The 922746-nt window shown below is 33.5% G+C and carries 947 protein-coding genes, 15 tRNA genes and 10 pseudogenes (1 of these 972 only partly in view); 431 read left to right on the forward strand and 541 right to left on the reverse strand.

The window, feature by feature from the left end; genetic code table 11:
• The first annotated feature begins 348 nt into the window (after positions 1-348).
• Positions 349-1566: a patatin-like phospholipase family protein gene (locus AB0A59_RS08805; RefSeq protein ID WP_458743043.1), complete on the forward strand. Its 1218-nt coding sequence runs from the start codon at positions 349-351 to the stop codon at positions 1564-1566.
• A gap of 732 nt (positions 1567-2298) precedes the next feature.
• Here the strand turns inward: AB0A59_RS08805 and AB0A59_RS08810 are convergent.
• From AB0A59_RS08810 to AB0A59_RS08825, 4 genes are all read right to left on the reverse strand, one after another.
• A complete protein-coding gene (locus AB0A59_RS08810; protein ID WP_458743045.1) occupies positions 2299-2514 on the reverse strand; it encodes a tetratricopeptide repeat protein in 216 nt (71 codons plus the stop codon).
• Positions 2515-3034: 520 nt separating this feature from the next.
• Positions 3035-4564 carry a hypothetical protein gene (locus tag AB0A59_RS08815; protein ID WP_458743047.1) on the reverse strand — a complete coding sequence of 510 codons (1530 nt, stop codon included), beginning with the start codon at positions 4562-4564 and terminating at the stop codon, positions 3035-3037.
• A gap of 527 nt (positions 4565-5091) precedes the next feature.
• On the reverse strand, positions 5092-5481 hold the full coding sequence (locus AB0A59_RS08820; RefSeq protein ID WP_458743049.1) for a VOC family protein: 390 nt from the start codon (positions 5479-5481) through the stop codon (positions 5092-5094).
• 342 nt (positions 5482-5823) lie between these two features.
• Positions 5824-6282 (reverse strand): cupredoxin domain-containing protein, encoded by a 459-nt coding sequence (locus tag AB0A59_RS08825; RefSeq protein WP_458743051.1) that lies wholly within the window; start codon positions 6280-6282, stop codon positions 5824-5826.
• A gap of 655 nt (positions 6283-6937) precedes the next feature.
• Here AB0A59_RS08825 and AB0A59_RS08830 point away from each other — a divergent pair.
• Positions 6938-7081: a hypothetical protein gene (locus tag AB0A59_RS08830; RefSeq protein WP_458743053.1), complete on the forward strand. Its 144-nt coding sequence runs from the start codon at positions 6938-6940 to the stop codon at positions 7079-7081.
• A 259-nt stretch (positions 7082-7340) separates the two neighbouring features.
• Here the strand turns inward: AB0A59_RS08830 and AB0A59_RS08835 are convergent, their stop codons facing one another.
• A complete protein-coding gene (locus tag AB0A59_RS08835; RefSeq protein WP_458743055.1) occupies positions 7341-7823 on the reverse strand; it encodes a DUF2299 family protein in 483 nt (160 codons plus the stop codon).
• Positions 7824-8163: 340 nt separating this feature from the next.
• On the opposite strand from AB0A59_RS08835, the gene AB0A59_RS08840 reads away from it, so the two are divergent.
• A complete protein-coding gene (locus AB0A59_RS08840; protein WP_458743057.1) occupies positions 8164-8403 on the forward strand; it encodes a hypothetical protein in 240 nt (79 codons plus the stop codon).
• 69 nt (positions 8404-8472) lie between these two features.
• Here the strand turns inward: AB0A59_RS08840 and AB0A59_RS08845 are convergent, their stop codons facing one another.
• Positions 8473-9051, reverse strand: coding sequence for a class I SAM-dependent methyltransferase (locus tag AB0A59_RS08845; RefSeq protein ID WP_458743059.1), 579 nt, complete (start codon positions 9049-9051; stop codon positions 8473-8475).
• Between the two features lie 212 nt (positions 9052-9263).
• On the opposite strand from AB0A59_RS08845, the gene AB0A59_RS08850 reads away from it, so the two are divergent.
• Positions 9264-10013, forward strand: a complete 750-nt coding sequence (locus tag AB0A59_RS08850; RefSeq protein ID WP_458743061.1) for an SDR family oxidoreductase — start codon at positions 9264-9266, stop codon at positions 10011-10013.
• 334 nt (positions 10014-10347) lie between these two features.
• Positions 10348-10935, forward strand: coding sequence for a hemerythrin domain-containing protein (locus AB0A59_RS08855; RefSeq protein WP_458743063.1), 588 nt, complete (start codon positions 10348-10350; stop codon positions 10933-10935).
• Positions 10936-11182: 247 nt separating this feature from the next.
• Here the strand turns inward: AB0A59_RS08855 and AB0A59_RS08860 are convergent, their stop codons facing one another.
• Positions 11183-12520 carry a hypothetical protein gene (locus tag AB0A59_RS08860; protein ID WP_458743065.1) on the reverse strand — a complete coding sequence of 446 codons (1338 nt, stop codon included), beginning with the start codon at positions 12518-12520 and terminating at the stop codon, positions 11183-11185.
• Between the two features lie 589 nt (positions 12521-13109).
• The gene (locus AB0A59_RS08865; RefSeq protein WP_458743067.1) at positions 13110-13313 is read right to left on the reverse strand and encodes a CHRD domain-containing protein; all 204 of its coding nucleotides are present in this window, start codon (positions 13311-13313) and stop codon (positions 13110-13112) included.
• A gap of 410 nt (positions 13314-13723) precedes the next feature.
• On the opposite strand from AB0A59_RS08865, the gene AB0A59_RS08870 reads away from it, so the two are divergent.
• Positions 13724-14197 carry a DUF2299 family protein gene (locus AB0A59_RS08870; RefSeq protein ID WP_458743069.1) on the forward strand — a complete coding sequence of 158 codons (474 nt, stop codon included), beginning with the start codon at positions 13724-13726 and terminating at the stop codon, positions 14195-14197.
• A gap of 279 nt (positions 14198-14476) precedes the next feature.
• On the opposite strand, the gene AB0A59_RS08875 is transcribed toward AB0A59_RS08870, so the two are convergent.
• Together AB0A59_RS08875 and AB0A59_RS08880 are read right to left on the reverse strand one after the other, a co-directional pair.
• The gene (locus AB0A59_RS08875; protein ID WP_458743071.1) at positions 14477-14776 is read right to left on the reverse strand and encodes a hypothetical protein; all 300 of its coding nucleotides are present in this window, start codon (positions 14774-14776) and stop codon (positions 14477-14479) included.
• A 331-nt stretch (positions 14777-15107) separates the two neighbouring features.
• A complete protein-coding gene (locus AB0A59_RS08880) occupies positions 15108-15677 on the reverse strand; it encodes an NADPH-dependent FMN reductase (protein ID WP_458743073.1) in 570 nt (189 codons plus the stop codon).
• Positions 15678-16215: 538 nt separating this feature from the next.
• Here AB0A59_RS08880 and AB0A59_RS08885 point away from each other — a divergent pair.
• A complete protein-coding gene (locus AB0A59_RS08885; protein WP_458743075.1) occupies positions 16216-16320 on the forward strand; it encodes a zf-TFIIB domain-containing protein in 105 nt (34 codons plus the stop codon).
• Between the two features lie 1520 nt (positions 16321-17840).
• Here the strand turns inward: AB0A59_RS08885 and AB0A59_RS08890 are convergent.
• Positions 17841-18128 (reverse strand): hypothetical protein, encoded by a 288-nt coding sequence (locus AB0A59_RS08890; RefSeq protein WP_458743077.1) that lies wholly within the window; start codon positions 18126-18128, stop codon positions 17841-17843.
• Positions 18129-19497: 1369 nt separating this feature from the next.
• On the opposite strand from AB0A59_RS08890, the gene AB0A59_RS08895 reads away from it, so the two are divergent.
• From AB0A59_RS08895 to AB0A59_RS08905, 3 genes are all read left to right on the forward strand, one after another.
• Entirely contained in the window at positions 19498-20610 is a 1113-nt protein-coding gene (locus AB0A59_RS08895) for an L-dopachrome tautomerase-related protein (protein WP_458743079.1), read from the forward strand.
• Between the two features lie 217 nt (positions 20611-20827).
• Complete coding sequence (locus AB0A59_RS08900; protein ID WP_458743081.1) at positions 20828-21295, forward strand: NUDIX domain-containing protein; 468 nt, start codon at positions 20828-20830, stop codon at positions 21293-21295.
• Between the two features lie 726 nt (positions 21296-22021).
• The gene (locus AB0A59_RS08905; RefSeq protein ID WP_458743082.1) at positions 22022-22687 is read left to right on the forward strand and encodes a hypothetical protein; all 666 of its coding nucleotides are present in this window, start codon (positions 22022-22024) and stop codon (positions 22685-22687) included.
• Positions 22688-22922: 235 nt separating this feature from the next.
• On the opposite strand, the gene AB0A59_RS08910 is transcribed toward AB0A59_RS08905, so the two are convergent.
• Together AB0A59_RS08910 and AB0A59_RS08915 are read right to left on the reverse strand one after the other, a co-directional pair.
• Positions 22923-25298 carry a DNA polymerase domain-containing protein gene (locus tag AB0A59_RS08910; RefSeq protein WP_458743084.1) on the reverse strand — a complete coding sequence of 792 codons (2376 nt, stop codon included), beginning with the start codon at positions 25296-25298 and terminating at the stop codon, positions 22923-22925.
• Positions 25299-26308: 1010 nt separating this feature from the next.
• A complete protein-coding gene (locus tag AB0A59_RS08915) occupies positions 26309-26662 on the reverse strand; it encodes a hypothetical protein (protein WP_458743086.1) in 354 nt (117 codons plus the stop codon).
• A 161-nt stretch (positions 26663-26823) separates the two neighbouring features.
• Between AB0A59_RS08915 and AB0A59_RS08920 the strand changes: the two genes are divergently transcribed.
• The 3 genes from AB0A59_RS08920 to AB0A59_RS08930 all read left to right on the forward strand — a co-directional run bounded on the left by AB0A59_RS08920 (position 26824) and on the right by AB0A59_RS08930 (position 28111).
• A complete protein-coding gene (locus AB0A59_RS08920; protein WP_458743088.1) occupies positions 26824-27018 on the forward strand; it encodes a hypothetical protein in 195 nt (64 codons plus the stop codon).
• A 455-nt stretch (positions 27019-27473) separates the two neighbouring features.
• Positions 27474-27620, forward strand: a complete 147-nt coding sequence (locus AB0A59_RS08925; RefSeq protein ID WP_458743090.1) for a hypothetical protein — start codon at positions 27474-27476, stop codon at positions 27618-27620.
• Positions 27621-27841: 221 nt separating this feature from the next.
• Positions 27842-28111, forward strand: coding sequence for a hypothetical protein (locus AB0A59_RS08930; protein ID WP_458743092.1), 270 nt, complete (start codon positions 27842-27844; stop codon positions 28109-28111).
• Positions 28112-28203: 92 nt separating this feature from the next.
• Here AB0A59_RS08930 and AB0A59_RS08935 read toward each other — a convergent pair whose 3' ends face one another.
• Positions 28204-28362: a hypothetical protein gene (locus AB0A59_RS08935; RefSeq protein WP_458743094.1), complete on the reverse strand. Its 159-nt coding sequence runs from the start codon at positions 28360-28362 to the stop codon at positions 28204-28206.
• A gap of 445 nt (positions 28363-28807) precedes the next feature.
• Between AB0A59_RS08935 and AB0A59_RS08940 the strand changes: the two genes are divergently transcribed.
• Positions 28808-30253, forward strand: coding sequence for an amidohydrolase family protein (locus tag AB0A59_RS08940; RefSeq protein WP_458743096.1), 1446 nt, complete (start codon positions 28808-28810; stop codon positions 30251-30253).
• A gap of 690 nt (positions 30254-30943) precedes the next feature.
• Here the strand turns inward: AB0A59_RS08940 and AB0A59_RS08945 are convergent.
• The 7 genes from AB0A59_RS08945 to AB0A59_RS08975 form a co-directional block, all read right to left on the reverse strand.
• Entirely contained in the window at positions 30944-31336 is a 393-nt protein-coding gene (locus AB0A59_RS08945; protein WP_458743098.1) for a response regulator transcription factor, read from the reverse strand.
• Between the two features lie 512 nt (positions 31337-31848).
• Complete coding sequence (locus AB0A59_RS08950; protein ID WP_458743100.1) at positions 31849-32094, reverse strand: hypothetical protein; 246 nt, start codon at positions 32092-32094, stop codon at positions 31849-31851.
• Between the two features lie 10 nt (positions 32095-32104).
• Positions 32105-32542, reverse strand: coding sequence for a hypothetical protein (locus tag AB0A59_RS08955; protein ID WP_458743102.1), 438 nt, complete (start codon positions 32540-32542; stop codon positions 32105-32107).
• Positions 32543-33160: 618 nt separating this feature from the next.
• The gene (locus AB0A59_RS08960) at positions 33161-33994 is read right to left on the reverse strand and encodes a hypothetical protein (RefSeq protein ID WP_458743104.1); all 834 of its coding nucleotides are present in this window, start codon (positions 33992-33994) and stop codon (positions 33161-33163) included.
• A gap of 2560 nt (positions 33995-36554) precedes the next feature.
• Positions 36555-36806 (reverse strand): hypothetical protein, encoded by a 252-nt coding sequence (locus AB0A59_RS08965; RefSeq protein WP_458743105.1) that lies wholly within the window; start codon positions 36804-36806, stop codon positions 36555-36557.
• A gap of 346 nt (positions 36807-37152) precedes the next feature.
• Positions 37153-37719 (reverse strand): hypothetical protein, encoded by a 567-nt coding sequence (locus AB0A59_RS08970; RefSeq protein ID WP_458743107.1) that lies wholly within the window; start codon positions 37717-37719, stop codon positions 37153-37155.
• 732 nt (positions 37720-38451) lie between these two features.
• A complete protein-coding gene (locus AB0A59_RS08975; protein ID WP_458743109.1) occupies positions 38452-39678 on the reverse strand; it encodes a hypothetical protein in 1227 nt (408 codons plus the stop codon).
• A 138-nt stretch (positions 39679-39816) separates the two neighbouring features.
• On the opposite strand from AB0A59_RS08975, the gene AB0A59_RS08980 reads away from it, so the two are divergent.
• On the forward strand, positions 39817-40662 hold the full coding sequence (locus tag AB0A59_RS08980) for a DUF72 domain-containing protein (protein WP_458743111.1): 846 nt from the start codon (positions 39817-39819) through the stop codon (positions 40660-40662).
• Positions 40663-40714: 52 nt separating this feature from the next.
• Here AB0A59_RS08980 and AB0A59_RS08985 read toward each other — a convergent pair whose 3' ends face one another.
• From AB0A59_RS08985 to AB0A59_RS08995, 3 genes are all read right to left on the reverse strand, one after another.
• On the reverse strand, positions 40715-41149 hold the full coding sequence (locus tag AB0A59_RS08985) for a hypothetical protein (protein WP_458743113.1): 435 nt from the start codon (positions 41147-41149) through the stop codon (positions 40715-40717).
• Positions 41150-41372: 223 nt separating this feature from the next.
• Positions 41373-41446: transfer RNA gene (locus tag AB0A59_RS08990), tRNA-Ile, on the reverse strand.
• A gap of 54 nt (positions 41447-41500) precedes the next feature.
• Positions 41501-42154: a TenA family transcriptional regulator gene (locus AB0A59_RS08995; protein ID WP_458743115.1), complete on the reverse strand. Its 654-nt coding sequence runs from the start codon at positions 42152-42154 to the stop codon at positions 41501-41503.
• A 1631-nt stretch (positions 42155-43785) separates the two neighbouring features.
• Between AB0A59_RS08995 and AB0A59_RS09000 the strand changes: the two genes are divergently transcribed.
• Positions 43786-43881: transfer RNA gene (locus AB0A59_RS09000), tRNA-Glu, on the forward strand.
• A 213-nt stretch (positions 43882-44094) separates the two neighbouring features.
• Here the strand turns inward: AB0A59_RS09000 and AB0A59_RS09005 are convergent.
• The 4 genes from AB0A59_RS09005 to AB0A59_RS09020 form a co-directional block, all read right to left on the reverse strand.
• On the reverse strand, positions 44095-44301 hold the full coding sequence (locus AB0A59_RS09005) for a hypothetical protein (RefSeq protein ID WP_458743117.1): 207 nt from the start codon (positions 44299-44301) through the stop codon (positions 44095-44097).
• Positions 44302-44465: 164 nt separating this feature from the next.
• Positions 44466-44681, reverse strand: a complete 216-nt coding sequence (locus AB0A59_RS09010) for a hypothetical protein (RefSeq protein ID WP_458743119.1) — start codon at positions 44679-44681, stop codon at positions 44466-44468.
• Between the two features lie 273 nt (positions 44682-44954).
• Entirely contained in the window at positions 44955-45467 is a 513-nt protein-coding gene (locus AB0A59_RS09015; protein ID WP_458743121.1) for a nitroreductase family protein, read from the reverse strand.
• Positions 45468-45987: 520 nt separating this feature from the next.
• Complete coding sequence (locus AB0A59_RS09020; protein ID WP_458743123.1) at positions 45988-46653, reverse strand: GNAT family N-acetyltransferase; 666 nt, start codon at positions 46651-46653, stop codon at positions 45988-45990.
• Between the two features lie 821 nt (positions 46654-47474).
• On the opposite strand from AB0A59_RS09020, the gene AB0A59_RS09025 reads away from it, so the two are divergent.
• Complete coding sequence (locus AB0A59_RS09025) at positions 47475-48353, forward strand: polyprenyl synthetase family protein (RefSeq protein ID WP_458743125.1); 879 nt, start codon at positions 47475-47477, stop codon at positions 48351-48353.
• Positions 48354-48680: 327 nt separating this feature from the next.
• On the opposite strand, the gene AB0A59_RS09030 is transcribed toward AB0A59_RS09025, so the two are convergent.
• A complete protein-coding gene (locus tag AB0A59_RS09030) occupies positions 48681-49448 on the reverse strand; it encodes a tRNA (adenine-N1)-methyltransferase (protein WP_458743127.1) in 768 nt (255 codons plus the stop codon).
• An 86-nt stretch (positions 49449-49534) separates the two neighbouring features.
• On the opposite strand from AB0A59_RS09030, the gene AB0A59_RS09035 reads away from it, so the two are divergent.
• Positions 49535-50227, forward strand: coding sequence for an FxLYD domain-containing protein (locus AB0A59_RS09035; RefSeq protein ID WP_458743129.1), 693 nt, complete (start codon positions 49535-49537; stop codon positions 50225-50227).
• Between the two features lie 56 nt (positions 50228-50283).
• Here the strand turns inward: AB0A59_RS09035 and AB0A59_RS09040 are convergent, their stop codons facing one another.
• Positions 50284-50637 (reverse strand): hypothetical protein, encoded by a 354-nt coding sequence (locus AB0A59_RS09040; RefSeq protein WP_458743131.1) that lies wholly within the window; start codon positions 50635-50637, stop codon positions 50284-50286.
• Positions 50638-50694: 57 nt separating this feature from the next.
• Between AB0A59_RS09040 and AB0A59_RS09045 the strand changes: the two genes are divergently transcribed.
• The gene (locus tag AB0A59_RS09045) at positions 50695-51522 is read left to right on the forward strand and encodes a metallophosphoesterase (protein WP_458743133.1); all 828 of its coding nucleotides are present in this window, start codon (positions 50695-50697) and stop codon (positions 51520-51522) included.
• A gap of 22 nt (positions 51523-51544) precedes the next feature.
• Here the strand turns inward: AB0A59_RS09045 and carB are convergent.
• The 3 genes and pseudogenes from carB to AB0A59_RS09060 form a co-directional block, all read right to left on the reverse strand.
• Positions 51545-54861: pseudogene (carB, locus tag AB0A59_RS09050) on the reverse strand (carbamoyl-phosphate synthase (glutamine-hydrolyzing) large subunit).
• A gap of 66 nt (positions 54862-54927) precedes the next feature.
• Positions 54928-56091, reverse strand: a complete 1164-nt coding sequence (gene carA / locus AB0A59_RS09055) for a glutamine-hydrolyzing carbamoyl-phosphate synthase small subunit (RefSeq protein ID WP_458743135.1) — start codon at positions 56089-56091, stop codon at positions 54928-54930.
• Between the two features lie 44 nt (positions 56092-56135).
• Positions 56136-57362 (reverse strand): glycosyltransferase family 2 protein, encoded by a 1227-nt coding sequence (locus AB0A59_RS09060; protein WP_458743137.1) that lies wholly within the window; start codon positions 57360-57362, stop codon positions 56136-56138.
• Positions 57363-57432: 70 nt separating this feature from the next.
• Here AB0A59_RS09060 and AB0A59_RS09065 point away from each other — a divergent pair, with 70 nt between their 5' ends.
• The 4 genes from AB0A59_RS09065 (at position 57433) to purD (ending at position 61117) form a co-directional block, all read left to right on the forward strand.
• On the forward strand, positions 57433-58761 hold the full coding sequence (locus AB0A59_RS09065; protein WP_458743139.1) for a hypothetical protein: 1329 nt from the start codon (positions 57433-57435) through the stop codon (positions 58759-58761).
• A gap of 34 nt (positions 58762-58795) precedes the next feature.
• A complete protein-coding gene (gene metG / locus AB0A59_RS09070; protein ID WP_458743141.1) occupies positions 58796-59137 on the forward strand; it encodes a methionine--tRNA ligase subunit beta in 342 nt (113 codons plus the stop codon).
• A gap of 310 nt (positions 59138-59447) precedes the next feature.
• Complete coding sequence (locus AB0A59_RS09075) at positions 59448-59780, forward strand: hypothetical protein (protein ID WP_458743143.1); 333 nt, start codon at positions 59448-59450, stop codon at positions 59778-59780.
• Between the two features lie 50 nt (positions 59781-59830).
• The gene (purD, locus tag AB0A59_RS09080; RefSeq protein ID WP_458743145.1) at positions 59831-61117 is read left to right on the forward strand and encodes a phosphoribosylamine--glycine ligase; all 1287 of its coding nucleotides are present in this window, start codon (positions 59831-59833) and stop codon (positions 61115-61117) included.
• Positions 61118-61125: 8 nt separating this feature from the next.
• On the opposite strand, the gene AB0A59_RS09085 is transcribed toward purD, so the two are convergent.
• The 7 genes from AB0A59_RS09085 to AB0A59_RS09115 all read right to left on the reverse strand — a co-directional run bounded on the left by AB0A59_RS09085 (position 61126) and on the right by AB0A59_RS09115 (position 65730).
• Complete coding sequence (locus tag AB0A59_RS09085; RefSeq protein WP_458743147.1) at positions 61126-61695, reverse strand: 5-formyltetrahydrofolate cyclo-ligase; 570 nt, start codon at positions 61693-61695, stop codon at positions 61126-61128.
• Between the two features lie 5 nt (positions 61696-61700).
• Positions 61701-62555 (reverse strand): bifunctional 5,10-methylenetetrahydrofolate dehydrogenase/5,10-methenyltetrahydrofolate cyclohydrolase, encoded by an 855-nt coding sequence (locus AB0A59_RS09090; protein WP_458743149.1) that lies wholly within the window; start codon positions 62553-62555, stop codon positions 61701-61703.
• A 108-nt stretch (positions 62556-62663) separates the two neighbouring features.
• The gene (locus tag AB0A59_RS09095; RefSeq protein WP_458743151.1) at positions 62664-63485 is read right to left on the reverse strand and encodes a sulfide-dependent adenosine diphosphate thiazole synthase; all 822 of its coding nucleotides are present in this window, start codon (positions 63483-63485) and stop codon (positions 62664-62666) included.
• A gap of 205 nt (positions 63486-63690) precedes the next feature.
• Positions 63691-64317, reverse strand: a complete 627-nt coding sequence (locus tag AB0A59_RS09100) for a DedA family protein (RefSeq protein WP_458743153.1) — start codon at positions 64315-64317, stop codon at positions 63691-63693.
• A 222-nt stretch (positions 64318-64539) separates the two neighbouring features.
• Positions 64540-65100 (reverse strand): CBS domain-containing protein, encoded by a 561-nt coding sequence (locus AB0A59_RS09105; RefSeq protein ID WP_458743155.1) that lies wholly within the window; start codon positions 65098-65100, stop codon positions 64540-64542.
• A 90-nt stretch (positions 65101-65190) separates the two neighbouring features.
• Positions 65191-65265, reverse strand: a tRNA-Gly gene (locus AB0A59_RS09110).
• A gap of 204 nt (positions 65266-65469) precedes the next feature.
• Positions 65470-65730, reverse strand: coding sequence for a hypothetical protein (locus tag AB0A59_RS09115; protein WP_144729403.1), 261 nt, complete (start codon positions 65728-65730; stop codon positions 65470-65472).
• Between the two features lie 146 nt (positions 65731-65876).
• Between AB0A59_RS09115 and AB0A59_RS09120 the strand changes: the two genes are divergently transcribed.
• Both AB0A59_RS09120 and AB0A59_RS09125 read left to right on the forward strand, forming a co-directional pair.
• Entirely contained in the window at positions 65877-66290 is a 414-nt protein-coding gene (locus tag AB0A59_RS09120) for a hypothetical protein (RefSeq protein ID WP_458743158.1), read from the forward strand.
• A 59-nt stretch (positions 66291-66349) separates the two neighbouring features.
• A complete protein-coding gene (locus AB0A59_RS09125; RefSeq protein ID WP_458743160.1) occupies positions 66350-67324 on the forward strand; it encodes a DHH family phosphoesterase in 975 nt (324 codons plus the stop codon).
• A 15-nt stretch (positions 67325-67339) separates the two neighbouring features.
• Here AB0A59_RS09125 and rpsJ read toward each other — a convergent pair whose 3' ends face one another.
• The 5 genes from rpsJ to AB0A59_RS09150 form a co-directional block, all read right to left on the reverse strand.
• Entirely contained in the window at positions 67340-67651 is a 312-nt protein-coding gene (rpsJ, locus tag AB0A59_RS09130; RefSeq protein WP_148686504.1) for a 30S ribosomal protein S10, read from the reverse strand.
• Positions 67652-67661: 10 nt separating this feature from the next.
• Positions 67662-68975: a translation elongation factor EF-1 subunit alpha gene (gene tuf, locus AB0A59_RS09135; protein WP_458743162.1), complete on the reverse strand. Its 1314-nt coding sequence runs from the start codon at positions 68973-68975 to the stop codon at positions 67662-67664.
• 290 nt (positions 68976-69265) lie between these two features.
• Positions 69266-69610 carry a phosphomannose isomerase type II C-terminal cupin domain gene (locus AB0A59_RS09140; protein ID WP_458743164.1) on the reverse strand — a complete coding sequence of 115 codons (345 nt, stop codon included), beginning with the start codon at positions 69608-69610 and terminating at the stop codon, positions 69266-69268.
• A gap of 153 nt (positions 69611-69763) precedes the next feature.
• Complete coding sequence (locus AB0A59_RS09145) at positions 69764-70117, reverse strand: hypothetical protein (RefSeq protein WP_458743166.1); 354 nt, start codon at positions 70115-70117, stop codon at positions 69764-69766.
• A 421-nt stretch (positions 70118-70538) separates the two neighbouring features.
• Positions 70539-73787, reverse strand: coding sequence for a class I tRNA ligase family protein (locus tag AB0A59_RS09150; RefSeq protein WP_458743168.1), 3249 nt, complete (start codon positions 73785-73787; stop codon positions 70539-70541).
• Positions 73788-74062: 275 nt separating this feature from the next.
• Between AB0A59_RS09150 and ppa the strand changes: the two genes are divergently transcribed.
• Positions 74063-74590, forward strand: a complete 528-nt coding sequence (gene ppa / locus AB0A59_RS09155) for an inorganic diphosphatase (protein WP_458743170.1) — start codon at positions 74063-74065, stop codon at positions 74588-74590.
• A gap of 3 nt (positions 74591-74593) precedes the next feature.
• Here ppa and AB0A59_RS09160 read toward each other — a convergent pair whose 3' ends face one another.
• Positions 74594-75895, reverse strand: coding sequence for an AAA family ATPase (locus tag AB0A59_RS09160; RefSeq protein ID WP_458743172.1), 1302 nt, complete (start codon positions 75893-75895; stop codon positions 74594-74596).
• 191 nt (positions 75896-76086) lie between these two features.
• Between AB0A59_RS09160 and AB0A59_RS09165 the strand changes: the two genes are divergently transcribed.
• Positions 76087-76881: a TrmB family transcriptional regulator gene (locus AB0A59_RS09165; RefSeq protein ID WP_458743174.1), complete on the forward strand. Its 795-nt coding sequence runs from the start codon at positions 76087-76089 to the stop codon at positions 76879-76881.
• 24 nt (positions 76882-76905) lie between these two features.
• Here the strand turns inward: AB0A59_RS09165 and AB0A59_RS09170 are convergent, their stop codons facing one another.
• Entirely contained in the window at positions 76906-77769 is an 864-nt protein-coding gene (locus AB0A59_RS09170; RefSeq protein WP_458743176.1) for an NAD(P)H-hydrate dehydratase, read from the reverse strand.
• Between the two features lie 68 nt (positions 77770-77837).
• On the opposite strand from AB0A59_RS09170, the gene AB0A59_RS09175 reads away from it, so the two are divergent.
• The 4 genes from AB0A59_RS09175 (at position 77838) to AB0A59_RS09190 (ending at position 79811) form a co-directional block, all read left to right on the forward strand.
• Positions 77838-78065, forward strand: coding sequence for a hypothetical protein (locus AB0A59_RS09175; RefSeq protein WP_458743178.1), 228 nt, complete (start codon positions 77838-77840; stop codon positions 78063-78065).
• A gap of 134 nt (positions 78066-78199) precedes the next feature.
• Positions 78200-78364, forward strand: a complete 165-nt coding sequence (locus tag AB0A59_RS09180) for a TFIIB-type zinc ribbon-containing protein (protein WP_134482808.1) — start codon at positions 78200-78202, stop codon at positions 78362-78364.
• Complete coding sequence (locus AB0A59_RS09185; protein WP_458743180.1) at positions 78365-78529, forward strand: hypothetical protein; 165 nt, start codon at positions 78365-78367, stop codon at positions 78527-78529. It abuts the gene before it with no gap.
• A gap of 52 nt (positions 78530-78581) precedes the next feature.
• Complete coding sequence (locus AB0A59_RS09190) at positions 78582-79811, forward strand: adenosylhomocysteinase (protein ID WP_458743182.1); 1230 nt, start codon at positions 78582-78584, stop codon at positions 79809-79811.
• Between the two features lie 479 nt (positions 79812-80290).
• Here the strand turns inward: AB0A59_RS09190 and AB0A59_RS09195 are convergent, their stop codons facing one another.
• Positions 80291-80785, reverse strand: coding sequence for a hypothetical protein (locus AB0A59_RS09195; RefSeq protein WP_458743183.1), 495 nt, complete (start codon positions 80783-80785; stop codon positions 80291-80293).
• Complete coding sequence (locus AB0A59_RS09200) at positions 80775-81575, reverse strand: NAD(+)/NADH kinase (RefSeq protein WP_458743185.1); 801 nt, start codon at positions 81573-81575, stop codon at positions 80775-80777. Before AB0A59_RS09200 ends, AB0A59_RS09195 begins: the two co-directional genes overlap by 11 nt.
• 402 nt (positions 81576-81977) lie before the next feature.
• On the opposite strand from AB0A59_RS09200, the gene AB0A59_RS09205 reads away from it, so the two are divergent.
• The 4 genes from AB0A59_RS09205 to AB0A59_RS09220 all read left to right on the forward strand — a co-directional run bounded on the left by AB0A59_RS09205 (position 81978) and on the right by AB0A59_RS09220 (position 87154).
• Positions 81978-82051 (forward strand) — tRNA-Ile (locus tag AB0A59_RS09205).
• A 213-nt stretch (positions 82052-82264) separates the two neighbouring features.
• The gene (locus AB0A59_RS09210) at positions 82265-83974 is read left to right on the forward strand and encodes a TackOD1 domain-containing metal-binding protein (protein ID WP_458743187.1); all 1710 of its coding nucleotides are present in this window, start codon (positions 82265-82267) and stop codon (positions 83972-83974) included.
• A gap of 858 nt (positions 83975-84832) precedes the next feature.
• Positions 84833-86743 (forward strand): sensor histidine kinase, encoded by a 1911-nt coding sequence (locus AB0A59_RS09215; protein ID WP_458743189.1) that lies wholly within the window; start codon positions 84833-84835, stop codon positions 86741-86743.
• Positions 86744-86761: 18 nt separating this feature from the next.
• Positions 86762-87154: a response regulator gene (locus AB0A59_RS09220; protein WP_458743191.1), complete on the forward strand. Its 393-nt coding sequence runs from the start codon at positions 86762-86764 to the stop codon at positions 87152-87154.
• 675 nt (positions 87155-87829) lie between these two features.
• On the opposite strand, the gene AB0A59_RS09225 is transcribed toward AB0A59_RS09220, so the two are convergent.
• From AB0A59_RS09225 to AB0A59_RS09240, 4 genes are all read right to left on the reverse strand, one after another.
• Positions 87830-88585, reverse strand: a complete 756-nt coding sequence (locus AB0A59_RS09225) for a DsbA family protein (RefSeq protein ID WP_458743193.1) — start codon at positions 88583-88585, stop codon at positions 87830-87832.
• A 109-nt stretch (positions 88586-88694) separates the two neighbouring features.
• Positions 88695-89123, reverse strand: a complete 429-nt coding sequence (locus AB0A59_RS09230) for a hypothetical protein (RefSeq protein ID WP_458743195.1) — start codon at positions 89121-89123, stop codon at positions 88695-88697.
• Positions 89124-89193: 70 nt separating this feature from the next.
• Entirely contained in the window at positions 89194-90822 is a 1629-nt protein-coding gene (locus AB0A59_RS09235) for a hypothetical protein (protein WP_458743197.1), read from the reverse strand.
• Complete coding sequence (locus tag AB0A59_RS09240) at positions 90822-91478, reverse strand: hypothetical protein (protein WP_458743199.1); 657 nt, start codon at positions 91476-91478, stop codon at positions 90822-90824. The genes AB0A59_RS09235 and AB0A59_RS09240 overlap by 1 nt, the downstream gene beginning before the upstream one ends.
• A gap of 252 nt (positions 91479-91730) precedes the next feature.
• Between AB0A59_RS09240 and AB0A59_RS09245 the strand changes: the two genes are divergently transcribed.
• Together AB0A59_RS09245 and cyoE are read left to right on the forward strand one after the other, a co-directional pair.
• On the forward strand, positions 91731-92045 hold the full coding sequence (locus AB0A59_RS09245) for a hypothetical protein (protein ID WP_458743201.1): 315 nt from the start codon (positions 91731-91733) through the stop codon (positions 92043-92045).
• An 81-nt stretch (positions 92046-92126) separates the two neighbouring features.
• Positions 92127-93035: a heme o synthase gene (cyoE, locus tag AB0A59_RS09250; protein ID WP_458743203.1), complete on the forward strand. Its 909-nt coding sequence runs from the start codon at positions 92127-92129 to the stop codon at positions 93033-93035.
• A 38-nt stretch (positions 93036-93073) separates the two neighbouring features.
• On the opposite strand, the gene AB0A59_RS09255 is transcribed toward cyoE, so the two are convergent.
• From AB0A59_RS09255 to AB0A59_RS09285, 7 genes are all read right to left on the reverse strand, one after another.
• On the reverse strand, positions 93074-93307 hold the full coding sequence (locus AB0A59_RS09255; RefSeq protein WP_458743205.1) for a hypothetical protein: 234 nt from the start codon (positions 93305-93307) through the stop codon (positions 93074-93076).
• 39 nt (positions 93308-93346) lie between these two features.
• A complete protein-coding gene (locus AB0A59_RS09260; RefSeq protein ID WP_458743206.1) occupies positions 93347-95497 on the reverse strand; it encodes a CDC48 family AAA ATPase in 2151 nt (716 codons plus the stop codon).
• A gap of 78 nt (positions 95498-95575) precedes the next feature.
• A complete protein-coding gene (locus AB0A59_RS09265; RefSeq protein WP_458743208.1) occupies positions 95576-95857 on the reverse strand; it encodes an elongation factor 1-beta in 282 nt (93 codons plus the stop codon).
• A gap of 5 nt (positions 95858-95862) precedes the next feature.
• A complete protein-coding gene (locus tag AB0A59_RS09270) occupies positions 95863-96042 on the reverse strand; it encodes a zinc finger domain-containing protein (protein WP_134482821.1) in 180 nt (59 codons plus the stop codon).
• Between the two features lie 26 nt (positions 96043-96068).
• Complete coding sequence (locus AB0A59_RS09275) at positions 96069-97259, reverse strand: NAD(P)/FAD-dependent oxidoreductase (protein WP_458743210.1); 1191 nt, start codon at positions 97257-97259, stop codon at positions 96069-96071.
• A 394-nt stretch (positions 97260-97653) separates the two neighbouring features.
• The gene (locus tag AB0A59_RS09280; protein WP_458743212.1) at positions 97654-98856 is read right to left on the reverse strand and encodes a phosphoglycerate kinase; all 1203 of its coding nucleotides are present in this window, start codon (positions 98854-98856) and stop codon (positions 97654-97656) included.
• 109 nt (positions 98857-98965) lie between these two features.
• Entirely contained in the window at positions 98966-99472 is a 507-nt protein-coding gene (locus AB0A59_RS09285) for a 50S ribosomal protein L16 (RefSeq protein WP_458743214.1), read from the reverse strand.
• 52 nt (positions 99473-99524) lie between these two features.
• Between AB0A59_RS09285 and endA the strand changes: the two genes are divergently transcribed.
• Complete coding sequence (gene endA, locus AB0A59_RS09290; protein WP_458743216.1) at positions 99525-100217, forward strand: tRNA-intron lyase; 693 nt, start codon at positions 99525-99527, stop codon at positions 100215-100217.
• A 48-nt stretch (positions 100218-100265) separates the two neighbouring features.
• Positions 100266-100643, forward strand: a complete 378-nt coding sequence (locus AB0A59_RS09295) for a DUF6659 family protein (protein ID WP_458743218.1) — start codon at positions 100266-100268, stop codon at positions 100641-100643.
• Between the two features lie 1221 nt (positions 100644-101864).
• On the opposite strand, the gene msrB is transcribed toward AB0A59_RS09295, so the two are convergent.
• Complete coding sequence (msrB, locus tag AB0A59_RS09300; RefSeq protein ID WP_458747589.1) at positions 101865-102245, reverse strand: peptide-methionine (R)-S-oxide reductase MsrB; 381 nt, start codon at positions 102243-102245, stop codon at positions 101865-101867.
• A 284-nt stretch (positions 102246-102529) separates the two neighbouring features.
• On the opposite strand from msrB, the gene AB0A59_RS09305 reads away from it, so the two are divergent.
• Entirely contained in the window at positions 102530-102841 is a 312-nt protein-coding gene (locus AB0A59_RS09305; protein ID WP_458747590.1) for a translation initiation factor eIF-1A, read from the forward strand.
• Positions 102842-103162: 321 nt separating this feature from the next.
• Here AB0A59_RS09305 and pheT read toward each other — a convergent pair whose 3' ends face one another.
• Positions 103163-104860: a phenylalanine--tRNA ligase subunit beta gene (gene pheT / locus AB0A59_RS09310; RefSeq protein WP_458743220.1), complete on the reverse strand. Its 1698-nt coding sequence runs from the start codon at positions 104858-104860 to the stop codon at positions 103163-103165.
• Complete coding sequence (pheS, locus tag AB0A59_RS09315) at positions 104848-106416, reverse strand: phenylalanine--tRNA ligase subunit alpha (protein ID WP_458743222.1); 1569 nt, start codon at positions 106414-106416, stop codon at positions 104848-104850. The genes pheT and pheS overlap by 13 nt, the downstream gene beginning before the upstream one ends.
• A gap of 69 nt (positions 106417-106485) precedes the next feature.
• On the opposite strand from pheS, the gene AB0A59_RS09320 reads away from it, so the two are divergent.
• A complete protein-coding gene (locus tag AB0A59_RS09320; protein ID WP_458743224.1) occupies positions 106486-107739 on the forward strand; it encodes a tryptophan--tRNA ligase in 1254 nt (417 codons plus the stop codon).
• A gap of 20 nt (positions 107740-107759) precedes the next feature.
• Entirely contained in the window at positions 107760-108056 is a 297-nt protein-coding gene (locus AB0A59_RS09325) for a hypothetical protein (RefSeq protein WP_458743226.1), read from the forward strand.
• Between the two features lie 21 nt (positions 108057-108077).
• Here AB0A59_RS09325 and AB0A59_RS09330 read toward each other — a convergent pair whose 3' ends face one another.
• Together AB0A59_RS09330 and AB0A59_RS09335 are read right to left on the reverse strand one after the other, a co-directional pair.
• On the reverse strand, positions 108078-108410 hold the full coding sequence (locus tag AB0A59_RS09330; RefSeq protein WP_458743228.1) for a hypothetical protein: 333 nt from the start codon (positions 108408-108410) through the stop codon (positions 108078-108080).
• Between the two features lie 66 nt (positions 108411-108476).
• On the reverse strand, positions 108477-108956 hold the full coding sequence (locus tag AB0A59_RS09335; protein ID WP_458743230.1) for a phosphopantetheine adenylyltransferase: 480 nt from the start codon (positions 108954-108956) through the stop codon (positions 108477-108479).
• 439 nt (positions 108957-109395) lie between these two features.
• Here AB0A59_RS09335 and AB0A59_RS09340 point away from each other — a divergent pair, with 439 nt between their 5' ends.
• On the forward strand, positions 109396-109704 hold the full coding sequence (locus AB0A59_RS09340; RefSeq protein WP_458747591.1) for a 4Fe-4S dicluster domain-containing protein: 309 nt from the start codon (positions 109396-109398) through the stop codon (positions 109702-109704).
• A 23-nt stretch (positions 109705-109727) separates the two neighbouring features.
• Here the strand turns inward: AB0A59_RS09340 and AB0A59_RS09345 are convergent, their stop codons facing one another.
• The 3 genes from AB0A59_RS09345 to AB0A59_RS09355 form a co-directional block, all read right to left on the reverse strand.
• Positions 109728-110471, reverse strand: coding sequence for an adenylate/guanylate cyclase domain-containing protein (locus tag AB0A59_RS09345; protein ID WP_458743231.1), 744 nt, complete (start codon positions 110469-110471; stop codon positions 109728-109730).
• A 378-nt stretch (positions 110472-110849) separates the two neighbouring features.
• Positions 110850-112529: an acetolactate synthase large subunit gene (locus AB0A59_RS09350; RefSeq protein WP_458743233.1), complete on the reverse strand. Its 1680-nt coding sequence runs from the start codon at positions 112527-112529 to the stop codon at positions 110850-110852.
• A 187-nt stretch (positions 112530-112716) separates the two neighbouring features.
• Positions 112717-113091 (reverse strand): hypothetical protein, encoded by a 375-nt coding sequence (locus AB0A59_RS09355; protein ID WP_458743235.1) that lies wholly within the window; start codon positions 113089-113091, stop codon positions 112717-112719.
• 573 nt (positions 113092-113664) lie between these two features.
• On the opposite strand from AB0A59_RS09355, the gene AB0A59_RS09360 reads away from it, so the two are divergent.
• On the forward strand, positions 113665-115020 hold the full coding sequence (locus AB0A59_RS09360) for a peptidylprolyl isomerase (RefSeq protein WP_458743237.1): 1356 nt from the start codon (positions 113665-113667) through the stop codon (positions 115018-115020).
• A 301-nt stretch (positions 115021-115321) separates the two neighbouring features.
• Here AB0A59_RS09360 and AB0A59_RS09365 read toward each other — a convergent pair whose 3' ends face one another.
• Positions 115322-115567, reverse strand: a complete 246-nt coding sequence (locus AB0A59_RS09365) for a hypothetical protein (RefSeq protein ID WP_458743239.1) — start codon at positions 115565-115567, stop codon at positions 115322-115324.
• 214 nt (positions 115568-115781) lie between these two features.
• Here AB0A59_RS09365 and AB0A59_RS09370 point away from each other — a divergent pair, with 214 nt between their 5' ends.
• Complete coding sequence (locus AB0A59_RS09370) at positions 115782-116156, forward strand: hypothetical protein (RefSeq protein WP_458743241.1); 375 nt, start codon at positions 115782-115784, stop codon at positions 116154-116156.
• 347 nt (positions 116157-116503) lie between these two features.
• Here the strand turns inward: AB0A59_RS09370 and AB0A59_RS09375 are convergent, their stop codons facing one another.
• Together AB0A59_RS09375 and AB0A59_RS09380 are read right to left on the reverse strand one after the other, a co-directional pair.
• Entirely contained in the window at positions 116504-116881 is a 378-nt protein-coding gene (locus AB0A59_RS09375; RefSeq protein ID WP_458743243.1) for a YybH family protein, read from the reverse strand.
• A gap of 839 nt (positions 116882-117720) precedes the next feature.
• Positions 117721-117984: a hypothetical protein gene (locus AB0A59_RS09380; protein WP_458743245.1), complete on the reverse strand. Its 264-nt coding sequence runs from the start codon at positions 117982-117984 to the stop codon at positions 117721-117723.
• A 540-nt stretch (positions 117985-118524) separates the two neighbouring features.
• Between AB0A59_RS09380 and AB0A59_RS09385 the strand changes: the two are divergent.
• The 5 genes and pseudogenes from AB0A59_RS09385 to AB0A59_RS09405 form a co-directional block, all read left to right on the forward strand.
• Positions 118525-118842 (forward strand): annotated as a pseudogene (locus AB0A59_RS09385) (response regulator); the annotation flags it as partial.
• Between the two features lie 322 nt (positions 118843-119164).
• A complete protein-coding gene (locus tag AB0A59_RS09390; protein WP_458743247.1) occupies positions 119165-119491 on the forward strand; it encodes a hypothetical protein in 327 nt (108 codons plus the stop codon).
• Between the two features lie 357 nt (positions 119492-119848).
• Complete coding sequence (locus AB0A59_RS09395) at positions 119849-120331, forward strand: hypothetical protein (protein WP_458743249.1); 483 nt, start codon at positions 119849-119851, stop codon at positions 120329-120331.
• Between the two features lie 301 nt (positions 120332-120632).
• Positions 120633-120941: a hypothetical protein gene (locus tag AB0A59_RS09400; RefSeq protein WP_458743251.1), complete on the forward strand. Its 309-nt coding sequence runs from the start codon at positions 120633-120635 to the stop codon at positions 120939-120941.
• 540 nt (positions 120942-121481) lie between these two features.
• Positions 121482-121605, forward strand: a tRNA-Glu gene (locus tag AB0A59_RS09405).
• 1079 nt (positions 121606-122684) lie between these two features.
• Here AB0A59_RS09405 and AB0A59_RS09410 read toward each other — a convergent pair.
• The gene (locus tag AB0A59_RS09410; RefSeq protein WP_458743252.1) at positions 122685-124253 is read right to left on the reverse strand and encodes a hypothetical protein; all 1569 of its coding nucleotides are present in this window, start codon (positions 124251-124253) and stop codon (positions 122685-122687) included.
• Positions 124254-125458: 1205 nt separating this feature from the next.
• Between AB0A59_RS09410 and AB0A59_RS09415 the strand changes: the two genes are divergently transcribed.
• Positions 125459-125767 carry a hypothetical protein gene (locus AB0A59_RS09415; RefSeq protein WP_458743254.1) on the forward strand — a complete coding sequence of 103 codons (309 nt, stop codon included), beginning with the start codon at positions 125459-125461 and terminating at the stop codon, positions 125765-125767.
• A 174-nt stretch (positions 125768-125941) separates the two neighbouring features.
• Here the strand turns inward: AB0A59_RS09415 and AB0A59_RS09420 are convergent, their stop codons facing one another.
• Positions 125942-126142, reverse strand: coding sequence for a hypothetical protein (locus AB0A59_RS09420; RefSeq protein ID WP_458743256.1), 201 nt, complete (start codon positions 126140-126142; stop codon positions 125942-125944).
• On the opposite strand from AB0A59_RS09420, the gene AB0A59_RS09425 reads away from it, so the two are divergent.
• Positions 126135-126578 (forward strand): hypothetical protein, encoded by a 444-nt coding sequence (locus tag AB0A59_RS09425; protein WP_458743258.1) that lies wholly within the window; start codon positions 126135-126137, stop codon positions 126576-126578. The genes AB0A59_RS09420 and AB0A59_RS09425 overlap by 8 nt on opposite strands.
• 121 nt (positions 126579-126699) lie before the next feature.
• On the opposite strand, the gene AB0A59_RS09430 is transcribed toward AB0A59_RS09425, so the two are convergent.
• The 8 genes from AB0A59_RS09430 to AB0A59_RS09465 all read right to left on the reverse strand — a co-directional run bounded on the left by AB0A59_RS09430 (position 126700) and on the right by AB0A59_RS09465 (position 135850).
• Positions 126700-127920: an SIR2 family protein gene (locus AB0A59_RS09430; RefSeq protein ID WP_458743259.1), complete on the reverse strand. Its 1221-nt coding sequence runs from the start codon at positions 127918-127920 to the stop codon at positions 126700-126702.
• A 904-nt stretch (positions 127921-128824) separates the two neighbouring features.
• Positions 128825-129829, reverse strand: a complete 1005-nt coding sequence (locus AB0A59_RS09435; protein ID WP_458743261.1) for a hypothetical protein — start codon at positions 129827-129829, stop codon at positions 128825-128827.
• 276 nt (positions 129830-130105) lie between these two features.
• Positions 130106-130270: a hypothetical protein gene (locus AB0A59_RS09440; protein WP_458743263.1), complete on the reverse strand. Its 165-nt coding sequence runs from the start codon at positions 130268-130270 to the stop codon at positions 130106-130108.
• Between the two features lie 335 nt (positions 130271-130605).
• On the reverse strand, positions 130606-130992 hold the full coding sequence (locus AB0A59_RS09445; protein ID WP_458743265.1) for a hypothetical protein: 387 nt from the start codon (positions 130990-130992) through the stop codon (positions 130606-130608).
• Positions 130993-131279: 287 nt separating this feature from the next.
• Entirely contained in the window at positions 131280-132290 is a 1011-nt protein-coding gene (locus tag AB0A59_RS09450; protein WP_458743267.1) for a hypothetical protein, read from the reverse strand.
• Between the two features lie 605 nt (positions 132291-132895).
• Positions 132896-135538, reverse strand: a complete 2643-nt coding sequence (locus tag AB0A59_RS09455; RefSeq protein ID WP_458743269.1) for a hypothetical protein — start codon at positions 135536-135538, stop codon at positions 132896-132898.
• Positions 135535-135669, reverse strand: a complete 135-nt coding sequence (locus AB0A59_RS09460) for a hypothetical protein (protein WP_458743271.1) — start codon at positions 135667-135669, stop codon at positions 135535-135537. Before AB0A59_RS09460 ends, AB0A59_RS09455 begins: the two co-directional genes overlap by 4 nt.
• Positions 135670-135682: 13 nt before the next feature.
• Positions 135683-135850 (reverse strand): hypothetical protein, encoded by a 168-nt coding sequence (locus AB0A59_RS09465; RefSeq protein ID WP_458743273.1) that lies wholly within the window; start codon positions 135848-135850, stop codon positions 135683-135685.
• A gap of 587 nt (positions 135851-136437) precedes the next feature.
• Here AB0A59_RS09465 and AB0A59_RS09470 point away from each other — a divergent pair.
• Both AB0A59_RS09470 and AB0A59_RS09475 read left to right on the forward strand, forming a co-directional pair.
• Positions 136438-136746, forward strand: a complete 309-nt coding sequence (locus AB0A59_RS09470; RefSeq protein ID WP_458743275.1) for a hypothetical protein — start codon at positions 136438-136440, stop codon at positions 136744-136746.
• A 353-nt stretch (positions 136747-137099) separates the two neighbouring features.
• Positions 137100-137357, forward strand: coding sequence for a hypothetical protein (locus AB0A59_RS09475; RefSeq protein ID WP_458743277.1), 258 nt, complete (start codon positions 137100-137102; stop codon positions 137355-137357).
• Between the two features lie 279 nt (positions 137358-137636).
• Here the strand turns inward: AB0A59_RS09475 and AB0A59_RS09480 are convergent, their stop codons facing one another.
• Both AB0A59_RS09480 and AB0A59_RS09485 read right to left on the reverse strand, forming a co-directional pair.
• Positions 137637-137816 (reverse strand): hypothetical protein, encoded by a 180-nt coding sequence (locus AB0A59_RS09480; RefSeq protein ID WP_458743279.1) that lies wholly within the window; start codon positions 137814-137816, stop codon positions 137637-137639.
• A complete protein-coding gene (locus AB0A59_RS09485) occupies positions 137806-138003 on the reverse strand; it encodes a hypothetical protein (RefSeq protein WP_458743281.1) in 198 nt (65 codons plus the stop codon). Before AB0A59_RS09485 ends, AB0A59_RS09480 begins: the two co-directional genes overlap by 11 nt.
• 631 nt (positions 138004-138634) lie before the next feature.
• Between AB0A59_RS09485 and AB0A59_RS09490 the strand changes: the two genes are divergently transcribed.
• Positions 138635-138871, forward strand: coding sequence for a hypothetical protein (locus AB0A59_RS09490; protein ID WP_458743282.1), 237 nt, complete (start codon positions 138635-138637; stop codon positions 138869-138871).
• Positions 138872-139134: 263 nt separating this feature from the next.
• Here AB0A59_RS09490 and AB0A59_RS09495 read toward each other — a convergent pair whose 3' ends face one another.
• On the reverse strand, positions 139135-140076 hold the full coding sequence (locus AB0A59_RS09495; RefSeq protein WP_458743284.1) for an integrase: 942 nt from the start codon (positions 140074-140076) through the stop codon (positions 139135-139137).
• A 288-nt stretch (positions 140077-140364) separates the two neighbouring features.
• The gene (locus AB0A59_RS09500) at positions 140365-140673 is read right to left on the reverse strand and encodes a hypothetical protein (RefSeq protein WP_458743286.1); all 309 of its coding nucleotides are present in this window, start codon (positions 140671-140673) and stop codon (positions 140365-140367) included.
• Positions 140674-141104: 431 nt separating this feature from the next.
• On the opposite strand from AB0A59_RS09500, the gene AB0A59_RS09505 reads away from it, so the two are divergent.
• The gene (locus AB0A59_RS09505; protein ID WP_458743288.1) at positions 141105-141674 is read left to right on the forward strand and encodes a hypothetical protein; all 570 of its coding nucleotides are present in this window, start codon (positions 141105-141107) and stop codon (positions 141672-141674) included.
• 74 nt (positions 141675-141748) lie between these two features.
• On the opposite strand, the gene AB0A59_RS09510 is transcribed toward AB0A59_RS09505, so the two are convergent.
• Entirely contained in the window at positions 141749-142165 is a 417-nt protein-coding gene (locus AB0A59_RS09510) for a hypothetical protein (RefSeq protein ID WP_458743290.1), read from the reverse strand.
• An 888-nt stretch (positions 142166-143053) separates the two neighbouring features.
• Here AB0A59_RS09510 and AB0A59_RS09515 point away from each other — a divergent pair.
• A complete protein-coding gene (locus AB0A59_RS09515; protein ID WP_458743291.1) occupies positions 143054-143416 on the forward strand; it encodes a hypothetical protein in 363 nt (120 codons plus the stop codon).
• A 269-nt stretch (positions 143417-143685) separates the two neighbouring features.
• Here AB0A59_RS09515 and AB0A59_RS09520 read toward each other — a convergent pair whose 3' ends face one another.
• The gene (locus AB0A59_RS09520; protein ID WP_144732171.1) at positions 143686-144249 is read right to left on the reverse strand and encodes a methane monooxygenase/ammonia monooxygenase subunit C; all 564 of its coding nucleotides are present in this window, start codon (positions 144247-144249) and stop codon (positions 143686-143688) included.
• Between the two features lie 213 nt (positions 144250-144462).
• Complete coding sequence (locus AB0A59_RS09525; RefSeq protein ID WP_458743293.1) at positions 144463-145041, reverse strand: hypothetical protein; 579 nt, start codon at positions 145039-145041, stop codon at positions 144463-144465.
• A gap of 95 nt (positions 145042-145136) precedes the next feature.
• Here AB0A59_RS09525 and AB0A59_RS09530 point away from each other — a divergent pair, with 95 nt between their 5' ends.
• The 4 genes from AB0A59_RS09530 (at position 145137) to AB0A59_RS09545 (ending at position 150100) form a co-directional block, all read left to right on the forward strand.
• On the forward strand, positions 145137-145568 hold the full coding sequence (locus tag AB0A59_RS09530) for a hypothetical protein (protein WP_458743295.1): 432 nt from the start codon (positions 145137-145139) through the stop codon (positions 145566-145568).
• Positions 145569-145731: 163 nt separating this feature from the next.
• A complete protein-coding gene (locus AB0A59_RS09535; protein WP_458743297.1) occupies positions 145732-146763 on the forward strand; it encodes a NosD domain-containing protein in 1032 nt (343 codons plus the stop codon).
• Between the two features lie 1311 nt (positions 146764-148074).
• Complete coding sequence (locus tag AB0A59_RS09540; protein ID WP_458743299.1) at positions 148075-148464, forward strand: hypothetical protein; 390 nt, start codon at positions 148075-148077, stop codon at positions 148462-148464.
• A 712-nt stretch (positions 148465-149176) separates the two neighbouring features.
• Positions 149177-150100 carry a hypothetical protein gene (locus AB0A59_RS09545; protein WP_458743301.1) on the forward strand — a complete coding sequence of 308 codons (924 nt, stop codon included), beginning with the start codon at positions 149177-149179 and terminating at the stop codon, positions 150098-150100.
• 340 nt (positions 150101-150440) lie between these two features.
• Here the strand turns inward: AB0A59_RS09545 and AB0A59_RS09550 are convergent, their stop codons facing one another.
• Both AB0A59_RS09550 and AB0A59_RS09555 read right to left on the reverse strand, forming a co-directional pair.
• Positions 150441-150698, reverse strand: a complete 258-nt coding sequence (locus AB0A59_RS09550) for a hypothetical protein (protein ID WP_458743302.1) — start codon at positions 150696-150698, stop codon at positions 150441-150443.
• Between the two features lie 79 nt (positions 150699-150777).
• On the reverse strand, positions 150778-150942 hold the full coding sequence (locus tag AB0A59_RS09555; RefSeq protein ID WP_458743304.1) for a hypothetical protein: 165 nt from the start codon (positions 150940-150942) through the stop codon (positions 150778-150780).
• Positions 150943-151053: 111 nt separating this feature from the next.
• Between AB0A59_RS09555 and AB0A59_RS09560 the strand changes: the two genes are divergently transcribed.
• A complete protein-coding gene (locus AB0A59_RS09560) occupies positions 151054-152115 on the forward strand; it encodes a hypothetical protein (protein WP_458743306.1) in 1062 nt (353 codons plus the stop codon).
• Positions 152116-152126: 11 nt separating this feature from the next.
• Here AB0A59_RS09560 and AB0A59_RS09565 read toward each other — a convergent pair whose 3' ends face one another.
• On the reverse strand, positions 152127-152642 hold the full coding sequence (locus AB0A59_RS09565) for a hypothetical protein (RefSeq protein ID WP_458743307.1): 516 nt from the start codon (positions 152640-152642) through the stop codon (positions 152127-152129).
• A gap of 36 nt (positions 152643-152678) precedes the next feature.
• On the opposite strand from AB0A59_RS09565, the gene AB0A59_RS09570 reads away from it, so the two are divergent.
• A complete protein-coding gene (locus AB0A59_RS09570; RefSeq protein WP_458743309.1) occupies positions 152679-153320 on the forward strand; it encodes a hypothetical protein in 642 nt (213 codons plus the stop codon).
• Between the two features lie 14 nt (positions 153321-153334).
• Here AB0A59_RS09570 and nadX read toward each other — a convergent pair whose 3' ends face one another.
• The 6 genes from nadX to AB0A59_RS09600 form a co-directional block, all read right to left on the reverse strand.
• Positions 153335-154174 carry an aspartate dehydrogenase gene (gene nadX / locus AB0A59_RS09575; protein WP_458743310.1) on the reverse strand — a complete coding sequence of 280 codons (840 nt, stop codon included), beginning with the start codon at positions 154172-154174 and terminating at the stop codon, positions 153335-153337.
• A 34-nt stretch (positions 154175-154208) separates the two neighbouring features.
• On the reverse strand, positions 154209-154727 hold the full coding sequence (gene purE / locus AB0A59_RS09580) for a 5-(carboxyamino)imidazole ribonucleotide mutase (RefSeq protein ID WP_458747592.1): 519 nt from the start codon (positions 154725-154727) through the stop codon (positions 154209-154211).
• Positions 154728-154886: 159 nt separating this feature from the next.
• Complete coding sequence (gene purK / locus AB0A59_RS09585) at positions 154887-156062, reverse strand: 5-(carboxyamino)imidazole ribonucleotide synthase (protein WP_458743312.1); 1176 nt, start codon at positions 156060-156062, stop codon at positions 154887-154889.
• Between the two features lie 65 nt (positions 156063-156127).
• Complete coding sequence (locus AB0A59_RS09590) at positions 156128-156436, reverse strand: 4Fe-4S dicluster domain-containing protein (protein WP_458747591.1); 309 nt, start codon at positions 156434-156436, stop codon at positions 156128-156130.
• An 801-nt stretch (positions 156437-157237) separates the two neighbouring features.
• Positions 157238-157567, reverse strand: a complete 330-nt coding sequence (locus AB0A59_RS09595; protein WP_458743314.1) for a hypothetical protein — start codon at positions 157565-157567, stop codon at positions 157238-157240.
• Between the two features lie 19 nt (positions 157568-157586).
• A complete protein-coding gene (locus tag AB0A59_RS09600) occupies positions 157587-158435 on the reverse strand; it encodes a sulfurtransferase (RefSeq protein ID WP_458743316.1) in 849 nt (282 codons plus the stop codon).
• Between the two features lie 117 nt (positions 158436-158552).
• Here AB0A59_RS09600 and AB0A59_RS09605 point away from each other — a divergent pair.
• From AB0A59_RS09605 to AB0A59_RS09620, 4 genes are all read left to right on the forward strand, one after another.
• Positions 158553-158644 (forward strand) — tRNA-Ala (locus AB0A59_RS09605).
• A 499-nt stretch (positions 158645-159143) separates the two neighbouring features.
• A complete protein-coding gene (locus AB0A59_RS09610) occupies positions 159144-160853 on the forward strand; it encodes an outer membrane protein assembly factor BamB family protein (protein ID WP_458743318.1) in 1710 nt (569 codons plus the stop codon).
• Between the two features lie 799 nt (positions 160854-161652).
• Positions 161653-162003 carry a hypothetical protein gene (locus tag AB0A59_RS09615; RefSeq protein ID WP_458743320.1) on the forward strand — a complete coding sequence of 117 codons (351 nt, stop codon included), beginning with the start codon at positions 161653-161655 and terminating at the stop codon, positions 162001-162003.
• A gap of 538 nt (positions 162004-162541) precedes the next feature.
• On the forward strand, positions 162542-162712 hold the full coding sequence (locus AB0A59_RS09620; RefSeq protein ID WP_458743322.1) for a hypothetical protein: 171 nt from the start codon (positions 162542-162544) through the stop codon (positions 162710-162712).
• A 181-nt stretch (positions 162713-162893) separates the two neighbouring features.
• Here the strand turns inward: AB0A59_RS09620 and AB0A59_RS09625 are convergent, their stop codons facing one another.
• On the reverse strand, positions 162894-163076 hold the full coding sequence (locus tag AB0A59_RS09625; RefSeq protein WP_458743324.1) for a hypothetical protein: 183 nt from the start codon (positions 163074-163076) through the stop codon (positions 162894-162896).
• Between the two features lie 86 nt (positions 163077-163162).
• On the opposite strand from AB0A59_RS09625, the gene AB0A59_RS09630 reads away from it, so the two are divergent.
• Positions 163163-163456 (forward strand): HNH endonuclease, encoded by a 294-nt coding sequence (locus AB0A59_RS09630; protein ID WP_458743326.1) that lies wholly within the window; start codon positions 163163-163165, stop codon positions 163454-163456.
• 55 nt (positions 163457-163511) lie between these two features.
• Here AB0A59_RS09630 and AB0A59_RS09635 read toward each other — a convergent pair whose 3' ends face one another.
• Positions 163512-164384 (reverse strand): cupredoxin domain-containing protein, encoded by an 873-nt coding sequence (locus AB0A59_RS09635; protein WP_458743327.1) that lies wholly within the window; start codon positions 164382-164384, stop codon positions 163512-163514.
• 35 nt (positions 164385-164419) lie between these two features.
• On the opposite strand from AB0A59_RS09635, the gene AB0A59_RS09640 reads away from it, so the two are divergent.
• Positions 164420-164854, forward strand: a complete 435-nt coding sequence (locus AB0A59_RS09640; RefSeq protein ID WP_458743329.1) for a M67 family metallopeptidase — start codon at positions 164420-164422, stop codon at positions 164852-164854.
• Here AB0A59_RS09640 and aspS read toward each other — a convergent pair.
• The 3 genes from aspS to AB0A59_RS09655 form a co-directional block, all read right to left on the reverse strand.
• Positions 164844-166184: an aspartate--tRNA(Asn) ligase gene (gene aspS / locus AB0A59_RS09645; protein ID WP_458743330.1), complete on the reverse strand. Its 1341-nt coding sequence runs from the start codon at positions 166182-166184 to the stop codon at positions 164844-164846. The two genes, AB0A59_RS09640 and aspS, sit on opposite strands and share 11 nt — an antisense overlap.
• A 52-nt stretch (positions 166185-166236) precedes the next feature.
• On the reverse strand, positions 166237-166746 hold the full coding sequence (locus AB0A59_RS09650; RefSeq protein ID WP_458743332.1) for a transcription elongation factor NusA: 510 nt from the start codon (positions 166744-166746) through the stop codon (positions 166237-166239).
• Positions 166747-166942: 196 nt separating this feature from the next.
• Positions 166943-167203, reverse strand: coding sequence for a DUF3892 domain-containing protein (locus tag AB0A59_RS09655; RefSeq protein ID WP_458743334.1), 261 nt, complete (start codon positions 167201-167203; stop codon positions 166943-166945).
• 169 nt (positions 167204-167372) lie between these two features.
• On the opposite strand from AB0A59_RS09655, the gene AB0A59_RS09660 reads away from it, so the two are divergent.
• The 4 genes from AB0A59_RS09660 (at position 167373) to AB0A59_RS09675 (ending at position 170947) form a co-directional block, all read left to right on the forward strand.
• Positions 167373-168386 (forward strand): ABC transporter ATP-binding protein, encoded by a 1014-nt coding sequence (locus AB0A59_RS09660; RefSeq protein ID WP_458743336.1) that lies wholly within the window; start codon positions 167373-167375, stop codon positions 168384-168386.
• A gap of 95 nt (positions 168387-168481) precedes the next feature.
• Positions 168482-169732, forward strand: a complete 1251-nt coding sequence (locus AB0A59_RS09665; protein ID WP_458743338.1) for an aminotransferase class V-fold PLP-dependent enzyme — start codon at positions 168482-168484, stop codon at positions 169730-169732.
• Complete coding sequence (gene sufU / locus AB0A59_RS09670) at positions 169729-170157, forward strand: Fe-S cluster assembly sulfur transfer protein SufU (RefSeq protein ID WP_458743340.1); 429 nt, start codon at positions 169729-169731, stop codon at positions 170155-170157. Before AB0A59_RS09665 ends, sufU begins: the two co-directional genes overlap by 4 nt.
• 64 nt (positions 170158-170221) lie before the next feature.
• Positions 170222-170947, forward strand: a complete 726-nt coding sequence (locus AB0A59_RS09675; protein ID WP_458743342.1) for a phosphatase PAP2 family protein — start codon at positions 170222-170224, stop codon at positions 170945-170947.
• Between the two features lie 75 nt (positions 170948-171022).
• Here AB0A59_RS09675 and AB0A59_RS09680 read toward each other — a convergent pair whose 3' ends face one another.
• Positions 171023-171364, reverse strand: coding sequence for a hypothetical protein (locus AB0A59_RS09680; RefSeq protein ID WP_458743344.1), 342 nt, complete (start codon positions 171362-171364; stop codon positions 171023-171025).
• Positions 171365-172293: 929 nt separating this feature from the next.
• On the opposite strand from AB0A59_RS09680, the gene AB0A59_RS09685 reads away from it, so the two are divergent.
• Complete coding sequence (locus AB0A59_RS09685; protein WP_458743346.1) at positions 172294-173568, forward strand: Glu/Leu/Phe/Val family dehydrogenase; 1275 nt, start codon at positions 172294-172296, stop codon at positions 173566-173568.
• Positions 173569-173774: 206 nt separating this feature from the next.
• On the opposite strand, the gene erpA is transcribed toward AB0A59_RS09685, so the two are convergent.
• The 3 genes from erpA to AB0A59_RS09700 all read right to left on the reverse strand — a co-directional run bounded on the left by erpA (position 173775) and on the right by AB0A59_RS09700 (position 177164).
• Positions 173775-174125: an iron-sulfur cluster insertion protein ErpA gene (erpA, locus tag AB0A59_RS09690; RefSeq protein WP_458743348.1), complete on the reverse strand. Its 351-nt coding sequence runs from the start codon at positions 174123-174125 to the stop codon at positions 173775-173777.
• Between the two features lie 81 nt (positions 174126-174206).
• On the reverse strand, positions 174207-176330 hold the full coding sequence (locus AB0A59_RS09695) for an acetate--CoA ligase family protein (RefSeq protein WP_458743350.1): 2124 nt from the start codon (positions 176328-176330) through the stop codon (positions 174207-174209).
• 138 nt (positions 176331-176468) lie between these two features.
• On the reverse strand, positions 176469-177164 hold the full coding sequence (locus AB0A59_RS09700) for a class I SAM-dependent methyltransferase (protein WP_458743352.1): 696 nt from the start codon (positions 177162-177164) through the stop codon (positions 176469-176471).
• A 78-nt stretch (positions 177165-177242) separates the two neighbouring features.
• Here AB0A59_RS09700 and cgi121 point away from each other — a divergent pair, with 78 nt between their 5' ends.
• Positions 177243-177836 carry a KEOPS complex subunit Cgi121 gene (gene cgi121 / locus AB0A59_RS09705; RefSeq protein ID WP_458743353.1) on the forward strand — a complete coding sequence of 198 codons (594 nt, stop codon included), beginning with the start codon at positions 177243-177245 and terminating at the stop codon, positions 177834-177836.
• Between the two features lie 50 nt (positions 177837-177886).
• Here the strand turns inward: cgi121 and AB0A59_RS09710 are convergent, their stop codons facing one another.
• Together AB0A59_RS09710 and AB0A59_RS09715 are read right to left on the reverse strand one after the other, a co-directional pair.
• Entirely contained in the window at positions 177887-178411 is a 525-nt protein-coding gene (locus AB0A59_RS09710; protein ID WP_458743355.1) for a THUMP domain-containing protein, read from the reverse strand.
• 11 nt (positions 178412-178422) lie between these two features.
• Positions 178423-179064: an L-threonylcarbamoyladenylate synthase gene (locus AB0A59_RS09715; RefSeq protein ID WP_458743357.1), complete on the reverse strand. Its 642-nt coding sequence runs from the start codon at positions 179062-179064 to the stop codon at positions 178423-178425.
• 174 nt (positions 179065-179238) lie between these two features.
• Between AB0A59_RS09715 and AB0A59_RS09720 the strand changes: the two genes are divergently transcribed.
• From AB0A59_RS09720 to AB0A59_RS09740, 5 genes are all read left to right on the forward strand, one after another.
• Positions 179239-179964: an adenylate/guanylate cyclase domain-containing protein gene (locus tag AB0A59_RS09720; RefSeq protein ID WP_458743358.1), complete on the forward strand. Its 726-nt coding sequence runs from the start codon at positions 179239-179241 to the stop codon at positions 179962-179964.
• Positions 179948-180724, forward strand: a complete 777-nt coding sequence (gene folE / locus AB0A59_RS09725; protein WP_458743359.1) for a GTP cyclohydrolase I — start codon at positions 179948-179950, stop codon at positions 180722-180724. The genes AB0A59_RS09720 and folE overlap by 17 nt, the downstream gene beginning before the upstream one ends.
• A gap of 207 nt (positions 180725-180931) precedes the next feature.
• Positions 180932-181747 (forward strand): AAA family ATPase, encoded by an 816-nt coding sequence (locus AB0A59_RS09730; protein ID WP_458743360.1) that lies wholly within the window; start codon positions 180932-180934, stop codon positions 181745-181747.
• Positions 181748-181763: 16 nt separating this feature from the next.
• On the forward strand, positions 181764-183062 hold the full coding sequence (locus AB0A59_RS09735) for a hypothetical protein (protein WP_458743362.1): 1299 nt from the start codon (positions 181764-181766) through the stop codon (positions 183060-183062).
• A complete protein-coding gene (locus tag AB0A59_RS09740; protein WP_458743364.1) occupies positions 183026-183541 on the forward strand; it encodes a vWA domain-containing protein in 516 nt (171 codons plus the stop codon). The genes AB0A59_RS09735 and AB0A59_RS09740 overlap by 37 nt, the downstream gene beginning before the upstream one ends.
• A gap of 49 nt (positions 183542-183590) precedes the next feature.
• On the opposite strand, the gene fsa is transcribed toward AB0A59_RS09740, so the two are convergent.
• The 6 genes from fsa to AB0A59_RS09770 all read right to left on the reverse strand — a co-directional run bounded on the left by fsa (position 183591) and on the right by AB0A59_RS09770 (position 188334).
• Entirely contained in the window at positions 183591-184256 is a 666-nt protein-coding gene (gene fsa, locus AB0A59_RS09745; RefSeq protein WP_458743365.1) for a fructose-6-phosphate aldolase, read from the reverse strand.
• Positions 184253-185191 carry a transketolase family protein gene (locus AB0A59_RS09750; protein WP_458747593.1) on the reverse strand — a complete coding sequence of 313 codons (939 nt, stop codon included), beginning with the start codon at positions 185189-185191 and terminating at the stop codon, positions 184253-184255. Before AB0A59_RS09750 ends, fsa begins: the two co-directional genes overlap by 4 nt.
• Before the next feature lie 115 nt (positions 185192-185306).
• On the reverse strand, positions 185307-186926 hold the full coding sequence (locus AB0A59_RS09755; RefSeq protein WP_458743367.1) for a ribulose-phosphate 3-epimerase: 1620 nt from the start codon (positions 186924-186926) through the stop codon (positions 185307-185309).
• A 112-nt stretch (positions 186927-187038) separates the two neighbouring features.
• Complete coding sequence (locus AB0A59_RS09760; protein WP_458743369.1) at positions 187039-187374, reverse strand: thioredoxin family protein; 336 nt, start codon at positions 187372-187374, stop codon at positions 187039-187041.
• Between the two features lie 381 nt (positions 187375-187755).
• Entirely contained in the window at positions 187756-187995 is a 240-nt protein-coding gene (locus AB0A59_RS09765; RefSeq protein WP_458743370.1) for a hypothetical protein, read from the reverse strand.
• A gap of 6 nt (positions 187996-188001) precedes the next feature.
• Entirely contained in the window at positions 188002-188334 is a 333-nt protein-coding gene (locus AB0A59_RS09770; RefSeq protein WP_458743371.1) for a hypothetical protein, read from the reverse strand.
• Between the two features lie 483 nt (positions 188335-188817).
• Here AB0A59_RS09770 and AB0A59_RS09775 point away from each other — a divergent pair, with 483 nt between their 5' ends.
• The 6 genes from AB0A59_RS09775 to AB0A59_RS09800 all read left to right on the forward strand — a co-directional run bounded on the left by AB0A59_RS09775 (position 188818) and on the right by AB0A59_RS09800 (position 196546).
• Entirely contained in the window at positions 188818-190071 is a 1254-nt protein-coding gene (locus AB0A59_RS09775) for a S1C family serine protease (protein ID WP_458743373.1), read from the forward strand.
• 196 nt (positions 190072-190267) lie between these two features.
• Positions 190268-191080, forward strand: a complete 813-nt coding sequence (locus tag AB0A59_RS09780; protein WP_458743374.1) for a metal ABC transporter ATP-binding protein — start codon at positions 190268-190270, stop codon at positions 191078-191080.
• A 522-nt stretch (positions 191081-191602) separates the two neighbouring features.
• Complete coding sequence (locus AB0A59_RS09785) at positions 191603-192202, forward strand: hypothetical protein (RefSeq protein ID WP_458743376.1); 600 nt, start codon at positions 191603-191605, stop codon at positions 192200-192202.
• A gap of 301 nt (positions 192203-192503) precedes the next feature.
• Entirely contained in the window at positions 192504-192962 is a 459-nt protein-coding gene (locus AB0A59_RS09790) for a hypothetical protein (RefSeq protein ID WP_458743377.1), read from the forward strand.
• Between the two features lie 75 nt (positions 192963-193037).
• Positions 193038-194798, forward strand: a complete 1761-nt coding sequence (locus AB0A59_RS09795; protein WP_458743379.1) for an AAA family ATPase — start codon at positions 193038-193040, stop codon at positions 194796-194798.
• Positions 194799-194803: 5 nt separating this feature from the next.
• Positions 194804-196546, forward strand: a complete 1743-nt coding sequence (locus AB0A59_RS09800; protein WP_458743381.1) for a vWA domain-containing protein — start codon at positions 194804-194806, stop codon at positions 196544-196546.
• A gap of 82 nt (positions 196547-196628) precedes the next feature.
• On the opposite strand, the gene AB0A59_RS09805 is transcribed toward AB0A59_RS09800, so the two are convergent.
• The gene (locus AB0A59_RS09805) at positions 196629-198149 is read right to left on the reverse strand and encodes a PsbP-related protein (RefSeq protein WP_458743383.1); all 1521 of its coding nucleotides are present in this window, start codon (positions 198147-198149) and stop codon (positions 196629-196631) included.
• Positions 198150-198291: 142 nt separating this feature from the next.
• Between AB0A59_RS09805 and AB0A59_RS09810 the strand changes: the two genes are divergently transcribed.
• From AB0A59_RS09810 to AB0A59_RS09825, 4 genes are all read left to right on the forward strand, one after another.
• Positions 198292-198927 (forward strand): PH domain-containing protein, encoded by a 636-nt coding sequence (locus AB0A59_RS09810; RefSeq protein WP_458743385.1) that lies wholly within the window; start codon positions 198292-198294, stop codon positions 198925-198927.
• A gap of 319 nt (positions 198928-199246) precedes the next feature.
• A complete protein-coding gene (locus tag AB0A59_RS09815; RefSeq protein ID WP_458743387.1) occupies positions 199247-199672 on the forward strand; it encodes a hypothetical protein in 426 nt (141 codons plus the stop codon).
• Positions 199669-200223, forward strand: coding sequence for a winged helix-turn-helix transcriptional regulator (locus tag AB0A59_RS09820; protein ID WP_458743389.1), 555 nt, complete (start codon positions 199669-199671; stop codon positions 200221-200223). The genes AB0A59_RS09815 and AB0A59_RS09820 overlap by 4 nt, the downstream gene beginning before the upstream one ends.
• Before the next feature lie 191 nt (positions 200224-200414).
• Complete coding sequence (locus tag AB0A59_RS09825) at positions 200415-200864, forward strand: dUTPase (RefSeq protein ID WP_458743391.1); 450 nt, start codon at positions 200415-200417, stop codon at positions 200862-200864.
• A gap of 78 nt (positions 200865-200942) precedes the next feature.
• Here the strand turns inward: AB0A59_RS09825 and AB0A59_RS09830 are convergent, their stop codons facing one another.
• Together AB0A59_RS09830 and AB0A59_RS09835 are read right to left on the reverse strand one after the other, a co-directional pair.
• Complete coding sequence (locus AB0A59_RS09830) at positions 200943-201308, reverse strand: hypothetical protein (RefSeq protein ID WP_458743393.1); 366 nt, start codon at positions 201306-201308, stop codon at positions 200943-200945.
• Between the two features lie 90 nt (positions 201309-201398).
• Positions 201399-201530 (reverse strand): hypothetical protein, encoded by a 132-nt coding sequence (locus AB0A59_RS09835; protein ID WP_458743395.1) that lies wholly within the window; start codon positions 201528-201530, stop codon positions 201399-201401.
• A gap of 92 nt (positions 201531-201622) precedes the next feature.
• On the opposite strand from AB0A59_RS09835, the gene AB0A59_RS09840 reads away from it, so the two are divergent.
• Positions 201623-202273, forward strand: coding sequence for a GNAT family N-acetyltransferase (locus tag AB0A59_RS09840; protein ID WP_458743396.1), 651 nt, complete (start codon positions 201623-201625; stop codon positions 202271-202273).
• Positions 202270-203073: an amidohydrolase family protein gene (locus tag AB0A59_RS09845; protein ID WP_458743398.1), complete on the forward strand. Its 804-nt coding sequence runs from the start codon at positions 202270-202272 to the stop codon at positions 203071-203073. The genes AB0A59_RS09840 and AB0A59_RS09845 overlap by 4 nt, the downstream gene beginning before the upstream one ends.
• A 348-nt stretch (positions 203074-203421) precedes the next feature.
• Here the strand turns inward: AB0A59_RS09845 and AB0A59_RS09850 are convergent, their stop codons facing one another.
• A complete protein-coding gene (locus tag AB0A59_RS09850; protein ID WP_458743399.1) occupies positions 203422-206343 on the reverse strand; it encodes a right-handed parallel beta-helix repeat-containing protein in 2922 nt (973 codons plus the stop codon).
• Positions 206344-206860: 517 nt separating this feature from the next.
• Positions 206861-207292, reverse strand: coding sequence for a hypothetical protein (locus AB0A59_RS09855; protein ID WP_458743401.1), 432 nt, complete (start codon positions 207290-207292; stop codon positions 206861-206863).
• Between the two features lie 231 nt (positions 207293-207523).
• Here AB0A59_RS09855 and AB0A59_RS09860 point away from each other — a divergent pair, with 231 nt between their 5' ends.
• From AB0A59_RS09860 to AB0A59_RS09875, 4 genes are all read left to right on the forward strand, one after another.
• On the forward strand, positions 207524-208423 hold the full coding sequence (locus AB0A59_RS09860) for an ion transporter (RefSeq protein WP_458743403.1): 900 nt from the start codon (positions 207524-207526) through the stop codon (positions 208421-208423).
• A gap of 11 nt (positions 208424-208434) precedes the next feature.
• Positions 208435-208509 (forward strand) — tRNA-Ala (locus AB0A59_RS09865).
• A 262-nt stretch (positions 208510-208771) separates the two neighbouring features.
• Entirely contained in the window at positions 208772-209893 is a 1122-nt protein-coding gene (locus tag AB0A59_RS09870; RefSeq protein ID WP_458743405.1) for an integrase, read from the forward strand.
• A gap of 58 nt (positions 209894-209951) precedes the next feature.
• Entirely contained in the window at positions 209952-210332 is a 381-nt protein-coding gene (locus AB0A59_RS09875; RefSeq protein ID WP_458743407.1) for a PadR family transcriptional regulator, read from the forward strand.
• 19 nt (positions 210333-210351) lie between these two features.
• Here the strand turns inward: AB0A59_RS09875 and AB0A59_RS09880 are convergent, their stop codons facing one another.
• Positions 210352-210987 carry a hypothetical protein gene (locus AB0A59_RS09880; protein ID WP_458743408.1) on the reverse strand — a complete coding sequence of 212 codons (636 nt, stop codon included), beginning with the start codon at positions 210985-210987 and terminating at the stop codon, positions 210352-210354.
• Between the two features lie 530 nt (positions 210988-211517).
• On the opposite strand from AB0A59_RS09880, the gene AB0A59_RS09885 reads away from it, so the two are divergent.
• The 3 genes from AB0A59_RS09885 to AB0A59_RS09895 all read left to right on the forward strand — a co-directional run bounded on the left by AB0A59_RS09885 (position 211518) and on the right by AB0A59_RS09895 (position 214178).
• Positions 211518-213200, forward strand: coding sequence for a hypothetical protein (locus AB0A59_RS09885; RefSeq protein WP_458743410.1), 1683 nt, complete (start codon positions 211518-211520; stop codon positions 213198-213200).
• Between the two features lie 3 nt (positions 213201-213203).
• Positions 213204-213779 (forward strand): hypothetical protein, encoded by a 576-nt coding sequence (locus tag AB0A59_RS09890; RefSeq protein ID WP_458743412.1) that lies wholly within the window; start codon positions 213204-213206, stop codon positions 213777-213779.
• 183 nt (positions 213780-213962) lie between these two features.
• Complete coding sequence (locus AB0A59_RS09895; RefSeq protein ID WP_458743414.1) at positions 213963-214178, forward strand: hypothetical protein; 216 nt, start codon at positions 213963-213965, stop codon at positions 214176-214178.
• Between the two features lie 521 nt (positions 214179-214699).
• Here AB0A59_RS09895 and AB0A59_RS09900 read toward each other — a convergent pair.
• Positions 214700-214924, reverse strand: coding sequence for a hypothetical protein (locus tag AB0A59_RS09900; RefSeq protein ID WP_458743416.1), 225 nt, complete (start codon positions 214922-214924; stop codon positions 214700-214702).
• A gap of 96 nt (positions 214925-215020) precedes the next feature.
• Between AB0A59_RS09900 and AB0A59_RS09905 the strand changes: the two genes are divergently transcribed.
• From AB0A59_RS09905 to AB0A59_RS09915, 3 genes are all read left to right on the forward strand, one after another.
• Positions 215021-215458 carry a hypothetical protein gene (locus AB0A59_RS09905; RefSeq protein WP_458743417.1) on the forward strand — a complete coding sequence of 146 codons (438 nt, stop codon included), beginning with the start codon at positions 215021-215023 and terminating at the stop codon, positions 215456-215458.
• Between the two features lie 39 nt (positions 215459-215497).
• A complete protein-coding gene (locus AB0A59_RS09910; RefSeq protein WP_458743419.1) occupies positions 215498-215725 on the forward strand; it encodes a hypothetical protein in 228 nt (75 codons plus the stop codon).
• Positions 215726-217074: 1349 nt separating this feature from the next.
• Entirely contained in the window at positions 217075-217281 is a 207-nt protein-coding gene (locus AB0A59_RS09915; RefSeq protein ID WP_458743421.1) for a hypothetical protein, read from the forward strand.
• Positions 217282-217437: 156 nt separating this feature from the next.
• Here AB0A59_RS09915 and AB0A59_RS09920 read toward each other — a convergent pair whose 3' ends face one another.
• On the reverse strand, positions 217438-218280 hold the full coding sequence (locus AB0A59_RS09920) for a hypothetical protein (RefSeq protein WP_458743423.1): 843 nt from the start codon (positions 218278-218280) through the stop codon (positions 217438-217440).
• Here AB0A59_RS09920 and AB0A59_RS09925 point away from each other — a divergent pair.
• Positions 218256-219050, forward strand: coding sequence for a hypothetical protein (locus AB0A59_RS09925; protein WP_458743425.1), 795 nt, complete (start codon positions 218256-218258; stop codon positions 219048-219050). The genes AB0A59_RS09920 and AB0A59_RS09925 overlap by 25 nt on opposite strands.
• A gap of 232 nt (positions 219051-219282) precedes the next feature.
• Here AB0A59_RS09925 and AB0A59_RS09930 read toward each other — a convergent pair whose 3' ends face one another.
• The 10 genes from AB0A59_RS09930 to AB0A59_RS09975 form a co-directional block, all read right to left on the reverse strand.
• Positions 219283-220923 carry a hypothetical protein gene (locus AB0A59_RS09930; RefSeq protein ID WP_458743427.1) on the reverse strand — a complete coding sequence of 547 codons (1641 nt, stop codon included), beginning with the start codon at positions 220921-220923 and terminating at the stop codon, positions 219283-219285.
• Positions 220924-220980: 57 nt separating this feature from the next.
• On the reverse strand, positions 220981-221706 hold the full coding sequence (locus tag AB0A59_RS09935) for a hypothetical protein (protein WP_458743429.1): 726 nt from the start codon (positions 221704-221706) through the stop codon (positions 220981-220983).
• Positions 221707-222212: 506 nt separating this feature from the next.
• Positions 222213-223058 carry a hypothetical protein gene (locus AB0A59_RS09940; protein ID WP_458743430.1) on the reverse strand — a complete coding sequence of 282 codons (846 nt, stop codon included), beginning with the start codon at positions 223056-223058 and terminating at the stop codon, positions 222213-222215.
• A 1553-nt stretch (positions 223059-224611) separates the two neighbouring features.
• Positions 224612-225169: a hypothetical protein gene (locus tag AB0A59_RS09945; protein ID WP_458743432.1), complete on the reverse strand. Its 558-nt coding sequence runs from the start codon at positions 225167-225169 to the stop codon at positions 224612-224614.
• Between the two features lie 4 nt (positions 225170-225173).
• Entirely contained in the window at positions 225174-226754 is a 1581-nt protein-coding gene (locus tag AB0A59_RS09950) for a 4Fe-4S binding protein (protein ID WP_458743434.1), read from the reverse strand.
• A gap of 882 nt (positions 226755-227636) precedes the next feature.
• Positions 227637-228359 (reverse strand): hypothetical protein, encoded by a 723-nt coding sequence (locus tag AB0A59_RS09955; protein ID WP_458743435.1) that lies wholly within the window; start codon positions 228357-228359, stop codon positions 227637-227639.
• Positions 228359-229057, reverse strand: coding sequence for a hypothetical protein (locus tag AB0A59_RS09960; protein ID WP_458743436.1), 699 nt, complete (start codon positions 229055-229057; stop codon positions 228359-228361). Before AB0A59_RS09960 ends, AB0A59_RS09955 begins: the two co-directional genes overlap by 1 nt.
• 36 nt (positions 229058-229093) lie before the next feature.
• Positions 229094-229564, reverse strand: coding sequence for a hypothetical protein (locus tag AB0A59_RS09965; protein ID WP_458743437.1), 471 nt, complete (start codon positions 229562-229564; stop codon positions 229094-229096).
• Between the two features lie 34 nt (positions 229565-229598).
• The gene (locus AB0A59_RS09970; protein WP_458743438.1) at positions 229599-230399 is read right to left on the reverse strand and encodes a hypothetical protein; all 801 of its coding nucleotides are present in this window, start codon (positions 230397-230399) and stop codon (positions 229599-229601) included.
• 526 nt (positions 230400-230925) lie between these two features.
• Complete coding sequence (locus AB0A59_RS09975) at positions 230926-231780, reverse strand: hypothetical protein (protein WP_458743439.1); 855 nt, start codon at positions 231778-231780, stop codon at positions 230926-230928.
• 959 nt (positions 231781-232739) lie between these two features.
• Between AB0A59_RS09975 and AB0A59_RS09980 the strand changes: the two genes are divergently transcribed.
• From AB0A59_RS09980 to AB0A59_RS09990, 3 genes are all read left to right on the forward strand, one after another.
• On the forward strand, positions 232740-232919 hold the full coding sequence (locus AB0A59_RS09980) for a hypothetical protein (protein WP_458743441.1): 180 nt from the start codon (positions 232740-232742) through the stop codon (positions 232917-232919).
• A gap of 507 nt (positions 232920-233426) precedes the next feature.
• The gene (locus AB0A59_RS09985) at positions 233427-233975 is read left to right on the forward strand and encodes a hypothetical protein (RefSeq protein ID WP_458743442.1); all 549 of its coding nucleotides are present in this window, start codon (positions 233427-233429) and stop codon (positions 233973-233975) included.
• A gap of 907 nt (positions 233976-234882) precedes the next feature.
• Positions 234883-235020, forward strand: coding sequence for a hypothetical protein (locus AB0A59_RS09990; protein ID WP_458743444.1), 138 nt, complete (start codon positions 234883-234885; stop codon positions 235018-235020).
• 1173 nt (positions 235021-236193) lie between these two features.
• Here the strand turns inward: AB0A59_RS09990 and AB0A59_RS09995 are convergent.
• The 9 genes from AB0A59_RS09995 to AB0A59_RS10035 all read right to left on the reverse strand — a co-directional run bounded on the left by AB0A59_RS09995 (position 236194) and on the right by AB0A59_RS10035 (position 249992).
• Positions 236194-236787 carry a hypothetical protein gene (locus tag AB0A59_RS09995; protein WP_458743446.1) on the reverse strand — a complete coding sequence of 198 codons (594 nt, stop codon included), beginning with the start codon at positions 236785-236787 and terminating at the stop codon, positions 236194-236196.
• A 1562-nt stretch (positions 236788-238349) separates the two neighbouring features.
• On the reverse strand, positions 238350-239075 hold the full coding sequence (locus AB0A59_RS10000; protein WP_458743448.1) for a hypothetical protein: 726 nt from the start codon (positions 239073-239075) through the stop codon (positions 238350-238352).
• Positions 239076-239313: 238 nt separating this feature from the next.
• The gene (locus AB0A59_RS10005) at positions 239314-241326 is read right to left on the reverse strand and encodes a hypothetical protein (protein ID WP_458743449.1); all 2013 of its coding nucleotides are present in this window, start codon (positions 241324-241326) and stop codon (positions 239314-239316) included.
• Positions 241256-243109 (reverse strand): hypothetical protein, encoded by a 1854-nt coding sequence (locus tag AB0A59_RS10010; RefSeq protein ID WP_458743451.1) that lies wholly within the window; start codon positions 243107-243109, stop codon positions 241256-241258. The genes AB0A59_RS10005 and AB0A59_RS10010 overlap by 71 nt, the downstream gene beginning before the upstream one ends.
• A gap of 325 nt (positions 243110-243434) precedes the next feature.
• Complete coding sequence (locus AB0A59_RS10015) at positions 243435-244064, reverse strand: hypothetical protein (RefSeq protein WP_458743453.1); 630 nt, start codon at positions 244062-244064, stop codon at positions 243435-243437.
• 774 nt (positions 244065-244838) lie between these two features.
• Positions 244839-245138 (reverse strand): hypothetical protein, encoded by a 300-nt coding sequence (locus AB0A59_RS10020; RefSeq protein WP_458743455.1) that lies wholly within the window; start codon positions 245136-245138, stop codon positions 244839-244841.
• Positions 245135-245416, reverse strand: coding sequence for a hypothetical protein (locus AB0A59_RS10025; RefSeq protein WP_458743457.1), 282 nt, complete (start codon positions 245414-245416; stop codon positions 245135-245137). The genes AB0A59_RS10020 and AB0A59_RS10025 overlap by 4 nt, the downstream gene beginning before the upstream one ends.
• 1406 nt (positions 245417-246822) lie before the next feature.
• Positions 246823-247374, reverse strand: coding sequence for a hypothetical protein (locus AB0A59_RS10030; protein WP_458743459.1), 552 nt, complete (start codon positions 247372-247374; stop codon positions 246823-246825).
• Positions 247375-248786: 1412 nt separating this feature from the next.
• A complete protein-coding gene (locus tag AB0A59_RS10035; RefSeq protein WP_458743460.1) occupies positions 248787-249992 on the reverse strand; it encodes a vacuolar protein sorting-associated family 26 protein in 1206 nt (401 codons plus the stop codon).
• Between the two features lie 653 nt (positions 249993-250645).
• Between AB0A59_RS10035 and AB0A59_RS10040 the strand changes: the two genes are divergently transcribed.
• Complete coding sequence (locus AB0A59_RS10040) at positions 250646-251134, forward strand: hypothetical protein (RefSeq protein ID WP_458743462.1); 489 nt, start codon at positions 250646-250648, stop codon at positions 251132-251134.
• A gap of 633 nt (positions 251135-251767) precedes the next feature.
• Here AB0A59_RS10040 and AB0A59_RS10045 read toward each other — a convergent pair.
• The 3 genes from AB0A59_RS10045 to AB0A59_RS10055 all read right to left on the reverse strand — a co-directional run bounded on the left by AB0A59_RS10045 (position 251768) and on the right by AB0A59_RS10055 (position 257480).
• Positions 251768-253336, reverse strand: coding sequence for a hypothetical protein (locus AB0A59_RS10045; protein ID WP_458743464.1), 1569 nt, complete (start codon positions 253334-253336; stop codon positions 251768-251770).
• A 216-nt stretch (positions 253337-253552) separates the two neighbouring features.
• Entirely contained in the window at positions 253553-255655 is a 2103-nt protein-coding gene (locus AB0A59_RS10050) for a hypothetical protein (RefSeq protein ID WP_458743466.1), read from the reverse strand.
• Between the two features lie 295 nt (positions 255656-255950).
• Complete coding sequence (locus AB0A59_RS10055) at positions 255951-257480, reverse strand: hypothetical protein (RefSeq protein WP_458743467.1); 1530 nt, start codon at positions 257478-257480, stop codon at positions 255951-255953.
• Between the two features lie 472 nt (positions 257481-257952).
• Here AB0A59_RS10055 and AB0A59_RS10060 point away from each other — a divergent pair, with 472 nt between their 5' ends.
• The gene (locus tag AB0A59_RS10060; RefSeq protein ID WP_458743469.1) at positions 257953-258672 is read left to right on the forward strand and encodes a hypothetical protein; all 720 of its coding nucleotides are present in this window, start codon (positions 257953-257955) and stop codon (positions 258670-258672) included.
• Positions 258673-258716: 44 nt separating this feature from the next.
• On the opposite strand, the gene AB0A59_RS10065 is transcribed toward AB0A59_RS10060, so the two are convergent.
• The 3 genes from AB0A59_RS10065 to AB0A59_RS10075 all read right to left on the reverse strand — a co-directional run bounded on the left by AB0A59_RS10065 (position 258717) and on the right by AB0A59_RS10075 (position 260650).
• Positions 258717-258896, reverse strand: a complete 180-nt coding sequence (locus AB0A59_RS10065) for a hypothetical protein (RefSeq protein ID WP_458743471.1) — start codon at positions 258894-258896, stop codon at positions 258717-258719.
• 528 nt (positions 258897-259424) lie between these two features.
• On the reverse strand, positions 259425-260057 hold the full coding sequence (locus AB0A59_RS10070) for a hypothetical protein (protein ID WP_458743473.1): 633 nt from the start codon (positions 260055-260057) through the stop codon (positions 259425-259427).
• Between the two features lie 452 nt (positions 260058-260509).
• A complete protein-coding gene (locus AB0A59_RS10075) occupies positions 260510-260650 on the reverse strand; it encodes a hypothetical protein (RefSeq protein WP_458743475.1) in 141 nt (46 codons plus the stop codon).
• 288 nt (positions 260651-260938) lie between these two features.
• Here AB0A59_RS10075 and AB0A59_RS10080 point away from each other — a divergent pair, with 288 nt between their 5' ends.
• Positions 260939-262804, forward strand: coding sequence for a hypothetical protein (locus tag AB0A59_RS10080; RefSeq protein WP_458743477.1), 1866 nt, complete (start codon positions 260939-260941; stop codon positions 262802-262804).
• Between the two features lie 605 nt (positions 262805-263409).
• Here AB0A59_RS10080 and AB0A59_RS10085 read toward each other — a convergent pair.
• Positions 263410-263763 (reverse strand): hypothetical protein, encoded by a 354-nt coding sequence (locus AB0A59_RS10085; RefSeq protein WP_458743478.1) that lies wholly within the window; start codon positions 263761-263763, stop codon positions 263410-263412.
• Positions 263764-264292: 529 nt separating this feature from the next.
• On the opposite strand from AB0A59_RS10085, the gene AB0A59_RS10090 reads away from it, so the two are divergent.
• Both AB0A59_RS10090 and AB0A59_RS10095 read left to right on the forward strand, forming a co-directional pair.
• Positions 264293-264730 carry a hypothetical protein gene (locus AB0A59_RS10090; RefSeq protein ID WP_458743480.1) on the forward strand — a complete coding sequence of 146 codons (438 nt, stop codon included), beginning with the start codon at positions 264293-264295 and terminating at the stop codon, positions 264728-264730.
• Positions 264699-265514 (forward strand): hypothetical protein, encoded by an 816-nt coding sequence (locus AB0A59_RS10095; protein WP_458743482.1) that lies wholly within the window; start codon positions 264699-264701, stop codon positions 265512-265514. Before AB0A59_RS10090 ends, AB0A59_RS10095 begins: the two co-directional genes overlap by 32 nt.
• Before the next feature lie 294 nt (positions 265515-265808).
• Here the strand turns inward: AB0A59_RS10095 and AB0A59_RS10100 are convergent, their stop codons facing one another.
• Positions 265809-266570: a hypothetical protein gene (locus AB0A59_RS10100; RefSeq protein WP_458743484.1), complete on the reverse strand. Its 762-nt coding sequence runs from the start codon at positions 266568-266570 to the stop codon at positions 265809-265811.
• A gap of 515 nt (positions 266571-267085) precedes the next feature.
• Between AB0A59_RS10100 and AB0A59_RS10105 the strand changes: the two genes are divergently transcribed.
• From AB0A59_RS10105 to AB0A59_RS10120, 4 genes are all read left to right on the forward strand, one after another.
• Positions 267086-267925, forward strand: a complete 840-nt coding sequence (locus AB0A59_RS10105) for a hypothetical protein (RefSeq protein ID WP_458743486.1) — start codon at positions 267086-267088, stop codon at positions 267923-267925.
• Positions 267926-268098: 173 nt separating this feature from the next.
• Complete coding sequence (locus AB0A59_RS10110; protein WP_458743487.1) at positions 268099-268587, forward strand: hypothetical protein; 489 nt, start codon at positions 268099-268101, stop codon at positions 268585-268587.
• A gap of 24 nt (positions 268588-268611) precedes the next feature.
• Positions 268612-270267 (forward strand): hypothetical protein, encoded by a 1656-nt coding sequence (locus tag AB0A59_RS10115; protein ID WP_458743489.1) that lies wholly within the window; start codon positions 268612-268614, stop codon positions 270265-270267.
• 355 nt (positions 270268-270622) lie between these two features.
• Positions 270623-271816, forward strand: coding sequence for a response regulator (locus AB0A59_RS10120; protein WP_458743491.1), 1194 nt, complete (start codon positions 270623-270625; stop codon positions 271814-271816).
• Positions 271817-271859: 43 nt separating this feature from the next.
• On the opposite strand, the gene AB0A59_RS10125 is transcribed toward AB0A59_RS10120, so the two are convergent.
• Positions 271860-272366: a ferritin gene (locus AB0A59_RS10125; RefSeq protein WP_458743492.1), complete on the reverse strand. Its 507-nt coding sequence runs from the start codon at positions 272364-272366 to the stop codon at positions 271860-271862.
• 1001 nt (positions 272367-273367) lie between these two features.
• Between AB0A59_RS10125 and AB0A59_RS10130 the strand changes: the two genes are divergently transcribed.
• The 4 genes from AB0A59_RS10130 to AB0A59_RS10145 all read left to right on the forward strand — a co-directional run bounded on the left by AB0A59_RS10130 (position 273368) and on the right by AB0A59_RS10145 (position 275669).
• Positions 273368-274189, forward strand: a complete 822-nt coding sequence (locus tag AB0A59_RS10130) for a PPK2 family polyphosphate kinase (RefSeq protein ID WP_458743494.1) — start codon at positions 273368-273370, stop codon at positions 274187-274189.
• A gap of 256 nt (positions 274190-274445) precedes the next feature.
• Positions 274446-274682, forward strand: a complete 237-nt coding sequence (locus tag AB0A59_RS10135) for a patatin-like phospholipase family protein (RefSeq protein WP_458743496.1) — start codon at positions 274446-274448, stop codon at positions 274680-274682.
• A 10-nt stretch (positions 274683-274692) separates the two neighbouring features.
• Positions 274693-274881: a hypothetical protein gene (locus AB0A59_RS10140; RefSeq protein ID WP_458743498.1), complete on the forward strand. Its 189-nt coding sequence runs from the start codon at positions 274693-274695 to the stop codon at positions 274879-274881.
• Positions 274878-275669, forward strand: a complete 792-nt coding sequence (locus tag AB0A59_RS10145) for a patatin-like phospholipase domain-containing protein (RefSeq protein ID WP_458743500.1) — start codon at positions 274878-274880, stop codon at positions 275667-275669. The genes AB0A59_RS10140 and AB0A59_RS10145 overlap by 4 nt, the downstream gene beginning before the upstream one ends.
• A gap of 249 nt (positions 275670-275918) precedes the next feature.
• Here AB0A59_RS10145 and AB0A59_RS10150 read toward each other — a convergent pair whose 3' ends face one another.
• The 3 genes from AB0A59_RS10150 to AB0A59_RS10160 all read right to left on the reverse strand — a co-directional run bounded on the left by AB0A59_RS10150 (position 275919) and on the right by AB0A59_RS10160 (position 279352).
• Entirely contained in the window at positions 275919-278384 is a 2466-nt protein-coding gene (locus AB0A59_RS10150) for a metallophosphoesterase family protein (RefSeq protein WP_458743502.1), read from the reverse strand.
• A gap of 420 nt (positions 278385-278804) precedes the next feature.
• Entirely contained in the window at positions 278805-279077 is a 273-nt protein-coding gene (locus AB0A59_RS10155; protein WP_458743504.1) for a phosphoribosyltransferase family protein, read from the reverse strand.
• Positions 279074-279352 (reverse strand): phosphoribosyltransferase family protein, encoded by a 279-nt coding sequence (locus AB0A59_RS10160; protein ID WP_458743506.1) that lies wholly within the window; start codon positions 279350-279352, stop codon positions 279074-279076. Before AB0A59_RS10160 ends, AB0A59_RS10155 begins: the two co-directional genes overlap by 4 nt.
• Before the next feature lie 386 nt (positions 279353-279738).
• Here AB0A59_RS10160 and AB0A59_RS10165 point away from each other — a divergent pair, with 386 nt between their 5' ends.
• Positions 279739-280065 carry a cupin domain-containing protein gene (locus AB0A59_RS10165; RefSeq protein ID WP_458743508.1) on the forward strand — a complete coding sequence of 109 codons (327 nt, stop codon included), beginning with the start codon at positions 279739-279741 and terminating at the stop codon, positions 280063-280065.
• A 228-nt stretch (positions 280066-280293) separates the two neighbouring features.
• Here AB0A59_RS10165 and AB0A59_RS10170 read toward each other — a convergent pair whose 3' ends face one another.
• On the reverse strand, positions 280294-281202 hold the full coding sequence (locus tag AB0A59_RS10170) for a metallophosphoesterase family protein (RefSeq protein ID WP_458743509.1): 909 nt from the start codon (positions 281200-281202) through the stop codon (positions 280294-280296).
• Positions 281203-281379: 177 nt separating this feature from the next.
• Positions 281380-283176 carry an ATP-binding protein gene (locus tag AB0A59_RS10175; RefSeq protein ID WP_458743511.1) on the reverse strand — a complete coding sequence of 599 codons (1797 nt, stop codon included), beginning with the start codon at positions 283174-283176 and terminating at the stop codon, positions 281380-281382.
• A gap of 472 nt (positions 283177-283648) precedes the next feature.
• Between AB0A59_RS10175 and AB0A59_RS10180 the strand changes: the two genes are divergently transcribed.
• The 3 genes from AB0A59_RS10180 to AB0A59_RS10190 all read left to right on the forward strand — a co-directional run bounded on the left by AB0A59_RS10180 (position 283649) and on the right by AB0A59_RS10190 (position 286422).
• On the forward strand, positions 283649-284512 hold the full coding sequence (locus tag AB0A59_RS10180) for a DUF421 domain-containing protein (protein WP_458743513.1): 864 nt from the start codon (positions 283649-283651) through the stop codon (positions 284510-284512).
• 354 nt (positions 284513-284866) lie between these two features.
• Positions 284867-285223, forward strand: a complete 357-nt coding sequence (gene pth2 / locus AB0A59_RS10185; protein ID WP_458743515.1) for an aminoacyl-tRNA hydrolase — start codon at positions 284867-284869, stop codon at positions 285221-285223.
• 419 nt (positions 285224-285642) lie between these two features.
• A complete protein-coding gene (locus AB0A59_RS10190; RefSeq protein WP_458747594.1) occupies positions 285643-286422 on the forward strand; it encodes a bile acid:sodium symporter family protein in 780 nt (259 codons plus the stop codon).
• Positions 286423-286640: 218 nt separating this feature from the next.
• Here the strand turns inward: AB0A59_RS10190 and AB0A59_RS10195 are convergent, their stop codons facing one another.
• Together AB0A59_RS10195 and AB0A59_RS10200 are read right to left on the reverse strand one after the other, a co-directional pair.
• Positions 286641-287231, reverse strand: a complete 591-nt coding sequence (locus AB0A59_RS10195; protein ID WP_458743517.1) for an NADPH-dependent FMN reductase — start codon at positions 287229-287231, stop codon at positions 286641-286643.
• A gap of 161 nt (positions 287232-287392) precedes the next feature.
• Positions 287393-288043, reverse strand: coding sequence for a helix-turn-helix transcriptional regulator (locus AB0A59_RS10200; RefSeq protein ID WP_458743519.1), 651 nt, complete (start codon positions 288041-288043; stop codon positions 287393-287395).
• Positions 288044-288317: 274 nt separating this feature from the next.
• Here AB0A59_RS10200 and AB0A59_RS10205 point away from each other — a divergent pair, with 274 nt between their 5' ends.
• The 5 genes from AB0A59_RS10205 (at position 288318) to AB0A59_RS10225 (ending at position 293163) form a co-directional block, all read left to right on the forward strand.
• Positions 288318-289253, forward strand: a complete 936-nt coding sequence (locus AB0A59_RS10205) for a hypothetical protein (RefSeq protein WP_458743521.1) — start codon at positions 288318-288320, stop codon at positions 289251-289253.
• A gap of 347 nt (positions 289254-289600) precedes the next feature.
• Positions 289601-290947: a multicopper oxidase domain-containing protein gene (locus AB0A59_RS10210; RefSeq protein WP_458743523.1), complete on the forward strand. Its 1347-nt coding sequence runs from the start codon at positions 289601-289603 to the stop codon at positions 290945-290947.
• 2 nt (positions 290948-290949) lie between these two features.
• Positions 290950-291708, forward strand: a complete 759-nt coding sequence (locus AB0A59_RS10215) for a hypothetical protein (RefSeq protein WP_458743525.1) — start codon at positions 290950-290952, stop codon at positions 291706-291708.
• The gene (locus AB0A59_RS10220; RefSeq protein WP_458743527.1) at positions 291632-292639 is read left to right on the forward strand and encodes a ZIP family metal transporter; all 1008 of its coding nucleotides are present in this window, start codon (positions 291632-291634) and stop codon (positions 292637-292639) included. The genes AB0A59_RS10215 and AB0A59_RS10220 overlap by 77 nt, the downstream gene beginning before the upstream one ends.
• 68 nt (positions 292640-292707) lie before the next feature.
• Positions 292708-293163: a metal-dependent transcriptional regulator gene (locus AB0A59_RS10225; RefSeq protein WP_458743529.1), complete on the forward strand. Its 456-nt coding sequence runs from the start codon at positions 292708-292710 to the stop codon at positions 293161-293163.
• Positions 293164-293559: 396 nt separating this feature from the next.
• On the opposite strand, the gene AB0A59_RS10230 is transcribed toward AB0A59_RS10225, so the two are convergent.
• Complete coding sequence (locus tag AB0A59_RS10230) at positions 293560-294318, reverse strand: transglutaminase domain-containing protein (protein WP_458743531.1); 759 nt, start codon at positions 294316-294318, stop codon at positions 293560-293562.
• 299 nt (positions 294319-294617) lie between these two features.
• Here AB0A59_RS10230 and AB0A59_RS10235 point away from each other — a divergent pair, with 299 nt between their 5' ends.
• From AB0A59_RS10235 to topA, 3 genes are all read left to right on the forward strand, one after another.
• On the forward strand, positions 294618-297353 hold the full coding sequence (locus AB0A59_RS10235) for a M1 family aminopeptidase (protein WP_458743533.1): 2736 nt from the start codon (positions 294618-294620) through the stop codon (positions 297351-297353).
• A 138-nt stretch (positions 297354-297491) separates the two neighbouring features.
• A complete protein-coding gene (locus AB0A59_RS10240) occupies positions 297492-298133 on the forward strand; it encodes a hypothetical protein (RefSeq protein ID WP_458743535.1) in 642 nt (213 codons plus the stop codon).
• A gap of 166 nt (positions 298134-298299) precedes the next feature.
• Positions 298300-300717: a DNA topoisomerase I gene (gene topA, locus AB0A59_RS10245; RefSeq protein ID WP_458747595.1), complete on the forward strand. Its 2418-nt coding sequence runs from the start codon at positions 298300-298302 to the stop codon at positions 300715-300717.
• Between the two features lie 169 nt (positions 300718-300886).
• Here the strand turns inward: topA and AB0A59_RS10250 are convergent, their stop codons facing one another.
• Complete coding sequence (locus AB0A59_RS10250; RefSeq protein WP_458743536.1) at positions 300887-301480, reverse strand: universal stress protein; 594 nt, start codon at positions 301478-301480, stop codon at positions 300887-300889.
• A 261-nt stretch (positions 301481-301741) separates the two neighbouring features.
• On the opposite strand from AB0A59_RS10250, the gene AB0A59_RS10255 reads away from it, so the two are divergent.
• Positions 301742-304081, forward strand: a complete 2340-nt coding sequence (locus tag AB0A59_RS10255) for an aconitate hydratase (RefSeq protein WP_458743538.1) — start codon at positions 301742-301744, stop codon at positions 304079-304081.
• 144 nt (positions 304082-304225) lie between these two features.
• Here AB0A59_RS10255 and AB0A59_RS10260 read toward each other — a convergent pair whose 3' ends face one another.
• From AB0A59_RS10260 to AB0A59_RS10295, 8 genes are all read right to left on the reverse strand, one after another.
• Positions 304226-304630, reverse strand: a complete 405-nt coding sequence (locus AB0A59_RS10260) for an ASCH domain-containing protein (RefSeq protein WP_458743540.1) — start codon at positions 304628-304630, stop codon at positions 304226-304228.
• Positions 304631-304855: 225 nt separating this feature from the next.
• Positions 304856-305635, reverse strand: a complete 780-nt coding sequence (locus tag AB0A59_RS10265; RefSeq protein WP_458743542.1) for an SIR2 family NAD-dependent protein deacylase — start codon at positions 305633-305635, stop codon at positions 304856-304858.
• A 284-nt stretch (positions 305636-305919) separates the two neighbouring features.
• The gene (gene msrA / locus AB0A59_RS10270) at positions 305920-306498 is read right to left on the reverse strand and encodes a peptide-methionine (S)-S-oxide reductase MsrA (RefSeq protein ID WP_458743544.1); all 579 of its coding nucleotides are present in this window, start codon (positions 306496-306498) and stop codon (positions 305920-305922) included.
• Between the two features lie 175 nt (positions 306499-306673).
• The gene (locus AB0A59_RS10275) at positions 306674-307447 is read right to left on the reverse strand and encodes a hypothetical protein (protein ID WP_458743546.1); all 774 of its coding nucleotides are present in this window, start codon (positions 307445-307447) and stop codon (positions 306674-306676) included.
• 518 nt (positions 307448-307965) lie between these two features.
• A complete protein-coding gene (locus AB0A59_RS10280; protein ID WP_458743548.1) occupies positions 307966-309438 on the reverse strand; it encodes an NAD-dependent succinate-semialdehyde dehydrogenase in 1473 nt (490 codons plus the stop codon).
• A 263-nt stretch (positions 309439-309701) separates the two neighbouring features.
• Entirely contained in the window at positions 309702-310367 is a 666-nt protein-coding gene (locus AB0A59_RS10285; RefSeq protein WP_458743550.1) for a trimeric intracellular cation channel family protein, read from the reverse strand.
• 311 nt (positions 310368-310678) lie between these two features.
• Entirely contained in the window at positions 310679-310996 is a 318-nt protein-coding gene (locus AB0A59_RS10290) for a hypothetical protein (protein ID WP_458743552.1), read from the reverse strand.
• Positions 310997-311277: 281 nt separating this feature from the next.
• The gene (locus AB0A59_RS10295) at positions 311278-311460 is read right to left on the reverse strand and encodes a hypothetical protein (RefSeq protein WP_458743554.1); all 183 of its coding nucleotides are present in this window, start codon (positions 311458-311460) and stop codon (positions 311278-311280) included.
• 30 nt (positions 311461-311490) lie between these two features.
• Between AB0A59_RS10295 and AB0A59_RS10300 the strand changes: the two genes are divergently transcribed.
• Positions 311491-311781, forward strand: a complete 291-nt coding sequence (locus AB0A59_RS10300) for an NADPH-dependent FMN reductase family protein (protein ID WP_458743556.1) — start codon at positions 311491-311493, stop codon at positions 311779-311781.
• A 53-nt stretch (positions 311782-311834) separates the two neighbouring features.
• Here the strand turns inward: AB0A59_RS10300 and AB0A59_RS10305 are convergent, their stop codons facing one another.
• The 3 genes from AB0A59_RS10305 to AB0A59_RS10315 form a co-directional block, all read right to left on the reverse strand.
• Complete coding sequence (locus AB0A59_RS10305) at positions 311835-312635, reverse strand: creatininase family protein (protein WP_458743558.1); 801 nt, start codon at positions 312633-312635, stop codon at positions 311835-311837.
• Between the two features lie 203 nt (positions 312636-312838).
• Entirely contained in the window at positions 312839-313345 is a 507-nt protein-coding gene (locus AB0A59_RS10310; RefSeq protein ID WP_458743560.1) for an amidase family protein, read from the reverse strand.
• Entirely contained in the window at positions 313342-314274 is a 933-nt protein-coding gene (locus AB0A59_RS10315) for an amidase (RefSeq protein ID WP_458743562.1), read from the reverse strand. Before AB0A59_RS10315 ends, AB0A59_RS10310 begins: the two co-directional genes overlap by 4 nt.
• Positions 314275-314783: 509 nt before the next feature.
• On the opposite strand from AB0A59_RS10315, the gene AB0A59_RS10320 reads away from it, so the two are divergent.
• The 3 genes from AB0A59_RS10320 (at position 314784) to AB0A59_RS10330 (ending at position 316372) form a co-directional block, all read left to right on the forward strand.
• Entirely contained in the window at positions 314784-315116 is a 333-nt protein-coding gene (locus AB0A59_RS10320; protein WP_458743564.1) for a hypothetical protein, read from the forward strand.
• Positions 315117-315264: 148 nt separating this feature from the next.
• Positions 315265-315684, forward strand: coding sequence for a secondary thiamine-phosphate synthase enzyme YjbQ (locus AB0A59_RS10325; RefSeq protein WP_458743566.1), 420 nt, complete (start codon positions 315265-315267; stop codon positions 315682-315684).
• 382 nt (positions 315685-316066) lie between these two features.
• A complete protein-coding gene (locus AB0A59_RS10330; RefSeq protein ID WP_458743568.1) occupies positions 316067-316372 on the forward strand; it encodes a hypothetical protein in 306 nt (101 codons plus the stop codon).
• A gap of 603 nt (positions 316373-316975) precedes the next feature.
• Here AB0A59_RS10330 and AB0A59_RS10335 read toward each other — a convergent pair.
• Both AB0A59_RS10335 and AB0A59_RS10340 read right to left on the reverse strand, forming a co-directional pair.
• Positions 316976-317374, reverse strand: coding sequence for a DUF6659 family protein (locus AB0A59_RS10335; protein WP_458743570.1), 399 nt, complete (start codon positions 317372-317374; stop codon positions 316976-316978).
• A gap of 346 nt (positions 317375-317720) precedes the next feature.
• Positions 317721-319823, reverse strand: coding sequence for a tetratricopeptide repeat protein (locus tag AB0A59_RS10340; RefSeq protein ID WP_458743572.1), 2103 nt, complete (start codon positions 319821-319823; stop codon positions 317721-317723).
• A gap of 822 nt (positions 319824-320645) precedes the next feature.
• Here AB0A59_RS10340 and AB0A59_RS10345 point away from each other — a divergent pair.
• Together AB0A59_RS10345 and AB0A59_RS10350 are read left to right on the forward strand one after the other, a co-directional pair.
• On the forward strand, positions 320646-320816 hold the full coding sequence (locus AB0A59_RS10345) for a hypothetical protein (protein ID WP_458743574.1): 171 nt from the start codon (positions 320646-320648) through the stop codon (positions 320814-320816).
• A 741-nt stretch (positions 320817-321557) separates the two neighbouring features.
• Positions 321558-322919, forward strand: a complete 1362-nt coding sequence (locus tag AB0A59_RS10350; protein ID WP_458743575.1) for a hypothetical protein — start codon at positions 321558-321560, stop codon at positions 322917-322919.
• A 3-nt stretch (positions 322920-322922) separates the two neighbouring features.
• Here AB0A59_RS10350 and AB0A59_RS10355 read toward each other — a convergent pair whose 3' ends face one another.
• From AB0A59_RS10355 to AB0A59_RS10365, 3 genes are all read right to left on the reverse strand, one after another.
• A complete protein-coding gene (locus AB0A59_RS10355; protein WP_458743577.1) occupies positions 322923-323777 on the reverse strand; it encodes a MinD/ParA family ATP-binding protein in 855 nt (284 codons plus the stop codon).
• 105 nt (positions 323778-323882) lie between these two features.
• Positions 323883-324860, reverse strand: a complete 978-nt coding sequence (locus tag AB0A59_RS10360; RefSeq protein WP_458743579.1) for a sensor histidine kinase — start codon at positions 324858-324860, stop codon at positions 323883-323885.
• Positions 324861-324933: 73 nt separating this feature from the next.
• Positions 324934-325350: a hypothetical protein gene (locus tag AB0A59_RS10365; RefSeq protein WP_458743581.1), complete on the reverse strand. Its 417-nt coding sequence runs from the start codon at positions 325348-325350 to the stop codon at positions 324934-324936.
• Between the two features lie 82 nt (positions 325351-325432).
• Here AB0A59_RS10365 and AB0A59_RS10370 point away from each other — a divergent pair, with 82 nt between their 5' ends.
• Together AB0A59_RS10370 and AB0A59_RS10375 are read left to right on the forward strand one after the other, a co-directional pair.
• Positions 325433-326542, forward strand: coding sequence for an ATP-grasp domain-containing protein (locus tag AB0A59_RS10370; RefSeq protein ID WP_458743583.1), 1110 nt, complete (start codon positions 325433-325435; stop codon positions 326540-326542).
• A 141-nt stretch (positions 326543-326683) separates the two neighbouring features.
• Positions 326684-327058, forward strand: a complete 375-nt coding sequence (locus AB0A59_RS10375) for a response regulator (RefSeq protein WP_458743584.1) — start codon at positions 326684-326686, stop codon at positions 327056-327058.
• Positions 327059-327109: 51 nt separating this feature from the next.
• Here AB0A59_RS10375 and AB0A59_RS10380 read toward each other — a convergent pair whose 3' ends face one another.
• On the reverse strand, positions 327110-327316 hold the full coding sequence (locus AB0A59_RS10380; protein WP_458743586.1) for a dodecin family protein: 207 nt from the start codon (positions 327314-327316) through the stop codon (positions 327110-327112).
• Positions 327317-327468: 152 nt separating this feature from the next.
• Positions 327469-327819, reverse strand: a complete 351-nt coding sequence (locus AB0A59_RS10385) for a DUF488 family protein, N3 subclade (RefSeq protein WP_458743588.1) — start codon at positions 327817-327819, stop codon at positions 327469-327471.
• 122 nt (positions 327820-327941) lie between these two features.
• Here AB0A59_RS10385 and AB0A59_RS10390 point away from each other — a divergent pair, with 122 nt between their 5' ends.
• Entirely contained in the window at positions 327942-328790 is an 849-nt protein-coding gene (locus AB0A59_RS10390; RefSeq protein ID WP_458743590.1) for a sulfurtransferase, read from the forward strand.
• A gap of 15 nt (positions 328791-328805) precedes the next feature.
• On the opposite strand, the gene AB0A59_RS10395 is transcribed toward AB0A59_RS10390, so the two are convergent.
• Together AB0A59_RS10395 and glmS are read right to left on the reverse strand one after the other, a co-directional pair.
• Positions 328806-329555, reverse strand: coding sequence for a hypothetical protein (locus AB0A59_RS10395; protein ID WP_458743591.1), 750 nt, complete (start codon positions 329553-329555; stop codon positions 328806-328808).
• Positions 329556-329610: 55 nt separating this feature from the next.
• Positions 329611-331383 carry a glutamine--fructose-6-phosphate transaminase (isomerizing) gene (gene glmS, locus AB0A59_RS10400; RefSeq protein WP_458743593.1) on the reverse strand — a complete coding sequence of 591 codons (1773 nt, stop codon included), beginning with the start codon at positions 331381-331383 and terminating at the stop codon, positions 329611-329613.
• A gap of 168 nt (positions 331384-331551) precedes the next feature.
• Between glmS and AB0A59_RS10405 the strand changes: the two genes are divergently transcribed.
• A complete protein-coding gene (locus AB0A59_RS10405) occupies positions 331552-332535 on the forward strand; it encodes a hypothetical protein (RefSeq protein WP_458743595.1) in 984 nt (327 codons plus the stop codon).
• An 11-nt stretch (positions 332536-332546) separates the two neighbouring features.
• Here the strand turns inward: AB0A59_RS10405 and AB0A59_RS10410 are convergent, their stop codons facing one another.
• Positions 332547-333056, reverse strand: a complete 510-nt coding sequence (locus AB0A59_RS10410; RefSeq protein ID WP_458743596.1) for a 30S ribosomal protein S4 — start codon at positions 333054-333056, stop codon at positions 332547-332549.
• A 14-nt stretch (positions 333057-333070) separates the two neighbouring features.
• On the reverse strand, positions 333071-333577 hold the full coding sequence (locus AB0A59_RS10415; protein WP_458743598.1) for a 30S ribosomal protein S13: 507 nt from the start codon (positions 333575-333577) through the stop codon (positions 333071-333073).
• Between the two features lie 436 nt (positions 333578-334013).
• Between AB0A59_RS10415 and AB0A59_RS10420 the strand changes: the two genes are divergently transcribed.
• The 3 genes from AB0A59_RS10420 to AB0A59_RS10430 all read left to right on the forward strand — a co-directional run bounded on the left by AB0A59_RS10420 (position 334014) and on the right by AB0A59_RS10430 (position 336000).
• Positions 334014-334535, forward strand: a complete 522-nt coding sequence (locus AB0A59_RS10420) for a PadR family transcriptional regulator (RefSeq protein ID WP_458743599.1) — start codon at positions 334014-334016, stop codon at positions 334533-334535.
• Between the two features lie 5 nt (positions 334536-334540).
• Positions 334541-334969, forward strand: coding sequence for an Sjogren's syndrome/scleroderma autoantigen 1 family protein (locus AB0A59_RS10425; protein ID WP_458743601.1), 429 nt, complete (start codon positions 334541-334543; stop codon positions 334967-334969).
• A gap of 287 nt (positions 334970-335256) precedes the next feature.
• On the forward strand, positions 335257-336000 hold the full coding sequence (locus tag AB0A59_RS10430) for a PAC2 family protein (RefSeq protein ID WP_458743603.1): 744 nt from the start codon (positions 335257-335259) through the stop codon (positions 335998-336000).
• 435 nt (positions 336001-336435) lie between these two features.
• Here the strand turns inward: AB0A59_RS10430 and AB0A59_RS10435 are convergent, their stop codons facing one another.
• The gene (locus AB0A59_RS10435; protein WP_458747596.1) at positions 336436-338640 is read right to left on the reverse strand and encodes a CDC48 family AAA ATPase; all 2205 of its coding nucleotides are present in this window, start codon (positions 338638-338640) and stop codon (positions 336436-336438) included.
• A 156-nt stretch (positions 338641-338796) separates the two neighbouring features.
• Here AB0A59_RS10435 and AB0A59_RS10440 point away from each other — a divergent pair, with 156 nt between their 5' ends.
• Entirely contained in the window at positions 338797-339537 is a 741-nt protein-coding gene (locus AB0A59_RS10440) for a hypothetical protein (protein WP_458743604.1), read from the forward strand.
• A gap of 103 nt (positions 339538-339640) precedes the next feature.
• Positions 339641-341443: a M3 family oligoendopeptidase gene (locus tag AB0A59_RS10445; RefSeq protein ID WP_458743606.1), complete on the forward strand. Its 1803-nt coding sequence runs from the start codon at positions 339641-339643 to the stop codon at positions 341441-341443.
• Between the two features lie 636 nt (positions 341444-342079).
• Here AB0A59_RS10445 and AB0A59_RS10450 read toward each other — a convergent pair.
• The 3 genes from AB0A59_RS10450 to AB0A59_RS10460 all read right to left on the reverse strand — a co-directional run bounded on the left by AB0A59_RS10450 (position 342080) and on the right by AB0A59_RS10460 (position 343793).
• Complete coding sequence (locus AB0A59_RS10450) at positions 342080-342292, reverse strand: hypothetical protein (protein WP_458743608.1); 213 nt, start codon at positions 342290-342292, stop codon at positions 342080-342082.
• 104 nt (positions 342293-342396) lie between these two features.
• The gene (locus AB0A59_RS10455; RefSeq protein ID WP_458743610.1) at positions 342397-342801 is read right to left on the reverse strand and encodes a CBS domain-containing protein; all 405 of its coding nucleotides are present in this window, start codon (positions 342799-342801) and stop codon (positions 342397-342399) included.
• A 413-nt stretch (positions 342802-343214) separates the two neighbouring features.
• Complete coding sequence (locus tag AB0A59_RS10460; RefSeq protein WP_458743612.1) at positions 343215-343793, reverse strand: methane monooxygenase/ammonia monooxygenase subunit B; 579 nt, start codon at positions 343791-343793, stop codon at positions 343215-343217.
• Between the two features lie 942 nt (positions 343794-344735).
• Here AB0A59_RS10460 and AB0A59_RS10465 point away from each other — a divergent pair.
• Both AB0A59_RS10465 and AB0A59_RS10470 read left to right on the forward strand, forming a co-directional pair.
• Positions 344736-346769: a 2-oxoacid:acceptor oxidoreductase subunit alpha gene (locus AB0A59_RS10465; protein ID WP_458743614.1), complete on the forward strand. Its 2034-nt coding sequence runs from the start codon at positions 344736-344738 to the stop codon at positions 346767-346769.
• Positions 346759-347724 carry a 2-oxoacid:ferredoxin oxidoreductase subunit beta gene (locus AB0A59_RS10470; RefSeq protein ID WP_458743616.1) on the forward strand — a complete coding sequence of 322 codons (966 nt, stop codon included), beginning with the start codon at positions 346759-346761 and terminating at the stop codon, positions 347722-347724. Before AB0A59_RS10465 ends, AB0A59_RS10470 begins: the two co-directional genes overlap by 11 nt.
• A gap of 697 nt (positions 347725-348421) precedes the next feature.
• Here the strand turns inward: AB0A59_RS10470 and AB0A59_RS10475 are convergent.
• Together AB0A59_RS10475 and AB0A59_RS10480 are read right to left on the reverse strand one after the other, a co-directional pair.
• The gene (locus AB0A59_RS10475; RefSeq protein ID WP_458743618.1) at positions 348422-349072 is read right to left on the reverse strand and encodes an ammonia monooxygenase family protein; all 651 of its coding nucleotides are present in this window, start codon (positions 349070-349072) and stop codon (positions 348422-348424) included.
• A gap of 151 nt (positions 349073-349223) precedes the next feature.
• Entirely contained in the window at positions 349224-349574 is a 351-nt protein-coding gene (locus AB0A59_RS10480) for a hypothetical protein (RefSeq protein WP_458743619.1), read from the reverse strand.
• Positions 349575-349824: 250 nt separating this feature from the next.
• On the opposite strand from AB0A59_RS10480, the gene pdxS reads away from it, so the two are divergent.
• Together pdxS and pdxT are read left to right on the forward strand one after the other, a co-directional pair.
• On the forward strand, positions 349825-350763 hold the full coding sequence (gene pdxS / locus AB0A59_RS10485; protein ID WP_458747597.1) for a pyridoxal 5'-phosphate synthase lyase subunit PdxS: 939 nt from the start codon (positions 349825-349827) through the stop codon (positions 350761-350763).
• Positions 350764-350768: 5 nt separating this feature from the next.
• Positions 350769-351410 (forward strand): pyridoxal 5'-phosphate synthase glutaminase subunit PdxT, encoded by a 642-nt coding sequence (pdxT, locus tag AB0A59_RS10490; RefSeq protein WP_458747598.1) that lies wholly within the window; start codon positions 350769-350771, stop codon positions 351408-351410.
• 324 nt (positions 351411-351734) lie between these two features.
• On the opposite strand, the gene AB0A59_RS10495 is transcribed toward pdxT, so the two are convergent.
• The 4 genes from AB0A59_RS10495 to AB0A59_RS10510 form a co-directional block, all read right to left on the reverse strand.
• Positions 351735-351851: transfer RNA gene (locus AB0A59_RS10495), tRNA-Leu, on the reverse strand.
• Between the two features lie 363 nt (positions 351852-352214).
• A complete protein-coding gene (locus tag AB0A59_RS10500; protein ID WP_458743621.1) occupies positions 352215-352763 on the reverse strand; it encodes a hypothetical protein in 549 nt (182 codons plus the stop codon).
• Positions 352764-353493: 730 nt separating this feature from the next.
• A tRNA-Thr gene (locus AB0A59_RS10505) sits at positions 353494-353568 on the reverse strand.
• 373 nt (positions 353569-353941) lie between these two features.
• Positions 353942-354400: a CBS domain-containing protein gene (locus AB0A59_RS10510; RefSeq protein WP_458743623.1), complete on the reverse strand. Its 459-nt coding sequence runs from the start codon at positions 354398-354400 to the stop codon at positions 353942-353944.
• Between the two features lie 167 nt (positions 354401-354567).
• Here AB0A59_RS10510 and AB0A59_RS10515 point away from each other — a divergent pair, with 167 nt between their 5' ends.
• Both AB0A59_RS10515 and AB0A59_RS10520 read left to right on the forward strand, forming a co-directional pair.
• On the forward strand, positions 354568-356319 hold the full coding sequence (locus AB0A59_RS10515; RefSeq protein WP_458743624.1) for an ATP-dependent DNA ligase: 1752 nt from the start codon (positions 354568-354570) through the stop codon (positions 356317-356319).
• Between the two features lie 280 nt (positions 356320-356599).
• Positions 356600-357403: a DNA-methyltransferase gene (locus AB0A59_RS10520; RefSeq protein WP_458743626.1), complete on the forward strand. Its 804-nt coding sequence runs from the start codon at positions 356600-356602 to the stop codon at positions 357401-357403.
• Between the two features lie 607 nt (positions 357404-358010).
• On the opposite strand, the gene AB0A59_RS10525 is transcribed toward AB0A59_RS10520, so the two are convergent.
• Complete coding sequence (locus AB0A59_RS10525; RefSeq protein WP_458743627.1) at positions 358011-358451, reverse strand: hypothetical protein; 441 nt, start codon at positions 358449-358451, stop codon at positions 358011-358013.
• Between the two features lie 447 nt (positions 358452-358898).
• Between AB0A59_RS10525 and AB0A59_RS10530 the strand changes: the two genes are divergently transcribed.
• Together AB0A59_RS10530 and AB0A59_RS10535 are read left to right on the forward strand one after the other, a co-directional pair.
• Positions 358899-360032: a Clp1/GlmU family protein gene (locus AB0A59_RS10530; protein WP_458743629.1), complete on the forward strand. Its 1134-nt coding sequence runs from the start codon at positions 358899-358901 to the stop codon at positions 360030-360032.
• A gap of 583 nt (positions 360033-360615) precedes the next feature.
• Positions 360616-361845 carry a tetratricopeptide repeat protein gene (locus AB0A59_RS10535; RefSeq protein WP_458743631.1) on the forward strand — a complete coding sequence of 410 codons (1230 nt, stop codon included), beginning with the start codon at positions 360616-360618 and terminating at the stop codon, positions 361843-361845.
• A 72-nt stretch (positions 361846-361917) separates the two neighbouring features.
• On the opposite strand, the gene AB0A59_RS10540 is transcribed toward AB0A59_RS10535, so the two are convergent.
• The 7 genes from AB0A59_RS10540 to AB0A59_RS10570 form a co-directional block, all read right to left on the reverse strand.
• Positions 361918-362838 (reverse strand): protein phosphatase 2C domain-containing protein, encoded by a 921-nt coding sequence (locus tag AB0A59_RS10540; protein ID WP_458743633.1) that lies wholly within the window; start codon positions 362836-362838, stop codon positions 361918-361920.
• A gap of 15 nt (positions 362839-362853) precedes the next feature.
• Positions 362854-364293 (reverse strand): protein kinase domain-containing protein, encoded by a 1440-nt coding sequence (locus AB0A59_RS10545; protein ID WP_458743635.1) that lies wholly within the window; start codon positions 364291-364293, stop codon positions 362854-362856.
• Between the two features lie 6 nt (positions 364294-364299).
• Complete coding sequence (locus AB0A59_RS10550; protein WP_458743637.1) at positions 364300-364992, reverse strand: vWA domain-containing protein; 693 nt, start codon at positions 364990-364992, stop codon at positions 364300-364302.
• Positions 364993-365441: 449 nt separating this feature from the next.
• Complete coding sequence (locus tag AB0A59_RS10555; RefSeq protein ID WP_458743639.1) at positions 365442-365807, reverse strand: hypothetical protein; 366 nt, start codon at positions 365805-365807, stop codon at positions 365442-365444.
• A gap of 537 nt (positions 365808-366344) precedes the next feature.
• Positions 366345-368009, reverse strand: a complete 1665-nt coding sequence (gene thsB, locus AB0A59_RS10560) for a thermosome subunit beta (RefSeq protein WP_458743640.1) — start codon at positions 368007-368009, stop codon at positions 366345-366347.
• 104 nt (positions 368010-368113) lie between these two features.
• Complete coding sequence (locus AB0A59_RS10565) at positions 368114-368596, reverse strand: 50S ribosomal protein L11 (RefSeq protein WP_458743642.1); 483 nt, start codon at positions 368594-368596, stop codon at positions 368114-368116.
• Between the two features lie 41 nt (positions 368597-368637).
• A complete protein-coding gene (locus tag AB0A59_RS10570) occupies positions 368638-369483 on the reverse strand; it encodes a transcription elongation factor Spt5 (RefSeq protein ID WP_458743643.1) in 846 nt (281 codons plus the stop codon).
• A gap of 15 nt (positions 369484-369498) precedes the next feature.
• Here AB0A59_RS10570 and AB0A59_RS10575 point away from each other — a divergent pair, with 15 nt between their 5' ends.
• Together AB0A59_RS10575 and AB0A59_RS10580 are read left to right on the forward strand one after the other, a co-directional pair.
• Positions 369499-370398: a D-aminoacyl-tRNA deacylase gene (locus tag AB0A59_RS10575; RefSeq protein ID WP_458743645.1), complete on the forward strand. Its 900-nt coding sequence runs from the start codon at positions 369499-369501 to the stop codon at positions 370396-370398.
• A 187-nt stretch (positions 370399-370585) separates the two neighbouring features.
• Positions 370586-371029 carry an NUDIX domain-containing protein gene (locus tag AB0A59_RS10580; RefSeq protein WP_458743647.1) on the forward strand — a complete coding sequence of 148 codons (444 nt, stop codon included), beginning with the start codon at positions 370586-370588 and terminating at the stop codon, positions 371027-371029.
• 64 nt (positions 371030-371093) lie between these two features.
• Here the strand turns inward: AB0A59_RS10580 and AB0A59_RS10585 are convergent, their stop codons facing one another.
• Together AB0A59_RS10585 and AB0A59_RS10590 are read right to left on the reverse strand one after the other, a co-directional pair.
• The gene (locus AB0A59_RS10585) at positions 371094-371540 is read right to left on the reverse strand and encodes a 50S ribosomal protein L19e (RefSeq protein WP_458743649.1); all 447 of its coding nucleotides are present in this window, start codon (positions 371538-371540) and stop codon (positions 371094-371096) included.
• Between the two features lie 188 nt (positions 371541-371728).
• Positions 371729-372097 (reverse strand): annotated as a pseudogene (locus AB0A59_RS10590) (50S ribosomal protein L32e); the annotation flags it as partial.
• 183 nt (positions 372098-372280) lie between these two features.
• On the opposite strand from AB0A59_RS10590, the gene AB0A59_RS10595 reads away from it, so the two are divergent.
• Positions 372281-372901: a superoxide dismutase gene (locus AB0A59_RS10595; RefSeq protein ID WP_458743651.1), complete on the forward strand. Its 621-nt coding sequence runs from the start codon at positions 372281-372283 to the stop codon at positions 372899-372901.
• A gap of 31 nt (positions 372902-372932) precedes the next feature.
• Here AB0A59_RS10595 and AB0A59_RS10600 read toward each other — a convergent pair whose 3' ends face one another.
• Positions 372933-373676 (reverse strand): YkgJ family cysteine cluster protein, encoded by a 744-nt coding sequence (locus tag AB0A59_RS10600; protein WP_458743652.1) that lies wholly within the window; start codon positions 373674-373676, stop codon positions 372933-372935.
• 79 nt (positions 373677-373755) lie between these two features.
• Here AB0A59_RS10600 and AB0A59_RS10605 point away from each other — a divergent pair, with 79 nt between their 5' ends.
• Both AB0A59_RS10605 and AB0A59_RS10610 read left to right on the forward strand, forming a co-directional pair.
• Complete coding sequence (locus AB0A59_RS10605) at positions 373756-374103, forward strand: hypothetical protein (RefSeq protein ID WP_458743654.1); 348 nt, start codon at positions 373756-373758, stop codon at positions 374101-374103.
• A gap of 91 nt (positions 374104-374194) precedes the next feature.
• Positions 374195-374325: transfer RNA gene (locus AB0A59_RS10610), tRNA-Gln, on the forward strand.
• 54 nt (positions 374326-374379) lie between these two features.
• On the opposite strand, the gene pckA is transcribed toward AB0A59_RS10610, so the two are convergent.
• The 6 genes from pckA to pfdA form a co-directional block, all read right to left on the reverse strand.
• Entirely contained in the window at positions 374380-375942 is a 1563-nt protein-coding gene (gene pckA / locus AB0A59_RS10615) for a phosphoenolpyruvate carboxykinase (ATP) (protein WP_458743656.1), read from the reverse strand.
• A gap of 185 nt (positions 375943-376127) precedes the next feature.
• Positions 376128-376904, reverse strand: coding sequence for a class I SAM-dependent methyltransferase (locus AB0A59_RS10620; RefSeq protein ID WP_458743658.1), 777 nt, complete (start codon positions 376902-376904; stop codon positions 376128-376130).
• A 42-nt stretch (positions 376905-376946) separates the two neighbouring features.
• The gene (locus tag AB0A59_RS10625) at positions 376947-377255 is read right to left on the reverse strand and encodes a Rieske (2Fe-2S) protein (RefSeq protein ID WP_458743659.1); all 309 of its coding nucleotides are present in this window, start codon (positions 377253-377255) and stop codon (positions 376947-376949) included.
• A 46-nt stretch (positions 377256-377301) separates the two neighbouring features.
• Positions 377302-378261: an ornithine carbamoyltransferase gene (gene argF / locus AB0A59_RS10630; RefSeq protein WP_458743661.1), complete on the reverse strand. Its 960-nt coding sequence runs from the start codon at positions 378259-378261 to the stop codon at positions 377302-377304.
• Positions 378262-378304: 43 nt separating this feature from the next.
• Complete coding sequence (gene ftsY, locus AB0A59_RS10635; protein ID WP_458743662.1) at positions 378305-379621, reverse strand: signal recognition particle-docking protein FtsY; 1317 nt, start codon at positions 379619-379621, stop codon at positions 378305-378307.
• 54 nt (positions 379622-379675) lie between these two features.
• On the reverse strand, positions 379676-380164 hold the full coding sequence (pfdA, locus tag AB0A59_RS10640; RefSeq protein ID WP_458743664.1) for a prefoldin subunit alpha: 489 nt from the start codon (positions 380162-380164) through the stop codon (positions 379676-379678).
• A gap of 474 nt (positions 380165-380638) precedes the next feature.
• Between pfdA and AB0A59_RS10645 the strand changes: the two genes are divergently transcribed.
• Positions 380639-381685 (forward strand): type II glyceraldehyde-3-phosphate dehydrogenase, encoded by a 1047-nt coding sequence (locus tag AB0A59_RS10645; RefSeq protein WP_458743666.1) that lies wholly within the window; start codon positions 380639-380641, stop codon positions 381683-381685.
• 108 nt (positions 381686-381793) lie between these two features.
• Here the strand turns inward: AB0A59_RS10645 and AB0A59_RS10650 are convergent, their stop codons facing one another.
• The gene (locus AB0A59_RS10650; RefSeq protein ID WP_458743668.1) at positions 381794-383311 is read right to left on the reverse strand and encodes a 4-hydroxyphenylacetate 3-hydroxylase family protein; all 1518 of its coding nucleotides are present in this window, start codon (positions 383309-383311) and stop codon (positions 381794-381796) included.
• Between the two features lie 161 nt (positions 383312-383472).
• Between AB0A59_RS10650 and AB0A59_RS10655 the strand changes: the two genes are divergently transcribed.
• Genes AB0A59_RS10655 through AB0A59_RS10665 form a run of 3 tightly spaced genes read left to right on the forward strand, consistent with a single transcriptional unit; the run spans position 383473 to position 384597 of the window.
• The gene (locus tag AB0A59_RS10655; RefSeq protein ID WP_458743669.1) at positions 383473-383820 is read left to right on the forward strand and encodes a hypothetical protein; all 348 of its coding nucleotides are present in this window, start codon (positions 383473-383475) and stop codon (positions 383818-383820) included.
• A gap of 59 nt (positions 383821-383879) precedes the next feature.
• Positions 383880-384299, forward strand: a complete 420-nt coding sequence (locus tag AB0A59_RS10660) for a hypothetical protein (RefSeq protein ID WP_458743671.1) — start codon at positions 383880-383882, stop codon at positions 384297-384299.
• Between the two features lies 1 nt (position 384300).
• On the forward strand, positions 384301-384597 hold the full coding sequence (locus AB0A59_RS10665; RefSeq protein WP_458743673.1) for a hypothetical protein: 297 nt from the start codon (positions 384301-384303) through the stop codon (positions 384595-384597).
• Positions 384598-384618: 21 nt separating this feature from the next.
• On the opposite strand, the gene AB0A59_RS10670 is transcribed toward AB0A59_RS10665, so the two are convergent.
• Positions 384619-385425 carry an S-methyl-5'-thioadenosine phosphorylase gene (locus AB0A59_RS10670; protein WP_458743675.1) on the reverse strand — a complete coding sequence of 269 codons (807 nt, stop codon included), beginning with the start codon at positions 385423-385425 and terminating at the stop codon, positions 384619-384621.
• Entirely contained in the window at positions 385425-385958 is a 534-nt protein-coding gene (locus tag AB0A59_RS10675; RefSeq protein ID WP_458743677.1) for an adenine phosphoribosyltransferase, read from the reverse strand. Before AB0A59_RS10675 ends, AB0A59_RS10670 begins: the two co-directional genes overlap by 1 nt.
• Before the next feature lie 99 nt (positions 385959-386057).
• Between AB0A59_RS10675 and AB0A59_RS10680 the strand changes: the two genes are divergently transcribed.
• Positions 386058-386660: an RlmE family RNA methyltransferase gene (locus AB0A59_RS10680; RefSeq protein WP_458743678.1), complete on the forward strand. Its 603-nt coding sequence runs from the start codon at positions 386058-386060 to the stop codon at positions 386658-386660.
• Positions 386661-386671: 11 nt separating this feature from the next.
• Here the strand turns inward: AB0A59_RS10680 and trpD are convergent, their stop codons facing one another.
• Genes trpD through AB0A59_RS10695 form a run of 3 tightly spaced genes read right to left on the reverse strand, consistent with a single transcriptional unit; the run spans position 386672 to position 389403 of the window.
• The gene (gene trpD, locus AB0A59_RS10685) at positions 386672-387850 is read right to left on the reverse strand and encodes an anthranilate phosphoribosyltransferase (protein WP_458743680.1); all 1179 of its coding nucleotides are present in this window, start codon (positions 387848-387850) and stop codon (positions 386672-386674) included.
• Positions 387847-388437 carry an anthranilate synthase component II gene (locus AB0A59_RS10690; RefSeq protein ID WP_458743682.1) on the reverse strand — a complete coding sequence of 197 codons (591 nt, stop codon included), beginning with the start codon at positions 388435-388437 and terminating at the stop codon, positions 387847-387849. Before AB0A59_RS10690 ends, trpD begins: the two co-directional genes overlap by 4 nt.
• Before the next feature lie 57 nt (positions 388438-388494).
• The gene (locus AB0A59_RS10695; protein WP_458743684.1) at positions 388495-389403 is read right to left on the reverse strand and encodes a PfkB family carbohydrate kinase; all 909 of its coding nucleotides are present in this window, start codon (positions 389401-389403) and stop codon (positions 388495-388497) included.
• Between the two features lie 57 nt (positions 389404-389460).
• Here AB0A59_RS10695 and AB0A59_RS10700 point away from each other — a divergent pair, with 57 nt between their 5' ends.
• The gene (locus AB0A59_RS10700; RefSeq protein WP_458743685.1) at positions 389461-390030 is read left to right on the forward strand and encodes a UbiX family flavin prenyltransferase; all 570 of its coding nucleotides are present in this window, start codon (positions 389461-389463) and stop codon (positions 390028-390030) included.
• Between the two features lie 141 nt (positions 390031-390171).
• On the opposite strand, the gene AB0A59_RS10705 is transcribed toward AB0A59_RS10700, so the two are convergent.
• The 4 genes from AB0A59_RS10705 to AB0A59_RS10720 form a co-directional block, all read right to left on the reverse strand.
• A complete protein-coding gene (locus AB0A59_RS10705; RefSeq protein ID WP_458743687.1) occupies positions 390172-390750 on the reverse strand; it encodes a KH domain-containing protein in 579 nt (192 codons plus the stop codon).
• A 48-nt stretch (positions 390751-390798) separates the two neighbouring features.
• A complete protein-coding gene (locus tag AB0A59_RS10710) occupies positions 390799-391053 on the reverse strand; it encodes a MoaD/ThiS family protein (protein ID WP_458743688.1) in 255 nt (84 codons plus the stop codon).
• A 2-nt stretch (positions 391054-391055) separates the two neighbouring features.
• A complete protein-coding gene (locus tag AB0A59_RS10715; protein ID WP_458743690.1) occupies positions 391056-391295 on the reverse strand; it encodes a 30S ribosomal protein S17e in 240 nt (79 codons plus the stop codon).
• A gap of 79 nt (positions 391296-391374) precedes the next feature.
• Positions 391375-392148 carry a TatD family hydrolase gene (locus AB0A59_RS10720; protein WP_458743692.1) on the reverse strand — a complete coding sequence of 258 codons (774 nt, stop codon included), beginning with the start codon at positions 392146-392148 and terminating at the stop codon, positions 391375-391377.
• A gap of 190 nt (positions 392149-392338) precedes the next feature.
• Here AB0A59_RS10720 and AB0A59_RS10725 point away from each other — a divergent pair, with 190 nt between their 5' ends.
• Together AB0A59_RS10725 and AB0A59_RS10730 are read left to right on the forward strand one after the other, a co-directional pair.
• Complete coding sequence (locus AB0A59_RS10725; protein WP_458743693.1) at positions 392339-392635, forward strand: histone family protein; 297 nt, start codon at positions 392339-392341, stop codon at positions 392633-392635.
• Between the two features lie 125 nt (positions 392636-392760).
• Positions 392761-392848: transfer RNA gene (locus tag AB0A59_RS10730), tRNA-Cys, on the forward strand.
• An 11-nt stretch (positions 392849-392859) separates the two neighbouring features.
• On the opposite strand, the gene AB0A59_RS10735 is transcribed toward AB0A59_RS10730, so the two are convergent.
• From AB0A59_RS10735 to AB0A59_RS10750, 4 genes are all read right to left on the reverse strand, one after another.
• Positions 392860-393459 carry a DUF309 domain-containing protein gene (locus AB0A59_RS10735; RefSeq protein ID WP_458743695.1) on the reverse strand — a complete coding sequence of 200 codons (600 nt, stop codon included), beginning with the start codon at positions 393457-393459 and terminating at the stop codon, positions 392860-392862.
• Positions 393460-393770: 311 nt separating this feature from the next.
• Positions 393771-394688, reverse strand: coding sequence for a succinate--CoA ligase subunit alpha (gene sucD, locus AB0A59_RS10740; RefSeq protein WP_458743696.1), 918 nt, complete (start codon positions 394686-394688; stop codon positions 393771-393773).
• Positions 394689-394703: 15 nt separating this feature from the next.
• Entirely contained in the window at positions 394704-395813 is a 1110-nt protein-coding gene (locus AB0A59_RS10745) for a succinate--CoA ligase subunit beta (protein WP_458743698.1), read from the reverse strand.
• A 63-nt stretch (positions 395814-395876) separates the two neighbouring features.
• Positions 395877-396374, reverse strand: coding sequence for a hypothetical protein (locus tag AB0A59_RS10750; RefSeq protein ID WP_458743700.1), 498 nt, complete (start codon positions 396372-396374; stop codon positions 395877-395879).
• Between the two features lie 106 nt (positions 396375-396480).
• On the opposite strand from AB0A59_RS10750, the gene AB0A59_RS10755 reads away from it, so the two are divergent.
• On the forward strand, positions 396481-396801 hold the full coding sequence (locus AB0A59_RS10755; RefSeq protein WP_458743702.1) for a DUF424 domain-containing protein: 321 nt from the start codon (positions 396481-396483) through the stop codon (positions 396799-396801).
• An 18-nt stretch (positions 396802-396819) separates the two neighbouring features.
• On the opposite strand, the gene AB0A59_RS10760 is transcribed toward AB0A59_RS10755, so the two are convergent.
• Positions 396820-397608: an orotidine 5'-phosphate decarboxylase / HUMPS family protein gene (locus AB0A59_RS10760; RefSeq protein WP_458743703.1), complete on the reverse strand. Its 789-nt coding sequence runs from the start codon at positions 397606-397608 to the stop codon at positions 396820-396822.
• Position 397609: 1 nt separating this feature from the next.
• Entirely contained in the window at positions 397610-398320 is a 711-nt protein-coding gene (locus tag AB0A59_RS10765; RefSeq protein WP_458743705.1) for a hypothetical protein, read from the reverse strand.
• Between the two features lie 331 nt (positions 398321-398651).
• On the opposite strand from AB0A59_RS10765, the gene AB0A59_RS10770 reads away from it, so the two are divergent.
• Both AB0A59_RS10770 and guaA read left to right on the forward strand, forming a co-directional pair.
• Positions 398652-399311: a hypothetical protein gene (locus AB0A59_RS10770; protein ID WP_458743707.1), complete on the forward strand. Its 660-nt coding sequence runs from the start codon at positions 398652-398654 to the stop codon at positions 399309-399311.
• Positions 399311-400846 carry a glutamine-hydrolyzing GMP synthase gene (guaA, locus tag AB0A59_RS10775; protein WP_458743709.1) on the forward strand — a complete coding sequence of 512 codons (1536 nt, stop codon included), beginning with the start codon at positions 399311-399313 and terminating at the stop codon, positions 400844-400846. The genes AB0A59_RS10770 and guaA overlap by 1 nt, the downstream gene beginning before the upstream one ends.
• 141 nt (positions 400847-400987) lie before the next feature.
• Here guaA and AB0A59_RS10780 read toward each other — a convergent pair whose 3' ends face one another.
• Both AB0A59_RS10780 and AB0A59_RS10785 read right to left on the reverse strand, forming a co-directional pair.
• Positions 400988-401206, reverse strand: coding sequence for a hypothetical protein (locus AB0A59_RS10780; RefSeq protein ID WP_458743710.1), 219 nt, complete (start codon positions 401204-401206; stop codon positions 400988-400990).
• Positions 401203-401892 carry a 6-hydroxymethylpterin diphosphokinase MptE-like protein gene (locus AB0A59_RS10785; protein ID WP_458743712.1) on the reverse strand — a complete coding sequence of 230 codons (690 nt, stop codon included), beginning with the start codon at positions 401890-401892 and terminating at the stop codon, positions 401203-401205. Before AB0A59_RS10785 ends, AB0A59_RS10780 begins: the two co-directional genes overlap by 4 nt.
• Positions 401893-402123: 231 nt before the next feature.
• On the opposite strand from AB0A59_RS10785, the gene AB0A59_RS10790 reads away from it, so the two are divergent.
• From AB0A59_RS10790 to AB0A59_RS10805, 4 genes are all read left to right on the forward strand, one after another.
• The gene (locus AB0A59_RS10790; protein WP_458743714.1) at positions 402124-402546 is read left to right on the forward strand and encodes a CoA-binding protein; all 423 of its coding nucleotides are present in this window, start codon (positions 402124-402126) and stop codon (positions 402544-402546) included.
• A 101-nt stretch (positions 402547-402647) separates the two neighbouring features.
• Positions 402648-403835 (forward strand): DUF373 family protein, encoded by a 1188-nt coding sequence (locus AB0A59_RS10795; protein ID WP_458743716.1) that lies wholly within the window; start codon positions 402648-402650, stop codon positions 403833-403835.
• Positions 403836-403883: 48 nt separating this feature from the next.
• Positions 403884-404687, forward strand: a complete 804-nt coding sequence (gene uppS / locus AB0A59_RS10800; RefSeq protein WP_458747599.1) for a polyprenyl diphosphate synthase — start codon at positions 403884-403886, stop codon at positions 404685-404687.
• A gap of 271 nt (positions 404688-404958) precedes the next feature.
• A complete protein-coding gene (locus AB0A59_RS10805) occupies positions 404959-405408 on the forward strand; it encodes a bis(5'-nucleosyl)-tetraphosphatase (RefSeq protein WP_458743718.1) in 450 nt (149 codons plus the stop codon).
• Here the strand turns inward: AB0A59_RS10805 and AB0A59_RS10810 are convergent.
• The 3 genes from AB0A59_RS10810 to AB0A59_RS10820 all read right to left on the reverse strand — a co-directional run bounded on the left by AB0A59_RS10810 (position 405398) and on the right by AB0A59_RS10820 (position 407129).
• On the reverse strand, positions 405398-406015 hold the full coding sequence (locus AB0A59_RS10810) for an NERD domain-containing protein (protein ID WP_458743720.1): 618 nt from the start codon (positions 406013-406015) through the stop codon (positions 405398-405400). The genes AB0A59_RS10805 and AB0A59_RS10810 overlap by 11 nt on opposite strands.
• 30 nt (positions 406016-406045) lie before the next feature.
• A complete protein-coding gene (locus tag AB0A59_RS10815) occupies positions 406046-406453 on the reverse strand; it encodes a cupredoxin domain-containing protein (RefSeq protein ID WP_458743722.1) in 408 nt (135 codons plus the stop codon).
• 268 nt (positions 406454-406721) lie between these two features.
• The gene (locus AB0A59_RS10820) at positions 406722-407129 is read right to left on the reverse strand and encodes a cupredoxin domain-containing protein (RefSeq protein WP_458743724.1); all 408 of its coding nucleotides are present in this window, start codon (positions 407127-407129) and stop codon (positions 406722-406724) included.
• A 131-nt stretch (positions 407130-407260) separates the two neighbouring features.
• Between AB0A59_RS10820 and AB0A59_RS10825 the strand changes: the two genes are divergently transcribed.
• The gene (locus tag AB0A59_RS10825; protein WP_458743725.1) at positions 407261-408067 is read left to right on the forward strand and encodes a hypothetical protein; all 807 of its coding nucleotides are present in this window, start codon (positions 407261-407263) and stop codon (positions 408065-408067) included.
• 121 nt (positions 408068-408188) lie between these two features.
• Entirely contained in the window at positions 408189-408434 is a 246-nt protein-coding gene (locus tag AB0A59_RS10830) for a Fe(2+)-trafficking protein (RefSeq protein WP_458743726.1), read from the forward strand.
• A 16-nt stretch (positions 408435-408450) separates the two neighbouring features.
• Here the strand turns inward: AB0A59_RS10830 and AB0A59_RS10835 are convergent, their stop codons facing one another.
• Complete coding sequence (locus AB0A59_RS10835; protein ID WP_458743727.1) at positions 408451-408927, reverse strand: hypothetical protein; 477 nt, start codon at positions 408925-408927, stop codon at positions 408451-408453.
• A 205-nt stretch (positions 408928-409132) separates the two neighbouring features.
• Between AB0A59_RS10835 and AB0A59_RS10840 the strand changes: the two genes are divergently transcribed.
• Positions 409133-410143: an adenylosuccinate synthetase gene (locus AB0A59_RS10840; protein ID WP_458743728.1), complete on the forward strand. Its 1011-nt coding sequence runs from the start codon at positions 409133-409135 to the stop codon at positions 410141-410143.
• 211 nt (positions 410144-410354) lie between these two features.
• On the opposite strand, the gene guaB is transcribed toward AB0A59_RS10840, so the two are convergent.
• The 4 genes from guaB to AB0A59_RS10860 form a co-directional block, all read right to left on the reverse strand.
• Entirely contained in the window at positions 410355-411791 is a 1437-nt protein-coding gene (gene guaB / locus AB0A59_RS10845; protein ID WP_458743729.1) for an IMP dehydrogenase, read from the reverse strand.
• A 165-nt stretch (positions 411792-411956) separates the two neighbouring features.
• The gene (locus tag AB0A59_RS10850) at positions 411957-413027 is read right to left on the reverse strand and encodes a prohibitin family protein (RefSeq protein WP_458743730.1); all 1071 of its coding nucleotides are present in this window, start codon (positions 413025-413027) and stop codon (positions 411957-411959) included.
• A 59-nt stretch (positions 413028-413086) separates the two neighbouring features.
• Positions 413087-413377 (reverse strand): hypothetical protein, encoded by a 291-nt coding sequence (locus tag AB0A59_RS10855; protein WP_458743731.1) that lies wholly within the window; start codon positions 413375-413377, stop codon positions 413087-413089.
• 468 nt (positions 413378-413845) lie between these two features.
• Positions 413846-414136, reverse strand: a complete 291-nt coding sequence (locus tag AB0A59_RS10860) for a hypothetical protein (protein ID WP_458743732.1) — start codon at positions 414134-414136, stop codon at positions 413846-413848.
• Positions 414137-414310: 174 nt separating this feature from the next.
• Here AB0A59_RS10860 and AB0A59_RS10865 point away from each other — a divergent pair, with 174 nt between their 5' ends.
• From AB0A59_RS10865 to AB0A59_RS10880, 4 genes are all read left to right on the forward strand, one after another.
• Positions 414311-414487: a hypothetical protein gene (locus AB0A59_RS10865; RefSeq protein ID WP_458743733.1), complete on the forward strand. Its 177-nt coding sequence runs from the start codon at positions 414311-414313 to the stop codon at positions 414485-414487.
• A gap of 326 nt (positions 414488-414813) precedes the next feature.
• Positions 414814-415575, forward strand: a complete 762-nt coding sequence (locus tag AB0A59_RS10870; protein ID WP_458743734.1) for a hypothetical protein — start codon at positions 414814-414816, stop codon at positions 415573-415575.
• Positions 415576-415606: 31 nt separating this feature from the next.
• Positions 415607-416203: a hypothetical protein gene (locus AB0A59_RS10875; RefSeq protein ID WP_458743735.1), complete on the forward strand. Its 597-nt coding sequence runs from the start codon at positions 415607-415609 to the stop codon at positions 416201-416203.
• A gap of 6 nt (positions 416204-416209) precedes the next feature.
• Positions 416210-417199 carry an alpha/beta hydrolase gene (locus tag AB0A59_RS10880; RefSeq protein WP_458743737.1) on the forward strand — a complete coding sequence of 330 codons (990 nt, stop codon included), beginning with the start codon at positions 416210-416212 and terminating at the stop codon, positions 417197-417199.
• 294 nt (positions 417200-417493) lie between these two features.
• Here the strand turns inward: AB0A59_RS10880 and AB0A59_RS10885 are convergent, their stop codons facing one another.
• The 6 genes from AB0A59_RS10885 to AB0A59_RS10910 all read right to left on the reverse strand — a co-directional run bounded on the left by AB0A59_RS10885 (position 417494) and on the right by AB0A59_RS10910 (position 424811).
• Positions 417494-418408, reverse strand: coding sequence for a branched-chain amino acid transaminase (locus tag AB0A59_RS10885; protein ID WP_458743738.1), 915 nt, complete (start codon positions 418406-418408; stop codon positions 417494-417496).
• A gap of 23 nt (positions 418409-418431) precedes the next feature.
• Positions 418432-419853 (reverse strand): amino acid kinase family protein, encoded by a 1422-nt coding sequence (locus AB0A59_RS10890; protein WP_458743739.1) that lies wholly within the window; start codon positions 419851-419853, stop codon positions 418432-418434.
• A 21-nt stretch (positions 419854-419874) separates the two neighbouring features.
• Entirely contained in the window at positions 419875-420960 is a 1086-nt protein-coding gene (locus tag AB0A59_RS10895; protein ID WP_458743740.1) for a glycosyltransferase, read from the reverse strand.
• A gap of 249 nt (positions 420961-421209) precedes the next feature.
• Complete coding sequence (locus AB0A59_RS10900; protein WP_458743741.1) at positions 421210-421470, reverse strand: DUF2024 family protein; 261 nt, start codon at positions 421468-421470, stop codon at positions 421210-421212.
• A gap of 184 nt (positions 421471-421654) precedes the next feature.
• Positions 421655-424372, reverse strand: a complete 2718-nt coding sequence (locus AB0A59_RS10905; protein ID WP_458743742.1) for a S8 family peptidase — start codon at positions 424370-424372, stop codon at positions 421655-421657.
• 58 nt (positions 424373-424430) lie between these two features.
• Entirely contained in the window at positions 424431-424811 is a 381-nt protein-coding gene (locus tag AB0A59_RS10910; RefSeq protein WP_458743744.1) for a hypothetical protein, read from the reverse strand.
• A 106-nt stretch (positions 424812-424917) separates the two neighbouring features.
• On the opposite strand from AB0A59_RS10910, the gene AB0A59_RS10915 reads away from it, so the two are divergent.
• Positions 424918-425616: a hypothetical protein gene (locus tag AB0A59_RS10915; RefSeq protein WP_458743745.1), complete on the forward strand. Its 699-nt coding sequence runs from the start codon at positions 424918-424920 to the stop codon at positions 425614-425616.
• A gap of 437 nt (positions 425617-426053) precedes the next feature.
• On the opposite strand, the gene AB0A59_RS10920 is transcribed toward AB0A59_RS10915, so the two are convergent.
• Complete coding sequence (locus tag AB0A59_RS10920) at positions 426054-426293, reverse strand: Lrp/AsnC ligand binding domain-containing protein (protein WP_458743746.1); 240 nt, start codon at positions 426291-426293, stop codon at positions 426054-426056.
• A 53-nt stretch (positions 426294-426346) separates the two neighbouring features.
• Positions 426347-426622, reverse strand: a complete 276-nt coding sequence (locus tag AB0A59_RS10925; RefSeq protein WP_144733740.1) for a DUF3303 family protein — start codon at positions 426620-426622, stop codon at positions 426347-426349.
• Between the two features lie 522 nt (positions 426623-427144).
• Here AB0A59_RS10925 and AB0A59_RS10930 point away from each other — a divergent pair.
• A complete protein-coding gene (locus AB0A59_RS10930; RefSeq protein ID WP_458743747.1) occupies positions 427145-427627 on the forward strand; it encodes a hypothetical protein in 483 nt (160 codons plus the stop codon).
• Between the two features lie 214 nt (positions 427628-427841).
• Here the strand turns inward: AB0A59_RS10930 and AB0A59_RS10935 are convergent, their stop codons facing one another.
• A complete protein-coding gene (locus tag AB0A59_RS10935) occupies positions 427842-428546 on the reverse strand; it encodes a PIG-L deacetylase family protein (protein WP_458743748.1) in 705 nt (234 codons plus the stop codon).
• Positions 428547-429112: 566 nt separating this feature from the next.
• Here AB0A59_RS10935 and AB0A59_RS10940 point away from each other — a divergent pair.
• From AB0A59_RS10940 to AB0A59_RS10950, 3 genes are read left to right on the forward strand one after another with little or no spacing between them, the layout of a single operon-like run.
• Positions 429113-429382, forward strand: a complete 270-nt coding sequence (locus AB0A59_RS10940) for a hypothetical protein (protein ID WP_458743749.1) — start codon at positions 429113-429115, stop codon at positions 429380-429382.
• Positions 429379-429573, forward strand: a complete 195-nt coding sequence (locus AB0A59_RS10945) for a hypothetical protein (protein WP_458743750.1) — start codon at positions 429379-429381, stop codon at positions 429571-429573. The genes AB0A59_RS10940 and AB0A59_RS10945 overlap by 4 nt, the downstream gene beginning before the upstream one ends.
• Before the next feature lie 53 nt (positions 429574-429626).
• Complete coding sequence (locus tag AB0A59_RS10950; RefSeq protein ID WP_458743751.1) at positions 429627-429917, forward strand: hypothetical protein; 291 nt, start codon at positions 429627-429629, stop codon at positions 429915-429917.
• A gap of 477 nt (positions 429918-430394) precedes the next feature.
• Here AB0A59_RS10950 and AB0A59_RS10955 read toward each other — a convergent pair whose 3' ends face one another.
• Both AB0A59_RS10955 and wecB read right to left on the reverse strand, forming a co-directional pair.
• Entirely contained in the window at positions 430395-430577 is a 183-nt protein-coding gene (locus AB0A59_RS10955; RefSeq protein WP_458743752.1) for a hypothetical protein, read from the reverse strand.
• 960 nt (positions 430578-431537) lie between these two features.
• Positions 431538-432569: a non-hydrolyzing UDP-N-acetylglucosamine 2-epimerase gene (gene wecB / locus AB0A59_RS10960; protein WP_458743754.1), complete on the reverse strand. Its 1032-nt coding sequence runs from the start codon at positions 432567-432569 to the stop codon at positions 431538-431540.
• Positions 432570-433296: 727 nt separating this feature from the next.
• On the opposite strand from wecB, the gene AB0A59_RS10965 reads away from it, so the two are divergent.
• Positions 433297-433419, forward strand: a complete 123-nt coding sequence (locus AB0A59_RS10965) for a hypothetical protein (protein WP_458743756.1) — start codon at positions 433297-433299, stop codon at positions 433417-433419.
• 161 nt (positions 433420-433580) lie between these two features.
• Positions 433581-434123, forward strand: coding sequence for a hypothetical protein (locus AB0A59_RS10970; protein WP_458743757.1), 543 nt, complete (start codon positions 433581-433583; stop codon positions 434121-434123).
• Between the two features lie 53 nt (positions 434124-434176).
• Here AB0A59_RS10970 and AB0A59_RS10975 read toward each other — a convergent pair whose 3' ends face one another.
• Positions 434177-434725: an RDD family protein gene (locus AB0A59_RS10975; protein ID WP_458743759.1), complete on the reverse strand. Its 549-nt coding sequence runs from the start codon at positions 434723-434725 to the stop codon at positions 434177-434179.
• A gap of 484 nt (positions 434726-435209) precedes the next feature.
• On the reverse strand, positions 435210-435659 hold the full coding sequence (locus tag AB0A59_RS10980) for a hypothetical protein (RefSeq protein WP_458743760.1): 450 nt from the start codon (positions 435657-435659) through the stop codon (positions 435210-435212).
• Positions 435660-435817: 158 nt separating this feature from the next.
• Here AB0A59_RS10980 and AB0A59_RS10985 point away from each other — a divergent pair, with 158 nt between their 5' ends.
• From AB0A59_RS10985 to AB0A59_RS11005, 5 genes are all read left to right on the forward strand, one after another.
• A complete protein-coding gene (locus tag AB0A59_RS10985; protein WP_458743762.1) occupies positions 435818-436069 on the forward strand; it encodes a hypothetical protein in 252 nt (83 codons plus the stop codon).
• A gap of 274 nt (positions 436070-436343) precedes the next feature.
• Positions 436344-437564 carry a CBS domain-containing protein gene (locus AB0A59_RS10990; RefSeq protein ID WP_458743764.1) on the forward strand — a complete coding sequence of 407 codons (1221 nt, stop codon included), beginning with the start codon at positions 436344-436346 and terminating at the stop codon, positions 437562-437564.
• Between the two features lie 754 nt (positions 437565-438318).
• Positions 438319-438399: a helix-turn-helix domain-containing protein gene (locus AB0A59_RS10995; protein ID WP_458747600.1), complete on the forward strand. Its 81-nt coding sequence runs from the start codon at positions 438319-438321 to the stop codon at positions 438397-438399.
• 341 nt (positions 438400-438740) lie between these two features.
• Positions 438741-438911, forward strand: a complete 171-nt coding sequence (locus tag AB0A59_RS11000; protein ID WP_458747601.1) for a transposase family protein — start codon at positions 438741-438743, stop codon at positions 438909-438911.
• Between the two features lie 262 nt (positions 438912-439173).
• Positions 439174-439380 (forward strand): hypothetical protein, encoded by a 207-nt coding sequence (locus AB0A59_RS11005; RefSeq protein WP_458743765.1) that lies wholly within the window; start codon positions 439174-439176, stop codon positions 439378-439380.
• Here AB0A59_RS11005 and trxA read toward each other — a convergent pair.
• From trxA to AB0A59_RS11035, 6 genes are all read right to left on the reverse strand, one after another.
• Positions 439358-439786 carry a thioredoxin gene (trxA, locus tag AB0A59_RS11010; protein ID WP_458743767.1) on the reverse strand — a complete coding sequence of 143 codons (429 nt, stop codon included), beginning with the start codon at positions 439784-439786 and terminating at the stop codon, positions 439358-439360. The genes AB0A59_RS11005 and trxA overlap by 23 nt on opposite strands.
• Positions 439787-440023: 237 nt before the next feature.
• Complete coding sequence (locus AB0A59_RS11015; protein ID WP_458743769.1) at positions 440024-441199, reverse strand: endonuclease/exonuclease/phosphatase family protein; 1176 nt, start codon at positions 441197-441199, stop codon at positions 440024-440026.
• Between the two features lie 412 nt (positions 441200-441611).
• The gene (locus AB0A59_RS11020) at positions 441612-443252 is read right to left on the reverse strand and encodes a cation diffusion facilitator family transporter (protein ID WP_458743771.1); all 1641 of its coding nucleotides are present in this window, start codon (positions 443250-443252) and stop codon (positions 441612-441614) included.
• A gap of 426 nt (positions 443253-443678) precedes the next feature.
• Positions 443679-444668, reverse strand: coding sequence for an NAD(P)-dependent oxidoreductase (locus tag AB0A59_RS11025; RefSeq protein ID WP_458743773.1), 990 nt, complete (start codon positions 444666-444668; stop codon positions 443679-443681).
• Positions 444669-444784: 116 nt separating this feature from the next.
• On the reverse strand, positions 444785-445375 hold the full coding sequence (locus AB0A59_RS11030) for a hypothetical protein (protein WP_458743775.1): 591 nt from the start codon (positions 445373-445375) through the stop codon (positions 444785-444787).
• A 151-nt stretch (positions 445376-445526) separates the two neighbouring features.
• Positions 445527-445790, reverse strand: coding sequence for a hypothetical protein (locus AB0A59_RS11035; protein ID WP_458743777.1), 264 nt, complete (start codon positions 445788-445790; stop codon positions 445527-445529).
• A 252-nt stretch (positions 445791-446042) separates the two neighbouring features.
• Between AB0A59_RS11035 and AB0A59_RS11040 the strand changes: the two genes are divergently transcribed.
• The 3 genes from AB0A59_RS11040 to AB0A59_RS11050 all read left to right on the forward strand — a co-directional run bounded on the left by AB0A59_RS11040 (position 446043) and on the right by AB0A59_RS11050 (position 448138).
• Positions 446043-446855 (forward strand): alpha/beta fold hydrolase, encoded by an 813-nt coding sequence (locus AB0A59_RS11040; protein ID WP_458743778.1) that lies wholly within the window; start codon positions 446043-446045, stop codon positions 446853-446855.
• A gap of 165 nt (positions 446856-447020) precedes the next feature.
• A complete protein-coding gene (locus tag AB0A59_RS11045) occupies positions 447021-447686 on the forward strand; it encodes a matrixin family metalloprotease (RefSeq protein WP_458743780.1) in 666 nt (221 codons plus the stop codon).
• A gap of 263 nt (positions 447687-447949) precedes the next feature.
• Positions 447950-448138, forward strand: coding sequence for a hypothetical protein (locus tag AB0A59_RS11050; RefSeq protein ID WP_458743782.1), 189 nt, complete (start codon positions 447950-447952; stop codon positions 448136-448138).
• Between the two features lie 246 nt (positions 448139-448384).
• On the opposite strand, the gene AB0A59_RS11055 is transcribed toward AB0A59_RS11050, so the two are convergent.
• The gene (locus tag AB0A59_RS11055; protein ID WP_458743784.1) at positions 448385-450235 is read right to left on the reverse strand and encodes a hypothetical protein; all 1851 of its coding nucleotides are present in this window, start codon (positions 450233-450235) and stop codon (positions 448385-448387) included.
• A 534-nt stretch (positions 450236-450769) separates the two neighbouring features.
• Here AB0A59_RS11055 and AB0A59_RS11060 point away from each other — a divergent pair.
• Both AB0A59_RS11060 and AB0A59_RS11065 read left to right on the forward strand, forming a co-directional pair.
• Positions 450770-451153 (forward strand): hypothetical protein, encoded by a 384-nt coding sequence (locus tag AB0A59_RS11060; RefSeq protein WP_458743786.1) that lies wholly within the window; start codon positions 450770-450772, stop codon positions 451151-451153.
• Positions 451154-451659: 506 nt separating this feature from the next.
• Positions 451660-451842 (forward strand): hypothetical protein, encoded by a 183-nt coding sequence (locus AB0A59_RS11065; protein ID WP_458743787.1) that lies wholly within the window; start codon positions 451660-451662, stop codon positions 451840-451842.
• Between the two features lie 227 nt (positions 451843-452069).
• On the opposite strand, the gene AB0A59_RS11070 is transcribed toward AB0A59_RS11065, so the two are convergent.
• Positions 452070-452294 (reverse strand): sensor histidine kinase, encoded by a 225-nt coding sequence (locus AB0A59_RS11070; protein WP_458747602.1) that lies wholly within the window; start codon positions 452292-452294, stop codon positions 452070-452072.
• 810 nt (positions 452295-453104) lie between these two features.
• Entirely contained in the window at positions 453105-453455 is a 351-nt protein-coding gene (locus AB0A59_RS11075) for a hypothetical protein (RefSeq protein ID WP_458743789.1), read from the reverse strand.
• Positions 453456-453866: 411 nt separating this feature from the next.
• Here AB0A59_RS11075 and AB0A59_RS11080 point away from each other — a divergent pair, with 411 nt between their 5' ends.
• Positions 453867-454451, forward strand: coding sequence for a hypothetical protein (locus tag AB0A59_RS11080; protein WP_458743791.1), 585 nt, complete (start codon positions 453867-453869; stop codon positions 454449-454451).
• Positions 454452-454888: 437 nt separating this feature from the next.
• Positions 454889-455491 (forward strand): HNH endonuclease, encoded by a 603-nt coding sequence (locus tag AB0A59_RS11085; protein WP_458743793.1) that lies wholly within the window; start codon positions 454889-454891, stop codon positions 455489-455491.
• A 217-nt stretch (positions 455492-455708) separates the two neighbouring features.
• Here the strand turns inward: AB0A59_RS11085 and AB0A59_RS11090 are convergent, their stop codons facing one another.
• The gene (locus AB0A59_RS11090) at positions 455709-456134 is read right to left on the reverse strand and encodes a hypothetical protein (RefSeq protein WP_458743795.1); all 426 of its coding nucleotides are present in this window, start codon (positions 456132-456134) and stop codon (positions 455709-455711) included.
• A 676-nt stretch (positions 456135-456810) separates the two neighbouring features.
• Between AB0A59_RS11090 and AB0A59_RS11095 the strand changes: the two genes are divergently transcribed.
• On the forward strand, positions 456811-456930 hold the full coding sequence (locus tag AB0A59_RS11095; RefSeq protein ID WP_458747603.1) for a hypothetical protein: 120 nt from the start codon (positions 456811-456813) through the stop codon (positions 456928-456930).
• A gap of 10 nt (positions 456931-456940) precedes the next feature.
• Positions 456941-457159, forward strand: coding sequence for an MgtC/SapB family protein (locus tag AB0A59_RS11100; protein WP_458747604.1), 219 nt, complete (start codon positions 456941-456943; stop codon positions 457157-457159).
• A 45-nt stretch (positions 457160-457204) separates the two neighbouring features.
• Here the strand turns inward: AB0A59_RS11100 and AB0A59_RS11105 are convergent, their stop codons facing one another.
• The 3 genes from AB0A59_RS11105 to AB0A59_RS11115 form a co-directional block, all read right to left on the reverse strand.
• The gene (locus AB0A59_RS11105; RefSeq protein ID WP_458743796.1) at positions 457205-457423 is read right to left on the reverse strand and encodes a hypothetical protein; all 219 of its coding nucleotides are present in this window, start codon (positions 457421-457423) and stop codon (positions 457205-457207) included.
• The gene (locus AB0A59_RS11110; protein ID WP_458743797.1) at positions 457399-458199 is read right to left on the reverse strand and encodes an LpxD N-terminal domain-containing protein; all 801 of its coding nucleotides are present in this window, start codon (positions 458197-458199) and stop codon (positions 457399-457401) included. The genes AB0A59_RS11105 and AB0A59_RS11110 overlap by 25 nt, the downstream gene beginning before the upstream one ends.
• A gap of 330 nt (positions 458200-458529) precedes the next feature.
• The gene (locus AB0A59_RS11115) at positions 458530-458736 is read right to left on the reverse strand and encodes a hypothetical protein (RefSeq protein WP_458743798.1); all 207 of its coding nucleotides are present in this window, start codon (positions 458734-458736) and stop codon (positions 458530-458532) included.
• Positions 458737-459183: 447 nt separating this feature from the next.
• Between AB0A59_RS11115 and AB0A59_RS11120 the strand changes: the two genes are divergently transcribed.
• From AB0A59_RS11120 to AB0A59_RS11130, 3 genes are all read left to right on the forward strand, one after another.
• Positions 459184-459774: a hypothetical protein gene (locus AB0A59_RS11120; protein WP_458743799.1), complete on the forward strand. Its 591-nt coding sequence runs from the start codon at positions 459184-459186 to the stop codon at positions 459772-459774.
• Positions 459775-460568: 794 nt separating this feature from the next.
• On the forward strand, positions 460569-461096 hold the full coding sequence (locus AB0A59_RS11125) for a hypothetical protein (RefSeq protein ID WP_458743801.1): 528 nt from the start codon (positions 460569-460571) through the stop codon (positions 461094-461096).
• A gap of 127 nt (positions 461097-461223) precedes the next feature.
• A complete protein-coding gene (locus AB0A59_RS11130) occupies positions 461224-461538 on the forward strand; it encodes a hypothetical protein (RefSeq protein ID WP_458743803.1) in 315 nt (104 codons plus the stop codon).
• A gap of 254 nt (positions 461539-461792) precedes the next feature.
• On the opposite strand, the gene AB0A59_RS11135 is transcribed toward AB0A59_RS11130, so the two are convergent.
• Complete coding sequence (locus tag AB0A59_RS11135; RefSeq protein ID WP_458743804.1) at positions 461793-462065, reverse strand: winged helix-turn-helix domain-containing protein; 273 nt, start codon at positions 462063-462065, stop codon at positions 461793-461795.
• Positions 462066-462454: 389 nt separating this feature from the next.
• Between AB0A59_RS11135 and AB0A59_RS11140 the strand changes: the two genes are divergently transcribed.
• Positions 462455-462937 carry a winged helix-turn-helix transcriptional regulator gene (locus tag AB0A59_RS11140; RefSeq protein WP_458743805.1) on the forward strand — a complete coding sequence of 161 codons (483 nt, stop codon included), beginning with the start codon at positions 462455-462457 and terminating at the stop codon, positions 462935-462937.
• Between the two features lie 163 nt (positions 462938-463100).
• Positions 463101-463370 carry a hypothetical protein gene (locus tag AB0A59_RS11145; RefSeq protein WP_458743806.1) on the forward strand — a complete coding sequence of 90 codons (270 nt, stop codon included), beginning with the start codon at positions 463101-463103 and terminating at the stop codon, positions 463368-463370.
• A gap of 470 nt (positions 463371-463840) precedes the next feature.
• On the opposite strand, the gene AB0A59_RS11150 is transcribed toward AB0A59_RS11145, so the two are convergent.
• The 6 genes from AB0A59_RS11150 to AB0A59_RS11175 form a co-directional block, all read right to left on the reverse strand.
• Positions 463841-464173, reverse strand: coding sequence for a hypothetical protein (locus AB0A59_RS11150; protein ID WP_458743808.1), 333 nt, complete (start codon positions 464171-464173; stop codon positions 463841-463843).
• A gap of 329 nt (positions 464174-464502) precedes the next feature.
• Positions 464503-465279 (reverse strand): oxygen-binding di-iron domain-containing protein, encoded by a 777-nt coding sequence (locus AB0A59_RS11155; RefSeq protein WP_458743810.1) that lies wholly within the window; start codon positions 465277-465279, stop codon positions 464503-464505.
• A 290-nt stretch (positions 465280-465569) separates the two neighbouring features.
• The gene (locus AB0A59_RS11160) at positions 465570-465773 is read right to left on the reverse strand and encodes a hypothetical protein (protein WP_458743812.1); all 204 of its coding nucleotides are present in this window, start codon (positions 465771-465773) and stop codon (positions 465570-465572) included.
• A 220-nt stretch (positions 465774-465993) separates the two neighbouring features.
• On the reverse strand, positions 465994-466401 hold the full coding sequence (locus AB0A59_RS11165) for a hypothetical protein (RefSeq protein ID WP_458743813.1): 408 nt from the start codon (positions 466399-466401) through the stop codon (positions 465994-465996).
• A 6-nt stretch (positions 466402-466407) separates the two neighbouring features.
• Positions 466408-467505, reverse strand: a complete 1098-nt coding sequence (locus AB0A59_RS11170) for a Vgb family protein (protein ID WP_458743815.1) — start codon at positions 467503-467505, stop codon at positions 466408-466410.
• Between the two features lie 517 nt (positions 467506-468022).
• Entirely contained in the window at positions 468023-468775 is a 753-nt protein-coding gene (locus tag AB0A59_RS11175; RefSeq protein ID WP_458743817.1) for a family 16 glycoside hydrolase, read from the reverse strand.
• Between the two features lie 153 nt (positions 468776-468928).
• Here AB0A59_RS11175 and AB0A59_RS11180 point away from each other — a divergent pair, with 153 nt between their 5' ends.
• On the forward strand, positions 468929-469507 hold the full coding sequence (locus tag AB0A59_RS11180; RefSeq protein ID WP_458743818.1) for a hypothetical protein: 579 nt from the start codon (positions 468929-468931) through the stop codon (positions 469505-469507).
• 307 nt (positions 469508-469814) lie between these two features.
• Here AB0A59_RS11180 and AB0A59_RS11185 read toward each other — a convergent pair whose 3' ends face one another.
• Both AB0A59_RS11185 and AB0A59_RS11190 read right to left on the reverse strand, forming a co-directional pair.
• Entirely contained in the window at positions 469815-472259 is a 2445-nt protein-coding gene (locus tag AB0A59_RS11185; protein WP_458743820.1) for a PQQ-dependent sugar dehydrogenase, read from the reverse strand.
• A 147-nt stretch (positions 472260-472406) separates the two neighbouring features.
• Positions 472407-472640: a hypothetical protein gene (locus tag AB0A59_RS11190; protein ID WP_458743822.1), complete on the reverse strand. Its 234-nt coding sequence runs from the start codon at positions 472638-472640 to the stop codon at positions 472407-472409.
• 259 nt (positions 472641-472899) lie between these two features.
• Between AB0A59_RS11190 and AB0A59_RS11195 the strand changes: the two genes are divergently transcribed.
• From AB0A59_RS11195 to AB0A59_RS11210, 4 genes are all read left to right on the forward strand, one after another.
• Positions 472900-473844, forward strand: coding sequence for a GlgC family sugar phosphate nucleotidyltransferase (locus AB0A59_RS11195; RefSeq protein ID WP_458743824.1), 945 nt, complete (start codon positions 472900-472902; stop codon positions 473842-473844).
• Between the two features lie 523 nt (positions 473845-474367).
• Positions 474368-474625 carry a hypothetical protein gene (locus AB0A59_RS11200; RefSeq protein ID WP_458743826.1) on the forward strand — a complete coding sequence of 86 codons (258 nt, stop codon included), beginning with the start codon at positions 474368-474370 and terminating at the stop codon, positions 474623-474625.
• 42 nt (positions 474626-474667) lie between these two features.
• Positions 474668-474823: a hypothetical protein gene (locus AB0A59_RS11205; RefSeq protein WP_458747605.1), complete on the forward strand. Its 156-nt coding sequence runs from the start codon at positions 474668-474670 to the stop codon at positions 474821-474823.
• Positions 474824-474855: 32 nt separating this feature from the next.
• Positions 474856-475227, forward strand: a complete 372-nt coding sequence (locus AB0A59_RS11210) for a transposase (RefSeq protein ID WP_458747606.1) — start codon at positions 474856-474858, stop codon at positions 475225-475227.
• Positions 475228-475537: 310 nt separating this feature from the next.
• On the opposite strand, the gene AB0A59_RS11215 is transcribed toward AB0A59_RS11210, so the two are convergent.
• The 4 genes from AB0A59_RS11215 to AB0A59_RS11230 all read right to left on the reverse strand — a co-directional run bounded on the left by AB0A59_RS11215 (position 475538) and on the right by AB0A59_RS11230 (position 478793).
• On the reverse strand, positions 475538-476836 hold the full coding sequence (locus tag AB0A59_RS11215; RefSeq protein WP_458743828.1) for a glycosyltransferase family 2 protein: 1299 nt from the start codon (positions 476834-476836) through the stop codon (positions 475538-475540).
• Positions 476837-476856: 20 nt separating this feature from the next.
• Positions 476857-477282, reverse strand: coding sequence for a hypothetical protein (locus tag AB0A59_RS11220; protein WP_458743830.1), 426 nt, complete (start codon positions 477280-477282; stop codon positions 476857-476859).
• A gap of 457 nt (positions 477283-477739) precedes the next feature.
• Positions 477740-478117, reverse strand: a complete 378-nt coding sequence (locus tag AB0A59_RS11225; RefSeq protein ID WP_458743832.1) for a VOC family protein — start codon at positions 478115-478117, stop codon at positions 477740-477742.
• Positions 478118-478505: 388 nt separating this feature from the next.
• A complete protein-coding gene (locus AB0A59_RS11230) occupies positions 478506-478793 on the reverse strand; it encodes a hypothetical protein (RefSeq protein WP_458743833.1) in 288 nt (95 codons plus the stop codon).
• Positions 478794-480142: 1349 nt separating this feature from the next.
• Between AB0A59_RS11230 and AB0A59_RS11235 the strand changes: the two genes are divergently transcribed.
• Positions 480143-480436 (forward strand): hypothetical protein, encoded by a 294-nt coding sequence (locus AB0A59_RS11235; protein ID WP_458743835.1) that lies wholly within the window; start codon positions 480143-480145, stop codon positions 480434-480436.
• Between the two features lie 331 nt (positions 480437-480767).
• Here the strand turns inward: AB0A59_RS11235 and AB0A59_RS11240 are convergent, their stop codons facing one another.
• Positions 480768-480995, reverse strand: a complete 228-nt coding sequence (locus tag AB0A59_RS11240; RefSeq protein WP_458743836.1) for an alpha/beta fold hydrolase — start codon at positions 480993-480995, stop codon at positions 480768-480770.
• Between the two features lie 164 nt (positions 480996-481159).
• Between AB0A59_RS11240 and priX the strand changes: the two genes are divergently transcribed.
• Together priX and AB0A59_RS11250 are read left to right on the forward strand one after the other, a co-directional pair.
• The gene (gene priX / locus AB0A59_RS11245) at positions 481160-482194 is read left to right on the forward strand and encodes a DNA primase noncatalytic subunit PriX (protein WP_458743838.1); all 1035 of its coding nucleotides are present in this window, start codon (positions 481160-481162) and stop codon (positions 482192-482194) included.
• 1187 nt (positions 482195-483381) lie between these two features.
• On the forward strand, positions 483382-483798 hold the full coding sequence (locus tag AB0A59_RS11250) for an MEDS domain-containing protein (RefSeq protein WP_458743840.1): 417 nt from the start codon (positions 483382-483384) through the stop codon (positions 483796-483798).
• A gap of 81 nt (positions 483799-483879) precedes the next feature.
• Here AB0A59_RS11250 and AB0A59_RS11255 read toward each other — a convergent pair whose 3' ends face one another.
• Positions 483880-484275 carry a response regulator gene (locus tag AB0A59_RS11255; RefSeq protein ID WP_458743842.1) on the reverse strand — a complete coding sequence of 132 codons (396 nt, stop codon included), beginning with the start codon at positions 484273-484275 and terminating at the stop codon, positions 483880-483882.
• Positions 484276-484839: 564 nt separating this feature from the next.
• On the opposite strand from AB0A59_RS11255, the gene AB0A59_RS11260 reads away from it, so the two are divergent.
• A tRNA-Val gene (locus AB0A59_RS11260) sits at positions 484840-484914 on the forward strand.
• A gap of 476 nt (positions 484915-485390) precedes the next feature.
• Positions 485391-485747 carry a DUF3800 domain-containing protein gene (locus AB0A59_RS11265; protein WP_458743843.1) on the forward strand — a complete coding sequence of 119 codons (357 nt, stop codon included), beginning with the start codon at positions 485391-485393 and terminating at the stop codon, positions 485745-485747.
• A gap of 314 nt (positions 485748-486061) precedes the next feature.
• Here AB0A59_RS11265 and AB0A59_RS11270 read toward each other — a convergent pair whose 3' ends face one another.
• The gene (locus AB0A59_RS11270) at positions 486062-486451 is read right to left on the reverse strand and encodes a VOC family protein (RefSeq protein ID WP_458743845.1); all 390 of its coding nucleotides are present in this window, start codon (positions 486449-486451) and stop codon (positions 486062-486064) included.
• Positions 486452-486765: 314 nt separating this feature from the next.
• On the opposite strand from AB0A59_RS11270, the gene AB0A59_RS11275 reads away from it, so the two are divergent.
• Positions 486766-487731 (forward strand): hypothetical protein, encoded by a 966-nt coding sequence (locus AB0A59_RS11275; protein WP_458743847.1) that lies wholly within the window; start codon positions 486766-486768, stop codon positions 487729-487731.
• 171 nt (positions 487732-487902) lie between these two features.
• Here AB0A59_RS11275 and AB0A59_RS11280 read toward each other — a convergent pair whose 3' ends face one another.
• From AB0A59_RS11280 to AB0A59_RS11290, 3 genes are all read right to left on the reverse strand, one after another.
• Positions 487903-488373: a pyridoxamine 5'-phosphate oxidase family protein gene (locus AB0A59_RS11280; RefSeq protein ID WP_458743849.1), complete on the reverse strand. Its 471-nt coding sequence runs from the start codon at positions 488371-488373 to the stop codon at positions 487903-487905.
• Positions 488374-488964: 591 nt separating this feature from the next.
• The gene (locus AB0A59_RS11285) at positions 488965-489579 is read right to left on the reverse strand and encodes an integrase (RefSeq protein WP_458743851.1); all 615 of its coding nucleotides are present in this window, start codon (positions 489577-489579) and stop codon (positions 488965-488967) included.
• A gap of 322 nt (positions 489580-489901) precedes the next feature.
• Positions 489902-490981: a hypothetical protein gene (locus tag AB0A59_RS11290; protein ID WP_458743853.1), complete on the reverse strand. Its 1080-nt coding sequence runs from the start codon at positions 490979-490981 to the stop codon at positions 489902-489904.
• A gap of 1250 nt (positions 490982-492231) precedes the next feature.
• Between AB0A59_RS11290 and AB0A59_RS11295 the strand changes: the two genes are divergently transcribed.
• On the forward strand, positions 492232-492426 hold the full coding sequence (locus AB0A59_RS11295; protein ID WP_458743855.1) for a hypothetical protein: 195 nt from the start codon (positions 492232-492234) through the stop codon (positions 492424-492426).
• Between the two features lie 32 nt (positions 492427-492458).
• Here AB0A59_RS11295 and AB0A59_RS11300 read toward each other — a convergent pair whose 3' ends face one another.
• The 5 genes from AB0A59_RS11300 to AB0A59_RS11320 all read right to left on the reverse strand — a co-directional run bounded on the left by AB0A59_RS11300 (position 492459) and on the right by AB0A59_RS11320 (position 497403).
• The gene (locus tag AB0A59_RS11300; protein WP_458743856.1) at positions 492459-493343 is read right to left on the reverse strand and encodes an SDR family oxidoreductase; all 885 of its coding nucleotides are present in this window, start codon (positions 493341-493343) and stop codon (positions 492459-492461) included.
• Positions 493344-493909: 566 nt separating this feature from the next.
• The gene (locus tag AB0A59_RS11305; RefSeq protein ID WP_458743858.1) at positions 493910-494299 is read right to left on the reverse strand and encodes a DUF1428 family protein; all 390 of its coding nucleotides are present in this window, start codon (positions 494297-494299) and stop codon (positions 493910-493912) included.
• A 510-nt stretch (positions 494300-494809) separates the two neighbouring features.
• The gene (locus tag AB0A59_RS11310; RefSeq protein WP_458743860.1) at positions 494810-495760 is read right to left on the reverse strand and encodes a hypothetical protein; all 951 of its coding nucleotides are present in this window, start codon (positions 495758-495760) and stop codon (positions 494810-494812) included.
• A gap of 188 nt (positions 495761-495948) precedes the next feature.
• Positions 495949-496248, reverse strand: coding sequence for a hypothetical protein (locus AB0A59_RS11315; protein WP_458743862.1), 300 nt, complete (start codon positions 496246-496248; stop codon positions 495949-495951).
• A gap of 96 nt (positions 496249-496344) precedes the next feature.
• Positions 496345-497403, reverse strand: coding sequence for a diacylglycerol/lipid kinase family protein (locus AB0A59_RS11320; protein ID WP_458743864.1), 1059 nt, complete (start codon positions 497401-497403; stop codon positions 496345-496347).
• Between the two features lie 397 nt (positions 497404-497800).
• On the opposite strand from AB0A59_RS11320, the gene AB0A59_RS11325 reads away from it, so the two are divergent.
• Complete coding sequence (locus AB0A59_RS11325) at positions 497801-498304, forward strand: hypothetical protein (RefSeq protein ID WP_458743866.1); 504 nt, start codon at positions 497801-497803, stop codon at positions 498302-498304.
• 515 nt (positions 498305-498819) lie between these two features.
• Here the strand turns inward: AB0A59_RS11325 and AB0A59_RS11330 are convergent.
• Complete coding sequence (locus AB0A59_RS11330) at positions 498820-499989, reverse strand: COG1470 family protein (protein ID WP_458743868.1); 1170 nt, start codon at positions 499987-499989, stop codon at positions 498820-498822.
• A gap of 424 nt (positions 499990-500413) precedes the next feature.
• Between AB0A59_RS11330 and AB0A59_RS11335 the strand changes: the two genes are divergently transcribed.
• Together AB0A59_RS11335 and AB0A59_RS11340 are read left to right on the forward strand one after the other, a co-directional pair.
• The gene (locus AB0A59_RS11335; RefSeq protein ID WP_458743869.1) at positions 500414-500776 is read left to right on the forward strand and encodes a hypothetical protein; all 363 of its coding nucleotides are present in this window, start codon (positions 500414-500416) and stop codon (positions 500774-500776) included.
• 177 nt (positions 500777-500953) lie between these two features.
• Entirely contained in the window at positions 500954-501322 is a 369-nt protein-coding gene (locus tag AB0A59_RS11340; RefSeq protein WP_458743871.1) for a hypothetical protein, read from the forward strand.
• 562 nt (positions 501323-501884) lie between these two features.
• Here AB0A59_RS11340 and AB0A59_RS11345 read toward each other — a convergent pair.
• The 3 genes from AB0A59_RS11345 to AB0A59_RS11355 all read right to left on the reverse strand — a co-directional run bounded on the left by AB0A59_RS11345 (position 501885) and on the right by AB0A59_RS11355 (position 504539).
• The gene (locus AB0A59_RS11345) at positions 501885-503018 is read right to left on the reverse strand and encodes a hypothetical protein (RefSeq protein ID WP_458743873.1); all 1134 of its coding nucleotides are present in this window, start codon (positions 503016-503018) and stop codon (positions 501885-501887) included.
• A 516-nt stretch (positions 503019-503534) separates the two neighbouring features.
• Positions 503535-504077 carry a hypothetical protein gene (locus AB0A59_RS11350; protein WP_458743875.1) on the reverse strand — a complete coding sequence of 181 codons (543 nt, stop codon included), beginning with the start codon at positions 504075-504077 and terminating at the stop codon, positions 503535-503537.
• A 201-nt stretch (positions 504078-504278) separates the two neighbouring features.
• A complete protein-coding gene (locus AB0A59_RS11355) occupies positions 504279-504539 on the reverse strand; it encodes a hypothetical protein (protein WP_458743877.1) in 261 nt (86 codons plus the stop codon).
• Between the two features lie 250 nt (positions 504540-504789).
• Between AB0A59_RS11355 and AB0A59_RS11360 the strand changes: the two genes are divergently transcribed.
• On the forward strand, positions 504790-504987 hold the full coding sequence (locus AB0A59_RS11360; protein ID WP_458743878.1) for a hypothetical protein: 198 nt from the start codon (positions 504790-504792) through the stop codon (positions 504985-504987).
• A gap of 280 nt (positions 504988-505267) precedes the next feature.
• Here the strand turns inward: AB0A59_RS11360 and AB0A59_RS11365 are convergent, their stop codons facing one another.
• A complete protein-coding gene (locus tag AB0A59_RS11365) occupies positions 505268-505462 on the reverse strand; it encodes a hypothetical protein (protein WP_458743880.1) in 195 nt (64 codons plus the stop codon).
• A 330-nt stretch (positions 505463-505792) separates the two neighbouring features.
• Positions 505793-506941 carry a polysaccharide deacetylase family protein gene (locus AB0A59_RS11370; protein WP_458743882.1) on the reverse strand — a complete coding sequence of 383 codons (1149 nt, stop codon included), beginning with the start codon at positions 506939-506941 and terminating at the stop codon, positions 505793-505795.
• Positions 506942-507632: 691 nt separating this feature from the next.
• On the opposite strand from AB0A59_RS11370, the gene AB0A59_RS11375 reads away from it, so the two are divergent.
• On the forward strand, positions 507633-508109 hold the full coding sequence (locus AB0A59_RS11375; RefSeq protein WP_458743884.1) for a hypothetical protein: 477 nt from the start codon (positions 507633-507635) through the stop codon (positions 508107-508109).
• A gap of 364 nt (positions 508110-508473) precedes the next feature.
• On the opposite strand, the gene AB0A59_RS11380 is transcribed toward AB0A59_RS11375, so the two are convergent.
• The 10 genes from AB0A59_RS11380 to AB0A59_RS11425 all read right to left on the reverse strand — a co-directional run bounded on the left by AB0A59_RS11380 (position 508474) and on the right by AB0A59_RS11425 (position 520720).
• On the reverse strand, positions 508474-508695 hold the full coding sequence (locus AB0A59_RS11380) for a hypothetical protein (protein ID WP_458743886.1): 222 nt from the start codon (positions 508693-508695) through the stop codon (positions 508474-508476).
• Positions 508696-509340: 645 nt separating this feature from the next.
• Complete coding sequence (locus tag AB0A59_RS11385; RefSeq protein WP_458743887.1) at positions 509341-510561, reverse strand: hypothetical protein; 1221 nt, start codon at positions 510559-510561, stop codon at positions 509341-509343.
• A gap of 626 nt (positions 510562-511187) precedes the next feature.
• Positions 511188-511664 (reverse strand): VOC family protein, encoded by a 477-nt coding sequence (locus tag AB0A59_RS11390; protein ID WP_458743889.1) that lies wholly within the window; start codon positions 511662-511664, stop codon positions 511188-511190.
• Positions 511665-512681: 1017 nt separating this feature from the next.
• Positions 512682-513140: an SgcJ/EcaC family oxidoreductase gene (locus AB0A59_RS11395; protein ID WP_458743891.1), complete on the reverse strand. Its 459-nt coding sequence runs from the start codon at positions 513138-513140 to the stop codon at positions 512682-512684.
• 155 nt (positions 513141-513295) lie between these two features.
• The gene (locus tag AB0A59_RS11400) at positions 513296-514420 is read right to left on the reverse strand and encodes a hypothetical protein (protein ID WP_458743893.1); all 1125 of its coding nucleotides are present in this window, start codon (positions 514418-514420) and stop codon (positions 513296-513298) included.
• Between the two features lie 59 nt (positions 514421-514479).
• A complete protein-coding gene (locus tag AB0A59_RS11405) occupies positions 514480-515076 on the reverse strand; it encodes a GNAT family N-acetyltransferase (protein WP_458743895.1) in 597 nt (198 codons plus the stop codon).
• A gap of 977 nt (positions 515077-516053) precedes the next feature.
• Positions 516054-517193: a WD40/YVTN/BNR-like repeat-containing protein gene (locus tag AB0A59_RS11410; protein WP_458743897.1), complete on the reverse strand. Its 1140-nt coding sequence runs from the start codon at positions 517191-517193 to the stop codon at positions 516054-516056.
• A 264-nt stretch (positions 517194-517457) separates the two neighbouring features.
• On the reverse strand, positions 517458-518744 hold the full coding sequence (locus tag AB0A59_RS11415; RefSeq protein ID WP_458743899.1) for a PQQ-dependent sugar dehydrogenase: 1287 nt from the start codon (positions 518742-518744) through the stop codon (positions 517458-517460).
• A 378-nt stretch (positions 518745-519122) separates the two neighbouring features.
• A complete protein-coding gene (locus AB0A59_RS11420; RefSeq protein ID WP_458743901.1) occupies positions 519123-519770 on the reverse strand; it encodes a YsnF/AvaK domain-containing protein in 648 nt (215 codons plus the stop codon).
• Positions 519771-520105: 335 nt separating this feature from the next.
• Positions 520106-520720, reverse strand: a complete 615-nt coding sequence (locus tag AB0A59_RS11425) for a hypothetical protein (RefSeq protein ID WP_458743903.1) — start codon at positions 520718-520720, stop codon at positions 520106-520108.
• A 1073-nt stretch (positions 520721-521793) separates the two neighbouring features.
• Between AB0A59_RS11425 and AB0A59_RS11430 the strand changes: the two genes are divergently transcribed.
• The 4 genes from AB0A59_RS11430 to AB0A59_RS11445 all read left to right on the forward strand — a co-directional run bounded on the left by AB0A59_RS11430 (position 521794) and on the right by AB0A59_RS11445 (position 524780).
• Positions 521794-522012 carry an antibiotic biosynthesis monooxygenase gene (locus AB0A59_RS11430; protein WP_458743905.1) on the forward strand — a complete coding sequence of 73 codons (219 nt, stop codon included), beginning with the start codon at positions 521794-521796 and terminating at the stop codon, positions 522010-522012.
• Positions 522013-522254: 242 nt separating this feature from the next.
• A complete protein-coding gene (locus AB0A59_RS11435; RefSeq protein WP_458743907.1) occupies positions 522255-523364 on the forward strand; it encodes a ring-cleaving dioxygenase in 1110 nt (369 codons plus the stop codon).
• The gene (locus AB0A59_RS11440) at positions 523351-524028 is read left to right on the forward strand and encodes an alpha/beta hydrolase (RefSeq protein WP_458743909.1); all 678 of its coding nucleotides are present in this window, start codon (positions 523351-523353) and stop codon (positions 524026-524028) included. The genes AB0A59_RS11435 and AB0A59_RS11440 overlap by 14 nt, the downstream gene beginning before the upstream one ends.
• A gap of 368 nt (positions 524029-524396) precedes the next feature.
• A complete protein-coding gene (locus AB0A59_RS11445; RefSeq protein ID WP_458743911.1) occupies positions 524397-524780 on the forward strand; it encodes a response regulator in 384 nt (127 codons plus the stop codon).
• A gap of 332 nt (positions 524781-525112) precedes the next feature.
• On the opposite strand, the gene AB0A59_RS11450 is transcribed toward AB0A59_RS11445, so the two are convergent.
• From AB0A59_RS11450 to AB0A59_RS11465, 4 genes are all read right to left on the reverse strand, one after another.
• Positions 525113-526129: a magnesium transporter CorA family protein gene (locus AB0A59_RS11450; RefSeq protein ID WP_458743913.1), complete on the reverse strand. Its 1017-nt coding sequence runs from the start codon at positions 526127-526129 to the stop codon at positions 525113-525115.
• 272 nt (positions 526130-526401) lie between these two features.
• Positions 526402-526911 carry a DUF2243 domain-containing protein gene (locus tag AB0A59_RS11455; RefSeq protein WP_458743915.1) on the reverse strand — a complete coding sequence of 170 codons (510 nt, stop codon included), beginning with the start codon at positions 526909-526911 and terminating at the stop codon, positions 526402-526404.
• A gap of 450 nt (positions 526912-527361) precedes the next feature.
• Positions 527362-527643 carry a SemiSWEET family sugar transporter gene (locus AB0A59_RS11460; protein WP_458743916.1) on the reverse strand — a complete coding sequence of 94 codons (282 nt, stop codon included), beginning with the start codon at positions 527641-527643 and terminating at the stop codon, positions 527362-527364.
• Positions 527644-528046: 403 nt separating this feature from the next.
• Positions 528047-528322, reverse strand: a complete 276-nt coding sequence (locus AB0A59_RS11465; protein WP_458743918.1) for a hypothetical protein — start codon at positions 528320-528322, stop codon at positions 528047-528049.
• Positions 528323-528448: 126 nt separating this feature from the next.
• Here AB0A59_RS11465 and AB0A59_RS11470 point away from each other — a divergent pair, with 126 nt between their 5' ends.
• Positions 528449-529435 carry a hypothetical protein gene (locus tag AB0A59_RS11470; RefSeq protein ID WP_458743920.1) on the forward strand — a complete coding sequence of 329 codons (987 nt, stop codon included), beginning with the start codon at positions 528449-528451 and terminating at the stop codon, positions 529433-529435.
• Between the two features lie 492 nt (positions 529436-529927).
• On the opposite strand, the gene AB0A59_RS11475 is transcribed toward AB0A59_RS11470, so the two are convergent.
• The 4 genes and pseudogenes from AB0A59_RS11475 to AB0A59_RS11490 form a co-directional block, all read right to left on the reverse strand.
• Positions 529928-530395, reverse strand: a complete 468-nt coding sequence (locus AB0A59_RS11475; RefSeq protein ID WP_458743922.1) for a hypothetical protein — start codon at positions 530393-530395, stop codon at positions 529928-529930.
• 550 nt (positions 530396-530945) lie between these two features.
• Positions 530946-532016 (reverse strand): annotated as a pseudogene (locus AB0A59_RS11480) (NAD(P)-dependent alcohol dehydrogenase).
• A 132-nt stretch (positions 532017-532148) separates the two neighbouring features.
• Positions 532149-532430 carry a hypothetical protein gene (locus AB0A59_RS11485; protein WP_458743924.1) on the reverse strand — a complete coding sequence of 94 codons (282 nt, stop codon included), beginning with the start codon at positions 532428-532430 and terminating at the stop codon, positions 532149-532151.
• A gap of 459 nt (positions 532431-532889) precedes the next feature.
• The gene (locus AB0A59_RS11490; protein WP_458743925.1) at positions 532890-533126 is read right to left on the reverse strand and encodes a hypothetical protein; all 237 of its coding nucleotides are present in this window, start codon (positions 533124-533126) and stop codon (positions 532890-532892) included.
• 102 nt (positions 533127-533228) lie between these two features.
• Here AB0A59_RS11490 and AB0A59_RS11495 point away from each other — a divergent pair, with 102 nt between their 5' ends.
• On the forward strand, positions 533229-533360 hold the full coding sequence (locus tag AB0A59_RS11495; RefSeq protein ID WP_458743926.1) for a hypothetical protein: 132 nt from the start codon (positions 533229-533231) through the stop codon (positions 533358-533360).
• On the opposite strand, the gene AB0A59_RS11500 is transcribed toward AB0A59_RS11495, so the two are convergent.
• A complete protein-coding gene (locus AB0A59_RS11500; protein ID WP_458743928.1) occupies positions 533357-533713 on the reverse strand; it encodes a hypothetical protein in 357 nt (118 codons plus the stop codon). The two genes, AB0A59_RS11495 and AB0A59_RS11500, sit on opposite strands and share 4 nt — an antisense overlap.
• Positions 533714-533884: 171 nt before the next feature.
• Here AB0A59_RS11500 and AB0A59_RS11505 point away from each other — a divergent pair, with 171 nt between their 5' ends.
• The 6 genes and pseudogenes from AB0A59_RS11505 to AB0A59_RS11530 all read left to right on the forward strand — a co-directional run bounded on the left by AB0A59_RS11505 (position 533885) and on the right by AB0A59_RS11530 (position 538446).
• Positions 533885-534268 carry a DUF4760 domain-containing protein gene (locus tag AB0A59_RS11505; protein WP_458743930.1) on the forward strand — a complete coding sequence of 128 codons (384 nt, stop codon included), beginning with the start codon at positions 533885-533887 and terminating at the stop codon, positions 534266-534268.
• 285 nt (positions 534269-534553) lie between these two features.
• Positions 534554-535726, forward strand: coding sequence for a lactonase family protein (locus AB0A59_RS11510; RefSeq protein ID WP_458743932.1), 1173 nt, complete (start codon positions 534554-534556; stop codon positions 535724-535726).
• A 302-nt stretch (positions 535727-536028) separates the two neighbouring features.
• Positions 536029-536364, forward strand: a pseudogene (locus AB0A59_RS11515) (DUF488 family protein, N3 subclade); the annotation flags it as partial.
• Positions 536365-536677: 313 nt separating this feature from the next.
• Complete coding sequence (locus AB0A59_RS11520; RefSeq protein WP_458743933.1) at positions 536678-536935, forward strand: hypothetical protein; 258 nt, start codon at positions 536678-536680, stop codon at positions 536933-536935.
• 273 nt (positions 536936-537208) lie between these two features.
• Positions 537209-537838 (forward strand): hypothetical protein, encoded by a 630-nt coding sequence (locus AB0A59_RS11525; protein WP_458743935.1) that lies wholly within the window; start codon positions 537209-537211, stop codon positions 537836-537838.
• A gap of 383 nt (positions 537839-538221) precedes the next feature.
• Positions 538222-538446, forward strand: a complete 225-nt coding sequence (locus AB0A59_RS11530) for a M23 family metallopeptidase (protein WP_458743937.1) — start codon at positions 538222-538224, stop codon at positions 538444-538446.
• 147 nt (positions 538447-538593) lie between these two features.
• Here the strand turns inward: AB0A59_RS11530 and AB0A59_RS11535 are convergent, their stop codons facing one another.
• Positions 538594-539001 (reverse strand): DUF1428 family protein, encoded by a 408-nt coding sequence (locus tag AB0A59_RS11535; protein ID WP_458743939.1) that lies wholly within the window; start codon positions 538999-539001, stop codon positions 538594-538596.
• A gap of 393 nt (positions 539002-539394) precedes the next feature.
• On the opposite strand from AB0A59_RS11535, the gene AB0A59_RS11540 reads away from it, so the two are divergent.
• From AB0A59_RS11540 to AB0A59_RS11550, 3 genes are all read left to right on the forward strand, one after another.
• Positions 539395-539766, forward strand: coding sequence for a hypothetical protein (locus AB0A59_RS11540; protein ID WP_458743940.1), 372 nt, complete (start codon positions 539395-539397; stop codon positions 539764-539766).
• 282 nt (positions 539767-540048) lie between these two features.
• Entirely contained in the window at positions 540049-540291 is a 243-nt protein-coding gene (locus tag AB0A59_RS11545; RefSeq protein WP_458743942.1) for a hypothetical protein, read from the forward strand.
• 281 nt (positions 540292-540572) lie between these two features.
• Positions 540573-541598 carry an alpha/beta fold hydrolase gene (locus AB0A59_RS11550; protein WP_458743943.1) on the forward strand — a complete coding sequence of 342 codons (1026 nt, stop codon included), beginning with the start codon at positions 540573-540575 and terminating at the stop codon, positions 541596-541598.
• Positions 541599-542157: 559 nt separating this feature from the next.
• Here the strand turns inward: AB0A59_RS11550 and AB0A59_RS11555 are convergent.
• The 5 genes from AB0A59_RS11555 to AB0A59_RS11575 all read right to left on the reverse strand — a co-directional run bounded on the left by AB0A59_RS11555 (position 542158) and on the right by AB0A59_RS11575 (position 547594).
• The gene (locus AB0A59_RS11555; protein WP_458743944.1) at positions 542158-542304 is read right to left on the reverse strand and encodes a hypothetical protein; all 147 of its coding nucleotides are present in this window, start codon (positions 542302-542304) and stop codon (positions 542158-542160) included.
• A gap of 549 nt (positions 542305-542853) precedes the next feature.
• A complete protein-coding gene (locus AB0A59_RS11560; protein ID WP_458743945.1) occupies positions 542854-543090 on the reverse strand; it encodes a hypothetical protein in 237 nt (78 codons plus the stop codon).
• A gap of 470 nt (positions 543091-543560) precedes the next feature.
• On the reverse strand, positions 543561-545522 hold the full coding sequence (locus AB0A59_RS11565; RefSeq protein WP_458743947.1) for a DEAD/DEAH box helicase family protein: 1962 nt from the start codon (positions 545520-545522) through the stop codon (positions 543561-543563).
• Between the two features lie 722 nt (positions 545523-546244).
• The gene (locus AB0A59_RS11570) at positions 546245-546670 is read right to left on the reverse strand and encodes an AsnC family transcriptional regulator (RefSeq protein ID WP_458743949.1); all 426 of its coding nucleotides are present in this window, start codon (positions 546668-546670) and stop codon (positions 546245-546247) included.
• 201 nt (positions 546671-546871) lie between these two features.
• Complete coding sequence (locus AB0A59_RS11575) at positions 546872-547594, reverse strand: Lrp/AsnC family transcriptional regulator (RefSeq protein ID WP_458743951.1); 723 nt, start codon at positions 547592-547594, stop codon at positions 546872-546874.
• A gap of 356 nt (positions 547595-547950) precedes the next feature.
• Between AB0A59_RS11575 and AB0A59_RS11580 the strand changes: the two are divergent.
• From AB0A59_RS11580 to AB0A59_RS11600, 5 genes and pseudogenes are all read left to right on the forward strand, one after another.
• A pseudogene (locus tag AB0A59_RS11580) lies at positions 547951-548340 on the forward strand (LLM class flavin-dependent oxidoreductase); the annotation flags it as partial.
• 95 nt (positions 548341-548435) lie between these two features.
• Entirely contained in the window at positions 548436-548801 is a 366-nt protein-coding gene (locus AB0A59_RS11585) for an LLM class flavin-dependent oxidoreductase (RefSeq protein ID WP_458747607.1), read from the forward strand.
• Positions 548755-548997, forward strand: coding sequence for a hypothetical protein (locus tag AB0A59_RS11590; RefSeq protein WP_458743953.1), 243 nt, complete (start codon positions 548755-548757; stop codon positions 548995-548997). Before AB0A59_RS11585 ends, AB0A59_RS11590 begins: the two co-directional genes overlap by 47 nt.
• A gap of 293 nt (positions 548998-549290) precedes the next feature.
• On the forward strand, positions 549291-549470 hold the full coding sequence (locus AB0A59_RS11595) for a VOC family protein (protein WP_458743955.1): 180 nt from the start codon (positions 549291-549293) through the stop codon (positions 549468-549470).
• Entirely contained in the window at positions 549419-549646 is a 228-nt protein-coding gene (locus tag AB0A59_RS11600) for a VOC family protein (protein WP_458743957.1), read from the forward strand. The genes AB0A59_RS11595 and AB0A59_RS11600 overlap by 52 nt, the downstream gene beginning before the upstream one ends.
• Before the next feature lie 162 nt (positions 549647-549808).
• Here AB0A59_RS11600 and AB0A59_RS11605 read toward each other — a convergent pair whose 3' ends face one another.
• The gene (locus tag AB0A59_RS11605) at positions 549809-550183 is read right to left on the reverse strand and encodes a hypothetical protein (RefSeq protein ID WP_458743959.1); all 375 of its coding nucleotides are present in this window, start codon (positions 550181-550183) and stop codon (positions 549809-549811) included.
• A 1199-nt stretch (positions 550184-551382) separates the two neighbouring features.
• Here AB0A59_RS11605 and AB0A59_RS11610 point away from each other — a divergent pair.
• Together AB0A59_RS11610 and AB0A59_RS11615 are read left to right on the forward strand one after the other, a co-directional pair.
• On the forward strand, positions 551383-554124 hold the full coding sequence (locus AB0A59_RS11610; RefSeq protein ID WP_458743961.1) for a glycoside hydrolase family 38 N-terminal domain-containing protein: 2742 nt from the start codon (positions 551383-551385) through the stop codon (positions 554122-554124).
• A 341-nt stretch (positions 554125-554465) separates the two neighbouring features.
• Positions 554466-555677, forward strand: coding sequence for a cupredoxin domain-containing protein (locus tag AB0A59_RS11615; RefSeq protein WP_458743963.1), 1212 nt, complete (start codon positions 554466-554468; stop codon positions 555675-555677).
• A gap of 1089 nt (positions 555678-556766) precedes the next feature.
• Here the strand turns inward: AB0A59_RS11615 and AB0A59_RS11620 are convergent.
• From AB0A59_RS11620 to AB0A59_RS11635, 4 genes are all read right to left on the reverse strand, one after another.
• On the reverse strand, positions 556767-557156 hold the full coding sequence (locus tag AB0A59_RS11620) for a hypothetical protein (protein ID WP_458743965.1): 390 nt from the start codon (positions 557154-557156) through the stop codon (positions 556767-556769).
• 1108 nt (positions 557157-558264) lie between these two features.
• On the reverse strand, positions 558265-559122 hold the full coding sequence (locus AB0A59_RS11625) for a DNA double-strand break repair nuclease NurA (RefSeq protein ID WP_458743966.1): 858 nt from the start codon (positions 559120-559122) through the stop codon (positions 558265-558267).
• Positions 559123-559225: 103 nt separating this feature from the next.
• A complete protein-coding gene (locus AB0A59_RS11630) occupies positions 559226-561208 on the reverse strand; it encodes an AMP-binding protein (RefSeq protein WP_458743968.1) in 1983 nt (660 codons plus the stop codon).
• An 85-nt stretch (positions 561209-561293) separates the two neighbouring features.
• On the reverse strand, positions 561294-561959 hold the full coding sequence (locus AB0A59_RS11635) for a hypothetical protein (RefSeq protein ID WP_458743970.1): 666 nt from the start codon (positions 561957-561959) through the stop codon (positions 561294-561296).
• 87 nt (positions 561960-562046) lie between these two features.
• On the opposite strand from AB0A59_RS11635, the gene AB0A59_RS11640 reads away from it, so the two are divergent.
• A complete protein-coding gene (locus AB0A59_RS11640; RefSeq protein WP_458743971.1) occupies positions 562047-562820 on the forward strand; it encodes a class I SAM-dependent methyltransferase in 774 nt (257 codons plus the stop codon).
• 211 nt (positions 562821-563031) lie between these two features.
• Here AB0A59_RS11640 and AB0A59_RS11645 read toward each other — a convergent pair whose 3' ends face one another.
• The 4 genes from AB0A59_RS11645 to AB0A59_RS11660 form a co-directional block, all read right to left on the reverse strand.
• Positions 563032-564093 carry a tyrosine--tRNA ligase gene (locus AB0A59_RS11645; protein ID WP_458743973.1) on the reverse strand — a complete coding sequence of 354 codons (1062 nt, stop codon included), beginning with the start codon at positions 564091-564093 and terminating at the stop codon, positions 563032-563034.
• A gap of 91 nt (positions 564094-564184) precedes the next feature.
• On the reverse strand, positions 564185-565348 hold the full coding sequence (locus AB0A59_RS11650; protein ID WP_458743974.1) for a Ppx/GppA phosphatase family protein: 1164 nt from the start codon (positions 565346-565348) through the stop codon (positions 564185-564187).
• Between the two features lie 117 nt (positions 565349-565465).
• The gene (locus AB0A59_RS11655) at positions 565466-567643 is read right to left on the reverse strand and encodes a CDC48 family AAA ATPase (protein ID WP_458743976.1); all 2178 of its coding nucleotides are present in this window, start codon (positions 567641-567643) and stop codon (positions 565466-565468) included.
• Between the two features lie 186 nt (positions 567644-567829).
• Positions 567830-568705, reverse strand: coding sequence for a hypothetical protein (locus AB0A59_RS11660; protein ID WP_458743977.1), 876 nt, complete (start codon positions 568703-568705; stop codon positions 567830-567832).
• A gap of 203 nt (positions 568706-568908) precedes the next feature.
• Here AB0A59_RS11660 and truD point away from each other — a divergent pair.
• From truD to AB0A59_RS11675, 3 genes and pseudogenes are all read left to right on the forward strand, one after another.
• Positions 568909-570149 (forward strand): annotated as a pseudogene (truD, locus tag AB0A59_RS11665) (tRNA pseudouridine(13) synthase TruD).
• A 206-nt stretch (positions 570150-570355) separates the two neighbouring features.
• Positions 570356-570532 carry a hypothetical protein gene (locus AB0A59_RS11670; protein ID WP_458743979.1) on the forward strand — a complete coding sequence of 59 codons (177 nt, stop codon included), beginning with the start codon at positions 570356-570358 and terminating at the stop codon, positions 570530-570532.
• A 66-nt stretch (positions 570533-570598) separates the two neighbouring features.
• Positions 570599-571405: a hypothetical protein gene (locus tag AB0A59_RS11675; RefSeq protein WP_458743981.1), complete on the forward strand. Its 807-nt coding sequence runs from the start codon at positions 570599-570601 to the stop codon at positions 571403-571405.
• A gap of 32 nt (positions 571406-571437) precedes the next feature.
• On the opposite strand, the gene AB0A59_RS11680 is transcribed toward AB0A59_RS11675, so the two are convergent.
• Complete coding sequence (locus AB0A59_RS11680; RefSeq protein WP_458743983.1) at positions 571438-571935, reverse strand: DUF4149 domain-containing protein; 498 nt, start codon at positions 571933-571935, stop codon at positions 571438-571440.
• Between the two features lie 88 nt (positions 571936-572023).
• On the opposite strand from AB0A59_RS11680, the gene AB0A59_RS11685 reads away from it, so the two are divergent.
• Positions 572024-572524, forward strand: coding sequence for a hypothetical protein (locus AB0A59_RS11685; protein ID WP_458743984.1), 501 nt, complete (start codon positions 572024-572026; stop codon positions 572522-572524).
• 57 nt (positions 572525-572581) lie between these two features.
• On the opposite strand, the gene AB0A59_RS11690 is transcribed toward AB0A59_RS11685, so the two are convergent.
• From AB0A59_RS11690 to AB0A59_RS11700, 3 genes are all read right to left on the reverse strand, one after another.
• Positions 572582-573049, reverse strand: coding sequence for a MarR family transcriptional regulator (locus tag AB0A59_RS11690; protein ID WP_458743985.1), 468 nt, complete (start codon positions 573047-573049; stop codon positions 572582-572584).
• A gap of 842 nt (positions 573050-573891) precedes the next feature.
• The gene (locus AB0A59_RS11695; RefSeq protein WP_458743987.1) at positions 573892-574170 is read right to left on the reverse strand and encodes a hypothetical protein; all 279 of its coding nucleotides are present in this window, start codon (positions 574168-574170) and stop codon (positions 573892-573894) included.
• 405 nt (positions 574171-574575) lie between these two features.
• The gene (locus AB0A59_RS11700; RefSeq protein ID WP_458743989.1) at positions 574576-575955 is read right to left on the reverse strand and encodes an adenylate/guanylate cyclase domain-containing protein; all 1380 of its coding nucleotides are present in this window, start codon (positions 575953-575955) and stop codon (positions 574576-574578) included.
• A gap of 958 nt (positions 575956-576913) precedes the next feature.
• On the opposite strand from AB0A59_RS11700, the gene AB0A59_RS11705 reads away from it, so the two are divergent.
• Positions 576914-577870, forward strand: a complete 957-nt coding sequence (locus AB0A59_RS11705) for an ATP-binding cassette domain-containing protein (RefSeq protein WP_458743991.1) — start codon at positions 576914-576916, stop codon at positions 577868-577870.
• Positions 577871-577896: 26 nt separating this feature from the next.
• The gene (locus AB0A59_RS11710) at positions 577897-578679 is read left to right on the forward strand and encodes an ABC transporter permease (RefSeq protein WP_458743993.1); all 783 of its coding nucleotides are present in this window, start codon (positions 577897-577899) and stop codon (positions 578677-578679) included.
• 586 nt (positions 578680-579265) lie between these two features.
• On the opposite strand, the gene AB0A59_RS11715 is transcribed toward AB0A59_RS11710, so the two are convergent.
• Positions 579266-579472, reverse strand: a complete 207-nt coding sequence (locus AB0A59_RS11715) for a hypothetical protein (RefSeq protein ID WP_458743994.1) — start codon at positions 579470-579472, stop codon at positions 579266-579268.
• Positions 579473-580293: 821 nt separating this feature from the next.
• Positions 580294-580584 carry a hypothetical protein gene (locus AB0A59_RS11720; RefSeq protein WP_458743996.1) on the reverse strand — a complete coding sequence of 97 codons (291 nt, stop codon included), beginning with the start codon at positions 580582-580584 and terminating at the stop codon, positions 580294-580296.
• 618 nt (positions 580585-581202) lie between these two features.
• On the opposite strand from AB0A59_RS11720, the gene AB0A59_RS11725 reads away from it, so the two are divergent.
• A complete protein-coding gene (locus tag AB0A59_RS11725; protein WP_458743998.1) occupies positions 581203-581619 on the forward strand; it encodes a hypothetical protein in 417 nt (138 codons plus the stop codon).
• A gap of 40 nt (positions 581620-581659) precedes the next feature.
• On the opposite strand, the gene AB0A59_RS11730 is transcribed toward AB0A59_RS11725, so the two are convergent.
• Entirely contained in the window at positions 581660-581932 is a 273-nt protein-coding gene (locus AB0A59_RS11730) for a TFIIB-type zinc ribbon-containing protein (protein ID WP_458743999.1), read from the reverse strand.
• Between the two features lie 221 nt (positions 581933-582153).
• The gene (locus AB0A59_RS11735; protein ID WP_458744001.1) at positions 582154-583413 is read right to left on the reverse strand and encodes a sialidase family protein; all 1260 of its coding nucleotides are present in this window, start codon (positions 583411-583413) and stop codon (positions 582154-582156) included.
• A gap of 797 nt (positions 583414-584210) precedes the next feature.
• Between AB0A59_RS11735 and AB0A59_RS11740 the strand changes: the two genes are divergently transcribed.
• The gene (locus AB0A59_RS11740) at positions 584211-586145 is read left to right on the forward strand and encodes a helicase C-terminal domain-containing protein (RefSeq protein WP_458744003.1); all 1935 of its coding nucleotides are present in this window, start codon (positions 584211-584213) and stop codon (positions 586143-586145) included.
• Between the two features lie 985 nt (positions 586146-587130).
• On the opposite strand, the gene AB0A59_RS11745 is transcribed toward AB0A59_RS11740, so the two are convergent.
• The 7 genes from AB0A59_RS11745 to AB0A59_RS11775 form a co-directional block, all read right to left on the reverse strand.
• Positions 587131-587256 (reverse strand) — tRNA-Gly (locus AB0A59_RS11745).
• 85 nt (positions 587257-587341) lie between these two features.
• Positions 587342-587953 carry a hypothetical protein gene (locus AB0A59_RS11750; protein WP_458744005.1) on the reverse strand — a complete coding sequence of 204 codons (612 nt, stop codon included), beginning with the start codon at positions 587951-587953 and terminating at the stop codon, positions 587342-587344.
• Between the two features lie 69 nt (positions 587954-588022).
• A complete protein-coding gene (gene cobJ / locus AB0A59_RS11755; protein WP_458744007.1) occupies positions 588023-588823 on the reverse strand; it encodes a precorrin-3B C(17)-methyltransferase in 801 nt (266 codons plus the stop codon).
• Positions 588824-588971: 148 nt separating this feature from the next.
• Positions 588972-590384 (reverse strand): aspartate kinase, encoded by a 1413-nt coding sequence (locus tag AB0A59_RS11760; RefSeq protein WP_458744009.1) that lies wholly within the window; start codon positions 590382-590384, stop codon positions 588972-588974.
• Between the two features lie 135 nt (positions 590385-590519).
• On the reverse strand, positions 590520-591269 hold the full coding sequence (gene pcn, locus AB0A59_RS11765; RefSeq protein ID WP_458744010.1) for a proliferating cell nuclear antigen (pcna): 750 nt from the start codon (positions 591267-591269) through the stop codon (positions 590520-590522).
• Positions 591270-591331: 62 nt separating this feature from the next.
• The gene (locus tag AB0A59_RS11770) at positions 591332-591676 is read right to left on the reverse strand and encodes a transcription factor S (protein WP_458744012.1); all 345 of its coding nucleotides are present in this window, start codon (positions 591674-591676) and stop codon (positions 591332-591334) included.
• Between the two features lie 19 nt (positions 591677-591695).
• The gene (locus tag AB0A59_RS11775) at positions 591696-591974 is read right to left on the reverse strand and encodes an RpoL/Rpb11 RNA polymerase subunit family protein (RefSeq protein WP_458744014.1); all 279 of its coding nucleotides are present in this window, start codon (positions 591972-591974) and stop codon (positions 591696-591698) included.
• Between the two features lie 55 nt (positions 591975-592029).
• On the opposite strand from AB0A59_RS11775, the gene AB0A59_RS11780 reads away from it, so the two are divergent.
• Positions 592030-592542 (forward strand): hypothetical protein, encoded by a 513-nt coding sequence (locus AB0A59_RS11780; protein WP_458744016.1) that lies wholly within the window; start codon positions 592030-592032, stop codon positions 592540-592542.
• Between the two features lie 68 nt (positions 592543-592610).
• Positions 592611-592757 carry a hypothetical protein gene (locus tag AB0A59_RS11785; RefSeq protein WP_458744017.1) on the forward strand — a complete coding sequence of 49 codons (147 nt, stop codon included), beginning with the start codon at positions 592611-592613 and terminating at the stop codon, positions 592755-592757.
• A 48-nt stretch (positions 592758-592805) separates the two neighbouring features.
• Here the strand turns inward: AB0A59_RS11785 and AB0A59_RS11790 are convergent, their stop codons facing one another.
• Positions 592806-593162, reverse strand: coding sequence for a Rieske (2Fe-2S) protein (locus AB0A59_RS11790; protein ID WP_458744019.1), 357 nt, complete (start codon positions 593160-593162; stop codon positions 592806-592808).
• Positions 593163-593228: 66 nt separating this feature from the next.
• Positions 593229-593492 (reverse strand): winged helix-turn-helix domain-containing protein, encoded by a 264-nt coding sequence (locus tag AB0A59_RS11795; protein ID WP_196816742.1) that lies wholly within the window; start codon positions 593490-593492, stop codon positions 593229-593231.
• 476 nt (positions 593493-593968) lie between these two features.
• Between AB0A59_RS11795 and asnS the strand changes: the two genes are divergently transcribed.
• Together asnS and AB0A59_RS11805 are read left to right on the forward strand one after the other, a co-directional pair.
• Positions 593969-595279 carry an asparagine--tRNA ligase gene (gene asnS / locus AB0A59_RS11800; RefSeq protein ID WP_458744021.1) on the forward strand — a complete coding sequence of 437 codons (1311 nt, stop codon included), beginning with the start codon at positions 593969-593971 and terminating at the stop codon, positions 595277-595279.
• Positions 595280-595330: 51 nt separating this feature from the next.
• Entirely contained in the window at positions 595331-595636 is a 306-nt protein-coding gene (locus AB0A59_RS11805; protein WP_458744023.1) for a hypothetical protein, read from the forward strand.
• A gap of 147 nt (positions 595637-595783) precedes the next feature.
• Here the strand turns inward: AB0A59_RS11805 and AB0A59_RS11810 are convergent, their stop codons facing one another.
• Positions 595784-596002: a DUF763 domain-containing protein gene (locus tag AB0A59_RS11810; RefSeq protein ID WP_458744024.1), complete on the reverse strand. Its 219-nt coding sequence runs from the start codon at positions 596000-596002 to the stop codon at positions 595784-595786.
• A 591-nt stretch (positions 596003-596593) separates the two neighbouring features.
• Here AB0A59_RS11810 and AB0A59_RS11815 point away from each other — a divergent pair.
• The 3 genes from AB0A59_RS11815 to AB0A59_RS11825 all read left to right on the forward strand — a co-directional run bounded on the left by AB0A59_RS11815 (position 596594) and on the right by AB0A59_RS11825 (position 598758).
• A complete protein-coding gene (locus tag AB0A59_RS11815) occupies positions 596594-597754 on the forward strand; it encodes an aconitase X (RefSeq protein ID WP_458744026.1) in 1161 nt (386 codons plus the stop codon).
• A 97-nt stretch (positions 597755-597851) separates the two neighbouring features.
• The gene (locus AB0A59_RS11820; protein ID WP_458744028.1) at positions 597852-598223 is read left to right on the forward strand and encodes an aconitase X swivel domain-containing protein; all 372 of its coding nucleotides are present in this window, start codon (positions 597852-597854) and stop codon (positions 598221-598223) included.
• Between the two features lie 325 nt (positions 598224-598548).
• The gene (locus AB0A59_RS11825) at positions 598549-598758 is read left to right on the forward strand and encodes a hypothetical protein (RefSeq protein ID WP_458744030.1); all 210 of its coding nucleotides are present in this window, start codon (positions 598549-598551) and stop codon (positions 598756-598758) included.
• Positions 598759-598762: 4 nt separating this feature from the next.
• Here AB0A59_RS11825 and AB0A59_RS11830 read toward each other — a convergent pair whose 3' ends face one another.
• The 3 genes from AB0A59_RS11830 to AB0A59_RS11840 form a co-directional block, all read right to left on the reverse strand.
• Positions 598763-599590 carry a TIGR00269 family protein gene (locus AB0A59_RS11830; RefSeq protein ID WP_458744032.1) on the reverse strand — a complete coding sequence of 276 codons (828 nt, stop codon included), beginning with the start codon at positions 599588-599590 and terminating at the stop codon, positions 598763-598765.
• A 598-nt stretch (positions 599591-600188) separates the two neighbouring features.
• The gene (locus AB0A59_RS11835; protein ID WP_458744034.1) at positions 600189-600698 is read right to left on the reverse strand and encodes a hypothetical protein; all 510 of its coding nucleotides are present in this window, start codon (positions 600696-600698) and stop codon (positions 600189-600191) included.
• 89 nt (positions 600699-600787) lie between these two features.
• A complete protein-coding gene (locus tag AB0A59_RS11840; RefSeq protein ID WP_458744036.1) occupies positions 600788-601210 on the reverse strand; it encodes a zinc ribbon domain-containing protein in 423 nt (140 codons plus the stop codon).
• Positions 601211-601306: 96 nt separating this feature from the next.
• Here AB0A59_RS11840 and AB0A59_RS11845 point away from each other — a divergent pair, with 96 nt between their 5' ends.
• The 7 genes from AB0A59_RS11845 (at position 601307) to AB0A59_RS11875 (ending at position 606510) form a co-directional block, all read left to right on the forward strand.
• Entirely contained in the window at positions 601307-601753 is a 447-nt protein-coding gene (locus AB0A59_RS11845) for a 30S ribosomal protein S15 (RefSeq protein ID WP_458744038.1), read from the forward strand.
• 3 nt (positions 601754-601756) lie between these two features.
• Positions 601757-603271: a hypothetical protein gene (locus AB0A59_RS11850; protein ID WP_458744040.1), complete on the forward strand. Its 1515-nt coding sequence runs from the start codon at positions 601757-601759 to the stop codon at positions 603269-603271.
• A complete protein-coding gene (locus tag AB0A59_RS11855; protein ID WP_458744042.1) occupies positions 603255-603533 on the forward strand; it encodes a KEOPS complex subunit Pcc1 in 279 nt (92 codons plus the stop codon). The genes AB0A59_RS11850 and AB0A59_RS11855 overlap by 17 nt, the downstream gene beginning before the upstream one ends.
• Entirely contained in the window at positions 603526-604878 is a 1353-nt protein-coding gene (serS, locus tag AB0A59_RS11860; RefSeq protein WP_458744044.1) for a serine--tRNA ligase, read from the forward strand. The genes AB0A59_RS11855 and serS overlap by 8 nt, the downstream gene beginning before the upstream one ends.
• Before the next feature lie 159 nt (positions 604879-605037).
• Positions 605038-605313, forward strand: a complete 276-nt coding sequence (locus AB0A59_RS11865) for a hypothetical protein (protein ID WP_222424776.1) — start codon at positions 605038-605040, stop codon at positions 605311-605313.
• A 63-nt stretch (positions 605314-605376) separates the two neighbouring features.
• A complete protein-coding gene (locus AB0A59_RS11870; protein ID WP_458744046.1) occupies positions 605377-606027 on the forward strand; it encodes a hypothetical protein in 651 nt (216 codons plus the stop codon).
• Between the two features lie 87 nt (positions 606028-606114).
• Positions 606115-606510, forward strand: a complete 396-nt coding sequence (locus AB0A59_RS11875) for a hypothetical protein (RefSeq protein WP_458744048.1) — start codon at positions 606115-606117, stop codon at positions 606508-606510.
• A 7-nt stretch (positions 606511-606517) separates the two neighbouring features.
• Here AB0A59_RS11875 and AB0A59_RS11880 read toward each other — a convergent pair whose 3' ends face one another.
• The 6 genes and pseudogenes from AB0A59_RS11880 to AB0A59_RS11905 all read right to left on the reverse strand — a co-directional run bounded on the left by AB0A59_RS11880 (position 606518) and on the right by AB0A59_RS11905 (position 612209).
• Complete coding sequence (locus tag AB0A59_RS11880) at positions 606518-606994, reverse strand: cupredoxin domain-containing protein (RefSeq protein WP_458744050.1); 477 nt, start codon at positions 606992-606994, stop codon at positions 606518-606520.
• Between the two features lie 108 nt (positions 606995-607102).
• Positions 607103-608917 carry a cytochrome b gene (locus tag AB0A59_RS11885; RefSeq protein ID WP_458744052.1) on the reverse strand — a complete coding sequence of 605 codons (1815 nt, stop codon included), beginning with the start codon at positions 608915-608917 and terminating at the stop codon, positions 607103-607105.
• Positions 608898-609511 (reverse strand): annotated as a pseudogene (locus AB0A59_RS11890) (twin-arginine translocation signal domain-containing protein). Before AB0A59_RS11890 ends, AB0A59_RS11885 begins: the two are co-directional and overlap by 20 nt.
• Positions 609512-609729: 218 nt before the next feature.
• Positions 609730-610767 (reverse strand): rhomboid family intramembrane serine protease, encoded by a 1038-nt coding sequence (locus tag AB0A59_RS11895; protein WP_458744054.1) that lies wholly within the window; start codon positions 610765-610767, stop codon positions 609730-609732.
• Positions 610768-611091: 324 nt separating this feature from the next.
• On the reverse strand, positions 611092-611322 hold the full coding sequence (locus tag AB0A59_RS11900) for an Lrp/AsnC family transcriptional regulator (RefSeq protein ID WP_144728919.1): 231 nt from the start codon (positions 611320-611322) through the stop codon (positions 611092-611094).
• A 77-nt stretch (positions 611323-611399) separates the two neighbouring features.
• A complete protein-coding gene (locus AB0A59_RS11905) occupies positions 611400-612209 on the reverse strand; it encodes a helix-turn-helix transcriptional regulator (RefSeq protein WP_458744056.1) in 810 nt (269 codons plus the stop codon).
• Between the two features lie 111 nt (positions 612210-612320).
• Here AB0A59_RS11905 and AB0A59_RS11910 point away from each other — a divergent pair.
• Positions 612321-612419 (forward strand) — tRNA-Asp (locus AB0A59_RS11910).
• A 356-nt stretch (positions 612420-612775) separates the two neighbouring features.
• On the opposite strand, the gene AB0A59_RS11915 is transcribed toward AB0A59_RS11910, so the two are convergent.
• Positions 612776-613045 carry a hypothetical protein gene (locus AB0A59_RS11915; RefSeq protein WP_458744058.1) on the reverse strand — a complete coding sequence of 90 codons (270 nt, stop codon included), beginning with the start codon at positions 613043-613045 and terminating at the stop codon, positions 612776-612778.
• Between the two features lie 792 nt (positions 613046-613837).
• On the opposite strand from AB0A59_RS11915, the gene AB0A59_RS11920 reads away from it, so the two are divergent.
• On the forward strand, positions 613838-613999 hold the full coding sequence (locus AB0A59_RS11920; RefSeq protein ID WP_458744060.1) for a hypothetical protein: 162 nt from the start codon (positions 613838-613840) through the stop codon (positions 613997-613999).
• 295 nt (positions 614000-614294) lie between these two features.
• On the opposite strand, the gene AB0A59_RS11925 is transcribed toward AB0A59_RS11920, so the two are convergent.
• Both AB0A59_RS11925 and AB0A59_RS11930 read right to left on the reverse strand, forming a co-directional pair.
• On the reverse strand, positions 614295-614681 hold the full coding sequence (locus tag AB0A59_RS11925) for a response regulator (RefSeq protein WP_458744062.1): 387 nt from the start codon (positions 614679-614681) through the stop codon (positions 614295-614297).
• 342 nt (positions 614682-615023) lie between these two features.
• The gene (locus tag AB0A59_RS11930) at positions 615024-615257 is read right to left on the reverse strand and encodes a hypothetical protein (RefSeq protein ID WP_458744064.1); all 234 of its coding nucleotides are present in this window, start codon (positions 615255-615257) and stop codon (positions 615024-615026) included.
• 681 nt (positions 615258-615938) lie between these two features.
• Here AB0A59_RS11930 and AB0A59_RS11935 point away from each other — a divergent pair.
• Positions 615939-616211: a hypothetical protein gene (locus AB0A59_RS11935; RefSeq protein ID WP_458744066.1), complete on the forward strand. Its 273-nt coding sequence runs from the start codon at positions 615939-615941 to the stop codon at positions 616209-616211.
• Positions 616212-616367: 156 nt separating this feature from the next.
• Here AB0A59_RS11935 and AB0A59_RS11940 read toward each other — a convergent pair whose 3' ends face one another.
• Entirely contained in the window at positions 616368-616808 is a 441-nt protein-coding gene (locus AB0A59_RS11940; protein ID WP_458744068.1) for an anti-sigma factor, read from the reverse strand.
• 435 nt (positions 616809-617243) lie between these two features.
• Positions 617244-617780: a hypothetical protein gene (locus AB0A59_RS11945; protein ID WP_458744070.1), complete on the reverse strand. Its 537-nt coding sequence runs from the start codon at positions 617778-617780 to the stop codon at positions 617244-617246.
• A 120-nt stretch (positions 617781-617900) separates the two neighbouring features.
• On the opposite strand from AB0A59_RS11945, the gene AB0A59_RS11950 reads away from it, so the two are divergent.
• The 3 genes from AB0A59_RS11950 to AB0A59_RS11960 all read left to right on the forward strand — a co-directional run bounded on the left by AB0A59_RS11950 (position 617901) and on the right by AB0A59_RS11960 (position 621401).
• On the forward strand, positions 617901-618812 hold the full coding sequence (locus AB0A59_RS11950) for a transcription initiation factor IIB (protein ID WP_458744071.1): 912 nt from the start codon (positions 617901-617903) through the stop codon (positions 618810-618812).
• 225 nt (positions 618813-619037) lie between these two features.
• Entirely contained in the window at positions 619038-620306 is a 1269-nt protein-coding gene (locus AB0A59_RS11955; protein WP_458744073.1) for an NAD(P)-dependent malic enzyme, read from the forward strand.
• A 177-nt stretch (positions 620307-620483) separates the two neighbouring features.
• Entirely contained in the window at positions 620484-621401 is a 918-nt protein-coding gene (locus AB0A59_RS11960) for a cobalamin B12-binding domain-containing protein (RefSeq protein WP_458744075.1), read from the forward strand.
• A 237-nt stretch (positions 621402-621638) separates the two neighbouring features.
• Here the strand turns inward: AB0A59_RS11960 and AB0A59_RS11965 are convergent, their stop codons facing one another.
• The gene (locus AB0A59_RS11965; RefSeq protein WP_458744077.1) at positions 621639-621926 is read right to left on the reverse strand and encodes a hypothetical protein; all 288 of its coding nucleotides are present in this window, start codon (positions 621924-621926) and stop codon (positions 621639-621641) included.
• A gap of 241 nt (positions 621927-622167) precedes the next feature.
• Positions 622168-622968, reverse strand: a complete 801-nt coding sequence (locus tag AB0A59_RS11970) for an inositol monophosphatase family protein (RefSeq protein ID WP_458744079.1) — start codon at positions 622966-622968, stop codon at positions 622168-622170.
• Between the two features lie 356 nt (positions 622969-623324).
• Here AB0A59_RS11970 and AB0A59_RS11975 point away from each other — a divergent pair, with 356 nt between their 5' ends.
• Together AB0A59_RS11975 and AB0A59_RS11980 are read left to right on the forward strand one after the other, a co-directional pair.
• Entirely contained in the window at positions 623325-624929 is a 1605-nt protein-coding gene (locus tag AB0A59_RS11975) for an ATP-binding protein (RefSeq protein ID WP_458744081.1), read from the forward strand.
• 67 nt (positions 624930-624996) lie between these two features.
• The gene (locus tag AB0A59_RS11980; RefSeq protein ID WP_458744083.1) at positions 624997-625278 is read left to right on the forward strand and encodes a hypothetical protein; all 282 of its coding nucleotides are present in this window, start codon (positions 624997-624999) and stop codon (positions 625276-625278) included.
• A 404-nt stretch (positions 625279-625682) separates the two neighbouring features.
• Here AB0A59_RS11980 and AB0A59_RS11985 read toward each other — a convergent pair whose 3' ends face one another.
• From AB0A59_RS11985 to AB0A59_RS11995, 3 genes are all read right to left on the reverse strand, one after another.
• Entirely contained in the window at positions 625683-627824 is a 2142-nt protein-coding gene (locus AB0A59_RS11985) for an AAA family ATPase (protein WP_458744085.1), read from the reverse strand.
• Between the two features lie 14 nt (positions 627825-627838).
• Positions 627839-629098 carry a metallophosphoesterase family protein gene (locus tag AB0A59_RS11990; RefSeq protein ID WP_458744087.1) on the reverse strand — a complete coding sequence of 420 codons (1260 nt, stop codon included), beginning with the start codon at positions 629096-629098 and terminating at the stop codon, positions 627839-627841.
• 65 nt (positions 629099-629163) lie between these two features.
• Entirely contained in the window at positions 629164-629337 is a 174-nt protein-coding gene (locus AB0A59_RS11995) for a hypothetical protein (RefSeq protein WP_458744089.1), read from the reverse strand.
• 102 nt (positions 629338-629439) lie between these two features.
• Here AB0A59_RS11995 and AB0A59_RS12000 point away from each other — a divergent pair, with 102 nt between their 5' ends.
• Both AB0A59_RS12000 and AB0A59_RS12005 read left to right on the forward strand, forming a co-directional pair.
• Positions 629440-629778, forward strand: a complete 339-nt coding sequence (locus tag AB0A59_RS12000; RefSeq protein ID WP_458744091.1) for a hypothetical protein — start codon at positions 629440-629442, stop codon at positions 629776-629778.
• Entirely contained in the window at positions 629779-631245 is a 1467-nt protein-coding gene (locus tag AB0A59_RS12005; RefSeq protein WP_458744092.1) for a UbiD family decarboxylase, read from the forward strand.
• Between the two features lie 157 nt (positions 631246-631402).
• Here AB0A59_RS12005 and AB0A59_RS12010 read toward each other — a convergent pair whose 3' ends face one another.
• Complete coding sequence (locus AB0A59_RS12010; RefSeq protein ID WP_458744094.1) at positions 631403-631843, reverse strand: hypothetical protein; 441 nt, start codon at positions 631841-631843, stop codon at positions 631403-631405.
• 638 nt (positions 631844-632481) lie between these two features.
• Between AB0A59_RS12010 and AB0A59_RS12015 the strand changes: the two genes are divergently transcribed.
• Positions 632482-632685, forward strand: a complete 204-nt coding sequence (locus AB0A59_RS12015) for a hypothetical protein (protein ID WP_458744096.1) — start codon at positions 632482-632484, stop codon at positions 632683-632685.
• Here AB0A59_RS12015 and AB0A59_RS12020 read toward each other — a convergent pair.
• Entirely contained in the window at positions 632682-632840 is a 159-nt protein-coding gene (locus AB0A59_RS12020; protein WP_458744097.1) for a hypothetical protein, read from the reverse strand. The two genes, AB0A59_RS12015 and AB0A59_RS12020, sit on opposite strands and share 4 nt — an antisense overlap.
• Positions 632841-633217: 377 nt before the next feature.
• On the opposite strand from AB0A59_RS12020, the gene AB0A59_RS12025 reads away from it, so the two are divergent.
• The 5 genes from AB0A59_RS12025 to AB0A59_RS12045 all read left to right on the forward strand — a co-directional run bounded on the left by AB0A59_RS12025 (position 633218) and on the right by AB0A59_RS12045 (position 637361).
• Positions 633218-633853 carry a hypothetical protein gene (locus tag AB0A59_RS12025; RefSeq protein WP_458744099.1) on the forward strand — a complete coding sequence of 212 codons (636 nt, stop codon included), beginning with the start codon at positions 633218-633220 and terminating at the stop codon, positions 633851-633853.
• A 369-nt stretch (positions 633854-634222) separates the two neighbouring features.
• Entirely contained in the window at positions 634223-634582 is a 360-nt protein-coding gene (locus tag AB0A59_RS12030) for a hypothetical protein (RefSeq protein WP_458744101.1), read from the forward strand.
• Between the two features lie 579 nt (positions 634583-635161).
• Positions 635162-635488 (forward strand): hypothetical protein, encoded by a 327-nt coding sequence (locus tag AB0A59_RS12035; RefSeq protein ID WP_458744102.1) that lies wholly within the window; start codon positions 635162-635164, stop codon positions 635486-635488.
• Positions 635489-635683: 195 nt separating this feature from the next.
• Entirely contained in the window at positions 635684-635905 is a 222-nt protein-coding gene (locus tag AB0A59_RS12040; protein WP_458744104.1) for a hypothetical protein, read from the forward strand.
• Between the two features lie 898 nt (positions 635906-636803).
• Complete coding sequence (locus AB0A59_RS12045) at positions 636804-637361, forward strand: HdeD family acid-resistance protein (RefSeq protein WP_458744105.1); 558 nt, start codon at positions 636804-636806, stop codon at positions 637359-637361.
• A 216-nt stretch (positions 637362-637577) separates the two neighbouring features.
• Here AB0A59_RS12045 and AB0A59_RS12050 read toward each other — a convergent pair whose 3' ends face one another.
• Positions 637578-637787, reverse strand: a complete 210-nt coding sequence (locus AB0A59_RS12050; RefSeq protein WP_458744107.1) for a hypothetical protein — start codon at positions 637785-637787, stop codon at positions 637578-637580.
• 424 nt (positions 637788-638211) lie between these two features.
• The gene (locus tag AB0A59_RS12055; RefSeq protein ID WP_458744109.1) at positions 638212-638571 is read right to left on the reverse strand and encodes a response regulator; all 360 of its coding nucleotides are present in this window, start codon (positions 638569-638571) and stop codon (positions 638212-638214) included.
• Positions 638572-638662: 91 nt separating this feature from the next.
• Between AB0A59_RS12055 and AB0A59_RS12060 the strand changes: the two genes are divergently transcribed.
• Both AB0A59_RS12060 and AB0A59_RS12065 read left to right on the forward strand, forming a co-directional pair.
• Positions 638663-638794 (forward strand): hypothetical protein, encoded by a 132-nt coding sequence (locus tag AB0A59_RS12060; RefSeq protein ID WP_458744111.1) that lies wholly within the window; start codon positions 638663-638665, stop codon positions 638792-638794.
• A gap of 619 nt (positions 638795-639413) precedes the next feature.
• Positions 639414-639770 (forward strand): hypothetical protein, encoded by a 357-nt coding sequence (locus AB0A59_RS12065; RefSeq protein ID WP_458744113.1) that lies wholly within the window; start codon positions 639414-639416, stop codon positions 639768-639770.
• Positions 639771-640204: 434 nt separating this feature from the next.
• Here AB0A59_RS12065 and AB0A59_RS12070 read toward each other — a convergent pair whose 3' ends face one another.
• The gene (locus tag AB0A59_RS12070) at positions 640205-640471 is read right to left on the reverse strand and encodes a hypothetical protein (RefSeq protein ID WP_458744115.1); all 267 of its coding nucleotides are present in this window, start codon (positions 640469-640471) and stop codon (positions 640205-640207) included.
• 674 nt (positions 640472-641145) lie between these two features.
• On the opposite strand from AB0A59_RS12070, the gene AB0A59_RS12075 reads away from it, so the two are divergent.
• Positions 641146-641385 carry a multiubiquitin domain-containing protein gene (locus AB0A59_RS12075; protein WP_458744117.1) on the forward strand — a complete coding sequence of 80 codons (240 nt, stop codon included), beginning with the start codon at positions 641146-641148 and terminating at the stop codon, positions 641383-641385.
• Between the two features lie 93 nt (positions 641386-641478).
• Here the strand turns inward: AB0A59_RS12075 and AB0A59_RS12080 are convergent, their stop codons facing one another.
• Both AB0A59_RS12080 and AB0A59_RS12085 read right to left on the reverse strand, forming a co-directional pair.
• Positions 641479-642084, reverse strand: coding sequence for a class I SAM-dependent methyltransferase (locus AB0A59_RS12080; RefSeq protein ID WP_458747608.1), 606 nt, complete (start codon positions 642082-642084; stop codon positions 641479-641481).
• Positions 642014-642295 (reverse strand): class I SAM-dependent methyltransferase, encoded by a 282-nt coding sequence (locus AB0A59_RS12085; RefSeq protein ID WP_458744119.1) that lies wholly within the window; start codon positions 642293-642295, stop codon positions 642014-642016. The genes AB0A59_RS12080 and AB0A59_RS12085 overlap by 71 nt, the downstream gene beginning before the upstream one ends.
• 832 nt (positions 642296-643127) lie before the next feature.
• On the opposite strand from AB0A59_RS12085, the gene AB0A59_RS12090 reads away from it, so the two are divergent.
• The 3 genes from AB0A59_RS12090 to AB0A59_RS12100 all read left to right on the forward strand — a co-directional run bounded on the left by AB0A59_RS12090 (position 643128) and on the right by AB0A59_RS12100 (position 645362).
• Positions 643128-643442: a hypothetical protein gene (locus tag AB0A59_RS12090; RefSeq protein ID WP_458744120.1), complete on the forward strand. Its 315-nt coding sequence runs from the start codon at positions 643128-643130 to the stop codon at positions 643440-643442.
• 454 nt (positions 643443-643896) lie between these two features.
• Positions 643897-644574 (forward strand): CHRD domain-containing protein, encoded by a 678-nt coding sequence (locus AB0A59_RS12095; protein ID WP_458744121.1) that lies wholly within the window; start codon positions 643897-643899, stop codon positions 644572-644574.
• Between the two features lie 416 nt (positions 644575-644990).
• Positions 644991-645362, forward strand: a complete 372-nt coding sequence (locus tag AB0A59_RS12100) for a sensor histidine kinase (RefSeq protein ID WP_458744123.1) — start codon at positions 644991-644993, stop codon at positions 645360-645362.
• A gap of 620 nt (positions 645363-645982) precedes the next feature.
• On the opposite strand, the gene AB0A59_RS12105 is transcribed toward AB0A59_RS12100, so the two are convergent.
• Entirely contained in the window at positions 645983-646219 is a 237-nt protein-coding gene (locus AB0A59_RS12105) for a hypothetical protein (protein WP_458744125.1), read from the reverse strand.
• 391 nt (positions 646220-646610) lie between these two features.
• Here AB0A59_RS12105 and AB0A59_RS12110 point away from each other — a divergent pair, with 391 nt between their 5' ends.
• The 3 genes from AB0A59_RS12110 to AB0A59_RS12120 all read left to right on the forward strand — a co-directional run bounded on the left by AB0A59_RS12110 (position 646611) and on the right by AB0A59_RS12120 (position 647845).
• On the forward strand, positions 646611-646970 hold the full coding sequence (locus AB0A59_RS12110; protein WP_458744126.1) for a hypothetical protein: 360 nt from the start codon (positions 646611-646613) through the stop codon (positions 646968-646970).
• Positions 646971-647282: 312 nt separating this feature from the next.
• On the forward strand, positions 647283-647537 hold the full coding sequence (locus AB0A59_RS12115) for a DUF892 family protein (protein ID WP_458744128.1): 255 nt from the start codon (positions 647283-647285) through the stop codon (positions 647535-647537).
• Positions 647534-647845: a DUF892 family protein gene (locus tag AB0A59_RS12120; RefSeq protein ID WP_458744130.1), complete on the forward strand. Its 312-nt coding sequence runs from the start codon at positions 647534-647536 to the stop codon at positions 647843-647845. Before AB0A59_RS12115 ends, AB0A59_RS12120 begins: the two co-directional genes overlap by 4 nt.
• A 193-nt stretch (positions 647846-648038) precedes the next feature.
• On the opposite strand, the gene AB0A59_RS12125 is transcribed toward AB0A59_RS12120, so the two are convergent.
• Both AB0A59_RS12125 and AB0A59_RS12130 read right to left on the reverse strand, forming a co-directional pair.
• On the reverse strand, positions 648039-648548 hold the full coding sequence (locus tag AB0A59_RS12125) for a 4Fe-4S dicluster domain-containing protein (RefSeq protein WP_458744132.1): 510 nt from the start codon (positions 648546-648548) through the stop codon (positions 648039-648041).
• 177 nt (positions 648549-648725) lie between these two features.
• Positions 648726-648911 (reverse strand): hypothetical protein, encoded by a 186-nt coding sequence (locus AB0A59_RS12130; protein ID WP_458744134.1) that lies wholly within the window; start codon positions 648909-648911, stop codon positions 648726-648728.
• Positions 648912-649684: 773 nt separating this feature from the next.
• On the opposite strand from AB0A59_RS12130, the gene AB0A59_RS12135 reads away from it, so the two are divergent.
• On the forward strand, positions 649685-650764 hold the full coding sequence (locus AB0A59_RS12135; RefSeq protein WP_458744136.1) for a glycosyltransferase family 4 protein: 1080 nt from the start codon (positions 649685-649687) through the stop codon (positions 650762-650764).
• Positions 650765-651078: 314 nt separating this feature from the next.
• Here the strand turns inward: AB0A59_RS12135 and AB0A59_RS12140 are convergent, their stop codons facing one another.
• The 5 genes from AB0A59_RS12140 to AB0A59_RS12160 all read right to left on the reverse strand — a co-directional run bounded on the left by AB0A59_RS12140 (position 651079) and on the right by AB0A59_RS12160 (position 654160).
• Positions 651079-651261: a hypothetical protein gene (locus AB0A59_RS12140; protein WP_458744137.1), complete on the reverse strand. Its 183-nt coding sequence runs from the start codon at positions 651259-651261 to the stop codon at positions 651079-651081.
• Between the two features lie 294 nt (positions 651262-651555).
• Positions 651556-651720 carry a hypothetical protein gene (locus AB0A59_RS12145; protein WP_458744138.1) on the reverse strand — a complete coding sequence of 55 codons (165 nt, stop codon included), beginning with the start codon at positions 651718-651720 and terminating at the stop codon, positions 651556-651558.
• A gap of 373 nt (positions 651721-652093) precedes the next feature.
• A complete protein-coding gene (locus AB0A59_RS12150; protein ID WP_458744140.1) occupies positions 652094-652372 on the reverse strand; it encodes a UBP-type zinc finger domain-containing protein in 279 nt (92 codons plus the stop codon).
• Positions 652373-652740: 368 nt separating this feature from the next.
• Positions 652741-652884 carry a hypothetical protein gene (locus AB0A59_RS12155; protein ID WP_458744141.1) on the reverse strand — a complete coding sequence of 48 codons (144 nt, stop codon included), beginning with the start codon at positions 652882-652884 and terminating at the stop codon, positions 652741-652743.
• Positions 652885-653794: 910 nt separating this feature from the next.
• On the reverse strand, positions 653795-654160 hold the full coding sequence (locus AB0A59_RS12160) for a response regulator (protein ID WP_458744143.1): 366 nt from the start codon (positions 654158-654160) through the stop codon (positions 653795-653797).
• Positions 654161-654400: 240 nt separating this feature from the next.
• On the opposite strand from AB0A59_RS12160, the gene AB0A59_RS12165 reads away from it, so the two are divergent.
• The gene (locus AB0A59_RS12165) at positions 654401-654646 is read left to right on the forward strand and encodes a hypothetical protein (protein ID WP_458744145.1); all 246 of its coding nucleotides are present in this window, start codon (positions 654401-654403) and stop codon (positions 654644-654646) included.
• On the forward strand, positions 654633-654863 hold the full coding sequence (locus AB0A59_RS12170; RefSeq protein ID WP_458744146.1) for a hypothetical protein: 231 nt from the start codon (positions 654633-654635) through the stop codon (positions 654861-654863). Before AB0A59_RS12165 ends, AB0A59_RS12170 begins: the two co-directional genes overlap by 14 nt.
• A 308-nt stretch (positions 654864-655171) precedes the next feature.
• On the opposite strand, the gene AB0A59_RS12175 is transcribed toward AB0A59_RS12170, so the two are convergent.
• Positions 655172-655513, reverse strand: a complete 342-nt coding sequence (locus AB0A59_RS12175; protein WP_458744148.1) for an antibiotic biosynthesis monooxygenase — start codon at positions 655511-655513, stop codon at positions 655172-655174.
• Positions 655514-655809: 296 nt separating this feature from the next.
• The gene (locus tag AB0A59_RS12180) at positions 655810-656400 is read right to left on the reverse strand and encodes a GNAT family N-acetyltransferase (protein ID WP_458744149.1); all 591 of its coding nucleotides are present in this window, start codon (positions 656398-656400) and stop codon (positions 655810-655812) included.
• 567 nt (positions 656401-656967) lie between these two features.
• On the opposite strand from AB0A59_RS12180, the gene AB0A59_RS12185 reads away from it, so the two are divergent.
• Positions 656968-657369, forward strand: a complete 402-nt coding sequence (locus AB0A59_RS12185) for a hypothetical protein (protein WP_458744151.1) — start codon at positions 656968-656970, stop codon at positions 657367-657369.
• Between the two features lie 214 nt (positions 657370-657583).
• A complete protein-coding gene (locus AB0A59_RS12190) occupies positions 657584-658030 on the forward strand; it encodes a nuclear transport factor 2 family protein (protein ID WP_458744153.1) in 447 nt (148 codons plus the stop codon).
• A 207-nt stretch (positions 658031-658237) separates the two neighbouring features.
• Here AB0A59_RS12190 and AB0A59_RS12195 read toward each other — a convergent pair whose 3' ends face one another.
• The 5 genes from AB0A59_RS12195 to AB0A59_RS12215 all read right to left on the reverse strand — a co-directional run bounded on the left by AB0A59_RS12195 (position 658238) and on the right by AB0A59_RS12215 (position 660800).
• Positions 658238-658696: an SRPBCC family protein gene (locus AB0A59_RS12195; RefSeq protein ID WP_458744155.1), complete on the reverse strand. Its 459-nt coding sequence runs from the start codon at positions 658694-658696 to the stop codon at positions 658238-658240.
• A gap of 133 nt (positions 658697-658829) precedes the next feature.
• Positions 658830-658904 (reverse strand) — tRNA-Gly (locus AB0A59_RS12200).
• Positions 658905-658951: 47 nt separating this feature from the next.
• Entirely contained in the window at positions 658952-659602 is a 651-nt protein-coding gene (locus AB0A59_RS12205; protein ID WP_458744157.1) for a hypothetical protein, read from the reverse strand.
• A gap of 336 nt (positions 659603-659938) precedes the next feature.
• Complete coding sequence (locus AB0A59_RS12210) at positions 659939-660277, reverse strand: nascent polypeptide-associated complex protein (RefSeq protein WP_458744158.1); 339 nt, start codon at positions 660275-660277, stop codon at positions 659939-659941.
• Positions 660278-660284: 7 nt separating this feature from the next.
• Positions 660285-660800, reverse strand: coding sequence for a PUA domain-containing protein (locus tag AB0A59_RS12215; protein ID WP_458744160.1), 516 nt, complete (start codon positions 660798-660800; stop codon positions 660285-660287).
• Between the two features lie 1015 nt (positions 660801-661815).
• On the opposite strand from AB0A59_RS12215, the gene AB0A59_RS12220 reads away from it, so the two are divergent.
• The 3 genes from AB0A59_RS12220 (at position 661816) to AB0A59_RS12230 (ending at position 663494) form a co-directional block, all read left to right on the forward strand.
• Complete coding sequence (locus tag AB0A59_RS12220; RefSeq protein ID WP_458744162.1) at positions 661816-662331, forward strand: helix-turn-helix domain-containing protein; 516 nt, start codon at positions 661816-661818, stop codon at positions 662329-662331.
• A 109-nt stretch (positions 662332-662440) separates the two neighbouring features.
• Positions 662441-663028 (forward strand): tRNA (cytidine(56)-2'-O)-methyltransferase, encoded by a 588-nt coding sequence (locus tag AB0A59_RS12225; RefSeq protein WP_458744164.1) that lies wholly within the window; start codon positions 662441-662443, stop codon positions 663026-663028.
• Between the two features lie 151 nt (positions 663029-663179).
• Positions 663180-663494 (forward strand): winged helix-turn-helix domain-containing protein, encoded by a 315-nt coding sequence (locus AB0A59_RS12230; protein WP_458744166.1) that lies wholly within the window; start codon positions 663180-663182, stop codon positions 663492-663494.
• Between the two features lie 54 nt (positions 663495-663548).
• Here AB0A59_RS12230 and AB0A59_RS12235 read toward each other — a convergent pair whose 3' ends face one another.
• Positions 663549-664625 (reverse strand): DUF1297 domain-containing protein, encoded by a 1077-nt coding sequence (locus AB0A59_RS12235; protein ID WP_458744168.1) that lies wholly within the window; start codon positions 664623-664625, stop codon positions 663549-663551.
• Positions 664626-664808: 183 nt separating this feature from the next.
• On the opposite strand from AB0A59_RS12235, the gene AB0A59_RS12240 reads away from it, so the two are divergent.
• Positions 664809-665366, forward strand: coding sequence for an NUDIX hydrolase (locus AB0A59_RS12240; RefSeq protein WP_458744170.1), 558 nt, complete (start codon positions 664809-664811; stop codon positions 665364-665366).
• On the opposite strand, the gene AB0A59_RS12245 is transcribed toward AB0A59_RS12240, so the two are convergent.
• Positions 665353-666597, reverse strand: a complete 1245-nt coding sequence (locus AB0A59_RS12245; RefSeq protein WP_458744171.1) for a PfkB family carbohydrate kinase — start codon at positions 666595-666597, stop codon at positions 665353-665355. The two genes, AB0A59_RS12240 and AB0A59_RS12245, sit on opposite strands and share 14 nt — an antisense overlap.
• Before the next feature lie 228 nt (positions 666598-666825).
• Positions 666826-668520: a thermosome subunit beta gene (thsB, locus tag AB0A59_RS12250; protein ID WP_458744173.1), complete on the reverse strand. Its 1695-nt coding sequence runs from the start codon at positions 668518-668520 to the stop codon at positions 666826-666828.
• 181 nt (positions 668521-668701) lie between these two features.
• On the opposite strand from thsB (AB0A59_RS12250), the gene AB0A59_RS12255 reads away from it, so the two are divergent.
• Complete coding sequence (locus AB0A59_RS12255; protein WP_458744175.1) at positions 668702-669091, forward strand: thioesterase family protein; 390 nt, start codon at positions 668702-668704, stop codon at positions 669089-669091.
• 38 nt (positions 669092-669129) lie between these two features.
• Here AB0A59_RS12255 and AB0A59_RS12260 read toward each other — a convergent pair whose 3' ends face one another.
• The 3 genes and pseudogenes from AB0A59_RS12260 to asd all read right to left on the reverse strand — a co-directional run bounded on the left by AB0A59_RS12260 (position 669130) and on the right by asd (position 671731).
• Positions 669130-670008: a heme o synthase gene (locus tag AB0A59_RS12260; protein WP_458747609.1), complete on the reverse strand. Its 879-nt coding sequence runs from the start codon at positions 670006-670008 to the stop codon at positions 669130-669132.
• A gap of 76 nt (positions 670009-670084) precedes the next feature.
• Positions 670085-670545: pseudogene (locus AB0A59_RS12265) on the reverse strand (Lrp/AsnC family transcriptional regulator).
• An 85-nt stretch (positions 670546-670630) separates the two neighbouring features.
• Positions 670631-671731: an aspartate-semialdehyde dehydrogenase gene (asd, locus tag AB0A59_RS12270; RefSeq protein WP_458744176.1), complete on the reverse strand. Its 1101-nt coding sequence runs from the start codon at positions 671729-671731 to the stop codon at positions 670631-670633.
• A 115-nt stretch (positions 671732-671846) separates the two neighbouring features.
• Between asd and AB0A59_RS12275 the strand changes: the two genes are divergently transcribed.
• The 5 genes from AB0A59_RS12275 to AB0A59_RS12295 all read left to right on the forward strand — a co-directional run bounded on the left by AB0A59_RS12275 (position 671847) and on the right by AB0A59_RS12295 (position 676581).
• Positions 671847-672935 (forward strand): pyridoxal phosphate-dependent aminotransferase, encoded by a 1089-nt coding sequence (locus AB0A59_RS12275; RefSeq protein ID WP_458744178.1) that lies wholly within the window; start codon positions 671847-671849, stop codon positions 672933-672935.
• On the forward strand, positions 672932-673837 hold the full coding sequence (locus tag AB0A59_RS12280; protein ID WP_458744179.1) for a cobyric acid synthase: 906 nt from the start codon (positions 672932-672934) through the stop codon (positions 673835-673837). The genes AB0A59_RS12275 and AB0A59_RS12280 overlap by 4 nt, the downstream gene beginning before the upstream one ends.
• Positions 673838-673849: 12 nt before the next feature.
• Positions 673850-674857: a cobalamin biosynthesis protein gene (locus AB0A59_RS12285; RefSeq protein ID WP_458744181.1), complete on the forward strand. Its 1008-nt coding sequence runs from the start codon at positions 673850-673852 to the stop codon at positions 674855-674857.
• Positions 674847-675590 carry an adenosylcobinamide-GDP ribazoletransferase gene (gene cobS / locus AB0A59_RS12290; protein ID WP_458744183.1) on the forward strand — a complete coding sequence of 248 codons (744 nt, stop codon included), beginning with the start codon at positions 674847-674849 and terminating at the stop codon, positions 675588-675590. Before AB0A59_RS12285 ends, cobS begins: the two co-directional genes overlap by 11 nt.
• Positions 675591-675900: 310 nt before the next feature.
• Positions 675901-676581, forward strand: coding sequence for an NTP transferase domain-containing protein (locus AB0A59_RS12295; RefSeq protein WP_458744185.1), 681 nt, complete (start codon positions 675901-675903; stop codon positions 676579-676581).
• A gap of 16 nt (positions 676582-676597) precedes the next feature.
• Here the strand turns inward: AB0A59_RS12295 and AB0A59_RS12300 are convergent, their stop codons facing one another.
• Both AB0A59_RS12300 and AB0A59_RS12305 read right to left on the reverse strand, forming a co-directional pair.
• Positions 676598-676795: a 30S ribosomal protein S27e gene (locus AB0A59_RS12300; protein ID WP_458744186.1), complete on the reverse strand. Its 198-nt coding sequence runs from the start codon at positions 676793-676795 to the stop codon at positions 676598-676600.
• Between the two features lie 15 nt (positions 676796-676810).
• The gene (locus AB0A59_RS12305) at positions 676811-677089 is read right to left on the reverse strand and encodes a 50S ribosomal protein L44e (RefSeq protein ID WP_144728764.1); all 279 of its coding nucleotides are present in this window, start codon (positions 677087-677089) and stop codon (positions 676811-676813) included.
• 203 nt (positions 677090-677292) lie between these two features.
• Here AB0A59_RS12305 and AB0A59_RS12310 point away from each other — a divergent pair, with 203 nt between their 5' ends.
• A complete protein-coding gene (locus AB0A59_RS12310; RefSeq protein WP_458744188.1) occupies positions 677293-677415 on the forward strand; it encodes a hypothetical protein in 123 nt (40 codons plus the stop codon).
• Between the two features lie 14 nt (positions 677416-677429).
• On the opposite strand, the gene AB0A59_RS12315 is transcribed toward AB0A59_RS12310, so the two are convergent.
• Positions 677430-678107 carry a ribosome biogenesis protein gene (locus AB0A59_RS12315; protein WP_458744190.1) on the reverse strand — a complete coding sequence of 226 codons (678 nt, stop codon included), beginning with the start codon at positions 678105-678107 and terminating at the stop codon, positions 677430-677432.
• 89 nt (positions 678108-678196) lie between these two features.
• Between AB0A59_RS12315 and AB0A59_RS12320 the strand changes: the two genes are divergently transcribed.
• The 12 genes from AB0A59_RS12320 to AB0A59_RS12375 all read left to right on the forward strand — a co-directional run bounded on the left by AB0A59_RS12320 (position 678197) and on the right by AB0A59_RS12375 (position 686231).
• A complete protein-coding gene (locus AB0A59_RS12320) occupies positions 678197-678505 on the forward strand; it encodes a ribonuclease P Rpr2/Rpp21/SNM1 subunit family protein (protein ID WP_458744192.1) in 309 nt (102 codons plus the stop codon).
• A gap of 86 nt (positions 678506-678591) precedes the next feature.
• Positions 678592-679044 carry a 30S ribosomal protein S19e gene (locus tag AB0A59_RS12325; RefSeq protein ID WP_458744194.1) on the forward strand — a complete coding sequence of 151 codons (453 nt, stop codon included), beginning with the start codon at positions 678592-678594 and terminating at the stop codon, positions 679042-679044.
• 10 nt (positions 679045-679054) lie between these two features.
• Complete coding sequence (locus AB0A59_RS12330; protein WP_458744195.1) at positions 679055-679348, forward strand: DNA-binding protein; 294 nt, start codon at positions 679055-679057, stop codon at positions 679346-679348.
• A gap of 106 nt (positions 679349-679454) precedes the next feature.
• Entirely contained in the window at positions 679455-680504 is a 1050-nt protein-coding gene (locus tag AB0A59_RS12335; protein ID WP_458744197.1) for a zinc-binding dehydrogenase, read from the forward strand.
• A gap of 34 nt (positions 680505-680538) precedes the next feature.
• On the forward strand, positions 680539-681333 hold the full coding sequence (locus AB0A59_RS12340; RefSeq protein ID WP_458744199.1) for an HpcH/HpaI aldolase/citrate lyase family protein: 795 nt from the start codon (positions 680539-680541) through the stop codon (positions 681331-681333).
• Entirely contained in the window at positions 681299-681424 is a 126-nt protein-coding gene (locus AB0A59_RS12345) for a hypothetical protein (protein WP_458744201.1), read from the forward strand. Before AB0A59_RS12340 ends, AB0A59_RS12345 begins: the two co-directional genes overlap by 35 nt.
• Before the next feature lie 72 nt (positions 681425-681496).
• Positions 681497-682156: a riboflavin synthase gene (locus AB0A59_RS12350; protein ID WP_458744203.1), complete on the forward strand. Its 660-nt coding sequence runs from the start codon at positions 681497-681499 to the stop codon at positions 682154-682156.
• Positions 682157-682179: 23 nt separating this feature from the next.
• Positions 682180-682893, forward strand: a complete 714-nt coding sequence (gene ribB, locus AB0A59_RS12355; protein ID WP_458744204.1) for a 3,4-dihydroxy-2-butanone-4-phosphate synthase — start codon at positions 682180-682182, stop codon at positions 682891-682893.
• Positions 682890-683348 carry a 6,7-dimethyl-8-ribityllumazine synthase gene (gene ribH / locus AB0A59_RS12360; RefSeq protein ID WP_458744205.1) on the forward strand — a complete coding sequence of 153 codons (459 nt, stop codon included), beginning with the start codon at positions 682890-682892 and terminating at the stop codon, positions 683346-683348. Before ribB ends, ribH begins: the two co-directional genes overlap by 4 nt.
• A gap of 1 nt (position 683349) precedes the next feature.
• A complete protein-coding gene (locus AB0A59_RS12365) occupies positions 683350-684147 on the forward strand; it encodes a GTP cyclohydrolase IIa (protein WP_458744207.1) in 798 nt (265 codons plus the stop codon).
• Positions 684144-685514 carry an amidohydrolase family protein gene (locus tag AB0A59_RS12370; protein WP_458744209.1) on the forward strand — a complete coding sequence of 457 codons (1371 nt, stop codon included), beginning with the start codon at positions 684144-684146 and terminating at the stop codon, positions 685512-685514. The genes AB0A59_RS12365 and AB0A59_RS12370 overlap by 4 nt, the downstream gene beginning before the upstream one ends.
• Positions 685515-685529: 15 nt before the next feature.
• A complete protein-coding gene (locus AB0A59_RS12375) occupies positions 685530-686231 on the forward strand; it encodes a dihydrofolate reductase family protein (RefSeq protein ID WP_458744211.1) in 702 nt (233 codons plus the stop codon).
• Positions 686232-686236: 5 nt separating this feature from the next.
• Here the strand turns inward: AB0A59_RS12375 and AB0A59_RS12380 are convergent, their stop codons facing one another.
• Both AB0A59_RS12380 and AB0A59_RS12385 read right to left on the reverse strand, forming a co-directional pair.
• Positions 686237-686752: a transcription factor gene (locus tag AB0A59_RS12380; RefSeq protein ID WP_458744213.1), complete on the reverse strand. Its 516-nt coding sequence runs from the start codon at positions 686750-686752 to the stop codon at positions 686237-686239.
• A gap of 741 nt (positions 686753-687493) precedes the next feature.
• Complete coding sequence (locus AB0A59_RS12385) at positions 687494-688393, reverse strand: NAD(P)-dependent oxidoreductase (RefSeq protein WP_458744214.1); 900 nt, start codon at positions 688391-688393, stop codon at positions 687494-687496.
• A gap of 91 nt (positions 688394-688484) precedes the next feature.
• On the opposite strand from AB0A59_RS12385, the gene AB0A59_RS12390 reads away from it, so the two are divergent.
• Positions 688485-688934, forward strand: a complete 450-nt coding sequence (locus AB0A59_RS12390) for a hypothetical protein (RefSeq protein WP_458744215.1) — start codon at positions 688485-688487, stop codon at positions 688932-688934.
• A 50-nt stretch (positions 688935-688984) separates the two neighbouring features.
• Here the strand turns inward: AB0A59_RS12390 and AB0A59_RS12395 are convergent, their stop codons facing one another.
• Positions 688985-689371, reverse strand: coding sequence for a hypothetical protein (locus AB0A59_RS12395; protein ID WP_458744217.1), 387 nt, complete (start codon positions 689369-689371; stop codon positions 688985-688987).
• An 830-nt stretch (positions 689372-690201) separates the two neighbouring features.
• Between AB0A59_RS12395 and AB0A59_RS12400 the strand changes: the two genes are divergently transcribed.
• A complete protein-coding gene (locus tag AB0A59_RS12400; protein ID WP_458744219.1) occupies positions 690202-691062 on the forward strand; it encodes a hypothetical protein in 861 nt (286 codons plus the stop codon).
• Between the two features lie 46 nt (positions 691063-691108).
• Here AB0A59_RS12400 and AB0A59_RS12405 read toward each other — a convergent pair whose 3' ends face one another.
• The 4 genes from AB0A59_RS12405 to AB0A59_RS12420 form a co-directional block, all read right to left on the reverse strand.
• Complete coding sequence (locus AB0A59_RS12405) at positions 691109-691282, reverse strand: hypothetical protein (protein ID WP_458744220.1); 174 nt, start codon at positions 691280-691282, stop codon at positions 691109-691111.
• An 89-nt stretch (positions 691283-691371) separates the two neighbouring features.
• Entirely contained in the window at positions 691372-692148 is a 777-nt protein-coding gene (locus tag AB0A59_RS12410; RefSeq protein WP_458744222.1) for a right-handed parallel beta-helix repeat-containing protein, read from the reverse strand.
• A gap of 309 nt (positions 692149-692457) precedes the next feature.
• Positions 692458-693177 (reverse strand): M48 family metallopeptidase, encoded by a 720-nt coding sequence (locus tag AB0A59_RS12415; protein WP_458744224.1) that lies wholly within the window; start codon positions 693175-693177, stop codon positions 692458-692460.
• Between the two features lie 171 nt (positions 693178-693348).
• On the reverse strand, positions 693349-695412 hold the full coding sequence (locus AB0A59_RS12420; RefSeq protein WP_458744226.1) for a Y-family DNA polymerase: 2064 nt from the start codon (positions 695410-695412) through the stop codon (positions 693349-693351).
• Between the two features lie 469 nt (positions 695413-695881).
• On the opposite strand from AB0A59_RS12420, the gene AB0A59_RS12425 reads away from it, so the two are divergent.
• Entirely contained in the window at positions 695882-696508 is a 627-nt protein-coding gene (locus AB0A59_RS12425) for a hypothetical protein (RefSeq protein WP_458744227.1), read from the forward strand.
• Between the two features lie 47 nt (positions 696509-696555).
• Here the strand turns inward: AB0A59_RS12425 and AB0A59_RS12430 are convergent, their stop codons facing one another.
• From AB0A59_RS12430 to AB0A59_RS12460, 7 genes are all read right to left on the reverse strand, one after another.
• The gene (locus tag AB0A59_RS12430; protein ID WP_458744229.1) at positions 696556-697101 is read right to left on the reverse strand and encodes a VOC family protein; all 546 of its coding nucleotides are present in this window, start codon (positions 697099-697101) and stop codon (positions 696556-696558) included.
• A gap of 559 nt (positions 697102-697660) precedes the next feature.
• Positions 697661-697945 (reverse strand): hypothetical protein, encoded by a 285-nt coding sequence (locus tag AB0A59_RS12435; RefSeq protein WP_458744230.1) that lies wholly within the window; start codon positions 697943-697945, stop codon positions 697661-697663.
• 210 nt (positions 697946-698155) lie between these two features.
• Entirely contained in the window at positions 698156-699811 is a 1656-nt protein-coding gene (locus AB0A59_RS12440; protein ID WP_458744232.1) for a SagB/ThcOx family dehydrogenase, read from the reverse strand.
• 363 nt (positions 699812-700174) lie between these two features.
• Complete coding sequence (locus tag AB0A59_RS12445; RefSeq protein WP_458744234.1) at positions 700175-700585, reverse strand: response regulator; 411 nt, start codon at positions 700583-700585, stop codon at positions 700175-700177.
• A gap of 131 nt (positions 700586-700716) precedes the next feature.
• A complete protein-coding gene (locus AB0A59_RS12450; protein ID WP_458744236.1) occupies positions 700717-701160 on the reverse strand; it encodes a hypothetical protein in 444 nt (147 codons plus the stop codon).
• A 511-nt stretch (positions 701161-701671) separates the two neighbouring features.
• A complete protein-coding gene (locus tag AB0A59_RS12455; RefSeq protein ID WP_458744238.1) occupies positions 701672-702196 on the reverse strand; it encodes a hypothetical protein in 525 nt (174 codons plus the stop codon).
• 220 nt (positions 702197-702416) lie between these two features.
• Positions 702417-702866: a PPOX class F420-dependent oxidoreductase gene (locus AB0A59_RS12460; RefSeq protein WP_458744240.1), complete on the reverse strand. Its 450-nt coding sequence runs from the start codon at positions 702864-702866 to the stop codon at positions 702417-702419.
• A gap of 374 nt (positions 702867-703240) precedes the next feature.
• On the opposite strand from AB0A59_RS12460, the gene AB0A59_RS12465 reads away from it, so the two are divergent.
• Positions 703241-703507: a hypothetical protein gene (locus tag AB0A59_RS12465; RefSeq protein ID WP_458744241.1), complete on the forward strand. Its 267-nt coding sequence runs from the start codon at positions 703241-703243 to the stop codon at positions 703505-703507.
• A 233-nt stretch (positions 703508-703740) separates the two neighbouring features.
• Here AB0A59_RS12465 and AB0A59_RS12470 read toward each other — a convergent pair whose 3' ends face one another.
• From AB0A59_RS12470 to AB0A59_RS12480, 3 genes are all read right to left on the reverse strand, one after another.
• Complete coding sequence (locus AB0A59_RS12470) at positions 703741-704529, reverse strand: ion transporter (RefSeq protein WP_458744243.1); 789 nt, start codon at positions 704527-704529, stop codon at positions 703741-703743.
• 308 nt (positions 704530-704837) lie between these two features.
• Positions 704838-705143, reverse strand: a complete 306-nt coding sequence (locus AB0A59_RS12475; protein WP_458744244.1) for a hypothetical protein — start codon at positions 705141-705143, stop codon at positions 704838-704840.
• Positions 705144-705509: 366 nt separating this feature from the next.
• A complete protein-coding gene (locus tag AB0A59_RS12480) occupies positions 705510-705950 on the reverse strand; it encodes a hypothetical protein (protein WP_458744246.1) in 441 nt (146 codons plus the stop codon).
• Between the two features lie 212 nt (positions 705951-706162).
• Between AB0A59_RS12480 and AB0A59_RS12485 the strand changes: the two genes are divergently transcribed.
• The 3 genes from AB0A59_RS12485 (at position 706163) to AB0A59_RS12495 (ending at position 708423) form a co-directional block, all read left to right on the forward strand.
• Positions 706163-706498 carry a hypothetical protein gene (locus AB0A59_RS12485; RefSeq protein ID WP_458744248.1) on the forward strand — a complete coding sequence of 112 codons (336 nt, stop codon included), beginning with the start codon at positions 706163-706165 and terminating at the stop codon, positions 706496-706498.
• Positions 706499-706801: 303 nt separating this feature from the next.
• Positions 706802-707053, forward strand: coding sequence for a hypothetical protein (locus tag AB0A59_RS12490; RefSeq protein ID WP_458744249.1), 252 nt, complete (start codon positions 706802-706804; stop codon positions 707051-707053).
• A 365-nt stretch (positions 707054-707418) separates the two neighbouring features.
• Complete coding sequence (locus AB0A59_RS12495) at positions 707419-708423, forward strand: adenylate/guanylate cyclase domain-containing protein (protein WP_458744250.1); 1005 nt, start codon at positions 707419-707421, stop codon at positions 708421-708423.
• Positions 708424-708728: 305 nt separating this feature from the next.
• Here the strand turns inward: AB0A59_RS12495 and AB0A59_RS12500 are convergent, their stop codons facing one another.
• Positions 708729-710177 (reverse strand): hypothetical protein, encoded by a 1449-nt coding sequence (locus AB0A59_RS12500; RefSeq protein WP_458744252.1) that lies wholly within the window; start codon positions 710175-710177, stop codon positions 708729-708731.
• A gap of 358 nt (positions 710178-710535) precedes the next feature.
• Between AB0A59_RS12500 and AB0A59_RS12505 the strand changes: the two genes are divergently transcribed.
• Positions 710536-710904 (forward strand): MGMT family protein, encoded by a 369-nt coding sequence (locus AB0A59_RS12505; protein ID WP_458744254.1) that lies wholly within the window; start codon positions 710536-710538, stop codon positions 710902-710904.
• 135 nt (positions 710905-711039) lie between these two features.
• Here AB0A59_RS12505 and AB0A59_RS12510 read toward each other — a convergent pair whose 3' ends face one another.
• A complete protein-coding gene (locus tag AB0A59_RS12510; RefSeq protein WP_458744256.1) occupies positions 711040-711207 on the reverse strand; it encodes a hypothetical protein in 168 nt (55 codons plus the stop codon).
• Positions 711208-711290: 83 nt separating this feature from the next.
• Between AB0A59_RS12510 and AB0A59_RS12515 the strand changes: the two genes are divergently transcribed.
• Positions 711291-711638 carry a PadR family transcriptional regulator gene (locus tag AB0A59_RS12515; protein WP_458744258.1) on the forward strand — a complete coding sequence of 116 codons (348 nt, stop codon included), beginning with the start codon at positions 711291-711293 and terminating at the stop codon, positions 711636-711638.
• Positions 711639-711770: 132 nt separating this feature from the next.
• On the opposite strand, the gene AB0A59_RS12520 is transcribed toward AB0A59_RS12515, so the two are convergent.
• On the reverse strand, positions 711771-712712 hold the full coding sequence (locus tag AB0A59_RS12520; RefSeq protein ID WP_458747610.1) for a 6-bladed beta-propeller: 942 nt from the start codon (positions 712710-712712) through the stop codon (positions 711771-711773).
• A 327-nt stretch (positions 712713-713039) separates the two neighbouring features.
• On the opposite strand from AB0A59_RS12520, the gene AB0A59_RS12525 reads away from it, so the two are divergent.
• Complete coding sequence (locus AB0A59_RS12525) at positions 713040-714860, forward strand: sensor histidine kinase (RefSeq protein WP_458744260.1); 1821 nt, start codon at positions 713040-713042, stop codon at positions 714858-714860.
• Positions 714861-715048: 188 nt separating this feature from the next.
• Here the strand turns inward: AB0A59_RS12525 and AB0A59_RS12530 are convergent, their stop codons facing one another.
• Positions 715049-715708: an MOSC domain-containing protein gene (locus AB0A59_RS12530; RefSeq protein WP_458747611.1), complete on the reverse strand. Its 660-nt coding sequence runs from the start codon at positions 715706-715708 to the stop codon at positions 715049-715051.
• An 85-nt stretch (positions 715709-715793) separates the two neighbouring features.
• On the reverse strand, positions 715794-716600 hold the full coding sequence (gene tatC / locus AB0A59_RS12535; protein WP_458744262.1) for a twin-arginine translocase subunit TatC: 807 nt from the start codon (positions 716598-716600) through the stop codon (positions 715794-715796).
• A gap of 150 nt (positions 716601-716750) precedes the next feature.
• On the opposite strand from tatC, the gene moaA reads away from it, so the two are divergent.
• Positions 716751-717746, forward strand: a complete 996-nt coding sequence (gene moaA / locus AB0A59_RS12540) for a GTP 3',8-cyclase MoaA (protein WP_458744264.1) — start codon at positions 716751-716753, stop codon at positions 717744-717746.
• 229 nt (positions 717747-717975) lie between these two features.
• Here the strand turns inward: moaA and AB0A59_RS12545 are convergent, their stop codons facing one another.
• Together AB0A59_RS12545 and AB0A59_RS12550 are read right to left on the reverse strand one after the other, a co-directional pair.
• Positions 717976-719439: a molybdopterin-dependent oxidoreductase gene (locus AB0A59_RS12545; RefSeq protein WP_458744266.1), complete on the reverse strand. Its 1464-nt coding sequence runs from the start codon at positions 719437-719439 to the stop codon at positions 717976-717978.
• A 22-nt stretch (positions 719440-719461) separates the two neighbouring features.
• On the reverse strand, positions 719462-719668 hold the full coding sequence (locus AB0A59_RS12550) for a hypothetical protein (protein WP_458744268.1): 207 nt from the start codon (positions 719666-719668) through the stop codon (positions 719462-719464).
• Positions 719669-719849: 181 nt separating this feature from the next.
• Here AB0A59_RS12550 and moaCB point away from each other — a divergent pair, with 181 nt between their 5' ends.
• A complete protein-coding gene (moaCB, locus tag AB0A59_RS12555; protein WP_458744269.1) occupies positions 719850-720764 on the forward strand; it encodes a bifunctional molybdenum cofactor biosynthesis protein MoaC/MoaB in 915 nt (304 codons plus the stop codon).
• A 27-nt stretch (positions 720765-720791) separates the two neighbouring features.
• Here moaCB and AB0A59_RS12560 read toward each other — a convergent pair whose 3' ends face one another.
• The 15 genes from AB0A59_RS12560 to AB0A59_RS12630 all read right to left on the reverse strand — a co-directional run bounded on the left by AB0A59_RS12560 (position 720792) and on the right by AB0A59_RS12630 (position 732315).
• Complete coding sequence (locus AB0A59_RS12560; RefSeq protein WP_458744271.1) at positions 720792-722084, reverse strand: molybdopterin molybdotransferase MoeA; 1293 nt, start codon at positions 722082-722084, stop codon at positions 720792-720794.
• A 108-nt stretch (positions 722085-722192) separates the two neighbouring features.
• Positions 722193-722732, reverse strand: coding sequence for a molybdenum cofactor biosynthesis protein MoaE (locus AB0A59_RS12565; protein ID WP_458744273.1), 540 nt, complete (start codon positions 722730-722732; stop codon positions 722193-722195).
• A 5-nt stretch (positions 722733-722737) separates the two neighbouring features.
• Positions 722738-722998, reverse strand: coding sequence for a MoaD/ThiS family protein (locus tag AB0A59_RS12570; protein WP_458744275.1), 261 nt, complete (start codon positions 722996-722998; stop codon positions 722738-722740).
• A 147-nt stretch (positions 722999-723145) separates the two neighbouring features.
• Positions 723146-723583 carry a hypothetical protein gene (locus tag AB0A59_RS12575; protein ID WP_458744276.1) on the reverse strand — a complete coding sequence of 146 codons (438 nt, stop codon included), beginning with the start codon at positions 723581-723583 and terminating at the stop codon, positions 723146-723148.
• 145 nt (positions 723584-723728) lie between these two features.
• Entirely contained in the window at positions 723729-724826 is a 1098-nt protein-coding gene (locus AB0A59_RS12580) for an ATP-binding cassette domain-containing protein (protein ID WP_458744278.1), read from the reverse strand.
• A 13-nt stretch (positions 724827-724839) separates the two neighbouring features.
• A complete protein-coding gene (locus AB0A59_RS12585; RefSeq protein WP_458744280.1) occupies positions 724840-725661 on the reverse strand; it encodes an ABC transporter permease in 822 nt (273 codons plus the stop codon).
• Positions 725662-725718: 57 nt separating this feature from the next.
• Complete coding sequence (locus AB0A59_RS12590) at positions 725719-725952, reverse strand: hypothetical protein (protein ID WP_458744282.1); 234 nt, start codon at positions 725950-725952, stop codon at positions 725719-725721.
• A gap of 36 nt (positions 725953-725988) precedes the next feature.
• Complete coding sequence (locus tag AB0A59_RS12595; RefSeq protein WP_458744283.1) at positions 725989-726660, reverse strand: hypothetical protein; 672 nt, start codon at positions 726658-726660, stop codon at positions 725989-725991.
• Positions 726650-727033 carry a hypothetical protein gene (locus tag AB0A59_RS12600; protein WP_458744285.1) on the reverse strand — a complete coding sequence of 128 codons (384 nt, stop codon included), beginning with the start codon at positions 727031-727033 and terminating at the stop codon, positions 726650-726652. Before AB0A59_RS12600 ends, AB0A59_RS12595 begins: the two co-directional genes overlap by 11 nt.
• Positions 727034-727154: 121 nt before the next feature.
• Positions 727155-727352 carry a hypothetical protein gene (locus AB0A59_RS12605; protein ID WP_458744287.1) on the reverse strand — a complete coding sequence of 66 codons (198 nt, stop codon included), beginning with the start codon at positions 727350-727352 and terminating at the stop codon, positions 727155-727157.
• 106 nt (positions 727353-727458) lie between these two features.
• Positions 727459-727866 carry a helix-turn-helix domain-containing protein gene (locus AB0A59_RS12610; RefSeq protein ID WP_458744289.1) on the reverse strand — a complete coding sequence of 136 codons (408 nt, stop codon included), beginning with the start codon at positions 727864-727866 and terminating at the stop codon, positions 727459-727461.
• Positions 727867-728133: 267 nt separating this feature from the next.
• Positions 728134-729648: an MFS transporter gene (locus AB0A59_RS12615; protein ID WP_458744291.1), complete on the reverse strand. Its 1515-nt coding sequence runs from the start codon at positions 729646-729648 to the stop codon at positions 728134-728136.
• 120 nt (positions 729649-729768) lie between these two features.
• A complete protein-coding gene (locus tag AB0A59_RS12620; RefSeq protein WP_458744293.1) occupies positions 729769-730317 on the reverse strand; it encodes a MarR family winged helix-turn-helix transcriptional regulator in 549 nt (182 codons plus the stop codon).
• Positions 730318-730521: 204 nt separating this feature from the next.
• Positions 730522-731646, reverse strand: a complete 1125-nt coding sequence (gene hflX, locus AB0A59_RS12625; RefSeq protein WP_458744295.1) for a GTPase HflX — start codon at positions 731644-731646, stop codon at positions 730522-730524.
• A 411-nt stretch (positions 731647-732057) separates the two neighbouring features.
• Positions 732058-732315 carry a hypothetical protein gene (locus AB0A59_RS12630; RefSeq protein WP_458744297.1) on the reverse strand — a complete coding sequence of 86 codons (258 nt, stop codon included), beginning with the start codon at positions 732313-732315 and terminating at the stop codon, positions 732058-732060.
• Positions 732316-732690: 375 nt separating this feature from the next.
• Here AB0A59_RS12630 and AB0A59_RS12635 point away from each other — a divergent pair, with 375 nt between their 5' ends.
• A complete protein-coding gene (locus tag AB0A59_RS12635; RefSeq protein ID WP_458744299.1) occupies positions 732691-732978 on the forward strand; it encodes a hypothetical protein in 288 nt (95 codons plus the stop codon).
• Between the two features lie 716 nt (positions 732979-733694).
• Here AB0A59_RS12635 and AB0A59_RS12640 read toward each other — a convergent pair.
• Together AB0A59_RS12640 and AB0A59_RS12645 are read right to left on the reverse strand one after the other, a co-directional pair.
• Positions 733695-733955, reverse strand: coding sequence for a ChaB family protein (locus AB0A59_RS12640; RefSeq protein WP_458744300.1), 261 nt, complete (start codon positions 733953-733955; stop codon positions 733695-733697).
• A 350-nt stretch (positions 733956-734305) separates the two neighbouring features.
• Positions 734306-734455 carry a hypothetical protein gene (locus tag AB0A59_RS12645; RefSeq protein WP_458744302.1) on the reverse strand — a complete coding sequence of 50 codons (150 nt, stop codon included), beginning with the start codon at positions 734453-734455 and terminating at the stop codon, positions 734306-734308.
• Positions 734456-735175: 720 nt separating this feature from the next.
• Here AB0A59_RS12645 and AB0A59_RS12650 point away from each other — a divergent pair.
• Entirely contained in the window at positions 735176-735529 is a 354-nt protein-coding gene (locus tag AB0A59_RS12650; protein WP_458744304.1) for a DUF6659 family protein, read from the forward strand.
• Positions 735530-736155: 626 nt separating this feature from the next.
• Positions 736156-736980, forward strand: a complete 825-nt coding sequence (locus AB0A59_RS12655; protein ID WP_458744305.1) for an adenylate/guanylate cyclase domain-containing protein — start codon at positions 736156-736158, stop codon at positions 736978-736980.
• 206 nt (positions 736981-737186) lie between these two features.
• On the opposite strand, the gene AB0A59_RS12660 is transcribed toward AB0A59_RS12655, so the two are convergent.
• Both AB0A59_RS12660 and AB0A59_RS12665 read right to left on the reverse strand, forming a co-directional pair.
• Complete coding sequence (locus tag AB0A59_RS12660; RefSeq protein ID WP_458744307.1) at positions 737187-737912, reverse strand: CbtA family protein; 726 nt, start codon at positions 737910-737912, stop codon at positions 737187-737189.
• A gap of 41 nt (positions 737913-737953) precedes the next feature.
• The gene (locus AB0A59_RS12665; protein WP_458744309.1) at positions 737954-738172 is read right to left on the reverse strand and encodes a CbtB domain-containing protein; all 219 of its coding nucleotides are present in this window, start codon (positions 738170-738172) and stop codon (positions 737954-737956) included.
• A gap of 320 nt (positions 738173-738492) precedes the next feature.
• Here AB0A59_RS12665 and AB0A59_RS12670 point away from each other — a divergent pair, with 320 nt between their 5' ends.
• The 5 genes from AB0A59_RS12670 to AB0A59_RS12690 all read left to right on the forward strand — a co-directional run bounded on the left by AB0A59_RS12670 (position 738493) and on the right by AB0A59_RS12690 (position 742910).
• Complete coding sequence (locus tag AB0A59_RS12670) at positions 738493-739149, forward strand: DUF4443 domain-containing protein (RefSeq protein ID WP_458744311.1); 657 nt, start codon at positions 738493-738495, stop codon at positions 739147-739149.
• Positions 739150-739360: 211 nt separating this feature from the next.
• On the forward strand, positions 739361-739774 hold the full coding sequence (locus AB0A59_RS12675; RefSeq protein WP_458744313.1) for a ChuX/HutX family heme-like substrate-binding protein: 414 nt from the start codon (positions 739361-739363) through the stop codon (positions 739772-739774).
• Positions 739775-740227: 453 nt separating this feature from the next.
• On the forward strand, positions 740228-740719 hold the full coding sequence (locus AB0A59_RS12680) for a cupin domain-containing protein (protein WP_458744315.1): 492 nt from the start codon (positions 740228-740230) through the stop codon (positions 740717-740719).
• Between the two features lie 418 nt (positions 740720-741137).
• Positions 741138-742187: a zinc-binding dehydrogenase gene (locus tag AB0A59_RS12685; protein ID WP_458744317.1), complete on the forward strand. Its 1050-nt coding sequence runs from the start codon at positions 741138-741140 to the stop codon at positions 742185-742187.
• A gap of 111 nt (positions 742188-742298) precedes the next feature.
• Entirely contained in the window at positions 742299-742910 is a 612-nt protein-coding gene (locus AB0A59_RS12690) for a TMEM175 family protein (RefSeq protein ID WP_458744318.1), read from the forward strand.
• Between the two features lie 142 nt (positions 742911-743052).
• Here AB0A59_RS12690 and AB0A59_RS12695 read toward each other — a convergent pair whose 3' ends face one another.
• Together AB0A59_RS12695 and AB0A59_RS12700 are read right to left on the reverse strand one after the other, a co-directional pair.
• The gene (locus tag AB0A59_RS12695; RefSeq protein WP_458744320.1) at positions 743053-743232 is read right to left on the reverse strand and encodes a hypothetical protein; all 180 of its coding nucleotides are present in this window, start codon (positions 743230-743232) and stop codon (positions 743053-743055) included.
• A gap of 39 nt (positions 743233-743271) precedes the next feature.
• On the reverse strand, positions 743272-743643 hold the full coding sequence (locus tag AB0A59_RS12700; RefSeq protein WP_458744322.1) for a hypothetical protein: 372 nt from the start codon (positions 743641-743643) through the stop codon (positions 743272-743274).
• A gap of 545 nt (positions 743644-744188) precedes the next feature.
• On the opposite strand from AB0A59_RS12700, the gene AB0A59_RS12705 reads away from it, so the two are divergent.
• Positions 744189-745103 (forward strand): DNA-formamidopyrimidine glycosylase family protein, encoded by a 915-nt coding sequence (locus tag AB0A59_RS12705; protein WP_458744324.1) that lies wholly within the window; start codon positions 744189-744191, stop codon positions 745101-745103.
• A 63-nt stretch (positions 745104-745166) separates the two neighbouring features.
• On the opposite strand, the gene AB0A59_RS12710 is transcribed toward AB0A59_RS12705, so the two are convergent.
• From AB0A59_RS12710 to AB0A59_RS12720, 3 genes and pseudogenes are all read right to left on the reverse strand, one after another.
• A complete protein-coding gene (locus tag AB0A59_RS12710; RefSeq protein WP_458744326.1) occupies positions 745167-745748 on the reverse strand; it encodes an ATP dependent DNA ligase in 582 nt (193 codons plus the stop codon).
• Positions 745723-746487, reverse strand: a complete 765-nt coding sequence (locus AB0A59_RS12715) for an ATP-dependent DNA ligase (protein WP_458747612.1) — start codon at positions 746485-746487, stop codon at positions 745723-745725. Before AB0A59_RS12715 ends, AB0A59_RS12710 begins: the two co-directional genes overlap by 26 nt.
• A 15-nt stretch (positions 746488-746502) precedes the next feature.
• Positions 746503-746990: pseudogene (locus AB0A59_RS12720) on the reverse strand (hypothetical protein); the annotation flags it as partial.
• 16 nt (positions 746991-747006) lie between these two features.
• On the opposite strand from AB0A59_RS12720, the gene AB0A59_RS12725 reads away from it, so the two are divergent.
• Positions 747007-747192, forward strand: coding sequence for a hypothetical protein (locus AB0A59_RS12725; protein WP_458744328.1), 186 nt, complete (start codon positions 747007-747009; stop codon positions 747190-747192).
• Between the two features lie 612 nt (positions 747193-747804).
• Here the strand turns inward: AB0A59_RS12725 and AB0A59_RS12730 are convergent.
• Positions 747805-747987, reverse strand: coding sequence for a hypothetical protein (locus AB0A59_RS12730; protein ID WP_458744329.1), 183 nt, complete (start codon positions 747985-747987; stop codon positions 747805-747807).
• A 331-nt stretch (positions 747988-748318) separates the two neighbouring features.
• On the opposite strand from AB0A59_RS12730, the gene AB0A59_RS12735 reads away from it, so the two are divergent.
• Entirely contained in the window at positions 748319-748666 is a 348-nt protein-coding gene (locus AB0A59_RS12735; RefSeq protein ID WP_458744330.1) for an SRPBCC family protein, read from the forward strand.
• Between the two features lie 268 nt (positions 748667-748934).
• On the opposite strand, the gene AB0A59_RS12740 is transcribed toward AB0A59_RS12735, so the two are convergent.
• The gene (locus tag AB0A59_RS12740) at positions 748935-749474 is read right to left on the reverse strand and encodes a VOC family protein (RefSeq protein WP_458744332.1); all 540 of its coding nucleotides are present in this window, start codon (positions 749472-749474) and stop codon (positions 748935-748937) included.
• A gap of 299 nt (positions 749475-749773) precedes the next feature.
• Between AB0A59_RS12740 and AB0A59_RS12745 the strand changes: the two genes are divergently transcribed.
• Positions 749774-750076, forward strand: coding sequence for a hypothetical protein (locus tag AB0A59_RS12745; RefSeq protein WP_458744334.1), 303 nt, complete (start codon positions 749774-749776; stop codon positions 750074-750076).
• 320 nt (positions 750077-750396) lie between these two features.
• Here the strand turns inward: AB0A59_RS12745 and AB0A59_RS12750 are convergent, their stop codons facing one another.
• Positions 750397-751311 (reverse strand): arginase family protein, encoded by a 915-nt coding sequence (locus AB0A59_RS12750; protein ID WP_458744336.1) that lies wholly within the window; start codon positions 751309-751311, stop codon positions 750397-750399.
• A gap of 274 nt (positions 751312-751585) precedes the next feature.
• Between AB0A59_RS12750 and AB0A59_RS12755 the strand changes: the two genes are divergently transcribed.
• Entirely contained in the window at positions 751586-751747 is a 162-nt protein-coding gene (locus tag AB0A59_RS12755; RefSeq protein ID WP_458744338.1) for a hypothetical protein, read from the forward strand.
• A gap of 292 nt (positions 751748-752039) precedes the next feature.
• On the opposite strand, the gene AB0A59_RS12760 is transcribed toward AB0A59_RS12755, so the two are convergent.
• The gene (locus AB0A59_RS12760) at positions 752040-752297 is read right to left on the reverse strand and encodes a winged helix-turn-helix domain-containing protein (protein ID WP_458744340.1); all 258 of its coding nucleotides are present in this window, start codon (positions 752295-752297) and stop codon (positions 752040-752042) included.
• A gap of 133 nt (positions 752298-752430) precedes the next feature.
• Between AB0A59_RS12760 and AB0A59_RS12765 the strand changes: the two genes are divergently transcribed.
• The gene (locus AB0A59_RS12765) at positions 752431-752973 is read left to right on the forward strand and encodes a CBS domain-containing protein (protein WP_458744342.1); all 543 of its coding nucleotides are present in this window, start codon (positions 752431-752433) and stop codon (positions 752971-752973) included.
• Positions 752974-753087: 114 nt separating this feature from the next.
• Positions 753088-753306, forward strand: coding sequence for a YwbE family protein (locus AB0A59_RS12770; RefSeq protein ID WP_458744344.1), 219 nt, complete (start codon positions 753088-753090; stop codon positions 753304-753306).
• A 366-nt stretch (positions 753307-753672) separates the two neighbouring features.
• Here AB0A59_RS12770 and AB0A59_RS12775 read toward each other — a convergent pair whose 3' ends face one another.
• Positions 753673-754134, reverse strand: a complete 462-nt coding sequence (locus AB0A59_RS12775; RefSeq protein WP_458744346.1) for a hypothetical protein — start codon at positions 754132-754134, stop codon at positions 753673-753675.
• Between the two features lie 503 nt (positions 754135-754637).
• Between AB0A59_RS12775 and AB0A59_RS12780 the strand changes: the two genes are divergently transcribed.
• From AB0A59_RS12780 to ku, 5 genes are all read left to right on the forward strand, one after another.
• Positions 754638-755486, forward strand: a complete 849-nt coding sequence (locus tag AB0A59_RS12780) for an MBL fold metallo-hydrolase (protein WP_458744348.1) — start codon at positions 754638-754640, stop codon at positions 755484-755486.
• Positions 755483-755683: a hypothetical protein gene (locus tag AB0A59_RS12785; protein WP_458744350.1), complete on the forward strand. Its 201-nt coding sequence runs from the start codon at positions 755483-755485 to the stop codon at positions 755681-755683. Before AB0A59_RS12780 ends, AB0A59_RS12785 begins: the two co-directional genes overlap by 4 nt.
• A gap of 424 nt (positions 755684-756107) precedes the next feature.
• The gene (locus AB0A59_RS12790) at positions 756108-756395 is read left to right on the forward strand and encodes a hypothetical protein (protein WP_458744352.1); all 288 of its coding nucleotides are present in this window, start codon (positions 756108-756110) and stop codon (positions 756393-756395) included.
• A gap of 495 nt (positions 756396-756890) precedes the next feature.
• On the forward strand, positions 756891-757076 hold the full coding sequence (locus AB0A59_RS12795) for a hypothetical protein (protein WP_458744354.1): 186 nt from the start codon (positions 756891-756893) through the stop codon (positions 757074-757076).
• 425 nt (positions 757077-757501) lie between these two features.
• Positions 757502-758362 carry a non-homologous end joining protein Ku gene (ku, locus tag AB0A59_RS12800; protein ID WP_458744356.1) on the forward strand — a complete coding sequence of 287 codons (861 nt, stop codon included), beginning with the start codon at positions 757502-757504 and terminating at the stop codon, positions 758360-758362.
• A 125-nt stretch (positions 758363-758487) separates the two neighbouring features.
• Here the strand turns inward: ku and ligD are convergent, their stop codons facing one another.
• Positions 758488-761436: a DNA ligase D gene (gene ligD, locus AB0A59_RS12805; RefSeq protein WP_458747613.1), complete on the reverse strand. Its 2949-nt coding sequence runs from the start codon at positions 761434-761436 to the stop codon at positions 758488-758490.
• Positions 761437-762402: 966 nt separating this feature from the next.
• Between ligD and AB0A59_RS12810 the strand changes: the two genes are divergently transcribed.
• Positions 762403-762750 carry a hypothetical protein gene (locus AB0A59_RS12810; protein WP_458744357.1) on the forward strand — a complete coding sequence of 116 codons (348 nt, stop codon included), beginning with the start codon at positions 762403-762405 and terminating at the stop codon, positions 762748-762750.
• A 117-nt stretch (positions 762751-762867) separates the two neighbouring features.
• Here AB0A59_RS12810 and AB0A59_RS12815 read toward each other — a convergent pair whose 3' ends face one another.
• Complete coding sequence (locus AB0A59_RS12815; RefSeq protein ID WP_458744359.1) at positions 762868-765030, reverse strand: sensor histidine kinase; 2163 nt, start codon at positions 765028-765030, stop codon at positions 762868-762870.
• A 253-nt stretch (positions 765031-765283) separates the two neighbouring features.
• On the opposite strand from AB0A59_RS12815, the gene AB0A59_RS12820 reads away from it, so the two are divergent.
• Positions 765284-766993 (forward strand): ATP-binding protein, encoded by a 1710-nt coding sequence (locus AB0A59_RS12820; protein ID WP_458744361.1) that lies wholly within the window; start codon positions 765284-765286, stop codon positions 766991-766993.
• A 232-nt stretch (positions 766994-767225) separates the two neighbouring features.
• On the opposite strand, the gene AB0A59_RS12825 is transcribed toward AB0A59_RS12820, so the two are convergent.
• Complete coding sequence (locus AB0A59_RS12825) at positions 767226-767384, reverse strand: hypothetical protein (protein WP_458744363.1); 159 nt, start codon at positions 767382-767384, stop codon at positions 767226-767228.
• A 270-nt stretch (positions 767385-767654) separates the two neighbouring features.
• Positions 767655-767891 (reverse strand): hypothetical protein, encoded by a 237-nt coding sequence (locus AB0A59_RS12830; protein WP_458744365.1) that lies wholly within the window; start codon positions 767889-767891, stop codon positions 767655-767657.
• Between the two features lie 507 nt (positions 767892-768398).
• On the opposite strand from AB0A59_RS12830, the gene AB0A59_RS12835 reads away from it, so the two are divergent.
• Positions 768399-768698 (forward strand): hypothetical protein, encoded by a 300-nt coding sequence (locus tag AB0A59_RS12835; RefSeq protein ID WP_458744367.1) that lies wholly within the window; start codon positions 768399-768401, stop codon positions 768696-768698.
• A gap of 360 nt (positions 768699-769058) precedes the next feature.
• Here the strand turns inward: AB0A59_RS12835 and AB0A59_RS12840 are convergent, their stop codons facing one another.
• On the reverse strand, positions 769059-769208 hold the full coding sequence (locus AB0A59_RS12840; RefSeq protein WP_458744368.1) for a hypothetical protein: 150 nt from the start codon (positions 769206-769208) through the stop codon (positions 769059-769061).
• Between the two features lie 366 nt (positions 769209-769574).
• Between AB0A59_RS12840 and AB0A59_RS12845 the strand changes: the two genes are divergently transcribed.
• Positions 769575-769829 (forward strand): hypothetical protein, encoded by a 255-nt coding sequence (locus AB0A59_RS12845; protein WP_458744370.1) that lies wholly within the window; start codon positions 769575-769577, stop codon positions 769827-769829.
• 234 nt (positions 769830-770063) lie between these two features.
• Here the strand turns inward: AB0A59_RS12845 and AB0A59_RS12850 are convergent, their stop codons facing one another.
• Positions 770064-770633 (reverse strand): PsbP-related protein, encoded by a 570-nt coding sequence (locus AB0A59_RS12850; RefSeq protein WP_458744372.1) that lies wholly within the window; start codon positions 770631-770633, stop codon positions 770064-770066.
• A gap of 707 nt (positions 770634-771340) precedes the next feature.
• On the opposite strand from AB0A59_RS12850, the gene AB0A59_RS12855 reads away from it, so the two are divergent.
• Together AB0A59_RS12855 and AB0A59_RS12860 are read left to right on the forward strand one after the other, a co-directional pair.
• Positions 771341-771733, forward strand: a complete 393-nt coding sequence (locus AB0A59_RS12855; RefSeq protein WP_458744374.1) for a hypothetical protein — start codon at positions 771341-771343, stop codon at positions 771731-771733.
• 419 nt (positions 771734-772152) lie between these two features.
• Positions 772153-772701: a hypothetical protein gene (locus AB0A59_RS12860; RefSeq protein ID WP_458744375.1), complete on the forward strand. Its 549-nt coding sequence runs from the start codon at positions 772153-772155 to the stop codon at positions 772699-772701.
• 468 nt (positions 772702-773169) lie between these two features.
• On the opposite strand, the gene AB0A59_RS12865 is transcribed toward AB0A59_RS12860, so the two are convergent.
• Positions 773170-773988, reverse strand: a complete 819-nt coding sequence (locus AB0A59_RS12865; RefSeq protein WP_458744377.1) for an SDR family NAD(P)-dependent oxidoreductase — start codon at positions 773986-773988, stop codon at positions 773170-773172.
• Positions 773989-774284: 296 nt separating this feature from the next.
• Between AB0A59_RS12865 and AB0A59_RS12870 the strand changes: the two genes are divergently transcribed.
• The 3 genes from AB0A59_RS12870 (at position 774285) to AB0A59_RS12880 (ending at position 777351) form a co-directional block, all read left to right on the forward strand.
• On the forward strand, positions 774285-774569 hold the full coding sequence (locus tag AB0A59_RS12870; protein ID WP_458744378.1) for a TFIIB-type zinc ribbon-containing protein: 285 nt from the start codon (positions 774285-774287) through the stop codon (positions 774567-774569).
• Between the two features lie 535 nt (positions 774570-775104).
• Complete coding sequence (locus tag AB0A59_RS12875; protein ID WP_458744380.1) at positions 775105-775560, forward strand: winged helix-turn-helix transcriptional regulator; 456 nt, start codon at positions 775105-775107, stop codon at positions 775558-775560.
• 285 nt (positions 775561-775845) lie between these two features.
• Positions 775846-777351, forward strand: a complete 1506-nt coding sequence (locus AB0A59_RS12880; RefSeq protein WP_458744382.1) for an MFS transporter — start codon at positions 775846-775848, stop codon at positions 777349-777351.
• Positions 777352-777505: 154 nt separating this feature from the next.
• Here the strand turns inward: AB0A59_RS12880 and AB0A59_RS12885 are convergent, their stop codons facing one another.
• From AB0A59_RS12885 to AB0A59_RS12900, 4 genes are all read right to left on the reverse strand, one after another.
• The gene (locus AB0A59_RS12885; RefSeq protein ID WP_458744384.1) at positions 777506-777976 is read right to left on the reverse strand and encodes a pyridoxamine 5'-phosphate oxidase family protein; all 471 of its coding nucleotides are present in this window, start codon (positions 777974-777976) and stop codon (positions 777506-777508) included.
• Between the two features lie 494 nt (positions 777977-778470).
• Positions 778471-779430: an alpha/beta hydrolase gene (locus AB0A59_RS12890; RefSeq protein WP_458744386.1), complete on the reverse strand. Its 960-nt coding sequence runs from the start codon at positions 779428-779430 to the stop codon at positions 778471-778473.
• Between the two features lie 187 nt (positions 779431-779617).
• Positions 779618-780037 (reverse strand): GAF domain-containing protein, encoded by a 420-nt coding sequence (locus AB0A59_RS12895; protein WP_458744388.1) that lies wholly within the window; start codon positions 780035-780037, stop codon positions 779618-779620.
• A 5-nt stretch (positions 780038-780042) separates the two neighbouring features.
• A complete protein-coding gene (locus tag AB0A59_RS12900; protein WP_458744390.1) occupies positions 780043-780615 on the reverse strand; it encodes an Lrp/AsnC family transcriptional regulator in 573 nt (190 codons plus the stop codon).
• A 144-nt stretch (positions 780616-780759) separates the two neighbouring features.
• Here AB0A59_RS12900 and AB0A59_RS12905 point away from each other — a divergent pair, with 144 nt between their 5' ends.
• From AB0A59_RS12905 to AB0A59_RS12925, 5 genes are all read left to right on the forward strand, one after another.
• Positions 780760-781092, forward strand: coding sequence for a hypothetical protein (locus AB0A59_RS12905; RefSeq protein ID WP_458744391.1), 333 nt, complete (start codon positions 780760-780762; stop codon positions 781090-781092).
• A 121-nt stretch (positions 781093-781213) separates the two neighbouring features.
• Entirely contained in the window at positions 781214-781738 is a 525-nt protein-coding gene (locus AB0A59_RS12910) for a hypothetical protein (protein ID WP_458744393.1), read from the forward strand.
• 810 nt (positions 781739-782548) lie between these two features.
• Entirely contained in the window at positions 782549-783175 is a 627-nt protein-coding gene (locus tag AB0A59_RS12915) for a DM13 domain-containing protein (RefSeq protein WP_458744395.1), read from the forward strand.
• A 603-nt stretch (positions 783176-783778) separates the two neighbouring features.
• Complete coding sequence (locus tag AB0A59_RS12920; protein ID WP_458744396.1) at positions 783779-784117, forward strand: DUF2795 domain-containing protein; 339 nt, start codon at positions 783779-783781, stop codon at positions 784115-784117.
• Between the two features lie 337 nt (positions 784118-784454).
• Positions 784455-784850, forward strand: coding sequence for a response regulator (locus AB0A59_RS12925; protein WP_458744397.1), 396 nt, complete (start codon positions 784455-784457; stop codon positions 784848-784850).
• Between the two features lie 110 nt (positions 784851-784960).
• Here the strand turns inward: AB0A59_RS12925 and AB0A59_RS12930 are convergent, their stop codons facing one another.
• Entirely contained in the window at positions 784961-786820 is a 1860-nt protein-coding gene (locus AB0A59_RS12930) for a YncE family protein (protein ID WP_458744398.1), read from the reverse strand.
• A gap of 976 nt (positions 786821-787796) precedes the next feature.
• Between AB0A59_RS12930 and AB0A59_RS12935 the strand changes: the two genes are divergently transcribed.
• Entirely contained in the window at positions 787797-787976 is a 180-nt protein-coding gene (locus AB0A59_RS12935) for a DUF1059 domain-containing protein (protein ID WP_458744400.1), read from the forward strand.
• Between the two features lie 429 nt (positions 787977-788405).
• On the opposite strand, the gene AB0A59_RS12940 is transcribed toward AB0A59_RS12935, so the two are convergent.
• The gene (locus AB0A59_RS12940; RefSeq protein WP_458744401.1) at positions 788406-789164 is read right to left on the reverse strand and encodes a class I SAM-dependent methyltransferase; all 759 of its coding nucleotides are present in this window, start codon (positions 789162-789164) and stop codon (positions 788406-788408) included.
• Between the two features lie 578 nt (positions 789165-789742).
• On the reverse strand, positions 789743-790084 hold the full coding sequence (locus AB0A59_RS12945) for a hypothetical protein (RefSeq protein ID WP_458744403.1): 342 nt from the start codon (positions 790082-790084) through the stop codon (positions 789743-789745).
• A 581-nt stretch (positions 790085-790665) separates the two neighbouring features.
• On the opposite strand from AB0A59_RS12945, the gene AB0A59_RS12950 reads away from it, so the two are divergent.
• A complete protein-coding gene (locus AB0A59_RS12950) occupies positions 790666-791043 on the forward strand; it encodes a YybH family protein (RefSeq protein WP_458744405.1) in 378 nt (125 codons plus the stop codon).
• Positions 791044-791320: 277 nt separating this feature from the next.
• On the opposite strand, the gene AB0A59_RS12955 is transcribed toward AB0A59_RS12950, so the two are convergent.
• Positions 791321-791680, reverse strand: a complete 360-nt coding sequence (locus AB0A59_RS12955; protein WP_458744406.1) for an ester cyclase — start codon at positions 791678-791680, stop codon at positions 791321-791323.
• Positions 791681-792372: 692 nt separating this feature from the next.
• Here AB0A59_RS12955 and AB0A59_RS12960 point away from each other — a divergent pair.
• Positions 792373-792900, forward strand: a complete 528-nt coding sequence (locus AB0A59_RS12960; protein WP_458744408.1) for a hypothetical protein — start codon at positions 792373-792375, stop codon at positions 792898-792900.
• 436 nt (positions 792901-793336) lie between these two features.
• Here the strand turns inward: AB0A59_RS12960 and AB0A59_RS12965 are convergent, their stop codons facing one another.
• From AB0A59_RS12965 to AB0A59_RS12980, 4 genes are all read right to left on the reverse strand, one after another.
• Entirely contained in the window at positions 793337-793999 is a 663-nt protein-coding gene (locus AB0A59_RS12965) for a DUF1259 domain-containing protein (RefSeq protein WP_458744410.1), read from the reverse strand.
• A gap of 288 nt (positions 794000-794287) precedes the next feature.
• Positions 794288-794947 carry a hypothetical protein gene (locus tag AB0A59_RS12970; RefSeq protein WP_458744411.1) on the reverse strand — a complete coding sequence of 220 codons (660 nt, stop codon included), beginning with the start codon at positions 794945-794947 and terminating at the stop codon, positions 794288-794290.
• A gap of 375 nt (positions 794948-795322) precedes the next feature.
• Positions 795323-795781, reverse strand: coding sequence for a hypothetical protein (locus AB0A59_RS12975; protein WP_458744412.1), 459 nt, complete (start codon positions 795779-795781; stop codon positions 795323-795325).
• Positions 795781-796032 carry a winged helix-turn-helix domain-containing protein gene (locus tag AB0A59_RS12980; RefSeq protein WP_458744413.1) on the reverse strand — a complete coding sequence of 84 codons (252 nt, stop codon included), beginning with the start codon at positions 796030-796032 and terminating at the stop codon, positions 795781-795783. The genes AB0A59_RS12975 and AB0A59_RS12980 overlap by 1 nt, the downstream gene beginning before the upstream one ends.
• 273 nt (positions 796033-796305) lie before the next feature.
• Here AB0A59_RS12980 and AB0A59_RS12985 point away from each other — a divergent pair, with 273 nt between their 5' ends.
• Together AB0A59_RS12985 and AB0A59_RS12990 are read left to right on the forward strand one after the other, a co-directional pair.
• Positions 796306-796893 carry a hypothetical protein gene (locus AB0A59_RS12985; RefSeq protein ID WP_458744415.1) on the forward strand — a complete coding sequence of 196 codons (588 nt, stop codon included), beginning with the start codon at positions 796306-796308 and terminating at the stop codon, positions 796891-796893.
• 243 nt (positions 796894-797136) lie between these two features.
• On the forward strand, positions 797137-797364 hold the full coding sequence (locus tag AB0A59_RS12990; RefSeq protein ID WP_458744417.1) for a hypothetical protein: 228 nt from the start codon (positions 797137-797139) through the stop codon (positions 797362-797364).
• 326 nt (positions 797365-797690) lie between these two features.
• Here AB0A59_RS12990 and AB0A59_RS12995 read toward each other — a convergent pair whose 3' ends face one another.
• The 10 genes from AB0A59_RS12995 to AB0A59_RS13040 form a co-directional block, all read right to left on the reverse strand.
• Positions 797691-797849: a hypothetical protein gene (locus AB0A59_RS12995; protein WP_458744419.1), complete on the reverse strand. Its 159-nt coding sequence runs from the start codon at positions 797847-797849 to the stop codon at positions 797691-797693.
• 539 nt (positions 797850-798388) lie between these two features.
• Complete coding sequence (locus tag AB0A59_RS13000) at positions 798389-798511, reverse strand: hypothetical protein (RefSeq protein WP_458744421.1); 123 nt, start codon at positions 798509-798511, stop codon at positions 798389-798391.
• Positions 798512-798732: 221 nt separating this feature from the next.
• Positions 798733-799845 (reverse strand): hypothetical protein, encoded by a 1113-nt coding sequence (locus AB0A59_RS13005; protein ID WP_458744423.1) that lies wholly within the window; start codon positions 799843-799845, stop codon positions 798733-798735.
• 494 nt (positions 799846-800339) lie between these two features.
• Positions 800340-800846 carry a hypothetical protein gene (locus tag AB0A59_RS13010; protein ID WP_458744425.1) on the reverse strand — a complete coding sequence of 169 codons (507 nt, stop codon included), beginning with the start codon at positions 800844-800846 and terminating at the stop codon, positions 800340-800342.
• Between the two features lie 287 nt (positions 800847-801133).
• Entirely contained in the window at positions 801134-801613 is a 480-nt protein-coding gene (locus AB0A59_RS13015; RefSeq protein WP_458744427.1) for a DUF2299 family protein, read from the reverse strand.
• A gap of 860 nt (positions 801614-802473) precedes the next feature.
• Positions 802474-802773, reverse strand: a complete 300-nt coding sequence (locus AB0A59_RS13020) for a hypothetical protein (RefSeq protein WP_458744429.1) — start codon at positions 802771-802773, stop codon at positions 802474-802476.
• A gap of 244 nt (positions 802774-803017) precedes the next feature.
• Positions 803018-803248, reverse strand: a complete 231-nt coding sequence (locus tag AB0A59_RS13025) for a hypothetical protein (protein ID WP_458744430.1) — start codon at positions 803246-803248, stop codon at positions 803018-803020.
• Positions 803249-803842: 594 nt separating this feature from the next.
• Positions 803843-804262, reverse strand: a complete 420-nt coding sequence (locus AB0A59_RS13030; protein ID WP_458744431.1) for a hypothetical protein — start codon at positions 804260-804262, stop codon at positions 803843-803845.
• Positions 804263-804730: 468 nt separating this feature from the next.
• Positions 804731-805192: a M23 family metallopeptidase gene (locus AB0A59_RS13035; RefSeq protein ID WP_458744432.1), complete on the reverse strand. Its 462-nt coding sequence runs from the start codon at positions 805190-805192 to the stop codon at positions 804731-804733.
• An 895-nt stretch (positions 805193-806087) separates the two neighbouring features.
• On the reverse strand, positions 806088-806660 hold the full coding sequence (locus tag AB0A59_RS13040) for an MEDS domain-containing protein (protein ID WP_458744433.1): 573 nt from the start codon (positions 806658-806660) through the stop codon (positions 806088-806090).
• 133 nt (positions 806661-806793) lie between these two features.
• Here AB0A59_RS13040 and AB0A59_RS13045 point away from each other — a divergent pair, with 133 nt between their 5' ends.
• A complete protein-coding gene (locus AB0A59_RS13045; RefSeq protein WP_458744434.1) occupies positions 806794-807789 on the forward strand; it encodes a hypothetical protein in 996 nt (331 codons plus the stop codon).
• A 230-nt stretch (positions 807790-808019) separates the two neighbouring features.
• Here AB0A59_RS13045 and AB0A59_RS13050 read toward each other — a convergent pair whose 3' ends face one another.
• Positions 808020-808400: a hypothetical protein gene (locus AB0A59_RS13050; protein WP_458744436.1), complete on the reverse strand. Its 381-nt coding sequence runs from the start codon at positions 808398-808400 to the stop codon at positions 808020-808022.
• A gap of 679 nt (positions 808401-809079) precedes the next feature.
• On the opposite strand from AB0A59_RS13050, the gene AB0A59_RS13055 reads away from it, so the two are divergent.
• The 4 genes from AB0A59_RS13055 to AB0A59_RS13070 all read left to right on the forward strand — a co-directional run bounded on the left by AB0A59_RS13055 (position 809080) and on the right by AB0A59_RS13070 (position 811314).
• Positions 809080-809493: a hypothetical protein gene (locus tag AB0A59_RS13055; protein ID WP_458744437.1), complete on the forward strand. Its 414-nt coding sequence runs from the start codon at positions 809080-809082 to the stop codon at positions 809491-809493.
• A 509-nt stretch (positions 809494-810002) separates the two neighbouring features.
• Positions 810003-810398, forward strand: coding sequence for a hypothetical protein (locus AB0A59_RS13060; protein WP_458744438.1), 396 nt, complete (start codon positions 810003-810005; stop codon positions 810396-810398).
• A gap of 10 nt (positions 810399-810408) precedes the next feature.
• Entirely contained in the window at positions 810409-810579 is a 171-nt protein-coding gene (locus AB0A59_RS13065) for a DUF7383 domain-containing protein (RefSeq protein WP_458747614.1), read from the forward strand.
• Between the two features lie 426 nt (positions 810580-811005).
• On the forward strand, positions 811006-811314 hold the full coding sequence (locus AB0A59_RS13070) for a cupin domain-containing protein (protein WP_458744440.1): 309 nt from the start codon (positions 811006-811008) through the stop codon (positions 811312-811314).
• A gap of 121 nt (positions 811315-811435) precedes the next feature.
• Here the strand turns inward: AB0A59_RS13070 and AB0A59_RS13075 are convergent, their stop codons facing one another.
• The 10 genes from AB0A59_RS13075 to AB0A59_RS13120 form a co-directional block, all read right to left on the reverse strand.
• Positions 811436-811828, reverse strand: coding sequence for a nuclear transport factor 2 family protein (locus tag AB0A59_RS13075; protein WP_458744442.1), 393 nt, complete (start codon positions 811826-811828; stop codon positions 811436-811438).
• Between the two features lie 309 nt (positions 811829-812137).
• On the reverse strand, positions 812138-812413 hold the full coding sequence (locus AB0A59_RS13080) for a hypothetical protein (RefSeq protein ID WP_458744443.1): 276 nt from the start codon (positions 812411-812413) through the stop codon (positions 812138-812140).
• 472 nt (positions 812414-812885) lie between these two features.
• Positions 812886-813068 carry a hypothetical protein gene (locus tag AB0A59_RS13085; protein ID WP_458744444.1) on the reverse strand — a complete coding sequence of 61 codons (183 nt, stop codon included), beginning with the start codon at positions 813066-813068 and terminating at the stop codon, positions 812886-812888.
• 92 nt (positions 813069-813160) lie between these two features.
• Positions 813161-813505 (reverse strand): hypothetical protein, encoded by a 345-nt coding sequence (locus tag AB0A59_RS13090; RefSeq protein ID WP_458744445.1) that lies wholly within the window; start codon positions 813503-813505, stop codon positions 813161-813163.
• Between the two features lie 889 nt (positions 813506-814394).
• Positions 814395-815489, reverse strand: a complete 1095-nt coding sequence (locus AB0A59_RS13095) for an NAD(P)/FAD-dependent oxidoreductase (protein ID WP_458744446.1) — start codon at positions 815487-815489, stop codon at positions 814395-814397.
• Positions 815490-815617: 128 nt separating this feature from the next.
• Complete coding sequence (locus tag AB0A59_RS13100) at positions 815618-815824, reverse strand: hypothetical protein (protein WP_458744447.1); 207 nt, start codon at positions 815822-815824, stop codon at positions 815618-815620.
• 45 nt (positions 815825-815869) lie between these two features.
• On the reverse strand, positions 815870-816037 hold the full coding sequence (locus AB0A59_RS13105; protein ID WP_458744449.1) for a Rieske (2Fe-2S) protein: 168 nt from the start codon (positions 816035-816037) through the stop codon (positions 815870-815872).
• Positions 816038-816130: 93 nt separating this feature from the next.
• Positions 816131-816523, reverse strand: coding sequence for a methionine-R-sulfoxide reductase (locus AB0A59_RS13110; protein ID WP_458744451.1), 393 nt, complete (start codon positions 816521-816523; stop codon positions 816131-816133).
• A gap of 313 nt (positions 816524-816836) precedes the next feature.
• The gene (locus tag AB0A59_RS13115; RefSeq protein ID WP_458744453.1) at positions 816837-817862 is read right to left on the reverse strand and encodes an LLM class flavin-dependent oxidoreductase; all 1026 of its coding nucleotides are present in this window, start codon (positions 817860-817862) and stop codon (positions 816837-816839) included.
• Positions 817863-818285: 423 nt separating this feature from the next.
• Entirely contained in the window at positions 818286-818867 is a 582-nt protein-coding gene (locus AB0A59_RS13120; RefSeq protein WP_458744454.1) for a hypothetical protein, read from the reverse strand.
• Positions 818868-819132: 265 nt separating this feature from the next.
• Here AB0A59_RS13120 and AB0A59_RS13125 point away from each other — a divergent pair, with 265 nt between their 5' ends.
• Positions 819133-820347, forward strand: coding sequence for a Vgb family protein (locus AB0A59_RS13125; protein ID WP_458744456.1), 1215 nt, complete (start codon positions 819133-819135; stop codon positions 820345-820347).
• A gap of 368 nt (positions 820348-820715) precedes the next feature.
• Positions 820716-821549: a DedA family protein gene (locus AB0A59_RS13130; RefSeq protein WP_458744458.1), complete on the forward strand. Its 834-nt coding sequence runs from the start codon at positions 820716-820718 to the stop codon at positions 821547-821549.
• A 1000-nt stretch (positions 821550-822549) separates the two neighbouring features.
• Here AB0A59_RS13130 and AB0A59_RS13135 read toward each other — a convergent pair.
• A complete protein-coding gene (locus AB0A59_RS13135) occupies positions 822550-823050 on the reverse strand; it encodes a DUF2299 family protein (protein WP_458744460.1) in 501 nt (166 codons plus the stop codon).
• 445 nt (positions 823051-823495) lie between these two features.
• Between AB0A59_RS13135 and AB0A59_RS13140 the strand changes: the two genes are divergently transcribed.
• On the forward strand, positions 823496-823738 hold the full coding sequence (locus AB0A59_RS13140) for a hypothetical protein (protein WP_458744462.1): 243 nt from the start codon (positions 823496-823498) through the stop codon (positions 823736-823738).
• Positions 823739-824165: 427 nt separating this feature from the next.
• On the opposite strand, the gene AB0A59_RS13145 is transcribed toward AB0A59_RS13140, so the two are convergent.
• Positions 824166-824624 carry a M23 family metallopeptidase gene (locus tag AB0A59_RS13145; RefSeq protein ID WP_458744463.1) on the reverse strand — a complete coding sequence of 153 codons (459 nt, stop codon included), beginning with the start codon at positions 824622-824624 and terminating at the stop codon, positions 824166-824168.
• 199 nt (positions 824625-824823) lie between these two features.
• Positions 824824-825447, reverse strand: a complete 624-nt coding sequence (locus tag AB0A59_RS13150) for a hypothetical protein (RefSeq protein ID WP_458744465.1) — start codon at positions 825445-825447, stop codon at positions 824824-824826.
• A 548-nt stretch (positions 825448-825995) separates the two neighbouring features.
• Here AB0A59_RS13150 and AB0A59_RS13155 point away from each other — a divergent pair.
• On the forward strand, positions 825996-826160 hold the full coding sequence (locus AB0A59_RS13155; RefSeq protein WP_458744467.1) for a hypothetical protein: 165 nt from the start codon (positions 825996-825998) through the stop codon (positions 826158-826160).
• 558 nt (positions 826161-826718) lie between these two features.
• On the opposite strand, the gene AB0A59_RS13160 is transcribed toward AB0A59_RS13155, so the two are convergent.
• On the reverse strand, positions 826719-826883 hold the full coding sequence (locus tag AB0A59_RS13160; RefSeq protein WP_458744468.1) for a hypothetical protein: 165 nt from the start codon (positions 826881-826883) through the stop codon (positions 826719-826721).
• A gap of 807 nt (positions 826884-827690) precedes the next feature.
• Between AB0A59_RS13160 and AB0A59_RS13165 the strand changes: the two genes are divergently transcribed.
• Positions 827691-828581, forward strand: a complete 891-nt coding sequence (locus AB0A59_RS13165) for a M28 family metallopeptidase (RefSeq protein WP_458744470.1) — start codon at positions 827691-827693, stop codon at positions 828579-828581.
• Positions 828582-828989: 408 nt separating this feature from the next.
• On the opposite strand, the gene AB0A59_RS13170 is transcribed toward AB0A59_RS13165, so the two are convergent.
• The 3 genes from AB0A59_RS13170 to AB0A59_RS13180 form a co-directional block, all read right to left on the reverse strand.
• Positions 828990-829202, reverse strand: coding sequence for a dihydrofolate reductase family protein (locus AB0A59_RS13170; protein ID WP_458744472.1), 213 nt, complete (start codon positions 829200-829202; stop codon positions 828990-828992).
• Positions 829138-829533, reverse strand: coding sequence for a dihydrofolate reductase family protein (locus AB0A59_RS13175; RefSeq protein WP_458744474.1), 396 nt, complete (start codon positions 829531-829533; stop codon positions 829138-829140). The genes AB0A59_RS13170 and AB0A59_RS13175 overlap by 65 nt, the downstream gene beginning before the upstream one ends.
• Before the next feature lie 648 nt (positions 829534-830181).
• Positions 830182-830316, reverse strand: coding sequence for a hypothetical protein (locus AB0A59_RS13180; protein ID WP_458744476.1), 135 nt, complete (start codon positions 830314-830316; stop codon positions 830182-830184).
• Between the two features lie 151 nt (positions 830317-830467).
• Here AB0A59_RS13180 and AB0A59_RS13185 point away from each other — a divergent pair, with 151 nt between their 5' ends.
• From AB0A59_RS13185 to AB0A59_RS13195, 3 genes are all read left to right on the forward strand, one after another.
• Complete coding sequence (locus AB0A59_RS13185) at positions 830468-831034, forward strand: hypothetical protein (protein ID WP_458744477.1); 567 nt, start codon at positions 830468-830470, stop codon at positions 831032-831034.
• A gap of 100 nt (positions 831035-831134) precedes the next feature.
• Positions 831135-832562: an NmrA family NAD(P)-binding protein gene (locus tag AB0A59_RS13190; protein WP_458744479.1), complete on the forward strand. Its 1428-nt coding sequence runs from the start codon at positions 831135-831137 to the stop codon at positions 832560-832562.
• A gap of 696 nt (positions 832563-833258) precedes the next feature.
• Positions 833259-835115: a trypsin-like peptidase domain-containing protein gene (locus AB0A59_RS13195; protein WP_458744480.1), complete on the forward strand. Its 1857-nt coding sequence runs from the start codon at positions 833259-833261 to the stop codon at positions 835113-835115.
• A gap of 436 nt (positions 835116-835551) precedes the next feature.
• Here the strand turns inward: AB0A59_RS13195 and AB0A59_RS13200 are convergent, their stop codons facing one another.
• A complete protein-coding gene (locus AB0A59_RS13200; RefSeq protein ID WP_458744482.1) occupies positions 835552-836637 on the reverse strand; it encodes a class I SAM-dependent methyltransferase in 1086 nt (361 codons plus the stop codon).
• Positions 836638-837038: 401 nt separating this feature from the next.
• Between AB0A59_RS13200 and AB0A59_RS13205 the strand changes: the two genes are divergently transcribed.
• Positions 837039-837410: a hypothetical protein gene (locus AB0A59_RS13205; protein ID WP_458744483.1), complete on the forward strand. Its 372-nt coding sequence runs from the start codon at positions 837039-837041 to the stop codon at positions 837408-837410.
• Between the two features lie 48 nt (positions 837411-837458).
• Entirely contained in the window at positions 837459-837587 is a 129-nt protein-coding gene (locus AB0A59_RS13210; RefSeq protein WP_458744485.1) for a hypothetical protein, read from the forward strand.
• A 294-nt stretch (positions 837588-837881) separates the two neighbouring features.
• Here AB0A59_RS13210 and AB0A59_RS13215 read toward each other — a convergent pair whose 3' ends face one another.
• The 3 genes from AB0A59_RS13215 to AB0A59_RS13225 all read right to left on the reverse strand — a co-directional run bounded on the left by AB0A59_RS13215 (position 837882) and on the right by AB0A59_RS13225 (position 840051).
• The gene (locus AB0A59_RS13215) at positions 837882-838427 is read right to left on the reverse strand and encodes a hypothetical protein (RefSeq protein ID WP_458744487.1); all 546 of its coding nucleotides are present in this window, start codon (positions 838425-838427) and stop codon (positions 837882-837884) included.
• A 497-nt stretch (positions 838428-838924) separates the two neighbouring features.
• Complete coding sequence (locus AB0A59_RS13220; RefSeq protein WP_458744489.1) at positions 838925-839128, reverse strand: hypothetical protein; 204 nt, start codon at positions 839126-839128, stop codon at positions 838925-838927.
• Between the two features lie 494 nt (positions 839129-839622).
• On the reverse strand, positions 839623-840051 hold the full coding sequence (locus AB0A59_RS13225) for a hypothetical protein (protein ID WP_458744491.1): 429 nt from the start codon (positions 840049-840051) through the stop codon (positions 839623-839625).
• A 126-nt stretch (positions 840052-840177) separates the two neighbouring features.
• On the opposite strand from AB0A59_RS13225, the gene hsp20 reads away from it, so the two are divergent.
• From hsp20 to AB0A59_RS13240, 3 genes are all read left to right on the forward strand, one after another.
• Positions 840178-840753, forward strand: coding sequence for an archaeal heat shock protein Hsp20 (gene hsp20, locus AB0A59_RS13230; protein WP_458744493.1), 576 nt, complete (start codon positions 840178-840180; stop codon positions 840751-840753).
• Positions 840754-840819: 66 nt separating this feature from the next.
• A complete protein-coding gene (locus tag AB0A59_RS13235) occupies positions 840820-843114 on the forward strand; it encodes a CDC48 family AAA ATPase (RefSeq protein WP_458744495.1) in 2295 nt (764 codons plus the stop codon).
• 146 nt (positions 843115-843260) lie between these two features.
• On the forward strand, positions 843261-845315 hold the full coding sequence (locus tag AB0A59_RS13240; RefSeq protein ID WP_458744496.1) for a sensor histidine kinase: 2055 nt from the start codon (positions 843261-843263) through the stop codon (positions 845313-845315).
• A gap of 312 nt (positions 845316-845627) precedes the next feature.
• Here AB0A59_RS13240 and AB0A59_RS13245 read toward each other — a convergent pair whose 3' ends face one another.
• Complete coding sequence (locus AB0A59_RS13245) at positions 845628-847154, reverse strand: hypothetical protein (RefSeq protein WP_458744498.1); 1527 nt, start codon at positions 847152-847154, stop codon at positions 845628-845630.
• Between the two features lie 513 nt (positions 847155-847667).
• Here AB0A59_RS13245 and AB0A59_RS13250 point away from each other — a divergent pair.
• Positions 847668-848168 (forward strand): hypothetical protein, encoded by a 501-nt coding sequence (locus AB0A59_RS13250; RefSeq protein WP_458744500.1) that lies wholly within the window; start codon positions 847668-847670, stop codon positions 848166-848168.
• Positions 848169-848280: 112 nt separating this feature from the next.
• Here the strand turns inward: AB0A59_RS13250 and AB0A59_RS13255 are convergent, their stop codons facing one another.
• A complete protein-coding gene (locus tag AB0A59_RS13255) occupies positions 848281-848439 on the reverse strand; it encodes a hypothetical protein (RefSeq protein WP_458744502.1) in 159 nt (52 codons plus the stop codon).
• A 1472-nt stretch (positions 848440-849911) separates the two neighbouring features.
• Between AB0A59_RS13255 and AB0A59_RS13260 the strand changes: the two genes are divergently transcribed.
• The gene (locus AB0A59_RS13260; protein ID WP_458744503.1) at positions 849912-850163 is read left to right on the forward strand and encodes a hypothetical protein; all 252 of its coding nucleotides are present in this window, start codon (positions 849912-849914) and stop codon (positions 850161-850163) included.
• A 473-nt stretch (positions 850164-850636) separates the two neighbouring features.
• Here AB0A59_RS13260 and AB0A59_RS13265 read toward each other — a convergent pair whose 3' ends face one another.
• Complete coding sequence (locus AB0A59_RS13265; RefSeq protein WP_458744504.1) at positions 850637-851032, reverse strand: hypothetical protein; 396 nt, start codon at positions 851030-851032, stop codon at positions 850637-850639.
• A 268-nt stretch (positions 851033-851300) separates the two neighbouring features.
• Entirely contained in the window at positions 851301-851693 is a 393-nt protein-coding gene (locus tag AB0A59_RS13270; protein ID WP_458744451.1) for a methionine-R-sulfoxide reductase, read from the reverse strand.
• 114 nt (positions 851694-851807) lie between these two features.
• Between AB0A59_RS13270 and AB0A59_RS13275 the strand changes: the two genes are divergently transcribed.
• Positions 851808-852035 carry a hypothetical protein gene (locus AB0A59_RS13275; RefSeq protein WP_458744505.1) on the forward strand — a complete coding sequence of 76 codons (228 nt, stop codon included), beginning with the start codon at positions 851808-851810 and terminating at the stop codon, positions 852033-852035.
• Positions 852036-852471: 436 nt separating this feature from the next.
• On the opposite strand, the gene AB0A59_RS13280 is transcribed toward AB0A59_RS13275, so the two are convergent.
• Positions 852472-853983, reverse strand: a complete 1512-nt coding sequence (locus tag AB0A59_RS13280) for a sensor histidine kinase (protein ID WP_458744506.1) — start codon at positions 853981-853983, stop codon at positions 852472-852474.
• 379 nt (positions 853984-854362) lie between these two features.
• On the reverse strand, positions 854363-854689 hold the full coding sequence (locus AB0A59_RS13285) for a hypothetical protein (RefSeq protein ID WP_458744508.1): 327 nt from the start codon (positions 854687-854689) through the stop codon (positions 854363-854365).
• A 527-nt stretch (positions 854690-855216) separates the two neighbouring features.
• On the opposite strand from AB0A59_RS13285, the gene AB0A59_RS13290 reads away from it, so the two are divergent.
• From AB0A59_RS13290 to AB0A59_RS13305, 4 genes are all read left to right on the forward strand, one after another.
• Positions 855217-855447 (forward strand): hypothetical protein, encoded by a 231-nt coding sequence (locus tag AB0A59_RS13290; protein WP_458744510.1) that lies wholly within the window; start codon positions 855217-855219, stop codon positions 855445-855447.
• 404 nt (positions 855448-855851) lie between these two features.
• A complete protein-coding gene (locus tag AB0A59_RS13295; protein ID WP_458744512.1) occupies positions 855852-856700 on the forward strand; it encodes a hypothetical protein in 849 nt (282 codons plus the stop codon).
• Positions 856701-856939: 239 nt separating this feature from the next.
• Entirely contained in the window at positions 856940-857149 is a 210-nt protein-coding gene (locus tag AB0A59_RS13300) for a hypothetical protein (RefSeq protein ID WP_458744513.1), read from the forward strand.
• A 337-nt stretch (positions 857150-857486) separates the two neighbouring features.
• Positions 857487-857672, forward strand: coding sequence for an ATP-binding protein (locus AB0A59_RS13305; RefSeq protein WP_458747615.1), 186 nt, complete (start codon positions 857487-857489; stop codon positions 857670-857672).
• A gap of 294 nt (positions 857673-857966) precedes the next feature.
• Here AB0A59_RS13305 and AB0A59_RS13310 read toward each other — a convergent pair whose 3' ends face one another.
• The 4 genes from AB0A59_RS13310 to AB0A59_RS13325 all read right to left on the reverse strand — a co-directional run bounded on the left by AB0A59_RS13310 (position 857967) and on the right by AB0A59_RS13325 (position 861558).
• Positions 857967-858494: a hypothetical protein gene (locus AB0A59_RS13310; protein WP_458744515.1), complete on the reverse strand. Its 528-nt coding sequence runs from the start codon at positions 858492-858494 to the stop codon at positions 857967-857969.
• 127 nt (positions 858495-858621) lie between these two features.
• The gene (locus AB0A59_RS13315; protein ID WP_458744517.1) at positions 858622-859089 is read right to left on the reverse strand and encodes a hypothetical protein; all 468 of its coding nucleotides are present in this window, start codon (positions 859087-859089) and stop codon (positions 858622-858624) included.
• 468 nt (positions 859090-859557) lie between these two features.
• Complete coding sequence (locus tag AB0A59_RS13320) at positions 859558-860820, reverse strand: hypothetical protein (protein ID WP_458744519.1); 1263 nt, start codon at positions 860818-860820, stop codon at positions 859558-859560.
• Between the two features lie 615 nt (positions 860821-861435).
• Positions 861436-861558 (reverse strand): hypothetical protein, encoded by a 123-nt coding sequence (locus AB0A59_RS13325; protein WP_458744521.1) that lies wholly within the window; start codon positions 861556-861558, stop codon positions 861436-861438.
• A 222-nt stretch (positions 861559-861780) separates the two neighbouring features.
• On the opposite strand from AB0A59_RS13325, the gene AB0A59_RS13330 reads away from it, so the two are divergent.
• Complete coding sequence (locus AB0A59_RS13330) at positions 861781-862476, forward strand: HAD family hydrolase (RefSeq protein WP_458744523.1); 696 nt, start codon at positions 861781-861783, stop codon at positions 862474-862476.
• 427 nt (positions 862477-862903) lie between these two features.
• On the forward strand, positions 862904-863314 hold the full coding sequence (locus AB0A59_RS13335; RefSeq protein WP_458744524.1) for a hypothetical protein: 411 nt from the start codon (positions 862904-862906) through the stop codon (positions 863312-863314).
• 827 nt (positions 863315-864141) lie between these two features.
• Here AB0A59_RS13335 and AB0A59_RS13340 read toward each other — a convergent pair.
• Entirely contained in the window at positions 864142-865308 is a 1167-nt protein-coding gene (locus tag AB0A59_RS13340) for a hypothetical protein (RefSeq protein WP_458744526.1), read from the reverse strand.
• 420 nt (positions 865309-865728) lie between these two features.
• The gene (locus AB0A59_RS13345) at positions 865729-865866 is read right to left on the reverse strand and encodes a hypothetical protein (RefSeq protein WP_458744528.1); all 138 of its coding nucleotides are present in this window, start codon (positions 865864-865866) and stop codon (positions 865729-865731) included.
• A gap of 394 nt (positions 865867-866260) precedes the next feature.
• Here AB0A59_RS13345 and AB0A59_RS13350 point away from each other — a divergent pair, with 394 nt between their 5' ends.
• Positions 866261-866551 carry a hypothetical protein gene (locus AB0A59_RS13350; protein WP_458744530.1) on the forward strand — a complete coding sequence of 97 codons (291 nt, stop codon included), beginning with the start codon at positions 866261-866263 and terminating at the stop codon, positions 866549-866551.
• 427 nt (positions 866552-866978) lie between these two features.
• Here the strand turns inward: AB0A59_RS13350 and AB0A59_RS13355 are convergent, their stop codons facing one another.
• From AB0A59_RS13355 to AB0A59_RS13365, 3 genes are all read right to left on the reverse strand, one after another.
• The gene (locus AB0A59_RS13355) at positions 866979-867227 is read right to left on the reverse strand and encodes a hypothetical protein (protein WP_458744532.1); all 249 of its coding nucleotides are present in this window, start codon (positions 867225-867227) and stop codon (positions 866979-866981) included.
• Positions 867228-867333: 106 nt separating this feature from the next.
• Positions 867334-867990, reverse strand: coding sequence for an LLM class flavin-dependent oxidoreductase (locus AB0A59_RS13360; protein ID WP_458744534.1), 657 nt, complete (start codon positions 867988-867990; stop codon positions 867334-867336).
• A 331-nt stretch (positions 867991-868321) separates the two neighbouring features.
• On the reverse strand, positions 868322-868474 hold the full coding sequence (locus tag AB0A59_RS13365; RefSeq protein ID WP_458744536.1) for a hypothetical protein: 153 nt from the start codon (positions 868472-868474) through the stop codon (positions 868322-868324).
• Between the two features lie 279 nt (positions 868475-868753).
• Here AB0A59_RS13365 and AB0A59_RS13370 point away from each other — a divergent pair, with 279 nt between their 5' ends.
• The gene (locus tag AB0A59_RS13370) at positions 868754-869422 is read left to right on the forward strand and encodes a hypothetical protein (protein WP_458744538.1); all 669 of its coding nucleotides are present in this window, start codon (positions 868754-868756) and stop codon (positions 869420-869422) included.
• A gap of 472 nt (positions 869423-869894) precedes the next feature.
• Here the strand turns inward: AB0A59_RS13370 and AB0A59_RS13375 are convergent, their stop codons facing one another.
• The 4 genes from AB0A59_RS13375 to AB0A59_RS13390 form a co-directional block, all read right to left on the reverse strand.
• Positions 869895-870353 carry a hypothetical protein gene (locus tag AB0A59_RS13375; RefSeq protein WP_458744541.1) on the reverse strand — a complete coding sequence of 153 codons (459 nt, stop codon included), beginning with the start codon at positions 870351-870353 and terminating at the stop codon, positions 869895-869897.
• A gap of 127 nt (positions 870354-870480) precedes the next feature.
• Positions 870481-871254, reverse strand: coding sequence for a hypothetical protein (locus tag AB0A59_RS13380; protein ID WP_458744543.1), 774 nt, complete (start codon positions 871252-871254; stop codon positions 870481-870483).
• 158 nt (positions 871255-871412) lie between these two features.
• Positions 871413-873650, reverse strand: a complete 2238-nt coding sequence (locus tag AB0A59_RS13385) for a heavy metal translocating P-type ATPase (protein ID WP_458744545.1) — start codon at positions 873648-873650, stop codon at positions 871413-871415.
• 421 nt (positions 873651-874071) lie between these two features.
• A complete protein-coding gene (locus tag AB0A59_RS13390; RefSeq protein ID WP_458744547.1) occupies positions 874072-874248 on the reverse strand; it encodes a hypothetical protein in 177 nt (58 codons plus the stop codon).
• Positions 874249-874501: 253 nt separating this feature from the next.
• Here AB0A59_RS13390 and AB0A59_RS13395 point away from each other — a divergent pair, with 253 nt between their 5' ends.
• From AB0A59_RS13395 to AB0A59_RS13405, 3 genes are all read left to right on the forward strand, one after another.
• Positions 874502-874861 carry a cation transporter gene (locus AB0A59_RS13395; RefSeq protein WP_458747616.1) on the forward strand — a complete coding sequence of 120 codons (360 nt, stop codon included), beginning with the start codon at positions 874502-874504 and terminating at the stop codon, positions 874859-874861.
• A 5-nt stretch (positions 874862-874866) separates the two neighbouring features.
• Positions 874867-875313, forward strand: coding sequence for a cation diffusion facilitator family transporter (locus AB0A59_RS13400; protein WP_458744549.1), 447 nt, complete (start codon positions 874867-874869; stop codon positions 875311-875313).
• A 165-nt stretch (positions 875314-875478) separates the two neighbouring features.
• Complete coding sequence (locus AB0A59_RS13405) at positions 875479-875712, forward strand: heavy-metal-associated domain-containing protein (protein WP_458744551.1); 234 nt, start codon at positions 875479-875481, stop codon at positions 875710-875712.
• 73 nt (positions 875713-875785) lie between these two features.
• Here AB0A59_RS13405 and AB0A59_RS13410 read toward each other — a convergent pair whose 3' ends face one another.
• Positions 875786-876001 (reverse strand): hypothetical protein, encoded by a 216-nt coding sequence (locus tag AB0A59_RS13410; RefSeq protein WP_458744553.1) that lies wholly within the window; start codon positions 875999-876001, stop codon positions 875786-875788.
• Positions 876002-876117: 116 nt separating this feature from the next.
• On the reverse strand, positions 876118-876429 hold the full coding sequence (locus AB0A59_RS13415) for a hypothetical protein (protein ID WP_458744554.1): 312 nt from the start codon (positions 876427-876429) through the stop codon (positions 876118-876120).
• A 222-nt stretch (positions 876430-876651) separates the two neighbouring features.
• Between AB0A59_RS13415 and AB0A59_RS13420 the strand changes: the two genes are divergently transcribed.
• A complete protein-coding gene (locus tag AB0A59_RS13420) occupies positions 876652-877176 on the forward strand; it encodes an AsnC family transcriptional regulator (RefSeq protein ID WP_458744556.1) in 525 nt (174 codons plus the stop codon).
• A gap of 22 nt (positions 877177-877198) precedes the next feature.
• On the opposite strand, the gene AB0A59_RS13425 is transcribed toward AB0A59_RS13420, so the two are convergent.
• Positions 877199-877342, reverse strand: coding sequence for a YHS domain-containing protein (locus AB0A59_RS13425; RefSeq protein ID WP_458744558.1), 144 nt, complete (start codon positions 877340-877342; stop codon positions 877199-877201).
• A 122-nt stretch (positions 877343-877464) separates the two neighbouring features.
• Here AB0A59_RS13425 and AB0A59_RS13430 point away from each other — a divergent pair, with 122 nt between their 5' ends.
• On the forward strand, positions 877465-877659 hold the full coding sequence (locus AB0A59_RS13430; protein WP_458744560.1) for a hypothetical protein: 195 nt from the start codon (positions 877465-877467) through the stop codon (positions 877657-877659).
• 180 nt (positions 877660-877839) lie between these two features.
• Here AB0A59_RS13430 and AB0A59_RS13435 read toward each other — a convergent pair whose 3' ends face one another.
• The 5 genes from AB0A59_RS13435 to AB0A59_RS13455 all read right to left on the reverse strand — a co-directional run bounded on the left by AB0A59_RS13435 (position 877840) and on the right by AB0A59_RS13455 (position 881247).
• Positions 877840-878607 (reverse strand): class I SAM-dependent methyltransferase, encoded by a 768-nt coding sequence (locus AB0A59_RS13435; protein ID WP_458744562.1) that lies wholly within the window; start codon positions 878605-878607, stop codon positions 877840-877842.
• A gap of 300 nt (positions 878608-878907) precedes the next feature.
• On the reverse strand, positions 878908-879042 hold the full coding sequence (locus AB0A59_RS13440; RefSeq protein WP_458744564.1) for a hypothetical protein: 135 nt from the start codon (positions 879040-879042) through the stop codon (positions 878908-878910).
• A gap of 266 nt (positions 879043-879308) precedes the next feature.
• Positions 879309-879830, reverse strand: coding sequence for a hypothetical protein (locus tag AB0A59_RS13445; RefSeq protein WP_458744566.1), 522 nt, complete (start codon positions 879828-879830; stop codon positions 879309-879311).
• A 61-nt stretch (positions 879831-879891) separates the two neighbouring features.
• On the reverse strand, positions 879892-880824 hold the full coding sequence (locus AB0A59_RS13450; RefSeq protein WP_458744567.1) for a dienelactone hydrolase family protein: 933 nt from the start codon (positions 880822-880824) through the stop codon (positions 879892-879894).
• Positions 880825-881106: 282 nt separating this feature from the next.
• Complete coding sequence (locus AB0A59_RS13455; protein ID WP_458744569.1) at positions 881107-881247, reverse strand: hypothetical protein; 141 nt, start codon at positions 881245-881247, stop codon at positions 881107-881109.
• A 132-nt stretch (positions 881248-881379) separates the two neighbouring features.
• Here AB0A59_RS13455 and AB0A59_RS13460 point away from each other — a divergent pair, with 132 nt between their 5' ends.
• The 7 genes from AB0A59_RS13460 to AB0A59_RS13490 all read left to right on the forward strand — a co-directional run bounded on the left by AB0A59_RS13460 (position 881380) and on the right by AB0A59_RS13490 (position 885331).
• Entirely contained in the window at positions 881380-881844 is a 465-nt protein-coding gene (locus AB0A59_RS13460) for a hypothetical protein (protein WP_458744571.1), read from the forward strand.
• 558 nt (positions 881845-882402) lie between these two features.
• Entirely contained in the window at positions 882403-882630 is a 228-nt protein-coding gene (locus AB0A59_RS13465) for a hypothetical protein (protein ID WP_458744572.1), read from the forward strand.
• A gap of 376 nt (positions 882631-883006) precedes the next feature.
• Complete coding sequence (locus tag AB0A59_RS13470; protein ID WP_458744574.1) at positions 883007-883213, forward strand: hypothetical protein; 207 nt, start codon at positions 883007-883009, stop codon at positions 883211-883213.
• 78 nt (positions 883214-883291) lie between these two features.
• On the forward strand, positions 883292-883459 hold the full coding sequence (locus tag AB0A59_RS13475) for a hypothetical protein (protein ID WP_458744576.1): 168 nt from the start codon (positions 883292-883294) through the stop codon (positions 883457-883459).
• A gap of 264 nt (positions 883460-883723) precedes the next feature.
• Positions 883724-884179 carry a hypothetical protein gene (locus AB0A59_RS13480; RefSeq protein WP_458744578.1) on the forward strand — a complete coding sequence of 152 codons (456 nt, stop codon included), beginning with the start codon at positions 883724-883726 and terminating at the stop codon, positions 884177-884179.
• A gap of 350 nt (positions 884180-884529) precedes the next feature.
• Entirely contained in the window at positions 884530-884724 is a 195-nt protein-coding gene (locus AB0A59_RS13485) for a hypothetical protein (RefSeq protein WP_458744560.1), read from the forward strand.
• Between the two features lie 211 nt (positions 884725-884935).
• On the forward strand, positions 884936-885331 hold the full coding sequence (locus AB0A59_RS13490) for a hypothetical protein (RefSeq protein WP_458744580.1): 396 nt from the start codon (positions 884936-884938) through the stop codon (positions 885329-885331).
• Positions 885332-885416: 85 nt separating this feature from the next.
• Here AB0A59_RS13490 and AB0A59_RS13495 read toward each other — a convergent pair whose 3' ends face one another.
• Together AB0A59_RS13495 and AB0A59_RS13500 are read right to left on the reverse strand one after the other, a co-directional pair.
• On the reverse strand, positions 885417-885857 hold the full coding sequence (locus AB0A59_RS13495; RefSeq protein WP_458744582.1) for a hypothetical protein: 441 nt from the start codon (positions 885855-885857) through the stop codon (positions 885417-885419).
• A 21-nt stretch (positions 885858-885878) separates the two neighbouring features.
• A complete protein-coding gene (locus AB0A59_RS13500) occupies positions 885879-886154 on the reverse strand; it encodes a hypothetical protein (RefSeq protein WP_458744584.1) in 276 nt (91 codons plus the stop codon).
• Between the two features lie 546 nt (positions 886155-886700).
• Between AB0A59_RS13500 and AB0A59_RS13505 the strand changes: the two genes are divergently transcribed.
• The 6 genes from AB0A59_RS13505 to AB0A59_RS13530 all read left to right on the forward strand — a co-directional run bounded on the left by AB0A59_RS13505 (position 886701) and on the right by AB0A59_RS13530 (position 893952).
• Positions 886701-887327 (forward strand): MFS transporter, encoded by a 627-nt coding sequence (locus AB0A59_RS13505; protein WP_458744586.1) that lies wholly within the window; start codon positions 886701-886703, stop codon positions 887325-887327.
• The gene (locus AB0A59_RS13510) at positions 887278-888159 is read left to right on the forward strand and encodes an MFS transporter (RefSeq protein ID WP_458744588.1); all 882 of its coding nucleotides are present in this window, start codon (positions 887278-887280) and stop codon (positions 888157-888159) included. The genes AB0A59_RS13505 and AB0A59_RS13510 overlap by 50 nt, the downstream gene beginning before the upstream one ends.
• Positions 888160-888585: 426 nt before the next feature.
• Positions 888586-889686: an alpha/beta hydrolase gene (locus AB0A59_RS13515; protein ID WP_458744590.1), complete on the forward strand. Its 1101-nt coding sequence runs from the start codon at positions 888586-888588 to the stop codon at positions 889684-889686.
• A 345-nt stretch (positions 889687-890031) separates the two neighbouring features.
• Positions 890032-890589, forward strand: coding sequence for a cupin domain-containing protein (locus tag AB0A59_RS13520; RefSeq protein ID WP_458744592.1), 558 nt, complete (start codon positions 890032-890034; stop codon positions 890587-890589).
• A gap of 327 nt (positions 890590-890916) precedes the next feature.
• Entirely contained in the window at positions 890917-892311 is a 1395-nt protein-coding gene (locus tag AB0A59_RS13525) for a hypothetical protein (RefSeq protein WP_458744594.1), read from the forward strand.
• Positions 892312-892641: 330 nt separating this feature from the next.
• On the forward strand, positions 892642-893952 hold the full coding sequence (locus tag AB0A59_RS13530) for a thrombospondin type 3 repeat-containing protein (RefSeq protein WP_458744595.1): 1311 nt from the start codon (positions 892642-892644) through the stop codon (positions 893950-893952).
• Between the two features lie 249 nt (positions 893953-894201).
• Here AB0A59_RS13530 and AB0A59_RS13535 read toward each other — a convergent pair whose 3' ends face one another.
• Positions 894202-894822, reverse strand: a complete 621-nt coding sequence (locus AB0A59_RS13535; protein WP_458744597.1) for a hypothetical protein — start codon at positions 894820-894822, stop codon at positions 894202-894204.
• 290 nt (positions 894823-895112) lie between these two features.
• On the opposite strand from AB0A59_RS13535, the gene AB0A59_RS13540 reads away from it, so the two are divergent.
• The gene (locus tag AB0A59_RS13540; protein WP_458744599.1) at positions 895113-896924 is read left to right on the forward strand and encodes an alkaline phosphatase D family protein; all 1812 of its coding nucleotides are present in this window, start codon (positions 895113-895115) and stop codon (positions 896922-896924) included.
• Between the two features lie 247 nt (positions 896925-897171).
• On the opposite strand, the gene AB0A59_RS13545 is transcribed toward AB0A59_RS13540, so the two are convergent.
• The 3 genes from AB0A59_RS13545 to AB0A59_RS13555 all read right to left on the reverse strand — a co-directional run bounded on the left by AB0A59_RS13545 (position 897172) and on the right by AB0A59_RS13555 (position 901365).
• Positions 897172-898521: a hypothetical protein gene (locus tag AB0A59_RS13545; protein WP_458744601.1), complete on the reverse strand. Its 1350-nt coding sequence runs from the start codon at positions 898519-898521 to the stop codon at positions 897172-897174.
• 345 nt (positions 898522-898866) lie between these two features.
• The gene (locus tag AB0A59_RS13550; RefSeq protein WP_458744603.1) at positions 898867-900525 is read right to left on the reverse strand and encodes a hypothetical protein; all 1659 of its coding nucleotides are present in this window, start codon (positions 900523-900525) and stop codon (positions 898867-898869) included.
• A 663-nt stretch (positions 900526-901188) separates the two neighbouring features.
• Positions 901189-901365, reverse strand: a complete 177-nt coding sequence (locus tag AB0A59_RS13555) for a hypothetical protein (RefSeq protein WP_186434231.1) — start codon at positions 901363-901365, stop codon at positions 901189-901191.
• A gap of 143 nt (positions 901366-901508) precedes the next feature.
• On the opposite strand from AB0A59_RS13555, the gene AB0A59_RS13560 reads away from it, so the two are divergent.
• Together AB0A59_RS13560 and AB0A59_RS13565 are read left to right on the forward strand one after the other, a co-directional pair.
• The gene (locus AB0A59_RS13560; RefSeq protein WP_458744604.1) at positions 901509-901730 is read left to right on the forward strand and encodes a hypothetical protein; all 222 of its coding nucleotides are present in this window, start codon (positions 901509-901511) and stop codon (positions 901728-901730) included.
• A gap of 187 nt (positions 901731-901917) precedes the next feature.
• Positions 901918-902175, forward strand: a complete 258-nt coding sequence (locus tag AB0A59_RS13565) for a hypothetical protein (RefSeq protein ID WP_458744605.1) — start codon at positions 901918-901920, stop codon at positions 902173-902175.
• Positions 902176-902646: 471 nt separating this feature from the next.
• Here AB0A59_RS13565 and AB0A59_RS13570 read toward each other — a convergent pair whose 3' ends face one another.
• The 6 genes from AB0A59_RS13570 to AB0A59_RS13595 form a co-directional block, all read right to left on the reverse strand.
• Positions 902647-902931 carry a hypothetical protein gene (locus AB0A59_RS13570; RefSeq protein ID WP_458744607.1) on the reverse strand — a complete coding sequence of 95 codons (285 nt, stop codon included), beginning with the start codon at positions 902929-902931 and terminating at the stop codon, positions 902647-902649.
• Positions 902932-903342: 411 nt separating this feature from the next.
• Positions 903343-904131, reverse strand: coding sequence for a hypothetical protein (locus tag AB0A59_RS13575; protein ID WP_458744609.1), 789 nt, complete (start codon positions 904129-904131; stop codon positions 903343-903345).
• Between the two features lie 2 nt (positions 904132-904133).
• A complete protein-coding gene (locus AB0A59_RS13580; protein WP_458744610.1) occupies positions 904134-905897 on the reverse strand; it encodes a hypothetical protein in 1764 nt (587 codons plus the stop codon).
• Positions 905898-906102: 205 nt separating this feature from the next.
• The gene (locus tag AB0A59_RS13585; protein WP_458744612.1) at positions 906103-907134 is read right to left on the reverse strand and encodes a cellulase family glycosylhydrolase; all 1032 of its coding nucleotides are present in this window, start codon (positions 907132-907134) and stop codon (positions 906103-906105) included.
• Between the two features lie 341 nt (positions 907135-907475).
• A complete protein-coding gene (locus AB0A59_RS13590) occupies positions 907476-907676 on the reverse strand; it encodes a hypothetical protein (RefSeq protein ID WP_458744614.1) in 201 nt (66 codons plus the stop codon).
• A 460-nt stretch (positions 907677-908136) separates the two neighbouring features.
• Positions 908137-908595 (reverse strand): FxLYD domain-containing protein, encoded by a 459-nt coding sequence (locus AB0A59_RS13595; protein WP_458744616.1) that lies wholly within the window; start codon positions 908593-908595, stop codon positions 908137-908139.
• An 834-nt stretch (positions 908596-909429) separates the two neighbouring features.
• Here AB0A59_RS13595 and AB0A59_RS13600 point away from each other — a divergent pair.
• Positions 909430-910719 (forward strand): hypothetical protein, encoded by a 1290-nt coding sequence (locus AB0A59_RS13600; protein WP_458744617.1) that lies wholly within the window; start codon positions 909430-909432, stop codon positions 910717-910719.
• 124 nt (positions 910720-910843) lie between these two features.
• Here AB0A59_RS13600 and AB0A59_RS13605 read toward each other — a convergent pair whose 3' ends face one another.
• The 6 genes from AB0A59_RS13605 to AB0A59_RS13630 form a co-directional block, all read right to left on the reverse strand.
• A complete protein-coding gene (locus AB0A59_RS13605) occupies positions 910844-911071 on the reverse strand; it encodes a hypothetical protein (protein ID WP_458744619.1) in 228 nt (75 codons plus the stop codon).
• A gap of 6 nt (positions 911072-911077) precedes the next feature.
• A complete protein-coding gene (locus AB0A59_RS13610) occupies positions 911078-911335 on the reverse strand; it encodes a hypothetical protein (RefSeq protein WP_458744621.1) in 258 nt (85 codons plus the stop codon).
• A 192-nt stretch (positions 911336-911527) separates the two neighbouring features.
• Positions 911528-911980: a hypothetical protein gene (locus AB0A59_RS13615; RefSeq protein WP_458744623.1), complete on the reverse strand. Its 453-nt coding sequence runs from the start codon at positions 911978-911980 to the stop codon at positions 911528-911530.
• A 400-nt stretch (positions 911981-912380) separates the two neighbouring features.
• Positions 912381-913958 (reverse strand): LVIVD repeat-containing protein, encoded by a 1578-nt coding sequence (locus tag AB0A59_RS13620; protein WP_458744625.1) that lies wholly within the window; start codon positions 913956-913958, stop codon positions 912381-912383.
• Between the two features lie 494 nt (positions 913959-914452).
• Positions 914453-914773 (reverse strand): YnfA family protein, encoded by a 321-nt coding sequence (locus tag AB0A59_RS13625; protein WP_458747617.1) that lies wholly within the window; start codon positions 914771-914773, stop codon positions 914453-914455.
• A gap of 16 nt (positions 914774-914789) precedes the next feature.
• Positions 914790-915167, reverse strand: a complete 378-nt coding sequence (locus tag AB0A59_RS13630; protein ID WP_458744626.1) for a YnfA family protein — start codon at positions 915165-915167, stop codon at positions 914790-914792.
• A gap of 519 nt (positions 915168-915686) precedes the next feature.
• Between AB0A59_RS13630 and AB0A59_RS13635 the strand changes: the two genes are divergently transcribed.
• From AB0A59_RS13635 to AB0A59_RS13660, 6 genes are all read left to right on the forward strand, one after another.
• Positions 915687-916052, forward strand: coding sequence for a hypothetical protein (locus AB0A59_RS13635; RefSeq protein ID WP_458744628.1), 366 nt, complete (start codon positions 915687-915689; stop codon positions 916050-916052).
• A gap of 136 nt (positions 916053-916188) precedes the next feature.
• Complete coding sequence (locus AB0A59_RS13640; protein ID WP_458744630.1) at positions 916189-919245, forward strand: ATP-binding protein; 3057 nt, start codon at positions 916189-916191, stop codon at positions 919243-919245.
• 9 nt (positions 919246-919254) lie between these two features.
• Entirely contained in the window at positions 919255-919629 is a 375-nt protein-coding gene (locus tag AB0A59_RS13645) for a response regulator (RefSeq protein ID WP_458744632.1), read from the forward strand.
• A 528-nt stretch (positions 919630-920157) separates the two neighbouring features.
• Positions 920158-921249 carry an NAD(P)-dependent alcohol dehydrogenase gene (locus AB0A59_RS13650; RefSeq protein WP_458744634.1) on the forward strand — a complete coding sequence of 364 codons (1092 nt, stop codon included), beginning with the start codon at positions 920158-920160 and terminating at the stop codon, positions 921247-921249.
• A gap of 681 nt (positions 921250-921930) precedes the next feature.
• Positions 921931-922134, forward strand: coding sequence for a hypothetical protein (locus AB0A59_RS13655; RefSeq protein ID WP_458744636.1), 204 nt, complete (start codon positions 921931-921933; stop codon positions 922132-922134).
• 288 nt (positions 922135-922422) lie between these two features.
• Positions 922423-922746, forward strand: partial view of a hypothetical protein gene (locus tag AB0A59_RS13660; RefSeq protein ID WP_458744638.1) — the 5' end (the start) only. Its footprint extends 660 nt past the window's final position; the window shows 324 of its 984 coding nt (coding positions 1-324); it begins with the start codon at positions 922423-922425; its stop codon lies beyond the right edge, outside the window.

The following is a 922746-nucleotide window of genomic DNA, read 5'->3' on the forward strand; positions in this document are numbered from 1 at the left end:
AGTGTTATTCATTTATCAAGATTGAGAATTAGATACACTAATGTCACCTAGGTCATCAAAATAAGCAATGAAATTAATTTTTCAATTATCTCTTGTTGTGATTAATGATTGAATGAACAAAGTGTGCATTTGAATGGCAAACAAATTTATCATATTTAATGGAATCCACAATAAATAAAGTCTTTTATCGTTTATATTTTTTCATGCTGCACTGATACTGTAGAGTCAATATGGGGTGAATAGGAACAATTCCCAGTTTCCCAGTTTAATGTTTCGAAATACTTCGATGTACTTCAATTTTAAATATCAAAGCTTTTTAGAATTACGGTTCTAATATAGTTGGAATTGTTGGAAGAAGACAAGACAAGTTTAGAGAACGTGTTGATACTTCAAGGCGGTGGATCGTTAGGAGCATTTGGGTGCGGAGTATACAAAGCGCTAGTAAAAAATCAACTCAACTTAAACGTAATTGCAGGGACTTCAATAGGAGGAATCAATGCAGCCATAATAGCAGGCAGTCGAAATAAAGAGCGGACCGATGAAAAATTAGAAGAGTTTTGGCTCGAGCTTTCTGAAAGTTTTGTTAGCAATGAGAAATCTTACAGTGCTTTGAGCTCAGAAATAATAAACCAATATTACGAAAATTTTGGATATCCACTTCCTCACATTGACTCGGCTAGTACATTTTTAAAGCTGAGGGAGGAACAACAGATAAAAAGTAAACAGCTTAACTCATTCCTTAGCTCTGCTGTTTTCGGAAATGTGAAATTCTTCAAACCTAGATGGTTTCCTGAATATGCAGTATCTGATCCTGAATACTTCACACCAATGAAATGGACTTATTTGTATGATCATCGGCCTTTACTCAAAACACTGGACAGATATATTGATTATGACAAGTTAAAGCCAGAAAGAAAAGATATTCCTCGATTAATATTGACTGCAGTCAGTGTTTTGGATTCCAGAGCTCTCATATTTGACAGCTTCAAGCAACAGATCTCACCGAAGCACATTTTAGCAACTTCTGCTTATCCACTTTATAATTTTCCATGGATAGAAGTTGACAGAGGAGTTTATGCGTGGGACGGCGGTCTTTTAAGTAACACCCCACTTAGGGAAGTTCTGGAGGCATCACCGATCAGGGATAAGAAAATATTCCTAGTAGAAAATTATCCAAAAGAGGTAGATTCATTGCCGAGCAACCTCGCTGAAGTTCACCATAGAGCCAGAGACATTATTTTTTCAGACAAAACGGAACATAATATAAAAATGTCAGAAGTAATAACACGATATTTAGATTTCATAAAGGATCTTTATCAAATTATTGAGAATAATACAGACAGATTGAAATTAGATGCGGCCATTTTGAGTAAAATTCGTCGAAAATATAAAAAATATAATCAGGATCATGGAGCTGAAATAAAAGATATCTACTATATTTCCCGCGAAGAAAAGCATCCTCATATATTTGAAAATGCCGATTTCTCACCTGATACCATTAAGGAATCGATTAGAGCAGGAGAAAAGAAAGCCAATCAAGTTATAAAAGCCCATAGGAGAAAGTAAATCTTGAATGAGACACATACATATACTAATCATTTGATACTCCTAAGGGGACCAACAAGATAGATATGCCACACCATATTTCAGAAGCTATTTTCATTTTCTCCGATGGGTTGCAGAATCAATGTCGGGGTTATCAGTCGCTCTACTTTTGCAAATTAGCATTTTATTTTACTAAAGTTAGAAAAATCCAAATCAACGGTCAAGGCTGTCTTTTCCTATCAGCAATGAAACCAGTGTCACAATTGATTATCGTTCTTAGTTTGACAAAAGAACAGTTTCTATCTATCAAAGCTTAAACTATTTACTGGTGTTTCAGATTTTATTAAACTGACTATTACAAAGTGATCCTAATTTCATAATAGTAATGTTTCAATTTCTTTTAGCAATAGATGAAATATTTTGCCAAAAATCTACAAAATGGACTAAAATTGAGTCTTATACTTGTATCTTAGCCGGAACTGGTCCTTTCAAAATAAAATCTAATCATTTTGTATTCGATATAGATAAACGCTTACACCTGGCAACCTAATCCGTTAATGACTATGAATTTTGTTAAAGTAGTATCAGAGTCTATCAGTTCACACCTCTTTGCGAATCTATTTTACTTTTGGAGAAATGCTGTAGATCTCTAGTACGCAACGCTCTAACGAACTCAAACATGGGGTGGGAAAATTCCATTAGTAAAATCCTTAAATTTCTTTTTTTTGGATCATACCCATCAACACAATATTATTACGACAGTGATTTATCAAAACATTTGATAGCTTCCTTAAATTCGTTCAATTGATATAAAGAATTTCCCTTCATATACCAAGAATGAAAGCCTCTCAATGAAGATAGTTCGAGGGACCTATCAAAACATTTGATAGCTTCCTTATATGATTTCTTTTTATATAATACTACTCCCATCGAATACCATTTATCTTTAACACCACATCGTTCTGACATACCAATAGTATTTCCAAAACTGTTTCTAATAAATCTTTTGATGAAGATTGGTTCATATTGGCTTTATTTACAAATTCTTTACAATATTTTGCTTAAATCCCAATATTTATAATAAAAATGATGAATCGATCGGAGAAAATAAATCTAAATGACCATGTTAAAACCCATTTGATAATTTACAAGAGAACATTATAATCAATTTGTTAAATAACTATTAAAAAGAGGTTTTTGTAATAATCTAAAAAATATTCCATTATCCATATTCCTCTTCCATGTCTAACAGTCAACGCTATTGCGGTCGAATGATATTTACTTTAAAAACTACTCCTTAATTAAAGTAGTTCTATTCATCTATGATACATATATTCTCTATTTTCTACTGTGAGGTATTTATAGTAAGTTCAAATTGAATAAAATCTAAGTTAGGATATGTATAAATGTTTAAAACGTATTAGAATTTTAACACTAAGGACTTTTTAAAGATTCAAAATAATGCGTTAAAAGAACCTTCGTTATTTTACTAACAAATAATATCATAAGCATCAGTAACTATGCTTTGATAAATTGAATTGTTAAGGTCAATTCTATAATAATCTAGTTTATCTGGATCGTATTTTTGTATAATTTCAATAATTTCGCTTTTCTTCTTGCGCTGCATTATTACATCTCTATGAGCATAACCAGTAACGTAACTATAAGCATTCTTAATTGCTTCACTCAAAAATTTTATGCGTAAGTAATGACCACCGGTACCTCCCCAATAACCCTCAAGAATGCTAACCCCTTCTAGATATGCAGTGTTAGCCAATCCTTTATTCACATCTACAGTACCTGGACGCAATTCATAGTTTTCTAACGGACCGCCTTTTGCATAGCCTATTACATCACCATCGCTGGTGTTCAGCCTCAGTGTTATCAAGATAGATGATTCATCAAAAAATGTTTTTCTGAAATAATCCTCACTTTGTTGCATCAAAGTAGATACTCGGCTATTAATGTCTAAAATGGCCTTTAAGGTATTTTCGTTTATTTTGTTATCTAGTCTCTCAGTAACAAAAATCATTTTCGTACCTCTCTTGGAATCTCTTAATCCTACTTCCTTATTCCAAGATTCTCTAAAATAGGCAACGTTATCATAGAAATTTTTTCTAAATTCAGATGGTATCCTCGGCATAATAAAATCGAACATCTCTTTTTCTTCTACCATCAAGTAATCAAAATATTTCACAGAATTTTTGTTAATAACAGAAGGATGCCATCCCAGTGCATGAGCATTACGTCTAGCCATATCTCTTGCGTGTTCATAATTTCCTAATGCATATCCGGCAATACGCTCAGATACTGACAGAAACCAGCCTAAATTCCAAAAACGGTCCCTTGTCTTTAAATCGGTCTTTGAAATTCCAGCCGCATCGAATAATTCATTAATCTTCATGGCAGCATATTGCGCAATTTCTCCCTTGAATGGATATGCTGTCCTGTGGATCAACGTCATAACCAAATCAATATTGAGATCCGCGTTTGTGATAAATTCTCTGATCTTAGGATCATTTCTGATGAAAAATTCTACGCAATCCTCGTTAGGTTTATCAAATTCCTTAAGAGGATCATAATCGTGAAATAGCGCGGCTATAAATAAATAAGCAGATTCTTTCTGAGAGATTTTGAAATCTTCTCCGTTGTTAATACCAGATATTGATAATAGCGTAAAGTAAACTGATTCTAGTTCGTGTTGTATATTATGATAACCATAATAATTGGTGCCCAATCCTTTCTTTGAAAATTCGAATATGGTGTAGCGTAGTATATTTTTTACCCATTTATCGTCTAAGCCTAAGGATCTTCCCAAACCTATGATATTATTTTTAAGGATAGATTCTGTGGTTTGACCTTTTTGATACTGTAGCCACCAGGGAAATAACTTTATTCTATTATAAAATTCGAAACCCATTAAGGTGAATTTCGTGGGCAACCGGGCAGCTGATAACCCATTCGTATTGTTTAGATCACCGTTCTTATCCTCAGGTCGAAAAATTGATGATCTAACCACAAGTGTAGAATTAGAATCCCGCGATATAAAATTTACTTTTCTATGTACTCACAATGATATTTAATTAAATAAATTGTGCTTTTTAGTGTAAACTATAAAATTTTTAAGGAATAGTCTAAATTACATTATTCATTATCTGGTTAATTATAATACCGGGGCAATAGAAAGGATGTATGACAAAGACATCTCCCTCGAGAAAAAACAACATTCAGAAAGACTAATGATAAGTGATAATCCCATCATCGGTTAAACAAACCACTATAGCAACATGTTTCTGCTAGCGAAATTTGAATTTCAAGTATAGAATGCAATTAATAGAGAAAAGATTGTAAATAAATATGGGGTGAATGTTCTGAAGAAATTTATTCATAGTCCTCTACATTTTCTCAGAGTACCGTCATCCTCATAATGTGGTTAAAAAGCCGAATCAGATATCAGATTAGCTCCAAGATCAATTCCGGATAGCATTTTTGTTTAATCAGGTGACGGAATCTAAGGCGTCTCTGATCAGTGATAGTTTACATCTTTCAGAGCTTGTCGTTAAATGTTGCTAAAAACCACATGATTCCAAAAGGGTCCGCTACTTTAGCCACTTTGTCTACTGAGTATTTGCGCGTAGGCGGTTCAATTGATTTACAACCAACTTTTAAGGCTTTCTCGTAAGCAGAATCGACATCCCTAACATACACCCATAATGAAGGTGAATCTAAATGGCTTTTTTGATGGTCTTCCTCTATCATAATACAAGTATCGCCTATTCTAACTTCAGCATACACCCCATTGTCTTCTTTAATCTGCTTGATAAGAACTGCATTAAAAACAATTTTTAAAAACTCTACAAATTCCCGTACATCTCCGATTGCTAAATACGGATTTACTGAATGATAACCAGGAGGAGACGAATTCAGGTTGTCCATGGAATTGTCATATAATTTGTCATATAATTAGACAATTATTTTAGAATATCGTCTCAAATAACACCAACAAAGATTCTGATTTTTCAAATCACATATAGAGCCGATAATAAACTTAGTATACTTTCCTTGGAAAGCTTTTGTTTTTTTCTTTTGCGTAGTGGACTAATGATCTACTTATATTATTGACAATTTGAATTCATCGAATAGTCCACAATATTTTTATCTAAATATAATTTTGAATTTCATCTAAATAGGGAAGAATATCGACCAAAAATAAATTCGAACATGTAAAAATGCAGTATGGTGGATAAAAATTCAGAGTAAAATTAGGAATATTCATTTTTATTCTGTAACAATTACTTTCCCCACCATTCCCGGATGAAGTATGCAGTAGTATGGATATTCTCCTGCGGATTTGAATGTATATTCATAAGTTTTACCGGTACTTGACAGTGCTCCTGGACCAGCCAATCCAGAGTCAAATAGACGGACTGAATTTGTATCGCTCACATCACCCGAGGTAACAGTATGAAAAGAAAAGTCTTCATTTGTCCACAGAACTGTTTGATCTACATTCACCTCCACAGGATTCGGATAATACGCGGTATCAGTTAGAAATGTCGCTTCGGATACAATCGATACTTGGATTTTCTCGTTTGGAGAAATTGTGACGTTGTTAGACATTGGAGCAGTATCATCAGGAACTTGTTGACCAATTATATTTTGATTATACACTTCAATATTAACTAAAGTTGCAACCAGCATCATCTCAGCCACTAAAAAAAGTGGTTTTAGTTTCATTAAGAATATAAATATATTTGTCCTTAATATTTCATATTAAAATATCACTTAATAATACTATACACTATTCTCACACGAAAGGAATTCCAATTTCATTTAAATGACTTTGAAACAAGTGTTTGAATGATTCTAGAAAATTATTTCAGTTATTAGATAGGAATGGTACAAAAAACACCTAATATTAATTACAAGTGGTTAGAATCAGAATTGGCTTATTAGTCGATCGTTTCCATAATTTGTTACTTTTGGGTCAAGATGTATTCTGTAGTCATAAATAATTACGTTCCAAACCTTCTTAATTAAAGATCTAAATATTTCTTCTATTGGGTATTTACATAAACATGGAAAATATGGATATCAAATTCACCCTTCTAAGAAATATGGAGTGAGCTTTTTTTCCAAATAATAATACCACAGACTATCTCAATACTATATATCCAGAAAATACTAAAAACGGAAATTACCAAGGTAAAGGTAGTTTTAACCTCAGCTCATCTAAAGGAGTAGAATTAGACGAGAATCTAAATAATATAGATTTAATCAAAAATGAAATTAGGATATACTAATAAAGAATTCAGTTAAAGAATATGTTGTAACCCGAGACAGAAACGCCTTCAATACGATACTAATAATACAGCGGACAAAAGGAGAATCTATGGAAATTTATCATTGTAAACATTGTGCTATGGAATTTGATAACGAGACCATCGTAGCAACCATTTACGGTGCATTATTTCATTTGATACTCCCGAAATCAGAGGATAATACTATAAAATATTGGATACCGACTGCTCTATAATATATCCATGCTGGAGGATAAATTTTTGTATGCTCTTTTAATATATTATAATGCTCAAGTTTCCATAATAAAGTATCTCTCAACCAAACTGTAAGGCACTACCAGCATTTGCTAAAAAGTTATACAAACCTATCCATTACTAACACAGGTTAAAGCACCGACAAATCTATAGAAGATAGACAATGAGTCACAATGATAAAATCATTTTATAAAATAGTAATTCTTAATCCCTTTGAGAATCAGCCGACTTTATTGATTACTAATTCCTTTTTGGAAATAGATCTGCTATGAATTCATAAAATGCAAGCTCAATTAGATACATTGCGTTTGACATCTCGATTACACTGTCCCATAAATATTGTTTACATTCTATCGAATTCACATCAATAAACAAATACTTTTCCACGCTAATCACGGAATTTTCAATTTTGCAGAGTAGTCTAATTGGTGAGAGTATCTTATGCAGCCGGATAAAAAGATCATTTTGAACCTCCTCCTTGAGGTGTTCAAAGTCACTTCTATCTTTTGGGTTAAACGCTACACTCATACGAAGCAAGAATCCATCTTTAAGATCAGCGTCTGAAAATATTTCAAAAAATTTTATATCTTGATTTGGCGGAAATACCTTTGCGTAATACTCTGTAGTACTTGTTTTCAGTTTCTCCTCCTTTATAGAATAACCATAATCCTTTAACCATTGAATTATTGTAGTATAAACACGGTCTTTGTTACTATCAGTCAATATGTTCTGTTGGAAGATCAAATATTTAAAGAGATTGAATTGCTTGGTTCAGGCTTTAGATCTAGTTAAATTAATTTGGATATCTTGATAAACTACAAATAATCCAGCCTATCTATCTTATCTCTTTAGCAAAAATACTAATAACAAACAATCGAGGGCTTATATTGTACTTCTTTGTCTCTGGACATCAGGATGATACAATGATATCCATTCTGTTCCTTCTAATAGACAATATCTGAATTACATTTTATTATAGAATAATAGAACATATTTTCTTTTCTTCTTTGTTAGAAAGACCATAGTTTATACTGACCTTAATAAATAACGAATTTAACAAATAATGACGAAACCAAATCATAAATCGGGTAGATGGGTAATTATAGTTGGATTCGTGTTGGTAATTTTGGGTATTCTATTTCACTTACAGAGTAACTCATTGATTGGACCTGCTTCTTCATTCATGTATGCAAATCCCGAATGGACATTTAATGGCCTTATCATTATAGCTATAGGGATAAGCATCATAGTAATTGGCCTGTCTATGAAATCAAGAAGGAATAAAAATCAGTTAATTTCTTAAAATTTTATATCAACTTAAAATTATAAAATATTTGTTCTTTAAACTAGACTGGATCTATTAGGTTTAATTTTAATTCTTAATGAAGTATATAGTTAGAATTTTGATTCTTTGTTGATCGTTACTAAATAAATCAAGAAATTGCGATGTGTAATTAGTGGGTACCCCATCAATTATATTGCCAACACAATAACCTAAACTGGTAAATGTAGATATAATCCACTCTTTCCAACTCTTATATTCATCATCTATAATTGGTGAAAATAGCTCATCAGTAAATTCAGTCACTAATAACAGGTGCCCTTTTCTCTTAATTTTGCATAGTATGGTTCGGTATATTGGTTTCCAATATTTCTCATTTTTACGGTCAATATATTTTGGATGTGGTAATATTGATAAGATTTCATCCACCGTATAATCGGGTAATTCGTTAATTGCATCTTCTAATGGGCAGTTAACAAACAATAAATTTTCCTTTTTACTAGATAGTAGGAGACAACATTTCCTATATTGAGAAACATCCAATTCGATTCCAAGATAAAAAGCATTTGATCTCATATCCTTATTTGCTAATCCGTATAGCAATCTTCCATCGCCACAACCTAATTCCATTATCAGTTTGTCATAATTGTTCAAAAATGATATGTCCATGCCAGGATTCATTTGATCAAGAAATTCATCAGATTTAAGTAAATTAATTCAACATTTTTGGTATGGTTGCGAGTAATGGCTGGTTAATGCATGTAGTTATTTTTCATAAAAGCCATTATTTCAATTAGATTGATTTTCAATGCCCGCAGTAGGATTATTTAATACTAATACGAGATAGAAAAGTAAATTCGTAACTAGGTTTAATCTTAACCATGGAACGTGATTTTAATAAACAGGTTATCTTGATTACTGGTGGCACGGGTGCGTTAGGCTCTAAAGTATCAGAATCGTTTCTGAATTTCTCTCCAAAGGCAGTTATTATAACATTTAGGTCTGAAAACGAGATGCAACAATTAAAGGCAAAAATACTTGATAGAGAAAACGCGGAACAAAAAGTAACTCGTCAAACACTTATTGAATTCATGAAGGTTGATATTACTCGTGAGGACGAGGTCAAAAAACTAATCTCGAATATACTTGAGAAATTTGGTCAAATCCACGTTTTAGCAAATGTAGTTGGTGGATATTTTGGTGGCAAAAGTGTGAGTGAAGTGAGTGAAGATGAATGGGATAAAATGATGTCCATTAATCTAAAATCTGCTTTCCTTGTAAGTAAACATGTTTTGTCATCTATGAAAATAAATCAGTATGGAAAGATTGTTCATGTATCCTCCACGACTGGCGCAAAAGCAAATGGAAATGATTCCGCATATGCATCATCGAAAGCGGGATTAATAAGATTGGTTGAATCCATGGCAGAGGAGGTAAAGGGTCTAAGAATAAATATCAATTGCGTCCTTCCAACAATACTAGATACCGAAAGCAACAGGGCAGCAATGCCTACGTCAAACTTTTCAAATTGGATACAAGCCGAGGAATTGGCTAAGGTAATCTGTTTCTTATGTTCGGAAGATTCCAAGATTATTAGTGGAGTGGCCCTGCCAACCCGTGGAACATTCTGATTATTGTAAAATCCTTTTTGATGGAGGGTAATAAGATCAATAGATTGCACAATATTAGCATACAAAAATCCTTTAGTATTGAACCTTAGTTTATAAAATTATGGATAATTTCTGCAAAAAATCTTTGTCAAGTTATTCGTCCTCTGTCTAATTGTAACAAGATTAGAATATTTCAAGATTTAACCTAATTTCACTCTAATTGAATAACATTAATGTCCAAAGAATTCTATTAGGATCATAGAGCTCAATCTTTTCGGTATCTTTGTCAATTGAAATTACATACCGAAATGAAGGATTTATTTAATGACAATCATACTATACTTATTTGTCATAATTGAAATCAACTCAAGATCTTAAAAAGGATCATATTACCATTAGAAGAATTAAAGATATTGCATTGAAGTGCTCAAATAGCTTGTACGAAACAAAGCTTGTTCCTATAGAAGATATAGAGATTATTTCAGTCGTAATAGAGGAGTTTGTAGATCATTTTCACCATGGAAAAGAAGAAAAAGCATACTTTCCTGAAACTAAAGAAAAGGGCGAATTTTCTGAAGATATACGAAAATTCCTTATTGAACATGAATTCGGAAGAAGAATAGCCATTATACTTAGGAAGGCTATAAATAATTGGAAATCCAAAGTCAATGAATCCTATCAGGACGAAGAACAAAAAAGAAATTTTATAGAGCCTATTGCAAGATTCTTGAAAACATATGCCATATTTATTGAGGATCATACGGGTAAAGAGGATAGATTTTTTGATAGTATTGAAAAAGATAAAATTATTTCGGCGAGCGAAGACCAATTGTTGTTAATGCTTTACGAATCATGTATGAACCAAGCAGGGGGTAAAATTAGAATGGATCAAATGGTCAAATTAATAGATTATCTTGAAAACAGAGAATGGATGAAAGAATAATTCAGTTGACTGTGCAGCGTTACTAAATCTGATCTCAACAATCCCAAAAATTTATTTCTGAAAATCATTGTAACTATCCCAGAGAGTGTCAACTATCTTTCAACCGCGAGAAGGTTAATTTGCCATTTCCTTGATGAAAATCACAACTACTGTAAATTAATTAAGAGTTGGTTGGGGTGCATATTTGTCTAATTCATTAAGGCAAGATAAAGAAATGAGTCTTAACTGAAATCAAAATAAGAGATTCTCAGTTAAAGCTTAAATCGATACCGACGGATCTCATCGTATCTTCTACGTTGTCTAAAATTCCTTCTACACCAGAGTTCGATGATCCCGAACTGTCATCATTGCGGTCATCGAAATTATATCCAAAGTCAGAATCACCTATTCTATTTGAGAAGCCAACTCCATCATCGTCATCATTACTGTTGCTGCTGCTGCTGCTAGAGGTAGAGTCGCCATCATCGTCATCATTACTGTTGCTGCTGCTAAAGCCACTCCAGCTGCTAGAGGTAGAGTCGCCATCATCGTCATCATTACTGTTGCTGCTGCTAAAGCCACTCCAGCTGCTAGAGGTAGAGTCGTCATCATCGTCATCATTACTGTTGCTGCTGCTAAAGCCACTCCAGCTGCTAGAGGTAGAGTCGTCATCATCGTCATCATTACTGTTGCTGCTGCTGCTGCTAGAGGTAGAGTCGCCATCATCGTCATCATTACTGTTGCTGCTGCTGCTGCTAGAGGTAGAGTCGCCATCATCGTCATCATTACTGTTGCTGCTGCTGCTGCTAGAGGTAGAGTCGCCATCATCGTCATCATTACTGTTGCTGCTGCTGCTGCTAGAGGTAGAGTCGCCATCATCGTCATCATTACTGTTGCTGCTGCTGCTAGAACCACCGCTTCCTGATCCGGTAGAACTGCTTGCAGTTGTTTTACAACAGATTGGACCATTTCCTGTATCTTGGTTAAATTGTTGAATTTGTGCAAAAGGTTGCTGTAATCCACCTGAAACCTGACTCATATTACCACCATTAGCTGTCGAATTGGAAGATTCTAACATCATGTTATAGCTTGATAACTGTGCTTGTGTAAAGTTAGTAGCAGTGATGTTTACCGAGTAATAGGCTTGTAATGTTTGAGGACCACCTAAACATAAGATTTTAGAGGTTATCTTGTTATTTCCTTCATTGATGTTTGTATAATTGCTTGATACTGTGTATTGCCAGTTAGAATAGTCGTTGGCTCCTTGAGCACCTGTGGGTTGAACATTCTGATATGGCTTTATATTATTTATGATAACAGAAACATCACAATCTGATGTTGCATTATCCTTTGAAATACCGTGAATAACAAGTGATTGGTTTGAATTTAATGGAACTAGATCTCCTTTATCTGGAGACATTATCTTTACTCCGCCTGTAAGCTTTGTAATATTTGACACCACATTTGGCGTCAGAGGCGCAGAAGTGTTTGTGTTAACCGAAGTATTTTGCTGTGCTAATACTTGGATTTTTGCATTATAATTAATACTTGATAACAATAGAACTATTAATAGTCCTGCAAAAATAACACCAAGTCTTTTTACCATAATTTATTTTGCTATTGATGTATATATTAAAGTTTGAATAGATTTTTCTATATGATAAAACCAGTTATATGTTCCTGCCCTAGTTCATCGATATCTTGAGATACCTATCAACCTTGTACTGCCTTAGAATTAATATAGACATTTGGGGCCACAGCAATATTAACAAATAGAAATCACAATAGACGTTAAACCAGCCCTGATATTCCTTATAGCAATATATCTCTATTAATCCTTTTTGGGGGTAAACAAAAAGTCAAATTATATTTAATAGATATTTGAGGCAAACTTTGTGTTAGTACTATAGTCTTTTAAAAGTTGTGAATATTAATGCTTAATTTTGGATTTCATTTGACAAGAAAGAAAAAACTGAAAGAAAACCAAAATTTGTCTTTTAATATATCATTTGTAATTAACTTTCAAACTTTAGACTATTAGTGAACCCTAATAGTTAATGAATTTTCTAGAAATAAAAATCGGACTACTTATAAAAATAATTAAATAAAGATAGGGTTTGATCTAGTTATAGTTTCTCAATATCCATTTGTAATTCTAAGTCAACTACCTGTCCTTGGATTTCACTATTCGGATTCTACTCTGTATGAATATTTGCATAAGTAGTGCCTTGATTAAATTCATCTATCAAATCCGAGACTTGCATTCCTTGAAGAGGTCCCGTAAGATTCTCAGCCATGATTGTCCCTCTCTCTAATACTTGGTTTTGAGGATTGTCATACTTAAACAAAGTGACAGTTATAGGGCCATTTTCGCCTTCTATTCCGTAATGAATATGCATGTAGTAGTGCCTTCAATTTCCGTAGCATTAATAGTATACTTAATACTGTTTTCAGCTGAGGCGAAATCAGCAATTCCAACTGCTTGGGTGTCTACCGGATGAACTCCCTTATCGCCTGAATGAACTGCACTATACTGTGTATCACTTTATTGTGCTTTGGCGAATGCAATCAAATTTTGTGATGAATAACAGAATAACCCTATTGTCAAAATTATAGAAATTGTAATTAATAAGGAACTACAAATTGTTCTTTTCGTGGAATCCAATTGCAAGCTTGTGATATTTAAGTCGTACTGAATAGAAGAATCACAATATTTTCTTTGCTAACTTGAGTCACTTCAACATGATTCCAAAAGACTATTGACACAAAAACAATCAGATTAAATAATTCACATAACATACTCATGAAAATGACTGACGACAACAAGGAGCTAATCTTTGACAGTATTATTCGATGGTTAAGGGAGTCTAATTTTATAATAAGCGAGGAAAGGAGAACCATAGTTACGTCGGAATTTTATGCCAAGGCTTATTTCCAGTCCGTTCAGGAAAAATTTTTTGAAATAATATCCACATCAGGTATAGAAAAACGTTTCATACTATCTATTAGATTAAATTTATCTGAACAACAACTAGACTTGATTAATGACCTCGAGCATAACAAGAAACTAGGCCTCTATGACAAAATTAATCCTGCGACTTTACCTCAAAGTCGGTCTATGGTGGTAAAAGATAAACAGGCTTTATTGCAGAAAATAGTCTCAATCGATCCAAAAGCGATCTATTCTAAAGGAATATTCATGCAAGATGTCTCAGAACTGTTAGAAGCGGCGAAAAAGTTGGAAATCAATTTTAATGAATATATTTCTAACCATAGTGAATAATAAAGTAAATCCTAGCTCACGTACGAAAGAGTTAAGCAGAAGATATAAAAATTTGCTACACAGATTCTATTATGCTGTACCTATCACAACATTAATGCAGGTTCATTAGTTGTTTTGATATTCTATTCTAGACGAGCCTTTTTGTTGGATCTTATAAAGTTAAAATATGTTTAATTATTAGAGACGAGTTATCTGCTTGTACAAATGATTAGCAGAAATGACGATTTGTCACTAATTTTTTTCTTATATTAACGTTGTTTTTATCCATTTTTGTGATGTCTAATCATCTAAGAGGTCCAAAGGATCATCCATTATATCAGTTCTTGGATCTAATAGATATTCCTTACCTAAATTACATTTTAAATCCGTACACAACATAAGATCAGATTCCTCTTCAGTTGTACTAGTAGAAGTAGTTTCGGTATTAGAGTGGCTATTATACTGCTGATGACAAGTCAAATTTGGATTTTCGGTTCCCTCACATAGGGCAAATGTTACTCCGTTATTATTGAGTGTCGTCATTAATGCAGATATACTCAAAATTGAAAATACAATAACTATTTTTAATAGTGTTCTCATATTAAAGTATATTATCGTAAATAATATTAGAATTTTTCATCTAAATACTGTAAGAATTTATCCTATTTTTTTACTGCTAATCCTAAAAATAAAGCGATGTAAGGAACTAACGCGTCCCCGGCGTATATCTGGGATCATTCTCTGCTAATCAGCGTTTAAACATGAACTTGTGGTTGGCACCGATTAAATATTATAGGTTGTACAAAAGAAAAATCAGTGTTATTGCTTTTGGTTTACAGTCGAGCTCTAGCCGTAAATAAATACGCGAATAATATTTCTCCTTTGATGAAACTAGATGAGAGCTGCTAGATATAATTGCTGATATTGTTATCTAATAAGGAACTCCTATTTTTCGTTGCTTCCCTAGAGCTTCGATGTACCATTCAAATTCTTCAAAGAATCTCATAACCCTTTTATTGTATGACTCATCCAATAAATTTCCGTCATCGCTAAATACTGTGTGCACACGTGGTATTGAAAAAGAAGATGGAATAGATGGTGCACCTAATTCAGCAAATACAAGTCTCAGCTGCTGAGTCGCATTTATCCCACCAAAAACCCCTGGAGAATATGAAACAATTGCAGACGGTTTAAAATAATATTCTTCTAAAAAATAATCTAATGTATTTTTCATCGCACTAGATGTACTTCTGTTATATTCAGGAGTAATGGGAAGATATCCGTCTGCCTCACTAATTTGATTTCTTAGAAAACGGAGCTTTTCTGATGGATGAGACATCTCCTTATACATCTGATCTAATAGAGGTAAATTCAATTCTAGAGGATCGATAAAAAATACCCTATGATTCCTGTGTGCTAAGCTTTTCTCTATCCATCTTGCCACTTTTATTCCCTGTCTCTCACTTCTTACGGAGCCTACGATTACAGCGATCTTTGCCATTATGAATATTATTTATGATTACATAAATGCGTAGATCCAATAAAAAAAATTATTGCATAGTCATTTAGCGGATATATCCCATATATTGCTGAGCACCAAACAAGATCAATTTTGTTGATCTTTCTAAACGGAACTGTAGTAGGAAATCAAAACATAAAAAATATGACAACTTAGGCTTTAATGAGAAGGCCAGTACTCTCGGACGATTAGTTCTATCGAATAAGAGCGTATCCAACAAAGTTTAAGTTTTGAAATATTAGAGTCTCATGTTTGGAGGATAATCCTGTTTAATGCAAATCCTATTGGATGTCCATTTGAATTATTTAATAAAAAAATCATAGTTAAAAGAAAATATGTTTAATAAATGAAGGCGAAAAAATTGCATTTCAAACTAGTAACAGGCCGATAAATGGGATATATCACATTTAACAAACAAATAACATTAAACAATCAAGTTGTTCCAGGATAAGAGTGCTCCTCTTCAGCTCCTCTAATTTCACGTATCAAAATTATAAATAGTTTTAAATATAATATTGTAATGAGTTTAAGATGTTCAAATTGCACATCAGAAATGAAATTGAGGAACAAAAATGAGATTAAAATTGATTCCTGCCTCAGGTGTCGTGGGGTTTCGCCTCGTTGAGTGAGGCTGGAAAATGTTACCACTATGCAGAATCAATACGATGACGACCATTATCATCAATATTATCATGGGAAAGAATATACCACGATGACGATTGTTATTATAGAAGAAAACGTAAAAAAGGGCTTTTTCGGTGATATGTTTGATTTTGACTAATCACTTAGCGGTAATTTCATATCATACAAGTTTAGTATTTTCATTACTTTATGATTAATTGTTTTTGATTGATATAGATAAAAGATTCTTGCTCATCTTAGTATTAATGATAAATTCGCATCGTACCAAAAAATACATATTGAGTTAAACATACAAATTGTTCTACCTAAGGCCCAGTTTCGCTTAATCGTTAATTCCGATTTTATATATCGATTTGCTTTATACCGGCCAACTTGTATCCAGTCTATTTCATGTAATTTCAGCCTAATTGTAAAGGTATACATTTCTCCGCTTGATCCTCCTTGGTTAAGAAACGAAGCATTATTTTCAAAAAGAACGAAAAGTAAATACTTAATCTTTATCGTAGCCAAAGAAATTTTTACATGAACATATGTAACAATGGTGGTCGTTTGATTGATTTGAAATGTATTTATGAGAAATCCTCAGGTGACCGCAGCTTCTGCAAATATGATACTTACGAGAATCCATTGTGCAATTCTATCTACCAATTAAAGATATAAGAATTATTTCCTATATACAAAATTATCATTTAAAATTATTCGCGATATCTCAGATTGAATTCATTTAATTATTTTACTCTTTAATTCCTCCATTTAAGACCAGTAATAAAATTTTGAAGATTAAAGTTACTTCGGGGCCTATTTTTTAGTTCTAAACTACTTTGAAAATGGAAAGATAATATTGATTTTTCCATCGTCTAGATGCCTGTTCAAATGACTGATATCCTCCTGGACACACTGGAACAGAAAATCAAACTAAAAATGCAATATACATTAAAATAAATAAAATGTCAGATTATAGCAATTTTTGCAGTCATGTTATCATTAAATACTTTGTTACCCACTGTTTTCCAATGTCAGAAGAAAATAAGAAGAAATTTGATTGTAGATGTGGCGCTGCTTTTGATACTGTTGAAGAATTAGATAAGCATAATCACGAGGCACATTAGAGAAGACCTCTTTGATAAAGTGGTCGGCAGGTAAATCGGTCAAAACAAATCATTTTTTCCTACAAGCTTTAATTTTATTCAATATCGTATAGAACGGGCTATAATTTCTTTATTATGGATATTATTCGAACTCACAGTAAGTTATTACTTATACAGGTCGCCAGTGTGTGTATGATTTGCTGTCAATGCATAGTTTACAAAGAAAGTTAACAAGATTGAAAACATTCCTAACCTTTGTAAGGCTTCACTTGGTTATAAGGGTTTGAAAAGCATCAAGGTTTCTATATTTTGTTAACCATCCTAAAGTCTTTGTATGTTTCGACTATTAGTTAACAATGATCAGTAATTTCTTTAGGTTTTTCAAAAGGATAGTCATCAAATCATGGGTGCTAATCTAATAGAGTACATCCTCATTATTTCTTCTCGAATGCTCATCAATCCCATTTAATGTAATTTGATATTCGTTATTACCTATCCGGGAAACAAAACCATCTACTATTAGATTTTCAATTGCTAAATCAAAATTTGATGAGGCGATAGAATCTATTGCAAACTCACGTAATTTACTATCACTTATCAATGGAGTCTCCTGATTAGATAGTGTAAATAATTTCTCCAATATTTTACCTTCGATCTTACGAATTGCTGATCCGTAGTCGTCAGGATTATTAACTTTAGCCATAAATTTAATTGATTTATCTATTTATATAATTGCATGCAAATTGATAAAATGACTTTTTTTTATCCTGTCTAATACATCCAGGTACCCTCTTATACCTCGAAAGTAAAAGATTTATACTAGAACTATGATATTGTTAATATGTGTATAAAATGTGAATTATTGGATATTATTCGCAATTCCACGCAATCGCAGAAACGAGAATTGTCCCTGTTGATGAAGACTCGATCTCATAGTGCATCATCAAACCGGCCTCAGAAGTTTGATTACAACAATCCACAAAATTAACTAATTATATATTCTCCGCGACCTAAGTATATAATTTGTAAATATAAAACCATAGTCAAATCAAAGAGAATCCATCCATAAAGGCTCCAGGATTGCAAAAAATTGATTAATTTTTCAAAGTATATTTATGATCTTTGCTTCAGTCAAGTCTTATTTTTTACTTTGGAATTATCAATGTTCTAAAAATTCAATATCACATACTAACACTCTGAAAGTGTCTTAAAGGCTGTATAACCAATATAGAAAGTATGAACGGCATATGAAAATTAATTTTGATTAATTTTTAGGTAAAAATGTGATTCTTTGATTATTGCAAGGATTTATTTAATACTTGAGTAGGCTATAGCAGTTCAATACATCCGTAATGGACTAGAGGAAATCTGTGTGAAACAATTTAAGAAAATAAGAAAATGATAAATTATAATAAATTTAAGAAAAGTAATCCGGTATGTCGTTTAGCTTGAAAGATACATTTTATTCTCAGGTAAGATTGTTGGTTCGTATGATTATGAGGATGTAATTGGACTAGGCCATAGAATTTCAGCAATTATCATAAAAGCGCTGTGATATTATTTTTGTGTATACTAATTTATAAAAAGTAAACAAAGAAATAGCTCCTCAAATTCAATAACTGGATTTGGCTAATACCAGCTCCCAATTATTAATTAAGATAAAGTGAATAACCATAATAGTTATTTTTTTAAATAAATATCAAAAGGATGCGATAATTTGAGTATAATACTCTTGTATATGGTTAAATACTTTATAATTCATCTAAATTTACTAGATCCACAACTAGTACAAACATGCATCAATAGCACATTATCCAGTGTTGAAACCAAGAGCAGCAAGCTCTTCAATGAGAAGTAACTTCGTTGAAGAGCTTGCCATGAAATAATATCTAACAAATCTATAAAATTTCTAAAATTATTCCTTTTCCCCTAATTGGTGGTAGCTGATAAAGTATAGGGATATCTTATTTGATACTGAGTAAATGCCCATTTAAACGTCTTAAGTACTTGAGGTATGTTTATAAAAATATCATATGTCAAATAATATTGGACGGCGGGCAAGTCCGAAAGATATGCCAGCACACGAGTTGCCATCTACAAGCCCTATTGGTTATTTAGAGCCCATAGCGTTCTTTAATGATGCCATGCCAACTGGGGTGACAGTATCGCATAAAGGACGGGTTTTTGTTAACTTTCCAAAATGGGGAGATGATGTAAAATTCAGTGTTGTAGAAATTCGCAATGGTCATATGATCGCTTATCCTGATGAGTCAATAAATCAGGCTAGTCAAGAAGATCTTGCTTCAACTTTAGTGTCTGTTCAATCCGTGGTTGTTGATCCTGCAGACCGATTATGGATTCTTGATACAGGAAGCCCATTATTTAAACCTACGGAATATGGAGGACCAAAGTTGCTGTGTGTAGACCTAAACAAAAACAAGGTCATTAAGAAAATTGTTTTTCCCCAAGCCATAACGTTACCAACTACTTACCTAAATGACATCCGCTTTGATTTGCGAAGAGGTACCGAAGGTATGGCCTTTATCACAGATTCGGCTCAGAACGGACCAAGTGGAATCATTGTCGTTGACCTTGCATCCGGCGAGAGTTGGCGACGGCTTAATGATCATCCATCGACTAAACCTGTAGATATCCACGCCTTTCTTCCCATTGTAGAAGGCATCCCTTTTATAGAGTATCAACAAGATGGATCATTGAAACATGGTGCCAATATGGGTGCTGATGGCATCGCAATTAATGCCGACGGCTCTCGCCTTTATTATTGTCCACTAGGCAGTCGCAATTTATTTAGTGTTGCCACCAATGCACTTGCTAACAGAGATACGTCTGAACAGGAGGTCGCTACTACCATAAGTGATCATGGAGACAAAGGAGGGGCCGCTGACGGTCTTGAATCTGACTCTGGAGGAAATATTTACGCAACCAATTATGAACATAATGCTATTCTTCGCCTTAAGCCTTACGATGGAAAATGGGAGACGCTGGTACATGATCCAAGGCTGTTATGGCCCGATACACTTTCTCTTGCTACTGATGGATATCTGTATGTTACTGCGAATCAATTGCATCGTCAGGCACGTTACAATAAAGGGAAAGACCTTCGAGTAAAGCCCTATACCTTGTTCCGCATACGCGTAGACGCTCAGCCTGTCTTATTAAGATAAATTTCAGATCGGTAAATAAAATTACATGTTTAAAAGTATAAATTCTCTACATTTTCTTGTTTGATCTATTAAAAGGATTAATTTCGAAAATAAGGACAGTGTTTCATCAAATCCAAGGGGTGTACCTGCAATTTTTCCTGATTAACAATACCGCCTTAAAATTTCTACTCCTTCCATGATCAATGAACTTTAAGTTGTTTGTTGTATCAGGGCCTATATGAGTGAAGGAAAACAACAACACAAGAATCCAATCCCTACCGTAGATACCATAATTCAAAAGGATTCTCAAGTACTGCTAGTCAAGAGAAAAAAGGACCCATTCAAGGAAAAAATGGTATTTCCAGGTGGGTTTGTCAACGAAGGCGAAACGGTAGAAGATGCGGCTATACGGGAAGTAAAAGAAGAGACATCCTTAGATATTGAAATTGAGAATATTTTGGGAGTATATTCAGATCCCTCTAGAGACCCTCGAGGTCATATAATGTCGACAGTATTTGTAGGAAGAATATCTGATAGGAGCACTAATAAAGAGCCTATGGCAGGAGATGACGCAGCAGCAATAAAATGGGTAGATCTTGCAGCCATAGAAGAAGAAAGCTTTGGGTTTGATCATAAGAAAATTTTAATTGATTTTAAAGAATGGAAACAATCTAAACAAACTTATTGGTCATCAAAAAATGAATAGTATGACTAGTTTTTTAAATGAACCTGACAAAGATATCATCTCATATATATTTTAGATCTCACCAATAAGCAAGTCGAGAATTTGTTAAAAAAAATGAAATGACGTCGATTCTGAAACAACCATCTGTTTTTGACTAGTTCTAACATTTTTTTCTCATCCATGAGTCCCTAAAAAGGATAATTAATACGTTGGAATAAAGTCTTTTTAATTAAAATAAAAAGTTAAAGTAAATATATTTCCATGTCACAAAGACTAATTAATAGATAAAGAAATCTTTGACAAAATACGGTTCAACCCGTAGATGATACTAAAATTAATTTTGTTTCAAAAGCAGCCGAAAATAAAACAGTAGCAAAGCGATGTCAAGAAAAATAATCGATTCAATGAAAGACCTACATACAGGATTCAAGTAAGAAAAAGTTCAAAAAGATACAAAAGATTATAGCAAAGCTATATTATTATTTCTATACTCTTTTTTGAAATTTATTCTAAATTATTTTTATATTAAAAAATTTGAATTGCTAGGTAGACTTTGACAAAACGATATAAACATGTATGGGCTTTCTATAACACATCCTGTGATGCTTGTTGATTCGGCTTCTAAATTCCAAGTTGATTAGCAAATTATCTGCGAAATCTTTGATTTTCCTCTTTACGACTGTTCAAACAATTTCGATTGTCTTATACTTTTCCGGATTTTATCCCCAATTTAATCTTCCAAATATCTTGGCATCGGCCATTAACACCACTTTAATCATGATTTACTTCATTAAAAATACTAGTTCTCTCAATAAAATTGACAAGAGTACATTACTTTTTCTTCTAACTTTTGTTGGTTGGTTCACTGCAGAATTCTTATATGGATATTATGATGGTTTTTTGGGGATAGAAGCATATCCCTCTGTAGCGGATGTTTTTTACTTACTGGGGTATCTGTTCCTCTTTTTGGCTTTAGGCTTTATAAGTAAATTATACAAGATAGAACTTGGATATATCATTAGTACATTGGTAACGTTTTCACTTTTTGTGTTTTATGTCCTTTATATCTCGATATTTATTTTTGAAATTTACACTTTCGGTGGTGACACGATAGATTTTATATTATTATTTGTATATCCGATTTTCGATTTGTTTATTGTGGTTGGAGCTGTAATGTTTTATTTTAGGGGAAAAACGATATCCATAGATAAGGAATATAATTTTTGGATTTTTCTAGCCGCAGCTGCTTTTTTCTTTTTTATTGCGGATCTAATATTTGGATCCAACGATCTTTTTAATTTTCTAGAGAATGTTACCGAAGTGGACATATTATATAGTGTGGGATATTTGCTTTTTGGAGTTGCATTTATAGTTAATATAAAATATACTTTAAAAAAAAACAGTTATGATTAACATACAAAAAAAGGAAAATCTAAAAATGAATTGAACCGAGTTGAGATTTTGTAAGATTCGAATCTAGGGTATCAATCTATTAAATGGTTTCTGTTGGGTTGACAAGAGTTCATTAATTGTAAAACAGTTACCTTCTTTAATTGACGATCCGTAAATATTTAGATATGTTTACTTGTTAGTAGTAATAATTTTGAATGACTATTTATTAAATCAAATTAATCTCCTATTAATCAATTTAAGAAATTTGAGAATAGAAAACTTTAGTTATGGAGTCATAAGTTTCTTTCAATAATTCTAAGTACCTTTTCATATCGTATCTAATATTGTGTTTATTAATTAATTCAATTGGTATTGCCCTTTCCAAGAAATTCTCATTATAAAAATTCGTAATTATGTATTTAATTTCTTCTCCCGCATTCAAGGATTTCCCATTGTCTGATAGTCGTTTTAAAACGCAGTTTTCAATTGTCTTTCTATCTGTATATTCATTACTTTCTTTTGATATCCTCTTGCTAAATATCAGATCGGTGTATGAAATTTTTTTAGAACATATCAAATTTATATATTTTTGATATATATTCTCTAAAATTGGTAAGCTTTTCGTAATTTCGTAAATGTTATTATAGTTAGACATTATCTTCATTAACTCCTCTTGAAAATTAACAAAGAGTTGAGGAGTATCATGTCTTCTTGTTTCAATTCCCCTCATCTTTATGGCCCCATCTTCAAAAACGCCAAAATATCTATTTAGCGCGGGTAAGCCAGGATTGATCTTAGATGAATCGAAAACAATCCATTTGTATACTCCTTCGAAAGATATGGAAAAACCTGTATGTTCCTCTATGTCTTTCTTTAAGTTAATATATCGATGTGTAGAATCGGCTACAGATAATGAATGTTCTGTACTATCGACTTTGCTTATCCAGATAGAATCCACAATACCATGAATTACATCAAATCCGTGTTTCTCTGCTATTTTAGACGCTTTTATTAGTATATCTCTAGCAAATGCGCATACAGTGACGTGGGCATCTATTCTACCAAACTTTGAGTTGCTAAATCCAAGATATCCAAATGAGGTAACTAGGATCCATTTTAATGCAGTTTGTCTGTTATCGTAACAGTTTTTTAAATACTCATCATTCTTAAATATACATCCGTTTTTTCTTTTTTTGTATTCTAACCGCCTATCTAGAACTGTTTTAAGAGATAAAGGCACTATTCCCATCCTTTTTTTGCACAAGTGATAAAGATGTTCAAGTTCTGGAACTTTGTTATCTGTTTCTGATTTACAGCATTTACAATTGATTGTATCCGAAGAAACATTTTTCTTTAGCATGATATTTGGATAAAGAGATACAAAATCAAATTCTGCTACTTTGTCATATGCTCCAGGTTTTGACTCAAAAATAAATCCTCCTTTATCTGCCTGTAATAAATCAGAAAATGACTTGAAGATTTCCGACGTTATGGGCTTCCAGGGTATCAATACATCCTTTTTATGAGCATTATAAAAATATAAACTGCTTAGACATTTCCCTATAGTAGATCTTGATGCTAGTTGCAATGGAATTCTACAAACTCTGGATAATTCTGCTAATCCATCCAATCCATTATCCTTATAAATGAATGAATTGTTAATGTCGATGTGAATTCGTCCGTATAAAAAAAATGGTCGTGGTTTAAAATATACTTTTCCGTAAGAGATATAGGATGTTGAGAATAAGTTATTAGATCTGATACTTTTATTTGGAAACAACTTATTTTTTTTTAGCAAATATTCTAGATTCGATTCACGATTCAAATTTACCAACAACTGATTTTCAACCTTGTTGGCTTTGGCTCTGTGAAGTAAATGTGGAAACAAAATTTGGTCCCCACCTTTAGTTAAAATAATATCAGGATCTATTCGGTTAATTTCATAAGCGAATTCCAATATCGTTTCAAGTTCATTTTCTTCAGATATCGAAAACTCTTCCTTGATTATGTTATCCTTTTCAAAAGAGATAATCTTTATCTTTAGAATCCGGTCATTGAAATCATTTCTTATTGATTTTTTCTCCGAAATTAATTCAAATGAAAGAAATCTAAAATTTGGAATAATGTAATCAAATGAGTCAATATTGTCGTTCTTATCGTTAACTATCCGATATATTTTAGTTAGAACTGAATCTTCGGATGTTGCTTTCTCTATATTGTATAACCCCAGTGGATAGAGATCCTTTTCATATAAGAATAACTGTTCAGGCGATATATCTACATTGTATAGTCGATAGTGTCCAAATCGAGTAGAGAGTTTTTCAATCCGTCTTGCTAAGGTTAATATCTGTAGTGAATCAGACAAAGTTAATCTCAGAGATTCATTCCTTTTATGCCGATCGACAGTAACGGAAGAATGATACTCAAACTTGTATTCAAATCGGTATTCCTTGATTGAGGAAGAAATTTCACTATTCCCTACCAAGTCTATTAATTCGGATTTTAGGTCTGACGCTACATATATTGAAGGAGACCATACGTACTCTAGTCTTTTTACATTACCATTTTTATTTTTTATCCATAAAATTATTCTATCCTTTAGATGATAAATATCAAATAGCCAACCATTCATGATTATCAGCAAGTCAACCATAAACTTATAAGGATAATAGAAAAATTTTGAATATATTTAATCAAATTAATTTGTTTTTGGTGATGCAGGTAATGATCCATGCTTAATGAAATAATTTTACGCAAACGGGAATAGAATTCTATTTTGTCATTTGAACCAATATACAAAAGAGAAGATAGGCTTAAGATTATTATCATATTGGTAAATGCTAAAACATGTTTATATCTATTACGCTGCGTATTATATGATTACGCTATATATCATCAGAAATAACCAATAGGAAGGATATGAAATAACATAGTATCTTACATTTTTATTAACTGGTGACTAGATTCGTCAATTAATCAGAATAAAATGTCTAATAAGCTGCATGAAATCAGTCCAAATTCACTGCAGTATCCACAGAAATAGACGACATTATATACATATGCAGCAATCGTACTGAAATTTTATCGTATCAAAATGACTATTCCATCTAATCAAAAGATTCTAAACCAAACCAGTCAAGATAAGTTCAGGATCCATAGATGGATTCACCATTTATCACTAGTAAATATAGGGATTTGTATTTAGACCCGTTCAACAATTTCAAAACTTATATCGGATTGCACCAAAGCTTATAGACTCTTATAAAAAGTACTATCCTATACGAGAAACATTCATAAATTAATTGCCAAATAGAAATCATTTTGCCTTGATTCTTTTATTAATGGTTATGATATTTCATAATTAGGACAAATTAAGAATACTGCTTATCTTCAAAAATAGGGGGTTACTAATCGGTTAATCAACATATGACTTTTAAAAGAGGATTCAGAATTTCAAATCAAATTCTCAAGATATAGATTGTAAGGATATTTTCAAAGGTGTTAAGAAATTACACAAGAGTTCCGTCGAGTCAGGATTTAAGAAAAAGATAATTAGTGTAATAAAGCTAAAAGAATTCATACTGTCTTGTGGTAAACGAAAAGCGGGTCACATATTCTATGAAAAAAATATTATAGATGTATTTATTTTCCAAAATACGCTTTGACATTAGGTCTGTACAGATAATAAATGACAATACCATTAATTATTACATGGAATATTGCTCCTGTATTTCCCACTATAATCGATCCAATACCAACTATAATTCCTATCGCAGATACTATTAATGTTATAGTCCAAGCCCAGTTTAGCCCTTTCCATAGTCCATAAGCCACTGCGAAATAAGCCAATCCAATTATAATGAGAATTACCCCTAAGACTATACCAACGAATGGTACTACTGCCATTACCGCAAATCCACTTAATAGTAATCCAATACCTCCAATAACAGCAAGTATTGCAATTATTGTAACACCAAACGGTCTATTTTTCTGCATTTATAGTGTTTAGCGAGATTAACCTATTAAACTTACATCAAAATAGAATAGTTATTTTTTACACTAGAATTATGATTTATGAATGAAATATTCATTTGTTCCTAACGTCTTTGCTAATTATTCATTTTGCGATTGAGGTTAGCTGTAGAGAAGGAAGGGTAATGTTTGAAAAAGCATGGGATAACGGATACTATCGACCATCAGATACCTTTTCGCTTGATAAATTAGTGAAGGAGGTAATCTTGAGAGGTGTTTTGTTTTTAGGTGCGGGTCTCGAACTTTGTATAACCCTCAGAGTATTGGAAGGATTAATCTCCACACAATACACAGAGTATATCATACGTTCTACTTCTTAATAGCTGTTTATGTTATAATCGAACAGAAAAATGTTGAATTAAAATTTAAATTTTAAGTTATTATTTGAATATCATACTATATTCAAAGGAATTTAAATATAGTATAAATGGTCTTACCTATGAGAAGTTAAACCCAAACCTCTTCTCATAGGTAATTGTTAGTCTTTAATAGATTCAGAGTATTGAAGCTCTTAAAGCTCAATTTATCGTATATATGATATCATTCTTGGTTACACATTAGAAGAGCTAAAGGAAATGGCAGAAAGGCAGTTCGATATACAATTAGCCTTGATTAGAAAACTACCAACTTTGACTTTTCAGGAATCAATAGGATATATAAATTAGTATATTAATCACTCTCTCAACATAGAAATATTGTCCAAGGCTAACAGGTTGCCCAACCCTACAGAACCTTAATACGAGATATTAAAAATATCAACTGACCATTCTTTTTTATGAGTAGTAATACTAATAGGGTTGATATAATAGACGAAAATTCACCATTTTATGGATTTTATAAATTTATTGCAGATAATTCATTAGCCGTTACGACAGCTGTAGGTAATACTATAGATTGGATTGCAGAACGGATTAAACTGTAAATTAAATACTGGACAACACAAATAAAAAATCAGGTGTACCCGAATCGACCGTATTGGAATTATTCCTATTCTTATTTCACACCAAGAACCACAACCACAGCGACAACTACATAGAATCCAACTGATGACTTTTTACAATGCTAATTTAAGCATGGATGTGACTGAGATTTCACAGAGCCTCACAACCTAATCTATTTATAGTATGATGTACACTTGACGCTATGAACTTTGGTTTGATCTTATTGCCCATTCTTTTGGTATCTATAGTGCAAGTCGCCCATGCTCAGAGTCTTACAGATTCTATAAACAGCGCAGTAAATAATAACATTGAGAACACATTCGACTCGATCGATAGGAATTCTAATAATAGCAATAATTCACCGTCTGGAAATAATACAGATTCTCAGTCTACTACTACCACTACGACAACTACAAGCGGTCCGGATAATTCCAATTCTACTACCACGACTATGAAAACCAATAGTCAATAATAGATAAAAGATTTATTTTGAATTAAATCATTTCGTATCATGTGGGCGTGACCATCTTCCCTTCCTTATGGCTCCGCCAGCCATGGAGTCAGCTAGATTCCAGCAACTAATTTGTCAATTTGAATTTTTATGGTTATGTCAATGCCACTAGAGAGGTAAGTTTCAACCGCTCGATCAGTAAACGCTTCAGAAATTATGTACTTTACAGGTATTTTATGATTAATTTGTTGTGCTTCTGCCCCTTTTATCAAGTCCACTTTACCCCTAATTAGTATACCCTTTAAATCCAGTCCTTCTAAGGAATTATTCCTCGATATTCTTGTTATTAGAGTCCATACAAGACTATGGAAACTAGTCTAGTGATAAGGACAAATATATCACATCTTAATGCTTTCCTATTATCTTGTTGTCAGAAGTATCATTGTTGTAATATTTCAAATGATTGAATTTTTTCCTGTTTAATCGGCCTTTATGGTCAGTGAAATAAGCAATGACTTTAATCCTTTGAAATTTACAATTAACGCTCTATATGTAATTACTTGAAACCTAAAATATTTGATAAATATATGCAAGGAATGCAACTGACATTAGAATTAGGAGTAACGACCATCATATAGTCATATAATTTAGTATAATGTAATATATCATTATGGCACAGAAGTTATTCAAAATTACCGAGGTGCTAATTTATTAATTATGGCAAATGATCTAATGATTTATAACAAAAAGTTATCAGTGAATTCATTAATTATCATTATTACTTTAACATTAGGAAGTTACATCTATCTTTTTGATATTGCAAAGGAAGAAGCAATTGGATTACCCAATAAGAATTGGACACAATCATATCCGTCCGCACTACAATTATCATCCAACGAGGTAGAACCATTACACCCTAACGTATCTTATGCTCCAAATTTTCTGATACTATATAATATTAACCTTATAGATAGTGATGGCAAAATAAGACCTAACAGTACAATAATTATTAAAGAAAATGAAATTGTGGATTTATCTTATAAAGGCAATATTACTAAATTCTATTTTTATGAAAAGTATCCAAATTCTACTTTAATTGATCTTTCTGGAAAATATCTACTTCCAGGCTTATTTGATATGCATGCTCATGTGGCAGGGGTCTTAAAAAATTCTTTCAACCAGACATATTCGGAAGAAACGCTCCATAGGCTTTTAGCTTATGGTATTACAACGATCAGGAATCCTGGTGGACCTACTGACCAATCTGTGAGTTTAAGGGATAATGTATCCCTTGAGAGAATCATAGGACCTCAAATATTTACAGCTGGAAGCTTATTAAATTCTCCTGTCATTTCAATACCTTTTGTAGAAAAGAAAGTAAATTCAGTATCAGACATCCATGAAGAGATTACCAATCAGGCAAATATAGGTGTCGATTTTATCAAATTATATGTTGGTCTAACTCCCGTGTTGACAAGTGAGGCCATAGATAAAGCTCACTCTCTTGGACTGGGAGTCATTGGACATCTCTATTTAACAAGTTGGAATGATGCAGCCAATAACAACATTGATTTTCTAACTCATGGAGTTCCAGTAAATCCCTACATGTTATCACCGCAGAATAGAGAAAGATTTATGGAAGAAGGAGGTGGTCCGTTTGAACATTTCCGTTGGTTAGAACTAGTAAATATTAACGGCAAAGAAATAACTGAAATGATAAAAAATCTAGTAGAAAACAATGTCTTTGTCGATCCTACATTGAGTGTATATGAGTCGATGATAAAGGATAATCCGTTATATGCTAAAAACATATGGACAAAAGTCTTGGGATTAACAAAAAAAATGCATGACAATGGTGTGAAGCTTTTGTCGGGCACCGATATTCCTAACTTTGATCTTGTACCTGGAAAAAGTCTTCATCATGAATTGCAATTGTTGACAGATGCTGGTATACCAACATCAGATATAATCCAAATTGCTACAAGAAACGGTGCAGAAGCCTTAAAAATAGTAAATTCTACGGGTACAATAGAAGAGGGAAAACAGGCTGACATGGTAGTGCTCTCATCAAACCCTATTGAGAATATCAGCAACACCAAAAATATAGATATGATAATTAATAACGGTAAAATTATTGACAGGATCAGTTTACTCTCGAGATGAAATATTCTATTAAGTTTACCCCCATACGAAAAGTAGACTTACAAGGTTAAATTCCTCAAGTATCATCGTGAACCTGCATACATTTAAAGACTAAGGTATATAACTCGACGGTTATTCGGTTTGATTTTTATAACATTTTGGAGATAATAAAGTCGAAGTTTAAGATTATTTCGATAAATATTTGTTCAAATTTTGGTCCAGAGGTCATTAAGAGAAGTGATTACCAGAAATTTCTCGCATACAATATTGAATATGTTATTTTGATTTTGAGAATGTGATAAATGCAGCAACCCATCAACGCTTTAAACTATATATTTTTTCTGTAGGGTTTTATCAATAAAGTATTTGCTATTGACTTAATTTGCTTTAACCAAAAGTGACATATTGAAAACTGGTTTTAATTTAAATGCCCTTTCCATACGCAACCTACTTACCTAAGAGCTATTTTTTTCTCCTTGATAATTTTGTTAGTACTCCCTTAATTGTCCGTTTGAGGTCAAGAACTTTTCAGATTCAAAATGGTGAAACGCTTCTTAGTTACCAAACAAATGATATTCGGGATTTAAAAATGACCATGATAGGATCTAGAGCACAATACGGGTTAGTGCAACTCTGTCTGCTCAACACATACCTGATTTGATTCATCATAATAAAAAATACGATTACCTGTCAAATAATTCATTAATTGAACTACTGATAAACTGGGTATCTAACCTTTCTCAGATATCCTTTTATAACCTCATCAAAGTGGTCCAGTCCAAAGGGCTTTTTTAGGATTTCTTTCACTCCCACTTCTATATAATCTTTGAAATCTTCCATCTTCAAATCTAATGCGGTTAATATTAGAATATTTTCATGCGTCACACCTTGTTTTTTTAATTGCTTTAGTAAATCAAAGCCAGTGTAATCTGGCATTGCGATGTCTAATAGAATGAGGTCATAATGTCCTTTTTGAATTTCAAACAATCCCTTTTGACCATCATTGATTTCCTTGCAATAGATTCCCTCCATATTGCAATAATCCGTCACTACTCCTGTAGTGTCGGTGTGGTCGTCGATGGTCAAAAGCCTCAAAAGTTTCAATTAATGTTATAGTATTTATCAAACTTATAAGTGTTAATAAAATTTTAAATATATTGAAAACATCTTGAATACTTGAATATTATTTTAATATTCAATTTTTATTTTAAATGGCGAATGCTTTGACCTATTACCCTCAAATTTTCAGTCGAATTGAGTTAGAGTCAATATGAGAGTTAGAAATTATATAAACAAAATGAAGGTCCTGATATATTGCATTTTATACTTTATCTATCTGATAACATTATCCTTTGTAACTATCTTTTCTGTCTATACTCTCAGCGCGTCAAGGAAATGTTAACCAAGCAATAGTTCAGCATAACGTAAGCAATATTTAGATGGGACGTATGATCTTATAGCAGTCAAATAATTATTATGCACTTCGTAGGAGTGACTAACCTCTGACTTGTGCTGCAGTAATTAATGTTTTTTATTCTTTTTTCTTGAAGGCTGAAAATTAAACAATCAGATATACTGAAACTAAAAAATTAGTCTAATTATGTATATTTATCTACTTATGGCTTGGCTAAAGGGTTACCATACCTGTCGTTGTCCAAAGCGCCCTTAAAAACTCGGTCATAACATGCTTCTGCGCCATCCATAGAAAAGGTGGAATCAGCATTTGCCATTCTTGTTGTACAATTAAAGTATCTTGTAAGCGCATTAGCCGTATCTACGATGGTTACCTGAGCAATTATAATCAGGACAAGTCCCATGCAAGATATTTTCAATAATTTTTTGCTAGAACTGTTGATATTCATCTTTTTATATTCACCCAGTAACCCCAAATAGCGAATTGAATCTTTCAATATCGTTATTCTCGGAATTATCATTTGATTGTACTTCGGAATTATCATTTGATTGTACTTCGGAATTATCATTTGATTGTACTTCGGAATTATCATTTGATTGTACTTCGGAATTATCTAAAAACACTTCATTATAACATGTGGTAACCTCATGTTTTGTTGGTTCCTTTTCAAAGTATGGATCTTCTTCAACACCCTTACTTAAGTCTATTTTTTCATCGATACAATCATAAAATTCAGGGAGACCATTATCTAAAGTGGCATTCCCAGTTTGAATTGGTATCAAATCTACTGCCTGCCCATACAATATGTTTCCTTGGACAAATGAAGTTCCAACCATCATGGTAACAGTTGTGAAAAGCATTGAACAGAATAATAATTTTCTTAATCCGTCATTCATGCAGTGTTAAGAAGGAGAAGCAATTTAACTTATTCTACAATTTCATAAAATTATTTTATTCATAACAATTTGATAATACAATCAAGAATCAGAATGTGATTAAAGTTTATACTATAATACTGATGTTTTATTTCGCATCCTATCATAAATTCGTATTGTAGGATAATAAAGTTCATCATCAAATTTCCGTCATATCTATAACAAGATAACTATTATCTCATTTGTATTCAATATTCCAAAGTTATGAGACTTATTGAATGTGTTCATTTAAATCGAATCATAATGATTTTCATATCCATATCTTATTCTATGACCTCTGCTAATTTCTAATCAACAAATGAAGAAGAATCTAAGAAAAGTTTGTTAGAAAAATATTCATTATAGATGATATAGAATTCAGTTTATGCTTTCCTCTTAAATCAATACTATACTTTAGATTGCTCATTGTTATTATCACCCGTGTAATAAAGTAGAAAATTATCATTTGTATTTTTTCGCTGGGGATATTGGACATTTTTTTGGATTTTCTCGGCCTCTATAATTATGACAAACAGACAGATAGAGCAACCGGTCAGATCACACATAAGGTCGTATAATTTTTTTATTGAAAGCCTGTAATCAACTTAGGGGTGCTAATTGTTTCATAATAACGTTATTTCTCGATCTGGTATTGTGTGCTAATAATTCTATTTTAAAAGTATTTTTTTCATTTTTGCTTTTATCAGAAAAATGCTTAATCTTGACTGCATTACTAAATTTAGATCCTATGGAAATATCCATAATACTTTCACAATCATCACAAGTCAGAATTACAAAATATTTTACTGAAAGACTAATCAAAACATCTATCATTTGGTTTACTATATTTATATTCTCTTGAAGAGCATTACATGATGGTGAATAGCCGTTGCTTTTGTAATCTTTTGTTTTGCTAATAGAAGATGAGGAAACCAATGTATCAAACAAGTCTACAATTATAATCTGTAACTGATTATCTATTTCTCTAGTCATTTTAGGAAGTTGATGAATTAATATATTAGCCAATTGATAAAATGTAAATGCCCTCGCAATAGTGATCTTATCAAGAACGTTATCCAAGTCTACTTCTTTCTTTATCGCTTGATTAACTAACTCGAGGTAGATGCAACCTAGATTATTTCCATTTCCAGCATCTATCAATATCGTTTTTTTCTTCAGCATTATATCTTCGTTGTCCTTTTTTTTTGATTTATGGTAATCAATACATATTTTTGCTATAATACGATTTAAAAAATTGCTTCTTTTTTGGGATTGATTTTGGATATAAATATTTTTCTTGTCTGAAAAAAATAGAAATTCGTCGATTTCAGGAATATCAAATAACTTTCTCCTTATATCATTAAATTCATCAAATGCAATAATAAAATCATTATTTAAAACGTGTTGATTATCTTTGTTATTATATATTTGCATATTGTCGTGTTTAATCTCCTTCAGGTTATTCTATGCTGTTTCCTTTCTAACCGATCTATACTGAGAGATTTTCCTAATTGAATTTTGTATGTCAGTAACAGGTAATTCTATTATTTTTTTTTGTTTATCCATATCATCCTATGTCATAACATGTTTATATCTATTACGCTGCGTAATACTATCAGCTATTATGTACAAGCAATATGTCAAGGTATGAGGTATTGTAATGACGAAATGATAGTAAAAACAACGAATGTCCCAATCTAATTTCTGGATCCCATCCTTAAACATAGATTCTGTTCTACTTTAATCAATCAACCAACTGAAAACTATAGGAATTTTTACCATATGAAAATAACAACTCTTGAAAGAGTTATGATATCGAATATCGGTAGTTAACCAAAATGAGATGCTTAAATGATGGATAAATTTACTTTTATTGTGGCAAGTATATGCAATAATAAAAATCAAAATATAAAATCACTATCTTCTTCTGCAAAAACTATTTAATTTACTCCAGGAGCTCGGTATCAATGCCTTTTACCAATTGAATTACCCTATTTCTATTTCCTCTTTCAAGGTACTATTAATTTTATCCATTATAGGAATGTTCCAGCTAAAGGTATCCTTTTTTATCCAAGTATTTTGAGATTTTTGTATATGAAACGAAATCGCAAACAAAAGTCGCTAGGGGAAGTTCGATCTCATAAATTGAATAGTTTAGATGATTTCAGTAAGGATCTAGTTATCTTACTCGGTTTGGCAAGTGCTCTTCTGTGACCAAGGGAACTGAATTCTTTGAAATATAGGCTTGTAGGTGCTAATTGGGAGCATCCTCAATTATATGGATTTAATTCTTAAGATTAAATATTCTAGAGCCTTTGAAGGAAGAATAAAAAATTACTTTGAACTTGAAGCTCAGTTATTTCTTTAATCTATTTTTTCTTTTGATATTTCTTGAAAAAATTTGCACCAAGTCAAAAGATCGGACAGAAGGACTGAGTAACATGCATCCTACGATTTTGATTGTCTGAATATTTTCGTACATGCCTAAAACATAGCATGTTACCTAAACTCGTAAAATAAGTCAATTATCGACCATCAATATCTGTCATTACTGATAAATCCCAAAAATATATTATTATAATAGTTAGTTTACGGTCGCTCCTCACCAACTAAAGTGTATCTCTCCAAAATTTCATTTTCTCTTGGGAGTGCATGATATTACTTATTAATATAAGAATTTTTGATGGAAAATAGATTAGAATTTAATGACCTAAGGTCCTAGGGCTCTGGCCCCGTGATCAACCTTTTACCACAATATGGACAATATACTAAAGGCGCACTAGCAATACAGCCTTCAAATATCAAATAGTAAACTCCTTTGTGATCTCCCGAATACTTAAAAATCTCTGTATCGCGTCGAATACATTCACACTCATATTCTTCTTTAAAGCTCTCACAACAAAATTGTTCTATCACTATTCGCACCTTACTCCCGAATTAAGGACAAAATAATATCTTTCTGTCACATCATATCTCAACTTCATCGGCTATAACTTTCAAGTTCAAAGACTCATAAATAGTATCAAATCTCCATTGAAACTTTCGTTATCAATATCACTATATCTTTTCAAGGAAGTAGCGTCAAAGAAAGGCATAAAGAATTGACCATTAAATGGTACTAAAGATAGGTTATTATAGACATTCCATAGGCATCAGTTAGTTTCATTAACGGATTACCATAATAGCACTTGTATTCACAATCAAATTTCAATTTTTTGGATCATTCTATGATATTGAACTTCATTCTAACAACATGCAATAATAACAATAATAAAGTATGAAATTCAAAGCGGTTCAATAAATGATATCAAATTTGGAAATATGACTGAAAAGCAAAGTAATCATGGAATGATCAAAAATAAAGATTCTAACAAAAGGTAACTTTTTTCAAAATAGAAAATTAATTGAATTGTTTTAATCATTTTTCTTAAGAATTCTAATCTGTTGTTATTCTTCCTCTTCTAATTTGTCTCTCCTTTCCTCTTCTTCATTTTCATGTTCTTCTTTTAATTGCTCTATATCTTGCTCCGTTTCCATTCTCTTTCTATAATTAACCCGGTCCTGTTAAGCATTTCATTCTTTATATTTAATCTGTTCAAAGCTCATTTCAATATTGGGTACGTTATTCTATATTATAATTAGATATTGTAAAAATTTAAGGAATTATTCCTGCGATAGGACCCACCACCTCTAATTTAGTACCAATCGTTTTGTACAATCACAGAATAGATTCACGCAATCAACATACATTTAACAAGACGTTTACATTTTATACATTGGACCGACTAATGAATTTGTAATAAAAAAATAGAAACGATGCACAAAAGTTTAGGAATGTCTAACTAGGTTTGATTATTATTAATCATATCAGCAAATAAAATCGGATTATTTTAGATAATGACCTTGCATTTGATACTTTGAATTTGTTAGTCCTAAATTGGACATATTAATTGGTAACTAAGTTTTAACTAAATAAAAAATATGTTGTATGTGGTTATTTGCAGCTACCTTTTGACCAGCCGACTTCGTATCCCTTGGCTACCTCTCCGGTCCCTGGATTATATTTTTTGCAATTGTCATGGTCAGCCCACCCAGTCTTACATCCATCTATCCATGCACTGGATTTTCCTTTCTCGTCTGCACAATAGTGTGAAGCAGCACTTGAAGGTTGATTCATTATCAGGGGAGTCATGGCCATTGATGCTACTGCTATCGTAATAACTAATAAACTTATTTTAGTATCCATCAGTTTTTAGTATGCGAATGTTTATATAAACATATGTTTACATTTTGGGATAACAACATTCATAGACTTTTATTTCCAAATGCCGTCAATTACAGATAGAATTATCAACTAATTGTTACTTGACTAATAGTTAGTTGCATAATTAGACACAAAAATTTGTAATCCCAAAGATTGAAAGAACATTCTGATTATAGGTAGCTAGTTAATCTTTTACAAATAAGATTAGATACTCTCTCTCTCTCTCTCTCTCTCTCTCTCTCTCTCTCTCTCTCTATGATGGACTTTAACTTGTATTCAGAACCTAGGTAGATTTCTCCAAAGATCCTATTGGCAGTAGGAAGGCAGTTCAACACAGATCAAATGTGTCTAAATAGTAAATAGCGGATAGGCACAATGTCTTGTGCTGAGTGCCAAATATTGGCTGGCTTCCAAAATGGTTATCTATAACAGATCCATCCAATTTTATACTAATTGCATGGTCACCTAAAATATTGATTTGCGTTGGAACATTATTTACAGGCCCTTCTCTCATAGTCACAGTTGATGTGCCATTATACAGTGTGGAGTTAATGGTGTTGTCTACAGTTGGTTGCCCGGCTAATTTAAAATTATAAATCGAATGAGTATGGTTTGCAGTACCGTCAACTTTTGCCATGTAAAATGTTGAGTTGAACGTAGGTGACACTGTGGTTGAATTGATGTTAGAGAACTTGAATACGCCGCCAAGTATCCATGCTGGATCGGCTGAGGTGCCATTATTAGTGGTACTAGTAATGGAGCCCCTTATTGCGTCATCAGTAGGATTGGTCAGATTCTTTGAATATACTGTATGTAGAGAACCAAATAGAATCAACAATGAAGATAATAATACTATTGCAAGTAGAGGCAAAAGTGTGAAGAATCGATTGTTCATCAATAACAGGGTAAGACCATCTTATATAAGCAATGATGATTTTGTTATTCTGCTCAAATATACAGATACATGGAATGGATATTTATGTAGTTGGATTATGTTATGGCGTTGTCAGCGAGTTATCAGCACAGTTTCCTTTTGATGTCAAATCTAATCTTCTAGGGTTTTTGATTAGAAGTAAGGATCAATTTATAACTATGACTATTATTTTGTTGAATATCCATTTCACCATATCATTTAGATAATCGGTCATATTTTGAATTACATTTCATGTCTTTTCATTTTCCAATTAGTTCTCTTTTCGTTTAGCTTCTAAGAATTTTCATATATATGAGGCATTGTTTCTCTCAATTCATCTACTATGGGTTTTGCTTTATGCCAAAAGGAACTATGATTAAAATAACAAAGTACATGTCTGGTGATATCAAACCATGACTAATTAGGGTGACTGATAACTCAAAGATCCACAACTTCAATAAAATACGATTTTTCTTACGAATCTGCAGAATATTTTTTTTGATACTCTTTGTAACTATTAGTATTTAATTCATCTAAAAACCAGAGTCTCAAATCTCTATGACTGTGGACATCCAACTTAATGCACTTGGCTCTTCAGATTCTTACCCAAAGAGGGAAAGAGGATTAATTCCATTAGACCTTAAATATACGATTGTATTCAGCAAATCATCCAGATATCAGTCCCCTAGAGGAAGGTTACTAATGGATTTGGGTCTATCTATGTTTCCTTCTGCTTTTCAGACTTTTCATATAATCAATAAAAAATGTCGCCAAGACTCCAGCTGCCCCACTGCCGAGAATTACTAGCGGGGTCCCATATGTATTCCAAAAGGCCATAAATTCCTCATTAACAGTTAGTGGAGGTATTACCTCTATTGTTAAATTACCTTTACCTATTATATCGCCAGTAGTAGGATATTTTTTGGACACTTGAAATTCTTGGTCCACAATTTCAGTTACTGTTTCATTAAACATAGACGATGTCAGTGATGTTGTTTGTACTAACATTGAAGCCTCAAACGGTATTGTATACACACCTACTGGTGATCGCGGAGAAACCTCTACCTCAAATAATGGGGGATGGGTTCTTTGGGTAGATACATTTAAGCCGTTAGAGCTGAAATTACGGCCATATTCGAAACCTATTCTAGTAACATTATTAGAGAGGGGTGTCTCTATTTCAGTGGGTATTATTTTCTTTTCTCCTTGTCTTATGACTATGTTCTCAGGATGTGTTAATATTTCTATGACAGGTGGAGGAACAGCAACCCAGCTTGTGAAATCCCTGACTTCGCTTGAGTTGAAGGATTCTGCTGTATAAAACGATAAGCCATAATTACTTGGAGAATTTATGGAATCTAGGTTTAATCGCAGTTTGACATATCCTGGCCCTAATGTGGGATTACCGAAAGGTTCAGTATAGTTTTTCTTGGATTCTATAAGTGCAGAAGTACCCGTTGATGATAATTGGTAAAGATATTCATTCCATTTTCCATTAACTGCCTCAACATAATAGTTATAATTGGCTCCATTATATCCTGAATTTTGAGGCAAGGAAACAATGGCAATAAGCACACCATATCTAATCTTTTTGAAAGGTTGATTGTATACAGAAGCATTTTCCGAATTTGATTTCACCCAAAATGTAATATCTAGGATTTTTCCATCACTAATATAATCTACTGCCAGCAGGTCTGCATGGTCAGACCTTAAATTGGCACTATCATTACCATATGTTTGAACCCAATCGTCTTTCTGATTGCTGATTTTTTTATCATGAATAAAGACTTGATCAAACACAGGCGGTGCAGCAAAAGACTCATGAAAAGGCGAATATGGGTTTAATATTAATAACAACACAAAAATAATACTAACTAAAGCAAATGCTATGAATGAGTATTTTTGTGATTGCAAGTCCGTATTTTGTAACCTTTTATACACCAAATAAAATCATATATAGATAAGCTTTTTGCCAATAATTCGCATGTTTTAAGCACATTAAAAATACTAAGTTTGGGAAGTAGTTTTGTTTTTTCTAAAGTTTTTGTATGTCTTGATCTATTTACATGAAACTTGACTTTGAATATAGGTTGCTCTGGCTGGAGTTATGAAGGCTGGAAAAGCAATTTTTATCCAAAAAAAATGGAAAGTAAAGACTACTTATCTTATTATTCGAAATTTTTTAAATTTGTTGAGGTTGATTCTACTTATTATCGCATACCCTCGAGATCTACAGTTAGAGGTTGGAAAGACAAGACCCCTGAAGATTTCAAGTTTTCTTTGAAATTTCCCAAGGTAATAACTCATGAGAAGAAATTAGAAGATGTGATAAAACCACTGTCTATATTATTCTATGCGATAGAAGCACTAATCGACAAAACACTAACGTTATTAATACAACTTCTACCCTTTCTTTCAGAAAAGAAAGGCTTTAATCCTTTGCAAGACATGGTCCGACATCTAGATAAGAGATTCAGATATTCTTTAGAAGTGCGACATTCCTCATGGTTTAGTGATAATGTATATCATTTTTTAAAAGATAATAACATCTCATTAGTTTGGAGTGTAAGGGATGAATTGGAATCTCCTTTAATCATAACTTCTGATCAGGTATACATTAGATTCATAGGGGATAGAAGCATTTCAGAGATGGATTTTGATAAAATCGTCAAGAACAGAAGAAATGAGATGCTTGAATATGTAAAGCAGGCTAGAGATTTGCAGAATGAAAGTTCAAGTATACGCGATGTATTAATAGCATTTAACAACCATTTTGCAGGCTTTGGTCCTCAATCCGTTAACGATTTTTTGAAGCTGATGGATATGTCTGAAATGGATTGGAAGACTGAATTGGAGCGATACGAAAACAATTCCGGTCAATCCAATGGACGTCATCAATCTAGTTTATCTGATTTCCCTAAATAGCTAACTCCTTAATCAATTTCCGACAAATAAAACTATCATAATATTTTTCCATTTAATCAATAAAAGATTGATTTATTTCATCTGAATTACCCTCAATAATTTCTATGTTGTCTGGACTTATTTTGATTGATTCAGTTATATCCCATAAGCTTTGAAATTCTCTAATAATTTGAGATTCGGTGCTATTGCAATTTTTACACTTAAAGGAAACTAGAATGTCAATACCCTCATTCGTAATAATATTCTCAATATTTTCTGTTATAATATTTTTCGAACTACAGTTGGGGCATTCAGCGTGCTCCATGAGAGCCAAAGGAATTATTTTCCATTCCGTCCACCAATTTGATGGGTTATTATCCGGCCTGGATTTGTTGAATCTATTTTTCCCATTCATTGTTTTTCGACAATAGCGGCATGTGGCCCTGCCATACACGGTAAATAGCCCAGTTCGATTTTTCCAATTTACTTGTGATACTTCTATCTTCATTTCACTCTTAACCCAAGACTTGCACCAAGGACACGGTTTCCCAAAATTTTTATACAATACGTAATAGAATGTGTGATGATTATTATTATTTATATTAAAATGGCTGAAACCTAATGGATCAGTCTACGTAATTGGAGGAGAACAGCCATGTGGGACTTTTGGTCCTCTTAAAACGAAAAATCCAATTTAACTATTGAATCCAGAAATTAAGTCAAATTTGACATGGGCCCAAGGGGGTTTGAACCCCTGACCTACCGGTTATGAGCCGGTCGCTCTACCAGGCTAAGCTATGGGCCCATTCATTTTTGTTTAAAAATGAAATGAGTGTATAAAGGTTTTGTTTATAAACACTTAACTTTGCACATTCTTCTTTACATATTTGTCGTGAACCGAATCTAATAGCTCATTTTGAGCGGTCAAAGAAATTTTTACGGCATTCATAACTTTTTCGTGCATAGTCTCTGGACATTCATTTAGAATATTCTCCCAGACTTTAGCATGATAAATATCTGCTTCCTTATGGATATCAAAATAACGATGTGAGTCATCATCAAATTTATTATAGAATTGTCTCAGTCCGTTACTCTTCGTCTCGCTTATCTTTGGCAATTCCTTTTCAAATGCATAAAGTGCGGCAACTCCTTCTTCAAACGATGATTTAGAGATCATTGATAAATCACTTATTGCCTTTCTAGTAAGAGATTCTCCAGGATATTGATTCAATTCTTCGGGTCTCACATTTAATGAAGTAGCAAATCTTATCCATGGTTCTACATGCTCTCTTTCCTCAGCAAGAATACTCTCAATTATTTTATCGTACCTCTCATTTTGATTATTTGCTAATACATTTTCAGCAAAAGATGGAACATTCTTCACTAGATGGTAGTACTCCTTTGAATATCCGCTCAACTGATCTAAGGTAAGCTTTCCTTCTTGCCACATCTGGTAAAATTTGTGCTTCAACAAACTATCTTTTTCAATCTCTGCATTGATTTTATCTATCAAGAGGGTCATACATCCTTGTTGTCATTTTTCCAATAATAAACATTTTGTATTTAAAATCTCACTCGACTAAATTAATCGGCTACTAACTTTACTTAGGATTTGTTTAGATAACTAAAAGAAGATTGTCATTCGGCAAAATCATGTTTAATTATTAATTCTGCGAATTAAAGACAAATTCCTCACAGTTTCTTTGACAAATTCTATTGCTTCATGAATAGGGATATTTCTTGCTATAGAGCAATGTTTTGCGATTTCTCTTAACATAATGTTTGGTCAATAAAAGTCAGTAATTTCACTCAACGAACTTGTCGGATTATGAGACAATAGTGAAAAGGTAAAAGAATTATCTAATATTCTGGCCTTAGTTTGAGGGTCCATACTACTTAATGAGGATTCAAGCTCCCGATATGGTTTGAACATTCACCTAAAATTCTCACTATTTTAGAATCAATGTTGGTCTCATCCTCCAATAAGAGATCTATGTAATCGTCATCCTGTTGGAACTCGAATTCTGATTGCAAATATTTGAATTTATGAAACTTATTGTTGTTAGAATATTTTAATTCTTTTGACCGATTTGTTGGACGACTCGAATTAGTGGAGCTATTAGAGTATGACACTATTTTGTCCGAATTATTATGGACAATGAGATTGTGTCTTAATGTATACTATTTTCTACTAAAATTAGCCTTACATCTCATACATACAGATGATTTGGATTTCATAAGTTATTTCAACATTCAAAATATATTTGATTGACTCGGAGTGACTCAAAACGACAAGTTTGACAAAAATAGTTAGATTGACAAACCATAACTTGAAAATCTATATCGCTATCAATAAGAATATTACTATTAACGACTGGCTGGCATCAAGTAGAATCAGATATCACAATCCAAAATTTTGTATCCCTGTTAATATTTATAAATAAGTTAGAATTGAGTAAAGAACTTTCTATATGAATTCGCTATGAGGCAAAACAATCTGAAAGACGTGATTTGCAAACACACTTTTCAAAACCTGTAGGATTCTAAAAATACTATCTGTAATACAAATAATTACTACTATTTGGACAGCAATCTATCAATAATAATAACTCCGCAACTATGAGAATCTAATTTGGTAGACTAGATCAGTATTATTATTTGTTCCAACAGAAGGTGAAGTATTATTGATTGAAGTACAAATATTCACATTTAACGCATTGAATTTTTTTGGGTTTGTTATAGCCAAATGGCTGTAATATGGTGCACTTAGCTAACTCACAGTCCTGACATAATACACGACATCCGAACTTATCCTTAATTCGATTGTTTTTTTTCATAGATGTTATAGTAAGATATCTCTTATCATCATTCAGGGCCTCTTCTAAAAATCGTATACTATTTTCGTCATATTTTGACACGACTATGTCAGAATCTATTTGTGGAGGTTCCAGTCTCTTGCTCAATATTTAGATATGAAACTACATATACTTGAGATTTTCCTTCTCAGCGGAAAATGTAGTCAGGAATTATTTACTCAATTATATCTAGTTCATGATGTCAAAGAGTATTTCAGAAAACAACAACCTCAACATCAGAAGACAAATAAAAAGGATTTTATAATATCTTTAAAATACTCAAATTGAAGCTCCGGTGGTGTAGTAGCAATAAAAGCTGCACAGTCCGGTCAAGCATTGCGGCCTTTCGAGTCGCAGATCCCGGGTTCAAATCCCGGCCGGAGCATTGGTGTTTTGCCAATAGAATTCTAAGATCAATAATGTAATTCTGAAGATAAATTTGAATACTTTAAGTTTAGTATCTGGAATCAGTTATGTTTAATTGATAACCTATGTTATAAATCTGACTGTAATTTATTGTAAATGTCAAATATCCCATGCTTGTTATTAAAACGGGCCTTTCTTAGATAATTAACTTGCAGTATAAAAGGTCTCATTCTCATCGTGCAAGGCGGGTCTTTCTTAATACTTCAAGCTCTCGAAATAGCATAGGACATTTCTCTTCAGGTTTTGACAAAATATTAAATGGTTTGACCGCTTGTTTAAGAAAGCTTAAACCTATTAAAATATTAAGGTTCAGAATATTGAATTGCGAAATAGTTGAACGATATTGTTCATCGATTGAACTATCATGTGAATTTATCATATTTTTAAATATATTAAATTTATAATTAATAACGAATTTGAATACTCAACCCTATTCAAATTAGAGTATGGCTCAACAGGAAAAGTATTGCTTCAGTCATCTACTTATCCATCATTCTCGCTCATAGGGTCCAATTAAATATTGAAATCTAGATATTCTTGCAATCATCTACTAGCATTGCTATTATAGGCTGTCGTAGAATTCGCAACTGAGGCATTATTTGAAAAAGCACCTGGATCGGCTTGATTCAAAGATATTTCGCCTAGAGGCTGACCATAGGTATCGGCGGGCATAGAATAATTATCTAATGATGACAATAACAGTAGGACAAGTATCAATGTAGGAATTATGGTCAAAGAACAAAAAGTCTTTATTCTCATAATTTTTATTACATATAATCCCTTAAAAATTTATTGTGGAGACGGGAATTTGAGTATTATGATATACAAGATTCATTCATCAATAAAACCTTAATGGCAATTTTAAGAACCTATGGCGTAGCCAGACTAATCAAATAATAATTACTCAAATTAATGACCTTTAGCCGCCCCATTTCAGCATATTAATCATATTTAAAATAATACTCATCAGTAAGCGATTTACTTATCAATTTCATCGAGGTACTGACCTCATATCACAAAATTGCTTTAGAATCAAGATTTACCGTATTCTTCGAATGAAACTAGTTCATGCATAGTCAATCTATTCTTCTTTTTTGTCTTACCAGTTATTTTCCTTTTTGGGTATCCAAATCCCACTACAATTACCGGTTTATAATCAATTGGGATAGCAAAATCTTTTCGCATTCGATCCTCTTCAATCCCAGTAAATAGAGCAGAACCAACGCCGTAATTCCAAGCAGCAAGTTGCATATTCTGCACTACCTTGCCAGCATCAATAAGATGAAATCGAAAATAGGGATTAGTTAGAATGATTATTGCGAAATTAGCCCCAGAAATCCACTTACCACTAGTGCTATCATCAGATAATTTCATCAGATTATCTTTATTCTGTATGACTATAAATCTCCATGGTTGAGTATTTAGAGAACTACCAGTAAGCCTAGCCGATTCCAAAATTTTTAACCTTATTTCTGAAGAGACACTCCTCTGATCATCAAATTCTCTTACCTCGAGTTTCGTTAATATACAATCATAAGCATCCATATTATATCATCCATAATTAATCATATTAATAATTTCAGATAATTTTATAGATTAAAAATTATGAAACATTAAACTAAAGTAAGATAAAGATGAAGCCAGGGTCTTCAAAAAATTTGGTAATGAGAGGTGCTTTTGTTGCTATTAGATTTATTCGAAAGTAGAATAGGTCCGGTCGGTAAAATTATGGGTACTATGTTGACGATACAATGAATATTCAGATGGTTCTAGTGCAATTTATCTTTGGCCATAAAAAAGAATCCAGACTGTATGTCATACATTTCAAGACAACATTTGTTTTTTCCTGTTTACAGCAAGAAGAATAAGTATTAACAACGATTAAAGATATGATGCCTTTATTCGTTATTTAATCACCTTATGAATTACCAATCATACTACAATACAAAGATTGATTCAAGATAGTTCTTAGAATCAATGAAAAATTCTGTCTAAACTTCTGGGCACTAACGGTAAAAGAAAATGAGGTTTATTCCAGATAGAATGGAACTGTTAAACGTTGACTTCATTTTTCCTGGTTCTGTTCATAATGAGGATTAATCCATTCTATGAAGCCTGCATAGTCTAACGAGCGAGCATCATCAAGATAATTTGAAAGGATTTTAATAAATTGAAATCCATTGATGAGGTCAAAACTCAACACAAGGTCGTGCAATTTGCAGTTTACAACTTCCAGAGCATACTCTATTGGTGTTAATTTTTCAGAATATTCACAATAATTGTAGAGTCTACCACCCGCAATCATTCTTTTCAAATTCATTCTCATGGTGATATCCTTTCTCCCTTGATACAACTTATGGCCTATACCCCTATGCCTAACTTTTGGGTGTGTGGAGATATCAGCTCCATACAGAGTATCACCACCTGGTAAATGTGTTGTGAGCAGTCCATTCCCAGTAATCTCCGTCCAAGTGTGGTCAGCATAATTAGGATTTAAATGAACGATTAGACTTGTAGCGGATCCTACAATTTTACCCTCAAGCTCAGCAATAAGTTGACCCTCTGGGAATATGTTCAGATGACTTTTCAATTCCTCAGGATGCCAAATATTACCTAGCTTTGCTAACTCAGCAAAAGATTCTTCCTGTAATCTTACAATCTCTGGAATATCAGCAACAGTAGTTGGCCTAATTAAAACCGAATCCGAATCAAGGACATAAAAGGAATTCATTAATGCACTATAGAATTAAACTAATGATTTAAATTTTTTTTGCATGATTTAGTGGTATTAGACTGAGGAAAAGCTTTAGTAGATTTCTGCATCAAACTATATAGAGTCTAAATAACTAAACATCCATTATTGGCGAGGTTTTGTTAAATGAGAAAGAACAGGAATGAATCCAATCAGTCTCATATTTTGCTGTTACTAGAGGAAAAAATTGCAGGGTATATCCACAAATAGATAGAGGTCTGACATAAGAAAACTCCTAAATTAGTTAAATTGTCATTTTGTTAGTACCTGACAGCATAAATCATTTTAGTTTCTGCTCAGCAGATATTTTTAAGCTCCCCTGTAAAATGACATTGTTATTCGAACCAGTAAATGGTTAGACTGCTAACTTAATGAAAGTAATCCAAAAACAAAGTCAAACTTCAATCTTTTCAAAGAATCTATTTCTGAGAAAATTTCCTAATAGCATCAATTAATACTAGTTTTGTCTCAGGTAACCATAATAGTACTAATTTAGATATTTGAATAGAAATCACTTATTTTATCAGTCATGTCTTCACATAGGGAATGTAAATATCCTTTCCTCGAAAGTATTTATGCTAAATCAGCAATTTCTTCAATTGATCCATTGTCATCTTATAATTGTAAAAACTAGCGCTTTGTTGTAGAATACTTTTTGCAATTTCTAATTAGTGTGACTATTACTGGTCCAATATTATTATGAAGACAAATCATATAAAATCCTAAATATATCTCCTTAACGATAAAAACAAGCATTAATAAGTTCAGAGGAAATTACTTATGTAGGCTAGGAATTATTATTGAATGAAAGAGACTTTCAGTTAAATCCATTTGTTGAAAGGTTTAATGAATATATTAGCAAAATTAATGAATCCTTATCGAGAGAGATAGAGTCTTATTCTTGGTCAGAGTTTTATCTTCCACTCAAATATGCATGTCATGGTGGTAAACGAATCAGACCGTTGATTTTAAACCTCGCAGCTGAAACCATTAACAATGACAATATCAGCTCTCTAAACTCAAAGGCTATGGAAAATATTTTTGCTGTTTCTTCAGCAATCGAATTACTACATACAGAATCAGTGATACATGATGATATTATAGACTCAGACAACATCAGAAGGGGTTTGCCTTCTTTCCATGTCAAATATGGTTATAATGCAAGTATCCTTACAGCAGATTTTATTTTAGGCATCATACTAAATATAAGTGCTAAAACTAAAAACAATCGCGTTACTCAAGAACTATCTACCGCATCGATCAAAATGAGCGAAGGTGAAATGCTTGAGTTACGATTAGTTAAAAATCACAAAATATCTCAAGAGGAATATATCACCGTCATTGAAAATAAGACGGCATCATTGTTTGAGGCCTCGGCTAAAATCGGTGCAATATTGGCAAATGGGAATGAAGACCAAATTAATGCTCTTGCAAATTTTGGCCGACTTCTGGGTATCGCTTATCAGATCCATGATGACTTGATTGATTATAATAATGAAGAAAGATTGTTTAACATACTGGTCAAGCAGAACGACGAAGATAATATATTTATTGAGATAATGGAGAACACTTATCTTACCTATTCACAACTTGCTAAAAAGGAGCTCGACAGCATAGAGAGTAATCATCGTTCAAAAAAAATACTGCAGGATTTGACCAATCTTGGTTCATTTTCTTAAACATAGTCCTATGACATTGGACTTTATATGTTAATTAACCTGTAATTAAAAATCTTTAAAGTAACTAATTAGAGTTAGGGCTTTGATTTTCGTTAAAGAACTAGACATAATGATTTAATACTAATTAAGATTTTTGTTAGTAATTTTTCGTTATTGATCAGTCGTTACTCTATTTGCTTGCAGATCCACCAATTTGTTTCCCAGCGGTCAGCAAATTGATATCGATCAGCTGTACTTATTTACAGGATAGGTGACTTTACTAGTTTATAGTATCAAACAGATCTGGATAAAGCATGAAATTAAAAGATGACAATTTGGAAAACTGCTCTATTTCAACACTTTTCTTGCAAATCCCAAGTATGTCGTATGTCCTATCATTCTCATAGAAGGACGGGTTTTGCCTTCTCTGGCCTCGATTTTTCGAATAAAGGTTTCTACACAATCTGAATCAACAAAACCACCGCGGAAAAAATGGGTCGCCAAGTTTTCCAATTGATTCATCGTTGGGCATATACACACTACGGATGCACCGCTCTTCATGCATGGATGAACCACATCTAAATAATTCCATGGATCACCTAGATCGATCACGACTAGATCCACGTCATGGATTTGATCTATTTTCACGGGTTCAAATATTGCTTGGGTTACAAAAGCATCCATCCCAGATTTTTCTAAATTCTTCTTTGCTATGGACATGAAATCCTCATTAACATCAAAGGTATAAACATGACCTCCTGGCATGACTATACTTGCAAGGAAGGTAGAGAGAGCAGCACTTCCAGTCCCGATCTCTAATACTTTGGAGCCGTTTCTCAGGCCAGTTCTAGCCGCAATATACCCATAGTCCTTTGGGTATACAATTTGTGTCGTTCTCTGAGATTTCATTACAAAGTCGTATGTATTAGGTGGTAAAAGGAAAATCTTTTTATCCTTATTTGTCATGATGTGAGAACCATATTCAAGGCCGATCGTTGAACCTGTATCAATAATCCCAAGATGAGTGTGTAATTTTTTTTCATTTTCAATTCGTATTAGCCATTTCTTGTCACTATTAAAAAAAAATAAGACAAAAGAGCCTTCTGATATTATCAAGGATTTCTTTTATCTAACTATGCTCAAATATATATTATTTTGAGATTGCCAAAAGTTAATCTAAGCATCCCCTGCAAATAAAACTAGTGAAAAGTGTGTTCTTTGTTTACAATTCAAATTACTTATTAGGAAACTTATGCTGTCTAACGCTTGGTGCTTTAGTCATATGGGGTATCATACTACCACTAGCAAATGATGATGCAGTATTTGGTCTAAAATTATTAAAAACATCTTTGAGTCAGGACCAAAATGAATTCCATCATATAATCGGTTTAGCTCAAAATGATTTGAATATGACTCTAGACAACATATTTGTTCAAGTAAATATTTTAGACGAGGGTAATACTATATTGGGTAATTATAGCAGTCAAGTTGAGGTTCATCCTTTAAACCCGTTGGAGGTAACTCCTTTTGACGTTATCATATATGATAAGGATCACAACAGTTTGGTCAAGAATTATACCATAGACTCTACCTATGACAAAGTAAAAACTAATATAAGAGACCTTGAAATACATTCTACGAACTCTAAACTCGATGCAACCGGATTTTACTATATAAGTGGTAGAATAACTAATAATATGAATATTACTTCAAACAGCACAACTATAATTGCTGCTTTAGATAACAAAAATGGTGATTTAATCGGAATTTGGAAAGCCCAGTCAGAACCATATAATATACCCCCATTTTCCGTAGCTTCATTCACAATTCCAGTAACTGATCGTTCGCTAGGGTTTAATATCAATAATTATACATTGTATTCCAATAATTCATAAAAATCTTTAATGCAACTAGAACAACAATGTACTATTATAACACCGAGAAAACAGGGTCACTCCGTTCTAGGATTCTTTAGGGAGAGAACATATTTTTCAATTTCATTAAATCTTAGTATGGCATTCTCACTTTGCAATACAGGAGCAAAAGTCTCATCATTTTTGATTTTGTGTAAAACCTGAACTACCTCATCTATTGTAACTCCATGTTTAAGATCGTAGTCAACCTGTTTACAACAATTTGCTATAGTGCCATACCTTTTGTGTTGTCGTTTTTCCCATATACTCGCAGTTTCTGATAGTCCTGTAATAAATTTTTTTATAGTTTTTTCAACATGTTCCAAATGCCATTGCTTCATGGGAAAACTATTTTGGGTCAAAAAAATATCATTATATAGTACATCATACATACATATAAGTGAAACTTGTATTCTTCAGGTTTTAGATATTAACCAATTAGGACCCTTATGATAGAAGATTCAAATATTAATAAAAATAAGTGTTTTCCACTTTACCCTCATCCCATTCTATTGATAGAGACCACAGGTTCTAAGAAATTTCTGGTTATTTCAGATGTCCATATTGGGATGGAAGACAGAATAAAAAGAAATGGCATATTAGTTGATTCGAGAAAAAATACTGATGAATTAATAAAGCTACTAACGAACATTTATTTGGAAACGGGTGTAAAAGAATTGATCATCCTTGGTGATTTGAAAGCATCTATTAGGATTATAACAAGGACAGAATGGGATAACGTTCCTTATTTTTTAGAATCATTGTGTAAATTATTCAAAATCTACCTTATCCCAGGCAATCACGATGGTAACATTAATCAATTATTACCCGAAAATATTAATATAATGCGGTCACATGGTATGGAAATAGATAACATATTATTTACACATGGCCATACCATTCCTCGGATTGGAATGAATGTAGAAAAGATTATTGTAGGGCATTTGCACCCTATAATCCATAAAGAAGGAAGTATATTGCATGGTAACAGAATTTGGGTAAAAATCCGTCTGACTAAAAAGAATTTGTCTGGAAGAAACCACAACATAAATGCCAGAAATATAGAGCTGATTATAATGCCTCATTTCAACAGTATTCTAGATTACTATAGTAAAATAAATAGGAACATTTCAGGTAGGATGCCAGGAAAATCTCGATTACCACTACTGGATAAAATGATCAATAAATTGGACTGGTCAGTAGATAAAGCATTTTTGTTCTCCATGGATGGATCGATTATTGGTTTGGAAGAACAATTAACGGGATTGCTTTACTAGATAACTGTATAACAATATAGGTTTAGTAGCTATCCATTGGTCTAACAGTAGGCTCGTTATGCTTAATCCACTCCAAAGTTTTCACGAAGGAAATTGTACTTTCCACCGTAGTTAGTACTGGTATTCCCATTTCTACCGCTTTGCGTCTTATTTGGTATTCATCATAAAGCATTCCAACGTATTTTTCAATTGTTGATGTTGATGGTATATTTACTATAAAATTAATTTTCCTTTCAGTTAAAAGCGATAATATGTTTGGATGCCTTCCGGGTTCGCTAATTTTGTGTACTAACTCCACATTTTCAATTCCAGATTTCCTAAAGTATTCTGCAGTATGTTCAGTTGCCAATATTTTGAAACCTAACACAGATATAAGGGAGACGAGCGGAAGTAGCTTTTCTTTATTCTTTGTTCCTCCTATTGTAATTAATGCCGCTCCTGCAGTTGGTAAAGAGTATCCTGCAGCCAGATATGATTTCGAAAGAGCATCATAGAATGAGTTACCAAAACAAGCAACCTCACCCGTTGATTGCATTTCAACCCCCAATACAATATCAGCTCCTTCTAATTGCATAAAAGAAAATTGGGGTACCTTAATGCCAAACCCAGATTTCTTGAGCCAATGCTCATTATCTATTGTCGGAAAATCGTAACCCAGAATGGATCTTGCCGCTAATTCAATTAGATTCAGGTCATAGAACTTTGATACAAATGGCATTGAACGAGACGCCCTAACATTAGCTTCAATCACAGATACTTCATTGTCCTTTACCAAATATTGGATGTTCAGAGGACCTTTTACATTCAATGCTTTACCTATCTTAACTGTGTATTCAATTATTGTCTCCATTGTTTCCCGATATAGACGCCAGGGTGGAATGCACATCATAGCATCACCGGAATGGATCCCTGCGTTATCAATGTGTTCAATAATGGAACCAATAACAATTTCGTTAGTGCCACCGATGGCGTCAACTTCAACCTCTGATGCGTCTTCCAAAAATTTGCTTATTACAATTGGATAGTCAGGACTTATGCTTGATGCCTCTAAAATAAACTGCTCGAGTTGACCTTCGCTCCAAACGACTTTCATGGCTGCGCCACTTAAAACATATGACGGTCGTACCAAGACGGGGTATCCTTCTTCGTTAGCAAAATTTTTTGATTCTTCCAAATTGGTAAACATTTTCCAGGGGGGCTGTTTTATTCCTAATACATCCAACAAATGACTAAATTTAGAACGATCCTCTGCATTATCTACGTCTTTACTAGACGTTCCTAATATTTCGACATCATATCGGCTCAATTTGGAAACTAAATTGTTTGCACTTTGTCCACCAACACAGGCTACTAGACCTTTCGGAGTCTCTTTTTCATAAATATCTAAAACCCTTTCCAAGGTCAACTCTTCAAAATATAACCTATCTGGTACATCATAATCCGTGGAAACCGTTTCAGGATTACAGTTTATGATAGATATATTATTTACCCCATTCTTTCTAAGACCAAATACCATGTTGACAGTTGCCCAGTCAAATTCAACACTACTCCCAATCCTGTACGGACCAGCCCCAAGTACGATTATAGATCGGTTTTCTTTATCGTTACTAGAGGATAAGTCATCGAATTTACCATTATATGTAAGATACAAATAATTTGTTTTTGCGGGCCATTCTGCAGCTAAAGTATCAATTTGCTTTACTACAGGTGTTATCCCGAATTTTTTTCTTAATTCCCTTACTTGATCTTCTTGGAGATTCAAACAACGTCCCAACTGTTTATCAGAAAATCCTAATTTTTTTGAATCTTCAATTAAATGCAAATCAAACTTTGAGCTTTTCAATTCATTCTCTTTGTCAATTACATTCTTGATTTTAATAAGAAACCAAGGATCAATAGCTGACAGTTTATTTATCCTTTCAATACTAATTCCGACCTTTATTGCTCTTACAACATTGAAAATTATTTCATCGTCGGGGTGAATTAATGAATATTCTATTTTTTCTATCAGAGAAGTGTCATGATTCGCCGCTGAATTTTCAATCTGTCTAGTAATGGAGACATATTCCCCTTCATCTCCGTCGTTGGCCACCAGCCCGTCCTTGCCGATTTCACACATTCTAATCGCCTTTTGTATAACTTCTTCAAAATTTTTCCCAATAGCCATTACTTCACCCACAGACTTCATTGCACTACCCAATTTCCGCTTTACTAGCTCAAATTTCCTGAAATCCCACCGAGGCATTTTTACTACCATATAATCCAGTGAAGGTTCGAAACATGCTGAAGTCACTTTTGTTATTTTGTTGACTAGTTCAGGCAAGGTGTATCCGAGTCCTATTTTTGCGGCCAAATATGCTAAAGGATAACCGGTAGCCTTGCTAGCAAGTGCTGAAGATCGTGACAAACGTGCGTTTATTTCAATGGCACAATACTCATCGGATAAAGGATTCAACCCGAATTGGATATTACATTCTCCATTAATTTTACAATATGTTGTAGCTCTCAAGGCGGCGTCTCGCAGCATATGATATTCTCGATTATTCAGAGTTTGGGATGGGGCAACAACAATATTATCTCCTGTATGAACTTTCATACCCAAAACATTTTCCATATTACATATGATCACGTTGTTCCCGACAGAATCTCTCATTACTTCATATTCGATCTGCTTCCATTCTCCGACGTACTTTTCAATCAGAACTTGGTGTACCATGCTTAACGATAGTCCTCGTTGAACTATTTCGTGCAAATCATAATCATTATATGCCACACCACCACCTCTTCCACCTAGGGTGTATGCCACCCTTATTATTACGGGGAAACCAATTTCCTTTGATACAGTTAGTGCCTCCTCATAAGAATAAGCGGTTGCACTATCAAGAACAGGAACGTTACTTTTTAACATTGCATCCTTAAATTTTTGTCTATCTTCAGTTAACTTAATACCTTCTATTGAAGTATTTAAAACTCTTATATCATATTTTTGGAGAACCTCATTGTCATAAAGATCAACTCCGCAGTTTAAAGCAGTCTGACCACCAAAGCTGAGCATAATTGAGTCAGGTCTTTCTATTTCTATAACCTTTTCAACGAATTTCCTATTTATTGGTAACAAATAAACTTTGTCTGCGAATTTCCTATCTGTTTGAATAGTTGCAATGTTTGGATTGATTAAGATACTATCTATACCTTCCTCTTTTAAGGCCTTTAAGCATTGAGAACCAGAGTAGTCGAAATGGCGGCCAGATTTTTGATCTAGCTTTCGCCTGCTTCTCCGATTTTTATTGCTCCGCTACCTAGTACCAGGACCTTATGTATATCCCTGTTTCGAGGCATTGATATTCATCACAACTAACATTTTGACTAAAACTATGAACATTACGAATTAAATTTATATCTTTTCTATGGTGCCACGATTCCGTGAGTCTTTACTAGGTCTCTAAATTTATCAAAGACATACAAACAGTCGTCAGGACCAGGTGAAGCTTCAGGATGGAATTGTACCGCTATAATTGGCTTTTCCGTATGTCTTATCCCTTCGACTGTGTGGTCATCTATATTTTCGAACCAAATCTCAAAATCAGTCTTATCCAAACTATCCGACTCAATGCCATATCCATGGTTTTGACTAGTTATGATCGTTTGATCGGACACTAAGTCCACACAGCTTTTATTTTGACCTCTGTGTCCAAATTTTAATTTATGTGTTTTAGCTCCTCCAGCCAATGCGAGAATTTGGTTGCCTAAGCATATTCCTAATGTAGGTACGGATCGTCGGATTAATTCAGAAGCAGTCTCTATAGTCTCCTTACAGACTATGGGGTCTCCAGGGCCGTTACTTAAAACTACGCCAACCGGCTTATGTGCCATTATTTGATCAATCGAGGAATCCCAAGGCATCCTTACTACATGGAATCCCATTCTCAAAAGATTTCTTATAATACTGAATTTAGTTCCTGTATCAATTAATGCGATCTTTGGAGACGATGAGTTTTTTCCATAATATGTAGGCTTACTAATTGAAACCTCAGGCATGAAATTATAAGAATCATAATCAAAGCTCTCCTCATTCTGGGTTTGAGACTTCTCCATTACGATTTTCGAGTTCATGACACCGTTCGACCTAATTTTTTTTGTCAATTCCCGGGTATCCACACCACTGATTCCGGGAATTTTCTCGTCGAACATCCATTGATCAAGAGTTTTTTTACATGACCAGTGACTTGAGACATTCGATAAATTATTAACTATTATGCCTCTTGTCTGAATCCGATCAGATTCAAAATATTTTGGCAAACCAAATTCGTCCAATTCCTTCTCAGAAGGAACACCATAATTACCAATGGAAGGATACGTAAAGCACAATATTTGTCCTCTATATGATGGGTCAGTAAGTGTTTCAGTATAGCCTACCATACCAGTGTTGAATACTATTTCTCCAGACACGCTTGTTGGGAATCCAAATCCAGTACCTTCAAAAATAGAACCATCGTCAAGAATTAGTTTTGCTTTATAATCTATAATTCTGTTTAAAAGAGTCGGAATTTTTTGTCCCTCACAAACCAAAATTTAGAATCATTTATAAATTTTTGTAAATGATTTTTTAGCAATTAATCCCCTTTGCTATAATTATATTCCCTATCTCGCCATTTTATCTTTCCGTTCTTTTTGGACGTCAATACAGACCAAATAAATGAAAGGGATACAACGAAACAACCAATTGGGGCACCTAGAAAGTAAATCGCTTTATGCGTTTCGGCTTTTTTCAATTGATAAAAATTTGTTGCATATATACACAGCACGCTAAATAATGCAAACAGTATCAAAATATTATATGAAATATCTTGATCTGCGAGATACACATAGTATGCAACTGAGGCATATATCAGAACTAGGAATGGAAATGGCATTAAAAAGAATATCCCGATGGTCATAAGGATTGAGTTTAATCGGTCGGTAAAGTATAAGGGAATAATCAATCTTTTTAGAGAATTCCACAAGGTATTAAAATCACGCGCCCAATAGGCTTGTAGTAAATTTTCACCACGGAACATTTTTAGATGATATCCTTCTTCCTTCAATTTCTTACCTAAAGCCCCGTCTTCCACTATTTCTGATCTGACTATGGCATGAGTGCCCACGCTTTCATAGCACTCTCGAGTAATCACAAAAAAGCTACCAAATAAATATCCAATACTGACATTAGGATCATTTACTCTCATAGGAGAGTATCTAGAAAACATGAAAACTGATAACACTGGCAATACCATTTTTACGATTAAATTTGGGTATCTCAAGTTGGGAACTGCGGTAATAACATCCAACTTTTGCTTGATTAGAGTGCCTAATGAATCTCTGACACTTCTTTTTGAATGGATCGTATCAGCATCGGTAAACATCAAGAATTTACCTTTTGAGTTTTGATATCCAATGTAACAGGGCCAGTTTTTTCCAACCCAACCTGCAGGCTTTTCTCCTGCTTTGAATATTCTAACTCTAGGATCTTGCCTAAAACTTTCCATCAAGCGCAATGTAGAATCTGTAGAGTTATCATCTATGAGTAATAACTCGTAATTTTTCATATTTTGATCGAGAAGACTTAGTATACATTCTTGAATATATTTTTCTTCGTTTCTAGCCGGAATAATTATACTGATTAATTCCCCTTCTAGATCCAAACTATCATCTGAATATATTTTTGGGGATAAATTAAATGATCTTCTTAGTACAGAAAACAGATAAATCCATATTCCAAAGGAGCCTAACATGATTACAGATAATGATATGTTGATGAATACGGAAATTTCCACCACTGAATCAACTTTGATTTTTGACATATAAATATAACATAGTACTATCATGGAATTAGTAAACATTTTTAAGTAAAACTTTTAATAAGCTTAGATAATGCTAAAAATTAAGATCGATAAACGTACCTTTACTTTATTTTTACTCGTAATTTCAACATTATTTCTATCTCAAAGTTACAATGCAGCAATTTTATTTGCTCAAACTGAGTCAGGCTCAGTCGACGGAGTAAATCAAAATCCTGCTGGCTCGATACTTGTTTGCGAATTTGTACAATTTTGTTCCGACCCAGTGGAATTCACTGGGAATGACAATGAGACATCTGTTATTACTCCAGTTACACCTGAGGGTGAAGCTCAAACAACAGCAGAGGGTGAAGCTCAAACAACAGCAGAGGGTGAAGCTCAAACAACAGCAGAGGGTGAAGCTCAAACAACAGCAGAGGGTGAAGCTCAAACAACAGCAGAGGGTGAAGCTCAAACAACAGCAGAGGGTGAAGCTCAAACAACAGCAGAGGGTGAAGCTCAAACAACAGCAGAGGGTGAAGCTCAAACAACAGCAGAGGGTGAAGCTCAAACAACAGCAGAGGGTGAAGCTCAAACAACAGCAGAGGGTGAAGCTCAAACAACAGCAGAGGGTGAAGCTCAAACAACTTCTGATTCATCTGACCTCTTACGAGATGTCACATCAAATATTTCATTGATAATGACTCCTGATTTGCCTGGTAGCGTGACAGAAGAAGAATTACAAAGCTCGAGCGATCAAAATTTATTAGGTGTTAATGAAAATCTTCAAAACTCACTTAATGCTACAGATGATAGTCAATTAGTAGTACCTGAAAATGCGACGGTGATTACACCCGACGTCCCAATCCCATCTGAAACTATAGGTGAAAACATTTCAATGACATTACAAGATGATAATGACACTCTAAGCACAGAAAGTAGTACAAATAATCAAAGTGAACTTGCAGAAACTTTACCTCTCAACAATATAACAATGTCCACGGACGATAGTAATATGTCTCAAAATACGTTAGTCGATGAGACCGTTGATTCAACAGTTGCAAATGAGACCGTTGATTCAACAGTTGCAAATGAGACCGTTGATTCAACAGTTGCAAATGAGACCGTTGATTCAACAGTTGCAAATGAGACCGTTGATTCAACAGTTGCAAATGAGACCGTTGATTCAACAGTTGCAAATGAGACCATTCAACAAGATACACCTACACAGATTGAAAATCAGAGCGGTATAACAAATGAAACCACAAGTCAAGCCACTTCAACCATAGATCAACAGGATAATACATCTATCGTAAATGAGGTCCAGCCTAGTTCGAGTCCAACGGCTGAGAATCAAACGAATCCTACCGCCTTCTTAGATCCCATAATTAACCCATTTAAGCAACTATTTGGACTGAAGTAGAGGAATTTTTTTCTTTTTGACTAGTTGACACAATATGAACGAAAATGAGAAAAAAATAACATTTGAGGAATTCAGTAAAGTTGAACTCAAGGTTGGTAGAGTCTTGAGTGCGGAAATTTTACCCGGATATAAGAAAATACTAAGGTTAATTGTTGATTTAGGCAGTGAGGAAAGAGAGATAATGTCTGGCCTGGCAAAGCACTACCAGCCAGATGAGTTAGTTAATAAAAATGTTATAGTTTGTACCAATCTAGAGCCCAGAAAGTTTGGAGATCAAGTTTCAGATGGCATGATACTTGCCGTAACAAACGATAGCGGTAGACCCATATTATTGACTGTTGTAGAGGATATAAATCCAGGTTGTCAAATATCCTAACTCATATGAATACGCTGAATATTTTGGGCCTAACGCTATTATTTTATCATTTATTACTTCCCAATCAATAGATCCAACATCCTTGAGGCCACGTAGATCTCATTTCAGGATCTGATTTGTATCTTTATCCATTTGTTCATTTATTTGTTCGATGAGGAGTCCTCAATCCCTATGAAGTATTAGTAGAGAACCATACAAAACCGCGTCCATAAATAGGACATAAAATTTCCCTATCCAAGACCAAAAATACATCCAACTTGAATATCAGCTCTACTATAAGGTTATAATCTATCCAAATAATTGATAAGTAGTGGATACCGATTTTGTTGATGATGATGATTTTTCTGATAGCTCTATAGTAACTGAAAGAATCACAGTTACAAAATATTTATTTTTACCGTCTGGCCATTTCTTTTGGGAGGTCCAGAGCCGAAAAAATAAAACAAGTTACTATGTGGATAATGTCCTAGCATTTTGTTCTTGTAAGGGGTTTTATTATAATTACAATAGAAAAAAATGCTATCATTTATCTGAAGTATCTACTTGTGTTGGAAAATCAAATTACAAAATCTCTCTTTATGGAGACGAATATCTTGATCAGGTCTTTAGAAGAATAATTCTTCAGATCATTTCTGGCTCATAGAATGCAATAACTTAATTTCAAATATATAATAGATAAGAATTCTATCCATCATGCATGATTACGAGAATGTACTGATCGTAGGTTCGGGTGGTAGAGAACATGCTTTAGGTTGGAAGATTTCTCAAAATAAAAAGGTAAAAAAAGTAATTTATGCAAATGGCAACGGTGGAACGTCTCCAAATATTCAGATATTGCCTACTGAAATAGACAAACTGGCACAGTATGCAAATGAAAGCAGGTTATTCACTATCGTTGGACCAGAAATACCATTATCTTTGGGTATAGTCGATGCATTTAATTCTTATAATTTACCTATTTTTGGTCCCACAAAAAATGCTGCCAGACTAGAAACTAGTAAAGAATTTTCAAAGCAATTTATGAATACTCATTCTATTCCTACCAGCGAGTTTAAAGTATTTACTGATTCAGGAAAAGCTATAGATTATGTAGAGAGGATTGATTTTAATGCGGTAATCAAAGCTGATGGACTGGCAGCGGGCAAAGGGGTCTTTGTGAGCAACAACAAAACGGAAGCTATAGATGCGATTGATCAGTTATTAAACAAGAAAATATTCGGTGAGGCATCCGAAAAAATCATTGTAGAAAAGAAAATCATAGGAGAAGAGGTTTCAATTATGGCCATCTGCGATGGAGAATCTTTCATACTTATGGATTCATGTAGAGATCATAAGAGAGTTTTTGATGATGATTTGGGTCCCAATACTGGAGGTATGGGTAGCTATTCACCTGTTCCTGAAATAACCGAAAATGATTTAAATTATATTTCAGATAAAGTCTTTAAGCCAGTCATCAAGGGAATGCAGGCTGGAGGCGATCCATTTCAGGGTTTTCTATTTGCAGGCATTATGATTGAAAGACACACAGGTAAGCCTTTTGTTTTGGAATTTAATGTCAGGATGGGTGACCCAGAGTGCCAACCACTTATGATGAGAATGCAATCGGACTTATTTGAATACATAAAAGCAGCAGAAAGACACTCACTGGATTCAATGCAGCCTTTTCTGTGGAAGGATAAATTTTCTACATGTGTTATGATGACATCTAAGGGATATCCCGATAAATACGAGACAGGGTATGCAATAAGAGGTTTGAGTCAATCAACTGACGACAGTATTATGATATTTCATTCTGGAACAAAACTAAACCAAACCAATGAACTTATTACCTCTGGAGGTAGAGTTTTGGGAATAACATCCTTGGGTAATTCAATTGATGAAGCCACGAGTAAATCCTATGAAAAAGTGCGTGAAATATCATGGGGAGATAATCAGCAGCATTATAGGAGCGATATTGGCAGAAAAGGCTTAGAATTTTAATGTTTGGTCTATTGCAAATGTACAAGCCTTTTATCTGAAATTACTGTACTCATTTTTGCATCGTTAGGATTACAGGTTATTTTTTCCAATATTAATTGGAAATCATATCCAAGACCTACTAAAGTCATGGTTTGAGATGCATTAGAATTAAAGAATTTGTCATAATAGCCTTTGCCATATCCAATCCTGTTACCGGTGGTGTCAAATAAAATACCGGGTGTTACCACAGTATCGAGAAAATGATTCATATTTTCGCAAGATGGCTCTGGTTCCATTATTCCATATTTGCCTAACCGGAGCCTCTTTGTTGGATCATACTTGAAAAAATTAATTTGCTCGTTTACAATTGTAGGAAGACATACGGTCTTTGAGTTCATAATGGCTTGGTAAATAATCTGAAAGGTTTGGACTTCGTTTAAAATAGGATAATAGAGGCCGATAACTTTGCTATCTGTAAAAAACTTTGAACCTAGAAATCTTTGTTGAGCTGACCAACTTTTTATTAAACAATCATAATATGGCATGTTTTTTCGCATTAGGAGGTATTTCTTTCTTAAGACCTCTTTTGAAGGTACCATTTTTTTTACACTGTGTGTGATTTTGAGGCCTCAACGGTATTACGCAAAAGCATGCAAATGGTCATTGGACCCACACCACCAGGTACCGGTGTAATATAGCTAGCTTTCTCGCGTACCCTTTCAAAATCTACGTCTCCACATAGTTTGCCATCAACTCTATTTGTTCCGACATCAATTATTATTGCGCCGTTATTGACCATATCAGGTGTTAAGACGAATGAATTCCTGTTCCCCACAGCAGTAATAACTATATCCGCATTTTGTGAGAAAAACTTGAGATTGTTAGTATGGGAGTGAGAAATAGTAACAGTAGAATTCTTGCTCAATAACAATGAAGCCAGAGGCTTTCCCACTAGATTACTCCTGTTGATAATCAATACATTGGCCCCATCCAATTGAATTTTATAAAAATGGAATAGCTCCATGATTCCAAGAGGAGTGCATGGTATAAGATTAGTTTTATTGTTCAGTAACAAACCAGAATTGATAGATGTTAGCCCATCAACATCTTTCATAGGGTCCACCATGTTGATCACATGATATTTATCCAGATGTTCAGGCAATGGTAATTGTATTAATATTCCATGAACAGAAGAATCTAAATTAAGTTTTTCAATTAATCTAATCAATTCGGTCTGTGAAACAGCAGTATCCAATCGATAATCAAGGGTTCGTATTCCTATCGAGTTTGCAGCTTTTTGTTTATTATTTATATACACCAACGATGGCGGGTCTGATCCAATAAGTATCGTAGCCAAACATGGTATCACACCTTTGGTTCTTAGTTCAGAAATTTCATTTTTTAGATCATTTTTTATGTGATTTGATACCGCTAATCCGTCTATTATCTTAGCCGTCAATCTATCCATTTAATTATAAAATTGATATAATTTTAGTTTTATTGAACATGAATAACTATAGGAACAAAAAAAGTACAATTCAAAGTTATAAAGTGAACGCCTACATGCTCACTTAATTTTAACTTTGATTTTTGGAGAGTCAGACACATTTTTCAATTTGGCTACTGCTAGTTCGCCAGCTTTTCGTCCCGATAAAAGCATCGATCCAAATGTTGGGCCCATGCGCGGCAACCCATAGGTTTCTGTAACAGACATCCCAGCGGCAATTAATCCAGGGTAAACCTCCCCAGTTGAATGGACCACTCCATCTTCACCGCTTTCTACCCACATCGGATTCATCCCTTTCCAATCAACCAGACCTCTTTGCATCAATCGTTTTACTGCTACAGAATCATGACCTGTAGCATCAATTACAATCTTGCTCTCAAATGCAACGGGGTCAACACATGTTATATTTCTAGGCAAGGCAGACACGGGCATCCAGTTTACAACTACTCCGCCAACTTTTTCATTTTTCAATACGAGATCATCGAATTTAGTTAGTTGCAAGAATCTAACTCCAGAATCGCATGCTGCGGATATTAATTTGGAGCAAGCATCAGGGCCCCAAGCTGCATATAAATTATCATTGATTTTCCTATATGGAACTCCTAATTCATCCCAAACTTTTTGGGCTGGAGCTCTCACCGTGACAGGGTTCATCATATATCCGCCAACCCAGTAGCCGCCTCCAAGGTAATTATTTTGTTCGATTATCAGTGTTTTAACACCACTTTTTGCTATTTCTCTACCAGCTGATAACCCCGCTGGTCCTGCACCCAAGATTATTACATCAGAATCGCTATATTCTTGAATAGTTTCAAAAAACATAGAAGCTATGGAACGAGTTATTTCCTTTTCACTCACATCAGCAAATATTTTCTTGTCCATATGAGAAGTTCATTGTCGTAATATTAATACATTTTTCAAACCCATTAATGTTCAATTAGATTTACTTTTCGAATATCATATCGTGTTAGAAACCTTAACTTTCATTAGCATTATAAAAACCCATGTCTTTCTTATACAATCATAATTTTGTCTGATTTGGCTAGATTTAATGAATTATCGATTTGAAAAGAATTTAGTCCGGATCCTATTTTTTTATTCTATTCCTTCTTTTACCATAATATGCATAATAAAATATTACTATAGCTATTGATAACAAAACTATAACAGAAATAAGGGTAAAGTAATCGGAAAGTGTTTCTGACAAGCTTTCCCAGGAATTTCCCAAAAAGTAACCTGAAAAAACCAAAATTACGCTCCATATGAGAGATCCAAAAAAAGTAAAAGTTACGAATTTCGCGAAAGGCATTCTGGCTATACCTGCGGGGACACTGATCAATTCTCTAACACCTGGAGCCATCCTTCCTAAAAATACAGCATAAATACCATATTTTTCGAACCATCTTTCTGCCGATTCTATTTTTTTTTCACTTACAAATACATATTTTCCAAGTTTGACGATTGCGATTCTACCTATTTTGAAAGAAACTATATAAATTACAATAGCTCCAAATGTCGCACCTACCGCTCCCGATGAAGCCATTAAAAAGGTCTCAAAATAAGTAAAATTAGATTTGAAGCCTACGAACCCTGCAAGGGGAAATATCAACTCGCTGGGAATAGGTGGAAATATAGTTTCGGCAAATGCGGCTATGAATATTCCGAGATAACCATAAGTGGAAACAAGAGATGTTATAATATTTATAATATCCACCTTTACTCACAAGAGAATAACAGGATTGATATAATTAATTTTTGGTATATTTGAAAATGAAAATAAGATTAATAAGGTAAGAACGCTGTTTGAAATTATTGAGCGATAAAAAATGTGCTCTTTGTTCGACAATTCTTCTCAAAGGATCACCTGTCAGTATTTGCAGTGACTGTTTAAAGTGCGCTGACTGTTGTGTAGGTCTGGAAAAGTTGTAGAATATGATCAAGTGAGTTCTACGATCTTCAATGTATCAGTTAATGTGATTATTCCTATTACATTCCCTTTCTCACTAACTAATACACATTTAGCAAATCTTACTAAGGATACTAGTGCCTTTGCAGGGGTAGATTCATCTACAAGAGGCGGTGGAGGTTCCATGACAGAACCAATTTTTACTAAGTGTATATCTTTATCATTATTTTCTATCATTATTTTAGCTAGATCATCTTCAGTTAATATGCCAACCAATCTGCTTCCATTGAAAACCGGCATTTGACTGATACTGTGGTCACGCATTTTAAGAATAGCTGTGCTCAAAGATTCTTCACTTTGAATTATTATGAGATCCCTATTGCATATATCGCCAGCTTTTATAGAAGCATTGCTCTCCATAGAGAGCAATATTTCGAATATTCTCTTCGCAGTATCATAACTAGGCTTACATCTTCCTGACTCGATTTGATTTACCATAGATGTACTGATCCCGCATAATATCGCTAACTTCTTCTGAGTCACCCCTAATTTTAGTCTGGCTTGTTTGATATAATCAAGTCTAGGCAGCATACCTAATATTATATTGTTCTAATAGGTTAATAATTTTATAAACAAGTAAAAAATTTACAATTTTTAACCGACCATAATTAATAATTAAAATGCGACGGCCGGGATTTGAACCCGGGTTACCAGATTGGCAATCTGATGTCCTAGACCAAACTGGACGACCGTCGCATTCGTGACTTTTTATAAAAATGTAGGCTATATTAATTATATGGTAAGTCATAATATGCATGCTAGCCCACTAAATAGAATTTCATAATTTTATCAGTGCTTTCTAGGCTGTAATGCCAAGGCTCAATTCTCTACATGAAAAATATAAAATTTAAAATTAAAAGATATACAATAATTAGTAAAGATTTGGAAACCGGTTAAACACTATAGTTCTATCTCATGGGTGGGTTCTAATATCTTCTCTGTACCGGTAGGTTTTTTCATGACATTATATTCTTCAAATAGTGCATCAAGAGTATCTTTCTTTACAAAAAACTCCTTTTCAATGAATTCGGTGTCATGATTGTCATTGTATTCTCGAATTAAGACTTTAAAAACGCCTTTCTTTATTTCCCTTACCAAGAAATCGGCATTTTCCCCCTCATAATTAAAGTAGGTCACATATTCAGAAATAGGTACTTCCAATTTCCCCCAAGTAAAGTCAAAAATTAACCAATATGAGTGTATCAAATTTCAAATGATAAGATATATAACCATCTTTTAGTTATCACATAGTCATAAACATTTCTGAATTTTTTAAATTTTAAATATCAAATGCGTCTTGTACAATTATGCATAAAAAAGATACTGGAAAACCACAAATGGTATTGATTTCAGGATCATGTCTCAACTTTAGAAAAGAAAGAGAACATATTATGGAATTAGTGGGTGAGTTGGAGTGGGGCTGTCATTATGAATCAAAGTGTGAATGCTCCTCTGCTGGAAAAACCATGGGCTGGGATTTCTTTAACTTATATTTTGAAATGGAATTTATAACTACCTTGTCACAGGTGCATCCTAAGATGCTAAAAGAGGAGGGAAACATTTTGGAACAGCAATTCCTGTTGTGGCTTGAGAAGCAATTTAGAAAGATGAAAAAGGAATATCATCTCAAACTTGTAGAAACTCCATATGAAGAATCAAAAGGGTTTAGGATAGATCCTGAAAGCTATAGAACTGAGGAGAATTTATGGGATCTCAGATAATAGATCCACTTTATGGCCTGTATAGTTATTATTGAATGAGCACATAAATTTGCAGAAGCTTGAACTCAATAATAGTTTCTCATGAATCAGATGTCGATGGTGTATTCTCAGCTTCCATTGCTCTGATGAGGTATCCGCAATCAAAGATGTTTTTTACGTCATATGGTAAGGACAGCTTTTTAAGGATTTCAGATTTGGTATATAAGCAAGTCATTTCAAGCCAAGGAATTGGTCTGGTCATATTCACCGATTTGGGCCTAAATGATGAATCAATCTCATCTATTTCGGACACATTTAATTTCCTTGAATCAAATTCATGGTCGGTTCTTTGGATCGATCACCATCCTTGGTCAGAGAATGCATCGATCCTTTTTGAGAAGCATAAAACGTTTCAATTGGTACTTGACACAGGCGGGAACAAATGCGCATCTGAATTGACATTTGAACATCTTCTCTATGGAAATGATATAGCAAAACAATTAGCAAGTATCGCACATACGTCAGATTATCTTTTAAAAGATCAAGACATACCTCCCTTACCCGAGTTAATAGTCTATTATAGAACACTTTCAGATTTCTACTCAAAGATTACTCATCTGGCTAAGAGGGTTTCTGAAGGAGTTTTATGGGACACTGAGATGCAGTCAGATTTTAAAACTTATGTCAATCTTCGGAATGAAGCGAAATCAAATTCACTTAAAAAGATTAGAATACAAAATTTATCAGGTGGGCTCACCATGGCAATTATACCAGTTTCGTCCTATATTCAAATTAGTTTGTTTTCGGAAGAAATATTCCAAAAAACAGCTGTAGACTTGGCATTCTTCTATAATGATGAAGGTAAAGTTAGCATTAGAAGAAATAATCCTGTGATCAAATGCAATAAAATAGCGCATGAACTCATTGAAGGTGGTGGTCATGAATACGCGGCAGGTGGTAAGATGAAATCTAATCCGGCTCAAATTGATGAAGTTTTAGAAGAGCTTCAAGATGCTACTAAAACATGGTTAGAACAGGAATACAGAGAGAAATAAATTAATAAATATTTTTTATTGAGTTAGAGATACCTCAATATAAACATCTTCGGGAATCTTAAGCCGCATTAGTTGCCTGATCGACCTATCATCTGCACCCAGGTCAATTACCCGTCTGTGAACTCTCAACTCATACTTATCCCAAGTATTTGTTCCTTGTCCGCATGGAGACTTTCGCGTAACAACTCGCATCTTCTTAGTAGGCAGAGGATGCGGTCCCTTTAAACGTATTCCGTTCTTTTCCCCGATATCCTTAATTTCAGTACATACATTTTCCAAAGTCAATAGATTTGTGCTTGTGAGCTTAATTCTAGCTTCTTGAGGCATCTAACTTCACTTACTTCTTGTTTGGATCATGTTTTTCAGTAATATTCTTTACTATTCCTGCCGCAATCGTTGTTCCCATGTCTCTCAATGCAAATCTTCCTATTTCAGGGAATTCTTTAAAGGTCTCTATTGCCAAAGGTCTTACTGGTCTGATTTTTACTATTGCGGCATCTCCTGTTTTCAAGAACTTGGGTTTTTCTTCTACAATTCCACCAGTTTTTGGATCAATTTTTGCTACAAATTCCGATATTGTCGCAGCAACTTGAGCTGTATGAGCATGTAGCACTGGTGTATAACCTGGTGCCATTGCAGTTGGATGATGAATTACAATAATTTGTGCTTCAAACTCTTTTGCGACACTAGGTGGGCTATCAATATTACCTATTATATCACCTCTGTGGATTGCCTTTTTATCCACACCTCGTAGATTAAATCCAATGTTGTCTCCAGCCTCTGCATAATCCATCTGAGTATGATGAGTTTCGATAGACTTTATCTCGCCTGGCACGCCTGATGGCATCACTATAACTTTTTCATTTGTCTTCATCTTACCAGTCTCAACCCGTCCAACAGGGACTGTACCGACACCTGTAATTGTATACACATCCTGAACTGGAATTCGCAATGGTTTATTGATAGGTTTTTCTGGAGGGGTAAAAGAATCTAATGCCTCAGCTAGTGTAGGTCCCTTGTACCAAGCCATATTTTCAGATTTTTTTACGAGATTATCACCCTTCCAGGCAGAAACTGGAATAAAGCTTACTTTCGATGTATTATAGCCTACCATTTTCAACATTTTTTCAACAATTTCTTTCACCTCATTGAAACGTGCTTCAGCATAACCAACGTCATCCATCTTGTTTAAAGCAACTACAATTTGCCCTACACCTAGTGTTCTAGATAAGAATGCATGCTCTCTTGCTTGGCCTCCTGGTTCTGTTGCAGCTTCTGTTTCTCCGGGCTTTACTGAAACTACTAGAATGGATGCATCAGCTTCAGAGGCTCCAGTAATCATATTCTTGATAAAATCCCTGTGTCCTGGTGCATCAATCAACGTGTAAAAGAATTTAGGGGTTTCAAATTTTTGAAACGCTAAATCAATGGTGATACCCCTTTCTCTTTCATCTTTTATACTGTCCAAAACCCAAGCATATTTGAAAGTATCACCCTTCCCAGTTGCTTCTGACTCCTTGGCAAAAGAATCAATAGTTCTTTGATCTATAACACCCAAATCAACCATTAAATGACCAACAGTAGTTGATTTACCATTATCGACATGTCCTGTAACCACCAAATTCATATGTGGTTTTTTACTTGCGCTCATAAGACATAAAAATCATTCAGGGGTTTATTTGTATTTCGCTATCTTATTTTTAATAACGTTTTGAAATCATATTTACATGATTATAGAACAGACCTGAGAACCCTTCAAACGATTAAAACCTTTATGTGTTGCTCTTGATTCATTGATTCTGCGATAATTAACTAATTACCAGCGAATATGACAATTGGTAGAATATAACATTCTGTAAATTAAAAAACATATTTGATATGTAGTCAAAGAAAGTAGAAATTGATAGGATCAAAAGTTAAATAATCATTTAACTGGCGTCGTTACTTTCTATTATATGCATCCTCGAGTCTGATTATATCAGATTCATCAAAATCCCCCATGGAGATCTCCAGAATGGTAGAAGGCGATTGCAAGTTTTTAACCCTGTGCTTTGAACCCCTGCTTATAAAAATCACGTCGTTTTCATACAGGGTGCTCTTATCATCATCAAGTTCTACAGAAATAGAGCCTTTTAGAACCTTCCACCATTCTTCTCTTTTATGATGATATTGTAAACTAGTTTGAGAATGTGGATTCAAATGCAATAACTTGACCGTGCATTTTTCATTCTCAACAAATTTTTCAAATTTTCCCCAGGGCCTATACTCCTCATAAACCTCAATCATATTTCTAAAAAGTAATAGCATTCATGTTATTTAAAAATAAATAGGGCTCAACTAAAGCCCTAGTGATTCTTGGATAATTCTATGATCTTGACTGTATATTTAGGTAGTTTGTAAGGGAATTTAATAGAAACGTATAATTTTGGAACTCATGGACTATCGGATCGATATCAATGAATCTTCCAGAGTACCAAAGCATTGTATGAATAGATTATTACTTCTTTTATAAATCCAGTTGGAAAATTCCTCAAAGGTAAATACTCTCTGATGCTGAATTGCAATAGGAACATAGCCTCCAAATGTGATAACTTGGATCACGACGAAATCTTCATTCACTATTGCAAGTTCTTGTTCGCCATAATCACTTACCTCATCAAGCAGCGAAGTGTATAGTATTACTGGCTTGCCTGTTTCAGCAACGGTCTGAGAAAGATCCATTAACTTCTCTCTGAAATTGTCAATCAGACAATCTTCAAAGGACAGTTGTTTACTTTCCTGCAGTCTCCGCATCTTTTTCAAGCAACTTTGTTCAATTAAAATAATTTATCTACATTAAAGATCATTACATTTGACATTTAGCTAATAATTTTTACACATGCAGTCCGAGTGGTTTTCAATCACATAAAAAAATTGGCTAAAAGGGTGCAAATTATTGAATAGGTAATATCCCTCTCATATAGCCAGTAGAATCTTACTCTTTGTAACATATTACTAACCAAGGGATATGATTTCTGGTGTTTGTTTTACGATATGATAGGAATGAGTTTTTTCGGAGTTCAGTATACTAATTCCTTCAGTCATAAATGTTTATTTTGACAGATAGAGTTAGACAAAGTAGAATAATTATTTTTATAAAGCGAGAAAAAAGAAACATGAATACTAATTGCAATAGAATAAAGGTTCATTTTTGTTACAATCAGTATTTATCGAATTAAATTATATAAATTAAAATTTCTCTACCATCTAATTCTATCTTTTTAGAATTTTCAGCCTCATCGGTTTTTTCTGTAAATTCAATCTTTCTGACCCGAACCAAGTTCTGCAGATCGAACTCGAACTCACGTAATTTTCCAATTTCTTCTGCTGGAAGATTGGAAATGTGGGCTCTATCCAATATTTGGGTTGGTGAATATCCCAACTCTTTTCTAAGTTGCTGAATGTTTCGAGCTAGATCCTTAACTATGCCTTTCATGATTAATTCCTCATTTCTAGACGTATTTAATAGGAGAACTATATTCTCTTTGTCCCCAACAACATAATGGTTCATTGGGACAAATGTAAAATCCATATCTGCAATAGTTAAATCAATGGATTTGTTTGGATCGTAGTCGAAATGATAAAACCCTTTCTCCTCCAGTTCTTTTAGTATGTTCAGTTTATCTTCGCTATCAAATCTATCAGATAATATACCAATATCAGCTTTAACTACCTTAGCAACACTCTTTCTATTCACGGTAATAGAAGGTATTATAGGGGCCTCTAAATTAATTAAACTTGTTACCTTTTCGAAAATATTATTTGCCTTGAGCGCTTTAACTTCAATATTTTCTACATTCATCTGTTCTTTTAACAATTCTTTTATTCCCGCTACTTTTAGAAATTCAGTTTCGTCAACGTAGATCAATGCTGATTCCAGTGGCCACCTCCTTTTCAATTTGTATCGGTTTCTTAATGAAAATGATAAAGATGATATCTCCTTGACCTTATCAAATGCTGCTTCAACTTGTGTATTAGCTATCTCTGCCAATTCGTCCCCTATAGGCAGATTTTCCATTATAATTGAATCAAACTGCTTAAAACATGACAAGTAAAGATATTCGGTGAAAAAGGGACAGATAGGATGTACAATAATATCAAGTGTTAAAAGACAACGCGCAAGGATTGTATATACGGTAAATCTCCTTACCTTATTATCTGAATCATCGCTCCAAAGATCGTACCTTACTAAGGGAACGTAGGTTTGACTCAGCGAGTTTATTATAAAGTCCTCAATCATATGAGAAGCTTCGTGAAATCGGCAGTTACTCAATAGATGGGTGGATTCATCAATTAAGCCTTTCAGCTTCGTCAAGATCCAAATATCTTGACTCTTTAATGTGAGGTCGTTTGCATTCCAACCCGACTTTGAATAAGATTCTTCGAACTTGAATTGATCATAGGAGGCGTTTTGTTGATAATAAATATGTAAGAAAAAAAGTGTGCTTAAAACCTGGTAGGGTCTAGAAGACATTTCTTTGATGTTAAAATTAAGAGGCTCTATTGGAGAAGATTTCCACATAAAGTATAGTCTCACCAGATCCACAGGATTGCTATTTAATAGTGATTTGGCATCAATGACATTTCCTAAACTTTTGCTCATCTTGTTTCCTTTATCGTCTAAAACATGACCGGTGAACAGGAATGATTGAAATGGAGATTGAGGGCCTTCTTTGAATATAACATTTAGGATCAATAAGGTATATGCCCAACCTCTAGTTTGGTCGATCCCTTCTGTCAAAAATTCAGCGGGAATCAATGTATCATATTCTGCATCAGAAAGTGATGAGAAAGGGGCGCTTCCGCTATTATGCCAAGTATCCAATACAAATAACTCCCTTTCCATTTTGTTTTGACATTTGGGGCAATTAATTACTACTTCATCTATCCAGGGTCTGTGCAATTCAAAGTTTTCTCCATCTGGCAAATCAGACGCTCTCCTAACAATTGCTTCTCGTGAAAATAATCCCTCTTTAAAAGAACATTTAGTACATTTCCAAATAGGAAGCGGTGTACCCCAAACTCTTTCTCTTGATATACACCAAGGAACTTTTTCTTTAATAATCTCAAGAAACCTATTCTTAGGTTGCTCATAAAAATAATTTACCTTTGAAGCGGCTGCAATAGGTTGGTCTTTTAAAGTATCAATCATGTAAAAATATTCCTTTCTTGCCAACCAGACTATTTTGTGATGAGAACGCCAGCATGTAGGGTATTTATGAGTTAACTTACCGATCATTACTAATGAATTCGCTGATCGCATGTCATTAACGACAATTTGATCGACATCTCTAACGAATTGATCTTTATATTTACCAGCATCCGGGGTAAATAATACCTTATCATCTATGGGTACAAAGATGGGTATTTTTCTTCGCGTTGCAATTTCAAAATCCTCTTCTCCATTTGCAGGTGATAAGTGCACTATTCCGCTACCAGTAGTAACGTCAACAAAATTTTCTGCGACCACAAAATGGATTTTACCTTGCGATGCAAGACTACTCAAACCAGGAATAGTTTCTAAGAGGGGATGAATGTAATATTGGCCTTCTAATTTTATGCCCAGGAATGTATCGACTATTTCATAATTTTCAATTTTCAAATCGGCCATTAATTCTTTTACCCTGTTTTCGGACACGATCCATTTTTCATTTATACCCTCAACATTTACCTTTATAGTCAAATAGAGAGCGTTAGGATTTACACCTACTAACTCATCTGTAACTAATGTAAAAGGCATCGTAGTCCACACTACTAGAAAAATTTCCGATTCTTTTAATTTTATCTTGTAATAGAAGGAAGGATCTTCTACTTGCTCATAGCTTTGATTGATTTCAGCATTACTCAGCGATGTTTGACATGAAGGGCAGTATGCTACTACACGAAACCATTCCTTCAAGATTCCATTATCTAGTGCCTTGTTAATATATTTCCATTCTCTTTCAATATATGTGTCGGTATAAGTCCAATACCCCTTTTCATACTCGAAGGACATTCCAATTAAATTATCTACCTCTATCCATTTTTTGTTATATTCAAGAATTAATTTTTTGCATGTCTCTACGATCTTCTTGATTCCGACTTTTCGAAGATTATCAGATTTATTACCCGTCAAACCTAGTATCTTTTCTGCTTGAAGTTCTACTGGTAAACCTTGAGAATCCCAGCCAGGTCGAAACTCCATCTTCTTTTTTTCTATGGTAGATTTTCTAAACCATAAATCTTTAATTATCCTGCCTCTAATATGACCCAAGTGTGGTTCTCCATTCATTGTTGGTGGCCCCTCTATGTAGCCTATTGTCCTTGTAAAATTTTTAGAATCACTAAGATATTTTTTTATTCCTCCTTTTATAGCGGGATCATCATAATAAGCTCTAATTTGATTTTCAAATGTCTTTAGCTCAAATTTATCCCCTAATTTCATATTATGTTAAAAATCAACTGTCATTCCACTCTTATGTTTTTGGAAAATACTCGAGCAAAATTTTCAGATACCAACAAAATAACTCGTTTTAAACGGTCGAAAATGAGTTATAGAATGTTCTAAATAAATTTGGAATAAAATTCTATGATCATTGTACGCCATAGTACGACTCAGCAATGAAAGAAAATTATGAAATGATTGCCCTTATTGATGAGTTCTTTTATACTCGTCATCCTACAAATAGAATTATATTAAAATTGTAGAAATCTCTAGATGTGAATAGATTTAATCAAATCGGAGCGGGCAAGAATCCACCTAATGACATTTATGTAGTAGTTGAAATTCCTAAAAACAGTAATATCAAATATGAATTAGATGAAGAATCTGGTATCCTATTTGTAGATAGAAAGCTTCACACTTCCATGGTTTATCCCTTTAATTATGGGTTTGTCCCGCGAACTAAGGAAGAAGACGGAGACCCAATTGATATCTTGATATTAAGTAACGATGAATTTTCACCTCTTTCAGTAATCAAATCCAAACCCATTGGTGTTCTAATCATGGAAGACGAAGAAGGGACGGATTCCAAAATTATCGCCGTACCTCATGAAAAGATTGATTTTGAATATTCTAGGTTCAATGAAATAGATCAATTAGATAGTAGAACTTTAGATAAGATTAAACATTTTTTTGAACATTATAAGGAATTAGAAAAAGGCAAGTTTGTAAAAGTCACCGGCTGGGAAAATAGTAATGCAGCAGAGCGGATAATTAATGAAGGAATTGATAGGTTTAAAAACTAATCTTTAGAGGGCTTTAAATTGTTCACTCCAACGCATATAAGCTCTGACCATATCTGAACTCACGCTAGGTTTTCTAACTTTAAACATTTCTTTGAAATCTGCTAAGTTTAATTCCCTCGGTAAATCATCTTCTACTAACGGCTCTCCTTTTTCAAAGAGTTCATTTACCACCCTGAGTTGTGCTGACTGACAAATATCTTTGATGTCACTGGCACTGTAAGCTTCAGATAATCTTGCCAATTCATCTACTTTCAGCAATGGGTCTTTTGTTAATTTTGATACATACTGTTTGAAAAGGTTTCGTCTGGAAGCCATGTCAGGAAGGGTTACATAAATCCTTTTTTGAAATCTCCTTAAAAATCCAGACTCAAGACTCCAAGGTTTATTAGTTGCACCAATGACATAAAGGAATGATTCTTTAGATTTTCCATTGATTCCATCCATTTCGGTCAATAATTGATTCTTTACGCGAACTTCTCCACCAACCTCTCCATTCCTGGTCCCCAAGAGGGAATCTATTTCGTCAATAAATAATAATATTGGAATTTTTTCTTTCTGGTGAAGGGCTCTTGCAAAAGTAAATAGCTTTGAAATATTTTTTTCTGCTTCTCCTAACCATTTACTCATCATTGATGCTGCGTCTACATTTATGAAATATCCGTGTATCTCAGCAGCCGCAGCGGCAGCAAGTAAGGTTTTTCCGCAACCAGGAGGTCCAAAAAGCAAGATACCCCTCGGCCAACCCAGTGGGAATAAATCAGCACGTCTTGTTGGATATACAATGGATTCGCGAATGGCTCTTTTGGCATCTTCGAGTCCAACTACCTCTTTCCAGCTGACCTGAGGCTTTTCCTTCAATATCATGTTTTCTAGATCATTACTTAACTCTTGCATCTTATTTGTCTCTGGAGATTGTAAATTCTGCCGTGCGGTATGACTATCACTCTGCAGATTTGTTTTATTAGAAGGAATAACATGATTGATTCTACCATTCATCTTCGGCAACACACCATCCATTATACCGTTTCTCTTAGATTCAGGCTCACTAGCAGGACGCCTATCGTCCTCTGAAATACCGTTTGCCATTTGTATTGCCTTTATTCTGTTCTGATACGCGCTTGCCCTCTCTAAATAAACCCTATTTAATTTATATTCTGGATAAATTTGAACCAGCTTTATTAATGCCTCACTAGCTCTTTGGTAGGAGGTTATTGCTGACGAATGTGATCCTTGAGAATCGAGCTTAATAGCTTCGGCGGCAAATTTGCTCGCAGTATTCTCTAATTCCTGTGGCGCAAGTGTCATAGTATTATGTTCTCAAGTGATATTCCTAATTTGTTTGATAGGATATGTAGTAAATAGTTTTAATCAAAAGAATAAAAAAAAATAAACCCTTTTTAAAGACAATGAAAAGGAATTGTAGTTTTCTTTTTTTTAATTATTAATATAAAAATTTTGACATACGGTCTTACTATCCTTATGATATCATTTAGATTATGATGTCAACTGATGGTGATGTAAATAATGAAGTTCTGGGTGGTTTAGAAGAATTGGGATTATCAAAATATGAGGCATCAGCTTATTATAGTCTGCTTGGAAAGGGCATGATCTCAGCAACGGAAATAGCATATAGCTCGAATTTACCTAGGACAAAAATCTATTTTATTTTAAAGAAGCTGGAAAAAAAGAAACTAGTTTTCATAAATTACCAAAAGCCATTAATGTTTAGAGCACTTTCTCCGAAGGATTCTTTTAGTCACATATTATGTAAGTATGAGACTAGGATCAAGAGTTTAAAAAAAATAATAGAATCACTTCAACAAATTAATGAAAATGGTCTAAAAAATAAGGGAATCGAGGAGAAAAGATATCTAGTCCTAAACCAATTTTCCACAGACAGTAAGATTACTGACTTGATAAAAAATGCAAACGAATCAATCGACATCTCCCTTAATCATTGGGGCAATGTGATTCTAAACGCTTCAAAGGAAGAAATATTGAAGGCCATATATAGAGGAGTAAAAGTAAGAATCCTATTCGACTTTATGTGCCGAGCTGATTCAATTATTCTACCTAACGCAATTGATAAAAAAAGTTCAAAAATTAGTACAAATATGTTTATCTTCGATAATAAGAGCATGATAATAATTAAAAACGATGGCACAAAGTCAGCTTATTTTGATTCCCATGAGATTTTTGTTCCAACTCTAGTTAATCAATTTAATGATACCTGGGTTAAGGTGAATACATCAATTTTGGAAGATAGCAAAGTAGAGTCCATAAATTTTTGATCGTTTAATTGATTGATTGATTTATCAATTAATTTTATCATATTCCTTCATTACATATGGTAATTCGGTTAAAAGATCAGATGCAACCATGTGTGATCCGATTTTGCCTGATATTCTTAATCCTGCTTGCCCGTTAAAAAATAAGCCAAGCAAGCAAGAATGTAATGGTTCATATTTTGTCCTAAATCCAGTAATTAGTCCTGAAAGTATATCCCCTGTTCCTCCTACCGTCATTGAGGGTGTGGTTCTTTCGATTACAAAGTTATCCTCACCGTCAGAAACTATATTCTGATGCCCCTTCAGGACGATTATCAACCCAAATTCCTTTGCTTTTCTTTTCACTAATTGGATCTGCTCTGATATCTTATTTGTGGGGATTTCACCGAATAGACGTTTGAACTCCCCTGCATGAGGAGTCACTATAGTTTGGTTGTTGGATATATCGGGCAATATATCTGGAATTAAAGCTCCGGCATCAATAACCAATTGAGAATCAGCTTCCAACAACTTTTGCATAAGTAAGATCAATGGTTGTGATCTTGATACATTTAATCCCATTCCAATAGCTGCTGCATCAACTTTTTTCGGCAAGTAGTTTAGCAGCCTTCTAACTGAACCTATAGTTAATTTGTCATCTGGAAAAGGTAATATTATAAGATCTGGAGAAAAAACTCGGGATGACACTAAGTTGATCTTTGGAATAGCAGTATAGACTAAATCAGTCCCACTTCGTAGGGCAGCCAAAGAAGATAACAGAGGGGCCCCATGATATATTCGGCTTCCACCTACCACCAAGGCTATTCCATTTTCACCCTTTCGTGATAGGATACCTCGAGGTTTAACGATTTTTCTAATAAAATCTTCATCAACTGAAGAGTAGTCTTTCATCTTAGGTTATTGTTATAGAGAATCATTGTAATAATTAGGTTTAATGACAACTAGATAAAAATATAGCATTGACCCCTATAATAATTGGAGTATTGAAAAAAAAGGAAAAGAGTTCGCTTAAAGAATCTCACGAAGAGAACACACCTCAAAGATTCACGGTCCCTTTAGAAATCGATACGCATTATCAGTTATATGGCAAGCATATGTGGGAGGTTAATTACTATGAGAAATGTCCTCGGTGTGATAAACGCATAGACGAATTTGGTTATTGCGCATGCACTGGTTTTGCAGAGTAATCAAAATCAGATGAATTAAAACAAATTGACCTCACTTATTATATGATGGTTCTCGTAAGAATTACGTAGTTCAGTATCTTATGAAATTTCTCGAATGGATAATAAATAAATAGCTGTTCAAAGAGATATTAAGTATGAGTAACGAAGTTATGGGTGCAGTAACGTATGAATGTATGTCATGTGGCACTAACGTAACAGCAGAAGAGTTGTCATATTTACCAGAAATAAAATGTATTTGCGGATTCAGGGTATTCAGAAAGGTAAGACAACCGATTATCAAACAATTGAAAGCGATCTAAGTGAAAATCAGATGTCCAGATTGTAAAGAAGCAGCATATCTCAGTGATGATTTTTCTTTAGTGAAGTGTGATAACTGTGGTTTTGATAAGACTTATGGAGAGTATGTCAAGTACGTTGCGTATAAGGATGCAAGATACTCAGATATATTAAGTGATTACAAATAACAGATGACGATAACGTCACCAGAATTCATTTTAATTGGTGTGTTTATTCTATATGGCTATTAATGCTGAAGTCAATGAAAAGTACGAAATAGGCAGGTCTGAATATTTGTGGGCAAAGAAGAACATGCCCATTCTAAATCGTTTGGTTGATAAGTTTGTCTCTAAAAGAAGCCTAGAAAATTTTAAACTTGGTATTTGTCTACACATAACGAAAGAAACATCGGTACTACTTATGGCACTAAAACAGGCGGGTGCTAAGGTTACTTTATGTCCCGCCAACCCACTTTCAATTCAAGAACCTGTCAAATTCTTCTTGATAAAGAATGACATTAAGATTTTTGCTAATAAAGAAGGCAGTACCATAGATTTTTACAATAATATTGAAAGAGTATTAGATACTAAACCTGATATACTTACCGATGATGGAGGAGAGCTTCATAAAAGGGCACTAGGTAAAAATTTCAGTATAATGGGTGGTACCGAAGAGACCACCTCTGGCGTTAACAGAATCAAAGAATTGGGTAAAGAAGGTTTGTTGGTATATCCGATCATAGCCATAAATCGATCAAGGACAAAATACCTGTTTGATAATAAATACGGAACAGGTCAAAGTACATTAGAGGGGATACTAAACACCACTGGAATACTACTATCTAGTAAGAGGATTGTAGTATGCGGCTATGGCTGGGTCGGAAAAGGAGTAGCAAGATGCGCTATGGGGATGGGAGCCAAGGTCACCATTACAGAAGTAAATCCCCTTAGGGCTTTGGAGGCATATTTTGACGGTTTTGATGTAAAGACTATTGATGAAGTAGTATCCATAGCTGATGTTTTCATAACATGTACTGGTCAAATAAATGTGATAGGCCAACATCAAATTGAAAAAATTAAAGAGGGTGCAATATTATGCAATGCGGGCCATTTTGACGCAGAAATTGACGTGGATTATTTGAATTCTATAGACCCGAATCATTTCTCTCCCAGAATGAATGTCTCATGCTACAGAATTGGAGAAAGTAAAAAAAAAATTTACCTGCTAGCAAACGGCAGGGTCATTAATTTGGTTGGTGCAGAAGGGAACTCATCAGAGGTAATGAGTATCTCATTCGCAAATCAATTCTTGTCAATTATTTACCTAACTCAATTCCATAAAAAGTTGGAAAATAGGATCTATAAGACTCCAAAAAAAATTGAAAAAAAGATAATTTGGACTGCTTTAGATACTTTTGGTTTAAAGATAGATAGTTTAACTTTAGAACAAAATAATTACTTTAAGAAATAATGCTTTCAAATGGTGTGCAAAACTTTTTTTGATATTAACTTTGATTTAGTCTCAAGCGTTGTTTAGAAAACGAATTATGGGGTCTACTTCTCAAGATTGTTTTACAACAAGGACATTTAAATCCATGCCATTCGAGAAATAATTCGCATTCCTTGCATAATTTGTAACCTTGACTATAATAACTAGAAGAGTCATTTGTCTTATATGCTTTATACTTTTTGCAGATTGATCTACAATACATCTCTTAAAAAATAATTAATCATTTTTGTCGTTCTGTCGTATATGAAATCTAAATCATTTTTCATATACCACAAATACATTAATTACTTAAGAACTTAACTATCTATTGTTATAGCAGACTGCACAATTTCAATCTAGACTACCTCATACTCTTGTTTCTAAATTTCAGGGTTTAATAATAAATGTACTCTCTGTAATGGAATGATAACAAGTTGGTTCCCAAGATCTATTTGCATATACTAGCGCATTTTTTCTTTCTTAAGAACCAAACTGTTACCACATTTGTCACAAAAGCTTAATTTTAAATCAAAAAATATCTTGCATATACTGCAATACTTTATTGTTTTTCTTGTCACAAATTTTTTTTTTCCAGGCGTCAATATATTCAAAGAAAAATATCTTGCAGCATTGACCAGAGCGTAATCGGCAGACAAAATAGGTAAATGTAGTTGTAAGCCTAGAGCAATTATAGAACAGTCCGCACTTGACAATTCATTCTGACCCCTTTCGGTACATTTTTGTCGGACCATACAAAGAAGCTGGATGTCTGGTTCATAAATTATTACCTTTCCTGTGGTTATCAACAAATTTAAACCATCAATCCGTCTCTGAATGTGATTAATTTCTTTCTGAATATCAGGCGTTATATAATAAACATAGTTTAAGGAGGTCTGAAACGGTATCCCACTGTAAAAAATGTTTGAATCTGTTACAAACTTATTACTAGAATCCAAGTTTGTTCATCTGTCGAGTATCATTTTTATTGAATCTGAGAAACATCGCATCATAATGGTATTTGGTGATTTTTATTGGCTGATTCTTTTGGATATCCTTTACAATCTGTCCATCCATAATTAATTTGAGATCATGATTTGCACTAATAGTAATCGACATTAAAGGTAACACAAACGAAGGCAGCCTATTCACAGATCCTATAGGGGTAACCAGCATACATTCCAAATGTTCTTGGAGGATAGGTCCGCCGTTTGAAAGGGAATGTCCAGTCGATCCCGTAGGGGTTGAAACTATCATTCCGTCCATCTTTTGACTATAACCGTTGTCATTAATAGAGAGATAAAACAAAGGTGTTTTCGTAAGATCTGAACGCATCATGACATAATCATTCAATACAGGCACACTAATTTCATCACCAATTTGTGCGACTAATCTAACTCTTCTGTCAAGAAAAAAATGACCATTTAAGAGTGGGTCCACAATTGAACTAACGGAATCTTTTGAAACTTCTGATAAAATTCCACGTGTACCTCCAGCATTTATACAAAGTACGGGAATACCGGGTGGTAACGTTCTAAATGTTTTAATCGTAGTTCCGTCGCCACCTATCGCAATAGCCAAATCAAGATCAATCTCCAACTCGGGACGATGCAAATCATAATCCATATTTAAGTCTATAACGTTAATCCCTTTTTCAGCCAACTTTTCTCTTAACAAGTGAGAAACTTGTCTAGATTCATCATTATTTCTCTTGCTGAAGAGGGCAACATATCGGATTCGATTACTCAAACAGTTAATGATATAATGTCGGGGTATATTTTTTTACTTGTTGTAATTTGGATATAGGATTGGTATGTGAGTGTTTATAGAAATTTACTTACTAAAACAATTCGTTAAATATTCTCTCGGAAGCATATCGTGAATTTGATCAGATAACGAAACTTTCAGCTCTAATAATTAAGATTATAATTTGAAATAATTCAGAATTTTATTACGATCTGAAGAAGTAATAAATGAAAGGATAACTTGGTAGTAAATGGCACCTCAAATATTGGTTAGCGGCGCTTTTAGAATAGGTATCCATTGTTCCGTAATGACTGGTCCGATGCAAATTTAATAAAATCTGGTCGTGAGAACACAATAAATTACATTTATATTAGAAAAATAAAGCCTTTAGAAATTAGAAAAACAGGGCCGATAGCTCAGCTTGGTGGAGCGTTCGACTGATAATCGAAAGGCCGAGGGTTCAAATCCCTTTCGGCCCATTGAGGATACGGTTTGCAATAATATTGATTCTAGATAAAGTATTCACCAGAAGTGGCAGAAAATACCATTAGATAGTTGATTTTTTTAACAACGACATAATCTCTGACTCAATGAAAACACTGATCCAATAAGTCAATAAAATGAAATGAAAGATTCATGGTCAGTTACCGGTACAACTTTTAAATAATTTATCACGAAGTTGTCTTAATACGATGGAATATTCAGAGAGGTATAAAAAAATAATTAATGAATCCATTGATGAATGTTATCGGTTATTCGATAGTGATTCGATCGATAATCTCATCAAACTTAACTCAAAATTAGATTTAATTATCTCCTGTTCTAGACTTGAAGATCATCTAAATATTTGCCTACTTACTGAAAAGATAAAGTACATCGTTGATTCATTAGTAACTGGACACAAAATCAACTCAGACATTCGTTCTTTGGTCATGGATTATCTAGCGACTATAAAACAAGATTTGGTATCAGCTAATCATTCATTGGATCTAAATTTGATTGATAAGATTAAGAATAGTTATGATCAAATAAAAAGAAATGAAAGAGATTATCTTTATACAAAGCGCCTAAATTGCCTATTAATTTCTTCGGACAAATATCTATGCGGTATTGTTCTAAATGCAGTCGATGAATCTATAAATGTAATAGTTTCAGACAACTATCAAAAATCTTTTGAAAGAGCCGGAAGCGAACATTTTGACGTTATTGTCTGCGACGTGATGGAAATAGAACCTATTATTGATGATTTCATCTTTACATTTTCTAAGAAGATACCAATTGCTATAATTTGTAGATCTAATGATTTGCAGCTACTACTCAACATTGCAAGGTTCGGGATAAAGTATGCCATAATGGGTGATGAATTAGGAATAAAATACTTAACCAAGTCATTGCATTCCATTTACGCCGAGTGGATAAAAGAAAGGAAGAAATTTTCTCTGAAACCAGTCTTGGAAAACCCAGATACTAAAGTCATCTTTCGAGACATGTTACTCACTGAATTGCCCATTTATCAAAAAATAAGAAGTTATTTCACAAATGAGATAGATGTGAATCCAGTGATCAGGGAGTCTTATAACATCAAGGTAAATGAACTTGTAAAGTCAAATTCAGAGCTTGTTGATCTGTTGGTAAAAGAGAAATATCTAATCAAAGAAAAAGTAAAAAACTACATCATTTGTCCAAACTGTAAGTCAGTAGATTTGGATATTAGTTACGTTTGCCACAAATGCGGCAATAATTTGTTTATGAAATATGAAGAAGTTATCACACATAGTGGATGCGGATATAAGGGACTCAAAAATATTTTTACAATTGGAGATAAATTTTATTGCCCGGGATGTAAAGTACGTTTCACTGATTTTGACGACTGTAAGAAAAGTTCATCATATTTTTGTCAAAATTGTTTAGAATATTTTGAGGAACCAGAACTAAAATACATATGTAATTTTTGTGATTTTGGACCCTTTCGGCATATCTCTGGAGTTTTGAATACGTTACACAAATATGAAATTAATCCATTACTCAAAAAGGAATTCAAGAAAAATTTCTTGATATTACAAAAGTTAAGTGATTATCTGATCCAAGCAGGTTATGCCTTGTCGTTTAATGAAAAATCTATCAAGAATACGACTTCCGGAATTTTTTATGACTTAACAGCCCGTAAAAAGGATCAAATTATCATTGTGATTATACTTAGTTCCGACCTTGAATATAATATAGAACTCCTTTACCATATACAGCTTTTGAGAAGTGAGCAGAGCAATTTTGTCCCAATAGTCATTTCATTAGATGAGCCAAGTCAATTGATTTTCAACCTTTTGTCAAAATTCAATATTATCTTGATAGTTTCCAATGATGAGATGGAAATTCTTTCCAGATTTAAAAAGTTTTTACACTAGAGGGATTAACACATGCATTTTAAATAATCAATCATGACTTGGCAACAAGCGATTCTTAGATATCCTTCTATTAGTTTAGTAGTCTACAAATATGACCATTCAGGTGAACCTAAACAATGAATCAAAATGTATATCACCAGACTACATTTCATTCTCAAATGCTAAATGCATTATTGTAAAATTTAGCTAGGTTGCTGTAGCCAAAACATATCATATAAAATTTAGCTAACAATTGATGTAATTTCTGATTCAGGCGCTTAATTGGGCTTGATATTTTCACATAGTAAAGTATAATCTTAATTCGGACGTTATCCATCCCGACAATGGTTCATCAATCAGAATTAAGCAGGTTTGAACTGGCTCAGTAGTAATAATACGAAAAATTATGACCAATAAGATAAAGGATGCGTATAACTGAAGGATATAAATCAATACTTGAAACTTCACTCGAGTTTCCAAATATTTCTTCTGCCGAAAACCATCACACAAATGATAATAACAGAAATAATTCCATCTGTTCACTTGGAGTATTGTAATGATGATTCTTTTAAATGTACAAGATAATTAAATAAGTAACAATTGCAGAATTTATTATGTTTATAATATTGTAATATCCAAAACAAGTTTCCGCAAAATAAAATAAAATGGCATCAATTCGGGGCGCACAAATACCAAAATTAGATACTTTAAAAAAAAAGCTGAAGATAATATGGAGGGGAGGGTCAGTAATCACAGTGATGGTTATTTACACATACTTTGTATGAGGTGTTAATAAAGGAAAACACGAGAATATAGAAATCTATTTAATATTTCTAGTCTAATCTTGATTGAGTTATCACGAAAGTAGCAACTAATATTTTGATTTTAATCATACCATTAATCATAGGATCAATAATTATTACATCCATTCTTTCACTTCAAAATATTTCTGGAGTTAGAGCAAAGTTTTATGATATTTATGAAATGTCTGGCATTCAGCTGATGAATAAGCTCTCTGTTGAGGTAAACGAAATTGCAAATGATCTCAATTTACTTTCAACTCACCCTATACTAGCTAATTCTACAACCTCCATACATGACAAAATGAACTTGCTTCAGAGGCATATTAATTTTAGTAACTCAAAATATCTAGTTATAGCACTTCATGATAATAATGGTACTACTATTCTAGATACTTCTGATAAATCTCCTAAGGGTAATGTTTTGCAAGAGGAATTCTTTCAACAATCAAAAGCAGGAGAAATATATTTTGATAAGAATCCAGAAGAAATCGCATTTAATCAAACAGGATTTCACATGTCAGTTCCCGTCTATGATTCTAATAAAGTTATAAACAGTATTATGGATGTTGGCGTTTCAATTAGTTTTATAGATAACGTGGTCAATAACAGTCTCCTTGATAATGACATGAAAAAAAATTCTGTTCATTTTACTTCTAGAATAGTCCATAGTGATGGTTCGATAATCTATGCAACAAACCAGCAAATTGATAGCAAAGATATGTCTGGTCGGCCAGATTCGAACTTCTCTATTCTTAGACCCTCTAACATTGAGTATGAAAAAAAGAACTCTCAGGATTCCATTATCATTACAGTTCCTGAATCTGAAAACGCAAACGGGTATCGATCTGATGGAAATTGGACACTCTTTCTTGAGGGAAATCTATCTCCAATCATGAACGACTATAACAAAACGGTAAGCGAGTTCTTAATTTTATCAACATTGATCTTATTAATTGCTATTGGGGTTACCATCTTTGCGGTAAGGAAAATTACATCTCCTTTTACTCATTTAAAGGAATCTGCTTTAGAATTAAGTAAAGGCAGTTTTGGCAAGGAAATAATGGTTGAGGGATCAAACGAGGTAAAAGATCTTTCCATCAGCCTTGAAGTAATGAGAAGAAATATTGAGAGTTTAAATAAGAATTTGATTCGGAAGGTCAAAGAAAGAACTAAGGACCTTGAACGGGCTAATGAAGAGTTGAGAAACAAAGAGTTTCAAGTTAACTCAATTAATAATGAATTAAGGGTATCAAATCGAGCAAAGGAAGAATTTCTATCAATGATCAGTCATGAACTCAAGACTCCTATAACACCCATGAAGTTATATATCGAAATGATACTAAAGGAAGGTAAATCAGAAAATCTAAGCGAATTTCAAAGGAAAGCCCTTGATATAATGCACAGGAACATCTTAAAGCTTGAGACCATAATAGAGGATATTTTCACCGTTTACAAGTTAGAATTGAATAATTTTCCTATCAATAAGGAGATCACTAATATTGCAGAAATAGTGGAGAACAACATTTCAGCATTATCTCCATTGATGAAAGATAAAAACATCAAATTTAATTCAATAGTTAATGCCACAGGTACTATTTTATGCGATCCACTAAGAATTAGCCAGGTATTGGCCAACCTGGTAAATAATGCTGTTGATCACGTCCCCGAGAACAACGGAGAAATTACTATTCGAGTTGATGAGGATAAACAGCCAAGCACAATTAGCTCTAATGGTACTGATAATAAGGACCAAAAATCTGTCATTTTTACCGTTGAAGATAATGGTATTGGAATAAAACCAGAAAATATGAATGGATTATTTAAGAAATTTTATCAAATTGATACGGGTCTTAGAAGAAAGTATGGTGGGACTGGATTAGGCTTAGCAATATGTAAGGGTATCATAGAATCCCACGGGGGTAAAATTTGGCTCGATTCTACTTATCATCTGGGTGCATCGTTTAAGTTTTCACTTAATGCGTTTTAATGCGAAGAAAGTATTAATATGAAAAATATAAAATGTTCTATCCCTACTATGAAGGTATTGATAATTGATGACAATGAAAGTATAACGGAAGCCGTAAAGGATTTCTTTGAATTTGAAAATATTGAATGCAGAACAGTAAATGATGGTCGGAGAGGGCTTTTAGAGATCGAAAATCATAACTTTGACCTCGTACTGCTCGATATTGCCATTCCAGGATATACAGGAATAGATATACTTTATGAACTTAAAAGGCAACAAAGAGAAAATCTAAATATAGTCATATTTACAGCGTCAGTTTTCAAACCAGAACAGATTAATGAATTTTGGGAAATCGGAGTGAGGGAAGTTTTCACAAAGCCTATCTCATTAGATAAATTGGAATACATTAAACAAAAATATTTAAAAAGATAGAAAATCATATCTGCGTATACCAGTCCCTTTTTTTGAAGAAAATTGAAAGAATTCGATGATTCGGTCTGTCTAATATCTTAGTTTCTTCACCCCTCTGATGACTCTTGTATGTTGATTTAATGTAATAACAACGAGAGGTCTATGAGTTTCAATGCATTTTGTGATTAAGATGGCAGACACATATCATGTGATAAAGATTCAATTTTATGCCCTTGCGAATAAAGATTTGAAATAATCTAATAAATATCTTAGAAATAGATTGGCGATTTAGTTTTAACTCATCCTCAAGACTTTGTCTATCTTGATGCTTTATATGCATATGATTGAAAAATAATGATAGTTAAGATTAATCCTTCAACTAGAAAATGCGTAGATTTTAGGAATCAACTTGATTTGAGAGGCTTTGATAGTCCTGATGTCTTATTTGGTTATATGTTATCCTGCAAGTAGTATTAGTAACAGTATCGATTTGACCTTTGGGAGCTATCTTAATCAACCGCCGTTTGTCTTGACTCAATTTCATATGTATTGTCCTATATTAATGATGATTAGAAAGGAGTTCTTAATAAGGTGAAACCGCGGTTAGATTTGAAAAAGAAATATGGGTTTATGGTAATCCATATCATGATCGGAAGAACCGATACCTCAAACTCTACAAAACAAATTAAAAAAGGTCTAGAGGGTGTTATTTAAGAATTGGGCAATCACATCGTCAAAGACATCTATTGGTTGAGCACCCTCCACTGCCGCTATTTTTGTCGAATTATCTTTAAGGATTAGGAAAGTAGGGGTATTAGCTAAACCAAGATTTTTTGCGAATACATCATTTTGCACCACAAGTTGGTTGTATTTATGTGAATTCAAGCATTCCTTAAACTGGGCTATGTTTGGCATCTTCATGTTATTAGCAAACCCTACCAAACTTTCATTACTGATCCAACCCGTGTTTTCTCCTCTTGAGTTCCTATAAACCTCATCATGATAATCCCAAAATTTGTCCTGCTCTGCTGCGCAATAAGAGGCTTCTGCAGATAGCGTAGATAGTTTATCCTGGGGTAAGTCGTTAATGACTAGATCTTTAAATCCGAACCTTACAATCCCTGTATCAACGTATTTGGAGACCAGTTCGTCTTTAGTTTCTTGATTGAATCTAGCACAAAATGGGCATTGATAGTCACCGAACTCAATTATATTGATAGGGGCATTATCATCACCAATAGCTTTGGCTCCAGGAATCACCGGAGTAGTCAGGTTGGAGATCAAATTCTGGATATCAGCTGGATCAGAAGAAGTTGATTTATTTTGGCCTCCGAAATTGGAAAATGCGGTAATGGAGCCTCCAATTAAGAGTGCTCCAAATAGAACTGCCATAATTACTACCTTGCGATAATTAGTTTTATTTCCACGTGATTTCCTGTTTCTATGTTTCAATTTAGAACATTAAAAGAAAAACGAATCGGTTATTTAAAATAAATATATACAAAAAATAAATAACTGCATTGCGATTCAAACGTCAAGATTAGGGCAGTATTTTTTTTAGTTATTTGAGCTTGGATTTAATTAACTCAAATGCTTTTTCGGCTTTGTCTTTCTTAGGTAATTGAACGAAAAAAATATTACTGCTGTTTCTTGATTTTTGCGGTGCGATAGCTAACATTCCGGCTGATGAAAGAAATCTAAAAAAATCGATAGTTTCATTTGCGTCTAATAAGAAATCAAATTCAAGGTCGTCATTAAGAAAGTTTATATTTAAATTTACAAAAACATGGTGTCCATCATCATAAATATTTAAGTTAGTATCAATCAAATTAGACTTGCCATAGGATTTATGCATAATATTTTCGAATTGAACATCTTCGACGAGTAAACAGGGTACATTAGTTCCATTATAGTCAATTACAGAAAAACCTAACTTATGAACGCTGGCTTGAAAATCTTCAAGCGAATTTAGGTTTCTATTTAAGTTCATACAACATATTGAAAATTGATAAAATATAAATCAGATCATAGTTAAAAAAAGGAAAATTAGTGAGCTATGGTCAGCAAATTTGGATTGATTTTGCCAGCAGTATTGCCTTCTGGGGATCCTCTGATTTAATTTCGTCACTATCATATTTCTTGCTAAAATATAGCAAATCAGCTAGTTTCCATTTGTCAATAGTTACTAAGGTAGTACCATTTTTTTTCATGTTTGTAATATTGGTAGTCAGTATCACCAACTTATCAACTACCGAGTTCTTTTTAGTGCTTTTAACAATCTTATCAAAGTTTTTGTTTTTATCAGAATCTACTGCAATCGATATGCCCACCTTTTTTCCCATTTGATCATTATATATTGCATCTAAATATTCGGTATCGATCTTTTCGTCATATTTTTTCACAGTTCCCAATTCATCAAAATAACTTATTAAATTTCTGATAGCATCTTTTACATTCGATTCTACTATGTTTTTGTCAATGGATATTTTCCTCATTTTGATGAAATCGGATATGGATATTCCCATGATACTTCCTCTTAATCGCAATCCTGGATAGACATTCTTGATTGTCTCTTCTATTGATTGCTCGTCAATATTTGAAGAGTTCTTCTTAACAGACATTTCGAAGGCGTGATACAGGACATTCAAGATAGATCTTATGTTCCTAAAGTCTGGAAATTCATCATATATTATTTTTATTTTTGATGTTAAGTCTTTCTTTTCTGCCGATGAAAGATCACTGTTATAATGCAATACATATTGAAGGACAATACTATTTATTTCGTCGAAGGAGTTCGATCCGGCCAAATCAATTTTATAATTTGCTTTTTCTAGGCGATCGAATAACGATGGATTAATCCTGGAGATATCGGCATATAAAGAAGGGGTTGTCACTATCATAAAAAGTGCATAAGGTACGTGAGAATTAATTAACCCCTTGAGGTAATCCAAGGAGTTTAAGTTTGTGTCAAACTCGTCGATCTGAAAGATAGTAATTTTTTTAAATAATTTATAGTTGATCTTGGCCAAGTTGGTTAAGACCATTGTAAGATTTTCAAATGTTTTTAGATCGGAATAATTCAACGTACCTGTTTTGATAATTTCAGTGATTAAATGTATCTCTATTTTAGTAAAATCATTCGACATTAATTCAAATAAATGTTCATAAGATATTCTTAATTTTCTTTCAGTAATTTGTTCTATTTTGTCTGAAATTGAGTTCCCATTGAGTGAGTCAAAAAACCCATATTTGACTATCTTCTTTACTAACCGTGGATTGTGAACATAGCACCCTTTAAGATACTCAATCAACTTTGTCTTAATAGAGTCATAGTATTCTTTTCCAAATCCGCTAGCTATAGAATGAAAGAAATTATCAATCTCCCTTGGTTGTACTTGAGTGAGGTCGACGTATGAAATAATTGATTTGTCATTGATTTCAGACAAGGTCTTCATATGAAGGGTCAAATGTGTTTTACCTGATCCCACATCTTGGATTACGGAGATTATTTTGAAGAGATCCTCATTGAGAGGCTCAGCACTATTTAATTTAATGCTTGAATCGTTTAAGCAATCCTTGATTGAATTTAACGCGGCAATGTGCCTTTTCCCTCCAAGTATATTAGCACTGGATAATGTGGGTGTGGGACTACTGGGAAAAGGATTAACGGCCAGATTGTAAGGAGACATCAAATGCACCTCACAAATCCATGGACTATTCCCCTTAGCACTACACCCTCATACCCTCCTGATGATAATTCATATTTGTCTGGATGCGACTCAATGAGTTCGCTTACCAGGTTATAATATTCAATATTAGAAAGATCGCAGGTTTCACATACCTCGTTCTTTATCGAAGAAAGTTCTACCCAGCCTATGGAACTTGACCTGCTTATAATTACCCTGTCAAAGTGTTCTTTGAATGTATCAACAGATATCGGACTACTGTCAAACTCTATGCTATTGGAATCAACTTTTAGACTATTAATTTTATCTTCGATCCTATTAAAGGAATTCTTAACCTCTGTTAATTCGCAGTCAATTTTTTCGACATATTTGAATATGCTATCAGAATAGTTATTGAGTTTTCTCTGAATCCCTATAATAGAATCGTATAGATATTTGAATTTTATATCTGAGATGAGCAGGTAGTCTAGATAAAATTCTTTACCCCAACAGTAAATGTATGTTCCTTTTTTAGATATGCATACTTTATCCTGCGTCGCTAGTTCATTCAATTCATCCTCAAAATTTTCCTCAGGGTATTTTTTCTTTAATTCAGATTTCTTAACTCCTGTAGATCCAAAAGAATTAATATCATTATAGATCATATCTAAATTGGACATAATAGCAAAATAAAAAAACAAGATAAAAAAAAGATAGTGAATAAAAAATCATTGTACTGTAAAAAAAAATAAACAAATATAAGAATTAATAGGTCTCACTGAGATCCATGGGAATGATGATACATTTGTCTGATGAAATAATGATGATAGCACTAGGGTATCTGACCTAATTTAAAACAGTCGGAATCTTCTCAAATCATATGAAATATATACATTAATAAATATTCTTTTGCCAACACTTCTACAGTTAAATTGTTCAATAATGATAAAGGATACGATGACACCGTAGGCATAGATGAAATAACTAAAAGAACTAATAGATTACTCGATGAATTTAAGGAGAATTATATAAGGAACAATAAGAGTGATTTTATCAATGATGCAATAACAAATATGGTTGTTTGTTGCAAAACCTACGAGAAAATCTTTGCAGGCTTCATAATCGTATCTCAAAGAAACAATATGCCGCAGGAATTAGTCGAAGGATTTGTAAAATGGTCTACAGGTCAGCTTGAAGACCTAAAGGAGAAAATTCAAGAAATAGATAAAAAAAGAGATATGAGATAATCGGAGTTTGTTTATATTCTATTTGTGCATCGAATGAGTTAAATTCAGGATTAGGGTTTTTAATATTGAAAACTTTTGTCATTGAGTGGTCGACTAGAATCTTCTGCGATTAAAGATTATATTGAGGTTTCAAAACCACGAATTGTAATAGTACTCGTTATTACAGCGGTTACCTCGATGCTAGCGGCGACTAGATTTGACGGTTCACCAAACTCGGCATGGGATATTTCTGGATGGCAATTGTTGTTTCTGATCATTAGTGGATCTCTTTCATCAATGGGAGCAAGCGCAATTAATCAATTTTATGATAAGAGCATTGACAATTTAATGGTAAGGACAGCTAAGAGGCCGATTCCATCAGGTAGATTGAAGGCCAATAATGTTTTGATATATGGTCTGGCTCTGAGTGTTATATCAGTTACCATTGCATGGTTCACCCTGAATCCTATAGCAACTTTTATGATAGGGTTAGGAATATTTTTCTACGTAGTTATTTACACGTTACTTCTTAAGAGAAGAAATGTTTGGAATATTGTAATCGGAGGATTTGCAGGAAGTGCGGCTGCAATGGCGGGTTGGGCAACTACCACGAACAGTATAGATGTATTAGGTTTTTTAGTAGGATGGATTGTATTTATGTGGACACCACCACATTTCTGGTGCCTAGCCATCAAAACAAGGGAAGAATATTCAAAAGCCAAAGTACCTATGCTGCCAGTCGTATATGGTAATCAAGTAACGGCCAAATACATATTTATAAATTCTTTGATATTGATTCCCTATTCACTTTGTTTATATTTTTTTGGATTAGGAATTTTATATCTAGTTGTAGCAGCAGTGTCTGGATCATTAATGACTTTCTACCATTACAAACTTTTAAAGAATCCAACTCCAGAATTAGCCTGGAAAGCATACAAGGTAACAGCACCCTATTTAGTAATAATTTTTATAGCAATCGCCCTTGATTCTTTATGGTACTTTAGATTTTAAAGTCAGATTTGAAATTGGAAAATATGATCATTAATTTTTCATTCTGTTAATTCGATTCTTTTTTTATCTTTTGTCAGCCAACTTACTCTAATTAGACCATAAATTTCCAAGTCCAACAATACTTTATTGAATTCGTCTTCTAATACACTTACACCATCTTTGGACATAGAATTAAGTAAATCCTGGTCAGTAGTAGTGCCTAGCTGTTTAATTTTTTCAAATACAATATTCCTTATAGGATAATTCACATTATCAATTCTAACTTGGAGCATATTATAGGTTTAGAAATAAAACCTTTTTCTAGCAATAGATTAACCATAAAATATCTTGTCATGAAATTTCGGAATTGCAGTTGTCAATTTTTTCTCTATTGATGAATACCAATTATGTACGTCATTTGTTATTGATGGTTTGACGGTGTTGAGTGCTTCTTCGAAATCAATATTAAAGATCACATCTGAATTCTTATGAATCGCATTTATTGCCGCAAATCTACATAAGGCCACTAAATCAGCTCCACTGAATCCTTTGGTTAGCGACGATATTTTCTTCAGATCCACTTCAGAAGATATAGGCATGGCAGTGGTGACTTTTAACAAAATATCATACCGAGAAATCTCGTCTGGTGGATTGACAAATATTATGAGATCAAACCTTCCGGGCCTCAGGAGTGAAGTATCCAATAAATCTGGTCTGCTAGTTATTCCTATTACTATGACTCCAAAGTTACCAGAATCATCCATTTCGGACAATATTTGAGATAAAACTCTTTCATTTCCAGAAACATCATCAGAGGTACGTGGTCGACCAAGAGAATCCAATTCGTCGAAAACAACTATGCAAGGGGAGGAGGAGCGAGCTTTTCTAAAGATTTCTCTAATAGCCTTTTCTGATTCTCCTACCCATTTTGATAACACTTCTGGCCCGCGGACAAAGATGATATTCATGGAACCTTCATTTGCAAAGGATTTCGCTAGCAGGGTTTTACCGCATCCAGAAGGGCCAAATATTAATGCGCCTTTAGCTGGTTTAATTCCCATTTTTGAAAATTTTTCTGGAGATATGATCGGAGACAACAGATTTTCCTTAAGAAGGCTTTTTTCCTTAACTAGACCTCCTACTTCATCCCAAGTAATATTTGTTGGTTCAACATAAAATTCTCTCAACGCAGTTGGTATGATTTCCTTCATGGCGTTTATGAAATCCTGTTGATTGATTCTTATGCTGTTTAAAATTTCAGAAGGCACTTGATTTTGGTTCTCTAAGTCAAATTCAGTTAAGCTTCTTCTTATAGATTTCATTGCAGCTTCTCTCGATAAGGCTTTTATATCCGCACCAGTATATCCATTCAATAATTTTGCCAAATCTCGTAATTGAATGTCTGAACCAAGAGGCATTTCATGAGTATGGATTTTTAAAATTTCGAATCTTCCATCCACATTATGGATACCTATTTCTATTTCGCGATCAAACCTGCCAGGCCTTCTCAAAGCGGGATCTAAGCTGTCGGGTCTGTTGGTAGCACCTAGTACTACCACATTTCCTCTATCAGACATCCCATCCATTAAAGCTAATAACTGCGCTACAACCCTTTTTTCCACATCGCCAAAGGTATCCTCCCTCTTGGGTGCAATGGCATCAATTTCATCAATGAATATAATACTAGGGGCCATTTCTTTAGCTTTTTGAAAAATTTCTCTTAGTTTGCTTTCTGTTTCACCATAATACTTGTTCACAATTTCAGGCCCATTAATAATATAAAAATTTGCTTTTGATTCAGCTGCCAATGCTTTGGCAATAAGGGTTTTACCGCATCCAGGAGGACCAAAAAGAAGAATACCTTTATGGGGTTCAATTCCTATTTTTGAAAATACTTCTGGATGCCTGAGGGGAAGCTCCACAATCTCCCTCAAACGTGTGATTTGATTTTTTAAGCCACCGATTTGCTCGTATGTTACATGGTAACTATCATGATATAGTTTCTCTATGCCCGTCCTAATCCCTATTTTGGTGAACTTAGTGATTTTTACCACTTCTCGTGGCATCGTACTCTGGACTTTGAATTCCAAAGAAGTTCCCAGGAAATTTAGTGTGAATTGTTCACCTTTAGTAACAGGGTAACCTTCAAATCGGTTATTCAAATATAAATTAAATTCATCTGAAAAATTCTTAGAAGTATTGCACGACAATGTTATCCTTTCCGCCGGTTTTGGATCACTCTTTTTGACCAGTACATAATCATTCAGGCTTACGCCTGCATTTTGTCGAGTCTGACCATCAATGTGAATACAATTGTTTTTTTTATTCTTATCCTCAAAACCGTATACAGATACAGCTGTTATTTTCTTTCCCGCTATTTCAATTATATCCCCGTCAGAAACGCCCAATTTTCCCATTGACATACTATCTAGGATCGCTTTTTTCTTTCCCACATCCTTAATCCGACACTCTGCAACTTTCATCTTGATAGTTGCTGTTTTATTCGAACCAGAAAGAGATTTATTTTTTTTTTCAAGTGAATCGGAATACTAATTTTGATATTATTTCATTTTTACAGACTGTCTGCTAATAGTAATAACTTGAATTTCTCCAGCTCCTTTTACTTTTTTTATAGATTCTTCTAGTTTCTCCATCTCTCCCTCGGCATCATCCAATAAGAAATCACCCACAATGGCGTTTAAACCAAATGCCATCGGCTCTTTAGCGTGTGCCTTCAATTCCATCCCCTCAGGAACATGTGATTTAAGAATCTTTGCGAATGCATCCATATCCGTTTCTGAATCTGCTGGTAGAATCTTTATACGTGCTACAAGTCTAGCCATTTTAATTACGGCCCCTCGAATCCACAACCTACACATTTGTAAGGTCTAGCAAATTCTCTACAGCTCTGACATCTCCAGATTATAACATACCCACAATTTGGACAATAAAATCTTACACATGCATCATTAGGCATGATAGGTCTGTTACAAGACGTACAAACAGGTAATTGTAACTGCTTTGACATGCTATCTAAAGACCTGCAAACCGCATTTATATCTTGCTTAGATCCTTAACTATTTTGCGATACTCATTTCCCACAAGAGCGTGCATCAAATTTATACTCATTTGAGTACTCATAAAGCGTTTAAGAGCAAAAGAATGAAAATCAAAATCTCCTGTTGAAGAAATCTTTTCAATTGTGTTTTTTGGTATACTAGAAAATATTTTGTCTAAGGCCTTATTATCAAGCCGTTCAAGTAATTTCCTAAAGAAAAGCAATTTGTCAAATTCACTTCCAAACTGGGTCAACCAATTATTTTCATATTGATCTAATGAAGGAGTGCCATTATCTTCTAAAATAGATTCAGATACTGCACGGCCAGCATAAATTCCTCCCATTCCTCCTGTATAAATACCTCCGGCCGTGGTAGGTTTGGTCTGTCCCGCTGCATCTCCTACAATGACGTTTTTACCATTCGAAAACGGCTTGACATATCCACTAATCCATATAGGAGCATAAATCTTTCTGATGATTGAATATGGCTTTCCCCGAGCTTCTAAGAAACGTTCAATGGACAAATTCGGATTTATACTCTTTCCTGCTACGCCTACCTTCCCTTTGCCCTCCGCAGTTGGAATGATCCAAGCAAAAAAACCAGGGTATAAATCCGAATCAAAAATTACCTCTATTGTGTCCTTCATTATCCAAGGGGCATAAACCTCAAACTGTCCTGATGGAATTATATTCCTCTTACCTTTGTTTACCAATGTTCCAACCCCCCGTGCATCAACAAAAAATTTGCTAACAAATACTTTACCACCTTGGATTTTAACTTTGAATCGACCGTCTTCAAAACTAACGGAAATAATAGAACTTCTAGTGTTGATTTCAGCACCATTTTTCTGGGCTTGAAATGCTATTTCCTTATCAAAAGATCTCCTATCTATTACTATCACCTTTTGATATTCAGAGTTTATTTCAAACGAGCTGTTGTTGGACCGAATAACGGCAGTTTTTATTTCATTATCAATTGTTTTCAATCTAGGTATTATTCCAAGACTTTCAAGAGCTTTTTGGCTGACAACGCCCCCACAATGTTCTGGAGTTCCAATTTCGTGATCTTCTTCGAGAACTAAAACTTTAAGCCCCTTAGATGACATCTCACGTGCTGCCATAAGTCCTGAAACGCTTCCCCCACCGACTATGGCATCATAATCGTCCACCCTTAATACTGAATTCAAAATTAATGAATGATCTTAACTTGTCAATTATTTATTCTATAGAGTATCAGTGCCAAAAACTAGATGATTAATCAACTCAAATCCAAATTGAAACTGTTATCGATAGAACATCATAATAGTATGTAACTCAAAAATAAGGATAAGATATCATTTCGAAAAAAGTTTATTGTTATATTTATCGGAGACTTATTGATTGAAGTGGAGCAACAAGGTCATCGATAAACCCATCATGAAAAAAAGTTGATTCTGATAAGTATAGGTTATTACTCAGTTAATTAGAGTAGTATCATTTCTACCAACGACAAAAAATTATTGGCACTGTATATTTTAGTCTAAAGGTAATGGATGATATAAAATTGCAATAGTTCTCTAAGTAATCAACTCTGTTAGGCTATCAATTCCGTAAAATATCTATTCCAGGCATTTCATCTCCTGCTAAAAATCTGAGCGTAGCGCCTCCCCCTGTTGAAACGTGAGTTACCTCCTTCTCCGAAACGCCAGACATCTTCATGGCCTCAAGAGTGTCACCTCCGCCAATTAGGGTCTTTACACCTCTCCAATAAGCCAATGCCATGCTTACAGCAACACTCTTAGTTCCGCTAGAAAATATCTCTCTTTCAAAGTAGCCCATTGGTCCATTCCAAAAAATTGTACCTAAGCCATTATTATGAATTTCAAAACTAAACTTCTGAATCGTCTTATCTCCAATGTCGAATCCTTTCATGTTTTTAGGAATATCCCCTTCAACAATTTGATATTGACTACTAGTATCAGAAGAAGCCACTTTGTGGTCTATCGGCAGAATTATCTTATCCCTATGATCCCCTAACGCCTTAGTAGCCCAAGGTAGATAGTCCTCTTCAATTAATGAATCTCCCACAGAATAACCTTTTGCCTTAAGAAATGTATATGAAGCAGCACCACCTATGAGAACCTTACTAGCTTTTGGTAAAAGATGATCTAGAGCTCCAATCTTATCCTTGATTTTCACACCCCCAATTACAAGAGTAAAAGGGGTTGAGGGATTTTCTCTAAGCAAGGATAAGTATTGCAATTCCTGGGCAAGATTAAAACCAGCAATTTTAGTATCAAAATGCCTAGCGATTCCAAAAGTGGAGGAGTGTTTTCTATGGGATGTACTAAATGCATCATTTACATAAATGTCAGCGTAATTAGCAAGCTTTTCAGAAAAGTCTGGATCATTTTTTTCCTCCTCAGAATAAAATCTCAAATTTTCGAGTAGCAATACGTCGCCATTTTTTAAACCATTTATTGCCTCAAAAGTATTCTTACCTATACAATCATCTGAAAAAATAATCTCGGCATTGAAGGAGGCTAACATCTCTCCCAGTTTTTTTGACACAGGTCGTAACGAATATCGTAAGTCTTTGCCAGAAGGTCTGCCTAAATGGGATGCAAGAATAACTTTCGCGCCTCGTCTTACTAAATATTCTATAGTTGGAATTGCAGATCTGATTCTATAATCTTCACTAACTATATTGTCTTTAACCTGTACGTTAAAGTCAACACGGACAAATATTTTCTTATTAAGATAAAACTGATCGTCAAAATCTGTAATAAATTTTATTTGTTCCATTAAATAGAGGAAAATTATTCGTATAAAATATTTGTTATGAAATTTTTGTATTTAAAAAAATGAATCCAGATAGTCGGTATTCTGGGTTAATTTAAAACCATTATCTTATTTAAGTTGTTTCGTTATTTATTGGAGTTATTTTAGTAATTGTTGGACATCCCAATTTGCTTGAAGCAACCTTGAATGCCTTTTTAGCTAATTCCAAGTTTTCCTTTGTAACATGAGCCTCATAAATGGTTCTCCCTCGTTCAACTCTGGCAGCCAAGCCTGTAGCTTTACCAAATGCACGTCTCATTCCCTCTTGTAATCGGTCTGCCCCTGCTGTAGCGATCATCTTATTTTCTCTCAAAATTACATGCGGATATACCCTTAATCTGGCAAAAAAGCTCATATCACCTGCTTGAGCCATTGTTTTATTAGCTGCCAGCCTCGCAGCTTCAAGAGAATTATGTCGAATTTGGATACGTTCGGTAACAGTCAGTTCAAGTAAATAATCATAATTACCCTTCGGTTGCCCGGATGCAAATCTGGCAATCTTTATTTGAGGTTTCCCTTTAATGTACTCACGCCTTACATATGGCATGCCACGAATTTCTCTATAATTAACACCTTTCACAATTACTCCCCTCTAATAAATAAATGAGGCCGATTGCTATGATTTAATTGTTATGTCTTCAGAAAGTAGCCCCAACAATTACTCTATCGAATCCGCTCCGATGACTGAGTCTGCAGGACTAGATGTGGCTACACCTAATGCAGAAACCCCGAATAAGGAGAAGAACAGTAATGAAGAAAATATTGACTCGAATTTTCTGATAGAGGCAGTTCACCATATAAAAGAGGGAAAAACGATTGTCACTGATCCAAAACAACAAGATCAGCTAAGGAACAAAGGATTTGGAGAGGTTTTCAATAAAGAATACTTGCTAAACAACCTTGAATGCTTATTTCTGCTTCAAAATAATAAAATAAAGATTTATACAAAAAATTCACAATATGATTTTTCTACATTTCTAAAGGCATTAATAAAAAAAGACAAAAAGATCTTGACAAAGTATTTAATTTTTAGAGACTTGAGAAGCAAAGGATATGTTGTCAAAGAAGGCTTTGGTTTTAGAACAGATTTTAGGATTTACGAGAGAGGAGAGTACAATAAAAAGACCTCAAAATATGTCTCCGTTGGATTAAACGAAGGAACCAACATAAAGGCATCGGAATTTGCCGAAGTAATTGAGCAGGTAGAAAAAATGGGAAAGGCAGTAGTTATAGCAGTTGTGGAGCGCAGAGGTGAAGTCATTTATTATAAAACTTCAAAAATAACTTTTTTTGACAACAAGAAATCAAAAAAACAAGTCTCTTAAATGCTCATCTAAATATATAATTCTCTGTTTAAATAAATAGATTTAGAAATGCCGAGAAATGATGACCTTCAAAACCAATTCAGAAAGAATATTTGTAATGAGATATTTGCAGTTGATAAAAACATAAGGTTTGTTGGAATAGTAAATAAAGAGGGGGAAGTTATTGAAGGTGGATTTAGGAAGGGGATAGAGCCACTACTTGACCAGAACGAAGAACAAGATATGTATCTGCAGTCCCTTTCAAATATCAGTTTTTTTCAATCATTCTCAGAAAAATTCGGCCCAGTTGACTACCTGTTGATCAGACAAATGAAAATCACTATGATAACCTTTCCATATGAAGCTGAAATATTGTGTGTCTCAGTTTCGTCTCAATCTGATATTGACAGAATCAGGGATGAAACAATCAAAATAGTCTCAGTTTAAAATATTATAGAATTCTCGATAAACTATTAAATAAAGTATGATAGCAATATATTTTCAGACTTAGATGGAAAAATTAGTTTGCGAAATATGCTTTTATAAAGGAAATAAAACTGAATTTGAGGAGAATAGTGATTATAGTATAGAATGTGTATGTGATCATGCTATGTGTCCAAAATGCAAGAAACCTTATCACGCAGCCATAATTACCGAATAGAAGAAATGCTATTGTAATTCATTCAAATAGTGTAATAGAATATATTAAAATCATGTTAAAGACAGATGTTGCAAGACGATGATGAATAAGATAGTCCCCCTATTACATTGAAGTAATTTCAATTAAAATGAAGAGAATAAACCGGACTTCCGAGTTTTGTAACGTTTTTTAAATGTAACCGCACTTCTATAACCAAGACTATTCTAATTAGTGCCTCAAATCGCATTTTCAATTCTGGTCGCTTAAGCATAGACTGTTCAATAGCACATTATAAGAAGTGGTAAACTATGGATAGTTATTTAAGAAATATTTAGAATATATATAAAAATGATATAATTATTATAATGTGTATTGCAATATTTATATAGCATCGAATAATATTATAAATAGTTAGCCAATGTTTAACGAAGATTCTTGCAGGACATGTGGTCTAATGCTAATTGCAATGTGGAGATGTAACGAATGCTTAGAAACATCTTCGTGGATTTGCAAAAATTGCAACTCAACGATAGATCGTATTCACCTTCATGGAGTTATCAACCCACGCCAGATAGACGTTATTATTTCCTGAAGAAGCAACAGGTGAATGTTTGGAGTCCAGAATCATTGCTGTTATTAAGTCTCGATACTCGAAATACTGTTCAAATTAACATTCTAATAAATTGATGATCGATTTCTATAGTTTGAATCCTGTCGACCACAAGATAAGCGATTATAACTACGCTTTATATTTTTCCATCAGCAAAATCATTCTAATTATCGCTTAGAATATACAACTTAGAAAATATCAATTCAAAAACTGGATTTACTACTTGAAGAAAACAGGATCAGTTCCGTGAGAGTTGAGTTAACTAATAATACTAATGTACGGGAATATCCTTATAAATAGAAATATCATCATGATGGTTATAAATAACGCCCTCAATAATTTTTTTAATTTAGCGACTTCAAAGGCTATTTCAAATATTTTCAAAGATGTAATATTTCTTAAAAATTGTATAACACCCTCAAGAAGGATTAGTTTTCTTTTTAAAATCTAATGACAAAGAATTAATGCAATATCTTAATCCAGTTGGATTAGGACCGTCTTCGAATAGATGACCCAAATGACACCCACACTTCGCACAGACCACTTCCTTTCTAACCATGCCGTAGTCATAGTCCATTTTTTCTTTAATATTCTCATTATTTGATGGAGCCCAGAAGCTTGGCCATCCTGAGTTTGAATCATATTTAGTATCAGAATCAAATAACTTCGAACCACAGCACTTGCATGAATATATACCATTTTCTTTGTTGGATAGAAGATCACCAGAAAATGGTGGCTCAGTGTCGCGATTTACACATACCTCATATTCCTCAGGAGTTAATTTTTTTTTAAATCCGATTTAGAATCTTTTTCTGACATTTATGACTATTATATTCTATTTGATTCTTTAAAAATTTAACGATCAAGGAAATTTTTTTAAATTCTATTCATTAGCCCGTAACTTTGACTAGCATGTAATTTTAATGAGAGTGGAATTTCAAAATTTAATGTTGGTGTCATGAAAATGCTATAAAAAATTAAGACTATGAACATGTAGAAACTACATTTCTATCATAAATCAATAATGAATTTCTAAAAATAAAAGTATTTATTTAATCTTTGGTCACTAACCATTGATTAGAAATAGGTAAACGTAAAGTTTTAAACGAAGCTCACTTGAAGGAACTGGTTATGCCCCAGGAAGGAGAGTTATTTGGAAGAGTAATTAAATTAGTTGGCGGTGATAATATAATAGTAAAGAGTTCGGATGGAAAAATTAGGACTTGTAGGATTAGAGGAAAGATAAAACGGAGAATGTGGATACGCGATAATGACTTAGTGTTAATTGCCCCATGGGATTTTCAATCAGATAAGGCAGACATAATTTGGAGATACATTAGCGCACACGCAGAGAAATTAGAGCAAGAAGGACATCTTGAAGGATTGAACAGATAGAAAACTACAGTTTATTTACTGTTGTACCCCGCCACTGACCCACAGCAAAATCATGGTTAGCCTTACACTTCGTGTATAACTCATTGCGCACTCTCTGACGGGGATTAATAAATATAAAATTAACAGCTATATATCGGTTAACAGGACAACAGTAAAAGCCTAAAAAATACACTATTTACTAACAAATTGTTGTCATTGGTTAATTGATAGTATAACTGCTGAAACACTGTGCAAAGCAGAAATATGTAAAATTATAAAAATATTTGCAGATTGTCAAAAATCCTAAAAGATGAATCATTGTGAATAAAAAAATTACAATCCTTATACAATACGAATCGGGTCTAGCCTAAGGATTTTAATCAAAGCCGACAAATCGAATTCGAATATAGTTACCAATGTCCGTAAGTTAAGATTTTCCAATACTTGTGGATGAATTTCACCTATCTCCCCAATTACCTCATCTTTTATGACAATTCTTGCAGAATGGCCCGAAAGAAAATAATTAGTCTTGTATCTTGGAGTAGTAACAAATGCATCGAAACAATACTTCATAAAGGATTCTAAATTAGACTTAATCTCTGTGTAGTCTGTCGTATTGTGAGCAATCGAAACACACAGAGACCAATTTTCTGTGATTTCCTTCCCAGTAATGAAGAATGTTTTACCTATCTCAAATAGTCTTTGAGGATATTTTTCATGAATGTTGTTAGAAAACGTATTAATCAGAGAAGGTATCAGACTGTTCCGCAATACTTCAAATTCAGCATTTTTCGAATCGCCCAAGGAAATTAATTGTTTGTCAAAGTGCTCATCTACTAAAAAAACATCTTTGAATAACTTTTTCGATATTATATTAGGATTAATAATTTCCATAAATTCAAGGCCAATTAATACATCGCGCACTTTATCAAAGATAACAGATTGATTATTCTTTTGACCAGGAAAATAAGAAGGAGGGTATAAGGGCTCCAGATTGTAAATCCCATAACCAATAGCCACCTCTTCGCATATATCTATTTTGTCAAACAAATCCACCCTATAGCTAGGAATAATGCATTCTAATTTTCCATTACCCTCGTCTTTGACTTCACATCTGCTTCTCTGAAGACATGTCAAGATTTCCTTATTGGATAATTTGAGACCTAATATTTTATTGATATAGTCAAATTCCATCCGGATTCTATTCGGTTGTAATATGGGAGTAACAATTTCTCCGCAAAATGGAGAATTAACTTGCAAAGAATATAAATCAAATCCCATATCGCTAAATTCGAACGATATTATTGAAAGTATATCCCTAGCAGACTTTTCATTCACTGAAGTTACTTCTACAAAGAGGTTACTAGTTGTTAGGTCTACTCTTGTAGTGTTTCCATTTATAACAGGTGGAAGAGATATGACGTTATCTTTTGAGTCAACTAAAATTGGAATAACGTCAAACTTTTCCACAATGTGACCATACTTCTTTCCGACATCGAAATCTGTAAGGATATCATCAATATAGTATTCTTTATCTCTATCCAGTGGTACAAACTTCGTGTCTCTGGGAACACCCTTATACAAAAGGGGGAAAGTCAAAGCATCATAATTGTGTATACCGATTGACGACTTTTTTCTTTTTCTACCTAACCCATTATTCAAATCTTCTTGCATAGATATCAGTTGTGTCAATTCTTCATGAGTAATCGGAATATCCCGCTTTGCTATTAATCCTTGTATAATTGGCCTTAATTCTTTCAATTGTTCGTCGACCCGTATCAAATTTGAAGATGGTCGAAGATCTCGTATAATGGTGCGTCCTAATTCTATATTCATGATTCCTTTTAGAGCCCGTACGATCCCATTTTCAGAAGAAAAATCAGGTCGATTTGGATTAAACTCTATTCTAATCTTGTCATTATTTAGGTCAACACCTTCTATATCTAAGCCAAGGTAGGGCAATTTTTCAATTATTTCATCTAAAGTCATTTCAGCAAAAATTTTTGAGAGTAATGATGGTCGAACGTCTACGACAGGCATTTAGGGACCCTCTTTAGCCAAGTTAAATTATTAGAATATAGTTCCCGTATATCATCGAGATTAAAGCGTATCATAGCCAATCTTTCAAAGCCACCTCCCCAAGCCAAAACAGGATTCTTGATACCTAATGGTTTTGTTACCTCAGGTCTAAAAATTCCCATACCAAATAATTCGATCCATTTGTCAAACTTCTCATTATAAACCATCGATTGAAGGGAAGGTTCAGTATATGGAAAAAAAGTGGGCCAGAATTTAATCTTCTTTATGCCAAGTTTAGAATAGAATTCGGTTTGTATTCCAATTAGTTGTCTTAGGTTGGCATCTTCGTTTACGTAAATCCCTTCGACTTGATGAAATTCAACAAGATGCTTAAATGTCACTTTTTCGTTTCTAAACACCCTACCTATCAGAAAAACTTTATCTTTGTCTGACTTATTTTCAGATAAGTATTGGAGTGTTACCGGAGTAGTGTGAGTCCTCAATACATAGGGCTGAGAATCTTCAATATTCCATTCGTATTGCCAGTTTTCCCTATGAATTCTGGACACATGTTGCAGTAGTGATATATCCTCTGGTAACTTAGAATAAAGATCAGTTTGAGATTTCAAATAAAATGTATCTTGCATTTCCCTAGCTGGATGATCTTGAGGGATAAATAATGCATCAAAATTCCAAAAACATGACTGGGTAAGATTACCTTCAATCTCACTAAATCCCATGCCGATTAATATTTCTTTAACTTCGTCTATAAAATCGACCAAAGGGTTCTTTTTCCCATAACTTACCAATGGCAATGGAGCCTCTACGTCAATCTGTTCAAAAATGAGATCCCTCCATTTTCCAGAAACTAAATCTTCTTGAGTCATTTTTCTAACAACTTTATCGCTAGTCAATAATAATGAATCAACAACAGGAACACTAGTTTGTGCTATTCGGTATTTTTTGTCTACTAACTTCGCTGTGGATAAAATATTATACCGTTTTTTTAATGATTCATATGCTTTTTCATCTTCACTATCAAAATGTGATTCCAACATGGAGTTTGCTTTATTTAATTTGGCAATGAAATTCTCCTCATCTGAGAAATTTTCTGATTCGGGGAGAACTGTCACTTTATCATCAATTATACTAATCCAATTATTTTTTTTACAAAACCGGATGGCTCCAAAAACTTCCTTTTCGTTGTCTCTAAACTCCTCATTGTTTATGATTTCTGACAATTTATTTACCCCTTTGTTTACTATGTTTACAAGTTTCCTTTCAGGGAGAACAACGTGCTCTTTATCCGAAAAATCAGAATGTAAATATACCTTAGCTTCTGTGCTCTCTCTTACTTGAACTAGGCCTTTATATCTTAACCATTCTACCCCCCTACGCAATTGGTCCGCTGTCAATTCTGATCTCTTGACAAGGTCAGATTCGCTTATCCAATCAGCATCTACCAATCTTAATACGGTCAAGAGCTTTTTCTCGATGGGATGCAACGATGAAATCGATTTTTCTGAATTATTTTCAAACTTAGATTCATCCCTACCTGCTGTTTCATCCTTATCCAATATATGTAGAAAACTTGTGCGAGTATTTTTAAACGTTTAAACTTTGGTTATATAAAGAATAATTAAAGGATGTCTAGTGAAAACGAGAATATATCATTTGAGAAAAATGATATCACGCTAGATTCGAGTGATAAGGTGAAGAATGATAATGATTCAGAATCAGAATCAACTGGAGTTAAAGATTTTATTGTTACTCCTTGGGAAGTAGCAGGAGATATTAACTATTCTAAATTGATCGAGAAATTTGGTACCTATACGATCGGTGATACGTTACTTGAAAAAATTAAGAATATTACTGGAGAAATACATCCATTCCTCAAGAATAAATATTTTTTTTCCCACAGAGATTTGGATGTGGTTCTAGAGGAATATAGTAGAGGTAATAAGTTTTATCTTTATACAGGAAGAGGTCCCTCCGGGATGGTTCATCTTGGGCATTTGATGCCGTGGTTATTCACAAAATATTTACAAGAAAAATTCGATGTTAAACTCATATTTCAACTGACTGACGATGAAAAGTTTCTGTTTAACAGTAACTTGGATATGAAAACTATTCAAAAATATACATATGAAAATGTATTAGACATCATCTCGGTGGGATTTGATTCAAAAAGAACGAAAATTATTGTTGATACAAAACATATTAAATATTTATATCCTTTATCGATTGAAATTGCAAAGAAAATTACCTACTCCACATCCAAAGCCGTTTTTGGGTTTTCCAATTCTTCAAACATTGGTATGATAGGATTCCCACCTGTCCAGGGAGCTCCTTGCTTCCTTCCGTCTATAATTGAGAATAAACCGACACCTGTCCTAATACCTGCCGCGATTGATCAAGATCCATATTGGAGGGTGACTAGAGACATAGCGGAAAAACTGGGCTATCCCAAGCCCGCGCAAATCCATAGTAAATTTATTCCAGGACTTAGCAGCGGTGGGAAGATGTCATCATCAAAACCCGAAACTGCATTATTTACTGTAGACGATCCCGAGATCCTGGAGACAAAAATCAAGAATACTTTTACTGGAGGTCAACCCACAGTAGCCCTCCAACGTAAACTAGGTGGAAACGCCGATATTTGTCCAGTATATTGGTACCTAAATTATCTTTTTGATACAGAAAAGGAATCTCGAGAAAGATACAGTGATTGTACAACTGGTAATTTGCTGTGCGGTGAATGTAAAGGAGATATGATAAAAAAGATAAAACCATTCATAAAAGATATTCAGACAAAAAGAGAAAAGGCACAAGATTTGATTAAGGATTTTATGATCGACGGAAAAGAGTTCTTCGATAATGGCAATACCAGTCTTGATTAACTACCAGGATTGAATTCAAGTTGAAATATAAATTCATTTGTCAAGACAGTTATGAAGCGGAAAAATTAATAAGCATTTTTGCATTGCAAAAAGATAATACACTTTTTATCAGTAATATCGTAAGAATAATCGATAATGAGGTTGTCGTTAGGCTTAAAGATGGTTCTCATCACAGTATTCTGTTTAAGGATGATATAAATTCATACAAGTTGGAACAATTTTTTAAGGAGATTTTATCAAAAAAAAGTCGAGTCATTGGAACAAGCTACATAGGTGATGTAGCTTTCATAAATTTAACTGAGTTAGAAGATCATTAGTCCAAACTGTAGAAATTTGCTTTACACATAATCCCTATTAAATTCATCCAAAATTAGTTGATAGACTTTTTCAAAATACAAAGATGTAGAGAATGGCATCAACGGTATAAAATCTCTTATAATTTCAAGAACCAAAGGCACCGCACGCTTTGATAATTTAATATCAAATTTCATCCAAAGAATTCTATTCTGAGTAAATATTATTTTTTCACCTAACTCTCTGCTACAAACTTCCTTGGCTTTATCTTCAACGCGTTTGTACCAATATGCAAGTACTTCCGGATCCAACCCGCCGCCAAGGTTTTTAAGGTCATTACAATAGTCTAGTACTAAATCATCTATTCCATTCTTCATTATATCACATCAATTGTAAACTAAAAAATTTATCATGAGGTATTAAATTTAGTTGATAAAATAGGATTATTTTTTATTTCTGCATATATTGCCATTGTGATCAATTTCATTTGCTCTGATACGGCTAGAAGAAATTGGTAACCCGTCTTGTGCTAATTTCAATTCCACAGATACTATGTCAATTGCTTTTAGACCCATGCTTGTCCTGATTTCATTAACCTTTGCCCCCTTGTAACTAGTCTCGGTACTAGCTACCATACAATCAACTTTATGGGAGAACATCAAAGGTCCGAATTCATCCTCAAGCTTTGTAATCTCATAGAGTCTGGACCCAACCCTACTATGAATGATCCTCATCAGATTGCGTTTTCGTATATTAAAGGAATTATTTATTCTTTTATTTAATTTTTCTTTTACTAAATTATCTGAAGTTACACCTATTATAACAAATTTTCCTATCTCAAATGACTTTTTTAAAAGTTCGATGTGTCCATCATGCAAAATATCAAACGTACCGCCCATGGCTACGCATTCATATTTTTTCAATATAGTTGTCATATGAAAAAATAATATAAAATTATTGATTTCAAACTTTCCCATGATTTGACAAATTTATAAATACCTAATTGGGGATAGATAATTATTGTCATCTACAGTTGCAGAACATATTTGTGAGGATTGTGGTTCTTTACTGATTCATTTAAATCCGACTACCCTACAAAGCATAAAGGAGGTTCACTCACAATTATGTCCCATAAAAAGACAAAAAATTCTTGCGAATGCAGAAGCTGAGAAATTAAAGAAAGCATCAGTAACAAGGAATTCAAATATCCCTGTTCAAGCAACCCAAATAGTCAGCGGGGCTCCACCTGGTGCTGCATCTATACCTCAACAAGCTGTCGCTCCAAGTATGAATGGTTCTAGTGGTGGGTCATCGCTTCAGCTCACAGGCACTGGAACAGACTATCAAGCAGTAGAAGGACCTATAGATACGGGCTTTAAATCTAAAAGACAGCCTGTAGGCAAATTTCAAGGGATCCAAGTATGGGGTCCATATGATGCACCTGGACAGCTTGGAATTTGGGGTACTGATGTATGTGTTGATTTTGACATTTGTATTTCAGATGGTGCTTGTATTGAGGCATGCCCTGTTAATGTATATGAATGGCTGGAAACACCAGGTCATCCAGCATCTGAGAGGAAGCCATTTATGATTAGAGAAAAGGATTGTATTTTTTGTTTAGCATGTGAAAATGTCTGTCCTCCCCAGGCGATAAAAATATTTGTGAAATAGCATATAATAACAAGCATAAACTGTTAGATTTGACTATTTCCCTTTACATATTTATAAAGTCGATAGTTCAAGTTATTATTGTACTTCATAACAGAACCCCACTTTGAATTTCGTTCTGTATATAAAGCTAAAAAGTATTTGTGTTGGCTAATATCAAGGTTATTATAAATATTTTCGCCTACAATTACTTCTCCAGGAAAACACAAGGATGTAATTTTAGCGGTTATACTGATACTAAATCCTATCAAGTCGATATGAGCATGAGCAATATTTTTTCCATACAATAGAACAAGAGCACTGCCATATTCAATGCCTATCTTCACTGCAATCTCAGGGATTGAATGTTTCTTAAACACAGGGTTGATTGCAGTACCTATTATATTCTGAATATAGCTTGCACAGTCTAATGAATTCATTATTGCTTTTTTTTGATCGTAATCTGATGGGAATAGGCCGATTACTGCATCTCCCACGAATTTTAGCACATACCCCCCGAATTTTTCAATAGCCAAAATTACTTCTTGGGAAAAGATTTGGATAATTAAGGCCAAATCCACTGATGGTAGGTCATGAGACATCTGCGTAGAGCCCGCAATATCGACATACATAACAACAACATTTGTTTTGGTGTTGACTTTCCGTTGCAAATACTTTCGACATGAATCCGTGGACAGATCAATAAGTAATCCTTTGTTTTCTAGACTGTGTGTAACCCGATCTCGTACACTACTAATAAAATCAAAATTTCCTGATTCAAAATTTTTCATCTAGATCTGAAAAGACCTATTGCACCTAGTTTATTCCTTATGTGAGGCAATGCCGCGAGGCAGGACTAATTCAATATGTTCATTGGTGTAAGAATAGTTCAAATAACTTGGAAAAATCCAGTTTATGAATTATTACTCTTACGTTGATATGTGAGAGACGATGTATTTCTGCATACTATAACTATGATACCCGTTATATCTAATACCTCAATTCCAAAGTAATTATGTCAAAATAATAAGATCAGATTCAGTCACCTGGAATAAGGCAATTCATATCAAGCACCACTTTGTTCACGGGAAAGGATGTCGATTTATACAGTATTCTAGTGTTATACATTTCAAGTTATTGTATGGGATTAAGATATTATCAAGGAACTGCTAGTCAAGAAACTGATCATGTCGAAAAAGTAACTCATTGCGATCGGCATCGATATCAATTGAGATAACTACCGGAGTCCGAGATGATGACTTTATTGTCTCCCCAAGTATTGATGAGAATTCACTTGTATGGGTTATTTTGTATCCTTTTGCCCCAAAGCTCTCTGCAAGCTTTACAAAATCAGGATTACTAAAATTAGTGAAAACACTCTTACCAAATTCCAATCTCTGTTTGGTAGAGATCACACCTAAATCAGAATCACACCACACGACAATTACTATAGGAAGTTGTAATTGTACTGCTGTTCCTAGTTCTTGAACATTCATTAAGAAACCACCATCCCCGCACATTGCCACCACCTTCCGAGTAGGGCATGCCAGCTGAGCGCCAATGGCTCCGGGAAGTGCAAATCCCATTGAACAAAATCCGTTGCTTATTATACATGTATTTGGACTAAATGTCTTGAAGATTTTTGCTATCCATAGTTTATGAGCTCCAACATCTGATATTAATATATCATCTGAGGAAAGAGCATTTCGAACTTCATAAATTAATTTTTCGGGTTTGATAGGATAAGCTTCGTCATCTTTAAACTGCTCAACACGCCGATCCACTTCTTTTTTAATTCTCCTAAATTTGGCCATGGCCTGATTGATTTTTTGTTTATCAATTGAATTTATTCGAATTTCGTTCTGGCTTTTCTTTATAGAGTTTATTAGTAAACTTATGGTTAATTCTAAATCCCCAAAAATTTCTATATCAGGATTATAGTAGTTGTCTACTTCTGCAGATGTAGAGTCAATATGAATTATTTTTTTGAGATTTGATCTATTCCAATTTTTAGGACTATATTCAACCAAATCATATCCAATAGAAATTACAACATCAGCCAATTTTAAAGCATGTAAAGCATAATCTGATTCCTTTATGCCAATAGTCCCCAGGTGAGTAGGAAAAGCATCGGAGATCACACCTTTACCCATAAAAGTATTCATTGAATAAATTCCTGTTAACTCTGCAAACCTTCTAATAATATTTGAGGCGTTATTTCGAATACAACCATTTCCAACTAGAATCACAGGTGCAGTTGACATCAGTATCATTTTAGTTGTATCATGCAGCATTGATGATGTTGGACATGAAATGCTGCCCTTTTTATTATTCAGTGGTTTCAAATATGATTTCGTTTTTGCCACGTCAACCGGTAAGTCTAAGTGAGTCGCACCCTTTTTTTCTTCAGTAGCTATCTTGAAAGCCCTTCTCAGAATTTCAGGAATTCCTTCAGCATCCCTTATGGACCAAGTCCATTTAGTGATAGGAGTAAACATAGTTACAGGGTCCATATTCTGATGAGATTCTTTATGCATCTGGGTAATTTCGGTTTGACCGGTAATGGCAAGAATTGGGGATCTATCCATATTAGCGCTTGCTACCCCAGTTGTTAGATTAGTAGCTCCTGGACCAAGAGTTGCCAGACAAACACCAACCTTATTGGTCAATCGACCATAAACATCAGCCATAAATGCAGCGGCCTGTTCATGCCTCACCAAAATAAACTTTATAGTTTCTGATTCTGATATTGATATCATTAGGTCGTTTGTTTCCTCACCAGGAATTCCAAAAATATATTCGACGTTTTCAGCTTCCAGACATTTTACAAAGAGATCAGAAGCCTTCATCTAAGATAAAATGCAGTTTATCGACAATAAAAATATGATCCAAAGGTCTAATAAACGATGGCGAAGGTTTAATGAGAATTATCCTAATATGTGATCAATAAAATATATTTTCAGATTTATTCTATCGATTTCCAAAATAACTTTAGGTAAAGAAAAATGGTCAACTTCATCGGTATTCTGTCCTGATTTACCAAGGGGTTTTTCCATTCTTAAGAATATATTCGTTGTAATATTTGGCCGATTTATTCACATCGTATGCTTGCCATATCCAAAAAATTAAATAAATTAACCCGAATGGAATAAAGAGAATTGTTATACCCAGAATTATCCATCCGATTACTAGTATTATAATGCCTTTCCTTACCTTTCCAATATACAAATGACCTATTCCATTAAATCCTATGATACCAGCAACAAGTGCAAGAGCAATGGCGGATCCAACATTTTTGGTTTGAGCAGCCATAGTCACTGCATTAGCAGTATTTTGTGGTTTTCCACAAACAGGACAGTAAGATGAATTATCTGAAGGCAAATCTCCGCCGCAGTTTCTGCAAAATACCATGATTCTATTATTTTGTAAAATAATATAAAGATATTAGTAAATTCAAGGCTCCCAAAATCGAATGGATGGTATCAAACCTATCTATTTCATAATTAATAATATCAGACTCAATTACAATTTAAAGGATCAATGATCAAGCTAACCTTCAAGCACTTTAAAATTTTGATCGACATGGGATATAATATTTTACCCTAACGCTAATTTTGATTTATGATATATTTGTTTAATAAAATAGACATGATGATGAAAGAAATAAAAATGTTAATCTAAGATAAATAACATTTGCCATCCTTTATTTTTGATCACTTTAATAATGACGATATGGATAATTTCTCCTAAATCATTAATTGCGAACTTCAGATTTTTCATACATTAATTTGTTTATTATCATTTCCGCATAAGGATTGTCACAATAAGAAATTTTGAAGTTCTAAAACATATTATGGATCTGCACATGTAAATCTTTAGATATCCTAAATGATAATAAAGTCCTATTATCGATTAAAGATAAAAAAATAATCATCCCCTTTGCATTGGAATCACTTTATATTTCTCATCGAACAAGAAAATTACATGACACTAAGAATCTTGGTATTAGTATGTATGTGGGTCTGTTTAGGCATTTGGTCCACCGATTTTCTACAAGAAAGTAGTAGTCAACTTTCGTCAAATGATACCGATTTCCTACCAGAGATTTCTTCGAATTTTTCATTTTTGTTAGATCCGAATATATCAAATGAATCAAGTATGATGCAAACTGGTAATCAGCCATCAATGAATTCATCCAATTTAAATGACTTAATACTATTAGAAGATCAATTAAAGTTAGCCCAAGAGAAAATTGAGCAAACGGATATTAAAAGTAAGGAGTGGAAAAATTATTCGAGCAGTAAACTAGGATTATCACTGGAATACCCTATAGATGTCCATCTGCAAGAAGAAGGGAAAGAAACGCGATTTGATCCTGATAAGGACTTGAAAATAGGTAGTATAGAAAAGGACGGCTTTAGCATTAGTCCTAGTAATTATGGCCAAAATTCTACTGATTTTACCAGTATCGTACAACAGGCAAAGGAATCGCATCTTAACATGAATCTAGAGGATTCATATCTAATCTTGGTGGAAGATATTACACCAATGAGTATTCATGATGATATAGGAGCTTCTTATATAATATCTCTAATTGATAAGGGCCTGGAAAAATCTTTATTTGTATCTAATAATACCTTTGTGCATCATGATGATAATATTTATAGGTTCGTATTTGTTACCAATACTGATCAGTACAATAAAAACAATGCAATTTTCAATCATATATTAAACTCAATTAAGTGGAATCTGAATAAAGGTAATCTTAGTTTGGTATCTGATGTTCTTTCGAATCAAAGCTTTCTTCAAGATAATATTAGGAGTAATGAGAGAGTCAATCAATCCTCAGGAAATAACACAGCTCTTATTGAAACCACTCAAGGTTCAATAAAAATTGAGTTTTATCCTGATGTAGCACCAAATCACGTCAAGAATTTTCAAGAGCTCGCTAACATGGGATTTTATGATGAGATAATTTTTCATAGGATAGTGCCTGGATTCGTATTACAGGCAGGGGATCCAAACACAAAGAACAGTAGCATGAGTAGAGATACCTGGGGAACTGGAGGTCCAGGCTATACAATAAATCAAGAATTTAATTCCTTACCGCATGAGAGAGGGATATTATCCATGGCCCGTATGCTCGATCCTAACAGTGCTGGTTCACAGTTTTTTATCGTATTAAATAATTCAAAATTTTTGGATGGACAATATACAGTATTTGGAAAAGTTACAGGAGGAATGGAGGTTGTTGATAAAATAGCAAATGTTACCACTAATTCAATGGATCAACCCATAAATCAAGAACTAGTAAAAATAAAAAGGATAACGATTAATTAGAATGAAACCCCCGCATGAATCAGCTATTCACTCATGACTTGAGGAATTACAGAATTTACTTGCATTGTAAGTAAATCTTTTAATATTTTTTTCTGGCCTATGGCGTTTTCTATCAATTCCATCAATAATTGTAATGTCGAAAAACTAATCAAATTTAATCTAAGGTATCCGCACTCTTTTTCTTTATTGAATTTTTAATATTACATACTTTCCTTTTTGGCTTTAAATTCATCTAATAATCGTTCGAAAATTTGTCGAGTTATTTCCGGCATGTGATTTAAATTTCTCTCAATCGCCATTATTAGGCACTTAAGCGATTCTCTATCTGCAATTTAAAAATAAAGTTAGTTGAATTAAGCGAATTCGATAAATTTGTTACTCTTATCGCAGGGTTAGGAGTTGACTTTGTCTTGTTGCATAATTCATTTGCAGTTTTTGCAATAATTTTAGCCCATTTAGAAGTTGTGGAAGGATTCATCCCATCAGTTATTTCCTTTAGTTTTCGCCTACAGGCATCTATCCCACCTGAATTAACTATGAAACTCAAGGTTACTTTACTAACAAGATATCAATCTTAACTTAATTAAATATTGAGTATTAGGATAACATAGACAACTGTACAAAACAATCCTATGATAAAATGATTTGATTTGAAAGTGATAATATGAAGTTTGCCTTTAATTGAATGTAAAATTGTTGAGCAAATTGTCTCAATAGTTTACTTTGTTATCATTTATAGTTTTTTAATTGATGAATATACGATGAATATAAACAAAATGATGCTTATCGGTATCTCGTTCGTTTTGGCCGCAATATTACTTTCCTCAGGCAACTCATTAAGCCTCTCGTTTGCTCAATCCAACACTACAAGCCAATCAAACGATGGCAGTGAAGACCAAATAAATAATGGCACTGAAAATAACAACTCAGATAGCCAAAATTGGGATGACTTTCAAATCTGCCTCGAAGATGAAGCCGGAACTATAGGATACCCTACTGAAGAACAGATAAGAGACTGTTTTGCTCCAATTTATATCGGCGGTGACAGCAACAATGATGACAGCAACAATGATGACAGCAACAATGATGACAGCAACAATGATGACAGCAACAATGATGACAGCAACAACAATTAATTGATATAACCATACTGGGAACCTCCCGGTTAAATAAAGTCAATTTATTTAATTTTTTTAAAACTAAGATTTATTTTTCGTCAAACGTCGTATTCTAAAGATCGGACTCTTTCCAATGAGTTATTTTTACACTAGACAATTGTTTCCATTTTAATGGAGAGGATGGTTGAACCTTTAGTTTTAATTTTCATGAGGTGTTAAATAGGATTGAATTAATAATAGCTATTGTTAACTATGAATTTTAGATTTACCAGTATTTAATTAAGATAATTTTGTCTGTCTGGTATTTTGCCTCAAAAGTCTATTGAATTATCAGTTATATCAAACCATCGAAATAAGAAATAAGATTAGTTCCTTATTCCCCAAGGATTATCTATCACAACAAGCCAAGAGTTATCAGATTGTTTTCTAAGTACGTCAATAGCTGTTCCGCCTAGGTTAATTGGAGTTCCGTCAGGAGCTGATGCTTTGAACGTCCAATCGCTGTAGGCAAGTACAATGTTACCTGCAGGGATTATTTTTCTTATAGTACTTTCTAATTTGCCATTCATATCCATAAATCCTTTCATTTTTTCTCGAATTTTCTCAATTCCATTGATATTTTCTCCAGATTCATCAATAAAACTAGCCTCTGATTCGTAAAGTGAAACTAAAGAGTCCAAATCTTTACTGTTTAAATATTCTGTAACCAAGTTAAGTAATTCTTCTGGTGTATTAATAGCCATTGTTATAGCACCTGGACACTTGCATTAATCCTTTTAAAGTGGATAGATAATAAAAAAATTATTACTACAGAGTCAACCTAAACGAAATTATTACAAAAATGATAAGGTCGGTATTAGATGAGTTGTTTAGAGAATTAGTCATTTATTTTCTCTAAATGTATTTATGTGCCAGCAAAAATCCAACATTGATGACTCGCAAAATCATTCCGATATCTTTCTTAATGTTGGTTTCCACAGTATTGATAGGATTTCAAATTATACCCTTCTTATAACATCCTCACACCTGGGGTACTATCATGAGTAACTTACTCTAGTAAAAGGTCAAAGATCCATTAGGATTTTCGAGTCCCCAACCCATCAAACTACAATACCATTTCGAGATATTAACAGATTCTTTATTACCAAAGAGAGCAAAAGATGAGAATGGGCCTCTCGTGTGAGAATGCAAAGCCCCTCTCATGGTGGTGAAATTCCCTTATCTGCGATATCATACCTTTGTTTAAGAATGGGAGGATTCATTAAGTTTAACCTTTTACGCAAAAATATTAATGATTGATCATATGGATGGCCATGATTGATCTCAAAATGCTCTACGATATTGGAGATATTATTCATGTGTTAAATACGTAAGCCCAATGGCTTGCTATCTCTAATTCAATATTGAATTGTGTAAGAAAACACTCCTAACTAATACCATCGCTAAGACTTTTCCAAAATTAACCTGCAAATTGGAAACAGCTTTTATAACCAAAAATCCTCTTCTTTTTGAAACTAGATATCTAACAAGAAAGGATAAAAAAATATTTGTCAGATACAAAAAAGATTAGGAAGAATTATCCTTATTGTTGACCGCCAGCGCTATTACCACCATTCAGATTAAGCGTAAAGTCTAAGTTGTTACATCCAGCAATGGTGTCATTTTGTGAACTACAAATTGATGTTTCTCCTGTACCTGCATGTTGTCCTATAAATTGTTCCAAGTCATTTGATTTCTTGTTTTTTCCACCTGCATATGCCATGTTGTCACCATAGGCTACAACTGAACCGATTAAGGCTGCTGCAAGAAATATTGACAAGACTGAAAGTTTGACTTTTTTATCCATGAAAGCATGTATCTAATTCCATATTACTGAGTTGAGCAACCTGTTACTGAAAAGATCTTCTTAAAACCAAATACCAAAGAATCTACTGCAAAAGATAGTGTATTGATGTTGAAGGATATATAGATTAAAGTTTGAAGAGATCTATGTTTGAGTAATATAGTAAAGGATTTGTTGACGGACATTCGTATCTTTTCCTTAAGAAAAATCCACTAATCCTGTAAAAGCTAAGGAGAAGGAGATTGGGTGTGAAGGATCTGGGGCGGCCATACCCACCTCATTCCATCAAGGACACGCGATATAACGACGCCATTCCTTAACATAAGCCACGACCACGTCATGTAGTAGTAGATATTTGGTTCTATACATGGTAATGGTCGCTAAAACCATACATATTCTTGAGAGATCAAATTAGCTCTTTGATTATAAAAATATTGAAAAAAGTTCAGACACACTAATATACTTAAACAAAATTTAAACCGTTGTAATTAAAATGAAAGTGCTAATAATAGACGACAACCCTTCCATTACAGAGGGTTTTCAACATTCTTTGATTTAAGACGTATCAGCTGCACCATATTAAATGAAGGAAAGCAAAGATTAGAGAAGATAAAAAGAGCACCCTATAATGTAATATTTTTAGACATTGCAATGTCAGATTATAATGGTTATGATATTCTATCAGAATTAAAGAATCAAAATATTAAAGTTAAGAACATTATAATACTTACTGCATCAAATATTGACAGAAGCCAACTTGATGATTTTAAAGACATGGGGATTAAAGAAGTATTGATAAAACCAGTTTCACTATATAAGATAGAAGGAATCATACAAGGCACCAAATCAATTTCTGTTTAAAGAAAAATCGGTTTGTTTAGGCCGTATGTTACTATACACCAGACTAAGAACGGATCATCAATAATCTACGCCAAAATATTTAAAAAGCTTTTGTTACAAATTCTGAGTACGCTGAGGGGCGAATTTTCTTTCAGCTTATTTTTAAGAGGGAGTGAATATCTGGATAGCTGTAAGAAAAAAATATCCCTACCAACCAATCTTCCAAACAAGACTACTAATCAATTGGCGGCCACTACATTGGTCCAAGCTTTATAGAGATATTGGATGTTCGATTTCATCGAAATAGTCGATCATGATTAAACAGAATTATTGCCAATTGGAATTGACAAAAAGTGATAGTCAAGTTAACTATGATATTTTTAGCATCCAAAAGAATCACCATGTAATGAAAGATTTTGAGGATATGACTCTCGAAGAAAAAGAGGAAATACTTGAACAGATAAGAAATCTTCCTGATAATAAAAAAGAGGACGGCTGTGACTCTTTCGAGCTATTCACTCGATCATTTAGTGAAATATCAAAGACTTGGTCTGAATCCTTAAAAGAGTTTGCTGCTCTTTACCCGGACTGTCTTAAAGATGAAGATAGCAACCCTGAAGAAAAATATGAATCTAAGTGGGCTGCAAAGATTAAAAAAAAACTTTTCTGAATATTCATTGCCCCCATTTGAATAATATGGGGTTTATTTAACGAGACTAGATACCCATTTGCCATTCCAAAGTAGATCTTTTTAACTATAAAGATTGTTTATGGTTTATGATGGTATTTTATACATTAGATTATATCTACAGACTCGATTTAAGAAGTCACAATATTATTGCAAGATGACTAAAATCTATTTAGAAGGGCGGCGCTATAACCTTTGGTAAATACCAGTTAATCAGCCTAAATGCAACCTTACTACCAATGTGCTATTTGGGCCGGTAAAATTAATTGAATGTGCATTAACTCGATTATCTAATAACAAAATGCTTTAATTACCAATATTGATCATGGATGAGATAACATGCAACTAAACTTTGAAAAAAATCTATTAGTCTATGGCTTATTCATAGCAATATTAGCCAGTTTGACATTTGCTTTATTTCCTATAGTAGGAGAAAATGGCAACAATGTATTAGCTCAATCTGGAGAACAAGAAAATCAAACATCAATCGCCCATAATGCAAAAGGACATGAGTCTCATCAAGTCATTATCTTCCAAAATTCTAGTGATGGTCTAAAATATACAGGAATGGTTACATTCAATCTTTCAAAGCCCGCAGATGTCATTTCATTTGAAGAGATTACAAACGAAGATCAGCCTGCAAACGCAACCAAAAAGATCTGGGAAGTTGGAGATAAAAAATTTGTACCTAGCACACTTTTAAAAAATGTAACAACCGGATCTGTTAGCTTTAATGGAAGTGGCATATTAGCACACAGCACTTTTAGTGATGCATATACTGGTGCCTTTACTCTAAATGATACGGTAACAAGTAATCCCTAGATTTCTATTCGCATAGATCCGATTCTTAATGTGCGCAGCCCATAGAGGAGGCGCTACACCGCTCTTGGAATCAAAGTAAAGATCAGCTAAGCATATTCCATTTCTCTTGGGGTTTTATCTGGATTAAACATTCATTAAAAATACTTTTCGAGCAATGATGTTGATAAATTATTTTATAAATATTAAACTATAGTATATAGTCACAATACAACTTGAATATGTTCAAATGATTTTGCTAACTTTGGACAATAAATTCCTATTGTCTAATACTTAGTAGTGACCTATAAACAATATTAAATAATTGATAATTGCAAGAAATGGTTTACATCAAATAAACAAAATATCTAATCACAATAAAGGACTTGTTAGATTATGTTCTTCCAGAACTATACTCGTCGCTTGGATGGTCATTTTTGTAACCTTGGCTTTGGTAACCCTCACATCTTCCAGTTTTATATCCCAGGCTAGTGCAAACTGTGCATTTGGAGGGGAGTGCGTTGCAGACCGTTATCCGGCTACAGGCGATGCTAACAATTCAAAATCTCGGAAAAACACAGGAACGGTTGATACTAGTGATAAGTGCTTTCCACACAAACAAACATGTCCTTAAACAATTTTTTAACAACCTATTTGTTGAACAACCACTTTTTTAATCCCGTTTATCTCCAAATTTCCAGTTCATAGTTATAGGATTTTCGAGATAAAATTTACCGTTTAAGGAAGTAAAATGTAATCTTTATTCGCTGAATATTTATGTCACCTCTCTCTAAATGGGGAATTCAATTCTTACAAGGCCAAAAACATGTTTCTAAATCATATGAATACAAGCTCAAGTCGACATTAAAGAAGAAACTTTCTAACCTTTTAGATAAAGATTTGCCGCTTCTTTCGTTATTATTTCCTAACCTACTAGACCTTACCAAATTCAGTAAGAAACAAGATTTCGAGTTTTCCTCAGGGAATCTTACTAAAAACAGTAAGATGTTGCTAGACTATAACATTCAAAATAAACCTCCAAAGGTTCACAATAATAAAAATATCTCTACTAATGGAGGCAATATTCACCCTAGCATACCCGATTCAGGTGAAATAGCTGGATGGATTCCAAAGTATTATATTAATAACCCTACGAATTTAATGAAACCACAGAGCTCCGGTGGTGTAGAGGCTGCTGCTACTGCTTATATCAAACAAAGTAGTGGTAGCCACACAATCCGGCTAAGCATTTCGCCCTCTCAAGGCGACGATCCCGGGTTCAAATCCCGGCCGGAGCATTTTTAGTTTTGAATTCTGAGACCGATTTGAGCTCCTTTTATTGATCTCTTTCTTATGAGAATCTGTATACAGTTTTTCATTTACTGTATACAGTTTTTTGTCATAATGGATATCACAGATTAGACATGAATACCCTATTTTTTTAAAAGAGCCTAATCGGCCAATCCTTACATATGTTGAGTTTAGACCCCTGTTACAATAACCACATCTAGTCAAGAGCAAACTAATAATATGTCTTAGAACTTTAAGGGTTTTTCCATTGTAGGGATTGAGAGGACGAAATGCTTAGCCGGATTGTGTGGCTACTACCACTACCTTGTTTGCTATAAGCAGTGAAAGCCTCTACACCGGCTTAATGTGATCTCTGGATATTTTATTTTCCTAACGATAGTTGTCCAATAGGGAAGTGTAACCAAAGTTAAATGTGGTTAATGATGCATGGTGTTTTTAAACTTCTCATGACAGTCAAGGTTAACTTTAACTCCAAGCAAAGTTGTTATCGGGTCTTGAAGTAATTCCACAGTCACACACAAGGCCCGATATTTTAGCTATCATCATCTAACAATTCAAAATTTCTCTAATGTTTGTTACATATTGATCTTCTGAATTTAGTAGTTCACAAGCTAACTTATCGTTATCTCGGTTTTCGTCTGTCGATATAACTTTTATTTTATTTGCAGATTCAATCGAGTTTGTTACCTCTAGTGGATTCTGAATAATTCCTTTGATAAGGTCACTTATTGTATTAGGTTCTGGATTTGGTGAAACTAGTTTATGAATATCGGAAATTGAGCTTCACTCTTATTTTGGCCGCTGCAAGCATCAGTCATTGTTAATAGTTACTATAATCTGGTAAGATACATTTACAAAAATTTGTGATTTGATAAATTGATGAATTAAGAATGTTGAATTAATATGGGTAAGTTAGTTTTACTCTATCCTGAGTTGGATTTAATTAAGGATATTGAGTAACAACCTACCTACAATGATTTGGCCGCACGAAGGCCTGATTTGATAAAGAATAAAGGGATCGATAAATAGTGATAATGTGATCTCAATATTGGTTTCTCCCTTCTCCCTAGTCGAATTCGATATCAAAGTCTACTGAATTGTTTTCAGCAAATTGTATTGGATCATCACCATTATTCCATAGCACGACTCCATTCACATTGTTAATCGTTTTAGAGTCGCCTGTTTCTAAATCGAGTCCTTCTTGAGTTCCTGAAATAGTTGCTTCATAAAGTGAATTACTTGAATTAGAATCTTGAGTATCTATAAGTTCTAGTTCAACTTCTACTGCGTCAGATACACTTTCTTCAAAGTTTGCGGCTACTAGTTTGAGATCATCATCCTCAACGATGTTTAGTGTCAAGGAGGCCAAGTCTAATTCACAATCCTCAAAGTATGCAATAATCTGGACTCGTTCAGAATCTAGTTGGCCAGGGTATAGGTCTATAATATCAGAGATATCATCGCAAGTATCTTGTGAGGCTCTGATCACATCTGAATCGCCGTTATTTCCATTATCGTCATCACTACCTGTTTCACATCCAATACCATCATTATCATTTCCATCAAAGCCGTGTGGATCAGGCCCAATTACCTTGAAGTTGTGATAAGGAATCTCGTCATCCCCAAGGTCTCCACCTTGGTCACAGTCGAGATCAGGCGGAGGGGATGGAATACAATTGTTTGGATATGACGGGTCGCATTGTTGTTGTCCACAATCTGGATCTTCAGAATCAGTTAAACCATCACTATCGTCATCTCTATTATTATCGCATTCATCAGGTGTTTCTACGCAATCATCAAGACCTGGATTTTGTTTGCATATATCGTCCTTGTAGCCACAGGTTTTCTGGTCAGGCCTAAAGATCATGCCTGCTGGACAGCCGTCGGAATTTGGAATACAACGCCCAGTTTCATCATCATCAACTGAATGATATCCATCTGGACAGCCGTCACGATGATCTGGAACACATTGTTCATCCTCATTTTGAAAGAATCCATCAGGACATTCTCCATCAACAGAAGCACATTTGGGTAAATCAGGATTAAACAAGCAGTCTCCATCTGGTCCTTCTTCATTCTCCTCAGGAGTAGGAGTAGTTACATTTCCATTACTATTTCCATCGTCGCTTTCACAACCTATTCCATCGTTGTCTTCATCAAACCCATTTGGATCTCCAGATGATACTATGAAGTCTCTTTCAGATATATCGTCACAATCCAGTTCTTGTTCTCCATTATTATCATTCGGGGAAGAGGATGAAGAATTGTCATCGTTATCTGTTAGGGTAGCGGGAATTTGTAATGTTGGTGGGATTGTAGCTATTGGAGATGGTGATAAAGATGGATCAGAAGCCGCCGAGGCTGTAGAGTCTGAGATAGTTTGTGGTGGTGCAGAGTTTGTGGCGTCTGTAGAGACCGGATTATCACTTTCAGAACTGCTATCACTTTCACCATTGTCCTCCCCATTTTGAGCAAATGCCTGTTGTAATCTTAATTGTGAAGAGGGGCTTTGGAGAGAATACATTAAACTAGATAATGCGGGTGAGCTAAACATGGAAACAGATATGATAAGTATCAAGGACAGTAACATTATCGATTTAGTAGATAATTTTTGATTTGAATTATCCCTATGCATATTTATGCTACAATCGTAAGCTCATTTCTGTATAATATCTATTTGATAATTTTGTTATAGATCAAATTTATATAAGAATTGAATACTGCGTTCTGATTTGTATCTGATTAACGAATTTGAATGGAATATATTGAATAGGTGATCTGATTGTTACCATGTCTATATTATACTAGTCTACTCTATTGATTCACATAATGCTGAACTATTTGATGATGTGATTACCCAATTAGATTCGGCCGCTGCAAACGCCATAATCACAGGGAGAATAATTGCCACATTCGTTGTGGTAGTAAGATAAGGTTGTAATCTGTAGATTATATGTCGTTCAACCAAATTTTCGTTGTGGTCAGACAGCTACATTAACCATCGTATCATATCGGTATTTGGATTTTTTACGAGGTCCTTGAGGTAATAACATTAGGTTTGTTAGAGTATTGATTATCAACCTAGTAGTCATTTAACTCGATAATTGCAGTCTCATAGACAACCTTCAGCAATCGAGTTATTACATAATAAAATCCAAGGACGTTGGACTCGTATATCAATGGAATAATGTTTAATCTAGACAAGTATTGACTATGTTATTTTATTTTGCTATGAAATAAGTTGACGAACAGACGTTGTGCAACTTTTATAATGTTGGTTCAATCAATGTGCCAGTTCTTCTAATGCGAATGAATTTAATTTTGATACAGCTTTCATGTTCACTTTCCGGCCGCATCAATGGTTTATCCACCTTTTAGTTAGAGAGAACGTGCAGGTTTGTAAAGAATGGATGTCAACCTCGCTTCTATTAAAATCCTAATCGCATGAACCTAATTTAGGAACCAATGCTTGAATGAGTTCCCCCTTTACAAACCGTAAAACAAAAATCTAGGAAGCATGAGACAGAGTAATCCTCACAATGGCCCTGGTTGATTGTTGTTGTTGTTGTTGTTGTTGTTGTTCTCAATTTGTGTCATTATCATGATTCTATTAGGTTCTTTTGTTTCGGCCGCTGCAATCTATAAAACTGAGTAATTAGTTGGCTTGAATCGAATAAGTTCCTATGTAAAAGTCGGAGCAATTATTTTCTTTAGGTATCTTCTTATTTGACAAAAGTAATTGTTTATTTGTTTCGGCCGTTCCAAAGCAATTTAGTTGAATAATGAAATAGGCTCTCTTTGTTGTCAGCCTTTTATGTAAATTTATGATATAGTATGTGTATGGTAGAACAAATCTCATCACAATATGTTAAGTGCTTGACATACAAAGTCGTCAAGAGTATGATAGAAAGGACTGGTCACGATCTTAAAGTCCCGATAAAGTTTGTGGAAGCATACACAGAGGCTTGCAGGAGGCGAGTAGGAATTAATGATGAATTTGAGGATTCAAACCTGGAATTGAGACAACATCTAAGAGATAATCTACTCAAGCATGGTTTTATCTTTATAGATCCTAATGACGTTGACAGTATCTATATCACACAAACGGCCATAGATGAATATGATAAGTTACCGGAAGAGAAGTGGTAACTTGCAGTATGAAAGCATTGTATTAGTATCGAATATTACCAACAATCTTAAACTATAACCCTTTAGTTCGTAAATTGAATCAAGATTTAGTTTTATAGATCAAGCTAACTGTATTTAGTATGCTAATTCTATGGCCGCTTCATGCATTACTTGATCCGTCAAGAGGAAAAGCGATCAATTTGTTTTGACCAATTCATATTCAAAAGGTATCCGGGAATAGTCGATGTCCACTTCTGCCTGTAGTTGCGAGGTTATGATAATAACACCCATAGACAAGAATATATAATTGTTCCCTATAACTATAGTGTTAAATTTGACAGTAAAACCTATATCTTGGAAAGCATTTTCTGTAGCATTGTTCTCTTTTATGCTCATATTTTCTGCTCCCCTGCCATTTGCACTAGCCTCGTCAAAAAGTCCATATGATTCAGGGTATGACCATGGTTGTGATGATGCTGGAATATCAGATTCGTCGGAACAGTATATCAACCAGCCTGAAAAGGGACCAGTCTATCATACATCTGAATTCATGGATGGGTATTATTCGGGACTAAATTCATGTTCGTCCTCCAGCAATAATTTTGATAATAACTTCGATACAACACAACAAGACAATGGTGGATATGAATCATCTCAGTCATCCTCAAATTCCAGATCTCAACCCAATTGTGATGAGGCTGGATTAGTAGGGGGCCTGATGGGTGGCGCAGCAGGAGCAGCTCTTGGCGGTGGTATTGGTGGTGCGGGTGCCGGATATACATTTGGATCAAAGGCTTTGAAGGATATTTGCGAGAGTAACAGCAATAATTAGACCACTAAATAATCTAGGAATAGATTGTCCTTTTTATGCGATATTGCTGGCCGATGCAATTTCTGACAATATTTTTCTTACAACTAATTTCGGCCGCTACAAGTGATTAGAGGGAATAAAATCAGATATCTTGAAATATTTCTTTTAGTTGAATTACTATTTCTTTATTGGTTTCATCATAATTTTCTTTGTTTCCAAATTCGGCTCTTAGCGTGAAAATTTTCTTCTGAGCGTCTTCACTGAATAATTTTTTGATTGTCTCACTTCTGGGATCTACCAATAGGATGCATTTCATATTATTTATAGAATTTTCGAATAAATGTCTAATAACTGGATCTCGAAATGAGTAGCCTATTACTATCCAGATTTTGTCGTTACTTAACTCCTTTTCAAGGTAATAGTATAATTGAATGAATGGTGTAAGATATAACTTCTTTTGACTTAGAGGGTAAATTATTACTTCATCCTTGATAGAGTTACTAGAGTTCATTGATCTGACTCGGTCATAGTTATCTTCCAAACTTTTTTGAATTAATCTATTCTTTTCATCTTTAATCCAATTTACCGATCCATGTAATTTTATTATTTTCATACGTGTTTCATTGTTCCTACACCAATATCGTTTGATGAATTCATCCATTTTTATTTCCGAATCGAATCCTATTGCTCCAGTATCAAATTCCTTGTATTCTACAATATCCTTAAAATATTTTTCAATCGCTGTATCATAGTTGGTAGTGAATATATTGAAATTGTTGTGTAATGAGGAATTAATCTTGCTATATGGAATTGTATCTTCGTCCAATTCATTCTTTGTTATAAGGGAATGGAGCACACCGAAAAAATTATCATAAATTTTTTCAATCAGATCTACCTTATGTTGGTCAAAACTCATGCTACTTCTTATAAATTCCTTATATCTTTGTTCTAACAAATTCAAATCTTCTATTGAATCTTCGTCCAAATTGAAAACAAAGTTGGGGCTAGTTGATTTTCTGTAAATTTGATATAGTCCAAAGTCGCCAGTATTTTCAGCGAAGTTAGTATTCTCCTTCAATCCTATGACTACCGACATGATTGCTTCTACGTCCACTTTACCAAGATAATACTCGTCTAAAGTATTGTATATGCGATCATAGATGTTAATTATTTTTTTATTTTGATCAAAATAAAGAGAGTTATTCAATGAATTTCTTTCCTGAGAGAATGCTGATTCAGGGTATGCTTTCGAATGAAGTTTCTTTCTGAATTCTTGAGTAATTTTTGTCATCGAAGGAAAACCAAACGCTGAAGACGCACCAGACCCAATAAAGAAATTAATTGATTCCCTTGGATTTATCATGAGTTGATGTAATTTCTCCTAGTTTTAATCATTTTTTATACTTTTATTCATCTATCACTATTTATCAGGATTTGTTTCGGCCCCTAGAAGCGTTATGAAAATAGAGATGATAATCATTGTATTCATTGTAGTCGTAAGTTAAGGATATAATCTGTAGATCATATGTCATTCAACCAAATTTTCGTTATGGTGAGACAACTACTCTAAACATTATTACGAATTAGGTTTTGGATTTTTTACGAGGTTCATCCCCTAGTGACAAATAATTAGAAATATTGAGTGAGGTAACTAATGGTCCGCGATTTCTGAGACTGCTTTGACAGATATCTTATGATACTCTTATCAAAACCTTTTTTCTAACAATCTACTCTCTAAAATTTAAACAAGTTAATTATACATTAAGATGTTATCAATTAGTTTGAAGAGTAACAATAAACTGACTAATACTTATTTCTTAAATATATGTAGATCATGTTAGTCTGGGATCGCAGTTAAGATAAGAGATCCATCCACATAACAAAAGACTATTCCATCAGAAAGAATACTAATTTATGCTTTTATAGTTAAAGAACCTTCGTTACTCATCGTTCTTAGATCCATGAATTTGCTATTGTTTTGGTTCGGCCGCTGTAAGGAATGACAATTGTTAAGACTGTGTTGTTGAATGTTTAACAGTATTGAACAATGGGAGCCACCTCTTGATTCCAGGATCATCAATTCACTTATTCCTAATCAATGTATATGAAGAGTATGAAGAAATGAATTATATATTCTTAAAATTATGCGAATTTGACTAAGTAAAAGTTCTCAATTCGACGACTTCCTTTGAACTACAATTTAGACGAATTGAGTGATACGGTATCGTGTATGGGGTAGCACATTACAATTTGAATGGTGAGATAAACTATAGAAATGGAGGATAATAGGTTCCCCAAGGACTGTTAAATCCACGCGATTTAGTTTGAATATTCATATTAATCCGTTTGATTATCTCCTCATACTGTGCTTCATAATTTTCTTTAGTGATGGCAGAATTAACCAGGAGGCACAATAAATTGATTAAAGCGCCAAAAAACTTCTCCCAATATCTTTCTCCATGCAGTAATTGATTTCTCTTTTCATCGATTAAATCATAACATTTTAAATCTGGATCAGTTATGTATACTATTTCAAATTCCTCCCTAAATAATTTCATGTTATTCCTTAATTGAATGTTAGAAGTTTTAGATTCAATTAATCGTAACAAAATATTTATACGATTTATTCGATTACTGTTTACTGTTACTTGTTTTCCATCGTTAGATAAAAAAGCAGGAATATTATCCTTTAATTTTCCATCTGATTCCATATACTCTGATAACATTCTTCTGGCAACCCCTTCTACAAGTGGATAAGTAAGGTGTGCAGCAATAAGAAATGAATCCATTCTAATTTTTTGTAAATGTGGCATGAGACTCTCTACAGCAGCGTTGATTTTCATCCTATCAGGTCCTCTAAACATAGAATTATCATTGAGAAGAAGGACGCCCATTAACAATTTAACGCGGTTACTGATCTCATTATCAAAGAATGGTAACAAAGCCAATTCTTTATAATACTCGTAAACATCCATAGCATAACTCCAGTAATAATAATGGTCTTGATTGACTTGATATTTTTGGGTACGTAAAAGAAGTATAGGCATTTGATTGAATGCTTCATAGGATAACTTATGCATTTCAAATTTAGTAACAATGAGAAAATTTCTTTCACAATCTGTTTGTATATTTGATAAATAACTAGTTCTAAGTGTTTCATCACCAATGTCAAATATTCTAGGCCCATGTGTTTTCCAACATTCTATATACTGTGAAATGAGAGGCTCGATTTGTTCAAGCGAAACTAAAGGTATTTTTGATTCAATTGACAATACCAAAGGTCTGATAGTCTAAATTATTAAGTTTATGAATTATCAGATCGCATCAAGTCTGGCCTTCTGATTTTGATTAGTGGTAAAGTGAAGTTCTGTAAACAATGGATGTCAACCTGGCTTTTCTTGTGATCTTATGCACAGGAACCTAATTTAGGAACCAATGCTTGAATGAATCTCCCTTTACATAGCGTAAAACAAAATCTAAGAAGCATGAGACAGAATAATCATAATTTTATCGATTAGGTATTTAATAAAAATTTTATGATCGGAATATTATGTTACATTTGAAGGTCTACTGTCACTAATATCCGAAGGTGTTCCCTGCGTATGATCCCCACCGCGAACGGTGTTAGAGCATGGACAATCACAATTTTCTACATTCTGTAAATCATGATGCTTGCCTGCTTGACAATCCTCACATAAATTTCGTTGCGTCATTAAAATGCTTGACAATTCAAGTAGTTAAATCTTGCTTCGACAACTCCTAATTATCTGGTTATTTATGTCCATAGGTTCAATCGCATTACAATTTGCTCACAAAAGTTGGGTTCAATGGACAAGAATTAGAATCTGAAATCCGTATAGTCGACCGACGATTATAAATTAATATTATAGTCTGCGTTTTTGTTTCGGCCGCCGCAAGGGTCAAAAGTTTGACTCTAACGACTGAACCGAGGATAAGTTTAATGAGCCTTTTAAAACAATTGATTTATTGTATAATATTTTAGCGATAGAATCATCCAACTGTAATCTAATCTTACCTATCTCTTTAATTAATCTAAAATAGAACTACCGAATGACTTACAATAACCCTGTATACTTTTATACATGCCGCTGGGACACGAACTATAAGATGACCCAGATCCCAATGATGATAATGGCTTACAATATCCTCCTATTCCCTTATACCATCCGCTAGGACACGAACTATACGATGACCCTAATCCGGATGATGATAAAGATTTGCAAAGACCATTAGCTCCTTTATACATGCCGCTAGGACACGAACTATAAGATGACCCTAATCCGGATGATGATAAAGACTTACAATAACCCTCAATGCCCTTGTAGAAACCACTAGGACACAGAGCCTCGGCAGCCTGATATGGTAAAGATACTGCACTAATTGTAGCTGCAGAGATCAGTGTTATTGTTAACATAAACAAAAGAAGGAACTTCCCGTCCACGGAGATCCATAATTTGAACCAAGTAATAAAATTTTTGGTAATTTCCATATTAATATACTAAATGAGAAGTATTGGAGATTCATTCCCAAATTTCAATACTTTTATTTTCTTAGCATTTCAGAAGTATATATTTGAATTAATCGGCAATCCCTCTTAAAAGATATTATCGTCATTATATGTGCTTTAGAAATTTGTCTATAAACTACCAGAAATGAAGGAACGGGAGATTTAATTTCCATTAAAGAAAAAAGATTATTTAATTAACCGAAGACGTTCGTACTTGGATGTTCGATCTTACTTTGAGCTGCTCCCGTAGCAAAGTAATCAATGGATGCTAATTCGGTTGTTGTAAAACCATCTTCATCTGTTGCTTTTATTTTTGCTAATAGCGTATCTTGTACATCATGTAGGTATGCCCATGTACCGCCACCCATAACTGAAATCTGTCCTTCATAATAGGCCACTTTATAAATTAAATCCTCTACCAAACCTGTCTTATATAAATTCGTACTTGCTATTTCGGCCTTTAGTGCTTCACCATCATTTTTTAGATCAGTGACCATCGCATCAAGTCCACCCTGTATATTGGGAGTTGGCTTAGTTTTTTTGACAACTTCTCCATCTATTATTTCATAATCTTGATACTTTCCACCCTCTTGATTATATTTCGCAGTCTGCTTTTCCAAACTACGAATATCCACGAGACAATCAGCTTCTTGTTGCAATACTTCTTTCTGTGTTTTGTTTTCGGTTGTAGGTATTGTTTTCATTGATAATTCCGAAAGCCTCTGATCCACCGCCTGAGAAGTATTGACACCATCATATCCACAATCTTTGTATTCTTTGCTCTTTTCCACTTCTCTAATATCAATAAGGCAATCAACTTGGGCTTGTGTGATATTCTCTAAATCTAGTTTGTCCTCATACTGCTCGTAGTTTCCAAAAAGTCCTAAATCGATACCACCATAGGAAGTTAAATCTGTATTAGAGGAATCATCAGAGGTATCATTAAAGGAGTACTCAATTATTATATTGTCTACAGTTACGGGAGTCAAATATTTGTCATTATAGCCACAATCATCATAATTCTTGAGATGTCCTGTCTGGTTAAAAGCCAATGGATACTTTTCTTTTTTATCTATGGAGTATTCCTGAGCATAAACACCCTCCATTGTAATAATAAATAATGTGGCCAAAACTACACCAATTATAACTAAGAATTTATTATGTTCCATTTGCTTTCTATTTCCAATAATTGTCCCTCTTGTCATATATATAGTTGATTCTGTTCCACATTAATACCAAAATGACAACTATTAGCCATAGGATGAATATCACACAGTGTAAGAGAAATAACGATATTGTTTACTTCATCTAGTAACATCCCTTAAAGGGATTACTTCTAATTATCCTACTGCAATCACTGTGAAAGATGTATTAGATGAATTTGTTTCGGCCGCTTGAAACTGTTTAAAAAGTGAATTTGAATATTCATAAGATCCAAAGAATCCGATAATTATTATCTGTGCTCACCATATCTATAACGACCAACTAAGAGATGTTTTATGATTAATCCCTAACCCCCTATATTAGAAGTTGGCAGCATGCTAGTCTGTTTACCTTTGGTGCGGTCGTTATATGATCATTCAGTCAAGATAAAGTATCAAAATAAAGGTATAACCTAATTTGTTACATGTAACAGGGTAACGCTACATAGATATGAAATGACAATATATACACCCATATATATTAATAAGTAACAATGTTACAATCAAAAAGATATAACTTGTAGATCATCAAGTGAGCACAAAAAATGGATTTTTGTTGGATTTGTAGTGTAACTTCTTCAAAAGTTACACCAAGTAACAAGTAACATTTAATCATATTCTGGACTGAGGAACTTTATTAGATTCTGTCGGTTACCGGCTAATACCCTCTGAGTTTTGTCAGGATTGATCCTGGCCGGTTTGTGCTCAAACCCAAGAATGGGAGCTAAATCTTTAAAGGAGGTCACATTAGGGATATCCATCTTTTTCATAATGTCGATAGTGATTGCTATCTCATCATCTTTCTTTGTATGCAAATAAGGTATCAACTTATACTTTAAGCAAAAATCTAGTGCGGTTATGAAACTACTTTTGAGACAACTATCTGCATCATTGGTGGGGGAGAAAGACGATTTATGTCGTGAATAGGTATCTGTTATATCTTTTGTCATCATAGATCTTAGATATGATTCTTTCCTGTCATCACTTTCGGCACTAATGAGAGACTGATCCTCAAAGTTATTTATCCAATCAGGAGCAGGAATTTCAGCAAAGCTATAAAAAGATTCTAAGATATCAGCTGAGAATTGTTCCCATTTCCTTGGGATTTGATTTAGTTTTTCGGCTGATACATAGTGTGAAACAAAATCTCCCAAAATACCAAGTCTCTCTAGGGGTAAATCTGCAAAGGCGTTTTGCTCTTCCTCGCTCTTCTTCTCAGCACTTGAAAAATGAATTGATACAAATCTACGGTTAAAGCCTGATTCTTCAATGAGTTTATGGTTTGATGTGAGAATTAAGGGACTTAATGCAGGAATCTCTGAATAAGTGTTATAAGATATGAATTTGCCACGAGCAATTTTACTCTCAACTGATGTCTTGATAGTTTCAATAATGTTTGTATATTTTCCAAATTGATTCTCAGAAATCGATCCACTCTCGTTGATGAGTGTTGGATATGTAGACTTGCTTAATGTGTTGCCTAACTTTGCAACAGTATCTATGGAGCTATATCCTTTCTCAAAATCCTCTCCAGACTGCCTCCAAATAAATCCAATTAGTTGACCCAAAGTTGATTTTCCTGATTGGGATTGTCCATGAAGTAATAGCCACGGTAGAAATCGACATCTGTCTCTAAGACATTCATATTTGGATATATCCTTGTTAGTCTTGATTATGAACGCATACGGAGAAAGTATAGCCCATTTTAGAACCGTTGGGAAAATATTTTTATTCTTCCATCCATTCTGTGCCAACTTGTTTAATAACTCGCAACATTCCTTGGCTTCTTCTCTACCGTAATCTCTTCTACAGGTTGGTTGTTGCTTTACTAGATTGTTATTCACCAAATAGAATCCGGGCCAAGAAATATTTTCTATCGATTCGACTAATCCTTGCTCTCGCATAGCAGCCAAAATACTATTTAGAGCATCAGATGCCTTTGATTTATTTAGGATCAAACCATCATTCTCTAATCTCTTTAACAAATCAGATGCACTATCCACAGGACCGATGTTGATCCCATTTGAGCATTGAACTTCTAATTTAGGCGGGATATTAGGAAATATAGGATTATGATACTGAATAATCCTTTGTGGATTTATATTGATTAACGATTTCTCTCGGACTATAAGACCATCATTTAATTTACCTGACATAATTTGTCCACTTTTGTTATCGATGTAATATACTCGAGTATCCGGATAGTATTCATACACTTTGTATAAGCATTCTGAGTGGCGAATTATATTGCCACTAATTTGAGTAACAGTGTGCTGTATCATATTTGGAAAAGCTTGATATTGAGATTGGTAAAAAGTATTATCTATTTCCATAATCGATTGTGTCCCTAATCTGGGGATCCCTTTGAAAGATTGACGATCGATAAATTTCTTGGCGTCTCGCCATTGTCGTTCAAATTCCTCATCAGGTAATGGGGGATCGCAGTGTTCCTCGTTCCATTTATGCGACAAATTCCTAATAAGCTCCTCAGGAACTGTCCCACGATATTTTGCCATATAGGAGTCCATTACTCTCAATAATGCTTCATGTCTGTTATGACCCTCGAGGATTTTAAACCCTGGTTCAAATAACTTCTCAATAGGAATTCTACTAAAATCTCTCTCAGATATTAAACCATATTTCTCGTATAAAAGAAACAGTCCCTCTTCAATTTCTTTACCATAGATCTTTGGACTTCTAGTCCCAATAATCTCATAAGGATGTCCGTTCTTGTGAGGTGACGGGCTGCAGTATGCGATCCCATGACTTCCTAACCCTTTTACCTCTATAGCAGGTATTTCATTATTATGTATCTCGTTCTTGAACTTGACCGCGTCGCTACCCTTTTTCTGAAAAGTATGACGAGAGTAAAAGTAAACATGTGCCTTGAAAGGTTGATCTCTATGTTGTTCGACTATGCATATTTGTGACAAATCATTCAAACTTGCAACTTTGAAAATTTTACAGATTTCGTCGATTGCCTTTTGATTATCCATATCAATAAAGACTAACTTAATACCATCCTTATCTGGTCTATGAAATAAAGTCCCAGGTATTATTGCCATTCCTTTCGAAAAGGCGTTTTCCTTCTTCCATTTTTCGTGTCGTTCAACTGGAATCCGTTTCTCTTGCCATGGTTTCCATTCGACTATATGATATCTATTCTTAGTATCAACAGGGGTAACGTTAACACCTATAACATTCTGCCAAAAGTCTGCCCACTCGTTCATTGTCTTATCGTTACTATTCAATTACATGCTAAACCTCCAGCAAATTCATCCTTACTGTATAGAGTATTTGAAATATCTATAACATATTCGATTAAGAAAAGTTTATTAAAACCAATTTCTAAACTTGTATTATTTATCGAATGACCGCACATTTTATTGCCCTCCTTAATTCTGGTGATGTGAGATATCACCAGAATTTGCTTTTCTTATTATGTTACCTATTACGTCATTGAAGCTGTCTCCAGCTTGTCCGAGCTTCTTTAAAGCCAAATAATTATTTAAATCAACAACTATTTGCCTATATCTATTATTGAGATGTTTAATATTTCTCATAGTTACTATATATAATTTATTATATTTATTAATGTTACTATTACTGCGGCCTAGTATACATGGCCGCAACAAGGCCACAACATAAGCTGCAGTGATTACATGGCTGCATTTAGTAACACCGCAACTAGGTCAGCCTGATTAGATAATTAAACATGCTGTTAATATTCAACAAGTGTTCATGATCAAATATCTGTATAACGAACCAAAAGCCTTTCTATAATAGTATTTGTTATAGCAAATCTACTATCATTGACTTTTGTAGCGGCCGAAACAAATAATCAATCACAAAATCTAATATAATCCGGAATCAAGATGACGAATATTAATGGTAGATTTAGAAGAGGCGTATGATTCATGTATTGAAGTCGAAGGATGGTTGTTTAAAACATGTTATCATACAGATGATCCAGTCTTCGTTATAAAGAAGAGGTTTTGTAAAATTTGTTATAATTTGGCTAATATATTGGAAGCAACTTTAAATAATGATAGTGGGTATAAACTCCAATGAATATCACGAGATTATGCAAAACATTTGGAGGGAGGTAAAAGCATAATGATTTCCGTACTTTCAGGAGGGAAAGCATGAAATGGCTGTAGCATTTGCATATGGACCGCCGGAGTTTGTCATAGGATTTTTTATCTTCTTCATACTCCTGAGCGTAATAATATGGGCGATACGAGCAAAGATGAGTAGTAGCAGAAACAATGAGCCACAGCAATACTACTATAACCAACAGCAGCAACCATCGCCGTACTATTATGATGATCGACAAACTGGAGGATCGGGATATAACTCCTCAGATAGATCATACAATGGATCACCAGTAAAAGATAGTTATTCAGGTGGTAACTATGATAAGGAACGATACGATTCCAACGGGAGGCGAATAGTATAACAATAAAAATCCCTTAAACAATAGAGAAAGTAGATCCTCTTGCAGCGGCCGAATCAAATGATAAATCTGTAAGCAAATCTAATCTTTCAAGGTAACATCTAGAATCAATTATTATTATGGTGATAAGTATGACCTCAAGAAAAGACTCCAAGACCGTTTTGAGCAGACAAAAAACTGACAAGAATCCTTTCTGGATTAACGCAATGATTTGAGGTATATCTTATTAGTTTCAATTCATTCCTTTGGTGCGGCCGAATCAAAATATAAACATGTGATCAAGACTACAGTTTAAAATAATATAATCATTTATTCAGAAAATCTATATATAATTCGTCTTGCGATCGTGAATAAAAGTGGCAGATATAGAAGAGGTTTACGTTCGGGACTTGTTTAAGAAATACAAAGGACGGCCGGAATATAAAGGGCTATTTTCTATTGGGAAAAAGATTAATCGAGACAATGGAGAGATATACAATGAAGGATTTGCTTTAGATGAAGAAAACCTCAGAATACTTAAGGCTAGAATAGAGGCTATGTTGTTAGATGAAATAAAGCCAAAACGAGGGAAAGGTTTAGGACCAGATAAACCGATACAGACAAAATTGCTCTAACTAATGCTGCTAAGTCAAAAAGTCATAATTAACTATTGTTTTAGAGATAAGCCAATCGCTGGCATGCTACATAATATGGAATATTGCGGATTAGTTGAAAATTAAATTCATTGGCTTTGGTGCGCCGTCGCCAGTACCTTTAGATTGTAAAAACAAGAATTTATACCTCCCTTTTCAACAAAAAATTCCTAAATTTGAGAAGTATATTAAGAACCTAAATGGCCTATAAAGGAGGGGGATTACATTTTGTTTAAGCAAAGTAACTTAGGAAATACTCAATCATTTATCTAAAAGCACAAACCCAATCCCATTTCTTTTTAAAAAATCACATTGTTCTTGAGTAATTTCAAACTTCAGCCGTCCATACACATGGTCTCTTTCCCTCTTTATCCCATCTAGTTTCTCTAGCATTCTGTGAGCTTTGGCTACTTCGAAAACTGAATCGTATTCAATCTTCATAATAGTCAGCATCATAGTGCTTACACATTTCTAACCAAGTAATAAAATCAAATTCTTTGCTATCTCTATCTTTAATCAATCCAATAACATATTGAGTTCTTGTTTGATTATTTGGAGGGGGCCAGTGCTTTTTCACTCTCGGCTCTACGTTTAAAAAAGGGCCATACAATCCACCTCCTAAAGTCAACTTGGTACACCTCCAGTGGCGTTAGGACACAAGGTCAATCTATAATATTTGCCAAATTGCAATCAATAGTCTCCAGCTTTTTCGTTCTCTAAATATATAAGCATATATTCTTTCGTTGAATTGTTGATCTGGATAGGAGCAGTTATCAGTGTAAGGATTAGGAAGGTTTCAGAAATAGTTACTAAGCAAAGAACCAATCCACTCATGAAAATTCACGGGGTTTAACGTTAGACGCAATTTAGTCAATAACAAAATTGTAAATTATTGAATCAGGTAATAAATTAGATTGTATGACTGTCCTAGATTAATTATGGTTTATAATGGTATTTAAAACCATTTACAGGTTTTATAAGTTAATGCAGACACTATGGAAGCGATTCTTAAACTGTTATTGAGATAGGTAGAGAAACCCTGTAAGAAGTTTCTGAGTCAGTTAATGGATTCTAATGTGTATTGAAAAATGGCTGGCCACTGAATTTGTCTTACCAACTGATAATAGATATATGTGTTATAGTTATTCCACTTAACACGATGCTCAGGTTGTCATGTTATATAAATATAAAGGATGGAGGATAAGACTTTAGTATTTACCAATATTTATTAGGGTTAAAAACCCATTATAGAATTTACAATGCAATCTCTAGACGATTTTGCCAAATCCAATCTAGACAAATTGGAAAGATTGGCAGAAAACTTTGAATGGATACATAAACAACACGACAACCTTAAGGAAAAATACGATAAAAAATTCGTTGCTATAAAAGACAGAAAGATATTAGATAAAGATACAAGTCTTGACAGATTGATAAAAAGACTAGAAATTAGAAACTATGATGAATCTATTGCAGTAGAATATATCTATCAATGATATCTTTTCTTTTATGAATCTCAGGTTTAATATAGCATCGAATTAACCCTAAACCCCTATTTTATTCAAGAAAATATATTATGTGACGATTTTAATGCGCGGCTCAATCAAAGCAGTCTCTTAATACTAGGCATAGAATTAGATCCATAGACAAAAGATTAATGATGTTTTTCAAGTATGACCAAATATTATTATGTAGGTTTGGCCCCGATGATATCACAATATGAATACAGATTAAGTTGAAATTAGCGTCACTAGCGTCACTAGGGCCTGACGAGCAAAACATGCAATTTTGTCAACTTTTCTCTTATCTCATCAAATTTTGATATATCGGGCCGGTAATAATGTCTGACAAATATTGAATTAGATATTCTTCCTTGTAGCAGATCTATCAACTCTGATTCCACTCCTTCATTCCTCAAGAAGGTAGCATAGATCTTTCTACAGTACGACATGTAGAATTTTTGATTGTTCCTCTCAAATGTCAAACTTATCTTGTCATAGTTCAAATCATCTGTCGGACTCTTTTCAATATAGTTTAGAATATCTTCATTTACTAATGAAATGAATGCCTTCTTAGTCCTCCTAAGGAATATGGAAGGATATCTAAAATGCTCAAGTATTTTTTTATCCTTTGATAAGTACTCATCCCTTTGTATTGGGTCTCCTAACATGTTAAAGGATTCTATTGCCTCGCCCGGCCTCAAGCCTGTCAAAACATTAAACATAAAGATATTTTTAAACCGAGGATAATTAGAAATAGCGTTTCTAATCCACTCAATCATGTTGCTAAATATCTTATCTTGATTTGTGATAGCCTGAAAACTTGTAAGAGAGTCTCTGCTTACAGTCCATTTTAATTGGTATCTATTCTTATAATCTTGCCACTTATCATAACATCCTAAATATTTAGATAACAGAGCCAGTGATTTCATTATGTGCTTCTTCTTATCATTAGAAAATTCCATAATCTCAGAAAAATCACCTGTTACTAATAAATGATAATACTTTCTTGCATATGCCATTCGAGTTTTCATTGTCACTTGATTAAGACCTTGGGATATCAAATATTGTCGGAATTTGTCATAATCTATATCCTTTTCGTTAATAGATTGACTATTATCGTTAAATTGTCCTCTCAAGGCGACGATCCCGGGATCAAATCCCGGCCGGAGCATTTTTAGTTTTGATAATAAGAATAACATTCAAAATACGCAAGATAAAATAATAAAATCACGCTATACTATTCTCAATAATGAATCCTACGATAATAACGATATTCATGGATCAGCTAATCAAAATTAATCTTATTAAATTAAGTTGATCTAGGATCCATTCAATGTCAGAAATCATAATCAGAGCTCACAATTGTCTCAGAGTCAAAAAAAGGTAATTAATTTTGTTTCAATTACAGATTATCCAATAAACCGGGCTATTCCCTTCTTATTAGAATGAAGTGCGGGATGTTAGATATAGTTGCAGGATATGATGTTTTATATTCCCACCCTTGTACTAACAATTTTTTTTGCTTCCTCAATATCGGTGACAGCAGCAATATCTACGATTTTTTTTCTCAGATATGTAGGTTTTTTGGTATCCGGGATATTGAATTTATGCTTGTGTTCATAACCATTTTCATAGATTGGTTTCCAGATCGTTTTTCCGGTGACCGAGTCTTCCCCCATATTTAGGAAGGTGATCAACTGTTCTGAAAATCCAGAGCTTTTGCATATAGTACATTCTCGCATCTTTTTTTGATAAAGCGGTGTTGATGCTTCCGCTTGATTTAATGTATTAGACATTTTTAGGCGTAACAAGATCGCATGTTGCACTTATTAATTTATGATTTATTAAACTATGAGAAGCAACGACGACGTAATCAAGAATCGATATTAATTTCAAATGCGGTGTCGTACTCATATTAGAGATTGGACAAGGAATAGGTATATTCGAGAAGCATGCATATTCCTCTATTATTATTGATCACCATTCAATCATGTTGATAATCACCATTATTGTTACGCCCTAACGTGTATCTTACGAACATACAATAGTGCTTGTGCAATATACATTAGCGGCATATCATTCAATTACATCAATATAGGATTAGGAATTTCCACCAATATGAATTTACTATGACTCTTACAGTTGTTTTTAAAAAATAACCATGGTACAAATGATTTTTGATAAAAATATATAATGGATTTATGTGATAGAACAGTTAGTTAGCACAATGATTAATTTTCTTATCATAGTAACGATTTTGGTTATTATGGCTATGGTTAATGTTCTGCCTACTTCAAGCGCTCAACCAACCTGGGAATTATATGAAAATAATGCCTGCGGAATATCACTGAAACATCCATTTGTTTCAGACACCATATTAGATAACACTGGTGCTGCTAATAATTTTCAAATTCATAGTTTCAAAGACCCTATGGATCCCGATTCAATGAACATGACTTTAGCGGTATCCTGCATAGACAAAGCAATTCCGATAACCTATGAAGTCATGGAATTAGCGAAATCAAGTTTGGTAAAGGATTCTAAAGCTATTGTTTATGAAGATATTTCATTTAATAGAACAACAATTGATGGAGAAACAGCAGGGTCAGTGGCAGTTAGCAAGCCTACCGGATTTGCAGATATTACAGAGATTGATAATATTATTGAAACCAATCATTCGAATCAAACCTTTGTCATTAAACTAAATTTTGCCGGTGATGAAGGTGTTAGTGGATTTTATAACAACTATAAATATTTGGCAGACAATCTTATTGACTCCATAAAATTTTTGAAGTGATTAGATTTTTTGCAAATATTGATTTGAATCATAAAGTTATTCATTAAGACAAGATCTTGAGGTAAAATCATAGGTCATCTTTTCAGCCTTTTAACAAATTCAACAATCTCATACACCAATTCTGCCTCCTCTTTCAGTATATCATGCTCCTTGAGATAGTATTCATATTCATTTTCCAATAAAACGATCCCACGATCTAAATCTTTTCCATATATGTTTAGCACACTTCTTAGTAAAGCTGTGTTCAAATAATGATGGTCTCCATGGTCGATAGGTTTGTCAAAAAGAATCCCAATATGATTTAAAATATTCTTCTTATTTAAGTCCAATGAATGCAGTATAAGATTTGCTTGGGCTATAACTACAGTATTATTATTATTTTGCTGCTCTGATTTTATTTGGGTATAGAGTTTATTTTTATAAAAATCAAATGCATTTTCAACCACCCTTGAGTAGCGTATAAAACCATTAAGGTAATCTTCATTTATCATAATTAAGAAAAACAGAAGAGCGTATTAATTCCTATGTATCCAATAGAGACAACCATATTTCCTGTTACTTCATATAAGATCAATCTATTCAAACTTGATATGCAATTGATTCCCGCCCTCATAATTGCCCTTCATTGGATTTTCATTCAAATAGAGAAAAGAGAAATAATTTTTTGCTACATTTTTTAATTCAAATTATAGTATATGTTGTTCATTTTTTATTTGTAGACCACCTATCGATTTGAAAATTCATCAAAGGTTCTAAAAAGAGAATTTTTAAGGCTCATAAATTATATAATGAATCTCTGCTAGAAAGTTCCCCTTGCCGTCCCTATAGAATGAACGCGAATTAATGAATGTAACCCTACATATTTTTTAGCGCTTTTATAAGTGAGTGAATGTAGGGAGCTAAAAAGGCAATGTTAGGATTGATTTATACAAGCACTCCTGCAATGAAAAATAAACTGGTTGATGTTTGATACTATCATGATTCGGAAGATAGTGCCAGATAATAAAAACAGTTAGGATAGCAAATGTGCAATTCCGTTGATTTGAACTTGGCGTAGTCTGATTACGCTGTAATATTAGTTCATATCTATTGAAAATTAGGTAGGGTTGGTTGTTGTTTGTTTCTTTTTGGTTCTATTAAACATCTTCATTATCTTTTCTTTTATCGAGTTATTAGTTTGTGTCATTTACTACTTATGTATATAGAGAGGATCTTTGTCTTAAACCTTTTTATGATTATCCTGCATAGCACTACTTTTATTTTAAAAAAATAATCTCATGGTTACAAACAAGATAATTTTTCTAGTAAAAAAATTACTATCAATCACAGTAAAGCATCGTATTAAACCTAATTATATACATATTTTCATTTAATGGGTTATGGCTATTACCTTGTCATCATCTACGTTACCCACAAATTCATTTATGGAAGAAGATGAAATAAGGTTCCGTCTGGAGAAAATAGACGAATGTAACCTCCTGCTAAGAAGGCTAGATGGAGGAACGCATTATATTAGGTGGGACGGAATTTTACCATCAACGAAGCACTCAGCAAAGTCAAATCTAAAAAGAAAATTAGAAATTAAAATTGAATCCAACTTAGAATATGGCAAGTTTATTTACTTAAGAAAACCCTACATTTCTAAAAAAATTAAGATATGTGGTAGAGATGCAGCATGGATAAGATCGTGGAAAACTGAACAATTGACAGAATTAGTTTCAAAGTTATCATTCCTAAAATGAATTAAAATAATTTTGCTGCAATAAGTGTTGATAATGACAGAATATTGTAGATATTAACCATTATTCTCTATTTACAAACGGGTCTTTCGGAATTATATCTGATACTTTTTGATTTTCAATAACGCAGTATAAAATTAATTATAATTAGCTAAAAAACAAACAAATTAAAAATCAAATCAAAAAACAAACTAAACCTAAACCAAATCAAATTAAAAACTGATAAAACAAACTGATTCTAAAACTGATTCTAAAAATAAAAATAAAAAAGATTAAGGAACTGATCTGCTGTAGAGTTTTCCTTCTAATGCTAGTTTGTACATTTCTGCTACATAGGGGTTTCTTGCAGGAGTTTCCGCGCCAAGTTCCACCAAACGTGCGTATACCCTAACTACATAGGCCAAAGCACCCATGAAAGCTACTACTACACCCATGTTAAACATCCAGTGGTTAGGTACTGAAAATATTTCTTCAACAAACCAAAAGTGCCACATTTCATTGATACCAATAGTGAACATGGTAGCTAAATAACCGATAATGGTTATCTTTAGACCAGTATTCATTGAATTGTTTGGTCCTCTTAAAACTGGTACTCTCCTGTCATACATTGCAACAAATCCCCAACCTAGTGGGAGTGCAATAAAGTGACTGTATAACCACCAATGAGCTGGTGTAAATGCACTGTCTCTGATAGCTGTTTGATGTAATGATCCGTCAACAAAGTTGTCTACTTCTACTGATGCAGCAATAGACCCTAGCATAATGACCATCAAATATATCTTTTTTAGCCTTTGGATTTCTACTTCCTTTGGAATTAATGCAGGCATTTGTGCCATTTTACTATCACTGTATCTTCACTGATTAAATATATAAGATGTGAACTAAAATATTTGGAAATAATTCTAGCAATTAATATAACATTATTAAATTATTAGACTATTAGTCAATTAATTAACTAAATTTTACACATTTTATTAGTTTTATCAAGCTTATCATCTTTGATTATCATGGGTGATAAAAAACGTGCTACAAAAAATAAAGATTAGTAATTAGGAAATGGTTATATTTTTATTCAACTCAAATGACTTACCCGAATTTTCATCCGTAATCTCATAAAGTATTACATAGTCTCCCGATGGAAAAGGGTTAGATAGTGTCACAGTAAATGGTATAAACACTTCTTTATTCTGGTAATGAGAAACTATATTTCCAATTGGTACATTTTCTTGACTACCTACAATAGTACCGTTAGAGTTTGTCATAAGAAAACTGGCCCCAAAGTCGATGGAAAAGAGTGGTGTTCCGTTTTCATCCGTTATATTTTTATACTCAAATCCAATTGGTTCGATGTATAATATTATTTTTTCTCCTGGAGAATAAGTAGTAGAGTTCCTTTCCTCGTAGATTCCAAAACCGCTTGGTTCAGTTGTCACAAATAAATCCTTATTTGAGTAAAAGTCAGTTGTACTATTGCTGGCAGTTGTACTATTGCTGGCAGTTGTACTATTGCTGGCAGTTATCCCCTGAGCATTAGCTTGACCAATATTGAATCCATTGACCAAAGTGCCTACGGCCGCAAGGAACAAAAGTGCAAATAAGAACACAATTTTTGATGAATTATTTTTCATACACATTTCTTTAATTTTGACAATTTATTAATATAACTATAATAGCAATGTAGAACTAAAATTAATTTAATAAATAATATGGATAAGAGGATTAGATGATAAGTCTATTAGAATACCTTCCGATAATAACTTCAGGACTCTTATTTATGGCCATACTCACTCTTGTTGCAAATAGAAAGAATTTGAGATTACAGAGCGAATATCAAATATATGCAAGAATGATTGAAGCACGGTTGAAACTAGAGACCTCAGAGCCTTTTATTAAAATGGCAAGGGAAAGCCCATTTTTTGCAGACAGATTTGCTCTTGTGGATAGTCCTGATCAATTTTACATGCTTAGAGCTTTCATAGACCTGTATGAGTTCATCTATAGACTTCATAAGACACATGTTATTGATGATCAACTTTGGCTAAGGTGGATGTCTTCTGCAAAAGCCATGAAATCCATTCCCAAATTCTTGAATGTATGGGAGAAAACTAAGTCGGTTCATTCACCTGATTTTGTCAAATTTATCGATTCACTATAGCAGAGGGGTTTGTCTATATTCTATAAATGAGGTTTACACGCTTATTCATCCCTAAAAATTTTTACGAAATAAACATAACAATTATCAATTACAAATCCAATGTCATTTCTTATTAGAAAATCACGGAAAATCGATATATTTTTTTAAAATATACATAATGTAAATGGCAATACAACACAAGAAAATCTTATCAATTGCAATCCTAGCATCTTTACTAGTTTTTAGCTTCACCGTTTCATCTTCAACGGCAATATCCTTTGCCACTGAAGGAAACCAGGCTACAGGACAAAATAGTCAAGACGGTAATAATGACTCAGAAAGTGAAATAAGTCAATCTAGCTCAAGCGCTCAAAGTTCTGAATGCTTATCGGAAGGGAAGACAGTTGCAAGTTGCAACAACTTAAGTTTCCAAGCAAACGTGAACGGAAATTCTGATGACGAAGGGGAAGCAGGGACAAAAGCCACAGTCACTCCAGAGAGCGAATCATCATCACCCGCTGTCCAAGCCACTGCAGAGCCAGTCAATGCATCTGTCTCTTGCGGAGAGGTAATCAAACAAAGCGTCAAATTGACATCCAATCTTGATTGCAAGACTGACGGTTTAATAATTGGAGCAGATGGGATCACAGTCGACCTTAACGGTCACACGATTTCCGGTCCAGGTGTAACAACATCTAAGGTAGGAGCAATGTTAAGCGACCAAGACAATGTTAACATCGTTGGTCCAGGTATTATCCAAAACTTCCAAGCAGGAGTATTAAACACAGGTGGACAAGATGACAAAATATCTGCTGTAACATTCACACAAAACCAAATAGGCTCATTTAACACAGGCTCAGCTAACACTGCAATAGAAGACAATCTGTTCTTTAGCAATAACATAGGTGTGGCATCCCATTCCTCAACAGGGACTACGTTGACAACAAACCTCTTTAAAGCAAATGACCTTGCAGGTGCAACATTCGTAAACTCTGCAGCAAATGTGGTCTCATTTAACACCATCCAAGGATCAGTAAGTGGATTGTTCTTCGACGGACAAAGTAGCGACAATACAGTCAATGCAAACAACATTTTGGATAACACTGGTGTTGATATCAACAACGCAAATGGCCTTCCATTAAACGTGAACAATAACCAATTCAGTGATAACAACTGTAATACATCAGTCCCAGTCGGCCTCTGCTTAGGCAAATAACCACTCTTTTTTTTGTTTCGACTCTTCTTATAAAAATAATCAAATTATCAATTTCTAATCATCTTCTGAATGTTTCTCAAACGTTTAGTAAATAGCAAAACCATAAGATCATTCTGTTTATAGATTTTGATATCTCGCATAACTACACTTACAAATCATCTTTGACAACGCGATAGTATAGTTGATCTGTAAATACTGCAGACCGCAGATCGAAATCAAATATTGAATTATTTTGGGTCCAGGTGTACAATCTAATAGTAACTTTATCCCAATCGATATGAAAAACGGGATGATGGTTTAACATCTATGCCATTTCATTAACCGAACAAGAAAATTTGAGTGATTCAGGGAAACTTCCAAAGTGGAAGCTTTTAGTAATTTTTGTGATTTTCCTGGAGTATCACCAAACACTGGCCATCCAATAGATTTTATTAAACAGCCAATAATAGAACCATTTTTAACCGCGTGATACTTATTTGTAGAATCATCATATTCTCGTTAGAGATTACGTTCTAAAATATCTCCTGTGCTAATATTTTTATTTATTAAACGACTTTTTGTATAAGATACACCTTTCAGAGTAAAATATGAGTCTGGAGGAAGGACCACCAAGTCGTATCTAGATTCATAGTCTACCAGATTGGAAGGTCAATTACATACTATTAGTAGTAACGTCATCATATATTTTAGATCCGATTGAAAAACCACCTTCAAAGGTAATGGTGTATGGCATAATTTCCAATGGTTTCAGAAAATCCGATTATCACTTGCACTGTTCCTCTATCCATTCTTTGTATAACTTTTCCAAAGATTTGAGATCTGCTGTTGTACATAACCTCTAAAATTGAACGATTAAGAAGGAAATGATAGTTTTGTTCCTTGGCATAAGATATTCTAATGAGAGTTCAAAGGGAGCAGTTGGCAAAAAATAAGAAATATGATCACCATAGAAAGTATTAGAGTATTTGCCGTTACACTGAAGCGATCGTTTGAGCTAATTTCGAATGAGGAAACCAATTGTCAAAAGGTAACGCTTATTTGTATGATTTACATATAAATGATTTTGCCCTCAAAAGACATTACACAGATTATAATAACAATATCTCAATATTTCCATCTGTGAATTATCATTCTACTGAATCAATCGCATCCAGATGATCATACAAGTTAACTTTCTTGTGTTTGGTTTTATTATATATATAGAGTAGCAGAAGTTATAGATTAATAGAGTCTACAAATTGTAAATTTCTCTCATCGATTGATACATTTGATTCGATAAATTATTATACAAATTATGTTATTAAAATGTGGATGAGCGGCATTGACACTATTGTAAAGAGATTTGATGAATTTGAAAACTCTATGAGGGAAGGGTTGCCCAAAGTGGACCAAAGACTGATTATTGATATGCTCCACAGATTAAAGAGGGATGACTCACCAATGTATACTATAGAAATATTTCTTAGAGAAAGACCAAGTGCGGATGAAGTAAAGTCAATTATCTCAGAGGGTTTGGGAGTAATGCCTGCATTGTATGATCATGGAACTCATATAGTAGTAGCACATCGATTTAATTTGCAGATGCTTGAATATATATCAAATAATTTGAATGTGGAAAAGATCCGAGGAACATTTACGGGATCGGGCCGTGGTGCTTCTATAGGGCCTGTTTTTGAAAGAGACGATAAACCAGATTACTAGTTGAAAGAACAAACGAGTAAAAAAAGAAATCTATATTCATCATATTAGAATAATTTTTCTGTGTTTGGTTTCAAGTAGATTAAATCACATTCCCTTTTAGTTTTTTGGATTCATTGTTTTGATCAATAAGCATCAAAGTAATGGATAACAAGTTAGTCGAATAATAGGTGTTGATGCGGATCTTGATATTATTATCTAACAAATATGGCATTTAAAAGAAAGATCGCTGATCATACCCTACTTTCTCTTTTACTCTCTATAACACTAAAAAATATCACCTTATTGTGATTGCTGTAGTCTATCGCTCAGGACAGCATCTAGGTCTCATCTAAAATTATTATTCAATCTGATATTTTTTAAAAATCAGGATATCAAAGTAAATCATAATGTCTGATTAGACTAAAACTAAGAGAATGACTATATTAGATCTAGATTGTATTATTTTCTAATTCTGTTTAAGAATAGATTATCTCAAAGATAATTGACATCTCAATGAATTAATTTCTGTGTGCAAAAACAATTTAAACATATGAACTTGGTCTGTTGGGTTTCATGAGAAATCATTGACCAATAGATTGTCCTTTCTTAACCCATTATAATACTAATACTTTAAAATATAAAAGTCGAAATTGGATTAGGTTATTATTAATTTGAGAATAAATTAAAGTGAATTGATTTTAATATCTGACCAATTTATTTAGTTTGAGGATTTATGGATGATGAATTTACTTTTTATGAACTAGGATCAAAATTTCCTCTAATGGACTCTATTTTAATAGGATGTCATGCTGATAGGGGAATAATCCCCCATGAATGTTGCGAATATAATATTATTTCAGTATATGATGATAACATGATATGTCCTCAAAATCTGGTCTCAGAGAAAGAACCGAATGTATTAAAAAATAAAAAGAGAGTTTATGAAGTCTTGATCCTTTCTGCTTATGAATTTATAAATAATCCAAATATCAATTATACCAAATTTGTTCAGATGCCGGGACAAGTTTTAAAATCCAATATTGTTAACCATTTTTTTGATAAATGTGACAATTACAATAAATCCTTCAATTTCGTGTTAAAAGCCAACATTATTAAAAATATTTGTGAAATCACTAACTTGCTGGGTTTACTTGCTAGAGAATTTGTGGATGAAAGATATATTTCATTTCAATTAAAAATGTTATCGCTAAAAACCTTAGAGAATTTTATTCATTTCTACCTAAATTCGGAACACAGACCATCTCATCTCAAATATCAGATCAACTTGGTTAAGCAAAATGAAAATTTGAAGACTAGGGAACATATTGATCAGCTGTTAGAATATATGGGAACTAATCGAGCAAATATTTCTTCTTATACGAGGAGTGAAAAATCATTAAGGTTTTTAACAAGAGATGAAGACTTTAGAAAAAATAGAATATTATTTAATAAGTTAGAATTTTTTAAAAAAAAATCAATGTACGTGGACGGCATTTTACTAATTGACAGTTTTATTCTAGATAAGGTTCATAATGAACAATTCATTAAAAAATACAATAAATTATTGAATCACATTATTGATATTCAAACTCAAGAAAAAATAACAATGTTAAAGGAAGTAAACTTATTACTAGAAATTAATAAAAATCTAATCTAAAGTAATTATTGAATCACTATTGCTTGCTCTAGTGGTTCAACTGTTTTATTTCTTGCCCTCAATTTTGCTTTATACTTTAAGTTTCTCGGTTTAGTTCTTAGCCTATATCCACAGCATGGGCACCATAAACCATCCCATTTTATGAAAATTTCACAAATTTGGCATCGTTTTTGACCGCTTGCGTAACGGCCCGACCCCACCGGCTTTTGAGCTTTATGTCTGATACAAATACCTTTACAAGTCATACTTGAAAACCATATCAATGTCGGCGATCTCACTTATAAACTTATATAAGCTTCAATAGATATTTATAACTAAATAAAAAATGGAGTTGATATATCTAGTTGGTCACCGATATATTCTTTGGTTGAAACAGCTCATGCATAGTCAAGTATTCATCTAATTTCATCCTTATGTCATCCTCTGTCGTGTCATCCATGCCTGAGAATCCAGCCTTAAAATTAATTTTATTTTGCGAAATGTTTACATCTGAAACTTCCATATCTGCATAAACATTTCCCATTTCATTAACCCATTCTTGTGCTTCGTTCGTATCAAATCCCTCTGCGTCTATATTTACATTATACATCTTGGTCACATTATACCACTGCTTTTTTTTTATTTAGGATATTAATAAAGATGACGTAATGAACTGTAAAAAGCAAGTTGATTTGCTTTCATTTTTTTTCCTCAAATCCCCAATGTTTCATCAAATCTTTTTCAAATTTTGAAGCTTGATCCTCACTTAGAGGGTCGCCACAATTTTTACAAGAAGGTACCACCTTCATACCGTATAATTTAAAATCCACATCATAAAAGTGGATTTTTGTGCAATTACACATTTTATGTATCCGTATAGTCGGTTTGCTAATTTATCTCTTATTACACTTTAGCTAGGAAATGGAAAATTAGTAAACATTTAAAGAGCAATTATGTTTAATTGTAACATACAAATGGATAGGAAAAAAACGGTAAATAAAATAACAGTATTTTTTCTAATAACTATGCTTGGGGTATCGTTCATGCAGGTCAATCAATTGATTGGAATGGCTTTTGCTCAATCAGAAAACTGGTATGTAGGCAAAGGTGTAAAGCCAGATACGTATTATACTTATGAAATTAAAAATACAGATACTAATCAAGGACAGCCATTTACAATGACTATTTATTTTAAAGAATATAATGAAACAGGAAAATATTGGGTAGCTCCAACATTCGTAGTAGATCAGGGCAAAGTAATCAATGGTACATTCCATCTGAGTAACTTGGATCTTACTGCACTGGGATCTTCACCAATTCCCCCAGAGATGAGTGAATATCGTAGTGCTTATTCAACAACATTAACATGGCTAGCAGCATTTGTACCAATGCCTGGACAATCCTTAAGCTCACCATCTTGGGGAAAAATTGCCTCAATTGGTGGTCCTGAAATTAAACCAGGAGGCAACGCAAAAGTAACCACATCTGCAGGGGCATTCGATACAAGAATAATAACCTATCACAAGGGAGTTGACAGTCACATCTACATAAATAAGGATTTACCTTATCCTGTTAAAGCTGAAACATATGCTGATGTAACTTTCGGTACAGCTCCTATTCAGTACAGTTATGAGTTAAAACAAACTGGGAGTGGTGAACCACCATTACCAGAGAGCCAAATAGAAATTCCGGTACCACCGTTAAGTCTCAAGACACCAAGAGGAACCCACGTAGTACAATTATTGTGGGAACCAGTGGCGATAAAAGCAGGCAATGACACGAATTTCGGAGTAATATTTACTGACGACAAGAACAACATTGTTGAAAGAGTTACATATGGTTATAAAATAACGGGTGAAAATAATACGGTTATAGACGAATTCAAAAATCAAAGAGCAAATGAAGGTACTGGCCAATTTGTGTATAAATTTGACACACCAGGAGATAAGGCCCTTCAGATCACGTTAGAAACTGCATCAGGTGAGGATCTCGGAATGTTTGTTGAATCTGCTACATTTAACCTTGTAGTACAATAAACGAAACTTTTTTAAAAATTTTCACCTTTCTTTTTAACTCTCTCATAGTAAACGTTGGATAATAACCAATTACCGAACCTTTGAATTTCATCATCTATTTTGGTCCAAAGATGAAAGGAACCCGGTAACAAGTCAATGCGGGAATTATTTGAGTCTGAATCCTTAAAATTTATTTTTAGGCCTTCCTTTCCCTCATACATATAAGCATCAATTATTTGGATAGTCCTAGTGAATTCCTTTGTTGCTTGAAGTTTTATTTGTTGCCTGTCTATTGGGAAAGTTTTTCTAAATTTATCAAATATAAGACTCAAATTTTCAGTCCCAAAATTTTTAATTTCAACTATCTTCCTACGATCTGGAAAATGAATTTCTACGACTAGACCGTACCTGGATCCCACAAAATTTGATAATTCGTTTAGCTTGTAGTATGCAAGCGTAGGGTTCTGGGTAACAGTTTTCTGAAAAAATTCCATGTTAGCATCGATATTATTTTTGAGTTCAAGCAACAGGTTAGTAAATTCATCCACATGTATGTTGAAATTAAAGTTTAATAAATAAGTTAAATGACTAAACTTTACCCTATAATGTTCGCGTCCGACAGAGATTCTGAACGAGCCACTAGCATCGAAGATTACCAGAATACATGTACTGAATTCATAACTGATATAAGCAAAGACTATCGTGATTGGGTAGAGAGATACCAGCTTCCAAAAGATGAAGAGGTGCATAGAAACGCTGATATCAATGATATCGTAAAAAAAACAAACGAGTGTATATTCAAGTTTGGAAACACCATAAAAAAAATCGACATAATCATGAATGATGGAATCAACAAGATGGCCGAAACCACTGCAGGATATCCATTTCAGATAGATGTATCTAGTAGTAGTCAAAAAAGATACATACTTCATGAGAAAAGGTCCATAAAACTCAACCTGAGGTCTTATCCACGTCAAAACAGACGGGTCAGGGTTTGCAACTATGACAAGGACAATATTTTTCTGTTATCGTCTAGTAATAAAATAGATGTAAAGTACAGCAAGACTAGTTTTGAGGCTTCGGACCTGCTTGATGAATTTATCATAATTAACCCAATTCAATTCGATAAAGAAGAGGTTATTTCAATTACTATTAAGGTTGAGGAATTAGAAAATGATATGGTTAAAGAAAGTCGTGGTTATACTACACTTTTAATAACAAGATAATAATAATTGGTAAACTAAGAACCGATCTTTAGATTTTTTGCACAAATGCCCCGCAGACATTCTATTGCTGACAGGATCGCCAAATAGCTAGTTTTAGGATTATCAGGACTAGTCATATTGTCTACCTTGAGCTGGAAACTTCCAAATTTCCACTTGACATTTATCTCGTGTTGATTGTTTAATATTTTCGGATCTACAACTATCTTGACCCTGGTTTTTTCAAAACCAATGCCTGCTAAACTAACTAATGCGGAGATATTAATATTTGAAGGGAATTCTTTGATAGCATCAATGGCATTATCATCAAAAATAACCTGCTTTTCTTTGATGGTATCGATATCAACACCTCTATTGTAAAAATATGGTGCGCCTTTTAATGATTTGATGCTTTTTGTGGTTACGATAGTAACATTCTCAATATAGTCTTTTACACTACGAAGAATATCAGCGCCACCAATCGCGCCCGACGGAAGGAAAACATTGCGATCAGTATCAGCCAATAATTGAATAATAGTTTTATAAAATGTCGGATCAGAAAAAGCACCTATACTCATCATCATGATGTCCTTTCCTTGTTCCAGTATTGTAGTCATGTATGTTTGAGCAGCTTTAATCGACGCAGCCTCAATGACAAGATTAACATTTTGGTAGTCCTTTGATGTAATAAGTTCATTAAAGTCATTAAAAGTACTTGACGGTTTGGCATTTAACTCATTACATAGATACGCTATCTTTTGAGTATCTATGTCAAATAAGATTGATAACTTACAGTTTGGGATTCTCTTAGCGTCAATGCTACGTGCTATTTCTCCTCCAATAGCCCCGCAACCTATTATTGCAACTTTTATATCCAATTATAACTAAAGATAAAAAAATCATTTATAATCATTATCTTCTGGTTTGATCCCTTTGAAGTCCCTTTAGATATTTGTCTAATCCAACTTCCTTTAATTTTGAGTTCTTTAGCTTGACTTCCTCTCTCATTTTTTCCTTGAATTGATTCATTTTCTTTAGCAATAACGGATGTGAGATAGATAATATTGAACATGCTAAAATACCAGCATTCTTTGCTCCGTTAATTGCAACAGTTGCCACAGGTATACCTGGCGGCATTTGGATTATTGATAAGAGCGAATCAATACCATTAAGAGGATTTGCAGAATTATTAATAGGTACTCCGATAACAGGTATGGATGTCATTGAGGCGACCATGCCTGGAAGGTGAGCAGATCCACCTGCCCCACTAATTATTACTTGGATACCGCGTGCTTCAGCAGTTTGAGAATATTCAAACAATTCAACTGGTGTTCTATGAGCAGAGACTATCTTTACTTCATAAGAGATCGCAAATTGATTTAATATCCGAGCGGCTTCCTTCATTATTGGCAAGTCCGAATCGCTACCCATAATTATTCCAACTATCGGTGATTCATTTTTTTCTAAATTCACTGGATTACCAAGGTTGGATTGGTCCTCAAATTTATTTTTGCTATTAATTTTATTTAAATTAGATCTTGACAAAGAACTTAAATGATCTTATTACTAGTGGAATTTGAGTTTTTAGATCTAAAAAGATGCTTCTTGGACTTTTAAAGAATCTTCAACGTTGCACTTGACTGAAATGGGATCCATGTTATTTGATACTATCGTCACGTGACCGAGTTTTCTATTTGGTTTCGTTTCTAGTTTACCATATACATGAATTTTAGCTCCTGGAATGGCAAATAAATCATCAATTCCTGTGATATCATATGGTCCAGTATAATTGTCAGGCCCAAGGATATTCACCATTACGGCATTAGATAACAGGGATGGCTGAAGAAGTGGATAATCAAGTATCGCTCTAATGTGTTGCTCAAATTGGGAAATTGAACAGGCTTCAATAGAATAATGGCCGGAGTTATGAGGTCTGGGGGCAATTTCGTTTATCAATACATTGTCATCCTCGTCAACGAACATCTCAATTCCAAAAATTCCAGATCCCTTTAATGATTTCATAGTCATTATTGCCAAATCTATTGCTTTCCTCTCAGTTTCCTTGCTGATTCTAGCAGGAATTATAGAAGTTTTCAGTATATGGTTTTCATGAATATTCTCAGCGATAGGAAAGTAAGAAATAGTCCCAGATAAATTTCTGGCCACCATTATGGAAATTTCTTTTTTAAAGTTCACGAACTTTTCTACCATGCATTGACGGCCGGAAAAGTGGATAAGAGCTTTACTTATTTCATTTTCGGATCTAATCAAATAATTTCCTCGACCATCGTATGAATCTTCACATGCCTTTAATAATACTGGAAACCCAGATATCGAACAATAGTTTATTAATTGTTCTTCGTTTGAAACTAGTTCAAAATTGGGGACTGCAATCCTGTTATCTCTCAAAAATTTTTTTTGACGGTATTTATTTTGAATGATTGAGAGTGTTTTTGGTGATGGATGTACCATGAATCCGGATTTTTCAAGATTATTAAGAGCAGTAGCATTAGCTAACTCAATTTCATAAGTTATAATGTCCACCTCTTTTGACAAATCATATATTTTTTGCTCATCAGAGAAGTGGCCTATGATTAGTTTGTCTGCAATACTTGAAGCAGGACAATCTTTGCTGGGATCTAGAATGACTACCTTCATAAACATTCGCTTTGCCTCAGCAGCCATCATCTTTCCAAGCTGTCCCCCACCAATAATACCCAATCTTACTGGGTTTCTAATTGAAAACTTGTCTTTGTATAATGTCAACAAATGAACCTATCAAAAATTCGTGCAGTTAAATTTAATACACACATTCTATCTCCCAACTCGATTTATTTCACAAATATTTTTATCGCCTGGGGAGGACAGACATTTTCACATGCTAAACAAAAAATACAATCCTTTTCTCTAATCATAAATGGCTTCCTCTCAGATGCTGGATGACCTGGTGTTTCCAGCCATTCATATACATTAACAGGGCATGCCTCAATACAAGCACCATCTGAAATACAAATGTCAAAATCAACACATACATCAGTACCCCAAATTCCAAGCTGTCCAGGTGCATCATATGGACCCCATACTTGGATCCCTTGAAATTTGCCTACAGGCTGTCTTTTAGATTTAAAGCCCGTATCTATAGGTCCTTCTACTGCTTGATAGTCTGTTCCAGTGCCTGTGAGCTGAAGCGTGGTATTCGCAGAAAGCTTTGCTACATTGGACGTAGGAATTGGAGACGGCACAGCAACTGATTGATTCTCAGTTAGATTCCCTACGGATTGCTTTCCTGCTGTTGCTGCTGCTAATGCGGTTGCAGATGGATTTACTAACGATTTCTTCTCATCTTTAAGATTCTTTTGAGTATTTGCTAGTGGAGTAATAGATTCTAATTTTTTTATTGATTCGGCCTGGCTCAGTTTTTGGATTTTCTGATAATAAGTAATTAATTTCTGCCCTATCTTTGTATTCCGAATTATATTATCAATAATGATCTTAGCATTATGATCAGCCTTTTGTCTATAATTTCTGATCCAATAATGGTCACCAAACGTTTCTAGTGGTTTTATCTGATAAATTATGTCCAATACCTCACCAATGACAATTTCGACTGTTACGTATAGCTCTACAGATTGTTCTGTATTTGTGTATATATCAAAACCTTTTTCAATCCATTTAGAAGTCACAAAAATCCTATCGGCATAAGTATCCAGGACGTAACCATAAGTCTTAAGTTCACTCATAACTCCATTTACCTCAGACTGCCCAATAATATCAACTGGCAACCTAAATATACCGAGCTTGGCACCATGAGTTGGATAAACACCCCGTTTTGCAACTTCAGAAAGCATTACCCAGACTCTATCAGATAGCAAGAGGGACATTGACTATAAATCTTTTTTATTCAAGATATTAAAACTTATGTATATTCAAATGAATAAATTTTAGAGATTATCCGGACAGGTCATCTCTCTTATTTCATGATATTTTTTTTCCATTATTTCTGCTATCGTAGTAACGTACTCTAAATCGTATTTGGATTTGGGATAAAACCATCGTTTTACGACCTTGTGGCCTGTACCTTCCATATCATAAATCATACCTCTTTCAGAAATCACTTTACTGTTCTCATCAGTTATCGTATCTCTAACCTCTAGACCACGTTTGGTTTTATCTACCAATAGTAGAAATTGAGAATCTTCTAAAATAAAATAGAATTTTCCTTTCTTGATCAGTATAGGTTCAGGGGTTGGATTAGTAGTTTCACCAGACATTAAATATTCGGCTCCATATTTATTTTTCTATAGGATTTCGTATCATGTTGCCCCATTCCGTCCAGGAGCCATCATAGTTTTGGACTGATGGATATCCCAACAAATATTTTAGAACAAACCAGGTATGGGATGACCTTTCTCCAATCCTGCAATAGCAAATTATATCTTTATCACGTGTAATACCTTGCTTTTCGTATAACGCCTCTAAATCTTCTACGGATTTAAATGTCCCATCATCATTAATCGCTTGAATCCAAGGAATGTTTTTAGCACCTGGAATATGCCCTCCCCTCTGAGCATGCTCCATTGGATATTCTGGAGGTGCGGTAATCTCCCCATTAAATTCTTTTACAGATCTAACGTCAACCAACCCTACTTCCTGCTTTCTAAATGAGCGTTTGACATCGTCCAGATAAGCTCGTATACTTTCATCAGGAGATGCCGCTACATAATTCGAGGGTCTTGCAACTGGTTCGTCCTTGGTATATGGTCGATTTTCATTTTCCCATTTTTTCCTTCCACCGTTCATTATTCTAATTTTTTTGTGACCAAAGTACTTGAAGACCCAGAATGCAAAAGCAGCAAACCAGTTATTAAAATCCCCATATAAAATCAATTCATTATCAGGTATTACACCTAAACGTGACATCAACTCTTCGAATTGTTGCTTGTTAATAATATCTCGTGTTGATGAATCGTTAATATCCTTTCTCCACCATACCATATGAGAATTCGGAATGTGACCCTCTTTGTAGGCATTTTCTACGTCGTAATCTACTTCTAAGATCTTTATTTTATCATTATTGATATTATTATTAACCCAATCGGTTTCACAAAGCACATCTTGATTGGCGTATTGATTAATCATCAGTAAATTATGGAATTCAGCTATATAATAGATTTGTCGCACCAACAGTGTTATAAAAATGACTTTAAAAACAATAAAATAGTACGATAAAATATGTTTGAGTAAAACAGGCTAAATGGGCCGGTAGTTTAGTCTGGTAGAATACCTGCCTTGCATGCAAAAAGCAGAGGATACGTAGGTGGTCGTGGGTTCGAATCCCACCCGGTCCACGTCTATTTCGGTGTTTAAGTTCGATTATGATTTAAAAGTATCTTTTACAATATTACCAATAGTACTGCAAAGACAAACGCCAACCAATTTATTTTCAGAATTCAATATTATATACGAATTGCAATTACTTATGGTTTATCTGACAATTATCTAGTTATTGATGGCTATGGCTTTTAGATTATAACCGTCAGATAGCCGTCAGATAGCCGTCAGATAGCCGTCAGATAGCCGTCAGATAGAGGCCAATACTATTAAGATTAAAAGGGCATCTAGTCCTCAACACAATCTTTGATGTGTATATAATTTATTGCCATTCATATTGTTTTTAGATGAAAATAATATCAAGTTAAATATCAAATGGGTTAATAATATGTTGGCATTTTCTTTCTACGTCCATCCATCGAACCTAGGAATTGAGCCCTATCATTGAATTAATACAAAAGCTAGCTTTCGGATTTTATAAAAAGATTTTAGTTCAGAGTAGTCCAAGTAATATCAGTGTTAATATCAGATTATGTAAAGACTGCTGCATTCTACATTTTCTATGTAGTTTCATTTCTAATCATATTTCAAACTTCAAATGCAATTATGAGTGCCGTAGGTAGTACCTTACAAGATCCTGATATAAATTTGATTGACAGGTCAGATATGTCTTTTCAAACGCAGGATCAAAATACAAATGATCTGAAAAAGCAGTTTGAATCAGGCATGGAAGAAAGTAATAGAGATAACTGGATATTTGTCAATCATGATATTTATGGGACTAGGAACAGTAATCAAACTCAGATTGACCAATCTAACGTTGGAGATCTAAAAGTTAAATGGAGACTGAATAACACTTATGAAATTCAAGATCCACCAATAATAGTAAATAACAGTGGTTATTTTCAGGATTACATTGGAAATATCATTGCTTTTGATACTCTAACTGGAAACATTAAATGGAAACTCAATTTAGATGGAGGTCCGACAATGGGTCTTTATTTTTCAGATGGAATAATTTATGCTACTATCGGAACTAAGGCTAAAATTATTTCGATTGACTCTACGAATGGAGAACAATTGTGGGAGTCTCCGATATTAGGAGATACCAGTTTAGGATATGCCATAAATTCACCTCCTTTGATTTGGAAAGATTATGTAATCGCAGGATCTGGCGGCAGTGGACTGCCACCTGGTAAGGGTTTTGTGAAGGGAAACATTACCGCGCTGAATAAGACAGACGGGAGCCTGTTATGGAATATTGAAACAACGACTGGAGAATGGATAGAAAAAGGTAAAAATCCACCCAACGGTGGAGCAACGGCTTGGTCAGGTGGCTCTATTGATGCAGATACGGGAATTGCATATATCCCATTGGGTAGTGCCTCCCCTAATTTCAATGCCTCAACAAGGCAGTCACCCAATCTTTATTCTAATCACATGGTAGCAGTAGACATTAAGCAAGCCAAGATCATCTGGGCAACCCCATTTATTGCTCATGGAACAGTATTGAACCTAAAAGTTCCCGACACTCATGATTGGGATACGTCCTGGGGAAGTAGCGTTAGCAATATAAAATTCGAAAATGGCTCGTCAAAAAAAATAGTGATAGGGCATGACAAAATGGGCAATGTAATTGCAATGGATGCTTTGACTGGGGAGGAAATATGGTGGACGACATTGGGAAGACAAGTTAATATTGACAGCCTACCATCGCCATCAGGGAGCGGAATGATTTGGGCATACGGAGTATATAATTATCATGCAGTAGATGATGACACTTTATATATAACTGCAACTAATAGAGGCCTGAATTTCTTTACTGATGGGATAAGCGGACACAAGGAAGATCCTGAAAACTCGATAGAGCAGGGATTAGTCAATGGTACCATATATGCACTAGATAAGAAATCAGGGCTCATTAAATGGAAGATTGACACAAATTATCCTCCCCGGGTCTCACCTTTGGTTTCAAATGGGGTTGTTTACACAGGTTTCATTAAGTTTGGCGAAAACGATAGGACAGGGATCATTATGGCACTCGACAGTAACACGGGAGAAAAACTGTGGGAATATGATGTTCGAGGTTCCATCTCACCAGTCGGAGCGTCCATTGGGAACGGAATGCTATTTGTACCTACTGATAAAGTCAATCTATATCCAAACGAAAATGATGACGTAGAGATAAGTGGTTCGATAGTGGCATTTATGCCCATCAAAGAGTAAGTAATTGATTTAGCCCTTATTTTTTTCATCTGTGGAGCATTCTAAACAACATAACGAAATTGAATTTGATTTGTTGTTTTTATATTTGATAGTACAATTCTTACATTGATCAAATGGACAATAATCACATTTTCTAAGTTCATTATCACAAATCATTTTCGTACACAATCTACAATAACTAAAGTGCTTATTGCAAATTGTATTATTACAATAATAACATCTATTTATTTCCTGACCTCTGGTCATGTCGATGTTTTTTTCACATACTATACAGACTTTTTTAGCTGGAGGCATTTATGATCAGATTCCTTTCTTGCATTGTATTAAATATAGTAAATTAACGGTTAATTTACTTTATTCATATAACCAATTGAGGAAGCGTAATCTCAGTGAAGAATTATCCGAGATATTACAATTGGTTGCGGTATCCACATGAATGACTCTTCAGATTTAAATATTGAGCGATATATCAATTCAAAGAGCAGTATAGGAAAGTCAAAATCATACTATTTGTTTGTTTGTTTGTTTGTTGCTTGTTTGATTAACCCTTGATTACATGTAGGCAGCGGGTCAAATCTTATGTAAAGCAACAAGATCTTATTAACATTTACACACCTTGTGCATCTATTTGAGCATGGATATAGGCAGATTCAGTATCGTATAGATTAAACATAAACTAGAATCTAATTGACATTTCTATCTAATCTTTATGGTAGAAGTAAATCCCCGATAAGATTTTTGGTTTTATTGTACGGCCTCATCTTAAGAATTTTAAATAAATTAAAAAAGCCATGGAACATTGATAATGAAGAATATTATGATGATTTCTATGATTTCTATGATTACGTTGTTTTCAATTATAAATACCAATTATGTTTTTGCAGATAATAAAGATCCGGATACTCAACCTAAGGAGGACACGGATGAACAAGGCCAAGAGCTTATTCAAGATAATTATCAAAACAATCAATGCAGGGATAGTGCAAAATGCGAGAATCAATCACTTGAGCAGCTGAATAATCAGGTTAATCAATGCAGAGATGGTGCAAACTGTGTAAATGAATCAGTCTCAAACATATTTGTGTGCGAAGAGCAATCCGTGTGTTTGATACAATATGAAGGACCATTCGAATTGCTAAATCCCTATTAAAAAGGCCTTAAATCTCAAAGGTCAGTTTCGTTTTATACGTTGAAGAGTTTTTTAATGAAAATTGGTACGAATGTTTCTAGCATAGTCTTTAGAAATCTATACAGAGATCTAAATCTGTATCTTACCATTTTAAAATATCTTATAATTGTTAGAAGTTGTCTGTGGACTGCATTCATTATCCCTGTTAGAATCCAGTCTAATTCCGGCCGTTCATAAAATCTATATAGGTCGTTTTTATGAATTCAAGTTTAAGGTAATCGACTCAAAGATACTCGGCTGAGTAATTTTCAATGAGCTTGTAGATTCAGTATTAAATAAAAATAGGTGCATGATATTATTAAAATTTGTTGAAGACAGGAACGAATCAAGCCCATTTTTAATTATGGCTTACAGAAGTAGAGTCCAATACAAGCGGCACTTGTTACAACTCTTACTTATAGTACGTGTATGTTTTTGACTGATTAAGACAATAAGACTCTGTTGTGTCATTCTCATTTCATTCCAAAGGTTTAAAAAATTATAAGAACCCAATAATATTATGATGGTACAACAATTAATTTGTGACCAGTGCAAGATTGTATTACTAGAGAAGGATTCAAAGCATTTGAATAATGAAAGATTCCCGATAACCGAGGAGGAAGCTAAAATGATTGATAAGGATCACAGAGGTCACGAATGTCATATCGAATTGGTTGAAAAATTTGGATAGAATCTGCCAATCAAAAACAAATAACTTTAATTAGAAATAAACAGAAAAGAGATTGGCAATGAAGAAAAATTTTAATGATATTGATGATTAAAAAATGTTATCCCTCGGAGCCAAATAGAAAAAGTAGTATAATGCGATAGTCATTTATCTAAAAAATAAGTAAATAAGTGTAGTAATAAATTTACGATCTAAAGAACTCTGCTTTATGTTCCTCACTACAGAAATAATCGATCTTTCTTACACCCAGATTTGAGTCACCATCAACATGAGGCCACGCCTGATTATGTTCTATTTCTCGGCCACATAACGCACAATGAAGTATCCTTTTGTTGTCAATATCCCCATCATCTTTAAGATTATGCATTGGCTGATCCCATTTGAGCTGGACCTTATATAATCTAGAATACTAAACAAAGAATTTATGTAAGTCTAGCAAAGTAGATAGATATATTGTCTTTCTTTGGGAATGCATCAGGTAATAACAGTAAGAAACGAAATAAGTACAAAGAATTAACACTAGCCATAAAGCAAATTGTGCTTGAAAGGTCAAAACACAGGTGTCAGGAATGTTCAAAGAAATTAACTGGATCAAATCAACCTCACTTTCTTTATATAAATGGATCAAAAAAGGATAACAGACCAGAAAACTTGCGGGCTCTTTGTCCTGAATGTTATGAAGGTAATTCTCAAAGTAATAACGGAAATATGTTCTCCTCATTCAAAAAAATATTTTCAAAACCATAGTTTCATTTTTATACCCTTTTTAAAAATTTTTTTCACTTTTTACCAGTTAATAGGACTAGCTCAAAGTAAATGATGCTTTCATGAAAGGATGTAAAGTACAAAAGTATTCATACTCTGATTCGGTTAGAGAAGAGGTATCCAGGACGTATTTCTTATCTGTCATTATTATGGACGAATCAAATGACTTGCCATCATCAACAAAACTAGTCACTGTGTGTGGAACATTGTCTAAATTAGTCCATTCTATAGCTTCCCCTTTTTTGGCTTCGATTATCGCTGGCTCGTAGGCGGGATTTCCTTGACCCGAAGCGCCTGCGGGGATTGTGGCAGAAACAATCGTGGTATTGACCACTTTGGGCATAGAAGAATTTTGAGAATCAGCTTCCGTGTTTTCATCCTCCTGAGTTGCTGTAGCAGGTGCCCCCATCCATACAGTAGAAATTATCAGTGCAGATCCTATTATCATAACTACTACACATGCCGCGGCTATTTTCATTAAATGAGCAGTTCTCCTATAAGAAGCGATTATTATTATTAGTGAAGGGATACTTATTGTAAGAATAATGGCGATAAATGAAATAATCGAAGGAACCTTGCTGCTGACTTGTACAGCCCCAATGATTCCAGCAGTTATGAATAAAATCAATATTATAGCCGCTGCAGCTTTTGATTTTTTTGAAGTGGGAAAACCATCCTTAAACAGCCCAGCACTCAAGAAAATTAATCCAAAGAACATTAATAAGATTGAAACGGCGTGCATCCCATCCATAAAGGTTTTAGCTATTCCAGAAAGAGCTACAGCTACCCCAATGGCACCAACAGCTGTTAAACCAGCGCCCGGCATGAGCAAGTCCCAGTCTGTCATAAATATATTAAAAGGTGAATGCAGTATAATTAATAGTTTCTTTCTTTTAATTTTAAAAACCACAATTCTGCTTCAAAGGTAAAAGCAACGGATAATAAATGAATCACTCAAGTATTTTGATTAAAGTTAGTCAACTCTTAACTTTAGAGCATACTGTAAATTTGAGTATTCCACATGAATCATGCGCGGTGTTACTTGGCAAGAAAAAGGAGAACGTCTATGAAGTATATGAGGTAATCCCGGTGAGTAACAAATACACTTCAGAGGTCAGTTTTGGTATCGATGAAAATGAATTATTGAAAATTTATAAATATGCTGAATCATTAAGCATTTCGGTCGTTGGCATATTTCATTCACACCCCTCCAGGCCCTTTCCATCAGAAACCGACAAGGCCTTCATGGAAATCAATCCAGTTCCATGGATAATCAAATCTACAATAACTGATGAAATGAGATGTTTTATTTCCGGTGACATATTAAAAGGAAAAATTGATGGTATTGAAGAAATTAAGATGACTGTCGTCAAGGACTAATCCTTGAAGTATCCCGTGGGTACAAAACTGCCTCTCTAATATTATTAAGTCCTAATAAAACCATCATCAATCTATCAAATCCGAGACCACAACCTGAGTGTGGTGGCATCCCCCACTCAAAGACTCTCAAATGATCTTTAAAGTTATCAGTAGATAATCCTTGGTCTGCTAATCGGCTTTTTAATTTCGATACATCATGCTGTCTAGTCCCTCCAGAAACTAGCTCAAGATGACCAAATTGCAAGTCAAATGACTTTGATAAGGTAGGATTAGATTCCTTCTCGTGTATGTAAAACGGCTTTAGACTGAGTGGCCAATCAACGATAAAATAAAACTTGTCAAATTTTTCCCCCAACTTTCTTAACGCTGAATCAGATAAATCATCTCCAAACGTAACTTTTTCTCCAATACTGGCTAGTTCTTCCAAACATTTATCGTAACTTATCTTTGGAAATGGTATTGAAATTAAATCATTTAATGTGTTTCCCTCAAGGAGTGGATTTTCATTGTCAACATAATTAGAATCTCTCATATACATGAGTATTTTCTTGATTAATTCTTCCATTATACTCATTATGTCATAATAATCAAGATAAGCTGCTTCTAGATCAACGCTCAAAAATTCATTAAGATGTCGAAGAGTATGGGAATTTTCCGCTCTAAAATATGGTGCGATTTCAAATACACGATCCAAAGATAAGACCAGCTGTTCCTTATACAACTGAGGGCTTTGAGCCAAAAATCCTTTTTGCTTGAAATAATCAAATGAAAAAAGGTTGGACCCTCCTTCACTAGCACTTCCAATGATTTTTGGGGTATTCACTTCTATGAACTTATTTTGAGAGAAAAAATCTCTAATTATCCTTAAAATATTAGAACGAAAGAGAAAGATTTTAGAAATATTGGGATTACGCAAATCCAAAGCTCGACTGTCCAACCTAGTATCCAAAAGTGATTCAACTCTGCCTGTAGGATCGATAGGTAGAGAGACAGAAGCATATGAGAAAACAAATATTTCCTTGGTCTTTATCTCGACTGGAAAATTCTTAGACTTTGTACCTTGCACTAATCCTGTTAGTAAAATAGTACTCTGTCTAGGAATAGATTTAGCTTTTTGTAAATTCTCCCCGACTAAAACTGTTTGAATCAAACCGGTTACATCTCTAAGTAATATGAATCCAAGTTTACCGATATCCCTGAAATCCTCAATCCACCCCGCAACTTTAACTTCTGAACCTATTTGTGACTCTTGTAATTGGGAAGCGAAGTGTGTTCTTGTTATGCTGTTTGATTCACTTTGACCTGAGTGAGCCATATCAAATGAAATCAATCAACTCCTTTTAATAAACTACCTGTTCAATATCAGAATTCAAGCTGAGTTTTCAGTCAAACTCAATTATAAGATCGATTTGTCTAACTGCCATGGATATCTTTTTAATCGTTTCTAACCTCTTTTCATCTACTCCTTTGATATTCTTTTCCAATACAACTCTTGTCAGCTTACTCCCATCCGGTAACCAGACAAAATTTACAGTTTCTAACTTTATAGGATGAAATAGATTATCGAGAAATCTTCGATCATTAGAATCAGATTCAACTATCCAAATATCTTTGTGAAATGCTTTGTTTATGATATCACTAAGATCGTTATTTGAGCGAATTAACCTTATATCAGAATTTTTGAGGATTAGTATATGTTCATTATCAATTTCTTTTGCCGATACTAGAGTGATTTTATTTATATTAGGGTTTTTTTGGGCTAGTCGAGCAAGGATAATAGAGCTCTCAACATCTGATTGAGTGATCTGACCAGACTCAAGTTTGCTTTCACATAAATTACACAAAATACCTGTTTTAGCATCAAAAGTACAAATAGGAGTTTTCAGTACCACTTTTAAACTTAATAAAAGAATACACTTAAATATCTTTAATCCTTTTTCATGTAATTTGTCAAAAACTTTACTAGTCGGAATGAAAAATTCATTTTTTCGTCAATATCATCGATGTAGGAAATGAATGAAAATTTGTTTGTATCTGACTCAAATTTCCAGACGGATCACGCTGCTTTACATTAAAAGTAGAGAATGGTCATGAGCATTTTGGCAAATATTTAAGGTTATTTGGCAGTTTTACATTAGTGGTGGTAGTCAGATAAGGTTCATTAGTAGAGGGATGTCGGAGTGCAAATACCCGTACCCTAATTCCATTCGCTACTGTAAAATAAGTATTCTCTCTGGACCATATCTTTTCGGCAATAGTTTTAACATCAAAAATATTTCCACTAATTCCTACTTGTATAATGATCCCTTGTTCGTTTTTTTTAACACAGGTTATGAGTAATTCTGTCATAAATCTGGAAATCAAATAAAATAGTCTGATTACCAATAAAATCGTTTAACACAACCAAATAAGGACCATTCTTACATAAGAAATATTATAAAGCAAACAGGAAAATAAAATTATGATGATTAAACAAAAGCCTAATACTCTGCTCAATCAATTAAGAAAGTAATTTGATATGAATGAGAGAAACAAAAACGATGGAATCAGCCCTAACAAAGATTTAACGGGATTATCAGAAGTCAATGATCTTTCTATAGATTATAGAACCAGATCGGGAATTTTAAGGGCTGTAGATAAAATTTCGTTTAAAATGAATGATATCAAAGGTATTGGCATAATAGGAGAATCTGGATCGGGAAAGAGTACACTTGGTTATGGTCTTATGAGATCATTGCCAGAAAATGGATCCGTTGTATCAGGAAGTTTCATCTTAGAGGATCAAGACATTTTGAAAATATCGGAAAAGGAATTCAATGAGAAATATAGATGGAAGAAAGTATCCATGGTGTTTCAAGGTTCAATGAATAGTCTTGATCCAGTGTTTACTATAGAAGTTCAGATGAAGGAAGTTTTATCCTCTCATAGGAAAAAAATATCTAATAAAGATTGCATTTCAATCATCAGATCTGCTCTTAGGGATGTCGGCTTGAATCCTGACTTGGTTTCTAAAAAATACCCGCATGAACTGAGTGGAGGGATGAAGCAACGGATAGTAATAGCCAATGCTTTATTGCTTGCGCCAAGAATTCTTATTGCAGATGAACCAACTACAGCGTTAGATGTAGTGATTCAGTCCCAAGTATTACACTTATTAAAAAAATTGAAAGAGGAGAAAAACATGAAGATAATAATCATCACTCATGATATGTCACTGATTCCAAATTTAGTTGATAGAGTAATCATAATGTATGCAGGACAGGCTGTTGAAATATCGGATGTCAAAACGGTGTTTGAAAAACCGTTGCACCCCTATACCCAAGCCCTCATTCAATCAATACCTCACATAAGCTCCTCGCAGAAATCCATCAAATTCATAAAAGGAGATCCCCCTAATTTAACAGAAATAGGAGAAGGTTGCAGATTTATAGACAGATGTCCCCATGCGTTTAGAGATTGCAAAAACAATCCACCAGATATTCTAATTGGTAATAACTTAGTAAAGTGCTGGTTGTACAAGAATAACCATTGATTTTATTATTAGCTAATCATTATAATCCCAATAGTTTTGTGAATATTATTTTTGGATATTAGTTTATATCTTAAAATATAGAATAGTAAACATTAATGCAAGCTCTTCTGGACGTTCGTAAGATTAGGCAGGATTTTCCAATTTTAAATAGAATGCTAAATAACGGAAAAAGATTGGTATATCTTGATAATGCTGCAACCACTCAAAAGCCTAATGAAGTAATAGATGCAATTTGTAGATATTATTCAGAGTATAATTCCAATATTCATCGAGCAGTTTATCAAATTGCTGAAGAAGCTACAGAGGAATATGAAGGAGCAAGAGAAAATGTTAGAAAATTCATAAATGCAAAACACCAAGAAGAGATCATTTTTACTCGAAACACTACCGAGTCAATCAATCTAGTTGCTTACTCATGGGGAAATTCCAATATCAGGAAGGGAAATACAATACTACTGACCGAATATGAACATCACAGTAATATCGTTCCTTGGCAGATCCTATGCAAGCGTAAGGGAGCAAAAATCAAATATTTAGAGGTGGATGAGGATGGATATCTCGACCTAGAGGTTTTCGAGGAACTCCTGTCAAAGAAAGGTGATGGAAAAGTTAAGTTGGTATCCCTAAGTGAAATGTCAAATGTCCTAGGAACAATATTTCCAGCTAGGGAAATTATCAAAATTGCGCATGAAAAAAATATTCCTGTTGTTTTAGATGGGGCTCAGTCGGTTCCCCACATGAAAACGGATGTGCAAGAAACAGGATGTGATTTTTTAGCATTTTCAGCTCATAAAATGCTTGGCCCGACAGGTGTGGGAGTGCTGTATGTCAAAAAGGCAATACTTGAACAAATGAAGCCATTTATCTCAGGTGGAGACATGATCAAAGAGGTACATAAAGAAAATACGATATTTAATGATCTGCCTTATAGATTTGAAGGTGGAACTCCAAATATTGCTGACGTAATTGGATTTAGCTCTGCAGTAGAGTATCTAAATAAGATAGGGATGGATAATATTCGTGATCATGAATTGGAAATGACTACCTATCTTCTAAGTCGTATCCAAGAAATAAAAAATATTAAGGTTTATGGTCCCAAAATTGCAAAAGATAGAGGAGGCTTGGTCTCTTTTAATATCGAGGGAATACATCCCCATGATTGCGCTACAATATTAAATGATTTTGGGATAGCAATTAGGTCAGGACATCATTGTGCCCAGGTGCTTATGGAAAAACTTGATATTGTAGCATCTTCTCGTGCTAGCCTATATATTTATAATACAAAAGAGGAAATCGATATATTAATAGATGCTTTAAATCATGCTAAGGGGATATTCAATATATGAGTGAAGATATTTACAGGGAGATGATACTTGACCACTATAGGAATCCACGAAATAAAGGAAAGATTGAGGAACCTGATATAAGAATTAATGATAGCAATCCACTCTGTGGTGATGAGATTTCAATTGATCTGAAAGTTGAAGGTGATATAATTAAAGACATCAAGTTTGATGGGAGGGGATGTGCTATCAGCCAGGCTAGCGCCTCAATGTTAACTGAAATGGTTTCAAATAAACCTCTAACAACAATTAAAGATATAACAAAAGATGATGTACTCGAAAATATCGGCCTGACAAATTTGGGCCCTGCTAGAATAAAGTGTGCTTTACTTTCTTTAAAGGTTTTAAAACTGGGAATGGTAAAATATTACGTGGATAAGGATCCATCATCGGCTTCTCAGATAAAGGATGAATCTAAAGTCTATTAACAAATAGTAAATGATTGTTGAGTCAATTTGCTTAAAGCAGAAGGGAATAGCTTACTCATAATATATGGTGAATGAAAAAATTCAAATAAAACAGGTAAATCCTTTTTGGAATATCAGAATATCTTTTATTTTTTTATTTTTATTAATTTTTGTTATTGCAACTGTAATTGCAACTGTTATTGCAATCACAGGGCTAATAGCTAATTTAGACGAAATAGTGACAAAATTTATTATTCAAATAAGGAGTCAAGCATTGGATACAGTATTCATCATTATTACCACCACATCAGATACTATTAATCTAATAATTGTGGGTTTTATTCTTACAATAATTAAGAGAACTAGAAGATTTGGAATGATTTTGTTAATTACCTTGGTTTCCGTTACCATTTTAGTCACCTACATCAAACCTTTAATTGCAATTGAGCATCCAAGCGACGTTTTTAAGCCATTAGTCATATTACCGGATAAATTTACTCTCGAAAGGGACAGTTTCATGCCGTTTGCACAAGATTATTCATACCCTTCTAACCACATCGCCTCAGCAACAGCTTTTAGCTTTATAATTGGGGGATTATCCTATAAATATTCGTCCAGATTCGCGGTAGTATTTTTAATATTTTTCCCAGCGCTAATAGGTTTTACTAAACTGTATCTTTTTCAACACCACCTAATAGATTTGATAGGAGGGTATTTTTTTGGATTGGTAATAGTTACAATAATAGTAAAGGCCCTAAAGCCCAACGAAGAACAAAGAATTAACGTTGTAGATTCGAACCAAAGAGACTAGTACTAATAGTAACAGTGTTGCTTTGTGTTTTTTTTTTGGCTCCGATTCTAGAATCCATAAAACGGCAGTATAATTTTAGTTGAACCGATTTGTTAACGCTGGATCCAATAATAACCAGCCAAAGTGAAAATCATCGTGAACATATCGGTACTCTTTTATATTTGGCCTTAATTTCAGATTCCTGATACCAGATAACAATTCATGTTGAAGTTGCAGTCCCAATTTCCTTGAAATGTCATTTGCTTTTGGAATTTCAACCGACCTTTTTAACAAGATCCTATAACTAAAATTATGATTAGAATAACATTTGGCATAATGATCTACTAATTTCTTGCACACAACTGACACATCTTTAAAACTATCTAATTTATTCGTATAATCTGCTGGAAATCGTTTTAGGATTTCAATATTTACCAAACAAATATTAGAATATAAAGAATACTATTTATATTCATTCTGACCAAAAAATAGATTTGGCATTAATGTTATGAATGAAAGTAAAGTAAAGTAAACAAATTAGAAAGGATTTTTTTCTGTTTTTTTTTGCAATTATAGTATCCCAAAATCCAAATATTAAACAGCCTCGTTTCTTTATGGCAGAAAATATTTTGATAAATGTAATCAACAATCAATAATATATAACTAAATGGGCTATCTATTTTTTTTAGTCTTTATTTGAAAAATAAGGTCAAACAATCCCTTAAAAGATATCATAAAGGAGTGTAAACAACTGTTATTTCAATCACCTCGGATTTAACAATAGTCTATAAAGTGAAATCCATCATAAAATTTGAAATTAAGTACATATTGTTCTATTGGTTACCAAAAGGATTGCATGCGGCAAAAGACAGTAAAATCCCTCTATCTATCCATCTATCTATCCAACTATCTATCTCAGCAATTTGGTATCATGACTACTTTTCCTGTGTTTCTATATTTTTACTTGTTAGAATAGAAATGAATTAAAATAGCATAAGTTCTGTTTATCACAAGTTGAATTTATTTATTGAATAGATAATATCTACATTTTCGAAGGCCAAGGACTTCAATCTTCTTTTGTCTATAAACCATTTTATTTGAAAGAGTCAAGTGGGGTGGGAGACACATATCCATCTAATAAAATAAAAGAAATGTTTGATTGGAAAAATTATAGCATGTAGATGAACCAGTCTTTGATTTTGTTTTATTGTGCTGATAATTGAGCATTCTATAATATGTAAAAGCTATAAAATATTCAATCAATCTTTGATATTATCCGATTAAATCTATTCATCTCAAAATAATCAAAATAGAGTAGTGACTTTTTGATTAAATTTAAATATATCAAAATTTTTCCCTCTAGTATAATGACAACTACTGCTAACGAGTTTGCACCGACTAATAATCCCTATCAAATGGCTTTGAAACAGCTTCAAGAGACTGCAAAAATTATTAATTTAGACGAGGGCATCCACAAAATACTTGCAAAACCAAAGAGAGTTTTAACAGTATCCCTACCAGTGAAAATGGATGATGGGAGGATTGAAGTATTTACTGGATTCCGTTCTCAACATAACGATGCAAGGGGTCCGTTCAAAGGCGGAATCAGGTATCACCCGCAAGTAACCATCGAAGAAGTAATGGCACTCTCGATGTGGATGACTTGGAAATGTGCTATAGTAGGAATACCGCTTGGTGGTGGTAAGGGAGGCATTATCTGTAATCCGAAGAATATGTCGAACTTAGAATTAGAAAGGATGACAAGAAGATACGCATATGCAATATCTGACATTATTGGACCCTACACGGACATCCCGGCCCCCGATGTATATACAGGAGGTCAAGAAATGGCATGGATTATGGATACATATTCTACCCTCAAGGGTAATCGCTCAGAACCTGCAGTAATTACAGGGAAACCCCTACCTATAGGAGGATCATTGGGTAGAACTGAAGCTACTGGAAGAGGACTATCCTTTACGGTAAGAGAGGCTGCCAAAAGACTAAATATCAATATGAACGGGGCGACAGTAGTCGTTCAAGGGTTTGGTAATGCAGGACAGTTTGCAGCGCAATTGGTTGAAGAGCAGGGAGCAAAAGTTATTGCTGTTTCAGATACACAGGGAGCAATAATCAATAAGAATGGATTTAGTGTAAATGAATTAATTAAATTCAAATTAGAAAACAAATCGATCCATGACTTCCCTAGTTCAACTGAAATAAGCAATGATGAATTACTAACAACAGAATGTACGATATTAATTCCAGCTGCACTTGAGAATCAGATTACAAAGGACAACGCCTCTAAAATAAAGACCAAAATTGTTGCTGAAGCAGCAAATGGTCCGACTACCCCCGAAGCTGATCAGATTTTTTATGAAAGCAATATTTTGGTTATCCCAGATGTATTGGCTAATAGTGGTGGAGTAACAGTTTCTTATTTTGAGTGGCTCCAAAATCTAAGAAGAGAATATTGGTCTGAAGCTGAAGTAAACGAGAGATTAGATGTAATAATGACAAAGGCATTTGCCGAAGTATATGACGCACATCAAAAATATAACACAAACATGCGTACAGCAAGTATCGCATTGGCAGTCAATAGAGTGGCTGATGCTATAAAGCTAAGAGGAATTTGGCCGTAAATACTATAACTCTTACCTGACTCATGGTATAAGATAAGATCAGATAAGATAAGATCAAAACCATAATTTTATTATTTTAATTTCCTCTTTTTAGGCCTTATTAAATATATTTCTAATAAGTTTAAACTGATATTTACCAAAAAAATATAAAGTTAAGTTAAGTTAAGTTGAAAAAATTAAACCAGATTGAGTAATTGATGAAAAAATTACTCGGTAGAAAACGAGTGACCACATGAGCAGCTCTTTGTAACGTTCGGATTAGATATCTTAAACCCAGAACCCATCAAACTTTCAATGTAATCGACTACTGCTCCCTTTAAATATTTTTGACTATAATTATCTACCAAAATTTTAACTTTATTTTGTTCCAATATTACATCATCTTCATCTGGATTTTCTTCAAATCCCATCCCATAGGATAATCCAGAACATCCACCGCCAGTGACATAGACTCTCAAATAGAGACTATCTTTTCCTTCTTGTTTCATAAATTCTGTAACCTTTTCTGCTGCCTTTGCTGTAACATCAATAATTTTAGGTTGTTGTACACTTGCCATGATGTATTATAATAGGCAATACGAATTTAATAATGTTTTCCTATAAATAAACCAAAAAAAAGATGACCTTGTAGAAAAATTCTACTTGTGTGACTTGGATAATTCAGCCCATTTGGCCAATGAACTGGCTGCTATACTCCAAGTATTAACCGATTGATATACAGGTACATTCTTCTCCTCCAATCTATTGGCCATTTTTTGAGTAAATGGACCTCCTAAAGCTCCAACAAGGATAGGCTTTTTCCCCTGCTTATTAAATTCGGCCAGAATATCAACGATTTTCTCCTCAAGTGGATCGTCTTGAAATACGAACCAAGGCATGACGATATCGACATTTGGATCATCCATAAATGTTTGGATGGCAAATTTATAATCGTCAGCGTTTGCTGATCCTGTGACGTCACACGGATTACCGATTACATATGTAGGTGGATAATGAGATTTGAATGATTTTATACTTTCTTCACTGAGGTCTGCTACTTGTAGTCCCAATCTTTCAAATTGATCAATGGCTGCAATTATCGGCCCAGCACCATTCGTAACCATTGCTACTCGGTTTCCCTCTGGAACGGGTTGCCATGAAAGAGCTTTAAGTGAAGCAGTTAGCTCATCGTAGCTGTCCACAGAAATTATTCCATTTTGTGAAAATGCACCCTTTACTACGCTATAAGTCCCGCCTAGGGAGCCGGTGTGAGAAGCAGCTTGTTTAGCACCTCTTGTTGTTCGCCCATTTTTGAAAACTACTATTGGCTTTTTTCGTTCAGAGATTACCTTCTTAGCGGTGTTTACGAATTTTCTGCCATCCCCCAAACCTTCTACGTATAATCCAATAACTTTGGTTTGTGGATCTTCGGCTAGATACCAAATCATGTCAGCTTCGTCTACGTCGGATCGATTTCCGTATGAAACCATTTTGCTCATCCCAAACGGAAATGAGTGTTCCATAAATGCAATGCCTATAGTTCCGCTTTGCGACAAGAAAGCAACGTTGCCGTTTTTAGGTCTAAGCATGCGGTCGTGCCCCTGGAACGCACAATCTAGTCTATTCTCACCATTAAACATTCCGATGCAGTTTGGTCCAATAATTCTAATATTTAACTGGGATGATAATTCCTTAACTTGTTGTTCAATAGCGGCTCTTTCTCCTCCTAACTCTTTCCCACCTCCTGAAATAATTACAACATTGTGGATTGATTTATTGCCACAAATCTTTAACAAATCAGGAACAAATTTTAAATCTACAGTAACAACTACTACGTCAATGGGATCTTTAATATCGTCTAGACTCTTATATGCCGGTATCCCCATTATTTCGGGATAGCCCTTTGCATTTACAGGGTATACCTTTCCTTTATAATCATGCTTTACCAATGTTTCAAGCACAGAGTTTCCAATCTTTCCTAATTCAGGTGATGCACCTATTAATGCGATAGATTTGGCATTAAAAAACAAATCCATGTTAGTAGAATTTGGTTCAATGCTAGAAACAACATCATATCGAGGATGTTCTGATAATATGATTTTTGCATCAGCTACGTAATAACTGTCCGGGTATACAATTACGGGGTTGAAATCTATGCTATCATAATAAGGCGAAATATCATATCCTAATTTTCCTATGTTGAGCAAGGCATTAGTCAATATATCCATATTTATCGGTTCTGAACCTCGATATCCTTTTAGCAGCATTTTGCCCTGAAGTTCCTCTATCATTTCTAATGTATCTTGTTTTGTAAGCGGCAGAACTCTAAACGAAACATCTTTGAATAATTCAGTAAAAATCCCTCCAAGTCCTACCATCATAACGGGGCCGAATTGGGGATCATTTTGCAAACCAACAATCATTTCAACCCCTTTGGGGACCATTTTTTCGAGTAAAACTCCCTTTAGATCGTAATCCTTTGATAGTCGATCATACATATCATTAAAAGCATTCTTAACAGACTCTTCATCTTTAAGGCCGATTTTGACTCCTCCCACATCTGTCTTGTGTAATATCTGCGGAGAAACTATCTTTGCCACCAATGGAAAACCTAATTTTCTTGCTTCAGTGACTGCGGACTCAACATCTTTAACCAAAGCAAACTCTGGAACGCTAATATCATATTCAGAAAGGATGCCTTTAGCAGTTTCTTCGGTAATGACTTTGGTATTATTCTTAAAAGAATCCTCAAATATCGATTTGATTTTGTTTTGATCTGTCAATAAAGGTTCATTATTCTATTCGGTTTATAATTTTTCTTACTTTAATTTATGAACTTTTAGTAAAGTATTCATCTTTAGTCAAGACAAATATGCCTTTGAAAGTTAGTTAAATTCATGATAAAGCATAATAATGAATGATTACTTGTAGGCAATCACAATTATGGCGCCCCCTAGCAGTTTTCTATTAAATTCGACCTTGGAAAAGGTTTTCAATAACAAATCATTTAGCTCATTATTCCTTGGCCACCTAAGAAAAGTACCATATAACGTACGAAAAGGTAGTCCTTCCTTCCCAGCGGCTAAAAATGCCATGATTACAAGGAAATACTTTAGATAAAAGGATACAAGATATCGTGCAATAAAATTATCAGGTTTTCCCAGATCAACAATCAGTAACCTTCCATTTTTTTTTAAAACCCTGTGGATTTCTACAAACGACTCATTTAAAGCAATTGAATCTCTAATTGAATAACCACATAGAACAGCATCAAATGAATTTGACTTGTATGGAATCTTTTCAAAAATACCACTGCATAAAAAATAACTAGTATCATAATTCTTGAATTTGCTTTTGATTTCAGCCAACATTTCGGGAATAGGATCATAAAAATTTATAGTAACATCTTCGGAAACAATATCCAGAACTATTTTTGACATGTTGCCGTATCCAGAGCCGGCATCTAGTATATGATTTCCAGGAAAAACGCTTTTTCTTATTCCTTCTTTTCGAAACTGATTGTCTTTTCCTAATGAAATAGCACTATTTACCTTATCATAAACAGGAATAATATTCCTAAGTACCTTTATTACCTCTTTCCAATACAAATTCCCCAATCCAATATTCTTCAATGCAAAAAGTAAAGGAAAACCAGATATTGAGCTTTTGTATCATCTAGGATAATAAAGATATTAGTGAAGAAGTTATCAATATTTTTGGAGTTGGTGAGCGTCTTGGACAGCAAAAGGATCATCAGCATGGACGCCTTAAATGCTATTATTGTAGGATTTTCCTTCTTTGACTCGGATGTAAGAAAGATCTACGACAAGATAAAGTCAGAGGATAAAACTATCGATATAATATTTATTAATTCAAAACTGGTGTATGGATGGGACCATGTGTTTGGAATCTTAAAGATAATTAACGAAGAAAAAAAAAGAAATATCAAAATGGACATCAAGAACGTAGAAATTGAATTTTTACTTAGAATATGCTACACCAATCAAATAAAGGATGCGTTAAGCGCAAACTTTGGGGATGACAAAAATAAAACCTTTGTAATAGTATTGGTTTCTACGCTTGTTGACAAATTGAGTAACACTCTTGGTACTCTCAGATCTTACGGTAGCGAAGATAGTAACTTGATAGTTCCTAATACACTCAAAAAGGATTACATCCTCAACTACTTTTTTAAAGACAAATTCAAAGATAATTCGCATTTATTATTAAATGATGAAGAAAACTATATGAAATTTCTTGTTGAGAAAGCAGCAATATGCCTAAATTAAATATCCTTGAATAAGGGACGGTATAATCTCCTTACCATATCTTAGTACTATTATGAAACCCTTTTTTCTGTCATTGAACTAAACATCATGTCGGCCCTGATAACAGATATTCCCGAATATTTTCCAATTATCTCTACTAGCAAAATCCATGTAGGATTTGTTAAATTGACAGGATAATTCAAATGAGGTCCCACCGAGTCTATAATGTCTTTTTTAGTCAATTTAGTATGCCTTTTTTCCACCAGTATTTTTACAGGTCCTCCGCCAACAATTTTCTCTTTAGCTAAATCGAGCAAACAATTTCTAATTTCTTCGACCTCGGTTAATACCACTTTCTGTATGGGAACAAATCTAAGCAGATTCCGAATTTCCCATGGTGAATCTTTTATCTTTGCTCTCAAATATGGTATAAAAAGTTCTGAATCCTTTGAAGATTTTCCCACAATAAGCCCTGAAATATTAGTTTCATGTACTTCTGCCGTGCTCTCGCCAAAGTCATAGAAAAGCCCCTCTAGTTCATCCATTAGGTCGTCCTCCTTGTATCTATATGTTGTTGCAAGAAAATTGAATATCATAGTTTACTCCGCTATACATTCCTAATAGCTGCTAGGATTTTTTCCTTTGGAATTGCACCTTCCCTAATTATTCTAGGAAATCCACTCCCTGAAACATCCACTATAGTTGATCCACTGTCATTTCCAGATAATATTTCGTTACTAATTACAGCATCGCATTTACCCAGGATAGTTGCGTCAATATCTTCTAATTTCATTGAAGGTAGTTTTTTTGTCAAGTTGGCACTTGTTCCTACTAATAATTTAGACCTAGTCTTTCCAATCAGATCTAAAATACATGAATTATTAGGAATACGCAATGCTATAGTGTTATTATCATTATTAAATACATATTTAGACAAACCATGGTTTTCTTTCAATTTTAGAATCAAAGTCAGCTTTCCGGGCCAAAATAATTCGTATAGTAATTTGGCTTGTGGAGTAATTTGCGAAATTCTCGAGACAATCCTCCTGTCGTTTGTCAATACGGGTAAGGACTTTTCCAGGGGTCTTTCTTTGATAGAATATAGACGCAGAACCGATTTATCAATAGTGGGATCACAACCTATACCAAAAATAGTGTCAGTAGGATAAACGACGACTCCCCCATTGTCAATTATTTTTGCACATTTTTCTAATCCGTCAAGATCATTACAATCTGTATAATAGACCAATAGTTTGAAGAACTTGCGAATTCAATTTAACCTAACCTATTGGTATTATCTTTGAATAAAGATTTAAATTCAACAATTTTTAAAACTGTTGGTAATATTATAATTATTTAACAATAGTAAATAGCCTCAATTAATTTAGAAAAGCATATATACATATATTGGTATATATTGTCAATGCAATGCAATACCAATGTTTTAGGATATAAAAATTATGAAAATGTATCAAGAGTATATGATCAATTCAGAATCCAAAATCTAAAGTCATTAGAGAGCACTATCCGATCATCAGAAACTTGTAAAAAGCCTATAACTATTGTTTTTTGGGATATTAGTGGATTTTCAAAGTTATCAAAGATGTTTTATTCAATGGATAGTGAAAATGTCATATTAGAGTTCTTAGAAGATTATTACAGGATTGCAAGATCCATAATTGCGCATAATAATGGAGTCTGGGACAAAACAATTGGAGACGGCATAATGTCATGGTTTGGGTTCTTTGAGAAAAACGTACTAGAAAATTCAGTTGGAATGGACAATGGAGCCCTTGATGCTATAAATGCTGCAATTGAACTCAGAAATAGCTTTCAAAATCTAAAGGACAAGCTGAAATCAGAATGGGAAATAGATGGAATTAACATAGACTTTGACATAAAATGCGGCATTAATACGGGCTCAGCCTATATAGGCCTTGTTTATGATCAGTTCACAGCTATGGGAACAAATGTCAATATTGCTAGTAGGTTCCAAGAATTTGCGAAAAGAGATCAGATAATTATTTCAAATACAACAATGGAAAAAATTAGTTCAAAAGGTTTTGATTTTTTGAGAATTCCTGTTGATTCGAACAACCCTATAAAATCATTCGAAGACATTGATTGTTGTTATGAGATTTTATACTAAAACAGAAAAAAAGGAGATCAATTGCGGCATCATCGGCGTTTCTCATGATTTCAGATTTCATAAACTCAGAATAACAAAAGTATTTTTATTTGAAAGTGCACTATATCATCAATTAATAATACAGATTAAAATGATAGAAAAAGAAAGATTAGGTTCAAAAGGAAAAGGTATTGGTATGGGTATAAACGAAGTTTATCTAAGCGAAAACAGAGATGAATTTGATAGCACTGTTAATGGTTATTATAAGCTGATTGGTGGTAAGGAGGGCAGTTACGATAAAGAAACCAGTAGGAGATTACGCGCTTTTGGCGAAGAATTGTTTAAAAAGAGATCATATGAAAAATTTACTGCCTTTAAGGCAGATCATGATGATATGATAATAGGAAATCATTTGAGATTATTTTCATTTTGTGAACATCATTTGCTTCCTTTTTTTGGCGAGGTTGCTATAGGCTATATCCCAAATAATAAAATATTCGGGCTCTCAAAATTTCAAAGGCTCGTTGATAAAGTATCCTCTAGACCCCAACTTCAGGAGAGACTTACCTATCAAATTCTTGAGGAAATCAAAAATAGACTGGAACCTAAGGGTGTAGGTGTTGTTATAAAGGCTATTCATACTTGCGTTTTTGCAAGGGGTACGCAATCAAGTTCAGCAGAATTTACAACCTCAGCAGTTGATGGGATTTTTAAGGAAAACAACAACACAAAGCAAGAGTTCTTTTCAATAATAAATTCTGATGGCAGACTAAGACTCTGACATTCTCATATTTAATAGATAAAGTTGACATGAATTTTTTTTATTTATGCAGAAGGTAACTTGGCGCCTTTTACGAGAAAAATCAGCAAGCAATATAGTTAATAATTTTAGTAGTATCGTGGCGCATATATCGCTTAGACACTATATCTATATGTAATATGTCACGATATATTTTAATTACAAAGGAGAGCGAGTAAACCTAACTTGATGTCTGCGGCCAATGATGCGAATATAGAGTATATTGATTGGAATAACGCTTTTGAAATTTTAGATAAGGCTTATAAACTTGGTATTTTTGTCTTGATAATTGGTCCAAAGGGAACTGGCAAAACCACACTCGTTAGAAAATTCGCAAATCAGGTAAGTAAAGAACTCTCATCTGTTAATTTTAGCCTTAGGACTAGAGAATCACACCTAATTGGAACTAACACGATTGATAATGGGGAGATAAATTTTGTAAATGGAGTTTTGGTACACTCAATGACGGAAGGCGATTTATTATACCTCGATGAGCTTAACGCTGCCGAACCGGATGTGTTGCTTCGACTTGACGAGGCTTTAGATGATAGAAGACAAATTGTTTTAAAAGAATTCCATGGACAGACCATAAAGGCAAAGGATAACTGGTTTGTAATTGGGACCATCAACCCCTTGTCGCACGTTGGAACTAAAGAACTTCCACCACAGATTCTAAGCAGATTCCCAATTAGAATAATGTTGGATTATCCTCCAGAAGATATCGAAATGGAGATTATCAAAAAACATGTTAAAGTAAATAATCAAAACGATGAAGATAATATTAAAAGTGCAATAAAATTAGCTTACAATCTTCGGAAGGCAGCATCTCTTGAAGAAATTTTTTATAGCCCAAGTTTGAGGGAAACGATTGCATACTCTAAATTGGTAACGAACAACACGAATGCAAAAGAAGCCGCTGAAATTGTATTTGCAAACGTTTACCATCAATGGGGTGAAATTGAGTACCGAAAGGTAATGGATATAATCGCATCCATATTCATTTAATTTATTTCGATAAAGTATGTCTATATTTTGGAACATAAAAGACAATGGCAATGGCAATGACAATGACAATAAATCAAAGCCTGTTGAATCTAGGGATGAATCCTCTGATAAGAAAATAAAAATCAAAGAATACAAAAAGTCCGACTCTTTCTTAAGATTTGATGATCTTGATCTTGAGAACATCCACATCAGAAATGATGTATTACTTGAGATTGCTACATTCTTATCTAGACGGTGGTCAGACAGTAATAGATCATCGATTCATATTTCAAGAGAAGGAAAAATTTCTACTAATCTAGACAAGAAAAAAATTATTCTTCCGGGATTAGATTATTTCTATGGTAATATTTTTCAAAAGTACAGACAATGGCGAACGTTACTATGGTATGAATCAGTCAGATTAAAGTATTCATTTAAGATTTTTGATACTGACGTAGTTTTTGGATTCATATTTAACATTTTGGAGACAAAACGGATAGAAATATTGGGTTTAGAGGAGTGGAAGGGAATGATAAAGGAAATTATATACTACGAAGGGTTATCCTGGCACAACAAGCCCCTGTTGAATTCGCTTCATGGGAAAAACAAAGTTTTAGAAGCATTTTCTCAGTTCTTTTTAACAGGATATATCAAAGGAGAACTCTATGGTGGCGAAAATGAAAGAGTAATAAATGCATCCGAGTATGCACATGGGATTTTAAGAGACTATATTAAAAATTTTAAACTTAACAATAAAACCTATGACCCAATAAAAGATCAAAAGTGGTTAGAATATGAAACAAGACAGATAATTAAAATGCTTCAAGTGGATTCGCTAATGTCAGTCCCACCCATCCCTATTCTTATGCCAAAGAGCAAGGTAGGGCTATCTATGAAGCAGGAGGAAATATTATCTCATATTGAAAAACTAGTGAGAATAAAGACTAGAGAGATAGAAATAGAGAGATTAAAAAAGGAAATAATCCAAGGCGACGATATCAACGAAGAATTTAGAATATTAGTCAATGAGAGCAAGAAAAATGACAACAAAGGTTTTGAAACAACTGAAAACCTTTCCATAGCGATTCCAGACAATATGGGTATTGACGAAACTGCCATTTACGATTTTGATTTAATTAACAAGGTAAAAACAGCACTTAAGGAATGGAAAAGCGGATGGAAAGAAAAATATGACTTTACTGGAGACGAAATAGAAATTGAAAACTACATTGAAAAACAGCCAAAAGTTTTCATCAGCGACAAGAAAATTGCAATAAATGTAAAAATATCAGGTACCTGTTGGATCTTTCAAGTAGTATTGAAGATAATGAAATAGAATACAAGAAAGCCACGGTAGCATTGTGTGAAGGATTAGAATATCTAGGAATTAAGTTTTCCATATATGCCTTTAATACTGAATCTAGATCGGTTAAATGTTGGGTCATTAAACCTCCAACGGCAAGATGGGGGTCAATATATGCAAGAAGGCTCATGCAAGTAAAACCAATCGGAGGAACACCATTAGCAGAAATCTACAAGATACTTCAGCCAAGTATTAGTGCTTTTAAACCAGATATTTTTGTAACACTTACTGACGGCGAACCCTCAGACATGGATGCGGTGCGTTCGATAGTCCTGTCATACAAAAGAAATGGGGTGAAGATGATTGCCATAGGTTTGGGTGCGGATCTCGGAGATGCTATAGGAATCGCATATAATTTAAAGTACCTCAACTACCAAAGAATTCTAACATTATCAAAAAAGAGGCTGCAAGATTTACCCAAAAAAGTATTGGGACTTTTAACTACTGAATGACATGATACATGACAGGGAACTAAAAAAATAAAATAGATAAAATGAATAACTAGAATTCAAGATCAGGGTTATCTTTTTCTAGTTTTTTCCAATCCGATAAGAATGAATCTAGGCCTTTATCTGTCAGTGGATGGCGTATCATCTTATCCAAAATGTCGGGCGGTAATGTAACGACATCTGCCCCCATTTTTGCCGCTTCGATAACATGTAATGGATGACGAACACTAGCCACCAATAACTGGGTTGAGATATCATAACTAGCAAATATTTGGACAATTTCACTTATTAGGTTCAGACCTTCTGCTCCAATATCATCTAAACGACCAATAAATGGACTGACATAAGTAGCACCTGCTTTTGCAGCTAATAACGCTTGATTTGCAGAAAAAATCAATGTCACATTGGTCTTGATTCCCATTTTGGTTAATGCATGTACAACTTTTAGACCATCCATGGTCATAGGAATCTTTACAACTACATTTTCCCCATATTTTGCCAATTTCAAAGATTCCTCCATCATTTTTTCAAAGGTAATTGCGACTACCTCAAGGCTTACGGGCCCCTTCATGATCTCTACTATTTTCTTCATCGTCTTGATGGGGTTGCCTTTTTCTTTTGAAAGTAAAGTTGGGTTAGTGGTAATACCATCCACGACTCCCATTTCATTGTATTTTTCTATGGATTCAACATTAGCAGTATCTAAGAAGATTTTCATTTTTTCTCACTTTTTTTTAAGGACACCACATTTTTTACTATTTCCCCTGGAGATAAGCCGTATTTTTCTAATAGTGAATCGATTTCTTCGTCTCTTGCAGATTCACCATATCGATCTCTAATTCCTATCTTCCTTACGAAAGTTGGGCATATTTCTGAGGTCACTTCTGAAATTGCGGAGCCTAATCCCCCTATTATATTATGTTCTTCTACAGACACCAATGAACCAGTTTCCTTAGTACACCTGTATATTAGATCCGAGTCTATTGGTTTAATAGAATACATATCGATGACCCTACAAGATATATTATGATCCTTTTTCAATATGTCGCTAGCCATCAGGGAGGCTGAAACCATAGTCCCACATGAAAATAAACTAATATCGTTACCATCTTTTATTACTGTTCCTTTTCCAATTTCAAAGTCTGAGGAATCCGAATAGATTTCCTGAGTTGAAGGCCTGGCCAATCTTACATAGAATGGACCTGGGATATGAACTATTTTTTCAAGCAATTTTTTGACTGAAATAGCATCGGCAGGTACCAAGACCCTCATATTTGGTAAAGATCTCATAATAGATACATCCTCTATTTGTTGATGAGATGCCCCATCAGGTCCCACGGATAAACCTGCATGGGATACTACAATTTTCACGTCTAGGCTTGGATAGCAAATTGCATTTCTAATCTGATCTAAACATCTACCTGGAATAAAAGCAGCATAAGTACTAGCAAAAGATACTTTACCGGCGATAGCAAGACCAGCAGCGATTGAGACTAAATTAGCTTCGGCTATTCCTACATTGAAGAGTCTATCAGGATATTTTTCACCGAATTTTTTAGTTTTAAGCGAGTCAGTAGTATCACCCCCCACACAAACAATGTTTGAATACTTACTGCCTAGATCCACAAGGGTATCTCCATATGCTGAACGCATATCAGAAAATCTAATATCACTAGTACTCAAAGGGTTCAATTCATAGTTCACCATAATACATTATATCTTTTTTTTGAATGTCATACATTGTTACAGCCTCGTCATTAGTGTTCAATTATTTCGATAAATTAAATTGTTCTATTATGTTCCTTCGTCCCTTTACCCAGTCTTCTTGAATATTTAGAGACTGAGATTCATCAAGTAAACTCTGCTCTAAATATGAATCAAGCAAAAATCTAGTATCCTTAAATCTCTTATCAACATCGCTATGACCGAATATTGCATTTCCCATCACGAATATTCTACAACCTGCATCAAAGCATTGAGTTACAGTCGACTGGTCTATGCCACCATCAGCCTCAAAATAACCTTTAAAACCTCGCTCCCTTAGTAAAGGGATAACCCTTTTCATTTTCGGTAAAACTTCTGGAATGAATTTTTGACCAGCAAAACCAGGATTTACAGACATTATGATAATCACATCAAGATTATCAAGATGGGAAAAAATCCATTCGGGTAATTCGGTGCCAGGATTTACAGCTAATCCAGGGCTAACACCATTTGATAAAAGTTTAGTATTAATCATTTCAAATTCTTGTTCGTTACTACAGGCCTCTGCATGCACAGTTATAACATCGCATCCAGCATCAATATAACTATCCAGGAATTTGTCTGGATTATGAATCATCAGATGAGCATCAAATGGCAATTTCGTCCCATCTCGCAATTTCTTTATTGTATCAAAGAAAAAAGTAGAGTTTGGAACAAATTTTCCATCCATCACATCTAGATGTATCATATCTGCACCGTATCGCTCGGCTGCTGTTATTTTTTGTTTCAAACTCTCTTCGCCTATCCCATCGGCGCCTGCTATAATAGAAGGAGATATCATATACTCTCCTTCCAGTTCCCTTATTAACAACGGTAGGTGTTTTTTTGAAGGTGCTCTCCCGTGCCACTGAGGATTGTTAGCCATATGTTTTATTCCGTTCCCTTTCACGGTATTTGCTATTATTATTTTAGGTTTATCAATAGGTTTTTTTAAAAGTTCTGGAATAAGCTGTTCAATCTTATGTCCATTGATTTCTACAACGTCCCAGTTAAAAGAAAGCCATTTTTCTTTGACAGGGTCAATTGGCATAATCTCTTCGGTAAATCCATCTTGCTGAATCTTGTTTCTATCCAATATGGCTATGAGGTTATTAAGTTTGAATTTTGCAGCGGCCATAGAAGCCTCCCAAATTTGGCCTTCATTGGTCTCACCGTCACCTAGTAGACAATACACCATATTCTCACGCTTATCAAGCTTATTAGCAAGGCATATTCCAATTGATACAGAAAGACCAATACCTTCAGAGCCGCCAGAATATTCGATTCCCGGTACGCTGTGGTGTTTTTGCATCTTACTATATCTTACTGGATGACCTTGTAGACGAGAATCCAATTTTCGCAACGTCTTCATTTCTTCTTTTGGGAAAGATCCAGCAAGGGATAAGGTAGCATAATATCCCGGTGCCGAATGAGCCTTTGAATTTATGAAATAATCTCGAGATGGATTAGAAGGGTTATCTATATCAAATTTCATTATTTGAAAATAAAGACAACCCATTATCTCGGCAGCAGAAAAGGACGCACCAGGATGCCCAGAGCCTGCTTCTGCAATGCCGGTTAAGGCTAAAGTACGTAATTCTTTAAGTTTTTCCTTTAATTTCAAGTATCTATTTATGTTATACATTTTATCAGCCTCTCTGTTTTCATCATGCCCACCATTCCATTTCAAACATCTCTGTATACTAGTTTTTCAAATATCAAATAGATAAAAAGGTAGCTACACTGAGAAAATGATTTTACATTTCTGTTCTAATATTAGACAAAATCGATTCCATATCACTCTTGGTAAGCCCCACTCCCATCTTGGCATCTCTACGATCCTTGATTGTGCTTTTAGAGAAGGCAATTAAAGTTGGTACTGCATTGATACTATACTTATCCCACAACGGGTTTTCATCCTCATTAAGTTTTACACCCCCAAAAAGAATTTTTTGATTGCTAATATTTTTAACTGAATCTTCAAATATAGGTACAAAACTTTTACAATAACCGCACCAATCAGCATAAAACAAGATTAGCGAGTTTGAACTATTTGTAGCAGAGTCTAGTTCGCTTTGGTTAAAGTCTTTCATAATATACTATGATAGATCTATGGTAAAAAATATTTGCAAAAAATACCTTGAACTGTATGATATTGTTATTGCTGTTTTGGTTCTGGTTTTGGTTCTGGTTTTGGGTTTGGTTTTTTGTTTCCCAGTTTGAGTTTATTTTTGGGAAAATAAATAATTACACTTTAAAAATCATATTCATACACAAATAGTTCAAAATAGAAACAACAGGAATAGTCATAATTTGACCTTTCTCATATTTGTTCAGCTACCCTCTCTTTGTCCTATGAAAAAAATGTGTCGTTTCTTTTCCGCCACTAAATTAAGGAAAAAGATGGTAGATAAAGCCCCAATATGCTTATTGAGGTAATAACTTTTGTTAAAATAACTTGTATTTTTCTCTAGTTACCTTAGAGGTTTACCAAACTCATCATTATCCAGCGCGCCTTTAAATACATTATCATAACATGCTTCTGCGTTTTCTAATGAGAAAGTTCCATTATTGTTTGCTACACGAGTAACACAATTAAAATATCTTGTTAGTGCATTGGCTGGTTCTATAACCATTAGTTGTGCCAATATCAAAACTGAAAAAATAATACAAGATATTTTTAAGGTATTTTTTATATTTTGATTTATATTCATGCTAAATTATTCACCTCCGAATTCAATGTCTTCGCTAGCATCAGCGGATTGAGCATTTCCTAAAAGAACTTCGTTATAGCAACTTTTTACTTCGTGTTTAGTTGGTTCCTTTTCAAAGTATGAATCTTCCTCAACTCCTTTGCTTGAATCTACTTTTTCATCTATACAGTCATAAAATAATGGTAAACCGCTATCTAAGGTTTCATTTCCACTATTAATTTCTGTTAAATCTACGGCCTGAGAGTATACTTTGTCTGTATGCAGCGGGATTCCTGCAATACTTGAAAAAATAATCGTAATGGCTGAAAATAATAACGTATTAATCCAGAGATATTTCATCCTGTAAAAAGTTCGAAATAAATTATTTAACCAATTCTACAAAATGCTCCACAGGAATCCTCAAGAACAAAGTTTGTTTGATATTTCAAAGATTAATCAATCTCTCTTCCAGTAGCATTTATTATAAAATTATATTGGTGATTCTTAAAAAATTTATCCAAACTTGAATAGTGCAATTAAATGATTCAAGCTTATTTTCTTTATAATACAATAAATTAGCATAATCAGTAGCGGTTTGAGAATTCCAAATATGTGAGCTTGAATATCAATCAATATTTTATCAAAAAGCATCCAAAACGTATTCACAAATTAGCCAGTTTGGTGATAGCTTTTGGCTAATTAGGAATGCATACTAAAGTCCGGCTCTCAGTTATTGAAGATATTCCTCAAGAATGCATCACAAGACCGATATGATATAAATATAATCATGAATATAGTGACATATTGATTTTTTTGTCCAAAATGAAATGTTTCTGGTTAATTATGATTTTCTTTACAAGTTTGGTGATTATTCATGCCCCGCAAGCATTCGGTCAAAATCAAAGCCTAGAACAACATCTAGGTTTGTTTGGTAATGGAAATAATTCATTGTTAAATGACATTTTCAGTAAGGTAAAAGATTCAGTCGTCCAAATAAGTACAGAATATCAGCCAGTAGATCCTTCAAATAGGCTTTATGAATCAACAGGTAATAGCCCATTCACAATGAAGTTTGGGTCGGGATTTATTTATGACAAAGCGGGCATTATTATAACTAATTACCATGTGGTCAGCTCTGCAACCAACATAATAGTCACATTTAACAATGGTAACAGCTATACTGCCAAAGTAGTTGGTGTAGATCCTTATGGAGATATATCCGTGTTGAAATTGGATGATCCAGCAGGTGAAAAATTGATTCCAGTGACATTGTCAAACTCATCAAACTTAAAGGTAGGTGATCCGGTATTAGCTATTGGTAACCCGTATGGGCTTGATAATACTTTAACATTCGGTATTATAAGTCAAATTGGTAGATTGTTGCCAAACTCAGATTTAGGTTATTCTATTCCCAATGTAATTCAGACGGATGCTGCAATTAATCCTGGCAATTCAGGAGGACCTCTGATAGATCTTGATGGTAAAGTAGTAGGCATGAACACTGCAATATTTTCAAATACAGGAACCTATACGGGAGTAGGCTTTGCAATTCCTTCCAATGATATCAACAGAATAATACCTTCTCTAATAAAAACAGGTACATATCAGCACCCATGGTTAGGCATATCAGGATCAAAATTATCCCCCACCTTAGCTGAAATGTTCGGACTACCACCTAATTACAAGGGTGTATTAATCGATGATGTTGTGCCTGGCGGACCGGCAGACAAAGCAGGTTTGAAAGGAATGTTAATTCAAGGAAACAGATTTGGTGAGCAACAGATACTAGATAAAGATATAATAATTGCATTAGACGGCAATCCTGTTTCAAGAATTGATGACATAATTTCTTATTTAGACATATACAAGAAAGCAGGAGACAAAGTAAATCTGACTGTTAACCGCAACGGGCAGATAATAAACCTTGTTCCAACATTAGAGGCTAGACCAGATTTACCCCTACAAGATATTCAGTCACAATCTGACCCCAACTATAACGACCCCCAACCCTACAGCCCGTTTCCAAATTTCAACCTACCGCCACTTCCAGAATTTAAGCTCCCAGATTTGCCCAATTTTAATATTCCAGGTTTGTAGTATAAAGGTAAAAATGATGATATCCACATGCAAAAGATCCTAGACTAATTTTCTTATTTGGAAACTCAACTCAACACACATTCAAAAATTTTTTTATTTCATCAGAGGTTTTTTCTATATGATATCCAGCAATAAATGAAAGCAGTATTTTTACTTAAATTTATAACCTTTCATTTCTTTAATTTATGATAGAAATATGTCTGTTCAGGAGAAGGAGAGTGAGCGTGAGAATGAGCGTGAGAATGAGCGTGAGAAGGCAACTGAAAAAGCTTCAAATCCTCTTGTCAAACTAGATAACGTAAGCTACAGAAATGACTCTGAAGTTATTTTGGATAATATCTCCTTTGAAATAGACAGGGGAGATTTTTTAGGAATTATTGGACCAAATGGTGCAGGCAAAACTACTCTTTTTAAATGTCTGTTAGGATTAAACAAAGGGTTTACTGGTAACATAAGATTATTTGATAAAGACATAAGAAATCATGCAAAAGAGATTTATAAAAAGATTGGATACATCCCTCAATCAAACAGTTTTGATTCCAGGTTTCCTGCTACAGTAAAGGAAGTAATTCAATTGGGTTCTGTAGGAGGTAAGGCTTTTAATGAAAATAAAGTAAAAGAATTGATAGAATTGACAGGTATAGCAGGCTATCTTAACAAAAGGATAGGCGATCTATCAGGAGGACAACAGCAAAGGGTAATGATAACTAAGGCGTTAATTCATGAGCCAGAATTGCTGATTTTGGACGAACCAGATACAGCCATAGATGCTGCAGTATTGAAATTATTCTACAAACTTTTGACAAAACTGAACAAGGAAAGAAAAATTACCATTATTTGGTCTTCACATGATCTAGATGCTGTGAGTTTGCTTTCAAATAAAGTGGCTTGTCTTTATCGGAAACTCTTTTTTCATGGAATTTCAGAAGATTTTTTTAACAATGAAAGTAATCTCAAGACATTTGCTGAATCATCTATGCACATTCACATAAAAAGCCATTCGCACTGATTTTTTCATTTTTGCTCTTCTTTTTGTATTTGGATACCTTTGCAAAAACAGAAATAACAAGTCCGTCTGTCTTTTGGTTTGAATTTTTTTACATAAAGGTATTCAAAGTTTATGATTTGCTTGCTTAATATTTTAGCCAGCTATGGTATTTACTTTTAAGGCAACACAAAATAACGAAAATAATCATATCTACTTAGTTTTTGCAAGCAGGGTTATCTGAAAATCTAAAAAATAGGTTGAAGAATAATCAACAGATTGTTTAGTTAGGCAGGAGGATATCTTCACATATTTTGAACTAATCGCATAATCAATATTCAAAGAATTTAGTAAGATAATAAAGAATTATCTATTTATCAATACATTTCTCATCATCTTAAATTCATTTATTCATCAAAAAAAGGAAGGCGGTCAGTCTGTTCTCGTGATAATAATCTCCTTTGCCATTCTGCCTACCTAAGTAGGAACCATGATAAAAGACATAATAACAAATTTACAGTTATGATATAAGGATTTACAATAGAATTGAAAGAGAATGAAGCCTATGAGAATAAACCAAGCAAAACGAGAAGCATTACATTTAGACTTGAAAGTTCGGTTATAGAAGAATTACAATTTGAAGCTGATTACAGAGAAACATCTTTGAATGTGCTTATTAATCAGATTTTACGCAGATACTCAAACTGGGAAAGATACGAGAATAAGATTGGAATGATCCCAATTCCCAAGATAATATTATCTAGTGTGATGGACCAAGTAATCAAAACAGGTTCTGAAAATGGAATCGATGATATAGCAAAATTTAAGGAATCACTAGTAAAAGAACTTTCACAAATAGCCTTCAACTTTTTAAAGGACTCTGTTCTCCTCATAAAGAAAAATTATAATCTATTTTCAGTTTTAGAAGTGCTCGAGCAATACATGAAGGTAATAGGAATAAACTCAGATCACCGAATCGAAGATGATGGAAAACATGTTTACGTAATACAGCATAAATTAGGTGAAGTCTGGTCTTTGTTCATCAAGGAATTCCTAATTCTCATATTTGAAAATTTGGGGAAAGTTAAGGTGGATATATCAAGTACTCCTAACACCACCGTTGCGAAAGTTTTCCTAAATTCCTGATATCTCTAAATAAAAATATTATGATATTTTTTTACCAGCCTTATCAAAGCAATGAGGAGATACAAAAAATTTTCATTTGTGCTCTATATTTGGGTTGGTTGTACTGAATTATACAGGAGTATGACAATTCTAAGATAATAGTTTGAGCCACGCTGTAAAAAGTCATTTAATTAATTTATCTTTTCATGTACTCTGCCCATGATTTTCGGAGATTCTAGGAGCAAAAATTTTCTAGATAATAATGATATTTGTCAGATTTCATACATTTTGATTTTTATAGGATAAGATTTAAAAAAAATTATTGGTTTGGAGGGCATACTACCTTATCAAGAAAGACAACTACTTGAAAATTTCTACATTATTGATTTGCATATTTTCAGTTTTTGCAATAATATTAAACATTGAGGGAAGCAATTGTATTATTCAAATCAGTTCCTTACCTCAAAGTAACAATAGTTCGAACAACAATGAAGAACAAAGTAATAATAGTGAACTTAGCAATCAACAGGCAGAGAGGCAATTACAACCATTACAACAACAACAACAACAACAAAAAGAAGACGTTAGCCAATCTCAAGAGACATTGATACAGCAGCAGCGGCAGCAGCAGTCATATGAACTTCTAAAATACTGCTTTTTGGTGACTAATCTATATGTATACTCCTTATTTGGGGTCATAATAGGTTGCATAATACTAGTGCTCTGGTACGTGAGATACAAAAAAATTTGGTCTGGAAGGAAAAAAGGGTCTATTAACTAACCCGTTTTTAAAATCTAAAGTGTCAGGCTATTTGCATAGATTTTTAAATAAATGGGAACTAATTTTACACAAAGATTGTCTCGCGCAGATTCTATTCTAAAATTGGTTAAGACCTCCTATACTACAATGCCCACGTTTAAACAGGCCACTTTTTTCGGAGTTCCACATAACTATAAGGATATAAAAACTCTCAGAGACCTTTTAGAAATCAATTACAAGTATCAGCCAGTAAAGAATCAACTAAGACAGAATCTTATCGCTAAAATTAAAAATAACGAAAATCCGTTTGTAGGAATTATTGGGTTTGAGGATACAGTCATCCCAGCTATAAAGAGAGCACTCTTGGCCGGACATGACATTTTGTTTGTAGGTCACATAGGTCAGGGAAAAACCAAACTTGCTGAACTGATTTCAGAGAATCTTTTGTCACCGATCCCCATAGTTGAAGGAACTTTGACAAATGATATTCCAACCGAAATGCCTTATACCCATCTTGTCGATTTATTAAATGGAAATTCTGTGGATAAAATGCTTCCAGAATTTTATGTCTCAAAGGACTGTGAGGAAATAATAAAAAATAATGGGTTGGACACCAAATTAAAATGGTTAGACGGCAAACAAAGGTATAGATATATCCTAGCGACCCCGGACATCTCCGTTAAAGATTTAGTGGGCCAGATAGATGTTGTTAAAATTATAAAAAAGGGTATCGAAGTGTTTGACATTGATTCATATTCTCCGGGATATTTACTGCAAGCCCGATATGGAATACTATGTCTTGACGAGCTACCCGTCCTAGATCCCCGAAAACAAGTAACATTATTAAGTGTACTACAAGAAGGTAGATTTACAACCGGTGCTTATCCAGTATTTTTCAAACCGGATGTAAAAATAATTGCTACGGCAAATCCTATAGATTATACTCATTCTGGAAAGATAATCGAACCATTGGCCGATCGTTTGAAGAGCCATATTGAGACACATTATCCTAATACAATTGATGACGAAACCCTAATTCTGATTCAGGAAATGGACATGCTGAATAGAAATCAAACTTTTTTGCCCATTTTCATGCTAAAAGCGATTACCAGAATTTTCCAAAAGATTAGGAACCATCCGGATATCAATAGCGATAGGGGTGTAAGTGTAAGGTCAACTATTCATTCCTTAGAAGCGGTAATCGGTGAAGTAGAGAGAATTCGTTCTCTTATAAATAATGTCAAAACAATACCAAGGTTTTCAGATCTGCAATGCATATTTCAATCTTCAAAGTTTGAACTAGATGAAATAGAAGATACTACAGAAAACAAGACACTATTTCTAAATAATGTGATAGACGAAGTTATACAAGAGACATGTTTACATTTCTTTAACGAATTTTTCAAGCCCCAAGATCTAATATCCATTAAGAATGAGTTTAGAAACAAGTCATTTACAGTCGTTCAAAATCAATACCAACAGAAAAAGCACGACCACAACCGACACATAACTGCTCAATCGATAGATGCGGCAGAAGGAACGGATACGGCAAAAGACTCTAGCACTACTTCGATTTTATATTCAGACCAACTAAAACATCTTCCAGTAATCTCTAAGACATTAAAAGGTGTTATCGCTAAAATCAAGCAAGAACAAGATTACTTTGTTCAAAAGGCTCGTCAGAATGAGATTGACAAAAACCTTCAATATATTCAGTTTGAAAATGTGTGGAAAGATAAGGAAAACAATAACGAAGAACTCATAGCCACTTCAACCGAATTACTGTTCGAATATCTTAGGATTAGTTCCCCTCCGATTCTAGATAAAAGGGAAGACAGGTTCGAAATTAGAGAATAAATAAATTGAAAGGCTCAAAAGATAAGATAAATAGTAACAAGATCAGAACTGCTGATAATAATAATAATAATGACAATACTAACGTTCTGATTCATAATGCCATAAATCAAACTGGCCTAAACAAGACTGTCATGTATGAGAAAAGGGTCATTTATTTTTCAAGGCCCTTTGTAAATGCTGATAAGGAAGAGGATAGTAACAGGTCTGATAAGAATTTAGGAAATAGCCAAAGTCATAATTCACAACAGCAACAACAACAACTACAATCTTTATCTGACCAGGAAAAAATTCGAGCAAGAAACAACCTGTTAAAGCAGTTTTTTCCAGACATATTAAAGGCAATAGGTAACAAAGCTATCAAAGATAATCCTCCGACACTTCAAGAACTAGAATCCTATCTTCAAGAATATTTTCATGAACTAGAAAAGAAAAAGATTGAGGCGGAAAAAGCAAAGGCTCAAGACTATTTATCAAGATTTACTAACCCTACTTCATCTAGTCAGGATTCTAGTAACAAGGAACTAGGTAGATCACATTATTCAAAAGGGCAAAATGATTCGACGGCGTCAGTCACTACTGCTAATCAGAAAAACTATAGATTGAACTTTAATTTTAATGATGATAAACTTTCGGGTAACAATCTTCCAATTGTTACCGAATTGATTAGGAAAGGTTATTTGGTTGATTCAGATAAATGGCTTAACAAGAAGGGGTTTCTAAAAATAGGTCAACAGATCCTTACAGAGATAATAAAGTCTCTAAAATCAGACAAAATAGGTATGCATGAAACAAAGTTTGCTGGATATGGAAGCATGGTACAGGAAACTTCCAAAATGTATGAGTACGGAAATGAGATTTCCAACATTAATATCAACTCGACCATAAGGAACTTTGTAGAAAGACACTATGAGGATCATCGCCATGATGACCTTCATAACAGGATTGAGTTTCCATTAGATATTTCGTATGAAGATATTGAAATTTACGATACTTTGGAGGAAATTCAAGTAGCTACTGTTTATTGTATAGATTTGAGCTCAACAATGAAATATTCCTCGATGTACAATGATCTGAGCAGGATAGAGGCTTCAAAGCGTGCATTGTGGAGCTTGTTTATCTTAAATAAAAAATTCTTCCCTCTAGATTCTATTTATACGATAGGATTTGGATCCATTGCATCAAGGATTGATCCAATGGATATTCCTTTTCTAAGAACATTTGAACCTAACGCAGATTTTCTACACTACACTAACTATCAATCAGCATACAGATTTGCAAAAGCAATTTTGAAAAAAGATGGTGCAAAAAACAAAAGGATAGTGATGATAACAGATGGGCATCCCAGTGCGTGCTTTATAGATAGTAAAAATGAGAAGGATAAGATAATGAAACAAAGACCTTATTCACATTTTTATATACCTGATCGAGAGCGAATAGGTGCTCAGAATTCAGACAATAAAAGAATTAAATTTGATATTCACGATAAGCAGACCGTGTACTTGTGCTACAGGTATAGGCAGATTGATCAGTATATAGGAGAACAGACAATAAAAGAGGCAAAGAAACTGAAAAAAGATGGTATTGATCTTGACACTATAATGGTTAGTGAGGAGGATACTCTGCTAGAGTTTGTTAATGAATTGGCTAAATCTGTGGATGGAAAATCGATATACATTAACCCTAGAGACATAGATAGAGTTCTTATAAATGATTATTTATCAAATAAGAAGAAAATGATAAGAAAATAATGAAAGAATTGTTTACCTTTTTCTCTGTAAAAGAAGATCAGATATAAAAAGTTAGTACAGTACAGCACAACAAACTGCTTTTTTACCTACCGCTGCTACCACCCTGCAGCAATTCTAACATTCTTAATATATCGAGTGTTTCATTACCTTGCGAATTAGGCGCCATAAAAGAGTTTGAAGAGTCAGTTCCAAAGGAATCATTATTAGGGAAACTAAAACCCGTATCATTCCCAGCACCACCACCACCGAATAAGGCTTCAAAAGGGTTAAAAATCTTGGTATCGTTAAGAGAAGTTCCGTTGTTATTTTCGTTTAAAAACATTTGGTTTAGAAAAGAGGCATTTGTTCCGTTAGATGGAAAAAAGGACGAAAATGGCAAGTCGCTAAATGATGGAGATGAGGAAGATGAGGAAGATGGAGACTCTAGGGAGGAGAAGGATGAATTCGAAGATGGAGAGGAAAGCATTGCAAATGGACCTAACAACTGCTTAAATTCTGAGAGGTCAAAGTGATCAGTGGAATTCTTGGGGAAATTAAGCATTTCGGCAAGTCCGGAAATTGAACTTTTATTATTTAACAGAGAATTACCCATGTTAAGAGACGGATTAGAAAACGGTCCTCCATTGCAAAGATTTGCTAAAAGTTCAATGCCGCAAATGGATTGCAAATCTATAGGTGGGATAGAATTCATCATGGAAGATATGTTTGGAATATTTCCAGCAGAGGAATTCTTTAGGAGATTTTCTAGCATTGTTTTAGGCGAGCTATTTATCTCAGAAGTATTGAGCAATTTTGAAGAGTTATAAGCAAAATTGCTAGAATTTAGTGACGATAAAATCCCTTGCAGCATAGGTACTTTTTCTTTGAGCATTGCCAATCCTGTTGAATTAGTCAGCAGTTTTAGTGATTTTGACAAATTGTCCGACTCTATATTAAAAGAATAAATCATCTTGTTTGCTATTGGAAGGGAATTCTGGTAGTCAGAAGTATTTACTTCGTAGCTTAATGAATATAGTTTATCGTTAACTATTATCCCATATTCAATAGTATCAATTGTCTCATTACCAGAATAACTTCTTGTTACTAATTTATAAGCTGGATGGCCCACCAATAGTGAATCAGTCGAAGATTCAATTATAGTAACATCTTGATCTTCTTGTTGAACAGCATTAGTACGATCTTCCAAATAAGAACTCACGTTATCAGGGGAATAGAATATTGGAGGATAAAATGTTTGTACGTAAACATCAAACCATGAAATAAAAGTCTCTGGAGATAATCCGGAATCATCATCATAGGCAGGGAAAAAGCTTATCTGTTTAACTGTTTTATTAGAATTGCTTTCATCAATCAAAAAGTTAGATGGGTATTTGATCGAAACTCCCACTTCACTATTTTCATAGTTGTTGAAAATTACTGTATTATTGCTATCAGAAACAGAATTTGCCAATGTGGCTACAGATTCTTGTGCAAAAACCAAATTTGAGTTATTATTATTACCATTCAGCATATTTGTGTTAAACATTGCGCCAAATAAGGAAAATGCAAATGTCAAAACAAAAAGAGATGATGAAAAAATAATCACATGTTTGCTCTTGTTCATCAAATGGTATTGTTTTAGCACATATAAAATATTTTTCTGTATAAAATTACAATAAGAAATCATATACCTTTTTTTAAAATATGCGGATAAATAATAAGTAGAAGAAAAGGAAAAAGAGAAGGAGGAGAGAAAAAGAGGAAGAATGTCAGATAAGAAAAATAATTTTAATACAGATATAACTGATGAAGATGAGCTAGATGAAATAAAAAAAATTGCAGAGATGCTAAATGCGGATGAAAAAGTATTGGTAGTGGCCAGGCAATCAAGATTTAAACCAGGTGGATCTCAGTTTTCACCTAATGTAGTTTATGCAACTGATAGAAGAATTATATTAAGGGATCCAAGTATGCTTGGACTAAAACAAGAAATAATTGATATTCCATACAACGTTATTACAAATGCCAAAATAGAAAAAGGCTTGCTGTCTGCCTCGGTCATCTTTAATGCTCCAGGATTGTTTAACCCTAATATTCCAGGGAGGATGCCTTGGATAAAAAGATTAGAAACAGATGAGCATGGAGAAAACGGCGTTATCGATGCTATTCCCAAGAAAAAGGCAGAAGATTTAATAGAAGTGATCCGCAACGGTATCACCCAGATCAGGTCTCCCGGTTATTCTTCAGCAGGTGTTAATAATGCAACCCACATTTCTACCCCATCCCATGGTCATGTATCGCATGCCGATGAACTCAAAAAGCTTGCTGACTTGAAGGAAAAGGGCGTAATCTCAGAAGAGGAATTTAAGAGGATGAAGGAAAAGATAATCGGAAAGGAATAGAATTTTCCAACAAATAATACATACCGACTAAGATTTAGAAGAAGGTAGGAAGGTAATAAGAGAGTATATACTAGGTTGTCTCCCCACCCCTCTTCTTCCTTCCTTTATTTCTCCATCTAACTATTCTTTGTCTGCAATCACCAGGGAAAATTATTACGAATTAAAGGACAATGCTTGGGGAATGGATAGCAATCAAATAGCCCAGTTTATAGTCATATAATACGGTATCACTTCAAAGATCACTTGACGGAAGATCGTAAACTAGTTTTACCTTTGTACCAATGACCTTTTAAAGCACATTTGAATATAATATAATAAATTGCTCAAAAGAGAAAACACAGAACTTAAAACAATTTTTGGGCGTTTCTTAAGCAATAAGACCAGTTTGTTTTTGTTTTTATCAATCACTGTCACAAGTTTAGCCATATATCCAATCATTATACCACACATATCTCACCCTTCCATGATATATCACATCATCATTCACATTATTAGTTTTGATGTGGCCCTTTTTCTAACTACGATTTCATTTGTATCTTTCAAAAAGTCAAAAAGTAAAAAAATACTCCTGACAGCTCTAAGTTTCGGATTTTTGTTATTTACAGAGTTTCTATATTTGTTACAGTCAAGTAACCTTTTAGGAACATTCTACATACCTTTAATAGAGGTTGAGTTTCCGCATATATTGTTATTATTGATGCTGGGATTGTTTGCTGCAGGTGTTTTGAAGTTGGAAAGAAAATGAAATCTAGTACAGTATTAAATGAGAATGAGATAAATTCCAATGGAAATAATAGAGGTAAAATTCTCAAAATTATCAACTCTTTTCCAGGGATAAGATATAGAGATATTCTAAGATTAACAAATCTCAATAACGGCACTTTGTCACATCATTTATCCATCCTTGAAAAAAGATCAATAATAAAAATTGGTAAGACAGAAAACAGTAACATTACCAGATACTTTCCCGCCTCGACACCATCGGATGAAACCCTTATTCTAAGTTACTTGAAGATAAAGACCACTAAAGGTATAATTTTGAAGTTACTATATACCCAGGACGAAGGCGCATCGTTTAATGAGATTGTAAATCACATCAAAAAAGCCCCGTCTACTACTTCTTGGAATCTAAAAAGATTGGTTGATTCAAAAATTGTTGTAAGAAAAAGAAGTAAAGAGGTTTCATTATTTTTTCTTCTTAATAAAGAACTGGTAGAAAAACTTGTAGGCGAAAAGAACAAGACTTTACTTGATAGAAGTATTGATAATTATATATCAATTATAGACGAACTATAAAATCATTATTGTAATTTGGTGCTGAAGCAACATCTGGATTTGGACTTGAGTACAGGGCATGAGGGCTCACAAAGTACTGTATGATGCGATATCACATGATACAATATCATTTCACATCTTAGAAAGCAATACTTGAGACCGCAAAAAAAAGACAACAATAATATCATTATTTTACTTTATAGTTTTCCAGTATGCACCACTCAGCCGATAATGATGGCCCTGACAAGGTCCATGAAATTAAAGATAAATTAGAGTATCTTTTTGAGATGCAAAAGTCCTTGATAACTCAAGATTATAACAGTACAAAAAATAAAGGTCCTCAAAAGATTTCTGAAGATAATAACCCTGAAAATAAGATGAAGAAATTATATGAAATGAAAGAGCCTTTTTCCGGATACAGAATATTTATGATTTCTTCTGCACTAGTGCACGAAGCTATAGAACTTCAAAGGGAAACAAATTGGAAATGGTGGAAAAAAGATAAAATTGTAGATAACGAAAAACTTCAGGAGGAAATAATAGACCTGTGGCACTTTTTAATACAATTATCTATTGAGGCAGGGTTTGAACCACAAGTATTGATATCAAAATATATGGAAAAAAACAAAGAAAATACTGGAAGACAACTACGCGGATACTAAATACAATAACCAATGTTTTGGTCATAAAATGCAATTCTTAAGGATTAACCCAATATTTCTATTTCTTCGTACTGACCCTTAACTGCTAGCAGAAAAAGAATCTTCCTCAAATATCAGTAACCAATCACTTGTTCCAATAACGGGTAATTTTCTCACCAAAGTTTTTCCATCGTTTAGTGTGGTTTGGACGTATACATGAGAAGGCAGCTCTGCATCTTTGTTTTTTACTCTGATAAGGTCGCTCTGCAGTTTAATACCTCTTGTTCCTGGCTGAATGTTTAGTTTTCTAATGTTGCCATCTCTGTCTTGTATTTTTGAAGTTACATAACTTTGGCCGATATCAAAATCCAAACTCAATGAAATTTTGATCCTGCATTGGTTACTTTGTGGAATTTCCTCATGAAGGAGTTCCGATTCTTCATCAAAATAGATGGCTTTTTTCAATAATTTATAATGGCGGTATTTTATTTAATAAAACTTTTCATATTGAAGAAGGTTAGATGAAATCTTTTAGTTATTCTAATAGGGGCTATGCTAAATTTTATATTTGTGGTTATAAGGTATCTTTTCGTTTCCCTTTTCTTTTTTATTTTCCCTAGCCTCCTTGCCTCTCCTCTCTTCTCCTCTCTTCTCCTCTCTTCTCCTCTCTTCTGTCCTCTTAACCATCCATACTTTCATCTACATTTTCATAATTGTAACTGATTTTGCCAATCTTAATATGACATGAGATACAAATATTCATTGTGTAGAGAAAGGGCATGCAATATTCTAATATACCCGACCAAGATATCGTTATAAAGAATGTAACTTTTCAAGATATTGATAAAATAATTGAATTGCAAAAAGAATCATTTCCATCCATGTTAGAAGAAGGCAGCGTTTGGAGAGAAAAGCATCTTCAAAGTCACGTTGAAATATTTCCAGAAGGTCAATTTTGTGTTGAATTTAAGAATAAGATTATAGGTTCGTCAAGTAGTTTAATCGTAAGGTTACCCTCTGAATACGAGGTACATACATTTAGTCAAGTAAGTGGAAATAGCCTGTTTACTACTCATGACGCTAATGGTGATTCATTGTATGGTGCAGATATCTCAATTCATCCGGATTTTCGTCGATTGGGAATTGCCACTTTGTTATATGAAGCAAGAAAAGACCTTGCTATAAAATTTAATTTAAGGCGGATTATAGCAGGTGGTAGGTTGATCAATTACTGTAATTATGCAGATAGATTGCCAGCAGAAGAATATGTTCAAAAGGTTATCAGTGAACAGATCTCGGATCCAGTATTGACCTTTCAATTAAGAAATGAATTTAAATTTATAAAGATACTTCCAAACTATATCAAGGATTCTAGATCTCTAAATTATGCAACATTTATTGAATGGATAAATCCTTATTATAAAAAGTGACTCAAACCATCATCGATTGCCACGTACATGTAAACGGCTACGAGAGCTTAAAGAACCTGACTCTCCAAGAAAGAATAGAATCGCTTTCAGATACTATGCAGTCAAACAATGTAGACCAAGCTATAATTTTATCCTCATACAAAATCAATGATGAGAGACCATCTACAGGTGAAGTATTAAAATTTGTGGAAAAATATGATAAGATAAAGGTAGTTGCAGGATACTCAATTAGCAATCATGATGAAGATAGTATTACAGAATACAATGAATATCTTAAAAATGGTAAAATAAAAGGTTTAAAAATTTATCCAGGATACGAACATTACTATCCGTATGATCCGAAATATCAGAAAATAATCGACTTGTGCATAGAGTATGATGTCCCCCTAATGATACATACTGGAGATACATACACGCCCAAGGGGAAAATAAGATTTGCTCACCCCATAAATGTTGACGATGTTGCAGTTGATAACCCAGATTTAAAGATCATAATTTGTCACTTGGGAAATCCATGGTTCTTGGATTGCCAGGAGATAATTTATAAAAATAAAAATGTATATGCGGATATATCAGGATTGGTTTTGGGAGAATTTACAGAATTCTATGAAAAGTATCTAGTTCAAAAGATTACAGATTTTCTCAATTATGCTGGAGAGCCTGAATATCTACTTTATGGAACAGACTGGCCAATATCGAGTATGAAATCTTATTTGAATTTTATGTCAAAGTTAGATCTTAATCAACAGGAACGTGATTTAATTATGTTCAAAAATTCACAAAGGCTTTTTAAATTATGAATTAAGAATTATAGCCTTTATCAGCATTACGTTAGAAAACTGCCCTTATTTATTGTAATTAGGAATATTCAAGATAACTAGGATTACGGGATAACTCGATGTTTTCATTTTTACTTACTTTGCGAGTCAATACTATTTACAACAGTATATTACAGTAATATGACTGAAAATATAATACTGACTCAATTTCTTTTTAATTAAAAGTTCTATGGTGTTTAGGAAAAAATCTTAAAACACTAGAAAGACTTTTGGTAATCAATCAAAGACACGCACTTCTTTTGTTCTCTTGCAGTTTGAGAATGAGTCTTAAGGATTGATAACCATTATTTTTGAAGGCCTTTATTGCAATCAAATAACGCTGCTACTATTTGATTGAGTTCCTATAGCAGTATTAACTATTTCAGCGATACCTGATGTTTCTGAACCTGAACCACTGCTGTCAGAGGAACCATCGCTAGAACCACTGCTGTCAGAGGAACCGGCACCTGCACCTGGAGATGAGCTACCTGATGTTTCTGAACCTGAGCTACCTGATGTTTCTGAACCTGAGCTACCTGATGTTTCTGAACCTGAGCTACCTGATGTTTCTGAACCTGAGCTACCTGATGTTTCTGAACCTGAGCTACCTGATGTTTCTGAACCTGAACCACTGCTGTCAGAGGAACCATCGCTAGAACCACTGCTGTCAGAGGAACCGGCACCTGCACCTGGAGATGAGCTACCTGATGTTTCTGAACCTGAGCTACCTGATGTTTCTGAACCTGAGCTACCTGATGTTTCTGAACCTGAGCTACCTGATGTTTCTGAACCTGAACCACTGCTGTCAGAGGAACCATCGCTAGAACCACTGCTGTCAGAGGAACCGGCACCTGCACCTGGAGATGAGCTACCTGATGTTTCTGAACCTGAGCTACCTGATGTTTCTGAACCTGAGCTACCTGATGTTTCTGAACCTGAACCACTGCTGTCAGAGGAACCATCGCTAGAACCACTGCTGTCAGAGGAACCGGCACCTGCACCTGGAGATGAGCTACCTGATGTTTCTGAACCTGAGCTACCTGATGTTTCTGAACCTGAGCTACCTGATGTTTCTGAACCTGAGCTACCTGATGTTTCTGAACCTGAACCACTGCTGTCAGAGGAACCATCGCTAGAACCACTGCTGTCAGAGGAACCGGCACCTGCACCTGGAGATGAGCTACCTGATGTTTCTGAACCTGAGCTACCTGATGTTTCTGAACCTGAGCTACCTGATGTTTCTGAACCTGAGCTACCTGATGTTTCTGAACCTGAGCTACCTGATGTTTCTGAACCTGAGCTACCTGATGTTTCTGAACCTGAACCACTGCTGTCAGAGGAACCATCGCTAGAACCACTGCTGTCAGAGGAACCGGCACCTGCACCTGGAGATGAGCTACCTGATGTTTCTGAACCTGAGCTACCTGATGTTTCTGAACCTGAGCTACCTGATGTTTCTGAACCTGAGCTACCTGATGTTTCTGAACCTGAACCACTGCTGTCAGAGGAACCATCGCTAGAACCACTGCTGTCAGAGGAACCATCGCTAGAACCACTGCTGTCAGAGGAACCATCGCTAGAACCACTGCTGTCCTGACCAGCTGAAATACTTCCTTCGTTATCCTGGCTTTGTACTGCCACATTACTACCGGATCCAAGACTATTAAAAGGACTGTCAACAGTATCCTGCAAACCTAAAGATGGTTCATCGGATTCTACGTTGGTTGGATTCGTAGATTCTTGACCGTTATGAGGTTGATCTCCAATTTCTGGCTGTTCCATTAGTTCAACTTCAGGTATGTTCGAAGTTTGATTAGGTTGATCTACACCATAGCATAAGCCATTAGGTAACGATGCATTGCAAGCATTATGGTCATAATTATTATCGTTTACGTTTGTTGGTAATCCATTTGCATTATTGATACCTATTTGAGTATCTTGTTTCAAATTATTGAACGTAATACTATTATTATGACTTTGAGCATCAGTGAAAATGCCATTCAAGGACCCCTGAACTGTATTTAAGTAGATGTCATTGTTGTGAGAATCCACAAGGGTCGCACCACCTAAATTATTTGATTCAAAGAAGTTTGTTACTATATTTGAATCAGATGAAGAATAAGTGGCAATTCCAATATTATTGTCGCTTAACCTGTTATCCATGATATTAGAATCGGTAGAACCTGAAACAAATGTCCCAACATGATTATTTGTCAAATCAACGGCGGATATATTGCTGTTTTCTCCAGAGGTAATTAAAACGCCAGCTTGAAAGTCTGATACAGTACCAGGACCTTTAACCGTCACATTCTTTGTATCAGTAACCATTATCCCTATTTTAGAACTGTTTTGACCAGGACCGGTTACAGTAAAGCCATTCAAATCAACCGTAACGTCGCCGCCACTCACAAGAATTCCGTCAGTCTTACAATTGAGATTGGCTGTTAGTTGTACACTCTCGTCAATCACTTGTCCGCAAGAAATACTAGGTACACTAGAACCGTTCATATTTCCACTCCCCATCGGTGATACACTTGTTTCAGCAGATTCCCCAAATTCATTGCAAACATCGTTTGTGATAGGTCCTTTTGACTCGCTGTCACCATCAGGGCTTCCTACCTGATTTACTTTAGGTTGTGGAGTAGAAGCAGAAGAAGGAGGAGGAGTAATTACTTTACCGGGTTTACCGCTTGGTTTAGTATTAGTAGAACTTTCACTTTCTTCTCCATTGCTTTGTGAGTTGCTGTCACCATCAGGGCTTCCTACCTGATTTACTTTAGGTTGTGGAGTAGAAGCAGAAGAAGGAGGAGGAGTAATTACTTTACCGGGTTTACCGCTTGGTTTAGTATTAGTAGAACTTTCACTTTCTTCTCCATTGCTTTGTGAGTTGCTGTCACCATCAGGGCTTCCTACCTGATTTACTTTAGGTTGTGGAGTAGAAGCAGAAGAAGGAGGAGGAGTAATTACTTTACCGGGTTTACCGCTTGGTTTAGTATTAGTAGAACTTTCACTTTCTTCTCCATTGCTTTGTGAGTTGCTGTCACCATCAGGGCTTCCATGCATTTCTGGAGTGATCCCTGGAAATAGGGTGTCATTACTTTCACTACATAGAAAATTCAAACTAGAACTGCCATACTGATTACCATAGTATTGAGCTATTACAAAATTATTTTGTAAGATACTCGATGAATTGGATGTGAGTAACAATGCAAGCATCAAGCCTGATATTACGATCATACTCTTGTTTGTCAATGTTTTTCCTTGTTTGTTTGAAATATATCGATTAATGGTATTTGCTCTCTAGAAAGAATCAGATGGTTTTTAACAATAGATTGTTATTTAGTTAAATATATTACGAAACCTATTGCGTTGTAATCATAGACTATTTTCTAATAGATAGAACAAAGAGAATATGGTGTAGCTATGATTGACTTATGCTTTAGTGTTCTTATTTATTCTTACAATTGTATTTGATATTTCCCAGGTTTGATTATATTTGTTCAGTAGAATTTCGTCTATACACTCGTCAGTGAGCTCATATTCATAGATAGGTGCTTCAGATATCAAGAATTAGAAAATTCTCGGATTGGAATGCATTGATTTTAGCCTCAGAGAAGGTATTAGAGTTCATTATGAGATATTGCAACTTACATTTCATGTAAAAAGATACCATATTTCTATGTAAATATATTTAGTAATTTGGTTGAATAAGAAAATTATAGTAGATGAACCTAATACAGGATATTTTGTAAAAACTCGGCCAAAAATATTACTTATTTGGCCTTTTGACTTTAGACAATACTCTAATCTTTACGTTGTAAATTGGATCCCCATTTTGTAAATATAGATCTGACTTTGTAACTCCTGCAATAGTATTTTTCAATCTTACTCGAGTATCGTCATCTAGTAAATATTCATTCCATTTTTCCGATGTGGTAGAAAAAACTATCTCCTTATTATAAGATGATTCCACCTCCTCCTTCGTATACAGTTTCTTATGTTGTTGTCCGGTGGCTTTATCCGAAAAAATGAAAGACTGGATAGACTGAAAATTAAATTCATACTCTTTTGATGGGTTCACTGTTGATTTTTTCACGCCGGTTAATACTACCCTACTTTTGAGTTTTGTGTCATCGCTTAGTAGGTATGAATCCCAATACTCCTTTATTACCTTAAAATCCAGTGTAACGAATTCACTCATTTAGGTTAAGTCTCTTCAATGCATATTTTAATCAATCCAGCAGCCCGGTTAGCCAAATAGACGATCTTGATGTAAAAATCTCAGAAGAAAGCGGGATCAACGCATTTGCAGCATTCATATCTTTTAGTTTGGAAAAAACAAATATCATAAATATATAAAATTTAATACCATAAATTGTTCATACCAAAGTATCTAAAAACTGAAATGGATTTGTATTCCATATTCTAAAATATGAAAGGAAATAGTAATTTTGAGTTTTTTATTATTTCTTTGACTGCATTTTCCGTTTTCCTAATATTGCTTCAATTTTTTTATGATCCTCTTGGTCAAGCTTTAGTCGCCGTATTTGTATTTGATTTCATCGTATCAATTATTTTGGCGTTTGACTTTGCAATAAGAATAAAAAGATCAAAAAAAGGTTACAAATATTTTTTAACCCATTTGTATGAGATTCCTGCTTTCATACCCTTGTATGCTCTTACTTTACTAGAAGCAAACGTTGTGTATGGGGCGGGACTGAAAAGCTTGAGGCTTATTCAGATTTTTAGATTCATGCATGTTTTATCCAGAACTCTAACAATAATGGACGAAATCAGAAATAGGCTTTTGTATATTGTTTTACTATCTATGATTACAGTTACAGCTGGTGCATTTACCATGTATGTTGTAGAACATAATGCACCAGGTTCAAAGATAACAAACCTGGGAGACGCAGTTTGGTGGGCGGTGGTTACCGTTACTACTGTCGGATATGGTGATGTATACCCTGTAACATTTGAAGGAAGAGTAATTGCGACAATAATAATGATTATTGGTATTGCAATTTTAGGCATTTTAATTTCTACTCTTGGGGCACAATTTATCGAGTCAAAGATAAAAAATCAGCGCAGAAAGGATGAAAATAATATCAAACTATTGATTAAGGATAAAATCGACAGACTAGAAGGCCTGCAAAGTGAGGAGATTGTAACACTTTTAAACCTCATTTCCAATCTTCATGGGGAACTTAAGAACAATAGTAATAGCACCCAAGAACAAGGCGTGTTATGCATTAAATGCAATAATATAAATTCTCAAGCGGCAATCTATTGTAATAAATGTGGTAATAAGGTAACCACCGGTAACCCATAAAAGGTATTCGAGGGCTGGTGGTTCAGCTTGGTACGAACGTTCGATTCGCAATCGAAAGATCGCGGGTTCAAATCCCGCCCAGTCCATCGCTTATAGTTCGAAAGGTCTCGCTTTCAAATTACCAGCAACTTGTTAAAAATATTAAGAATATGATAACAATTTCAATTGAGGATCTTATCCAATTATTAAGAATTTTCTTAATACTATCAGTAGCACCTTGTTTAATTGTGGTAGTTTTTCTTAAAAGTAAAAATTATTTCTTAAGAGATTAAAAACTCTTCTTAATATATTAAACATTATGGAAAACATAATGTTTAATATATTGTATTCCATAATACAAGATAGGAAATGTCAAAAGTTTATACTGAACCATCAAAGGACATCAAATTAAAGAAAAATTGGATAAGCATAGGTGCAAGTATTAAAAAAGACGATGTAGACTTATTCAACAGACAACTGGATAATTTATATTGCAAGACATTGAAAGATTTATGCAACCTCCTTATTTGTGGGAAACTGAAAAGAATTTCAGATGATGAACAAGTCCAAACTATGAACATGCAAGTTCAGTCCTCAGGATTAGTGACAGCACAAATCGGCCAGAAATTCGATTTTTGGAAACAAATAGATGATCAAGATTTACTTAATTGGCTTCTTGGAAGATATCATCCTCATACAGCAAAATGCTACTATAGTTACTTTAATAGATATGTCGAGTTGTTTTTTAGTCCATCTGTTGATATTGAGTTATTTAAACTTGCAAAACACAAGCGCTCTTGGATTCTACAGTCAATTAAGCGCTTTGGGGATTTCTATGCCAATAGGTATGGAAACAAAGAAGTAAAAATATTGATTGCAAGAATTATTGAGAGGTACGATCTTAATAGGGATTTAGATCAGAAGGATAGGATATACTTAGTAAGTCCTCAATTTGTAGAAGAGAAAATTAACAAGGTGATAAAGATGACCGGTGATATCGGTTTTACATGTAAGGTAGGTTTGTTTTCAGGTTTAAGAGAAACAGAGATTTGTTATATCAAAACAAAAGAAATCTGTAAACAATCTTTTGGATGTCAATGCGATCTATTGCATATTTTTGAATGCAGAAATGGATTAACCGTGATTGCAATAAACTGGACTCGAGGACAGAAAAAGGCCCTTGCCACTATAATACCTACCCACCTATGGAATAGATTGAGAACTATGGAAAAGTTTGATTATAATGATATAGCAGCAGCTCATAAAATTCTTAAAAGAGAAACAGGAATCGCATATATTGTATTAAGAAAAATTCACTACAATGTAATCAGATTCAAAAACGCCTTCGATCTGGATGAAGCTGAGGTATTAGCAGGGCGATTCAAATCAGTGAGTGCTAGACACTATATTTTAAACGATCCCGAAAAAATCTCTGGTAAATATATTTCAGCATGGCAAAATTTTGGTGTATCAAATTTTTATACTGGGTAATAAAATCCAATGGAAGTAAAAAACCATATAGACAACTAAGTGTAAAAATATCAAAGTAGTGGAAAATACAAAGGAAGAGGATCCAATATCCAAAAACATATGGAAAAATATTGTAAAATTTTATGATTTTATAGAGGGAGCTCAAATATCTAACAGCTTTGTTATTCTAAAGGTTTTGTATGATTCAGAAGATCCTCTTAGCACTACGCAAATTTCTCAAAAGATATCATCTCATTCTGATGGAAAACTTTTCAAGGTTTCTGGAGTCCTTAAAGACACACTTGAGAACAGATTACGCAAATTAGGATATGTTAATGGAGAAGACATTGCAAACATAAATTCACCAAAAAAACCTATCAAACTGACACTTTATTCAATTACACCAAAAGGTAATAAACTATTGAAAGGTTGGATCTCTTTTTTAAAAGCATTTGATTAACTAATTATTATTTGTAATTTTAAAATATCGCTTCATTACTTGTGGCTGCTTTTAATCTACCCCATGACAGTTTTGTATTTTGTCTAAAGGCTTCAAGGATCATTTCTTTTTCTTTGATCTCTTTCTCTTTTTCTATCATTTCTGCATAAATTAGACTCAATCTAGTTGTTATGATTTCTCTAGTATTCAATTGTTCCTTTTTATTCATCAGCTTCATCAGTGTATCCTGAGCTTTAAGCAATTCTTTTGGTTCTAATTTGGGATCATCAAGTAAATTCCAATCTTTACGTATTTGTTCGTCAACTACAAGCATCAATTTTAGATTTTCTTCTATCATATATTGCCCAAAGTTTTCCTTACGTTTATTTATGATGTTTTTTAAATTGTTAATGTCCCGGCAAAGGGTAGGTTGGCTAATTCGTAATTTGGTACTAATCCTTCCTTGGGAATAATTTCTTATATACAGTTCTTTAATTTTGTCTCTGCGCCATTCGATCTGTTTTTTATACTTTTTGGCAGTTAAACCGGATCTGAGATTTTTGTTTTTTTTAAGAGGATCTTTCTCAGAAAGTATAATAAGATTATTACTATTGTTGTTATTATTATTGAGGTTATTAAATTCTGACTGTTCTATTTTATCATTGTCGTTATTCACTATTGTGACAATAAGTTTTTATCACTTTTAAACAAAGTTGAATTTTTTTGTAGTGCGCTTTGGATCAAATACTTTCTGAAAATTATTTTTTTTGATAAAAGATATGTCCCTTGATTCTCTCGGCTGACCAATGTACAAGTTCGATGATATTTCTTGTTGAGGATATATGCCCCCGCCAATAAATTCTTGTACTTTATTTTGACGACATTGAATCTGTTTGCGGTATTTATTTGTAGTAACTCTAGATCTTGGATTTACTTTAAGAATAAAAATATTGGATTCTACCACGTGGCTATGTATTATATAATAACTCTAAATTTTTATGTTTTTATATAATATGTTTCATAAATTGTATTTGGCTATGATAAAGATATAGAAGGATGACAAGAATACCTCTAGCTGGCCTTGATAGGCATAGTTCAATATAGTGTGTAGAATAATGAAATAATTTAATGCTAGTATATGCCAATTGCATGATTCTCAATAAACTCTGCAATATCTTAAAATAGTTACTCTATGCAAATCAAATATTGAATAAGTATCTTCATGGCCATCAACTGATCATAATTTTTTTTGGATTCATTCTTGTATCTCAGTTTCTTTACTCTTTTCCTACCAAGCTTGTTTATGCTCAAGAAGAATGCATGGTCGGTGAGGACGGTCCAATCTGTTTTGGAGATGAAATCGTCGTTACACCTGATCCTGAGATTTATCCCCCTGGAGTAACACCGAATTCACCAGGCGATATTTCCAATGATAAAACTCGCAATCCCGGTGAATTAGATCATAAACCTGTGCCATTAGAAAAGGTAAAAGGTTGTAAAAGTGGAGAAAAATATGATCTTAATTTAGGGTGTTATCCCGATATTTGTGGAGAAAATGAAATCTATATCGAGGATAATGAGCCACCCTGTACCCTCGTATACGAGTCTAGTAAATGTCCAGAAGGCATGATCAAAGTTACTGGAGGTTGTGCCCAATTGACCGACTTTTCTATTTGTGATGAAAATGTCAACAATGGTGCAGTCATAGATAGTTCTTTGAACGAATTACCTATGGATAGGAAGATGCATACTTTTCAAATTGTATATCATCCCAATTTACTTACAGATGTCCAATATCCTGATCCTTACATCGGAAATATATTAGAAGTTTCAAATCATCAAATCGAAGGGAACATCTTTGATTCAACCACGCTACTAGAGGAAGAGTCATTACCTACAGACAATGAAACATTTGATTCAACCACGCTACTAGAGGAAGAGTCATTACCTACAGACAATGAAACATTTGATTCAACCACGCTACTAGAGGAAGAGTCATTACCTACAGACAATGAAACATTTGATTCAACCACGCTACTAGAGGAAGAGTCATTACCTACAGACAATGAAACATTTGATTCAACCACGCTACTAGAGGAAGAGTCATTACCTACAGACAATGAAACATTTGATTCAACCACGCTACTAGAGGAAGAGTCATTACCTACAGACAATGAAACATTAGCTACTCCCGGCGAACTGTCCAACAGTTTGGCATCCTCTGATGAACAACCATTATCATCTCAGCAACTACAAGTAATTGAACGATTGAATAAGCTTTCTGAAGCTGCTCGAAACGAAGGCAATCCTACCTTCGCACTAGCAATAAGTGATTTCACAAATAACCTACAAAATGGCCTCCGTTACAATTCACATCTTCCTCAAATTCAAATCGTCCTCGGTGCATTAGACGAGTGGAAAAATGATCCAGGAGATAAATGGGGAATCGGTTTATTAGATGGAGATACAATTCATAGTAGGAATCCCAATTATGCATCTGCTTATCCTAACGCTGCAAAATGCAATATTTTTGTTGCTGAAGTAATTTATCTTACTACAGGTAAAGAATTCAATATTTATTCTCCAAACTCTAAAGATATTCTTAATATTGGTAAACATAAACCTTATGTTGCTGCTGATTGGGGAAATCCTAAGAAACCAATTGAAGGCTTTCAAATAACTAATAATCCTATAATGGGTGATATATGGTCAAATGGCGTACACATGGGGATATACCTGGGCTACTATAATGGAATAGGATTGTATATTAGTGCACGAGATGTTCCTATCGCTCCGGGTATAACGAGTGGGGTACAACAAGAATATGGAATTCACATTAAAGAACTTCCCCCGAATGTAGGAGTCTATAGAACATATGCTCCCCAATAGGTATTGATCGTCCCACTCAATATTTACCGTATTACAAAAGACAAGCAAATAGAAAACCTATCTGAAAATTCAGATAAGATGGGAATGAAAACACTGCTCGATGGACAATTTGCTTCTGACTTTTACATGAAAGCAAATACCACCGACATGCATGGTTATTATCTTAATATCAGGGGATATCATAAGAATACTTGCCGCGATCTGATATCCTATTTTAGGAGGTTTAGAGATGTGTTTTTCACTAATCGAGTGGATGAAATAAGAAGTACCACTCCAAGGGTTCGTTCAAGAATTATGGATTCTTTCCGAAAATTTGGACAATACTATCTCTACAAATACAATAATGAGGAATGCATAGACCTGGTGGAGAAAATTATAAGAAGACATAATCTTTCTTCAGGAATGACAGAACACGGGAAACTCTACATTGTGGATGATAACTACATAGAGGAACGGGTAAAACAGTTATTTGCAGTTGACGGTGAAATCGGTACCATAGTTAAGTTTGGTATGTTTTCTGGTCTGAGAGAAGATGAAATGGTTTATGTATATGACAAACCTATTTGTCACGATTTATAGGGCTGTAATTGCAGTAAACTGCATGTTATCGAGAAACCAAACGGCCTCTCGATAGTTCTGATTAATTGGCAACGTGGTAATAAAAAGTGCTATTTTTCCATTATCCCAACTAATAACTTTAATTCCTTCAAATCCTTAGATTCGTTTGCATACAGACCCCACATCCGGTCTGCCCACGAGTATATGAAAGCCAAAACTAAAGACGATAAAATTACCTTTATGTGGCTTAGAAAAGCACATTATAATGTGATGTGTAGAGTAATGAAACCATTCGAGGCTAATGTATTGGCGGGGAGAGCCAAATCGGTGGATGCAAAACACTATGCAATGTATGAGTTAGACGAGATGTCTGACAAATATGCTGAAGCATGGAAAAAGTTCGACGTGAATATTCACTAAAAAAAGTTATTAATTTTTTTTATATGGTTCTTTTCTAATTTTGTCTAATCGGTTGCCGGTAACCCTTATTATTTTTGTATTATATTATTAGATGCAGTTAACCTGACAAACTCGAAGGAATTTCACATTGAATTATGATTTCTCACTAATCCCGTAAACCAAATAGATCTATGAAAATCTTTTATTTTTCTTAATTACGGCAATTTTTTTCATTCAATAAATTGTACATGGAGAGTGATAACCATGGGCCTAAAACGTCATTCAAATTTCTCAAATAATATTATCTTATTCTGAGCGAAAACCTAAGTTTCAATAGTTGTCAATATACTCTAGAAAACAGATTACGTAAGTTAGGCCATGTAAAAGGAGAAGATATCGCAAATATCAATTATCAATTCTTCAAAAAACCGATTAGATGACCCTAATTCAATTACTCCAAAGGGAGAGAACTGCTAAAAGGGTAGATTTCTTTTCTTAAAGTTTTTGATTGATAGCCAAACACAGGGAAATTGATAGTAGTGTTAAAACAGCGCTGCTTCTTCCTTCTCTTTTAGTATTTTCTTTCTATAACATTTGTCAAATCCTTCTGCAGTCATATGTTTGGTATAATCTAACTGGATTTTATAGTCCTTGAAATATTTCTCTTTTCTGTTTAGTTCTTTCACTTTTTCATCTATTTTTATCATATATGGCAAACCTTGAAATAATTGTATCCTCTTGTTATAACAATCATTTATAATAGTCATAATTTTACTTTCTCCTTTCCATCACAACCCTGACTGTGAGTTTTAACGTTCTTCCTGTTATAAAAAGAATTTATACTTCAACTGTATTGCTAAATCGTGGACAACAGTCACAAACTTACGTTAAATAGACCCAGTAAAATATTTGGAATAATAATAGTTTTAGTGTCTCTTATTACGTGTACGGTTGTAGGTAATAATGCGTTTGCTCAAACAACATGGGAAACTTTCAAAGAGAAGGATGGACTTTATTCATTACAGATACCATCTAACTGGATACCTCAAAAAGTACCAGAAGCGGATAAACTAACACCAATAAATGACCAATTCAACTATTATGGAAAAAACTCTGAATCGGCACCTGCCTGGTTGAATATAAGGCTCTCCGAATCCCTATATTATAATCCAACTGATTCATTTGAGTCTATAATAGCAGCCTCTTCGAGCTTCGAGGATTACAAAGTATTACAGCCTGTTGAATGCCAGACCTATACAATAAATAAGGAGCAAGCCTGTTCTTTAATAGAGACTTTTTAATTCGAAGGTGAAGATCAGGTAACAAAGATGTTAAGTGTTATGGTTATAGATTCCAATGGTATCGAATATTCGGTAACATTTGCAGGCAAATCTGGAGGCTATGATCAGTTTTTGCCCGTGGCTGAATACATGATTAGTACCATAACCTTTGACAAAGCAAAGGTGGCTGAAGCTTTAGAGATAGATTTATCTCCAGTAAATCAATCACCAACAAATTCAAATTTGACCAACCCAGGATCGGAACTGCCAGAAATTCCAACCAATTAATTTTTCTTTTTATTAAATTATCAATACTAGCCGAACCGAATTGAATGAACATTCAAAGGTTAAACTTTACCTTTCTATTAGTTGCATAAAAAAATATCAATTGATTTTAAGTTCATTGGCTTTTGTGTTTTAGAATGTTAAGTACATTGCAACTTATGATTAGTTTTTTTAACGATCATAAATTCATTTTTTGTTTTTAAAAACATTAAGAGGAGCTTAATGGAAATATCGAATGGAAACTAATAGATTCTTTTAAGTGTTGGGCTATTCATTAATTTTTCTAATTTGAAATCTGCGAAGCATTTACCTATATGAATATATTCTTTCAATGAGGTTTCTTTGTCTTTCAAATTCCAAAATCCTATATAAATTTTATTCATAAATGATTATTAAGTCACATAACCTTATCGTATTCTACGAAGCATGTATGAAATACTAGTAGTATAGATGCAAATTTCAAACTAACATTTATCTAATTATTTCCTTTAACTAAAACTGAATAAAACACATCAAAAATGCCATCAATGAAAATAGGTTCTTTGAGTTCACCAGCATATTCGATAGTTATGAATTTTGTCCTCGTGATACTTCACCCTACAAGAACTTGCGGTTATGGCAAATAAAAGTTTGATACTTTCTCTTAAGTTGGCTTCCACAAGCTATAAATGTCTTAATATTATTACAATCATTTACATAATAAGTTACATGGTTTGCAATAGGATTAAGAAACCAGTTATAATTTCCGAATCATAAAAAATACTGGCGTATGATAAGGAATAAAAATATTGCATCACAGTGAATGATTTACAGACAAAATTAAACTTTTTACTAGGATTCGTTAAATGACTTCTTTACCTGATCCATTTAAGGCCTTTAGGTTGTTGGTTGGCTTTATACTCCATTAACATGTTTATTCATTGCTTTGTGGCGTTGTGAACGTAAGAATAAGTTTATAGCTTGAAAATGTAATATTTCCTTATGACTAGTAAAGAAAACATACATCACCATATATTGAATCTGCAGTCTATTCTACTTAGATTATCCACCAGAATAGTATCTCAAGCATTTTTAATTTGAAACAAAGTCGAGAAACCATGACTCAGATAGAATTGGAATTTAGAAGTAGGGTTCCAGAAAGATTTCATCGAAGATAAAAGTATATCTTAGAAATCATGGTTGATGATAGATTAGTTAAGGTTGATTCAGAATTTATCTGGTTGTGTATAGTTATGGGAGCAAAAAACCAGGAAACCCTCTCTTGTAATACCATTCAAAGACAGGAAGATGTTTATTGCTAAGGTTTCTGACAAGTGTAGTTCAGATTTATTAAAAGCATCTTCTATCACTCGATGGTGGGTTCTGGTACCAAATGGCATGCACACTCCTTGGATTGGAGTCTATTATTCATTCCTCCTCTCCGAGAACTATATCCGAAGGAACAATTTGTCAAATCAAAAGCAGCTCAGAGAACTCCCAGGCCTATTTCCTATGCGAGTGAAGAATTACTAACTAGATTATCTGATCAATTAGGTGCAATTCTTTGTCAACTACCATAATAGTAAGATAAAACAGCCTTATCAAAAGGACTATGATATTACTCAGTAATTTTGATATTTTCTTGAATATTTTGTAAAATGTTTTAAGTCAACGAATAATCTTTAAATCACCATAATTTTGCGACATTGTCCTAAAAACCATGTTTTATAGATGACTTATCCCTCTGGTGGGTAGTATTCTTGAGCATAATATTCTTCGGATGGCGGCTGATATTCCTCTGGTGGGTAGTATTCTTGAGCATAATATTCTTCGGATGGCGGCTGATATTCCTCTGGTGGGTAGTATTCTTGAGCATAATATTCTTCGGATGGCACTATATTCTCATTACTTGTATCAGAGGTTAGGGTGTTCTCATTACCGGGTGGAAGGACAGGAGGTTCGGTGTTACCAGATACTGGCCCAGAGTCATCGGGTGGAAGGACAGGAGGTTCGGTGTTACCAGATACTGGCCCAGAGTCATCGGGTGGAAGGACAGGAGGTTCGGTGTTACCAGATACTGGCCCAGAGTCATCGGGTGGAAGGACAGGAGGTTCGGTGTTACCAGATACTGGCCCAGAGTCATCGGGTGGAAGGACAGGAGGTTCGGTGTTACCAGATACTGGCCCAGAGTCATCGGGTGGAAGGACAGGAGGTTCGGTGTTACCAGATACTGGCCCAGAGTCATCGGGTGGAAGGACAGGAGGTTCGGTGTTACCAGATACTGGCCCAGAGTCATCGGGTGGAAGGACAGGAGGTTCGGTGTTACCAGATACTGGCCCAGAGTCATCGGGTGGAAGGACAGGAGGTTCGGTGTTACCAGATACTGGCCCAGAGTCATCGGGTGGAAGGACAGGAGGTTCGGTGTTACCAGATACTGGCCCAGAGTCATCAGGATTAGGAGGTATTGTACCTGCTCCAGTATCAGGTTCACCTTCAGGATTAGGAGGTATTGTACCTGCTCCAGTATCAGGTTCACCTTCAGGATTAGGAGGTATTGTACCTGCTCCAGTATGGTTCACCTTCAGGATTAGGAGGTATTGTACCTGCTCCAGTATCAGGTTCACCTTCAGGATTAGGAGGTATTGTACCTGCTCCAGTATCAGGTTCACCTTCAGGATTAGGAGGTATTGTACCTGCTCCAGTATCAGGTTCACCTTCAGGATTAGGAGGTATTGTACCTGCTCCAGTATCAGGTTCACCTTCAGGATTAGGAGGTATTGTACCTGCTCCAGTATCAGGTTCACCTTCAGGATTAGGAGGTATTGTACCTGCTCCAGTATCAGGTTCACCTTCAGGATTAGGAGGTATTGTACCTGCTCCAGTATCAGGTTCACCTTCAGGATTAGGAGGTATTGTACCTGCTCCAGTATCAGGTTCACCTTCAGGATTAGGAGGTATTGTACCTGCTCCAGTATCAGGTTCACCTTCAGGATTAGGAGGTATTGTACCTGCTCCAGTATCAGGTTCACCTTCAGGATTAGGAGGTATTGTACCTGCTCCAGTATCAGGTTCACCTTCAGGATTAGGAGGTATTGTACCTGCTCCAGTATCAGGTTCACCTTCAGGATTAGGAGGTATTGTACCTGCTCCAGTATCAGGTTCACCTTCAGGATTAGGAGGTATTGTACCTGCTCCAGTATCAGGTTCACCTTCAGGATTAGGAGGTATTGTACCTGCTCCAGTATCAGGTTCACCTTCAGGATTAGGAGGTATTGTACCTGCTCCAGTATCAGGTTCACCTTCAGGATTAGGGGCGATGGTACCAGAGGTAGGTTGCGTCGGTGCCTGAGAGGTTTGACCAAAGCTAAGGGAGGGCGGTAAAGTAGCTGAACCAAGGTCAAGCAGCGGAGGTAGCGTAATCTTACTAAAGTCAATTGAAGGTGAGAGTGGATTAATTTTATTAAAGTCAATTGAAGGTGAGAGTGGATTGGATATCGATGTACCAGTATCTTTCTTTTGAAGAGAATCAGAAACAGTTACAAGGGTATTGAGTCGGTTATAGATATTTTCTAGACCTTGTTTTATATTATTGGCATTCTCATCCAGTGAATCAGATCCTCATTGCTTAAGGAGGATCCTTTGGTGTTTGTGTTTGTAGGGTCAGTGGGTTTGTTGATGTTGTTGTTTGTAGGTTTGGTGTTTGTGTTTGTAGGGTCAGTGGGTTTGTTGATGTTGTTGTTTGTAGGTTTGGTGTTTGTGTTTGTAGGGTCAGTGGGTTTGTTGATGTTGTTGTTTGTAGGTTTGGTGTTTGTGTTTGTAGGGTCAGTGGGTTTGTTGATGTTGTTGTTTGTAGGTTTGGTGTTTGTGTTTGTAGGGTCAGTGGGTTTGTTGATGTTGTTGTTTGTAGGTTTGGTGTTTGTGTTTGTAGGGTCAGTGGGTTTGTTGATGTTGTTGTTTGTAGGTTTGGTGTTTGTGTTTGTAGGGTCAGTGGGTTTGTTGATGTTGTTGTTTGTAGGTTTGGTGTTTGTGTTTGTAGGGTCAGTGGGTTTGTTGATGTTGTTGTTTGTAGGTTTGGTGTTTGTGTTTGTAGGGTCAGTGGGTTTGTTGATGTTGTTGTTTGTAGGTTTGGTGTTTGTGTTTGTAGGGTCAGTGGGTTTGTTGATTAGCAAACTAGATATCTTTGGTAAAGGTACAGATTTGGTAATATTTTCATTATTATAAATATTAGCATAATCAATATTACATGCAAGAACTTTATTTTGTTCTATCTTTTTGAGGTTATTTGTTTTTGATAATTCTTTCTTAATTGTTATCTTATCCTTTGAATTGTTTAAATTATCTTCGAGGTCCGCAATCTTCTTGTCTATTATCTCTAATTTGTCAAAGTTTTTAGAGCATTCATTAAAACTAATATATACTTCAACTACCCAATTGTATTTAGTTGACAATTTCTTATTATTATTGCCATCTAAAAGTAAAGTACCATTCGACTTGGAGATAAAACTTTCACTTTTCCCTCCCTGATACCATTTCGGGCCGATTTTGGCGATTAGAGAATCTTTGGTAAGGTTAGCAACTTGATAAACAGATTCGTTCATCGTTGTACTAAAGTTTCCATCTGGACTAAATTGGATTACTTTCTTTGAAACATTAACGTTCTTTTGAATTTTGTCTTGGTTAAGAGATAGAGAATGTGCTGAAAGTATCAACAGATCGCCGTTATGAATATTTAAAGCGGTATTGGTGATCTTATCATTTACATAATAAGGACCATATTTTAAAAAGACTTTATATTTTAAAAGAGGAGAGGAAGAAAATGCTGTTTTATTCTGGTTTAAAAAGTAATCTGCTTTTGTAGAGGCGGTATTGTTTGACATAGCGGTTATCAATGGTCGATTCTCCGATATACCTTCTCCAATTGAGCCTTCAATATTTTTTCTATCAATATTGTCTGTCACTTTGCCTAAGTCTATTGCACTTTGGAACGCTGGAGGAGCTGTAGAGACATTATTGTCAAATGTCATATATCTATCTATCAAATTATCATGAATAGTTATGGACGAAAGTAGAATAGATTCGTGAACGTTAAAAGTAGCCTCTGCGGGTTCTATTAGTAATAAAACATTAAAACTACATACAACAACGACAAAGAAAATCAGAAATACTGCTTTGATACTGGAATATGAAAAAGAAGTAATATATTTTAAATAAAGATCTCTCATGTTTCATTCAATCGCTCTTTGTAAAAAGATATTTGTATCGACAAATTATGATCATTTTTATGGAATTTCTGGCAATTCCGAGTCGGGAAATATCGTTGCATTAGAAGAATTATTGTTAGATGATGGAGATAATTGTTGTTGATTGGAGGCAGAAGAACCGCTTGGCTCTATACCTATAGTAGAGGCTACCTTATCTGTATCAAATGTTAATGTACTAATCATATATTTAGCTACGGGTAGAAATTTATCATATAGATCTTCTGATGCTACAAATACTGCAGAATATTCTATGTCGTTACTATCTATTGTACTAACGCTTAATGCATTCCGGGGTTGTTCATCCTCCCGTTGGAATGTTTCCGTTATAGAACAAGCTTTTATATCATTAAACACAAAGGTTTGACATTCAACAGGCTTTAATAGTTTGTAATTATCAAATGACTGATAATAAGAACTAATTCCTTCCAAAGATTCAGTTACATTATGATATAATGATTCACCAGCATATACATCTAACCAAACAAAAGAGTCTTCATCTTCGGGGAAATAGATAAAAGTACTTTGAATTGGCGTTGCTTTATCCGCTTCCGGTACTTTTTGAGGTATCCAGTTAGATGGTATCTGTAATGAATAAAGTCCATCCTTCTCTTTGAAAGTTTCCCATGTTGTTTGAGCAAACGCATTATTACCCAAATACGAAGAAGTGACAAGAAACAACAGAACCATGAATATCGGAAATATTTTAGCGAGTCTCCTTAACCTAAGTTTGTGACTGTTGTCCACAATTTAGCAAGTACAGATGTGATATAAATTCTTTTTATAACACTAAAAGAATGTTAAAACCCATATTTAGAGTGGTGATAGAGAACATAACTCATGACTGACGTATTATAAGATTCGTAAAAAAAGACCCTATAAACTGGATTTCCAAGTTACCAGTGTATTCATTTTAAAATAGTAATTTTACTTCCCGTCGATGCTACTTCTGTATTTATATAATCAATGCTCTGCGAACTCCAAGGAGTAGCAAGTCAGTATTCCTTTTATCATCTCGAATAAATTTTACTTATGTATGGTTTGTGCTTTCAATAACACATGTTGATCTAACGTTTCCGTAATTTTGTGAAATCGTCATACAGTCATCATCACTAAATAATTTCCGTGAAGAATCTCGACAGCTGCTTCATCCCTTATACACAATATCTAAATACTTTATCAAATTTGTCTAATAATTAAATGTTCTAACACAGGCACAATTTTGAAGTGTTTATCTCTGAAATCATTAGTATCTAATTAAAGAATGTACTATTTTCAGTATCACTGACATTCTTGTAACCTGGGATAGGGGCAGGAGTTGATGAGATCGACGAAATATTATTCATATCTGTTTCCGTGGAATTCGACAAATTTGCATTTAAAAAGCTATTGTCAACAGGTGGCAAATCCCAATCGGGAATTATCATTGCATTAGAAGAACTATTGTTAGATGATGGAGATAATTGTTGTTGATTGGAGGTAGAAGAACTGCTTGGCTCTATACCTAAGGTAGAGGCTACCTTATCTGTATCAAATGTTAATGTACTAATCATATATTTAGCTACGGGTAGAAATTTATCATATAGATCTTCTGATGCTACAAACAAAGCTGTATATTCAATTCCGTTTGGATCGATCATAACAACGCTTAGTTCCTTACGGGGCATTTCACTCTCCATTTGTAAGGATTGTACCATCGAACATGCCGAAAGATTGTTTAAAGTCAAATTTTCGCATTCAACCGGCTGTATTAATTTGTAGTTATCATAACTTTTATAGAGTGCTATACTTGCATCCAGAGAATCCTTTACATCGTAATAAAGGGATTCGCCTATCATAACATCAACCCAAACGAACGAATCTTGATTCACAGGGTAATAGTAAAATAAATCATCAATTGGAGTTACTTTATCTTGCTCAGGTGCTTTTTGTGGTATCCAGTTAGATGGAATTTGCAATGAATAAAGTCCATCCTTCTCTTTGAAAGTTTCCCATGTTGTTTGAGCCAATACATAATTTGTAAGAGAGAAGGAAAAGAGTAAGAGAACTATTCCTAAAAAGCAGTAAGTCATCTTACTGAATTTGTTACTGTTATACATAGTCTAGCATATTAAATAAGTATTATAAAAGCTTTCAATGATACAAAAAAATAATATGCAATGAGATCGTGAACATATTTGTCATAAATTCATTAAATTACGTCTTAAAAAGTTGAAGTCCATTTATCGATAAATATATATTAAAAGGTTAAGACTCCAATGATTTATGTAAATATATGCAGCCTGGTCCTTATTTATTATCAATTAATTTATGTCTTGTGTCATTGCTAATTATTATTCGACCATTATGATAATCGTCAACTATAGAGATATTCTCAAATAATCAAAATAACCTATTTTCGTTGCTAAACTCTCAGTAGAACCATATTACATGTATGGTCTTCTGCAGTATTTTGAATGAGTAATAACGACGAAATAGTTTATAAGAAAATGCTGATACTTTATATTGGTTTAGGCTCATCTTACCATATTGTGGTCTAGTATGAATTGGTGTAATACCGTTACAAACGATGTGACTAACAAATGCCATAATGACTAGGATGCCCACCCATGTTGTTGATAATATTCATTTTAGCACAAAAAGCCAAATTATCCATATCATAAAGAAAACTTTGCTCGCAATATGTCTAAATCTGACAACTCATTAATGCTCGGATTTGCTGGAAAAGTTTTAATACCATTACCAGAACTGATGCCGCCACTGCAAGTTGATAAACTACTAACCTTGTTCTTATTATCGCATGACTTTTTTTTTATGACACACTAGAAACTTCTGAGGATTATTATGGCGGCACTCCAAATTTATGATTGAATCATTTAGTAGTATATACACGAAATTGTAATCAGTGTCAATTCTTTGTAATACCGATGAAATATCTTTTCGATGAGTAATATATGACAGATGGAAGAACGATGCAATGTGTCTTTCAAGGTATATACCAATATATGGTAAATCATTCTAATAGATTGATCTAAAAAAAATACAACTTCAGTTATGAGAGAGCTTTCTATCATTTCCAAGGATTTTTCGCCCTCTCAACATTAGAAAACAACTCCATTCAAAATTCATTGATTTGTTATCACATTAAAAAGAAACATTCGTACAGGCGTCCACATATTGGGGATTTGAAAATACTTACTCCTGCCACTACAATTATTAAGTTATCTATCGAAATTTGTAATTCCTTTGTTATTTTGAGCCATTCAATATAGTCGCGGATCATTACACTATATTATATCATGTCCTAGACCACCCTTTTCTTCTGTCCTCGGTGTTTCATAATAACATTCTTTATCTAGCGTAGAATAAGTATCCTCGTTATTCAATTCTTTATTATTGCGATTCTATACTATATATTCAGAAATAATTTGATTTACGAGGGGTTTTCTGGTTATATGCCCATAAAGTGAGAGTTGGATGTGGGAACTTATTAACGAATGAAAAAATATCAAATGGATGCCGATAGCTTAAGCCAATAGCGACCCTTTTTAGATAAGCGCTTGTCATAAATATATCATTTGTCAGAATCGAGAATAGCATCTGATTCAAAATTCAAGTCTGTTCACTTTCGATGAAGCAAATGTAATAATCTTTAATATTTAAGTGTTAATACCTTTCGAATTGAAGGTATAAGATATAATAATATGGTCACTGCAATGAATCCGACGGTAGTTGTTATAATTAATCGGGAACTATCCACTAAAGGAATCGCTAAACTATTTACAATTTCGTTAAAATCTCTTGTTAATTCTTCGACTTGAATTTTTGAACTGGAGTTTTTATCAGTTATAAGTATATCAAGTGTTCTCAGAGAGCTACTGAAAGCAACTATTTCGTCGGTTGAATTCCGTGATTGTAGCTCCTCCAAAACATTAAACCAATTATCACTTGAATCAATTTCATCAATATACTCTTTTGCCTTAGAATAATTCCCTTCGTTAGTAGCCATCACAATATTTTCTATGTTTTCTTGGATAGTAGAAATTTCATTTATAAGCAATGGATGCGATCCATTATCACCATAGCTCATTTCTTGTGCATTAGCATTATAACCAAAACAATTGTAATAAAGTAAAACCAGTATGAACAAAGAAATCGTATAAATGACTTTTTCCGAACTAAGTTGAGGTCGACGAAATGATACTTTCATTATTTTATGCCCATCTTGGATCAATAGTAGAAAATATTACAAGCATCAATACTATCATCAAGATATGAGGAACAGAACCCTGTATTGTTTTTTTTCTGTCGTGTCCTGTCAAATTCTGGGATATTCTATATGTGATATATCCACCTACGATTAAAGAGATAATCGACTCTGGAATCCATTTCAGGGTATAGACGTCAGAAGAATTAATATCAATTAGTGACGCAGGTAAATATAGATAAATTCCCACATATTGTAACCCTGCATTTATATAAGTTCCACCATTAAGAGCAACTTGGCCAAAGATGGCTCCTACAATACTATAGATAGCAAAGATTGCCAAATATCCATAAGCAAAGTTTGCAAAATTTCGTTTAAACTTTATGCCAGAAATCCTACTTGATACTAATACCGCTAGTGAGTAAAGTCCAATTGTTATCCCTATTGACATGACGTAACCTATTACCCCCCGTTCAACCTGTCTTTCAGTTAGAAAAGGCATTAACTCTTTTATATTTTCTGAAAGCCCTTGACTAAATCCTGGGAATATCGAATCTACTGATTCATGCCACAAATAAGTACTAAAAATCCCTATCAAAGCCAAGATGGTGAAGGCTTCATATATATTGGGTCTAAATACCTGCCACAACTCTGCAAATGGCATTCTTAGTCTTAGTCTCATGGGCTCGGTAGGTGGACAAGAATGAACGCATTTCATACACATGCTACATGCGGAATTGCTAGTCATAGTAGCTGGATGTTCTTCCCAAGGGCAGCCTTCAACATGTTTGTTACCATTGTAGCAATCATGAGTTTTGCAGGTCTTACAAGTAGGATCAATTTTTCCAACTCCAACTATGCTTCTTGACTGTGGATTAGTGTTCTCTTTAGATAATAGAGGAATTTCTTTTATTATCATAGGGGATAATTTAGCTAAAGATGGCGGATTTTCCTCCCTGTATTCATGTTTATTAGTCATGTTTGAATGAGTAGCCATTGTCTTTGTTCTCACTTCTATTGGTGCAACGCGGGACATAACTGCTAGGGGAGCTGAAATAGGACATATGTACTTGCAGAAAACACGGCCTCTAAAGATAAGACTCACAATAATTGCAACAGCAATTACGCTAACTATCCAGATGGCCGTAATCAGTGGCTCCCGAAGAACATTTATCCCAAATTCCCTAAAACCCCAAAGAGGGATTAGAAAAGTCAAAAGTGGTAATCCCCAATTGCATAAGCGCCGAGGGAACTTGCGCTCTATACTAAATCTATTAAATGCACCTGCAATTGCTCCAACTGGACATACAGCACACCACGATCTACCAAAAAAATATAGACTAGCAAAGATAAGAGGATACCAAAAGACCCCAGATAAAGATAAGGTAATCAAATTTTCATCGGAATTCTCTGAGCCTACAAAACCGTCATAAATAAAAATTGATAGAGCCAAGACAAGCAAAATTTGAAATGTCAATGGATAACATTTGCTTCTATAAAACCTCGCGATCCACTTGTAATTAAATAAATCTCGTTTTTCCTTTATATTATTTTTATCCGGTTTCATATTTACAGAGGAAATTGCCAATTATTCTCTAAATTTATAAAATGTATTTAAGTGTTAAGTGTTCCATTTCTTTTTGATCTGAACAAGCAAGTTTGGATACATGAGTCAATTACTTTAGGTTTAACATATGATACCAATCTATATACATCAACTAATAAAACACAATTTTAGAATTTGACATTAACTTAGACATTAGTCCTAGCCAGATTTTAGCAAGTCAATGATTAGCCTGAAATTTTATGCAATTGAAGAAATGCATAAACAAATTATGATTCTATTAGATGGAAGTAGTATTAGCTTTGCTATTGATCAGATGGTGATGGTAGATAAATCATCTTTTTTAGAAAAGTAATGTAAACTATTTTACTCAAAAGGTATTGAATTTACGATTGTAACCTGATTCAATTACAATTCATTCTACACCTTAAAACCATTTAGGGCTGTTTTAACCTTATTAGTAGCCTTAGGATAGATTTCGATTTATTGGGTATTTATTGAATGGATGAACGGCATTGGGAAAAATAGCAGAATAATCATTAAGGTTATAAATTAAAGTCATAATAGTGACTGCAAGTACCGCATAATTTACCAATATATGTAGCAATTCGTTGTCTTGGTTGCAGTTCAATTTTAGTTAAAACGTGATTACTACTCACTATCCTGAACTAATAAGGTATATTAGAAAATATCATCCTCTAAATTAAAAATTAAAAAGAAAGAGAATGATGAACATATAATTAATGAAACTTTGATTAAATTTGGGTTGGAGTACATCCTGCTTTCGGTTGTTATAGATCCAAAAAAGAAGCAAAATCTCGCACCAAATATATCCAAGGAACTAATGCCCTCCTATCAGAAGGACTTAATTCCAGTTTAGCCAGAATTCATTGGAAATATCCTGTATCAACGGACGCAAACTCCCCAGTCAGACAGTGTTGTTCCTATAGGACATTCTGAAGATTTAGACTCATAGTCAGTAACAGTGCTATTATCATACGAAGGTTCATTCATAATATCTAAACCAGTAGATGATGTATTATTAGGAATTGTTAAAGCCGACGGGTCCTCTTCAACTATTCCTTCCTGAGTTGAAGAAACACTACATGATTCTATTGACTGACTACTAGAATCACACAACATATCACCTTCAATGCTATTATTGCTATCTTCACTTAATGCTAGAGGATCTTGAATAGAATTGCTATCAAAAGAAATCGATTCATTTCCAAACAACTCATTATCGTAGTTAATTTGGTTATCTTCTACTGTACTAGTATTTTCGGATAATGATGACGGTGACAGTGTCTGTGACTGTGATAGAGGTTCAACACTTTCCATCAAGGGTTCAGCAGAAAATGATGGTTCTAATCCTTGTTCTCTTGGGCCTTCTCCTTCTTCTCCTTCTTCTAATACTGGTGGACCTACGTCAGATGAAGAATTATTATCAGTGCTTGAACTATTCAAGTCATCTGTTGATGGTACAGTAAGAGGCTCTAACTCTGATGTAGGTACACACTGGCCTGTTGATTCATCAAGTATCGTACCTGGTTGCTGTTCTTCACAACCATCTGTTGATGATGTTATTGATGGTTCAGGTGGGGCACATATACCTGTTGTCTCATCCATTAGAGTACGGGATCTTCACAATCGTTTGCAGTGTCATTTATTATCGGTACATCTGGTTCAGACATTGGTACACACTGGCCTGTTGATTCATCTAATATTGCTGAAGGATCCTCGCATACTACAGGTGATGTTACAGGCATATCTAGCTCAGATGTAGGTACACACTGGCCTGTTGATTCATCAAGTATCGTACCTGGTTGCTGTTCTTCACAGGTATCTGTCGCAATGGATGGTGGCGGAGGTGCACATATACCTGTTGTCTCATCCATTAGAGTACCGGGATCTTCACAATCGTTTGTAGTGCCATTTACTATCGGTACATCTGGTTCAGACATTGGTACACACTGGCCTGTTGATTCATCAAGTATCGTACCTGGTTGCTGTTCTTCACATAAGTTATCCGTAACATTACCTGCCATATCAGTTATTGATATCGAGGTTTGATTTGATGTGTTAGAGGTAGATGATTGGAGGGAAGATATAGTATCCATTCCGCATTTATCTGCCTGACTAGTCACACACAGTGAATTTACCATTGATACTAATATATGATTCCAATAAAATTGAAACCAATCGGGGACTATCTGCCCATCAATGAGAACTTTTATCTGTGGAATATAATAAGTTATCATATACATTTGTTCGTTATTGGCAATAGAATATGCATGAGCAATGCGGTACTCCCTATTGCCTTTCATATAGTAATCAACATATTTGCTCTCAAAACCTTGGACTTAAGATGAATATTTCAGGTCGGCGTTATAGCTTGTTATGGTAACTATTGAACTATGCATTCTTTGTGTTAGAAAAGGACTATTATTCTGTCGTAACCAATCCTTAATATCCTCTACACTAACTCCGGGATTTAATTTATAAATATCAACATCAACAACGATGGGTACCAAACTATAGCCATCATTATATTGGTAACTAAATCTTACAAGCGGCTGTTCAAATGGCCATACAGAACTGCTTGATGGATATTCTTTCTTCCACGTGGAAGGATAATCAATACTAAATAGAATATTATTCTCTTTGATCCAGTTAAAGGATTCTATTTGAGAATGTGATATATTTACAGAAGTAGGCAAAATTAAAAAAAAAGATAATGCAAGAAGGTAGATAACTATTCCAGCGAAATACTTAAATTTTAATAAGGTTACCAAAAATACTTTAAGTGAATCTCGATTAAAGGGTTCTCTCATAGATAAAAACACCATGTTGATGTTTATCATTTCATTAGCCAGAATGATATTTATAAGAATGGTTATTAAGTTGTGATTGTCTCTGAAGATGGTATGCCGCTGTTTGATAAAGAGTCGGTACTTTACTAGTATCAATACTTTCAGTGATATTGTTATCTATATCTGTTTGACTAAATGTATTTATTAATATGTTGTATATGGACAAATACCCAAGTTCGGATGTTGATGTCACTTTCCCCCTATTAAAATCCGTTGTAACTATCTTATACGTTGTTAGCAAGATCTCTCTCATTAAGAACATTTGAAGCAGCACAGATATACCATATTCTAGAATACTACCATCTATTAGAGGAACGGGTATTTGATCCTTTTGTATTACATTTTCACATCGGTGTGTCTTGATAAATAAACAGACATGTTTATTTATCTTGCAAGCATTATACTCATTTGTTTGGATCAAATTATATTTGGATTGATCCGAGTACGTTGTAATAATGAATTGAAGTGAATTTTTGAGACTACAAAAAGGAAATTTTATAGCATGTATTTCCAAAATCACAAATGAATACAGGTTCTCAGGATAATTGATAGACATATAATCTATTAGAAATATTCTGCATTTTTTGGATGCCATGTATACAGACCAGTTAGAAGGTATTTGTAAGAAATAGAGCCCCTCTTTATCTGTAAAAGGTTTCCCCTCTCTACGCGAGAAGGAATACTTGGTTGAGGATATTGATGATGTTTTCAATGCAGACAGGCTCATTATTGTGACAAACATAATAGTAATAGAGGTATTCATCCTGGGTGCACGAGATTTGTAATCTCTAATCATAGATCAGCAAATCCACTCTTATATAAAAGCCTTATTGATATAAGAATGGTACGAAAAAAAATAATTTTGTATAAATGATTACCAATAGAAAGGTTAGTTTGAGACATGGTAACACCTTCTTTCTTTTATTTCTGTCCGGATCTGAATCTAATGTATCTAGGAATTGAATTACCAACGACTGTGAAGCTATTATATTTCTTCTAACAGACATATTAGGAAGAGCATCTTTGAGCTATTGATTCATCGATAAGTTAAGCTATATTTATCAAAAAAAATTTTAGAATAACTGGTCTAGTATATTTGTACTTGAGCAATTTGTTTTCATGTTTTGATATATGATTGCCAAGATATAATACTAGATTAAGATCAGTTATTACGTTTTGGTTTCTAACGGTTAATATGCCTTCATAGTACTACTGTTTCCTGAATCCCAATCAAAATGTAGTAAGCAAATTAGGTCCTGTCAGCTTTTATTTACCATTGGACAATAAAAGCTGTTAAGCTTTGCTCAGATTCACTACAATTATCATCTGAAAGGGTTGTCAGAGGAATCTGAATTGCTTGCTGAGCTGTCTGAGAAAGGGTTGTCAGAGGAATCTGAATTGCTTGCTGAGCTGTCTGAGAAAGGGTTGTCAGAGGAATCTGAATTGCTTGCTGAGCTGTCTGAGAAAGGGTTGTCAGAGGAATCTGAATTGCTTGCTGAGCTGTCTGAGAAAGGGTTGTCAGAGGAATCTGAATTGCTTGCTGAGCTGTCTGAGAAAGGGTTGTCAGAGGAATCTGAATTGCTTGCTGAGCTGTCTGAGAAAGGGTTGTCAGAGGAATCTGAATTGCTTACACCACGATTATCTAAAATGGACTTGGAGTCCAACTTTATTGTCTTAGTCATGTATTCAGCAATTGGTAAATACTTGTTAAACAAATCGTCAGAAGCAATAAACATAGTTGAATATTCATTCCCCATAGGATCAATCAATGTAGTGAAGGTAATGATTCTTTGGTTAGTCTCACCTTCTGGCTTAAAAGTTATTGTTACGGTACATGCTGGCGTGTTATTTATCGTTAATGATTCACAATCTATGGGCTTCAAGACCTTAAATCCATCTTCGTCCTTCATTATATCTGCGAAAAATTCTGCACTTGCTTTAGAATCTTCATTCACCGCATCTATGACACCAAAAAAGTTCATCTTGGCATATGAACTATCTTTGGAGGGATAGATAAAAGAGTCGTCAAACAAAAATGAAAATTCATTATCTTTTGATGGTATCTTTTCATGTGTCCAATTAGATGGTAATTGTAAGGAGTAGATTCCGTCCTCTTGATTAAAAGTTTTCCACTGAGCTTGTGCTGGAGAATAGTTTGGAATTAAAGAAATCGTCAATATACTGATTAATAGAACAACATACCTAGAGACAGACTTATATTTGCGACTGTTTGTCACAATTTAGCAGATCCCATAATAATATAAATGCTTTTTCAACATATAATGTGAAAACGACGTGTTTATTTACATTATTCCATTTATAGCACAAGAGGCGATCTATAATTTTATTCCACACTACTTAATTGAAACTGGGTGATAATCTATTCTATTCTCATAATTTTATCCTGTCTAGATTAAATTGCATTATATTAAAAATCTATCAAATCCTTAACCATCAATTTAGCACTTACTCTGGGCATCCTGCGGTTATAATGAAAAACTAGTTGTAGGATCTAAACGGAGAACAGCTCGATAGCACCTATATTATCATTCCTTTTGGGATACCTCGTCTATTTTTGAGAAAGGTCATATGGATGACATCCCGTAGCTTTGCAGTTTTACTCTCCTTGAGTAGATCACTTGACGGGGTGCTGACTCATAAAATCAATTAGTTTCTGCCATTCTAAGGGCGTATTCTTGTATCTGAATATGAGATGTACGAGTAAGTTCATATTTGCTGTTTAAATCAACTATGATTCTTCGTACAATCGATAGTCAGCTACCATTGAATATATTTTCTTTAATGTTTCTAGAGATAGATATGATCACATATATAGATAAAGAGGTTTCTCAGAGACTTGGCCGTTGTAACATCAGATGTGAGAAGTTCAGGAATAGTATAATCAGTGCTAGATACTAAATGGAAATCTTATGGTGATATCCATCTTTGATTTGACTATAACCTCCCCTTGCTTATTTATTCCCTCTCTAGGTATAGATCTCTCTTTCATGGATGAGGTGTGCAGTCAACATGGTGTTTAATATTTACAGTACATTAGTTTGACCAATTCCTCAAAAAATATTATCCATAGTTTGAAATCTGCTCATTTTCCAGATCTGTATACAAATCATTCTCAATGACCAAATCAATTATACATCTTTTGGCTAAACATGCTAAAGACAAACTATTACTTTTAGTATCCTTTTGGAATATAGTAAATCAAGATCAAAAATTTGCAGTTATAATTCATTTGAGGCGGAAAATCTTGGATACAGACTATATATCGCCTTACAATGATGGTGACAGATATACATAATCTCTAACTCATTTATGATGATGACTTTTGATGTAGTTAAATGACCGAGCAATTATTCCATCCGTATACAAAATGGTGAATAGAATGGATGATGATGAATTAAATACATTATTCGTAGATAGTGTCTATATCAAACAAAATATGATACTCTAAGACACAATACTTATTTGGGAGGAACTAGGACTAGTATTAATTAATTTAATCATATTCTAATATTGATGGTGCAAATTAATTTGTAAATAAACATAATTAAACAAGGGTATCATAGTAAAATGCAAGCTTACCTCATATGAATTCCAGTAGTTTTGTTTAGATCAGTTCAATCTTATTATTATTTGGGTATTGGACGGATTGTAATTACGCATAAAAATTAAAAAAACTCACTCTTTAGATTGTAGTTTCAATTATGAAATCAACATACCAAATTCCTAGGAATTATCGATTATAAAATTTTGCAATTACCATTAATAAAAGTTTTATATTATAATTCATTTGAGTCTTATAAGAATGTCAAACCTATTACAATCATTAGCAGAAACAAAAATTACACTATTGACTATCTTTGTAATTGCTGCAACTATTTCTTTTCTCCCAGTACAAGTAAATGCGCAAAATTCTACTTCTAGTATGCCTGAAGGTTTTTCACTATTCGAGGATGCAGCTAGAGGTTACTCTATAATTTATCCAAGTGATGCACAACAAGAAGACGCCGATGAACGTATTCTTTTTACGAGCGAAAGGGATGGATGGGAATTTTCAATTACAGGACCGTTATCTTTAGAAGGTAAAACTTTGGAAGAATTTGTCTATGATGTCCACGACTTTAGTGAATTTGGCTTTGGTAATCTTGCAGATGATTCCAAAGAGTTAGAAGTAAATGGTTCACCTGCAATTATGATGGATAGTTCTTTTGATGACCTAAAAGGGTGGAAAATTTTTATACAAAACGACAAAGATTACTATGAAATTCATGTGTATGCCCAAAAAGATAGATTCTCACCATATATTGATTTGTTCAACACAATGCTACAATCAATAACCTTCACAAGTAGTTAGGTACAGACATGAATCAATTGAATCTAAAAACAATCCTTTTCATGTTTCTATTTGAGCCTTACTCACCGGTACTACTGAGAGTATCTATCGGGTAAATGCAAGCCCATTAATGTAATAAATATCTTCTGATGCAAAACTACTTATCTAATACAAAAGATTTATTTTAAGAGCCCAGTCATTGTGACCTGAAGCAATTCAATCGATCCAGAATAATGAAAAACTCCTTAAAGCCGCTCCTCGTGGACCTGAGGTAAAGAATAAAATAACAATAATTAATACACAGTTAAATCACATGATGCCAAAAGCAAAAGAATTGGCAGGTTCTAATAGGTCAAAAATAATTTTGGCGGTACATAAATATTTGCAAAACAGCATGGGATAATAAGCATAAAGAAAGTATTGTCACTAGTGGCGGTATTTTTAGGGTTTCTTACACTAGCGTTGATATTGTTATCGCAAATCCAAACACCAACGATCTATATGACTTAGATGTAATAATAGCAAAGTTTTCTTTATGATATGGATAATTAGGCTTTTTGTGCTAAAATGAATATTATCAACAACATGGGTGGGCATCCTAGTCATTATGGCGTTTATTAGCTTAGTTTTTTATAAAAGAGAACACCATTAGTTATTTTTATTAGTCTTACTATTAGAGAAGATGATTAAGACATGGATCGATATTTGCTACAACTACCAGACAGCTAGATAGGCGTACGGGTCAAATACTCTGCCTTCAAAATTATAAATCTATTCCAAGGTGATTTAGCAAATATGTAGAAACTCAATTTATTAAATGGGTATTAAATCCAATGATTTTCCATTATGTAACTTTTCTACAAAATTTATTAATGCTATCTTAATATGCCCTAACATTTGGGAGCTAATAATGTAGTTAATACCATAGATGGGCGCTTCGCCTAAAGATGGTAATATTAGCAAATACCAAAATGGCTTGGAACTCCATCATATTATTGATAATATTCATTGTAGGGAATTGTTTGCAAATGGAAATAGTGCTAGCAAAGAAAGATTCTCGAAATAACTATACTTAAATAAAAAACATTTTCTTTGGTCAGAGGTCTCTAACAAGAAATGCGGGGCTATCTCGAGAATTGGATCTACGAGGATAGGAGCAAGCTATCATCAAATCTGTAGATTATGAAACCGCCGTGCAACCTCATCTATTTATAGAGAATATCTTTATAGAAAGATAATTTCTCATACTAAAAGAATGGTGTTAAAGTTTCGATGAGTAATCCCTTGCAGAACAAAAAATTACTGTTTAGAGGTCAATATTTAGTGGGATAACATAGAAATTGGGGTTACCATATACATCTACACATTTAGTTGATTCTCTTCTATTTAATTCATCGGTCGTTTTATTTAAAACCGAGAAAACTAGCAAAGGATTTGGAAGAAGCAGAACATACGAAAACAGGCAACTAATTACAAGGAAAGTTATTGAAACTATTCCATTGTTTAGTATTTACAAAATAGTGTATTTTGCTCTATCCAACTTGCATTTTAAGTTATTGGCAAAAGATCCAATAATATGAAAGGTATATTTTTTTACAAGTCAAATAGACATACCCATAAGATCATATAGAATGCATATTTATTCAACTAAGGTTGTGGAAGATGAATCAATTAATTCGGACTAATGCTATTGCACAATTTTAATACATTTCGATTATGAATATGCTTTCTTTTAGTGAGCTTTTCTTGCTTATTTTTATCGGCTGGGGATGAAAATACTAATGATGGGCTCTATAATAGATGATGACACTAATCTAAAACCATAATTGTTATTAAATAAACAGAATAATTATCAAGTGATAAGTGGAAGCGCAACCCATTAATAAACATTATCTTAACTCTTCTTACTAATGGTAAAGAAATTTGATTAATTTATTAATCAAATTGATTGTAACAAAATTAATGAGCAAATATTAACACGTATTATATATTATTTTACAACAATTGAGTTGCCATCAGAAATTTGTTGGGTAGATGACGCACTAGATCGGCCGAGAAGTTAAAGGAATGAGATCCCGCTCAAAAGGAACTTTCTATAGATGATCATGCAATCCGATGGCCGTTAATCAACCTGCAATGGATGGATATATTGAAACTCACTAATCGGTAACATATTATCGGAATACTAAGACAATCAAGTCATGATTGTTGAAGAGAAAAGATGGCTCACCCTTAATTCTTAATTGTTAGTGAATTTTATTGATTTCAGCATGGTATAGAACATATCCGTATATGATTCAAAACTATCTTTTGGCGCAAATATTTGAAGTTCATAATAATCAGCTCCATCCTGAACCCAAATTTTCCACCATCTTTGACCAAGATCATCTTCTCGGGTCATCATTTGTGCGGGCAACCCACCTACCTGCAACTCCTTGTCATCATCCAGAACATTAAAGCCTAATTCTCGCTCAAAGTCTGCAATTTCCTTAACTAGTTGCTGCAAGGTTTGATCACCTAGTGGAGAGGGCCCCAATACCCCAAAACTCCATCCATCCTTTTCATTCTTAAAATGGGTACCAACAGGAACTTCTTCTTTTTGTGCATCGCTTGGATAAATTATCGTGTAGCCTCTAGCTGGATCTTCAAATAATGAAAAGCCATCAGGTAAGGATGATCCTGAATTTTGTGCATTGACTTGTGTTGGAAAAAATATTAAAGCAGTAGCAAAAACAATCATAAGCAGAACTGCAAATGGTTTCAATATTAGTGATTGGATGAAGAAGATAGAAGGCGTGATTGACATCGACTGTGTTAAAATGGATTTCATCATAAGTTTACAAACAAACATTGAATATAAAATCTTTATCTCATGTAGGCTTCTAGAGCGCAATCCTATGAAATATAGTTTTAAAAACATCTTAAGAAACCAAAGTTGAAAAAATAGTATCGATACAACCGTTTATAAACACTGGAAGCATAGTACTATATTCACCTTATGACGTCAATATTCTTCTACCGCAATCATGATAAAAGGGATACTGATCTGTAACTATACCGAAATGGGGTTGAGTCGAAGGCTTAACAATCAAAGGTATCAGTAGTAAATACCTTATTTATCATTTCAAACGATACCTATGCTGGTATGAATATTAATAATGACATTTGATATTGAGAAAGGAGCATATACTTTAGGTATTGTGGCTGTTGTTTCTTCAAAATCTACTCAATATTCCTGTTCACATCTTGAAGCAAAACATCAAATGCGACAATAATTCCGGTAACAGAATTTATAGAAATTCCGTCCAATTAATTAAAATATAAATATAGTGACATGGCCCGCATTTAAGAACTAAATGAACGAATTACTAAATATCATTTTTTAGATTTCCCTTATATTTCAGATTCTAGATCCATACTGAAAAGTATAGTTTCATAGATTTCTATCTTGCTCATATATAATTTTTTTAGGTTTCAATACGGATAATTGAAATATCAATCAAAATGGATAAAATTTTTTGATAGATAAAAATATGCACCTAGTAACCCGTTGGAATTTACTCCATATTTGATAAATTGGCTTCGATAGGATCACTTGATGGACATATGCCCATGGGATCATCACGAGGATCTGACTGATATCGTCCTATCCCGATTACACCGTCCCTGCAGTTTGAAGATTCGATCTTAGGTTCAGATTCTGGACAGGGAACGGGTTCGTCAGCGGGCCCGGGACAATATCCTGGTGGATAACATGAAAATTAAGGGATACCAGATGGTTCCGTACATCGATTTGGTAATGTCAGATTTGAGTCAATTATACCATGATTTTGATTCTCTAAAGTCGAATATACTTGAGGAGATGTAGGATAAATTAGCACTATACTAATTAATAGTGTAGATAGTAGAATAGTTGTAAGAGCTCGGATCATAATTTTATTTATAAAATTCTCATACAAAAATAATATGCAAGGTTGGTAATCATTACCATTAACCAACAATGGAGTTAGAAGCTAGCTGTAAAACTACTGTGTCCGTACTTTATTTTCTTGTTTCACTAAAGAACTTTTGTTGTATTGCTAACCCGTCCATTAAGATATTATTCTTGTCAGAGACAACAGAAGTCCTAACTTTGTCCCCCGTATGATCTCACCTCATCCAGTTATGTGGAGTTTGTGACAATCATATATCCCCATCAGCTACAATCCATTCAATCCCTATCTTTTTTATTTCTTTAGGGCTATCCAAGATATGCATAGCAAGTTTTTTGAATGTTTTTAAAAATAAAAAATTAATTGATATTTTTTTATGCAACTAATAGAAAGGTAAAGTTTAACCTTTGAATGTTCATTCAATTCGGTCCGGCTAGTATTGATAATTTAATAAAAAGAAAAATTAATTGGTTGGAATTTCTGGCAATTCCGAATCGGGAATTATCGTTGCATTAGAAGAATTATTGTTAGATGATGGAGATAATTGTTGTTGATTGGAGGCAGAAGAACCGCTTGGCTCTATACCTAAAGTAGAGGCTACCTTATCTGTATCAAATGTTAATGTACTAATCATATATTTAGCTACGGGTAGAAATTTATCATATAGATCTTCTGATGCTACATATGTTACAAGATATCCAATTTCATTTGAATCAATGGTATAGATATCAAGTATATTTCTTGGTTTTTCATCCCCAATTCTGAGTGATTGTACTATAGAACATGCCTGTATCTTGTTCAACATGTACCGCAGACATTCCGAAGGTTCCAATAGCTTATAGTCCTCGGAGGACTGATAATACGAGGTAATACCTTGTAAGAAATCTGCTGGGTCATAGTATAGAGATACATTCGCCATCACATCCAACCATGCAAAAGAGTCTTCATCTTCAGGAAAATAAACAAAATTACCTTGTATTGGGGCTATTTTATCTTGTTCTAGTACCTTTTGTGGTATCCAGTTAGATGGAATTTGCAATGAATAAAGTCCATCCTTCTCTTTGAAAGTTTCCCATGTTGTTTGAGCAAACGCATTATTACCCAAATAAGAAGAAGTGATGAGAAACAACAGAACCATGAATATTCCAAATATCTGGCATTCCTTGATGAAAATGTTGCTGTGATTCATTACCATAATATAGCAAATACACTAGGCTGTATAAATCCTTTTCAGTAGATCCTACAACCGTATTCATATTGGGAACTATAAAATATTATAATATAATCGATACTTGTTATACTCTGTATACAGCTGTATCCGAATTTGATAAAATCATGTGTTCCTCATATATGCGAAAAATATAGTCAAACGGAATCTACCATTAAGGATCGTATACGTATTACTATATTATTCCACCTAATCATGGTCATTCACATAGACCCCAGTCAGACAGTGTTGTTCCTATAGGACATTCTAAAGATTCAGACTCATAGTCAGTAACAGCACTATTATCGGATGCAAGTTCATTCGGAATATCCATACTAGTAGATGAAGTATCATTTGGGATTGTTAGGACTGACGGTTCTTCTTCAGCTATTCCTTCCTGAGTTGAAGATAGATTACAGGATTCTATTGACTGACTACTAGAATCACACGACATATCACCTTCAATGCTATTATTGCTATCTTCACTTGATGCTAGAGGATCTTGAATAGAATTGCTATCAAAAGAAATCGATTCATTTCCAAACAACTCATTATCGTAGTTAATTTGGTTATCTTCTACTGTACTAGTATTTTCGGATAATGATGACGGTGACAGTGTCTGTGACTGTGATAGAGGTTCAACATTTTCCATCAAGGGTTCAGCAGAAAATGATGGTTCTAATCCTTGTTCTCTTGGGCCTTCTCCTTGTTCTCCTTCTTCTAATACTGGTGGACCTACGTCAGATGAAGAATTATTATCAGTGCTTGAACTATTCAAGTCATCTGTTGATGGTACAGTAAGAGGCTCTAACTCTGATGTAGGTACACACTGGCCTGTTGATTCATCAAGTATCGTACCTGGTTGCTGTTCTTCACAGGTATCTGTTGATGATGTTATTGATGGTTCAGGTGGGGCACATATACCTGTTGTCTCATCCATTAGAGTACCGGGATCTTCACAATCGTTTGTAGTGCCATTTATTATCGGTACATCTGGTTCAGACATTGGTACACACTGGCCTGTTGATTCATCAAGTATCGTACCTGGTTGCTGTTCTTCACAGGTATCTGTTGATGATGTTATTGATGGTTCAGGTGGGGCACATATACCTGTTGTCTCATCCATTAGAGTACCGGGATCTTCACAATCGTTTGTAGTGCCATTTATTATCGGTACATCTGGTTCAGACATTGGTACACACTGGCCTGTTGATTCATCAAGTATCGTACCTGGTTGCTGTTCTTCACAGGTATCTGTAGAGGATACGGAGGGTTCAGGTGGGGCACATATACCTGTTGTCTCATCCATTAGAGTACCGGGATCTTCACAGTCATCTGTGGAAGATATCAGGGGTTCCATAGGTACGCACTGGCCTGTTGATTCATCAAGTATTGTATTTTCTTCATTACACAGGGCTTGTGAATCTATCTGCTCACTATCACCATTATTATTACTATCCCCCTCCTCCTCCTCTTGGTTAGTAGGTAACTCTCTTACAACGCTGTTATCCGATTGAGATGATGATGATGATGATGATGATGATGATGATACTGTAGAAAATGATACGATGTTGCTATCAGAGTCATTATATATTGGAGATAAATCATCAACAGGTCTAATAGAAGAGTCTTTAAAGTGTGCCTGAATTGTCCAGTTTTGTCCTATTTGATTAGGCACTGGAATTTCAGAAATGAAACTTCCATTCTCAAATGTTGTGGTTGCAACACGAGTCTCATTTACTAATGCTGTACCATTGAAAGTTATCTGTTTATTAGGAATTCCAACGAAAATATTGTTTGTATCAGAGAGTTGACCTGTTATATTTATTGTGTTAGTTGAGTCAATATCAATCGTATTGTTTTCGAGTGAATAAAGAGATAAAGAGCTTCCAAGGTGTTGACGAACGGGTAAAGCTGTTAGTGGTGGTTCTGATGGAGGGGATGTAGTTGGGGTTGTTGACGTATTGTTGTTATTAGACAAACACTGCTGTAGTTTCCCTTCTTCAGCTTTGATGTCTCTTTCAAGTTTTGTAATCTTTCCTGCAATGGCCGCAACACCTTTTTCTCCGCCCTTTGGATTACCACTACTTAAAAGTTCTGTCCGTTCTCTGTCTAGGGCCTCTACCTCTGATTTCATCTTTGCAATATTTTCTGAAAATGACCTACAAGGCTCTGGAATATAATTTGCCGGTACTGGTACTGAAGGTTTGAATATTACTACTAGAAGGAGCAATTTTTTTTACAATATCACCAGCATAATGTGCCTGGATGGTCCAGTTTTGTCCTACTTGATTTGCTGTCATTTCAAGTCCGAAGGTGCCATCAGGTTGGGTAAATGATACACCTTTATTCCATATTCCCGTTCCATTGTAAGTAATCCTGTGTTCTCCACCCAATGGTCTACATGGATTGGTAGGTTCCTTAGTTGGATTAGTACTATTTTTATTATTACAGACTTCTAACTTTCCTGTTATGGCTACCCCATCAGGTGTTCCTACCTTTGCAGTATTTATAGGATTTAATGTGAGTTTGGTAGGATATTCATCAGCTGACGCAGGCACCCATTTAAGGGTAAACTCGCCCTTTAGAACTAGAGGATCCTTTACGGTTAGAGCAGAAGCAAACATGTTTACATTTACACCGTTTCTTTCATAGTCTACTGTGGTGGTTATCTTTCCATTTTTTTCGTTAGGATTTTTTATAAAATCAATGGGATTAGATTTGTTGAATGGAAAAAGATCAAATTGATAAATTGGTTTGACAGGATTATTATTTTCATTATAAGGGTCACTTGAATAAGTTACTACAGATACCTCGAGTCTACAGTTGCTATTATTTGGAACACATTCTTCTGGTTTTGGAGGTGCATTGATAAAGAAATTATGATTCATACTGAATTCCTTTTGTGAATCAACCAATTTTCCAGCAGGAATGACTTTATAGCCATCTGGATCCAACGCTGGAATCTGGTTGGGATTGTTAGGGAAGTGATAATACTTATTAGGATAATATGTTTGAGAGTAATACGCTTTGTACATAGGAGCTACTACAGTATGACTTTCGGTATAACTTCCATCAGGATTTAGATTTTCTGAAACGTTAGAAGATATTCTCTTTACGTGATGTATTTTATATGGATGCAATTCTGCATGCCCCCAGCATGCCATTAAACCGTTTTCCATCCAATATAATTGTCGAAGACAGCCAGAGCCGCCCTCTCCTTCTTTAAGACCTTCAGGTTCCCACATAGTATGTTGATGCTCATGAACATACAATCCCTTGACAATTATGCGATCACCTTCGCGAACACAATCTTCATTTCCTATACCATAACCCCCTCGATCTTTGCATTGAGGGCCTTTTAATGGATCAACCGGTGGGCTATAAGCAGCATTTGTACATTCTTCCTCAGGCCATTGATCATTTGGCCACCATGGGTTTGTAATAACAAGCTTTTCTTCTGGGTGACACTTGTAAGCCGCATAGAAATGGGATGGTCTTTCAAGTTTAATTATAGGGATAAATAGCTGAGCATCATTGAACATATTAGCCATCTCAGGATTAACAAAAAACTTTGGAAATGGTAACGGAAATCCTAGTTCATTTAATGATTTAAGTTGGTTTCCCATGTTTTTGTAGGCATTTTTTAGTTCATCAAAGGCTTCTCCTGTTGGATTATTCCTTTGTGGGCAGGGAACATCTGAATAGAAGCCAATAATGTCATGATTCAATAACTTTCCGGCCTTGGTATCTATAAAATTACACTCTGGACTAAGATAGTTCCCAGGCAAAAGCAAGTTATAGTAGCTGGGATCCGGAACTAAATACAAAAAAGAATCGACCCCGATTACTAGTCCTCTTATTTCGGTTTCAATTTTTGGATTATATCCATAGCCTACAAATTTTTTAAAATGAAAAGGAGAGTTAGGTCCTCCAGATATAATGGGCTCTTCGTGAAGGCTATAAACATTAAAAAAAGGTATTGATATAGTAACAGAAAAAAGTAATAGTGTCATGTAGAATAGAGCCGTTATCATCTTCAGATTCACATTACAAAAGCATAAACGCAATAGCATCTTAACTTACAAACTAATTTATTAATTTTTATTTATTTACATTATTTCTTGGTCATTGATATCTTCTCCAAATAAGTGAAATATCCTAAATATCAATTAAATACTAAAATAAAGGTATACCAGGATTATTTCCTGGTAATGAACTTAAAATCTATCTCGGTATTGGCCCACAATCTATGGTTAGCGCCAATATTTTGTTCTAAACTAAGGTGGGACTGCTATGCGATGAAAAAACTAAAAAAATTTCTCTGTTTTAAAATCGATGCTAACAAATGCCATAATGACTAGGATGCCCACCCATGTTGTTGATAATATTCATTTTAGCACAAAAAGCCAAATTATTCATATCATAAAGAAACTTTGCTCGCAATATGTCTAAATCTGATAACTCACTATTGCCCGGATTCGCTGGAAAAGTATTAATACCATTACCAGAACTGATGCCGCCACTGGCTCCACTGCCAGTTGATATACCACCATCCTTGTTTTTATTGTCGCATGACTTCTGTATGCATTTGGCTAACTCTTTTTCTAGTGCCAAAATTATTTTTGACCTGTCAGAACCTACCAACTCTTTTGCTAGTGGTATCATTTGATTTAACTGTGCATTGATTGTTGTTATTTTATTCTTTGCTTCAGGTTCTGGAGGAGGAGTGGCTTTAAGCAGTTTTTCATTAGTCTGGATCGCCTGAATTGCTTGAGGTAATAATGACTGGGTTTTTTGAAAAAGCTCTTTCGCCTTGGCGAGGTTGTTCTGGATTTGAATACATTTATTGCAGGTACTGGTTTGAGCGTTCACAGTACTGCCGTTGTAATATGAACCAACAAACAATAGTGTTGCTAAAAACATTAAGATTATTACTTGTTTTTGCACTTTACAATCAAGCATTTTCATAAAAAATATTTGATTATACTTAATAATAAATATTACCCAAAAATGCATGATATAGAAAGACCGTTCCAATCTACAATCTTTTCAAATCTTAAAAACTATATTATCTGCTATTGAGTACGTTTCTGCTTATAGACATCGATGCGGCGAGATTAGATTAGCTTCGTTCATACAATTTGAACAAATGTGATGTCATAGATTTGATACAAAGTCTTTCAGCATCTAGTTAACTCGAGCTTGTATCATTTCTATTTAATATTCAAAAGACTTCTTCTTCGTATTTTTTAGCGCCAGTAATTAGAAGGATTAATTTGTTGTTAAAGGAGTATCAAAATCCTTGAGAATATCCACATCAGGTTATCTCTGATCTTACTAAATTCGACTAGGACGGAGAAAAACTAGATATTAATTTTCTCAATATACTTGGTTCTTATCTGAAGTCAAAAAATCTATTTCAATACTCCAATGCAATTTTTAGTAATCTCTTAAATATTATTGATTCGAGACAGTTAAATAATAGAGCGCTCGTTACAAAAGCAATATGTTTCGAACTTTGCGCTGAAAGTGCACACATGTTAGGAGAATTTCACAAGGCCAATGAATAATTTTTTCCAGGCTTTGGAAACTATTCGGAGTGCTGATGATTTCTTTTTTTCTCGCTCGGACTCAAGTAGCTTTTCTTTGAGCAAAAGAATTGGTAGATAAAAATTAATAAAATAACTCTTCTTAAGGGCGATAATGTTTCTAATGTCAATATAATGGAATGATTTCGCTGAATCAAACTTTTATTGGTTTATCGATCTTACTGCAAACCAGGTTCACAATTACATTCATAATTGATATAATATTATTAAAAGTTGATTCACTTGGTGAACTCCGTTGAATTGAATGTATCTTACCATTATTGATATTAACTGTAAGTTCTTGTAGAGAAGTATCAAGAAGGTAAAATTCATCTATGGCGACCCTACTAGGTAAGTCGAAGAAGTTATTCTCATAAATGGCTTTTTTAACGACACTTTCTTCCGTATTATTTAAAATAGTTACAGACATAGCAGCAGAAGTAGTAATATTCAATAGGTTATTGTCAGAAGAATACGTGTTTTGGTATGTATATTCTGTAAACCATATGAATTGGTGTTTTCAAAAGCAAAATTTGGTTGTGAAGAAGAATTGAGTATAGTTAAATTAGAAGAAAGACCGCTATCGTTAGTGTCGATACATATGGAAACAATTGACATGTTATCCATATTTAATGATTCAAGTCCAGAAGACAAATTATGTGATTGAGCCTCCAAAATAGTATCACTGTAGATTGATGATCCAGACAGCATTGATTGGAGCATTGGCGGCAATTCTGAGTCTAGAATCGTTTATCCAAAAATAAATTCTTTAATGATTCAAACAATATATCAGTCTCTTCGACCAAACCATCCTGTACATAAAGCTTTCCGCAGAGTCCCGTTCAAGTGGATCAGCTTACGACACATTATCATTTGATGAGTTGTAGCACATTTTAAGATCGTGTTCCTATGATATAACAGGAGGATTCATTGAATTTTCTATTGGAGAAATTGCTATTGAATTTATAATGGATTTGCGTTATTAGCAATTGTTAACAACAGAAATGATAATGCACTAGAGAAAATGAGGTTAATTGCTTTTACGGGTCATAAAACACAGACATCATAATTGTTAAAGGAGACAATTAGATAAATGTTAGCTTGAAATATGTATCTATACTACTAGTATTTCATACATGTTTCGTAGAATACGATAAGGTTATGTGACTTGATAATCATTATGAATAAAATTTATATACGTACTGCTAATGATTGCATGGCTCATCATTTACTTTACAATGTTCCAATTATTTCTAAAACATTTCGTTGTTTGAATAGGACATTTTCAAAAGCATTCTTTTTATTAAAATCAGAGTGATATATCATGAGAATGATGAGCCCATGCCACTAATCAGAGTGGATGTCAAACGAATAAATATCTGAACTGTACGTATCCATTATGATCTTCCTTTCCTCGAAATCTTGCATGCATTCACCTAAATTTGGATTCTCATTGCATCAATTGATCATGTGATTTTCTTGGATTCGTAAAATCCATAAGATTGGTGACAGAAATGCACGTCAAAAACGTACTTTTCTTGTTGACTATAATTGAATTTTGAATTATACCACTAGGAAGAATCTAAAATCTTTCGGAATAGTCCACGATTTAGGACGTCTACTTGTTACCTTTATCAGGATTTACAATGGCTAGACGTCAGTCCTTCTTAACAAACATATCATCAAGGTCTAATAATAAGCATACTAAGAGAAAAACCATTTAGACACTAAATCGTAAAATATTCTAATGAATTTACAAAATAGGCGTGGAAACATTCTGATGATCTATAATAACAATGGGAAAGAAAGCAGGATCTAATTCACTACAGTGAATTATGTTGATATTATACTATTCGCAACCCGATATATAAGAATAACTAACATTTTACAGTAATTATTTCCAAAAAAGATTTGTAACAATCATCGCCAAATTCTTATAATCCGCGAAACCGAACGAGAAAAAGATTTGAGGAATTGGTAATTGAGTCACATAGGTCTATTTTTATAGTTAGATCTTCAAAAGAAAATGACATTCCAAAAATAGGAACTTCATTTTCCATTGGTATAACCGATAGGTATTGTACTCAAAACACCCGTTAATTAAAACAGGTCAGATTTGATAACGGGACTCCTTGACCCTACCCACAGGACTCTACTATTAGATAATCTTCATCAGATGTCAAACTGCTGTTGTTACTATTAAGCCCGGAGGAGGAATTTGAAAAAGGGTTCAGTTCGTCTATTGAATTTTCGGATTGTATTTCGGGTGGAATTGGTGGTAACTCCGGATCATTTATTGATGAATTATGGATTGATAAAATAGATGACAATTGTGGCGATTCTTCTGAAGTTATGATATGAATTATTTTATCTAAAGAGTACATCACATTTCTGGATTCTGTAACAATGCCTCTCAATGATTCAAACATATTGTTAGTCTGCTGTTGCAATTCACTTTGCTGATGGACAGTCGCATCATCTACTTCATTCAGGGCAGTGCCATCTAACAACAAATTATACTGTTCCGTAAATCCGTCATTAATGTGGGGGTCAACACAAGCCAATGCTATTCTGTTGTCGTTACTGATAATACTAGATACACACAAGAGTGAGGTTACAAATATGAATATAATAAGAGAGGGAATGACTTTGATGGATTTTGGATTTGTGGATATAACTGACGAAAGCATGAACTATTTTCCGAACACAAGTAGATAAATCTTTACTCAGTAATATATATTTATATCACTGCTCTGTTTATCAAAGAAAATCTTATGGCTTCACTATGCCTAATTCCCTATATGATTAGTAAAAGAAACAGGATACCCTCCAAGTAAATTTATCACGGTTTATAACCATACTATTCATGGTTATAGATTAGGAGAACGGCTGTAAGATTATCCAGTCATACCAAGCGAACGAACGTCACCTTATGCCATTGGATTCAAAAATTCAAATCTAGGATAATCAAGACAAATCACAAGAGGCCATTCAAGTCGGTTATTGATGAGACATTGATAAAGATTGATCCTGAATAAGCATGGCCATGGGTTGCAATACCGGCCCGATACCAGAAAGATTCTCTCGCTAGACGTATCTATCTAGTGAAACATGTTTGTTACAAAACTCTTTCTCTCCGACATTGTCAGAAATTACTAAATGAAGCAGTTTACACCGACGGCTGTATAGAACAACTAGAACAAGTTCTCTATGGTCCTGGTAGTTAAACATGTCATTAGATAGTTTGATAACGCTTGTTTATAGATCCCACAAATATTAATGCGCTTAAGAACAAAGATTGAGTTAATCGAACCATAGATAACGATGCTGAACATTGAAAGTATAATAAAACGTTGGCTAGAACCGAGTTATATATTATTATGACAACGGATGTAATGCTATGCCTAATTGGTAGAGTCAACTAATAAAATCATCAGGATTTTCACTATTTTCAACAATTTACATGATGGCTATCAACATCAGTAGATCTCTATTCTTCAAAATATCCCGTGTTAGTATAAATCATGTTTCAAATATCGATTTTTATTTTACTAGTGAGAATTCCGATAATTAATTCCTATTGTGCTCACCTTCAGCATTGAAATTGCTATATAGATGTATTACAAAGTCCTTGCTAAAACCCTGATGGTTAGTCATTACCAAGAATGCAGAAGTAATATTCTAATCAAATTATAAAATATAAAGTTATCTTCTATATATTTAACAAGGTACCAGAAAATGAGCTCTGTCCATGTGTCAGTCCTCTATAACACGGGGCTACACCGTTGTGAATATCGATGAAAGATATCATGCCTGCGGATAAGTGCACTTGCAATTTTTATTGAATGCAACTTCGATAAGTAATAAAGTAAGGGCAATTGGTGACTGCGGTAACTTAGGCACTGGCATTACTGGAACAATGAATCTAGGCGATTCTCAATAGTGTATATTAATTAATACTACTGGTATTTTAAAATGGACGGTACCCCAAGCATCACAATCTTAAATACCATATACTGGATCACATAATCCTTTTTTTAGGTAAGCAGCCACATTACCAAATAAGGCAACCGGTAATATCCATTCAATGGATTAGAAATAACTAAACTATTTCTATTATAGCTTTAGCGTGAATATCCTGTGAAAAAGGAATGTTTATTTTGGCATCGAATCCCCAAAAAAATTCAGAATACTTTCCAACATAACTTTTATTTGCAATATGTGGAAGTTTTGTCTCAAAAGGAATTACATACTTGATATTTAAACCATTTTCTTTATTTCTGTTGTTATTGTTGTTGGAATAGCTAATAGGAGCCATATGTGATACCGATTTTAACTTTTCCATATCAAATGAGATATTCTTTATTTGATATTCTTCTGCTTCAATAATAGCGTCGACGCCATTAGCATATGAGTATTCAATACCTCTCAGACTAATTTCCATATTTGATGTCTCATCTTTTAGCAAATTTCCATCTATAATTATACTACCTATTATTTCTTGACCTGGATAGTACGAGATCCTATTTTTATTTTTGACCATTTTCCTACTGTCATCGTAACTACCATCCTTTTCTTTACCAATAAACTCTATTGTGATTCCAGGATCTTGTTTTGAGTATTTTTGTCTATGTTTATGGAAATTGTCGTTTACTTTGCTAAAATTATTCTGATCAGTTGATTTGATTTTTTCACCCATAGCACCATCCGTGATCAATTTTTCTGGGTCCTCCTTTGCTATTAATTGATCTTCATTGAATATGTTGATTTCAGATTGAGGATTACTATACATTTCATAATTTTCTCGAGGACTGGATCTGTGGTTTGAATTGCTGACTAGAAATAATAGAGTCTTATTTTTATCAATCCAGTTATCGCGGTCTGCTGTAGCTTTTATCTGATAAAATATCTTGGCATTTGCTCCGTCATAAGACGGAAACGCATCACTAGGAATACTAAATTCAAAGTGAATTATTTCAGTGCCTTTATTGATAACTACCGTCGTTTTATCTTTATTTTTTATTCCATTCATATTTAGATGATTAAGCACGGTAGACAAGTCCTGAGCAAAAAATATGTTGCTTTGTGACTCGGTTTTTGAGCTATCATGTGAAGATGACGATATAACCCTCTCAATTACTGTTTTTTCAATTCCCTCTGCACTTAGCCTTAGTCCTCTAATTTTACAATCCCTTTTTGCAATGATTCTAAGGGTTCCTTTTACTATTTCATCTCCTCTATATTCCTGCTTGTTTAATACTATTTCAAAATCAAGATCATTGGTTTTTAAGATCTTGTCAAAAATCATGATTTTCTTCAGCTTTGGATATATTTAAACGATTTATCCGTAGGTATTAATAGATATTAACAGCCACTAGGAAAAAATTACAATTATAGTTGTTGTCGTGTAAACCTTTGCCAATATTGTATCTTTACTCCACAGAGATGAAATATATAGGAAATCATTTAAGTTTGCATTTCACTAAAATTTATATTTCATTTTCTTCTTTGTACTAACGACGTTACTAATCTTGATTCATAGATGCTATCTTATTGATCAGTATTATTCCTTGTTGCTGCACTCAATATCCAATATAATCCAACATCTTTAAATAATAAATAGAATACGATTCTGACATGTATAGTCAAAATAAATATCAACACTGTCCAGTGTGGTTTGTTGGACATGATTGCGAATATGGCGATATGGCGCCTGGGATGAGAGGTGTAACACATTAATAAAATTTATCAAATATTCTAAATACTTCTTCCAACTTAGTGATAAGCCTTCCAAAGTATAAAACAAGTTCACTTAGAAATTATATAATACATCGACTATTTTTAAAGTATATAAAGCAAATTTTCACAATCACTATACAACAACTTTGTGATAATGAAACCTCTAAGTTTTGACAATTTAATACAAAATCTTTAAATTCTCCTTCTTTCACATGATCAACATTGAAATATAAAAAATTTGCATCCATATCAATTGGTACACTTTTAGTATTGAGTATAATTTTTGTTAGATTATCTTCGGATTTTCAATCAGTGAATGCTTTATGTGGTGGTATCATAGAGGGTAAAGAACTTGAAGGTACCTGGATCTCTAATGATAGAACCAAAAATACAGTTTACCAAGACATAGATTCGGATGGAAAGGTGCATATAACCTGGTATGGCAAGACTCATGATGAATTGGCAAGAACATATAATTATATCTTTGAAGGTATCTGGACTGACACTAAAATAGAAGGGACAGTCACATATTTGAATCCACCGCCAGGATCAGCTCCAACGTTGGGACCAGGATACGCCGATATGGTAATCAACGTACCCGATCCAAAAACGCCAATCATTCAAAAGAGTCCGCCAATTGCTGAAGCCGACTTTGAGAGTTATAAATGGAAAAAGGCTTGTGCTGTTCCTAATGGCGGATCTTGGCCATGAGGTCGTGTTTTGTAAGCTGAATATCATATTCGTCGAAAACTAGAAGATGAATAGTTATTTAGTGTAGAAACCCCTACTAAAAAAGAAAACTTATTATCTAAATATTTTGATCATGAACCAGATAATGCAAAGAATCACCGGTCTTAATCAACTCGGTTCGTCACAACCATGCGGTTTAAACTATACGATTGACTAATGTAGAGATTGTATGTTAAATATCAGAATTAATTGCAAAGAAGACTCAAGGTCAAGTTTTCAAAGTTTCTGCAACATTAAAGGACTCTTTAGAACACAGATTAAAAAGAGAAGGGTACGTCACAAGTAAAGAAATTAAGAATAAAAGTATATACTCGATTACACCAAAGGGTAAGAAATTATTGAAATGGTGGATCTCTTTTTTAGATGCTTTTGAGATATTTTTCTGAATAGCGATTCTGATCACCTATGAGAAAAAGAACGTTAATTCTTTTTCTTGACAAAATATATACAAATCATTGTCAATATTTTTCTTAAGCTATAATAGATTCAACAGGATAAATCGGTCATTATTTTCAATCAAATTCATGCCTTTGTTTCCTCGAGAAAGAAGGTTCCTTCTGGGCAAACCGCCTGTGTCTCTTTTTCCATCAGGGTTTAATTATTCCTAGTCAATGTCTCGTCATGTAGATCATCTGTTATGGACGGATTATCACGTGCAATGCATTCCCCAGTAATTTCATCAAAAGTACACTCTTCTGAATTAACTATTTTATTTAAAAATTCCTTTCCGTTTACATCTTTCGAAGAAGTTATTTCCCCATATACTATATTGTCATCACCTTCGTATCCCGCAAAATGATTATTAATTTTATTTCCATCTAAAACAATATCTATAGTATTGCCATATTTGCCTGTATTGATATTCAATTCGACTGGGACATTTCTAATTATTTTATGACATGTTTCTTTATAGTCCATTATGCCTTTTATCCGGAGTTCATTATCTGATTTTGGAGATAATGAAATATTGCTATTAATTGGTGAATATCCAACATCTACTGCCCTGAAATTCGATAATTGATGCTCGTGGAAACTGTCCAAGTTTTCGCCTTGCATAGTGAAATTTACCCAAAATTCCGTTAAATTGCCTTTTTGTACACTCATTTCCCAACTTCCATTCAATTTCCATAAAGTTTCTGGAGAAACTACTACAGGTATAACAGAATAAGCGACTGGTATGATCGATTGGTCTTTTTGAGAATTATGGGTTAATTCGCAGCTACCCATAGGACCTAAGATTTCCGAATCAATTATGCCTTCAGCAAGAAAGGAGTCAATGGATCCCGTCTGTGTGAAATTGGTTGTTTGCTTTGGAGGAATAGTTTGATCCAAATTTTTGTCATTATGCGCAAAAGATAATGCAGTTCCTGCAATATTCGATTTATTGGATAAATGGTTATTATTAAGCAAAGGCGGTAATTCTGAAGCTAGGATTATTGCTGAATTAGAAGATTTATTGTTAGAAGACGTTGATAACTCTTGTTGATTTGGATTAGAAGAACTGTTTGGCTCTATACCCAAAGTAGAGGCTACTTTCTCGGTATCAAATTTCAAAGTTTTTATCATATACTCGGCTACGGGTAGGAATTTTTCAAATTTATCCTCCGTTGCGGTGAATGTCACCTCAATTCCTATTTCATTGGGATTACTGACTGATAATATTTTCAATATCTTTATTGGCTGATTTTCATGCAATTCAGTAGAAATTGTAAACGAGCAGCCGGATGCTTTATCTATCACAAATTTAGAACATTCAAGTGGCTGTAATAATTTAGATCCTTCAGGTTCTTCGTATGCGATGATGGAATCCTGAAGTACCTTTCTTATTTCACCTATTTTATCATCTACTCCTATGTATATAGTACCGCCAACATCTATCTCTAGTCCAGTTGGAGTGGTTAATACATCTTCTTGATGAGAGAACTTGTAATCGATAGGACCTTTATAGCCTTGTGGATTAGAAATAATATTTACTGGAACCTCTTGAGGTACCCAGTTAGATGGCATTTGTAAAGAGAATAGTCCAGCCTTTTCATTAAAGGTCTCCCATGTTGTTTGGGCGAATGCATTACCAGTTAGATAAGAAGAAGAAATTAACATAACCATTGTTATTCCAAATATTTCAGTTGCGGTCTCTAGTCCATCTTTGCGACTGTTGTCCACGATTTTGCAACACAGTTGAAGTATAAATCCTTTGTATGTTGTGAAAGAAATTAAAGTATAATCCTATCGAGATGTATTATATAAAATAAGTTTATTGATCCATTATAGTTACGCGTGCTGAAGCGAAAGAAAAGGAGAGTAGATATATATCGATACCCTAATTTTGTTCAAAGGTTAGACTCATACACGCGGACTTTACGTTCATATTTGTCCTCTTTACTCACATACTCCCCAGTCAGACAGTGTTGTTCCTATAGGACATTCTAAAGATTCAGACTCATAGTCAGTAACAGCACTATTATCGGATGCAAGTTCATTCGGAATATCCATACTAGTAGATGAAGTATCATTTGGGATTGTTAGGACTGACGGTTCTTCTTCAGCTATTCCTTCCTGAGTTGAAGATAGATTACAGGATTCTATTGACTGACTACTAGAATCACACGACATATCACCTTCAATGCTATTATTGCTATCTTCACTTGATGCTAGAGGATCTTGAATAGAATTGCTATCAAAAGAAATCGATTCATTTCCAAACAACTCATTATCGTAGTTAATTTGGTTATCTTCTACTGTACTAGTATTTTCGGATAATGATGACGGTGACAGTGTCTGTGACTGTGATAGAGGTTCAACATTTTCCATCAAGGGTTCAGCAGAAAATGATGGTTCTAATCCTTGTTCTCTTGGGCCTTCTCCTTGTTCTCCTTCTTCTAATACTGGTGGACCTACGTCAGATGAAGAATTATTATCAGTGCTTGAACTATTCAAGTCATCTGTTGATGGTACAGTAAGAGGCTCTAACTCTGATGTAGGTACACACTGGCCTGTTGATTCATCAAGTATCGTACCTGGTTGCTGTTCTTCACAGGTATCTGTTGATGATGTTATTGATGGTTCAGGTGGGGCACATATACCTGTTGTCTCATCCATTAGAGTACCGGGATCTTCACAATCGTTTGTAGTGCCATTTATTATCGGTACATCTGGTTCAGACATTGGTACACACTGGCCTGTTGATTCATCAAGTATCGTACCTGGTTGCTGTTCTTCACAGGTATCTGTTGATGATGTTATTGATGGTTCAGGTGGGGCACATATACCTGTTGTCTCATCCATTAGAGTACCGGGATCTTCACAATCGTTTGTAGTGCCATTTATTATCGGTACATCTGGTTCAGACATTGGTACACACTGGCCTGTTGATTCATCAAGTATCGTACCTGGTTGCTGTTCTTCACAGGTATCTGTTGATGATGTTATTGATGGTTCAGGTGGGGCACATATACCTGTTGTCTCATCCATTAGAGTACCGGGATCTTCACAATCGTTTGTAGTGCCATTTATTATCGGTACATCTGGTTCAGACATTGGTACACACTGGCCTGTTGATTCATCAAGTATCGTACCTGGTTGCTGTTCTTCACAGGTATCTGTAGAGGATACGGAGGGTTCAGGTGGGGCACATATACCTGTTGTCTCATCCATTAGAGTACCGGGATCTTCACAGTCATCTGTGGAAGATATCAGGGGTTCCATAGGTACGCACTGGCCTGTTGATTCATCAAGTATTGTATTTTCTTCATTACACAGGGCTTGTGAATCTATCTGCTCACTATCACCATTATTATTACTATCCCCCTCCTCCTCCTCTTGGTTAGTAGGTAACTCTCTTACAACGCTGTTATCCGATTGAGATGATGATGATGATGATGATGATGATGATGATACTGTAGAAAATGATACGATGTTGCTATCAGAGTCATTATATATTGGAGATAAATCATCAACAGGTCTAATAGAAGAGTCTTTAAAGTGTGCCTGAATTGTCCAGTTTTGTCCTATTTGATTAGGCACTGGAATTTCAGAAATGAAACTTCCATTCTCAAATGTTGTGGTTGCAACACGAGTCTCATTTACTAATGCTGTACCATTGAAAGTTATCTGTTTATTAGGAATTCCAACGAAAATATTGTTTGTATCAGAGAGTTGACCTGTTATATTTATTGTGTTAGTTGAGTCAATATCAATCGTATTGTTTTCGAGTGAATAAAGAGATAAAGAGCTTCCAAGGTGTTGACGAACGGGTAAAGCTGTTAGTGGTGGTTCTGATGGAGGGGATGTAGTTGGGGTTGTTGACGTATTGTTGTTATTAGACAAACACTGCTGTAGTTTCCCTTCTTCAGCTTTGATGTCTCTTTCAAGTTTTGTAATCTTTCCTGCAATGGCCGCAACACCTTTTTCTCCGCCCTTTGGATTACCACTACTTAAAAGTTCTGTCCGTTCTCTGTCTAGGGCCTCTACCTCTGATTTCATCTTTGCAATATTTTCTGAAAATGACCTACAAGGCTCTGGAATATAATTTGCCGGTACTGTACTGAAGGTTTGAATATTACTACTAGAAGGAGCAATTTTTTTTACAATATCACCAGCATAATGTGCCTGGATGGTCCAGCCTGAACCAGTTTTATTAGCTGTCGTATAATACTCAAATGAACCATCCGCACGGGTAAATGCATGGCCATCGTTAAATTCACCAGTTCCATTAAAACTTATTCTTTGTTCTGGAAATAAGGGTCTACATGGATTAGTAGGTTCCTTAGTAGGATTATTAGTACCTATTTTTATTATTACAGACTTCTAACTTTCCTGTTATGGCTACCCCATCAGGTATTCCCACCTTTGCAGTATTTACAGGATTTAATGTGAGTTTGGTAAGATATTCATCAGCTGATGCAGATATCCATTTAAGAGTAAACTCACCCTTTAGAACAATAGGATCCTTTACGGTTAGAGCAGAAGCAAACATGTTTACATTTACACCGTTTCTTTCATAGTCTACTGTGGTGGTTATCTTTCCATTTTTCTGAGTCTTATCAGATAGAGGGTTGAAAATATTTGAATTCGATTGAGTTTTCACTGAAACGGATAATCTACAATTATCATTATTTTTGCATTCTTCAGGTTTGGGAGGTGCGGATATAAAGAAATTATGATTCATGCTCATCTGTTTTTGAGAATCGACTAATTTTCCTGCAGGAATAACTTTTACGGCATTGGGATTGGTCCAAGCATCACCATTTGGATAATGATAAAGTTTGTTAGGATGATAAGTTTGTGAGTAATAGGCTTTGTACAACGGAGCTACTACAGTGTGACTTTCTGTGTAACTTCCATCTGGATTTAGGTTTTCTGAAACGTTAGAAGATATTCTCTTTACGTGAGTTAGATTATATGGATGTAGTTCTGCATGTCCCCAACAGGCCATGAGACCATTTTCTTTCCATGATAAGCTTTTAATACAACTTGAACCGCCCAAATCTTCAGGCTCCCACATTGCATGTTGATGTTCATGAACATAAAATCCCTTGACAATTATGCGATCACCTTCGCGAACACAATTTTCATTGCCCGCACCAGAACCTCCTGGGACTTGACATCCACTTTTTGTCGGATCAAGGGGAGGATAGTAAACAGGGTTTGTACAAGGTAATTCCGGCCATTGATCATTCGGGAACCAGCTGTTTGATATCTTACGTTCACCTTCAGGGTATCCTTCAGGGTAACATTTATCAGATATATACTTATGTGATGGTCTTTCAAGCTTAATTATGGGAATAAATTGCTGTGCACTATTGACAATATCAGCCAGTTTGGAATTAATGAGAAGTTTTGGAAAAGTGAGAGGAAATCCTAATTCATTTAGTGATTTAAGTTTTTTTCCCATTTCTTGATAAGTTTTTTTCAATTCATTAAAGGCTTCTCCTTCAGGGTTTTCCATTCTAGGGCATGGTGCTTCTGTTTTAAAGATTAAACCTAATAAGTCAAGTTTTAACACCTTTCCAGCATTGGTATCGAAAAACTCACAAGTTGGATCAAGATAATTTCCAGGCAGTAGTAAATTGTAGTACGATGGATCTGGAACTATATATATAAAAGCGTCTACGCCTATAACTGTTCCCCTTATTTCTGTTTCTATTTTTGGGTTATATCCATATCCCACAAATTTTTTAAAATAATGGGGAGGTTTAGGTTCACCGAAGATAATAGGTTCTTCATGCCAACTATAAACATGAGAAAAAGGGATAGAAACAGTAGCAGAAATAAGCAAAGTAAGGAAACAAAATAACGAGATTATCATCCGAAATTCTTCGCGAAAAAATAAACTCAATATCTTTCAACTTTATTACTAGTTAATTAATATTTCTCCTCTTTTAATTTAAGGACAGGAATTTAATTTTTTTATTATCATAATAATTATTCAGTATTGTAAAAAGGTTTTGGCAAATTATTTCATATTTCCTATGTTAATGATATAATGTTGATAATTTGCCTGATATTAATTCTGGGTAAAAATATATGCATTATATTTTCATGAACTAAGTCTCGGGATTAGATATCCTCTTAAACTGAAATCTAGAATTCCAATTTCATTCTACTAATAACGTTACTCTTATTTCTGTTTCAATAATAGTTGTGAGAGTATCAATAACATTAACTTCGGAGTCTTCTAGCATCCTTTTTTGATATTCCTCGATTTGTTTATATGCATATGTCGATAAAGTCAACATTGAAATGACAAATACGATTTTTTTTATATTAAGGATTTATTGTTGTTAACTATTGTTTTCTTATCAATTGGATTACTTTCACTTTCAGTAGATAAATCTCAAGCAATAGCTTGGATGAAATTATCGACGGTAGGTGGTGGCGAATGCTGGACTCCAGCTAATAAGGATATAACGAATTCTTCCGATAATCGTGTTATATGCGCTCCTGAGGATTGTCCAGCAGTGTCGGAAGAAGACCTACCTCCAATCTGTGGGGGTAAAACATTTCCGCATATCCCACCATCCCCCCCAATTCCATGCAGTATCGAACAATCTGCGATACACAGTGAAGTTAGTTATAATGATGAACAATCAAACACGGCTAGTTTAATTCCTAGTATCTCATTATACCCTGCAGATTACAGTGGGTCGGCTCATCGTATTTTGACCTCTAGTGAAAACTGGGTTAGCATTATACCCATACAAGGACATATTTTGGATTTTGGTGGCAAAACCATTACGTGTCAAGTCCCAAATCCAGAAGTAGATTGTACAGGATGTGTTCCTTGTCCGGATTGTAAGGAAGTCAATAAAAAGATTGATAAGATGATAGAAGATATGAAAAAAGAAAATCGAGAACTCCATTTCAAGAATCAGAAGTTAGAAAATATGTTTAATTTTGCGAAAATGGGTTTTTGGAATGCTTTTGGCCATCGACTCACCATATTGAACCCCTCGATCAATGATGTTGATCGAGGGTGTTTGGATCAGAAAGTGGTATAAATAAAGTCATAGGGTGGATTTAACATCTTAGTATCTGAAATTGACTACGTTCCTACATTGATTGTGCTTTGAAGCATTTCTAAATAATTATGGTAAAAATCTTTTTGTCCAGAGATCGTTTTATGAGATGAATCTGGTAGTATTTCTAAACCACTACTCGGATGTTCTAATGTAAAGGCAAATGTGTAAATAATATTCGGTTTTCTCTGATCGTCAAAAGCCATATAACTCGATTATAAGATACGATGAGATGTATATAACTATTGTGGTTTATTGGCAGATAATAGAAATAATAAAAACAAATAGTATACAACTATCCGAGGTATTGCAGTAACAGGCATAAAACAGTCATAGATAACTGATTTAGTTCTTAACAAAAATATCATTAAGGCTTAATAATAAGCATCCTAAGAGAAAAACTATTTAGACGCTAAATCTTAAAATATTCTAGTGAATTTACGAAATAAGTGCGGAAAGATTCTCATAATCTAGACAGGCAATCGGAAAGAAAGAAGGATCCAATTCATCTACAGCAAATGAGATTGATATGGTACTATTCGCATTTCTCAATTCTATTTTGGAAACAATCGAGTTGGCAACCCTATCTATAATAATAATAACATTTTATAGGAATTACTTCCAAAAAAGGATTTGTATCGAATCATCGCCAAATTCTTAAAATCCGCGAAACCGAACGGGTAAAGTGCTCATAAGAATGAATGATCCCAACGGGGTTAATTCGATAATGGATGTTAGAATTTTGCTTCCTCTATTCGTTTACTGTTTTCTCTTTCGAATTCTTTTTTACTAGTATCTAAGATAGCTTTTAAGGTATATTCATCAATAGATATATTATTTTTCTTTAAAAATCTATCTATTGTTAAGAACCTTTTAGTCTGCAAGCTAAGATATAATAAAATGGGTCCTGACTGAATTAACTCAGTTCTCTTATGATAACAATTCATGATAAACTCCATTATTTTTAGTTGCAATTTTTGATCCTTTTTTGTACTCTCTAGTAGATCCCAAGATCTTTTAAGCAACTCGGTAGTGCCGGACATTGAATTATGTAATTCTTCAAATCCGATCTTTCCTATATTAACCGAGCTTCTCTCCGACTGATTATATAGAAATGCAATATCTCTTGATGCCGTTGACTGATTCAAATGTAACTTAGAAATAATTTCTTGTTGAGTATATCCTCTTATTAGTAAGTTGTTGACTTTTCTCCTTCTTTCTGCAACCATTTTTTGATATTTTTTAACAGTAATATTTGCGCGATGATTATTTTTCTTAATCCGGGATTTTTTAATTCTTCCCTCAGATTTATCTTCGGTCTTTGAATCCTCTAATTCCTTTATGCTATTACTATCAATAATAGACATTCTTTAATAGAAAAGCCATATCAATTTCTTTTAAGGGTTATCCATATTGGATCATAAAAAATTATGACGATATAGCAGGCTGTAAGATTTGATAACTAATATTAATAAACATTTATATTATTGTTTCCCACTGCCACTGTTTTACCACAATTGGATTTAATTTATTATAAATCAGCTAAATAAAAAAAGACCGCAAAGAATAAACCGACATACATAACAAAAATAGATTCTAAATATGTGGATTTTATCTCATATTACCCTCGGATAAAAAACATATAACCTTTAATTCAAATATTTTGAATGTAATTTATTCATACGTTATTCACACTTAAACTTATTTTGAATTGAATTTTGAGCACAAGATTTTTTTATTTTCCCGCCCAGTCCATCTTGGCTGCATTTATGCGAATTCCCGTGTTAGGTCATAGATTTTTTAACTTATTTAGGCATAGTTAATTATCCGTTATAGTAACTATGGTACCATAATTTAATTTTAATCTTGGGTTAACTATAACCTCTATGGAACCATATATGGAAGAACTGTCTCCCGGTTCTTTCATTTTTTTCTTCCATAAGCAAATTCTTTCGTTCATAGTATTCGCCTTTTCGTCCATAAATTAATTTTATTAAGTTACGAAGGTATGGAAGAAAATTACTCGCTAATGCCCGCAGGTAATATTTCAAAAAAAACATCCCAAAAGACAGTTAGACCAAATGCTAGTTTCTAATGATTAAAGAATACAGCAATAGAATGGCGCCTAAATAAACTACATTTATCATAATTCTAAATTGAACGAATTATTGAACTTTTTGAACTAACAATTGAACAAAATATCCATTGAATTGAACAGTATTATATACTTTCTGCCACCAAGAAGAGCATGGTCAAAGTTACGCATCCTCTCAGATCTGCAATCATTCAAAAATATCTTTACGCACTATCACTAAACAAAATAGCTAATGAAACCGGAGTTTCAAAGACTACTGCACATAATGTGATTTATGACTGGAATTCTAGATTAGCGTCAATGGACTTGGATGAAATTAGAAGATTCACATCTGAGATGGGAAAGTCGTGCATAACAGTTCAACAGTGTGTCCAGGGTTTTCGAACTTTTCAAATGTTAAAAGAATTTGAGATCAATGATGAATTTGATGCATGGATTGATGAGGATACCGATATGGAGGATAAGAACCTTGATTCCAAAAAAAATCAAAACGAAAACTCCCTGTTAGACCATATCATGTCCGGTAGTCTCACGTATCAAGTAACTAAAAGATCCAAAGAAAACAAGAACTCAGATGATAAAGATAATCAAATATCTTATTTCATAAAAAGTATATACAAAAATTGTAAAACCCACGGCATCGCACCGTCTGTAGTCATCAGATGGATGGAAGATCTGTTTGATAGCATTTCAATTTTAGATACTCAATCAAACCTAAACAGAATCACCAACGCCCAAAAACAGAATAAAGATTACAGTAATGAAGAGATGACCCAAAGTAATGAGTTGGATAAGAAATTAAGTGATGAAATACCTCTGATTTCAAGAATATCGCATTTCATAGAACAGAAAAAGAAAGAAATAAAACATCTAGAAAATTCAAAAAAATCGATATATCAAGATATAGATCGACTAGATAAACGTAAAGAAAACATACTATCTGATCTTACTAAAACCATCGAAAAAGAAAAAATAGCTTTTACTTATCTCCAGTGGTACAACAACCTAAAACAGGAATTACATGACAAGTATCATTTAGCAATCGAAGAGAAATACGGAGAATTCGCAAAGGTAATCAATGATTTTAAGGATTACGATTTTGATGCATCAATAATAATAAATGAGTATAAAGAGATTGAATCATTAAGACAGGAAAAAGATCTCATCCAAACCGTCATTAATTTAAATGCACCGGTAAGAAATGAACTACTAAATCAGATTGCACAATTACAGCAACAAATGATTTATTCAAAGCAAACTATGAATATTTACAATGAGTTATTAAAGATAGGATTTGGATTAAAAGAGCTTAAACAACTGCATGGCACTATCGTGGAAGTAAGTCTGGCTAATAAAATGAAGATAGATGAAGCAGTATCCAAATTCCTTAAAGATATTGAGAACCAATACGATAACAAATTGGGTTTAGAGACAACGATAAATAACCTTAAATATGAAAAAAAGAAATTGGAAGATGAAGTTCCTCAGTATCAATGGTATTTGCAACTACAGGGTACTGTTGCTCCTATAATAGTGCATCTTAATAGTAACGGTGTAACAAATGAGGATATCATCAGTATCAATCAACTAGTAATCGCATTTAAAAATACCAGTTTTGTTGATGAGATATCTAATCAGCAAGGAGAAGGGGAAGGGGGTAGCAAGATGATTGATAAAAGTAACAGGAGTAACAACGAATATTGGAAATTATTTATAGAAAAACTGAAAAGTCTTAAAAATATAAATTTAGAGATTGCTCGGCAATCTACTATTTTAAGCAGACTAAAAACACACATCAATAACTTAAATGGAAAAAAGCAAGAGATCGAAAAACTTTATTTAGGTTCAGTCAGCAATCTTAATTACATCCTCACACAAACATCATATTCAATAGAACTAACCAAGCAAATCAATCAACAAATAGACAAAAAGATACTGATGGCCCCACGCTTTTCTCCAGTTTTTATGAATTTGATAATGGCAAAAAGTAAGGATGAAAAAGAGGAAGATGAGGTATAATATTTCTCAAGATGGTTAATCATAAAAATAAAATAATATCCGTGTTGCAACAATTAGTTCATTTTTTTTGAATACTTTGAAGGAATTTTTATTTGCATCGTTTAATTGTGTTATTAACAAATATTTCGTACCAATAGATTTATGATTATCGAAGAGCAGTTCTCAGTATATTGTAGGATCATATATCTTTTAGGCAATTTATTAAATTTGACGCAAATAGGTTAAACCTTAAAAAAACATCATTGTATTCACTTTTTATTCGTACTCGTACTGAATATCCAATCACTTGTAAATAAAAGAAACAATAAGTGAATGAACTTGTATCCATTGCACTCATATTACATCTGGAACAAATCCGTCTGGTTTTAAGAGCAAATTTTAGAATTATTTGAAAATATCTTGTACAGTTAACCCTTTATTTTTATTAAATTTGTTGACCATTTTCTAGATATTGATTAATATTTTTATACTTAATATTTTTTTGATTATTCCAAAGTCTGCTATTTTATTTTCGTTAGCGAATCATAGAACTAACTGTTATTATAAGGGATGCACAGTACAATTCATTTTTCATAAATAGGATTTTATCTAAAGAATCAACATCATTATAGAAGAGGATCATCGTTTCGATTTGCAGTATCACTTTCAATTTGAATTCCTCCACTACTCCCACCTCCACTATTAATGTCCGTCGTAGATAGATACTGTTCCCTTACCGAAGGTGCAGGTGATTCAACCTCGCAATTTTTTAGTTCTACTTCAGAAATATTAAAGTGAAGAACTTGTCCATCGAAGTTTTGGACTAGGGTCTTGGGCAGGTGAAAAATATTGTGGTCGATAATACCTTTTTGAACTACAACCTTGTCTCCCACTACTTCTTGAACCTCGCCTAAATCTAAATCATCTATCCCTCTTGCTTCTTTTTTTATGATTGCATTCCAATCTATCTCTATATCCATACTTACTGTTTAAGATTTATACTATAAATAGAATAAAGATAATCTCGGATCATTTGTCCGAGGATTATGTAATAATTTTTTGATTTTTGTTCTCGACAACGTAATTTAAAAAGTTTCACAAGTTAACTAAATAACGCGGTAACTAGATAGTTTAGGTACAACCCGTAACACATCTAATCACGGGTTTTATTTCTGGTAGGCATATGAGATAGTGAATGCTAGGTTATAAGATTCCTTAGATGATCTTTGCTATCTGACGATCATATTGTTAAAATTGTGTTTCTCCAAATTGGCCAAGTACTTCATTCATTATAACTGCTTTGGTATCACTTTCATAAAGATGTCAAACCTTAATTTAAAGGAAGGAATTGCGAAATACTGGTTTATCGATACAATAATATCTCTTAAACTTGACTTGGAATTAAGATGGGTCATCTTACGCCTGAATTGTTATCCTTCAAATACTTAGAAAAATATTGTATATAAGTATTAATAAAGTCATATATGTGACTATGCTAGAGTAGTTTGATTGTCTTCAAATAAAAAATTACTTGATTTAGAGGAATTGAAAAACCTTTTGAGATCTGCAATTCAAGATATGCTTACTCTAGATGTTATCACAGCCAAGGGAAATTACGATGTTGTAATACCCACCCAAGATGATTGGGACGATCTCGTTAGTAAATTGAGTCAAACTCCTAATAATATAAGGATTCTTGCAAGGACCCATATACAATTAGACGCAGATCGAGTTAGTATGTTACCTGAGGAATCTTTGGGGGATTTCTCCCAGGAATATATATTAAACTACCACCAAAAGAGTGTCGAAGTAGCAGAGAAAACTAGGATCGACAGGCTAAATTTTATCAAGAGTATTCTAGAAATCATTGTAAGTAATCCCGGTTTACTTAAAGAGAATAGCAAGATAACAACTGATGGTAACCAGGTTCAACAGAAAAAAAACTAATCGTACCATTCGGATAAAAACAATTGGAAAACATCTGAATCCAGAAATGATTATTCGAAATAATAAAGATACATGTCATGAGTTTTCTTTTCGATTGAAAGATTTGTCCATTCAGTGGCTAATAGAATTAAAGGATGGAAATTTCATATGTCATCTCGCTTTTTATCGAGATAATAGATTAGTTGACTTTCATCATCTGGATCATAACCAAATTGAAGAAATCTACGACAAGTGTTACTCCAAAATCAATGAAAGCGCTATTGAAACCTTCATAACCGAAAGAATCAATCTATTCGATATTTTCAAGCAGCATATAAAGAAAAATAACATGCTTAGAGACTTTGTTGGAAACTTTGATAGATTACGCGTACAAACCTTCTTCAGTTCTGACAAAAAAAATAGCGTTCATACAATAAGATTCTTGAATGAGAACGAATTAACTATAATAAATGAAAGCCTACTAGAAAACATTCCAGTTATTCTTTTTCATCTAATAAGTCTCAGATTAATATACAAGATACGTTTGAATAAAATAAATAATGTAATAAGTACATTCAAAATTATTATACTCATATTTAGGATAATTTTGTATATATTAGGTTTTTTTGCATCCTCAGTAATGGTTACATACTCAATATTATTCGATAACCTAATTTATGGAGCTTTATCGGCTTTACTAATAGTGTCTACTTTAATCACGACTACTTTCGTTACCAAGAGAACAAGAAAATATATGATTGATAAAATAATTAAATATTTTAATGCAAAGGATAAGATTTCCTGATACTATCATATTCATTTTTTCAATCTAATCTATGAGTATTGGATTAGTCACCATCAACATATGAGATACATAATTTGGGGCTATCCACATTTTAGAACCTGTGCTGTCGGTTATTCTTTTCCAGCTAGTTGATCTTGCCATATATCGACAATTATACGCAAAACAATGCAATCAAAATAGAAATATAAAATATAAATTAGTTTTGGAAACAAGTTAATATGCAGTCGTAAGTAGCTTAATTAAGTTCCTCTTATAGGACTACCATTGAGTCAAAATGTTCAAATATAGTTAATGTCAGCATTGTGTAGCACCATTGGAGGTGTTATTGCCAACAGTTAGGCAATACTTAGTAGAACTAAAATGAATATCCACATTTTTTGGATCTATATTTGGATAAGTACCGACTGTATCTTCTATTTCTATGACATGTTGCCCATCAGGTAATGGTGGTGTAATTAGAAAATATCCAGCAACCATCCCAATCAGTTCTCCCCTATCGGTTACACTAGTATTATTCTCGGGGATATAAAATTTGGTCCATGTTGAATTTAAATAAATACTTTTTATTTCATCTGCAGTTAAAAAAAGATTGTCTATTCCTATCTTGATTTTCGCCTGATCAAGCTTCCAATCTGCGCACTCCTTGAATTGTTGGGGAGTCTCAATACCATCATTTATAGTGCAATGACTTCCAACTATTTGAATCATTACTGATTTACCTGAAGGAATATTGCATTCTCTCACTTCAGGTGTATCAATGTTTGGTCTGTGGAGGCCGTCCGGTAAAAACCAGACTGGGCCATCATTTTGATTAGAAGAGCAACCAATCAGATGATAGCTCTCACGTACCCTATCGGGATCTTGAAGATTGTCATTTGAAAAGAGATAATTCCAATAGTTTGTAGCCCAATATGTAAAATTATGCCCAAAGGGATTTTCAGTTGATTGATAAAATAGCTTTTCATTTTGAGAAAAAGAATCTTTCGTGTGAGCATCTAAAAATAATAAAATAAACGACAAAATAATGAAGATAAATGAAAATGGCTTAAGTATCATTATATATTTATATTTAGATCACCTTATAAAGATAATTGTTATGGAGAAAGAATATTGATATTTTACTCATGCTTGTTCTTTCTATATTTTTAGTTATATTTTCAATTATTGACAATGTGACAAGCTCATCCTTGTTATATACATACCAAGAGCGAACTACCACAGCGATTACTCTTTTTGTTTCGATCAATTTCGCAAACATAGCGATACAACTTTGTATTCTGTATGTTTATTTTAAATCTGGTACCAAATTCTTAACTGGAAGGAGAAAAAATACTTTATATTTCTATATACTGCCCTTTTTGTTTCTCTATAGCATTATTTCGTCACTCATATTTCATTCGATTGTCTTTGAACATAGATATCTCTTATCGATGTTCTTAGCTTCTGTATTGGCTAGCCTAATTACATCAATGACGATATTAAGTATTTTGATTTATAGATTAGCACAGTGGTACCATAACAATCATAATATCTTTATTTTATTTTTTGTATGTTCGTTCCTACTGTTCTTTGTGGTAGTAGTCTTAGGGCTTTTGTCAATCGTTTCTGAATTGGATAAAAGAGTTACTACAATTAATGCAGAATCTAATCCTTGGAATAAAACCTCATTAAAAAAAATAATTTATCTGGATTATTTTAAATTATTTAACTTTATTATGTTTGGTTTTACATGGATTGGAACATCACTGCTCCTAAAAAACTATGTCTATAACTATCTTCGCAATGGTAGAAAAGTGTATTGGCTTCTTGTAGGTTCTCCTGGTTTTTATTATATTTTGACATCAGATTTCTTTACAACATATTTGAATAATTTAGTAAATGAATTTCCTTTCTTATTCTATTTTATGACATATATTGTTGGATCCGCAAAGCAGGTATCAGGCATTTTCTTTGGCCTTTTATTCCTAGTAATTTCAAAAAATACCCTTAATGTTAACTTAAAGAAAAATCTAATTATCTTGGCATCCGGGGTTATTATCTTATATAGCAGTATCCAAATATCAATAATCCAAATTTTGCCTTTCCCTCCATTTGGATTGGTAACTTATTCTATAATGCCATTATCGACATTTATGATTTATTGGGGGCTATACAATTCATCTCAAATTATTGCGAATGATACTAAGTTTCTACAGGAGATTCGGACCCGTTTGAAATTTCGATCATCATCGTTTATGGAAAATGTAGGATCTGCGGAACTGAAAATTCAATTGGAGAATTCAGTCAGGCATTTAATAGACAAAGTTGATGATAAAAAGGGAATAGAGAGTTCTAATTTAACAAAGGGTCAGGTAGATGACTACATAAATGATGTAATTAGAGAGATCCAAGAAGAAAAGAAAAAAAATTAAGTAGTTTTTATCCAATTCCCTAATTCACACATAAATTCTGCGATGTTGAGACTTTGACAAAATGTAATCTTGTGTTTTCGTTTTGTTATTGTAGCTATATTCCAATTAAACAGTTTTGAGAATCATTGAGATGGAAAAGCATAAATGCTACAATGGCGAGAAAGTAAATTATAATGGCACTGTTAAAAAGATTAATCAAAGTTAGATCTACAAATGACAAAATTCTTGAGGCATATGTTAGACTAAATTTAGATGATGATGATGGGATATATTTGAATGTAATTGCAAGAGATGATGATACAACTGTAACTTCTGATGTTGAGGGAACCAACATTATTAAACGATCCGAAATTTATCCCAATGAAAATGTTACAGGCCTAGTTTTGGATACAAATCACGCAGAAGAACCTAATGGATACATCATCTCTGTTTGTTTTCATACATTTAATAATAATAATAGTAAGCTGTACATGGGTAGGGTAAGTATAAATGGTGGTAATGTTAGTTGGACACAGTGTGCCGACTCTCCAAAAACATACCAGAATTCACAAATTCTAGGACTATTTTCATCCTTTTTAACTTTGAATGGAGGAACGCCTCTTAAAACGGTTGTTATGAAAGTTGCATCTGGTGATGAAATCATAATCCACGAGCGTCACTAACTAAGTCTTAAGGAAGAGAGGGGGATGATTCTTAAAAGTAAGTGCAAGTTTATTGCAGGTTTTTTTTTAATTAATCTTGTCCTTTTTTTAATTCCTACCCAAGAAAATACAGCTGAAATTTGGACCAAAGATGTGATACCAACATGTAAATTTGAATATGGTAATGAAGATACTTCACAAGATTGCTATAAGCTCAACATCGAACGACTAGATAATTGCCTGACTTCCCCTTTTGCTTTTAACATAACTGCAGTCAAGGATCCAGTAGAATCGACTGTCAACTTCCATGATCAGAATTTCACCACTATATGGAAGTCAAAAGTACAGCCTCAGTCCATGCCTCAAGAAAGATACGATAATGTTGGTGAGCCTAGTATAGCATCTAATGGCACACACGTGTTCTATACCGGAAACCATTACGCAGCAAAATCAAAAATCGGCGAGAATTGGTCTTTCGTGGATCCTAGATTTGATTTTAAAGGGATGTTACATCGTGGGCAACCTGGCAATGAAACTAGTAGCAATAACACTTCAGTCGATTTGTATAAAGCTGATCAAAGAACAATTTATGATAGCATAAATAATATGTATATTTGGATTCGCTTAGGTGAACCATATGCTGAAGGTGAGATTACCAACATCCTAAGAATATCAGTATCAAATGATACAAAAAATTGGACGGTATTAGACCTTATTCCAGTTACGCTATTTCAAGAACAGATAAATGATGGCTTATTTGACTATCCAGATGTTACATTTGACTATCCTGAAGTAACAATGACTGATAAAAATCTATTTGTAACTGCCACTTTGATTTTAGGAGAAAATTGTCAAAAAGCATACGCAACTATTTTTCGAATTCCGCTCGATGACTTAAGTCGTTCTATTTCTAATCCTGATTTACAAATTTCATTCGATACAATAGTAGATAGAAACGTTACTGGAATAAGTCCTGTTGAAGGTACTTTTAATAATTCCGCATATTTTGGAGCACATTTCAAGAATAATAGTTTGATGAGGCTTTATGAATGGAGTGAAAGTACTAATTACGTCGACAATACAACAATACCTATAGACGCTTGGAATAATATTCACTTACTAGAAGCATGCGGGGAGGATCCTTCACAGTCAGAAAAATGGTGGTGCAAAGCCAATACAAGTAGCCGTATTAGAAGTGCATGGGTATATAATGACACTTTAAATTTTATGTGGAATGCAATTGCAACTCCAGACTATGGGAAAACTTGGAATCCTTACATTGAAGTAGCCACATTTGATATAAGAAATAATATGAGTTATGAAAGACAGTATCATGTTGCCGACCAATATAGGCCTTGGATATTTGGAGCAGTGATTCCAAGTAATAATCAAACCTTAGGATTTATAGGTTATTATGCTACTAGTGACAGCAAAGATCCAAACATAGATCCCTATCTAAATTTGGCATTCGGTAACTTCAGCGATACTACAAAGAAGTGGGAAATGATGACGGTTCTAAATAGCTCATCCTCATTACCAGTAAGAAATGAAACAATGAGTGCAGATTATAATTTCGGAGATTTCCTGACCATACGTAAACATATGTCGTCTACAGATGATTATAGGTGGGATGCGGGTGGTTATGTGATAGTCGGTAAAAATTATAACGATGTTGAACCATACTTTTTGATGATCAAGTAATTTTTAGGATTATTGGAAAGAATTTTTCTATTTTTTCAGAAAATTTTTCTCATTAACACCATTCTTACTATTATATTTGGAATCAGCAAAAACATATTTATCCAAAACCAAAGGCTCTAAATGTAAAATATTGGGCAAATGATCAAAAACAATTACTAACAACTTATATATAGAATTATTGTATTACATTGGTAATGTATAACAATATCATCATATTAAAAAATATTATTCGTAATTCGTCATTTCTTAAATGCAATGAATGTCTAAAGCAACTTAATCACGCTTCGTTGATGACAGTCTGTTAATCACAAAAAAAACAGCATTATTAGCAACAACTTTTGAATTGGGATGGAAAATGAGTAGTAGAAAATACGATAATTTATTAAATGAAAACATGGAAACAATAAATAGAAATCGTTCAGAATTTGAACAAAATAATGATAGATCGCCAGATAATGAGATTACCTTTGTCAACTATTCAAACGACTATTGTGTATGTATTATTGATATAATTAATTCTACGGACAATACAATCGAAATCGTAGATTCGAAAAAGATCAAACAGTACTATTCAGTATTTCTTAACACTATGACTTCAATAATAAAGCAACATAATGGTAAAGTAGTTAAAAACTCCGGCGATAGCCTGTTATATTATTTTCCAAGAACGGTGAATCAGGGCAACTATATAGATTTTCAGGATGTAATAGAATGTGGATTATCAATGATTGATGCAAAAGATAGAGTAGATCTTTTATTGAATTTAAATGGTTTACCTCTGATCGATTATAGAATCAGTGCAACCTACGGAAGAATAGAACTAGCGGTCGCCGGTAATTCTCAAAGCATAGACATTTTTGGAACCCCTGTAAACCGTTGCTCTAAAATAAATCATTTGGCCCCGGCTAATGAGATGATCATTCATGATGATCTTTTTCAAGTCGTAAATAAAATGTCATACTATAAAGATTATGAATTTAAGGAGATAACTCGGCGAGATGATACTAACAACCATAATAGGGATAATTATGATCCTGGCAATAATGGTAATAATCTAAATTCAGCAGTTTATTCTGTTCATAGAGCGGAAGACATCAACAAACAAATGGAAATAGAAAATAAGATACAAAAGATTCACGCTGAACGTAAACGCATTAAAAAGGATAGGACTAACGCGTCTTTTAATATTTTGATAATTGACGATGACAAAGACATCCTGTTTACATTTACATCTATAATTAAAAGCCAAGGATATTCAGCGAAATCCTTCTCCAATCCTTTCGAGGCTCTGAATGATTTTTCCAATTCCAATCCCTATACTTATGATTTAATTTTGATGGACATACGTATGCCTGGGATAAATGGTATTAAACTATATTCTAAATTCAAAGTCATTAATCCAGAAATAAAGATAATTTTCATATCCGCCCTGGATGCAATAAATGAAATCTTGAGCTTTTTTCCTGAAATTACGGATTCAAATGTTCTGAGAAAACCCATAGAAGCCGATCAATTACTAAATAAAATTAATACAGAAATAAGAAATTAGTAATGGAAGAGGATTATTTCAAATAAAATCCTCTTTGGGCTAGTTATCCTTGCTTTGCTTGCTTACTTATAATTTGGGATCTGATAGAAGACAGAGACTGATCTATCTGGTAAATGGCTAGTTTGTCGCCACCAAGTAAGTCAAATTTTTGGAGGATTGTTTGAAATAAGGTCTCTTCTTCTATTTGTTCAATTACAAACCATTGCAAAAAGGAGTATGTAGAGTAGTCTTTTTCTTTTCCAGCCATATCGACTAAATCATAAATGGATTTGGATACTGTTTGCTCGCTCTGTAGACCAAATTGAAATGCAGATTGAAGCGATTCGAAGCCATCCTGAGGTTTATTAATTGCAGGAACTATGGCTTCTGCCCCAGCCCCATTTAGATAATGAATAAATCTTAGCATATGTTGGTTTTCTTCGCTAGCTTGTTCATAAAAGAAGGCTGCACTACCATCATATCCAGTTCGCTCACACCATGATCCGATTGCAATATATGCATTCGCAGATGAAGCTTCATAAGAAATTTGTTCGTTAATTGCTTTTGTCATTTCGGGTGAAATTCGCATATATAACAATCATGTTTTATATTATCTAAGTTTTTGCATTCTGTGATAGATTTTTTCATTCCCAAAGATTATTCACTAAGAGAAAGGATTGAACAGTGGTGCTTTTCATTTAGTCAGATTCTAATAATGCCAAGTTTGCATTCTTTAAGCCACTAAAGCAGTTTTTTTTTGTAACTTAATTCTGACAGCTGTATAGAGTAAAAATATTAAGAAACTAGATGATTTTTTAATCTACGCTAACAGATGGTAATATCATATTCATAAACAAGTAATACGGTATTATGGTTTTGCAAGGCTATTTGAATGTGCTGTATAAATACAGAATTATTCAGGCATTCTTAGAATGTTCTTCAGTCTTCAAAGCGCCATAGTCATAGATTGTACCACTTCAATCAATGCTTTCATCAACCAGAGCCCCAGATAAATTGGGTTGTATCCTTTTAAACTAAATCATTTTATCCATTACTTTAAGAACCTGTTTTGTCTATGAATACTTTATAACAAACATATTTTGAAGGATTTTACTTTATCCATATTCTCTTCCGATTGAATTATGATATCGGCTTTGTCAGCTAAATCAAAAGTTTTTGGTATATCTTTAATTAGTAATTTGGTATTATATCATTCCTTGTTTAGAATCTTTATCGTTTTTTGATTCAAAAGAGATTTTTTCGTTATACTATACAAATGATTGAAATGTATTAGATCAAGTTATGATTCATAGAGAATAACAAATAACAAAACCATTTATTTTTGAATAACTATCTGGATTTGAAATATTTTTTATAGTTGATAATATACTTTCTTTCTAAATATACTCCCAAATGCAAAACGAAAGATATCTAAAAGAGAAGAAAAAACGTGCTCATTGTTTTCGATAAATTTTAGTATTTCACCATCAAAGTAACAAAAGCATTCAAATGTCTATATCAAATGTGTTTGGATACAGATTTAAATCTAGTATTAATTTATCTTAAACATTCATGGATCCTCTCAAAAAATTTTTAATAAAGCCAACAACCAAATTATCTGCAAATCAAATAAAATTAAGGAATTGGGATCCGCAATATAGTGGCAATAAAAGTAAAATTGATATGATAACAGAATTGGAACAATTTTCTAAAAAGATAGGCGAATTACAGTATAAGCTATTCGCTGCCAATAGTAAATCTTTATTAATTATCTTGCAAGGTGTTGATGCCTCAGGAAAAGACGGAACGATTCGTCAAGTGATGGGAGCACTAAATCCCCAAAATTGTTATGTAAAGTCATTTAGGGTTCCGAGCGAAACTGAATCAGCTCACGACTACCTGTGGCGAATTCATATCGAAGTCCCTTCAAAGGGTCAAATTGCAATTTTTAATCGTTCTCATTATGAGGACATTATAGAGCCGACTGTTAATAATATACTCTCAAAGGATCAGATAATTCTCAGATGCAGGCAAATCAATGAATTTGAAAGATACTTGTCAGAGAACAGTATTACAATAATAAAGTTCTTTTTAAATATTAGCATGGATGAGCAGAAAAGAAAACTTCAAGAACGGATCCAGGACACTTCCAAGCAGTGGAAAATAAAAGAAAGTGATATAGAAAGCCATAATAATTGGGATAAATACATGGGTGTCTATGAAAAGGTGTTAAGTAGTTGCAGTACAAAGTGGGCACCTTGGTATATTATACCTTCAAATGTAAAACACTTCCGTAATTGGGCCATTTCTTATATCATACTAAAAAAACTAGAAGCAATGAACCCTGAGTTTCCAAGAGTAAAAATTGATCCTTCAAAATTCACTATTGACTAGGTTGCATCCTTTCATTCTATAATATGGTTCATTCGTCACTAAATGTACCAAATCAGACCGCATGACTGGGTATAGTCTTTTTTTATAATTTGTCGATAATGGCTAGTCGGTGTTTAATATTTTTATTTTCTAAATTAGTCTTTGAGGTTAAAATAATCAAAGTTAGGGATGAAACAAACACGATTATTGTATTAGTAAAATATCCAGTCTTTCATCGAGTATCCAAATAAGGTATCTTGTAAATATGTTCGTATAGATGAGTTATGCCATAAAAGAAGCTAGTCCTAAAAGACACGAGGAATCTAGAAATATAGAAAATGTTCTTATGATGCAAGGCGGAGGCTCTTTAGGGGCTTTTGCATGCGGCGTGTATAAGGCATTAGTTAAACATAATGTGCACATAGATATTGTAGCAGACACTTCGATAGGGGCAGTTAACACAGCTATAATAGTTGGAAGTAAATCCGTCCGGGCGCCCAGACAAAGACCTTGAAGAATTTTGGATGGAATTAGGTGAGAGCAATGTTAAATCGATACCAGATTTATGGACATATGGATGGGACAGCCGAATCAATAGTATGTGCCTAAGACAATTTCATCAGCATCCGCAAATGCATCTTTCTTCGGGGTCCCTAAGATGTTTGTTCCATGATGGCAATGGTGGAATACTAGTAAAAACTTTCAAGGTATGATGGGCGGACTAGAAGAACAGTACTTTGATCCAAGAAATTGGACATTTTTGTATGACCACGCCCCACTTGTAAAAACTCTAGAAAAATATGTTAATTATAACAAACTTAATCTTGCTGCAACAAAAGAAGAGCTGCCTTCTGTTTTGAGGCTAATAATAACAGCAGTGGATGTAATGACAGCCAGGCCCCTCATCTTTGATAATACATTGATGAAAATAAAACCAGAGCATATTCTAGCAAGTTCAGGATATCTAATTTATGGATTCCCCTGGGTAGATATAGGAAATAATATCAAAGCGTGGGATGGTAGCTTGCTTAGCAATACACCAATTAGAGAAGTACTATATGTGTCACCAAGAAATGATAAAAATATTTTCATAGTTGAAAACTACCCACAAAGAATCGATAGTCTTCCCTCCAATTTCATAGGAGTAGTAAACAGGTACAAGGATATTTTGTTCTGTGATAAGGATTTTGAAAGTATTAAAAATGCAAAATTAGTTACTAGGCATATAAAACTAATAGAGAAACGGTACTACAAATTTGAACAACAAGTTGACCATTCCATTCTTAGCAAGAAGGAAGTAAATAACATTCAAAATGAGTATAAAGATCTGATAGAAAATTACGGAGCAGAAATTAGATCAGTTACTAGAATAATTAGAAGTGAAATTGAATCTCCTTCGATCTTAAAGAATAGTGATTTTTCCAGTAAAACTATTAGAGAGTTAATTGATCAAGGCGAAAGCAAAACTGAAGAAAAATTAAAAAGACTGATACCAAAGTGAAATATCTTTTAAAAATTCATCTTATAGATTTTTACTAGCGTCAATGAAAGGATTCTAAAAATACGACTACCTATTTTATAGGTATTAGACCACCTTCCAAGTGATAATCAAAGAGTTCCTTTAGGAAAAAAAAGAAATTGTGATATAGAGTCGTGGCATAATAGTTTGTTCATCCACCCCATTGCAGTTTAGCTGCCCCTTTCTCGCTTCCTCCTCGATCCTTTTAATCGAAAAACAGAAAACAAAAATTCACAAGGTGTCTTTTTTCGTAGCATCAAATTCTATTACAGCTACGCTAGAACGTACTTTATTTTTTTTTAGATAAAATAATGTGTGGACCACAGTGCGTGTTTTTAAATTCAATGACACTGAACCAATGTTATTACTTGCTAACACTGGAGTAATACCGTAACCTTTAGGTGTTACAAGCATTCTGTATTCACCCCATTTAGGAAGCTGCTCTATAGAATCACTCTGCTTATCAATGAAATAACGATTAATCAAACTGGTAAATACAGTCCTTATTTTGAAAAGAAAAGATGTTCCTTTGGGGTGTTTTGAATAATTTTTATTTTCTTTTTGAGATATAGAAGAAGCTAGACTATTTTTTTTATATAAACTCCCATTTTCAATCATTTCACCAACATTTCCGTGATTACTGTAACTTTGGATATTATTTGTATTCATAAATCCACTGCGGGTGACATTCTTCTTTGTGATTATTATTTTATGTGCCAAATTTAGGATCATTATTGCTGCCTTTCTTTTTATCACACTATTACTTCTTAGTGGGCTACTTGTCAATTGAGCTGCATGTATGGAGTTTAGTACTAGATCATCTGCCTCTAAAGACAAACCCATTTGATTTGGATGATGTGAAGGAGTGAATATATCAAACCTTGCCTTCATAGTGAAAGCATAATGAACATCACCCGATAAAATTATGCAATAATCGGGACTAAATGTATTGGATAGAAAAGCCAAGAATTTTATAAATCCCGCTTCATTTGCTCTCCATGTCTCCAGATCCCATTTGTAAGTTCCTGAGATAGACGTCAAAAATCTCTGCACACTCTCTGCAAGTTCAAATCCAAAAACAGGGGTAGGAGAAATAATAACAAGGGGATCGCCCTTTACATACCCAGAGGCATAAACAATTTTTTTGATGTGATTCAATGCTTCGTCGTTTAAAAGTATAGGAGGTCCATCAGGGTTTACAAATTCTCTCTGTGTTCTACAATCTAGAAATATGGACGGCGGATAAGTAGGAGCCACATATATCCATTTTTTTAAATTCCAAATTTGGTCTTCTAACATTCGGATTCTGGCCCCTTTATTTATCCTGCCACTATCATAATCCAGATTTGAGACCGCATAAGTTTTTTTAAGATTAAGCAAACTCTTTTGTTTTCTTAAATCTAAATACTCCTTGATTATTTCAATAAAGTCATCATTAAATGAATTTGGGTCGTTCCCCCAACCCTGAAATGCCCAATAAGCGATAAGTCCATTGACAATAATTTGAGATCCGTTTATGCTGTTTTTAACAGAGTCGGACCACTTCTGATCTATGTTCCAATCGTCAGTAATTTCATGATCATCACAAATCATGTAAGTTGGTGTATTGGCAAGGAGTCTTCGAACTTTCCGGATAATTTTGCGACTTTGTTCAAGCTCTCTTAATTCTTTTTCATATTTTTGCTTTAATTTTGAACTTGGATGTAGTTTAACCAGATTAGAACCAAATTCCCGAGGCCAAAGCAATGGATTCCAAGCAACTAAATACATTGCAGCAAACTCGCCAAATCCTAGTAAGTGATTATCAGATACTCCCGAAGAAAATTGAGACTTGGAATTTACTATCTGTTTCCGACCCCCAATTGGTATATCTTCTAGGTTACTATCAATCCCGTCGATATTTTCTCGCCATCCTAGTAAGTCGGTTCCCAATCTAGATAAGTAGCCTATCAGAGGTCCAGATACGCCATCGGCGTAAATTTGATCACCTATAAGAAATAGACAGCTGGGTCTTTTCTTTAGATCTGAAATAGAGGAACCAACAAGCTTATCCCCTAAAATCAGGTTATCTTCATCATCACCATGTAATTTTCTACAAGAACCGTAGATAACATTTAGTTGAGACCCACTTTTCCCAACAGGAATATAGAATGTAGGCAAAGCAAACAAGTCATTTAATGATTTATTTTCATGAACATTGTACCCAGGCAGTTCTTCAAAATCAGAATTTTCATAAAGTATTGTATTTTCACCAGATAACAATCCTAGATCCTTTAAGCGCAATCCTTTTTCTTTATCCCCATGAGACAAAAAAAGTTCCAAATCATAAGCAAGGATCTCATCTGTGGGAAAAGTGGATAACAAGTTTTGTTTTTTATTTTCATCTATTTGAGTTAAAGAAAACGGCCTTGCAATTATGAGGCTCACATGTAGGTTTTCACCTAGTTTTAGAGAGCTATCATTCCCATTGCCTATAATATGCATATTAAGTTGAGAGAACCTTGTCTTGGATTCTTTATCTAGATCTTTGTTATCATCTTTTTTGTTTATGACATGACCATTAATTGATCCTTTACGGAAAATCTCCACTTTAGAATTTACTGATTTGCTAGTTGCTATCCAGATACACACCTGTGTTTTGTCGACTCTTCGAATCATTGGTCCAGCCAGTAGTAAAGGCAAAGTGGATTCAGTCATAATATCTGAATTCCTGCTAGTCTTATACCAGGTTTGCAATTGCAGTCTCAAGGTCGCCTATCCTGACATTTAACAAAGTTATATTCATTTTACAATTATAACTTGGAATTCTTTATAAAGAGTTATTATTACTATTGTTTTAGAAATAATAATAAAACTTGTATTTAAACGTAAAATAATCGGTATTAATTCTATAAAAAAATAAATATCATTCCCACAACACCTTTGCTTTTCCCTTCAATCTAGACAAACATGAAATCAAGACCCGATTATTAGAACACTAGTCGAAACAACAAATCAGCAATTGATATGTATACATGTAAAGTCATTATTGGCGTCTATTAAAATATAATTAGTTAGCCTCTATTTTCTAGCTGGTGCTTTATCATTATTTCTTTTACGGTCTCGTCACTTACTTGGTCAAAATCGGTAAAATTGGCCGACAGCAGAAAAAGCCTCTTCCATATGTAAAATTACAACATCGTCGGCTATGTTGGCAAGTTTATTCACTGTTTCATCTCTGGCTGGAGCTACAGGTACTGCAACAATAAGTTGCTTGCAATTAAAATTATTCTTTACCCATTCTGCAGAGGCGATTATGGTAGAGCCCGTAGCTATTCCATCATCAACAAGCACAACAACTCTTCCCTCAAATTTAGAGTGATAGGAAACCTCTCCTCTAAATTCTATCAAGCGTCGCTTAATTTCTTTTTTTGAAATTCTATCTCTTTTTCTAAATAAGCATTAGAAATATTGAAAAGGCGTGTGATTCCTTCATTTAAAAAGTAGCTTCCATCAGGCATCATTGCACCGACTGCGAATTCTTCATTGAATTCGGACCTTATCTTTCTAGAAATTAAAAGATCCAAATTGCATTTGAAATGATTTGCTATAATGTCACCTAATACTACACCACCTCTTGGTATTGCTAAAACTACTAACTCATTAGGGGCATTAGTTAAACTCATTTGATTTTTTTTAATATCTCTGCTAATTTTTTTGCCAACTCGTGCCCAGCTTGCTTGCGATCCCGAAACAAGACACTCATAATATTACATATCCGACTCCATTATTAAAATGAAAAAATACATGGAGAACAGTTTTCTTCCTGTAGTTCTGATGTATTCATTTTTTAAACTTTTTAGTTGGTCTATACCAAAATCTGGTTACCTTCAAGGTAATCCAAAAGTATTGCTTCACCTAAAACGAATTTATGTAGAAATAAACTACATCGTACACGCCTTCATTTTATTTACAAAGTTAGTTAGTATACCAGCCATCAGTTGAGTATATCATTGGTCACCCCCAAATTCTGAGGAACAAACTACTAATTTAGGATGCATTCTTGAAAAACATGGATAAAATTTTTGACCTTGAATCTATACTGTTAAAGCTCGATAAAGAAAGCAATTCAACTTATTTTTTAGATTTTTTGCGCAACGATAGTTTTGAAGCCGGAGTGCTTAGACTCAATCCAGGTCAAAAAGACATACAAGGTCCTCACTTAGAAGACGAACTCTATTTCGTTATAGAAGGTAAAGGATATATCAATATATCAGAAGTGAATCATCAAATAAGCAAAGGCTCTTTTATTTTTGTTCCTGCCAAAACTAAACATTATTTTCATGGAAACAAGGAACCACTTGTAGTTCTATATGTATTTAATGTTTTAAAGAAATGATATTGCTTACAACATGAAGGTAAAAAAGTAGTAATTATTCTCTATCGCTTTAACCTACAAATTTTCGGATAGACCTCTTTTAGAAAACATTCTACAGTGGCTGCCAAAAATATAGGATTTGTTTATTACATATGTGTTTACTTTATTATAGGATCACATTATCTAAAATAATTTGTGTTGATAGTATGTATTCTTCTGCAGTAAATTTATGCATATTTTAACAGTTATTTAATCTGGAGACATTATATCTGCGATTCGTGTTACCCTATCCTCAGGATTGTATTTATCAACTACCTCAGATAATGGCATCCTTTTTCCGCCCACTATTTTAATATCTATATCGATTTTGCCATCCTCTCCTATATCAATAATATTGTAGGTATCCTCAAAAACACCTCTATATCTCCACGAGCAGGCTGTTCCGGCATAGGCTATTTTCATAGTACCTAGATTCCATATCCATGGTCTGTGCTTGTGACCACAGATAACTAGATCTACATCGTTAGCCAGGCACGTATTTAATACATCACCTGCATCAGAAATACCTACCACATTGGTATAGCCAGTATCAGGTATGGCAATAAGGTGATGATGCATTGCAACTATCTTTATTGTTGTCTTGTTCTTATCTTGCTGTTGTTGCTGTTGTTGCTGTTGTTGCTGTTGTTGGTGCGCCTTCTGGTGCTTATCGGTAGTATGTCTTGAAATGTTATATTTTTTTAGAATTTTGTTTAACCAAAGGTTTTGTCTATATCCGACTTCACCCTCATCTCTATCTGCCCTTGAGGTTCCAACTGTAGTAACTATTACTGTTTGGTTCTTGTTCTTTGGATCAATATATTTGTAAACTCTCGAACCGCTTGGTGCAGAAACAGGGAAGAATTGTCTAAATAAAAGATAGCCGGTATGTCTATAATCATGGTTCCCTGGGAATATTATTAAATTCTTGCACGAAAATTTTTTTATTTCTTGCTGTGCCTGTTCGAACTGAAAGAATAGTCCATCATCTGTTAAATCTCCAGATATAATTATGACATCGGGTTTTAGATCATTATTAACCTCATCAACCAAAGTATCAAAAGTATCTTTTTTAAATAAACCACCAATATGTAGGTCAGATATTTGAACAAATCTCATAATATTATCTTATTAAATAGTTTGAAAGCTAACGTTAAATACTTTAACAAAAAAGGATATGAGCACCATATTATTCAAATTAGTTGACGCTTACAAGTATACTTATCATATCATATCATTTCATATTATATCGTATAATTACCATCAGTAAAAGTGTATAATAATCCCATGTCAAGATCATGGTCTTTTGAATGTGGGTTTGGGAATAGTAATTTTGATAGGATGCCTAAATGCAGGATGTACCAAGATAAATTCACCTTTGTGTAGTTTGCTAATAACAGATTTGGTAGTGTCGTCTACCATCGAATAAGAATTTGATGAAAGTTCGGACAGACCCAATTTGGTAATAACATGTAAACCAGTATTTTCGTTAATGCTTGGATCAATTTGGCTCTTGAATTGTTGTGCAGAGAATAGAATGCAGTGCCTGGACTTGCCTGTAATCAAGGTCTTTAACAATTCTTCTGCAACTGCTGAACGATTAGACATTGAAACTCCAAGACCCGTACTACCAGATTCTCCCCTTGGCAAAAATCTATTAACTTCGTCAATAAAGATCACAATATATTTTGGTTTTTTTGCCGTATTTGTTATTGTATTCTCCTTTTCATGATCAATTTCAGCATCAGCCCCATCAAAATCGTCGTCATGATTATTTACATGACCAACAGAGTACATCTCGTTTATAGTTCTCATTACATCTCCAACTACGAATGCTTGTTCGTCTAACGTTGAAAGCCTAGCTATATCTATTACAAAAACTTCATTTCTTTTCATTTTCTTAATTTCCTTGCCAAGATACGTACTTGTTACCTTCTTATCTACAAATAGAGTAAATGGTTTTCGGTATCTTTGGATCATCCCTTGAAACTTTAACAGTGTTGTTTTATGGGTAACAATCTCTTCTGGGTAATCAGTAAAGTTGATCAAGTCTGTCCAAGTTTCAATCTTGTCAGAATTTCTCTTGTCATTGCCACCTTGGCTCAAGTTTGGCCAAAATTCATAAATGTAATTTAAGATTGATGAAATATTATGCTGTGGATCAAGTGTTGTTTCAGAGGAAAATAACAATTCCAATCGATCATAAACATCGGGTAATTCAAAAGAATATGTCATATAGTTTTTGTCTGGAATATGTGCCGAATTTGGTTTACCGTCTTTTCCTCTTGGAAGAAAATATTTTACATTACTAAATGGAGTCAAGTTCAACCCAAGCAGGTCTAGTACTTGTTTATCCTCGAGTGTATAATCTTCATCTCTTTCCTTATCTAAATACAATAGATCTTTTTCTTTAGTATTGAATAAGATTATAGAAATACCTTCGTCCGATAGTTTTTGGTGAAGAACTTGTAATAAAAATAAAAGGTAACTAGTCTTCATGTTTCCTGAAATTCCAGTGGCGTTAACGTGAGTGGTATCAGGTCCAAAAACATACGTTACATCTAGATCTATGGGGATTTTACTGTCGTTAGTCATCGAAATTACACCCGAAGGGATGGGATGTTCCATTTCTGGAATTCCAAGAGATGAAATGACCTCCTCGATAGTAGCAAAGGTAACGAGTTTACCTTCCTGAACTGGCATGTTGATGCTCAAATTTTTTGACTTTACAGGCTTTTTGCTATGGCTTGAATCATTTGAAAAATATTCCTCTTGACCGCTGGCGACGAATTGACGGTTAGCAATCACTTCAATCTTTGCCACAGTCAGGCCATATCCAAGTTTTTCATCTGTGTTCATGTTAAGATTCAGCAGAGAAGAATATTGATTTTTAGCAATAGATTCTAGATCTAAATAGATCCTTTTTAGTTCTTTAACAATTCCAATAGTTTTAGTGTTTTGAACATTTTCTACGCTAATAAAGTCGAAAGGATTTATCAGGATTTCAGGTTTAATTATGATCCAGAATGAATCAATAGAATTAGAAAAATTTTCAGATACGAAGGTAATTCCGAGGGGTTTGATATCTTGCATCTGTAAAATCTTAATCTACAAAGGTTATAAGAAACCAAGTTTTAGACAAATAGTATCTGAACTTCTTTACAAAACATTTATTTTTATAATTCCTTTTTTCAAAGGAAAAAATTTATGAATAAACTATGTTGCAATGAATTTTGTGATTTCACCATGGCTAAACGTTCATAAAAAAATTGTAAGTAGCCAACTGAATATAAGTAATGTGAGTGAGTGTTAGTAAAAATATTAGCAGATATACATGTTGAATTCCTACAAATGAAATCTGTAATTAAATGGCATTTACATGACAAATTCGAAACTACCCGTTAGTTGTATAGAATATTGTCAAAGTGGAATCAAGGTTGAAATCGACAACCAAATCATTTTGACAGCCAATAATCAATTATTAATAATTTCTGTTCATATTAAATCTTGCAATTGATTGTAGATATTAACATTAACATATCTGCCAGCGTATCAAATTTATAGATTGATAAATAATTCAAAAAGAGAGATAATTACACTCATAGTTCTTGCCATAACGATAGTTATTTTTGGATATATTGTTTATCAGATAAATCTTATTTCAGTTACACTAAACTCGGTACTGGAGCAAAACTCATTGTTCTATGAGAAAATAAGTAGGGAGAATCCAGAACTATCCAAGTTAGAACTAAACAACAGTAACAGCGGTACACATAGTAATGGCATTTCGGAACAATTAACATTAAGCAATGTATCGTCGCAGATGGCATCTGAATCACGGACTTCTGGTAGTGGTGGTAGTGGTAGTGGTAGTAGCGGTGGACAGGTTGTGGAATCCAGGCCCTTTCCGTACGATTTGATACATAATGCCATAGCAACAGATCCATCTACTATTTTATCAGTAGTTGTTAGGACCGCAATAATCGCAACATTGGTTTTTGTTATAGTAAAATGGCTTGGTGGTAAGGGAATTGGCCAGTTGTCTCCGTTTGGATTGCTAATCGTTGTGGGACTAGGCTCAGCAATTGGCGATCCTATGCTTTATAAAGAAATATCCATCACCCAAGCGATGGCTGCCGTTATAATTGCAGTAATTTTCTTTAAAGTAATAGACTATCTCACTCTAAAAAGCAGGCGATTTAGAGATTCTTTAGAACCTAAACCAATCCTATTAGTAGAACATGGATCGATAGTCGCTGATGGCCTAAAAAAAGCTAAAATGGATATTACAGAATTTGAGGCAGAAATGAGATTGAAGGGAGTAGAAGATGTAAGAGAAATTAAATATGCTCGTTTAGAATCTAACGGTAGGATAAGCTTCATAATGAGAAAGAAAATGGCGTCGGATGGCTTCAAGGGAGATGAATGAATAAGAATATAAATTCGTCTTTGACCAATTGCTTGGTTAGCGATTATGAATAATTTAAACAAGTAGTTATATTAAACCTAAACAGTAGTAACAATCTTTTGAAGGTGAAATCCTTTTATGATACTTACTGGAAAATTGAAGTGAAAATGACAAATGTGCTAATGGTAACCTGATGTAATACTTTATAGATATGGCAATAACTAAGGAGGAGAACAGTTAATGCAACTCTATATCAGAGGTGCTCTAGAGAAAAGCATATGATTTGAATTAGATTAATAGGATGGTGTAACTTCAAGGATAATTCATTTCTATCAGGTTGTTTAATTTATATAATTCACTCTCATTTTTAGAGTATTGAACAGCAATGACGACATAAAATACGTTGTGGTTGTAAGAAAAGATCTTGGAATGGGCGTCGGAAAAATTGCTGGCCAAGTCGGTCACGCCTGCAGTTCGGTTGTGTGGCAAAATCCGGACCATGTAGCCTCTTGGTTTAACTACGGTGGCCAAAAAAAAGCAGTCCTAAAGATTCAATCAGAAAAGGAATTAATTGATATTATAAAAAAGGCTCAAGCATATAATATTATAACTACGGTGATCAGGGACGCTGGAAAAACACAAATTGAACCTAACACTATGACATGTTGCGGATTTGGACCGGATTATTCATCTAAACTGGATAAACTGACTGGACATTTAAAATTACTATAGTATTAACAGAGTTGTTGATTAGAAAACGAGTTTAGTTCTTATTAAAAAAAATCATGCGACTCAAAATAGACGATTCAACAAAAAACCTAAGACATCAAGATGTGAGAATTGGTAATAATTGCAAAAATTGATCCGTACTATATTAACTATCGAAATATTAAAAGAAACTTTCAAAAGCAGTAAAAATTGCTCCAAAGAATTGCAATCTCTATTTTTATTCTATAATACCAACGAATTTGATGACGATATGGCAGGACTAAAATATGCCCATACTGAATTCTAATCACATTTTTTATTACCTAGTTTTAACTGTTTTATCTTCGTCAGCAATAGGTCTATTATTCCCAAATGTAGGAATTCTTATAGAACCATATTTATTATTATGGCTTGGTCTTTTACTTTTGTTTAATCTAGTCAATATGAATCTGTCAGAACTTTATACAGTGTTTTCCCATCCTAAGAATCTGATTATTCTTACTATAGCAAAACTGGTAATAATTCCGGTCGGAATATACGTAATTATGAACCTGATTTCAGTTACTATTATTCCTGTAAGTGCAAGTTTAATGTTGTCAGTGTTTTTATTATCATCCATCTCTACAGGACTTGGATCACCATTTGTTGTAAACTTTGTTGGTGGGAGATTACCAATAGTAGTTGGTTTAATAATAACCACTTCATTGGCGGTCCCATTTATATTACCTATTTTGATATTTCTTTTTTTTAGCAGCAACTTTGCAATTCCTATTTTCGACATGATAGTACTTCTTTTGGTAGCATTAATTTTACCGTTGATAGCAAGTCAGCTCTTAAAAAAAATTTCACCTCACCTTACAGAGCAGATCCATAAACAATCGCTAAACCTTTCGCTTGTTTTCATTTTCTTGATTAATCTGGGAATTTTTGCTAAATATTCTTATTTCTTTTTTTCTAGTTCCACTATAACCATAGAAAACATCGTTTTAGCGTTCATCCTATTTAGTTGTTATGGATTGGCAGGATATGGCCTCTCGAGGCTAATGGGTTTATCAAAGGATGATAGAATATCAACTATCATTTCAATGATATATGTTAACAATATTTTGATAGTAGTGTTTGCCCAACAATTCTTTGGAACTGAGATCGCAGCATTGGCTGCATTTTTTAACATCCCTTATTACGTCGGTATTTTGCTACTAAAAAAAACTCTAAGGCCATAATGAATTTTTGCTGTTACCATTGTTTTCATGGTTTTATATAGCAAAAGGTTAAAGTAGTTCATATTTTAGCATAAGTGGATACTTTAGAACCAAAACCAAATTCAATCGTGACTGTTTGATTAAATAATTATTGAAGGTTATGGATCGTCTTGATATTTTAATGAGAAATAAAATCCAGGTATCTTATTGTCATGATTGTATGGTTTAATGCTCCATCATTATTTTCTGTAGTGTACTGCATATGAATTTTGTATCGTTGAATTCAAATCCTTTTTAAATTGATTACCAATTAAGCTACCATATACTACCAAATCTCTTGCAAAGCTATCAAGTCTGCCTAGCAATCGAGCGTTTATGATTTCACGGTCATTATTAAAATCTTGGGTTGAGTTTATCGATATTCCATAAGGTAAACTCCAACCATAACATTGCCTTATAGCAGTTCTCATCTGATCCATTACAGTCAGGCCCTTTTCATGCGAAGAACAGATGTACCCAAATGTCTTTCCGGCAAACTCTGCCCAAAAGTAATCTAAAAAGTTTTTTAGGGATCCTGCCATTGAACCATGGTAGTCTGGTGTTGCAAGGATTATAGCATCAGCCCAGTTAACTAATTCAAAGGCATGCCTAATGCCGCTTATTTTTTCATCGTATTCAGCAGCATACATGGGTAAAGGATTTGAATAGAGATTCAATAATCTTGTATCTCCACCAATTTTGTTAACTTTATTTAATATAATCTTCAATGTTTCTGTACTAAAAGAATCTTGCCTCATACTAAATCCAACACCGAGGACCTTTAATGTCATATTTAGAAAATACCTCCTGTAGTACTTGTAAAAATAAAAATATTACTTGTTTTATCCACACATATTATTCGTAATAGTAATTTATAAATATAAGAGTTTACAAATTATATAAATTATGACTTTAAGATCTTATATTGGTAAATACAAACAACCATAGAGCACTAAATGAATTCAGCCTTTTCTTTAATCAAGAATTTACAAATAGAATCTCCTTTTGCTGCTCTATGAGTAACTTCTACTTTAGCATCTAAAACATGTTCGAACAATTCGGTTTCAATAGAGCAAGCCTCCCAATGCTTTTCTGCTATCATTATTATGGGACAATTATACTCCAGGAGAGTATGAGAATTGCCTTTTCTGTCCTTTTTGGATTCGGCAATATAGCCTTCTTCATCCCTAATTTTTGCTAACTCTCTTATCTTTTCATTAAATTCCATACCCTTCATACGGATACTATATTTTTCAAATAGTTCCTTTTGACGTTCTCGTAATACCGACTCCACTGCATCCTTCCCAATTTTTTTTTCAATATAGTTCAAAGCATGTGTTGCTATTTCACCGTATGATTTTGGAAATGCAGTTTTTCCAGAACCCGTTAATGAGTATTGCATTATGGGTCTGCCCACACCGTTTCGAATTTCAATACTTTCGACCAAACCTCTATCTTGTAAATCACTCAAATGCTTGTGTACAGCCATTCTAGAAATCTTCATAGCTTTTGACAAGTCTAATAATCCCGCTTGTCTCATGACCTTAAGAAAATACAATATTTTTCTTTTTGGATCGGATTGTAAGAAGGCTTCAGATTTCATTTTATTATATCCATCATTAAGAATCATTTAGGACATTTAGATAAGACACTTATAATTAATATACAATTAGGTTTATTAATTAAGTTAAGAAGTTAGCTTAGAAGTACCTAATTAACTAGATATAGAAATAATACACAATTAAAGTCTTTTCTTACTTAGAACCAAAGAATAAAGGAGAAGATCAAATCAGCCTTCATTTCAGAATTAGTCCTTTACTTTTAAATAAATGTAAAGCACCAAAGTTTAAAAATGGTTCAAAATAACAAATTATAGGTTGATTATTACTAAACCTCACCTGGCAATAGTAGGTTTGATAATTATAACGATTATTCTAATATATTACTATTACTATGAGATAGTCGTATTGCGAGAAAAGCAACCAGAGCCAGAGCCAAGGCCCCAAGAAGTAATTACTCCTGAAGGCAAAGACATTTTTGGGGTTAATGAAATTTATCCCACTGCAAAAAATGGAAGAGAGTGGTTTATTGACATGGAAGATCCTTTAAATGACAAATCCTTCTCAATTACATCAGATGTTCCCATAGTAAAGAATGTAGAAGATGGTTTATCTTGGTCAATCAATGATACTCAGATTAGAATGAACGTCGATACTCCAGACAGTATACAACCCTGGAAAAATATTGAGATGACAGGCTATATCAAGATTAGGTCGGTTTATGATACCAATCAAGAAGATAGAGAAGGAATTGCTAGTGGGGATTTGGAATCTCTCGCTCCTGATTTGACGTGGCGTGCACGTGGAGGATCACATAACAGTCAGAATCCTTGTGAAGGAACCGCATTAAATGGAGGAATAGATGTGGTAAACATGGAAGCATCTTGGAAAAAAGAAATTTGGCATACTGGCGGATACACCGATTCTAAAGGTTCCGCTAAGGCAACTGAGAATACATTATTAGATAGATGGATCGGCTGGAAGACGATAATGTACAACTTTAATAATGATACCAGTGTAAAAATGGAATCATATATTGATGATAATAATGATAATGTATGGAAAAAGGTAAACGAAGTTACTGATGAAGGCGGTTGGTTTGCCAACAGTTCTGATGAAGAATTTAGCAGTGCAAATTGCAATAAGGCTAAGGACTACGTAATAACTAATTCAGGACCAATCGCAAGTTTTAGAGCTGACAACATTGCATTTGACTTTAAGAATCTTAGTATTAGAGAAATTGAGCCGGCCTGAAATAATCTAAACATGATATTTTTTATTAGTCCTATAGGAAATATGAAATTAATTTTGAGTAGTAGTTGTCTTAACAAATAAGCATTGATTGAGCATGAGATACTCTGATGCTGGGTTTTGGGCTATTCTTGAGTTCTAACTCCTACTGCAAATTTCCGATTAACATGATAGCAATTCTTTGGTATCTAAGTAGAAATAAAGCCTTAAAGCAGTATCACGATGGTATTTCCCATCTGATTTTGATGGTACGGATAATTTGTCGTGGATATTGATTTGTATATCGTACATCTAAACTTTAAAACTTAACCTTGGCTAACATTTATTAACCTAGTTAAGTAATATAGATTATGCAAAATTTCAGGCGGTTAGTGCTGCCCATTTTTTCAATTGTATTGGTTGTTACGGTAGCTTTGATAATGTCTACCTACATACTTAACCCGTTAAACCCATCTTTTGATACCCATGCTCAAAACTCAACCGACAATAGAAAAATGGTTGGAAGCCATACACCAGGCTATCCCGTATTTCGATCGACTGGAGATATACTAGATCCTATTTCTATTCCTGGCGACTCAAAAAATGCAGTAGTAGATCCTAATCAATATTTACGTGAATTCAACTATGGACAGGTTTCAGAATATTCAAATGGAACCGCCCTAAGAGAATACACACTGGTTGCTTCGGATTCAGAAATAAAAGAAGTGTCACCAGGGGTTTTTTACAATGTATGGACGTACAATGGCACGATACCTGGTCCGACAATTCGAGCTACCGAAGGTGACAAGATAAAAATCAATTTCATTAATAACGGTTCAAAACCTCATTCAATACACACTCACGGAATCCACCCAGCAGAGGTGGATGGGGTTTTTGAAATGATTGGACCAAAGGGCAAGTTCACCTATGAATTTACTGCCGAACCATATGGTGTTTATCCATACCACTGTCACATGACACCGCTTGAAGAACACATAACACATGGACTCTATGGTGTGATGATTATTGATCCAAAGACTCCAAGGCCGCAAGCAGATGAAATGGTCATGGTCATGAATGGATATGATACCGACTTTGACACAGAAAATAATTTTTACACTGTAAATGGGATCCCTTATTTCTATATGCATAATCCAATAGAGATCAATAAGGATGAACTAACAAGAATTTATCTAGTCAATATGTTAGAGTTTGATCCTATAAACAACTTCCACTTGCACGCTAACATGTTTGACTTTTATCCAAGTGGAACTAGTCAAACTCCTGTTGAGCTCAATGACATTGTAACTATGAGTCAAGGAGAAAGAGGCATTTTAGAATTCAAGTATAAATATCCAGGAAATTACATGTTCCATGCTCATAAAACAGAATTTGCGGAAAAGGGGTGGATGGGTATATTCAAAGTGATAGAGAATGGTCAAGACGATAAAAATGCGACTGATCTAAGTAGCAACAGTTCAAAAAACCCAAATAACATATCCGTTTCTGGGAATCAATCTTATGTCTTAGCAGATTCAAGTCAGACCGTTGGAAATGATATTGACTTTGAAAATAGTAAGATAGTGTATAATCATTCATCCTATAAGGTTAGTAACAACTCACTTCATGACAGCAACAGCCAACAGCACCCAAACAATCCAAGTGCTTTAATTTCTTACTATCAGGACGATTCAAACTTTAGCCAAGGAGCGACCTGAGAATGAAAGATAAGAATTTAGAAAAAGCAGATAAGGATAAAGAATTAGGTATGAATAAGGAAAATAAAATATTTGCCAACACTTTTGACAATATTAGTGGACAGGGCGAAAAGAAACCAGATATTGGAGATACAAAAGAGCTAACTACTATTGGTATCAACCCAGCTAATGCAAACACAAAAGCGACCAAAGGAAAAAGAAAAAAAATTACATCCTTGTTCCTAGCCATTACACCTCTAATCATTCTGGCTGGTATGATTTATTTTCTTTCTAGTCCGTATGGTCAAAACTTGATAAACACGGGTGTTCCCCTACCAGAAGTAACTATAGAAAAAGTAGAGTTTCATGAAAATCAAGTGGTAGCTTTTATCCGTAATACGGGTCCCGAGCAAGTTACGATTTCCCAAGCAGACATTAATGATAGGATACAATCTGCGGCAATCGAACCTTCCCAAGTATTACCAAGGCTTTCAGAAGCTAAAGTCATAATACCCTTTTTTTGGAACACAGCAGAACCTTATGAAGTAGGCATAACCACTTCTGATGGAACAAGATTTAGCAAGGTCATCGAGGCTGCTGCTCCAGCTCCAATCCCTAACATTAACCAGTTCTCAGTATTTGCCATGTTGGGAATATTTGTAGGTGTGATACCAGTACCTAATTGGACTTGCATGGTATCCGTTTATGAGGAAAATAACAAGAAATCAATACAATTTCTTTTTGAGTTTAACCGCAGGTTTGTTGGTATTCTTGGGGATTGATGCATTCTTAGAAAGTAATGAAATTGCTGCGAACAATTTAGCTGCGATTTTTAATGGTCAACTTTTAATACCAGTTATTATCATAGCGACGTTCCTTGGATTATTTTATCTCTCTGAGTATTTCGGCAAGAGAGCAGAGTCAAAATTATCCTATGAATATGAAAACGAAAAGGCGGGGAAGGACATTGCGACAAGACAAATAGAGACTCAAAATAATTCATTAGAGTCTTCTGACAAACCTATATCGAAAACAAGGCTTGCATCAATATACCTGCCAAATCAGCTTTCTAATGATATCTCAGATATAACACAAGGGGAACAGGAGGAGGTAGATGAGGAGAAGACGAAGAAAAAAGAGGAACAGCTGGCCCAATTTATTGATAAGCGTGATATCATCAAGCCTCTTACTCTATCGCTAATGGTTGCAATAGGAATTGGCTTACACAATTTCGGTGAGGGCCTAGCCATAGGAGCAGCAGTGTTACTCGGCGAAATTGCACTAAGCACCTTTTTGATCATAGGGTTTACAATACACAATACAACAGAAGGGCTGGCCATCGTTGCCCCCCTAGCAAAAACAGGAAGATTAATGATAAGACGATTAATTGCAATGGGACTGATTGCAGGGGTTCCTACCATTTTAGGTACTTGGATCGGTGGATTTGTATATTCGCCGTTAGCCTCAATCATATTCTTATCGGTTGGAGCAGGTGCAATATTTCAGGTTGTTTACGCCCTCGCAGTATGGATGAGTAAATCAATTAAGCAAAGTAGCAAGATTAACAACACCGAAAGCAGGGCTTTTTGGGAAAAATCAGTTAAATCCGGAGTGAATTCATTATCTGTCTACGAGAAAAATCCTAGTGCGGCTATAATAGCCGGATTTATCATCGGATTGTTAATAATGTATATTACGGGATTGCTGGTGTAATATGTTAGTCTTGCAAAGTTTTTTATCAAAGCTTGGTTTCTATATAACTAACTAGGTGAACTATACAGTTGTCAAATAATACTTCAACTTTTGGAGAAAACACAATAATTGACTCTATTAAAAAGGTCAATAGTTCACAGAGAAAGGAACGTACAGATAGGATGGAAGACTATCTTGAGATTATTTATGAATTAGTTCTACAAAAAGGATATGCCACAAGCGTAGATATTACCGAATGTTTGAATGTCTCGGCTCCTAGCGTTACCAAGATGATGAGAAGGTTAAATACCACAGGGTATTTAGAATATGAAAAATATAGAGGTATACGATTAACCCAACAAGGAACAAATGTTGCCCAAAATATCAGGAGAAAGCACGAATTATTGACAGAGTTCTTCACGTTTATAGGCGTAAGAGAGGATATTGCAAACTCAGATGCGGAGGGCATAGAGCATCACTTACATTCTGAAACGCTAGAAAGACTAGAAGAATTTCTTAATGCAAATAGAAGAAAGCAAAAATGAGAGAGTGAGACCACTAATAAAAACAATCAAAAAAATATTAGTAAAAATCAAAACAATCGTAAAAAATAAGACATGGATGAAGAGAAGACGACAGAAAATCCTTAAGTAATTTTTATCAGTTGGTTTTTCTATCAAAAGCCATAATACATAAATGAACAAGTAAACTATAGGCGCAGTATCAAAAAATCTTGTAATCAAGAATAAAGAATAAACATCTAACTGGGTCCAAAGGTGAACTTAATCTAATCTAACAATATATTCAATGGTAGAAACAAGACTCGATCCTTAACTTCAGATCTTTATCCTAAAATGTAATACGACCCATAGTATCATCATAATTTATTGAAATCTGGATTCGACTTGATGTCAGCGTAAAGGGATGAATAAGGAATAAGATTATATTTTTTTATAATAATCTACTATTCTAGACATACTGCTATTCTTTCGCTTCTTTCTCTTTTCTAGTATAGTTTTCCAATCAAAAGAATAATTTTTTGTTACATCTGTTATGTCAGCATTTGAAAACGCAAGCACATATTGATACTTTTTATTCCAATTTTTTTCATAATAATGAGGATTATTGATTGAAATAGGATATTCAAGAGTTGAATCTACGTGAATCCAATTTCCCTCAATTAGAGCTTCGTTCCAACAATGATCTAGAAAATCATGAACTATTCTTGATTGTATCGATAAAGAACTGAGAATAGCTCCAAATAGAAAGGACCATTCACTACATCTGCCGATTCGATTAAATGTTATATTTTCTATCTCACCATATCGAGGAAACACTATTGTAAAAGAACATTGATGGCATGTATGATATTCGACACTTCTTACTATCCAAGAATTACCTTTAACATATCTAATATTCAATGATAAGTTGCATGACGGACATACGGGACTCTTATCCATCCATTTCATGAAATCATGTTTAAACCAATTGAGCAGTAATTGCATAGGCATCATCAAGTCTATCTTTCCACTCATCCTTTTATCAAATTCATTTTTAATATTGACAGGCACTAAACTCTGAATGGATTCAAGTAAATCTGTATCCAGATATTGCCTAGCAACCTGCTTATACAGAACAAGAATATCCTTTGTAAGTGGATAAGGAAGCCCATTATTTGCTAAATCAAAAAAGTTTAGCACTAGTTAATCACTAAATAATCATTTAAAAATCAAGTGCTCCTATGCTAGCCTCTTGCATCAAAAATTTCATCTAAAAGTTATTGAAATATTTATGTATAGAAATTCAAAAGAATGAAAATCCTAGAGTTGGGAAGACTAAAACCCAAGGCAGAAAAGTCAATCCAGTAAGCATCAGAGGATTTACATTTTCATGATTCTAATTCTATTCTATTTTCAATAGACTTATGTTTGAATAAGCGCTTATGGGTAAATGATAAAAGTAAAACGACATGATACAATTTAACAGAAATTCAATCAAAATGGAAAAAACAAAGACAGAAAAAAAAAGGTTTGTTTTTCCTGGAAGTAAAATCCACACTACTCCATTCTTATCCTATACGATTGAGCATATGTCATTAAAGATAAAGCCAGATCTTGTGAACAAGATCCTTATTGATTGCGAACAGCGAATGAGGATAAGAGCATTTAAAGATTTATCAGAAATCATGTTAGATATTTCTGATTTAAAAGTTACAAAGGTACACTCACAGTCGATAAATATTTCGAAATTTAGATGCGTTGATAACAAGCAAGTTATTATTGAATTTTCAGATCAATTTAGAGCCGGAAGCACAGTCGATATTGAAATTTCATATTCTGCAGGTTTTACAATCATTGACGGCAAGGAAAAATTCGATTCTCCAAAAACTGGTTTTCACTTTATTACAAAGGGTGATCAAGGTAAACGATCTCCATCATACCAAGCATGGACACAAGGTGAAGCAACTGAATCACGCTCCTGGTTTCCATCTATTGATACACCTCAAGTCAAATTTACTCTGGATATCGAAATTTCTGCACCACAAGGATATATGGTAATTTCAAATGGAATATTACAATCAAAAGTTAGAAAAGATGAATTCATAGTTTGGAGGTATGTTGAAAAGAAACCTCTTCCTTCCTATCTTGTGTCAGTTGTTATAGGCACCTTCTCAAAGTATGAATCAAAATATAGAGATGTTTCGCTCAACTATTACTGGCCAGAAGAAATTAAAGAAGAAGATGCCATGTTAACTTTTTCTGAGACTTCGCAAATGCTAAAATTCTTCGAAGAATATTTCGATACAAATTATCCATTTCAAAAATACTCTCAAACAGCAGTCGATAATTTTGAGTTTGGAGGTATGGAAAATACCACATGTACTACCCTAACCAGAAGAGTTTTGCATGACAAGCAAGCATCTAAAGATTATAGAAATGATATTTTTTTGGTGGTTCATGAGCTTGCACATCAATGGTTTGGAGATATGGTTACATGCAAGGACTGGCCTCACATCTGGTTAAATGAAGGGTTTGCTACATATTGTGAATCTTTGTATTGGGAAAATTCTCGGGGAAAAGATGAATTTCACTACAACCTGATAGAAGCCACAGATATCTATTTTGAAGAATCAAATAAACTCTATAATAGGCCAATTGTTACTAATGTATATAAGCATGTAGATGATTTGTTCGATGCCCATTCATATGAAAAATCAGGATTCATCCTCCATATGATTCGAAATTATATAGGAGAGCATAATTTTAGAAAATCACTTAAAGTCTATTTAGAAAAATATCAGAATAGATCGGCTGAATCACTTGACCTATTAAAAGTGCTTGAGGAAGTCTCTGGTAGAGAAATGACATCATTTTTCGATCAATGGATTTACAGAAAAGGTCACCCTAAATTGAAGATCGAGTACACGTTAGAACATAATAATTTAACCAAGAATGTTAAAAACACCCAAAAGCTAAAAATTAAAATTCAACAAAAAAATTATGATGAAAGAGTTGAAGATTTATCCAATTATTACCAATTTCAGTTGGAGTTTAAAATAAGCATTGTGGATAAATCTGGACAAAAAAGCCACTGGGTACATTTAATGAATGTGGACAACAAGGATTCAGAGTCTTTTGTTAATATAGATATCGATTCGAATATTGAATATATATCCATTGATCCAGAGTTTAAGATTCTAAAAGAGATAAGATCCGTTAAAGTAGTAAATGAAACCAGAGACTTTCAATTAAGGAAATTGCTATATAATCAGATGAAATATGGAGAAACCATCATAGAAAGAATTACCGCTTTAAGATATCTTAAGAAACTAAAATCAATCGATGGAATTAGAGTGATATCCGATGCAATTGTTCAAGACAAATTTTATGGAGTAGCCGTTGAGGCGGCTAATGCAATTGGTTCTTTTTATGATAAAAATGATTATGAAAAATCTGATAATTCATATCAGTCTTTACTTTCAATACTAAATAACAAATTAACCTTTGATGCTTTACGATCAGAGACCAAAAAAGCAATCATAAGAAATATCGGGAAATTTGAAAGAATTGAATCAATTAGTTTTCTTGAAGAATTGATTTACGAATCTAATGTCGAAAGTAATTTTGTAAGATCATCGGCCGCTACGGCTTTAGGAAAAAGTAGTAAGGAGATGGAGAAAGTAGAAAATAAGATCCTAATAATTTCCCTTCTAAAAAACCTTGTCGAAGGAACAAATACTTTTCAAAGTGTTTTAGCCACTGGGGCTTTGGAAGGACTAAAAGAGTTAACAATGGAAAGAGATGGCAAGATACACATTGAGATAGCTCATTTTATTCTGGAAAATACACTTGACTCAAAGGACTACTTTGTGAGAGCAAAAGCTACGTTAAATTTAGCCAAGTTTTTGGTTAACAAAAATGATATATCAAGCGCAGAAACTAGCGATATGAACCAAGCGGTGTTTAACCGACTAAAGGAACTCTTAAGAGATGACAGACGAAAGATAAAAATAAATGCATGTTCAGCACTAGCGGATGAAGATGGTAGATTTCATACTATACCAGATAAGAGAACTTATGAGACAATTGAAGTGCTAATAAACGTTGCGAAAAATGATTTGGATGGATTTGTAAGAAGAAAAGCTGAACACAGTGCAAATATCGTTAGAGAATGGATCAAAGATTGGGCAAGCAAACCCTTGTTAATTAATTGTGATTCAACATCTATTTCATAAAGTATATATTTACTTAGGATTCAGCATTTACCTAAATTAGGACCTTCATTTATCATTAGTGATAATATTATGGTCTATATTGTAATAGTATAAATTGATGGTTCTTAAACCTTTATATTTTCCCATTAGAATTTTTCTATGATGATCCTACCAGAAATCAAATATACTTTATCGGGAAAAATCGCTTTATTTCTTGCTTTTACTAGTTTTTCATTGGCCTCCCATATGATAATAGAGTCGGTTCCAACTGTATCATCCACTTTTGGTCAAACTGGTTCCTTACCATCAAACAGTTCCAATTCTAGTCTATTAACGATGAATAACGAAAATGTAATTGGTGATCCATTTTATACCGAAAATACGAAATCAACAAACATTAAAGTACTAAGTCTTGATCCCATTCCATCTGTTGAAGTTACCTATACTGGCAACAGCACTATGGGTGGAGCTCCAACCCAAACTATTGGTACAACAGTAGATAAAATGAACACTGACGGTACTGTTTCTTCTAAAGGTCAAGCAATAATACTGACAGCATCTGGTCAAGTCATAACCTACAGATCTGAATCGATAGGTACCTACAATCCGGATGGGAGTTTCTCAAATAACGGAGTAATGGTTTTCCACTTACCTTTCAAAACAAATTCAACTAGTTCTGCAGGCATCTCCTCGAATTCAACAGACACCATTTACACACAATTTGATAATTTATTTGGCATCTACAAAAAAACAGTAGATCCTGAGGGAAATGGTCTTACCAAGGTTTGGAAGTGGGGATAGACAAATCAAATTTCATGATGTATATGGTAGGTTATTATCTTCCTTCTGAATAATTAGATGTTTTCTATTTACCAACCTAGTAATAACCGGTATTCATAAAAGAAATGAAACCTAATAATTTATGTAGGTTGGTGTTTTTTCTATCGCAAATAGGTCCATAGTTGTCATATGTGAGAAACCATCTGTTGCAAAAAGAATAGCACAGGCGCTAAGTATTTATCATCGCCAACACAGCAAAAACCATTCAGACAAACCTATAGATCAAGAAAAAAAAGATAGGTCAGCGTCATCACCATCAGGATCATCTTTTGCCACATCATTTCCTACCATTAGAGGAATGGAAGGTCAAGATTACATTATCTGTCATGCTTTAGGGCACTTGTACGGATTGTCAGACTCTAATAAAGGAAATAAAAAAGTATTCCCAATCCTTTACCCAACTTGGTTACCATTATCTGTACTAAAAAGTAAAGGACCAAGCTCAAAATTTCTGGCTTTCAAGATTGAGAAAATATTAAGAGAGATTTCTGATATATCTAAAAATGCCGCAGGCTTTATTCATGCCTGCGACTATGACCAAGAAGGTGAAGTAATTGGATACAACATACTAGAGCACGCGTGTCACAACAAATACTCTATATCTAAAAGAGCCAAATTTTCATCACTTACGGATGAAGAAATAATACAATCATTTAACAATTTGTTATCCCCTAATGAAAAGCTAAAGGATGCAGGGACATCCCGGCATATGATAGATTTTATTTATGGAATTAATCTTTCAAGAGCGCTTACGAATTCCGTTAATAAGAAAGATTCTGTTGGAGAAAACAAGAAGGGTTACCATCAACTATCAATAGGAAGAGTCCAGGGTCCCACTCTAGCATTTGTTGTAGAAATGGAAGAAGAAATTAAAAGTCATATATTCGAACCTTATTGGAATGTTATAGCAGATTTTCAAAAAAATACGCAAATCATCAAAACTAATTATTATCCTCAAAGAATCGATTCAAAGTTAACTGCCGAAAATATAATCAACTCTTGTAAAAATCAACTAGGTAAAGTAACAGACATCAATATTCAAAAAACATCAATAAAACCACCTATTCCTTTTAACCTTGGAGACCTTCAAAAAGAAGCTTATAGGATATTTAGGTTTACTCCGAGTTACACCCTTTCAATCGCTGAGAAACTATATCTAGCTGCACTTATTTCGTATCCAAGAACATCAAGCCAAAAGTTACCCCCATCCATTAATTATGAAAAAATCATTAAAGCAGTTTCAAATATGGACAATAATTTACATCAGAACAGTTCGTATGGTAACAAAAAAACTAAATCAATTCTAGCTTATTCTGAAATCTCTTTAAAATTGCTAGCCAATAAAGTCCTCAAACCAAATGAAGGAAAGGAGACTGATCCTGCTCACCCAGCCATTTATCCAACAGGTCAAAAGCCAAAACGAAATCTTGAAGATTCAGAATTAAAACTACTAGATCTCATAATCAGGAGATTCTTTTCTTCATTTGGAGAAGCGGCCTCTTCTAGTCAAATTTCTGTCACAATAACAGTTAAAGACAAGTATACTTTTAGGTCAGAGGAGAAAAAAATTATATTTGAAGGATGGATTGAATTTTATAGACCCTATTTTGATTTATCGGGCTTTGTGGTCTTAGACTCGCTATCATTTCTAAAAAGAAACGATATTTTGGAAAATGTAAAAATAGCATTGTTAGAGAAGTATACCCAGCCTCCTCCCAGATATAATCAATCGACACTGTTACAAAAAATGGAAAGGGAAAAAATAGGTACCAAAGCCACCAGGTCTGAAATAATTAGCACTCTTTTTAAGAGAAATTATATAACCAATTTTATACCCTCTGATACCAGTAATCAATCTGTTACTAAGGATTCAAGGATACCATCAGAGAGTGCTTCAAATTCCAATGTTCAAAAAGAACAGCTAATCAAAGCAGAATATACAGGGATCCAAAAATCAGGATTGAGACCTACAGAAATAGGAATAGCTCTCCTAAATTCTATGAAACAATACATACCAAACATTGTTTCAACGAATCTAACAAGAGAAATGGAAACACAGCTAGAACAAATTGAATCAGGTAATACTACAAGTGTACAAGTAGTCGACAAAGCACGCAACCAAATTAAACAAGCAATACAGTCTTTCAATCTCAACGAAACTAAAATAGGCCAAGAAATCTCCTCAGCCTTGGAAGTCAATAAAACAGCCAGTTTATGGCGAAAACCCATAACTATTGTCACACTGGGTACTTGTCCCATTTGTAAGAGTGGTAATTTAGTAGTTAAAAAGGCGATTAAATCCAAAAAAAGATTTGCAGGCTGTACGAATTATGCATCAGTAAAATGCTTGGCTACTTCCCCATTACCGCAAAAAGGTATAATAAAAAGTAATGGAAAAAAGTGTGAAAAGTGCAGCTGGCCCGTTATCTCGGCTAGTGGTAATAATCAAGGCAAAAGATACCAATGGGAGTTTTGTATTAATTCAAAATGTCCTTTGAAAATATCTAGCAATAGTAGCAACATACAAGATACATCTTCCAAATAAATCTAAAAAGTCGATTCAAACATCGAACATAATGCAGGCTCTGGACAAAGATAGGTCAATTGGATTTGTCGATGTCGACTAATGTTATAAATAAATAAGTAAATAAATAAATAAAAATAACTTGCAGGATAGGCAGGTTAATCTTGTAATGACTATTTTTTTATCTATATTATCTTACTACAAGAACAGGGCAATGTGAATATTTCACCACTTCTGAAGCGGTACTTCCAACTAGCATTTTCTTCAAACCAGTTCTGCCCTTGCTTCCAATTACCAGCAAGTCGACGTTTTTGGATTCGGCGTAATCAACTATGGTTGATGCAGCTGAAGTTTCGGCTTCAATAATAGCAGTTTCAAAGCTTGAATCCGTTGAATCAGTAGGATTAGAATCAGCTGTGTTACTAGGGGCGTTGGTAGTAGAGGTGGAGGTGGAGGTGGAGGTGGTTGAAGTAGCAGTATTAGTAGTTCCTTCCGAAATCACTTTATCATTACTAGGCATCAATATCTTCTTTTTATTTGATTTGTACTTTTCTCTAAGTGAATTCATCAATTCCTCAAATTTTTCGCGTTCCTTTTCTAACTTGTCAGAACCGTATGTAGGGGCTAATATCACACTTGAAAGTAAGTATGGGTACTTGTAACTATCCAATACGTGTAAAATGATCAAAGATGAATTGTATTTAGTGCCTATTTCCATAGCGGATTCAACGGCATCCATTGAAGGTTTCGAACCATCAAATGCAACCAAGATTCTTGAAAACATCTGGCTTTTTGTTTAAACTATAACTTATTTTAATTGTTTGATTGAATATAGATATCATCATTTTATTTTGAACCATAATAACTATCATTTCTCACAATTACGAAATAATCATCCCAGATTATTTCCATAATACTAGTAAACCAGATATTAATGAACAGAAATCATATAATTAATTACAATTTTTTGACTTTTTCTGAATTAGCAGCCGAATGCATTAGTGATAAATATTGGCAAGTGCATTTTAAAGTACGTGTCTTCTGTATGTCAATAGATCAAAATTCTATGAAATTGAAAGGAAAAACCACCAAGACAGACTTGGTTTCAAAAGTATATGAAAAACTACAAAGAAATATTCAGAGATATAAACAGGTTTCAGATAAACCGCTCACCCTTGGAGAAAAAATCCTGATAGGTCATCTTGATGAATCTACTGATTTTATGACTTTTAATGGTTTGACACCTGGAAATGGATATATCTTGTTAAATCCAGATAGAGTTGCGCTTCAGGACGTTACAGGACAGACAACTATTCTTCAGTTTATGCAGGCAGGTATAAAACAGGTTTTAGTTCCCACCACAGTTCATTGCGATCATTTAATCCAAGCCAGGGTGGGCAGTGAATCTGACACTAAAGCAGCAATTTACGAAAATAATGAAGTCTATCAATTTTTAGAATCTGCCTGTAGAAAATATGGAATTGGATTTTGGAAGCCTGGTGCAGGGATAATTCACCAGGTTGTCCTAGAAAACTACGCCTTTCCAGGTGGTTTAATGATTGGAACAGACTCACATACTCCAAATGCCGGAGGACTTGGAATGCTCGCAATAGGGGTAGGTGGACTAGACGCTGCCGAAGTTATGGCCGGGCTGCCTTGGGAGGTTTTGTATCCTAAAAGAATCGGCGTATATTTAACAGGAAAACTAAACGGTTGGACATCCCCTAAAGATATCATTCTATACGTTGCCTCAAAACTTTCCGTGTCTGGTGGAACAAACGCAATTATAGAATACTTTGGACCAGGGGCAAGAAATGTAAGCTGTACAGGAAAGGCCACAATCACTAATATGGGAGCAGAGATTGGTGCCACTTGCTCTGTATTTCCATACGACCCCAAAATGGAATCTTATTTGATTTCTACTGGCAGAAAGGACTTAGCAGATATTGCAAATAAAAATAAAGACTTGCTTGTACAAGATCCGTCAATTGAGGAAGAAATTAGCCAGAATCATGAAAACGCCTCCAAATATTTTGATCAGCTTATCGAAATAAACCTAGATGAACTCGAACCCTACATTGTTGGCCCACATACGCCTGATCTAGCTAGACCCATCTCAAAAATGGCCCAAGACATTCAAAAGAACAACTATTTAGACACCATCTCTGTTTCTTTGATAGGAAGTTGCACAAATTCTTCATACGAAGACATGTCTCGTGCAGCCGATATCGCAAAGCAGGCGGTAGAAAAAGGAATCAAGACAAAATCCCCTCTTCAAGTGACACCGGGCTCAGAAATGATAAGAGAAACTATAGAAAGAGATGGTCAAATTCAATTATTAAGAGATATTGGGGCTAATGTATTAGCTAATGCTTGCGGACCATGCATAGGACAATGGAACAGGCCGGAAATAAAAAAAGGGGAGCCAAACACCATAGTCACATCCTATAACAGAAACTTTCCAGGAAGAAATGACGGCAGAAGGGAAACCATGAACTTTATTGGCAGTCCAGAACTTGTGATTGCTCTTGCACTAGGTGGGCGTCTTTCCTTTAATCCATTAGAGGACGAGCTTGTAGCAAGCGACGGTACAAAATTCAAACTAAACCCCCCAAAAGTAGCCTCCGAAGTACCCAATAATGGGTTTAAAGATACAGCGGATATTTATGTCCCTCCTGCGCTGGACCCAGAAAGCTTAGCAGTGGTAATTGACAAGAACAGTCAAAGGCTTCAAGCATTAGAGCCCTTTTCAGAATGGGATGGAAACGACTTTAGTAAGCTACCGGTATTGACAAAGGCAAAGGGAAAATGTACAACCGATCATATTTCGCCAGCAGGTCCTTGGTTAATGTACAGAGGTCACCTCGATAGACTAAGTGACAATTTGTTACTAGGTGCAGTAAATGCATTTAGAGAGGGAGAAGTAGGTAAGGGATTGAATCTTTTAAATAACAACATTGAAACTTTTTCCCATATTGCTAGAGAATATAAGCAGAATGGATTAAAATGGATAATTATCGGTGATAAAAATTATGGCGAAGGTAGCAGCCGTGAGCACGCAGCAATGTCTCCCAGATTTTTAGGATGTGCTGCTGTAATTGCAAAAAGTTTTGCAAGAATTCATGAAACAAATCTAAAGAAACAAGGGATTCTTGCCTTAACATTTGTTGAATCTTCTGATTATGAAAAAATAAGAGAAGATGATAAAATAAGCATAATTAATTTGCAAGATCTTAGACCTAAAGGAGTAGTAACGGCCATAATATACCATAATGATGGCTCGCAAGAACAAGTACCTCTAATACATTCATACAATGAGGCTCAACTAAAGTGGTTTCGTGCTGGCTCTGCCCTTAACATCCTTAGAACTAATGATAAAGTTTAATGGTTCATTCGCTCATTCACTAACTCGCTTTCTTCTTTGTTACCTACATATATCCCACAAACAAGGCAAGATAACAATTAGGCACGCCTGGTCAGACAAAACAGAGTTTATTTAGATCATCAATCTTAAGTGCAATTTTCGCTTCTAAAAAATATTCAAATCAGAGACCTCAAAAAATCCTAATTTCCCGGAATATGGAATTTCTTCCCTGAATTTAACAGGGTCTTTTACTAAGAAACCATACCTCTTAAATGAATGATTTGATTTTATGTCTGGTGCAATCAAGAAATGCTTATGCCGGTCACGCAAAAAAACATCCATCGTTGCGTACCTTATTACATCATATAGGAACGCTTTTCCAATAATTGCGCCCTTAACTAACTTGTTTTCGTCAAAACCTAAAGCAGAGCATGCATCCATATTTACATTTTTTGAGGCATGTATTAAAAAGGGACCTCGAAAGTTAGTGTTCCATTTTCTGATTTCAATAGTTTTTTTTTCACTTGCAAGCAGTTCAGCATAAGGCTGTTTTAAAGAAATGCATTTCAAATGTTTTAAATTTTGTAATAATAATATTTAAAGTATAATGATGTTTCTCAAAGAGGAATGCCTAATTTGCTTTCACATATTCTCGAATTCATATAGATAGGAACGATCATCCAAGTGATAGAATCTACATGTACTCAGTCACTTCTCAAGCGTAAACACATTTTGAAATTCACATTCAATCTATTAAAATCTGATTATCCTCTCTCTTCTTGAATAAATCAATTATTAGCCAAGATCAAATATATTGGATAAAATCTTTGATGCGTTTCCTCTAATAGAAAAATCCATTATTGAAGTCATCTCAGTAACATTGAGATTTATCTCTATGAGCACAGCGTGGTTTTTGATAGCATAATATGGTAAAGTATTGGCTGGTGATACATTTAATGATGAGCCAATAACAAACATTACATCACATTCTGTTGATAACTGGACTGCCTGTCCCCACGCGTCTACAGGTAATTGTTCCTCAAAAAGTACTACATCAGGCTTTAATATACTATTACATGCTGAACAAACTGGAATTTTATTTTCATTATAGTTGTTAAAAAAATTGGCATGATTGTACTGTTCTCTTTTTCCGCATTCTAGACAAACTATTCCAAAAATGTTTCCATGTAGTTCAATCACATTTTGGGAACCTGCACGTTGATGTAATCTATCAATATTTTGAGTTATAATCCAACTCCGCTCTGGTTTTATTTTTTCAAATTTCCCGATAGCTATATGAGCATTATTACAATCGGCTTCGACTACCAGTCTTTGCCGTGAATAAAAGAAATCCCAAACCAATTTTGGATTTGAAATGAAGGCAGAGTGCGATGCAAGTTTTGATGGGTCATACGTTTTCCACAATCCATCTTTATCTCTAAATGTAGGAATTCCACTTTCCCTTGAAATCCCCGCTCCTGTAAAAAATACAATATTTTCTGATCCTTCAATTATTTTGCGAATTTGAGCTATGTCGTAGAGATAATCGTCCTGCTTGCCATCCCTGGTACTCATTCTTGCTTATAACGAAAGAATCTGAATTCATAAATGTATCTGGTTCCTAATTCTCTAGGTATTTAAGTGAGAATCCAAATGGTGATGGTATATTTTAAATAATATAGACGGACAAACGAACGGATTCTTCTATCCACTCAGAAATTCAATAGGGAAGAAGCAAGCTCTTTTAAATGGAATAACTTTCCGATATTGTGGATCTGAATATTATATTCATCAATGTAATAGCATATTGGTCAAAAGTCTGAATGACTGATTTACTCAAAGTAGGTAAATCATCAAACCTACAGGTATTCGTGCTTCACATTGTCCTGAAATTTTGATAATAATTTTTGTACTTTTGGATCAATCACATAACTACAGTATGGTACATCCTTGTTGTTATCGTAGTAATCCTTATGATACTGCTCAGCTGGATAAAAATTTTTGAATGGAGTGATTTCAGTGATAACAGGATTAGAGTATACTTTCATTTTCTCAATATTTTCTTTCACTGATATTGCGATATCTTTCTGTTTTGCAGTTTGATAAAAAATAGCAGATCTATATTGTGTTCCTATATCATTTCCCTGTCTATTAAGTGTCGTTGGATCGTGAGTATACCAAAATATTTCAAGGAGTTTTTCTAAGGAGATTATTTGTGAATCAAATCGTATTTGGATAGCTTCTGCGTGACCGGTTTCGCCGGTACAAACTTGGTCATATGACGGGTCCTTTACGAATCCCCCTGAATATCCAGGTTCAACAGACAGGATTCCACGAACTCTCTTAAAAACGGCTTCTGTGCACCAAAAGCAACCGTTTGCCAGAATTATCTCTTCAATACTATTAGACTTGCTTGAATTTTCGCTGTTGCGATTCATGTGAATAGTCTAGGTGACCACCATATTAGATTTATTGCCTTGCTACATCTATTCAACTGTATAGATTTAAAGAATGTAAAGATTTGGACAATATATTGTCTTTAAATTAATAATTTCATAAAAAAAGAAATTAAGGATAGAATTTCTAGTTGACAAGATACAGGTCCATCTTGATCTATTTTCTAAGTTTAGTTAGTTCCTTTGCAACAGCATCAATAGTATACGTTACTGTGAAGGGCTCTCCGCTGGTTTTGTGAAATACTAATGCATTACCTGCGAAATTTAGTGTCCCTGAACTTATCCCTGTACCATTAATTTCGATTGGGACGTCAACTAAATGTCGAAGGTGAGTTATCGCAATACTCTTATTTCCAGGCAAAACTGCATGATATGGCTCTGCATGTGTTGAATCTGGATTTTCTATAGGTACATAAGTATGAAGAACCTCGACTTCTATCGGTTTACTTGCTGTAAATGTTACTGTGCCTGACCAAATATTCCCGTCAATCCTTAGAGGAAGGGCAAAAACTACTTCATGGGATGGTTGACCAGGATGCCTAACTGGTGCGGGTACAGACATTGAAGTGTTTTGAATGGTTATCTCCTCTAGAGCTAATAGGTTAAATGATGGTATTTCAGCCTGGGAACTTGTGGTCCCATTTGAAATGGAATTTGATGAATTTGATTCTAAGAGATTATTTATGTCATTTACAATGCTCAAAAAGGATCCAGCTGATAAGTTTTCATTATCTGTCAAAGCAGTCATACTGGTTTGATTATCACCATCACCGCTAATACTACTATCGCTACTGCTGCGAAGGACATTAGATGAATCCAGTTGAGCATACGAAACTTGATATGGGAAAAAAATTATCGCCGCCATAAAAATAAATGTTGCAATACCAGTTTTTGCAAAAAAGATATTTTGTCTTTCCTCTTTATATACCATTTCTATATTCATTATCTACCTCATAACCGATGTAAAAGAAGTAAAAAAATCTTTGCTAATTGGAGAGAACTGTTTAGCAATCAAGCTCAATTTGATTAACGATTCACCACAATAAAATCTGTGATATCCATGATCTTTCGCTAATAGGCATGTTTGCTTGATTTATTCATAAACCTTATCTAAATTTGAGGGCAAAAACGGACATCGTTCAATAAAACATTAAGCCATATGATAATCTAATAAAACATTAAACCAACAGGATAAAACCAATTTCGATAAATTTGCAGCTTTGGAATATAAAAGACATATTGTATCTTGTTTTGTGAAATTTTATGATGTTATTGCAAATTCCTAATATGGTTCAAAATAAACATCAAAAAGGGTCAGGCAAGTCACTTGATGGTCAAAATGTTAGCTATTCATAAAATATTATTCGAGGGCCAGATGGCCAAACTTAGCTACCTCAATAAAGCTAAGATAGCACAGAAATAGGGTCGCTTTAACAGTTACTTTGCTTCTTACTCCACATAATGGTGATGTATTAACTGATCATAGAATCTTATAGACTTGATATTTACAAATTCAAACATTCCATGCTTAGATAATTCCCTGCCAAATCCACTATTTTTAATCCCACCAAATGGAACTCTTGGATCTGATACAACGACATTATTGACCGTAACGATTCCTGCCTGCAGTAATTTTGAGTACTTTTCGGCTTTCCCCAAATTTTGGGTCCAAATGCTTGCTCCGAGGCCAAATTTTGTATCATTTGCTATTTCCAATGCTTGTTGTTCATCTTCTACCACTATTACGGGTGCAACTGGCCCAAATGTTTCCTCTTGTGCCACCTCCATATTAGGAGTAACGTTTTTTAAGATAGTAGGTTTGTAGAAATATCCTTTTTCATGTCCTCCAATTTTTTCACTCAAGCGTTGCCCACCCGTTACCAATTCTGCGCCCTCTTTTAAGGATCTCTTTACCATCTCGTCTATACTTTCTAGTGAAGAAGAATTTACCAATGGTCCTATATCTGTCTCATCCGACAAAGGATCTCCAATCTTTAACTTTTCTGTCTTTTCAACAAATTTTTCAATAAATTGAGAAGCTACGTTTTTAACAACAATAAACCGTTTGGATGCTATACAACTTTGTCCACAATTTATGAAACGTCCTTTTACAGCCCCACTTGACGCTTTATCTATATCTGCATCTTCACAAACGATAAATGGATCGCTACCTCCTAATTCCAATACTATCTTTTTTAATTGAGCGGTTGCATTCTTGGCCACCTTTGCACCCACAGGTACACTACCAGTAAAAGTAACGGCACTAACATCTTCAGAGTTAATTAAATATTCTGCTTCAACAGAGGAAGCAATAACGGTCTTAAAAACGTTGTCAGGTAAACCAATTTTTTCAAAAACTTTCTCAATTTCCAATCCACATTGCATAGTAACACTTGAAGGTTTCAAAATGATGGTATTACCAGCAATCAGTGACGGTGCAGCGAATCTAAGGGCCTGCCAATATGGAAAATTCCAAGGCATTAGACTAGCGATTACCCCCAACGGTTCAAATGTGACAATAGATTTCCTAGCGTCTGTATTGATAACTTCATCATGTAAAAAGACTGCACCATTGTCAGCGAAATATTCTACAGCCCAAATACACTTGTCTATTTCGGATCTAGCTTCTTTAATGGTTTTTCCCATTTCTGACGTAGCTATTCGTGCAAGCTTTTCCTTTTCCTTCTTAAACTCATTTGCAAAGGCATAAAGGAAGCTTGTTCTCTTCCGATAATCCTTTTTCCATTCTTTGAATGCTTTCTTAGATTTATTGGCTAAAGCGGTGATTTCATCTTTTGATATGAGCTGGTATGCTTTAATAATTTCTTCAGTAGCAGGATTAACAGTGGTTATAATACTATGATTTTTTTCTTTACTTCTTGGTGTATTGTTTTCTTTTAGAGGGACATTGTTAGAATTCAATGGATATCCAAGCATCTCCTATTCATAAGCTGCAATTTATATAGTACTTTTAATGATTATTGGAATTAAACTTTGCTAATGTCTTCTATAGTGCAATCTTGGTTTTGCTATCAACTCAATTTTGTGACCTGACATAATATGGCTACCTAGTTATCTGAAGCTGAAGTTAATAACACGCGTATCTCGCATTCTTACAGGGTCGGCTTAATGCCATTTTGATTTTGAAATTGATAAAATATGAAGGCAATTGTTGTTTTTGAAAGTCAAGTTTTAACCTTTGGTAAATTCCAAGCATATTTTATAGCTAATAACCGAATGCCCGTAGCTGAGATAATTCCGCTAATCGCTGCTATAACGGGATCTGACAAAATAATCAAAACATAAAAAACAATTACGCCTACAAAACTGGCTGTAGCATATAGTTCTCTAACCAATACTAGTGGTATTTCATTAACTAGGACGTCTCGCAGGATTCCTCCCCCAGTAGCTGTGATTAGACCGCCAATAGAAACTAGGAGTAAATTTGGACCAAAAATAGAATAAGCAATGCTTGCCCCGATTACTGTGAATACCCCTAATCCTACCGCATCGCATTTTAGAAAAATATTCCAATGTCGCTTCAATCTAGGATACAAGAAAAAAATAGAAAAACCTGTAATGATTGATAAGATCAAGTACATAGGATCTGATAAGGCAGTAGGCGGATATTTTCCAAAAATAATGTCTCGTGCCAATCCCCCTGCGAGCCCAGTAACACCGGAAAGAATAACTACTCCGACAATGTCAGCTTTTTGATCTATTGCTTTGAATGCTCCCGTAATTGCAAATGCAACAGTACCAAAATAATCAAGAAAAAGTATGATCTCTGGATAGTAAATAAAGACATAGTGCGAGTCAATCATACACAAATAGTAACTAGAATAAGACATATTTGAGATTGCATCGTTGCGATGAAATAGATAATAAATTTGGTCTAGTAATTATTAATGATTGCATTTAGTCGATTCGAAGGTTGTTTTAGCGCTTTGTTGATTGATACAATTTGTGTTTACTCTGATTGTTGCGCCATAAACATGCTCATAGATAGAAAGACCTTTTAGTGAAAATCTCAGACTAAAATACAATGTCTATTCTCGCTGGTTCTAATATTACCAGCAAGAATACTATAAGTGGATAAATTGAATAAAGATATCAAAATAGTTATTGTTTATTTTCTATAATTTGAAAAGATTTGGAAAGGTTAAAAGGGATTAGGAAATGTTGGCAAAAAAATACCCACTATTGATACTACGATCCAGATAACAACAGCAATCAAAACAGCCTTGAGCCATCCCGCACCATAGAGCCACTTGAGGGATATTAACCAAACAATACCCCCTATTGCGGCTGCTAAAACGCCATTTCCAAATATATAAGAAACAATACCAAACATAATTGAGCCTAAAAGAGCAGCAAAGAAGGCAGTTTTAATTCCCTCCTTTTCACCCAATAACTTTGTAACTACATAGATTAGAAGAGTTGATACCACTAAACCGATCAAGAAACTTAGAATTCCCAATTATATGACTTCGTATTATGAATTACAAATATTAAGGTTATCCAGTTTGGGCGAGTCTTTTACCTTAACATAGCCTCCGTTTAAACAACCAAGATAACATGTGTAGTCAATACAATTTTCGTATCGTCGAAGCCTTCATAAAAATGAATTATGACTGATTCATTTTCACATATAAAATTTATGTAGTTTTATAGGGACCACCATAATATTTGAGAGGATTTCAAAATTTATTCTTCTTTTTTAAGATGTTTAAATATAGATGAGATGACCTAAGAAATCGCTTATGAAGCAAAGAATGTTCCATTTCCCGTGGAACCCTGCGAAATGGCAGATGACGTTTTCATCAAAGGTAATTTCACAAACCGGATGGACAAAAATCGTTGAAGTTTCGTAATGAGAATGTCCAAATATGATGCAATTATTTTTGACTCAGCCAAAAGATTTGAAAATATAGCAGCACCCATGAAGGCTCTCTGAAGTCGAACCAGTGATTTATGGATAGAGGATCACTCATAGACGAGCTAAGTGCGGTATTTAGTGCAGCTACTTTAGTTTATGGCGATCAGAAAAGTACTACTACTATTTCAATGATGGTTCCAGTCCTTCAGCATGGAATGATAATTGTAGGTGCTCCTGACGCCGTTTCCAAACTAACTCAGAGTGGAGTGTCCTATGGCCTTAGAAGAAGTGTAGGACCTAGATCAAATAAAGAAATTTCTGAACCAGACACCAAGATAACTAGGGCACTAGGAAAAAGAATATCTGAATTGACACAGAAACTATGACAAAACGCTCTTTGGAAATATAAAACAAGATTTCCTCATCCAAGACAATAAATCTATTCAAAATTACTTGTTGATACTCCATACTTCCAATTGCTATTGTTCATTTTGTTTATGAAATCTAAAACAACCCTTTTGAGAATATCTATAATTTCCTGTCCCTTTTGAACTGATGCCTCTTTTGGGGCGCCTGTTGCACCGGTTGTAGTCAGTTCACTAAATTTCCAGTAAAGTCGAATATCATCACTAGGCAGGTTCGGAATAATCTGTTCCGGTGCCGAGCGTATGTCCACTAGATCAGGTCTTATTGCCATCATGACAGAAGTTTCTGCTTCTCCACCATGCCCTAACCCACTCCACACATTGAAAAGATTTGAGTTTTTTTGACCAACTAATACCCACCATGATTCAAGACAAGCAATAATCATATCCGGATATCTATTTTTCAAATTTCGAGAAGCTACCTCTATTGGTGCAATATTGCCATCATGACCATTTATTATAACTACTTTTTTAATATTATTTTTTGCCAAACTATCTAGGACATCTTCAATCATAGAAATCATTGTGGAAAATTTTAGACTCATGGTCATTTGAAAATCATTGTGATGTATACTAACTCCATATGGGATGACAGGCAATATGAAACAGTTATGATCAGAAGAGGGATTGCTTTTGACAATATCATCGGAAATGATTTTCGCAAGATTCATTGGAAATATAGAGTCAGAGCCAAAGGGTAGATGATCTCCATGATTTTCACATGAACCGAGAATAAGGAAAGCAATAGAATTGTTGTTGACCACTTTTCTAACCTGATCTGCGTTCAATTCTTCTAAGAGTAATTTTCTATCCATTAAATCAATCAACTTCTAATTGAATGTGCTATACTTTAAATTTTCATTCTTAATACATTACCATTAAGTTTCAGACAGTTTAGTGCATTGTTGGATAATCTTTTGGAATTATATGGCTGCAGCAAATATTATGATTCAATCAATCATTTTAGAGTGAATTAATAAACTAAATCTTGGTCTTTTTCCTTGATATTAATTGATAATTAAATCTTCTTTTTTTCTTTTCTAGTATCCTGAGTCAACACACCATTTGATCCAACAAGTTCTTCAATCTTGTGTGCTACAAATAAAACTAAGTGATCTCCATACGGAGGACCTATTGTTTGAAGGCCTACTGGAAGTACACCTTCTTTCTCAGAAACAAATCCCAGTGGAATTGTAATTGCAGGAATTCCCATACTGTTGAATACTACGGTGTTCCTTAGTAAAGATTTTCGGACATTCAGTTGGAGATCATCGATTATTATATCAATTTTTCGTAGTTTGGGCACCAAGATAACTGTGGTTGGTAATAGAATCGTGTTAATTCCACTATTAAAAACTTTCATAAATTCATCCTTGATTTTTTCTATTTGTTCTTTGGCTCGAGTGTACTCATTAGTAGTTATGTGATTTCCCTCTATTAGCATTTTTACCACATCAGATCCAAATAGGCCTGCATTTGATTCCAGCCTTTTTGCATGAATTTTAGAAGCCTCGTATAATCTCACCTTCTTCCAGCTAAAAAAAAGTTATTTGTATACTTTATGTGAAAATTCTTTACCAATATTGGAGATTCTAAAACAATCTTTAAGAAATCAAAAAACATTTTCTTAATTCGATGATCAATAACTTTAAGGAAATATCCGTTCGGAATTCCTACAACTAATGAAGAAATACTCAAATGTTTGTTGTAAAGCAATGTATTTTTTTTTACTTTCAAGAAATTTTTGTGATTACATAGTCCTTCAAATATTGCATTTGAGTCCCACACACTTCTTGTCAACCAGCCAACATGATCCAAAGATGGTGAAAGTGGAAATATGCCTGAATTTCTTATTACACCATAAGTCGGCTTCATCCCTACTACACCACAAAGGGATGCTGGAACTCTTACAGAACCACCTGTATCAGTACCCAAAGAAAATACAACCATACCAGTAGCTACGGCAATTGCAGAGCCTCCACTAGAACCTCCAGATATTCTAGACAAATCCCATGGATTTTTCGAGTCTCCGTATATAGAATTTTTGCCTGTAATTCCGGACGCAAATTCGTTTAGATTATTTTTACCCATAAGAATCGCCCCTTTTTTATTCAAGATTTTTACAACTGATGCTGTAGAGTTAGATACATTACTATCATAAAATTTAGATCCTGCAGTAAATTTGATGCCCTTTACATGAACCATATCTTTAATAGAATATGGAATTCCTAGCAGTGGATTCAAAAGATCATTCTGTTTTACTCGTCTATCGCATTGCTCAGCGAATTCGAAAATTTTTTCTTCGTCGAGAACAGTGATGAAAGAATTTAGTTTATGATTGAATTTTTTAATTTGGCCCAAGCAGAACCGTGTCAATTCCGTAGGAAGCAACTCGCCATTTTGTATGGATTTGGATAGGCTTTCTATGGTAAATGGAGATATTGGAGGCGTCAAATCAAACATAATTTCAAGTATACCAACCACTCTTTAGATTTTAAGTTATTTGATAAGTATCATATTCAGAAATTTACTTTGATATATACATTCCAAACGTTTTTCTATTGCAATTACCTTTCCAGCTAAAATTGATGAAGTTATTTTATTGTCAAAAGCAGTAAAGAGTGTTAAACTACAAAGATGCATTATTGGTTTTATTATGTTTAATAGAATATTGAAAGATTTATTACAATTCTACGTTATTGTTTCTTCCTTCAGTGCCAACCATATTTCAGTTTATTTTCACTTTCAGGTATCGAATAGCCTCATATGATTTTTATGCTACGGACAAAAATAGGGTTAAAAAAGATTTTAAGCTAAATACGTGTATGAAAGCATTGATATAATTTTTAAAGGAAAAAATAACATAGACTATCACACTAAGATTACTGACTATGATTCGTCAAAATGATTGGTCCAAACATTGTTAAAAAATGGGTAAATAGGATATAATACTTTTCAACCTGATGAACAAAATATTAACAGGAATAGTTTCAGCCTTACTCGTAGTAGGAATTGTTGGAATGTATATTCCAAATGTATCAGCAACTATTGAACATTGTTCTGGTAATAGTGCACTAGCACAAGAAGGTAGTAGTTCAGCAGAGCAAAGCCCGATGCAAGGGCAAGCAAGTGGTTCTGACGCACAATCTATTGCACCAGAATTTAATGCTTTAACTGGTAACAGTCTTAATTTGGATACACAACAAAATGGCGATTGTTTATCACCATTAGCTGGACTTGAAAACGAAAATCCATTAGCAGCTACAACAGCTCTCCAAAATAGCACCGCCAACTAGTATAACAACTACCCCTCAGGGGTTTTAATATTTTTTCTTTACTTTTGTTTTTCTATTGATTTTCACAATATTACCTTATATTGGCTATAGTCTAATATCAATAGATACCATAACTACGTTATTATATTGATAAATTGTTTCTAAATAAATGAAATCGATTACTGAATATTTAATATTCAATACCGAATCAAGGTTTGAGCTAATCAATATAACCCTTGATGTGGAAAAGATCTTAAATCGAAGCGGGATCAAGGAAGGTTTATGTTTAATTAATTCAATGCATATATCTTCTAGTATATTCATCAACGATGATGAAAAAGGGTTGCATAAAGATTTTCGGGGCTGGTTAGAAAAATTAGCTCCGCACAATCCCATAAATCAGTACAGACATAATGACACAGGCGAAGAAAATGCTGATGCCCACCTTAAGCGGCAAATCATGGGAAGGGAAGTAGTGGTCGCAATTACCAATAGCAAATTAGACTTCGGCCCTTGGGAACAAATATTTTATGGAGAATTTGATGGAAATAGAAGGAAAAGAGTTCTAGTTAAGATTATTGGTGAATAACTGCTTGTTACTAGGCTACTCTAGCATAATTCCAAGTTTAGTAACCAAATTAAACTGCTTATAAAGGGATCCCCTCCGGTAAATACAAAAGCTTTTTCCTCCAACAATATGACTCTACCTCTTTAGTCTAATCAGAATGCCTAATGGGGAGATTAGAAGTGATAATTACTAGACATACATACAGACAAAGTTTGATATCTGGGTGAATGGCCATAGGAATTTGTTTTATGTGTTTATTGAGAAATCTTGTCAAGATTCTGAATGGAAAATCATCATAAGAATTTACACGAACCGTCATTTTTTGAGCAAATTTATCGACTAGTATCAGAAATAATTTGTCAACATTATATACCTCCTTATATATAGTATATTGGATGATTTTTTGACCCAAAATAATTTTCCCCTAAAAAGTTGGCATATTGAAAATATGGAAAAGACAGTTATAAAATATGTTAAAGGACTTCCACAGGATGCTTCAAAATGGGAGATAAGAAAACACAAAAAATATGGCAAATTATCAAATATAATTAGAAATATCCATTATGACATCAAACATGGCGTTACTAATGATCAAGTCATTGAGGTATTCATAAAAATCCGTAATGAACCACTGTTCTGTGATTTACAGAATAATCTTGATGCAATGAATAGACTCGGAGATTTAGAAAGACATTGGAAAGAAATATGAATGCCTATATAGCAGCCGTTTAATATAGGCCTTACCAAAGCACTCCAAAATAAACTTTCTTAGCACAAAATATTTAACCAGGAATTTAATCAAGCAAAATTTATTGGTCGAAGGATTCCAGGGTTCAAATAACTCATTGACTTTATTTTGGACATACAAATACAGAATGTAAATAAGAATCATTTAATCAATTTCTCATTCATAAAATTAAAGTAATTATTATTCTAAAAAAGAAACTCATTTTTATAAAACTGATTACAGACTTCATCTAGGTCTGCAAGTTTTCAAAAAGAAGTCATTCTTTTCAACAGAAATATAGCTATCTTCTAGGTCTTGGACTCGTATTCATTCTACGATGTGAAGAAGAACAATAACCACAATATTCTGTGATGCCTGCTTTTCCATGGCACATACACTCACATTTACTTCCCGCTGAAAATTTTTGTCTCATATGTATAATAAATACATCAACCCTTATAACAATTGGTAATTTTAGATATATAAAAATCGAATAATTACAACTTAGATTAGATTTATTTAATTGCGAATGGATATACACGCTTTTCAATTTTAGATTTAATGGCCCCTCACTCTGTATAACAATTACTCCCGGTTTAGTAGTTTAATGTATTCTAGGACTTTTTTTTCAATAATGAATATTGAATTGGCCTCTATATCGAACGAGATAAGAAGATAATATTTACTTTCGTTGACACCAGGTAATGGAATCGTAGCACGTATCAGTTTTTCATACTTGCCCACAGAATAATCCAAGGTACCTAAATTCTTCTGGAAATCTTCACGAAGTTCTGCCCTAAAGACTGCTTGCATGGCATATTGTTTTGTCTCATCGTCATTCATTAGGGGATTTAATTGTTCTCGGTAGGAAGTTGCCAACAATGTACCCATCCCATTTGCTATGCCTACAAATCTGATAAGAGGATCCAATTCCCTTATGTGTTTGCAGTGAATATTTGCGAAACTCTCATTAGCAAAATCCAATAATACTCAATTAATATCAAATATGATCACGTTATTAATTTTTCTTCTGATCCCTCAATAATTTGAAACCTAGAATTCCAACATCATCCAACTCATTATGAAAAACTAATTGGTGAAAAACCAATAAGGTAGCAGAATATGTTATCCATTATTTTTCATGGAAACGATTTATTTTATCTCTTACAGAAGACATCGAAGACATTGAAAAATGTCACTTTAATAAATTTAATATTAGAAAATAATCCAATTTTTAGATCTACAGGCAAAACAAGATTTTGGTTTAGCCTGTCATTTTATGCTTTTTTCTAGTTGAAAATCACCATGATAGAGACCTTATGTAACAGGATTACATAATAGGAACGGAATAGTGCTTTTCATTCCCAGACAATTTTTTTTGTCTCACTGCCTTTGACATAATCGCATATTCTGGATTTAGATCAATTGCTTGATTCAAGTAAAATACAGAATCAGGTAATTCATCATCATCCAATTTCGTTTTAGAAACAAAGCATCTGTACCAAACCTCGGGTATTAAGGGATCCTGTTTTAATATATGGTTGTAAATTGAGACTGATTCTTTGTAAGAGCCCATGTGTTCCATTATGTATCCATATGTATATAGAACATCTATGTCGGTTGGATCAATGCCTAATGCTCGCTTTATTGTTTCTAATGCTTCGTTAATACGTGCAGGGAATTGATTTGCAAGTATCCACGCTTTTCCATTTAGTGCTTTGACGTTATCAGAATTAATTTCCAGCGTTTTTTCGTATGAAAAGATGGCTTCTGCAAATTTTGATGTGGCTGATAGAGCCATTCCTTTATTATAGAATGCATCTGCATGATAGGGGTTTATCTCGATGGCCTTGTCAAAAGATGATATGGCTTCTGCAAATTTTGATGTGGCTGATAGAGCCATTCCTTTATTATAGAATGCATCTGCATGATAGGGGTTTATCTCGATGGCCTTGTCAAAAGATGATATGGCTTCTGCAAATTTTGATGTGGCTGATAGAGCCATTCCTTTATTATAGAATGCATCTGCATGATAGGGGTTTATCTCGATGGCCTTGTCAAAAGATGATATGGCTTCTGCAAATTTTGATGTGGCTGATAGAGCCATTCCTTTATTATAGAATGCATCTGCATGATAGGGGTTTATCTCGATGGCTTTATCGTAGCAGGCTATGGCTTCTTGGTTGTTTCCTAGATGATACAAGGACAAGCCCTTGTTGTTGTAAGCATCTGCATATTGTGGGTTTATCTCGATGGCTTTATCGTAGCAGGCTATGGCTTCTTGGTTGTTTCCAGTAACAGATAACACGATACCTTTATTACAAAATGCAAGATCATACTCGGGGTTTATCTCTATGGCTTTATCGTAGCAGGCTATGGCATCCTGGCTCCCAATGTAATACAAGGACAAGCCCTTGTTGTTGTAAGCATCTGCATATTGTGGGTTTATCTCGATGGCTTTATCGTAGCAGGCTATAGCTTCTTGGTTGTTTCCTAGATGATACAAGGACAAGCCCTTGTTGTTGTAAGCATCTGCATATTGTGGGTTTATCTCGATGGCTTTATCGTAGCAGGCTATGGCTTCTTGGTTGTTTCCAGTAACAGATAAGGCTATACCTTTGTTGTAAAATGCAAGATCATACTCGGGGTTTATCTCGATGGCTTTATCGTAGCAGGCTATGGCTTCTTGGTTGTTTCCTAGATGATACAAGGACAAGCCCTTGTTGTTGTAAGCATCTGCATATTGTGGGTTTATCTCGATGGCTTTATCGTAGCAGGCTATGGCTTCTTGGTTGTTTCCAGTAACAGATAAGGCTATACCTTTGTTGTAAAATGCAAGATCATACTCGGGGTTTATCTCGATGGCTTTATCGTAGCAGGCTATGGCTTCTTGGTTGTTTCCTAGATAATACAAGGACAAGCCCTTGTTGTTGTAAGCATCTGCATATTGTGGGTTTATCTCGGGGGCCTGATCAAGGGAAGAGACGGGTTTTTGATCGCTATCGGTAGAAAGAGTAGAACTGTTTGCATATGGTGGGTTTATCTCGGGGGCCTGATCAAGGGAAGAGACGGGTTTTTGATCGCTATCGGTAGAAAGAGTAGAACCGTCGTTTGTAGAAACATTACTAATCTTGCGAGGTATTGATTTAATCAAATTCGCCAATCCCTCAATTTGAGTTTCTATGGATGCTTTGTGCTTCATAGAGATATCCGAGTTTCTAATCTTGGCATTTATAATGGCGGTAATATTATCTATTGAATTTCGTACAGATGGATCGAGATCTATAAGAGAGTCATTCTTTAGAGAAATTTCGCAATTGTCATATTCCGCATTATCGATATCCGCCACATAATCATCCTTATTCGTATTAGCAGTATTATTATCCCTATTTACATCTCTAGGGATATTGTTAACTTTATAATTATCATCCAAATAATTTCTATTTATATTATCGGTATCATTTATTTAACTATTATAGCAGTCTTATCTGACAATGAAAAGGCGTATCCGGCACAATATAAATCTCATATTAATTTATAAAAAACCTTAGAAATCACACACGTCAAGACTACTATACATATCAGTAAATCGTAGACCAGCGTATACAAATTTTTTGTCCTAATTGTTCAATGTTTTGAGTAATATACTCGCTTAGATTGTTTTCTGCCAATAATCATTTTCCTGTAAATAATTAAAAGTTGAGATTATCAATGAAATTATAATCAAACAATATTGTTCAAATAAATCAAATTACGTATAGGATATTCTAATTATTTTGAATAAATGTTAGTACCTTAAAATAGACCGTTCTTTTATAATTTCATTAAGTTAAAGACAGTCTGAATCATATTATTAATAAAGTATAGTCAAGCATTCAGGTGACTTTGCATTCGCTATGTTGGAAGATTAGTCAATGTTGTTAATGGATACTTTTCAATTTAGAAAGATGATTTAAAACTAGGCTTGTAATGATATCACAAAATGAACAATAGACAGATAATACCTGAAATTATATGAAAGAAACATAGAAGCTTATATCCATAAATCATAACTATCCTATTATATTATTAAAAGTATAAATAGTCGACTCGAATATTAATACGTTGCCGTTGAACACCAAAACCCTGTGTTTAAACTTGTTTGAAGAGTTTTAACAGGGCTTGAATGATCAAATATTGTTAGTATCATCTATTTATTATTGAACAGTGTTACTATAATGATAACTCATAAGTTTTATACGTGCTTATATAATATATGAATAAATTTACAAAAGAAATCGCTAATATTTTAGCAGCTCAAATTGATAATAAACCATACGAAATCGTTCAAAGTGGTCTTAATCAAGAACAATTAGAAGAAATTAACAAGTTTGTAGGCAAATATAATAGATCCAGCTTTGGCCCATTTCCTTTAAAGTCAAGATAAATCGTTCGCATTTATTAGGATGTTTAAAACGATATTAATCAGGATTTGTCAATAATATAACATAGAATTAAGAGATGTGGATAGATTGAGAAATAATAAATGTATAATATGTGGAAGGTTCTATGAAACGACCAATTTGCCGAGCTTATCAGCAACATCCGAGCCCCTAGTAGATAAGAATGATTGCTATCGAATATATAAAAAGTTATTAGGCGTTTATGGGAATGCATATATCGACCTCTTGAGTTCTTTTTAATATTTGATAAAATTATCCTCTAATTGGGATTCTATCACATACTATACAGGGTAACTGGTATGTTCTAATTTTGTAAAGTAATCATTTTGGTATGACAAAGTTACTTAAAAATAAAACGTTGAAAATCGATTTATGAATTCTTAACTTTTTAATTATAGAAAAGATGGATTGATATTTTTGTAATACATGGATAGTTGTCAATTCATTATATTTGCTCATTACATAGAGGTAAAATATTTTGAAAACCATGATGTAGAATAGCCTTATCCTGCAAATTAGTAGTAGGTAATTTGTAAGATTTATAATTTCTATTTATCTTCAACCATATAGAAATGCCAAATTAAATATTAAAATAATTCTGATTCTATTGGATAAAAAATAGAAGGTAATTAAGAAATTTATGATATATCTATAATTGTAGATACTAAGAAAAAAAGGGTTCACAAATTAAATATTCAAATAGGAGACTCAGATATGCCTAAATAATGAAGGCTTCCATTAATCTCAGATCTGTAACTGGCAATTCAAGAGCAGTTACACTTTCGATTTCGGTCTTTATTTTATTACTATTTGTAGATTATTATATAAGTTCAATCTCCGATGTAGCAATTGGTTTTATTCAAACAACAACAGGGAGTGTTCTATTTGCGACAATTATGGCTATAAGTCTGTTAGGGAGCTTCATAATAATTAACCACATTTTGACAATAGTGAACAACAGAAAATCGATTTTTAGTAAATACAAAATTCTTTTAAGAGTAATTCAATTAATTCTTTATTCCTTATCTGCATTTGTACTTTTTGATATGATTATCGATAACAAATATTATACTATAAATTTAACCTTAATAACCATATTTAGTTATGGCTCCAGTATAGTTTTGAGCTTATTAGTTAGTTCTAAATTACTTTCATGGTATAAAGAAAATAAGAATAAATTTTCCCTCTTATTCGGTATTTCCATATTTTTTATGTTTATCAATCTTTTAGTTTCTATATTCCTTTTTGCAACGCTACTTTCTGAAAAACCATCTGAAATTACTATATCTACCCCAGTAGTTTTCAATTTTGAGTGCGACAACGATAGCCTTTATTGTATTTTTAAAATGAGTGTAATAACCCTCCAATCATATTCAATGATGGCCTATTTTGCGTTACTTTGGATTTGCAATTACTTTCTCTTACACTATCAAATCAAAAAGATAGGAAGAACAAGGTTTTTTATTTTGACGAGTATTCCATTGATCCTATTTTTCTTTGTATTCATTTACCATTACGATGAAATTTATTCGCTAGCTGAGAATATGAATTTTGATGAGAGTATTGTGTTTATGTTTCAGATTTTTATGCTAATACTTTCAACCACACTTTGTGGAATATTATATGGCCTAGGATTCAAGTCGGTGGCCAATCTACTTAAAATATCACCAAAAGTTGAGGGGCATTTAAAAATGGCGTCCTATGGAATCATTCTGTTCTTTATCTGTGCCAATGCAACCATAGTAGGTGCAGGTTTCCCTCCCTTTGGTATACCAAGTATAATTTTTCTTCCATTCGCCTCTCTATTGTTCTATGTAGGGACATATTATTCAATTATTGCCATTTCAAATGATATTCGAGTTAGAAAATATATCAAGAATTCAGCATACAAAGAATTAGAAATCATGGGAGACCTGGCTCAGTCTCAAATGATCGATAATATGAAGGAAAAGGTTTTAGCAATGACCAAGAGATACTCTGATGAAATTCATCAGGGTAGTGAATCTGAATCGATGGAAACGGAGGAAGATCTAAGAAGTTACATGGACGAAGCAATCAGTATTTTCAATAAAGGTAACAGAAAATAAATTTTATTCTAGATTTTCTACCTGATTAACTAGATCTTTCATCTTTGTCGTAAATGGATGCTCTGGAAATTCATTTGTAGTCAAAAATTCCTTTTCCTTAAACTGAATGTCACAATAACACGGAATCTCTAGCAGTGTATCTACTTTTACCAATCCGCTTACGAACTTTTCCAATTCATTGTCTATCTTATCTTTAAAGACGGAGTTCCCGCTTATGATATCTGTATAAGTAGGGTCAATGTTCACATAAGGCACACAATATCCGGAAACCCTATTTAACAACAATTTGCAAACTGATCCGTGTTCGATTAAAGAGGAGTAAATTTCTTTAATCATTTTAATTGTTCCTCTTAAATCCAAATCACCCATTTTTAACGTTAATAAGACTATATCAGATATCACTATAGAATTAATTGACCAATATCGTATCCCGGGACTTGTATCCATTACTATAAAATCTGCTTCTTTATTGACCAATAGGTCTTCGCGCATCGCAATAAAGTTTCTGAACTGTCGTACCTGTTGTTCCTTATCATTAAGCAAACTACCTTCGAGTTGATATATATCCTCTTTTCCACCTTTAGAAAAACCTATTGATAAATCCCCTTCAAATTTAAAATCTATTAGAGAACTGAAATCAATCATAACATCATCTAGGTCAGCTTTGTTTTTCAGATAATCATTTATCCAAAACTTTGGCTCAATATTAAAATATGTATATAGACTGGGAGCGTAAAAATCGAGATCAAGTAAATATACTTTGTAACCCTTTGAAGCCAGCAGAAAAGAAAAATTGGCAGCTAGTGTGGTTTTGCCAGTTCCACCCTTGTAAGAATGAAAGGATATACATTTTCCCAATCTATGTACTTTAAATGTTCATTTAAAATACTTTGTGCAATAGAGGTAATGGCATAGGTCAGGGTTATTGTCATCTCTAATAAAACTTATAATAAGTGTAACAGACTATTTTATGGGTAATTCGATTGTAAAAGTACTTCCGACCCCGTTCTCATTATTTCTCCCTTTAATTCTACCCAAGTGCTTTTCCACGATTATTCTTGATAGGTAGAGTCCTAGTCCCGTTCCAAGTTTATCAGTGGTATAGAATTTAGAGAATATTTTTTCAAGATTTTCCTCATTCATACCGGATCCAGTATCAATAAACTTGAGTACAAAATATCTTTCAGTCTGTCGAATGGATATTACGATTCGCCCCCTTTCAGTAAACTTTATAGAGTTACTTAATAAATTATCTAGTACTTCAATCATTCGTATCTTGTCAGCCTTTATCATAATCTTTTGGGATAAAGTATCCAATTCTATCCTGATGTGCTTTTTGTTGACTTGAATAGTATAATCACCTATTAATTCCTCGACGACCTGGACGAGATCAAAGTATTCAATGTTCAAATTAAAAATATTATTTTCCATTCTGGCATAATCAAGAATATTATTTGTCATGATATCCAATTTTCTAGCATTTCTAGAAATAATTTTCAGCAATTCATTTTTTTGATCGGTGTCTAGCCTCTTATTATTTTGAATCAGATCTGAAAAACCAAGAATTGGTTGAATTGGGTTTTTTAGCTCATGAGCAAGGATCCGAACAAAGTTATGATTGGAAGTATTATTTCTATTCAATTGATTAGAAAGATCCTTTACTCTATTTTCGAGGATAGACTGCTTCCAGAGGCTTTCAAAAATAGCTGAATTATGCCAAACTACAGAATCTTTCAAAGATATCACATTGAAGAACGAATTAGGGAATCCTCTTTCAAAGTTACTCTTCCATTCAGAGAATAATGATACAGATTTATCTACTCCAGCAATGAAATACTTAAACTCATCTTCATGAATACGCTGTATTTCGACAAAAGGTAGTTCAGAAATGTTTATTTTCTTTAAGAACGAATCTACCTTTTTGCTTTTAGGAAATAACAATCTAATCTTTGGTGGAGGTCTGTGGGTTTGGCTAACGCGTAAGAAGAACCCTTCTAAAACATCAATAAACTGTTCAAATATACCAGTACCTGGAACATACTACCTGTAATTCATCTTTAGTTTCATATAATTCATCAACGAGTCTCCGCTTAAAACTTGAAAAGTCAGAAACAACTTCCGAACTGCTGAATTTTGTTCTTTTGATATCAAACAGAGATAGTTGAACAAGATTTCCCGATCCAGTCCCCCAATTAATTTGATCAAGGCCCAGCTCCGAAAAATCTTTCCCATATACAGAGACAAGTCTATTATAAAAGGTATAACAATGCTTGTGATGAAACCTTTTATCTACATCATTTATCTCCTTAATGAACAAATCAGCATTATTTTTTATATGTTTTCCACATAAGTAACAAACAACTACAGATTCAGGTTTTCCTGATTGTGAATTAGAATTACTTCTGATTGTTATATAGTATAATGATGACAATAATTAAATAAACTTATCTCGCTGCATTTGTTACTTATAAAAAAGAAGATAAAATTTTTATATTGTTGAAATAAACGTAAGTGTGTCTAAGAAGCCTTTTGTTTTTAATTTTCTAGAGAAATTAAATTATAGAAGAATCCTAATGAATAATACCAATCCCTTAGAACTAGTTGAACGATTAAATAAATCTAAAAAAGGAAACTCAATTACTAGACCTAAAGTATTGATATTAACTAAGAAAATAGACATAGAATCAGATCTCCTAGGCATCCAATTCCTGAAAAATGGAATTGATTATATAAAAATTACAGAAGAGGATATACCTTTAAATTTTCGTTTTGAGTTTAAAGTAGGAAAATTAAATGACTCCATACTATGGCTTAGAAATAGAAAAGTCATTCCTGATGAAATTAAAATAGTATTGTTTAGATATTTTGACTTAAAATTCTTGAGTTTTTATCCTGGGGGTATATATCAAATGTATTTTGCTCAACAGTGGTATCAAGCTTTTAACTGTATATCAGTAGCAATAGATGCTCTATGGATAAATAATCCACAAAGAACCTTTGAGGCTGAAAATAGATTGAATCAGTTGCTGTGGGCGCAAAAGATCGGTTTTAGCATACCTGAGACTTTGATAACCAATGAAATGGCGGCAGCTAAAAAATTTTTTAAGACATTTCGTAAATCAACAATTGTTAAAGTACTTCATCATCATGAGATTTATCTAAACCAAAGATCCTTTAGGTTCCTTACTAATAATATTGAAACCAGTCATATATCAAAATTCGACGAGTTAACTTACGCACCAGTAATTTTTCAAAAAAAAATTAATAATAGTTCAGAAATCCGGGTAACTGTAGTAAATGACAGGATTTTTTCATGTAGAATTTCAACAACTCAAGAAAAGCACAATTTTTCTGATCTGCATAAGATAAAGGAAAATGATTTGATATTTTCTGAAATTAGTATCGGTAAAAAAATGGAAAAGCTTTGTATTAAATTAAATAGAAAATTAGGATTACTAGTTTCAAGTATAGATTTTATTGAAGGTAAGAATGGGGAATTATTTTTTCTCGAAATTAATCCAATAGGTGATTGGAATTGGATTGAAAAGCACACTAATTTACCAGTAACAAAATCAGTATTTGATTTTGTAAATGGTTTTTTGAATAAACATCAAAGCACATGATTAGTACAAGAATGATTAATTGCTAAAGATACGGCCTTAACCCTTTATGAAAATGAGATTATAACCAAGAATTTAGTACAATAGAAGTATGGAAATGTAAAAATATTTTAATTGGTATAACAATTGATAAAGTATTCTATAATGGGAAATAATATCATAGTAATAGATGATGATGTGGGAACAGCATTATTCTTTAAAATTTGTTTGGAAGATCAGGGACATCAAGTGAGTATTTACAATGATCCGAACTCCCTCTTAGAGGAATTTGAACCCGGAATTTATGATCTCCTGATAACAGATATACGGATGCCTAGAATTAATGGTTTTGAATTGGCTAGTAGGATTAGAATTATGGATAATAAGATTCGAATTTGTCTAGCTACTGCTTTTGAGGAATATTATCAATCTATTATAAAGTCGTATTCAGATTTAAGTTTTAATTGCATAATCAGGAAGCCTATTAATAAAGATAGTTTTTTGGAGATAGTTAAAAGCAGATTGAGTGAACCCGCGTAGACTTTGATTAGTTATGATCAATGTTTTTATAGAAATTATTGCTGAGTTATTTTAATCGTCCCTTTCTATTTTAAATCCGATTCTAACTTCCACCTGATATTCAATTTGCTGATTTCCATTCATCCGAAAGGTCACTCTCCCCATCTCCCCCCATTGTATATTTTTCACGGTTTTAGATGCTTCCTTAAAAGCGTTGGTGACAGCTTCATTTATTCCAGTTGGCGACGTTCCTACTATGTCAATATATTTGTAGACCATGATTGATTTTAATTTCGGTCACATAAAAATATAATCAAAAATATACAAAGAGCAGATACATGCTAGCCATAGTTGAAAAAATTTCAACAAAGAGGATTATTGGTTAGTAAAACTCGCCCTAATCTTTGACTGATTACATTGGTTGCATCCAACTAGGCTTGTTCAATGATCTGTTTCAAAATATGACGGTGACATTTGTTTGAATTTTCTGGTTCATAACAAAGTAACACAACATCGATTCTTCTCGAGAAATCTTTTATCCACTTTATATTGGAAATAGATCGTCTGGTGTTCATTTCTTTTTGATACAATTCTGTGTACTCACTAATATTCAGTTCTCCCCGTTCAAGCTTTTCAGTCAAACTCTTAGAAGGGGATAATTCATAAAACCAAGCATCCATCTTGTGCTGGAGTTCAAATGGTAGTGTAGAAGAGACAGCTATCCTGTAAAAATCACTTTTATATCTCGAAAGGTTGGTTAGTGAATCAGTATATATGGTCACAAAACTAATGATTGCGACATCATTAAAATCGTTTTTGATGTGAAAAAAAAAATAGTGAACGGTACGAGATTTGAATTTTTTATTATTTAAATACCTGATTATGGTTTAAGTTTATTTGATAAATGTCAAATAGATATGCTCACCCCGAGGTCTTGGTTGACACAAGTTGGACTGAGGATCATTTAGAAGATCCTAATGTCAGAATTGCAGAGGTAGACTATGATCCAAAAACTAACTATCATTTGGGACACATTCCCGGTGCAGTGTTATTTGATTGGAAGAAAGATATCAACGACCCTTTGAGCAGAAACATCATTTCAAAAGATTCGTGTGAAGAATTGCTCAAAAAATCAGGCATAAACGAGGATACAACTCTTGTACTTTACGGAGATTTTAATAATTGGTTCGCGGCTTTTGCTTTTTGGGTATTCAAATATTATGGTTACCAAAATGTGAGGATAATGAACGGAGGTAGAAAAAAATGGCTTGAAGAAGACAGACCTCTTGATAAAACAATTCCAACATATTCAACAGGCAACTTCAAAGCATCCAGCCCCGATGAGAAAATTAGAACTTACCTAATTCACGTGTCAGAATCTCTTAAAAATAGACAAAGCATTTTAGTTGATGTCAGGTCTCCAGCAGAATTTACTGGAGAAGTGACTGCGCCTGCAGAATACCCTACTGAGCATGCACAGAGGGGAGGCCATATTCCTGCAGCCATTAACATACCGTGGGGAAAAGCAGTGAATGAAGATGGAACGTTCAAATCTCCTGAGGATTTGATGAAACTTTATAAGGAAAATGGCATTCTGCCAGAAAAAGAAGTAATTACCTATTGCAGGATTGGAGAAAGGTCATCCCATACTTGGTTTGTGCTAAAATATCTTTTGGGCTACCCAGATGTTAAGAACTATGACGGATCTTGGACAGAATGGGGCAACATGATAGGAAATCCGATTGAAAAGTAAATTCTTCCATTAAACTTAATCTTTTATTTTTTTAATAATAATATTGAATAAAGGATTATTACTAGATTTTGATAATGAAGATTGAACTGGGTTTATCTCTTGCACAATTTCAACAATTTCTTGTTTGTTTTGATCAGCCCAACGCTGTAATTCAAGATCAGCCGTAGGATCATCAGAAACCAGTCTTATGACATGTCCGATACTCATATTATTCATCATGAATTCACTCAATTTTGCTAAAGTGGCTGAACACTCAGTTCCTAATTCATACATCTGAAAATCAGGAAATAATTTAAAACATTTCACATTGAATTTCTTTATTTGAGATTCGAGCTCATACTTACACTCATTGATTCTTTTTATCGATTTAAGACTTTTCAGATTGTCTTTAGTTTTGATCCTTGCAATCCACCCATAATCAAATGGGGAGTCATTAACAACCTTAGGATTATGAATAATTTCATCATTAATTTCCACAATCTGTCCGGAAACTGGAGAACGAATTAATCCAAAGTGGTTTAAACTCTCAACTGTACCCAAACTCTTATCTCTAACAATATCAGTACCAGCCGGTTTCAATTTAAATTTGAGTATCTTGCCGGTTATATACGAATAAACTGGAGTTATACCTAGAAGGACCTGCTTCATTTCATCTGTTCCATCATTAAGTTCATCTATTGATTTTATCCAAGTAAAGTTATCAAGATTATAAAAGTAATTGACTGGAAATACACAATTCTCAATTCTATTGTCTAAACTAGTCATTATTCCAAATAATTAAAGGAAATTATTTCAATATAATAGTAATCATTTTATCATATTATTTCACGGTCACGGATTTGGCCAAATTTCTAGGGTAATCCGGATCAACTTGTTTCTCTAAAGCTAAATAATATGACATCAACTGTAATGGGATAATTTCCATTATTGGATAAAGATAATTATCAACATCAGGCAATTCTACAAACTGATCATAAATATCAGCATTCTTGTTTGAAATTCCGATTATGTGGGCCCCGCGTGATTTTATTTCATTAGAACTAGAAATCACGTCTTGATATGTTTCATCGGTAGGGTTTAAGACAACAACTATTGATTCTTTGTCAATCAATGCGAGAGGTCCATGCTTTAACTCACCTGCAGCAATACCTTCAGCATGTATATAGGCCAACTCTTTAATTTTTAAGGCCCCCTCTAATGCAATTGGATAATGGATGGATCTGCCCAAAATATATATATCTTTAATATTCTTGTCCAAAGATGAAACAAGATTTTGAATCACACTATCTAATCCTAATACTTTTTTTACCATCACTAGTAAATTCTTTTGATTGATTTCATCAAATGGCATTTGACCCCGAGATAAGATATTGACGATTTTATAGATTATCATCAGCTGGCCCATGAAACTCTTAGTGGCAGCAACTCCTATCTCGGGACCACAATTGATGGCAAGAATTGAGTCGCTCATTCTTGCCAAGGACGAAGTAGGTACGTTCACTATTGAAAGAATTTTGGCACCATTTTCTTTAGCTTTTTTTACTGAATGTAAAACATCAGCAGTTTCACCACTCTGCGAAATTGCTATTACAGCTGACCCAGGCTCCAAATAGTCAGATGAATATTGGAATTCGCTCGACATAATTACCTCAGTTTTTATTTTTGCAAATTTTGAAAGAAGTTGTTTTCCCAGTAAACCAGAGTTGTAGCTTGTTCCGCTACCGGTTATATAGATGTTAGAAGCATTTCTCAAAAATTCGCAAAAAGTTTGAAAATTGGTATCTTGAAATGGTTTTAATAGAGTTAATGCTTGCTCATGAATTTCTTTTATAGTGTGATGCGCATACTTTCCTTTTTCAGTAGACCCTAGTTCCCATGCAACCTGAGTTATAGGACGGGTTGCTATTCTTTCATTCACATCGAATATATGATAACCGTCATTGTCAATGATTACAATATCGCCATTATCTAAGAAAACAGATTTATCAGTATGCTTTAAAAAACCTAGGACATCGCTAGACAAGAACAAAGCGTTATCAGATATTCCTATTATCAAAGGTTCATCAAATCTTGCACCAGCAATAATGCCGTTATCGAAAATAGCGACAAAGGCAAAAGAACCTTTGAGGATCCGACAAGTTTTCATCATCGTTTCGTTTACATTATGGTGAGATTCTTCGTAGTATTTTTCTAACAGGTGAGCAATAATCTCACTGTCCGTTTGGCTTTTAAAAATATGACCATCTTTGGTTAGGTCTATTTTCAGCTCTTGGTAATTTTCTATTATTCCGTTATGAACCAAAGCGATATTAGATGAACATGAATAATGTGGATGTGCATTTTTATCATTTACGCTACCATGAGTTGCCCAACGTGTATGTCCTATTCCAATTTGTCCTGGAAGTTTATTGAGGTTCATTTCCTTATCAACTTCTGCAACTTTTCCTATACCCTTGCTCACCAAAATACTGTTGTCATTAAAGGTGGCAATCCCTACACTGTCATATCCTCTATACTCCATCTTTTTCAAGCTCTCAACTAGTAATGGAGCTGCGCTGATTAGTTTTCCGCTATACCCAATAATTGAACACACAACATTACTTAAAAAAATTTATATAAAACCTTTATTAAAGATAAGATCTTTCCGTTATAAAAAAAGATATAATCGATCCCTGTATTTGACTCGTTGTTGGTCACAATTATTTTTTTATTATAAAAAAAAATATATACCGGCAAAAAAAAAATTATAACATCGTATATTATGGGAATTGAAAAAAAAATAATCTATGAAAAGGAGGGAAGACTTTATGAGAAAAAAATCATACTATTTGAAAATCAAAAAGAAATCCAAGTTTTATCAAATCCGATTGCCTGGAAGATACTGAAGTTGATTTCCGATAGACCCAGATACACAGCTCAAATAGCTAAGGAATTAGAGATTTATGAACAAAGTGCTTATTACTATATTAGAAAGTTAATTTCAATCGGAGCAATAGGAGAATCTGGGTCATATTTTGTCAAGGGAGGGACAGCAAAACTATACTCAGCTATCAGTCCAGCATATGGAATTGAAATGGAATGGGGAGAGAAATTATCCCTTGATTACAATCTGGATGATTGGAAGAAAACTACAGAATTCAGGGCTGCTAGAAAATTCTTAAAAGAATTCATTGATGAAAATAACAAATTCAACGGCCTAGTCATAGTAGGATCTCCTAACCCTCATGGAATCTTTAAAACATCAGCTAGAGACGGGCATTATGCAATTCAATTGGCTTTTTTTCTAGGAAATATATGCAATTTACCTCAAGGATTTGTTGTAAAGTTAGATGAAGATGCAAAAGCTGAAAAGGAGTTAGAAGATAATAACTTGATAATAATTGGTGGCCCCGGAACAAACATAGTTTCGTCTGAATTTAACCGATACTTACCGATCAAGTTTAATGAAGAGAACTTTTGGTCTGGGCTCGTAGACAAGCCTGGAAGAATTTACCATTTAGACAATTTGGGAATTATTGCAAAATTTAGAAATCCATTTAATGGGGGAAAAACTATAATTTTGATTGCTGGGGTGAGATCAATTGGAACTAAATCGGCTGTAATTGCATTTACCAACTTTAGTAAAAAAACATTTTCAGATTATTCAGGAGATGAGCAGGAATGGGAAGCTCTGGTCCAAGGTTATGACATGGATAGTGATGGCAAAATAGATAACGTTGACATAGAAAAGGTTGTAAGAACTTAGGTCAGTAAAACCTAAGTATTTTTCACAGTGTCTGACGCTTCGATAGCAGGGGTAAAATGTACAAGTATCTGGGGTTCTTCCTCTTTTCTTACCAAATACCCGGGTAGATTTATCTTTCTATTTCCTAAGCTTACATGACCATGAACAACAAGTTGGCGAGCTTGATAAGGTGATTTCAGATTAGATTTTTTCATTATAATTGTTTGTAATCTTCTCTCCAGAATATCTTCTATTTTTAGGTTCAAAACGTCATCCAGGGATGAACCGCTAGAAACAAGACCGAGTCTCGAAAGATAGTTTAAGAGTTGTGTCTCCTTTTCGTGTCTGACATCGATGGACAAAGATAAAAGTGCACGAGCTTGATTCCTTATCCTGGCAATTTCTGTTTGTGCTTTCCACAACTCACGCTTATTTCTTAAACCATAAGAGCCTACTACATATAACTCTGAACTAATTTGATCACTAGTCCAAATACTACGAGGTCGATTATAATTCTTCTTTGATTTTCTAGGATCTCCCATTCAAATCATCACTATTATTTAGATCCAGGTGCTCCAGCTGGTGCCTTTCCGGACGCCTTCTTAACTCCCACGGCACTTGCTTTCCTGCCAGTAGTTCTAGTGCATTGACCTCTAACTCTCAAACCAAACATATGCCTGTAACCTCTCCAACTCATTACAGACTTCTCCCTCTCAATATCATTCGATTGTGTAAAATCTAAGTCTGATGTAATTAAATGAATATCGCTGCCTGAATCCATATCTTTCCTTCTATTTAAGTACCAATTAGGAACACCTACGGTTCCTATATTTCGTATAGAATTTTCAATATCAGAAAGTTCCTTATCTGTTAAAAATCCTACCCGTAAGTATGGATTAATATTTAATGACTGTAATATTACTTGGGATAAATTATATCCAACACCCTTAACTTCACTTAATGCAACTACTGACTTTTTGCTGCCTTCAATATCTTTTCCGGCAATTCTTAGAATATGTTTAAACTCTTCGGCTGACAACTTGCTTATAAATGAGCATTCCATTTTCCTAAATAAAAACTATGCTAGCATGTTTATCTCGAAAGCATGTCCTGTCCTAAAATATTTACAAGGTTAAATCATTATTGGACTCTGAAACTGTAAAATTTATATTAAGAAAATCGTGATAATATAATAATTATATATCGTACAGCGGAAACGGTCAAAATAAGCGTTATATTCAGCTTCATACAATTATAGTTAAATGAATGAAAAGATCATTCAGAAGAGAAAGGTTGTGGAAAACCCGGATGAAAGAGAATTGGATAATTATCAAGCTGACATAGAACTAGCTATAGAAAACCACTGAATTGTGGATTATCAACAATCAGATTAAGAAACGTTGGAAAATCTATTTCGTTGTTTTAAGTAATTAACATGTTTGTCTAACTTATTCGAAAGGAAAATTTTAATAAGTCGCTAGTGATATACTTATTATAAAATGATATCTGACTGGTTATCCAGAGTAGGTAGCGCTATTCCTAGGGGATTCTCTCGCCATTATATCCTAGAGTTATTAGCTGAACAACCAATGACAGGTAAGGAAATCATAGACAAAGCAATAGTTCAGACGGGTGGAAAATGGAAACCATCGCCAGGCCTTATTTATCCATTGTTGGGAAGACTGCTGGAGGAAGGATTAATCGAGGAGCACGAAAATGGTAGGTATCGTATAACAAAGAAAGGCATATCAATAGCTTCTGATATTAAATCAGCCCATAATATAATGCAGAAACAGCTGGAAGTAATGTTCCGAATAGGCAATATGGGAAAATTCATGACTATGGACTTAATCGACAGAATTTCAGCAATAGGATCCACATTGAGTTCAAATCTTGATAGAATGACTGAAGAAGAAAAGAATAAGTATAAAGACTTTTTAGTTAATGAATTGAAAAAGTTGAACAATCAGGAAAAAATTCAAGTTGATGATAGAAAAGTTGATGATAGAACCATGACATAACTAAAATGAATAACGATTCAATTAAACAAGGAGCTTATTATCTATTAAGAGGAGGTACCTTACTGTCTGAGCCTTGTAAAAAATGTGGAAATCTTCAGATAAAGTATAAGCAAGATGTAATTTGTATGAATTGCCAAAACACAGAACAGGGTAAAACCGAACTACAGAAAACTGTTGCTAACGATATCGAAACTGAAACAGAGGCCAGCAAGGCTGATAGCAAGGAAGAAGATAAAGGAATTACTAATGTATATAGCAATATCAATGATGTGCTGAGTGAAATAGAACGTCAGGTGCTTTTAACTTTAGTGAAACTCAACAAGGAACAAGATACTCTATCCAGTCCTAAAAAATATAAGAAATATCTAAAAATCGTTCAAACCAGCTTAAAAACTGTTGAAATGATCAAAAGTATCAAACAGACTTCAATATAGTGAGTATTTACTAAATGGGCCCAAATGATATATTTATTTCTATTACGGATTTCTCAACTGGGGTATATAAGGTCAAGAGGTGTGTTCACAATCAACAGAACAATTCACACATAATGGCCTTTAATATATGTAACTTCCCTTCATTCGAAACGAACAAAGATTAAATGTTATAAAGAATCCTGATTGGTTCCTTTATTTTGATCTTCTGAGACCTTGAGAGTAACACATAATTGATGATGAGTTTATTAAAGATTTTAATATTAAAGAAAACAGTATAATCGACAAAAATGATGAATATTTCGGTTAAGATACTCAAAGAAATAAAGTTAGACAATTTTATTGTTTTTGCCTCCCTGCCAGATATGGGTAAGGTTGGCGGACTGGTATCAGAACATTTGATTAAAGAATTCAAGGTAGAAAAATTTGCAGAGATCGGACTTTTTGAAAAGCCATGGGTAAAAAATGAGAATGGTTTAGTCAAACCTGTAATAGATACATACGACCTTTACATAAATTATGAAAATAAAATTATAGTCATGACGGGTAAAGAGCAGCCGCAAGATCCAAGTAACCTCTTTAATTTGTGTATAACCACCTTTAACATTATAAAAGACGTGGGAGTTCCAAAAATTATTTATACTGCGGGAGGATATCACCAGCCTCAACTAGCTCAAGCCCCAAAGGTATACGCAGTGTCAACAGATAATGTGATAGTCAGTAAATTGAAAACCCTAGGAATTAATGTCTTTGATAAAGAAATTGAAGTTATTACGTGGTTTAATGGAGTTATGTTGGGAGTGGCAAGCGAAATGAAGTTTAAAGCAATAGGCCTTTTCGGTGAGATAACGGAAACTAATGAAAAGCAACCTTTAGCGGCAAAATCGGTTCTAAAAGTATTTTCCATTTTAGAGAACGTTTCACTTAATACAGATGCATTTGATCTAGAGTATGAGAATCAAATGCTCGATAAAAACAAGCGACACGATAACTATGGTGAACCATCAAATAAGTCGGGACCTGGAATAGGTTAAACTTTTCTTATATTAATAGTAGAAACAAGAAGGAAACTTAAGATTACGAAATACCAGTGTAATTGATATTCCTTTAAACTATGTATTATTCAATAGGACGAATAACGGAATTAAACTCCCAGATCCAAATAGTATACTTACTAAAAAATTATTTATTTCTTCGAAAGAATGATGACTGAATACCAAATGTTATCATTTAATTTTTGAAAGGAACAAATGAAATCCTAGAAGGGATCGGTAAAAAAAAATCAAAAGCCAAAATTGATTTATTGCATCTATTAAGAAATAGAAACATTGCAACCAAAAATTCTAGTAATCGCCAAATTCGTTCGAGTATTCACACTGTCTTTATAATGGTTCTTAAATTAGAATCCATCATGTTATCAGTATCTAAATAATTTTTTTGGAATCCGTTATACGATATAAAATGAAGGTTTATAGTACAATATTGTGATATTTAGAATTTGTCCTGACCTTTTCTCGCGCTAATTTGAAATACTCGAAAGTAATCCTGAAGTTCTTTAGATCCTGTTTTTTTAGTTTACTATTTATGGTAGTAACATTCATTGCATCTGATTTCCTATGTTTTCTTAGAAAATTCATTAAAGCCAAAATTGATGCATGATTAATCATTCCTTCAATTTGTGCCCCAGTGAAGCCATCAGTTAATTTCAATATTCGATCAATTGTCACGGTTTTTTCATCTAAAGGCTTTTTTTGAAGATGTATTTTAATTATTTGTCTTCTAGCTTCGACTGTTGGAACAGGAATCTCTATAACTCTATCAAAGCGTCCAGGTCTTAAAAGGGCATCATCTATTAAGTCTATTCTATTGGTAGCACCAATAACAATCACACCATCTAAATTTTCAATTCCATCCATCTCAGTCAGAATCTGACTCATCATTCTGGCAGTCAATTCCGTTCCCTCACTCTCCTTTTTCCTTTGAAGCGCAATCGAGTCAAACTCATCGAAGAAAATAATACAAGGAGAGACCTGTCTAGCCTTTTTAAAAACTTCCCTGATTGCCTTCTCAGATTCACCAGCCCATCTAGAAATCAATTCGGCACCTTTTATGCTGATAAAGTTAGCGTTAGAATTCGAAGCGACAGCTTTTGCCAACAAAGTCTTACCAGTTCCTGGCATTCCATAGAACAGTAATCCCTTTGGAGGTCGAATGTCGGCTATTTCATATATTTCAGAGTGATTTAGTAGCCAGCCGATCAAATCTACTAACTCCTCTTTTAAAGTATCTAATCCACCTACTTCACTCCACTTAACTGTTGGCTTTTGGATAGAGAACTCCCTGATTGCTGATGGGGTAACATCTTTCAGAGCATTATTAAAATCTGAATCAAGTACTGTTATTTTATTGAGTAAATCTTGTGGAACAGGCGACTGATCAATATTAACTTGAGGGATCAACCTTCTTAACGAGCGCATTGCTGCTTCCTTTGTCAATACTTCCAAGTCGGCACCTACGAATCCATGAGTTAATCTTGATATTCGCTTTAGGTCAACATCTGGACTAAGAGGCATTCCCTTTGTATGAATATTTAGTATTTCCAATCTTCCATCATCATCAGGAATACCTATTTCAATTTCTCTGTCAAACCTACCTGGCCTTCTAAGGGCCGGGTCGATAGCATTTGGTCTATTTGATGCAGCTATTATTATGATTTTACCTCTCGAGTTTATTCCATCCATCAACGTCAAAAGCTGAGATACTACACGCCTTTCAACCTCTCCAGATACATCCTCGCGGTTTGGAGCGATAGAATCTAGTTCATCAATGAAAAGTATTGATGGAGATTTCTCTTGTGCTTTTTCGAAGGTCTCACGTAGTCTTTTTTCACTTTCACCGTAAAACTTGCTCATAATCTCCGGTCCACTTATAGAGAAGAAGCTAGTATTTGTTTCATTTGCGACTGCTTTTGCTAATAGCGTTTTCCCTGTGCCTGGGGGACCATATAATAATACGCCTTTAGGTGCATCAATTCCTAATTTTTCAAATATTTCGGGATGTCTAATCGGCAATTCTATCATTTCCCTAATTTTTAGAATCGAATCTTTAATTCCACCAATTTCTTCGTAATTAATTCTCACAAGGGCATGGAAATTACTTTTCTTAAAAGTACCAATCGAGAATTTTGTGGTATGCTTTACTAATAAAGGACTGGAGCTAGGATTCAAGAAATTTACCAAAAAGTCAATCCTCTTCCCTACCAAATTAATTGGGATAGTATCCAATCTAGAAATCACTCGACCATCTAACATGTTCCCTAGGAAATTCTTAAACCCAGAATATTCTAGTTCTTCCAATGGGATCAAATGAACTTCCTTAGCCACACCCACACTTCCAGCAGGACTGACCATGATATGATCATCAATTCCTGATTCCAGAATACCTCGAGTGTAACCATCAATTCGAATTATCTTTCTACCATAGTCGGAAGACAAGCCTGCAGAAAGTTTCACAAATGTAGTCCCTTTTTTTCCCTTTAATTTCAATACATCACCGACATTTAGCTGGATATCAGTAAGTATTTTGGGATCTAATAAGGCCAAACCTTTACCAACGAATTTGATATCAGTTTCAGCTATTTTTAAAGAGATCTCACTAGTATTCTTCGTAGTAATCTACCCCGTACATACAAAGTTGGAAATTTCTATAGCATATATGAAAAAAACAGCCACGTTACAAACCTATTACATTATGAAACAATTTATACATTATATAAATTATATGAATAGATAGTAAAGTTTATTTTATTCGAGAAGTATTTATTACATATAATGTATGTCCGAGATATCTCGGTCCCCCAAGCTGTAAAAGAGATTATTTTGTCTAATGATTTATACTTAAAAGCAGTAAAATCTGGAATTGCCAATTATACCGCAATTGCCAACCAGATACGACCTGATGTAGAATCAGTTACTGGAACGCGAGCTAACGTAGGTACGATTGTAGTAGCTATAAAGAGATTCGCAGATTTGATAAATAAATCAAGAAATTTAGAAAACTTACGTTCAGAAGATGAACCAATGGGAAAATTTTTAAGCAGAAACGAATCTCAAGAGCAAAATTCATTCATATCTTCACAAGACGCGAGGATGAAACTGACTGGAAGCATCATTGATATTGATCTGGGTAATCAGAATTCGTTCAAGAATGTAAATGACTTATTAGACGAATTTACGCAAGAAACTCTGATGGATTACAATTTGATACGAACAACCGAAAAAATAAGGATAGTAACTGAAGATATGTTCAATTCAAGGAAAATTATTACATCATTAACAGAAAAATGTAACGGCAAGATAACTGACGGATTATCAAGAATTACGATAACTTTGTTTTCTGACAATATGGTAGGAATAAGACAATTGTTGTTTAAGATATTCGATATTTTGAACAATTATAAAATTACATTAAATAACGTTATTTTTAGCAGTAATGAAATAGTTCTGATATTAGAAAGGGATCAAGCAATACACACCTATGATCTACTACAAAAGAAAATTTTTAGAAATTAGAAAATCACTAAATACTATATGCAGGGCAATTATGATCTGATAATCTTGATTCTTTGTTTGTGGTTTTAAAGATAAATAAACCAGACGAATACAAGGTAAAGCCATGTCAAATGTTTTGAGAATGAAAACAGGTGAATGGGATTTGTCAGAACTCTTGAAGGATCCTATCAAAATGGAGTTTAACAAATCATTGAATGATGTTAGTACTAAAGTAGCAAAGTTTGAAGAGAAAAAACCAACTTTAGGAAATAACATATCTATAACTGATTTTACAAAATTGATCAAAGATTCTGAAGAAATAGCAGAATCTCTAAGTTATGTTACCGGCTATGCTCATTTGAAGTATGCTGAAAATACTTCTTCAAATGATGCGGGTGCACTGGTTACGAAAGTGAATATTTTTGCTACAGAAATATCAAATAAACTGCTATTCTTTGATTTATGGTTTAAGAAGGTGTTAGATGAGAAAAATGCCGATCGGTTAATAAAGGAAGCACCAGATGTTTACAAAGACTATCTACTTCATGAGCGTTCCATGTCCAAATATACTCTGAACGAGGCAGAGGAGAAAATAGTAAACATATTAGATGTCACAGGGATGAGCGCATTGATCAAGATTTATGATAGAATGACTAATGGCTTTGAGTTTGAGTATATTGAAGAAAGAGGAACTAGAAAAATAAGAAAAACCATTACTAATAAGGAGAAACTAATTTCTTTAGTAAGAAGTTCAAAATCTTCTGAAAGAGTTGCTGCTTATAGATCATTGCTGTCAACTTATAAGAAAAATAGCGGAGTCCTAGGTGAGATATACATTAACCGAATTTTAAATTGGAATAATGAATATATATTACTTCGAGGCTTTCCAACACCTATTTCTGTAAGAAACTTATCAAATAACATCAGCGATGAAACAATTATGGCGCTTCTAAATGTATGTAGATCTAACTCTAAAGTTTTTCATCAGTATTTTAGAGAAAAGGCTAAAATATTGAATATTAAAAAACTAGAGAGGTATCATCTTTATGCTCCATTGAGATCGCAAACTCAGGAGAAAATTACTTATGGAGAAGCGCTAAAAATGGTTTTAGAAGCTTTTAATGATTTTCATCCAGCGTTTAAATCAATAGTACAAAATTTGGTTACTAAAAAACATATCCATTCAAAACTTCAAGACAATAAACAAGGGGGAGCATTCTGTTCAACTATAAGTCCCAAAGTCGATCCTTTTGTACTTTTGAATTTTGATGGAACTTTGAGGGACATTTCTACTATGGCGCATGAATTTGGACATGCTATTCACAGTGTTCTTGCAGCGGATAAACCGATTAGCGTACAGCATCCTTCATTACCACTGGCAGAAACGGCATCAGTATTTGGAGAAATGATACTTAACGATCGCCTATTAGGCCAGGTCAAGAAGAAAGATAAGAAAATAATGTTAGCTGAACAGATAGATGACTTTTATGCAACGATTATGAGGCAAGCATATTTTACAATTTTCGAGATTTCGGCACATGAATTGATTGGGAAAAATAGTGCTACAAGTATAGACGAATTATCAGAGAGTTATATGGATAATCTAAGAGAACAGTTCGGAAATTCACTAAAAGTATCTGACGATTTTAAATACGAATGGTTATACATACCTCATTTCTATCACTCGCCTTTTTATTGCTATGCATATTCATTTGGAAATTTGCTTGTAATGTCTTTGTATCAACAATTCAAAAATGAAGGTAGAGAATTTATACCAAATTATATTAGCATACTGTCAGCAGGAGGTTCGAAAAAACCAGAAGATTTACTCTTGAGTAGCGGCATTGATATTTCTAAAGAAGATTTTTGGCAGAGGGGGTTTGATCTCGTTAGTGATAAAATAAATGAGCTTAAGGATATTAGCTAGCATCACTATATTTTTATTGTTTAATTTGAAATCCTAAAGTTTGATTATGTAATCCTACAGACAATCATAATCAAAATTATCTTAACTAATAACGTAATAATCACATATCCTTGCATGTTGGTTTCAAAGGTTTATCATGGAAAGTTAAACGCACGGATAATGCAAGTAATTCATGATCATGAGAGATTATCAATAAGTGGTTGTGTGGTTATGACCTTTGGTTTTAATAATCATCAATAATTATTTTTATTTACTTTAGGTATTCCAAAAAATTATCCACAATAAGATTGATACAATCCTATAACAAATTGAAAGCATATCAAAAAGTCGGTGAATAAGTAAACTAAACAGTCAGTAAAGAATGCCATAATAAAAGGCAAAAAATAAAATAATATTTCTGAGAGACTTTCGAAACCGAAAGAAAACAAGACTTTCCATTACCAACCGTTAGTCCAAATATGTTTCCTAATTGTATGGGGAATAATAGTAATGGAAGAACCATTAAGTGATATTCACTTAAAGACTATCCCTGCTACAGTACCGTGTATTAGGATAAGGAGCATATCATATATTTAACAACAGATGACTGCTATTGACCCATTAAGCTGTCCCATTTAGTCCGAATCAGAAAAAGCTCTACAAACATTTTGATAGTCCCCTTTTGTCATCCTGGTTGTCAAAACGATTTCGACCTACCATTTGGAATAAAATGGCAGAAGTTATCAATATTAAAGTTATTGCGATAGTTGAAAGAATCTGATAGATAGAGATCCCTAATAATAATCCCAGTACTGAAGATACTGCAAAAATAATTACAATGATCGGTACCCATTTTTTGAGAAGTATCATTTTATCAAAATTAACCATACAGAATACAAAAGTGTCGTATAACAAATTAAGGGTTACGGGTAGCAAAAGGAAATGTTATTTGATAGGTGGTAATTGGTTAATTATTAATCAATAAGTTCTATAATGCCCTGAGTTAACATGATTCTACGTAATTCTTTAGCTAAATCAGTGACAGTGATGATCCCTATTACTTTCCCATTCGATATAACAGGTAATCGTCTTATTCGATTGTTGATCATTCGTTGAACCGCTACGTCTACAGGGGTATCTGGTGCTGCATAGGTCTGGATCTTGGACATTAATTCAGATATTTTCACCTCCGAGGATGTTTTATCATTAGCACAGACCCTTTTAACAAAGTCTCGCTCCGTAATAATTCCAAGCAATTCCTCATTATCCTGAACTATTAGAGAGCTAATCCTTTTTTCTTTCATCAGTACAGCAGCATCTAATGCAGTTTTATCAGAATTAATTGTAACAACATGACTAGACATGATTTCACTTACCACTTCTTGCATAACAGTTTCTTACAAGTTAAATAAAAAAAGATTTCTCTTGGTGGTTGATTTCATACTATTGATAATATTTCTTGTCGGTACAGAGTGTATAGTGGATAATGGTACACCTTTCGCAAAAGATTTAAAAATAATTGTGTTAGACTATGTACATAGAAATGGAAAATAATAACTTTTTTACTAAGATTTTAAATAAAATCCGTCTCATAAAAGCATCAAGAAAGCATAAGGTAACAGCATAGCTTATGCAGAATCTAATATTTTGTTTTTATTAAATAAGAAAAATTGTTAAGAATAACTAAAATATTGATTAATAAAGATCCCGAATATTCATCAGAATTATTCAAGTGAGATTTAGTAGAATTTATTTATATTCCATTAATGAATGCTAAAATAAAAAAAGAAAATTAAATTACTTGCCACGGTCTTGTAGCAAAAGTTACTCCAAGGCCAGCAGCAATAATTATGCTCTGATAGATGATGTTATTCCATGGTATTGGTTTAAGTATTGGTTCGCCAACTACCTGAATAGTTTGACCGGGACCCAAACCTGGACCGACATTTGCGAGATTGAGTTGAGTGTGAACGTGATAAATTCCAGGTTCAAGGGCCTTTGCTTCAATTCGGTAAGGAATAGTTTCCTGTGGTGCAAGCTCAAGTATGTTTCCCGGAGGGTCTCGACTAACGAATTCCCATCTGTTACCAGCATTAGTAGATTCACTGAAAAGTGATATCCAACCTCTCATATCTCTATTTACCAAACTTTGAAGTTCGCCTGTAACTACCAATGTGTCACCCGTGTTTAGGGATTGTGCTGAAAAAGCTTCATTATTGATCCTAACGAATCTGCTTTGAAGCTGAGCTTGAACTCCGTGACCATCAGCCATTGGAAGTAGTGCAATAATACTAGTTAACATGGATGCTCCTGCAATAAAGGTTACAATCAGAAACACCATAGCGGGTTTGTTGCCGCTCTTTTTGTTCATCTAGGGATTCAACTTGTTACATAGATAAAAAGTTTGCTGTATCCTAAATTAGTTAAACATCAATTTTTTATAACAATATTTAAAATTTGTCAAAATTCCATATTGTACCCAAGTTTAACGCCATTCGGGTTTGAAGAGGAAAAATGATATGAGATGTGTTAGTTCACAATCTATTTATGATCACAATCTATTTATGAATTGACTTTGTAAAAGCATCCCAAATTATTTCTAATACTAATACTTACACATGACAAGGATTTGGAATGCATAGAATGAACCATCTCATTGCCTTTTAGGATAATCCAACTGTAATATTTGATTAACTCATAAACTAGACTTTGATATTTAATTTAAGAGTCATATTTGGCGGTATATTCGAATATTGTTTATCGCTGTTAAGAATTTTGTCAAATGCAGTATGGGCTAATTAATTTTTTTATAAAGGGCATTATTATTTCCGGATCTTCTAGTAATGGCATATCATTACGTAATCTAACTTATTAATTGACTTAGTTGAATCTTGGTGGAGGCTGAATGTTATGACAAAAAGAAACAATTCCTCTAAACTATGCATAAATCATATCTATGCAATAACTAGTTTGTATTGATCTAAAATAGATCATAGTCCAATGATAGAACTAAAGTACAAGTTTAATGATAAATTCTGTTCAAACCAAGGGTATAAGTATTAATACAATGATCTGATTAAAATAGGTTATTGAATCAAGGAACTGATTTCCATTTAACTGAAAACGAAGAAAATGTTCTATGTGATTTTTGTGGAAATGTTCTTGAAGCTTGTATGTGCGTATGCCCTTACTGTGGTAGAGGAGACAAATGTGAGTGTTGTCTTCACGACTCGATGACGGGCGGTTAAGTAATCATCCCGGTTAAGATCGATTGAAACTATAATAAGAGCAAGTGCAGATATTAGTATAATTAATGGTTATTTCTAGAGAGTCCATTTCTTGGGTTATAGGTGGGCCTCAAGGAAGTGGAGTAGATTCAGCTTCCCACATATTTCTAAAATCTATAGCAATGTCGGGTTTGAATGTATTTGGTAAGAGAGAGTACCACTCGAACATAAAAGGAGAACATAGTTACTTCTCTGTGAGATTTTCAAATAAAACTGTAAGGTCTCATGTTGATGATATTGATATTCTTGTTACTTTTGATGCTGAAACAATAGTAAGACATTCTCCATTCTTATTGGAAGGGGGAATATTAATCTATGATCCGGATGTTGTAGGAAAGAAAATCGAGGATATTCATACCCTAGACAGGTCATCCGAAAAGAGAATAGCACACATCTTAAAGACTAAGAACAAGGAATTTAGTCTCGCAGGAATAATACAGGAGCTCAAGGAGAGAAAAGTCATACTGGTAGAACTACCATATACTAAATTAATAAACAAGTTTTCAGAGGAGATTCAGGATCATTCATTAAGTAAGTTAGCAAGAATTACCAACGTAATGTCCCTTGCAGCTTCATTAGCAGTATTAAATTTCGATATCCCCCTTATGGAACAGGGGATACTTGACACATTTGTTAACAAACCAAAGATAGCAGAACTTAATGTAAAAGCAGCAAATTACACCTATTCGTATGTTAAGCAGAATTTCGGTACGATACCGGAAAAATTTTCAGCAGTCACAAAAATCCACAATGAAGCAAATAGCAGTTTCATTATTGCACAAGGAAATCAGACGTCACCTCTAGGAAAAATGGTGGCGGGCTGTAGATTTCAAACATACTATCCAATTACTCCAGCTACCGATGACAGTGAATATCTGGAATCAAACCAGATAATTGAGCAAGATGATAAAAATAATGGGTCTGTGGTAGTAATTCAAACAGAAGATGAGATTGCCGCCATAACTATGGCTATTGGAGCTGCCTTAACCGGAGTACGGGCATGTACTACTACCTCAGGTCCCGGGTTTTCTCTGATGGCAGAAGCATTGGGGTGGGCAGGGATAAATGAAGTTCCTTTGTTGGTTAGTTTGTATCAAAGGGCAGGACCATCGACTGGACTGCCAACAAGACAAGAACAAGGAGATCTGTTATTTGCAATTAATGCAGGACATGGCGAATTTCCAAGGATAGTATATTCCTCTGGAGATATCGAAGAAAGCTTCTATGATACAATTAGAGTATTCAATTACGCAGATATTTTCCAGACACCGGTTATCCACATATTAGACAAGTATCTTTCTAATAGCATCATTACTTGCAGTCCATTTAGATACAAAAACCTAAAGATTGAAAGGGGAAAGATATTGGATACCAAATCATTAGACATTAAGCAAAAGGGCTTTTCAGATCATTTTAAAAGATTCAAATTAAGCGATGATCCGATTTCTCTGCGTGTTCCATTAGGCACAGAAAATGGGATATTCTGGAACACAGGCGATGAACATGACGAAATGGGTCACATAACCGAAGATCCGGAGACAAGAATTAGCATGATGGAAAAGAGACTGTCTAAATTAGATTTGATACAGAATACAATACCTAAAGAAGAGCAAATTACTATTGAATTTGAAAATAATACAGGTAATACACCGAAAAAATTAGTGATAATACTTAGTTGGGGATCTACGAAAGGAGCAATTCTAGATTCGCTAGAAAAAATAACTGAAGCAAATGATACAATTCAATTCTTGTACCTTCAAATCAAATTATTAAATCCCTTTCCATCAAAACTTTTGGAAGACATTGTAAATAATAAAATAGAAAAAGTGCATGGTACCGACAAGGCACCCTCCAACATGGAGACAATAGTAACAATTATTGAGATGAACTATTTGTCACAGTTGGACATTCTAATAAAACAAAATACAAGCTTAAAATCAGATCACAATATACTAAAATACAATGGTAGACCGATGTCTCATAGTGAAATATATAATTCTTTAATAAACATAATAAACAATCAATCTCAACGGAGAGTTATATTAAAAGATGGAGTATAAATTAGCTGATTTTAAGACACCCGTCCATAATGACTGGTGTGCAGGTTGTGGAGACTTTGGTATACTTAATGCAATACAGATGTCTCTTTACGAATTAGAAATATCCCCGCATCAAGCTGCAATTTTTTCTGGAATTGGATGTTCTGGAAAAACTCCTCACTTTATTAACACATTTGGAATACACACGTTACATGGCAGAGTGTTACCTTTCGCGCAAGGTGCAAAGCTTGCCAATCCGAATTTAAAAATTCTAGCTGTGGGCGGCGATGGAGATGGATTAGGAATAGGGTCGGGCCATTTTGTAAATTCAGGAAGAAGAAATATCGATATCACTTATATAATATACAATAACGGTGTTTACGGATTAACCAAGGGACAAGCATCCCCCACATTAAAATTAGGGATGAAGACAAAATCTTTGCCTCAACCAAATGTTAATGACAGTATCAACCCTATAGCATTGGCATGTATTAGTGGTTTCACGTTTATAGCGAGAGGGTATTCATATGACATAAAGCACCTAAAGGAGATAATTAAGAAGGGAATCGAGCATAGGGGTTTGTCATTTATTGATGTATTGCAGCCCTGTCCTACATATAATGACATAAACACGAAGGAGTGGTATCAAAGTTTTACTCTAGATGAAAATAACCCTTCAATAAGAATTCCAAAGATATACAAGTTAGAGGAAGAAGGTTACAACGGAGTAGTCGATAATGACGAAGAATCTTCGAAAAAGATAATCAAAGCAATTGAAAAGTCGAAAGAATGGGAAAATAGGATTCCTGTAGGAGTATTTTATGAAAATAAGAAAACTCCTACATATGAAGAAAGATTACAAAGCAGAATTGAGAACTACAGATCTTATCCACCAGCGCTACAAACAATAAAAGATGAAAACGGTAATCCAAATATCAATATAGATAGATTGATCGATGAGCTTAGAACGAAATAAGTTGTTACTGAATTTAGTATTAACAGTAAAAACTTATGTACCTTTGCTTTTGTAGAGATTTGTTTCAAATGAAATCACGATTCGGGCCTCTATGTTATTTCCTATGGAACAACAGATATACATTCATAGTAGAGAAATGTTTTGCAGTTGAGATCTAATAAACCCTTAAAAAACAGTTTGTACTCTGATCCTAATGACAACTTGGATGAGGGGTGTAAGTCGCTTTTAGCACTGAATGTTTTAATTTTAATAACTTGACTAGTTTGTAGAATACTAACTATAAAATGAGTATTGAATGTTATTGCAGTCTTCATGGGTATCATCATATTGTGGTTGTCCATGCAGCTAAAATATTGAACTCGTGTACAGGATTCTTTCTTATTTTTCTCTAACCAGGGCCAACTATAGTGTAATGGTGAAACATCCCTGGAATTAATCCAAAATGATTAGTTAGTGATTTACACTATTTGTCGTGATGATATAACTCACTATCACCTTGAAGAAAAGTCTAAATAAAACAAGTCAATCTAAGGAAAGGCTTTATTATTGTCCTATTTTTACAAAAAACTTCTAAGGAACAAGTATTTCATATTATTACAGATATGGTTAATGAATGATTCCAGATTTCTAATTTTTATAGTAAAATATTTTTATTTTCTTCAATAAATCAGCTAGTTTCTAAAATAAAAAAAGAGGTTTAGTCCCACTTACTCCATGCAGCCATCCATCTATAAGTCCAAGTATTGAGTTTTGCACCCAATGCCGCTATAGGTACACAAAGCACCGCTCCAGCTCCCGCTCCTAAGGCAACAGGACTGTTATAGAACTTTCCTACCTGTGGTTCAATTGGAGTCATATATGGTGGTAAGGTGGGCCTAGGATATTTGAATGCCATTTCCAATGGGTCAGCAACCAACAATAAGTTAATCATATTAAATAGTGGGAGTGACATTCCTACCAATACACCACCAATTAATATTGCCGCGTGTTTGTTTCTTCTTGTTGCCCAGTACGCCAAATCCAACAACATAGCAGATGGTATCCAAACTGGTACCACGACAAAATCGTACGGGTATCCCAACGCGAACCATGCTCCTTTGGCAATCCATGTATAAATCGTCATAATAGTTGCATAATAAGTAGCTGTGCCAGGAACACCAGTAAACAACATATAGTATATAGCTCCTACCACAAGCATTGTGGATTGGGAAATCGAGAATACGACGAATGATGTCCATGCCCAGTCAGTATAGAAGATATAATCTCCTGCGTTGATTGTAAGCAACGTACTATTTACTGCAACAACAACTATGAACAAATAGTGAGTTGTACGTCTTAACCAGACCATTATTATGCTGTTCTTATAGGTAATATATAAGATTTTGTGTGTATTATTTCCAAAATCTACAATTACTTTACCAAATAAATTAAATTATGACCGTCTGGAAACTATAAAATCTTTAAAATTTTGAACTTGTAAAAAGATAAAATGGAGGATATTACATCCTAACTGGTTTTTCACCAGCTATTTTCAGCATCCAAATCATCCCTAAAATTTCAATAACGGTCAAAACTGATAGTGCATATATGCCACTTGGTAACGGATATGCCCATGGATATACAGTAACACCAACATAAACACCTCCAGCTGTAGCTACCCAACACAATATAAAGCCTAAAACAATAATACCTCTCATATTTTCGACTCTACGGCCAATCATACGTTCGATTTCGTCTCTGCTTGCTCCGGAGGAACTACCACTACTACCACTACTACCACTACTACCACTACTACCACTACTACCCGATCCAGTTTGTCCACTAGGTTTATACCCTTTTGGTAAAGTCATTATTTGTAATAAAGACGGTTCCTTTTTAAATTTTGCTATTGGATTTAGACTGATTGAGACTAGTAAGCAGCGGGTATAATTTTATGAATTTTGCTAAATAATTATCATGTAAATATTATTGGATGAGTAGATAGTAAAAGTCACCAATTTTTTTGTCTGAAAGACTTCATCCGTATTGAAAAAATATACCTATATATCGTTTTATTTAATAAAAAATGTGGCTATTTCATTAATACCCGCAGACAGAAAAATGAAGGGTCAAAAGGTCTCAATAGTAGGAGATAACAAGATTGTTAAAGGAAGTACTTTATTAAAGAGGGGCTTCGCCCATATGCAAAAGCACGGAGTAATTATGGATGTTACAAGTGTCGAACAAGCTCAAATAGCAGAGGACGCGGGAGCGGTAGCAGTGATGGTTTTAGACAAATTGCCTTATGATGTTAGGAAGGCAGGAGGGGTCGCGAGAACAGCGGGAGTTAAAACAATTCAAGATATAATGAATGCGATTTCAATACCTATCATGGCAAAATGCAGAATAGGTCATTACTCTGAAGCTAAAATGCTTGAAACTTGTGGGGTAGATATGATTGATGAAAGTGAAGTTTTAACTCCAGCTGACGAAGAAAATCATATTTGGAAGTGGGAGTTTACCACACCTTTTGTGAATGGTGCAAAGAATTTGGGCGAAGCGTTACGAAGAATAGAAGAAGGTGCATCAATGATAAGAACTAAAGGGGAACCTGGAACTGGAAACGTTGCCGAAGCAGTAAACCATATAAGGAAAATGAATAAGGAAATAAGGTTATTAAAAGCAGCCTATTTGGACAATGATTATCAAGAAATAATAAAACTAGCTAGGGAATATATGGTCTCAATGGAGGTAGCATTGGAAGTAGGCAGATTGGGGAGACTTCCCATTGTAAACTTTGCCGCTGGTGGTATTACTACTCCTGCTGATGCCTCTTTCCTAATGAATTTAGGTTGTGATGGGGTTTTCGTCGGTTCAGGAATTTTCAAATCGACAGACCCATCGTCTAGGGCAAAAGCAATAGTATTGGCCACTACATTTTATGACGATGAAAAAAAGGTTCTAGAGGCTCAAACGATGGTAGACGAAAAAAAATCTCTTATCGGATTAGATACGAAAAATTTAGATCTGCGAATGCAAGAGAGAGGGCCTTCGGTTTGACCCATATGTTAAAAGTAGGAATCCTAAGCATTCAAGGCGATATTGAAGAAAATTCAAACGCAATTAAAGAATCATTTGAAGAATTGGGAATCGAAGGTTGTATAGTCTATATTAAGAATTTAAGTGATTTAGACGAACTGGATGGGCTAATTATCCCAGGCGGTGAAAGTACAGTAATAGGCATGCTCTTATTCTTGCAAGGGATTCAGATCGATTTGCTCAAGAAAAAGATCCAGGACGGTCTGCCGATATTAGGAACGTGTGCAGGACTCATAATGCTATCGAATAGGGCATATGATAAGACTATAGGCGAAACAAAACAAGAATTGTTAAAAGTTCTGGACGTTACAATAGAACGTAACGCCTTTGGACGTCAGCATGAATCCTTTGAGTCAAAGTTGGATATACCTTATATAGGCGAGAGAAGATTCAATGGAGTTTTTATAAGAGGGCCTGCAATAACTGAGATTGGTAAAAACGTAGAAGTTGTTGCAAAATATGAGAATAAGATAGTGGCCGTCAGACAAAATAACATCTTGGGAACTTCATTTCATCCTGAACTTGCTAACGATAACAGATTCCATACTGATTTAACAAAGTTAATGGTAGAATACAATAAATCCAAGAAAAAGAACATGACGAGCTGATCTTACTAGCAACAGTAGCAGAACCCTTATCTATGATTTATAATAAATCTTCCGATTACTGGACAGATCTTATGGCCCAGTATAGATATCTATAACGCTAATTTATACTCGTAACTGCACTAATAATGTTAATATCAAAGCATCATCTCAAATATTTAGTTTCAAATACTGTGAACAGATGGATATCCAAAACGAATTTCTATACTTTTGATAGTTTACAATTTGAGTGATAAGATAAAGCAAATAGTATGAATTCGTCAAGTCTAAATAATAAGTAGGTCCTAGCACAGGGAGTATGTTTAAAACTAAAACAATTCAAAAAGGTGCGGGGGGTGGGATTTGAACCCACGGACCCCTGAGAGACGGGATCCCTTATATAGATCTTAAGTCCCGCGTCTCCAAAATACTATTATTTATTTGGCCAGGCTCTACAACCCCCGCCCGATTAATGTTAATTTTAAAACACTAATAAATATATCAAATACCGAAAGAGATGATTTGTGGAATTGCCCTAAAATTTAGTAGAGTACTAGTCCATCTGTATGAACCTCAACTTCTTCAATTCCAAAATAGATCAAACAAAAAGTTAATCCCTAAGTATACATCCTGAAACTTAGAACGAGTTTAAAATATGAATTAATAACAGTCAAAAATATATAATTAATTAATTGCTTGATACTGGATACTGTAAAAATAATGTCCATTTTAACTGCGTCTAACATTTATCAAAAGAAAGTATTGATTATGAATTAAAAAGAACGGTAATGAATTTTGGATTATCAAGTTATTTAGAATATCAAAAAATTAGGTTGGTAAGCTATAGACATTACAATCCCAATCTTGGATCTTGTTTCCAAAGGTGCACTCGATATCTACTTCAAAGTAATCTATATCTACTGCAGTGCTAATTGCCTCAGATAGTTGTTGTTGGATCGTAGTGCTAATCGTCTCTTGATCAACAAAAGGATTTGGTAGGGCCGGTAATGCATTTGTTGCATTGGTGATTGAATTGGAGGAATTATTTTGCTGCATTATATAGCCTGAAGTAGGTGAAATTAGAAAGTCATTAATTATTGTCGAGTTAATGATGTTCTGCGAGCTATTCAATAAGTTACTACTTCCACTAATTATATACGAGATATCAAAATATGGCTTTATATACGCAGTTTCATTTACAATTCGATAAGAATTAGCAGATGTTTTTGATATTTCAACAGAGGGTTGGAGATTATCGTTAGAGTTTTGGGCATTTAAGGAAGGTACGCCCATGCTAATTATAAGTAATATCAACACACCAATCAAACCAAACCCAATGGCCAAACTTAGTTTTGGAAAATAGTTAATTTTATTCAAATTATCAATAAATATTTATTTATCCATATAAACATTTTCGGGGTTTTTTAATAAATTTGTTACCATGAAAAAGAAGAGACAGGTAGAAATTAAATACTAGAAAGATCTTTTCACGAATTGCTACAATCAAGACGTTATAAATATACTTGCTAAACATTGTTACTTGATGAGCTGAGTATGGAAAATTTAGAAATCATATAAGAAGTTACAAGCCGGTAGACAACAAATGGATATCTTGTTAAGATCTGTTAGGAATCTAATTATGATTATTGGGTGCTTAAAAGATAGGAAAATTATCTCAAATAAATCGGCCAAAATCAACAATTTAATCGAATTTTTCGAGTATCCTCTAGAGAGAATATAAGAGTATAGCATTTCCCTAGATTTAATAAAATGCTATCATATTTAGAATACCACTTTCTCTAATTATATTACATTGATAATCCTGGTGTTGTCATAATATCAAAAAACATTTGCTCACTACTAGATTGAGTGTTGAGAAAATGCAATTATATTATAACTTTCAGGGAATAACATAAAGATTTAAGTCCAATTCCTGCCCAAGGCTTTTGTTTAGTAACTCTGTGCGTAATAATATCAGGAGCATCAAGATGAATAGAATTTCTAAAGCGCGTCTTTGGTGCAAGCGAAATTGACAGGTGTGTATTGAACCTTATGAAAATGCAGGAAGTTATTCAAACTGGCTTTTCTTTTTAGATCAAAAAAGAAAAGCCTTGGGCGGGAATTGAACCCGCGACCTTTGCCTTACCAAGGCAACGCTCTGGCCAGGCTGAGCTACCAAGGCATTTTATTAATAAAAAATATGAACATAATTTAACCATTTCCATTCAACGTTATTATCGCACATATTCCAGGATCAGAGTTTCTAAGTTGATTCTATAAAATCGGCCAAATACATTCATGAATCATGAGTAAATAACAAGTATTTTGGATTTGTATAATTTTTGAATAATATAGAAGTAACAGGACTGGAGAGAAAATCGCCTGCTTATATTCTATCGCTAATTTAAGGCTTCAATAATTGCCGTCTAGAGTGCAAACAATCAATATAAGTGATGGAACTTGTATGATCTGTATGTTTTAATAGATCTGTAAAACAGTACCAGATATTGATAAATCTCAAAATCAAAGTAGAGAAAAATTCACAACGTTCGCATTTAATTTGAGATATCGTTCATTTCAAGGATTTTCTTTAAAGATCGATGTCTATTATAGTCATCAAGCAGTATTTTAGCAAGATGGTGAGCAATATCAGTAACACTTATTATTCCTATTATACGGTTGTCAGCCTCTAAAACAGGTAATCGCTTGATTTTATTTGAAAGCATGATTCTCGAAGCGGTATCAACTGAATCATAAGTCATAATCGTAATTAATGGGGAAGACATGATCTCTTCAACGAGAACTCTGTCGGCATTATAACTCTCTAAACATACACGTTTGACGAGATCACTTTCAGTAATAATACCAATAGGCGTATTATCCTTGTCGATCACAATTAAGGATCCTATGCGATTTTTAGTTAGAATAGCTGCTACATCACGCGCAGTTTTATTCGAATATGCAGTAATTGTCCACGGTTCCTTAAAAGACATTATCTCACTTACGCTACTCATATTAATACAATAGCGTGTATCAACTTCGTATAAAAACTATCAACTTGTCAAGAGATTGTATTTACAGGATACAGATTCTCCTTGAAGTCTAATATTAATAACATGCTCACTCTTCAACAAGCATAGCGTCACAAAAATTAATAATGTAAATCCATAATGATTTTATAGTGAATTTTTTAGAACTAGCTGAAACCTTTGCAATAATGGAGAAAACTACTAGTAGGTTGGAACTTACTGATCATCTAGTATTAATATTAAAAAAAACACCGACAGACATGCTCGATAAAATAGTTTATCTAATTCAGGGTAAACTAGGACCTGATTATCAATCGAGTGAACTGGGAATCGCCGAAAAACTAATAATTAAATCCCTGTCTCTTGTAAGCGGTAATTCACTGAATGAAATCAAAAAAAAATATTCTGAAATAGGAGACCTGGGAGAAGTGGCTTATAATATCTTAACAAACAAGATACAGACTACATTGATTTCTGGGTTACTTACTATCGAGAAGGTATTTAATACATTACTAAAGATTGCAAAAGTATCCGGGACAGGTTCGTTAGACAATAAACTCAGGTTCATTGTGAGTTTATTGAACAATTCTTCCAATCTAGAAGCCAAATTCATAGTGAAACTAATTCTAGGAAATTTAAGGCTGGGCATAGCGGACTTTACTCTTCTTGACGCAATAGCACTAACATTCACAGGAGATAAAAAAAATAGACAAATATTAGAAAGAGCTTATAATGTTTCTAGTGATTTAGGAAAGATAGCTTTAATACTATCCAGAGGATCAATTGAGGATATTAGATCAATTTCTATTTCCTTATTTATCCCGATTCGACCAATGCTCGCTGAAAGAGTGTCAAATCCTTCAGAGGCCCTGGAAAAAATCAATGGTTATGCGTTGGCAGAATTCAAGATCGATGGCGAAAGAATTCAAATTCATAAAAGGGGAAAAAGGACAGAATTATTTACCAGAAGCCTAGAAAATGTGACTTCAAATTTTCCTGATCTCATAAAGGCGTTTGACAATATAGAGACCAAGGATTTGATCGTGGAGGGTGAAGTTGTCGCAATTAATCCTGAGAACAAGAAATATCTTCCATTTCAAAGTTTAATGCGAAGAAGGAGAAAATACAATATTGAAGAGATTACTGCGGCTTATCCTGTAATTTTAAACTTATTTGATTTGCTTTATTATGATGGGTCTGATATGACTCATGTACCTTTACTAGAACGCAGAAAGTTATTAGCGAATATTTTTGGTAGACAGCAAAGAAGTGATAAAGTTAAACTAATCGATCAAATCAAAGTTTCAAGAATTGAGGAAATGGAAAATTACACAGAAAGGGCGCTTAAGAATGGTTGCGAAGGGATCATGGTAAAGAACCCTAGTAGTCAATACAGGGCCGGAGCTAGAGAATGGGCATGGATGAAATTAAAAAAAGAGTATTCTGGAGAAGTCACAGATTCGGTTGATTTAGTTGTAGTGGGGGCTCTACATGGCAAAGGAAGGAGAGTTGGAAAATATGGGGCGTTATTATTAGCTACATATGATGCAGAGAGGGATGTCTTCTGTACTATATGTAAAGTAGGTACTGGATTTACTGACAATGTTCTCCTAATGATAACAGACAAACTCAATAAACATATCATCAAACATAAACATCCTAGAGTAGAATCTGGAAATGCAAAAATGGATACTTGGTTCGAGCCCAAAATAGTTCTAGAAATCATATCCCCTGAAATAACCTTGAGTCCTGTTTATACTACTGCAATTAATAAAATAAAGCCCGAATATGGTCTAGCGCTAAGATTTCCAAAATTTACCGGAAAAATTAGAGACGATAAATCTGCTGAGGACGCTACAACAGTCAAAGAAATCTTTAAAATATATAAAGATCAACTGAAGTAGTTATGTAGTCAAGATTTAGGGACGGAATTGTATCTCGAGACTTGAATGGATCATCAACACCAATTTAATATTTTCTTGCATTAGAAGTACCTTAATATATTACTTCCAACTGCGATTCCTCCTGATACAGTCTTATTGTTCTACACCCAGGGTGGAATTAGTATCACTCTTATAGAACAAAAATCTCTATGATTATTAACAAAATAATAAAAGCGCCATATTATATTAAAGATGATTGATTACAATTAATCAAATTTATTGCAAAGATTGTAATTTGTTTATGGAAAAAATTAGAATAGAAGGCAGACTAAAGATCGACATAATCATCACCTCTCCCCCATACAACATTAGAAAAAAATATAGTTCTTATCACGACAACAAAAAGACTGACGATTACTTAACTTGGCTGGGGTTAGTAGCTCAGAGGAGTTATATGGTATTAAAGCCTAAGGGTTCCTTTTTTCTTAATATCGGTGGAACCTCCGCTGAACCTCTGATTCCGTATCTTGCCCTAAACAAGTTTATCTCTGCAGGTTATAAATTGCAAAATACCATTCACTGGATTAAAGCCATTTCCATTGAAAAGGAAGACATTGGAAATAATAATCAAATTTGCAAAGATGGATTTTCCATAGGTCATTTCAAACCAATCAGAAGTAATAGATATTTAGCTAATACACATGAATACATTTTTCACTTTACTAAGACTGGAACCATAAATTTAGAAAAGCTAGCTATAGGTGTTCCTTATCAAGATAAATCAAATATCAAAAGATGGAAATCAGTAGATCGAGATAGGAGAGACAGAGGGAACGTATGGTTCATATCTTATCCAACCATCCAATCAGGCAGATCACATCCAGCTATTTTTCCCGAGAAGCTAGCTAGTCTTTGCATAAAACTTCATGGATACTCCAATAAGGACTTTATAGTATATGATCCTTTTATGGGTATTGGTAGTACTGCATTGGCATGTATCGAACTTGGTATCAACTATCTTGGTACCGAGATTGATAAAAAATACATTGATATAGCTAACGGCATGATCTCAGAGAAGAAGAAAAATCTCTCGAAATCAAAATAGCCATATTCCTAGACATCGAACGGATAATCATAATTAGGAAAATCATAGAAGATTAGGTTGGTACTCAGAGACAATAATTCGGATGATCGATCTTATTAGAAAGTAATTAGATACTGTTGCAAATTAAAGTACACTAAAACAAAAAGTTATTTAATGATTTGGAGTTTTGTTTTATCTATTTAGATAACTTATGATTTTTGAAAAGCATACTTCCAACTTCCTGAGTCATGCTTTCAAATTTTCTTGGATAGTACCCAGATACATATTATAGAAATATTCTGTAGAAGAAATCAAAATAATGGTATTTTATGTGTTAAGGTAAAGACATAACAAATGTAAAATAGAAATATCAATGTGTAATTTGTAATTCGCAGTAGTAAACAACCAGGGTTGGAAAGCAGCAAATAACTTAAAGGAGTTAATAGTAATAACATACATGAACCGGTAGTCATGTCTAAGCCGAAAGATTAATAGTACTTCTAAATAGCAAAGTCTGGCAGTACCTAATTATTATGGAATCAAATTTTATAAATCATTTAACTTTTCTCCTCTATTTTAAGACGAGAAAAACAAAAGAAAGAAATGACAGTACGTTTCTGCTTCAATTTTATTTCCTTCTTATAACCCTTAGAATTCCCATGCCCATAATAATATACCCTATTACTATTATTCCGATGAATTGAGGTGCCAAAATCTGCGCCCCTCCCCTATCAGACGCCGAGTTCATGTTAATGGTATCTTCTGGAGGGATAAAAAATGACGATATCAACACGGTAGTACCCATGATAGCACCTCCTATGATTAATAACACCGTTAGAAGTCTTGATACCACATTTATTCCGATTCCAAACGAAATTACAAACAACAAAATTGATCCACCGCCAAAAATCATACCTCTATCCTTGGCTGAAAGAGGCAAAAACCCCTCTGAATTACTTAACATCGAAACGCTGACATCTAGAATATATATTACTAATAGCGCCAGCGCTATTGATACCAGAACCTCTGCCGCTATTTTTCTTTTACCTTGCATACTATTTATTTTCACATTGGTTATTTAATTATTGAAAAGCAAATATCAATTTCTTATGGTCTTTTTATCATTCGGGATTGGCCAAATAAGGGAATTGGTTATCGAAGAGTCATAGTGGACAACAAATATTTTATTTCTAGTCATATAGGTATAAAATAATCGCCAAAGCTAATACACTAAGATGGAATTATAAATTTGGATCTATCAATTATGGATATGATGAATATTTGGTGCATCCTATCATAAATGACTAATCAGTGAATCGGCCAACTAGGTCTACCCGGATATCAGAACTGATTGAATTGGAAACCCTTCCGTGAACTTTACATTATTTTTAATTTCGGATTAATGTAAACCTCTACAGAGTGAAAGTAGTGAGATATAGAATAAAATTACTTAACCAATGTAAAAATAAAAAAATTTATTATAAATAGAATAGAATCCAAATAGAAAAAGAGAACATTGAAAACAGGACTGATAAAGGGTCCAGTACTACTCAAGATAAAAGGAGAATGCAACATATTAGGTGTCAAATTCAGGAATGAAAGTATCAGTTGGGAAAGTAGTAGAATCATCCCCATTGAAAAAAATAACAATTCTACCTTATCCATAATTGATGGCAGGCGTTGGAATCATCATAGATATGACACAATCAGTCATCACAAAAGAATTGGAATCTCAATTTGGAAAGACCTTGTGAGAAACATATTAAAAAATGAAAAGAAGCGAATCATCATAATCGGACCCACAAATTCAGGTAAATCCACTCTTTCACTATATCTGGCAAACGTGTTTCTCAACCAGGGATTAAAGCCATTGCTAATAGATGCAGACATAGGTCAAGGCGATTTGGCTCCACCGACTTGTATGGGAGCTGCAGTCATGAGTTCCCAGGAAATAGATCTGTGGAAAGTAAAAACACATCGTACCAATTTTATTGGGGGCATTCAACCCGTAGGATACGAATCCAAAGTTATTTCGACTATTCGCCAGCAATTAAATCTATCAGTAGAGCATGATTTGTCGATCATAAATACTGACGGATATATAAAAGGGAACGGACGGATATACAAGATCGATTTATTGAAAAAAATTCAACCTGATTGCATAATATATCTTGGAGGCGAAAGTTTGGACCGAAATGTATTGGAAATTTTTAGTCATATTCCGAGAAGCCTGAAAATGAATTTCATATATGGAGAGAAACAAGCAGCTGTGCATAACAGATCCATATTGGAAAGATACACAAAGAGAATGAAAACCTTTACTAAATTTTTGCCCAAAGATAACGAATTAATCGTGAGGATAGATCTTTGTAGAATCGATTTTATATACTTTAGAAACAAATTTTATTCAGAAATAAAATGCTTGAAGGAATACGTGTCCTCAAATGTGTTGAATGAAAAAATTTTATATATTCCCAATAACGAATTTCTGAAAAACCGCTTTGTAGGATTTGGAAATAAAATCGATAGTGGTCAGATAAGTGGATTTGGGTTAATAGCTGATTTTGAGGATGGAGTTCTCAGGGTTAAGGCAAACGTTAAAGAATTTGACACAATCTTCTTAAGTGACACCAAATTAGATTTGATATAAGTGTCAAAAACTCACGTGTTATTAGCAAGACTATAATTAACTCTAATACAACACTCATTATATCATATAGTGAATTATACCATGGTATCACAAAGTAGAACACCTAAGACATGTATTATTTGTAAAAAGGGTCTTACAGTGATCAACACTAAAGTAAACAAGAATCAAAAATATTCTAAATACAGAGAACTGGTATGTAATGACTGTTTTAACATATACTACCCTCAAAAGTGATATACTCATGCATTTGAAAGTCTTTTCTTACGCAAACATATTTACGATTTCCCACCAAAAGAGGATATTGATTAATAACATTATTTAACGTAATTCTTCCAAGAATACTTTCCATACTATTCACTTTACCATTCCATCATTACAATTTACCCTGATTAATTTTTTTAGAATTTGATTTAAATCGATATTAGTAAATTAATAGAACTTTACTTATGTCAAGTCTTGCTTTCGTAAATTCAAAGGGTTTAACAGATTTCATTAAAATCTTAAATGGTGCTAGCAAATTACTTTGCAAACACTGGAATAGTTTTTTACAATCACCTGGGAGATTGAGTTAGAACTGAAGGATGTGTTTGATGGCTATACTTCTGCTGCAGGAACAGGCAGATTGCTAAAAAAGATTGTCACAGATTATTCTGATGTTTTAAGTGACCCCAGCAGATTTGAAGGTTTACTCAAAGATGTATACGGCTCAGAAAACAAGAAGGAAATATTTTTGCTCACAACTGCCCTCAAGGCTAAAATAACTGATATTCGAGGATCCAGAATTTTTGGTAATGATGCTGATAGCAAAATTTACAATATGATCACAAGATTATCATCAGATTGGGGACTAGAAGATAGATCTGCTGCTTGGGTAACTATTGCATGGTCTATTGGATTGGACCTAATGACAGAAGTAGAGTATGGCAATCTAGTTGATGGCACTAGAAAAGGAAGTGCTTCGCTGCTCAGTAATTATTTTTCAGGTATAGATTCGGACATTCAACAAGGGGAAAAATACAAGAATAGTGAGATCTCAAGCTTGGTAATTGTGAATGCAACCAATCAAAAAGAATTATACGAAAACGGTATACTATTACATAACCAGGGAAAATTTGCAGAAGCATTAGAATGTTATGACAAAGCACTGGCAATAGATCCACAGAATTCAAATATCCTATCAAATAAGGGTTTGTCTCTCCATAACCAGGGAAAATTTGCAGAAGCATTAGAATGTTATGACAAAGCACTGGCTATCAATTCTCAAGATGAATTCATAATCAAAAGAAGGGATAATACAAGAGAAATATTGCTTCATTGTAAAGGCAGTATGGAACCAAGTCAAGCTATCTGTCAAGAATCAAATCCGAATAAAGGCGGACAAAAGTCTATAAAATTATACTTTCTAGGGATATCAATAGCTGCAGTGTTTTTGATATCAGGTATTACTGCTTATTTGATTTTCGGAACAGATATTGGCCTTGAAGTAGATCCTCTAAAGAATAACTCTCTGTTGACTAATGAAGTTTCCATTAATAGTATCAGACCAACAAATGAGGAAGTGGTATCTCCTAGAACCATCCCTAATAAGGAATCAATTTCAGAATTCACAAATAGTATAGAGAGAGAATTGAATCTCCAGATAACTAATGAAAACCAGTCTTTTTTGCAAAATGTTAACGATTCCGGGTTGTTCTCAAATAGTGACAATTTGGAGGGTAACAACATGAATTTTGATACTATGAATGGAGTGGATCAAAAGGTAGATAATTTTAAAACAGAGCTCGGCAAGGCCATGAAAAGTAATTTTAGTTGATTAGGAAATGGTTTGTTAAAGAAACAGATCTTTAGTGGTTTCTGAATCCCACGGTAATAGGTGGGTAATAGCCTATATGTGATACATAAAACCAAGTGTTATATCATCTCCACTCCCTTCTATCGAGGTCTGTCTTAATATCTTGTAAAGATTCTGACTCAGGTATGAATAGCCGAATTCCTCCAATATAGATAGGTAATCAAGTCCAATTTTGAGAAAACCAGATATATTATTAAAGGAATTGTAATACCCATCAGTAGACAACAGTATTAATTTCGGTTTTAGGGCGTGAAAGGCAAAAAGTCCAGTTTTGAATTCTAACCAACTATCATCCATGCAAAGCGATTCAGTATGAATAATAGACTCTATGGAAGGTTTGTCATCCAAATCATTATTTCTTGTGGGAAACATATTTCGTATATTTTTGTCATTGTCGACTATCAGTATGTTACCATCACCAAGTTGAAAAAATATGAAATAGTTTTTAGTAATAACGGCGGTTAATAATGTGGATCCATAAGCGATCTTTGGATTATTGATTATTTTTTCCAATATGAGTGGACCTTTGTTTTTCAATATAAGGTCAATCTCATTTTTTGAAAAAGGATGATTCTCAACATGATATTGGACTCGATCCATCCAGTTATGAACCAAGAGACGCGGAATTGAGTATCTAATAATATCCTTTACCTGAGTAACATTATTAATTTCAATGGGTTGATTATGAAAGAGTTCAAACAAAGTTTCTACAGCAGTCTTAACTGCAAATTGTGCCCCAACTTTGCTCCTAAAATGTATATCACTCCCATGTCCGTCAGCGACCGACATGATTATAGTATTAGAGACGTCAGATTGTTTCCATTGTATAGAATCTTGATTTGAATATCCAGTTCGTGAATGCAATGCGCCTTTTAAGCTTTTGCCATTCACTAACCACTTCTTTGAATCTAATGTTTTACATTTATCAATAGATACAGGATTAACTTCAGTCATAACTTCATTATGTCCTTAGTAGAAAACAATACCCTTAGATTTGCCAAAGTCTATTTGAGTACCAGGGACTAAGGAGAAACTCTGATTTAAACAAACTTCAATTACGTCACCATTAATCTTGCTAACTTTCCAAGGATATGTAGAAAGATTCTTGAGTCCCCAAACCCGAGGATCAGTTGGATGTCTAGAGACTTCTGCTACTGCACTTGAGAAATCATATTTGTGATCTGGATCTATGTGATGTAGAAATAATTTGGTATCATGATTTAAAGCAACAAACAATCGATTATCTATTCGAATGTTTAGAACGTGAGTATTCGTAGTTTTGCATTTGGGATTCCAACAAACAGAATGGCTTTGTACCTCTTCAACAGCGCTGTTCCGACCCGGAACTTCAAAATTACAATTAGAGCCTCCAAGTTGTACTGGTATACTTAACTTTTTAAAAACTGAAGAATCAGTGACAAAAAAATTCTCAGATCCACATTGTTTGCAGTAATATAGAGAGTCCCGTAAAGAGAGCAAAGCAATTTGCCATTCAGTTTCTCTGACCCTTCCATGCATAGGATCCTTGATACCATTGGTAAAGGCTCTTACAAAAATCCTTTTAACAAAATCGGGATAAATATTCCAAAATATTATTGCGTTCGTATGAAAAGCTGGATCAGGATAATTAGAATCATCGCTTGGATCGAATATGAAAAGAGGTTTAAATCCGTATAGTTTAGACATGGAAGGCAAGTCAAGACTTTTGATGGAACTTTCGAGTTTACCTTCTAGCGGATGGTTTAGAAACAAAATATAAAACAGTATTATTGCTAAAGAGTATAAATCGGTTTGTGTATTTGGTAACGCTTTTCCAATTATTATTTCTGGGGCCATGAATTTAGGCGTACCTATTACGTTACCCTTATCTTCACCATTTATCACTATATTATCTGTATCTCCTATGCGTATTTCGCCATTTTCTGGATCGAAATAAATATTATTTAAGGATAAATCTTGATAGCAAAGGCCTTTTGAATGCAATAGATGAAAACTTTGTACCAATTCAAAACAGGCGGTCAGCAACACCTTAAATGAAGGATCAATTTTCCTCGACAGCCACAAACTAAAGCTTTTAAATCTGGAATCTTTCATGGACATTATATATCCGAATCCCTCTTTTTTTGGAGTTTTAACAAGAGCCAATGGCCAAAGAAACCTATTACTTGGAGACTCTTTTTGAATTAGAGATTCGAGTATATTATATTGCTCATTAGTTGCCATGGAAGGAAAATACCACTTTAGAACAAGGGAGGAATTATCTGAGCTGATTAAGGAATATACCTTGCCTTGAGTACCTGAACCCAATTCTTTTTCAACATTGCAAACAATATTTAAGCCGTTTATATGGACGGACTCACCGACTTGAAACTCGTATGTTGTGCTCATTTGCTTGGTCTTTGAAATCAAAATTAATTACCACACATCAGCTGCTCCAGATATCGTTGTAGGAGGTGTAGGTATATCGACATTCGAAATGAAGCTGTCATAGTATTTTTGTTGGCTTTTAGGTCTAGCAGAAGCTGACTGCACAACTGTTGATACCCATCTTATATATTTTGTAAGTGATTCGGGGTTCCGAGCCAACAGCGGTTGTCTTTCACTATCTCCGATAAATCTTTGAAGAATATCCATGTTTGCATCCTCACCTATTGCGATAGATACACGAATTGCTTTTTGACCCCATGGCTCTGACATTAATTTTTCTAAACCATCTCTAAAATTATCAGTGGGTTGTCCATCAGAGAGCAAGACCAAAACTGGTGGTAACCCTCTTTCGGTCATTGGAGGTATACGCAAAATTTCAGAAAGCAAAAGGAATGCTTGTCCTAAATCAGTTTCACCTTTTGCTTCAATATCAGTCCATTTAAATTCATTTACCCTTGTAGGTGGAATAATCCAATGTGCACCTGTGGAAAATTTTAATGCACTTATTAGCAAATTCGCTTGAATATTATTTTCAGATTCTCTTTGCATATGAGGAATCGCCTCTTTGATAGCATAATTCAAGGCTTGGATCTTTCCATCATCCCTCATAGATCCTGAGCTATCTACAATCCATATAAAATGTAATTCTCTTTTCGATATTTCACCGCCTGGAAGAGTCATAAAAATCAAAAAAAATAGATGGATAATATTTATAACAATTTCACCTAAAAGTATCTTAGGTTTCTTATGATGAATTATTTTTGAAAATTGCTGTGTTTCCAATTATTAAAAAAATTATAGATGAATAGTTCACAACAAACTTAAGTTAATGCAAAAAAGACTTTTGGTTTGCATAAACCGTATAAATAGGTAAATGTTGAAGTATTAGCACATATTTTAATTTTGAAATTATACGAGTATAATTATCAGTAGATTCAAAACGCGCATAGAATTGACATCAATATTTCAAGATATAAAAAAAAACTGATTTAACGTTATGGATAAAGCAATACTCCCGAAACAAAACTAATCCAAATATGACATGATCGCATCTTACTATCATACTTGCAAATAATAGTTTAACTAAAATGCATTTTGAAATATTTGAGTATATTTATTTATGATTGCCATTATTGTTCAGACTTATCTTTGTAGGCATAACTCACACTATTTTTAAAATTATTTATGGATTCGATGCCCTCCTTTCCTATCACGATCATTTTGTTAACAGTCTTACTGGTTAAGTTTACCATTGTTGGCAATTCATTCACAACATTCTTCGCCAAATCAATGACTTGTTTGAATGATGTTTGAGAATCTTTTCTGTTGTCACGAGAACTCCTCTCGATGGAATCCTTTATGGCTCTTGTGACGCCGCTCTCTGTTTCATCTAAACTTCTGCTATTTGATACCGGGATATCTTTTGCATCCATAGTCTTACTAATCCCATCAGTCTTATTCTCATCCCTATTGATGTCGGAAATATCTTGAACCATTATCTTAAATATGGAATAAAATATTTAACCTGTTTCAAACTTAGCTAAATAATAAAGCTTTATAAAAAACATTATTAAAAGTGAGTAGGGTAGCCCATTAGTACCAACATGAACAAAAGGCCCCATTTCAAATCCTCCTAAATCCACCACGTAGACGTAACAGCACGGCTGCGATGCCTTAGGGTTGCTCCCTCCCGGACCTCACCCATTTCAACAATCCACAGTCAATTTTACACCTTCATGTAAGTTGCTGCTCATAGCCATCCGATACGGCATGATTTCATCCTAGTCGAATGAGCGGGTATCCTCCCATTCACGAATTTACCTAACAGTTACTGATCCCGACATAAAGCCGATTTTCGGTAAGGGGCACGGCTAGCACCCCGATCCTACCTACCCCGTTAACTAATACTTCCAATTCAAATATAATTTTATTGGATGACGAAATTCTAAATTAAAAATAATATTTTTTTGGATAAAATCCAAGTATGAAAAACAGCAAATGTACCTTGAGAAAAATAAGGAATGTGTATCCTTCTACATCATGCCGTCCATGCCTGGAGGCATTCCACCCATTCCGCCTGGAGGCATTCCTCCACCTCCACCAGCCGATTTACTGGATGCAATTACATCATCTATTCTTAATAGCATGGATGCTACTTCAGTAGCCGATTTGATAATCTGTTCTTTTACTGCTAACGGTTCGAATATTTCAAGTTTAGCCATGTCTGCAATTCGCGAATTACGTGCATCAATTCCAGCCCACTTTGATCCCTTGTTTTGTTTAGATCGCAATTCAGCTAAAGTATCAATTTGGTTCATCCCTGCATTTTCGGCAAGGGTTAGGGGGATAATTTCCAATGCTTCAGCAAATTTTTCAGCTGCCAATTGTTCTCTACCAGTCAATGTATTAGTCCATTCTCTTAATTTACCGGAAACATATGCTTCTGGTGATCCTCCGCCAGCTACTATCAATGGTTTTTCCAAAACATCTTTAGTCACCATAAGTGCATCATGTACAGAACGGTCTGCCTCATCCACCACTCTTTGGGATCCACCGCGTATTAAGATGGTTACAGCCTTCGGATTCTTGCATCCTTCTATGAACACCCATTTGTCAGTTTCAACTTTTCTTTCTTCTACGAGGTCAGCAGCTCCTAAATCTTTACTGGTCAAGTCATCTAAATTATTGATAACTCTTGCACCAGTGGCCCGTGATAATTTTGTCATGTCACTTTCCTTCACACGTCTAACCGTCAGAACATTGGCTTTTGCAAGATAATGTTGTGCAATGTCATCTAATCCTTTTTGACATATTACTACGTTAGCACCAGACCCAGTTATTTTTTCAACCATGTTCTTCAACATGGTGTTTTCCTCATCAAGGAACCTTTTCATTTGTTCGGGTGATGTAATATTTAATTTTGCGTCGAATTCAGTCTTTTCTATTTCCAGGGCAGAATTGATTAATGCTATCTTAGCTTTTTCTACCCTTTTGGGCATTCCTCCATGAACTACCTCCTTATCCAAAACTATTCCTTTTATTAATTTTGTATCTTTAATAGAACCACCAGATTTCTTTTCAACTTTGATATCATCCAAATCGACCTTAGTAGATCCATTTCGAGATTCAGATACTTGTTGAGCAGCTGTCACTACAATATTTGCCAGGTCATCCGATTCCTTTGAAACTAATTTAGTTTGCATTGAGGTCTTGGCTATTTTTATTAATTGCTCTTTCTCGTTATTTGTTACTTTGATAGCGATATTGTTTAAAAGTTCTATTGATTTGACAGCGCATTTTCTATACCCATCTACAATTACCGTTGGATGAACATTTTTTGTTATCAACTCCTCTGCTTTTTCAATTAAAGAACCGGCTAAAACCACTACGGAAGTAGTGCCGTCTCCCACCTCATTATCCGTTGCCTTGCTTATTTCCACCATCATTTTGGCAGCAGGATGTTGAACATCAATTTCTTTCAAAATAGTTGCACCATCATTAGTAATAGTGACATCACCTAACGAATCTACAAGCATTTTATCCATGCCTCTAGGACCTAAACTGGTTCTTACTATTTCTGCGACTGTTTTTGCTGCGTTTATGTTATTTTTCTGAGCTTCTCTTCCTTTTGTCTCACTTGCGCCTTCTTTTAATATTAAAACGGGCATTCCGCCTGCTGATCCTGTTTGAATTGACATATTTCCATCATTCACCTTAAAATTATAGTTTACACTGCAGTCGTTGGTATATTTTAAACTTACTTAAACAAAATTAATTTATTTGATCAAAATATAAAAAAAAGTTAGGATAGCAAAGAATCGTATTTGCCAGTCGATATATCTTGATATATCTCATTTGCTACCTTATCATCTACTTTGATACCCAAGCTCAGACAGGTGCCAATGATTTCTTTTGAAGACGATTTTATAGTTTGTGCATAAGAAACATCTAGTTTCATTTTTGATATTTTGACAATACCTTCCATTGAAATATTCCCTACAAAATTGGTACCAGCAGTTCCAGATCCTTTGGTAACTCCAGACTCCTTGAAAATAAGGGCAGCAGTAGGAGGTATGCCAACCTCAACTGTGAATTGTTTGGTCTCAGTGTCGACTTCCACCTTGACTGGAACTTTCATTCCCGGAAAATCTTTGGTTTTTTCGTTTATAGTATTAACAACCTGTAAAATGTTGATTCCAAGTGGTCCGAGAGCAGGTCCCAAAGGTGGCCCCGCGCTAGCTTCGCCCCCGCTTACTAATGCATTAACGGTTTTTTTTTCACTCATAAGATATTACAACCAGACTAATGTAAAAACCACTTATAATTCTATAAAGACTTTTTTAGATAATTGGCGTCAACGGTTACAGGGATTTGATATGGAGAATCAAGTAAAACTACTGTGGCTTCTTGCTTTTCGTAATCAACTCTCATTATTTTGGCCTTCATGGATTTGAATGGACCAGCAATAATCTCCACTGTGTCATCAATTATCAATTCGGTAACTACTGGTTTCTTAATCAGATAACCCTCAAGATCCTTAAAAGGAAGTTCACCTCTTATTTGTCCCCTTATATGTCGTATTCCATGCAAAGCCTCGTATGCGATATTTGAGTCTACTGCTTCAACGATTACATAACCCTTAAAATTTTCTAAAAATAAAACCGAGTAGATACCCTCTATTTTCTTTGAATGTAATCTACTCTGCAGCATAGATGCTATCATACTTTCTTGACCACCAGCAACCCTAACAACAAAAAATTTTGAATCACTCTCGTCGTCGTTTGACAATAGTCCAGAATCTCCAGTTTGACTGTCAGGATCTTTTGATTTCTTATCTTGGGCATTTTTAGATTCGTTAGCACTTAGGTCATTATCTTTTGCCCTCTTTGTATTATCTTTATTAACTAACCTGGTGTTGCTTGATTTTTTTTCATTCTTACCCCCATCAAGATCATTGACAGGGTCAATTTTTTCAGATTCTTCATTATCATTATTATACTTATTATCATTCAAGTCTATCAAATCCAAATCATCATCGTCTTTGTGAAGGTTTTTTGGCATACTTATAGAATCATTAAACGTATTTGTTTTGGAATTTATAAGTTTATAACATTTGCTTCCAATATCAATTCTAATACTTATATCATAGAAATAAGAAATAAATCTAAACAAGATCTCTTGTTCTTCTTGTTAAACAAGTTTACAATCATAACATCATCTAAAGATATTGCCAGTCTTACAATGCTAAACTGTTTGGAAAATGAGATAGAATTAGAGTTAGAGGACATTGATTATCTCAATGATTATTCTAAACTTGAAACTGATAAAAATCAAGATGTTAGAAGTTGTAATCCTAAAATTAAATTTTTCAGGTCCAAAAAATATTACGATTTGAATTTATTTGTAACAGATGAAGAATTAATTCACTTAAGAAACATTGACAAATTTGAATTTTCAAATAGTATACTAATCTTCTTATCCAAGCATGCATCAAAGAGTAAAATACCTGCATTGACATCCCACTTTACAGGAAATTTTTCAATGGATAATTCGCTAGGTGGGGCACCATCTGAGATAGGGATTGCATACCCTAGTTTTCAAAAAGAGTACATGAAAAATTTATACTCGATGAAAAATAGCCTGCATAATTATGATCTGACCATTGAAGCCTCGCACCACGGGCCAACATCATCTGTAAATCCAATTTTGTTTATAGAAATAGGATCTTCTGAAGAAGAATGGAATAACAAGAAAACAGCTAAGATGGTTTGTGAGTGTTTAATACAGACGATTGAAAATGTTAGTAAAAATGCAAATATTGAAGAATCGGAAATCTCAATAGGGCTGGGGGGAAATCATTATCCCCAAAAATTTAACAAATTAATCCTAACTTCGAACGTCGCATTCGCAGCCATTGCTAGTAAGCATAATTTGAGATTCATTAGTAATGAAATGTTAGAACAGATGAGAAGAAAAAGTATTGAAAAGGTAACTAGTATTTATATCGACAAGAAAGGAATGAGTAGTGAAAAGGAACGAATATTATCCCTCCTAAGAACGCAAGAATTAGAAATAAAGTACATCTGATTTGATAGTATTGTATTTTTTGTTTTTGGCTCAAAGAATAGAGAAAGAATCAGTTAAGTCAAAAATAAATCACTAGATAGCCAAAAAGATGTAACTCGGAAAGAGATTAAAAAATATGGTTCCAATCACACAACCAATGTCCTAAACTTGATAAACTTATACGGCAAATAATAAATCAAGAATTAAAATGAAGAGGGACGTGAGTTTCAGTGGCTCTAGTCATAACAACCCTTCGATGGTTGCAACGTCGGTTTTAAAAAATAACAAGGAAGTTTTGATTTTACGCAGAAGTATGAAAGTTAGAACCATGCAAGAAAAGTGGGCGGGAGTGAGTGGATATCTTGAAAAAAATGAAGATATACTCTCCAGAGCATTGACAGAAATCTATGAGGAAACACAAATAAATAAAGATGATTTAACTTTAAGAAAAATATTCAACCAACTACATGTTCAAATTCACGAGGAGTTAATGATAGTCATCCAACCATTCTGTTTTGTTTCGAAAACAAGAAAAGTAATATTAGATTGGGAACATTCAGACTATTACTGGATCAATTATAATGAAATAGACAATTTTGATTTCGTTCCCAGATTTAAGGAAATTATCCTCCGATGTCTTCAAGATTTGTAGTAAACAAGAATTATAAAAAAGCTAGTATCACTTGTAAAATAAAATAGTGATAATGAAATACTATTTAATGTGTTTTTGTTATCTTGACCAGTTCCCTGAGATGAGACAAGGAACGCACCTGAGCACCATTTACTTTTTTATACAGCGTCCAAAATTGTTCATTAGTAATATCCTTTCGCTCTTTTAATATCTTTAGATGCCTTCTCATCGATCGTACCTTGATAACATAAACTTCCTTTTTACCAACGCGAGCTGTTTTTTTACCTTTTTTGGATCCAGGACCAGTTCCATGTTTTTTCTTAGTTTCGAGTTTTGTCCTTGTTCGACCCCTAGAAGTGCCTTTAACTTTTGCAGTCCATATGGACCCACTACTTATCAAAGATCTTATATTCTCACGAGTAATAGAATCGGCTACGTCATCTAATTTGTCAGGTTCAAATCTTACCCTATTAACTCCAACTCCAAGAATTCGGGATGCTAGTTCTCTTTTTTTATGTATATTTACTACCACTTATATCACTACTTTTGATCTTTCTTCACGGTTGAGGTTTTCGATGAATCTTTCTTCACGGTTGAGGTTTTCGATGAATCTTTCTTCACGGTTGAGGTTTTCGATGAATCTTTCTTCACGGTTGAGGTTTTCGATGAATCTTTCTTCACGGTTGAGGTTTTCGATGAATCGGATTCAGCTTTTTTTCCGTTTAATAGTTTGACGCCCATTGACTCTGCTTTTGAAATAATCTCTAGTCTTTTCTTGTTTCCAACAGTATGTGCTATGCGTGCTGCATCCTTAGTATTATCCAGCAACATCAGATCTTTAACATTATGAACCAAATTGTCTACATAACCAGAAGGGTGTAATCCCCGCGATATTCGAGGACCACGGTAACCAATCTTTACCAATGCCGGCACTCCTGAGACTTGCTTTCTCATCTTATTGTCAACGCCCTTGGGTTTTCTCCAGTTAACAGCTAATCTTTTGTATCTCCAGCTTTCTTGTCTCTTAAATTTGGGACGATGCTCTGAAATCTTTTTACGTTGTTCAAGGAGATCATTATTGATTACCATAATATCGTTTTATTCTACTTAGAATAAATAAATATGTTTCCGATTGATGCTAAATAATATCAGAGAGAGAGATAGAGATTGTATTAAATAGTCACTTTAAACCCTGTTGGTCAGGGTTCCGCACCAAAACAACGGATGAAATAAAAGGAAAAGGATAAAAGGTTTCGTATACACAATTGTTTAATGAATAAATACGAATTACCTCCTCTTCCATACAACTATGATGCATTAGAACCACATATAGACGCAAAAACTATGGAAATCCATTATACAAAACATCATCAAACATATACCAATAATCTTAACGCAGCTCTTGAGAAATGTCCTCAAGATGTTCAGAATAAGGATATAACAGAAATACTCAATGACATAGGGAATGTACCCAACGATTTAAGACCAGCAATAAACTTTAATGGCGGTGGATTTGACAATCATCGAATTTTTTGGACCAATTTATCTCCAAACGGAGGAGGGGAACCACAAGGATCCATTGCTGAGGCAATAAATAATTCATTTGGAAGTTTTGCAGCTTTTAAGGAAAAGTTTACTACAAGTACGGTAGGTATTCAAGGAAGTGGATGGGGATGGTTAGTATTTGACCCAAAGAACAACAAAGTAGATTATAAATCCATGCCTAATCAAACGAGTCCCAGGACAGAGAATCTGATACCACTGCTGGGATGTGATGTTTGGGAACATGCTTATTACCTTAAATATCAGAATAAAAGACCCGACTATGTGAATGCTTGGTGGAATCTGATAAATTGGGAAGATGTTAACAATAAGTATGCCAAATCAAAATAACCTATTTTTTGTTTTGAAAAATATTTTTGTATTAGCTGATAACGTCGATTTTTCCAAACCCTTCTCTAATTGTAGTGTTAACATTCATTGTATAATTATATATTATTTCGGAATATTTAACTAGAGTAGGCATGATATCTTCCAAATTCCTGCTCAAGTAGAAGCCCGGACAATCACCTGTAAGTTGAAATGATGCATGTACAGAAACTAGATTCTTTTCATTTTGACTCCACGAAAAAAAAGGATATAACCAACATACGCCGGGTTTATTCGGATGTAACTGACATCCCCCGCCTTCGTTTAGAAATCTGCACTTGATGGGATGACCATTGTCAGTTTCATTTTCTAATTGTTTTCTCTTCAAATTTAACATGGTTAAAGTAGTTATTAACTCAGAATTGGATTCTGAAGTTGAATCATTTTCCCATGTTGCTACATAAGTTTCATTACGCAAAAACGATGACTGTGTTTGATACCCCATTTGTTTTGAAATCTTGAATATGTCTTTAGATGTTAATGGTAATCTTCCTTGCTTATCGCAGCAGTTATGACAATCGGGCCATAAACAATCCCACAGTAAAAAAAGGGATAATTCAGATAAAAAAGGAAGATGATAAGTAACCTGGTTTATCTTGATTGTGTAATCTTGGATATCTGAACGTTTTCTCAGATGTACATCTCTAACAATTGAATCTATTCTCCATTTTTTTGAGAGCTCATCTAATGCGGATGAGACATCATTAACTTTTTCCTCGCCCCCATGAGATAACGCCATGTATGTAGAATTATAAAACCGGGTGTTTAAATGTGACTATGATATCAAATTCAATTATAAAGATCAAAACTTTGAGAAAATGACATTAGAGAATTACAAACAAAAGGAAAGAAGAAAGGGAAAACACGCATCCTCTACTGAAAATCGCCGGTTGGTATGGGAATACGTCATCTGGCCACTGGTATTGGAAGTGAACAGAAACTATTTTACATTACAAGAATATCACATCAAGAGAGATTGTGTTTGTGAAAATAAAGAGATTTTGCCGTCCAAGATTGCAGGAGGGTTTGTTTCATTATTGGTTAAAGGTATTCTAGTGCGTGAAAAGAATATTTATTCAATTCATTATAAATTGATCCCATATATGAGAAAAAAAGTCCATCTTGATTATGGAACGGTAATTAGAGAGATAAATACTAAAAAATAGACAATATATTTTTCTTTAGCTTACAAGTGATTCATTAGATAAGAGATAAAATAAAATAATGGAAACAGATATCTTAAAATGTAGCTCGTGAAGCCCGGTGGAACCATAGAAAAAAAATGGTGCCGAATCTAGCGGTCAAACTCCAAAAGGACTAAGGATTTCAGGCTCTGAATCTTATAGAAAAGAAACCTGGAGACAGCAGTTCGAATCTGCTCCGGGCTACCTTTTAAATTGAAGGTAGAAAAATCCGTTGGATTAATTATAAAGTAAATGATTCTAGTCTAAATGAGGACCAGCCTTCATAATTTCTTCAGAGATAGGTTCAAATTTCTTGAAATTATTTATAAATAATCTAGCCAGTCTTTTAGCAGAAAAATCATATTGATTCTTGTCATGCCAAGTATTTCGAGGGTTTAATATCGAAGTAGGAACGTCATGGCATGACGTAGGATAATCGAGATTAAACGTTTTATGAGTCTCATATTGAATGTCATCCAATATTCCCTTCAGTGCTGCAGAAACCATCTTCCTGGTATATTTCAATTCTATTCGTTTACCTATTCCATAAGGACCGCCAGACCAGCCAGTATTGATTAAATAAACTTTTGAATCATATTTTGTTATCTTCTCCCCAAGTAATTTTGCATATTTCGCAGCTTTTAATGGCATGAAAGGAGCTCCAAAACATTGAGAAAATGTTTCTTTTGGTTCAGTAATCCCTCGTTCGGTCCCTGCCAGTTTGCTTGTATATCCTGACATGAAATGATACATGGCGCCCTCTTTTGATAATTTAGAGATAGGAGGCAGGACCCCAAAGGCATCTGCCGTAAGAAAAATTATGACGGACGGATGACTGCAGATACTTGGTATAACTGACCCAGGAATGAAATTCAAAGGATATACCACACGCGTATTTTCTGTCAAACTACCATCTGAAAAATCAGGTTCCCTAGAAAAAGGATCAATAACAACATTCTCCATTACGGAACCAAATTTGATTGCATTCCATATTTGTGGTTCTTTATCTTTGTTTAGATTGATACATTTAGCGTAACAACCGCCTTCAAAATTAAATATACCATTATCAGACCAGCCGTGCTCATCATCTCCCACTAACAGTCGGTTTTCATCGGCTGAAAGAGTTGTTTTACCTGTTCCAGATAAACCAAAAAATAGAGCGGACTTATTATCTTTACCTACATTTGCAGAACAATGCATAGGAAATACACCCTTTATAGGCAAAAGAAAATTCATGACTGAAAACATCGATTTCTTTATTTCACCAGCATAAGACGTTGACCCCATCAGGATCAAATTTCGCTTGAAACTGATGATTATGAAAGTTTCAGACTTTGTCCCTTCTAACTCTGGAATAGATGCAAAATCATTAACTGACAATAAAGTAAAATCAGGTTTAAAATGAGACAATTCCTCTTTTGATGCATTTATGAAAATTTGAGTTGCAAACAAACTATGCCATGCTCTGTCTGTAATGACTCGTATCGACAGTCTAGAAGAGATATCAGCTCCAACATATCCATCGAAGGTATAGAGCTTCTCGCCTAAATTATTATCATGGATATATTCTGTCATACGAACGAGTATTTTTTCAAAGTTCTCCTCAGAAATAGGATGATTAACCTTACCCCAATCGACCGAGTTAGCAGTGATATCATCCTTGACAATAAATTTATCCTCCGGCGAACGACCAGTAAATTTTCCGGTCTTTACCGATAACGATCCGGTAGATGATAGTTTACCCTCATCATTTAGAATAGCTGATTCAACTAATAGGGGAACTGTTAAGTTTCTTCGCCCCTCATTAATTGTAAAGTCCATCTTATAATTCTGCTTCATAATACCAATAGTTATAATCTTTGGGGTAAATTGTTATTAAAGATATGGACAATAAATTATAAAAAATTTTTCTAACAAAAAATTTTAATAATTTATTTTATTACATTACAGAAAAAAATTAAAAAAATTAACATCAATCAAATCTAACTAGTTTTTTAAAGTTCGAATCATAAATTCACTGTATTTTGATAAAAATCAGTTAGATCTATATTAAAAAAATATTTCAATATTTCTACATAACTCTTTACTGGTGGGGGAATTTCATTTTCGCATGCTATTCCTAAATCTCTTGCATTAAACCATATTATTAAACTTTGTAAGATATTCAGGAACCGATGATGGCGTAAGTCGACTGTTTCAAAAGATTTGATGTACCTGTCGGCCAAATTCCAAGCGGCTGTAAAGTCTATACAATCTGTTTTATAGATTGCTTTTAGTTGATCTTTAATATCAACTCCAATTTTGAATGGTTTTTCGCATATTAATATGGGGAAATCAATCTTGTCTGGTAAATAAAGAGCTGGCGGAGACCATACAGAAATAATTCTAGAACCACTATCTAACTCGGATTCAAATTTTTTGGATAACGACTTGCTTATTTTTTCGTCTGTAAACCAAGAAAAAATTACGGTCGCTTCCGATAGCGAACAACTAGTAACGTTTTCATTAATGGCATATGCATTTTTGATGATTTTGGTTTTCGACTTGATTTCATCAATAATTGTAGCGTTAATATCAATTCCCACAGCCTTCTTAACTTTGAATTCTTCTAGGGCAATCCGTAAAGTTGAAGGATTGTTACCAATTCCAAGATGATAAAAAATATCGTCTTTATTTAGATCCGAAAAGGAGAACATTTTTCTAATGAAATCATCAGGAATAACAACACTGTCGCCGGTTAATATTGAATTAGGCAGTGTTGAAATAAATTCATTAATTTTCACAAATATTTACCTTGTTTTGTGACGCTCATCCTAGTGCTAATATTATATTTCGACAAATACATTATCACCCTCTATTACCACATTGTATGACTGCTGGTTTTTTAGTTTTTGGGGAAACCAGATAAGTTCTCCTGTCTGAACATTCCATTTAGCACCATGCCACGGACACACAAGTTCATTACCCTCTAGAACCCCCTCGTGTAATTCAGCTCCTGCGTGGGTGCATATATTATTAATTGCATAGTATTCACCTTTAACATTGGCTATTACGATTTCTTTACCACCGGCAGTAATATTTTTTAATTTTCCATCCGGTATATTTGCGGCCTTATCCACCAAAAACTTTGTCATATAATCATTTCAAAATTTAGAATATTTTAAAGTATTTGATATTTCATTATTTATCAAAGGGTCTATTCTGATCGGATGAACCTTCCAAGACTTTGATCATTAATGATTTTTGTACATGTAATCGATTTTCGGCCTCACTCCAAATGGCAGAATGAGGGCCATCAATTATCTGAGATGTAACCTCTTTCCCCCTCTTTGCCGGCAAACAGTGCATGAAGATGAAATCTTTTTTTGCATATTTGATCAAGTCATCATTAACCTGATATTTAGGAAAAAATATCTTTTCACGGCTATCAAGTTCATTTTCTTTTCCAATTGAAAGGTGAGTATCAGTTACTATTACATCCGCATCAATAACCGCTTCAGTAGGATCCGATGTTATCAATAAAGTTGATTCATTGTCTTTAGAAGATGTTCTTGCAATGTCAATCACCCAATCCGTCGGTTCAAATCCTATAGGAGTTGAAACTCGAATATTCATTCCTAATTTAGAGCAGCCTAGTAGTAAATCATTACAAATATTGTTGCCATCTCCAATAAACGCTAAATTGACTCCTTTTAATTTTTTTTTATATTCGAGAATAGTGAGTAAATCCGCCAGAATTTGACAGGGATGAAATAAATCTGACAGGCCATTTATAACTGGAATAGTAGAATATTGTGATAATTTTTCAATATCTTTATGATCATAAACTCTAGCCATCATCATATCAACATATAGCGAAACGGTCCTAGCTGTATCTTCTAGTGATTCACCACGAGATAATTGTAAATCATTAAAAGACAGGTTTATAGCATGCCCACCTAATTGAAGCATCGCTGTTTCAAAACTTATTCTCGTTCTTGTAGAGGGCTTTTGAAAAATCATCCCCAAGATTTTTCCATTTAAGTATTTTGGATTAGAACCTTCTATTTTGAGCTGGTTTTTCAGAGTTGATGCGTGATCCAGTAGGGCTAAAATTTGGTCAGACCGCAAATCTTGAAGGCTTAAGATATCTTCTTTCAATATAAGTTTTGAAAAAAATCTTTAATTTAATGCTTTCAAATAGCTATTTCTTTTTCTTCAACCATCCGAATCGGCTTTTTTTCTCACCCTGTTCCTTCTTTTCTTCTCCTTGTTCTTCTCTAGTTGTTGAAATTTTTTCAATCCCCCTTATTGGATTTTTGTTAGAAGATGATTCTTGTTGTTCAATAAGAGTATTAGAAGAGGAAGAAGAATCTATTTTCAAATCATCATTCATCGATTCTTTATCAAAATCTGGTAACGCTTCAGGACGATTTTGGGCCAAAAGTATTTCTGAATTCTGATCAAAAACTTGGCTCTTTTCGTCTATAACATCATCCGTTAATGGATTAATTGTGCCTTTACCTACATTAGCCTCTTCTATTTCAGGGACACCGTGATTCTCTATGGGCAATGATGTTTGAGCACCCCGATGAGAATCAAGTATGGACTCATTATTGAAAATAGTTTCAACAAATCTTTCTCTGTTGAACTTGATGATATCGTCGTATCCTTGACCAACACCAAGATAAATAATCGGTTTAGAGGTAATATAGGATATTGATATTGCTGATCCGCCTTTTGCATCGGCATCGGTCTTGGTCAGTATTGCACCGTCAAATTCTGTATATGAAAAGAACTCTCTAGCTTGGTTAATTGTATCATTACCCGATAACGAATCACCAACAAATAGTTTAACATCAGGTTTGATCACCTTTACAATTTTTCCAATTTCATCCATTAGATTCTTTGCAGTTTGCATCCTGCCTGCAGTATCAATTAAGACAACATCGATGTAGTGTTTGCTAGCATACTCTAGTGCATCTCTGGAAACAGCTGACGGGTCGGCACCATATCTTTGAGATATCACTTTTATAGATAGTTTTTCAGCGTGTAAGGAAATTTGCTCTATTGCTCCGGCCCTGTGAGTATCAGCTGCAGCAATCACTATTGAAAATCCAGACTTTTTCAGCAAATTAGCTACCTTAGCTACAGTAGTTGTCTTTCCTGTTCCATTTATTCCTAAAAATACAATCTTAAATGGTCCACCTTTGTTTTGCTTCTTTGCATTGATAGCAGAAATCAGATCAACTGATCCTGCCTTGGCTAGAATTTTTGAAAAATTATCCTTTAGTGTAGATGCGATAACTTGCTCAGTAGTTTCATTCTTTTGTAATTTCATACCCACTAAATTATCTTTTATTTGCTTGGATAAATCATCTATAACTTCTTGAGAGACGTCACTTTCCAAAAGGGCAATATTTAGATCAAAAAGACTTTCATCCAAATCTTTTTCAGACAGTTCCCTTTGGCTAATGTTTTTCGCGGCATTAGAGAATGCTCGCTTTAATTTATCAAACATATAGGCATCCCAATTAGTAACCTAATTCTTTAAAATGATAGATTTTGTCTGCCTCTAATGTGTATGCGGATGGGAATGCGAGTGGGTTGAGTCATCCTGCCTCCGCATCTGTCCAACATAAGAATTTACAGTATTCTGTATTTCCATCATGCGATGTGAAATCTGTTGTTTTTGAGTTGACAATTGCTTTGTCGCTAATTCAAATTCCTTTATGCGTTGTTCTATAAAATTGACAGCATCATCCTTCTTCTTTTCAACTACTACTCCAGCGCCGATATTTACTAAAACTTTTTCAATTGGATAAATAAGACTTTTTACATAAACACCTATTCCTAGAGGAACTAATGATAATGTTTCGGATTCTGAGGTCAAAGTTCTTAATGCTTCAAAGGAGTTATGAGACTCTTCATATAATCGATGTAATACCGACTCCTTTGCTACTATATCATTATAATAGGCTTCAAGTAATTTCGATTCCTGTACTAGATCATTTACAGTTTGTTCCATATTAACACCTCTTCTATCACCGCCATCCATGGTCATAATATGTTGTCTTGCAACTGACTTTATTATAACTTTGGCTTTATTTAGCGTGGATCAAGTTCTAGCTTTTAGTCGAAGATCATATTATTTTACCAATCAATATCCGTATAATTGATTACAGTTTTCTAAGTTGTAATAAAATCTCTCTGATATTCCTGCTTTGTTTTTGTTTAGATCAAGTGTTATCAACCTTCTGGTTTATAATAGGTGGCTATAGTCAACACTTTGCAGAGTAGGCAGCATGCAATAAGTATGATCGAACGCTGTTACAATCAAAGATCGTAAACTTTCGAATTAAAAAAGAATAAGTATAATGGATTAGTTATGATAATATTTTGTTGAAACTAATTAGCCCGCTTTGAATATAAGCAGATTTTATTAATTGTAGCAAGGTAGTTTGGCAGGAGATGAAATTTAGGTTAATATAACGACCATTAAAAATATATTAAATATTGTGAAAGTTACAAACCAAGAGTGTATCAAGTTTTTATTAATGGTTATGGCATAATTGGAAGCCGGTTGGCAACCGCCCTGGCAAGGGATAAATCTATTAATCTTATAGGCATAGCAAAATATTCTGTCGACGAGAAAACACAAGAAGCAATAAACAAGGGATACAAGGTTTTTGTACCTCGCAAATTAATTAAGGAATTTAGAAACAAAAATTACGAAATTTCAGGAAGTATAGAGGATGCAATAACACAATCCGATTTGGTTATTGATGCTTCTACAGAAGGGAACGGAATTAAAAATAAGAGAAAATATTATCATCCTCTTAAGAAGAAGGCGATTTTTCAAGGTGGTGAGGATAGGTATGGAAGAAATTCCGTCGCAGACATTATCCACAATTCAAGAGTTAATTATGATAAGACTTTAGAAAAAGATTCTGTGATTCAGGGTAGTTGCAATGTTACTGGAATGGGCAAAATAATTCAACCGTTGATTGAGAATTACAGGCAGTCAATCAAAAGATTTGACGTAGTTTTAGTGAGGAGATGGGCGGATCTTGAAGATAAGAAAGAAGTGAAGGATTCAATAGAATGGGATAAAAATCCACATCACCAGGACGACTTGAAAGATTTCATACCTTCTGCCAATTTGTATGTCGATGCCTTAAAGGTCCCATCCAGAATGATGCATCTTCATCAAATGACAATCAGGTTCGATGGTAGACCACCATCTAAGGATGCTATCTTAGATACATTCAAAAATGAATTTGGAGTTGCTATTTTGAACAATGCAAAGGGCACCGGAGATATAAGAAAGAAGGCGGTAGAACTTAGATTTGATCATGGAGATACATCGATGGTTCACATTCATAGCGAATTATTAAAGATTCAGGAGGATACTTTGAAAATTTCTTATTCAGATGACCAAACGGGAATGGTAATACCGGAAAACTACATGTTGATACAATCGATGTTATTAAAAAGATCCCGAGCAGAAGCGTTAAAACAAGCTGATAAGATATTTAGTATGAAAAAGAAAAAGAAATCATTGGAATCGGAATTTCAGAACTAATCTATAGGAACAACCTAAATTGAATAGAGAACAATATAATTTCGGAAAAAATCTTTCTTTTAATAATACAATATAGAAAATAAAGAGGATTTAATCCCGAGCTTCAGGTTATTTTTTTGTTCCAAATATTCTATCAAAATAATCCGACGATTCTACTAATGAGGGAGTTGATATAGTGGCTTCGCCCTCTGGTACTTTGGCCAATTTTCTTGCCAAATTCTTTTTGTATTCTAGCTGCATCTGTCTAGCAATTTGGATACGTTGAGCCTGTGGCGACCCTGCCCCATGCATGGATTCGGTCAAGTAGCCAACGGCATTTCTACCTAAAGTCATATTTTCAATTAACCGAAGTATACGAACTCTATCTTCTGTTGATACACCCTTTCGTCCTTTCAGATATTTATCAAGCAATGGACCGGTAATAGGCCCTCGAAAGTCCTTTTCAGAAGGCATCGTGACCATAAGCCCTCCAGCAATGTCCTGGGCTAGTCTTCCTATTTCGTATGGAAAGCGGGTAACATTGTGCTTACACACATTCGCGAGCATATCATCATTGATGAAATTTCCAGATTCAGTTTTGTATGCCTGATGTGAGGATGCAATACCAGCTGCAAAAATCGTCTCATTCAAATGAGTCATCTCAATTAATTTGTCTTTAATGTGGGAGGCGTTTGAAATTCCATTGTATTCAGCGATAGCCGCAGATGCACCAATCAATACATCTCCTAATCCGGTTTTGCAAACATAACTTCGCCTATGATAGCACGTAAACCTTTCAACTAACATTGAAGCAAACTCCACTTCTCCTTCCATAAAGATCAATTCATTTGGAATAAACACATTATCAAATATTATTAATGCCTCTTGTCCAGAAAACTGAGAATTGCCTGCATCCAATTCACCATCTTCCATGCTTCTGGTATCGCACGATTGTCTCCCGTAGATGTATGTAATACCTTTTGCATCTACAGGTATAGCACCAACAATTGCATAATCCTTGTCTTCAGGTCTCATACGCATGGTTGGCATCACTATTAACCAATGTGAATTAATGCACCCTGTCTGATGAGCTTTAGCTCCTTTGATGTAAACACCTTTGTCGTCTTTCTTGATAACATGTACAAACATATCGGGGTCTTCTTGTTGAGAAGGAGATAAACTTCGGTCCCCTTTTACATCGGTCATTGTCCCTCCAATCACATGATTTTCGTATTGAATCTTTTTGATAAATTCAACTAATCTCGAATGATATGGTGTTTGATATTTTTTATCAATTTCAAAGGTTGTAGAATACAATGAGTTTAAGGCATCCATTCCCACACAGCGTTGAAAACAAGTTCCAGTTTGTTGTCCAAGCTTTCTTTGCATACGGTTTTGATTCACCAAATCTTGGGAACTTTCTGCGATATGCAAGAATCTATTAACCTTTAATCCTGTCAATGAAGAGGTTGCAGAACCTATTTCAGGATCTTCTACTGCGATATCATATGTAGCAGCCACAGCATTAATTGAGGGTCTAATCATAGGATGATCAACCGGTTCCTTAACTAGATCTCCAAAAAGATAAACCTGCAAATTTCTATTTCTCAAGCTTTCGATATACTCAGACCCATTTTGAATAGGCATATATTAAATTGAACGAGATAATATTTGAATATTTGTATATTTGGGCATCGTCCCTTAGAGATATGAACAACATTAATGGACGTGGGCATTAACAGACCAGACCCATTTACAAGGCACCATTAAAGGATAACTTATTTTTAATATCTACTAACAACACAATTATGAATCTTATAAACCAAATCAAGATCTTACTAATGGAAGAACTTCAAATAAATGATTTGGAGACCGATATTTTTTTAGCCCTGATGAAGTCAGAAAAAACAACTTCTTTTGGATTCCAAGAGAACTTGAACCTCGGACCTGATCAGATTATCGAAATTGCCAAGAGCTTAGAAAGTAAAGGAATGGTTATTGAAATTAATAAAAACGAATTTCGAGCATTGCATCCACGGTTTGCAATAGTAAATAGATATAGAAGAATTTGTCAAGAAAATAACATGGTGTTTAAAAAGAACACAAAGATCGATAACCTTGGAATAATGCTAGAAAACTATCAAAATCGAGTATAATAGAGATTGATACTGTGGAAGGCCTAAATAAGGGAAAACGATTAACTTAGTAATTTAGAATGCAATCTTCAACTTCTTCAAACAATAAAGACAAAATTGCCTATTTTGGTGTAATAAATATTAATGAAAATGGGAGAAATATCGGGGCAGTAGATATCTGGAGAAGTCTTATATCAAAGAAATTTTTTTGTGAAGAAAAAAGATTAGGAATTCTTGATATCACTGATAAGATAGGCATGCCCGAAATTAAGGACGAAGAAATTTGGGCCGTGGCCATAAATAAATCTAGAAAGGGAAAAGATCGATGGAAATTGATAAGTGTTGTTAAAGATGGTAAAACAGAGTTTTTGGATACCGATGATGAAACTAAAATAATTGTAGACACATCAAATTTTAAGATCGTTGATAAAGAATGGTGGAGTTTTTTGGTTTCAGAAAATGTAAACAAGAGTATCGAAATCGCTGAAGAATTGAAATAATATGATAAATGAATTTCCAGAAGAATATAACAATCTAGATATAGATGTTAGCATAAAGCATGTAGTAGAAGGGGCTTTGGCTAGTAAGCTATCGGGCCATTTTCTGATTTATAATAACAAGTTCAGTTTTAATGCAGTAGCTTTTGGTCGTATTGGAGGACACAATATTAGCGTCAAAATTAGTAGAACCACTAGTGACAAAATTAGAAAATTGAATTTGGATCCTGAAATTGTGATATTGATAGTTCAGAGGAAAATTATTGAAGGAGATATTACCATTCAAACGAAAAGACTATAATTTTTTCTCATTGTTAAAATTTTATAACACTGCGTCCTTTAAAGCATTTCCACATGAACAATTGTTTTGTTCCTCAGGGATCATAGGTATTACCGTCTCTAGAATCCTCCTGGTGGTTTCAACATTCTTCTCTAAGGTTTCTATGATTTCTCGTGATGACACAGGCTGATCAGCCCAAACATCATAATCGGTAATTGTAGAAACAGAAAGATAACAAATCTCACATTCTCTCGCCAAAATGCATTCTGGAACTAGAGTCATGCCGATGATATCAGCCTGAAATACATCTCTGTATATCTTCGATTCTGCCCGTGTAGAAAACCTTGGACCCTCGATACATACGTATGTTCCTTTAGTATGAACATGGATACTTAACTCATTAATACAATTACTAATAATATTCCTCATGTCTCCACAGAAAGGATCGGCTACAGAAATATGGCACACTTTTGGTCCATTATAAAATGTATATTCTCTTTTTTTTGTTAAATCAAGAAACTGATCAGGAAGCATGACATCTCCAGGCTTTATTTTATAATCCAAACTACCTACCGCAGAAGGTGCTATAATTCTTTTAACACCCAATTCTTTTAGTGCCCAAATGTTGGCCCGATAATTTATCATGTGTGGAGGAATCCGGTGCCCTTTTCCATGCCTAGGAAGAAAAGCTATTCGCTGATTATCAAATTTTCCTATAATAATGGCATCTGAAGTGGGGCCATATGGAGTATGAGGATTAATTGATTGCTCTATCTTAAATAAATTAGGATTATAAATTCCTGTACCACCTATTATCGCTATTCCTATTGGTTTATCAATAGCCACCATTAGTAAACCACCATTGAATGAACACGATATCCTCTTTCTTTTAATAGTTTTCCTCCATCCAAAGCCGATAATTCTATTACAAACGCAAATCCCGCTACTTGGCCTCCTAGGTCCTCAACTAACGTGGCTGCGGCTAAGGCAGTACCGCCAGTAGCAAGTAAGTCATCGGCGATCAAAATCCTGTCACCCTTCCTCAATGAATCGGATTGCAATTCCATTATGGCTGTACCGTATTCAATCCCGTAAGCTTGTTTTATTGTGGTTCCAGGGAGTTTGCCAGCTTTTCTTATCATAATTATCCCTTTATTAAATTTCAAACCCAATAATGTAGATAAAATAAACCCGCGTGCTTCTATGCCCGCAATATAATCAACGTCAGCTTTGTCGAAGTGGTTATAAAAATGATTTCCAAGGATGTTTAAGGATTTACCATCTCTAAATACAGGATTGATATCCTTGAACAAGATTCCTTGCTTAGGAAAGTCAGGATAATTTTTTATTAAATTTTGAACGTATCGAATATCCGGATGCATAAAATTTTTTTAGATTTATACCTATAAAAAACATTACTAGAAGTATTCAAGAAACAAATATTATAAATGCTAACCAGCCTATATATGAGAATGATATAATTGAAACTTGCCGATGCAAGGAGAGATCCCTATAGGAAGCTTGCAAAAGAAAACAGCTATAGGAGTCGCGCCGTTTACAAGCTTTCACAATTAAATAAATCACATCATCTTTTAAAACAAGGGATGAAAATAGTGGACATAGGGGCAGCTCCAGGAGGTTGGTTACAATTTGCATCCAAAATAGCCGGAAGTAGGGGAAGGGTCATTGGGATAGACGTGAAAGAAATTGAACCGATTTCAAACGTTATAGTAATTAATGGAAATGTAGAGGACGAACAAATGGTAACATTATTATCAAAGTATTTGGAGGGCAAGGCCGACATAGTCTTGTCAGATTTAGCACCTAATGTATCAGGATTGTGGGAGATGGATCACTTAAAACAGATTGACCTAACAATGAAGGCTGTAGAGATTACTAAGAAAATCCTAAAAGTAAAGGGGAACGCATTATACAAAGTATTTCAAGGAGAAGCAACACCGGAATTTATCGCCTATGTAAAAAGTATATTTTCCGTAGTTCATATAACCAAGCCTGACGCAAGTAGGAAACAAAGCAGTGAGGTATATTTATTGTGTAAGCAATTTAATCCACCAGCAGATTGAAAACACTACTGTTAATTTTTACGCCGGATATTTAAGATTTTTTGAGCTTGTTCCAACTTTGAAACATCTCCACCATTCTTTACAATAGTTTCTAATAGTTTTTGTGGGCGTCCTGCATTTAGAGATTCTCTTGCAATCGATATGGCATCGCTTAAAGATTTTATGTCCCCTCCAACCATTAAGGCAGCAGCACTGTTAAGTAAAACAATATTTTCCTTCGATTTATTGGATTGTATTCCATATATTATGCGTAAACTTTCGTTTATTGATTCCATTCTATCCCTTACTGTTATTTCTTCGATCGTGGATTTAGGCAAACCCAATGAAGCTGGATCTAATAATTCATTTCGGACGCTATACCTGCCATCCTGGAAAGTAATATGAATTATAGTGTTTCTGTTAGTGGTAGATAGTTCATCCATCCCATCATGGGATCGAACAATCATCGCGTGCTGCAAACCAAGATTAGGTATTATTCTAGGAATAATGGTTAACAAAGAGGGATCGGCAACTCCTATCACTTGACCGTACAGATTTCTGCAGGGGTTACACAAAGGTCCGACTTTATTAAATATTGTACGGATTCCTAGCTCCTTCCTCACCTGAGAAACATGCCTTAATCCTGGATGAAATTTAGGAGCATAAAGGAAACCAAAGCCGTAATTTTCTATCGATTTTTCGATAGAAGTGACAGTGCCGTCATCTAATCGATAACCTACATATTCGAACAAATCTGCACTACCACTGAGACTTGATGACGATTTATTACCATGTTTTGCTATGGCTATTTTTTTACAAGAACTAGCAATCACGGCTGAAGTGGTGCTTATATTGAAAGTGTTTAAAAAATCTCCTCCGGTTCCACAATTATCTATAATCGGGAGATCAGACATGGGGTTTATTGGAATCGAATATGCTCTGATAATTTCAATCACGGCCTTTAATTCTTCTATGTCCTCTCCCTTTAATGCTAATGACATTAAAAAAGCTGAAACAAATACATCAGAACAATGACCATTCATGATATTAGTCATTACTGTCCTAATCTCCTTGTAATTTAATCTCTGTCCGGTCGAGAGTTTCTTAAGATAAATTTGGTTTTGAGAGTATGTATCATCTATGTTATAGTTATTGTGATTACAATCAGTTTTATCTATACATGAATCTATATTTTTATTTTTTGAGGTCATTTCTTTACCATTCGGATAAAATTAGAGAGAATTTTTTTACCTTCAACAGTTAATATCGACTCAGGATGAAACTGTATCCCCTCTATCAGAAATTTTTCGTGACAGGCACTCATTATTTCTCGGTCGTCTAATGAAATGGAAGTAATTTTCAAACATTTTGGGAAATTAGCTCTATCTGCAATTAGTGAGTGATAGCGTGTTGCTATAAACGGGTTTTTAACCCCTTCAAATAGATCAGTATTGTCGTTGAATTGGATTTCACTGGTCTTGCCATGCTTTATGTTATTTGCTCTTTTTACCGTGCCACCAAAGGCGTTCACAATGCCTTGATGCCCCAGGCAAATCCCTAGAATTGGAACAGACGGTCCCAATTTAGTTATTACATCTGTACAAATTCCAAAATCCTTTTTGTATTTGGGGTGTCCTGGACCCGGCGATATAATAATTGCGTCAGGATTTATTTTAGATATACCCTTAATGGTAATCTGATTATTCCGTTTCACTATAGGATCAGTACTTAATAAACCCATGATCTGAACAATGTTATAAACAAAAGAATCATAATTATCAATGATAAGGACTTTCATTTAACTAGTGGTCACAATATATTATCCAAAAGTCAATAATAATACTTTCTAAAAAGGCTAAACATGTAATATCTTTTTGTATTTGTCATACCTTTCCATTATATTTTGCCTCGTTAATCGAATTAATCCATCTATTCCAAACTCTTCAATTGCAAAAGTGCCCATAATACTTCCCATAAGAATTGATTCTTTGAATAATGCCAAGTCATCAAATAAACGATTTTTAGATTTTGATATTAAGTATCCCATGAATCCACCAGCAAATGAATCTCCAGCTCCTGTAGGATCGGTAACACTTTCTAATGGGTATCCAGGTATTGGAACAACCGAGTTATCAATAAAGAGTAGCACTCCATGTTCGCCCTTTTTAATAATTGCAAAATTTGGTCCATAGGATAATAGCTGTTTTCCACATTTAATAAGGTTAGAGTTATTACAAAGCAATCTTGCCTCTTGGTCATTTATTACAACTCCATTAGTTTTCTCGATCATAGATATAACAGAATTCTTTTTATTAAGAATCCAGTATTCTATTGTATCGCAAACAATTAATTCAGGGCTGTCAAAACTGTCAATTATTTTTATATTTTGTTCTGGATCGTTATTTGCTAGATAAATAAATTTTGAGCTTTTATATTCTGTTGGAACAATCGGTTCAAAATTTTCAATTACATTAAGTTCCGTTATATTAGTCGTCCTATGAGATAGGTCAAAATCGAATGTAGAATCATAAAAGAATGTTTTTTTGTCATTGAATTGTTTCAAGCCCTTTATATCCATCTTATTGCCCAACTGAGTATAATATCTATCTGGAAAATCATTACCAATTGCACCTATTAAAGAGACAGGTACGAAAAAGGATGCAGCCATCGATGCATAAGTTGCAGCTCCTCCCAATATACGCTCTTTGGTCTCAAAAGGAGTTCGAGTAGTGTCTAAAGCAATCGACCCAAAAACTGTAAGCATTAGGAAGAGTACTATGGTATTAAATATAAAACATTGGAAACACAATAAATAAAGAATATGGGAGAAAATCCAAGGATAGTTGTAGGCATTACTGGAAGTTCCGGTGTAATTTACGGCATTGCACTTTTGAGGGCACTAGAGAAATTTGAGATCGAAACCCATTTAGTATTGAGCAAGTGGGCAGAGAAAAATATAGAGATCGAAACAGAGGAAAACATTAATGAGATTAAAAATATTGCGAATTATGTATACGACGAAAATAATATGGCGGCTTCTATATCAAGTGGATCATTTAGAACCGACGGGATGACAATTATTCCTTGTAGTATGAAAACCCTTTCTAGTATTGCCAACGGGTACGACGATAACCTCATTTCTCGAGCAGCGTCCGTTACTATTAAGGAAAATCGCAGGCTTGTTATAGTTCCCAGAGAAACCCCTCTTTCTAAAATCCATATATCAAATATGTTAAAGTTAGCAGAAATTGGAGTGGTAATATTACCGGCAATGCCAGGATTTTACCATAAACCAAAATCAATTGACGATCTAATTTCACATATCATTGGAAAAACACTTGATCAATTCGGAATAAACAATGATATGTTTACCAGATGGGATAAAAATTGAAACCGGACCCCTGCATCATTTATTGCAAAGGATACACTATGCGAAAAAGTATCTATAGAATAGGAATTAGCAAAATAAGTAATTCATGGTCCGTGTAAAATGACAGTGCATACTTGAGTGTTTGTCTGATCTATAGGATATTCAGTTAACTTTTTCCCATAAATCCAGTTTTTCTAATTTTTTCTTCCTGTTATGTTCTTCAAGCATATGATAAACTGATTTGTGGGAGCTGCCCTTACATATCATTAAAATTGCATTTAAAGCCAGAGACGTTTCGTCATAAGTACCAATGAATCCTACAAAATGTCCATAGATCGATATATCAGCACCAGAGAAATCTTCTAAATTCTTTCTAAATTTACCACTCTGTCCAATAAGTCTAGATTTGATCCGGTCTAGAGAATTCAATGATTTTCCAGAGTACTCTCGCAGATCTATAAGCTGTAGCAGAGAATCATCAGATAACAACCTATAGGCCCTCTCAGGAGAGAAGCCTTTTGAGATCGCCATTACTATTTCGGATGCTTTGAATATTCCGCTATTTGTTAATGATGATTCGTTTTTTAATCGGATCGTTACATCTCCAGTTTCGCCGTCTACATCTAGAATAATATTACATTTTGATTCTATTTCAGATTTGACAGAACCCTTTTTCCCAACTATTACCCCTATACGATCTTTGGATACTTTGATTACTTTAAAAATATTGTCAAAACTCACTATATCATAGTAAACACTAAACTGTAATATATTTTAAAAAAGTTAAAGTCATCCACCATGTACAACTGACAGAATTGTAACAGTATCTCCGGATGAAATTCTTGCTCCCCTTCCACCCAGCACAGAGGACTCTACGCCATTAATGGCTATCATTATTTCGCTCTGTTTTATCTTATTTTCTAAATTATAATCCCTCTCCAACAATGCAAGGATTTCATTAATGCTAGAATCAGTGATATTGATATTTACAGTAGAAAATCCAGCTATCTTCCGTATCCCACCGAGTAGAGCAACGGTTATCAATCTTATTCTGCAATTTCTTCGCGAGATTCAGGATTTTCTTCCGAATATGATATGGAAGCATTCTGTTGAGCGAGATTTCTATTTATAGTCTTAGTAATGTAGCCTGCTATTTTGTTTCGTAATTCTTTTGAACGAACAATAGCAAAATTCTTTATAGTTTCTTTATTTTCGTTATAATCACTAGTAAATTTATCAGGATAACGTTCCAACAATTCGTTGGCCATTTTTTTGACTCTATCCACATGATTAGAAAAAAAACAAGGGTATTTTATCTTTTATCTTAATTAGATTCCTCCTATGGGTGAAAAGAGGATAGATATGCTAATTCAGAAATCGTGTAGAATTCTCATAAAGTATTTGAGATAAATCATCAAACGATTTTTTTAACAAAATAGAAGCAAAATAAGCTACGCTAATCACCAATGCAGGAGAAGTAAGGACACCGTCAAAACAATGCTTGTATTTGACCGGACCATCAGTTTCTACCAAAATTAGGTTAATATCAGCCTCGGTTAACAATGCTTGCTTGTCACTGGAGTACAGGAGATATGGACCGAAAGAAACGAAATAGCCTTTATCGTTTATTCTTTTTAGATTGCTTTTGTTCCCATCATACCAATGAAATACCGCACCCCTAATTTTATATGAAGGCAGAATCTCTAGAATTTCGTTGACTGATCTTCTAGAATGAAGAGACACCGGCTTGTTATTCTTTTCTGCTATATTTAGCATTTCTTCGAGAACATTTTTCTGTCTTTCGATAGTATTGTCCGGATCCAACTTGGTATATGTAGGATCAAGCCCAATTTCACCTATTCCATCAATAGAATCAATCTTGGATTGGAAAAGAGCTTCAAAGGATCGCAGGTCAGGATTAACCGCTGCAAACTGTGGGTGTATACCTACAAAAACCCTAAAAAGTTCAGAATTTTTAAAAAACCTCTCTTTAAATAATATTGCCTCTACAGAGGAATAAAAGTTTTCAGACACGCAGATTGATTGAACATTAGCCTCGCGGATATAGTTAAAAATCATATTATGATAATTCTGATAATGTATATCTGACAAATGAATGTGCGAGTCAACGTAATGCAAATTAAGTGATCATTGTTAGATTCAACTAATTAATTATTAGTTGTGGTATATGATGGTACTAGCAAGAGATTAACCTACCCAATAAATTATCTGGCCTTCAATAGGGTCTTAAGAATCAGTCAAGATAGATTAAATTCTGATTCTAAAATTATTCTGATCAAAATCCATAAGGGTGGATTTAATAAGAAGAATGAACACTTTAATTGAATCAATTTTACAAAGGCTTTTAATAAATAAAACATTAAATCTAATGGAACAAATGGCATTAAACTCAGAATCGGAAATAGCTCTGGCTTCCATTCACAGAATAATAAAAAAATATGGGGCAGAAAGGGTCAGTGACAGTGCAGCTGAAGAATTAAGAAATATACTTGAAGCGTTAGGAGAGAATATTGCTAAACAAGCCGTACAGTTGGCCAATCATGCTCACAGGAAAACAATAAAATCCGAAGATATAACACTCGCATCAAAAAATTTTATAGGGTAACAATGTAGTATCAAGATCATAAGCAATTTTGATGTTATTGAAATATTAGATATACAAGCTAGCAGAGATACAAAAAATATTACCAAAGAAATATAAGTTTTCAATCGATGATAAAACAAACAGTTGGTGGGGTGGCAGAGCGGTCATGCGTTCGCCTGCAGATTCTAAGATGTAGATAGCGAATATATAAGGGTTCGAATCCCTTCCCCACCTCTTAAACAAAATTATTTCATATGTATTTTGATGGTAAATACATTTTTGGTGAGTATTATTTTGTTAATATCCTTTATTAAATATTTCATATTTATATCATAAAAATATCTTGAATAGTCTTTGAATTTCTCTAAGGAGCGATTGAGGATAGAGAAAAAAATATCATTCTCCCCTTTTTGGAAGTGTACATATGCTGCATCTACCAGAATTAAACCATTTAAAAGACTTTTTGTTTGTCCTTTTGCATCTTTCCACACGCTCTCAAGTACTTCATGAGATTTCCAATATCTTTCCATATTAAATAAAAATATAGAGGACATCACGGCATCTTCATTGGATAGAATATTTGATTGCTCATTCAATTCTTCTAGACGGATCAAAGACCCTATAGTATTAATGGGCCCAAAAAAATCATGATCATCTGCGCTCAGTGAGAACATGTGCCCGGTAATAACATCCAACTCGATAAAATAGCTTGAAATCCTGATATCCCTAACTTCTGCAAGATTATAGTCTTGAAGCAATGAACGCAGTGAGCGTAAAATACTATTAGAGCGTGTGGGCAAATAGTTATTCCTATTGTCTAGGTAAACAAGATATCTTTTTTTCATGTAAATAGTTTGTATTTAGCCTATTATACTAAATGAGGCTTCTCATTTTAGAGCCAAAAGAGTTAGGAATGGATTTTATGATATCAATAAACCGATTCAGACGAGGGTCTTAAACCTCTTTTTTTTGATATGAAACCACAGTTACCACATTTATACACTCTTTTTCTTTTGTAGGTATAGATAACATCTATTTCTTCTATCCAATCATGCATAGTTTTTAACATACAGTTTGTACAAAATCTTTTTTCCAAGTGGATTTATCATTTATATTTGAAGTTAGGCAAATAAAAAGAGATTTCAAAATCATACAATTAATTTCTTAATTTTGATCTTAATAACAACGGGACTTCTCTAGGGCTTTTTGCAACTGGAACATCCGCCTTAGCATAGTTATTTATTTTTGAATCGGCTGATCCGTAATTTCCATAGACTATAGCTCCAGCATGACCCATTCGTTTTTCTTTCGGCGCAGATCTTCCCGCTATGTAGGCGACTACGGGTTTTGAGAAATTAGTTTTTAAAATATAGTCAGCCAATTGCTCTTCTGCATCACCACCTATTTCACCAACCACAACCACTGAATCAACATCTTCCCTGTTCCTAATTAACTCAAAGGAGTCGATAAGATTAGTTCCATTAATTGGATCGCCCCCAATTCCCAGTCCCAAACGCTGTCCAAATCCGGAGTTAGATAGATGAAACGAAACTTCATACATTAAGGTCCCACTTCTTGAAAAGACAACCGTATTACCCTTCGTGAAAGGTTGAGCAGGCATAATTCCAACTTTCATTATATCTGGGATAATCACTCCAGGAGTATTCGGTCCAATCATTCTTGCTCCTTTTTTCTTGGCATATTCGTAGACTTTAATTGAATCTATAATTGGTACATGTTCAGGTATTGCTACTATTAGTTTAATTCCACTATCTAGAGCTTCTTTGGCGGCTTCATAGAAGAATGGAGCAGGTACGAATATTCCAGATATTACTGATCCTGATTCTTGTACCGCCTCCCCCATAGTATTGAAAACAGGAACATCTTCGAATTTAGAACCTCCTTTGCCGGGTGTAACACCTGCAGCAATATTTGTTCCGTAGGATCGCATCAGTCTTGTGTGTGTTGATCCAAAGCTGCCTGTGATTCCTTGAATAACTACTGGTTTCTTTTCATAGTCATCATCAGTTTCATTCCCTAATAGAATTCTAAAAATATCAAATTGTGTGTTCAAATTGTCCCACTCGGTTTATTTGTTATTTATCCTTAGGACTACAGCATTTATTGCTTCCTCTACAGTGTTAAATAGGCGTGCATTACTTCCTGTAAGCAATTCCTTTGCCTTTTCGGATTGCGCCCCTGAGATTCTAGCAAATACTGGCACTGTCAATATGTTATTCTTATATGCTTCCAGAATTCCCATTGCTACAAGGTCTGTCCGCACAATTCCTCCATATAAATTCACAAGGATTGCTTTTATCTTTGGAATCCTACTTATGACTTTAAGAGCTTCGTAAATAGTTTCACTTGTGGCTCTTCCTCCAAAATCAAGGAAAGCTCCGGCTTCACCATTCGCGTCAGTGACCATATCTAAAGTTGACATTACTAAACCAGCACCATTCCCTATAATTGCAATGTTACCTTCCAATTCAACAAATGAGAATCCATTTTTAGAGGCCTGTTTTTCCAAATCGCTTAAGTATAAATATTTTTGCAAATCTTCATGTCTAAAGAGAGCGTTATCGTCTATGATCACTTTAGCGTCTAATGCAAGTAAAGAGTCATTAGAGATAATAGCAAGAGGATTTATTTCGGCAAGTTCAGCCTCCTTTTCTATAACTACTTTAAAGAGATTCAGCAATAAATTGACAAAACTCTCTTTGGATTTGTTTGGGATATTTAGGTTCGATGCGATAGTATTCGCTAACTCCTCAGACATGCCGTCAATAGAAATATCTTGGATTATTTTATTATCAGTTTGTTCAATGTCGATACCTCCTTCCGATGAAGCAATTATCGAGAAGCAGCGTTTGCTCCTATTTAAGAAGATAGACAAATAGATTTCTTTAACAATATCAACCATTTTCTCTAGTAGGACACCTCTCGGCAATTCGCCTTTAACTTCTTTCTTCAATAATTCATTAAACTTTGTTTCCAATTCAGAAGGATCTTTGCATTTTTGAATTGCTCCTGCTTTGCCTCGACCTCCAACGGTTAGTTGAGATTTCAACACAAACGGATAACCTAATTTCTGAGCTGCAATTCTGGCATCTTCCAAGTTTTCAGCGAGAATAGAAGAGGGTATTTCTATACTAAATTGATTAAATAGCTCTTTTCCTTGATATTCAAGAAGTCGCATCTTTATGAAGTTTTTAAAATGCTCTTTATAAATAATCCTTTTTTTATTTTATTTAAGCAATACCTAAATATTTCCTAAATTTTTCAAATCCTGGCTTACATTAAGCGAATTGAGTGTAATATTCTTGACGTCTAATAAATATAAGGAATAGGCTTTTAGATTACTCATTAGTTCCACGTAATTTGGCATTAAAGATTGATTTGGTTGTCCGTTTAGTAGGGTCTGCATTAATTCATTATTTTGAATGATCGAGACATCAATGACATCATTAATGTATGTCTGGTTGATATCATTTACATTAGCATCATGTATTTGATTTTGGACCTCGTTTTGCAATAACAAGAATTGACTATTGACCGATGTTAAGGTATCGTTTGGATCCAAAAATGAAATGGTCATGTTACTTATTTCCCCATTTTGTAGATTTTCGGATGGTAGGAACCATACAATGAAACTAGCACCTATAATTCCTACTACTAAAATACTGGTTAAGATGATTCCTTTTTTATTAATTTTTTTGATATTATTAATATTATCATTTTCTTTCTTGTCTGCACTCAATGAATTTTTTTTGACGATACTATAATTATTACTTTATGTTTAGAGAGGACTAGGGATAGAAATATACTTATAAATATATTATCTCAATAGAAGAGAAAGATTCTTTATGAATCATGACAATAAATACGCACTAAGAAGAATAAAGTATCAAGGAACATATATGATTAACATTTGTGATCTTGATTTAGCGGGTAAAGAAATTAACAAAGGCGATTTTACGATAAATATATCAAAAGAATATTTCCAAGATGAAGAGATTAATGAAGAAGAAGCTGCAAGATTACTAAAATCCTCCTCAATGTTAAATTTAGTCGGGAAAAATATTGTTGCCCTTGCCCTAGGATTAAAGCTTGCAAAAGGAAAGAGCGTAAAGGTAATAGATGATGTTCCCTTCTTGATGGTATTTAGTTTTTTAGGAAATTATTAAATTGCAAAAGGTTGTATATTAGTGATTATAAAACTCATGATCTTTTATTAGATCATAAATGTTCTTAATTTCATCTAATGGTGAATCAGAATTGATTATAGCTCTGCCTATGATTAAATATGTCGAACCAGCTTGAAGTGCTTTACTAATATCTCCTCCCTGGGTGATAATACCTGGGGAGTAAATAGGGATGCTACCATTACCTTCGGATGTTAACTCTTTTAGTATATCTAATCTATTCCCTCCAACCACCACACCATCTACACCCACAGATTTAGAGTTCTCGTAAAATATGCGATAAACAGGCTTTGAATTTTTCCACTTGCCACGACCGTTCTGAATCGACAAGGAGCCGCCATAGCCTTCGATGGCACCAGCATGGCTCATGTATACAAGAGAAATTACCCCAAAATTCAATGAATGAGCGTAATCAACCGTAGATTGAAGATTAATTTTTCCAATAAATGGATTTACAATAACAGAATCGAATCCCAAAGAAGAAAGATATTTAATGGTGACTTGATTGGTATCAAAAATATCATTTAGTTTAAGATCAGCTATGATTTGCAGATTATAGTCATGAGCAATTTTTGTAATTTTTCTTAGCTCATTTTTAGATAATGGCAGTATTACATGGAAATTTAGCTTGATAGCACAAACATAGTCATGTAACTGGCTAATAATATGACATACATAGTCGAGTAAGTTTTCTATTCTGTATGTTGGATCAACCGCCAAAACGATATTGCTGCCTTTTTCGCTTTTGATTGCACTAATTCTGTCTGCGAAGGAATCGGGAGGGTCCATTCTAAAATTTGACTAGGGGGTGAACATCTTCCAATTGTATGATCTTTAGATATATAAAACCATGTTCATCGATATGATTGGAGAAAGAAGGAGCCGTTGATTTTTGCATACTAAATTTCATGAAACACTTTTGGATTTCTTGCTCTAATACGACGTAATAAAAGTAACTTGTATCTGATGAGTCGGTCAAGTTTAAATGTAATCCCAAAACGTATTTCATATCGACTTCGGTATCTGGGAGATCCAAATCCTTTGATCCTCTTTTTGGGAAAAGAAATAATGGTAATGTAGATTCCTCATAGATGGTATGGTATGCAACTAATTTAGATAAACTAAAAAGATCCCGTAAACCAATGCCAGTGTACTTGGTCGTTGTACTTATCTTTGCGGGTTTAAGGAACGACTGAGGTGGTATAGATATTTTGATAATAGGAGAGTACAATGCAGAAGTATCCTTAATAGAATTAACCAACACAGCTTCCTCATTATTGTTGTTGACTTTATACGAAAGATATTGATTTTCACCTGACTGTATGTTATCAACATAATATGTGATTGAGTGTCCATTTAGAGTATCTGATTGAGCAGCAAAGATATCCGTATTTTGATAATTATATTCATAAATAGGAATTGGAATTCTCTCCAATGAGCAAACTAATCTAGCAAAATCATTCAATGATTTTAATTTTATATAAATTGGCGATTTTAGCAATTTGAAACGAACTTAAGATCAAGGTAAAATTATCCATATATAATTTTAATACAATAAAGTATATTAAACTGAAAGGCAGAAAAATATGACTAGTATTCTAAATGTAGGCTTACACAAGATACTCGTAATATTTGGTTAGCATATTCTTAGACAAATTTTCTATAGTCATAAATCAGATTAGTTCTAAAAGTAGCTAAAGCAAGAAAAATTATTAGTTATTACAATTTGCATTTGCTTAATACATGAGAATGCACAGGTTATATTATAGAGGAATTTTCCTATCTAAACGACAATAAATAACATTTAATATCGAAAAAAATCACATCATTTTATGCTAGGTTACTCTGATGACGATATCAAAAATGCAGCAGAGATAAGAGAATGGTTAACTAAACAAATTTTAGAAAAACAGGATGAAATAGAGAAAATAAAAATAACTCTCTCATTAATTGATTCTGTTTTAAAACAAGGAAGTTTCAAAACTGCAGCCAATCTTAATTTATCAAAAAATTTCTTACCCAACGAGCAAAAAATTGAAGTGAATTCAATGAAGAAAACCGCTAATCACTATTATAAAAGACAGAGAGGGGATGAAGAGCAAAGTGAATCAAGAGAGCAAGTAGTCGAAGAGACGCGTCTAATTAAAAGATTAAAGGATAATACACCCGTTGCCCGTGTTCATGTGACATCCGAAGAAGTGACAATTATTCCCGAGGATAATATTAAAATTAGCATAGAAACACCACCTTTTAGGTCCTTTTTTTTAAACAGGATATTACAAGGAATGAAAAACAAGGACCTGGATAAAAACAAACAAGGGCAATTGTCAGAATCGGATATAATCATTTATGATATCACTACCGAAGATGAAAATAAGGATATCCTCAAGAAAATAAAGATCAAGAATTATAGAGATAAGGAAAGAATCAATGAAATTTTCAATACTGCTGCTTGGGTATTGACAAGAATGTTAGACAAAGTGGACAAATAATGGACAAAATAGTTGTAATGGATTTTGGATCACAGTATAGTCACTTAATCTGTAGGAGAATAAGAGAATTAAACGTCTACTGTGAATTAGTTCCTTTTAATACGCCAGCCAAAAAAATCAAAGATCTAAAGCCTAAAGGTATAATATTTTCAGGTGGTCCTGCTAGTGTTTACAGTAAAAACTCACCCAAGCCCGATGATGAAATATTTGAACTAGGTGTTCCTATTTTGGGTATTTGTTATGGACATCAGATCATTGTTGATCACTTCAATGGCAAAATAAAGAGAGTCCCAAACAGAGAATATGGGAATGCATTGTTGACAATAACGAACAAAACTAATTTATTCAAAAATATAGATTCAGATGGCCTTAGATGTTGGATGAGTCACAGTGATGCAGCAGAAATAATCCCTAAAGGGTTTGAAGTCATAGGTAAAACTAATAGTTCTTTTTCGGCGGCAATAGGGAATAATGACAAAAAGATTTTCGGATTACAGTTTCATCCAGAAGTAGCTCATACTGAGAAGGGGGGTAAAGTATTATTCAATTTTGCCAATGAGATTAGCGAAGCAAATCCTGAATGGAGTATGTCGAACTTTATTGAAACAAGTATTAACGATATACAAATGCATGTTAAAAATGAAAGAGTCCTATGCGCTGTCAGTGGAGGTATTGACTCTACGACTTGTGCTATCCTCATACACAAGGCAATCAAGGATAATTTGACTTGCGTTTTTGTAGATAACGGTTTACTGAGAGAGAACGAAAGAGAGGTTGTAGCAGATATATTCAAAGGAAAATTAAGAATACCTCTTAGAATAATAGATGCTAAAGAAAGATTTTTGAAAAGTCTTGAGGGATTAACAGATCCGGAACAAAAAAGAAAAAAGGTAGGTGAGGAATTTGCAAGAGTATTTACAGAATTTGCCGAAAAAGATGGACCATTTCAGTGGTTAGCTCAGGGAACCTTATACCCGGATGTCATAGAGAGCGGAGTATCCGGTGGTCCCGCTACAGTAATAAAAACACATCATAACGTAGGTGGACTCCCAGAGTGGCTCCATTTAAAGATTCTAGAACCTTTGAGATACTTGTATAAGGACGAAGTACGAAATGTGGCGAAAATAATGGGTGTACCGCCCGACTTGCTTACCAGACACCCGTTTCCAGGACCGGGACTGGCCGTTAGAATTGTCGGTGAAACAACTCGAGAGAAGTTAAATGTGGTCAGAAAAGCAAGCGAGATAGTAGAAGAAGTACTAGTTGAAGATGATTTGTACAATAAGGTGTGGCAAGCATTCGCGATAGTGGGAGATGATAAGGCGGTCGGAATTTTGGGGGACGAAAGGATTTTTGGTCATATTGTTTCCATTAGAATCGTTGAATCTGTTGATGCGATGACAGCTGACTGGGCAAGACTACCATATTCCACTCTAGAAAAAATTAGTTCTAAGATAACTAACGAAATTGAAAATGTAACGTGGGTAACATATGCAATATCAAGCAAACCACCTTCCACCATTGAACCGCAGTAACCAGAAATGGTGCGAGAAATTTGATTTAACATAAGTTGCATATTTAGTATGATACTATAGTTCAGTCGTTTCCTAAAGAAATAGACTGTCTTAATTTAGAGAGTAAAAGAAAGATTTCCATTCTTATAGGGATTGATGATATCATATATCCTCATCTTTAGAATTAATCGGTTTATGCTTGTTCTTAAATTTGGTCTTGGTTTTTAATCTATTTTTGTTCATACGATTAATTCGAAATATAATCAAAAAAGTCAAACCCCAAAGGATCAAGGCAATTGAAATATTACCTACCATCCATAAATAACCTCCAAGCAATGCAAGCCCAAACCCTGTAAAAGTAAGAATATTCTTAGTATTCATATTACTTTATATTTATTCACCCCATAAAAAGATGAATTGTGATTCAAAGACGTGATGTGAGTTACTAGGGCATCAGAATTTTCCAATAGCATCCCAACCAAATATTTTCCAATTTGTAATTTCTGTTTCTTCAATTCAAGGTTTGGAACATTCCTTTTTGAAAACAAACCTATTCTAGAGTCAAAATCCATACCTACAAGTAAGATCTCTCTTGCTAGAAATTCAACCGCAAGAGATACACTTCTATCGCCATCCGTAAATCCTCCAAAATTGTAGACATTTTTCAGAGGAAAATTTTGAGTCGTTCCTACGCTATTACTAAAATATGGAACCTGCGAGACAATCTTATCAAAATTATCACCATGAGCATGTATTACCATAATTGATCCCTCCAAATGAGCCCTTTTTAAGGATTGATAATTTCCATCAAGATCCGTTACAACAAAATCTGGAATAACTCCTAAATCCAGACACATTTCAGCAGCACCATCGGCGGCTATCACCACCACGTTCTCTGACTCGACATTACTAAATTTGCCCTTGTTGCAATTACATATTTCAAGTATGTAATTTTGTACTGTGCTTTCTTCAATACTTGGCCCCGCTCCTATAACTAATGTTTTGCTGTTATGGATCTTTCTGAACCAGTTTGGGCCAACGACTTTATTTGAAACGAGGGTAGACAAGTTCAAGGAATTGAGAAAATCCCTTTGAATTTGAATATTCAATAATCTAGCAATTATGAGATAATAAGGATACCAGTTATTGAAATGCAATCAATTATTCAATAACCATTGTGTAGTATATCTTGATTTCATTAAACTGAATATAGCTTTAAAAATGTATTACAAGTTTATGCAATATTTAAAAAAATTTGCCCATTAACTGTTAAATAATAAGATAAATCAGAACATGGTATGGTCACTAACGATATAGATAAAAATTCTGACAAGGATTTAAGAAGGATATATGGTTTTAAAAATATTGCTGTAGTTGGAATGTCTCCAACTGAAGGAAAACCATCTAACTATGTTCCAAAATACCTAATTGAAAAAGGTTACAATGTCATTCCTGTTAATCCTGTTTATGATGAGATCTTCGGGAATAAGTCATATCCAAAGGTATCAGACATCCCCAATCAGGTTGATATAGTAGACATATTTCGAAAATCAGAAGATGTATTACCAGTAGTGCAAGATGTAATACTAAAGAATGGAATCAAAGTGATATGGATGCAATTGGGCATTTACAATAAGGAAGCAAAAGAAATTGCAGAAAAGAAAGATATTGATGTTATTTATAACAGATGTATCCTAAAAGAACATCAACGATTGTTTTAATCATATACCCATAATTTGAATATTAATCCATTATCTCTAAATTCTTGAAAAGATCGAGTAACTTAATTAAATAGTAGATCATTTTATCTATTGTATTATTAATGCCTAGATGGGGCCAACTTGACAATAAAGTAGATTTAAAAAAAAATGAACATTATAATAAAATAAGTTCTTTGCAAAATTTTACAAAGGTTATCGTATTTTGTATCGACAGAGATGACGATATAGGTATTAAAGGAGGACTTGAAACTCCGATTATCGGCAAGGAATCATGCATTCATGCCGGAACAAAATTAGCTATTGAAGATCCAGAAGATTCAGATTGTAATGCAATTTTTGGAGCGGTAAAATCATATGAAGAATTCAGAATGAAGGGCTATGATGTCGAAATTGCCTTGGTCGCAGGCAAGTATAACAGGGGCATTGATGGAGATTTAAAGATAACTCAAGAGATAGACAGGGTTTTAAGTATATACGAAGCAGATGGGGCAGTAGTAATATCGGATGGAGAAGACGATGAAACAGCAATACCTTTAATTCAAGGTCGGATTCCCATTATATCTATCCAAAGAATTATAGTAAGACAAAGTAGAAGTGTAGAGTATTCCTATGCTATTTTAGCTAGATATATAAAAATATTATTTTACGATCCACGTTATTCGAAATTTTTCCTAGGCCTTCCAGGCGCACTTTTAGTTACAAGTGGATTGTCAATAATTTTTGGATTTTCTCGCGAGGCATTTGCGTTAGGTATTAGTATACTGGGTGCTGCTTTTATTCTTAGGGCATTTGATATAGACAAATCACTAGCTACATTGTCAAAGCCAACTCCTTCTGGATTCATCCGTGTATTTTCCTACTTTGCCGGCACAATGATAATTTTGGCATCGATTTTAAACGGCATTTCTCACATTCCTCAGGAAACATTAGATTCAAATAAAGGATTTACTTCAATTATAACAAACAAACTTGTTCTAAGTAACTTTGCAACAGGAACTATAACGCTACTGTGGATAGGAATTTCAACGATCTTTGCAGGAATATTGTTGAGTAACTGGTTTAAAGGAAGTATCAAAATAATATATGATATTCTGCGTTTGGTAGTTTTGGGCCTACTTTACATACCCATGTTGCAATTGACATCACTGATTTCTGAACGTGGAAATCCATTCAATCTAATTTCTTCATTGTTGATCGGTTTAGCGATTACCTTGATAGCGGCAACTTTTCTATTCCAATACTTTAGAAACCGAAAGGGCGGTGAAGCTCTCAAACATGACGACCAGTAAGATATATTAGAGCATAGATAAGGGTATAAAACATCTCTCCTAATGTCTATGATAGACAAGATTCTAAAATTACTGTATTTAACATCTAAACAAAATCTTATTTATAAAATTTATGAAAAACACTTGACGAGTCAAATAAATCAATTTCCTTTTCCTCAGCATATTGGAATTATTTTAGATGGAAATCGGCGATGGTCAAAAATAATGGATATAGATAAAGTGAAAGGGCATCAAATGGGTGCAGACATTGCTGAAGATTTATTAAATTGGATTTACGACCTAGGGATAAAAATAACTACAGTCTATGTATTATCAAATGAAAATCTTTATAGAGAAACACAAGAGCTTGAAAATATATACTCCTTGCTCGAAGATAAATTGACTAGTTTATATACTGATAGCAGAATACACAATAAGCAAATACGAGTAAAATCAATTGGAGAATTCAATAAACTTCCAAAGAGATTGCAAGATATCTTAAGAAAATTGGAAAAGAGAACAGAAAATTATGAAAATATGTATTTAAATATTGCTATTGCCTATGGTGGACAGAAGGAGCTAATAGACGCGATTAGAAAAATAGCGACGTCAGTGAAAGAAAACAAAATTAAAATAGACGATATCGATGAAAAGATCATCGAGGCAAATCTATATACGGCACATCTTCCCCAGGCAGAGCCAGATTTAATTTTAAGAACATCAGGGGAAAAACGTTTAAGTGGATTTTTGCTGTGGCAGAGTGCTTATAGTGAACTGATATTTGTGGATATTTTTTGGCCCGAATTTAGAAAAATCGATTTGATGCGAGCAATTCGAACTTTTCAAAATAGAGCTCGAAGATATGGTAAATAAATCTGGATTTAAATTAGACTGAATCTCTCCACATATATTTAATGCCACAGCATGGAGAAATTGATAATAAAAAAAACTTGATCTATTGTGGATATTGGATGACGTTTGAAGATTGGGAAGATATTCACAAATATAGTCCGGGTGTAGAGGGTTCAGACCACGATGTAAAAGAGACATCTGAAGATATTGTCTGAATAGTCCTTTTCAATTAGGGTATGGTACTTGTCATAATACAAACACGCTTTTATAATTGTTAAATTCATTCAAGGCAATGTATGATGAAATCTCGGCCGGGGCTGTATTATATTTGGTTGATGAACATTCCGAAATAAAGTATTTGATCCTAAACTATAATTATGGACACTGGGATTTTCCCAAAGGTAATATGGAAATAGGGGAGACAGAGATAGATACAGTTTTCAGAGAAGTGTCAGAAGAGACTGGAATTATAGACATCCAAATAATCAACGGGTTCAGACAACAAATATCATATAAATATAGGAAAAAATCAAAATTGATAAATAAAGCTGTAATTTACTACCTGGCTGAAACTAGATCTAAGAAAGTGGTTCTATCGTTTGAGCACATAAATTTCGAATGGCAAACTTTTGAGCAGGCGTTACAAAAACTTTCATTTGAAAACAGTAAACGTGTCTTACGAATGGCAAATGAATTTCTGCTAACAACAGAAAACATGAAAAAAAGTTCTCTTAAATCCTAATAAAGTTTTGTTTATAAGTATCAAAATCATTTAAGAATGAGTTAAAGGAGCTTATTGGTACTATAGGCACTTGATTTACATATTGAAATTCATTTGGCAAAAAAGTAATTATTACTGGATAAGAGTATTCAATTCCAAGGGATTCCTTCTTTTTCATAAAGAGAGTAACTCGCTCTATTTGTTTATCTACTGCATTCGCTATTCCGGAGTAGGAGTTTCTCTTCCAATGCTTACAGTCTAAAACCAAGGCATTTTGTCCTCTCATACCTACGACATCAATTTGTCGAGTAGGATTCTTAATGCGATAGTTTTTGTATACCGCATAATCATGAAATTTCATTATCTCGGAAGTAAATAATTCAAAATCTCTCCAGTCAATTAACCTACATACAGTCAAAATATCTGCACCACATTCAACTGCAGCTAACGCGATAATGATCTTATTATAGGAAGAGGCATTGATTTGCTTGTCCTTTATGACTACCCCTCTCTCTGACAAGGAATCTAAAAAATCTAGAGTTGATAAGCTATTTTTAATTCTAATTTTGGTTGTGTTTGAGTTAAATTCGTTTAGTATCTTAATGAGTGAATTAGGATTGATTTTCAAATAAGCAGGTAAAAAAAAGAGGTGGGAATGTTATTTTACTGTTACTGTACCAACCATCGCTGGATGTAAGGTACAAAAATACGGATACTCACCTGCTGTATCAAATTTGTGCTCAAAGGTTTTTCCCTTGGCAGTAAGTGCTGTTGGACCAGCTAAGCCTGAATCAAATGCCTTTCCTGCGTCTGGTGCACCGACACTTCCAGATGTTACGGTATGGAATGCGGAATCATCGTTTGTCCAGACTACAGTTTGACCAACAGTGGCTTCAATAGGATTCGGACTGTATGACGTATCAGTCAAAGTTGATGCACCCGGTACAATTGTTGCCTGTACTTTATCTGATTGAGCAAAAGCACTAATGTTTGCGCTTGCTCCAATAGCGACTAAGCTAAGGATCGCAAGTAAACTTGCTGCAAGGTAAATTGGTTTATTTACCATTTTTATCAATCTTAAATGTAATTTACGGTAATAAATATCCTAATAAAATTCCACGTTTCTAAATGACATTGCTACTACAAGGTAAAAAAAATCAATTAGATTTGCATTACTTTTGTATGGTTAATAAAGACAATTGTTTTTTTGACAATTTTCATGTTAAGGAATTATTCAGGTAAACTTTGCTAATGGTTAAACTTGTTAAAAATTCATCAGTATTAATAGACTTTCAAGAATCTAGAGTTAAAAAAAGAGATGTGATTGTACGTACTTACGTTACGATTACTTGACCTGTCATTGCAGGATGCAAGGTACAGTGGTAATCAAATTCGCCTACAGTGTCGAAGGTATGCTCAAAGGTTTTTCCCTTGGCAGTAAGTGCTGTTGGACCAGCTAAGCCTGAATCAAACATTTTTCCAGCATCTGCTGCACCAATTAGTCCAGATGTTACGGTATGGAATGCGGAATCATCGTTTGTCCAGACTACAGTTTGACCTACTTTCGCTTGAATAGGATTCGGACTCACAGCCGTATCGGTTAAGGTAGTTGCTCCAGGGACTATAGATGCCTGTACTTTATCTGATTGAGCAAAAGCACTAATGTTTGCGCTTGCTCCAATAGCGACTAAGCTAAGGATCGCAAGTAAACTTGCTGCAAGGTAAATTGGTTTATTTACCATTTTTATCAATCTTAAATGTAATTTACGGTAATAAATATCCTAAGATTATAGTGGTATAACATAAGGTGTCATCATTTACTTAGTAAATATTTTTAACCGGTTGACCAGCAAACATAATTACCCGATACAAAGTGAATGAGTTTATCATCCTGTTACAAGGAGTCAAGCATTTTCCAATTTCGGATTCCGAAAAGCGGACATTGTACAATATAATTAATAATAGACAAAGAGATTCCTATGACAAAATTAAGAAATTAAAGGATTTCTTGGGTTTTGGAAGGAATAAGAAGGTTGAGAACCTTTCCACAGCAACGATTGAAACAAACAGTCTGCTTGAGAAAGGCATCATACAACTAGACATCGCTCCACTTGGTTCGAACCCAAGGGCTATCTCGAACCAACAGGTGCCTGATGATAAATTCAAATTAACTAGCGTAGGTCTCATTCATATCTTTAGCAATAAGTACACATATTCGCCCGATTTTCTGATCAGATATAATGACGACATAGTCTTGCAAGAATTATTGTTCAAGCACTTCCAGTCCAACACAATAAAAATGGCAACAGCAAAGTTTTTTAATATCATTACAGATTATTTGAAAACCTCATCAGATTATATTTTTAGTTTATCATTTGAGCATGACAAATCATTGTTTGCAGATATGAAAGAAGAAATTGACTACAAAATAAAGATTTTTGCATTGATTTTAGGATTTAAGATAGCCATTCTATTCAATGAAAATAATATCATATCTTCAAGTATCGGTGCAAATAATGACAATGTTATTTTTGCTATTCACGAGATGGAATCTCTTATGAAAAAGAATTTAGCTAAAGACCCAAAATTTTTAAATTTATTATCTACTGTATCTAGTGAATTTAATTCTGGTTATGATGACTTTGTCACTTTAAGGAGTTTAGATAATAAACCCAAGTAAAATAGATTTTTAATAATTCTATATACGTTTCCTATTGGCATAAATTTAAAGATATAAAAAAGTCTATCCACCGGAAAGAATAAAATATAATAAGTATCTTATGCGTCAATTTACTAACGTAATGTCAAAAACATGTCTAAAATGTAATAAATCATTTAATGAAAGTGATGTTGAAGATGAAACATCACTAAAATATCCATCTTGTCCTGATTGTTGGAAGGAATGGACAACCTATGCAGTCATGGTTATGAATGAGATGAGACTAGATATGTCCCTCCCCGAACATAGAAAAGCTTTAAGAAAATACGAGAAAGGATTTTTTGATAATACAATAGGAGAAATAGAAAAAAAACCAGAAAATAAATGACTATATTAAAGTCGAATTATTCATCAAACACTTCTATCAAATTATGAGGAAGAACTCTCAGGATTAAATTTGGGTTCGGGGTATTTAGGACTGATTCAAAAAAGCAGTCAAGTAGTTTTATTTTTTTGTGGATGGGTAACCTATCCAGTACACTAGTCAGTGATGCCACAAGATCCTGCTTCAACGAATCGATCAAAGATGGATTCAAAGATATTTCAATTATATACGAATAGAATATAGTACTAATTTCACTACTTTTCATGTCGGCCAATGAATTCAACCAAGAATCGAATATATTCAGCAAAGCCTGATTTCCAATTTTTCCGTAATTAACAAAAATATTTTGAATAATTTCCCTTTTTTCTGCAGTATCAAAGGTTAAGAATTCGTTCAATCGACTTTTAATGATGGGTGATCGAAGACCAGATGGCAAATTCGACAAAATAATCAAAATGTTTTCTACAAATGATGATGCAGGATTATCCGTATCCACAAGAGTCTGAAAAAATTAACAATATTTTTTTCTTTCCAATTCCCAAAACATTTATTCTTCAAGACTGAAATATCACACCAACTATGGTAATCATGCATAAATTTTCGCTCCAACCCCTGAAAGATCCTTGACTTCAATCTCTTGCAGAGAGAGAACATAAAAACTACTAAGATTAAATAATCTATGTTTTTTAATAATATACCGTATGCCTTGTATAGTTACTGTTGGTGGATTTTATGGAGATGAAGGAAAGGGAAAGATAGTTGCTTATCTTTCTATAAAAGATAATTATGATATAGCAGCCAGAGGGGGTGCGGGCCCTAATGCGGGTCATACTTTTGTTCAAAACAATAAAGAGTTTAAAGTTAGAATGTTACCTAGTGCAGTATTAAACAAAGATACGAGACTTTTAATTGGTGCAGGTGTCCTCATAGAACCAAATATATTATTGAAAGAGATAGAAACATTCGATACTACCGATAGGACCTTTGTAGATTTTCAATGTGGCATTATAGAAAAGATACACCAGGAAAAGGATAAAAATAATGATCATCTTAAAAGATTGATTGGTACTACTGGAACAGGGACTGGCCCTGCAAATGCAGACCGAGCGTTGAGAACTCTAAAACTTGCAAAGGATATTCCAGAAATTGCTTTGTTTTTAGAAGATGTTAGTAATTCCATTAACCATTCGATAGATAACAAAGAAAAGGTACTAATTGAAGGGACGCAGGGTACATTTTTGTCACTCTTTCACGGTACGTACCCTTTTGTAACTTCAAAAGATGTATCAGCTTCAGCCATTTGTTCTGATGTTGGAGTTGGTCCAAAAAAGGTAGACGAAGTTTTGATTGTTTTTAAATCATATGTTACTAGAGTAGGTGAGGGACCATTAAATTCTGAAATAAATGCTGAACAGGCAAAAGAGAGAAATTGGTTAGAATATGGAAGCGTAACTGGGAGACAAAGAAGATCTGCCCCATTTGATTTTGACTTGGCAAAAAAAGCTATTCAAATTAATGGCGCAACACAAGTGGCGCTAACAAAACTAGACATCGTTTTCCCCGAATCCAAAGGCATTACAGATTTTTCTAAGTTATCTGCAGAAGCTAAAGAATTTGTTGGTAATATTGAATCAGAGACAGGATTGCCAGTGACTATCATTGGAACGGGTGCAGAGATAATGGACACAATAGATAGAAGAAACAACAAATAATCCTCAAGCATCGAAAGTAAATTTTTTTAAAGTACAAGTCATCTTGAATATTAAATGCAAGAGTAGCCCATTATTGATTTGATAGAGTGATGGAATTTGTCAATCTCCGTTGAATTGTCGTTCCTTATTTTTGTAAATGTACAAAAAGATTCCTCTATTTTATAATATCTACGGATAGTAGCACTCTAACATAGCCATTAAAAAATAGATTTTAAATTACATCCACATCATGCGGATGGCTCTCTTTGTAACCGGCGAGAGTAATTTTAATAAATTCTGCATTTTCCTGCATTTCGCCGATTGTATTGGCACCACAATAACTTAGTCCCGATCTAACTCCTCCAACAAGTGGTCTGATAACATCAATCACACTGCCTTTATAAGGTACCATAGCTTCAACACCTTCTGGAACATAGTCATCTAAATCCTCATTATCGGAACTGGAGTCAGGGTTTTCTCTGTATCTTCGACCTAAAGCAGCATAAAAAGATGCCATGCCTCTATACATTTTATATTTTTTACCATTTTTTACTAGCGTTTTACCAGGGCTTTCATCAGTTCCTCCAAACATGCTTCCTATCATGACCGATGACGAGCCAGCAGCTAAAGCTTTAGTCATATCACCAGAAGTTCTAGTTCCACCATCGGAAATAATTGGGACATCATATTTCTTTCCCATTTTTACGCTGTCAATAATTGCAGTTAACTGAGGAACACCAGAACCTGTGACAATTCTAGTGATGCAAATCGAACCAGACCCAACCCCTACCTTAACTGCATCGACACCTGCTTTTATCAAATCTTCAGTACCCCTTCCTGTTGCAATATTTCCAGCTATAAGTTCACAAGAAGGAAATGCTTTTTTGATCAATTTTACAGTGTTTATCGCGTTGTCACTATGTCCGTGTGCGATATCCACAACTATAACGTCTGCTCCATTGTTTAGCAATGATTCAGTTCTTTCAAGATAATCGCCCTTTACTCCTACCGCGGCCCCAACAAGCAATCTTCCTTTCTTATCTTTTGAAGCATTGGGATATTCCTCCATTTTTAAGATATCTTTACCAGTAATAAGTCCGTTAATCTCGCCGTTTTCATTTATAACTGGTAATTTCTCAATCTTATTCCTATGAAGAATTTCTTTGGCTTGTTCTATAGTGGTACCAACTTTGGCGGAAACAACATCTCTAGTCATCAAATCAGACACAAGCACATTTAGGTTTCTTTCAAAAACAGTATCTCTGCGTGTCAATATTCCACAGAGTTTATTATTGGAATCCTTTACTAACAATCCAGATATTCCATTCTCGGACATCATTGAGTTAGCGTCCTTTATAGTTTTATTAAGATCAATGGTATAGGGTTGTTCAATAATTACAGATTCACTACGTTTAACCTTTAAAACTTGTTCTACTTGATCTTGAATAGTCATGAATCTATGTATTATTCCGATTCCCCCTTCTCTTGCAAGTGCTATAGCCATTCGAGACTCGGTGATCGAATCCATGTTGGCACTTATAATCGGGATATTAAGACTAACATTTGATGAAAGTCTTGTTTTTAGACTGGTTTGTGATCGAGATACGATAGGTGATTTCTTAGGCACCAATAGAACGTCATCAAAGGTGAGGCCTTCTTTGAAGTACAATATTACCTTAATCCATATCATGTCGTAGGATTATAAGCGTTTTCATTCTGAATGTATTTGACTAATCTATTTTAGTTAAATATAAATCTGGCATATAAAAAAATTTTTTTATTTCATGATAAATGAAAAATTGGTAGTAGGTAAGAGTATACCTAGCTAATAACACTACCCAGTGGCATTGAACTGTGTTTGAAATGGTGGTATTGATGAGGATGTATTAGAGCCTGACGAGGATGATGCGGACGCCCCAGTGGGAATATTTATGAATGGAATAGCGCCTAAAGTATTACCACCACCTGATGCTGCACCACCACCTCCTCCGATGCTTCCTGTTACTAACGGAAGCTTACCATCCCATTTTTGAGCTTGTAGCCAATTAAGATAGGTTGTACTATTATTAAGTTGAGTTTCAATAGTTTGTATTGCTGCAGACTCTCCTTGAGCTCTCAATATGTTAGCTTGACGTTGACCTTCAGCAGAGGCGATATTTGCTTTTTGTTCACCCAATGCACGTGCTTCAGTTTGTTGAGCTTCTATTTGAATTCTTCGTAATTCATTTTGAGCCTGAAGTGCACGCTGTTCGGCTTGGACTTTAGCTTCTACTGCTTGAACGAATTGATCTGAAAACTGGAAGTCAGTGATAGATATCGTGTCCATAACAATATTGTAAGGAGTCAATCTAGCCTCTATTTGTTCCTCTATTTCAGATTTTACCTGATCTCTTTTAGTGATCAATTCTTCTGCATTATATCTAGCAGTTACTTGCTTTACGGATTCCTGAATTGTTGGCACTATTACCCTGTTAGAATAATCAAGGCCTATCTCCTTGTACAAAATTGGAACGGTATCCGGATTAATTCGATAATTCAACGCGACTTCGGTCGCCACATTTTGAAGATCCTTTGAAGCTGAAGTGGTACTTTCAACAATCTTTTGAGTTCTGACTTCCATAGGTACTATTGAATCCCTAAACGGTAATACAAAATGCAAGCCTTCACTTAGGGAGATAGAGGTATCAACTGCACCGAATTTTAGTAATACACCGCGATTACCAGCCTCAACTATCTTTAAACTAGAGGTCAGTATCACAAAAATAATAATAACAGCAATTATTGCAGGAATAGCTATTTTTAATGGACTAGAAAAACCAAATCCACCCCCACCGCCTACATCTTCCAGTGGTTCACCATCTGGAGTAATTCGCCTATTTCGTTTTGATTTAAAAAAATCTACCATGTTTATATTAACTTACAAATATACGTGATTTAAATATTTATAAATTCAAATTCTCTGAACTAAAATTTACCAAAATGCTCTAGGAATTCTTTGGAAAAATTAGCAGTTTCTGACAGATTTGAAGCCTCTTTCATATTACTGTTTTTTATCCATACGATGTTTCCATCCAAATCCACTAATATCTGTTTAGATCGTTCAAGATATTTTAAAATCGCATTAATCTTGTCCAAAGATAGAGTTGCGGTCAGCAGCTTCCTCAGATCTCTTAACTTTGGAAATGGCTTTACATCCTTTATTGTATCAATAAAATAATCAACTTCCTCTTCAGTATATACATTAAGTGCATCCAACCTCCTCTTCTTAGGAATTTTTTTCTTTTTAATATGTGAATTTTAGATCCCTAGTTTATAAAAGTTTCTTACTGATACTAGAACTTTCATGTGTGAGTATAATATATGGCAGCACGTCATAGTATACGAGCTATCTTAACTTATAGACGGGACAAGTTGAATTAACAAATTAAAGAAAGAAATATTTTAAACACACATCATTTCAAGCAATTCGTTTGTCTGTTAGCGATTACAGTTCCAAAAAAATAACTATAATAGAAATATTAGACTCCAACTTATTCAAAATGCCCATAATGAAAAAAAGGGGATGAAATTGCCCATTTAGATGTTGAAGGAAGAGAGTATAATTTGGGTCCAAAAGAATAATAAGACTAGACAAACTAATTCCCATCCTTAAAAAAATCAAACTGAACTTTGTTAATGAACTATAGTAATTTCCGTATACAGAGATGCTACTACCTCAAATCGCTATGGAAATGGAAGAACTATATCAATTTTTAAATACGAAATATCTACAATCCCCTTATTAACAGGGGATGAAATTCCACTCAATTTGTTTGCACCATCTCCACTGCACAAATTTAAGAAATCACATTTATTATCAAAAGTTTGGTTGCTGTCTAACTTTTTAGTATAATAATCCGATACTATAGGAGATTCAGAATATGTAGAGTTAGAGAAAGACCCATTTAGAATTAAAACTAAAAATAAGGATGATGTAAATATTACCAATAATGTAACTTTCTTAGATAGGATCATCTTAACTTGTAATTTATTTCAATGTAAATTATAATTGCATTCCTTCATATAGTGCAGTTATTTTGATTCTAATGGATATACTAGAAAAAATGATATAAAAAATGACAAAGTAATATGAATAAGACTATTGTCATAATATATCTATCTAAAAAACTTGATTTCATATGCTTGAGCGTGATAAGAGTAGGCATGGTTAGAAAAATAGGCGATAAAGTAATTCTAATTGATCAAAAATACCTTAATCAAAACCAAGACCATTTCTATCAATCGCTTATTGATAGGTCAAAAATTTTGAGATTCACCACTAATAATAACCAAATTCTCATAATATTGGATCATAAAACTCATTAGAAGGAATTTTTAGATTAACGATATAATAAATAACTTTTATCTAATGATTGATTTTTAATGAATGTTTTTTAAGAAGTGCTCTTTTGTTAGTACGCACACATGCACAAAACCTCATATTCAACAAAGATAATGAACTTAAAAGAGTTTAAGAATCGTCAACAAGTAAAATTGAATTGGTATAATGACATCGGTTAATTTGTACACTTAAGTATCAAACCAATATTTATCAGCTAAAAAAGTGACAAACAAATCTCAGTATTACTATAATTAGGAAAGATTAAATGTTTGTAATGAAATACTAATATGGACAAGGACAAGAGTAGAAAGTGGTCGCTATCTCAGATTGGAAGAGGTGGATAATATACAATCTAATAGGTGATGGAGTACATAACGTTCTCTTTGAAGATCAGATCAGAAAACTTTCTGGTCGACATTTTGAGGAAAATTTGATTATTGCACTAAATAATCTTGTGGATAGTGGCTTGCTGCTAAAGTTGGAAACAAATAAAAAGAGAAAATTTATTGTTAACTATGAGAAACTGATTGATGCACAAAAGATTTTAAACGATAATAGGAATTGGAAATTAAGTAAAATTTCGAGAATTGAAGACGAAAAAGGACCATATAACTCAAATAATATAAATCAATTTTATGCCGAGCCAGAAGGGTATAGTTTCTGGTTTAATTTAGAAGATAGTCCTCGAAAAAGAAGAAGTGTGTATAATATTTATCATCGAAAAACAGATGATCTGGAATTCGCGGCTCAAATTTTAACTCAAAAATACTCTAAAGTATTATATTTGGGATCACTTCGACAAAATCGATCAATTATATCACGGCTGTGGAGGGCTTGTCTAAATCTGTCAAATGAGAAGGTAAGAGGCAATGGAGAGTTTATTTTACAGGACTTGCAAGATAAGGAGAGAAAGGCTTGTGGCAATAATAGACAGCGTGGAAAAATAGCCTTAGTTATATTCAAAAAATTGGAATATCTTGAAGAGCATGGAAAAAAAGGTAATTCTACAATATTTAGAATTACGGGAAGACACCCACCTTTTTCCACTTTAGACGATCTAATAACAAATTGATACTCAATAATGTATAACGCATCAGTAGATTGTGAATAGAAGCGCAAGCCTATTATTAAATATCAAACTAATTTTAACTATGGAAATTCTGGATGAAAAGATGCTGGCAAAACAGATATTCAAAAAATATTCAGTAAATCCTAGAAATTGGAATTTCGTCATATCTACGAATTCGATCCACGACGGATTTTTTGACGCAACAGTGACAAACTCTGATGAATCTTGGCAAATAAAAATTGATTCTATCTATAAACCATCCCCAATCATAACGGGGACAAAATTAGATATTGATCCTATTAGGATAAAGAAAACCTTCGATGAAGACGCTATCCCATTTGGATATAGGAAGATAGATCCCCCTGTGTTTATGAATATGTTTAGAAAAATTTCTGAAGAACATGAAGTATTGTCCAAGAAAAATACGGACTACATAAACAGGGAATTGAATTTGATGTTGAATTCCGTGGAACCAACTGTGCCAAAAAAAGGTACAGAATATCTTTATGGACCTTTCCTATACACTAGTAAAAACATTATTGGAAAGAGCGCATATCACGACACAGTATCAGAAAAATTGTCATCCAATATAAAAAAGAAGATAAAAGAAAGATATCCAGGATATGGATAAAGAAAATTGAACGGGAAGATAGATATCTTAAAATTTGAAAGCAAAATATTACAAAATAATCCTTTAGAGGATCCTTATAAAAGGGACATAATAATCTACACCCCCCCTAATTACTCGACGGGTCTATCATCTGGATATCCAGCCATTTTTTTGTTACCCTCTTTTGGCAATGACAATTATTCGTCTATTACTTGCAATCCTTTTTCCCCACCCATCCATATGAGGTTGGAAAAATTAATCGCAGATCACAAATGTGGTGAAATGATCATAGTAATGATAAATTGCTTTAACAGGTTGGGAGGGAGCCAATACATCAATTCCGTGGCAGTGGGCAGGTATCAAGATTATATCATAGATGAAATTATTCCTTTCATAGATTTAAATTATAATATTTCAAAAAGAGCTATTTTGGGGAAATCTTCGGGCGGCTTTGGAGCTCTTTCTTTAGGTATGCGAAATCCAGGAATTTTTAACGCCGTAGCTGCACATTCATTTGATTCGGCTTTTGAATATTGTTATCTTCCAGATTTTCCGATCGCAATTGATGTTTTAAGAAAGTATAAAGGTGCTAAAAGATGGCTCATTGATTTTTGGAATAAGACAAGCAATCACGATAAAAAGGACTTTACAACGTTAAGTATTATATCAATGGCTGCACATTATTCTCCAAACCTGAATAATCCAGACTTATACTTAGATTTACCATTTGATATAGAGTCAGGAGAATTCAAAGAGAATATATGGAAATTATGGAGAGAATTTGACCCCATCAATAAAGTAAATGATTTTTCAGACAATCTGAAAAATATGAAACTCCTGTATTTCGATTGTGGAATTAACGATGAATTTAATTTGATCATAGGATCAAGAATATTTAGTAAAAGATGTAAAGATCTGGGTATAAGACACGAATATATGGAGTTTGAAGGTGGACATTTTAACACAGGTTATAGGTATGATACATCTTTACAACAAATATGGAATGCTATTGGCTAAATAATGATTCAACATGATTAGAAGGTCAGAACCTTTAAAGGGCTAAATCTGTTTCAACTCAAGAGTTATAGAGGTCTAGACGAAAATTGGGAAACGGTGTACTGTCCACTCAAAGGATGAAAACTTACAAGTCTTGAAATAAAATAGCTCACCTCTATGGTACCATAGTCTTAAACGTTTTCAAATGATAATATATGAATCATTTTTTTTATAAGGTCATATTAGCTGTCGGCTTATTAGACATTATTGTTTATAGTGTAAAAAGCAAGATTTCGAGAAGCATGGTCAGAATTATTATATAATGGTGAGCCAATCACGTTTATTCTGATTATTACCTCTAACTATATTTTCAAAATGCTGCTGGATTTTTTTTGTAACTGGTCCAATACCCCCATTACCTATTACTCTGTGATCAACGAATCCTACCGGAACAATTTCGGATGCTGTTCCGGTCAAAAATATTTCATCGAAGTAATAGAGTTCATCTCTAGAAACGTTTTCACAGCAAAGGTCAATACCGTTCTGCCTTGCGATTTCAATAACAGTATCTCGGGTTATCCCTTCGAGAGCCCCTGTGGAAATTGGAGGAGTGTACAATACTTCATCCTTTACAAAGAAAACATTTTCCGCACTTGCCTCTACAACAAACCCGTTAGAATTTAACATTATCGCTTCATCGAAACCGGATTTCAAGGCTTCCATTCTTGCTAATGCAGAATTGGCATAATTTGCCACTCCTTTTGCATGAGTAGGCATCGACTTTATTCCTACCTTTTCCCAAGAAGATACCATAATATGAATCCCCTGCTTCATATCTTCTTTTCTGATATGTTCAGTCCATTTCCATGCAGATATTGCTATAGATACCTTATTAGGCAAAGGGTTAACTCCCAACTTACCATAACCGTAAAATGCGATGATCCTGACATAACATTCGTCCAATCCATTTGCCTTAACTACTTTTACTGTAGCCCTTTTGAGTTCATCAAAAGAATATTCGAACTTCATAAAGTAAGCTTTTCCGCTATTAAACAATCGTTTTATGTGATCGTCTAATCGGAATATTGCAATACCTTCTACAGTGGCATAAGAGCGAATTCCCTCAAATATCCCGGTCCCATAGTGTAATCCATGAGTTAATACATGCACCTTTGCTTCATTATAATCAACTAAATCACCATCAATCCAAATTTTATCACTTTCTATCAAAACAGCACACCAGAATAGTGTAACTAATTTATAATCGAGCCTTTTGAGTGTATTGATCTAATGACTTCTTCAACATTTTGATCTTTTACCAGAATGAGAATTCTTGAAGTCTCTTCTTGTGCATCAATGTTCAATATATTAATGTCTTGCTGACTGACAATACTACTAGTGTTAGAAACTATTTTAGGAATTTTCCACATGGAATCACCAATAAGAGTAACCACTCCTCTTCCATACACCATTTCAACTTTAGAATAAAATGAGCGGAATACCTTTTCGTGTCTTTTTACATAGTCGCCATCCAAAAATAGGAATCTTGTTATTTCCAAATTATCTTTTTTATAAGGAGATAATTTAATAAAATCATGATATTGTCTTTGCTTCTCAAATAAAGCGGCAATATGAGATGCAGCTATGGATTCCATTCTGACGATAGCACAGTTTTTTTTACCAGTAACAATCTTTATTTTAGGTTCCGCTTCGTCTTTCTCATCTGATAAATGTTTAAGTATTCGTGTACAATTAGAAGGGTTTGAAATATTAGTAACTAATATGATTAAATTTAAGTCATGATCATCTATATCTTTAATTGCAATTGGATCCAAAATTTTCATACCAAACATGCCTGCAAGTTTTGCTTCGTTGTAAGACAGCGTTTTCACGTTGTGAAGATTTTTGGAAACTATTTTAGGGTCTGCACTTAACACGGAATTGTCCTTTTCAAAGTCAAGAATAACATTAAACTGTGATGACAATAATATCCCCAAATCCGCTGCTGATCTGTCAGATCCTCCTCTTTCATAAGTGGTCTCTAGGCCATCTACTGTTTTTCCAATAAAACCCCCGATGCATACAACATCATTCTCTTTAACTAACTTGATTAGTGAATTCATCTGATTTTTAGATTCATCTAGTAAGAAACTAGCTGCTTCAAAATTGTCATCTGTAACTATTGGCCATTCATTTACGTTCACACTTGATGATTTAATGCCGTTACTTCGCAGGATATAACCCATCAGAGATGAAATCACCATTTCTCCGCTATAAGCAAGAATTCTTGAACGACTTACATCAACGAACCGGCGATTTTCGGCAACTTGCTTGAGAGATATTAAAACAATTTTGTTAAATCTCTCTAGCTCAGATTCAAAATCGACTCTAGCAGCTTTTGATAGATATCTATTTGAAATTTCCAAATATACAGTTTTTAGTATATCGATATCTACCGGATTAGATGAAGCATAATTTTTTGAAATCCGGATAGCAACATCGGTCATAGACATATTTTTTCCTTCATAATTTGTAAGAGGAGCAGAAAACACGCAAATAACCTTAGATTTCTTTCTTAGTTCTCTTATCCTATCAATTATGATAGGGATCTTAGCACCATTTATCCCTAAAGCAGATCCGCCGAATTTTGCAATTACTAATGGCTCCAATACCAAAAATAATACAATGTCTTGTTATTATTTATTCAGATACCCGTTAATCAGGGTCGCAGCAAGGGCAACTCCGTTTGAGGCCCTCCTTTCTTTTTTTAGACGGCTGCCTGAAAGATTTTCTTCTATAATTGTATCTAGTTTCTTGATATCCTCATAGGAAAATCCCATTTCTCTGGCCCTATCCTCTTGTTCAAAATGATTCTTAATGGGAATAAAAATACCAGGAGTACCGTAGACCAAGCTTTCATCGATAGTAGATTTTCCTGCTAACGATATAACCAGGTCGGCGGCGCACACATATTCATGAATATTGTTTACAAAACCAATACTCCTATAGAATTTATCGCCTCCATTATTAGCTGAATTACTAGATGAAAAAGATACTACCAAATCGCAATCAAACCGTTTGCGTAGTCTAATAAAAGATTCGACAGTCCTTTTTATTAAATAGAATCCGGCTGATGTGCCTCCAATAGTAACCAAAATTGTTTTCTTATTAAAAGATAATCTTTTCCGCAACTCATCTCTAGTTGTTTTTATCTCTCTAACTATTGGACCCACATAAAATAAATTGTCTCGATTATCTCCAGATTCAGGAATGATAACACAATCGCTGGACCTTATCAACTTGCACATCGAATTATTTAGAAAATTTTCAATATTAGACAGTACCCCTTTTCTTATGAAATGAGTTCTAAGTATATCGGTGATAAGGATTCTAGGGATATTCAGATCCTTTCCAACAGATAAAGATGCAAAATCTTCGTCAGTTATAATTAGAGAGGTTTCCCAATTTTTGTTTTCGGTAGATAACAATTTCTTTATTTTTATTTTTGATTTTTGAAAGTAGGACACATATTTTAGTAACCAAATAAAACTGTTATTTAGTTTCCCGTCTTCTATTGAAAATTCTGGAGGATAATACAGATTATAGGCGTTGAAATTGGATACTTCCGAGGAATCATTCTCATTACAAACAAAATCAAAAGCTTTTGAACCTGTAATGAAATCGAAATCATAATAATTAAATGACTGGGCCATTTCCTTTGCGATTGCAATATCCCTTGTTATATGTCCAAGTCCAATTGGGCTTGAAAAGAATAAGGTCATGTAGATCGATCCATAGTTATAAGATAGGAATAATAAAACCAATGGGGACAGAATCAACACATAACTATTTTACAATTGTCTTATGAAATGTTTCTTTCCAGCGTTACTAAAGCAATATATATTTAGTCAAAGGAGTTTCTAATGGTTTTTCCTTTTAAACAATTGATGATTTTCACAAAAATTTATCATTTAACATGGATTTCCTAATTGACTCGTTTGAGGAGCCTTCAAATACTAGAACTTGTGGTTCTAAGGACAACCTTCCATTTTTTGAATGTAGTAACCCGATTCTTTGATATCTTTTGCTACTACCGGTGGAGCCTCTTGAATATGACAAAATTGACATTCCTCTTGGGTCATTTTCTGCCCTCCTTGATCCACACTGTCAAGATACTCCTTTCCGAATTCGATTGCTTTCTCGTGAGGAGTACTTGCTTCTACAATTACATCAAAATGCATTATTCTTCCATCTTTTTTTGTAACATATGTATCATATACTGCACATTCCATACCTTATTTTAGGACAGACATTATATTTATTTTATTACATTGTTATCTGATATGAAATTTAGATTTTACTTCTTGATTAGTTAAAATTCAATCCGATATAAGGGAATAAGAATAAGTGGCTTTATTCACTAACAATATAACCCTATCCAAAGATGAGAAAAACTGAAAAGGGAACTAAACCATATTATTCTTGTTGAGTGTGAGTGGGGATAACACCTACTTCGGGAATACTCAACCTATAGATCAGTGGTTCTTTGTGATAGTTTTCATCATCTTGGAAATGACCATGATTAAGTCCTGCACATGGAGTTGTATATGGGATACTCGAATTAAGCAAAGCAGAAATTACTTCCTCAGAAGTAGCATTTGGTTTAAAACTTTTGTACAACGCGGCTTGTCCTGCAACGACAGGAGCCGCCATACTAGTACCGCTATCAAATGCATATCCATCACCTCTATATGTAGAAAATACGTTTACACCTGGAGCTGCGAAATCAATACTATTTCCATAATTACTGAAGGTAGCAGCATAGTCATCAGGACCTCCGATAGTACCATTGCCCTTACCTCCACATTCCCCATCACTATCAGATATTGCAGAAACTGCAATTACTCCAGGAATTCTTGCTGGAGAAGTTAGTGAGGTGTTAATATTACTGTTTCCTGCGGCGACCACATATATCAGGCCCTTTGAGAGGGATTCAGTTATAGTCTTATCCAATTTGTCTGAGGGCGGATTCTCAATACTTAAATTAACTATGTCTATCTCGTCAGCATGTTCGTTAACGTATTGTAGACCTTTTATTTGAGAAGATAGAGGACAGTTACCGTTAACATCGCACACCTTGATGGCCCAAAGTTTAGCCCCAGGTGCAACGCCAAGTATACCCATTGAATTGTCCTTCGCAGCGGCTATTCCGGCAATATGTGATCCATGGCCCAGATCATCATCACCGGTTAAGACGCCATCTATAAAAGAAACATTATTGTAGACATTCAGATCGGGATGGTCAAGACTTACTCCAGTATCTAAAATTGCAATATCTACGTTTGAAAAATCTAGCTCGCGGGATTGACTGGAAGAGGTAACTTGTAAATTTTCACTTGTCATATTTAGCACATTTGCATTAATTCTTTCAAGACTATCAGGGACGGTTTGATTATTGTATATAGCAGAGGCAATCCTCCCGTTTAAGTCTTGATTGATTGCAAAAATCCTCGGATCTTTACTGAGTTTGCTCAGTAAATCCCTCTCACTAAGTTGTCCGCTATTATTCGTATTGATTACAAAACCAGGTGGGTTTTCAAATACAAATTTTATTTCACCATTTAGGACATAATCTTGTGATACTAGCTCTGAATTCGTAGTAACGCTTTCATTTAACCATATAATAAATTGTGAACGTATAGGTTCGTATACCAGATTAGGAACAAAGGCCCTGTCAAACACGTAGATAGTGGGAAATGAAAAGTTCTCATTTATGGAGATATCAAATTTCTTGTAATTATCAGCATTCTCTTGATCAAGGATTTCTACGGTATACCAAGAATAATCTAGTCCAGCTAGTGATACCACTGAATTATTAGAATCACAATCGAAAAAATCATTATTTACAAAATATAACGAATCTTCATGAGTGTATGGATTTGGAGTTATTTTATATACTTGAGAAAAATCTTGATCCGTAATAATTGTTAATGAACCTCCTGTAAAAGTGCTCGCGGGATCAGTATCACAATTCTTCACAATGGTTTGAAACTCCTGTGGATTAGGAGTTTCAGGTTCAGGTGGGGTATTAGGAGTTTCAGGTTCAGGTGGGGTATTAGGAGTTTCAGGTTCAGGTGGGGTATTAGGAGTTTCAGGTTCAGGTGGGGTACTAGGAGTTTCAGGTTCAGGTGGGGTATTAGGAGTTTCAGGTTCAGGTGGGGTATTAGGAGTTTCAGGTTCAGGTGGGGTACTAGGAGTTTCAGGTTCAGGTGGGGTACTAGGAGTTTCAGGTTCAGGTGGGGTACTAGGAGTAACAGACACAGTTACAGAATCAGGATCGCTGGTTGTGGTGTCACTACTTACTACTAATTGGAAGGTAAGTCTTGTCTCTTCTTCTACTTGAGGAGATGTTAATGTTGGATTTGCAGATGTCGGATTATTGAGGATCACAGCTGGACCACCAGTCTGTGTCCAATCGAAGTTTAGAGATGGACTAACATCATCACCATAATTATTAGGATTATAGCTATTGCTACCATCCAATTGAGTCAGCACATTGCTTTGTACAGCTATATCTGTCCCAGCATCTGCAATAGGTTTTAGAATGGTAGTAGATGGAGTAACAGACACAGTTACAGAATCAGGATCGCTGGTTGTGGTGTCACTACTTACTACTAATTGGAAGGTAAGTCTTGTCTCTTCTTCTACTTGAGGAGATGTTAATGTTGGATTTGCAGATGTCGGATTATTGAGGATCACAGCTGGACCACCAGTCTGTGTCCAATCGAAGTTTAGAGATGGACTAACATCATCACCATAATTATTAGGATTATAGCTATTGCTACCATCCAATTGAGTCAGCACATTGCTTTGTACAGCTATATCTGTCCCAGCATCTGCAATAGGAGAATTAATTTCTGCATCGGAGCCCGTGGATGAATTAGAGTTGGAGTTGTCGCCTTCGTCACCATCTGTTTCACGTATAATATCTGCATCGGAGGCCGTGGATGAATTAGAGTTGGAGTTGTCGCCTTCGTCACCATCTGTTTCGGAAATTCTCGTTGTACCAAATGCCAGTGAAACTTCGAGACCCCCAGTTGGTTTGAATGGAATGTGAAGATAAAAATAAAATGCATTGCTTACAGAAAAGGTAAGGATAAAAAATACAGCAATAATGAATTTTCTATCGAGCATGTATGTTTTCACCACTGTACAAATTCTGCATCTGAAAAACTACTCTTTCACTATCTAATCACAAGAGAGGCATATGACGTCTATCGCTATCAATCGACCCTGGAAAAGAAGTAATAGTGCCATTTTGGTTGTTATGAGTGGAGTTAGAATTTGTCAGAGTGGAGTTAGAATTTGTCAGAGTGGAGTTAGAATTTGTCAGAGTGGAGTTAGAATTTGTCAGAGTGGAGTTAGAATTTGTCAGAGTGGAGTTAGAATTTGTCAGAGTGGAGTTAGAATTTGTCAGAGTGGAGTTAGAATTTGTCAGAGTGGAGTTAGAATCCAAACTAGCATAAGTATTTGATAAGGTTAACGGAAATAGAGATAGGATTAAGATTATGCTGATCGAAAACAGGATAAAGATAGTAGATCTATTTGATTTTATGTAGTTTTTTATTGTCATATTAACTCTTCATATTATAAATAGATAAATTTTATCTTGCCCGTATTATATTCTTAGGGTCTAAAATTCTAAAAGTATAAGAATAATAGAAATTATTTAAAAGATTATGAAAAATTATTTTGAAGGATATTATTGCAGAGATGACCTTCATTTACAAGTAATTAATAAGGATAGTAATCGGAAAATTCTAAATGCTCTAAGGGAAGCATACCCCATAGGTCTATCGGTAGAGGAATTAAGCGGAGTTACTAAATTGCCTATAAAGACTGTGTATGCTCAAAAGGCCGAACTTTATAGAGAATATTATATAAATCACGTTGAGGAAGAAAAGAAAAATCAAAGAGGCAGACCATCGAAAAGACAAGATCCATTCATTTTTCGAAAAAGGGCAAGACTAGTAATTGAAGAGCTATTTGGGGTTCACGATATCTATGAGGGTAATAAACCAGTTCCACTGCCTCCCGGACACACAATATATTCTGAGGGATTTGCAGAAACTCTAAGTAAGCTAACTTTGAAAGAGGAGAAGAATGAATTATTTATTACTCTATTAGATTATGCAAGAAAAGTACTATCTAGAGCATATAATAACGAGGAGATTAAAGAGAAATGGGCGCCCAGCAATGAGGGAAATTATTGCTGTACCCAATGCGGATTGAACCACGAAGCGCGGGATTTTTTTAGAGCAATATTTTTGAACTTGATCGATGAATTTGAACAGAGTAAGCATTTCATGGATTTTCTCAAGAGTCAAAACATGGTTACCCAGAATTCCTATGAGAAAATAGAGTCGATGATAAAATAAACTACGTAAACTTTACCTCAAATGAATAGTAAGATGATCAACATCTTTTACTAATTTAGTGACATTTAGAATTAAGAAGCAAGATCCCTGTAAATACTATTCTTATTTAGATTTATGAATATTTTGATCTAACAGGGTACAAATGGACGCATTCCTAACACTCATTGCTAAAAAAAATATCTTTATAACATTCTAAAAAATGAATTTATCAGTATTTTAAGAACACACCTATATTTAACCGTCTGTACACCTTCTTTATTTGTGCTAAAACGGCAGAAAAGAACAAGGATCTATCACATTGGATCATAGAGAAAATTACTCATGTTGCTCTTTGAGAATTCCAAAGTGTATGAATAAAGATTATCTACTAAAAGTTTTACATGTTAGTAATATTTGACGAAAACAAATAGAGGATAGTATCTTAAATGAGAATACATTTAATTTAAGCTATTGATTTCGAGAAGAGTCAACGTGGATTTAATATCATCAAGTCGTCTTATAAGAAGGACTTTTCTTTGTAAATCCTCCTTGTCATTGGCGTTAACCTTAACTATAATGTCGTAAACCCCATAAACGCGATATGCCTTATCCACATATTCAAGATCTTTAATTTGTTCCATTACCTTTGTCTCACTTCCAAGAGTACAATTGATCAGAACAAAGGCATTATGCTTCATAGAGTATCCACCTTAGATATTAAATAAAACTGTTGTCCTTTTGACAAAATAATTTATTTTCTCCGTGCAGTTATTGTATGCGTGTGATCTACATACCATCTAATACTATCCTTAAAACTAGACCACCAATCCATAAAACCATCGCTGCTTTCTGATTCGAAGAGCAAAAATCCATTATATTCAGTACCCCATGCGTGGCTGTATTCACCCATCAATTCAATTCCTTGTGGCAAACTCTTTTTCATTTCTCTCCATTGTTCGTTAGCTTTTTTAGCTTCTTCTGGAGTCATAGTTTTAAATCTATAGAAAACTAGAAAGGTAGCACTCATAATTTTATTTATAAGGATTACATTTTAAGTTTTACTAATTTGAATTTATTTTATCATTGAAATTTCAGAGATTAATTGCTAAATCCTCCATTTCATCGATTGGAGTCAAGGCGAATCATATTGAAACCAAAGTTAGATTTATCAGGGCTTATTTACTCGAAGATCAAAAAATAATATCGACCCCTAAATGAACCCAGTCATCAAACCATCAAGATATTCGTAAAATCGCAATTAATCTTAGAATAGATGTTTCTTTAGAATGAGTCATTATTTAATTGAAATTACGATAAGAAGATATTAGATGAAAGAAGTAGTTACAAATCATTAATTCCAAATTTGAAGTAACACGAATTGCATTTGAATTTTTCTTTTCCAGGACTGCTCGATATCACATCTAATTGACCTTTTGTTCTACAGTTTGGGCATTTCCCATAAATGGTTTTTTTCGTAATTTAAAGAATTATAAAATCCAATATTAAGTTTTTTTAATTCTCTAAACGTATAGGAGAGTCACTGTTTATATTGAAGTATCAATTAATCTTTGATATTAATTTGAATTCAAATACAAAAAGACCAATTGGCGTTACAATCATAGCCATACTAACCATCATAGGCGGTATTGCACTTTTAATTGGTGGATTAGGTTTTATAGCTTTTGGAGGCTTATTGTCTACAGTATCATCCGAAGGAGGTTCGACCGAAGCAGCAGATATTGCTGCTCTGGGCATGGTACCAATGATATTAGGAATAGGTATGGTCATAATCGGAATTATATATCTGATAGTTTCATATGGATTGCTGAAAGGCAAAGGATGGGCCTGGACAATTACAATTATAGTCATGATTATCGGCATAGTGATTCAGATTATATCTGCAATCAGTACAGGATTACTTACATCATCACTTGCTTCCGCGCTTGCAACTCATATAATAGGAATTATCATCAGTGGAATAATTATATTCTATCTATATAGGCCACATGTGAGAGCTTATTTTAAGGGATAATTTTTTTTCAACTCGGTCCCTGAATAACTCAATTGGCATCCATGTGATGTTCAATTGAGAAACCGACTTATGTTATTTCCAAAAAAAGTAATTATCCGAACTTTCATAATTACGAAAAGACATTTCTTATGCCTAAAAGGAAATCCAAAGTACATGTTATTATGCGTTAAACAAGGATAGTTAAGTTTTAAAAATTCAGAATGAGATATTTAATTTACAGTATAAACTCAATAATATTCTGAGATGGTTCGAGATCCTCACTTGGTCTTCTGGTTGGTAACAAAGCATAATCAGCATTTATCATCATTTTCAAGACCTCAAATGCTTCCATATGCGTTAAATTCGGATCAAGTCTGGTTTGAAATGCCCGATACTCGGCCAAACCCCGCACCGAATTAGAACTGAGAAACAATTTTGATTTTTGAGAACCATACAGCTCAATTAATCTAATTTTTTCTAAAATAACATCAGAGATGTCACTGAACAAAACAGGTAAAAAATTTTTTGTAGATGGATTTTCATATCCGAGTATATTTGGAGTAAATCTTGCCGCCTCAATTGTTGCCTCTGATACTGCCCGATGATCATGATGATTATCCTTTAGTGGGTGTGTATATACAACATCGGCCTGTGTCTTTCTGATAAAAAATTCAATTGAATTAATTAACTCTTTGGTCAAATAGACGGCAGTATCCTCATAGTTATCTATCCATAATGCTTTAGCGCCCATATATTTGGCAGAATTTATGATTTCGTTCGAGCGTTTAACTACCGAGCCAGCACTCGACCCCCGGGTTACTATATACATGAAAACGTTCACGCCATTTCTGGCAGCCTTTAGTAGCGATCCGCCGCATCCAAGTTCAATGTCATCAGGATGTGCACCAATAGCCAAAATATTCATTCTTTTATTATTCAATACTTTAACTCTGGGTTGTATCAAATATCTTGCTAATAAATATTACCAGACAAGTTGTACATATTGAATTGAAAAGATTCATCAAGATGTAGTGAAAGTAAACCACGAATTTGACAAATTAGACTTTACAGGTCGGGTAAAATATTTATTTTTAGGATGAGTTTAACACGAGATTTGACTAACTATCACTAAAATTTCTGTATACTGGTTTCTGAGAATGCCAAGATGATAGTTAAATTAGAGAACAATTTCTATGTTCTATGGATAAAAGGCAATTAACGGATATTGTATTTGAATCAAACGATTCGAAAGGTTCATCCCAAAATTGGTAGCTTAGGATTAAGATTTAATTTTGCTGACATATTAGGAAAAACGTATTATTTAGTTAACAAAAATTGATTAGCGGTTACTTCCAAATTATTTTATAATGTATGATGTTTTTCGTTATGTATGCCTTTAATGGAGAAGATTTCTTACAGAAAAAATCAGTCAGGTATTCATTAAAAGGTCAAAAAATAATGATCCGACTTTTTGTTATTATCCTGACGACATTGCAATAGAATATTTTGAAATCAGGCGCAAGAGTCACATTATGTAACAACTCTATCCGATACTCAGTTGATCCAAAGCATGGTAAGCAGCTACTAATTGTTTCCAATCCAAGATTAGAATTTGTCCAAATACTAAGTGAAATGATAAAAGATAAGGGGGATGACATCAGCATTTGCCCGCTCGCGTTTATTCACTCTTCTGCATCGATAGGACATGATTGTGCTATAGGAGAATATTCAATTATTGGGAAAAAAATTGAGTCTAGAGCACTGCAGTATAGGTGATAATTGTATTATTCAATGAAGTTCCACAGCAGGTGAGGATGGATTTGTATATTAGAGAGCTAACTCGGAAATTAGTTCATTTTCCTCATTTAGGAAAAGTCATGATTGGAAATGATGTAGACATAGGAGCATATTGTTCCATTGCAAGAGGTTCTATGTCAAATACAATTATTGAAAGGGATCAAAATTAGATGCATTAGTTCAAATTGCACACGATGTCTCGATTGGAAGCAATTGTGAACTTATGGCAGGAACAATCAGAGTTAGTTATTTCGTTGGCAACTATTCATGGCTAGGATTGAACTCCATATTAAAAGGCAATAACACAATTGGAGATCATGTAATTGTCGATGTAGGGGCAATACTCATTTCAAATGTTCCTGATGATGATATAGTAACACGCGTCCCAGCAAAATCAATTAAACATGAGGTAAAGGCAAATGTGAAATTCTTAATGGCAGGCAGAGAAATGAGGAATCTAATAATTCGAAGTTGGAATAACACAAAACAGTCTAGTCGTATTCGATACCAATAACTCCTTTAATGAGTATCAATCTTGTATATCAATAATATTAATTTCATGAATAAGCTGACTAGCTATAAAAACTAAATCGATTAAGAACCTCACATGAATAGTAAAGTATATCAAATACCGCATACATTCTATAATTCGTCACTTTTTATCGTAAATAATTAACCAACACCCTATTCTATAAATTTGATAAAAATAACACATGAGTATCAACTTCTTTATTCCGACTTCAAGATCTGGTTAATCCAGAATTAATTTTTGATCTTTAAATTCTGCTTCAGATGAGCGGTTCGTAAAATTTTTGTTTATATTAGATGAGATAGTAAAACAAATATCAAATACTCAAATAATTACATTTAACCGACGATTATTGTAATTTCAATAACAACATCGTGTGTTCATATTCTGGTTTATCCGAGCCATCATTCATGTCACATGTAAAACTTGTTCAGTCATAGGATTTTAAAGGGTTTATGCAGCCTATCCATTCATGCTACATTCTTTATTAGTTTTCAACTTGCAATTCCTATCATGTCTCCAGCTTCCATTATAAAAAACTTGCAAATGCAAAGAACTATCCGTACTTTTTTGAATGCGAGTGGTTCCGTTTTCAGGGTTGCCTTCTGCATTTCTATTGTTGATAGGCTCTAAAAATTTTCTCATAGCATCTTTGCAATTTTGTCCAATAAATATTATTTGATAAAAGATTAGGTAGTTCGTCATTTGAGATTTTGAAAACGTTTCAACTCTTAAACTTTAAGTCTCTTAAATTCATTACACCTCTTTACAGGTCAATAATTACTTCGTAGACATCTAGTCTATTGATATTGGTCATGGAGCCTGTGAAAAAAAATTAAATCTTTAAATCTATTTAATTGATTATTGTCTATTTTTAAACTAAAATTTTGATCGTTGATTCAAAATACACTAGCAAGTTTCAATTTTTTTATTAAATGTAGTTTGAATAAATAAATCAAAATACTTTTTAACTATTTATGAGAATAATATACTTGCCCTATCATCATATAGCAATGCAAATGCCTACCTAGATTATAAGATGAAGGCATATATGTAGACAAAGAATTACCGGAATATACTACTTTTAAAGATCTCACCGAGGTCATTAATTGCACGCTTTGTAATTCTCTCAGCAATGTATTTGATTTTATAAGCGATCACTTATTTGAAATTCTATTGTGTAGTATGATCGCACCACCAAAGCTATTGAAGGAATTTTTTTCTTAGATTTTCCGAAGTACTTTACATGATTGCAATTTCACCTTCTGACGATCCCAAGTTGGCTTATACTGCAGCAAACCTTCATGTAAGGGACTTTATCTCGACGAAGAATCCAAATTATGAATACCAATTGGCATTATGATATTATATTCAGTCACAGTTTGGTACAAAAGAAGTTAGGAACAATTTAGAAGATCTACGATATGGCTATGGGATAAATGGCACAATTATAAAAACAGTTAAGTCATATAGAAAATAAAACAAATTATACACTCCGTTTAAATCAAATGATAAAAGCTCTAACGGGTATAACCAAAAGGTGATAAAAATAATAGCTAGAGAAAGTTAAAGGACAGTTTTAATCATGTATTGCCTATCTTCTGATTATAATTCATTTTTCATAATCTCTAGGATTTTTTCGGCAACATTTTCACCATAAGGATTCTTGAATACTTTTGCCCCAATCATCATATTGATTACCTCATGTAAGCTATCTTCCCTATCTGGTGGAAATAAGATATTTGACTTTAGTAAAATAGTTTCCCATCTTGCAGATGTATGCCTTAGGGTAATGCAGGGCTTTTTTATTGTAATTGCTTCTTCTTGAATTCCTCCTGAATCTGTCAATATTAATTTTGATTTTAACATTAAAGAAAGGAAATTCATATATCCTAGTGGATCTATCAGTGTTACGTTTGATGGAACAGCGATATTGAAGTTTTGTAAATTTTTCTTTGTTCTAGGATGAACAGGGAATATGACAGGATGATTAGTAGAGGCAATATGGTTCATCAGTAATCTAAGATTTTGAGGATTATCTACATTTTCTGGTCTATGTAATGTCAATAAAAGAAATTCTTTCGGAATAGATTCAGGAAGTTCTCTCGATATCGCAATTTTTGACAAATCTTTGCATACATCTACTATCAAATTTCCGGTAGTGAATATCTTACCGCTTATATTTTCATATGATAAAACAGTGGTACAAAAGCTAGAAGGAGAAAAAAGATATCTGGACATTTCATCTATTTGGATCCTGAGTGGTTCCTCCGGAACATGCATGTCAAAATCTCTAACTCCAGCTTCGACATGTATTATCTTACTATTAATCTCATTAGCTGCTAATGCAGCGGCCATACTAGAGTTAGTATCCCCGTATATAACTACATAATCTGGCCTAATACTTTTTAATACGGGTAACATTTTCATTTTTATAGTGGTGATGTCAGACGAATTTGATTGAAGATCGTAGTCCGGTTTGACTTTTAATTCATCAATGAAAATGTCACTCATATTGGGTGAAAAATGTTGCCCAGTGTAAATAAATTTGTGATCAAAGTTATTATTTAATAGGGGGATTAAATATGCTAGTTTGATTATTTCAGGTCTAGTCCCTGCAACAGTAACTAATTTCACTTTAATGATAGGTAAAAAGATGCATAAAAATTTATCTTTATTAGAATTTTAGGGTATATGCCCTTGACAGTTCTGTTGATGAAAATATTTTTTATCGAGTATTTTTGAATATTTGATGTCTTTGGTCCGTTCTGTATTATATCCACAAGTGATTTTCAATTAAATGGAGGATTCTCAAGTAATAGAGCGAACTTCTGAATCATAATGATCTATCTTTGAATAAATGTATTAATTATCTTATCGTCGGGATAATAATCGGATTTATCTGATTGTTCAAATAAAATTTAAATATTAGAACTACGTTATTATATCTAATCATATTTGAAGATATTCAAATATGATTAGTAGGTATTTCACCCCCATCGAGAAGTTATTCGAATTTAACTTCTCTTGGGTACGATATACAAATTTTGTAAATGCTAAGAGAAATTTAATGCCCATTATGATAAGAATATTGACGATTTCATTTACACTATGAGACAGATAAAACCACGACCAATGATACGATACAAAAGTTGAAGTTAATTGGACAACATATTACTTTATAGGTTAATCTACAGAATGTCCGACAACAGAGTTATCTTTCATATCTATACAGCAAGGGCATTTTTGTTTAACACAGAGATTTGTAACTTCATGTTTGCAGATAGGACACAAGCATTTTTGAACTTTGATTTCGCCCAATTTTTTTTTCCTGTCTGTTTTTAAAATTAAGTATATCCAAATTATGAAGAGAAATAGTGCGACAGCAAAGAAAACAAATGAAACTCTCACATTTGCTCTCAGTGCCACTAGCAGGATCCCAAACAGCACAAATCCTATTCCACTCCAAAAAGGCCAAATCGGATAATTTTTGTTCAGATTGTAATATTTGAAATCTCAGTCTTTTATTTATTCCCTTTTAGCTAAAACATTCAGGAAGGTAGAATATTCATGACGTTATTCACTAATCACTCTTTAATTCACCAAAACATTTAGTAGTTTAAATATTAGAAGATCAATTTTATGTCATTGAATAAGATCGACGGAAGGATAATTCCCTTAAACTTGCTCTTCTTTTTGGTAATATTAATGAGTACGAATCAGAATAGCGCAGTTTTTGGTCAAGATGACCAGTCAAACATTAACAATAATATTTTCGCAACTGTTCCTAACAATATTTCTGGAATTACTTGTGACAAGGTTGAACATCTAGTTTATCATAATCATACGAAATTGATCATAAACATTCAAAATGAAAGTCATAATATTCCTGCTGGAGTAGGCATCATCCCAAATAATTGTATATTCTGGTTGCATACTCATGATGATTCAGGCATAATTCATATTGAATCACCAATCGAAACTGCATTCTCACTTGATCAGTTCTTGAAAGTATGGGATAACTTTGATAATTCATCTTTCATTGAAAATATTTCAAAAAATCATCTCATAGCAAATGTTTCGATGATTTCAGAAAACGGGTCCCAAAGCAAGTCCAATAATTACAAAAATATAATTTTGGAAAATAATGCCATCATTACCATAGACTTTGCTAATAAATCAAAAGATTGATTCTAATAATAGGAATTGGTCACCTCATTTTTTTAGTTATAAATATAAGTTCTTCAATAATCTTTGATATATTTTATGCTATCATTCTCGTCGTCTTCTGTTTTTTTTAACTTGATCACAATAGTTCCACTTACTTTATTGAAAATTCTCTGTCTTCTTTTACTTGAGAAAATAAGTCCTAATATAATATCAATAGGCAATAAGAAAGACTTTCCAAAGGCCTCTATTGCAGTGTTTATAATGTTTGGTTTTTCTCCAAACAAATTTGTAGTCTTGATATGAACAACCCTTTTTCCAATAGTTTGTCCAGTTAAAAATTCTAAGACTATCCAATAAATAAAAAATATGGAGCTGGCAACAATATACTCATGTGGCTGCTTGATACCTATGGCGTTTTCCCCATCAATGTAAAGTCCCCAGAATGGAAAAGAGTAGTGAGCTAAAAAGATGAAAAACAGGATGTTTATTATTATTGATACTATAACAAAGTCAATGAGCCAAGCTACGAATCGATCTTCCCATTTTGCTAATACGATTTCCCTCGAATATTTCTTTTCAGATTTGTTTGAGGAGATAGAATCTCCGTTCTTGTTATCACTCATATATATAAAGCACTATTGGTAAATTATAAAAAGTTATAGATGTAAAATGAGCTCATGTGCATTCCAAACTTATCGACACCATTAGCAGTGAATTAAATGAGATTTACCATCCCTTGCATTCAAATGATGAAATAATAGTAACAGTATTACATTAAGGATTCAAAAAATATCAACTCGTAGGTTAATGTAACCTAATCCATATTGAAAACAGATAAGTAAGAGCAGGCAAAGATTTAATTAGTCGACATCTATATACTTACAAATTTTAAATACAATATAACCTTACTTGATGCTAAAAAAATAAATTAAAAATAAGTATATCTAGTTCAGGATTCCAGACCTCAAATCGTTCGATTCAGATATATCAAAATAAAGATTTTATCGCGTATATTTGCGTCATCCTCTAATACTTCGATAACTTTGTTACCTTTAGATTTCACAGATTAGTTGATGTAAATAAAAGAAAGCAGAGAGTCCAATTAGACTACCTGGAAAAGAAACTAGAGAACTCATTAATCAAATTCTCAACATCTGCTTCTAGTTGATTCAGTAGCTTACTTGAATTAGTATCGTTCTTAATAAGATTCGTGGCTTGGTCTACAAGTCCTATGGAAGTATTTTTAGCTTGATTAAAAGCACCTTTTAATGCATCAGGGGCTTGGTCTACAAGTCCTATGGAAGTATTTTTAGCTTGATTAAAAGCACCTTTTAATGCATCAGGGGCTTGGTCTACAAGTCCTATGGAAGTATTTTTAGCTTGATTAAAAGCACCTTTTAATGCATCAGGGGCTTGGTCTACATGTCCTATGGAAGTATTTTTAGCTTGATTAAAAGTCTCATTACTTATGAAATTAGTTTCATTATTCTGGGCGTATGCAACGGGGGCCAGGGTCAATAAAGGGATTAAAATTACCGCCAAGAATAAATTATTCATTGATATTTTGAAAAAATTCCTCTCATTCAAATGTAATTAATTATAAACATACAAATCATTAAAGTTATTGATAGAAATTAGGAGCTACAAAGGATTCTAATTTGAAATTAACCCAGGAAAATTAAATGTTGATATATTAAGACCGAGTATATAAGTATGTGGAACTAGGGAATAACAATGTTATTATTGATTCCGAAGAAGAATTCTTTAGAAAGTCCTATGCTTTGGAGCTTAAAAAGAAAAAACAGCAAATAAATGATTTCCAAAGAGGATTTAATCAATTAGAAGAAGAAAGGCGACAAGTGAACCAACAAGCAATTAGAACCCCAGGTAGACGAGGGGAAGTAATTAAAAAAGAAGAAATTGAAAAAGAGTTCACGAGAAGATATAAAGAACAAAATAATAATTGAATAAATCATCATTTCTTTATTTTATTTAGTAGATATGTAAAAAGCGAATGCTCCATTAACAACATTAAGTATAGAAATAGCAATTTTATCAAAATTAGATTTGAATGTTCATTACATAATAGTGAAACTAACTAATTTCTAAGGCAAATTCCTTCAATGTAATTACACAGCTCTGTAGAGCAGATGTACAAACAATAAAATTAAATCTACAAATTATCTTTCCCAGTCCTTTTAATTGCGCAAGTATAAAATAATATAGGATATATATAAAAACATGATTTCACAAGAGGTTAGTAGACAATTACATAATCATCTAAAGGATATTCGAAATAAGGAATTAAGAGATCTAATTGAGAAGCCAGTGTTAGTTAAGGAGGACGTCCCTATATCTAAAATCATTGGAATAATGACTAAAGAAAAATCCCATGAGGTATTCGTTGAATTATCAGATAAATCACTATTTTGCCTAAATACTAGAGACATTTTGGTGGCTAGAGATATTAATACAATGAAATCTTCCACATTAGGAAAGAGAATTCCAAGTCTTACACAGACTGACTCTGTTGGGAACGCTGCTAGGATAATGAGTCTTCACAGATTACGAGCGTTACCCATTGTTAATGAAAACAGTCGTGAAATTATAGGGCAGGTATCGTCAAAAAAAATATTACAATATATTCTCGAAACTTTTAATAAGAAGAAAATAAACTTTGACAAAAGAATTATCGCTTCTGACTTGATGACTCCCGAGCTTATCACAATTGAACCAAGGGATAAAGTGGCGACCGCCAGGAACATAATGATAAAAGACATGATAGATCATCTGCCAATCGTCGAACAGATGCAGGAGGAAAAAAATTTGGTTAGGGGGATAGTTACCTCAAATGATATAATGCATACATTGATTCCATCAGAGAGAATTGCTAGAGATGCTATTGTATCAGAACATGATAAACACAGACTTGAACTCGAAGTAATTGGTATTGCAGACAGAAATGTAATAACGATTAGTCCAAATGAAGCGATCAATTCAGTAATTAATTTGTTGCTTGATTCCAATTCATCTTACACTTTGGTAAAATCACTCGATACCGTGCTAGGCATAATTACTTTTAGAGATATTATTTCACTATTAGGAGAACAAGTTGAAAGCGAAATTCCTGCCTATATAATAGGCTTACCCGAAGATCCATTTGAATCTGAGTTGGTAAAATCAAAATTTACTAGTATTGTAAAATTAATGCATAAAATATCTCCGGAGATTATAGAAGCAAGATGTAAGATCAAAATTAAAGATGTCACAGGGGAACGCAAAAGATACGAAATATCCGCAAACATTATCTCACCTTATAGAAGATATACATATACGTCTACCAACGAATATGACATTGCAAGAATTTTTGATGAAATGAGCGACAGCTTTAAGAACCAGATTTCCCGCAAAAAATATGGAGAAAAGCACAAAGAATCAGTAAGATACTCGCCAAAGGAATAAGGACCTACATTATTATCATAGGAGAAATCACTCCTATGAGAACACCTACAGAGGTTAGAATCATTGTATCTATATATAATAGAATTCTTGCATAATTAGAGCACCAGACTCTAGCCTAATTAAGTTATTATTACTTTATTACTCACGGTTTCGCACACTATTGACTAATATGCAAGAGGACTACAGGTTTGCCAGTTGTATGGTATTTCTGATAATTTATAGATAGTTTGATTGATAATATATAGTATTTAATTAAAACCTGCATTAAGATACTTATGGAGTAGTTTACATATACTATAACTCTTTTAAAGGCTATTACTGATATCATGAATAGATTAATGAAAGATAAAATGACTCGCGGACGCTAGTTTTGAAACTGACTGATATCTTTCTTATATTCATCCACACCTCTGCACTGCGGAAGTAGAGCATAGTCATACAGTATGGTTAGAAGTAGTAGATTTGTGTAATTAACCAAAACAGCTTTATTTTTGTATATTATATGAAAATATGTCCTTTCCTCTTGTTATCCTACTCCAAATTATCCAGAAAACCATTGCTGTTCAAATCCTTTACCGGTATTTCGGTAAAACAGTTTAATGCCATTTTAAAATAATAGAATCAAAATATCTAAAACATGAAGTAAAACGCTTGTCTTCCCCAAAAGACAACGTGATATAGGTGCTGATAGGTAGACGTTTCAAGATTGTAGTGAAGAATAGAGCTATCAGGGTTTTGGTGCTACAGGCTCTACATAACCTATACCCTGATGGGGTACCTCTTTGGTTTGGATCAGAGTAACGTATGTAGAGACATAGACAAGATTGAAAGATAGATAAGATTTTGTTTGCCAATTCCACAGAAATTACACCATGTAACCAAAAGGCTGGAGACCACCGAAGAGGTAGAAGAGTATTTCCCTGGCTTTCTGGCTTTTATGGATTGTACAGAACGACCCATACCAAGACCCAAGAACAGGTTAAGATGAAGGTTATACTACTCTGGCTGTAAGAGAAAGAAACACACGGTAAAGATCTGTACACTGCAAATCAGAAGGCGATGATAATCTACAAATCCAAACACAGACAGATAGGTAGGAATGCAGTATGATTACAAGATCTACAAAGATAATTACCCTGAATTACCAGAGAATATAGAAAGGACGTATGATCTGGGATTCTTAGGAGTAGAAAAAGACTATCCGGAACAAAATCATCCTTACCTTTTAAAAAGGAAAAGGACTGCGAACTTACTGTACAGCAAAAAGAGTACAACAAAGAACATTCCAAGAGAAGGATAGCGATAGAACATGTCATCTGCAGGATAAAAAGTATGAATAATGAATGATATCTTAGAAACAAGCTCGAAAGTACGATAGAATATCAGATATAGTATCAGGACGGGTAAACTATAGAATAATGAATCCTGTTTAGAACCGTATAATATAAGCTAGTGGACAGTATTAATTCATTCTAATTACGCAAGAGTACTGATATTTAAAAAACCCTCATCATGAATTTAGCAAACCTAAATATTTTTAATGATAGAAAATAAAAATTGCTGACCCTATTCAAATAGGAAATTAATTGTATTTGCTCAACCAACCTTAATGGAAGATGATACCAGGAAAATCTTTGGCAGGAAAATCTTTGGGCCTTTAGGTAATACGAATCATTATGGACGAGAAATTAAAAAGAGTCGCAGATCGATGCAAATAACCAAACGTAATAGTCGTAAATCAACAAAGCATGTAGAGAACGATCACAAAAGAGTAACTACTCCCCAGATTGCATCTAAAAATACCGAGATATTGTAGACACCAGTTGCTGTTTCGGCACGGCGCCCATAAGGCCATCTATTGCTTCTCCATTCTTAAATATGATCAAAGTGGGAATACTTTGAATCCCGAAAATGTTTGCGACAGTAGGATTCTCATCAACATTTAGTTTGCCAAATACCGCTTTTCCTCTTAATTCGATAGCCAATTGGTCAATTATAGGCGATACCAATTTACAAGGACCACACCAAGGAGCCCAGAAATCCACTACTAAAAGTGAATATTTTCTAGCAGTTTCGTCAAAATTATAATCAGTTAATGTAATTGCACCACTGACATTCTTATCGTGATTATTGCTTGTTGGAAGATTATTGTCAATTTGTTCCTTGTACTTTTTCATCTTTTTCTCCATTATCTTCGCAAGATCCTCGTCCCAATTTTTCATAATTTAGTTTATTTTGGGAGAATCATAATAATAAAGGTTCATCAATTACTTGATTTTCTTTTTGTTTCGTTTAGATATATAGTTATTTTCACTCCAGATTTTATCTTTTTGAATCAATCAATTACAGTTAAAAGAAACACAACAGATAATACATTTTTACATCAGCTTAATCCTCAAAGATTTAGTTTAATATCTTTACCTCTGAAAATTGACAACTGCACCTTATGCTATATTGTACTAAAGGAGGTTGATTGTCGATTCTATTGGAAAGTGATCGCTATAGCCAGTGAGAATCGTTCTTCCCGGAGACAACTCTTCAAGATCTCCGTTTGGCTTAATTCGCTGATATTCAAATCTCATTGGACTCTGGCCATATGAAGGATGAATTTTGTTTCTGTCTCGGATATCGAAAAATTCGTAAGAAAGATTGCGGTCTAATTGAATTTTTTTGTTTATACGAATTTTATTTAGATCTATTTTCATATCTTGTTCGCCATTCAGCAATCCACGAGAGACGATAAATTGATCAAATAAATCGTACCCCCCGTCATAGAAAATAGTTCCATCTGGTATGAGTGACCACATGCAATTAAAAAGATATCCCTGGTAAAATAGATAATTGTGTTTATCGGTCTGTTTATTAGAGGGCCATCTTTTTTGAATCGGATGCTCGAATATTTCATCCCAATTCATTAGCTTTCGCCTATCGGGCGTAGCATGTAAATAGCTCAAAATACTTCGATTGTACGGATTGTCATTAAAATCGCCCATAAGTAAAATATTCTTATTCCATCTTTCATTTAACAGTGAGAGCGATTTTTCATCATACCTCAAATCCCAAGGAAGATTCTGCAATTCACTCTGGTTTATTTTCAGAATGTCTTCAACTGCACGTGCACAATTTTCAGCCACAGCAATTCTAAGAGGTTCAGTTTCGAATCGCCCCCCAGCACGTGAAGGCCAATGATTAACAATTATATTGAAATCTGCATTATTTGATAAAACAGTCAAATTTACTACCAAAATATCTCTCGTTGGATATCTTAGTTGTGTGCTATAACCCTTAACGGTATTAAGTCTAAATAGCTTTTTTGAGTATACTAAGCAGGTGTCAATTCCACGAATGTCAGGGCTATTCAGATACTGTGCAATTGAATAGTCTTTTTCCGCTCGGAGTTTATCAATCAAATTAAGAGCTAATTTTTCACTCTCAATTTCACACAGACCGATTATGTCTGGTCCCTGGTTATCATGTAGAGAATTTATTACATGAGCCAGATTTTCAATTTTTTTGTTCTTTACTACATTATTCCATCCCCGATCGGGAGTAAACTCAACAGTAGATCCTATTGATGTGGGAAGAGTATCAAATAAGTTGTTAACATTCCAAAAACTCACGTAAAATTCATTCATATTAGCCTGATCAAATTATAGGAGTTAATAGTTTTTTCATTTTTATGAATTGATCAACCAACCTTATTTATAGTAACCACTTTTTTAGAAAAGACAAAATAAATACAGTGATTCCTGGAAAGGCAGTCGGAGGTAAACACAGTTCATTTTTCAAATCAACAGAATTCTAATTACCATATTAATCAACATACATCAAGATGATAGTAAAAAAGGACGATTAGCTTTGTATGAAGATAAACACAGTAATCGCTATTTGAATGACATTTCAGAATATATTAAAACACTAATACCTTTCGACCTGTCTTTCCAATTTGAAAAGTTTCTAAACTACTTAAAAAATAAAAAGCTACATCGCAAGATAGAGGATCGCTACCTCGTAGATTTTCAAATATGTCGGATAAGATTTTTATTTCTATACAGGCTCTGCATGGACAATTACTCGGGCAGCATTGGTATTTTCCAAAAGTAGATTTTGAACCTGAGTTGAAATATCATGGGCTTTTTCCACAGAAAGACTATCATCGTGGTCAGGTGAGGGAGAGGGAGAGGGAGAGGGAGAGGAGGGTATCGAATCAGAAGATCTATTATCAGGTTTGATTGATAAAGGATTTATCTTAATGGTCAAAGTAATGTGAAGTTCATTTTTTACATAAACAAGCGAAATGTCATCACAATCAGAAACTCCCTCTATGGAGAGGGCCATTTTCTTTATTCGTTCCAAGAAAGTTTGATCAGCAAATTCCTCACGTCCCACCGATGACTCTATATCCAAATCTGTTTCGATATGAGTTGTAATCCGTTTTAAATTTGGAACTTCTTCCTTTATTTTCTTTTCAAAATCATCTACAACTCCATGAGCAATTTTGAAACTTAACTTATCATCCATCTGAACATCCAGGTATAGATGCAAAAGCTGTAAAGAATCCATGTTAATTTCATCATTCATTGATCTTTCTTTTCCTTCATTAACGACAATATTTGAAAGATAAATTGAATGAACATTTTTTATTGAAGGAAAATCTTCGGAAATAAGTCTTATTTTGTCTTTGATCGTTTCTGTTAGATAATCTTCTACCGCATCTACATGAACAACAACATCAGAATTTGGTAGGATTTCATTCTTTATTTTATTCTCTACGTTAGTAGCTATTCGATGTGCTTTATCGTGTGTGAATATTCTTGGAACTTCGATGTGTAAATCTACAAAAGTATCTTTTCCCACTTTCCTTACCCTGATGGTATGAGCCTTTTTTATCCCTTCAAAACCCGTTATCGATTCATATATTTGTCCTTGAATGCCTTTTGGTGCCTTATCCAACAATACATCTAGCGTTCGTCTGCCAAGTCCTAATGAAGTATACACAATAAGACCGGCAACAGTGATTGCAGAATATGCATCAGCATTTGGAATCCCAAGAAAATATACAATTGCTAGACCGACAAGTACAACAGAAGAAGTAAGCATATCAACTCTGAAGTGTAACGCATCTGCCTCTATGGCTTGACTACCATATTTGTCAGCAACCTTGTAAAGTGCTCTAGATCGGCCATAATCAACTATTATCGATGCTATCAAGACGCCAAATGAAAAAATTGTAACTTCAGGTACTACATGTTTGAAGAATATCCGTTCCAAGCCTTCGTAAAAAATCCAGCCTGCAACGATGAATAGAAGCAAAACAGCCCCTAAACTCGTCAGGCTTTCAAATTTTGCATATCCGTAATTATGTTCAGGATCAGGTGGCTTCCTTGATATTCTAATTGCGTATAATGTCATCAGAGCGGCAAGAACATCTAAACCTGAATGCATTCCTTCAGAGAGCAGTCCAAGACTATTAGTAAAAATTGCAATTATGAATTTGGAAATGGTAAGTGAGGACGAAGCAATAATGGATGTTATAGCGACTCGAATTTTTTCTTTATATGCTAATTGATTCAGTAACGCTTGATCGATGGTTTTGGATGATTTTTTTTCAGGGGCATTATTTATTCTAATCCTTTTGAATTTTTTATGAAATGAATCCTTACTATCTTCTTCCTTGCTATCTACCACAAATACAAATGAATAAAATATTGGGGTATATAATGGATCTGAATAATATTAGATAATTATAAATTTTAAATATAATTTTTTATGAGATTTAAGCCTAAAGAAAAAGGGACACAGGATGACCGTTAACAATATGATAGTAGAAAAGTATACTCGAATTGTGGTTCGACTTCTCAAAATATCCTCAAAATAGTTAGTTATTTCATCAAGAATCGTTGCTATGGAAAGGATATTAAATTACAAATAGAATAATAATTAATTCAATAATTTGTCGATTCTATAAGATCTCTATTTTATTTGGATTATTAATAACTCACGCTGCAGGATTGGATTAACATATAGATTTGTTCTACCATCTGAAGGCAATATTACAATCTTGTTATTTGAAAAGGAATATGGCCCATTGGAAGTCTTCAAGCATATCGTTAACTAGAGGTTTTCATTCACTTTGTTGACTAATGTCAGGGGAATTTGTCCCCGCATTATTCTTTCAATGTTAATGAATATGATATCCGATATGGAATCAATTGCCTCATGGGTCCATCCAGCAATATGTGGCGTTAAGAGAAAATTGTCAAGAAGCAGTAATTCATCCTCTGGGTCTACTGGTTCTTTCCAAAATACATCGAATGCAGCTCCTGCAATTTTTGCCTCCTTCAAAGATTTTATCAATGCATCCTTGTTTACCAGCTGAGCTCGGGCCACGTTAATCAGATAAGCCGATCGTTTCATCAAATTTAACTCGTTACTTCCTATCATATTTTCAGTTTCTTTATTTAATGGAGTATGAATTGATAGTATGTCTGCACGTGGAATGACTTCAGATAGTTTATCTACACCATACAAATTATCTACAAAATATTTCTTATCTCCCCCTTCAGTTTTTGTGAAAGGATGTTTTGTTACAGCTATAACTTTCATGCCAAATGCTTTCGCTCGTTTAGCTACTTCTATTCCTGTAACTCCCAATCCAACTATCAATAGTGTCTTTCCTAGTAACTCTGATCCCATTCTATCTGGTTGTCTTCTGATAAAGGAACCGGTATTTGACGGAGAGTTAAATATGCTGATTTTAATATTCTTAACCAAATAAAGCATCAGTAAGAACGTGTGTTCTGCAACAGAAATTGCATTAGCCATGGGAACATTTGCAACGTAAATGCCCTTCTTAGTGCAATAGTCTATATCAATGCCGTCAACTCCTATACCAGATTGTTGTACTAGTTTGAGATTTGGACATGAATCAATAACGGATTTGTCTATTTTATCAAAACTGTTAATCAGTATATCGGTATCTTGAATTTGCGCTATAATGGGTATATTATAATCTACAAATTCTATGCTAATGGCAGACCTGTCGGCCTTTCTTGCTAATTGTTGTTTAAACTCCAAGCTCTGGATCATTGCTTTAATTTTCAAGGTACATCATCATCTATTTTCCATGTTTTTATTTATCTTTAATATTTTTTGGGATAGATGCAAACCAAGTTAGAAATTCCTGAAAAGGAATAGAAAAGATGGTGAGATGGTGAGAATCATCTGCAGGTTATTAGAACCTTAAAGTGATTAGTATTGCCAGTAGATAATTCGGTATATTTCACTGTCTTAAGTGTACCACAGGTTAGGGAACCTAAATCAAATGAGGTACCACTTAATTGTAAACCTGGAAAATGACATAAGGTATTCTTAGTATCTAAATTTCCCTTAAATGTATACGAGATACCATTTGCTTTCCCGCTTACAATATGACCACTTTTTTCTCCGGTGGACCCTTTAATAGAAATAGTTCCATGCCATTTACCATTTTTCTTGTCGGTATTAACTTTGAAGTTACCTGGGGCAATTATAACTCCCTTTTGCCCCGTTGCACAATTATAAATGGATTGTTGGGTATTTTTTGCTTGTACGTGAGTAATTGATCCTTTGTTACTAGATGAGGACTTCATTACAGCAGACGAACTATCGGTCCCGTCAGACATCGCATCAGTATCATCAGCATCATCATTAAAATCAGCTATCGTTTCAGTTGCTTGTACCGATCCATAAAACATCAAGCTCGGTGCTATAAATACTCCCACAACAAGAGTTAAAAGTATAAACAAACCTGTTGAAATTGGTTTTGACATCCATAGTAATCAATTTATTGTTATACTTAAGGGATGTGCTGATTCTCCCCCAAAATGTCAAAGTAATTATCATACAGAATAGAAATTTTGAAACTTTATCGAGCTGCAAATATCAAATTTTTTGATTTAAATTCTGCCTATATAATAGATGCTAACTAGTATGCTTTATTACTCGGGGTTTTGTATAATTGCCTATATCGTAACCCAGTTCTCTAAAATATTTTAGGATTAATTTATAAACTATTTCGTCATGATTGGCAATTTCTAGGATATATTTCCACGAAATCTCTTCATTATCATGAGTTTCGCCTGACAGTCTTGTAACAAGATCTCGTGCCTCCACCTTACATTCCTCAAACGTCTTTCCATTCTTATAAGCTCCATTTCTTGGATCACAACTCCCATGATTATTCAAATAATACTTTTAATAAATTTGCGAATATATAACATTATTTCGATCTAGAGTGATGCCAAGTTTTCTTTGAATAATCATAAAAACTAAGAGATGAATTAATAAAGAATTCAACTTGATTATAATTCAATACAATATACTTTTAGAAATAACACATCTCTAAAGTGGAATTTACCAAAATTCCAGGAAAATTTAGCGAAATTTTGTCAGTATTGATAGTCTTAATTACGTTGCCTGATTAACTATTTTTTATAATTGTATACCAATGTTGAAGGGATTAACGTTAAATATGACGAATTTGGAAAAGACAATGAGGAAGTTGTTCTATTTTTACATGGATTAGGATCTTCTTCTATAGTATGGCGGGATATTCCCGAAGCTTTATCAAAATATTTTCATACCATTGCTTTGGATCTAGTTGGATTTGGAGGAACTGACAAACCCCACGAAAATTATACTATGAGTTATTTCTGTGAATTCCTAGATAAATTCTTAAGCAAAACAATGAAAAACAGCATTAAGAAGATAAATCTTATAGCACACTCATTGGGTGGATACATAGCATTAGAATATGCAATCAAAGACAAAAGTAGAATCAAAAAATTGGCATTATTTAGTCCCTCTGGCCTTTTAGACAAACCCACGCCATTACTCAATGACTACTTGGAAGCTGTATTGACTAGTGATCCTATTTTAAGATACAACAAACTAAAATCTGTGTTTGAAAACCTGCTAGCAGATAGAATCAGACTTCTTCCGATCATTGTAGACATCTTTATTTCTACAATCAATATGCCTGGTGCAAAACACGCCTTTATCTCCGCATTTGATAATAGTACATCAACAACCTTGAACCTGAGCATGATTGAAGAGATTAAAGAGATTCCTTGTCTGATTGTTTGGGGAGAAAAAGACAAACTCATTCCAGTAACATTTGCAGAAAAATTCAAGAAAATATTAGACAACGCTAACATATTAATAATAAGGGACGCTGGACATTCACCCTTTATAGAAAAGCCAGCAATTGCATATCAAGTAATATTGGATTTTCTTGCTACAGAACAATAGTATTAGATATCACAAATTTAGAATATAATAAAATGGGTAAAGCTGAATAATTGAAAATAAATATTCTATAACTCTCTTATGTTTAAATGTAATATAAGATAAAACAGTAAGTAGAATTTAACTAAAACATATGTTAAATACCACAATTACAAAGTTATAGATAATATGCATAATTCAATCAAGTTATTGCTATTATCTTTTATGACTATGGTTTTGTTTACTACAATTAGTATTGCTAATCCTTCATTTGCTAGGGATCACGATGATGACGATGATGACGATGATGACGATAACAATTTCTCTGATAAAGACGTAGTTCAAATATGTTGTGCATGGGGCTATGAACTGGCAGATGGTCTCTTAACTTATTCAATAGATACTGACGATGATGATGATGATCTTAAGGATGCAGTAAGCAATGCCATGGACTCTTGGAACGAAGGTTTGACAGGAATTACATTGGTTGAAACAGATGATAATGAGGATATTAAAATCTCCTTTAAAAATGACGGAGAAAGAATAGCGGGGAAAACTGTTAACTATCTTGATCAGTTTGGATTCATCAGACAATCTCACATAACAGTATCAGAAGAATCGTACGATCGTGATTTTAGTTCCTCACAAATCGAGCAAATCACACTGCATGAGCTTGGTCACGTACTTGGACTAGATCACGCCAACTTTAGAGGAAATCTAATGGCAGAAAGGGTCGATATTGGAAGTACTACAATATCATCTTGTGAAATAGAAGGAGTACATATAGCCAATGCATGGAAGGTAAATAACGGAGACACGATGTACTTACCAAAACAAAACTACATAGAATGTTAGAAGAATTCTAGTCAGTTTTATACTATCATCATAATTTATTGGTTAGGATTAATGATTGATTATATAATACAGTTGAAAATTGCAGGACGCGAGTAGCTTTATTTCGCGTTATCTAGAATAGATTTAGATGGCAAGTACAGATATTATAATTTTCAGTCAGATATTCTAAAAAAAATTTAGGCAAGTTTGCAAATTTATCAAAAAGAAACAACAAAAATCTCTAGAATCAATGTATTTAATAACTCCACAGATACAAGGTATTTGTGAATATTCTTCAAAAAAAATACAAGTGTGAAAAGGATGGAGAAAAATTTGATACCTATGAGAAATTCATTGACCACAGTAGAAAAGTACATCATAAAGTAGTTTTGAAATGTAACAAATGTGGTAAACAGTTTATTAGTGAAAAAGAAAGGCTACATCATGTCAGAGAACCTTGTAAGAACAAGTAATTATGAACAATTATTAAGATAAACCCCCTTTTGGGTAAATCCTATAATACTTGCAATTTTATTGAAATTATTTTGGCATTCGTCTAGATTTGCCTTATCGTAAATCCTTTAGATAATTTTTCTCGTAGATCTAAATATAGATAGAAATTTAACGCTGATTTTAGTAGTTGAATAAAAGATAATTATAAAATAAAACTTAAGATTTCTCGTTTAATCTTGTCTAAAAATTAGAAGAGAATTTGTTGATTACTCTTCGCTACCTTCTCCGCCGCTTTCATCTCCGCCGCTTTCATCTCCGCCGCTTTCATCTCCGCCGCTTTCATCTCCGCCGCTTTCATCTCCGCCGCTTTCATCTCCGCCGCTTTCATCTCCGCCGCTTTCATCTCCAGATTCTTCAGTTGTAGCTGATTGTGTTTCGCTGCCGTCATTACTGTTATCGCCGCTGTCATCGTTTTCTTCGTCATTGCCTGATTCTTGAGTTTGTGCTATTCCTTGTTCTGCAGAGTTGCCGCTACCGCCGCTTTGAGCTGCTGTATTGCTACCCTTGTTTTCTTGGTTTTGGACGTTAATGTTGTTACCAGATAAGATACTATCCTCACCAGATACTACTAGGCTGTTTTGTTCACTGGATTGTGATTGACCTATTCCTTGTTCTGCAGAATTGCCGCTACCTTTACCGTTGCCGCCGCTTTGAGCTGCTGTATTGCTACCCTTGTTTTCTTGGTTTTGGACGTTAATGTTGTTACCAGATAAGATACTATCCTCACCAGATACTACTAGGCTGTTTTGTTCACTGGATTGTGATTGACCTATTCCTTGTTCTGCAGAATTGCCGCTACCTTTACCGTTGCCGCCGCTTTGAGCTGCTGTATTGCTACCCTTGTTTTCTTGGTTTTGTACATTGACGTTATTACATGAAACAGTAGCATCCTCGCCTGAAACACATAATGCATTTTGGTTAGAGGATTGTGATTGACCTATTCCTTGTTCTGCAGAATTGCCGCTACCTTTACCGTTGCCGCCGCTTTGAGCTGCTGTATTGCTACCCTTGTTTTCTTGGTTTTGGACGCTCACGTTATTACATGATGCAGTTAAACTACCACCAGCAACACATAATGCATTTTGGTTAGAGGATTGTGATTGACCTATTCCTTGTTCTGCAGAATTGCCGCTACCTTTACCGTTGCCGCCGCTTTGAGCTGCTGTATTGCTACCCTTGTTTTCTTGGTTTTGGACGCTCACGTTATTACATGATGCAGTTAAACTACCACCAGCAACACATAATGCATTTTGGTTAGAGGATTGTGATTGACCTATTCCTTGTTCTGCAGAATTGCCGCTACCTTTACCGTTGCCGCCGCTTTGAGCTGCTGTATTGCTACCCTTGTTTTCTTGGTTTTGTACATTGACGTTATTACATGAAACAGTAGCATCCTCGCCTGAAACACATAATGCATTTTGGTTAGAGGATTGTGATTGACCTATTCCTTGTTCTGCAGAATTGCCGCTACCTTTACCGTTGCCGCCTATCTGACCTGCTGCGTTATTTCCTTTGTTTTCTTGGTTTTGGACGTTAATGTTGTTACCAGATAAGATACTATCCTCACCAGATACTACTAGGCTTCTTTGGTTAGAGGATTGTGATTGTCCAATTGCTTGTTCGATAGAGTTGCCGCTGTATTTGCCGTTGCCGCCTATCTGACCTGCTGCGTTATTTCCTTTGTTTTCTTGGTTTTGGACGTTCAAATTGTTACATGATATAAAAGTGTCATCACCGCTTACACACACTGCAACTTGAGCTGAGGATTGTGATTGTCCAATTGCTTGTTCGATAGAGTTGCCGCTGTATTTGCCGTTGCCGCCTATCTGACCTGCTGCGTTATTTCCTTTGTTTTCTTGGTTTTGGACGTTCAAATTGTTACATGATATAAAAGTGTCAGCTCCTGACAAACAAATTCCAAGCATGGTTGCTCCCTGAATTTGTTCTATGGATTGTGATGCTTCATTTGTTGCATATACGTTACTTGGAGCAGCCATTAAAGCCGGAGCCAAAGTTAACATAATAAATATTGGTAATATTGCTAATAGGTATTTCATTATAGTAATTTTCTATAATAATTTTCAATATTTAAACTTTATTGAAATAAACTACAATAATGTTCAATAACAATTATAGATAAAAATTTTCTAATTTTATGTTAGATAACATATGAACTAATTATAGATAGTATTTCGCTGGTTTAGTAATTGTTATTGTTATCTAAGAGAGCCATTTCAAGAAATATGACAGAGGTAGAAATGAATTAATGAATTAATCGCCCACTTGTCTCCAATTATTTGAGCTCATTTGAAGCTTGCTGAAACCAATATTTTTAGTGGTAAAGTTATATACAAATAATAAGTGAATAGTATCGCATTGAGAAATAATTGTTGCTTAGAAATAATCCAAGTTCATTTTAAGGCCACATATATCATTGAGTCATCCACTGGAAATTCTAGAAATATGCAAAATTATTTAAGAACTACAAAATTTTGAAATACGGAAAACCAATAGAATTCTTAATTCTACAGCAGACTCTAATGAACTTAATATTAATAATTAGGTATTACGGATCGCGAAATGAGAAAATTATGAGAAAATTTAAAAGATCTTTTAACATAGATATTCAAAATCAAATGAAGCACATCATAAAATCAAAATTGCACTTTGTATTCTTAATCGTGGCAGTAATTGGAGCAACTTTTTTTCTCAGTATTAGTCATAACGGCGTGATCGCTCAACCAATTGCAGAAACAGACATTGGAAGTAATACAGGTGAGGCAAGTGATACTTTTTTCCAGTTAGAGGATTCGATAGAAACTATCAAATTGTTGGTCAATCAAACCCAATTAGCTATTAGCAATAACAATAGTACAGGTGCAGATAATTTACTCAACCAAATATACAATGAATTGATACAAATATCAAATAATTCTAATAATTTAATATGGGACTTATCAAATGAAGGTAACTAGAACTATCTACGAATATGAACAATCTTTTTTGGTATAATTAATACTAGATTTTATTACAAGTAGTTTACACTCATATACCTTGAATTTTTTTATCTAAAGTTTCCATGGTCTTTTTAGTTGAATACCCGAGTAAAAAGATTAAACTCCTAAACATTTAAGACAATACCTATTCTCAGAAATAGGTCTTGTATAGCCGCCAACAATTTAGAAAACGAATAATACCGATATTTGATCAGATTTTCTCAGGAATTCTTCACCCTATTTGTATAGCATATTCTAAGTTGTTAATACTCTTAATGAGAATTCCAAATTTGAATTGAAATCTCATCCTTTATTTTAGAACAATTAAATGCTATACAATCTTTGATATTTAAAAATCGGGACTTCGATCCAATACCAAGGTTTTCAGGAATTAATCCAGGGTAAAAACATCCAGTGTCGTTAATCAAGCTATAGTAATAAATTCAATGGAATAACATCCTGACTTAACGTTTACATATGATTAGATGATAATCAATACCATGGCAGTGTTTGCGTGTCCAAAATGTGGAGAATCATACAATGCTACACCCCCCGACTCGGATCACAAGAAATCAACAAAATATCCTGACAGAGAGACAATTCCGACGACTATTAAATGCAAAATGTGCGGGAATTTAAATACGATATACTGGAAAACAGTTCAATAATTTTCATTTATTCATAGGTTACTGATTGTTAATGCAGATAACGCTTTTAATACATTAGGATTACTTGCACATGAAATTATTCTCATGTTTATCCATCTGAAATACCAATTGAACTTAAGTTATTCGAAATTAGATATTCAGTCGTTTTACATTTTCACTAATTTTTGTGTGTCAATTAGTAAAGCAAAAGTGAATGTTGCTCCCTTGTTCTGATCATTTTATTTGGCTCATATATTTCCACCACGCGTTTCAATTATGTTTTTACAAATATAAAGTCCAAGTCCAGTCCCTGATGGAGGACCTTTTATGAATTTATCAAATAATCTAGATAGTATGTCCTTATAGATACCTGGACCAGAGTCACTAATTTTATTGAACACTTTATTGTAAGTCCTTTTAACAACAACAATAATACTTCCTTTTTTAGTAAACTTTATGGAATTGATCAAGATATTTGATAATACTTAAATAATTCGATCATTATCGACATAGATAAATAGCTCTGAAATTCCTTGTTTCTCAAATTGGACATTCAAACCGATATCTTTACCATCATTGAGGAATATTATATTGATTGCATTTTTTTATCTTCTTGATTAGAATAATCACTTATCATACCGGTCATCAAACTTACCAAATTAAATCTGTCCATATTCAAATCTAAAGAACTACTTTCAATTCTTGCGGCATCCCGAATTACCCCAGAAAGTTTCTAAAGTCTTTTTGAATTCTTTATATTTATTTTGATATGGTCGCTGTATTCTTCTTTTCCCCTATTTTGTTAATTAAGAAGATCGAAATAACAAGTACCGTTGGATTAGTGTTCTTAATTAAAACACCAATAATATAATTTACGATAATTAATTCTTCGCAACAGATACTAATTGAAGGAGCATATCAATTTGGTTGATGGTGATGAGGCCACATTCACTCATTTTAGAAGTTATAATACTTTTATAGTTTTATTTTGTTGTTATAGTTTAATCAGAAAACATTTTTTTTACCATTTTGAAAGGGTAATTGTGATAATATGTCATTACAAGAGCATAAAATATTTTACACCAATGACGGCTTAGTAAAAATTGAATATATATAAAATACAAACTAATTTAGTAAAGTTTACTTCATAGTTCGGAGAAAATCCCTGGACGGATACAAAAAGTATCTATATATGGAATAAAAAAATGCGGAATTCTGTTCGACCAAATAGTATGACTCTCAATCAACTTGCTCTATGATATACTAAAAGTATAAATAAATCCTTATTGGGTTGACATGTTATTTAAATGAACTTCTGTTATATTCATCAGTGCTTCTTCGACGTCATCATCAACCGAAAACCCCATTTCATCTTCTAGGCTACCTATAGCCCTATCCCAATTTTCTCCGCCATTTTGATCACCATCTTCTTTGTCTTCTTGTAATGCTTTAGACAGATTTGCTAGTGCAGAATCATTAATACTGTCAGATATTTCGGTTGAATCTTGTGGCGGTAATGGCGATGATGATGGTGACGAGGTTGCAGTTACAATTGATATAATTGGAGATTCAATCAATAATCCTAAAATCCCAAGAGCACAAAATATAATAATAGAGAATTTTAATATTTGCATTTTGAATCAGCTTGCTGTATAGATATTTAAATATATATAGTCACAAAATTATTACAGTTGGTAAAACAATTTACATATTCAACCCACATTAAAATAAGAATGAAATAATTAGTTGAAAAAATATCTGTAATAGTATTGTATCAGTTAATGTTTTTGCTGCTTATCAGTTTATGGTACTATCAGGTTATCATTTAGAAGTAGGTTTCAGTTCTGGTATTTTGTTGCAGTTTACCGTCGAAGTGTAACTTTGGATACTAATTGGAGGGTAGGTTATAATTTATACCGGCGGGACAGATTTATTTATGTCTTCTGTAAATTCTTATCAATTTGATAATGCAGCATGGTAAATAAAGTGAGCAACCGACTGTATTTTTTAAATATTAATTAATCCCCTCCATGCATACTAAATAATTGATTAAATTATTAGGTATATCAGCTGCAATCATTTTCATTTTGAATGCGGTTTCAATAGGAGGTTATTCTCAAGTTAGTTGGGATGTATATGGTCAAAACAACTCGACGGCTGAGACTAAGAAGCAACTTGTAGTAGCGAACGCGACTCAAGGGCAACAGGCCAGTATTACAGTAACTAAAATTGTTCGTTGTGATTCCTCTTTAGGTATTCCGAGTGATGATTCTGTTTGTCAATTTGTGCTGCAAAATATTGATGCAAATCAGTTTAATTTAGTAGTAACAGGAAATAATCCAAACACAACTAGTTTTCAAGGATCGGATAATGGAACAAATATTTCTGTAGGCCCTGGAAATTATACCGTTTCAGAAAGCCCCTTTGATACCATGGATATTGAAAATCAACTTGGAGAAACAGCAATTGTAACTGTTTTGACAGATTCTAATGGTGATTGCACATCTCAATTTAGCCAAGTAGACACGTTTCAAGAAGCAAAAGGAATGATATCTAACAATGAATTACAAAGCTGTGAAATTATCAATACAATTAACGTAGATCAAGGAGCCTCGCCAGAAGAACCATAGGTTAAAAATTAAGAGTTACATCCAATACTTAGTTAATAATATCTAATACAAGATATCAAAAATAAATTCAAAACCTTACATTTTTGATTTCTTAATTAGCAAGAAGTTGCAAAAGCTAAATATATCATATTATTTTCATTTGGTAAAAATTAGAAACGACTGTGAAAATTTTTTATATAAATTCATTACGAATTTAAATGCCTGGACCATATTTTTTATCATAGGCGAATCAACTCAAATAAATATAAGCATGAATATATATTAAAAACATACTAGAAATTTGAGAGTAACAATATTTATGCAAATCTTGTACCTTTGATTTTGATAGAGAAAAATTCAATAGTCATTATTAATCATATTCAGTATTTTTTCATATATACCATTACAAGCGTCATTCCCATTTGATTATAGTCATTTTTACCTTTACACTATTCTCCATGTTAAATATCATACCTACTTCGGATTCAACAATTGCCCCAGTTCATCCCTTGTCTTATTATGATACCCATTGCTTAAGGGATGATTCAATTGGGTTATTAGATCTATATATGCATCACCTAGTAAGAGAATTAGCAGATTATACAACGGAGTCCTCCACTAAAAATTTAGCTGATGATGAAGGTTGTTCAAACCAGATAATAAACACGCATAGTAATTTAGACGTGTCTGCTAATGCTTTTTCTGGTAATGTTGAATGGAGAAATTCTATTCTACCATTTTTTTCAGAGATTTTTTACTTGCTAGTCCAGCCTTCGTCAATTGCATTATTATTTTCAATTGTAGTCACCGGAATAGTTTTGAATTCTCTTAAAAAAATAAAGAAACGTACAAACCCGTCTAGAAAGGGGTTTTCCCAGGTGACAAGAGAAAGAATTCTAAGAAAGCAGAACTGTAGATGCATATACTGTAAAAAGATCTTGACGGTCATAGATTATCACCACAAGAATGGCGATAGATCGAATAATAAGGAAAATAACTGTCAAGCCCTTTGCCCAAATTGTCACGCCATAAAAACTAGAAATAAACTGATCAACAATTAAACTTGTCTGATTATTCAAACAATATTACATTTAATACCGAGTTTAAAGCTCGGTTGTAGCAGTAAAATTTTTGTAAGCATAATAACATGAAGAAAAAGTCCAAGATTTAAGTCTGGCCTAAGTAGTGTGAAATAGTATATTGATACGAAATTCCTTCGTGTGACACTATTCATAATAGCGGCGAATTTATGTTAATGTCAAAATCACTATGGAAAAATTAATTCACTTCAGACGATTCAGGTTTTAGAACAATTTTTTCTAATATTTCTTTTACTAAGGTTGATTTCTCTTTTATAGAGCCTTCCCCAACAGGATATAAATTGTACTGCTGGTTTAGTAAATCATTGCAGCGGTCAAGATCCTTGCTATACACAAATAGCACACTTCTAAGGATACCTATATTTGGATGTTTATTAGGATTCTCCGAAGCCCCAATAAGGTTACCAATACTTTCTAAATAATAGTCTTTAGTCTTATTTAATGTCTTTTCAAGTCGTTCAAAGAAATCAATGAGTGCGAAATTATCGTAGTTTTCGTGCTCATTTTTAATTTCTCGCTTTATTCTTCCTCTATAGTATTCAAACGCGCAATGAATTACATCGGTATAACGCAAATAATTATTCTTGGGACTATCAAAAACCACAGTTCTTCCTTGAGTAAATAAATCATATAATGCTTTTCTTGACTTGAGATATTAATAAACACCAAAAATTTTGATATACGGTTTTATGTCATATGTGGAAGATCTACAAGATTGTTCTTTATATACCTCTCAAACGAAAAATAAACGCATTTATGAAATATTATGAGAATCAGATTAGATACCACTACGATATGGCCTAAGAATCAGATCTCAACTTAATTCTCTCCGTGGACACAAATCGAGCAAGTTATACTAAAAGTGAGATAGATATCAAGTCTGATTATTAATTTTTGACATAACCTAATTGAATATGCTAGATATAGATGATTGTGTTTATTCATTGGATTATGAAATATTTATAGGTCAATCAAACAATCAGCGTATTAGCAGTATATTACTTGTAGACAGTACGTTTGTAATTATGCCAGAATGTATATGCCGTATCAGTTCGAAGATTCAATTGTGAATTTATCAGCTCAAACCAAATCTAAATGAAATCGCGTATTATGATAATGGAAAAATGAAGGTAATAGAATGTTGAATTATGTTAACAGGTTCAATAGTTCCTGGATTATTAGTATAAACGAACTTGATTTTGAATTGAACATAGGATTGTCACTATTGGCGGGGTTTTCTGATTGGGGCAGAGAGAGAATCAAAAGCTAAAGCGGCAGGAATTGGAACCCATTGTTTTGTGATTGGAGTTTCAAGGATTTTTATATGTATTTCTGCACTAGTAGACCCCAATTCGACGTCGAGGATCGCTGCGCAGATCATGACTAGAAAAGATTTTTAGGGATGGAATTATACTAAAAGGCGAATTATTCGATAATAAAGATTCAGATAATCCCTTAAATAGAAAAGTACTCAATTTGACCGCAGCAGCAAGTATATGGTTTTCCGGTGCAATCGGAATGGCAATAGGATTTAACTTTCACTTTATTGCCATAATTTCAATAGTATTTGTAGTTATAGTAACTCGAATTTCACAAGTACGAAAAAGACGTGAGAAAGCCGTTGAATAAATTGGACATGGATGTTATTTGAGTGAATACAAAATTCGATAGAAATTATATATCTTTTTGACGCATCCAGTCAGATCTTGATTGTCCAGCCATCAAAAAGAGTTTCTCTTTATTAGCAGTTACCTTCTTTTTTATAGATTTTGCAGGTACGCCTGCAACAATGTCTTCATCTGCTATATTATAGATAACAGAACTACCCGAACCCACAATTACTTTATCACCTATTTTTATCTTGTTTTTTATATACTGTTTAGCCCTAACCAACAATTATTACCTATAGATGTACTGCCACCTATTATTGTTCCAGCTGTTAGTTCAGTATTTTTTCCAATTTCAACATTATGGGCTATATGACATAAAGCATCAATTTTTGTTCCCGGTCCTATAATCGTGTCACAGAGTGATCCCCGTGCGATAGAGCAATTTGCAAATATTTCTACGTCGTTTCCTATCACTACCTTGCCATAATGAGGAAATTTTTCTAGATCTAGAGTTTTATCTGCTCTTTCAAATGCAAAACCATCAGAACCTATTGTGGTGTTTGGTTGAATGAAACAATTATCCCCTACCTTACAATTTTGCAGATTTGCTTTTGATTCTATTATGGTATTATTGCCAATGGTACAATTATCACCTATCACTACATAATCGCCAATATAACAATCTCTTCCTATTTTAGCCGAATCGGCTATAACAGAACTTTTGGATATACCAACTTTAGGTGGATTAGGTGTAATCCGTTTGGCAAGTCGAGTAAACTCAAGTCTAGGATTATCTACAAATATCAATAGTTGTCCATCCTTATGATTTGGATATACATGTCCCTCCATGCTTTTTTTACAAAGTATTACACCAGCATTTGACTGTGAAATAGACAGTATGCCTTTGTATTCCTCGGATGAACAAAATGAAATGTCATCTCGTGTTCCTGTATGTAAAGATGACACATTTCTTATTGATTTTGACTTGGGGTATCCTTTAATAGTATAATTTGAATCAGTCATGTGCTTCAATAGTGATTCAACGGTCCATTGAACCATATCGAATCTATTTTCTTTTTTAATATAATTGTTTTCTAAACTATTAAAATAGATAAATGATTACGTATAATCGGATATAATAATTTGACGATTCTATTTAGATTGTTCAAATCTACTATGATGTTTGTAATTCTTCCAGTTACCCGTTAAATAAGACGAAAGAACAATCGATTTAATCGTGCATTGCCGGATATATTTATTAATAAATTTCAGAAATTTGTATTATATCCAAGTTATTTCTATACAGATCCTTAACAATTTCAATATCAAGTTGTAAGGATACCATATTTTAACATGATGGCTTAATAATAATATTCAAATTTATTGAATCTAGTCTAACAATTTAATCGTAACTGGTCCTCCGCTGAGAGATTTTTGTTCCAAACGGATAATTGATCGTTTTCCACGATACATAACATAAGTTTCAAACTCCTTTTCGCCATATTCAAATTTGACCTTTTTGTTCAACCACTCTTTAGGTACCACGGCAGTGAGTCCCAACCCCGGTACTTGCCTAAAATGGGTCTTGCAGGTCATACTATCTTGAAACACGATCTATAATACAGTCAAAAGATAAAAAACTTATTCGACGAATGTTACTATATTATATGTTTTAAATTTTGTGTGTAAAATACCAAAATAAACTTTGATTGGAAATATCTTCCATTTTCCTGCAAATAAAAGAAAATCATCGATAGGCCGGCATATTTATCATATTAATCTTTAAAGATAAATAATAATTATGGGTTATAGATGTCTGCCCAACCGACTGCAAGTATACTTCTAGGAGACAGTGTTTAATATAGTACCCAGCATGGATTCAGTGCCATAATACTTACAAGTCTGTAATTAACCAGGAGTCCAGATAGACTTAAATTGTAATTTAGTCCAAATAATGGTTATTAACCTTTTGAATATGAATTCAATGGTAATAATAACCATTTGATACCAATATTTATATAAGACGTTGGATAATTATGGGTAATGTCTAAACAAGATAAAAAAGAAACAACCACATCTACATCCGGTTCAACTACAAAAGATAATTTAGATCAAGCAGTTCAAAACAATAACCAAATCTTCAATAGAGTTGTTGAAGAGACCACACAATCTCTGAATCAGGTATTCGAGGAATCCAAAAAAAGCATTGAAAGAAACATTAACGAAGCAAAGAATCAGATCCCGGTATACACAAAGACAATAAATGAAGTTCAAGAACAAGCAGTTCAAGCTACAAGAGATATCGCAGAAAACTACCTTGACTATCAAAAACAAGCAATTGATTCTTTTCAATCTATAGTCACACCATATATTGAAAATGTAAATAACCAGTTATGGAACAACCAAGATATATTTAGAAGAATTCCAGAAATATATTCAAAAATGGCCAACAACTATGCAGAAAATTCAGTAGCTTTAAGTCGACTCATTAACAATATCGCATTTTCAAATGTTGATATAGTAAAAAGCGTAATCAACAACACAAAGGAACAATCAAAGCAATTTGCAGAAATAGGAAAGAGAAACGCTAGAGTTTACGAATCGGTTGAAAGAGAAAACAGAAATAGCTACTAAATAAAATTCAACTATTGACCACAAGTTGAGTCAATAGTTTTTCATTTTGTTTGTTTTTTTTTAATTAATTATAGTATATAGTATAAATATACATTTCAAAAAAGCCTAGCCAAAAAATAATTTAATTATCTGATTTCCAGTAATTCTTTGAAACGGTCTTATTAAAGGTCTTGTTGATGAAGGCATAAAGCATTAATCAATTCTCAACCTATCTCTCTTGTATTGATTATTTTATAAAATAAAGTTGTTTGATATCAAAACAACTAGCCACTAAGATAAGATTAACTATTATTCAATCCTATAATTGATATCATTGTTTGGTGTAGTTTGGTTTGAGGTATTCCAATAATAGAAATAATTTTAGATAAAAAATAATATCACTTGCAAACAAAATGAGATTGGAAATATATCAAAGGAGAAAAGACACCGATGTTGATAAATTCATTTGCAAGAAGACAATAATAATTAATACAGTTTGATGCTATCAAACTGTATTGCAAAGTCAGAAAGAGAGTTTCTGAAATTTCAATTAAAGATACAAATGTATTCTCCACTACTTAACATGGTCAGATGGAGCATGTTATTGCATATAGTCGGTGCACTTAAAGCATAGAGAGGAATGCTTAATGGTCAATCTAGTCATACGTTAGAATATGCCAAAGCTCCACCGGCTAAGTTGGTCATAAATAAACATTCTATAAAATTATTCTAAATTTATCGGATAGAACTAACATTGCTAAAGATCTTAAAAAATTATTATATGATATACTTTAGTATTAAAGATTAATACTAAAATGTTTAGGTCAAATAATACAAAAACTACTACAGTATTAATTGTAGTAGCATTAGCAACAGTAATGATAATGGGTCCTCAAATAACGAGCATAGGTGATGTCCTAGCAAAACAAAAATACAATGATTGGGAAGATTGTAGAGACGATCACAGTAAGAACTGGTGTAAGCAATATTTCAAGAACCATGATGATGATAATGATGATAATGATGATGGAAATAGAGCATCACAAGGCATTAGTCAAAGCCAATCCTCAAATCAAAACAGCCAAGTAGTTTCGGGTGGAGATTCAATAGGTTCAGGAAACAACTTTAACTTCCAGAATCAAGAAAATAAAGGAAACAATGCATTAGCACAAAATTCAGACGATGATGATGATGGAAATAGAGCATCACAAGGCATTAGTCAAAGCCAATCCTCAAATCAAAACAGCCAAGTAGTTTCGGGTGGAGATTCAATAGGTTCAGGAAACAACTTTAACTTCCAGAATCAAGAAAATAAAGGAAACAATGCATTAGCACAACAATAAATCCTATTTTTTCTTTGTCTAGACTTGACCACATATGAGGCAGGCTAGACACCTCAATCAAAATAACATCAGAACTTTTTACTATCAAACATATTAAAATATAGTAATAATTATTAGAAAATAATAGTTGAAGTTATCAGAATTATGTGAAATGATTCAAGAATCGTTCCGTTCAGGAAAATATCCTTTAGCACAAGAAGCTGAAAAACAAAGGTCAAAACTTGTTAAAGTGATAAATAGATCATCTTCAGATGACATGAAAGGCGATAATATAATCATAGAAACTAGGATCAATGATTTTTTTGTTATCAACAATTATGTGTCACAGATCACACATTTGCCAGGGATGATAGAAATGGATACGCTAGATTCTTTTAAAATGCTTAGTAGACGTATTGATAGATTTAACGATCATATAAGTAACATCACCATAAAAAAATAAATGAGAATGTTATTAACAACCAGAAAAAATTCTTTCCTTATCTAAGACTGAACCTTTAACCAGACCAAATTTATTTGACTAATTATAAACGGGAAATCCGTCAACTAGATTTAATGCAGTCTAAAACTATTTTCAGATATGGGTTACTTCAAAAATATATTCTCAAGTACAATAAAACCATAAAAATCAACAAATCTGGCCATAATTGTTAAGCAAGCTTAACTTTAAGAAAAAAGTTGATAAAAATTTTTTTTCTAATTGATTATAGTTTTATAATTTCTGGTCGGTGTTGCAAGTAATTCTTCGATTTCACTATTCATCTTTAAGAAGATTAATCCTTTTTGTGTGGTTTTGTATATAGATCCTTCTATATATTCGATTAAATCATTCTCTATAAGAACAGAGAGATATTCTTTAAGCTGTGCATAGCTCAAAAAAGCTTTGTACATAATCTTAGTTTTAGTAGCGCCACCATTGGCTGCTTCAAGAATCATTGCTACAATTTCGGTGCGGCTTCTGTATTTCATAATATTATATATAACATCACTAGTATATAACCGTCAACAAACTAGAGCCTTTATCGATCACCAATATAATAAGCTTTTTTATTATCAGTCAAAAATAGGTTCAGTATAGTATACTTGCAGTGGGAGGAAAACCCAATCAATTCTCCTAATTTTTAGATGCTATTGAAATTTGCAAGAAAGGTAGAGATTTTTGGACATACAATCATATAATAAAAAATCAAGGACAAACTTCTTTTAATATCTTGGTGCTTATTTTATGATAATTACATATAAGGGCATTTTCCACAGTTCAATACGTCAAACTTCAATCATTTGCAGCGGTTAACTATTCAAATACTTTAAGATATACAAAATTTAGTATAAGATCTAATATTGGAGTGAAATCATAGGTGGGTTATCCAAACGAGTACGAAAAAGAAGGACATGAAAGAGAGGATTGCATAATCAGACCTCAAGTCAAAATAGTCAACTGTCCAATCAAAACTAGCTTAGGGGTTTTAGGCAAGAAGTGGACTATGCTAATTATAAGAGACATTGGATTTCTAAAAATAAAGAGATTTAATAGAATTTTAGAATCAATCCCAGGGCTTACACCAAGAGTATTATCCATGCGCTTAAAAGAGTTAGAAAAGGAGGGGATCATAAAATGTAAAGAAATAAGAAAAGATCAACTGATGATTTTATGGAGTTTGACCGAAAAGGGGGAAGATATTTTACCCATTTTACTTATGCTAACTGCCTTTGGGTCAAAATGGTATTCTGAAATGGTTTTTGAGGATAAAAAGCCAAGAAGGTTGGACGAAGTCTTTTCTCAGCCAGAAACAAGACAATTGATTTTAGAATATAACAAAAGGTTCAGATTTAAGTACTAGTGACAGAAACTAAAAGAAAATATAGAAATAATGCAATCCAGCTAAAAAAGACGGATAAAACTAATATAGTAACATAATACCACCATGAAGTTCTAATAAAAAAAACCAGTAACATGTATCCAAACTATGATATAATTAATTTCAGTTATAAATTATAATTATAATGAGTAACATAACAAAAAACTATAAGGTAGGAATATTTGCAATGTTTATTGCAGCAGCTCTCGTTGGTTCAGTAGTAGCCTTTGGCGATAACTATGCATATGCAGGCGGAAAGAAGAAATCTAATGATGCAGAGCAAGAAATCGAGCAAGAACAATCAAATGAACAAAATGCACAATGTGTATCTGGAGACTTTTCATTATTATGTGGAAATAACGTAAACTTGCAATTACAAGCCCAATTAGGCAATTTGGCATTAGGCCAACAATAACCTCTTTTTTTAATATTTTCGCTTTTTTTTGTTATAACCTAATCAACTATTGATTTTCGTGATATCTTTTCCTTTGATAGTATTATTATTCCCTTACTTATTCAAATAAGAAAATTAATTAGGCTCAAATTACGTGAACTCGAATATTTTTCATATATAGATAATATTACCCAGAAAATGGCTAAATCTAAATCCCAACTTTTTTTTAGCTTTCTACAAATATTTTTATGAATAATTAAACGCAATCTCAATTTTGGATCTTAGCATTGAGATAGTATTCAAATAATATCCCAATGAAGAACACAGAGATATAATTACAAAGAAGTAAATCACAAACATATATTAAAACGGATTAGATTTCTTAGAAAGAAATTCACTTAAACAGAAATCATCGATTATATCAAATGGTCATAAGAATATATCTATCTATACATCGATAATATAGATTAGAATAAAAAAATAGAGGAAAATTATTGTTGGCCTAATGCCAAATTGCCTATATTGTCATTGAAGAATAATCCTACATTATTCCCCGATGCAATAGAATCTCCACCAGATACAACCTGACTATTTTGTACTGATGATTGTTCTTGTGATATTTCTTGCTCTGCATCATTGGAATTATTGCTTCTATCGTTATCGCCATTACTATCATCATCATCGTGATTATGCTCTCCATCGTGACAGGAATGAGCGAATGCCAGATTAATATCAGAAGTGACGACAGTTGGAATAACCGCTAGGATCAAAGACACCACTGCAATTGTTACCATTATTGACATATTTCTTTTCTCAGATAACATTTAATTCAATATTAGATGAGGAAATAAATTATATTAGAATTTGTTAAGTTACGAATAGAATATTTTTCTGCATTATAATACAAATGACAGGATTGAGAGTAAAGTAATTCGGAATATAGAAACAGAATTTTTCATGATATATGGTCTTTACAACAAATATTATTTATAAAATTTATTGTACTATTAACAGTATCATTATTAGTTCTTTTATATTCCCTTTAGAGAATATACAGAGAGGAAATCGGACAAGATTTCCATATTCAAATAAGAGATGCACTTATTCTTGATACTATAAGCAAATGATTAATTAAAATCATCCTACCAAAATATTAGGTCACTTCAAACTCCATGCTTTGGCCCAAGAGTTTTCCGGAATAAGCAAAATCGTTTTTCATGATCGAATCAACATATTTGGAAAATACGGAACCATCGATACATGATCCATGCATGGGGTAAATCATTTTTGGTTGCAATTTCTCAAGTCTTTTGCTAGTTATTCTTACGGGTTTTTCGCTAGCAAAGATTCCGACTGCCTGATATAGGGCGATCATAGAATCAGATAGATCTTCTGAAACAACAGGTTTGTTGAATCCAGGTTGAATAAACAGATCGGAAGTAAAAAGTGACTTGGAATTCTCTTCAAATATCATCATACTATCCCAATGATGTACATGAGGAGTCATAATAAATTTCAGCGTTGATTTTCCGATATTTAATATTTCATTATCCCAGAATGAAATGTGATCTACAGGAACGTTATGCCAGCCAGTCAGGTTTAATTTAGAACTGAGGTCACTACAAACCAATCTTGCTTTTGGACTCTTTAGAAACTCCATACCACCCCATTCATCGCTCTCAAAGTGCAGGAAAGCTACATAGGCTAATTTTTCCAATCCCATCACTTCCTTAACCTTTGCTTCAATCTTCTCATACATACCTACCGGACCTGTATGAATTAAAATAGGTTTTTCATCATCGATTAAAAGCTGATTATACGTAATTCCATAGCTATCGTCAAATCCACTGATACGATATATTCCATCACTTATCTCCGAGATTGAGACATCAATTTTACTTGGATTAATATGCTTGCTTATTTCAGGCATATTTACTAATATCAAATCAAAGAATTAAGGATTGTCAAATTTTTATCTTGTCAAAGAGTAGTTACTGCTAACGTGCTAAATGGAGACATGTTATCATGAAAGGTAAAGAATTAATATATTAGTCGAAGAAATTAGAGAACTTGATTTAAACAGATTAATATTAGTTTTCTCACACATTATGAAATATCAGATTGGGATCATGTTGTAGATATCATTTCAAAGTCTGCAACACCATCTCCTTTTCATTGAGAACAAGTTCAGGCTTTATAATATTCCATCCAATAGAAAATCTACCAGGTTCTGTCAATAGCAAAGCAATAGAAATAGCCATAAACAGTATCTTTAGATAACAACCCCCATTCATAGCCTTTTGGAAGAATAATCATATTTGAGGTATTAACAACTATAAAGGCAGAAATTATTTCTACCGCAAATAAAAGTGAAATGATCCTATTCAATAGTCCAAATGATTGAATATTTTTGTAAATTACCACAACAAGGGGTGATCAATACTTTAGTTAACAGTGGCTTTCGCGGTGACTAAAGGTTAATCAAGCCACGATCTGTAGTTGTACTTTTAAGGCTCATTACCTGAGAGAAGCACCGTCCAAAAACGTTCTAGTATTATCAACCAAAACATGTTTTCTATCCGGACAAGAATTTTCAGGTTAACCGGTATTAAAAAAATCCAATGATCTTAACCCGTTATCTAAATTAATTTTGTCCAATAATTACATTTTCTTGAGGTACTATTATAGTCTGAGTCTGATTAACTAACGTCGGTTTGTTGCTGTCCAAACCCTCTAGAATGTCTGTTTTAAGAGCTATTGTAGCATTAGTGACGCTGTATGTGGGATTACTTAATAAGGGATTCAATACTGTAGATGTATTTGATATAGAGTAATCTTTAGATGTGGTTTCATTTTCTATGATTTGATTCCCCATTAGAGAAGAATTAGCAGTATATGTGGATTGATTCACCTCAAAAGTTGTGGTCAAAGACGTGGTTTGAGAGAAAGCAATATCGATATTAGATTTTACAAATATCAACGAAAATAAGATAATAATAGATACTAGAAATATTAATCCCGTAGAATCTATTTTGTTTCCAGAATTTGCCATGTCGGTTTAATCCATTCTGACGATTTTAGAACCAGTCTCATCAATGTAGTGTACGCTTCCAGCAGAGTCAATCTCAATAGTCGATGGTTTTTCCTGCAATTTCCATTCAGTAAATTCACTGGAAACAGGTGTAAGCCTTCCAATAGTGTTTGCATTGCTTTCTATAAAGTATACATTACCCGTGGTACTATCAAATTTAATTGAAGTGGGAAGGCTATTAGCAGTAGGTATGTTCCATTTTGTAATAGTATTAGTATTCACATCAAGACTTCCAATAGTGTTTGAGCTACTGTCTGCAAAATAAATATCATTACTGCCAGTAAAGCCCAAAGCAATCGAATTTATGCTAGTCGAGTTTGATTGTATAGCCCATTCTGTAATAGTATTAGTTTGCGGAGCAAGCATTCCAATAGTGTTTGCATTGCTTTCTATAAAGTATACATTACCATTTGAAGGATCTACATCCAATGAGTTAAATTGTCTGATGTTATCATTTGCTGCAGAGTTATTGCCTGCAGATGAAGCAGAAGAGTTTGATTGTATAGCCCATTCTGTAATAGTATTAGTTTGCGGAGCAAGCATTCCAATAGTGTTTGCATTGCTTTCTATAAAGTATACATTACCATTTGAAGGATCTACATCCAATGAGTTAAATTGTCTGATGTTATCATTTGCTGCAGAGTTATTGCCTGCAGATGAAGCAGAAGAGTTTGATTGTATAGCCCATTCTGTAATAGTATTAGTTTGCGGAGCAAGCATTCCAATAGTGTTTGCATTGCTTTCTATAAAGTATACATTACCCGAAGAGTGATATTTAATTGAAGTGGGAAGGCTATTAGCAGTAGGTATATTCCATTTTGTAATAGTATTAGTATTCACATCAAGACTTCCAATAGTGTTTGAGCTACTGTCTGCAAAATAAATGTCATTACCACTAAATGAACTAGTGATAGGAAAACTGCTATTTCGATCACCAGGCAGCGGAAGAGCCCAACTCTTAGTCATCGCGATATTTTGGTCGGAAGGAATTGCTAATACTTCAATAGGCTTAATATAAAATATAAGAGCAAAAACTAAGAGACTACATATAATGAATGCTTTCAATTTATAGATACTATTCAATTATTTTATTATATAAAGTATTCAGAAAACCATTCTTATATCCATAAGAAGTCCAAAAGATGTTTGACCTTGGCTTCTTTTGGAGTACAAGAATGCTATAGAGAACAAAAATCATCATTACCTATCAAAAAGGTAAAAGGCTTTGAGTCAACACCGGAACAGAAATAGTACAACAAATACCATCTGCAAAAAGGATAGTAATAGAGAATATAGCATTTGTAAGCCAAAAAAGTACAGAATACTGAGCTGTTTTTAGAAAAAGGTTCACAAGACGTAATAAGATATCGACAATAGCATAAGGACTGGTAAACTATAACTGAATAATGAATACCTGTGGAGGACAACAATAATGGAGGGTTAATAATGTGATTAAACACTGCTAATTACGCAAGAGATCTAGGATAAAGATAACATGATCAAACTTTCTACTACTTGCTTTAATCTTAGGTTGGAGTCATAAGAGCCGTCTTACCAAAAATAGGTTACCTAAAAAAAGTTGTTACTTTGGGGAAACGTCCATGTTGTTGTATAATACATAGGCATCTTCCGAATACATTGCTACGGAACCAGACGCCATCTCAGGAGACATCTCCGTATCGATATAGTCAATCTCCAAATTTCCATTGATAAATACCTTGATGTGATTGTCAACCATATCGACCTTTATATTATTCCAAGTACCTAGACCCATTTTTGGAGTGGACTTTGTTTCTAGGAATTTTTGACCATCTACTGGATCTGTGCAGCTGTCACAATCTTTCTTTCCAAGCTCAATTCCGTTTGGTTTAAACAATAGGGAATAATGGTGAAATCTGTCCACATACCTAAAGTCTATCCAGCCTACTTCCCATACATTGGGTTGAGAGTTTTGTCGCAATTGTTTTACAGTATTTATATCAAACTCCATTTCAAAATCACAAAATTTGTCTGTAGATTTTACTAATGCAGCATGAGTGTGCGTATCATATGGTGTTGATGATGCATTAGGTTTAAGATAAAAAACGGATTTCCCATCTACTACTTCAACCCCTGTTGATCCATAGCCGGAATAAACATTCTTCCACTCTCCGTTTGGTGACGTCTGGCCTTCATGCAAAAAGTATGGAGTATCAAAATTATCATACAGATGCACATTACAAGATTCCTCAGTAGTAGATTCAATATTATAATTTAAAACCGGTATAACAAATAAAATCAACATTAAACAAGAAATGACAAAAAATATAGTAACGAATGATAATCTTATGTTCATTTCCTTTCTTAAACTAAGATTGAATTATACATAATATTAAAGTATAATAATTCAAGTTTCGTTTTGATATTCTAATATTATTTTATAATCAAAAACTATTTTTAAATGTTTCATATATATTTATAACTAATAGGATATAATCTTATAATTAGAATGAATGAAAAGTCTGATCCGTCCTTAAATTCAAAAATGCGAAAATCAGTCTATGTATTTGTAGCCTTTTTTATTATTTCAACTATCTTATTTAACAATGGTAATATGGCCTATTCTATAAATCAGGGAATTATTTCTGGGACTGGGTATGGAAACAATGGAGAACGTTTTGGTTCTTTTGTAGCCTGTTCGGAGTCTGATGCAGCCCATTATTTTAAAGGTTCGACTATTTATTTTAAAACAACTTTAACTGACAATTCTGCGGTAAATAAGAATTCCGGTACCTCCTTAGGGTCATGGGTTATCGAGTTTATAGCAGATAATTCGCAAAGTCCAGTAAGGATAGGTGGACAAATAATTGAATCGAATCTGGACCATAACACGTATACGCTTTTAGGGGAAAAAACTTTTGACGATGTATGCAGTAATATTGGGAATACTATTACTTTGACAGGCGGATGCGGAGAAAATACAAGAATATGGTATTCAGATTCAAACAATGAAAAAGTCGGATCAATTACACCACCAGATGGTGACAAAGCATTTTACTTATTTGGGTCTGAAGTTGATTGTGTTTGATAGTCAATTCCAAAATTATCATTCTTTAGATGAACGCACAACAGGAGAACTTCTGGAGTATTTCCATCCAAACTGGGCATCTTGTCAAGGGATAGTCTACTGCTCCATTAATTTATTACCTTCAGTTATTATAGTATAAAACTTCTTTAGTATCATATACTTTAATGGATGAATGTGACACATGTCAATTATAATCGTACAAGGACTTGTGGATTACAGATCTGGTTTCTTGGAATGTATAAAAGTCATGCTGCCAAATGCAGTCTCCTTTCTTAATTGATTCAAGAAATATTACTAGCTTTGGGCATTATTCTTCTTCACTATCGCTTGATGGTTCTTCTTCACTATCGCTTGATGGTTCTTCTTCACTATCGCTTGATGGTTCTTCTTCACTATCGCTTGATGGTTCTTCTTCACTATCGCTTGATGGTTCTTCTTCACTATCGCTTGATGGTTCTTCTTCACTATCGCTTGATGGTTCTTCTTCACTATCGCTTGATGGTTCTTCTTCACCAAATATGCTCAAAGTAGTGGTTGTACTGTCGTTTGGTATAGGAATAGATAATTCGTTATATTTAGGTGAAGTGTCATTTAACAAGTAATCTGTAATGTCGTATGTGTTTTCTCCATTAATAGGCGATACTGCCGTAGCGTTTATGTTTACAATGTCACTAAGGAGGGATTTTGGAATTTTTAAGTTGATAAGCGAATAGGGATTACTTAAATTATTACGAGAATTATCTAGTTTTTTAATGTCATTGTTTTGTATATCTACAACTATATACTTCTGATAGCCTGCAAATACGTTGTCTATAGTAATATTATCAGGATAATCCAATTGTAGCGAAAATAGTAACTGTTCAGGATCATCTGTAATGATTGAATCTATCTTGTAAATATGATAACCGCCAAAGTAAATATCTCCACCCGGAGTTTGAGTTAATCCGATGACCGATTCAAAGGGGTAAAGATTTATTTGAATATGCTTTTCAGAATCTATAGTCTCGGGGTCATTATGGGGAGTTACTTCAGAACTTATTTTTTTAGTTTTGTTGCTAATTTCGATACTATATATATCTCCTGTATAGGTACCAACAAGAAAAGTGTCTTTTAGATAGGGAAAATGATCACTTGTATAATAAATTGTTTGTGTAGGAGCAATTGAATAATAAAAGGACCGTAGAGGTTTTATGTCGATTGTACTATTTGATGCCTTCCAATGAACATTTTCAGGTTGCAAATTTGGAAATCCGTAGTTGCCTCCTTTCTTTATGACATTGATTTCATCAAACAGTTTATCATTATTTTCTGTAAATATCCCAATACCATCCTTCTCGTTAAATGCAATGCCAAATATGTTTCGATGTCCCATTGTATACACGGGAGAATTTGGAAACGGATTATCTGATGGAATGGTTCCATCTTTATTAATTCTAAGTATTTTTCCTACCAATATATCCTTGGATTGAGAATATAAAGACGCTCTAGCGTCTCCAATTGAAATATATAATTTATCATCTGGACCTATTGCGAGCGAGCCTCCAGCATGAAATGCGGCAGAAGAAGGAATATTATCAAAAATAACAGTCTTGTTAAAACCTAAATTGTCTTTTTCAGTGAATCTTACAACTACGTTAATTGGTTTACCATTAACGTCATAAGTGGAATAGTACACATATACAAAATGGTTATTCTCAAATTCGGGGTCTATTGCTAAGCCCAACAATCCAGTTTCCCAATTAACTTCTAAGTTGTCAATCGTAGCAAATGGTCTATCTAATAAAATATCGTTCTGCAGGATTCTTATCTTTCCAGTATTTTTTTCGGCTATGAATATTCTTCCATCTGGAGAAGTTACCATGCTAGAAATCATCGTTAACATCCGTCCATTGTTTTTATAGATTGATGAATCATTCAATGTATTATCGAATTCCCAGTGTCCGACTAGCCCATCAAAATCGGACATCGATCCATTATCGTTATAAATCTGACTAATTTCCATAGGGGTTAGTATTCTATCGTAAAAACGAACATCATCAACCATACCCGGAAATTTAGTGCATTCTGAACAATATGATGCGACACCAATATGAATTGGCAGATTTTGAGCGGGGATATATGTTCCATTATATTCAATGCTATCATATAGACTTCCATTACCATAGACTCTAATTTCTGAACCATCAAAAGTGGCCACTATGTTGGTAAATGACGAATTGGAGATTGGAAGAGGTTTGGACATTAAAGGCCCATTACCTGACTTAGTTGTCAAACCAAAAACAATGTCTTGATCTTGTGCATTATTTGTGCTAAAAAACCAACCCTCATCCTTATTAACAGTAGTATGAGAAATGACATGGGCATCTGGTGTTGATTGAATCGGTGTGCTAATTTTTTCTACCCAAAAAGAGATAGAAAACACTTCGGAGTTATAAGCAGTAATGTTAGATATTTCTATAAAATCCCTAAACTTCTCTTGAAATATTACTGCGTTACCACTTTTTCCTTCCACATAAGGAGCCTCTCGTGTTATTGGAGTAATCTCATTGCTTGTAGAATCTACAGAAAATCCCTCGAATTCGCTTTTGGATAAAGCACATTGTAAAGATTCGCCATAATCCTGACAGCTATAAAAACTACTCTTGTTAAAGATATGTTGTTGACCTATATCGTTACTACTACCATAAACGATCAAAGGTGAGGAGACTATAAAAGGAATAAATATAATAACCAAAATAAAAAAATAGAGCATGCTTCGCTCTGCACGTATGAAATTGATAAAGCTATTTATATTGAGAAATTTCAAATTTGACTAATATAAGTTTTTATATTAGTCATAAGTCGTTGTTAACTAAAGTATTGATCACCCCTTGTTGTGGTAATTTACAAAAATATTCAATCATCTGCCTACATGTTTTTGTTTACAATTCTTTAACTTACATGGAAAAGCAGACATCCAAATATTCTGTCCTTCTTTATGTATTGCATAGTTCTCTCTATCAGACATTTCTTTTTTTTGCAAAGGAAGGAATTGATATGGTGATAGAGTTTTAGAAATCGACAAGCCTGTGGATATCATGGTCCACAATAACTGGGTACTACATGAATTCTGTAAATTGGACAATACTGACAAATAACGCTCGGAAATAAGCATGTTTCTCTTTGAGGATATATTTTTAGGACGAAATTCCTAAATCTTCTTCAAAATTGCGATACGGCTTCTTATAACCTCGAGCAGATAAAATATTGCTTTGGAAACACATCTATGATAATCCAAGCAATCGATGAAGGTATTCTGTTTATGTTGATAGCCATAAAAGTGATGACATCTTTTGACAGCGCCTTATTTATCATCTTATTGTTTTTATAGATTAATAGATAAATCACTATCTATGTCTATTGACATAGAACAAGAATTAAATCAATTAGGATATTCATTTGAATCTGAAGGTAGCAGAAAAGTACAACTTACAAAATTTTCTTCAATTACCGATGCAGGATCAACAGATATTAGTTTTTGTTATCATGAGGGAGATAAAGCGATAAATTATATATCCAAATCAAATGCAGGAATTATTTTATGCAAAGAATCAATGATCGGTAAAGTTAATCCCAAGAATGGACAACAACTATATTTTTTAAATAATCCTCGCCTTGCATTTGTTCAATTATTTCATAAATACAGTCAAACTGCTGAAACAAAAGGGATATCTCAACATACAATAATGCACGACTCGGCTAAGGTTGGAGGAGGCTGTTCTATTGGACCTTACTCTGTAATAGACAAAGATTGCGTCATTGGGGATAATTGTATTATTGGTAGTCGAGTCAGTTTAAAGAACTGTATCATTGGGGATAATTGTATTATACAAACAGGAACGGTTATAGGCGAAGATGGGTTTGCTTATGAAAGATATGATACTAATGAACTATTACGCTTTCCTCATATCGGAAAAGTTATACTATCCGATAATGTGGAAATTTGTGCTAACTGTTCCATTGCAAGAGGTTCTTTATCAAATACAATAATAGGAAAAGGAACAAAATTAGATGCTTTGGTACACTTAGCTCACAATGTAAAAATAGGAAAAAATTGTGAACTTACGGCAGGTACAATTGTTGGAGGTAGTACAACTGTAGGAGATTCAACATGGACTGGGCTAAATTCCACTCTTAAAGACAATATTAGAGTAGGCGATAATGTAATAGTAGGAGCGGCTGCCATGGTGATTAGGGACGTTGAGAACAAAGATATCGTAGCTGGGGTACCTGCAAAGTCTATAAAGAATAAAATAAATACCAATCTAACTTTTCTGATGGCGGGTCAAAAAGACTAATTTCTGTTAACTGCTAGGTATATCTTTAATAATTTTTACTGTAAAAATTCTTCATCTGGATTCTCAAAATTATAATAATTTGTTACACATCCATCCATTTGGCGAATCACTTTATTAAATTGAATTCACTATCACAAGCAAAACTTTTCATGTATTAGTTATCCTAATGCAGGACTAAAATTGACTCAATGAATTCTATATCAACACCTGTCGAATTTACCTAGATACTTATAGGGCTAGGCATAAAGGCAGAAATAAGGAAATGGAAGTAATTAAGACTGGGTCATAATTGCTAACAAATAAAGCTAGTCTCCAGTCTATCATTTTCGATTGAAACAAGAGATACTAACTAAAAGACTAACCAGTTATAGTTCGTCATCCACTCTAAGCAGCATTTTGTATCTTGTTGGATTGATTGATTGAAAGCTGTCATGTAATGCTAAATCCGGTCTCAAAGGTAGACCTTATGTATATTCGCATACCAACATTTCATGGTGTTTTATAGTCCGCCTATGGTTCAGACTTGATTCAAACAAATCATTACATTACTTTTAATGGTCGGAATTTACCATATCATAGAGCAATAATGAAAGTCTGTGGTTTATCAGATGTGTTCTTACAAGACAGACGTATTTTTGATAGAAGTTTGAAGACCTTTTCTATCGATAGGAAGAAAAGGATAGTATCGATAGGAAACTGGTTTATATCAGAAGACTTGATCAATCCATATATCCTTGTTGTAGATAGTAGTCTCATCAAATCATACAAAGGTAAAGTTTGACACAAGTCATCGATTAGGAAGGGAATAGTTCCATGTTTTGGTATTGATGCAGATGCTAGATGTGGATATAGTCGTACCCGAGTCAGGATATTTGGCTATAAACTACATATCGTGTCTAGTACTGATTCTAGGGTAGTACTCCTTTTTGCAGATATTACAACAGCAAATGTGTCGGATAATTATGTTATCCAGATCTGATACCGAGTTTATATTCAGAAACAATAAAGAAAATTCGGTTCATGGTAGCAGATCCAGGCTACGATGTTAGGGAAATGTATGATTTAACCACAAAAAGAGAGTTTCATCTTGTATATCCTGTCAAAAGGTATAGAAGTACACAGAAGAAAAGGCTCAATCTGGCTGATTTTTACGAGTCATCGCTAGGACAGATTGTGTACCAAGAAAGGGTTATCTCGGTAGAACCTCTGATAGAGCATATTAAATCTGTATTTAGAATAGATTCGGCACTTGTAAGAGGATATGAGAAGGTAAGTGGAATAATACTACTGTCAGTATTGCTGTATCAGATACTTGTTTATTACAACTGCAAGATACAAAAGGACAATCCTGTAAGAGCAATCAACTATTTGATAGGCTGTTAATCTATTCGGTTTGTGCTCCTAATAAGATAAATTATCAAGATGAATTATGTCTCAATCTCAAATATCTAGTATCATATTATTTTACGCACCGTGCTCTCTACACATCGAATAAGGTAAAATTGAGTGGAATAACATCACTAATCAACATCATATATGTCCAGAACAAATGCTTAGTAGGAGGAACATAATCATTCACGGTTTTATCATTTGATCCCTGATAATGACATCAAAAGTCGATACTAAGCATATTTGGAAATTGTACTTCGACTGCCATAATGACCTGTGCTACTTGCCTCTTTTAAATGCTGTTTTATTTTTTGGTAAACCCATGAGTTGTTTTCGTCGCACCCCATGATTTGATGGTCCATGCCCTAACAAAAACCACAAAAACGTACAATACAAATGAATTGTAAATTGGTATAAATATTGCATATTTGAGCCCACCCCGCCCATATTCTTTTGCTAATACAATTATTTGAACTATCCAAATAAAGGCGGTAAGCAAAAGCCATTGGTTAATTGTTATTGTAGCATAGTTAAAAGGGAAGTATCCAAATACCAAATTAAAGATCATTCCAAATCCAATGGTCAAAAACAAACCTAGAGCAGTGAATATAACTATAGGGCTCGCCCAAAAAATGATACCCAGTATATCAGTAGGTTCGCAAACTCGATTTTTCAAAAGATCAATGAATCCTTTGGCCCATCTGGCTCTTTGTTTTAACAGAATTTCTATGGTGGGAGGTTTTTCATCATAATTAATACATTGAGGTGCAAAAACGATTCTATAGCCTTTTCTCAACAATCTAGAAGTAAGTTCATAATCATCTACCAAATGGTTTGTAAATCCCCCAACTTCCTGAAGGATTTCTTTTCTTAAAATGTAACCTGTTCCACCAAGACCTCCCCTTTGGTCCAATGCAGTCCTAGCTGTCATGTAAGGTGTTGACCATAGATCACCTTCTATTGACAACAATCTAGTAACGAAACTGTAATTTCTATTACTTGGCACATATCTCCCTTGTACTGCAGCATATTTTTCTAATAATGGAAGTCCCTTCTCTACAAAGTCAGGACTTAGAATTCCATCTGCATCCAGAACTAAAATGTATTCTCCCTGAGATTTTGAAACTCCAAAATTAAGTGCTATTCCTTTTCCAGAAGCTTTTGTTTTATAGTCAAGTGGCTTTACTCGCGGATCTTTGACAGATGCTTCAGCAAAAGTATTGTCACTGCAGTTGTGACATACGATAATAATTTCCATATTGTGATATGTTTGTTTTAGTAATTCTGTTACTGTTTTTTTTATTACCGTGTCTTCATTGTGTGCTGCTATTATTATGGAGCACAACAAGTTCTTTTTGATAATTGCTTCATTAAAGTTTTCATAAGCTTTTTCTTGAAGAGACTTTACCTTTTTATCCATTGCGAGATAGGTAATGAGAATGAAACATGTTACTGCCGTATAAATAATAATAATAATTAATGGCGGCAAAGTCACATAATAGAGATTTACATCAGTATCAATCAGAATTTCGTTTCCCGTATACCAATAATAAATGGTATTTAAAATTACTGTAATCCATATTACCATTAATACAGAATACATAAATTTCCATCTTTTGTCTTTCAACGATTTTCCCCGAAAAGACTTTGAGTATTTTTCCAAATTGGATTGTTTGTAATAGAGGATATGATCATGTTAAACCAACTTTCCACCTTTATCTGCTGAACCAGTCTGGCAGCATTATCGTTTACGTCTACTGCCCGTACTTGTATTTCTGTAAATGGTGGAACAACCTTAACAAGTGCAATGTATTCTTGATTTTGCTCTTTTGCCAAATAAGTTTCAATATTCTTGTTACCTTGGGTGAAATTTATTCCTCTAAGCTTCAACGGAGATTCATCCTCTATCTTTAACTTCAATACGTTATTACCCTCATGTAGTATATTTGTTATTATAATTATTTTAGGAGGGGTAGTATCATTTCTTAAGTTACTATTACTACTACAGCAATCTTGGTCCGGATGGCCAGGAAGAGGTAAGGGCTGCATAACCCATTGGGCATATGATAAATGATCATCATAAAATATAAGCAAAAGGATAAAAATGAAAAAAGATGTAAACATAAATGGAATGTACATACTTTGATTCATTTTAGTATGGAAAAGGGAATGTCCATATATTTAGATACCTTATTTGAATATAGGTCTGTAACCTTTCTATCCCTATCTGAATTTTGATTCTTGTATAATCTTTTTCTGCTTTAAAGAGTAGTATATGCAGAAATTTAATGAACAAAGTCCGTAGATACATTTTCCACACAATCAACAGGCACTGTATAGCATTTACTGAGGTTGAACCTATTGTTCTGAAAGTAGAATGAATGATGAATGTTCAAATTCACGACTTGTTATAGCTATGGCTAGATGAATTCAGAGGTCACTCACGATTATGTGAAAGAATAACTATAAATGTATAAAAATGAAGAAGGAATAAAAGTATAGCAAGTTATTTTTTTAGGGCTTCATATAATCCAAACATGTTATTCTCTGTGTCTAGAAATACTAAAATGAACCCCATCTCCGGAATTTCTGTTTTTGGCATTATTACCTTACCCCCTGCTTTCTCAATTTTCGATGCATAGTCATCAACAGAGGGTACAGTTATGTAATTTGTGACAGAATGTTCTGGAGCTTGACGTTTCATTAGTCCGCCTCCAATACCTTTATTCCCATTTTCATCTTTGGTGTCAAAAAACCAATAATCTTTTGAAGGGTCTTCAGGATTAGCCAATTTCTGCATATTCCATTCAAATACCACTGTGTAGAATTTTGATGCCCTTTCAACATCATCGGCAGGGATTTCGAAATGCTGCACCGTAGGCATTTCAGGCTACTCCATATATCGAAATAATTGTTTTACGCATTATCATTATTACTTTACGCTCTTTAAAAAGAAAATGGTCATAAAAAAACTAAAAGCCAAGTGTAAACTTTTGAGCAAGAAAATTAACATCCAGTATCTCATTAATGAAAAATTGTTTGCCTTTCACAATTGAAAGAAACTCATTGACATGAACTCTAATGAATCGTAATATTTTTGTTATTGGAGTTTGTAACAAATCATAGAGAAATATTATTTCCGAATATTGGATTTTAAATTATAGTAGCAACGGGCATCTAAACAGTATTATTTCAAGATCAAATTTGATTAACAATCAGTTTTGGAAGTGTTAGAATATCAATATCAACAAAAAATAAAAATTAAGAGTTATTTATTGTCCATAAAAGTTATGGCCAAGATTTTCGCTATCCGATCCATCTCCAGAGTTACAAGAATCAACAATACTAGCATTTGGTGAATAGCACTGGGCACCTTGTATAGACTTTTGTGAATTTCCTAAGGATTGATCAGTACCGCTACCTCCAATGCTACCACCTAGATCAAAACCCAAAAATGCATATGATATAGAATTGGGTGAAGCTGAAAGTGAAAGTGAAACCACTAACAAGAGAGTGATGGAAGCTAAGACTAATGTATTCTTAAATGGCTTTTTGTGCATTAATGTTATAATAACGCTATGCTATATCGAGATTATTTTACTTGAAACTGAATTTATATTACTATTATATTCTATTGAAATTTGTAAGAGATTTTTGGTAGGTAAGAAACTTCATGTAATTAGATTTATACAAATTAAATGAAGGGATTATGTGGAACCTATAATGCTATCAGCGGGAATTCATATTTTGTTTAGAAAGTTCTGAACCACGAAAATATTCTTGGACAATAAAACTTACTCAAAAGAGCCGACTTGAATTTTAGAATGGTCAAACTCAATGGATGAAGTAATATAACCACCTAGAAATTATATCATGGCTGCAAGCTCTTCAAGCCGTTAAATAAAACCATCGTCCCACTACCTCATAATAGATTCGGGTGAAATTCCTTGATTAATCTTCTGTTCGTACGACGGCAATGATAGCGTGGACTAAAATCTTTTCGGTTTGTTCAGTTTAAGCAATTTGGTCACGATCCTGACAGGATCATATTATATTATTCCTATTACTTATTGCTTTGAATATTAAATTTTAATTTCTAATACAATCGTAGATGGTTTCCGCATCTTTATGAAACTTGGCTTTTTCCTGATGTTGAATGAGACCAACCGTTAATCTTCCTGTATACAACACTCAAGATCGTCAGCTGAAATTATATTTCTCTTTAGGACAAAGTCTGATGCTTCATTAAACCGCTCAGTATAACCACGTTTGTTGGAGTAAGATAAGATTCTATTTAGCTATTAGTCTTTAATACTTTGTTTAATCATATATACCAACTATCTGGCGGGTCAGGAGTATATAAAGTGGTAACCTTTATGAAGGAACGTTAGCGTGTTATAAAAAGAGTGCTAGTGGAGGCTATGGAGAAAAATTGTTTCGATATTTGGATATCTATTTAGACAGTTTTCTTAAATGACAATAATATTCAGATGCTCATGCCAGGTCTTTTAATAGACGAATGAATTAGAATCCCAGTTGGTATGTTTCTTAATAGTTCTCCACCTTCATAAGAGATTATGAGTGACATGTCTTACTCATTTGTCTGCAGAGATGGGAGATTTTAGAGAAGATTGATGGCCGTCGGCGGTTAGACCACGGCGGCGGCGGTTAGACCACGGCGGCGGCGGTTAGACCACGGCGGCGGCGGTTAGACCACGGCGGCGGCGGTTAGACCACGGCACACAAAAAACTATATCAGTATTGGAAAATCTATCAACAACCAAATTAGTAGAAATCATCAGGATCACTCGAGAAATGAACCTCATATCTCATTTTAGCCTATTAATCTTCTGGATCGCTATGCATTGACTAAATAGTAAAGTTAAGAATTTAAGTGTAGTAAACACTTATGATCATGGATAAAATATCGAATTCTGAACACGAAACAAGAGCTCTTCATAATGTTGAAAGTTTTGTTTTGGATAGATTATTGACCGAACATATATCAAAAGGCGATCCTTCAATTAACATTGGAGAATTGATGAATTCAATAGATAATACAATGTCCCCTTTATTTGATCAAGCTGTTGAGGATTTGATTGCTCAAAGCCTGATACATTCTTCAGATGGTGAAAATTATCATATTACTCGAGATGGGATTAATGAACTAGACAATAGAAAGAGAGAAGCAATACCACTATAAACTAAATAAAGATATTTATTATTATCAGGTTAATTGATTACCCTTAAGTATATTCAGGGTCTTGCATAAACAGCGTGGAACTAGGATGCAAGACCCTTATGGAATTACTTTGAGAGGTGATTATCACTATCTTGACAGGTTTAAAAACACCATGTATCGATGATCATGTTTCGCTATAGTTACTGTTTACTTTTGAACATCACTGTAAAGTCAAAAAATGAAGCAAGACAATAATAAATATGTAAAAAAAGTGTTAAGAAAAACTACCCCTGAGTAACGGTAAATACAATTTTGAAGTAAAGTCCTTACCTCATATCTTTGTCTGATCCATTCAAATATGTTCAATTGTACTGTAGGTTTCAGGGTATCGATACATCAAGCCGTGTTCTGCATTTCTAATCTGCACAAGCCAGGCTCCTGGAATTTTTTCTACAATCGTTACCGAATTTTCTGCTGGAGTAAAGAAATTGTCAGTTCCTACGATTGCTAGAGTAGGAGACGTTATATTTCCAAGTATTTGACAATTACCACTCCAGTTTTCTAATGCTTCAGTTTGCATTCCCATTACTTCAGGAGATACAGACTACAACTCTAACCTATGAAAAGAATTAAGGGTTTATTTTCTAAACCTAAAATTAGCAAAAGAGAATGTGCCTCTATCTACTGGTAACTAAATGTCTCTACTTTTTTATTCTATGTTCATTAAAAGGATATGGTTAATCCATGACTGAGAACAACGTGCATTTTATTCTATATCATTTCAGTGACCAAGAATTCTTATATCCACGTTCTATCATGACTGCAAGAACCAATGGTCAAGTTTACGTTGATTCTGAGGAGGAAATGATGAAGTATTATGAAGAAGCTAATTTTGTTGACTGTAGAATTAATGGTTATCCTGCTCATACCAAGTCTGAAAGGAACCATCTATATCCAAGCTTTATTTTTATAGATTTAGATTTATCTTTATGTTCTACTTGTAAGTATCCAATTAGAAAGCTTGACTACATTCTAAAGCAAACATTACACAAGATAAGAGAAGTGATTAATGGTCAACCGACGGTTCTATGGACTGGAGGTGGCTATCATATTTATCAGCCAATCAAAATAGTTACCAAAGATCAAAAAAAACAACCTCTAGAGACAGTTAAGGAACTTGAAGAATTCATCCCATTTGTAAGAAATGATTTGACTACTGAGTTTATACGTTTTGCTGAAAAACTGTTTACTAATGAGAAAGGAGACCCAAAACACAATCCTTCCATTAACTCATGCCTGATTAGAATCCCAGAAACCATAAATTCAAGGTATAACGAGAAGGTCAAAATAATCCAAAAATGGGATGGTATTGAAGCAATAGCGAATCCTTTAGTTTTACCATTCATGGATTACCTTATACAATTAAAAATTGAAAATGAAGAGTTACGAAAGAGAAAACAGAATTCTGATTCTATAAGAAATAGCAATAAAATAGCCTGGATAGACAAATTACTTGCAACTCCAATTCCTGATCACAGATATTTTTGTTTATGGCACATATTGATACCCTATCTTGTAAATATCAAAGGGTTATCAGAAAATGAAGTGATTTCTATACTAACAGAATGGTTAGATAAGTGTGACAAGGTAAATAGAGTCAGATGGAAATATCCACAAAGAATTAAAGAACAACTAAGATATGATAAAGGCTATCCGCCTATCAGTCTAGAAAATTTAGAAAAGGAGAACTTTGAACTCTATAAATTATTACAAGATTAATTTACCATTGCTAATAAAGCCTTCACATCCTCCACTGCTTTCACTGTTTTCACCATTTATGATTACTATTCTTCCTCTGAATTTGTTAATAATGGTGTTAAAACTAAATCTACGAATAGGTTAACATTACTAATAATACGTAAATATTTATATAATATCGAACCTACAGCCATGATATGTTTAATAGTAACAGTCGTTACAAACAAATACTAATCGACTCAGATAATTACAATTAGCTCAAGAAGATGGGACAAACTGGTGATTCATTCAATTCTGTAATTAGTAAATTAATCAAGAATCTTAAAGGTGAGGTGACAAACTAGATGTCTGAATTACAAGACGTAATTATAAGAGATTCTGATAAACGATTTAGACACGAATCAATGGTTTCCTTAGAAGTATAGGTGTTTCCCAAATCATAGGCACCGAAGGATATTTAGAAATTGAATTTATTGGAGGAGAATGTGGTGTTAGAGTCGTATATCCCAGAAACTTGGAAGATTTACACGAATACATTAAAAAAGAATTAATAGATGAGACTCAACTATCGCTTATTGAAATTGACATCATTAGATTTTACATCAAAGATTACATTGAAGAAATTGAAAACACATTAAAGGAACTCTAATCTGTTTCGAAAAAAAAGAATAGTATAAGTCTAGCTATGCACAAAGGAGTAATATTTTATTGAGTAACATAAATACGATCGTTTCTGTAGTCATCGACAATACTGACTATTATCGTGACTTAGACAAACAACTGTAGTAAAGCAGTTGAAAAAGGAGTTATGGATTGTCGAAGCAGACAACTGTTCCAATGAAAGCGAGTAACGGAGAGCATCTATTAAAGACCTCATATTCCCACACCTGTGGAGTTCTGAGCGAAATACGAAATAATATCGGTTCGTTTATCAGATTCTAGACAACTTCTAAGAATGAGCGCTAAATTAGGCTAGGTTAATAAATCATATTATCCATGGATATCAGGAGATTTTGTTTGGAGGAAGATATGGGAGCAGATGCTCCCTCCATCAATGATTCGATTCAAAGCCTCAAAGTAGAAGATATGGTAAACCATCTATCAGATTTACCTCATGGTCTGCATTGTTTAATAATATATCCTGACTTAATGACCCTAAGAGAATTTTATACCTGTTATATAGGGAAACAAATAGAAGAGAAAAAAAGGTGGTTCTTTTTAATCCTTTTTATGAAACAGATTCTTCAGTTAGGCGAGCCTTTTCTGATTCTCACAAGGCAATAGATGTTAATAAATATGAAAAAACAGAATCGCTCATAATAAATGATTCATTAAAAGAATACTTTGGGCAAAGTAATCCAATGGATTCTAAACAGAAGTTAATTGAGCTTGCGAATCGAAAAGGTAAAGATGGCCTTTCGGTAATAGCTGACATGGGTCCATATTTTTTTAAAATGGAGTATGATGAACTATTAGAATACGAGCTATCTTTACCAACAAGTTTTGGTAAGTCGATGTCTGGTCTTTGCATTTATCATCATAATGATTTTAACAGACTTTCAGAAGAACAGAGACAACATTTAGTAGAGTATCATTCTATAGCACTAAAACTAGAAAGTCATTAACTACATATTTACAAGGTTAATGAAAGCCGCTTTATCGATCTAATTCCAGGTCTAAGTATCAACAAGGTTCTGATTGACTAGTTAGCTATTTTCAGCTTTGTGAATTATGTCCTGCTCAATAATTTTTTTCAACATAGGGAGTTTTAAAGGTTTTTGAATTAGCCTATCAAATACCGCTGTTCCAACAGCCCATTGACTTTGTATATCTGCAACATCAAAAGCTGTTATCAAAAATATTTTTACGGCAGAGTTAAGTTCTCTTATCTTATTTGCAAGCTCTATCCCGCCCATGCCGGGCATTCTCAAATCCGTTATGATTAGAAAATATTTATCAAGGCATTGTTTATAATGCTCAAAAGCCAATAATGGATTAGTAAAAGATACAGCGTCATAACCCATTCTTATAATAAATTCCTTGTAAAGAGTAGCCAGCTCTTCTTCGTCATCTACTATAAGAATAGATAAAGGCTTTTGCACCAAACTTTATTTTAATTCCAAAATATTTAACTATTTGTGATGAACTTCATAAATGGCATATTGTACCCCTAAGACATGAAAGAATTTGATCATTTCTGTTCAAGAAAACCGCAATGGTGTGTAAAAAAAAACAGGTACAACTTTTTTAATAGCTCAGATTGGAATATTTATCATATGTCGCTTCTTTCTAAGGGCGAATTACAATTTTTGCAATGTCAAAAACAAGTATCCAAATCATATAAATATAAACTCAAGTCAATATTGAGGAAGAAAATTTCTAATTTTTTGGATAAAGATTTGCCGCTTCTCTCACCTTTGTTTCCAAATCTAGATCTTACCAGATTCAGTAAGGTCCGGAACATCAAGAACAACCCATTAGATCTTACTAAAAACAAAAAATTTCTAGTCCCACCTTATCTCTTTACCAAGATTGCAATAAAGAACTAGATTCTATAACCTCAAACACCACAGAAAACCATAAAATCCGTTCACATTCCAATTCTAGAGAGAAGAATGAACAATTATATATAAAGAGCAAAAAGAAAATCAATAATTATAATACGAGGGCCGGTGGTCTAGCCTGGTTAAGATACCGCCTTGACATGGCGGGGGTCGTTGGTTCGAATCCGACCCGGCCCATATAAAATTTGCATGTTTTTATTTGGCAGGTTGAAATTATTTGAATACTCTTTCCTAAAAATCATATTATTTTCAATTGTACAAGTTCTGGGAGCCTGTACTAAACTAGTATACTGTTTTGACAAATCAGGCGAATAGTAAATATCACATGTGACACAATAAAGACCCACCTTCTTGAAAGATTCTTTTGCACCTAATCTGATATAATTAGAATTAAGACCTTTATGACAATATTAGCATTTGGTCAATAATTTATTATTGAGATACCGATATTTGATCTTTGGGTAGTACCATAACCTTTGCAGGATAATTAGAGGACACGTTGTTCAAAAGAAGTGCGGGATTTGAACCCTCGATCCCTAGCAATAGTAATCTAGCAAATCCCGAACTACTTTACGAATGAACAATAGTATACGAGTGCCCAAGCAAGAATGAATTGATAAATTATAGACATAAAACTGGGAGATAAATCCCTCTTGTCATTGTATACTCTCTATTTAGATGAAAGTGGGGATGAGGGAAAGTACAATATTAATCAGGATATGACAAAAGATGGAAGTTCGAGATTCTTCACCATAGGAGGCATAATTGTGGAAGATAAGAATATCCCTTTATTCAGAAAGCGAATGGATGAATTGTTAGAAAAATACTTTCATAATATAGATCATTTCAATAAATTTAAGTTACACTATAATGATTTCCTTCAAAGTAAATATCCATTTGACAAGATGACAGGTCTTGAAAAGAAAGTAGTTGCTGATGATATATTTAATATTGTAAAGGAAATTAATTGTTATTTACTTTCCGTAACAATTGATCTGTATAAACACTAGTACAAATACAAAGATCGATATGCGATAAGACCAAGAGCCTATTCCATAATCCTCATAAAAGAAAGTATGGTCGTCGATGGATATCTGAAACTGTTTTTTAAACAATTAGGAAAATATTTTAAGAGTATGCGTCAGCTACCAAATTTCAAAACGCAGTAGAGGAGATGATGATAAAAGTATTTGTTTAGAGGAACATAGAAAACAGCAAGAAGAGAGATGGTTAATGAGTAGGAGAGATTTATGGAACAAAGCATAAAATTAGAAAAATTTGGATCAGCAAACCTTGAATTGGGGTTTACAGAGGTTCTCCATTGTTACTTTGCTGATTTATCATTCTCCCATAAACCAAATGTGTTATTTTCTGTGTCAGAGCATATAGCCATATAACCCATTTTTGGAATAGCCATTTTCGGGACTTTAACTGTTCCTCCTAGTTGTTTCACCTTGTCAGAGTATTCATCTACTGATTTGACATCGATATAATTCAATATTCCTTGTTGTTCTGGAGCATGCCTTTTCATCAGACCTCCCATAACAGCATTATTTCCTTCATGATCTTTTGTTGTGATTCCCCAATATTCGACACCTTCAGGTAACATATCAGATGGAACCTTTTCAATGGTCCATCCAAACAAATCACCATAGAACTTCTTTGATTTTTCAACATTGTCTGAAGGAATCTCAAAATGTACTATTGTTGTCATAGGACATAATTAAAATGCGTACTTAATAAATTAGTAAGAGATCAATTGTATAGTTGACAACACCTGTCATCATAGATCAAAATCCTATCTTGTAGAATCTGGGGACATATGTATTCCCTATAGCACATGATCCTAATAGTATATCTTCTATACGATTTAGAGTCTATCCCCTAATTATCTTTTTGTAGAAAACAAAATGAACAGGCTTCAAAATAACATGTCGATATTGTTGATTTTGGGTCGTTTGACCAAGACGTTTTAAATATAGCAATTACATATATTAGAAATAGTTGCAAGATGCGATATACAAACAATTGATTGAGTCAGGTCAATCTTTTCCTGAGATAACCGATGTAATTTATGACGCTAATCAAATGGAGAAATTAATCCTAAATTCGGTTGACGTAGTAACTATCGGATTTGATGCAATTTGGGATAAAAAGATATTCAATTTTCATTATAAATTTCTGAGAGAAGGATTTGATGTATTGGAAAAGTTAATTGAAGAAAGATGTCTAAGGATACGGCTCATAGTTGAGACCGCACCGGAAAATATAGAATTCATAAACAGTATTAAATACTATGAAATAAGGCATCTTGACAATATAAGAACTAATTTTGGTATAATGGATCAGAGAGCTTATATGTTATGGGTATTTCATGAAGATGACCAAAGACCCGAACAGGCTTTCTTCAGTAATTCACTATCCTTAGTTAAGAAACAGCAAATGTTATTCGACAAGATTTGGAAACTAGGAATACCGCTGAAGGAAAAAAACAAACAATTAGAAAATAAACAAACGTCGGAATTTCATAAAACGTTAGCTAACTTTGTCGATGCTCGAACCGAAATTATGACTTTTCTTGATCATAGTAAAAAGGAACTGCTAATCCTTTCATCTATTAAAATGCTAGACTATTTTGCAGATGATGACCTTTTTTGGCTAAAACTCTCAGTGTTATATAGAAAAGGAGTATTAATCAAATTATTAACAGATGGATACAATAGATCACTAATTTACCAGCTTAACAAAATTACAAAAGAAGCATCTAGAAAAACACATGATCATTTTCAGATGGGATACTCTACCAAACTTGGAAGTATCGATGAGTTTGTTTTGATTACCGATAATAAAGAGGCTCTTGAGTTGACCTACGCAGATCTAAATCAATATAGAATATCGTTTTTGAATGATAAAAATCATGTTTTGGTTCAAGAAATTCTTTTTGAAAAGTATTGGAATGAAGTTCAAAGTTTGTCAGGCATATCTACTCCCTAACTCATGAATTGTTCTCTATTCCAAGTTTTCTCCAAGGTAAACAATCAAAGCCTGGGTCACCTTAGATTTTTCCAACTTTAACAAAAAGTGATAATTTGTTTCTCTTTACTCTTTGTGTGGCCCAAAGGCTTGCATCCCCTTATTTGATTATAACCAATCTTCGCAATTTGTTTACTGTTTCTCTAAATCCCATGTAGAGTAATATTTTGGAAAGAGTTCCAAAACAACCGATTGTCCACTCTTCTGCATATTCAATAGAGTCTGTGCTATTGGATGTTCCGTATTTCCCAAGTACTTTATCATTATCTTTTCCGCTATAGGAATATTGAAGTTAATATCTTCATGAATCTTAACATCACCTTCTCCGCGTACTCCTCTGGGTACATTTGGATCATCAATACAAAAATAAACAATCGTATTGTTTCTGAGGTTATTTGTTTTCTTGGACTGTTTTGATGTTTCTATATAAATTCTGTAATTTCCAGTATCGTAGTAGTACCATACAGGATGTACGTTTGGATGGCCTTTCTCATCTATAGTTCCCAGATGTAGATTTAATTTGCCAGTTGTAAGGAATTTTACTGTTTCTTCTTCATTAAAAGGTACGCCAAATCCTGGATTCCCATTAAGGATTTTTAACATGTAAAACACGGTGTACTAATCTATTTAAATTGTATCAGGAGATAAACGGCTCTGTTGAGCGTAAATCCACTTAATTCAATTAAGGTATCATTAAATCATATTTCAATCATTAGTTAATACCTCTTTATTGTTTCTTCCCTGTACTTTTTCCTCATCTCCCAACCTCGAAAAGATTCTAGTTCTTAATTTGTAGTTACAACAAGGACAGTATACATTTTCATTCCAGTGTATGAATATCTCACAAATGCTACATCTTTTCTGTCCATCTTTATATCTGGATGGGATATCATGATTTCTTTTCGCTTTGAACTTTACACATATTCCATTACAACTCATACCGATTAGAACATGAAAAATAATTTTACAATGGCTATAAATACGTACTTAATTTTGCATTTCCTTAGTCAATTCGTCCAACACAGGCCTTATCTTCTTTGTTATTATCTCGTTTATGTCAGGACGATAATAGTGATGGTTGACAAACACAGAACTACTAATCCTACCTTATAGTAAATCTTTAACCCTAGATCATTCGTGTAAGGTCTTATAGGAGAGCAAAACTTCCGCGGGTAGAAGCATTGGTTAATAGGGTTAGGATTCATTCATCATTTTATTTAGTTTACACATCTTATTCCTTATTTCATCGAATTTACTCATTGCTGGTCGATAATAGTGTCTTACAAATACAGAATCAGGAATTCTTCCTTGTAATAAATCTATAATTTCCGCCTCTATACCCTCATTTCTTAGGAAAGTAGCAAATATCTTTCTACAATAGGACATCTTAAACCCAGTTTGCTCCTTCCTAGTAATTGCAATTTTAATCGTATCATAAGTTAAGGGTTTTTGGCCCTCAACTAATGAAATCAATTCCTTATTAGTAATAGATATGAATGCTTTTTTCGTTCTTCTTAAGAATATTTCAGGGAATTTAAAATGCTCTAATAGTTTTTCATCTCTAGACAAATAGTCTTGTCTTTTATCAGAAAGCAACAGGTTAAAAGAATCAATTGCTTCTTGAGGTCGCAAACCAGTAAGGACATTGAATATCAAAATATTAGCAAATCGCGGATACGATTTTATTGTTGTTGTTATCCATTCTAACATTTTTGTAAAGTCGCCATCGGGCTTTAAAATATTATAAAATCCAGCCAGTGAATCTGTAGCAGACCACTTAAATTGGTACTTTTTCTTATAATCTGCCATTTATCATATTTTCCTGTGAATTTTGAATATGCATCTAACGCCCTCATAATATGTCTGCGTTTACTATTAGGATATGTAGATAATTCCGAAGGATTTTCATTCAATATGTGTTTGTACTGAATTGCATATCTATAAAGATCATTTATCGTCTTATGTTTCAAGTTTTGAGATTTCAAGTACTCTTTGAATTTAACATTATTATCCCACCGTTAACGGACGAATTGATCTTAATACTTTAAACCACTTTTGTGATCGCATAGGTAAATTATCCCTACTGTGTATTATAACAAATTTTATGATAAAATCTAATAATAATGTGACTTTAATTAGAAACACTAACCTTGGTTTTGTAATAGACGATTGTTTCAGAATCCGGCGCGAAGGATATTGTCAGGTTTGCTGGCAGTCCTTCTGACAAAGTTTTGTTAATGAAAGAAAGCGACCTGTTTTCATAATATAAATCAGGTGACCTTGTATCGATCGGATTATCAGAATAGGCTAGATACGGTAGAAAGTAAAACGTCTTTAAACCGGGTGTTGAATTTCGAAAATCATTGTAACTTAATTGTTTTAGGTCAAAAATTGGGACTTCTCTCATATTTCCAATATCGTCTTTGACTTCTATTTTTGATCTCGCTCCTTCGATATGACTATAGTTTATACCAAAGGAAATAACATTTCCTAATCCAATATCTAAAACAGGTTCTTTTGACAAAACAAAGTTAGGATTCAATACAATATCAGAATCTCCAGATTTAATTTCATATATGCTTTCAAGGTTTACCGAATGAGTAAAATTACTAATTGATATTGAATCAGGATAGTCATTATCAAACGTATTCCAAGATTCTATATCCGTTTTCTTTTCAATGACAATAGGATGATAGAAAATAACTGATACAAGTTGCAAATTATCAAATGACATATTTCTTGGTTCATTAATCGTGATCTCTACATATCGTCCTATACTATTTCCAGTTCCAATTGAAGGTAATATATTACCTAATGTATCGTTAGTAGTGGAACTGATTATTTTTGTAGTTATATTATTTGAAGTTGCTATTTTTATTGTATAGTTATATTGTATTGTGTCTGCAAGATTCCAGTATAATTCAATACTCCAAATAGTATTATCGCATCCTAAATCCAAAATAACTGATTTTTCATTAAACAATAATTCTACTTGTGTCATATTCTTCACAGGTTGGTCGTTATCAACTTCATCAAAAGTATCGTTTAACTTTACTGTTAAACGTGGGTATACAGAATCAGCATTAGAATTATTGTAATTGCAAACACTACCGTTGATGGAGTTAGTTTCATTGACGAGGTCATGAATATAAGAAGTCAAAAGTAAAGCAATAATACCTATTATGACAGAAATAAGATTATTGCTTAACAAATTCTACTCTATAGTCTATTGTAAACAATGAAAAAGGATTAAAGTCTTATGTTGGCAAGAAAAACCTTGCCAACAACACAGAAATAGTTAATTGATATGAATGTATTAAAATAATCCTCAAACAAAACTGCAGCACCTAGTTAGTAGGAGTATCATCAACAACCATAATGACAGACACCCGTTCCATAACAATGAGACCTGATATGAAGTACTGTTTCTACTCTTGTCTATATCTACTTTAATATTATTTCTCATTGTTATTCTTACATAATAAATCTATTCCTAGATGATCATACAAAATGGCGGTTTTCTAACAACGTGTTAAATAAAAACTTCCTTGAGTAACTGATAAAATCCAGATGTATTAACCTATTAGACTGGAATACATTAAATTGTCACTATTAATATTTGGATAAAACAATAACCATAAACCAAAGGCAAAAAATTCCACTATAGAAAATAATTTATCTTAATTACACGTATATACATACTCCTTCTGCAAAAGGATGTAGGCTTTGACGAAAGCCAATAAAGGTCTTGAGATGCGCAAACAGATCTCAATACCAAGATCCAATGCCTGCATATGCTAATTGTGTTCTCATTCTATTCCTTTAATTTCAATTCTCAGAGAGAATTAACTTGAGACTTTTTAGATCATTATTTCTGTTAATTCGATTATACTGCATATTATAAAATTACAGTAGAACCCTACTTCCACCGGAAACTTAATCCTCACGAGCCCAGACTTGGCATGAATGAAGTGTCTAGATGATTATGAGAGAGTGATAGATTCGAGTCAAATTTGTTTCACATGCCACCGAACCCGCATAATATACCGAACTTAATCCCTCCACCGAATCCGATACTCATTAATAGTATCGATATAATATTTATACTTGTCTTTTCTTAAAATTGACTACTTTATTCTGGCATTAGATTAATAAAAAGATGGAATGTTATATCGCCTTGGCTACTTTTGAGGGTTAATTTCAATTTGATATTACATTAATGAGGATTGTGAATAAATATATGGTTATCTAGTTCTGCTAATATTGATATTATTATGTTTGTAGCGATTTTAGAAGTAATGGGTCCTTCCCAAAATTCTGGTTCTATAATATTAATATTTATAACATTCACCACGCCTATAAAAATCATAAAACAGATGACAAAGCCAAAACCGATCTGAATATATTTTTTGGCTTTTTTGTATTGCCTGACAATACATGCAAGGATGATATTGAAAAAATATGACACTCAGAACTGCAAGAGTTACAAAAATAGAGCGATTTGGAAATTCACCCGGGGAAAATGACGAGATGGTCAGCAGAATAAGTATTCCACTAATTATCGTAGAATTAATTATTATAAGGTCTCGGTTCCATTTGCATATCGATTTCAGATCTTTAATAAATATACTAACATCAAATTACTTTATCATTTAAAGGTTTGTAAGGCTTTTAAAAAAAGGAGAACGTTACTTAAAGAAATCCACATTATCTTTGGCAAATTCATCAAAAGTTTTCGCACTCTTTCCAGTTATGTCTTCAACAACAGACGTAACTTGTGAAGCATGTCCTTCTCGAAAATATTTGTTAAGCTCTAATATTGCATTTATAAGCCAATCATTCATGCCAGCTTCTTTCATTCCGGACCTAGCATCTCCTTCAGATATGTTGACATATTCGATCTTTTTATTAGTAGCGTCAGACAGTATCTCGGCAATTTTATTATATGATAAAGCTTTTGGTCCGGTTATTGTAAATGCCTTATTACCGACTCTCTCCAAATCATCTTCAGTTAGTACTTTCACTGCAACAGCTGCAATATCACGAACATCAACAATACTCACTTCTGCGTTTTCCATCGGTAAGTAGAATGCATTAGTGTTCTTAATTACAGGACCGTGAAAAGTTATTAAATTCTGCATAAATTCATTTGGTCGAAGAAAGGTATACTCAATCCCTGATTCTTCTATAAGTTTTTCTACTTCTCTGTGGTGGCGCATCAATTCCACTTTTGGATTGTCATCGTCTGCACCCATTACTGATTGTTTCACTATATGTTTGACTCCTACTTTCTTTGCTTCATTGATCATATTGGACTCTTGTTTAACAGTATTAGGAGAAGGGTGTGTCAGAAGAAAAAGTCTATCGATATTACTAAAAGCGTTAGTCAAACTATCAGGTTCATTATAGTCTATTTGAATAAATTCTACACCTGGAAAATTTATCTTTTTTGCATTTTCAATTGAATGAACTGCTGCTCTAATTAAATGGTTAGTTGAATCATTAGATAGCTGTTTTATAACTTCACTCCCTAATGTCCCTGTAGCACCGGTTACGAGAATTGTTTCAGTCATTCTAAAATAACTAGAATAAATTATTTATAGGTTGACTTGATTTTGCCCCTATCTCTTATTCTTCAAAAACGTTGTAGTCTTCTATGAGTAAAAGGGTATTTTGTAGCATCTTTTGGGTCAATCGATCAAAGGTAGAAGAGAAATAGTAATTTGAAAACCTTGAGTGAATAACCTCTAGAAATTCCAAAACCATGTATAATTTGTATATGCTTTTGATTCCGTCTATACTTATGAAGTCTCTTATTGTCCTATTCTTAATGACTAATTCTGATTTTCAAGAATGTGTTTTTGAATGAATTGAGTAAATCAGAGGGAGAAAGCAGGATCCGTAAATGAATTGAGGGAGGTAGGGAGAGAACATAGTTGAATGACAACAAACAAGCAATGGGGAGAAAATTAAAACTACGAACACAAATGTCCATAGATGGTTATATAGCAGGACCAAATAATGAAATGGATTGAATGGTCTGGGATTGGGACGAAGAACTTACAGCATGAGTAACCCGGTTACATCTGCCAGTTGATACTATCCTTCTGGGAAGAAAAATGACTAATGAGTTTATTTCCTATTGGTCTGATGTGAAATCTCCAAACACAATTGATCCAGGTGTAATGAGTTTCATAGATTCTTCATACACTTCTTTAGCCTTTTTATCGCCTTCCATAGCCTTCATAACTTCCTCTACATGCTTGGCATCTCTGTAAGACAGTATTTCTAAATTTACATCTTCATCGTCATTAGCAGAAATGATTTTTGACAGATTTACAAAATCCGTCATATTTTCTCTTGTATTCAATCTATACAAGAATTTTGTCACGCCATGTTTTCTGAAAAAATCATCAGTTTCCTCGCCAATCTTTGCTAAAGCGCCCCGGTTCTTCTTTGGGGCACGAATAAAATAGATTTGGATTATACCGCTGAGATCTCTCTTTGCAAATTTGTCTGAAGTGCTCATGCAATTCAATTTAATTAGATCTTATATAAATGCCAAAGGGATCAAGAGTATACTACCATTATATTGTCATCATGATGAGTTGGTCTCATCAATGTTTATCGGTTTAATCTGATGCTATTTTTATTAAAGTCTCATACAAATGAGGGATAGGTTTAATATTTAATCATGAATACCTCCGTAAATGATGAATGATCGGGTAACTTTTGAATGACAATGAAAGTTTGTCATTTCCTTTTGATTTCGCAAAGTAGTTCATAAATTCAATTCAATATAGAACCGAATCCCAACAGAATCAAACAAGACATAAAAATTTGGTAATTGGATTTAATGCCAGTATCCGGACTAGTTAATCTTTGAAATGCGGGTTACGGGCAAATATGCCCTGCATCCGACCCGGCCCATATTTTTAACAGATCTTAAATTTGGCCCAAGCATTTCGTAAATTTTGTCTTTGATTTACCCTGCATCGTGGAGATTGCGACCTTAACTATATTAAGAGACTATAAAAAATTAGGGGTTATCAAAGCAATATGCAATAGACATGACGTCGTGAGCAGCAGTTGCTGTTAATTGTGCTGTCCAAGAATTATTCACAAGATCACCTTCACTGCTGAAAAATCTAATAGATCCTCCCCCCAGATTATAGATGTGACCTCCAGAAATAATCGAGTCTCCCGGATTGCAAAAAGCTTGAGATAGCGCTGGAACATTTAACGCCGCAGCAACGATGGGTCCATTTACCCTATATATTTTTCCGAATACTGATTGAGGTCCAGGCTCACCTTGTGGTCCAGGCGGTCCTGCTGGTCCTGTCTCTCCTTGAGGTCCCATAGGTCCTGTGGCTCCAGTTGCACCTGTTTCTCCCTGAGGTCCTTGTGGTCCTATGGGTCCTACGGCACCTTGTGGTCCCTGTGGTCCCTCAGGTCCCATAGGCCCTGTGGCTCCAGTGTCTCCTTTCTCTCCTTGAGGTCCTGCGGGTCCTGTCTCACCTGCGGGTCCTTGTTCTCCTGGTGCTCCTGGTGGTCCTGTCTCACCTGCTGGTCCTGCGGGTCCTGCTGGTCCTGTCTCACCTGCGGGTCCTGTCTCACCTGCGGGTCCGGTCTCACCCGCAGTACCACGTTCACCCTGTGGTCCAGGTAGACTCTCGGTACCATTCACGTTGCTTTCATTTTGACAATTTTGATATGGGAAGCAATATCTCAGATTAGGTAGACTCTCGGTACCATTCACGTTGCTTTCATTTTGACAATTTTGATATGGGAAGCAATATCTCAGATTAGGTAGACTCTCGGTACCATTCACGTTGCTTTCATTTTGACCTAAATTTCCACCCATACTTTTAGATGAAAGATTGCTGCAACTGTTCGATTGAGCATATACTGAATCAAATGGTGCTAAATTCAAAGGACCTAAGGTAATAATGATACCAATAGTAAGCATAACTTTAGAATCGAATTTCATAAAACCAAAAGTGTTAATTTAATTTTATAGGTATCAGAGAATTCATTATATCACTTTTTTATGCTAATTGTATTATAAAATCATTAAATAACAAATTAATAGCAAAAAAAAAATCATTACTATACTTATCTTTATCTGATTTACCTTTAATTAATATTAATGTTTTTCTTGTTTAAAGCAGGTCCTGTTCAGTTAGCGGTTCGTAATTCTCTGTTGTGATAGTCGACAAATAGATTCAACCAATTTTTTGTATGTTTTATCTTGCAATTCTTTAACCTGTAGGGAAAGTAATCATCAAAACTTTCAGTTCTGTCTTTAATGTATTGCATTGTTCTCTCAATAATGTTTTTTTCGTAGGAGGAACGAATATGATGTTTTAGTTTCAAGAATCGACAGGCTTGTAGATACCAGGTACCTCCATCTGTAGAAACTGGATGTTTTCCATGGTCTCTTACAATGTATGACAGAAACCTTTCAGCAACAAACATGTTTCTCTCTAGAGATTGAGTGTGCGAGTTTTCTATAATTTATCTAGAATTATGTTATCAACCTCTAGTAATCTTTTTTTGCTTCTGTTAGTAATCCTATTCTTTAACGTTTATACTTAATGGAAAAACTTTGAAATACGAGGGTAAAATACCTATTGGCTCTCCATCTACTGATACTGTAATGTTATTTTCAAGGTCGGTTAATAATGCAATAGATTGTGATTGACCATAATAAATTTCATCCTCATTATCAATAGCCTCTTCCCCCCTTCTTATATCTGCAAGTTTATCAAGTATTTTGAGTCCACCCGAATTTTTTACTATTATAGTATCGAGTAATCCATCATCCATTTCAGCTTTAGTTGCTGCGTTGAATCCTCCTCCCATAATACTGCCATTTGATACCATCGCCATCGTCATATTGGTCAAAAGCTTTTTTACGTTTGCATCATCGGTATCGTTGAAAAATTCAATCAATTCACAAACATTGCTTTGATAGGTTGGTATTGTCGCAAGTACTCCTGTAATGGTTGATAGCAGACGACTGCTAATTCTGTCTCTTACCATTTTAGACCTGTTTATTACTTCTGCTCCAATTCCTATTTCAGCTGCATTTAAAATAACCCTACTGACATAATCTCCTTTTTCTTCTTCTTCTTTGTCGTCTTTTCTATTGCGGACAATTGCTGTTATAATGTCGATTTTTTTGTAACTATCAGTTGAAGTAACAACCTTACAACATTCTTCGAAATCTGATGGCAATCCTAATGACTTTACTAAGATATTTCTCGTTCCACCTGGAAGGACTGTTAATATAGCTTCTGAATTAACATATTCTATATGAATAAATTTGGACAGATTTACATCAGCTGTTTTGTCCTGTAAATTAAATTCTTTATCATAACTTATTTTAAAAAATCCATTTGCAACTTCATTGAGCATGCCGTCCCCTCCGATAGGGATTATATTGGTATAACCTTTTTGGAGATATTCTCGAGTTAGAGTGGTACCATCGTTGGCTTTCTCTGTAAATATGTATTCGATGTCTTCTCCAAAATATTTTTTTAAAATAGCATGTTTAGAATCCCAATCTTTACCGGTTTGACCTCCGCTTGAATTTGGATTTACAATAACTATGGATTTTTTTTTAGTCATATAGAATGCCTTCTTTCTTTTAAAAGTCCAGATTGCCACTATATTTGTTTATAGGTCATACTCTAATATGATTGTCAAATAATCTCATAAGTAAATTTGAGATTGATTTACAACTCTTTTTCTATTTTAATTCAATGTATAATTCATACCGGACTTCATTTTTAGTCTTTACTACATCATATATCTTATAGACGGCAATGGATATAGAAATAGTATTTAAACAAATTACTGTTGCATCGATAAGAAAGAATCCCAAAAATCTTTACTTCAAAGAGGATATAAAATTGATGCTATGAGAATTGCAGTGATGGTTACCGGCCTGGGCCTATTTCTAATAATACATGTCATAACGTCAAACTACAAAAAAAGATATATACAATTGCAATAGATAAGGCAAATGCACTATAGCATCGCTATTGCTATGACTCTGTCTTTATCCCTTTTCATGGTATATTATTTTCCACAAGCATACGGTGTGTTCCATCGAGAGGATTTCATTATAACTGACATGGGATTAAAGAATGGCAATCCATTCATGACGGTCCAAGGTGAGGCAGGAAGATCGGTTTCAGTTGATATGGGGGATGAATCGTTTTATTCCTATACATTTGTTACTGATAAAGGCATATTCGCATCGAGTGTAGCATTGGGTGAAGACGAAAATTCTCCATATTATTCAGTCGATGGATTCGAGGTAGATAAATTTGAAATAGGAGCATGTCTTGAAGATAGAACCGCTACAGGTGAGCCGAAGTTTAGCGGCAAGACTGTTGAATTCATCCCAAGGGGGTTGGTTTTTGAGAATGTTTCAAAGGCATATGCTATCCAGGTGGTCTCAGATGACCCAGATGATGATTGTGAAAGTGGAAATCATATATACAAGATTTTTTCAAGCAAGTAATTCTAGCTTAATATTTTTTATGGGCACCACTCGATTATCTTTAATAATGTATATGATTAAACATACTGCTTTATACAATAAAACATGATCTTTAAAAAAGACTCAATCTAAATTCCACACACAGGGACAATGAAATATTTTGTTTAAAAACTTCCACGTGTCATTACAAGGACTGAAGAAACCAAAGTGGGATTTAGCAAACGCAGAAAAAACTGACCCAACAAAACTAATGGCCTATATTGTGACTAAAAACAGATTTCGAGAGATATATTCTGGAAGTTTTATTTCTAATAATCAATGATGAAATAGACGCCTTCAAGCTATAAGATTATCTTAAGTTAACAGAGCCCTTCTAGTACAAAGAAGGTATAAATAAAACATACTTAAGTAAATGGCAATGAGTACAAGAATCACTCTCTTGATAACGATCGCAGCAGCCACTCTTATAATATCGTTCTCACCACCCTTCAATGAGAAGTACATACTAATCAACCGAAATCAAGACTAAACTCTAATTATTGCCTAGGATTTTTATTCCTTCGTTCTTTTATATATTCAAAAAATAATGATGACAAGCCGCCAGCAAATCCCGCTCCTATCAATGTTATCATTGAACCATAGGCCAACCAAAAGTTTTTTAATTCTTCTTGAAAAGTTAGAGGCTCGATCACATTAATTGTGAAATTACCACTTTTGATTTCGTATCCTTTAGTATCGATAAATATAGGATATTTATTTTGAAATTCGATAAAATTCGAAGGAAAATTTGATCCGAATGAAATATTGGCCGTAACCGGAATAGAATGGGTCCCTAATTTAGCATCTTGTGGTGCACTAATTTCAATTTGGATGGGTTCTGTAGTTGACCCCCCGATCGTAGAATTAGTAAGATTATCGTTTTGATTTATTAATTCAATCTTAAGAGAGGTATAATTCTCAAAGTCCTGTAGATCGGTAATAGTAGATATCTTGCCACTACTTGATAAGATTTGCAGTCCTATAGTTTTTGTTTCACCCTTTCTTAACGTGATTTCTTCAGGCGATGTAGATATTGTGAATGAATCGCTAGGAATATTTATCCAATTAGTTAGATCTATTCCTATGGTCCCATCATCATATGAAACTAAATTATAAATCATCATCCTGTATGATGGGCTAACAGAAATCTTTTCCATATCTAGTGAAAAGTCTACATAATTGTTACTCTCTTCAAAACTGGTATAACCACTATAGTTTTGTTGAACATCTATTATTTTATATTGACCCAGAGAAGAATATTCAAGTAACAATTTGTTCCAATTTTGCAAATTTTTTGAATTAGTATTATTAATCCATTGGAGTTCTAACTGGTAATCAACGCCCTCTTTACCTGTTGAAGAATCTCTATCGCCATCTATTAATATTCCGTATGCCACAGAAGAGATATTCTTGATGTCATTATTTCTTAGTAGGTTATCACCGATCCACATTGTAGAATTTAATTGGTTTATTTTTTCAAAAAATGCAACCCTTTGTATATCTAGTGCCGACATAGAGAACGTATTTAATGACTTGTTTTGGACTATCGCTCCGGTTTCCAAACTTATTATCTTAACATCAGTTAACTCATCCATTATTTCTTTTCTTGGAAAGTCAGAATAAACGGAGGCAATAGATATTGAAATAGAATATAACAACAGGCACAAAATTAAACAAAAAACACCAGTTTTAAAATCTAAAGAACGTTGACAGCCACCGCATCTTCTGAACATATTTGGAGTTAATAAAAAAAGTTATTTGATTGTTACTTGTAACTTGACTCCACAATTTGACCCTGTATAATAATTAATAGAAAAGAAGCACTTATTATTTCAAGATTAACTATAGATAGGTTTAATCCAATATTAATTCTTCAACACTTCGGCTATAGGAGACAAGATGATTCGATTTTTGAATTAATCTTCTCAATACTCTAACACAAAAGTAAATAAGTCAAATTTGTTGGTCCTAAGCGAATTAAATAAATATTAAAATTGATGGGTTGTCTTAAGATACTAAATGCTATTTAATTACATTGCTTTATCATCTTTGTTTATTTTTTTGATTTCATTTCTAATCGGAGATACCTTCATGAACAACAGTTCAATCCTAGGAATTTCATTCCAGAAGGATTGCTGTTCGCCTCTCCTTTTATCACCTATGGCCTCTTCTGGAAATAATCTCTATATAGTATGGCCAGACAACAAGACTGGAAATTGGGAATTATTTTTTACTAGGAGCGTAGATGGAGGATATACTTTTGAGAAACCAATTAACATAAGCAATAACACTTCCTTTTCAGCCAATGCTACTATAATATCGCACGAAGATCATGTTTCCATCACATGGTGGGATAATAAAACCGGGGAAATAGAACCGTTTGTAAGATCAAGTCATAATAGCGGTGAGAGTTTTAATAGCGCTCTAATGTTAAACACTTCTTTCATAGGGTAGAACTTTCAAGATATAGTTAGAATGACGTCATGAAATTAGTAATATTTACTAAAAATGTATGTGAATTCTGAGATTAGGCAACCAAAAAGTGTCTTCATTCGATTGTTAATCAAGATAATTTCATGCAGTTTTGGTGAAGGCTTTAAGTCATGAAGTCATTAAAGTAGTTGGGAATCCATGAATGATTATGAATATTATGATGACGTGACAGTATCCTGTGAAAAATGTGGTAATAATGACAAGGCCCATTTATGGTTTGATAAAAAAGAGCAGGTGTATTTGATTAGTTGTGATAATTGTGGTGTAAATGAGAAGAAGATGGTAAAGGCTGCACAGGCTGCTGAGAACAAACAGGTGTTTTGTTGTGAAAGTTTTAAAGATTTCTTAAATCAAGAATTATATATTGATGAAAATCCGCGAGTGTTTGAGGTTATGAGAAAACTTTTCTACTATTTTGAAGGTGGTCCTAATCCAATTGTTGAACAGATAAAGTTTTGTCCTTTCTGTGGGGTTAAATTGGATTTTGTTGTTGGGATGGCTGGATAGCCAGATGATAAAGTTTTGTTTCAAACAATATCATAAATTGTTGTAAGAGCTTTGAGTATGATTGAAAGCCAACATATCTTGATATTTAACTTTGGTTTTTCTCTAATGCATCCACCATTTTTCTAGTTGTATTCAGATTGTTTAAGTTAAACTTGAAGTATTTCGAATCTTGCCCTTGAGTTTTCAGAACTATTAGCCTATTCAGTTATCAGAATCATGCAAATTGACTTACATACTATCTGTATTTACTACAATGCATAGTAAAGAGATAAATTCCCTTGTATGATTATTACCATTTCATACGGAATAGCTGAAAGAAAAAAGACCGCCTAGCACCCTTAGACATGAATCATCCAACTCAATTAAACGGCCTGGAAGTAGTCGCCCCCCCCCCCCATTCTCTTTGGAAACATGATATTACATCCTATTACTAGTAAATTATGTAGCTTAGTCAAACTTTTGTGTTATCGGATCACATTTGGAATATCGATCTAAAAGTAGCGGGCGATAATTATAAAAACAGAATTTGTTCCTCTTGATAGACTAGAAAGGTGATAATCAATTAAGAGATAAAGAATTGAACTAACTCGGGTTTCTTTGCAGGAGTGTTTATCCCAAATATGTACTGATTATAGTCATCACCATAGTCAAGATTTACCTCAAATTCAGTCCCCACTGGAATATCACTTGATTTGAATGTAAATATCTTTGAAACAGTTTGTCCCCCTGGGAAATAGATATCATATGCCGGTTTAAAGATATTGTCAGGATAATTACCCACGTTGATTGTGATTCCACCGTATGTGTCCATCGGTGACTGGTTTGTAACTTCAACAATGACCTTGAAAGTACCTATTGTATTTGATGGTGGCTGGTTGCTTCCATTAGAACATATTTCAAATCCACCATTATATCCGCTCATAAATTCTGGTGTGTGATAGTTTGGGCCTTTTCCTGCTTGATTTATGTATCTCTTTGAAGGATCAGATATTTTTGCATCAGAACACCCATGAGTGTATCCCGAACTGTAAGCGAGAGTATTCGATCCACTGTTACCATCATCATCTGCTTTGCAGTCCACAAGGTTAGGATAGGTCCTGCACAGATCATCTTTATACCCACAAGTTTTCATGTCAGGTCTAAAAATCATCCCGGATGGACAGCCTTCGGAATTTGGGATGCAGCGTCCTGTTTCATCATCATCAACCGTGTGATAATCTTCAGGACAGCCCCCTCTTGGAAAACACTGACCATCCTCATTCATAGCAAAGCCGTCAGGACAATTACCGTTTTCATCTGGAGCACATTTAGACAATGAAGGATCAAACAAGCAATCTCTATCAGGTTGTGAATCAGAGGTTCCTTCTTCTGCCGGGTTTATATCATTAATGGTGTTTTGTTCGTCATTTTTAATATTCGAACCAGAAATAGATGCATTTTCAGATTTCAATTGATCAGTATTTTCTTCATTTTTGTCAGGTAAAGGAGGATTATCTGAGAGGATTTGTGCTGCGCTTTCTGGTGAAGAACTGGTTTCATTAGATTGCCCATACGCACTAAGACTTGGAGTGACTGATCCCACAATAAGCGTAAAAATTAATAAAAAAATCGCAAGTTCAGTATAAATACATTGTATTTTTTTTCCTTTCACCCTATCGTAATCAATATATTGATACATATCATTGATTTTTATCAATATTTAACAGTAGGAATTGTAATTCTAAAACATTTTTATATATTCTTCTAGTAGTATTTTAACGAAGAATTTGTTGCACTATTGTTAAACGAGTTGATGAATTTAACTAGGGCCACCAACGACATTTTTCCCTTGAAATGTTCTATATATTGGATATGATGTTGTTGAAAGAAAAAGCACCCATAATATTTAGAGTAATATTATTGGAACCATCCTTGATAAACGTTACTAAGTATATTTTACATGGTGGGGGTCGTTGGTTCGCATCTGACCTCGCCCCTATCCGTTGTTTTTAATCTGCGATAAGATACAAAACAATGCGATGATCATCATATGTTCGACATGATAGTAGTTTCAGGGGGAGCCCTTTTAAATCCTTCTCAGATCAGGTACTATGACATTAATTTGACTATCATAATCAACTATGTTTAATTATTTGTATACATCTAATCAATGAATCACAATTTTGTGGTGATGGCCAAACGGAAACTTCTGTTTGAATCAATTGGCTCCTAACTAACCAATTTTTCCTTTGATATAAGTCAGGGTATATGCTAAACCACCACAGATAACACCTATGCTTAATATTCCTATGGAAAGGGCTATTGGAGTAGTTAGTGCGTTTAATACGTCGACATTCTGAGGACCTATCTTTCCTTCGGTAAAGACAGTCAATACACCAGACCCTGATAATCCTGCAAATATCATGAGCAAGGTTGTCAAGGGACCTCCAATATTCATACCGATCAGATGAATCCATGCCAATACATTTAACATCCCAGAAATCTGGCGCCTAAGATTGACCTCTAAGTGAATGTAAAAAATGGCGGTAACTGCTATGGCAACTATAAATATAAGATAAAACACTATCCCAAGGAAAAACCATTTTGCAGGGCCTTCAAAGGATAAAGATAGAAACTGTATCATGTCAAAGTTATTTGCAAAAATAAATTGGGACATTACCATTGATAACGCAAGTGAAGTCATTATCCCTCCTTGAATTATAGCGGTAATGATGAATCGATTACCCCATTTTGTCTTATGTATATCATTTGTCATAAGACATTGTTACCTTTGGAAGTTATTATATGTTAAATTCTACTGAGCCGCAATTTAAAATAACAAATCCTATCTCCTCCATGCTCTTTATTGATTTATAAATAAAAATTGAATCCATCTATTGTGTTAAATTTGTTTCACAAACCTCGGGCCCCATTAAAGGGAGTACACTATTTCTGATAAATAATTGATATAGGAAAGTTAGTCTGATTTACTTGTCATATCATCTAATTGGTCTAATAAGCTACTGACTATATCTAATTCAGATGTTGCCTCAACGACATTTCCATCGTTTAGTGCAGTCCTTGCATCATCTACATGTTGTTGTACCTCATCTAAGCAAATGGGAGGACAATATGATACACTAGCAGATGCGCTAGAAAAACCATCTGATACCATGCTACCGCTTGATAAAATGACCGTGGATATTATAGCTAAAAAGACAAATGAATGTTTATTCATTGAAATTTAATTACTTTGGTAAATTTATACATTGGTTATGATTCAACAATTATAAAGCTTGAGAGGATTTTTAGGTGAAATTTATTGAAGAGATTGATCCTATATTTTATACTTTCACAAACCTATACATTGAAAAATGTGAATTAATTCCCTGCATGATATGACTTTATCTTTCGAGTAAAAGTAAAAAGTTAGCACTATTATGTTATTTTAGCACTAGTTTATATATTATATCGGCATTGCTAGTGATATGAACAAGAAATTAATAACAAAGGGTTTGATATCTGGTACAGTAATGTTTACAGGTATAGGAATTGTATTTCCTGAACTATCGGTCGGAATAGGCAGTATGATAATTGGAGGGACATCGATTGGATTCGCGTTGCAAGTTTTGAAGGAATCTGCAAGAAGAAAGATAGACAAGATGATCTTAGAGGAGCTTAGATAAAGACATTCCAACCAATAGTAATTCTTGTACCTAATCCAATGGCAAAACATTTTAACTTTTTTTATTTGATCATTTTCTTGATTAATGTTACTACTGTATCAATTTAACTTATATTCTGATTATTTTTTTATCACTTGGTCGTTGTTTTGATGATCATGTAAAATGATTCAAATTTGTTATCAGCTTTCTATTCAAATAATTAATTGGTCGATTGTATTTTAACTTATTGAATAGAATAATATAAGACTACTTTGGTCTGCTTTGATTTCTTTGGCGACGTTTAATATGTCAAAATAGCCATAATTTTAGCTCTCAAGGTTAGTAAATTCTCTTTATCAATAGCAAAACCATGGGTTATTATCTTCCCATCATCTTGATAGATGTACTTAGCAATAGAATACATATTTTCATACCATGATTTGCCCTCATGTTTTTTAAATAAATCTGTAACTGTTACTTCTGCCTTATCGACCATGTTCTGTTGATGTCAAATCCCAATTACTAAATTATTAAGATTTCACAATTAAAAAAAATTTCTGCTCACCGAAAGAATTTAATTTGAATCAGTAATTAGAACGAGGTTTAACTGCAATACACCTCCTATTTCAGTGGAGCTAAATCCATTGACAAAAGATAGATGGATCAAGCGATGACTTCACAAATGTCTCATAACCTGATGTTGACCTTCCCCAAAAAATAAGTTATGTTACCATTAAAAATACTAGTATAATCATCATATTTAAAGTGTGATTTAATAATAATGCCCATTACAATGAACCTGAATAGAGACCTAAAAAAAGAAGTTTTAACTCTTACCGAATACTTGATCCATTGTAACTACCTTAAACCCCTTTTCGTGTAAATAGTTCATTTCCGATTCAAATAAATCAAGGCTTGTGCTTTGTGTATCTTTTATGTCTCCAATTTTATGATAAATTATTATCGGCAAGTGACTGTTTTTTCCATCTCTTTTACTATACTCGGCTACATATTCTTTAAATTTTTGTAACATTTCTGAGTCAGAGTAGAAGTGTTCTTTTTTTTCCGCGTCGTGACTCCAACCAACTATGGTATAACGTTTAACACTTTCATCATTTTCATATCTAATCTTATTACCCGGGTCCCCTCCTGCAGTTCTTGCAAATTCATAATTGCTTGAAACAAGATCTAAAATTTCTGAATTGTCATCTCCAGAATTAAATGGATAGGAAAAACTATTCACTTTTATTCCTCTATCCTCTATACATTTCTTTGACTGAATTATTTCATTATGCGCAACACCCGTCATTATATTGTCCAAATTTGCATGACTCATGGAATGAGAACCAATCTCATGTCCTTCAGTGTACAGATTCTGTAATTCATTCCAGCTTATTCTGTTCTTCTTATCCATATAATCGCAAACTACATAGAACGTTGCCTTGAATTCAAACTTATCTAGGATTGGTTTTGCATATTGATATTGGCTTTTCCAGTTGTCATCGAAATTAATTATTGCTATTTTGTTATCATTCAAATTTGGATTTAGAGACAGTTCCCCAGGTTCTGTTTTTATGCTGTCGAGTTTCATTTGACGATTAACAGAATCATCCGTTTTTTCACTAAAATGAGGACTAGTAGAGTTCAATAAACGACTGCTTGTCTCTACCATTTCATTTGTCTTTTGATCCAGATGTTCATTATTTTGTATATGATCTGGTTGAGTTTCAACTGTCATATCTGTTCGTCCATTCTCTGATAAGTTAAGATCATTTAGTTCCTTAGTAGAATTTGTAACTTCATCTAAGTTAGAATAATCCATAGTCAAATCAGAAAATGATCCAAAATTAAAAGGCACTGAATAGTCCATTTCTTCAGGAAGAGAAAAGCCCGATGCATCGTTAATTACTATAGTAATAGCGAAGATCGTTAACGATATTATAATGCCATGAAGTGAAATTAGAATAATTCCCAATATCTATCATAATATTGATTATCTGATTGCTAATATGGCTAAGGAAAAATTTCATCAGCACTTTCAACAGGATCATTTCTCATAAATTTTATAGTGTATCAACTTCTATAAGATTTCTTAGATGCATAGTCATCATTTAAAAGATCTACTACATTGATTACTTACAATTAGACCCTAAGGAATTTAAGAAAAGGCCATACAGCTCGAACTCATCTTGTATGTGTATTATATTTGGATTAATTTCTTTTACTAATTTCAATAACACTTCGGAATTACATTTGTTGTTATACGAATACTACCGTAATCTCCAGAGCCATCAGAACTGGATATAACAACAACGTCTAAATTATTTGAGTGTAAGGATTTGACCAAGTTATGGGAATAGCGACCAACTCCACCTTACATCAGAGGTTATTCGGTACAAACCATTAAAATTTTCAAGAAAAATCATTCACTCTGTATTATTTACACTCTATAAAGTATATCATTTTTAAAATAGATTTACTGGACTCTCGACCAAAGATCTTTTTTAATAAGGTTGGACAAACATGTAATATTTTGATTAGAACCTAGTCTAGTTTTGCATCGACATTATTCTTTTGATTCTTGTTATAGAATCTAACTAGCGCTGATTAGGGACGCCTGGGTGTTTGGCTGATACTATAAAAAGTTTGTTTCCTAAGATATAACAATGAAGACCTTCATTAACATTAGTATTCCAGTAATCCTAACCATTAGTTTGGTATTATTACTAAATATGGGAAGCTCCAACATTTACGGACAATTTATGGCACAGACAAACCAAACTAATCAGACAAGTGGACAAAATACTACTGAACAAGCTCAACAACAATTAGATCAGGCTAACCAACAAATGCAACAAGCTGAGCAACAAAAACAACAAGCTGAGCAACAATTACAACAATCAAACCAAACTCAATCACAACAAGGCAATCAATCTAAACAACAAGACGCAGAAATGAATGAAAAACTACTTAATTATACAAATGACGCTATTTTAGCTTTAAATGAGGACAATACAACCGCCGCTCAAGATAACCTAGTACAAATTCAAAATGCATTAATCAACGCCAGTGGTAAACAAGTAGTAGTAGTCCCAGCTCCAGCTGTATCATCACCATCCGATGATGATGAAGATTCGGACTAATTTTTTTATTTTATTTTATAGCTTTAATTAGTCGCCCATTATTTAAAAACCGTTTACTCATTATTGAGACTCGAATATTTTGTCCGCAATAATTAAAGCATGCTGTGTTTGAATTAGAGCTTACTAATTAGCTAACATACAGTAATCCAGAAGAATAGCAGACTAAGAAGAACAATTTATCTCATTTCAAGAAATCTAATACGGCTTCTATAAACTACATATTATAAATGAAATATTGATAGAAATAGAGATTTATTACATAGTAGTGGTAAGCGAAAATTAAAAGTTGTATTCAGTATACAGGTCATTATGATATTCAAAAATTCCTCCAAATAAGAGTTATATCACTACGCTAGGAATGCAGTTAACCAATGCTAGATACACCACTGTTATTTCTTTCATTCCCAGTATTCCAAGGAGTTATAATCGATGAACCATTTTCTGTAGATGTTATTTTGGAACCAGAGGAGGAATTATTTTTAAATAAATCAGATTGTGCATTGGCAAACAATGTCCATGCCGACATTGTTGCCAAAATGATAATTATCGAGGTGAAAGATATTACAAAGATTAATCTATCGTTCATAGTATAATTGCTTAAAGAATATCTTTTATAAGCCGGTATATTATTCAAAGTCAATCCGGCAATCCAATAAGATGAATGGCTGGAGTATTTATTTTTGTTAAGATGAAAAGATTTTACAAAATTGAACAAATATATTCATGCCACGGAAAGATCAAACAACCAGGAAATAACCAGTGCAGAAAAGACTAGGAAATGAAAGAGAATACATTTGATATATGTTATAATAGATTCAAAGGTTTTCCTCAATTATTATCTTAATCATGATTAAATATTTACCGAATCGATCTTAATCCAGAATAGAAATTAATATGATAATTGATCCCATACCTCATGGTTCGAAGCCTCTTCTCGAATCCAAGTCAGCATGCTCCTTTTTTGTTTCCAACTTGCAAATTCATAGAATTAAACTAGTCTAAGCATCTTTATTGGATTTATTGTTTAGTGCGATTACATGCGGTTATGATCTGTATCCGACCCAGCCTACTGAATAATTATGAACAAATCCAAATAATGAATTGTTTAATGTTAGATAAGTAAAATCGTTCAGGAAGTATAGGTAAAATTTATTAGGAGATACTAGGACTTAAACCAAAAAGAATTGGAACGTCTTTTATGTAAAAGTCACTCATCAAAATAGAGTTGAATTTATTTTACAGGATAGATCAATTTTGTTGGACCAAATGGACTATACTTTGGGTCAGCTGTAGCTCCATGTAATGCATCATCATCATATTTATCATGTGCTTGTTGAGTTTGATTTTCTCTTATAGCTATCTCTTCCAAAGCTCTTTCCGGTGTTAACCCAAATATCTTTTGCATGATTCCATTAAATCCTCCTTTGTGCTCCCATTTACCGTCATAATTTCCATAATAACCCTCTTGGATTATCTTTACATGACCCATTTCATGATTGGCCAATGCCAACCTGAATCGGTCCCATTCTCTACTTTCTGCCGGATTTAGTTGCGCTTGAGGATTACCGGGAAAGACTATGTTAATGTCAATTATCAATTGGGAATTACAGTCAATTGTATTTTGTTCCGATAGATTGCCTTTCAATTCAGGCGGATCGGATATTGTACCGGCCCAAAATATTTCGCCACTTCTTTCATCAGTGAGTATATCTTTGTAAGTCGCTAAATACCATGATTCAACGGCGGGTAAATCTTTCAATATGTTTCCCGGTCTAGGAAAAGGTAGAAGATCTATATCGCCATTGTAGAATTCAAATTGTTTATTACCACAATCTGGTTTAACTTGTATATGTGCCGTATTGATTGGACTATTAAAACATGCCATTAGATAAGGAGGACGGTCCAAGACTTTCGTTTGAAATGATGCTTCATAAAACCCTGCTTTCATAGGGAGAAAATAGAATATACCCCTCGTGGGATTTCCTGTACCAGAAGTAAATTCAGCACCTCGAGGACCGTTAGTCATAATACAAGTAACTATTGTATTTGGATCTATTCCTTCACAACGAACAGGAATTGTAACTGGTTCACCTTCTTTCACACAAAAGTTTGACTCGCAGATCTCGTCAACTGCTAAAGCAGCAAATTCTGTCTTGTTTTCAAAAGAAATTTGGGGCTTACCTTCATCTTCGCTACTTTCACTTTTCTCGGGATTATTGACATCTTGATTTGACTTCAACATATCACCGATCTGAGGGATATTCTCTAAACCACTTATCCCTGGTAAATTTTCATGTTGTATATCAGGTATAAGGGAGGCGTAAGTGACCTTCACAAAAAATAATGGAATTAAAATTAGGAAAGAGAACCCTAATGGATAAACCTCATCGCATTTTAAATATTTTTTTAATTTCACTTGGAATTTATGTGGATTATTGGCCCATTTATGCACTATTTAATTCTCATATACTATATCTTATTATTATATTATACAAAAAAAAGTGCTTGCTTGTATCCTCTACTAATAGATTTGTGGGAATCAAGAGATTAAAGCGATTGATTTCAGACTCGCTTCATTCAGAAATTCTAGCGATAATCGTTTTATGTTAAACGATTAAAGTTTAAAAACAAGTGATTACGATATGTTAAACTAATCATTAATAATAAAAAAGTTTAGACTACTTCTAAATTGGTATTACTATTCTTGTCAAATAACATTCTATTGCTATAAATATTGTCTCCTTGAGTAAGGCACCAGGAGAGGCATTCGAATCCCATTCGCTGCCAGTCATTATTGATAAATGAACAAAAATCAAATTCAGTTTTTGTGTTAAATTTGTTTCACAAATCTATGCCCCAAACCTTTAATTCGATAACCGCAAATTTGTACCGTTAACAATATAAATTCGACCCGACCCACTTCAAAATTATAGGATAAATCATACCTTTACTTGTCAACGTTTAATTATAACTACCTCACGTGGAATCAAATCCGAGACCTTCCTTATGCACTTGTTTCTTTGTAATTAATTTCAAGAACAAAGCAAACTAATTTCAGAAAATAATAGATGAAATTAGCTATTTTGGCATTTTTGAAAATGCTTCTTCTGCTGCCTTTTTCATTTCTTCTTTAGTAAGATCCTTGATGTGTGTTGCTATTGACCAAACATGTCCAAATGGATCTTGGATGATTCCATGTCTATCTCCCCAGAACTGATCTTTAACTGAATCTAAGGATTTTCCTCCTTCAGCAATTGCAAGATTAAATGTCTTGTCTACATCTTCAACGTATAAAAACAAGGAAACCGGACTCCCACCAATAGTTGGTGGTGAAAGACATTTCATTTCTGGAAATTCATCGGATAACATAATTTTTGAATCGCCAATTGTGAGCTCTGCATGAGCTACCGATTTGTTATCGGGCATCATCATGGTTCCGTTATCTGTAGCTTGAAATACTTTCTTATAGTACTGTATTGCCTTTAGTCCATCCTTTACAACCAGCGTGGGAGTAATTGTGTGATATCCTTTAGGGATCTTTTTCACTTGACTCATAGTTACTTCTAATTATTAGTTGAATTTATTATAGCTGGTCAAACAATGTTCACACTAGCTATAGTAATAAATTGATTATAATAGTATATGATATGATCTAACAATTATACACTGGGTAATATAAGTTCGTGTATCTTGATCTTTTAACGCCCATACATTAGAAATAGATAATAGAACTGCCATCGATGATCATTCTCTTAATATACACTTGACTGAATAAAGCTAATCGTTCTTGATCTTACTATTCAGATGAACGGTTTTATTTGAATCATGATCAGTTTTGTATTCTATTTTGACCTCCAATTCTATTCTAAGAACAAAAACTGAAGTTTATTGATAATTCTATTATTTATACTTCTTTCAAATATGTGTCATATTAAACAGGGGAAACCTGGAGTCATAAAGTCTCACAATGTCAAATGATCATTTACTCAACAAAAATAAGGGTAAGGGCATTGATATATCAACTTTGATCGAAGAAGGCTAATTCGCTTAACTTCATTAATAGCACCGTGGCCTCATCCTGTTGTCGGAGGCTAGTCCTTAACCAATCAAAGCTGTTCCTTCAATGAAGATGGATAAGACATAATTGTATTTTCTTATTCATATGATGATAATAAAACGAATCAACATATAAAACCAGGCAAATATTCTTTATAACAATAAACTGTTAGAGGAATCCATTGTAATGCTAAATCCAACAACAACAACAACAGCAGCAGCAGTCTCAATAGTAATTATTACTGTTCCATATCCGGTATACTACTGAATTAATCATTATTATTGAGTATGATAGATGTCCTCTGCTTGGATAAATCGATTCTCATGATTGTTCTATTGAGTTACAAAAGAAGATCCAAATTCCGATAAGCATTTGATCTATTTTGAAAATAGTCACAAGTTAAATTTTGATGTAAACCTATGACTTCCCATCATGTAATCAAATTTTATCCCTCCATTGTAGACACAGATAATGACTAAAAGTTTTTTAAATGTGTAAATAATTACATAATAGACTTAACGGCTATCAATCGCATCGGTATATTTATTGTCATGTATTAAATCACTTCTAGAATAAGCTTTTGTATAATCTACGTTATGACCAAGAATTATTCTTGTAATACCTCTTTCTAAGGTAACAATAAGGTCTAGCAATCCATTTCTATCAGGGATTGGTTTTCCATCGGGAGTTTTATTTCTAGTTGTTTTCCATTCTAGATCTATTGCGAAAATGTCTTTTGTAATGAATCTGTTTCTTATAGTTAGTATGGTTAAAGTCGCATCTTTCAAAACTGATTTGAACGGATATTCGTGTAGTTTTTCAATCTGCTCTTTTCCTTTGACGTGCTGTCCTAATACGTCAGTCCACTCACCATCTTCAACGAACAATTCTGCAAATTCTTTAGCATCATGTCTATTCCAAGCTATAGTAAACTTTTCAATGAGAGTGTTTATTTTTGATATCTCATCGCTCAATACATATGATATATGGAACAAATAGTATATTAAAAGTGACAATACATAAGATAGTTTGTCTATGTAACCATTATAGAGTCAATATCCTACTACATGTTGGACATGGTATAGAAAATAGGTTTTAGAAATTTCCTACTGTAATCCTTATATAATATTTAATTAAATTGTGTCTTTATATTAAAACTATCATGTATGGTGAAATTAACTATTTCTGGTCTTTTGACAGGACTATTTTCTCCGAAGGTATATTGATTATAATCATCACCATAGTCAATATTTACTTCAAATCCTGTTCCGATGGGCACATCGCCTGATTTGAATGTAAACGTCTTTGATGTCATATGCCCGGAAGGGAAGTAAATGCCATATGCTGATTTGAAAATATTTTCGGGATCATGATCCACTCTGATTATAATGCTGCCGGCTATATCTCTTGGAGATTGATTTGATACTTCGACAATGACTTTAAATGCTTCCTTGGGTGTCGAATCTGATGATGAATTATTCTCACCCGAGCACGACTCAAATCCATCATTATATCCTCTCAGGAATTCATTTGTATGATAACCTGGCCCCTTACCTGGTTGATTGACATATCTTTCAGAAGTATCAGATACTTTTGAATCAGAACAGCCATGACTATAACCAGATCTATACGATAAATTGTTTGTTACATCGTCCTCTTTACATACCTCCAGGTCGGGGTGGTTTTGACAAACGCGATCTTTGTTCTCACATGATGGATAATCGGGATTCATTATAAAACCCGGGTCACAAGGAACGTTATCCGGGATACATCTTCCGCTTTCATCATCTTCATGACTATGGTATTCTTCTGGACACCTATCATGACTTGGATAGCACTGGTCATCTCCATTCCTAGAAAAACCTTCTGGACATTTACCATTTTCATCTGGAGCACATTTAGGCAATGAAGGATCAAACAAACAGTCACCATCAGGTTGCGAATCAGATAGATTCTCTTCAGTTTGCTTTAGTTCAGAAGTGGTGGCACTTTGGTCATCATTATCACTTGAAGAGGAACTGGAAGAAGCATTTTTTTCCAGTTGGGTGTCAGAGATGATTGGAGGAGATTCATTTTCTTGGAAAGAAGTGAAATCATTGGATTGCCCAGAAGCGTTGAAACCAGTTGCGGCCGAGCCCGAAAAAAGTATAAAAACCAATAGAAAAATTACAAGTCTGCAATCAAAATATTGAATTTTCTTGCTTTCTGTTTGAAAAGAACTAGTATTGCTATGGATATCTATATCTTTTATCAATATTTATTACTATGAATTGTAATTCTAAAACATTTGCAAATATTGTTATAGCAGTATTTTCACGAACAATACTTTTGAGGCTTTCGCAGCATTGGAAAGATGGGTGGAAAGTCATTTACCTGAATGGTACCTAGCAGTTCAAATCCGTGTCGTTCATAAAGAGGAATATTCCTTTTATTAGATGATTCTAGATATGCTAAAACATTATCGTTGTCAAACCTAATTGTTGCATGTTCCAAAAGGGCAGAGCCGAGTCCTTTGCCATGATGAAGTGGATCAACTCCAATAAGTGGCAAATACCAATGAGGCTCATTTGGGTGATGGCTGCCCATTTCCTTGAACACCTCTGAAATAATGCTCTGAGCCTCTTCAGAAGTGGTATCGTGTAATAGTCCGAGTATTGTATCAACGTCAGGTTCAACTTTTGGAGGTAGCCAAAGAGCTGAGCCAGAATAGTTTCCAATGTAGTAAGCGGTCTTATGAACAAACGATTTTCCTCCAAAAGCCTTTGCAAATTTAGAAAAATGTAAAAGGTATTTCTGCGGATGTGGCCAGACCCAACGAGTCGCAGGATCAGCTACAAAGGCCAGTTTTAGAGCATCAATAACAGCCCCTTCCTCTGATTCAGTAGCCGTTTTGACATGTGAAATTGTCATTAGATTATCTCTATAATGTATGAAATCATAACATTTTAACATTTAAGGTCCAGTCTGAATTAAATTAGTATCGTTTTATGATTTCCTCTCTATGTTTTTCCTCATTCCAAAGCCTCGAAATGATCTTGTCCTTAGTTTATAGTTACAGCAAGGGCAAGAAGTTTCATCCCACTTTATAAAAATCTCACATATGCTACACCTCTTCTGTCCTTCCATATACCTGGATGGACTATTCTGATTTCTTTTGGCCTTGTATCTTACACATACTCCATTACAACTCATAACGATGAGAACGTGAAAAATAATACTGTAGTGGGAATAAATATGTACTCAATTACCCAACTCTTGCATCAACTCATCCAAAACTGGTCTTATCATTATGTGATTATTTTATTTACATCAGGTCTATAATAATGATTGACGAAAACCTCGAAATTGTACCGTTAACAACATACAACCTACTTAGCGAGTATTAAATATACCTCTTTAATTAGGCCCGATGTTAATAATAGTAAAGCTAAATATCCTCAATTTAGACGATCCAAAAGAATTTTGTTGAATCGGGCACTATGAAATGTGGTCCTCTTATGGTATTAATTTATTCCCATCTGAAACTAACCTCTATTACCCAATCTATCTTGCAGCTAGATTTGTAACACAGTTACTATTCACAACAATATCAGTATTATTTGTATCATGATCTTATTTAGACCCGATTATGAGTTTCAATTTAGAGATTCAACAAAATTCTAGTATTATATTTGACAGATGAATTGAGTCACCGTTAATAATACAGGAAACAATCGATTTCAATTCTGATAGTTAGGACTTAAACTAGGAAATATGTGCAAATTGACAATAACCCGGACCAGACAGATTTCGCATATTTTTGTCACCTTTAACTTCTACGACAACGGTCAATATGAAGATTCGCTATCAAGACACAATTGTAGATAGAGTCCTATGATGCTATGATGCTATGACTCAAGACTTTTAAGAAAATTCTCGCTAGAAAAATTCTTAGATTTGTTAATTTCAATATTTTTAGGGTTTCTTGGTATATTAGACTTGATCATGTATGTGTAAATGAATACTAATCTTGTACCTGCCAAAGCCCAGGGATGTTGCAATTTATATTCTGTTGACCAAGGTATTTCTAATATATCCCATGAGATTCCTGAATCTGTGGAACAATAGATACCCCTATTATTTAAGCAATAAAACTCATCGCCTATATTAGGATTGGATTCAAGAATAGAAATGACGGTTCCTTTTGGGTTTGGTATTCCGTCAGTAATCAGATTCCATTGTTTATCATTAGACGAACGTCTGTATAAAAATGACTCTAAATCTTGTATATAATGTGACTTCCAAGCGTTACTTGCGGCAGATGTAATCATATTGTAAGGATCATTTGAATTCAAGGCAAGTCCAAATAGGTAAGTATGAAGATCAAGTCCATTATCATCTTTTTTCCATGAATTAGCATAATCATCACTTTCAAAATAACCATCTCCAGCAGCAGAATAGAGTCTTCCTGGTGCTTTTTTATGAGTTCTTAATACATGAGTATCATATGGACTATACTCAACTCTATCAATCCAAGTCTTACCACCATCAACGCTTTTAATTAGGGCTCCAGCCTCTACCGCAGCAAAGATATATCCATTTTTGTTCTTGTCAAGTTCTATCCATCGAACATGATGAGTCCATGGTCTAGGAGGAAAGGACCAAGTAGGAGATGATTTCAATTTATTAAATCCATCAATTTTCTCCCAACTTTGACCACCATCATTTGACGTGCAAATTATACTGGGCTCCATTCCAACAAATAACTTGCCTAGTCCTGATTCTCCTTTTTCAGTCGGACTAGTTGAAACAGATGTGATATGAAATCCTGGACTGTTTAGAGAGATTTCTACCCAACTTTGACCACCATCATCAGTTTTCCACAGTCCTGCGTCAAAAGTTCCGCAGTACGCTCTATTGTGATTTTTTGCATCAAATGCTATTGAATTAGGATGGTAGTGTTTTAATTGTTCACCCATTTTCCATCCATTTTTTGTAGAATATAGCACCAAGAGTGAATCTTGCATTGCTGCTAGAAGTGTGGTCATTTTGCTAATCACAACTACCCAATCATATTATTTGAGGATAATGTAATTATTTTAGATATTGTTAACCAACACATACATTTCTTCTATATCAAGAAATGTTATTGAATAAGCCTCCTATAATTCACAATATCTTTGTTTCATGATCTGTTTCTTTTCATGAACCAAACTCAGAGACAGAATAAAAAGTAGTATGGAAGGTCGTAACACAATTCTAGTTAATAAATTGAAATAATTCTAAATATTCTAAGAATAAAAAATAGATATCTATGCGGGAGTAATTCTATAAATAACTCCATTATCATGTGATAGTATATACAAGAATCCATCATCAGGTCCTGTTACCAGATCTGTTATACTTCCAAAACCATTCCCAAAGACTATAGAAGATTGTTCCTCTTCATTATCAACGACTAAATCTGGAATCATGTCAAGAATGAATCCATTTCTCTCGGGATTCATTTCAAAATAATACAAGAATCCATTATTATTGTCGCCTACAAATACATTATTGGAATATGCTTGACCCAAACTAGTAGAGTTTAAAAATTCTATATCAGTGAGAGCCGGTGGAGCTAGCCATGTCAGAATTGGATCAGCATAATGAGAACCTTCAAAGCTAACTAATTCATCTTCAGTATTACCAGATATAGAAATTGGACCCATTATTGTTTGCCAACCGCTGTTAAATCCTGGTCTGACAATATTGATTTCATCATTTGATGCAGGTCCGTTTTCGGTATCCCAGATACTTTTAGTAACCGGGTCGAAGGTTAATCCAAATGAATTTCTAATGCCATATGCAAAATATTTACTTAGTGGATCACTAGGATCGGTGGAAAATGGATTGTCTTGTGCTATTGTTCCGTCAAGGAGATTTATTCTAAATATGATTCCGGTATCATCAGGGCTAGGACCATCCTGAAAGTTTTGTAACATACCATCATGATTCAAATCTCCTATAACTCCATAAAGATAGTTATCCGGTCCAATCATTAATTTTCCACCATCATGATTGGGCCCAGGTATTGCAGGGAGATCTAAGATGAGAGTTGGACTTTCTAATGTTTGACCATTCCAAGTATATTTGTAAATTCTATTTTTTAATTCACCATCTTCAGCTCCAAGTTCTGTATAATAAAGGAAAACATTCTTCGTAATACCATTTTGAATAGAACGATCATCATTTCTTACATTTTCATCCACAGCAATACCAAGTAGCCCCCTTTCACTTTGGGAATCAACAGCTATTTCCAATACGGGCTGAGGTTGTAATTGGCCATTTGAAATTAATCGTACTAGTCCGTCCTTTTCTAAAACCAATATATTGTTGCTATCTAAAAAAGCCATACTGGTAGGTGAATTTAGACCCTCAACAAATGATTCAACCTTTAGACTTTGATCATCAACAGACTGTGCAAAAGCAATGGGCAATTGATATTGCAACAACAATCCTGTCACTAAAACTAACATACAAGAGATTATGAAAATTTTAATAGATTTTTTAATGCAGAGGTCAGCATTATTATTATTGAAATCATTTCTAAATATCATTATGTTTATCAATATACCTGATAGCATAAATAAGGTATATTTTTGTGTTCACATATTAAAAAAATAGTTAAGTTTAACCTTATAGAAACATTTAAAAAAAGATACAAAATCTACCGCAACAATTCATACCTTAACCTTAACCATGATTTAATCAACTGTGCGGAACTTATATTATATATGAGATCGGATTTATTAACTAGTTGTACGTTCATTGCAGTCTTAATCTAGCGAATTTTTCTTTGAGGACTAAAAGATGATACAAATCATGACTATATTCTTCTTTTCTATAATAATTGAAGTGGTAGTATTGATTACAAAAATAGAAAAATGGTCTTGAAATGTTTAGGTATTTTAATTATAACATTTTATCAAATGTTGTTATTGTTGCATATCTGCTGTATTAGCTTGCTCTGATATGACCTCTTCTGTAAACTCTCTAGTTTCTGTTACCGGCTTTTTCTTTATTACTACTTCCTCTTTTACATAGGGAGTCTTTGAAACTTCTACTTCTTCTTTCTTTAATGGTATTTCTATCTCTTCTCTTGAGGTAACTGGTTCTTGTGATGTCGACGTATCTCCGGTCGGTGGTCTTCGCTCGATAGATATCTCTTCATGTGTTACCGGCACCTCAATAGTTTGTGTTTCTATGACAGGTTCTTTTGTAATGGTTGCATAGCTTTCCTCAACTCTTTTGTTCACGTCTAGTCTTTCTCCAGTTATCGGTACAGTCACTTCTTCATTTCCTGCAGAATTTGATGCTTCATTATCCATATTCTGTGATGATGCTGGAAATGCTTCTCCCTGGTACATGCTTGCTGCCTCTTCACTAGAAATACTGAACCTGAGAATATCGCCATCATAACTTTCAACCTTCTCTTTGGGTATGAAAAATTTTTCTTTGTTAAGGATACCTTTTTGTACAAAAACATAACCATTTGAAACATCTTGAACCTCGCCAAAATCCTCATCATTTGATCCCCTGGCTTCTTTTTTTATAACATCATTCCAATCAATAATTGAACTCATAAAGTTATTTATATGGCATTGCTTATATAGTTAGGTAGATATTACTATCAATGGTAATAGCTACAGTTAGTCTCTGCAGTAGTATTCTTTATCACAAAATAGCAATATAGTATGTATTGATATATCATTCAATAATTATTTATAACATATAACATATCTACATTTGAGGATCACTATGTCCCCCACCAGCCCTATTGAAAGCTGGACAATTAATAATTAACCTTATTATGACTAGTTATGATTAAAATTATGTTTACTAGTGCCACTGTTTTTTAGAAAAGCATAGAAAATAATTAATTATATTTAAAAAAGAAGAGAAGTTAGATAGTTTCCTTTTACTGTTGGGCTAGTGCGTTATTTCCGGAATTATCCTGATTTTGGAAGCTGAAATTATTTCCCGAATTTTTGGTATTCTCGCCTGAAACTACTTGACTGTTCTGACTTGAGGATTGGCTTTGACCAATGCCTTGTGATGCGCTATTTCCATTACCGTTATTGTCATCATCTGAATTTTGTGCTAATGCGTTGTTCCCTGAGTTCTTTTGGTTTTGAAGGTTTATGTTATTGCAAGAGGCATCCGTGTTGTCACCTGAAATGCATTGTGAATTCTGTCTTGAAGATTGAGATTGGCCTATACCTTGTGAAGCACTGTTTCCACTACCGTTATTGTCATCATGGTCATCATGGTCATTGTCATCATTATCGTCGTCTATGGATTTAGAACCAAAATCACCATCATAATCGTCATCATAATGTGCTCTTAAGTTCTTGTCACATGCTTCTTCATTATCTTCATAGTAATCTTCGTCATCCTTACATTGATCTATGTCTACTCCATAGTGTGCAAATGCTGTCTGGAAATTAGATATTGCAGGACCAAGGGTCATTGCTATCGCAAATACTGCTACAACTAATACTGCATTTAATTTTGTGTTATTTGACTTTAACATTTTAATCGTGAATTATATAATAATAACATATAATAAAATAATTTTTGAATATGATCAGGTCATATAGTACTAGTGCAAGATTTTAGAATAATATTCTATAATATTCACTGCGAATACGAGCTTAGTTACTAAATAGTATTGCCCGTAGATATATAGGTAACCACTTTTGCGTCCATCTTGATTTTAAACGAATGATCTCATTAAGAGATAATTGGCTGATGCTGTTTGATAAAGCACCAGATCTCTAAACAGATATCTCGATAGATGGAATTGAAAGCGAAGGTATACAGTCTTCATTGTATCTAATACATGATCCGTTTTGATTGATATCGCTTTTCTCGTATACAATAGCATTTTGCTATTCTATTTCAAATTCACAGATATATTTAACAACATGTTTGTACTCCCTCCTTCTTAAATGCCTATCCGGCCATGCAATTGAATTCAGGATAATTACATTTTTACTTGAAATTGAGTTGATCTCTTTTTAAATGGCTTTTTTGATTTATCTTGTACTTCCAATAGCCCTTGTAAAGTAAGTCTATTTAGTATCATATTGCAGATATAAAAGAAAATGTGAAATAACTTGCATCTTTAGAATATTTCAACATCTAATCCGGATAGTGCTTTTAATTACATTTGATAGTTCAAGAATAAAAGCCCTGATCTACAAAAAAAGATCTTTTATGGATAAGGTCATAATCATTAGTGTTGAACTTACAAGGACAGCATACATTCGGCATAAAAAATAGTAAAACCCGTCCTAAAATTTTTACTTTTTATCAATGCTAAAGTCAATTTACAATATACCATCTAAAGAGCGATTAACTAATTTATGATTTGTATTGTAATTATTGAAACGACCTTACCGATTGTATGTTTACAAACTCAGCCATTCCAAATCCAGATAGTTCCTATCCAACCTGTCATTTTATCCACATCCACAGGAAATTAGAAATCTGAAACTATTACTTGGTTTATAGTAACCATCCTTGACTGAAGTTAATAGTCTACATAATAATTAATCATAATTATATGATAAGATTATTTTGAGGTTTGAATATCAAAGAACAATGCAATACATAAAATATAATAAAGTCCTTTTAAAACCAGGTAAACGGAATCATAGTACCAAGGTGATTTTAGAATTTTTCAGAGAGGTTCAAACACAAGAAAATAAAATGAAAGGATTTATAGTAATGGATAGTTTAGAAGACCCTTCTGAATCCATAGTCCTTACTTTTTGGGAAAATAAAGAAGATATGAATAATTTTTATCAAGCAGATAATTAACTTTTATCGGATTTGGTTGAAAACTTAAACCCTCTTTTGAAAAATTACCAGAAAGAAAAGGTTATCAAGTATCGAATTTTAGAATCTAATTGCCAAGACTATTGGACATTCTTTGTACGGACAAAAGGTAAAACATCTATAGACATATAGTAGTAAATTAAACACTAAGCAAAATAATGAGTCGATATGTCTGTTTTTATCTAATTTAGCAGATATTTATACTATAATTAGAAAATACTATCATGACAAGTGATAAGAATCACCAAGGTATTCTTGGGATACATCATATCACAGCTATAGCAGGTAACCCCCAAACAAATATTGATTTTTACACTGGTTTTTTGGGACTGCGACTAGTCAAATTAACTGTTAATTTTGATGATCCACAAACATATCATTTCTATTATGGAGATAATATAGGTAGACCAGGTACAATTCTGACTTTTTTTCCTTGGCAAACCATGCCAAAAGGTTTTAGGGGAACGGGCCAAGTAATTACTACATCTTTTTTAATACCAGAAAATTCCTTAGAATATTGGACTTATAGACTAAAAAATCAAAAGATTAGTTATACTGGTCCGACCAAGAGGTTCGATAATGATGAACAAGTAATTACACTTTATGATCCAGAGGGAATGGAAATAGAACTTGTTGCACACAAGGACGCCGAAACAAGAAAAGACCATGTTTGGAAAATGGGCCCTATTCCTGAAGAATATGCTACCAGAGGGTTCTATTCAGCAACCATTTCCTTGGAAGGATATGAACGGACAGCTGATCTCTTAACTGAAAACATGGGCTTCTCAAAAACTAAGAATGAAGGAAACAGATTTCGATTTGAAATCAAAGATAAAGAAAAAATAATAGATAATTTGTATGGTAACAAGCAAAAAAGAGAACCTGATCTTTTAAATTCTCCATCTACTGTGGACCTCGTATGTCTACCCTATACTCAACGGGGTTATATGGGAGTAGGTACTGTTCATCACATCGCATGGCGTACTCCCACTGATGAAAGCCAGTTGGATATGCGAAAAAAGATAGTCGATACGGGTCTTGATGCCACTCCTGTAATTGATAGAAGATATTTTCATTCAGTATATTTCAGAGAACCTGGCGGTATTCTATTTGAAATAGCAACCGATCTGCCTGGTTTTATGGTAGACCAAAAATTGGAGGAGCTGGGACAAAAGCTCTTGCTTCCCGAATGGTTAGAGCCGGGCCGCAAATATCTTGAACAAGTACTTCCAAAAATTAGTACACCATCACTTGACAATTTTTCTTTTTCATCATCTTCATCTTTTAATCAAACCTATAATACCTACAAAGTGAAAGATAATGAAGCAAATTGATTTTAAGTACCGTTTCATCCCCTCTCCATTGCAGCAGCATCTCTCAGACAATTCTGATAAAGCATATGGATCCAGAGACAATCAATCAGATACATTGACTTTATTATTGCTTCATGGTACAGGTGGAAATGAGGATGATTTGATACAAGTTGGTCAAATGATATCGCCTTCTGCGTCTTTATTAAGTCCTCGAGGAAAGGTGTTGGAAAATGGAATGCCTCGATTTTTTAAGCGACTTACTGAAGGTGTATTTGACATAGAGGATCTAAAGCATAGGACCAGAGAATTAGCTGATTTTGTTAAGGAGGCATCAAATATTTACAGTTTTGATCTAAACAAGACAATTGCAGTAGGTTTTTCTAATGGTGCAAATATAGCAGCAAGCCTTCTGCTTTCATATCCAGAAACGATAATTGGTGCAATTCTGTTTAGGGCAATGGTTCCTTTTATACCAAATTCTCCAATCGATCTATCGGATAAGAATGTGCTGTTATCTGCAGGAATGTTTGATCCTATAGTATCAGAAAGTCAGACTCAAAGCCTGTTTGATATTCTAGAAAAAAGTAGAGCATATGTGACTTTGAAATGGCAGCAATCAGGTCATAATCTTACAGAATTAGATATCTTGGACGCTAAAGAATGGATGTCTAAAAATATTCAATAGATGCGATGCTGAAATATGTTATGTTAATATTAAAAATAGATATCAGTGCTAATAATAACAATAAATGAATCCGCTAGAGAAGTTTTTTAGAGACAAATCTTTTATATTCTCTACAAGTTATTATCACGTCTTCTAAAGTGGTAGGTATCGTTTCATCTACAAATTTTTTAGCAAATCGATCTTTAGCAAAACCCTTAGATCAGAAATATTGAAGCAAATAAACCTTCTAAAAAAGAATGCAATCACTTTTTCATTTTCTCTAAAATTAAATTTGATAGAATAATGTGGTGTTGATTTGTTTAAACCTATCGCATAAATAGGTTTTGCAATAGTTAAAGTTAAATGAAACAAATCTAAATAAATTAATAATGTCTTCTGCTACTCGCTCTATCATAGTAGTGGATGACGAAATAGAACTTGCAACCCTTTTCAAAACATTCTTGAACCAGCAAGGATTTAACACTATATCATTTGTGGATCCAGTTCTGGCTTTAGAGTATTTTAAAGAGACATCGGATAAGCATTCTTTAATAATAACTGATTTAAGGATGCCTAGTTTGAATGGGCTGGAGCTCGCAAAAAAGATAAGGGAACTAAATACAAACATCAAGATTTTCTTGATGACTGCTTTTGAAACAAGGGATTTAGAAAATCATATAGATTTTAAGATGGCTAGAATTGATAGGTTAATTCAAAAACCTGTTCGTTTTTCTGACTTGAAAGAAATGATAAATAAAGCATGTAAAACATGATTTAGATAAAGAGTTATTAAGACCATTTAGACAATGCATTAAGTAAATTCAAATAATATGCTTGCTTAATAGATCCTAATTGCATGTCGCTTTCATGATGATTTATTATTATTTACTTTATATCTTCCGACAGATAAAATAAGTTTATTATGAATAGTAACCGTAAAATCATTTACCTTATTGAGATTTAGAGCAAAAATTAACCAACAAATTAGTAACAGAATTTCTAAATTTTAATACTGATTTTTGAATTTAACCGGTATTAAATGCCATTCTATTGTAATCGCATTTTATTAACTGGTAAAAGTAATAATTACAGTTAATAGCTGAAATTACTGTAAATCCTCTTTATTTAACTTTTTATTGTCTTTACTTAAAACTTCTTTTTCGTATGAAAATATCCATTTTTTTTTCCAAAAAACAAATAACGATATTATAGTTATAGCTAACATCACTATCACTAAAAAGCCTAGATATCTTGGTAATGTGTGTAAATTATTTAAATCAAAGCCTTGTAACCCTAGTACGCCTATCAAAAGCGAAAGCGGTAATACGATAGCTGAAAAAATAGTCAACACCCGCATTGTCTCGTTTATCTGTAAAGAAATACTACTTGAAAACAGTTCTCTTGTAGAATTTATTGTATCCTGATATGATTGAATCATTTCAATGAGCTGGTTAATATTATTATATACAATCTGAAGATATTTTATATCATCTTTGTCTTTTTCCATATTAGCATGATAGTTTATTATATTTCTAGCATCCCAGAAATATCGTCGAAGAGTAATAACTTGTCTTGATAAGGTATCCAAATATTTAAGCACCCGTCTGGATGGCCTATATTGTGCGTCTTTTTCGATATCAAAAACTTTGAGCTCGATTGCGGTCAAAAGTTGTTCGTAATCTTCTATAATACTAGATATTATGCTATAGTAAAGTGCATCTATTGAAGATTCCAATATCGTTTTTCTGTCTGCGAGAATTAGTTTTACTTTTGTTAGCAAGTCTATTTTATTTGAATGAAGAGTTATGAGCCATGTATCCCCTACATAAAAGTACAATGGCGTAGTTTCAAGATTTTGTAAATCATTAAATTTCAAGTCAAGTAAAATAATAAATTTACTATTGCGATCTGTTTCTTTTACCACTGGTTTTTTGGATTTTTGTCTGATTTTATCTAATGCTTTCTTATTTAATGAAAACTGCTTTTCCAAATTTGTAATATCTTTATCTGTTGGATCAGATATGTCAATCCAAAGATTATAGTTTTCCCGTAGGTCTCCATCTGAATCATTTTTCTCTTCTATTATTTCCTTTTTATTGTAATAGAAGATATTTTTTTGCACTATATTTGATATAGTTTTAAAGTATTAATGTCTATTTCGTTTTGTAGCAGATCCATCAACCAAGTATTGTTAAAGACTATTCCTTGGTGAAATGGTTTAATAAATTTCAAATTTGATATCATTATAATCTATATTATGTTCAATTACGGATATAACATTTTGAGCTACCGCTTTATGTGTAGGAAAAGGAATGTTTAATCTTTTAGATCTTGTATTTTATTGATTCAAATCGTATTCATTGATTGCGTTTAAAGATTCCTCGGCTCACAAGTTCAATTTTTTAGTTTAACTTTTTGTGACTTTAACATAATCGTTCCTAATGCCAGGAAAACCAATCCGCCTATGACCAAGAAAGTCAAATCGAACATAAATGGATCCGCAACTTCAATGACGTGGTGCATTTGTAGAATGTGGTGATTGATTATTCCCTCAATAGTGTTAAAGCCACCAAATCCAATAAAAGCCAGGCCAATAAATGATCGTTTATATGATAGAAAATAATCTTTATCCTTAGAACTTTGGGAAATCCAAAGAATAATAATTCCAGATATCGTTATTATTAGAGAGAATGCAAGAAATACTCCATCATGTAAAATATTCATTTGCAGAGACTCAATTGTGTTTGGGATTATCTTATGAGAGGAGGTATGGTGCCACTGTAATATCGCGTGAAAGATAATGATATCTATCAACCCAGCAATACCAATTCCAATTAGAATTGCCGAGATAGCCGATTTTCTCTTACTTCCACTTTCTCCCTTCTTATAACTACTTTCGCTCACATTATCTCACATTAACCATCAAACCATGAATAACATACGATTTAAAGTACAAATATTAGATGATTCTATTTGTTTGGAAATAATCTCATATCTGGATATCATAACCACAATCAGAAACAAATCAAGCAACCTGGCAAATATCATTATCTTTTCAAGACATTAGCGTATAATAGATGCTGCAGTATTACCTTCATTTGATATTTCAAAATTATATGATAGAAGTGAGAAATATAATAATCATTTTACTTAAGTTATGGATCAATATTTTAACAATAATATAAATATTAAATCTTCATTAATAGAAATTCAATTTTTATATAAATTGATCATAAGTAGTTTAGACTAGCAAGATATCTATTACTAATATCCCTTGCATCGGACATCCTGATTAATACTACATTTACAAGACGATGGAAAAATGGCTAAGATAAGAATATTCATTTCTTATATTTATTGTTCTTCTAATGGCTCTCTTGAATATTTTACCTTAAGAACCAACATCCAAACGTTTAATGATGCCCCAATAGAGTTGCCAATAACAATAACAATATCCGCCCTTCCAATTCCATAAATAACCCATAGAGAAAGCCCAGCAATCAAGACTAGAAGAAAACGAATTGATACATCCTCGGTATCCTTTGTTTTTAATGCTTTCTTAATCTGTGGAACGGTACTTGCAACTGTGAACACAGTGGCCAAAAGTCCGATGAATGTTATTAGAATATCTACCACCTATTTTACGATAAATAACATATCTTTTATTGATCATAATATTTGTTATTGAACTTGAAGGACGCTAAACGACTCAAGCATCATATTGACATTACATCGCCACAAAGATGCAATTCAATTATCAATAAAAAAACTCACCCCAAGTACTAATATCGTGTTAAAGCCGTCGGTCCGATACATCGATGTTCTGATAATAAAGTTTTATCAACACTCTATTTTCGAAATAGTAGAAATCCCAATGTAGAAAAGACTCGATGAAGGTCAATAAATAGAATTTCATTTGAAATATGTATATATAATTGCTTTATAGTGGCTGAACGAACCTAAAAATCGTACCTTTGACATTTTAATCTAAATGGCTCATTGAATAATTCTTTGGATTATAGATTTTCAAAATTTAAGGTTAGGTAGTCTTTATTTCATTGAATTTACTTAACTCTTTATTCTGCTCTACCAATAGTGCCATTATTGTTGAAATCATTAGTTCAGTATCACTTTCTGATCTTGTTTGAATAGATTTTTGATATTTGTAATATACTTCATTAACCATTTTAAGCAGTAATTTCTTATCTGCAGATGATAGACCCTCTGTAAGATTGTTCAACTTTTTAATAATTTTATTATGATTCTTGTCATTTTGCAGGAGAGAATCATCAGAAGTATCAAAGTATCTAAACATGTGGTATAATGTTACTTTGTATATTTAAGGAATTAGTATTTCCGGTATATTATTAATGACTACCTAATCTTCTCTAACCTTAAAACAAGAGGTTTTTAACTTGCAAAACATTAGTACAGTCTGTTAATGGATGTATTTACCTTTAGACAGTTAAAGGAGTCCAAATATTATGATCCAATACTTACGGAGGTTATGTTTGATTATGACATGATGCTTGAGATGGTATTTCACTCCATGACTATTATTGAAAAAGGGTATGATACCGTGTGGGATGCAAATATGTTCAACTTTACTAGAATGTATTTTCAAGAAGGAATGGAATATGTTGAAAAATTAATCACGGATAAGGGAATTAGAATAAGATTAATCGTTGAAGCAACACTAGAAAACATTGATGCCATAGATTCGCTAAAATACTACGAGATTCGGTGTCTGGATGACATAAAGGGTAATTTTGGGATATTTGACAATAGGGCATATATGGTATATATTTTCCATAGAGATAACGACAAACCAGACCAAACTCTTTGGAGCAATTCCAAAACATTGGTAGATAAACAACGAATCCTCTTCGACAAAATGTGGAATATATCAATTCCACTATCAATAAGAAGAAAAGAATTAGAGTATGAAAAAAGATTAGGCCGTAAGAAGATAATAACAGATTATGATACACTCCTCAATGAAATCGATACTTTAACAATTACATGTAAAAAGGAATTACTCATATTATCGTCTACTAAGATCCTATGCATTATACTTAGTAAGAACAATTTTGTAAATTATTTTCCACCATTATTAAAAAATGGTGTAAAAATCAAAATCCTAGTTGATAACACCGACTCAAATTTGATAAAATTGATTACTGCAATAAACTATACCAATCGCATTAATCCCATCCATTTGATGTATTCAAATAAGATAAGTGAATTTAATGAATTGGTAATAATAAGCGATGATAAATATATGCTACAAGTAAGCCGCGATGTTAATAATCAATTACTTGCATTTTTTTCACGTGAGGAATACAATATTCTGGTTCAAGGAATAATGTTTGAGAAACACTGGAATGATGTTAAGAGTCTAGCAGCAGTCACCAATAGGTACGAATAACAGTAATATTTATTAAATCGACAACAAGAAATACAGAAATACTAATTCTTAAATAAAGTTCAATCAATCAAAATCTTGTTCTCGAATTTATTGCAAAGAATCTGGCTAATTTAGTTAACTTACTAAGACAATATCTATATTATTATTTTTTTAATAATAGTCATTCTAGAAATAGTTTATTTAGCTACATTAGCATATTGACAGAATTATTTATAGAATTTGTAGGCCAAACGTTTGATTCACTCTTAAGAATGATAACGTATCCTAAATTCTTGATATTGAAACTAATTCAAGCATCAATGCTGGGACTAACCTAGGAATTAGCACCTTGGTTCAATAACTGTCTAAATAAAACATCCTAGACAAAATAATATTGATTTGCTAGGTTTTATTATAATTGTTTATGATTGCAATTGTGTTTACTAGTGCTACCGTTTCTATAACATTCTAGAAAATAATTAATTATATAAAAATATGGAATGTAGGCTACTTCTACTGTTGGGCTAGTGCGTTATTTCCGGAATTCTCTTGATTTTGGAAGTTAAAGTTGTTACCAGAGCCTATTGTATCACCACCAGAAACGACTTGGCTGTTTTGTCTTGATGACTGAGATTGAACAATTGCTTGCGATGCACTGTTTCCATCATCATCATCGTCATCGTTACTTTGTGCTAAAGCATTGTTACCGGAATTCTCTTGATTTTGGAAGTTAAAGTTGTTACCAGAGCCTATTGTATCACCACCAGAAACGACTTGGCTGTTTTGAATAGAGCGCTGAACTTGTGCGATGATTTGAGATGCACTGTTTCCATCATCGTCATCATCATCATCGTGATGGCTCCCTCCTGCAAATGCCATATTTGTATTATAGTTTAATCCAATAGGAGACACAGTCATGGCAATTGCTATTGCTGTTATTACTGCTAAAATAGAAATTTGTTTTTTATTAATACCCGTCAATTTAGTAAATATTACTTAATAATAAACGATATAACTTGTATCAAAAATCGTTATGGTAAAATCATAGAGAAGAATATTGCATCCAGTTTGTTATGTGAAATCAAGAATCCGCTATCGCTGGTATAAATAATTCATATTTCATATACCTCGTATTGGTCAATTATCCTTCAACAGTCTTTAAACCTATTTTACCCTACTGTAAAAAAAGTATTAGTGATATAAATTAACCAATTACAAAGTATGTGGTAGAAGATGAGTATAGAAAACTAAAATCATCATCCCACCGGATTTTAAAGTAGTATGAGAATAAATGAAAAAAAGATTCTCATGTAGTTGTATTAATAAATATAATACAATTTTGAACCCGTATTAAGAAATTACAAGAAAAGGTTTGAATTAAAATCAATTACAGCTTGCTCAATTCTGTTAATTATCCTAGATACTACATGGGTACTATATGTATGATTTCTTTCCCGTTATTATTAATTCAAATTATTATTCCTATCGAGTTTTCTAAGAACACAGTGTAGAATCAAATGGCCACTCCATGTTATCGAGATTTGAGTGACGTCATATCAATGGAGAAGCGATAATCTTTCATAAGCCTCGTTGACCATCTGGATTGGAATGATTTCTACATCCGCGGTGATCTTATGCTTGCTGCAAAATTCTAGCATCTCCTGTGTTTCGGAGATACACCCGATAAGCGACCCAGAAAGGCTCCGACGATTAAAGAGAAGACTCATGGCAGAAACTGCATGCAGTGAGTCAGGTGCTCCGACTAGTGTGAGATTGCCATCGGGTCGGAGTAATTGTAGGTAGGCGTTAATGTCGTGTTCGGCAGAGACGTGTCGATAATAAAGTCGAAACTGCCTACATGCTTCATCATCTAATTGGCATTGCTTGAAACGACCACTTCGTCTAGGCGTAGACGAAGTGTATCTTCTTTTTTTATAAGCGAAGTAGTAAAGAGAACAACATGTGCACCAAGCGCATGAGCAAACTTTACTGCCATATGACCTAGGCCTCCTAAAACCACCACACCGACTGTATTTCCTTTAGTCACCCCCCCAGTGACGCAAGGGATAGTATGTTGTTATCCCTGCGCATAAAAGAGGAGCAACTCCCGCGAGATTCAAGTTGGGAGAGACATGTAAAACAAAGGGCTCTTTCACCACAATACTGTCAGAATAGCCTCCATATGTGACACCTCCAAGATGCATATCTGGAGAATTATAGGCTAATGTAATGTGTGGACAGAACTGTTCCAGACCGGCTCGGCACTGAGGGCAGTCTCCATCGGAGTCGACTAAGCATCCAACCGCAGCAGGTCGCCAGGCTTAAACTTGGTTACTGCAGAGCCAACCTTTGTTACACGACCGACAATCTCATGTCCAGGAACGCATGGATAAACAGTGGGCATAGCACTCCACTCATTACGGATTTGATGTAGGTCAGAGTGACAGATACCACAGAAAAGGATCTCGATTTGGACGTTGTCATTACCAGGATTGCGCCTCGGAATAGTAGTTGGGATAAGGTGAGATTTTGGATCGGCAGCAGAGTAAGCCTGGGATTCAAACTGTCCATGTGACTGTGAACTAAATCGAGTAGTTGACATGACAATATGAAAACGGTATCGATATAAATGGATTAGTCAGGCAAGTTCGGTTTCTTCACTAGGGCAACAGATATTATGCCTTTATCTATTTTTCCCTAAAATTAGTCCAAATAAGATTCCTGGATATATGGACTATATCATTTCTTTTTCCAATTTGATGTACTTGGCTAGAGTAACCTTCAGCTCAATTAACTCCGGAGTAGTAAACATAGATAATAAAACATGATTGTCCAAGGGTTCCTTATTGATTTGAATTTCTTTGAACCACCCCTTGGTCCAATCGGATCCTTGTCGCCTTATGATTGTTAATTGAATTCCAATATGTGTTAAGTTATATGTTCCAAAGGGTATTCTTGATATAAGGTATTTACAGTCTTCGACTAATCTGATCCTTGATTCCCTTTCAGATATCATAATGAAAATTATGTTCTGTTTTAGTATAATTAAGTTTGAAAGGTTTTTTCAATAATAATTCTAAATAGATTTTGTTAGTATTAGTGTTACTTGTAATTTATGATTTATATATCATTTAACTGACAATTTAATAAGAATAGAATAATGGCATAGGTCGATTCACCACCTTGATGAAGCCGTTTGCATCTAGATATTGTAATACTCGTTTTTTTTAGTGAATCATCGATGTTTTATTTACATGATCAAGGATTCCCATATAGAGGAAATATTGATATTGACATACATTCATCTCCATTGAATTCTGTACATGATGCATATAGAAGCATCTCTGCCAAATACTTGATGTTGTATTTGAAAAAGTTATAATCTTCAATAATATACAAGATCAGATCAAAGTAGAGAGATAACGCATTCCGTAGATAAATTATAAAAAAAAATTAATGTTTCTATTTTTAAAAACTAATCTTCTGTTTTTACGAATGGATCAATTTTTTGCTCGTTTGAATATACATAATCTGGGTTGTTGGGATCTCCCTGTTTATGGGCATGTTTGATGTGCTCATCTAGTTCAACCTTATTGCGAGCAACTAGTCCACAAATACTGCACCTTTCTCCTCTTGGAATCCCCGGTTCTGAATTTTCTTTTTGTGAAAAACCTTGCACTTGTGGTAATTCTGATCCAGGATCTGAACCCATACTAAAAATATCTGAGTTTGGATATTAAACTCTTTATGCAGTGATCGGCTCATATGCATTTTTGAAGGCGATCCAAACGACAATAGGCATGAAAATTATGAAGTGGTGTCTAAGGCAACGTCAGCTTATCCAATAAAAGAGGAGAATAACACCGCGATAAGTAGCGGCGGTAATAGTAAGTGTAGCAGTAATAGCAATGAAGAAAAAGTAAAAGATCTGGGGAACAGCAGTTAATCTATTTTATCTTTTGCTTTTCCGGCAACATCCTTTGTTGTGTCTACAACCTTGTCTTTAACATCTCCTAACTTATCTGTGATACTATCCAGAACAGATTCTCCTCCTGCTCCTTTTTCTCTTCTCTGTTCAAAAGTCTTTAGTTCAGATTCTGAAACCTTTAATATTATTTGTGCACCATCATAAGCTTCAATCTTCGATTTTGGTACTAAATAAATGTGCTCACTCATTCCATCCTTTTCAACTATGATTGAATCATCTTTTTCACCAATTATATTTCCTATAGTTTGGCGTTCCGACGAAATTACACCCTTTTTTGATATTATTAGTTCAGAAAAATCTATGTTAGACATTAACTTTCTTTCTCTTATAACTTGTTTATTATCTTTTAAAGCAGTGAAAAGTTATTAGAAACATTTTGATATAACCAGTATAAAGGTTTAGCTAATTCATTATTAAATAAAATTATTATAATAAATAAAACATGTTCATATCTTTATCAAGTACAATAACATCTAGTAAACATGTCTTCAGACAATCAAGCTAATCTAATTCTAGACTTGTACAAAATTTATGACAGTCATAGAGATTCGAGACTCTGGTTTTTAGATGAATTAAATGCTAATAGTTACATAGAGTATCATGAAAAATATTCGGGAACATCAAATGAAAGATCGCACTTTATTGCAGTTTGTGGATTCTTTGAGTTATCTGGCACCCTAATTAGTCATGGTTTGATATCCACAGACATGTATTTTGATATTTTTAATCCTAGTCCCTTTTGGCATAAAGCAAAACCCATAGTAGATGGAATGAGAGAAACAAGGCCTCAGATATATGAAAATTTTGAGAAGTTAAGCGAAAAGAGAACTAATTGGAAAAAGAAAAATTCGAAGAATATAGAGTAGGATAGATGATAATTATCTAGATAGTATATAGATTATTAGATAAGATTCAGATTAGTTGGAGAGCATTCTAGTCATATAACAATATATAATTAGGTAATAATCAGCAATACCGACGATTTTCTTAATTTTCAACATCAAATTCGTGCCGCTGGGGAAATATAATCCGATCACACATTGTGACATGAAATTACTTAGATTTTGAGGCATCCTCTTGGAAAATTTTAGTCGGCTTGCGTAAGAAATTTATTCAATACTAATAGTTACAGATACCAGTACGATTTATTAATGATAGAAAAAAAAGACATATTTGATTTAAGAATTCCACTGTTTATGACAGTATTAATGATTCCAAGTTTGTTTACTGGTATAAATCAATCCTTTTCAGAAGGAACATTTGTTTATGTTTCTAATGGCGAAGATGAAAATATTGCAGTTATGCAGTTGGATCCTGAAGCCGGTGATCTGAAAATGATAGAAAAGGTAGATGCTGGACCAAATGTAAAGCATATGGCATTGAGCCCAGATCATCGATTCCTGTATGCATCTATTCGTTCAGAACCTTTTTCGGTGATTACTTATTTGATTAACTCAGAGACAGGTAACCTGACCCAGTTTTCTAAAGTATCATTACCCGATAACATGGCATACATCTCAGTAGATCAAACGGGTCATTTTCTTTTATCAGTATCATATACTGATGCAAAAATTGCCGTGAATCCAATAAGCCTCAATGGGTCGGTTCAATCAGAACCTGTTCAAGTAATTTCTACAAGTCCCAATCCCCATTCAATCCTAGTTGATCAATCTAATCAATTTGTATATATTCCTCATTTGGGAAATGATCAGATAAAACAATTTTTATTTGATGAATTCACGGGAGTTCTTACGCCAAATGATCCGGCATTCGTATACACTAAAGATGGTTCTGGACCAAGACATTTTGTTTTCTCACCAAATAACATGTTTGTTTATGTATCGACTGAAACGGATGGGATGGTGTATTCTTATAAAATAAATAACAAGACAGGGACTTTAACTGAAATCCAGAGGATTTCAGCAATGCCTTCTACGATAAGCCTTGAATCATCAACTACGGCGACGGAAAATGGTTTGTCGGGTATGGAAAATATAAAAGGCGCTAGTCGTGGAGTTGCAGATATTCACATTACTCCTGATAGCCAATGGCTATACGTAAGTGAACGAGCTGAAAGTACAATTACTGCGTTTGCTGTTGACCAACACTCAGGGAATTTGACATACATCGGAAATTATGATACTGAAAATATACCACGCGGTATAAACATTGATCCTAGTGGTAATTTTGTGATTGCAGCAGGACAGGAATCAGGTTATGTATCTGTACATGCAATCAATCAGGAAACTGGTGAATTAAAACTCTTGGATAGATATGAGTCAGGTAAAGACCCCAACTGGATTGAAATTGTTGAATTTACTTGATTGATTATTCTACGCCACCAATAACACCATTAATGTTGAGATAATTAGTTTAGTGTCACCCATGTGAAAAGAATCAATATATCCTAAAGCAGCATATGATCAAAACTATGCCTCATTACTAAAATAATATTTAAAAAACCTATCTTTAATAAAAACAGTGGCTATACCTCATGACTACAAATTCTATAAAACTGAAATCGTTAAAAGATCCCACAGAAGAGTCAGATGGACTAAGAATTCTAATAGCAAGATTTAGGCCAAGATATCTTCCTAAAGCAAAAGAAAACTAGGATGAATGGTGGAAAGAATTAGCTCCAAGCAAGCCCCTATGGAAAGAATACATCAAAGATAAAAAAATAGATTGGCCTGAATACTCAAGGCGTTTTAAAATAGAGATAAGAAACAATCCTCAAGCGGTAAAGGCTTTACACAAGATATCTTCTCAAAGTATCGATAGAATCGCTAAAAACAATAAGAAGAATGCTGATAATTATTATCAAGAAGAACAGAGACTATTAGATCAGGATCATTCTTTGACAAAATTCAACGTTGTAACACTTCTCTGTCACTGCAGAGATGAAAAACATTGTCACCGGTCAATAGTGAAATACATGGTAGACGATATAGGCAGACGATAAATATAGAATGAGAAAATTTGACGTAGTTCATGTGGACTCATGAGGATTGCAAAAGACTGTTTTGCCATCGACCACAATATGACTAAATTTTATATATGAAGATAAGAGGAAGCCCCATCCATCGTCGCCATTGCGATAAGAGAGGAAGAAAGGATAAGTAATGATCACACTTTAAGTTAATATTGTAACACCTGTTAGATACATAATTTTATATTAAAATCTTGATATAAAGTTCATATAATTCTAATTAAAGAATAATGCATCTACCATATCTATATAATTATACCTTATTAATGCTGGTGCTGCAGCATAGATGATGAATATTATTGAAAATGAAATACCATATCTAGTAGAGGCAAAAACATGCGGTTGTACGGAAAAGGGGAAAAGTATTTCATATTCTTTCATCGAGTCTTCTCATGGTCTATGTGTAGATAAAAGTGAATTGCTGCTGAGTCAGATTCAAGCTTGTGAAAGATTATTGAAATATTCTAAGGATGATAGTGAAACCCTCGTGTTAGAGAATGAAATATCCAAATTAAAATTGGGTTTGGATCTGATGAGATATTAAATATAAAGAGAACTTTAATTCAGAGTCCCTCTCTGAACTAGGTAGACAGAGTAGTTTGTCAGATTTGAGCTTTAACACCAATGACTAAACTTGTATATTTTGTCCAACATCTTATACTATAACGAGGTCAATCTCGAAAATAATACTAAAATATACTTTATAGCAAATTTATAATCATTATGCCAGTGGAAATCACAGACATGTTTTGTCTATATTAGGCATTAAAAACCGTTTGATACCGACGTTTATATAGTATAATATCTAATAGATACTATGTCAAAGAAAGCAGAAACAAGAGAAAATCATTCAAGTTACACCAATGAACATAACATTAACAATTACAATAACAATAATATCGATTTCCAAGAATCCATTAACCAATCATTTGATGAAACCAAAGATAATATTAAAAAATCAATAGATGAATCAAGAAACCAAATTCCAAGAATTAATAGTATTGTAAATAGTTATCAAGAACAATCACTACAAACTGCAAAAGAGATATCAGAAGAATATATAGATTCTCAAAAAGAAGTCGTCAATTCACTCCAATCAGCATGGAGGCCATACAATGAAGCCTTTAATGGATTAGTTACCAACTTCTATTCTCCTGATGCAGCAGTTAAAGCATATTCAACATTTGTTAGTACTGTTGCAGACAATACCGTATCAGCTATTAGACTTTCAAACAACGTTATTTTCTCAACCCTTGATGCATGGAAACCAGTCCTACAACAAACAAAAGATTTTGCAAGACACATATCAAACACAGGAGTAAACGCCGCAAGAACGTTTGAGCAAAATTCAAGACAAATAGCAGCAGATGTTAAAGATGTAACAGCCGATTCAAACGTAAACGCATCTACTACATCAACTACTACCAAAGACTCCACAAATCATTAACAAAACGACTAGTTAAATAACGCACAACACGGTAATGTGCGTATTAATTCTGTCACTTTGAGTTTGGATTTTATAATGTTTCCTATGTAGAAAAACGGATATACTATAATGATATCATGGGATCCTATATCAAGTCATTATGCTCAGATATTATTATTAAAGTATAAAAGCCATACTCAACATAAAGTGAATTTTTTTTGTTGATGAGTAATAAAAATATGTGCATGATCCCTTTTCTAAAAAACTGTTGCAAAGAATAGACAAGTCGTCTTCTCCTGCTCATATTAGTAAGCTTCAGATTGCTGTAGATTTTATTGCTCCCAAAGGAACACCCGTTCTAGCAGCAGCAGACGGTGTTGTAACCTACACCATGATGATTAATATTGGATCTCGTTGCATCACGCGGGTTTTATACTAATTTTATTGCAATCAAACATTCAAATGGTGAATATTCTCGATATGATCACCTAGATTACAACAGATCTACAGTCGAATTAAATCAAAAGGTTCATGCCGGTGAAGAGATATCCAAAGTTGGAATGACAGGATATACGTATACCCCACACCTGCACTTTCAAGTATATGTATACACAGGATATAATGTTTGAACCGATATTAAAACAATAGAGATTGAAAATTTTAGAAATATTTTATAATTCATCTTGTATTGTAAATAGTATGTTCACATGATAGCTTTTTTGTAGCAACTAGTTTGGATCGTATATATTGGATAAAAAATTCCGATTTGTACGACATTAAGACACTTCTTCTAACTTACTAAAATCCCCAAAAGTAACGATCGAACCTGGAGTAATAAGTTCCATAAATTCCCTATACATTTCGTCTCCACTTTTATCACCTTCCATTGCCTTCATAAATTCCTGTACATGTTTGGCATCTCTATAGGACTGTATTTCCAGCCAGACCTCCTCGTCATTATTAGCAGAAATGATTTTTGATAAATTTACAAAATCCATCATATTTTCTCTAGTGTTTAAGTTAAATACTTCAAATTTTAATACGCCATGTTTCATAAAAAAATCATGAGAATGTTTGTTAACCTTTACCAAAGAATCGTGGTTCTTTTTAGGGGACCGATATAGGAAAATAGCTACTTGACTCCCAGACTGATTTGAATTCTCATTTATATTCGAACTATTCATTGGATCGTATTTATTGTCATCCAATAAAAAGGAGTATGGGAAAAAAGTATACTTGCAAAGTCTTAATGAAATGAAGTAGTCTTTTCATGTTCACTATAGGTGTTTAGCGCGAGATAAAAATTTTGAATAAAAAACAAACAAATAATATGCATAAAATCTATGCTGAGCTAACTACTACTTGTGTAGTACAAGGAGGTTATTAGAATGGTTTGTTCTTCTAATAACCTAAAATTATCTGAGTTAAACGATATACTATGTATGTCATAAATAGTATCATCAATAATAGTTGTGTATGAACCAATTCGCTTTTACTAGATTCCAAAGTTTGAGCTTACTTAAAGAAGAAGAAAAAGATGATAAAACTGAAATATCTAGTAATGTTGAGGAAGTAAATTGAGTAAAGATGGAAGTGCCACCGGAGGCAACACTAATGATAATAACAAACGTATAAGCAACAAGCATAGTACCGTCATCTGGCCACTAATTGGAGGAATCGTGGTGATTGCATTCAGCATACTGTTGCTGACATTACGAGCGATAATACCATCACTTATCATAATGCTAACAGGAATTTCTCTAATTGTATATTGGATATACATTACAAAAACGAAAAATCAAGGAACTGGACCAAAATATGATAGAAAATGTCTCTGTGCAATATGTGAACATAAAGAGTCTAGTGTATGTATTCATCAAAAATGCATATGTTGTTCAATAGCCAAAGGAGACAAAATCGTGGGCCATACTAATAATCCTTTGGAGTAGTAGGTGACTGATAGAAAAATCAATTATTAAAACTGTTGACACTTATTATTATCATCCGCCATCCATTCACCCATTAATCCATCATTAGTTTGGGTGTTAACCCAGGTTATTGCATAGTCAATCAATCATCCTTTTGAATGATAAAATGAAATCAATATTATCGATTCCTTGTTATATAAAGACGACAGATTGCAATGTTCTCCTTAATATAGAATTGTACACTACATTTCCTTATAAGAAAATTTAGTATATTTTATATACGATAATGCAAATGAATGTCATATGACTAAAATAATTAAACTTCAAGTCATATCGCCTTCTAACGTAGAGAAAAGAATAATTTTTAGTACAAACGATAAAGATGCATTAGTTAAAGGGGTCGAACTGGAATCTCACGTTTGTGGCTGTTGTGGATTTATTTTAGCAGAAAATGTAATGACGTACAATTATCGCGATATAATATTACAATGTCCTAATTGTAAATCTTATAACGAGGCACCAAAAAATGAGAATTTCATTACATGATTTGAATATCCATTAATTGATTACCCCAATCTTCAAAAAAAAATTCTCAAATGTAAAACCTTTTTTATATATTTATAATTCTTGGCCCTCAGTATACGACCACTATTGATCGTTGCGATTGATTAGATGTCAAGATAACTTATAACAGAGTTACACTTTCTATGCATATATTTTACCTATATAGTGATCAATTCTATCTTAAAATATTTATCTATTCTACCATCGTAGAGAAGTCAGACGATTAATATTATTATATGTGTAGAGTAAAACAAATGAATCTAATGAATCGCAAGTCACCTTTTCTTGACCACATCTTGCTTGTGGTCATAGCAATTATAGTGGTCGGATTGACCAGCTTTGTTATTAATTTAAATTTACTATTATCAAATGCTACATCTACTATTGGCCAAATGGTACCTTCTAGTGACAATGAAATTATACTTATGGATAATAATACTAAATTCGTTCCTATTGATAAAGTCGATCCAAAAAAAGTTGATGTGGGGGACATAGAAATTGCCTTTAAGACATTTGGAAAGGGCCCCCCGATCTTACTCATTAGTGGGAGTGGAAATGTAATGGACGTCTGGCCTTCACATTTTCTTAAGGAATTAGCAAAAAGCCATAAAGTAATTATTTTTGATAATCGAGGAGTTGGAAATACTACGGAAGGTATAAAGTCTTTCTCAGTTAAACAATTTGCAAATGATACTTTGGGTCTAATGAACGTATTAGGAATACAAGAAGCTGATGTACTTGGGTTCTCTATGGGTTCCTTTGTTGCTCAACAATTGGTTGTTACGTATCCAGAAAAAGTAAACAGATTAATATTATATGGTGCATCATGTGGTGGGAAGGAAGGTATTCCTCAACAACCCAAAGTAATTAATACATTATCAGATTTTGTAAATAATCGCACAGAAGATGCCGATTCCTTCCTGGAAGTTACATTTCCACAAAATTGGATTAAAGAAAACCCAAACTTTTTGGATATGATCCCAAAGACATCTGAAATTATTCTTTCTACTACCGTAAAAAAACAGTTTGAGATAAATGAAGACTGGCTTTCTAATAATTGGCATGGAATCTGCGATTTACTTCAAAAAGTTAATGTGCCTACTCTAATAATAACAGGCACTGAAGATGAAGCGATTCCTCCAGGAAATGCACTTATTCTTGTAGATAAGGTTCCTGGAGCATGGCTTGTGCAAATCAAAGATGCCGGACATGGATTGATGTATCAGTATCCTGAAATCTTTACCCAGATAGTAGAAACATTTTTGAATACAACAGGAACTAGGACATGAGCAATAAACACCGTTTTCCTTTTCTTAAATGATTTTGATCTTTAAAGTTGGAATCAAAATGCAACTTTAGCACGTAATCCAGTTCATCAAATATTTTTAGATTACAGTTATTACAAAAACGGTAAAGATGCCACAGAAATATAGACCATAAAGGATGATAAAATATACATTGTTGAGTTTGTAGCTCAAGACGAGTTCTATAGTTTATACTTACCAGTCGTAAACGAAATTACTGATTCATTTCAAATTATGAATTCTTAAAATTAGTAGTACGCAATACAACACTCTAAATGATTTAAAATATATCAAATCAAAACATTCTATATCATCTGAATTGTTATGCTAGCTCTTTATTTTACTTTTGATACTCATAATTTCAAGTATGATGCAATTGCAGGTAGAAATGGAAAGTAAGTTCCATAATGACAAAAATAAAATTGAGGATATAGTTGCTGTTCTTAGAAAAAATCCATGGTGATATTATATTTGACAATTTCGAGTCTGTGTAATAATATCCTCAGAACAGAGATTCTTACGGGCCTTTGAACAACTAGACTATTTATGCTAAAATATAACTCTCACTACCTTGTAATTCATCAATAATAAATGCAGTAATCAAAACAATCTTTATTTTTCCATTTAATTTCCTTACCTCACAAGCTAAATCAATTCCTGACATAATGGGCATTCTAAAATCTGTAAGCAATAATGAAAAATCATTCATATTTTTTAAAAAAATTCAAGCCCCATTAATGGGTCAATAAATATACGACTTTAAATTCTGATTTTTCCAAGGACGTCTTAAAAAGCAAAGCCAGTTTACTTTCGTCATCTATTACTATTGCCGATAATAGTAGAACAGGGATTGACAATGTCATATTTATATCGAATATGATTTATTCAACCATTTCCTTGAGATAATAACATATATTATATCACATTCATGGTTATTGCAAAACGTATTTGTCATTATTTAATTTTAGTTTGAAGACTTCAGTTAACTGAACTTTTGAAATATTTTATTTATTCTGTATTTTAATAATTAATAACCTACTGAAATTAAAAATAATTTCATTGTTTTTATGATATCAGATCGCACAAATCTTGTAAATATTCATAATATCAGAGCAAGTTCAACATCAAACATATCTTTTAACATATTCCGCCGTTTATTCAACATAAAGCAAAATATCATCAAGATTCAATCTTTCGTTAAATTTTTTTAGTTCAATTCTAAATAACAAATGAATCCCCTTTACATTAGTTGTATATACCCTTTTTTTCCATTGTAGGAAATTAGTTCATTCTCAATTAGGTAAAATAAATATTTTTTTATCAAGACTTTGGAAATAGGTAACGTCCTGCATATAGCAGAACTTAGATCGGAAATTGTCATATCTGTCATACATGCTATCAGAATAGGTTGAAAGATAGCTGCTTGCATTACTAAGGTATTTTCATTTATTTGTTTATTGTCTTTGGTTAATTTCATTCTTATTTCAAAATCCTTTCACATACAATTATTTATTATATGAATGCTGGGAATATGCCCTAGATCTATATAAACGATTTTTTCAATTGGTCTGAAGGAGTTATATTCAGAATGTTCATTGAAATTATTACATTTTTCAAAATACACAAAACTCCTCTCAAAGTATGTGCTTTTGGTTTGCTCTCCAACATGTGTAGAAGAAATGAATCAAAATTTTATATAAAGACAGATCGAATAATCGATGTAGTATTTTTAGTATTTTTAGTAGGGCGTCATGTTTAACAAGGTAGGAATGCTCATAAATTGATATGATAGAATTGCTTTTTTGTAAATAGATAATTTTTATCTATTTTTATTTTTTTATTTGTAAATTACTTTTTTTAGTATAGTGTCGATCGCTAACAGTCGACAGTATAATAAGCAGCCTTAGTTTTTGATCATAATATAACAAATCTAATCTATACATCTAACTATGGAGAAATAATTTCAGTTGCTATAATATGTTTACACTTTACATGTCGGTAAATAAAGTCACCACAAGTACAGCTCTGTTTTTCTAAGTTTACAAGATAAATTTTGTCTTTATTCACGGAACTCTTTACCTTGTATACCCTACTGTCAGATGTTGTCTTGTCTTCAATCAGATGCAGTCCTTTTTGATCTTTTGTATTAATTGTTTTGAAATTTTCTTCAGCCATTATAGATGCTTTGTTAAGACTCGACTCAACAATGCCTATTGCTTTGATAACTCTATTTTCGTGATTTTCAATTCTATCGAGTTTATTAATTATTGAATCTTTTGATCCTTTCTTGATTTTGTTTGACAAATTTGTTATCACGGAGGGATTATTTGACTCCCTAAGGGGAGTTGACGATGGTAATGATGATATTGATGTTTTTATTTGTACACTTTTAGATACGCTTCTCTTTAATTTTTGTTTCCTAATAATGTTAATTTTATCGTTTTCTGCAGTCACGGCTTTATTAACCACATTAATTACATTATCATCTTTAGTGTCAGGAACATAGACTACATAAATTAATGCAATATTTTTGCCTTCATATTTTCTAAGTACTCTACCTATTCGTTGAACTATTTGGTTTATGTTAGATGTAGTAGCCAGAATGATCTCTATTCGGACTTGAGGAACATCATATCCTATTTCCAAAGTATGTACTGATAGAAGAACATTAAAAGTAGTGCCCCAATCATTTAGAATTCTTTGTCTCTCTATTGCCTTTACCTTTGCATCAATAATTTTTGATCCTATTCCTCGAGCCATCAAATTATCCCTTAGTTTTTCAATTGATTCTATAGTTTCACTAAATACCATAATTTTTTCATCAGGAAATTTTTTCTGAATTATATTTGCTGTCTCAGTTAACTTATTTTCGGCATAGCTTAACAGTAACTTTCTCTTACGGATGTTCGCAAACCAAGCTTTCGCCATTCCGCTTGCGAATCCCCCTTTCTTTAAAAGATTAGTCATTGAATCGACGTCATATCTTTTGAATTTATTTGAAATGTTCTTTATCTTAGTAGAGTATATATCATATTCTCTGAGTTCATTTTCTGTGAGAGAAACTTTGATAGGAATTACTACTGGTTTTGCTAGCCTTTTATCTTTAACGGCTTTTTTGATAGGGTATTTTATAATAGGTGGTAACACCGCTAATATTGTGCTATTTTTAAAGTCTCTCTCGTCTAAAGTGGCCGTGAGCCCCAAAATTGCCTTCTTTGAATCTTCGACGACCATGTCAAAAATTTTGATAAACGATTTTGATGTATCTCTAATCAAATGTACTTCGTCAAATATAACCATATTAGAGCGTCTTATCAATAGTGGATTTCTTACTACACTATGGTATGTGCATATCATTATTTCTTTTTTTTCTTTGCGCTCACTAAAGTAAGCTCCAACTTTCTCCTTTGGAATGCCGTATGCAACTAGTCTGTCAATAGTTTGATCTATTAAGGAGATTCGAGGCACTAGAAATAAAATATTAAAGAATGAATACGGTATATGTTCATTATTGCCACTGCCTTCTGCAACAGCTATTTCAAATTCTTTAGTATTAGAAACGCCATTTCTTTTATTTTCCAATATTAAATTGGTGTTGCTTATCTTATCAACCTTAATCAGCGCTTCCGCAGTTTCAGATGATAAATGGAGATTTGCTAGTCTCTTTGCACATTCAAAGGCAATTTCTGTTTTTCCTGTTCCTGTACTGTAGAGAATAGTTCCCCTATTATTATTTGTCATCCATGAATCTACCGCGGATAATTGATCATCCTTTAGATTAAACGGAAACTTCAATGAGCAAATAATTGGAAAAGAAAATTTTTTGGACTGTGAGATTGTATATTCTATTTTCAACTTATTTTCAACAATTTCGGCATTTTTTAAATTATCGTTATTTCTATTATTCATGGCTGACAATATAAAATATTTGTACTAGGTGGATCATTGTTTAATTTTATCAACTATTATTACGATAAATTGATTAATATACCTTTATAAAAAAATTTCCAACCTATATACGAATAGAATCGCTTGAAAAATATTAGAAAATATGAATGCAGATGGTCTAATGGAACTAAGTATTCTACTAAAATTTTTGTTCTTATGACTAGGAATAGAAGCAGCTTTCCAAACTTTTACTGTTTGTATATACAATATCAACATGAAATTGCTATTCTTTTAAGATACTTTGATATCTTGCTAAAAATAAAATCAATATTGAAATATAGAATGTATAATATTATATAGAGTAGAGACGTCATAAAAATTTATAAAACCTTTAGATTAATTCGAAAATACCTAACTATTTTATTATCAGAACGTCTTCTTTCTCTTATGCAAATATGCAAATAGCTTCTGTCAAAGCTTTACTATCTAATGATTATCAAATATTGTCAGTAAAAAATTAAAGGGAAAGTAGATCTGAAAAGGAAGATTGATTATTTTTTTTCTCAGTAATATATTCAGACCAATCGACTTTATCTACCATCTGATTTCCCTTAATTTCTTCTAATAAGTTGAATAGACGACTTGAGTTCTTGTATACTATTCTGAAAGAAATATTTGTGTCTGGATTTCCCACTCTCAAAGACATATCAGTTATATATTTTCTATGGCGATTGTAAATCTCATCAAGTACTTTTCGACTGCTTCCCTTTTTTAGTACTAATTGAGACTTCAGCAACTCTTAGGCCCAACTTTGTTACATCCAAAGAATAGTTTTTCTTGAGTATATCAAATTTTTCTAAAGTAGCACGCCTCCTTTGTATAGTAGAAAGAGGAATCTTTAGCTTTGATGCAATCTCGGAGCTTTTTATGTCCCCATTGTTGAGTAGTTCCTCTATAATTTTCAGGTTTAGATTATCCAGATGTACTGCAGATTTAATAACAGGGACGGAATCCGCATTCGAGAGTAGATCCGTCTTATTATCATCACTTGATAAATATTCAGGTTTGGATCTTAAATATGATATAGAATCACCATTAATATTTTCAGGATGAGAGTTTGCTTTCTTATTTGTATAAAACCTTTTTACTCGCCTTGGCAATATATACATATATTTAGATAGTATGAGATTTAAGTATATCCTTTGTTAGTTTATGAGATATTATATCACAAAGTTATAAGAAATTGGCCACTAAATCATATTGATAATACTTAATTGAATCTACTATAAAAAATTGATAAACAGTATCACACCAATGATATTCTGCATTATAATCTTATAGATAGTAATGTAGCTTTTGCTATTGACCTTCTACACTTTCTGCCTTTCTGATGCTTTTAACTTCTGTGTTAAAGCAAAATTAATAATATTCGATACATTATCACCAATCGAATATACTTGTTCAGACCAGTCAACATTCGAAGTCCAAGGCATCGCCTTGATTTCCTCTAATAGGAAGTGAAGCTGCTCGGAATCATCATATACAATTTCAAGACAAAGATTATTAGAGCTATTTATTCTCGTTGATGCTCTTAGAATAGATCTATCGAATCTTTTGAGTAATTTTTCGCCGGTTTCCTTTGCTCTACCTTTTAGAACGTCAACAAATATTAGAGCATTTCTAAATCCCATCTGATCCAAATTCAATTCATACTTTTTCCTGAATATCGTTTTCTCAATTCTCCTTCGTCTTCTTTGTACAGTAGAAAGAGGAATCTTTAGCTTTGATGCAATCTCGGAGCTTTTTATGTCCCCATTGTTGAGTAGTTCCTCTATAATTTTCAGGTTTAGTTTATCCAGAACAGAGATTATACCCATTTCATTATTTTTTGTTTCAAAATTAGTGCTATCGTAATTACTGTAATTTCCATTAGCGTTATTGTTATCGATTATGGAAGAGTATTTAACTTTATTTACAGATTGTTTATCGGGACTTTTTCTAGATTTATTATCTATTTTTACAATATTGCGGTTATTATCTGTTAAAATAGTAGTCACATCATTTTTTGGAGGTTTTCTTGACACAGAACTCATTGTTGTTACGATTCGATGACTTTTAAAGATATAGTATCGGAGTTATTTGATTTTTTTGTTTAGCAATTGATAAATTTCTGATTTCAAAAACTATTATAGGATGTTAAAAAATCATTCTCATTATACTGCATCACATTGCATCTCATAGAACGATAATTTGCTTTTTTTGATTGGAGTTATTGTGATTCACATTTTTTGATTTGCATAAGAAACTTCAAAAAACAGAGAAGACTGTACTTGATATACATCAATCAATTAAACAGAAATAGAGCGGGATATTTATTTTATTTATTTTATTTCATAGTCCTTGGTATGTTCGATAAATACTATATTGAATAAATTTTATTATGAAATTTATGGGATACTGGGCTTCTCAAGAGCAATACTCAATGCAGGATTTATGTAAATTTGTCCTTGAGGCCGAAATAGGTGGGTTTACTTCGACTATGACAAGTGATCATTTTCATCCTTGGCATCATGATGGCGGATTCGGAATCTTTACCTGGATTTGGTTAGCAGCTGCTGCCGAGAGAACAAAAAACATGAAGTTTATTACCGGAGTTACTGCTCCAATATTTAGATATAATCCTGCAATAGTAGCTCAAGCCTTTGCTTCTCTTGATGTGTTGTATCCTAGACGAATTGCTCTTGGAATAGGAACTGGAGAAGCAATGAACGAAGTTTCAGTTGGTTTTGATTGGCCCTCTCCTAAAATCAGATTGGAGAGGACCATTGAATCATTACAAATAATAAGAAATTATGGAATAAAGACCAAAATAGCCAGCAAAAAAAGAATAATGAATCCCAGTCTAATTCTAGCAGTACATCAGGTAACGATTTTATCACATTTGACGGACAATATTTTAAAACAAAAGAAGCTAAACTTTATACACCTCCTTCTTCTAGAAACATTCCTTTGTATATGGCCGCTTCAGGTTCTGAGGCGATCCAGACTGCTGCAGTCTATACTGATGGTCTGATAACAATCTCAAAACCAGACCAAGTTAGGGAGGTATTTGATAAAATTGAAAAGGCTGCTCTCGAAGCAGGTAAAGACCCGCAAGAACTTGAAAAAATAGGCAAGCCTAGAATTTCCTATTCTGAAGACTATGATAAAGCATTCAAATCCTCGGAGTTTTGGAAAACTACAGAAATAGAAAATGTTTTTAATACCGATATTTCCTATAAAATTACAGCAAAAAGCTGAGATAGAGGTTTCTGATGAAAAATTAAGAAAATCTACTTTAATAGTCACCTCGATAGAAGATTTGATAAAACCACTCGAAGAGTATTTTGATGTAGGTTATACACAAATTTATTTACAGAGCACTAGTCCTGACGAAGTAGAATTTATACAACAAGTCTGTAATAATGTGTTGCCTTATTTTCGTGACAGCAAATGAAGTCTGCTAAAGGGGAATACAAGAATTAATAAATAGCACATATTCATGTTATTGTTTTTCAGCTTAAATTTCAAATTTTTTTTCTTCCCCTCTTTTTGCAGCGACTGCTGCTGCTTATGATGTGAATTGATCATAGTTTACAAATACGTCATAGAATCTATATCTAGTTGGGATATTGTTCAAAGTTGTTTAATACAAGCCAAACAATTATTGTTATAAAGAATCCTTATCTAATGGAGTTTTCAAAAGGATAAGCCTATCAGATTTAAATATGTAGAGGTACATCTACAACCATGCCCAGCCTATATCATTTTGATATTCCTATTGATAACGCAGGTCGAGCTAAACAGTTCTATAAGGATGTGTTTGGATTGGATATGAAGAAATTAAACAGAAGTAAATTCAAGGGGTCGAATTATGGATGTGTGAAACAGAGGATGAAAATGGCAGAAAAGGTATTACCGGAGGAATGATGAAACGTGATTCACTACCTTCAGTTACAAACTATATTTTGGTCAACTCGATAGATGAATATATTTCAAAAATAAATCATTCCGGTGGTAAAGTTACATTGCATAAAACAGAAATACCTCCTGTTGGGTTTTTTGCAATGTTTTTGGACAGTGAAAATAACGCATTTGGACTCTGAAAAAGGAAAATAGGTTTGAATTGGATTGTTTCTATCATTCACTCTTTCTTTAATTAATTTAGTTGAAGAATTAGAAATGTTACCTCTATTATAAACTGATGTGAATTTTTTTATTAAAAATTCCATATCTAAAATTTTTTATATAGACCATTGTTGGTTTAACTATACCTTAAACTCGGGTATTAATGGTTTAATATCAATTATACTTCCATCCCATTCCCGGATGATCTTAACCCGTAATTTTTCTAAACTCAGGCTTTTAAGAATACTATGTATGTTATGAGTATCAGGGATTCTAACCACACAGTTGGTATATCCGCGCCTTTGTAAAAGATCAGACTTTTCACCAGTCAAATATCTCTCAGCAAATTGCATGAAAACTTTTGACACGTAGTAACCATGGTATCTATTATTCAGTGAAAATAGATTCTGAAATTTTTCCTTAGAAAATTCAACCTCATTATCCAGGATCGGGATCTGTACTGGTAAATAAATATGATAACCATTGCCGTGTCCACAACACGGTAGGTTGACCATCGATAACTTCCTTTATTCGCTTTAATGTTTGTTTTAAGAGATAGTCGAGTTTCCTAATTGGGTATAGGCAGCTTGTACAAAGGGAAAGGTCCATATTAATGAGAATCAAATTGGGCGATTGGATAAGAATTCCATTATTTTCTAAAATTTCAGGATAGCCATTTATGAGACACTCTTTATAATTCGCTTCTCTACACCTTTGAAATATCTCCTCCTTTGAATTTATTGAGATCAGTCCATTGGAACTAAAAGTCATCATTTTGCGTGGAAATTTAGCAATAGGACTTCTAAAATGAGATAATACAAAATCAATGGATTCTATTTCAATAATTTGCCACCTCCAACCTCTATATTTTAATTTATTACGAATAAAAATACAGTAGTAGGTTGATTAATTATTTATTTTGATTCAATGATAATTTTCTTTCTCATATCAAGTTCATAAATAAATTATACACAGGTTAACATCTACAAAAATATCTAAATATTATCATATTCCATTATTCTGTGTAAAACAATGATAGGGCATAAATATTAATTTAAGTATATTTAATTAACATAAACTTTGTTATCGATAAGATTTTCGTAGAAACGGGATGTAACAGCTGGGTTATATGAGCTATTACATCTCATTTCTGTGTAAAGTTCTAAATTCAAAAGTAGACCATGACCAATAAATTTAGGTTCAAGCATATTTAAAATAAAACCTCTATTCACCATTTACGATGTGCCATTTTTACAGACTTTTGATTTTTTTACATGTATTATGATTAACATGACTTTATATTCCAAAACTAAAAGAGGTAATAGAGTAATCTATATACCTATTTTTTGCCACATCAATTATAAAAAAAATTCTACTAGACAAACTCCTTTAGTAAGGAACTCAAATTCAAGTATTTATTGTGAATAATTACATGTAGGGTAGGATGCAATTCAAACTAGCTATGAAACCTAAAGTATCCGTTAAATAAGGAAATCAAAAATCGGATCAAATGGAAGTATAGATTACTAGAATTTTTTTAATAATCACATCATTTCTATTCATTTTGTATTTCATAATATGAACCTTGTCTTTAATTCAAAAAGATTACAGGGTTTACGAAGGATCATCTCAATATATTAAACAATCTTCTATTTCAATAGAATTTATCAATGGTAGGTAAGACTTACATATCTCCATGTAACACATCATAGAATTGAATAAATCTATTGTACATGTCGTTCCTCACAGTCATTATGATGCTATTTGGATTTTCAGTAAGGAAGAAAATTTTGATATTAATTGTAACTTTATTATAAAAAAAGCTATTGAAATTTTAAAAAATGAAAAAGACTTTAAATTTATTATTGAACAGACATATCTCTTAGAAAATATTGAAACAAGTTATCCAGAACTATTTTCAGAAATTAAAGGATTCATCAAAGATGGGCGAATAGAAATTGCAGGAGGAGAATATCTCATGTCAGATGTGATGCTACCCTCAGGTGAGGTATTGATAAGAGAAATTCTAGAAGGCAAAAATTATGTAAAGGAGAAGTTCGAAAAAGACGTTATAGTCGCCTGGGGTGCAGATGAATTCGGTTATAATGCACAGTGGCCACAAATACTAAAGGAAAGTGGTTACAAGTACTTCGCATTCAGAAGGGGCGTAACAGAGCCACTGGTATCTGAATTCTATTGGAAAGGTATTGACGGTACATCTATTCTATCGCACTGGATGCCTTTAGGTTACCGAGCCGGATTAGATCTATCACTTTTACATGAAACTTTTGAGCAACTTAGAAGACAATCATCTACAAGACATGTTCTTATGCCTTCCGGCAGTGGATCTACACCTCCCCAGCCAGAGTTATGTGACACACTCAACAAGTATAATGAATCTGCCAAAAGTATCATTGAAAATCCACTAATGAAGGTATCGACTCCCTCAGAATTCTTTGAGGCATTAGAACAAGAAATAGAAGAGAAAAGCATCCACATGTCTATCAAAAAAGGGGAAATGTATTCTGGAAAAGCATCATTCGTATTCCCAGATAGTACCTCAACAAGATCATGGATCAAACAAGGTTTCAAAGAATTTGAAACCTATTTACTCATGCTTGAAAGATGGAATTCGATACTTCATTTGATATCAAAAGAAAATGATCATGCTGATGACCTTAAAAATTACTGGAAGCAAGCATTATTTTTTGCAATGCATGACTCTTTACCTGGTACTGGTATTGACGCAGTATATGATGAGATGAGGTCAACATTTGATAAATTAGAGAATACATTAAAAAAATCATATCTTGAATGTATTACTAAAATATCCAAAATACTATTCAGACAGGACAATAAGGCTCATCACATCCTAGTATTCAACTCTGTGTCATGGGACATAAAAGAATGGGTAGAAGCAAAAATCAACTTTGATATTGATGAGGCAATTGAGATAATGGAACTTAGAACTGTGAATAGTAGCGAAATAGTGGATATAGAAATATTAGATTTAGAATTACATGAAAAAGATCGAGGAATAAAAAGTGTCCAAATAGGGTTCATCGCAAGAATTCCTTCTCTTGGTTTTTCCGCATATGAAATAATATTCAGGAAGAAGGAAAAAGGTAAAAATAACAATATGGATCAATCGCCCCTGCTTGCATATCCAAGATCCTATGAGACAAGATTTACTTTTGACGATTTCACACTAGAAATTGACGCGGAAACTGGCATATTTACATTGATGAAAGCTGATCGCCTTTATTTCATTGGCAATGAAGTCCGTATAGAAGAGGAACTAGGAGACTTGTACTATCATAAAGATGTAACTGGAATAATAAAATCAGAAAGTGGTGAAGGTATACCATTTGGAGTATTCAAAAAAGAAAAATATAGTGTTTTGAATGGGAAGATCAGAACTAAAATAGTGTTTCAGAATAAATACTATGCCATTCGTTGGCCATATCGACTTAATGAAAAATTACCTACAATTATTTACCAACATAGTTTCTTGACAGTGAGAAAAGAGATATCGATTTACAAAGGATTGTCACGAATAGACTGTACAACATACATAGAAAATAATCATCCTCATGTGCGAATTAGGGTCAAGTTTGATGTTCCATTTAAAGGATACACTTACTGGACCGGTACACAATTTGGCGCTATCCAAAGACCAACTAATTTATTTTACTTAAACAAAGATCCTGATGTACTAAAGAAATGGAAAGAAATACCCAGTGGTACATTTCCTTCAATAGAATGGATAGACTTTTCCAACAAAGAACAAGATATGGGCGTCACCCTTGCTCATTTTGGAATACCTTCACATGAAATTAGAGACAATAGCATATACCTCACATTATTAAGAGGAGTAGAAACACTTTCTGCAGATGGGACCAAGGGTCCATGTATTGCGACTCCTGATGCGGCAGAAAAGAGACCCTATACATTCAAATATTCGCTAATTCCCCACAATGGAGATTGGCGCGATGCATCAAGTTATAAAGAAGGCATCGCTTTCAATATGAAACCTACTGCAATTCATCTCTCAAAAAAAGGTCACCAAATTTGGAATGACAAATCAAGCGAGCATGATCCTGCAGGCACCTTACTGGATACAAACCTACCTAATGGTTTCTCATTTTTGTCTATATCACCAAAGAATGTAATTCTAAGTACACTCAAAACTCCACAGGATTCTAGTTTTAAAAGCGACTCCAAAGGAGTCATACTACGGTTATATGAAACGGAAGGTAAAACAGTTACTGCAGATATAAATTTCCAGTATCCTATAAAGTCTGCAGCATATGTGGACCTTATGGAGGATATCAAAGATAACACAGTTGAAGCGATTACGGTTTCTGGTCCAAGCAAAAACATTCTTAGCTTACCTATCAAGGGTTTTAAAATAATCACTTTAAGAATAGAATTTGATTTCTATGGCCAAATTTAAACAAACGATGATTTCTTATAGTCCCTATTCCCCTATTCACTACAGGAGCGGTTCCTTCTACCTACATACTAAAATATAGGAACGATTAAAAAATAATCTGGATCATTGAATAATCGCTCCTGTCAATAATATCATATTAAAAATGTAAATCAACTGATATCTTGACCTCACAATTGTCGTTATTCTGATGGACTTCAATTTGCAAAAAATAAAGCCGTAACGTACTCCAGTGATTGGAGATCATATTCGAAATAATTTAGAAATAAGAGTCGTTTGTTTGATCACTACATCAACTAGGATCATAGATATATAGCCGTCTTTTTATCTAAAAATGAACATATATGAAATTACTAATTTTGGCTGCAATTTTCCTTTTGATTGGCACAATATGCTTTGCTCAGTCAAAAGCAAATGCTCAGGAAGGAGGATTTACAATTACAATTAACCCAGGTGCGACCAATAGTGATAGTCTAAACCCTATAAACCCAGCTAATATTACAATACCAGTAGGGGCTACTGTTATTTGGCTTAACAAAGATTCAGCTTATCATCAAATAGTATCCGGCACTCCTGAGGAAGGTCCAACAAATGTCTTCTATGGAGATTTTTTTGGTACGAATGAGGCTTACAATAGGACTTTTGATTCAGCAGGTGAAATCGATTATTACGATCCTATATGGACAAACATTAGGGGACAGATTACAACAGTAAATGAGAACAATACAGGATCAGGGTTTGTTACTACTAGTAATTCTACTAGTAGTAATTTCACAACAAGTAACGATGCGAACACAGTAAATGGAACGTCCTTGATTAACGAACCTCCGCAGTCAGATAATGTTAACACAGCCAATGTTAGAAGTTCAAATTCAAATCAAGTTCAATCAGGAATAACCGGAGAGAATACCCAATCATTTACTACTGAGCAACAACAACCAATCCAAGAACCAGTACAACAACAACCAATCCAAGAACCAGTACAACAACAACCAATCCAAGAACCAGTACAACAACAACCAATCCAAGAACCAGTACAACAACAACCAATCCAAGAACCAGTACAACAAATCGTACAGGACCAGTTTCAAATTCCACAACATGATACCATTGATAGTTTTAAAGCAAATGGAAAAATTAATTCCTTCATTGTAACATCATCAAGTGCATGGAATGCAACTGGAGATTGGAATATGATAGTAGAAAATGGTGAAATGATAAATTTCGTCACCAACATGGCATGGTTTAATGGTACTACAGGTCATACTCACGATTTTCTGAATTTTGATTCAAGCGGAGAAATTGAACTACCTGCTGACAATATAGTAACCATAGATGGGGAAATTGACGTAGCTTCTAATGGAGTAATATCCTGGGATGGCGTCGAATCAACAATTAATATCGGAGGTGGTGGCAAGATCATAACTATATCAGTAGATCATGAAGCTACCGATCATCATTTTGCTGGACAACCAATAGTTGGAACAGTTACCTCACTGACACCTTGCTCAGACAGTCCAGGAGCTAGTATGGAAATATTACCCACTTGTAGTTAGTACAAAAAAAAGAGGATGTTAGCATGTACTGATTCATCAATCAATTAACATTCTTTTTTAATAAAATCGGAATTTCTGAAAAATAAATATCTAATTTGTTTAATATGTATCAGCTAAATCCGCTGAAACTAAATGTAACTAATTTCTACATAGATATATATCACTTGAATTTCGGCATCAAGATTGGAAAAATTTGACTAACAAATTCTAATATAGCGGTATTCTTCATTGGATTAGAAAAAATACTAATTAATATTAAATAATTATCATAATAATTATTAATATATATTTCATTTATAAAAATACCTCATATGATTGATAATTGTAATGAAAGTATGGATTTTTTATAGACTTTATCCATTTAATAGTTATGAAATAGAAAGTGAATGGCAAACTACCACTAGTAAATCAATTCAATTCAGTGTCGGTATATAGTTTCTTTGAATGCAAAGATGAGCCAAGATGTTGTGTGATGCAAAGTGTAAGCCTCGATTGCAACTTGCATTTACAAATTCATCTAGTGAATTACAGTAATCAGGAGAACCCTCTGGAGGCAGGTAGAGTATCGAACACCATCCTTTTATTGAAGAACTCGTATGTGATTCAAGAAGTATATCCCTATTTGATAATGAAAGTAAGATGTGTGGATACTAATTAAATCATTATTCATTTCTTTGTTTTTTTTTGTTTAAAAGAATTTGAGATATTAGCTTGCTGATAATATATGATGAATTATTTTAGATCTGCAGGCAAAAATACGTATACAGCATTTACGGCATGGCATGATCCTAGTAATCAAACGATTAACTAAGATGTTAGCAATTATCACCTTTCATCCAATCATCATTTTGAGTGGTCGGAATATATCCAAAAATGAAACACAAAAATTATTTTGAATAAATAGTAATGCAGATTTGAAAGATAACCAACCGTTAACTTACGCCTACAATATTTTTTCCTCTGAATAGAGAAGGTCTACTGTTTGAGCATAATATTGTACAGCAGATATCAAAAAAGAAACTAAAATAGTGAAATTTAAGAGGAATAGGAATAAGAATAAGAATAAGAAGTAATTTCGATGTAGGATTACTATCTATTTTTTACTGCCTCTATCTGTCCATTATTAGCTTTTACAACTACTTTCTTAAAATCAGGATCGCCCCCTTCAGGCGTTATGAAGATTGATGCAAATGGTCCCATATTTCCTAAAGGTTGAATTGGATCATTATCAAATTGAACAGTAACGTTATTGATAGAATTGAAATTATTGTTACTTAATTTAACGCTTATTGTCTCCACAGGACCTCCTCTTTGGATTATTTCGATATTCAAGCCTGATGTTGAAAAATATACGAATAAGACAACCGCTGCAACCACTGCAAATCCAACAAATATTATTCTGCGTATTATTTTTAAAATATTTCGCTTTTTGCCCGATCTACCATTTTCAGGAGACCTTCCATCATCCCAACGTCCCATAACTTATTTGATAAATATTATTCACGCAAATAAGTGTTCTATACATAAATGATATAGATCTCAACAAACGTTTTTCTTGGTCCGGTAATTAGGTTTTACCTTTCCTATGATGATTACGAATCATACGAACTAAAGCGAAATGTCAAAATCTTATTTCTAATTATCTGATAATTCCATCACATTGATAATTTACTGTATCTGCTTAAAAGGCGACTTTGAAGAATATTAAAGAAAATAAAAGTTAATATGTATCCATTTGATAATCTTAAATTTTTTGTTTTATCTTTATATCCAGAGCAAAAAAAATAAAGTTTATTGGTTTTGTAAATCAATCTATTTAATTTCCACATTAAGAAGTTCCATTTCCAATTGGACTGGTTTTAACTTTGAATACCCCCACCATATTAATTAGTTCTGACAATTTGCCGCCAGATATGTCAACAGAATCGTCCCCCTCCCCTCCCCCGTATTCTCAAAAACTGCCATCCTTATAGTAATCTTCAATTGCTTCGAATTTATATGGATCAACATCCATTGGGTTTCCATCATTGAATGCCTATTGAGCCGTCCCGTGGATATAAGCGATGTTACTATTCCTCAATACGGATGTGGAGTTTACTACTGCAACTACCGAGTTCACTCCATAGAGAGTAGCATTACCTCTAAATTGGTCCGAGGCATTTTTAGAGACAGTAAACTTCTCAAATTATATAGTATATCCCAAATCAAGGTTAGAATGATACAAAGATGAATTATATTTTTACAATCTGCAAATGTTAGCTTTTTCACTAATAGAGCTATTCGACAATGTAACGCTAACTAATCCGAGCCCAAAAATAATCAATGTAAATTATTATATACTGAATGCAGATTTTTTCATTATCGTAGAGGAAACATTCTAGACTAATGACCGTTTCTTTTTTTCTTTCTCTTAAAGAATTTGAAAAATTAGTCTTCTAGAATGTATTATAGCATGGTGTATTATTATCCGCAAATAAGATACAAGAAATCAGCCGATATTGTATATTTACCCATCTCTCGGGGTATAAACATCCGCACGATGAACAAGTTTTGATATACTTATACACGTTCATTTTTTTTTTTGATGCTATTCGTTTAAAGAATCTCTTGATCCAAACTCATTCTTAAATCCATATAGACTAGCCAGTCTTTTTACATCATTGTTGGTTATTTTACATGACTGATGGGCAAGTTTTAAACAATAAGGATATCCCTTGATACTGTGATAACATAAACCATCAACTAGATTTTGAATTTCGGTTTGGGTAATATCAGGTCTATTTATAATTTCAATCTTTATTAGCGGAACATATGCAGTAAGCCTTGCATATATTTCCATTACATTTAAAGTATCAGAGATAAAGTTATTTTTACTAGCAAGACTAAATCCGGTCTTGTAGCCCAATTTATTATAATAATAAATATCGGCGGCTCTTGAGCCATATTCACTGAACTGATTCTTTGATGTAGAATTTTTTGAAACAAATAAAACATCACTCTTTTGATAACTATCAAAGAGGGACTGAACGTTTTCTCTATAAGATACATTTTTGTTATGAATTAAATTGGATATTATTGACCCATCAACACAGACATGATCTGGTTTTTGATCCAATACAGATTTAACTAGATCGATTTCCATTTTCATAGCTCTAGCACTTAGAGAGTCGCCTGTAATGTTAGAAATCCCGTAATCCCATCTTGATCCTAACACATTATTATGTGAGCTAACTGAGACGCTATCAATAACAAACAGATCGATTCCCTGAAAGGATTTTTTATTCCAGCTGCTATCAATACCCACACTATAGACCGGTTTTTTTATTGGTTCATACTCCACCCACTTTGCAGAGGCAATCTTTAGAAGATCGTTATATTCATCTCCATGGATGGATGAAAGCTTTTTTTCCTTATTTTTGATAGCATCTAGATAAAGATCTGGCAACACTATACTCTACTTAATTCAAGCACTAAATTTATTTATTATTCATCTTGAACAAAACGGAGAATCAAAGGCTGGGAAAATACTATTTTTTGTGTCAATGCAGTCATAGTTTAATCACGGAGATGGACTTGAGGGATTCGGGGTTTTCGACTAATAAAAGGTCATCATTCGAAATATCAATATCTAAGAGTTTTTTACGCATCAATCTTCTTAATATCTTCCCCGATCGATTCTTGGGAAGGTCATTAACAAAATAAATGGCTTTAGGAAGTAGAAATTTTCCAATTTTGCTTATCAATAGTTTTTCAAGATCCTGCTTTATTGAAGAGTTTGTCTGGTTTGTTATATCAACATTATTTAAAACACAGAAAACACATACAGATTCACCACTTAACTCGTCCGGGATGCCAACAACGGCGGACTCAACGATTCCTGAATAGCTTGTTAACACTTCTTCAATTTCACTAGGGTCAATCCTGTGTCCGGAAATTTTCATGACATCATCTACCCTTCCAGATATGTACCACATATTTTGTGAATCCGTTCGCACCTTATCGCCATGATTCCAAATATTGGGAAATTTCGACCAATATGTATACAGGTATCTTTCATCATCATTCAATAAGCCTTTAGTCATACCAGGCCATGGATTCCTAATTACGAGATATCCATCATTAACAGATTTACCTTGCTCATTTAAGATATCAACATCCAACCCTGGTACAGGTATACCTACTGATGTAGGTACATTGTCCAGGAATGGAAGCATGCTAAGAATTGCGCCTCCTATTTCAGTGCCACCTGACAAATTTATGATAGGACAACGATTGTTCCCAATTTTAGAAAAATACCAATCCCATGCTCCCTTATTTAATCGCTCTCCTGTGGAAACCAGTAGTCTAAGAGAAGAAAAGTGAAACTTTGAAAAATCAATATTATTTCTCATGAATTGTCTTATCGCCGTCGGGGCAGCTCCAAATATTGTAACATGCAGGTCATCAATTTGTTTTGCCCAATAATCCACATAAGGAAAGTCCAATGTATCTTCAAAAATGACAGCAGTTGATCCTATTATAGGAGATCCATATATTATCCATGTTTGACCAGTAATCCAACCTAGATCAGCATACCAAAAGATAATATCAGTAGATTTGAGGTCTATCAAGTAGGATGATTGATGAGCGGAAAGAATAGAAAATCCTCCGTGTGTCTGAATAGTACCCTTTGGTTTTCCTGTCGTTCCGGAAGTGTATAAAATAAACAATGGATCACCAGAATCCATTAACTCTGATTCGAATTTACTGTTTGAATCATATCTGTTAAATGCCTCATTATAGATTCGTTTAAAGGAAAACACTCCATCATTAAAGGTATTATCGAAAACAGATTCTCCTGTTTCTGACACAATTATTTTTTTTACAAAAGTATTGGATAATACATCTTCCCAATGTGATCTTAAATTAATTACTCTACCCCTTCTATGAAAAAAATCACTAGTAATTAAGTATGAAGAATTTGAATCAACAAGTCTCTGTTCAAGCGCGGTCTTGCCAAAACCTGAGAAAATAGGGACGTGAACCGCTCCTAATTTTGAAATCGCATAAATCGCTACAAATGACTCCATTCTCATAGGAAGATAAATTCCTACTACGTCACCCTTCTTAACTCCGATATCTTGTAAGGCATGGGCAAATACGTTTACCCTTAATTCCAGCTCCTTAAAGGTGAGCTTCTCCTTTATTCCATCAGGGTTTACAAAAATAAACGCAGTCTTAAATGGATGTTTATTAAGATTACTTTGAATAACATTATTAATAATATTACATTTTCCTCCAACAAACCATTCGCACCAAGGTAATCCTTTTTGCACATCAACTACCTTTTTGAATGGCTCACTCCATTGAATGCCAAGGTCATCATTGACAGCCCTCCAATACCATTCAACATTATCAATAGATTTCAGCAATAAATCCTCTAAGGTATCAATATTATTTCTCTCCATAAATTGAATTAAATTATTATCCTTTGTCCATTCCGATTTAGAGGAACTTATGGAATAGAAAGGTACCTTTAGTTTTTTAACCATCTATATTTTAATCGTTTAGAATGCTTTTCAGATATATTATTCTATTTTTATCGTGAATTTGACTGCCTTTAATTAAGTGGTGAAATTAACTGAGTGGATATTGAAAGTTGAAAGTATGTTCTCTCACTTGTGCCTCGCTGCCCCTATTCAATGTATAAAAATAAGTTCCGTTTACATCGTACGCTCTTGAAGTAGTAGAGGAACTAGAATTATCTGTCGTTGCACTCAGTATTTTTCCTTGAGAATCAAAAAGTGAAGTTCCATCTTCGGTTAAGGGTTCTCTATCACGAAGGGCTATTGACTGATTTCCTATTATTGTATACACTGATTCAAGAGAATCTACAAAACCCTCTGTTCTAGATCCTACATCTCCAGAACTTATCCTTACATTATTAAGATAAACATTATAGGTAACAGTTTCAAGGATTGCAGCCCCCTTATTTGGATTATATACATTGAAGACAGTTTCCAATTGAGATTCATTATTTACTTGTACAACTTTCACCGAATCAACTGATAAAGATAAATTCTGGCTGTTGAGTTGCTGAGGAGTTAGTTCTGTCTTTTCTGGAGAACCAGATGCCAAAGATTGATTTGGCAGAGTGGATATATTATTTGTACCATTGACTTCTGATTCAGGATTATTATTTGATTTTGAATTTTGAGATAAAAACCCTATGTTAAACAAGTAAAAAACTACTCCAATAATTATTATACCTAAACCAACTGCATATATAACCCTCGTATTCATAAATATGAGAATTTAATATTTGATCCTATAAAATGGTTTAGAAAAAATTTTAAGAATGAAATTACGTAGTGTTATAAATTATACCAAATGACGTCTTTAACACATCAAAAAGGGAAATGGGATGCGAAAAATTATCACAAAGTTTCTTCCATACAAGAAACCTGGGCAATAGAACTATTATCTCAAAGAAAATGGAAGGGAAATGAGGTATTAGTAGATGCAGGATGTGGAACTGGAAGGGTTACTAAAATCATTTCAAACATTTTGAAAGAGGGTAAAATCTATGCTATCGATCTGGATCATAACATGATTGAAAACGCAAAGTTAAATCTAAAGGATCAAGAAAATGTAATATTTATCAAATCCGATTTATCCACCGTAGAACTACCAGAACCAGTAGACATTATCTTTTCTAATGCAGTAATACATTGGATAAAAGATCATTACAGTCTATTTAGCAACTTTTTGAAACTACTAAAGAAATCCGGAGAAATATTAATTCAATGTGGTGGTAAAGGAAATCTAAGAACAGTCCAGCCAATATTAGATTTGACAAGAAAAAGCAATGCGTTCAAAGGCTATTTTCAGGATTGGGAAGATCCGTGGAATTTTCCTTCAGCCGAGGAGACATATTCAATGATGGAAAGAGTGGGGTTTAAAAAAATTGAAACTGGTCAAACAAAAAAAATGGCGAAATTTTCAAGTTTTGAAGAATATAAACTGTTCATAAAAACTATGATATTGAAACCATATTTATCATATTTGCCTCCTGATTACAATAATCAAATCATAGATTCTTTTATAGATTGTTTCTTTAAATATTATAAGAGGAGCATCAAAAGGATTAACCAAAGTCCCTAATGACTATAATATTGATTACACAAGACTAAACATTCGTGCCTTCAAGTGAACTCCTAGAGATAAACACAACTGATTGGTGGAAGATATTGTCCCGGGCGTCAAAGAATAAAATGATTAAAACCTTTGTAAAAATGAACACAAATGTCAAATAAAATATAATCTAGTTGGTAGTTTGGGTTAAATCAAATGTAAATAGGTAAACGAAGAGTAATCAAAGGGCAATGGGAGTGTCATTTTGCAAATAGCTTCTAATAGGGGAAATAATTTTGTCCAAGTATCTGACAGTTGCCTCCTTTAAATCCATTGGATGTATCTTGTCTTGTTCGTAATCATTTTTGAGATCATTGTACGAATAGTATGATATGTTCCCTCCATATTTTTGTGGGCGCTCCAATACAAATTCATCGAAACGATGGAATAATACATAGTTAATGATCTCCAAGACTGGATTGTTCAATGAGATCTTCGTGGGACAATAAGCTTTTTTTATTTTTCTATAAATCTCATCGTGAGTATCATGAATTAATATACTACTAGATGGATTACTCTTGCTCATTTTACTAAAAATTTTATTATCATCATCTGATGAGCCATCATCTGGTTCCGCAGTGGTACTGGTAGGAATAGGTTCAGATAGACCAGGTAATAAATGATGATGAACGGAAATAGGCACCTTCCAACCTAACTTTGGAAAAACTTCTCTCACCAACATATGAATCTTGCGTTGATCGGTTCCTGCATGAACAATATCCAAATCCATGGCTTTGATATCCACAGATTGCATAGAAGGATAAAGAAGTTGCGAAAAATCAAGTGAATCTTTCTCTGTTCTTCCCATAATGGTTAATGATCTCAATGTTCTAGCAAGCGTAATTTGCTTTGAAAAAAGTACAAAATTTTTCCAATAATCATCGGTCTCCTCATAAAGCTTGGTCCCGTGAATAATGTTAACTCCAGGACAAAAAAATTTGAATGCTTTTTCATAATAATCCGAAATTTTTGAAATTAATTCCCAATCACTATTTAGTTTGTTATTAATATAAGTATGCCAATCAGCTAGAAATACATTAGCTTGGACGCCGGCCTTGATAAAATCATTGATCTTAAAACCTGTAATTATAAGGCTACCTAAATGTAATTTTCCGGAAATTTCCAATCCTATATAATGTCTAGGAGTTGTTTTGGTCTCAAACAATGTAGCCAATTCATTTGGTGCCACTATTTCTTCTGTTGGAGGCATCTCTATTAATCGAATCTTTTCTTCAACGTCCATTGTAAAATTTTAGTATAGAGATTATTATAAATTGTATAATTTAACAAACTTTATTGAACAAGACCAAATCAGGTTAGGGGTAAAAGTTGTACTAATCTTTTAACTTGTCAACTTTTATACTGTTGAGCTTCCTTGGAAAAACATAAGAATCAGATTCTGGCAAAGAGAAAATAGAATCAGAGATTGTAGAAGTATTTTTTCTAGTACTTTCAATTGCAAAAAATGGCTCGCAATTTACTTTAATGAATTTCTTCCTGTTACGATATTTTTTATCCATTTTAAAATAAAGATAATATTCCACCACTCCTTCCCGAATCCCAGTAGGACATACCAATAAATTGTCAAACTTTTGTTTATTCATCAATGTTTTTATGATAAAACTACCGGTCGTTATTGTTTTTGCTCTTTCGGGGTCGATGGATCTTAAATTTGACAATTCATCGTCAGACAGTCCTTGAAAAATAGTATTTGCAAGAGCTATCACTCTTTTATCAAGTACTGAGTGACCATGATAAACAGAGGGGGCTAAATTTATTATTTTTGACATAAACTTGTAAATCGCTCTACTCGTTCCGCCTATTGCAACCAGTTTTGTATCTGACGGCCTTTCCAAACTCAATTGATCAGTTGAGGGGATATTTTTAATCAATGATTTTTCTAATCCTTTATAGCGGAAATTGGGCCAGCGCTTCCTCTCCTCAATAACACTATTACGGTTTACGAATTCTTCAGCTAGTCTCAAAACACCCATATCCAAACAAATTGTTTTTATTATCTTAAAATCTTGAACATGTATCAGTTCAAGGCTACCACCACCGAGATCAAAGAATATGCCATTAGGGATATGCATATAGGATTGAGCTCCCAAATATGAAAAGAACCCTTCTTCTGGGCCGGATAAAATATTAAATAGAAATCCAGTATTGTCTTTTAAGGTATCCACTACGAATTTCTGGTTAGTTGCATCTCTTACTGCACTAGTAGCTATTGGAATAACTATACCTACATGCTTTTCTTTCAAATCTTTTTTAAAACTATCGAGTGCTTGGATTGTTCGATCAATATGTCTATCAGATATGATGTTGTCATTACTATTCAATTCTGAACCGATTTGAACGTAATCCTGTTTTTGATACTGTTTCTTGTAATGCCCATTTTTATAAATATTGTATGTAGAAATTTTTATAGAATTATAACCAAGATCTATTATAGCAAGACTTTCCTTTTTCCCAGAATCTATGGACTCATAATACAACTATAGTAAAAACTACTAAAAAGAAGTTTATTTAATTTTTGTTTATAGGCTATGCATAAAAGCTATGAGTAAAACCCCCAGAGGAAAATAAAACAATACGGATGGAAAGGTAGGTTATCATCGGTATTGAGAAAGCGTAACCTTTTCCCCGGGTTTCATATCTCTCTGAGTTTTTATCTTTTTAACAGCATCTTCGAAATGCTTCATAGTAACATGTGCCTCCGTTGCATGTTTTGCAGCGTCTTCAGGATTACTATATTTTTGAAGATACTCATGTAACACGAGTGAAACCGCCGTATTTGCAACTGCAGACATATCTGCTCCGCTAAACCCATCAGTGAGTTCAGCAATCCTCTGTAAATTGACATCACCTGTTAATGGTTTTTCTTTTGCATATATTTCCAAGATCTTTAACCTTGTACTTATATCTGGTTTTGGAACAAAGACTATCTTGTCGAATCTCCCTGGTCTTAGTAATGCGCTGTCAATCATATCCAGACGATTAGTTGCTGCTATTATAACTACACCGTTTAATTCTTGAATTCCATCCATTTCTGTTAGTAGTTGAGAAACCATCCGTTCAGTGCCAGCATTAACACCTTCCATTCCCCTGATAGGAGCAATGGAATCTATTTCATCAAAGAAAACAACACATGGTGCGGCTTGTCTTGCACGTCGGAAAATTTCCCGAACCCCTCTTTCAGACTCTCCTATCCATTTTGACAATAATTCTGGTCCTTTCACACTGATGAAATTGGCTTCGGATTCTGTAGCAACTGCCTTGGCAAGCATTGTTTTTCCGGTACCAGATGGACCGTGCATCAGGATTCCTTTAGGTACAGAGTGACCCAGTTTGGTATAAAGGTCAGGATACCTTAATGGCCATTCTACTGCTTCTTGTAGTTCTCGTTTAACTTCATCTAATCCACCTATATCATTCCACTCAACATCAGGAGATTCTAGATAAACTTCTCTCATGGCAGAAGGCATTACTTCTTTAAGGGCATTTTCAAAGTCAGACATGCATATAATTAATTTTTCAAGTGTCTCGGGTGGAATTTTCTCATCTTCCAAGTTAAGTTCGGGTAACAATCGTCGAAGACATTTCATTGCAGCTTCCTTACAGAGATATTCCAAATCTGCACCAACAAAACCATGACTTACAGATGCTATCTTTTCTTGATTTACATCTGATTCTAACGGCATATTTCTTGTATGAATTTGTAGAATTTCCAATCTACCACGCTTATCAGGGACTTTGATTTCAATCTCCCGGTCAAATCGACCAGGTCTTCTTAGAGCTGGATCGATAGCATTGGGTCTATTTGTGGCAGCAATAACTATAACTTTACCTCTTGCTTCTAATCCATCCATCAAAGATAATAACTGAGATACAACTCTTCGTTCAACTTCTCCCGTTACTTCTTCTCTCTTTGGAGTTATAGAGTCTATTTCATCTATAAATATTATAGAAGGAGCCTTTTCCTTGGTTTCTTTAAATATCTCACGCAGTCTTGCTTCAGATTCACCGTAGAATTTGCTCATTATTTCTGGACCAGAGATACTGATAAAGTGTGCATTACTCTCATTGGCCACTGCTTTTGCCAACAAGGTTTTACCGGTACCTGGAGGTCCATACAACAACACTCCCTTTGGTGCTTCTATACCCAGTTTTTCAAATATTTCGGGATGTCGTAATGGCAGTTCTATCATTTCACGAACTTTTTGAATTTCTTCTTTTAAGCCACCAATATCTTCGTATGTTACTTGTGGTACTCCACGGAGAGTTTCTCCACGTTCAGCTATATGAAATACAGTTTTTTGAGTAACTAAAACGGCATCAACACCGGGGCCAGGTGTGACACCAATGACTTGAAATGTAAGTCTACCGCCAAAATATGGTACCATCACATTGTCACCTTTGATTAATGGTACACTTTCAAGAGCATCAGCTAAATATCGTTCATCAATTGGAGGAATAGCTTCTAATGGTGCAACAATGACTTTTTCTGCAGGAACAGCTTTAATCTTTCTAACAATTACAGTGTCTCCAATAGCTACACCCGCATTATTCCTAACCAGACCATCAACTCTGATTATACCCTTACCTTCGTCCGAAGGATACAGAGGTAAGCATTTTGCAACTGTTTTACGTTTACCTCTAATTTCCACGACATCACCTGTAGACGCGCTTAAAGCATCCATAGAATCATAATCAATTCTAGCAACACCACGGCCAACATCTCGTGTATAAGCTTCAAGCACCTTTAAAGAAAGAGTATTACTCTGAGACATGATTACTACTTAATATTTGATAACATACTACTTATACACTTTTGTAAAACAAACTCTAGCGTAATCAGGTATTTTATGGTTCATTATAATAATATCGAGAAAAGAGGTAAAACCTAAATGTACTAAAGAAATTATAATGATGCTCTGATGAAATAGTCTACCGGTTAAACTCAAATTAGCAATCTATTATCTTACGAGACCAACAATAGGTATATTCACAAACTCGTTGAATAAAGGCGTTTGACTGTCGAAATTAATAAACAAGATTCTATTGTCGATAACTGATATCGTCACACCAACACCCTTAAAGTTATTTGTCTCATCGGAAATAGTCGCATTCTTTGACTTCATTTCTTGAACAACATCTATCTTACCGGAATACGTTACATCTTCATTCTGTTGCTGTACAGAATTCCCCACAAAATTCGATAAATGATAGGAGGTTGTATTGCCTATGTCGTTATTATTATTAGTTAATTGTGTACTACCGTTGTTATTGTTGTTGTTTGCAGTAGTATCATTTTCAGAGGTAATAGTTTCAGACAAGTTATAATAAACAGGCTGTTTTATAAAACTGGCATTAAAGTCCTTTGAACCATTATCCTTAGTGGTTAAAGACCAGTTACCGAATAGACTGTTTATTATAACACCACTATCTTGATTATATTCTGAACCCGCAATTGTGCCATTTAGATCAGCCTTAGGAGATCCAGAATTAACGTTGTTAGTAGAGGTAGTAGTAGTTGTTCCATCATCGCAGGTATTTTTGGTCGTACTGGTTGTTTTACCATTTTCATTAGTTTGCGACTGAATTGAGATGTTATTATTACAATTGTTGTCATTATTGCTAGATTCAATGGTTGATTGAATGTTATCCTGAGTCTGTTTCATGAAATCATCAAGATTTAATTGCGCATTTACAGTATTAAAATTAAAAGCAAGAGGAGCTGAAACCATTAAAATAGGTATTAGAAGGACAATGAAACTGGATTTATTTACTTTTATATCAAAATTACTATTATTTTGTAATATATTAAAACGATAGACTTTTTCACTAGACATTAATAATTCATACTTTCTATATGCAAAACACGATTTATGTTTTACTGAATAAAAGATAGGGATTTATATTAGTTCATTTTCTTATATAAAATAATTATAAATGATTTTAACAGTATTTAAGACTCTTAGATATTCTCCTCGCATCTAAAACGAATGATCGATTAATGAAGCAATCATCACCAGACATTGATAAACTTGCAGGAATGGAATACTACTCTACAGAATTTGATGGAATAGGCGGAACTATAAAGAAAAATGCTGAGGATTTTCATGTGCAAGAAATAATAAATAACATTTTCTTAGAACAGATCTCCCCTGATCAGACTTCAAACAATGTTTTCCCAGTTTATGAAATAAAAAAAAAGGAGTGGATTCAAGTCATGCGATCTTAATTTTGAGAAAAAAAACCGGCCTTGATCTAAAAATAGTTGGTATAAAAGACGCAAAGGCCGCCACAATTCAATACGCCAGCAGCAATACAAGGAAAGCAGTAAAAAATATTGATCTTGGAAAAATAAAACTAACACTGGTTGGTTTCTCAAGAAAACCAATTGAAAAGAACAATTTGGTTGGAAACATATTTCAAATAAGAATTGCTGAACCAAAAAGGGACAAAGTAGATAATATTTTACAATTTTTGAGCGATATTAATAGATTGGGCAACTATTATGGATTACAAAGATTTGGAAGTGAAAGGTTGGTGACTCATTTAGTCGGGAAAGCCATTCTTGAAAGAAAATTTGATAAGGCAACTGAGATTTTAATGACTTATACCACAAACTATGATTCAAAATTCAGTCGGGAAATCAGGGAAAAATTGAGTGACATTAAAAGTAATCCAAATTTAATACGAGAAATCCCCCCTGGAATGGATATAGAGAAAAATCTAGCTCAGGCAATATTAAGGGGAAAAGACTCTATTTCAGCCTTAAGAACAATCCCCATTAATATCAGAAGGCTATTTGTTCAAGCATTTCAGGCATTTCTTTTTAATAAGACCTTAAGCATTGCTATTAGGGATGACTTCTCACTCACCAAACCTGAAGAAAATGATCTCTGTTTTGATGTATTTGGAGATGATTTGACCTTTGGAAAAATTCGCAAATATGAAAAAGGAAAACCTACTGACAGCAGAGTTAAGAGATTGCCCATTATTAGGTTACCAGGATATTCTTTCCAACCGGGAAAGAATAGATTTGACAAGATCATAAAGGAATTCATGAAACAAGAAAATTTAAACGCCAAAGATTTTTTTATTAAGGAAATGCAGGAATTAAGTGAATCAGGTGGTTTTAGGCAAGCTTGTTATGTATGTAAAAACTTCAAATATAAAAAAGAAGAAAATTCCTTATTGGTAGGATTCTCTGTGCCTAAAGGATCTTATGCCACCGTTTTGTTAAGAGAACTAATTAAACCAGTCAATCCTATTGAGTCAGGTTTTTAAATGAATTCGAAAATGAAGTATCTGACGATTTTACAAAAAAAAGAGGTCAATAAATAGACATAATTATGACCATGCGTCTAAATACATAAACAAGTGAGTGTGATAAGATTCCAGCCAAGAATGATTTACAACTATTCAAAGCATTCATAACAATAGGAATATTAGTTATATTATTCGGTTTGGCCTTTATAATTATTGATATAGTTGTGAATGAATTTACCGAAGGTTTGAGAGAAATAGGAATTAGATTCTTAATAGTAGGAATGGTAACGATAGCAATAGCTTTTGTCTATAGACATCACGTAGTAATCGGATTCATACTTAGACAATTTAAAAATAAATTGACAAATCAGGACAGATTTTCAAAATGGTACAAGCCATAAACAAAATGTATACTTTGAATATTATTTGATTATCAATTATTATCATGATGGTCTAATCCGCCATATTTGAATTCAAATCAAGACTCAAAACAAACAATTAAAAAGATAAATTCTTACAAGTTGAGTAGCTATTTGGTAATTGAAGAAATAAGGTATGATTTTAAAGAACATCCTGAGCAATTTCGGAGCTACTTTACAAAGATCATGAAGTTGATAATAATATCCAAACTAAATTGTCTTGAAAGGAACCTCACATCTTTGAAATATTTTAATGAAATAGTAGATAGGATTGAAGGTTGTGATATTCACAAGATAAAGTATGGCAAGCCAATGATATTTACTAAATTCTTAGGTTATGAATTCAATTATCATACAGTAAGAGTAAAGATAAAGATTATTGACAAATATACAATAGACATATCATTAGAGTCTATCATCTCAGATTTTGTGGAAACATTCGACAAGCTAAGTGCTGATACGAATGTAATTAACTGGAATATAAATAAGTATTCAACAAGTGGAACTAAATTAGAAGATGATCAAGAGAAGAATTCGCAAGACGAGCCAAATTTTCATTTGATGGAGAAGGAAACCAAGTTAACTTTCTATCTGTTGGATTCATTTATCCAGGCTATATATATTTTGATGACCCAATCAGCCGTGGATACTAATAGTCTAGGTGGTCGAGTAATTGAGATCAAAGATATATCGGTTTCAAGAAAAATTCTTAATATTGAAATGCTAGTGGATGAAAAAACTGTGATTTTAGATTTGCTCCCAAAGTCTAAAAATGGCGTGGTGATTTCAATAGATAATGATGAAAAAATTGGAGAGACTATCAAAACTGTGATGTTACAAAATAACTTCAACTGAGGTTTCACGCGTTTTAGTACGATTCATAAGCTTCATACTCCACCCCTGTCTAACAATGCAGCTAGAAAAAGTATACCGATAGATAAACCAACCGTTAAACGACCCAATAAAATTATTTTATTTCTTAAAGATGAAAAATATTTATCTGGGACTTCTCTTTGCATGATACTAATTTCAACATTCTTGTTTAGAATTAAAATGTGAATAACATAAACAATTATCATTATACATACTAGTATGATTTTAGCCAGAAGAATATATCCATATGTAGATTCAAACAAATAATAAGGCTGCTCCAAAAACGATCGAGCATTATATACTCCAGTAATAATTAGTAAGATTAATGAAGTCCCACCCAGGTAGTTGAATCGACGTCCTACTACAACCATGAATGAAATTCTCTTATTGACATCTGGTATAGTCTTCTTAAGAAAAGGTGCCAAAACAATCCCTAGAAAAATAGATCCACCTACCCATATTGAAGAAAAAACCAGATGAATCCATGTAACTAATGGATCGAGAATAAACATTGGATAGTGTCTTATTCCTATCCCATAATATATTATTATAAACAAAGTTTTTTAATACCAATACTTTACAGATTAATTCGATAGAATATTGTTTTTAAGTAGACGCAGATTAGTATTAATAGGAACAGCTACGGTTATCGTAGGAGTCATTGTATTATTACCTTTAATTTTAACAATAACCTTACCTGATTTAAGTGCAATCGACATAATAATAAAGAATATAGAATTAGAAGACATTTCTGAAGATAATATTGCTACCCTAAAGATAGTATTCAATATAAAGAATCCAACAGGTCAAGCGCTAACTACATCAAAAATTGATTATGAATTAACTGCTAACGGAGAATCTATTGGGGAATATACAAAGTCATATATTGACATCCCTGTTAATGGTAGACCCCAACTGTTGTCAAATACAGATACAAACATTACTTCAGTGATAGAAGTTCCGGTTCTTAATGAAAAAATTAGGACGGATTTAAGGAATAATAATCAATCACTGCAAATTATTGAATGGACTGCTGATGGAAATGCAATAATAGAGTCAGGATTTAGCTCAGCTCCCAAAATATTTAATGCAACATGGTAAAGTCTATCCAAACATGCTATTTTTTAGTTTGAGTCGAATAAAAATAAAGTATGACTTTTAAAGTAAATCTCGTTCGGATGATGGCTCTTCCTGAGTTAGTATAAATTTATCAAAAGAAGTTACAATCCATTCTTCGATGATTTGACATTTAGCAGGGCTGTATTGATTAGATTCGTCCTCATTTGAACAAAGATGTTGATAGGAACAACAAAGACAAGGTGCACCTTCAACCATACTTACATCAATAGGTTTTTGTTCTTCCGCATCAATAGAAATAGTCTTTTTCACGACTAATTTATACGTCCATCGGCCCCGATAAAGTGCTTTTTCTCGTGTTATTAATGACTGTTTTTCCAAATTTCCTACCAGTCTTGAACCATCTCTACTATCTAGTGAGAAAAGTTTACATAATTCGGTTTGAAAAACACCCTCTTCACCACTTCCTGTGATAGCGTCGAATACTTTATCGATGAGATCATTTTTAGAACGAACAGATAATTTTGAACCAATAATTTCAGATGACAAAACATATTATAAACAACAAAATGATATAAATGTCTTTATAACAAAATGACACCACAATGTAAAAGGGACAGATGGCAAAACACAAAATTACATCTTCAGATAATACTGATAATATAACCTTGCCTATTGGATGAATTTATTAAGAAAAGTATAAATTCAAATATTGTGTTGACAGGATAATGCTTCTTTTTAATTTTCAGGAAAAGTTGCAAAAAAGCCAGTATGTACGAAATCATAGCACAATTAATAACCAGATACACATAAAATAGATAATCTGACAGAAATAGCAAACTAAATTCAAATCCAGACATTATTTGAATAAAAAAAAGAACTTTTTATTTTTAACTGATACATTGATCCACATATTTATTCTATCAATTTATGGATGCATCCCCGAACTTTCTTCAGAATATACCGAGATGATAATTTCAACAAGTTCATAAGTACATAATAGATATACTGATTAGCCCCTAATTGGTTTAAAATAGCCTGATAGATATAGTATAGACAAAAGAAGACTACTGAAAACAAGATGAAGTAAAAAGATAATTGGCAATTTGGAAGAACTGCACTATACCCTACTCAAAAAAATAGAAAGATTAGATAAACAACATACAAGACATTGAAATCTATCCGATATATATATAAGAAAAATTCGAAAAGAAAGAATGAAAAATATAGATGACAAATAAATCATATCTCAGTATTGATAATGAAAAAAATTTATTTTAATTCTATGAAAAATGTATTACATAATATTTCATAAAGAATAAAATTAAGATAATCTTTTACGGACTTATGATATCCTGGTGGTCCTGCACAGGAGCGGGTCTGTACGCATTTCACTCATGTAAATTTTTTCTCGTTGTTTTTAGAAAATCTTTAGTTAAATTTGAAACTGCAGAAATATCTTGTCCTCTCATCTGATTTACCATTTTCTCAAAATTTTGATTACTATATTCATTTGGTATATTTTGCATGCGAACCTTAAGTGAAGAAATTATCTGATTGTGTATCTGTTCGAGTTCGGACGGATTCTTCTTTGGTACTGGATTTAAATCAGCTGGCCCAACAGTATAGCTTAGACCAATTTTCTTAATGTTATTATTTACAAAATCCATACAATAACTAGATCAAACATCTAATAAAAGTATTTTTTTATTGATTTTCATGAACCAATGTATTGAAGGTATAATCGTGCTTATCCATTTAGCAGAGCCCAGATTGTCCTTATGGTAATATGGTAATAATAAAAAGATAATAGCGCGAAAAAGAGATTCTTAATTCACCCCTCGTTGATCAATTGCTAAAAATAAAGACAAAAAAATGGCTCCACTAATCATCAACTCATGGAAATATCTCTAATTATAATCACTATTATTAAAGATGTTACTAAATTCTATTGATTAAGAAGACAGTATGATATTATATCATAATAGATTAGCTAATGATCTAAAGTATAGAAGATCTGGTTATTCTGAAACTCAATTGGATATCAAAAGTAACAGTTGGCTATTCCTATTTGCCTATTTGCCATTTATAATCTTATTATAATAATTATGATCGATTCTTATCATTTTTCCGGTCTCCGTCAACTCGATTAGTTCGTCAAAAAATTGACTGCTTTGATTATATGTTTCAGTACCAAAAGGATGCAACCAGAACCTTCGCCTCATCAATGGATGATTTTGATCCTTAGGATTAATATATTCCATGATAGGGCCAAATTGCAGTACATATTTTCCAAACCAAAATCCAAGTCCCACATTATGTACTATTTTGGGATACTTTACTAGGATATTATCCATATCCGAAAGATTCACATAAAATAAATTTACATTATTTTCGGAATGCCATTTTATAAAAAGTAAGGAACTGTTTTGGTTTACTCGAATATCTTCATCTAGTTTTTCTTTTTCCATAATCAAAAACCTATAATTTTTCTTATTCAAAGTAGAATCTTTTATTCGCCTCAAAGATTTTTCTTGATGACTTATGAGATTTAAAGGATCATTATTTTGTAAATCCCAGTACTCTCCTGGAGGTAAGTAGGTTGCGGAAATATAATCCTGACCATTTTCAAATAAAACCCTATATATCAAGCCTGTGGAAAGTAATCCAATTTCTAACCCCTTTGAAGGGTTGGTTAATTCTTTGAATTTATTTAAAATAGTTACAAACCTTGCTTCGCAAAAATTTTGGATAGGAGCCACAAAGTTATCAGCAAATTTTTCATATTGAATCAAGGGCTTGAGATCTATACTAAATTCGATATCAGAATTATTCCCATATTCATCATTTTTATAAAATGAGTATACATTTTCTAATTCATTGTGGTGTTTTAGCATGATCTTACCTTTGTCGTATAATGTCAGGCCAAATTTATTCTTGTCAAACAAATAATCGTTCTTTACTTTTTGATAAGCATAATCAGTTAATAATATTTGATTAGGCCTTGCTATATCCATTATTCTTCTTGCAAGAACTAACTCATGACCCCAAGGTGCAAATTCAGTATGAACACCATCTTGGAAGGAAAGAAAGGATCCAAACCCGATTCCTATCCGTATAAAAACTTGTTCTTTATTTTCTACAGATGTATTAAACTGTTTTATATTTTTGTGGATATAAATTGAAAGCTCTAGTGGATGATCATATTTTGAGAAAACGATTAACATTCCATCTCCTGTGAATGACTTGTATATTTCAGGATGCTCATGAGTTTCGAGAAACCTAGAAATTAAATCTTTGATTCGATTTATCTTTTTTAATTGACTTGATATGGATAAATTAGGATCAGAAGAGCCAACAATATCGATAAAAAAATACCATCCATCATCTATACTCTGGTTAAGGTCATTTCTATTCATATTTCCGATTATAGTTAATTTGTTTGGCGATTCCAATTTATAACTGTTAAACAATGAAAGTTAAGAAATTTAATTATGATTCCAAAAAATAGATTTGAAAAAAGGCAGTCAAAATAAAGGTAACAAAAAATATGTATGAAGAATAATTTCTTGGAAATATAATCAATAGGTTAAAACATCCACAATATTGTCCAAGTCGAATACTGCTCTTTATTTCCATCTATTTTTATGGAAAATAAACTATTAACCCGTTTGGATACATCTAGTATGGCAAATTAACATGAAAAAACAGTTTATCAGAAAGAGCATGTGTTTCAATTAGGGTTTGAGAATAACAATTAAGTTACGTAATAATTGAATAGGAAGACAATAATATACAAGAGTTTGCGAATAGAAGTTTTGTAGTATTTAATCCTCAATTTAGGAACTAGAAATAATTAAATAGATAGTAATGAAAATTGTCTAGAAAATAGGAGTATGCTAGTATAGAGATAAATAGTTCGATCTCAATCAAGGAATCCTTTTGAATTATAGATAGAATGTCAAACACGATTATCATTCTTCATTCCCCTGAAATGTTCTTTCAGATGCGACAATCTGCTAAAAAATACTCAAAATAGAATCTATACAACTATAGATCTGTATTCGAACATTAATTTGTTTCTGGGATCTGGAGGCAACATGATAAGAGTATTAAGAATATTCTAATTTTTATCAAGGAAAGAGGGTTGAGATAAATCATGAGGACATTTTTATTTAGATAATCATTTTGGATTCATGAGATCAACTAGATTAAAGATCTTGACGCCCAGTCTTCTGTTTTAGTTAACTGTATAACCATATAGCCACAATAAGTAATTGGACATTAACATATTTATCACCGCAGATTAAACATACTGTGTGACTTTGACCTCTGGTTAACTCGATCTCTAGTAGTCAAGAATATGCAATATTGTGTAATGGACTCACTAAAGATTATGGATCACAAACTGCCGTGGATCAAATAAATTTACAAATCAAAAGTGGAAGTATTTTTGGCTTATTAGGTCCGAATGGGGCCGGAAAGACTACGGTGATTAAGATGTTAACTGGCTTATCTAAACCAACGCAAGGGAAAGCATTAGTTGCAGGCTATGATGTTATGACTCACTCCTTAAAAGTGAAAGAAAATATAGGATGGATTTCATCTGAGGTAATTTTAGACGATTCTCTGACTATAATGGAGAATATTTGGATTCAGTCTAGATTACACAGTATGAACAATACTTGGAAGAAAAAAGCAACAGGGTTATTGAAATATTTGGAATTGGATGAAAAAGACAATAAAAGGGTTGGAAAATTTTCGACTGGGATGAAAAAGAAATTGGAAATAATCATGGCGCTAATACATGATCCAAAGGTCCTGTTTATGGATGAACCAACAATTGGACTAGATGCAAATTCCAGAAGATTGCTTTGGAGATTGATAAAGAAAATAAATACGGAATACGGAGTTACAATATTATTAACTACTCATTATATCGAAGAAGCGGATGTATTGTGTGATGATATTGCTATAATTAACGATGGTAAAATTGTTGCTACCGGCTCACCCCAACAGCTAAAGTCTAGAGCCAGCGGAGACATTGTGGAAATTGATTTCTTCTCACATTTCGACTATAAGATTTTAGAAGACGTTAGTGGGATACTGGAAATAATTGAAGTAGGTTTAGAAAATAGTGATACGGAACAAAGAACACGATCGGAGAGCTCTTTGAGGTTACGTATTAAAGTCGGAAACGCCGAAACTATTTTATCGAAATTAATTTCGAAAATAACAGCATTTCAGCCAGCGCTTATTAAATCAATTAAGATAGAAAAACCAAATTTGGAATCGGCTTTTCTAGAACTTACGGGAAAACGATTTGAAGAAATGGAAGAAACTACATACGATCAAAATAGGATCGATTAAAATCAATATAAAAAGTAAAGACAAGAATGATTAGAATACTTAATCAACTTTTTGGATTGTATATAAGAGAGATAAAAACTACGTTTAGAAGTCCGGCCATAATAGTATTAAGTATTATCCAACCTTTATTATGGATAATTTTTTTTGGGAGTAGTTTTGCATCCGCACCAAGAGGGTTTCTTGAAGATTTCTTTCATACGGATAATTACATAGCATTCTTATTATCAGGACAGCTTGCTACTTCGATGCTATTTGTAGGAATGTTTAGTTCATTGAGTCTCATTCAAGATAAAAAATCTGGATACCTGAGAAGAATAATGGTCACCCCTACTAGAAATTATACTATATTCCTATCTAAAGTATTAGGAGCTTCAACCCGGGGGATGTTGCAAGTTCCAATCGTCTTCGCTGGCGTAATGTTATTTGGAGTACAACTACCAGACATAATTGGAATAGTGGCTTTTATAGTATCGCTATTCCTTCTAAGTTTAGGTCTTTCTTCAATATATCTATTTTTAACTATGAAAAGTTCAGACTGGCAAATCCCAACTGTAGTGGCCAACTTCATAAACCTTCCTCTGATGTTTTCTAGTACAGCATTGTTTCCAAACGAAAACTTTCCGACTTGGATGCAAGTAATTTCGAACCTAAACCCCGTTTCATTTTCGTCTACATTTGGAAGAGAAATTATTATTTCTGGCAATATTGCCAATGCTAACTGGTTGTATTTTTTTTATCTATTAATATTTGCTTCCAGTACGTTACTCATAGGTGTACTAGTGGCGAATAAAGCTTTGAAAATTGATTGATCCAAAATATACCTTCACAGGGTATGGTGTAATCATTTTGTCAAAATCTTTGACCCTTTATATTATAAAAGATCAAATCAAATATGTTAACTACTTCTACTAAGTTTTTTCTAATTAATTGTATTCATGCCAACATTCATTCTTTTATCTAATAAATTCCAGGTCTAGATAGGGCATATCTATCTAGATATGCCTAGGAGCAATTAACAAAAACAATGGAATCATTGTTGAAAACTAGCATAAAGTCTCTTATACTTTTTAGTTGATAACTTTTAATGTCAGTTATTCAAGAAAATCATACACTTCAAAGGTCTTTAAAATGTACTCCGAAAGCAAGTCACCGGTATATATAGTGATTAAGTTAGATATTTTATCAGACATTGTTAAATTAATTAATTTATCTCTTTAAGGTTATAAAGTTAAGAACGCAGTAGATGAATATAATCGAGCCTCTAGGTAGAATGACGGGATTTTCCTTACCTGTTGTTAACTGTATTTATTACCAGAACTTGATATAGATCATCTAAAAAAAAGGAGAAAATATTATAAAAAAGTGGTTTTTGTTGTTTTGGATATATTATTCTAGTTATTGTGTAGTTGAATTACCAGTCATACCGGTAGAATTATCCATACTCATGGTCATATTACCCATTTGATCCATTGGCATTGTTGAATTATCCATTGTCATTGACATGTTATCTTGTGCTACTACTGGTGTTACCATTGCTACTCCTGCAAATAAAGATGCTGCTGCCACGATACTTAAAACTACGAATACATTGAATTTATTCATGCAATGTACCTTTTACTTCATACTATATAACGCTAGTTTAATATATGGAAATTTTTCAGTTAATTTTATAGAAGAAATTCGATACTAATTTTGAAAATGCTTGGTTGGAATTTCCTATCAAATATACCTAACTAGAATTTTCCGTATATTATAGAAAAAGTGTATGAACATTATCGTCATAGATAATTGTCAAAACTAAAGCTCTACGTGGAGATAAAAATATCTTCAATTAACTTTTAAATGCTTATATTGAATAAGACCATATTTTCTTGCGAAACATAACTCTATCCGATAAAAGCAAAGATACTTGAATAAGATACTGTAATACCTAATGATTTTTGAACATAAAAGTTTAATAAAGTAGGATTATTGAAGTATATCAAAATTATCCATTGGATGATCATGTCCCTAGACATGAGTACAACAACAATAGTTAAAGCGTACAGTACATCTCGGTATAGGATAGGCATGGCAATCTGGCGTATAGGATGAATGGACATGTTGGCTGTTGTTATCCTTGTTTTATGATACATCTATCGCATTACTTTTAGGTATTATCTTTGCGCATATTATCTACTTTGATATATCATTTACTAATCTATCGGTATTCAGATGAAAAAAGATTTTTGCTATAGATTATATTAATAAAGGTTGGTAAACGAATTATATAATCACATAACTTGATGTCTAGTTTCATCTCATCTACCTGTGCTTTTATAACGGAGATATAAAAGAAATAGGAGATAATTTAGTATCAATCATCTTATTCAAAGGATTTTCTAAGAGAAATTATTTAGATGTTGAACTAGTAATAAAATAATTCAAACAAGTAATTCCTTAAGTGATTCATATCTTTTCACATACTCCATTCCTTTTGGAGATATCACATAATGGGGAACGTCATTGTATTCGCTATTTAATAAAAGGTTCTTGTCAGTAACCTCCTGGATAAATTGATTAGATAATAATGAGAATAATATCTGCTTATTTGCTGCAATTCGATATTTCGTTAAAGGGATTGGATAGTAGCTAAGATATGAGAGGGCATCGTACAACGAATCATAATGAGTCTTATGCTCGCTTCTTTTTGATTTTTGATAGCTTATTATCATAACCATGACTTATTTAGTCACAATATAGGTAGTAACATACTTAAAAAGCCATAAACTAACAAAAAACTCGAAGTTTATTATATATAAATTTAACAGTAAAATCGTCGACTGAAAAACTTGTACCGCCCTGCAATATACAATAATGTCCAATTATGTCATATTAACGGTTATTAATTTATACATAAAATACGAATGCTTTTCAGAAAAACGTGGATATATTTAATAGGAATATTCCATAAACGGTTAATGAACATTCAATCTCTTTTCATAATATTTGCATTCTTAGGAATATTTTCTATTATGACCGGAAATATTGGAACTCTGTTGCACAATATAGTCAATCTTCTTTTACAACTCCACCATTGGATAATCTAACAGGTATTGCGGAAGGTAATACTACATCATCAAATTCGACCAGTACTTCTGACAGTAGTGGAGAAAGTGGAGATAACTAATCCATCAAGCATCATAAATTCTTTTACTAATATTTCAGTAAAAATTTACTATATAGCAATTTATTATGGAAAAGCATAATAGTAATAGGCAACCATGCAGTTAAAAAGTTTAAGGATTAGCTACAAATTTTTACAGTCAAAATATTATATAATTGCTCTATCTATGGTTTTATTATTATCGACCTTTATTTTAGACCCACAGTTGGATGCATTCGCTCAACAACAGCAAGATACAGGATTCTTAGTCAATTCGATTTGTCAATTAGTTCAGGATAATAGTTTGATCTCGACATTAGTGGGACTAGATCAGGCATTAAATATATGTAATAATCTAAATTCGATTGGATCAAATCAAGCACTATCTGAATTATGTTCCACTATTGGTGACTTAAATGTTATTAATATAGACACCTACTGCAATCAACATACATCAATTCAGACTCAGCCTCTAAACGAGAGTAATAAGATACCCAATAGCCAAGACAATATGGATAGCAATCTAAATGAGACAGTAAATCCAGCTTCAAATTCTATTATAGATAGAATTTTAGGTTTATTCTTTGGCTTTCTTAATTTTTAATCTTTCAATCAAACTGTATAAATTATTTATTCGTACATAATCAACCAAAGTCAAATAAATCACCCAAGAAACCTCCTTTTTTGTGTTTTCTTCTACGATAGTAGTCATCGTCATCGTCATCGTCATCATGACCTCTTCCATAGTGATATTTTTGGTAGTGTTCATCTTCGTACCTGTTTTGCATATTTGCAACTTTTTCTAACTCTCCACGATCTAGCCATACACCTTTGCATCTAGGACATTGATCTATTTCAACGCCTGATCTATTGCTTAATCTCATTTCAGTGGAACAATTAGGACACGATAAACTCATTGTCTGAAATTTGTACTTTAAACCAAATAATTGTTATAAACTAACATCCTTTACGTCAAAAATATATCAACTTTATTAAAATAAAACGAGTCATCATTTTCTTTGAATTAGATCATTATTGTTAATTCATTTTTATTTAGTAGTCTATAACTTCTTTCATTTTTGTTCTCAATTTTGAAAAGTATTATAAAGATTTTCAAATAAGGAAATATTTGTAATTACTACAAATTTATTTTAGTCGATAAAGCTTCATTATTTCCAAGTGATTTATCTTGCCATACAACAAATAGGCTACTATTAGAAGATACGGTCATGGATGGACATTCTGATATTCCGGCATTATTGCTAATATTTATGGCTTCACTAAATGAGTCCCCCAAATCACGACTTTTCATGAGAAAGATGTCCTGATTACCTTCAAAAGTATTATTGAGCGGAGTAGCTTGTATTGCAACAACTAACTCACCAGAATGCTGAATAAGTTCGACGTTTAGTGGGTTTAAGAATTGACCCTTAATAAAAGATGGCTTGGTAAAACTGTTACCATTATCTATACTTTTAGTGAAATAGATACCATCGCCTGGTATATTGCTACTAATATTTACATTAGTCGATAGAGAGGTATCACGATTGTTAGTAGATGGGTCAGGAGAACCCCAAACAATATATATATAATTATCGTTAGCAGTTATTTGGACCTCACCTGGCTTCTCTTTATCGTTTAAACGGATTTCTTCGTCGAAACTACTTCCATTGTCAGTAGATTTGACAAAAAATATTCCCTCATTAGAATTGTTTGTTCCGACAATTGATTTATCTTCACTATCAATATTCCATGCTATATACACATTGTCTTGATAGGAAGAAATTTTAGGAAAAGAGCTTTTCCCTGCGTTGTCGCTAAGGGACACTACGTCACCAAAGGAGCTCCCGCCGTCATTACTGGAGATAAACGATATGTTACTGTTATCTTGTGAATTTTTTTGGGAATCTTGCCATACTATATACACATTATTCCCAGATACAGATATCTCTTGATTATAAGAATCAGCTCCGTTATTTGAAAGATTGATTACATCACCAAATGTTTGTCCACCATCTGTACTTGAAATAAGGTAGACATCCCTATTCAGGGAAGTATTATCTGCCCAAACTATATAGACATTGTTTCCATTAATTGCCACTTGAGGATGCTCAGAAAATCCAGAGTTATTTGATAGATTGATTACATCACCAAATGTTTGTCCACCATCTGTACTTGATTTTAAAAGTATATCATAATTAATCCGATTATCGCCAAACAGGTTATCCTGCCACACGACATATACTTTATTTTGAGATGATTCTGTCTGAGGGTATACAGAATCTTTATTGTTATCACTTATGTTCTCTATAATAAATGTATTATTAGTTTCGTTTTGTTCTTGTGAGTAAGACATCCGCTCATAGCCCATACCCTGAATTAGAGTCGGAAATAACATTATTAAACAAATAATAGCAAAACAATTTAGTTTCCTATATGAAAACATAAGATAACTAATCAACGTCTTCAATAATAGTTTAACTTAAGAGGCAGTTATAACATAGGTTCCAAATTACTTATCTAGAGCTCATAATTTTAATAGAAAGGAAATTTACGCATTGCAACATACACATTTGTAGGTAAAGTTAGAATCAACAATATTTTACTGGGTATCAGGAGATACTTTTTGAAACAAGTGAAGAAAACTGCAATAGCAAGAGCTGTTTTTTTTTGTTAGTGAAGAGTATCAATGCAATATCGATGCTCATATTAGCTTCGTCGGCGCATATGCTAATTCAAATATATTTTTGAAAAAAGAGGGAAAGGCTTCATGTATGGCAACTAATCCCAATCTTGTATGTGGTAATAATATTGAACTATTAAGATGCGCGAATATATCTACATGCTATAAAGATAATCAAATCCGCTATGATCTCAGCATATTATTAAAAGTAACAGTGAATCAGATAGATCAGGTTTATCATATTATGGGTAGTAGGTTTTAATATTATAGTCGGCATTGTATCCACATATGTCTATTCATACAATCTTTAATGGTTCTCTAGCTGTAACATTTTATCACATTCACAAGGATTAGCTAATATTATATCGAAAAAATTCGCAACATCGTTGTGCAGTAAACTCAACAAAGAATAGTACTACATAAATATTCTTGTTGGAAATTTATAATATCGGAACGAAAATATAAAACGACCATAGCTGAATAAAATAACGCAACCTATTTCAAAATCGGAAGTGGTAAAGAATTTTCCATTCTTAACTCAACGAGAAAACCAAAAAGGGGTCCTAAATGACATATGTAATGCATTTGATTCCGATTATAGATACGTTATTCTAGAGGCTCCAACAGGATTTGGAAAAAGTGCAGTAGCCATAGCACTTGCTTTGAGTCTAGGCTCAAGTTATATATGCACATCTACCAAGGATTTACAAACGCAATATTCTAAAGACTATCGTTATATTAAGGCAGCTAAGGGAAAAAATAACTATCCCTGTTTATTAAAGCAAGATTTTGTAGATAACGGTACCTATCAATGTGGAATATGTGCTTCATCTAATGCAAATGAGTGCTATCACACAACTGTTGAATATGGGCATTGTATGACAAATGAATCATACAAAGATAATGGTTGTAAATATAGGACGTTTGCAAAAGATTATCAAATAATTAATGAAAGTACAAAAGAAGAAGAAATATACATCGACAATGCTACCATACAGAGGTATCAAGCACAATATTCTGGATGGATACCAATAAGTAATCTAAAAGTACGAAGGCAGTGGAAACCATGCGAATATTTTAATCAATTAAATATTGCACTAGCATCCAGCCATTCCATATTCAATTATTCTATTTTCCTCGCATTTTTACCTTATAATAAACGCCTCTCGGAGAGAGAACTTTTGGTGTTAGATGAAGGCCATCTTATAGAAACAGAAATTGTCAAGTTTATGGGACTATCAATATCTAAAAGGAGATGGAAAAGGTATATTGGTAATTTTGATATTGTAGATTATGGCTATGACAGTATAGAAAGATGGATTGACTTTTTGATTGAACTTGAGACCAAAGTGATCGCTGTCACTGGTAATGACGCTTTGGTCTCGGCACTTGATATAGAAAGAAGCATCAAATATGATTACTATAATACTAGAAAGATACTATCAGAAAATAAACAAAGCAAGAAGAGAATAGTTTCTGGTTCAGATTTGTTTGAAAGTGATGAAGAAATCTCAAAAAAATATAACGAAGATGATATCGTGTCAAAAAATTATTCAAAAACACTTGGTGATGAGTTGGCTGTTGACGCTATCAAGGATATGGAAAGATTGACGCGAACAATAAACAGCGTACTTGCAAATCCAAAAAATTGGATAGTATCAGAAATCAAAAAGGATAATTACAAAATAGAGAAAGTGGAATTAAAGCCATTAGATATTGCTCCTTACTGTAAATCGGTATTTGAAAAAGGATCCAAAATACTGATAATGAGTGCTACTATTCTAAATAACAAGGCATTTTGCAAAAGTATTGGTTTAAATCCAGATGAGGTAAAGTTTATTCGAGTTAAATCAGATTTTCCAGTAGAACGCAGGGCAATTTATCCCCTAAATATTGCGTATCTTAACTATAGTAACCTTCAATCGATTGATATTATGTCTAGGATTGCTTCAGCTGTTGATAATCTAATGTATACTCATAAAAATGACAAAGGAATTATCCATACTACATCGTATGAGCAGCTTAACTTTATCAAAGAAAATATATCCAAGGAAAATTCAAGAAGGCTGTTATTAACAGATCCAGAAATACAAAGGGATGAAATCATATTTCAACATGTATCTACCTCCATACCAACCGTTCTTATTTCACCATCACTTCACACAGGTCTTGACCTAAAGGATGAACTGTCAAGATTTCAAATAATTACTAAAGTGCCGTATCCAAATAAAAGTGACAGGTGGACTAATGCAAAAAGACAGGTGGATGAAGAATGGTATTATTGGCAGACAGCGTTGAGATTGATACAGGCATATGGAAGATCAGTTAGATCTAAAGACGATTGGGCAAGAACATATGTTTTAGACTCGGCATTTAGCTATTTTGTAAGAAAGAATAGAAATTCGTTACCTGACTGGTTTGTTCAAGCCATCAAAGGTAGAATATAGATAAAATAATTCATTTATCCATTTTGGTTATAGCTCTGATTTTGTAATCGAATATACGGATTTTGATTCATTGTATTATTAAAGCTATCTTAATAGGGATCAGAGGAAAAACTGTTAATCAATTGATTTAGATATCTAGATAAGTTAAATAGATATTAAATCAATTACTCAAATTTAAGAGCCAGTTACAGTAAGAGTGTATGTATGTACAATGGACTAATAGGAGTAAAATTTAGTCAAATATTTCAAAAATTATTCTAAAATAGAATCTGGTGTTAAAATTATACTCATCATTTAAATTTACTTTATATTCTCTAGCTCTTTAGAACATTCTTGACAGACTGTTTCATGTTCTTTGGAAATGAATGATTTGCCACATGATGAACATTTTATCGTGTGATCTTCATACATATGTAGAATACAATGAAATAACAAAGTATTAAAGCACTTATCTATCACTTGATTAAATCGATATTCATAAAAATTAAATTCGAATATATTTATTCCAACATCTAGATTGGACATTGACATGTACTAGTACGGGAATTGACTAATCGAAAATATGAAGGATATATTACAGAGTGATAGATGACCTTATGTACAAGATAATGTGCATATTGCATAGAGGTAGAATGTGAAGATTTACAGATTTATGAGCAACTCGCAAGTTAATAAATCCGCCAATTTCAAATTATTGATTATATGCTTTCAGGCGACCCTTTTTCTATCTAATTATAATATTCCATAATAACAGCAGCATTGCCTATACTATTTAGAGAATCAATCTTTTTTAGAAGTGTAACAGGCTTAATGGAACATTATCTATTCAGCCCCTCCTACTTACTCCCACTTGAGCATACACAATATAACTATTAGATAAAGCATAAGAAAACCTTGCAGATTTAATAGTTATACTAGAATATGTCGAACTTGGTCGCATAACTTTATTATTGGCGTAACCTAGCATATGAATTCCTATAATCTATGCGGTCACCGGGATTTGAATTCCCGCTATGTCTTTATTAAAAGACAAAGTCCCGGGTTACGGGCTTTCTCCATATGAAATTATATATGGAAGGCCAGTGTCCTAACCAAACTAGACGATGACCGCAACACAATTTCTTTATTTTGTTCTGATATTAAACTTTTCCAATATGGTTATATTGGGATGATGAAAAGTTAATATTTATAATTTCTTACTTTCTTTTGTTAGAAAAAATATAGTTTAAGAGCGTGTCTATTGCTTTGTTAGTTAATTTATGTTTATAATAGTTAGATCCTTTTTTTGGTTCCTCAGTTAGTTTATCTTTTTGTATAACATCATACGGTCTATGATCGAGTGCGCCCTGAAAATGAACTTTGAATTTTTGAAGTTTTGAAGCCACAATTGAATCAAAAACTTCTTTTTGCCAAACCGACCCTATAAAATAAATAGTTGGAGGATTAGTAAGATTAGTTACTTTATTGAGAACGTTGTAGATAACAGCTTCAATCGTTTTAGAATTATTATCATTTTCTATATATTGTTCAGAGATACCGCCGGCTATAAGATGATCGGTAATAACTCTGGTATATTCATTTTTAGATATTAAGATTACAGATGTATTAAATTTGTCTGGTTTAGATTTCATAATGATATTGAATGTTTGAATGCACAATTCAATTCTTCCCATGATAAAACCAGGAAGCGAATCATCGACAATTTCTTTGGTAGATTCATCGTCTATTTCACCATTTGGGTTGCCATCCCTATTAAAATTACAATATAATAACATCAGATTACCGTAAGTAAAAGCACTATCAGACAATTTGATAATATAGTATATAACTAACAAATTTATAGATAACGAAATCAAAAATATGAGATTAGTTGATCTTTATTTTACCAACTGGTATTTAGATCGGTACCCTCTTGGATTTATCATCATATCATCATAATTAAAGGAGGATGAATTTCCTATTATAATCGTAGTTATCATTCCCATCATGTCAGGATATTCTAACATTTTTCCTAAATTTGTGACAACAATTGACTGGCTGTCTCTAAACGCACCTTTTACTATTGCAACTGGAGTTTCTGGACTCCGGTATTTTAGAAAAATATCTCGTGCATCCTTAAGTTGGTGAATGCGCTTTTTACTCGATGGATTATACACAACAGTAACGAAATCTCCAAGAGCAGCAGCTTCAACTCGTTTTACAATAATCTCCCACGGCACCAAGAGGTCACTCATACTGACAACTGCAAAATCGGTCATCAGCGGGGATCCAATAAGAGCACTACATGAATTTAAAGAAGAGACTCCAGGTACACATTCAACTTCAATCCCTTTATTTTTTTTCCATCCTTTTTCAGCAAGAATTTCATATATCAATCCTACCATTCCATATATTCCAGGGTCCCCTGATGAAACTAGCGATACGGTATTCCCTTTTTCAGCAAAATCTATGGCTTGATTAGCTCGATCTACTTCCTGAGTCATAGGATATCGGTATACTTCTTTATCGGTAATTAGATCTTCTACCAATGACACATAGGTTTCATAACCCACGATGATTTGGCTTTCTTCAATCACCTGTTTGGCGCGAAAGGTCATATGATCATGATGGCCCGGGCCAACCCCTACAACGTATAATTTTCCTAAACTCATTACAAGATAGTTATTATCTGTATACATTTATTTACTTTCTTTTCTTCAAATTAATTGTGTATATTGTTGAACTATATGAAGATAGATGGAAGAATCTAAATTACATCATTTGAAAGAATAAAATAATTAATTTTAACATCCTAACAGATCAGTATCTACATAATAATAAAATAAATCAAGATGTCTTACCTAAATTAAACTCTTTATATAAAGACCTCACTGCTTTTTCACAATCATCATCCCTTACCACAAATGCCAGATTCAATTCTGAAGATCCCTGTGCTATCATTATCACATTAACATCTTCTTTTGCTATTGAGGAAAAAACTCTGCCTGCAATTCCCTTGATTCCACGCATCCCTGATCCCACTACAGTAACTATTGAAACATCTTCTAATACATTTAGATGTTTTATTACTTTTCCCAATAATTTCAACTCCAAAGATGTTATGGCTTTGCCCAAATCTTCTTTTTTCAAAACCATAGAAATACTTGATTCAGAGGGACCCTGAGATATCATCATTATATTTACCTTATTCTGTGCCAGTGTATCAAAAATGTTTGCAGCCGTTCCAGGTGATCCCACCATACCACCACCACTAACGTCTATTAATGCAGTATTTCTTATTGCAATTATCGATTTAATGATATTATTAGAAATTCTCAAATTTTGGGTTATGGTAGTCCCAGGATGAGATAAATTAAATGCATTTCTTAATTTCAGTGGGATATTTGAATCCATTACGGGCTCCAAAGCTCTTGGGTGAATATATTTTGCTCCGAATAATACCATCTCAGCGGCTTCGCTATAAGATATCTGATCAAGTACTTGTGCGTCTTTTATGATCAAAGGCTCTGCCGTTAATAATCCATCCACATCACTCCATAAATATACCTCGTCTGCATCAATGCAAGAAGCAATTATCGTAGCAGTATAATCAGAACCACTTCGACCCAAGGTTGTAATATAGCCATGTTGATCTGCTGCTATATATCCAGTAATTACCGGAATTTTACCTTCTAGGATCAATGGGATCAGTTTAGCATTTACTCTGAACCTTGTAGTATTCATCAAAGGTCTTGCTTCACCAAAATTAGAATCCGTAACGATACCAATCTCTTTTCCAGTAAGGAAAGGAGAATCCAAGTTGTAATTTTGTAACGAATAACTTACAATCGGAGCTGCCAATCGTTCTCCAAATGATAACATATGATCCAGAGACCTTGGAGTAATTTCAGAAATCAAAACCAATCCCTCCAAAATGGCTTGGAATTCTTTTAAAATATCCAAGATCACATTCTTGGCTTCTGTTTTCAATTTCTGATCGGTTATAGTATTCTCAATTAAATCGACATGAAGTGTAGTCATTTCATCTATGAATGTCTTTATTGCACTTCTATTTCCCTTTATTATCAGTTCAGAAAGCATGATAATTTTATCTGTTACACCAGAGATAGCTGATATTACACAAACAATTTCATTATCTTTTCCTTTCAAGTTTTTAAAAGAATGTACAATATTCACAAGAGTCTTAATTTTTGACGCCGAGTCCAAGACCGACCCTCCGAACTTCATTATTATTCTCATATTAACTAATTACATTGTTAAATAACTAATGGGATTTATAGAGTATTCTGAAGATGATATTCGAATATATTTGCCTCGGCTAGTAACCAATGAACCCTTATAGTGTAGTCATACTCGAGACAGATTTGTTCTATTCTAATCCTGGACTCGTGGTGCTAGATAAAAATGAATACGACCTATATTGGCTATTCTAAATTCAAGACGTATCGGCATCTTCGTAGAATATTCAATCGCAGCTGATACACCAACAGAGCTTACCGATTTTACAATTTTCAAAAGATAGTCAAGACTATAAGTGGCCTTTGATTCTTCTTTTACATTAATCTCTTCCAATCCTTCGCTATTTGGTTCCATCGTAACAACAGCTTCTCCTGTATCACTTTTACCTACAAACTCGATCCTATCCGGATAGGATTCAATTTCAACGTATTCTGATACGACCTCTATATCAGACAGGATCTTATCAAAAGAGGATAAAGAAAGTATAAGTTTAGAATTAAAGGATAATTTTGGTAACGGTGTAGATACAGTTGTACTTTCTATGAGTCGCATCTTGTATTCTCTTTTGTAACTACCCATCGTTTTTATCCTCAAGACATCTTCATCAATAATAGACACCTCCAATTCATCTTTCTTGTCTGTTCGCTTTATCAATTTTGAAAATTCAGAAATCCGGACACCAAATTTTAACTCAGAATCGCATTTATAGCTTTCAAATGCAGTATTGGGCCAAAAAATATCAATTAATGCTACATGAGACGGATCCATCCCACGGAATGAAATTCCCTCTGAGGTTGCTTCAAAAGTGGCTTCATCTACGAGAGTAGATATAGCTGAATTAACAACCTTCCATTCTTCTGGGGACTTTGTTTTAGCTACAAACATCAAATTTAATCAACTAAAACAACTGTCATCTATAAATTCCAATTGCATACCAAAAAATATTCTTAAGAATAATTTCTCCAGGTATGACTGCATTTTGTACATCGATAGAATTGCGTAGTGGCTTCATCAGCAGACCTTGTCTGCAACATCCACCAAAAAGCCATATTATTGAGGCATTTTGGACATTCCATATTAGTCGTAGGCAGTGCCTCAATAGGCTTATCAGAGTCCATTATTTTTAAAGGATCGTCAGAATATTCGTAATTAGAAACAGTTTGGATCACACTGGTAGAGTTAGTCGTACTGCTTGTCTCGCTAGCTACTATGTGTCCACACTTTAGGCATGTTAGGACTTTTTCCTCTTGTCTATTCCTTAAACGTGCATCGCATTTTGGACAAAACTTCATTTGCTAGTAATCACCGCATTCAATTCCCTATGGTGAGCTTCAACATACCTGCAAGATCATTTGTAAATTTGGTAGATGACTCTACGGATTCGGCCAGTGCCTTATATGGTTCGTTCTTATTGGTTAGTATCTTTAACATATATTCTTTGATTAGAGGATGCTTTAATACAACGCCTGCAAATCTATTATCAGCATTCTTTTGTAGTTCATGTTGAATTATATATAAAATAGATATATCTATATCATGTATTTTAAATTCTAATTCTTTGTCCCTAGCATGTGTAACCTCAGCATGCATATACAAAAGACAACTACATATTGAGGATATAAATGATACCTTCTCAGTATCTAAATTGGACGAAAATGAAAGTCGAATTAGTGCTTTAACCTTGAGAGGAGCACAAGAAAGGTCAATGAATGAGAAATTGTTTGTATTGACCTTAAGTTTTTCCATTGATGGATTTATCCGACAAGTATTAACACAAAAGAATTGGGAGAAAGCTTATAACAAGCACGATAATTCACTGAGACTCACTATCAAACTAGATATCAAAAATAATGGAAAAATTATTGAATCAATTAAATTAATAAGAAAAGCTATTTTTTTCTGGACCAGAAACCCAAAAATTGATCATAGGATTTGGATTATGATAGTTAAAGACGATACGCCATTTTATCCATTGGAGGAGGAAGAAGCTAGGCAGCTATTGTTTGATTTTAATAGGGATATAGAAATAAAACCTGATGCGTTAAGTAAAGGTAAGAACGACATTACGATATTGGTTGAGTTGTCATGGGGTAAGCATGAATTCATAGAGAAAAACAGTTTAAAAAAAGAATCTAACATTCAACAAATTAACAATTGACAATAACTAGAATTGTACAAGAAAATAATTTAATTTAATTTAAATATAACCTATAATTGCCATCTATTATGGCTAAATTTGATGGAATCAAAGGACAAGAACTTCTAGATGTTGAAGAGAAAGATAATGAATTGACATTAATTTTCAAGGACAATAGGTATTTGTTTGTAAAAATGGAAAACGGTAAATTGCAAAGTGATTCGGTACCAGAGTAATATGTAAGCTAGCTTGTCATAGGCTTTTCAGCCTGAATTGTAATAAAATTAATTTATTTCAATTAAAATTTTCTCATTATCTAATTGAATTTTATAGGTTTTAAGGTCACCGGATTGTCTCCAGTGTTCATTTTGTTCAATCCAAGCTTCATCTTTTTTCCATGACTTCATGTTTTCTAATTTTCCTGTAAAAATATCATATTCATATCCGTGCATGTAACAAACTACCTTATCTCCGTGGAAGCTTCCTTTAGATAAAGATGCACCCTTGTGCGGGCACCTGTTGTTAAAAACAAATACTCGATTGTTTCTTTTTCCAATTAAAATCTCTTCTTTTTCTATCGTGATTTTCTCAAAGGAATTTTCTTTTAATTCGTTCAATTTCAAACCGGTATCAAAAATCACGAATACAATTAAAAAAATCTTCTTTATAAATTATTCAAGTTTTATACACTGATAAAATAAAAAAAATTAAAGTATTGGTTTTGTCATGGTTATAGATTCTGTCATTTGTTTATACAATATGAGAAAGCGTCGTCCTTTTTCAGTCATCTTATAAATTTGAGCCCCATCATCATAAATGATTAAGTCGTTTTTCATAAGGTTAGATAAGTATTCTTTCATTTGAAGAAATGAAAGGTATACTTTGTACATGATTTTAGCCTGTATCGCACCATTGTCTCCTACTGTTTCAAGGATCATTGCTATAATTTCTAGGCGGCTTCTATTTTTCATTTTATCCAAATTATTAATAAATCTAAAAAATAAAAACGGAGCAATACTAAGACCAATAGGTATCTTTTAGTGATTTTTTAGCTTTGATGGTATTGAAAATATGATATAGATGATACTAATCATTCAAACAAGCAGTTTAATATTAAAAAGATGGCAATTGGAAATTTAACTAGGAGAATGAACGTAAATCTATTCAGAAAAAATCAATAATTTACATATAACATTAATTTAATCTTCATAATAAACAGAATGAATAATTTATTGGACCCGACGTAAAATGTGCATGTGTTATCAAATACAGAATAAATATAGGCATTTGTGTTAAAGATATACGTTACATATTTGTAATTGTTTGGTATAGATATAATTTAACACAATTTTCCAAACCAATCTAGAGTTTGATACTTTAGACCGTTAATATTTACTCAATACCATAGAGCAAAGATAAATAAAATATTTCAGTAACAAAGCATGTATTGTTTAAGCGGCTCGCAGATTTAAGAACAGAAGATAATATAGGAAATAACATTGTATTAAGAGGCTGGATCCATAGACTGCGAAAGCAGAAAGAAAAAACCTTCATAATATTGAGAGACGATAGAGGAGATATTATTCAAGCAGTTTGTCCTTCTAAATTATGCGAAGATTTGACGATCGAATCTTCCATACAGATACAAGGAAAATTAGAAAAAGATCCAAGAGCAGTTGAAGGCGGATACGAGGTAAAAGTGGACAACATAGTGATTTTCAACATAGCCAATGTAGACTATCCCATAGGAGAGTATCAGAGTGATGAAATTTTACTTGATTTCAGGCATTTATCGCTAAGAACAAGAAAAATGATAAATATTGGAAAATTAAGAAATTCGTTATTAAAATACTCCAGAGAATGGTTTGAGAAAGATGATTGGATGGAAGTTACTCCACCCATCCTCGTTCAGAGCTCCGTTGAGGGAGGGTCCACGCTATTTGAGGTAAAATACTTTAATGAAAAAGCGTTCTTATCCCAGAGTTCTCAATTATATCTTGAGTCGATGATTTACTGCTTAGGTCCGGTATGGACCATTAGTCCCTCCTTTAGAGCAGAAAAGTCACGGACCATAAGACACCTGGCGGAATTCACCCATTTAGAAGCAGAAGCACCATGGATAGATATGAAGGATCTTATTGCCACTCAAGAAAAATTAATCTTTAGCATCATAACTCAAATCAGGGAAAATAATAAAAAGGAACTAAATTTTTTGAATGCTGCTGCAATAAAAAAACTAGACGAAATTTCAATTCCATTTGAAAAAATAGCTTATGACAAAGCGATAGATATTTTGAGATCTGTAGAATGCAGAATCCGAGATCAGGATGGTAAAGAAAGGCTCATAGAATGGGGTGACGATTTAAGTCTCGAATCAGAAAGAGAACTAACAAAGGATAGATCTAATCCGATATTCGTAACGAATTACCCTTTGAGCATAAAGCCCTTTTACGTTAAACAGGATCCACTAAATGAAAAGAAAGGATTGGCTGTAGACCTTTTAGCTCCCCAAGGATATGGAGAGATTTCAGGTGGCGGGATAAGGGAGGACAACCTCGAAAAATTAAAAAACAGGATAAGAGAGACAAATCTAAATCCAGATGATTATTCATGGTATTTGGATCTTAGAAAATACGGATCAGTACCACATGGAGGATTTGGCCTAGGCTTGGAAAGGCTATTAAGATGGATTTTAGATTTTGACGACATTAAAGACGTCACATTATTCCCTAGAACAATGACCAGGATAGTACCCTAAAGACAAATATACGATCATAAGTTCTACTTTTTTCTAATCATGGAGTAAATATTGGACTTATGGTTAGACAATTTTTTGAGAATTGTAATCCTTTCGATTCTTGAAATGTCTGCCACCTCAATTGAAGATTGTAGAAATTTGATTGATTCATCATACCTTTTTCTATCAACAAAATATGGGACACCATTCTTTCATCCATGGGCAAATGAATATTTAGCAGGATCTTTCCAAGAAGATTTTGTCCCAAAAATTAGCTTTGCTATCAAAGTTAATGCTCTAACAGTAGATGGATCCACATTTTTAATGAAGAGGAATCTTCGTAATTCGATGGTGGTGCATCATATAATTTATGAATAGTCGTCCAATCGACATGTTGGTATTGAGTAGTGAGCATAATATTCATTAGTATGTTGGCCTAAATCAAATGGAAGTAATTTAGAGATAGATGTAGAATTTTCAAACCATCAATCGATCTTACTATCTTTTCTTTTAGACAACAATTGTTTAACCGATGAAAAAAGATTCAGAATTCTGATTGTCTTTTAGTATATCAACACCTGCTTTTTGACTTTCCGTTGAATCTATAGAGATTATATTCAACACATTATTATCGTAAATAATATCACCGATAATTCCTGAATGCAGTTCGGTCACAAAACTACCCTTTCTAAGGTTTTTGGAAAACCACTGATAACGTCTGGCAGTTTTATTATCTTTATTCATTCCTTGTGTATGATTAACGTATTTCCATCGCAATCAAAAGCAATACTATGATGATATAAAAAATAATTGTCTGGAATAGCAGAATTATCAACTTTAACACTCATTTTAATTGCGTAAAGTAAATTATTAATTGACTTTCAGAGAGATTGAACTCGTTATTGCACGTTGATGTTATTTCATTTGGAGTATTCCTTGCTTAGTTTCATTTTCCTCCTCCAATCACTATTCCATGATATTCTGCAGAAAGGGATTTCTTCAAGAACCCCCATTACAACTGTTGTGAATCCAGGTAAATGCTAATCAAACCCCAAAACGCACGCAAACGCTTGATACCAGAGAGGATCAGATAGCCTCCTCAAAAATTTCAGAGGTTTCATATTCATTATTTAGAACCATAGAAATGCTTCCAGACAATTTAATCATTCTTCTTATAAGATAATTTGGAGGATTACCTGAATGAAGTGGTAAAGTAATGCTACAGTAATTTACCAATATAGCAATTTAAGCTAATCGATATAATTATCTTGGTAAAAATAGATTATTAGTTAATAGGATAAAATAATATTATATTGTGTCATTTGTAATATAAAGATGCATCTTACGCGTGAAGAAGAAAAAGGCTTATCTGGAGAATATGGCGAGGCTACTGCTACTGCTTATAGGATATTAGTCGCTATAGGAGAAGCAACTGATGCAGAAAAGCTTGTACCCATCAAATGGGCACATGTCTCAGGAGTTAACTATAATACGATCGGAGATAGTGGATTGCAGTTTTTAAAAGAAATTAGCAAAGACGGGAAAGTAAAGGTAAATACATCACTTAATCCTATGGGCTTTGATAGAGAAAATCCACCTGAGTTATCGCCTGAATTTATCGAAAAACAGTTTGAAATAGCAAGAACCTATGAAAAGATCGGAGTCATACCAACTTTTTCATGTATTCCGTATGAAATTTTACCTATACCACAAGAAAATTCTCAAGTAAGCTTTGCGGAAAGCAGTGCGGCCGTATTGGCTAATTCACATCTAAATATTATTACAAATAAAGAAAGTGCCTTAAGTGCATTAGCCAGCGCATTAACCGGAAAATCCCCTTATTCGGATTTAAGGATTGAAGAAAATAGAACACCAATGGTCGAAATAGTTAATGAGACAGATTTAGAAAACGAACTGGATTATGGTCTATTAGGATATTTCACGGGAAAGACGATTCAAAAGAGTTGTACCGGAATTTGCAATATTTCCGAAAATACAGATATGTGGAATTTGAAGTCACTTGCCGCAGGAATTGGAACATCTGGTTCCTGCGGAATGTTTAAGTCTAAAAAACCATCTAAATTGATAGAAAAAGTGAATTATGGAAAAAAGGAAATGAAGGAGACTAGAGATGAGTTGAATACATCAGAGGATGGTCAATTAATTACATTTGGGAGCCCCCAACTTGGAATTGAAGAGATGAGTAAAATTCAAACGTTGATGGAGGGAAGGAAATTCACCAAACCCTGTAAGATCTTTTGTCCAAAAACAGTGTTTTGTAAGGCTAAACAATATGGAATTATAGACTCATTATATCAATCAGGAGTAGAATTTATCTCCGATGCATGTACCTGCCTAACGCCTCTTATAAATAAGAAAAATTACGATAGCATAATTACTAATAGTGTCAAGGCATCTTATTATATGAAAACATCAAATAAGGTTTCAGTAGCTTTAAAGAGTCTTAAATCAATAGTCAAAGAATATACGGTATAACTAGTTTGGAATTACCTTTAATATAATAGAGTTGAGTTTTAATCTGGAAATAAAATGTATAAAGATAGTTGGAGGTAGGGCTAGAGGCAAATTATTGTTGTCAAAAAAACCTATTAATTTTCTTGGAATGGTAAATACTCAATCAGGAGAAATAATAAGCAGTAGTAAAGGCATGGAAAAACAAAATTTAAAGGGAAAAATCCTTGTTTTCCCTAATTCAATTGGGAGTAGCGTAGGAGCATACACGATTTATTCTCTAAAGAGTAACAATGTAGCGCCTAATGGTATAATTTGTACCAATATTGTGGACATAACTACAGCTTCAGGTTGTGCGATTTCAAACATACCCTTAGCTTTCATCGACAATCAGAGGTATGATGAACTGGTTAATTGTATTAAAATTTCAGATAAAGACAAGGAACCTGAAATCATACTAGATACCGAAGAAGAGAGGATTTTAATCGATTAGAAAAAATCTATATAATCAATACTTTTCAACTAATGTGTCTCGTCATATGGCTTTCGATGGGCGAACGGACCATTTTTGAATGGAATGATGATAAAAGTCCATATGACGAGACACGAGATAATTACATATTAGTCTAAAAAATTTAAGACTACATAGAATATCTAAAATTATGAAAACGAGTTAGTAAGTTTTAAAGCATATATTTCAAAATGCGTAATGCATCCTTAGTAGAATGACTATTCAGTTTCAGAGTATGTGCGTTATAATAATATAGATGAATTTGCAATCCAAAACATTTTAGTATAAATCTTTACAAGTTATAATATTGGTCAAATTTTGTCCTGAATGTGGTGGTAGCTTGAATTTTGATACAATTACAAAGAACTTTATTTGTAGAGGTTGTGGGCTTTATGCTCCAAGAGAAAAATTCGAGGAATTGCATGAAAAGAATAATACAATAGATCGGAAGAATAAAAGCGACGACTATCTTGATTGGTGGCAATCTTCCAAAAAAGATAAGAAGAACGATCACTAGTTCTTTAGTTTTTTTTGTTCATATCCAGCATTGAAACAGTTTTGCAAACTGAACAAATTTCGTCGGTTGAGATTCCACCACAATTCAGACAAGCATTTTTGCTTTGCTTATCATTACTGGAATTTCTTATTATTTTAGACAGTTTGTTCATAGAGTTAAAACTATTGTATTTTATACCTGGATGGATTTTTTCTAAATCATTAAAAAACACCCGAAAGTCGCTTCTGATGCTTTCGTTCATATAAGGACATTCGTCTGCTTGAAATTCAATGCCCATGTGAAAGGCATAAAATACGATTTCATTTTCATATAACTCTACAAGGGGTTTAATTTTCTTTAATCCATTTTGATATTCTATTGGTTTAGGATACATCCAACCAATTCTCTCAACATCGCCCGAAAACAAATTTATCATAAATGTTTGAAGGTGATCATCCAAATTGTGCGCTGTTGCAATAATGTCTGATTGCATCGAAAGAGCTGCAACATCTAATGCCCTTCTCCTAAATGTCCCACAAATAGAACATGAGCTAGCCTTTTTTGATGGTCTTTTTACAATCGCTTCATCCATACTTGAACCAAACAATTCTTTATAGCTGAAAATTTTGAATGGCACACCTAATTTATTGCAAAAATTTTTTACTATGGTCAGAGATTCATCACGATAGCCCTCAATCCCTTCATCTATTGTGATTGCAATAATATCATTATTGTTATCTTTTGAAACTTTTTTCAAGATGTAGAGAAGAACAAGACTGTCCTTTCCGCCGGACACCCCTACTGCGATCCGTTGACCATAATTAATCATTGAATATTTTGAAATTGTATGCAAAGTTTTCTTTTCAATTGAATGTGTGAAACAAGTTTTACAAAGAACTTCACCAGAGTAATGCCGGTTAAACACTACGGGTCTTTTATTACATTTATTGCATGTAGGCACCAAAGCGCTAAGTACGGTATACCAACAAACAAGTTAAAAGTGTTCAAGTCAAACAATAATTATCTATTTTCAAATTTGTGTAAGTTTAATCGTTTATGTTTACTCTAAAAGGGTAATAATACCTATCTCTAGTGCTTTATAATATTCGCTGAGAAGTTATTAAAGGTCAACTCTGTATTCTAAGTGCCATAGTCAATGGTCATAAATTTGAAGACCAAATGTAATGTCGTTAATTTTCTTTAACAATCAGACACATTCCTATAATTTTGGATGTGAGGCCGTATGCATGATTAATATCAAATATTGCCAACACATATTTAGATATCTGCAACAAAAAAACATTTCAATTTTGGTTTTAATTTGTTGAATAAACACGTACTTAAAAGATATCCTACTAAAAGCTTTAGAAAGGTCTAATAAATTATTTAAAATTACAAAAATCAATAAAAAAAACTAAAACCTAAACAGGGAGATTGTATAAAAAAAGGTTTTATTTATTTCGATAAAAAGATCTAATAAAGGCGTTCCATGCATTAAAGGTATTTGCGATATAGTCAGTATATGCGTCTAATGCTTTGTTATATAGCTTTACATTTTCACGAGTAGTGTCGATGGCATCAAAATTAAACTGATTACCGGCGGTGATTGCTTTTACAAAGTTATCTACATTTTCATTGGTCTTATTGAATAGCTGTTGATATGTTTCATTAGGTTGTGCTTGAGATACGTTTACAAATTCCTTTATCAATCCTTTTTGGTGAGCAATTGTCTTATTGATAACATCTTTTGAAGACTGAATTACTTCAAGTTGAAAATCAGAAACTGATTGTAGGAATCGTGGTTGAATTTTAACATACTCATCGATTGATTTTATCATATTTTCTTTAATAGTATCAAGTGTTTTTTCTGCTGATTGTTCTGTTAGGTTGATATAAGAGTTTACGTTTTTTTCCATGTTGATAGAGGCATTTGTATTAGTTGTACTAACTTCTTTACTCATAGGTATAGATAAACGTTAGTGACTTATAAACTTTACCAGAATTACCCATTTATTTCCAGTAAAAGCCGCTAAATGGTTAAAATAAAAAATTATGCTTTGGTTCCGCAGTTTCCGCAGAACTTTTGTCCATCGCCTATTTGGGTACCACAGTTTGTGCAGAATTTGCCGCTAGTATAAGTACCATCAGCTCCAACAGCCAATGTTTTCTTCTTACCAGTTTGTCCGCCTGCAGCAAAGAATGCAGCAGCAACTCCACCAATAATTACAGTAATTATGATTATCATCAATACTGTGTTATCCAAATTAGTTCCGAACATAGCAGTACCAGAACCATATGCACCTGCTTGTTGAGCATTATTAATCTTCTCTGTAGCCAGTTTAAGTTGTTCTTCCAAAGTTGCAGCACCAGGTTGGCCGCTATATTGAGCATATGCAATATTTAATACTGGTAATAATAGTATAGAACCCATTACCAATGAAAAAGCCGCTACCATTGAGTATGCCTTGTTCATATTAAAAATTACTCAGATAGGAATTATATAACTTTTATGTTAAAGAATAATGATAACATTTAAGATATGTAAATTTTTATATTAAACCAGAGAAAAATGGCGCGAACTCATGCCCACACCCATGGAAAATCACATTCAATCAGACCAACTTCTAAAAATGCCCCCTCTTGGGTCATTGACAGTCAAGAGATTATAGAAAAAATTGTAGAGTTAGGACAGGATGGAATGACCGCTAGTGAGATAGGTTTAAGATTAAGAGATGAATTTGCAGTCCCATTAGTTAAGCCAATTATTGGAAAAACCATTACTCAGATTATGGAGGAAAATGCCATCCAGAGATCAATGCCTGAAGATCTAGAAAGGCTTCTTCGCAAGGCTTTAGGATTACAAAAGCATTTGAACACCCACAATAGTGATAAAAGAAATGTGAGGTCTCTAGAGCTGATAGAATCGAAAATACACAGATTATCCAGATATTATAAGAAAATAGGTAAAATAAATCAATCATGGAAATATGCAGCAGTAATCGCTAAATTAGAGTAGAGAATGCGATATACCGATCGTGATTATATATTAAATGCCGCAAGTCAAAAATTATTAAATCAAATAGAACATCAAAAAGATATCTTTATTCTTTGTAATTCAACCGTAGATGGCCTAGTGAGCAGTGCCATCTTATTAAGTTCAATTCATAATTTAAAAGGAAATGCTACAATTAGAAGCTTTAATTCATCAAAACTTGAAGACTTTAAAACAGAATTGGTGACGGTCGTTAATGAGAAGCACGATTTGTATGTTTTTTTAGATTTTGAGTCAAACTTCTATGATTTTATAACCAGCCTCATGCAAGAAAGCAGTTACCTATTCATTAATTCAGACCCTCATAATTTGGATCAACGCATAGAACAAGAAAAAATCGTAAGCTTTGTGAATCCGCTGATATGGCAAAGGGATAATGGCAAAGAAAATAGGTATACTTCATCTAGCTTGACGTACCTAATAGTTAAAAACTTTGATAGAAAGATAATTCGTAGTTCCTTTTTACCGATTGTTGCTGCATTTTCTAAGAACATTGATTTTAATACTGAACATATAGAACTTAAAGAAATTTTACAGACTGCACTAGATCTCAACTTAATCGAGAAAAAAAGGGGACTGAACTTTGGAGTAGTTGAAACTACTCCTATTATAGATGCGATAGAAAATAATACAGCCCACTTTATAAAAGGGATTACATGGAACAAAGAAAATTCATTTAAGATAGTAGAGAAGTCAGGCGTTCAATTTACTGATAATAAAAGAGTTAGAACGTTAAATGAGCTTGAGGATGAAGACTTTAACAAAATATTCAACGCCATCGAAAAGTACATAGAAGAAAATCACCATCATAAAAACAAAAGCGATGACAGAATTAAAGAGATGAAAGAAAGAAATCGAGATTTATTATTCGGTTATAATTACATCCTAACAAATGAAGAAGCGAACAGTATTCTAAAAAATATCAGTTCGTTCTCTAAAGCTCTAGACTTATGTATAAGAAATCAAACTTTTGGACTTGGATTATCGATTTGCCTTGGAGATAGAAATGACACACTGATGCAAGTAAAAAATCAAATCACAGATTATGATAGCATAATAAAAAGTATAAGCAACAAGATTTTTGATGAAAAATGGAGATTCTACGATGACAAGGAAACCATTTACATTAACGGGGAGGGAATACTGGATGAAAAAAATATCGAACTTTTCACCTCAATTCTCGAAAAATCTGTTTCATTTGCAGATAGATTGATTTGTGTTAGAATCATGTCAGCAGATAGTGATGAAGAATACAAATATACCTTAATACAGCCAAATTTAGCAAAAGTAGACTTTGTTAAAATAAAGAAAAAGATTTATGACCTTGCCGCAATTTCTGATGATTTGAATAATAATAATACCAGTTCAATAAGTATTATAGTAGATACAAACAATAAGATAGAAATTAGAGTCCCCACAATTAATTTAGAAGTCTTTTTATCGAATATTAAAAAAATAGTTTTGGATGCAAAAAGATTCTGATATCTGTATTGATACAAAAATAGTGATAGAATGTGAAGAAGAAAAAGAGGTACAGACTATTTTTAAAACCCTAGATCCAGATAATAAAGAATTCCCAGAGGGTCTAAAAATGGAAGTACAAACAAACAGGACACAGTTTTTGTTCAACGTTGGATTCAGGTATAATAATGGAAGGAAAAATAATATTAACACACTTATAAACACAATTGAGGAGATCATGGAACATATTACAATTATCAAAGATGTGACTAAAATTGATTGATCCAAAGATCATTAAAGAAAATCATGAATCAGTGAAAGAAATGCTAGTTAACAGAAATATGGATTTTCCCCTAGACTTACTTTTTAACGCAGACAAACAAAGACGGGATCTGATAGTTGAATTACAACGCGTAAAGCATCAGAAAAACATACTATCCATGGAGATAGCAACAAGAAAGAAAAGAAATGAAGATGCTTCTACGAAAATCTCTGAAATGGGTAAAATAGGTACGGAAATAAAAAGATTGGAAGAAGAAAGTAAAAGAAATGAAGAATTATTCTCGGAATACATTGGTAGCTTACCAAATTTCTTTCATGAAACCGTACCATTAGGTAAAGATGAAAATGATAATAAAATAGCAAGAGAATACAATGGTAGGCTAAAGTTATTAAAAAAATCTACTACAGAAGAAGAAGAAGGGACTGAAAATCCAGGTGTTAGAATCAAGGCCTATGAATATCCTTCAGGAATTTTTCAAATGAAAAATCATATAGATCTTGCAAATGGACTTGGTCTAATTGATTTAGAACGAGCAGGAAAAATTTCAGGATCTCGTTTTTATATTCTAAAAAATGAAATGGTCAAGCTAAGCATGGCATTATCTAATTTTGCAATTGACTATTTGATAAAAGAAGGATACACAGTAGTACAACCTCCTTTCATGATTAGAAGAGAAGCCATGGAAGGAGCAGTCATATTAAGCGATTTTGAGGAAACCATTTACAAGATAGAAAATGAAGACTTGTATATGATAGGCACCTCAGAACATCCCTTAGCATCAATGCACATGAATGAAATACTAAATGGGAAAAATCTTCCTATCCGTTATGGTGGGATTAGTACCTGTTTTAGAAAGGAGGCGGGTGCACATGGTAAAGATATGAAAGGACTTTTTAGGGTACATCAGTTTGATAAGGTAGAACAATTTATCTTTTGTAAACCCGAGGACTCTTGGAAGGAACACGAGCGACTTTTGCAAATAACTGAAAAATTTTATGAAACTTTAGAGATTCCTTTTAGGACAATAATTTTGTGCTCAGGAGACCTTGGAAAAGTGTCTGCAAAGACTTATGATATAGAAGCATGGTTTCCTGCTCAGAATTCCTATAGAGAGATATGCTCCTGTTCTAATTGCACTGATTATCAAGCAAGGAGTTTAAAGATAAGGTATAGAAACAATCCTAACGATGAAACATCTTTAGTTCATACATTAAATAGTACTCTTGTAGCTATTCAGAGAACCCTGGTCGCCATACTAGAGAATTACCAGACAAGTAAGGGGACAATCATAGTTCCTCAGGCTTTGAGAAAATATATGGGTGATGTGGATGAAATAGGTAAATAATCTAAAATATCTAACGTGTTATTTAAAAATTCATACATACTTTCAAAATATACAATTAATTACTTTCATCTAGTGGAGAAATTTTAATCGCAAGATATATTGTTTTGTGAAATAAAGCAAACAAAATGTATATATCTTAGTTATCAGGCTCATATTATAATGAGCTTGTTAAACGTACTGTCTCAAACAAGTAGTATGTTCCAAAACTTTGGCTTACAAATCGGGCCTCAATATGACCCGTTGTTCTACGATGTAATGATATACATATTTGGAACTATGTTATTTGGAGTATTCTTACTAGGTGCAATTTCATTTTGGTTGAGAAGAAAAGGTCTTGGTGGTCAATCTGCTAAAGAGAAATGGACTCAAGAATTAGAGAAATACTTCCAAAAAGAACAGATAGGATTAATGCCTGACGAAAAACACCACTGGTAATAAAATAAAAAGGATTAATCCTTTTTATTTATATAATAAATTTTTAATTAATATTTGTTTCACTTGTATCAAATTATAGTTAGCCAATGGGGTTTATCGCTTGGTGAGATCGAGACCATCAATAATCTTTTCAAAGACTACGAAGTCTTAGAAAATCCCTTAAATCAAAATGTAGGCTACGCAAGCACTTTAGAAATCGAATTTGTAAAAAACAAAGAGACGGAATTCTTTGATTGTATACCGATCGAAAAATGGACAGATCTGGTAGAAGTTATTAAAAATATTAAGAAAAGAAGAGGGAAAAAAGGGTTGAAATTAAGAATAACGATAACAGATTATTTTGAATCCGGAGAAGCGATTAATACCAACAAGTACGTCAAAAGTAGCGATGGAACAGATAATAAAAGAGAAATTGAGTTATTATTTTTTAAAAGAACCATTTTTTTGCTAGTACATAAGATTGATTCGGAATTTATCAAAGGACTTGAAAGAATCGAGATAGCGATTGAAAACATTACAGAATTATTTAGGAAATTAACCCAATCCTCGGTTTCAAAAGATCATCAAAAAAAGGATAGATATGGGTTTGACAATACCAACTATTACCATAGTCTAAACGGTGACTATGAATGGACTATAGGTAATGGAGAAAATTGGATCCAAATGCAGATTTTTTTATTCGATGATAAAAAGAGGGTTTGGAAAAACCTTTAGAGCGTTGTTAAAATAAATTAGGAAAATAAGATAGAGCGATTGCTCAACCCATAGAATTAAAAAAGACCATCTTTAGGAAGATAAAGTATGGGGAGAAAGGATGACACTGGTAGTAGTGTCAATAAAAATACAAACATTTTACTAGATTTTAAGAACAAAGAAATCAATATTGGAGAAGAGTTAGAGTGTGTAATATCTATTAACTATACTGGAAGATTTGACAGTATAAGCATTAATTCCCAGATTGAGGATTCCTCAGATGTTTTTACATACACAGAGATTAATGGTAAAAAAATTAATCATCCCTATGCAAGGCTTTCGTTAATGAAGAAAGAACTTCTAGACCCGACCAATATAAGATTGAAAGCTATTACAAAACATATTCCCAAAAGTACTGAATCAGTTGTCAAACTTAGAGCAACGCTAATTCAAGAGCATAAAGAAATAGCATCTGATGTTAAATTCATCAAAATAAAAAAATGAAATAAATTTATCCAAAGCTAGGTTCTACTTCTACCTGTCCAGTCATCCAAGGATGAGGTTCACAATGATACAAGTAATCACCCCGTTGTGTAAAAGTAAATTCAAATGTACCATTTGGAGGAATCAATCCTATAGAAGCCAAAGAATCAAATCGTCCATTGATAGGGTCTTCATAGTCATTATCAGTCGTTACTGTATGTGCGGTAACATCATCATTTGTCCAAACCACCTTATTTGATACCCCCAAGGATGCTCTTACTTCCTTAGGACTATAGAAATTTGGATTTGAAGGTAGTGAAGATCCTTCAACTATGGAAATTTCTGTAATTCCAGATGGATTCTGGATTTCCTCTGATACCTCAGGTTTTGCATTTATTGCTGGAGTATAAACGAATTGATAGTATGCTAAACTAATAGTGACTATTACTACAAAGGAAATAATACTAATCCCGCCAATTTGGGACTGTTTTTTTACTTTTTCCAACTAGATTTAATTCCTAATTACGATAATAAATATTTTTTTTTATGAAACTACAAAAATAGAAAAGGGCTTGGATAAATAGAAAAATAAAAGATATGATGGTGGTAAAAATTAGGTACTATTCTTGGCAGGATTAGTAGTTGTTGATTTCCCCATGTTCGAAATAGAAGTAGCAGTGGATGGTTCGGGTGACTTAATCCTTTGGCGTAATTTCTTATCATCTTGATCATTCTTACTAGAGTGCAATGGTGCAGCATTGGTCGGTAAATTTGGATTGGAATGATTAGACGATGTATAGTTAGTAGCAGTAGTAGTAGTATCAACACCTCTTGCGGAATTAGTTGAGGATAGTGAGGACTGTGGTAAGGAGTTTTCTTTTGTTACAGGTATTTCAGGAACAGGGACAGGTTTTTTATCGTCTAATGATTTATCCGATGGGGTATTAAAAATACGATCCGATGAATCAGATAGTTCATCAACCCTGGCAGTTTTAGACGGTAATGACTTTGTGGAACCTGGGCCAAAAGATGGAAATACGAATTTGCGCTTATTGGTGGTTACAACTTCGACATTCGACTTGGATAATCCTCGTCCATATCGATATAGATGGAACATTCCCGAAAATACAAGCATCAATATTCCAATTAAGAATAGCGAGTAGTTCTTCATTCCATTCAATACAGCGTAATAGGCAGCTATGTTCAAGTAAACTTGGAATCCTATTAACACTATAAAGAGGATATACAACCATTTAGCGGGAAGTTGTATTGGATTCTTCTCGGCGGGTTTTTGTTTCTTTGCATTAGCCTCCGCATTTTTCGCCAGCTTTATCATCAAGTAAGTAAAGCCAAAGGACAACGGGACTAGCAAGACCATTACAGTGTATAGGAATATAGGGTCAACTACTAATCGTTCTAACAAAGACTTTGTCCGGTCTGGATCGATATAAAATCCCCAATAGGTAGTAATTATGATCTGTGCTATACTAGTTATACCCAACGCAGTTATGATAGGCCTATCCTTCCAAGAGAATTTTTTGTACTTATCTATGAATGGCATTATTAACAAGGTGAATATAAACAATCCAGGCCAAAGTACACCTGTGGTAAACTTATCGAACGCACTTCTTAGGAAAACATACAACCCTGTAAGATACCATTCTGGAACGGTGATCCCCGGCGGTACATTGGGATCGAATTTGAGCCCCATATCAATTGGAAAAACCCCACCAGTCAACATTATCGCTCCCGTAACGGCCATCACCATAGGAACATCAAATACCAAAAATCTAGGAAAATGTACTACCATTAATCCCAATAGTACAATGGGCAAGAAGAACACATGGAAAGCATAAAATCGGAGTACAAAGTCATGAAACCCAGATCCGAAGAACGCGTTCATCATGTCGGGCCCCAAAATAGGGATAGAATTAGTTAGCGACGCCGCTATAGAAATAGCTAATTCGGCTCTTTCGCTAAAAATAATATCATACCCGGTAAAAGCCTCAAGAATAGTTAATACACCTAATAATATTCCTGTTACCCACAGCATTTCATTTCGGATTTTATATCTACCACTGAAAAACTGGTAATACATATGCAATATTGCAAGCATAACCATCGCGTTAGAGGCATGGTAATGTATATTTCTCATGTGGAATCCGTATGGTATCGTATCGTTAATCTTACTTACACTATCCCATGCTCTATCCAGTATAGGTTCATACCATAGCATTAGGAAAGCTCCTGTGATCCCTAAAATTATAAAGACAACAAAAGTCAACATACCAAGGAATCCAAGTGGGCTAACAAACTTGGTTGGTAATGTAAACTTTAGACCCATGAAAATAGTTCTATCGAAACCACTGTAAATCCACTTGAATAGCCTTACCAGGCTATTATCTTGATTATGTAAGGAAACGCCCATATCCAACTACCCCATTTCCTGAGGGAGTCCAATTAGGAGGCTTGACCCAAATATTGCCGTCATCATCAACCTCTAAATCCAAACTTGGTAAAACATTAGAAGGTGGGGCTTGAAGGGCGGCAGGACCTGCAAAAGCAACCCCGGTCAAAGGATGTACATTGTCCCGTGGCATGGACATTCTCCACGTTTCCTGCCGTCCTCGGGCCAATATTTCCACAAGCACCATAAATGCAAGCAAACCATACTATACATCCTGAAGGCAGAAGCATCATTTTTTTCTCCCCCAAGTTCTGGAGGGAGTCTTATAAATTGCCATGTTCTGAATGCTTCTTCATTTAATACAGGATCTTCTGACATCGGATAAACGACAGCTTCAGCATGATTTATTTTAAATGTATTGACATTTGCTTGACTTCCGTCAGGCAGAACCACCTTTGATCTCTCTTCCGAGGTTTCTTTTGGATTAGGCAAAAATTTTCCCCAATCTACGAAAGGAGTAAAAGTCATAACTGTGCCTGCGGCTGCAAGCAATTTTAAAAAATCTCTACGTGAAATCTTTCCTCCGTCAACTTTTGGAGGTTGTCGTTGAGACATTATATTCAAAAATGTGAAAAGATATCTTATAAATCTTTATTTAATTTTTTCATACCTAACATCTTAATTTGATTCATGATTAACTTTTCAATGATTAGTTTTTTTTAAAAAGAAAACTACTACTTTACAAGAGCAAGGGTTAAAATTGTTAAATCAAATCAATTTGTACAAAAAGGATAAATGTATTCTAGACAATTTTCAATAATAAATTTCATATTTCAAGTCAGATCGAGTCTTATTCTAATAATTCCATTTCTAACAGAAATATTTGAGACATGGAGACTACTATTCACTGGATGTGGAACAAGTATATCATATTTCCTTTTAGTATCAATAACATGCACGTATAATGTATTTGTAGATTCATCAAAATTTGCTTGAATTTTAGAGTCGTTCAAAGTATTCCGATCTTCTATTATTACATCAATAAATTTTTCTCCCATTATGATTTCGGGGTTAATGGATTTTTCTAAATTATCAGTATTTATAGATGTTGATGGATCATTCTTATTCAACAGATTGTTTGAAAAAGAGGTGGAGGATAGAGAAGACCTTCGTCGATAGTTTTGTAAAGGACGTTGCTTTTGTATAAAAAACACATTTGAAAAGAACTTCCATCCAAAAGCTGTTCCCAACCCTATGATGAATCCACCGATATGAGCTAGATATGCAACCCCGCCCGATTGACCGATTAATGCAAATACTAGTTGCATTATAAACCAAAATGGAATATACGCTATTGCAGGAATTCTGACTGTAGTGATAAAAAATGCAAATATGATGGTATGAATCTTGGCACGAGGAAAGAAAATTAAATAAGCGCCCAAAACACCCGATATTGCACCAGATGCACCTATTGCGGGTATATTTCCTTCACCTGTAGTTACAGCGTAAATACTGTGCGCAAAAGCAGCCATGACCCCCCAAAAAAGATACAGCATCAAATACTTGACATGACCGAAACGATCTTCTAAATTATCACCAAAAACATAGAGAAAGAACATGTTACCTAAAAGGTGCGCTATACTTCCATGCATAAACATTGAGCTAAAAAGTGATCCCAGGTTTTGACCTGAAAGGATCAATTCAGGAATGGAACCATAATTGGAATATAATGTAATTACTGCTGCTCTGTTTGAAAAGTTAGCGGTAATAATGATTTCATAAATGAAAATGATAATATTAATGCCAATTAGACCATAGTTTACATAGGGACGTCCATGTAATCGAGGAGTATCATCGTGTATTGGGAACATAATTAAATCAAATTATTATTCAAAAAACTAAAAAAATATTGTTTTTTCATGTACCGAAAGGGTTGAAATTAGGCATATCGCTATTCGTTTGATTATGAGCTTTTCTAATATGTCGTCTTAGTCGATCGTCTTCTTCGAAAATCATATCACAATATTTGCATTTTTTCTTATTATCATCTTTCTCATTTTTTTTATTATTATCCTTTGTATTTTTTTTAGAAAATAATTTCACAATTATTTACAAAATGAAGATATAAATTAAAGTTGCGATTAACAACTTGCCAAAATTCTGCCATACTCGACTAATGATCGGATGAAATTTGATTACTCCATTACTATCATGGTCAAGGTAGATTTTACCCCATTCAGCTTTCGTAGCTTCCATGTTATAGTTTCTTTGACTTTATCCATGCTTTCACCTTCTACTAGAGCTACTATATCATAGACACCATAAACCTGATAAACGTGTTTTACTAAATCTATTTTTTTTAATTCATTAACAATCGATTCCTCACTTCCCAATTCTGCATTCATAAGCACAAAAGCTTCTGGCATATACCAGAGTAGTACCTATAACAAATATAAAAATGTGATTTAGATTCGATTTATTGGCTCATTAACTTGTTATTATACTATATTTCTGGACTTAATTTTGATTCATCAAATAATTTAGCCCTGCTCCATTCGTAATTAAAGAAGTCTTCGCACCACTCATGAAATGAGGCATCTTTGCTATAAAACATGATATTAAGATCAGGTTCCCCCTTTAGCGTAGGAAAGGATATGCAAGATTCTTTTTCATTAAATATTGTCACCATGTTTGTTTTATCCATCATTCGACGTTCCACGATGCCTTTAGATACAAGATTTTTCCATCCAAGTTTTTTTAATAGTTCATTTCTTCCTTTGGGAATCACGACATCAGCCGGGAAGATATAACAGAATTTGACATTATTATTTACTCTTTCAGCAATAGTTTCTATTAGATCGATTGGAACTTGAGAGATGACTTCCTTGATATAGTCTTGAGAGTTATGATAGACTGCCTTCCAACGTTGAAGAACAGCCATTACACCCACGACCACCTCACAATTATTCAGAGAACCAATTCTTTGAATGAATTTTAATGGTAAGTTACTAAGTGTATGTTCCTGGAAATAGTCTTTGTGTTTAAATGGAAAGTTAAAGTTTGGAATAAGAGAAACAATAATCTCCCCGTACGGAGTTAATAATAATTCGCCTTCTCCTGTTTTTTTTACGAGTTTTGAATCAATTAATCTGTTTATATTACGATGTGATTCCTGCATTGTGGCATTCAAATCTGTTGCCAATTGTGATAAGCGATAGGATTTTATTGATAATTTCATAAGCATATATATTCGCAGGTCCCCTGCAAGTTCAAAGAAAACTGATTGAAAGTCATCGTCGGCCTGGCTGAGCATACGTTAAATTGAGAGAACTGGGATTTAAACTTGATAATTTATTTGAAATAAACCTACAGGGATAGAAAACAAAACGTTTTAATTGGTTTTGGTAATGATAAAATTTGAAGTGCCCGGGTAGTATAGAAATGCATTATTAGCATTGTAAAATCCGGTCCAGTATGGGGGACTGTCACTCCCTTGACCCGGGTTCGAATCCCGGCCCGGGCGCTTATATGGTTTTCGTCTTCTCTTCTAGAGTCATCCTCATTATTAGTAGTAAGGTTCTTAATAATAGGACGTTTGTGATAAGTCATCTTAATTTAATAATTTTCTTGGCATTGTAAAGAAAAAATCTTGAATTCAAGTGCCATCAATCGTCAAGTAATATATAACAATAGTATCTAAAAGTAGGACACTTGAGGAACTTTTGTTAACGGTATCACATGTTTTTTATTACTTATTAAATTAATAATTTTGTAGATAATAGTTAAAAAATACTGAACATCCGCAGATAAGGTATTTACAAATAACAGAATATTGACCAAAATAATTGTAGTTAATTCTTTCAGTTATTGGATATGATTTTAGGACGGAATAGAAGGATTCTTTTTGTTTTTCTTGACATCCCAGCCATACATTGATACAGCCCATCCAACAATAACTAACATAACAGATACGACTTCTGCATCCACCATCGGATTTCGGAATTCTGTAACATTGGGAGGAGATTGTATATTATATTCCGTATTTGGAATTGCCTCTCTAATTACGATAGGGCCGGTAATTGATATTCCTATAACTCCAATCACTACCATGATTAAACCAGCTACCAATATTGGTTTATAACTGACCATGCAAAGAACTACATTTTTTCCTATATAAATATAACTCGTTTTCAATGGAATTAGGTAAGTAGTTTGGCAGGACCATCGGCAGCACTGAATATTTAACTAACAATGATCCATCAACAAGAATATCGAAACTATGAGATTCGTTAGTTAATTGCTCTTTGTCTCTATCAACAATCTAATAACTATATTTTGATTATATTAATAAGGTGGACTGGATTACTTCATGTCTAACCTATACTTTGTTCAAAATACCATTCTGATTGGAATATCAATAGCTTGTATGATGATATCTTTTAAAATACCTTACATAGGAGGCAGGGTCAGTTGGTAAAAAAGTATCAAGTTTTGAATCAAAGCAGTCAAATTCTATCCTACCGAGTCATAAAATCACTAAATGCAATGCATTAAACTTCTTCAAAATCTGGTTTATTTACCAATTCAAGAACCGTCACTATTATCCTTTAATGTAAAGGAAATACAAAAAAGCCCATAGTTATTCTATTACGGCATTTTCCCATTTTTGTTAACATGTAATCGTTATATATAGATGGCAACGTCAAAATCGTAAAAAATACTACGGCATCAGAAATTGTTAACCATCAAATTAACGTATAAGATGAATTTTTTTTGGTATTATAATTTTGCTTTTAAGATTATGTTAACTCAATGCTTAATTTATCTGGATGTGTAAATAGGTGATACATTTTCCAATACATTTTTAGTTTGGTTTTTCTTAAGGAACACACTTATCAACTATTTTCAAAGTTTATTTATTGTCCTTACGATATTATATCGATGGATAGAAATGATGAGAAAAATGAAGAATCAGCGGATAGTGATAAATTAAAAAAAGATATGCTCAAACCTATAACGAAGGCAAAATCTGAACTAGACGAGGAACTTAAAGAGTTAGAGGTTGAAAATTCGGGTGGAGGAAAAGATGGTGGAGGAGGTTAGGAAAATCGATCTATTTTTCATTCATGTGAACTCATCCTCCAATAATTATCGTGGTGTAAACTGCTCGTAGTCAGCTTGAATACTAATTCTTAAATCCTTTTTAAACTTGTAAACCTAATAACCGATAGTAATACATGTTTATTAATTAAGATGATAATTACGGTTCATACTTGATTTTCCATCATATGAGAACAAAATCGTTATCCTAAAAAGTGGTTGATCGTCAACTTTATAGATCATATCTAAATCCTATTTTATGAACAATTCTGTAAACTAGAACAACAATATGAATTGATTAGTTTTTGATTTGTTTGTGTGTTTGTTTGTTCACAAGATCAATTGCCAACTCATTTAATTTGGATAACTTAAATGGTTTAATCAATAATTTAATGTTTTTAGCGACAAATTTTTTCTCATTATTAAAGGCTTGTTTAACTGAATCATACGCTGAAATGATTAGAATAGATGCGAATGGATATTTTCCAAAAATCTCATTTGCGGCTTCAAGTCCGTTTTTGCCATCCGGAAGTTTGTAATCCAAAATAACAAGATCTGGCTTAAACTCTTCGTAGTCGTCCATCACATTTGAAGCTGTGGTATTTGAAACAGAAATATGATATCCCTTGTTTATTAGAAAATCTTTATAAAGATTTAATAAATCCTGCTCATCCTCAATGATCATAATCTTTATCACTTCTGTAAAATATCAACTGCAACATACATTAATAAATCATCATGTTTTACTTTTTTGAGATTTATCCTGACTGCAGGTTTGTTCTATATAGTTAAAATCCAAACCAAACGATTTACTTATTTTATTAAACCCAAGCCTTAAATTGTCATAATTCTGTTATGAACTAATAAAATCAAATGTTTACCCATAATTTTTTAATAACACACTACTTAGAATAACTCATAAAATTATGAATACATCATCAACTATTGAATATAAAAGGCATCCTTCCAAAAATGCGGAACCAGAAAGCACCTAGAAGGTATTTTAGTAATTTTTTACAATTTCTTTTTATTTTGAATATTTGGAAGCGTCTTCCTCAGATACGTTAAAACGTAAATTATGTCCATCGAAATTAGAAACTGATATTTTAGGTATCATAAATCTAGTTTTGTCAACCATACCTCTTTCTGTAATAACATAGTCTTCACTAATTTCTTGGACCTCTCCTAAATCATAATCATTAATTCCTCTTGCTTCCTTTTTAATTACATCTGACCAGTTAATATTAAGATTATCTGACATAAAGTATCATATAAAACAAGTTTTAAATAGATCATAGAGCTGGTTTAACATTTTTCTATTTGTTCATAAAAAGATTAATCGATTGTAGATTGATACACACAGTGTATCATACGCCACTAGGCCAAATTTACTAAAAATAGGTTCATTTCATGATAGAAACACTCTTAATAATGTCAAATTTTCTGATCTATTTTTTGAATATCGGAAAAAAGATTATTAAATGACAATTATTTTCCTTTTAGAATTCCATGTATTGATGAATTTCAATGAATTTTTATTATACTTTTTATTTCATTATCAAATCTACCTTCAACTTCGTCAGAATTTTCTTCACTTCTTGATCCAATAAAATGTTGATTTATTATTCTTCTTCAGAATACTACTGAAGGAAAGAAAGGTTTTCAAAAACTAGTCGATAGACGATTTCGATGATTACTCACTATTGCTTCTCATATAATTCCGAAGAGTAATTTCAGCAATAATGCGGATATGATAAAATTTTACAATAATCTGATTCACCTTCCATAGCAAAATTCTACTGGTGCAAGAATCTTAATTATTAGATTTACCATTGCCAAAAATTGACCTTGTCCCACCCTCTGGAAGGTAATTTGGACTCATAGGCACGGAGTCGATATTCAGCAATAAATATAATAACTATCAGCTTCAATAATAGTTTGGTTGAATACAGAAAAAGAAAGCGATGTTCCTACACCTACTGCCGTGGAATATGTTCTTTTAGAGGAGGTTACAAATGAATTATGGGAAGTAGACTATGAAAACGGGATTGCACTAAATGTTACAGAAATAATAAAACCAGAACTGGCAGGAAATATGATAAGGTTTTCGGGCAAGATTGAAGATTTTCTTTCAAATGAAAGAGGCCTTAAGAAACTCCACTTTCATGAATCCGTCAACTTTCCTATGCGGGTCCATTTTGAAACTTTACAATAATCAATGATTGCTTAAATTATTGCATTGCATTAATAATTATATAGTGTATAAGATATTTGAATTAAAGGTCATTACCTTGACAACTCATTTAAAGATATTTATAGGACTAGAAAAAGAATTCTTGAAAATTATCATATTGTAAAAAAATAAAACAGATTATTGTCCGAATGGGGCTTGTAATTCCGCTCCACCATATGTACCTGCTGCATTAGGATCGACATCATCAACTGGTTCTTCAGTTATTATAAACTCGGTATAGGTATAGGGATTCACCATATTATCTGAAACTTTCAAGCTATTTCCATCTAGTGCCCCAAGACTTAATTTATAGTTGGATCCATCTGCGTCAACCAACCATGCTTCAAATACTTTGTCTTGTTTTGGTACAGCAGTCATGTTTATTGATGTATCAAGTGTCTTATTGTTAGCTTCAATAGAGAGTGTCCCTATCTTTTCTGTACCAAATCCAGGCCCTGGATCTTTCGCTTTATTTATATCCATAGTTACGGGTTCAGCATTTATTGAGTTATAACTAATTGTCATAGAAAGAATAGTGGCCACTACTAGTCCAAATAGAGAAATCTTAGGTTTAGACATTACAATAATAATAACTAATACAAAGTATAAATAGTTCACACATAGAGGGACTCACCTATGTATACCCAAAGAAGATAAAAAGGATTCCTTACATTAAAATCCATTTAAATAGTAAATAACGTTACCCTACTAAGTACCTAAAAACGATTATGGTAAGAATAGATATAATATGCTGGTGGAAGGTGTCTAAATATCTTTTACCGTTTCCTACGGATTTTCTTCATTGTATTCAGTTAAGACCCCTATTAGGATCTTTATTTTTTCCTATGGATTTAGCGCTAGTAGCCTTATTTTATCCCCTGTTTTATCAGTTTTCTTTGACATTATCTTTTATGTTGAGAGTTTCTTCCGACATCACATATACTGTTTTACAATATTTTTATCTATATATAAAACGGTTGCTTAGTCATACTTAGACGAAAACTACAGAAATATTTATTGTGGTAAACTTAGCTTTATTTTTACAGAGTAATCAGTAGTATTAATTTCAGCATCTATCCCCAAAGTCTGTTTGAGTAATGATTTGAAAAATCCTGACAGGAACTTGGAACCCTTTCCTTCCAATCTATGTCTAATTACAATAATTTTGTGCTGATCTATATTCAATTCATCATAAGTTCCCATGTACCCATATGTACATACTATTTTTTCAATATATTCCAAGACACCATTAGGCGTGATATCCTTTTTCCAGAAGAGTATAGTATCATTAGGAATGTCTTTTCCCATTTCAAGACCAAAGTTATAAGCATTATCATCATTCAAACGACATAATAAAGATCTGAAAACTTCACGATTTACAATAAGCATGTCTAATTTTGATTGAAATCTCGTAAATTCAGCATATTGTTTAAGGACAGAGTTAATCATAGCGTTTACAGAAATACCCATTCGCTCCGCCTCTGAATTAAGAATTTCAGAAAGGGCTTTATCAATACGAAAGGACCTGACGGTTGACGATGAGATACCCATGATAATATATACTTCTCATAACTTAAAAGTGTAACTATTTGTAACCAATTGTAACCGAATGGAGACAAAAGGGTTATTGTATACATAGCCGCCTTATATCTTGCGATATATCATCATTCGATGTATAATAATTTAATAGTTCGAAACATTGAACAGTTTTCCACCGTACACCAACACGCTATTATATACGACTATGAGAAAGGTGAAAAGCTATGTAAATCATGTGGCATGATTGTCCAAGACAAGATATATGATGCCGAATTAGATACTGATTTTTATAGGGGTAGAAGCAATAGTAACACCGTTTTGCCTCATTCTATTATTCTTAATGATAAAGGAATGTCAACAGCAATTGCAGATTATGACACCTCTACCTCCAGAAGATTTTCAAATAGGAAAGAACATAACAAGATAGAGTTCCTAAATAAAATCGTTAGTTGCTCAAACCAAAAGAGAAATTTGAAGATAGTTATAGACCTTTTGAATCGTATCAAAGATAAACTATCATTGAACTCATTCTGCATAGAAGAGGCACTGTCCTACTACAAGAAGGCATTAGAAAAGGGATTAATCAAAGGAAGGTCGATAAAGGAAATGATAGTCTCTTGTGTATATTTAGTATGTAAGAAGATCAATATTCCAAGAACATTGTCAGAGATTGCACAAATAGTAGAGGCTGATGAAATCTTTGCCGCCAGATGTTATCGTCTATTAATGAGAGAGCTGAAAATTACCCATGTACAATTCAAACCAGCTATTTTTATAAGGAAGATAGCAGATGAGGCAGAAATTAGTGAGAGAACGGCAAGAGAATCTATAGATATGCTTTTAGCTATACAAAATGAGAATATATTTTCAGGTAAGAATTCCCTATCAATTGCAGCAGCCATTCTTTACATAACATGTAGAAAACACAAACAAAAAATATCGCAGGCAAGAATCGCATCGGCAGCTAATATTAACATAATGACTCTAAGAAAAAGACTTTCAGAGGTCAGAAATGTAATCGTAAATGCATCATTTCTTAATTAGATCTTCTTATTCTTCTTATTGTGATATAACCTTATTTTTATTCTAATAATTACAGCAAATAGATTCATAACAGAATTTTGACTTTTGATATAGTTGTTTAATCTTTCCCAGACCAGAAATTTACTAATCCACTATAGTTATTATCATCATTTTTTTTGTAAATGACTAGTATGAACACTAACAAATGATTCGTTTAAATAATTTTTAAGATATTCATATTAAAGATTGACATTAAAGGAGGACGCAATTAATTTACACCGGTTGCTTAGGGGAAAAATAGAGATCTCTAGTAGAATATCTTCAGATAATATTTTTGAGAATTCAAAAGAAGAGGGTAGAGGAACTTTAAGCTCGATTTATACTCCGGGCGTAGCATATGTTTCAACAGAAATCAAAATGAATAAAGAATTGGCATATGATTATACCTCAAAATGGAACAATATAGCAATAGTGTGTGATGGAACAAGAGTTCTAGGACTCGGCGATATTGGTCCAGAAGCAGCATTACCCGTAATGGAGGGAAAAGCAGTCTTATTTAAAACTCTTGGCAATGTAAATGCATTTCCACTTTGTATATCCATAAAAGATAAAGAAGAAATAATTAAGTTTATCAAAGCTATTGAACCTTCATTTGGTGCCATAAATATAGAGGACATTGAATCTCCCAAAGTCTTAGAAATAGTTGAACGCCTTCAAAAGGAAATGTCAATCCCAATTTTTCATGACGATAGACATGGTACAGCAGTCATCACTCTTGCAGCTTTAATAAATGCATTACGAATAGTAAGAAAGAACTCCAATAATGTTAAAGTCGTGATCGCAGGTGCAGGGTCTGCAGGATATGGTATCTTTAAGATTCTATATAGAGCAGGCTTTAACGATATAACAGTAATAGATAAGAAAGGAGCCATTTACGAAGGAAGAGATAACAACAATAGTAACGGAAAATTAGGAGGTATTAAATCAACCAAACAAAATAATCCCAAACAGGAGAGTATTAGCTTAAATTCCTTTAAGAAAGAAATAGCTTTAAACACGAATCTAAACAAAATATCTGGTAATTTAGAAACAGTAATCAAAGGAGCAGATATCTTTATTGGAACATCTGGTATTGGCAATCTCATGAATTCACGAATGGTGACATCGATGAAGAGAGACCCAATAATATTTGCTTTAAGCAATCCAACACCAGAAATTTTGCCTAATGAAGCAAAGAGGGTAGGGGCCAGAATTGTAGCCACGGGTAGATTAGATTTTCCAAATCAAATCAATAACGCAGTAGTTTTCCCATCAATATTTAGAGCACTATTAGACTTAAGAATAAGAAATCTTGATGAAGACATATTGATTTCCATATCCAAATCTATAGCAGACCTAGTTGATCTAAAGCATTTAAACGAAGAATTCATTATTCCAAAAATAAACGATCCGAGAATACTGCCGGTAGTAACAAAATCTTTAAAGGAATATATTTTGAACCAAAATCTTAGTTGATTTTAATATATTCCAAAAGCAGGATTAATATATACGATCCGAACAGAGGTTTCAGAATCAATAGAAGTATGATATATCCAGAAATATATTACAACAATAATCGTTGTTGAGGCAATGGTTAGCACTAGTCGTAGTAATTAGCACTATGTTAATATTTAGGTAATAGTACAAAAGAATATGGTCTTCATAAGAGTGAAAAAGGTAAAAGGCTTTGATTACTATTATCTAGTTAAAAGCCAATGGGATTCAAAAAGAAAAATATCTATACAGCATACTATAAAATATTTGGGAAAAGCTTCTGATATAACAATTGACAGTATCCCTTTAGAATACAAAAATAATCCAAGAATCCTATCCCTATTAGCATCAGTTACTCAAGAACATGAAAAAAAGGTGGTTGTAACAGCAGAATTGAAAAAAAAAGTTTTTGACGCATTAAAGGATGGTGAAATCGAAAAGATAGCGAATGTTGCAGGAAAATTCAAGGAACAGGCAAGCTTGGCTGATTTTTATGACGAAATTCTTAAACCTGTACTGTATGATGTTGGGCTTCTCTGGCAAGAAAGGAAATTAGACATTGGAATGGAACATGTCTGCAGCAATATGGCAAACAAGACAATTCACAAAATCACAAGTTCAATCAAGCCTAGTGACAGAATGGAGAGCATTATAATATGTACTCCTGATGGAGAGCTTCATAATATAGCATGTAATATCATCGAGTCCGTACTATGTGAAAAAGGGTTTCACGTTAATAACGTATCACCATCAATTCCCACTGATTCATTGATTAACTATATAGGGGAAACCAAACCATCTATGATACTTATTTCAGTTACTCTTCGAGATAACATAAGTTCCGCAATAAGGCTCATAAAAAAGATCAGTACAATATACCCTATTCCTATTTTAATTGGAGGAATAGCCATAAATTATTGCAGCGATACTGAAAGAAAAAATATTGAATCTGCTAGTTCTAACATTCGAATAATTGCAAACTCCCCATTAAGTGCTATCGTAAAGACTATTAAAGGCGTATCCAAGGATAATGGTACAAGAAATAGCAAGAATTTTGAACAAGAGTTGATAGTTTAATTAAAAAATCCCATCACCAAGACATACGATGGACAATCGAAAGAAAGGCAAGTCAAATGACTCCAAAATTATCTAATAAACATTTCTTTAATCAGGGATCAATGAATATGTTATCAAATTTATAATTCATCAAAAGTTCTTAATTATATAATGAATTGGTATAGTAATGTATGGACATGTCGGTGCTTTTTCCTAGTAATCGCAATTAATATTTAACAACTATAAACAAATAAAATATTAGAAATTGTCACCAAAATTTTTCATATTGGAGTCTACCCTGTCTTGAGGATTATTAGTCCCTGTAAGTTTATGTTCACTCTTATGAACTCTAGCGTCCATTTCTTTTTCATGTTCTTCACGTACATGATGCAATCTATCCTTTTCGTGAATGAATTCCTTCCCACATTTATGACATTTTAAGATCAACTTATGATGAACTGTTCTATAATGATTGATCAAATCCTCCTCAGAGGAGAACTTTTCTCCATCAACTTCGCAAGAATATTTTTTATGAAAGAAATCCACACAACTACTAGGCATTAGATATTATTAAATTCTTTTATTACGTAATTTGTATTAGCATAACCACAATAAGGAAAAACTATTATCCGTGATATTTTAATCTCAGAAATTGAATCGTTTTAATAATAATAGATTTGACAAATTCATAAAAAAGAGTTTTAAGAGTATTTGCGGAAAGTAAAACAAGAATCCTATCAGAATAAGAATTTACAATATTTTAGATATTACTAGAAAGGATAAAGGATCAGCTTATCAGATTCATTATCCAATCATACACAGGAATACTAGCAACAGCTATGAAAGACATCCTTGAGTTTACAGAAAGATTAGTATTTAATTCCTTACCAGAAGTATCGAAAATTAACCCTCCTGCTTCTTTAGCTATAAGGTAACAAGCGGCCATATCTATTGCCCGTATCTTGTCTCGGATATCGATGTAGGCATTTATAGAACCACGTGCGAAATAGCACAATTCTAATGCATTTGCACCGAGGTGTCTAACGTGACTAATTGACGAAATCAATTTTGAAATAGATATAAAATGGCGTTCCGATAATCCAGAAATATTTAAGCCAATTACCATTTCCTTTATAGAAAGAGATGGATCATTTGAAGTTTTTATTTTTTTTTCATTCATAAATGAGCCTTTGGACAGGGACGCATAATATAAATCCTCAGAAACTAGATTAAATACCACAGCATCAGTAACGGACTTTAAATTGGTATCTGGAGAATAAGCAAGCGAACAACAGTAAAATGGTAAACCGCAATTTGCATTGGTTGTACCATCAACTCCATCCATAACAACTAGTCCAGTATCTTTGCCCTCTATGAAACCGCATTCCTCTCCCACAACATTAGGATTAAAAGAATTCTTCTTTAAAACTTCAAAAACAGATTTTTCGGCAAGTAGGTCAATTTTAGTAGACACATCACCACCTGCACCAATTCCAAACTTTTCTTGTCCCTCAACGGTTCCTATCAAATCATGAGTATTTCTATAAACATTAATTGCACATTCTTTTAATATATCTAAGATCGGCATATTGAATCACATTAATCTTATTTTAACAAGCAAATAAAAACTATGAAATCAAGATTTAGAGTATTCAACGGATCTAAAAGTTATATACAAGAATATAAGTTCAATCAAAGTATGTTTTATATAGTATTTAATCTCATAAATGTAAAAAATATTCTTACCATCAATAACTAACATACTATGCATCTAATGAGAATAAAATAGTAAATTTCAGCTTTCCTGGGAAATCATGATGCAAGAATGTTAAAAGATGTATATTCGACGGCCAAGCGTCAAGTTCAGTAGTCATGTCTGAAAACTATACGGATTAGAACCTAATAATAAATAATAAAAACTCCAATCTCTTAGATACTGTATAAATGTCCAGAGAGCTGAATAAATTACAAAATGATTCCACTACAAAGACGACAAATGAGGAGCTTTTAGGCGTCGTCATCGGCGTAACTAAACCAGGATACATTACTTTTGAAGGTAAGGAGCCTGTTGGATTAGGTGAATACATCACAATAACCGATAGTTTTCAAAAGAGGATTCTAGGTGTGGTGGAATCATGTTTCATTAAGAGCGATGCACTAGATGAAATTTCCAACTTTGAAGAAGCTCTAGAGAGCAAGATAGTAGCTGAAATAAACAAAAGAGATAAGAGCTTTAAAGTTAATGTAAAAATTCTCGGTATGCTAGATTTATTAAAAAAATCAAAAGCCATCTTACCTGAGATACCACCATTACCGGGAACCGAAGTACGTAGGGCAAAAAAGGACGATTTAAAGGATATTTTTGATTCCGAGGAAGAATCATGGCTAAAGATAGGTACTCTTTTAAGAAATACAAATGTGAATGTCAGAGTCAATATAAATAGACTTACAACTAGGCACCTAGGAATTTTGGCAATGACAGGTATGGGAAAAAGTAATCTAGTCAGTGTTATCGCAAAATCGATAGCTAATATTCCCGGCACGATGGTGATCTTTGACTATCACGACGAATATCGCTTTCTGCAGGGAGAGAACATTAATTTTGTTCAGGCTCAGATAAACCCAAGATTATTAACATCTGATAAGTTTGGAGAAGTCATAGAAATAAGAGAAAACGCAGACATTCAAAACACAATATTACTAAAGGCCTACGATAATGACGATCTGAAGAAGAAGATAGGTGATGACTTTTGGGAGGAATTAGAGAAAAATGTGAGAGATATAGGTTTTAGGGAAAAGAGATTTGCTAGTTCTGCAGACAGAGTATTAGACAAGATCAAAGAAGCAAGGAGAAGATTTGATAGTATTTTGATTCCAAATGCATCAGATCCTGTTTCTCAAATCAGAGAAGGTTGTATAAATATAATAAATCTGATAGAATTTACAGAGAAACAAGCTAATGTAGCGATATCGTTTTACCTCGAATCAATCTTATATCAAAGGAAGCTCTCAAAGAGCCAGAGCTTTAAATCAAATTTTGAAAACACTGACCAAATATTATTTCATAGTCCCGTCATTGTGGTAATTGAAGAAGCCCATGTATTCATGCCAAAAAATGAGAATACTGATACAAAGTATATTGCCTCCAAGGTCGCAAGAGAGGGAAGAAAATTTGGAGTAGGATTAATAATTGTATCCCAACGACCACGAACTTTGGATCCAAATGTACTAAGTCAAATGGGTTCCCTGGCAATAATGAAATTGGTTCAACAAGAAGATCAATCACAAATTGAATCCTCTAGCGAATCAATAAACGGTAAGATTATTGAACAATTACCATCTCTTAACCCCGGAGAAGCGTTGTTGGTAGGGCAATGGGTAAATTTACCTTCGTTTGTAAGAATAGACGAAATAGTAGAAAGAACAATGGGTAAGGATCCAGAACCAGTAAACGAATGGAAAAACATCAAAGTCAAAAAAGAAATGTCAATTGAGGACAGTCGGATGTATATAAGAGAGGATTACATAGAAGAAGAATACATAGAATAAGATGATAAAGAGTTAAATACATAAATTTGTAAAGTTCTTTCCCCTATCTATAATAATGAACATTGCCATGATTACCAAAACTAGGAAAAGGATAATTTTAAAACTGTATGATGAAAATCTAAAAAATCTGACTAACGAGATTTTTGAGGATGTATATACATTGAATTTCTTTTTACAAACCATACCGAAAACTTTTGACCAAGTTAAGACTCTTCTGATTTTTAATGATTTGGAAAAAACAAACATCATTTTAGACCGATCCGATAAAGAGGCTGATTTAGAAGATTATGATCACAATATAAAGCTTATACTGGCCAAGGATGAGAATTCCTATTATATAGAAGAATAGACATTTTTTTCTCGACAAAGGATAAAGAAAAAAATGACAATGCCAAAGTTGACTACTTCTATGTTTCAGGATTATTAAATCTAAAACATTTTCTAGCTATAGAAACCTTGCTTATAGAGTGACATATCGGGCATTCAGCCCAGTTTTTTCCACCAGAGTATCGCCAATAATAATTGCACTTTTGGTATGTACACTGAATCCAAAATGTCTTTTTTGGACCCTTCAACCAGTTTTCTTGCAATGGTTTACGAGTTCTTCGTGCCTCTCTAGGCAAACGAGATAATTTCATGGTGATTACGACATTTACTATATTTGTTCATGATCTATTAATCTTTTCGATACATGCACTTACTGAACGCCCATTTTGCGGATATAAAGGAAGTATATAAAAGCCCAGCAAATTTTTAGACAATACTTACACTGGAACCCTTCTCAGTCATCTTAAATTTATACACTTGTTCAACCTCAGAATTTTCAAATATCTCTTCATCATGGGTAATAATTATCATTTGGGACAACGGACTCATCCCTTTGCTAAAGGCATCAGAAATAATTTTTACAAATGATCGACGTCTTTCCTCATCCAAATTGGTCGTAGGCTCATCTAATACTATAAAATCAATTTTTGATGATCCCATCAAGAATGCAATTCCCATCCTAATAGCCAATGATACAGCGACCTTCTCGCCTCCGCTCAATGATATAGTGTCAATTTCTCCTCGCTTCCCATAGCAAAGCACCTTAATTTCTCTCGGTTTTTCAACTAATGTAATTCTTGACAATCCAACGTTGAAAATATTGATGTATTCTGAGGCTTTAGTAGAAATCAAGGTTAGTGCCCGTGTTCTTAAACTTGAACTCACAACACCATCTCTGTTAAAAACCATCGAGCGAATATTTTCAAGATCGGAAATAAATTTGGAGGCAGACGATAACTCTGAAATCAAAGAGCGAAATTCTGAATTTTCTCTTTGAATGTCTACGACTGTTTTTTCCAATATAGCTTTTTGATTGTGAATATTAACCATTTCTGATAAAAGATTGTTTTTGGCTAATTTTTTCTGTTGATAAGAGTCTAAATCAATCTCGAGAACTTCATTTCTCATATTTTGAATAATATCGATCAAGTTTGAAGAATAATCATCTAATCTGTATTTGGATAAGTCGATATTCACTAAAGTATCACTTTTGAGTTTTGATATATCTTGGTAATCTTTTTTCAGATTCTCTAGTTTATGCTCTAAGATATCGGTACTGTCACCGATATCAAAATCATAATTTAATAGAGTCCGCTCTGCAGATATTATATTTTTCTCCTTCCTTTTAAGTTCGATCTCCTCCTTGTTTAGTTTTGAAATTTCAGAGAGAAGAATTTGTTTCTCTTTGATCTTCTTATTGAGTTCGAAAGTGATATGAGAAATATCAAACATTTGATTGAGTGAAATGATTTCAGAGTTGCAAACTGGACACTTGCCATCTTTAATTTGGATTTTTTGTGCACATTCGGTAAATCCTTCCAGCTTACCTATCTCCCCCTCTACTTTGATAATTTTATTGTTTAGCTCATCTAATTCAGCATTGACCATCTGAATAGTGATAAAGACTTCATCTTTGTCTCGTAAAAAGATAACAGCATTTTTTAAGTCCGCAATCATTCTTTGTAATTTATCAATTTCGGTTTTCAATGAATTTGATCGTTCTATAAAATATTTTAACAAAGTATTTTCTAAGGATCTAAGTTCAGAAAGTTTAGCTATTTTTGGTTCAAGGATTTCAATTTGTTTTTCTAATTCATTAAATGTTTCTGTTTTTTGGGATAAATGCACAATGACTGTACCTAATGTTTGTTTTGATTGCGAAAGTCTAGATTCATTATCTGTAGTTTTCTTAATGAGAATATTTATTTGATTATCGTCATAACCCTGTGTTTTTTCCCTTAGTATTTTTCTAAATTCTTCTATGACAATATGCATATTACTAAAAGATTTATCTAATCTATCTAATCCAATCATGTTATTTAGTAATTCTTTAAATTCCTTGGGCTGGGAATCTATTATTTTACTAATTTCACCTTGCTGAATGATACCTGCTATTTGTAATTTAGTGTAGTTAATCCCCATAATAGACTCCGTTTCACGAATTACTGATTCACCAAGTTGCTTTCGTTCACCAGAAATGATTGGTCGGTAGACTGATTTGTCATTTTGATCCGTTCCAGATCCATTGGTGCTACTGTTATTTTTGAATATCTGTTCTAATTTAGCCGAAGTCAGTCGTCCTTGACTATCTATTTGTCTTCTGATCCGATAATTTGTAGGTCCTATAGAGAACTCTAAAATTACAAATGATCCTGTTTCATTATTAACATATCCACCCATCCCTCTTGTTAACAAATTTTTATCGGATTTACGGGTGTGCTCATCGAATAGTGCAAAAGTTATAGAATCAATAATACTGGATTTACCAGAACCATTATGTCCTACGAAAACAGTAATTCCAGGATGAAAATCCAGCGAAGTATCAGTGTGTGATAAAAAGTTATTCAAAATTATCCTCTTTATCATTTCGAATCACCTTTCCCGTTTATTTTTGAATTATCCAAATTTTGATAACCTGATTTATTATTTTCAAAAAACTTCCAAAGATAATTTGCAATTTGATTATTTTTATCTCTATCAATATTCTTGTTATCGTGGGAGTTATCGTCACCATGAAACATATTGATTAGGTCCAATGAAAGATGACTCAAGGGTTCAGAACGGAGAGATTTTAAAATCAATGAAGACAGTTCTTTATCCATATCAAACTCTCTGGCATTATCATAAGAAAAGCCACCAGTGGGATCTTCACCTAGAATATTCCAATTATAATATAGAAATGAAGTATCTAATTGTAATAATTGTCTAGACAGTATTTTAGGATCTATATCGGCACCACTTATTTTCAAATTAATAACAGGTTTCTTTGAATATTGAGCAGATTCTTGTATGATATTTCTTAATTTACCAGCCAAATCTGGATATTCTATTTGATATTCAAACTGATGTCGTCTCTTTTCTAGCTTTATCCAATGAGTATTGATGTTTGTAGAAGCTTCTGAAAGATCCACTATGAGAAATCCCTTCTCTACGTTTGAAATTGCTTCATTATGTCCTAGATCAACTGAACCCGGATATGCTACCAAGCCTTCGTTTAAAGTAGGAAATCTCTTTTCAATATGGTCATGATAGTGACCCATAGCATAGTAATCAAATCCGATTGGCAAATCAGTAGAAAAAATTTCACCTGCAAATTTATTAAAATCATATAGACCTTGATGAAGAACAAGTATCTTTTTTAACGAATGATTTTGAATATTTTGTTTTTGAACATCATTTTTCAGGATAGACTCTAATTTTCTAAATGGTCTGATCATACCGTTATCAATATTAGAACGACGTTCCTTATTGAATCCATAGATTAATATATTTTCAATTTGGACCGGAGAATCAGGTTTGAGCCTTTTTGCCAATCCCAAATTGTGAAATAGATACGGCAGAGGTACATCATTAGATCTACTTATATCGTGCTCACCTAATACAAAAAATACAGGTACTGATTTTTCTTTTAGTTTTTTTAATTCCCTGGCGAGTTTAATAATGGCTGCACCATTTGGTTTAGGATTATGAAATATATCTCCAGCTAAAATTATAGCTTTTACATGCTCGTTAATGGATTTTTCAATGGCTTCTCCAAAAACTTCGTATAAATCCTCTTCTCGCTCCTGGAGATTGAACTGAGCATAGCCCAAATGGATATCTGAAATATGAGATACAAGCAATTCTAATTCACATAATCAATGCCATATTTTACTTATTAATTGATATTATCATGAAAAGCTGCATTTTAGCCGCCACCTGTCGCACCGCCTAATGTCCCCCATTGAACTTCTTGATAATTGTCAATTAACTCATTTAATAAATCATTAATATCCTTATCTTGTTGTTTTGAGGAAATATACTCGCTTAGCAATGATTGAAGCCTTTTATAAGTAATGTCATCAATTTGCAGATTTCTCATTTCTACTCAGACTATCTTGAGGATTAATTATAGATATAGATTTGCACGTACATTCAAAGAAAGATTTAACAGTGATATGAATTACCTTATAAATTATAAAGAATGTCGATTAATAATTCTACAGAAATTTTCTCTAACACAGTGGGTAGAAAGTTTCTCTTAAATATACTAAGATTTGATAACGGTTATTTTATTTCAATATCAGAGAATGAATCAAAGCTTGGATCTATTTCGGTGTCGTTAAGTGTGACAAACAAATCAAATACTGCCAGAGTAATCCAAGACAAGAATGATCAGTTATTCATAGACACTCTTTCTACTAGGATCTCCCTGATGAAAAATGGTATCTGCATAATATCAATGTTCACAAAAAATAAATTACATTTAGATGACATGAAAATAATTAATGAAAAGATCCTTTCAGATATAGAGGAGAAATAAATGGTAAAAATAGAAAACAACAGGGATCACACAAGAATTTTTAAAAAGAGCCATAGGAAATCTGATTTAAAGTCCAAGCAAAAGATTGGTGAAAATAGTACTAGAAAGGAGAATTCAGAAATTAATCAAGATTATGATTTAAGAAGCTTTTTATCAAATCTAGAGAGAAGAGGCGAATTAATAACTATACATAAAAAAGTAAAAAAGAAGTTTGAACTTGCAGCAATAATAAGTAAATTTGATAAGAAAGAGGCGGTAATGTTTACAAACATTGACGAATCTAAATTCAAAGTTGTTTCAAACATCTTGGGTACTAGGGAACGTTTTTTTTATGGAATCGAATCGTCATCTCCAAATAGTAACGTCGATTTGTCTAACTTAGGAAGTATAGGATCAGACTATTATCCAAAAGAATTTTCTAATGGCGCACCATTTTATAATAATAATACTAAAAATCTTTATGATCTTCCAATCATAAGTCATTTTGAAAAAGATGCAGGTCCATTTATAACTTCCTCTACAGTGTACGTAAAGGACCAGGAGAATGGAAATCAAAATTCTTCGGTTCATAGGATGTTACTACTTAATAACAGTCAAATGGTAATAAGAATGGTAGAGGGTAGGCATCTTCATAAATGCTTCGTTTATGCCAAAGAGCATAAAGAAGATTTGAAAATTAATATAGTAGTCGGAATGCATCCGGCCCTGAATATTGCAGCAGCATATCAAGCATCATATGGAATCGATGAAATTACAATTGCGAATTATCTCTTAAATGGTAACTTAAAGCTAGCAAAGAATAATTATTCTGATTTAATGATACCAAAACACAGCGAAATAGTAATAGAAGGTAAAATACTTCATGACGATGTAGCCGAAGAATGGATGGTCGAGATGCTAAGGACATATGACTTTAAACGAAAGCAGCCAGTATTTGAAATTAATAAAATTTGGTATAGAGATAATCCCATATATTATGATATTTTGCCCGGATACACGGAACATAGGTTATTAATGGGATTGCCGATCGAAGCCAAAATTTTTAGTTACGTCAAGAATACCGTTCCTTCTACTACGATGGTACATTTGTCCGATGGAGGAAGTAGCTGGTTAACTGCAGTGGTACAAATCAAGAAGAGACTAGAGGGTGAGCCAAAAAATGCAATCCTAACGGCATTTGCAGCACATCCATCTCTTAAAACAGCAATTATCGTTGACGAAGATATTAATCCCTTGAATCCTGTAGAAGTAGAATATGCCGTTTCTACTAGAACCCAGGCCGATAAAGATTTTTTAATAATAACAAATGCAAAGGGTTCTAGTCTAGATCCCTCTAGTGATCAAACCAATCTATTAACCACGAAATTAGGGATAGATGCTACAATTTCTCTCCTCAAGGATAAAGAAAGATTTGAGATTGCAAAAATACCTGGTTCAGATAATATCGATATCAAAAAGTACGTCTAAAAGGAAAAAGATAGCAAAAGTAAATCATCAAGTTCTAAAGATGTGTGTTAGTAGACAGGATTCTTTGGACAGGAACTAAGTCAAAAAGATTAGAAATACTCTAGAATAGTCAGAATAAATAAAAAAATAAGAAGCAACTATAAAGGATAAAAAGATTTTAAAAAATTGACATCATAAGAACAGAGAGAAGGACACCGTACAGTAAATGCCCAATCATGCTTGTGATGGCTGGACCAAGTCCTAAGGGATGTTTAAATGGATCTATCCCAGTTATTGGCTTGTGAATCGGTAGCAGTGTAAGAACCCATAAAACTAAGCCATAAAGAATACCTACGAAAAATACCATAGTACTTAAAAAGGGAACTAAATTCAATAATAAATAAAAACCAATCCCCCCCAATCCACCATTTACAAAATGAAGAAAAAAAATACCAGGAAAATTAATCTGCGTTCTATCAGTTTTAAAAAATTTGCTATACAACACCTGATTTTCATGCCATTCAAGTACTCCCTCTAGACCCCACTTTCTCCAAAAGGGAAATTCGAATAAAGACATCATCAGTGTAGAAAATAATCCTCCCAATATACTTAAAAACACAGAATAATAATCCACCATGCAATTATACCCGGGTTTTATGCAATATAACATATTATATTGATTACAAATTAATTAGCTTTAGATAGAAAATAAAATAGACATGCAAGCACCGTTCATTGTTATTTTGGATAAGTATGTACCATCTAAACAATATATTTGAAAATTGCAATGGCAAATTTGGACCACGAGATAGTTTTTTTTGAAAAGTTTTGTTATAAAATGCAGAGCTGCGGATAGAAACATACACCCATATAATAATAATCTAGCAAAAAACAAACCGGAGAAATGTATTATCTCATTAAAGTCAACTGTATCAATAGTAAGTACACGCTTTGTTTGATAACGAGTCTTTGGATATATCAATAATCACAGTATTTACAACAGAAATACTCAGAATCAGAATTTTAATACTCTTATAGTCTTTTAAAAACAATCAATTGTAGTGTCTTGTGGACATCCTACAGACTAGACGAGTAAATAAAATAAATAACTTGCTTCCAAATCAAGTTTTGACAATAATTAAATATCAACATAAACTAAAGTCAAAACCAATAGTAGAAGTAAAAAATAGTGCGTCGTAATTGAAAAAATATTGGAGTAATATAGAAGAATAAATACTAGGAAATTAATAGTTTAGTATGAACCGCCTGATAGTCGAATCCTATACCAACTCAACAATAAACACAATTTTAGATGACATATCTAAAAAGTATAAAATTGATACATCCAAAGAGCAGCTGGATGAGGATATCCCAATTAGTGAAATTAAATTCAAATATAGGACATATTCTGAAGTGGTTAAGATGCTCTACAAGAGTGCAGGCGTAGTCAACGCAATTTAGGTTCGAACTTTCATTAGTTTTATATGACCAGTAGTACAGGCTTCTGAGCCTTCTTCGTGTTCATGCAAAAGCTTTTTTGCTTTTTCTTCAGGCAATTTTTCTGTTGAAATATAACCACACTTTTCACAAATAACAATATAGCTCCAGCCAACCAAATAGATTTCATTGTAGTTATTAACCCTCGATATTTATCTATATATGCAGATTAACATATAAAAACAAGAATTTGAATCTCCAGTCACATATATAATTTGAAAAGGAAAATGCAGCTGAAATTAATTACAAAATTGAATTACTAATTGTAGGCTAGTTTATTTAGGCATCCTAGTGTGTAAAAATATACTATGTGGGAAATTTTTTGCAATCAAGATTTCATTTTTTTTATGAACTCTAATAATGAATGAATGATTCTTCTTAATTGAAACTAGAAGATGGAAGTAAAACAACATAGAGATACTAGGTGCAATTTGAGCATAAATTCGAATCGATAGATTATAAAATCTTAAATAGATATTTGAGTCTGCTATTTGTAATGAATTACAAAGACGGTTTTAATCGATATCCCTCCTCCCTACTTATCGTTGTAATAATTATAGGAACAGGAATAGCATTGGTTTTTCAAAATTCAATGGTAATTGAAGCAGGTGCAACAACTTTAACACAAGATAATTCAAACACGACTTCTTCTTCAGCTACTATGGCCACTACATCTACTTTGAATGGTACATACTATCATGATTCTGATCGTGAAATTAATACACTAACTTCAGCATTTGGATTACCATTTTATGAACTAACGGATTCGAAAGATACTGGTAATGAGGTATTAAGTATCGATCCAGAACAAACCAAGAACTCCTACATAGCTCAGGGCAATATGAATAAAATAGGTAATGTTACTGAATATGGTACATATATATCAACTTATTCATCGCCTGAAGTTAGCAGCACTGGTAAAGGAATGATAGTTCAAAATGATAATGTAGCAACATTTACTGCTGAAGATACCGGAAAATATGATAATGCAGGTAATCTGCTATTGAAAGGAACTATGTTCTTCCAATCGGATGATAAGAAGATGGAAAGTATTGATGGAAAGGTAGGACTTTATCTTTACTGGAAGGATAGTAACGGTACTGACTGGACAAAAACATGGTTGTGGAAATAGCCAAAACTACTAACAAGTTATTTGGAATGTAAATAAATAGGATATGATTGGTTAAGGTGAACCAATAAATTTTTACTTCTAGTTCATAAAGCAGTCGATTTCTTTTACAATATCTTCATTTAGTAGGCCAGTGATCTAAATATTTAAGAAACAATCTAGCAAACCTAATATTCAAAGAAAGGAATAATCAGTATTTAGAATTGCTCTTAATTTCTTCATAACATCAGTAGATTTGATAAAGTAATCACATGTTGAGCACGAAGCAATAAATATAAACTTCTAATAATTTGATCTATTCAATGATTTCGAATTATTATAATATGATTATGTAACTAAGGCCTAATATTATAATATTCTATCTAATTCTTAATGAACAAAATACTAACATATACATTCTTAATATTAGTAATAGGAACCTCATATTCGATCACAAACGGATTGATGAATCAAAAAGCATTTGCAGATTTATGTGTCGGAATAATTGCATGCTCAGCGATTGCAGGCAATGGTGGCGATGGAGGTGAAGCGATTGCTGGAGATGTTGGCGATGGTGGATCGTGTTATGCTATAACTATAGGGAATCACTGTGGTGGTAGCACAGGCAGTAATGAGCCACGTGGTGGTGCTGGTGGTGCTGGTGGAGATGCGGTGATAGGTGATAGTCACCATGAGGGCGGCAGCAGCTCTGCAGATGAAACTACGACCATTACCAATCCTAATTCAAATTAAGTGTCTAATGGTAATGAGAAAATAGAACAATTTTTTCTATTTTTTTCTTTGACCTTAAGGAACACTTGGATTCTATGTTATTATTTGATTATGACATCGAAAAAAAAATAAAATGGCATATTTGTTCTTAAGAAATTTGAGTGAGGAACCATTTATCTAATTAAGATACGGGCATAATTCACTTTAGATATTCATAGTGACAGATAGGATCCTAGGTGCAACTAATATTCTAAAAGACTAGAATAATCAATTATATTTAATGCAAAATATTGCAATTTATTCACTTATTGCGATCGACTTAAAAGAAGTTAGAGGGCAAAAAAAGGAATATCATTTTCATACAAGTAATAAAGTATGAAAGGCACCTACCCTTTGAAATAAATAGCGAATAAATATGATAAAGTAAAGCGATTCATCATATTCAAGACGATGGGAAAAATTTGGCTGAATGACAAAGGATTACTAAAGTATTACTAAAATAATCATAGAAAAAAAGTAGGTTGATCATCTTTTTGCGATAAGAAAGATAGTTAACTATTTGAGGCAAGTGGTAAATATCATAACTTTTGAATTGAAAATATGGGTAAATTAATTACTGGAATTATTTCAGTATTTATAGTAGTAGGTATATTGGGTGTTTATATCCCTAACGCTTTGGCAACATTGGGCACACCATTAGAAATTTGTAATGGAAATAGCGCAGTAGCCCAAGATGGAGGTAGTGCGGCAGAACAAGAAACTAATCAAGAACTAATAGGAGATACAGGCGCTCAATCTGTTTCACCAGAATTCAATGCTTTGAATGGGAATAACCTTGGTTTTGAATCACAAAAAAATGGCGATTGTTTACCAATTATAGAACAACCACCTGTTGGTGATTCAACGGCACCAAATCCTCGAAATTAGACAAATAGTGTAAAAGACAAATCCACCGGTTCAACAAAAAAATCTGAACCTCTTTTTTTGATATCAGATCATAAAAACAATTCTAAAAAATAATTTTTGACATTTACAACTGACCAACAATGATGTAGGTCGATTAAAGGTCTCAATTAATGTAAGACGACATCTTTTAAATTGTACGAACAGCGTATTCATACAATGATCAGTATTGGAAAAAAGATATTTGATGAAGTAGATGTTCCAACCAATAGTAGAATAATTTCTGAGGATGAAGATAAATTAATAATTAAGAGAGAAAGTAGTTGGACAGACAAGATTAAAGGAATAGATTCGTTTCCAAATGGTACGGTAGAAGGTCATGGAAATTCAGGTATTTTTGCAAATGGTATCTCTATTTCTAATTGGCAGGGTATTTTTTGACTATCGAAATGGACAGGAAATTTTATTTATTGGAAAGGATACTAGTAAGAATGGCAAATATTATGTAATAATAACTATTTTACTCACTATAATGAGTTGAGTGATCTTAACGGCATGATCTGTTTTTTAGATGGTCTATTTGATTCTAAAAATAAATCATATACTTCTAGCGGATATAGATTAATCTAGCATATAACTGAAAGTAGTTTCGTCCCTCTGACTGTAGCTGCTATTTTTTATTGTAAACGAAAATCAAGATAAGTAATAAGGTAAAGAGGTATTTGACTATCGTGTATGTAAATTTGTAGATAATATAATATATTTTTTTACCATTTTCATGACTTGCATCATCTTTGGTACCAGAGATTAAAAAACGATCGACAGGTTGGCAATTATATGCCGATCTAGATCAGCTCAAAACGTAAAACTAGGACAATTACATCCATCAACTTTGCAGAAGGGAGGCGCATTCCCCATGCCCATAGCAACATGAACTGATTTCGGATGGTTACATGCTTTGCAAGTTACAAAATCTTCAGGTCTACTAATGCTCATATATATGATTAGTCATTATTTTATAAAAAGCATAACTATTTCAGGCATAGTCTACCTTGAATGTATTTCTCAGAAATTATAAAATTGTTCCCGTAAGTATCAATGACACAGGTTTATACTAATGGGACCAGACCCCACCAGTTTACTTTCGATCAAATAGTAGGTAGAGCAGAACATCTAAGATTCATATATAATTTAGCTTTTGTTGAACATTAGATATATTTATTATCTCCTTGTACCTTCATAAGAAAAGCAGAATGATTTTTGTAAAGCAATTCAGATCAGTTGCAATAAGACAAAGATATTTCCATTTATATAACATAGTAAGGAGAGGCCATTTTGTATGAGTAATGAGAAGTCACCCACTTGGTTACGGGCGGTCCAAATAGGTCTAGGTATTATAATATTAATCCTATCAATCTTGGTACTGATCAATCCTATTTTTGGTACGATATCGGTCATCATTTTCCTGGCCTTCCTGTTGTTATTTGCTGGAATTGAGAAGGTGATAAGTGGTTTAATCAGATCAGGGAGGTCCCGGTTTGCTAACATAGGTTTAGGCATTATAGTAATAATTATTTCATTGATCGCTTTGGCATACCCTGTCGAGGCAAGCGTATTTGTGGTCCTATTGCTAGGTATCGCATTACTTGTTGATGGTATATCTAGAATCATCCATGGAATTAGAGATAAGCACGGTAAGAGCTGGTCAAAATTCTTTAGTATCGGCGTAGGAATACTTTCTATAATATTCGCAATAGCTGTGATCGTTTTCCCTGAAATTGGTCTTGTAGTTGCAGGCATATTAATAGGAATAGCATTGCTTATTACTAGCTTCCAAATCATATCGGAAGGAATATCAGGACATCGCGGGGTAAGACAAAACGACGTAGGTATATAGTCGAAAGAAACTAATTCCTTCTACATACAAAATTTAGACAAACATAACCATACATATGAAAAAGCTTGGAGCCTATGTCAAAATGATGTCCGTCCGTCCGGCAGCATAGATAGAATAATGTAGAGGCAGTCAAATTGAGCGACATAAATAATGATTTATCAGTATATAAAAATAAAAAAAAAGAATTAGATCTCTAAACTATTTCTGATCTAATTATTATACGGAGGAAGTGGATACTGGGTGTTGACTATCAAAAAAGAGAGCAGAAGAAGAAGACAAACATTCCCTCTCAGTTGCAGTACTTTCTACTGCATTTACTATTTGAATTGTAGAAGAAACATCGATTACTCCCGGAGTTACTGCCACTATTGAAAACAATGTCACAACTGCCAACAGGCCAACCCCCAAAAATTTTGGACGATTCATTATATAAATAACAACATTGCCAATATTTAAAATTGATGGCAACCCATAAGGTATCTGTTTTCCTATAAAAGGTATAAATATCTTATTAAAATGAAATTTTACGTTTATCTGTGTATATTCATGTACATTGTTATTAGTTCAAAATTGATATCAAAATATTTCTGCCTTAATAATTGGAGCTAAAAGTAAACAGTTTATTTTAAATAATAGTTAAGATGGATTAGCAGACTAAGATAGTTCTCTTAGAAAGTCTCTTAAATCAATTATATAGATATATTTTCCAAAATGCGTGGATGAGGTAATTCATATATTTATTCTATCTGATTTATAGTATGTGAATTTTGATTCTATTGGAACATTCTTGTGTAGATAATATCCACCACAAATTAGGATACAAGATATATACGAAATCTAGTGACTAATGTTAATATTTTAATTTGGAAATGAAAGAAGCTAGCCTAAATGGCATGGTTAGAATATCCCCCTTATCAAGATTGACAGCCTCTAGGATATTTTTTGGTAAATATTCCATCGGAGTTGTGGTAATCAGGATTATTCGTTGAGTAGGGCTTATACCACGTATCATTTTTGCTAGATCAAGACAACCTAAACCTGGCAAATGGGTATCCAAAACGACGACATCATATGGTTTTCCATTATTTTCCTTCTCTAGAAAAATATTAAGGGCTTCCGCACCATCAACAACTGTAGCAGGTTTTATTCCCAAGGTTTCTAAAAACGCCTTAAATAAGGATAGTATATCAGGCTCAGGCTCTGCAATCAAGATTCGCACTTGTTTTAGTTCGTTGGATGATGATTTATCGGTCTTACTATTTGCAATTTTGTTTGGTATTGTCTTATAATAACGAGGAAAGTTGGAATCTGCAACAGTTACTGCTGAACTGCATGTGTTTTCCTTAACACCACCAATTACAATGTACTCTTTTTCTACAGTTTTCCCTCAGGCTGTTCAAAGTTGTGATTCTGTTGGAAAGTACATTCTATAAAGTTCTTAACCACTTCATTCACCTAAGAGATAAACAAATAATTAACATGGTTTAAATATATCACTTTAAGCTAGATAGTCGTAATTTTTCTAATAACAATTAGCTAAGGCGAGGAGATATTATGGTCGCAGTAGATGCACATCCTCCAAAATTTTTGACATGATTAATGATTCTTAGTCATCCGCCGGTATATACTAGGTAGTATCAATTTCAAAATTGACAAAGAGAAATGAATAAGGATTTTGACACCCCCTCTTGAATAACATCAGCAAACTAAAGGGGCGGACCTCAGGGTAAGGAATAGCTGTATCATATAAAACACAAACAAAGTTTACACAAACCTATCGGCCTTGTATCAACTAAAAGCATATTCTTATTTGCGATAGTATCTTCCAGACGACTATCATTACAAATACTTTAAATTTAGATTTCATTTTTATTCTACATAGACAAAAATATTCGTTTTCATTTCAAGCTCCAACAAGCATTATAAAATTGATCAAATATATCAATTGAACTAACCTAAGGATATTTTCATTCTAGATAGAATTCCATAGATGGATGGAGAAATAACTTCCTAATAATATAAATAATTATTTGAAGATTACTAAATTAATCTATGTCTGGGGACAAAGAATTAGAAATAATAAAAAGCATAATGACTCATATTCATCTAATTTTAGGAAACACACGTGAGAAAAATCACACTTTTGACTCCATACAAGAGTTGTATGATAAAATAGATGCCAGACTTGAACTCTCCGATGAGAACGAAGATGTAAGTTATCATAGAAAGGAAATATTAAATTCATTTGCCAAGAACATGGAGTGGATGAAAGTTAGGAAAATAATCATTTCCGTTCATGATAAGAAAAGTGATACTTCATATATTAAAGTAGATAAAGAAAAGTTAGTGAAATACATTGTAGATCCTGAGTTGCCTTTAATAGAAACAAATGAAGATAATTATGGATGAATACTCTAAAATAAAACCAAAAGTTATTACAAACTCGGTCATTATTGCTATATATGGATACACCCTGATAGTTCCTGAAGAAACGGCACAGTCTCAGTTTTTTTTACTTGTTCTGCATTGGTCGACAATTCCTTTCAATTCTCAGTCCGACTTAGATTAATCACAAAACGATATCATGATCATTTTTATTCATAATAAGAATCTAAAACATCATTGACTGGTCATCTAATCGTTATGAGCTTCGACGACAAGGTCATTCTCAATTAGAAGATCAATCAAAAAAGAATAGGATATCCATAATTAAGATTGTAAAGACGCTGTTGATCGATGGTTTAAAAACAAGACTATGGTTTTGTTGAAACAGTTAATCCTTTATAAGTACAAGATTAAAAAACTCAAAATTTTCTAATAAATAGTAAAAACAAAAAAAAGATTTATTGTTGACCTAATGCCAAGTCGCCTAATTGTTCTTGCAATTGTATTCCTATATTATTACATGATGCGAATGTGATTTCACCAGATACACATTGTGCATTCTGTTCACTATCTTGTTCTTGTTCAATTCCTTGCTCTGCTTCGTTATGTTTACCTGTTGCAAATGCCATGTTGTCGCCAAATGTAACTACTGAACCGATTAAGGCTGCTGCAATAAACATGATTGCAAATATTCCGATCTTACTAGTTTTTGTTATGTTACTCATTATAATCATAATGTATAGGTCGAATTTATTATATCATAGTTTGGATACTTGTTACTACTATATTTCTACATAATGCTTAAGCAGTAAAATATTCTGACATATAATTTCATGAAAATATTAGGATGATAGCTTAACTCTCGATATCAAATATTCATTTTACCAAACCTTGTTGACAAGGTAGCGAAAGATTTTAAAGTTAAGAGGGCCAGTTGCTGGCTTGGACCCTTAATCTGGCCTAACCTATATTTTAGTTGTCTCAATAAGCTAAAGTGTCTTTGATTTCTATTGATGATGTTGTAGTAATTTGCTAAAAATAGAATTTTATTTGCGTGGTATCTTAAAAAGGAAGCAAAGTATGCAAATGTAAAAGACGTGAGAGAAGTGCTGATCTCGACTATTTCCATCATTTTGAATGTAGAAGAATTTGTAATGATTACTAGAGTATAAAATACTCTATTGATATCACTCAGAAAAATTGTAATCAAATTGGTCTATGGTTTTCTGAATATTAAGAATTACAAAGCGAATATAATGAACATATTGATTAGTTCATCCTATCAAATCATTCTCTCAAGAAAGGTAAAACAGTAGAACCAATTTAGGTTTCACTATCACTAATTTGAGGCCGCCTTATGCTACTTTTATAAATTATGATCGTAATACAATATAATATAATGGAATTAACGAAAGTCGAGAGAGAGAATAAAGTGTATGTGAATGATAAGGCAATTGTTCTGGATAAGAATACCATCACCGCATCTGAATTATTGGAATTAGCTGGGTTTTCATCTCTTGCCTACAATGTCTACATGATTTTAGATAGAAAGAGGAACAAGAGTAAATTGTTAGGCGAAAATAAGAAAATTAAGATTGAAACAGGAATGCGCTTTGATGCAATTCTAAAACAGGGCTAGTTATTGGTAATATAATAGAATAGTATACTTTAGTTTCAGTACTTTTCTAATCAACTTTTACAATGAAAAAATAATATAATTATTTGGTTGTAATCATATTTTTGTTGCTATTGTTAGGAGATAGCCTAATCGGATCATATTGCCATGAATGTACGGTTCCAAGGTTTTAAGATAATCTTGTCTGATCGCTTCTATTTTTTCCACTTTGTTCTCATTCTCAAGTGTCCGAATAAGTTGAATCATTGAACCCGATTTTTTGGTCATCTCTTGCCAATAATGGTTTGGACTAAGGATTGGATATTCAATGGTATCTCTTTCAAAAAATATTTCCTTTACGTCGTCCAATAGTTCTCGAATTTTGCTTGGAATTCCCCACTGCATAGGAGACAGACGCATAGGCAGAGGCATCGTTTGGTTGTCTTGTACATGGGATGCATACTTTGAGATCATTGCATACATTCTTCCCAAAGCAAGTTCCGGAGGCCAAGTCGCAAATCCTATGACCCCATCTTTTTTTAGCACCCTTTGCATCTCGTTTGCCGTAGTCTTTTGATTTAATGCAAACATGTGACCAAAAGTTGACAAGACAATATCAAATGATTCATCCTCAAAGGGAAGGTTTTCAGCGTTACCTTCTCTCCAGTCTATCCCACTGACTTCTGCAATATACTCCTCCTCTTTTGCTTGTGCTGAGTTCAGGTGTAATGTCTATGCCTGTCACCTTTGCGCCTAATCTGCGTGCTGTTATTGCAGTGTTACCAAATCCACAGGCTACATCCAATACAGAATCCATTGGTTTCACATTCACAAGTCTTACTAGTTTATCAGAGACAGGAGTAATTACTCGGCCAATACTTCTATAATCACCTAAGGACCATCTTTCCCTGATGCTTTGATTCGAATTATTCAATCTGAAACTATATCTCATTTTTGTTTGATAAACTTTAATTTTGTTTTCATGATGATATACATTAGGAAAATCTATACTACAAATTAATGAATTAATTTCCTATTGCTGTCTACAATTGTATCATGATTATGAAAAGCCTTGGAAGAAATAAATTGAATACATAACAGTATGAAAAGCGTAATGCGACCCGTTTATCTCTAAGTAGGACTAATTTTCAATATCTGCAATATCATACGCCTTTGTAAGAGATGGACTATTCAAAAGATTCCATTGATCTATGTTTTGCCTTGCATTTCCAATAACTCAAGTTATATTAGCAATCCGTGCTTGATTCTTTAGGATGATGTCAACAACCTTGTCTCAATTTCATTCTTAGTAATCTAGAGGCTTAAAAAAAAGCAAATTCTTAATTATGACAGATTAATCCTTGAATACGAGTCAGTATTTTCCGGTATACACCAGTACACTAGACAGAAATTTATTGAGAGATCCAATATATTCATCTTTATTCACATGTTTAAACTCTTTCTTAGTGTTTATGATTGTTTTAATGTTATTGACACCAGTTGTTTTATCCAACACAAGGTTTATGGTTCAAACTATGAGTATTATTCAAAAGATCAAGATTGATTCTCGGATTTTTATCAACAATATTCATTTTATCAATGTAATTGTAGTTTTTAGGTACCAAGGTTGTAGAGATAGTATACACAATTAATTAACAATATTTAATGGAATATCCCCTTTCATAGATATTATAGGCATATCAAAGACTAACCCAAAGTTGCTATGAATGAAAATACTTATTTACCTAGGGCTTGGATAATCCCTGATGAACAAAATTAGTGATTTAAGCATCTTAATTGTAGCATTTTCTATACTAATGATCGGCACATCAGCCGTATTCAATATGGGTTTCATTAGTCCAGCACTTGCCAGCACCGACGAATCTAACACCGACGAATCTAACACCGACGAATCTAACACAAATCAGACAAATAATGAACAACCAACATTAGAAACTGTAGACACTCATCTAGAAGAATGTATTCAGCAACTACAGAACGATAACACTAATGAAGCCTTAGACGAATGTCAATCTGCTGATGATGAGTTAGACAGAATATTGGTTAATTCCACTGGATAATGATTATAAAGTTCGAAATACAGCAATTTCGTTACAACTAAATCAATCATCCTCTAGATATTTTTTAATATTTTTAATTATCAATCCGAATTTACGACCATTAAGATTTATAAAATGAATATATGCCATCCAAATGCGAAACTAGTAACCGGTTAGGAGGTTATTTGGAAAAAAATAATATGATTATGAAAGAATCAGCAGCCTTCGTTATTGAATAAATCCATATTTCTCACCACCCGGATATAGAAAACACATAGGAAAGATTTGCAGAACTGGAGTAGTATTCTAAATCCCAACCCAAGTTTAGTCTTATGAACCAGCATCACCAATTAATTTACTGCGTCGGAATATCTTATAAGAGAATGATTTGCTATATAGTCGTTCAATTTTTTTGAATATATCTTACCAGTAATAGAAAAAGCTTATTTCAAGACGCAGAGATTATCTAACTATTATGTTAATAAAAATACCATCATGTGTTTGGCTATGGACCCTTGGATTTACGGTGGCAATGCTATTTTTTCCCAATTTATCTACAAATACATTAAATGCAACTATAAATGCAAATGAAAGGACAATAAACTATATTGATGGTCAAATCCAACAAATATTTATTTCAAAACTGACAGGTAGTCAAGAAATACCATTTGTAAATACAGATGCAATGGGAATTGCATTATTTAAAGAAAGTTTATTAAAAAATGACACTCTGGAATATGAATTAGTTTTAAATGATATAAAAGATATTACTCGTATTTATATCGACTTTAATAACACTATTCCACTAAAAGAGATTTACAGTAATCCAATAATTCCCGACATCTGTTGTCTATCATCAGAAGCATCTGAACCTGACAACTTTTATTTAAATGGAATATTAGAAGATGATATTAATATAACACCATTAGATTTGATCAAAAACGGTATTCCATTGCAAGTGAACAATGATATTCCCAGTAATACTTTCGACAGTAATCAACCTACGATCGAAACCTTGATGTATAATAATAAATCTAACAACTTGACAGGATTATTTGAATCTGGATTGGTTTTCATAACTGTGGAGACTAAGTTCCAGCCTACAGGAGAAATTCGGGGTCAAATAATTGATGAGGTGCAAATATTAGAATGAATGCTGATGAACTTTTTTAACAAGATTCATACATAGTAGTAAAACATAATTCTACGGAAAATCCGTCTCCTATAACAGATTGCTGATCCGTAAAAACACACATGTGAACAGAATCGTTTTCTAATTATGTTTGAAAACATTCAAAATTTATAATCGACAATAAGTATAAATAGAAAGATATTCAACATACTTTCGATTAGTCATAACCTATAGTAACACTAAGAATAGCACAACAGAGATCATACAAGGGCAAGAGCAAATCATTTAGAAAATTAATGCATTTATTCAAAGCACCCAGGCAAAAATAGATATAACTTTTGACTACCATGGCCCATCAATACTAATCACAACTACTTCCTATCGAAGTAGTTTTAAAGAAATTCGAGAGTCAGGTTGAGAAAAAGATAGGTTTTCAATTGTATGGTTTAGACAGGAAGAACATGGTAAATGGCGACAAGCAGCAAATTTCTCAGGTTATTTTCAGCATAATAGACAATGCTACAAATTTCATTTTAAACGAAGGTTTGATATCCATACTTGTCGAACAGAAAGTAGAGGATGAGTATAGAAATATGGTTATTGTCCATATAAAAGATAACGGAGAAGGTATACATCCCGAAATGAACTCAAGGTTATTTACCAAGTTCAGCTCCAAGTCATCCCATGGATCAGGATTAGGACTATATATTTCCAAAGAAATTATTCAAAGGCATAATGGTACAATTTGGGGCAAAAACAATCAAGATGGTAAAGGCGCAACATTCTCATTTAAATTGCCAGTAATATGATATGCGGATTTATTGCTATATATTACATCTGTAGTATTCTGAGGAATTCCCATCATTACTCTTTTATAATTTCTAGAAACAGAAAATCGGCTAACAATCTTTCAGTTTCCCCTAACAATATCTTCAAGAGATATTTGTGATTCAGAAAAGGCAGACAAAATGCTTGATAAAAGTTCTTAAAAGCATCGTTTCTAGTTGAACTGCTAGAAGTTTATACATCAATTCTCGGACCCTACAATAATCGATACCCGTTAAGACCTTGAGTATTCCATCTTTCAATTGATTTTCTTAAAACATCCTCACATCAGTCGATGTGATTAGTTGCAAGTATTATTAATCAAATATTATGAAAGATACTATTCAAAGAATGTCAAAATCATTAGATGATACAAAAACATACCATAAAAAAACAGTAAAGTGCTAGATATGATCTTGACTTTTATATAACTATAAAATAATTTTTATTTAATGTAATTGGTGTATTTAACCACCGATAATGAGATCGTATAATACGCATCCAGAAGATGACATACAAAGGTCAAATTTACTAATGTAAGGAGCTTGTAGACATTTATCAATCAAATAATTGAAAAAAGTAAGAAAAATAATGAATTGGTTATCTACATACATTCATTTAAAACTATATCTATCTTATCCTTTATTTGAAAAAGGTTTTTTCTATTGACGGTAATACTATGAGATTCTTTGAGGTTTTCACCATCATATACTTTACGGACTATTGAATACTGATTCTCATAATTGGTATCTCCTTTATGTTGTTTATAAAGATCATTAACTTCTATGATCCACTGGATTTTATTTTTATCTTCTATACTATTTTCTGTAGAGGCGGTCAATAATTAAAATGTGGCAAAACTTCATTTATATGTATACTGACAACGATAGCTAGTTTCATGACCAGAGAAACTAATTCTACCAATTTTCCTTGCCTATTTTTCTCATCTCTTCCTTTATCGAAGAGTATGTATTTGATTTGGACTTACTAAGCTCGATGTGCTACTTGTTTAGAATTTTTTAATTCTAAACAGGTCACATCTGCATATATATTGAAAAAAAACTCTAATTATCAAGTTTTTCAAAAAACTAAATAATATTGTTATTTGATACATAACATTACCATAATATAATACTACATGATAGCATAAATCTATGTATTATCAAATTCCTATTTTTACTTTATGTGATTTATGAGATAAATTTAAATAAATATTCGTTATAACCTACAAAATGGTAAACTATTGTCTGGTTGTACCCTTATTACCAGGTAAAATAGAACTTTCGAAGAAGTTTGAAGAAGAAAATGGTAGTAATAATAAAGAACATGATGAATTTTATAAAACTGCAGGTATAACTCGCGAACAGGTTTGGATTCAACGTAGTCCAGCGGGTAGTGGTGCTCCTGATCTTGAAATTGTTAGTTTAGAAACAGAAGACCCTGCCAAGACCTTAAAAGAATTTAGTACATCTGGCCACCCTTGGGCCATAAGGTTTCGTAAATTCGCAAAAGAAGCATTTGGGATAGACTTTGAAACAGGACCTCCACCACCTCTAAACGAATTGTTAGTTGACTGGCATGAAAAGAAATAGTTGAAAATTAATCTGAATCAGTTTTGATCCTAATACTTGACAATTTTAATTCATAACCTGCATTAATGACTCGGATGTCCTTTTCTTTTTGAATAAATTTATCTTTCCTCGAGTTCAAATATGAATCCCGATATTTGAACCCATGAATTCTAAATATTATTTTTTCAAGACATATAGATTATTTGACGATGCTGATTAGTTGAAAATTACTTTAATATTCTATCACTACTATTCTTAAGTCATTATGGGTAATCAATATGAGCATGGAGAAAATACCGGCAGTTAAATCAGAAGTTTTTCAATTGTACCTACATGACCCAAAATGACATTAATTCAAAATTTGTGGAATTTGTAAACGAAGCATATGCAGCTGAAAACGCAGCTGTGGACAGAATAAATACAAGAATTGAAGAAACTCCTTTTCCCGAACTACAACAAAGACTAAAGCAACATTTGCAAGAGACAATAAACCAACAGAACAGACTAAGCCAAATAATATTTAAACTTGAGGGAGAACCAACTGATGCTAAAGCCCATCTTCCAGAGCTAAAGCCACCATGGGTATGATGTTAAAGAAAACAATTAAAGACACAGTCAAAACTATTACAGATGATAAGAAGGAAAACCCCCTACCAGAAGAATTGGAGCTACTCAGAATAAATCAAGATATAGGTATTGAAAGTTCTGAAATTGTTACTTATAAAACTCTAATTGAAATGGCTCAGAGAATTCCGGGTCTTGATACTGCTCTATTCGTTCCATTATTAAAGCATAATTTAGACGAAGAAATTAGTATGCAAAAATGGTGTATGGACAATTTACCAATGGTAATGGATAAATTGTTACCAACTATTATATCTGCAATTAACAAATAGGGTACACAAGTAATGATCTCGCACATTAGTTTTAATTTATTTAGAAGGCTTATAATTAATGGCGAACTAGTTTGATATCTATTATTCATCTCCAATATAATATTTCTTTATTAATTGATATCCTGTTTATTTATCTTTAATATCTTCTAGGTATTGTTATGGTGTATAAGTAATTGTCTACATAAAATATTGACTATTGATTCTCAACAAACTTCTGAGCTTCTTCCTCATGTACCTGTAAATTAGCTTCATCCACCTTGATCGAAGAAGTTGGACAAACTGTTACACATGCCATACACCAAATACATGAGCTCTCCCTGATTGGATCAGGTTTATCAGTATAATCTTTTCGACCTTCTCTATTTTGGTCATCTCCTGTTCCTTCACTAACAGCGTTTACCATTTCAATTGCTGGAACGTCTTGCTCTGACCTATACCATTGATATACTTGAACTGGACACGCTTCTACGCATGCGCCGTCTGAAATACAAGAGTCCCAGTCTACAGCCACATAGGTTCCATGAATACCTAAAGGAACATATTCTTCTCCTCTTGCTTTGTATGCTTCTTGAACTTCCTTATTTGTTGACGATTCTGCGTCCTTTCTTCCTGGCCCCCATACAAAATGAGAATAAGCACCATCGGACGTTGAATGCTTTCCAACTACATTATGATTCTTGGGAAACTCTGGGTCTATAGTCATAACATTATATCCTTTTCATAATACTATTTAAGACGAGAGCATTTAACAATGAAATCTCTTGATCTTTACGTGTTGAATTTAATTGCTCATACTATAATACACTAACATGCTAACTAGCTGAATTCGTAATTCAAAAAATAAAATTAAAAGTAAGATTTGAAAATAGGATGTACTATTTTATGCCTTTCCGCCTTCTCGGGCTACTCTTTTACGGGTTTCTTCATCTGCTGCTTGTAGTCCTCTTTCATCATGTGGTGCTTCCCCACCTGCTCTAGCTACTCTTTCTCTTGTCTCTTCATCTGCTGAGGCTAATCCCCTGTTACTATTGTTGTTGTTATTGTTTTTGTTGTTATTATTTGCCATTGTATTAATTTTGATAAAACATTATATTTAATGAATAGGTGATATTATCTAGCATATTACTATCCATAGGATTAATACTAAAATGCGAGCGTGAGTAGAGAGCGTGCAAACGACATTCGTTCTTTTTTTTAATGCTTATTTCCTAAATACGTTTTTGAGATGGTCCCTGTTAAATATTATGTTTTAATCTAATAAGAGATATCTGATAATAGTGAAAGCAATAAGTGTAAGAATTGGAATTACAATGGCCTTTCGGTTTTAAATATGAATTTATGGATTTAAGGAAAGTTCCTAAGCTTATTTTACCCACACGTGCACTTAACAATCAATTGTATTATTATTTAATCCATCAAAGAAAAATATTTTTCTAACGTTATGGTACCTTATGCAAGATCAAATTTCACTTTATTTTCTTGCAATATTGTATTAATAAAACTTCGATGAATAGAAGCATCCATAAACTAGAATGCTGGATGAAGTATAATTTAACCGATTGGTTAGTTCTTGGATTAATTAAGATTGGATTAATTGTATAGTTAATCCTTTGCCATAATTGAAAATGTAGATTAGGATTAAGTACCTCTGCTAGTAAATTTTAATAGAAAAATGTCAGAATTAAAAAACATTGTCATATAAGAATTTAATAAAAATACTTTTACTATTTAATCTTTGTTAGTTAATAAATAATGTTATAATTGATTAACAAGAGATCAAAAATTCTTTTTTTTGGTTATCCCGCCAAGGCTATGGATTATACGGGAGGATTTCTGTGGATGAAAAAAGTTGCAGATCATATTGAGAATAGTAACCGTTATTCTGTGTTAAAGTCATATGCTTATGGCGACAGTAAAAATGCTATCCACAGACTTTTCAATAAATTCTATGATTTAGCAAGAATTATTATTCATTCACCTGATATCGCAATAATAGACGCTTGGGGTGAGTCAAGTATTTTGCTCTGGTTTATTCTTAGAACATTTCAAAAAAATGCAAAAATCTTTGTTGTATTTCACCATTACGAGCAAAGAATACCAACCCGCAAAAATTCAATGGAGATCTTTTACAATTTTCTTATAGAAAGGATTACATCCATCATGCTGAAGAATTCAGATATTATTTTGACCGTTAGCAAATCCTCAATGCGTGAACTAGAATTTTTTTATGATATTAGAAATGGTAAGAATAGGGATGAAAACCTCAAAATAAATGGAACTAGAGGAATTTTACATAAAAATATCAATAGAAACAGAAATGAAATTGCGATTGTTGGAGCAGGAATAGATATCGATATTCTTGATGTTGTTGTTAGTAGTAAGAATAAAATAGATAAGAAGAAAGATATAGATTTTCTTTGCATGGGAAGAATGGAAAAATTCATTCATTTAGAAAAAATATGGATAAAAATTAAAACAGTTAGGCCCAATTCTAATCTAGTAATGATTGGACGTGCAAGTCCTGACATGATTGAAAAATTACTATCTATTGGAATAGATCACAGAGGTTTTGTTTCTGAAGAGGAGAAGATAGATCTTTCTTCAAGAACAAAAGTTTTTATTTTTCCATCATCAAGAGAAGGCTTTGGAATAGCCGTAGCGGAGGCATTGTTTCTAGGAATTCCGATCATAGCATGGAAGATTCCTGTTTTTGACGATCTATACTCTAAGAATGAGGAAACAATAATAAAACTGATAGAATTGGGAAATTGGCACCTCTTTGCAGATGAATGTATCAAAGCAATAGAAAGATATAATTTTAATCAATCGGATAAAAAATACAAAAAAGCAAGCAATGTCTTTCCAACATGGAAGAATGTTGCTCAGAATGTGATATCAGTAATTGAATATACCAAATAACTATTAATGATATTAGGTAAGAAGAAATTATCATAATGGTATAAATGAAACTCAGATAACCTAACTTGTCAAATGTCCTTATCTTGTTACTAAAATAACTAATTAATCTGGGACTTGAACGGATCTTCAATTATCTAGTAGATAAAATGTCGAGATAATTATTTTGTCAAATAAAATCAAAAGATTCGAAATGTGGAATTGGAACCGAAGATATTATAATTGAAAACTAAAATCTAGTTCTAATAATACTAACAAAGTATAAAATTGCATTAGTAATTCTATTTCTTATGGTGGTGACAAGACCTTATCACCATCTAACGTACAAGCCCTTCATCTTCTGTTGGAATACATAGACTACTGTTCTCTCCAATGTAGGTATCATCTTTCACTTCTACTCCAGAAATGGAAGGTATGCTAGGAGTTGTATCATCATTGTCTGAACACTTCCTTAATTCCTCTTTTTGATGTGCAGTTGCTTGGTGGATTAGTATCAGCACGAACAGTACAGATTTCCTTGATCACCATCTTTATCTATAAGAATATCACAACATTTGACGGTATATCCATAAGTTATTGGAACGCATCAGTAGAGGACGACTTCATTGGTTTTGCCATTACGCAGATAGGTGACACGGCAATAAATATCACAACGAGCGATATCATACCAAGATAATTATGATATTGTTCACACACAATCACCATTATTTTGATAAATTTAAATGCATTTTCCAGTAAATAAAGAAAACATTACAAATATAGAAAGAATTAGCATTTATTGAAACATTTATACACTAACCATCATATTCTATCTGAACCCCGCAGAATGGACAATGCGTTATATCATAATTATGAAGTTTTGGATCTGTTCCCAACTCCATGGTGCCGTCATGTTCTATTATCTTTATCCAACCCTTTTCACTTATGCTAGATATCGTAAATGTATTTTCTGAAAGCATAGTATTCATCCCTTCACAACATTCTTGTATCTTCATATCTACACTATATATTCAACAAATACAAATTTAACAATTTTCTTTAATTATTTAAATGCCAGATATTTTTTGTTGATACCTTTTCATGTCATAGAATCATCGAAACATCTTACGTAGTAAATTTTAGAAGTAGGAAGAACGACCATCATCAAACCTATTAATAAAAAGGGCTTTTAACACGATACAGTAGATGATTCGGCTTTTAAACAGTTGAGGAGTCTAAATTTTTTCATCCTAAACTAACTGGAGTCAATGTTTGATTTAGAAATGATGCTTGCAATATCTTTAGATATCATAAATTTGTCATCATCTTAGTCGAGCTATTGGATTTGAATATTTACTCAATAAATAATTCATCCGCATAACACCATTTCCAAGATTCGCCGGGTTCGTACGACTTTATAATTGGATGTGATGTGCTCTTAAAATGCTTTGTACCGTGCTTATTCTTTGAATTATCACAACATCCAACATGTCCACAAGTAAGACACAGTCTTAAATGAACCCAATCTGAACCAATCTGTTCGCATTCTTCACAACCTTTTGTGTTTCCTTTCTTGTCGATATCAACTACATCTAGGTGCTTACATTGCTTGTTTTCATTATTATCCACCATAACTTTACTATATGATCATGGTAAATAAATTGAATAGCACTTTTGAAATTATTACAATCTATTAACTGGCCGCTGATTTCTGTAACTTGGTTCTCCAAATAAGGATGCCTTTTAACACATTCTAAAAATAATGGGTACTAATACTAATAAAGTAACTAAAGAATTCGAAGACATAAACGGTGGGCGCATTATCACAGACGTATTATTAGAAGTCAGCGACACTATTAGAAACACTCTGCAAGTTATCTATACTCTGGGACATACTCTAGGTCATATTTCTCTGTATGACATGGAGCGTTAGACTCTCATTGGTAGAGATATTGTTTTTAATTCTATTTTAAATATCGATGGCCTATCTGTTCCCCCTTCTACAGTAACAAAGGATTAGAACGCCTCCATTGTATCTGCAACAAGACTGTTGTGTCTGAAAATTGAAAAACTATTATTACTACATCAGGCAAATCCGATACTTGAGAATGCTTGGATAATAGAAACTGTGTGATTATTGCCATTACGCATAAGAACATGACAGCAGAATAAAGAATTGTTTTCATTTCTTGTTACTAATAAATCATAATCTCTTCCTGAGCTATGCCTCCAATAGATTTGTTTGTTATAGCCCAACCTTTGAGGAGCGGAATACACCAGTTTGCAATATCATTAAATGACTGCACTCTATCTTTACCAATAGCAATATCTCGCAGGTTATAGTAGAACTGGGGTTTATCCTGCTTATATTTAAATAATATTATAAACTAACAAGTTATTAACAATCTACTAAAGTTGATTTCATAGTATGTAGTAACTGCAATCACTCAAAACCAATACATACTTTCTATGATGGAATAACTGTCCACAATATTATCAACTAATAGTCGATTTTCATTCTTAAAAGGTGCGAAGTGGGGAATTTGAACCTGTTTGTTGCCTTGGAAAGCTCAAGTCTTCAGAATGGTAACCTAGTGTGATTCAAGAAAGTTTAAGAATCATATTACTAATTATCTCCTCTTGTCAAAGAAAATTCATCCGGATGACTGTACGACTCTTAGTGTGTTACTCGATAAATTACATATAGGATTAAAAGATGACCACGGCGTCACACGATTGCATCCAATCCAAATAACTTAAAATCAGATAAGGAAATATGGTTGGTCATTCCTGGCGATAAAGATTTGGATGTGAATTCTGAGTCGGATTCATACCTAATGTTTTACACGATTGATTGTGGTAAGCCGCTTGGTAAGTAAGAGGATTGCATATCGATCTTTCCGCGGATCCAATGATGGATCGCTTTATTTGAACCGCGATTGTGAATCGGTATTATTAACGATTAAACTTACTTGCCATCGAATACCGAGCATTGTTGCATGTCTGGCTGGAATGGGAATGCAATCTCCTTCATAAATTAAGAGGAAGGGCTTTTTAGAGAGTATATCCGTATTTTGTTATTACTTTATCTATATGACTAAGTTGTATGGGTTTAGGTAGAACTTCCTTTACACCTACTTCATAATAGTCATCAAAATCGTTTATCTTAAGATCTGTTGCTGTTATTACCACTATATTTTTATTGAGTATACCTTGCTTTTTTAATTGATTTAAAACATCAAATCCCGTATAATTAGGCATCTCAATATCCAAAAGGATTAGATCGTATTCGTTCTCCTGAATTTTGGATAACCCTTCAAGCCCATCACTGGTTACTTCACAGTCTATACGTTGTAAATAGCAGTAGTCAGATAAAGCTTCCAAGATATCGATATTGTTATCCACTGCCAGTATGTTCAATTAATTCTCTATGGTTCAAAGATAGTTATAAGTATTGTATATTTCTTATTATATTCAATATTGTTTTGAACATACAAATATAATTTATTCCCTGAATTTGGTATGGACTATGAAGAAATTCAAATCATTCTCTAATCTTAAGAATTTGGTAATCTTAACATATTAAATAATTTCTCAATCAAGGGATTTTTATGAAATTCGTTGAAAATTTTAAAAATCATCACAAAGCAATTTTTACCATTGTCATTTACGGAATTGTCCTTTCCATGGTTTTTACCATATCGATATCTAACGTATAAGCGGCGTCTAAGAACGTCAACTGGGATTCTTCTGGAAAGTGCATGCAAGTCCGTGATAGCGTTGGATGTTGCTGGAGGGAAAAAGTCCCGGGTCAAATATCAGGAAAAGAAGTATGTCAAATATGTGATGGTAAGGGCAAAATTGTGGAGACGTAGAAACTCAAGTGGAGGATTTGGAAAGAAATGACTGTTCAATAAGACAACCAACCTGTCCTGAAGGAGACATACTTCGAATCGAACTGGATTCACCATTAACCGAACCTTCAGATGTGAAAGATTTAGATGAAATACAGGCAACAAATACTGATCTCAGTTCCAATGGAGGAAATGGGGGATCAGAACAATTTACAAGTCAAGAAAGCAACGATGATTTCGCAGATTCAACCAGTCAAAGACAACAATGATGATACAGAGCAAACTGCAAATGAGGGACTCCAAAACCAATCATCGCAAGATTATGAAATAAAAGTTCTTAAATCTTAATAATCTACTACTCACACACTCGCACTCAAAGTGCGAAGTGCGGGATTTGAACCCGCTCACCGCTTTGTAATTAAGTTCAAATCCCGTTGTCACTAAAACGAACCTCCGATCCCTTTCGTTTATAATAAATGACATAGTTAATTTGCGGCATAAAATTGATACAACATAATCAACAACAATAAATTTTTTAATAAAATGGCTAAATAAACACTACTGGAAGTTTGTTAGATTATTCCTTTTTATCTGTAAAAACTACATCATACAAATGACCATCTGCTTTGGCCATAGACAATACTTTATTCATGCGGATTATTGCCTCCGGATTATCAAGTCTCTTATCAAATGCTTCTTTACCCCTATACTGGACATAATTTACTACCCTCTTCATATCTTGGCTCTTATGAATACTTGCTGATACGTATCCATCCTGCAGACGCCATACTTGCTTAGTGGTTTCAACAAGAGCATCTACTAGTTGTTGTTGTTTTGATGGATCAACTGTGAATACATTAATTAAAGTGATAATATCCTTGTCTATCTTTATTGTAGTCATATTCTTCGATATTGTCAATTATGACCATTAGAATAAAAACTTAAACTTAATAACAGATAATTCTAGATATACATCATAAGCCTAAACTGAGTAATCTAATAACAAGAAGGTTAGTGGAAAAATGGCTATTGTTAACTTGTGAATATTGAGATTATAGATGATTCATCTAATCGCACTCAGAGGTGCAAAGTTCGGGATTTGAACCCACTATAGGCGACATTCAGAATTCACAAGATCTTTATCGGATATTGTTTAGAAAGACTATTAATTCAATTCATATAGTACCCAATTTATTTTGGATGGGACTAATACTACTATAACTTTTGAGGTTTACGAAGCATTGGGAATAGAGGTGGAAACTCATCTACCTCAATGGTCCCCAGTAGTTCAAATCCATGACGTTGATAAAAAGGAATATTTTTTGGATTTGATGATTCAAGATATGCCAACGAGTTATCTTCATCCAAGAATTTAGATGCATATTTCATGAGAATAGATCCAAATCCTTTGTTGTAGTAAAGTGGATCAACTCCAAGAAGAGGTAAATACCAATGAGGTTCGTTTGGATGAAATGAACCCATTTTCTCAAATACCCTCGGAAGAATATTCTGTGCCTCTTCTGATGTGGTACTATGTAAAAGTCTTAGCATGGTATTAATGTCAGGTTCTATATTAGGACGTAACCAAAGAGCAGCACCTGAATAATTTCCAACATAGTGAGCAGACTTATGAGAAAATGCTCTTCCCCCAAAAGCCAGGGCAAACGTAGTAAAATGTAATAGATATTTCTGCGGATCTGGCCACACCCAACGTGTAGCAGGATCAGACCCAAAAGCCAATTTTAAAGTATCAATAACAGCATTTTGTTCTGATTCAGTTGCAATCTTGACTTGATGGTCGGACATTGTAGTATCCATGAATGCCCATAGTTATAACTTTTAACAATTTATGTATTGCACAAAACTCAAAAATTAAAGAATAATGAATTGATCGAATCAGACCCTTGAAAATATCTAACAGTCAGTCAATGTCCCGATCTATATGAGACTATGAAATGAATTACTGACTCACCCAAATACTCATCGATTCCTTGTTTTACTTCAACAAATAATGTTTGATAAATAATAGAATGAAGTAGGGTTTCGAAGTTGTAAATGGTAATTAAATCTAATAATATTGAATAAATTGATCTTTGCTCGGAATCAAGGATGAAACGCTCTATTTGAACCCGCGATCCCTTTCCATTATTCTTATACTAACTATCTCTCGGATTGTAGTAGCAAATTAATTATTCAAACGATTATCAGGACCTAGATAAAATCAATTTCAACTTAAATCTGTAGGAAGATTAATTCCAAATTTGTTCAATCTTTACTAGTCTTGTACCTCCATAACTAGTAAGATAAATGAAAAGGAAGTGAAGAAATGGATATACAAAAATATTACAAGATAAAGTAAGAAATTCAACTCTAATGGCTTCTGTTGCTGCATTATTGTTAGTCTCTAGCTTTGGTGTTTCAAACCTATCGTTATCTTCTAACACTCAAGCATTTGCTACAATAGACGATAATAACAACAAGATAGCCGATTCAATCAAAAAGGCCTGTCCAAATTATGAAGGCGATGGTGATATCAAAGGTTTAGCAACTGATATCTTGAAGGCCTGTTTTCATCACGGTAATCAATCTCCTCCTACAAATCCAAATCCAGAAACAACCACCTTCCCCGAAAATATTTTGGAATTTGAAGCTTCAGTCACATTACCTCCTATTGCAAGCCAGGGAATTGAGGCAAATTTTACAATTAGCGATCCAACAAACGATTATTTAAATACTTATAGTCTAATGGCAGGCCCTGTTAACTTAAGCATTTGAAAAAGAGTGAATTTGAGTTGTCACTGGACTAAACAGAACAATATCGACAAGATTCCCTATATTTTGAGCACGATTTATGACCTTTTGTTCTGAAATAATTCCTCTTAATCTATATGAAATACTGGGAAGCATTTGAAAAATTACCTTAAATTAACAGGGCCGCGCCCAATCATGCAACCTGTAAATAATATGCTTTAGGAGAACCATCTGTTAAATGCAAAAAGATAATGGAATTGCAAGTGAAGAGGTAAATCAAGCTAACATATGGTTTTACCGTGCTTTTGAAAACCTATCTATCGAATCAATGGACAAAATATGGAAACATGATGAAAATGTTGTTTGCATACATCCAGGGTGGGATTTATTTACTGGTTGGTTGGCAATAAGAGAAAGCTGGACAACAATATTTAGCAACACAGAGATGATAAGGTTTACAATCACAAACACAAAAATTAAGATCTTTGATAATAAAATTGCAGTAGTTGTATGTATAGAAAACATAGAAACAAAAGATCCATATAGCGGTCGAGTGGTTAGGACGGGTGTGATTGCTACCAATGCATTTGAAAGAATGGAACCAAATTGCGAATGGTCACTTATTCATCACCATGGGTCTCCTATAACAAACTACATTCCACCAAATACATCTTCTCACTGCTGATTGTGGTTAAAGAATTTCTCCTTAACGAAAGCCTCATAAATATGATTATTAATTTACAATTCTCTTGAACATAACGGGCAGGTTGTTACTGGAGACAGTAGTATTTTGCAAGGAAATAGCTTGCTGTGTCAAAAAATGAAGGCCTCTACTACTAGAGACATTGATAAATCATGTCTTCAAAATAAAGATGGCAATACGATCTAAACATTACCTTAATTCTAATTTTTGTTTTCCCGTTAGAGCAGCCCGATATGCCCCCTCTCTTATTTTATTTTCTGCTTGACCTCCTGTCAAGAAGTTGGAAATCTTTCCAATAGTTGTTAATTTATAGTTTATAGTATGATTGACATTCGTAGAATTATTTCCATTGCTCTGGAATTCTTGAGTGCTTTCCCATTCTTGAAATGGCCCTTCTGTTTGTTTTGTAACTAGCCTTCTATTCTGTTCCTTTTTAACTACTTCTAAGATCATTTCATCTTCTTTACCCATATATTCGCCTGTCACTATCATTTCTGAACCCTCTTCGCTTTTTTTGGTAGATTCATTTTCTGATTCTTTTACAATGTCACTTGGCCATGACTCTTTAATAGTGTCTGGATTTGTATAATATTCAAAAACAGTGTTAACAGGTGCATCTATTTTAATTTGAGTTTGTATTCTAGTCATAAATATTATTACACAGTATGTTATATAAGGTAGTTGTATTTTTTTGACATAGATTGTCAAAAAAACTAAAAATCACCTCAATCATGAATAAAACATCACGCCTGCCAAATAATTCACTGAGTATACAAAAAGGTGCGAAGTGCGGGATTTGAACCCGCGATCCCGAGCTTGGGAAGCTCGTACCTTAACCAGGCTGGGCCAACCTCGCCTGACATAAAATTAATCATACGGTATTAATAACTTAATGCTGTGGTGCTACTTACCACTATTCCATATTTTCCCCTTTCTAAAAGCAATTTTTCTAGCAGAGCTAATATCACGGATCCCACCACGATTTTTTTCCGCACCTTGCCTTATAGAAGTTCCATATTCGTCTACAATTTCAATAATTACCTCGTCTTTAAAATATGATTTCAGAATTCCGGCAATTTGATGAGAAAGAGCCAAACTCCCATCACCAATTCTAACTATTTTAGTTGGAGATTCAATTGATGATAAAACAAAACTGATTTTTTCAATTGTGGAATTAACCGAAGACAGAACTATTCGATCTAGTTCAAAATAACAGTATAATATAGAAATACCAATCCTTTTTCCAGGATCTATCCCAACTATCAATTGTTCTTTAGAAGAACCAAAGTAGCCCATACAGTTTTGCAAAATTTTTGCTTTTATGGATAGAGGAAATTTTTCTAATTGAGTATCCAAATACATATTATCCCTATTTACGATTTTGGACTCATCAACCGTTGTAATTATAACTTTTCCGGTGGACAGTGACGCTTCTTCTGGTGATAACGACAAATAATGTAAATCCAGAGATTTTAATACACTTGTTATTTTATAATAGGAACGGCCTGAAACTGTCGCAACAATAACTGGTGGACAACTTGTTAAGTTGAACATTTCTATTGCTACCTTAAATTGTTATCACAACCCTATTAAAGATTACGTTTAATTTTCTAACAGTCAAAAATGCAAAAATTACGCAAACTTCAAGATTGTTCAAATCCATCTCTAATCACATAGCGATCTTACCTATCGTATTAAAGTACATATCACCTGTTTCATAATAATCATTACAAGACAATATTTTTACATAATTAACTGAAAAATTAATTATATAATGCAATAATTAATAGTAATTCTAAATAATTATAGGTATTTCGTTAAAATTATAATATGATTAAATATTTTTCTGGGTCTCTTGATATCTTAACTAGATGATAAAAAAGAGCGTTTTTAAACTGTCAAATTAAGTATTGCCTGTGCAATATCGCCCTTAGTATCTGTTAAAGCAACGACCGCTTTTTCTTTTGACACATTTGCCTGCTGCATAACTAATACAATATCTTCTTCCTTAAAAGAAGGAACATCTCTATTAGTTTCTTCGATATCGGTAGCAATAACCTGATAAATTGTACTATCTTTGCCTTTCATTTCCACAACTTGGGGTTTTTTAAGAAATATTTCTTTCACATCGGTTCTTATAATAACTTCCTCTACCGAACCTAGATCTTTCATGTCTAAACCCATCCGGTCAAGCATTCTTCGCATATCTCTGTTGCCCGATCGCATCATACAAACCCTAGGTACTTCTGCTTTTTATTCCTTCTCTAATTTTTATTCCTATACCACGGATAAGAGATATCCCATCATGACCAGCAATATCATCTATGGACTGTAAATAATATGAAAATGGTAACAAGGATCGACCCACAGCTAGAACAGATTCATTTTTGTCTATTACTGCAACGTCTGATCCGCTTTTAACGTTCTCACCACATCTTAGCACATGCTTTACAAATAGGGATCTGCCTTCTGATACGAATGGTACAGCGTCTTCAATAGGTATAACACAGTTGGATAGATACCCCTTTTGTTTTAAAAAAAGATTGGCACCATTAATCGTTAATGCAATTCCCCCATCAGTTCGAAAGGTGCCCATTAATTTTCCATCAATGCTAAAACTCTTGATCTTCCCGGTTTTTCTAGAATATTCAAGTTCTAAATCTTTTGGAAGAATTGAGCTGATATCCCTTCCAAAGAGAAAGTCCACATGAGAACATATTTTCTGATACGGATCTAGAAATAGCTTTTGCAATTAGACATCCTAACTAGCGATGCCCACAATAAAAACCATATGAATGACTAACTCGTAAGTAGTTCGAAGGGCGAGAGGATATAGGCCAATCCACATTCATTGCCAAGTAGATTGAAAGTCGGTAAGTTTTTATCATTAGTAAGCAATTTTACAAAATTTAGATTAGTTTATGTAAATTCTGTTAATAATATATCTTTTAGAAAATCCCACAGGTTCTAATGGAAAGGGCCTTTCATAAGTAAAATAGAACTAAATAATGCGTTATCTAACTCCACTAAATGAATAGATTCGATTATCTAATGCTTTTTAAGTAATTCTTTATATTCATATACAGATATTTATGGATGATTCATTATAAGTTGGTGTCTCCTAGTGTCGCTTTTTGTTAAATATAGCAAAAAGAATTTGGACAGGTCCAAATAGATAATATATTAAAACTATTTATAAATGTCTACACGGTGGACAGGTTCGGGTATGGTACCTTGCTTCCATCTCATACCATATTTCCATACAGTTAGAGAATTTGACAATTATATGAAAGATGGGTCTAATGGAGTAAACGTGTACAAGATTCTTATAGTGAAGTGCAAAGCATCTAAAGTTATTGTTACAGCCTGAAATAAGAGAATAAAGCAGTTATTAATTCCATCTACTATTATGCCATACAGTGTAGGCTGTTGCATCCTTGGACGATAATACTCCTTAATTCTACGAAAAGCGGTTTGGACAAATCAGACTAGAAGAAATTATGTAAATGATCGATGTTATTTCGGCAAGCCATGAGTAGCCAGTCGATTGAATGAAATATTATTAAAGTCAAAATATGCTATGAATCACGGTTGCGGACAATTCTCGTCAATTGCAATACGTCTAGATACGAACAAAAGAGAAAAGTTGGACGACACACGGACGACACACGGACGACACACGGACGACACACGGACGACACACGGACGACACACGGACGACACACGGACGACAAATCCTAATAAATTAGATTCAATTAATTACCTACATGGTTTCTTTTTGTGAATTATGCGGAAAACATACCGAGATAAGCAAGAAAGTAATAATTGAAAAATCAATTATGAGTGTCTGTTTGTCCTGTTCAAAAAGAGGCAAACCAGTTGAATCTACTAGTGTTTCAAAGAACTTAGGTTCACCGAAAGGGACAGACCCTATAGGATATTTATCCCCCAAACCAGCATTTGCCCCTCAACAAGGTTCAAGGAACCTTTATGCCAGAAAAATAAGAGCAGCTCCAAGGATTAAACCACCCCCCTTGAAGAAAATCAACTGGGTTGATGAAATGATTCTGGATCAAGAGTTTCCGTCGCTTATAAGAAATGCCAGGAGTAAAAAGGGGCTAACCCACGAACAACTTGGACAAAAAATTAACGAAAAGGTAACGCTGATAAAGAAAATTGAAACGGGATCAATAAGACCTGATGAAATCTTAGCAAAGAAGCTTGAGAGGTTTTTGGGAATAACGTTATTTATCAACCCCAATGAAGAGAACGTAGAAGAATAAAATAGAATGGAATATCAGAAGCAACAAAAGTAATCTCATCTTTTAATTCCTAAATTTCTCCATTCTTGAGTGAAAAGAAAATAGAAGGGTGGTGATGGAGATATATCTAATGACAATGCCATCATCTGTAGCGGTGCTTAGAATAGGTCACAGACTGGTAAGAGACGACCGAACAACTACTCATGCTGTGTTGGTATCAAGGGCCATGGGAAGTAAAGTGATCTACATGACCGACGTGGATGATGAAATAAAAAAAACTCTAGATAAAGTCAATAAAAGATGGGGAGGAGAAAATGAATTTAGACTCGAAATCATTGATAATTGGAAAAAGTTAGTGAAATCATGGAAAGAAAATGGCGGTATAGTCGTTCATCTTACAATGTATGGATCTCTAATCAATGATAAAATAAAAGAGGTTAAAGAATTAAATCAAAAAATATTGGTCATAATAGGAGCAGAAAAGGTTCCAAAAGAGGTTTATTTACTTGCTGATTATAATATTGCAATAGGTAATCAGCCTCACTCAGAAATTGCAGCATTAGCAATTTTTCTAGATAGAATATTTGAAGGTAACGAATTTAACAAGAGTTTTTTGGATGAAAGAATGAAAATCATACCATCAGATAAGGGCAAAAATGTAATTATGAGGAAGCAGAATAAGTCAAAAAACAGCTACAACAACGCAAGTCCAAAATGAAAAAATAAAAATAAAAAAAGTAAGAAAGAAAGATAGGGATTCATACTGCTATTACAGATAGGGACTATATTATAATCACAGAACCACATGGACACATGTAGATGGTATTCATAAGGAGGAAAGAGACAATTGATTATTATATAATTAAGTTATGATAAACAACACCGCAAGAAATAAAAAAAAACACCACTATATGATAGAGTTAATGGGTGATACACAACTTAGGGCAAAAAGAACCAGGATCAAAATATTGAGAGCTATTGTAAAAAAGAATGGATCCGCATGTTTTTCTGAAATCAGAACCATAACAGGTCTGTCTACAGGATCTATTTACTATCACCTTGAAAGGATGAAAAATTATGTATTAAAAAATTCAAAGTATTATGTAATAACTAAAGAAGGAATGGATTTGTTGGTTGAAGTAGATAAGAGAAAAGATTTTGCATTATCAACAAAGCTAATTTGATTTGATGTGATCAAACTTCTTTTTCCCATCTATCGTGACTACATGAGCCAAAAATCAAGTTGTAATTAAACCAATTTTCGACGATCGGGTAGCCCTTTTTATTTCTAAAGAAATTCTCCTGCCCATGCTCATGGGAGTGTCAAATAATAAATCTGAATAAGGTGAACCCGAAACGTACAAGTTTGTTCCAGCTACAATTCGTGCTGAAAATTCAAATGCTATGAAATTAGCATTATTGTCATAAACACCTTCAATGCAAAATGGTCCAGGCATTCCCGGAGGAACGAGTTTTTCTGATGCTTCAACAAATCGTTCACCCATAGAGTAAACTTCAGGCAGTAAAGATTCTCTTAGTACTATTGGTATATTCCCTACAACAGTATAAGAAGGCTCAATATTAGAGGATATTTGATACTTCGATGGTATTCGTCCTATTGCATCAATATCCGTTTCATAACGTCTATCTATCCCCAATAACTCAAGTTCATCGGTGATAGGTGAAAAAAAATATTGTAAATAAACAGGGACTCCATTAGCATATTTCTGTATAAACAAATTGTCCTCAGATTCTATTACACGTGATTTAATGAGTTTTTGTGCTTGTTCTTCGAATCCCTTTTTATCAGTAACCAAGAAATATCCTTTCCCTCCAGCAGCTCCATGCAATTTCACTATGCACAAGCCATCGATATCATTTTTGGATGATATTTGAGTTGGAGATGGCAACTTTGATTCGTCCATTAGCTGTTGTTTTAGCATTCTATCTGATTCCCATCTAAGGATCCATTTATTACCAAATATCGGTATCTTGATACTCTCCAGTTCGTCCATATTTAATGTAGAAATCAACGTTCCATGAGGAACCATGATTGGACTAAACTTTTCAATCAATTCGTCTTGAAAATTTCTATTTACAATTTCTTTGAAGTTTTTGATCGATACAATATTGTCAATAAATTTGAACCGTTTGTACATGTTAATTCGTTTTTCTTCACATACTAACAAAGTATTGAAACCCTCATCTTTGGCACCTTTTAATACCTGTAACGAGCAATGTGAACCCAAAGTCATAACAGTTTGTTTGTCAACGTCTTGATTGAAATTTTTTATAGAAAAATTTTGGTCATTCATATTTCATAACCCGTTTATTAATTGGAATTATATCGGAGATTAATTTTTTTGTTTACTTATCAAATCGTACGGTATGTAGCTGCTTGATAATTGCCTTCAAGGGAAAAACAATATGATGCTGCCTAATGACGTCATTGAGATACAATTAGTAAATATTAGTCAAAAATTACTTTTACTGAGTTAATGTCTAAAGAGAGGTACAGTGTCATAAGCAAAAATGTGGTCCATGATGGTCCAGTAAGGTTAAGGATAGATACATTCAGCTATAATGGAAAAGTTTTTAGAAAAGAGGTAGTTGAGCATAGTCCTTCTGTCGGAATACTTCCCGCCATTAATAAAAAAGAGATTTTGTTAATTAAACAATTCAGACATGCAGTAAACAAATATTTAGTTGAAATACCCGCAGGCAAGATTGAAAATAATGAGTCACCTTATGAAGCAGCAAAAAGAGAGTTAGCAGAAGAAACAGGATATACAGGAGTGCTAAAACCGTTGACCCGATGTTTTTTGGCACCAAGTTATGATACCGAATTAATGCATTTTTTCGTTGCTGAAAATGTGACCAAACTGCATGCCCCAGAAAGAATGGATGAGGACGAAAATATCACTAACTTTGTTGTTAATTTAAATGACGCTATCAAATACTGTTATGATGGAACAATAATAGACTGTAAAACAGTGACAGCAATATTTCTCTATTATTTTGCCCATTATAATGATAATGAATTTAAGGATAACTAGATTTAATATAATCAATAATTTCGGATAGTGAAGGATTGTCACCAAATAAATTCCCTACATGCAGTGAGGATAATAAATTTGCAAAACAAATTTTCTCTATCGTCGTGAATCCAAATAAGTGACCATAAATGAAACCAGCATCCCATGAATCTCCGGCTCCACTTACAATATCGATTTTGGATGGAACAATTGAGTCTACAAATAACGACTCATGACCGTTAGATATTACGGATCCCTTAGTTGTATGTATACATACTGTTAAATTAACAAAATTAGAAAGCAATTTTGCCGATTCGCAAAAGGCGTTAATATTATTAGGATATAAATTACTATCAAAAGTTAAAAGAGTGTTTTCGTTAAATTCAATGACGCTCTTTAATGCTTCAATTATCAGATTATATTCATTTTCATTAATACTTAGGAAGTCTATTAAATTGGAACGATTTTTTATGACATTAATGAATTCAAAACATCTTTTCTCAATGTCGGCGGGATCGAGAAAATGAACGGAAGTAGGTGAATTTGCAAAGACATAATCCAATAGCTCGGTTCCTCTTAGGTTTGATGACCAATTTGTCATTATCACGGCGTCAGATGATCGCAAAATTGTCTGTACTTTTTGTGATTGAATTAGTTCTGGACCGAAATTATCGTTGTCACCCACATCACTTACCATCACATTTGAGGGGGAGCTGGAGGAATTCAAAAACTCAAATACTGTTGATAATCCATGTTTTCCCTTCGTGATATTAAGATTTACGTTTGCTTTGAAGGGCAAAAAAACAGTGTGTAAAATAGCAGAGCCAATTTCATCTGCTATAGTAAATAGCTCTACGCGAACATCAAGTTTTGCTAGACTGTATGCCATATTGACTGCGTTACCACCTTTGATATCTACACTAGAATATCCTCGCATACTTCCGCCTCCCGCAATAATCTTTTTTGGTATATCATTAATGAAAACTGGATAGTCTGATACTTCAATAATTCTATCTACAAAAAAATCAGGCAAAATGGTAACCTGTGGTTGGTCCCTAGTTTCTCTTATATCTACAAGTTTGATCAATAGATTTCGGAATATATCATAAGTGTGGGAGTTGGAGTTCCCAGAAAACTGAGTTATCAAATTCTCTCTATTTTCTGTTTTAGCCATTTTATCAGACTGACTTGTGTTTTGATTGCGATAGTGATATGGAAAAGATGCATCGCCGTTTGAAAAAAAATTTCTCAAAGGATTTTGACGTATAAGGTATTTGGTGAGGTGATGAAATTGATAAGGTAATGGGAGAATGAGTTGAAGAAGAGGAGTGAATAGAAGGACAAGGATTCAAGGTATAAATTTTGGATTTGGATAAATATAATAGTATCAGCATCAGAAAGGTTTGAAAAATAAATAGAATAAAACGGTTGTCCTGATATATAAAATTAATCTCTTTTTTGCAGGATAAGCGTGTATGGACTAATCCATATCCATGCCGCCCATGCCGCCCATGCCGCCCATGCCGCCCATGCCGCCCATGCCGCCCATGCCACCAGGTGGACCAGCGGGCATTCGCGACTTTGTGGCTGCAATTACGTCATCAATTCTTAACAGCATACAAGCAGTTTCAGTAGCTGACTTTATGATTTGTTCTTTAATTACAGTTGGCTCGAGTATATTGTTCTTATAAATATCTGAAACAGATGTTGTTTTTACATTAATGCCAATCCATTTAGTTCCCTTTGATTGTTTGGCCTTCAATTCAGCCATGGTATCAATGGGATCCATACCTGCATTCTCTGCCAGGGTTAAGGGTATTACTTCTAATGCTTCAGCAAACTTCTGTGCAGCCAATTGTGATCGTCCTTCAAGACTGCTAGACCACTGTCTTAATTCATTGGCTATGTATGCTTCTGGAGAACCACCACCTGCAACGATAGATGGTTTTTCCAACACATCCTTCATAACCATCAATGCATCATGTAAAGATCTATCAGCTTCATCAACTACTCTTTGTGATCCACCACGTACAAGAATGGTCACAGCTTTTGGATTCTTGCATCCTTCTATGAACACCCATTTGTCAGTTTCAACTTTTCTTTCTTCAACCAAATTAGCAATACCTAGATCACTTTCACTCAAGTCATCTAGATTGTTTACCAATCTTGCACCGGTAGCCTTTGAAAGTTTGAACATGTCGCTTTCTTTTACTCTCCTTACTGCCAATACATTTGCTTTAGCCAAATAATGTTGTGCAATATCATCAATTCCCTTTTGACATAGTACGACGTTAGCACCAACTGATTTTATCTTGTCAACCATATCCTTGAGCATCCTATTTTCTTCTTCTAAGAACATTTGCATTTGTTGGGGTTCACTGATTCGAATTTCTGCACTCATTTCTGTTTTTTCAATTTCAAGAGCAGAATTTATGAGAGCAATCTTTGCGTTTTCGACTCTCTTTGGCATACCAGCATGAACTATTTCCTTATCTAAAACAATTCCTTGTATGAACGTTGTATCACGAATAGAACCACCTGCTTTCTTCTCAACCTTAATATTGTCTAAATCTATTCGCAGACCGTCACCTGAGGTACTTTTTTCGGCAATCTGTTTAGCTGCACTTACCACAATTTCACTCAATATCGGACTATCATCAGATACCAATTTAGATTCCATACTGGTTTTTGCAATTTTGATAAGGAGATCCTTATCATTGACATTAACTTTTATTGCGATTTTATTTAAGATAACCAATGCTTGCTCAGAAGCTGCAGTGTATCCGTCTACAATCGCGGATGGATGAACATCTTTGCTTATCAGTTGTTCTGCTTTTTCTAAAAGCGCGCCAGTAAAAATTACAGAGGAGGTAGTTCCATCTCCAACCTCGTTATCGACAGATTTTGCAACCTCCACCATTATTTTGGCGGCAGGATGTTGAACATCAATTTCTTTCAAAATAGTTGCACCGTCATTAGTAATAGTGACATCACCTAAAGAATCCACTAGCATTTTATCCATGCCACGAGGTCCTAAACTGGATCTAACAATTTCTGCTACTAATTTTGCTGCAGAAATATTATTTTTTTGTGCCTCTCTGCCTTTATTTTCTTTAGTTCCTTCTTTTAAAATTAATACTGGCATACCACCAGCTGTTTGTTGAATTGAAGCCATACTTTCTCATATCACCTTAATAGAATGGTACAATTCTTCGGTAAGCCCCTTTTATAGGTTTCACAAGTAAAATATTACAATAATAAGGATCAAGTTGAACAAATAATTTATCAAAGCAAACTGAATAATTCATATGGATTTTGACATCAAATTAGGAACCAAAAGTGAAAGGAGAATAAAAGTGAGCCACAATCAGTCTACCAGTTTTCTTTGGGAAGGCGAAAATGTTTTCTCGACACCTTCAATGATATCAGAAATGGAAGAAACCTGTAGACTGCTATTAAAAGAGCAATTTCTGAAGGTTGATTCAGAATGGGATTCGGTAGGTACCGTTGTTGACATTAATCATACTGCTGCAACTCCGGTAGGCGCAGATATAATTCTAAAAGCTGAAATCACAAATGTAGATGGAAGAAGAGTTCAATTTAAAGTATCTACAGAAGACAATCTAGAACAAATAGGAGAGGGAACTCATGAAAGGTTCATTATCAATATTCCTAAGTTCAAAGAAAAATTCTACTTGAAAGTAAAAAAACTAGATGAAGGTCAAAAAGGATTAGAAAGAAACTAGAGTTGATCAGTCATGAGTATAAAAAATGAGGAAGTAATCTAGTGAAAGAATGCATCTACCATAAAAGCAATAAATAATGCAGCCAGATATGGACTGCTAAATTTGAATACCAACCAAGAAGTTTTTTCACTTGGTTTTAGTAATAACCACACAGACAAAAATATCATTACAATTCCAAATACGGTAGCAGTCAAAAGATATATCAAACCAAATTGATTAAAGAAAAATGGTAATATACTAAATACAACCATCATCAAAGTTGTTAGTGCTATTATTCTCACAGATTTAGATTCACTTGATACAACAGGAAGCATAGGAACATTGGCCTTTTGGTAATCTTCTTTTACGTGTAAGGCTAAACTCCAGATGTGTGTGGGAATCCAGAAAAACACCAGTCCGGCCATTGCAATACCTATTTCCACATGTTGAAATGTTACTGCTATATAGCCAATTAGTGCTGGGGCGCCACCAGAAAATCCGCCCAATATAATATTAGATTGACTAGTTCTTTTTAGCCATTTGCTGTATACTATGATGTTATCAAACAAGCCAAATGCCATTAGCCCAAAAGCCCATATGTTTATGAACCACGCACAAACTAGAGAAATTCCTGTTAAGATAAGCCCAAAAATTAAAGCGTTACGTGGTGAAATCCTTCCTGATGGAATCGGACGGCCTTTAGTTCTTTCCATTATCGCGTCAATATCTCTATCATTATATCCTGTAAGAGTATCCGCAGCTGCAGAGCCTGCAGCGATTGCAAAGAACAATAAAGTCCAAGTCATCAAACTGACCTGAACATCGAATAACCAGGATGCTGAAACCGCAGCACCTATTGCTGTGAAAACAAGTAGATACCAAATTTTTGGTTTTGTAAGTTCATAATAATTTTTAACTTGGTTACCAACTGTCTTCATCTCTAAAACCAAATAGTCTATTAACCTACCACCATATTATAAATAAAATAGTTATTTATATCTTGAGAGAATTTTTTTATTTAGACACTGAATTTGATATTATTTCTCGTGAAGTCTTCCTCATCTCGATAAATGTTTCAGTTTTCTGTATCCTTCGATCCTTCCCACTTTTTCAGATATGATTTGATGCATTTCATCTAGAGAGCGCGCAGTCATAGTTACAAGCACATCAAATCTTCCTGTAACTTCAGCTACTTCTCTGACTGAGGGAATCTTAAAAAGTTCCCCAAGTACATTATCCCTCAATTTAGAATCCATGGTAATTCCAGTCAGTGCTTTAACATTAAAACCTAAAGCTTCATCATTTATTACAATAGTAAATTTCTTAATTAAACCTCTCTTGACAAGTCGCTTGATCCTGCTATACACTACAGAGGAATTGATGTTGATTTTTTTTGAAAGCCTGGGAACCGATATACTTGCATCTTTTGACAACTCGCTTAATATTTTGAGATCAAGATCGTCAATTCTTCCCATAATTTTCAAAATATACTATTTTTTCGTGGTTAATAAATGTATAATTTTTATTTTTGTTATAAAGTTTGTTTATTTTTAAAAAAAATTATATAATTTTTTTTGTTTTGAATAATTCAGCTAGCAATACTGCACCTTTAGCGGAACCCATTTTTTCATTATGAGTTAGTAGAACGTACTTTATGCCATTGTCAAATACGGTATCCTTTCTCAATCTACCAACTACTGTGGTCATACCATCGTTGATTTCTCTATCTACTCGTGGTTGAGGTCTCGTAGGATCATCATTTACAACAATATAATCCCGTGGAGCAGTAGGAAGATTCTTTATGGACACATGTTCGGAAAATTCCATCATTTTCTTTTTAACTGACAAGGGGTCGGTATTTTCAATAGTCTCCACAAAGACCACCTCCGTATGACCATCTGACACTGGTACCCTGGTACATGTGCAACTGACCTTTACATCATTAACAGAAATTTCTTTAGACTGTTTATCATATTTTCCCAATATTTTCTTGGTTTCTATTTGAACTTTTTCTTCTTCTTTAGGAATGTATGGAATGACATTGTCTAATATGTCCAAAGCAATAACCCCAGGAGACCTACCTGCTCCCGATAATGCTTGCATTGAGGTCATAAAGACACTTTTTACTCCAAAACTATCAATCAATGGTTTTAGAGTAATAGCAAGCCCAGTAGTAGTACAATTGGGCAATGGTGCTATAAAGCCGCTCCATTGACGCTCTTTCTGCTGCTTTTGCAAAAGATCAGTATGGTCATCATTAATTCCAGGTATCAAAATTGGAACATCACTTTCATATCTGAAAGCAGCAGCTGTACTAATAACAGGAACATGGGCAGCTAACTTTGGTTCAATTATTTGTGCATCATCAGATTCTAATGCAGTAAAAATCAAGTCAAAATTCTTTGGATTTATATCGTCAAATTTAGATATAGTCTTATCTCTAATATATTCCGGGACTTGTTCGCGATTATGCCACTTAAGTATACCCGACTGCGGATCTCTAATTGCATCGATGTACTTTTTACCAGCAGATCTTTCAGAAGAGACAATATGAGTTAAATTAAACCAAGGATGTTTGTCAAGTGCAATTACAAATTCCTGACCAACAGCGCCAGTTGAACCGATTAACGCTACTTTTAACATATTGAAAGGGTTAGACATAAAACAATTAATAATCCTTTTTAAAGCGTAAAAAAAACTAAAATTATTATACAATAGGCGAAAAGATCTTGTTATACTAAAAAAAAAGATAAGAAATAATCTGATTGAGACGACTTTGGACTATTGTCATCATGGTGGAATCTATTCTGCAAATGGTCAAAAGAATATAAGAATAGACTTCAGTTCTAACATAAATCCTCTTGGAATTTCCAAGAAAGTTTTGGAAAAATTAAGATCCAATATTAAACTAGCCTATACCTATCCTGATCCAAAATGCAATGAATTAAAAAAAAAGATAATAGAGTACATAGATTGTGAACTTGAACTTGACACTAATGAGAATTTAATTACGGGAAATGGCGCCACAGAATTAATACATTATTTCGCCTCGGCTTTTACGCGAAAAAAAACGCTGATCCCAATCCCCACGTTTTGTGAATATGAACTTGCTGCAAAACGCAGAAAATCGCAATTAGTACATGTATCCCCTAACAATAACTTTCAAATTGATTCAGATTCTATTACAAGGCTAACAAATAATCCAGACAACGAAATAGGATCATTATTTTTATGCAATCCAAATAATCCTACTGGAAAGTTTTTCAAAAAGGAAATATTAGAAGTAATAGAAAAAATCGACAAAAAGATCCCAATACTCCTAGATGAGTCTTACATTGAATTTACCGATATCAGAAATGAAAAGGACAATAATTATTTTGTTAATATAATAAAAGATTCCAATAATTTGGTGATATTACGATCACTTACAAAAACATTCGGCTTAGCAGGTTTGAGAGTAGGTTATGCGCTATCGAGCAAAGAGAATATTCGAAAACTAAACAACAATCTGATTAGCTGGAACGTAAACGGGTTAGCCCAGATAGCCGCCATAGAAGCGCTAAAAGACAAATCTCACATTAAAGCCGCAAGAAAAAACAACATTTCTGAAAAAAAAAGAATATTCAAGTTACTAAAAAAAAATAGGAAAATAAAGGCGATTTCTAGCGATGTTAATTTTTTCTTGATTGAGATACTAAATGAGAAAACATCATCAGACCTGACCAGCGAATTATTAATAAAGAACAGAATCCTCGTAAGAGACTGTAAGAGTTTCACAGGTATGAATGACAAATTTATTAGAGTAGCTATCAAGATTCCCAAAGAGAATAATGTCCTTTTAGAATCATTGGAAGAAGTGCTTTGAAATCAAAACTGTTAATGATTCAGGGGACATCTTCTGGAGCTGGGAAAAGTATGCTCGTAACTGCACTATGCAGAATTTTGACCAATAAAGGATTCAAAGTTGCCCCATTTAAGTCCCAAAACATGTCTTCATTCACATATAAAATAAAAAACACAGATAAAATAATAGCAAATGCCCAAGCGATTCAGGCAATGGCAAGTAGAGTAATTCCTGACTCCAGTATGAATCCAATATTATTAAAGCCCATAGGTAACAACAAAAGCAGAATTTATACGAACGGTAAGTTTTTGTCGGTCATGGAAGCCAAAGACTTCTATTTAGATTTTGTTCTCAATAAAGGTTTGAGAATAGCTCTGGGCGCTTTCATGGAATTAAGAAGGAAATATGAAATAATAATTTTGGAAGGAGCAGGCTCGCCTGCTGAGATAAATATACAAAAATATGATATCGCCAACATGATTTTTGCAGCCAAAGTAAATGCACCAGTAATCCTCGTTTCAGACATTGAACGGGGAGGATGCTTCGCCAGCATTTTAGGTACAATGATGTTATTAAAACCATCACATCAACGATTAGTAAAAGGAATTTTAATTAACAAATTTCGTGGAGATAATGCAATACTATTCCCAGCAATAAAAAAAATCGAGTCAAAAATAAAAAAACCAACTTTAGGTATTATTCCTAAAATTGATCACAATATTCCAGAAGAGGACTCTTTGGACGGAGATAAAAGTGACTATGAAATAAAACGAAGTTTGAAGGAAAATAAGAAAAAGGACGTGATAGACAATTATCAAAAATCGACAGGTCAGTCAACTTTAGACTCAGAAATTAGTATGTTTGCAGAAAAAGTGGAATCATCAATCAATATGGATTATATCATAAAAAAAATAATTGGATGAAAATATTAAAACATGTCACTTGAATTCGTAACAGAAATCATATCAATCTTATTTATTGCAACTCTAATTGACATAACCATAGGTGAACCACCAAATAAGATGCACCCTGTAGTACTGATTGGCAGAATTATAAAATTCTTTACTAAAATAATAAAAAAGAATTCTTTCCGATATATAAAAGAAAAAGAGAAAGAAAATTTTGAAAAGGTGATGGGATCGATATTAGCATTAGGACTAACAGTCTTGGTGAGTGCAGTAGTTTATTGTATTATTATACAATCCTTTTATTTGTTAGGCACAATTTTTTTTGTAATAGTATCCTCAGCAATGTTAAAAACAACCTTTTCAATAAGTGCTATGGATAAGCATATCAAGGAAATACTGGCGGAATTGGACAAAAATGATCTGATTAAAGCCCGGACAAATTTATCCAAAATTGTCAGCAGAGACACACGAAATCTATCAGAATCCGGAATTCTATCAGCTTGTATTGAATGTGTAGCAGAAAGTTTTGTCGATGGTATACTCTCGCCACTGTTCTATTATGGGCTTTTAAATACACTAGGTTCTATGATGTATAGAACCATAAATACACTAGATTCCATGATAGCGTACAAGGATGAGTACTATAATAAATTGGGATGGATGTCAGCTAAACTAGATACCATTGTAAATGCCCTACCTGCAAGACTGTCATTAGTATTTTTGATTGCCTCCATCATGGTTTGTGGACGAGATTGGAAAAATGCGGTAGGAATATTTAAAAGAGACTACAAAAAGACGGAAAGCTTCAATGCAGGGATACCAATGTCAATTATGGCTGGAGGATTAAATATTCAGTTAGAGAAAATTGGTCATTATCAATTGGGAGACATGAAAGAACAACTCACCATCCAAAAATGCAAAACATCCTTAAAAATAACCAAAATAGCGACATTGATATTTATAATCAGTTTTCTAATTCCTGTCATTGTAATTTTGAACCATTTTAGTTGGTGGGCAATACTATTTGGTATTTAGGAGCATCTTAGAAATTATATCATTTTTAACAATAATACCGATCGGAAAATTAAGTAAGAACGATGGTTTAGAAAATATTTCAAAAAGAATGTTCTTATTCCCTTTTATTGGATTATTAATAGGACTGTTAACTATACCTGTAGTATTATTATCCTTTTATTTCTTTAATCAGTTTGTAGCTTCCTTAATAGTAGCAATTTTTTTGATACTATTAACAGGGATACATCATACTGACGCTCTAGCAGATTTTGCTGATGGTATTATGGTGAGAGGTAACAAAGACAAGAAATACAAGGTAATGCATGACCCGGGAATTGGAGCAGCAGGAACTGTCGCGGTTTCGGCATATCTTGTTGGAATGGTAATAGCAATTTCTTCAATCACAAGTTTGGAGAGATTAATGATTGGAATAATTCTTTCTGAAATAATATCGAAATATTCAATGGTATTGCAATCGCATTATTGTGAGTCAGCTTGGGATGGGTATAGCTCATTGTTTACAAAAAATATGAAATCAAAAAAGAAAATGGCCATTGCAACAATCATTACTATAATATTGATAATCTTAATTTCAAATATGAATATGCTCGGATTACAGATATTTATTGTAGGAATTTTTTGTTATTTTGTAGTCACATATGTTTCAAAGAAGAACTTTGGAGGAATTACAGGAGATGTGATGGGGGCAACAAACGAAATAGTAAGACTGTGTTCACTCTTATCTCTAACATAAGAAATTCAAACTTTTCTATAAAACAAATTACATGTAAAACAAGAAAAATAGAATGAGGAAACTAGCCAATTTATATTTAATCAAGTCTAACCAACCATAATCCATTGAATCTGAGCATATATGAAGGGGAAACTTAATTTAATGAAACTTAATGCAGTTAATTAATTGGTAATTAAATTGTCGATTTGAACAAATAGTAAATATGCTAATAATAGTAAAACTACCTAGAAAATTAAGTAAAGATTGTATAATTGAGGAGCTAATTTAATTAGTTGCCAAATTCCTAAATCAGATTGACAAGAAAAGAGAAATGATTAATTGTGTTCTAATGTGTGGAGGAAAAGGAAGTAGACTGAATGCAAATTCCATATCAAAAGTAGAAAAACCCCTATTAGAATTGAAGAACAAATCACTTATCGAGTATATGATAGAGGCGATACAAAATTCAAAAAAGAACTTTAAGATATATGCTGCGGTGAGTAAGAATACAGTAAAAACCAAAGAGTTCCTAAGAAGCAGATACTTTAATGTTGTAACACTGGTAGAGACAACTGGTAGTGGATTTTCCATTGATTACCTAAATGTACTCCGATTCTTCAAAAGTAAGGAAATCAAAGAGAAAAATAGAACTCAAGATTTTGTAAACAATAAAATATTGTTTTTACCCGCCGATCTACCTTTGATATCATCTAAAACACTAGATGAAATTACAGATTTAAAACAGATTTATCCCAGTATAGCCATAGTTGTAGACAAAAAAATATTTATTCAAAACAATTTCGTTCCCTCAACTTTTGTAACAGAAATTAGTAAAATAGATCATTGCTATACTGGGATTTCGTTACTTGATTTTCATACTGTTGCCGGATTGGAGCATGTAGACCAAATCATAGAAGTGCCAATGATTATGAATAATCTGGAATTAGTTTATAATATAAACACGATCGGCGACTTGAAAAAAGCAGAAAAATTATTGAATTGTAGAATTTGAAATAAGTAAAAAATAATTAATCCAAGGTTTCCAAGATTTTTCCCAATAATTTGGCCTGGCCACCGGTATTCACCAAAAGTTCAGCATTACAAGACGGACATAATACAGGTTTTGTACTGTAAGTGTACAAGACCTTAATATTTTTACATGAATTACATTCAACTTTTACAAAATGGCTACGAGGTTTTGGGATCATAATGTTATCTTTTTTCATAATCATTCACTCCTACTAAGCTTGGATCTCCAATTTCCTAATTCGCATCCCTTGTTTCATCGTCTTCCTTTGGCAAGTTTTGCAAGTATATTTCAGGGTTACTTTTTTAGTAGTTTTAGCAGTCCTTTTTAATTCAGGGAATTTTTGACCACCATAGCCTTTTTTATCTTCTGCGTGGCGCCTAGCACCCTGAGCACCCTTTCTATCTTTACCCTTTTTATAAGTAGAAACAGCTTGAGTAGTATGAGTTTTACACTTTGGACAAAATTTTCGCAGCTCTTTCTGCATCTTCATATATAAAATCAGTTCGATAGGGTAATTTAAAGTAAATATACATAGTCCTTAAAACTTCAAGATTTCAGAAGAATATAAAAAGTATTGTATTAATTACAACGTAAAATATTATAGTACAACAATTGTTTTTTTAAATAATATTGTTTTAAAGACAAAAATAATACGATACAAACCTTATATACATCCATGATCTATAACCCTCAATGTTGTCATTCTTACAAATTGTGATAGCGCCTGAAGCTTTTGGAGTTTGGATACCGTTAGCAGTTGGTTTAGGAATTGGGTTAATTTACGCATTAGCATCAATGGCCAGAAGGGCAAGATAAGCCCATTAATTTTTTTAGACTAGAATATTTTTTTCAAACTCATATAACAATCGAGAGATAATTATTTGGGATTCTAATCCCATATCTGAGATAGAGAACTTTTTGTTAAAATAAGAATCAATATTTTTTGAGAAATATCCCTTTGGAAAGCCACCTATAACAACACATCCATTTGTATATGAAGCTAAGTCAGAGCCTATTGATTCAAGGCTTTTAAAAGTACCTGTTGTTGAAAAGCCCCATACTATTTCAGGTTTAACAAACTCCTTTAGAAGATCTCCAAAATTAGTATTAGGTCGTAGATCCAATAATAATTGCCCATCTTCTGAGATTATTCTCTTATCTCTAAAAAGGTTTAATATTAGACCTTCGAATCGAGAGTAAGACTTGGGAAGCCTAACATTATTCCCTATTAAAATAACGTTATTATCAATCGTATGAATAAACACCCTAAGATGATTTCTTTTGTATAGAGGAGTAGCTAATGCATTCAGCAATGCAATGTGAAGGATATCAGGTCTCCCCCTCTTATAATCCTCGTCCAATTTAGCGGACATCATAGCAAAATGATGAAGAGATCGGTCCAACAAGATTTCTCCAGGTTTTTTACCACTATTACGAATTTTTTTAAGAGAATGATGCTTGAAAACATTGATAGGTATAGTTTCAAGAGAAGTATCCGCTATTATCAAATTTAACAAATGAAACTGATTTAAAGAGAAATAATTATTATTTAAAGATATATGATGCGAAAAGCCTATCAGTCACAATAAGGTTTGTCATGAAGAAGAGCGTTATAAAACAAATAGCAATGCAAAGAGTGAAGGTTTTGATTAATAGAGCACTATATTCTAAGGATGAATTCTCTGACCACCACATTGTCATTGCTAAAAAAATCATATTAAAGTATAAACTAAAAATTCCTTTTGAGTACAAGCTTCTCTTTTGCAAGAATTGTAAGAACTTTATCATCCCGGGTCGGGATTCAAGTATTAGGGTAGGAAGGTCAACCACAAAGGCTTTGAGAATAACCTGTAAATTATGTGGCCACACTTATAGAAAAATTATTGAAAAACCCAATCAATCCTGAAATTTTATATTTTTGGGGCAAACAGGTAGCAAGATAAAGAATAAGGATTATAAGGGAAAATTGATCAAAGGAATTTGTAATATTAAATGGCAAAGGTATTTGATGTTCCAGCAGACGACTTGATATTAAGATTATCAGATCAACTTAAAAAGGATAAGAAAATAAATCCTCCAGAATGGGCTAGTTACGTGAAAACAGGGCCACATGTGGAAAAAATTCCCCAAAACAGAGACTGGTGGTATACAAGATGTGCATCTCTAGTAAGAAAAGTATATTTACACGGTCCAATCGGAATATCTGATTTAAAAAGCTATTATGGAGGAAGAAAAAGAATTGGCTATAACTTAGATCATCATAAAGATGCAGGTGGTGCGATCATCAGAAATGCATTGCAACAGTTGGAAGCATCAGGATATGTAGAAAAAAAGGGCAAAGGCCGATCAATATCAAGTGAAGGTATGAAAAGAGTTGACAGACTAGCCACCGAGATTTTTAAAGATATATCTAAATTAAATAAAAATTTAGAAAGATACGCATAGAGGATCTAGTATGTCTGGCTCCCCACAATCTCATCAGCCTTCTGACGATGAAATTAGAAGGCAGCAGGCTGAAGCTGAGGCAATGAAGCAAAAAGCCCTGGCGATGTTATTAGATGCCGAGGCAAGACAAAGACTTACAAACGTAAAGATGGTAAAGCCAGAGCTTGCTTCAGCTGTTGAAAATTATCTATTCAACGCAGCTACTACTGGAAGATTAAATAGAGCAATAACAGACAATGAATTAAAACAAATACTTTCTACAATTCAACAACCAAAAAGGGATTTTAAAATCAATAGAAGATAAAATTTGAAACAAGTTCTTAATTTTTTTGCATATGTTTTAAAGGTTATTATTTAGTAACCTTTGATTTTGAGTTAACTATATTAAGCTTTTAAAATATCTTCTCCCCATGAAGGCAGCTGTTTTTAGAGAATATAACAAGGATCCCACTAAAGTAGTAAAAATTGAAGACATCGATGTACCAAAAATTAAAGCAAATGAAGTTTTGATAAAGGTTGAGTCGGCATCATATAATTATAATGATTTATGGGCAATATGGGGAGACCCAGTTAAAACACCACTTCCCCATATTTCTGGAAGTGATGTAGCTGGAACAGTAGTTGAGATAGGAGAAGATGTAACAAAGTTCAAGGCGGGCGACAGAGTCGTGTCTCATTCTAATATGAGTTGCAGAATATGTGAGCAATGTACAGCAGGAAGAGAGTATGATTGTAAAGAGAGAACTATATGGGGATTCCAAACAGGTCCCCTGTGGGGAGGTTTTGCTCAATATACACATTTGCCGGAAGTAAATGTGGCAAAACTGCCAGAAAATGTGTCCTTTGAGGATGCTGCAGCTATGTCAATGGTGGGAATGACAGCTTGGCATATGCTTGTTGGACGAGCAAGAATAATTCCTGGTCAAACCGTATTGATAATGGGTGGAACAAGTGGTGTAGGAATGGTAGGCATTCAAATCGCAAAGTTGTATAATTGCAATGTTATCGCCACAGCAGGAAACCAACAAAAAATGGATAAATGTCAGGAACTTGGCGCAGATAACGTTGTAAATCACAGAGAGGCAGATTGGTATAAAAAAGTAAGAGAAATCACCAAGAAGGAAGGAGTAGATATAGTGTTTGAGCACATTGGAAAGAACGTTTTTCCTCAAGAAGTTGGGCTGTTAAAAATGGGAGGCACACTCGTTGCTACAGGAGCTACAACAGGTTATGATTCTACTTTAGATTTAAGATACTTATTCTTCAAGGGTACCAACTTACTTGGTTCCACTCAGGGGACTAAGGCAGAATTAGAACAGGTCATTTATTGGACAAGCAAGAATAAATTAAAGCCACTGATTCATACGACATTGCCTTTTTCAAATATGGTAGAAGGTCATGTTATGATGGCAGGGGCCGAACAAATAGGAAAGATCATGACCAATCCCCAAAAACTTTAATTTTTTTATATCCAATTGTAAATACAAGTATATTGTGGGAAGATCAAGAAGTCTAATTTTTATTCCTGGAAATAATCAAAGATTTTTAGAAAAGTCTAGAACAATAAATTCAGACATTGTCTGTTATGATTTAGAAGATTCGGTACCTCAAGAAGAAAAAGAAATTGCGAGAGAAACCGTAAGAAGCACAATTCAAGAGTTTAATAAGATTAATGATATAAATAAGGAGCGAATACTGGCGGTAAGAATCAATTCACCAACATCTAATCAGGTGGCCGCGGATTTGAAAAAAGTCATCACTCCGGGAATTGATGCAATTGTAATTCCAAAGGTCGATGATGACAAACAAATAGCAGAAATTTCAAAAACAATAGATAAAGAAGAGAAAGAAAAAAACATCCAAAGCGGGATAATCAAAATAATCCCGTCGATTGAATCTGCTTTGGGAGTAGTTAACGCGTATAATATAGCTAAATCAGACCAAAGAATAACCGCGTTGGTATTTGGTATTTTTGATTTCTTACACGATATGAAAATTGATAATCAGGATATAGAGACGATCACCGGTTTTATGTATGCCAGGGCAAAAGTACCGGTAGATGCCAGAGCAGCAGGCATTGACTCTATTGATTCTATCTGGCAAGACATTCATGATCATAGCGGCTTGAGAAGAGATCTTGAGCAGGGCAAAAAGATGGGTTATAATGGAAAATGTATTATTCATCCGTCTCAAATTGAGCATGTACATGCAGTATTTAGCGCTTCATCTCAGGACATTGAATGGGCAGAAAAAAATGGTACAAGCATTAGACAGCGCAAAAAACACTAGCGCAGGTGCAGTAAAGTTAGATGGAAAGATGATAGATGCCGTGCATTACAAACAAGCTAAAAGAATTTTAGATTTGAGATATGAAAAATAAATCATCATCATCATCATCATCATTTAATGGATTGTAACAATCTTCAAATTATATTTTCAGTTACTATCAAGTGTGTTTACCGGAATTACAGAATATTTATGTGAAATAGAAAATATAAGTAGAAGCAAAAGTAAAAAGAATAAAAAAAAGAGCGATAGTAAATCAAATCACCATATCGAAATTACTATAATTTTACCAGAATCAAAAGATATCAAAATTGGAGATAGTGTATCACTAAATGGAGTATGTTTGACTGTTTCAAAGATTAACGATTCCAGAGCCACTTTTCAGGTTATTGATGAAACCATCAATAGAACTAATTTTATTGATTTAAAAATAGGAGACAGAGTAAATGTTGAAAGGAGCCTCAGAGTTGGAGACAGACTAGAAGGACACTTTGTGCTAGGTCACATAGATGGTACAGGCATAATTAAAAAATTAGTTCGAGGACTCTTGGGAAGTAGGATTAAAATAGAAATATTAAATAAAGATTTATTGCCTCTTATTGCTCAAAAGGGTTCAATAGCAATAGACGGAATAAGTCTCACTGTCGTAAACGTTAGAGATAGTATTGTTGAAATAGCATTGATTCCACATACGCTGGGGAACACAACACTAGGAATCAAGGAAGCTGGCGATACAGTAAACATAGAAGTAGATATTTTATCAAGGTATATAGCAAACGTCTACCAGCTTTCTGGTAATAACAAGAAAAATAGTAAGATATATTAATATTAATATGTAAAAAAATATGATTGACAAAGATATCAGAAGCCATAACTTCGTTAATGAATGGAAATTTTGTTTTAATTCATGACGATGATGGTCGTGAAGACGAGGTTGACATGGTCGTATCTTCTAACAACATAACGCCAGAACATATTGCTACGATGAGAAAGGATGCTGGCGGGTTGATTTGCACTGCAATATCAAAAGAAATAGCTACGAAATTGGGATTACCATTTATTTTTGATGTACTAAATATTTTTGGGACGACGAATCAAACCATTTCTTCTATTAATAGTAACAGCTCACCATATGGTGATAAACCTTCTTTTTCCGTTACTCTAAACCATATCAGCACTTATACTGGAATAACTGATTGTGACAGAGCCTTAACCATTTCATCACTAGCAGATATTTGTAATGATTTAAGTGATTATCAGAAAAATCAGAATTCAACCATTGAAAAGTTTCGTAGTAACTTTAGAACACCGGGACACAATCCTATTCTAATTGCTTCAAAAGGATTACTCAATGAAAGAAAAGGACACACAGAAATGTCAATCTTTCTTACCAAGATTGCAAATATGACGAACATCACAACCATTTGTGAGATGTTAGATCCATATAATTACAAAGCCTTATCATACGATGATGCAGTCAAATATGCAAGTGATAACAATCTAGTAATCATAGAGGCAAAAGATTTGATAACATATGCAGAATCATTTGAAAAACAGAGATGAAAATAAGAATTGGAATTGTTGTTTCAGAATTTAATAATGAAATAACCTTTGCCATGCTAAGTGAAGCTAAGAGATATGCAAAGGAACTTTCCTCAAAAATAACATACGTTTGCTTTGTTCCGGGAGTATTTGATATGCCTATGGTAGTACAAGAGATTTTAAAAAAAAATGATGTCGATGCAATAGTAACCCTGGGAGCCATAATAAAAGGTGATACCAGTCATGACAGAGTAATAGCTAACAGCACAATCAAGTTACTTAGCGAACTTTCTTTAAAATATAATAAACCAATATCCTTAGGGATCACTGGACCAGATATGACCTTTGATCAGGCCGAGGCAAGGATAATTTCCTCATCTCATCATGCAGTTTATACCGCGATTACAATGGTGAAGAGACTAAAAAGAATGAGAGATTATAAAATGAAAAGCAACGATACAAAAATAGTAGATTAGATTGGTTTGTCAAATAACAGTAATAAAATTAGAGGGTTACGGTGCGTGGACTCTAACCTTAGGTAGTGACAGGGAATATGCACTACAAATTCTGCAGTCAAAAATGTATGCAGATCTCCAAAAATATTTTTCTGCTAAAAACGGATTAGTATTTTCTAACCGATTTGATGAGTTTATTGCAGTGACAAATCAAATAAGCTTATTAGATCATAAAGAAATCTACGATAGACTTTCGATAAAAAATGAAAATATAAAGATATCAATGACGATAGGGACTGGAAAAACTCCACTAGAAGCTGACAAGAAAATACACGATATAAGGAAAGATGCAAAAAACACGATTTTTCCGAATATTTATGGTATAAAAGAAAATTACCAGATACATAGAGGTCAACAAACCAACGAAATACAAAATCATAAGAGTCTTGATAACTTGAAAATACTACACATTGACGTCAATAGCTCCACTTTGATAGCTGAAAATCATTCAAGCTATGAAATTACAAATTTAATAATGAGACTATATTTAGCAATATCAGATTCATTCCTCAAGGAAGAAAGTTTGACTTTCTTCTTGGGTGGAGATAATTTTATGATTGTCGCAAAAAACGATATTCATATTAAAAAAATAACAGAAATAGTAAATTTTTTAATAAGCTCAACGAGAATAAAGCTGAATTGCGGCATAGGAAATGGCATTAACGCGAGAAGAGCTGCAGAGAGAGCAACAAAGTCGCTTGATACAATAAGAGAGTACAGAAGAAGCGGAAAAATAATAAACGTTTTTGAATCGATTTGAAAAAGACATTAATAAAAAATGCATATATTTTAGTTGGCAAGGAGCTGCAAATAGTTCAGAATGGATCAATAGTAATTAACGAACATGGAATAATTGAAGACGTATCCTCATCCAAAAGAAATCCAGAAAAAAGAGGCAACCCTATAACTAATTCAGTTAATAAAGATAATAAAATTGAAGTTATTGATGCAGAAGGTTTTATTCTCCTGCCTGGATTAATAAATTCGCATGTTCATATAGGAGACGCCATAGGAAAAGACATCTCCGCTGATTCTGATTTAAATCAAAGAATACATCCACTGTATGGTATTAAAAGGACTATACTGGAAAGAACTCCGAGATCCCAGTTAACTCAAATGATAAGTAACGCAGCAATGTCAATGTTACATAATGGAATAACTACTTTTGTGGATTTCAGAGAAGGAGGACTAGAAGGAATATTCCTCGTACAAGATGCTGTAGGAGGTTTACCCATAAAGAAAATTATTTTGGGAAGGATCGATTTTAATCCTAATTACAAGGATACAAAGACCGTCAATAGATTTCCAGAAAATGGTAAAGATGATTGGTCGAGTAAAACTTTAAGGTATTCTAACCTAACAGATGAAAATGATAATTTTAGTCAAGGTAGTGAGATAATTAAGAATTGCGATGGCTTTGGCATCAGTGGTGCAAACGAAAATACTGATGAGATGTTACGGTTGTATAATAAAATAGTTATAAAGCATAAACAAAAACAAGCTGAATTCAAAAATCATAATAGAGACCCCTTGATTGCAATACATGCTGCGGAGGCCCAGACAGCAGTAATGGAATCCACAAAAAACTATAAAAAAACAGAAATTGAAAGAACACTTAATACATTAAACCCCGACATATATATTCACGTTACCAATCCATCGAGCTCGGATCTGCAATTATTATATCAGAATAGAAAGAAAATAGTCGTTTGTCCAAGAGCAAATGGAGTGCTTGGAACAGGTTTTGTACCAATAAGAAAAATGTTAGAATATAAATTTGAATTAGGTATTGGAACAGATAACGTTATGCTTAATTCTCCAGATATGTTCAGAGAAATGGATTTTCTGATAAAGAGTCAGAGAGCTGTTGAAAAGGATACCAGATTTCTCGATGCAAAGAAGGTACTAAAAATGGCTACAGTAAATGGTGGTAAAATTTTTAACTTAAATACCGGAAGTATTGAAAAAGGATTTCAAGCAGATTTACTTTTTATTGATAAATATGATTTAGATCTATATCCGATTCATGATCCCCATATGTCAATTGTACACAGATGCACAGAGAGACAATTAAAAGCGGTGATGATTAATGGTAATTTCGTAATGGAAAAAACAGTAATAAGATAAAGGTATCAGAGAGAAATGAAAATAATACTAAATGCAGCTACTAGTATTGACGGAAAGATCGCTACTGTTAATAGAGATACAAAAATTTCATCGATATTGGATCTCAAACGTCTTCATAGGTTAAGACGCAAATCTGATGTAATTTTGGTGGGTATTTCGACTGTCATAAATGACGACCCGTTATTGACAATCCGATATGGCATGAATAAAAAAGGCACTAAAAACCCTATTCGTATTATAATAGATAGTAAAGCTAGAATTCCCCTTCATTCCAAGATTGTAAAAACGGCAAATCAGATTGAAACTAGATTGGTGGTAACCTCTAAAGCCTCATCTACAAATTTGAAAAAATTGGAGAAGAGAGGTCTAAAAATAATTATGTTGGAACAAAGAAGAGAAGACAAAGAGAAGGGAGAAGAAAACAGCGCAGAAAAAGTGGATTTGAAAAAACTATTTAATCAATTAGAGGAGGAGGGTGTATCAAATGTCTTAGTTGAAGGTGGAGGAGAAATTAATTGGTCTATAATAAAAAATAACTTGTTTAATGAGATAATAATCACGATATCTCCTATGATAATCGGTGGGAAAAACGCGATATCCTTAGTTGGTGGAGAAGGCTACAAGACAATAAATGAAAGTTTAAAAGTAAAGTTGTCAAGAATACATAAAAAGAGTAATGGTGAAATAATTCTACATTACAAAAATATTAAAAAATAAGAAACTTATTTTACAGTATCTGAACTAAGTTGTTCTATTTTGTACCTTAGAGCATCTTTCAATTTGCTATTGTCCACCATATTCAATGGTTCTTTACAATTAGGACATTTAAAGAATAACTCTATTGCATAATCAAATTTTATTCTATCACAAGCAGAATTACCGCAATGGTAAAATTCAGATGATTCTTCATATTCAAGTCTATTTTGCAATCTTTCTAATATTTTCTTCTTCTGATTATCAATGAAATTGTCTACATTGTCTCTCTTTGCTCTCCACCTATACACAAACCACCCCTTTTTCTCATCTTTAACGCGTATACCCGTTATCAATGCCTTTCCAAAAAGATCATAGAGAACTTTCCGTATAATATTTATTCGAAGACCTGTTGCAATAGCTATTTCTTCGTCAGTTGAATCTTCAGTTTTTAATAACGCTTTGGCAACATGATGATATTCTTCCCCTCCAATAAGAGATGCAATTTTTACAAAAGGATCTTCACTACTGTCAACACTTCGCATAAAGATATACTATAATAGCGTGACTAAATGATATATAGTTTTCCTATGACTGTGAGAAATTAGGGTTATCCATAGAATACCTTAGAATTTGATCGGGTTTTGACGTATTATTATAATTATAATAATTACATAATTATTATAATCATACTATATTCATCACCAATTCATGTTAATGACTGTATACTCAAAATATGCAATAAATCTATGGAAAACGTAAATTTCAGCTAGTACCCATAATACAGTACTTTCTTCATCTAGATGTCTGTTGAATTTTTTGTCCAGTCGATTTGCATCTGCGACTTGTGTTATTCAATATACCAGATAAATTATTCCAATAATAAATAGAAGGAGTATAGGGATGGAGGGGCAGAAAGTTGGGATCTATACTATTTCGTAGTATCAAATTGTCATTAATTACAGGTACTGTATCCTGATTGGAATATAGACCAAAAAATTGGTTTTTACCCACGCCTATAGTAAAAATCAAGAAAACAATTAACAGTGAATAAATTAGCCAACCCAATTGCAAAAAACCAACACCCTACTCCTCACTTTGCCGATATACATGTGACCTATACCGTTAAAGAGGACTAATCCAAAGAAAAAAGCCAGAATAAATTCGATGCCACCGCTTTTAAAGGGCATAACTGCCCGAACCACATTTGATAAAAAAAAGAAAATATAAAAATATAGTTATGGTAATACTAATTCAATATTTATTCATCGATCACATTAGACTGTTCATTTGGGATTTAGATCTTCCAAAAACTGGTAAATTACCGAGTAATCTTTATTTCCTCTATCTTCATTGTTGTTAGCTGCCCTAAAAAGCTGTTGTGATAAGGACGTCATTGGTAGAAAAAGTCGCAAATTTTGTGAAGCATCCATCATTAAATCTATATCTTTTAACATGTTTTTTAGGAAGAACGAAGGAGAATAATCATTCCTTATCATCATTTGACCCTTCCTTTCACTAATTCCAGTTTTAAGTTTAGTAAGATTAAGAATTTGTAAATAAAGATTAGGATCTATTCCACTGTGTTTGGCTAAAATCAATCCCTCCGACAAGGCCAAAGTAATTATAGCAATATTTAGATTAAGTGCCAATTTCATAGAATTTGAAACTCCATTGACTTGGCCAACATACAATACATGTTTAGAAATTTTTTCTAAAACATTACAAATTTTTTGAAAAGAATCTTTATTTCCCGAAACGAGAGAAATAAGTTCACCATTTCTGGCATCATTTGGTCCACCCATCACTGGGGTGCTCAGCAACGTAAATCCATTTCGCTTGCTTACAAGATTTGAACAATACAAAGATTGATCAGAATTCACTGTTGTACAATCCGCAATGATTAGTTCCTTGTTACTACATTGCATTATACCATCAGTGTGAAATAGAATTTCCTTTAATGATTCAAAATTAGTAACACATGTTATTATTAAATCACTATGTTCAGCCACGGTTCGGGCATCGCCAAATGTTTGTGCACCCTTATCTTGGAAGTATTGGAGTTTGGATTTATTCCTGCTGTAAACATTAACCTTAGTATTTAGGTCTATTAATCGTTCTATTATTCCAGTCCCTAACATACCAACCCCGATTACACCAATCGCCATATCGCTATTTAGTGACACGATCTTTGAGCATATTAGAACAGTTTTAAATGTATGTGCAATTGTCAAATAAGAAGAATAAAATAGATACGAACTTGATCACACATAGTATATGACTTTTACATTATTGGTTGGTAATAACTTTATATCAAATAGTCCAAGAAGCGTAATGTATAACGAAAAAACTTTATTCAAACTAGAACAAATTTCAGACTTACACAATCCTTCTATTTCTATTAATATAGTCGATGCTAACAATAAATCAATAATTAAAGTCGAAGAGAACGCATGCAAGTATTGTTCTCCAGATTTGATAATAAAAAGATCCCAGCACGAACATATTTTGATTGTGGATAAAACTGGTGAGATAGTATTTGAATCAAGAATACTAGATAAAAAAACAATTCTAGTTAGTGGAATTTTTTACGTTGATGATCTAAAACTCACAATTACACAAAACTATATTATTCTTCCAACCCAAAAGTGGATAATGCATGATAAGGTCGATGCAAATAATAAAGATATAAACATTACAAATGAAGGGATAAGAATATCCTCCTGACGATATTAATAGATTGGTCATACCATATGAAAATAAGAACCGATCATTAGCTATCCACGCTTCTCTTTGTCCACAATCCAATTACCCGACTTTTTTTTAAGAATTATGGTTCCAATAAATTTTCCACTGCTATAAACTTTGCAATATTCTTGGCTTATTCCAAAAAAGGCCTCAACAATATTACCTTTTTTGTGATATCCAGCCTCAATTACTTTGATATTTAATTTTGAACTTGATTTTTTTATGATGTTTCTAGCTATACTCCAATCACCATTCCATTCCACCAAATCGAAATCTCCAAAATTTAAGGTATGCAATTGGTTGTTCGTAATTGAAATTTTAAATGATTTATTATTTTTCATGATAAATTCGTTTATCCATTTTATTGCTGCATCGCCCTTTCCCTTTTCTATTCCAAAATTATTCGCACTAGCCAAAAAATATCAAGATATAATAATATGGTTCTCTATAAATATATAAAAAAATAAAAAACAGGTAATTTGTTAAATATCAAGTAAGTTTGCTTAGACATCTTGTAATTTGTCAAAGGGACTATTTTCACTGTATTAAAGGAAGAGACACCGGAATTAATGCAGAGCTGTTCAATATCATGAGCAGTGTTGGCCTCAACCATAATAATCAATTCATGTTGAAGCATGGACATATAGAATCCTTTAATGCTCTTCACACCATATTTTTCGGTGTTTGACTGCAATCTATCGTAGATCCCTTTAAAGACCTCTTTATTTATGGTATTATTTAATGGACAAGATTCGGGACTATGGATAGCAAGTTTTCCAAAAAAGATTGTAAGTAATCATAGTTTTAACAAAGTACCTATATTTATAGAAATTGAAAAATTCATTCGACTCCGTCGATTAATAATACAATATTAAAGGGCATTTTATTTTCACCGATTACACCATATCTTTTGACTTGTGGTACACATCTAGAACATTTACATCAATAATTACTAACCATGGTTATGAATGAAGATGACTTCATAAAATATATTATTTAAACGAGAGCTAGTGCAATTGTTAAAGGTACTTATTGGGAGAAGTGATTTATACGATAGAGCAGATTCGATTTTAACAATCTAATGTACTTTTCAAAAAAATATGAAATTACAAATAGCAGTGATCGATAAAAACCATAAGAGAGGACTAAACAGCCCACAAATTTCGATTATGCAAAAAAAGTGACTGCTAATAGATAAATAGACCTTCAATTAAGGTAATTATGAAGGGCATTCACGTAAGATAAATTGGCAAGCGAAACAAATTATAAGAAAACATTAAAGTACCTAATAATTCTGATAATTTCGAGTATAATAGTTGTCGATTTATTCATAATATTAATTCCTGACGGACATTCTCAGCATGTTATTGCAATAATTAGTCTTAATATTACAGGTGCTACTGCAACGGGTTTGGGCGTAATCGCAGTTTTTAGACATGGAATTTCTGGAAGCCATGGAAAATCTTACTTGTTTTTAACAGTTGGTATTGCATTGTGGTTTGCAGCAGACTTGGGAATAATGTACTCTTATTTTGTCTTAAATGTGGATGAATTTAAGCAAATAACTCTATTGGATATATTTTGGTTAAGCGGGTACGTGTTTCTTATTTTTCATTTGATATCTATTATTAGAACAATAAGGATTAGAAACTTGTCTATAACTATTACAATTATTTCCGCGGTTATTATAGGATTTGTTATAATCAATTTTGTTAGCTTTCTACCTATACCAGAATCGCTCTTTAATAACGAGGAAATAAATATTGCTGAAAAAGGTTATGGATTGTCGGATCTTGTAATTACAATACTCTATCCAATTTTAGATTTATGTTTAATTGTTCCATCAATAACAATATTATTGAATGTATACAAAGAGTTTCACCATTCTGTACCTTGGGTACTTGCTTCGATTTCGTTATTGGTAAATGCGGTAGCAGATAACGGTTATACAAATGATTTCATCAACGGTTCAGCTTCTGCTTTACCGTGGGATTTATTTTACATTGCTGATTTTATAATTATGTCGGGAGCTCTATTTTGGTATAACAGATATCATATCACAGACCACCTTTCAAAAGAGAACAAAAAGAAGGAATACATCAATTAGCTGATTATTGTTTCTTCTTTTAACAACTTAATAATGGGTATATCATTCAGTTGGCCTTATCAGGATCTGGATCAATGTTTTCCTCTTTATCCTCAGCTTCATCATCTTCATCACCTTCAAAGTCGATATCGTCTTCCTCTTCTTCTATATCGTTATCATCGTCTTGTAGTTCATGGGTTTCGTCTTTGATTTCATCCCTTTCGGCATCTTGATTACTCATATGTCGAAACCTACTATACATACATGATATAAAAATTTTGAATAATTTATAGATTTAATATATTAAGGATTATGAATTATTGTAACTATTTATAGACACAGTGTTTCAGGTATACTTATAGCGCATGTGTTGTTTGAAATCAAATTATTGATATCGTCAAATTTTCCTCCATTTCCTATGTTTATATCTACACCAAAACTTCTTGTAAACTGATTTGAATTCAAGGTAGCATTTGTACTTTTAGTATCAACAAATATTCCGTTTAAGCTGCTGGATATATGATTACCATTTATTGTATTATCATGAGAACCAAATAGGGAAATAGAAGATATATCATTGGAATCAAACCTATTATCTGAAATGATAGAATCATCAATTGAGTAGAATTTTATTCCGGCAGTATTAGTATAGAACTCATTATTGTCGATTAAAATTCCCGAAGAATTGGTTGCATAAATGGAAATTTCGTTCCCGGTGAAATTTACTATAGATACATTAACATTTTTGGAGTTATTTATATAGACTCCAATTTGAAAATGACCAACTATTCCATTACCTTTCAGGGTAACATTCTCTTTATTTGATATCAAAATACCCGTATAAGGATTCAAGTAACCCGAACCTAAAATTGAAGAGTTATTTAAATAAATGACAGTATTATTGGTACTTATTGCTATGCCATTCTTAAAATCACAATCCAGGGACGTGTTTAGGGTATAAATCTTGCCAACATACGAATCACATGTAAATAGACTCGGATCTGGATTCACATTTTGGCCATTAGCAAGCTCGACATACAGTAGAATAAAAAATAGTGCAAAGATAACTACACACGTGGAAGGAATAAGAATCTCTAGCAATAGCACACAATTGATTGAAAGATCTGTTTTATTTATTTAGCGTTTAACATGACAAGTAATTTACAGTTAAGGCTCTGATTTTTTTAGAAAAGTTATGGATAAATGAAATCGAGGCACCATTCCAGACATATTCACTAAAAACTTTGCTATACCACTCCCGCCCCGATCCTCGAATAAACAGATATGGAAAAATAAATTCCTTTTGGCATAAAATACCGCTAGGACCGTAACAATGATTTATGTCTAATCTAATAAAGCAATGACAAGCTAACCAAAAAAACACAGAAATGGATTATTTGATCTTTAAAGAAGTCTCTATATGAGATAAGGGCCGTTGACTTTGAGCCACCTTATTTTGCTTTTATAATCATTCATATTGTCTGATACTATTTGCCAGAATCGCTTAGAATGATTTCTCTCAATGAGATGACTTAATTCATGTAATACGACGTATTCAATTACATGGAGTGGAGCCTTTAAAAGATGAATATTAAGATTTATCATATCATGGTGAGTCGCACTGCCCCACCTGCTTTTCAATTTCTTTAGTAATATTTTCTTAGGTGACACATTTAGAAGTTTAGAATACTTTACAATTAAAGGAGTAATAATCGAATAAGCCATGCTAAATAACCATTGTTCATAAATTCGCTTGACGTTTCTTTTATTCGTGTAAATAATGAATTCATCATTAGAGAAACTCAATTGATTCGAATTATATCCAATAATCCTTAATCGACAGTTCCTTCCAAGATATGGTAATGTAGAATTATTTTGGTAATTGGGTACTTTTATTACTGCATCGGGGTTATCTTGTTCTTTGATTTTTTGAATTATCCACTTTGCCTTTTTACTTACTAGTGACTCGATTTCTTTAATGGATGTTGATGTTGAAGTTCGTACATACACAGTACCATATTCAATCAAGATTTCATTAGTTTTTCTTCTTCTTCGTGTCCTAATTATTTGAAATTCTAAAATATCGTTGTCATAAATAATTTTATGTTTGAGGTTTAAGGAAGATGTTACGATCATAAAATATTGGCTATTAACAAATAGAATCTTGTTTTTATAAGTTTAAGGATCATAGAACATGTCAATGTCAATCATCAAGGTAAAAAATACATTATTCTTACTGCGTATTTATTTATAAAATATCCTAAATATCTATAATAATCAAAATTTAAGTAAAAAGTACTATAAACGTCAAATGAAATCCATTATTGATTTTTGAGAATTTTTTTTATCTCTATCTATCTTTGACAGATTGGACAATTTAATTCCAAGTTTTCTCACATAAATGGAATTTACATCATAATTATTAGTACCTTGAATATTTCCCTCGGTATTCTCTTCAGTGCTGTCATCATCCTTGAATTTGAATCGGTTCAACAATGTTCCCATAACAGATCTTATACTTTCTTTATTCATCTGATATGACGGAAAGGTAATTTCTCTAGTTTCAATAGAAAAATTAGACCTAACTAACTTAATTCCAACAGTTTTAAACTCGTATCCTTTCCTTCTTGCTCGTTCATAAATATTATCAGTCATATCATTAACAAGAATATTCAAAATATCACTTTTATTAATTAGGGGTTTTAACAATGTCTCCTCCGTACTTAAAGACAAGTTGTTTTCTCTAGGTATAACAAGTTCATTTTCTTTGCCATTTGCTATCTGCCACATCCACAATGCTTGTTTTTTACCAAATTTATCAACCAGTTTCTGGATATTCGAATCGGCTAATTGTCCTATAGTCTCAATTCCTATGTCTTTAAGTATCTGTGTAGTTTTTATTCCAACGCCCGATATGCTATCTACTGTCAGTGTAGATAAAAATGCGACAGTATTTTGCGGATAAACAATAGTAAGACCATCGGGTTTCTGAAAATCAGATGCAATTTTGGCAACTGACTTGTTTGACGCTACACCAATTGAGCAAATCAGTCCATTGCATTGTCTCCTGATAGAATCTTTAATATTTAATGCAAATTCCCGGATTGAAAGCTCTTTTTGTATGTCATGTTTAACGGTGTAATTATGAGGCATATTTTCCACTTCTTTCTCATCGACAAGATCATCTATTGAAATATTCTGTTCTTGATACTGCATAATTTGTTTAGTACAATCAATATATGCCTCATCTATACTAGTTTGTTCCAATACATCGGCATATTCCTCCAATAGCCGCATTACCTCTTGAGAGACCAAGTTGTAATATTCTTTGTCTACAGGTTTCAGTATAAGAGTAGGACACAATTCCTTGGCTTTTGATAAAGACATTGCAGATCTAACACCGTATTTTCGTGCCTCATACGAACAAGAAGCGACGGCTCCTCTAGTTATCAATTTGCCTTCTCTTTCAGGAGTCATTATTACGGCATGTGCCTTATCTTTGAGAGAAGGATCTCTCATTTCTTCACATGCTGGGAAAAAAGCATTCATATCGATGTGCATGATAATTTTTCCCGGCCAGATTTGAGTAGTAGAAGAAGTTTTTTGTAAATTTTCTGAAGAGTTAGCACTGCCAGGTTTGAAAGATATCAAATCTTGAATAAGATGAGCCGCAGAAGGATTACGGAGCACAATAATTGAATAATCAATAGCCTCATTGGTATGCTTTGGATGACCTGTTTCCCTTTCCTTTTGCTTTATCAAATTGATCCATCTCGAAGCTTTGTCATTATTTATAGTGACATTATCAAGGTTAAGAAAAATAAAATTAGAAGTAACAGCGGGATAATAATATTGATGTCCAGAATTTGACCAAGCAAAAGACGAATTATATCTTCTTAAAATATTGTAAGTTAATTCTTGGTACCACGTATTATTGATCCCAAAATCAACTGCTGTAGAAAATCCGTGATCGGTAGCGTAATGTAATATTCCCTCCAACCACGTACGTCCAGTATTTTGTAACGATACTTGTGGAGGCGGTGATAATAAAATTACAAGAATTTTTTCTTCTAACACATTTAAATCTCCTAAAAACCTTCCAACGGGTTCAAACTGGCCAGATGTTGCAGTTTTGTTAATAAGATTTTGAGGAATTTTTACTGTGAATCGAAAATCTTCCAAAGTTTCATTTGCCCATTTTTTTAAGGCAACAGAGCCTGGAGGGAACAAGCTCTTGCTAAGGTCAAGATGTACAAGATTGAATTGTTTAGAATAATACGAAAGATAATGCGTGGAATCCAATCCAGAAGGATAAAAATTCTTGGCCCATTCCTGGCCCTTCCATCCACAACAACCTATATAGTATTTCAATTTACCTTTCTCTTTTTATTTTCTATTCTACCAAGATTAATCTTACTTTCTCTAATCAGGTTTTCCCTGTCTATATTCTTGAGAGAAATTATGAAGTAGAGAAGGAGTAGAGTAAATAGCAAGAGTCAGATAGAAATTGGCAAAATAAAAAACATTCAAAGTCAAATTATTTTGAAATGAGTTCAAGCTTTTAAAGACTAATTAAAAGGAATCTGACAGACCATAACAATAGCAAAAAATGGTTAGTTGACTATATGATGATAATCAAAGATTATTATACCATTTTTCCTAAAGTGTAATAGATCAAATTCATTTTGTTAAATAATAAAAATTAATAGAATTATTTAGCATTATTATGATATATAAATAAGTTATATACAAATCTTTAAAAATAGTAATATTATATATTATTGTTTAAAAATATACGGGTAAAAGTTTGCAGATTAAACATCGATTAACATTATCTGTAATGATACTAACGATTTTACTATTTACTGTAACACCTCCTTCTTTCTTTGCCATCATTGGATATAGTGTATATGGAGAAAAGGATTTTGATCAATCTCAAAGAAATAAACAAAACTCAAACTGCGAGGCAGGAGAGGATAACAACAATTCATGTAACAACATAAGCATAACCAGACAAGGCAGTGGTGACAGTGATAGCGCAGGCGACAGTAGTAATGGAGGAGGAAATCAGGTTCAAGTATCTAAACAAAACTCAAACTGCGAGGCAGGAGAGGATAACAACAATTCATGTAACAACATAAGCATAACCAGACAAGGCAGTGGTGACAGTGATAGCGCAGGCGACAGTAGTAATGGAGGAGGAAATCAGGTTCAAGTATCTAAACAAAACTCAAACTGCGAGGCAGGAGAGGATAACAACAATTCATGTAACAACATAAGCATAACCAGACAAGGCAGTGGTGACAGTGATAGCGCAGGCGACAGTAGTAATGGAGGAGGAAATCAGGTTCAAGTATCTAAACAAAACTCAAACTGCGAGGCAGGAGAGGATAACAACAATTCATGTAATAACTTTGATATTAAAGAAATGATTAGCGATAGACTCAAAATGCTAAGACAAACTTAAGCAAGTATTTACTCTTTTGATATATCATGCTGAAATATTTTTGAATACTATTTTTGATAGTTTTCAGATCTCCAAAGATATTCGTAACCATGAGTATAGATATCTATGATATTTCCAAACGGATCCTCACATGATACTACCTTGAAAGGCTTGCCAGTTGTTAATTCCCATATTTGAGTTCTTTGTTTGCCACCACTATTAACAATCCTTTTTGTAGTTTCCTCTATATTGGGATCTGTTATGCATATATGAAAGAACCCGGTCTTCCAAAACTCAAAATTTTCCTCTCTTTTTTCTTCTTTAGGCTCAACGAATTCGAAAACTTCAAACCCAATTTGATTACCAAAGCTTAAATGAGCAATCTTTAATTTCTTAAAGTCCTGGCCGAATACATCTTGAAAGATCTTGCCTATATGAGTGTCGTCTGCAACGGCTTCGAAAGGTGGTTTCACTAAATTAAAACCTAAAACTTTGGTGTACCACTCTACTACTTCTTCAATATTAATCACACTTACAGCTATGTGGTTTAAATTACTAGGATATGGATACAATTTTGATTTATTGGTAGGTATTTCATTTGAATGCAAAGTCATTAGTATAGCAAATATTTTTTCCTCATAGTTTAAATTCGTTTCTGGAATTAAAATTACAATTAATGACTAAACCCAAACTAAAGATGGTGATATCTATACTTCCAGTGATTCTGAATCAACTATTGGAATTACATAAAATTTTACTGATATATGTGCATCATATAATGCATCCATCCGTTATATCTATCTGATAAGAATCATACCATTAATAGGGCACGTTAATTCAATTAAGAAACAACTCAATTTTTTGAAATTACTTCTTTAGTTGTTTATAATAGAAACGGTCAAGGTACTTTCTTATCCTTGATGCTACATTCTTTCCTTTATTATGTATGAAATTAGAAACATCTTATGCTTTAGGACAATCACATGTCATAAACTTTCTCGAGAGTAAAATATGAATTTTGACATTGTATTTTAATTCTATTAAACTTAATAACAAAAGGTCCACACATTTCATTGCTCAGATCTGAGGCGACCTTATAAATATTAAAAAAAATATTGCTACCTGTGAAGGGTAACACTATTTATGTTGGATTGTATCTTTACGGAGTAGACATTATTTGTTCTCTTCGTTAATTAGTTCAGTAGATATAGTTATCTTGCCATCTACTCTCCACTTAGCACCTCCTAGTTGTTTTCCATCAGGGCCATAAGCTTTTGGGATCTCAACTTCCAAATTTTCAAAGGAGTAAGTAACTTGCAAATCTTTGCCGGTCAATTTGTCTATGATTCCTGAAATTAATTCAGACCATTGTGAAGTGTGCTCTTTAGACGAGTTCTTTGACTGGTCAGAATTACTATTTTTATTTTCGTTTTCACCGTTATTAGAAAGTTCGCTCATGACTATTCATATTTATTAAGCTTTAAATAGATATCACCTCTATGAAATACATCTAATCTAGTGAGTTCTCCTGATCGTTTTGAAATGAAAGAATTGTGATCTCTCTTTTTATGTTTAAAAATGATAATCTATGAATATGTAGTTCAAAGCAATCGCTTCACAGGATCGTCATAAATTATTGGATGTAAATGAAGTCAAGGACCAGCTAATTTAACTAAATGTACTATATGTACTCATCATTTGTTCGCGTGTTAGTCTTACTGGTAATATTCTACCTGGTTTCGATCGGTATGATGGAATTCCGACTCCAATAGCAATCAATGTTTCCTTCTGTTTAGCATGAGGAGAGAAAAATTCAATCACTTCATTATCATAAAAAGTAGAACCTGATGCTCCTAGGCCATTGGCATAGGATAAAAGATAAATTTTTCCTGCGGTAATTCCTGCTTCCATCTGTGCGGCTCTATACCCCCTATTACCCAAAACATCAAGTACATGTTTAAGATCCGTCATTATGAATATCACAGCGCTTGCATCTGCAAAAAGAGATTGATCCAAGCAAAGATGTCCGGAAATATTACGACTCAGTCGATTCTTTAGCAAGTCAATGGAATTACTTCTTGTATTAAAAAAATATCCTCCCTTTTCAAGCCCATCAACAGCATTAACTATAAGATATAAATCGATTAAACTATTTGAATCATTTTTGTAATCCATTGGAGTTCCTCTAGTTGAATTCAAAAGGATATGAGCTAGAGTCAAAAAGGAGATCGATAGTCTTGAAAATTGCCTAGTTGAACCTCTCTTCAAAATGGTGTCTCCAATACCACAGCCATTGTCATGCATGGAAGGCTTGGGCAAAGCATACTGTCTCAAAGTACCAAGACCAGGATTACCTTTTTGATTCATTTCGTCTACTTCTGCTTTCCTCTGCTGATTAATCCAGTCGGATACCTGAGCATTGTCTAATAATTTAGAGCTGTCGTAAGCTTTCCAAATTTCAGGATAATCAATTTCTTCTAATGAAAGAGGATAAACTTTTGGAGCAAGTTTATCAAGAATCTTTTGACGAAGTGATTGCTCTGGGTTGACTTTGTCATTCAAAGAGTTTGCATCAATGGCTGCAATCAATATGGAGGCCTCTTTTTGTTCTTCTAGTCCCAGAAATTTGTTTAACTGGTCATCCAGAAATCCCATAATTAATCTTGTATAAAGTTTCATAGAGCCAGTAACGGCTAGCAGGTTAGAAACTATAACCCCTGCATCCCAAAACCAATGTCGATAAGATCGAGATTGATACTTCCATGCATTTCTCCATGCATAAGAAGTAAAGATCAAGGAAAGAGGAGATGTTGTAATATCAGTATTATTACCAGCAATAGATCCTAGAAGGTTTCTATAATCACCTTTATGAATCGCAGTCAGACTGAACTCACCTGGATTAAAATGATACACTCCTGCATCCAATTCAGCACCTAGACCTTTAGTAACCACGTAGATTTCTATCGGATAAAGAGCTCCTGTGGCAGAAGCAGCACGCATATAATAATCAACAGAATTAAACCGCATCACGCGAGTTATACCATAGGAATAAAATAACAGGGATGATAAATCAGATAAAGTAATAATTTTAGAATTATCCTTAGAAGAAGCTAATTGAGAAGGGACTTGTTTTTTGTCACCAAATGATTTATCGTTACTATATAAATTACTAACCGCCATAGCAGCATTCAATGTGGGATGAGAAAAATCAGTCGGAAGAGGCAAAGAAGTTAAGTCTTCATACACTTTGAAGGGTTTAGGCCGATTATTCCAATTCAAAAAGTAATTTGAATTCATAACACTAAATTCAGAATGTTTTGTCATTTCATGATAGTTAATCGAATATGAGATATCATAATTCATGTGATAAAAAGTTATAACAATTCCAACGTATTTAAATTAGAAAATTCATCATAAATTCTACGTCATCAATATTATCTTGTTTGTTCTACTATTACTATATCATTTACAATAGTAACAGAACTCAAGGCACTCATAACATTAAATCCATTGTAAGATCAAGAAGGAACATACAGGTTAATCTATAAATCACAAATTATAGGCGCATCTTATCTACATGTCGCATATTTACAGATCATAATGGTTCTTTTATCTTTTGTACATTGAGCAGATTGAATTCTGTTAAAATTTGATTCCAACCTTGTTTTCCTTAAGATCTGATAAAATTTATTTGATATGAGATTCGACAGGTTTCTTCATTAACAACATACTTACCTTTTCTACTATAGTAGTTGGACTGATTGGTTTTACCGCAAACTCATCTGCACCATAATCTAAAACTCTAGTCTTACTATTTTCGTTTTCAGCAAGTGCAAAAATCTTTACCTCAAGTGTTAATTTCCGTATATTTACAATTAACATTGGGCCTCTATCGGCGGCAATCGTGCCGTTAATCAAAATTGCATCCACCTTATTATTCAATTCCTTCAACTTATCAAGACCCTCTATAGCACTAGTAGTTTTGTACACCTTAAACTTGGCTAAAGTGAAATGACCTGCCAGTATACTAGCGACATCAATATCATCCTCTACTAATATAATAGAATGTTTATTATCTAGAGTGGATTCGGTTAGCAACTATATTGACAAACCACATCTCGGATAAATTAATCTTTCTAGAATCACGAAACTAGACATGTATATAATTGGTTGGTTGGTTTTATTCGCAGGTAATTCAAATTTAAAAATAATAAAGGTTGAACGGGTTTCTACTCAGAATCTATATCAAATGCAGGGGCGGGAACAATTACCACCGGTTTCCCAATCGATTTTATTAAAGTATTTTGAATTTGAACTAGGTTTTCCTGTATGGCAGTTTCATTGTCGTCGTTTAATGCCAAAATAGCATCATTTGTATAATTTAATAATCTTTCATTCATCAATGAATCTGAAGACTCTATTATAGAATCAGTTTGATTTGCCTGTGACGGTATTTGTTGTTCTGCTAAGGTAATTTCCTCCTGTGGGGGTTGACTCATATTTTGGTTGATTTGATTATTAGAGTCATCAGTAGCAGCAGTGGTATCAGTAATATTAGTGGTATTGGTGGTGGTGGTGGTATTTGCCACCATTTGACCATAACCGCTATATGTTGTTATACTTAAAATCATCATCAAGCTTATGGACATTATAATTGGAGCAACTATTTTCATAAACAATTTCACTACGATATGTATGTCAACAATATTCATATAAATGATTGGACTAACAATTGTAACGGCACAAAACCTAACAAGTATGATTCGGAGTAACGTTATTTGTTAAGGTCCATCATCAAGAAGCTTTCAAACAGGATGTGCATATATCGGTTGTTAGTTTAACTGGGAATGTCAACTCATAATTTACTCAAATTTCATATATAAGAGTAATCAAGTTTAGAGGTTCCCGAATAGACTATAGAACTCTAATTTAAGTCGAGTGGCACTGTTAAAATATTGATTTGTAATGAATATAAACCAAAGCAAGGTTGAATCTATTATCAAGTCCTAGAGTCATCAAAATTAAAACATCCAATCAACGTAAATAATTGTTATTTTAAAATTTTTTAGTTACTACTAAGTAAATGTTTAGTGACAACTTTACTGAATATTTTTATTTTATAAATAGAAAAATTGAACCTAAAAATGGATCTAATTCTAGTTTACTGGAGAGAATGGAAAACTCTCACTGTGTACCGTTTGCAGCTGATAGAGCATTACTCTGATTTTCAGGCTCTACATACTGTTCCTGTTCCATTCCTTGTCCAAATGAAGAATTATCACCTGCTATGGAAGTGTTATTAGCCAAGAGTTCTTGATTTCCAGCAGTCAAATTCTGTAATTCTTGAATGGATCCAATACCGGAAGATGTTTCGTTAGATGAACCGCCGCTGGAACCAGTGCTTGAAGTTTCGTTAGATGAACCGCCGCTGGAACCAGTGCTTGAAGTTTCGTTAGATGAACCGCCGCTGGAACCAGTGCTTGAAGTTTCGTTAGATGAACCGCCGCTGGAACCAGTGCTTGAAGTTTCGTTAGATGAACCGCCGCTGGAACCAGTGCTTGAAGTTTCGTTAGTTTGGTTACCACCCATCATTCCTGAAGTCAAATTACTAAAGGCTGAACCTATTTGATCTATAATATTTTGTGCATATGCCACCTGAACTATCGGTATAAACAATACTGAAAGCAGCAATAAAGATAGATATTTCATGATTATCCTTGTATATCATGATTTAAATAGTTGTACTTAATTATAAAATTTGAAAATACCGATAAGGTAGTTTAGTATTGGACTTGTTTTTCTTTTGTTTCTACCATTGAAACTAAATATCATTTTCAAGATTAATCTAACCTTTACGACAAAATTCTCAATGATTAAACAATAATAAAGGTAAAATGCCAAGGTTAATGGAAAATAATATTACACCTTACTATTGGGAAACCTCCTTCTGAGCAATTATTTTAGTGGGTTTTATTTTTACAATGCATTCTCCTTTAACGGCGTTTCTCTTACCATATGTTTCAGCATTCTCTTTTCCCATATATCGCTCAGCTATACGGCTAGTAAGCCTTAAAAGTTCGTCATAACTAGGGTTTTGATCTATTTCTGCCATTCCATTGATTATAACAAAAGAAAAAGGAGGTTTTTGATCATCTACACAGAGGCTGACTTTAGGGTTAGAAATCAAATGTTTTGCCTTCACTGAATTATAAAATGTTGTGAAAAAAATTGTAAAATCCTTATTATCATTGCTACTAGGATCATAGTTGATAAAAAACCAAACTGGAGCAACATGAGGTATACCATCTAAAGTTGCTGTGGATACTTTAGCGGTCATCGTACCAAGGTTTAAGAAGTTTATAACTTCTTCTGGATTCATTTGTGTCAAATCACTTCACAAAGAGTATTATAGTTCTCATTTAAAAACGTGAAATTCAGTTTAAATGATAAAAAGACTCACTAAAACAATCAAAAACTGTCAACTTGAAGAAAAAAGATTGCTAAAATCTAATATCAATATCCGAATTAACAAATGTGTCGCATTTGAATGAGTGTTTGTGCCAGCATTCAAATATTGTTTGTTTTATTTGTACAGTATTTTTATACTTAATTATTTATAATAGTAACAATATTATAGACAATATTGAAATCATCTTCTATTATGATTTAAGAGCAAATGTATACATAAAAATAATACAGTAATGAGTATCAAAACTATGATATATTAAAATTTAGGTATACATTTAGATAATAATGAGTAACATAACAAAAAACCATAAAGTCGGAATATTTGTAATGATGTCTATTGCAGCAGCCTTAATCGGTTCAGTAGTCACATTTGGCGACAACATGGCATTTGCAACCAAAAAACACAATGATGCTGAACAGGAAATTGAACAAGAACAAAAAAACGAGCAAAATGCACAATGTGTATCTGGAGAATTCACATTAGCATCATGTAACAATGTAGGTTTATTATTCCAGAATAATGAAGGCAACTTAGCCTTAAGTCAACAATAAGCCTCTTTCTTTTTTTTAATTTTGCTTTATACATAATATTCTACAAATTAATAATATTTTAAAAAAATTAGTTGTTACGAGTTTTTTCTTGAATATCAAGTTATATCAAAAAAATATATATTCATGATAGAAAAGGCATGAGATTTGAACTAAAGTTTTAGAAAAAGCAATTGATAAAATCAAAATGAATGATAGTAATGGTATCAGCACTTCAGACTACACACATTCAAAAACTAAGTTGAGATTCTTGATTCCAAATCTTCAATTTTCTTCCTTATTTCCTTTATTTCAAATAATATTTCCTGCTGAGTAACAGGATTAGCTATATCCATTTCCAGATGTTTGTACGCTTCCTCAGATTTTCTTACGATTACGGCTACGAAAATATTAATTACTATAAACGTTCCTATTACTATGAAACTAATAAAGAAAATCCCATATAGGGGATTTACAAGAGTAGCTGGCGACATAACTTCTATCCATCCCTCCAGAGTTAGTATTTCAAATAAGGTCAACACAGATTTGGGTAAGGATCCCCAATGAACTGGATCTATGTCACTAAATAAATGATATCCAGCTATACCATACATGAAAAAGAGTAGGGCTAAAAGTAAAAATATATTTACCATACTTGGGATTGATTTCATAATTGTCATGATGACAGCAGACATTTCCTTAGATCTGTTTGTTAGTCGCGTTACTCTCAGAAGTCTTATTAAACGAGCGATAGTTGTGTATCCTCCGAGAGGCAGCAGAGAGAGTACTATTATTGAAAAATCCAAAATATTCCAACCATTCTTGAAATAAGTTGAGAAGTGTGGATAGGAGGAAGATATTTTTAAAGCGGCTTCGACAATGTAAACAACCAATACTATAGAACTAATAAATTCAAAAATTGAATAATAGTCATTAAAAGCTGGAATTGTTTCTAATACTAAAACTGCGGCTTGCAATAATATTACTAAAGTTATGAAATTATCAAAGGCAGGATAATTAATTATTTTTCTTATCGAAGTAAGCATACTATGTCAATAGTTCTATTTGAGAATATTTTTAATTTTGGATTTGTGGTAGCAGATTATAATATATGTCTATGAATATTACTCTTACTTCTTATTCGACTCCTGCATGGTCTTTATGGTATAGAAGATACGCATCAATTTGTAATATTTTATGGTCCACTACTATCTAATAGAATATTCCCGTTCAACTTAGGCTATGAAGATTTTATATGTAAAATTTATGTGAAAAGTAGAGCATATTGGAACATATGAATATGATTCAATTCCTTCGCCGAGGTTTTGAATGAATCATAACTCAAGATAAAAGACTAGAACGGATCAATCATGGTAATTTTTTTCACACCGACATCAAATACCATGTAAAAATCTTCAGCGATCTGGATAATATCCCCCATAGTTATCTTGGAATGATGACGTTTGTATTTTAGCGGAACTCCAAACGGATTTACCTCTTCTAAGAATTTTATCCATACTCTCCCTGGATTAAGAATATTCTTAAATTCTACTTCCCATACTAGTTCATAAATTGTAAAGAGTGCTTGTCGACTTAATTTACTTGAACCAAGTATGATTGCAGGATTAGTTTCTTTATAAAAATAAACTCTGACTATCATAAAAGGTAACTATATACTTTGTATGAGCTATGGGGTATTAATACTGCTACGATTTAGGATGAATCTATACTAAAATATCAAAAGGAAATTATTGTGATGAGGAAAAATAATGTATCTAGAATTCCCTCTTCAATCAATTATCCTTTATTCTTTTATTTTGTTTCCCCCAGTTCACTAGGTCGTGAGGATCAAATATTCATCCTTTGGAAGTTGAAGCAACTATTTATCATAATTCATAAATATGTTAAAGTTATATAGGTATCAAGTTCTCTCATGGGTGCTTATCTAGCAAACATGATTAGAGCCCCTTAAGGGCTCCAAATAATAAATCATCTTAATTCTGCAATGTCAGAAAGAAAAAGATGCCTATCCCTGTGCTAATGCGTTATTTCCTGTGTTTTTCTGATTTTGGACATTGATGTTGTTTCCAGAACCCATTGTGTCACCACCTGATACAACAAAGCTGTTTTGACTTGAAGATTGTGATTGGCTGATACTTTGTTCTGCAGAGTTGCCACCCTGTTCACCTTGTAGTGCTAGTGCGTTGTTTCCAGTGTTCTTTTGGTTTTGGAAGCTTACATCATTGCATGATAAGAAGGTAGTTGCACCAGAAGCACATAAAGCGTTTTGGACTGATGCTTGTGATTGAGGGATTGACTGTGTAGATGTATTTCCATTTTTCTTTTTAGTTGCAAAGGCGTCATCCATGGCCACTATAGGGCTTGCGATTAGTGCTAATGCGACCACTATTACAATCGATACTGTTAGAAGGAGTTTTTTGTTTTGAATATTTTTTGCTTTATTCACACCTTGACTACACTAAAAAATATATTGGGTTTACTAACTGATTGTAATACTCTAATATTCTAGCAGTTTTGGAATTACAAATCGTTTGTAAGAATAGAAATTTTAAGGCTTCTCCAGAGCCGCTACTTTATAGAACTGTGAAGACATTGTATCGAAATATAAAAGAACATTAAACTAATAAATAGTCTAAAAAGCTAAATTATTATTTATTTATGAACAAATTCAGATTTCAAACAGACAAACCAAATATTTCATTTGAAAGTCATTTGGTAAATTTAAGTAAAGATACAGAAACATTACTGGTCAATTTAAGGGACTTTGTTTTATCTCTAGGAGACAATGTGATTGAAGAAGTTAGACCTCATAGGATAGTCTATGCAAAGTCATTGACATTTAGATATTTTCTAGATATTTGTCCCAGGAATAAAGATCTAATAATTTCGATAAGGAGGAGCAGGAAAGAACCTGCAAAAGAATATGTTGTTAATAATAGCCAGGAGATTCAAAGTATTGAAACAGAAATTATAGAAGCTTATAGTGCAATTTGAAGATTGTTTCATTGTCAAATACTGATTTATATTTCTCAACTAAATGCATTTGACATATCTCCATTATAAAGAAACCTTAAATATAATGCAACTTTATACTTTTCCTTTCAATTAAAAAATTATGCCGTTATTAATATTGGGGATTAGAAATAGAGACACTGATCGCAATCAGGGTATACTATTGCAGATAATGTCACAATAGCAACTTAGATAAGGATTTCAAAAGGACAAAGATTAGGTACACCATCACCCTATTGCTTAAGAAGAGAATAATAAAATACTAGAGAAACCTAGATTAAATATTTGGATGCATACTTAGAAGAAGAATTGATTGATTTGTTCACACACTACTTGCAAAACCCCAACACGGCGGATTTAGAAACAAAGAAACAACGCATGAAGGAAATCGGAACAGAATTGTATAATGATGGTGGAAATGATGCAATGGAAAATATGTTCTATTCGGTAGAGATGAGAATAAAAGAGGAAATTGGAAAAGATATTAAAGAATATAGACCTTGGTGGAATGGTGTTTCAGAAGACTGGAAATATTAAATACATATAAATTTTCAGGGGATCAGATTTTGAAAGAATCTCCTATAATAAATAGAATTTTATCCAATTAATTAATAATAATATGAAATTGGACGAGTTAAAACAGCACTACTATAGTTTTTATTCATTCTAAATACACCTGTTGCTCCCCCTTCTCCACTTTCCACTTTCCACCTTCTTCTTTCCGGTGGTTCTTTCTTTTCAAATCATCTTACCATAGGAGCGAATACAGATTTAGAATATTTGTAAATTTGAATGATGGTTATGAAAGATAGTTTTAGTAAATAGAATAAAAATAAGAAAATCGATTTGATTTCGTAAGATATCACCTTTATATCTAATGAATAAAATTGAATGATATATTGGTGAATAAATTGCCTGAAGCTACAAATCAAAAAAATACTATACTCAATTTATATAATTCAGGAATCGAACCAGAAATAATTTCACTTGAATTAGATATCAGTGAAGACATAATAAAAGATATTATTAGTAATGAGAATAAGGGAGATCGTGGACGTACTAACAATAATCTATCAAATTATCTATTGAATAAGTTCTATCTTGATGCAATTATAGATGTCAATTCAGTCATAAAAGAAGCCCAATTCAGAGCATGGAATGCACTCAAAGCAAAACCCGAACTAAATATCATATTAAAAGAAACGCAGAATATTTTGGAACAGAACGCAGAATCTAAATTGAGACTAGTGATGTTACATATTGATTTGGTTGGCTCTACGAAAATGGCGTTAACTTTACCAATAGATCGATTGACCACCATAATAAGATCATTTGCACAGGAAATGACAAATATAATCTCATTGTACGGCGGTTATGTCTTAAAATATATTGGAGATGCAGTTTTGGCTTTTTTTGTTATAGAAGATACTACTCGTAATGGACAATACACAGACAAAGTGATTAATGAGGGAAATGATTCTGAAAACAATAATGGTTTCGCCGCCCTTCAATTCAGTAATGGAATTGGTTGTGCATTGACCATGATCAAAGTAATTAAAGAAGGAATCAATCCGATCTTGAATCAATATGACTATCCTGAGCTGAAAGTAAGGGTAGGAATTGATTATGGTGAAGTTGCTGTCGTTCAATATGGAATTGACATTTACGAATTGGAGAAAACAATACTAAAAACGCCGCATTTAGACCTTATAGGATACACCATAAGTGTGGCAGTCAAGATGACGTCCCTTGCAGAGGCCGACCACATTGTTATTGGTCAAAAATTATATGATCAATTAGATACCAATTATAAAGATTCCTTTAGACAATTGAAAACTAATACTGAAATATGGAACTACTCCAATCATACTGACGGCGAGCTTTATAATATCTTTACCAATAATTAGTCAAACTAATGCTTATCTTATTGGCAATCCTAACTGTGGTCCAACCGATTTCGATTATTATCTGATGAGACGTACTTTCTTTTGCCTACATCTACTAGATTAGGATAATATTTTCTCGAATATTAGTAGTTTCAAATAACCTATTAAATCACTTTTAGATTCTAAACTAAAATGATAAAATGGTATGAACACAGATATTATTTGAATAAAATGTAATAAAGAGAATTTTGACACATACTATTAGAAATGCTTTAAAATTATTTTTAAAATTACTTACAGGAAAATCAAATGTAAAAAAAAGAGGCTTATTGTTGACCTAATGCGTTATTTCCACTATTTACCTGGTTTTGAAAGTTTTCATTGTCACATGATACAATAGCATCTTTACCAGAAACACATTGTGCGTTTTGGTTAGAGGATTGGGATTGACCTATGCCTTGGTTAGCACTGTTACCGTCACCTTTACCACTACCACCACCTTGTTGACCGGCTGCATTATTTCCGCTGTTTGCTTGGTTTTGAGTGTTCGTGTTGCTACATGAATTGCTTAGAGAGCCGCCTGCTACACATTGTGCGTTTTGGTTAGAGGATTGGGATTGGCCTATGCCTTGGTTAGCACTGTTACCGTCACCTTTACCACTACCACCACCTTGTTGACCGGCTGCATTATTTCCGCTGTTTGCTTGGTTTTGAGTACTGGTGTTATTACATGAATCAGCTACGCTTCCTCCAGAAACACATTGTGCGTTTTGGTTAGAGGATTGGGATTGGCCTATGCCTTGGTTAGCACTGTTACCGCCACCTTTACCACTACCACCACCTTGTGCTGCTGCATTACTTCCGCTGTTTGTTTGACTTTGAGTACTGGTGTTATTACATGAATCAGCGGTATTTCCTCCAGAAACACATTGTGCGTTTTGGTTAGAGGATTGGGATTGGCCTATGCCTTGGTTAGCACTGTTACCGCCACCTTTACCACTACCACCACCTTGTTGACCGGCTGCATTACTTCCAGTGTTTGCTTGGTTTTGAGTGTTTGCGTTATTTCCTGAACCAGAAGTGCTGCCACCAGATACTACACCGCTGTTTTGGTTAGAGGATTGGGATTGGCCTATGCCTTGGTTAGCACTGTTACCGCCACCTTTACCACTACCACCACTTTGTGCTGCTGCATTATTTCCGCTGTTTGCTTGGTTTTGGTCATTTACATTGTTTCCTGAACCAGTTGTGTTGCCACCAGATACTACACCGCTGTTTTGGTTAGAGGATTGGGATTGGCCTATGCCTTGGTTAGCTTGATTGCCACCGCCGCTGCCACTACCGCTACTACTACCACCTTGTTGGGCTAATGCATTGTTTCCGCTGTTTGCTTGATTTTGTGCATTCAAATTATTACAAGAAACAAAAGTACCAGTCCCTGATACACAAAGAGCATTTTGGTTAGAGGATTGGGCTTGACCAATTGCTTGGTTAGCGGCGTTACCACCGCTACCACTACCACCTTGTTGGGCTAATGCATTGTTTCCAGTGTTAGTTTGATTTTGTGCATTCACATTATTACAAGAAAAAAGGGTACCAGTCCCTGATACACAAACACCTAGCTGGTTTGAACTTTGTGATTGGCCTATGCCTTGGTTAGCTGTGTTGGTTGTAGCAAATGTATTCATTGACATCGAAGTTGGCCCTATCAGGAGTAATACGGATAATGCTATTACTGCTGTGAATGGCGCTAAGATATTTTTTTTATTGTTCATTTTATATTGAATAATAGATTTGTTCACACCCTTATAAATATAAAATAAGTATATGTGGTTTCCTAACAAGTTGCAATATTCTAATACTCTAGGATTTCTAGAATTTTGAACACTAACAAGAAGTATTATTGATAAAGTCATGCAATAGATTTAGATCGTATTTATAAAAAATTAATATGGAAAAAAAATCAAAATGAGAATAATGATAAAAATTGATCTAGTCCAATTTGTTTTACCCCGTATTACCTTTCTATAATTCATGAGGGGCCAAATCCATAACATGTGACAGTATAAGAATATATGATATCATGCTATCAGACTTGAATATATTTAAATAATATCTAAAGTTATTACATATATGAAGCGAGTTGACCACAATCAGGACAAAAATATTAGCGAAATACCCTCAGCTAAGCCAATAACCAGTGAAGATGTCTATAACATGCTATTAACCATTCCTAAAGGCAAAGTTTCTACCTATGGAGATCTTGCTAAAGCCCTTGGATACCCGACCGCTTCAAGGTATATAGGAAGAATTTTAGGCAAGAATCCAAATCCGATTAAAGTACCTTGCCACCGGGTAGTTATGTCCAATGGTAAAATAGGTGGATATGCTTTAGGGATACAGAAAAAGAAAGAACTATTACATAATGAAGGAGTCATTTTTGCCGAGAAGAATAAGATAAACGAATTTAAAAATGTACGTTTTTATCCAAAGGTCGGTTAATGCAATTAGATTAACTGCAAGCTCTCCTGCCAATATACCTATCATTAACATAAACTACTTACTATTTGTAGGCGGTTAGAAAATATAAAGTTACTAAAATATGGCAAAAAAACATAAAAATATAGATTAAAAAAGTTATGATGCCTCTAACTCTTTAATCCTTTCTGATACTCCTTTGACTTCTCTCTCTAAATCAATTCTATATTCCTTCAATAAATCTACTTTTTCCTCACGTGTTAAGAAACTTCTTGACTTTTGTACTCCAACTGTGTTTATACCGCTGTAATTACAACCACAACCCATTATTTCACCCCCTCATCCATTCCATCGGACATACGATACATAGGATAGAGGGTGTATTTATATATATCGGATACCCAATATCTATGTTATCAATGCGCGGAGAGAGAGGAGACTCAGGTAGAGAAGATGAAGGGGAAGGAGACTGCTGCGACATGAGGGGAATGTTAGGCTTTCTGATCCTTTTCTTACTTTCGAAAAAACCAATGCACGGTCAAGAGCTAGCGGCAGAAATTGCAATTAGAAAAGGCGAAAAGAAACTAAGTCCCGGAACAATATATCCGGCACTAAAAGGTTTAAAAGAACTGGGTTTCATCGTTGAGGAAAGAGACGGAAAAACAATAGTTTATAGTTTAACTGATAAAGGTGAGAAGGCTTTGAAATTAGCAAAAAGAAAATTTATAAAGACTTTTTTTGGTATCTTCCCAGAATAATATGCTATACAATAAAATCTTCATAGAATATTGAATCCATTATAAAAAAAATAAGACTATTTCACAAACAAAATTTGTCAAAAAAAGATTATCAAATTGTCTTGTGATCCCTAGGTAACTATAGTTTTTCAATCAATTAGAAGGAATAAACAACTGTACGTTGTTATTGGTTGTATCTGCGACATATACACGTCCATTGGAATCAATTGTTATACTCTCAGGTTTTGAAAATTCTCCAAGACCCTCTCCCATTTGTCCAAATTCTGTGACATAAGTACCATTGTTGGAAAATACCTGGATTCTCTGGTTGTCAGAATCTGTCACATACAGATTTTTGGCATTGTCAAATGCGATTACTGCCGGATGATTAAATTCTCCAGCACTCCTTCCTTCTGTTCCCCATTCCTTAAGATACGTACCGTTATTAGAGAATACTTGAATTCTATTATTCCCATAATCAGGTACAAAAACATTATTTTCCTTGTCAACCGCTATGTCCCAAGGCATATCAAATTCACCATTCCCTGCACCCCTGCTACCCCATGATGTAATGAATGTACCGTTATTGGAGAACTTTTGAATGATATTAAGATCTCTATCGGAAACAAAGACGTTATCTAGGGAATCCACGGCAATGCCATGTGGATGCAGAAAATGTACACCCTTATCTTCATCTTCCCCCCACGATGTAATGAATGTACCGTTATTGGAGAACTTTACAACCCGTTTATTATTTTGATCGGTAATGTAAACATTACCACCTTTATCTATCTCACTGCTATGAGGATGATTTAATGGAATTCCATTTACAGATCGATTCTCCCATTTTAAAATAAAATTTCCATTAATATCATATTTCTTTATTTCATTTGACTGAATATCGTTTACGTATAAGTTATCATTACTATCAACTATTATTCCTTCAGGCTGAAAAATTTGGGAAGAATTTGAGTTTTCTGTTTGTGAAGACACTTCTCTTTCAAAATTAAATTTTGTATCAGGGGATACCAGGGCCAATAAAGAGACTTCATTATTTTGAGCAAAAACAATAATAGCCGAGTAAAATGACGACATCAAAACAATAAATACAGTGCAACACAGAATTAACATGTATTCAGTTGACATAAGAATTCACATATTGATATTGTGATCGATATATAATATTTAACTTAAATCCATATTCATGCAGAAATATATAAAGAATGTTCACGATAGCTCAACTTTGATAGACAACAACTGAATGATTCAATAACATATAGAAAAATCAAGTGTCGAGCATGATAAAAGCCAAAAAAGTATATTAGTTCTCAATTAATTCAACAAATGAAAGCACAGTTTTGTGAGTTTATGGAAAATTAGAGAAATAACAATTTATTCATGTCATCTGTATAGGTATCTATTATGAAACGTGTCAGATTCGATAATTTAAAGGAATCAATTTTAAAGTTTTTTACAGTCAATAATTCAATCTATACTGCTGCAATTTTCATAGTCATAATTCCCCTTGTTTTATTCTTCCACTTACAACAGGAGACAGAATACAGTATAAGAAACAGCATATTTGAACAACAAAAACAAGTTCAAATAGATTCCACCCGTGCGATAGCACAACACCTACAGTCGGATGTGGAATTGATTTTATCAAGACTGCAAGGGTTAGCAATGTCTGGCAGTATTCAAGATGGAGATTATACGTCTAATCTGACCAAAAGTTTATTGGTAGATTATTACAACAAAATAAATTCCACTACCCCAGTGGACAGATTGTTCCTTCTAAATAAAAATGGCATCGCAGTTGTCGATATATCTGCTAGTGAAAATTCCTCTTATGCAGGAATGGATTTTTCCTCTAGAAGCTGGGTTAATGAGACAAAAAACGTAATGTCTTCTGTAGTTTCTGACATGTATGTAGGAATAGATGGCAAAAATAGAATTGCAATGGCTCAACCGATCATTACGACAAATTCTAGTGGCTCTTATTATAATGGCTTGGTAGGAGCAAGAATTCCAATAAATGAATTTTTTAACTATTATGGAAATATCTACGATATACAGTCACAGTATTTGGCAGTTTTAGATAACAAAGGTACGCAGTTAGTCCATCCTGTAGATTCATTAGTAGGAAAACCTTTTTTTGGAAATTTTACCCAGAATTTAACTGGGTATAATGACAGGCTAAACAATCTAGTAAAAACAGTCATCTCAGGAATCCCGTCTTCTGAAGTATACCAGTTCATAAACAGTGAAAGATTTAATGCAGGATACCCGGTTATCATTGAGGGCTCTCCCAAGTTCTCTGTATTTGTAATAACACCAACCTCCATTATTTATTCAAAAATTAACGAAATAATAGATAAGGAAAGGCTCCAAATGCTCACTTTGATAATAGGTATAATTGCGATAGTATTATTATTGATCTTGTTCCTCAATAGAGCAAACAGCACCTTGGATAAATCAGTTAAAAAAAGGACTAAGGAATTGGAAGATACAAACAGGAGGCTCGAAATAGCAAATAGAAATGTCCAGATTCACGATAATATGCAGAAAGAATTTATAAATATAGCTGCTCATGAATTAAGAAACCCAGTACAATCTTTGCTAGGCTTCTCAGATATTTTAACGAAATTGATTGGTAACATTGAGATGTATAAACATCCTATGGAAGCAATAAGTAGAAATACAAAACGGCTTAAGAGGTTGGTGGACATAGTCTTAGATATATCGCAATTAGATAAAGATCTATTGATACTAAACAAAGAGCCTATTAACCTCAAGGAATTGATAACAGAGATAATGATTAATTACCGAGATCGGATAAAGGGTGATCGCAAGTTTAATACTGTATTTGAAGATTCATCTGCTCCAAATGATAGTAAGATATTAAATGCTGACAAATCTCGATTGACACAAGTTATTATAAGCTTAATAGATAACGCCCTTGAGTTTACAAAAGACGAAGATGAAATAATAATAAATATGAAAAAAATAAACAAGGAAAAGGAAATAGAGGTTACTATAAGTGATCCGGGACATGGCATTCATCCAGATGATCTACCTCTGTTATTTACTAGATTTATAAAAAAATCAAGCAGAGGAACAGGACTTGGTTTGTATATTTCTAAAAAAATAATCGAGGCCCATGGTGGAAGGATTTGGGCTAAAAACAATCAAGATGGAAACGGCGTAACCTTTGGATTTGGTTTGCCGGTACAAGACCAATAGTCTAATCCAGATAACTTTAAACATCGATAATTAATTATAATTATTAATTTGCAAACAAAATTATTTAACAAATACTATTTTCAAAGGGATCAAGTTTTAAGATAAATAGACGATGAATATAAGGAGATTCAAAGACATAAATCAATAGCATTATTAGCTATAACCATAAACATTTGATTAGTTAGTATCTAGCTCTTCCGCAACCGGGCTATTTTTTGACCAAAGTAAATTCTCCAGTGCTCGGGTAAAAATTCTAATTTTGTTGCCTTTTGCATTTTGGATAAATTTTCTCCATCATAATGATCATTTATATACAAATTAACAATATCATTTATAGAAACATTATTTTTATCCCTGTATAACAATTCTATGCTGTCTCCGGCGCCTAATTCACCTTCTTCTAATACCCTGTAATAAATTCCGGGACGTTGACTATTGACAAATTTCTCTAGGATATCCATGCGACCAAATTTGATCCCGAGTTTGTAGCAAGGCATTCGAGGCTGTGTGACAACTAACCGTGATGAACCAATTTGATATTGATCACCTATGTTTACCATGTCCTCATATAATCCTTGAGTAGTAAGGTTTTCTCCAAACATTCCTAAAGGCATATCAATCATAGGATATGCTTCTTTCCAATAATTGTAATGTTCCTCAGAATATGAATAAACTGCCTTGTCAACTCCACCATGAACCGACAAGTCTGCCTGTGCATCCCCATTCAAATTAAGTGTGGTTACTTTTACCCTTCCCTCCACAGGCTCTTTGAATATGCTCGTAACAACCTGTCGCTTCTCGTATGAAACTTGTCTGGGTAATCCTACGTTAACTGAAATCACCTTCATCATAGGTCTTGTTTACTTAACCTAGAAGTTATTTTTAACTTTAATTCCAGACTTGATTTCAATCAGCCTGTTTTCAGGGTCTAAATTAGTTCAAATTATATTTTGAAATTCGCAAATCTACCTGAATTGCTATTATTCCGATAACATACAAAAGCATCAATGGTCCTACTACGAACCACATAGTTATTCCACTCCCATCCGGAGTTATGATTGCACCCAGAATGACCAAAAAAATAATCACATATCTCAAATTATCCTTCCAGAAATTTGTGTTAACTATTAGTCCTTTGGTAAGGGCCCACATGACTATTGGAAGCTGAAAGGAAAATCCAAATATTAACAACATATTTACAACAAAAAGAATAAAAGAAGTGATTTCAAAAAAAGATAGTATATTCATAGCCTGTCCGTATTGGTACAAGAATTCAAGTGTATACGGAATTGCAACATAGTAAGAAAATATACAACCCATTACAAATAATGATATAGTCGGTACAACGATACTCTTGATGATTCTTTTTTCAGAATAATGGAGCACTGGATTTAAGAAGGCAAATAGTTCCCCAAGCATGACTGGCAAAGACCCTACAATTCCGATTATTATAGCCACGTACATCTGGGCTGTAAAGGCTTGTCCCGGAGTAGTTTGTACCAAGCTAATGTTATTAGACAATAAGTCGTTCTTTATGTGGGAAATTACTTGAATAGATAAACTGTTAAAAGTATCAGGATAGAGAACAAATAAACTATATCCGTCTAATTTGACGATGGTCACACCAAGAGTCATACACACAGAAATGAATATGATCATTATAACACATATTCTGGTTACTCTTACTCTGAGTTCGTATAATAGCTTTACGAAAGGTTTATCCTCAGATATCTTTATCACCCTTGTCTAATCCACCCAACCTAATAAACTGTTATGGCAATATTGATTTCTTAAATTTTGTTGTAATGGTTAATTAGCAATGATATCTACTAAAGGCCTATATACAGCAAATGGGTTTTACGAGACTATATCAAGTTAGAGGAGATGAAATTGAGTAATAACCTTGCAGACAGTTTTGGAAGGATAGCAAAGAAACTAAGAATTTCAATAACTGATAGGTGTAACATGCAGTGTGTTTACTGTATGCCGTCAAACAATACTAAGTGGTTAGAACAAGATAACCTTCTGAGCTACGAACAAATAACTCGTCTCGCCAAGATATTTGTTTCTTTAGGAATTGAAAAGATAAAAATTACAGGAGGAGAGCCTACAGTTCGTGGTAACGTAGAGAATCTAATCAAATCTTTGTCATCTATTGAAGGATTAAGATCGATTAGTATGACAACAAATGGAATTCTGTTAAAAGATAAAGTAAAGATTCTCAAAGAATCTGGACTAGAAAGTTTAAACATTAGTCTGGATACATTTAAACCTGACAGATTTAAATCCATGAGTGGAATTGATGGCTTTCACAAAGTAAGGAACGCAATAAATACTGCAATAGACGAAAATTTGCCAGTAAAAATCAACACTGTAATCATGAGAGGATGGAATGATGATGAAATTTCACATTTTGTAAGATTTTCCCGAGACACTGGATGTATTGTTAAATTTATTGAATTTATGCCGTTGGATGGAACCGGTATTTGGTCTGAAGATCTAGTTGTAAGTAAGAAAAAAATGATAGAGACAATAAATAAAGATTTTGATAAATTATCTCCTCTTCATAATGATAAATCTGACCCTGCTAGATTGTACACTTTTGAGGATGGAAAAGGAATCATAGGATTTATTCCTTCTATCACAGAGCCTTTTTGTCAAAACTGTGATAGAGTTCGGATTACTGCGGATGGTAAACTTTACAGTTGTTTATTTGACAAGTCAAGTAATGATTTAAAGAGTTTACTTGAAGATGGAAAATCAGACATAGATATAATTAAATGCATCAACAAGTCAGTGCAGGAAAAACCTGAAGGAATTATCAAAATTATAAAAACGCATTCATTAAGACCAACATTGAATGTTATGCATACTATTGGTGGATAAATTCCTAAATGAAAACCAAATGAGTAAAAAGAAATGAGGAAGAGGAAAAGAGAAAGTAGGTTACAACTATCCAGAGGATTCCAATGGAGAGGAATAATCAATCTTTGAGACTATTGATAGTCCGGATCTGGTATGTTTTATTTGGTTTAGAGTTTTAGATCAATACATAAATACTAATTAAATTATAAACTCAAATTCAAAATTTGTCTTTGATATCAAAATACCCATTCTAAACTGAAATATCTAATTGATTGTAGCCCCCAGCACCGTTTGGAAATGGATCTTTTAATTCTGAAGTTTGAATCTGGCCGGTTTTGTCTGTTGCTCTCACGATAATTTTATAATTCCCTTTATCTACAGCGGTAAATCCACTCGTCCATAGAACCCAGGTATATTGTGACAATGGATCTTTGACTATCGCAGTTTTCCAAGTAGTTCCTCCATCTACACTTACCTCAACTTTGGAAATCCCTCTATCACCTGCAAATGCAATTCCTGCAACAGGAATATTTTTACCATTCAGGAAGCTGCTATTTGGCACTAAATTCGGGAAATTATCATTTATGGGTTGATTGCCAGGAATGACTATAGATGAATAAATATTTTTGATACCATTGTTAGTCCAACCTTTTCTTTGCCAAAAGCCTTCGTAAGTTTTATCTACTAATTCTATTTCCGTAATCCATTTTGGATTCATCATTCCATAGAACCCAGGCACTATTGCTCTAACAGGATATCCATGTTCGCTTGTCAATGGCGAATTGTTCATGTCATAGGCTAAAATGGTACTATCCATCATTCCATTCTCTAATGGAATCCCTACATCATATCCATCTGAACATCTAAACACAATATATTTAACGCTAGACTGAATTCCAGCTTTAGAAAGGATGTCTCTAAGTCTCACTCCCTTCCACAAGGCGGTGCCTACAAGATTTCCACCTATTTTATTGCTGATACATGTCAAGGTTGCAAATTCTTCAACTGAATTCATATCCCTAAACTCTGCATAGTTAATTACAACAGGATTATCCACTAGTCCTTTGATAGTAAGATTCCAATCATCAGCATTGACAGTGGGTACTACTGTGTTTATATCTATCCTATAAAAGATAAAAGTTGGAGTAACCTCAGCATCTACTAGTGGAGTAAGAATAGGATTTTCAAAACCAGGGGGTTTTGATTTTGATTGTAAAAATTGCTTTATGGAAGCATCAAGTGCACGGGGTTGTTGTTGCTGTTGCTGTTGCTGTCCTGACCCAGATGTTAAACGGTTAAATCCAAAATATACCAATGGAATGGCGATAACTGAAATTATTAAAGCACGGATCATTTCTCTTTTATTATAATCAATATCGGTAGTTTTACTACTTTTGTTGATAACATTACCAACCTCAGAATGAGTTTCAACCGGATCAATTTTCTTATTTTTATTACCAAACAAGAATGCAAAGATCAAACCATAAACGGCACTTGGTAATAAAAATAATGCAAATGATATTACAGGAATAGATATCGATTGTCCGGGCGTGGTACTAAGCACCATAAAAATAATTGTGATGGCAATCAAGATCATATAAGAGATAAATGTAGAAAGCATGGATCTAACGGCATATCGTGGTAAATTCATTTTCAAAAACAATTTTCCTAAGACTGTACCAATGATACCATAAATTATGACGTTAACCACCATTGCGCCTATAAATGTAGAATATTTAGCTAACGGGCCTAATGTTAGGTACTGCTTGCGATTCGATTTCTCCTGAAGAAATTGAGATCAATCCCTGAGATGCAATTTCAGGAATGAACAATCCATTAATAGTTAATTTTAAGAAAAGTGATAAGGATAAACTCGCTACTCCGGCAGCAAGGCCAAAAATAAAAAATACAATATAATTATTGCCCCTTAATCCTAGGACCACTATATAACCAAACTACACAAGAGATTTAAGGATTTTTCCAAATTCAATGGACAGATATTCCCAACATACTAAAGTGCAATTCATTTAAATTGCTACCCCTCATGAACATTAAGCCTCCTGACACTTGTCATATATGCATGAATCTTAATTTTATATAGATAACTTATTCTAAGTGTAAATAATGGGTATGATCGATGTCGGCGGCAAACCAGAATCGCTTAGAACTGCTGTTGCTCAAGCACTTTTATCATTTGATATTAACATCATGAACACAATAAAGGATGGAAATTCCCCAAAGGGAAATATTTTTGAAATAGCAAAAGTGGCTGGTACACTGGGAGCTAAAAAGACCTCAGATCTGATTCCATACTGTCATCCTATTCCCATTGATGATATCAAGGTAGAGGTAGCTATCGAGACAGGTCTGGTCAGGATAATCGTCAAAGTAAAAAGCGTTTGGAAAACTGGGGTCGAGATGGAAGCTTTAACTGGAGCGACTATTGCTGCCTTATCCGTCTATGACATACTAAAGCCTTTGGATATATCTCTATCAATTGATAATATCAAACTATTAGAAAAACACGGCGGGATCGGAGATTTTAGAGAAAAACATACTAGTAAACTTGAGGCCACTGTTATTACAATTAGTGACTCTAGAAAGAAAGATCAAGATGAATCTGGTAAACTAATAGTCAATGCCCTTACCAAGAACGGATTTAGTATCGTTGCCTACAAGGTAATACCTGACGACATTAAAATAATTGAGAAAGAATTAATATATTATTCTGACGAACTCAAAGTAAATATTATTATTACCACTGGAGGAACAGGTGTGGGTCCACATGATGTCACCCCAGAGGCAACAAAAGGGATCTTAGAAAAGGAAGTATTAGGTATATCAGAAAATCTTCGAGACTATGGACAAAGTAGGACTCCTCTATCCATGCTCTCACGCGGGGTTTCAGGAATTAGAGGAAATACATTAATTGTGAACATGCCAGGCAGTATCAATGCAGTTTCTCAGTCTATAAATGCGTTATTTCCAGGTGTAATGCATATCTTTAGCATGATTGCAGGGCAAGGCCATCACAAATAACAACATAGTGAAATTTACATAGATAATTTATTCCATAAATTCGATGTCATTAACATACGAGTAACCGGGTAGAACATTTACTTCTACCACGTCTCCTCTAAAGAGATTTGTCACATTCTCAGGAACAGTCATATAACCATTAGTATTGACTAACAATGAGATACTTTGTGTTTCACCTATTACCGGTTTGGCATAGATCTTGTCTTTCAATTTTATTAGGTTGACGTACACTATTTTTCTAAAATCATGAAATTTCTTACGACAAGTCCAATCTTCAACCATTATGGCAGAAATAGTAAAGACATTAAAAGTAGTTCGTCCCGAAAATAGGGAAATCAATGGTCTTGCAAATACAAAAAAGGCATTCAAGGTGCCTTGAATTGGTCCGGGCATAATTAGTATCGGTTTTTTATTGACGGCTGCAAGTCCTGTTACTCTACCCCGATCCAGTTTTATTTTATGAGCTATGATCTCAGATGATGTCATCGAATTAATGGTTGACTTCACAATATCCTGCTTACCAGCCGATGTTCCACCGATAGTTATAACTAAATCAGAAGTTTTTAAGGCGTAAATAATTTTTCTTTCGAGGATATCCACATCATCCGGAGTAACACCCATATCTACTGGTATGCCGCCTAATTCACCTACTAAAGCAGAAATAATATGACTATTAGTATTGACTACTTTATTTCCTTTATTTTCTTTGTTTTCTTTAATATCTTCAGTAAGCTCGTTACCCGTCGGTATAATAGTAACTAGAGGTTTTTTAAAAACTGAAATTTTACTTATCCGTAAAGAAGCCAGAAGACCCATGTCTTGGACTCGTATTGCTTGTTCTTTACATAACACCTTTTTTCCTTTTTCAATATCCGATCCAGCGAAATATACGAAACTTTTTTTTTCTATGGGTTCAACAATCTCCACAAGATCGTTATTGACTATTTTTATGTTTTCTATGGGTACTACCGCGTCGGATTTTAATGGCAGGTACCCACCAGTTTGAATTCTATATGCTTCTTTTTTTTTCAGAATATAGAGTGGTAAGTTCCCTATGGTTGATTCAGAGAGTGAAATCTTTAAAAGAATGGGATTTTTCTTTGATGCACTAGTAACATCGGTAGATCGGATTGCATATCCATCCATGTGGGATGAGTTGTAAATAGGTAGGTTTTCTGGCGCAATAACGTCATCTTTTAGGATCCTTCCCAGGGATTCAAAAACAGGAACAAGTTCTGTGTTCTTAGGAACCGTTATGTTTTCTAAGAGAATTTTGAATGCCTTATCTACAGTAAAATATGGATCAGAGTTTTTTTTCATACTTTAATTCATTCATTTAAAATTGAGAGCGATATTAAATTTGTTTAATATTATACAGGACATATATTTCAAATTTTACTTCAACATTTAAACCAAATATTTGATTTTTTAATTTGTCTTGATTGATTTCCCATCCACCCATTTTTCATTGCCTTTTGATAGAATTTCTTTTTTCCAAATTGGCACCTCTTGTTTAATCTTTGCTAGAATGTATTTGCAGGCCCTAAAGGCATCTTTGCTATGAGGAGTCGAAAGTGCTATGATTATACTATTGGTTCCTAAAGACAATTCACCTATTCTGTGAACTATTCTGATTTTATTAATACCATACTTTTCTATTGCAAGCTTTTCAATATGTTTTATCTTATTGTCGGCCATTTTTGTATAAGATTCATAAAACATTTTTTGTACTCTTCCATTTAATCCAAAGTTTCTCACTGAACCTATAAAAATTACCGTGGCTCCCGAATGTCCATCAATGTCTGTTATCGAATTTATAACATCATTAACATCGATTTCTGATTCCGTTATTATTTGTGATGATGATGATGGTTTGAGTTTGTCGTTGTTTTTCTTAGATTTATGGAGTTCATTACTAGAATCAGTTTCCAATTTGATGGTCTCTTCTTGAAAATCTCTACTACTCAAGCAAACTATCCTCCAGAAATTGGTGGTAGAAGTGCTACTTCATCATTGTTTTTTAGAATAGGGTTTGAGTTTGAATTGACAATATGGTAATTGACGGAAATTTTTACGTTTTTTATATTTTTTATATTTGGATACCGGGTTAATATGATTGATATAAGATCCTTTATTGAAGTATCTGTAGACAACTCTATTATTTCCTGTTTTTTTCTAGTTGTTTCGTGTATTTGAGCAAAATAAAGGACGGTGACACGAATCTTGGGCATCATGTGGGATGTCATATAAACATCTACTATTTAAAATGATAAGAACTACACAAATTAGTTGTGGTATCTGTGATCTTGATGTTGTAAACAATGTATTACTAGTATAAATAGAATAACCCAAGTAAATTTAAAGAGGTAGATAAATAAAATTCAAATTAAAAGATTATCAACTTCCTTTTCGATCTCTTTTAAGATAAAATCCAAGTCTTTTTTTAGATTATTTAGTTCTTCTATAGTTAGATTACTTACTTCTACACCTTTGTAATAAAACCTCTGTGATCCAATTATAGAATCAGGTAAATCTATTCTGAAAAGAGGTTTTTCTTTTGTCTTATTGTTTCGGTTTACTCCCCTTTCACTACTCATTTTTTTTATATTTTCAGAATCGACTCTAAATTCAGTACTAGGATCGGATGAATGAGAATGAATCTCGATCACTGAAGAATAAGTAGAAATCTTGTTAAAATCAATATCAAGGCTTTGCTTTATTTCGGCTAGGATTTTTTGTCTGTGGTTATAGTTCTTGTTAATTTTTTTATTTATTCTATTCCGTAAATCTTTCAACGACAAGGAAAACAATATTATCATTTTTTTATAAATCTTTAAAGGAGAAAATTCCTTTTTTGCAATAGTTTTTAGATTTTGCTCTACTGACTTGTTTGTTTTACTATTTTCAAATCTAAATTATCTTCTAGCGATAAATAAGTGACTTAACAATTTCAATTATGAAATTCTATTTCTTTTTTTCTTGACGCACAACATGCGGTGCAGTAGCCTTGAATATGGCATATACATAAGCACCCTTCGTAATTTTCAAATATTCTTTAGATTCCGTTGTAATCCTCGATATCAAACTGATACTGTTAATAATTAAATGTATATTCAATATGCCTGTTTTGATGTTAGCATCATCAATGGCAGCTACTTTCGTTTTAATTATATTTCTTGCGCTGGTACGGACAAAATCTACAGCCAAGATAATATCTTCAGGTTTTATTGGTACTCCTACAGTTGAATCTATTGGATAATCGCCTATGATTTCAAATTTATGTTCTCCTATCTTAAAAGTAGTAATCCCATTTGTTGATTTTGTAACACAACCTTCTAGGTAATTATAGTCCTTTTGAAAAAACTCTGATATTGATGAGGTGGACTTGGATTGATTATTCGGGAAAGTTAGCATTGTTTTTAGTGTATCAGTCTTTTTGATGATGCCTTTTTCTATTACCGAAACAGAATCAGCAAGTGCGTATATATCATCTTCAAAATGTGTTACATATATTCCCAATATTCCCTCTTCTTTAAGAATTCGCCTAAGATCCTTTCTCAACTGAACTCGAGTTTTAGTATCAAGATGAACAAGAGGTTCATCCATGAGCATTATTTTTGGTTTCGTCACAAGCATTCGTGCTAAAGATATTTTCTGCATCTCTCCTCCGCTTAATCCCACTACATTCCGGTCAAGAAGATGAGACACCCCAATGGATTCAACGAGTCTCTTAATTCGTAATTTCCTATTGTCTATATCACGTTTCCTAACACCAAATACAATATTCTCATAGACATTCAAATGTGGAAAGAGGCTGGGGTTTTGAAAACAATATCCGATTCTTCTTGAAGCAATAGGTGTATTGGTTAAATCGATTCCATTGATGTGAATAGAGCCTCTGTCAGGTTTGGCCAATCCCATAATTAGGTTTAGAAGAGTAGACTTGCCACTTCCAGTGGGTCCAATTAATACCATAATGGTATTATCCTGCAATTTCAGATTAATTGGTCCTAATGTAAATCCGGGAAATGACTTGGTTACATTAATTATTTCTATGGTCAACTGGATCTCTTTCTTATGATTCTCCAAAACTAAAGATTTTATTGTTTTTTCTGGTATCAGTATTAGATTTTTTCATAATTATGGAATATACAATTATTAGAGCTACTGAAAGTAAAATAGACAAGATTATGCCCGGAATAGCTTGTGACAAACCTCCTATAGCATTATCTTCATATATCTGAATTGAAATGGTATGGGGATTATATGCTAACATCAATGTCGCTCCCAATTCTCCAATTGCTCTTATCCACGCCATCACAATTCCAACCAAAATTCCCTTTTTTGCAAGAGGAACAGATATTCTTAAATAAACTTCCCAATGATTCTTTCCTAGAACCCGGGCCACATTTTCCAATGATTTGTCAACTGAATCGAAGGCAGCCATACTTGCAAGGATCATGAATGGAGAGGCAACATATGTTTGCGCTATTATGATCCCTATTATTGATTGGGTAAACTCGATATTGGGAAATAGTCCATCTAAAAATGACTGAGGATTAAACACCCCCAAAAGAAGAGCACCGCTTGCAAGTGGTGGCAGTACTAAAGGAATAACAATGATAATTTGTACAACAGATCTGCCTGGGAATTTGTATCTTGATAAGCAATATGCCAGTGGTATACCAAATAATGCTATCAATAACGTGGATATTGACGCAGTGCATATGCTTAGAACAAAAGCGTCAATGACTGTTGGTCTTATCAATGAGTCTAGTAAGTTGTGAGGTTCAACAAAAATAAAGATGCTGAAGAGTGGATAAATAATATATACTAAGGCAATTCCGGATAAAATACATATTACAAGTTTAAAGTTGATCAATCCAGTGTTTCTCATAGATTTATTCTTTGAAAAAACTACTTATCTTGATTGCATTTATTATTATCGTATATTTTAATCATTGTCATAGTAAGATTTGTTATCATAATCTTTCATCAATATTCCATCCAATGATAATAATTTGTATCCACTTAGGACACGTCCAAAGGTTTTAAGGCTGCTGATTCTGGATATTATCAGGTTCAAATTGCAAAGGGCTTTGACAATTATGGGTTTTTTAATTGCTAAGGAATATGGTATGATTGCTACGTCATTATGATTTCCGTTATGAATGCTTATTGGCTTCATCTCCCTTTTTTTAATCGATTCAACAAAAAGATGGATTCATTGAGAAAGAAATTCAATTTTCTTATACATATTTTCATGAGTCTGACTAGAGTAAACTAACACGTTGAGGAATTGTAATGACAAATAATTTAGACGGTTACAGATTTTAATAGAGTTCTTCAATTTCATTCTTTTTTTTGCATTTAAAATAGAGATATCTGTACTTAAATGATTACGAAGAAAAATTAGTTTCTCAATTTCTGAATCAAGGCTCTTTATGCTTCTTAATTTATCAATGAATAATTTCCAACATTTATTCTTGTCAGTTTTGTTGGAATTATTGCTACTTCTTGTATCACTTATTGTACTTCCCATTTTAGCCCCTGTCTCAGCAGCAAGAAAGTTGCTATCTTGTAATATAACTACCAGGTGGTTCATGTTTACAATATCTTGAATTGTTATGCCAGTGTTTAAAAGATACGATAATAGGCCAGAAATATGACATTGGATTTGAAAATTTAATTTGTAATTGGGAATCTCTTCATTTAATTTATCCATGGTCGCTTTCAATTCTTTTATTTTGGTTTCAAATCCTAGTTTACTGTCATATTGATCCTCAATATCATTTAGAAACTTTGTAACGGCATCCAGTGGCGGCAAATGATTGGCTAATGAGATTTCAATAATAGTACAATAGAGTTGTTTAAGCTTTTTAAGATCAAACCCCATTGCGTTGAGTTCCCCGTATTTTCATAGTCTGCCTAGATACATCAAGTTTAGAATTTAGTAAGTCGACCTCTTTGAGCAAGCTTTGTTGTAATGGAGCATTTAGATTTATATCATTTTGAATATGATCTCTTTCTTTTCTTAATGATTGAATTTGTTTGTATTCTTTCAGTATGTCGAGAATATTGTAGTTGTATGTCTTAAAGTCATTAATTATTGATGAAAAAAATATGATCTCTTCATCTAAAATCATGTTGCAATTATCGGACAAATGTTGTTTTAAGAAATCATACCACTCCAAATGAGCTAGAATGTTATTGTCTTTTTCAATTGTTTCTTTAAGATTGTTTTCTAGAGTTAATTTTTTATTCTCCATAATAGATATTTCATCATAAAGTGATTTTCTGTGCTTTTCGAGATCCTTATACTCTAGTTTGATTTGCTCGATATAATAAGAAACTTGCGAAGTAAATAAGATGTCTATTGATATATTCTTTTCATTGTTTTTGTTTTATTGACGTATCATCGTTTACGTCAAATTTTTTTTGAATATCATCATGTTGCCGATGTGGAGCTTTTCGCAAATATATTGAGTTAGCTGATTCATTTTCTGTATTTGTGGATAAATACAGATCAGGTTCATTGTTATTATCAGACAGCAATTCACATTGAAGAGCGGGATAAAAATTAAACAAATCTTTGAGCCATCTTATAATATCTGATGGTTTAATATCATATTTTTTACAGTTGTTGTATATGTCTTCGATAAAAAAGTAAAGTTCATTTTTTGTTACAGGATCCTTATTTTTTTTTCGTTAATCCAATGTCTAGAGATTTTACGAAAAAGTCATTTTTTCTTGGAACCCAACAATTTGTTTCGTTTCTAATCACTGCTAAAAGATCTTGTTCGGGTGCAGAATCATTCCTTTCCTCAAATTCGTCATTGATACCAAATTCCTTTAGAATTTGAACGATTCTAAATCCCTGAGCACATTCACGAATTGTCATTTCTGATTTGTTCACAATGCTTGCAAATTCCCGTATTTCTTCAATTCCACTGTTTCCTAAGTTGTCCTTCCAGCGCTTGACCAGATTATATACTGTGCCTTTGGATAGATTAGTTTCTTGGGTTATTTTAGCAAGGGTTTTACCGTCACAATATTTTTGGATAACGATGGAATTGCTAAAAGATGAAATTACTGGTGTCATATTAATTATGAAATCCTAGCCTAATAAAGTAGTCATTTTTTTGGTCATTTTGGTCATTATTCTGGTCAATATGGTCAACAAAAGAGTCAATTTGGTAGTGGCTAAACTACGCTCTAGATAATATCAACGAATAAGTCATTAGTCAAGATGTTTTCAAATATTTATTTAATTACAATATAAGAGTCTGCATGGTTTCATCTAAATAATCTAAATAACATGGATCCGAAAATACGGATAAAAAAGATTCTAATCCCAAAGTCATAATTTTTATTGTAGGTAGGGTTTAGCAAGTATTTTTTTCCTTAATATCATAGACATGCCTATAGCAGCTATTGAAAACACCAGAGCGCTAAGAAATATTAGGTCAAAAGAGAATGAGGAAGGCAATGATTCAGTTATTCCTTTTATGTTAACTAGTGATTGATTTGTTTGCATATACATTGCAGCCAAAGCCGGTCCAATAGATGATCCTATAATTCTCAACATTGTACTAATCCCCATAGTTACACCCGTAAATTCTATAGGGGTAGCCAGTATAGTGACGTTTACTGCCCCTACGGAAGCAAGGGAGAGGCCAGCGGATAATATCGCCAAGCCTATGGAGATTGAGAGCTCTGTTGAATGAAACAATAACAACACTGAGAATCCGGCCGCTGTAAGAACAGCACCTAAAATTATAGGCTTTATCGAGCCCAGTTTTGAAATGATAAATCCAGAAGTGGGTCCAAATATTAAAAGGACTAACGCGAAAGGCAATTGGATTTTACCTGTATTGATGGCATTTTCCCCGAACCCTATTGGTTCTGGACTTTGTACTAGTATTGGTACAGTCTGAAAAACCATAAACATGGACAATCCTACTATCATTATGATCATATTTGAAAGCAAGATTGGCGGCTTCAAGAAAATTCTAAAATCAATCAAGGGATATTTGACTCTCCTCTCCAACCAAACAAAGAAGAATAAAGACGTGGCTCCAATTACCAAAAATGGGGTTACTTGTTCCAGAGAAGAGTAAGGACTAGAACTAGCATCACTGGAAAGATTTGATATAGTTTCATCTGGAGATGTTTGCAAGTATGTTAAAGAGAGCAGAAAAGAAATAATTGTAATTGCTAGTAAAATTGATCCCTTAATGTCTATTTGAGAAGAAATTGTTTGCTTTTTCTTTGGAATATTCTCTGTAGAATTATTTCGCAACTTTGTATGTTGATTTTGTTTTTCAGTCGTCTCTTCAAGATTGTTACTATCTGAAATATGAATATATTTTCGTATCATTAGTAGTAACATTATAGAAATAGGAATTATTGTAAAAAATGTCATCTTCCATCCAAATTCATGAATAATCAAAGCTCCCACAGATAATCCAATGACCGAACCTGCAGCAAACATCGAAGTAATGATTCCGGTCGTGATGGAAATTCTTTCCCTTGGAAATTGATCTCGAATAATACTAAATGCTATAGGGAACATTCCTAGGCCAATGCCCTGAATTGTTCTTGCTATAATCATTGTAAGAAAATCACTCGCAAATCCTCCTAAAGAAACTCCGACGGTGTAAATAGCCATAATAATTAGCAAAATTTTCTTTCTTCCATAAATGTCAGACAGTTTGCCTGCTATAGGGGTCATGACAGCCCCTGCTATCAAATAAGAAGTCAGAATCCACGATGATAATCCATAAGAGACGTCAAAATCACTTATTAGAGTAGGAATTGCGGGTATCAACATTGTTTCTGCATACATAGCCATCGTGGCAAGACAACTAAGAATGATTAGCACTTTCCAGGGTTGTGATATTTTGAGTAGATTTTTGAAATTAAAAGAGGATCCCTTAATTCTTTTAGATGTCAGTTTCTTTAAACACCCCCCCAATTTTTATTTTTAAACCTTTTACCAATCTTACATATTAGTTGTTGTGGAAGTATGTCGTTTCTCAATAATGATGTTTGATGCAGGTTGGTCGATTAATTCTCGCTTTTGCTTGATTTCCTCTGAGCAATTTAAATTAAATTTATCGTATAAATTAAGCCACATTTGTTCCAAAGTTTTTTTTGTTGTGGAAATATCTTCTTCAGGTATTTGATTAAGGCATATTTTTTTTATTTTAGATACATCTTCTATTGTATCATCAAGTGATCCGTGTGCCTTTTCGGTCAAGAAAATCCGATTAATTCTTCGATCCCTTGGGTCGATTTTTCTAATTACGAATGCATCCTTTTCTAATTTGTCGATTATTGGAATAATGGTCGGTCCTTCCAAAGCTAATTTATCAGCAATTTCCTTCTGAGTTAATCCCGTAGCATTATTTGCAAGTATTATTAATACTTTCCACTGTCCAAAGGTAATACCAAATTTCTGACGCAATTCTTGATCTATTACATAAATTAACGATTTACTGATCCTGTTAATAATAAAACCTATGCTATTCTGAAAATCATACTTGATCATATTATACACTAATAAGTAGTATACTAATAAATAGTATTTAAATAATTAGATAAGACGGGTATAGGTAACCAGTAATTAAACGCGGTTCTCCCACTCGGTGCAAAAAATTAATGTAAAGATAATATGAGTGACCACATCGTGTATCTATAACCATCGTTGCCAGTAAATAATCTGCAATATTGCTAAATGAAAACATGTGATCAATCATGAGGGGGTGAGTTTTGAGTGTTCATCCTTTAATTTGGACCTTTTTGAAGCTATCAAGTTCCTAAGTTTATGAATCCCAAATCCTGTTTTTGATGAAATGGCAATTTTATCGATTGAATCATCCATGTATTTCATTATTTCTTGCAGTTGATCTGATTTGGTAGTCTCCACTTTAGTTAACACTATGTGTAATTTTGACTTGTCGATTTTGAGTTCTTTGAGAACCTTCCAACTGCTAGAATACTTTTTACCAATATCTTCTAAATTCTCTGAACAATCTATCAAAAAGAAAATCAAATCGGCTTCAAGTGATTCTTCTAATGTAGATTTGAAAGCGTCGATCATGTAATGCGGCAGCCGGCTGATAAAACCTACTGTATCCACAACCAAGACTTCTACATCATCTTTATTGCCAATATTACTAGAATTATCAAGCGATCTTGTGGTTGTTGAAAGTGTTGTGAACAAATTAGCGGAAGTTTCCTTATTTTCCTTAGTAAGTAGATTAAAAAGAGTCGTTTTTCCTGAACTTGTATATCCAACAAGGGAAACTATAAACATTCCTTTTCTTAGTCTTTGCTTGCGATACTCATGACGTTTAAGACTTGCATCTTTTAATTTGTCTTTGACGAACGACATCTGTCGTTTTAGGTCACGAAACTGAACATCTACGATGTACTCACCCATTCCTCCTTTTCCCACCCTCTCGTTGCTTTTACTCATGAGTTTTGCGTTTTCTCTTACACGAGGCATCTTGTATTGAATCTCAGCTAATTGGATTTGCAGCTTGGATTCATTGGTTGTTGCCCGAGAATAGAAAATATCAAGAATCAATCTTTCTCTATCAATTATCGGAATTTTTATAAGTTCTTCTAAATTAAATATCTGTTTTGCACCTAAATGTTCATCAACAATTATTTTATCTATATTACCTGTTTGTGAAACAAATTGTTTTATCTCTTCAGCTTTGCCGAGTCCCATACCATATTTAGCTCGGTTTAAGTACCTTTGAGTAAAAACCCTAACTACTTTATAATCCGGGATTGATTCAACTAAACTTTTGGCCTCTTCTATGGCAAAATCTTCAGGATAAGAAACTAGGATAATATTGGCTTGATGCAAATTAATGACTTTTCCATATGAATAGACGATTCATATTTGTTATACATGTTTATTGAATAAATATATTTGGAAAGTATATCTTTTGCGTTATTGAACAGATGAGAACATTGTGAGGATTTATTGTTACTTTCTATGGCCAGTAATAACTCTATGCGGTTATTTCATTTTGTCAATATTTTTGATCACAATTTATCAGGATCTAACTCGAAATAGAAAAACGACTAGAATCAAGTGAGTTGTATAGGGGATTAGTCTGAAAGTCAACCCTATAACTTATTTCCGAACAAAAGACATGTAAGTGGTTTATGTAAAAGTAAATGTAAAAGTAAATGTAAAAGTAAATGTAAAAGTAAAAATATTATAATTATAATTTGAACTCAAATTAAGAGGGTCCGAGGTATTGATTATATATTAGACACCTATTTCTGCTGCTAATTTCAACATCTTCTTACCTTCTCTTGTTAACTTATTGTAGGTTCGATTCTTGACGATTTTTCTTTCTACCAATTTCCTATCTGCGGCTTTAAGCAGTAACTTATGTCCATACCCGTAGGCGCCAAGTTTTTTCAACAAGTCTCTAGTTGAATATTCGTTCTCACCAATAGATTTGATCAATTTTACCAAAGCACGTTCTTCTATCATTATTTTGATTAGGTTTGCATCTCGCATATCAGTAATGACACACATTGGCTATTTATTAGTTACCTTTTCGTGGCAACAAATACCTCTTTTGGAGCTGATTTCGGGACCGTCAATAGATAGTATTCTCAATATAACACCAATCTCATTAAAAGGAAACCCACAAACTTAGATATTTTGTATCGTATTTTCAATATATAGAAAGGCGAATAAATAACTTGTTTTTAATTGCAAGTACGTTTCATATCAGATAGTAAATGAAATAAAACGAAAATCAAATTAAAGATTTAACAGTTATAATGAAAAGACACGCTACTAACAGCTTATAATGTCCCGGTCCCGTAAATGGTTATTCTCTGAATAATTAAAATCCTTTTATCTCGTTAATTATGAGTGAAATGAATCTTGATAGTCACTTTCTCTTTTATTGCAATACTAAGTGCATTTATTCTATTAAGATACGATTTACTAGGACCCGATCAAACCTCAGCTATCTTATTGAACGGACAAAGGGGATTTCCGAAGTTGGTTTTAGTTTGTATATCAGCCACAGTCGACAAGACTCAAACAGTTCAACGTCAGCTAATTTTACTCATATATCAGAATACCTCAAAGAATTTGCAATCCCTTCAAAGGTTGCTTAGAGTAGGAAATATGAGGTGGTCTTTATTTGGTTACAGACGGAGTTTATGATGTCACGTTTCTTGTAAACAATGATGATGATCCCTATTGATGCACCACCTTCCCTAAGGAAAAATTATGTCTAGGTATAAGAGAAGTAACAGACAAACCAAGAAGATTTGTACTTTATTGTCATTCTCCTACAAACCATTTAAGAGCTCTTGAAACATATATCCAAACAGAGTCAAAATTGTAGCTTAAGAGGAAATTGCCAAATTATCAAAAAAGCAAATGATTCAAACTGACCAATTCCTACTATCACAACTAAGGTCAATTATGATTTGATTCGTTAATCAAACCCTAGAACTTGACTATAAGGGATGTTAATCATGAACCTGGTAATGCATTTACATTTATTCTCCAGTCAAAAGACGTTAATGCTCGTAGATGATAAAATTTTCCAACCGGGTTCTATTCAAGGATGGCTATAGCCACAAATGTTCCTAGTTTTGTGCAGGATCATGATAGTATCAAGTTAATTTTGAACTATCTATTAAAATATCGACTCACAAAATCAATGTTGGTAATTTTTGAATAAGCTGATACAGTAACCGAAGAATGTACCAACGCAATAATAAATAAATAAATGAAAAGCTAAATTGGGAATAGCTGCGGAATTTGCATAAACACTATTAGACAACGACTAAAAGTCTGAGAGTCAATTGATTAGTATATTATTGTTTATTAATTCATGTTAGAATGAGATTTGAACATGTTGTATCTGTAGTCTATTTCTTAATCCATTCATCACCCTTTTTCTCATAGTCCTTCTTCACAGCAGCCCAAGCTACCTTGTGAGCTACCTCTTCTACATCCTCCTTTGAACCCCCTCTCCTCTTCTTCGGGTCTTCATATTCCTTCAGAGCACTGGCATGAGCCTTCTTAAAAATATGCTGAGCATGTTCCGGCAGTTGATCTATCCTTTTCTCTGTTTCGTCAGATAATTCAATATCGTTGTCGTCTTTATTTCTCTTGTTTCTTTCAGGCATTTCAATTATTCCTTAACCAGAGTGATAATCCTGCGTGTCGAATTTCATGGTGATTAAATTTTGTTATATTTAGCACTGACTCTCCATCCCTCTTTTGTCGATACCTACATCGCAATTTTTCATACAAAATTTTAAGCATCATATATTAAATATATATTAATTTTTGAAGTGAATATTACAATAAATATACTAAAACCAAAATTTGTAATAAGTATCCTCAATACGGATAAAATAATATACCATAGCAATAAGCAAAATTATGACAACTCGGTCTCTCCAACCTCCCTTTACAATAGTAACGCCATGCCATCTTAATCGGATCAGCTAATATAAAAGAGATAAGAAAGAGATTAATCTACTTCCAATTCTTTTATTCTTTCTTCTACTCCCTGAACTTCTCTTTTTAAGTCCTGATGATACTCTCTCAATAACTGTATTTTCTCTTCTCTAGTTAGAAAATTTCTACCAGTATAACCTGATCCACAACAACCGTAACCCATTATTTCACCCCCTCATCCATTCCATCGGACATACGATATATAGGATCAAGGATGTATTTATACATATCGTATACCCAATATCATTTTAAAGGAATACAATTAGACGGAGGTAGCCGGGAAGAACCGAAGGCCGATAATGCTCTCTACCTCTTTCTCTTACTAATAAGAAATAAGCCAATCGACAGAGATATTGACATAATAGTAAAGAAGTAAAAACTACGATTGAACGTATAATCTTACTACAATTACAATGTTCTTGGATTTCCTCATACTAAAGGGATAAGCGACAAAACATAATGTCAACTATCTGTTCTATGTAACTTTTCATAAATATTACTAGAATATTGATCTAAATTGCTACGTGTAATGTTAAATAGGTTTAAATAGGAACTCCATTCAGTAACGCGGAACTGAAAATCTGACTCCCAGATCAATTAGAAAAGCGGCTCCCAATATGTTCATAAAGTTATATCGGAAGTGGACGCACTTAGTTGAATCATATAATAGTGATTAAAATAGCAATTTAATGTCATTCTTCTGATTACCATGTTTTGTTAGGTCATTAATCCGTGGTACCATCAACAAAATTATTTGAGAATAAATTATAAATGTTGTAAGGATTTCGAATAGCCAAACTAATATTCGTATGATTCTAATGGTAAATCACACATTCTTACTAGTTTATGATATGTTTAATACGAGCCATTTATCTATATAACCATGAATTATGATCAAATCTGTAAAAGTATTTTAGACAGCGATCCAAAAGTTCGTTTTGCAGGCATTTGTGATGAGTCCGGTGAAACAAAGTATGGCGGCATGAGAGAGGGCAAATCCAGTTTGCTTTCGCCTCAAGAATCACAAAAATCTAATTTACAAGCAGTGGGCAGATGGGGACTGAGAAAATCGCTTACGGGTAAAACCGGAAAGGGGATATATGCGATGACAGAATATGAAAAATTGAAACGTATAACTATTCCTTTAGATGATGATCATCTTCTTGTGGTAACTACCGAAGTTGATGCAGATCACGGAAATATCATTAGCAATACTCTCAGGTTAATTAACCAGTAACAAAAAAGAATAATCTACTTTTTAAATACTGGGGATAATTTTGATGGTAGTAAAATAGATCCGAGTCAATGTTGTTATAAAGACATTATTATCATGATAATCGTATCATACCATCAGTTAAAGTATAACTATTCTTTGATAGTATAAAGAAATAGTTATGATCTCTACTTACTTAATCTGACTTTATTTTGATTTTGTACGGATCTATCATACTAAAAGTGGCCAGACGTTTACATACTACTTACTTAAATTAGAATGTCCTTTTGAGGAACCTAACTTCTTTAATTAATCGATCCAGTGTGTAAGTAAATTAAGCAGTTTTTAGTTGTTACCAGAGCTGTATTTTTTTGTGTTTTTTTAATTAATATTAGTCGTATCATCTATGAATCAACTTTATGTATATTTTAATAGTCACCTCTTTTGAAAATACAATTCACATTTTGGATAAGATCCGAATTATAAGAACTTTGGCTAGAACATATTAAGAGGCATTGCGACAACCCTTCAGCGTAATTGCTATATGAGTCGACATAGACTTCTGTATCAAATGTTCAGTATTAGAAACCGGTATGGAAAGCAAGAAATTCTATAAATATTTTTAAAGCATAATCCTTAAAATTAACTCTTTGGAGGAAGAGAATACGGACAAGGATAACCAAGTAAACAAGGACAAACTAGATGAAGAAGATAGAAGGGTGTTAGAAGACATTATCTATAAAAAGAACAATCAAACTGAGAAGGAAACAGAAATTTTTGATTTAAAGACATTAGTCAATTTGAGACAAGATCGATTATGGGGGGCAATAAAAGAAAGGTATCGATACAACACATCTATAAAAAGAGGACAAGACTATTTGATAAGACATGTAGATTCGAAAGCATCACTAGTTATAATGTATGCAGACTTGGTTGGCTCCACCAAGATGAGCATGACCTTACCAATAGAAAAATTAGTCACGATTATAAGGGCATTTTCTCATGAAATGTCGTCAGCTATAGAAAGTCTTAATGGATATGTTCTAAAATATGCGGGTGATGCAGTTATTGCATTTTTTCCTTCAGGGTTCAACAAGTATCTAACGTGTGATAACACATTCAGATGCGCCAAATCCATGATTAACATTATTAAAGATGGCATAAATCCCATCTTAAGTAAACACGATTATCCGAGTCTTGCCGTCAAAATTGGGATCGACGAAGGCGAAAATATTGTCTTTCAATACGGTTATGATAAGAGTTCCCAAATAGATATTTTGGGATACCCAATGAATGTAACTTCGAAAATTACGGCTATTACATCACCCAATGTAATATCTGTGGGAGAAAATGTCTATAAATTATTACATCCACAGATTCAAACTAATTTTAAACAAGTCAATTTTGAGAATAATGAGTGGAAATATATTGATATTAGAACAGGTAATCCTTATAAGGTTTATACCTTAAAGTAAATTGGTATCAAAGTATTACCAACTCCATTTGATTTAATTCATACAACTCATATTGATAATGTTTTTTCCCGTTTTAATCATGTACTTACAAGAGAACACCCCACATGATCTTTAGTGAGCTACGTATAATTACTAAAGTAGTCTAATCTTTGATTGAAATACTCAGAGATCATCCGATGCTTTTGGTAGTGACAGAGAAAATGAGATTATTTGGCAGTTATTCTAGTTGTTTCATGAGGTTTAAATTTATGCCATATAATCCCAAATATAGCGCCTAGAACTAAATAGAACATAACCATTGTACCAAAAGTTATGGCCCTAAATGCGTTCACTAAATCCATTGGAGCATTTATATCATCCGGATTTGATGGAAATACCGCATAAATGGAAGCAACTAGACCAAGATAGAATATAGGAATTATATAATTAATGTAACTAATTCTTTGTAACTTATATATGAGAATACTGACACCCAAAGCTATTATTCCAGATGCCAGTTGATAGCCTGAGTATAAGCTATCTCTTAAGCCAATGGTTTCAGGATCTCCTACAGCAGGTGGATTTGCAGGATATTTGATAAATGGTATAATATATAGCGATAAACACATTACGGCTGCTAAAATAAGTGCTTTTTTTCTTTCATCAGATGATGGTAAGTACTTTCTCGATAATACATAAACAATTCCTAAAATCGCCCCATAGGTTAGCCCCAAAATTGCACCTGCAGCAAAAGTTCCTTCTTTTTGCCAAACCCTGTAAGAACTTAATTCGTCAAAATCGATTACTTCGCCAGATGCAATGCTATTATCAACCTCAATTTCAATTGCTCGATCTATGAACGGCTCGACAATAAAGTAATTAACTCCTGCTAAAATTAATCCCGCTATAACACCAGATAAAAGAGATATAAGAATAAATGTTAAAGATTTCATCTTTTAAGATCTACAATAAATATCAATATAAAAAGAACTGATTAATGGCACGGGAATCCGGCCGCATGTCTTATATCATGAGTAAATTCATGAAGCCACATTGCATCCAATGCGTCAGTTCCCTGTACAAGACTAAATAACTGGCCTTGATCGTATCCCACAAGGTATACGCTAAATATTGCAATAATAGCTAAAATTACTATAGACATTTTTGGAATTCGATCTTCTTGTATTACTTTTTGATCGAGATACAGACTCATCACCATATATTTTTGACCGATATATATAAACGATTGTATGGTTTATCCAACATTCTAGGATGAGGATTATAAACGCTCAAGTACAATAATATAATACGAGAAAATATAAAAATCTGAATATCGATGGGCGATCCATTCCAAATGTTATATTATATAAAAATTTGTGATCCTAAAATTACGAAGTCTATCCATAGATAGTAAACTGAATTCTAAATATTCAGAATCTGATTCGAATCATTACAATACTGTACTTATAATGGGAAACGAATACAAAGAGATAAAATTAAATTTGTAAGATACTGACTTACAGCGTGCACCTTGTGGTCAACACCCTAAAATCCATATCTAGCAGATACGCACCTAGCAGGATTCTTTCCTTTAACCCTGCGCATGTATTTAAGACACTGCAATTGATAAAAAGGGATGGACACGTTAGTAGACTTTTGTTAATAAATGAGTTAGATTTGGGGGAAGGTTCCATAAAGACTTTGATAAAACACCTTAAAATGGAAAAATTGATTATTACAACTCAAAAGGGAACGGCTATGACTGAAAGGGGAGAAAAGATTTTTGAAGAGATGTCACAATATATTTGCTCTGAAACACAAGTACCCAAAAGCTCTATATCAATTGCAGAATATAACCATGCCATTCTTTTAAGAAATATGAAATTTGCTATTAAGCAAGGCGTGGAGCAAAGAGATGCAGCTATTAAAATTGGAGCAAAAGGAGCTACGACACTTCTGTTTAATAATGGAAAATTTCTTATCCCGGGTTCTAAATTTAATGCCCTAAAAGGAGAAAAATCAATAGAGAAATTATTGAAGGATGATCTAAAACCCGAGGAAAATGATATCATCGTGATTGGAAGCGATGACAACAAGTACATAACAGCCGAGCTCGCATCAAAATCGGCTGCCCTCCAGACGCTCGAAAATCACGAAGATCATAAGAGATTGGAATTTATCATTAGATAATTCAAACCGTAGTAAAAAATAATATAAAACAAAGATCTACAAGATGTATTATCTACGTGTGAGCGATTAGAAGACCCTTCAGGATTAATAATTAGATGATCAACTTGGGAACAGAGTGTCAAATCCATTCTTTTATAATGCATATTTACATAGAACATATCGCGGTCTCTATTATCAATCCTTATTAATGTAGCCTTTTTTACAACTTTATATGAATGGTCCAAAGAGAACTACTTTTGAAGAATTACTAAGAGATATAATTTTACTTGATGATATTATGTTATCTATAAGAAGTGAAGGCGCAATAGCAGAGGTCAGACTAGAAAAAGATATTTCGTTTCGGGTTAGGGAACAATGGGCCACTATAGGTGATGAAAAAGGGCCATGGCACATTCATGTTAATATTCAAGAAGCAAAGGAGGCCAAGTTCATCATTGAATCAAGTGAAGACGGTCGAAAAAGGTATAGCATCAGATTCTTTAATTCCGAAAATAGATTAATCTTGCGTGTGAATTTTATGAAAATGTATACCGCGGAAAATGAGGTTATTAAAGAGAGTTTAACAAGATATGAAAACCTATTCTCAAAGTATGGAGAAAAAGAAACAATATGGTTACATGCCTGATAACATTATAGTATCAGTTTTATTCGGTAAGTATCAAATTTAGTTGTAATGAAGTTAGGCTTCATATTCAGATGATTTGGAATTATCTAAAATATTTATAAATTTGTTAGAATACACTGTTTCTACTATTTGCTTCGTTCCTTGAGGCGCTTATTGGATAATAAGATGGCTCAAAATTCAGATTTTATAACATTAAGTAGTTTAAAAAATACTCAAAGTCAAGTTTATCAAAAAAACATCTTATTGTTCATCATATCTTTGAAAAAATCAAAATACATTTAGAATTAAAAATTCATCTAAATCAAATGATAATCATATCGAAAGTTCGTTAATATATGATTGGGTTATAGTTGACATACTGGTCCACCTGTAATGTTCCAATCAATTCGCTTGAGAAAATTTGATACTACAAGTTTGCAAATATTTATATCACTATATTGTAATATAATGGTCATGAATGTAAATAATTCCAATGATTTATCACAGGCTTCAGATGATAATGACGATAGATCGTTTCAACAATATAATCTAGATGGTTTAGATTTTAAAATAGTATTATCAGACGATAAAACAGAAGGAAAATACTCATTGCTTGAAATAATATTCTCCGCAGAAAAGGAAAATGAAATACCTTTGCATCTACATAGTAGAGAAACTCTGATAATATACATCTTGGAAGGAAACTTTTCATTTAGATATGGTGATGAAAAAATAGATGGAATTCAAGGGATGGTTCTAAAATTTGAAAAAGATATTCCGCATTCATATAAGAAAACCGGAAAAACTCCAGGGCGATTATTAATCTTATTTATTCCTGCAGGCTTTGAAAACTTTTTCCTGGATCTAGGACTTGACCGAAATAAAATGAAACAATCTGGCGATGAAGATCAAGTATTATTACATGTATTAGAAAAAAAATATGGTGGAAAATTTGTGTTCGGATAGGTATTTTCTCGAGTTAAAAATCAAATGGTTAGTAGAAATCAAAATATTGACAACGTAAATTATCTGATGGTATTTCTAAATGATTATAGAAAAATGGTTATAGTCGTTTTATCGATTATTATAAACTTAAAAATCATACTCATCTATAATGCCTAAAAATACTTATTATGAATTGTTTTGATGTTTTCTCAAAATAATGCTCGTATTACTAAAAAACTATAATTAACGTGACTAATAGTAAATGACTTCTAGAAATTGATACACGGAAAAAATAGAATATTCCGAAAATCATGATTAAACTAATAAAATCAACTACACAAAATAATAAGGTATATTTTGATCTTTTATTTTTTGATATAGCTATGAAAAGATTTTTCTATTTCCTTGACATCCAATCAATAGAATTGGAGGCAAATAAATGAAGGCTGCTGTTTTTCGGGAACATGATAAAGACCCCGAGAAGGTTGTAAAAATAGAAGATGTCGAAGTTCCAAAGATAAAACCTAACGAAGTCTTGATAAAGGTTGAAGCAGCTGCATACAATTATAATGACCTGTGGGCCATCTGGGGACAACCAATTAAAGTTCCAATGCCCCATATTTCGGGAACAGATATTTCCGGCACGGTTGTAGAATTAGGTGAACAGGTCACCTCTCTTGTAAAGGGAGACAGGGTCGTATCTCATGGTAACCTAAGTTGCAGAATTTGTAGTATGTGTACATCAGGTAGAGAATACGATTGTGAAAAAAGGCTTGTGTGGGGTTTTCAAACTGGTCCGCTATGGGGAGGATATTGTCAGTATGCCCATCTACCAGAAGTCAATATAGCAAAGATAAACGACAACATATCATTTGAAGATGCAGCGGCGATCTCGATGGTTGGAATGACTTCTTGGCATATGCTAGTTGATAGAGCCAGAATAAAACCAGGGCAGACAGTTTTGATAATGGGTGGAACAAGCGGTGTAGGAATGGTAGGAATTCAAATTGCAAAATTATATGATTGCACCGTCATTGCCAGTGCAGGCAACCAACAGAAAATGGATAAATGCTTAGAACTTGGCGCTGATTTTGTTGTTAACCATAGACAAGAAGACTGGTATAAGAAAGTAAGAGATATTACCAAAAAAAAGGGTGTCGATATTGTATTTGAACACATAGGAAAGACAGTGTTTCCACAAGAGGTATCACTGTTAAAAAGTGGAGGAACGCTAGTATCAACAGGCGCTACTACAGGATATGATTCTACAATAGATCTGAGGTATCTTTTCTTTAGAGGAATAAACATAGTAGGTGCAACTCAAGGTACTAAAGCAGAGCTCGAGGAGGTATTATTTTGGACTTCAAAGAAGAAACTTAAACCATTGATAAACGCAGTGCTGCCATTTAATGAAATGGTAAAAGGACATGTGATGATGGCAAACGGAGATCAAATAGGTAAGACTATCACGACGCCACAAAAGCTTTGAATTTAAGATTAGGCATCAATCGATGAGAAAAAAATAGAATAAATCATAAATTTGCGAGTGATTGAAAATGGGGCAGATATACAGCAAATCTTTTATCAAGTGTAGATAACAATGGTTACGCTCAATAATGTAAGACTCGATCATGTAACATCCTTTGGAGATGCGGTATTTGCTTTTTCAATTACTTTCATAGCTATTTCTATTCAAATCCCCACTTTGCCAAATAATCTCTCTGAGTTTGAAGTTGTTAACAAGATGCTTCAGCTTATCCCTCAGTTGGAAATATATTTCACAAGTTTTGTTGTTATAGGAATTTTTTGGATAAAATATCATTTGATTTTCAACAAGATAAAGGATTCTCAAAATGTGATGCTATGGCTTAACCTTATCCTGTTGTTCTTTGTTACTTTGATATCGTTCGGCACTACACTGAGGTTTGAAAATCAATACATCTCAACTTTTATCCTTTATACACTTATATTCACTGTTACTAGTGGTTTGCTTTCGCTAATATGGATCCATGCAACCAGATACAATTTATTGATAGTCGATGATATCACACAACGTCAGAAAAAATTATATATAATCCAAGGAATCAATCCTACTCTAATATTTGCTAGTTCTATTGGAATTGCGTTTATAAATTTGCAGCTTGCCCAATATATGTGGATTCCAATTGTCCCATCACAGATAATTTTTAAAAGAAAAACCCACTTAAACTAATTCGAGTTCGATTCCAATCCATTCTGTTCCTCTGTAAAAGAAAATTCATTTAGAGACATGTGATTGGATATTTGATACCAATAGGATGATTTCAAGTATTATTGCTAATAGCATAGTTGGGCTATGTAAAAGTCATCATCCACTAAGAACTACCATAATGTAATTTACGGGTCACAACCAAAAAGGGCCATAGCTTTGAAACCACGTCAATAGATATTGATGAGGATGAAGTCGAGGATAAAGTAGCGAATATTTGAGAGCTAGATTTGTTTGTTAATATTCCCTGAATTTGAAAGATTTTGTCTTGGATTTTATTTACCACTAGAATATGAGTATGAATATAAAAATAAAATTGGAATTCCTAGTAGTCAACCACCGTAGTTTTATTCAACAAATTAGCCATTAAGGCGGGGGATCCAATTAGGGATCCATCTATTATGTCTGAATTATTATATCCTGCTATTTTCAAGCATATTTCACAAATCACAACATTTCCGCCATCATTTATAAAATCAGAAACATTTTTTGTCAGGGGTTCTAATCCCAGGTAATGATGAGGACTCTTTACTCCTAACTGCACACCCTCTATGCTAAGCATCAAAGTCACATTAAAACCCATTTTTAACATGGTTTGAGAATCCAATATGGCAATAGTAGACCTCCAGGGTTCATCACTGCTTAGATGGTAAACTATCTTTGTTTTATTAACGTCTTGTGCGAATATAGAAGGCATAGCGAGTTTAGAAAAAGAACTTGTATCATTAAAAAAAATCACGCTAGGGATTGTAAAAAAAAGATCAGTAATCCAAAGATAAGAAGAAGGAAAATAGATGGATTAACTTTGAATTTAATTGCAGTGAATCTAGTCTCAATCATATGACATATTATCATTTCAAGCGACTATTAACTTATAGCTTGGATTTGATATTAGTAAGATTCTGAAATGGATTCCTTTTCTTAATGATATCATATTTTCTTTATTTTAATTGCAAGATATTTCCATAGTTCATGAAAATAAAAAGTATAAAGTGATAGTAAGTCTTGTTTAAATCAGATCAATTAATTCTGATTCTGATTCTGAATTTTCTGTTTCCCATTGCAGGTTCTAAATAATTTGCAAAATACAAAATAAATAATAAATCAAGCAGATTATAATATTAATGATAAACTATTCATTGCCTGATTCACTCTACCCCTTCATACTCTTGATTTTTATGTAAACCACATGGAGATAAGATGAGATTAAAAAGTATAATGCAGACAATCTTTTGAATAAGCATGTCTGAGGGGCCGGAAGTAAAAATTACTGCAGACAAGATATGGAATGCGTTATCTGCTAAAAGAATAATTAAGAATATTTTATTTAACAAAATGGACAAGGGAATTGAAGACGGGATAATCGGAGCCTCTACCGAATACGTCAAAACCTTTGGAAAGAACATTGTCATAAAATTTTCATCTGGGGTTTATCTGAGGAATCACATGATGATGTGGGGAAAATGGCGAATTTATGATAGAACTGAATATGAAAGTGGGACTGCAAAATCACCACCGCGTTCTTTCTATGGAAAAATGAAACATAAGACCACAAATAAAATTCAAGTTAAGAGCGATGAAGTAACGGATGTGAGAAAAGATTCTAGGACTAGATTGACCATTATTACTCTAGATAAGGTTTTAGTTCAATTTAATGGCCCCATATTGCATTTTTCGTTGAATGATCCTGCAACTATGGAGCCTATCGTATCTCTAGGCCCCGATGCATTGAGTCCTAATTACGATGAAGATAAAGTAATGAATAATATAAAATCTAAATCCAGAAATACTGAAATGATAATCTCAACTGCCTTATTAGATCAGAAAATAGTGAGTGGAATAGGAAACAAGTACAAATCAGAAATTTTGTTTTTAAATAAGATCTATCCTTTTGAAAAAGTGACAACATTTTCTAAGGAAGAACTGAATAAGCTTGTAATCGATATCCCCAGAATATTAAAGTATGGCTACGAAAATAATGGAAGAACAAGAAAGCCTGAAAATAAAGAAAAGATCTTATGGGATACCACTCATTGGGTATTTAGAAGATCTGGAAAACCTTGTTGGATATGCGGGACCAAAATTGTACCAGAAAGGAAATTAACAGCAAGGCCAACTTTTTGGTGTCCTAATTGCCAACCAATCAAAATCCATTAATATTGGCAGCTATAGGCTCAACCCCACTTTTTTATTATGTGAATTGCATTATGTAGTTTTAAACTATTTTTTGGATTCACTTTTATTTCTTATGTGAAATTGATTTTGATATATTGTCTTAATTTTTTCTAATTCATCAATATCTTTTAGTTCTTTGTCATATCTGATATTTTTTATTCTAGGAAAACGCAAAGCATATCCGCTGCTGTGTCGGTTGCTTTTTTGAATTGTATCAAAGGAAACTTCTAGGACAATTTCGGGTTTTACAATAATGCGTCTATCATCATCTTTTAATACGATTGACCTCAATTTCTCAGTCATATAATCAATCTCTTTATTGGAAAGACCTGAATAGGCCTTACCGATTATTTTTAGATCACCAAATATATTATTTCCATATTCCGATCCTAATTTATCACCTTCAGAATTAGTGCTGTAATCTTTTACTGCGAGAGTATAATCTGACAGTGTTCCTGCTCGTTTTCCATGACCATATTCAGCGATTACTACTACGGCGTCAATCGTATCTAACTCCTCCTTTAATTTTATCCAATATTTTCCTCTTTTACCAGGATAATACTGCGATAAAGGATCTTTAAGGACCAACCCTTCGTGTCCATTACCCCCTGCTTTTTTGAAATCCATGGATTATTTCATCTACGGATGAAATAAAGTTACTTTGAGCTATAGAAATCATAGAGTTTTTAAACAGAAGATTTGCCAATAACCTCTTCCTGGATTCAAGAACATCTTTGATTACTGGTCTTTCATCATAGAGCATTATGTCATATACAATATAACAAACGGGTATTTCAGACAAAATACGCTCTGTCATGCTTTTTCTTCTCAATCGTTTTTGTAGTTCTTGAAATGGCAATGGTTTATCATTTTTGAAAGCTATTAGTTCACCATCTAAAATGAAATTTACGTCGTCACCTTCGATATTGCTGAGATGACTTTTGTCAAGGCGTACTTTATTCTTTTTTTGGCCAGTTCTTATTTTTTTTCTTTGTACCTGCAAGGCAGAGTTAGTTAATTCTGGAAATGCATATGAAATATCAGAAAGGTTTCTAGAGTAAAGTTTGCAAACTTTACCGAATTTGTGCATTTGTACTCTAATACCATCATATTTATATTCACAAAGAAGTGGTCTGTCAAAATATTTGATAATCTCTTTTGCAGTAAACATGACATCAGCCAACATAAAGCCCATGGGGACAAATGGCTTAATCGTTACTAAGTTCAAAGTATCTTTTTTCGACAATAAAGCTACATTTGCAATATCGCCTGACATCAGTATTGCTTCTCTAATACTTTCAACACTTTTTTCAAATGCTTTTGCAATGGCTATTTCCATAAGGCTTTCATAGGAACCTATACGCATTTCATTCGATATTATTTTTATAAGATACTTAGCTTCCAAAGGTGAGCATCTCAAAAGTAATCCCTTTAAGATATTTTTTTATCGTTGTTAGACCGTGGCCCTTTGAGATTTGCTATTTTTCTCAACTGATCATATATTTCATTTAAAGTTGGTTTTTCTACCAGCATTTCAACGCTATTAAAAAGCGTTACCAATTTTTTTTTAGAAATTGCGTACTCGGCTATGCTACCCATATCACCATGTTCTAAATGAATCCGCACAATATCTGCCTCATTTAATCGAGAGATTTCTAAGAGAGACTGTAGTATTGTTCTAAACCCTATATTTAGATTATGAGTAGATCCTCTTGGAAAAATTCTTCCAGACAAAAAAAGAACTGCAATAGGTAGAGAGTCTTCCCCCAAACCCGATATATATTGTACTATTAAATCGACTTTCTTATTCTTGCTAGTTGTAGTCCTCATTGATTCACATGTCTCAACCAATATAGAAAAATAAGACATTTTATGGTGAATATCATTGGTCACGTCAATCTTCCTCAATCAAAAGTATGGTTATAGAGAATTTTACTCTAATATTAGGGATTGCGAGAACATTTCTAAACAGTTTGCTTTACAGTATGAAGAAATGACAATAGAAAAAGAAATTATCTACTTTGGACATTCAAAATTGTTTGGATATAGACCCAACTACATTAAGGCTTAAAGTTTCAAGATTACAATGACTCGAAGCTTATGTAATATCAATGTCCAAGAATGCTAACAACTTGATAATAGCTGAAAGTTTTTACGTCTATTTCACCTAATATTGTAGTAACGATACTATATTCCAAACTTAAATTTCTAAATGACATATGCAATACTAATTACATTTAGTTCTAATGAAAATATGGACAGTATTTGAACTAGGGCATTAAAATCAAATAATGCTTTATCATTTATATAAATAGTTTATATTTATTTTTTGTTATAACATTGTTGAATATCCTATTTATACTAAGTTACAAAGATTTTATCTATACGGCTAAAGTGTTCACTTATTCCGTATAGTCCAATAGAAATGAGGATTAGGGGTTTATTGCCATAGACAATAACCTCATTTCTTGGTCTCTATAATAAGTAACTTTGATTTGCAGATCACATATGTATTCAACAAACAGAACCCAAACAAGCGTGTTCTTCATTTTGGTTGCATAATCTTTCTTAATTAATATCACATGAATTGCGTACATGAGAATCATTGTAGTTGCACTAATTGTTGTTCTAAGATTTTTCTTGTCAGATAATATCAAAATAAGTTAAGATATTATGACAGGTTTCATTTTTTAGAATCAGAATATATGGTTTCAAATTCTTTTAAAGCAACAGACCAATTTTTAGCAAGTTCATCAAATGATTGTACAAACATATCGATAGAATTGGAGGGTTCTCCTGGAAGATTTTGTATTTGGTCAAGTAGTTTTTGTTGTTCTTCATAAGTAAGATCTTTGAGATCGTTCATCGCAAGTTTTACTACTAATAAATCATTTTATAAAACACATAGTAAATATAATTATCATAAATTGTTAATCTCTTTAAAGCTATCATGACATGATATATTTTGAAATCAACACGATATATTGCTTTGATTATTTCTCGTGAATCATATTGACATATCTATCGGTTATTGCCAATATTAAAAAAAATCAATTACAATAAAAGCCAGCTTAAAAATACTTTCCATCTACAGTCGCTTCTAATAAGTAAATGTTTAACCTAACAACGAATACCTATCAGAGGTATGTATATAATCAAGAAAGTATAAACGACTACTTTAATCAATAGAATGTAAATTGAAAGAAATTCTTTCAGAGATTGATATTAATGCATCTGCTAGTAAGACATGGGATGTACTTACAGATTTCAAAAACTTTCCACAGTGGAACCCTTTCATTCGGCAAATCGATGGAACTGCGAATGTTGGTACAAAGCTCAAAATATATCTTCATACTTCAGGTGGAAAGAATAGAACTTATCAACCAACAGTAACTAAGGTGGAAACAAATCGTGAGCTCCGTTGGTATGGAAAGTCATTCATACCTGGATTTTTCAATGGGGAACGAATTTTTATAGTTGAGTCGTTGGAAACAAATCGCGTACATTTTTTGTACATAAAGAGTTCTTTACAGGGATTCTTGTAAATATCATAGGAAATAGTTTGGATAAAGATATGTATCAGAGTTTTGCAGAAATGAATAAAGCCTTAAAACAAAGGGTTGAACAGACGGCTATCTGATTGAAGATTTGTTAATTTCTAACTTATCTCCCATCTAATGATAAGCATCATCTGATTTATCTTTGGAAGATCAACATAAAATACTTTGGACAATAATAACGATATTCGATTATTCAACAGGAAAGATAAAAAGAGAAACAGAATTATCCTGTTTTCATAAATCAAAATAGATATTATGTTTTTTCATAAGCTTGAACTAAAGTTTGTATGTCGAGCTTTTGCATTTGAAGCATGACTTTCATCACCCTTTGTGATTTTATTTGATCTTTGTCTCGTATCATTTTGGGCAAAACTGTAGGTACAATTTGCCAAGAAACTCCATATTTATCCTTGAGCCAACCACATTGTTGTGCATTTTTGTCCCCACCTTCTGACAGTTTCTCCCAATAATAATCCAGTTCTTTTTGTGTGTCGCAGAACACTTGAAATGAAATGGCTTCGTTGAATCTAAACACTGGACCACCATTGAGAGCCACAAATTTTTGACTTGCTATTTCAAAATCTACGGTCATCACAGTACCTTCTTTCATTCCATGAATCTCGTACCCTTCTTTTCCATATAGGGTAACGTGATCTATTTTAGAGTTTTTAAAAACGGTGACATAAAAATTTGCTGCTTCCTCAGCTTGGTTATCGAACCATAGAAATGGAGTAATTTTTTGTAACTGACTTGGTTTCTCTACACCTACTTTTGATATATTTGATTCATTCATGAAGAAGAATATAATTCGAATATATAAAAAGGGATAAGGGATCAAAAGTATAGTCGTTACGACATATCAAAGATAAAAAAGTGAAATGTTATACTTGGGTATAACTTATATTTGATAATCACACTAGGCTCGTTCTAAAAACATTCTTCACTCTTATTTATCAAGAAACTGGACAATGTCATTGATATTGTTTGTTTCATTCCAAAATTGTAATTTCATCTACCAAATATTCTATATGGTGCTGAAATCATTTTCGTTATAGGAAATAATTAATTAGCTTGAGTTTAACTCTAATATGTATGTCTAACAACCCCATGCGGATGCGGGAATTTCTAGATAGCAATTCACCTTTTAGTTATTTTTTCTTTGAAAGTTTAACACATGAATTAATAATAGATTTTGACCAGGAGATCTTAGTACTTCGACCTTCTGATGATAATAGAAAATACCATCGTAATGAATTAGAAAAATCAGGTGGTAACCTTTTGTATCTTAATTTTTTGCATGATGCGAAGGAAAAGTCAATTACTATAACTGATCAAAATGGTATAGAGATTATTCACTTTAACTATCTCAGCTATTTTAAACATGCAAGATTCTAATCTATAGGCCGTATAAATAATTTACAAATCCTATAATAGGTCCCCATATATTAGGAACCCGCCCACAGGGTAACACGATTTTACTACGTCGTGTCTTTTGAAAGTCGACTATTCATGGACGAGGATTGACTGACCATTCTATTTATAAGTCCGAAACAATGAGAGAAAAATGTATTATTTGATCAATAGAATGGAAAGAGATCATATAAGGTAACATATAAATTTTAAAAAACATGAATAATAGGCAAATATCGGGTATACAAGATACTTTGATGAAATATTTCAAACTGGATGAAATAAAAATATTCGAAAAAAATTTTTTATGAATAGGGTTTATCACATAGCAAGCCTGCGACTATGCAAGATACAAAATTTCTTGCAACAGAACCGCTAGGATCCAGATTTGGATTGTAGATAGTTATGGTCATTCCTATCGCCTTTTGAGACGAGGTAAGAGTTTTTAGAATATGAGATAGTTCGGAAAATTCTAACCCGCCATTATCCAACCTATAATCAACCGCGGGCATTATTCTGTCGTCCAATACGTCAGCATCCAAATGAATCCAAAATCCAGATAAATCCTCATTCGTTAGAAGATGTGAAACCGCCAAGGAGGCAGCCTCGTTTATGCCTAAATTTCGTATATCGGAAAGATCCAATACCTGCATACGGGTATCTCTTACATTGTGACTTCCATAACTAGCGGATTGATCAGCATCACGATATCCAAAAACAACAATGTGCTCATCCAGAACAAATGGTTTTAGACCTTCAATATTAGAAAGAATATCGGGCCCTCTGCCTGATACAATAGCTAATTCCATATCAGCAACTTCTCCAGTTGTTGAGGCTTGAGGTTGATAAAAATCAGAATGTCCGTCAATAAAAAACAATCCAAATCTACCTATTCTTCTCAATCCTAAAAGGACGCCAATCAGGATGCTGCAATCGCCTCCTAAAACAATCGGAAAATTCTTTTTTTCTATTTCGATACTTAATAGTTTGGAAAGGTCTTTTGAAAATGACGCAATAGAAGCACCATTTAACAAATGCGTGACAGGGTCTCGAGCTGGATCGTAATCCATTGAAGGTTCAACATGGCCGGCAAAAGTTGCATTCAATCTATCCACGAGTCCTGCTTTCTTCAATGCCCGCGGAAGATATTGTACGCCTGTATTTCGTAATCCAAGTATTGAAGGGGCATCGATTATTACATATCTTGGTCCTTCTGCCAATGTGGATTACAAACCATATAGTCATTTTTTTAGATATGTATTTATTTTGATCATGAATTCAGATTTACAGATATTCAGTAAGATTAGATTTGAAGCAGCATATATGACTGAAGTGTGAAAAAATGGAAGAGGAAGAAGAAAAAGATTATCATTATATTAATACATTGCTTCAGGTATTTTCTTGACTTGAAAGTTAATGTGGTTACAATAACCAATTTTATCTTCATCGGATAATACTATTTGGCTGTTTTGGGTAGAGGATTGAGAGTGGCGGATGCTTTGTTCTGCAGAGTTTCCACTATGGCTGTCTGGTGTTATTGTGTTCCTTCCACTGTTAAAGTGGTGTTGGAAACTAAGGTTGTTGTATGAGAGAAAGGCTGTTCTTCTACCAGAAGCACAATCAGCATTTTGGTTTGATGAAATGGATCTTGTATGAAAATTACGATTTGGTTAAATTATATAATTTTTGAAATTTTTCCAAAACTTTTAAGAATAATAATATCCTAAAAATAACCATGGTCAAAAATTTAATACCCACTTGTAGTAAATGTGGCAGTCTCGTTAGTGATCACATAGAACCAGAAGTAGAAAAAGAAGGCCTAATTAAAGTAGGAAAATATGTTAACAATGTTTGGGTTTGTAATGAATGTTTAAAAAATAAATAAACTATATCATTTCAACTAGAAAATTGATTTGGTGACACTAGAAACTTTCTTGAAAATAGCTATTCATAAGGTGCCAAAATCATTTAAAATTAATCTTCCTCTTTCTGAAACTTTGTAGTTGATTACAACTTTGCTACCCCAATTTTCTTCCATTCTGTTGATCAATCCTTTTTTGACCATATCATCTAAGATTTCTTTATGCTTAACATTATTCAAGCCACAGTAACTCATAAGCTTACTTTGATTGATTTCACCATATTCACAAAGTTTCAAGAGAATATCTTTCCTGATAAATATTCGATCACTGTATTCATGAACCACAATTAATCATTCAGAAAGGACAAGTTGCTCTTGGTAACAAAATGTTTTCATATGTCCGATTAGGATATCGATTAACCATCTAGTAAATTAACTTAATGCATTTATACCAACGGATACAACTTTATCTTTGTACATGCCAATGCCATCCCAAGGAGCAACTAAAATTAGCAGAATAATGACCAAAAAACTCGAAACTGTCGGATCATCCTCTACTGCGCATGAAGTGGCCATAAAGATGAGGGATAAGCAGGTTAGTTCAATTCTAGTGATGGATGATAGATATGGCATACCTTTAGGAATTGTTACCGAGCGGGATCTTGCGAGAAAAGTATGTGTTACTGACAAAAATAGTACTCAATTATTAGCAAGCCAAGTAATGTCATTTCCTCTTATCACCGTGAATGCGAATTCATCATCTTTAGATGCAGCAGATTTGATGTTAAAGAACAAGGTTAGACATTTACTCGTCATATCTAAAGACTCGAATCAAAGCGTGGATAAGAATGAGGCGTTAGAAGATAAAGATCTCATAAAACCAGTCGGAATTGTCACTGCTACGGATTTTATAAAATTTAGTGTAACCTCTGATACGGATTCGGATAAAGATGCAAATGAGGATAAGAAAACCGAGAAAATATTAGAATATTATAGAAATGATTCAAATCATCTTGATTAAGATGTTTATTGATCTATTTATTATTAACGAACTAGTTTATCATTTAAATTTGGTTACAATAAACCAAAAAATGACTCGATTTCTTTTATATGTGATTATAGGATAAAGATATCATTGTCCGGCAATAACAGGGAAACTATCAAAATTGGATCCATAGTAAGAGTGATAAAAAAAAGTGACCAAAAGACAGGAAAGATAAGCGAAGGAATAGTAAAGGAAATATTGACTAAATCCAAATTCCATCCCCATGGAATCAAAGTAATTCTAGAAGATGGAATAATTGGTAGAGTTAAAGAGGTAGTCAACGTATCAAATAATACAAAAGGAAACTGATTTAAGAATAGGAAATTCTCGTAATTATTCTGTTAATAAAAGAATATATTTCCTTATTCAGAGTTACCATTTCGTAAGCCGATCCGGTCATGAAAGTATTTTATCTTCACATATTATACATATTTTTAGAATACATCAATCATCTTGAAATAACAAGATGAAAAATCTCGAAGTTGGTTTTTTCCTAATTTTTTGGCATACATAAATATATCTACGGTCTATTGAAGTGCAACAGCTACAACAAAGGTAGAAGAAACACCAAATAATTACAAATACTTATCTATACTTACCCACCCTAGATCAACATCTCTCATCGTATGAATCAGCTAAATTGGCTAGTCTTGTTCTTTTTTTTTGTTCATTTACTTATCTTTGCCCAAGTTCAATCTCTTTCAAATATTTTTCTAGCCTTGCTTTAATGGTCTCCTTTGAAATAAGACTAAAGGGCGCAAAAGGTGTCTTAAGACTACCCTCCCGAGCCCATAATTCATACAGTCTTTCCTTAATCTTATTTACATCAGTATTTGTCTTTGATTCATTTAAGACATTAATCAAAAATGATAAACCGTTAGAAGTAATATACAAATGTGATTTAGAGAGGATAGCATCCTCGTCAATATGAATGAGATCACCATGCTGCAGGTCCTCCAAGAGTTTCCACAATTCAAGAATAGTTGGATAGTCATTAACCAAACTTACCTTTAGAGATCGCCAAACGTCAATCACTGTGGATGAATTTATCTTATCAGATTCTGAAGCCTTTTCAGTCGATTTTATATATCCTAAGTGAAATAATATCCACATCCTGATGAATTCATAATTCTTCATTTTTGTAAGTTACACTACTTACCATTCACTCTTTTTACTCAAAAACTTTCCAAACTTATTGACTATAATTCAAAAAACCAAGAATGAGTAAAGGTTTTCGTCAACCTATCCATATGATTCTTTGTAGGGATAGAGCATGATTCATACTTTCTTTTAGAGCGAATTACTTAATATACCTCATCGTTTTTGTCAACATCGTCATACACAATTTCATTGTTTGGTTTTTGCTCTAAAAGTGAGATTATTTATAACATTGATACTATAGAAAAAATATATTGGGATTGCTAACAGACTGCAATACTCAATAGCCTAGCAGTTTTAGAATTAGACTAGAAAGAGAATATTTAATTAGTATACAAGAAAAGTTTTCCCTAAATAATAGAATCAAGAAATTCAACATATTTACATTAAGAAAATAGTATCAATATCAAGTTCATAGATTCTAACCTTATTAGTTCAATTCGAATAGAAAACTTTTTTTCATTAAACTCTCATTTGTGTATGTGACACTATCCAAAATTGACAGTTTATCGATTACATTATTGATGGATAATTATACTGACAGATTGTTACCATCATCATTAATAGCAATTCGCCCTCCAATGATGAAAAATGAACAATTTCTCCCTCTTCCTCCTCCCGTTGCAGAACATGGTTTTTCAGCCTTAATTAAAGTTAGATCAAATGATACTATGACATATCGGAATAAAGATGAATCACCCGATGAAAACATAATTTTATTTGATTGTGGAACCAGCGAGAATGGTGTTATTTCTAATGCTGAAATATTAGGAATAAATTTCAATTCCATAAATTCTATCATACTCAGTCATGGGCATTTTGATCACTTTACTGGTCTCCCAAGCATTCTAAAAAGAATCAATAAGCCGGTAAGATTAATCTACCATCCCGATACTTTTTTGAGAAGATGGATAGTATTCCCTAATGGCAAGGGTAAGTCCAGAATGCCTTTCCTAGACATAGAGGAATTACAAAGACTGGGAGCAATTATAGTGACAAGGAAAAACCCCAGTCTAATTTCTCAAGACAGTATAGAAGAATATCCATATCAGTTAAACGATAACCCTGCTGACAATTCAACACCTAAATTACTGGTTACTGGTTGGATTCCACGAACGACAGCCTATGAAAAGGGATTTCCATGGCAGTACAAGGAAGATCTTAATACAGGTAACCTTATTCCAGATCCCTTGGTAAATGATGACCAAGCCATTGTCGCTAACATAAAGAACAAAGGCTTAGTAATCATTAGTGGTTGTGCGCATGAGGTATTATTAACACAATTAGATACGCCAAATTGCTTACAGGAATTAACAAAATATATGCCGTGATAGGCGGTTTTCATCTAACTGGTGGTGGAATTTATGAGGATGCAATCGAACCAACAATAACAGAATTGAAAAAGATAGATCCAAGATATTTGATTCCTTGCCATTGCACGGGGTGGAAAGCTACAAACCGAATAATTCAAGAAGTACCTGAAAAATTCTTACAACCTAGCACTTGTACTACCTTTACATTTGATTAGATCTTTTAAAGTAACCGTATTTGGTAAAGCATAAGAAAGTTTAACAGTGAGCAGTCGTACTAAGTAGTCACCTTTATTTAAGGTGCAAGACATGGTCATCATGATTAAAACTGCTTTTTGTAAATCTAAACAAATTACAGTAACAAAAAATAGTGAATGAATGAATAACAAATATTGACCATTTACCTCAACGTATCTCATCTCGACCTAATTGTTGCTACAATTGACTTGTTTCTTCATGCAGACAATATTTGACTTACATACTACAATGCGAATCTTAAATATTTGAATTTGTTAAGATAATATTACTAGAAATTTCTGCTCACTTATAATGTACTAATGCTCGTAGTGGTAAACTAGAATAGTACATGACTACATAATTTGATTAAACCGAGAATAATTAAAAGATAAGACTTAGTATAGTGTGAATGAAATATTTTTACATACAAGTTCAATGTATAATCCTTATATGATCTTTGAATGCCCATCTGGACACATTTGCTTCAGTAAAGATGAGCTAGCCATATGTGGAATGCGAGGATGTGATAAAAAAACAGGTATGCTAAGCCCTGATGATATCAAATGGTTTTACAAAATAAATAAAAAAGGACTTTGTATTACTAGAACCGACCTTCACCAGATAATTGAAGATTCTAATATGCCAAAAGATGTAAAAAAACAGATACAAAAAATATTTACTAATATATCTTGATAATTTATAACAAGATACCCAAAAATAGAGAACAGATAGTTAACTATAAAAATGTAAAAGATTATCACGGTACAGCTCAATAACAGCAGTATTACCCTGAGGTTTAAATTTTATATTTAATTCGCAAATAATTTATACAATAATATCATAGTGGTATGCCTGTAGTAATAGAATTCAATTGCACAATTTTCATTTGTAAATTCTATCATTTCTTGGAGTTACATATCGTGCTACATTCATTAGAGATGTATTGAATCAAAATGCGGACTGTATTTTTTCGTGTGATATTATTAGCAACACTTGGGAGTGTTTCCCCCAAAGCTACGGCAGAAGAGAAGGATATTATTAGGACAAACTATGATAGCCTAATCATTAAAACCTTGACTTAATCTTTTTGTACGATTCTTTCACAATAATTTAACTAGTAAATATTTGACTATGTATTTTAGTCTTTGATGATACCTTATTCTGATGATACAATATGCAGTAATTTTGATGATATTGCCAATATTGATCTCAATGAATTCCTTCGGTTCTAACGGTCTCGTCCTCCAAAATATATCTGAAGACATTAATTACTTGTTTAGCAATTTAACACCTGATAACCTAGGCGTCAAAGAGTATTCTAATCATACTGATAGTGTTTCCAATGCACCAAAAGAACCCTATGATCCGAATTAAGATTGGAGGACACTAATAGGACTTTATGAGAACAGGCTTTATGGCAAATATGAAATATCGAAGAAAACAAAGTTAGATATCTAGTACTTCTTTTATTTTATTATTCCTAATTTATCGCAAAAGTTACATAAACTAACCGATAATTTCTACCTTATTAGTAACATAATAAAAACAGAAAATACCCCAGAATTTCTAGGCGCTATTGACATGTTAGAATCAATGATCATTAAGTAAATTTAAAGGAACAATACCAAAAAGAGATGATATTATTCTTTTATCTACCTATGTACCTAATTATTTATCTAAGCAAAAAAAGCGAGGAAAATTATCTTACTATATTGTGTAAAAAAATACTAATTCTATGTAAAATAATAATTCATATATTGTCATAAATACATAGATAATCATATTATTTTAGATTATCCGTGGGTACCAGAAGTGTTTGGAATGGCAGTATTTCATTTGGATTAGTAAACATTCCAATCAAGCTATTTACGGTATCAGATAGCGGCAACGAATATTCGTTTAACCAGTTGGATGAAAAAGGACACAAAATTCAGTATAAAAGATGGTGTGCAATAGAAGAGAAGGAAATTCCCTATGAGGAGATAAAAAAGGGGTACAAGATTGCAAAGGACGAGTACATAATAATAGAAAAAGAGGATCTGGATAAAATTAAAGCAGAAACTACCAAAACAATTGATATTAAAGAATTTATAAATATTAAAGATTTTGACACTATTTTTATCGAAAAGAGTTATTATGTCTCCCCTTTTGTAGACAAAACCGTTGGGAAAAGAAAAAACAAACAGAAAGAAAGTATAGTATCTGCTTCCACCAGGGCCTATAAATTATTTGTTAATTCACTTAAAGAAACAGCCAAAATCGCGATAGGAAAGGTCGTACTGAAGGATAGGGAACATTTGGTTGCAATTCGTCCTTATCAAAGGGGTTTGATAATGCATCAATTAATGTATCAAGAAGAGATAACACCCATAGATGAAATAGAGGGAATGCCGGGGTCTGAGTCTTCTGTTTCTTCAGTACCTATAAATGAGAAAGAATTGGAACTTGGAAGAATGTTAATAGGAAACTTGAGTAATTCACAGTTTGATGCAACACAGTATTCAGATGAATATACAAAACAATTGGAAAAAATGGTAACTGCAAAATCTAAAGGGATTACTTACAAAACTGAGGAGAAAGAAGATTCAATGGATACTAGCTATAACCTAATAGAGGCCTTGAAAGCAAGTGTTCAAAGAAGCAAAACAATCAAGAACTAGTACTAAAGAAATTTAAAGAAATTTATTAAGACAACCTTGCTTTCTGTATATGCCTTATAAGAATTGGGACAAGAACATGCCTTTGAAAATGATGTTGATTATTGGCCTGTAGGTTCTGTTTTTTCTTAAACTTTGAAATCTGAAATGCGTTCGAGAATTTCTTCAAGATTCTGTTTACGTGATAATATATCCTTCCATGGACTTATTTTCCTCTTATAGATACCAGGTACTGTATTTATTGTAAAATCAGTAGGTACAATGTCTCCTATTTCTTCCCATTTTAGCGGAACTGAAACAGTGGCATCTTCTACAGGTCTTGATGAAAAAATGGACGCTAGTGTTTTCCCAAATGAATTTTGATTATAATCAAAAAACACTTTTCCTTTTCTATTTGTTGTTTTCCATTCTGTAGTTATCTTGCCAGGACTGCGTTTATTGAAGATTTGAGATATCACTCGGGCAAATTCCCTCGTTTGTTGATAGGTGTACAAGTTGATGATGGGAATAAATATATGTAATCCTGTTTTTCCTGATGTTTTTACATAAGAACTTATATTCAATTCATCAAAGATAACTTTCAAACCTAGAGCAATTTCTACAGTCGTTCTAAAAGCCGTTAAACTATAAGATGGTTCCTTTGATTCATTTTCATTATCAATATTTATGTATGGGTCCAAATCAAAAACTATGAAATCAGGATAGTTTAGGCCACATTCCTCTGTTTTTATTGCATCTATCTTATTGCATTGATTATAATCATTGACCCTGCTATTCCATGGATGTATTTCGATACATCCCAAGTTTACAAGCCATAGTAAAGTTTCCCTGTTATTGCATACAATATGGTTGATCTCATCATTATTTGATTCTGAATATACCTTGACTGTTCTGACATAGTGAGGTTTCTCATTTTTCCAATCTTTTTGATAAAACGCTTTTCCATATATTCCATCTGGGTATCTACTAAGAGATATAGGACGGTCTCGAAGGTAAGGTAGAATATATTCACTTATTTTATTATAGTATTCCATTAAATCTCCTTTTGTAATAGCTGGACGATACTCTGTTGCCCCCCAAAATTCCTTTTTCATATTGGAAAATTGTTGGTCAATCACAGTCGCGTGACTACTGTTCTTATTAGGTATTATTTTTAAGTCGTTATCATCCTCATCGTTCGTTATTTTATTTGAAATTTCAATGATACATTGATGTGGCGGCTTGTCTTCTCGAAGTCTTTGAAATATAGGTGCCCGCATTATCTTATTAAAAGTCCAATTGTTAAATTTCACTTCTATTACTGTTATGGGCCTTACCCATACTGTTTCCCTATTAAGATATGGAATGTTATCAACAGGACAATTGGGAATTTCTATTTCTCTAAGTCTTTTATGAATTATAGAGAGACTTTCGAAATTAAATCCACTACCAGTATGACCTATAAATCTCAATTTTCCAATGTTATTTATGGAATTGTTATTATTTGTGGTAACAGTATTGGTATTGTTTAGAGAATTATCTATTGCCGCAAGTAAGAGAGATCCAAAATAATTTTTTCGGTTACCCTCACCTCTTGTATAGCCTATGATTACACAATCCGGGGTTTTGATATTTTTTATTTTGAGCCAGTCTCTTGTACGGATACCAGAATGATATTTGCTATTTCTATGCTTTCCAATGATCCCTTCCAAGTTCATTCTCCTTACAGTCTCAAAAACATCTAACCCCAGTTCGTCAATAAAGTCAGATATTCTTATTTTTGAGTTCTCTTTCTTAATCAGGTCGACTAATATCTTTCTTCTTTCGATAAATGGTAGCTGCATGAGGTCATTATTGTCCAAATATAAGATGTCAAAAACATAATAAACTGCAGGGTAAAGTTTAGACAAAATTTCAATAGTCTTTGTGGAGTCAATATTCATCCTTTTTTGATGATTTTGAAAATCAGGGTATCCCTCATTATCTAGAATAACAATTTCCCCATCCAAGATGACGAATTCTTTGAATATATCTTCTCTTAGAGCACTTTTAAGAGTGTTCTCAAGTTCAGGATAGCGGTGAGTAATAATATCACCGCTACGTGATTTTATCTTACAAGTTTTAGTGGGCCTATCCATAAGGGTGATGGCCCTCACTCCATCCCATTTTATTTCAAATATCCAATCCTTATTGTTAAATGGTTTATCAATAAGAGAGGACAACATAGGTTTTACTCCTTCAAAGCATATCTGTTTTAATGAAGGATCTTCAAATGACAGATTAATAGCTTCAAGATTGGGATCGTCCAAGGTATCTAGAGTATTTGGATTATCTGTAATCTCTGAAGGATATTTTATGGTGCGGTCTTCAGATTTTATATCCTTTTCCGGAGTCTTATTGGATTTGTATTGCAGTAAATCCTTATTTGTTTTTCCTGTTAACACTGATTCAGGTTTACTTTCTGTTATATCTTTTTCACCATTCTTGTCATTATTGTTTGAACCACGTGCATAATCATCCTTTAATTTAATCAATAGCCACTGATTTTTAGTCCTAGTCTTTACCAAAGAAAATTTGCCCTTTAGTTTGTGCCCATATAATACAAACGTAATTTTTCTATATTTTTTTTCCAGCTCAGATACGTCTAAATCTTCGGGTATTTCTTCTATATGTTCCTTCGCAGTATATTTTGCTAAGGTACTTTTTTCAAAGCTGTATTCACCGATATCCCAGACTACTACAGTTCCGGCACCGTAGTTTCCTTTAGGTATAACGCCTTCAAATGACAAGTAATCCACCGGGTGATCTTCTGTTTGTATTGCCAGTCTCTTTATGGATGGGTCCAAAGATGGTCCCTTAGGTATGGCCCAAGACAAGAGAACATGTTCTTTAATAGATTCTAGTCTAAAATCATAATGCAGTCTTGACGCTTCATGTTTTTGGATCACAAATCGAGGTCTTGGTTTTGATGAATCATTGTCGTTAACTGGGATGCCGGTATCATCTATAGCTGTAGAATTTTCTTTATTTAGATTGTTGTTTCCATTAGGCTCTGGAGAAGCCTTAAAATTTCTTTTCCTCTTGTATTCGTCTAACACGTCCAATTCATTATAATCGAATATCCTTGAATTACCGGAAAACTATGAAATAAACATATAGATATATTTTATCATTTAAAGTTAGATATAATGAACTAAAGAGAAGGATAATTAATTGTCCTAAGACACCGTAAAAACAAACAAACCCTTCCTTTCACAAGTCAGCTATAAGGCTTTATTCTGATTGCTCTATTTATTCATGTACAGACTGAAAAAAATAAAGCCCCCAAATCCTAACAACATCATTCCTGCAAACATATAAAACAATAGAAAAAATGCACCCATTAACCAATAGAAAACAAAAATAAATCCCATAATTAAAAAAATGAAAGATAAAAAGTACAATGCAAGCTTTCCCATGGTGCTTTTAAAATTAACTCGTCTACTCATGTTGTAGTTTACTCTTTTTCCTATTGTTATTATAATCTATTAACATTACATCAATTGTATACCTTTGAATAAATTATCCTTATTTGTTATTGAAAGAAAATTATTGATTCTTGTATATCAGTAGTTCTAGATACAAATCTGGAAACACGGTCATTATTAGCAATTAGAATTGCCGTATCAATCATACTAATATTAGTACATGACATTTGCATTTGTACTAAAAGATATTGAAATCTTGCAATGAGACTATCAAAACAGATAATGATAATGATAATGATAGTTTGTATAAAAATATGAAAAATTAGGCAACTGTTGACCTTTCTTCTGTCTTTTCAAATTCTGGTTGATGTTGAAATCCCTTCTTGTCCTTCTCTATAGGTTTCCTTTGTTCTTCATTTCAGGATATTTCATATTCATCGTATATATGTTATCCTAGGAAGTATGAATTATATAATATATATGGTTCAGTTAGTGAATTGAATTATCAAATCCATATCCTATAAATCGAGTTACAAATTTTTACCAAAAGTTGCGAATCTAGTATGATATAAAAGTTGCATTAGTATCAATTATGGTATGAATATAGATCCAAAAGAGCTGCTTATGATTAATGCTACTGTTATTGGTGGATTCCTAATATTACTTACGATTTCATCTTTTTCTCCTGCTGAATTCCCTAATCGTTCAATGTTTGTAACTATTGCGGTTGTAATTGTAATTATTTTTTCAGTTGCTTGTTTCAATTTTTTAAACGATAGTGATAATATGGGTATATTATTCTCTAAAATAGGATTTATATCAATAATCCTTTTTATGATGTTCATAGGATTAGTGAATGTAATCAATATTTTAGATCCTACAATCTGGTCAGATATACCCGGTGCCTCCAAAATAGCAACGAATAATGGTACATTGGTTAACTAGGATATGATGGGATTGGATATAGACAGTCACAAAGTTGACATGCTTTTGAAGCAATTTACATTTATTTCTCTTGTGTAATAAAATGATTATATTAACGCAGACTATCGTTATAGATGATTAATTCAACACTGGTAAACTAAAACGAAATATCGCCCCATCCTTCTTGTTATTGTCTGTCCAGATTTTACCTCCGTGTGCCTCGATAATTTTTCTAGATATATATAATCCAAGTCCATTCCCGTCTATAGACTTTGAAAACTTTATAAATAAATTAGGTATCATTTTTGGGTCTATACCTTCTCCATTGTCTTCTATGACGACTTCAATCATTTGCCTTGTTCCTTCCAACTTGATGGACTTTCTTTTTGGCCTTTTAATCTTTATTGAAATCCAACTTTCTTTTTTATCATTTTCTCTTGAAATAGCTTTTATAGAATTATGAATTAAATTTGAAACAACTTGTTCAATCCTAATTCTATCACCAACCACAAAATATTTTTCAGAGTTATTGAACTCAAATTTTATATTTTTATTACTTTTTACTAAAAGATTATCAAAATTTTGTATGGTGTTTGATATTGACATGCTTAGATTAAATTTTTCTTTTTTCAAGCGAAAAAGATGGTCTTCCATACGTGAAACATCCAGAATATTTTCAGTCAGGGTATTGAGTTTTTGTCCACTTGTAATTACCGAGTCAAGTAACTCAATTTGATTTTTGTCTTTGAGTTTACCTTTCACATATTCTGTTAAACCTATAATTGGCTGTATGGGACTTCTTAGTTCATGGGCAATTATATCAAGAAACTCTTTTTGCATTCTTTCATGAGATTGAAGTTTTTTATTAATTTTTTTTAAACTATCAAATATCTCGATCTGATTCCACAAAGTCTCAAAAACGGCAGTATAAGATAAAGCAGTAGATTCGCCGTCAATAAAAGTAGTAACGCCTGTAGCCTTAGAAGTATTAGTTTTGGTATCGTCCTTTATTTTCAATATGATTGTTTTTGTTCTATCAATTATTGTAATTCTATTAAGAATTGGAAAGTCAAATTGAGATGTCCTAAATTTAATTTCAGAGTATTTTATTTTTATTTGTTTCAAATGATCTACCTTATGGCTATGGATTATGAGAATTTTCACTGTGACTCCTTTAGAAGCCAATGCATTTAATTTTTCTAAACCTCCGGAGTTAAACATTCGTAACAATCCGTTAAAAGAGGGAAGTATTATCAAAATTTCTTTCTGAGCTGAAGAATATAATTTGTTGATTAGTCTTAAGGAGTCATCAGGATTTGATATTATTTTTGCTTTAAAAAGATCGGCATCCGCTAGTTCGTTTATTCTGTCTTTTGCTTCCACAGATTGTTCCCAAATATTATCAAATATTGTAGAAAAATACTCCAAGTATAGTGGATCGTTACTTACTATTAAATTTGGAAACATTTCCCCACCTATCATTTTTTCTGTTGTAGATGCAAAACATTTATCGCTTATAACAAAATTAATGGGTGGCCTATCTGATGTATGTTTTATTTTTATCCCATCTTTCATAAATAACTTGGCAATATTGATATCGTTTTCGTCATTTATAGAAGTAATCCATCTGAGTTCACTATGCTTTCTTTGTTGATGATCTCGTATTATGTTCTTATTGATATTAAGATGATATTTATGACTTAATTGCATACCACCAATGGTTGAACATGTACGTAGATACTTTGACTCTTTGATTATTTTATGAATTTTATCGGCAATTTCTTCAGGACTTTCTAAAACTTCGGTTTTAATTGGTTCTATTCCATATTCAATTTCTCTGATTCTTTTGAATGCTGGCGTAGCGTGCCTCCAAAGGGTATCAAAAACATATTGCCCCTGAGCAACTACTTCATCTACGTTGCTGTATATCACCTCGGTTAATGGCTGTGCTTCTTTAAGTACTGTAGTAGCCATATACTCAGACTCATTGACTGCAATGCCCCCCTTTAAGCCATCTAGATGCCGTAGTTCACTAACCAAGTTTAATAATTCTTTACAGTATTGTATATTTTCAGGAGTAACTTCAGTAATGCATCTAATTTTTCCCCCTCTCGCTAAAATATCTTTATAACCGTTACGATAATCGGGAAGCTGAACTACTATAGACGGAGCCTTATGGTCGAATGTGATATCCATTTTTATTATGGTATTTTGCATAAACCTAATTCCTCTCTCTACGGCATTCTCTGAGCCGTATAGAATTTCTGATTTTGCAGGTTTGGCATTATTTTTCGATATCACTACTCAAAGGTTATTGTAGTCACTGGATATAAAAACAATTTAAGTCTTAATCTTAATCTTATCTTGAAAAGTTTAAAAAGTGTTAGTTAATTCAATTCGACTTAATTAACTAAGATTATATTCGACTCTCAGTATTTTCATTTTACTTCTCGAGTATAAAACATTAACTTCATATTTTTACCATATGTTACTTTGCTCAGATCAATGAAATTATTTTTATTTTTATATACGACGTTATTGTTTAGTACAATAGTTGACAATCTCTGGACAAACTACACTCCGTAATCGAAAAACTGATTTGATATATGATATGGATACTGCAGTAAGTTACGGAATCCGTTTTTTAGAGAATGTTAGGGAAAGAATGGACATTTGCGTAGATAAGAATGGACCTTCTGTAATTATGAAATCGGATATTTATAAGAATAATTATGTAAAAGCAAGAAATAGAGGAGCAAAAATTCGATTCATCACAGAGGTTACAAAAGACAATATTGAATACTGTAAACAGCTTAGCGAGATTGTAAGTGAGCTCAGACATCTTGATGGAGTCAAGGGATCCGTATGTGTAAATGATACAGAATTTTTAGGTATGACAACATGGAGAGAAACAAAGCTTCTGAATCCTGTTATATACAGCAACGAAAGGGAAGTAATAGAACAACAGCAATACATATTTCAAATGTTTTGGAAAAAGGCGGAACCTTTTTTACAGAAGATAAGGGAAATAGAAGATGGAATTGTTCCTGAAATTATGCAATCAAGGAATAGCCCTGTAGATATACAAAGGAAAGTCTTTGATCTTTTAAAGTCTGCTGAATCGGAAATATTAGTAATAATGTCTACCTCTAATGCATTTCTCAGACAGGCTAAGGTCGGCTCCTTTCAGATACTAGAGGAGTTGGGAGAGTCGAAACCATGGATAAATATCAAAATTCTAACCCCAAAGGATGATGAAATAGAGAAGATGATAACTAAACTAAATAAATCTAATTTTGTAGTCCGGTGCATTGAACCATTATCGAAAGTATCAATTTTGGTAATAGATAGAAAGCAGTCTCTCGTTGCAGAAACTAAAGATGATACAAAACAAATAATAACAGAAGCTATAGGATTTGTAACGTATTCCAATAGCAAACCAACTGTATTATCCTATGTAGCAATATTTGATAGTCTTTGGAAACAAACAGAGATCTATCAACAGCTAAAAGATGCACATGAAAAATTAAAAATTCATGACAAAATGCAAAAGGAATTCATAAACATAGTAGCCCACGATTTAAGAACACCTCTTACTCCCATTATAGGTTTAACAGAATATGTCAGAGACAAGACAAAAGACATACATCATATGGAATTATTGGACAGAGTAGTAAAAGATGCAAAGAAATTATCCTATTTGAATGAAAAAATTTTGGACGTAACTAAGTTTGAAAGTAAATTATTTAAACCAAATAAAGAGGTTTTTAGCTTTAATGAATTGATAGTGAATATTATCAAAGAATTAGAACACATCTCGGATAATACAAAGAAAATTAAATTTGAATACCATTTTGATACCGAATATCTAGTGGATGCAGATAGTAGAAGAATAGGTCAAGTAATTTCTAATTTAATTGATAATTCTATTAAATCAATTTCAGAACAAGATATAGGTAGAGGAGTAATATCAATAAGTATTGAAAAGACAATTAACGCCATTACCACTACCAGAGACGATTATGATTCTCAACATATAGTTATTGTCAGTATAAAAGACACAGGTATTGCATTAGATAATGAAATATTACCACGATTGTTTACTAAATTTGCGACAAAATCTTTTCAGGGTACAGGACTGGGATTATACATCTCAAAAAATATTATAGAAGCCCATGGAGGCAAAATCTGGGCTGAAAATAATAAAGATGGTATCGGAGCCACCATTACATTTACTTTGCCTTTAACAAATAGAGTAATATAATAGGTTTGTGATTTATACGACTCATATAAGATTTAGATAAATTAATGATTGGCGACGGTTTTTACACTGAAAAATAATCATAATTGGCGCTATTAGATTTATTATAATATGTTTGATCCTGAGCGTATTTAAATGGAGTATTTCTATCGGTAATATGTCTCAGATGCAATTTTACCTCTAAATCATCTATTTTTCATATGCCTTTGAGAGGCAAAGTGGTAACTATGTTGCCCTAAGTGGCAGTATTATCTTTTTCAGCATCTTGTTGATTACTATCGCTTAATGCTTCACTAACATTATAGTTATTGTCGTTTTCATCTAACCCCTCTTCTTTATGTATTTTTTCTACGATTTTATCTTGTGCATAAACTTCTTTTTCTTCACTCATCATTCTTAAATATGGAACAAAGTATTTAAAATGCCTCAATTGATTCCAAATACAAAACTTTACCTATCAAATTAGGTTAAGTTTTGATAAATAATTTAGTATTAATAATAATAATCATATATACCAACCAAGACCTGATGATAAACTCTCATAACGACCTTAGGCTCTACAGCAATGAGTATCAGTAAAAATGCCTATTACGGGAGGCCAATAAGGGAGTTAAAATTCTCGTAACTATGAACCTAGGAATGACAGGCCTATACAAACCGGTTATTAAAAATTGTCACTCGTCGGCGCTCCATTATAAGATTTACAGTTAGGACATTGCAATATTATATCGCGATAATTATATACCATTACATTTTCTGCCAAAACAAATCCACAATACCCACATATGTGGGATTCTAGTACGATCTCTTTGAATAAAACATCATTATCATCCATAGTAAAAAGTGTCTTCGTCTCGGTGTTTGGTGGCGATATGACTTGAAGCTTAACTATTTTAGTCATATGACATTCATCTACATTATCAGATTTAAGGCATCCTTATTTTTGTTATAATTAAAGATAATTGAACAATGCTACTTCAATAATGAAGATCTATGCTGACAATTATTTAGTAAATTTCTATATGTCGTTTTATTTAGAAAGTGTCAATTAACGATTTCGATAACGTTTCAAATAAATCACTGTCAATTTCTTATCATAATACCTGCTACCCCTTTTAATAGGATAATGCGGTCACGATGATAGGACTCGTATAACAAATCTAGATAGAATGATAGAATTAGGTATAGTAGTATGAAAGACTATAATCTTTTGGGAAAGTTCTACAACATATTAGAATTTATTAAGTTTTACAATACAATGCATTGCGATACACCTTACCATATGGACCGATGTACAAAGCTAACTTTTTCTTCTGCTTTTACAATACATATCTACCTAATCCCCGGGTCAGCCGGTAGTTGAAAATCTTAGTATAGTAATTAAATAAGATCTTAATCTACAGTAAATATGATATCTGATGATGTTTCTCCAGAGGTACGACGGTTAATCTATCTTGTAACAAAAACTATAATTGAAAAGACAAAAAGCAACTTAAAGGCTTCGATTAAGTTTAGACAAGCTTACACGGAAGCTTGTAAGAAGGATACCAAGAATAAATTTGACCATTCAAACTTAGAATTGCGTCAACATATAAGAGATATCTTACTTAGAAACGACTACATTTTTGTTAATCCCGAGGATGTAGAAGACGTATTTATTACGAAAAAAGCAATTGATCAATATGAATTGCTTTCCAAGGATAAGTGATAATTGTTGTTACCTAATTTGCGAATATAGAAGAACCCTTTAAAGTAAATACTTGATTTATCGTTTGATAAAACATTTCCTTCATGGTAATTTCATTTGAGTTTGTCTTTTTATTCTGATTCTTTGACACTCATATGAACGTTATATCTTTGAAATCCAACAGTCCAGGAATTCGTGGAGTTTTGGTCCGACGAGATTTATTGAACGATATTCATCTACTAAAATAATTGCTCCATGATCCTCTAATCTGTTAATTTGTATAGTTTGTATACAATATCGTTATTCTGGACCTGATTCAATTTTATAGACTACTTTCTTCATCTAGTCGATTTCTTTTTTTATTATGTTACGGTATTTTGATTAATGTTCCGAATCAATTAAAACATTGTCGTCTTTTGTTTTACGTTTATCGCTGCTACCATATTGTTGGGCACCACCTTCATCTATCATTCTTTGCCTTTCTAATTCACTGTCAGAAACTACCTTCTTATTTTTATTGTTCTCTTGCATTTATCTTATCTTTAGTTAACTGTGTATCATTTTATATTAGGCATATCATATTTATGGCTGCAGCGTCTGTTAGATACTTATAAAGTATGTTAAAATTACAAGTCAATGAGATATATGTAGACATAAATTACAATTGTCCAACAAGATGGCAATTTTATGATGTCTTGATTAATTATTTAATAGATAATTATCCATATAATAATTTTGAATGTACCGTACAATAGTAAAAACTCATTATAGTAATTTTCATTCTTCCTATAGAAAAACTTTCGACTTCTATATCCGAGTGAAATAATGTATCAGTAACATACTACTATCTTGTGCCGCTTAAATAGTATTATAAACAATACAATTTGAAAAAGATTGATGAAAATTTTAATTATTGCAAATTTTATGCTGTCATTTATTTTGACAGCCTCTTTAGTAAGCAATTCATTGGACCAGGTGGCATTGGCCCAAGACTTATCCGCGATTAAAGATCAAGCAACAAAGTTACTGACCGGAAATGATAATAGTCAAAGAACAGATAATAGTTCGACATCAACTACAGACAATTCCACCTCATCGGACTCATCTCTATCACAAAAAGCAACTGATTCATTAGGTGGATTATTAAAATAGAGTATGATAAGAAGATCTACAGGGGATTTTCCTGTTTTTGATATCAATTTGTTATTTTTGTAGTACCATTATTTTTAAATTCTATCAATTTCCAGAAACAACATATTATCCGTTGAATCGATTAAAAAAGACATCGTGATTCCGGTCAGGATTAATTCCTTATGGTAAAGTCTCTATAATAAAATAAAAATCAGAAGAAATATAGTTTTCTTGTATCTAAATACAAAATAAAGATTATTGTATTTCTGTTATTTCAAATGAATCAATCATATTCTGAATGACAGGCAATGAATCTTCAAATTCTTTAGTAGTTCCACCATAAGTTAATACATAAACCATATCATCTGCTATGGCCCAAATTTGCAAGTTTTTTAGATTTACACCTTCTAAAGTATATGTATATACTATTTGGTGTGCTGGGTATCCAGATAGAGTAGAATTAGAAGACTCAATTAGAGTATAGTTGGAAAACTGGCTTTCTAAGATACTCAGAGATGAATCACTATATTCTTCTAACGTAAGATTTGAAAGATTGGGTTCTGTAGTTACAGCTATGGATTCCGGGGCTTCGTCGGATATCGATAATCTTGGTGATATAAAGGATAGACTTTCTTCTTTAATCCAATCAGAAGGGTATTCTAATGTAAATCCCAGGTTTGGATTATCATATATTAATGATTCACTCATTTCATCTTCACTATTTATTTGAGCCATAGACGCGGGCATAGATTCGACTATACAAAAAGGTAGTGCAATAGACAAGACATACAAAACAGATGTTGTTATTTTACTCGTTATTTTCATACTAATTAATTAATATTTGCAATGTATTAAAAATATAATGTTATAGTTGCTAATTTGGGAGGAAAATAAACCATAATCCTATGCTAGCAAATATTTTGCACAGACCCATGACTAGCCAACATGAATAATTAGTGAATTGAATTTTATTCAGACCGAGCCAACTTCCGAATTAGTAAAATCATTGAAACAGTGATGTTAAAGATATTGCCAAAATTACAATTGTTGAAAACTGTGTAGATTCAGAACGTAAATACAAATACTCTGATATCGACGACTAAAAATTATAAATTTTTTCATTTTGGGTTAAAGTTAAAAATGTAAAAGACGATTTTATCAAATAAAATGTTGGCCATTGATTATCTCAACATTGTCTATTAGTGCATATAGAAATGATAATGAGATGATCATAAGAAGAATTAAAAACTATGGCTAGATCTTCGTCCCTGTGGGACATAAAACCAAATAGAATTTCTAATAATTAATGGATTTAATGTAATTAAGCCCAAGAATCGTGAATAAGTCTTAAAGATGAGAATTACAAAAAAGAGTAGAATTGTTTATCTCTGTATTTCGCATACTTGTTCCCATCTTGGTCTATGGATAAATTAAAGTTATGGTTGTAAAAATTGTTATCGTCTACATGATCGTAGGAGCTTATTGATATAAGGATATAAGGTTAAATGTAATATTATTAGCGTAGGAATAAAATGAAACGCGAGAAAGAAATACAAGTAGTTTTTGGAATCTTATTTATTTTTGGGACAGTATTGATAGCAGCATCAGGCACTTTGAATATATTGAATGCCCAGACAAATTCAACAATAAACCCAGGCCAGACAAATTCAACAATAAACCCAGGCCAGACAAATTCAACAATAAACCAAACTAACACTTTCACCAAGACCCCAGCAAAGACAACATCGGCACAGACAGAAGCCTCAGAGTCAATAAAAGGAGCTATAACAGAGACTGGAAAATTCGTAAGTAATGTTACGGAAAAAATTGTTACATCAAAGACAGCAGGAACATTTCTTAACGAAACTTCAGAAGTACTAGGTGACGCCTATGTTGAAGCTAAAAGGTTCTTTAGTCCTAACTAGTTAAACCAAAAATAAATAATACATATTTTCTCCTATTTTATCTCAAAGGGATACTCTGGGATAATGAGTGCCGATATCGGTATATTAAATAGGATTCTAATATCTATATACTTTGATAATTAAAAAAACTTGTATTCAAAATATAAAGTATAAAATATTTTTAAATAAACTGAAATCAAGAGTTAATGAAATTACAATAAAGTTACTTGTAATATCACTTGCTGTAATGTCTATGACATTAGCTCCGTCACTTATAATTAATAAATCTGCAGATGCTGCATTACATTCGTGTGAAAATACAAAGTGAATAGATTTCATCAGATTCGACTAGCTTTATGTTTTAAAGAAGTACAAAAGATCTTAAAAAATCGAATTTTCCGACTAAATTAAATATTTTGTTGATTAAGATTATATAATTCATGCATGGACCAGACTGGCTTTCCAATCCCATTATTTCAATCGTTTTTCTAATCGTTGGATTTTTATTCTTATACTTTGCATTGAGAACTGAAAAAGAGTATCGAAGACATCAACATCACAATGAGCACAGCGGCATAGAAATCAAATTCATTGGAAAAAAGGTAGTTGACACCAGTAAAGGATGGTTATTTTTTACGCTTTTTATCGGAGGTGCAGCATTAGGTACACACTTTCTATCAGAATACACATTTCATCTTTACGATACAACGTCTATTGATAGTATTACTCACGGGTTATCTGCGATGGGAATAACGGCAATTGTTCTAAATTTTATGATTACAAAGAAGAGAAGGTATTATTTTCCTATTAGTATAGGGGCAGCTTGGATAGGATTTACGCTATGGGAAGTTTATGAATGGATTAGTGTAAGCATTCACGGTCCAACTGGATTCATTCAGACAGAACCCCTAGACATGCTTGTAGATTTATGGGTCGACACGTTAGGAAGTCTTGCAATTTGTTTTATTTATAAAGAATTTACCGACTAAATAAAATTTATTTGATCCACGAAATCAAAGTACTTGTACCAAGGATTTCAAAATATATGAAAGCTAAAATTCATACATTATTTTATAAATAATAAATCCTTATGGAGTTTCAGTAACGCAGGTAAATAGTTCATGGATTATTTTGATCCTTTAAAAATTAAGAAATAGTTTATAATGAAGTAAAAACAAAAGATATAGTTTTACGAAACTAGATCCTAATATATTAAAAGAACCTGACACTTTTTCTATTTAGTTTTTCCCTTTCCAGTATCATAGGAATATAGACAATAGAAATAGTTGAAGCCCAAGGTTGTAATCTTTGTTTTTAACCTTAAAAGGGAACGTATTTAATAATGTTAAATTTCAAAAAATTTTTAATTGACTAAAAAATTTCCAAAATTTGAGGGCATTTATTTTATATATCCAAATGTATGAGTCAGTGACATTTACACTCTGGCCACCGCATAATTAAGCGCCTTGGCCGAGGTATTGCATTAACCCCCCATCGATAAATAAAGTTGTACCATGAATGTATCTGGCATCATCGGAAGCTAAGAATACTGCAGCATGTGCAATTTCGTTTGGCTCTGCTGCTCTCTTTACTGGGATCGACTGGACTTGTTCCTTTCTTACCTGAAGATTATCTATCGCTTCTTGATTCATGGGTGTTAAAACCATTCCTGGAGCAATATTATTTACAGTAATATTTTTTTCTGCTACTTCCAGTGCTAAACAGTATGTAAGATTTCTCAAAGCGCCTTTAGCGGCACAATAATCAGATGCTCCCACTCTAGGGATTTCTTGATGAACACTCGTTATATTTATGATTGAGGCATTCTTTTTATTGTTAGACAATTCTAATTCTTTTAAAAAGTACTTGCAAAAATAAAAAGGCCCATATAAATTGGTGCGAATTTTTTCATCCCATTCTTCAATAGACATATCCTTTACATGCTTTCCAGTACTATCTGTTGCGGCATTATTTACAAGAATAGTAGGGAGTCCGAGTTTTTCTTTTGCTTCCTCATAGACCTTTTCTATATCAGATAAAGACTTTTGATCAAGTTCAACGATAATTACACGTTGTCCTGTTTTCTGTATAGCTTTTCTAGTTTCTTCTATACCTTTTGTATCTTTATGCCTTGTTATGACTATATCAGCACCTTCTTTTGCAAATGCAATAGCTATAGCTTGACCTATGCCAGAATCAGATCCAGTAACAATAGCTATGCGATTTTCGAGTTTCTTTGTATGAGAAATAGATTCATTGCTTTTTTCATTTGACAATACAAATATTCTAACATCAAACCTTAATAGGTATAGATAGACAGAGCATATATGGATAAAATTGTATTTTAAACTTGTTTGTTTAGTTAAATAAATCGCCTAAAATCCAACGATCAACATAAAAACAAGATAAACTCTCTAACCGTAATCAAGTCAGAACTGCATTTTACCATAATGCCGGGTAGATAAGAACTTTAGACTAATTTCGATAAATACTTGTTTATACGCACCATCTTGTTGCTATTGACTTTAATATGGAGCTAATAAGGAATGATCTAAATATTAATTAGCAAAAAATGAAATGTCCTCATTGCTTTTTGGAATTAATAATAACACCGCTATACGACAAAGAAGTGGATAAATGTCCAAAGTGTGAGGGTATTTGGTTAGACAAGAATGATTCAGAAAATACATTTGACTTTATTGATGAAGATGGTGACAAAGATAATACGACATATCAAGATTTTCAACCCAAAGAGAATTCTAATGACGAAAATGTTGAGAATAAACTTGAATATTATTATTATAAAAAGCCATTTAAGGAAAATGAAAAAATCGATGACATGTTTGATTTTGAATAATTGATATTTAATATATAGACATACAAAAATAGATGCAATTAAAATAATACCTTCTTACCGTTATTGTTTGCTATCAGACGTAACCATCTTTCATAATTCTTCATAGAATTCTTTGTAACTGATGGTAATACGCAGGTTTGCCATTGTTTTTCAATAGATTTAATAGTTAATTCAGTCGTTCTGTCAATGGTTCTTCACCATTCTCTTTCTATTATTTTCTTCATTTTATTCATATAAATTTCTTTTAGTGCTGTAAAAAATTAGCTTTCTAATAATTTCTTAATTGTTTCATAGGATCTATGTCACAGCAAGAACGGCTGTTGAAAACATTATCTATTGTATGAGGATGACACTCAAATACCCATGTGCTAATCCGAGTACATCCTGCTTCTTCTCCAATTCTATAGGAAATTTCATAATTTGAGTTATATCGGTTTTCTATCATTGAATATATCACTTTATGATATTAACTATAATATGGTAAGTATATAAACTGGTAAGTGATTAATATGTAAGTAAATATAGGGTTGTTAAGTTGGTAGAACTCAAAACCTCAGAACAGTATCAAGAAAAGGTAGGAAATCCAAGTCGCCAAAAGCTAATAGAGGATATGGAATGCAAATGTTGTCCTGTGTTTAACACCTTTAATATAATTGGTAAAAAATTTTCTCTTTTAATATTACGCAATATGCTTTACGATAAACAAAAACGATTTAACGAATTTTTGAATTCTATAGAAGAGATCAACCCAAAAACTTTGTCAATACGGCTAAAAGAAATGGAAAAGGATGGTCTTATTAAACGTCATGTATATAATGAGACTCCAATTAGGATAGAATACTATCTTACTCAAAAGGGAAAAGAGCTACAACCAATAATGGAACAGATGGCGTTGTTTTCTGTCAAATATTGTTGTGATCAAATATTTGACAATCCCGATCCGGTTAAGATTGAAAAGATAACCGCCAAATCTATTAGAAAGTATATGTAATTAACAGATCTTCTTATATGATTTAAAACTGCTAGTCCCAGATTTGAACTTTAATTAGAGTTTACAGGAAGCAAAACAGGAATTAATTGGAATTGGTGGATCTGCTATTTGGAACAAATAATATTTACATCCTTTTAATCACTACTGTATATAGAATCTATGAGGCAACTTTTTATATCTCTTTTTAATACTATTTATTCCTTCAATTTCTATCAACTTACCAAATCGTCACCTAATATTTTAAATACTTACCTTATTATAGTTAATGAGATAAGGTAAGTAGGCATGACTAAAGATAGAACTGAAAAAAATAATACGATCAACGTAACGACGGTTGTTAGTCGTCATGCGTGGTTAACTTTAGCAATTCTTAGTAGCACTCTATTGACAGTTTTTTTCTCAGAAACCATGCTTCTGCCTGCAATACCAGAGATAATAAAAGATTTGAACATTTCTTATGGAACGGCTGCATGGATATTTAGTGCTTACTTAATTGTAGCTGCAGTAATGACTCCAATTGCTGGTAGACTTTCTGATCTATTTGGAAAAAAGAAAGTATTACTATCATTACTTGTAATATATATAGCAGGACTCACGGCTGGCGGACTAGCAGATAACATAACTTTTCTACTTATTACAAGAATTATTCAAGGTGTGGGGTTAGCAGCAGTTCCAGCTGCATTTAGTCTTCTTAGAGATACATTTCCACCGGCTAAATTATCTATAGCAGTAGGGGTATTTGGATCTGCGTATTCAGCTGGTTCAGTAGTTGGACTATTGGTTGGTGCTAGCATAATCCAAACCTTTGGTTGGCATGCTACTTTCCTAGCTATAATACCTTTCTCCATTGTGGTAACTCTGTTGATTGCAAGATTTGTAAAGGAATACAATGTACCAAATCTATCAAATAATTCAAAGACTCCAGGAGATGTATCAGAGAAAAAAGGAAGACCGTTTTCAATAGATATTAAAGGTATAGTGGCTCTTTCTATTACAATTGCTTCATTTCTTATTGCACTTACAATCATACAAATCGGCGTAAATAATGAAAATATATTACAAATTGCGGGAGCATTCATAATATCTGCAATTTCATTATCTATCTTTGTAGTAATAGAAAGAAGGGCGATACCTCCATTCGTTAACTTGAGATTATTACGAGATGGAATTCTTCTACCTTCATTTATACTATTAATATCTACAGGAATCGCTATGTTCATGATTTATCCAACAATAGTCCAGTTGGTGAGGAGTCCAATTCCGTTGGGTTTCGGAGGTGATTCGATAGACGCCGCAAACGTTCAGTTACCTTTTATGGTCAGTTTCTTGGTGTTTGCAAGCATTACTCCATTTATTCTAAACAAAATTGGCAATATAAAACCAGCCATAATTGGTGGAATCATTAGCCTATTTGGTACATTTGGATTACTAATATTTCATTCAACGGAGTTTGTAGTTTCTGTAAATTTAGCCACGATCGCAGTAGGCCTATCGCTTACAATGACCACAACGTGGAATATTATAGTGTCATCATCCCCAAGAGAATTTACGGGAATATCAGTAGGAATTGGTGCACTATTATTGTTCATAGGTATGGCAATAGGCCCCGCACTGGCTGGAGTATATATGGCAGATCATGAGAATATTGGAACAGTAGAATTATATCCATCAGCTCAGTCATACAACCTAGTTTTTTTTACCGCGGTATTACTTTCGGCAGTATCTATTGGATTTGCGTTTATATTAAGAAAAACGATGTATGCTAGGGTTCCAGCAAAAATACCCGACTAGTATCCCCAATTTTTTTAGAATATTTAAAAGATATTTCAAACTACAAGTCCTCTACATGGGAATGAGTGCTGATATCGGTATATTAAATGGGATTCTAATATCTATATACTTTGATAATTAAAAAAACTTGTAAACAAATATTGTTATAAGTAGGTCAGAACTGCATTTTACCATAATCCCAAGTAGAAAAGAACTTTGGACTAATTTCAACAAGTACAACTTCTCCCTTCTTTGAATCTTCTGAAATCATTTTTGCAATAGGATGGTCTAGTGTACCAAGATATTTCAAACTAATTCTGTCTCCTAGTGGATTGACTATTTTTAGATCTTCAATTATCGTGGCAATACCCTTACCTTTAACTCCCCTGACGGGAGGATTTTCATCATCAATGGAAAAATAAATAGTTGACCTTTTTTGGATATTTTGAGTTTTTCTAGCTGATTTAGATGTGTTTATCCAGAGTTTTTCTCCATCTTTGTCATAGTAAAACCAAACTGGTTGGATATTTGGATCACCTCGTTCATCGATGGTGGCTAACTGCAAATTCAGTGAATTTTCAAGGAATCTCTCTACTTCCTCCTTGCTCATACTAGGAATTTCGGGAGTGGCACTAATAATTTTCATAAAATATCAATCGTACCAATGTAGATAAGAGTTCCTTTTGCATTAGGACCCGCTCTCTAAGGAAATCTTGTGGCTTGAACTAGTTGAACTAGACACATGGTGCCACGAATGATCTCTGTTAGAGATAACATAAATGCAACTATCTGTATTCACTTTGTCGTATGCGAGCATGGTTGTCTTTTCCTTGCTCAGGACTAACTTGTCTGATATAACAAAAAAGCTTTTGTCAGCGATTCAACTTAATTATAAGATATTTCAAAAGTCCTCATCCGTAGGGATCAAGTTACTCGAAGTAAGTGGGTGCTAATGAATATGTCAAGTCTAGCGGATACTGTATAATTATAAAATCACAGATTTTATCCGAACTGAATTGTGATAATATCATAAATATTATCCAGTTATTGATTTCTAGGCAAAAAGTATTATTTTATTGAATCAAATCGTCGTTGATAAATTTTATAAGAAACTAAACTATGCCTAAATTAGACGATTTACTATCCATATAATATCTCTTTTAACATATGAGAAGCTTGATCAATTGCTCCTCTAGCAGCTGGTGTATCAGTAATAGCATTCAACATTACAAAGTCATGAATGGTACCAAGATATCGATTGGCAGTAGTTGGAACTCCAGCTTGCATCAATTTATGGGCATAAACCTCTCCCTCGTCACGTAGTACATCATTTTCCCCTACTAAGATAAGTGTACGAGGCATTCCACTAAGTTGTTCCATCGATGCTTGCAAGGGAGAAACAGTCGGGTCTTTTCTATTAGCATCATCTGAAAGATAATTATTCCAAAACCATTTCATGGCTTCTCGGGTAAGAAAATAACCTTCTTGGTATTTCAAATAGGAATCAGTATCAAAATTCGCATCAGTTACTGGATAAAAAAGTAATTGAAAAGTTATGATGGGACCACTACGTTCTTGGGCCAGCATTGCAACTACAGTAGCCATGTTTCCTCCTACACTATCACCAGCCACAGCTATTCTAGATGTATTTAGATTTAGAGTTTGACCATTTTTTGCAATCCACAATGTAGCAAAATATGCTTCTTCTATTGGTATAGGATATTTTACTTCAGGAGAGGGTGAATAATTAACATATACAATAGCTGCATGGGCACCATTTGCAAGTTCTCTTAACAATCGCTCATGTGTATCAAATCCACCTAGAATCCATCCACCACCATGAAAATACATCACAACAGGAAGATTTTCATTTTTACTGCCCTCCGGTCTAACTATTTTAATTTGTAACTCGCCATTTGGACCATTTGAGATGGTATGATTATCTATCTCTGCAGGAAGCTTTTGAACAGATTTGGATTGTAGACCAGATAAAACAGCACGAGCATCATTAGGAGTTAAAGTATAAAGTGGAGGCCCTTGTAATGATTCTAAAAACTTAAGGGTTTTTTGTTCTACGGTACTATAATCAAATTTACTCATATCGCATATGAGGGTTATCATACTTATTTATCTTTAAAAGAAATTTGAAAAAGGGTTGTGTCAATATATCCAGGTTTGCAAAATGAAAGAAGAAGCACCATCATTATTAGTAACAGTACTCGCCGTGGAGGATTAAGTTCATAGTGGTAATTGGGTTTGTAATTCAACTAAAAAACAGATTGTAGAATCAAGTCATGTTTAACAATTCTTTAGCTTCGTAAAAAGCAGATAATTCTTTTGATATGTGTTCAGCAAATATTCCAAGTAGTTCAAATTCAATAGGTGAAAGAGTCTTTTTACTAAATAATGCGAGCACTCCTATAGGTTTTCCAGCATGTGTAATTGGATAACCTGCAAATGATCTTAGCTTTTCTTTTTCCGCCCATTTGGGGTATTTGATTCTTGGATCATTTATAACATCATTTGTAATTACTGGTTTATTTCTAATAACAATTGTACCTATTTTACTGTTTACCTTTATTGATACTTTCGAAAACTCGCCGGTAATATTCCTATATATCCCTGAACTGAATTTTAAGATAAGGTTTTTGTTATCTTTATCTAACATCCACATTCGTGCAAAGGTAGCATCAAAATATTTGACCAAACTGTCTACTGTGAGTTGAAGCTTGTGTTCAAGCTTTCTGATTTCCTTATTGAATTTATTATTTTGTAAATTCTAAATTTCTTTTCGTTTGATACTTGCTCATCTAATATCGAATAAGGAGTTGCTTTTATGATTTTAGAATCATAAGTTCGATATTCTGAAACTAATTCTGTGAAGCGATTTATAAAATTGTCACTTTCTAATTCATATTGCTCTATAGAATCAAAAACAAAATGACATATCATATCAAAATCCCCACCCATTCTAGCAGAAAATAAACAGAAATGTGATTCGTCAATGTATTTGTTTAATCTATCTAAATGGTTAGAAGTATTCTTAGTAATTTTGAACTTTAATAATATAGTTTTACTGATTTTATCAGAAATAAGAGAGGGATTGAAGATCGGCGAATATCCCAAAATGGTATTAGATTGCTCTAACCTCCTTAACCTATATCGTATTGCTCTCTCTGTTATTTTATGTTCCATTTGTTTAAGATGACCAGCAATTTCAGCTACGGGTATACGAGCATTCTTACTTAAATCTGAAAGAATTACTTTGTCAATTTCATCTATCATCTTATGACAATTAGGATAAGAAGATGCTTATTTCTATTTCGGAAAAAATTAGGTAAGTTATAACTTTTGATTAAAAGGACTCCATAACTTTATTTCCGTTGCGGAAATCTTGGAACATCTTTTGTTTCAATGAAGAATATTACTTTGACTTGTGTATATTATAGTATGCAACCAGATTTATTTGAAATTGATAGAGTAATTGATGACATGGCAAGAGCTTATGCGGCACCCTGTGCTACCACATGGTTTAAGGTAACAGACAACAAGAGACCGACAAAAGAAGAATACAGAATAAAGGTGGTAGAATTTATGAAACATTTTGAGTATGTTCTATCTAATCTGTATCCTGCAAATACACATACAGAATATCTCCGAGATTATGTTAGAAATGGACTACGAAAAGCAATCCATAGTGTAACTAGTGGGAATAACAAAGAAGTTGAAAGACGATATACATACTACACGGATTATAGCTGATAGTTAGGAAGAAAGGCAGTAACAGATTATGTTAAGACTAATAATTCCGCTAATCATAATCTTTATAATTGTAGGAGCTATAAGCTTTTAATTAGCGTTTACTTTTTACCAAAAGAAAAATGTGAATGTCAATCTTGATGGTATTTGTTATGAAATTTTGGGTCCTGCATATGTAGACTATAAACAACTTGAAGCTGAAAGAGAGTTGAGGGTCTTAGCACAGGAATATAATGCAATAGAAGGACCACATGCAATAATACCTATAGTGTATACTGGAACAAAAGGTCAAGTGCAAGATTTTATTTCAAAGTATAATGCCAAAGTAACTGACATTCAAGAAATTGGTGGCGAAATGTATTATAGTAAAGAATACGTCGGCAAAACAATTATCAGAGGAGAAATATCAAAAGAAAGTTTACTTAAGATAATATCTGATTTATCTTTGCTCAAAACAAACTCTAATGAAAACAGCCTATACAACTTAGGAATACAGACTAACACTTTCATAAGTTTACAAGAAAGAGAAAAGATTACATCAGATTCTACTAGCTTTATGTTAGAGGGAATACAGAAAATATTAGAAAATAGAAAAGATAACATTAAGCAAACAGAATGCCGAAGTCCAGTTGATCTAATGGCTGTATAAAGCTCAAAATAAAGGTAGCAGAAGGTCTAATTTTCATCATCTTTAACCTTTATGAATCAGAAACACAGATATCGGTCCACATTTGTTGAGATTAAGTTCCTATGGTAGCAGGGTTCTAATTCAAATGTAGAATTTTCTATGTCCATATAGGATAGAATTTCTAACCCTTTGAGACGAAATCAGTCCTTAGGATTTATTCAATTGTTGTTATCTAACTGTTAGTAACCCCATAGCTTCGATTTTAATAGTATTTCTTCTTCATCTAGCAAAAACAGTATGTACGTGTCAGGGGGAGCGAACAAATCATTTGAAGGAGATTTTACCTAATTCATTTGTGGATCATGATTATAGTTCAAGTTCCGCCAAACATTGTTCCGTATTTATATAATGAGTAACTGAACGTGATATGATTATTATTACCTTATTAATCTCTTTATTATGAGATATCTAATTTTGAATTCTTGATTTGGTTATTTACTAAAGTAACAAACATTGTTGGTCTATATGCTTAATTAACTTTTACAAGCTTTGAAATTTTTACTAGGAACAAGGTTTCACCATATTTTGCCAACTTGGATCGGTCAGATAGAAAAACAAATATAACGATTTCTGATACTATAAGATAGTAACCTATCAATATTAGGTTGTTAAGTTTGAGTTATACCCATAAGCAAAGCTCGGTACTAAGAGACCCCATTAACAAAATAGGCTTTTTGAATATTCGAATTCTTAGCGCCTATCCTATCTTATGGGAAGGCCAAAAGGACTTTATGTAATCTTTAATTGCAACTTTAGATAATTTACTAATGTTTGAATAAAAATAATCTAAAGAAAATCATTTATTCAGTTATAGTTTTATCACTAATTATAGTAACATTTTATTTGGTTTCGCCCCTATTTATATCAACAGAAGTAAATGAACCCCTTCCTCCGAATATCAATAATTCTGTTGCATTTGAAGAATTCACAAGGATGACCGAGGATGAGAGGACAAACATGGCAAGAAGCATGACTAATGAACAAAAAAACCAAATGTTAGTTCAATTTGCGGAATTGGGGAATAATAGTAGGATAAATGATGATCTCCATACTAATGTCACGACCAAATCAAATCAATCATCAGAATCAGCAACATTTGTAGGGGTTAATGATGGTATCCATAATGCTGAAGGCCTAGCAAAGATAATCCCTTTGTCGGATAATAGTAATATATTAAGACTAGAAAATCTGAAGGTCACAAATGGACCTGATCTGTACGTCTATCTATCTACAGATAAGGGCGCTTCTGACTATGTCAATCTTGGGAAATTAAAATCTAATAACGGGAATCAAAATTACAACCTACCTCCTGATACCGACTTATCAAAGTATAATACGGTATTAATCTGGTGTAAAGCATTTTCGGTTCTATTTGGTAGCGCTGAATTCGATACATGAGAAAAAGCAATAACTGGAGATGAAGTTAAATCTGCATTCTATTTGATACCAAGTTATAAAGTTAATAAATTCTTTTAATTAAATCTCTGGCTAATTAGAGAAAATTAGCATCAAATATTCCAATTGTACTAAAAGAGTTTATTCGTTTTAAAAAACTATTAGTATCAATTTAAAGATCTGGAACAGATCTGGAATATGCTTATAATCAAATAATAACTAGGAAGCACTTTTTTTATAGAACACGACTCCTTCTTGTTATGGTATCGGATCTGCTATTATCAATAAGCACAATAAAATATTGGTTATGATATATTATAACTTTAGTAAAAAAATTTAGCTGTAGAAACTTTTATTATCATTATTTATGATGAAGAGTAATTACGTTGTCTAACCTACTATAATGGTTATATTGATGAAGGAATTCTCATAATGTGAAGATGCCCATCAACATTTTGCGATCATCTCCAACTTAACTAGATTTTCATTAACTAAAAGCCATGGCTAACCTTCATTCACATACAGTTTTATAATATTTGGTTAGAATGAAAGTTTCATCCAATTCGACTAAATTGTCCACTCCAATTAATATTAAGGTTATATAATTTGACGAACATACATGATATGAACCAAGAAAAAAATGACCAAATTCCGCGATCTGGTGGACCAGAAAGTAAAACAGGCAAGATGATAAATGAACAAAATGCCGTTGAGGGTCAGAGAAAAGAAGTTAATGTAGAAAATTACGCTCTAGTTTCAGAGATTGGACAATTGTTAAAGGACGTAGATTTTCCAGCAGAAAAGAACAAGATCCTTGAATTTGTACGAGGTCACCATGTAGTTCAAAATAAAGAAAAGATTTTAGATGTGTTAAGTGATTTGGAGGATAAATCTTATAATAACGTGTCTGATGTTACTACTTCGGCAGGACTAGTTTACAGATAAATTTTCCTGTATTATTTGTAATTTAATTTTACCGAAACCAAAGTTTCTTTATTCTCTAATTAACCGAATTCATTTAACTCTTAAATTTATACTACAATCGGTCTATCTTCATTGATCAAAACCTTTGATTGAAATAAGAATCACAATATATTAGTAGCAGTGCTTATCCCGTCGGAATTAAGTTCCTAATGGTAACTGCGCGCCACCAAACTAAGAAATATACACGTTTATTGATTTTCGATCACTAGTAAACCGTTTAGATTAGTAATCTCATTACAAATTGTTTTTAGAATAATTTTTATCTTATGTTTATATAGAATGACACGTACTATAAGACATGTCCACACCCCCAGCTGCAATGGTGGTGGACGATGATGAAGAACTTGCAAGTCTTTTTAGGAGACTGTTAGAAGGGTCTGGTTATAATTCTGTTTCTTTCACCGATCCGCTCTTAGCACTCAAACATTTTAAGGATGATCCTCAAGGATATTGGTTAGTAATTGCAGACCTAAAAATGCCTAATCTGAACGGAATCGATCTTGCTAAAAGAATAAGAGATCATAGCTCTTCTGTAAAAATTCTCCTTATTACTGGATTTTTTGATGACGAATATCTCAATGGCGATGAATTTAAAGAAGCACGTATATCAAAGGTTTTGCATAAGCCCGTAAAACTAAAAGAATTATCAAGATGTGTACATGAACTTTGTTTTTCCAATGTAACGACCCAATGACATAAATAATATCTGGCAATATCGACGAAACCGACTTAGCCATTCTTCAGGTATTGGTTTTGAAGACTTCATAAATAACTAAGATAAAGGAGATGGCATATATTCTATTTTTACATCTCTGAAATTTTATTCATAAGCAAATTATAATGAAGTTCGGTTAATTTGCCTTTTGAAAATGCATCCTTAATCTCTCTTACAAGTTTTAATTTTAATGAAAGATCTATTTCTTTATCATCATACATAGAATCAATTTTTTTCATAAATATCTCCTGATATAGTATGGATATTTCATCTTTCAAATTCGAATAGTGAAATTGGCTTATCTTACCTTTTGAAAATGAATCAGAGATTTCATTTTTCAGTTTGTTGAGTGATTCAAAATCATTATCATCTCGTCTGCCTACATCGTACAAAGACTTTATTTTATTACGGTGAAGATTTGATTTTTTTATATCTCCTCTTGTTTTAGCCCATCCTATAATACTTGGAATAGATGCACCAATGATAGTTGAAATAATTAAACCATAGAGAGGAATCCAGTATGTAGTAGGAAGGGGAGCAGGCAATTCTCTAAAACTAGCAGTAAATGTACCATATTGGGTTATGCATAAAGATGTCTCCGCAGTGTCGTTGTAAATTTGCAAAGTTTTTTGTATCGGTTCTATGACTGGATCAAAAAGACCAGTGGATTCTTCTACACATGATTTCAGAGGCCTCGTAGTATTTGAATCGATATTCTCGCTCCAGCCTACAAACTCATACCCACTATTTGCCTTTGCTATACAGGTTATTCCTGGTTCTTCATACAAGTACTGATTTACCGGATATTCAGCTTTCTCATCGCCACACAAAATCCTGCCTGAATTTAATGGGGATATATTAAATGTAATTCCCACGGCAACCTTGTGTTTAGGACCATGGATTGCAAACAAGCTATCAGAATTCTCTGAAGTCAAATAAATAATGTTACTGTTCTCATTTACTTCAATATTCGAAAGTGGTTCGGATACGTTGATATTAATAAGTTTGGTTGTTTTTTCGTTCAGCGAATAAAGGCCGTGCTCAGCTAGTACGTAAACTATATTGGAATTTTCATTGACTTCTATTTCTAAGAGCGGCCCTAACAAAGGAATTATCTTGTCAATTTTAGGATTTGTAGTGCCATTTATAATGGAAATATCGCGATCAGAAATTACATAAACTATATTGGAATTCTCGTCGACTTCTAAAGTACGAGGCGGGTTATTTAACACGACACCCATCATACTAGTATCATTATACTGTTTGTAAAAATTCTTCTCTGTGATTATATAAACAGAATGGTCTTTTTCATTGACTTCAATATCAAGCGGCTGTTTTTTATCTGGAATGGATAGTTTTTCCAAAATTTTCAAATCATTATCAAAAATGAGCAGTTCGGGTGGATCTTGATTAATTACATAAACTTTTTCTGCCTCTTCATCTACTGCTATTTTAGAATAGTTTGCCTCTACATCATATTTCTTAACTGAGTCGATATTGAGAGGATTGGAGCCATTATCATCAATCATCCTTATACCGTCTTTTCCTGCCACAAACAACTTACTTTCTTTTTCATTGACTTCAATATCAAGCGGCTCTTCATTCAAAGGTATATTTTGTAGTAGCTCATCGGTCCTGCCGTCAATTATGGAGATAGTTTCTGAAGGAGATTTACCTGAAATATAGACATGATGTATTTTGTCATTTACTTCAACATCGTGAGGTATGGTATTAACAAAAATTTCTTTCAAGGTTCCCAAATTACTGTCTAAAACTGATATAGAATTTGAACGTTCATTAGCCACATATACTTTGTTTAAAAATTTATCGACTTTTACTTCATTTGGCTCTAATCCTACTTCTATTTGGGGATTAGTTACATGAAACTTTTCATTTATACTTTCCAAAGTCTGTCCAATTGCGTAATTATTGAAAAATAGACTAAACAAAATAATTAATAAAGAGAGAAAGATAACAAACAATTAAACGCCATCTCCATTATATCCTAATCAGATTACTATTTGACAGAATATTTCATAGACCATTCAATTTCCATTCTAGTAGATAGAATATTTATAGGTTTTGTTAAGACAACTCAAGTCATCTTCATTTAGTATAGAATAAATGGTCTCTCCGATGACTAAACAATTATTAATTTGTGAAGGAAATGCCAACAAACCGTATCAGTAAAAAAGTGGATATAATATCGAAGTAACACCACTAACAGCTTTAAAGATTAGTAAAAGATATTTAAAAAGGGGATAATTTGCTACGGTTATAAGGTGTCTACCTAACATATGTAGTAAATCTTGTAGAATATTTAGATATCATAGTGAGTAACTTTACTCTAATACATTTTGTATTTGGTATACCGTCTACCATAATCCTTGGTTAGATGATAGATTATTATTTTTTGTGGGTTAACCTACCATATTTCTAAAAATTGGATCAAAATTATCATGCTAACGTTTTATTCAATGCCTCTTTAAAGATCCAAATTATTATGCTTCCTAAACTAGTAGTATAATTCTAAAATAATTGAGCGTTTTTTATGTTAAGTAAAGTTAATTATGTTGATGACAGTCGCACAAAGTTTTGTAGTTAGGATACACTTTGTCTCTTTCTCAAATGACAATTCTTTCTTCCCAATCCATCATAATTAATCGAGTCATAGGATTTGAATCCATGTAGTTAGTCGTGGTGCGTGGGGATATAGTTCGTCAAATAGAATTTACGTCTATAAAATCTCCTGAATTGATAGTGTGGGTAGGATCAGATTTATAATGTTAGCCTCACACTTGGGGTTTCTGCAAGTACAATAACAACTGTTAGGTTTAAGATTATGAATTGTAATTATTTTTTTTCGAAGGAAGAAGAACCGTTTCTATCATCGTAGTTATAAGATAGTATTTTTAATATTAATTAATGAAAACAATAAACTGTCGAGAAGCAGGATTTGAATGTGACCACGTTGTTAAAGGTGAAACTGAGGAAGAAGTATTGAAGAATGGAATGGAGCATGCCAAAAAAGATCACAATATGAAAGAAGAGGATATGACTCCTGAAATGAAAGAGAAAATTAAAAGTATCATTCGTAGTTCTTAATTACCATTTTTTTAAATTAGACGTTAATTGCATTAGAAATATTTCTATCTTTTTTATAAAAAGTGTTATACTCAGATTATCAAATTCACAATCATGAATTTAGTAATAATTGCAATTATTATAATGATAGTTTCTATATAGACCAGAAAATCTAATCGGATTATTAAAGTAGGCTTTTTAACCAAAAAGCAACCAAAGCTGTCATAACCTATTGTATCACCACCCTGTATTACTTGGCTGTTTTGACTTGAAGATTGTGATTGAGATATGACTAGAATACAGGATACCATGGTACTATTCTATGAAAGTAAGATTCTTGTAGTAGGGTTCTAATGCAATTAAATAATAAAGATATTCTTACAATGTTTGAATTGATACTGTGTGGTTATAATAATTTGGCTACAAGGTTTTCCTGCTATATGATTATAACTAAATTTGAATTTTTCCTACTCTGAGATTGATATCCCATTTCACAATTTTTCGTTTGCCATGCTTCCCCCACAATCTTTTCAGATCTTCCATAACCAAACTCAGTGGATCGAACTTTTTTTCTGTATTAAATCTTTTTACTGCAGACCAGGTTTGCATATAATTAATGAGGTCGTTAAGATTCCAATTTACGGTCATCTCAAATTTTGGGGATGAGATCTCTTTGAAAGGAAAAGGAATTGTTCTGTAATCTTCTTTGACATAGTTTGTTTCACTGGGCCAATACCTTCCTAGGATATCTCCGTCTACGTTTAACTTTTCACTGATCTTATCAATATTATTATCAATTTTATGCATACCATAGGACCATATAGCCAAGACACCACTACTCTTACTTATTCTTGTTACCTCCTTATAGAACTTATCAAGATCAAACCAATGAGCAGCCTGGGCAACAGTTATCAGGTCAACAGAGTTGTCCTGTATATTGGCTTTTTCCGCAGGAAACATTTCATATTTAATATTATTTCTGTTGAATTGATATTCCAACTGACCTTTACTTGCATCGCTTGCTATTACATTTTTGAAGTATTTACAAAGCCCTATGGCGGCCTGTCCATTCCCAGTAGCGCAGTCCCACGCCATATTCTTGTTTGGCGTTATATCATTCAAAAACTTGTAAAGAAGATCTGGATAGACGGGTCTAGAGAATGAATACTCCCTAGAGGTTGAAGAGAAATGGTCTATAGCACTACTCATATCATTACTACATCCTTAATCTCAAAAAGTTTTCCTCATAATTCAAATATTCGCATGGTAAACTTAATTCAAAAAACAAACCTCAAGCAAGCACTCAGCATAGTGCCATCTAAATAACCATTTATTAGATTCTTGACTCAAATTTAGATAACATCTTTTATATTAAGTAATATCTGATTCTAGTTTTCCATATATATTTTATTCAGGATTCATTGGTAACTATTAACCAAAGAGAAGATGATCCAAACGGAGAATCGAACGCATTTTATAGTGGATATAAAGATGGATGGAAGAAAGGTCACTTCAAGTAGATAGCAAATTCGTTATCATTTTTTTTAATTATTTTTGATTTGATGTTTGGTTCTAGTAGTTATCTACTTTTATGTTATTTATTATGAATCCAATCCCTCTAAAAAATAGCTTCTTTCTACATGCTATAATCTAATGAAGATGTCTATTAGTAACAGTTCTCATCCGTGGGGATACAGTTCAAGGTTCAAACACAATCCAATTATATATAATAAAGTTTTCTCAAGTTCAGCGAATAATCAGTTGATTTAAAAGATCATTTATTATTTTTATTTTCTATGAATTTCATTGATAACATATTGTACATAATCGACCACTTCATTTTCAGTCAATGACGTTTCAACTCCAGATTTTTCTTCGATTTCCTCTTCAAGATTCTTGGCAATCTTCAAAACTCTGGATTCTAACTCTTTATTTCTTTGAGCAGTTCCAATACCATCCAGAAAATTGGCTTGTTCAGTGACTGATTTCCTAATTGATCTTAAAAGTATATTATCCTGAGAAACAGTTTGGGCGGCCGAATATAATCCTGCAGGCAAAGAGGATATATATTCAGGAATAAAATCTGCGATAATACCGATCTGAGAATCTATGATAACGGAGATCCCCATGAATATAAAAATAATCAGAATCCGGTTGTTTTTGGGTTTCACAGAAGACGATATACTATCCACGTTATCTCTAATGTTAATGAATATTATCGTTGTATGATGTTATTGAATTTAAAGAATTGTAGATGAATATTAAAAAAAATTTAGTTTCAAAGGGCCTCAATCTTAGATAATATATCAATTGATGAAAAAAATATAGGTATAATACTTTTTAATAAAATAGTTTTTTAATACAGTATATTGGATGAAATAAACCCTAGGCAGCTAAGAGCCCAATCATAATTATTCGACACATCTCAAAATTTTATCTCCGGCTGGATACACCCATAAGGATTAAGTTCCTTGTGGTAGTATGGAATAGTACAAATTTATAATAATGTAGTTTTAATCTTAAAATAGATTTGATTAACTGGTCAGGTGAATGTAGTAATAGATATTATAAAATATATTTTTCAAATCAGACTTGAATTATACTTGTTGCATACAATAAATAATATAACCGGCATGTGGCATTGTCTTTCTAGCTAGCAGTAGTTGATTTTTCGTGATAAACTTAAAGCCAGCAATCACAAAATCACTGCATGTCTAAAAAAATGACACCTGAAGATGTACTAAATTCAGTAGTTGAGGGTATCAACACAGGGAATCTAGATGACCTCATGACGCTCTATGAGGCTGATGCATGTTTTGCAACTCAGCCAGGACAACTTGCAAAGAGTCCAGAATCCGTACGCCAAAGTCTACGTAGTTTCATCGATTTGAAGGGCAAATTGGATCTAAAAGTAAAGAGGGTACTTCAAGCAAGCGATCTTGCTTTAGTGACTACTGAATGGTCATTTAGTGGAACTGGACCTGATAACAAGCCTGTTAATATGGCATCCAAATCTGCGGATGTTCTCCGTCAACAAGACGATGGAACTTGGCGGTTTGTCATAGATAATCCTTGGGGAACAGATTAAAAGGAAAAACATCAAAGTCCTAAAATGATTGATTCAGATATTTATTCTATTAATAAAGGCTGAAAAATAATGAATTTTAAGATTATTTTGAGTAATTCGGTATGGACAATTCAAGTATATTTTGATCTATGACAAATGAATTCTCTAGCGGAAGTATAAAATATGTAATCATAAAATAATTGAAACAGTCCGGGCGCGTGGGGATACGATTCAAGGTTGAATATAATCCAAGGTTAAGATTTAGCTCGAACACCTAAAGTGGACTACGTTTTCGTACCTAGTTTTTTAATTGTTCCATCCATGCAGGCATATCCACAATGTTCCATCTCTTTAAACATTTTGAATTCTGAAAATAAAATATAGTCATTCCATTGACTTTGAATTGCTTATTAGTTGGTTTAAGATCTAGAAATTCTCCGTTATGTGTGCCCTCTAGAACATATCTACCTGCAATTTTGTTCCCTTCTATAATTACATCTTCAAAGGTAATTCTTATATCAGGAAACGCTTTCCACAGAAGATGGATAAATTGTTTAAACCCCTCTTTATCATTTGAAAAATATGGAGGAAAACCATACGTAACCAAAGATTCGTCATAAAAATCAAAGTAAGATATTTCTCTCTTACTGGGGGTCATTAAACGTATCGGCCAATTTTTGTATTGTTTATCTTATCGTTTCAGCAGATGACATTATTAAGAGCGGTTTGACTTTTTCATAAGGTTTTCTGTAATAGAACTACAATTCGAGTTATTTGTAGTATGAGCAAGTAAAATGACAATTAAGAGAGAGCATTCATTTATAGTTTGTTCAAAACATCTGATTACAAGTTATCAATACTTTAACTATGAGTACATTGAAAGAAGACATCAATTAAACTCACAACATAGGATTTGATTAATGAAAAATTTACAGAATATTGATAATCATTGTTTAAATAAAATGTTGACAAAATAGTATTTGAAAGGATGACCCGGGTTTCTGTTCCGTTCACCGAAGGTCATTATTATGGTTGAGAGGAAAGGCCAAACACGGAACTGGCTCATAATAGCCTCTCTATCGACACTAATTTCTTTATTCGATCTATTTCATGGATCCCTGAAGGACATTGTATGGTATAACACGCCTCTAAAATAGAGGCTTCTACCATAGAAGGGATCACTGAGCTTGGGGCGCATGAGGATACGATTCAAGGTTGAATCCAATCTATTGTCAATAATAATATATGTAGTATGAAAAGGATGAAATCAAAAAAGATTAAATCAGTTTGGAAGCTTGAAACAGGGCTTTTTTGTGATATCTTTATATTTATCACTTCTTGACCTAGGATATGAGAATTAAATTCAAAATAGTCCTTATGGTTGAAATCCTTGTAATTATGTGGGGTCTAATTTTTTGTGTATCAATGTCAACAGCAATCGCACAGTCAAATTATGTCATTAAAGTTGCAAAAACTACAGAAGGCGATTTTACCGTTATCGATGGAGCTAGTTATATAGGAACGTATTTTGATACAACATATACGATGACCGGCACAGCAACTGACTTTATCAAAGCCAAAGATGTGTTGATGGCATTCATGCTGGATGATTTCAGCAAATCTCCTACTATTGGGTACGTACAAATGAACAGTACAGTAACTCAGACAAATGACAATATGACTGGGCTTGCTAATCCATTTGTAAGCAAAGAACAGATTGATGAGAAGATAAAATCAGTGTTCTCCTACGCATTAGACAAGATTGAGCATCCAGTAGGAATTACACCTGATATAGGTGATTCAAGACAGATCAAATGTGTATTTGGCAACGTATTAGACGAATTTTGGTGTGATATTCCTACTTTTGTAATTAGGTGAGAGCTACAAGCTCTTAATCTTTTAAAGCCCTTACAGTTATTTTTTAGTTACCCACAACTGCTAATATTTCTTTAATATTTCTGAAGAATTGGATATTACATGAATGGTATTTCCTCGACTGATATAGTATCCATCCCATATAAGGCCAAATACTTACATTTGTAGTCATTAGAAATGTTTGATATGGTATAGAGAAACAATATCGATAATAGAATCATACAATCCTATTTCCTTTAAAGCCACTCGAAATTAAGATGAAGTTAGTTGCTTAAGGTAAAGTCAAATCCGTGAAGGAACGTATTTATGAACAAGTTTGTATTAGTAAAATCTTTTCCTGCTTAAATCACGTTTCACGGATCGTGATAATATAAATTATATTGACTTTGATCTTTATAAAATAAGGGTTATAATATTTCCATAAATTGTAAAGAGATTGCTATTTATCTAATCCTAATGCTCCTCCCAAGGTTTTGCCTATTTGATCTAATGGATTTCCTGTTGAATTGGAGGCATTGTTTAGATTTGATCCTGACTGTAGCTGAATCTTCTCATAATCAGCTACTACATCCTTTATTTGTCCCATAACCGTATCAAGGTTGCCCATCGTATTCCAATGTACAAATATCATTGGAGGTTTTTCTAGAATTGGATGATTATGTACTGCAGTTACATTTAGGTTTGCTTTTGATAAAGACATCAAGGCGGGTTTAAGCTCACTTTGTAATAATGCAAATTCACCCATCACTACAACCATTGGATTAGATTCGTTATTATTGCTGTTGACTCCTGCAGCAGAGGAAAAGTTAGCTGGTGCATGCATTATTTCTATTATCGAGTTTATAACTAGGAATTTGTTTAAGATGGTTCCATTTTGACCTATAATTAGGGGATCTGTTCTCAAAATGATAGTATCACAAACATCCTTGTTTGGGTTATTGATTGGTACAGCACTTTTACTAGTTTGTGAACTGAGCGCTTTACAATCTAATGCGTTAGTTTGGTTGCCCTGATTCATTTGATTCGTTTGGTTTATTGTAGATTGAGATTGAGCTATAGCATCTTGTTGGGTTGAGATATTTATTGTGGGTACTACCATCATTCCAATAGATATTAAAACAATGAAATAGATCTTGAATGAATTATTTATATTAAATTATTAAATTAGCATACGATATATAGTACCAAGAAGAGACATCTGGAAACATACACAGTCATTATCAACGGTTTTGCACCTGATTGTTTACGACTTTTCTGAATACTTTTACTATTTACAAAAGTAGGTGTTATCCTACATTAGTCATACTACTGGACCTTTTTTATACTCAAGGAGATCGTCGTTATGATGATGATGAAAAGTCCTCAACTACAGTTATTACCTCAATTCTTATTATGGTGATTCGCGCCATGGTCCGTTACTAATTTTATCACCATGACCATGGAATCCCCATAGGCCTTTCCAATCTCCAAATCCAAATGACTTATGTTCCTCTTCCAGTCCTTGTCCTTGTCCTTGTCCATAACCGTATCCATGTTCACCTGCAAATCCAGGCATTCCATATCCCTCCATACTTTGGTCTCCTGATTTGGCAAAGAAATTCATCATCTGTATATCCTCTGTTTTGAACAGCACAGCACCATTTCCTGCATCAACGATTGTCTTGTATCCGGTATGGTTAGTAGGATTTAGTGAAAAGAATTTGTATACTAAATATCCTTGTTCCATCCCGAGATGACCACCCATCAAAATGATGTCATTATTAGATTGTCTTGCGGCAATATCAGCGGCTTGAACGAAAGATGTTTTTAGATCATTTTCAATAGCAGCTTGTGCTTTTTCTAAGACATTTATCGAACCATTAATCTTTGGCGATTGTTCGACAAACATCCCTTCTCCCCTCTCATTTGTGGTCTTATTTGATGACTGAATGGCAGTAACAAAAGATATTGCGGGATTTACTAACAAAGCTCCTGTGATAACAACTGCAGCTATAATAACCACAGGTAGTATCAGTCTCTTTTTTACTTTGTTTGAATTTATTTTTGTCATATTGAAATATTACAAAATTGTTATTATAACCATTGTTTACCTTTGATACGTAACTTAGTTACCTGACATCTCCAGAAGATCGGAATAAAATGGTTATAGACCGTTACAAATACTGAAAGAATGAATCCGATCAAAAGAAACGTATACTTAATTGAAGGTGAGGAACTATTATATAGTTTAGGTAACTTATTAATAGATATATTTGTCAAATGATAAAATAGACTATTCTCTTTATTATGGGAAAATGAATAGTTTACAAATCCTTTAATTATATAGGGATTATTTTGAACCGTAGTTTTTCAAATACAGAAAATATATTATTTCAAAGCATCTATAAAAATTAATTGAGTAAACCAGTCTTATGATCTTTGAAAATTATTTAGACTCAGATTTGTCATCCTTTTCTAGTTCTTCGTTAATTTTTGTTTGTAATTCTTTATATTTCTTGTATTTCTTATCCCATTTTGAAAGAATAAACCATTGCCTGATCCCTATGCCCATCCACACAATAACAACAATAATTGGAATTAGTGGTAGATATCTAAATGAAGGGTTAAAGGAAGAATTAGAGCCAGAGTCACTCCATGGTTTATTGTTTATCCAATTGCTATCATCGTTGTCATCATGAAAAGGAAATCCAAATAGCATAAAAGATAACATAAATGCTATCGGAGGTATAATCATAATGGTTATTAACATAATTATGAAAAGTTTCTTGGTTTTATTTAGCTGATCAATTATCCCATCCATTATGTAAAAAATACTAGAATCTGATCTTGTATCGTTGTTATCAGAATTACTTTTGTCATTATCATCATTGTTTGATTTTTTCATCAATCTCTCTCCTTCTCATTATTTCTTGGAAATAGCTCTTCATAAGGTGCCAAAATCTCATTTAAAATTAATCTTCCTCTTTCTGAAACTTTGTAGTTGATTATAACTTTGCTACCCCAATTTTCTTCCATTCTGTTGATCAACCCTTTTTTGACCATATCATCCAAGATTTCTTTATGCTTAACATTATTCAAGCCACAGTAACTCATAAGCTTACTTTGATTGATTTCACCATATTCACAAAGTTTCAAGAGAATATCCTTCCTGATAAATATTCGATCACGGTATTCATGAACCACAATGAATCATTCAGAAAGGACAAGTTGTTGTTGGTAACAAAATGTTTTCATATGTCCGATTAGGGTATCGTTTGACCATCTTGTAAAAAAGATTTAGGAATACTTTCATTTTCATTGTAAAAACACATTATTATATACAAATATTCTATATAAAATACCTTAGGTAACATAGTTACGTCTCAAAGGTCCAACATAGTTAATATAATCAAGTATGATATTTTCAGGATGATAAAATTACCAAAATTAATAAAGGAAAAATCTGTGAAATCAACTGCTCCCATTATATCATCAGTAACAACAGTAGTAATTATTGCATTTTCAACCCTACTTGTTTTGTTTGCTGGACCTGCCAGCACTATTATACCTGCTTATGCTGAACAGACAGATACCATCAATGCTACGAAAATAGTTAACACGTCAAAAGATAAGGTGTGGAATATCATTTCAGATGTGGACAAGAATTCAGACTACTGGCCCATCTCAATTGTAAAAAATATTAACAAATCGAATAACACTGTAGAAAGAGAAGTTACTGTACCTGCACCACCATTTATGAATAATAAAGCTTACCAAATAATCACAATTATTCCAGAACAATATACAGTTATTGAAAATCAAACTCGGGGCGCCGTTACTGGAGTAAAAACAATATCTTTGCTGCAGACTGGAACTGATGTCAACAGGACTGAAATTAGTGTAATCTGGAATCTAGACATGTCCAAAATACCAGGTATTGGAAAGGGATTTGCAAAAGATGGTATAAACAACTCCGTAGAAGAAGCATTAAACAAGATTGTAAATGCTTCTAATTGATAGAGTCACAATCGAAAAATAGAAGGCAGCGGGCTTCCCTTGAATCCAAAATTGCTGAGGAGTTATTTTGTATTTTCCCTTGACGGATGATTGATTTCGGTGGATATTTCCTTCCGCTCTAAGATCAGTTAGTTAAATCTTTGATAATCATATGATGACACTTTTAGCTTAATTGAATTGTCAAATATCATGTCAATTTCCATATCACAACCTATATACATAAAAAGGAATAAAAACTATCAAATGAAAATTATGTTAACTACTATAGTAATTATTGTCGCAGTTGCTGCTGCTGCAACGGGAGTCACGACAGTAATCACTACCATCGAAATTTTTGCTCAGAACAAAAGTTCTCCTATGGATCAACTAATCAATGATTGTATGTACAATAACGTTACTGCATGTAATGCTCTGGAACATTATAACTCTACAACATATCCCGCAACCGGGTTGAGTACCACCGCCTCTTGATGCTGGATACATTTCGGGCTTCCACCTTAATCTAACCACCTTTATCTCTTTTTGAATTATAACAACTATTTATCTTTACTTAAAATGTATAACAAACTTTATGAGAAAGTTTGAGAGGCAGCCATTTCTCAAGTTCTACTCTTTTTTAACTATGTGGAATGTCGGTAGAAGGTGATTTATGGATGATATTTAATTACAAGATTTACAACTTGAACAAGATTTTGTTTGGCAGCTTGAGGATAGTACCTTGGGGTAATGGGATTCTAATACAGATAATGAAGATATGGTTTAAACGAATAGACTTACAGTCAGAAAAACAAAAAAAATTAATCGAGAGCGTCCTTTACCTTTTCTTTTGCTTTGTTTAGGGTTTCTGAGCTAGGTTTTCCCTCTGCATGATCTTGTGCTGTCTCAGCCTCAGCTTTAGCATCTTGTTGTGAATTTTTCAATTTCTTTGCTGCATCATCAATAAAATTATCTGTCATTACTTGATTATAATTAACATGCTTTATAACTAATCAACTATAACTATAATAATATGGTTTATTTATTAATGCTTTAGTTAGAGCCGTTTCATAGAGATCTTAGGTTTATTATTATCTACAAATAACAAAATTATGAACATCATTATAAGCTATATAGTCTAAAAACGTCATCTTTTCTTATTTATGAAATTTACAAATCAAAGAAATACTTTGTTTAAGTAGAACAAGTTGTGGGAATTAATGTGGATATCGGTTCTTCAAGAAATCTCATCATATTGTAGGACAATTAAAAATATCAAGATTTATGAAATTATGAATCGAAGTGTTATTCCGAATTTGAATTTGGAAGCATTATCAAATACGAATGTATCATCTTATTTTTGTGAGGTCATTAAGTTATTTCATGAAACACTGCACAAGTGGGTTCTTTTCAACTCATTTGCAATAAACTTGAAATAAATCAAACATATACTAAAGGCAGAAATAAAATTGGATTCAATTTATACTTTTAATCTGGAGGCGATACGTCAAAATAAAAATTAGGCAGCTATGGGTTTTTCTTCTGCCTTTCTAGATTCTGATTGTTGTTGGATTATTTTCTTTTCTTTTTCTATTGTTATCTTCTGTTCCTCTTCTAATGGTATTTCATAATCACAGCACATAAAACTAGTTAGAAAACATCGTTTATATAATTATAAGAACAAATATGCAAGGGCTTTATGAATTCATATTTTAGGCTCTAATAAATCTTAATTTAAACAAGGTTTTACTTGTCAATTATTGCAATTCTAGTTTATCTCGCCAGGATATCGACTATATAATTATTGGAAGAAAGAGTCTATTTGTTTCACAAGAGCGAGTCTATGGACCGGCATTACAACAATCATATAGTCACCTTATCATTATAAACGGTAGAGCGACTTTTGCGAACTGTATAGTAAATTGCCCCGAATCCCATAGAAGTCACGATCACCTGGGCTATTTGACCAAAGTAGGGGATAGGAACTATGTATAAAATATTGAGTATGACAAATCCTATCAAAAAAGAAGAAATATTATTGATATCACCTGATGACTTTCTTCCCAATAACTCGAGGATTTTTTTTCCGAGAGCAAATGATACCATTAATGATGAGAGGATCAATCCGATAATAAGCACCAATACCCCAAAAGCCGATACAGGCATCCCTACTACAGTTATTGCTACCAACACTATTACAACCACAAACAAGATGATTAATAGAAATCCCACCACCGTGTTTTTTATTATAGATTTATTCATAACCAATCGAACTGAATCAAACTGATTTGGTAATAACTTGACAAGTATGATACCTAAAATACCAAATCCTATAACGAACAAAATACCAAAAAGACTTAACCAACCCTCCATATCCTGCGTCATTGAATTCTGGCTCGTTATCTCTAGGTCTCCGATAGTACCATTGTTTTGGAGATGGTCAGTCATAACTACCAGTTTTCCTGATATGTTACCCTCGTTGTTGACAGTTCCACCTGCGACATATGCGTCTTTAACTATCACAGATGTCGGATCGAAGTGTATGTTGTTGGCTGCTAAAATTGCATTTGTTGATTTTCCACTTAAATCTATCATATTTCCAGCAGCCACAATTTTTCCTGAAATATCAGCATTTACCGTTACTTGTCCTCCAGCTGCAAAAAGGTCGCCCTCTATTGGTGCATTGACATAAATATTATTAGCAAAAACTATTGCTCCTCTAACAGGGGCCTCAATATATACTGTTTCTCCAAAGATTACCACTTCATCTTGAATAGGTTCTTGTATTGAAATCTGATTTCCCGAAATAACTTGCAAAGCAAAGGCGCTATCAGGTATAACTAATGGCACTAGAACTAGAGCAGTCATGCAGAAGATAAAGAAATATTTTATTCTAGCAGTAATGTCATTTCCCAACATTTTATGAGGTGACCCGTATCTAGTCAAATTCAGATTCACAGAGTAAAAACATTTCATGTATTACCATTCTGCTAACTTTTTATTAATACTTTGATTTAATAGATTGTGCCTCCAAATACCTATTAATATATTTATGAGAATATTTATGGATTCTTTGACAAACAAACGATTAATCAAATAAATAATGTATCATTTTGATGAGATTGAACAATTAGATTTAGTAACAAGAATTGTTGGCTTTCGGGATGATATTTCTATATATTGTTTGGAATTTGACATAATTATCAAAATGAATATCTGTTACAAAGGCCTTTGATATACATATTGATAATCTTTAACCGGGTCTTATTAACAGATATGTAATTTTGATGATTCAGTTAGTATTAAGATTTAAGTTTATAACCTATAACTAGTCCATGAGCATGGGGATTGTTCCCTGTCGTAGTAGGGTTCTAATGCAACATAAGACTTTATTGTTCCATAGAGACAATAAAGCATCGATAGATCATTTACACCTCTTAATCTTACTCGAATTCTTAATCACAAGAATCTCATTTCTTCTTGGTAAATAGATGAATATATTTTACTATTAAATTTATGATTGCATAGGAAAGCACTGAAGCAATCAGTGATGAAATCGTAGCAGCCTCTATGGCGGAGTATTCTAATTTCAGTAATTGTATTATAAGGAAAAACCTACTTACATTATTAACAGTATCAAATATGGAGCTAGCAAATATCATTTTAATAAAAATCCGTCTTAACGCAGGAAAGTTAATTTTTCCTGTTAATCGCTTTGTGTAATTTCGCTTATTATCAATATGAAAAAGGACTGCAAAAATTATCTTATACGTCAAGAATCCTGTGATTACAGTTATTGCAGAATTAAGGACAAAATTGGTAGAAAATTCTGCAATATAGTGTGCAATAATAATACTAGAAAGAAAGCCTACAGAACCCGAAATTAATAGATTTTTGTTTAGGGAGATAGTATTATAATACTTTTGATAAGTATTAGTGAAAAACCCGTTGATTTTCTTCTGAGTAATTGGTTTCACCTGATATAATTAAAGATGTTTAATAAGTTATTTAAACCTGCTAATTTTTTTTAGTTCATTTTCTGTTGACCTGTAACTCTATCACACCAAGGGTTTGGGCCTATAGTAAGATAGTAGCATAACTTATCCAAATTCAACCACTACAAATAAGGATTAAACAGACTCGATTTCTCATTGGTGGACATGGCCTTGACTATAGTATCTATCTATCTATCTATCTATTAGTAACAGTCCTCTTTCAGTGGAATATGATCCAAGGTTGAATAAAATCCTGACGCTTGATTCTACTATTGATAATCTAGTGCAAATTTATCAAACTCTATGGCGGTTATAAGACACGCTCTAGCAACTGTATGAACAGCGCGCATAAATAATTCTCGTGTCAAAGTATCAAAAAACAAAGGGTATATCAATGTGAGCCCAATGGAATTGCCCTCCTTGTTTGTTTGCAATGAACAAAATACACCTACTTTCAACAAATCCTTGGTCAATTGTGTTTGAAAATCATTAATTATTTTGTCATCTGCATTCTGTAAAGTTTTACCATCTTGAGTTAACAGGCGGGGTCTTGATATAATTTCAACTCTTCCTGCATCGTTTTTATAAATATAGATTCCAATTTTAAAATCTTCAAAATAACTGGCATTAATAATAAAAACTGTATTATCATCATCTATTGTTTCATCTACATTGCAGATTGGATCCTTTTTGAGCCAATCAACTATATTCTCATATTGTGTATCAACGTTTTTTCTTATTTCTGACATTGTTATAGTATTGCATTATATACTATATTAAGAACTACTTTGATTGGTAGAAAGATATATTTGATTTAATGTGTTGCGCTAGAATGTTCCTTTAACTCCTGTCTGGATTTAAAAATCTGACCACATTTTTCACATGAGAATGTTGCGTCAACACTCGTTGAACTACTTCAAAATTGTCACTCATAGTATTTATATGAATGCAAAGTATATATAGATACGATTCTTCTTAAAATAAGATAATATTTCTATGCAATTGGAGGCTCGCTAATTATTATTTTATTGTTCTTGTTCTGACTATTACCTTTAGTCAAATAATTCAATAGATTGTTAAAAACTATTAGGTATATTTATTGATAGAGTATTTGGACACGGTATTAAAATCAACGCTTAAGCGTCAAATCCCTTTTCTTATTGGAGGTACTATAACAGGTGTTATAATGGCGTATTATTACGGTTTTCTATTTACTATTGTGGTAAATAGCATCATCTGGTTTATTATTTCGATGGTTGTCAACAAATATTATTGGCATTATACGGGCTTTAAAGACGAAATGTATCTCTTTCGAAAGTATGTACTTGATAGAAATAAAACTAAATCAAAATAATCTCCCCGAAATGTCATAAAAGGGCAATAAAAACTGTAAAATCTATCCTAAAAAAAGAATAAAGATACATTTCTCAATGTATTGATATGACAAAATCAGTGGTTTCATCACAATAATACTATTAGAATGAAAGAGGATAAAAGCAACTCATATATCATAATATTTTTTATCATTTAGGAAAGTGAGAACAATATACTAGAATCGCTTCTTTCTTATAATTTCAGAGGATTAAAGATCTGATTAGAGATGAACTAATCAAACAAGCAATTGTTGAAGAGATTCGTATCTTTTGATGTACTCTATTCCTTTATGAGATATGATATAATGAGGAACATCAACATATTTACTATTTATTAATAGATCTTTGTTAATTACTAGGTTGATTAGTTGTTTGGATAATAATGACGATAATACGTTCTTGTTTGTTGATATTCGATGTTTTGTTAATGGGATCGGATAGTTACTTAGATATATTAGAGCATCATACAGTGAGTCATAATGGGTATTGTGCTGTTTTCTGTCTTTTAGTTTTTGAACTTTTGTTACTAGAGCCATATTAATCAGACACAATTAAAATAGCACGAACCTTAAAAGCATTAGAATATCAAAATAGTAAAATGTTGATATATGAAAATTATACAGTAAAATTCAATTTATTCGCAAATGATTATGATGGTATTCTGTTTTTTTTTTGATGTATCTTACTTATGATGCTAGCTTGATTTAATGAAGGTTTTATTTCTGTTACATTTTAGAAATTATGATATGGAATTGATGTTAGTAATTGAAGGAAAAACCCCTAAGAATATGCATGTTGCACTTTAATTCCTACTATCATTATCTTAACAATGGTGGTAAAGTACCTTTTTTCTTTTTCATTAATGGAATAGTGATTTCGAGTTTTATTTTCTTTGCCAACACTAAGTTTGAGATAATTTACATTATATACGTTTGTATACAATATATTATTACTATTACATGTGGGATTTCTTTTCTTATAAAATTTAGAAATAAGTTTGAGATTATTCATAAATCTTATATAATGTAAATCATCAATTGAATTTAAAAGTAAATAAAATTAATAGAATTTTCTGCAAATGGTAGTCTACAGCTGATCAATACTAATCTTCAAGTTTCATCAAGTAATTTTTTTTGTGTTTTGTTTGTCTGTATTTCTTATTTCGTTTTTCATTTAGTCGCCCTTCCTTATGAAATTCAAGAATTTTTTAAATATTTTATCATTAGTTGCATATATTTATTCTAGGGGATTAGGTTCACTGTAGTCGTGGTTTCATTACAAATGTGGAATTTATCAAAAGTAGCATGAGTTGATGGGCAGTGAATCTATTAGATGTAGGAGAACTGCGAGTAGACATAAATTATAGATACTACGATAAAATCAAAAAAAAGAGACGTTGAAGTAAAATAATCTTGCTAATTGCTATTCTACTAAAACCTGTTTTCCCTCAAGCGGGTTCTTATCAACAATGATAGGTAAGTAAACTGTAACGAATATTTAAACGACCAATGCCAATTCAAAGCTATTAATAACTTAATTATTGCCGTAGATGATTAAATTACTATTATAGAAATATACCTCCTCCGTACTCATAAGCCTATTTGTTTACCAAGAATTGTTCTTTACATCTTGATAGAGTTTTTTAAATTGTGGATAATTGTCTGAATCTCTTTTAATTGCTGACGCGTATATCAGAAAGGTGTCATCGTAATAGCTGATTATCATAGGTTTGATGTATTTAACCAATTTCCTGTCAGTCATAATTTTTTCATTAATCATAAACGAAAGCCATTCTAGGCTATTGAACATGCGAGAAAGCCATGAACTTCTAATTTCATCATATTTAGATCCTGAAGGTATTTTTGCCAGTTCCCGATCCACATCTCGTAACTCTTTCATGACATCACCTAATGATGTGATTTGATCTATTCTCTTCGAGCGCTGAAATGTGACAATAGTATAAAATAATGCTATTGCATATATCGCCGCGACAATGATTTGAATATAATCTGAAAGAAATTCCATGAATGGATTTATGGATAAGGTATGATTTTAGAGTTGGGCTCATCAGATAAGTACATATCCAATCTCAGCCGATTGTCGCAGATAATTTGACATTTCCATCTTTTATGCCATAATAAACATTTCGCTCTATGAATTTTAGTTTCATCTCAGAGGCTTTATTCTATTACTCAGTGTCCAAGTTGTAAATACCCAAAGTCTCACAAATTCAATAAACAAAGCAGTGTATAATAATATCGGAAAATACTTTAGATTCGATTTATCAAGAATTCAATAGTAGTAACAACAGTGCCTCGAAATAATATCGACTCCTATTAAGCTGCCAACACTACCCTACAACTACAACAGGCCCTAGAAATTCAAATTCTACTACTACAATAACAATGAAAACAAACAGTCAATAGCACATAGTATTCCCCGGTAACAGTCCTTATCCGTGGGGATATAGTAAATAATAGAAGCGGATTTATATCAAAATAAAATATTTCTGAAATCCTCAATCTCTAATGTTTCGAAATCTGTCCAGATATTATATCCTGTAAACACGAACGCTTGAAAGTGTAGATGGGGAACATAGGTAAAACCAGTCATTCCAACTTTGGATATCTCTTCACCGGCATGAACCTTTTGATTTAATTCGACCTTAGAGCTCTTGTAATCTAGGTGATCATATCGAGAATATTCACCATTTGAATGTTTGATTGCAATAAAATTAGTATAAAACCAGTATGATGCATCAGGACCTCCAACATTAGAGTCATCCTTGATATGAGTTACAACACCGTCTGCTGCTGCTAGAACGGGTGTTCCTTTGGGAGCAATAAAATCTACAGCATTCTGAAGCTTACCGACATGAGCAGGAGAAGAGTGTCTATCAATTCTCTCTAACATTTCTCTAGGTATAGGTAATATGTAAGAATTTTTTGCCTTCATCTATAGAAAATATTCACTTTGCATGAATTATGAACCAAAATACTATAAGAAGACTATCTAATCCTTGTGTCCTTATGGATCAACCATCATTTGGCTTATCGACTTTGACTCACTTAAAACTTTAATAATATTTTACAAAGATCATCTCTGAAAATATTATCATATAATACTACTAGAATTGTTAAATTTTAATTAGGAATACTTATCCACAATATCATGCTGTTGATAAAGAGAAGGGAAAGAAATCTACCTACTTTTCTCGATTCATCAATATGTGTATATTCGTATAGGTTTTCATAGTTACCTATTGTGCTAATAATTAATGACAGTTCTCATACATGATGGGAATTAAGTTCTTTATGGTAGTAGGGTTTTAATATATTTAAAGTAAATTAAATCTAATTGGTGATGAATTTAATCGGTTATAGATTTAAAACAATATATAATAATTTCTATATTGAAATTCTCTGTAGACGGCGTAATGAACAATAGGTTAATTTTTATCAATATGTTATAAGCAATGTTGATCAATATTGTCTGAGCAAACATTAAGAATGAACAATATCAATGAATTAACGGCAATAACCATGAATATGTTCTTACCATTCAATATCTTTTACTTGTGGAATACTCTTGGGATGACAGTCTTATTCAAAGGATTTATGAGAAATACCTTCCAGTAGTAGACTATGATAAGTTAGGATAAATTGAAATTTTTTATGATATCATATCATTGCATAACTGATCATATAAGTGTCTACACAGGTAGATATTGGTACCTTGTCTTGATATGATCATACTACAAATGAAGGATATATTCAGTATTGTCAGATTCTAAATATTAAAGATATACTAGAAAAAATTCTAAATTATTAGTTCCTTGTTGTCAATTAAATTATCGTATTATTATAGCTTTCTCATGATGATTTACAAGCTTTTGTCTAACTTTCTCGGGTAATATATCAAAGTCCTTTTGATGATATAAACAAATACCCTTTACATCATATTCAAAATGAGTCGGTAACGACAACTCATACTCAATCAATTGCTGTAATTTCTTTTTAAAAAAGAATGCTCCACTATCTCCTAAAATAGATACTCGCTTCTTTCCTAGCCTTTTAGCATACTTGACAAGTTGTTGAATAGCTTCATACTCATCCTTGGTATCATATTGCGAAAGATACTTTTCTAGGGAATCAAGAATAATCAAGCTTTTCTTATTAACCTTTTCAACCTTGTTTAAATCCCTCGCTCTATTATGGTGACTATGAGTAAGCGTATATCTGACAGAATCTCCTGTTTCGTAAAAAGGTGCAATCTGAACTATTTCTTCTTCATTATCAATTATTTTTTGAATATAAAAGGAATAAAATTCTCTACATGTATTTAAGTCACGATATATAACTAAACAGTGAATTCCGGTAGACTCAAATTTTAGGAGGCTTTTTGCTGCATTCTTGCTTTCCATGGATATGATATTATCTTTATAAGAAATTGATCAACACCACTCGAACATCTTATGTATTAAAGTTTAATACCTTGTACTAAAAAAATTAATGAATATGCTATAAAATTATGTTGTAATTATATAATGTAGAGAATTGTTAAATTTAAAGAAGAAGCGAATTCTATCTATTACCCATCAACAAGATATTGATGGTTTATTCTGTGGGGCTATATTAAAAAACGCTTTTCCAGATACTTTTGTTTATCTTACGAATTATGGATATAGAAATATTATTAGTATCGCAAATACAATAGAAACTAATATTATAAGGTCAAAAAAACAAGGTACAATAATAATAAGTGATTTATCAGTCGATAATGAAGAAGAAGCCTCGATCATAAAAACTGCTGGAACCAAGGCACGAACCAGTGGATGGGATTTCATTTGGATTGATCATCATAGTTGGATGCCCGGAATAAAAGACTTTATTCAATCTTTTGCAACAGTGGTGTTATCAAATGAGAAAGAACAAAAATGTGCTTCCGAACTTGTTTGTGATACACTTGATATTAAAAGAACTGCATGTATAAGAATGGCAAAATTTGCTCATATATCGGACTTTAGGCTGCCTGAAATAAACAACATGCTTCCGCTGCCAGAAATGGTAAGATATTATTTAACATTTCCAGATTATCATAGAAAGTTACATTCAATAATAAATAAAGCCTCAAAGGGTACCTTTTGGGATGATGGATTACAAGAGGAATACGAAAGTAAATATCTGCCGTTAAAAGATTTAGCAATAAAAGAGGCATTGAAATCAATTATGGTAACATTCATCCATAAATATAAAGTAGGAGTGATAGAGTCTCCAAAGATATTATCAAAAGGATTACTTTCAGAAATTGTGTACAAATCGTATGATGATTTGGATATCGTATTTCTATTTTCACCTGATGGAAAAACAAGCGTTAGAAGAAAATCAGGCTCAGAAATAAGATGCGATCTTATTGCACAGAAATTGAATGGTGGTGGACACAGTTATGCCGCAGCTGGAATAATAAGGCCTTCTACTGGTTTAGAAGATGATGAAACTAGAAAAATATGCATACAAGACGTTTTAAAAGCCTTGCAGATAGCCTTGGCATAGATAAATCTCTATATGATACGAAATTGACAAATTCATTGATTAATGGTACAGACCCGACAAAAAAGTTCCAGGAGTCGATAATCTATACACTATTGGCAATTGGTGGGTCCGAAGGAAATGTTGGCCGATAAAAGCTTTGCAAGTGCCAAAGCAGTAGATCTAAAAATTCTAAATGAAAACATAGGAATTGAAATACATCATGTATAAGAACAACAATTTTAATTCAACTCCTACGATATTTCATACTGGGCGACGTTAGATGCTTTAGATTTACTAATTCCTTGTCGCAAAACCTGACACACGACTTCCTGGTAAACAATTTGTACCGTAATATTGAGGGTAATGTAATCATCAAGGTGTCTAGGATTTTCATAACCTTCGATAGTTATAACATCATTTGATAAAATACTAGATGTAGTCCCCCATAAACAAACATAATTCTTTGACTGATTTTTGTTTAGAAATTTTTTATATTCAACATATTCAACAAGAAGAAAAGTATCTCCGTTTAAAATCAAGGTGCCTTCGTTATTTTCATATAGTGAAAGTTTACCACCAAATATCTTAGTGCTTCCAGAAAAACACCAGTCAGTAAATTTATGGCCATCCAATATATAATTACTCTATCACTAACATATTAATCGTATAACTAAGAATTTGGGATTATTGATCCTGTCCCTTGGTTACCTGAAAATATAATCAGTTGTATTTTTTGTTTGCCTACCTTATTATATTTATACTTTTTAACAGAGTATTAGAATTCTATTTGGTATAACCTCAATTCGGTGAAAGTTAGGTTGAATGTAGTTTTTTGGATGGTATATGATCGACAGAAACCCTAACATTGAAATTAGTAATGTCGGAATAATATTTAGGATCTAAGGGTAATAACGATAATACGAGTGGAATCTAAACCTTAATTTATAGTCACATTTTTAGATGGACTGTGGAATATGATTCAAGATTGAATATAATTACTAGACAGTTATATAAAACTAGACAAAATAATTAATTGATATGTGTTGGGTAAACACCAAGTCACATTAAATAATTGAATGTTTGAGAGTAATGACGATTGTATTTGTTTTTTATCTAGAGACAGATATTCAAAAATTATGATATAACTCTAACTTCAATTTTACAATAAATCACTAAATCGTAGTCATCGATACAGTAACTTCACTATTTATTGAAAAGTATCGTCAATTGATAATATTAAAATATTTGGTATAACCATGCTCATTTCGTTTTGTTATCCTTTTATAGTTTATTAAACGATGGAATTTACAAATGACTACTAAGAAAATCATGGTTGTTGGCATTTCATTCGCTTTGGCCGCAATGTTACTTTCATCAGGTAATGTGTTAAACGCCTCTTTTGCACAAAATAATATTGTAGACCAAACAAATACTATAGACCAAACAAACGGTGGTGGTGGTGATAACAACAACTCAAATAGACAGAATTATGACGATTTTCAAAATTGTCTAGATGGTGAAGCTGGAACTACAGGATTCGCTACTGAACAACAGATAAGAGACTGTTTTGCCCCAATATATATCGGCGATGACAGCAACAACGATGACAGCAACAACGATGACAGCAACAACGATGACAGCAACAACGATGACAGCAACAACGATGACAGCAACAACGATGACAGCAACAACGATGACAGCAACAACGATGACAGCAACAATTAATTGAAATATCCATACTGGGAACTGCCCGGTTAAATAAATTCCATCTATTCAAATTTTTTTTCGAACTAATGACTATTTTTCGCCAGAGATCGTATATCTAAAATGAGAGGTTCTATAGTGTCCTTTAAAATAGTAATTCCTTCTACACGTTGATTGCTTTTATTAATTCTTTCATCATGTTCAAAGTTATTGTGAAGACACTAGCGGATATTCATGAATAAAATGGTGATCGGGCAAGCATGGATTAGAATTAGAAAACACATTAAAAATATGGATAGGACAATGGATAGGACAATGGATAGGACAATGGATAGGACAATGGATAGGACAATATGTGATTATTGACTGTATATACATTTCCTTAATGTTAGTAATATATATCATATTTTTATATTAAATATCTTTCATAGATTAAAATGAGGAAACAGATGTCTTTTTGTTAAAGAATGTAGAAAAGAAACTACGATCAACTACTACATTGTTATAAACTTTAATTATAATTAGTTTGTGTGCTATATAATTTAAGAAAACGACAAACAGTCTGTTCAAGAACAAAGGCAACTTTCATTAAGGTTCTAATGTTGATTGCAATTTTCGGTTTAAGCCATTTATCATTATCATTATCATTTTCACCATCACTTATTGCATATGGTCAAAGTCCTGAGATGGCTAACCCTCAAATGAAAGCTTCTAATTTTGTAGCTGTACCCATCGAACAGCATCTTGGAGACAATAAGAATGACATTTTTGCTCCAGGCTTTCCATTCAGAGGAGACATATCCAATACATTTAACTTTACAATTGATACTCCCAACCCTGTAGGCCAAAGTTATCTTTTGATCCAAATATTCGGATTCTTATTCCCAAGGTCATACAATAAACATCAATGGACAAAATGTAACTAGTCCACAAGGTATCTTAGACAACATTGGTGATGGAAATTGGGCAACATTGACTGTAATAATGGATGATGGAATCCTGAAATCAGGTCCAAACAATATCCAGATTTTAAGGAATATAGACTCACCCGATAACTTTCTAATAGATAACATAGTTGTCAACTGGCAATATCAGATTAGTCAATAATATACTCATTTAAGATAGACAGGTGGTCCCGATTAACCAATAGTTAATGCTAAAAACACTAATAAAACTCATATTTCCTAAATATCGACATGTATTATTTTTTTCAACACATTCATTACAAGATAGGCGGAAAGGAATAGAGTAAAAACATACAAAAGATTTCATTTAAAGAAATGGCTCATAAAAAGAACAAACTTATGGTTCAACAGATTCATAGACAGTTTATGAGATAGAAAAAAAATTACAAACTAAGCTACAAGGATATGGATAAAGGAGTTCACATGTTCACATATGTATGCTACAAATGTCGTGTTTGTCTCAGATCTACCATATTATCACAACAATTACAAATGGACTCACTAACTTGATGCTTATTATTTACTATGTAATAAAAAAGAATAAATTCTTAAATCTGGAATTGTTCTTGTGAAGGATAAACCATTTGATTTTCATGGTGCAAAGTTTACTATCAAGGTTCTCAGCTCCGAAACAGACTATAAACATACTGTTCTAGAAATATTTCACCAACCCAATTTAGGACCAACATTACATACACATCCAAAAGGTTCAGAAACTTTTTACATAATTGATGGAAATTATCGCTTCATTTTAGATGGAAAATCAATCGAAGGTATGCCTGGAGATACAATCTTTGTTCCAAAGGAAACTCCTCATCGATTTGTAGTAGGTCCGAAAGGCGGGCATGCGATTGTAATTAGTCCCCCCCGAACTTGAGTTCTATTTTTTCAAAGTCAGTGAATTACTAGTTAAAGGACAGGTCTCCTATGAAGAAGAGTCGAGTATAGGGAAAAAGTATGGTCAGGTTTTTCTTGATGATACAAAACATTGGAGCTAATTAACCTGTCATAGCTTCATGAATTATTTGGGTATCTGTATATTGTTTGAACTGGAAGATTTTGTCATCTTTAATTGTATACAAATGACAAAAAGGGACAATAAAATTTTTGCCTATTTTTGTTTGACCGCAATACATTCCAAAGACAATCACTTTATTATCAATACACAGAAACTCAGTTGGATTCGCATGAAATTCTTCAAAATTTGACAACATTTTAGGAAAATACTCTTCAAAAACCGATTCTAGTCCTACGTATCTTCCGCCATTTGGCATTCCATCCATTGTTATCCATTCGATATTATCGAGACAAAAATTACGATGAACTTGACCTCTATTTTTGAATGAATCATAGAAATCTTTTACTAATTTCTCATTGTTTTGCATCATCATTCCTCGTTATCCTTATCCATTTAATCTCTTTCATATTATCGATTTATGATAATCTTTTTTAACTTTAGATACCTTTATCATTCACAGAATTATCTTGTTATAAAATTTGATTCACAGTAATTTATTATGGTTACAGTTCTCATTCGTGGGGATACATTTCAAGATTGAATAGAATCTAGTAAAAAAATATGCCTATCTAAAACATACGTCAACTATAGATCTTTTGTAAGGTTTAGTCATATAACCAATGCAGAATTTTTTTATGAAAAAATTGTTAGATATTCAGATGTTCGCATTACTCTAGATCAATTATCTATCTCTCAATTCGAAGTTTGTAATCTTATCAGCATATTTTTTATACAACTGATCAATAACTCTAATCCTTTGTGTATGTTTGCATTTCTTGGGATTTCCAGCCGAATACAAATATCCCTTACATGTGCAAAACCAATGGTTATTATCCTTTAATTTATTAACCCTATATTTCTCTCCTGTAGTAACTGATTTCACATAATAAATATCCTCCTTATCATCATACTCTACCGATTTAGTGAAATCAATTCGCGTTATATGATTAGAATTCATTTTTCTAAAAATTCCTTAATATAAAATCGCATACTAGACATATTAATTTATGACATATGTTTTCCCTTAACCATTCATTGGTAGTTTTCAATAATTAACTGGAGCTGTGATGATGTTGCAATTCCATCTTCTAAAACGGAGTGGGAGTTAGCAAAGCGTGCAACTCCTTATCAGCACGTATCTATGGAAGCGAGTATAGTTGGAAATAAGATAAAGGATTTGAAAAACTACAAAACACTCTCCCATTATACAATTTTACTATGTCAGAAGGTAATGACCTAGGCTTGCCTGCTGGAACTAAAAATGAAGCTGTTTCATAGGGCTATTTGATAAAGTTAGAATTACTTACTATTGGTAAACATTACATTCAATTTAAAGGCATAGTTACTGATTTTACAGTTACAGCATCGTCTACTTTAATAACTGAACTAACATAACATCTGAATGTCAAATGATAGAAATATTAGATTAACTACTCATATTCATTAAGTTTTGAAATTATCGCTTCTCCTTGAGGCACTCCACATTTCAAACAAGAAGGCAAAAAAGCTTTGAATACTGTCCTTGATGATATTTTCCGCTTTTTCTTTTGTTGTTTTTCCTCTGATGCCTTTTTTATATTTGGGTAAATCGCTACTTTTCTTGCAAAACACATGTTCAAAGGAACTGAGATTGTTATCTACAGACTTGCCTATCTTTTAATAATAAAAAAAGAAGATTGTACAAAGCACTTCAGATATTGTTTTTTCACTGACCCGTTAAATTAATATTCTGTAGGGTTTGTGCTTGCTCTTGAGCTAACTGTGTCTGATTTTGAGCTCTTTGAAGTTGTTCTTCTGCAAATGGCGAAGGCTGTTGACTGGCTGGTGGTAGTGACTCATTTCCCTGACTTGATTGAATTTCTTCCTGAGCTAACTGTGTCTGATTTTGAGCTCTTTGAAGTTGTTCTTCTGCAAATGGCGAAGGCTGTTGACTGGCTGGTGGTAGTGACTCATTTCCTTGTTGAGCACTAATGTTACTGTTGACTGGATTCAAAAACACCATCAAACTAATAGTGAACATGATGGCAAGAACATTGAATATGTTTTTCATTGATATTGAGTGTCTAACAATGTTTTTATAACTATCATGAAAACAGAAATAAATCAAATTCTACTCACCAATATTAAGCAGAAAATAGATTAACTATGTCAGGTTATAGGTTTAGGAAATTAGTTCTAAAATATGGCGGTTTGGTAACAAGACATCTGTCAATTTTAACATGAATTTCCACCGGCATTCCAATCGGACAGAGGACGATGGACTGGGCGAGATCAAGCTCCTTGTGGTAGTGGGGCTCTAATACAAATAGACGATTTGAATGCAATCTACAACTATGCAATTCTAGTCAGTATTTAGTAGTCCAGCCTGTAGTCATTTTTTGGTAGGAGAAAAACGAAAAACGATAAATGGCAGTTTATCTTGGGTAGGTTTCTTGCCGTACTGCGAATAACATCAGGGGGAGTAGTATAAAACCAGAAGCAGTAAGGATTTTAGCACTCTTTACACGTCCAGCCAATGCGAATACTGCCGAAATTGCAAATGGTAAAATCATCTCCCAAGTTATAGTATATGCTTCAACTATTCTAGTTAATCAGGTATATTTGGATTAATAGTGGTTACACCTGCTAAAATCAAGATACCAACTATTACGGTTGCATCAATTCCAGCAATATCTCCATCTTTAAACAACTTGAAGTTGGTACAAGACTAAAAAAAATAAAGAATTTGATAGATAGTATCTCTAATAGACTCATATTCAGTTATTTTAAACATAAGTATTGACTTTTAGAATGCATCATTATTTCGTTATTTAAATAGATTTATTAGATAGTAACAGTTCTCATCCGTGATGATGCGTACTGATTTCGGTATTTTAAACAGGATTCTGAAACTAGTGAAACAATATCATACTCAAACTTTAATCGATCTCCATCACTCTCTACCCGCTTGAGTTGTTTTTCCTAGTTATTGAGATTGCGCCTCTTAATAGATCCTCATAAATTGCTAATGCCGCAGTGGCCCCACTCGCAGAGGCCAGGATAGCGTAGTGTCTATCTGTGTCCATATCTCCGACTGCATATACATTAGCAATGGTAGTCTGTTGTTTCTCATTGACCTTGACATAACCTGTATCTAATTCGCATCCTAATTTTTGAGCAATTTCATTTTGAATTTCTATTCCGAAATGGTAAAATACGATATCAACTTTATGATGACGATTACTATTAGTTAGTACACTATTTATGGTATTCGTCTTTGAATCGTAAATGATTTCCGTTATGATTTCATCTTCAATAACATTAATTCCCAACGAAGTCAATTCATTCTTTTGTTTTTCGGTTAGACGATTGTTCTTTTGATTCCCATAATACACTTTATCGCTTTCTAATTCCTGTAAGAAAAGTGTAACATCTCTAGTCCATCCGAGAAAAACTTTGGCATAATCGATTGCTTCTGCATAATCCTTATTGGAAGCTATTATGACAAGTTTTTTATTTGTAGATGCAAATCCATCGCAGTGTGGACAGTGCCAAATACCATTTCCGAGAAATTTGTTAAAGTTCTTTATTTTAGGCTTTGGATGCTCAACGCCTGTTGCAAAAATTACATACCTTGTTTTAAATACTTTCTTTTGAATAATCTCTTCTATTGAATTATTTTCTTTTTTTGCTCGGATGGATGCCGACAATAAGAAAATATCGCTACCTTCCTCAGTAACTTTCTTTACCGTTTCAACTTGGCCTTCTATTCTTTTGACGGATTCGTATTTTAAAACATCTGACCAGGATTTTTGAATCGCGTCTTTTATAGATGAATTTTCAAATCCAAGATAGCCATGCATATTGTAATTCCTTTCTTTTAAAACATCAAAAACTATAACAGATCTAAGATACCTTCCCAATAGTAACGCAGCAGACAAACCTCCAAACCCTCCACCTATTATACCGACATCAAAAATATCTTTAGTAAAGCTACTACCGTTATTGCTATTTACCGAAGTATCTATGATGTTATTGCGTTTATGGGGGGACAAATTAGCTTTATTTACTTTCGTATTAAGACATAAACTTGATTATATATAAATGGCGTAATCTCGAATTAAGCAACAAGCTTGTGAAAAGTTTAGATCAACAAAATTTGAGCTTTGATGATAGGAGGATCTTACGGAGTGAATTTGACTTTTAGTTCATTATTGTCGTTAATGATCTGGTACGTTTGCATATTGTTTGTCCTAACAAAGGAGATTATTTCTCCAGCTTTTGCGAAATAGTCTTGTATATTTTTTGGTAAGGAACTCGTATCCATTCCGGACATTATTGGGTCGCTGAGCTTTTGACCAGTAACGATATCGAATGTGGCATACTGCAATGGGCAAGATATTATTTTCTTTTCACCATTAACTCGGATCTGACCCTAAGACATAGGGGCATTCGTATGTCCACAGCGCTCTTCAATTGCATAGAACTGACCATCAATATTAACAAGAGCTATTTCTTTTCCATCAATGTCGACGTGTTTCATTGATCGAGGAGGAATTTCACTCGCCAATGCAACTTTGACTAAGTCATTTTCAACGTTCATGAGCTAAGTAAACTTAGGTTTACATATAAAGTTATCGTATGCCCGATATATATGACTATGCCATCGGCGACAATAGTGATTGCAGCATTATTATTACTCACGAATTATTATTTTTGGCAACTCTTTTCCCTTTGGAACAAAATGTAAGGATAACGAATTGATACATTCCCGAGTGTTTTTATCTGTCAAATGTTCTCCCAGGAATTCGTGTCCTAAATGCGCATCACAATTTTCACATTGTATTTCTGTTCTTATTCCATCGACATCAGGTATACGTTTTAATGCATTTTGTAAACTTTCATCAAAGCTTGGCCATCCACATCCTGCGTCAAACTTACTTTTGGATGAAAAGAGGGGATTATTGCATCTTCGACAAATAAATATCCCATCTTCATAAAAATTGTCATACTTACCAATGAAAGGAGCTTCCGTTGCCTTATTTACAATTATTCTCTCTTCCTCTGGTGTTAGCTTATTGTAGCTCATACTCTATAGATTTCCTGCTAATCACATAAATAATTCATGTTTTTTAGTCCTTGTATTCTTAATATCTAAAACTAATTTTGTTTGACTCAAGTTAACTTCCAAAATATACGATAAATTAAATCGACTCCTTTTCTACCCCATCAACTTATCCTAATGACTAGTGGGATTTATAACGAACCTGCAAGATACTATACGCCCTCCACTCTGCACTAAAAATCGTCCAACTTCAATCATCTTTCAGGCCATCTTTAAACGGCGATAAACAATGAAATTACAGACTGCTTTTTTTGAATATTTGCCGATAAACCTTAGGTTAAACGAGTTCATGTAAAACAGGAGTTACCCGGGTCCCTATTAATTTCGTAGCTTGCATGAGCTTTTCATGAGGTAATGATGCAGGATTCATCATAAAAGTAATGCGGGAAATCCCACCAAGTGCTTTACTATGCCTGATAATTTTCTCTGTAACTTCTTCCGGATTACCTATGAGGAGCGCACCACTTTGACCCAGCTGAGTATCAAAATCCCTATGAGTTATCGGTGGCCAGCCGCGTTCCTTCCCGATTTCGTTCATGCTGCGAGCATAGCCCGGAAAAAAGTCATCAATTGCCTCTTGGGTACTCTCTGCTACATATCCAAGTGAATGTATCCCGACCTTCAGCTGATGTGGCAAATGACCGGCCCTTTTTCCTGCCTCTCTGTAAAGATCTATTAATGGTTTGAAACTGGGTGTTTGGCCGCCGATGATCGCTACCATTAGAGGTAATCCGAGTAAGCCCGCTCTAACAAAAGATTCAGGGGTTCCGCCAACGCCTATCCATATCGGCAGAGGATTCTGCAAGGGTCTTGGATAGATTCCCTGTCCAGTTAGAGCTGGTCGATATTTGCCCGACCAATGAACATGCTCATTCTCTCGAATCCTTAACAGCAATTCAAGCTTTTCAGAAAAAAGTAAATCGTAGTCATCCAGCCTCAAGCCAAATAATGGGAATGCTTCAATGAATGAGCCGCGACCCACTACCATTTCTGCCCTACCTTGAGAAAGAAGGTCCAAAGTTGCAAACTCTTGGAATACCCTAACAGGATCGGCTGCACTTAATACCGTTACTGCACTGGTAAGGCGTATATGTTTAGTACGTGATGCGGCTGCTCCTAGAATGACAGATGGGGCAGAATCAAGGAATCCATGACGGTGATGTTCACCTACTCCAAATACGTCCAACCCGATTTGATCGGCAAATTCAATTTGTTCAACTAACCTTTGCAAGCGTTCGGATGAGCTTACCGATTTCTTAGTATCATCATGAAAAGCTGCAAAACTGTCAATTCCTACTTGCATAGATATACATCAAATACGAATATTATTATTTAAATAAACTAGTTGTTAGGATCTTAGTAAGTATGTATTTTCATACTTACTTACCTAATTACTTCCTTGTCATTATCTCCTGTACTTCAATAAGTGGTAGAGGAATAACGATGATGTCAAGTTATAATCAATATGAATGGTATATGGTGTACACATGTATCGAATACATCCCAAAGTGTTACTGCTATCTTCGAATATTTAGAAATTATAAAAATTAAAAAAAGCATGTCATTATCGAAGTATTTGATCCTGTAAAGATACAAAAGATCACAACCCTATCCGATACTCCAGAAATTACCTGTTTTATTGACTGCATATTTTCGTGGGTACATGATTCAAGTTTGAATATAATCCTAAATATCAAACACTGACACAAAAAAATAGTTTAATCTACTACCATTTAGGTAATAGATCTTTAATATGCCACATTGCAAAGATCCTTTTTCCCTCTCCTTCGTCTATGTATGATTCATAAACTCCTACAATACTCCTAAGCGATTCTAGATTTCCTGTTGCGTTATCATCAAAGAATGCAGCCCCCAGACTTATTCTAATGCCTTCTTCTGTAGTATTTGTTATGGCCCCAAAGGAATAACTAGCAGTCCCGTTTTGAGAAGAGGTAAAAAGTGCTCTACCAGTAAGAAAGTCTGTTCCATCCTCTCTTGAAACTTCTTTACCACTTCCAGAGGCCGTTATTTGCAAATTGTCTAAGGTTCCATTACCCTGAAATGAGTACACAGAACTGGCAGAAGCACTACTATTTTCAGAATCTCCTTGATTTTGACTTTTTGGAAATTCAAATTTCTCCGTATAGAAAGGTTTACCAAGAGTCAGATTAGAGTTTTTCACATCCATAAAATCCAGAATACTGCTTTCAATTTGTTGTTGTGAATAGCCCGTATTTCCTAACGAAAGTGTATAGATAGCTGTTACCATCATCACGATTACGACTAAAATTGCTGGTTGTTTTTTCATCAACTAAATGTAATAGAAAGAGTATATAAAAAACGACTTGTATTAATCATATCGCCATCGGCTGTATGGATCCAGCTATAGGGATTAAGTTCTTAGTGATAAGGGGATTCTATTACGTTGCCTAAACCTATTGTTATTTATGAATGTGAAGACATTAGTGTTTTAAGTCGAGCCCATTAGATCCATTATTAAACTAAAGACACAAGTGATTCAGAATTAGCACTTTAAATAACTTTTCGTGCATTCAATGAATGTAATAGGAACTATGTCTAATCGTTTTGTAATAATCATCATGCTATTTGTGGTAATATTCGGTGTTAGTTTTTTGAATATATCGTTACAAATCACGACTTTTGGATACTATAAAGAAAAGCTAATCGACGAGGATTATGATTACAATAAGGATATAGAGATTAAAAGTGATCAGTTGTCATCCTCAAACTACAGAGGCTATGGATATACTTTAGTATCTTCACCATTGATGGAAAATAACCAGAAGGTACTGAAATCAAATATTACCTCCACAGACTCAGACAATCAAAATATAACAATAAGAGAATACTCTGTCCCTGAAGGCTCAAGACCCCATGATGTAGCCCCGGCTACATCTATGGTTTATGTTACCAATAATGTGTCAAAGAATTTATTAAAGGATATCATTTGGTATACAGCACAGGCTTCTGGCGAACTTGGTAAATTAAATATTACTACTGGAGAGACTTCACATATTTTCTTAGGAGAAGGTTCGGCTCCTCATGGTATTATAGTAGGTCCTGATGGAGCACCATGGATTACTGATGGTGGATTAAATGCAATTGTTCGAGTAGATCCTTTTACAGAAAGTGTTACTGTTTATCCATTACCACAAGAAGTCGCATATGCAAATCTTAATACAGCTACATTTGATAATAATGGAACTTTGTGGTTTACAGGACAGAGTGGAATATATGGAAGGCTGTTTCCATCTACAGGAGCTATTGAAGTATTTGATGCACCTAGAGGCGCAGGTCCTTATGGAATCACCACTACACCAAATGGATCAGTATACTATGCATCACTAGCTGGTAGTTATATAGGACTCATAGATACAAAAACTGGAGAAGTAACTGTTTTGGATCCTCCCACTGCAAATCAAGGAGCAAGAAGAGTTTGGTCTGACTCTGATGGAAACATCTGGGTATCTGAATGGAATTCAGGTAAGTTGGGAATGTACAATCCTCAAATAGACCTCTGGAAGGAATGGAAATTGCCTGGGAATAACCCTAAACCATATGCAGTATATGTTGATACCAAGGACAAGGTATGGATAAGTGATTTTGGTTCCAATTCTATGTATAAGTTTGATCCATTAAATGAATCCTTTACCAAATTTGATATTCCTAGCCCAACAGCTAATATAAGACAGATTCTTGGGATTGAAGCTGAAATTTGGGGAGCAGAATCTGGAACCGACCGCCTGTTGTTGATAAGAACCGAATAACTTACAACCATTAACACACTGATAGACAAGTCATTCATATTTTGAGGTATTGTCTTTCAATATGAAAGGCAAAATCCTGTGATAGCAAGAATATAAACAAAAAGAAAACTACAAGTTATATTAATTCAAAAATAATTTGGTTTTCCAAGAAATTCCAGAAACAAACAATTAAACCATTCATGAAATAGAATCAATCGATTTTCTAGAAAAGTGCGTTAAAAAAGTCAATAAATGTATTTAATAATTTTTCAGTTTCAGATGAAGCTGTCGGATGAGGTATTGCTAATCTTCTAAATGATAAGTTATATTTGCACTTTGGTATAATTGTTTAGGCTTAATATTAGGATTCGAACTATCATTCCTTTGAATTGCAATCCATTAATTGGGCTACTAATGGGATGTTTTTTATTATTCTTTTTGTTGTTATTGCAAATATTTCACTGGTCTTATTCATAGTTTTATCTAATGAGTATAATCTTTTGATAGTATTTGAGAATGAGAGTAAATCAAATGTTCAATTGGCAATTCAAAATGGGAATCTAGATGCCTATTCAAATTATTCAATAGTAACTGACGTAGTAAATGTTACTACTACCTGGATAGATGAGTATGGATATGCCGGAGTCTTTACAGCAGCATTGTTAGAAAATTTATTTCCACCTATTCCGAGTGAATTAATATTTCCATTAGCTGGTATTACTGCTTTTACCAAGGATTTAGGGGTATTGGAAGGTGTAATGGGCATGTCTCTGGCAGGTGCAGCTGGATCAACTGCTGGCGCTTTAATAATTTACTATGTATCCAGAAGAATTGGTAGAGACAGAGTTCTTAAACTGGGAAAGCGTGTTGGAGTTGGAGAAAAAGAGTTAGAGAAGGCTGAAGAATGGTTTGAGAAGCATGGTCAGGCAGCGGTCTTTTTTGGAAGAATGGCTCCTGGAATACGGGAACTTATATCCATTCCTGCGGGATTTGAAAAAATGAAATTATCTTCATTTATTATCTTTACTTTTGCAGGATCCCTTGTATGGTGCTCATTTTTGACAACAATTGGATTCTTCCTAGGCGACGTATGGAGCAGCCTATATGATGAGTACTCATTTATTTTTGATTTAACGGCAATTTTAGTTGTAGGCGGAATCCTTGCAGGAATCGTTTATCGATACTATAAAAACAAAAGACAAAGATTAGATAATATGGGATAATTATTTGATACTTGTCGATACCAAAGATTGCATTTGCAGAAGAACTTTACCTAAACTGTACGTATATTCATTCCTTATAGTTAATCAATGCAACAATGGTACTACAACGGCAGTTTTAATTTCAAATGAACCAGGACAAAATAGATCTGAAGCACGTTACACATGAATTGGAATATATGGTATCAACGATGGGTCGATATTACTATCGATAGGTTTGAGCATGTTCCGGGATTGTAATGATCCATTAGTTAAAGATCAGAGAATCTACGATAAAAAGAAATATCAGAGTATTTATCTAATGACCATAGTTGAATCTTGTAGGATGATTGCTATAAGCCTTCTTATAAAAAAAGACTAATATTTCGAGCAATCTCATATTATCCAATGACTCTTAGGATAAAATGTAAACAATGCGGTTTTGATCATATTTCAAACATATATAGATTAGAAGAACACAATTTTCATAGAAACTTTTCGAATCTTGAAAGTTGTCCTAGCTGTGGATATGTATCTAAATGCGACGAATCAGATTATAAATCTTAATTAGTCAGAGTACAATTGTTGGCTTAATAGGCTATACCTATTGGATAATGGAAAAAAATAAAGATCTAAAAGATAAATAAAATAGCATGGACGAAATGTTACTAATTTCTTAGATATTTAACTTTTTTCCTAGATGTGCTTTGCAGTGTTTTTATATTTGCATGGCTATTCAACAAAAAGGAACTTATCATGATGCCCTAGAAAAGACAAAAAGTTTTCTAACATTAAATTTTCTTTGAAGAATTAGATTAACAAAACTAAATCATTAATAACGAATCAAAACATTATTTCCTATCTCTGTGTGTATGCGGATCCAATTTTGAGAATTATTGATTTGATTCAATCGACTAAGATTATTTGTAGTTAATGATTGAATAGGTGGGCATGAAATGCATTATGTATATGGGACTGTCACAATCTAAATTGAAGGTTGACGTCCTTAATCATGTAACAAATATTATGTAGGGTTTTTCAAATCTATCTTTTGATATAGAGTGTCAATGACTTTTATCGCATTTATTATGTTAGTAACTGCTTCGAAGAAAAGATTTTGATTAAATCCATCAAAATAAAGATTCTTACTTATGTCGATAGATTCTAAATCGTCAATATTGATTAGTGCTTTTCTATCTAAACTCACAGGATTACGGTTTTTATGGATGAAAACATACTGTAAATTCATTTGTAATAATGATAATTGCACATTGCTTAGTAATTCAAAACCAATGTTTTTAAGATTTGAAATTTGACTATTTGGTTGTTGATTGAATATATACGACGCTGAAATTTTGACAATCTCATCTTCATTCAGGATTATTATGTTATAGCCATATCTATCGTTGACAGTTACCTTTCCAACAAAATCAATTTTCTGAGATTTTGTTAGATCATGATCTGACTCTACCTTTAGTTTGGATAAATCAACCCATTTGTATATGTTATCCAGTATTTCTTGCAAGTTGAAATTAATATATACAGATTATTTTTAAAGATATTGATTTGGTGTCTGAACCAGAAATACGAAAGATTGTTTGTCCAAAGCTTATCATATTGACAATAATACAACTATTTATTATCTATTGAATTTTGATTAGTTTATGATTCTACAGGTCTAGGAGTACAATAAGGGAGATGAGCCATCTGATAAAGATATTCTGGAAATATTGTGAAATTCTGTCTAAAAGATATATTTCACACTGCGAGATACATCATTGGTCCTAGTAACAAATTTGATCAATTTACAAGATTCAATTTATAGTAAGGTATTATTGTGACACTTAAAATTGTGGTAACGGTCTTACAGCGTTTTACTCTTTATCTATGACGAACAAAAGAAGAAATGAAAGAAATCTCAAAGTCTATGATATTTAATATTTATACGATGTTATATAATCTAATTTGTGATGCCTAAGAATCAGAGTAACAAAGGCACTGATAACCGTTGTGACTATCTTGCTGATATTGCAAATAACTACAATAAAAATGAAAAATATTATGATGAATATGAGAGTGTTTTGGAGGCAACAGTAAATAAAGTGAAGACAGAAACTAAAGCAGTTATTTACAAACTCAAAGATGTTGACAAAGATTTGGGGCCCGAATATGGTAAAGAACAAAATAATCTGAAACTTAAAGGATACAGATGAGGTCTAATGAATTTCCTGGAATATTTATCTTTTCTCTTGGGTGTGATTTTAGCTATATTTTTTATAATATGCATCGCGGTTCAACAAATGGTAACTTATCATAGTATAATACAAAAAGCAAGAAAATTTGCTAATAATAAGTATTCTATGAATGATTAATTTAATTAGCCTCATTATAAGAAACAAGTAATTGGATGTCATAGAATAAGTATTGAACGCTTTTGATAACCAGGGTCATTCTTCGGCTGTCTAAATATCAAACCATAATTACAGCTTCTTTAGCCATGATATTTCCTATGTGTATATGACATTTTCTATAAATCGTTTGAAATTTCTTGTAAGATTTTATCCCTTCAGACTAATACTATATGTTAATGATTCTAGATGTACCTAATTTTTATTCTGTTCTATTTTTATTAGAAACGATTTAAAAAATATTTCTAAAATTTTCAATCTCTAATGTTTCGAAATCTGTCCAGATATTATATCCTGTGTATACATATACTTGAAAGTGCAGGTGTGGGGTATACGTATATCCTGTCATTCCAACTTTGGATATCTCTTCACCGGCATGAACCTTTTGATTTAATTCGACCTTAGAGCTCTTGTAATCTAGGTGATCATATCGAGAATATTCACCATTTGAATGTTTGATTGCAATAAAATTAGTATAAAACCAGTATGATGCATCAGGACCTCCAACATTAGAGTCATCCTTGATATGAGTTACAACACCGTCTGCTGCTGCTAGAACGGGTGTTCCTTTGGGAGCAATAAAATCTACAGCATTCTGAAGCTTACCGACATGAGCAGGAGAAGAGTGTCTATCAATTCTCTCTAACATTTCTCTAGGTATAGGGATTGTGTATGTATTTTTTGTCCTCATCTAAAAAAATATTCACCTAACATTTAATATGATTTAATAAACTATAATAAGACTATCTTTACCTATGTCGCAATAAAGAATTCCATTGGATCATTACATCCAATCAGTTTACCAAAATGAAAAACGCTGAAAAATTCGAACTCAAATTGATCGGATTATTGGGAAGATCCGGCTACAGATTATTTTTCTTATTTCGTTGTTAATGGTTTGTGGACTTTGTGGTAGTAGTTGATGTAGTAGATGTGTTTACGTTTGAATCGGCTGTTACATCTTTAACATCTGCTGCTATTTGTCTTGAATTTTGCTCAAACGTTCTTGCGGCGTTTACTCCTGTGTTTGATATGTGTCTTGCAAAATCTTTTGTTTGTTGTAGTACTGGTTTCCATGCATCAAGGGTTGAGAAAATAACGTTGTTTGAAAGTCTAATAGCTGATACGGTATTGTCTGCAACAGTACTTACAAATCTTGTATAGGCATTAATTGCTGCATCAGGAGAATAGAAGTTGGTAACTAATCCATTAAAGGCTTCATTGTATGGCCTCCATGCTGATTGGAGTGAATTGACGACTTCTTTTTGAGAATCTATATATTCTTCTGATATCTCTTTTGCAGTTTGTAGTGATTGTTCTTGATAACTATTTACAATACTATTAATTCTTGGAATTTGGTTTCTTGATTCATCTATTGATTTTTTAATATTATCTTTGGTTTCATCAAATGATCTGTTAACTGATTCATTGAAATCGATATTATTGTTATTGTAATTATTTTGTTGGTTGGTATTATCTGAATAATTTTGATTGGTTGATGTTTTCTTTGACATAGTATCTGTTAGTTAGCGTACTATATAAGCACTGGTATTAAACGGTTTTTAATGCCAAATATAGACAACATATGACTATTATTGGCATATTGCTACGATCTGCTTCTGAAATCTATATTCGAGACTCAGAAGTACAGCAAAAAGAAAGCTCACATTGCTCGGGGATATAATCTATTGATAGGCTTATATCAATGGTGAGAGGATGGTAGACTCGCAAGGAGCATGCATCTGTTCAGAATCCAACTTAATATATAGTTATTAGTAACAGTTCTCATCCTTGGGGATACAATTCAAGGTTGAAGATAATCCAGTATCTACAAATTGATAGTCAAGATATTAAAGGATGCAATATCTCCTAAACGGTTCTGCTTGTTAAATAGAGTAAATCTCTTTTATGTACAATAGATTGGATGACTGATTTCAATAATTACAAAAACTTAATAATATGTCAAATGACATTTTGAATAAATTTTACTAAGGTTTATAATAACAAAACGAATATTTTCGGTGTGTCCGGTATTGATAGATGTTGTGATGGTATGAATCATATGATTGAAGATGGCGTGATGGGAATATCTAACAAAAATAATAGAGTGTGGTTGAAGATTTTAAAACATAACGGCACTAGTGATCTGGAACCCTATAAAGGATTTATAGACTACAACGAGATAACAAATTGTCCATTCTGTGGAAAAACGATTCAAGTTAGTTGATTTGAGCATGGTGGTAGGACTATGACCGGTGGGCTTTAGAACGACTACTGCATTTTGGTAAGAAATTCAAATCATCAATATTTATACACTCGTCATCAGATATTGAAAATTCATTGTCGATTACTGACTCTCTGACAATAACTTTTACTCTATTTCCATTTTTGTTCACATAAAAGGAAATTCTTCCAAAAATAATTAAACGAGTAAGAATGAAGATTGAATGAATACCTTGGTCTTTGAACCCTAAGTGAGTTATAAATCCACTATTATCTTTCACAACACAATTTATTTCATACTCCTCCACACTATTTCAATTACAATTGATTAGATGAGATGTTATTATTATTTTTTCTATTGTTGTATCTTAATTTCAGAATTTGGCAAAGTATTGAGAATTAAATTATCATCCTAATTCATGGGAATACGATTCAAGGTTGAAGATAATCCGCTACGCAAGAATATTATGTGATAAAATCTTTGATGATTATTTTATCACTTTATTACACATCGATTGTCAAGGGATTCGTCTCGATGTATGATGGACATTTATACTAAAAATCATCCTATCAAATGCTTACCAGTTCCACAGGATTGACAATAAAAATCGTCTCCTTCTATACAGCCATCTAAGGAGTAAAATTTAACACATTTACTACAAAATACAAAATTAACTAGATTGCCATTCTTGTCTCTGGCTTTTAGCATTTCCTCTGTAAGCTTCATATATCGCTATCACTAACAAGTTAAATCCAAATATCAAATATATGCGATCTTTAGCCTATTTGTCTTATCTTCTTGCATAAATATTTACTACATTTATGTAATAGGTTCCTTGATAATCTATTAATCGACCAATAGATGTTGTGAGTAGCATATTTACAATATAGATTACAAATTTAGAATGTCCATCCGCAAATACAAGGTATTTTTTCTACGTTGAATTGCTCTTAATGATGAGACCATATAAAAATATCTTGAAGTATAATGAAATCTGTATCCACGCCAGGTAGTCATAAATTAGTCCCTTCAAAAGATAATGTGGATAAACGAACAACTCAGTTATTAAAAGCTAATTTCCTAAAATAAAAACTAAATCACATCGTTTTAGATTGGTTTCAACAATGATAACAAAGTGGAACAAGTTAAAGGACAATTATGATAAGTATTTTTATATATTGCATTTAATTGTCAATTAAAGGAAATTAATTTATGCTAGATTAATCATAAAGTGGTGTAAATAAAAACTAGAGAAACGGAGAAATTGTTCTAGAAACTATACGCAGTGGTCGATATCAACATGATGAATCATAAATCTTTTCTTTTAGTCGATAACAGTATAACTTGATGGACAGAAATAAGAATAACGATACAATTGTAAGACATATTATACTAAAAATAAGATATACATCTGATCGATTTCCTAGGGCTTTTGAAATGTCTAGGATACAAGAATTAAAAATCTGTCGAATGAAAGTAAACAAGTTCCTAAGAGAAACTTTTTCAGTAATAGTCAAGAATTGAACATGGATAATGAATAAACCGAGTATACAATCGATATTAGAAGAAGTATCGACAGAAAGGTTAAAGCAATATCTGAATAGTTTATCTAATTTCCATACACGGCATTCTAAATCACCTCTTCTAAATGAGGCAGGTGATTGGATAATGAATGAGCTTCGAGGATTTGGTTACAAGGATACTTTTTATCATTTCTTTAAGTCAACCATTGATAATGAAGAGTTTGAACTTAGAAACATAGTATGTAAGAAAGATGGAATTGATAAAAAATTGATCCTGGTTTGTGCGCATTATGATTGCATTATGGAACGCAATGAGGATTCAGTTAGTCGTGCACCAGGAGCCAACGATAACGGTAGCGGTGTAAGTGCCATAATTGAAATGGCCCGGGTATTGGCTAATGAAAATCTCAGACATTCTATCCAGTTTGTTTTCTTTTCAGGAGAAGAGCAAGGTTTGTTAGGCTCTAAAAGTTATGCTAAATACATCAAGGAGAATGGCATGGATTTGTATAGACTAGTCAATCTAGATATGATTGGCTATCCATCTTTTGCACCTAATACAGTAATTATTGAAAGAGATAATAATACCGATGTAAAGCATAACCAGGTCAGGGAAAACGATATTGAATCAATTGAATTTGGAGAAATGATGAAAGATATGACCTCTGCCGTTGGTCTGCAATTTGATCTCGATTCCATTTATGACAGTGACTATGAACCCTTTGAAGCAAAGGGATACGTGGTAATTGGTGCTTATGACGGTTCTGCAGATTCAATAAAGAATCCTCACTATCATTCCTCTTCAGACATGCCTGAAAATATTGATTGGGATTATTTGACTTCAGTTACTAAGTTGGTATTGGCAACCGTTCTAAAAATAGATTCTATCAACAGTCACTGATACATACAACTAATAATAACAGTTTCATATTTCTATGACAATAAATAGACCTGACCACGTAGCGACTCGAATGTTGTCTTTGAGACGGGGGTTCCACCAAAGACGGTTGCATACTGATAAATAGAGTATTTAAAAAGACGATTCTCCTTGGACCGAGCACGTGTAGATACTGTTCAACGTTGAATATAATCTAAATACCAAAAAACATCAAACTCAATATTATAAAGACAATTTCCCACTCCTTAAATCAATCTTTAGTTTTCAGATATTCAAACGATAGTTTTACTTGTTTAATAAATTATACAATTGGCTAAATGCACTAACTACAACTAATTTTTTCCTTCATCTATTGATATATCTTACTTTCAATTTTTCTTTACCTCATAGTGGAGCAAAACCAGACCATAGTCAAACACCTTGGATTCGATCAATGTAAGTTTTTGGATCTCTCAATTCTTTGAAGATAGTCTTTCCGCTTCCAAATACAATAGGAACAACTAACAAATAGAATTTATCTACTAGTTTTTCTTTAATCAAGGAAGAATTGAACGAGGCATCACCATAAACTAGTATGTCCTTCCCATCTTGTCTCTTTAACTTGGCAATTTCGTCTGAGATCACCTTTTGCAATTTGTGTATTTATCCAGTTTGACTTGTTTAGTGTTTTCGTAAAAACAATCTTTGGAATCTCGATCATTTTTTTAGCAAATGTATTCCATGGGTCACCAGGTTTGTTCATCCTATCAGACCAATGTGAAACAAAGACATCAACCATTTTTCGTCCCATAATAATGGTATCAACCGAATCTGCTATAGTGTCTATATATTTCATGCAATCATCATCGCAAACTAACCAATCCATTTCATTGTTGGTTCCTGCGATACAGCCATCAACAGAGATATCTACCTGTAGTTTTAATTTTCTCATTACTTTGTTATTACTGTTATTCATCTATGTTTCCCTATTATTTTCATCTAGATGATCCCCTCTCTCTTCTGATTAATTCCATCGATTCAAAAAGACATTCTTGAAAATAAGGATTGGTCATAAGGATTGGAGCATAAAGATGCATAATAAGTATAAAAGGGATCAAAAATATATTAGAAATACATAAAGTCGCTTAATTTTATTTATGCATATTGTTGAATTTTGAGTTTTGAGTTTTGAATTTCTGACCGTCAATACTTTGATAATACAAAATGCATTAGATTTGTAACTTCCAGAGAGGTTAAAGAAGAAAGCAATACAACCCTCACCTATCTCTGAATATTTTATCTCCAGTCGAATACATCAGTGGGACTAAGTTCCTTGTGATAAAGGGGTTCTGATGCATTCAGACTAAAACCAACTACTAAATCTTATAAATTAATTTGATTATCAAGACATGACTCAGTAGTCGTTATTTAAGGATATCAAACCTCTAAATTATCCTCCTAACCTTCCTTTCAAAGTCGCTTAAAATTACTATATAATTGAGGGTATAATTTAGAAAAATACTATAGCAATCAAAAAAAATTAGAGATTAAAATTAGTCATCTTTTACTTCTTCTTTGAACTTTTCCTTGTCGTATTCTGTACCCACTTCTTTATCGGGGTCTTTTACTTTGTTTTCCATTGCCTTGGCACCTGATTTGATTTATCTCCTGCTTCATCTAAGCCGCTTTCAGTATCTTCAGCCGTATCTCGTACATCTTCTTGAAGATCGTCTTCTCTGTTAAGTGGTTCTTGGGACATTGTAATTGTTAGTGTAACAATCTATTTATCTTATATCAAAAAATATTTTTGATAATGATTATTATGTGGATAATTCTGACTCACTTTTTTTGTTAGGCACCATTTCATAATTTTGAAATTGGTTAAATATCTGTATTTGAATTCATTCATTATGAATTCAATAAATCTACATGAATCTCCTAAAATGTTTATTCTTTATTGTTCTTTGGCAGGCTTTATTGCTGCTTGGGGAATCTCGGGACTATTGGTTAGTATCGACTTAATCTCCCAAACACCACCTGGTTCTTTTTTTGGGGTAATAGGGATATCCCTTGGGTATTATGATCCTGTTACTGCTCAGCTTATTGGATTCGGATTGCATGTCTTAACTGGGACTATAGCAGGAAACATATATGGACAGATATCCTTATTTTGGAAACGCATGTCACCCTATAGCACTAAGCATGGACTAAAAACTGGAATGATTGTTGGAGTAGTGTTGTGGGCTGCATTGTTTGTTCCAGTTGCGTCGCTAACTATCCAGCCCATGCTAGATTCTTTCAACAGAGGAATTAGTCCAAATCAATATGTTTATTCAGCTGCCTCTAACTTTAATGGGCTATATAGTATAACCATAGTTGGATCCTTAATATTTCACTTGATCTATGGAGCATTGCTAGGATATATGGCGGGCCGGATGATGGATATCAAAGCATTTGTATATCCTAAAGCCGTATGATGGAAAATATAATCTAATCCATTTGGAACTATATTTTTATAGATATTATGACCAATGACATTTTTACAATATGAGGTAAGGTTAGAGAGGACTTTTATAATTGGATAATGAATCACAACCCTTGGACAGAAACAGCAACGATTTTAAAATTTTGGTTACTGGTGCTAGTGGATTTATCGGAAGTGGATTGCTAAAGCAATTAATAAAAATCAATGATGAAAATAACAATACTAGGAACCGTCACTTTTCGATTCTATGTATAACACGTAATAAAAAATCTTTTGATACCGATCAACTAAAGAAAAATGGGAATTCGGATATAGAGGTCATTGAAGGTGATTTAAGCTATTATGAGGATTGTTTAAAGGCTCTAAAAGATGTAGATATAGCATATTATCTTGTTCACTCCATGGAGGGATCTTCAAAGAACTGGAAAAAATTTTCAGAAAAAGAACAAAAAACTGCTGAGAATTTTGCAAAAGCAGCAGACAAATGCGGTGTCAAAAGAATTATCTTTTTAGGTGGTTTAACATACGGAAAAGAGTCCGAACTTTCTCAACACATGCTCAGTAGGAAACATGTAGGAGATATATTAAAAAAATCAAATTCGAAGGTGACAATTTTTCGAGCTGCCGTTATACTAGGAAGCGGGGGAGGTTCTTTTGAAATGTTAAGGTATTTGGTCGAGAGATTACCCCTAATGATCTGTCCTAAATGGGTATTGACTAAATGCCAGCCAATATTCATAGGCGACGTTATAACATACCTTTCTAGATCAATTGAAACACCGCAAACCGAAGGAAAGACATTCGATATCGGCGGTCCAGACATACTAACGTATAGAGATATGATGAAAATTTATGCTAGAATCCTTGGTAAATCCATTAGAGTCTTGATTATTCCGTTTCTTACCCCACGACTTTCATCATACTGGGTTGACTTGGTTACTCCAATAAAAGCATCGCTGGCTAGGCCATTAATTGATAGTCTTAAACATGAAGCAATAGTTAAGGATGATTCAATCAAGAAAATTATTCCAATAGAATTAAAATCGTTTGAAGATTCATTACGGTATTGCATAAATGAAGAAGATAAATACAAAAAGAAGAAAGATAAGAGTCTAATTAAAAAAGAGCGGACTTCTATGTCTGCGAACTACAAGATCCTTTTAGTTTCATTATTCTTGCTTTTGGCGATAGGCACAACGTACTACTTTTTAGATGATAGAAAACAATTTCTAGAAATCTTTTGGCTCCTCATTGCGGGTATTTGGTACCTACTTATCTTTATTGCAATCTATTTTGTGCGTTTTGGAGCTAGGCTTGGTGCACTAGTAGCAGGCATTCTGGGATGGGGAAGCTTGGCATTTTGGTTACTTGATAACTTTCACATAGTTTCTGGATACTCTATTATAGGAGAAAGGCCTGATAACGATGAAGTTTGGCGAGACATCATAGGAATAATTATAGCATCCTTCACTATCATCTCATCACACAACATCTTTAATAAAATACGGTTGCATGGCTAATGTGATAAGTCAGGAAATCGTACTAGAAGAGATGGTATAATATTTTTTATTTGAAAATCTACTACGGTGATACTAGGTAATAGAACCAATTTTATAATGTTGTATAATACGAACCTAATTAGCACTAGTTTGATTGTTTAGTATCGCGTTAATATCCTAGCAATTGGATATTAAAATTATGGCTTTTATTCGAATTAAAAAGATAAAGGGTTATGATTATTACTATCTAGTAAGAAGTCAATGGGATCCGGTTAAAAGAGATCTACTCAGCACATTATCAAATATTTAGGCAACGCTGAAAATATCAATATCCAAGATATTCCGGAAGAACACCGGGACAATCCAAAAGTATTATCTTTACTGGTCTTGTTCAATGATTCAGAAGAAAAAAGGTCAACACATGATTGATTGAAAAATCAAGTCTGTGAATTTATAAAAAATGGTCCGCAATACGTCCTTAGGGATACGGTTCAACGTTGAATACAATCTAAATATTTAGTTTGACATACATCGGGAGTGGGGCTCGAATTCATATCGTGTACTTGCGGATTCATCTATATTAAAAATTATTAATAGATGTATTTTTATTTATTGAATCCAGTAGAACATATTCGAGATATAAGATTTCATTAAATGGACATAGGTGTCAGGCGGGTCCATACATTTTAAATACAATATTTAACAACCTAATATGTTATGCTATTTAATACAATGACAAATGATAAAAGGAAATTTCTTTTGTTCTCTACTATATGTGTAGTAGCATTGTCTTTGGGTTTCAATATAATACTGAATACAATTAATTTGATTGTTACTGGAAATTATATCTTTGTTAGCGCTTTTGCTCAACAGGAACTACCAAATATACCTAAAAATGATAACAGTTTTACAAATACAAATAATAGTATGTCATCGTCAGGTAATAGTCCGGGTAAACCTTCAGAAGAGGGCTTAATTAAACTATACGATAAAGTGGACCACTCTGTAGTTCAAGTGACGCAAAATTCAAATTCAAATATACCGGGCATGTCTCGACTAGGTTCAGGTTTTGTATATGATAAAGAGGGACACATAGTTACCAATTACCACGTTGTGGCCGGAGACAATATCAATAAAGAGTTTGACATAACATTCACTGATGGATCCGCATATAAAGCTGTAATTGTAGGTGTGGATCCTTACGCTGAAATAGCCGTTTTAAAGATTCCCTTAGAAAATAATACCCAAGTGAGAGAGAAGCTAATACCATTAATGATAGGCAATTTTTCTGAAGTAAGTGTAGGACAAAGGGTTGCTGCTATCGGTAATCCCTTTGGCTTGTCTGCATCTATTACCGAGGGGATAGTGAGTGGTCTAGGAAGAACACTTCCTGCTCTACCTTCTGAGATTGGTCCAATACCTCTTGTTGAAGATACACCTGCTTTTTCCATTCCAAATATTATACAAACAGACGCTGCAATAAACCCCGGAAATTCCGGTGGTCCCCTACTAAATATGAGAGGTGAAGTTATAGGAATCAATACGGCCATTTTCTCTTCTACAGGTGTGTACTCAGGAGTGGGTTTTGCCATTCCCTCTTATCTAATACAAAAAGTAGTACCTTCCCTTATTACTATAGGTGAATATCAACACGTCTATTTGGGAGTATCTGGAACTGATTTAGATGCAGACATTGCAGAAATAATGAACCTTCAGAACACTACAGGGTTTCTAGTAATACAGGTTACTTCTGGCAGTCCTGCAGAGAAAGCAGGTATACATGGAGGAGATGTAATAACAGAAATAAACGGAAGAGAGGTAGAGCTGGGAGGAGATGTAATAATAGGAATTGATGATAAACCTATTAGAAAAATAGACGATTTACTATCTTATCTAGATAGGGAAAAGAAGGTTGGAGAAAATGTCACTCTTTCAATTGTAAGAAATGGACAGATACATAAAATAGATTTAACCTTGGCGGCCAGACCTTCATCTACAGATTTAGACAGTGAGATTATACAGGAAACACAAGAAGTAGGTCCTACCCTTGGTATTACTGGAATTAATGTTACACCTGAAATAGCTTTACAAATGAACGTACCTTCTAATATTACTAATGGAGGAAAAGGATTCTTAGTAATTGACGTCCTAAGGAATGGTTCGGCAGAGAGTGCTGGGATTAAGGGAGGGTATATTGCCTCAAATATTGGTGAAAACAAAATAGAACTTGGAGGAGATGTAATAATAGGAATCGACAACACCACAATAGGATCGGTAGATGATATAATAAAAGCACTTTCTTCAAAACGGGTAGGAGATAGCGTGCAACTCACAGTATATCGTGATGGCAGCACACTAAATATCCCAATTGTATTAAAGAATGGAACTCAGCCGGATTTAATAGACAATACCATACCTATACCTCCACCACCTACTTTTCCTTCCCCGAATATTCCGGGAGATCCTTCTCCATTCCAACCGTTCAATCCATTTAATGATTTTGGTAATGGTATCTACAATCAATGTGTTGATATAATGGGTAAGGATACTTGTGATAGACTATTTGGAAGATAAGAAATAAAGGTTTATTTTTACTACAGCACCCTTTTTTTGTTTGGATTTTAACAAATACAAATAGAAAGGGCTTACTTGGTCTATGGGAAAGACAAATATGGGAAATTATATCTAGTTTCTAAGTTTAGCCAATGTGTCGAAACATTATCTGGAGAATATTATAACTCCTCAATTTCAATAAATCTGATAAGGATCTGAAGGTAGATAACACATTCTATTTTTTGTTTATTGTTTAAAATTGCCTCATAATAATGAAAATTATGATAATTCTAAATATCATCTACGTCCGTTGGGATTAAGTTCCAATTGATAGCATAGTTCTAATGTAATTTAATGATGTCACATCTTTTAAACTTAAATGTATAAATCATTTCTATAAAAGTTGTATATGTATTTCGTAACGCATGATCAATTCTAAAATACATATTTTATGGGATTAAGTCTTTTTGACTAGATAGTAGTAATTAAGAATATCTCCATCAATTTGTTTGATGTCAATTGATCCTGAAAAACCAGCTTCTTTTAGTTTTTGTTCCGCCATCTGTCGTCCCCAAACTGTTCCTAAACCCTCTCCATCTTGCGCCAATGAAACAGTCATACAGTGCATTGTTGAGAATGTATAAAGAGTAGGCGCCAAAGGGTTTTGTATGTTTTCTTCTGTATTACTTGAAGCAGCAATGTCTTGCATTAAGAAAGTTCCATTCGGTTTTAAGGCGTTATAGATTTTTGATAATATAGCCGTAGGATGAGCTTGATCGTGTATAGTATCAAAGGCGGTAATAAGGTTAAATTTGTTAGTATCAGTTAAGCTATTGACATCTCTAACCTCCAATTGAACATTGTCAAGTTTCATTTCTCTAGACTCCTTTATTCCAGATTCTATCCCTTCCTCTGATAAATCATATCCAACAAACTCGCTATTTGGAAACGCTTTTGCCATAAGATTTAGAGCATGACCACGTCCACAACCTATATCCAGGACAACGGCTCCGTTTTGGAGATTTTTAATTACATCCTTTCCTGTTAAAGGTATTATCTGGTCTATCAATCTCGAATCAAATACTCTAGAGGTTTCTTCTGCTTGAAGTGACTGAAAACCAGGGTACTCTGAATAGGGTACGCCACCTCCATTTCTAAAACAATCTACAATCTTGTCTTCAACTAATCCCATTAGAGAAATATATTGAGAAAAGAGAGCAATATTGTCAATTCCTGCAGATCTTGTTGTGAATGCGGCATGTTCAGAAGGCAAAAAATATCTTTTTCGATCAGGATAATAATGAACTATACCTCCAACAACCATTGCTCCCAACCACTCCCTTGTATATCGTTCATTGAGATGTGCTTTCTTTGCTATTTCCTCTGATGTGCTTGGGATGTGTAATTCTGACAAAGTATCAAATAGACCCGTTTTGTGACCAATACTAATCATAAGTGAAAGGCTACCCCCATTGATTATTTCTAATAGTTTTCCAGCAAATGCTTCAGCTTTGACATTATCAAACCCAGATTTCTCTACCATGAAAAGTGATTTTCCACTAAAATATTAAAGAATTGTTATTGTTATCAATCTATTAGATGGCCTTTTGCAAATGATGGCCATTTTGAAAAGATAATATCAATATTTATCGTCTGCTCTATTCAGCGTATTTAAATGGATCATGGTTAGAGTCATTAGGGTCACCAACTGTAGATGTTGGTAAGAATATAATGTAGTTTTACGAACTTTTCTCTTCATTAAACTTTGAATTTAAATAACTTGTTTCATTGGTAATAGTTCCCAGCTGTAGGGAAATGATTCTATATTGAATATAATCATAACGTACGATAACGGAAATCAGAGCGTAGATATTGCATTAAAGAGATGACATCATAACTTTAGTAGGAACAACCAAATGTTAGTTAAGTGGATTGGGATCAGAAATGGCAAATACTAATAGAATACTCCTATATCTGGGGGCTGCAGCATGTACCGGTATAGCTGGAATTTTACACCTCATGTTAGTTCCAAGCTCGATTATGGCAGGTATCCAATACACTACTTTTTTTTTGATTTCTGGTCTATTACAGCTCTTTTGGGTTTTACCGATGGTAAAAAGATGGGGCAGGATTTGGAATATTATCGGATTTGCGGGTACGGCTGTGTTAGTCGGTTTAACTGGTTACGTTATTATTGAATCGGTTAGGAATCCGCAATTGACACCACCTGGGGTACTTGAACTGGCAGTTGCAACAGAAATATTTCAGATATCATATGTTATAATTACTGCAATAATTATATTTGTCAGAAGATGATATTTGAATATCATCACTTGACCTGAGTGATGAGTAATAGGAGTTCAAATGCAAGATGGTATTCGCGAAAGTTATGATCCAATTACTTTACCATCTGAAGCATATCTAAATAAATCAGTTGCTCAAAATACTTTCCAAGTTGGAAGCAGATGGGATCCTTCAGAGAATACGAGGTAAGCATACCATTCGATTGGAGTTCCCAGAATTACATTCTCGTAGACGATCAAAATCTGAAAAAAGACCGGGATTGCATATAATGTATAGATTTACAGATAGTGTAAAAGGGTAACATAGAATACGTTAACCTCTTTGTGCAGTAAAGAGAATTATCCTTGAATTGGTCAATCCTATAGTGTAGGAAATAAGTATATCAAACAGTAAATAATAATTTGGAGAATAATGATTTAAGTTTATTTAAAAAAAAGATAATGATCTTGCTTAAATAAAGAGGTAATAAACCCAAAAAAAGGGTTATTTGCACAGTTCTGGGGCTTCTACACAGATGAGATGCTGAGTTCCATAGATTGGAGTAGTTCCAAAGTGATTATTAGTCGAATTGCCATCAACAGTAATGGCTATCGCACTTTCATCTAGTAACTCTATTTGTGTTGGCACATTTGAAACTGGTCCGTCTTTAAGCGTTACTGTTGTTGTTCCATTGAGCATCGTAGAGTTTGAACTGCTATCAACAACCGGGCTACCCGATAACTTGAGGTCATATATCGAGTGAATATGTTCGGCTGTACCATCTATTTTAGTCATATAGAAAGAAGCGTTAAAAGCAGGAGAGGAGGAATTAAATTCGGTAAATTTATACACTCCACCTAATACCCAGGCAGGCTCCGTTGTATTGCCATCATTTGAAGTACTTGTGATACCTCCTTTTAGGACATTTGAGTCCGTATTCGAAGGATTTTGAGCAAAAACCTGATTCAAATTAACAGCCACTACTATCAAAGAAACAGAAACTGCTAACAAAAAGATGGTCTGAATCAATCTATTGGTGATTTTCATCATAATTTATCTAAAACCCTGGTATTTAAATTTCATTAGTAGGGAATAGTTTGTTTTGGTCTAATATCACAAGCTTTGGCAATTAAAGAATATACTGAAAGATATGCTTGATTAACTCGGGGTAAGTCTTAATAGTGCAGTCTAATCAGGTCAATTTGAAATTGAATTTTTATAGCAATTATTATTTAATTCATTAGTTACAGTTTTCATCCGTGGGGATTAAGTTCATGCTGGTAGTAGAGTTCGGTCAACCTTCCTGTAATTCGGTATACGCCCTTTCTGGTAACTTTGATTAAGTCTGTGGCTACCAATATCTATTAATCCGATATTAAAGGGCAAATTATTGCATAATCATTATTTGACAGTAAGAAACAGAAAAGATAAGAGAGAAAGAAAGAGGTAATGGGCTTTGTAAATTACCTACCTTCATTACTCGAGTTTAGATTACAAAACTAAATCTAATTAAAAAAAATTGTTTATTTTTTCTAAAATAATTTTAATTATTGAGTAGTTGAATTACCACCCATGCTGGTAGAATTGTCCATCGTCATGGTCATATTACTATGATCCATTGGCATTGTTGAATTATCCATTGTCATTGACATGTTATCTTGTGCTACTACTGGTGTTACCATTGCTATTCCTGCAAATAAAGAGGCTGCGGCTATGATACTTAAAACTACAAATACATTGAATTTATTCATGCAAAGTACATTTAATTTTATAGTATATAATATTTATTTTAGTATTAGTATATTATACTGTATTAATTTTATAGTATATATTATCTTGTTAGTATCAGTAAATATATTAATTTTTATGTATTAAAAAAGATTCATAATTTAACCTTTTTTTGAGAAATCGATATATAGACACTGCTTCTTTTTTTGTTCTTGGGTATCTGGAAGAAACACATGGGATCTTTTTTGCTTTGAATCTTTCACATATTCCATTGCAGCTCATGATTCATCCATCTCCCGAAAGTTGATTTATAGAAGATAGTTTATTCTAATTACTATAGTTAAGGCAGTTATAATAGTGGTACCAATTTCAGAGATCTGATGAGGAAGGCTTTTTGTACAATATGTTTTGATACGCCTGCATATAATTTGTTTGACAATCATACACTTATTTTGAATGTTATGAACGGTCATTTTGACTCACAAAAGAAAATAAAGAAGTATTTACACATGATCTATTAGATCATTTTATTTAATAGGAATGCCTTACGTATCTTTTCTTTATCTATATATGGAAGTAACGCTTTGACAGCCATAAATACTGCTATACCTCCTAATACAGATAGTCCAAAGGCCATCAGAATATCGTTTGTGGACAGATTATGTAACTCAGGGACACCATGTCCAAATGCTCCAGGAGTCAAAGCTGCCTGGACTTTGGAACGCGCTACCTCTAACGATTGATACCATGGATCAGTAGTTTGTAATTGTATCTGTAAGTGCTGCGCATACGCTGTCTTGCCTCTGTTAGGTATTGATGCCATAGGAAGCAATCCTAGCACTGAGACAAAACTTACCAACAACAGTTTGGGCAAAGATTTTACTCTCTGGACTATTTGATTTTGACCTCTGTAGATGATTTTGGTTACAAATTTTTTTGTATTCATAACTTGATCACCATCTTATTTCAGTTCATCTACTGTAATTTATTTTTTACTTTATTGTTTTTAATACATAAATGTTAGAAAAAAATATATTTGTAATATTTCTAACAACTATACAAGGTGGTTTGAATGTATGAGTATTGGGATAGAAATAGAGACATAATACCAAGGAGAAATTCATTCAAAAACTTTTTTGAGGACATTGATAGAGAGTTTGCGCAAGCTGAAGAAATGATAAGCAGAGTCTTTAATACGGCAAAGGATTTGGGTCCTATGACTATTGACGCATTTAAAGAAGCATCAACATTTCCATATTATTATGGATACCAAATAACTGTAGGACCAGATGGTAAGCCTCGTGTACGAGAATTTGGAAACGTTAAACCTGGAGCTCGAGGACTTGTAGAGCAGTCAAGTATTAGACAGCCATTAGTTGATACAGCAGTCGATGAAAAGAATAATACCTTAACTATCACCGCAGAAATGCCAGGTCTAACCAAGGAAGATATCAAAGTGAATACAATAGAGAATCTTTTATCTATTCATGGTGAGAAAGGAGAGAAAAAGTATCATACGGAAATACCTCTAAATGTCGAAATAGAAGCTGACTCTGCCAAGGCTAATTACTCAAATGGGATACTAGAGTTGAAGTTAAAATTAAAGACACAGGCAAAATCAGGTGGAAAAGAGATCAAAATAGAGTAATGTAGCGCACAAACAAAAAATCCTTAAAATTTTTGTCAAAATGATTGGTTGAGGTGATAATGAAATATGGTTGATGTCAATAATAAAAAAAATAATAATAATAATAATAATAATAAAGATCCAACAATATCGCTAAAAATTGCTGAAACTGATCCGAAATTTGTAGGAAAGGGAATGGCTTTAGTGGATCCGAAGGTAATGGAAAGGATGCAATTAAAGCCTGGAGATGTCATAGAGATTATTAACAAGAAAAATAAAAGTACCTATGTTTTGCTTTGGTCAAACCCTCATGCTGATTACGGAAAGGGGCTCATAAGAGTAGACGGTTATACCCGTAACAATATAGGTGAAGGAATTGATGATCGTGTAACCATTAGAAAGATTGAAAATATAGAAAAATCAGAGCAAATAATACTTTCTCCAACAGAAGAACTCAATATAGTGGGGTTGGAAGAGCATCTACCTGAAATACTTGACGGAAGAGTAGTAACAAGAGGTGACATAATTCCTGTAAATATAATGGGAAGAAAAATTGGATTTGTAGTTAACAGTATAAGCCCTATTAATAAGGTTACTATAATAGATTCACATTTAACTGAATTTATTATCAGTACCATTTCAAAAGAAACATCAAAAGGTGTTATGCCTAGAATAACATATGAGGATATAGGAGGTCTTAAAAACGAAGTACAAAAAGTTAGAGAAATGATAGAGCTTCCTCTAAGACATCCCGAAATATTTGAAAGAATAGGAATTGAAGCTCCGAAGGGTGTTCTTTTATACGGGCCACCAGGGACTGGAAAAACACTGTTGGCCAAGGCTGTAGCTAATGAAACAAATGCAAACTATTATTCTATTGGTGGACCAGAAATAATGAGCAAATTCTATGGCGAGTCTGAAGAACGGTTAAGAGAGATCTTTAAACAGGCTGAAGAAAATGCTCCTTCAATAATATTTATCGATGAAATCGATTCAATAGCTCCAAAAAGAGAGGAAGTCTCTGGCGATGTGGAAAAAAGAATTGTGTCTCAATTATTGACTCTAATGGATGGATTAATGGCTAGAGGAAAAGTAGTAGTAATTGGAGCCACAAACAGACCTAATGCTATTGACCCAGCATTAAGAAGACCAGGAAGGTTTGACAGAGAAATTGAAATAGGGATACCAGACAAAGACGGAAGATTTGATATTCTTCAAATTCACACGAGGGGAATGCCATTAACAGACGATATCAACCTTGAACAATTTGCCAAAGTAACTCACGGATTTGTTGGAGCGGATCTAGAATCCTTATCAAAAGAAGCTGCCATGAGGTCACTTCGAAGAGAACTTCCTAAAATAAACATGGAACACTCAAAAATACCAATAGAAATCCTTAACAAAATAAAAATAACTAATGATGACTTTGAAGACGCATTAAAGGATATACAACCTTCTGCTTTACGGGAAATTCAGATTCAAAGACCTAATGTATCCTGGGAAGACATTGGTGGGTTATCAGATGTTAAAGAAGAATTGTCTCAAGTAGTAGAGTGGCCCATTAAGTATCCGGATCTGTTTACAGAAGGAGACGTTAAACCTCCGAAAGGCCTATTGTTATGCGGGCCTCCAGGTACTGGAAAGACGTTGATAGCAAAGGCTGTTGCAACTACTTCAGAGTCCAATTTTATCAGTATCAAGGGTCCTGAATTACTATCCAAATGGGTTGGAGAATCAGAAAAAGGGGTAAGAGAAGTATTTAGAAAAGCAAGACAGGCAGCTCCTTGTATTATTTTCTTTGATGAGATTGATTCTATAGCTCCTAGAAGAAGTAGTGGATCAGGATCAGATACTAATGTTACTGAAAGAATAGTGTCTCAGCTATTGACCGAAATAGATGGTCTTGAGGATTTGAAGGGTGTTACCATAATCGGTGCTACAAATAGACCTGATATAATAGATGAAGCTTTGCTGCGTCCAGGGCGATTTGATAGGATAATAAAAGTTCCTCTCTCAGATAAGAACGCAAGACTCCACATACTGTCAATATATACAAGGAAAAAGCCATTAGACTCGACATGTGATCTCAACAAAATAGCCGAATTAACAGAAGGATATACCGGCGCGGATATAGAATCACTAGTCAATGCCGCAGCAATAGCAGCTATCAAAGAGCACATTTATTTGATTCAAAAATCAAAGGGCACTAACGTAACTTCGGAAGTTAAAGAGAATAATAATAAGAAAACATCAGCAGTAGCAGTAGCGATAGCAGATAATACTACTTCAAAACAGATTGGATTAAGAATAGGTATGAGACATTTCGAAGATGCGCTGAAAAAGGTAAAGAAAAGAGAAACATTATCTACTTTTGTTAAGTAGACTTTTATTTGCCCATTCATCTATTTCACTTTTTTCATTTCCGATTATTGTACTTACCGTACGTTGGCTAAGCCAAAGTGTACAAAGTTAATAGAAGAAGATAGATAGACTAAAACATATTATATTTAGGTAAAATATTATGATTATTGGAATACAATAGTAGAAGAACTATCATTTTACCCATCGTGCTTGCATCTTCAATCATTTTGGCAATATTATCGTACAATTATTTTACGCAAACAGCGAATCAAATCCAAGAGCTCGCTATAGATGATTTACAAACAAACGCCGAGATAGAAGCCTATAGCATCTCTAATAGTTTATCAAATGCAATTTCTGCTGTAACATCGAATTTAAGACTAATTGCTAATTCCCCTTCAACAATGGAAGGAAATATCTCTAAAATTCAAACCTTGTTTGATCTTGGACTGGAATCTACTAGTAACCTGACTGACGGCTATTACTTTTTGGACAATAATGGAAGATTGAAAACTTTCACCGGAATAGAGAAAGAACAAAATGCAAAATATAGGGATATTGACTTAAGTCATAGAGAATATTTCCAGATTCCAAAACAAAATGAAATTCCCTATATCAGTACTGTCATAGATTCGAATGATAACGTACCTCGAATGTATATTTCGTTTCCCATTCTCGAAATTAATCAAACAAGGTTATCAGAATCAGTGGAATCCCAATCTAATCTCAATTTGACTGACTTTAAAGGAGTGATGGTTGCATCCATTGCAGCAAAAACACTTGGAAATTTTCTTGAAGGCCAGACACATCCTAAATTTAGTGGTGATATAGCCTTCATGGATAGAGATGGCACTATAATATATACACAAAATCAAACCTACATTGGCAAAAATTTCTTTGGAGGCGAATTTCAATCGTATTTGAAATCAATTTTGAAGGATAAGACTGCAGAGTTTAATAATATAATAAATAAAGCACTTGATTCGGAAAGTGGATTAAATGAATTTAACTTTGAAAATACAAGCACAACAATAGCCTACGAGGCAGTTAGAGGCCTCAAAATCAATGAAAATGGCGAATTCGACAATAGTATTGGTACCTTATTTATTACAATTCCTCATACACTGGCAGGTGATGTGGCATCTATAATTGATAATCAAAAGATTATCAATTTTTCCACAATAGCGTTAATTGCTGCAATAGCATCAGCGATAACCGTTGTATTGTTAAAATGGAATAAAACTCTCCAAGAGGTAGTCAAACAGAAGACCTCTCTACTACAAGAAACAGTGGATAAATTAAAAAGTGCTAATGAAGACTTACATCTTCATGATAAAATGCAAAAAGAATTTATCAATGTTGCCGCCCATGAATTAAGAACACCATCCCAGGCGATATCTGGAAATTTAGAATTAATTGAAATGGCTTATCTTCCCTCACTTTTCGAAACACAATCAGAAGCAGAAGAAGCAGAAGAAGAAGATACTGCTAATGAGGAATTTGAGAATTTGGTTAGAGATAAGAATAAACTGCAGCAATTCAAATCTGTCCTTGTTTCGACGTATCGAAATTCACAAAGACTTGATAAACTTGTAAATGATATTTTAGATATATCAAGAATTGAAAGCAACAGACTAGAGCTCCATAAAGAATATTTCAATTTAAATGAAAAAATAAAGAATGTAATAAAAGATATTCACAGTAGACAATCTTTTAATCCTTTACTGAAGAACTTACAAAAAAATAACATAAACATAGATTTCGAAGCCTGTGAAGACCCCATAACAGTTTTTGCCGACAAAATCAGAATATTTGAAGTTATAACAAATCTCTTAACCAATGCCATAAAGTTTTCGGAGGACAAGCCCATTACCATTTCAGTCAAAAAGATTCAGAAAAATACCATTGACCTTAAACATCAACTTAGTAGAAATAATGAACAAGTCGATAGAGGCGATACAAAGGAAAACAAAAATGAAACTATGAATATGACGATGATGATGGCTGTAGTTTCAATCAGAGATAGAGGAAGGGGAATAGACCCAGATATCCTGCCAAGGTTATTTACCAAGTTTACCACCAAATCAAATCAAGGTACTGGATTAGGATTGTATATAGCAAAGAGCATTATTGAAGCGCATGGTGGACAAATTTGGGCTCAAAATAATTACAATGGTGAAAAGGGAGCTACATTTTTATTTAGTTTACCATTAAACAGGTGATCCAGTTATTCAATGCCAACTGATTAATATCGATATAATGCTACTACTCTCTAGTGACAACAGGCTCGAATAATAAACTGCTACTATTCCTCGTTTTCATCTAGTGTGAACGCATGGGAATTGGTGCTGATATCGGTATTTTAAAATAGATTCAATAAGTTAGACAATTAGAGAAATAAAGATTTTAGCGTGGTTTCAGATACAAAATCTAGAACACGTGTTCTAGATTTTGTGGTTAATAGGATATAATGAAAAAATATTTACGAAGATAGATTGAATAACTGTATTTTAATCACTATGTTAGTTTTCACTTCAACTACTGTCATCACCGTTACTATCAATTTGTTCATTACTAACTTCATCACTATTGTTGTTATCGCTACTGCCATCTTCAACGGAATCACCTTCATTATTACCATTCTCATTTTGCTCCTCTTGTTGTTGTTGCTCTTGATCAATTAAGGGTTCTATTTCTGCATCTTCATTCTGATTACTGTTTCCATTAGTTTCTTCTTCACTACCGTTAGCACTAGTGCCATTATTGTTATCTGAATCGGTAGTATTGTTTTGACTACTTGTTTCATTAGTATCATCTGGTTCTTCAATTACCTCAAAAGTTGTTCGATCCGTTTCTTTTACGTATCCCGCTGCATCGACTGTGGCTGTAACATCAAAATTACCAGTATTAGATTTCGGACCAATTTCAATCTCAAATGTTGCTATTCCATTATTATTTGTTTGACCACTTTCTACTTTATCAAAGTTAGTGGTGTAAAATATCCTAAGATCAGTATTGGCATTAGCAATTTTTTCTCGTGTATTTTCGTCACTAACTATCACATCAATTGTTTGAATATTTCCTCTCACTAGAGGAACTTTCTTAACATCTATTTCTATATCAAGTTCTGCACCTGTAGGAGAAGGAACAGAATTACCGTTACTAGACCCTGATGAAGATGATTGGCCAGTGTTATCATCGTTTACAAACCCCTGATTATCGCTTATGGGTGGTGGAGTTGTAAACAGACTTCCACCACTATCAATAAATCCTGTATCGACTCCACCTCCACCTCCACCAAAACCATCATTATTAAAAAGAAACTTTGTGTTGGTTGGAAAAGCCATTGAACTTTGAGTAGAATCCATGTTTAGGGAATAGAACTTGCCTTGAGATTTTGTCTTGTTATCAAAGATAGTGATATCAAAGGGTGTAATCTGATTTTGAGATAAGTTGCCAACATTTAGGCCAAAACTTTGAGTCCCTACAACTCCCAGACTTGAATTATCATAGAAGGTTGCAACTAGATTTAAGAATTGCTCTGGAAATGGTCCTTGGTTGATTATATTACCAGTGATGTGAGGATTTCCAATATTGTCTAAAAAGGCGCTAGTTCCATTTAATACAAGGTTTGCTGGTTTCTCTATTGCAGGTTGCGAAGTAGTAAAAAATTCCATAAAGTTAAACTTGCCTAATATCTGAGGATCCGGTATTATTATATCAAATGGAGAAAGTTCGGTTTGTCTAAGAGTTGATATTGATGAAAACGCAGAGTAATTTCCAACTAAAACGTTGTTGTTTGTATCAGATAAAAGAGTAGTAATTATGATATTTGTTTGTGGATCTATCGATGTGTTATTTACCTCACCTATAACATGAAAGTTACCAAAGTCATCTGTATAGGTAGAAGTGCTTACAATCTGGATAATATTGTTATTAGTAAGTTGAGCAAAAGCAGATCCTGTATTCCACGAATCAGATTCTCCAGGGTAAGAAACTGTCATGGAAGCCAAAGATACTGTGGATACTGTCAATATTACAATGATTGAAAATGATTGCATAAGTTTAGAACGTAAATACAACAGTTTGATATTCGAGAATAAAAAGTATAAACCTTCTCATTACCATTGCTATTAAAAGTAGGGGAAAACCCTGGAATTGAATTTATAACAAACATATCAAGAAGAATTAGCACACCAGATGGAAATGCCATGGGGATTAGGTTCCTTATGGTAGCATGGTTCTATTACTTTGACCAACGGGGAATAAACTCAAAAAAGCATATTGTGAAACATAGGAATCTTTTTGGCAATATACAAAATATGAGAGTAGTTATCCATCGTTAAGTTGTAAAATTTATTAATGTAGTCTAAGATTATTAGATATCAATCAAGTTTAAAATCAAAAAGTGTAGTCATTATAAGCTTTGATATACAAAATTAAGGAAGTAGTAGAGGGGTGTTGTTTTATCACGACTAAAAATACTATAATATCTATGTATCCAGAAGATGCAGCAAAGACTATTAGAATACGATTATGGCTTACATTGTTTGCTAATATATTCTGACTTAACTATGTTAAGGGAATTTTACTCTCGCTATATACCCGAACAAATCAGATACAAAGAAGAAATGATTCAAATCAACCCGTTCTATGAAACAGAAGTGTCTGTTAGACAAGTTCTCTATAAAGGATATAAAGGATATAAAGGAATGAACACGGATAAAATTGAAGATAAAGAAGAAGATAAAGAACAAAAGTCATTGATGATTGTCGATTCTTTAAGGAATTATAGTGGTCAAAAAAATGCAGAATCTATATGGAATGCCAATCAAGAGATGGTTAAATATGCCATTGGATTAGGAAAGAAGGTAGTTTCTATTATGGGAGATATGGGTTCTTTTCTTTTTGAGAAGCGAATTGAGGAACTTGTTAATTATGAACTAAGTTTACCTAGACGGTTTGAAATTAATCTAAAAGGTATATGCTTGTATCATCAGAATGATTTTGATAGATTGTCAGAATACCAAAAGCAAACAATAATAAATCTACATGAAATCGCCATAAGGTTATGAGTGACTTAGATAGAAGATTATCTATTTTTATTTATTATATTTGTCATAATATTCAGAGAACGGTTGATTTGATCAGGGCTTATTTATCCTGTTATCCTAATTAAGATTTCCACTACTTGTTTATAATTGTTCTCAATTCAGGGAAACCAATAGGTTTTTGAAGCAGTTTGTCGATTCTTGCTTCGATATAGTTAGGCTGCGTTTCCAAATCTCTTGCATCACATGCAGCGCTCCTAATATTCTTATACTCTTTGCAAGGTCTATTCCACATAGTCGCGGCATTCTTAAATCGGTAATTATTAGAGAATGTTTATCACAAGTTTGCTTAAAGTATTCCAATGCCAGCGCTGGATTATTAATAAAATATGCTTTAAATAATCACTTTATCTTCTAGTCAATACCTGATGGTTTGTAGAGGGATTTGTATTAGATTCAAAGCTTCTGGAAAGAGTATAAACAAAGGCAGATATATAAAAGGACAAAAACGATGTCAACGTTGCGATATTTATATTACTTGGAATGTATCTGTATTTTGTCCCTGTTGTGGTACCAGATTACGATTCAAACCCAGAAACGGTAAATTAAAACTTAAATTTGAAAAGGCTAAAAGCGATAGAGAACATACAGAAGTTTTGATAATATGAATCTAAGGTGTCGGATCTAGTTGGAAAAACATTAACTTTATTCACCCATCATTCAACGTTTACAAATAAGAATTTAATGAATCTCCATTCCAAAACTTAGTAAGCTTGACTTTAACTATGCCAGATATTGATAACAGGTCTCATCGGTGGGGATTAAGTTCCATATGGTATAAGGGTCCGGTAGAAAGAGTCATACATTAGTGAATAATTCGTGATTAATCCATATACTTTCACGATATTGAGACCTCGCCATAATCTTTAACAATTATCAATATTGCTCTGGTGCGATATAAAAATTCAAGACAAATAAGTTTATGACAAGTGATCAATTATATTTTAATTCAGTAAACGTTGTAAGAGGATTTCTTCTAGTTTTATTATAAAAGACTAAAATACTATGCAATTGCATAAGATACTATGACTCTAAGAATAAAATGTCAACTTTGTGATTTTAACCATATTTCAAATATCTACCGATTGGGTGATCATAATTTCGGTAAGAATTTTTCAAATTTAGAAAGCTGTCCTAACTGTGGACATGTATCTAAATGTGTCGAATCAGAATATATTATTAATTAGTCAGAGTATTTTATTGGCCTAATAGGCAATGCATTAGGAAAGAAAATAAAATAGCGTAGAACAAATGTATAAGTTTCTAAGGCTATCTATTTTTTCTCTTGGCCGTAATTTTTACAATATCTTTTATAATAAGTCTTGTCACTCAACAGTTAGTAACCTATTCGGGTATCATTGAAAAGGCAAGGAAATTTGGGAATAATAAATATCTAAAGAATTAATTAAACATGTATTATTTTGTTTCATATATCCTACATGATAATAATATGTAATCCCAACTCAATCTTTTCATGGACAGAATTCGACTAAAACGCTGAAAGAAATAAGGAGTAACAATGTTTATTTAACCTTCCTTATGCGATTAAGCAAGTTACTGATACTGATCGATTATAAGGTTTACTTTGAAAATATAAAGAATCTTGTTATATGAAATCAATCGTAATAGGTCTCTTCTATAGAAAATATATCTCGCGACATTTGGCTATATACTATGTTATATATAAAATAGTGAGTAGAATTTGTTTTGGATAATTTATTAAAATCTGTATTAAAACGTCAAATACCCTATCTTATAGGTGGTACAATAACTGGCACAATTATGGCTTATTATTATGGGTTCTTGTTCACTATTATAGTAAATAGTATTATCTGGTTTGCTATTTCAACACCTGTCAACAAATATTATTGGAAATATACCGGCTTCAAAGAAGAATTTCAGCTTGTCTCGAAATATATTGGACGTATAAAAAAGAGAAAACTAAAAATAATTTTATAGTCAAAGATGATAAACACGCTCTCTGAAGGAGTGAATGCAGACAATTACTCTGCCTCAAATGATATAGGCAAAAATAAACCGATAATTTGGGAAGTCAATTAAAACTCTAAAAGATAGGGTATGATACTCTTGTCAACATCAAATAAATTTTCCATCAAGTCCAAAAAGTACTAGTTTTAGAAGAAGGTAGAACACTTGGTGCATATCAGACAGGTGTTTTCGAATGCCTCTATGAAAAAATTAAATCAGATCAACATAATAACGATATGGGTGTTCCATTAGGAGAATACAAGCAGCAGGCCAGTGGGGATTAAGTTCCTAGTGGTAAAGGGGTCCTAATACAACTTGACTAGAATATATTTAAAGTTGAATAGATTTTGATCAATGGGCTAAGGGATGTAGTAATAGACGTAGTACGAGTCTAGATAACCAATACAAATCCTTTAAATTGATATCTAAAAAGAATAACATCGCTATTTTTTCTTGTAATAAAAGGTTGGATTCTCAAGCTTGATCATAGCCTCTGGCCAGTTAATTTCTTTACTTGCGGTTGTCCATTCGACAAATGCAGAACCTTCTCCAGCCCATTCTGTGAACTTTTTAATAGCGGTAGCATGAGGTTCTTTTGGTACAAATAGTTTGAGTGATTCAATATCATTCCAAATGGATAATGTCCAGAAATTTTTCTTTGGCAAATCGGCTTTTACAGCATAGTTAGCAATACCCTTGCTGTTTTTTATTTGCTTTAGCACCTTTCTTGATAATATCATAAAAGAAATTAAATTTCTCCATCTCTTTAGTGGAAGAAAGGTGGCAACACATACAAATTCTTGTTGTTCTGTACGTTTTGCATCTATCTCGCCTTTCATTATATTCTTGTATTAGCGATCTAGTAAAAATTAGTTATGGTTGAAATGTATATGTCGTGTATGTGTTAGACGACAGATAGTACTTACCAATGTGACCGTTCCTAACTGACTTTACGATAACTAGTAAGATATTGATTAGGCTTAAATTTGAGAAGATGGTTGTATTTTCTTTGGGCTATAGAGTGCATTGGTATTCCTGGAAGATATTAAAATACTTAACTGTATCAGAAACCTGCCATCGGCGACAATAGTGATTGCAGCACTATTATTACTCACGAATTATTATTTTTGGCAACTCTTTTCCCTTTGGAACAAAATGTAGAGATAACGAATTGATACATTCCCGAGTGTTTTTATCTGTCAAATGTTCTCCCAGGAATTCGTGTCCTAAATGCGCATCACAATTTTCACATTGTATTTCTGTTCTTATTCCATCGACATCAGGTATACGTTTTAATGCATTTTGTAAACTTTCATCAAAGCTTGGCCATCCACATCCTGCGTCAAACTTACTTTTGGATGAAAAGAGGGGATTATTGCATCTTCGACAAATAAATATCCCATCTTCATAAAAATTGTCATACTTACCAATGAAAGGAGCTTCCGTTGCCTTATTTACAATTATTCTCTCTTCCTCTGGTGTTAGCTTATTGTAGCTCATACTCTATAGATTTCTTAGTTGAGGATTTAAGGTCTTTGAATCTTTTACGCATAATAGTTACCAAATTATTAGTAAAATAATAATATTTATATAAATTGTTATAAATGACATTAAATGACAAAAAGGATCAAACTTAGAGCCATTTCTCAGCCTCCTGAGGGATCACGTACAGTCTTTGCTACTCATGATAAGGACTTGTTAGTCAAAGGTATGGAACTCGAAACCTACACTTGTGGACGCTGTGAATTTATTTTAGCAGAAAATATTGTTCCAGATACTTATAATGATATAGTCTTTCAGTGTCCTTCCTGTAAATCTTATAATAAGATATCGAAAGAATGACTAATTCTTTTTTTTGAGACTAATGCGACATGGGATTATCTACACGATGTTCAGGCCGCATTAATCGCAAAAATCAACGCCACCGGTCAGAAAGGGTTTACTATAGCAAAACAAGCAGCTATTTACTCATTTGCAACTGATCCTACTCAAATCAAACTCGATCATTCTATTACTAATGTATTTGAATAGTGTTCTTCTTTTATTTCTATTAACTTGAGACTAACTTCAGTTATGAAGCAGGCCCATGGGGATTAGTGCTGATACCGGTATTTAAAAAGGATTCTAGTAATTTAGACGATAGGAGAGATATAAAATTTTTTTGGGATTTCAAATACAATTTCACATGTCATAGATAATTAAATAGTTAATATAGGCAACAGATTGTCGTAATGCTAATAAAAAGTAGAAAGGAGAGGACTTAATTATTATACTAGAACTATGGATTATTCAAGTTACTCATTTTTGGTAGACTAAATACAAAGGTAGATCCTATACCATCTTGGTTATTAAAAGCCCAAATTTTGCCACCCATAGCCTCAACCAATTTTTTGCTGATATAAAGCCCAAGTCCTGTACCCACATCTGAATCCGTATTGAATTTCTCAAATAATCTAGGCAAAATAGATGGAGATATTCCTTTACCTGAGTCTGATACAGCAATGTATACTTGCTCTTTTTCATACTCATTTGATTTAGCTGGTTTCACATTCCCTTGAGGAAATTTACTTTTGTCCTTATTCTGAATCATTTTCTTATTTTCTTGGACAGCAATGTTCTCATAAATTAGTATGTCTAAACTACCACTATTGTTAGAAAATTTGATAGCATTATCAATCAAGTTGTTCAATATTTGGTTTAACCTGGAAATATCTGTATGAATCCAACAGTGATCTTCTAGTAACGAGTCATTGATAAAACTAACTTTGATATTCTTGTCTTTTATCTTTTGATCAAGATGAAAGTTAACAACATCATTAATCTCTTTTACCAAATCTACTCTTTCTTTTTGTAGCATTATCATATTCTTTTGATTAGAGTCTATTCTTGCAACATCTAGTAGATTATTTATTAAATTCCCTAACCTTATTGCATTTCTAGAAATACTTTCGTGGTGGTCAAAAAGTTTTTTATGAATTCTTTCTAATTCTTGTTGTTGTAGTTCATTACTATATTTTAGTAAATGGTTAAACAGTTCATCATCCATTTCTGTATATCCTGTTATGGCTTGCGTAGGTGTTCGTAGTTCATGCGCTGCAGTGTTAATAAATTCTCGTTCTATTTGTTCACTTTCAACTAGTTTTTCATTCGCAGTTCTTAAATTATGATATAACTCTGCCTGATCCCAAAGGCTATCAAATATAGATATGTACGATAAAACGGTGGGTTTACTGGTAGAATATGTAGATAATCCGGAAGCCTCTCTAAATGTTTGTTTTGAGTCATCCTTTAGTTCCACAGTAAGTAAAAACTTTTTATCAACAATGAGGATTGTTGACTTTATCCTCTGTGACTTTGCTATTTCTCTTACGGCAATATTTCTATATTGTTTATTGTTTTCTTGATTGTCAGATAGTGATAAAAAATTTTGAGTATCTCTGTTTATAGGCGACATGATACTAATCCCAATATGTTCATTTCTTTGCCGATTCAATAATTCAATAAGTAGCCCCTGTCGCGTTAATGCACCAGTAGAGGGAAGCATTAATAGGATTTCCTCTTTTGCCTTATTTACCAAGTTTGAAAATATTCTTTCTGCTTCACTGGGATCTTCTATCACTAAAGTAGATTGAGTAAATTGATAATGCATTTTTTCTTTAGAGTTTAAGGCTGTCTTAATGTTAGATGGGTGTGTATATAATTTATCTTCTTCTTTTGTTGAGAAGGTCAAAGAATCCTCTTTTACAAACATAGGATCGGTGTTGTTATCATGATCGTGTGAATGTGCCAATTCCCATCAAACAATTCGATATAGAATTTCATATGATAAATGTCTTTATTATATATCTTGACTGGTTCAGAATCATTAAGAAATTCAGGATTTATGATTGTTAATGGCCTTTTCCATGAATATCAGATGCTACCTCGTATAAAGTAAGTATTAGAGTCATAAAGTCAACAGATTTATTGATAATATTATTGACAATCGAATTGAGTAATTGTCATGTTTAACCATGTTGAGATGTAACGAGTTGGATTTGTTGCAAAAGACATGGAACACCGATTTTGTATTCTGAGATTCTGTGGTAAATAACTATTTGGGTCAGTCAATCTTCCTATGTTCTTTTTGACATAACTGTTCTCTTACACAATTTACGCACAGTTGTGAATTAGTTAGTGTCTGTAACTTTCTCTTGCAGTGGGGTTCCTAGATTGTTTAAGGTCGATGTGGTTGATTCTTCTGCTTGTGAAAGAGTTTCAATAGATTCACCACGATATTTGTTCAAAGCTTCATTCTCAGAAATACTAAATCGCAAAATACTTCCATCAAAACTTTCTGCTTTATCTTGAGGGATCCTGAACATTTCTACATCTATTAATCCCCTTCGAGTAAATACAAATCCATTTGACACACCCTGCACTTCCCCTAAATTAGCATCATTTATTCCCCTTGCTTCTTTTTTTACTGTATCGTTCCAATCTATATTTGAAATCATGGTTTTATTTATTAAATATACTATAAAAAGTGTAATAATTTTGTAACTTCAAATAGTAATAGTAAGAAAGTTGAAAAGATATCAATAAGAATTACTATTATGTAAATTCAAAAATAAGTATAAAAGATTTCAATATACCAAGGTTTTAGGAGAGAAGATTTAGATACATAAGCAAATAACCTAGGTTGCTGCTGAGGCAATAGATTTGTATATACAAGTTATGAATTGAATAGAATATACGGCAAAAATGACATAGAACTTTTCCTGTCATCACCATGTGCATTAATCTTATTCTCTATAGAGGCAATTAAGATATCATTGAAAACATCGCATTGATTAAATTGCCTATCTAATGGAGAAGGTGTAAGTGATATAAGAGGATTGTTGTTCTTAGTAACTTATTTTATTAAATGCATAATTTCTCCACAAATTGGGATTTTAAAACCTCATTCACGTTCGAAGTTCCACTACAAAAACAATAACACTAGAATTAAAATATAAAACCCCTTGTTTGACAGATGCTATATATGACGTATAACGGAAAAATTGGAGATTTGGTCAGTCATGTGATGGTTGTAGGCTGTCCAAAATGCGGAAGAAAAGATAATTTTCAGCCTACCGTAGCAAACAGAATTGTTGATCAATCTACTCCTGTGGAAACTATAGAAGAGCTCGGCATGGGTAATTGGTCAATCACTTGTGGTAATCCTAAATGTGGCTATAAAATATCAAAATTAGAAGAAATTTTTAGGGATTAACGTTACAAGTTCACCGGAAAAGAATCACAATTTGATAACAAAGATGATTTAATAGATATAAAACCCGGGACTTTTATTATCTGGCGTAATAGCTGTTCTCACTAAATTACAGATATTATCAAGATCATACAACTAAAGTAGAAAAATTATTTTTCAATATTTTTAGAATCTCTAGAAAAAACAAAGTAAGCGGTGGAACTATGAAAAAGAAAAAGAAAAGTTAAGAGAAATACTGTTGATCAATTGTGGAGGCTTTGTGCTTTCAACGTATGGATCAAAACTGTATTCTAAATCCCTAGATAGTTTCTTTTGCCTCAAAGATTATAGCTGTGCTCTTCTGTATGACACAAAGCTAGTGATTCTTATACTTTCATAAACATGGACTAAAGGTAAATGATACAAGCATGATTCAAAATGAAAAAGGTAGAAAAAGGAATGATGAAGCCAATATAGAAAATAATGAATCAGACATCTTAGAGCAAGGAGATATTTACTTCTTTTATAGACCAAAGAAGAACTCGTCAAAAGTAAAAGACATTGATGATATTCGACGTTTTTTTATGGTTACTGCACCCGATAAACAGAACAATAGATATATGTCCAAGACTACAGGAGGAAAGTTTTATAGATTATTTGTAATAGGGAAAAAAGCACTTCCAGAAATTAGAAAGAGTGAAGCGAGAGCCTCTGAAAGATACTGGGCTCGAGTAGGAGGAATATTTGAGGACCAAAATGATCTTACAAAGGAACTATTTTCAGATGAATTTAGAGAGGGTGATGCTGCAAGACCAGTTGGAGCGGGCAAATATGTCATTGTAAGACATCAAAAACATGCAGAGATTGCCTATATTTTGGAAACTCCATACAAACCAGGAAATGCCCAAGAAGAACTTGGAATAGAAAAGGAGGCAAGCTATATAATATCTGTCATAAATCCCAAAAGCCCTGTACCAGAAGGCTTTCCAAGTGCAGAAGAACATCCAAAATATCCTGAGGAAGTCTTAAAAGATTTTGATGAAAGTGAGAACTTTACATCTCTGTTTGAGGATACACAACTGATAGATTTCCCTAATGCACAGGTTATCCTAATTGGAGCCAGAGAAGGAAAAGACATTATTAAACACGACCTCGGGATTGATATTGATCTAGATAATGACAACAAAAGAAAAAAAGATTTAGATGTATTAAACAAACTTAAAACTTCCTTTAAGAACGTGCCTACAAAACCTTTGACAGAAGGCAGATTAGAGTAAATAGTAATTAGGATTATTTTTTTATTACTTCCTTGAGCAGGATTAAATAATATTAAAAATATTTAACCAAATCCTATTTCATAGTAACTGTTTGTTTTGTTATACAATCTTATATTTTTTACAACTTGTTTAAAATTATTTAATCCCAATTGAAATTAATTTTTAAATATAAAAGTAGTAAGTTTGAATTTTACATTTTTTTCTAATATAGTTATATCCTTTGGTGTAATATTACTTACATGTCCGAAGAGCCAACTAATGATAGAAAGGACGATTTCAGACAAAATATTAGTAATACTGCAGGTAATTCTGAAAACAGTTTAGACGAAGCAGGAGATAAAATTAAAGCTGGCATAAAGGCAATAACAAAGAAGTTAAAAGATCCGGATAAAGACTTGCAAGCAGAGTACACAAAGGAAAAATTTAAAGAAGATACAAAGGATTATTGAGATTAAGATATTCTTTTTATTATCTGAAATCAAGTCAGATCCTATACTTGTCAAACTTTTTACTCGTAAATTAATTTTCATAACATCAAAACCACATCCTAATGGTCAAATTTATCGCGGGCTCGTTGGGATACGGTTCAAGATTGAATATAGTCTAGATGAGAAAACCATATTGAACATGGGATTAGTATAAATTTTGGAGTCTATTTTCATCAAAGTTATAACAATTTCTCAACTGAGATCCACCTTACTGCTGTCGATCAACTATTTTTGTTGATGCAACTCCAGAAAGAAGGGATTAAAACAGGAAAGAGATTCAATTGATTTAGGGGTTCAAATACATCCAAAGTTATTTGAAAAATTTTCTACAATAGATAACTATAGCCCCGGAATCGGATTAGGATTACGATTATACATCTCAAAATGCATAGTAGAGATTCACGAAGGAAAGATATGGGCTGAAAATAACAAAAATGAACCTGAAGCTACCTTTGGTATTAGTTTACCATTATTAGAACAATGAGTTATTTTTGTAACCCCTTTTGAATATGTCGTTTCAAATTATGAAGATTTACATTAGATTCATTATCTCTAGTTCAAAAAAATTAGTGGTAGTGAGGTTGTACTGCTTTAATACGAAATCAGATTCGATGAAAATAATAGGTTAATTGTGTTATATAATCAATTAAAGATCGTCTTAAAATATCTAAATAATTCTAGATTCAACATCATCCCCAAGTCCTAGGGACAGTTATAAAAAATAAGGGAATAATAATTAAGAGTTTTTTTAGTACAGCAAATACTGTCTTACATCAGGTTATTCCAAGAGCCACATATAGTCTGCAAGAATGGGGCCTGATTCACTTTTTGTTAAAACGATACTATTGTTTAAAATCGACAAAGAATCACTTTCGGTATTATTGAACAAGGTTATGCCGTTAAATAACCATTTATCATCAATCTGTCTTCCAATATCTGAAGAAATCCAGGTGATATTTTGTCCATCCATAGTTTCAATAGTTCCATTTCCTTTTCCCATAAGTATATCATCTGATATATGGGCGTTTAAATATGTCTGAGTATTGGTTACATTTTCTACACTATTTAGTAATCCATTCTCGATATACTTTTGTTCTGTTATAAAATAAGGTATCAGTAAAATATTTTTATTGCTCAATAGTTTTTCACCATTTCCTTCATATATCGCATTTGATGCATTTAAAAAATTCATTTCCTTAACATCGCGAACAGGCAGTGCTTGAATATTACTGATATAGGGAATGAGAATTAATCTTGCGAATAGAATAGATGTACTTACTACTACTGCTGTTAAATATTTTGACAAACAGATTTACCTTATTTTGTGTGTATATACTTGTTGATATGAGTAATGTGATGAGTTACAAAATAATTTGATTATAATATTGATTAGGTTTATAATACTCTAGAATAAAAAGGAAAAAGATTTGAGTTTAACTCTGTGCTGCTGCATTGCTACCAGAGTTCTCTTGGTTTTGGACGTTGATGTTGTTACCAGAGCCTATTGTGTCTCCACCTGATACTACCTGACTGTTTTGGTTGGATGATTGTGATTGACTGATGCTTTGGTCTGCAGAGTTTCCACCGTTTCCATCATCACTATCGCCATCTTGTTGTGCTAATGCGTTGTTTCCAGTGTTCTTTTGGTTTTGAAAGCTTACATTATTACATGATAGGAAAGTTGTTCCACCAGATGCACACAATGCGTTCTGTACTGATGCTTGTGATTGAGATATTGATTGCTGAGCTACGTTTCCACCTTTGTATTTCTTTTTGGTTGCAAAGGCATCATCCATCGCTACAATGGGACTTGCGAAAAGAGCTAATGCGACCACTATTGCAATTGATGCGACAATGAGTTTCTTGTTTTTATTGTTGTGAATGTTGTTTGTTTTATTCATATATTTAGTAATATAGAAAAAATATATGGAGATTGCTAACTGGGTGCAATACTCTAATATTCTAGCACTTTTAGAATTAAGTTATGAAATCCGAATGTGGTAGGATTCTATAACATTTAGCATGAAATGAATTCCTTGCTCTGATTTTACATATTAGTGCTTAATATCGATTGGTTTGGTAGGTATTTAGTAACAGTCTGGGCGCATAGGGATTAAGGTCCTTGTTGTAGTATGATGGTAGTATGGTTCTATTAAATATTGAGAAACTCATATTTAATCACGTTTATAAATATGAGGATTAAAAAGATTCGAGCATGAAAGACAGTAATTATTATTACTATAAAAAGGAATTTATTCAAAATGGTTCTGTAAAGGATTATTTGATAGTGAATTTGAATAGCTTCTATATCTTTTTAGAGAGGTAAAATATTCTTCTTTTAACAACATAGACTAGAACCATCTCATTTCTTAAAAAGCAAGAGAATTAAAAGAAGAAAGCCTTGTATCTATATTATCGGTTCGTGCAATAACATATCCAGATCCTTGCATAACTGTCCTAATAAAATCATCGTCATTATCTACTTTATCATATTCTTTTAACTTTGATAAATCATCAATAGTCCAATATGGTACTTCTTTTCCTTGACCTTTGTCTATGAACGTTTTCACCGTTCTCGAATTATTGGCATCTAAATAGGTTACTACTTTCAAAGTCACATTATCAGTTTCTGTAAGCTCATTTATAAAAACCGGGTTACCATTCTTATCCTTATTATGAAATTTAAAACTGTCTCCTGTCAGTTGCTTTATCATTTCATAGTCATATTTTACATAATGACCATCCTCACGAAATTCAAATAGATTAGGATTACTATCTGCAGAAACATCAAACAATACTCCAAATCCATTTCTTTGATCATCTTCATCACTGGTGTGACGTCCAGTATTGAATTGAATTGTTATATAGGTTTCATTATCAAAGTCATCAATAGGTTCTTTAAAATAATCTCCAATGTTTCCTTGCCATTTTATTATCTGGTTTTTTGCTGCTGACATATTGGGCTCACCCTCTAAACTCTCTCTCACTAGTTCAATACGTGGAGAATTTAGATCCTCTAGACCTCCTTGAGTATGCTCATCAAAATCTAGTGATACTCTTATCTTATTGGTCGGATTCAGAGGGTCTAGTGATTCAAAAGTATACTGATTATTGAATTTAGTATCTGCAATTAATAGGCCATCATTGCTAAAGTTGTCTGTTTCTAATTTTTTATCCTCATCCTCATCCTCATAATCAATATGGCAAGACTTCTTAGATTGATTGACAAAGTATGCTATGCAGGTAGATGGATCAGATACAGTATAAACTTTACAAAATTTACTACTATTAGTATTGAAACTATTGGTTATACTAATACCCAAATCATCTCGATCAAGCTTTTTTATATGCTTTTCATCGGAATTTGAATTCAAGACACTTCGGTCATTTAAGGAAGGAGAAAAACAATTGGAAACATTAGTAGTATTTATCAGCAATAGAGGGCCTTTTGTTGAACTGTTGTTGTTGCTGTTGTTGTTGTTGCGGTCATAATTGTGCTTTAACTCGTCAATTGCTACACTAGACGCATCAACATTTCCATTCTTTTTTTCCATATAATCAAAATATAGGGCTACGCTAATTATAATAACCACAAACGAAATTTCTGAAATCCCCAGTGACCTAGATTTCATTGTATCATTTTATTCAAGTATCTATATATTTGTTTAAGAAGAATTTAACGGTTATAATAAAATTTTAATTCATATAGATCAATCTAGCTATTCAAATTCCAGTTGATTAAAAAGATTAACCAAAACTTCAACATAAAATAATATAGTACGAATCGATGGGAATTAACAATATCATTGATTAATAGTAGTTCTCAATCGCGTAGATCAAGTTCCCAGAAGTAAGGTTCTATGACATCTGATAGCACGGTGAATTCTTTAATCGGATTACGCATATTTATGCTTGATATCAGAGTTTTTGAATGAAATGTAGTAACAGTCTGGGCGCATGGAGATATGAATCAAGATTGAATATAATCACTACCCATGATAGCATGGACAGGATAAAATAACTTATTGATGTTGTTATGCAAACTTCAAGCCTAAATATTGCTCATTTTATTAATTAATAATATATAAAAAATTGATGGTTTTACTCTGATGGTACTATATCATCCATTGCTATCTTATGTAAGTTCTTTTATGATAAGTTAATCATTCGTTGTTGTCGCTATCTGATCCATCGTCATTGCTTTCCTCTTTATTGTTATCTTGTTCTTCACTGTTTTCCTCAGTAGATTACCCGTCATCCTCACCTCCATTGTTGGCCGTATCCTGTTCTTGTTGATCATTATTTCCTGACTGTTCCTGTTCTTCATTTTGTTTCTCTTCTAAAATTTCATCTGTCTCTTCAATTGTCAAGTTTTTATCTGAATTTTCGTCTTGCCATTCAATTGAGTCATACTTAGGATCATTGCGTGGATCGGTTGTTTGTTGTGTTTGCGGTTCTACTTGTTGTTCATCATCGTCATTTTACAAAACAGCTACGATAAATTCATTTTTTTATAAAAGATAATACTAAAATTTGATTTCCATAAATGATTAAAAATTTTAAGTATCTGATTATTTACTCATTTAGAACTGATGAAGGGAGTATTTTTTGACATGGATGGAGTATTGCTTGAATCAATGCCATATCATGCAGAAGCCATGTACCAGGCCCTTAAATTAGAAATTGATTACCAATTAGATAAAAAGTGGATTTTTTTACTCGAAGGTATGCCTGCAGATGAGTTTTTGTATGAGCTTTTTAAAAGTACTTCACCAAAGACAATCATCAATAAAGAAAGAATAACTAAAATAGTAAATCTCAAGAAAAAAATATTCAAAAATATTGAAAATATAACACTAATTGATGGAGCAAAAGAACTGTTAGAAGATCTAAATAAAACAAGATGTATCAAAGCTATAGTTAGCGGATCATCAAGAAAAGAAGCTCTGCGTATCATAGAGAAAAAGATTGGAATTAGTAACTTTGATTTAATTATTACAGGAGATGATGTAATAAAGGGTAAACCAGACCCTCAGCCATTTACAACTGCTTTAAAAAAAACAAACTTGAATAGAAAAGATGCACTAATAGTTGAGAATTCACCCTTTGGAGTCATGTCTGCATATCATGCTGATGTTAGATATATCATTACTCTAAACAATACACCATTAACAATTTCGGATTTCCATAATTTTCTTTCAATACCTATCAAAAATGAATTTAGAAAATACATTTTTAAAGATACTAAACTAACTAAAGGTTTTATTCTAGATTGGATTCATAAATAAAGATGACAAGTTTTAGCTAAATACTTTTATTTTTATGGATATGTTTTATATACTTCTAAAAGGTAAATCCCTGGATTATTTAAAATATTTAGATATAACATTATATTTGAGGATCTAAATTATTTGCAGCAATTGTACCATTTTGAAGAACAGAACTTTGAGAAGAGTCAAACCGGAACATGGTTACAACAATCGTGCCGTTCACTCCCTGAGCTCCGCTATGTACAGGACCCCGGTGTTACTGCCTAAATTCTTATGACATTTACATGAAAGTGAATCGTTTGATTTAGTGACAGATCCTGAACTACTATCGCTTCACCTATTATGTATCAAAAATTAGCTTGAGATTAAAAATACTGTATTTATTATATAATATTATTAAATATTTTTATATAATTCATAATCAAAAGGATTAATGGAAATTACAATGAAATTACTTGTAATAGCACTTGCTGTAATATCAATGGCCCTGGCTCCATCATTGGTAATGATTAACTCTGTAGATGCTTCAACGCATTATTGCAGAGATTACCCTGGAAAGTCCCAGAATTGGATAAATGGATGTCAACAAGGCTGGTGGGATCATAATCATTGCAACTCATATTCTCCTGATGGTGAGTCAAATGACTTCTATAGTGGATACAAAGTCGGATGGAATAAAGGACAGTGCAAAGCTTCCCCGCATTATTGCACTGATTACCCTGGAAAGTCCCAGAATTGGATAAATGGATGTCAACAAGGCTGGTGGGATCATAATCATTGTCAAGACTACAGCTCAGGATCAGGGCAATACGCACAAGGATATAATGTAGGGTGGTCAAAAGGCCACTGTAAGTAAATAGCAAATCATAATTCATTCTTTTTTATTTTTGTTATAATTTTTGGTAATATGGATGGTTACATTTGTTAGGAACAATTTTTGATTTCAATATCTATGAGAAAATGATAAACTAGAATAGAAAAAGTAATTAAAGATGATGGTAACTGTAATTAAGAAGATTAACAATTTTAAATTAACAAGCCCTTAGGATTAGATTCCTAGTGGAAGTAGAATTCTAATACAAATGAAAAGTCTCCTGTAATTCATATCTACTACCCAATCCTCATAAATAAGAACAGTCAATATTGGTCCATGGATTCTGTGATAATCCGATCAGCAATAGATTAAATTGATAATTGACGAGACGTTCATACAGTCTAAGGATTGCATGTCCTTGGATTTTTGAAAACACTGAGATGTATTGCCAAAGCTGTTCATCATAGTGTAAAATATTTAATTAATATTAATGGCTTGATCATTTTTATTGCAAAGTATGTCCTTATCGGCTGGTAGATACTTCTTTAGATATTCTATAGGTCTTGATTATGTTTCAGATGCACAATATTCATATTTATGCAAATCAACGGTTAAGCTAATGAAGCTATAATTAAATAATACACTATCGAAGAAACCGCTAGCACATTATAACTACAGCGTATTAATACTATAATTATAACTTTAAATCTATCTCCTATTCCCACAATTATAACATTGAAATTGCTTCATTGTTATCTTTTGTTATTTTAATAGGAGGTCGCTCCTTTACTGTTTTTCTTCCATAATATTGCCGGCATCAGTAATGTCATCATAGTTGAATGCAGTAGTTCTGTATCATAAATGACAAATCATTCATTTTCTTTCTTTCTCTTTGCTTTATCAAACATTTGTCTAGCATATGCACCTACAAACGCACCTGCAAAAATACCTATGAACTGTCCGTATGTTCCCCAAAAGTCTTTAAATTGATCGTCGATACCCTTGGGTGGAATTACTGTTACTGTCAAGTTTACTGGTTTTGTTAGGTAACCTACAGTTGGATACTTTTTGGACAATTCAAACTTTGGATCTACCGTTCCACCTTGTGGGGCGATAAATGTTGGTTTTGTTGTTGTGGCCATTGATGGCTCCCTTATTGTAACGACCAAAGGGATCGTGTAAATACCAACAGGAGTTTGGTGAGGAACATCTATATTAATTAAAGGAGGCTGATTTCTTTGGATAGTTACATGAAGTTCACTTGAGTTAAAACCGGATCTAACATTGTAATCGTCAATTTTGCTGTTGAAATTGCTAATACCACCAAGTGTTATGTTAATAATATCATTTGAAAAACCAGAGGTGGATCTTATCCGAGCTGGAATTAACTGTTCTTCACCTTGCCTAATAGATATATCACTTGGTGAAGTAGATATTTCCAGGCTGGGCGGTGGTATGGTAACCCAATTAGTAAATTGTCTAACTTCATCGGATCCGATTGACTCTGCGGAGTAGAATAATAAATTGTATTCACTGGGTGAATTTATAGAACTCAGATCCAAGTTTAACCGAACATACCCAGGGCCTACTGATGATTCGGTATGGGACTGCGTAAAGTTCGTCTTAGATCCTATTAACATATAACCACCAGTCGAGGACAATTGGTAAAGATAGCCACTCAATTTTCCAGCCATTAATTCTACATAAAAATCATAATCTGCACCATTATATCCTGTTTTTGTGTTTGCATCTGCATCAATAAGCATTCCATAGCTTAATTTTCTAGATGATTGATTATCAGTAGAATTAAAAGCAGAAGAATAGTTGCCAAAGCCAGAATACAACCAAATAGTAGTGTTTAAATTCTGTCCATCGCTAATATAATTAACTGCCAGTATGTCTGTATAACTGGATTTTAAATTGGCATTACTGTTGCCATATGTTTGAACCCAATCACGATTTTCATTTAATAATTCTTGAAGCTCAAAAGAGGGCGATAACGCCATAGCCACGTTATGGAAAAAATCCTTGCTCAAAAATGACAATAACAATATGAATGATATAACGGCAATAGAACTAAGAAGATTGTATTTGTTAAACTGTATTTACACCTAATGTTGTAAATGGTAGTATAGGTAACTAAAAACTTTTTCTTATGATGATTTTTCATACCATAATGGTAATTCACATAAAAGATATGGAAGTAGTATTGTTAAACGGTGGTGACAAATTATAGACATTGTATCTTTGTTATTGCAAGTTATAAACAGCAGCACTTTTACTCTTGCCACCTGAATATAGATTTTTGACATGGTATTTACTAAATTAAGTTCCTAATCATAATAGGGTGGTAATACAAATAGATAATTTGAATGCAATCTACAATTTTGCAATTCAAGTCGGTATTGGGCCATCCAGTCGTAATTTTTTGGTAGAAGAGAACAAAAGATGGCAGTTTATATCGGATAGGTTTCTTGCCATACTGCAAATAACATCACAATTAGAAGTATAAAGCCAGCAGCAGTAAGGATTTTAGCGATCTTTACACGTCCAGCCAATGCGAATACTGCGGAAATTGCAAATGATAAAATCATCTCCCAGGTTATGGCATATGCTTCAGATATTCTTTGTACTTAAGGTATGTTTGGATTAATAGTGGTTACACCTGCTAAAATCAAGATACCAACTATTACGTTGCATCAATTTCATCAATATCTCTATCTTCAAATACGTTGAAGTAGATACAAGATTAAAAATAAGGATATTGTTTAATAGTTATTTAAGAATCAGATATTCAATCTAACTTATTATATATGAAACTAATTTGAAAACAGCACTACTGATTTCTCGCATTGGTATAGGGATGCATCAAACTAAGTTTTTACAGCTCTAACTTATTATCTTAATTTATTCGATATTTATCCCTATATAATTGATATTGGGTTTTATTAGCAATATTTTTAATATCGAGTATGTGTATATATGGATATGGTATTTAAAGTAATAATTAAACATCCATCAGAGGAAGGAGACGAACACACGTATTATGGAATGGTTTTTCTTAAAGACGGCAAATCCAATTTAAAACGATTGGAATACTCTAACACAGAAGGAAATCTACAAGCCGAATTTGTTTTTGATGGAAACCCTGTAGAACCAAATGAAAATTATCTAGGTGTCTTGTTTCCCGTTAATGAAAGTGAAACTATAAGGAATCCTGCTTTTAAAATTCAATTCAATAATCCAAAGCCGATTGTTGAAGTTGTTGAATTTCCATAACTCAGTTATACGCAACTGAACAACTAAAAGAGAGTCATGAATTACTTATTATATTCTTGTTCAATCCTCAATGATTATTCTTTGTCAAGCAACAGATAAAAACTTGAAAATTAGGCTGGACGTGTGGGGACTAAGATCCCAGTGGTATCAGGGTTCTAATACATTTAATGGTTATGTGAATTTAAATCACTTTTGACATTTTAGTAATATATATTAAAATTAATATTTTAGTGGATATGAACAATCTGACTAGATATATTTTTTACATCATTTACTTTGGTTGAAGTAAAAACGTGTTAAGTTATTGTACGGCTGTGAGGGGATTAAAAGCAATAGTTTCTTTAATAGTCTACCAGAGAATAACAAAAGAAGATATAGTAGTATAACTTATGAGCAATTTTGTTACTCCTACAAATATCCGATCTGCTTATTGATTGTTAATAATATCAGATATTCTTGTTAGAATATCTACGAACTTCTTTCTGTCAGGACTAGAATTAGTAAAGACAATTTCAGTAAATCCAATATCTATATATGGTTGTAGTTTCTTAACCCCTTCTTCTTCGTCAGATATAACAAATAATTTTTTTTCTAACGAATCATCATCAATAACCTGACCATTTTCTTCAATCTTTCTTGGATCATGTACATCAACGTCAAAGAATGCTTTAATCATAGATCCTCTCCAAAATCTTATTGACTCTATTGCCTTTTGTTTATTTTCATCATATGAAGCAGGAATAAATAATATCTTTTCTAGTTGGTTATAGTCTTTTTCTGATTTAGTACACCCCTCTTTTTACAGCGGGTAATAGAGTATCTTTTATTTTCTTTGTGTCTAATTCATTAGTTACAAATCCATCTCCCTCTTTACCTGCTAACTGAGCAGACTGTTCTCCCAAGCCTGCAATATAAATTGGAATTGGATGTGTAGGTTTAGTATACAATTTAGAATCTTTGACGGAATAAAATTCTCCATTAAAATTGACCCAATCTTCTGTCCATAATTTTTTTATCAGCCTGATGGATTCTTTTAGTCGTCTGAATTTTTCTCTGTTTGTTGGCCAACTATTTCCAGAAGGCACTTCATTTAATGCTTCTCCTCTTCCTATTCCCAAAAACACTCTTTGTGGAAACATATAAGCTAAGGTTGCAAATACCTGCGCGACTATTGCAGGATGATATCTTAGAATAGGAGCTGTTACTCCAGTGCCAATAACCAATTTTGTAGTCCTTGCTAAAGCAGCTCCCATCCAGGGCCATGCAGCACCCCCGGATGCCCCTGAATTCCACCAAGGCATATAATGATCACTGCTCCAACAACGTTTGATATCCTTTTTATCTAAATATACCATATCATCTAACAAGTCGAGAGGATTAATTTGCTCGTGAGCTGCTTGGATGCTTAATCTTGTTTTAACCTCTGTTGATTTTGACACAAATATTTTAGTATATTATATTTTATTAGGTTCTACAATTGACTAATTGAATTATTTTTAGATATAGTCTATCACGGGTTATAACTGTAGGTTATCGATTGTATACATAATTATTAGTAACAGTTCTCATCCGTGGTGATTAGTAACAAATTTGACTATAACTATGGATTGCTCTCTAAGGATAAAATAACTAATAGACCAAAAGGATTGTTGAATCTGGCATTCATTAATTAATAATTGTGAGGATATAGTATTAAGTATGTCAAATCAAATAAACAATATCGACCTTATACTTTTTCAAGCATTGAACCTATGATCAGAAAAGGCAATTTTACCTGAAAGTTCTTGTCAATTTTTCTAAAATATCTCTCTGCTGGTTATCAAGTGTATTACATGGCATCATAAGAGGAACATATTCATGTGCTTTGTTAGGACTATTTATCCACTCTCTGCAATATGGCTCGAGAGAGAAGTCAACAGCCATACACACAGACCTCAAAGGGTGAAACAAGTCCCAGTCTCGAAGAATTTCCCATCCTCCGATTCCTTTCTCTTTATTTATAAATATTTTGATAACTCGATGTTTATCATTGGTAAGGTCATAATGCAGATCGTCATTATATGTTGCTAACTCTAGAGATAAACCTATCTTTCCCTTGAGTCCATTATGGATATACTCTTTTACTTGAGTAGATAATTAATAATTATTTATTCACAGAAATCAAGACTAAATTTAAATAACAATTGTAAATAGTGAATAATATTGATAAAACTTGCTATTTTACTAGGTACATTCATTTTATATTTTGCTTTTATAAGTATACAAAATTCATTTTCTTTAACCAATAATGATATAGAAAGAGTTGGGCTGTTTGATGAGCTTTGTAAAGATAATCCACTTTGTAATCTGTTTCCTCAAAGCACTCCACCTCAAACGCCTCTACAAAAAGAGAATAATTTAACCAGTGACACTGCCAATCAAACCATGATTGATAATGACAGATTCTTGACATACAGCAACAAGAGTCTGGGATTAGAGATTCAATATCCAATTTGGCTCAATAAAACAGAACAAGGTAGAGGAGTAGAATTTGTATTCCCTAATAAAAATGCAGGAGCGAATTTAGTAAACTCAAGTATTGAATCTACATCAAGAAATAATAATTCTGCTATGAGTCATCTTCTATATTTAAACAAATCATTAGATAATTTATTTATATTAAATACGTCGAGGTCTGATGTAATGGGGTATCCAACACCAACGATATTGTTTACCTATGATAATAATACAGAACTCTATAAAGGAATGCAATTTTGGAAGATTAAAGATGATCATGCACGCCAATTTACTTATTTTGCACCTGCCGACGGAGTATTTGATGAATTTTTACCAACTATAGATAGAATGTTAAAAACGATCAAAGTCCCATAACGATACGTTAGTTATGCCTTTTCTCAGATACAGTTATTCTAAAGCATGTATGAAATTGGCAGGGTTCTTTGTTGATTTTCATAACATAGAACAAAGCCTGATAGATGGTTTAAGCTAATTTTTTCCACATTTTTTAGCATTAGAATTAGTTCTGACATGTGTCAAATGCATTTGATATGTTTTTTGTCATCGGGTTTTACGAACTGAATTGCTTATAGATGATGCAAGACCAATACTTACAATCTTTGTAATTCGTTTGGATTTTTGATTATTTCAGGTTAATTTTTTTTATTATTAGCGTCGTTGTTATTAATTCTAGTTTTCTTTGCTCACAATTAATTCACTGGAATGAAGGTTTGTAATATTTATTATTTAAGATATGTAGCAAGTGCAAAATCCGCTTATTTTAAAGGAGATATAGTTGTATAGAAATAATGTAGTAAAAATCTAAAATGATTAGATGAAAGCCGATCTATTTTCTACTCATAATATAAAGTTCGATCTGCTGATCATCTTCTAATGTGATATTTTCATAATTGGCTACCTCATTACCATTAACGGTAGCATATACTAACTTGTCCATTAAATCAAGTTCGCCCCATATCTTTAAAAATTCTCCAAGAGTATACTCTCTTTCTATAACTGAACCAATTGTAATTCGCCCTTTATCATTTGTAGTATATAGTGGAGCCATTCCTGGCATATTTTTTTCTCCTTTTTCATCCATTGGCATACCCGGAACTCCATACTTATCCAAAGAACGATCTTTCCATAATGATTCGTTTATACCTATTTGACTAAGTATTACAACTGGTTTATTGTCAAGTATGATACTCAAATTAGAATGAAAATAGACAGCAAAAGGATTCACATTTTTTGAGGTTAGACTAGTATTTTGGGGTTTTATAGCTAATTCAATATATACACTCACTATAATAATCATCACCACAATCAAAGCAATAATAAAAATCAGTTGTCTCTTATTCATTCTTAATTATTTATTTAATATTATTCTGACTCAAAGTTCATTGCAATTCCTTCTAATTGAAACAATAAATTTAATGCATCATTTGAGCCATTGAATTTGTAATAGATGAATTAGTTGACTCCTCTGTTGTGCGACCATTAGCTGTAGTGTTGTTGTTATTATTATTATTATTATTACTAGAATTATCTAGGCCTATTCCGCTAATTAAAGTTCCATACATTTCATTAGAACTTGAAAAGTGACCACGAGTTTTATTGACATCAATCATCAAACCTAATACCTGTTTACCCATAAGATGAATAGTTATAGGAACCTGTTCATATTCGGTCCCATTATCAGTATAGATATCCGAAACTCCTGTGACCACTATATCATTGCCAGCAAAAATGACGTTATCAGAGGTTAAATTAGTTACGATATGGTTATGATTAAGGCTTCCATCTGGTCTAATCATTGTAAAATTGGCATCAAAAGTTGCACTCATATTTGAATTTTCTATATTTTTATTATTAGAGTTATCAATTTCCAAATTCCATAAACCGCCTTGAATCCACGTTACTGTGCCATCTTCTATCTGATTATTGGCAAAATGTCCTGACGCCATCACAGTTTTCGACTCGTTTTGTTTTGTAGAATTATTACTACTGTCATCAGAAGTAGATGAAGAAACATTAGAAGAATTTGTAACCAAGTTTGGAAATTCTTGTGCAAATACCGTTAGCGAAAAAGATTTTTCGTGTGTATAACTTGTGGAAGAGGATATTCCAACTACTGTGACAAATAATATAATTAAAAGAGAGATAACCGATATTTTATTATTTGACTGCGAATAAAACGTATCCATTTATTCATATACTAGTCTAACACATAAATTTATTCCGCAAAGGTACTTTTGATATATATAGATAATGAAGAATGATAAAGTAATGACTTATCTATTCGTAAATCCAGTATTAGATTACTTTTTTAAATTGTTGTAGAATATATTTTTATAAAAATAAATTAGTTATGTTTTTTTAAGAGTTCTGGTTTATATCTTCCCAATAACAAAGAGTTTGTGACAACGGTAACAGAGCTCATAGCCATTGCTACACCTGCTAAGATAGGAAGCCAACCAAATACTGAAAGCCCAAAAATAGGAACCAGCGCACCAGCCGCAACTGGGATTAATCCAGTATTATAAGCAAAAGCCCAAAACAAGTTCTGCTTTATTTTTGAAACTGTTTTCTTTCCTAATTCCAGTGCAGTTATAACATCTCGGATGTCATTCTTAATCAAAATAATGCCACCAGTTTCTTTGGCAACGTCGGTTCCTGATCCTATAGCGATTCCTAAATCAGCTCTAGCTAAAGCGGGTGCATCATTAATCCCGTCTCCGACCATTGCAACAACTTTATTTTCTTTTGTCTTTAAATTAGCAACAATCTCTTCCTTTTGTTGTGGTAATACCTCTGCTAATACTCTATCAATTCCAATTTTGGAGGCAACAGCCTTTGCAGTTCTTTCATTATCTCCTGTAAGCATTATTGGTTCGATTCTTTGATTTTTTAATTTCTCTATCACTTCTTTTGCTCCCTCTTTGATTGTATCAGCTATTGCAATTATTCCAGATAGGCGATTATTTATCGAAACTAAGACGGCAGTTTTACCTTCTTGTTCTAATTGCGAAAGTCTCGTTTCTATATTAACATCAATAGATAGCCCTCTGTCTAGCATCATTTTTCTATTTCCTATCAATATGTTTTGGTTTGAATATACAGCCTGAAGACCATGTCCTGCTACGGCTTCAAATGAATCAGGAGAGACTATTACTTCAGCTCCTTCTTTTTTTGCTTTAGCTATAATAGCTTGAGCCAATGGATGTTCAGATCCGAATTCTGCTATAGCAGCTAGTCTTAAAAGTTCGCGATTATCTGTTTGATCAAGTGCTATGATATCAGTAACAGAAGGTTTTCCTTCTGTTAATGTTCCAGTTTTGTCAAATACTACGGTGTCTACCTTGCTTGCTATCTCTATATGTTCGCCGCCTTTATACAAAATCCCATTTTCAGCACCTTTTCCCGCACCCATCATCAAAGCTGCAGGTGTGGCTAATCCCAAAGCACAAGGACATGCAATTATCATGACCGAAACAAATGCCAGTATAGAGTAGGTTAATCCCGCATTTCCTATAAAGTACCATCCAAGAAATACTCCAATTGCTATTATTATGATAGCAGGAACAAAATACTTAGCAACCTGGTCGACCATTTTTTCCAGCTTTGCTTTCCCTGTTTTAGCTTCCTCCACCAAAGTAATAATCTGAGATAAGACGGTATCCTGGCCAATTTTAGTTGCTCTTACTTTTAGTAAACCGTTTTTGTTAATGGTAGCCCCAATCACTTCATCTCCCTTTATTTTGTCTACAGGTATGCTTTCACCTGTTATCGCAGATTCGTCTATCGAAGACGAACCATCCATTATCATTCCATCAGTAGGAACTCTTTCACCGGGTCGTATGATCATCAAATCCCCTTCCAAAACCTCTTCGACTGGAATTTCTACCTCTTTAAATTCCTTTGAGACCAATTTTAGTCTAGAAACATCTGAAGAAGTATTACTATCTTGAATATCCATGCCACTTTGATTTGCATTATTTTTTTCCCTTATTTCAGGTCTTAATACCTGTGCAGTTCGCGGTTTTAGGTCTAATAACTTTCTAACTGCATCGGATGCCTTTTCTTTTGTCTTTGTTTCAAGCAGTCTTCCTATCAAAATAAGTGTAATTATGATTGCAGCCGTTTCAAAGTATACTGCAGTAAATGGAAAGTACCCTGGGATTATAGTAACTATAGCGCTATAGACATAGGCAGCAGTTGTTCCAATAGCAATTAAGGTATCCATATTAGATGCTTTAGCTTTGATACCATCCCAAAGACCTCTGTAAAAACGCCACCCAATCCAAAATTGTATTGGAGTTGCCAAAGCCAAAAGTATGTAATTAGTATATTCCATCATTTCCATAGGTAGAAGATGGCCCAGTTGTGGAATCATATGAGGTAGACTGAGTAAAACTATGGGTATAGTTAGCGCTATACTTATTGCAACATGTTTCTTTAATTTTTTTAAAGCCTTCTCAGGTTCGAGAAATTCATTTAAACACTGAGATGAGCAAAAATAATAAGTAATTCCATCTTTTGTATGATGAATCGAGCTTTCCGCTTCTTCTACAAACATACCGCATATAGGGTCCTTTGCCATATCATTAATAGCAGTTAGAACATATATAACAACTTGGCTTTACAAATGTAAAATTGATAGTATTGTTAAGAATGAATTCTTATCAAAAGTGTATATGCAATAACAATGGTGATAAGAATGGATGAAAACAATTACAATCGATCATTTTCTAGGAATTTAATTTAGTAATTTCTGACAGTTGATTAAATTATTCTCTTGTTTATATAGGTTAGTACAAGAATTACAACAGAAATACTTCTCAAATGAATTTGTATTTAAGATCTTTGAAGAGGAGGAATGAATCGGATTACCACAATAATCACAATTTATTTTCAATGATGTTTGTTTTCCAATAGAAATATCGTGGCTATCTTTTAATATTTTTACTAGAATTTGGTAATTAATAGAATCTATCCCTTTATTTTATAGACTCTGAATTATGTCATGTAGATGAGTATTGTTTGAAGCAATAACTTGGGACATCAAATGGTATTCTCCAGTAGTAGAGTATAGCTTTTATTTCAGGCATTACTCTTAGCTCTAGTATTGCCTTATCAAAATACGCAGGATTTGTTTTGATGTATATTATAGCCTGTACTATATTGTCAATCTTTTCCAAGTCAAAGATAAGTTGAACATTTTTAACCAGTCCCAGTTTTTTAACCTGTCAAAGCAAACAATCTGTAATTAAAGTAGTAGGAAAAGAAGAAAAATAAATGAAGAATCAGAAGAAAAACAAGACCTCACATTCTGGACATATGATGCCTATAGTCAGCACATCAGAAAAAAACATTCGTGCTCTTAAAATAACAAGTATACTTACTGGAATTTAATTTGTTATAGAGCTAGTCATAGGTATTTCGATTGGCTCTATTGCTGTTCTTTCTGATTCCTTTCATACTTTTTCAGCAGTAGGTGGAGTATTGTGTGCATTGGCTGTAGGTCGTATAGCAACAAGACCTGCTAATCCATCAAGAACCTTTGGTCTTAAACGAGCAGAAGTAATTGGTGCACTATTTAATGGATTTTTTCTTTTAATAATGGCTGTAATGGTGCTGTATATGGGCTATATGCGTTTACAGCATCCAATTGAAGTACCGCCAGGCCCCATGTTATTGGCAGCCTTTGGAGGACTTGTTACTGAATTTATTGCAATTAAACTCCTCCATAGTGGACAGAAAGGCGATTTGAATTTAAAGGAGCTTTCTGGCATGTTTTACAAACCTTTGTAGGGAGTTTGATAATTATTATAGCTGCAATAGTAATTTACTTTACTGGATTTTTAGCCATAGACCCAATACTAGGAATGGCTTTTGGCGTAGTACTTATTTATGCTTCAGTAGGAATTATCAGAGAATCACTTAGAATTCTTCTTGAAACAGTACCAAAAAACCTTGATTTAAATCAAGTAAAGAATTCATTACAAAAAATACCCGGGGTTAAAGACATTCATCATATACATGCTTGGACTATAACTTCGGGTGTAAATATATTCTCTACTCATATTCAGACATATAACATAACCAAGTCACAGGATATTTTAATGGAATCAACAAAAGTATTAAAAGAAGAGTTTGATTTTTATTTATCAACAATACAATTAGAGAAAGAGTGCGTAGAAACGGATAAATCAGAAGATATCGATATAACCAAAAAAGGAGAAGAAAAAGAAGATATAAGTTAATCATCATTGTCTATCTTTCTCTATGTGCTTGAAAAGTGAATTGATAAATGATGATGGTGACAGAAATAATAGTAAATATCTACAATTGGAAACAAAGGAGAAAAAGGTAAAGAGGAATCAAAACTATTTTTAATTTATTGTATTAGATATTGGTGATGATTGCTATTGACTCAACTTGATAAAGTATCATTCAAAGTTGTCGGAATGTATTGTACTACTTGTAAACCCATTGTAGAAAAACAATTAAAAGATAAATATGGGATAAAAAAAATAGATATAAACTACATGACAGATAGTGTGAGTGTTGTATTTGATCCTTCACTAATAACCAAACAAGAGATTAAAGAAAGATTAGAAGAATCAGGATACAAATTCGTTAGAGTCGCTCGCTACTATTAACTAAATATAATTTAATTAGGTTTACCTAAACAAGATACTAAAGTCTAATATTATCAATCTAGTAAAGAAATATTTAGACAGCTTTTAAAATAAAATCTACAGTTATGACTCTTCCATTATGACTAAATTGTCCCCATACTTTGTACAAGCCTCCATTGCTGAATCTAGTTTTAAAAGAAACTCCTGGACCGCCTCTCCAATCCGATTGTACTTCCTGGATCGGGTGTACATGTAAGTAATCCTGTATATTATTGCTTATTATTATGCAATGACCGCCTGCTCCCATCAACGGTTCTAAATCTATAATTGGATTTCCAGAAGCGTCGAATATAGTAAACCTTAGGTCTATATCTTGATCAATTCTAATTTTATTAGGCGCTGTTAACCCAATTTGATATTGTCCTTCTACATTTTTAGGTATTGTCTATCTTCGATTAATGGTATTAGATTATGAATAGGGCTTCCCGTTACCTTAAGTTCAAAGGTTACAAGGGTTTGACTGCCCTCTTTTGGCTTGAAATCTATCCAAACTTTATATTCTCCAGCTTCTGGAAAATTGTGATAAATTGCAAAGGTATTGTTACTATTTTCAAATGTAGGATGGATATGAGCAAAATAAGAAAGATCCTTGCTTACGATTATGAGATGCATGAGTTTGTCATGAATAGGTTCAAACTCTTTTATGGTATTACCTGAAGAACGCTCTGTTATAGACACAATAAGATTGGTAGGGGAATTTGCTTGCAGGATTTGAGGCTCATATTGTAAATTGACATTGTAGAAAAAGGCCGGCTTTTCTTTTAATTGTTCTTTATGATTAATACTTGTATGTCCTGGGTCTTTTGCCCTGTATTATTAGAAATAGTGTTATATATAATCATAAGACTTTACAAATGTAAAGAGTAATATATCGTTATTAAACAAAAGAATTGGACCTGAATGCCGCTTAGTCTTGATAAAATCGACGTGTCTATTCTTAAGTCAATATCAGAAGACGGTAGAAAATCTTTTAGACAGATATCAAGAGACACAGGAATAACAACTCCTACAGTGAAAGCCAGGTATGAAAGACTAGTGAATGTTGGATTTATTAAGGGAGTTTTACCAGTCTTTGACTTTGACAAAGTAGAATCAGCGATGAATGGAGAAAAGAATCCTATCCAATTAGATGATCTGAAAGAAAATGCTAAAAAGAGAAAGAATATCCACAAAAGCACTCAGAATAGTAATTTAAAAAAAGAGATAGACAATATTCAAAAAAGAATTACAAGTGGTCTGGCGATAAATATTGTTTGCGATTTTTGCGAGGGTCCTGTGTTTGATAAACCTAAAGTTTTAAAGTTTGCAAATATTGAAAGATTCTTTTGCTGTACCTCTTGCAAATCGGGTTATAGTCAAAAATATCGTGGAAGAATAGAATCAATTAAAAAAAGATATGAGGGTAAATCTGAGGTGGATGAGTAACGTCGAATATATATGGTTTGTATTAGTATCCATATTTTGAAGGATTTTGCTCGAACTGTTGTTTACAGTTAGCAGAGCAAAGATATACCTTGTTTCCGTTTATGTCTGATACATATTTTGCAGTTTTTTCATCCACATTCATATTACAAACCGGGTCTTTTGCCATGTGGTACTATAAGTAATAATATATTTAACTATGAGAGTTTACAAATGTAAAGTCTCTAAAATTTTAGTGTTTTACATTTGTAAAGTTAGCCTGTTATATTTGTCTTTATTCAATGTAATTATATGATAACACAAATTGAAACAAATGGTAATGCTCATTCAAGTCATCAACAGCAACAGCAAAAACAACAACAGAGACACGAACCTGATCAAATACCTTATAGTGTAAGCCTCAGATACAATCCTACTGTTCCAAAACTAGGACAATCTACCCTAATTACTAAAAGACAACAGAAAATCAAACACAGAAAAAAGTAAAGGAGCTTGATCTTCTTCATGAGAAATTAATGCATGTTATAATTGTGTCCGAAGACTTGTCCTACTTTTCCCACATACACCCTGCCTTTGATATAAAGGATAATATATTTTCTGTATATCATGTATTTCCAGAAGGTGGATATACAAAATATGGATAGACTTCAAACCAAAGAATAAGAATCATTTTTCCTTTATTCCTATGACAGTTGACATTGGAAGATTATAGTGAACTTGGTCATCTACCACGCGACTTTTCGATCCCAAGGAATTCATTTCTATATCCTGTTTTAAAAGTTGGATATTTTCATTCTTCCTACTAGGTTTGACAAGAGATGATTGCAAGATCGCTTTCAAATTCCTTTTCGAATCAAATTGTTCTGAGTGGATATTGACTGCTCCTAAATCCCCCATCTTTTCTACTATTTCTTCTAGTGTTAACGCTTTCGTATATGAAAGCACTTGTATTTTCTCCATACCCTTGAACTCATCTTTTATGTTCTTATCCACTGTAACATCTGCAATTAAGATTTTTCCACCTGGTTTGCATACCCGATACATTTCCTCCATAACTTTATTAAAATCAATTAGGTGATGCAAACTTCCTCTAGTAACAACTATTGAATAAGAATCGTCCTTAAATGGCAATGCGGAGATATCCCCAATCCTCCAGTCCAAATTGTCCAAGTTTCTTTCTTTCTGGATAATCCTTGCATGTTCGATCATTGCAGGGGTTATATCTATCCCAGTTACCTGATTTACAAGCTTTGCATATTCAAATGCAACAGTTCCATTTCCACATGCTACATCTAAAACAGTATCATAAATAGTGGGTTTACTAAATCGAATCATAAGGTTTAAACCATAATCATTAAAATGTCGGGAAGTATCATGGCAAGTAAATGCTTGTCTTGTAAATTCTGAAATTACTTCTTCATTATGGGAATCCATTTTATCTCTCTATTTAAGATCAGTTATGCCTCTATTTAACATAAAAAAACCAATTCAATATCTGGATGTTATTAGATATCTCATTATGGTGACAGCTATCGTTAGGATTAATTTAATGTATTGCAAATTCTGTGGAATCAAGATATGATTTTATATTAAAATTATCTAGATCTAGAATATGGGGACACAGTTCAAGATTGAATATAATCTCAGCGTTATTAGGATGAAACAAGATAAAATTTGGATCTGGTTTTGAAGGAATAAGAGCGGTATTGATTTTCTCTATGGTATTAAAAGCGTCTAACCATTACTAATCACAAGGCTCTTCAATTCATTCCAGTATTTCTCAAACAATACTTGTTGGACCATAATTGCATGTTCTTCATTAGACGATAAGGCAAATACGTTCCCATTTTGTTCTTGTTTTGTCTGCAATATACTCTTCCATCAGTCAAGAAAACTATTTCGTTAAAACAACAAAGATTTTTACCATATCCATATTCTACCTTATTTCTCCATTTACCAGGTTTAGCTCTGAGATCTGTTTTGAAAATATTTCATTTGCTTCATCTGTCAATATTTTGACTAAAACGCCTCATTAGGATCGATCGAATTTTATCTAAATTGTTCTTATTCATAAAGAACTGGTTTAATGATCTCAAGTTCTTTTTTTTGGGAAAAAAACGCCACCTTTAAGCTTGCTAACATTTCATTATATTAGCCAAGTGAGAGGATGCAGGTGTTGCGTTGTTACAAATTTTACTATCTAGAGTTGCTAGTCTCGCATCTATGAGCTGTTCGTTGATGCTTTTAGTAGAATTGACGTCGGAAATATTGGTTGATTGGCAAAAAACAATGCCTTCTATCTCTTTCAAATACACAGATTGATTATCTTCAAGAAAATTTGTAGAATTAGCTATTGGCAATACGATAGCCGGAGAACGAATTGGACATACGACGGACATAAAGTGAATACCGTCTTGGTGGATAGTTTGATCGGAAGTGGTTGAATCGATGAAAGCAAGTGAAACGAGTAAATTGCCGTTTAATTCCACTGTATAGTTATTATTGACTTCTGTAATATTTCCAGAAATTGATGTTGGTCGAAACAACTCTACAGTTGTTTGAGCCCAAATATCAGTAGAATAATTTGAGAACCATGGGATTGAACTTGCACAAATTAATACAAAAAAAGCTAAAAAAAAGATAAACTCTGGTATCATATTTTTTCAGACATTTATTTGGTAACTTTTATATCCGATACTACAAAAAAGGTGGATTGGTTTAGTTGTTCTTTATGTGGGAATTCAAAAATTCAACAGTTTTCTGCCATGCGTCTTTCAGCTCATTTGGAGCGAAACTCTCTCCCGTTGGATTGGCAAAGGCATGTCCAACTCCTTCATATATGTAAATGTCGTTAGTAATGTTATTAGCGTTCAATGCCTCCTCAAATTCTCTAACTTCTGAAACAGGAATAGATTGATCTTCGCTTCCAAATATCCCTAATACAGGGCCCTTTATCTTTGAAAGTTCTTGTAGGTCAGTTACCAGATTACCATAGTAAAGCACAGTTGCTGCCATTGGGCTTGTTGCATTAGCATTCAGTGCAAGCTGGAGAGCTTGACCTCCACCAAAACACCATCCAATAGAGACAATCTTTGATGAGTCAACATTATCTAGGGATTTTAAATAATCTACCGCTGCAAGCATATTTGAATTAGATTCATTTTGATTTTCCCGAGCACCACTTACCAAGCTCATCGCCTCATCTGGGAAAGTGGCTACATTGCCGTTATACAAATCGACTGCCAAGACAGCATAGCCTTCCTTTGAAAGTTCATCTGCCATGTTTTTGATATGGTCATTTAATCCCCACCATTCATGAATCATAATGACACCTGGTAGTTTAGAGCCCGACACATTACCTCCCTGTGTTGATGCAATTTCTGGATAGACAAGATATCCGCTAGTATCATTGTAGTAAACTACATTTTCTTTGTGCAGTGGAATTGAGTTGTTTGATAAAGATAGTGATCCATTTGAAGATACAAAGTTGCCTGAAGTTGTGCTATCATTTGAAATTGTGATGGATTGATTGCTACTACCATCATCTTGTGCATTCACAATGTTTATGCCTGGAGCAATTATCAACGATAATACCAACAATGTAAGGATTGAAAATCTATAATCGGTCTTTTTATTTTGTTGTAAGTCCATGTTTGATAATAGTCTTTGAAATATTTTAATATTGTTTAAGTCTGAATGGCATTGTTTATTTAACGAAATTTGTTTCAGAAGGAGATCAAAGCGATGCAACCAGAAATCCATTAGTCTAGGACGGTATGTATCATGCCTAAAAGAAATCGGTATGATAGAAATTATTTGATATAGTAAAACACGAACAAAATAGTCTAATCGAAGGATCGGAGCCGTAGGGATTAAGTTCCTAGGGGTAATGGGGTTCTAACACAACTCAACAATAATCAATTTCAGATTCTATTAGTTTACCACATCTATGAAATTCCCTGACAAATTGTTCTTGATGCCAATATACAATTTCTTATTTATTCCTACTATTACACTGTCAATATTGTTAATGTCACAATCAATCACACAGACAAAACCATTTGCATCTAACAAATTCATATTACAGCATTTTTCAGAATAAATAAATCTGTGAGTATATCTGTAATGTTATTGACTAACCATAGAACAATATCATTGTTTTTTTCTTTGCTTACACTTACATTCCTATTTACATTCTTCTCCTATTTGTCAGTAGACAATAATTACATTATAAAAGCACAACAAATGGAACAACAAATGGAACAACAAATGGAACAACAAATGGAACAACAAATGGAAAAAACAAGAACCGGTGCTCCACTTGCTATCGTCCCTGGTCTTACTAGTAATATTCTTACTGGTGTCTCTTTTCTAATAGGAACATCGTCATTTATTTTAGGATTGAGAATTCAAAGCGCATCCAAAACAATAACGGATATAGATGATGGTGCCCAAATAAAAAGGCCAATACCATCTCCATCGACAACAATTACCAAGTATTATGAATTATTGATACTAGCACTAGTTTTCCCTGCAATAGTGATTAATATTTATGGTATACTTGCAGTTGCAAGCCATCTATATTTGGAAGATGCTCCTTACTTATTACTACTCTTTGTTCTTTTCATTCCGATAGTGGCTATTTTGTTTCTTGTCAAAAAGCTTCATTGACAGATCCTCAAATAGTAAAAACGTAAAACAACTATTAATGGAAATTGATTTTTTTTGGAATAAATTAACACAAGATACCGTATAAATGGATCTAAAGAATAAATCATATACATTTGCTATAGTATATAAGATATTAGAGAATTTTTTGGAGAGGTAACTTTAATTTGATAGATCGTTTTAAGTCAATAAATATAATATACTCGATTCAATATATTTGATGGCAACAGTCCTCATCCATAGGGATACGATTCAAGGTTGAATACAACCCTAATATTAAAAAAGATAAGATAATCAATATATGTATGTCATCGTATTTTGAAGACATAAAAATTAAAATGTTTGCGATTTAAACCCAATAAATGAGGACAATATTTTAGGATTACTAACAAATACTAAAACTCGTGCTATAACATTATTACGTAATAAACTTTAGGATTAATAGTTCATGAAAATGTACCCGCTATATTGTCTTCAAATAATTAGATCTTTGTTTGTTACTAATTCCTTAAATGATTTATATATCATTATGTGTATTACTATATTAGGAGAGTGTTACAAATGAATAATAATAAAATATTACCATATTATCGGTTTAACAGTTTTTTTGATCAGGTTCCTAGTAAAGAACTCTATGATAGATACGAAGTATTCAGAGACTTTGATGATAGTTATAGAGGAATAGATAGTAAGATCAGTGTGTTAAATCACAATTCAGTGAATGTACCAAAGGAGATAGTAAGAGTAAGAGTAAAAGAATATGAAACACAAGAAGTGCCAATGTACTAGAATAAAAAAATAAAGGACACACATCAATAAACTGAAAACCTGTGTTGGTGTAAGAACTAATCCAATTTACTAAACTCCTTTGTAGAAAAGCAGGATGCAGAATTTTATGTGCAGAGTATAAATATTTCTAACCTTTTAAACAGTAGAGAAGCAAATAATTATTTTACTTAAATCTTTTGGACTTATAATAATTTTATTTTTATAGAAAAACCTTTGTTTGGTTGGGAAACTAAGATCGTTACTCAGAAAATGCTAAACTAAGGATTTATCTCAAGCAGGTGGGAGTACGGTTCAAGGTTGAATATAATCACTCTCTTTAGTAGCATATAACTAGATAGGAATAATCATCCGCATACAAACAGCAAATTCCTTTAGAGTGAATGAAGAATCTTTAATAACTTCCACAAGTGAACACATGTTATTGTATAGTAAATCTGCCGTTTTTATAGCGATAGTGACCATAGTCGTCATGTTAGTATATAGTAATTATTCTTCCAATGTTTTTGTATTAGGTAAACCAATTTCAGGAGGACACATTGAATGCGACATAGATAATGCTTTCCTTGAAACTATAACATGTTGATGGTTTGAAGATTTTGGTGATTATTCCGCGTATGTATGTCAGACATGTACTGAAGATGGTGCAAACTGTGGTCCCCTCGTGCCGACAGATACTAGGGACAGACAAGAAACACCATCACCTAAACAAACAATACCTCCCACGATTGGTGATAATGTCCTGCAACAAGAGGATGGAGTTTTAGAAACGCAACCTGCAGATGAAGGTATGGTACAGGAACCATCAGCAAATGAAATAAAGGTTAGTTGAAGGAATTTAACAACTTGTAAGTGTGTAAATATAATCTATCTCCTTGAAATAAATGGGTGTTCATATAGGATTCTAAAAAATAGGTTTAAAAAAAATAGAATTAAAAATTCTATCTATATTGGCCCGTTATAAAGCATTCATGGAGCATTTTAAAGCCGTGGGTAAATAAGGGTACTTTAAATGGGTAGTGAAAATGGGTTTTATTAAGTTATTTGGTCTTACATAATCGGCTTCCTTAAATAATGGCATCTGTTAAACTCGATAATGAATATACAACTAGTTTTAGGTGTTATCATAATGGTAACCCTTGCAATGACAACGACGTCGACTGTGGCTTTCGCAGCAAACTGGACTGACCCTGATACTCAGCCAAGAAAAGCACCTCCTTCAATTTCGGGTGAAAATGTGTATGTAGCATGGCAGACAAACGATACTGCAAATAACAATGAAGAAGTAATATTTAGAGCATCAACAGATGGTGGTAGTACATTTGGTGAGAAAATCAACCTAAGTAATACCACTAATGCAGACTCATGGAAAGTAGAGATAGACTCAGAAGCAGATAGCGTTGTAGTAACATGGTGGGAAACAAATCAGACTTCAGATACACCAGTAATGAGAATGTCAACAGATAATGGAGCAACATTTGGGCCAATGTTAATGTTGACTACTAACGGAACATTAGGTGAAGAAGAAGCAGAAGAAGAAGAAGAAGAATAATCTTTCTTTTATTTTTTTAGCTTATTTTGTTCTAAACCATATTCTATTTACAAATTAGAGTCCATGTATTTTGTTTTATAAAAATATTTAATAATTAAGATGATCCTGTTAAATCTTTCATTAATTATTTCTAATTAATCAAGGCACTTGTAGGCAGAATGGATTCGATAATTCAGTCGGGGCGTGTGGGGATTAAGGTCCTTGTGGTATCAGGGTTCGAATACAACTTAATGGTCATGTGAATTTAAATCACTTTTGACATTTTGGTAATATATATTAAAATTCAAAATTTTAGTGTTTTACATTTGTAAAGTTAGCCTGTTATATTTGCCTTTATTCAATGTAATTATATGATAACACAAATTGAAACAAATGGTAATGCTCATTCAAGTCATCAACAGCAACAGCAAAAACAACAACAGAGACACGAACCTGATCAAATACCTTATAGTGTAAGCCTCAGATACAATCCTACTGTTCCAAAACTAGGACAATCTACCCTAATTACTAAAAGACAACAGAAAATCAAACACAGAAAAAAGTAAAGGAGCTTGATCTTCTTCATGAGAAATTAATGCATGTTATAATTGTGTCCGAAGACTTGTCCTACTTTTCCCACATACACCCTGCCTTTGATATAAAGGATAATATATTTTCTGTATATCATGTATTTCCAGAAGGTGGATATACAAAATATGGATAGACTTCAAACCAAAGAATAGAAATCAGACTCTTGTTACATTCAAACTCGATAATATGATTAGAGATACTCATAAACCAATACACCTTGTAAAGGAAAGTCAATACACAAAGCAAATAGATGAAAGCCATCAGACCAAATTACCTGTACCAAAAGAAATTGAGTCAAACAAACCTGTTGACATAACATTTAACATATTAGGCCAACACGCAAATCCAATTACAGATTTGACTCCTTTGATGAGTGCTGGAGGTCATAGCGTAATAATAAGCAGTAACCTGCAGGAATTCTTGCATGTCCATCCAACCAAAGAGGTAAACTCCAACTGGAAAGGTGGACCAGTAATCTCCTTTAACACTGTATTTCCATATCCAGGTTTGTATAAAGCGTGGGGACAATTTCAGCATCAAAATGTAATAATAACAGCCGACTTTGTTTTAGATGTTGTATGAGACGTTTATCCCCCTCCTCTCTTACTATTTAGTCACAATGTTAAATCTGATTCAGATATATCTTTAATAATTATCCCTCTTTTTCTCAGATTCTTTTTGCTGATGTTTTCTTTAACATAGCTGCACCCAAAAGTATGATCCAGGCTAAGAAAATTATCATCGATATACCTCGTATTCCTTCAAAGTTAGGGTATGCAAAAGCAGAGTAAGAGACTTCGACTCCTGCCACCAATGTAATAAGGCCTATAATAACACCTCCAACTCCGATCCATCTATTAACAATGATGCTCTTTGCATTTGCCAGGCCAAAGATTATTGCAACAGTTCCTTGTAAAAGTCGAAAGACGCTATTTACTCCATATTCAGTCCAGCGAATTCCTTCTGCAACCCTGAAAATGGTATCTTTTTCTTCCTCGTTTGAAGAAGCCATCCAAGAATCCACTGCGAATTTTAAAGCAACACCATCTACCGCTTGCAGAATAGCAAAAGTACTGGCTGTAACTATTGCGAGAGCGAATCCAATCAATCCCAGCAGAGACGTAATACTTTACTCTGCGTTTGTGAGCAACCAGTAGATAGTAACAAATCCTCCAACAAAAACCATCATCGTTCCTACAAATTGGCCTATATGTATACCGACCCAAAGTTCGCTATGGGCATATTCTGCTAACACTAGTGGATGATTAAAGGGATCTTCACCTGAAGGATGAATCATTGTAGATAAAATCATAATTATGGCTCCAGCGATAAACGAAATTGATCCAAAAATAAGTATAGGCCTCTGAGACAGATTATTAGAAGTAGTAGTGGTATTGTTAGTCATGTTGTAGGATTTCTCCTTTATTTGGATTGGATTTAAACTGCAAGTTTTTTATTCCTGTGCTTTGGTGATATATAATGCTAATGGCAAAACAAGCCATGATCGACAAATAGTTACAGCATATACAGTTAATTTATTAAAGTCTATCGAAAGACAACGTTGTTATCAAAATGAAGTTCACACAATCATTAGAGAGTAATAAAAGTGATAATGTATCGTATAAAATAAAATAATGATATTTAAGGAGAATTTTTTTGTTATCGCTTGCAGCAACATGTATTCGTTTCTTTTACTTTCATGTTTTTATCTTCTATTGTTTGACAACATGTTTTTTGTATTTGATTATTCATCAATAATTATCAATGTATCCATATAATTAAATTCCAGCCTTTACAAATGTAAAATAGTTTGCGATATATATGATATTTACAATTGTAAAGCCACTGTCTTATCTATCTCTTTTTCTTAACAAACTCTAGATATGATTAGAACTAAAAAAATATTATCGACAAGAAATTTTGATTCAAGTACATTTAGGAGGGTCGCTAATTGACTTCTTCATCCCCTCCTTCTCCTTCCTCGGTACTAGTATCAAATCCAAATAGATGGAAAGCATTAACCATTTTGTCGTTAGCTCAATTTTTGATTATTTTAGATACATCCATCATTGGAGTAGCGCTACCAACCATTCAAGAGCATTTTGGCATAACTCAAACAGATTTGCAATGGATTTTTAATGCTTATGTAATTACTTTTGGTGCTCTATTACTGCTTGGTGGTAGGTTATCAGACATTGTAGGTCAACGTAAAGTCTTTACTATCGGATTTTTGATTCTTACTGGAGCTTCAGTTCTGGCAGGAATAGCAATGTCAAATGACATGCTCATAACTGCTAGAGTTTTACAGGGGTTGGGTGCTGCTTTGATTGCACCTTCAGCTCTATCTATAGTAATGAATCTATTTTCAGCAAACAAATCTGAAATGAATAAAGCCATGGGTATATGGGGAGCAGCTGCACCAGCTGGAGGTACTGCGGGAGTTTTTCTTGGAGGCATTATTACAGCCTGGTTTGATTGGCCCTGGGTATTTTTGATAAATGTTCCTATTGGAATAGTAGGTACTAGCATTGATTCCCAAATTAATACCCAATGGAGTAAAAAGGAAAGGAAGTATTGACTACCTGGGTGCACTCACAATCACCGCATCTTTAGGTCTACTGATATACTCAATTGTAACAGCAAATGAAAATGGATGGACATCATTACAAACATCTTTGCTCTTGTCTATATCAATAGCATTGTTTGTTGGTTTTGTTGCGATTGAAAAAAGAAGTAAAGATCCATTAATTCCATTACAAATTTTCAAGACACCTAATCTTCTTTCTTCTAATATCGTGATGTCCCTATTGGGAGCTTCATGGGTTTCAATGTGGTTTTTCCTTAACTTGTACCTGCAACAAATACTTCACTATGGACCATTAGAGAGCGGATTAGCATTGCTTCCAATGACAGGACTGATAATGATAATGATGACTTGGTTGATGCCTAGATTAATAGGTAAATTAGGAGTTAAGGAAAACCTAATTGTCGGCCTTGGGCTCTTAACTGTAGGACTAATTCTTTTTAGTTTTACTCCTACAAATTCTGACCAAGGTAATAACAATTATATCTTCTTAGTTTATGTGCTACCAGCATCTATCATATCCGCAATGGGAATGTCGTTTTCCTATATTCCAATATTGGTTTCGGCTATATCAAATGCAAGAAATGAGGAATCAGGGATTGCTTCAGGTTTAGTTAATACAACTTACCAAATAGGATCGGCAGTAGGGCTGGCAATAATGGTTTCACTGTCGACCTCTCACTCCGACCTCCTAATCGATATTGGGACGAATATGATAGAGGCGTTGAATCAAGGATTTCACTTGACTTTTATCGGTGCAGCAATTATCTCAGCCATTGCATCGATAACAGCAGTATCTTTCATAAAAACGAGGTCAAAGGAATAAATCGGAAACAAATCTTCTTCATCTTTTTTTAATTGGATAAATAATAATTCCAATAAATGGGGCTTTGAAAAATTAATCGACTGAACCAAGATAATTTATTCATGTATTAACTTTCTATTACTAACAGTCTGGGCGCGGGGGGATACGGTTCAAGGTTGAATAGAATCCTAAATACTAATTATTAATACTAAAGGTAGAACCCTTGTTCAATTAACTACTTTTCAGTAACGAAGGAATAGGCGATCATGATCTGAATTAAAGAAATACTGACATGATTAAGATTATTTGTATATTACAAAATACAACGTATATTTGATTTTCTGTCAACAAGATTCAGAGCCACACACGACTATTAAGTTATTGATACTGATTTTATACCTATGTATCGTAAGTTTAATATTATCAGTTTTGTGAAACAGTTCAAATATGTTGAAATCCTCAATACTATCCCCCGGAATAATTATCGTACTTGTTGGATTCGTGATTTCTCCTATTTCAATAGCCTGGAGTCAACAAGCTGATTTGCCTATTATATCTACGAGAGACCATTATGACAAAGCAGACGGCACTCCTAAATCAAATTCCACGCTCTATGATGTTGTTGACCATACCGATAAAATACTCTCATGCCCCCAAGAAATTGTAATATATGTCCATGGAGTATGGGTTGGAAATAATTCTTTAGAAAAACCTGTAGAGGTGTTTAACAGAGTTGGATTATCATTGAATCAGAGCGGATATGAAAATACATTGGTAGGTTATAGTTGGGACTCTGACACCCAGATAGATAAAGATGGCCACGGGTGGAATATTGCTAAATTAATTGCAAAACATAATGGCAAGAATTTGGCTAACTTTATTACGAACTATAAGAATGACTGTTCTAACTCTGAAGTCAGAATTCTCGCACACTCTCTTGGGTCCAGGGTAGTAGTTGAAACAATAAGGAATTTGGATGAAAATTTACAGTGGAATCAGCAACAGCAAAAAATATTGTCGGTTGACTTACTCGGAGCTGCAATTGATGATGAAGAGGTTTCTACCAATCCTGATGATCGATATGATGATAACTATCAACCCCGAGCAGATGCTTATGATCCGACTGTAAAATCTATTTACGGAGAAGTAATTGAAAGGCAGGTAATCCAATTCCATAATTGGTATAATCCAGAAGATGATGTTTTGGAATCGGAACCAGATTGCATATCAATGGGATTCTTCTGTCAGCCTATTTATTATCCCAAATATGAGGGGGATTTAGCATTAGGATCAAATGGATCTCAACCAACTATTACTCATCCAAATAACTTCAATGAAACAACTATAGAAAATGAAATTGCCTTTGAGAGGGATGCTAACGCTGAAAATGGATGTGATCTAATTGATCCAGACACTTTAGCATGCACTATATATCGAGAAGGAGATAATCACTTCGGATATATTGGATTTCGCGATACTGATGATCGAAACAATCTGATCGCATATGGCGCCATCCCCAAAGTTGTTCAATCATGGATAACGCATTAAATAGAAACTTGTGTTTATGTTCAGTCAAAATTGTTTCTATTAACGTTAACTTTGCTAACAAACACAAAGAACTGTTATTGGACTCGGCTACTAGGAATAGAAATGTCTATCCCCCAAATCTGACTTTTTATGAATGTAGAGCTCATAGGTGAGGGAGAAGCTCCTTTTGGTAGTAGAATTCTAAAGCGATATATAGATTCAATATAATAAGAGCAATTGCAAAGAAAGATAATCTAATGATTATTTTCTAACAAAAAGTATATTTATTTCATTAAATAACATCAGCTAAATAATCTAGTCTCATAAATAACTATATTATTATTTAGATAATGATAATTATTAGTATTGAATGTAAATCATTCCAAAAATGGCACTAAACACATTAACGACAAAAACAAAAATAATATTCGACTAGTTGAACAAATCGGTCTTTTTGGAATTGATATAAAGATAGTGGTTACAGGAGAAATGACAAACAACAAATATTCATTGATAGAATTATCTTTTCCTGCGGGTCCTGAAAAAGAAGTTGCTTTACATAAACATAGCAAGGAAGATGTGACAATATGTGTCATAGAGGGAGATTTTGTGTTTAGATACGGTAATCAAGAATTAAAGAAAGGATTTGGTAAAGATGACACCCCATTTAGGCTTGAAAAAAATATACCTCATTCATATAAGAAGGTTGGAGAACAACATGGGATTTTGTTAATGATATTTAGGCCAGCAGGATTTGAAAACTTTTTCCGTGATTTGGGACAATCTTCCGGCATGTCCGTTACAGAGGAAAAAATAGATAAAAATAAACTACAAAATGGAAAAATAAAAGAGGATGACCGAGTATTGTTACATCTACTTGAAAAAAAATATGGAGGAAGATTTGTGTTTGAGCAAGGTGAATAACAAAAGATCATGAATTGACCTGAGTACAAAAAGAGTTCAAAAATACCATTCCATAAGAAGATATGATAGAATATCTAATACCAGATTAAAAAAGTACAAGAATTTGAATAATATATTCAAAAACAGATTAAAAGATATATCATATATAATATCTGGTTTGAATAGGCAGCCCAGAATAATCAATATTTGTTAATAATGAAAGTAGGTGAACATTCTAAATAGATTTTTTTGACAAAAATAAATTTTTCAATAATAGGAACAATAATCTAGTTATTAAAACTTTCCGAAAAAGTTAAAACTAAACACCTAGAAACATGGAGTATTGAATTGAAATTGCCAATGATTGTCACCACAAGTATTATTAACAAAAAAACGTATTTAATGACGTTTATTGTTTGGGCAATAATAATAACCGATGTCATCTTTGGCACTTTTTTTGACGTTTTAGGAAAACCACTTACTTCTTCTTTTGGTGTAATATTATTTGTGATAATGAGCATCGTTGTATTTTTTGCATGTCTTTATGCACTGAGAGATTATATGGTTGCATTGCGAAAAAACTTTGAGGCTCCTTCGTTTTTTAATAGGCTATACAAAGCAACTCCTATTTTTCTTTATGCACTTTTAGTCATTTTTGGAATTATAATTGTTGAAATGATGTTATTTTCACAATATAGTACTTACCTGCTGATTCTACTTCTCCTCATAAGTACGGTATCTATCTTGTTCTTTGGTTTTCGTACATACAAATTCTTGTCATGGTTCAATTTGAGTGTCAAAAAACGGCATAATATAATGATATTGGCATTTGGTATATCATCGATGCTCCTTTGTATAAGCACGACGGTTGCTATCACACTAGACATAAAACAACTAGTCGTTTCAAGACCACCCACTATAGATCCAGATTTCCCCGCTAGTAATTCCATGGCAAGCAGACACTTAACTAGTATAGAACTTGTTATTCATCTCTATGGATTTCTTGTCCCTCAAGTTACTGCAATTGCTATCGCAGAAACAGTTGCTGTTGCATTTTTCCTTCGTTACTTTAAGGATCGAATAGGAAAAAAAATATTTTGGATACTTATAATTTTACCCCCTACACTTTTTTTAACAGGTGTATTTGGTCCTCAATTTTTAAAGTCAACCGGCAGTGAATTTGTATATATGGAGTCAAGGTTTCTTATTTTTAGGGTAATAGGTACCATAGGATGGATTACAGCTGATTTTGTAATAGCTTATGCATATATTTTAGTAGCAAAAACGCTTAGACGACAGATTTCCTATTCCCCTATTATTAACTATTTAGTTATAGCAGCATTAGCAACCCTTTTAATTTCTCCAACGACCAATAACTGGATAACAAACAATTCTTTTCCTCCCTTTGGAGCAATCCAACGTGCCTTTATTGTGTTTGCGGCTTTTCTTTTTACCATGGGAATATACGCTGTCGCGTTGTCAGTGGCTCAAGATGCAGAATTACGTCAGTTAGTCAGAAAATATGTAAAGGAGTATAATCTACTAGATACTTTAAGTAATGCAGAGGAGAATGCAGAGATTATACGAAATCTTGTAAAATTAATCCATCAACACGCAGGCATTTTGGAAAAAAAAACAGGAGTAGCATCTACAATGCGAGATGATAACGAAATTAGACAATATTTAGTGATGGTGCTTGATGAGACTAGAGTAATTAGAAAGAACAACGGAAAAAAGGAATGACTGAACAATCAGTGCGTAACTTTAATCCATGTGTCTTATGCTTGACCCAAAGAGGGAATTGATTATACCCCAAAAAGAAGTAAGCGTTTGGATTATAATAGCATCACTTTGGGCTATCGCCATTACAGAGTTAATAAGAAAACAATAAACATAGAGTTGCGAAAACTTATTGCGATATTATACGAAGATACTACAAAACTGTTAAAAAATTAAAATAAACGAATAAATTTTTGGATTTTTGGTGAAATCTATAATTTTGCATTGTAATCCTTTAATGTTTAATAAATAGCACTATATCCCTAATCTATTGTTCATAAGGAGTATATCTAAATGGTAAAAGAAAATACATATAATCTCGACCTTATGGTGTTTGTACCATTATCAGCTTTGCTAATTTTGATTATACCAGTTACTATACTACCGATTGAACTGAATACTCTATCTACAAAGTTTGTACTAGCAACTTCAGATGATGTAGATGGAGAGGGTGAAGTAAATATAGACACTGAAGGTGTAGAAAGAGATGAAGATCAGCAAGAAGATAATCAACAGTCTAACAGTCAAGAGTCTTCATCACCGCAATCATCTACAGACTCTAACACTAACCTTAATCTAAGACCATCTCCAGGAAACGAAGATGGCATACTAGAGTCCAATGGAGGCGACACCACTGGGGTTGTAACACGACCGCCGCTTTCAGATGATATCGTAGTTGCCCATGATCGGGATTCTGATGGTATTGTTGATACAGAAGACAACTGTCGCTTTACAAATCCAGATCAAAAAGATAGTGATGGGGATGGCTTGGGAGACGCCTGCGATCCAGATCAAGTTGATGGGGACAATGATAGTGTACCGGAGTCAATAGATAATTGCTTTGCCATACCTAATGCAGATCAAAAAGATAGTGATGGGGATGGCTTGGGAGACGCCTGCGATCCGGACTTTATTGATCCTGATAATGATGGTGTAGTAGACACAAAAGACAATTGTGACATTAAATTTAATCCAGATCAAAAAGATAGTGATGGGGATGGCTTGGGAGATGTTTGTGATGCTATAAACGCTGGTGTTGAAACATACATTCCCGGTCCTTTTGGTCGTCAAACCCCACCTACTTCTGAAAATAGTGGTTTTGTAGACCAACAACCGTCTTCGTCGTCGCCATTGTCATCTTCATCTTCTACATCATCCAACAATTTGAACGATGTTGCATCGTCTTCCAATACTGAATCCTCATCGACCTCTACAGATACCAAAACAGGGATAGCACAGGAAACCTTACCTACAAACATGGTTACACAAAAGAAACCTGATACCTTCTATACTGGACGCGATAATGGGCCTATTGACGTGCCCCTTCCTGATCCTGTGCTTGTACCAGGACCAAACGAAGAGAGAGCTGGTGAAGACGAAGAAGACAAGGAAGAATGCGTTGTTAAATACTGTGATTTACCTCTTCCAATATCAAATGATGAGATTTGTAGAAACGGAAAAGATGATAATCTTGATGGAAGAATAGATGAAGATCCCTATTGTACTGAAGTTCCAGGGGAGTCTAAACCACGTCCTTCTAATGACGGCGTATTAACACCGGAAACATCAAAAGGATCTTCCCCTTTTGGATCTCCTCCAAAATGATGAAATGATTCTTGACCACTATTAAACTTGATAGACTTGTAATAAAGTCAATTCAAGAATTCAAAATAAATAATTTTTGATCCCAACACTATAATAGCTTTCTGAAATAACTATTAGTAACAGTTCTCATCCGCGGAAGGGATTAAGTTCCAAGTGGTAATGAAATTCAATGCAATAATTAATTATACTTAGACCAATCTTAAAGTAAACTGAAAATATGAATTCAAAAAAAGATAGGTGGTTTTGGATTTAGCTTTGTGCTAATGCGTTGTTTCCTGAATTTTCTTGATTCTGAACGTTTATGTTGTTACCAGAGCCTATTGTATCTCCACCAGAAACTACATGACTATTTTGGTTGGATGATTGTGATTGGCTGATGCTTTGTTCTGCAGAGTTTCCACCTTTTCCACTCCCACCTTGTTGTGCTAATGCGTTGTTTCCTGAATTTTCTTGATTCTGAACGTTTATGTTGTTACCAGAGCCTATTGTATCTCCACCAGAAACTACATGACTATTTTGGTTGGATGATTGTGATTGGCTGATGCTTTGTTCTGCAGAGTTTCCACCTTTTCCACTCCCACCTTGTTGTGCTAATGCGTTGTTTCCACTGTTCTTTTGGTTTTGGAAGCTAAGGTTATTACACGACACGAATGTTCCAGTTCCAGATGCACACAATGCGTTCTGTACTGATGCTTGTGATTGAGATATTGATTGCTGAGCTACGTTTCCACCTTTGTATTTCTTTTTGGTTGCAAAGGCTTCATCCATAGCCACAATGGGGCATGCGAACAGAGCAAATGCGACCACTATTGCAATTGATGCGACAATGAGTTTCTTGTTTTTGTTGTGAATGTTGTTTGTTTTATTCATATACTGGATACTATATAAAAAATATATTGGGTTTGCTAACTGATTGCAATACTCTAATATTCTAGCACTTTTAGAATTAAGTTATGAAATCCGAATGTAGTAGGGTTCCATACCCTTTAATCGTGCAATAAATCTCTTGCTCTGATTTTGCAATTTTTGTTCTTAATATGTGATAGATTAGATAACATAATTAGTAACAGTCTGGGCGCGTGGGGTCACTCTCATGTAAAACAAGGTGTCTACAAAAAAAATTAAAGTATCATATTATAAAAAGATAGGATGGATAAATTATGGAATATATTGACAATCCAGAAATATTGAATGAGGATCTTAGCTCACTTGAGCTTGAAATCTCTACGGTAGACGCACATTCTGCTAGCTCCGGTGATCTTCATTATGTAAATATTGTTTTTTCCGATGGTACACGCCTTTATGAGCCTTTTAATCTAAAGCTCTATAATGAATTCGGACTATCTGAAATACCAATTCGTATTGGAACTTTGCCCCACCGTGGAAAGACTAAAAGGTTCCCTCTTCCAGTGCCACCCGCACTTAACCGCAAACTAATTGATATTGCCGAGGTATTCGTTCGCAAGGACGGTAATGACGGGTGGTTTGTAGGTAGCATACTTTTATTTGCTAATGGTCACTCAATGCCCTTAATTGGAAATAGTAACGTCAATCAATTCCTTGACAACGATAATGCTGTATTGATGCTTCGAGATTGGTCAACAGGGTCGTTCTGTGTTGCCCCAGCCAGCCGTGCTAAAGATCCTCTGCCACGATCTGGGTATCGGGTCCTGGGTCCTGTGGTGGGTCAAGTTTCAGACACTTCTGCAGTTATAATTTATCGGATGGATCGAACGGGCTACTATCGCTTTCGAGCATTTGATACTATCACCAATCGCCAGGTACATGATGAAATTCAAAAGATAGAGCCCACTCATCGATTCAATCTAACCGGTCTTTTACCGAATCGACGTTATGAATTTAACCTCAGTTTTTTGCGCGGTGGTTTTGAATCTTCAGTGTCTGATGGCTCTGGATCCATTCTTACATATCCTCATGAAGGATCTAATGGACAATTTACTTTTGCATTTGGTTCTTGTGTCAAATCTAAAAAGCAGACAGCACAGGGATCATGGACAGCCATTAAAGCGTTAGCAGAATCACCTTCAAGTGCTATCAGCCCGGTGCGCCTGTTCGTTCATCTTGGTGATACGTTCTATTTTTATGATCATGTGACTAAGGAGATACCTCATAATGTAGAATCAATGCATGCTGCTCATATCTCAATGCGACGCCATTTGGAATTCCTCGATATGGCTAAGAAGGTACCATCATGCGGTATCTGGGACGACCATGACTTTGCGGGAAACGACAAAGACAGCAAAGCTATTAACAGCGAGTTACGGATGCAGGCTGTATGGACCTGGTTACAATACTGGGGAAATCAACCCATTTCACTTGAAGAAATTGGTAAAACAGGACTAACCACCAGGATCTCTTATGGCCTAGTTGATATCTATTTACTTGATGGTCGATTTAGGCGTGATAAGGACAGAGGAATATACTTTGGTAATGACATAATTGATAAAGTAATTGATACAATCGATATACGTGGTGCCGAAGCTCCTCGGGTCGTAATACTAGGTAGTGGTATCAGCTGGAATCATCATGCAGAGGATGGAGAGGGTTATGGTCAAAGTATATACGATGATGAGCGAGAGAGGCTTTATAGAGAATTGGCAATTCGAATGGGTAGGGCTATAAATGGTCTTCTGTTTATCTCAGGTGATACTCACATTAATGAAATCTATCATGTTGATCTAGGAGAGAGTCGTATGGTCCCCGAATTTGTTTCATCGCCGCTTACCCGTAACACCGGTCTAAGAGGACCTCGTAACATCCAATGGGAGCGCGTAGCTAGTTTCTCTTCAAAGGAGAATCGAGGATTTGCAACCCTAACGATTGATACGTCAAGAGAGACTAACGATAACTGGACTGCGACCATTCGTTATTTTCAAGAGGCTGCTGCGACCCAGTACGTGAGTCGTTCATATACTCTCTTGAATGGTCAGTTCAATCCTGATCCACTTTGAACCAAAATCTCTTAGCATAGTATAGACAACTGTCCTGATCATAAGAAAACTTCATGACGAAATAGATAAAACCCTTAGCTATCAATATTTTATTTTAGGTTAGATATATCCAGGGTATTAATACCAAATTCGAGATCATTTAGTTTGGACGCGTGGGGATACGATTCAAGGTTGAATAGAATCCACTTATACATAGTGAAGTTTTCTCAAGTTCAGCAAACAATCAGTCGATTTAAGATATCATTTGTTATTTTTTATTTCCATGCATTTCATTAATAACATATTGTACGTAATCGACCACTTCATTTTCAGTCAATGACGTTTCAACTCCAGATTTCTCTTTGATTTCCTCTTCAAGGTTCTGAGCAATTTTTAACACTCTGGATTCTAACTCTTTATTTCTTTGAGCAGTACCAATACCACCTAGAAAATTAGCTTGTTCAGTGACTGATTTCCTAATTGATCTTAAAAGTGCATTATCCTGAGAAACGGTTAGGGCGGCCGAATATAATCCTGAATAAATAAGGTAGCATGAGAATCCGACAAGAGAAACCGAAATTAGGCCATATGGAGGATATGCAGCCTGAGAAGCATATGCTGAACCCGCAAGATAGAAAAGTAAGAATCCATATGCAGTTAGCATCAACTGATTTCGGACAATAGAATTTGTCTTCAAAGTCCTTGCTATTGATAAAAATGAGATACCAAAAAGAATTCCTGCAATAATACCTCCAAAAGAGAATACTAGAATATTAAGCATCGCATTTTCATTACCAAGGGGATTAAAATATCCTAGGACAAAAAGAGGATAGGATAAAGGATAATAAATTAGAGATATAATCATCATTGTCCAAAACTTGAACCTCCCAACTCTTTTTAAATTCTGATAAAGCAATCTTACGCTACCCATCCATGTCAACAAAAATGCTACTATAGAAGCGGTCTGATAAACTGCATTAAATTGATCACTCATAGAGAAATTACTAAATTCGGGAAAATATGCAACATGATTAGAAGTTATAATCGGATCTTGTTGAGTCAGCATATCAATTTGAGTAATGAGTCCGAATACTCCATTGATAACATATAGGATCATAGCAATGGCAAATATCAATATCATTATATTTTTGTTAAAATTCTTATACCATAAAATAAAAGCCCTTGTCAATAGTGCCAAAATACCAATCCAAATCCCATAACTAATAATGTTAATGATGAATAAAGGGATAATACTATATTCTTGGTATATCACCATTTGAGTAACAACAAAAAGAAGAATCGACGAAATCAAACATTGTGATCCGAATACAAGATAATAGATCGGTTTGAAATGAGCATATTTTCCCGCAGTTAAACTATTAATATGTCTCACATAATTTATCATAAAGAAAGAAGAGAAGATAGAAAATACTGTAAAACTAATAAATAATGATATACCAAAAGAAGAAGTCAAATATTCAGGTATAAAATCGGCAATAATCCCGATTTGAGAATCTACTAGAACTGTTATAACAGTGGCTATAAAGACTATTAGAAATCCGTTGTTTTTGGGCTTCAGAGAAGATGATACATCATCGACATAGTTTCTAAAGTTCATGAAGATGATCCTTAGATAATGTTATTGAATTTAAGGAATTGTGCATCAGTATTTAATGTTATACTCAAGATCTCGATGGAATTAGTTGGTGCATCAGAAGCAAATGTATAATAAATTCTTCAAAAAAAATTGTCCATACGGTATGGCATATGAAATAAATCCTAAATAAATCTAAATAGTATTTTCAATTTATAACCAAAAATTTTAACTCTTGCTGAATACATCCATGGGAATTAGTAACAAATTTGACTATAATTATGGATTGCAATGCTGAGGATACTACAACTAATAGACCTGAGGAGGAACTGCTCGGGCATCCTCCCTCAAACTCAGTCATCATCAAGTTTAATTTTCGCTATCTCCACTTTCTGATTCATTGTCACTATTATTGTCTTCATTGTTATCTGATTCCTCAGAATTTGATTCTTCTTCGATACCATCATTATTCTCGCTTTCGTTTACATCATTTTGGCTGTCAGTCGTAGGATTTTCACCGTTACCGTCACTTTGGCTTGATTCATTATTTTCTTCCTCTACTGGTGGATCGGTCCAGTCATCAATTTCATCATTGTCTCCACTACTACTTGTACAGGTGTAATCACGACTTGCCTCTTCAGCAGTACATGGATTACTGTCTTCGATGTTGTTTTCATTGTCGTTATTTTCATCATTTGTCTCACAACCTATGCCATCGCCATCAGCATCAAGGTTGTTCGGGTCATTGCTTCCAACCCCAATATTTGTTCCCTCGACATCACTGCAGTTCAGATCGCCGCTCCTAGTACCATTATTGTCGTCAATATCGTTAGCTTCACAACCTATGCCATCGCCATCAGCATCAAGGTTATTCGGGTCATTGCTTCCAACCGTAACATTAGTTTCCTGAATATCTGCGCAATCTAAGTCACCACCGTTGCTACTGTCATTATTGTTAACATCCTCAGCTTCACAACCTATGCCATCATTGTCACCGTCAAAGTCGTTTGGATCGTTGTTTCCAACTAGGAAGTTTCTTTCATCAATGTCTTCACAGTCTAAGTCACCACCGTTGCTACTGTCATTATTGTTAACATCCTCAGCTTCACAACCTATGCCATCATTGTCACCGTCAAAGTCGTTTGGATCGTTGTTTCCAACTAGGAAGTTTCTTTCATCAATGTCTTCACAGTCTAAGTCACCACCGTTGCTACTGTCATTATTACTTGATCCAGAGTTGTCATTGTCATTGTCATTAGATCCTTGATTATTATTTACCACAGGAAGTAGAGGAGGAAGTGGAGCTAATAATCCACCAGTAATAAATTGTTCAGTTGTAGTTCCACCGCCATTGTCAAATGTGAACTTTGGGTTAAATGGAGGACTCATAGAACTCTGTATTGAGTCCATATTAAGTGAATAGAAAGCAGCTTGAGATTTAGTTTTATTATCTGTAATGGTAATATCAAAAGGGGTCATCTGATTATTTGCGAGATTAGCAACATTTAGGCCAAAACTTTGTGTTCCCACAATACCAAGACTTGAATTATCATAATATGTTGCAGCAAGATTCAAAAGCTGTTCTGGAGATTGTCCTTGGTTAATTATGTTACCTGTGATGTGAGGATTTCCAACATTGTCTACAAATGAACTACTGCCATTTAAAACCAAAGTAGAGGGTTTTTCAGCGGTAACAGGTTGAGAAGTAGTGGAGAACTCCATAAAGTTAAACTTGCCTAATATTTGTTGAGGATTTTGTATTACAATATCAAAAGGAGATAACTCTCCTGATCTTAAAGTTCCAATCGAGGAGAATGCAGAGTGATTGCCAACAACAATAGCATTGTTATTGTTTGTTGTGTCAGACAAAATAGCTGTAATTACAATATTGGTTTGAGGTTGGGTTGAGGTATTGTTTACCTCACCTATGATATGAAAATCGCCAAAGTCATCTGTATGGGATGATGTGCTTGTAAGCTGGATTATGTTATTATTATTACCAGAAAGTTGAGCAAATGCAGAGTCCATATTCAATAAATCAACTCCTGGATAAGTGATCGTTGATGATGAATACATGGCAGGAAGAGACATTGTCAAAATTACAATGATTGAGAATAATTGTATCGTTTTAGAAACTATACGCAATGGTCTGATATTAACATGATGAAATTATAAATCTTTTCATAACAATTACATTAACAATAAATGAAAATTTTATTGGATAAGATAACAAAAATTGGATCTTCATAGAGATAAACACCTATCTGTAAAATAGACAGACATGAAAAAGGATTTATTTATCTTAATTTTTTCTTTATTGATGAATCCCTTTCATAATTAAGACAAATTGAGATGCTTATCTTGAACAACCTGTTATCAAGTTTATCCATGATGATATAATTTCACTGATAGGAAGAGAACGATAGATGCTATTGCTAGACACATAAAACCTGTAGTTAAAAAATACAACGGATCATCCCAATGATCATTAGTTCCAATCACCGCAGAATAGATATATGCCAATCCAAAAAATATCATGAAAATAGCAAAAACAGTTCCCATGAAGACAATTATAATTTTAATGATTTTATTCATAAAGAATAATTAACTGAGTGACAATTACATCTTGATTTAGTCTTTTTCTATTTTTGAAAAATGCTATATTGTGAAATTCGTATGCAATTATAAATATTAAAATGTGAAGTCAGCACCTTCTTCATAAAAGACTATATAATTTACACCAGTGACCACAGCATCAAAATCTTTCACCACCTGAATATTAATTATCTTTTTATTTCCTCTTTGTAGAAAATTATTGATTTCATCCATTATAGTATTATTCCATCGAAATATTTCCTGTTTTATCATATGTATTTTGAGAATTTTAAATATAAAACTCAATCGCAAAATGATGTTATTGAGATTACAATGCCACCATAGGATAAAATTTTTTATATTATACTTCATAAATTTTTTTGCCCAAAAATAATAGTCAGATTTGACGTGGGCCCATGGGATGCGGTTCAAGGTTGAATCCAATCATATTTATAGAATCTCTTGAAAAGTTGGTGTGGGTTGAGTTGATTCAACAGGGATTACCCCTATCAAGGACGATCGGAATATACGAACTGCCCAAAAATATTAGATTGACAGATGAATTTGGCAATAATAAAATTCCAATTAGAGCATTCTTTTCTGAAGGTTTAATTACTCGGTTAGAAAACCAAGTGTAAACAAGCAAGCAAATATTTAAGCAATTTAGATCGTTTGATATATTCTATTCCTTTTGGAGAGATAATAGAATGAGGAACATCATTATATTCACTATTTATTAAAAGGTTCTTATCAGTAACTATAGGATTTCTTCGAATCTAGTACTATATTGTTATGTGTTAAATAATTTGTTCATCATTACGGTATATGATGAGTTCGAATGATAAAGGATATGAAGAGGGTGATGCTGGAACAAATAAAAATAGACAAAGCGATTCACTAAAAGAATATTTAGACAAAGAACCCATGACACATGTTAAAACAAATGCGGATGAACCGCCGACCGTAAAGGGAGACTCAGATGATCATCAAACAACATCAGAAGGGCATACTAGAATAAGCACTGAACAAGCGAGTGAAGAGTATCAAAAAAATAAACATACAAAAATAGAAAACGATTCTTAAACAAGTCCAATAATTCTTATTTTTTTATTACCTGTGTTTTTGTAATTGTTTTTTTATCCTTTAGTATTGATGACAATTTGCAAATATAATTTAATGCATTTCGTTCTGAAAGTCAATATATCATTCCTGCACAATAATTGAATAAAAAAGTTTACAATTCATACCTTCTCAGAAAAGCCATTATTTGAGGTAATTAAACACTAGCATATTGTACATCGACCCAACCATAGGACAATGGTTCAATTATTTTATATTTTGGACTACAGAAAAAATTGATACTCGGAACAGACCATAACTCAGTTATATTTACTGGATTATTTAGCTTGAGCATGTGGGGATTGTTCCTTGGGGTAATAGGGTTCTGATACATTAACTAGCCTTTATAAAATTTTAAAATAGCAAAACAATGAAACTCAGTAGTTCTTGAGGAGTCCTGAATAAATAATTGAAAAAAATAAAAAATATCTGCTGTTATTGGATCGCTAATTTAAGTTCATCACCTATTAGTTTTTGAGTACACTTGTTGTCTACGACCTCGCCCTTACATTCTTTGCTTTTCATGGTATTACAATCCTTGTCCGATCCATTACAGACACATTTTTTGATCGAATCAAAACATTGGTATCCATATCCGATGGTAACTGTAGTGAGACTCAAGACAGATCCAATAACAAATGCAGTAATAAAAAATCCCGCAATTGTTTGGAACACGCCTTTGAATTTTCTAATTTCTTCTGGTTTTGAATTTTTATTCATATACTGGATACTATATAAAAAATATATTGGGTTTGCTAACTGATTGCAATACTCTAATATTCTAGCACTTTTAGAATTAAGTTATGAAATCCGAATGTAGTAGGGTTCCATACCCTTTAATCGTGCAATAAATCTCTTGCTCTGATTTTACATATTAGTGCTTAATATCGATGGATTTGGTATGATTTTTAGTAACAATCTGAGCTGGTTGGGATTAAGTTCCTTGTGGTAATGAGGTTCTACGAATTAATTACACCTAAACTCATCCCATTATTTATTTTATAGTCATCCTCTCAACTCAAAGTGCTATTTCTTATACGATTCATAAGAACTAGTATGTCTTTACTTAGTCAATAGAATTACCATCACACATTAAGTTATAGGTTATAGATAAAAATGAAATTGAATTGGTCACAGACTTTGGTTACGAGGTACCAGTCGATATCGTTTAAGAAATTTTTCATTTCCTTTGGTTCTCATAATAAACTGTTCTCTATGCAATTTGAGTGGTCTGTCTTCAGGTTTTGTTAATTCAATTTTTATTCTGGAAAGAGCATTAATTTTGAAAATCAATCCTTGAGATGGATCGATGTTTATTTTGTTGGGGACAATTTCCTTCGCATTGCTTTCTACATTAATTGGTGTAAGGATTTTCTTCATCTTTCCAAGTTCTGGATAGTTTACAACAAGATCTGCCTTAGCATTATTCATTGTATTTGTTATCAAATAAGTGCCGGGTCTGATTACCATCGCAGAGAAAATCACTCCGTCCTTTAATTCTTTGCTATCAAATATTTTTATTTGTGATCCTCTTTCGAATCGATAAAGATCTATTGAATAGCCACCTGCACCAGTAGAGACGTAGAAAACAGCATAGCCACCTTTTTTTAGTGTATAAATGTTCGTAATATTGCTTAAATCTATGTTTATCTGATTAGAAGTATCATTTACTTGTTTATTTTCATCAACGTGTTGAGAAGCCTCCCTAGAGTTTGTCGTAGATAAGGATGATGATCTATTCAGTGGTCTTTCTTCAAGAATCCTTAATCTAAATCTACTAACTATTCCCGATCCTTTCAAGACAACACCCTGATACTCTCCAGTATCTGCAATGTTACAAACAAGTGTAGAATGCGGAGTGAGGGACCCGCTATCGATATTAGTTTGACTAAACAAAAATCGGTTTATTTTAATATTCATATTTAATTACCCACATCTCCTTCGAGGATCAACTCATTACCATTACTATTAATCCGAATATCCAAAAATTCGATCGGTATCTTTACTGGAATTAACGGTATAGCAGAATTACCCTTAAGAACTTCTAATGGATCCTTTAGTTCCAAAATTGTTAAAGCAATGAACTGAACCAGTCTATCGATCAAGTCCTGGAATAGACCAACATTGCTAATCAAACTTAAAATAAATTCACCCACATCGTCTCCAATATCTAAAATATTTCGAATTATTCCTTCTATTCCACCGAGTACGGTATCTATAAAAGATATTGCCCAATCAGGAAGTCCCAAAGAACTAAGAAGACCGACGATTGCATTTACAATAAGATTATGAAACAAATCTCCAATCGTGTCTGCTATGTCAATTATATCCAAGTCGATTGGAAGTGTAGGAACTAGAGTAAGTTGCCACCTATTTGGAACTCCAGAGCCAACACCATAAAAGACCTTTGGGATTGCACTCAAAGTAAGTTCAGATGTTAATAATCCGCCCAAGTTAAGGGGTAAGGATATGTCAGGAGTTGCCTCGAAAAGATCAATTGATGGAGCATGAATCAAGCATCCTCCAAAAGGGTTTGGAACGAGACAAAATCCACCAATAGTTTGTGTCGGAATATCTATACCTATGTTAAGCTGCAATGTATCCCATTTCACGTCTAACTCACTTATTAGAACAGAACCATTATTACGCAAATCGATTGTGCCATTCTCTAAATGTGCTGAAACTGTATAACCAACTGAGAATGTACCAGAGCCGCCTGTGTCTGATAATGAAAATTTAAATCCTTCAAGAAGAGCACCATATATTTTTTTGAATGTGGTTTCGGATATAGCAGTTGTTAGATCAAAAGTGCCTGTTCTTGATCGAGGCTTTACTGTTCGTGTGATAGTTCCACTACCGCCACTACCGCCACTACCGCCACTACCGCCACTACCGCCACTACCGCCACTACCGCCACTACCGCTACCACTTGATGAGAATACGATATCCAAGTCTAAATTGTCTAAATTGATAAATGTCTTTAATTGATCATCTTCAATTGCTGGATTATTAGGAACAGTCGTTGCTCCGGAAAGTTGTAAATTCCCTGATACCTGGAAGTTTCCGGTGGATGGAGGAATAGTAATTACTCCAAATGTCAATTTGGAAATAATCTCAGCAATATGGGGAAATATTCCATGATTAAGAACAGATTTTGCATAACATTCAATTGCATTTTCCAGACCGTGAGGTTTTAGATCTACTATCTCTATACCATCGACTTTAAACCCTATTTTTTGGCTTTCTGCTAGTCCAGAGATTTTACATCCTCCTATAGCATACAAATCAAGGCAAAAACATTCTAGTTTGGAAGTAGACGGTCTGACATTTGGTGGTCTTCGAAGAAAAGGTAAGTCGCCTAGACAATCCAAGCCAGCACAAACTTTGAAATGAGCAGCTAAACGTTGATTTGCCAATGGATCAAGTTCTGGAGGTAAAGGAAAGATACCTCCTGTATGGAAATCTATTTCAGTTTTAGAAAGTTGAATTGCAAAATTTATCGCTAAATTGTTTGAACTAGACTGATCTAATGGTAATCCAATGACAGGAATTGGATTAAGTATTGTTAGAAGAGGATTCTGTTGTCTGTTTACTTCTGGCACTGCAATGATTTTTTCGCATAATAGATTGAGATTTGAGGCTAAAAAAGAAGTACCAAAATTAAAAAGAGATGGACGTTGTTGCATAAGATGTTTAACCACCCTATTAATCCCCGTGTCATGAATAGCAGCATATATATCACATTTTTCTGTGAGACTCAATAGATTCTACAGTATAAAGATGTACTTATCTTTTACTTTAGATTCAATTAGGAATGAGTTTTATGATTTCAGAAAAGATCTGTTGTTACGGTATTAGTATAATAGTATATAATTAATTCCGAAATGACGATTAATTTGATACATCTTTTAGGGCATTGACAAAACTATCAAAGTTAGTATTTAATGAGATTTTACCATTAATTATTCTAGCCAAATTGAATGCCGGATGTCCGCTGTCCGTTATGTAGGACCACTGCCAAAACATTACTCCATATGGAAAAAACTTCTTGAAAGTTCTCAAATATCTTTTGTGCTGGCTTAAACTGATTTTTACCCCATCTCCTGTACCAGAGTTATATTCACCGACCAAGATAGTACCTGTTTTCATTAGTTTTAATATTAATCTAAAATAGAGCATTACTATGTAATATGGAGGATAGGGATGAATATCAAAAATAATCTTATTGCTTACAGATAACGATGGTTTGATTTTGGCTTGTACCCAAGGAAGATTAAATGCGCCAAGATGACCAGCATAGCTATAACAATATATCATTGCTTTATCAGTAAGATCAGTAACCTTACTTAACACATAGTCATGATATTTTGAAACCTTTTTGAAATCACTGTGTCTAAACACTTGAGGTTCATTTAGAAGTTCAAATGCAATAGTCGGTGTTTTGTTATTCACAGTTTCTATCACTTTTTGTATAAAGGCTAACTGCATATCCCATCCATCGTTTCCATCAAAAGACTTTATCATTCTATCCCACCAATTATTCCAAAATTTTTCTATGTCTTCTTTAGATGGTGGTTTAAAAGGATCATGATTCGACGAATTATTTTGAAATAGCGGAGATATAATAGAATTCGGAAAACCTATACCATATCCAATAGACGAAGAGCACTTCCATTGATGATTATCATATATACATGAAATATTGCTTTTATCAGCCTCGTCTGAGATAAAATTTAATTCCTGACTAAAACCTTGTGGATCTTTCTCGTAAGACTCCCAATAAGCAGGGATTCTTACTACATCAATACCATGCTCTTGAAAAATTTTGAAGGAATCTTGTATATAATCTTGAGGCGGGTTAGGTTTTGTACGATTTTGGGAATCTGAGATCTTGAATCCATCAAAATTTACACCAATCTTCAATGCTACTTAAGCCTCACCTCGATTATCTATAAACATTTTAGCATTCTTGATCAGGTTATCAAAATTATACAAATTATACAATAACACCAAGGGATGATTAAAGTCAATTATTATTAATGATTATATATTGATAACAGTTCTCATCCGTGGATATCAAGTTCCTAGTGGCAATAGGGTTCTAATGCAGTATTCAAAGTAAAAAATAATTTTAAAGTAAATACAGTTAAAGATCAACAACTAAAATCCTCGAACAAAAAAGAAAAAAAATGAATTTTAATGATCAGAATCTAATAAAAAAAGGATGTTATTTTTAAAATAATTTTAGTTATTGTGTAGTTGAATTACCTTGAATTACCAGCCATGTCGGTAGAATTATCCATCATCATGGTCATATTATCCATTTGATCCATTGGCATCGTTGAATTATCCATTGTCATTGACATGTTTTCTTGTGCTACTACTGGTGTTACCATGACTATTCCTGCAAATAAAGATGCTGCTGCTACGATACTTAAAACTAAGAATACATTGAATTTATTCATGCAAAGAACCTTTAATTTTATACTATATATTATCTTGTTAGTATCAGTAAATATATTGATTTTTATATATTAAAAAAGGTTTGACGAATTGGGGACTTATTCCAATTAGGTTTCACAATCACAATTTAACCTTTTTTTGAAAAACCGAAATATAGACACAGTTAAATCATTGTCTAATATTTATTAGTAACAGTCTGGGCGCGTGGGGATTAAGTTCCCAATGGTAGTAGGGTTCTACACGCTACAGAGAAAACATTTCTACCTAGACACAATTTAGATTCATGGTTATGGATGTTAATTATTAATTTAAAATGCCTTATTAAGAGTGATTTGAAAGTAAAATATCAAGATATTATTTTGTTATAAAAGAATAACAATTTCAAAAATTAATACAAAAATAAGAAAGAGTTGACAGTTGATCTACTTTACAACTATTCTTGTTCTTTGTAGACGTCTTAAATTAGAAAAGCGGTTCATGTCCTCTTACATAGATTGTATAATGGTCAATACCATTTACTTCCTCAGGCATTGCATATAATCCGAATCCCGAGAACAAATCTATTGAGAATGGAGAATTATCAGATGGTGGAAGTGATTCAACTAAAGGTCTACCTTCAGCTATTCCAAGAAAAGTTCCTTCCTTGTCAAAAAGGACCGCATATATGGATACAGAGGATTGCTCACTTGTAGAGTTGTTTGTGACGGTTCCCGTTATCTGATTTGATTCTGCACGGTATCTAAGATCGGTTACTGTAAGGTTTTCACTTTTGCCTATAGTGGCTTCAGGAGTAGCAGTAGCCAAGGTTTGATTTGTAGTTGTATCAAGATTTGTGGTAGTATCAAGCTGTTGTCCATAAGCAAGAGGTATTGCTAGGATGAAAACAAAAGTAGATAATACGATAGAAAGGATTTCTTTCATTGTCCTCTCTAATTAGAGGATATTAATTAAATTTTCTTTGTAATTGAATTAGAATTAGTAACTATTTGAGTTAATCTACTGCGTCTAAAGGACAACCTGAAGACAATTATGAGAGTAACAAATAAAAAATTGATCATTATTAGGGCTAAATGTTTTATTTCAAGAGATATAACCTTATAAGGTCAGGGATTGAGATCCCATAGCAATATTAATGCAGTTGTTATTCTCTTACGCTGTTTATCCTATAGGAGTTCGCAGCCGGTCTTGTTCACTTGTTTCTGATTTTGATTTTAGAAATGGACTGTCAGTAATATTCAAAACACACGATTTAGATTCTTTAGGATAAATGCGAAATTCGCAATTACTGGTATCAACTGTATCAAGATTGCTTGAAGCCCTTATTTCTATTAAGCCCCAGAAGCGACGCGATATGATACTTATAGAAATATCTGACTTGATTGTAACAACAACTTGATAGCCGGCGCCACAACGTATTCTGTGATCGTTTTTCTTTGTGTAAATAGCTTGAGGTTTGTATTTCTGAATTCAGTTCCAGATTGCTTCATGACTTTTTTTGACGTGTAAAGAGCATGAAGAGTAAAATGGACAACGTTTTAGCGACATTATTGGACGATAAACCAAGAAAGTACAAATACAAATCACGACCAATGTATTCTGAAGGTGTTCTGTCCCTATATTTAACATGCTAAAAACAAATCTCTTCAAGCTATTTCATTTTCTTAAGTTGACAAGGTCAAAAATATATACAAAATATTGTTATGTTTAATTATCATATAAATGAGTTTATATAGCTTTGTTAGTAGTAACTGTTGAATGGATTATTTCATTACTGTAAATAAAGCTTTAGTGACTTCAGCTGTATTAGCAATATCATTTGTACTACTTTTAGGACCAACTTCTATGACCATGAATGTATTTGCTCAAGGCAACTCTGCTAACCAAGGAATAGGCCAATCACAATCATCTAACCAAAACAGTGGAGTAGTTTCTGGAGGCGATACCGTGCTATCAGGAAATAACTTGAACGTCCAAAATCAAGCAAACAGTGGAAACAACGCATTGGCACAACAAGGTGGTAGTGGAAAAGGCGGTAACACAGCTAACCAAGGCATAGGCCAATCACAATCATCTAACCAAAACAGTGGAGTAGTTTCTGGTGGCAACACTGCTGGGTCAGGAAACAATGTAAATGATCAGAGTCAACAAAACAGTGGAAACAACGCAGCAGCTCAACAAGGTGGTGGTAGCAGTGGTAAAGGTAAAGGTGGCGGTAACACAGCTAACCAAGGAATAGGCCAATCACAATCATCTAACCAAAACGCACTATGTGTAGCAGGTGGTAGTATAGGCAACTCTTGTAACAACGTTAGTGTTCAATCCCAAGCAAACAGTGGAAACAACGCATTGGCACAACAAGGTGGTAGTGGAAAAGGCGGTAACACAGCTAACCAAGGCATAGGCCAATCACAATCATCTAACCAAAACAGTGGAGTAGTTTCTGGTGGCAACACTGCTGGGTCAGGAAACAATGTAAATGATCAGAGTCAACAAAACAGTGGAAACAACGCAGCAGCTCAACAAGGTGGTGGTAGCAGTGGTAAAGGTAAAGGTGGCGGTAACACAGCTAACCAAGGAATAGGCCAATCACAATCATCTAACCAAAACGCACTATGTGTATCTGGCTCTGGAACTTTTGTTTCTTGTAATAATTTGAATACGCAAAGTCAACAAAACAGTGGAAACAACGCATTAGCCCAAAGTGGTGGTAAAGGTAAAGGTGGCGGTAACACAGCTAACCAAGGCATAGGCCAATCACAATCATCTAACCAAAACAGTGGAGTAGTTTCTGGTGGCAACACTGCTGGGTCAGGAAACAATATAAATGATCAGAGTCAACAAAACAGTGGAAACAACGCAGCAGCTCAACAAGGTGGTGGTAGCAGTAATAGCGGCGCTAATGTGGCTAACCAAGCAATTAATCAGGCACAATCATCTAACCAAAACAGTGGAGTAGTTTCTGGTGGCAACACTGCTGGCTCAGGAAACAATGTAAACACACAAAGTCAAACAAACACTGGTAGTAACGCTGTCGGACAACAATAAACATAAATTTTTTTATTAGTCGTTCCCTACTACTATTATTTAGATCTGGTGACAGGATTATTCAAAATTTATAGTTTACTGCAAGATGATGTATCATCAGCTGTGCAGATTAATAAGACACTAATTAATTATTTGTAAAGAATACTCCATCATCAAGATTGATAAATGGTTCTTCAGGGTTATCTCCTCTTTGGTTTGTGAATTGTTGGCAACTTTCTGCCGTATTAAATCCAGCGTCTTGGGGCGAGAATGGAGCAAACACAACACAGACAGAGTATGGAGCACCATCCTTAAAGAGCCCTGACGGAGTCTCTATTGGATCTAGCACATAAGTATCAACATTATCATTCACACTAATTTACATATTTTGAAAAGACGAATCTGACGTTGGAATAATGCAGAATGCTTGAGGATCATTAACTGAATCAAGTGTAACAGTCCCTTCATATACACAATAACTGAAAGTCCCTTCTAAATTTTCACTCCATTGAATGCTAGGCGTAATCTCAAGACCTTCGCCAGACTGTGAATTAACAAGAGTAATAGAAGCAATAGCATTCATAAATAATATAGATGCTAAAGACAGAACACATACCAGTAAGGAAATATTTTTCATCAATATGATGTAATAAACAAAATATTTAAGAAACTAAGCAGACTAGTAAATAACACTTCTTTATCATGGTATAAGTTAGTTTGGGCGCCTGGGGATTAAGTTCCAGGTGGTAGTAGGGTTCTACAAGATAAGTAATTAATCTTAAATTAAACTGAAACTATAAATTCAAAAAAAGATAAGGTGATTTTGGACTCAACTCTGTGCTAATGCGTTGTTTCCTGTGTTTTCTTGATTTTGGACGTTGATGTTGTTACCAGAACCTATTGTGTCTCCACCAGAGACAACTTGGCTGTTTTGGCTAGAGGATTGAGATTGGCTAATGCTTTGTTCTGCAGAGTTGCCACCATTGTCGTCATCATCGTCTTGTGCTAATGCGTTGTTTCCACTGTTCTTTTGATTTTGGAAGCTTACATTATTACATGATAGGAAAGTTGTTCCACCAGAAGCACACAAGGCATTCTGTACTGAGGCTTGTGATTGAGATATCGATTGCTCAGCATGATTGCCTTTTTTCTTTTTAGTTGCAAAGGCATCATCCATCGCTACAATGGGACTTGCGAAAAGAGCTAATGCGACCACTATTGCGATTGATGCTACTAGGAGTTTTTTGTTTTTGTTATTCTGAATGTTTTTTGTTTTATTCATATACTGGATACTATAGAAAAAATATATGGGGATTGCTAACTGATTGCAATACTCTAATATTCTAGCACTTTTAGAATTAGACTATGAAATCCCAAGTTAGTAGGGTTCTATAACATTTAATCGCATAATGAATTCCTTGCTCTGAATTTGCATTTTAGTTCTTAACATTTGATAGGTTATGTATAACGTTTAGTAACAGTCTGGGCGCGTGGGGCTTCATACCGATATCTGTATTTTAAATAGAATTCTAGGATTTGTTGCCTGAGGGCTAAATATAAAGATTGGTTGAAGGAATCTAGCTTCTTGTAATTGCTCAAATATGATCTTTCTCTTTAAAAAAATGAGTGTTCATGTACTGTTCTAAAAAACATTATTTTGAAGAAAAATAGAGTTTTTAATTCTATCTATATTTGCCCGTTATAAAGCCTCCATGGGGCATCTTGAAGTCATGGGTTGTTGAGTTAAAGACCTTGTCAACCTTATAGGTAGTTGCATTTATTTTTACCAATTGTCCTGAGTGCCAATCTTCCACATAGACTATTTTTCCATCCGGTGTGGAATATATTGTGTGTCCCAACTCGAAGGTTTCTGGAAGATCTGGTCCTGAGCTGTTTGGTCCGGGGCTTAAGCGTTTTATCACTTGTGGATCAAGTATGTTGGTAATATTCCATATTGATACATAGCCTTGATTATTAATTTTCATGTCCATGCTGTCCTCTTCGGCAACATACAACTTGGTTCCAACTATTGCGATGTCAGAGGCCGGCTTGAAAATTCCATTTTTCTCGGTGCCGTTTGTAAATGGGATGATCATGGTCGCCGCTGTGCCGGTATTTGAAACAATATCACCATCTCCTATATTATTGACTTTCTCCGTATCGATAAGCCAGACGCTTGGACCAATGATTTTGACATTGTCAGAAGTAGCAGAGGTCGGTCCAAGTTGTTGTGTAGATGTTATTGCATGTGTGTTATTTATCCAGGTCACATGATGAGGGAATGCTGCATAATGTGTATTATTTCCCAATCTTATCTCCACGGGGTTGGTAAGCTCGCCTGTTGCGTTGTCTACATCAAATAGATGTAAATGGTTGCCTTCAAAGAAGTAATGTGGAGATAAAGCTTTGTTTCCAGAGGGGTTAAAGAACACGCCGTGAAGCCACCTGGTATCATTGCCAAATTGAATTGGGTCTGTTGGCGCTAAAGTACCATTGTTTACATCAAGTACTCTGATCGTATTATTTGTCCATTCGGTAAAGTATGCAAATTTTTCATTAGGGTGTAGAGTAGGACCATGTATTTGGACATTGTTTGGGAACCACAATGCCTTGATGACTGGTTGTGTGAGATTTGTCGTATGATTTGTGATATCCGGAATTACGGGTTTGGTATCAGGATCTCTTATCTTAATCACATTTGTAATTGAAACATCGGAATGGTTATTTTTCCAATCGATATCACCAATTTTTAAGGCCAGAATAGTGGCTGGAGCGGTACTCGAGCTCATGGTACTTAGAAAGGCTGTATCTCCCCTCGGGGTTATCAGAGTATGAAGTGGCATACTATCAATTGGATATTGATCAAACTGGCACAGATCTACAGTGATAATCTTGTCCATTGTAGGATGTATCAAATACAGAACAGGCCTTTGCATGTCAGTGTTTATGCTAAAGATTTTACTAGTATTATTGTGTGAATCTGATTCTAAAGAGGTCGAATTCTGACCTTCAATTGCAAATTGGGTTTTTGATTGGTTACCTTCTACATTAGTTGAAGAACATGTTGATGATCTATCTAGTGAAATATGATGTCCCCCACCAGTGATACTATCAGAAGGGTCGGGCTTGCTAGCAAATATACCAGTATTGCCATCTTGTGCAAAAGTGAAGTGGATGTTATCATTAAATCCGTTGATCAGGATCAGTAGCAGTAAGGTCGTTAGTACAGTCATTGAAAAGAAAATATAATGAGTTTTCATACAAGTTTATTCAATATTGATTATTATATAAATATTGTTATAAATTGCATTTTCATTCCATTAGCGTGACAGGAATATTTAAGGTCTCCATTGGTACTTTTAATTCCAAATATCAAGAACATTAATTACATTGACAAGTTTCTGTCGCATGAATAAGAAACTATAAATGGTCATTAGTTGGATACATTTTGTCGATTCTATCCTATTCATGCCAGGAGTATACTTCATCTTTATAATTTATCTAATTTTGAAGATTTGAGATTTGTTAAAATTAGTCTGAGCGTGTGGGAATATGATTCAAGATTGAATAGAATCTAGCATTTACTTGTATTAAGCGTCTGTTGCACTTTCACAGACATCTCTGTTATTGCCTTCTACAGGCATGTATCCTTCAAGAAATCCTTGGTTTAACTATCATTGTTGGTTTTAAAACCATGATGTATATAGAACTGTAATTCTATTTAGAAATAAATTAATTTTATAATATTTAGTGACTATCTAGGAGTATAAAAAATTATTAATGCTCCTAAAAGAACTATAAAGCCACCGATTATTTCAAATCTATCTGGTCTCTTCTTGTCCACAACTAATCCCCAAACGATTGCCATTACTACAAAAATTCCTCCATATGCTGCATATACTCTACCAAAATTCGATGGCTGAAGAGTTGGAATTATTCCATATACAAATAGTATGATACCTCCAGCAAGCCCAAGGGTTATTTTCTTTCTCTCTCTTAGCCATTGCCATACTAGATAACCCCCTCCTATTTCAGCAATTGCAGCAACTAAGAACAATCCAAAGGTTGAAATGATAAATACTAAATTATAATTATCCGGAAGTATTGATTCCAATTTTTTCACCCTCTTTACGGGGATAGTAAAAAATGATAATGACTCCTATACCAGCGACAATAGTTCCAACTATATCATAAATATCCGGAATTACTTCTTCGAAGAGATAACCCCAGCATAAAGCCATTATAATAAAAATTCCTCCATATGCTGCATAGGTTCTATGGAAATGAGTTTTTTGAAAAGTTGGAACTACTCCATACATAAATAATACAAATCCACCCAATACTCCAAACATCCAACTATAACTTTCTCTCAACCATAACCAAACTAGATAACCTCCTCCTATCTCACATAATCCTGCAATAAAAAAGAAAAATAATGAATATAAAATGTCCTTTATCCTAATATGCAATTATCAATGGATAATGATTTAACTCGGTTATTTAACTATTAGACTAATTTTTCATCTACTGCTGGAATTAATTGAATATAACTGGGTGGACAAGGTCAAGGTTCAACAGAATCTAGGATCAGTTTGAAATGAGTCTAAAAAAGTTTAGAATTCAGATGAACGATATTATCATACCTAACAAAGTAACATTTAGTTTGGGCATTGGGGATTAAGTTCCTTGCGATAGTGGGGTTCTAATACTTAACAGGTAAGAGTAGAAACAAATTATTGTGCTATAGACTGATAAAAAACTATTTTTCAATTCTTTATCTTTTCTAAATTATTTATACCCGTATTCTTTGATATTAATTTATTAAAATTATATGATTCAATTTCTTTGGGTATCCTTATCGTTTGAAATCTTTATAATTATATTTCAAACTTTGGGTCTAGTTTATCATCCACATTATACACAAAAGATTTGATCAGGGATTTAAATAGATGAACAAATTATATTATAAAAATAATTGATATGTATATATGCCTCATATTATAATCGAAGGTAGGAAAATTAACTTTGAATCCATATATGTAAATTTTGATAAAATGGTAGAAAGAAAAGATAATTATATCATAAAATTTGGTGATGTATTTTTAAATCAATCAAAAGATTTAATCATGATAAAAACAACGGTTATTGAAAACAATATCAATCAAAAATATTATATTCAATTGATGAAAAAAGAAAATCAACTAACATTGAGGTTAGATCCTATAACCGATCCATCAGATAAAAATAGTAGCGTAAAAAAATCTATAGCAAATGTTGCTAGAATTATTATTTCAAATCATAAAGACCCATTAGCAATCACCAAAACAAATCTACAAGATTTTCTAATAAAATAGAAAATGTTTAATTAGAGCATAATATTTGGACAAATCGTTATGTTTATTAGCATTTTTTTCATGAATTCAGTTTTGACCCAATAATTAGCAATAAAAATAATAAAGGCCTAATATGACCTTCTTCTAAGCACGACTATTGGACCTTGGGGCGATTAATCCTATAAGTAAACTACTTGAAAGTACCAAGCTCCCGATTGCTATGGGAATATCGATAATAATAATAGTAATCATTGCTCTGTTAATGACCCGCCAATTATTGGATTATAACCACATAACCGGAAATATTATGATGATCATGACTATTGTCATTTGCTACGGAATCGGATCTTTCATTCTCCTAAGCTATGCTCATAGGGTAAGTAGAGAACTGAGGAGTAGATCACGCCTAAGCAACCTAATGCACTGGACTGTAATTATTGTGCAGTTCGGAATTTTGATAACTCTGATATTCATGTTATTTTTTGGTAATCCTAGCTATATATTATCAAGATCGATATTTGCGGCAAGTTCGTTACTGGCTACAGTTATTATGATTGTAATCGCTTTTAAATTTTTTTCATGGTACAGAGCCAGCAAGTCTAAGAGTCCCATAGTCTTATTCTATGCCCTTGCCGCATTGACCCTAGCTTGTTCTATTTTTGAAGACGCAAGTACAAAATTACTAATGGTCCAGATCATCTACGAAGACCCCAGACTAGATAACCAAGTTATTGGATCATCATTTCAATACGAAGGATCAGAGAAATATGATGGACAAGTTGTATTTGTCGATTCGAAATCAGATGAAACGGCTCTCTTTGTAATCCCACAATCATACCTAGAATTGTATAACTATCTTAACTCTATAATTCTCCCAGTGGGATTTATTTTCAGATGGATAGCCTCTTCAATGCTATTGCGGAATGTTTATAAGAAAATTGGCACTTTACCAATATCTCTTTGGATCATAATATCTCTACCACTTGTACTTTATTTGATTGGTAAGATGCCGGGTTTCTTTTCAGGTGAAAGTCTTGCTGGGATTGACGAAGCATATCGATACTATTTTCGAATATTATTCAGAGTAGGTACGATAGCTGGAAACATCTTGTTTGGTCTAGCATTCTTCATCGTTGCGAAGAAATTGAAATCGTCGAAAGTTAGAGATTATCTTATCTTAGCTGGTCTTGGTGATACGATAGTTGGAATTGCTCTTTCTACCTCAGCAATAGAACCAAGTTTCGGTGTTGCCGCACATTCATTGGTCCTTCTTTCTACATATCTGTTTACACTTGGCCTTTATTCCTCAGCTATTACAATTTCACAGGAAATTAAATTAAGACAATCAATAAGAGACTCTGCCATTGAAGAGTCAAAACTACTAGTTAGTATAGGGTCTGCACAAATGATACAAGAAATAGAAAAAAAAGTCTTTTCAGTAGTCGAAAAGGAAAAAGCAGAATTGGCCAGAAGTACGGGATTGCAACCGTCATTCACAGAACTAGAAACAAGGGAGTATCTAAATACAGTACTTAAAGAGATAAAAATAATTCAAAATATTGAAGATATTATTTCAAAAAGCAAAAATATCCTATCGGACTCTAGAGAATTTATTCTGTGCACTAGACCTTCTGGATTGAGATTAGCGTATAATAATTATTTTGAAATCTATCAGCAGATTTGTGGAAATGGAAAAATGCGCTCACACAAGGGAATCAAGATTATAACATCTATTACAGACAATAACGATATCGAGATAGTAAACAAGTTCTTAGAATTAGGAATTAGTATCAAGCATGTAAAAAATCTTCCGCCTATCAACTTTGCAGCTTCAGATAAGGAAATGATAGCAACGATACAAAAAACAGAAGGCGGGCAAATCCTTCAAAATCTTCTTACAACCAATGAGCCAGCATATATCGAGCATTTTAATTCAATCTTTATTGAATTATGGGAAAATGGAATTGACATCAAAAATAGGATTCACGATATTGAGACTGGAGTAGATAATGGAGGGATAGAAATAATTCAGAATCCTAAAACGTTCGAGAATTTATTCTACAGCCTCATCACATCAGCAAAGGAAGATATTGTCGGAATCTTTTCAACACCAAATGCATTTAGACGTCAAAAATTTGCTGGGACGCTTGATTTGATAAGAGAAAGACTAGAAACTACCTCCTTAAATGTAAGAATTCTGGTCCCAGAGGATAAATTGATTTATCAGACTATAAACGAACTCGAAGATCAAGGGATTTCAGACAGAATCAAGATTAGACTAATGGAGCCTAGTATGCAAACCAAAGTATCAATAGTCGTGATTGACAGGAAATATTCACTTGCAGTAGAACTAAAAGACGATTCTAAGAATACCATAACTGAGGCCATAGGATTAGTAACGTATTCTGATAGCAAATCAACGGTATTATCCTATTATTCGATTTTTGAAAGCTTATGGAGACAAACAGAGTTGTACAAACAATTGCAATTAAACGAGAGAATGCATAAGGAATTTATCAATACAGCTGCGCATGAATTGAGGACACCAATTCAACCGATCCTTGGGGCAGTAGATATTCTAAGAAATAGCACTCCAAGTTCTAAGGAAAAGGAGCTTGTTGAAATTGTTAGTCGTAACGCTAGAAGGTTGAAAAAACTTGCGGAAGACATACTTGATGTAACCAAAATGGAAGGATACCATTTAAACCTAAATAAGGAAAAATTTAGAATTAGAGATATAATACTAGAGAATATTCACAATTGTGAAACAAATTTCGAAAAAAGTAAGTTTAAAATTAGATACAATGGAGTGGACGACTTACAAATTTTTGCACACAAGGGCGGTATTAGTCGAGTTATCTCCAATTTGATAAACAATTCAATAAAGTTTTTGCCCCGTGAGGGAGGATTCATCTTGATTACTACTAAACTAACGAAGAACCAAATTGATGAAAAGGCCCGTCAGATGATACAAGTGAGTATAACAGACAACGGGAGTGGAATAGATAGCGAAATGCTTCCTAAGCTATTTACAAAGTTTGCAACTAAATCATTTCAGGGTATTGGCCTTGGATTGTTTATTTCAAAGAGCATTATTGAGGCACATGGCGGTAGGATTTGGGCCGAGAATAACCAGGTGGGACAAGGCGCTACATTTTCATTTGTTTTACCCTTTGACAATTTTGAGCAGAGTAACAACAAATATACACAATAGGGTGGAATTATGACTAGAAGGAAAATACTAATAGTTGATGACGAATATGACATCACCTTTGTATTTAAGATAATTCTTGAAGAAAAAGGTTTTGTTGCAGATGTTTACAACGATCCGATCATTGCGCTATCAGTGTATAAACCATACTATTATGATTTAGTAATGATTGATCTAAGGTTACCTGGAATGACTGGTTTTGAGTTATACAATCAACTCAGGAAGATTGATAATACAACCAAAGTATGCTTTTTGACTTCTAGTGAGCAGTTTCACCAGCAATATCGTAGCAATGAATTTCAAGATTTTGACCCAGACCTTTTCATTCAAAAGCCAGTCGAGAATGCAGTATTGATAGATAAGATTACCAAAATTATCGAAATGTAATCTACTGATACGATTATCTACTCAAATTCTTTGGTTAGGTCGCAATTTTAGCTTTAATGCAGGTATAGAATTGGATTTCAAGATGAGATATTTTACAAATCTTTATTATCATCCACCCACAATCGCAAGTACTGATCAAAAATTATCGCTTCTTTGTATTTTAGTTCTAATATTTGATAAATTATGTATAATGTTTAGTAACAGTCTGGGCGCGTGGGGATTAACACCTATATCGGTTCTTTAAAAGAGATTCTAAAAACCAATTGCAGCCAGGCATACTTAAACCTATTTCACATCTAATTAAAATAATCATTTCAAACGATCTTTGCAATAATATTTTTTATTAGTCTCTAAAATATGATCAGTACAAAGTGCAATACCGCATACCTCACATGCTGTTTTACTCCTTTCATACAATCAGGGGTACCTCTTCTTACATCAAGTTCATTGGACTCTATGGGGATATAAATAAGCCTATTTGTGTTTTGCCGGTTGATTCATTTATACCTAGAATACATTCATAGTCATATGTCAACCACTCAATTTAGTTCACAGTCACATGGTCAGTATGATTCAATGGCCTATTCGGCTGATGGCCCCAATTCACCGCTTATTCAGACCACTATTCCTAGGCGCGAACCTGGCGATAATGATATACAAATAGAGATCCTCTTCTGCGGTATTTGTCACTCTGATCTACATCAAGTACGTAATGAGTGGAGTGCAATGCCCACTGTCTATCCTTGTGTTCCAGGTCATGAGATTGTTGGTCGTGTCACAAAAGTAGGATCAGCAGTTACGAGGTTCAAACCAGGTGATCTTGCCGCAGTCGGCTGCTTGGTCGACTCTGATGGTAATTGTCCCCAATGCTTGTCAGGTCTTGAGCAGTTCTGTCCAAACATGACCTTAACCTATAATTCTCCTGATCCGCATCTTGGAGGCGTCACATATGGAGGCTATTCTGATAGTATTGTTGTCAAAGAACACTTTGTTCTTAGCGTTCCTTCCAACTTGAATCTTGCCGGAGTTGCTCCTCTCTTATGTGCAGGAATTACTACATATTCTCCTATGCGTCATTGGGGAGTAACCAAAGGAAAGAAGGTCGGTGTCGTAGGTCTCGGAGGTTTAGGTCATATGGCTGTAAAATTTGCTCATGCGTTGGGAGCTTATGTAGTAGTATTTACCACCTCCCCAAACAAAAAAGAAGATGCACTTAATCTGGGCGCAGACGAAGTAGTGGTTTCACGAAATGGTGATGAGATGAATAAGCATATAGCTAGTTTTGATTTCATAATCGACACCGTCTCTGCCGAACACGACATTAACGCATACCTACAATTACTCCGACCCGATGGCAATCTCACACTAGTCGGCGCACCCGACAAGCCTTATGCAGTTTCGGCAATGGGGCTTTTGTTTAACCGTCGCAGTCTCTCTGGCTCACTTATTGGCGGTATTGCAGAAACACAAGAGATGCTGGAATTTTGCAGCAATCATAACGTAACAGCTGAAGTTGAAATCATTCCAATCCAGAAGGTCAACGAAGCTTATGAAAGAATGATGCACTCTGATGTCAAATATCGCTTCTCCATTGATATGGCATCTCTCAAAGCCAAGTAACATGTGACCATTTATTTCAAATTTACCTGCCCAATTTAATGAACAATGTAATATTACGTCCAATCGTTCTATGTGGATATGAAATAGGAAGTATACTTACATTAGTCTATATGCATGGAGATACTGTTTAAGGTTGAACATACATTAGATTTAATTTGAACATGGGCATCAGGAATAGGTCCAATTCTGGGTCAAATATAGTTACTATACATTATAACAATTAGTTTGGGCGCGTGGGGATACGGTTCAAGGTTGAATCCAGTCTCAACATATTACTCGGAGAGGTCTCAAGTTTACAATTTATTATGCAATCATATGCAAAATTTATTAACTAAATTTGATAATACAAATTCTATACAATCCTTAACTTTGATCTCTTAAACTCTAGATCATGCATTATGATTCTAGAATTATACACGTTAAAATGGTAATAGCTTTAGTAAATATTTAGAGTAGGTATAACAATCACTTTATTCTTTTGCAAAATAATGTGTCAGTAAAACAACCTATGCCCACCAAGAACCTAGGCTGGATAATCTATTCAGTATTGAATTAAAGACGTTGAAACCACCGCTGATTTAATCCCTCATTTATTTAACATGTTATATAACCCTCATATAACAAGAATATAGCACCATTTTAGGTAATAAATATATCAAATAAAATACCCTTTGAACCAGTATGAATAAAATATACTTATTTGCAATCGCTACTATTCTTGCAACAGCGTCTCTGATGGTTACTGGAACATTTACATCTACCGCATTTTCTCAAATACCAACTACTTCAGGTACCGACCCTACCGAAAATACTGGACCAGGAGTGTTACCAAACGGTACTGTTGTTAACACAACGACAAGTAACGCAACAACTGGCGTATACTGAGAATTCAACAATACCAATGTAGTTTAAGAAACTACAACCAACCAAGAATTATTCAATCCCCTCTTTATTCTTGACATTTCTTCTTTACCTAGTAATATTCTAATACATTTTAAATCAATGGACACGTGGGGATACGATTCAATGTGGAATAGAATCTAAATACAATGACAATTGTTAGGATTAGGATAAATCCATTAGTTTGATCCATCAATTGAAAAAATATTTACGATAGACAGATAAGCCTCATCAAGGCAACTTTTTAATAAAAAGGGAATTTAATACAATACAGTGGATGAAATAACACTCAAGCAATTAAAAGAGTCCAATTATTATCATCCAGTAATTACTGACGTTATTAATGATTATAAAATAGTGCTTGAAATAACCATGGACGGAATAAATTCTTGTGAAATAGGCTTTAACACAGTATGGGACGCTGAAATGTGTAAATGGGCGTCTAAATATTTTGTAGAAGGTTTAGGTCTCGTAAAACAAAGGGTGCAAGAAAAAGGTATAAGATGCAGGTTAATAACTCAAGTAAATATAGAAAATCTTGGTTTTCTTAATCCATTGACTTTCTTAGAAATTAGACATTTAGAGGGCTTGCGAGGT

This window comes from Candidatus Nitrosocosmicus sp. T (assembly GCF_054408485.1).

Excerpts from the sequence above, each read along its gene's own strand:
- AB0A59_RS08810 (WP_458743045.1), bottom strand. The coding sequence starts at position 2,514 with ATGTCAGAACGATGTGGTGTTAAAGATAAATGGTATTCGATGGGAGTA.
- AB0A59_RS08820 (WP_458743049.1), bottom strand. The coding sequence starts at position 5,481 with ATGGACAACCTGAATTCGTCTCCTCCTGGTTATCATTCAGTAAATCCG.
- AB0A59_RS08825 (WP_458743051.1), bottom strand. The coding sequence starts at position 6,282 with ATGAAACTAAAACCACTTTTTTTAGTGGCTGAGATGATGCTGGTTGCA.
- AB0A59_RS08830 (WP_458743053.1), top strand. The coding sequence starts at position 6,938 with ATGGAAATTTATCATTGTAAACATTGTGCTATGGAATTTGATAACGAG.
- AB0A59_RS08840 (WP_458743057.1), top strand. The coding sequence starts at position 8,164 with ATGACGAAACCAAATCATAAATCGGGTAGATGGGTAATTATAGTTGGA.
- AB0A59_RS08845 (WP_458743059.1), bottom strand. The coding sequence starts at position 9,051 with ATGGACATATCATTTTTGAACAATTATGACAAACTGATAATGGAATTA.
- AB0A59_RS08850 (WP_458743061.1), top strand. The coding sequence starts at position 9,264 with ATGGAACGTGATTTTAATAAACAGGTTATCTTGATTACTGGTGGCACG.
- AB0A59_RS08860 (WP_458743065.1), bottom strand. The coding sequence starts at position 12,520 with ATGGTAAAAAGACTTGGTGTTATTTTTGCAGGACTATTAATAGTTCTA.
- AB0A59_RS08865 (WP_458743067.1), bottom strand. The coding sequence starts at position 13,313 with ATGCATATTCATTACGGAATAGAAGGCGAAAATGGCCCTATAACTGTC.
- AB0A59_RS08870 (WP_458743069.1), top strand. The coding sequence starts at position 13,724 with ATGACTGACGACAACAAGGAGCTAATCTTTGACAGTATTATTCGATGG.
- AB0A59_RS08875 (WP_458743071.1), bottom strand. The coding sequence starts at position 14,776 with ATGAGAACACTATTAAAAATAGTTATTGTATTTTCAATTTTGAGTATA.
- AB0A59_RS08880 (WP_458743073.1), bottom strand. The coding sequence starts at position 15,677 with ATGGCAAAGATCGCTGTAATCGTAGGCTCCGTAAGAAGTGAGAGACAG.
- AB0A59_RS08885 (WP_458743075.1), top strand. The coding sequence starts at position 16,216 with ATGAGTTTAAGATGTTCAAATTGCACATCAGAAATGAAATTGAGGAAC.
- AB0A59_RS08890 (WP_458743077.1), bottom strand. The coding sequence starts at position 18,128 with ATGGCTAAAGTTAATAATCCTGACGACTACGGATCAGCAATTCGTAAG.
- AB0A59_RS08895 (WP_458743079.1), top strand. The coding sequence starts at position 19,498 with ATGCCAGCACACGAGTTGCCATCTACAAGCCCTATTGGTTATTTAGAG.
- AB0A59_RS08900 (WP_458743081.1), top strand. The coding sequence starts at position 20,828 with ATGAGTGAAGGAAAACAACAACACAAGAATCCAATCCCTACCGTAGAT.
- AB0A59_RS08910 (WP_458743084.1), bottom strand. The coding sequence starts at position 25,298 with ATGAATGGTTGGCTATTTGATATTTATCATCTAAAGGATAGAATAATT.
- AB0A59_RS08915 (WP_458743086.1), bottom strand. The coding sequence starts at position 26,662 with ATGCAGAAAAATAGACCGTTTGGTGTTACAATAATTGCAATACTTGCT.
- AB0A59_RS08920 (WP_458743088.1), top strand. The coding sequence starts at position 26,824 with ATGTTTGAAAAAGCATGGGATAACGGATACTATCGACCATCAGATACC.
- AB0A59_RS08925 (WP_458743090.1), top strand. The coding sequence starts at position 27,474 with ATGAGTAGTAATACTAATAGGGTTGATATAATAGACGAAAATTCACCA.
- AB0A59_RS08930 (WP_458743092.1), top strand. The coding sequence starts at position 27,842 with ATGAACTTTGGTTTGATCTTATTGCCCATTCTTTTGGTATCTATAGTG.
- AB0A59_RS08940 (WP_458743096.1), top strand. The coding sequence starts at position 28,808 with ATGGCAAATGATCTAATGATTTATAACAAAAAGTTATCAGTGAATTCA.
- AB0A59_RS08950 (WP_458743100.1), bottom strand. The coding sequence starts at position 32,094 with ATGAATATCAACAGTTCTAGCAAAAAATTATTGAAAATATCTTGCATG.
- AB0A59_RS08955 (WP_458743102.1), bottom strand. The coding sequence starts at position 32,542 with ATGAATGACGGATTAAGAAAATTATTATTCTGTTCAATGCTTTTCACA.
- AB0A59_RS08960 (WP_458743104.1), bottom strand. The coding sequence starts at position 33,994 with ATGCAAATATATAATAACAAAGATAATCAACACGTTTTAAATAATGAT.
- AB0A59_RS08965 (WP_458743105.1), bottom strand. The coding sequence starts at position 36,806 with ATGGATACTAAAATAAGTTTATTAGTTATTACGATAGCAGTAGCATCA.
- AB0A59_RS08970 (WP_458743107.1), bottom strand. The coding sequence starts at position 37,719 with ATGAACAATCGATTCTTCACACTTTTGCCTCTACTTGCAATAGTATTA.
- AB0A59_RS08985 (WP_458743113.1), bottom strand. The coding sequence starts at position 41,149 with ATGAAGATAGAAGTATCACAAGTAAATTGGAAAAATCGAACTGGGCTA.
- AB0A59_RS09005 (WP_458743117.1), bottom strand. The coding sequence starts at position 44,301 with ATGATAAATTCACATGATAGTTCAATCGATGAACAATATCGTTCAACT.
- AB0A59_RS09010 (WP_458743119.1), bottom strand. The coding sequence starts at position 44,681 with ATGAGAATAAAGACTTTTTGTTCTTTGACCATAATTCCTACATTGATA.
- AB0A59_RS09015 (WP_458743121.1), bottom strand. The coding sequence starts at position 45,467 with ATGGATGCTTATGATTGTATATTAACGAAACTCGAGGTAAGAGAATTT.
- AB0A59_RS09020 (WP_458743123.1), bottom strand. The coding sequence starts at position 46,653 with ATGAATTCCTTTTATGTCCTTGATTCGGATTCGGTTTTAATTAGGCCA.
- AB0A59_RS09040 (WP_458743131.1), bottom strand. The coding sequence starts at position 50,637 with ATGTATGATGTACTATATAATGATATTTTTTTGACCCAAAATAGTTTT.
- AB0A59_RS09045 (WP_458743133.1), top strand. The coding sequence starts at position 50,695 with ATGATAGAAGATTCAAATATTAATAAAAATAAGTGTTTTCCACTTTAC.
- AB0A59_RS09060 (WP_458743137.1), bottom strand. The coding sequence starts at position 57,362 with ATGTCAAAAATCAAAGTTGATTCAGTGGTGGAAATTTCCGTATTCATC.
- AB0A59_RS09065 (WP_458743139.1), top strand. The coding sequence starts at position 57,433 with ATGCTAAAAATTAAGATCGATAAACGTACCTTTACTTTATTTTTACTC.
- metG (WP_458743141.1), top strand. The coding sequence starts at position 58,796 with ATGAACGAAAATGAGAAAAAAATAACATTTGAGGAATTCAGTAAAGTT.
- purD (WP_458743145.1), top strand. The coding sequence starts at position 59,831 with ATGCATGATTACGAGAATGTACTGATCGTAGGTTCGGGTGGTAGAGAA.
- AB0A59_RS09085 (WP_458743147.1), bottom strand. The coding sequence starts at position 61,695 with ATGGTACCTTCAAAAGAGGTCTTAAGAAAGAAATACCTCCTAATGCGA.
- AB0A59_RS09095 (WP_458743151.1), bottom strand. The coding sequence starts at position 63,485 with ATGGACAAGAAAATATTTGCTGATGTGAGTGAAAAGGAAATAACTCGT.
- AB0A59_RS09105 (WP_458743155.1), bottom strand. The coding sequence starts at position 65,100 with ATGCTGCCTAGACTTGATTATATCAAACAAGCCAGACTAAAATTAGGG.
- AB0A59_RS09120 (WP_458743158.1), top strand. The coding sequence starts at position 65,877 with ATGCATAAAAAAGATACTGGAAAACCACAAATGGTATTGATTTCAGGA.
- rpsJ (WP_148686504.1), bottom strand. The coding sequence starts at position 67,651 with ATGCCTCAAGAAGCTAGAATTAAGCTCACAAGCACAAATCTATTGACT.
- tuf (WP_458743162.1), bottom strand. The coding sequence starts at position 68,975 with ATGAGCGCAAGTAAAAAACCACATATGAATTTGGTGGTTACAGGACAT.
- AB0A59_RS09140 (WP_458743164.1), bottom strand. The coding sequence starts at position 69,610 with ATGATTGAGGTTTATGAGGAGTATAGGCCCTGGGGAAAATTTGAAAAA.
- AB0A59_RS09145 (WP_458743166.1), bottom strand. The coding sequence starts at position 70,117 with ATGCGGAGACTGCAGGAAAGTAAACAACTGTCCTTTGAAGATTGTCTG.
- AB0A59_RS09150 (WP_458743168.1), bottom strand. The coding sequence starts at position 73,787 with ATGAAATTAGGGGATAAATTTGAGCTAAAGACATTTGAAAATCAAATT.
- AB0A59_RS09160 (WP_458743172.1), bottom strand. The coding sequence starts at position 75,895 with ATGACACTTGCGCCACAGGAATTAGAGAATACTGCGAGCAAATTTGCC.
- AB0A59_RS09165 (WP_458743174.1), top strand. The coding sequence starts at position 76,087 with ATGATGTCAACTGATGGTGATGTAAATAATGAAGTTCTGGGTGGTTTA.
- AB0A59_RS09170 (WP_458743176.1), bottom strand. The coding sequence starts at position 77,769 with ATGAAAGACTACTCTTCAGTTGATGAAGATTTTATTAGAAAAATCGTT.
- AB0A59_RS09180 (WP_134482808.1), top strand. The coding sequence starts at position 78,200 with ATGAGTAACGAAGTTATGGGTGCAGTAACGTATGAATGTATGTCATGT.
- AB0A59_RS09190 (WP_458743182.1), top strand. The coding sequence starts at position 78,582 with ATGGCTATTAATGCTGAAGTCAATGAAAAGTACGAAATAGGCAGGTCT.
- AB0A59_RS09210 (WP_458743187.1), top strand. The coding sequence starts at position 82,265 with ATGGAATATTCAGAGAGGTATAAAAAAATAATTAATGAATCCATTGAT.
- AB0A59_RS09220 (WP_458743191.1), top strand. The coding sequence starts at position 86,762 with ATGAAAAATATAAAATGTTCTATCCCTACTATGAAGGTATTGATAATT.
- AB0A59_RS09230 (WP_458743195.1), bottom strand. The coding sequence starts at position 89,123 with ATGAACTTAAATAGAAACCTAAATTCGCTTGAAGATTTTCAAGCCAGC.
- AB0A59_RS09235 (WP_458743197.1), bottom strand. The coding sequence starts at position 90,822 with ATGTCTCCTTACAATCTGGCCGTTAATCCTTTTCCCAGTAGTCCCACA.
- AB0A59_RS09240 (WP_458743199.1), bottom strand. The coding sequence starts at position 91,478 with ATGTCCAATTTAGATATGATCTATAATGATATTAATTCTTTTGGATCT.
- AB0A59_RS09255 (WP_458743205.1), bottom strand. The coding sequence starts at position 93,307 with ATGCTCCAAGTTAGAATTGATAATGTGAATTATCCTATAAGGAATATT.
- AB0A59_RS09260 (WP_458743206.1), bottom strand. The coding sequence starts at position 95,497 with ATGAAAGTTGCAGAGTGTCGGATTAAGGATGTGGGAAAGAAAAAAGCG.
- AB0A59_RS09265 (WP_458743208.1), bottom strand. The coding sequence starts at position 95,857 with ATGGCTAGACTTGTAGCACGTATAAAGATTCTACCAGCAGATTCAGAA.
- AB0A59_RS09270 (WP_134482821.1), bottom strand. The coding sequence starts at position 96,042 with ATGTCAAAGCAGTTACAATTACCTGTTTGTACGTCTTGTAACAGACCT.
- AB0A59_RS09280 (WP_458743212.1), bottom strand. The coding sequence starts at position 98,856 with ATGGAACAAATAAAATTTATTACAGATTTTGACGATCAGTTTTATCTT.
- endA (WP_458743216.1), top strand. The coding sequence starts at position 99,525 with ATGTCTTCAGAAAGTAGCCCCAACAATTACTCTATCGAATCCGCTCCG.
- AB0A59_RS09295 (WP_458743218.1), top strand. The coding sequence starts at position 100,266 with ATGCCGAGAAATGATGACCTTCAAAACCAATTCAGAAAGAATATTTGT.
- pheT (WP_458743220.1), bottom strand. The coding sequence starts at position 104,860 with ATGCCTGTCGTAGACGTTCGACCATCATTACTCTCAAAAATTTTTGCT.
- AB0A59_RS09320 (WP_458743224.1), top strand. The coding sequence starts at position 106,486 with ATGTCTAGTGAAAACGAGAATATATCATTTGAGAAAAATGATATCACG.
- AB0A59_RS09330 (WP_458743228.1), bottom strand. The coding sequence starts at position 108,410 with ATGAAGAATGGAATAGATGATTTAGTACTAGACTATTGTAATGACCTT.
- AB0A59_RS09345 (WP_458743231.1), bottom strand. The coding sequence starts at position 110,471 with ATGAAAAATTTTGAATCAGGAAATTTTGATTTTATTAGTAGTGTACGA.
- AB0A59_RS09350 (WP_458743233.1), bottom strand. The coding sequence starts at position 112,529 with ATGAAGGCTTCTGATCTCTTTGTAAAATGTCTGGAAGCTGAAAACGTC.
- AB0A59_RS09355 (WP_458743235.1), bottom strand. The coding sequence starts at position 113,091 with ATGGTATTTTGCAGAAACTGCGGCGGAGATTTGCCTTCAGATAATTCA.
- AB0A59_RS09360 (WP_458743237.1), top strand. The coding sequence starts at position 113,665 with ATGACACTAAGAATCTTGGTATTAGTATGTATGTGGGTCTGTTTAGGC.
- AB0A59_RS09370 (WP_458743241.1), top strand. The coding sequence starts at position 115,782 with ATGAATATAAACAAAATGATGCTTATCGGTATCTCGTTCGTTTTGGCC.
- AB0A59_RS09375 (WP_458743243.1), bottom strand. The coding sequence starts at position 116,881 with ATGGCTATTAATACACCAGAAGAATTACTTAACTTGGTTACAGAATAT.
- AB0A59_RS09380 (WP_458743245.1), bottom strand. The coding sequence starts at position 117,984 with ATGGATAAAAAAGTCAAACTTTCAGTCTTGTCAATATTTCTTGCAGCA.
- AB0A59_RS09395 (WP_458743249.1), top strand. The coding sequence starts at position 119,849 with ATGCAACTAAACTTTGAAAAAAATCTATTAGTCTATGGCTTATTCATA.
- AB0A59_RS09410 (WP_458743252.1), bottom strand. The coding sequence starts at position 124,253 with ATGCATAGGGATAATTCAAATCAAAAATTATCTACTAAATCGATAATG.
- AB0A59_RS09415 (WP_458743254.1), top strand. The coding sequence starts at position 125,459 with ATGGTAGAACAAATCTCATCACAATATGTTAAGTGCTTGACATACAAA.
- AB0A59_RS09425 (WP_458743258.1), top strand. The coding sequence starts at position 126,135 with ATGCTCATATTTTCTGCTCCCCTGCCATTTGCACTAGCCTCGTCAAAA.
- AB0A59_RS09420 (WP_458743256.1), bottom strand. The coding sequence starts at position 126,142 with ATGAGCATAAAAGAGAACAATGCTACAGAAAATGCTTTCCAAGATATA.
- AB0A59_RS09430 (WP_458743259.1), bottom strand. The coding sequence starts at position 127,920 with ATGATAAATCCAAGGGAATCAATTAATTTCTTTATTGGGTCTGGTGCG.
- AB0A59_RS09440 (WP_458743263.1), bottom strand. The coding sequence starts at position 130,270 with ATGACGCAACGAAATTTATGTGAGGATTGTCAAGCAGGCAAGCATCAT.
- AB0A59_RS09445 (WP_458743265.1), bottom strand. The coding sequence starts at position 130,992 with ATGTTAACAATAACACTGATCTCTGCAGCTACAATTAGTGCAGTATCT.
- AB0A59_RS09450 (WP_458743267.1), bottom strand. The coding sequence starts at position 132,290 with ATGACAAGAGGGACAATTATTGGAAATAGAAAGCAAATGGAACATAAT.
- AB0A59_RS09460 (WP_458743271.1), bottom strand. The coding sequence starts at position 135,669 with ATGTGCGGTCATTCGATAAATAATACAAGTTTAGAAATTGGTTTTAAT.
- AB0A59_RS09465 (WP_458743273.1), bottom strand. The coding sequence starts at position 135,850 with ATGAGAAATATTAAACATCTCAATAATAGATATAGGCAAATAGTTGTT.
- AB0A59_RS09470 (WP_458743275.1), top strand. The coding sequence starts at position 136,438 with ATGGCTGTAGCATTTGCATATGGACCGCCGGAGTTTGTCATAGGATTT.
- AB0A59_RS09480 (WP_458743279.1), bottom strand. The coding sequence starts at position 137,816 with ATGAAGATTGAATACGATTCAGTTTTCGAAGTAGCCAAAGCTCACAGA.
- AB0A59_RS09490 (WP_458743282.1), top strand. The coding sequence starts at position 138,635 with ATGCAATCTCTAGACGATTTTGCCAAATCCAATCTAGACAAATTGGAA.
- AB0A59_RS09495 (WP_458743284.1), bottom strand. The coding sequence starts at position 140,076 with ATGTTATTCTTATTATCAAAACTAAAAATGCTCCGGCCGGGATTTGAT.
- AB0A59_RS09500 (WP_458743286.1), bottom strand. The coding sequence starts at position 140,673 with ATGTCTAATACATTAAATCAAGCGGAAGCATCAACACCGCTTTATCAA.
- AB0A59_RS09505 (WP_458743288.1), top strand. The coding sequence starts at position 141,105 with ATGATTAATTTTCTTATCATAGTAACGATTTTGGTTATTATGGCTATG.
- AB0A59_RS09510 (WP_458743290.1), bottom strand. The coding sequence starts at position 142,165 with ATGATAAATGAAGATTACCTTAATGGTTTTATACGCTACTCAAGGGTG.
- AB0A59_RS09515 (WP_458743291.1), top strand. The coding sequence starts at position 143,054 with ATGGCTATTACCTTGTCATCATCTACGTTACCCACAAATTCATTTATG.
- AB0A59_RS09520 (WP_144732171.1), bottom strand. The coding sequence starts at position 144,249 with ATGGCACAAATGCCTGCATTAATTCCAAAGGAAGTAGAAATCCAAAGG.
- AB0A59_RS09525 (WP_458743293.1), bottom strand. The coding sequence starts at position 145,041 with ATGAAAAATAATTCATCAAAAATTGTGTTCTTATTTGCACTTTTGTTC.
- AB0A59_RS09530 (WP_458743295.1), top strand. The coding sequence starts at position 145,137 with ATGATAAGTCTATTAGAATACCTTCCGATAATAACTTCAGGACTCTTA.
- AB0A59_RS09535 (WP_458743297.1), top strand. The coding sequence starts at position 145,732 with ATGGCAATACAACACAAGAAAATCTTATCAATTGCAATCCTAGCATCT.
- AB0A59_RS09540 (WP_458743299.1), top strand. The coding sequence starts at position 148,075 with ATGAGCGGCATTGACACTATTGTAAAGAGATTTGATGAATTTGAAAAC.
- AB0A59_RS09545 (WP_458743301.1), top strand. The coding sequence starts at position 149,177 with ATGGATGATGAATTTACTTTTTATGAACTAGGATCAAAATTTCCTCTA.
- AB0A59_RS09555 (WP_458743304.1), bottom strand. The coding sequence starts at position 150,942 with ATGTGTAATTGCACAAAAATCCACTTTTATGATGTGGATTTTAAATTA.
- AB0A59_RS09560 (WP_458743306.1), top strand. The coding sequence starts at position 151,054 with ATGGATAGGAAAAAAACGGTAAATAAAATAACAGTATTTTTTCTAATA.
- AB0A59_RS09570 (WP_458743309.1), top strand. The coding sequence starts at position 152,679 with ATGACTAAACTTTACCCTATAATGTTCGCGTCCGACAGAGATTCTGAA.
- purE (WP_458747592.1), bottom strand. The coding sequence starts at position 154,727 with ATGGGTAGCGATTCGGACTTGCCAATAATGAAGGAAGCCGCTCGGATA.
- AB0A59_RS09595 (WP_458743314.1), bottom strand. The coding sequence starts at position 157,567 with ATGTCTGGTGAAACTACTAATCCAACCCCTGAACCTATACTGATCAAG.
- AB0A59_RS09600 (WP_458743316.1), bottom strand. The coding sequence starts at position 158,435 with ATGATTAATCAATACGCCAATCAAGATGTGCTTTGTGAAACCGATTGG.
- AB0A59_RS09620 (WP_458743322.1), top strand. The coding sequence starts at position 162,542 with ATGATGGTACAACAATTAATTTGTGACCAGTGCAAGATTGTATTACTA.
- AB0A59_RS09625 (WP_458743324.1), bottom strand. The coding sequence starts at position 163,076 with ATGCATAATCTTAAAGATGATGGGGATATTGACAACAAAAGGATACTT.
- AB0A59_RS09640 (WP_458743329.1), top strand. The coding sequence starts at position 164,420 with ATGAATCACTCAAGTATTTTGATTAAAGTTAGTCAACTCTTAACTTTA.
- AB0A59_RS09655 (WP_458743334.1), bottom strand. The coding sequence starts at position 167,203 with ATGACAGAATTACTCATAACCTGTGTTAAAAAAAACGAACAAGGGATC.
- AB0A59_RS09660 (WP_458743336.1), top strand. The coding sequence starts at position 167,373 with ATGAATGAGAGAAACAAAAACGATGGAATCAGCCCTAACAAAGATTTA.
- AB0A59_RS09665 (WP_458743338.1), top strand. The coding sequence starts at position 168,482 with ATGCAAGCTCTTCTGGACGTTCGTAAGATTAGGCAGGATTTTCCAATT.
- sufU (WP_458743340.1), top strand. The coding sequence starts at position 169,729 with ATGAGTGAAGATATTTACAGGGAGATGATACTTGACCACTATAGGAAT.
- AB0A59_RS09675 (WP_458743342.1), top strand. The coding sequence starts at position 170,222 with ATGGTGAATGAAAAAATTCAAATAAAACAGGTAAATCCTTTTTGGAAT.
- AB0A59_RS09685 (WP_458743346.1), top strand. The coding sequence starts at position 172,294 with ATGACAACTACTGCTAACGAGTTTGCACCGACTAATAATCCCTATCAA.
- erpA (WP_458743348.1), bottom strand. The coding sequence starts at position 174,125 with ATGGCAAGTGTACAACAACCTAAAATTATTGATGTTACAGCAAAGGCA.
- AB0A59_RS09710 (WP_458743355.1), bottom strand. The coding sequence starts at position 178,411 with ATGATATTCAATTTTCTTGCAACAACATATAGATACAAGGAGGACGAC.
- AB0A59_RS09720 (WP_458743358.1), top strand. The coding sequence starts at position 179,239 with ATGCAATGCAATACCAATGTTTTAGGATATAAAAATTATGAAAATGTA.
- folE (WP_458743359.1), top strand. The coding sequence starts at position 179,948 with ATGAGATTTTATACTAAAACAGAAAAAAAGGAGATCAATTGCGGCATC.
- AB0A59_RS09730 (WP_458743360.1), top strand. The coding sequence starts at position 180,932 with ATGTCTGCGGCCAATGATGCGAATATAGAGTATATTGATTGGAATAAC.
- AB0A59_RS09735 (WP_458743362.1), top strand. The coding sequence starts at position 181,764 with ATGTCTATATTTTGGAACATAAAAGACAATGGCAATGGCAATGACAAT.
- fsa (WP_458743365.1), bottom strand. The coding sequence starts at position 184,256 with ATGAAAATCTTCTTAGATACTGCTAATGTTGAATCCATAGAAAAATAC.
- AB0A59_RS09750 (WP_458747593.1), bottom strand. The coding sequence starts at position 185,191 with ATGCGTTCAGCATATGGAGATACCCTTGTGGATCTAGGCAGTAAGTAT.
- AB0A59_RS09755 (WP_458743367.1), bottom strand. The coding sequence starts at position 186,926 with ATGTATAACATAAATAGATACTTGAAATTAAAGGAAAAACTTAAAGAA.
- AB0A59_RS09760 (WP_458743369.1), bottom strand. The coding sequence starts at position 187,374 with ATGAAAGACTTTAACCAAAGCGAACTAGACTCTGCTACAAATAGTTCA.
- AB0A59_RS09765 (WP_458743370.1), bottom strand. The coding sequence starts at position 187,995 with ATGAATATAAATCAAAATATAAAAAATACCTTAAAAATATCTTGTATT.
- AB0A59_RS09770 (WP_458743371.1), bottom strand. The coding sequence starts at position 188,334 with ATGAAATATCTCTGGATTAATACGTTATTATTTTCAGCCATTACGATT.
- AB0A59_RS09775 (WP_458743373.1), top strand. The coding sequence starts at position 188,818 with ATGATTTTCTTTACAAGTTTGGTGATTATTCATGCCCCGCAAGCATTC.
- AB0A59_RS09780 (WP_458743374.1), top strand. The coding sequence starts at position 190,268 with ATGTCTGTTCAGGAGAAGGAGAGTGAGCGTGAGAATGAGCGTGAGAAT.
- AB0A59_RS09805 (WP_458743383.1), bottom strand. The coding sequence starts at position 198,149 with ATGAACAAGAGCAAACATGTGATTATTTTTTCATCATCTCTTTTTGTT.
- AB0A59_RS09810 (WP_458743385.1), top strand. The coding sequence starts at position 198,292 with ATGTCAGATAAGAAAAATAATTTTAATACAGATATAACTGATGAAGAT.
- AB0A59_RS09820 (WP_458743389.1), top strand. The coding sequence starts at position 199,669 with ATGAAATCTAGTACAGTATTAAATGAGAATGAGATAAATTCCAATGGA.
- AB0A59_RS09825 (WP_458743391.1), top strand. The coding sequence starts at position 200,415 with ATGCACCACTCAGCCGATAATGATGGCCCTGACAAGGTCCATGAAATT.
- AB0A59_RS09835 (WP_458743395.1), bottom strand. The coding sequence starts at position 201,530 with ATGGTTAAGAGGACAGAAGAGAGGAGAAGAGAGGAGAAGAGAGGAGAA.
- AB0A59_RS09840 (WP_458743396.1), top strand. The coding sequence starts at position 201,623 with ATGCAATATTCTAATATACCCGACCAAGATATCGTTATAAAGAATGTA.
- AB0A59_RS09855 (WP_458743401.1), bottom strand. The coding sequence starts at position 207,292 with ATGAGTGAATTCGTTACACTGGATTTTAAGGTAATAAAGGAGTATTGG.
- AB0A59_RS09860 (WP_458743403.1), top strand. The coding sequence starts at position 207,524 with ATGAAAGGAAATAGTAATTTTGAGTTTTTTATTATTTCTTTGACTGCA.
- AB0A59_RS09870 (WP_458743405.1), top strand. The coding sequence starts at position 208,772 with ATGTCAAAAGTTTATACTGAACCATCAAAGGACATCAAATTAAAGAAA.
- AB0A59_RS09895 (WP_458743414.1), top strand. The coding sequence starts at position 213,963 with ATGAAAGCCAAAACTAAAGACGATAAAATTACCTTTATGTGGCTTAGA.
- AB0A59_RS09900 (WP_458743416.1), bottom strand. The coding sequence starts at position 214,924 with ATGACTATTATAAATGATTGTTATAACAAGAGGATACAATTATTTCAA.
- AB0A59_RS09910 (WP_458743419.1), top strand. The coding sequence starts at position 215,498 with ATGGTTATAGATTCCAATGGTATCGAATATTCGGTAACATTTGCAGGC.
- AB0A59_RS09915 (WP_458743421.1), top strand. The coding sequence starts at position 217,075 with ATGGTGGGTTCTGGTACCAAATGGCATGCACACTCCTTGGATTGGAGT.
- AB0A59_RS09930 (WP_458743427.1), bottom strand. The coding sequence starts at position 220,923 with ATGAGAGATCTTTATTTAAAATATATTACTTCTTTTTCATATTCCAGT.
- AB0A59_RS09940 (WP_458743430.1), bottom strand. The coding sequence starts at position 223,058 with ATGTATAACAGTAACAAATTCAGTAAGATGACTTACTGCTTTTTAGGA.
- AB0A59_RS09945 (WP_458743432.1), bottom strand. The coding sequence starts at position 225,169 with ATGAAAGTATCATTTCGTCGACCTCAACTTAGTTCGGAAAAAGTCATT.
- AB0A59_RS09955 (WP_458743435.1), bottom strand. The coding sequence starts at position 228,359 with ATGGATGAGACAACAGGTATATGTGCCCCACCTGAACCATCAATAACA.
- AB0A59_RS09960 (WP_458743436.1), bottom strand. The coding sequence starts at position 229,057 with ATGAAAGGCAATAGGGAGTACCGCATTGCTCATGCATATTCTATTGCC.
- AB0A59_RS09965 (WP_458743437.1), bottom strand. The coding sequence starts at position 229,564 with ATGAGAGAACCCTTTAATCGAGATTCACTTAAAGTATTTTTGGTAACC.
- AB0A59_RS09970 (WP_458743438.1), bottom strand. The coding sequence starts at position 230,399 with ATGATTAGAGATTACAAATCTCGTGCACCCAGGATGAATACCTCTATT.
- AB0A59_RS09980 (WP_458743441.1), top strand. The coding sequence starts at position 232,740 with ATGACCAAATCAATTATACATCTTTTGGCTAAACATGCTAAAGACAAA.
- AB0A59_RS09985 (WP_458743442.1), top strand. The coding sequence starts at position 233,427 with ATGTCAAACCTATTACAATCATTAGCAGAAACAAAAATTACACTATTG.
- AB0A59_RS09990 (WP_458743444.1), top strand. The coding sequence starts at position 234,883 with ATGGGCGCTTCGCCTAAAGATGGTAATATTAGCAAATACCAAAATGGC.
- AB0A59_RS09995 (WP_458743446.1), bottom strand. The coding sequence starts at position 236,787 with ATGATGAAATCCATTTTAACACAGTCGATGTCAATCACGCCTTCTATC.
- AB0A59_RS10000 (WP_458743448.1), bottom strand. The coding sequence starts at position 239,075 with ATGAATCACAGCAACATTTTCATCAAGGAATGCCAGATATTTGGAATA.
- AB0A59_RS10010 (WP_458743451.1), bottom strand. The coding sequence starts at position 243,109 with ATGACACTATTACTTTTTTCTGTTACTATATCAATACCTTTTTTTAAT.
- AB0A59_RS10015 (WP_458743453.1), bottom strand. The coding sequence starts at position 244,064 with ATGAAAATGCTTGATTGTAAAGTGCAAAAACAAGTAATAATCTTAATG.
- AB0A59_RS10030 (WP_458743459.1), bottom strand. The coding sequence starts at position 247,374 with ATGCTTTCGTCAGTTATATCCACAAATCCAAAATCCATCAAAGTCATT.
- AB0A59_RS10035 (WP_458743460.1), bottom strand. The coding sequence starts at position 249,992 with ATGATTTTTGACAAGATCTTAAAAACCAATGATCTTGATTTTGAAATA.
- AB0A59_RS10050 (WP_458743466.1), bottom strand. The coding sequence starts at position 255,655 with ATGAAATCAGAGGTAGAGGCCCTAGACAGAGAACGGACAGAACTTTTA.
- AB0A59_RS10055 (WP_458743467.1), bottom strand. The coding sequence starts at position 257,480 with ATGATAATCTCGTTATTTTGTTTCCTTACTTTGCTTATTTCTGCTACT.
- AB0A59_RS10065 (WP_458743471.1), bottom strand. The coding sequence starts at position 258,896 with ATGGCTTTTGACGATCAGAGAAAACCGAATATTATTTACACATTTGCC.
- AB0A59_RS10070 (WP_458743473.1), bottom strand. The coding sequence starts at position 260,057 with ATGTCTATTATTGATAGTAATAGCATAAAGGAATTAGAGGATTCAAAG.
- AB0A59_RS10075 (WP_458743475.1), bottom strand. The coding sequence starts at position 260,650 with ATGAACGAAAGAATTTGCTTATGGAAGAAAAAAATGAAAGAACCGGGA.
- AB0A59_RS10080 (WP_458743477.1), top strand. The coding sequence starts at position 260,939 with ATGGTCAAAGTTACGCATCCTCTCAGATCTGCAATCATTCAAAAATAT.
- AB0A59_RS10085 (WP_458743478.1), bottom strand. The coding sequence starts at position 263,763 with ATGGATATAGAGATAGATTGGAATGCAATCATAAAAAAAGAAGCAAGA.
- AB0A59_RS10095 (WP_458743482.1), top strand. The coding sequence starts at position 264,699 with ATGGTAACCAGGTTCAACAGAAAAAAAACTAATCGTACCATTCGGATA.
- AB0A59_RS10100 (WP_458743484.1), bottom strand. The coding sequence starts at position 266,570 with ATGATACTTAAGCCATTTTCATTTATCTTCATTATTTTGTCGTTTATT.
- AB0A59_RS10110 (WP_458743487.1), top strand. The coding sequence starts at position 268,099 with ATGGCACTGTTAAAAAGATTAATCAAAGTTAGATCTACAAATGACAAA.
- AB0A59_RS10115 (WP_458743489.1), top strand. The coding sequence starts at position 268,612 with ATGATTCTTAAAAGTAAGTGCAAGTTTATTGCAGGTTTTTTTTTAATT.
- AB0A59_RS10120 (WP_458743491.1), top strand. The coding sequence starts at position 270,623 with ATGAGTAGTAGAAAATACGATAATTTATTAAATGAAAACATGGAAACA.
- AB0A59_RS10125 (WP_458743492.1), bottom strand. The coding sequence starts at position 272,366 with ATGACAAAAGCAATTAACGAACAAATTTCTTATGAAGCTTCATCTGCG.
- AB0A59_RS10130 (WP_458743494.1), top strand. The coding sequence starts at position 273,368 with ATGGATCCTCTCAAAAAATTTTTAATAAAGCCAACAACCAAATTATCT.
- AB0A59_RS10135 (WP_458743496.1), top strand. The coding sequence starts at position 274,446 with ATGAGTTATGCCATAAAAGAAGCTAGTCCTAAAAGACACGAGGAATCT.
- AB0A59_RS10140 (WP_458743498.1), top strand. The coding sequence starts at position 274,693 with ATGGAATTAGGTGAGAGCAATGTTAAATCGATACCAGATTTATGGACA.
- AB0A59_RS10145 (WP_458743500.1), top strand. The coding sequence starts at position 274,878 with ATGATGGGCGGACTAGAAGAACAGTACTTTGATCCAAGAAATTGGACA.
- AB0A59_RS10150 (WP_458743502.1), bottom strand. The coding sequence starts at position 278,384 with ATGACTGAATCCACTTTGCCTTTACTACTGGCTGGACCAATGATTCGA.
- AB0A59_RS10160 (WP_458743506.1), bottom strand. The coding sequence starts at position 279,352 with ATGAGTTTAACTAATGCCCCTAATGAGTTAGTAGTTTTAGCAATACCA.
- AB0A59_RS10165 (WP_458743508.1), top strand. The coding sequence starts at position 279,739 with ATGGATAAAATTTTTGACCTTGAATCTATACTGTTAAAGCTCGATAAA.
- AB0A59_RS10170 (WP_458743509.1), bottom strand. The coding sequence starts at position 281,202 with ATGAGATTTGTTCAAATATCTGACCTACATATTGGTGGTTTATTTAAA.
- AB0A59_RS10175 (WP_458743511.1), bottom strand. The coding sequence starts at position 283,176 with ATGCAAGATATCAAACCCCTCGGAATTACCTTCGTATCTGAAAATTTT.
- AB0A59_RS10190 (WP_458747594.1), top strand. The coding sequence starts at position 285,643 with ATGAATCTGTCAGAACTTTATACAGTGTTTTCCCATCCTAAGAATCTG.
- AB0A59_RS10195 (WP_458743517.1), bottom strand. The coding sequence starts at position 287,231 with ATGACATTAAAGGTCCTCGGTGTTGGATTTAGTATGAGGCAAGATTCT.
- AB0A59_RS10200 (WP_458743519.1), bottom strand. The coding sequence starts at position 288,043 with ATGAAATCTGAAGCCTTCTTACAATCCGATCCAAAAAGAAAAATATTG.
- AB0A59_RS10210 (WP_458743523.1), top strand. The coding sequence starts at position 289,601 with ATGCAAAATTTCAGGCGGTTAGTGCTGCCCATTTTTTCAATTGTATTG.
- AB0A59_RS10215 (WP_458743525.1), top strand. The coding sequence starts at position 290,950 with ATGAAAGATAAGAATTTAGAAAAAGCAGATAAGGATAAAGAATTAGGT.
- AB0A59_RS10220 (WP_458743527.1), top strand. The coding sequence starts at position 291,632 with ATGAGGAAAATAACAAGAAATCAATACAATTTCTTTTTGAGTTTAACC.
- AB0A59_RS10235 (WP_458743533.1), top strand. The coding sequence starts at position 294,618 with ATGGAAAAAACAAAGACAGAAAAAAAAAGGTTTGTTTTTCCTGGAAGT.
- AB0A59_RS10240 (WP_458743535.1), top strand. The coding sequence starts at position 297,492 with ATGATGATCCTACCAGAAATCAAATATACTTTATCGGGAAAAATCGCT.
- AB0A59_RS10250 (WP_458743536.1), bottom strand. The coding sequence starts at position 301,480 with ATGTTTTCAAGAATCTTGGTTGCATTTGATGGTTCGAAACCTTCAATG.
- AB0A59_RS10255 (WP_458743538.1), top strand. The coding sequence starts at position 301,742 with ATGTCAATAGATCAAAATTCTATGAAATTGAAAGGAAAAACCACCAAG.
- AB0A59_RS10265 (WP_458743542.1), bottom strand. The coding sequence starts at position 305,635 with ATGAGTACCAGGGATGGCAAGCAGGACGATTATCTCTACGACATAGCT.
- msrA (WP_458743544.1), bottom strand. The coding sequence starts at position 306,498 with ATGAATCGCAACAGCGAAAATTCAAGCAAGTCTAATAGTATTGAAGAG.
- AB0A59_RS10275 (WP_458743546.1), bottom strand. The coding sequence starts at position 307,447 with ATGGTATATAAAGAGGAAAGACAAAATATCTTTTTTGCAAAAACTGGT.
- AB0A59_RS10285 (WP_458743550.1), bottom strand. The coding sequence starts at position 310,367 with ATGTCTTATTCTAGTTACTATTTGTGTATGATTGACTCGCACTATGTC.
- AB0A59_RS10295 (WP_458743554.1), bottom strand. The coding sequence starts at position 311,460 with ATGGGTGCTGCTATATTTTCAAATCTTTTGGCTGAGTCAAAAATAATT.
- AB0A59_RS10300 (WP_458743556.1), top strand. The coding sequence starts at position 311,491 with ATGGATAGAGGATCACTCATAGACGAGCTAAGTGCGGTATTTAGTGCA.
- AB0A59_RS10305 (WP_458743558.1), bottom strand. The coding sequence starts at position 312,635 with ATGGATAGAAAATTACTCTTAGAAGAATTGAACGCAGATCAGGTTAGA.
- AB0A59_RS10320 (WP_458743564.1), top strand. The coding sequence starts at position 314,784 with ATGAACAAAATATTAACAGGAATAGTTTCAGCCTTACTCGTAGTAGGA.
- AB0A59_RS10325 (WP_458743566.1), top strand. The coding sequence starts at position 315,265 with ATGAAATCGATTACTGAATATTTAATATTCAATACCGAATCAAGGTTT.
- AB0A59_RS10345 (WP_458743574.1), top strand. The coding sequence starts at position 320,646 with ATGAATAAATTTACAAAAGAAATCGCTAATATTTTAGCAGCTCAAATT.
- AB0A59_RS10350 (WP_458743575.1), top strand. The coding sequence starts at position 321,558 with ATGAAGGCTTCCATTAATCTCAGATCTGTAACTGGCAATTCAAGAGCA.
- AB0A59_RS10375 (WP_458743584.1), top strand. The coding sequence starts at position 326,684 with ATGGGAAATAATATCATAGTAATAGATGATGATGTGGGAACAGCATTA.
- AB0A59_RS10380 (WP_458743586.1), bottom strand. The coding sequence starts at position 327,316 with ATGGTCTACAAATATATTGACATAGTAGGAACGTCGCCAACTGGAATA.
- AB0A59_RS10390 (WP_458743590.1), top strand. The coding sequence starts at position 327,942 with ATGTCAAATAGATATGCTCACCCCGAGGTCTTGGTTGACACAAGTTGG.
- AB0A59_RS10395 (WP_458743591.1), bottom strand. The coding sequence starts at position 329,555 with ATGACTAGTTTAGACAATAGAATTGAGAATTGTGTATTTCCAGTCAAT.
- AB0A59_RS10405 (WP_458743595.1), top strand. The coding sequence starts at position 331,552 with ATGGGAATTGAAAAAAAAATAATCTATGAAAAGGAGGGAAGACTTTAT.
- AB0A59_RS10410 (WP_458743596.1), bottom strand. The coding sequence starts at position 333,056 with ATGGGAGATCCTAGAAAATCAAAGAAGAATTATAATCGACCTCGTAGT.
- AB0A59_RS10415 (WP_458743598.1), bottom strand. The coding sequence starts at position 333,577 with ATGGAATGCTCATTTATAAGCAAGTTGTCAGCCGAAGAGTTTAAACAT.
- AB0A59_RS10420 (WP_458743599.1), top strand. The coding sequence starts at position 334,014 with ATGATATCTGACTGGTTATCCAGAGTAGGTAGCGCTATTCCTAGGGGA.
- AB0A59_RS10425 (WP_458743601.1), top strand. The coding sequence starts at position 334,541 with ATGAATAACGATTCAATTAAACAAGGAGCTTATTATCTATTAAGAGGA.
- AB0A59_RS10430 (WP_458743603.1), top strand. The coding sequence starts at position 335,257 with ATGATGAATATTTCGGTTAAGATACTCAAAGAAATAAAGTTAGACAAT.
- AB0A59_RS10440 (WP_458743604.1), top strand. The coding sequence starts at position 338,797 with ATGTATGTCCGAGATATCTCGGTCCCCCAAGCTGTAAAAGAGATTATT.
- AB0A59_RS10445 (WP_458743606.1), top strand. The coding sequence starts at position 339,641 with ATGTCAAATGTTTTGAGAATGAAAACAGGTGAATGGGATTTGTCAGAA.
- AB0A59_RS10450 (WP_458743608.1), bottom strand. The coding sequence starts at position 342,292 with ATGATACTTCTCAAAAAATGGGTACCGATCATTGTAATTATTTTTGCA.
- AB0A59_RS10460 (WP_458743612.1), bottom strand. The coding sequence starts at position 343,793 with ATGAACAAAAAGAGCGGCAACAAACCCGCTATGGTGTTTCTGATTGTA.
- AB0A59_RS10465 (WP_458743614.1), top strand. The coding sequence starts at position 344,736 with ATGGTTATTTCTAGAGAGTCCATTTCTTGGGTTATAGGTGGGCCTCAA.
- AB0A59_RS10470 (WP_458743616.1), top strand. The coding sequence starts at position 346,759 with ATGGAGTATAAATTAGCTGATTTTAAGACACCCGTCCATAATGACTGG.
- AB0A59_RS10475 (WP_458743618.1), bottom strand. The coding sequence starts at position 349,072 with ATGGTCTGGTTAAGACGTACAACTCACTATTTGTTCATAGTTGTTGTT.
- AB0A59_RS10480 (WP_458743619.1), bottom strand. The coding sequence starts at position 349,574 with ATGACTTTACCAAAAGGGTATAAACCTAGTGGACAAACTGGATCGGGT.
- pdxS (WP_458747597.1), top strand. The coding sequence starts at position 349,825 with ATGAAGGGTCAAAAGGTCTCAATAGTAGGAGATAACAAGATTGTTAAA.
- pdxT (WP_458747598.1), top strand. The coding sequence starts at position 350,769 with ATGTTAAAAGTAGGAATCCTAAGCATTCAAGGCGATATTGAAGAAAAT.
- AB0A59_RS10510 (WP_458743623.1), bottom strand. The coding sequence starts at position 354,400 with ATGAGTAGCGTAAGTGAGATAATGTCTTTTAAGGAACCGTGGACAATT.
- AB0A59_RS10520 (WP_458743626.1), top strand. The coding sequence starts at position 356,600 with ATGGAAAAAATTAGAATAGAAGGCAGACTAAAGATCGACATAATCATC.
- AB0A59_RS10540 (WP_458743633.1), bottom strand. The coding sequence starts at position 362,838 with ATGACTGAAGTTAATCCTGTATCTATTGATAAATGTAAAACATTAGAT.
- AB0A59_RS10550 (WP_458743637.1), bottom strand. The coding sequence starts at position 364,992 with ATGACTCTTCCAGGCGGTGAAATATCGAAAAGAGAATTACATTTTATA.
- AB0A59_RS10555 (WP_458743639.1), bottom strand. The coding sequence starts at position 365,807 with ATGGTTCAAGATATTTCCGACATCAATAGGGATGAGAATAAGACTGAT.
- thsB (WP_458743640.1), bottom strand. The coding sequence starts at position 368,009 with ATGTCAATTCAAACAGGATCAGCAGGCGGAATGCCCGTTTTAATATTA.
- AB0A59_RS10565 (WP_458743642.1), bottom strand. The coding sequence starts at position 368,596 with ATGAGTGAAAAAAAAACCGTTAATGCATTAGTAAGCGGGGGCGAAGCT.
- AB0A59_RS10580 (WP_458743647.1), top strand. The coding sequence starts at position 370,586 with ATGAAGAGGGACGTGAGTTTCAGTGGCTCTAGTCATAACAACCCTTCG.
- AB0A59_RS10595 (WP_458743651.1), top strand. The coding sequence starts at position 372,281 with ATGAATAAATACGAATTACCTCCTCTTCCATACAACTATGATGCATTA.
- AB0A59_RS10600 (WP_458743652.1), bottom strand. The coding sequence starts at position 373,676 with ATGGCGTTATCTCATGGGGGCGAGGAAAAAGTTAATGATGTCTCATCC.
- AB0A59_RS10605 (WP_458743654.1), top strand. The coding sequence starts at position 373,756 with ATGACATTAGAGAATTACAAACAAAAGGAAAGAAGAAAGGGAAAACAC.
- pckA (WP_458743656.1), bottom strand. The coding sequence starts at position 375,942 with ATGGACTTTACAATTAATGAGGGGCGAAGAAACTTAACAGTTCCCCTA.
- AB0A59_RS10625 (WP_458743659.1), bottom strand. The coding sequence starts at position 377,255 with ATGACAAAGTTTTTGGTGGATAAGGCCGCAAATATACCGGATGGAAAA.
- ftsY (WP_458743662.1), bottom strand. The coding sequence starts at position 379,621 with ATGTTTGATAAATTAAAGCGAGCATTCTCTAATGCCGCGAAAAACATT.
- pfdA (WP_458743664.1), bottom strand. The coding sequence starts at position 380,164 with ATGACCATGGATGGCGGTGATAGAAGAGGTGTTAATATGGAACAAACT.
- AB0A59_RS10650 (WP_458743668.1), bottom strand. The coding sequence starts at position 383,311 with ATGCCTATTCAAAATGGGTCTGAGTATATCGAAAGCTTGAGAAATAGA.
- AB0A59_RS10655 (WP_458743669.1), top strand. The coding sequence starts at position 383,473 with ATGAATCTTATAAACCAAATCAAGATCTTACTAATGGAAGAACTTCAA.
- AB0A59_RS10660 (WP_458743671.1), top strand. The coding sequence starts at position 383,880 with ATGCAATCTTCAACTTCTTCAAACAATAAAGACAAAATTGCCTATTTT.
- AB0A59_RS10665 (WP_458743673.1), top strand. The coding sequence starts at position 384,301 with ATGATAAATGAATTTCCAGAAGAATATAACAATCTAGATATAGATGTT.
- AB0A59_RS10670 (WP_458743675.1), bottom strand. The coding sequence starts at position 385,425 with ATGGTGGCTATTGATAAACCAATAGGAATAGCGATAATAGGTGGTACA.
- AB0A59_RS10675 (WP_458743677.1), bottom strand. The coding sequence starts at position 385,958 with ATGCATCCGGATATTCGATACGTTCAAAATTTAATAAAAAATTATCCT.
- trpD (WP_458743680.1), bottom strand. The coding sequence starts at position 387,850 with ATGACCTCAAAAAATAAAAATATAGATTCATGTATAGATAAAACTGAT.
- AB0A59_RS10690 (WP_458743682.1), bottom strand. The coding sequence starts at position 388,437 with ATGAAAGTCCTTATCATTGATAATTATGATTCTTTTGTTTATAACATT.
- AB0A59_RS10695 (WP_458743684.1), bottom strand. The coding sequence starts at position 389,403 with ATGCTTACAGTTTTTGGGTCGATTGCTTTAGACACTACTCGAACTCCT.
- AB0A59_RS10700 (WP_458743685.1), top strand. The coding sequence starts at position 389,461 with ATGGGAGAAAATCCAAGGATAGTTGTAGGCATTACTGGAAGTTCCGGT.
- AB0A59_RS10725 (WP_458743693.1), top strand. The coding sequence starts at position 392,339 with ATGAACACTTTAATTGAATCAATTTTACAAAGGCTTTTAATAAATAAA.
- AB0A59_RS10735 (WP_458743695.1), bottom strand. The coding sequence starts at position 393,459 with ATGAAAAAAAGATATCTTGTTTACCTAGACAATAGGAATAACTATTTG.
- AB0A59_RS10745 (WP_458743698.1), bottom strand. The coding sequence starts at position 395,813 with ATGCGACTTCTTGAATATCAAGGAAAAGAGCTATTTAATCAATTTAGT.
- AB0A59_RS10755 (WP_458743702.1), top strand. The coding sequence starts at position 396,481 with ATGAATCATGACAATAAATACGCACTAAGAAGAATAAAGTATCAAGGA.
- AB0A59_RS10760 (WP_458743703.1), bottom strand. The coding sequence starts at position 397,608 with ATGGACCCTCCCGATTCCTTCGCAGACAGAATTAGTGCAATCAAAAGC.
- AB0A59_RS10770 (WP_458743707.1), top strand. The coding sequence starts at position 398,652 with ATGCTAGGTTACTCTGATGACGATATCAAAAATGCAGCAGAGATAAGA.
- guaA (WP_458743709.1), top strand. The coding sequence starts at position 399,311 with ATGGACAAAATAGTTGTAATGGATTTTGGATCACAGTATAGTCACTTA.
- AB0A59_RS10780 (WP_458743710.1), bottom strand. The coding sequence starts at position 401,206 with ATGAATACTAAGAATATTCTTACTTTTACAGGGTTTGGGCTTGCATTG.
- AB0A59_RS10790 (WP_458743714.1), top strand. The coding sequence starts at position 402,124 with ATGGTCACTAACGATATAGATAAAAATTCTGACAAGGATTTAAGAAGG.
- AB0A59_RS10795 (WP_458743716.1), top strand. The coding sequence starts at position 402,648 with ATGCCTAGATGGGGCCAACTTGACAATAAAGTAGATTTAAAAAAAAAT.
- uppS (WP_458747599.1), top strand. The coding sequence starts at position 403,884 with ATGATAGACAAGATTCTAAAATTACTGTATTTAACATCTAAACAAAAT.
- AB0A59_RS10805 (WP_458743718.1), top strand. The coding sequence starts at position 404,959 with ATGTATGATGAAATCTCGGCCGGGGCTGTATTATATTTGGTTGATGAA.
- AB0A59_RS10815 (WP_458743722.1), bottom strand. The coding sequence starts at position 406,453 with ATGGTAAATAAACCAATTTACCTTGCAGCAAGTTTACTTGCGATCCTT.
- AB0A59_RS10820 (WP_458743724.1), bottom strand. The coding sequence starts at position 407,129 with ATGGTAAATAAACCAATTTACCTTGCAGCAAGTTTACTTGCGATCCTT.
- AB0A59_RS10830 (WP_458743726.1), top strand. The coding sequence starts at position 408,189 with ATGTCAAAAACATGTCTAAAATGTAATAAATCATTTAATGAAAGTGAT.
- AB0A59_RS10840 (WP_458743728.1), top strand. The coding sequence starts at position 409,133 with ATGCCTTGTATAGTTACTGTTGGTGGATTTTATGGAGATGAAGGAAAG.
- AB0A59_RS10850 (WP_458743730.1), bottom strand. The coding sequence starts at position 413,027 with ATGGTAGATTTTTTTAAATCAAAACGAAATAGGCGAATTACTCCAGAT.
- AB0A59_RS10860 (WP_458743732.1), bottom strand. The coding sequence starts at position 414,136 with ATGATCCTATCTAAGAAAGTTACATTATTGGTAATATTTACATCATCC.
- AB0A59_RS10895 (WP_458743740.1), bottom strand. The coding sequence starts at position 420,960 with ATGACCTTATTCTTTTCAAGCCCAATTGGACTTGGACATATAACAAGG.
- AB0A59_RS10900 (WP_458743741.1), bottom strand. The coding sequence starts at position 421,470 with ATGGAATGTGCAGTATATGATACATATGTTACAAAAAAAGATGGAAGA.
- AB0A59_RS10905 (WP_458743742.1), bottom strand. The coding sequence starts at position 424,372 with ATGCTCGATAGAAAATTCATTATTGCTGTATTTTTTATCCTTACCTTT.
- AB0A59_RS10910 (WP_458743744.1), bottom strand. The coding sequence starts at position 424,811 with ATGACAATAAAAAACTACATAAAATCAAATAGATCTACTATCTTTATC.
- AB0A59_RS10915 (WP_458743745.1), top strand. The coding sequence starts at position 424,918 with ATGAAAAATTATTTTGAAGGATATTATTGCAGAGATGACCTTCATTTA.
- AB0A59_RS10920 (WP_458743746.1), bottom strand. The coding sequence starts at position 426,293 with ATGAAGCATAATGCCTTTGTTCTGATCAATTGTACTCTTGGAAGTGAG.
- AB0A59_RS10925 (WP_144733740.1), bottom strand. The coding sequence starts at position 426,622 with ATGAGTGCTACCTTTCTAGTTTTCTATAGATTTAAAACTATGACTCCA.
- AB0A59_RS10950 (WP_458743751.1), top strand. The coding sequence starts at position 429,627 with ATGGCAGGAACAATCAGAGTTAGTTATTTCGTTGGCAACTATTCATGG.
- AB0A59_RS10955 (WP_458743752.1), bottom strand. The coding sequence starts at position 430,577 with ATGAGAAAATTTTTAGAGCCTATCAACAATAGAAATGCAGAAGGCAAC.
- AB0A59_RS10965 (WP_458743756.1), top strand. The coding sequence starts at position 433,297 with ATGAAGAGAAATAGTGCGACAGCAAAGAAAACAAATGAAACTCTCACA.
- AB0A59_RS10975 (WP_458743759.1), bottom strand. The coding sequence starts at position 434,725 with ATGAGTGATAACAAGAACGGAGATTCTATCTCCTCAAACAAATCTGAA.
- AB0A59_RS10980 (WP_458743760.1), bottom strand. The coding sequence starts at position 435,659 with ATGAATAATTTATTCTTGGCGGTAATTTTAATCCCTTTATTGACCCTG.
- AB0A59_RS10990 (WP_458743764.1), top strand. The coding sequence starts at position 436,344 with ATGATTTCACAAGAGGTTAGTAGACAATTACATAATCATCTAAAGGAT.
- AB0A59_RS11005 (WP_458743765.1), top strand. The coding sequence starts at position 439,174 with ATGGAAGATGATACCAGGAAAATCTTTGGCAGGAAAATCTTTGGGCCT.
- trxA (WP_458743767.1), bottom strand. The coding sequence starts at position 439,786 with ATGAAAAATTGGGACGAGGATCTTGCGAAGATAATGGAGAAAAAGATG.
- AB0A59_RS11015 (WP_458743769.1), bottom strand. The coding sequence starts at position 441,199 with ATGAATGAATTTTACGTGAGTTTTTGGAATGTTAACAACTTATTTGAT.
- AB0A59_RS11030 (WP_458743775.1), bottom strand. The coding sequence starts at position 445,375 with ATGTCAAAACCAATTTCAACAGGTTTGTTTATACTTTTAACTCTTGTT.
- AB0A59_RS11045 (WP_458743780.1), top strand. The coding sequence starts at position 447,021 with ATGCATAATTCAATCAAGTTATTGCTATTATCTTTTATGACTATGGTT.
- AB0A59_RS11055 (WP_458743784.1), bottom strand. The coding sequence starts at position 450,235 with ATGAAATACCTATTAGCAATATTACCAATATTTATTATGTTAACTTTG.
- AB0A59_RS11060 (WP_458743786.1), top strand. The coding sequence starts at position 450,770 with ATGAGAAAATTTAAAAGATCTTTTAACATAGATATTCAAAATCAAATG.
- AB0A59_RS11065 (WP_458743787.1), top strand. The coding sequence starts at position 451,660 with ATGATAATCAATACCATGGCAGTGTTTGCGTGTCCAAAATGTGGAGAA.
- AB0A59_RS11075 (WP_458743789.1), bottom strand. The coding sequence starts at position 453,455 with ATGCAAATATTAAAATTCTCTATTATTATATTTTGTGCTCTTGGGATT.
- AB0A59_RS11085 (WP_458743793.1), top strand. The coding sequence starts at position 454,889 with ATGTTAAATATCATACCTACTTCGGATTCAACAATTGCCCCAGTTCAT.
- AB0A59_RS11110 (WP_458743797.1), bottom strand. The coding sequence starts at position 458,199 with ATGGTTCAATGGACCGTTGAATCACTATTGAAGCACATGACTGATTCA.
- AB0A59_RS11115 (WP_458743798.1), bottom strand. The coding sequence starts at position 458,736 with ATGACCTGCAAGACCCATTTTAGGCAAGTACCGGGGTTGGGACTCACT.
- AB0A59_RS11120 (WP_458743799.1), top strand. The coding sequence starts at position 459,184 with ATGTCTAAACAAGATAAAAAAGAAACAACCACATCTACATCCGGTTCA.
- AB0A59_RS11125 (WP_458743801.1), top strand. The coding sequence starts at position 460,569 with ATGTTTAGGTCAAATAATACAAAAACTACTACAGTATTAATTGTAGTA.
- AB0A59_RS11135 (WP_458743804.1), bottom strand. The coding sequence starts at position 462,065 with ATGAAATACAGAAGCCGCACCGAAATTGTAGCAATGATTCTTGAAGCA.
- AB0A59_RS11145 (WP_458743806.1), top strand. The coding sequence starts at position 463,101 with ATGAGTAACATAACAAAAAACTATAAGGTAGGAATATTTGCAATGTTT.
- AB0A59_RS11150 (WP_458743808.1), bottom strand. The coding sequence starts at position 464,173 with ATGTTATCTGAGAAAAGAAATATGTCAATAATGGTAACAATTGCAGTG.
- AB0A59_RS11155 (WP_458743810.1), bottom strand. The coding sequence starts at position 465,279 with ATGCCTGAAATAAGCAAGCATATTAATCCAAGTAAAATTGATGTCTCA.
- AB0A59_RS11165 (WP_458743813.1), bottom strand. The coding sequence starts at position 466,401 with ATGGCAAATTCTGGAAACAAAATAGATTCTACGGGATTAATATTTCTA.
- AB0A59_RS11175 (WP_458743817.1), bottom strand. The coding sequence starts at position 468,775 with ATGAACATAAGATTATCATTCGTTACTATATTTTTTGTCATTTCTTGT.
- AB0A59_RS11180 (WP_458743818.1), top strand. The coding sequence starts at position 468,929 with ATGAATGAAAAGTCTGATCCGTCCTTAAATTCAAAAATGCGAAAATCA.
- AB0A59_RS11185 (WP_458743820.1), bottom strand. The coding sequence starts at position 472,259 with ATGCTCTATTTTTTTATTTTGGTTATTATATTTATTCCTTTTATAGTC.
- AB0A59_RS11195 (WP_458743824.1), top strand. The coding sequence starts at position 472,900 with ATGTCTATTGACATAGAACAAGAATTAAATCAATTAGGATATTCATTT.
- AB0A59_RS11215 (WP_458743828.1), bottom strand. The coding sequence starts at position 476,836 with ATGTATTCTGTATTAATGGTAATATGGATTACAGTAATTTTAAATACC.
- AB0A59_RS11220 (WP_458743830.1), bottom strand. The coding sequence starts at position 477,282 with ATGCAGCCCTTACCTCTTCCTGGCCATCCGGACCAAGATTGCTGTAGT.
- AB0A59_RS11225 (WP_458743832.1), bottom strand. The coding sequence starts at position 478,117 with ATGCCTACGGTGCAGCATTTCGAAATCCCTGCCGATGATGTTGAAAGG.
- AB0A59_RS11230 (WP_458743833.1), bottom strand. The coding sequence starts at position 478,793 with ATGCACAAAAAGCCATTTAAGAATACATTAGTCTTAGCTTCCATCACT.
- AB0A59_RS11235 (WP_458743835.1), top strand. The coding sequence starts at position 480,143 with ATGATCATGGATAAAATATCGAATTCTGAACACGAAACAAGAGCTCTT.
- AB0A59_RS11240 (WP_458743836.1), bottom strand. The coding sequence starts at position 480,995 with ATGCAAACTGAAGCATTAGAAAACTGGAGTGGTAATTGTCAAATACTT.
- priX (WP_458743838.1), top strand. The coding sequence starts at position 481,160 with ATGACTGAGAACAACGTGCATTTTATTCTATATCATTTCAGTGACCAA.
- AB0A59_RS11270 (WP_458743845.1), bottom strand. The coding sequence starts at position 486,451 with ATGACAACAATAGTACATTTTGAGATTCCTTCAGACAATGTTGAAAAA.
- AB0A59_RS11280 (WP_458743849.1), bottom strand. The coding sequence starts at position 488,373 with ATGTTAAAAATCCTTAATGGGAATCCAGGATTTGGCGTACCTTTTAAT.
- AB0A59_RS11285 (WP_458743851.1), bottom strand. The coding sequence starts at position 489,579 with ATGGCAGATTATAAGAAAAAGTACCAATTTAAGTGGTCTGCTACAGAT.
- AB0A59_RS11295 (WP_458743855.1), top strand. The coding sequence starts at position 492,232 with ATGACACTCAGAACTGCAAGAGTTACAAAAATAGAGCGATTTGGAAAT.
- AB0A59_RS11300 (WP_458743856.1), bottom strand. The coding sequence starts at position 493,343 with ATGACTGAAACAATTCTCGTAACCGGTGCTACAGGGACATTAGGGAGT.
- AB0A59_RS11305 (WP_458743858.1), bottom strand. The coding sequence starts at position 494,299 with ATGAGCACTTCAGACAAATTTGCAAAGAGAGATCTCAGCGGTATAATC.
- AB0A59_RS11310 (WP_458743860.1), bottom strand. The coding sequence starts at position 495,760 with ATGAAATTCGATTCTAAAGTTATGCTTACTATTGGTATCATTATTACC.
- AB0A59_RS11315 (WP_458743862.1), bottom strand. The coding sequence starts at position 496,248 with ATGTTTGTTGCTGAAAGGTTTCTGTCATACATTGTAAGAGACCATGGA.
- AB0A59_RS11320 (WP_458743864.1), bottom strand. The coding sequence starts at position 497,403 with ATGACTAAAAAAAAATCCATAGTTATTGTAAATCCAAATTCAAGCGGA.
- AB0A59_RS11325 (WP_458743866.1), top strand. The coding sequence starts at position 497,801 with ATGCACTATAGCATCGCTATTGCTATGACTCTGTCTTTATCCCTTTTC.
- AB0A59_RS11335 (WP_458743869.1), top strand. The coding sequence starts at position 500,414 with ATGAACAACAGTTCAATCCTAGGAATTTCATTCCAGAAGGATTGCTGT.
- AB0A59_RS11340 (WP_458743871.1), top strand. The coding sequence starts at position 500,954 with ATGAATGATTATGAATATTATGATGACGTGACAGTATCCTGTGAAAAA.
- AB0A59_RS11350 (WP_458743875.1), bottom strand. The coding sequence starts at position 504,077 with ATGACAAATGATATACATAAGACAAAATGGGGTAATCGATTCATCATT.
- AB0A59_RS11355 (WP_458743877.1), bottom strand. The coding sequence starts at position 504,539 with ATGAATAAACATTCATTTGTCTTTTTAGCTATAATATCCACGGTCATT.
- AB0A59_RS11360 (WP_458743878.1), top strand. The coding sequence starts at position 504,790 with ATGAACAAGAAATTAATAACAAAGGGTTTGATATCTGGTACAGTAATG.
- AB0A59_RS11365 (WP_458743880.1), bottom strand. The coding sequence starts at position 505,462 with ATGGTCGATAAGGCAGAAGTAACAGTTACAGATTTATTTAAAAAACAT.
- AB0A59_RS11375 (WP_458743884.1), top strand. The coding sequence starts at position 507,633 with ATGAAGACCTTCATTAACATTAGTATTCCAGTAATCCTAACCATTAGT.
- AB0A59_RS11380 (WP_458743886.1), bottom strand. The coding sequence starts at position 508,695 with ATGAACGATAGATTAATCTTTGTAATATCTTTCACCTCGATAATTATC.
- AB0A59_RS11390 (WP_458743889.1), bottom strand. The coding sequence starts at position 511,664 with ATGAGTCAAGTGAAAAAGATCCCTAAAGGATATCACACAATTACTCCC.
- AB0A59_RS11405 (WP_458743895.1), bottom strand. The coding sequence starts at position 515,076 with ATGACAATTTCACATGTCAAAACGGCTACTGAATCAGAGGAAGGGGCT.
- AB0A59_RS11410 (WP_458743897.1), bottom strand. The coding sequence starts at position 517,193 with ATGACCACACTTCTAGCAGCAATGCAAGATTCACTCTTGGTGCTATAT.
- AB0A59_RS11415 (WP_458743899.1), bottom strand. The coding sequence starts at position 518,744 with ATGATATTTAGAAATGATTTCAATAATAATAATGCTGACCTCTGCATT.
- AB0A59_RS11420 (WP_458743901.1), bottom strand. The coding sequence starts at position 519,770 with ATGAGTTCAATTATTGATTGGAATGATGTTATAAAAAAAGAAGCCAGG.
- AB0A59_RS11425 (WP_458743903.1), bottom strand. The coding sequence starts at position 520,720 with ATGTTAAAGTCAAATAACACAAAATTAAATGCAGTATTAGTTGTAGCA.
- AB0A59_RS11430 (WP_458743905.1), top strand. The coding sequence starts at position 521,794 with ATGCAATACATAAAATATAATAAAGTCCTTTTAAAACCAGGTAAACGG.
- AB0A59_RS11435 (WP_458743907.1), top strand. The coding sequence starts at position 522,255 with ATGACAAGTGATAAGAATCACCAAGGTATTCTTGGGATACATCATATC.
- AB0A59_RS11440 (WP_458743909.1), top strand. The coding sequence starts at position 523,351 with ATGAAGCAAATTGATTTTAAGTACCGTTTCATCCCCTCTCCATTGCAG.
- AB0A59_RS11445 (WP_458743911.1), top strand. The coding sequence starts at position 524,397 with ATGTCTTCTGCTACTCGCTCTATCATAGTAGTGGATGACGAAATAGAA.
- AB0A59_RS11465 (WP_458743918.1), bottom strand. The coding sequence starts at position 528,322 with ATGTTTAGATACTTTGATACTTCTGATGATTCTCTCCTGCAAAATGAC.
- AB0A59_RS11470 (WP_458743920.1), top strand. The coding sequence starts at position 528,449 with ATGGATGTATTTACCTTTAGACAGTTAAAGGAGTCCAAATATTATGAT.
- AB0A59_RS11485 (WP_458743924.1), bottom strand. The coding sequence starts at position 532,430 with ATGATATCTGAAAGGGAATCAAGGATCAGATTAGTCGAAGACTGTAAA.
- AB0A59_RS11490 (WP_458743925.1), bottom strand. The coding sequence starts at position 533,126 with ATGGGTTCAGATCCTGGATCAGAATTACCACAAGTGCAAGGTTTTTCA.
- AB0A59_RS11500 (WP_458743928.1), bottom strand. The coding sequence starts at position 533,713 with ATGTCTAACATAGATTTTTCTGAACTAATAATATCAAAAAAGGGTGTA.
- AB0A59_RS11505 (WP_458743930.1), top strand. The coding sequence starts at position 533,885 with ATGTCTTCAGACAATCAAGCTAATCTAATTCTAGACTTGTACAAAATT.
- AB0A59_RS11510 (WP_458743932.1), top strand. The coding sequence starts at position 534,554 with ATGATAGAAAAAAAAGACATATTTGATTTAAGAATTCCACTGTTTATG.
- AB0A59_RS11520 (WP_458743933.1), top strand. The coding sequence starts at position 536,678 with ATGATGAATATTATTGAAAATGAAATACCATATCTAGTAGAGGCAAAA.
- AB0A59_RS11525 (WP_458743935.1), top strand. The coding sequence starts at position 537,209 with ATGTCAAAGAAAGCAGAAACAAGAGAAAATCATTCAAGTTACACCAAT.
- AB0A59_RS11535 (WP_458743939.1), bottom strand. The coding sequence starts at position 539,001 with ATGAATAGTTCGAATATAAATGAGAATTCAAATCAGTCTGGGAGTCAA.
- AB0A59_RS11545 (WP_458743942.1), top strand. The coding sequence starts at position 540,049 with ATGACTAAAATAATTAAACTTCAAGTCATATCGCCTTCTAACGTAGAG.
- AB0A59_RS11550 (WP_458743943.1), top strand. The coding sequence starts at position 540,573 with ATGAATCGCAAGTCACCTTTTCTTGACCACATCTTGCTTGTGGTCATA.
- AB0A59_RS11560 (WP_458743945.1), bottom strand. The coding sequence starts at position 543,090 with ATGAAATTAACCAAAGACAATAAACAAATAAATGAAAATACCTTAGTA.
- AB0A59_RS11565 (WP_458743947.1), bottom strand. The coding sequence starts at position 545,522 with ATGAATAATAGAAATAACGATAATTTAAAAAATGCCGAAATTGTTGAA.
- AB0A59_RS11570 (WP_458743949.1), bottom strand. The coding sequence starts at position 546,670 with ATGTATATATTGCCAAGGCGAGTAAAAAGGTTTTATACAAATAAGAAA.
- AB0A59_RS11575 (WP_458743951.1), bottom strand. The coding sequence starts at position 547,594 with ATGAGTTCTGTGTCAAGAAAACCTCCAAAAAATGATGTGACTACTATT.
- AB0A59_RS11590 (WP_458743953.1), top strand. The coding sequence starts at position 548,755 with ATGTTTTTAATACCGATATTTCCTATAAAATTACAGCAAAAAGCTGAG.
- AB0A59_RS11595 (WP_458743955.1), top strand. The coding sequence starts at position 549,291 with ATGCCCAGCCTATATCATTTTGATATTCCTATTGATAACGCAGGTCGA.
- AB0A59_RS11600 (WP_458743957.1), top strand. The coding sequence starts at position 549,419 with ATGTGTGAAACAGAGGATGAAAATGGCAGAAAAGGTATTACCGGAGGA.
- AB0A59_RS11605 (WP_458743959.1), bottom strand. The coding sequence starts at position 550,183 with ATGGTCAACCTACCGTGTTGTGGACACGGCAATGGTTATCATATTTAT.
- AB0A59_RS11615 (WP_458743963.1), top strand. The coding sequence starts at position 554,466 with ATGAAATTACTAATTTTGGCTGCAATTTTCCTTTTGATTGGCACAATA.
- AB0A59_RS11620 (WP_458743965.1), bottom strand. The coding sequence starts at position 557,156 with ATGGGACGTTGGGATGATGGAAGGTCTCCTGAAAATGGTAGATCGGGC.
- AB0A59_RS11630 (WP_458743968.1), bottom strand. The coding sequence starts at position 561,208 with ATGGTTAAAAAACTAAAGGTACCTTTCTATTCCATAAGTTCCTCTAAA.
- AB0A59_RS11635 (WP_458743970.1), bottom strand. The coding sequence starts at position 561,959 with ATGAATACGAGGGTTATATATGCAGTTGGTTTAGGTATAATAATTATT.
- AB0A59_RS11640 (WP_458743971.1), top strand. The coding sequence starts at position 562,047 with ATGACGTCTTTAACACATCAAAAAGGGAAATGGGATGCGAAAAATTAT.
- AB0A59_RS11645 (WP_458743973.1), bottom strand. The coding sequence starts at position 564,093 with ATGGACGTTGAAGAAAAGATTCGATTAATAGAGATGCCTCCAACAGAA.
- AB0A59_RS11655 (WP_458743976.1), bottom strand. The coding sequence starts at position 567,643 with ATGTCTCAGAGTAATACTCTTTCTTTAAAGGTGCTTGAAGCTTATACA.
- AB0A59_RS11660 (WP_458743977.1), bottom strand. The coding sequence starts at position 568,705 with ATGTCTAGTGAAAAAGTCTATCGTTTTAATATATTACAAAATAATAGT.
- AB0A59_RS11680 (WP_458743983.1), bottom strand. The coding sequence starts at position 571,935 with ATGTTTATTCTCGATCCATTAGTTACATGGATTCATCTGGTTTTTTCT.
- AB0A59_RS11695 (WP_458743987.1), bottom strand. The coding sequence starts at position 574,170 with ATGGATTTTGTAAATAATAACATTAAGAAAATTGGTCTAAGCTATACT.
- AB0A59_RS11710 (WP_458743993.1), top strand. The coding sequence starts at position 577,897 with ATGATTAGAATACTTAATCAACTTTTTGGATTGTATATAAGAGAGATA.
- AB0A59_RS11715 (WP_458743994.1), bottom strand. The coding sequence starts at position 579,472 with ATGAATAAATTCAATGTATTCGTAGTTTTAAGTATCGTGGCAGCAGCA.
- AB0A59_RS11720 (WP_458743996.1), bottom strand. The coding sequence starts at position 580,584 with ATGATAATAAGCTATCAAAAATCAAAAAGAAGCGAGCATAAGACTCAT.
- AB0A59_RS11725 (WP_458743998.1), top strand. The coding sequence starts at position 581,203 with ATGGTTTTATTATTATCGACCTTTATTTTAGACCCACAGTTGGATGCA.
- AB0A59_RS11730 (WP_458743999.1), bottom strand. The coding sequence starts at position 581,932 with ATGAGTTTATCGTGTCCTAATTGTTCCACTGAAATGAGATTAAGCAAT.
- AB0A59_RS11735 (WP_458744001.1), bottom strand. The coding sequence starts at position 583,413 with ATGTTATTTCCGACTCTAATTCAGGGTATGGGCTATGAGCGGATGTCT.
- cobJ (WP_458744007.1), bottom strand. The coding sequence starts at position 588,823 with ATGTATACAGATAATAACTATCTTGTAATGAGTTTAGGAAAATTATAC.
- AB0A59_RS11760 (WP_458744009.1), bottom strand. The coding sequence starts at position 590,384 with ATGAGAATAATAATGAAGTTCGGAGGGTCGGTCTTGGACTCGGCGTCA.
- pcn (WP_458744010.1), bottom strand. The coding sequence starts at position 591,269 with ATGTTTGTAGCTAAAACAAAGTCCCCAGAAGAATGGAAGGTTGTTAAT.
- AB0A59_RS11770 (WP_458744012.1), bottom strand. The coding sequence starts at position 591,676 with ATGAAGTTTTGTCCAAAATGCGATGCACGTTTAAGGAATAGACAAGAG.
- AB0A59_RS11775 (WP_458744014.1), bottom strand. The coding sequence starts at position 591,974 with ATGCATGCTGAGGTTACACATGCTAGGGACAAAGAATTAGAATTTAAA.
- AB0A59_RS11785 (WP_458744017.1), top strand. The coding sequence starts at position 592,611 with ATGGCTAAATTTGATGGAATCAAAGGACAAGAACTTCTAGATGTTGAA.
- AB0A59_RS11795 (WP_196816742.1), bottom strand. The coding sequence starts at position 593,492 with ATGAAAAATAGAAGCCGCCTAGAAATTATAGCAATGATCCTTGAAACA.
- AB0A59_RS11810 (WP_458744024.1), bottom strand. The coding sequence starts at position 596,002 with ATGAATAAAGATAATAAAACTGCCAGACGTTATCAGTGGTTTTCCAAA.
- AB0A59_RS11815 (WP_458744026.1), top strand. The coding sequence starts at position 596,594 with ATGCATCTTACGCGTGAAGAAGAAAAAGGCTTATCTGGAGAATATGGC.
- AB0A59_RS11835 (WP_458744034.1), bottom strand. The coding sequence starts at position 600,698 with ATGAGTAAAGAAGTTAGTACAACTAATACAAATGCCTCTATCAACATG.
- AB0A59_RS11840 (WP_458744036.1), bottom strand. The coding sequence starts at position 601,210 with ATGAACAAGGCATACTCAATGGTAGCGGCTTTTTCATTGGTAATGGGT.
- AB0A59_RS11845 (WP_458744038.1), top strand. The coding sequence starts at position 601,307 with ATGGCGCGAACTCATGCCCACACCCATGGAAAATCACATTCAATCAGA.
- AB0A59_RS11850 (WP_458744040.1), top strand. The coding sequence starts at position 601,757 with ATGCGATATACCGATCGTGATTATATATTAAATGCCGCAAGTCAAAAA.
- AB0A59_RS11855 (WP_458744042.1), top strand. The coding sequence starts at position 603,255 with ATGCAAAAAGATTCTGATATCTGTATTGATACAAAAATAGTGATAGAA.
- AB0A59_RS11865 (WP_222424776.1), top strand. The coding sequence starts at position 605,038 with ATGAGCTTGTTAAACGTACTGTCTCAAACAAGTAGTATGTTCCAAAAC.
- AB0A59_RS11875 (WP_458744048.1), top strand. The coding sequence starts at position 606,115 with ATGGGGAGAAAGGATGACACTGGTAGTAGTGTCAATAAAAATACAAAC.
- AB0A59_RS11885 (WP_458744052.1), bottom strand. The coding sequence starts at position 608,917 with ATGGGCGTTTCCTTACATAATCAAGATAATAGCCTGGTAAGGCTATTC.
- AB0A59_RS11895 (WP_458744054.1), bottom strand. The coding sequence starts at position 610,767 with ATGTTCCCAATACACGATGATACTCCTCGATTACATGGACGTCCCTAT.
- AB0A59_RS11900 (WP_144728919.1), bottom strand. The coding sequence starts at position 611,322 with ATGCCAGAAGCTTTTGTGCTTATGAATGCAGAATTGGGAAGTGAGGAA.
- AB0A59_RS11905 (WP_458744056.1), bottom strand. The coding sequence starts at position 612,209 with ATGCTCAGCCAGGCCGACGATGACTTTCAATCAGTTTTCTTTGAACTT.
- AB0A59_RS11915 (WP_458744058.1), bottom strand. The coding sequence starts at position 613,045 with ATGGTCAGTTATAAACCAATATTGGTAGCTGGTTTAATCATGGTAGTG.
- AB0A59_RS11920 (WP_458744060.1), top strand. The coding sequence starts at position 613,838 with ATGGATAGAAATGATGAGAAAAATGAAGAATCAGCGGATAGTGATAAA.
- AB0A59_RS11925 (WP_458744062.1), bottom strand. The coding sequence starts at position 614,681 with ATGATCATTGAGGATGAGCAGGATTTATTAAATCTTTATAAAGATTTT.
- AB0A59_RS11930 (WP_458744064.1), bottom strand. The coding sequence starts at position 615,257 with ATGTCAGATAATCTTAATATTAACTGGTCAGATGTAATTAAAAAGGAA.
- AB0A59_RS11940 (WP_458744068.1), bottom strand. The coding sequence starts at position 616,808 with ATGTCTAAACCTAAGATTTCTCTATTTGGACTAGTAGTGGCCACTATT.
- AB0A59_RS11945 (WP_458744070.1), bottom strand. The coding sequence starts at position 617,780 with ATGGGTATCTCATCGTCAACCGTCAGGTCCTTTCGTATTGATAAAGCC.
- AB0A59_RS11950 (WP_458744071.1), top strand. The coding sequence starts at position 617,901 with ATGTATAATAATTTAATAGTTCGAAACATTGAACAGTTTTCCACCGTA.
- AB0A59_RS11960 (WP_458744075.1), top strand. The coding sequence starts at position 620,484 with ATGGTCTTCATAAGAGTGAAAAAGGTAAAAGGCTTTGATTACTATTAT.
- AB0A59_RS11970 (WP_458744079.1), bottom strand. The coding sequence starts at position 622,968 with ATGCCGATCTTAGATATATTAAAAGAATGTGCAATTAATGTTTATAGA.
- AB0A59_RS11975 (WP_458744081.1), top strand. The coding sequence starts at position 623,325 with ATGTCCAGAGAGCTGAATAAATTACAAAATGATTCCACTACAAAGACG.
- AB0A59_RS11980 (WP_458744083.1), top strand. The coding sequence starts at position 624,997 with ATGATTACCAAAACTAGGAAAAGGATAATTTTAAAACTGTATGATGAA.
- AB0A59_RS11995 (WP_458744089.1), bottom strand. The coding sequence starts at position 629,337 with ATGAGAAATCTGCAAATTGATGACATTACTTATAAAAGGCTTCAATCA.
- AB0A59_RS12000 (WP_458744091.1), top strand. The coding sequence starts at position 629,440 with ATGTCGATTAATAATTCTACAGAAATTTTCTCTAACACAGTGGGTAGA.
- AB0A59_RS12005 (WP_458744092.1), top strand. The coding sequence starts at position 629,779 with ATGGTAAAAATAGAAAACAACAGGGATCACACAAGAATTTTTAAAAAG.
- AB0A59_RS12015 (WP_458744096.1), top strand. The coding sequence starts at position 632,482 with ATGAACCGCCTGATAGTCGAATCCTATACCAACTCAACAATAAACACA.
- AB0A59_RS12025 (WP_458744099.1), top strand. The coding sequence starts at position 633,218 with ATGAATTACAAAGACGGTTTTAATCGATATCCCTCCTCCCTACTTATC.
- AB0A59_RS12030 (WP_458744101.1), top strand. The coding sequence starts at position 634,223 with ATGAACAAAATACTAACATATACATTCTTAATATTAGTAATAGGAACC.
- AB0A59_RS12035 (WP_458744102.1), top strand. The coding sequence starts at position 635,162 with ATGGGTAAATTAATTACTGGAATTATTTCAGTATTTATAGTAGTAGGT.
- AB0A59_RS12040 (WP_458744104.1), top strand. The coding sequence starts at position 635,684 with ATGATCAGTATTGGAAAAAAGATATTTGATGAAGTAGATGTTCCAACC.
- AB0A59_RS12045 (WP_458744105.1), top strand. The coding sequence starts at position 636,804 with ATGAGTAATGAGAAGTCACCCACTTGGTTACGGGCGGTCCAAATAGGT.
- AB0A59_RS12050 (WP_458744107.1), bottom strand. The coding sequence starts at position 637,787 with ATGAATCGTCCAAAATTTTTGGGGGTTGGCCTGTTGGCAGTTGTGACA.
- AB0A59_RS12065 (WP_458744113.1), top strand. The coding sequence starts at position 639,414 with ATGTCTGGGGACAAAGAATTAGAAATAATAAAAAGCATAATGACTCAT.
- AB0A59_RS12070 (WP_458744115.1), bottom strand. The coding sequence starts at position 640,471 with ATGAGTAACATAACAAAAACTAGTAAGATCGGAATATTTGCAATCATG.
- AB0A59_RS12075 (WP_458744117.1), top strand. The coding sequence starts at position 641,146 with ATGGAATTAACGAAAGTCGAGAGAGAGAATAAAGTGTATGTGAATGAT.
- AB0A59_RS12090 (WP_458744120.1), top strand. The coding sequence starts at position 643,128 with ATGAACAAAATTAGTGATTTAAGCATCTTAATTGTAGCATTTTCTATA.
- AB0A59_RS12095 (WP_458744121.1), top strand. The coding sequence starts at position 643,897 with ATGTTAATAAAAATACCATCATGTGTTTGGCTATGGACCCTTGGATTT.
- AB0A59_RS12110 (WP_458744126.1), top strand. The coding sequence starts at position 646,611 with ATGGTAAACTATTGTCTGGTTGTACCCTTATTACCAGGTAAAATAGAA.
- AB0A59_RS12115 (WP_458744128.1), top strand. The coding sequence starts at position 647,283 with ATGACCCAAAATGACATTAATTCAAAATTTGTGGAATTTGTAAACGAA.
- AB0A59_RS12120 (WP_458744130.1), top strand. The coding sequence starts at position 647,534 with ATGATGTTAAAGAAAACAATTAAAGACACAGTCAAAACTATTACAGAT.
- AB0A59_RS12125 (WP_458744132.1), bottom strand. The coding sequence starts at position 648,548 with ATGACTATAGACCCAGAGTTTCCCAAGAATCATAATGTAGTTGGAAAG.
- AB0A59_RS12130 (WP_458744134.1), bottom strand. The coding sequence starts at position 648,911 with ATGGCAAATAATAACAACAAAAACAATAACAACAACAATAGTAACAGG.
- AB0A59_RS12135 (WP_458744136.1), top strand. The coding sequence starts at position 649,685 with ATGAAAAAAGTTGCAGATCATATTGAGAATAGTAACCGTTATTCTGTG.
- AB0A59_RS12145 (WP_458744138.1), bottom strand. The coding sequence starts at position 651,720 with ATGCTTTCAGAAAATACATTTACGATATCTAGCATAAGTGAAAAGGGT.
- AB0A59_RS12150 (WP_458744140.1), bottom strand. The coding sequence starts at position 652,372 with ATGGTGGATAATAATGAAAACAAGCAATGTAAGCACCTAGATGTAGTT.
- AB0A59_RS12155 (WP_458744141.1), bottom strand. The coding sequence starts at position 652,884 with ATGGCAATAATCACACAGTTTCTATTATCCAAGCATTCTCAAGTATCG.
- AB0A59_RS12180 (WP_458744149.1), bottom strand. The coding sequence starts at position 656,400 with ATGTCCGACCATCAAGTCAAGATTGCAACTGAATCAGAACAAAATGCT.
- AB0A59_RS12185 (WP_458744151.1), top strand. The coding sequence starts at position 656,968 with ATGGCTTCTGTTGCTGCATTATTGTTAGTCTCTAGCTTTGGTGTTTCA.
- AB0A59_RS12190 (WP_458744153.1), top strand. The coding sequence starts at position 657,584 with ATGCAAAAAGATAATGGAATTGCAAGTGAAGAGGTAAATCAAGCTAAC.
- AB0A59_RS12195 (WP_458744155.1), bottom strand. The coding sequence starts at position 658,696 with ATGACTAGAATACAAACTCAAATTAAAATAGATGCACCTGTTAACACT.
- AB0A59_RS12205 (WP_458744157.1), bottom strand. The coding sequence starts at position 659,602 with ATGTTCAACTTAACAAGTTGTCCACCAGTTATTGTTGCGACAGTTTCA.
- AB0A59_RS12210 (WP_458744158.1), bottom strand. The coding sequence starts at position 660,277 with ATGATGCGATCGGGCAACAGAGATATGCGAAGAATGCTTGACCGGATG.
- AB0A59_RS12220 (WP_458744162.1), top strand. The coding sequence starts at position 661,816 with ATGGTTTCTTTTTGTGAATTATGCGGAAAACATACCGAGATAAGCAAG.
- AB0A59_RS12225 (WP_458744164.1), top strand. The coding sequence starts at position 662,441 with ATGACAATGCCATCATCTGTAGCGGTGCTTAGAATAGGTCACAGACTG.
- AB0A59_RS12230 (WP_458744166.1), top strand. The coding sequence starts at position 663,180 with ATGATAAACAACACCGCAAGAAATAAAAAAAAACACCACTATATGATA.
- AB0A59_RS12235 (WP_458744168.1), bottom strand. The coding sequence starts at position 664,625 with ATGAATGACCAAAATTTTTCTATAAAAAATTTCAATCAAGACGTTGAC.
- AB0A59_RS12240 (WP_458744170.1), top strand. The coding sequence starts at position 664,809 with ATGTCTAAAGAGAGGTACAGTGTCATAAGCAAAAATGTGGTCCATGAT.
- thsB (WP_458744173.1), bottom strand. The coding sequence starts at position 668,520 with ATGGCTTCAATTCAACAAACAGCTGGTGGTATGCCAGTATTAATTTTA.
- AB0A59_RS12260 (WP_458747609.1), bottom strand. The coding sequence starts at position 670,008 with ATGAAGACAGTTGGTAACCAAGTTAAAAATTATTATGAACTTACAAAA.
- asd (WP_458744176.1), bottom strand. The coding sequence starts at position 671,731 with ATGTCTAACCCTTTCAATATGTTAAAAGTAGCGTTAATCGGTTCAACT.
- AB0A59_RS12285 (WP_458744181.1), top strand. The coding sequence starts at position 673,850 with ATGTCACTTGAATTCGTAACAGAAATCATATCAATCTTATTTATTGCA.
- AB0A59_RS12295 (WP_458744185.1), top strand. The coding sequence starts at position 675,901 with ATGATTAATTGTGTTCTAATGTGTGGAGGAAAAGGAAGTAGACTGAAT.
- AB0A59_RS12300 (WP_458744186.1), bottom strand. The coding sequence starts at position 676,795 with ATGAAAAAAGATAACATTATGATCCCAAAACCTCGTAGCCATTTTGTA.
- AB0A59_RS12305 (WP_144728764.1), bottom strand. The coding sequence starts at position 677,089 with ATGAAGATGCAGAAAGAGCTGCGAAAATTTTGTCCAAAGTGTAAAACT.
- AB0A59_RS12310 (WP_458744188.1), top strand. The coding sequence starts at position 677,293 with ATGTTGTCATTCTTACAAATTGTGATAGCGCCTGAAGCTTTTGGAGTT.
- AB0A59_RS12320 (WP_458744192.1), top strand. The coding sequence starts at position 678,197 with ATGAAGAAGAGCGTTATAAAACAAATAGCAATGCAAAGAGTGAAGGTT.
- AB0A59_RS12325 (WP_458744194.1), top strand. The coding sequence starts at position 678,592 with ATGGCAAAGGTATTTGATGTTCCAGCAGACGACTTGATATTAAGATTA.
- AB0A59_RS12330 (WP_458744195.1), top strand. The coding sequence starts at position 679,055 with ATGTCTGGCTCCCCACAATCTCATCAGCCTTCTGACGATGAAATTAGA.
- AB0A59_RS12335 (WP_458744197.1), top strand. The coding sequence starts at position 679,455 with ATGAAGGCAGCTGTTTTTAGAGAATATAACAAGGATCCCACTAAAGTA.
- AB0A59_RS12345 (WP_458744201.1), top strand. The coding sequence starts at position 681,299 with ATGGTACAAGCATTAGACAGCGCAAAAAACACTAGCGCAGGTGCAGTA.
- ribH (WP_458744205.1), top strand. The coding sequence starts at position 682,890 with ATGAAAATAAGAATTGGAATTGTTGTTTCAGAATTTAATAATGAAATA.
- AB0A59_RS12375 (WP_458744211.1), top strand. The coding sequence starts at position 685,530 with ATGAAAATAATACTAAATGCAGCTACTAGTATTGACGGAAAGATCGCT.
- AB0A59_RS12380 (WP_458744213.1), bottom strand. The coding sequence starts at position 686,752 with ATGCGAAGTGTTGACAGTAGTGAAGATCCTTTTGTAAAAATTGCATCT.
- AB0A59_RS12390 (WP_458744215.1), top strand. The coding sequence starts at position 688,485 with ATGACTTTTACATTATTGGTTGGTAATAACTTTATATCAAATAGTCCA.
- AB0A59_RS12405 (WP_458744220.1), bottom strand. The coding sequence starts at position 691,282 with ATGAGTAATCAAGATGCCGAAAGGGATGAAATCAAAGACGAAACCCAT.
- AB0A59_RS12415 (WP_458744224.1), bottom strand. The coding sequence starts at position 693,177 with ATGATCGTAACATCTTCCTTAAACCTCAAACATAAAATTATTTATGAC.
- AB0A59_RS12425 (WP_458744227.1), top strand. The coding sequence starts at position 695,882 with ATGATACTAACGATTTTACTATTTACTGTAACACCTCCTTCTTTCTTT.
- AB0A59_RS12430 (WP_458744229.1), bottom strand. The coding sequence starts at position 697,101 with ATGACTTTGCATTCAAATGAAATACCTACCAATAAATCAAAATTGTAT.
- AB0A59_RS12435 (WP_458744230.1), bottom strand. The coding sequence starts at position 697,945 with ATGAGCGAACTTTCTAATAACGGTGAAAACGAAAATAAAAATAGTAAT.
- AB0A59_RS12440 (WP_458744232.1), bottom strand. The coding sequence starts at position 699,811 with ATGACAAAACATTCTGAATTTAGTGTTATGAATTCAAATTACTTTTTG.
- AB0A59_RS12450 (WP_458744236.1), bottom strand. The coding sequence starts at position 701,160 with ATGAAAATAGTTGCTCCAATTATAATGTCCATAAGCTTGATGATGATT.
- AB0A59_RS12455 (WP_458744238.1), bottom strand. The coding sequence starts at position 702,196 with ATGAAATATCTATCTTTATTGCTGCTTTCAGTATTGTTTATACCGATA.
- AB0A59_RS12460 (WP_458744240.1), bottom strand. The coding sequence starts at position 702,866 with ATGAATCCAGAAGAAGTTATAAACTTCTTAAACCTTGGTACGATGACC.
- AB0A59_RS12465 (WP_458744241.1), top strand. The coding sequence starts at position 703,241 with ATGAGTAACATAACAAAAAACCATAAAGTCGGAATATTTGTAATGATG.
- AB0A59_RS12470 (WP_458744243.1), bottom strand. The coding sequence starts at position 704,529 with ATGCTTACTTCGATAAGAAAAATAATTAATTATCCTGCCTTTGATAAT.
- AB0A59_RS12475 (WP_458744244.1), bottom strand. The coding sequence starts at position 705,143 with ATGATAGTCAGAGTTTATTTTTATAAAGAAACTAATCCTGCAATCATA.
- AB0A59_RS12485 (WP_458744248.1), top strand. The coding sequence starts at position 706,163 with ATGAACAAATTCAGATTTCAAACAGACAAACCAAATATTTCATTTGAA.
- AB0A59_RS12500 (WP_458744252.1), bottom strand. The coding sequence starts at position 710,177 with ATGAACAATAAAAAAAATATCTTAGCGCCATTCACAGCAGTAATAGCA.
- AB0A59_RS12505 (WP_458744254.1), top strand. The coding sequence starts at position 710,536 with ATGAAGCGAGTTGACCACAATCAGGACAAAAATATTAGCGAAATACCC.
- AB0A59_RS12510 (WP_458744256.1), bottom strand. The coding sequence starts at position 711,207 with ATGGGTTGTGGTTGTAATTACAGCGGTATAAACACAGTTGGAGTACAA.
- AB0A59_RS12515 (WP_458744258.1), top strand. The coding sequence starts at position 711,291 with ATGTTATCAATGCGCGGAGAGAGAGGAGACTCAGGTAGAGAAGATGAA.
- AB0A59_RS12520 (WP_458747610.1), bottom strand. The coding sequence starts at position 712,712 with ATGTCGTCATTTTACTCGGCTATTATTGTTTTTGCTCAAAATAATGAA.
- AB0A59_RS12525 (WP_458744260.1), top strand. The coding sequence starts at position 713,040 with ATGAAACGTGTCAGATTCGATAATTTAAAGGAATCAATTTTAAAGTTT.
- AB0A59_RS12530 (WP_458747611.1), bottom strand. The coding sequence starts at position 715,708 with ATGAAGGTGATTTCAGTTAACGTAGGATTACCCAGACAAGTTTCATAC.
- AB0A59_RS12545 (WP_458744266.1), bottom strand. The coding sequence starts at position 719,439 with ATGGTGGTTAACGTCATAATTTATGGTATCATTGGTACAGTCTTAGGA.
- moaCB (WP_458744269.1), top strand. The coding sequence starts at position 719,850 with ATGGGTATGATCGATGTCGGCGGCAAACCAGAATCGCTTAGAACTGCT.
- AB0A59_RS12560 (WP_458744271.1), bottom strand. The coding sequence starts at position 722,084 with ATGAAAAAAAACTCTGATCCATATTTTACTGTAGATAAGGCATTCAAA.
- AB0A59_RS12570 (WP_458744275.1), bottom strand. The coding sequence starts at position 722,998 with ATGATGCCCAAGATTCGTGTCACCGTCCTTTATTTTGCTCAAATACAC.
- AB0A59_RS12575 (WP_458744276.1), bottom strand. The coding sequence starts at position 723,583 with ATGATAATATTGTTTTCCTTGTCGTTGAAAGATTTACGGAATAGAATA.
- AB0A59_RS12585 (WP_458744280.1), bottom strand. The coding sequence starts at position 725,661 with ATGAGAAACACTGGATTGATCAACTTTAAACTTGTAATATGTATTTTA.
- AB0A59_RS12590 (WP_458744282.1), bottom strand. The coding sequence starts at position 725,952 with ATGAAGCCAATAAGCATTCATAACGGAAATCATAATGACGTAGCAATC.
- AB0A59_RS12595 (WP_458744283.1), bottom strand. The coding sequence starts at position 726,660 with ATGGGGTTTGATCTTAAAAAGCTTAAACAACTCTATTGTACTATTATT.
- AB0A59_RS12600 (WP_458744285.1), bottom strand. The coding sequence starts at position 727,033 with ATGGAGAATAAAAAATTAACTCTAGAAAACAATCTTAAAGAAACAATT.
- AB0A59_RS12610 (WP_458744289.1), bottom strand. The coding sequence starts at position 727,866 with ATGACACCAGTAATTTCATCTTTTAGCAATTCCATCGTTATCCAAAAA.
- AB0A59_RS12620 (WP_458744293.1), bottom strand. The coding sequence starts at position 730,317 with ATGATCAAGTATGATTTTCAGAATAGCATAGGTTTTATTATTAACAGG.
- AB0A59_RS12630 (WP_458744297.1), bottom strand. The coding sequence starts at position 732,315 with ATGCGAGATGCAAACCTAATCAAAATAATGATAGAAGAACGTGCTTTG.
- AB0A59_RS12640 (WP_458744300.1), bottom strand. The coding sequence starts at position 733,955 with ATGCCTGAAAGAAACAAGAGAAATAAAGACGACAACGATATTGAATTA.
- AB0A59_RS12645 (WP_458744302.1), bottom strand. The coding sequence starts at position 734,455 with ATGGGTTACGGTTGTTGTGGATCAGGTTATACTGGTAGAAATTTTCTA.
- AB0A59_RS12650 (WP_458744304.1), top strand. The coding sequence starts at position 735,176 with ATGAATTATGATCAAATCTGTAAAAGTATTTTAGACAGCGATCCAAAA.
- AB0A59_RS12660 (WP_458744307.1), bottom strand. The coding sequence starts at position 737,912 with ATGAAATCTTTAACATTTATTCTTATATCTCTTTTATCTGGTGTTATA.
- AB0A59_RS12665 (WP_458744309.1), bottom strand. The coding sequence starts at position 738,172 with ATGAGTCTGTATCTCGATCAAAAAGTAATACAAGAAGATCGAATTCCA.
- AB0A59_RS12675 (WP_458744313.1), top strand. The coding sequence starts at position 739,361 with ATGAATGGTCCAAAGAGAACTACTTTTGAAGAATTACTAAGAGATATA.
- AB0A59_RS12680 (WP_458744315.1), top strand. The coding sequence starts at position 740,228 with ATGAATGTAAATAATTCCAATGATTTATCACAGGCTTCAGATGATAAT.
- AB0A59_RS12685 (WP_458744317.1), top strand. The coding sequence starts at position 741,138 with ATGAAGGCTGCTGTTTTTCGGGAACATGATAAAGACCCCGAGAAGGTT.
- AB0A59_RS12690 (WP_458744318.1), top strand. The coding sequence starts at position 742,299 with ATGGTTACGCTCAATAATGTAAGACTCGATCATGTAACATCCTTTGGA.
- AB0A59_RS12700 (WP_458744322.1), bottom strand. The coding sequence starts at position 743,643 with ATGCCTTCTATATTCGCACAAGACGTTAATAAAACAAAGATAGTTTAC.
- AB0A59_RS12705 (WP_458744324.1), top strand. The coding sequence starts at position 744,189 with ATGTCTGAGGGGCCGGAAGTAAAAATTACTGCAGACAAGATATGGAAT.
- AB0A59_RS12710 (WP_458744326.1), bottom strand. The coding sequence starts at position 745,748 with ATGGATTTCAAAAAAGCAGGGGGTAATGGACACGAAGGGTTGGTCCTT.
- AB0A59_RS12715 (WP_458747612.1), bottom strand. The coding sequence starts at position 746,487 with ATGCGTATAGGTTCCTATGAAAGCCTTATGGAAATAGCCATTGCAAAA.
- AB0A59_RS12730 (WP_458744329.1), bottom strand. The coding sequence starts at position 747,987 with ATGAACGATCTCAAAGATCTTACTTATGAAGAACAACAAAAACTACTT.
- AB0A59_RS12740 (WP_458744332.1), bottom strand. The coding sequence starts at position 749,474 with ATGAATGAATCAAATATATCAAAAGTAGGTGTAGAGAAACCAAGTCAG.
- AB0A59_RS12745 (WP_458744334.1), top strand. The coding sequence starts at position 749,774 with ATGTCTAACAACCCCATGCGGATGCGGGAATTTCTAGATAGCAATTCA.
- AB0A59_RS12755 (WP_458744338.1), top strand. The coding sequence starts at position 751,586 with ATGCTTTGTTCTGCAGAGTTTCCACTATGGCTGTCTGGTGTTATTGTG.
- AB0A59_RS12765 (WP_458744342.1), top strand. The coding sequence starts at position 752,431 with ATGCCAATGCCATCCCAAGGAGCAACTAAAATTAGCAGAATAATGACC.
- AB0A59_RS12775 (WP_458744346.1), bottom strand. The coding sequence starts at position 754,134 with ATGAAGAATTATGAATTCATCAGGATGTGGATATTATTTCACTTAGGA.
- AB0A59_RS12795 (WP_458744354.1), top strand. The coding sequence starts at position 756,891 with ATGATATTGCCAATATTGATCTCAATGAATTCCTTCGGTTCTAACGGT.
- AB0A59_RS12810 (WP_458744357.1), top strand. The coding sequence starts at position 762,403 with ATGAATATAGATCCAAAAGAGCTGCTTATGATTAATGCTACTGTTATT.
- AB0A59_RS12825 (WP_458744363.1), bottom strand. The coding sequence starts at position 767,384 with ATGATGAGTGAAGAAAAAGAAGTTTATGCACAAGATAAAATCGTAGAA.
- AB0A59_RS12830 (WP_458744365.1), bottom strand. The coding sequence starts at position 767,891 with ATGACTAAAATAGTTAAGCTTCAAGTCATATCGCCACCAAACACCGAG.
- AB0A59_RS12835 (WP_458744367.1), top strand. The coding sequence starts at position 768,399 with ATGATATCTGATGATGTTTCTCCAGAGGTACGACGGTTAATCTATCTT.
- AB0A59_RS12840 (WP_458744368.1), bottom strand. The coding sequence starts at position 769,208 with ATGCAAGAGAACAATAAAAATAAGAAGGTAGTTTCTGACAGTGAATTA.
- AB0A59_RS12845 (WP_458744370.1), top strand. The coding sequence starts at position 769,575 with ATGAAAATTTTAATTATTGCAAATTTTATGCTGTCATTTATTTTGACA.
- AB0A59_RS12850 (WP_458744372.1), bottom strand. The coding sequence starts at position 770,633 with ATGAAAATAACGAGTAAAATAACAACATCTGTTTTGTATGTCTTGTCT.
- AB0A59_RS12855 (WP_458744374.1), top strand. The coding sequence starts at position 771,341 with ATGAAACGCGAGAAAGAAATACAAGTAGTTTTTGGAATCTTATTTATT.
- AB0A59_RS12860 (WP_458744375.1), top strand. The coding sequence starts at position 772,153 with ATGCATGGACCAGACTGGCTTTCCAATCCCATTATTTCAATCGTTTTT.
- AB0A59_RS12870 (WP_458744378.1), top strand. The coding sequence starts at position 774,285 with ATGAAATGTCCTCATTGCTTTTTGGAATTAATAATAACACCGCTATAC.
- AB0A59_RS12880 (WP_458744382.1), top strand. The coding sequence starts at position 775,846 with ATGACTAAAGATAGAACTGAAAAAAATAATACGATCAACGTAACGACG.
- AB0A59_RS12885 (WP_458744384.1), bottom strand. The coding sequence starts at position 777,976 with ATGAAAATTATTAGTGCCACTCCCGAAATTCCTAGTATGAGCAAGGAG.
- AB0A59_RS12890 (WP_458744386.1), bottom strand. The coding sequence starts at position 779,430 with ATGAGTAAATTTGATTATAGTACCGTAGAACAAAAAACCCTTAAGTTT.
- AB0A59_RS12900 (WP_458744390.1), bottom strand. The coding sequence starts at position 780,615 with ATGATAGATGAAATTGACAAAGTAATTCTTTCAGATTTAAGTAAGAAT.
- AB0A59_RS12925 (WP_458744397.1), top strand. The coding sequence starts at position 784,455 with ATGTCCACACCCCCAGCTGCAATGGTGGTGGACGATGATGAAGAACTT.
- AB0A59_RS12935 (WP_458744400.1), top strand. The coding sequence starts at position 787,797 with ATGAAAACAATAAACTGTCGAGAAGCAGGATTTGAATGTGACCACGTT.
- AB0A59_RS12940 (WP_458744401.1), bottom strand. The coding sequence starts at position 789,164 with ATGAGTAGTGCTATAGACCATTTCTCTTCAACCTCTAGGGAGTATTCA.
- AB0A59_RS12945 (WP_458744403.1), bottom strand. The coding sequence starts at position 790,084 with ATGGGGATCTCCGTTATCATAGATTCTCAGATCGGTATTATCGCAGAT.
- AB0A59_RS12950 (WP_458744405.1), top strand. The coding sequence starts at position 790,666 with ATGTCTAAAAAAATGACACCTGAAGATGTACTAAATTCAGTAGTTGAG.
- AB0A59_RS12955 (WP_458744406.1), bottom strand. The coding sequence starts at position 791,680 with ATGACCCCCAGTAAGAGAGAAATATCTTACTTTGATTTTTATGACGAA.
- AB0A59_RS12960 (WP_458744408.1), top strand. The coding sequence starts at position 792,373 with ATGAGAATTAAATTCAAAATAGTCCTTATGGTTGAAATCCTTGTAATT.
- AB0A59_RS12965 (WP_458744410.1), bottom strand. The coding sequence starts at position 793,999 with ATGATGGTAGTACCCACAATAAATATCTCAACCCAACAAGATGCTATA.
- AB0A59_RS12970 (WP_458744411.1), bottom strand. The coding sequence starts at position 794,947 with ATGACAAAAATAAATTCAAACAAAGTAAAAAAGAGACTGATACTACCT.
- AB0A59_RS12975 (WP_458744412.1), bottom strand. The coding sequence starts at position 795,781 with ATGAAAAAATCAAACAATGATGATAATGACAAAAGTAATTCTGATAAC.
- AB0A59_RS12985 (WP_458744415.1), top strand. The coding sequence starts at position 796,306 with ATGATAAAATTACCAAAATTAATAAAGGAAAAATCTGTGAAATCAACT.
- AB0A59_RS12990 (WP_458744417.1), top strand. The coding sequence starts at position 797,137 with ATGAAAATTATGTTAACTACTATAGTAATTATTGTCGCAGTTGCTGCT.
- AB0A59_RS12995 (WP_458744419.1), bottom strand. The coding sequence starts at position 797,849 with ATGACAGATAATTTTATTGATGATGCAGCAAAGAAATTGAAAAATTCA.
- AB0A59_RS13000 (WP_458744421.1), bottom strand. The coding sequence starts at position 798,511 with ATGTGCTGTGATTATGAAATACCATTAGAAGAGGAACAGAAGATAACA.
- AB0A59_RS13005 (WP_458744423.1), bottom strand. The coding sequence starts at position 799,845 with ATGAAATGTTTTTACTCTGTGAATCTGAATTTGACTAGATACGGGTCA.
- AB0A59_RS13015 (WP_458744427.1), bottom strand. The coding sequence starts at position 801,613 with ATGTCAGAAATAAGAAAAAACGTTGATACACAATATGAGAATATAGTT.
- AB0A59_RS13020 (WP_458744429.1), bottom strand. The coding sequence starts at position 802,773 with ATGGCTCTAGTAACAAAAGTTCAAAAACTAAAAGACAGAAAACAGCAC.
- AB0A59_RS13025 (WP_458744430.1), bottom strand. The coding sequence starts at position 803,248 with ATGAATAATCTCAAACTTATTTCTAAATTTTATAAGAAAAGAAATCCC.
- AB0A59_RS13030 (WP_458744431.1), bottom strand. The coding sequence starts at position 804,262 with ATGGAATTTCTTTCAGATTATATTCAAATCATTGTCGCGGCGATATAT.
- AB0A59_RS13035 (WP_458744432.1), bottom strand. The coding sequence starts at position 805,192 with ATGAAGGCAAAAAATTCTTACATATTACCTATACCTAGAGAAATGTTA.
- AB0A59_RS13040 (WP_458744433.1), bottom strand. The coding sequence starts at position 806,660 with ATGGAAAGCAAGAATGCAGCAAAAAGCCTCCTAAAATTTGAGTCTACC.
- AB0A59_RS13055 (WP_458744437.1), top strand. The coding sequence starts at position 809,080 with ATGACTACTAAGAAAATCATGGTTGTTGGCATTTCATTCGCTTTGGCC.
- AB0A59_RS13075 (WP_458744442.1), bottom strand. The coding sequence starts at position 811,828 with ATGATGATGCAAAACAATGAGAAATTAGTAAAAGATTTCTATGATTCA.
- AB0A59_RS13080 (WP_458744443.1), bottom strand. The coding sequence starts at position 812,413 with ATGAATTCTAATCATATAACGCGAATTGATTTCACTAAATCGGTAGAG.
- AB0A59_RS13085 (WP_458744444.1), bottom strand. The coding sequence starts at position 813,068 with ATGTGTTTTGCAAGAAAAGTAGCGATTTACCCAAATATAAAAAAGGCA.
- AB0A59_RS13090 (WP_458744445.1), bottom strand. The coding sequence starts at position 813,505 with ATGAAAAACATATTCAATGTTCTTGCCATCATGTTCACTATTAGTTTG.
- AB0A59_RS13105 (WP_458744449.1), bottom strand. The coding sequence starts at position 816,037 with ATGAACGTTGAAAATGACTTAGTCAAAGTTGCATTGGCGAGTGAAATT.
- AB0A59_RS13110 (WP_458744451.1), bottom strand. The coding sequence starts at position 816,523 with ATGAGCTACAATAAGCTAACACCAGAGGAAGAGAGAATAATTGTAAAT.
- AB0A59_RS13115 (WP_458744453.1), bottom strand. The coding sequence starts at position 817,862 with ATGCAAGTAGGAATTGACAGTTTTGCAGCTTTTCATGATGATACTAAG.
- AB0A59_RS13120 (WP_458744454.1), bottom strand. The coding sequence starts at position 818,867 with ATGAAAAAACAACCAGCAATTTTAGTCGTAATCGTGATGATGGTAACA.
- AB0A59_RS13125 (WP_458744456.1), top strand. The coding sequence starts at position 819,133 with ATGTCTAATCGTTTTGTAATAATCATCATGCTATTTGTGGTAATATTC.
- AB0A59_RS13140 (WP_458744462.1), top strand. The coding sequence starts at position 823,496 with ATGCCTAAGAATCAGAGTAACAAAGGCACTGATAACCGTTGTGACTAT.
- AB0A59_RS13145 (WP_458744463.1), bottom strand. The coding sequence starts at position 824,624 with ATGAGGACAAAAAATACATACACAATCCCTATACCTAGAGAAATGTTA.
- AB0A59_RS13150 (WP_458744465.1), bottom strand. The coding sequence starts at position 825,447 with ATGTCAAAGAAAACATCAACCAATCAAAATTATTCAGATAATACCAAC.
- AB0A59_RS13155 (WP_458744467.1), top strand. The coding sequence starts at position 825,996 with ATGATTGAAGATGGCGTGATGGGAATATCTAACAAAAATAATAGAGTG.
- AB0A59_RS13160 (WP_458744468.1), bottom strand. The coding sequence starts at position 826,883 with ATGAAGCTTACAGAGGAAATGCTAAAAGCCAGAGACAAGAATGGCAAT.
- AB0A59_RS13165 (WP_458744470.1), top strand. The coding sequence starts at position 827,691 with ATGAATAAACCGAGTATACAATCGATATTAGAAGAAGTATCGACAGAA.
- AB0A59_RS13175 (WP_458744474.1), bottom strand. The coding sequence starts at position 829,533 with ATGAATAACAGTAATAACAAAGTAATGAGAAAATTAAAACTACAGGTA.
- AB0A59_RS13180 (WP_458744476.1), bottom strand. The coding sequence starts at position 830,316 with ATGTCCCAAGAACCACTTAACAGAGAAGACGATCTTCAAGAAGATGTA.
- AB0A59_RS13185 (WP_458744477.1), top strand. The coding sequence starts at position 830,468 with ATGAATTCAATAAATCTACATGAATCTCCTAAAATGTTTATTCTTTAT.
- AB0A59_RS13195 (WP_458744480.1), top strand. The coding sequence starts at position 833,259 with ATGCTATTTAATACAATGACAAATGATAAAAGGAAATTTCTTTTGTTC.
- AB0A59_RS13200 (WP_458744482.1), bottom strand. The coding sequence starts at position 836,637 with ATGGTAGAGAAATCTGGGTTTGATAATGTCAAAGCTGAAGCATTTGCT.
- AB0A59_RS13205 (WP_458744483.1), top strand. The coding sequence starts at position 837,039 with ATGGCAAATACTAATAGAATACTCCTATATCTGGGGGCTGCAGCATGT.
- AB0A59_RS13210 (WP_458744485.1), top strand. The coding sequence starts at position 837,459 with ATGCAAGATGGTATTCGCGAAAGTTATGATCCAATTACTTTACCATCT.
- AB0A59_RS13215 (WP_458744487.1), bottom strand. The coding sequence starts at position 838,427 with ATGATGAAAATCACCAATAGATTGATTCAGACCATCTTTTTGTTAGCA.
- AB0A59_RS13220 (WP_458744489.1), bottom strand. The coding sequence starts at position 839,128 with ATGAATAAATTCAATGTATTTGTAGTTTTAAGTATCATAGCCGCAGCC.
- AB0A59_RS13225 (WP_458744491.1), bottom strand. The coding sequence starts at position 840,051 with ATGAATACAAAAAAATTTGTAACCAAAATCATCTACAGAGGTCAAAAT.
- hsp20 (WP_458744493.1), top strand. The coding sequence starts at position 840,178 with ATGTATGAGTATTGGGATAGAAATAGAGACATAATACCAAGGAGAAAT.
- AB0A59_RS13235 (WP_458744495.1), top strand. The coding sequence starts at position 840,820 with ATGGTTGATGTCAATAATAAAAAAAATAATAATAATAATAATAATAAT.
- AB0A59_RS13245 (WP_458744498.1), bottom strand. The coding sequence starts at position 847,154 with ATGCAATCATTTTCAATCATTGTAATATTGACAGTATCCACAGTATCT.
- AB0A59_RS13250 (WP_458744500.1), top strand. The coding sequence starts at position 847,668 with ATGTTAAGGGAATTTTACTCTCGCTATATACCCGAACAAATCAGATAC.
- AB0A59_RS13255 (WP_458744502.1), bottom strand. The coding sequence starts at position 848,439 with ATGTGGAATAGACCTTGCAAAGAGTATAAGAATATTAGGAGCGCTGCA.
- AB0A59_RS13265 (WP_458744504.1), bottom strand. The coding sequence starts at position 851,032 with ATGAAAGGCGAGATAGATGCAAAACGTACAGAACAACAAGAATTTGTA.
- AB0A59_RS13270 (WP_458744451.1), bottom strand. The coding sequence starts at position 851,693 with ATGAGCTACAATAAGCTAACACCAGAGGAAGAGAGAATAATTGTAAAT.
- AB0A59_RS13275 (WP_458744505.1), top strand. The coding sequence starts at position 851,808 with ATGACAAAAAGGATCAAACTTAGAGCCATTTCTCAGCCTCCTGAGGGA.
- AB0A59_RS13285 (WP_458744508.1), bottom strand. The coding sequence starts at position 854,689 with ATGATTTCAAATATAGATTGGAACGATACAGTAAAAAAAGAAGCAAGG.
- AB0A59_RS13290 (WP_458744510.1), top strand. The coding sequence starts at position 855,217 with ATGACGTATAACGGAAAAATTGGAGATTTGGTCAGTCATGTGATGGTT.
- AB0A59_RS13295 (WP_458744512.1), top strand. The coding sequence starts at position 855,852 with ATGATTCAAAATGAAAAAGGTAGAAAAAGGAATGATGAAGCCAATATA.
- AB0A59_RS13300 (WP_458744513.1), top strand. The coding sequence starts at position 856,940 with ATGTCCGAAGAGCCAACTAATGATAGAAAGGACGATTTCAGACAAAAT.
- AB0A59_RS13315 (WP_458744517.1), bottom strand. The coding sequence starts at position 859,089 with ATGAATAAAACAAACAACATTCACAACAATAAAAACAAGAAACTCATT.
- AB0A59_RS13320 (WP_458744519.1), bottom strand. The coding sequence starts at position 860,820 with ATGAAATCTAGGTCACTGGGGATTTCAGAAATTTCGTTTGTGGTTATT.
- AB0A59_RS13330 (WP_458744523.1), top strand. The coding sequence starts at position 861,781 with ATGAAGGGAGTATTTTTTGACATGGATGGAGTATTGCTTGAATCAATG.
- AB0A59_RS13335 (WP_458744524.1), top strand. The coding sequence starts at position 862,904 with ATGAAATTACTTGTAATAGCACTTGCTGTAATATCAATGGCCCTGGCT.
- AB0A59_RS13345 (WP_458744528.1), bottom strand. The coding sequence starts at position 865,866 with ATGATTTTATCATTTGCAATTTCCGCAGTATTCGCATTGGCTGGACGT.
- AB0A59_RS13350 (WP_458744530.1), top strand. The coding sequence starts at position 866,261 with ATGGTATTTAAAGTAATAATTAAACATCCATCAGAGGAAGGAGACGAA.
- AB0A59_RS13355 (WP_458744532.1), bottom strand. The coding sequence starts at position 867,227 with ATGATTAAAGCATTCTTTGACGTTGATGTACATGATCCAAGAAAGATT.
- AB0A59_RS13365 (WP_458744536.1), bottom strand. The coding sequence starts at position 868,474 with ATGGCTGTTGACTTCTCTCTCGAGCCATATTGCAGAGAGTGGATAAAT.
- AB0A59_RS13380 (WP_458744543.1), bottom strand. The coding sequence starts at position 871,254 with ATGGATACGTTTTATTCGCAGTCAAATAATAAAATATCGGTTATCTCT.
- AB0A59_RS13385 (WP_458744545.1), bottom strand. The coding sequence starts at position 873,650 with ATGGCAAAGGACCCTATATGCGGTATGTTTGTAGAAGAAGCGGAAAGC.
- AB0A59_RS13420 (WP_458744556.1), top strand. The coding sequence starts at position 876,652 with ATGCCGCTTAGTCTTGATAAAATCGACGTGTCTATTCTTAAGTCAATA.
- AB0A59_RS13425 (WP_458744558.1), bottom strand. The coding sequence starts at position 877,342 with ATGGCAAAAGACCCGGTTTGTAATATGAATGTGGATGAAAAAACTGCA.
- AB0A59_RS13430 (WP_458744560.1), top strand. The coding sequence starts at position 877,465 with ATGATAACACAAATTGAAACAAATGGTAATGCTCATTCAAGTCATCAA.
- AB0A59_RS13435 (WP_458744562.1), bottom strand. The coding sequence starts at position 878,607 with ATGGATTCCCATAATGAAGAAGTAATTTCAGAATTTACAAGACAAGCA.
- AB0A59_RS13445 (WP_458744566.1), bottom strand. The coding sequence starts at position 879,830 with ATGATACCAGAGTTTATCTTTTTTTTAGCTTTTTTTGTATTAATTTGT.
- AB0A59_RS13450 (WP_458744567.1), bottom strand. The coding sequence starts at position 880,824 with ATGGACTTACAACAAAATAAAAAGACCGATTATAGATTTTCAATCCTT.
- AB0A59_RS13465 (WP_458744572.1), top strand. The coding sequence starts at position 882,403 with ATGAATAATAATAAAATATTACCATATTATCGGTTTAACAGTTTTTTT.
- AB0A59_RS13480 (WP_458744578.1), top strand. The coding sequence starts at position 883,724 with ATGAATATACAACTAGTTTTAGGTGTTATCATAATGGTAACCCTTGCA.
- AB0A59_RS13485 (WP_458744560.1), top strand. The coding sequence starts at position 884,530 with ATGATAACACAAATTGAAACAAATGGTAATGCTCATTCAAGTCATCAA.
- AB0A59_RS13490 (WP_458744580.1), top strand. The coding sequence starts at position 884,936 with ATGATTAGAGATACTCATAAACCAATACACCTTGTAAAGGAAAGTCAA.
- AB0A59_RS13500 (WP_458744584.1), bottom strand. The coding sequence starts at position 886,154 with ATGACTAACAATACCACTACTACTTCTAATAATCTGTCTCAGAGGCCT.
- AB0A59_RS13515 (WP_458744590.1), top strand. The coding sequence starts at position 888,586 with ATGTTGAAATCCTCAATACTATCCCCCGGAATAATTATCGTACTTGTT.
- AB0A59_RS13530 (WP_458744595.1), top strand. The coding sequence starts at position 892,642 with ATGGTAAAAGAAAATACATATAATCTCGACCTTATGGTGTTTGTACCA.
- AB0A59_RS13535 (WP_458744597.1), bottom strand. The coding sequence starts at position 894,822 with ATGAATAAAACAAACAACATTCACAACAAAAACAAGAAACTCATTGTC.
- AB0A59_RS13540 (WP_458744599.1), top strand. The coding sequence starts at position 895,113 with ATGGAATATATTGACAATCCAGAAATATTGAATGAGGATCTTAGCTCA.
- AB0A59_RS13545 (WP_458744601.1), bottom strand. The coding sequence starts at position 898,521 with ATGAACTTTAGAAACTATGTCGATGATGTATCATCTTCTCTGAAGCCC.
- AB0A59_RS13550 (WP_458744603.1), bottom strand. The coding sequence starts at position 900,525 with ATGGACTCTGCATTTGCTCAACTTTCTGGTAATAATAATAACATAATC.
- AB0A59_RS13555 (WP_186434231.1), bottom strand. The coding sequence starts at position 901,365 with ATGATAAAACAGGAAATATTTCGATGGAATAATACTATAATGGATGAA.
- AB0A59_RS13560 (WP_458744604.1), top strand. The coding sequence starts at position 901,509 with ATGGGATGCGGTTCAAGGTTGAATCCAATCATATTTATAGAATCTCTT.
- AB0A59_RS13565 (WP_458744605.1), top strand. The coding sequence starts at position 901,918 with ATGATGAGTTCGAATGATAAAGGATATGAAGAGGGTGATGCTGGAACA.
- AB0A59_RS13570 (WP_458744607.1), bottom strand. The coding sequence starts at position 902,931 with ATGAATAAAAATTCAAAACCAGAAGAAATTAGAAAATTCAAAGGCGTG.
- AB0A59_RS13575 (WP_458744609.1), bottom strand. The coding sequence starts at position 904,131 with ATGAATATTAAAATAAACCGATTTTTGTTTAGTCAAACTAATATCGAT.
- AB0A59_RS13580 (WP_458744610.1), bottom strand. The coding sequence starts at position 905,897 with ATGCAACAACGTCCATCTCTTTTTAATTTTGGTACTTCTTTTTTAGCC.
- AB0A59_RS13590 (WP_458744614.1), bottom strand. The coding sequence starts at position 907,676 with ATGAATAAATTCAATGTATTCTTAGTTTTAAGTATCGTAGCAGCAGCA.
- AB0A59_RS13595 (WP_458744616.1), bottom strand. The coding sequence starts at position 908,595 with ATGAAAGAAATCCTTTCTATCGTATTATCTACTTTTGTTTTCATCCTA.
- AB0A59_RS13600 (WP_458744617.1), top strand. The coding sequence starts at position 909,430 with ATGGATTATTTCATTACTGTAAATAAAGCTTTAGTGACTTCAGCTGTA.
- AB0A59_RS13610 (WP_458744621.1), bottom strand. The coding sequence starts at position 911,335 with ATGAAAAATATTTCCTTACTGGTATGTGTTCTGTCTTTAGCATCTATA.
- AB0A59_RS13615 (WP_458744623.1), bottom strand. The coding sequence starts at position 911,980 with ATGAATAAAACAAAAAACATTCAGAATAACAAAAACAAAAAACTCCTA.
- AB0A59_RS13620 (WP_458744625.1), bottom strand. The coding sequence starts at position 913,958 with ATGAAAACTCATTATATTTTCTTTTCAATGACTGTACTAACGACCTTA.
- AB0A59_RS13635 (WP_458744628.1), top strand. The coding sequence starts at position 915,687 with ATGCCTCATATTATAATCGAAGGTAGGAAAATTAACTTTGAATCCATA.
- AB0A59_RS13645 (WP_458744632.1), top strand. The coding sequence starts at position 919,255 with ATGACTAGAAGGAAAATACTAATAGTTGATGACGAATATGACATCACC.
- AB0A59_RS13650 (WP_458744634.1), top strand. The coding sequence starts at position 920,158 with ATGTCAACCACTCAATTTAGTTCACAGTCACATGGTCAGTATGATTCA.
- AB0A59_RS13655 (WP_458744636.1), top strand. The coding sequence starts at position 921,931 with ATGAATAAAATATACTTATTTGCAATCGCTACTATTCTTGCAACAGCG.